This window comes from Halomonas sp. JS92-SW72 (assembly GCF_003547075.1).
In the GTDB taxonomy this organism is placed as follows: Bacteria; Pseudomonadota; Gammaproteobacteria; order Pseudomonadales; family Halomonadaceae; genus Halomonas; species Halomonas alkalicola.
In genome coordinates this window covers 1,625,983-2,527,284 of sequence record NZ_CP032147.1, presented here as the reverse complement: position 1 = coordinate 2,527,284, position 901,302 = coordinate 1,625,983, and the positions used below count along the sequence as shown (strand labels likewise).

Here is a 901,302-nt window from a genome sequence, read left to right as displayed (position 1 = left end):
CGACATCACCATGGACCGGCTCCTCGAGGAGTATGACGCCGTCTTCATGGGCATGGGCACCTACAAGTACATGGAGGGTGGCTTCCCCGGCGAGAACCTGCCCGGCGTGCACAAGGCGCTGGACTACCTGATCGCCAACGTCAATCACTGCCTGGGCTTCGAGAAGGACCCCGGCGAGTACATCTCCTTCAAGGGCCAGCGCGTGGTGGTGCTGGGCGGCGGCGACACCGCCATGGACTGCAACCGCACCGCCATCCGCCAGGGCGCCAGCGGCGTGACCTGCGCCTATCGCCGCGACGAGGAGAACATGCCGGGCTCGCGCCGCGAGGTGGCCAACGCCCGCGAGGAGGGCGTGGAGTTCCTCTTCAACCGCCAGCCGGTGGCGGTGGTGGGCGAGGGCAAGGTGGAGGGGGTCAAGGTGGTGCGCACCCGCCTGGGCGAGCCCGACGAGAACGGTCGCCGCCGCCCCGAGGTGGTGCCGGGCTCCGAGGAGGTGATTCCGGCCGACGCCGTGGTCATCGCCTTCGGCTTCCAGCCGGACCCGCCCGCCTGGTTCGCCGACCATGGCATCGAGGTGGATGAGCGCGACCGGGTCAAGGCGCCGGAGCAGGGCCAGTTCCGCTTCCAGACCAGCCACGCGAAGGTCTTCGCCGGCGGCGACATGGTGCGCGGCTCCGATCTGGTGGTCACCGCCATCCACGAGGGCCGCCAGGCCGCCGAGGGCATCCTGGACTACCTCGGCGTCTGAGGCGCGTTCGGCCAGCCGCCGGGCGGCTGGCCGAAATTGAGCCATTGGTCGTGTTCTGCTAGTCTGTCGTCCCATCCTGGCGCGGCTTCCTGCCGAGCCTCATGATCACGTTTCGACAGGTTCTCCATGACACGATATATCTTCGTGACCGGCGGCGTTGTGTCCTCTCTCGGCAAGGGCATCGCGTCGGCCTCGCTGGCGGCGATTCTCGAGGCGCGCGGCCTCAAGGTCACCATGCTCAAGCTCGACCCGTACATCAACGTGGACCCGGGCACCATGAGCCCTTTCCAGCACGGCGAGGTATTCGTCACCGAGGATGGCGCGGAGACCGATCTCGACCTGGGCCACTACGAGCGCTTCATCCGCACCAAGATGACCCAGCGCAACAACTTCACCACCGGTCGCGTCTACGAGCACGTGCTGCGCAAGGAGCGCCGCGGCGACTACCTGGGCGGCACCGTCCAGGTGATCCCGCACATCACCGACGAGATCAAGCGCCGGGTCTTTGAGGGTGGCGAGGGCTTCGACGTGGCGCTGGTGGAGATCGGCGGCACCGTGGGCGATATCGAGTCGCTGCCCTTCCTGGAGTCGATCCGCCAGATCAGAAGCGAGCTGGGGGCCAACCGGGCGATCTTCATGCACCTGACCCTGGTGCCCTATATCAAGACCGCCGGCGAGACCAAGACCAAGCCGACCCAGCACAGCGTCAAGGAGCTGCGCTCCATCGGTATCCAGCCGGACATCCTGATCTGCCGCAGCGAGGTGGAGCTCGAGGAGAGCGAGCGCCGCAAGATCGCGCTGTTCACCAACGTGGAGGAGCGGGCGGTCATCCCGCTGCAGGATGCCGACACCATCTACCGCATCCCGATCATGCTCCACGAGCATGGCCTGGACGAGATCGTCTGCGACAAGCTGCGGCTCACGGCCGATGAGGCCGACCTCAACGAGTGGATCAAGGTCCTCGACGCCAAGCTCAACCCGCTGAAGTCGATCAATATCGCCATGGTCGGCAAGTACATGGAACTGCTCGACGCCTACAAGTCGCTCAACGAGGCGCTGATCCACGCCGGCATCCAGACCCGGGTCAAGGTCAACGTCGACTACATCGACTCCGAGGACATCGAGCGCCACGGCACCGAGCGCCTCGCCGGCAAGGACGCCATCCTGGTGCCGGGCGGCTTCGGCGAGCGCGGCGTGGAGGGCAAGATCGCCACGGCCCGCTATGCCCGCGAGAACGGCATTCCCTATCTCGGCATCTGCCTCGGCATGCAGGTGGCGGTGATCGAGTTCGCCCGCAACGTGGCCGGCTGGGAGGACGCCAACTCCACCGAGTTCACCCACGACACCCAGCACCCGGTGGTGGGCCTGATCACCGAGTGGATCACCCCCGAGGGCAAGATCGAGCTGCGCGACGCCGCCTCCGACCTCGGCGGCACCATGCGCCTGGGCGGCCAGGTGTGCCGTCTCAAGGCCGGCAGCAAGGCCCGCGAGGCCTACGGCAATGACGAGATCGTCGAGCGCCATCGTCACCGTTACGAGGTCAACAACCAGTTCATCGAGGAGCTCGAGCAGGCGGGCCTGGTGGTCTCCGGCAAGAGCGTCGACAACTCCCTGGTGGAGATGGTCGAGCTGCCCGACCACCCCTGGTACGTGGCCTGCCAGTTCCACCCGGAGTTCACCTCCACTCCCCGCGACGGCCACCCGCTGTTCACCGGCTTCGTCAACGCGGCGCTGGAGCACAAGGCGGCGCGCACCCGCGCGCAGTCCTCCCACCAGGAGTAACGGGATGAGCGCACCCGAGCGTCATGTTTCCATTGCCGGCCTCGAGGCCGGCAATTCGTTGCCGCTGATGCTGTTCGGCGGCATGAACGTGCTGGAGTCCCGCGAGCTGGCTCTCGAAGTGGCCCAGGCCTACGTCGAGGTGACCGGACGCCTCGGCATGCCCTATGTCTTCAAGGCGAGCTTCGACAAGGCCAATCGCAGCTCGATCCACTCCTACCGGGGCCCGGGCCTGGAGAAGGGACTCGAGATCCTGGCCGAGGTGAAGGCGCGCTTCGGTGTGCCGATTATCACCGACGTCCATGAGCCCTGGCAGGCCGCCCCCGTGGCCGAGGTCGCCGACGTCATCCAGCTGCCCGCCTTCCTGGCCCGCCAGACCGACCTGGTCGTCGCCATGGCGCGCACCGGGGCGGTGATCAACATCAAGAAGCCGCAGTTTCTGGCGCCCCACGAGATGCGTCATATCATTCGCAAGTGCGAGGAGGCCGGCAACGACCGGGTGATCCTCTGCGAGCGCGGCTCGAGCTTCGGCTACAACAACCTGGTGGTGGACATGCTCGGCTTCGGCGAGATGCAGCAGACCGGCCGCCCGGTGTTCTTCGACGTGACCCATTCGCTGCAGCGCCCCGGTGGGCGCGCCGACAGCGCCGACGGGCGTCGTGCCCAGGTGGCCGAGCTGGCCCGGGCCGGCGTGGCCGTGGGGCTCGCCGGCCTCTTCCTGGAGGCCCACCCGGACCCCGACGCCGCCCTGTGCGACGGCCCCTGCGCGCTGCCGCTGGCCCAGCTCGAGCCCTTCCTGGCCCAGCTCAAGGCCATCGATGAGCTGGTGAAGGGCTTCGCCCCGCTCGACATCCAATAATGTTCCATCGCTGAGACAACTGAGGAAACTCGCATGACCAAGATCGTCGACATTCGCGCCCTCGAGGTGCTCGATTCCCGCGGCAACCCCACCGTCCAGGCCGAGGTGCGGCTTGAGAGCGGTGCCGTGGGCGTGGCCTGCGCGCCCAGCGGCGCCTCCACCGGCTCCCGCGAGGCCCTGGAGCTGCGCGACGGCGACAAGAGCCGCTACCTGGGCAAGGGCGTGCTGCCATGGCGGTGTCCACCACCCGCCGGGCGGCCATCGCCTCGGCGGCGTTCCAGTTGCCGGTCAAGAGATAGAAGCCGAGGAAGCCGACGATGCCCATGGCGAAGGCCAGCGGCACCCGCAGGAACACCAGGACCAGCAGCGCGGCGAAGCCGTAGAGTGCCTCAGTCATGGGGACCTCCCGCCTTGGTCGCGGGGCTCAGCGGGCCGCCCTGCCGGATCACCCGGCACCCTTCCAGCAGGTAGAGCACCGCCCGCGCCAGGGCCAGGAGCGCCGAGAGCGCCAGCATGGCGGCGATCAGCCCGATCAGGTAACCGCGCGGGATGCGCAGGAACTCGGTCACGTCGCCCCACTCGAAGGCGCGCTCGGCCAGCGCCCAGACGCGTCGGGCCATCACCCACAGCGCCGCCGTCACCAGCAGGTTGACCAGCACCTCGCGCACCCAGATCAGCCGGGCGGGAAAGATGGCGTCGAGCAGGTCCACGCTGATGTGCTCCTGGCGCCAGCACACCACCGGCAGCGACAGGAACACCAGCGCCGCCAGCATCAGCTGGGTCAGCTCCACGGCGCCGAGGATCGGGGAGTTGAAGAAGTAGCGGCCGGTCACGTCTGCCGTGGTCAGCAGCATCATGCCGAAGAGGGTGGCACCGGCCACCCCCTCCAGCGTCAGCTGCAGACCCCGGCCGACGCGTGGCCAGATGAGTGCTGAGGTCGGCATGGGTCGGGTTCGCTCCTGATCGTCACGGGTGATTGTTATGGTCGCCACCTTGCCGGCTGACAGTCTCCTGTGCAACTAGTTTGCGACATGGAGCACTTAGACTTAAGTCGCAAAATCCAGGAAAAGCATTGATCTGAGGCAGAATCTTGCCGTCTCGGAGCGATGTGTTCGGCGAAGAATCACCCGACATGCTGGACATCTAGTTTCAAAAGCAACTATGCTCGCTCGACCAGACAAGCAGCTCATCCTGACAACAGAAGCGCGTCGCCAGAGCGTGACGACCCCGACGACTCCGGAGGAACCATGAGCAAGAAGTTCGCGTCCCACGCCGACACCGAAGAGAAGCAGGTCAGCTTCACCAAGCTGGCAGAGGGCCTCTATGCCTACACCGCCGAGGGCGACCCCAACACCGGCATCGTGATCGGCGACGACAGCGTGATGGTGATCGACACCCAGGCCACCCCCATCATGGCCCAGGACGTGATCCGCCGGATCCGCGAGATCACCGACCTGCCGATCAAGCACGTGGTGCTCACCCACTACCACGCCGTGCGCGTGCTGGGCGCCTCCGCCTACAACGCCGAGAACATCTACGCCAGCCAGCACACCTACGACCTGATCGTGGAGCGCGGCCAGCAGGACTATGAATCCGAAGTGGGCCGCTTCCCGCGCCTCTTCAAGGGCGTGGACTCCGTGCCCGGCCTGACCTGGCCCAACATCGTCTTCCAGAAGGAGCTGACGGTGTACATGGGCAAACGCGAGGTGCGCATCATCCATCTGGGTCGCGGCCACACCAAGGGCGACACCATCGTCTGGCTCCCCGAAGAGAAGGTGATGTTCTCAGGCGACCTGGTGGAGTATGGCGCCACCCCCTATACCGGCGACGCCTACCACGAGTACTGGCCGGCCACCCTCGAGCGTCTGGAGGCCATGCAGCCCCAGAAGCTGGTGCCGGGCCGCGGTGACGCCCTGCAGACCCCCGAGAAGTGCCAGGAAGCCATCCAGGGCACCCGCGACTTCCTCAACGACATGTACGAGAGCGTCAAGGCGGGCAAGGCCGCCGGTAAGTCGCTCTCCGAGTGCTACGCCGAGACCTACGCCCTGCTCAAGCCGAAGTACGGCCACTGGGTGATCTTCGATCACTGCGTGCCCTTCGACATCACCCGCTGCTACGACGAGGCGGGCGGCGAATACCCGGATCCGCGCATCTGGACCGCCGAGCGCGACACCGCCATGTGGCACTCGCTGCAGGAAGTGGTCGAGAACCAGTAAGGGTCCCTCGGGACCATCCCCCGGACCGTGACCGGCCGTCGGGTGCAGCGCACCCGGCGTCCCCATGGGAGCATCGCATGCCAACGACCTACAACAATCCCGTCTACCCCTACCGACGCCCCGCCGAGCTCGACAGCAGCGAGGTGCGCCACTGCCCGGTGGTGATCGTCGGCGCCGGCCCCTCGGGCCTCGCCGCGGCCATCGACCTGGCCCAGCAGGGCATCGCGAGCGTGGTACTGGACGACAACAACACCGTCAGCGTGGGATCCCGCGCCATCTGTTTCGCCAAGCGCACCCTGGAGATCCTCGACCGCCTCGGCTGCGGGGAGCCCATGCTCGACAAGGGCGTGACCTGGCAGCACGGCCGCGTCTTCTTCCAGGAGCGCGAGGTCTACGACTTCAACCTGCTGCCGGAGGCGGGCCATCGCGCCCCGGCCTTCATCAACCTGCAGCAGTACTACTTCGAGGAGTACCTGGTCGACCGCGCCGAGGCGCTGGCCGAGTGGATCGACCTGCGCTGGCTGCACAGGGTCACCGAGGTCGATGCGCAGCCCGGGCAGACCGCGCTCACCGTCGCCACCCAGGACGGCGACTACCGCCTGACCTGCGACTACCTACTGGTGGCCGACGGCGCCAACAGCAAGATCCGCGACATGCTGGGCCTGGAGAGCCGTGGCCAGGTGTTCCAGGACCGCTTCCTGATCGCCGACGTGATCATGAAGGCCGACTTCCCCACCGAGCGCTGGTTCTGGTTCGACCCGCCCTTCCATCCCAACCAGTCGGTGCTGCTGCACCGCCAGCCGGACAACGTCTGGCGCATCGACTTCCAGCTGGGCTGGGACGCCGACCCGGAGGAGGAGAAGAAGGAGGAGAACATCCGCCCCCGCGTGCAGGCGATGCTCGGCGAGGAGGTGGAGTTCGAGCTGGAGTGGGCCAGCGTCTACACCTTCCGCTGCCGCAAGATGGACGACTTCATCTTCAACCGGGTGGTGTTCATGGGCGACGCAGCCCACCAGGTCTCGCCCTTCGGCGCCCGAGGCGCCAACGGCGCCCTGCAGAGCACCGAGAACCTGGCCTGGAAGCTGGCCCGGATCCTCAAGGGCCAGGCCCCCGAGGCACTGCTGGCCACCTACAACACCGAGCGCCAGCACGGCGCGGCGGAAAATATCCTCAACTCCACCCGCGCCACCGACTTCATCACCCCGAAGAGCCGCGTCAGCCGGCTGTTCCGCGACGTGACCCTGGAGCTGGCCGAGCACTATCCGTTCGCCCGCAGCCTGGTCAACAGCGGCCGCCTCTCGCTGCCCTGCCGCTACGACGGCTCGCCCCTCAACGGCCCCGACGCCTATGGGTATCCGGCCGAAGGCGGCCCCGCCGACCTGCGCCCCGGCAGCCCGGCCAAGGACGCCCCGGTGAACCTGGCCGGTGAGGCGGCCTGGCTGCTCCACCAGTTCGGCAACCGCTTCGTGCTGCTGCTCGATGGCCGCGTCGACGCCGCCCGCGCCGAGGCCCTCGCCGCGGAGCTGGGCGAGCTGCTGGACCGCCAGGCGGATCTCGACCTGGTGATCGTCGGCCCGGCGCCCCACGCCCTCGCCGCCCTGCCGCGCACCACCCAGGTGGAGGACCGCGACGGGCTCATCGACGAGCGCTACGGCCTCACCGCCGGCGCCGGCTACCTGATCCGCCCCGACCAGCATGTCGCCGCCCGCTGGCGTGACCTGTCCGCCGCCGCCGTCGACGATGCCCTGGCCCGCGCCCTGGGCGCCCACCTCGCCGCGACCGCCGACACCACCATCCAGGGAGGCCGCCATGCCACGGCTTGAGCTGAATCCGAACTTCACCGACCCGGACGCCTTCTACGCCGCGCTGACCGAGCTGCACCGCGAGCGCAGCGAGGCCGAGAGCGAGCGGATCAACGCCCGGCTGATCCTGCTGCTGGCCAACCATATCGGCGAGCAGTCGGTGCTGGAGGAGGCCCTGGCCATCGCAGGCCGGGCCGAGGCCCCGGCGACAGAACAAGAGAGGACGACCCCATGACGACCCAGACACTCGAGTACCAGAGCGGCTTTCGCAACCACTTCGCCAGCGAGGCGCTGCCCGGCGCCCTGCCCGAGGGGCAGAACTCGCCCCAGCGCTGCGCCTACGGCCTCTACGCCGAGCAGTTCACCGGCTCCGCCTTCACCGCGCCGCGCCACCAGAACTTCCGCAGCTGGCTCTACCGTATCCGCCCCTCGGTCTCCCAGAGCGCCTACCGGCCGCTGCCCGACCGCGCCGTGGCCACCGCGCCGCTGGCCCGCCCCGCCGCCGACCCCAACCAGATGCGCTGGGACCCGGTGCCGCTGCCGGAGGCGCCCACCGACTTCGTCGACGGCCTGCTGACCATCGCCGTCAACGGCGATGCCGGCACCCAGGCCGGCTGCGGCGTGCACGTCTACGCCTTCAACCGGGACATGACCGAGCGCTTCTTCTACAACGCCGACGGCGAGCTTCTGATCGTGCCGCAGCAGGGCACCCTGCGCCTGCGCACGGAGATGGGCGAGCTGGAGGTCGCCAGCGGCGAGATCGCCCTGATCCCCCGCGGCATAAAGTTCCAGGTGCGCCTGGGGGCGGGCGTCGACGCTGCCCGCGGCTATGTGTGCGAGAACTACGGCAGCCCCTTCGAGCTGCCCGGCCTCGGCCCCATCGGCGCCAACGGCCTGGCCAACCCCCGCGACTTCCTGAGCCCGGTGGCGGCCTATGAGGACCTGCAGGGCGACTTCGAGCTGGTGGCCAAGTTCTCCGGGCGCTTCTGGGTCACCGACCTGGACCACTCGCCCCTGGACGTGGTGGCCTGGCACGGCAACGTCACCCCCTACAAGTACGATCTGGCCAGCTTCAACACCATCAACACGGTGAGCTTCGACCATCCGGACCCCTCGATCTTCACCGTGCTGACCTCCGCCTCCGACACCCCGGGGATGGCCAACATCGACTTCGTGATCTTCCCGCCGCGCTGGATGGTGGCCGAGAACACCTTCCGCCCGCCCTACTTCCATCGCAACCTGATGAGCGAGTTCATGGGGCTGATCCACGGCGAGTACGATGCCAAGGCGGAGGGCTTCCTGCCCGGCGGCGCCAGCCTGCACAACTGCATGTCGCCCCACGGGCCGGATGCCGAGACCTTCGAGAAGGCCTCGAATGCCGAGCTGACGCCTCACTACCAGGGCGCCACCCTGGCCTTCATGTTCGAGAGCCGCTATGTCTACCATCCCACCGAGGCGGCGCTGGAGGCGGAGTTCCGCCAGCGCGACTACGTGGACGTCTGGTCGACCCTGCGCTCGCACTTCGATCCGAACCGGCCCTGAGCCAAGCGCCCCTCACCCAGAATGACGACGGGGCCGCCACGCGGCCCCGCCCCCGACGACAAGGATTGAACGCCCATGAAACTGGCCACCCTCAAGAACGGACGCGACGGTGAACTGATCATCGTCTCCCGGGACCTCTCCCGCGGCGTCTCCGCCACCGACATCGCCGCCACCCTGCAGCAGGCGCTCGAGAACTGGGACGCCGTCAGCCCCAGGCTGGAGGCGCGCTACGCCGAGCTCAACGACGGCAGCGCCGAGGGCGCCTTCAGCCTGGATCAGGGCCAGCTGCACTCGCCGCTGCCGCGCAGCTATCACTGGGCCGACGGCTCCGCCTATCTCAACCACGTCAAGCTGGTGCGCCAGGCCCGCGGCGCCGAGCTGCCGGAGAGCTTCTGGAACGACCCGCTGATGTACCAGGGCGGCGGCGACAAGTTTCTCGCCCCCACCGAGGAGATCGAGGCGATCAGCGAGGAGCACGGCATCGACTTCGAGGGCGAGATCGCGGTGATCACCGACGACGTGCCCATGGGCGTCACCCCGGAGCAGGCCGCTGGCCACATCAAGCTGATCATGCTGGTCAACGACGTCAGCCTGCGCGGCCTGATTCCCGGCGAGCTGGCCAAGGGCTTCGGCTTCTTCCAGGCCAAGCCGGCCTCGAGCTTCTCGCCGATCTGCGTCACTCCCGACGAGCTGGGCGACGCCTGGCAGGGTGGCAAGGTCCATCTGCCGCTGACCGTGCATCTCAACGGCGAGAAGTTCGGCGAGCCGGAGGCCGGCCCCGACATGATCTTCGGTTTCCCCGAGCTGGTCGCCCATGCCGCCCGCACCCGCTACCTGGGCGCAGGCGCCATCATCGGCTCCGGCACCGTCTCCAACCCCGACCCCGACGGCGGCCCCGGCAAGCCGATCGTCGACGGCGGCGTGGGCTACAGCTGCCTGGCCGAGGTGCGCATGGTGGAGCAGATCCTGCACGGCGCGGCCAAGACGCCCTTCCTGCGCTTCGGCGACCGGGTGCGTATCGAGATGTTCGACCGTGCCGGCAACAGCATCTTCGGCGCCATCGACCAGCAGGTGGTCAAGTACCAGCCCTGACGTCTCGAACCCAGCAAGGAGTGCCCCATGACCACGCTCTACGGCTACTTCCGCTCCTCGGCCGCCTACCGGGTGCGCATCGCCCTGAACCTCAAGGGCCTGGCCCATGACCAGGTCCCGGTCAACCTGGTCAAGGGCGAGCAGCGCGGCGAGGCCAACCTCGCCCGCCACCCCCTGGGGCTGGTGCCGTCGCTCGAGACCGACGAGGGGGTGACCCTCGTCCAGTCGCTGGCGATCTGCGAGTACCTGGACGAGGTGCATCCCGAGCCGGCGCTGCTGCCGGAAGACCCCGCCGGCCGCGCCCGGGTGCGCGCCCTGGCCCAGCTGGTCGCCTGCGAGATCCACCCGCTCAACAACCTGCGGGTGCTCAAGTACCTGGTGGGCGAGCTGGGGGCGGACGAGGCGGCCAAGCTGGCCTGGTACCGCCACTGGGTCGCCGAGGGCTTCCAGGCCCTGGAGGCGATGCTGACCCCCGAGGCGGGCAGCGGCGACTTCTGCCACGGCGACACCCCCACCCTGGCGGATCTCTGCCTGGTGCCCCAGGTGTTCAACGCCGAGCGCTTCGAGTGCGACCTCTCGCCCTACCCGAGGATCCGGCGCATCACCGAGCGCTGCCGCGCCCTGCCGGCCTTCGCCCAGGCCGCCCCGGGGGCGCAACCCGACGCCGGCTGATCTAGAATAAGCAGGCTAATGATAAGCGGGCGCCTCTCCGGCCGGAGAGGCGCCCGCCTCGCGTTCCCGAGCCTTTCCACGCTCCGAGAGGCCCCACAGCAGAAGGAACATCGGGTGCTGAAGCTGACCTCCCCCGCCACGGTGGCGACCCTGGCCGCGCTGACCGCGCTGGGCCCCCTGGCCACCGACATGTACCTGCCCGCCATGCCGGCCATGGCCGAGGCGCTGGGCACCGGCCCGGACCGGGTGCAGCTGACGCTGAGCCTCTACATGGCCGGCTTCGCCCTGGCCCAGCTGCTCTGCGGCCCGGTCTCGGATCGCTTCGGCCGCCGCCCGGTGATGATCGCCGGGATCGCCCTGTTCCTGGCGGCAAGCCTGCTCTGCGCCCTGGCACCGAACATCGAGTGGCTGCTGGTGGGCCGCTTCCTGCAGGCCTTCGGGGGCGCCGCCGGCCCGGTGCTGGGGCGCGCCGCGGTGCGCGACATCCACGGCCCCATCGAGGCGGGGCGCATCCTCTCCTACATGGCCAGCACCATGGCGCTGGCCCCGGCCCTGGCCCCGGTGGTGGGGGCGGGGCTGCTGCTATTCTTCGGCTGGGAGTCGGTGTTCGTGGTGCTGGCGCTCTATGCCGCGGTGATGCTCGCCGTGCTGGTGCTGCTGCTGCCCGAACCGCTGCCCCGGGAGCGCCGCCAGTCGATCGCCCCGCGGGCGATACTGGCCAACTTCCGGCTGCTGCTGGGCCAGCGCGCCTTCATCGGCTATACGCTGGTCAACGCCGCGGCCTTCTCGGGGCTCTTCGCCTACCTCTCCGGCTCGTCCTTCGTGCTGATCGAGTACCTGGGCGTGTCGCCGACCCTCTACGGCGTGCTGTTCACGCTGATCGTGGCGGGCTTCTTCGCCGGCACCCTGGTCAGCGGCCGCTACAGCCACCGCCTGGGCCGCGACCGGCTGATCACCCGGGGCACCCTGATCTGTGCGGCGGGAGGCGCGGCCATGGCCGGCCTGGCCCTCCTCGGCGTGCATGCCCCCTGGGCGGTGGTGGGCCCGCACATGGTGTTCATGCTGGGGGTGGGCATCCTGATGCCCCAGACCATGGCCGGCGCCCTGGCACCCAATGCGCAGTGCGCCGGCGCGGCCTCGTCGCTGTTCGGCTTCCTGCAGATGACCATCGCCGCGGTGGTGGGCGGCCTGGTGGGCCAGTTCCACGACGGCAGCACGCGCACCCTGGCCCTGACCATCGGCCTGATGGGGCTGCTGTCGCTGGCGAGCCACCTGCTGCTGGTGCGCCGCCGCGCCGAGTCGGCCGAGCGCTGCCCGGCCGGCGAGGGCTGAGGGCAGGCACAGGGGCGAGCCTCGCCCGGCAGGCCGCACGCGCAGGGGCCACCAGGCAGAAGGCCACGCGATGCGTGGCCTTCTGCGTTTCCGGTGCGATGCCGTCAGGCGGCCTCGGCGGCGATGGTCACCGGCCTCCCCTCACGCAGCTCCTCGAGCAGCCGCGCGCGGCGCGCGGCGGCCTTCTCCGCCGCCGCCTCGCGCACCGGGCCGAAGCCGCGGATCTCCTCCGGCAGTTTGGCCAGCGCCAGGGCGGTGGCGTGGGTGCCGGCGTCCAGGCGCGTCACCAGCTCGTCGAGCAGCGCCTCGTACTCCGCCAGCAGGCGGCGATCCAGCTTGCGATCGGCGCTGAAGCGGAAGGGGTCGAAGGGGCCGTTGCGCAGGCCGCGCAGCCGGGCCAGCCCCTTCATCGCCTTGAGCATCCAGGGCCCGAAGCGGCGCTTCACCGGGCGGCCGCGGGCATCCTTGCGGCCGGCCAGCAGCGGCGGCGCCAGGTGGAAGCTGAGCCGGTAGTCGCCGCCGAAGGTGGCCTCGAGCTCGGCGAGGAAGTCGCTCTCGGTGTAGAGGCGCGCCACCTCGTACTCGTCCTTGCAGGCCATCAGCCGGTAGAGCTGGGTGGCCACCGCCTGGGTCAGCGCCTCGCCGGCACCGAGGCGCGCCTCGGCCTCGCGCACCCGGGCCACCTTCTGCAGATAGCGCTCGGCATAGGCACCGTCCTGATAGCGTGTCAGCCTCCGCGCGTGGCGGGCGATCACCTCGTCGAGGCTGGCGTCGGCGGCCAGGGGCGCATCGTCCAGGCGACGCTGCAGGGTCTCCGGCTCCACCGCCGCCAGGCGGCCCCAGGCGAAGGCGCGCAGGTTCTTCTCGATGGCCACGCCGTTGAGCTCGATGGAGCGCTTGAGCGCCGCCTCGCCCACCGGCAGCAGGCCCTGCTGCCAGGCGAAGCCGAGCATCATGACGTTGGAGAAGACGGTATCCCCCAGCAGCTGCTCCGCCAGGCGGTTGGCGTCCAGGGTGGCGAAGTTGGCCGCGCCCACGGCGTCGCGCAGCAGGCCCAGGCGCTGGTCCGCCTGCATGTCGGCATCGCGGTAGAGCACGTGGTCGGCGGTGGCCAGCTCGGCCAGGTTGGCCACCACCCGCGTGGTATCGGCCTTGAGCACGTCGAGGGCCTTCCGCGAGCTCGCCACCACCATGTCGCAGGCGATCACGGCGTCGGCCTGGCCCGCCTCGATGCGCACCTGGTGGAGATCGGCGGGAGCGGGGGCGAGGCGCACATAGCTCAGCACGGTGCCGCCCTTCTGGGCGAAGCCCATGAAGTCCAGCACGCTGGTGCCGCGCCCCTCCAGGTGGGCGGCCATGGTGATCAGCTGCCCCACGGTGACCACGCCGGTGCCGCCGACGCCGCCCACCAGCAGGTCATAGGGTCGGGTGAGCAGCGGGGCCTGGGGCAGCGGCAGCGCTTCCACCCGGCGCCAGAAGGCCTCGTCCACGGCCACCCCCTGGCCCTTGCGCAGCTCACCCCCCTCCACGGTGACGAAACTGGGGCAGAAGCCGCCCACGCAGGACATATCCTTGTTGCAGGAGGACTGGTCGATCTTGCGCTTGCGGCCGAGCTCCGTTTCGCGAGGCACCACCGAGAGGCAGTTGGACTGCACCGAGCAGTCGCCGCACCCCTCGCAGACGTGATGGTTGATGAAGACCCGCTTGGCCGGGTCCTCCATCAGGCCGCGCTTGCGGCGGCGGCGCTTCTCGGCGGCGCACACCTGGTCATAGATCAGCACGCTGCAGCCGGGGATCTCGCGCAGCTCCCGCTGCAGGGCGTCCATCTCGTCGCGGTGGTGGAAGGTCACGCCCTTCGGGAACTGGCCCCGGTGGCCGCGATACTTTTCGGGCTCGTCGCTGACCACCGCGATGCGCTTTACCCCCTCGGCGGCGGAGCTCTGGGCGATCATCGGCACGGTGATCTGGCCGTCCACCGGCTGGCCGCCGGTCATCGCCACGGCGTCGTTGAAGAGCACCTTGTAGGTGATGTTGACCCCGGCGGCCACCGCCTGGCGGACCGCCATGGAGCCGGAGTGGAACCAGGTGCCCTCGCCCAGGTTCTGGAACACGTGGCCGTTACCGGTGAAGCGGCTCTTGCCCACCCAGTTGACCCCCTCGCCGCCCATCTGGATCAGCGATTCGGTGTTGCGCCCCATCCAGGAGGCCATGAAGTGGCAGCCGATGCCGGCCAGCGCCTTGCTGCCCTCCGGCACCCTGGTGGAGCTGTTGTGGGGGCAGCCGGAGCAGAAGTAGGGCAGGCGGCGCACGCCGCGAAGCTCGCGTGCCTCGGCGCGGCAGCGGTCCAGCTTGGCGAGGCGCGCGGAGAGGTCAATGCCGAAGAAGCGCTCGAGCCGTTCGGCCACGTAGCCGGCCAGCAGCCGCGGGCTCAGCTCGCCCACATAGGGGATCAGCGGTCGGCCCGCCTCGTCCTGCTTGCCGGTGATCAGCACCTCGCCGGGGCGGTCCGGCTCGGACATGTACTCCTTGATCTGGCTCTCGATGATCCCGCGCTTCTCCTCGATGACCAGCACCTCCTGCTTGGGGTGCACGAACTCGAGGATGCCGCGGCGGTGCAGCGGCCACACCATGCCCACCTTGTAGAGCTCCACCCCCAGCTCGCGCAGCTCCCTCTCGCCGAGCCCCAGCAGGCGCAGCGCCTCCATCAGGTCCAGGTGCCCCTTGCCGGTGGTGACGATGCCGAAGCGCGCCTCCTCGTTGGCATAGAGGCGCCGGTCGATGGGGTTGGCGGTGGCGAAGGCCTGCACCGCCGCCAGCTTGTGCTCGATGCGGGCCTCCAGCTGGGGCCCGGGCAGGTCCGGCCAGCGGTAATGAAGGCCATCCAGCGGCGGCGTGAACTCCGGGGGCTCGAACTCGGGCAGCGGCGTGGCCTCGAGGGAGGCGCCGCTCTCCACCGTCTCGGAGACCGCCTTGAAGCCGACCCAGCAGCCCGAGAAGCGCGACAGGGCATAGCCCCACAGGCCGAACGCCTCGTATTCGGCCAGGGACGCCGGGTTCACGACCGGCATGAACCAGGCCATGAAGGCCACGTCGGACTGGTGGGGCATGGAGGAGGAGACGCAGCCGTGATCGTCGCCGGCCACCACCAGCACGCCGCCGTTGGGGGAGCTGCCGTAGGCGTTGCCGTGCTTCAGGGCATCGCCGGCGCGATCGACGCCGGGCCCCTTGCCGTACCAGAGGCCGAAGACCCCCTCGACCTGCCGGTCCGGGTCGGTCTCCACCTGCTGGCAGCCGAGCATCATGGTGGCCGCCAGGTCCTCGTTGATGGCCGGCACGAACTCGATGTTGGCCTCGGCCAGGGGCTCCCTGGCCTGCCACAGGGCCTGGTCGACGCCGCCCAGGGGCGAACCGCGGTAGCCGCTGATCAGGCCCGCGGTATGACGGCCGTCGCGGCGGTCCAGGGCGGCCTGGCGCAGGGCGATGCGCACCAGCGCCTGGGTGCCGGTGAGGAAGATGCGCCCGGTGTCGCGGGTATAGCGGTCGGCCAGGGTATAGTCGTCGAGAGCGCCGTCGAGGGCATCGCCCGGGACGACGGCGGGGGTGTGAGCGTTCATGGTCGCCACCTCGGTCAAGGGTTCGTTATCGTTGTATGCTGCGAAGTCTAGACCCGATGGCGATAAAGGTGCTTTCGAAATCAACCGGTTAAGCACTACTATATGAGACAAACTTTCTTTTTTATTCTGGAAAGGAAATGATCTTTCCTATAACGACAAGACGTGAAATGCCCCCATGCAAGACGACCAGCTCGACGGCCACGATCGCCGCATCCTGAAGGTGCTCCAGCGGCAGGGCCGCATCACCAACCAGGAACTCGCCGAACAGATCGGCCTCTCCCCCGCGGCCTGCTGGCGTCGGGTCAAGGCGCTGGAGGCCAGCGGCGTGATCAAGCGCTTCGCCGCCCTGGTGGACCCGGCCCGGGTCGGCCAGCCGCTCTGCGCCCTGGTGATGATCACCCTGCGCCGCCACAGCATCGACAGCACCACCGACTTCGAGGAGCGGGTCACCCAGTACCCGGAGGTGCTGCAGTGCTACGCCACCACCGGCAACGCCGACTTCGTGCTGCGGGTGGTGATCGAGGACATGGCCGCCTACGATCGTTTTCTCAACGAGAAACTCTTCACCCTGCCGGGCATCTCCCAGGTCCACTCCAACTTCGTGCTGCGCGCGATCAAGGACGAGACCGCCATTCCCATGCCCTGACCCGGACACCCCATGCCCTCCACGAACACCCGCATGATCCTGCTGCTGGCCCTGGCCGGCTTTGCCAGCATGGCCTCCATGCGCATCAGCGACGCCATGCTGCCGGCGCTTTCCCAGGCCTTCGAACGGCCGGTGGCGGACGTGGCCCAGAACATCACCGTCTTCGCCATCGCCTACGGCCTGATGCAGCTCTGCTATGGCCCGCTGGGGGATCGCTACGGCACCCTGCGGGTGATCGGCCTGGCCACCCTGGCCTGCGCCCTGGGCGCCATCGGCTCGGCGCTGGCCGGCTCGCTCTCCTCCCTGCTGCTGTTCCGCACCCTGAGCGGCGCCACCGCCGCGGCGATCATCCCGCTCTCCATGGCCTGGGTCGGCAACAGCGTCGACTACGCGGCGCGCCAGGTGACCCTGGCCCACATGCTCTCGGGGGCGGTGATGGGGCTGATCACCGGCCAGGTGATGGGCGGACTGCTCGCCGACACCCTGGGCTGGCAGGCCGCCTTCCTGGTGCTGGCGCTGCTCTTCCTGCTGGCCGGGGGGCTCTTGACCGGCGCCGTGCTGCGCGAGCCGACGCTGGCACCGCCGGGGCAGGCCAGCGGCGGCGTCGCCTTCCTGGCGCGGCTCAGCGGTGTGCTGGCTATCCCCCGCGCCCGGCAGATCCTTGCACTGGTGTTCCTGGAGGGGATCGCCGCCTTCGGCGCGCTGGCCTTCGCGGCGAGCCACCTGCACGAACGGCTCGGGGTCTCGCTGACCATGGCGGGGCTGCTGGTGGCGCTGTTCGGGGTCGGCGGGCTGCTCTTCGCTGCCCTGGCCAGGCCGCTGGTGGCAAGGCTCGGGGAGACCGGGCTGGCCGCCCTCGGCGGCCTGCTGATGGGAGCCGGCTTCTGCCTGGTGGCACTGGCGCCGGGGGCCGTGGGCGCCGCCGCCGGCGCCTTCGCCGCCGGGCTCGGCTTCTACATGATGCACAGCACCCTGCAGACCAACGCCACCCAGATGGCCCCCGCCGCCCGCGGCACCGCCATGGCGGTGTTCGCCGGCTGCCTGTTCCTCGGCCAGTCGGTGGGGGTCAGCCTGGGCGCCCTGGTGCTGCGCCTGGCCGGCAGCGGCGTGCTGCTGGCGCTGGCCGGCGCCTGGCTGCTGGTGCTGGGGCTGGTGTTTGCCCGCCAGCTGCGGGGCTGGAAAGCGGAATCCGGCGCCGAGGCGCCGGGGCCGGTAGAAGCGTCGAAGAACGCCTAGCCCTGGTCGATGGTGGCGCCTTCCCGGGCCTCCTCGATGGCCGCCATCACCTGGTCGACATCGGGCACGCGATGGGCCAGGGCCAGCGCCAGCTGGGCCAGGAAGTGGCTCTCGTCGGCCTCCGGCAGCGCATCCAGGGTGGTGGCCAGGCGCTCGTAGACCCGTTCGAGGTCGGCGAAGGGCAGCGTCGGTGTGGTCATGATCATTCTCCTCCCAGGGTGGACGTCAGGGCCGCCTCGAGGGCGGTGGGGTCGAGGCGTTTCCAGCGAGCCGTCACGTGGCGGTCGGGGCGTGCCAGGTAGGCGCTGCCGGGCTCGGCGCCATAGCCGGCGAACAGACTGCCATCCACGTCGACCAGGGTCTGGGCATCCGCCGGCGAACGCGCCACCCGCAGCAGGGTGAGGTCGTGACCCCGGGCCTGCAGGCTGTCGAGGCTCTCCCGCAGGGCAGGTTCGACGCGCCCATCCTCGCTGAAGTGCAGCAGGGTGAAGCCGGTGCCGAGGTGGTCGAGCAGGAAGTCGTCGTCGCCCAGGCGGCGATTGATCAGCGGCGCCCCGGGCACCGGGCCGGCGGAGAAGGCCGGGTCGTCGGCCAGGGTCAGCGGGCTCTCGGCGTAGGTGTAGGGGGTCACCTGGCGGGGGTTGGCGAAGCCGCTGGCGTAGTCGTTGTGGAAGGCCAGCGCCAGGGCGGCGTTGCGCATCAGCCGGTAGCCGCGGGTCGGCGGGGTCATGAAGCGGGTGCTCTTGCCGGCGTTGGCGAAGACGTCCAGGGTGGCACCGCGCCGCTCCGGGCTGTAGCTGTCCAGCAGGGCGTCCGGGGCCTGGCCCTTGAGCACCCAGGCGAGCTTCCAGCCGGCGTTGGCGGCATCGGCCAAGCCGTTGTTGAGGCCGCGCACGCCGAAGATCGGCACCAGGTGGGCGCTGTCGCCGATGAACAGCACCCTGCCATGTCGATAATCATCGAGGGCCAACGTGTAGGCCTTGTAGAGGCTCCACCACTCCAGCTCCCACTCATCGCTCTCGTGCATCACCTCGCGGATGATCAGGCTCACCTTCTCGCGGATGCTGGCCTCCTCCACCGCCTGCTCCGGGTCCTCGTCGGGACCGAGCTGGTAGTCGATGCGCCAGATATCATCGGGCTGCCGGTGCACCAGGATGGTGGCGTCGGGCAGCGCCTTCGAGTGGAAGAAGGCGCGACGCTCGGTGGGGAAGTCGGACTTGAGGCGCACGTCGGCGATCACGTAGCGGCCCTCGTAGGCCTGGCCATGCAGGGAGAGCCCCAGCGACTCGCGCAGGCGGCTGCGCCCGCCGTCGGCGGCCAGCAGGTAGTCGCAGGCCAGCGCGTACTCCCCCTCGGGGGTGGTCACCCGGAGGGTCACGCCATCGGCATCCTGGCTCACGCCGGTGACCGCGCTCTGCCAGCGCAACTCGATCAGGTCGCTCGCCTGGGCCTTGTCGATCAGGAACTGCTCGATGTACTGCTGCTGCAGGTTGACCATCGGGGCGTAGCGCTCCTGGTCGGAGTGCGGCATGCGAAAGCGATAGATCTCGCGGTCGCGGAAGTAGGTGCGCCCCTGGGTCCAGCCCAGCCCCTTCGCCGTGAAGGGCGCATCGACGCCGAGCTGCTGGAGGAGCTCCAGGCTGTGGCGGGAGATGCAGATGGCCCGGGAGCCGTCGTTGACGGTGGCCTTGTCGTCCAGCACCACCGAGGCGATGCCGTGGCGGGCCAGCTCCAGGGCGGCGGTCACCCCCACCGGACCGGCACCGACGATGGCCACCCGGTGGCGCACCGCCTGGCCCGCGAGCTCGGGAGGACGCACGAAGGGGAAATGCGGATAATCGAAGTAGAGCGAATCGGTCTCTGAGCGTCCGGCGGGTCGCATGGCCTCTCTCCTGTCACGGTTGGGCGCTGTTGTCTGACGAGATAGCTGTCTGACGGCAGCCTATCCCCGGGCCGAACCGCCGATTGTCCCGGCAAAGAGGGGACAGAAACCCCACGCCCTGCGACGAAGGTGGCACTCCTGGCAACGTTGACCTCGACAGGCGCCTCCCCCGACTGGCCCGCCCTGCTGGCGGCCACGGCCGAGTGCGTGGCCCACCTGGGCACGCCGCGCTTCGAGGCGGCGCTGATCGCCCTGCTGCACCGGGGAGCCGGCATCGAACAGTGCATCCTCTTCGCCTATGGCGAGGGCGACAGGATGGAGACGCGGCTGGTGGACAACTCGCGCTTCCCGAAGGTCGCCGGACGCCTCGCCGCCCTCTATGCCGGCGGGCTCTTCCGCCAGGATCCCCACTATCCCCGGCTGTGCCAGCTGCTGGCGGAGGGCAGCGACGAGGCCCCGGGAGAGCTTGCGCCGATGCAGACCGAGACGATGTCGCCGGCCTACCGCCGCCACCTCTTCGCCTTTCCCGATCTCGCCGACAAGGTCTCGCTGCTGATTCCCGCGGGCCCCGTCGTCTACTACCTCAACCTCTACCGGGACCTCGGCCGGGGACGCTTCCGCTCAGGCGAGCTGGCGACCCTCGGCGCCCTGATGCCCCTGCTGGCCAGCCTGATCCGCCGCCACTACCGCCAGGCGCGCCCCGCCGCCCTGCCCGCAAGCCCCGAGGAGGCCGCGGCGCTGGCGCCGCTCTCCGCCCGCGAGCGCCAGCTCTGCCTCTTTCTTCTGCGCGGCCACACCCTCAAGACCGCCGCCGCTGCGCTCGATGTCGCCCTCTCCACCGCCGAGACCTATCGCAAGCGCGCCTACGCCAAGCTGGGGGTGCGCTCCAAGGCGGCGCTGGTGGGGCTGTGTCGGCGGGGGTAGCACGGTGCTGGCGGCATCCCATAAGGCGCTGCCCCCTGACAAGGCAGGGGGCAGCAGGTTGAAGGAGAGCGGGTTGTTAATGAGCCGGGCGCCTCAGTCGCGCCCGGCGAGCGCCTCCTCCGGGATCTCCAGGCCGATCTCGCGATAGTAGCGCTCGGCGCCGGGGTGCAGCGGCGTGTTGATGTCGACGAAGACGTCATCGAGGGTGATGTTCCTGAGCAGCGGAATCTGCCCGGCTCGCGCCTCCAGCCCCTCCCAGAAGGCCCGCGTCATGTCATAGATCGCCTCTTCGGCGACGTCCTTGTGGGTCACCAGGCCCACGGTCACGCCGACGGTGCGGATGTCGCCCTCGGTCACCTGATTGTCGCCATAGACCCCGGCGGGGATCTCCCCGAGGCGGAAGCCGGGCCGTTGCAGTACCGGCTGCATGGCGGGGTCATCCAGCTTGTCGTCGGGAATGCCCAGCAGGCGAATCTTGTTGGTCAGGGTGATCTGCGAGATCGCGGGGCTCGGCGGCAGGGTCGGGTTGAAGTAGACGTCGATATGGCCGTCCTGGAAGCTCTGGGACGCGGCATCCCAGCCCAGGCTGACGACCCGGTAGTCCTCTTCGGCCTTGAGGCCGGTCATCCCCTCGATATAGAGCCGAGCCGTCTGATAGGCGGCACCTCCCGGAGGCCCCAGGAAGACCCGCTTGCCCGCGATGTCGTCGAAGCTCTCGATGCCGGAGTCCGCGAAGGTCGAGACGTGGTAGAAGCCCATCGGGAAGTTGAAGACGGTACGCAGGTTGTCTGCCAGGGCCCCGACGCCGCGCACCTCGCTGTAGGGGCCGGTCTCGGTGGCCATCATGTGGTAGAGGTTGGGCGACGACATGAAGAAGTGCGAACGCCCCTGGGCCGTCTCGACGGCATGGCGTGTGGCAGCCCCGGTAGCGTTGACCTGGATGTTGTAGCCCTCGACCTGGTCATTGACGATGGTGGCGAAGGTATTCATCACGATGTAGGGCGAGGTTCCGGGGCCCAGCGTCGACATGCGCAGGTTCTCGGCCGCCAGGGCGGCCCCGCTGGCCAGCAGCGCGCCGCCGACCAGGCCGGCGCAGAGGGTGAGCTTGAGATCGGACGTGGTGAGATGGCGCATTATTGTTCTCCGGTCGACAGGGTGGGGCGACCCGCGGGTGGCCCCGGGGGGTTCACAGGGAAAGCGAGGTCAGGTGGCCGAACCGCCCGCTCTTGCGCAGTCGATAGAGCGTTTCGGCCAGCACGGCGAGCGTCAGCACGCCGATCTGCAGGTAGAGGCCGGGCAGCACCAGCAGGATGGCGCCCAGCATGCCGGCGATGGCCCACAGGTGGCCGCGGCCGGCGAAGAGTGCCAGCATCCAGATGGCCGCCCCGAGCCGCAGCAGGGCCCAGACGAACTCGCCCAGGGCGAAGTCGGTGATCAGCAGCAGCGACGGGCTGTAGACGAAGGCGAAGGGCACCAGGAAGCCCATCAGGGCCAGGCGCACCGCAGTGACGCTGATGCCCATGGGGTTGGCATCGGCGATCGAGGAGGCGGCGTAGCCGGCCAGGGCCACCGGCGGCGTAATCGCCGACATCACCGCGAAGTAGACCACGAACATGTGGGCGGCGATGGTCGGCACCCCCAGGGCCTCCACGGCGGGCCCCATCACCAGGATGATGATCAGGTAGGCCGGCACGGTCGGCATGCCCATGCCCAGCATCAGGCAGGCCATCGCCATTACAATCAGCGACATCAGCAGCGAGCCGTCGGAGAGCGCCTGGGCGGCCGAGGCGAAGCGCAGCCCCAGCCCGGTCAGGTTCATGACGCCCACCACGATGCCCACGGCAGCCACGGCCACCAGGATCTTGGCGCTGGCCGAAGCCGCGCCGGTCACGGCGACCTGCATCGCCCTGAGCGAGCGTGCCTCACGGTTGAGCAGCAGGCCCAGACCCAGCGCCACGGCGATGGCCATGAAACCGGCCCGGGCCGGCGAGCTGCCCAGCATCAGCATGCCGATGATCAGCCCCAGCGGCACCACGAAGGTGCTCAGCATCAGCCAGTCGCGACCCTCCATGCGCGGCAGCAGCGTGTGGTCAGGACGCTCGATGTTCAGCCGCTTGGCCTCCACCGAGATGCAGGCGAACAGGCTGCCGTAATAGAGCAGGGCCGGAATCAGTGCCGCCAGGCAGATGTAGAGATAGGGAATGCCGGTGAGGTCGGCCATGATGAAGGCCACCGCCCCCATGATCGGCGGCATGATCTGCCCACCGCTGGAGGCCGAGGCCTCCACGGCTCCGGCGAAGCGCCCCGAGAAGCCGGTGCGCTTGATCATCGGAATGGTCACCACCCCGGTGCCGACCACATTGGCCACCGCGCTGCCGGAGACCGAGCCGAACAGCGCGCTGGCCAGCACCGCGGCATGGGCCGCTCCGCCGCGCAGCCAACCCAGCCCGCGCATGGCCAGCTTGAGCAGCACATCCCCCGCCCCGAGGGCTTCCAGCAGGGTGCCGAAGATGATGAAGACGATGATGGTGCCGACCACCACGGCCAGCGGGCGACCGAAGACCCCGTCGAAGCTGTACCAGAGGGTCAACATCAGGCTGTCCATATCCACCCCGGAGTGACTCAGCATGCCCCCCAGATGCTGGCCGAACAGGGCATAGCCGATTGCCACCAGGCAGACCAGCACCAGTGGCAGGCCCACGGCGCGGCGGGCCATCTCCAGTACCACGACCAGGGCGCCGACACCCAGCACCACGTCGATGGGCACCAGGAAGTAGAGGCCGAACTCCAGCATGCTGGCGATCATGGCATAGCGCACCAGGGCCGCCACGAAGAGGGCCGTGAGGGTCAGGTCAAGCAGCAGCCGCGCCAGATGGCGGGTGGTGCTGGGCCGGGTCAGCAGCAGCAGGATACCGATCCCCAGGCCTCCGACACGCACCAGGGTCTCGTTGTAGATGCCGAAGCGAGCCGTGTAGAGCGCGCCGGCGACCAGGATCACGGCGAAGAGAAGAAACAGGGCCTGACGCAGGCGGCTTGCCGCCAGGAACAGCCAGGGCGGGCGTTCAGTGAGTGTCATCGGGGTAGCTCCTTCATCCAGTCATCGGGCTGGACGCATTGTTGTCCCGCTGACTCTAGGGGCGGGCGTGGCTCTCGCCCATAGGCTTTTTTCACCAAGTGAAAGCAATGACGCACCAAACCAGGCCATTGTGACCAAAGTCGCATCTCCCCTGGCGATTCAGGGGCGGCGTCAGTAGAGCTGATGGGCCTCGAAGGCAGCGGCAAGGGCCGTCGCGCTCTCGCTGAGCTTGGCGGCAAAGCGGGCCTCGACCTCCTCCTCGGCATGCGCCGACTTCACCCACACCAGGCTGAGGCAGGCCTGCACGTCTCCCATCACGACCACGGGTACCGCAATCGCGTCGAACTCCTCCTCGCTGGCCGACGGCAGCGGGAAGAGGCTCGGATCCCGCTGGGCATACCCCAGCCGCTGGACCCGCTCGCGAAGCCGTCGAATGTAGGCCACATCGCCGGCCAGGCGCCCCTCTTCACCGCCCTGCTGCCTGAGCCGGGCGAGGATCGCATCGAGCCGACGCTCGTCGCAGAATCCCAGGTAGGCACGCCCCATGGCCGACTTCAGCATGCTGGGGCGATAGCCGACCACTTCCCGGTTGAGGACGATGGCGGTGCGCCGTCGCGAGGTCTCGACGATCGCCATCCCCTGGCCGTCGTAGATGGCAATGTCCGAGGGCCAGACAAGCGCCTCCTGAAGCCGCTCCAGAAAGGGAGCCGCCACCTGGGCAATGGCATCGTGGACGCTGACGTGCTCGCCCAGATCGTGCAGGCGGTAGGTCAGGCGATAGCGCTTGTCACCCATACCCCGGTAGACCCACCCCTCCTGTTCCAGAGTGGCGAGGATGCGCAGGATGGTGGCGCGGTCGATACCGGTGGCGTGGTGAAGCTCACCCAGGCTGACGGGCCCGCTGGCGCTGTCGATGGCGTTGACCACGGCCAGGCCGCGGGCCAGGGCACGAATCTGCTTGGTCATGGCCGTCTCTCTTTTCACATGGTGAAATAGTCGATTGCCTGCCTTGGCCTGTCAATGAAAGTCTCACCGCAAGACCTCCGGGCGATGCCCGTTCTTCTTCGGTAGACGATTCAGGCGGTGACCCCATGCGCAAGGACAAGCCCAATATCCTGTTCATCATGGCCGACCAGCTGCGGGCCGATTATCTCGCCTGCAATGGCCATCCCACCATCCGCACCCCCAACATCGACGCCCTGGCCAGCCAAGGCGTGAACTTTACACGGGCCTACTGCCAGGCCCCCGTGTGCGGCCCCTCGCGAATGTCGTTCTACACCGGCCGCTACGCCATCAGCCATGGCGCCAGCTACAACAACGTGCCGCTGCGCGTCGACGAGCGCACCCTGGGGGACCATCTGCGCCCCGCGGGCTACCGGGTTGCTCTGGTGGGCAAGACCCATATGCGTCGCGACATCGAGGGCATGGCGCGGCTGGGTATCGACCCGGACACCTCACGTGGCGTGCTGGTCAGCCAGTGCGGCTTCGAGCCCTTCGAGCGCGACGACGGCCTGCACCCCGACCAGTCCGCCGACCCGGATCTGCCCTACAACCGCTACCTGCGCGAGCAGGGGTACGAAGGTGACAACCCCTGGCACAGCGCCGCCAACTCGGCACAGGGCGAGAACGGCGAGCCGCTCAGCGGCTGGTACATGCGGCATGCCCACCTGCCGGCGCGGGTGCGAGAGGAGCATTCCGAGACCGCCTATACCACCCATCGCGCCATGGATTTCATCGACGAGGCCGGCGACACCCCCTGGTGCCTGCACCTTAGCTACATCAAGCCCCACTGGCCCTATCTGGCCCCGGCCCCCTACCACAACATGTACGGTATACAGGATATTCTCCCGGCGGCCCGCAGCGACCTGGAGCGCGAGCGGCCCCACCCGGTACTGGGCGCCTTCATGCAGCATCCCGAATCCCGAGAGTTCTCCCGCGACGAGGTGCGTGAGCGGGTGATTCCCACCTACATGGGCCTGATCACCCAGCTGGATGACCATATCGGTCGGCTGATGACCTTCCTGGAGACGCGCGGCCAGCTGGACAACACCCTGATCGTGCTGACCTCGGACCATGGCGACTATCTGGGCGACCACTGGCTGGGGGAAAAGGAGATGTTCCACGAGCCGAGCGTGCGCATTCCGATGATCGTGGTCGACCCGCGTCGCGAGGCCGACAGCACCCGAGGCAGCCGCTCCGAGCAGCTGGTGGAGGCCATCGACCTGGTGCCCACCTTCGTCGATGCCGCCGGAGGCGACAGCCGAGCGCTCGATCATGTCCTGGAGGGGCGCTCACTGCTGCCGCTGGTCAGCGGCAGCAAGGTGGAGCCGTGGCGTCGGTACGCCTTCAGCGAAGCCGACTACGCCTGGCGGCCGGCCCGGAAGGAGCTGGGACTGGCTCCCGACGAAGCCAGGGCCTTCATGGTGACGGATGGCCGCTGGAAATCTGTGCACTACCAGCACCACCGCCCCCAACTGTTCGACCTTGCCACTGACCCCCAGGAGCTGACCGATCTGGCCGGCGAGTCCTGCCACGCCGAGACCCTCGAGCGACTCGAGAAGGCCCTCCAGGGCTGGGCGCTGGAACGTAGGCATCGCATCACGGTCAGCAACCAGCGGGTCTCTGAGGCCACAGGATCGGCCCACAAGCGGGGCTATCTGTTCGGCGTCTGGTAAGGACCTAGGGGAAACGCGCTGGAAACAGGACGGGCCCTCGACCAATCCGGTCGAGGGCCCGCTGTCATTGCACTATCAGCGACATCAGGACGAAGCTGCCGTGACGGCTCAGCCCTGGGCGCGGCGCTCGAAGGCCTCGGCGTTGGGGCAGAAGCCGCGGCACTCCTCGACCTCGGCGCCGGCACGCATGGCCTGCCAGCAGTGGCCCACCACGGGGCAGGCGTTGCAGGTGTCACGCAGGGCGCCGTAGCCCGGCTGGGCGGCCAGCTCGGCATCCTGCAGGCCGAAGCGCTGCATCATCACCGGCATCAGGGTCTTCGCCGGCACGAAGGTGGCCGGCTGACCCGCCCCCAACTGCCGGGCCATCTCGCGCTCGAAGCCACGCTCCAGAGGGGAGTCGAGGTCGGTCAGCAGCTTCTGGTAGGTCGTGCCCGCCTCGTGCTGGACGTCACGCACCAGCTGAGGGGTGGAGGCGGCGTAGCAGCGCTCGGTCAGGCGTTCCCACCAGGATGAGGGGCGAGTGGTCTGGGCAGTGGCCATGGTGATGCTCCCGTCAGGTGATCGTGTGTCTGGGCTCAGTATCGACCCGCGGGAGCCTCGCTGCCTTGACCGAGGTCAAAATAGTTTCAAACGAAACTACCTCGGACTGTTGTCGACCACGTCCTCCGGCCCCATGCCGGGCTCCTCGGCCGCCAGCGCCAGCTGCTCGCGGAAGTAGGCCAGCGCCCCGCTGCCGTCCACGTCGTGGCGGGCCGCCTGGGCCACCCACTGGTCGGGCAGGTCGGCGGCCATGGCCTTGAAGCGCTCCACCTCGGCCTCGGGCAGCTCGATGAAGGTGTTGCCCTGCTCCCGGGCGAACTCCACGCCGCGCACGTCCACCACGTCCATCATGTAGCCGAACAGCCGCGAGAGCCGCTCGCCGGAGACCGAGGCGATGGCCTCGCGGTCCTCGTCCGAGAGCGACGCCCAGGTGTCGGGATTCATCACCAGGGAGAAGCTGCCACGGTAGAAACCGCCGGGCATGTCCACCGTGTAGGGCAGCACCTCGGCGAGGCGGAAGCTGCGCAGCCCCTCCAGGGTCAGCATGGCGCCGTCGATGACGCCCTGGGTAGCCGCCTCGTAGGTGCCGCCGGGCGGCAGGGCCACGCCGCTCAGCGAGAGCGCACTGGAGATGTCGGCCATGATGCCCCCGCCGATGCGGACGCGCTTGTTGGCCAGGTCGTCCAGGCCATCGATGCCCTCCCTCAGGAAGAGCGCCCCCGGGCCATGCACGCCCAGCCCGATCAGCTCGACGCCGCGATGCTCCCGCGCCGCGGCGAGGTACTCGTGATGGGTACGCCAGTAGGCCACCGAGGCCGCCTCGGAGGAGAACTCCTCGAAGGTGGGCAGCTCCGGCAGCTTGGTCAGCTCGAAGCGCCCCGGCATCAGGCCGTGGAAGAGCCAGGTGGCATCGGCCACGCCGTCGGCGATCAGGTCCATCTGGGCGCCGGGCGGCCCCATGTCATGCACCACGTTGACGGTGACGCGCCCCTCGGTGGCCTCTTCCACCCAGGCCGCCCAGGTGGGCCAGACGATGGTGTTGACGCCGTGGTTGGGGCCGGCCCAGGTGCTGACCTGGAGCTCGGTGGCCAGGGCCTGGGCGGAGAGCGAGAGCGCGCCCAGGCCCAGCAGGGCGGAGGCGGCGGTCAGGGTCACCAGCTTTTTCATTGTTGGTTTTCCTTGTGGTGGGTGTGGTTGGCGTACCAGTCATCGGGATGCCGGGGCCTAAAGCCCCAGCACCAGTCGCTTGCCCTTGGCGCGAGAACAGCAGCTCATGAGGCGGCCCTGTCCCTCACGCTCCGAGGCGGTGAGCACCTTGTCGCGGTGGTCGATCTCGCCGTCGAGCACGGCCACCTCGCAGCTGCCGCAGAGCCCCTCCTCGCAGTCGCTGGGCACGTCGATGCCCGCGGCGCGCAGGGTCTGCAGCAGGGTGCGGTCCCGCGGCACCGAAAGGGTCAGGTCGGAGTCGGCCAGCACCACCTCGAAGGCCTGCTCGCGCTCGGGGTCCAGGGCCGTGCCCTCGGCGGAGAAGTGCTCCACGTGCAGGCTGCCCTCGGGCCAGTGGGCGGTGCCCTCGGCGAGGGCGTCGAGCAGCCGCTCGGGGCCGCAGGCGTAGATCAGCTGCCCCTGCCGCGGCTCGGCGAGCAGCGCCGCGAGGTCGAGTCGCACCCCCTCGGCCCCGGGATAGAGGCGCAGGGCCGCGCCGTGGTCGCGCTCGAGTCGCGCCAGGAAGGCCATGGTGTCGCGGCCGCGGCCGGCATAGTGGAGCTCGTAGGGCTTGCCCAGCGCCTTGAGCCGGTCGGCCATGGCGATGATCGGCGTGATGCCGATGCCGCCGGCGATCAACAGGTAGCCCTCGGCGCCCTCGTCCAGGCGGAAGTGATTGCGCGGGCCGCGCACGTGCAGCTCGACGCCCTCGCGGACGGCCTCGTGCACCCAGCGGGAGCCGCCGCGCCCCTCGGGCTCGCACAGCACGGCGAGGCGCCACTCGCCGCTGTCGGCCGGGCCACACAGCGAATACTTGCGTGATTCGCCGCTCGGCAGCACCAGGTCCAGGTGGGCGCCGGGAGACCAGGCGGGCAGCCGGCCGCCGGCCGGGTCGACCAGGGTCACACCGAGGATGCCCTCGGCCTCGGGCGCGGCACGGGCGACGCTGACCCGGCGCACGATGGCGCGGCTCTCGGGAGCGCCGATCGGGAAGTCGCGCTGGGCGGTGCGCAGCGCCGGGTCGCGGCGTTCGGGGTTCTGCGCCGGGTCCCAGCGTACCCAGAGCGCCTCCGGGCCGCGGAAGGAGGTGTTGGGCAGGAAGCTGAACTCCTGCGCCTCGAGCTCGAGGTGGGGCAGTCGACGGGTGAACTCCTCGAGGAAGATGCGCATCTCCAGGCGCCCGAGGTTCTTGCCCATGCACTGGTGGCTGCCGTAGCCGAAGGTCAGGTGGTCCACGGCGTTGTCGCGGTAGATGTCGAGCTCGTCGGGATTCTCGAAGTGGCGCGGGTCGTGGTTGGCCGAGGCGGTGACCATCAGGATCCTGCCGCCCTCGGGAATGGTCACGCCCCCCACCTCCACCTCCCGGGTGGCGAGGCGGCGCCAGGCCACCACCGAGCCGGAGTGGCGCAGGCACTCCTCGGCGGCGGCGGGAATCAGCGCGGGGTTGGCGCACAGCTCGGCCCACACCGCCGGCCGCGAAAGCAGCTGGCGGAAGGCGTTGGCGGTGGCCAGCGCCGTTGTCTCATGGGCCGCCACGATGATCGCCATCATCATTGAGTGCAGGTAGCTGTCGGTGACGACGTCGGGCTTCTCGCGGTTCTTGGCGATCATGTCGTACATCCAGCCGTGGCCGTCCGAGCGCGCCTGCATCCGCCGCAGCACCTCGCCGGAGTACTGCCAGAACCGGCCGACCCCCTCGGCCACCTCCACCTGCTGCGCCGGCGAGGGACGCCCCCAGGTGTTGAGGGTGTGGGCCACCGAGAAGCGCCTGAGCTGCTCCATGTCCTCCTCAGGCACGCCGAGGAAGTGCAGCGCCACGGTCAGCGGCACCTCCCAGAACAGCTCGGCCACCAGGTCGGCGCGGCCGCGGTCGATGATGGCATCCAGCCGTTCGCGCACCAGGCGGCGCACCATGGGCGCATGGGCCTCCAGCGCCTCCGGGGTGAAGGCGTCCAGCAGCTCGCGGCGCCGCGCCATATGGGCCGGCTCGTCCTCGTTCACCAGGGTGCGGTGCATCCCGTAGTCGTAGCGCTTGAGCACCGCGAGGGCCTCGTCGCTCGACGGGGTGATCTTCTCCAGGGCGATGGAGGGCGAGAAGGTGAGGTTGTCGCGGAAGATCGCCTTGATGTCGTCGTAGCGGCTCACCACCCAGTAGCCGAGCCTGGGGCTCCAGAACACCGGCTCCTGATCCCGGGACCAGCGCAGCGCCTCGGCGGGATCGAGCTGGTAGGGACGGTCGAAGGGGTCGAAGGCCGCCGCCCGGGGGGATACCGGGCAGCCGTTCGGGGCGGGCTCGCCGGCGTGGTGACCGGCGCGGTGAAAGGGGCAGCCGCCCGCCTCGGCAGCGGGTTGGGTAGGGGCAGAGGTCATGCTGGGCTCCATCTGGACCGGTGCGGCGACGTCGCTTGTCGTGACTGGCCTTTGTCGTGACTGGCCTTTGTTTTACTTTTATCGCACACTTTGCTCTATTGAACGCACAATGCGAAAAATAGGCCCCTTTCCCGGCGACGTCAACCGCGCCTCCCGGGAGCGCAGCGGGGCCGCTCACGACGCCCAGGAGGTCGCCCATGTCCACCACCCTGCAGACCCTCGACCGCGGCCTGAACGCCCTGGCGATCATCGCCGAGCAGACCGGCGGCCTGAGCGTGGCCGAGCTGGCCGAGCGCCTCGCGGTCCACCGCGCCATCGCCTATCGCATCGTCACCACCCTGGAGCAGCACGGCCTGGTGAATCGCGGCCGTGACGGCCTGCTGCGGCTCGGCGCCGGGATCAGCCTGCTGGCCTCGCGCTTCGAGCCCCAGCTGCGCGCCCTGGCCCAGCCGCGCCTCAAGGCACTGGCGGCCGCCACCCGGGCCACCGCCTTCCTCTCGGTGGCCCAGGGCGAGGAGGCCGTGGTGATCCTGGTGGCGGAGCCCGACGACGGGCTGCTGCGGGTCGGCTATCGGGTCGGCAGCCGCCATCCGCTCAGCCTGGGCGCGGCGGGCATCGCCATCCTCGCCGGACGCCCCGCCGAGACGGGCGAGGCCGAGGCCGTCACCCGGGCCCGCCGGGAGGGCTACAGCCTGACCCGGGGCCAGCTCCAGCGCGGCGCCGTGGGGGTGGCAAGCCCGATTCCCGCCGATCCGCGGCGCAGCGGGGTGGAGGCCTGCGTGGGGGTAGTGGCCATGGATGACCTGGACAGCGCCACCGCCATCGCCGAGGTGATGGCCGCCGCCCGGGCGCTGGCCGAGCTGGTGGCGCCCGCCGTCGCCGGGGCCGAGTGAAGCCGGCGCCGCGGCGGAGTACACTAGCGGCCGTCCACTCCCCCGCCAGCCGAGGCCGCGCCGATGAGTTCCCACCTGCTCTCCGTCGATTCCCTGACCCGTGACCATGTCGATCACCTGATGCGGGTCGCCGCCCGCATGGAGCCCATCGCCCAGCGGCGCCAGGTCACCCGCGTGCTGGAGGGGGCCGTGCTCGGCAACCTCTTCTTCGAGGCCAGCACCCGCACCCGGGTCAGCTTCAACGCGGCCTTCTGCCGGCTGGGCGGCAGCGTCTGCGACACCACCGGCTTCACCTTCTCCTCCATGGCCAAGGGCGAGTCGCTCTACGACACCAGCCGGGTGATGAGCGGCTACTGCGATGCCATCGTGATGCGCCACCCCGAGCTGGGCTCGGTGGCGGAGTTCGCCGCCGCCACCAACGTGCCGGTGATCAACGGCGGCGACGGCCCCGGCGAGCACCCCAGCCAGGCACTGCTCGACTTCTACACCATCGACAAGGAGTTCACCCGGCTGGGCAAGTCGCTGGCCGGCGCCCACGTGCTGATGACCGGCGACCTGAAGTTCGGCCGCACCGTGCACTCGCTGATCAAGCTGCTCTCCCTCTACGCACCGCTGCGCATCACCCTGGTGGCCCCGCCGGGGCTGGAGATGCCGAGCCACCTGATCGACCTGGTGGCCTCCCGCGGCCACCGCGTGGAGCAGCGCGACAGCCTGGCCAGCGACTTCGGCGACGTGGACGTGGTCTACACCACCCGCATCCAGAAGGAGCGCTTCACCGAGGAGATGAGCGAGGGCTTCAGCCTGTCGCGGGACTTCACCGTGGACCGCGCCTTCCTGGATGGCCGCTGCAACGACAGCACCATCGTCATGCACCCGCTGCCCCGGGACAGCCGCCCGGACGCCAACGACCTCGACGTGGACCTCAACGGTGACCCGCGCCTGGCGATCTTCCGCCAGACCGACAACGGCATCCCGGTGCGCATGGCGATCTTCGCCACCCTGCTGAAGGTGGATGAGCTGATCGAGCAGGAGCTGCGCCCGGTGCGCTGGTTCGTGCCGACCCGCGTGGGCGTTGACGACCGCGAGCTCTGACGGGAGGCGCTTCGGCGCGCTTCGCCTATGCTTGATGTCTGACATCAGCCTGCGAGGAGAGACCCATGAGCCTGCAACGCGCCTACCGCCTACTGGCGGTGTTCTACAGCCTGCTGCTGCTGATCGGGGCGATCGCCCTGCTGGCCGGCGGTGGGACCCCGCTGGCCATGGTGCACCTGGTGGTGGGCCTTGTGGCCGTGGCGGGGCTGTGGGGATACATCCTCAAGCGCGGGGTCATGGGGCCGCGGATGTGGCGGCCGCTGGCCGGGGTGCTCGCCGTGGGGGCGGTGGCACAGCTCTTCGTGCTGCTGTCGGTCTCCCTGGACGGCGTCACCATCACCTGGATGCTGACCAGCGCGGTCTTCGCGCTGCTGCTGGTGGTGATCCTCTACCGCTACGGCGACCGCGACCAGGCGATCTGGGCCACCCCCGAGGAGCTCGCGGCCGCGCGGCAGCTGGAGACGCTGCTGGAGGGGCAACCGCGGCTCGAGGCGCAGAAGCGCGAGGGCGACCGGGAGGCCAGCGTGCAGGTGGTGAAGGCGGGCGACGAGTACCGGGCCAGCGTGACGCGCCGGCGTGACGGCCAGCAGGAGCAGTTCGAGGAGCGCTTCCACCACCCCGCGACCCTGGTGTTCTTCCTGGAGAAGTTCGCCGGGCTCTCGGTGCAGGACTTCGATCGGGCCGACCCGGCCTGAGCCCGTCGCTCAGCGGCCGGGCAGCCCCTCCCGGGCGGCGAACCAGCGCTCGACGATCAGCACCGCGCTGATGCCGTCGACGCTCGCCTCCCGGTAGTTGCCGCGGTGGCCGCGTTCCCGGGCGATCACCTTGGCCTCGCCGGTGGAGCCGCGTTCGTCGACCATCTCGCAGGGCACCCCGAAACGGCCGAACAGGCGCTTGCCGAACTTGCGGGCGCGGGTGCTCATCAGCTGCTCCTCCCCCTCCGCGGTCAGCGGCAGCCCCACCACGAAGAGGTCGGGCCGCCACTCCTCCACCAGCCGGGCCACCTGCTGCCAGTCGGGGATGCCGTCCCGAGCCGGCAGGGGGTCGAGCTCGCGGGCGCTGGCCAGCAGCTCGTTGCCCACCGCCACGCCGATGCGCCGGGTGCCGAAGTCGAACCCCAGGATCAACCGCTCGCCTTCCCGTGCCATCAGCCTCGCCCTGCCACCATCAGGAGTGACCCGCCTCGCGGGTCATCAGATTGAGGTCGATGCCGAGGATGCCGGCGGCGGCCCCCAGGCGCTGCTCCGGCGGCACCTCGAAGAGGATGTCGGAGCGCCCCTCCACGGTGAGCCAGGCGTTGTCGAGGATCTCCTGCTCCAGCTGACCGGCCTCCCAGCCGGCGCAGCCCAGGCAGACCAGGAAGTCCTCGGGCCCCTCGCCGGCGGCCAGCGCCTGGAGCATGTCCATGGAGGTGGTCAGGGCCAGCTCCTCGGTGACCTGAATGCTGGAGTCCCAGGGGGTGCTTGCGCCGCGATGCAGGATGAAGCCGCGATCCTTGTGCACCGGCCCGCCGTAGTAGACCGGCGCGTTGCGATGGGGGCTCTCCTCGCCGCCGAGCTCCAGCTGCTCGAAGAGCGCCTCGAGGGTCAGCTCCAGCGGCCGATTGACGATCACCCCCATGGTGCCCTTCTCGTCATGGTCGCACAGGTAGCTCAGGCTACCGGCGAAGTTGGGATCTTCCAGGTGCGGCATCGCCATCAGGAAGTGATCCTTCAAACCGAAATGTTGCATGAGACTCCCCGGCGGTCCTAGCGCACGCCGTAGTGATTGCCTTGGCCGAACCGCCAGACGCGGGTGATGGAGAGGGTGTCCAGGCTGCCCATGCCCGCATCGAAGGGGCGATAGGGCGCCGCACCGTGGACGGTGTCCAGCGCGGCCTGGTCGAGTTCGGCATGTCCCGAGGATTGTACCACCTCCGCCTGGCGAAGCCCGCCGTCGCGGCCGATCACCACGCGGATGCGCAGCTGTCCCTGCAGATGGCGCGGCGCCGGATGCACGCGGTTGCCGTAGTCTTCCACCCGGCGGGTCCAGTCGTCGATGTAGCGCGCCTCGGCGGCGCGCTGGGCGGCCAGCTGCGGGCTGTCGCCCGCGGGGCCCGCCGCCTCCGGGCTGAGGCCCTGCTCGCGGATGCTGCGGGTGGCCTGGGCCAGCAGGTCGCGGCCCGAGGCGGAGGGCGCGGTGACGCTGGGCGGGGCGGCGGCATCCGCCGCCTGGGGGGCGCTCTCGCGGGGCTCGGGGGGCGTCTCCAGCGCCTCCTCGCTGTCGGCGGCGGGCGGCGCCCGCTCGTCGGGGCGTGCCTCGGGCTCGAGGCGCGCCTGCTCCGGCTCGGCCGGGGTGGCCGGGTCCACGTCGCTGACGCTCTCCTGCACCAGCGGCAGCTCCTCCATGGGCGCCGCGCGGGACTCCGCCGGCGCCTCCTCCTGCTGTTTACCGGCGGCCTGCTGGTCGGCCTCGGCGATGGCGTCGGCCGTCACCGGCGCCTCGCTGGGGCGGGTGACCAGCACCACGTCGAGGCTCGAGCGCGGCGCGGGGGGGGCGGCGAACTGCCAGCTGGCCACCACGCCGATCACCGCGAGGTGCAGCAGCAGCGCCAGGGACCAGGCCAGCCAGTGGCGATGGGGCCGGGTCACCGGCGCATAGCGGATGGGGTCGTTGACGCAGGCACTCATGGGCTCTCCCGCCCCCCTGTGCTAGGCCCGCCGCTCGGCGAGCCGGCGCTCGATGGCGTCGAGCAGCAGCCCGGCGATATCGGTGCCGCGCTGGTCGTCGATCTCGCGCACGCAGGTGGGGCTCGTCACGTTGATCTCGGTGATGTAGGCGCCGATCACGTCGAGGCCGACGAACATCAGCCCCTTGTCGCGGATCATCGGCTGCACCTGGCCGATCAGCCAGTGGTCGCGCTCGGTGAGCTCGCGGCTCACTCCGGTGCCGCCGGCGGCCAGGTTGCCGCGGGTCTCGCCGGCCATGGGCACCCGGGCGAGGCCATAGGGCACCGGCTCGCCATCCACCAGCAGGATGCGGGTGTCGCCGTCGGTGATCTCGGGGATATAGCGCTGGGCCATGATCTGCCGGCGGCCGCGCTCGGTGAGGGTCTCGATGATGGCGCCGAGGTTGCGGCCCTCCGGGCGCACATGGAAGATCCCGCTGCCGCCCATGCCGTCCAGAGGCTTGTAGATCACGTCCTGGTGCTCGGCATGGAAGGCGCGCAGCTCGGGTTCGCTGCAGGAGACCAGGGTCGGCGTGCAGCACTGGGGAAACTGCTGGGCGAAGAGCTTCTCGTTGCACTCGAGCAGCGCTCGGGTGGGGTTGACCACCAGCACCCCCTCGCGCTCGGCGAAGCCCAGCAGGTGCACGGCATTGAGGAAATGGGCGTCCACCGGCGGGTCCTTGCGCATCAGGATCACGTCGAGCTCGGCCAGGGGGCGCGGCTCGGGCTCGCCGAGGTCGTACCAGTGGGTCGGGTCGCGGTGCACGGTGAGGTCGCGCAGCCGGCCGAAGGCGCGGCCGTCGCGCAGGAAGAGGTCCTCCTGCTCCAGGTAGTGCAGCGAGGCGCCGCGGTCCTGGGCGGCCCACAGCATGGCCAGGGTGGTGTCCTTCTTGTAGGCGATGTCGGCGATGGGGTCCATCACCACGCCGATCTTCGGGGCGCGTTCGCTCATGGTGTCGAAAATCCGCTTCGGAGGGAGTGACGCCAGTATGCCGCATGGGCGAGGGCCGCTCCAAGACGATAGCGTCCTTGACAGGGGTAACGCCCGCCACTAGATTTGGTTTCACTTGAAACTAAATAGCCCCGGGAGTGCCCCATGATCCAACTCGAGCAGATTCACCACGTCGCCTACCGCTGCCGCGACGCCAAGGAGACCGTGGCGTGGTACCAGGACAAGCTCAACATGGAGTTCCTGGTGGCCATCGCCGAGGACCGCGTGCCCTCCACCAAGGCGCCGGACCCCTACATGCACCTCTTTCTGGATGCCGGAAACGGCAACATCCTGGCCTTCTTCGAGCTGCCCAACTCACCGGAGATGGGCCGCGACCCCAACACCCCGGAGTGGGTCCAGCACATCGCCTTCCGGGTCGCCGACGAGGCCGCGCTGATGGCCGCCAAGGCGGAGCTGGAGAGCAAGGGGGTCGAGGTGGTGGGCCCCACCGAGCACGGCATCATCCGCTCCATCTACTTCTTCGACCCCAACGGCCATCGCCTGGAGCTGACCTACGTGAAGGGCACCGACGAGCAGATGCGCCGGCTGAAGGAGGTCGCGCCGGCGATGATCGAGGAGTGGTCGAAGACCAAGCGGGCACCCAAGCATGCCGCCTGGCTGCACGAGGAGGAGTTCAACGGTCTGGATTGAGCGGCGCCAGCCGGATGCCGGTGGGCGAAAGGGTGATCAGGCGCTGCTTGTAGAGCCGGCCGATGGCCTGCTTGAAGGCGTTCTTGCTCACCCCCAGCCGCGCCTTGATCTCGGCGGCATCGCTCTTGTCGCCCAGCGGCAGGTAGCCGCCGCTCGCGCGCAGCGCCTTGAGCACCGTCTCGCCCACCACGTCGAGGCGCGCCGCGCCCGGAGGCAGCAGCGAGAGGTCCAGACGGCCATCCTCGCGCAGGCGCTTCACGTAGCCGGTCAGGCGCTGGCCGCGACGCAGCGGCCGGGTGATATCGTCGCGATAGAGCAGCCCCCAGCAGCGATGGTCGACCACCGCCTTGAGGCCGAGATCGGTCTGCTCGGCGATCACCAGGGTCACCTCGTCGCCCGCCGCGAGACCCTCGGCCTCGTCGGAGACGAAGCGGTCGAGCTTCTGGGAGGCCACCGGCCGCCCCTGCTGGTCCTCGTAGATCCTCACCAGCACCCGCTTGCCCACGCTGGGCCGGAAGCGCTGCTCGCCGTAGGGCAGCAGCAGGTCCTTGGGATGCCCCCAGTCGAGGAAGGCGCCGGTCTCGTTGACGGTGACCACCTCCAGGTAGGCGACCTCGCCCACCGCACACTTCGGGGCACGGTAGCGCCGGCCGGCGGCGGGACGCGGCGTGCGCGGTTCACGGGAATCGGACATGGCGATGTTCCTCGAAGCCAGGGATGAGAGGGGTCAGCGAGCGCTCACAGATCCCCGAAGCGGTACTGCAGCAGGCTCAGCGCCACCACCGGGGCGGTCTCGGTGCGCAGGATGCGCGGCCCCAGGGTGAGCGCGGCGAAGCCGGCGGCCCGGGCGGCCTCGACCTCGTCCTCGGCGAGCCCGCCCTCGGGGCCGATCAGCAGGGCCACGCCGGCCGGGGCAGTCTCCCGCTCGAGCCCGCCCTGGGCGTCGGTGGCCGGATGCAACACCAGGCGCAGCGCCTCGCCGCGCTCGGCCAGCCACTCGGCCAGCGCCAGCGGCGGGTGCACCGGCGGCACCACCGCGCGGCCGCACTGCTCGCAGGCGCTGGCCGCCACGGCCTGCCAGTGGGCGAGCTTCTTCGCCTCGCGCTCGCCCTTGAGGCGCACGTCGCCGTGCTCGGTATAGAGCGGCGTGATGGCCGCCACCCCCAGCTCCACGGCCTTCTGGATGGCGTAGTCCATGCGATCGCCCTTGGAGATCGCCTGGCCCAGGTGCACGGCCAGCGGCGACTCGCCGCCGCCCGCTTCGACGGACTCGATGCGCGCCACCACCCGCTTGCGCGAGGCCTCCACCAGCACGGCACTGGCTTCCTGCCCCATGCCGTCGAAGAGGCGCAGCGGGGCGCCCTCGCCCAGGCGTAGCACCCGCGCTACGTGGCGGGCCGGCCCCTCGGGCAGAACGACGTCGCCGCCGACGATGAAGTCGGCGGCGACGTGGATGCGCGGCGCTTTCCGGTGAGTCGTCACGGGTCGCCGTCGCCCTTACTGGGTCGCCTGAGCCTGGGCCTGCTCGGCCTCGCGCTTCTTCTTCTGGGCGTAGATCGCCTCGAAGTTGACCGGCGCCAGCATCAGGGGCGGGAAGCCGCCGCGGTTGACCAGGTTGTCGATGCACTCGCGGGCATAGGGGAAGAGCACGTTGGGGCAGAAGGCGCCCAGGGTGTGCTCCAGCTGGGCCCCCTCGATGCCGGCGATGCGGAAGAGGCCCGCCTGCTCGATCTCGGCCAGGAAGGAGGTGGTGCCCTCCTCGCTGTGGGTCACCTGGGCGGTGACCTTGATCACCACCTCATAGAGGCCCTCGCCCACCTGACGGCTGGAGGTGTTGAGGTCCAGGCCGACCTTGGGCTTGAAGGGCTGCTGGAAGACCGCCGGCGAGTTGGGCGCCTCGAAGGAGATGTCCTTGACGTAGATGCGCTGCACGGAGAACTGCAGCTGGGGCTTGTCCTGCTGGCCGGCCGCCGGGTTGCCGGCTGCGGCGTTCTGGTTGTTCTCTTCCGCCATGGGAAAGGTCCTTTGACTCGATGAACGAAGTGGATTCGATGAAGGGGGTTACTTGCGCACGACCGGGAGGCCGTCGGCCTGCCACTGCATCATGCCGCCCTTGAGCTTGAGCACGCGAGGGTAGCCGGCCTTGACCAGCTTGGCCACGGTCATGCCCGCCGTCTGGCCCGACTTGCAGACCACGATGATCGGCTTTTCCTTGACCTTGTTGAGCTCGCCCAGGCGCTCGTCGATGCGGCTCTGGGGGATGTTGCGCGCCCCGGCGATATGGCCGGCCTTGAAGGCGTCGGCATCGCGAGTATCCACCACCACCGCATCCTCGCGGTTGATCAGCTGGGTCGCCTCGCTCGCGGTCACGCCGTTGGCGCTGCTGTTGCGGACCTCGTAGAGGATCCAGGCGGTCAGCACCATCAGGAAGGCGCCCACCAGCAGCGGGTGGTTCTGCACGAATTCAAACAGCTGATCGATCATGGGTCCAGATAACTCTTGTCTCGGTGCACGAAGGGAAGGCCGGGGCCAGGCGGGCCCGCCGAATGAACGGCGGCCAGTATACACGACGTCCCGCGGGCTGCGGCCGGCAATGACGCCCGGCGGCGCCATACGATATCATGCCGCAATCCGCCATCTGCCGCGACCCCGCCCGCTTCCCGGCCGCCCCGGGGCAGCACACCGGCGCAGCGCCTGCGCTGCAAGCCATCCCGGGCACTGAGGTGTCGCCAGCCACGCATCGAGGACAGCCCCATGACGAACCCCGCCAGCCAGAGCACGCCACGCCCGGTCGCCCTGATCATCCTGGACGGCTACGGCCATAACCCGGACGCCGCCCACAACGCCGTGCTGGCCGCCCGCACCCCGGTGATGGACCGCCTGCAGCAGGCGCATCCGGCGACCCTGATCCACACCGACGGCCGCCACGTGGGCCTGCCCGACGGCCAGATGGGCAACTCCGAGGTGGGCCACATGAACCTCGGCGCCGGCCGCGTCGTCTACCAGGACTTCACCCGCATCACCAAGGCGATCGAGGACGGCGACCTGGATCTCATCGACGCCCTGACCGCGCCCATCGATGCCGCCGTGGCGGCGGGCCGGGCGGTGCACCTGCTGGGCCTGCTCTCCCCGGGCGGCGTGCACAGCCACGACGACCACTTCATTGCCATGGCCGAGCTGGCCGCCCGCCGCGGCGCGCAGCGTATCTACGTCCACGGCTTCCTGGACGGTCGCGACATGCCGCCCAAGAGCGCCCTGGCCTCCCTCGAGCGCGCCAACGGTCGCCTCGCCGAGCTGGTCGGCGCCGACAACGGCTTCGTCGCCTCCATCATCGGCCGCTACTACGCCATGGACCGCGACAACCGCTGGGATCGCGTCGAGAAGGCCTACCGCCTGCTCACCGAGGGTGTCGGCGAGTTCGAGGCGGTGAGCGCCGAGGAGGGGCTGCGCGCCGCCTACGAGCGCGGCGAGACCGACGAGTTCGTGGCCGCGACCAGCATCCGCCCCACCGGCGCCCCGGTGGTGCTCGAGGAGGGCGACGCCGCCATCTTCATGAACTTCCGCGCCGATCGCGCCCGGGAGCTGACCCGCGCCTTCGTCCGGGAAAACTTCGACGGCTTCGAACGCCGCGTCTGCCCGCGCCTCGCCGCCGACGGCCTGGTGATGCTGACCCAGTATGCCGCCGACATCCCCGCCCCCGCGGCCTTCCCGCCGGCGTCGCTCACCAACACCCTGGGCGAGGTGATGGAGGCCCGCGGCCTGACCCAGCTGCGCATCGCCGAGACCGAGAAGTACGCCCACGTCACCTTCTTCTTCTCCGGCGGCCGCGAGGCCGAGTACACAGGCGAGACCCGGATCCTGGTGCCCTCCCCCCAGGATGTGAAGACCTACGACGAGAAGCCTGAGATGAGCGCCGTCGAGGTCACCGACAAGCTGGTGGCGGCCATCGAGTCCGGCGACTACGACCTGATCGTCTGCAACTACGCCAACGGCGACATGGTCGGCCACACCGGCGACTTCGACGCCGCGGTGAAGGCCATCGAGGCCGTCGACACCTGCGTGGGCCGGGTGGTGGAGGCGATCGAGAAGGTCGGCGGCGCCTGCCTGGTGACCGCCGACCACGGCAACGCCGAGCAGATGGTCAACCCGGAGACCGGCAACCCCCAGACCGCCCACACCACCTTCGCTGTGCCGCTCATCTACGTGGGCCCCCGCCCGGCGCGGCTCCAGGAGGACGGCAGCCTGTGCGACATCGCCCCGACCCTGCTGACCCTGATGGACCAGCCGGTGCCGGAGGAGATGACCGGCCGGGTGCTGGTCGACTTCGACGCGGCCTCCTGACGCGGGCCGCCCCATGGCCAGCCCACGCCGCCTGCCCCGAGGGGCAGGCCGGTTCACGGTGGCGCTGCTGGCGCTCTGCCTGGCCGCGCCGCTGGCCGCCCAGCCCAGCGAGCGGGCGGCCCGGGAGCGGCTCGATGCCATCGGCAGCGAGATCCAGGGGGTCTCGCGACGCCTGACCACCACGCGGGAGGCCCAGGCGGAGGCCAGCCAGGGACTGCGCCGGGTGGAGACCGCCCTGGCCGAGACCCATCGTCGCCTCGACCTCCTGCAGGAGGAGCGCGAGGAGCTGGGCGACGAGATCGTCACCCTGGAGCGGCGCCGCGACCTGCTGGAGGCGGAGCGCGCCGACCAGGTCGAGGCCCTGAATATCCAGCTCGATGCCCTCTACCGTCTGGGCCAGAGCCCGCAGCTCAAGCTGCTGCTCAACCAGGACGACCCCGCCCGCCTCGACCGCCTACAGCACTACCTCAACCATCTCTCCCGGGCCCGCAACGCGCGTCTCGATGAGCTGGCCCGGCTCGATACCGCCCTGGGCGAGACCCGCCGCGAGCTCGACGCCCGCGGCGAGCGCCTCGACGCCCTGGCCACGGAGCTCGCCGCCCGCTCCAGCGACCTGGCCGAGCAGATGCGCGAACGAGCCGCGCTGGTGGCCGACCTCGACAGCCGCTACGCCAGCGAACAGGTCCGCCTGACGGAGCTGGAGCAGGATCGCGCTCATGCCGAGCGGGTGCTGCGCCAGGTGCAGGAGGAGCTGGCCAGGCTCGAGCGCCCGCCCCCCTCCACCGCCATCGAGCAGACCCGGGGCGACCTGCCCTGGCCGGTGCAGGGCAGCGTCGCCTCGCGCTTCCGGGCCGGCGACGGTGTGCATCGCAACGGCATCCTGATCCAGGCCGCCGAGGGCACGCCGGTCCGGGCCGTGCACGCCGGCCGGGTGGTGTTCGCCGACTGGATGCGCGGTTTCGGCAACCTGCTGATCATCGACCACGGCGATCAGGTGATGACCCTGCACGCCCACCTCCAGCAGTTCGGCGTGCAGGTGGGGCAGGCGGTCTCCCGGGGTGACGTGCTGGGAGCGGTGGGCAACAGCGGTGGCCACCAGCGTCCGGCGCTCTACTTCGAGGTGCGCCGCGGCGGCGATCCCATCGATCCGCAGTCGTGGATCGCCACGCGCTGAGGAGCGCGCTATTTCCCTGCCCGGGGCCGCCGGGCTATGCTGGCTCCCTACCGTCCCGGAACAGCGGAGATCGCATGACCCCAGCGCTTCCCATGCCTGGCAGGGCCGGCCTCGCCCTCTCGCCGCGACGCCTGCTGGCCTCGCTGCTGCCCGTCGCCCTGCTGGCGCTCCCCCTGCCCGCCGTGAGCGCGGTGAATGACGACCTGCCGGTGGAGGAGATCCAGACCTTCGCCGAGGTGTTCGAGCGCATCAAGCGCGCCTACGTGGAGGAGGTGGACGATGCCACCCTGCTGCGCAACGCCATGCGCGGCATGCTCAGCGAGCTCGACCCCCACTCCGCCTTCCTGGATCGTGAACAGTTCCAGAGCCTGCGCGAGTCGACCCAGGGCGAGTTCGGCGGGATCGGCATCGAGGTGGGGCTGGAGGACGGCCAGCTGACGGTGATCACCCCCATCGATGACACCCCGGCCTCCCGCGCCGGCCTGCAGGCCCGCGACCAGATCCTGAGCATCGACGACACCCCCACCGAGCGCCTCTCGCTGCAGGAGGCGGTCAACCTGATGCGCGGCGAGCCGGGCACCCGCATCGAGCTCACCATCCTGCGCCGCGGCGAGAGCTCGCCGCGCACCGTCACCCTGACCCGCGAGGTGATCCGCACCGAGAGCGTGCGCAGCGAGCTTTTGGAGCCGGGCTACGGCTACCTGCGCGTCAGCCAGTTCCAGACCCGCACCGGCGACCAGGTCGCCGAGCAGATTCGCCGCCTGGAGCGCGAGGCGCCGCTGAGCGGCCTGGTGCTCGACCTGCGCAACAATCCCGGCGGGGTGCTGCAGGCGGCGGTGGGCGTCGCCGACGCCTTCCTCGATAGCGGCCTGATCGTCTATACCGAGGGGCGCCTGCCGGACACCGAGATGCAGTTCAGCGCCAGCCCGGGCAGCGCGGCACCGGAGGTGCCCCTGGTGGTGCTGATCAACGGCGGCAGCGCCTCGGCGGCGGAGATCGTCGCCGGCGCCCTGCAGGACCAGCGCCGGGCGGTGGTGATGGGCACCGAGAGCTTCGGCAAGGGCTCGGTGCAGCAGATCATGCCGCTGGGCAACGGCGAGGGGCTCAAGCTCACCACGGCGCTCTACTACACCCCCAACGGCCGCTCCATCCAGGCCCAGGGCATCGAGCCCGACGTGGAGGTGGTGCGCGGCCGGGTGGAGGTGACGGAGACGGGCCGCGAGGTGCGCGAGGCGGACCTCGAGGGGCACCTGCGCTCCCGCGACGCGCCGCGGGAGCGCGCCGAGCTCAGCGAGCGCCTGCGCGAGGACTACCAGCTCGGCGAGGCGCTCAACCTGCTCAAGGCGCTCAATGTGTTGAGCCGGCGCTAGGCCGGCTCCATCAGCGGCATGTCCTAGGCAGCCGTCCCCGATGCCCCGTCGCCTGCTGCAGCAGCAGGCGCTTGAGCGGGGTAAGCCGGTCCACGGCGCCCATGCCCAGGTTGCGGGCCAGCGCCAGCGCCGGGTGGCGCGCACCGAACAGCAGCCGGAAGCCATCCATCAGCGCCAGCATGCCGGCGTTGTCGCCGCGCCGGCGCCGCGCATAGCGGGCCAGGACCCGCTCATCGCCCAGCGCCGCGCCGCGTCGCCGCGCCGCCAGCAGCTCCTCCGCCAGCACCGCCGCATCCATCAGCCCGAGGTTAACCCCCTGACCCGCCAGGGGGTGAATGCTGTGGGCGGCATCCCCCACCAGCGCCAGCCCCGGCAGCACATAGCGCTCGGCATGGCGCTGCACCAGCGGGAAGGCCACCGCGCGGTCCACCACCGTCACCTCGCCCAGGCGATGGTCGATGGCCGCCGCAAGCGCCTCCCCCAGCGCCTCGGGCGCCAGGCCCAGCAGCCGCTCGGCCTCCTCCGGCGAGGTGGACCAGACGATGGAGCAGTGGTCAGACTCGCCGTTCAGGCGCAGCGGCAGGAAGGCCAGGGGACCGGTAGGCAGGAAGGCCTGACGGGCCACCTCGCCGTGGGGCCGCGCCACCTTCACCGTGGTCACCATTGCCCGGTGGCCGGTATCGCGCTGGCGGGTCTCGATGCCGGCGAGCTCGCGCAGCGGTGAGCGGGCACCATCGGCGGCCACCACCAGGGGGGCCACCAGACGGCGGCCATCCGCCAGGTGCACGCACCGCCCCCCCTCGGCGTCCGTCAAGCCGGTCACCCGGGCACCCAGCAGCAGCCGCACCGAGGGCAGCGCCACCAGGCGCCGCTCCAGGGCGGCCTGGGTCACGTCGTTCTCGACGATATGGCCCAGCTTCGCCACCCCGGCCTGCTCGGCGGAGAAGCTCACCTCGCCGCTGCCCTCGGCGTCCCACACCTGCATGAACCGGTAGGGGCTGATGCGACGCGCCGCCATCCACTCCCAGGCGCCGAGCCGCTCCAGCAGCCGCTGGGAGACCGGCGTCAGCGCGCTGACCCGCATGCCGGGCTGCCCACGCCCCACCGCCTCGTGGTCCAGCAGCGACTCGCGGGCGTCCACCAGGGCCACCTCGACACCCGCCTGGCCCAGCAGGCAGGCCAGGGCCGCCCCGACCATGCCGGCCCCGACCACCACCACCTCGGCGTGCTCCGCGACGCCCGCCGGTCGTTCGTCGTGGCCCTGAGGCTCCGCACTCGCCTCCATCGGCCGCTCCTTGCCCACTGCACTCATGGTCGCTTCCTCATGATGTATCTCCTCTAGCGTTCCAGCCCCATGGCGCGCCGTGCCAGGCCGCGGCGCAGCGGGCCGGCCAGGTTGAGGCCGATCAGCCCCGCCGCCCGGGCATGGGAGAGCAGCGCGCTCTCGATGCCGAACAGCCGCACCAGGCCATCGCTGAACCGGACCACGTTGTGACGGTCGGCGTGGCGGCGCGCCTCGAAGTCGGCCAGCACCCCGGCGCTGCCCGGCGCCTCGCCGCGCTGCCGGCCGGCCTCCATGGCGGCCACCAGGTCCATCACCCCGCGCAGCGCCAGGTTGAAGCCCTGCCCCGCCACCGGATGCAGCGCATGGGCCGCGTTGCCCAGCACCGCCAGGCCCGGGCGCGTGGTCTCGCGAGCGGTCACCAGGCTCAGCGGATAGGCATGGCGGCTCCCCACCCGCCGGAACCGTCCGGCGCGGTCGCAGAAGGCCCGCTGCAGCTCGGCCAGGAAGTCGCCGTCGCCGAGGGCCAGCCGGCGCTGCTCGGCGCCCAGCGGGTGGGTCCAGACCAGCTCCATGGCCTGGCCGCGCAGCGGCAGCAGGGCGATGGGGCCCTCCGGGGTGAAGCGCTCCCAGGCCTCCCCGTCGTGGGGCCGGCTCAGCTCGACGCTGGTGATCAGCGCCACCTGGTCGTAGGGGTGGCTGTCGCTCTCGATGCCGAGCCGCTCCTTGAGCCCCGAGCGGCCGCCGTCGGCCAGCACGGTGAGCCCGGCCTCGAGGCGCTCCCCGTCGGAGAGGGTGAGGCGGTGGCCGCCGGACGTCGGCTCGATCTCCTCCACCCTGGCCGGACAGTGCCAGGCGATGGGCAGCTCGGCCAGGCGCCGATGCAGCACCTTCCCCATCCAGGCATTGGGAATCACATGCCCCAGGGCGGCCACCCCCAGCTCCTCGCTGGTGAGCCGGGTCGCCCCGAAGCGGCCGCGTTCGCTGACGTGGATACGCCGGATCGGCGCGGCGTGCTCGGCCAGGGCCGGCCACAGCCCCATGCCGGCGAAGTGCTCCGCCGACCCCTGGGCGATGGCGCTGGCCCGGGCATCGAAGCTGGGCTGGAAGGGGGCGTCGGCCATCTCGCGGATCGGGGCGGCCTCGATCACCGCCACCGACAGGCCGGCCCGTTCGATCATGGGCACCAGGGCGCAGGCCAGGCTGGCCCCCACCAGGCCGCCGCCGACGATGGCGATATCCACGCGACGCGGGGTCCGGGCGCCGCCCGGGACGGCCTCCGGGTCGCCCGCCCGGCCAGGGCGAGCTGAGGATCGGGGTTGATTCACGGCATCTCCGAGCAGGATATTTCGTAATGTAAATTACATAACGCTAAATTCGATGGCTTTTGGGGCGATCACTCTGCCGCCATCAGCGCCTCGATCTCGTCGATTCCCTTGGGCACTCCAGCGGTGAGCACCTCGTGCCCGCCGGCGGTGACCGCCACATCGTCCTCGATGCGGATACCGATGCCGCGGAAGGCGGCGGGAATATCCTCATCGGCGGGAACGTAGAGACCGGGCTCCACGGTCAGCACCATGCCCGGCACCAGGGAACGCGGCTCCCCCGCCTGGCGGTAGCCGCCCACGTCATGGACGTCGAGCCCCAGCCAGTGGGAGGTGGAGTGCAGGTAGAAGCGCCGGTAGCTCTCGTCATCGATGCGCGCCTGCACCTCGCCCTCGAGCAGCCCCAGGCCGATCAGCCCCTCGGTGAGGCCCCGCACCACGCCCTCGTGGAGCTCGGCCAGGGTCACCCCGGGCGCGATCGCCACCACGGCCCGCTCCTGAACCCCCAGCACTAGGGCATAGAGGGCGCGCTGGGCCTCGCTGAAGCGGCCGTTCACCGGGAAGGTGCGGGTGATGTCGCCGGCATAGAGGTCGAACTCGGCGCCGGCGTCGATCAGCACCAGGTCGCCGTCCCGCAGCGGGGCGCGGTTCTCGATGTAGTGCAGCACACAGGCATTGGCGCCGCCACCGACGATGCTGGCGTAGGCCGGCCCGCTGCCGCCCTGCCAGCGGAACTCGTGCTCCAGCTCGGCCTGGAGGTGGTACTCGGCGAGCCCCGGGCGCGCCGTGCGCATGGCCCGCACATGGGCCCTGGCGGAGATCTGTGCGGCATGGCGCAGCAGCGCGAGCTCCGCCTCGCTCTTGATCAGCCGCGCCTCGTGGAGCAACGGCGCCACATCCGCCAGCGCCGTCGGGGGCGAGGCGCCCTGGCGCACCCTGGCGCTCAGGGCGCTGCGCACCTCCTCGGCGATGGCCATGGCCTCGGGGCTGTCCAGGGGCAGGTAGAGGGTGCGACGGCCGTCCAGCATCGCCTCGAGCCGCTCGTCGCGCTCGGCGTTCTCGAAGGCCTGGTCCACCGCGTGCTCGCGCACCGCCCCCTCGGCGCCCAGCCGGATGCCGGTCCAGGCCTCCATCAGCGGATTGCGATCCTGGCAGAAGAGCACGCTCTCGCCCTCGGGGCGCCCCGGCAACAGCACCAGCAGGGCATCGGGCTCCGGGAATCCCGTCAGGTAGTGGAAATCGCTGTCCTGGCGGAAGGGAAACTCGCTGTCCCGGGAGCGGGTGACCAGGGAGGCGCCGGGCAGCAGCACGGCGCTGTCGGCGGGCAGCGCCGCCATCAGGGCGCGGCGCCGCGCCAGGTACTCGTCGTTGGTGATGGGGGCGGGACGGGGCAGGATCTCGGGCAGCATGGAGGCTCCTCTGGATGGGGATCGGCGTCTGGGCTCAGGCAGGCACAGGGTCAGTGGCGGGTGTCGTCCCCGGCATCCTCGACCTGGGGCCTGCCGGGATGCTGCTCGGTGTAGAGCAGCATGGCGGCCATGCGGACATGCTCGGTGAGGGCGAAGAGGTCCCCCTCGTTCTCGGCGCTCTCCTCGAGCTCGACCTCCATGGCGGCCACGGCGGCCAGGTCGTCGAGGGCTTCGCGCAGGGCAGGCGACCAGGCCTCGCGGGGGCCGTCACCGGCGTCCCTGACCACCTCCAGGAAGCCCAGGGTCCATTCCTGGAGCCCCCGGGCACGCTCGGCCAGGGAGAAGAGGTCATCGGGCAGCAGCGGCTCGAAGCCGAGCTCGCTGCCGGCCAGGGCGTCGAGGGTCTGGCGCCGCCAGCCCAGGAAGCGTTCGGCGCTGGGCTCGTCGCGGGGCTGCTCGACGCCCAGTGCCAGGCAGACCTCCTCGAGCCACGCCTCTGCGGAGAGGTCGTGCATGGCCAGGCCAGCACACAGGCGGCCATCCAGGAAGGCCGGCGACTGCATGCTGCCGTGGAGCAGAAAGAGGTCGGCGATGGTGGAGAAGTCCTGGCGTTCGTTGATCAGTGACATGAGATGATCCGTGACGGGGGCGGGCAAGAGAGAGCCTCGCCGGGGGCGGCGCGTTGACCGCCCCGGAAGGGCTCTCTTATAGTGAGGTCCGAAACCTTTCCTGCCATGGATGTTAACGCATCGGGCCACCGGGGCGCGCGGCAGCTCTCCCGGCAGGCCGACCCGGAGCCTTCCGATGACCGACGCCTCGCGTCCGACCACCGATATCACCCTGCTGGGGCGCAGCTACATCATCGCCTGCCCGCCCGACGAGCAGGACAAGCTGGAGCGCGCCGCCCGCTACCTGGACCGCGCCATGGGCGGCATCCACGCCCAGAACAACCTGCTGGGCACCGAGCGGATCGCCATCATGGCGGCCCTCAACATCGCCAACGAACTCCTCGAGGCACTGGATACCCAGCGCGCCAGCGAGCGTCACTTGGACACCTTGAGTGCCCGCCTGGAGCGCGCCCTGGCCGATGCCCCCCAGCGCTGAGCGCCCGCTGCAGAATCCGTTGGCCACTCCCGGTGGCTCTGGTAGGATGAAGGTGTTCCCTGGGGTGTTTGCCAGTCGTTATCGTCCCTCGAGCCTATGCGCAGTACCCAGGGGGCCATATGCTAGCCGGACCCGTGTGCATGTCCGTGCGTCGGAAAGCCTGACGGTTCGGCTGCGGCCACCCACCTTGAACCACTGGGTTCAAGGGCCAGAACGACAGCGGCACTCTGGGGAACCTCGTCTGCCATGACCCACCTCATGACGACACCAGCCGCACCCCTTCTTCTCGAATCCTTCGACGGTTCTCGCCAGGCCCTGCGCCGCGAGCTGCGTCGACGTCGTCGTGCCCTGACCCCAGAGCAGCGCCAGGCCGCCAGCCAACGCCTGTGCCGCCGGCTGCGCCGGCTGCCGGAGGTCCAGCGCGCCCGGCGGGTCGCCCTCTACCTGCCCAACGATGCCGAGATCGACCCCACGCCGCTCATCGGCTGGCTGCGTCGTCGCGGCGCCCGCGTCCACCTGCCGGTGCTGCGTCCACTCTCGCGCAACCGGCTGTGGTTCGTGCACTACCACCCCGACACCCCCATGGCGACCAATCGCTACGGCATCCCGGAGCCCGAGACCCGCCATGGCGCCCATCGCGCCCGGCGCCTGCCCGCCTGGGCCCTGGACCTGATCCTGCTGCCGCTGGTGGGCTTCGACGAGGAGGGGCAGCGCATGGGCATGGGCGGCGGCTTCTACGACCGCAGCCTGGCCTTCACCCGCCGCCCCGGCCCGCGGCCAAGGCTGATCGGCCTGGCCCACGAGTGCCAGCGGGTCGCCTCCCTGCCGGTGGAGCCCTGGGACGTGCCGCTGGACGCCATTGTCAGCGACGCCCGGGTCGTTCGGCCCTGATACCCACGCCCAACACGACGAACGGGGCGATGCCTCTCGGCATCGCCCCGTTCGCTATCGTTCTCTGGTCATGGCGCTGTCGGCCGCCTCGCCGGTCTCAGCTGCCCGCGAGCGCCTGGGCGTAGCCGGTCGCCACGAGGCCGATACAGAACAGCAGCACCAGTGCCATGACCAGATCGGGCTTGCGCTTCATCATCGACTCCGTAGGGGGGTGGAACTGGGCGTGACTATAGGGCCATCCGGCCCTCACCACAACCGTCCTTACCCAACGCTTACAGATTGAAACACCCGGCTGCCGTGGCACAGGGCGCGAGTCAGCACTTACCCCACCGGGACACCCGGTCAGGCCATGAACAGCCGGTAGGCGGCGTTGTCCGTCTCCTTCCAGTAGCGATAGCCGATCTCGTCGAAGTGCTCCTTCACGTGGGTGCGGTCACCGTTGGGGATCTGCATGCCGACCAGCACCCGGCCGTAGGCGGCACCATGGTTGCGGTAGTGGAACAGCGAGATGTTCCAGTCGTGGGGCAGGTGGGTCAGGAAGTTCATCAGCGCGCCCGGGCGCTCCGGGAATTCGAAGCGGTAGACCTCCTCGTCGAAGTGCTCCTTCGGCCGGCCGCCGCCCAGGTGGCGGATATGCAGCTTGGCGAGCTCGTTGTCGGTGAGGTCCTCCACCGGGTAGCCCGCCTCCCGCAGGCGGTCGATCACCGCCTGGCGATCCTCGCCGCCCGGTTTGACCTGGACGCCGACGAAGATATGGGCGTTCTCGGGGTCGGCATAGCGGTAGTTGAACTCGGTGACCATGCGCTTGCCGATGGTCTTGCAGAATTTCTTGAAGCTGCCCGGCTGCTCGGGAATGGTCACCGCGAGGATCGCCTCGCGCTGCTCGCCCAGTTCGGTGCGCTCGGCGATATGCTGCAGGCGGTCGAAGTTGGTGTTGGCGCCGGAGTTGATGCACAGCAGGGTCTGCCCTTCGGCGCCGGTCTGCTGGATGTACTTCTTGAGGCCCGCCAGGGACAGGGCGCCGGAGGTCTCCGAGACCGCCCGGGTATCCTCGAAGATGTCCTTCACCGCGGCACACATCTCGTCGGTGTTGACGGTGATGACGTCGTCGATCAGGTCGCGGACGATGGAGAAGGGCACCTTGCCGATCTGCGCCACGGCCACCCCCTCGGCGAAGACGCCGACCTGCCCCAGGGTCACTCGCCGCCCGGCCTCCATGGCCGCCTTCAGGCAGGCGCTGTCCTCGGCCTCGACGCCGATCACCTTGATGTCCGGGCGTAGGTACTTCACATAGGCGGCCACCCCGGCGATCAGGCCGCCGCCGCCCACCGGCACGAAGATGGCGTCCAGGCGGCCCGCGTGCTGGCGCAGGACCTCCACGGCCACGGTGCCCTGGCCGGCGATCACGTCGATGTCATCGAAGGGCGGGATATAGGTGTAGCCGTGCTCCTTGATCAGCTCCTGGGCGTGCTCGGCGGCCGCGGCGAAGGCATCGCCCTTGAGCACCACCTTGGCCCCGCGGGCTCGCACCGCCTGGACCTTGATCTCCGGCGTGATGCGCGGCATCACGATCACCGCCTTGACGCCCATCAGCTTGGCGGCCATGGCCAGGCCCTGGGCATGATTGCCGGCGGACGCCGCGATCACGCCCTTGGCCTTCTGGGCCTCGCTGAGCTGGGCCATCTTGTTGTAGGCGCCGCGAATCTTGAAGGAGTAGACCGGCTGGAGGTCCTCGCGCTTGATCAGGATGGTGTTGTTGAAGCGACGGGAGAGGAAGGGTGCCGGGGAGATCGGCGTTTCCCGGGCGGCTTCGTAGACCCGGGCCTGGAGAATCTTCTTGACGGTAGCTTCGAGCATCCTGATATCCCAGAGGCGTGACGCGGGGCGCCAGACGGTTGCTGCACTGCAGAGAACCCCTATTGGTAGCATCCCGGCCGGCCTGGCGTCCAGCGGCTGCCATCGGGAGGACAGCGCGCAGCAGCGCTCAAGGCTGTTCCGGCGACAGGCCTTCGAGGGGGCGCTATGAATACGTCCCTGTAGGCTACCTCGGCCATCCCTGGTCCTCGGACCCCCTCTCCGACCTGTCCCCGGCGCCTTTCGCTCGTGCAGTGTTTTGCCCTCATCGGCAGACGGGCCTCGCTGGCCTATAATGGCGCCCGACTTCCCGCCCCATCCATTCCGCCGATTCACCCCACCCAAGGAGAGCGACCCATGACCCAGGCCGGCCTGACCCAGGATCAGCTGAAGGACGCCGTGGCCGCGGCCGCCATCGACGAGATCAAGCCCTGGCTTTCGCGCAGCACCGTGCTCGGCATCGGCACCGGCTCCACCGCCAACCTGTTCATCGACCGGCTGGCCGCCCTGCGCGACGACTTCAAGGGCGCCGTGGCGAGCTCCGAGGCCAGCGCCGAGCGGCTGCGCGGCCACGGCATCGAGGTGTTCGAGCTCAACAGCGTCGGCACCGTGCCCTTCTACATCGACGGTGCCGACGAAGTGAACGCTCAGCTGCACATGATCAAGGGCGGCGGCGCGGCGCTGACCCGGGAGAAGATCGTCGCCGCCTGCGCGGAGAGGTTCATCTGCATCGCCGACGCCTCCAAGAAGGTCGAGCGGCTGGGCGAGTTTCCGCTTCCGGTGGAGGTGATCCCCATGGCGCGCTCCTACGTGGCCCGGGAGCTGGTCAAGCTGGGCGCCGATCCGGTCTACCGCGAGGGGGTGGTGACCGACAACGGCAACCAGATCATCGACTGCTTCGAGTTCATGATCGACGACCCGGTGGCCATGGAGGCCAGGATCAACGCCATCGTCGGCGTGGTCACCAACGGCCTGTTCGCCGCCCGCGGCGCCGACGTGCTGCTGCTGGGAACCGAGCACGGCGTGGAGCGACTAACCCACGCCTGACCTGCCCCGACGGCGAAGCGAGCCCTCACTTCGTCGGCAGCAGCCGCGCCAGGCCCTCGAGGGTGCGCGCCAGCGCCCCGCGGTTGGCCGCCACCACGGCGCGGCCCGCCTCGCCGAGCCGGCGCCGCTCGGTGGGGTCGGCGAAGAGCGCCGCCAGGGCGGCGGCCAGCGCCGCCTCGTCGGCCGCCTCTACCAGGGCCTCGGCCTCGCGCAGCACCTCGGCCACCTCCGCGAAGTTGGCAAGCGCAGGCCCCGTGAGCACCGGCACGCCGAGGGCGGCCGGCTCCAGCAGGTTGTGCCCCCCGACCGGCACCAGGCTGCCCCCCACGAAGGCGAGATCCGCCGCGCCATAGAACGCCAGCAGCTCCCCCATGGTATCCCCCAGGTAGACCGCCGTGTCGGCCGTGGGCCACTCGTCCCGGGAGCGGCGCGCCGCCGGCATGCCCGCCTGCTCGCAGAGCGCCGCCACGGCATCGAAGCGCTGGGGATGCCGCGGCACCAGCACCAGCAGGGCGTCAGGGCAGCGCTCCCGCAGCCGCGCATGGGCGGCCAGCAGCGCCGTCTCCTCGCCCTCGTGGGTGGAACCGGCCACCCACATCGGGCGCTCACCGAACCGGGTGCGCAAGCGCTCACTCACCTCGAGAGCCTTGTCATCGAGGGCGATATCGAACTTTAGCGAGCCCACTACCGTCGTGCGCGCCTCGGCCATGCCCAGCTCGAGAAAGCGTTCGGCATCGGCTCTCGACTTGGCCGCCAGCCAGTCGACGCAGGCCAGCGCCTCGCGCATCAGGGGGCGCAGGCGGCGGTAGCCGCGGAAGGCCTGGGGCGAGAGCCGGCCATTGACCACCGCCACCGGCACCCCCTGGCGCCGGCAGGCAGCCAGCAGGTTGGGCCACAGCTCGGTCTCGAAGAAGAGCGCCAGCGCCGGCCGCAGCCGGGTGACGAAGCGCGCCGCGGCGCCGGGAAAGTCCAGCGGCACGAAGCGGTGGACGAGGCGGTCGTCGTCGCGGGCCGCCGCCAGGGCCCGGGCGCGCTCGGCGCCGGTGGCGGTCATGGTGGTGAGGGTCAGGCGATGCCCGGGGTAGCGCGAGAGCAGCGCCTCGATCAGCGGGCGGGCCGCCAGCACCTCGCCCACGGAGGCACAGTGCAGCCACAGCATGGGCTCGCCGGGCGGCGTCTCGGGAATGCGCCCCAGGCGCAGGGCCCGGGGACTCTCGCCGCCCTCCCCGCGGGCGTCAGTGAGCGCATGCTCACGGCGGATGCGCCGCCAGATCAGCGGCGACAGCAGATGCAGCGCCGCCGAGTAGAGGGCCCGGGGCCAGCCCATCAGGCCTCGCGGTCGAGGATGGTGGAGATCATCGCCGTGGTGGAGACGCCATCCTCGAAGCCCAGCACCTTCACCTCGCCGCCGGCCTGGCGCACTGCCTCACCGCCGGCGATCTGCTCGGGGCGGTAGTCGCCGCCCTTGACGAGGACATCGGGCAGCACCGCCTCGATCAGCCGCTGGGGGGTGTCCTCGGCGAAGGGCACCACCCAGTCCACGGCGCCGAGGCCGGCCAGCACCTGCATACGCCGCGCCAGGGGGTTGATGGGACGCTTGGGCCCCTTGAGGCGGGCGATGGAGGCGTCGTCGTTGACCGCCACGATCAGCCGGTCGCCGAGCCGGCGCGCCTGCTCCAGGTAGGCCACGTGGCCGGCGTGCAGGATGTCGAAGCAGCCGTTGGTCATCACCACCCGCTCGCCGCGGGCCTGGGCGGCGCGCACCGCCTCGATCAGCGGCGCCTCCTCGATCACCCCGAATTCGGCCAGCTTGTCGCCCTGCAGGGCGGTGTAGAGCTCGGCGATGGAGAGAGTCGCGGTGCCCTGCTTGGCCACCACCAGGCCGGCGGCCAGGTTGGCCAGGGTCATCGCCTCGGGGAAGGCGTGGCCGGCGGCCAGGGCCAGGCCCAGCACGCCGATCACGGTATCGCCGGCGCCGGTGACGTCGTAGACCTCCCGGGCCCGGGTCGGCAGGTGCAGCGGCTCGTGGCCCTCGCGGATCAGGGTCATGCCCTTTTCGCTGCGGGTGATCAAGAGCGCCTCGAGCTCCAGGTCCGCGCGCAGCGCCTCGCCGCGCTCGGCCAGCTCGGCGTCGTCGCGGCAGTGGCCCACCACCGCCTCGAACTCGGCCAGGTTGGGGGTGATCACGCTGGCCCCGCGGTAGCGGGAGAAGTCGCTGCCCTTGGGGTCCACCAGCACCCGCTTGCCGCTGGCACGCACCAGGCGGATCAGCTCCTGGACCCGGTTCAGGGTGCCCTTGCCGTAGTCGGAGAGGATGACGAGGTCCGCCTCGGGCAGCGCCTCTTCCACCCGCGCCAGCAGCGCCGAGGTATCCACCTCGCCGAGCCCCTCCTCGAAGTCGAGGCGGATCAGCTGCTGGTTGCGGCTCATCACCCTGAGCTTGGTGATGGTGGGAATGCCGGGGCTGCGGGCGAAGTGAGTGCCCACTCCGGCATCTTCCAGGCGGGACACCAGGCGGTCGGCGTTGTCGTCATCCCCCACCAGCCCGGCCAGGGCGGCACGGGCGCCCAGGGAGGCGATATTGAGCGCCACGTTGGCGGCGCCGCCGGGGCGGTCCTCGCTCTGCTCGACGCGCACCACCGGCACCGGCGCCTCGGGGGAGATCCGCGAGGTGCCGCCGTGCCAGTAGCGGTCGAGCATGACGTCGCCCACCACCAGCAGGCGTGAGCGCTCCAGGGCGGTCAGATCAAGTTTCATCGTCGGGAAGCTCCCTTTCCGGGTGGGTGGCGGCGGCGTGGTCGAGCACCGCCTCCAGGCGCTCGATCACATCCTCGGCGTGGATCAGCGACATGGCGTCGGGGTGGCGCACCCGCTGTCCCCAGGGGATCTCCTCCAGGGACTTGTGCAGGTAGGTGGCCACGGCATCCGGGTAGCGATCGACCACGAACTCCCGCCAGCAGTAGGGGGCGGCGCGATCGGGGTTGGTGGTGGCATAGAGCCCCACCACCGGCGTGCCCATGGCATTGGCCATGTGCACCGGCCCGGAGTCCGGGGCGATGACGGCGCGGGCGCGGGCAATCAGCGCCAGCAGGCCCTTCAGCGAGGTGCCACCGATGGCATCGATCACCGAGCCAGGCTCGCACAGCGACTGGATCCGCTCGCCCATCTCGCGCTCCTGGGTGCTACCGCCGCCGGTGAGCAGCGTCGGCAGACCGTGCTGCTGCCAGGCGTGCTCGATCACCGCCGCATAGCCCTCGGCAGACCAGTTGCGGAAGTTGCGCAGCCGCGGGTTGGCGCAGGGGCTCATCAGCAGGTAGGGGGCGTCACCGGTCAGCGCCAGGGCCTCGTCATAGGCCGCCTCGGGCACCGGCAGGTCCCATGCCAGGGAGAGGTCCTCCACGCCCAGCAGGCGCGCGAAGTCCAGGAAGGAGTCCAGCACGTGGGCCCGGGGATGGGGCGCCAGCTGGCGATGGGTGAACCAGTGCTGGGCATCCTTGGCGCGCGCCTTGTCATAGCCCACCCGCACCCCGGCCTTGAGGCCGAGCGAGAGCACGCTGGCGCGAAGCGCCTGCTGCATGTGCAGCAGCACGTCGAAGCGGGTGTCGGCCAGCTCGCGCCACAGCGCACGCATGCCGGCAAGCCCGGTGGCCTTGTCGTAGACCACGAACTCGACCCCGGAGAGGCCGGCCAGTAGACTGTGCTCGCCCTTGCCGATGATCCAGGTGATGCGCGCCTCGGGCCACTGGCGCTGCAGGGCGCGAACCGTCGGTACCAGGTTGCAGACATCGCCCAGAGCGGAGAGTCGCAGCACGCCGATGTGTCGGGGTTGTGCAGGCAGAGGATGCTTCATGGGGTTGGCAACGTGTCGAGCGGGAAAGGTTTTCATTCTATATGATGCGGCGCGTTTATGTGACGCCGCGGCCGAAGTGCCGCCCGGGCCGCAGCTCGTCGACCCCGACCACTGGCGGAGCCAGGGGCGAGTCACCGGCGAGGCGCCGGGGCGCGGCGCCAGCCTCTTCCTGGACGCCGGCAGCGGCCACGAGTGGGTGCTGCGCCCCTACCGCCGCGGCGGCCTGATCGCCCGGCTCAGCGCAAGGCACTACCTGTGGACCGGTCTCGAGCAGACCCGCGCCTTCCGCGAACTGCGCCTGACCGCCACCCTTCATGAACGCGGCCTGCCGGTGCCCCGCCCGGTGGCCGCCGCCGTCACCCGCCGTGGCCTCACCTACGAGGCCGCCCTGATCACCGAGCGCCTCCCCGGCGCCCGCGCCCTGGCCGAGCGGCTCGAGGCTCGCCGGGCCGGCGACGCGCTGCTCGCCGAAGTGGGTCGGACGATCCGCCGCTTCCACGACGCCGGCCTCGACCACGTCGATCTCAACGCCCGCAACCTGCTGGTAGATGAGGCGCAACGCGTCTGGCTGATCGACCTGGACCGCTGCCGGCTGCGCCCGAAGGGCGCCTGGCAGGACGCCAACCTCGCGCGCCTCGAGCGCTCGCTGGAGAAGTTCGGCGCCGGTGATGCCATGGCGCCGATCCGGCGGGGCTACGGGGAGGCGCCGGCGTCCGGCTGACGCGGCGCTTCACGCTCGGGATAGACCCGCGTCAGCAGCTCCTCGAGCCCCTGCAGGATATCGGTGCTGCCCGGCACCTCGCCGCTTCTCAGGAACACCGCCTCGTGGCAGGACTCGTAGCGAGGCCAGTAGCGATAGGGCAGCGTCTGGAAGAAGATCCCCAGGGTCGGGGTGTGGGTGGCCAGCGCCAGGTTGCGCACGCCGGTATCCCCGCACACCAGCGCAGATACGCCGGCCATCCAGGGCCCCAGTGCCTCCAGCGACATCCGCGGCTGGACCGCGACGTTGGCATGCCGCGCCGCCACCTCGGCCAGGAAGTCGCCGGACTCCTCGGCCTTGTGGCCCTCCAGCAGCACGTGGCGATAGGTGGGAAACGCCTGCGCCGCCTGATCGATCAGCTGGCCCCAGCCGTCCAGCGGCAGCGACTTCTCCGCCTGGGAGGCAAAGGGGAAATAGGCGATGACCCGAGGCGCCTCCGTCGGCCGATGCAGGGGCATGGCAAAGTCGAGCGGGTAGCGCGGCTTGTGTCCCATCACCTTGAGGAAGTCGAGCAGCACCTCGGCCTCGTAGTGGTAGTTGGAGCGCCGCAGGCCCACGTCGTAGAGCAGGTGGTTGAACACTCCCCGGTAGGGAAAGCCCAGCTTGATGGCGGCGGGGGCCATCAGCGTCAGCACCCGCGAGCGGGAGGTATCGGCCAGGTCGAAGAGGATATCCACCGGCTCGATGGCCCGCAGGGAGCGCCACTGCTCCGCCAGGCTGCCTCGGGTCTCCTGCACGAAGACCTCGTCCACGAGATCTTCCGGCACCGCATAGCGGTAGGTCGTCACCGTGGCCAGGGTGATATGGGCCTCGGGAAACAGCCGCCGCAGCTCGACCAGAAAGGGCCTTGCCGCCATGTAGTCGCCGAAGGCGCACTGGCGGATCACCAGAATGCGCTTCACCTCGTTCGGCGCCGTACTCTCCAGCCAGCGCCGTCCGCGCCGGCTCAGATAGGCACACTTGTCGATCCAGGCTCTCACTCGCCCTCGGCTCCTTGTCGATTCTCGTAGTCGCGGGTCAGGCTGGCCACGTGGGCCGCCAGGGTAAAGTCCTTCTCGACGCGGCGCCGCGCCGCCTGCCCCAGGCGCTGGCGCAGCTCGGCGTCATCGGCCAGCTCGGCCAGGGCGGCGGCCCAGGCCGCGGCGTCCTCGGGAGGCGCCAGGCGCCCCGTCTCGACCTCGAGCAGTTCGGGAATGGCCCCGCTGTCGCTGCCGACCACCGCCTTGCCGGCCGCCATGGCCTCGATCACCGTCAGGCCGAACGCCTCGTTACGCGAGGGGACGCAGACGATGTCGAGCGCCTCGAACAGGCGCGGCAGGTCGCGGCGAAAGCCGGTGAAGGCGATACGTGCCTCGAGGCGCAGTTCGCCGATGCGACGCCGCAGGGCCGCCACCTGGGCCTCGTCGCTGCCCTCCTCCGCCGTCAGGCCGCCGATCAACACGCCGTGCCAGGCAAGCTCGGGCCGAGCCTCGGCCAGGCGAGCCAGCGCCTCGATCCACACCTCCTGCCCCTTGCCCGGCGTCAACCGCCCCGGCAGGCCGATGGCCACGGCGCCATCGGGCACGCCCAGCTCGCGACGCAGCGCAAGGCGCGCCTTGTCGTCGAGACAGGGCGCATAGGGGGCCGGATCGATACCCAGGTAGAGACGCCGGATGCGCTCGGCGGGGAGCGGGAAGGCGGCCAGGTTGCGCTGTCGGGTCGCCTCGCTGATGGCGAAGAGCCGCGTGACCTTGCCGTAGGCCCAGCGATGGTAGAGATCCTTCTTGGGGCGGGTCACCCCCATATGGTCGGTGAAGAAGAGGCGCAGCGATGGCCGCAGGGTCACCAGCAGCGCTCCCAGGCGCAGGTCGCTGGACTTGTGGCAGTGGATCACGTCGATCCCGTGTGCCCCGAGGTAGGCCAGCACCCGGCCCGCGGCCAGCAGCGCCCGCCCCTTCGAGGCCAGAGTCAGCGGCTCGACGCCGGCCTCGCGGAAGCTCTCGCCGACCCGGGAGCCGGCCAGGGCCAGACCGTGGGCCTGCCACCCCTGGCGGGCCAGCTCGGGTATAATCCGTGATGGATACATTTCCAGTCCGCCCCAGCCGCTGGAGAGACAGATATGCAGGACCTTGTGCGACAAGGCTGACTCCTTCGGTATCTCGGGGCTCGGGAGCCCGGATGACTGCTACTTCCGCTGCCCCGGGCGCGTCCTCGCGCCTGCTGGTGGTTCGCAACGACAAGCTCGGCGATTTCATGCTGGCCTGGCCGGCGCTGGCCCGCCTCAAGGCGGCCAGCCCCGCCCCCCACGTCAGCGTGCTGGTGCCGGCCTATACGGCGCCCATGGCGCGACTCTGCCCCTGGGTCGACCGGGTGCTGGTCGATCCGGGCGAAAAGGCCGACCGCAACGAACACCGGCGCCTTCTGGCCGAGGTGAAGGCGGCGCGCTTCGATGCGCTGCTCACGCTCTTCTCCACGCCGCGTATCGGCTGGCTGGGGTGGCGTGCGGGCATTCCGCTGCGCCTGGCCCCGGCCACCAAGTGGGCGCAGCTATTCTACAACCGAAGGGTGGTGCAGCGCAGGTCGCGCTCCAAAAAGCCGGAATACCGCTACAACATCGAGCTGGCCGAGGCGCTGCTGACCGAGCTCGGCCTTGCCTCGGGGGCCGCCCCCGAGCCTCCCTACTGGCCCCTCCCGGAAGGCGAGCGCCGGGCCCAGCGCGAGCGCCTCGCCGAGGAGCTCGCGCTCGACCCGGCGCGGCCCTGGGTCTTCCTGCACGGAGGCAGCGGCGGCTCGGCGGTCAACCTCTCCCCCGCGCAGTATGTGCGGCTGGTGCAGGAGGTGGATGCCCGCTTGCAGGGAGAACGGCGAGCCCAGTGGGTGCTGACCGCCGGTCCCGGCGAGGAAGCCACCGCCGAGGCGATCCTGGCCCCGCTGCGCGAAGCCGGCATCGAGGTTCATCGCCTGCCACCGCGGGCCGGCCTGGATGACTTCGCCCGGACGCTGGCGGCGGCGGATCTCTTCATCGCCGGCTCCACCGGGCCGCTGCATCTCGCCGGCTGCCTGGATCTCGCCACCGCCGGTTTCTACCCGGCCCACCGCTCCGCCACCCCCCTGCGCTGGCAGACCTGCAACCGCGCCGATCACCGCCTCGCCTTCTGCCCGCCAGTCAGCGCCGGCGAACAGGACATGACAACGATCGACATCCCCGCGGCGGGCGAGGCGATCAGCGATCTCTTGCGCCGTCTTCCGGCGGAGGTGACGTCCGGGTCCTGATCCACAGGTCGGCGTACTTGGCGAAGGTGGAGTGGGCCGAGAGCAGCGCCAGCAGCAGCCCCTGTCGGCCGTCGAGGAAGCCCGCCTTGAGCAGGTACATGCGCAGGAAGCAGCCGATACCGTGGCCGATGCCCGCGGCGAGGCTGCCGCGCTTGCCGCGCGCCTCACGCTGCTCGGCCCAGGCCTGGGCGTAGTGGGCGGACTTCTCGAGGTAGTGGCGCAGGTCGCGGTAGGTGTAGTGGAGCAGGTCGCCCTCGAGAGGTCGCACCGCCAGCCCCTCGGGGTTTTCCAGTTTCTCGTGGACCAGGGCCTCGTTGTAGCCGGCACGCCCCCGGGGGTAGAGGCGCGCCACCCGGTCCGGGTACCAGCCGGAATGGCGGATGAAGGCGCCGAAGCACCAGGAGAGGCGCGGCAGCGTATAGATCGCCGGTGCCCCCTCGGACAAGGCCGCCTGAATGCTCTCGCGCAGCGCCGGCGTCACGCGCTCATCGGCATCCACCATCAGGATCCAGTCACTCTCCACCAGCGCCTCGGCGCGCCGGCGCTGGCGGCCGAAGCCCTGCCAGTCATCCTCCACTGCCACCTTGTCGGTAAAGTCGCGGGCGATCGCGCGGGTCCCGTCGGTGCTGCCGGCATCCACCACCACGATCTCATCGACCCAGGCGAGGGTCTCCAGGCAGGCCCGCAGGTGATCCTGCTCGTTCTTCACGATGAGCACGGCGGCAATCGACATCGATAGTCCTTGAGGGCGAAGTGGGACGCTCAGTGTAAGGCGCCCCCCCCTGCCGGCACCACCCGGCCGAGTGTGTGACGCCTCCCAAGGCTTGATAAGCTCTGCTGATAGCCCCCTGACCGATGATACCCATGCCCCTTCCCCAACTGCCCTCCCTCCTTCGCCACCCGCGCTGGTGGGCACTGCTCGCCATCGGGCTCTGCCTCGGCTATGCCGTGGTGACCATCAGCCTGCTGCCCGCCTGGGCCCTGACGGTGATCGCCAGCGCCTGGCTCGCTACCGGCTGGCTGCTGCGCTGGGGTGCCCCGCGTGCCCCGCGCCCCGCCGCCAGGGTGTGGCCCTGGTCGCTGCTGCCCCTGGCGCTGTGGGGGCTCTACGTCTATCTCAACGACAGCTTCGGCATCGTCGACCTGGGGGCGATCTTCTTCCACCTCCAGGCCGGCATGTCCGACCACGGCGGCAGCGACCGCCTGGTGGCCGCCGTGCTCTACAGCCTGAGCATGCTCGCCCTGCTGGCGGCCTTCACCTGGCTGGTACGGGCCGACCACCGCTGGCGGCTGGGCGAGCGCCTGCTGGCCCTGGTGCTGCTGGCCAGCAACCCCCTGCTCTACGGCATGACCCAGCGCGGCGCGGCCATCGTCACCGACGATGGCGCCTGGCTGGACCGCCGCTACGTGGCGCCGGTGATCGAGCAGGCCCCGTCCGATCCGCCCAACCTGCTGCTGCTCTACCTGGAGAGCATCGAGCGCACCTACGCCGACCGCGAGCGCTTCGGCGACGCCTATGCCGACCTCGATGCGCTGGGCGCGCGCGGCCGGGTCTTCGAGGGGGTTCGCCAGCTCGACAACACCGGCTGGACCATGGCCGGGATGATCGCCAGCCAGTGCGGCACGCCGCTGATGCCCGCCGGCCTGCTGCATGACCGCCAGTTCTCGCCGCTCGACAAGGTGGTGCCGGGGGTCGACTGCCTGGGGGATCTCCTGGTCGAACAGGGCTACCGGCTCAGCTACCTGGGCGGTGCCAGCACCGCCTTCGCCGGCAAGGGGCTCTTCTACGAGGGCCACGGCTTCGACACCGTGATGGGACGCGAGGAGCTGGCGCCTCGGCTGGAGGACCCCGAGTATCTGAACAACTGGGGGCTCCACGACGACTCCCTCTACGACTTCACCGTCGAGGAGATCCGCCGGCTGGAGGCCGAGCACGACGGCCCCTGGGGCGTGGTCAACCTCACCATCGCCGGCCACGCCCCCAACGGCTATCCCGCCCAGAGCTGCATCGACCGCCAGGGGGAGTTCGACGGCGTCGACATCCTCTACTCGGTGGAATGTTCGGCCTGGCTCGCGCGGGACCTGGTGGAGCGCCTGGAGGCGGAGGGGCTGCTGGAAAACACCCTGGTGGTGGTGGCCAGCGACCATCTGACCATGCGGGTCTCGGTGTGGGACCTGCTGATCGCCGGCGAGCGCGACAACACCTTCATGCTGCTCGGCCCCGGCATCGAGGCCGGCACTCGCACCCGGCGGGAGGCCTCCATGGTCGACCTCTTCCCGACCCTGCTGGAGGCGATGGGCTTTACCATCGAGGAGCACCGTGCGGGTCTCGGCGTCTCGCTGCTGGCCGACACCGAGACCCTGGTGGAGCGTCACGGGCTCGCGGGGATCAACGCCCGGATGCGCGAGGAGAATGCCCTGCAGCAGCGACTCTGGGAGGGCCTGGTGCCAGACCGCCCTCAGGAGTCCGAGGAAAAGGAGTCGTCGCCGACCGACGACCAGGTGGTGGAGTCGCCCTATGACGCCACCGGCGAGACGCCGGCCAGCGTCCAGTAGGGCAGGCTACTTCTCGACGGCCAGGCGGCGCTCGGCGGCGAGCACCGCCGCCAGCAGCCGCTCGGGGGAGAGGTCGACGAGACAGCGGGTATGGCCCAGGGGGCAGGTCCGGGCGAAGCAGGGGGAGCAGTCGAGGCCCAGCGTGTGGATCTCGGCGCTGTCGGTGAGCGGGGGGGTGTAGGCCGGCGAGGAGGAGCCATAGAGGGCGTGCACCCGGGTACCCACCGCCGCCGCCACGTGCATCAGCCCCGAGTCGTTGGTGACCACCTGGCGGCAGTCGGCCAGCAGGTCCACGGCGTCGGCCAGCCGTGTCCGCCCGCAGAGGTTGTGGACATGCTCCAGCCCCCGGGCGATCGCCTCGCCGGCCTCGGCATCCTTGGGGCCACCCAGCACCCGCACCTCGAACCCCTCTGCCACCAGCGCCTCGGCCAGGGTGCGAAAGTGCTCGAGCGGCCACTGCTTGGCGGGACCGTACTCGGCGCCGGGCATCATGCCGATGGCCGGGCGTGACGAGAGCCCGTGAGCCCGACGCAGCTCGGCGAGATTGGCGGCATCCACGGCGAGGCGCGGGCGCGGTATCGGGACGTGACCATCGAGCGCCTCCCCGGCGGGCAGCCCCAGGGCCACGAAGCGCTTCACCGTCTGGTCGAGCACGGCCTTGTCGAGCCGGCGTCGCTCGTTGAGCAGGCCATAGCGCTGCTCGCCGGTAAAGCCGACACGCTGCGGAATGCGCGCCAGGCAGGGCACCAGCGCCGACTTCCAGGAACGCGGCAGCACGATGGCGCGATCGAAGCGGCCGCGCAGCGCGCGGGCCACATCGCGGCGTGCTTTCCAGCCAAACTCGCCGTGGCCCACGTCCAGAGCGATCGCCTCGTCCACCTCCGCCATGCGCTCGAGCACCGGCAGCGACCAGCCGGGCGCCACCACGCCGAGGCGGCAGCCCGGATGGCGCGCCTTGAGGGTCATGAACAGGCTCTGGGCCATCACCATGTCGCCGACCCAGGAGGGGCCGACCACCAGGATACGTTCGCCGCCGGACTCTCCAGGAGGGGCCGGCTCGGTGGGGATGCGCTCGACGGGCGGCGGCGCCTCAGCCATTCAGCCACTCCAGGTACTCGCCGACCCCCTCGGCCACGGTGCGAAACTCGCGATCGTAGCCCGCCCGGCGCAGGCTGCCGATATCGGCGCGGGTGTAGCTCTGGTAGCGCCCCTTGAGCTCGTCGGGAAAGTCGATGTACTCGATGGTGCCGCGGCCGTAGTAGTCGATCACCGCCTCGCCGATCGCCTTGAAGGGCTCGGCGCGACCGCTGCCCAGATTGAAGATGCCGGACACCTGGGGATTGTCGAGGAACCAGAGGTTCACGTTGACCACATCCCCCACGTAGACGAAGTCACGACTCTGCATGCCGGCCTCGTAGCCGTCCCAGGCACCGAACAGCTTGACGCTGTCGCCGCCGCGGATCTGGGTGTGGTGGTGATAGGCGACGCTGGCCATCTTGCCCTTGTGCTGCTCCCGGGGACCGTAGACGTTGAAGTAGCGGAAGCCCACCACCTGGCTCTCGAACTCGTCCCAGCGGGCGCGCACGTACTGATCGAAGAGCAGCTTGGAGTAGCCGTAGACGTTGAGCGGCTTCTCGTGCTCCGGGGCCTCCACGAACACCTCGCTGCCGCCGTAGGTGGCGGCCGAGGAGGCGTAGAGGAAGGGAATGCCGCGCTTCTGGCAGAAGTGCAGCAGCACCTTGGAGTACTCGAAGTTGTTGTCGAGCATGAAGCGACCGTCCCACTCGGTGGTATCCGAGCAGGCCCCCTCGTGGAAGATCGCCTCGATCTCGGGCAGCTGGGCCGGCTCGCCACGCAGCTCCGCCTCGACCCGGCGACGGAAGTCGTCCTTGTCCAGGTAGTCGCCGAGGGTGCAGTCGGCCAGGTTGACGAACTTGGTGCCGTCCGACAGGTCGTCGACCACCATCACATCCTGGCGGCCGCGCTCGTTGAGCGCCTTCACCAGATTCGAGCCGATGAAGCCGGCTCCGCCTGTCACTACGATCATGGGGATATCCTCTGTCTCGGGGCGTGCGCCTATAACCGATCTTCCGGTGATTGTATACTTGACGACCTGTGAATTCATGGCCAACGGTGCTTTCCGCAATGACTCTCTCGTCCTCGACATCCGCGCCGACCTCCGGGCCGGCGCCTGACGTCTCGACCTTCCAGGGGTTGATCCTGGCCTTGCAGCAGTACTGGGCCGACCAGGGCTGCGTGATCCTTCAGCCCCTCGACATGGAGGTCGGCGCCGGCACCTTCCATCCGGCCACCTTCCTGCGCGCCATCGGCCCCGAGACCTGGAACTCCGCCTATGTGCAGCCGTCGCGCCGCCCCACCGACGGCCGCTACGGCGAGAACCCCAACCGCCTGCAGCACTACTACCAGTTCCAGGTGGTGATGAAGCCCTCCCCCGCCGACTTCCAGGAGCGCTACCTGGGCTCCCTCAAGCACCTCGGCCTGGACCCCCTCGTGCACGACATCCGCTTCGTCGAGGACAACTGGGAGTCCCCCACCCTGGGCGCCTGGGGGCTGGGCTGGGAGATCTGGCTCAACGGCATGGAGGTGACCCAGTTCACCTACTTCCAGCAGGCCGGCGGCATCGAGTGCTACCCGGTCACCGGCGAGCTCACCTATGGCCTTGAGCGCATCGCCATGTACCTGCAGAACGTCGACAGCGTCTACGACCTGGTCTGGACCGTGGCCCCGGACGGCTCCAGGGTCACCTATGGCGATGTCTACCTGCAGAACGAGCGTGAGCAGTCCGCCTACAATTTCGAGCATGCCGACGTCGACTTCCTGTTCGGCGCCTTCGACCAGCAGGAGCGCGACTGCGCCCGCCTGCTCGAGGCCGGCCTGCCGCTGCCCGCCTACGAGCAGGTGCTCAAGGCCTCCCACACCTTCAACCTGCTCGACGCTCGTCACGCCATCTCGGTCACCGAACGCCAGCGCTTCATCCTGCGCGTGCGCACCATGGCCCGGGACGTGGCCCACGCCTACTACGACTCCCGCAAGGCCGCCGGCTTCCCGCTGGCTCCCGAGGCCCTGCGGAAGGAACTGCTTGCCGACGAGGGAGACGCTTGAGCATGGCTGCCAACACCCTGCTGGTTGAACTGGGCGTCGAGGAACTTCCGCCGAACGCCATCGACGCCCTCTCCGACGCCCTGGCCGACGGCCTGCGTCGCGGACTCGCCGACGCCGACGTCGGCCACGGCGAGGTGCGCGCCTACGCCACCCCCCGCCGCCTGGCGGTGCGCATCGAGGCGCTGGCCGATAGCCAGCCCGATCGCGAGGTGGAGAAGCGCGGCCCGGCGCTGGCCGCCGCCTTCAAGGACGGCCAGCCCACCCGGGCCGCCGAAGGCTTCGCGCGTTCCTGTGGCGTCACGGTCGACGACCTGATCCACCTGGAGTCCGACAAGGGCACCTGGCTGGGCTATCGCGAGCAGCAGCAGGGGGAGCCCACCGCAGCCCTGCTGCCCGTCATCCTGCAGAAGGCCGTCGCCGCCCTGCCGGTGCCCAAGAACATGCGCTGGGGCGCCTCGCGGGTGGAGTTCTCCCGTCCGGTGCACTGGCTGGTGATGCTCTACGGCAGCGAGGTGGTCGAGGCCGAGGTCCTGGGCCTCGCGGCGGGCCGCACCACCTACGGCCACCGCTTCCACGCGCCCGCCGCCATCGAGCTGGCCCATGCCGATGACTACCTCGAGGCGCTGGAGCAGGCCTGGGTGCTGGCCGACCGCGACCGCCGTCGGGAGCGCATCCGCGAGCAGGTGCTGGCCGAGGCGGAGGTCCAGGAGGCCACCGCGGTCATCGACGAGGCGCTGCTGGTCGAGGTCAGCGGCCTGGTGGAGTGGCCGGTGGCCCTGACCGGCAGCTTCGACGAGCGCTTCCTGGAGGTGCCGGCGGAGTCGCTGATCTCCTCCATGAAGGCCAACCAGAAGTACTTCCACCTGCTCGATGAGGCGGGCAGGCTCAAGCCGCTCTTCATCACCATCTCGAACATCGAGAGCAGCGACCCGCAGCAGGTGATCGAGGGCAACGAGAAGGTGATCCGCCCGCGCCTGGCCGACGCCGCCTTCTTCTACGATACGGACCGCAAGCGTCCGCTCTCCTCGCGCATCGACGAGCTCGCCGGCGTGGTGTTCCAGCAGCAGCTCGGCACCCTGGCCGACAAGGCCCACCGCAGCGCCGCCGTGGCCGCCTTCATTGCCGGCCAGATCGGCGGCGATGTGGGCCACGCTCGCCGCGCCGCGGAGCTCGCCAAGTGCGACCTGGTCACCGAGATGGTGCTCGAGTTCCCCGAACTGCAGGGCATCATGGGCCGCTACTACGCCGAGCATGACGGCGAGGCCGCCGACGTCGCCCAGGCACTGGAGGAGCAGTACCTGCCGCGCTTCGCCGCCGACGTCATCCCCCACAGCCGCACCGGGCTGGCCCTGGCCCTGGCCGACCGCCTGGACACCCTGACCGGTATCTTCGGCATCGGCCAGCGTCCCACCGGCACCAAGGACCCCTTCGCCCTGCGCCGCGCGGCCATCGGCGTGCTCAACATCCTGGTCAAGGGTGAGCTGAACCTGGACCTGCGCGAGCTGCTCGAGCTGGCCGCCGCCCAGCATCAGGAGCTGCCCTATGCCGAGAAGCTGGTGGACGAGGTGCTCGGCTACATGCTCGACCGCTTCCGCGCCTGGGGCCAGGACGAGGGCATCTCCGCAGAGGCCTACCTGGCCGTGCGTGCCCGCCCGGTCACCCGCCCGCTGGATTTCGCCCGGCGGCTGCGTGCGGTCCAGGCCTTTGCCGGCCGCGAAGAGGCCGCCGCTCTGGCCGCGGCCAACAAGCGGGTCTCCAACATCCTGGCCAAGCAGGCCGATGAGGTGGGCAGCCAGGTCGACGCCGGCGTGCTCCAGGAGGCGGCCGAGCTGGCCCTTCACGAGGCGGTCAGCACCCGGCGCGAACGCGTGATGCCGCTGTTCGCCGAGGGCCGCTACGCCGAGGCGCTGGACGCCCTGGCCGGCCTGCGGGAGCCGGTGGATGCCTTCTTCGACCAGGTCATGGTGATGGCCGACGACCCGGCCATCCGCGCCAACCGCCTGGCGCTGCTGGCCAGCCTGCGTGCGCTCTTCCTGGAAGTGGCGGATATCGCCCAGCTTCAGCAGTAACCCGGGCAGAGGGAACGAAGGCCGGCAGCCTGCGCTGCCGGCCTTTTTCATGCCCGGCGAACGGGTGCGTGTTTCACGTGAAACAACCACGCCGTATTCGTCATCTATGGCCGGGCCGCTTGGCAGGGCGTGTTCCACGTGAAACACTCCCCCTCTCGCTGACCGCAGGAGCCCGACCGAATGCCCTCCCCCGACCGCCTGGTGATCCTCGACCGCGACGGTGTCATCAACCGCGACTCCGATGCCTATGTGAAATCCCTGGCCGAGTGGATCCCCTACCCCAGCGCCATCCAGGCGATTGCCCGGCTGAGCCGGGCCGGCTGGACGGTGGCAGTGGCCACCAACCAGTCCGGCATCGCCCGTGGCTACTATGACGAGGCCACCCTGGCCGAGATGCACGAAGAGCTCGGTCGGCTGGTGAAGGAGGCCGGTGGCGGCATCGACCATATCGCCTGGTGCCCCCACGGCCCGGGCGATGAGTGCGACTGCCGCAAGCCGCTACCCGGCCTCCTGGAGCAGATCCGTGTCGAGCTCGGCATGCAGACCCTCGCCGGCAGCTGGATGGTGGGTGACAGTCTGCGCGACCTCCAGGCCGGCGAACCCATGGGTTGCCGGCCGGTGCTGGTTCGCACCGGCAAGGGGGAACGCACCCTGGCCAGCCACCCGGAACTGGGGGCAGAGGGCAGCGACACCCGCGTCTTCGACGATCTGGCCGCTTTTGTCGACTGGCTGCTGGCCGATGCACCCGATGCGAACGGGCCCGTCCCCCAGCACCGGTAATACCTCCTCGCTGCTGCGACACCCCTCACCCCCAGCAGCGTTACTCACTGCCGTAATAGCAGAAGGCCCGCCTCGATCTCGAGGCGGGCCTTTTTTGTCTTTCTGCTTTATCCCGACGCCTGGCGCGCAGCCATGTTTCACGTGAAACATGGCGCCACCTGATCGATGCGCGTCACACGTCGAGATTGGCCACCAGCGCATTGCGCTCGATGAAGTCGCGGCGCGGCTCCACCTCGTCGCCCATGAGGGTGTTGAACATCATGTCCGCCCCCACGGCATCCTCGATGGTGACCCGCAGCATGCGGCGAGTCTCGGGGTTCATGGTGGTCTCCCACAGCTGATCCGGGTTCATCTCCCCCAGCCCCTTGTAGCGCTGGATGGACAGCCCGCGCTGCGCTTCGGCCATCAGCCACTCCAGCGCCTCATAGAAGGTCGAGACGCGCTTCTGACGCTCGCCGCGGGCCACATGGGCGCCCTCCTCCAGCAGGCCGTCGAGCGTCTCGCCCAGCTCGGCCATGCCGCGGTAGTCGGCGCTGGTGAAGAAGTCGATGCCCCACACATAGTCGGTGGTCACGCCATGAGCGGTAAGCGTCACCGCCGGCAGGTAGAGGCTCCGCTCGGTGTCCTCCTCGAGCCGGAAGGTGTAGCGCGGGCCACCCTCATAGGCCACCACTGCATCCATCTCGCCCTGCAGGTGGTCGATCCAGTTCTGCATGGTCACACGGTCCCGCAGGCTGGCCTCACCGTCCAGGCGCGCCGCATGCACGATCCGCTTGAGCACCTCGATGGGATAGACCCGCGACAGGCGATCGATGCGGCGCATCACTTCACGATACTGGTTGACGAGCCCTTCCAGCTGGGAACCGCTGATCCCCGGTGCGTCGGCGTTGACATAGAGCCGGGCACCGTCCATGGCGGTGGCCGTCAGGTAGTCGGTCATCGCCTGCTCATCCTTGAGGTAGAGCTCCTGCTTGCCGCGCTTGACCTTGTAGAGGGGCGGCTGGGCGATGAAGACGTGGCCGCGCTCGATCAGCTGTGACATCTGGCGGAAGAAGAAGGTCAGCAGCAGGGTCCGGATATGGGAGCCGTCCACGTCGGCATCGGTCATGATGATGATCGAGTGATAGCGCAGCTTGTCCGGATTGAACTCCTCGCGGCCGATGCCACAGCCCAGGGCGGTGATCAGGGTGCCCACCTCGGCGGAAGAGAGCATCTTGTCGAAGCGTGCCTTCTCCACGTTGAGGATCTTGCCCTTGAGCGGCAGGATCGCCTGGGTGCGACGGTCCCTGCCCTGCTTGGCACTGCCACCGGCCGAGTCACCCTCGACCAGGAAGAGCTCGGAAAGGCTCGGGTCCTTCTCCTGACAGTCGGCCAGCTTGCCGGGCAGGCCGGCGATATCCAGCGCACCCTTGCGACGCGTCATGTCGCGGGCCTTGCGCGCCGCCTCTCGGGCGCGGGCGGCATCGAGCATCTTGTTGACGATCGACTTGGCCTCGTTGGGCTTCTCGATCAGGTAGTCGGAGAACAGTCGCCCCATCTCCTGCTCGACCGCGGTCTTCACCTCGGAGGAGACCAGCTTGTCCTTGGTCTGGGACGAGAACTTGGGGTCCGGCACCTTCACCGAGATGATCGCCGTCAGGCCCTCACGAGCGTCATCGCCGGAGGTGTTGATCTTGGACTTCTTGAGCAGGCCCTCGGCTTCGATATACGAATTGAGCGTCCGGGTCAGGGCGGCACGGAAGCCCGCCAGGTGCGTCCCGCCATCCCGCTGGGGAATGTTGTTGGTGTAGCAGAAGATGTTCTCGTTGAAGGAGTCGGACCACTGCATCGCCACTTCCACGCCCACCCCATCCTCGCGCTCGGCGTTGAAGTGGAAGACCGGATTAAGCACCGTCTTGTTGGTGTTGAGATGGTCGACGAAGGCCTTGAGGCCACCCTCATAATGGAACAGCTCCTCCTTGCCGCTGCGCTCATCGACCAGACGAATGGCCACGCCGGAGTTCAGGAAGGAGAGCTCCCGAAGACGCTTGGCCAGGATATCGTAATGGAATTCGATGTTGGCGAAGGTTTGCGGTGAGGGGCGGAAGTGCACGCGGGTCCCGGTCTTCTCGGTCTTGCCCACTACGCTCAGCGGCGCCTGGGGCACCCCGTGGTGATAGATCTGCTCGAACACCTCGCCGGCGCGCCAGATGGTCAGCTTGAGCTCCTCGGAGAGGGCGTTGACCACCGACACCCCCACGCCGTGGAGGCCGCCGGAGACCTTGTAGGAGTTGTCGTCGAACTTGCCGCCGGCGTGAAGCACCGTCATGATCACTTCCGCGGCGGAGACCCCCTCTTCCTCATGAATGTCGGTGGGCACCCCGCGGCCGTTGTCGCTGACCGTGATCGACTCGTCGGGGTGAATGACCACGCGGATCTCGCTGCAGTAGCCGGCCAGCGCCTCGTCAATGGAGTTATCCACCAGCTCGAACACCATATGGTGCAGGCCCGTGCCGTCATCGGTGTCACCGATGTACATGCCGGGACGCTTGCGTACGGCATCCAGCCCCTTGAGTACCTTGATGCTCGATGAGTCGTAGGCCTGTTCGCTCATTGACTGCTCCATCATGAAGTCTGTCGTTCCAGTGGCGCCAGCTGCCCCTCTCCCGATGGCGAACGTTTCACGTGAAACATCGCGACGGGGGTGGCGGGCTGCCACAGATCTGCCAGGGCGTCGTGATCGACGCTGGTGATGAACGCCTGGCAGTGCATGCTTTCCAGCCAGTGGCAGAACACCCGTCGGTGGGCGCTGTCCAGCTCTGCCGGGAGATCGTCGATCAGGTAGAGGCAGTGTCGCCCCGTGGCGGCCTCCAGCAGCCGCCCCTGCGCCAGCTTGAGGGCACTCACCACCAGCTTCTGCTGGCCCCGGGAGAGCACCTCCACGGCGGGGCGCCGATGCAGCCTGACCGCCAGGTCCGCCCGCTGCGGACCCTGCTGGGTAAAGCCCATCTGCCTGTCGACCTCCCTGCCCTGGCTCAGTATCTCACCGAGCTCACGGCGCCTGTCCCAGCCGCGCGTGTAGCGCAGCTGCAGGCCCGGCAACGGCATCAGGCCGGCCAGGGTCTCCTCGAAGACCGGGAGGAAGGCGTCGACCCAGGCGCTGCGCATGGCATCGATGCGCTCGCTCCAGTGGACGAACTCGTGCTCCCAGGCCGACAGGGAAGCACCGTCCATTCTACCATGCCTGAGTAGGGCATTCCGATGTTTCAGCGCCCGACGGGCCCGCTGCCACGCCTCCAGGAAGTCATGTTTCACGTGAAACACTCCCCAGTCGAGGAACTCCCGTCGTCCCGCGGGAGGCCCCTCCAGGAGACGGAAGGCATCGGGATTGATCAGCTGAAGGGGGAGCGTCTCGACCAGGCGAGAGAGGCGGCTGACGCGCTCACCGGAGAGACGGATCTCGAGCTCGCTCTCGTCGCGGCGGCGGCGCACGCCGAAGGGAATCGGGGGGTCACCCGCCAGGCGACCATGCAGGACCAGGCCCTCGGCATCATGGCCGATCACATGGCGCATCTGGCGGGTCCGGAAGGAGCGCCCCATGCCGAGCACATGGATACCCTCGAGCAGACTGGTCTTGCCGCTGCCATTGTCTCCCGTGACCAAGTTGATTCGAGAACCCGGTTGAAAATCAATGGCTTGAAGGTTGCGAAGACCCTGAAAGGCGAGGCGATCTAGTGGCATGGAGAGATCCAGGCAGGGCGGCACCCCGGGTGCCGCCGCCAGTCACTAGAGACGCATGGGCATGACGACATAGAGGGCATCGCCGCCACCCGGCTCCTCCATCAGCGCGCTGCTGTTGGGGTCGGCCAGGGTCATCTGCACGCGGTCCTCGTCTAGGGCGTTGAGGACATCGATCAGGTAGCCGACGTTGAAACCAATCTCGAGGCCAGGGCCGCTGTACTCGATGGCGATGTTTTCCTCGGCCTCTTCCTGCTCGGGGTTGTTGGCCATCACCTTGAGGTTGCCTTCGGCCAGGTGCAGGCGCACGCCGCGGTACTTCTCGTTGGAGAGGATGGCGGTACGCGAGAGCACCTGGCGCAGCTCGGCGCGCTCGGCGATGAACACCTTGTCGCCGCCGCGGGGGACCACCCGCTCGTAGTCGGGGAACTTGCCGTCCACCAGCTTGGAGGTGAAGGTGAAATCCCCCGTGTGAGCGCGGATGTGGCTGGCCCCGAGGGTCAGGCTGACCGGCTCCTCGCCGTCGTCCAGCAGGCGAACCAGCTCCAGGATGCCCTTGCGCGGCACGATCAGCTTCTGGGCCGGCTCCACCTGGATCTCGACGGGACGCGAGCAGACCGCCAGGCGGTGGCCATCGGTGGCTACCGCACGCACCAGACCGGAGCGCATCTCCAGCAGCATCCCGTTCAGGTAGTAGCGCACGTCCTGCTGGGCCATGGCGAAGGAGGTGGCGTCGATCAGCTGCTTCAGAACGCCCCGCGGCAGGGCGAGCTCGATGCTGCCCTGGCTGTCCTCGATGTTGGGGAACTCCGCCACCGGCAGGGTCGAGAGCGTGAAGCGCGAGCGGCCGCTGCGCAGCACCGCCCTGCCCTCCTCCAGGGAGAGCTGGATCTCGGCCTGGTCGGGCAGCGACTTGCAGATATCCATCAGCTTGCGCGCCGGAACGGTGGCGGCCCCCGGCTCGTCCACCTGGCTGGCCACGGTGCGCCCGATCAGCTCCACTTCGAGGTCGGTGCCGGTGAGCGCTACCTGGTCCTGATCGACCTGGATCAGCACGTTGGAGAGCACCGGGAGAGTCTGGCGTCGCTCCACCACACCGGCCACCAGCGTCAGCGGTCGCAGCAGCGCTTCGCGGGAGATGGAAAATTTCATGTCGGCTCCACGTCTAGTCCTGAAGGATTGCGGCCCGTGCGGCCCGGGCCGAACGGCTAGGCCATCATTTAACCACAGCCGGGGCTCGGGGGGGCGCTGGGAGATGAGGGCAAGGAGTAGCGGCGATCGCTGCGCGGTGTCGCTCCGGCGCCCCATGCCGGAGGTGTCGTCAGCTGGTCAGCAGACGCAGCAGGTTCTTGTAGTCTTCCCGGATATCGGCGCTCTCCTCCTGCAGCGACTTCACCTTGCGGCAGGCGTGCAGCACCGTGGTGTGGTCGCGGCCACCGAAGGCATCGCCGATCTCGGGCAGGCTGTGGTTGGTCAGCTCCTTGGCCAGGGCCATGGCCACCTGGCGAGGGCGCGCCACCGAGCGCGAGCGACGCTTGGAGAGCAGGTCGGCAAGCTTGATCTTGTAGTACTCCGCCACGGTGCGCTGGATGTTGTCCACGCCCACCTGCTTGTCCTGCAGCGCCAGCAGGTCCTTGAGCGACTCGCGGATGAAGTCCTGGGTGATCGGCTTGCCCATGAAGTGGGAGTCGGCAATCACCTTCTTCAGGGCCCCTTCCAGCTCACGCACGTTGGAGCGGATCTTCTGGGCGATGAAGAAGGCCGCATCATGAGGCAAGTCGACCTTGGCCTGGTCGGCCTTCTTCATCAGGATCGCGACGCGGGTCTCCAGCTCCGGCGGCTCGATGGCCACCGTCAGCCCCCAGCCGAAGCGCGACTTCAGGCGCTCCTCCACCCCGCTGATCTCCTTGGGATAGCGATCGGAGGTGAGGATCATCTGCTGGCCGCCTTCGAGCAGGGCATTGAAGGTGTGGAAGAACTCCTCCTGGGAGCGCTCCTTGCCGGCGAAGAACTGGATGTCATCGATCAGCAGCGCGTCCACGCTGCGATAGAAGCGCTTGAAGTCGTTGATGGCGTTGAGCTGCAACGCCTTGACCATGTCGGCCACGAAACGCTCGGAGTGCAGGTAGACCACCCGGGCATTCTCCCGCCGCCCGGCCAGGGCATTGCCAACGGCGTGCATCAGGTGGGTCTTGCCGAGGCCGACCCCGCCGTAGAGGAACAGCGGATTGTAGGCCCCTCCCGGGTTCTCCGAGACCTGCCGCGAGGCGGCCCGGGCCAGCTGGTTGGACTTGCCCTCCACGAAGGTCTCGAAGGTGAAGTTGGGGTTCAGGCCACTGCTGTGCTTGAGGCTGCCCTCGACCTGCACCTGGCGCTCCCCGGCCGCCCGGCGGCCCGCGCCCTCCTCGCGCTGGGCGTCGAGCTCGCGCTCATCGGCCACCTCGCCACGCGGTGGGGTATGCACGGCGGGTGCCGCGGGGCGTCGTGGCGCGGCCGATACCGGGTTGCCCAGTTCACGTGGCTGGGGCTGGGGCGCGGTGCCCCGACTGCCTACCGTCAGCACCACCTTGGGAGGCTTGGCCGGGGAGAGCTCGCGCATCAGCTCACCGATGCGCTTGGCATACTTGTCGCTGACCCAGTCACGCACGAAGCGGTTGGGGGCCAGCAGACACAGCTCACCCGACTCCCCCTCTTCCGCCTGCAGCGGGCGAATCCAGGTGTTGAACTGCTGGGAGTTCAGCTCGTCCTGAAGGGTGTCCAGACACTGTTGCCAGAGAGCTAGCGGCACGCGGCCTCACCATCGGTTGGAAAACGGTCGCATATTGTATCGCCCCCGAGGATGGTTATCCACACCCCGCGGGCGCCGCGCCGCGGCTGTGGAAAACTTTCCCTGGACCCCGGGGATGGGTCCCGCCGAACGCTGGGGACAACCTTTCGCTGTGGACGACTGGCGATTGCATCCACCGCTTCTGCACAGGGCATCCCGCGCCATCCCACCACCTGTCCACAGCCTATATCCTGCGGCAGAGGATTGTTTACGTTCGGGAAAGCCAGCTTATCCACAGATATTGTCCCCACTATTAATAACAGGTTCTTTAAAAGGGATAGAAAATAGTAATAGTAGTCATGATGGTCGATGGCAGCTCCCCCGGCTGACCTGGCGAGGTGCCTGGGCCATCATCGCACTGGCGATCGCGTACGGAAAAATTGCACCCGGGCCGCGATATCACTACAATTTCCGGTCTTGAGCCGAATACCCCCGGGGTCCTCTGTGGAAACCGGACGCCTCGAAATTGTCGATTCTTCCTGAAAACCACGTGGGAATAACGAGTTATGAAACGCACCTTTCAGCCCAGCGTTCTGAAGCGTAAGCGCGTGCACGGTTTCCGTGCCCGTATGGCCACCAAGAACGGCCGTGCCGTCCTGGCCCGCCGTCGTGCCAAGGGCCGCAAGCGCCTGAGCGCCTGATCACGGACCCCAGGTGTCCCGTCAGGACTTCCCCCGCCGTCTGCGTCTGCTGACGGCCGGGGAGTATCGGCAGGTCTTCGACAACGCGGTCTACAAGGTTCATGGCAAGGGGCTCATGGCCCTGGCGATCCCCAATGACCTTGGGCATCCACGCCTTGGCCTGATCGTCAGCAAGAAGAACCTTCGCCGTGCCGTCGACCGCAACCGCCTCAAGCGACTCGCCCGCGAATCCATACGCCTTCAGCAGCAGCGTCTGCCCGCCGTGGACATCGTGCTGATGGCCAGGCGAGGCGTGAAGGAGCTCGATAACGAGGTCCTGCATCTCCAGCTGCACGGGATGTGGCGACGTCTGGAGCGCGAGGCAAGCAAGGCCGCCGTCGACGACCAGCCAGGTACCGGGACACCCAGCGCGAACGCCAGTCAGGGCGGATGACCGGCCAACCAGGAGTCGTCACCATGTCGAGGCCCCTTTCCATGGTGTTCCCCGACCCTGCCGGTATCCCCGCCGAGAGTCCGTGTTCGGCATCCAGCCTGCCTCTGGCAGGCTTTTGTCTATCTCGGGCAGATGTTTTCCATCTCGCCCGCGGCAAGTTCACCACCCATCGGGCAGAAACCTCATGGACGTAAAACGACTCCTCTTGCTGATCCCCCTGGCGGTGCTCGCCTACCTGATCGTCGTGCAGTGGAATCAGGACTATGGCCAGGTCTCCCCTGAGCCCGAGGCCCCCTCCTTCACCAGCAGCCCGGCCAACGGCGAGGCCCAGCCGGCCGACCCGGATGGCCTGGCCGTGCCCGCCACGCCCAGCGCAACGGGCGACGTCAGTCAGGCCATGCCCGGCGAGGTGAGCTCGCCCACCAGCAGCCGCGACCTGATCGCCGTGGTGACCGATGTGCTGGACCTGCGCATCGACCCCCAGGGCGGTGATGTCGTCTACGCCGCCCTGCCACAGCACAAGCTGACGCTGAATTCGGATCGTCCCTACGTGCTGCTCTCCGACAGCGAGAGCCGCAGCTACGTGGCCCGCTCCGGCCTGCAGCTCGACGGCCAGGCCGGCCGCATCGCCTTCACGCCGGAGCAGACCGAGTACCGCCTGAGCGAGGGTGAGGACCGCCTGGAAGTCGACCTCCGCGCCGAGGTCAACGGTGTCGACGTCATCAAGCGCTTCACCTTCGAGCGCGGCAGCTATGCGGTGGACGTCAACTACTACCTGGCCAACAACACCGAGGCGCCGGTCACCGCGCGCTTCATCGGCCAGCTGGCCCGCGACAACAGCCCGGACCCCTCCAGCGGCGTGGCCCTGGGCATGAGCTCCTATCTGGGGGCGGCCTACTCCACCCAGGATAGCCGCTACGAGAAGGTCGACTTCGACGACATTCAACGTGGTCGCTTCGAGAACCGTGACTCCCAGGGGGGCTGGGTGGCGATCATCCAGCACTACTTCGTCTCGGCCTGGGCGCCGCCCCAGAACCAGCAGAACCTCTTCTATGCCACCACGGACTCGCAGAACCGCAACGTCGCCGCCTTCGCCGGGCCGGTGACCAGCGTCGCCGCCGAGGGCGAGGCGCGCCTGGGCGCGACCCTCTACATGGGTCCCAAGGTGCAGGACTATCTGGAGGCCGTGGCCCCCAACCTGCGACTCACCGTGGACTTCGGCTGGCTGTGGTTCATCGCCAACCCGCTGTTCTGGCTGCTCGACCAGATCCACAGCCTGATCGGCAACTGGGGCTGGTCCATCGTGCTGCTGACCATCGTGGTCAAGCTGGCCCTGTGGCCGCTCTCCGCCAAGGCCTACAAGTCCATGGCCCGCATGCGCAAGCTGGGGCCGGAGATGCAGCGCCTGAAGGAGCAGTACGGCGACGACCGCCAGAAGATGTCCCAGGAGATGATGAAGTTCTACCAGAAGGAGAAGATCAATCCTCTGGGCGGCTGCCTGCCGATCCTGGTGCAGATGCCGGTCTTCATCGCCCTCTACTGGATGCTGCTGGAGTCCGTGGAGCTGCGCCACGCGCCCTTCATGTTCTGGATCCAGGATCTCTCGGTGAAGGATCCCTTCTTCATCCTGCCGATCCTGATGGGCGCCTCCATGTTCGTGCAGCAGCTGCTCAACCCGACGCCTCCGGACCCGATGCAGGCGAAGATCATGCGCATGCTGCCCATCGTCTTCACCTTCTTCTTCCTGTGGTTCCCGGCCGGTCTGGTGATCTACTGGGTGGTGAACAACATCATCTCCATCGCCCAGCAGTACGCCATCACGCGCAAGATCGAGAACGATCCCACCGTCGGCAAGGGCATGAAGACCAAGTAGCGTCGGCACGACGACCCGGTAGCGGAGAGTCCCTGCCGCACCTCCCCGGACCCCCGCCCCGTGCGGGGGTCTGGCGTTTACGGGGCCCGAAACGGACAATGGCCCCGCCACCACGAGGAGATTCCCATGGCCATCCTCCACGATCAGGACACCATCGCCGCCCTCGCCACGCCCCCCGGCCGGGGGGGCGTGGGCATCATCCGCGTCTCGGGGCCGCTGTGCGCCGCGATCGCCGAGGCGGTGGTGGGCCACTGCCCTGCCCCGCGCCGCGTCCACTACGGGCCCTTCCGGGGCGAATCGGCGGTGATCGATGAGGGTATCGCCCTCTACTTCGCCGGCCCCCACTCCTTCACCGGCGAGGACGTGCTGGAGCTCCAGGGCCACGGTGGCCCGGTGATCATGGACCTGCTGCTCGAGCGCTGCGTGGCGCTCGGCGCGCGGCTGGCCCGCCCCGGGGAGTTCTCCGAGCGCGCCTTCCTCAATGACAAGCTCGACCTGGCCCAGGCCGAGGCGATCGCCGACCTGATCGACGCCAGCTCCCGGGCCGCCGCCGAGAATGCCCTGCGCTCCCTGCAGGGGGACTTCTCGCACCGGGTCGAGGCGCTGGTGCAGCGGCTCATCGAGCTGCGCATCTACGTGGAGGCGGCCATCGATTTCCCCGAGGAGGAGATCGATTTCCTGGCCGATGGCAAGGTGGCGGAGCGGCTCGACGGGGTGATGGCGGAGCTTTCGGCGGTGCGCGCCGCCGCCGGCCAGGGGGCGCTGATGCGCGAGGGCATGAACGTGGTGATCGCCGGCCGGCCCAACGCCGGCAAGTCGAGCCTGCTCAACGCCCTCACCGAGCAGGAGACCGCCATCGTCACCGATATCGCCGGCACCACCCGGGACGTGCTCCGCGAGCACATCCACATCGATGGCATGCCGCTGCACATCATCGATACCGCCGGCCTGCGCGACACCCCGGACGCCGTGGAACAGATCGGCGTGGCACGGGCCTGGGCGGAGATCGAGAAGGCCGACCGGGTGCTGCTGCTGGTGGATGCCACCACTACCGACTCCCTCGACCCCATGGCGATCTGGCCCGAGTTCGTGGCCAGGCTGCCGGACCCGAGGCGGCTGACGCTGGTGCGCAACAAGATCGACACTACCCGGGACGCGCCCGGCATCGAGTTATCCACAGCCACCCCGGTGATCCGACTCTCCGCCCGGACCGGTGCGGGTGTGGATAACCTGAAGGCCCATCTCAAGGAGGTGATGGGCTACAGCGGTACCACCGAGGGGCGCTTCTCGGCACGCCGGCGCCACCTGGATGCCCTGGACAGGGCGCGCCAGGCCCTGGAGAACGGCGAGGCTCAGCTGGCCGGCTTCGGTGCCGGCGAACTGCTGGCCGAGGACCTGCGCGACGCCCAGCAGGCGCTGGGCGAGATCACCGGGGAGTTCAGCGCCGACGATCTTCTCGGCGAGATCTTCGGCAGCTTCTGCATCGGGAAATAGCACGGAACAGCACCTAGCAGATGACGCTGAAGCGCGGCCCACCCGAAGGCTCCTCGGCGAGACCCTCGGCAGCTTCTGCATCGGGAAATAGCCGTGCCCTCCTTCCGCTACTCCTCCACCCACCAGCCGCTGCGATAGCTCCCCGGCGCGCCCAGGTGGGCCACCACGGGCGCCATCGCCGCGACCAGGCGCTCATCGAGGCCCCAGGGCGGGTTGACCACCAGCATGCCGCTGCCATACATGCCGCGCTCCCCCTCGCTGGGGGCCTGCCGGGTGAATTCGCCGTACCAGACCTTGCGCAGCCCCCCGTCGCGGAGTGCTTCCAGCAGCTCGCGATGGCGGCCCGCCGGCAGCAGCGGATACCACACCAGCATCACCGCATGGCGCGCCTTGCGCATGGCCGTCAGCAGCGTCTCCGCTACCTCGAGATACTCCTCCTTGCGCTCGTAGCTGGGGTCGATCAGCACGCAGAGCCTCGGCGTCTTGACCGGCAGCCGCTGAAGCAGGCCCTTGAGGCCATCGCCATGGATCCGCTGGGCGGCCGCCGGGAAGGGCTGCTGGCTCAGGTGCTCGTGCTCACCGGGGTGCAGCTCGAAGAGCCACTGCTGATCCTGGGCCCTCAGCCGATGGCCCATCCACCAGGGGGAACCGGGGTAGTGGGTCAGCCGCGAAGGGTCTGACTGGGCACTCGCCAGGGCCGCCAGCCAATCTCCCAGCAGCGGTTCGCTGGCCAGCGCCTGGCGGGCCTTCCAGAGCGGGATGACCCCGTCCCGGTACTCCTGCAGCCGGGAGGTCTCGGCGGCATCGAGGGGATAGAGGCCTCGACCGGCATGGGTATCGATGTACGTAATCGAAGAGTTTTTACGTAAAAGATGATCGATGACCGCATGCAGGGTCAGGTGCTTGTGGACGTCGGCGAAGTTGCCGGCGTGGTAGGCGTGCTGATAGGAAAGCATGGATGGGGTTTGGCGACTCGGCAAGGACGGGACAAGGAAAAGGGGCCTGCCGCTTCAGGCGGCAGGCCCCACTGTGGCACTCGGCGGGCTCGCCTGGCCTTACTGGAACTGGCTCTCGATGGGCGACAGGGTAATCTCGACGCGACGGTTCTGGGCGCGCCCCTCCTCGGTGGCGTTGCTGGCCACGGGCTGGGACGGACCATAGCCGGTCATGTAGAGGCGATTGCGCGAGACGCCCGCCTGGGCCAGGTAGTTGCCGACGGATTCGGCGCGACGCTCGGAGAGACGCTGGTTGTAGTCGGCGTTGCCGGTGCTGTCGGTGTGACCGGCGATGTTGACCCGGGTATCGGTGTACTGGGTCAGGATCGACGCCACATCGTTGAGGGCGTTGCGAGCGCTCATGGTCAGTTCGCTGGAGTCGAAGCCGAAGGTCACGCTGCTCGGCATGTTGAGCACGATATCGTCGCCGCGACGATCGACCTCGATGCCGGTACCGCGGGTGCTCTGACGCAGCTCCTCCTCCTGACGATCCATGTAGGCGCCGATGCCGGCACCGGCGGCGGCGCCCACGGCGGCACCGATCAGCGCGCGATCACGGCGGCTGGTGCTGCCGTCACCGCTCAGCGCGCCCGCGGCGGCCCCCACGGCGGCCCCGATGGCGGCACCCGTGCCGGTCTGGCTGCGCTGGGTCTGGCCGGAATAGGGGTCGGTCGTGGCGCAGCCCACCAGCAGGGCAGCGGCGGCAAGCGGGACAAAGAAGCGAGTGGGCTTGATCATGAGGTCAGATCTCCATGCAATCATCAGTAGACCCGGTAGGCATCCCTGCCGGGCAGTTCAACGGTATCACGGGCTGCGATGAGGCCGGTGGATCGGTCATTCCATGCCGATCAGCGCCAGCAATTCATTCAAGAATAATAGACCCTGAGGCGATGCCTGCAGTCGATCGGCATCTTCCACGAGAAGTCCTTTTTTACGGGCGTGCTCGAGGCGCGCCTCGAGCACGGCGGACGGGCGGCCCGTGGCAGCTCGCCAGCGCGCCAGGGAGACCCCTTCGACCAGACGCAGCGCATTCATGGCGAACTCCAGCGGCAGCTCCTCGTCGGCAATGGGGCTGTGGCCGGCGATGAACCCCCGGGGGTCGCGGGCGCGGCGCAGGTAGGCCTCCGGCTGGCGGGCCTTCCAGCGCCGCTCGATGGCCAGGCCGGCGTCGCCATCGACGGCGCTCAGCTTGCCATGGGCGCCGGCGCCGATTCCCAGGTAGTCGCCGAAGCGCCAGTAGTTGAGGTTGTGTCGCGAGCGCCGCTGCGGGTGCGCGTAGGCCGAGATCTCGTAGCGCAGAAGGCCGGCCCGCTCCAGCCGCTCGTGGCCCAGGTCCTGGATATCCCAGAGCACCTCCTCCTCGGGCAGCCGCGGCGGCCGGGAGTGGAACTCGGTATTGGGCTCGAGGGTGAGCTGGTACCAGGAGAGGTGCTCGGGGGCGAGCGCCAGGGCCCGCTCCAGGTCGTCCAGCGCCAGCTCGGGGGTCTGGCCCGGGAGTCCGTGCATCAGGTCGAGGTTGAGGTTGTCGAAGCCCGCCTCGCGGGCCTCGAGCACCGCGGCCTCGGCGTCCCGGCCCGAGTGGATGCGACCCAGCGCCTGCAGCTGGGCATCCTGGAAGCTCTGCACCCCCAGCGAGAGCCGGTTGATGCCCGCCTCGCGATAGCCCGCGAAGCGCCCGCGCTCCAGGGTGCCCGGGTTGGCCTCCAGGGTGATCTCGATGTCCCGGGCCGTGGGCAGGCGCGCGGCGACGCCCTCCAGCAGCTGACGATAGAAGGAGGCCGACATCAGGCTCGGAGTGCCCCCGCCGATGAAGAGGCTGACCAGCTCCCGACCGGCGGCCAGCGGCAGGTCGGCATCGAGGTCGGCCAGCAGGGCCTCCAGATACTCCCGCTCCGGCAGCGCCTGCTCGCGGCCGACGCCATGGGAGTTGAAGTCGCAGTAGGGGCACTTGCGCACGCACCAGGGAACATGCACATAGAGCGCAAGGGGCGGCAGGGCGATCATCGTGCCCCTGGGCCTTGGCCCAGCGCCTCGACCAGCGCCTGAAGGGCGCGCCCGCGATGGCTCAGGCGATTCTTTTCCGCCGACGACAGCTCGGCCACGCTCATGCCCTGCTCGGGCAGCCAGAACAGCGGGTCGTAGCCGAAGCCACCCTCGCCGCGGGGATGGGCCAGGATCTCGCCCTCCCAGCTGCGCTGAACGATCAGCGGCACCGGATCCTCGGCGTGGCGCAGGTAGACCAGCACGCACCAGTAGCGTCCGGTTCGCTGCCCCTCGGGCACCTCCGCCAGCCGCTCCAGCAGCCGGGCATTGTTGCGCTCATCGCTCTTCGGCTCACCGGCGAAGCGCGCCGAGTAGATCCCGGGCGCCCCGTTCAGCGCATCGACCTCCAGTCCCGAGTCATCGGCCAACGCCGGCAGGCCACTGACCCGGCTCGCCTCCCGCGCCTTGAGCAGGGCGTTCTCGACGAAGGTCAGGCCGGTCTCCTCCACCTCGGGGACGTCATACTCCGCCTGGGGCCTGACATCGAGGCCCAGCGGCGCCAGCAGCTGGTGGAACTCGCGCAGCTTTCCGGCGTTGCCGCTGGCAAGGATCAGGGGGGTCGAGGTCATGGTGAGATTCCTGGCGATTTACGGCCTGCCATTCTAGGACGCCAGACGACAACAGCAAATGGCCGGCGCACGGCGCGGCGGGCTTGAGACCGCCGCAGGTATGACTTCGCTCATGAAAACAGGGTGATTTTGGTAAGGGCTCACCCTGAGGCCGGCGAAAACACCCTCACCAAGCCATTGATCGGAAACCTCAATCCTTGTTATTCATCAGGATGGAATAAAAATCTCATCTAGATATAACCAATTGACAGTAACGGGATGTAACAGAATGACCAACACTATGGGCTGAACACCCACCGTCACTCCTTTACCTGCCGCTAGCCAGCTTGCCGGCTGAGCTTCCTCAGGGGGGCGAACATGGATCAGGATAAAAACCTGCTGCTGGTGACCTCCAGCAGCCCCCAGTGCCAACTCTTCATCGACTACCTGCGCAAGCAGCTGGCCTGCACGATCACGGTGCTGCCGCCAGGCAGCGAATGGAAGCCCAGGGAGATACAGCCCACCCTGATTCTGCTGGATGCCGACCATGTCGGCGAGGAGCTCATGCAGAAGTGGCACGCCCGTGCCATGGAGGATGAGCGAATCTCGCTGGCGGCCTTCAACCTCCTGGACGAGGATCACGCCGTGCAGACCCTTTCGGCCCTCCACCTGCGGGGCGTCTTCTACCGCAGTGACAGCCTGGAGATGATCTGCAAGGGGCTGCAGTCGCTGATGACCGGAGAGCTGTGGATGTCACGCTCCCTGATGACCCGCATGATTTCCTTCCTGCGCCGCCAGCAGCTCAACTCCTACCGCCCGGTGTGTGGATTGACCCATCGCGAACTGGAGATCATCGGGCTGCTGGGCTCCGGGGCCTCCAACGGCGAGATCGCCGACCGCCTCTTCGTCAGCGAGCACACCGTCAAGTCGCACCTCTACAACATCTTTCGCAAGATCGACGTCCACAATCGCATCCAGGCCGTCAACTGGGCACGCCAGAATCTGGGCGTGCCGCCGCCCCCCGATCAGCACTACCCGCGACGCGACGCGGGGCATCCCCGAGGCCCCTGCTGAACGCCAGGGCTGCCTCAGCCCAGCTTCACGTGCTCCTCGATGAGGTCGACCAGCGTCTCGGCGGCGTTATCCGCGGTGGTGTCCAGATGGACCAGGTGCAGTCGCTCCTCGTCACCGAAGGGCTCCCGTTCCGCCAGCTGATGGTCGAGCAGCGCCAGGCTGTCGGCCACCTCGCCCCCCTGGCGGCGGGCACGCTTCTCGATACGCCGCCTGAGCGTGGCCCCGTCCGCCTCGAAGCTGACCACCAGGCAGGGCAGGCCACGAGCCTCGGCCTGCTGCCGCAGCAGGTCCCGCTGCCAGCGTTTCAGGCAGGTGGCATCCACGCAGGCCGGGATGCCGGCATCCAGCAGAGTGCCGGCACAGCTCGCCAGGTGGCGATAGGTACGCTCGGTGGCGGCCTCACTGAAGATATCCACAGCCGGTGAGGCTGCCGACGCCTGTGGATAGGCCGGCTCCTGGGGCAGGTCGTGGAGTCGTCGCCGCTCGGCATCCGAGCAGACCCGAATCGCCCCCAGACGGCTGACCAGACCCGCGGTGAAGCGGCTCTTGCCGCTGCCCGAGACGCCAACGGCGATCACCAGCGGCGGGAAGCGGAACTCGGCGATGCGTTCCGCCAGGGCCAGGTAGCGCCGGCACTCGGCCATGCTCTCCGCCAGCCTCGCCGGATGCTCCGGGTCCTGGTCAGGCGCCGGGCGACGCTGCAGGGCACGACGCGCACCGCTCAAGGCATGGCAGGTGCCGAACAGCGAGAGCAGCCGCGCCTGGGGATAGTCCCCCGACAGGCGCAGGTAGCGATCCAGCGCCAGTCGCGTCAGCGCGGACTCGCCGCGCGCCTCCAGCCCCACCAGCAGCGCCGCCAGGTCGCTGGCGGGATCGGCCGGCAGGTCGGCGCCCGGCGCCGCTGGATCCCGGCCGATGGCATTGGCCAGCAGGGTGCGGCCCTCATGGCACAGGCGGCTGTCGGGATGGGCCAGTGCCCAGCTGGTCACCAGGCGGTCGCGGCGGGCCTCGAGCAGGGGCCCGAGGCGCACCAGGTCCTGCTCCAGCCATTCACCCAGCTGATCGAGCCGCTGGCGCTCCTCCTCGTCCAGCAGGCCCGCACGAATGGCGGCCAGCTCCCCCTGCGCCAGCTGCACCAGTGGCAGGACCGGGTCGCCGTGCGGTGCGGCGGCCTCGGGCAGGCGATGGTAGGCCACCAGGGAATCCACCAGCGATTCCAGGCTCTCGTTGGCATCACAGGCCCGGTGGGGCACAGCGGCGGAGTGGGGCATCACGAGTCTCCTGATGGGGGGTGGCCGTCGGTTTGGTGAAACGTCGCTTCAGCCCTGCTGCATGGCCACGAAGGCCTTCTCGGCGGCGTCCAGGGTGCGCTGGATATCCTCCGGCGTATGGGCACTGGACATGAAGCCTGCCTCGTAGGCCGAGGGGGCCAGGTAGACGCCTTCGTCCAGCATGGCGGTGAAGAAGCGCCGGAAGGCATCGGCATCGCAGGCGGTGGCCTGGGCGAAGTTGTCGACGCGACTCTGGCCGGTGAAGAAGAGGCCGAACATGCCGCCCGCGTGCTGGGTGATCATCTCCACGCCGGCGGCGCTGGCGCGCTCCTTCAGGCCATGGCAGAGGGTCTCGACCCGCTGGGCCAGGGCATCGTGGAAGCCGGGCTCGCGCAGCTTGGTGAGCAGGGCGATGCCGGCGGACATCGCCAGCGGATTGCCGGAGAGGGTGCCTGCCTGATAGACGGGGCCGAGCGGCGAGATGTTGGACATGATCGTCGCGCTGCCGCCGAAGGCCCCCACCGGCATGCCGCCGCCGACGATCTTGCCGAGGCAGGTGAGGTCCGGGCGAATGCCGTAATGGGCCTGGGCGCCGCCCAGCGCCACCCGGAAGCCGGTCATCACCTCGTCGAAGATCAGCACGCTGTCGTGGGCATCGCAGACCCGGCGCAGGCACTCCAGGAAGCCCGGCTGCGGGGGAATGCAGTTCATGTTGCCGGCCACCGGCTCGACGATGATGCAGGCGATCTGGTCACCGATCTCCTCGAAGCACTGCTCCACGGCGTCGATGTCGTTGTAGGCGAGCGTCACCGTGTGCTCGGCCAGGGAGGCCGGCACGCCGGGGGAGCTCGGCTCGCCGTGGGTCAGGGCCCCGGAGCCCGCCTTGACCAGCAGCGAATCGGAGTGGCCGTGGTAGTTGCCCTCGAACTTGACGATCTTGTCGCGGCCGGTGACCCCACGGGCCAGGCGGATCGCCGACATGGTGGCCTCGGTGCCGGAGTTGACCATGCGCACCATCTCGATGGAGGGGATCATCTCGCAGATCAGGTCCGCCATGGTGGTCTCGATGGCCGTCGGGGTGCCGAAGGAGAGCCCGCGATCCAGGCGCTCCCGCACCGCCCCCAGCACCTCGGGGTCGGCATGGCCGGTGATCATCGGCCCCCAGGAGCCCACGTAGTCGACATAGCGCTTGCCCTCCACGTCGAACAGGTAGGCGCCCTGGGCGCGCTCCATGAACACCGGCGGACGCTGCATGCCCTTGAAGGCGCGCACCGGCGAATTGACGCCGCCGGGGATGTGGCGGCAGGCCCGTTCGAAGAGCTCGGCGGATGTGGTCATGGCGTATCTCGTCCTCGAAAGCTGTGGATAATTCTCTGGATAACCTTTTCATGGCCACCCGACTGCCCCCATTCTCGGCGTTCGGGCAGGGGATGGCCAGCCCGTGGCTCACCCGGAGGCAGCCGGCTCGTCCACTCCCTTGACCGGCGTCACGGGCAGTCGCCATAGCCGGCGCGGCAGCGACTGTCCCTCGCCGGGCCGCCAGCCATTGGCCAGCGCCTGCCAGGTGAAGGCCTGGGCCTGCTCGCAGGCGCCCACCAGCGACTCACCGGCGGCCAGCCGCGCCGCCAGGGCCGAGGCCAGGGTACAGCCGGAGCCGTGGTAGCGCCCTTCCAGGCGGGGCCAGCTCCATTGTCGACTCTGATCTGGCGTGTGCAGGGTATGCGCCACGCGATCCCCCGGCGTACCGGGCACCGGCGAGTCGGTGCCGGTGACCAGCACCGCCTGGCAGCCCAGGGTCATCAGCTCCACCGCCCGTTCGGTATCCTCGCCGGGCTGGGCGGAGAGCCGGGCCAGCTCGTCCCGGTTCGGGGTCAGGATATCCACCAGGGGCAGCAGCCGCTCGCGGAAGGCATCCACCAGCTCGGCTGTGGACAACTCGCGGCCACCGCCGGCCCTGAGCACCGGATCCACCACCAGCGGCGCGCCGGGGAAGCGCCGCACGATGTCGGTCACCGCATCCAGGCTGGCCAGGTCGGCCACCAGGCCCACCTTGATGGCGGCGACCTCGAAGTCGTCCAGCGCCGCGGCGGCGGCGCGCATGATGTCGGGGTCGGCGGGCACGACCCTCTGGACGTCACGACAGTTCTGCACCGTCAGCGCGGTGGGAATGGTCAGCGCCCAGCCGCCGCAGGCGGCGATTGCCTCGGCGTCGGCGACCAGGCCGGCCCCCCCGGTAGGGTCATGGCCGGCCAGCACCAGCACCACCGGCAGATGGGGCGACACCGTCTCGGGAGTCGCCATCAGAAGGGCTTGAGCACGGCGACGAAAACGATGATCAGCAGGGCGATCACCGGCAGCTCGTTGAACCAGCGGAAGAAGACGTGGCTCTTCGTGCAGCGCCCGTCGCGCAGCTGCTTGAGGTAGATCAGGCAGACATGGTGGTAGGCCACCAGCAGCGCCACCAGCAGCAGCTTGACATGCAGCCAGCCCTGGCTGAGCCAGAAGGGCATCAGGTAGAGCATCCAGCCCCCGAACACCAGCACCGCGATCATCGAGGGGGTCATGATGCCCCGGTAGAGCTTGCGCTCCATGACCAGGAAGTGGTCGATCGCCTGCTGCTCGCCGCGATCCCGCGCCATGGCGTGGTAGACATAGAGGCGCGGAAGATAGAAGAGGGCGGCGAACCAGGTCACCATGGCGATCAGGTGCAGGGCCTTGATCCACAGATACATGAAGACTCCTCATGGGAGGGTGGCGGGAAGGGCGCGAGCGCCAGGCATGGCGCCACCAGGGGGAAGCCCCCGGCGGGGCTACTCCTTGAGGGAATAGTACCGCTCGATGGCGCCCCGCGTGATGATACCGGAAATCCGCTTCTGTTTCGGGCGGTTGCCATGCTCCACGTAGAGCGCATCCACCGCCTGGTCGTTGAGTCGCTCGAAGGCCTCGGAGAGGGTCGCCTGCAGGTGGATGGGCGCCAGCTCCAGGCGCAGGCCGGGAATCTCCAGCAGGTCGATGAGCTCAGCGTCTCCTCCCTCGCCGTCCCCGTCCTCCGCTCGCGGCTCCGACTCGGCCTCCATCAGCCAGCGCGCCAGGTCGGCGGCCTTCAATGCCAGCAGCGGCTTGTCGTCGCTGGAGCGTTCGATCAGGATCCAGATGGGGTTGCGGGTCAGCAGCGCCCGGGCGCGCTCCCGGGTCACCATGCGCGGCGTGCGCTCCAGGCTGCGCTCCATGACCGCCGGCACCGAGACCCGGGAGAGCGCCTGCATCAGCGGCTGCTGCAGCGGGTGCAGGCCATGGCGGGTCGCACTGATGAAGAAGCCGTCGCAGCGGCACAGCTGCCGCGAGGTGAGCCCGGAGACCACCACCGCCAGCATGCCGGGGAGGATGATGTTGGGATTGTGGGTCAGCTCCAGCAGGGCCATCAGCGCCGCCAGCGGCGCCTGCAGCACCGCTCCCATCATCGCCGCCATGCCGAGCATCGCATAGACCCCCGGATCGGCGCCCCGCCCGGGCCAGATCCAGCCGCCGAGCAGCCCCATCAGCGCCCCCGCCGCCGCGCCGATCACCAGCACCGGGCCGATGATGCCGATGGGAATGCCGCTGGCCACGGTGATCGCCGTCAGCAGCAGCTTGGCCACCACCAGCGCCAGCAGCACGTCCACCGCCAGGTCCCCGGTCAGCGAAGCACTCAGGCTGTCATAGCCGATGCCCTGCACCTCGGGGTACCACCAGGCCACGCCCGCGGTGGCCACGGCCACCAGCGAGAGGCGCAGCCACACCGGCAGCCCCTTGATCCATTCGCTGCGCGCCACGTGGATGAAGAGCCCCGCCAGCAGGCCGATCACCAGCGCCGTGACCACCAGCCAGGGCAGGTTGGAGAGGGAGCCCAGGCTCACCGTGGGCACCTGGAAGGCCGGCTCGGAGCCGTAGACCAGCTGGGCCACCACCGCCCCCATGGTGGAGGCCAGGATGACCGGCATGAAGCCGGCGATGGTGTACTCCATCATCACCACTTCCATGGCGAAGATGACCCCGGCGATGGGGGTATTGAAGGAGGCGGAGATACCGGCGGCGGTACCGCAGGCGACCAGTACCCGCAGGCTGTTGTGGGGCAGGCGCAGCTGCTGGCCGAGGCCGCTGGAGGCCGCCGCCCCGAGGTGAATCGCCGGCCCCTCGCGGCCGGCGGAGAGCCCGCCGAGCACCGTGACCACGCCGACCCACCACTGGTTGAGCCAGTTGCGCAGGGGAAAGCGCCCCTGATGGTAGGTGAGGCGCTCCATCACGTGGCCGACGCCCAGCTTGCGGGCCTTCTCGGGCTGGCGCCACAGGAAGACGCCGACGAGGATCACCGCCAGGATCGGCAGGGCCGCGCGCACCTGGGGCGAGAGCCCCTCGAAGGCCTCGGGGTCGCCGCCGGGCATGAAGGCCAGGGCGCCGAGGTCGATCAGCAGCCGGAAGCCGACCATGAAGCCCCCGGTGATCAGCCCCGACACCACCCCCAACACGCAGAGCTGGGGGAGGGCGTCTACGCTGGCCAGGCGCTGGCGGAAGCCCTCCAGGCTTAAGTCCGGCAGTGAGAAACGCGGCACGGCGAGGTTCCTGTTCGGCCAGTGACGGAGCCGGCTGGGTCGGCCCCTGCCTTCTTGTGTATCATATTCATCACAACCGAGCCCAGCCCAGGGCCAAGCGGAAGGAGGTCAACGTGATCAAGGTCGGAATCGTCGGTGGCACCGGGTATACCGGGGTCGAACTGCTCAGGCTGCTGGCCCAGCATCCCGAGGTCGAGGTGGAGGCCATCACCTCCCGCTCCGAGGCGGGCGTGCGCGTCTGCGACATGTACCCCAACCTGCGCGGCCACTACGACACCCTGGCCTTCAGCGAGCCCGATGCCGACCGTCTCGGCGCCTGCGACGCCGTCTTCTTCGCCACCCCCCACGGGGTCGCCCATGCCCTGGCCTTTGATCTGCTCGAGCGCGGTACCCGGGTGATCGACCTCTCCGCGGACTTCCGCCTGCGCGACGCCGCGGAGTGGGCCGAGTGGTACGGCCAGCCCCATGGCGCCCCGGCGCTGCTGGGCGAGGCGGTCTACGGCCTGCCCGAGGTCAACCGCGACAGGATCCGCCAGGCGCGCCTGATCGCCGTGCCCGGCTGCTACCCCACCGCCGTGCAGCTCGGCCTGCTGCCGCTGCTCGAGGCCGGCCTGATCGATGCCGGGCATATCATTGCCGACTGCAAGTCCGGCGTCACGGGCGCAGGCCGCGGCGCCAAGGTGCCCTCGCTGCTGGCCGAGGCCAGCGAGTCCATGAAGGCCTATGGCGCCGCCGGCCACCGCCACCTGCCCGAGATCCGCCAGGGCCTGGGCGACGCCGCCGGTTCGCCTGTGGGGCTCACCTTCGTGCCCCACCTGACGCCGATGATCCGCGGCATCCACGCCACCCTCTACGGGCGCCTCATCGGCGAGCCGGGCGACCTGCAGGCGCTCTTCGAGCAGCGCTTCGAAGGCGAGCCCTTCGTCGACATGATGCCCGCCGGCAGCCACCCCGAGACCCGCAGCGTCAAGGGCGCCAATCTCTGCCGAATCGCCGTGCACCGCCCGGGCAACGGCGACACCGTGGTGGTGCTTGCGGTGATCGACAACCTGGTCAAGGGCGCCTCCGGCCAGGCGATCCAGAACCTCAACCTGATGTTCGGCTTCGACGAGAAGGCCGGCCTCGCCGCCCCGGCGCTGATGCCCTGAACCCAAGGGCGCCAAGGGGAGGTCGCAGAGGAGGTCCTACGCCAGGGATGGCGTCGGTAGCGTACAGGGAAGTATTCACAGCGCCTCCTCGTAGACCTCCCCTTGGGATAGCCCGAATGACCTGTCGAAAAGTTGACCATTTTGCTGGGGATTGGGGATAATGACCGGTCGAATTCTCCGTTTCCCCCGAGGGAGCTCTCCATGAGCGGTGCCGAATCCTTTATTCCCACGCCCCTGCTGCTCTCCGACAGCGCGCGCAGACGGCTCCAGTCGCTGATCGAGGAGGAGGGCAACCGTCAGCTCAAGCTACGGGTCTACGTGACCGGCGGCGGCTGCTCGGGTTTCCAGTATGGCTTCGATTTCGCCGAGGAGGTCGCCGAGGATGACACCGTCATCGAGTTCGGCGACGTCGCCCTGGTGGTCGACCCGCTTTCCTACCAGTACCTGGTGGGCTCCACCGTGGACTTCGAGGAGGGGCTGGCCGGCGCCCGCTTCCTGGTCCAGAACCCCAACGCCACCACCACCTGTGGCTGCGGCGCCTCCTTCATGGTGTAACGCGCTCCCCGGCGCACGTGACACGGCGTACGTGAGAGACCCCGACTTGACGCTCTGGAGCATTCTCGCCAAGGTTGAACAGGCGAGACCCACCAGATAAAGACTCAATAACGGGGAATCTCATGACAAGATCCGCTTGTGTTACACCCTTCCTGAAGCAATCTGCACTGGCCGCCGCCCTGGCGCTGGGCCTCGGCGCGGCCGGTTCGGCGCTGGCCGACACGCCCCGCGTCAACGTGGTCACCGACCCCAGCTTCGTGCCCTTCGAGATGATGGATCCCGAGACCGGCGAGATGATCGGCTTCGACATGGACATCATCAACGAGGTGGCCGAGCGGGCCGGTTTCGAGGTCAACCTGACCACCATGGAGTTCGCCGGCATCATCCCGGCGGTGCAGACCGGCAGCCAGGAGATCGCCATCGCCGGGGTCACCATCACCGAGGAGCGCGCCCAGATCGTCGACTTCTCGGACCCCTACTACGACTCCGGCCTGCAGATCATCGTGCGTGCCGACAACGACAGCGTCGAGACCATCGAGGATCTCGAGGGCATGTCCATCGCCACCCGCATCGGCTCCACCAGCTATGACTTCCTCCAGGAGCAGCTGGGCGATCGCGCCGACATCACCCCCTACCCGGGCAACAGCGACATGTACATGGCGCTGCTCGGTCGCAACGTGGATGCCGCCTTCTACGACGCCCCCAACGTCGCCTACTTCTCGCAGACCCGCGGCGAGGGCCGTACCAAGGTGGTAGGCCCCCTCTACGAGGGCCAGCAGTACGGCATCGTCTTCCACAAGGGCAGCCAGTGGGTCGAGCCGGTGAACGAGGCCCTGGCCGAGATGCGCGAGGATGGCACCTACGCCGAGATCTACGAGAAGTGGTTCGGCGAGGCCCCCTCGGAGGAGTGAACCGGGCGCGCCCTGAACCCTCGTCGTGACGAGACGACGAGCTGACCAGCGGGGCCGGGCGGTAACACCTCCCGGCCCCGCCTCGTTTTCAGCCATCCCGGAGAAACGCCCGTGGACGTGACCTTTCAATTCGACTGGGCGGCGGCGTTCCGCTCCATCCCGCACCTGCTGCCCGGCATTCCCTGGACCCTGCTGATCTCCTTCGGCGGACTGGCCATCGGCTTCGTGATCGGCATCGTCTTCGGCCTGATGCGGATCAGCCCGTCGCGCCTGATGCGCTGGCCGGCGATCCTCTATATCGAGGTATTCCGCGGCACGCCGATCCTGGTCCAGGTGCTGTTCATCTTCTACGGCCTGCCCCAGCTGCTGGGCAGCCCCATCAACGCCCTGACCGCCGGCATCGCCGCCATCGCGGTCAACTCCGGCGCCTACATCTCGGAGGTGGTGCGCGGCGGGGTCCAGTCCATCGAGCGCGGCCAGCGCGAGGCCTCGCTGTCGCTGGGGCTCTCCCGTACCCAGGCCTTCCGCTACGTGATCTGGCCCCAGGCCTTCCGCCGCATGATCCCGCCCCTGGGCAACCAGGGCATCATCAGCATCAAGGACACCTCGCTGTTCTCGGTGATCGGCGTGGGCGAGCTGGTCCGCCAGGGGCAGATCTACATCGCCACGACCTTCACCGCCCTGGAGGTCTACTTCATGGTGGCCCTGATGTATCTGGCCATCACCTGGAGCCTGTCGCTGCTGCTGCGCCAGCTGGAAAAGCGCGGCCTGGTCGGACAATAGAGGGAGCCCACCCATGACACAGAACGACAAGGCGACCGCTCCCATCGTGCGCATGGAGAAGGTCAACAAGCACTTCGGCGACCTTCACGTGCTCAAGGGGATCGACCTCGAGGTGACCCCGGGGGAGGTCGTCGTGATCATCGGCGCCAGCGGCTCGGGGAAATCCACGCTGATCCGCTGCATCAACGGCCTGGAGGAGTTCCAGGCGGGCCACATCGAGGTGGACGGCAACGAGCTGACTCCCCACGGCAAGAGCGGCCGTGCGCTGCAGCGGATCCGCACCGAGGTCGGCATGGTGTTCCAGCAGTTCAACCTCTTTCCCCACCTCAGCGTGCTGGACAACGTCATCCTCGCCCCCATGAAGGTGCGCGGCTGGAGCCGCGCCGACGCCGTGGAGACCGCCGAGCGGCTGCTGGCCCGGGTCGGCATCAGCGACCAGGCCGCCAAGCACCCCACCCAGCTCTCCGGCGGCCAGCAGCAGCGCGTGGCCCTGGCCCGCGCCCTGGCCATGGAGCCGCGCCTGATGCTCTTCGACGAGCCCACCTCGGCGCTGGACCCGGAGATGATCGGCGAGGTGCTCGATGCCATGCGCGAGCTGGCGAGAGAAGGCATGACCATGATCATCGTCACCCACGAGATGGGCTTCGCCCGGGAGGTCGCCGACCGGGTGATCTACATCCACAAGGGAGAGATCGCCGAGCAGGCACCGCCGGAGCAGATCTTCGATCGCCCCGCCGACGAGCGCACCCGGAGCTTCCTGGCCCGGGTCCTCAAGCACTGACATCGCCCCTCGGAGCGACCGAAAAGCCCCTGTCGGCATCGGCAGGGGCTTTTTTTCGCCTGTGGATAGAATTTTCTCCGGCGAGGCCGATCTGCGCTGCAGGGCCCATGCCAGAGGGGGTCGTGGATAAGAAGGCCGGTTGTTCACAGCCGCGGGCACAAGACAGGTACCCGGCGGTGGACAAGCCGTGCAGGAGTCCCGCTGTGGGCAAGTCGCCATTCCATCCACAGGCTCAGGGCGGAATGTGCGCAGGCAGTCACCCTCTTGTCCCGCCTTTGGTCAACAATACAGAGCATTGATATCAAAAGGTTCTTGTGGGTTATCCACGGTTTTTGTCCACACCAGTAGTTACTACCACAGCAGAACTTCTCTCTTTACATATTGATATTTAATGTTAGGGAGAGGGAGACCACAGGGAAGGGCGAAGGCGGTGTGGAAAACCCTGACGATTACCCACAGGGGGTTTATACTGCCGGGCTGATTTCATCCCCCGACCGGAAGACGGCGCCGCGGCGCCAACGAGGTGCACCTTGGATTACCCCGACCGCTTTGACGTCATCGTCATCGGCGGAGGCCATGCTGGAACCGAAGCCGCCCTGGCCTCCGCCCGCATGGGCTGTCAGACCCTGCTGCTGACCCACAACATCGAGACCCTCGGGCAGATGTCCTGCAATCCCGCCATCGGCGGGATCGGCAAGAGCCATCTGGTCAAGGAGATCGATGCACTGGGTGGCGCCATGGCCATGGCCACCGATCTCGGCGGTATCCAGTTCCGCGTGCTCAACGCCCGCAAGGGTCCCGCGGTACGGGCCACCCGGGCCCAGGCGGATCGGGTGCGCTACAAGGCGGCGATCCGCAGCATGCTGGAGAACCAGCCCAACCTGACGCTCTTCCAGCAGGCCGCCGGCGACCTGATCGTCGAGGGCGACACTGTCCGCGGCGTGGTCACCGAGACCGGGATCCGCTTCCTCGGCGAGACCGTGGTGCTGTGTACCGGCACCTTCCTCGGCGGGGTGATCCATATCGGCCTCGAGCAGAGCCGCGGCGGCCGCGCCGGCGACCCGCCCTCCAATCGTCTCGCCGAGCGCCTGCGCGCCCTGCCGTTCCGGGTCGACCGCCTCAAGACCGGCACGCCGCCGCGCCTGGATGCACGCAGCCTCGACTTCTCGCAGCTCGAGGAGCAGCCCGGCGATACCCCGACCCCGGTGATGTCCTTCCTGGGCAGTCGGGCGCAGCATCCGCGCCAGGTGAGCTGCCATATCGCCCACACCAACGCGCGCACCCACGAGATCATCTTCGCCAACCTCGACCGCTCGCCGATGTACTCCGGCGTGATCGAGGGGGTCGGGCCGCGCTACTGCCCCTCCATCGAGGACAAGGTGCACCGCTTCGCCGACAAGGCGAGCCACCAGGTCTTCATCGAGCCCGAGGGGCTGGATACCCACGAGCTCTACCCCAACGGCATCTCCACCTCGCTGCCCTTCGACGTGCAGCTCGAGGTGGTGCGCTCGATCAGGGGGCTGGAGAACGCCCATATCACCCGGCCCGGCTACGCCATCGAATACGACTTCTTCGATCCGCGGGACCTGAAGCACTCGCTGGAGACGAAATTCATCCACAACCTGTTCTTCGCCGGGCAGATCAACGGCACCACCGGCTACGAGGAGGCCGGCGCCCAGGGGCTGCTGGCGGGGCTCAACGCCGCCCGGCGGGCCAAGGGGCTGGCGGCCTGGTGGCCGCGCCGTGACGAGGCCTACCTGGGTGTGCTGGTGGACGACCTGATCACCCTGGGGACGAAGGAGCCCTACCGCATGTTCACCTCCCGGGCCGAGTACCGCCTGCTGCTGCGCGAGGACAACGCCGACCTGCGCCTGACCGAGGCGGGCCGCGAGCTGGGCCTGGTGGACGAGCGTCGTTGGGCCGCCTTCAGCGCCAAGCGCGAGGCGGTCGACGCCGAGAGCGCCAGGCTCAAGGCCAGCTGGGTGCAGCCCGGCACGGCGGCCGCCGAGGCGGTGGCCGAGAAGACCGGCAAGGCGCTCTCCCGGGAGTACAGCCTGATGGACCTGCTCAAGCGCCCGGAGCTCGGCTATGCCGATGTCGCCGCTCTGCCCGGTCTGCCGGGCGAGGCGGTGCCCGATGAGAGCGTCGCCGAGCAGGTGCAGATCCAGGCCAAGTACCAGGGTTATATCGACCGCCAGCAGGAGGAGATCGACCGGCTCAAGCGCCACGAGGCCACCCCCCTGCCGCTGGATCTCGATTACGCGCGGGTCGAGGGGCTCTCCCACGAGATCCGCCAGAAGCTCGCCGAGGCGAAGCCAGGGACCCTGGCCCAGGCCTCGCGCATCTCCGGGGTCACGCCGGCGGCGGTCTCGATCCTGCTGATCCATCTCAAGAAGCGGCGCCTGCTCGACGACCACAGGGCGGCCAGCGCATGACGCAAGCGGATGCGCGGGTCGAGGTGCGTCTCGACCAGGGGCTCGAGCGGCTGGGGATCGCCGTGGACGCCGAGCAGCGTCGCCGCCTGCTGGCGCTGGTCGGACTGTTGCACAAGTGGAACCGCGCCTATAACCTCACCGCGGTACGCTCGCCCGAGGAGATGGTCGCTCGCCACCTGCTGGACAGCGCCGCGGTGCTGCCCTTCGTGACGGGGCCCACCCTGCTCGATGTGGGGGCCGGACCCGGCTTTCCCGGCCTGGTGCTGGCGATCCTCCGGCCGGAGCTCGCCGTCAGCCTGCTCGACAGCAACGGCAAGAAGGTGCGCTTCCAGCGCCAGGCGGTGATGGAGCTGGGCCTGACCAATGTCACTCCGGTGCAGGCCCGGGTCGAGGCCTTCGAGGGGCGCTTCGACCAGGTGATCTCCCGGGCCTTCGCCAGCCTCGGCGACTTCGTCGCCCTGACGCTGCCACTGGTGGCCCCCGGCGGCCAGTGGCTGGCCATGAAGGGGCCGGCGGTGGATGACGAGCTGGCCGGCGTGCCGGAGGGCGTGGTGCCGGTCGCCCGGCACGCCCTGGAGGTGCCCTTCGAGGTCGGCAGCCGACTGCTGGTGGTCCTCCAGCACCAGGCCGATGGCTCGCGCCCATGACAACCCGCGTTTCCCAGCAAGGGAGTTGCCCGTGACCAAGATCATCGCCTTGACCAACCAGAAGGGTGGCGTCGGCAAGACCACCACCGCGGTCAACCTCGCCGCCAGCCTGGCGGCGCTGGATCGCCGCGTGCTGCTGGTGGATCTCGACCCCCAGGGCCATGCCACCATGGGCAGCGGGGTGGACAAGCATGAGCTGGACGGCAGCGCGCTGGACGTGCTGATGGGCGACCGCAGAGCCATCGAGGTGATCCTCGACTGTCCCGAGGCGGGCTATGCGCTGCTGCCGGGCAACGGCGACCTCACCGCCGCCGAGGTGGCGCTGCTCGACCGCGAGGCGGGACGCGAGCGCTGCCTGGAGCGGGCCCTGGCCGATGTGGCCGGCGAATATGACGTGGTGCTGATCGACTGTCCGCCGTCGCTCAACATGCTCACCGTCAACGGCCTCACCGCGGCCCACGGGGTGCTGATTCCGCTGCAGTGTGAGTTCTACGCCCTGGAGGGGCTCTCGGCGCTGCTCGATACCGTCGAGCAGATCAAGGACAGCGTGAATCCACGCCTCGAGGTCTACGGCATCCTGCGCACCATGTTCGATGCCCGCAACAGCCTGACTCGCGACGTCACCAAGCAGCTGCGCGACTACTTCGGCGATACCCTGCTCAAGGCCACCATTCCGCGCAACGTGCGGGTGGCCGAGGCGCCCAGCCACGGCCTGCCGGTGACCAAGTATGCCCGCTTCTCGCGGGGAAGCCAGGCCCACCGGGTGCTGGCCAAGGAACTGATTCGCCGGCTGTCGCTGTGACGACAGTGCGGCGCGCCCATGCCGTAACCGCTGTGATGAGGGAGTGTCGATGACGCGTAAACGCGCCCTGGGACGTGGACTGGATGCCCTGATCGGGGCCGGCGCTCGCCGCCGCGAGAGCCTCGACCTCCCCGAGGTGAGCGTCGAGGGGGGTGATGTCGCACCACCGGCCACCGCACCGGAGGTGGAGGATCGCCTCGAGCGCCTGCCGCTGGGTCAGCTGACCCGGGGCAAGTACCAGCCGCGCCGGGATATCCAGCCTGAGGCCCTGGAGGAGCTGGCCGACTCGATCCGCGCCCAGGGGGTGATGCAGCCCATCGTGGTGCGTCCCGTCGGCGAGGAGCGCTACGAGATCATCGCCGGCGAGCGGCGCTGGCGCGCCGCCCAGCTGGCCGAGCTGGACGTGATTCCCGCGGTGATCCGCGAGGTCTCCGACGAGGTGGCCCTGGCCCTGGCGCTGATCGAGAACATCCAGCGCGAGAACCTCAATCCGGTCGAGGAGGCCATGGCGCTCAAGCGCCTGCTGGAGGAGTTCGATCTCACCCAGCAGCAGGTCGCCGATGCGGTGGGCAAGTCCCGCGCCCAGGTGGCCAACCTGCTGCGGCTGCTGGCGCTGGACCCCGAGGTGCAGACCCTGCTGGAGCGCGGCGACCTCGACATGGGCCACGCCCGGGCCCTGCTGGGGCTCTCCGGTGCCAAGCAGCGCCGCGCGGCCCATGAGGTGGTCAACAAGGACCTCACCGTGCGCGATACCGAGGCGCTGGTGAAGCGCCTCGCCGCCGGCGAGCCCAGGAAGGCCGAGAAGCCCGCGGCGAGCCCCGATGTGGCGCGCCTGGAGACGCGCCTCGGCGAACTGCTGGGTGCGCCGGTGAAGATCCAGCATGGCCGGAGCGGCAAGGGGCGGCTGACCATCCGCTATACCAGCCTGGACGAGCTGGACGGAATCCTCGAGCACATCCGCTAGCCGGCAGGCGTCGCGGCGGTAGGCTGTTGACAATTCCTGCACCTTTGGTCGCAAGAAGTGGCAGAAGCGGGCAAAATCCATGGCGGTTTTGTTGAAGCCCCGATAGCCCTTCCCTATAATCCGCCGGTGTTTGCCTTACGTTCAGGCAGGGCAGCCGCGGCGAAGTGGGCCGCGAGATCCGTGGCCAGGATGTCGACACGATGCACAGAGCCACCGCCGGCGCCGCGCGCCGGCAACTGGATTTCACGCGGCTGTTCCTGGCCCAGGGCCTGGCCGCCTTGCTGGTGGCCCTGCTGGGGCTCTGGCAGGCGGGCATCCCCGGTGCCGCATCCGCCCTGATGGGGGGGCTGGTCAGCCTGCTGCCATCGCTCTACTTCGTGAGTCGAGGGTTGCGCAGCCGGGGCGGCAAGCGGGTACGGGTCAACGTGCTCAATCTCTATCAGGCGGCGATGGGCAAGTTCGGTTTGACGGTGGCACTGTTCGCGATCGTTTTCGTCACAGTGCCCCCCTCAAACCCGGCTTTATTCTTCGTAGCATATGTGGCGGCTCAACTCATGCACTGGCTGACACCCTGGCTGGCGCGCGAGCGGTCGACCCCCCGAACCTGAGGAAGCAGTATGGCAGCAGATAACGAAATATCGGCCATCTATTACATACAGCACCACCTCCAGAACCTGACCTTCGGCTACCACCCGCAGAACGGCTGGTCGCTGGCGTCCAGCTCCACCGAGGCGGTCGAGATGGGCTTCTGGGCGATCCACCTGGATACCATGGGCTGGTCCATCGCCATGGGCGTGCTGTTCCTGTGGCTGTTCCGCAAGGCCGGCAAGATGGCCACCACCGGGGTCCCCGGCGGGCTGCAGAACGGCGTCGAGATGGTGATCGAGTTCATCGAGAACCTGACCCGCTCCACCTTCCACGGCAAGAATCCGCATATCGCGCCCCTGGCGCTGACGCTGTTCATGTGGATCCTGCTGATGAACACCCTCAAGATCATCCCGGTCGACTACTTCCCCGAGCTGTTCGGCAAGCTGGGCTTCGAGTACATGAAGATCGTGCCGACCACCGACGTCAATGCCACCCTCGGCATGGCCTTCGGCGTGTTCTGCCTGATCGTCTACTACAGCTGCAAGGTCAAGGGCGTGGGCGGCTTCGCCAAGGAGCTCTCGCTGACCCCCTTCAACCACTGGTCGCTGATCCCCTTCAACCTGGTCCTCGAGATCGTCGGCCTCATCGTCAAGCCGATCAGCCTGGGCCTGCGTCTCTTCGGCAACATGTTTGCCGGCGAGGTGATCTTCATCCTGATCGCGCTGCTGCCCTTCTGGGCCATCTGGCTGCTGGACGTGCCGTGGGCGATCTTCCACATCCTGGTGGTGACTCTGCAGGCCTTCATCTTCACGACGCTGTCGATCGTGTACCTGAGCGCCGCACACGAGCATCACTGAGACCCGAGCAACGCTTGTAACTCAACCAACCACTGACCCTTGTAACTCAACCTACCAGGAGTACTACCATGGAAATCGTCTACATTGCTGCTGCCATCATCATCAGCGTCAGCGCCCTGGCTACCGGTCTCGGCTTCGCCCTGCTGGGTGGCAAGCTGCTCGAGTCCACCGCTCGTCAGCCGGAGCTGGGCGACCAGCTGCAGACCAAGACCTTCATCATGGCCGGTCTGCTCGACGCCGTGCCGATGATCGGCGTTGGTATCGCGATGTACCTGATCTTCGTCGTCGCCGGTTAACGACAGCACCGAGCGCTCAGCGCTCGGTTTGCTTGTTACCGGTCGCCACGAACCTGTCAGAGGTACAGTCCTGTGAATATCAACATGACGCTGATCGGGCAGACGATCGCCTTCGCGATCTTTGTCTGGTTCTGCATAAAGTACGTGTGGCCGCCGATCAGCTCTGCGCTCCACGAGCGCCAGAAGAAGATCGCCGATGGCCTCGACGCGGCAAGCCGTGCCTCTCGTGACCTCGAGCTCGCCCAGGAACAGGCCGCTCAGACCCTGCGTGAGAGCAAGGAGCAGTCTTCCCAGATTCTCGAGCAGGCCAACAAGCGCGCCTCCCAGATGATCGAGGAAGCTCGCGAACAGGCCCGCGCCGAAGGCGAGCGCCTGGTGGCCAGCGCCCGTGCCGAGATCGAGCAGGAAATCAATCGCGCCAAGGAAGAGCTTCGCGCCCAGGTGTCGACCCTCGCGGTCGCTGGCGCCGAGCGTGTCCTGGAAGCCTCCATCGACGAGAAGGCACATCGCAAGCTGCTCGACAAGCTTGCGGCCGAACTGTGAGGAGGTGATCCATGGCGGAACTGTCTACCGTCGCGCGGCCCTATGCCAAGGCGGCGTTCGAGTACGCACGTGATCACCAGGCGCTGGATGCCTGGTCCGAGATGCTGGGCACCCTGGGCCAGGTCATGGCCAACCGGGACGTCCAGGCGCTCGTTGCCAGTCCGAAGCTCACCCACGAGCGCAAGGTGGCGCTGCTGGTCGAGGTGGCCGACATCAAGGTGGACGACGCGGCGCGTCGTTTCCTCGATGAGCTGGCCGACCAGCGTCGCCTGCCGGCGCTGGCCGCCATCGCCGGGCAGTTCGAGCGGCTGCGTGCCGACCACGAGCAGCGCGTCGACGTGACCGTGGTGTCGGCCTTCGAACTCGACGCCAAGCAGCAGCAGAAGCTCGCCGGTGCGCTCAAGAAGCGCCTGAATCGCGAAATCTCCATTACCACTCAGGTGGATCCCAGGCTTCTCGGTGGCGTGATCCTGCGCGCCGGCGACACCGTCATCGACGGGTCGGTGCGCGGTCGATTGAACCGCCTCGCCGAAGCCCTTACCGCCTGAGTCTGAGGGACATGGCATGCAGCAACTGAATCCTTCCGAGATCAGCGACATCATCAAGCAGCGTATCGAGAAGCTTGACGTCGCATCCGAAGCCCGTAATCAGGGCACCATCGTCAGCGTTTCCGACGGCATCGTGAAGATCCACGGGCTCGAGGACGCGATGTTCGGTGAGATGATCGAATTCCCCGGCAGCATCTTCGGCATGGTGCTCAACCTAGAGCGCGACTCCGTGGGCGCCGTGGTGCTGGGCGACTACCTGCAGCTCGAAGAGGGCATGACCGCCAGCTGTACCGGTCGTATCCTCGAGGTGCCGGTGGGCCCCGAGCTGAAGGGCCGCGTGGTGGATGCCCTGGGCAACCCCATCGACGGCAAGGGCGACATCAACGCCAAGCTCACCGATGCGGTGGAAAAGGTCGCCCCGGGCGTCATCACCCGTCAGTCGGTCGACCAGCCGATCCAGACCGGCTTCAAGTCCATCGACGCCATGGTGCCGATCGGTCGCGGCCAGCGTGAGCTGATCATCGGCGACCGCCAGATCGGCAAGTCGGCGATCGCCATCGATGCGATCATCAACCAGAAGGGCAAGGGCGTCACCTGTATCTACGTCGCCATTGGCCAGAAGCAGTCCACCATCGCCAACGTGGTGCGCAAGCTGGAAGAGCACGGCGCCCTGGAGCACACCATCGTGGTTGCCGCCGGCGCTGCCGACCCGGCCCCGATGCAGTTCCTGGCTCCCTACGCCGGCTGCACCATGGGCGAATACTTCCGCGACCGCGGCGAAGACGCCCTGATCGTCTATGACGATCTCACCAAGCAGGCCTGGGCCTACCGTCAGGTCTCCCTGCTGCTGCGTCGTCCGCCGGGCCGCGAAGCCTACCCGGGTGACGTCTTCTACCTCCACTCCCGTCTGCTCGAGCGCGCCGCGCGCGTCAACCCCGAGTACGTCGAGAAGTTCACCAACGGTGAAGTGAAGGGCAAGACAGGCTCGCTGACCGCGCTGCCGATCATCGAGACCCAGGGCGGCGACGTCTCCGCCTTCGTTCCGACCAACGTGATCTCCATCACCGACGGTCAGATCTTCCTGGAGACCGACCTGTTCAACTCGGGCATCCGTCCGGCCATCAACGCCGGTCTGTCGGTTTCCCGCGTGGGTGGTTCGGCCCAGACCAAGATCATCAAGAAGCTCGGCGGCGGCGTGCGCCTGGCGCTCGCCCAGTACCGCGAGCTGGCGGCCTTCTCCCAGTTCGCCTCCGACCTGGACGAGTCCACCCGCAAGCAGCTGGAGCATGGTCAGCGCGTCACCGAGCTGATGAAGCAGAAACAGTACTCGCCGCTCTCCGTGGCCGAGATGGGGCTGTCTCTGTATGCCGCCAACGAGGGCCATCTGGATGACGTCGACGTCAGCAAGGTGCTGGACTTCGAGCGTGCCCTGCACGACTTCATGAAGTCCGAGTACGCCGAGCTGCTCGACAAGATCAACCAGACCGGCGACTACAACGACGAGATCCAGCAGGGGCTGAAAGAGGGTCTCGAGAAGTTCAAGGCCACTCAGAGCTGGTAAGCCTGGAGGCCCGCCCGCCGAGGGCGGGCCCGGGAACTGTCTGAGGGCCACGAACGGAGTAGATCGCTATGGCAGCTGCAAAAGAGATTCGCACCCAGATCGGGAGCATCAAGAACACGCAGAAGATCACCAGCGCCATGGAAATGGTCGCTGCGTCGAAGATGCGCCGGGCTCAGGACCTGATGAAGGCCAGCCAGCCCTACGCGCGTCAGATCCGCAACGTCGTTGCCCATATCGCCGATGCCAACCCCGAGTACAAGCACGACTACATGGTCGATCGCGAGGTCAAGCGGGTGGGCTACATCGTGGTCTCCACCGATCGCGGCCTGTGCGGTGGCTTGAACGTCAACCTGTTCAAGGCCGTGCTCAAGGATTCGATGGTGCGTCGCGAGGAGGGCGCCGAGCTGGACTTCTGCGCGCTTGGCTCCAAGGCCGGCGGCTTCTTCAAGAGCTACGGGGGCAACCTCGTCGCGGCGAAGAGCGGCCTGGGCGAAGCGCCCGAGGTCGAGGATCTGATCGGTAGCGTGAAAGTCATGCTGGATGCGTATGACGAGGGCCGTCTGGACCGCCTGTACGTGGTGTACAACGAGTTCGTCAACACCATGACCCAGAAGCCGGTGGTCCGTCAGCTTCTGCCCCTGTCTCCGGACATGGGCCTCGATGCGCATGACGAAGAGAACAAGCGTCCCGGTAGCTGGGACTACCTGTATGAGCCGGATGCCAAGGCGCTGCTGGACAGCCTGCTGGTTCGATTCATCGAATCCCAGGTGTACCAGGCGGTGGTCGAGAACGCGGCCTGCGAGCAGGCGGCGCGGATGATCGCCATGAAGAATGCCACCGACAACGCCGGCGGCCTGATCGACGACCTGGAGATGATCTACAACAAGGCTCGCCAGGCCGCCATCACCCAGGAGATCTCCGAGATCGTCGGGGGCGCCGCCGCGGTATAGCGCCGGGGAGGGCGCGGCCCTCCCGGCACACAGGCTTCATTTGCAGGTTTTTTAGAGGATCGCAAGATGAGCGGACGTATCGTACAAATCATCGGCGCGGTGATTGACGTAGAGTTTCCGCGGGACAACGTTCCCAAGGTCTACGACGCGCTGAACGTCTCGAATGTCGAGACAGTGCTCGAGGTCCAGCAGCAGCTGGGCGACGGCGTGGTGCGCACCATCGCCATGGGCTCCACCGAGGGCCTGAAGCGCGGCATGGAAGTGATCAACACCGGTGCCGCCATCTCCGTGCCGGTCGGCAAGGAGACCCTTGGCCGCATCATGGACGTCCTGGGTCGCCCCATCGACGAGGCCGGCGACATCGGCGAGCAGGAGCGCATGCCCATCCACCGCAAGGCCCCGAGCTATGCGGAGCAGGCGGCGTCCAACGAGCTGCTCGAGACCGGCATCAAGGTCATCGACCTGGTCTGCCCGTTCGCCAAGGGCGGCAAGGTCGGCCTGTTCGGCGGCGCCGGCGTGGGCAAGACCGTCAACATGATGGAGCTGATCCGCAACATCGCCACCGAGCACAGCGGCTACTCGGTGTTTGCGGGCGTGGGTGAGCGTACCCGTGAGGGTAACGACTTCTACCACGAGATGACCGAATCCAACGTTATCGACAAGGTATCGCTGGTCTACGGTCAGATGAACGAGCCGCCCGGCAACCGCCTGCGCGTGGCCCTGACCGGCCTGACCATCGCCGAGAAGTTCCGCGATGAAGGCCGCGACGTGCTGCTGTTCGTCGACAACATCTACCGCTACACCCTGGCCGGTACCGAGGTGTCCGCACTGCTGGGCCGTATGCCCTCCGCGGTGGGCTACCAGCCGACCCTGGCCGAGGAGATGGGTGTGCTCCAGGAGCGCATCACCTCCACCAAGACCGGCTCGATCACCTCCGTGCAGGCCGTCTACGTGCCCGCGGATGACCTGACCGACCCGTCTCCGGCGACCACCTTCTCGCACCTGGACGCCACCGTGGTACTGGCGCGTTCCATCGCCGAGCTGGGTATCTACCCGGCCATCGATCCGCTGGACTCCACCTCCCGTCAGCTGGATCCGCTGGTCGTCGGCGAGGAGCACTACAACACCGCCCGCGGCGTGCAGAACGTGCTGCAGCGCTACAAGGAGCTCAAGGACATCATCGCGATCCTGGGCATGGACGAGCTGTCCGACGAGGACAAGCTGGCCGTGTCGCGGGCGCGTAAGATCCAGCGCTTCCTGTCGCAGCCGTTCTTCGTGGCCGAGGTGTTCACCGGGTCGCCCGGCAAGTACGTGTCCCTCAAGGACACCATCCGCGGCTTCCAGGGCATCCTCAACGGCGAGTACGATGAGCTGCCGGAGCAGGCCTTCTACATGGTCGGCACCATCGACGAGGCCGTCGAGAAAGCCAACCAGATGAAGTAATCCCGTCCATCAGGGGGATTCGCTATGGCGAACAGCTTCACATGCAACATCGTCAGCGCCGAGGCGGCCATCTTCTCGGGCGAGGTCGAGCAGCTCGTCGCGTCCGGGATCATGGGGGATCTGGGCATCCTGCCCGGGCACGCCCCGCTGCTGACCGAGCTTCAGCCAGGCCCGGTTCGCGTGATCCATGATGGCGGGCGGGAGGAGAACTTCTACGTCTCCGGCGGCTTCCTGGAAGTGCAGCCGGACGTGGTGACCATCCTGGCCGATGCGGCATCCCGTGCCGGGGACCTCGACGAGGCCTCCGCCGAGGAGGCCCGCCAGCATGCGCTGAAGGCGTTCAACGACAAGTCGGCGGAGCTGGATTACACCCGCGCCGCCGCCGAGCTCGCCGAGGCCGTGGCTCAGCTGCGTACCATCCAGCAGCTGCGCAAGAAGGCCGGCAAGGGCTGATCCGGCCCGGGCCGTGACGGCGCGCCCCCCGATCCCGTGAAACAGCGGGTTCGGGGGGCGTTTTCGTCTCTGCTATCATGGGCGCCGGCCCCGCGCCGCTGGTTCCGCTCACCCATCTCTGCGCCCCCGGCGTCAGGAGGATGCCATGTCACTGAACGAGACCCTGCAGGAACAGAAGGAGGCGCTGGTCGCGGCCCAGGCCGAGGAGGCCCGCGAGCGCCTCGACGAGATGCTGTCGGAGCTGCGTTCCGCGGACATCGCCGAGATCCTCGAGGAGGTCCTCGAGGAGGATGACGACCTGCCGGTCGCCTTGGGCCTGCTCGAGGCCCTGCCGCTGGAGCGGCGGGCCAACGTGCTGGGCTACCTGCCCGGCGAGGAGCAGGTCGAGATCACCTCGACCATGTCCGACGAAACGCTGCTCTCGGTGCTCGAGGAGATGGGCTCCGACGAGCGCGCCGACCTCTTCAACCTCCTCGACGAGGACCGCCGCGAGGGGCTGCTGCGGCGCATGGCGCGCCAGGAGCGCGAGGACCTCAAGCGGCTGGCCAGCTACGAGGAGGGCACCGCCGGGGCGATCATGACCTCGGACTACGTGGCCATCCCCACCGGCATGACCGTCTCCCAGGCGATGATGCGGGTGCGTCAGACCGCTCCCGACGCCGAGACCGTCTACCAGCTCTATATCATCGACCCCGACGGCAAGCTGGCCGGCACCCTGTCGCTGCGCCAGCTGATGGTGGCGCGCCCGGGAGCCCAGGTCGACGACATCATGATCAAGGACGTGATCAGCATTCCGGTGGACGAGGCCCAGGAGGAGGTCGCCCGGGTCGTGGCCCGCTACGACCTGCTGGCGCTGCCGGTGCTCGATGCCGACGAGCGCCTGGTGGGCATCGTCACCCACGATGACGCCATGGACGTGGCCGAATCCGAGGCCACCGAGGACTTCCACAAGGGGATGTCCATCGGTGCCCTGGAGGACGGCGTCAGCCGGGTGCCGCTGTGGAGCCTCTACCGCAAGCGGGTGACCTGGCTGGTGCTGCTGGTCTTCGCCAACCTCTTCTCCGGCGCCGGCATCGCCTACTTCGAGGACACCATCGCCGCCCAGGTGGCGCTGGTCTTCTTCCTGCCGCTGCTGATCGGCAGCGGCGGCAACGCCGGTGCCCAGGCCGCCACCCTGATGGTGCGCGGCATGGCCACCGGTGACGTCGGGGTCAAGGACTGGAGCACCCTGCTCGGTCGCGAACTGCTGGTGGCCGGCTCCCTGGGCCTGACCATGGCCCTGGCGGTAGCGCCCATCGGGGTGATGCGCGGCGGCGAGGCGGTGGCCATGGTGGTGGCCATGAGCATGGTGACCATCGTGCTGTTCGGCAGCCTGCTCGGCATGTGCCTGCCCTTCGTGCTCAACCGGCTGGGCTGGGACCCGGCCACCGCCTCGGCGCCACTGGTGACCACCCTGATCGACGCCTCGGGGGTGCTGATCTACTTCAGCATCGCCACCGCCATCCTGTCCGGGGTCTAGCATGGAGTGGCTGCAGGTCATTCTGCTCTCAGTCGTGCAGGGGCTCACCGAGTTCCTGCCGATCTCCAGCTCCGCCCATCTGATCCTGGTGCCGGTACTCACCGACTGGGAGGACCAGGGCCTCGCCTTCGACGTCGCCCTGCATATCGGCAGTCTGGCGGCGGTGGCGCTCTACTTCCGCCATGAGCTTGCGCGCATGGCCGGCAGCTGGGTCGGTTCGCTGCGCGGCGGCGGCATGGACGAGGATGCCCGGCTCGCCTGGTGGGTGCTGCTGGCCACCGTGCCGGTCTGCCTGATCGGCTTCACCTTCCGCGATGCCATCGAGGTGGGCATGCGCTCGCCGCTGATCATCGGTGCGAGCCTGATCGGCTTCGGCCTGGTGCTGGGCTATGCCGACTGGCGCCGCCGCCGCGGCGGGCGCAGCGAGTACCAGCTGGGCCTCAGGGACGTGCTCTTCATCGGTGGCGCCCAGGCCCTGGCGCTGATTCCGGGCACCTCGCGTTCCGGCATCACCATCACCGCGGCGCTGCTGCTCGGCATGAGCCGGGAGGGCGCGGCACGCTTCTCCTTCCTGCTGTCGATTCCGGTGATCGTGCTGGCCGGTGGCCTGGAGATCGTCGGCCTGGTGCGGGAGTCCCATGCGGTGGACTGGCCGGCGGTGACGGTGGGGGCCATCCTCTCCGGTATCAGCGCCTACCTCTGCATCCACTATTTCCTGGTCTTCATCAAACGCGTCGGCATGCAACCCTTCGTGGTCTATCGGCTGCTGCTCGGCGGCTGGCTGCTGTGGCTATTCTGGTAGTGGCCGACCCTTATCCGTCACGGGAGTGCCTGTCATCATGAAGTTCCTGCGTCTCCATTTCCCGCTGCTGCTCCTCGCCGGCCTGCTCCTGCTGGCCGGCTGCTCGGAGCGTGACCGTCCTCTCGACTCGCCGGTGCGCTTCGAGGGCGGCATCTTCGGCAGCTTCTACCAGGTGACCATCGCCGACCCGCTGACTCAGGGCCAGGCCCTGGCGCTGGAGCAAGGCATCCTCGAGACGCTCGAGGCGGTGGATGCCGCCATGTCGATCTACATCGAGGACTCGGAGCTCATGGCCTTCAACCAGTCGCCCCTCGGTGAGTGGCAGCCGCTCTCCGACGAGCTGGTCGAGGTGCTGGCGATCGGCCAGGCGGTGGCCGAGAAGAGCGACGGCGCCTTCGACGTCACCCTGGGGGGGCTGGTCAACCTGTGGAGCTTCGGCGGCGAGGCGCGTCCCCGCGAGGTGCCGGACGAGGTGTCGCTGGCCGAGCGCCTCGAGGTGGTCGGCTTCGATGCGCTGGAGCTCGACCCGGCGGGGCTGCAGGCGCGGCGCACCCGGGACGTCTTCGTCGACCTGGGCGGCGTGGCCAAGGGCCATGCGGTGGACCGGGTCGCGGCCTACCTCGACCGTGAGGGCATCGAGCACTATCTGGTCAACCTGGGGGGCGACCTGATCGCCCGCGGCCATCGCAATGCCGGCGGCGGTGACGACGGCGAGGCCGAGGCCTGGCGCATCGGCGTGGAGGCGCCGCTGGAAGACCGCCGGGAGGCCCAGTACGTGTTGCCCATCGGCGATGTCTCCCTGGCCACCTCCGGCGACTACCGCAACTACTTCGAGGAGGATGGGCAGCGCTTCTCTCACACCCTGGACCCGCGCAGCGGCCGGCCCATCGACCATCGCCTGGCCTCGGTGAGCGTGCTGCACCCCTCCAACGCCTGGGCCGACGCCTGGGCCACGGCGCTGATGGTGCTGGGGGACGAGGCGGGCATGGCCCTGGCCGTCGCCCAGGACCTCAAGGTGCTGATGATCGTACGCGTGGACGAGGGCTGGGAGAGCCTCATCAGCCCCGCCTTCGTGGCATACTTCGGCGATGAGCTGGTCGAGGAGCTCGGCCTGGTGGCGGTAGCCGAGCCGGGCGAGCTCGAGATCGAGCCCGCCCCGAACGAATGAACGACAGGAGTCATTGATGACGCTGGATGTGGTGATACTCGCGGCCGGGCAGGGAACCCGGATGCGCTCGACCCTGCCCAAGGTGCTGCACCGCCTGGCCGGCAAGCCCATGGTGCGCCACGTGATCGATACCGCGCGGGGCCTCGAGGCCGAGCGCACCCACGTGGTGGTGGGGCACGGCGCCGAGAAGGTGCGCGAGGCCCTGGCCGACTGCGAGGTGCACTTCGCGCTGCAGGCCGAACAGAAGGGCACCGGCCATGCCGTGGCCCAGGCCCTGGAGGGCCTCGGCGAGGGCAAGGTGCTGGTGCTCTATGGTGACGTGCCGCTGATCCGTCGCGAGACCCTGGCGGGGCTGCTGGACGGCGTCGATGACGACCACCTCGGCCTGCTCACCGTGACCCTGGCGGACCCCACCGGCTACGGGCGCATCCTGCGCAACGCCGAGGGCGAGGCGGTGGCCATCGTCGAGCACAAGGACGCCTCCCAGACGGAGCTTGCCATCGCCGAGTGCAATACCGGCATCATGGCAATGACCGCCGCCCAGCTGCGCCGCTGGCTGCCGCGGCTCTCCGCCGACAACGCCCAGGGCGAGTACTACCTCACCGACATCATCGCCATGGCGGCCGCCGAGGGGGTCAGGATCGTCACCGCCCAGCCGGCCGACCCGCTGGAGGTGGAGGGGGTCAACAACCGGCTGCAGATGGCGCGCCTCGAGCGCGCCCATCAGCTGGCCACGGCCGAGCGGCTGATGGCCGACGGGGTGGCGCTGATCGACCCGGCGAGGATCGACATCCGCGGCACCCTCACCTGCGGCCACGACGTGGAGATCGACGTGGGCTGCGTCTTCGAGGGGCAAGTGGAGCTCGGCGAGGGGGTGCGCATCGGCCCCCACTGCGTGATCCGCGACAGCCATATCGGCGCCGAGACGGTGATCGAGCCTCACAGCGTCATCGAGGGCACGGTGATCGCCGGTCGCGGTCGCGTCGGTCCCTTCGCCCGGCTGCGCCCCGGCACCCGCCTGGCGGTGGGCGCCAAGGTGGGCAACTTCGTCGAGACCAAGAACGCCGAGGTGGGTGAGGGCAGCAAGATCAACCACCTGAGCTACGTGGGCGACGCCCGGCTGGGCCGCGACGTCAACGTCGGCGCCGGCACCATCACCTGCAACTATGACGGCGCCCACAAGCATCGCACCGAGATCGGCGATGGCGCCTTCATCGGCTCCAACACGGCGCTGGTGGCCCCGGTGAGCGTGGGCAGCAACGCCACCGTGGGCGCCGGCTCCACCATCAGCAAGGACGTGGCGGACAACGCCCTGGCCGTTTCCCGCGGCCGCCAGATCAGCAAGGCCGACTGGCCGCGCCCCAGCAAGGACAGGTAAGGAGAGTCACCATGTGTGGAATCGTCGGGGCCGTTGCCGAGCGTAACGTGGAAGGCATCCTTCTCGAGGGGCTGAAGCGCCTCGAGTACCGCGGCTATGACTCCGCCGGCATGGCGGTGCTCTCACCGGAGGGCACGCTGGCGCGCCGCCGGGCGGTGGGCAAGGTGGCGGCCCTGGCCGAGCGCCTGGCGGCCGAGCCGCTGCCGGGGCGCTGCGGCATCGCCCACACTCGCTGGGCGACCCACGGCCGGCCCAGCGAGGCCAATGCCCACCCCCACCAGTCCGGTGACGGCCTCGCGGTGGTGCACAACGGCATCATCGAGAACCACGAGGCCCTGCGCCAGGAGCTCAAGGCGGCGGGCTATGTCTTCACCTCCGAGACCGATACCGAGGTGGTGGCCCACCTGCTGGAGCGCGAGAGCCGCGAGGCGGGCGACCTGCTGGCCGCGGTGCGCCGCGTGCTGGCCCGACTCGAGGGCGCCTATGCGCTGGGCGTGGTCAGCGCGGCCGAGCCCGATGTGATCGTCGGCGCCCGCAAGGGCAGCCCGCTGGTGGTGGGGGTGGGCATCGGCGAGGCCTTCCTGGGCTCCGACCCCCTGGCCCTGCTGCAGGTCACCGACCGCTTCATCTACCTGGAGGAGGGCGACATGGTGCGCCTCTCCGCGGGCGGTCGCATCGAGGTCTTCGAGGCCGCGGGTGGACCCGTGGAGCGCGAGGTGCAGACCTTCGAGCACGGCGACGGGGCCGCCAGCAAGGGCGACTACCGCCACTTCATGCTCAAGGAGATCCACGAGCAGCCGGCGGTGATCGCCGCGGCGCTCGAGGGCCGCCTGGGCGAGCGCTCGGTGCTGGTGGAGAGCTTCGGCCCCGACGCCGAGGCGCTGTTCGGCCGCGTCCGCCAGATCCATATCGTCGCCTGCGGCACCAGCTACCACGCCGGGATGGTGGCCCGCTACTGGCTGGAGCGGTTCGCCGGGGTACCGGTGCAGGTGGAGGTCGCCTCGGAGTACCGCTATCGCCAGGTGGTGGTGCCCGAGGGCACCCTCTTCGTCACCCTCTCCCAGTCCGGCGAGACCGCCGACACCCTGGCGGCGCTGCGCTTCGCCAGGGAGCGCGGCTACCTGGCCAGCCTGGCGATCTGCAACGTGCCGGGCAGCTCCCTGGTGCGCGAATCGGACCTGACCCTGATGACCCAGGCCGGCCCCGAGATCGGGGTAGCCTCCACCAAGGCCTTCACCACCCAGCTCACCGCGCTGATGCTCTTCACCCTGGCGCTGGGGCGGGTCAAGGGGCTCGACGAGGCCGCCCAGGCCGAGCTGGTGGCGGCCCTGCGCGGCCTGCCGCGGCTGGTGGAGCGGGTGCTGGCGCTGGATACCGAGATCGAGGCGCTCTCCATGGCCTTCGCCGAGAAGCAGCATGCGCTCTTCCTGGGCCGCGGGGCGCACTTCCCGATCGCCCTGGAGGGCGCGCTCAAGCTCAAGGAGATCTCCTACATCCACGCCGAGGCCTACCCGGCCGGGGAGCTCAAGCACGGTCCCCTGGCGCTGGTGGACAGCGAGATGCCGGTCATCTCGGTGGCCCCCAACGACGAGCTGCTCGACAAGCTCAAGTCGAACCTCCAGGAGGTGCGTGCCCGGGGCGGCGAGCTCTTCGTGTTCGCCGACGAGGGGGTGGCGCTGGCCGAGGAGGAGGGGATCCGGGTGCTGCGCCTGCCCCACGTGCACGAGGCCCTCGCGCCGATCCTCTACACCCTGCCGCTGCAGCTGCTCAGCTACCACGTGGCGGTGCTCAAGGGCACCGACGTGGACCAGCCGCGCAACCTGGCCAAGAGCGTGACGGTGGAGTGACGCCGGCCGCCGAGCCGCCGCGCCTCTACCTGGGGCTGCCCATGTGGGCCAACCCGGAGTGGCGCGGCACCCTCTATCCGCCCCATGGCGGCGGGCTTGCGGAGTATGCCCGGGTGTTCGGCACGGTGGAGGGCAACACCACCTTCTACAGCGGGGCCCCCCGGGCGGAGACGGTGGCGGCCTGGGCGCGCCAGGCGCCGCCCGGGTTCCGCTTCTGCTTCAAGCTGCCGGGGGCGCTCACCCATGAGCGCCGCCTTTCCGGCATCGAGGCGGAACTGGAGGGCTTTCTCGAGGCGCTCTCGCCCCTGCATGACCGGCTCGGGCCCATGATGGTCCAGCTGCCCCGCGACTTCGGCGTGGAGGAGCTCCCCCGACTGGAGGCCCTGCTCTCCCGCTGGCCGGCGCAGATCCCCTGCGCGGTGGAGGTGCGCCACCCCGAGTTTTTCCACAAGGGGCCCGCCGAGGTCGCCCTCAACAGATTGTTGATAAGTCACGGTGTCGACCGGGTGATGCTCGACGTGCGCCCGCTCTTCTCGACCCCGCCTGGGGCCTGTCCCGGCCTCGCCGCGGCCCAGCGGGAAAAGCCAAGACGCCCTTTACACGTGCTTTCCACGGCAGATCGCCCGCTGGTGCGCTTCATCGGCCACCTCGATCCCGCGATCAACGAGCGCTATTTCGCGCCCTGGATCCAGCGCCTCGTCCTGTGGATAAAACAGGGGAAAACCCCTTATCTGATGGTGCATACTCCGGACAACCGCCAGGCTCCGGAGCTGGCAAGATCCCTCCATGCACGGCTCGCCGAGGCCCTCTCCCTGCCGCCCCTGGCGGAGTTCCCGGGCGAGGCCCAGGCGACCCTCTTCTGACGCCCCATGATCCATGACAGCCGATCGGCGCGACGGGCCAGCTTCGACTGGCCATCCAGCTTTTGATCGGATAGTTTTATCCCCCTGTGCGGCATACCCATGGATATTTACCGGATCTCGCCCAAAAAGCGCGGGATTCCTGCATCTATCCCGGCCGCACGGCGCCTTTCGGCCCGGGGCAACAACCGTCCGGGCAGGGGAGGGCGGCACGGCAGTGATCCTGCCTGGATCCTGTCATGCTCTGGAAGACGCCGTGCGACCCATGGCGTCCTGGACGTGGCAATGACAAGCATAAGCCGTCATCGCGCCAGACCGGCCGATGGCGACACGTACACTCAGGGTGATTCATGTCTAAACTCGTGCATGCACAGTGGTCGTCGAAGATGACCTTCGTGCTCGCCGCCGCGGGCTCCGCGGTGGGACTGGGCAATATCTGGCGGTTTTCCTACATGGTGGGCGACAGCGGGGGCGCGGCCTTCGTGCTCATCTACCTGGCCTGCGTGGCCCTGGTGGGCCTGCCGATCCTGGTGGCGGAATGGCTGATCGGCCGGCGCGGCCAGGAAAACCCCATCAACGCCATGGCCGACCTGGCCCGCAGGAACGGCAGGCTGCCGGCCTGGGCCCTGGTCGGTGCCAGCGGCGTGCTGGCGGCCTTCCTGATCCTCTCCTTCTATAGCGTGATCGGCGGCTGGTCGCTCTCCTACACCCTGAGTTCGGTCACCGGTGCCTTCTCCGGCCAGGATGCCGACGCCATCGGCGCCCTCTTCGGCGGCCTGCTGGGCAGCCCCGGCACGCTGACCCTGTGGCACACCGCCTTCATGGCCCTGGTGATCTTCATCGTCGCCCGCGGCGTCACCAAGGGGCTGGAGGGCGCGGTGCGCACCCTGATGCCGGCCCTGGTCGTGCTGATGGTGGTGCTGGTCGGCTACGGCATGACCACCGGGCACTTCGGCGAGGCGCTGGCCTTCATGTTCCGCCCCGACTGGAGTGCGGTGACCGGTGGCGTGGTGCTGGCCGCCATGGGCCAGGCCTTCTTCACCCTCTCCCTGGGCATGGGGATCATGATGGCCTACGGCTCCTACCTGGGCGAGGACGTCAACCTGATCAGCACCGCCCGCACGGTGATCATCCTCGACACGGTCATCGCGCTGCTGGCGGGCATGGCGATCTTCCCCATCGTCTTCGCCAACGGCATGAGCCCCGGCGAAGGCCCCGGCCTGATCTTCGTCAGCCTGCCGGTGGCCTTCGGCAACATGACCGGCGGCACCCTGCTGGGCCTGATGTTCTTCCTGCTGCTCACCTTCGCGGCGCTGACCTCGGCGATCTCGCTGCTGGAGCCGGTGGTGGAGCTGGTGGAGGAGCGCACCCCGCTCTCCCGCGTGGCGGCGACCCTGACGAGCGGCGTGGCGGTATGGGCGCTGGGCATCGCGGCGCTGATGTCGTTCAACGTCTGGGGAGACTTCCTGATCTTCGGCCTGAACATCTTCGACCTGCTGGATACCTTCACCAGCAAGGTGCTGCTGCCCCTGACCGGCCTCGGGGCGATCCTCTTCGTGGCCTGGTGCCTGGAGCGCCAGAGCGTGGCCAGCGAGCTCGGCCTGGCCGGCGGCACGGAGCGGCTGTGGCACCTGGTGGCCCGCTATGTGGCGCCCATCGGGGTGATCGTGGTCTTCGTCACCGGCCTGCTCTAGGCGGGACGATCCGAAGAGGGCAGAAAGCCCTGCGAGCCCCGCCCCGGCGGGGCTCGCGTCGTTGTGGGGGTGCCCTGGCCGTTGGGCCGGGGTCAGTGCATCTCGTCGAGCTCGTCTTCCGGCAGCTCGGCGATGTCACGGGACAGCTGCTTGAACTCCTCATGGAGCTCGATGCCCCGCCGGGCCCGCAGGTTGCGCTGGGCGGCGGTGCGGCTGCGCTGCTCGTGCTCGACGACTTCCATGCTCATGAAGATGTCGAGGAGTTCGCTCTTCAGGGAGGTTAACCGTTCGACATTGCGCATGATCGACTCTCCTTGGACACTACGCGGCACTGCAAGTCTTACTATATCTCACTTGACAGAATGATGACGATCAGGGTTTTACGCCACAACGAAGGGTAAACGCTGGCGTTCGGACGGGGTCACCGCTGGCGGCCGGGGCGGCACCGACATCTTGCGCTGCACAATGCCGGCTCCTTGGGCATACTGTGTCAAACCCGTTACCCGTATCGTCACTGCCCGGGGCGATACCCCCATTCGAGGAGCTTCCAGTGAGCAGCGCCCTTTTCGATGAGATGAGACGCCGCATGGAGCACTTCCGCCGCTCCGAGCAGAAGGTGGCGCGCTTCGTGCTGCGCAACCCCGAGGAAGTGATCCACATGCGCATCGTCGACCTGGCCACCGAGGCCAAGGTCAGCGAGCCCACGGTGGTGCGCTTCTGCCGCGCCCTGGGCTGCAACGGCTTCCAGGACTTCAAGCTCAAGCTGGCCCAGATGCTGGCCACCGGCAGCCAGTTCGCCCAGTTCTCCATGAACGACAGCGACTCGGTGGCGGAATTCTCCCAGAGCATCTTCGATTCCACCGTGGGCACCCTGCTGTCGGTGCGCGACCGCCTCGACAACGAGGCGCTGAGCCAGGCGATCAACGCCCTGGCCATGGCCAACCGGGTGGAGTTCTACGGCTTCGGCGCCTCCGGCGCGGTGGCCTTCGACGCCCAGCACAAGTTCTTCCGCCTGCAGATCTCCACCGCGGCCTATGCCGACCCGCACATGCAGAACATGTCGGCGGTGACCCTCAAGGAGGGCGACGTGGTGGTGGCGATCTCCCAGACCGGCCGTACCCGGGCGCTGGTGGCCAGCGTGCGCCTGGCCAGGGAGGCCGGCGCCACGGTGATCGGGCTCTGCCCCAGCGGCTCGCCGCTGGCCGAGGAGGTCACCCTGCCGCTCTATATCGACGTCCACGAGGACACCGAGATCTCCACTCCCATGAGCTCGCGCATCGCCCACCTGGTGCTGGTCGACGTGCTGGCGGTGGGCGTGGCCAAGACCCGCGGTCCCAAGCTGGCCGAGCAGCTCAAGTCGGTGAAGAAAAGCCTGATTCCGCTGCGCTACCCCGAGGAAGAGGCCTAGGCAAAACCAGGCGCGGCGAGGGCAGGCCGAGGAGGAGAGGCGGGCAATATGCTAAGCTGATCGCCCATTTTCCGAGCAGCGATGCCCTCTCCATGGACGACGTCACGGCGATCCTCGACCACCTCAACACCGCCCAGCGCGAGGCGGTCAGTGCCCCCCAGGGCAACATGCTGGTGCTGGCCGGTGCCGGCTCCGGCAAGACCCGGGTGCTGGTCCACCGCATCGCCTGGCTGATGCAGGCCGAGGGGCTCTCCCCCTATGCCGTGCTCGCCGTGACCTTTACCAACAAGGCGGCCCGCGAGATGCGCACCCGCCTGGAGGCGCTGCTCGGGCTCTCCCTGCGCCACGTCTGGGTGGGCACCTTCCACTCCACGGCCCACCGCCTGCTGCGCACCCACTGGCAGGATGCCCGGCTGCCCCAGCACTTCCAGATCATCGATTCCGATGACCAGCTGCGCCTGATCAAGCGGCTGATCAAGGAGCACGAGATCGATGACGAGCGCTTCCCGCCGCGCCAGGTGCAGAGCTTCATCTCGGGCTGCAAGGAGGAAGGGCTGCGCCCCCACCAGGTCGACGTCCATGGCGACGCCTACCTGGGGCAGATGGTGGAGCTCTACGAGCGTTACCAGCTCACCTGCGAGCGCGGCGGCCTGGTGGACTTCGGCGAGCTCCTGCTGCGCAGCCTCGAACTCCTGCGCGACAACCCCGCCCTGCTGACCCACTACCAGGAGCGCTTCGCCCACGTGCTGGTGGATGAGTTCCAGGACACCAACACCCTGCAGTACGCCTGGCTGAAGCTGCTCACCGGCATGCGCACGCCGATGACCGTGGTGGGCGACGACGACCAGTCCATCTACGGCTGGCGCGGCGCCCGGGTGGAGAACATCCGCCGCTTCGAGCAGGAGTTCCCGGAGACGAAGACGGTGCGCCTGGAGCAGAACTACCGCTCCACCAGCGCCATCCTCGAGGCCGCCAACGCCCTGATCAGCCACAACACCGAGCGCATGGGCAAGGAGCTGTGGACCGACGGCGCCCGCGGCGAGCCCATCTCCGTCTATGCGGGCTTCAACGACCTGGACGAGTCCCGCTTCATCGTCGACACCATCCGCGAGAAGGTCGACGAGGGCTTCCATCGCCGCGAGATCGCCATCCTCTACCGCTCCAACGCCCAGTCCCGGGTGATCGAGGAGACCCTGATCCGCCAGGGCGTGCCCTACCGCATCTACGGCGGGCACCGCTTCTACGAGCGCCTGGAGATCAAGAACGCCCTGGCCTACCTGCGCCTGCTGCTCAACCGCGACGACGACGCCTCCCTGGAGCGGGTGATCAACGTGCCGGCCCGGGGCATCGGCACCCGCACCGTGGAGCTTCTGCGCACCCGGGCCCGGGAGAGCGGCGTCTCGCTGTGGCAGGCGCTGCATGACGGACTGAGCGACGGCACCCTCAAGGGGCGTGCCGGCAGCGTCGTGCAGGCCTTCGCCGAGCTGATCGAGCGGCTCGACGACGAGACCGCGGGGCTGGCGCTGCACGAGATCATCGATCACGTCATCGAGCGCTCGGGGCTGGTCGAGCACCACCGCAGCGAGAAGGGCGAGAAGGGGCAGGCCCGGGTCGAGAATCTGGAGGAGCTGGTCAACGCCGCCCGCGCCTTCACCCAGGGCGAGTCCTTCGATCCCCCCGAGGCCGGCGAGGGAGCCGTGGCGCTGGAGGCCTTCCTCTCCGAGGCGGCGCTGAATGCCGGCGAGCACGAGGCCGACGAGTTCGAGGACAGCGTCCAGCTGATGACCCTGCACGCCGCCAAGGGGCTGGAGTTCCCGGTGGTCTTCATGGCCGGCGTGGAGGAGGGGCTCTTCCCCCACCGCATGTCGGCGGAGGAGCCGGGGCGCCTGGAGGAGGAGCGCCGGCTCTGCTACGTGGGCCTGACCCGCGCCATGAAGAAGCTCTACCTGACCCACGCCGAGATCCGCCGCCTGCACGGTAAGGAGACCTTCCAGCGGGCCTCGCGCTTCCTGCGCGAGCTCCCCGAGCAGTACCTGGAGGAGGTGCGCCTGCGCGGCCAGATCAGCCGGCCGGTGACCACCTCGCGCCCCTCGGGGCTGCGCCAGACCGAGGTGAATGGCGGCGCCGACCTGCCGAGTCTCTCGCTGGGCCAGCGGGTCCACCACCCGGTGTTCGGCGAGGGGGTGATCCTCAACGCCGAGGGGCAGGGCGAGCGCGCCCGGGTGCATGTCAGCTTCGAGGGCGAGGGCGACAAGTGGCTGGTGCTGGGCTTCGCCAAGCTGACGCCGCTCTGAGGGTCGTTGACGATAACGTCAACGTCGCGGTCTTGTGGCCCAATTCGGCCTTGGCGCATACTCGCTGGCGGACACCACCGCGCGTCATCACGCCGCGCGGCCCGATATAACAAGCCTTTCGGAGTCATGCCCTCATGCAACGCCGCAACTTCCTGAAGACCCTCGGTGCCGGCGCCGCCGGCGTCGCCGCCGCCCCCTTCGTGGCCACCACCGCCAAGGCCCAGGAGACCATCACCTGGGACATGGTCACCTCCTGGCCGCGCAACTTTCCGGCGCTCGGCACCGGAGCCAACGAGTTCGCCCAGCGCGTCGAGGCGCTCTCCGGCGGGCGCATGCGCATCCGCGTGCACGGTGCCGGCGAGCTGGTGCCCGCCATGGAGGTCTTCGATGCCGTGGCCGCCGGCACCGCCGAGATGGGTCACTCCGCCGCCTACTACTGGCGCGGCAAGGTCGCGGCCTCCCAGTTCTTCACCGCGGTGCCCTTCGGCATGAACACCACCGAGACCAACGCCTGGCTCTACCACGGTGGCGGCCAGGAGCTGTGGGACGAGATCTACGCCAAGCACAACCTCAAGCCCTTCGCGGTGGGCAACACCGGTACCCAGATGGCGGGCTGGTTCAAGAAGGAGATCAACTCCCTCTCGGACATGCAGGGCATTCGCCTGCGCCTGCCGGGCCTGGCCGGGGAGGCGATGAACCGCATCGGCGTCACCACCGTCAACATGCCGGCCTCCGAGATCTTTACCTCCCTGCAGACCGGCGTGCTGGACGCCGCCGACTGGGTCGGCCCCTACAACGACATGGCCCTGGGCCTCTATCAGGTGGCCGACTACTACTACACCTCGGTGTGGAACGAGCCCAGCGCGGTGCTCGAGGGGACCGTCAACCTGGATGCCTGGAACGCCCTGCCCGACGACCTCAAGGCGGTGGTGCGCGAGGCGGCCAAGGCCTCCAACCTGGCGATGATCAGCGAGTTCGCCTACCGCAACGCTCAGGCCCTCGAGACCCTGGTCGACGAGCACGGCGTGCAGCTGCGCACCTTCCCGGAGGATGTCATGCAGGCGCTCTATGATGCCTCCATGGAGGTGGTCCAAGCCCAGGTCGACAGCGATCCGGATTCGAAGAAGGTCTACGACTCCTACGTGGCCTTCCAGCAGCTGGTACGGCCGTTCAGCGACGTCGGCGAGTACTCCTACCTGAAGGGGCGCGAGGCCGTCGGCGCCTGATACCGCGCGTGCGGAATCGCTATCGGGGGCGCCACTTGGCGCCCCCGATGCGTTGCGGCTGATCGGCGAGAAGAGATGGCCTACTGGTGCACGGCGCGGATGCGGCCCTTGTCGTCCAGGGCCACCATCACGAAGGTCGCCTCGGTCACCTTGTGCAGCTCCTTGGAGTCACGCTCCTGGGGCTGGCGGATCCACACCTCCACGTCGATGCGGATCGAGCTGTGGCCGATCTCGCAGACGGTGGTGTAGATGTTGACCATGGAGCCCACGCGCACCGGGCAGAGGAAGTCCATGGCCTCGATGGCCACGGTGGCGGTGCGGCCATGGGCCTCGCGACCGGCGGCCAGCTCGGCGGCCTGGTCCATGTGGGCCACCAGCCAGCCGCCGGCGATGTCGCCATGCAGATTGGTGTCCTGACGGCTGGCCAGCAGTTTCAGGGTGAGCTCGCCCCGGGGAGCGGGGATATCGTCGAGGTCTGTCATGAAAGTGTCATCATCCTGGCTTGTTATTGTGGCCGTAAGCGACAAGAGGCGTACGGATGTCTGAATCGGGGGTCATGGTATATGCAGTCGCCGCCGCCCACCAGCATGGCCCCGTGGCCCGCCGCAGGGGCGGCGGCAGGCGTATGACATGGCGGCAGCGGGCGGCGATGGGCTGTCTGGCACTGCTGCTGGTGTGGGCGCCGGGCCTGGCCCAGGCGGATGCCGACGAGGTGGCCGGTACCCTGGGGGCCGTGGGCTCCGATACCCTGGCAGGGCTGATGCTGCACTGGGGGGAGGCCCTGGCCGAGCAGTACCCGGCGGTACGCCTGCAGCTGCAGGCCAGCGGTTCGTCCAGCGCTCCCACGGCGCTGATCGCTGGTACCACCCGCCTGGGCCCCATGTCGCGCCCCATGAGCGAGGCCGAGCGGGCGGCCTTCGTGGCGCGCCACGGCTATCCGCCGCTGGAGCTCGAGGTGGCCCGGGATGCCCTGGCGGTGGTGGTGCATCGCCACAATCCGCTGGAGAGCCTGACCCTGGCCGAGCTGGATGCGCTCTTTTCGGACACCCTGCGCTGCGGTGGCGAGGCCCCCATCGAGCGCTGGTCACAGCTCGGCAGCGGCCTGCCCGAAGGGCGCGTGCGGCTGCATGGCCGCAACGTGGCCTCCGGCACCCATGACCTCTTTCGCCTGCGCGGCCTGTGCGGGGGGCGCTTTCGGCTCGACGTCAACGAGCATCCCGGCTCGGCCGCGGTGGTGGCGGCGGTAGCGGCGGAGCCCGGCGCCATCGGCTATGCCGGGCTCAACCACCTGACGCCCGCGGTGCGCGCCGTTGCCCGGCGCGACAGCGAGAGCGGCGAGCTCCACCCGCCCAGCGCCATGATGGTGAGCCGCGGCGACTATCCGCTTTCGCGCAGCCTCTATGTCTATGTCAACCGGCCGCCGGGGGCGACCCTGCCCGGGCCCGAGCGCGCCTTCCTCGAGCTGGTGCTCTCCGACGCCGGCCAGGCGGTGGTGAAAGAGCTCGGCTTCGTGCCCCTGACCCCGGCCGAGCGTGAGCGCCAGAGGCGCCGTCTCGAGGGCCATGGAGGCCGCTGAGGCTGTCACCCAACTGTCATCAGGATGTCGTAAAGTGTTGTCATCACCCTTGCCGATGATCGACCGGGAGCGGCCATGATCGACCCTTTGCCGCCCAGGGCCCAGCCGCGCCACCAGTGGTGGCGGCGCCTGCGGGACCGCCTGGCGACCCTGCTGATCACGGCCGGCGGCATCGGCGTGGTGGCGGCGGTGCTCGCCATCGGCCTCTTCCTGGCCCTGGAGGTGGCGCCGCTGTTTCTCGAGGCGGACTCGGGCGTCGGCTGGCGCGAGCTGTGGCAGCCCCGCTGGCAGCCCGGCACCCTGCCCGGGGAGTCCCCCCTGTTTGGCCTGCAGCCGCTGGCCTGGGGCACCCTCAAGGCGGCCTTCTGGGCGCTGCTGTTCGCCGTGCCGCTGGCGCTGGGCGCGGCCATCCACTCGGCGCTCTATATGCCGCCGCGGCTGCGCAGCCGCCTCAAGCCAACCCTGGAGCTGATGGAGGCGATGCCCGGCGTGGTGGTGGGGTTCGTCGCCGGCCTGGTGCTGGCCCCCTGGGTGGAGCGCCACCTGGCCGGTGCGCTGGCGCTGGTGGCGGTGCTGCCGGGGGGGCTGCTGCTGGCCGGCCTGGCCTGGCGGCGGATGCCGATGCCTTGGCGGCACCGACTTCCCCAGGGTTGGGCCGGGCTGTGGCTGATGCCTTGGCTGGCGCTGCTGGCAGGCCTGGCGCTGTGGCTCTCGCCCTGGCTCGAGTCGCTGCTGTTCGGCGGTGACCTGCGCGGCTGGCTGGAGGCGCACTTCGGGCTTGGCTATGCCTCGCGCAATGCCATGATCGTTGGCCTGGCCATGGGCTTCGCGGTCATTCCCGGTATCTATGCCCTGGCCGAGGATGCACTCTCCGGCGTGCCGGCGAGCCTCGGTGAGGGCGCTCAGGCGCTCGGTGCGACTCGCTGGCAGAGTCTGTGGAAGGTGGTGCTGCCGGCCGCGGCCCCGGGGGTCTTCAGCGCGGTGATGATCGGCGCCGGCCGCGCCGTGGGCGAGACCATGATCGTGCTGATGGCCAGCGGCAACACCGCGCTGATGACCCTGAGCCCCCTGGAGGGGATGCGTTCCCTGGCCGCCACCATCGCCATCGAGCTGCCCGAGGCGGTGCCGGGCGGGGTCCACTACCGGCTGCTGTTCCTGGCGGCGCTGGCGCTGTTCGTGTTCACCTTCCTGGTCAATACCCTGGCGGAGCTGGTGCGCGCCCGGCTGCGCCGCCGCTACCGCCGCCTGGGGGGACTGTCATGATCGGCCCCGGGCGCGCTCGGCTGCCCCGCGGCGAGGGGCCCTGGCCGTGGCTGGCCGCCGGCAGCGTGGCGCTGTCGCTGCTGCTGCTGGCCGGGCTCCTGACCCTGCTGGCGGTGCGGGGGATGGGGCACTTCTGGCCGTCGCCCCTCACCCTGGTGACCCTGGAGGATGGCCGCCAGCTGGCCGGCCAGGCGGTGCGCGAGGAGCGCCTGCCAGGCGGCGAGAAGCGCGAGCGCCTCTACCGCACGGCCAATCGCGACCTGGACGGCGCGATCTGGCGCTGGGTGGCCGTGGACGAGATCGCCGAGGAGAGCCGCCCCCGGGACCTGGTGGTGCTGGAGCGTACCCGCTGGGGCACCTTCCAGGGGCGCCTGTTGGCCCTCGAGAGTGCCGCAGGGCGCGTCGAGGGGGAGGCCGCCTGGGCGGCCCTGCAGGTGCGCCTGCAGGAGCTCGCGGCCCTGAGGGCGGAGCGTGATCGCCTGCGCGACGAGGTGGTACCCCTGGCACGGCGGCTGGACCGGGATCCCGAGGCCGACAGCCAGCTGGCCCGGGCCAATGCGCGCATCCGGGTGCTTCAGGCGCGCATGGGGGGGACTCGCCTGGTGCTGGAGAGCGTCGACGGGCGTCGCCTCGAGCAGCCGCTGGATCAGGTGCTGCGCGCCTGGCGGCCCAACGCCATGTCGCCCCCGGCCAAGGTTGCCGCCTGGGGCCAGGGCGTCTGGCGCTTCCTCGCCGAGGGGCCCCGCGCCGCCAACACGGCCGGCGGGGTGTGGCCGGCGATCTTCGGTACCGTGCTGATGGTGCTGCTGATGTCGGTGGTGGTGACCCCCTTCGGCGTGCTGGCGGCCATCTACCTCAACGAGGTCGCCCATCAGGGACGCTTCACCCGGCTGGTGCGCATCGCGGTGCGCAACCTGGCCGGGGTGCCCTCCATCGTCTATGGGGTCTTCGGGCTCGGAGTCTTCGTCTACGGCATCGGCGGCACCCTGGACGAGTGGTTCTTCGCCGACCAGCTGCCCTCGCCCACCTTCGGCACCGGCGGTCTGCTGTGGGCCTCGCTGACCCTGGCGCTGCTGACCCTGCCGGTGGTGATCGTGGCCACCGAGGAGGGGCTGGCGCGGGTGCCGGACCACCAGCGCGAGGGCGCCCTGGCGCTGGGCGCCACCCGGGTGGAGATGCTGACCCGGGTGATCCTGCCGATGACCGCCCCGGCCATGCTCACCGGGGTGATCCTGGCCGTGGCCCGGGCCGCCGGTGAGGTGGCGCCGCTGATGCTGGTGGGGGTCGCCAAGCTGGCGCCCCAGGTGCCGGTGGACGGTGACTTTCCCTTCCTGCATCTTGAACGGAAGTTCATGCATCTGGGCTACCACATCTACGACGTGGCCTTCCATGGGGACGATGTCCAGGCGGCGCTGCCGCTGGTCTACGCCACCGCGCTGCTGCTGGTGCTGGTGATCCTGGTGCTTAACCTGACTGCAATATTCCTGCGCCATCATCTGAGGGCGCGTCACGGGGCCCTGCCGCGCCGCTAGCGGCAGCGCCCGAGGAGTGAGGAACCCGATGTCCGTCTTCCCGTCGCCACGGTCCGCTGCCGGCGGCCCGATCATCGACTTCGACCCGGCCGCCTGTTGCCTGGAGATCGAGGGGTTGAGCCTGGCCTACGGGGAGACGCCGGCGCTGCGCGAGCTCTCGCTGCGCGTGCCGCGCCAGCGGGTCACCGCCTTCATCGGGCCCTCGGGGTGTGGGAAGTCGACGCTGCTGCGGGCCCTCAATCGGCTCCACGACCTCAACGACGAGGTGCGGCTTGCCGGGCGGATTCGCCTCGAGGGGCAGGATATTCACGCCCCCGAGGTGGAGGTGGCGGAGCTGCGCCGGCGGGTCGGCATGGTCTTCCAGGCGCCCAACCCCTTCCCGATGTCGATCTACGACAACGTCGCCTTCGGGCTGCGGCTGCAGGGGGGGATCCGCAAGCGCCAGCTGGACGACATCGTCGAGTGGGCGCTGCAATCGGCGGCGCTGTGGGATGAGGTGAAGGATCGCCTGAGGAGTTCGGCCTGGGCGCTCTCCGGCGGCCAGCAGCAGCGCCTGGTGATCGCCCGCACCCTGGCGGTGCGCCCCGAGGTGCTGCTGCTCGACGAGCCGGCCTCGGCGCTGGATCCGATCTCGACGCTGAAGATCGAGGAGCTGATCCGTAACCTGAAGTCACAGCTGACCCTGGTGCTGGTCACCCACAACATGCAGCAGGCGGCGCGGGTCTCCGACTACACCGCCTTCCTGCAGGAGGGCGAGCTGGTGGAGTACGGCCCCACCGACAGGCTCTTCACCAATCCGCGCCTCGTGCGCACCGAGAACTACATCACCGGGCGCATGGCCTGACGGCCGGCCCCAAGGAGAGTCCCATGGACATCACCAGCGATATCCACAGCCGCCACATCTCGCGGCAGTTCAACCAGGAGCTCGAGGAGCTCAAGACCCACCTGATGGCCATGGGCGGCCTGGTGGAGAAGCAGATCCAGGAGGCGGTGGCCGCACTGCTCGAGGGGGACTCCGACCTGGCCCGCCGGGTGGTGGAGAACGATCGCGCGGTCAACGACATGCAGATCAAGATCGACGAGGAGTGCACCCAGGTGCTGGCGCGCCGCCAGCCGGCGGCCTCGGACCTGCGCCTGGTGCTGGCGGTGATCCGCGCCGCCTCCGATCTGGAGCGCATCGGCGACGAGGCGAGCAAGATCGCCCGCAACGCCGCCGACCTGATCGCCGCCGATAACGGCACCCGCGGCTTCGTCGAGGTGCGCATGATCAGCGAGCACGTGCGGCGCATGGTGCGCGATGCCCTGACCTCCTTCGCCCGCTTCGATACCGAGCTGGCGCTGAAGCTGGTGCATGAGGACGAGGAGGTGGACGAGGAGTACCGCAGCGCCATGCGCTCGCTGATGACCTTCATGATGGAGGATGCCCGCTCGATCTCGCCGATCCTCAGCTTGATGTGGATCCTGCGCGCCCTGGAGCGCATCGGCGATCACGCCAACAACCTGGCCGAGTACGTGGTCTACCTGGTCAAGGGGCTGGATATCCGCCACACCGACCCCGAGGACCTCGACGAGCAGGCAATCACCCGCAAGGGATAGGCCTGACTCGGTCGACCGTCATGCTCGAGGCTGTTCCGGCGACAGGTCTTCGAGTGGGCGCTGTGAACCCATCCTTGGGCGCTACCGACGCCATCCCTGGCGTAAGACCCCCTCTTCGACCTGTCCCCGGCGCCTCTCGCTCATTGCAACGGTGCATGGGTTGACGGTCCCTCTGGATTGGCTGTCAATGACGCAGGCCACTGCCCCTGGCGGTGGCCTTCGTCGTTTTCCCGTGAAGGAATCACCATGCTTGATGCCGTCACCGCCCTGGCCCGGGGCACCCGCCTGGCCTACTCCCGCGGCCTGCGCCGCTACGTTTTCGTGCCCATCGTCATCAACCTGCTGGTCTACGGGGCCATGTTGCGCTTCGTGCTGGCCAACTTCGGCGGCTGGCTGGAGGGCTGGATGGCGCTGGTGCCGGCCTGGCTTGGCTGGCTCGAGTGGCTGATCTGGCCGCTGTTCGTGATCAGCCTGGTGGTGATTGTCTTCTTCACCTTCACCCTGGTGACCCACCTGATCGCCGCCCCCTTCTACGGCTTCCTGGCGGCCAGGGTGGAGGCGGTGGCCACCGGGCGGCCACCGCTGGACGATCGCGGCCTCATGAAGACGGCGGTGGATGCCCTGGGGCGCGAGCTGGTCAAGCTGGCCTATATCGCGCCAAGAGCCCTGCTGCTCTTCCTGGTGAGCTGGATTCCCGGGGTGAACCTCGCCGCCCCGCTGCTCTGGGCGCTCTTCTCCGCCTGGGTGATGGCGATCGCCTACCTGGACTACCCCATGGACAACAACAAGGTGAGCTTCGCCGAGATGCGCCGACGGCTGGCGGCGCGCTGGTGGCAGAGCCTCACCTATGGCGGCTGCGTGACCCTGGTGACCTGGATTCCCCTGGCCAACCTCTTCCTGCTGCCCGGCGCGGTGTCCGGTGCGGTGCTGATGTGGGCCGAGCACTATCGCGACCTGGGCGCTCCCGCGGCGCGTTGAACGAGGCCCGGCAGGGCGGCTGCTATGCTCGGGGGACATCCCGACAAGGAGCCAACCGCCATGCGCATGCCCGTTATCCTGCTGCTGGCCGCCGGCCTCGCCCTCCCGGGGCTGGTCCAGGCCCATGAGTATGAGCTTGAGGACCTGGTAGTGGTGCACCCCTTCGCCACCCCGGCGCCGCCCGGCGTGCCCCATGCGGCCGCCTATGTGGATATCCGCGTGGAGGGGGAGACCCCCGCCGTGCTGGTCGGCGCCCGCACCCCGGCCAGCGAGTCGGTGGAGCTGCACGACATGCAGATGGAGGAGGGCGTGATGCAGATGCGCCGGGTCGAGCGCATCGAGGTGCCCGCGGGCATCACCCAGACCATGCGGCCGGGTGGCGGCTATCACCTGATGCTGATGGACCTGAAGGCGCCGCTGCGCCTGGGCGAGCGTTTCCCGATGACCCTGGAGTTTGCCGAGCGCGGCGAGGTCGAGGTGGAGGTGTGGGTGCAGAGCGCCGAGCGGGGCAGCGAGGCCGCCGACGGCCACCACCATGACCTCTGAGCATCATCATGACCTCTGAACATCCCCATGACCTCTGAACATCATCCGGCGAGGGAGGGGATCAGGCCCTGTCGGTGGTGGCCTGGGCCTCCTGGCGCTGGCGCAGCCGCGCCGCGGGGAAAAGGCAGCGGAAGCGGGCGCCCTGGCCCGGGCGGGAGTCGATCTCCAGGCGGGCGTCGTGGCGCAGCAGCACATGCTTGACGATGGCGAGGCCAAGCCCGGTGCCGCCGGTGGCGGCGCTGCGCCCCTTGTCGACGCGATAGAAGCGCTCGGTGAGCCGCGGCAGGTGCACCGGATCGATGCCCTCGCCGTTGTCCTCCACCTCCAGGCAGGCGCCGTCGCCGTGGGGCCGCCAGCGCAGCACGATGCGGCTGCCTTCGGGGGTGTAGCGCACCGCGTTGAAGGCCAGGTTGGAGAGGGCGCTGTGGATCTCCTGCTCGCTGCCGAGCAGTGACCTGGGTTCCACCAGCTCCACCTCGACGGTGTGGCGGCCGGCGGAGAGGGCCGTCGCGTCGCGCTGCACGCTGCCCAGCAGGGCGTCCATGCCCAGCGGGGTGTGGTCCTCGCCGCCGCGGTCGATCTCCAGGCGCGACAGCAGCAGCAGGTCGCTGACCAGGTTCTGCATGCGGCTGGTCTGCTCCTGCATACTGGGCAGCCCCCGGGCGAAGCGCGGCGGCAGCTGGTCGGCGTAGGTGGCGTAGGTCTCCAGGTAGCCGGCCAGCACGGTGAGTGGGGTGCGCAGCTCGTGGGAGACATTGGCCACGAAGTCGCGGCGCATCTCCTCCAGGCGGTGCAGGCGGGTGATGTCGCGGGCCATCAGCAGCCGCTCGTCATCGCCGTAGAGGGTGATCTGGAACTGCAGCACCATCTGCTCGTCGATGGGCGAGGGCAGCGTCAGCGGCTCGCGGTAGTCGCGGGCATGGAAGTAGTCGATGAAGCGCGGATCGCGCAGCAGGTTGGTGATGTGGTGGCCGCGGTCATGGGCGGCGTTGAGCCCCAGCATGCGCTCGGCGGCGCTGTTCCACCACTCCATGTCGCCGTGGCGGTCGAGCATCACCACGCTGTCGCGCATCGCCTCGGAGGACTCCTGGATGCGCTTGATGATCCCGAGCAGCCGCTCCTGGGTGTGGCGCTGCCCCTTCTGGTAGCGGTAGAGACGGTCGAACAGCTCGCCCCACACGCCCGTGGTGGCGGGAGGCTCGGCCTGGGGGGTGAGGGTCAGCCAGCGGTGGAGGCGGTAGAGCTGGCGCAGATGAAAGCCCAGGCAGGCCGCGAGGCCGAGGGCCAGGCCCGCCCAGGCATGGGACAGCAGCCATCCCACCAGCAGGCCGATGCCGGCCAGCAGCAGAAGTCGCCATAGCTCCCGCCTCCAGAGGCCCACGTCAGCCCTTGGCGGAGAACCGGTAGCCGGTGCCGCGCACCGTCTGCACCAGGTGCTGGTGGCGCTCGCCCAGCGCCTTGCGCAGGCGGCGGATATGCACGTCCACGGTGCGCTCTTCCACGTAGACGTTGCCGCCCCACACCTGGTCCAGCAGCTGGCTGCGGGTGTAGGCGCGCTCCTGGTGGGTCATGAAGAACTGCAGCAGGCGATACTCGGTGGGGCCCATCTCCACGGGCCTGCCGCTGGCGCTGACCCGGTGGCTCACCGGATCGAGCAGCAGGCCGTCGACCTCCACGGCCTCCTCGACGCCCTGGGGCGTGGCGCGACGCAGCACCGCCTTGAGGCGGGCCACCAGCTCGCGGGGAGAGAAGGGCTTGGTGATGTAGTCGTCGGCGCCGGCCTCCAGCCCCTGGATCTTGTTGTCCTCCTCGCCCTTGGCGGTGAGCATGATGATCGGCAGTTCGGCGGTGGTCGGCTCGCGCTTGAGGCGGCGGGCCAGCTCGATGCCGCTGGTGCCGGGCATCATCCAGTCCAGCAGCACCAGGTCGGGCTGGTGGTCGACCACCATGGCATGGGCGGCCTGGGCGTTGTCGGCCTCGAGGACGCGGTAGTCGGCCATCTCCAGCGCCACCGCGATCATCTCGCGGATCGGCGCCTCATCATCGACGATCAGAACGGTCTTGGCGGTCATCCGGAAGCCTCGGCACAGTGACGGATCGATGACGATCTCACCATGCCAGTATGACACTCGCGTGACAGGACCGCCCGCCTGTCATGCGCCGGCGGCCGGCCACAGGCTGAGGGCGATGCCGGCGAACACCAGCAGGCCCGACCAGTGGTTGTTGAGGAAGGCCTGGAAGCAGGGATCGCGCTCGCGCTCGCGGATCAGGAACTGCTGGTGCACGAAGGTGGCCGCCATGCCGGCCAGGCCCAGCCAGAAGAAGCCGCCGAAGCCCAGACGCAGCCCCGCCCAGGCCAGCAGCAGCAGGGTCAGGCCCTGCAGCAGGCCGATCATCAGCCGGTCGGCGCGGCCGAACAGCACGGCGGTGGACTTGATGCCGATCTTGAGATCGTCGTCGCGGTCGACCATGGCGTACTGGGTGTCGTAGGCCACGGTCCAGGCGACATTGGCGGCGAACAGCAGCCAGGCCTCGAAGGGCACATGGCCCAGCACCGCGCCAAAGGCCATGGGGATGGCCCAGGAAAAGGCGGCGCCCAGGAAGAGCTGGGGCAGGTGGGTGTAGCGCTTCATGAAGGGGTAGATGAAGGCCAGCGCCACCCCCACCAGAGAGAGCATCACCGTGAACAGGTTGGTGAACCAGACCAGCACGAAGGCGGCCATCACCAGGATCAGGAACAGCGCCTGGGCCTCGCCCTCGCTGATCCGCCCGGTGGCCAGGGGGCGCAGCCGGGTGCGCTTGACGTGGCCGTCGAAGTGGCGGTCGGCGTAGTCGTTGACCACGCAGCCGGCGGCGCGCATCAGGTAGACCCCGGCGATGAAGATCAGCAGCACGCGGCGGCCGGGGATGCCCTCGGCGGCCACCCACAGCGCCCACAGGGTGGGCCACATCAGCAGCCAGGTGCCGATGGGGCGGTTCAGGCGCATCAGCTGCAGGAAGTCGGGCACCCGGGCGAGGCCCGTGGGGCGCATCAGGGAACGGTCCATCTCTACCTCGTAAGAATTTTCTTTATTGGCAGACGGTGTTAAGCGGCGGGACTGTTCCGGCGACAAGCCTGCGAGGAGGCGCTGTGAATACTTCCTTGTACGCTACCGACGCCATCCCTGGCGTAGGACCTCCTCTTCGGCTTGTCCCCGGCGCCCCGCCCGTCGGCATCGGAGACTGGCCCAGAGCCTAGCGCGAAGGGAGACCGAGGTCATCCGCCATGGCATCCAGGAACCACTCCTGCACCAGCACCCGGAAGTCGCCGCGGCGAAACACCGAGCGGCGCCCCCAGGGGCCCGTGGCGGCGTGGAAGCCGGCGGGGGCGGTGGTCACCTCGATCTCGCCGCGCTCGAGGCCCGGCTGGCGGAACAGCCAGGAGCCCAGCGAGCGCTCGCCCAGGTGGGCCAGCTCGTGTTCCGGCAGGCCCGAGAGCGGCGCCACCGAGCGCGCCACCACCCAGGGGCGCTCCCCCAGGCAGAGCGCCACCTCGCGCAGCCAGGCGCGCTGGCCGGGGGCGATGCCCAGCGCCCTGGCCTCGTCGCGGCGGGGCGTGCCGAGGCGCTGGTCGAGCAGCCGGACGCGGAAGGGGCGCGGCGCACCGGCCTCGGTGAGGCGCAGGGTCAGGGAGTCCCGGGAGCCGACCCAGCGGTGCCAGGCGGGGCTCATGGCCGGCCGGGAGGCGGCCAGGGGGATCCAGTGCGCCAGGGCGCAGGTGTCGGCAGGTGGCAGGTCGGACACCGTCGGGCTCCGCGTCGCTTCAGGGGCGGCTAGTGTAACATGCGGTGCCATCCCCACCCCTGAGCGAGGAGGCCCATGAGCGCTCCCCTGACCATTATCGGTTCCGGCATGGCAGGCCTTGGCCTGCTGCGTGCCCTGCGTGCGCTGGATGCCGAACGCCCCGTGACCCTGATCACCGCCGACGGCGGCGATGACTACGCCAAGCCGCTGCTCTCCACCGGTTTCGCCAAGCGACTGCCGCCGGATCGCCTGGCGGCGCGCAGCGCCCTGCGGGTCGCCGAGGAGCTGAATGCGGTGGTGCGCACCCATACCCGGGTCGAGGCCATCGACGCGGCAGCGCGCACCCTGCGGATCGGCGCCGAGCGGCTGCCCTGGAGCGAGCTGGTGCTGGCCACCGGGGCGGCGCCGGCGGTGCCCTTTGCACTGCCCGCGGCGGTGGCCGGCCGGGTCTTTACCATCAACGACCTGGAGGACTATCGCGCCTTCCACGCCGCCCTGGCGGCGCTGGGGCGGCCGGGTCGGGTGGCCATCGTCGGCGCCGGCCTGGTGGGCTGCGAGTTCGCCAACGACCTGCTGGCGGGCGGTCATGAGGTAAGCCTGGTGGCCCCCGAGACCGCACCCCTGGCGCGGCTGCTGCCCGAGCCCCTGGGGCGTGCCCTGGGCGAGGCCTTCGAGGCGGCCGGCATGACGCTGGCGCTGGGGGGCGGGGTGACGGCCCTCGAGGACGCCGGCGCCGACCTGGGCGTGGCGCTGGACGATGGCAGCCACCTGATGGCCGACCTGGTGCTGGTGGCTACCGGCCTCAGGCCGCGCACCGCCCTGGCCCAGGCGGCGGGCCTCGCGGTCGGCGCCGCCGGCATCCACACCGACCGCTGCCTGGCCACCTCGGCGCCCGGCATCCACGCCCTGGGCGACGTGGCCTGCGTCGACGGGGTGAGTGCCATGTATGTGCAGCCGCTGCAGGCGAGCGCCAAGGCGCTGGCGAAGACCCTGACCGGCACGCCCACCCCGGTCGCCTACGGCCCCTGGCCGGTGGTGGTCAAGACGCCGCTGCTGCCGGTGGTGGCCCTGCCGCCGACCCGCCCGCCGGCGCGCTGGCGCATCGAGGGGGAGGTCGGCGATCTCACCGCCCTGGCGGAGTCGGAAGACGGTCGTTTGATCGGATTTGCGTTGACAGGGACCTGTGTCCGTCGGAAAGTTGAACTGGCGCGGGTTGCGCCGCCGTTGCTAGGCTAGATCTTCGACAACAAGACCCCGGCGACAGGCGCCCGGGGAGTATGCCAATACCAGGAGGGCAGTATGCGTAAGCCAGAACTCGCCGCGGCGATTGCCGAGCGTGCCGATCTTTCCAAGGACAAGGCGAGCCAGGTGCTCAACGTGATCCTCGACGAGATCACCGGTAGCGTGGCCCAGGGACAGGATGTGTCGCTGATCGGCTTCGGCACCTTCACCGTGCGTGAGCGTGCGGCGCGCACCGGCAAGAACCCCCAGACCGGCCAGCCGCTGACCATCCCGGCCAGCAAGACGGTGGCCTTCAAGCCGGGCAAGGGCCTCAAGGACGCGGTGGCCAAGTAAGACACAGCAAGGCGCCAGGCGGCCCGCTGCGGTGGGCCGCGGCGGCCTTCCCCTCCATGGATTCGGATTCGGTGGCGAGATCGACATGAAGCTGCGACTGATGCTCTGGCTGCTGGCCTTCCTGCTCAAGCGCGCCCTGCGCCGCAAGGCCCGCTTCCGCGAGCTGCTGACCGAGATGCGCGGCCTCGACTGGGGCATCGCCACCGAAGACCTCGCCATCGCCCGCCACTACCGGATGAGCCCCCGCGGTATCCAGTCCGGGCGCGGCCTGCCGGTGGACCTCGACCTGGAGCTGCGCTTCGAGGACGAGGCCACCGCGCTCCAGGTGCTGAGGAAACCCACCCAGCAGGCCTTCCTCGACGGCATGATGGCAGGCACCGTGCGTCTGGTCGGCGATTCCGCCGATCTGCAGAAGCTCCAGAAGCTCCTCCGGCACCTCTGAGCCACCTCTGGCCCCTCACCCTTGCCTCGCTGCCCGGCCCCTGGGGTCTGAGGGTCACACCTGCCCGTAGCGGCCCGCCTCCTCGCCCAGCCAGCGCCTGACCAGCGGCCGGCTCGCCTCCGGGTGGATGGCCAGCAGCGCCTCGGCCAGCGGAGCGACGCGCTCCAGCAGGTCGGCGTCGCGCTCCAGGTCGGCGATCTTCATCTGGGCCAGGCCCGTCTGGCGGGTGCCCAGCACCTCGCCGGGGCCGCGCAGCTCCAGGTCCTTCTCGGCGATGCGAAAGCCGTCGTTGGTCTCGCGCATCACCGCCAGGCGCTCCTTGGAGTGGGCCGAGAGCGGTGGGTGATAGAGCAGCACGCAGAAGCTCGCGGTGGAGCCGCGCCCCACCCGGCCGCGCAGCTGGTGCAGCTGGGAGAGCCCAAGCCGCTCGGGGTTCTCGATGATCATCAGGCTGGCGTTGGGCACGTCGACCCCCACCTCGATCACCGTGGTGGCCACCAGCAGGTCCAGCTCGCCGGCCTTGAAGGCGTCCATCACCGTGGCCTTCTCGGCGGCCTTCATGCGCCCGTGCACCAGGCCGATGGCCAGTTCCGGCAGGGCCTCGGTGAGCTCGTCCCGGGTCGCCTCGGCGGCCTGGCACTCCAGCACCTCGGACTCCTCGATCAGGGTGCAGACCCAGTAGGCCTGTCGCCCCTCGGCGCAGGCGTGGCGGATGCGTGCCACCACCTCGGGGCGCCGCTCGTCGGGCATCGCCACCGTCTTCACCGGGGTGCGCCCGGGGGGCAGCTCGTCGATGATCGAGACGTCGAGGTCGGCGTAGGCGCTCATCGCCAGGGTGCGGGGAATGGGGGTCGCGGTCATCACCAGCTGGTGGGGCGTCAGGCCCCCGGCCTCGCCCTTCTCGCGCAGGGCCAGGCGCTGGTGCACCCCGAAGCGATGCTGCTCGTCGACGATGGCCAGGCCCAGGCGCTGGAAGTGCACGTCGCCCTGGAAGAGGGCATGGGTGCCCACCACCATGCGCGCGGCCGTCCTGGATGGCCGCCTTGGTGTCCAGGCGCGCCTTGCCCTTGAGCTTGCCGGAGAGCCAGGCCACCTCGATGCCCAGCGGTTCGAACCAGGCCCGGAAGGCGCGGTAGTGCTGCTCGGCGAGGATCTCGGTGGGCGCCATCATCGCCGCCTGGCAGTCGCCGGCGATGGCGGAGAGCGCGGCCATGGCGGCCACCACCGTCTTGCCGGAGCCCACGTCGCCCTGCACCAGGCGCAGCATGGGCACCTCCCGGGCCAGGTCGGCGCCGATCTCGTCGAGCACCCGGCGCTGGGCGCCGGTCAGCGAGAAGGGCAGCTGGGTCAGGAAGCGCGCCTGCAGGCCGCGCCCGGAGGGCAGCGCCGGGGCGCCATCCTCCTGGATGCGCAGGCGCACCGCCTGCAGGCTCAGGCGGTGGGCCAGCAGCTCCTCCAGGGCCAGGCGGCGGCTGGCGGGGTGGCGGCCGCTGGCGAGGGCCTCGGCATCCACCTCCGGCGTCGGCTGGTGCAGCACGTGCAGGCAGTGGTGCAGCTCGGGCAGGCGGAAGCGGGCGCGCAGGTCCTCGGTGATCCAGTCCGGCAGCGCCTCGGGATGGGCCTCGAGCAGGGCCAGGGCCTGCTCGATCAGCGCCCGCAGGCGGGTCTGGTGGAGCCCCTCGGTGGCTGGGTAGATGGGGGTCAGGTGATCCTCCACCGGCGGAGCGTCGGCCTTGAGCAGGCGATACTCGGGGTGGTAGAGCTCGAGCCCGGTAGCCCCGGCGCGGGCCTCGCCGAAGCAGCGCAGCCAGCTGCCGGACTGGAACTGCTGCTGCTGGGCCGGCGAGAAGTGGAAGAAGCGCAGGCTGAGCAGGCCCGAGCCGTCGCGCAGCCGCACCAGCAGGCTGCGGCGGCGCCCGCGCACCACCTCGGCGGCCACCACCTCGCCCTCCACCACCGCCTCGTGGCCGGCGCGCAGGGTGCCGATGGGGGTGATGCGGGTGCGGTCCTGGTAGCGCAGCGGCAGGTGGAAGAGCAGGTCGGCCACGCTCTCGATGCGCAGCCGGGCCAGCTTCAGCGCCAGCGCCTCGCCGACCCCCTTGAGCGATGTGACCGGCGCGTCGAGTGCATTCATGCCGGCATGGTGTCGGCCTCGCGGCAGCGGGCGATGGCCTCGGTCACGGCGTCGATCGCCTTGGGCCGCGGGAAGCTGGCCCGCCAGGCGATGGCCACGGTGCGCGAGGGTGCGGGGGGAGCGAAGGGGCGGCTGACCAGCAGGCCGCTCTCGTAGTGGACGGTGCCGATGGCCGAGCGCGGCAGCACCGTGATGCCCAGCTTGGAGGCCACCATGTGGCGGATGGTCTCCAGCGACCCCCCTTCGGCGGTGAGGGTGTTGTTGGGGCTGGCCAGCTTCTGGCTGATGGCCGGGCAGGCCTCGAGGATCTGGTCGCGGAAGCAGTGCCCCTCGCCGAGCAGCAGCAGCCGCTCCTTGAGCAGCTCCTCCTTGTGGACGACCTCGCGCTCGGCCCAGGGGTGGTCGGCGGGCATCAGCACCTCGAACTCCTCATCGTAGAGCGCCTTGGTCAGCACGTCGGTCTCGGTGAAGGGCAGCGCCACGATGATGGCGTCCAGCTCGCCGCTTCTCAGCTTGCGGCGCAGGTTGCCGGTGAAGCCTTCCTCGATGTAGAGCGGCATCTGCGGCGCGCCGCGGCGCAGCTCGGGCACCAGGTGCGGGAAGAGGTAGGGGCCGATGGTGTAGATGGCGCCGAGCCGCAGGGGGCTGGCCAGCTGGTCCTTGCCGGCGTTGGCCAGCTCCTTGATCACGCTGGTCTGCTCCAGCACCCGCTGGGCCTGCTCGACGATCTTCTCGCCCAGCGGCGTCACCTGGACGGTGGACTTGGAGCGTTCGAAGAGGGCCACGCCCAGCTCCTCCTCGAGCTTCTTCACCGCCACCGAGAGGGTCGGCTGGGAGACGAAGCAGCGCTCGGCGGCGCGTCCGAAGTGGCGCTCCTGGGCGAGTGTCACGATGTAGCGGAGTTCTGTTAGAGTCATTGGGGTTGCCTTGCAGGCATCCTCTTGAAATTCCAATAGGGACTTTTTATCAGGGGGCAGGGAAAAGGTGAAGACAACTACGCTGATTCTAGGCTGTGGGGATATCGGGATCGGGCTCGGCCAGCGGCTGCAGGCGGCCGGCCAGCGGGTGGTGGGCGTGCGCCGCAACGTGGCCGCGCTGGAGGGCAGCGGCCTGGAGGCCGCCGGCGCCGACCTGACCGACCCCGCCTCGCTCGCCGCCCTGCCGGACGCCGATGTGCTGGTCTACGTGGTCAGCGCCGACCGCTTCGAGGAGGAGGCCTACCGCGCCGCCTACCCCGAGGGGCTGAAGGCGGTGCTGGCCGAGTTCGGCGAGCGCAAGAGGGCCCCTCGGCGCGTTTTCTTCGTCTCCTCCACCAGCGTCTATCCCCAGCAGTCCGGCGAGGAGGTGGACGAGGCGAGCCCCGCCGATCCCACCGGCTTCGCCGGCGCCCTGATGCGCGAGGCGGAGCAGGTGCTGCTCGACCATCCCCTGCCCGGCACCGCGGTGCGCTTCTCGGGCATCTATGGCCCCGGCCGCGATCGACTGATCCGCCAGGTGAGCGAGGGACGCATCGCCCCGGAAAGCCCCGCGATGTACACCAACCGCATCCACCGCGACGACTGCGTCGGGGTACTGGCCCACCTGATCGAGCGCAGCCTGGCCGATGAGCCCGTCGACGACCTCTATCTGGCCAGCGACTGCGAGCCGGCGCCGCTCCACGAGGTGATGACCTGGCTGGCGAAGCAGCTCAAGGTGGAGGCCACCGAGACCATCCAGTCGCCGCTGCGCCGTCGCGCCAGCAAGCGCTGCCTCAATGCCCGCCTGCTGGCCAGCGGCTACGCGTTCCGCTACCCCAGCTTCCGCGAGGGCTATGCCCAGGTGCTCAAGGAGGGCGGCTTCCTGCCCGAGAAGGCGTGATCGCCATGGGGTGATCGGATCAGAGCGCGAAGCGATAGCCCAGCGTCAGGGTCTCGAAGCTGTGGATTAGAGAGCGGTCGCTTGATCCCTGGCGGGCTGGGGTTACTGCGGGAAGCGGTAGCCCAGCGTCAGGGTCTCGAAGCTGTGGATTAGAGAGCGGTCGCTTGATCCCTGGCGGGCTGGGGTTACTGCGGGAAGCGGTAGCCCAGCGTCAGGGTCTCGAAGCTGTGGATTAGAGAGCGGTCGCTTGATCCCTGGCGGGCTGGGGTTACTGCGGGAAGCGGTAGCCCAGCGTCAGGGTCTCGAAGCTGTGGATTAGAGAGCGGTCGCTTGATCCCTGGCGGGCTGGTGTTACAGTGGGAAGCGGTAGCCCAGTGTCAGGGTCTCGAAGCCGTCATTCGGCCGCTTGATCCCGCCGTTGGAGTAGTGGGTCAGCGCCAGGGAGAGCTCCCCGCCGGCCCAGGGCATCCCCACCGCCAGGCGGTCCTCGAACTGGAAGGCGGTGGAGAGGTTGCGCGCCTCCACCCGGGTCTTGAGGAAGAGGGCGCCACCGATGCCCCCCTCCACGAAGAGGTCGCGCTCGCCGGGGAAGGTCCAGCGCAGCGCCGGCGACAGCAGCAGGGCGGCGTTGCCGTCCTGCTGTTCGCTGGAGAGCAGCAGCAGGCCGGTGGCCAGTCGCAGGTCCAGCCTGGGATGCAGGCTGGTCAGCGGAGCGAGGCGGTCGACCTCCATCTTGAGGGCGACCGTGGATTCACTGGTGGCGCCAACGGTGACCTGCAGGTCGGCCATGGCCGGGCTGCCGGCCAGCAGCAGCGTCAGGGCGGCGCAGGCCGCCCGATGCGACACGAGAGACATTCCCTTCTCCCTCCATGACCCTGATGGCTCAGCTGGCCCGAGTGTGCGCCAGAGGCGCGTAGCGCACCGCCTGGCCGTCGTTGATCGAATGAATCAGCGCCACCTGATTATAGGTCCACTCGAGGTCCACGTCCGGCAGGTCGTCGGCCTCGAGCCGCTCGGCGCGGCGCAGCAGGGTGACGTGGGGCACGTAGCGCGCGGGGCGACCGGTGAGCCCCTGGCCCTCCAGCGCATGCCACAGCCGCTCGTGCAGGGCGGCCAGCGCCGGGTCCGGGGCCTGGCCGCCCACCCAGACGATGCCCGGTCCCTGGAAGCTACCCCAGGCGTCCAGCCGCCACTTGCCGGGTGCGAGGGTCAGGTGGTTCACCCAGTCGACCAGCTCGGCGGCCTTTGCCGCGCCCACCTCGCCGAGGAAGGCCAGGGTCAGATGCAGGCTCTCGTCGGGCATGCGCCGGCCGCCGCAACGGGCGTGGGCCGCATCGGCCAGCGCGCCGAGCCGCCCGCGCAGTGCGGGCGGCGGTACCAGCGCCAGGAAGAGCCGCATGGGGCTATCAGTCGCCGATGACCATCACCGCTTCCGCCTCGAACTGCGCGCCCTTGGGCAGCGCCTTCACGCCAACCGCGGCGCGGGCCGGGTAGGGCTTGGCGAAGAACTCCTCCATCACCTTGTTGACCAGGGCGAAGTTGTCCAGGTCGACCAGGTAGAGGTTGAGCTTGACGATCTCGCCCAGGGAGCCCGCGGCCTCCTCGCAGACGGCTTTGAGGTTGGTGAAGACCTGGCGGGCCTGGGCCTCGAAGTCGTCGGAGACGATCTCCATGGTGGTCGGGTCCAGGGGGATCTGGCCGGAGAGGTAGACGGTGTTGCCGGCCTTGATGGCCTGGGAGTAGGGGCCGATGGCGGCGGGGGCCTGGTCGGTGTTGATCACGGCCTTGTTGCTCATGGTGTGCTCCGTCGGTTTGGTTGCTGCTCGGGATAATCGAAAACGGCCCGGCCGCCCCGGCTGGGCGTTGCCGGACCGGCGGGGGAAGCTCAGTTGCCGAGGCGGGTGATGCGCTCGACGTGGGAGAGGTTGCGCAGCCGCTTGATGATGCGCGCCAGGTGGACGCGGTCACGCACCGAGAGGGTCAGGTTGACGGTGGCCAGGCGGGCGTCGCGCTCCTCGATGCCGATGCGCTCGATGTTGGCCTCGGCATCGGTGACCAGGCCGGCCAGTTCGGCCACCAGGCCGCGTCGGCTCTGCACCTCCAGGCGCAGCGCCACCGGGAAGTCCTCGGCGATGTCGTCGGACCACTCCAGGGCAAACAGCTTGTCCGGATCGTTCCTGAGCTCGCCCAGGTTACGGCACTCGGAGCGATGCACCACGATGCCCTTGCCCACCGAGAGATGGCCGATGACGGGGTCGCCGGGCAGCGGGTGGCAGCAGCGGGCGAACTTGATCACCATGCCTTCGGCACCGCTGATCAGGATGGGGCCATGGGCACGCGGCTCGCCCTTGCCCGCGGGGCGCTCGCCGTGCTGCAGGTCGAGCAGGCGGCGCGCCACCACATGGGCGACCCGGGTGCCCAGGCCGATGGATTCCAGCAGGACATCCTCGTTCTTCAGGCCGAGCTCGCCCAGCAGCGTGGCCAGCGGCCCGTCGGGGAGCTCCTCCAGGCTGGTCTCGAACTCCGCCAGGGCCTTGTTGAGCAGCCGCCGGCCGAGCTGAACCGCCTCGGTATGCTGCTGGTGCTTGAGGGCGTGGCGGATCGCCGAGCGCGCCTTGGCGGTGGCGACGAAGTTGAGCCAGGCCAGGTTGGGCCGTGCCCCCGGGGCGGTGATGATGTCCAGGGTCTGGCCGCTCTCCAGCCGGGTGGAGAGCGGGGCCAGGTGGCGGTCGATGCGACAGGCGATGGTGCTGTTGCCGATATCGGTATGCACGCTGTAGGCGAAGTCGATCACCGTGGCGCCCTGGGGCAGCTCCATGATGTCGCCCTTGGGCGTGAACACGTAGATATCGTCGGGGAAGAGGTCGTTCTTGACGTGCTCAATGAACTCCAGGGAGTCGCCGGCGTGGCGCTGCATCTCCAGTAGCCCCTTGATCCAGGAGCGGGCCCGGGCGTGGCTGCCCTCGGCGATAGGGTGCTGGGTCTGGCCGGCCTTGTAGAGCCAGTGGGCGGCGATGCCGTTGTTGGCCATGGCCTCCATCTCGCGGGTGCGGATCTGCACCTCGATGGGCATGCCATTGGCGCCGAACAGCGAGGTATGCAGGCTCTGGTAGCCGTTGGCCTTGGGGATGGCGATGTAGTCCTTGAAGCGCCCCGGCACCGGCTTGTAGAGGTTGTGCACCACGCCGAGGATGCGATAGCAGCTGTCGACGTCCTCGCAGATGATGCGGAAGCCGAAGACGTCCATGATCTCGGCGAACGACTTGCGCTGGTCGCGCATCTTCTTGTAGATCGACAGCAGGTGCTTCTGGCGGCCGACCACGGTGCCGGAGAGCCCCTCGTCGTCGAGGCTCTTCTGCAGGTTGTTCTGGATCTGGCGGATCGCCGAGCGGCGGTTCCCCCGGGCGCTGGAGACGGCGCGCTTGATGCGCTCGGCGCGCATCGGGTGCAGGGCCTGGAAGGAGAGGTCCTCCAGCTCCACGCGGATGGTGTTGATGCCCAGGCGGTTGGCGATGCGGGCGTAGATCTCCAGGGTCTCGCGGGCGATGCGGCGCTTCTTCTCCGGGCGCAGCGCCCCCAGGGTGCGCATGTTGTGCAGGCGGTCGGCCAGCTTGACGATGATGACCCGGATGTCCCGGGACATCGCCAGCACCATCTTCTGGAAGTTCTCGGCCTGGGCGACCGCCTTGTCCTCGAAGGCGATCTGGGTCAGCTTGGAGACCCCGTCGACGAGCTCCGCCACCGGCTTGCCGAACTGCTCGGCCAGCGCCTCCTTGCCGACCCCGGTATCCTCGATGACGTCATGCAGCATGGCCGCCATCAGGCTCTGATGGTCCATGTGCATGTTGGCGAGGATATTGGCGACGGCGAGGGGGTGGGTGACATAGGGCTCGCCGGAGCGCCGGCGCTGGCCGTCGTGGGCCTGCTCGGCATAGTAGAAGGCGCGCTTGACCTGCTGGATCTCGCTCTGGGGAAGGTAGCCGCCGAGACGGTCGGCGAGGTCATCGATGGTGAACATGCGGCGCGCCCTGATTCCTGCGTGAGTGTCCTGGGAAGGATGACGGCGCCCTGGCGCCGCCGTGGATCACTCCTCGCCGGCGCCGCCGAAGTAGGGCTCGCGCACCGGGCGCACGGCGGGCTCGACCGGCTCGTCGAGGACGCTCTCGTCGACCAGGCCGGCGGCGATCTCGCGCAGCGCGACCACGGTGGGCTTGTCGTTCTCCCAGGGCAGCTGGGCATCGCGGGAGCCGCGCGCCAGCTGGCGTGCGCGTGCGGTGGAGATCATCACTAGCTTGAAGCGGTTCTCGACATTTTCCAGACAATCTTCGACTGTGACTCGCGCCATGGGGGGTGCCTTCCTGTAAAGCGTGCGGGAACCCGGCGCTGCACACGCGGTGAGCGTGTGGACGGATTCCACCTATGGGTAGACCTGATAGGTTACTCGACCGCCGGTTGCCCTGACAAGCGCTGCAGTGCAGCGCTTGTCAAGCTCAGCAGAGCAACGCCTGCAGCAGCGGGGCATGGGCCTGGCCGGCTCGCTCGTGGCTCAGCCGCTGGGCGATCACCAGCGCCTGAAGCTCGCGCAGGGCGGTGGTGAAGTCGTCGTTGATTACCAGGTAGTCGTATTCGTCGTGGTGGGACATCTCGCTGACCGCGTCGCGCATGCGCCGCTCAATCACCGCGTGCTCGTCGGTGCCGCGGCTGGCGAGGCGGCGCTCCAGCTCCTCCCGGGAGGGGGGAAGGATGAAGATGGAGACCGCATCGGGCATCTGCTGACGCACCTGGCGGGCGCCCTGCCAGTCGATCTCCAGGATCACGTCCTGGCCGGCGGCCAGGGCGGCCTGCACCGCCGGGCGCGAGGTGCCGTAGTAGTTGTCGAAGACCCGGGCGTGCTCGAAGAACTCGCCGCGCTCGATCATCGCCTCGAAGGCCGCCACGTCCACGAAGTGGTAGTTGACCCCGTCCACCTCGCCGTTGCGGCGCTCGCGGGTGGTGTGCGACACCGACACCTGGATGCCGTCGAGGCTCTCGATCAGCTCGCGCACCAGGCTGGTCTTGCCGGCGCCTGAAGGGGCGGAAACGATGAAGAGGGTACCCTGGGGCATGGTCGGCATCCCTGTGTGACAGCTGGATGAAGTGGCATGGGCCGAAGGAAAGCGCGCAGTATCGCATGAATCGGCGGCGCGCTGCAGGCCTACCGGGCCCTCGAATGCCCGGAAATCAGATGATTCAGCTCTTCCAGGTAGGCCTCCAGGACCAGGTTGGGTGGCCCGCTCTTGCGAGTGATGGCGCTGTAGCGGGTGACATAGTGCCACGCCTCCGGGTTCAGGGCCTTCATCTGGCGGGTGAGGACCCAGCGTTCGGCATAGTGCGTCGGCAGATAGCCAATAAAGCGACGGGAGAGGATCAGGAAGGCGATCCCTTCCCGGTCGGTGGCCGAGGCGGTGGGGTTGAGCCACTCATGGTGCGCCTTGATCGTCGGCGACTGGGCGTAGGCCGGCACCACGGCGTCGTGCTCTGCCAGCTGCTCGGCGGTGATGTGCTCGGCCAAGAAGAGCGGGTGGCCTGCCGCGCAGTACAGCCGCGAGGTCTCCTCGTACAGCGGCAGATAGGTGAGCCCCGGCAGCGACTTCAGCGCGGGCACCACGCCGGCATGCAGGCGACCGTCGAGCACCCCCAGTTCGATCTCGCTGGGCGAGATCATGCGGATGTTGATCCGCACCTCCGGGCCTCGGTCCTTGAGGGCGCTCAGCGCATGGGTGATGTGCATCTCCGGCATGCTCACCAGGTTGTCGGTGATGCCGATATTGAGCTCTCCTTTCAGCCAGGCGTGCAGCCCGTTGACACGTGTGCGAAATCCCTCCATCGCGGCGAGCAGCTGCAGGCTCGCCTGGTACACCTCGGCGCCCTCGTCGGTCAGCGCAAAGCCGCCGCGCCCGCGCTGGCAGAGCCGCAGCCCCAGCCGTGTCTCCAGATCCTTCATGGCCATGCTGATCGCCGCCCGGCTGATGCCCAGCTCCACCTCGGCGGCGGAAAAGCCCCCGCACTCCACCACCTTGCGGTAGATGCGAATCAGGCGCAGGTCGGCATCCCCGGGCAGGCCCATGGGGGCATGCTTGCTCATGGCGCTCTCCGGCAGGTTTTCTGTCAACTAAGAGGTTACATGAATTCAAGTATTCATGAATTTAATTGACGCACGGCGTTACCTAGTCTGAAGACAGGACTCATGGCTCGATCCACAACGAGATCTACAACGACAAGGTTCCGCGAGGCAACGACATGACCGCACAAGCCTTTCCCTACGCCGGCGGGCTCTCCGCCGAGCAGCTCGACGCCTACTGGATGCCCTACACGGGTAACCGCCAGTTCAAGCGCGACCCGCGCATCATCGTCGGCGCCGACGGCAGCTACTTCACCGATGACCAGGGGCGGCGCATCTTCGATGGGCTCTCGGGGCTCTGGACCTGCGGCGCAGGCCACGGCCGCCCGGAGATCACCGAGGCCGTCAGCCGGCAGTTGCGCCAGCTCGACTACGCCCCGGCCTTCCAGTTTGGCCACCCCAAGGCCTTCGAGCTCGCCCACCGTCTCCGCGAGCTGACCCCGCAGGGGCTCGATCACGTCTTCTTCACCGGCTCCGGCTCGGAGAGCGCCGATACGGCGCTCAAGATCGCTCGCGCCTACTGGCGCAAGAAGGGCAAGCCGACCAAGACCAAGCTGATCGGCCGCGCCAAGGGCTACCACGGGGTCAATTTCGGCGGCATCAGCGTGGGCGGGATCGGGCCCAACCGCGCCCCGTTCGGCCAGGGCATCGACGCCGACCATCTGCCCCACACCCTGATGGCCGAGAACGCCTTCACCCGCGGCATGCCCGAGCGCGGCGCCGAGAAGGCCGAGGAGCTGCTCGAGCTGATCGCCCTGCACGACGCCTCCAATATCGCTGCGGTGATCGTCGAACCCCTGGCCGGCTCCGCCGGGGTGATTCCTCCTCCGAAAGGCTACCTCAAGCGCCTGCGGGAGATCTGCGACCAGCATGAGATCCTGCTGATCTTCGACGAGGTGATCACCGGCCTGGGGCGCATGGGCGCCATGACCGGCGCCGAGGAGTTCGGCGTCACGCCCGATATCCTGAACGTGGCCAAGCAGCTCACCAACGGCGCGGTGCCCATGGGCGGGGTCATCGTCCAGGGCGAGATCTATCACACCTTCATGGAGCAGGGTGGCCCCGACTACATGCTGGAGCTGCCCCATGGCTACACCTACTCCGGCCACCCGGTGGCCTGTGCCGCGGCCCTGGCGTCCCTCGACGTGCTGGAGAACGACCGCCTGATCGAGCGGGTCAGGCAGATCAGCCCGCTCTTCGAGGAGGCCCTGCACGGTCTCAAGGGCACCCGGTATATCAGTGATATTCGCAACTACGGCCTGGCCGGTGCCCTGCAGATCGAGGCCTACCCCGGCGAGCCGGCGCGGCGCCCCTTCGAGATCGCCATGAAGTGCTGGGAGAAGGGCTTCTACGTGCGCTACGGCGGCGACACCATCCAGCTCGGCCTGCCCTTTATCGTCGAGCGCGAGGAGATCGATCGCCTGGTCAATGCCCTGGGCGAGGCGATAGGCGACCTGGACTGAACCGGGCCCGCTCATCCAGCCAGATCACTTCCAGGCCGACCACTTCGCACCCCGCCACGCCTGCCCGGCAGGCGTGGCGGGGTGCGTCGGGACGCCCGGGGTAGCCGATGGCGCGGCGCCGGCCGCCCCCCACCGCCCTACTGGCAGGCCCCCAGCGCCACCTGGTAGGAGCGCTGGATATGATCCTCCATCAGCGCCTGGGCAGCGGCCACTTTCCCCGCCAGGGCCAGCTCGACCAACTGGTCATGCTGCTGGTTGAGCTGGTCGCGCACCTGTGGGGCCGGCGGGGCCAGGCGCCGGTAGCGATCGAACTGGTCATGCAGCTGCTCGATGAAGCGCAGCAGCCAGGCCGAGCCACAGGGGGCCAGCAGGGTGCGATGGAACTTGCCGTGCAGCCGCTCCCACTCCTCGACCGGCTGCGCGGTCTCATCGGCTCGCCTGAGGCGATGCGCGGCGGCCAGCAGCTCCGACTCCCACTCCGCATTGCCGCGCTCGATGGCCCGCTTCAGCGCCATCACCTCCAGTTCGCGACGCATCTCGGCAATATCGTCCAGCTCTTCCCGGTTCAGGCCCGGCACGCGAAACCCGCGCTGGTTCTCCTGGATCAGCAGCCCATAGGCCGCCAGGCGGTTGAGGGCCTCGCGCAGCGGGCTGAGCCCCACCTCGTAGTGCTCCTTCAGGGCGCTGATCGCGACCTTCTCCCCAGCCTTGAAGCGCCCGTTGACGAGGTCCTGGCGCAGGGTGTCATAGATGAGGCTGGACCTTGTCGTCCCGCCCTTGCGCTTGGGTGCTCCCATACCCCCTCCCGTTTCTCGCTCCGCGAATGGCCTGCGTCATCCCGGGTTGACGCCGCTTCGAGCGCCGACCTATAGTCGACACTATAATCGATTTTTTAAATCCAGCACGATTTAAGAGAATTTAATCTATGGTTGGTACCGGCACCGATCTGGAGATTCGACACTCATGACCGCCCAGCGCAAGGCGCCGCTGGGCGCCCTCTTCTGGTCCTTCCAGCCGGCACGCCGCGGCCAGGCCCGAGGGGCCGGCGCCGACGATGACCACATCGAAGTCCATCGAATCGCGTTCTACTTGTTCCACTTGCGTCTCCTCCCTCGCTTCGCTGCCGATGGTCTGCCACCAACGTCGAAGGCAATTAAAACGGTCGTTTGCTTCTGGCCTGACTCCATGATAGGCATAATAGCGGACTCAGGTCACCCCCTTCGATGCGTTAGGCCGAGGAGGTGGGCGTCCCAAGGTGGGATTGTTGCCATGGGCCCGGCTATGGCACATTGACAGGGTTTTTCGATGCGGCGCCTATCAAACGCTCGCATGAAACATATAAAGGCATGCCGCGCCGTTCTAAGCGGCCCGTTTCAGGAAGGTGTGCACGCCAGTGCCGCACCAGATACCAAGCGAGGACACCATGAAAGTACTCGTCGCGGTCAAACGCGTCATCGACTACAACGTCAAGATTCGGGTCAAGCCGGACCACTCCGACGTCGACCTTACCAACGTCAAGATGGCCATGAACCCCTTCTGCGAGATCGCCGTGGAAGAGGCGGTGCGCCTGAAGGAGCGCGGGGTTGCCACCGAGGTGGTCGCCGTCACCGTCGGCCCCAAGGCCGCCCAGGAGCAGCTGCGCACCGCGCTCGCGCTGGGCGCCGACCGCGCCATTCACGTCGAGACCGACGAGCGGGTCGAGTCGCTGGGCGCCGCCAAGGCGCTGGCCAAGCTGGTGGCAGAGGAGCAGCCGGGCCTGGTGATCCTCGGCAAGCAGGCCATCGATACCGACAACAACCAGACCGGCCAGATGCTGGCGGCCCTCACCGGCCTGCCCCAGGGCACCTTCGCCTCCGAGGTGAAGGTCGAGGGCGAGAAGCTCCAGGTGACCCGTGAGGTCGACGGCGGCCTGCAGACCGTCGAGCTGAGCCTTCCCGCCATCGTCACCACCGACCTGCGCCTGAACGAGCCGCGCTATGCCAAGCTGCCGGACATCATGAAGGCCAAGAAGAAGCCGCTGGACGTCAAGACTCCGGCGGATCTCGGCGTCGAGGTGGCCTCGAAGGTCAAGCTGCTCAAGGTCGAGCCGCCGGCCGAGCGCCAGGGCGGCGTCAAGGTGGGCTCCGTGGATGAGCTGGTCGACAAACTCAAGAACGAAGCCAAAGTGCTTTGATAGGAGCTGATCTCATGAGCATTCTGGTACTCGCTGAACATCACGACGGCGCCCTGGCCGGCGCCACCGCCCATGTGGTTTCCGCTGCCAAGCAGATTGTCAAAGAGAGCGGTGGCGATATCGATGTGCTGGTGGCCGGCGAAGGCGTCGCCGCCATCGCCGAGGCCGCCGCCAGGCTGGACGGCGTCTCCCGCGTGCGCGTGGCCGACCACGCCGCCTACGCCCACCTGCTGGCCGAGCCCACCGCGGCGCTGCTCAACGAGCTGGCCGGCGATTACACCCACCTGCTGGCGGCCGCCTCCACCACCGGCAAGAACGTGCTGCCCCGCGTCGCCGCCCTCAAGGACGTCGCCCAGATCTCCGAGATCATCGCGGTGGAGTCCCCGGACACCTTCAAGCGCCCGATCTACGCCGGCAACGCCATCGCCACCGTGCAGAGCGAGGACGCCCTCAAGGTGATCACCGTGCGCACCACCGGCTTCGATGCCTGCCCTGATAGAGGGACCGAGGGGGGCAGTGCCGCCGTCGAGGCGGTGGACTTCGTGGCCGACAACGCCCAGTCCACCTTCCTCAAGGAGGAGCTGGCCAAGTCCGACCGCCCCGAGCTCTCTGCCGCCCGGGTGGTGATCTCCGGCGGCCGCGGCATGGGCAATGGCGAGAACTTCAAGCTGCTCGACGGCATCGCCGACAAGCTGGGCGCGGCCATCGGTGCCTCGCGCGCCGCGGTGGACGCCGGCTTCGTGCCCAACGACATGCAGGTGGGCCAGACCGGCAAGATCGTCGCGCCTGAGCTCTACATCGCCGTGGGCATCTCGGGTGCCATCCAGCACCTGGCCGGCATGAAGGACTCCAAGGTGATCGTCGCCATCAACAAGGACGAGGAGGCGCCGATCTTCCAGGTGGCCGACTATGGACTCGTGGCCGATCTCTTCGAGGCCCTGCCCGAGTTGGAAAGCAAGCTGTAAGGAAGATCGGGATCTTCCCGGTGGCGCTCTCCATGATCTGCGGCCTCGTCGCGGATCTCTTCCAGGCGCTGCCGGAGCTCGAGAGCAAGCTGTAAGCAAGAGCCTCTTGCTCTCGACAGGCGCATCGAACACACCGTTGCCGGCCCTCGAACGAGGGCCGGTTTTTTATGGGGCGTCGCCAGGATAAAATAGAGAATCATTTGCATTAATATCGCGGTTGATCTGGGCCATGGCAGAGCAGCGCGCCATGGGGGAAGATCACGCCAGTCGCTGTTTCGGGAGACGAGGGTGAACGAGCGCAGAGGAAGATCGATGGCGAGGCAGTGGGTCGGGTCCGCCTGCCTGTGCCTGACCCTGCTGATGACATCGGGTATGGCCAGCGGGGCATCGCCGGAGGAAGGTCCGGGGTTCGAGCCAGGCGCCCTCGGCCTGGCCTTGCCGCTGGCCGCCGAGATGGCGCGCAGCCTGGCGCGGCTGGAGGCCTTCATCGCCGGCGACCTGCCCTTTCTGGTCGAGCAGCGCCGGGCGCGGGTGGGCGATCTGCGCCGAGAGCTGGCCGCCGAGCCGCTGCTGGCCCATGAACAGTGGGAGCGCCTGGTGGCCGCCTGGCGCCAGGAGCTCGCCTACGGGCGCGAGATCGACAGCTGGCGGGGGCTGCTGGTGGGTGACGTGTCCCGGGAGGTGGACTACCTGCGGCTGGGTCGGGTGGGCCTCTATTTCCTGAGTCCGGATGGCCGTGAAGGGGGCGTCTGGTCCCGCACGGAGGCGGGCTGGCAGCCCCTGGACGCAGCCGCGCTGGCCGAACTGCGCAAGGGGTTGGCCATTGCCCGTGAGCGGCGCGCTCCTGAGCTGCTGGCGCTGCCGGTCTCCCTGTTGCCTGAGGCCGAGCAGGCTGGCGCCTCCGTCAGCGTGCCGCTGCCCGTGACCCCGATCGCCGAGGATGGCGGCGATGCCGAGCTGCTGGCGCTGGTGGATCGCCAGGCCGGCGAGCTGCGTGACGGCCTCGCCGAGAGCTGGCTGCGTCTGGGCAGTGGGCTCGAGCTGCCGGCGCGACCCTCGCAGGAGACGGGCGGCATCGAGGCGAGTGCGGAGCTGCTGCGTGGGCTGGAGGCCTGGACCGCTGAGAGCGGACGCTGGCGGCGCTTCGAGGCGCCAGTGGCCGACCTCGCGGGCCATATCGCGCCGCGCGAGGTGGCCCGCCTGGGCGACCTGATGGCCTTCGGCGGCGGCGATCTGCTGCGCCGCGGCACCTCCGAGAATGGCGATATGCCGCGCCTGGCGGTAGTCGAGGGGCTCTCCGCCGAGCAGCGCGCCCGCCTGGCGGCGGCCTGGTCCGGCGGCGAGGCGCTGCTGCTGGACCCCACCGCAGGCCGGCTGCTGGACGCCCTGTCGGCCCAGCCCACCCTGGTGGAGCGCTTCCACCAGGGTGGCGCCGTGGGCTACGTGGTGGTGACGCTGGGCGGGCTCGGCCTGCTCGCGGCGCTGCTGCAGTACGCCTACCTGCTGGGGGTCACCCTGCGGCTGCGCCGCCAGTGCAGGACCCCCGAACGGCTGCGTGATGACAACCCCCTGGGGCGGGTGCTGGCACGCTTCGCGGCACTGCCCGATGGCCTGCCGCCCGAGGCGCTCGAGGCTCGCCTGGACGAGGCGCTGCTGGCGGAGCTGCCGCGCCTCGAGCGTGGCCAGGGGCTGGTCAAGCTGCTGGCCGCCGTGGCGCCGCTGCTGGGCCTTTTGGGTACCGTCACCGGCATGATCGTCACCTTCCAGGCAATCACGGTGTTTGGCACCGGGGACCCGCAGCTGATGGCCGGCGGGATCAGCCAGGCGCTGGTCACCACGGTGCTGGGCCTGATCACCGCGGTGCCGCTGCTGTTCGCCCATACCGCCCTGGTCAGCCGCAGCCGGCGCCTGGTGGGCCTGCTGGAGGGGCACGCCAGCGCGACCCTGGCCGGCCACCTGGAGGCGCATTCCGCTCCCGCCAAGGCGTCGTCGCGAGAGTCCCATGCCCTTTCCGCCTGAGGCCTGGTGGGGCTGGGCCCCGCCGCTTCAGCGCCTGGTGGAGGCGGGCGGTGCCGTGCTGGTGGGCATCATGCTGGTGGCCGCGCTGCTCTTCGCCCTGACCCTGGAGCGCTGGTGGTACTTTCGGGTCACCTGGCGTGCGGAGCGCCGCGCCCTGCTGCGCCGCTGGTCGGCCCGCCGGGACCATGCGAGCTGGAGCGCGCGCACCCTGCGCGAGGTCTGTTGCCGCGAGCTGGTGGCCCGACTGCGCCGCCCGCTGCCGTGGATGAAGCTACTGGTGGCGCTCTGTCCGCTGCTTGGCCTGCTGGGTACCGTGACCGGCATGATCGTGGTGTTCGACGGCCTGGCGCTCAGCGAGACCCACCAGGCGCGGGCCATGGCCGACGGGGTGGCCCGGGCCACCCTGCCCACCCTGACCGGCATGGCGGTGGCCGCGGCGGGCCTGCTGGCCACCACGCGCCTGGAAGTGATCATTCGGCGCGAGCGCCAGCGGCTGCATGACCGCCTGGCCCGTGCCGTCGAGGAGAGGGGAGACGAGCGGGATGCGTAGACGCCGCCTGGAGGCCGACAGCGAGGCCAGCGAAGTGAACCTCACGCCGATGCTCGACGTGGTCTTCATCATGCTGATCTTCTTCATCGTCACCACCAGCTTCATCAAGGAGAGCGGCGTGGAGATCGAGCGCCCCGACTCCAGCGCCGCGACCCCGAGGCCTGAGGCCCAGGTCATGGTGGCACTCACCGCGGAAGGGGCGGTGTGGGTCGACGGGCGCCCGGTGGACCTGCACCGGGTCGGCGCCGAGGTGGCCGGGCTGCTCGGCAGCGAGGGCGGCGTGGTGATCCAGGCCGACCGCCGCTCTACCACCGGGCTGCTGGTGGAGGTGATGGACCGGCTGCGGGAGTCGGGCGTCGAGGACGTGGCGGTGGCGGCCACCCGGAGCGGTCCATGATGCGGCTGGCCCTCTCGGGGCTCGGTGGTGCCGCCCTGGCCATGGGGCTGTTCTGGCTGCTGGCGCTGCTGGTGACGCCGCCGATCGAGGAGGTGGCGCCGCTGGAGGCGGCGATGCCGCTGCGGATGGCGTCGCTGGCGGAGAGCGATGAACCGGGCGAGTCGGCACCCGAGGAGGTCGCCGACGTGCAGGCATTGCCCGCCGCGGCGGTCGATAGCGAGCCTGTCGAGAGCGACCCTGTCGAGAGCGACCCTGTCGAGAGCACCGCGGCCGAAGCGGCGCCTGTGCCCGAGCCCGCACCCGAGCCCGTACCCGAGCCCACGTCCGAGCCCAAGCCGGAGCCAGCGCCCGATCCCACGCCGGAGCCTGTGCCCGAACCGCAACCGCAGCCGCAGCCAGCGCCGGTCGCCGAGCCAGTCGAAGCGCCCGGGGCAGAGCATGGCCGGGAGCGCAGTGTGGACGAGGATCGGGGAGAGTCATCGGTCGTTGATGGCGGACCGGTGGAGGTGGGGGAGGCAGTGCCGCTCAGCCGAGTGCCGCCCGGCTATCCGCGACGCGCCCAGCGTCGTGGGCTCGAGGGCCATGTGGAACTGGAGTTCCTGATTCGGCCCGACGGCAGCGTTGATCGCGCCAGCATCCGGGTGCTGGACGCCCGGCCGCGCCAGGTCTTCGAGGAGGCCGCCGAGGAGGCGGTAGGGCAGTGGCGCTTCGAGGCCGACGGCCGCCTGCGGCACGCCCGCCAGCGTCTCGAGTTCCAGCTGCGCTAGGGATTTACAGTCGGCTGGCAAGCAGTGCGGTCAAGGCCTTGTCGCTGAGCACCAGGGGGTTGGTGGCCATGCTGCCGCCCCTGGCATGGACGACCACCCGCGGCACGTCGCTCTCCTGCATGCCGAAGGTGCGAAGCCGCGGCATGGCCAGGCGGTCCGTCCAGTCGCGCAGGGTCGCCACCAGGGCGTCACAGGCCGCGGGATCCTCCTGCTCCGGCGAAGCGGCGAGCAGGCGGCCGACCCGGGCATACTTGCGAAGGGCGTCGCCGTTCGCCGCCTGCTGGCGCAGCGCCGCGATATTGGTCGCGGTGGCCTCGGCCAGCAGGGTGCCGCAGACCACGCCATGGGGCGCGGGAAAGAAGGCACCGAGCGGTGATGCCAGGCCGTGCACCGATCCTAGGCCCGCCTGGGCGAGGGTAATGCCTGAGATCAGCGAGGCATAGGCGAGATCGGGCCGCCCCTCCGGGCCCCCCTCCATGACGCTCCAGAAGCCGCGCTGAAAGGCCTGCATGCCGGACCAGGCCAGCGCGTCCGTGAACGGGCTGGCGCCGGTGGAGACATAGGACTCCAGCAGCTGGGTAAAGGCATCCATGCCGTTGGCGGCCAGCTGCTCTGCGGGGCAGCCGGCCAGCAGGTCCGGGTCGACCACCGCGACGCGCGCCACCAGTTGGTCGTCCCGGAAGGACTTCTTGAAGCCCTCGGGGCCGGGTACGCTCAGCACGGCGTTGCGGGTGGCTTCGCTGCCGGTCCCTGCGGTGGTAGGTACGGCGATCAGCGGCACCGCGGGGCCGGAGTAGGGCAGTCCCCGGCCGACGCCCTCCAGGTGGTCCATGACCGAGGTCCCGGTGCGCAGCAGCCCGGCCACGGCCTTGCCGGCATCCAGGGCGCTGCCGCCGCCGATGGCCACCACGGCTTCGATCCCGGCGTCGCGGTGGCTCGCCACGATCTCATCCACGAGGCCGGGAGAGGGCTCCCCCGTGACGCTGACATGATCCCAGGCCACCCCCAGCTCCCGCAGAGCCGCCTGGAGCTCGGGCCAGCGGGGGGATTCGATGAACGAGCGCCGGCCGGTGACCAGCAGGACGCGCCTGCCGTATCGGGCGATCAGCGCCGGCAGGCGTGCCAGGGTCTGGCGGCCGAAGTGGATCTCGGGAAGTGGCGAAACGCGGAAGGGCGCGAGGTGCTCGAAGCATGGGGCGTCCGGCATGGTGGCGATTCCTGGCGTGGTGGGCGGGACCCCTCACTATAGGGCCCCGCCGGGGCCGGGCCAACCGCCAGGTCAGCCGCCCGGCGCGGGCAGGCTCAGAGCGCGAGCTCGGTCCATACCGGGGCGTGGTCGGAGGGCCTCTCCATGCCACGCAGGTCATAGTCGATGCCGGCGTCCACGACCCGCTCGGCCAGCGGTGCGGTGACCAGGATATGATCGATGCGTAGACCGCGCCTGGGCTCGCGGTCGAAGCCCTTCGAGCGGTAGTCGAACCAGCTGTAGCGGTCATCCACCGCCGGGTAGCGCACCCGGTAGCTGTCGACGAGCCCCCAGGCCTTGATGCCGGCGAGCCACTCCCGCTCCACCGGCTGGAAGCTGGTCTTGCCCTCGCGCAGCCAGCGCTTGCGGTTGGCCTCGCCGATGCCGATGTCGATCTCCTCGGGGGAGATATTGAAGTCGCCCATCACCGCGAGGCGTTCGTCGGGGCGATGCTGCGTCTCCAGCAGCCGCCTGAGCTGGGCATAGAACTCGCGCTTGTGGGGAAACTTCACCGGATGGTCGAGGTTCTCGCCCTGAGGGAAGTAGCCGTTCCACACCGTCAGCGCCTCGCCGTCGGCCAGCACCAGGCGCGCGCCGATCATGCGCCGCTGGACCTCCTCGCCGTCGTCGGGAAAGCCGTAGTGGACCGTCTCGGGCTCGCCGCACTGGCCGGCGTCGATCATCAGCGCCACCCCGTAGTGCCCCTTCTGGCCGTGAAAGAACACTCGGTAGCCCAGCGCCTCCACCGCCTCGCGGGGAAATTCGCTGTCCTGAACCTTGGTCTCCTGCAGACCGATCACCGCCGGACGCTGGGTGGCCACCAGCGCCTCGAGCTGGTGGAGCCGGGCGCGAATGCCGTTGATGTTGAAGGACACCAGGCGCATCAGCTCTGCGGACCTCCCTGGTCGGAGGTCTCGGTCTGCGCTTCGGGGTGGATGGCGATGCTCTCGCCGCTCTCCTGGCGGGCCAGCTTGCGGGCGGCCTGGAGCTTGCGCTGCTGGCGCTTCTTCTGGGTGTAGCGGGTCGACGAGGTAACCTGGTCGGGATTCTCGTGGCGCCATTTCTTGTAGTCCTTGCGCCGACCGGTGCGGATGGTCACCTTGTCGGCGAGCGAACGGGTCTTCTTGCGACGGGTCATGGATCAACTCCTCTGGTCTGGCGCGCATTCTACCAGTCCCGCCGCGCCTACCACAGGCGAAGCGCTCACGAGACGCGCCCTTCGTCGCATTGGCTGTTACAATGCGCGTTTGTGTCATGCACTCAACCACCCAAACGGACAGACAGCAGCCTATGAGCGAGTCGGATCAGATCAACGCACCGGCCCAGGATCACAAGCCCAAGCGTCGTCGTCGCAAGCCGCGGCGCCGCAACGCCTCCGGCTGGGACCTGCGCCAGTTCCAGGTGCCTGCCGTGGCAGGCAAGTGGCGCTTCCATGACTTCGATCTGCCGCTGCCGCTGATGCATGCCATTCATGCCCTGGGCTTCGAGTACTGCACCCCGATCCAGGCCGAGGCGCTGACCCACACCCTGCTGGGCGGCGACGTGGTTGGCAAGGCCCAGACCGGCACCGGCAAGACCGCCGCCTTCCTGATCTCGATCCTCGCCTACTTCCTCGAGGAGGAGGCGCCGAACGCCCAGAAGCCCGGCGCCCCGCGGGCCCTGATCGTCGCCCCGACCCGGGAGCTGGCCCTGCAGATCGAGAAGGACGCCAGGGCCCTGGCCCGCTTTACCGACCTCAAGGTGGCCAGCGTCGTCGGCGGCATGGACTACCAGAAGCAGCGCGAGGCCCTGGCCGACCGCCTCGACATCCTGGTGGCCACCCCGGGCCGGCTGCTCGATTTCCACCAGAAGCGCGATGTCGACCTGACCCAGGTCGAGGTGCTGGTGCTGGACGAGGCCGACCGGATGCTCTCCATGGGCTTCATCCCGGACGTCAAGCGCATCATCCGCCACACCCCGAAGAAGGAGGAGCGTCAGACCTTCCTCTTCTCGGCTACCTTCACCGAGGACATCCTCAACCTGGCCAGCCAGTGGACCCATGAGCCGACCCACGTCGAGATCGCGGTCACGGTGGAGAATGCCGCCGATATCGACCAGCGGGTCTACCTGGTCAGCGATGCCGACAAGCAGCGCCTGCTGGTCAACCTGCTCAGGCAGGAGAGCTTCGACCGAGTGATGGTGTTTGGCAACCGCCGCGACCTGGTACGCAAGCTCGACGAGCTGCTCAGCAAGGCCGGCATCAACGCCGCCATGCTCTCCGGCGATGTGCCCCAGAACCAGCGCATCTCCACCCTCGAGAAGTTCCGCGAAGGCGAGATCCAGGTGCTGGTGGCCACCGACGTGGCCGGCCGCGGCATCCATATCGAGGATGTCAGCCACGTGATCAACTACACCCTGCCGGAAGACCCGGAGGACTACGTCCACCGCATCGGCCGCACCGGCCGCGCAGGCGCCAAGGGGGTCTCGATCAGCTTCGTCGGTGAGGAGGACGCCTTCTCGCTCCCCGAGATCGAGCGCTTCATCGGCGACAAGCTGCCCTGCGAGCATCCGCCCGAAGGCCTGCTCTGAGCCCATGCTCGACGAGGCCCTGAAGGGGGAGATCCAGGCTGCCTACCGCCGCGTGCTCGAGGGCCTCGAGTTGACGCCCCGCTACGGCCAGCGGCTGATGATCGCCGAGATCGCCCGCACCCTGGGGGGGATCGAGGCCGACGAGGCCGGCAAGCGGGTCAGCGACGAGCACGTCTGCGTGCTCGAGGCGGGCACCGGCACCGGCAAGACCCTGGCCTACCTGCTGGCCGCGCTGCCGGTGGCCAAGGCCCGCGGCAAGCGGCTGGTGGTGGCCACCGCCACTGTCGCCCTCCAGGAGCAGGTGCTGCACCAGGATCTGCCCGCCCTCAAGGCCCACAGCGGCATCGACTTCGGCTATGCCCTGGCCAAGGGGCGCGGCCGCTACGTCTGCGTGGCGCGCCTCGATCAGGTCCTCGAGGGCGTCGAGGAAAATCCCACCCTGTCGCTCTTCGAGCGCGAGATCGCCAGCGGCGGCGACGACTTCCAGGCCCTGGCCCAGTCGCTGGGCGAGGCCTACGGCAACGGCCGCTGGGCCGGCGATCGCGACAGCTGGCCCGAGGCCATCGAGGACACCCACTGGCGCCGGCTCACCGTCGACCACCGCCAGTGCACCAACCGCCGCTGCGGTCACTTCGGGGCCTGCGCCTTCTTCCGCGCCCGGCGCGACCTGGAGCAGGCCGACATCATCGTCGCCAACCACGACCTGGTGCTGGCCGACCTCTCCCTGGGCGGCGGGGTGGTGCTGCCCGACCCCGGCGACTGCATCCACGTCTTCGACGAAGGCCACCACCTGCCCGACAAGGCGCTCAACCACTTCACCCACCGCTTCGCCGTGGGCGGCGCCCTGAGCTGGCTGCGCACCCTGAAAAAGTCGCTGACCGAGCTCAACCAGGCGCTGGCCGTGCAGCCGACCCTGGCGCGGCTGCTGGCCACGCTGCCCCAGGCCATCGAGGCGCTGGAGCCGAAGCTCGGCGAGGCCTTCGCCCTGGGCCACCAGCTGGCCGGGCGTCCCGAGGGGCTCGCCGACGGCGAGGAGGCCCGTCAGCACCGCTTCGAGATGGGCCGTGCCCCGGAGGCGCTTCGCGAGCTGGCCGGGGCCCTGCTGGTCATCTTCGCCGAGCTCGCGCGGACCCTGGAGAGCATGGCCGATATCCTGCGCGAGAGCCTCGACCCGGAGAAGCATACCGGGCTGCCGAAAGAGCAGGCCGAGGCGTGGCTGCCGCTGGTGGCGCTGCTGCACGGTCGCGCCCTGGAGGCCCACGCCCTGTGGCAGGCCTTCAGCGAGAGCGACCCCGAGGGCGAGCCCCCGCGGGCGCGCTGGCTGACCCTGGAGCGCTTCGGGGCCGACCCGGAGCTGAGCTTCTCGGCCAGCCCCGTCTCGGCGGCCCATACCCTGGCGAAGAGCCTGTGGGGCGCCACCTTCGGCGCCGTGGTCACCTCGGCCACCCTCACCGCACTCGGGCGCTTCGAGCGGCTGCAGGAGCGCGCGGGGCTCGCCAATCGATACCGCTACCAGCGCCTGCCGAGCCCCTTCGACTACTCCCGGGCGGTGCTCAGCGTGCCTCGGGAGGCCGTGGACCCGGCCGACCGCGAGGGCCATGAGCGCGCCATCGTCGACTTCGTCAAGGCGCTGGGGGAGAAGGAGGCGGTGCTTGCGCTGTTCTCCTCCCGGGCGCAGCTGCGCGCGGTGGAGAAGGCGCTGCCCAAGGCCCTGGGCGAGCGGGTGCTGGCCCAGGATCGGCTGCCCAAGCGCGAGCTGATCACCCGGCACCGGGCGCGGGTGGACGCGGGGGAGGGCAGCATCATCTTCGGCCTGGCCAGCTTCGCCGAGGGGATCGACCTGCCCGGGGACTACCTCACCCACGTGGTGATCACCCGGCTGCCCTTCGCGGTGCCCGACGACCCGGTGGGGGCGACGCTCGCCGAGTGGATCGAGAGTCGTGGCGGCAACCCCTTCATGCGCATCAGCGTGCCGGACGCCTCCATCAAGCTGGTTCAGGCCTGTGGCCGGCTGATCCGCAAGGAGCGGGACAGCGGCCGCATCACCCTGCTCGATCGCCGCGTGCTGACCCGCCGCTACGGCCGGGCTCTGCTCGACGCCCTGCCACCCTTCGTGCGCGAGATCGACGGCGTCCGCCAATAGGGCGCAGGGCAAACGCGAGCGGGCCCGCCAACCGGCGGGCCCGCTTGCATTCAGTAAGCGCCTCGATTAAGCCGGCTGCGCCTCGAGCCGCTTGGCCAGCGCCGGGGCGAGCTTCTCGTTCATCGCCTTGAAGGCGCGCTCGGTGGTGTCCCAGTCGATGCAGGCATCGGTGATGGAGACGCCGTACTGCAGCTGGTTGAGGTCCTCGGGCACCTTCTGGGCGCCCCAGCCGATGTTCGACTCCACCATCAGGCCGATGATCGAGCGGTTGCCCTCGAGGATCTGGTTGGTGACATTCTCCAGCACCAGGGGCTGCAGCGCCGGGTCCTTGTTGGAGTTGGCGTGGGAGCAGTCGATCATGATGTTGGGCTTGATGCCGGCCTTCTTGAGCTCCTGCTCGGCCAGGGCCACGCTGACGCTGTCGTAGTTGGGCTTGCCGTTGCCGCCGCGCAGCACCACGTGGCCGTAGGCATTGCCGCGGGTGCGGATGATCGCCACCCGGCCGGCATAGTCGATGCCCAGGAAGTTGTGCGGGTGGGCCACCGACTGCAGGGCGTTGACCGCCACCTCCAGGCTGCCGTCGGTGCCGTTCTTGAAGCCGATCGGGCAGGAGAGGCCGGAGGACATCTCGCGGTGGGTCTGGGACTCGGTGGTGCGCGCCCCGATGGCCGACCAGCTGATGCAGTCCTGAATGTACTGCGGCGAGATCGGGTCCAGCGCCTCGGTGGCCAGTGGCAGGCCCATCTCGGCCAGCTCCACCAGCAGCCGGCGGGCGATGTGCAGGCCCTCCTCGATCTCGAAGGAGCCGTTGAGGTGCGGGTCGTTGATCAGGCCCTTCCAGCCCACGGTGGTGCGCGGCTTCTCGAAGTAGACCCGCATCACTATGTAGAGGCTCTCCTTGACCTCGTCGGCCAGGCGGCGCAGGCGGCGGGCGTAGTCGAGGGCGGCGTCCACATCGTGGATGGAGCAGGGGCCCACCACCACCAGCAGGCGGGGATCCTCGCCGTCGAGGATGCGCTGGATGGTCTCCCGCCCTGCGATGACGGTGCGCTCGGCGGCCTCGGTGAGAGGAATCTCCTGCTTCAGGGCCTCGGGAGTGATAAGGACGTCCTGGGAGAGGACGTTGAGGTTGCTGACCTGCTGATCTGTCATTCGGCTACCTGTGTGTCGTGTCTGCGCTGATGGCCCGGGGGCGAGGGAGAGTTTTTCCCCCTACTATACACCGGTGGGGCCGCATCAGATCAATCACGGAACCCTCGCCGGGGCCTGGTGGTCTCAGCGCGGTTCGTCCTGTCGATGCCGCGATGACCCGCCCCGGGTTGATGGATGGCCAGGAAAAGGGAACACTTGTGCGACTTTGGGCTACGGCCTTCGGAACTTTTGCCGCCCCTTCAGGGCTTCGGGTTGATGCCATGCACGCACTCTTCAACATGACCGCCGCTCCCCGGGCGTACTCGTCACGCTCTCCTCGCCGTCTGCCGGGGAGGCCGTGAATGGGTGCCAGGGAGACCGACCAGCAGCTCGTCGAGCGCGCCCAGAAGGGCGACAACCAGGCCTTTGACCTGCTGGTGAGGAAGTACCAACACAAGATCATCGGGCTGATCGGGCGCTACGTCCACGACCATGCCGAGGTGCAGGATGTGGCCCAGGAGGCGTTCATCAAGGCCTACCGGGCGCTGGGCAAGTTTCGCGCCGAGAGCGCCTTCTATACCTGGATGTATCGCATCGCCATCAACACCGCGAAGAACCACCTGGTCTCCCGGGGGCGCCGTCCGCCGGGCAGCGACCTGGATATCGTGGATGCCGAGATCGTCGATCACAGCGGACGCCTGGCGGACTCCGAGACGCCGGAGGCGGCCATGGCCCGTGACCAGCTCGAGGCGGCGGTCTTCGAGGCGATCGACAATCTGCCCGATGACCTGCGCACGGCGATCACCCTGCGTGAGCTCGAGGGGCTCTCCTACGAGGATATCGCCAACATCATGCAGTGCCCGGTGGGCACGGTGCGTTCGCGGATCTTTCGCGCCCGGGAGGCGGTGGACCAGCATATCCAGCCGCTGGTCACCACCTCCCGCAACCGCGAGACTGTGGAGGAGTAAGGGCGGCAGGGGTGTCTGCACACTTTTTGCCGATTGGCTGAACTGTCGGTCGCCTTTGACGTCAGAAGCTGTGTTCGATCCGCCTGCCAGGCGGAGATCGCGTCGGCATTCCCGGCCCAATCCGGGAATGCCGATTCCAGGCTGAAATCGAGGGAGCAGGGCGGAGCGCCCTGCCACTGTAGAGGGTGTTGAGAATGAGTCAGAACGCACGGGAGTCGCTTTCTGCCCTGATGGATAACGAGGGGGACGAGCTGGAGCTGCGCCGAGTTCTCAAGGCGCTGGAGGCCTCCCCCGACGCCGCCGAGGCGTGGCGGCGTTACCACCTGATGCGCAGCCTGATGCGTCGGGAACCCGATATCGACGTCACCACCGATCTCTCCGCCGGCATCATGGCACGCCTCAAGGACGAGCAGCCGCCCCAGATGGATGCCCCTGCGCCTACCGCCCGCCGCACGCTGCCCTTCGCGCGCAGCGCCAGTATCGCCGCTGCGGTGTCGCTGATGGTGATCACCGGGGTGCAGTTCTATGGTGGCGGCGGCTCAGATGGCGCCCAGCCGAGTGTCGCCGGCGGCAGCGCCGCTCAGCCGGCACCCGCCAGCCTGGCGGCCGGCGAGAGTGCCGCGCGTCCCTCGCTGGTCGACCTGCCCCTCTTCCAGCTGCCTCAGGGCGCCGGACAGGGGCTGATGACCGTGGGGGCCGGCGCTGACGCCCCCCCCATGTTCATGGCGCCGGGGCAGCGCCAGTCGCTGCTCATCGACGAGGAGCAGGCCCGCCTGCTGCAGTCCTACCTGGATCGCCACGCCGAGGGGGCCGCCTACCGCAGCGGCGATACCTGGATGCCGCTGCTGCGCGCCTCCGGCGCCGACGGCCTCGGTCAGCGCTGAGCGCAGCGGGGTGACGATGAGTGCGTCACGCCTGTGCCTCCTCGCCGCGAGCTGCCTGGGTGGTCTGCTGTTCAGCAGCGTCCTGATGGCCGCCCCGATGGCAGAGACCATGGCAGTGTCCAACGGGCCCGACGAGGAGTCCTTCGACTGCCGCGTCCTGGCCGAGGCCGAGGCCCCCGAGACCGCCCGGCAGTGGCTCGAGCGCAGCCTGTGGGCGGGCCACTGCTACCTCTATGATGCCCATGCCGTGCGCATCGGCCACGATGGCGTGCGTACCCTGACCCTGAGCCATGATGTGCATGACGGCATCGAGCGTGGCGTGGCCAGCTACCTCGATGGTCCGCCCATGGTATTCGAGCGTCGCGGGCGCGTCGGGCGCCTGGGCGGGTCGGGGGAGGGCGGAGAGGCGCTGCCGTCCCCGGCCGGCATCGCCGAGCGGGTCGACGGCCTCTACCGCCTGCAGCTCGGTGGCGAGGAGCGCATCGCCAACCGCCGCGTCCTGCGTCTGGACATCGCCCCTCTGGACAGTTTCCGCTTCGGGCATCGTCTGTGGCTCGACCAGGCCACCGGCCTGACGCTCAAGCAGTCGCTGCTCGACGAGACCGGGCGCTCCCTTGAGACCTTTCAGCTGACGGCGCTGGAGCGTCCCCGCCTCTATCAGGGCGAGGTGCGTCTCGACCGCCTGCGCGAAGCCCCGGCAGACCCCTGGCGGCTGGGCTGGCTGCCCGACGGCTTCGCCCCCCAGCCGGCGGATACCCGCAGTGCCCGCCACGGCGAAGGCGTCATCCATCGCCTCTACAGCGATGGGCTCGCCACCCTCAGCCTGTTCGTGGCGCCCATCGACGAGGTGGAGCTGCTGGCGCCGGGCCTGCATCGCCTGGGCGTCTCCAACGCCGCGGTGCGCCATCGCGACCTGGGTGGTGAGCCGCGCCAGCTGGTGGTGATGGGCGAGCTGCCGCCCCGGGTGCTGCTGCGGGTTGCCGACAGCCTGGTTTGGGAGGCGCCCTGATGAGGCTTGTGAAGGCCGCTCATCGCCCCTATCTGCCTGTTGTGCCATGACCCTCATCGCCAACCGATATCATGGATATCCGTCGTTCCGACCCATCGCAGGAGCCCTTCATGAAGCGCATGATCCGACCCCTTTCCCTGTGGATGCTGCTCGCCGCGACCCTGCTGGCCTGGCAGTCGGCCGCGGCCCGGGGGCTGCCCGACTTCACCGAGCTGGTGGAGGAGGCCGCTCCTGGCGTCGTCAACATCTCCACCACGCGCACGGTGCAGAGCCGCGACAACCCCTTGCAGGGCTTCGGCGGTCAGGAGCTGCCGGAGATCTTCCGCCACTTCTTCGGCGACCGCTTCCCGGCGCCGCCCGGCGGTTCGGCGCCCGGGCGTCCCCAGGAGCGCCAGTCACTGGGCTCCGGCTTCATCATCAGCGATGACGGCTACATCCTCACCAATGCCCACGTGGTGGACGGCGCCGACGAGATCCTGGTGCGCCTGAGCGATCGCCGCGAGCTGGCCGCCGAGCTGGTGGGCAGCGACGAGCGCACCGATGTGGCGCTGCTCAAGGTGGACGCCGACGCGCTGCCGACCCTCAAGCTGGGCGACTCCGATGTGCTCCGGGTAGGGGAGTGGGTGGCCGCCATCGGCTCGCCCTTCGGCTTCGACCACTCGGTGACCGCCGGCATCGTCAGCGCCATCGACCGCACCCTGCCGCGGGACGCCTATGTGCCCTTCATCCAGACCGACGTGGCGATCAACCCCGGCAACTCCGGGGGCCCGCTGTTCAACCTCGACGGCGAGGTGGTGGGGATCAACTCCCAGATCTTCACCCGCAGCGGCGGCTTCATGGGGCTCTCGTTTGCCATCCCCATCAACGTGGCCATGGACGTGGCCGACCAGCTGCGCGATGACGGCCAGGTGCGCCGCGGCTGGCTCGGGGTGATGATCCAGCCGGTCTCCCGGGACCTGGCCGAGTCCTTCGGCATGGAGAGCCCCAGCGGCGCCCTGATCGCCGACCTGGACCCCGAGGGCCCGGCCGCCCGCGGTGGCCTGCAGGCCGGCGATGTCATCCTCGAGGTGGACGGCAGCCGCGTGCACGACTCCAGCACCCTGCCGCGCCTGATCGGCCGCACCGCGCCGGGCAGCGAGGTGGAGCTCGAACTGATGCGCGACGGCCAGCGTCGCCAGCTCACCGTCACCGTGGGTGACTGGCCCGACGCCGAGCGGGCCACCGCCAGCCGCCCACAGGAGAGTCGCCAGGCCCGCCTGGGTATCTCGGTGGGGGAGCTCGAGCGCGCCGAGCGTGAACAGATCGGCATCGAGGGCGGCGTGCGGGTGCGCGAGGTCGACCCCGACGGTGCCGCCGCCGCGGCCGGCATCCGTCCCGGCGACATCCTGGTCAGCATCGACCATCGGGCCGTCACAGGCGCCTCTCAGCTGGTCGAGCTGGTCAGCGAACTGCCCGCCGATCGTGCCGTGCCGGTGCGCCTCTACCGCGACGGCCGCTCGCTGTTCGTGGCCCTGCGCCTGGCCGCCGACTGAGTCCTCCCTAGGCGCCACCCGGACCCGGCGGCCATGGCCGCCGGGTTCGCTGTATCTGGCCGCTTGACCAGTACCTGGCGAAGGCCTGCCGCCCATCCTGCCTATCGTGCTCTATAACGGGGCCAAGCGCTGGACGGCGAAGCAGGATATCTACGACTTGGTGCAGCCGGAACCGCCGAGCTTCCTGAGGGTCTACCAGCCGCACCTGCGTTACTACCTGATCGATGAAGGCCGCTACACTGACGAGGAACTGGGGCTGCGCCAGACGCCGCTGAGCGGGGTGTTCGGTATAGAGAACGCCGGGGAGAGCTGGGATGCCCTGCAGCAGGCGGTGGATCGGGTCGTGGCGATCATCCAAGCTGATCCCCACAAGGAGCGCATCGACCGGATCATCACCCGCTGGCTCAAGCGCCATTTGCATCGACTTGAGGCCGGGGTCAACCTGGATCGTCTCGAAAGCCTCGTGGAGGACAAAGATATGTTGGCAGAGAATTTAGAGAATTTGGTGAAGAAAGAGCGGCTGGAAGGCCGTCAGGAAGGTCGTCAGGAAGGTCGTCAGGAAGGTCGTCAGGAAGAGGCGCAACGGATTCTGCGCAAACAGATCAGCCTCAAGTACGGTGACATGCCGGAATGGGCACAGAATCGTCTAGACAAGGCGACACCGGACCAGTTGGAAGATTGGTCCACCGCCATCCTTGTCGCTGATAGCCTTGAAAGCCTGCTGGGCGAGCATTGAGCCTGACGGGGTGAGGCCATGCTGGCAGAGAACTTGGAGAGCTGGGCTCAGAAAGAGCAAATGAAAGGTGAGCAGCGTGGCCGCCTTGATGAAGCCCGCGATAATCTTCGCGCTCAGCTCAGCTTCAAATTTGGCGACGTTCCGAGCTGGGTAGAGGATCGAATTGATCGGGCAGACCATGCTCAGCTGAAAAACTGGTTGCGCGATATCCTGTTCGCCGACAGCGTGGATGAGATGTTCAAGCAGTAGCCTTTTCGTCGCTGTGCCGTCACCTGCAGCGGGTAGCCTCCAAAGCCAGGCTCGACCTGGAGCAGCTCAACAGTCTGGTGGAGGATAGAGATATGCTGGCAGAGAACTTGGAGAATTTGGTAAAGAAGGAGCATGCAGAGGGCCGCGCGGAAACGCAGCGTCAGACAGCCACTAACCTCATCGCACGAACAGAGATGGATGATCGGATGATCTCAGAGATTACGGGGTTGCGCATCCAGGAAGTTGCTCAGCTACGCCGGGAGTCACAGCATTGATGAATCCCGTTTGTTGGGTAATTTGACCGTGCTATTTGACGACTATCACCACAGTGAGGGTCAGTCATGATGGTCTCTTTCAAACGCAAACGGCTGTATCGCGTCGGCTCTCGTCCGCTAGAGGTGGCGGTCGATGACGTGAAGGCACTGGCTGAAGCCGTCTGGTACCGCGGCTATCGTCCGACGCGGGTGGAACTGGAGCAGCTGCGTGGCGTGATGTCACGAGAGGAGTTCCAGAGGGCGCTTTGTGTGCTGGAACTGCTCAGTCAGTATCCAGTGTGCCGCCGCGAGACCGCACGACATCTACAGCAGCTCGCCCGGTACTTTCATAGGGAGCTGCTTGGAAACGACGACACGCCGGTACAGGGGCGCTACTCCCCCAGCAAGCGTTGGGGCTTGAATGATGCCACTGGCCCCTTGCGCAAGGCGCTGTTGCCGCTGCAGACCCGTACCTACGCTGACGCCACGGGCCACCAACACGGCCTCAGCGCTTGAGTGCTGGGGAAGTGTGCAGGCCTCCCCATGACCCCGCCAAATGCATAAGACATATACCAGAACAGATATCGGAGATTGGAGTTGTGAAACAACTGCTAGCACAGCTAGTGGTTGGAAAGATTCTTATGCGTCAACCGCCTGCCCTGTATCTGAAGATTAATAAATTTCGGCTTATCTTATCTTGAGAAATCATAGATAGACTCTGATCTCCTGTTTAACCTGAAGCTCCACCCAGTGGCCGGCAGCGATGTCGGCCACTGGCGTTATGGCCTGCCTCTGACCGCATTCAGCCCTTTCCCGGCATGGGCCCCGGCGACTTCCTTCCCCTACCAGCCCACCAAGCCCACCTGACAGCGCCACCGCCTGAGGCCCTGACGACTCCCCGATCTGTCATTCGAGCGAAGGGCGCTGGCTAAGCCGCCTCTGACGACAACCCGCCCTTTCTCGCTGTACAATACGCCCAACCTAGATTCTCGCGCTCGCTCGGGACCCTGCCCAGCTTTGTACATGGGTGCGTACATGAACCGGATTCTGATGCATGTCTAACAGCGAAAACCGTAGTAAAATCAGCCATATACGGAATTTTTCCATTATCGCCCACATCGACCACGGCAAGTCGACCCTTGCCGACCGTCTGATCCAGAGCTGTGGCGGGCTGTCCGAGCGCGAGCTGAAGGAGCAGGTGCTCGACTCCATGGAGATCGAGCGCGAGCGCGGCATCACCATCAAGGCCCAGTCGGTGACCCTGGACTACCACGCCCAGGACGGCAGCACCTACCAGCTCAACTTCATCGACACCCCGGGCCACGTGGACTTCTCCTACGAGGTCTCGCGCTCGCTCTACGCCTGTGAAGGGGCGCTGCTGGTGGTCGACGCCGCTCAGGGCGTCGAGGCGCAGTCGGTGGCCAACTGCTACACCGCCATCGAGCAGGGGCTCGAGGTGCTGCCGGTGCTCAACAAGATGGACCTGCCCCAGGCAGACCCCGACAAGGTCGCCCACGAGATCGAGGAGATCATTGGTCTGGATGCCACCGATGCCTGCCAGGTCTCGGCCAAGAGCGGCCTGGGCATCGATGCCCTGCTGGAGCGTCTGGTGCGCGACATCCCGCCGCCCAAGGGGGATCCCGACGCCCCGCTGCAGGCGCTGATCATCGACTCCTGGTTCGACAACTACCTGGGCGTGGTCTCCCTGGTGCGGATCTTCGACGGCACCCTGAAGAAGGGCGAGAAGATCCGCATCAAGTCCACCGGCCGCGACTGGCAGGCCAACGAGGTGGGCATCTTCACCCCGCTGCGCCGCGAGACGGGGATCCTGCGTGCCGGCGAGGTGGGCTTCGTGGTGGCCGGGATCAAGGAGATCCAGGGCGCGCCGGTGGGGGATACCATCACTCACGCCAAGACGCCTGACGTCGAGCGCCTGCCCGGCTTCCAGAAGGTCAAGCCCCAGGTCTACGCCGGCATGTTCCCGGTCAGTGCCGACGACTACGAGGATTTCCGCGACGCCCTGGAGAAGCTGGCGCTCAACGACGCCTCCCTGGAGTACGAGCCCGAGAACTCCGACGCCCTGGGCTTCGGCTTCCGGGTCGGCTTCCTCGGCACCCTGCACATGGAGATCATCCAGGAGCGCCTCGAGCGCGAGTACAACCTGGACCTCTTGACCACGGCGCCCACGGTGGTCTACGAGCTGGCGCTGAAGAACGGCGACGTCATCTACGTTTCCAACCCCTCCAAGCTGCCCGACATGGCCGACGTGGAGGAGATGCGCGAGCCCATCGTGCGCGCCAGCATCCTGGTGCCCCAGGAGTTCGTCGGCAACGTCATCGCCGAGTGCGAGAATCGCCGCGGTACCCAGAAGGACATGCAGTTCCTCGGCAGCCAGATCCAGCTGGTCTACGAGCTGCCGATGTCCGAGGTGGTGATGGACTTCTTCGATCGCCTGAAGTCGATCTCCCGGGGCTATGCCTCGCTCGACTACGGCTTCGAGCGCTTCCAGGCGGCCAAGCTGGTGCGCCTGGACGTGCTGATCAATGGCGACAAGGTCGACGCCCTGGCGGTGATCATCCACCGCGACCACGCCCACGGCCGCGGCCGGCTGCTGGTCGAGAAGATGAAGGAGCTGATCCCGCGCCAGATGTTCGACGTGGCGATCCAGGCCGCCATCGGTGGCCAGGTGGTGGCCCGCTCCACGGTCAAGGCGCTGCGCAAGAACGTCACCGCCAAGTGCTACGGTGGCGACGTCAGCCGCAAGAAGAAGCTGCTCGAGAAGCAGAAGGCGGGCAAAAAACGCATGAAGCAGGTCGGCCGGGTGGAGATTCCCCAGGACGCCTTCCTCGCCGTGCTAAAGGTCAATGACTGATATCAACCGCTAGGAACGCATACCCCCATGGATTTCTCCCTGCTGCTGGTGGTGGCCGTGGCCGTCACCGGCCTGATCTGGCTGCTGGATCTCGTCTGGTGGCGCCCCGCCCGCCGCCGCGCTGCGGCCAACGCCGAGGCCGGCACCACCGAGGGGCTCGACCCCGTCGCCCGCGAGAAGGTGCTCAAGGAGCCCTGGCCGGTGGACTACTCGCGCTCCTTCTTCCCGGTGCTGCTGGTGGTGCTGGTGCTGCGCAGCTTCGTGGTGGAGCCCTTCCAGATCCCCTCGGGCTCCATGCGCCCGACCCTGGAGGTGGGCGATTTCATCCTGGTCAACAAGTTCACCTACGGCCTGCGCCTGCCGGTGGTGCACACCCGCATCGTCGAGTTCAACGAGCCGGCGCGCGGCGACGTCATGGTGTTCCGCTTCCCCAACGAGCCGGCGGTGAACTTCATCAAGCGGGTCGTCGGCCTGCCGGGCGATACCGTGCGCTATGAGGGCAAGCAGCTTTACGTGAACGGCGAGCCGGTGCCCAAGCGGCTGCTGGAGGAGGGCCCCGCCGGCGCACCGGGGGAGCTGCTGCTGGCCGAGCGGCTGGGCGGTGTCGAGCACCGGATCTACAATAATCCCCGAGACCCGGGTCCGCAGATGCGTGAGCTGGTGGTGCCGGAAGGCCACTACTTCACCCTGGGCGACAACCGCGACCACTCCAACGACAGCCGCTACTGGGGCTTCGTGCCGGAGGAGAACATCGTCGGCCGGGCGTTTGCGGTGTGGATGCACTGGGACGGCGGCCTGCCCAGCTTCAGCAGCGTGCGCCGCATCCAGTGAGCCTCCATGCCACCGGCGGCAAGGGCCGTCGTACGCGGGCCGCATCGGCGCCGACAAGACATCAGACAACAGGATATTCGTGAGCCACTCCCTCAACGCCTTCAGCCGACGCCTCGGCCACGCCTTCAGGGATCCCGCCCTGCTGGAACTGGCCATGACCCATCGCAGCGTCGGCGGGCAGAACAACGAACGCCTCGAGTTCCTCGGCGATTCCATTGTCAACTTCGTGATCGCCGAGGCGCTGTTCCGGCGCTTCCCGGACGCCCGAGAAGGGCAGCTCTCGCGCCTGCGTGCGCGCCTGGTCAAGGGCCAGACTCTGGCCGAGCTGGCCCGCGAGATGGGCTTCGGCGAGCACCTGCGGCTCGGCTCCGGCGAGATGAAGAGCGGCGGCCATCGCCGCGAGTCGATCCTGGCCGATGCCGTGGAGGCGGTGATCGGTGCCATCTACCTGGATGCCGGCATGGAGGCGGTGCGCGGTCGCGTGCTCTCCTGGTATGCGGCACGGCTGGAGAACACCAGCCTGCAGGATACCCAGAAGGACCCCAAGACCCGCCTGCAGGAGTTCCTGCAGTCCCGTCAGGTGCCGCTGCCCCGCTACGAGGTGGTCAACGTGGAGGGCGAGGCGCACGCCCAGACCTTCACCGTGGAGTGCCACGTGGAGATGCTCGAGCAGCACACCACCGGCGAGGGGGCCAGTCGGCGCCACGCCGAGCAGCAGGCCGCCGAGAAGGCCCTGGCCCTGCTGGAACCCGTCAGGGCCAACGCACAGGGAGCACGACCATGACCCAGACCTGCGGCTTCGTGGCCATCGTCGGTCGCCCCAACGTCGGCAAGTCGACGCTGATGAACCGTATCCTCGGCCAGAAGATCTCCATCACCTCGCGGCGTCCCCAAACTACCCGCCACCAGGTGATGGGCATCAAGACCGAGGGGGAGACGCAGTTCATTTACGTCGACACGCCCGGCATCCATATCATGGCGAAGGATCGCAACAAGGCGATCAACCGCTTCATGAACCAGGCGGCGACCCAGGCCCTGCGTGACGTGGACTGTGTGGTGTTCATCATCGACCGCACCCGCTGGAGCGACGAGGACCAGATCGTGCTGCAGCGCCTCGAGCACGTCACGGCGCCGGTGATCCTCGCGGTCAACAAGGTCGACCGGCTGCAGGACAAGGCGAGCCTCCTGCCCTGGCTCGAGGAGGTCGGCGCCCGGCGCGACTTCGCCGCCATCGTGCCGATCTCCGCCAAGCACGGCACCAACGTGCCGGAGCTTGAGGCCGAGGTGGCCAGGCACCTGCCCGAGAGCGTGCACTTCTTCCCCGAGGACCAGGTGACCGACAAGAGCCAGCGCTTCCTGGCGGCGGAGCTGGTACGCGAGAAGGTGATGCGCCAGCTCGGCGACGAGCTGCCCTACCAGATGACCGTGGAGATCGAGGAGTTTCGCGACGAGGGGCGGGTGGTACACATCAGCGCCCTGATCCTGGTGGAGCGCCAGGGGCAGAAGAAGATCCTGATCGGTGAGAACGGCGAACGCATCAAGAGCATCGGCCGCGAGGCGCGCCTCGACATGGAGCGCGCCTTCGGTGCCAAGGTGATGCTCAATCTCTGGGTCAAGGTGAAGCGTGGCTGGTCCGACGACGAGCGGGCGCTGAAGAGCCTGGGCTACAACCTCGACTGAGGCGCCATGACGCCCGAACCGGCCTTCCTGCTGCACCGGCGCCCCTACCGGGAGACCAGCGCCCTGGTGGAGCTTTTGACCCTGCACCACGGGCGGGTGCGGGCGGTGGCCCAGGGGGTGCAGCGCCCCGGTTCCCGCTCCCGGGGGCGCTTGCAGCCCTTCGCGCCGCTCTACCTCACCTGGGCGGGCGAGGGGGAGCTCAAGCGCTTGCGCCTCATGGAGAGCCGTGGGTCAGCGGCGCTGCTGGCCGGCGAGGGGCTGCTCTGCGGGCTCTATGCCAACGAGCTGCTCACCCGCACCCTGCCGGTGGAGTTGCCGGTGGCCGAGGTGTTCGCCTTCTACGCGGCGCTGCTCGAGGCCCTGCCGCGCCCCAACGCCCGCGCCGCCGGCCTGCGTCGCCTCGAGGTGGCGCTGCTCGAGGCCTTGGACGCCCTGCCGCGTTTCACCACCCCGGACGGCGGCGAGCTGGACCCCCAGGCCCGCTATGTGCTGGATGCGGCCACCCGCGCCTTTCGCCCCGGCCAGCCCGGCCTGGATGGCCGCACACTGCGCCTGCTGGGAGCCGGGGACTGGGACGCCCCGGGGCTCGCGGGCCCCGCCAAGGCGGTCACCCGGGCGGCGCTGGCGCCGCTGCTGGGCGCCCGCCCCTTGCGCTCCCGGGAGCTGATGGTCCAGCTTGCCGAGCGCCGCCGGGCTGGGTTACACTGATTACCTCCTGATTTCCCGCATATCCAAGGATCGTGCCATGCATCCCCCCCGACTCCTGCTCGGCGTCAATATCGACCATATCGCCACCCTGCGCCAGGCCCGCGGTACCCGCTACCCTGACCCGGTTCAGGCGGCGCTGCTGGCCGAGGAGGCCGGCGCCGATGGCATCACCGTGCATCTGCGTGAGGATCGCCGGCACATCCAGGAGCGCGATGTGCGCCTGCTGGCCGAGGTGCTCAACACCCGCATGAACCTGGAGATGGCGGTCACCGAGGCGATGATCCGCCTGGCCGAGGAGGTACGCCCGGCCCACGTCTGCCTGGTGCCCGAAAAGCGCGAGGAGCTGACCACCGAGGGCGGTCTGGACGTGGTGGGGGGCTTTGCGGCGATCCAGACCGCCTGCCAGCGCCTGGCCGCGGCCGGCTGCGAGGTGTCGCTGTTCATCGACCCCGAGCCGTCACAGATCGAGGCCGCCGCCCGCGCAGGCGCGCCGGTGATCGAACTGCACACCGGCGCCTACGCCGAGGTGACCGGCGAGGCAGCGGTCAAGGAGCATGCGCGGCTCGCGGCGGCCGTCGAGATGGCACTGGAACTGGGGCTCACCGTCAATGCCGGCCACGGCCTCAACTACCACAACGTGGAGGCCATCGCCGCCATCCCCGGCCTGCACGAGCTCAATATCGGTCATGCGATCATCGCCCGTGCGCTCTTCGTCGGGCTCAAGGAGGCGGTGGCCGAGATGAAGCGGCTGGCCATCGCCGGCCAGGAGGCGGGCTTCGTGGCCTCGCTGGAGGAGCACGACCACGACCACCACCATGATCATCAGCACTGAGCCATGATCCTCGGCATCGGCACCGACATCGCCAGGGTCGAGCGCTTCGAGCGGGCGCTGGCGCGGCACGGCGAGCGGCTGGCCCCGCGGCTGCTGGGCGAGCTGGAGCGAGAACGCCTGGCGGGACATCCGGCGCCGGCGGCCTTCCTGGCCAAGCGCTTCGCCGCCAAGGAGGCTTTCGTCAAGGCGCTGGGGACCGGCCTGCGGCTTGGCATGCGCTGGACCGAGATCCAGGTCACCAACGATGCCCTCGGCCGGCCCTCGCTGCTGCTGTCGGGCAAGGCCCACGAGATGGCGTTGGCCGCCGGGGTGCGGGCGACACACCTGTCGATCAGCGACGAGGAGGCCCTGGCCATCGCCTTCGTGGTCTTGGAAGGCTAGCTGTCGCCGGGCCTGGCCTGCGGCTTCGCCCAGTCGCGCAGGTCCGCCATGGCGGCGAAGAGGTCATCCATCAGCGGTATCACTGCCTCCCGGCCACGGGTGCGCAGCCGGGTCTCCAGGGACTCGGCGATCAGCCCCAGCCGCGGGGCCCCGCAGTAGCGACAGGCCCCGTTGAGGGCGTGGATGCCGTCCAGCAGCGCCTCGTCGTCGCCCTCCTCCAGGGCGCGGCGCAGGGCGGCTTCATTGTCGTCGAGCCCCCCCGCCAGGCGCTCCAGCAGCTCCCTGGCAAGCGCCACCCGTCCCCCTGCCAGCCGTGCGCCGAGCTCCAGGTCCACCGTGGGCAGCTCGCCGTCATCGGCGATCAGCACGGGCGCCTCCTCCCGCGGTGGCGAGGCGGTCTCGTCGCCCTCCGGCAGGGCGACATCCAGATGCCGGTGCAGGGCGCTGCGCAGCTCGGTGGCGTCCAGCGGTTTCACCAGCACATCATCCAGCCCGCTGGCCAGCAACCGGTGGCGCTCCTCCTCCAGCACGTGGGCGGTGACCGCCACCACCGGGGTGGTGCGCCAGGGGCCGCCCAGGCGGCGCAGCGCCTGCGTGGCGGCCACGCCGTCCATGCCGGGCATGCGGATATCCATCAGCACCAGGTCGAAGGGGTGCTGTCGGGCCAGCGCCAGGGCCTCCTCGCCGCTGGCGGCCAGGCTGACCTCGATGCCCGGGCCTGCCACCAGCTCGCGCAGCAGCAGACGATTCGACTCGGTGTCATCCACCGCCAGCAGGCGCAGCACCGAGGGGGGCGACAGCTCCTGCGGGGCGGCCTGTGTCGAACGCTCGCCTGCGTCCAGGAGGCTCGCCACGACGCTGGCCAGGGTGGCCCTGGCCAGCGGCTTGGCGAGGATCTCGCCGCCGTGGGGCAGCGGCAGGCTGGGCAGGTCGAGCGGGCTGGCATTGGCCAGCAGCAGCGTCGGGCAGTCAAGCTCGGCCAGTCGGCGCTGCCATGCCGACGCCTCCTCCGGGGTCAGCGGCGTATGGGGCAGGCTTGCAACCAGCAGGGCCGTAGACGCGTTCTGCGGTGGCGGGGTCGTGTCGTCCAGCGGTTGGGCGCCCCAGCGGGAAAAGAGATGGCGCAGGGCGCGGCGAGTGGCGGGGTGGGGCTCCTCGATCAGGACCGTCTGCCCGTCGAGCTCAAGCTCGGGGGGGCGCTCGCTGAGGTCGCTGCCCTCCAGCGGCAGGGTGAAGGAGAAGGTAGCGCCCTGGCCGGGCTCGCTCTCCACGCCGATCTCGCCGCCCATCTGCTCGACCAACTGGCGGCAAATTGTCAGCCCCAGCCCACTGCCGCCGAACTCCCGGGAGTGGCTGGGCTCGGCCTGGTGGAAGGCCTGGAATAGACGGCGCTGGCGCTCCGGGGAGAGGCCGGTGCCGGTGTCGGTGACGCTGATCCTCAGGATGACGCGGCCGGGGTCGGCCTGCTCCACCATCACCCGTACCACTACCTCGCCCTGGCGGGTGAACTTCACCGCGTTGTGCACCAGGTTGGTGAGCACCTGCTGGATGCGCATCGGGTCGCCGGTGAGCACGCTGGGCACATCGTCATAGACCAGGCCCAGCAGTTGCAGCTCCTTCTGATGGGCCAGCGGTGCCTGCAGGCCCAGCACCTCATCCACCAGGGCCACCATGTCCAGCGGAAGGCGCTCGAGTTCCAGGCGCCCGGCCTCGAGCTTGGAGAAGTCGAGCACATCGTTGACCAGCATCAGCAGGTTGCTGGAGGCGCGCTGGACGTGCTCCAGCCATTCGCGTTGACGCGGCTCCAGCCGCGAGCGGTCGAGCAGGCGGCAGAAGCCGATGATGCCGTTCAGCGGGGTGCGGATCTCGTGGCTCATGTTGGCCAGGAATTCCGACTTGATGCGGTTGGCCTCCACGGCGCGGCGATGGGCGATGTCCAGTTCGATGTTCTGGACCTCGATGGTCTCCATGGACTCCTCGAGCTCGGCGGTGGCCTGCTCGATCTGGCGCTGCGTCTCCAGGCGCGCCCGGGCCAGGTGGCTGGCCAGGGCGTTGACCCGTTCGGTGAGGCCGGCCAGCTCGCCGGGTGAGGGGGCAAGCTCGGGGGGGCTCTCGCCGCGGGCCAGTCGGGAGAGGGCCTCATCCACGGCTCGCAGGGGAGGGGAGAGGCGCCGGTGGGTGGCGAAGGTCAATCCCCCCAGCAGCAGGGCGGCGATCCCCAGCAGCAGGGCCGTCAGGCCGATCTGGCGATAGTGGTCGAGCAGCAGCCGGCTGGCATCCACGTCGAGCACCAGCCAGGTCGGTTCGGTGCCGGACAGCGGCGTCTGCAGTCGCCATTCGGTGGCCTGCTGTTCGAGGTGCCGGTGGCCGTCGCGCGGCAGGCCGGGCGGTGAGCGCAGCCGGCCCAGCTGCAGCAGCGTCTCGCCCCGGGCATCGATGATGCCGAGTGCGCGAACCTCGTCGAGTTCCAGCAGCCGCGCCGCCGTGGCCTCCCTCTGGAGGGCATCATCTGGGCTGCCCAGCTGGGGCGCGAGCAGGTCAATGGCGTGATCGAGGCGGGCCCGCAGCAGCTCGTCGTGGTGCGACCGGTGCAGCGACAGGGTCGTGGCGGCAATCAGCAGCATCAGCAGCCAGGGGACGACCAGGCCGGTCATCAGCAGGCGGAACTTCAGGGACATCGACAGGCTCTCTGCAGGTGGCAGTCCCCAGTATGACACAGCCGCGGGGGATGCCTGTCCACCCCGGGGTGGCAGGGATATAATGGCTGAAAACCCGTTTCCACAAGGAAGGTTGCATGCATTTTCCCACCCTCGAGGAGGTCGTCGGCAACACGCCCCTGGTCCGCCTCAAGCGCATCACCGCCGGCCGCAACAACATCCTGCTGGCCAAGCTGGAGGGCAACAACCCCGCCGGCTCGGTGAAGGATCGCCCGGCTCTCTCCATGCTCGAGCAGGCCGAGGCGCGCGGCGAGATCCGCCCCGGTGACACCCTGGTGGAAGCGACCTCGGGCAATACCGGCATCGCGCTGGCCATGGCGGCCGCCATCAAGGGCTATCGCATGGTGCTAATCATGCCCGAGAACGCCTCCGAGGAGCGTAAGCAGGCCATGGCGGCCTTCGGCGCCGAGCTGATCACCGTCAGCAAGGAGGGGGGCATGGAGGAGGCCCGCGACCTGGCCGAGGCAATGCTGGCGCGCGGCGAGGGCAAACGCCTGGACCAGTTCGCCAACCCTGACAACCCCCTGGCCCACTATCGAGGCACCGGCCCCGAGATCTGGGAGCAGACCGCCGGCACGGTGACTCACTTCATCAGCTCCATGGGTACCACCGGCACCATCATGGGGGTCTCCCAGGCGCTCAAGGAGCGCAACCCCGAGGTGCAGATCATCGGCCTGCAGCCCGAGGACGGGGCCAGCATCGCCGGGATTCGCCGCTGGCCGACGGAGTACCTGCCGAGCATCTTCAACGCAAGCCGGGTCGACCGGGTTCTGGACATCGGCCAGCACGAGGCGGAGGCGCACATGCGCCGCCTGGCCCGGGAGGAAGGCATCCTGGCCGGGGTCAGCTCCGGCGGTGCTCTGGCCGGCGCCCTGCGCGTCGCCGAGGAGGTGGAGAACGCGGTGATCGTGTTCATCGTCTGCGACCGCGGCGACCGCTACCTCTCCACCGGCCTGTTCGCCCCGGAGGCCTGAGATGGCGATGCTGGGCAAGCGGCGGCCGCGCCGTGAACGGTCTGGGGTCTCGGGCCTGCAGGGGCGCCAGGCGCCCCGGGGCATTCCCGGTGAGCACGCGGGCAGCGAGGAGCCGTCCCCGGGGGTGACCATCGAGCGCTTGGCCCACGACGGCCGCGGGCTGGCTCATGACGCCGCCGGCAAGGCGCTGTTCGTCGAGGGGGCGCTGCCCGGAGAGCGGGTCGAGGCGGCGGTGCACCGCACCCGCAAGCGCTTCGATGAGGCCCATGTGCGCGAGGTGCTCGAGGCCTCGCCCGACCGCGTCGCGCCTCCCTGTGCCCACTTCGGCCGCTGCGGCGGCTGTGACCTCCAGCATCTGGCCGTGTCTGCCCAGCGTCGCCACAAGCAGGCGGTGCTTCTCGACCTGCTCGCCCGCCAGGGCGTCGAGGCGCCCGCTGCACCGGAGCTGCTGGCCGGGGAGGCCAGCGGCTATCGCCGCCGCGCCCGGCTCGGGGTCAAGGTCGACGCCGAGAGGCAGGTGCACCTCGGCTTCCGCGCTCGCCACAGCCATCGCCTGGTGGATATCGATCACTGCACCATCCTGGTGCCAGCCCTCGACGCCCTGCTGGCGCCCCTGCACCAGCAGGTGGCGTCGCTCTCGGCGCCGCGCCAGGTGGGGCATCTGGAGCTGCTCGACAGCGACCAGGGGCCGGTGCTGGTGGTTCGCCAGCTCAAGGAGCATGCCCAGGACCGCGAGGCCTGGCAGGCCTTCGCCGCCGAGCACGGCCTGCACCAGGCCTGGCTGGCTGGGCGCGAGTCGCCGGCGCTGACCTGGCTGACCCCGGCGCCGGCGCTGAGCTGTCGCGTGCCATCGGCCCCTGGTGCGTCTGGCGGCGAGGGGGAGCTGACCCTGGGCTTCGCACCGGGCGACTTCCTGCAGGCCAACGCCGAGGTGAACCGGCAGATGGTGGCCACCGCCCTGGCCTGGCTCGAGGGGCTTGACGGCGTGTCGCTGCTGGATCTGTTCGCCGGTGTCGGCAACTTCAGCCTGCCGCTGGCCTCCGCCGGGGCCCGGGTGACGGCGGTGGAGGGCAGCCCGGCCATGGTCGAGCGGTTGGCCGACAACGTCCGCCTCAATCCGTCGGCGCGGGTCCAGTCAGTGACGGCCCGCCAGGCCGACCTCAACGATGCCGCGGCGGTGCAGGCCCTGCTGGCCGAGGCCATGCCGGATGCCCTGCTGCTGGACCCGCCGCGGGATGGCGCCGATGCCGTCTGCGGGGCGCTGGTGGCCGCCCCGGTGCCGCGGGTGCTCTATGTCTCCTGTGATCCGTCCACCCTGGCGCGGGATGCGGCACGCCTTGTGCATGGCGGTTATCGGCTGACGCGACTCGCGGTGGCCGACATGTTCGTGCATACCTCACACCTGGAATCGATGCTGCTGTTCGAGCACCCGTCTGCAGAACGGCAGCCGCAAGGAGCTACGCCCGATGGTTAAAGTCCGTGAGGACCAGCCGCTGACCGACACGGGGCGCGTCGACATCGAACGCTGGATCGAGCGCCTGCAGGAAGACGTCAAGCTGCGCGACCCGGCCCAGCTGCGCGAGGCCTGCCTCCTGGCCGAGCGCCTGGAGCGCGAGTCCGACCGGCCCCACCGTCGCTGGCTGGCCGATGGCTCCAGCTTCCGCATGGGCCTGGAGATGGCCGATATCCTCGGTGAGCTGAAGCTCGACCAGGCCACCCTGGTGGCCGCGGTGCTCTACCGGGCGGTGCGCGAGGGGCTGATCGACCTGCCGGCCATCACCCGGCAGTTCGATCGCGAGGTCGCCGGCCTGATCGACGGCGTGCTGCAGATGGCGGCGATCAGCGCCTCCCAGACGCCCAGCCACGAGATGGGCCAGCATGACCAGCAGGACAACCTGCGCAAGATGCTGGTGACCATGATCGACGACGTGCGGGTGGCGCTGATCAAGATCACCGAGCGCACCTGCGCCTTGCGCCAGGTCAAGGACGCCCCCCGCGAGAAGCAGCTGCGCGTGGCCCGGGAGGTGTTCGACATCTATGCGCCCCTGGCCCACCGGCTGGGCATCGGTCACCTCAAGTGGGAGCTGGAGGATCTCTCCTTCCGCTACCTCCACGAGGACGACTACAAGGCGATCGCCCGCCAGTTGGCCGAGAAGCGCGTCGATCGCGACCGCTACATCGCCGAGGTGGTCGAGGCCCTCAAGGGCATGCTGGAGGCCCAGGGCATCACCCGCTACGACGTCGACGGCCGCGCCAAGCATATCTACTCCATCTGGCGGAAGATGAAGCGCAAGCGCATCGACTTCTCCCAGGTGCACGATATTCGCGCGGTGCGCATCCTGGTACCCGAGGTGGCCGACTGCTACACCGTGCTGGGGCTGGTGCACTCGCGCTGGCACCACGTGCCCAACGAGTTCGACGACTACATCGCCAACCCCAAGAAGAACGGCTACCAGTCGCTGCACACCGCGGTGCTCGGCCCCGAGAGCAAGGTGCTGGAGATCCAGATCCGCACCTTCGCCATGCACGAGGAGGCCGAGCTCGGGGTCTGCGCCCACTGGCGCTACAAGGGCCACGACACCAAGGCCAAGAGCTCCAGCTATGAGGAGAAGATCGCCTGGCTGCGCCAGGTGCTCGAGTGGCAGGAGGAGGTCGGCGACATCGGCAACCTCAGCGAGGGGCTCAACAGCGACGTGGCCCCGGATCGCATCTACGTCTTTACCCCCGACGGCCACGTCATCGACCTGCCGCGCATCGCCACCCCCATCGATTTCGCCTACCGGGTACACACCGAGGTGGGTCACCGCTGCCGCGGCGCCAAGGTCAACGGCCGCATCGTGCCGCTCACCTATCGGCTCAAGACCGGCCAGCAGGTGGAGATCCTCACCGCCAGCAAGGGCGGGCCCAGCCGCGACTGGCTCAACCCCAGCCTCGGCTACGTGCGCACCAGCCGCGCCCGGGCCAAGATCCAGGCCTGGTTCAAGCACCAGGCCCGCGACCAGAACCTGGAGGAGGGTCGCGCCCTTTTCGAGCGCGAGATGAAGCGCCTCGATCTCGAGGACATGGACCTCGATACCCTGGCGCGCAAGGTCAACTACCAGACCCCCGATGACATGTACGCGGCGCTCGGCGCCGGCGACCTGCGCATCGGCCAGGTGCTGCACCAGGCCCAGCAGCTGTTCGGCGAGAACGACGACCAGGAGCAGCTCGACCGTCTGCTGGCCAAGCCCAAGCGCTCGCCCGGCAAGGCCGGACAGAGTGACATTACCGTGCTAGGGGTGGGCAACCTCAAGACCAGCATGGCCAACTGCTGCCACCCGGTGCCAGGGGAGCCCATCGTCGGCTTCATCACCCAGGGGCGCGGGGTCACCGTGCACCGCCAGGAGTGCCCCAACATCCTGCAGCTGCGTCTCGACGAGCCCCAGCGTATCATTGAGGTGGAGTGGGGCGAGCGGGCGCGCACCCAGTACCCGGTCAATATCGAGGTGCAGGCCTGGGACCGCTCCGGCCTGCTGCGCGATGTCACCGGCGTGCTCGGCAACGAGAAGGTCAACGTGCTGGCGGTCAACACCCTGACCGACACTGACGACGGCATCGCGCGCATGCAGATCACCGTGGAGGTGGATGGCCTGGAGACCCTGGGGCGGCTCTTCTCGCGCATCCAGCAGCTCTCCAACGTGATCGAGGTGCGCCGGCTGCGCAGCGGCGGAAAGGCCGGCAAGCGCAAGGGGAAGGGCTCATGAGTCGCCGCCATGACCTCGACGACCTGCTGACCCTCATGGCCGTGCTGCGCGACCCCGAGCAGGGCTGCCCCTGGGACCTCAGGCAGGACTGGGACTCCATCGTCCCCCACACCCTCGAGGAGGCCTACGAGGTCGCCGATGCCATCGAACGGCGGGCCTGGGAGGAGCTGCCCGGGGAGCTCGGCGATCTGCTCTTCCAGGTGGTCTACTACGCCCGGTTCGGTGACGAGGAGGGGCGCTTCGATTTCGGCGACGTGGTGCACGTTCTGACCGAGAAGATGCTGCGCCGCCATCCCCATGTCTTCCCCGACGGCACCCTGGCATCGCGTCGCCCGCCGGGCGTCTCCGCCGAGGAGGTCGAGACGGCCCAGGTCCACTCCCGCTGGGAGAGCCTCAAGGCCGAGGAGCGCGCCGAACGCGCCCTGGCCGAACCCGCCGCGAGGCGAGAACCCGCCGCGGCGTCGGTGCTGGACGACGTCCCGCGCACCCTGCCGGCGCTCTCCCGGGCCGCCAAGCTCTCCAAGCGCGCCGCCCGGGTCGGCTTCGACTGGCCCGATGCGCGGGGCGTGATCGCCAAGATCCGCGAGGAGCTCGACGAGGTCGAGGAGGCGCTGGCCGCCGGCGACCGCGAGCACGCCGCCGAGGAGGTGGGCGACCTGCTCTTCGCGGTGACCAACCTGGCGCGCACCCTCAAGGCCGACCCCGAGCAGTGCCTGCGCGCCACCAACGCCAAGTTCGAGCGCCGCTTCCGCCATCTGGAGGCGGCCCTGATCGCCGAGGGCCTGGCCCTCGAGGAGGCCGGCCTCGACCTCATGGAGCGCCACTGGCAGGCCGCCAAGGCCGCCGAGCACTCCGCCGCCGACTCCACCCCCCCCTTCTCATCTCCCGCGACGGCGGGAGCGACTCCGGGAGACTCTGGGCCATGAGCCACGACCTGCATGAATCCCTGCGCGACAACGTTCGTGTCCTGGGCGACAGCCTGGGGCGCACCATCGCCGATGACCTGGGTGCCGGTTTCGTCGACAAGATCGAGACCATCCGCGGCTTCGCCAAGCGCGGTCGCCAGGGCGACGAGACCAGCCAGCGCGAGCTGATCGACTACCTGCGTCGCCTGCCCGACCGCGACCTGCTGCCGGTGACCCGCGCCTTCAACCAGTTTCTCAACCTGGCCAATATCGCCGAGCAGCACTACCGGGCGCGCTTTCGCCGCGTGGAGGACTACCGCCCCGGCAGCCAACCGGTGCTCAGTGAACTGCTGGCCCGCGCCCGCGAGGCCGGCAACACGCCGCGCAAGCTGGTGGAGACCCTGGCCGCCATGCGCGTGGAGCTCGTGCTCACGGCCCACCCCACCGAGGTCATTCGCCGCACCCTGATCCAGAAGTACGATGCCATCGACGACTGCCTCACCGCCATCGAGTCCTCCGGCGACTACCCCGAGCGGGGAGTTCGGGCCAAGGGGCGCCTGGAGGAGCTGATCAGCCAGGCCTGGCATACCGACGAGATCCGCCACGAGCGTCCCACCCCGGTGGACGAGGCGAAATGGGGCTTCGCGGTGATCGAGAACTCGTTGTGGCAGGCGGTGCCCGACTTCCATCGCGACCTCGACAACCTGCTGCTGGAGACCGCCGGCGAGCGGCTGCCGCTGGATTCGGCGCCGATCCGCTTCGCCTCCTGGATGGGGGGCGACCGTGACGGCAACCCCAACGTCACCTCCCGGGTCACCCGCGAGGTGCTGCTGCTGGGACGCTGGATGGCTGCCGACCTCTACCTGCGTGACCTGGAGCAGCTCAAGGCCGAGCTCTCCATGTGGAAGGCCAACAGCGCCCTGAAGGCCGAGGTCGGGGATGTCGCCGAGCCCTATCGTGAGCTGCTGCGCCGGCTGCTGACCCGGGTCGAGGCGACTCGCGACTGGGCCAAGGCCTGCCTGGACGGCAAGCCCTTCGACGGTGGGCCGGTCATCGAGAGCCGCGATCAGCTGTTTGCGCCGCTGCTGACCTGCTACCGCTCGCTGTGCGACGTGGGCCTCGACACCATCGCCAACGGCGCCCTGCTCGATACCCTGCGTCGGGTGGCGGTGTTCGGCGTGACTCTGACCAAGCTTGACATCCGTCAGGAGGCGGGGCGCCACGCCCAGGTGATGGAGGAGCTCACCGATGGGCTCGGCCTCGGCCACTACCGTGACTGGAGCGAGGAGCAGCGCCAGACCTTCCTGCTCGAGGAGCTCGCCTCGCGGCGCCCGCTGATTCCGCGCCGCTGGGAGTGCTCTTCGGAGTCCCGGGAGGTGATCGACACCTTCCGCGCCATCGCCAGCGAGCAGGCCGAGGCGCTGGGCACCTATATCATCTCCATGGCGGGGCAGCCCTCCGACGTGCTGGCCGTGGCGCTGCTGATGAAGGAGGTGGGGGGCGAGGTCAAGCTGCCCATCGCGCCGCTGTTCGAGACCCTGGACGACCTCAACCATGCCGGCGACGTCATCGACCGACTGCTGTCACTGCCTGGCTACCGCGCCCTCGTCGCCGACCGCCAGGAGGTGATGATCGGCTACTCCGACTCGGCCAAGGATGCCGGGCAGCTGGCCGCTGCCTGGGCCCAGTATCGCGCCCAGGAGACCCTGGTGGAGGTGTGCCGCCAGCATGGCGTCGACCTGACCCTGTTCCACGGCCGCGGCGGCACCGTGGGGCGCGGCGGCGGCCCGGCCCACGCGGCGATTCTCTCCCAGCCGCCCGGGTCGGTGAACGGCAGCCTTCGCGTGACCGAGCAGGGCGAGATGATCCGCTTCAAGTTCGGCCAGCCGGAGATCGCCCTGCGCTCGATGGAGATCTACGCCTGTGCGGTGCTGGAGGCGACCCTCCTGCCTCCGCCGGCTCCACAGCCCCGCTGGCGCGAGGAGATGGATCGCCTGGCTGAGGTGGCCCACCGTGCCTATGTCGGCGTGGTGCGCGAGGATCCCGACTTCGTGCCCTACTTCCGGGCGGTGACGCCGGAGGGGTCGCTGGGGCGGCTGCCGTTGGGCTCGCGCCCCACCAAGCGTCGTCAGGACGGTGGCGTCGAGACGCTGCGCGCGATCCCGTGGATCTTCGCCTGGACCCAGATCCGGCTGATGCTGCCCGCCTGGCTGGGCAGCGGCGAGGCCTTCGCCCGGCGCCTGGAGGAGGAGGGTGGCCTGGAGGTGCTCCAGGAGATGCGCGATAGCTGGCCCTTCTTCGGCACCTACCTGGACATGCTGGAGATGCTGCTGGCCAAGGCCGACGTGGGCATCGCGGCCTACTATGAACACCGCCTGGTGGACGAGCCGGCGCTCAAGGCGCTGGGCGAGCGGCTGCGCGAGCGTTTCGGCAGGCTTCACCAGGTGGTGCTGCAGGTCCTCGAGCAGCAGGAGCTGCTGGAGAAGACCCCGCTGATTCGCCAGGCCATCGCGGTGCGCAACCCCTATATCGACCCGCTGCATGGCCTGCAGGCGGAGCTCTTGCAGCGCAACCGGGACGCCGACGGGGCGATCAGCGCCGACCTGTCCCGGGCGCTGATGGTCACCATGGCGGGCATCGCGGCGGGGCTGCGCAACACCGGCTAGGCTTTGTTAGAGAAGTCGGCGAGCGAAGGACAGACAAGGCAAAAATCAGCGAAAAGACGGACCGGGCTCGCGTATGAGCTGATTCTTAACGCGGTATGACCGAGCGTAGGCAGTTTTCGGACAGAGCCTAGGGCCTTCGGCCAGCGACAAGCCAAAAGGAGCAAGTTTCAAGGAAACCCTTGGCTTGCTCCTTTCGTTTGGGGGTGGGCTGGCTTGCAGCTTTCTAGAAGGGATAGTGCAGCGAGGCGGTAAAGAGGTTGAGATGCGCCATGTCCGGGGCGTCGAACTCCTCGAACTCCAGACGGCTGACCAGGTGGTTGAACTCCAGACGGGCGCCGAGGCCAGTCACTCGGGTGGTGCCGGTGGTATTGAGGGCATCCCGTGGTATCACCGCGTCGCCCTCCCAGCCCGCCAGGCCGGACTTGGCGTAGAGTCCGAGCTGGCCGATGCGCACGCCGGCCATCAGGCTGCCGCCCAGGCTGATCGAGTTGACCAGCAGGCTGTTGTCGCCCAGCCGGGTGGGCACCTCGTCGCTTTCGCGATAGCTGAATTCGGCGGCCAGATCGAGCCGGGGAAGGCGCAGCGGGGTAAAGCCTGCGATGAGCCGGAAGCCGGAGGTGTAGCCGTCAGGCGTCTCGATGTCGCGCCCCTCGAGCACCATGCCGTTGTCCAGGCGCATCAGGTCGCTGTCCTTGCCGGCAAAGGAGGGAGCGCCATCGGCCAGCGCCACGGGCGTGGCGGTGGCGGCCAGGCAGGCCAGCAGGCAGGCGCAGAGGGAACCCGTTCTCATGATCCCGGTCCTTGCGCTGGGGCCCGGCCGATCTCGGCAAGAGCCTCAGGGCGAGTGATTGGTGTCAAGGTAGCCTAGCAAGTGTCGCTCGAGCCCGCCACTTCCCGGGCCCTGAGCCAGTCCGCCAGTTCCGTCAGGCGCGGGGCCGGCAGCCGATGGGCATCGGCGGCGGCCAGCAGCGGACCGAGGATCGCTTCATGTTCGGTAGGCCGTCCGGCCAGCACGTCCTGCAGCATGGAGGCGCGGTTGCCGGCGGTGGCCTCCACCACTCGCCATACCAGGTCCCGCCATGCCTCGAGGTCCCGGGCATGCGCCTCCCCTCGCCCCTTCATGCCCCCCGCGCCGTCGGGCGGGGCGATGCCCTCGGCGGCCAGGATCGTCGCCACCTCGGCGATGATCGCCTCCACCATGGGCCGGAAGGGGCGGTCGCGCAGCTGGCCGTTGCGGATGCCGAAGCGTGCCACCAGCGGGTTGATGGCGGCATTGACGGCGAGCTTGTGCCACAGTCGCCGGTGGATATCGTCGACCGCTCGGGCGGCCAGCCCGGCGTCGCTGAGCGCGGTGGCAATCTCGCCGGCCAGGGCCCTGGCGAGTGCGGCATGCCGAGCGTTCCTGGCGTCGTCGAGCGTTCCGATCAGGGTCTCGCCGCGGCCGGCGTGGACCACCCGGCCGTCGCTCGCCGGCCCGGCCTCGAGATAGGCGCCCTCGGTGGTGGTGGCACACAGCACCGGGCCGTGGTGGCGCAGCGCGAGGCGTGGCTGGCAGCCGAAGCCGTTCTGCCACAGCACCAGCGGCGTGCCGGCAGGCAGGTGGGGGGCCAGGGCGGCATGGGCCGCCTCGGCGCCGTAGGCCTTGGTGGTCAGGTGCACCACGCCGGGCGGGTCGGCCGGCAGCGACCCCAGGGTGGCGGTGGCCACGCTTACCCCGAGGGCCTCCCCCTGGGGCGTGACCAGCGTCTGCTCGACGGGGAGGCGTCGGCGTCCGATCAGGGTCACCGCCATGGGCGGGCCCGGACGGGTGGCCAAGCGCAGGCCGATCAGTCGACCCAGGGCGCCGGGGCCGACGATCCAGTGGGCGTCCTGGCGGCTCATGAGCCGCTCCGCTTGCGGCTCGGGCGTCGGGTGCCGCTACCTGTTCCGCTGCGGCGACGGGAGGCCGTGCCTCGGTGTCTGGCCGGGGCGCGCCCCCCGGGGGCGGGCTCCTCGCCGCGGGCGCTGGTCAGCGCCTGGCGCAGGCGGCCGGCGTCGGCGCTGGCCAGCAGGCCGTGCAGGTCGCGGATCAGGTCGCCGAGGAAGGGCGCGGGGTCGGCGCCCGCCTCGGCGATGGCCGAGAGGCGCTGTTCCCACAGGGCGGTGCGCTCCGGGCGGCTGGCCGCCTCGGGCAGCGAGGCGATCAGGGCGCTGCCGAGGCGCGTGGCACGCAGCGCCTTGGCGCGCCGCACCAGGTAGCCGCGCTCCACCAGGGTCTCGATGATGCCGGCGCGGGTAGCCTCGGTGCCCAGGCCGTCGTGCTCGCGCAGGGTGCGCCTCACCGCCGGGTCGTCCACGTAGCGGGCGATGTTCATCATCGCCTTGATCAGGCTGGCATCGTTGAAGGGCTCCGGGGGGCGGGTCTCGCGATCCTCCACGGCGGCCTCGACGACCCGGCACGCCTCGCCCTCGCTGAGCGCCGGCAGCGGCGGCGCCTCGTCGCGGGTGGTGAAGAGCGGCTTCCAGCCCGCCTCGAGAATCTCCTGGCCGCGGGCGCGAAAGGCCTCGCCGAGAATCTGGAACTCCGCCTTCACCTCCCGGGTGGCGAGCGGGGGATAGAACTGGGCCAGCACGTTGCGGGCGATCAGCCGGAAGACGTTGGCTTCGGTGGCCGAGAGGCGCGCGGGGTCCATGGGCCGGCCGGTGGGGGCCAGGGCGTGGTGGGCGCCCACCTGCTTGTCGTTCCAGGCCCGCGAGCGCCGCGTGAAGTCGGCCCCGGCCAGCCACTGGCGCAGGGTGTCGTCCGCCCGGCAGGCGCCCTCCAGGGTGGTCCTGGCGGCGGCGAAGTGCTCCTGGGGCAGGTAGCGGCAGTCGGAGCGCGGGTAGGTGATCAGCTGGTGGCGCTCGTAGAGGGCCTGGCAGGTATCCAGCACCGCCTTGGCGGAGAGCCCGTAGCGCCGCGCCGCGTCCACCTGCAGCGCGGAGAGGGAGTAGGGCAGCGGGGCGGCCTGGCGCTTCTCCTGGGTCTCGAGCGAGGTGAGCCGCCCCTCGGCGCCGGGCAGCCGGTCGGCCAGGGCGGCGGCGGGGGCGCGCTCGAGCAGCCGCCCCTGGTCGTCCAGGGGCTGGCCCTCGCCGGGCGCCCACCAGGCGCGCAGCGTCCCGCGGGCCACCGCGAGGTCCGCCCACAGCACGTGGAAGGGGTGGGGGGTGAAGTCGCGGATCTCGGCGTCGCGGCGCACCACCAGCCCGAGCACCGGCGTCTGCACCCGGCCCACGGAGAGCACCCCGTCGTGGCCCGCCTGGCGGCCGGTGAGGGTCCAGGCCCGGGTGAGATTGATGCCGTAGAGCCAGTCGGCCCGGGAGCGCGACTCGGCGGCGCGATAGAGCGGCTGATAGCGGGCGTTGTCTTCCAGGCGGGCCAGCGCGCGCTGCACCGCCGGCCGGTTGAGGTCGCTGACCAGCAGGCGCAGGACCGTCCCCTTCCAGCCCAGGTGCTCGATCACCTCCTGCACCAGCAGCTGGCCCTCGCGGTCTGGGTCGCCGGCGTGGACCACCTCCCGGGCGGACTTGAGCAGGCCGCGGATCACCGCCAGCTGGCCGCGCGCCTTCGGGCGTGGTGTCAGCTTCCAGCGGCTGGGCAGGATCGGCAGGCTATCGAGGCGCCACTGCTTGAGGGCGGGGTCATAGGCGTCCGGCGGCGCCTGCTCCAGCAGGTGGCCCAGGCACCAGGTCACCACGGTGTCGCCCACGGCAATGGCGCCCTCCTGCTTGCGGGGGGCACCGGGCAGGGCGTCGGCGATGGCACGGGCGAGGCTGGGCTTCTCGGCGATGATCAGGCGCATGGCAGGCTCTTCGGCGGTAGTCTGGATATTCTTCCAGCCGGCGGTGACTCTGGCCAGGTGTCACGAGATGATTTTGATGTACAATCCTTGTATCGATATTTCGACCCCAACGAGCGGAGCGACAGCATGCGCGAACGAGGCAGGACGAGACGGCTGCTGGGACTGGGGGCCCGGACCGGCGGGGCGCTGATCCGCACCCGGCTGGGCGGCCAGGCGGACTGGCGGGCCCTGGGCGAGGCGCTGTTCGAGGGGCTCTCCGAGCTCAAGGGGCCGGCCATGAAGCTGGCCCAGATCATGGCCCAGTGGGATGACCTCCTGCCCCCCGACCTGGCCGAGGAGCTCGCTCGCCTGCAGCGCCAGGCCGAGCCCATGCCCTGGCCGCGCATCCGCGAGAGCCTGGTGGCCCAGTATGGCGACCTCGACGCGGTGTTCCGCGAGGTCGAGGAGCGTCCCTTCGCCAGTGCCTCCATGGGGCAGGTGCACCGTGCCGTGACCCGGGACGGCGAGACCCTGGTGCTCAAGGTGCAGTACCCGGGGCTCGCCGAGGTGCTGGAGAGTGACCTGGCCCAGGTGCGCCGGCTGATGCGGCTGGGCCGCTGGTTCAAGGTGCCCCAGGCGCGCCTCGATGCGCTCTTCGAGGAGCTCGCCGCCAGCCTGCGCGGCGAGCTGGACTACCGCGCCGAGGCGGAGGCGCTGGCCCGCTACCGGGCGCGCTATGCCCACCTCGAGAACCTGGTGATCCCCGAGCCGCTGCCCGCGCTCTGCGGCGAGCGCGTGCTGGCCATGCGCTATGTGCCGGGGACCCCGCTGCGCGACCTGGAATCGGGCGACGCTGCCCTGCGTCAGGGCGTGGCGGTGACCCTGGCCGACTGGCTCACCGAGGAGCTCTTCACCCACGGCGAGCTCCACGCCGATCCCCACGCCGGCAACTTCGCCGTCGACGCGCAGGGGCGCCTGGTGATCTACGACCTGGGAGCGGTGATCCCGGTCCCCGAGCCGCGCCTGCGCGCCATGATGCAGCTGCTCGAGGCGACCCTGGCGGCTGACCCCATGGCCATGGACGAGGCGCTGCTCAGGCTCGGTGGCCGCCAGGGGCAGGGTGCCCCGCTGGCGCTCTACCGGGAATCCGCCGAGGCCGTGTCGCCGCTGTTTGCGCCCGGCGAGCAGGACTTCGGCGATGTGCGGGTGCACCGCCGCCTGCGCGACCTCACCCCCAAGGTGTGGGCCGCCATGGACCGCCTGCAGCCGCCTGCGGAGACCCTGCTGCTGTCGCGCACCCTCAACGGCCACTACTGGAACCTGGTGCGCCTGGGCGCAAGGCTCGACATGCAGGCCCGTACCCGGCCGCTGCTGGAGTGGGCGCGGCGCTGAGCGGCTGCCCAGCCGCCAGGCGGGCTGGTAGACTGTGCCGTTTTCCGGACGGTGGAGAGTGCCATGCTGGCAGTATGGGTCGAACAGCTGCTGGGGTTTGCCTCGGGAGCCCTCAAGGCGATTCGCCGCGACGAGCGCTATCCGGCGCTGATGACCTGGGCCCGCGAGGAGGGCCCGGCGCTGGTGGGTGGCAACCTGCCCATGGCCCAGGCGCTGGCACCGGAGCTGTGGTCCCAGACGCCGCTGGAACGCCTCGGCTTCGCCTGCGAACCCCTGGCGCGCCCGGGCCGCAACGAGCCCTGCTGGTGCGACTCCGGCCGCAAGACCAAGCAGTGCTGCGGGGCGGTGCGCCTGCCCGGTCCGGTGCCCGGCCACCTGATGTGGATGCTGTCGCTGCGGGAGTGGAAGGGCGATACCCTCAAGGCGGCCCTGGAGAGCGGTCGCGCCCCGGCCCAGGCGCTGCTCGAGGCGGGGCTGATCGCCGCCGAGACCGGCCAGCGCGGTCGAGCCCAGCAGATCCTCGAATCCCTGTTCGAGCGCGGCGACTGGTCGCGGTTGCCGGAGCAGGCCGAGCCCGCCTTCGAGATCCTCATCGACCTCTACCAGGAGCGCGGCTTCCGTCACAAGCGTGAGGCCCTCCTCGACGCCGTGCTCGAGCAGGGCCCGCTGTTCCTGAGGGGAGTGGCCCTGGAGCGCCTCTGCCTGATGCATCTCGACGCCGACGACCTCGACAGTGCCCGGGCCGCCTTCGTGCGTGCCCAGCAGGCGCTGCCGGACTCACCGACCCTGGCCTATATCGAGGCGATGCTGCTGCTCCACGAGGGACACGAGGAGGAGGCTGCCGAGCGGGCTCGCTTCTGGTTCCGCCGCCTCGCCCGCCAGGGCGAGCTGGATCCCGACCAGCTGGAGTTCCTGGCCGATCTGGCCGAGAACCCCGGGGCCACCCTGGCCGAGCAGCTGCTCAACGCCGAGGAGGACCTGGCCGGTCCGCTGGCGTCGCTGCAGGCCCTGCTGGAGGTGCTGCCCACCGCCCCCCCGCTGCAGGTTGCCCGCAGCGACGAGGGGCGACTCGAATACCACCAGGGCGAGCGTGAGCGGGCCCTCACGGCGGCCTGGCGCACCTGCTTCCCGGCGGAGGCGGTCAGCGAGTCGCCACTGGGGCTGGAGGATGACCCCTGGCCGGCGGCCGGCGAGTGGCTGCCCGAGCTCTGTGCCCACCCCGAGTGGCTCGATGCCCCGGCGGTACTCCAGGGCCTGGCCCTGGCGCTCACCACCCGGTTCGGCAGCCTGCCCTGGATGGCCCCGAGCCTCTTCGTGCCCCTGGCCGAGCGGCTGGAGCGCTGGCTCGACCAGGCGGCCGGGGAGGGGCCCGGCACCCTGGCCTGGGACGATGCCGACAACGCCCTGCTGCTGCGCACCGGCCTGGCGCTGGTGGTGGGCATGGAACGCGGCGCACGCCAGCGTTCCCGGCGGCTCGCCGAGCGCCTGCTGGCGCTGGATGACCACGATAGCCTGGGACTCCGGGAGCTGGTGCTCGACCAACTGCTGCGCGACGGGCGCGACGACGAGGCGCTCGCTGTCAGCCATCCGCCGGCGGGAGAGGAGCTGGGCGAGGCGGCGCTGGGCCTGCTGCTGGGCCGCGCGCTGGCGCTCTATCGGCTCGAGCGTCAGGCCGAGGCCGCCGAGGCGCTGGAGGAGGCCCGTCGACACAACGGCCATGCCCTGGCCCTGCTGTGCGCCGACAGCCCCCGCCCGCTGCCCGCCGTCGGCGGCGACGGGGTGGCCGAGCCGGGTTCCCGGGCGGAGGCGTGGCAGTATCGCACTCTGATGCGCGACCAGTGGCGAGCCACCCCCGGGGCGCTGGCCTGGCTGCAGGCCTGGCTCGACGAGCGCTAGTCTCCCGGCGCCCGCAGGGCCAGCCGTGCTTAAGCTGTCAGGTCCCGCGGGCCAGCGGGGCCGGCACCAGGTCGCGGTCGCGGCTGATCCAGATCGCCAGCGCGATGGCCGGCAGGCCTAGGGCCGTGGCGATCACGAAGAAGGTGGCGTAGCCCTCGGCGGCCACCACCAGCCCGCCGAAGCCGCTGAGGAACTTGCCCGGCAGGGTCATCAGCGACGAGAAGAGCGCGTACTGGGTCGCGGTATACGCCCTTGACGTTAGGCTGGAGAGGAAGGCGATGAACACCGCGCTGGCCAGGCCGTTGGCCAGGTTATCCCCGACGATCGCCATCACCAGCATCGGCAGGCTCTGGCCGGCCAGGGCCAGGGCGGCGAACAGCAGGTTGGTCAAGGTGGCAGATGCCGCCCCCAGCACCAGGATCGGCCCGATGCCGTAGCGCGCCACCAACAGCCCCCCCAGGATCCCCCCGGTCACGCTCATGGCGATGCCGAAGACGTTGGTGACGTTGGCGATGGTGGCCAGGGAGAAGCCCATGTCGATATAGAGCGGGTTGGCCATGGAGGCCATGGCCAGGTCGCTGATCCGGAACACGGCGATGAACACCAGCAGCCACAGCGCCTTGAGGCGGTGGCGACTGAAGAAATCGGTGAAGGGGCAGACGATGGCGCCGATCACCCAGGCGCCCAGGCGGCGCAGCTGGCGCGGCTTGCCGCGGCTGGCGCGCAGGAAGGCGCGCACCTTCGGCTCGTGGATCAGCTGGGTGGTGAGCGACAGGCGCGCAGGCTCAGGCCGCAGCAGCACGGTGACCACCCCGATGCCCACCAGCGCAGCCATGGTCAGGTAGGCCGCCTCCCAGGAGAGCCAGGAGGCCACGTACATGGCGCCGGCACCGGCCGCCAGCAGCCCGCCGCGGTAGCCGATGATGTAGGTGGAGGCCATGGCCGCCTGGATGTCGTCCGGGGCCGACTCGATGCGGAAGGCATCGATGGCGATGTCCTGGGTGGCACTGCCGAAGGCCACCAGCAGCGCGAAACCCGCCACCATGGCCAGGTTGCGGGTCGGGTCGAGGCTGGCCAGCCCCACCAGGCCGGCGGCGATCATCGCCTGGGCCAGCAGCATCCAGCCACGCCGCTGGCCGAAGGTGCGGGTCAGCAGCGGCAGGGCCAGGCGATCCACCACCGGCGCCCAGAAGAACTTGATCGAATAGAGGATGCCGATCCAGGAGAAGAAACCGATGGCGGCCACCTCGACCCCGTCGCTGCGCAGCCAGGCCGAGAGGGTCGAGAACACCAGCAGGAAGGGCAGGCCGGCCGAGAAGCCGAGGAACAGCATGGTGATCACCGGCGCACGCAGGTAGATCGCCAGGGCGTCGCGCCAGCTGCGATGGGGCGTTGGGCTGGGCATGGGGCTTGGCATCGGGCAGGGCACTCCTTGCGAGCCACCCGGACGGCGGGCCGTCACAGGCGGTCACCATCGATGGTAGAATCCGGCTGCCGGGCCGGGGGCCCGGACATCGCGCCGATTGTTGCAGAGCCCGGGCGGTGATACCAGCGTCCAGCCTTACCTGTCGGGAGTCCCATGAACGAGAACGATGCGACCCTTGAGTCCGGCGACGAGGCCGTCCCCCGCTGGTACGTGATCCAGTGCAAGGGCGGTGAGTCGTTCCGTGCTGCCGAGCACCTGGCCAACCAGGGCTACGAGGTGTTCCACCCGGTGCTCGAGGTGCAGAAGAAGCGCCGCGGCAAGCTCGAGTGGGTCAGCGAGCCGCTGTTCCCCTACTACCTGTTCATTCATCTCGACCGGCTGGTCAGCAACTGGCGCCCGATCCGCTCGACCCGCGGCGTGCTGAAGCTGGTCGGCTTCGGGGACATGCCGGTGGCGGTGAGCGATGCGCTGATCACCACCCTGCGCGAGCATGGCAGCGAGCGCGACGATGCCACCGCCAACCTCTACTTCCGCACCGGCGAGCCGGTGACCATCACCGAGGGGCCCTTCAAGGACCTGCAGGCGGTCTTTGCCAGCCACAAGGGGGAGGAGCGCGCCATCGTGCTGCTCAACCTGCTGCACCGCCAGCAGCGCCTGGAGGTACCGGTGGCCCAGCTGCGCCGCAGCTGAGCATCACGCCCCCTTTTTCCTGTCCGAGGAGACTGCCATGACGATCGCCCCCCAGCGGGTCGTGACCCTGCACTATGCCCTGATCGATACCGCCGACGGCGCGCTGCTGGATGACTCCCGTGCCCGCCAGCAGCCCCTGGAGTACCTCCACGGCCACCACAATATCGTCGAGGGGCTGGAGCGTGCCCTGGAGGGCCAGGCCGCGGGCGCCGAACTGAGCGTGACCCTGATGCCGGCGGAGGCCTACGGGCTGCGCAACGAGGCGCTGGTGCGCGAGGTTGGCCGCGGCGCCTTCCCGGTGAGCGACCTGGCGCCGGGGATGCGCTTCCAGACCCCCGGCGAGGCCGGCCCCCAGGTGGTCACGGTGCTGGAGGTGCGCGATGAAAGCGTGCTGATCGACACCAACCATCCGCTGGCGGGCCGGACCCTGCGCTATCGGCTGGAGGTGCTCGAGGTGCGTGACGCCACACGCGCGGAGCTGGCCAAGGGCCATCCGCTGCCTCCCGGCACCGACCACGCCAGCGTCGAAGACAAGAAGGTGCTGTGAAAACTGACCTGCATCAATATTCGTCCCGCCCCCGCAGGGTCGCGGAGGCGAATTTGATGCAGGTCAGGTTTTTTCCCGCCTCCCCGGGCTAAAGTCCTCTCAACACATCGAGACGGGAGGACACGAACATGTATCTGGATGACGCCGTAATCTTCGGGTTGGTCACCGTCGCGATGATGATCGCTTTCATGGGTGGCTGGATTACCTTCATCGTGCGGGATCATCGCAAGAAGAAGCACTGAAGCCAGCTGCATCAAGAGTCGTCAGGGGAGGGGGGAGTCATCCCCCCTGTAGCCGACCCACTTGGGTCGGCTTTTTTTCGCCTGTCGTTCTTGACCGACGGCCCCGGGCAGAATGTGCAGGCTTCGCGGAACCCGGCCGCGATCATCGCCAGGTCCCCCTGGTCGGCTGTGAAGCGGGGCTGGGCAGCGCTAGAATGAACGCTGTTCGATAACCCGGAGAGCCCGCCATGACTGTCCAGCGTGACACCGAGAGCCCGAACGAGTGCAAGCGCCAGAGCCGACGCCGGCTGCTGGCGACCCTGGGCATCGGGATCGCCGGCGCCTATGTCGCACCGACCCTCTTCAGCCTCGGCCAGGCACAGGCCCAGCACTCCCGACGCTCCCGTCCGAGCTTCAGCCGCCCCGGCTACTCCCGCCCGAGCTACTCCCGCCCGAGCTACTCCCGCCCGAGCTACTCCCGCCCGAGCTATTCGCGACCCAGCGGCGGCTATCGTCGCGACCGCCGCGATGTCGACTATCGCGATCGCGCTTACCGTCGCGATGATGAGCGCAGCGGGATCCGATTGATCGTCTCCGTCACCCCCCGATGGTGAGGGCCGTCGCCTCAGGTGACCTGTGCCTGGCCGGCCTCGGCCGGGTGCTGCGTCTGAGCGACTGTCCCGAGGTCCTCGATGCCCTTAGGGCGGCGATGGCGGGGTGGCCTGTCGAGGTGGTCGAGGCCGAGGGGGCGCCCCCGCCGATCCGGCTTGGTCGCGAGGGGCGGGGGTACCGCCAGCACTCGCCGGCCCTGCCGGACGGCCTCTTTCTTGCCACCCCCACCGAGGCCGCCTGCAGCCTGATTGCCGACCTGGTCGGCGAATACTTCGACCGCCATCCCGACAGCATCGGGCTGCATGGCGGTTCGGTGGAGGTCGACGGGCGCCTGGTGATCTTTCCGGCCTCCCACCGGGCGGGCAAGAGCACCCTGACGGCCGCCTTCGCCGCCGCGGGCTTCCGGGTATTCGGTGATGATGTGCTGGCCCTGACGCCGGAGGGCGAGGGCATGGCGCTGGGCATCGCTCCCCGCCTGCGCCTGCCGTTGCCGGAGAGCTTCGCCCCCGGCTTCCTCGACTACGCCGAGCGCCATGCCGGGCCTGCCGACAGGCGCTACCGCTACGTGGTGCCGCCGCCTGGCCGGCTGGCGTCCCACGGCGAGGTTCGCCCGCTGGGTGCCGTGGTGCTGCTGGCGCGGGACGAGGAGGCCGTGGCCCCGGCGCTCAGCCGGCTGGCGCCGGGAGAGGGGCTGCTGCAGCTGCTGTGCGAGAACTTTGCCCCTGAGACCGCGAGCGAGGCCCTGATGGAGCGCTTCCTGCCGCTGATGGGGCAGATTCCCTGTCTGCTGCTGCGCTATTCGGAGCCGCTGGCGGCGGTCAGGGCCCTGGGTGAGGCCCTGAGCGGGCCCCTGCCGGCAGCGCTGCCGGCGGCCAGCCTGGTGGCGCGCCCGACGCTGTCGATGGGGCCCCTGCCGGACGGCTGCTGGGCGCCCGAGCAGAGCGTCCTCGACTATCCGCTGGACGACGAACTCTTCCTGGTGGAGGTGGCCAGCGGGGCGATCCACCGGCTCAACCCCACCGGCCGGCTGATCTGGCAACTGCTGCGCCATGAACCCCTGAGCCCCGAAGAGCTGGCGGAGCTGCTGGGCGAGCACTTCGGGCTGCCGTGGGCCAGGGTGCTCGAGGATGTCCAGGCCCTGCTGGCGGGGCTCGCCGCCGCCGAGCTGGTGAGCCCGGCCGGCATGGTCAGCGACTGCCCCTGACCCTGGCCAGGAAGGCCTCCACCGGCTCCGGTCGGGCCAGCAGGTAGCCCTGCATCAGCGTCACCCCATGGCGGCGCAGGAAATCGGCCTGGGCCTCGGTCTCCACCCCCTCGGCCACCAGCTGCAGCTCCAGGGCCTGGGCCATGGCGATGATCGAGCGCGCCAGGGGCGCGTCGTCGGCGTGCTTCAGCGGCTCGATGAAGGCACGATCCAGCTTGATCTCATGGACGCGCAGCTGCTGGAGGTAGCGCAGCGAGGAGTAGCCGGTGCCGAAGTCGTCCAGGGCGATGGGCACCCCCAGCGCCTGCAGCGACTCCAGGCGCCGGCGGATCTCCGGGGTGACCAGCATCGATTCCACCACCTCGAGCACCAGCCGGCACGCCGGTACAGCGCGGCTCGCGAGGGCCTCGGACAGCCGTTGCGTGAAGGCGTCGTCGCGCAGCTGCTGCACCGAGACGTTGACCGCCACCACCAGGTCGCTGTCACGCAGCGGGCCGGCCAATAGCCCAAGGGCCTCGTCGAGGACCCACTTGCCGATGGGACGAATCAGCCCGCTGTGCTCGGCCTCGGCGATGAACACCCCCGGCGCCAGCAGCCCCCGCTCGGGGTGTTCCCAGCGCAGCAGCGCCTCGGCGCCGTGCAGCCGCCCGGTCGCGTCGAACTGCGGCTGCAGGTGGAGTCGGAATTCGCGACGCGTCAGCGCCTCGCGCAGCTCCCGCTCGAGTCGGCTGACACGGGCCTGCCACTCCCCCATGGCGGGCTCGTAACGGGCCAGGTGGTGTATTGGCATATCCCGGGCCGTGTCCAGGGCCAGCTCGGCCCGCTGCAGCAGCCGGTGGATGTCGTGGCCGTCTCGGGGGCAGCTGGCCAGGCCCAGGGTGAAGCGCAGGCTGGCCGCCTGCTGAGCGCCCAGCCACTCCCGTCCATCGAGCTCCTCGAGCAGGTCCTCCAGAGCCTGCTGGCGCAGCGAGGAGTCGGCGCCGGGCAGCAGCAGCAGGATGCGGTTGGCGGGCAGCCGAGCGGCGCTCCCTGCGAGGGCGGGGGCCGCCAGGCGACGGCTCAGCAGGCGCCCCACGGCGTGGAAGGCGGCATCGCCCATGGCGGTGCCCAGGGTGTCATTGATCTGGGTCAGCCCCTTGAGATGCAGGATGCCAACCTGGCACTCACCCTGCTCCAGGAGGGGGGAGATCGTCTCGTCGAGGCCGCGCAGGGTCGGCAGTCCGCTGACCTCGTCATGGTTCAGCTGGCGGTCCAGGCTCAGCTCCACCTCGCGGCGCCGCAGGGACTCGGCGAACTGGGTGAGCAGTCCCGTCAGGCCCATCAGGGCGTTGACCTCGTCGTCGCGCCAGCGGCGTGAGCGGTGATCCTCGCAGCAGAGCACCCCGCGCAGTTCGCCGGCCAGGAAGAGACCGATATCGAGCAGCGAAGTGATCTTCTGCTGCCTCAGATAGGGTGCCAGGTCGACGAGGCGCGGGTCGTTCTGGGCGTCGTCGGTCACCAGCGCCGGATGGTGGCGCAGTTGCGCCAGGTACGTCTGCAGTCGGTGCCCCCCCAGGCCCTGGCCGACCAGTGCCGGCTTGCGAAGGCTGGCCGCGCAGACCAGCCGCTCTCCCTCCATCACCCAGAGGTTGACGTCATCCACATCGAGCAGCTCGGCACTGCGGGCCAGCAAGGCCTCGATGAAGCGCTCCTCGTCCACCTCATCGAGCTGCATGTCGCGCAGGCCGTGCCAGGCGCGCTGCTGGTCGGCGAGCCGGGCATGGGTCTGGCGCAGCTCGGCGATGGTGGACAGGCTGGCCTCGGCCTGGCGGCCCAGGTGACGAAACAACCCGGTGCCGAGGATCCCGAGCCCCAGCAGGGTCATGATCAGCCAGGGCAGCGAGCGGCGCACCATCAGGGTGCCCGGTGCCGCTGGGGTCCAGGCCAGCCAGGCCGCGGGCGTCTCCTCGGGACCTTGCAGCGCCAGCCCCTCGCCCTCGGCTGCCGGGGCGTCCAGCAGGCGGAGGTCCGCAAGCCCCGAGGTGGCGCGCAGCTGAGCCAGGGGGCCTTGCGCCAGGCGATAGGCAAACAGCAGCTGGTGGGGGTCGGAAGCGGCAGGGTGGTGCGGGCTCTCCGGCTGGATCGGGGCGGCAACCATCATCAGCAGCTCGCCGTCCAGCCTCAGGAAGGTGGTCGCCGCCGCCTGGTCGGGCGGTATGATGGGCAGTCGCTGGCTGCGCCGACGCGGCGGAAGGATCTCGCCCTCGCGCACCTCCCATACCACCTCGCCGCCCGGAGCGACGATCAGCGCCAGGTCGATGCCCAGGTTGTCATGGAGGTTGGTGCCCATCTCGACCTCGAGCCAGTCGAGGTCCGGCCCCTCGGGCCGGTGGATCGCCAGGTGGCTGAGGTCCCAGACGGCATAGTCCATCACCACGCCGGCCAGGCGCTGGTGAATCTGGGAGAGCTGGACGGCGATCTGCTGTTCGGTGTGGCGGGCCTGCTGGCGGTTCTGCTCGCCGGCCGCCAGCAGCAGGATGCCGACGATGAAGAGCACCGCGAGGCTCAGCAGCAGCGCCAGGCCACGCCGCAGGCGGCGGTAGTCCTGCGCAATGACGCTGACCGGTGAGGGTGGGGTGGGGTCGCGTTCCTGCGGCGCCATGGTGACTCCTTCCTTGGTTCCTTGTGGCGGAGGCGGCGCAGCGTCAGCGCTGCACGGTGACCCGTCCGTTCTCCACGGGCCCGCGCCAGTGGCGCTGCCAGACGCGCATCACCCGCTCCGGGTACCAGGTCTGGCCCAGGCTGCCGTTGTAGCGGGCCAGCGCCCGAGTGAAGTCGCCGCGCTCCACCGCCAGGTAGTGGGCCAGAATGGTGGTGCCGTAGCGCAGGTTGCGCCACGGGTCCTTGAGGTCGTCGGCGGGCAGGCCCAGCTCGCGGATCCAGAAGGGCATGATCTGCATCAGGCCCACGGCGCCGGCGGAGGAGACCGCGTCGGCGCGAAAGGCGCTCTCCACTTGGATCACCGCCAGCACCAGCTCCGGCGGCAGGTTGGCCAGGCGCGCCTCCAGGTAGACCCGCTGCAGCAGCTCGCCGCGCAGCGCCTCGTCCTTGACGAAGCGTGCCAGCGAGGGCGCCATGGCGCTCTGCCACTGGCGCGCCGCCCAGATCTCGGTCGGGTCGCGGGGCGTGGCGAGGCTGTCGTCGAGGGTGGTGCGCAGGGAGGCGGGCGTGGGGGGCAGCGCCTGGACCACCAGGGGGCGTCGGTCGGCGTCCAGAGCGGCCAGGAAGCTGTCATCGCTGGCCGCCGCCGTGGAGGCGGCGGCCAGGCAGAGCGCGGTGAGCGCGATGGCGCGCTTCACGCGGCGGTGCGCGTCAGGGGCTGATGCGCTCGCGCAGAAAGTCGAGGATCTGCTCGGCCGGTACCATGGTGGCATCGCTGTCACGGCGTCCCTTGTACTCCAGTTCACCCTTGTCCAGGCCTCGATCGCCGACCACCAGGCGGTGGGGCAGGCCCATCAGCTCATGGTCGGCGAACTTGGCGCCCGGGCGCAGGTCGCGGTCATCCAGCAGCACCTCGAAGCCGGCGGCGGTCAGCTCGCCGTAGAGCTTCTCGGACTCCTCGCGCACCCGCTGCGACTTGTGGGCGTTCATTGGCACCAGCGCGATCTGGAAGGGGGCGATGGCGTCGGGCCAGATGATGCCGGCCTCGTCGTGGTTCTGCTCGATGGCGGCGGCCACGACCCGGGTCACACCGATACCATAGCAGCCCATCCAGGGATGCAGGGCGCGACCTTCGTCGCCGAGCACGCTGGCGTCCATCGCCTCGCTGTACTTGCGGCCCAACTGGAAGACGTGGCCCACCTCGATGCCGCGCTTGATGGAGAGGATACCGTGGCCATCCGGGGAGGGGTCGCCCTCCACCACGTTGCGCAGGTCGGCGACCTGGGGCAGGGCGACGTCACGCTCCCAGTTGATGCCGAAGTAGTGCTTGCCGTCGACGTTGGCGCCGGCGCCGAAGTCGCTCATCAGCGCCACGCTGCGATCCACGATGATCGGCATCGCGAGGCCCACCGGGCCCAGCGAGCCGGGGCCGGCGCCCACCGCGGCACGGATCTCCTCTTCGCTGGCCATGGTCAGCGGCTCCGCCACCTCCGGGAGGTTCTCGGCCTTGATGGCGTTGAGCTCGTGGTCGCCACGCACCAGCAGAGCGATCAGGCCGCCCTCGGCGGCGTGGACCATCAGGGTCTTGATGGTCTTCTCGATGGGCAGGCCGTGCTGCTCCACCAGGGCGGCGATGGTGCGGGCGTCGGGGGTATCGACCAGACGCAGCTCCTCGGCGGGGGCGGCGCGCTCGGGGGTGGTGCCCAGCGGCGCCGGCAGCGCCTCGGCCTTCTCGATGTTGGCGGCGTAGTCGGAGTCGCTGGAGAAGACAATGTCGTCCTCACCGGAGTCGGCCAGCACGTGGAACTCGTGGGAGCGGTCGCCGCCGATGGCGCCGGAGTCGGCCAGCACCGGGCGGAACTCGAGGCCCAGGCGGGTGAAGATGCGGGTGTAGGCATCGTACATCGCCTGGTAGGTCTCTTTCAGGGAGGCCTCGTCGACGTGGAAGGAGTAAGCGTCCTTCATGATGAACTCGCGGGAGCGCATCACCCCGAAGCGCGGACGGATCTCGTCGCGGAACTTGGTCTGGATCTGGTAGAAGTTGACCGGCAGCTGCTTGTAGCTGGCGATCTCGCGGCGTACCAGATCGGTGATCACCTCTTCATGGGTCGGGCCGACGCAGTAGTCTCGCTGGTGGCGATCCTTGAGGCGCAGCAGCTCCGGGCCGTACTGCTCCCAGCGGCCGGACTCCTGCCACAGCTCGGCCGGCTGCACCGCCGGCATCAGCACCTCCTGGGCGCCGGCACGGTCCATCTCCTCGCGCACGATCTGTTCGACCTTGCGCAGGGTGCGCAGGCCCACCGGCAGCCAGGTATAGAGGCCGGAGGTGAGGCGACGGATCATTCCCGACCGCAGCATCAGCTGGTGGCTGATGACCTCGGCGTCGGCGGGGGTTTCCTTGAGGGTGGCGATCAGCAGTTGAGTGGCGCGCATGGGTCCCGGGGTTCCTCGGTCAGCAGATGGCGGGCCGCCGTCGTGGCGGCGAATGGGCGCATTGTACGGCCAAGCGCGGGAGGCGGCAAAAGCGACCGTGAAAAGGGCGTCATCCGTCGGGTTTTCCCGCGACTGGGCCTGCGGACGGGGTGTGATAGACTCTCGCTGGTTTGCCAGGCGACGCCGAGTCACGCATGTCCTCGCTCGGCGCCACGGCTCCCCCCTTTCATGGAGGTTTCCGCATGACTCCCGCTCTCCGTCGCGGCCTGACCGGTCTTCTCCTCGGTGTGTCCATCACCGCCCTGGTGGGCTGCGGCACCGTCTTCCACCCCGAGCGCAAGGGGCAGGTGAGCGGTCGCATCGACCCGGTGGTGGCGATCGCCAACGGCGTCGGCCTGCTCTTCTTCATCGTCCCCGGCGTGGTCGCCTACGCGGTCGATTTCTCCAACGGCACCATCTACCTGCCCAGCGGGCACACCTCGGCCGGCGTGGATGCCATGCGGCTGGAGGAGGGCATGGACGTCGCCTCCCTGGAGCGGCTGCTCTCCGAGAAGACCGGCAAGGCGGTGAGCCTGGACAGCGAGCTGATGAGGGTCGAGGAGGTCGCGAGCCTGGACGAGGCGCTGGCACTGGTGCGCATGGCCGGCATCGACGACGAGGTGCGGCTCGGTACCGCCACCGACGGCGAGGCCTGATCGGACATCCCCGGCGGCGGCTTATGTAGGGCTCAGCCGGTCGCTGCCTGCTTATCCTGAGTCGCCTTCTCCTGGGTGAGAGGGCGCCCGGCGGGTCGACGGCCGGTACCGAGCCACAGTGCCGCCATTCCCGCCACCAGCCCCCAGAAGGCGGCCCCGATGCCGAGCAGGGTGACCCCCGAGGCAGTGAAGAGAAAGGTCACCAGGGCCGCATCGCGCTGGCGCTCGTCGGCCATCGCCGCAGCCAGGCCGTTGCCGATGGTGCCGAGCAGCGCGAGTCCGGCCAGGGCGGCGATCAGCGCGCCCGGCAGCGCTGCAAAAAGAGCCGTCACCGTGGCCCCGAATACCCCCAGCACCAAGTAGCCGACGCCTGCCGCCACGCCCGCCGTGTAGCGCCGCGACGGGTCCTCGTGGGCCTCCCGCCCCATGCACACCGCGGCGCTGATCGCCGCCAGGTTGAGCGCGAAGCCGCCGAAGGGGGCGAGGCCCAGGGTGGCCGCCCCGGTCCAGCCGATCAGCGGTGAGGTGGGGGGCCGGTAGCCGGCGGCCCTAAGCACCGTGATGCCCGGCAGGTTCTGGGTGGCCATGGTGACCACGAAGAGCGGGATCCCGACCCCGACCAGGGTAGCGAGCGAGAAGGCCGGGGCGGTGAAGACCGGCAGGGTCGGGGCGAGGCTCACCCCGTCAAGGCTCAGCTCACCCTGCATGGCGGTGAGGCCGACCCCCACCAGCAGCACCAGCACGATGGCGTAGCGGGGCGCGAAGCGCCGCCCCAGCACGTAGCTGGCCAGCATGGCCAGCGGCAGCAGCCAGGCGGTGGCCAGGGTGGCGAAGAGCTCGATACCGAAGCGCAGCAGTACGCCGGCGAGCAGGGCGGCGGCCAGCGCCGGTGGGATACGCTTCACCAGGGCGCCGAACAGGCCGGTCACCCCGCACAGGGTGATCAGCGCCGCCGAGAACAGGAAGGCCCCGATTGCCTGTTCCATGGGCACGCCCGGCAGGCTGGTGGCGAGCAGGGCGGCGCCCGGGGTCGACCAGGCGGTGAGGATCGGCATCCGGTAGCGCAGCGACAGCCCCAGCGAGGTGAGCCCCATGCCGATGCCCAGCGCCCACAACCAGGAGCCGATCTGGGCGTCGCTGGCACCCGCGGCTTCGGCGGCCTGGAAGATGATCACCGCCGAGCTGCCGTAGCCCACCAGCACCGCCACCAGCCCGGTGACCAGCGTGGAGGCGCTGACGTCCCGCCATACCGAGCGCGCCGGCGCGTCCCGCATCGCGGGGGTATCGCGGTATTCGATCATCTCGGGCTCCTCCCTGCTGTCGCCGGCCGTGCGTTATGACGTACAATGGGCGACACCCTACCATCGTGCGTTATAGCGCACAAGTCGTTTCGGGAGGATTCTCCATGCAGGAGATCGCCACTCATATTGCGCAGCGGCTCAAGGCCCTGCGCCAGGCGCGGGGCTGGAGCCTGGAGGCGGCCGCTCGGGCCACCGGGGTCAGCAAGGCGATGCTCGGGCAGATCGAGCGGGGCGAATCGAGCCCCACGGTGTCGACGCTGTGGAAGATCGCCAGCGGCTTCTCGGTCTCCTTCTCGTCGCTGTTCGGGGCGCCGGGCGGCGAGGCGGGACCCGCCGGCGAGACGCGGTGGGGGCGCGATGCCCTGGGCATGCAGGCGACGGTGATCTTTCCCTATGACCCCCTGCTGGGCTTCGAGATGTTCGAGATCGCGCTGGCCCCCGGGGCGGCGAGCGAGTCCTCGCCCCACGCCGCGGGAGTGGTGGAGCACATCGTAGTGCTGGAGGGGGAGTTGGGCCTGACCCTGGGCGAGGCGGAGGAGCAGCGGCTGCGGCCCGGAGAGGCGCTGCGCTTCCAGGCGGACTGCCACCACGTCATGCGCAGCCTCGGCGAGGCGCCGCTGCGCTTCCATGACGTCATCCACTACCTGCCCGGGGCCGCGGCGGGGGAGACCCTCTAGCGGCCGCAGGCCCCGACGACCGCTACCGGGCCAGGTCCCGCATGGCGCTCTCCAGCCCCTCGAGGGTCATGGGGTACATGCGGTCGTCGATCAGCTGGCGAATCAGCTGGGTGGAGTGGGTGAACTCCCAGGCGCGCCGCGGCATGGGGTTGAGCCAGGCCAGGCGGGGGAACTTGTCGACCAGGCGCCTGAGCCAAACCGCGCCTGCCTCGTCGTTGAAGTGCTCGACGCTGCCCCCTGGGTGGGTGATTTCATACGGCGACATGGCGGCATCGCCGACGATCACCACCTGGTAGTCCTCGCCGTAGGTGTGCAGCACGTCCATCGTCGGGATGCGCTCGGTGTGGCGACGCGACTGGCTCTGTGCGTTGCTGCGCCACACCCCCTCATAGAGGCAGTTGTGGAAGTAGTAGGCCTCCAGGTGCTTGAACTCCGAACGCGCCGCGGAGAAGAGCTCCTCGCAGGTGCGGATGTGGTCGTCCATGGAGCCGCCCACGTCCAGCAGCAGCAGCACCTTGACCGCGTTGTGGCGCTCCGGGCGCATCTGCACGTTGAGCAGGCCGGCGTCGCGCGCGGTCTCGCGGATGGTGGCGTCGATGTCGAACTCCTCCGCCGCCCCCTGACGGGCGAACTTTCTGAGCCTTCGCAGCGCCATCTTGATGTTACGCGTGCCAAGCTCCAGGGAGTCGTCGTAGTCGCGGAAGCGCCGCTCGTCCCATACCTTCACCGCCCGGCGGTGGCGGGAGCCCTCCTGGCCGATGCGGATGCCCTCGGGGTTGTAGCCGTAGGCGCCGAAGGGGCTGGTGCCGCCGGTGCCGATCCACTTGTTGCCGCCGGCGTGGCGCTCCTTCTGCTCCTCGAGGCGCTGCTTGAAGGTCTCGATCAGCTTCTCGAGCCCGCCCAGGGACTCGATCTGTGCCTTCTCCTCCTCGGAGAGCTGCTTCTCGAACTCCCGGCGCAGCCAGTCGTCCGGGATCAGCGCCTCGATGGCGGCGTCGAGGTTCTCTAGCCCCTCGAACCAGGCGGCGAAGGCGCGATCGAAACGGTCGAAGTGCCGCTCGTCCTTGACCATCACGGTGCGCGCCAGTTGGTAGAAGGCCTCCATGTCGGCGAACACCACGCCGCGCTCCACCGCGGCGTGGAGATCGAGCAGCTCGCGCAGCGACACCGGCACCCCGGCGCGCTTCAGGGTCTCGAACAGGCCGATAAACATGGCTCAGCGCCTCTGGTTGCCCTGGCGACGCAGCATGAAGGCCAGCCGCTCCAGCAGCTGGGTATCCTGCTCGTTCTTGACCAGCGCCCCGGCCAGCGGCGGGATCGCCTTCACCGGGTCGCGGTGGTAGAGCGCCTCTCGGGCCAGCTCGTCCGCCATCAGGAGCTTCAGCCAGTCCACCAGCTCCGAGGTGGAGGGCTTCTTCTTGAGGCCCGGGGCCTCCCTCAGCGCGAAGAACACCTCCAGCGCCTCGCCCACCAGCTTCGGGGCGATGTCGGGGAAGTGCACGTCGACGATGGCCTGCATGGTCGCGCGGTCGGGGAACTCGATGTAGTGGAAGAAGCAGCGGCGCAGGAAGGCGTCGGGAAGCTCCTTCTCGTTGTTGGAGGTGATCACGATGATCGGGCGGTGGCGCGCGGTCACGGTCTCGCCGGTTTCAAAGACGTGGAACGCCATGCGATCCAGCTCGTGGAGCAGGTCGTTGGGAAACTCGATGTCCGCCTTGTCGACCTCGTCGATCAAGAGCACCACCCGCTCGTCGGCGGTGAAGGCCTCCCACAGCTTGCCGGGCTTGATGTAGTTGGCGACGTTCTCCACGCCCTCGACGCCCAGCTGGGAGTCGCGCAGGCGGCTCACCGCGTCGTACTCGTAGAGCCCCTGGGCGGCCTTGGTGGAGGACTTGATATGCCAGGTGATCAGCCGCGTGCCCAGGGAGCGGGCCAGCTCCTCGGCCAGCAGGGTCTTGCCGGTGCCCGGCTCGCCCTTGATCAGCAGCGGGCGCTCCAGGGTCACGGCGGCGTTGACCGCCTGTTTCAGGGCCTCGGTGGCGACATAGGTCGCAGTGGAATCAAACGCCATGGAGTGTGTGCCTCGACAGATCGTCAGGAATGGGGATTTTCGAACAAGTGTACGGAAGGGCGGCGATGGCGACAAATCACCCCCGCTGCGGTGGGCGGTAGGCCTCCACCAGGATTGCCGGGTCGTGCTCGGCGTGGCCGCGGGTGGCATGGGCGCGCATCAGTTGGGCGGCGAGGGCGCTCATGGGGGTGGCGCTGCCGCTGCGCTGGCTCTGGGCCACCGCCAGGTCGAGGTCCTTGAGCAGGGTGCGCAAGTGCCAGGGCGGGTCGGCGAAGTCGCTCGCCGCCATGCGCGGGGTGAGGATCTGGAAGGGTTTCGAGTCCGCGAAGCCCCCGGAGAGCGCCTCGACGAGCCGGGTGGCCTCCACGCCGCTGGCCTCGGCCAGCGCTACCATCTCGGCGAGCACCGCGGCCTGGCAGCCCACCACCATCTGGTTGCACACCTTGGTGACCTGGCCGGCGCCCACCGGGCCCATGTGGGTGACCCGGGCGGCCATGGGGGCGAGGGCCGGGCATATGGCGTCGATGGCGTCCGCCTCGCCGCCGGCCATCATCACCAGGCTGCCGGCCTCGGCGCCAGCCACGCCGCCTGAGACCGGGCAGTCGATCCAGCGCATCCCGCACTGCGCCTCGAGCCGAGCGGCGAAGTCGCGGGTGGCCGCCGGGTCGCTGCTGGAGAGGTCGATCAGGGTCTGGCCCGGACGCCCATGCGCCGCCACGCCGCCCTCGCCGAACACCACCTGCTCCACCACGGCGGTATTGGCCAGGCAGAGCATCACCAGGTCCACGCTGGCCACCAACTCGCCGACGCTAGCGGCCACCCGGGCGCCGGCCTGGCCCAGCGACTCGGCCTTGGCGGGGGTACGGTTCCAGACGGTCACATCGAAGCCGGCCTCCAGCAGCCGGCGGGTCATGGGGTCGCCCATCAGGCCAATGCCGATGAAGCCGATGAAGCCGTGGTGGGGGTGAGGCATGAGATCTCTCCGGCGAGTGGATAGCAGGGAGCAGCATGCGCGAAGGCGGGGTTTTTCGGCAAGCCGGCTTGTCTGGCCGGACGGGAGTGTGCGACAAGCAAAGTTGGCCGGGGGCGAGGGCGGGTCCACAGAGGGCGATGGGCCGGCAGGAGGCGACAGACACCATGGGGCTTGAGCGTTGCGGGACGATGCCGGATGAACGCCATGTGACGCGGTGGGGGGCGGCGGCATGAAAGATGCATCGCGTGGCGAGCCCGCCTGGCACAGCCGGGAGCCTGCCGAGGTGCTCGCGGTACTTGCCGCCTCGGAACAGGGACTGAGCGGCGATCAGGTGGCCGAACGGCTGGCGCGCCACGGCGAGAATCGCCTGCCGGCACCGCCGCGCAGCGGTCCGCTGCGGCGTTTCCTGCGCCAGTTCCACAACGTGCTCATCTATGTGCTGCTGGTCGCCGCGCTGGGCACGGCCCTGCTGCAGCACTGGGTCGACACCGGAGTGATCCTCGGGGTGGTGGTGATCAATGCCATCGTCGGCTTTGTCCAGGAGGGCAAGGCGGAGCAGGCCCTGGAGGCGATCCGTGGCATGCTCTCCCCCCGGGCCCTGGTGCTGCGCGATGGGCAGCGGTGTACCGTGCCCGCCGAGCAGCTGGTGCCGGGCGACCTGGTGTTCCTGCAGGCCGGAGACCGGGTGCCCGCCGACCTGCGGCTGCTGCGCTGCCACAACCTGCGTATCGACGAGGCGATGCTCACCGGCGAATCGGTGGCCGTGGACAAGCAGACCGGCGCCGTGGACGCCGAGGCCGATCTCGGCGACCGCCGCGGCATGGCCTTCTCCGGCACCCTGGTCGCCTTCGGGCAGGGGCGCGGGGTGGTGGTGAGTACCGGCGCGGATACCGAGATCGGGCGCATCTCCACGCTGCTCGGCGAGGTGGAGACCCTGACGACGCCGCTGCTGCGCGAGATCGCCACCTTCGGGCGCTGGCTGTCGGGGGCCATCGTGGTGCTCGCCGCCATCACCTTCGCCTTCGGCTACTGGGGGCACCACTATGATCTCCTGGAGACCTTCCTGGCGGCCGTGAGCCTGGCGGTGGCGGCCATTCCCGAGGGCCTGCCGGCGATCATGACCATCACCCTGGCCATCGGCGTGCAGCGCATGGCGGTGCGCAACGCCATCATCCGCCGCCTGCCGGCGGTGGAGACCCTGGGCTCCGTCACCACCATCTGTACCGACAAGACTGGCACCCTGACCCGCAACGAGATGACTGTGAAGACCCTGCTCACGGCAGAGGAGAGCTACGAGGTCAGCGGGGTGGGCTACGCGCCCCATGGCGGCATCCACCATGCCGGCGAGGAGGTGGCGCTCGAGCAGCACCCGGTGCTGGCCGAAGCGCTGCGCGCCATCCTGCTGTGCAACGATGCCGAGCTCCAGCGGTGGAGCGGGGGCTGGCATCTCGAAGGCGACCCCACCGAGGGCGCGCTGGTGGTCGCCGGGCTCAAGGCGGGCCTGGATGCCCGGGAGGTCGCCCGACACTATCCCCGCGATGACGTGATCCCCTTCGAATCCCTCTACAAGTTCATGGTCACCCTTCACCACCATCATGAGGGCGGCCAGTGCCTGCTCTACCTCAAGGGCGCGCCCGAGCGGGTGCTGGCCGTCTGCGATCGTGAGCGCACCCGCGATGGTGACCGCTCCCTCGATAGGCCGCGCTGGGAGCGGCGCATGGACGCCGTCGCCGCCCGGGGCCAGCGGCTGCTGGCCGTGGCCCTGAAGCCCATGGAGGAAGGCCGCCGCACCCTGGCCTTCCCCGACGTCGAGGAGGGCGGCCTGACCCTGGTGGCGGTGTGCGGCATCATCGACCCGCCCCGGGAGGAGGCGATCGACGCGGTGCGCCAGTGCCAGCAGGCCGGCATCGTGGTCAAGATGATCACCGGCGACCATGCGGTGACCGCCCGGGCCATCGCCGACGAGCTCGGTATTCGCACCGCGGGCGGGGTCGTCCCGGGGCATGCCCTGGAGCCGCTCTCCGACGGGGAGCTGGCGGCCCTGGTGCGTGAGGTGGACGTCTTCGCCCGCGCCACGCCGGAACACAAGCTGCGCCTGGTCCGCGCCCTGCAGGCGGGCGGCCAGGTGGTGGCCATGACCGGCGACGGCGTCAACGACGCCCCGGCCCTCAAGCGTGCCGACGTCGGTGTCGCCATGGGCATCAAGGGCTCGGAGGCCGCCCGAGAGGCCGCCGCCATGGTGCTGGCCGACGACAACTTCGCCTCCATCGCCCACGCGGTGGAGGAGGGCCGCACCGTCTACGACAACCTGCGCAAGGCGATCCTCTACATCCTGCCCACCAGCGGCGGCGAGGCGCTGACCATCATGGCCGCCGTGCTGCTGGGGCTGACCCTGCCGCTGCTGCCGGCCCAAGTGCTGTGGGTGAACATGGTCACCGCCGTGACCCTGAGCCTGGCCCTGGCCTTCGAACCCGCCGAGCCCGGCGTCATGCGCCGACCCCCGCGTGTCCCCGGCGCGCCGATCCTGTCGGGCTTCCTGATCTGGCGCGTGCTGTTCGTCTCGCTGCTCTTGCTGGCGGGGACGTTCGGCCACTTCCTGTGGATGGAGCGGCAGGGCGTGGAGATTGAGCTGGCTCGGACCGTGGCGATCAATGCCCTGGTGATGGGCGAGATCGCCTACCTCTTCAACAGCCGCTACATCCTCGAGCCCGCCTGGAACCGCGCCGGCCTGCTGGGCAGCCGGGCGGTGCTGGTGGCGGTGGGCGTGCTGGTGGTCCTGCAGGCGCTCTTCACCTATGCCCCACCCCTGCAGTTCCTGTTCGGCACCGCACCCCTGGGCGCGAAGGAGTGGGCCAGTATCCTGGCCTTCGGCGTCATCCTGTTCGCGCTGGTGGAACTGGAAAAGGCCCTCTTCAGGTGGCGTGGGCGAGGCGCTCCTGGGGCGTGAAGGGGCGAGGTCGGCGAAGCAGGTATCGTCCATGGCGTCGGTCGGGGTTCCGGACTATTTTCATGGTATGACAAGGAGGTGGGTAGACCGGTTTGATGTTGCTCAACCCATACCGTCCGGCGCTTCTCCCCGGGTTCATCGTCTTGACCAGCAACGCCCTGCGGGAGACCCGGCCCGTAGGCGCCATCGACCCAAGGACTTGCCCATGCCGCCTGCCACGCCCCCTTCGCCCCTGATGGTGCACTCGGCCCGCCATGGCCACGGGGCCTGCTGCTGCGGCTCGCCGCTGCTCCAGCGCTTCCACGAGCGCATGATGGCGGAGATCAGCCGCCGCCACTTCCTGGGCGGAACCGCCGCCGTCATGGCGCTGTTTGCCGGCCTGCACGCCCCCTCCGTGGTGGGGGAGGCGCCGAAGGAGCGCGAGGGGCCGCTGCTGCTGACCCACCTGCGCCTGTTCGACGGCAGCGGGGCGCCGCTGCGCGGTGACGTGGCGGTGCGGGTGGAGGCGGGGCGCATCGCGGCCCTCCTGCCCGGTGACGCCGACCACCAGGGGGCCGAGGTGATCGACTGCGGCGGGCGTGTGCTGATGCCGGGGCTGATCGATGCCCACTGGCATACCACCCTGGCGGGCATCACCCAGGTGGCGGCGATGACCGCCGACGCGGGCTATGTGCATCTGGTGGCGGCCCGGGAGGCGGAGCGCACCCTGATGCGCGGGGTGACCAGCGTGCGCGACGTGGGCGGGCCTTCCTTTGCGCTCAAGCGCGCCATCGACGAGGGCATCGTGGCCGGGCCCAGGATCTTTCCCGCCGGCGCCATGATCTCCCAGACGTCGGGCCATGGCGATTTCCGCCTGCGCCATGAGGTGCCCCGCGGCACCACGACGCCGCTCAGCGAACAGGAGCGCCAGGGGGTCGCGGCGATCGCCGACGGCGAGGCCGAGGTGCTTCGCCGCACCCGGGAGCAGCTGATGCTCGGTGCCTCCCAGATCAAGCTGATGGCCGGTGGCGGCGTCGCCTCCACCTACGACCCTCTGGACAGCACCCAGTTTACCGAGCGCGAGCTGCGCGCCGCGGTGGAGGCCGCCGAGGACTGGGGCACCTATGTGATGGTGCACGTCTATACGCCCCAGGGGATCCAGCGCGCCCTGCGGGCCGGGGTTCGCTCCATCGAGCATGGCCAGCTGGCCGACGAGGAGAGCGTGCGCATGATGGCCGGGGAGGGCGCCTGGTGGAGCCTGCAGCCCTTCCTGCAGGACGAGGACGCCAACGTCTACCCCGACGCCGCGCGCCGCGAGTCCCAGCGCCAGGTCGCCGAGGGCACGGTGCGCGCCTATGAGATGGCCCAGCGCTTCGACGTGAAGACGGCCTGGGGCACCGATATCCTCTTCAGCCCCCAGAACACGCCGAACCAGCTGCGCCACCTGGCCAAGCTCACCCGCTTCTATGACCCGCTGACGGCCCTGGCCATGGCCACCGGGCGCAACGGCGAGCTGCTCGCGCTCTCGGGCCCGCGCAACCCCTATCCCGGCACCCTCGGGCGCATCGAGCCCGGCGCCCTGGCCGACCTGCTGGTGGTCGACGGCGACCCGAGCCGCGACCTCGACTTCCTCAACGACCCGGAGCGCAACCTGCGCCTGATCATGAAGGGGGGGCGCATCCACAAGCAGACCCTGGGGGGCCAGCCATGAGCGCCCAAGGCGTCGGGCTTGCTGCCGGTCTCGTGCTGGCTCTCGCGGCCGCTTCATTGCCTGCTGCGGCCAGCGCTGAGGGAGAGGACGACGGCTGGCGCGTCCAGCTCACCCCCTACGTATGGATGGCCGGCCTGTCCGGCGACGTCCGCCCCCTGGCGGGCGCCCCCACCGTCAGCACCTCCCGGGGGTTCGGGGAGGTGCTCGAGGACCTGGAGGGGGCCTTCTTCATGACCGGCAGCGCCCGGCGCGATCGCTGGGTGCTGCAGGGCGATCTCACCTGGGCCTCGCTGGGTCACGAGGCGACGCTGCCCCCTGGCATCGTGGCCGAGGGCCGGCTGCGCCAGCGTTCGGTGACGGCGCTGGCGGGCTACCAGGTGGTCAGCGAGGGGGCGCATCGCCTGGATCTGCTGGCGGGGGCGCGGGCCTGGCGGATCGAGGCCGAGGTGGGCGTGCCGGCCCTGGGGCTTTCGGCCCGCGACACCCAGCGCTGGGTCGACCCGCTCCTCGCCGCGCGGCTGCGTTCGGCCTGGAGCCCGGCCTGGTCGACGCTGCTGCAGGGTGATGTCGGCGGCTTCGGGGTCGGGTCCGACAGCACCTGGCAGCTGGTGGCCACCGCCAACCTGGCGGTGAGCGACTCCCTCCACCTCTCTGCCGGCTATCGCCACCTGGCGGTGGAGCGTGACGAGGCAGGCACTCGCCTCGATGTGTCGATGAGCGGCCCGCTGCTGGGGGCCACCTGGCGTTTCTGACCCGGGCCCTGCCTCGCCATGGCGCATTTCGCCCCTGCGGGGCGCCCGGATGGTGCAGTGCGGCATGGTGTTTGAGGGTGCGACACCCCATCCCTGCCAGGATGTTAATTCAATAACCTATTGATCTATAATAAATGATTGCGGGAATGGCCCGCTATTCGCAATGTGTTGAGCATGATCGCTGAACCGCCTGGCGATCCACGAGTGAGCTGGCGTGCTCCACCTGGCCCCCTTCGGGGGGCCTTTTTTATGCTTGGCAGGCGGGGGTTGTTGGTCTACATTTGATGAAAATGTAGAAATTAACCATCACCAACTCCACGGAGCCCTCTCCATGAGCCAGATCACCCCCGTCACCTGGGAAGACCCCTTCCGTCTGATCGACCAGCTCAGCGAAGACGAGCGCATGGTCTACCAGACCGCCCACGACTACTGCCAGGAGAAGCTCCTGCCCCGGGTGCTGGAGGCCAACCGCCACGAGATCTTCCACCGCGAGATCATGAACGAGATGGGTGAGCTCGGCCTGCTGGGTTCCACCATCGACGGCTACGGCTGCGCCGGGCTTAACTACGTCAGCTACGGCCTGGTCGCCCGCGAGGTGGAGCGGGTCGACTCCGGCTACCGCAGCGCCATGAGCGTGCAGTCGAGCCTGGTGATGTACCCCATCCACGCCTTCGGCAGCGAAGCCCAGCGCGAGAAGTACCTGCCCAAGCTGGCCACCGGCGAGTGGGTGGGCTGCTTCGGCCTCACCGAGCCCGACCATGGCTCCGACCCGGGCGGCATGGTCACCCGTGCCACCCGCATCGACGGTGGCTGGCGCCTCAACGGCACCAAGACCTGGATCACCAACTCCCCCATCGCCGACGTCTTCGTGGTGTGGGCCAAGGATGACGAGGGCGTCATCAACGGCTTCATCCTCGAGAAGGGCATGAAGGGCCTCACCGCGCCCAAGATCGAGGGCAAGTTCAGCCTGCGCGCCTCCATCACCGGCCAGATCGCCATGCAGGACGTGGAGGTCTCCGACGACCAGCGGCTGCCCAATGTGACCGGCCTCAAGGGCCCGTTCTCCTGCCTCAACCGCGCCCGCTACGGGATCGCTTGGGGCGCCATGGGCGCGGCTGAGGCGTGCTGGCATGCGGCACGCGACTACACCATGGACCGCAAGCAGTTCGGCCGCCCGCTGGCTGCCAACCAGCTGATCCAGAAGAAGCTCGCCGACATGCAGACCGAGATCACCCTGGGTCTGCAGGCGGCGCTTCGCGTGGGTCGCATGATCGATGACGGCCAGCTGGTGCCCGAGGCGATCTCGCTGATCAAGCGCAACAACTGCGGCAAGGCGCTGGACATCGCCCGGGTGGCCCGCGACATGCACGGCGGCAACGGCATCAGCGACGAGTACCACGTGATTCGCCACGTGATGAACCTCGAGGCGGTCAACACCTACGAGGGGACCCACGACGTCCACGCCCTCATCCTGGGCCGCGCCCAGACCGGCCTGCAGGCCTTCACCGGGTAACACGGGGAGCTCGCGATGAGCGGACCGCTGGAAGGCATCACGGTGCTCGACATGTCGCGGGTGCTGGCCGGTCCCTGGGCCGGCCAGCTGCTCGCCGACCTGGGCGCCCGAGTGATCAAGATCGAGCACCCCGAGCGCGGCGACGATACCCGCGGCTGGGGGCCGCCGTGGCTGGCCGAGGGCGATGCCCTGGAGAAGGTGGCCGCCTACTACCTCTGCGCCAACCGTGGCAAGCAGTCGCTGGCCGTGGATATCGCCACCGAGGAAGGCCAGGCGCTGGTGCGCCGGCTGGCCGAGGGCGCCGATATCCTGCTGGAGAACTTCAAGGTGGGCGGGCTTGCCAAGTACGGCCTCGACTACCCGAGCCTCCGGGCCCTCAACCCGCGCCTGATCGGCTGCTCCATCACCGGCTTCGGCCAGGAGGGCCCCTACGCCCACCGCGCCGGCTACGACTTCATGATCCAGGCCATGGGCGGGTTGATGAGCCTCGGCGGCGAGCCCGATGGCATGCCGATGAAGACCGGCGTGGCGATCACCGACGTCACCACCGGTCTCTACGCCACCGTGGGGGTGCTGGCGGCGCTGCAGGAGCGTGAGCGCACCGGGGTCGGGCGCCATGTGGACGTGGCTCTGCTCGATGTCCAGGTGGCGACGCTCGCCAACCAGGCCCTCAATGCCCTGGTCTCGGGCCGCAACCCGGAGCGCCACGGCAACGCCCACCCCAATATCGTCCCCTACCAGGCCTTCGCCTGCGCCGATGGCCATCTGGTGCTCACCGTGGGCAACGACGCCCAGTTCGCCCGCTTCGCCCGCCTGCTCGGCCACCCCGAGTGGGCCGATGACCCGGCCTACGCCACCAACGCGGCGCGGGTCGGCAACCGCGAGGTGCTGGTGCCGATAATCCAGACAATCCTGATGACCCGCGGTCGGGACGAGTGGCTCGCCGAGCTGGAGGCCCGCGGCATTCCCGCCGGGCCCATCAACACCCTCACCGAGGTGTTCGACGACCCCCAGGTGCAGCACCGCGCCATGCGCCGCACCCTCAGGCGGGGCGAACTTGAGGTCCCCCAGGTGGGCAACCCCCTGCGCTTCGATGGTGACTCCGCCACCAGCGAGGTGGCGCCGCCGCGTCTCGGTCAGGACAGCGATGCCATCCTGGCCGGTATGGGGCTGACGCCGGACGATATCGCCCGGCTGAGACGGGCAGGGGTGGTACGTTAGCGGGGAGAGAAACGGCGGGTCAGGCCCATTTCGGCGATCATGCGGGTGGAGATCTCCTCCACCGAGAAGCGGGTGGTGTCGATGAAGGGGATATGCAGCTGGCGGTAGAGCCCCTCGGCCTGGCCGACCTCCTGCATGCACTGGTCCATGGAGCTGTAGCGGCTGTTGGGCCGCCGCTCGTGGCGGATCGCCGCCAGCCGGCGCGGGTCGATGGTCAGCCCGAACAGCTTGTGGCGGTGGGGCGCCAGGGCCTTCGGCAGTTTGAGGACGCCATCCTCGTCGAGGTCATCCTCGGTGAGCGGATAGTTGGCGGCGCGGACGCCGAACTGCAGGGCCAGATAGAGCGAGGTGGGGGTCTTGCCGCAGCGCGAGACCCCGACCAGGATCACGTCGGCCTTGTCGTACTGGTGGGTGCGGGCGCCGTCGTCGTTGTCCAGGGCGAAGTGCACCGAGTGGATGCGGTCCATGTAGACCTCGTCCTGCCCGATGGCGTGGGTACGCCCCACGCTGTAGCTGGAGCGGGTCGCCAGCTCCTGTTCCAGGGGCTCAAGGAAGGTCGAGAAGATGTCGACCTTGAACCCCTCGGCCTGGCGGATCACGTCACGGATGGCGCTGTCGACGATGGTGTCGATGATGATCGGCTTCTCGCCATCGTGTACCGCGGTGCCGTTGATCACCTCCACCAGGTTCATGGCCTTCTCGACCGAATCGATGTAGGGCTTGGTGACCATGCGGATCTCGACGTTCTCGAACTGTGCCAGCAGGCTGCGGCCCAGGCTCTCGGCGGTGATGCCGGTGCCATCGGAGATGAAGAAGGCGGTACGGGTCATGTCGGTGTCGTCGCAGCAGGTGAACAAGAAGAGATAGTGAAAGCAGCGACCCCTATTGTCGGTGCCCGCGCCGCCGGTCACAAGCGGCCCTGCCGAAGGAGATCGTTAGTTGACTACAGGAATCCTCGAAAAGGGCCCATTCTTGTAAAAATCCTCCAGTGTCTTCGCTGTTAGACCAATGGCGAATATGGCCTTCGCTTGGTAGAGTGCCGACCATTCCGTCATGCCTCCTGGCATGACCACCTGTCGTCGAAAGCCAAGGGGGTTCCGTGGACGATTACATTCTGTGGTTCGAAGAGCTGGGCATGGACGATGTGGAGCGCGTAGGGGGCAAGAATGCCTCCCTCGGCGAGATGATCTCCAACCTGGCCGGCGCCGGGGTGACCGTGCCCGGCGGCTTCGCCACCACTGCCCACGCCTACCGTGAATTCCTCTCCCACGAAGGCCTCAACGAGCGCATCAATGCGGCCCTGGCCACCCTGGATGTGGATGACGTGACGGCGCTGGCCCGCACCGGCGCGGAGATCCGCCAGTGGATCATCGATACGCCGCTGCCGCCCACCTTCGAGCAGCACCTACGCAGCGCCTACGACCAGCTCCTCGCCCGGCATCCCAACCTCAAGGTCGCCGTGCGCTCATCGGCCACCGCCGAGGACCTGCCGGACGCCTCCTTCGCCGGCCAGCAGGAGACCTTCCTCAACATCGAGGGCTTCGACAACATCAAGCGCGCCGTCCACGAGGTGTTCGCCTCGCTGTTCAACGACCGCGCCATCTCCTATCGGGTGCATCGCGGCTACGCCCACGAGAACGTCGCACTCTCCGCCGGCGTCCAGAAGATGGTGCGTTCCGAGACCGGCGCCTCCGGCGTGATGTTCACCCTGGACACCGAGTCCGGCTACCGCGACGCCGTCTTCGTGACCGCCTCCTGGGGGCTGGGCGAGACCGTGGTGCAGGGGGCGGTGAACCCCGACGAGTTCTATGTCCACAAGCCCACCCTGGCCGCCGGCCGGCCCGCGGTGCTGCGCCGCAACCTGGGCTCCAAGCTGATCAAGATGGTCTACGGCAAGGAGGCCAGCGCCGGCAAGTCCGTCGAGACCGTCGAGGTGCCGCTCAAGGAGCGCGGTCGCTTCTGCATCAACGACGAACAGGTGATGGCCCTGGCGCGCCAGGCGGTGACCATCGAGCAGCACTACCAGCGCCCCATGGACATCGAGTGGGCCCTGGACGGTGACGACGGCGAGCTCTACATCGTCCAGGCGCGCCCCGAGACCGTGGTCTCCCAGCAGGAGGGCGGCAAGCTCGAGCGTTTCCAGCTCAAGGAGAAGGGGCGCAACCTGATCGCCGGCCGTGCCATCGGCCAGCGTATCGGCCAGGGTACCGTCAGGGTGGTGTTCTCCCCGGAGGACATGGAGAAGGTGCAGAGCGGTGACGTCCTGGTCACCGACATGACCGACCCCGACTGGGAGCCGATCATGAAGCGCGCCTCGGCCATCGTCACCAACCGCGGCGGGCGTACCTGCCACGCGGCGATCATTGCCCGAGAGCTCGGCATTCCCGCCGTGGTGGGCTGCGGTGATGCCACCGAAGTGCTCGCCGATGGCCGGGACGTCACCGTCTCCTGCGCCGAAGGCGACACCGGCCACGTCTACGAAGGCCTGCTGGCCTTCGACCGCAGCGTGACCAGCGTCGACGCCATGCCCGAGATCCCCTTCAAGATCATGATGAACGTCGGCAACCCCGACCGTGCCTTCGGCTTCGCCAGCCTGCCCAATGCCGGTGTCGGCCTGGCACGCCTGGAGTTCATCATCAACCGCATGATCGGCGTGCACCCCAGGGCGCTGCTGGAGTACGACACCCTGCCCGCCGACCTGCAGCAGACCATCGACCTGCGCAGCGCCGGCTATGCCAGCCCGGTCGACTTCTACGTCGACAAGCTGGTCGAGGGCATCAGCACCCTGGCCGCCGCCTTCTACCCCCAGCGGGTGATCGTGCGTCTGTCGGACTTCAAGTCCAACGAGTACGAGAACCTGATCGGCGGCAAGCTCTACGAGCCCGGCGAGGAGAACCCCATGCTCGGCTTCCGCGGCGCCGCCCGCTACATCTCCGAGACCTTCCGTCCCTGCTTCGAGCTGGAGTGCCGCGCGCTGAAGCGGGTTCGCGAGGAGATGGGCCTGACCAACGTCGAGGTCATGGTGCCCTTCGTGCGCACCCCCGACGAGGCCCGCCAGGTGGTCGAGCTGCTCGCCGCCAACGGCCTGAAGCGCGGCGAGCAGGACCTCAAGGTGATCATGATGTGCGAGCTGCCGGCCAACGCCCTGCTCGCCGACGAGTTCCTCGAGCACTTCGACGGCTTCTCCATCGGCTCCAACGACCTGACCCAGCTGACCCTGGGCCTGGACCGCGACTCTGGCATCGTCGCCCACCTCTTCGACGAGCGTAACCCGGCGGTCAAGAAGCTGCTGGCCATGGCCATCCAGGCCTGCAAGGCCCAGGGCAAGTACGTCGGCATCTGCGGCCAGGGCCCGTCGGATCACCCGGACCTCGCCAAGTGGCTGATGGAGCAGGGCATCGACTCCGTCTCCCTCAATCCCGATGCGGTGCTGGAGACCTGGTTCATGCTTGCCGGGGAAACCCTGGGCTAAGCGCTAAACTTGGCGTCAGTACAGCGCCCGCGAGGGCGCTGGGGGCAAGCCGAAGAGGAGGTCCTACGCCAGGGATGGCGTCGGTAGCGCCCAGGGAAGGGTTCACAGCGCCTCCTCTGAGGCTTGTCGCCAGGTCAGCCCGAGCAAAACATTGATAGGCTTTTCTCGCCCGGTCGACCTCCAGTCGGCCGGGCGTCTTTCGTCTATGCTGACAGTCTCCCGCTGACCCGATCGTGACAAGGAGCCTGTCCATGACCCTTCCCGCCGTTCCCTTCCGCCGCCGCCTGCTGTTGCCGGTGACTGCCGCCCTGATGCTTGGCCTGCCGCTCGCGGCCCAGGCCGAGGTGGCCTTCCAGTACGACCTGCCGGCCATCGCCCCCGAGGTCGCCTCCGAGACACAGGAGAAGCCCGGCTGGGCCATGGAGCGCTTCGCCGTGGCCGCCGCCAACCCGCTGGCCACCGACGCCGGCTACCAGGTGCTGAGGGCCGGCGGCAGCGCCATCGACGCCGCGGTGGCCGTGCAGATGGTGCTGACCCTGGTGGAGCCTCAGTCCAGCGGGATCGGCGGTGGCGCCTTCCTGATGCACCATGACGGCAAGGCGGTGGCCGCCTACGACGGCCGCGAGACCGCGCCGGCCGCCGTCAACGGCGAGCTCTTCCTCGACGAGGAGGGCGAGCCGCTGCCCTTCATGGAGGCCGCCGCCAGCGGTCTCTCGGTGGGGGTGCCCGGCACCGTGCGCATGCTGGAGCTGGCCCACGCCGAGCACGGCCGGCTGCCCTGGGCGGAGCTCTTCGGCCCGGCGATCCGGCTGGCCGAGGAGGGCTTCGCGGTGAGCCCGCGACTGGCCACCAGCCTCGCAAGCGAGCAGCCGCTGCGCGACGATCCCCTGGGCAGCGCCTTCTACTACCCGAACGGTGAGCCGCTCGAGGCGGGGGTGACGCTGAAGAACCCAGCCCTGGCCGCCATCCTGCGCGAGATCGCCGAGCACGGAAGCCGGGCCCTCCACGAGGGGCCCATCGCCGAGGACCTGGTGGCCCGGGTGCAGGGCCACCACAGCCGCGCTGGCGCCATCACCGCGGAGGACCTGGCCGGCTACGAGGCGAAGCGGCGCGACCCGATCTGCACCGCCTGGCAGGCCTACGAGATCTGCGGCTTCCCGCCGCCCTCCTCGGGCCACCTCACCGTGATGCAGATCCTCGGCATCCTGGAGCACCTGCCCGAGGTGGAGACTCCCCTGGAGGAGGGCGTGCCCGGCGAGCCCTGGCTGCACCAGTTCCTCGAGGCCTCGCGGCTGGCCTTCGCCGACCGCGGCCACTACATCGGCGACCCGGACTTCGTGGAGGCCCCCGGTGGCGACTGGTCGGTGATGCTCGCCCCCGACTACCTGGCCCTGCGCGCGGCGCTGATCGGCGAGGAGAGCCTGGGCAGCGGCGGCGCCGAACCTGGCAACCCCGGTGAGCTAGCCACCGGCTGGGCCAGCCAGACCGAGCAGCCGGAGTACGGCACCAGCCATATCAGCATCGTCGACGAGCACGGCAACGCCATCGCCATGACCACCACCATCGAGGCCGCCTTCGGCTCGCGGATCCTCGCCGATGGCGGCACCGGCCTTGCCGGCGGCTATCTGCTCAACAACGAGCTGACCGACTTCTCCTTCACCCCGCAGGACGAGGCGGGTAATCTCATCGCCAATCGGGTGGAGCCGAACAAGCGGCCGCGCTCCAGCATGAGCCCGACCCTGGTCTTCGCGCGCGATGGCGACAGCCGCGGCGAGCTGGTGGCGAGCCTCGGTTCCCCCGGTGGGGCGGCGATCATCCACTACACCGCCAAGGCGCTGGTGGCCATGCTCGACTGGGGGCTGGATGCCCAGGAGGCGCTGAACCTGCCCCACGCCATCACCCTGGGCGGGCCGGTATTCCTGGAGGAGGGGCGCTTCCCGGCCGAGACCCTGGAGGCGCTCAACGCCCGTGGCCACGAGGCCAGCGAGCGTGAGCTGGTCAGCGGGCTGCAGGCGATCCAGCGCACCGAGACGGGCTTCTTCGGCGGCGCCGACCCGCGCCGGGAAGGGGTGGTGATGGGCGATTAACGGCGCAGCCAGTTGCGCAGCTTGACCAGCAGCAGGGCGCCGTCGCCGAGTTCGCGGCGGTCGTCCAGCAGCTCGGCGAGCAGCTCCGGACGGTCGGTGATGATGGCGTCGACGCCCAGGTCGATCAGCTGAGACATCCGGGCGCGGTCGTTGATGGTCCAGGCGTGCACCTCGTAGCCGTAGTAGCGCGCCAGGCGAATCTCGTTGTCGGTGATGCGGTTGTGGCGCAGCCCCAGGGCATCGAAGCCGCGCCGGTCCAGGGTGCCGGGCAGGATCAGCTGGGCCAGCAGGGTCACCCTGAGCTCGGGCTCCCGGGCGCGAATCTCCTCTACCAGGGCCGCCGACATGGTGGCCACGCGGGTCTCTCCGACCACGTCCACGCTCCCGCAGGCCGCGGCCGCCTCGGCGTCTGCGGCCTCGTCGTGGCAGGCCTGGCGCCGGGCCGACTCCTCGCGCAGGGCGGCGATCACTCCCTCCACCAGGGCCACCTCGCGGCCAGGGTCCGGCTTCATGTCGATCATCAGGGCGTTGCGACCGCGCACCGCGGCCAGGGTCTCGTCGAGCCCCGGGATCCGCTCCCCCTGGAAGGCGTCGCCGAACCAGCTGCCCACGTCGAAGACGGCCAGCTCCTCCCGGGTCAGCTCGCCGAGGTTACGCGGGTCGCCGGTCAGGCGAGTGAGGCTGCGGTCGTGGAACAGCACCACCTCGTCGTCGGCGGTGAGGCGCACGTCGATCTCCACGTAGTCGGCGCCGTCCTGTATCGCCTGCTCCACCGCAGCCAGGGTATTCTCCGGGGCGGCCATGGAGCTGCCGCGGTGGGCGATATTGGCGACCTCGTCGCGCAGCTCGAAGCTGTTGACGATCAGCCATGCCTGGGAGAGGGCGAAGGCGATCACCCCGATCTCCAGCGCCCAGGCCAGGCGTCCCGGATGGACCCCCTTGGGCGGCGGCGCGGGGCGCGGCTCGCGGTGGGCCAGGCGCAGGGTGAGGCAGGCCGAGAGCAGGGCGTTGGCGGCGATACCGACGAAGGTGATGGCCAGGGTCACCAGCACGTAGGCGGTGAGGTAGGCCAGGGTGGCCGGCACCAGCACGGCGTTGCGCTCGGGCAGCCACCACAGCATCGGCGTGAAGAGCCTGTCGAAGAGCAGGGTGGCGACCAGCGGCAGGGCGATGATGACCAGCAGCAGGGCGATCACCGCCAGGGCGATGGGCCCCTTGCGGCCATGGGTCAGCCGGTGGCTGCGCTTGAGGGCCTGGCGGGGCCATAGGCCCTCCAGCGCCACCAGCGGCAGGGCGAGGATCCAGCGGAAGTAGAGGGTCGCGGCGATGGCCGCCCAGACCACCACCAGGGGCAGGCCGATGGCCAGGAACTGCCACAGCGCCGGTGGGCGCACCCGCTGCACGTAGTAGGGGTCCAGCCCGCCGAGAAAGGTGCCATAGAGCCAGGCGATGGCAAAGGCCACCGGAATGACCAGCAGCAGGTGGCTGCCCACCTGGACTACCACCAGAGCCGCAAGCTGCGGCAGGCGTCGCAGGGTCCACCAGAGCGCCTCGAAGGCCAGGCGAACGTGGTTGTCCCGGGGGCGCGCCGCCACCAGGATCATCCCGGCCTGCTGCAGGTAGAGCACCAGGAAGGTGAGGCCGATGGCGGCCAGCAGCCAGAGGGCACCGCCGGCACTCATCAGGATATCGATGAGCTCGGCGTTGGTGATCACCGGGCGCCCGAACTGGCCGAGCAGCCGCGTCAGGCTCCAGGCCACTGCCGGCAGCAGCAGCAGCGAGGCCAGCAGGGTGAAGAAGAGGTGGTAGACGATCAGCGGCCGCAGGTGCTCGCGCAGGGTGCGCAGCACGTCCCGGCTCAGCTGAGAGAGGGCCAGCATGGGGCGTTCGGCGTCATGGTCATGCCCCTAGGGTGACACCCTCGGGCCGCGGGCGGCAAGGGGCCGTCCGCGGGGGGAAGGGAGAAGGCGGGCCTCAGCCCTCCAGCGGCAGTCGTGCATCGGCCACCAGGATGCCGTTGTTGTCGGCGTAGAGCCACTCGCCGGGCGAGAGGGTCACGCCGGCGAAGGTCACCGGGATGTCGCGCTGGCCCTCGCCGCGCTTCTCGCTCTTGCGCGGGTGGGCGCCCAGCGCCTGGACGCCGAGCTCGGTCTCGGCCAGCACGTCCACGTCGCGCACGCAGCCGTACATGATGACGCCGCTCCAGCCGTTGTCGGCGGCCTGCTCGGCCAGCATGTCGCCCAGCATCGCACAGCGCTGGGACCCCCCGGCGTCCACCACCAGCACGGCGCCCTCGCCGGGCTCGGCCACCGCCTCCTTGACCAGGGAGTTGTCCTCGAAGCACTTCACGGTGCGGATCGGCCCGCAGAAGGCATCGCGACCGCCGAAATTGATGAAGATCGGGTCCAGCACGCGGACCTCGGGATGGGCGTCGCAGATGTCGGGGGTGATGATATGGCTCACGTCGGGGCTCCTTGCTTGGGCTCGGGTTGCGGAAAGGCGTCAAGCCCGATGATGCCACAGCCCGTAGGGGCGCCGCAGGATGGCTTTGGTGGCAAGCTGGTCGAACGCAGTGCGCCGACTCACTCGGCCAGGCAAACCCCGTTGCGCCCGCTCTGCTTGACGCGATACATGGCCTCGTCGGCATGCCGCACCAGCTCGGATATCTCCCTGCCATGACGCGACGACAGGGCGATGCCGATGCTGCAGGAGGGAAGCAGCGAAAGCTCCCCGAGCGTGATCGGTTCCACGAGCTGCTGCAGGACCTGAACGGCGATCCGGGTCGCCGTGTCGGCATCACTCACGCCGTAGAGCAGGCTGAGGAACTCATCGCCGCCGATGCGCCCGCACAGGTCGGAGGATCTCAGCGCCGACTGCAGTCGCGCAGCGAGGATCTGCAGTACCCGGTCACCCGCCGCATGGCCATGGGTATCATTGATCTGCTTGAAATTGTCGAGGTCGATAAACATCAGACCGATGGAAGGCGGGTTCTCTGCCTGTGTCACACTGGCTAGTTGATCGAGGCGTTCGAAGAAGGCCGCGCGGTTGAGCAGTCCGGTCAGCTCGTCGTAGGTCGCCTGGCGCGACATGCGGGTCTCACGGGCCTTGCGTTCGCTGATGTCGTGGGCGTTGCCGATCATGCCGATCAGCTGGCCGTCCACATCATGGAGCGGAGAGGCGTTGGTGACGTGCCAATGCCACTCTCCGTTGCGATGACGGACACGATACTCGAGGTTGCCCTGTCGGGTATTGGACGCATAGACCCGCTGCATGAATGCCTTGCAGTGCGCCATGTCATCGGGATGGACGATGTTGGCGAAATGCAGGCCGGACAGCTCCTCCGGCGCGTAGCCGAGCAGGGTGAACAGGTTGGGTGAGAGATATTGAAACTCGCCTTCGAGGTTCAAGGTATAGATGACGGCGTAGGCATCCTCGACCAGGGTGCGGAACTTGTGTTCGCTCAGGCGAAGTTCGGCCTGGGTGCGCTTCTGCTGGGTGATGTCCTGAAAGGAGACGATCATGACGCCTTCGTCGATTGTGGCGCTGACGACCACATCTCGAACCGTGCCATCCTTGCAGGCGATCTTGAACTCCATCGGCTCGATCTGGCCGGGGCCTGCCATCGCCTTCTGCTGGGCGGCATACCATAGAGCCCGCACGGCGGCGCGGTGGCCCGGGTCGGGGTAGGCCAGGGCGAACCAGGCTTCGACGGTGGGTACCTCCTCAGGCGTGTAGCCGAAGGTGCGGTGGAACTGGGCGTTGCTGAACAGCACTCGCCCCTCGCCGCCAAGCTCGACCACGGAGGTGGCGATTGGCAGGTGTTCCAGCAGCCTCTGAAGGCTTGCCTGGGAGTCGCGCAGATCGCTTTCCAGCTTCTTGTAGGCGCTGATGTCGATCATGACGCCTTCCCAGAGCGTCCTGTTCTCCTCGAGGCGGCGCGGGTTGGAGGAGATCGCTACCCAGGTATCGCGCTCCTGCACCTGAAGTCGCCCCTCCCAGTGAAAGGGTTGCTGGGTCTCCAGTGCGACGAGGTTGGCCTGCAGCATGGCGTCACGGTCATCCGGATGGATCACGTCCAGTGCCAGGCCGGGATCGGCCATCAGGGCGTCGCGGGCGAGGCCACACATCTGCAGCCAGCGATCGCTGACGTAGTGGAAGAGCAACCGTCCGTCCGGCTGTACCTCGACGGCATAGGTGCCGACAGGCAGACGGTCGAAGAGTGCCTGGGTGCCAACGCTCAGCTGGGCGGTCTGGGTGGTCATGATCGGGAAGTCTTGTTTGAGGGCTCGTGGCGCGGTCATGGGCACGCCATTGTTTCACATCGACCAGGCCCTTCTCTCTTGACGATTGTAAAAGATTGACAATTTTGGAAGGGCGCCATTGCCATCTAGTGGCGCCAAAACGAAAAAAGCGCCCCCGCTGGGGGCGCTTCTGTCATCGGCTCAGGCCGCCGCGCAGGCGGCCATTCGATGTTGCGAGCATCGGAGTCGAAGCTAAGGGTATCAGGCTTCCTGGGTGACGGGAATCACGTTGGAAGCGGCGTTCTGATACTCCTCGATCTCGTGGAAGTTCATGTAACGATAGATCTCGCCGGCCATGGCGTCGAACTCGCCCATGTAGCGGCGATATTCGTCGACGGTGGGCAGGCGACCTTCCACGGCGGCCACGGCCGCCAGCTCCGCGGAGGCGAGGTACACGTTGGCACCGTCACCGAGGCGGTTCGGGAAGTTGCGGGTGGAGGTGGATACCACGGTGGACTTGGCGGCCACGCGTGCCTGGTTGCCCATGCACAGCGAGCAGCCCGGCATCTCCATACGCGCACCGGCGCGACCGTAGATGCCGTAGTAGCCTTCCTCGGTCAGCTGGTGCTGGTCCATCTTGGTCGGCGGGGCCAGCCACAGGCGGGTCTTCAGGCTGCCGGCCGGCTGCTTCTCGAGCAGCTTGCCCGCGGCGCGGAAGTGGCCGATGTTGGTCATGCACGAGCCGATGAAGACTTCGTCGATCTTCTCGCCGGCCACTTCGGAGAGCAGGCGGGCATCGTCCGGGTCGTTCGGGGCGCAGAGTACCGGCTCCTTGAGCTCTTCGAGGTCGATCTCGATGACCTCGGCGTACTCGGCGTCCTTGTCGGCGCGCATCAGGCTCGGGTTGGCCAGCCACTCCTCCATACCCTGGATGCGGCGCTCGATGGTACGGCGGTCGCCGTAGCCGTTGGCGATCATCCACTTGAGCAGGGTGATGTTGGACTTCAGGTACTCGCTCACGCTCTCCTCGGAGAGGGTGATGGTGCAGCCCGCGGCGGAGCGCTCGGCAGAGGCGTCGGAGAGTTCGAAGGCCTGCTCGACGGTGAGGTCCTCGAGGCCCTCGATTTCCAGCACGCGACCGGAGAAGGCGTTCTTCTTGCCGGACTTCTCGACGGTCAAGAGCCCCTTCTGGATGGCGTAGTAGGGGATGGCGTGGACCAGGTCACGCAGGGTGACGCCGGGCTGACGCTTGCCCTTGAAGCGCACCAGCACGGACTCCGGCATGTCCAGCGGCATCACGCCGGTGGCGGCGGCGAAGGCCACCAGGCCCGAGCCTGCCGGGAAGGAGATGCCCAGCGGGAAGCGGGTGTGGGAGTCGCCGCCGGTGCCGACGGTGTCGGGCAGCAGCATGCGGTTCAGCCAGCTGTGGATGATGCCGTCGCCCGGACGCAGGGAGACGCCGCCGCGGTTCATGATGAAGTCGGGCAGGGTGTGGTGGGTGTCCACGTCGACCGGCTTCGGGTAGGCGGCGGTGTGACAGAAGGACTGCATCACCAGGTCGGCCTGGAAGCCGAGGCAGGCGAGGTCCTTGAGCTCGTCACGGGTCATCGGGCCGGTGGTGTCCTGGGAGCCCACGGTGGTCATCTTCGGCTCGCAGTACATGCCCGGGCGCACGCCCTCCATGCCGCAGGCCTTGCCGACCATCTTCTGGGCCAGGGTGTAGCCCTTGCCGGTATCGGCGGGCTGCTCCGGCAGGCGGAAGACGTCGGAGGCGGGCAGGCCAAGCGACTCGCGCGCCTTGGTGGTCAGGCCGCGGCCGATGATCAGCGGGATACGGCCACCGGCGCGCACCTCGTCGAGGATCACCTGGGTCTTGAGTTCGAAGGTGGTCAGCACCTCATCGGTGCCGTGCTTGCACACCTTGCCCTCGTAGGGGTAGACGTCGATGACGTCGCCCATCTCCATCTTGGAGACGTCCATCTCGACGGGCAGGGCGCCGGAATCTTCCATGGTGTTGAAGAAGATCGGGGCGATCTTGCCGCCGAAGCAGAAGCCGCCGGCGCGCTTGTTGGGCACGTAGGGGATGTCGTCGCCGAAGAACCACAGCACCGAGTTGGTGGCGGACTTGCGCGAGGAGCCGGTGCCGACCACGTCGCCGACGTAGGCGACCGGGAAGCCCTTGGCCTTCACTTCCTCGATCTGCTTCAGCGGGCCGGTGGTGCCGGGCACTTCGGGGCTGATGCCGTCACGCTCGTTCTTGAGCATGGCGTTGGCGTGCACCGGGATGTCGGGGCGCGACCAGGCGTCCGGGGCCGGGGAGAGGTCGTCGGTGTTGGTCTCGCCCGGCACCTTGAAGACGGTCAGGGTGATCTTCTCTTCTAGGGCGGGCTTGGAGAGGAACCACTCGGCGTCGGCCCAGGACTGGATGACGTCCTTGGCCACGGCGTTGCCGGCCTTGGCACGCTCTTCCACGTCGTGGAAGGCGTCGAACATCAGCAGGGTGTGCTTGAGCTGCTCGCCCACTTCCTTGGCAAGCTCGGCGTCGTCCAGCAGCTCGACCAGGGAGACGATGTTGTAGCCGCCCTGCATGGTGCCTAGCAGCTTCACCGCGTGGATCCGGTCGATCAGCGGCGACTCGGCCTCGCCCTTGGCGATGGCGGTGAGGAAACCGGCCTTCACGTAGGCGGCCTCGTCAACACCCGGCGGAACGCGGTTGGTGATCAGGTCGAGGACAAACTCCTCTTCGCCGGCCGGCGGAGCCTTCAGCAGTTCGACCAGGGCGGCGACCTGCTCGGCGTTCAGCGGCTTCGGCGGCACGCCTTCGGCGGCGCGTTCCTCGACATGTTGGCGATAGGCTTCAAGCACGGTGTGGCCCTCATTGCTAGTGGAGCCAGAGTGACGCGAATCGGCACCATCCTCGCCGAAACATGCCTCTGGCACGGGAATCGGGGGTGCAAATACCCCCATCCGGGATGGCCACGATTCTACGCGAGACTGTCGACAATGTTAAGCAAGCCCCGTCCCATGGGGCCTAGCACTTTGGTCGGCGCCGTGTGGGTCGGGTTACACAGGCGGGGAAGGGCGGGCCCGAAAAGAAGCCCCGGTGGATGCCTGCTAAGGTCAAGAGGAACCCTAAAGGACCCTCTGGATGCCTGATACCATTCAGCGCCTGTTCAATGTGCGACCCGAGGAGCGCCTGCCGGTGCTGCTGGCGGTGCTCTTCTTCTTCTGCGTGCTCACCGCCCTGATGGTGCTGCGTCCTGCTCGGGAGGCCTTGGGGCTGCGCGGCGGCATCGAGGCGGTGCGCTGGCTTTTCATGGGCACCGCCCTGGTGACCCTGCTGGTCAACCCGCTGTTCGGCCTGCTGGTCAGCCGCCTGCCGCGGCTGCGCTTCATCGCCGCCACCTACCTCTTTTTCGCCGCCAGCCTCGGCGCCTTCTACCTGCTGATGACGCTGGCCCCCGGCGCGGTCGGCGTGGCCTCCGGCCAGGTCTTCTACGTCTGGTTCAGCGTCTTCAACCTCTTCGTCACCATGCTCTTCTGGGCGCTGATGGCCGACCGCTTCTCGCTGGTCCAGGGCAAGCGCTTCTTCGGGCTGATCGCCGTGGGCGGCACCTGCGGGGCGATCTTCGGACCCTGGCTGGCCGGACGGCTGGCCGAGCCGCTGGGTACCCCGGCGCTGCTGCTGGTGGCCATCGGCTTCCTGCTGCTGGCGCTCACTGCCGCCTGCGGCGTGGCCCTCTGCCAGCCCCATCGACCTCGGGAGAGCGATGACGAGGCCCAGGCCCCGGTGGTGGACGAGCGCGAGCGGATCGGCGGCAGCGCCTGGGCTGGGCTGCGCGCCCTGACCCGGTCGCGCTACCTGCTCGGCATCGCCGCCTACGTGGTGATACTCGCCATCATGGCCACCTTCCTCTACTTCACGCGGCTGCAGATGGTGGCCGCCATGGGCGATGACCTGGACCTGCGTACCGCCTGGTTCGCGCGCATCGACCTGATCACCCAGGTGGCGACCCTGGTGATGCAGGCGCTGGTGGCCGGCCACCTGATGAAGCGGCTAGGCGTGGCCTTCACCCTGGCGCTGCTGCCGATGACCACCCTGCTGGGCTTCATTGGCCTGGCGATGGTCGGTTCCCTCGCCGCGCTGATCGCCTTCGAGGCGGCCTTCCGAGCCGTGCAGCGCGCCCTGATGCGCCCCGCCCGGGAGACCCTCTATACGGTCACCAGCCGGGAGGAGAAGTACAAGGCCAAGGCCGCCATCGACACCTTCGTTTACCGCGCCGGCGACGTGGTGGGTGCCCAGGTCGAGGGCGCGCTGGGTCGTCTCGGCATGGGCCTGGCCGCGGTGGCCAGCGTCGCCGTGCCCCTGGCGCTCGCCTGGGCGGCCCTGGCGCTCTGGCTGGGCCGCACCCAGGGGCGCATCGCCGCCGAGGCGGATGCCCCGGCCTTCAGCACGACCCTCGATTCACAAGGGAGACCCTCATGATCTCGCGTCGCGATACCCTCAAGCTCTGCCTGGCGGCCGGTGCCGCCGCCACCCTGCCGCTCTCCACGGGCCTGCTCGCCCAGCCGCCTCGCGGGGAGCTGATCACTCGCGCCATCCCCTCCACCGGCGTGCGCGTTCCGGCGGTGGGGCTCGGCAGCTCGGCCACCTTCGCCAGCGTCGCCCGTAGCGAGGATGTCGCCGCCCTGCGCGAGGTGCTGCAGACGCTGGTCAATGAGGGCGGGCGGGTCTTCGACACCGCGCCGGGCTATGGCGCCTCCGAGGCGGTGGCCGGCGAGCTCGCCGCGGAGCTTGGTCTCTCCGAGACGCTCTTCTGGGCCACCAAGGTCAACGTGGCGGGCCGCAATGGCGGCAGCGCCGACCCGGAGGCGGCTCGCGCGCAGATCGAGACCTCCTTCCGGCGCCTGGGCAAGACGCCGCTGGACCTAATCCAGGTGCACAACCTGGGCGACGTGCCGACCCAGCTCGGGCTGCTCAAGGAGCTTCGCGAGGAGGGGCGGGTGCGCCATATCGGCGTGACCACCACCTTCGAACGACACTACGAGGCGCTCGAGCAAATCATGGAACGTGAGCCACTGGACACCGTCGGCATCGACTACGCCATCGACAATCGCTTCATGGAGGAGCGCATCCTGCCCCTGGCCCGTGACCGCGGCATCGGCGTGCTGGTCTATGCCCCCTTCGGGCGCACCCGGCTCTGGGAGCGGGTGCGCGGCCATGAGGTGCCGGACTGGGCCGCCGAGTTCGATGCCCACTCCTGGGCCCAGCTCTTCCTCAAGTTCGTGATCAGCCACCCGGCGGTGACCGTGGCCACCCCGGCCACCAGCCGCGCCCGCCACATGATCGACAACATGGGGGGCGCGCGCGGCGAGCTGCCGGACGAGGCGATGCGCCGGCGCATGATCGCCCACGTCGAGGGGCTCTGAGCCGTGGCGAATCTGTTCCAGGGGATTCCCGATCGCCTTCCCGAGGAGCGTTTCGAGGAACTCGTCAGAGGGGATTCGGTGACGGTGGAGCGCATCGTCTCCCGGGGGCATACCTCGCCCGAGACCGGCTGGTACGACCAGCCGCGCCACGAGTGGGTGCTGGTACTCAGGGGCCGCGGCGTGGTCGCCTTCGAGGACGGCGAGGAGGTTTCACTCGGCCCCGGGGACCACCTGCTGATTTCCGCCCACCGACGGCACCGGGTCGCCTGGACCGATCCGGACGAGGCGACCGTGTGGCTGGCGGTGCACTACGACTGACCCGGCACCAGGGAGGCCACCATGGAGAAGCTCCCACGCACGCTTCGACGCATCCTGCTGCTGCTCGCTCTGGCCCTGCCGATGGTGGCCTGGCAGCTGTGGCTGGCGCCGGCCCGGGAGACGCGCCAGGCCTGGAGCGGCAACCTGATCGAGACGACCCGCAGCCCCAGGCTGCTGCGCCTCGACGCGCCGGGCACGCATCGCCGCCCCAGGGACTACCACCATGTGTGGCATGTCGACCTGGACGGTGGCGGGGTCCGGGAGGTGGAGGTGCCCCACCGGCTCTGGCACCACGGCGAGCCGGGCCTGCCGGTGGTGAAGCGCCGCGGCGAGCGCTGGCCCGAGATCGACACCGATGAGTATCGCGACCAGCAGCGGCGCAACCGGGAGGGGACCCGGCGAGTCTTCGAGGTGCTGACCGGGAAGTAGAGTTCCTCCGGCGGGTGTATCACACTGGCCGAAATGGCTCGCTGCAAGGGACCGACGATGCGCCTGAGGGTACTTTCGGATCTTCATCTGGAACACTTCGACACTGCGAGGGAGCTGCCGGAGGTCAACGCCGATGCGGTAATCCTGGCCGGTGACATTCACTCTGGCACCCGTGGGCTCGCCTGGGCAGCAGAGTGCTTCGCCGGTACGCCGATCCTCTATGTACCCGGCAACCACGAATTCTACGGCACCTGCATGCCGGCCCTGCGCCGTGAACTGGCTACCGAAGCCGCTCGGCTGGGCATCCATCTGCTGGACAATCACACCCTGACCCTCGGCGGTGTATGTTTCCACGGCACGACCCTATGGACCGATTTCGCCCTCCATGCCGGCCAGCCCGATCACGACCCGGCGCTGACCGAGGCCAGGGCGCTGGCCCTGATGCCGGATTTCCGCATCATCGAGCAGCCGGAAGGGGAGGTCTTCACCCCGGCCGAGAGCCGCCGCCTGCATGCCGAGGCGCTGGCCTGGCTGGAGGCGGAGCTTGTGGAGCCGTTCAGCGGTCCCCGGGTGGTGATTAGCCACCATGCCCCCCTGGCCGAGGGTATTCCGCCGCGCTACCGCGGTGATGCCCTGTCGCCGGCCTTCGCCTCCCATCTGCCGCGGCTGATGGGCCGCATGGACCTGTGGGTCCACGGCCATGTGCATGAGCCGGTAGACCTGGAAGTGTCGGGAACGCGTATTGTCGCCAACCCTGGCGGGTATCCCGACGAGTTCAACCCACCGTTGTTCACATCGGATCTGATCATCGAGGTGCCGGCCAAATGACCTGGCTGATCGGCCTCTACCTGCCGGCGAGCCTGGCGGCCGCGGCCCTCTACGGCATCGACAAGGCCGCGGCTCGTTGCGATCGCCGCCGCGTCCCCGAGTCGACCCTGCATCTGGTGGCTCTGGCGGGGGGCTGGCCCGGGGCGCTGCTGGCCCGGCGCGCCTTCCGCCACAAGACCCGCAAGCAGCCCTTCGGCGCCATCCTCTGGGGCTGCGTGGCGCTCAATGTCGGCCTGGTGGCGTGGCTGGCCACGGCAGAGGCCACCCTGGGCCTGCGCCGGCTGGCGGGTCTGGAGTAGGGCAGTTGACGCACCATGGCAGCGCCCGGGGTGAGGGCATCACCCGCCAAGGCTTTATCCTGACCCGCCACTGGGAGGACACGCCCCGAGGCACCGAGGTCACCCTGTGGCTTGCCACCGACCAGGGGCCGCTGCTGGTGCGCCTGCCGGTTCAGACATCGGTGGCCTTCCTGCCCGCCGAGCAGCGAGCGCAGGCCGAGGCGCTGCTGGCCGGCGAGCCCGGCGTGACGCTGCGCGAGCTCGAGCTGCGCGACTTCCAACACCGCCCCGTGCTCGGCCTCTACTGCGAACAGTACCGCCAGCTGCTCCGGCTCGAGCGGCGCCTGGGGGAGGCCGGCCTGGCGCTCTACGAGGCCGATATCCGCCCACCGGAGCGCTATCTGATGGAGCGCTTTATCACCGCCCCCGTCGAGGTCACGGGCAAGGTAGATGGACAGGGCGGCCTAGCCGAGGCGCGCCTGCGCCCGGCCCCGGCCTATCGCCCGCGGCTGCGCACGGTGTCGCTGGATATCGAGACCAGCGGCCGAGGCGAGCTCTATTCCATCGCCCTTGAGGGGTGCGGCCAGCGCCAGGTCTATATGCTGGGGCCGGCCAACGGGGCGGCGGGCGATCACGACTTCGCGCTCGAGTACTGCGCGAGTCGCGCCGAGTTGCTCCGGCGCCTCAACGCCTGGTTCGCCGAGCATGACCCCGACGCCATCATCGGCTGGAACCTGGTGCAGTTCGACCTGCGGGTGCTGCGCGACCACGCCGAGCGGCTCGGCGTGCCGCTCAGGCTCGGCCGCGGGGGCAGCGAGCTCGAATGGCGCGCCCACGGCCATCAGCCCAACCACTTCTTCGCCGCCGCCGCCGGGCGGCTGATCATCGACGGCATCGAGGCGCTGCGCTCGGCCACCTGGCACTTCCCCTCCTTCAGCCTGGAGAGCGTGGCCCGGGAACTGCTCGGCGAGGGCAAGGCGATCGACAACCCCTACCAGCGCCTGGACGAGATCCTGCGCCTGTTCGCCGAGGACAAGCCGGCGCTGGCCCGCTACAACCTCCAGGACTGCGAGCTGGTCACGCGGATCTTCGCCAGGGCCGAACTGCTGGACTTCCTGCTCGAGCGGGCCGCGGTGACCGGCCTGCCCGCCGACCGCAGCGGCGGCTCGGTGGCGGCCTTCACCCACCTCTACCTGCCGCGGCTGCATCGCCTGGGCCTGGTGGCGCCGAGCCTCGGCGAGGGAGAGGACGCCGAGAGCCCGGGCGGCTTCGTGATGGACTCCCGCCCAGGCCTCTACGATTCGGTGCTGGTGCTCGACTTCAAGAGTCTCTACCCCTCGATCATCCGCAGCTTCCTGATCGACCCGGCGGGGCTGGTGGAGGGGCTCGCCGAGCCCTCGGACGCCGTCTCGGTGCCGGGCTTTCGCGGCGCGCGCTTCTCGCGCACCTGCCACGCCCTGCCGGCCATCGTCGAGGGGGTGTGGGCCGGGCGCGAGGCCGCCAAGCGTGCCGGCAATGCGCCGCTCTCCCAGGCGCTCAAGATCATCATGAACAGCTTCTACGGGGTGCTGGGCTCCAAGGGGTGCCGTTTCTTCGATGCGCGGCTGGCCTCTTCGATCACCATGCGCGGCCACGCCATCATGCACCGCACCCGGGAGCTGATCGAGGGTGAAGGGTATACCGTTATCTACGGCGACACCGACTCCACCTTCGTCTGGCTGGGGCGCCCCTGCCAGGAAGCGGAGGCGGCCGCGATCGGCCATCGGCTGGTGGAACAGGTCAACGCCTGGTGGCGCGAGCACCTGGCCGAGGCGTATGGCCTCGCGAGTGCCCTGGAGCTGCAGTTCGAGACCCACTATCGGCGCTTCCTGATGCCCACCATCCGCGGCGCCGAGGCGGGCAGCAAGAAGCGCTATGCGGGGCTGGTGCGGGACGCGGAGGGCCAGGAACGGCTGGTGTTCAAGGGGCTCGAGACGGTGCGCACCGACTGGACGGAGCTCGCCAAGGCGTTCCAGCAGGAGCTCTACCGGCGGGTCTTCACCGACGAGCCCTGGCGGGAGTATGTGCGCGACTACGTGCAGGCCTTTCTGGCGCGCGCGCGGTCGGGGGAGTTCGACGAGCGGCTGGTGTATCGCAAGCGGCTGCGCCGGCGCCTGGACGACTACCGCCGCAACGTGCCGCCTCACGTGCGGGCGGCCAGGCTCGCCGATGCCGAGAACGACCGCCTCGGGCGGCCGCGCCAGTACCAGCACGGCGGCTGGATCCGCTACGTGATGACCCTGGCCGGCCCCGAGCCCCTGGAGGCCCACCGCTCGCCCATCGACACCGACCACTACCTGACCCGCCAGCTCCAGCCGGTGGCCGACGCCATCCTGCCCTTCGTGGGCGACGACTTCGCCACCCTGATCGACCGCCAGCTGGGGCTGTTCTGAGCGGACCCGCACTTGAGAGCCCCCGGCGCCGGGTCGCGCTCCTCAGGGTCGTTCCTGGGGGCTCGACTGTGGGTTGAGCCGCGGGTGGGTCTCTTCGCCCCAGGCCATGACCAGGGCGCCCGAGAGGAACATGGCGATGGCCACGAACCAGAAGCCGGCGGTAACGGCGCCGGTGAGGTGGGCCACCAGGCCGAAGGCCAGGGCACCGATGCCGTAGCCGAGGTCGCGCCAGAAGCGGTAGATGCCGATGGCGGAGCTGCGCCAGTTGGGGTGGGAGATGTCCGCCACCGCCGCGCTCAGGTTGGGGTAGAGCAGTGCCATGCCGAAACCGGTGACGGCGGCCGCGAAGGACCACCAGGTCACGCCGCTGCCGAGCAGCGTCAGGGCCACGCCCCCGCCGCAGATCCACATGCCCCAGACGATGGGCTTGAGGCGGCCGACATGGTCCGACAGTCGGCCGGTGACGAACTGGGAACCGCCCCATACGAAGCCGTAGATCCCCACCACCCAGCCGATGGCGTCGAGGCCCAGGCCCTGCTGATAGAGGAAGACCGGATAGAAGACCCACACCAGGGCGTCGACGAACTTCTCCACCAGGCCTGCCTGGCTGAAGGCCGCCATGCGTCGGTCACGCCAGCTCATCAGTGCGAACATCTCGCCGGCGGTCGGGGCGTCCGAGACCAGCCGCGAGATCCTGGCCCTCGGGCCGTCGGGGTTGCCGCTGGCGTGGCGAGCGCTCTCCGCTCTGGCCCAGGCGTGCGTCTCGCGGATCGAGGTCAGGGTCAGCACGATGGCCAGGGTGATCACCGCGGTACCGAACACGAAGAGCCCCAGGCGTGGACCGAGCCCCATCGCCAGATAGCCGGTGACGATCCCCGCCACGGCGACCCCCACGTATCCCGAGAACTCGTTCATGCCCATGGTGAAGCCGCGCTCGTCGGCCCGGGTGATGTCCATCTTGGCGGTCTGGGTCATCGACCAGCAGAGCCCCTGGTTGATGCCGAGCAGCACGGTGGCGGCGACGATCCAGCCCCAGGAGGGGGCGTAGAGCACCATGAACGGAATCGGGATGGCCGATAGCCAGCCGAACAGCAGCACCTTCCTGCGCCCGATGTGCTCGGCGAGCCGCCCCGCCACGAAGTTCAGGGCGCCCTTCACGAAGCCGAAGGCTACCACGAATGACGTCAGCATCATGAAGGAGCCCTCGGCGACGCCGAACTCGGATTCCGCCAGTGCCGGCACCACAGTGCGCATCATGCCGATGGTGAGACCGACCAGGAAGACCTGGCCCAGCTGATGGCTGAACTGGTGAAGGTTCTCGCGAATGCCGTGACGGTAAGGGTCGTCGTGGGGGCTCATCTGACGAAACTCCGGGGAGTGGTCGTGAATCGGTGATTCAGGAGCCGCTTGGCGTGGCCTGTGTGCGCTGGCTGAAACCGAGCCACAGCGCGGCCAGCATCACCAGCAGGATGGCCGGCAGCATGACCAGGTTGAGGGCCCCCCAGTCCAGACGGTGCAGCAGCGCGCCGGCCATCAGCGAGCCCAGGGCGACCAGCGAGAAGATGATCAGGTCGTTCACGCCCTGGACCTTGCCGCGCTCGGCCTCGCTGTGCACCGTGGAGAGCAGGGCACTGCCGCCCACGAACAGGAAGTTCCAGCCGATGCCCAGCAGCACCAGCGCCACCCAGAAGTGGGCCAGGCTGGCGCCCAGGTTGGCCACCAACACCGTGCCGGTGAGCAGCAGCGTGCCCGCCAGCAGGATCCGCGGGAAGCCGTAGCGAGCGATCAGGCCTCCGGTGAAGAAGGAGGGCGCAAACATGCCCAGCACGTGCCACTGCATGATGAAGGCGACCTGGCTCATCTCGAAACCCCGGGAGCGCATGGCCAGCGGGGTGGCGGTCATCACCAGTATCATGATGGCGTAGCCCACCGCGCCAGCGAGCACCGCCACCCGGAAGCTCGGCCGGGCGACGATGGTCGCCAGGGGGCTGGACGCTTCGCCGGGCTGCGGCTCACCGCTGGGGGGTACCCGCAGCTGGCTGAGCAGGCCGATGGCCAGCAGGGCGAGGAGGGCGATCACCAGGTAGGGGCCGCCGGCGGGCACGCCGGCGATCAGATCGCTGGCGGCGCTGGCGTTCCAGGGGCCGAGGAAGGCCGCAGCCACCCCACCCGCCATGACGAAGGAGATCGCCCGGCTGCGAAAGGCGGGGCTCGCCACATCGGCGGCGGCGAAGCGGTAGTACATGGCGAAGCCCTGGTAGAGCCCGAGCAGCAGGTTGCCGGCGCAGAACAGCCAGAAGGATCCCATCGCCACGGCGCCGAAGCTCAGCAGGCCGCCGACCACGCCGCCCAGGCTCGCCCCGGTGATGAAGCCGCGGCGCCGGCCCACACGCTTCATGAAGAGCGAGGCGGGCAGGGTGGAAACCACCGTGCCCAGCATCATCATGGCGATGGGCAGGGTGGCTAGCTCCGGGTCGGGGCTGAGCCGCTGGCCCACCACGCCGCTCAGGGTCATCACGGTGATCGAGGCCACCATGAACAGCATCTGGCTGGTCACCAGGATGGCCACGTTCTGCTTTTCTCGACGCGCCGGTTCCATGGGCATATCGCTCCTCGGTGTGGAAGGGATCAGAACACCATGACCTTGTCGGCCTGCTCGGTGGCCTCGGCCAGGGCGTCCATGGTGCTGCGCTCGGCGGCCTCCACGACCTCCTCGTCGGTGATGCCACGGGCATCCAGGCAGGTGCCGCACAGCAGCACGCGACCCCTGGTGGTGACCCGCCTGACCATGCGCTCGGCGTTGTAGAAGCCCTCTGGTGTCTTCTGGCCTGCCTTGGCGCCGGAGACGGCGTCCCCCATCAGGAAGACCGTCACCTGGTGCTCGCGCTTGAGCAGGGCGTGGGCGAGGCGCAGGCCGTTATAGAGGCGTTCGGTGCCGTAGGGCGGGTCGTTGATGATGATGAGGCTGTTCACGGGAAGGCTCCTTCTGCCATCATTCTATAATTCGATAGAATGATGGTGATGGATGCCAAGGCCTGTCAAGCGGCACAATGGTTGCCGTGCCTTCAAGAGAGTGAACATGAGCGATCAACAGCAGCTTCTGGATATCCTGGCCCAGGTGGGGCGTGCGCTGGGCAACGGCCACAGGCTGGCGCTGCTCGAGCGCCTGGCCCAGGGCGAGGCGCCGGTGGAGACCCTGGCCACTACTGCCGGGCTCACGGTGGGCAACGCCTCCCAGCACCTGCAGCAGCTGCGGCGGGCGGGACTGGTCACCGCCACCCGGGCCGGCAAGCAGATGATCTACCGGCTCACCGACGAGCGGATCATCACCCTGATGGGGCTGCTGAGGGAGGTGGCCGAGACCAATCTGGCGGAGATGGAGCGCCTGGTCGGACGGCTCTTCGCCGATGACGATGCGGACGGGGCCCTGGAGGCGGTCTCCCGGGAGGATCTGCTGGCGGGGCTGGCACGAGGAGAGGTGGCGCTGCTGGACGTCCGGCCGGAGGATGAGTTTGCCGCCGGCCACCTGCCCGCGGCGATCAACATTCCGCTGACGCAGCTGGAGGCGATGCTCGACAGGCTGCCCCGGGACCGCGAGATCGTCGCCTACTGCCGCGGGCCCTACTGCGCCCTCTCCCACGAAGCGGTGCAGCGGCTTCGACAGCTGGGCTACCGTGTCAGGCGCTTCGAGGAGGGCTACCCGGAGTGGAAGGCCGCGGGACTGCCCGTGGTGTGACAGGCACAGAAACGACATGACCGACTCGAGGGTCGGTCATGAGAGTCGAGCGTTGAGTCGAAGCCGGGTGGCTTACTCCGCTTCGACGCCTTCCGGCAGCTCGAAGGGAATACCTTCCGGCGGCAGGAAGTTGACCGGGATCTCGCCGGTCAGGGCCTCCTGGAAGGCCACCAGCTCGTCCAGGGCTTCGCTGTCCAGATCCTGACCCAGCTGCACGCGTGCCATGACGGCGGTGGCGCGGCGCAGGTTGTCGACCGAACCGTCGTGGAAGTAGGGGCCGGTCTTGGCCACGTTGCGCAGCATCGGTACCCGGAAGAAGAAGCGGTCGCTCTCCTCGCCGGTGGCGGCCATCAGGCCGGAGCTGATCTCCAGCGAGCCGGTGTGCTCCCAGTAGTTCTCGCGAACGCCGAAGCGCTGCAGCATGGTGCCGCCGACCAGCTCGCCGCTGTGGCAGCCCACGCAGCCGCTGTTCATGAAGCGCTCGAGACCGCGAACCTCCAGCTCGGACATGGCGTCGTCGTCACCCTCGAGCCAGGCGTCGAAGGGCGCCGGGGTACGCAGGGTCGACTGGTAGAACTCAAGGGCCTGGCCGTAGTTTTCCGGGGTGACGGGATCCTCGTCATCGGGGAAGGCGGCGGCGAAGAGCTCCTCGTAGCCGTGCTCACGCAGCACCGGCAGGATGTCCTCGCGGGAGTCGAAGCCCATGGAGCCGGTGATCGACCCCATGGCCTGGTCGGCACCGGTGGCGCGATCGGCGAGCCAGCGCAGCCCGGGAGTCTCCATGGCGTGGAACACGGTCTGGGACTGCATGGTGCGACCGCCGCGGGCATTGATGGAGCGATCGCGACTGTCGGAGCCCCAGTTCTCACGGAAATGGCAGCTGGCGCAGGCCACTTCGCCGTTGGAGGAGAGCCGCATATCCCAGAACAGAGCCTGGCCCAGCGCTGCCTTGGGGGCCTCGATCTCCTCAACGGGGGTCCCCTGAACGCTACCCAGAACGCGGTTGGCGCGATCGCGCAACTCCTCGTTGGCCACTGCCAGGCTGCTGGCCGCCAGCAGGCTGCCTCCCATGGCAATGGCCAGGTATTGGCGTTTTCTCATGTTTCCCCTCTCCTTGACGTTGATCAGCGATCGCTCTTGGCCGTGCGCTTCTCGTTGTTACCACCGACGATAGATGCAAGATCACTGGATTTTTCGGCCAAACATCGACGATAGTCTGGCGTCGATCGTATCAATCACTGCGATAGTCAGGATTGATTAACGTCAAGGTAATCTCCGATCCCCTGGATTACTGAGCCTGTCATTCAGGGAACGATCACGATGCCGCCGCCGGCGAGCAGCGCCACCACCGCCCAGGCGGGCAGCTTCCAGACGCTGAGCAGCAGGAACCCGGTGAGCGCCAGGGCAAATTCCCGGGGGCCGATGATGGCGCTGGTCCACACCGGGTGGTAGAGGGCCGCGCCCAGGATGCCCACCACGGCGGCGTTGGCACCGCGCATCAGCGCCTGGGCGCTGTCCCAGCGGCGGAAGCGGTTCCAGTGAGGCAGCACCGCCACCAGCAGCAGCAGCCCCGGCAGGAAGATCATGACCAGCGCCAGGGCGGCGCCGAACAGGCTACCGCCGAGCGGCCCCATCACCGCGCCCAGGTAGGCGGCGAAGGTGAACAGCGGCCCGGGCACGGCCTGGGCGGCGCCATAGCCCGCCAGGAAGTCATCGGGGCTGACCCAGCCGGACTGCACCACCTCGGCCTCGAGCAGCGGCAGCACCACGTGGCCGCCGCCGAACACCAGGGCGCCGGCGCGATAGAAGGCGTCCATCACCGCCAGGGTGGCGGAAGGCGAGGCCCAGGCCAGCAGCGGCAGGAGGATCAGCAGGGCGACGAAGGCGAGCCCCGCCAGCTGGCCGGCGCGGGCCGACACCGGCAGCGACAGCGGCTGCACCTCGGTCTCGGCGTGGGCGCGGCAGAGCGCCATGCCGGCCAGGGCGCCGATGGTGATGGCGGCCACCTGGCCCAGGGGGCCGCTCACCAGCACCACGGTGAAGACCGCGGTCAGGGCGATGCCGGCGCGCTGCCGGTCGGGGCAGAGGCTGCGTGCCATGCCCCACACCGCGTGGGCGACGATGGCCACCGCGGTGACCTTGAGGCCGTGGATGATCCCCTGGCTGACGGGACCATCGAGCACGGCGGCGCCCAGGGCGAACAGCACCAGCACGATGGCCGAGGGGAGAGTGAAGGCCGTCCAGGCCGCCAGCGCCCCCCAGGGGCCGCCCCGCAGCAGCCCCAGGGCGAAGCCCACCTGGCTGCTGGCGGGCCCGGGCAGGAACTGGCAGAGCGCCACCAGGTCGGCATAGGCCCGCTCGGTGAGCCAGCGGCGACGCTCGACGAACTCGGTGCGAAAGTAGCCGAGGTGGGCGATGGGGCCGCCGAAGGAGGTCAGGCCCAGCAGCAGGAAGGCGTGGAAGACTTCACGAATGCGCCCCGCCGGGCGCGGTTCCTGGTTCATCGGTCGGATTCCTTGTCGGCGTGTCGGGAGGACAGGTCATGATGTTTCATGACGTTGACACTCCCGTGACCTATGGCAAATGTCGATTGCGGATAGCGTTTCAATGGTCAGAGCCCTGAGGCTGGAGGGCAGACCTCTCGGTGGCCGGCAGGGCGGCATGTCGCCCGAACTGCAGCTCGGCCAGGTGGCGATAGAGCGGGCTCGACGCCATCAGCTCCGCGTGGTGGCCGGCGGCCACCAGCCGGCCCTCGTCCAGCACCAGCAGGCGGTCCGCGGCCACCACCGTCGCCAGGCGGTGGGCGATCACGAGGCTCGTGCGACCCACCATCAGCCGGTCCAGGGCCTGCTGCACCAGCCGCTCGCTCTCGGCGTCCAGGGCGCTGGTGGCCTCGTCCAGCAGCAGCACCCGCGGGTCCTTGAGCAGCGCCCGGGCAATGGCCAGGCGCTGGCGCTGGCCGCCCGAGAGCTGTACCCCGCCCGGGCCGAGCGGGGTGGCGAACCCCTGTGGCAGCGCCTCGATGAAGGCCAGGGCGTTGGCGTCCCGGGCCGCCCTGCGGAGGGTCTCCAGATCCGCCTCGGGGTCGCCGTAGCGCAGGTTGTCGGCCACGCTGCCGGTGAACAGCACCGGCTCCTGGGCCACCAGGCCCAGGGCCGAGCGCAGCGCCCCGGGATCGAGGTCGCGCAGGTCAATGCCGTCGAGGCGCAGGGTGCCGGCGTCGGGGTCATGGAAGCGCAGCAGCAGGGCGAGCAGGGTGCTCTTGCCGGCCCCGGAAGGTCCCACCAGCGCCACCCGCTCACCCGGTTGGATGGTCAGGTCGAATCCCGCCAGCGCCGGGGTCTCTCGCCCCGGGTAGGTGAAGCCCACGCCTTCGAAGCGCAGCTCCCCGGCGAGCGGCTCGGGCAGCGGCAACGGATTCGCCGGCGGCGCAATGGCCGGCCGGGTATCGAGCAGCTCCAGCAGGCGTTCCGCGGCGCCCGCGGCGCGCTGGACGTCGCCGGCCACCTCGGCCAGAGTCGCCACGGCGCCGGCCGCCAGCACCGCATAGAAGACGAAGGCCGAAAGCTCGCCGGCGGTCATGGTGCCGGCCAGCACCGCCTGGCCGCCCTGCCACAGCATGATGCCCACCGCTGCGAAGACGGCCAGCATGGCGATGCCGGTCAGCCAGGCGCGCTGACGGGTGCGCTCGATGGCGCTTTCGAAGGCCTCCTCGACGCGCCCCGCATAGTCACGCCGGTCGAGCCCCTCGTGGGTGAAGGCCTGAACGGTGCGGATGCCGGAGAGCGCCTCGTCGGCATAGCGGCCCAGCTCCGCCACCCGGTCCTGGCTGGCGCGGGAGAGCCTCCGCACCCGCCGCCCGAACCACAGGATCGGCAGCACGGTGGCAGGAATGCCCAGCAGGACGATGGCCGAGAGCCAGGGCTGGGTCACCAGCATCAGCGCCACTGCGCCGATGAGCATCAGCAGGTTGCGCAGTGCCAGGGAGACCGAGGAGCCGAACAGGCTCTGCAGCACGCTGGTATCGGCGGTGAGCCTCGAGGTGATCTCGCCGGCGGCCTGGCCAGGTGCCTGGGCGCTCTCGAAGAAGCCGGGCTCCAGGGTCAGCAGGTGGTCGAAGACCCGGCGGCGCAGGTCGGCGGCCAGCCGCTCGCCGATCCAGGTCACCAGGTAGTAGCGCAGCGCCGAGGCCATGGCCAGCACCGTCACCACGCCGAGCATCAGCCCGAGGGCCTGGCCCAGCGCCGCGCTGTCGGCGGCCATGAAGCCGCGGTCGATCACCAGGCGCAGCCCCTGGCCGAGCAGCAGCACGCTGCCCGAGGCCGCGAGCAGGGCCAGGGCCGCCAGGGCCAGTCGCCATCGATAGGGGACCAGCAGGCCCAGCAGGCGCAGCAGCACGCGCGGGTCGGGGCGTGAACTCATCGCGGATCTCGGCAGGCGGAAGAGGGAGATAGCATGTGCCGACGATGGCCGTCCGGCAAGGCCCTCGCAGGGCATGGCAGGCAGCGTGGCCGGCTGCGCGATGCGGTGACGCTTGAAGGGGGAGGGGCCAGGCGCCATAGTCGAGATCAATGACCCCGACCCGGAGCCCCCATGTCCGACGCCCTGACCCTCGGCTGCCCGCACTGCGGCGCCATCAATCGCGTCAGCCAGGCGCGCCTGCACGACGGCCCGAAGTGCGGCCGGTGCAAGCAGGCGCTGTTTACCGGCGAGCCGGTCGAGCTGACGTCGGCCAACTTCCGCGCCCTGGTGGAGCGCAGCGAGCTACCGGTGGTGGTGGACTTCTGGGCCGCCTGGTGCGGCCCCTGCAAGATGATGGCGCCGATCTTTGCCGAGGCGGCTCGCGAGCTGGAGCCGCGCATGCGCTTCGCCAAGCTCGATACCGAGGCCCAGCAGCCCCTGGCCGGGCGCTTCGGCATCCGCAGCATTCCCACCCTGATCGTGTTCAGGAACGGCCAGGAGGTGGCTCGTCAGCCGGGATTGCTACAGGGGCCTCAGCTTCGTCAGTGGCTATCTCCGCATCTGGCATAGCGGCTAGCTCCGGCAGCCACAGCGTGGTGGGGAAGTCAAAGCGCATGCCCTTCGGGGGGGAGCCGGCCACCACCACGCGGTTGCGGCCGCGGGCCTTGCCGGCATAGAGGGCCCGGTCGGCGCGCAGCAGCACCGGGTCGAGGCGTGACTCTCCGGGCGCGATCTGGCTGATGCCCACGGTGACACTCAGCTGGGCCTGCTGGCCCAGCATCGGCAGCGCCAGGCCGCTGACCCTGCGGCGCAGCCGCTCGCCCACGGCCGCCGCGGTGGCGAGGTCGGCCAGCGGCAGCACGATCACGAACTCCTCGCCGCCGTAGCGGCCGAGAATGTCGCACTCCCTCAGCACCGACCGACAGCAGCCGGCCACGCTGGTCAGCACCATGTCGCCTACGGCATGGCCGTGGAGGTCGTTGAGCCGCTTGAACAGGTCCACATCGACCATGCAGATCGACAGCGGCGTGCCGTCGCGCCGGGCGCGGCGCAGCTCCTGGCCGGCCAGTTCGAAGACATGCCGCCGATTGGCGACGCCGGTCAGGCCATCGGTACAGGCCATGTAGCGCAGGCGTGCCTCCAGTTCCTTGCGTTCGCGGATCTCCTCCTTGAGGCGGCGATTGATATGCCGCTCTTCCAGCAGGAGCGCGAACTGCTCGCGCTTAAGGCGCTTGAGATGGAGGATCGTCAGCCAGCCCAGCAAATTGACGAACAGCAGCAGCAGCAGGCTGGTCATCACCAGCATCGGGGGTAGGCTGGAGCCCACCAGCGAAACCGTCAGGAAACCGGCCAGCAGATAGGCGTTGCCGGCGAGCATCCAGGGCAGCCGGTTGGGGAGGAAGAGGTAGAGCGCCATGCTCGCCACCACCAGGGAGGCGACGTGGATGCCGGTATGGATGGGGCGCAGCAGGATGGTCATCAGTATGACGGAGAGGCACAGCAGGCTGACCAGGTTGACCGGCAACACCCTGTGGGCCACCCCCGGCCTGCGCCACACCGCCAGCGCTACGGCCAGGCAGGCGGCCACGGTGGCCAGACGAGCGACGAGCAGGATGACGAAGTCCCCCCCGAGCCCCAGCACGCTGTAGTCCGCCGCTGCGAAGGCCAGGAAGAGCCCGGCGATCAGGCACAGCGCCAGGCGCAGCTGGCAGGCGTGGTGTGCCAGGATCGAGCGCTTGAACAGTGCCTCCAGTGCCGTGTCCCTGAACTCCGCCTGCCAGTTCAGCAGCCCTGCCTCTCCCACCAGTTGCCGCATGCCAGATGCCTCGGGTACCGGGCTCGTCACGAGCACCGTGGCCTCATCGCTTGGGTATCTGGTGCAGCTTGGCCCTGAAAGCACGGGGGTGCCAGCGGTGGACGGCAAGTGCCAGCAATTGCCTACATTGGCTGTAAGCCATCGCCTACAGAGTGAGGATGAGAGTGCTCAACCCTGGCGCTTGAGCTGTTCCCTCAGCTGCCTGGGTACCTGCTTGATGATCAACCGGTCGGTGGCCTCGTCATACTCCACGCTGGAGCCGAGCAGGTGGGAGTCGAAGCTGATCGAGACCCCCGCGGCGCGGCCGGTGAAACGGCGAAACTGGTTGAGGGTCTTGCGGTCCGGCGGGATCTCCGGGGAGAGGCCGTAGTCGGCATGACGAATGTGGTCGTAGAAGGCCCTGGGCTGCTGCTCATCGAGCACCTCCGAGAGCTCCTCCAGGGTGATGGGTTCGCCGCGGCTGGCCTGTTCGCTGGCATAGTCGATCAGTGCAGAGGTCTTTTCACGGCTCGCCTCCTCGGCCAGGTCCTCCTTCTCCACGTAGTCGCTGAACGCCTTGAGCAGTGTGCGCGTCTCGCCGGAGGCGTCCACGCCCTCCACGGCGCCGAGCAGGGCGGCAAACCCTTCGGCCAGGGCCTTGCCTCCCCGGTCGCGGGTCCAGGAGAGGTATTGGCGCGAGTCGCCTGCCTGCCACTGGGCGAGGTCGATGCGGGCCGCCAGGCTCATCTGGGCCAGGTTGAGCTGGCGGGCCGGCACCAGGGCCAGCTGCGGGTCCACTGCGAAGCCCTCGCGGTGGTGGAGCAGGGCCAGGGTGAGGAAGTGCCCGTCACCGAATCGGGTCTCCAGCACAACCAGATCACCGGACACCGAGAGGTGGGCGTCGAGCAGGGTGGTCAGGCGCTCGCCGATGGCGCGGGTCAGGGCGACGAAGTCGCGGCCATCGGCCAGGTAGTCGGCCAGTTCCGCGGCCAGCGGCGACGCCTGCTCGGTGCCTTCGGCGGGGAAGTGGCCCCACGCCTTGCCCTTGCCGTGATAGGCCTTGTTGAGTCCCTCGAGCAGGGTGTCCAGGGTATCGGTGTGGGGCAGCGTCGCCTCGGCCGCGACCAGCCTGGCCGTGGCGTCACCAGGCTTCTCGATACGATGGACGATGGCGTTGAGGATCGGCATGGGGCCTCCTGCAGAGTGGGCGAGGGCGGCGATGATACCCGGCCGGCTCGCGCGTCGATACCCGATCACGGCTTGAGCCGGTACCCCGTGCGGAAGATCCGCTCCACCACCATCAGCGCCACGGCCAGGAACAGCAGGATCATGGCGAGGCTGACTACCGGGCTGACGTCGCTGATGCCGTAGAAGCTCCAGCGGAAGCCGCTCACCAGGTAGACCACCGGGTTGGCCAGGGTCACCGCCTGCCAGAAGGGCGGCAGCATGTCGATGGAGTAGAAGGTGCCGCCGAGGAAGGTGAGCGGGGTGATCACCAGCAGCGGCACCAGCTGCAGCTTCTCGAAGCCGTCGGCCCAGATGCCGATGATGAACCCCAGCAGGCTGAAGGTCACCGCGGTGAGCAGCAGGAAGAGCACCATCATCAGCGGGTGCGCGATGGCGTAGGGCACGAAGAGCCGGGCGGTGGCCAGCACGATCAGCCCCAGCACCACCGACTTGGTGGCCGCCGCGCCCACGTAGCCGATCACGATCTCCCAGTAGGAGATGGGCGCCGAGAGGATCTCGTAGATCGAGCCCGAGAAGCGCGGGAAGAAGATCCCGAAGGAGGCGTTGGAGACGCTCTGGGTCAGCAGCATCAGCATGATCAGCCCGGGCACGATGAAGGCGCCGTAGCTGACGCCGTTGACCTCGCTGATCCGCGTGCCGATGGCCGCGCCGAACACCACGAAGTAGAGCGAGGTGGAGATCACCGGCGAGACGATGCTCTGCAGCACGGTGCGCAGGCTGCGCGCCATCTCGGCCAGGTAAAGGGTCTTCACGGACTGCAGGTTCATGCCGTCTCCTTGACCAGACTGACGAAGATCTCCTCCAGGGAGCTCTGGCGGGTGTGCAGGTCCTTGAAGCCGATGCCGGCGGCCTCCAGGTCGGCGAGCAGCTCGGCGATGCCGGCCTGGTCCTCGTCGGGTTCGTTGGCATCGTAGGTGTAGACCAGAGCGTGGCCCTCCTCGGCCAGGGCCAGCCCGTGGCGGGCGAGGGCGTCGGGCAGCGTCGCCAGGGGCTCGCGCAGATGAAGGGTCAACTCCTTGCTGCCGAGCTTGCGCATCAGGGCGTGCTTCTCCTCCACCAGCACCAGTTCGCCGCGGCGGATCACGCCGATGCGGTCGGCCATCTCCTCGGCCTCCTCGATGTAGTGGGTGGTGAGGATGATGGTCACGCCGCTGTCGCGCAGCTGGCGCACCACTTCCCACATGTCGCGGCGCAGCTCCACGTCGACCCCGGCGGTGGGCTCGTCCAGAAACAGGATCTCCGGCTCGTGGGCCAGGGCCTTGGCGATCAGCACCCGGCGCTTCATGCCGCCCGAGAGGGTGATCAGGCGATTGTGGCGCTTGTCCCACAGCGAAAGCGAGCGCAGCACCGCCTCGATATGGGCCGGGTCCTTGCCCTTGCCGAAGAGCCCGCGGCTGAAGCTGACGGTGTCCCACACGGTGACGAAGGCCTCGTTGGTCAGCTCCTGGGGCACCAGGCCGATCCGCTGCCGGGCGGCGCGGAAGTCGCGGACGTTGTCGTGGCCGTCCACCAGCACTCGCCCCGAGGTGGCGTTGACCAGGCCGCAGATCACGCTGATCAGGGTGGTCTTGCCCGCCCCGTTGGGGCCCAGCAGGGCGAAGATCTCGCCCCGCCGGATCGAGAGGCTGACCTCCTTGAGGGCCTCGAAGCCGCCGGCATAGGCCTTCGAGAGCCGCTCGATCGCGATGACCGGGGAATCACTCATGCCTGGCTCCTGTGGCGAGTTCGATGATGCCCTCCATCCTAGCGTGACTCGCCGTATGATACAGGGCTTGTACAAGAAAAAAGCCGCGCAGGGTGGCCCTTGCGCGGCGTCATCCAGCCCGGCAGGCGATCAGCTGCGGCTGGTGATCTCCAGCAGGTGGTAGCCGAACTGGGTCTTTACCGGACCGTGTACCTTGTTAAGCTCGCCGGAGAAGACCACCTCGTCGAACTCGCGGACCATCTGGCCCGGGCCGAAGCTACCCAGGTCGCCGCCCTGGCGGCTGGAGGGGCAGGTGGAGTTCTCGCGGGCCACCTCGGCGAAGTCGCGACCGCCCTCGATCTCGGCCTTGAGGGCCTCACACTTCTCCTTGCTGTTCACCAGAATATGACGCGCGGTTGCCTTGGCCATGGAAGTCTCCTGAAGGTTGGCTCTCGGGTGCCGGCGGGGGCGCCGGCAGGTCCCGGCGAGGATAGCATGACCCTGCCCCGGAGACAGGCCGCAACCTCGACTCAGCCCCCCAGGCCGATGCTGAGTCGCAGGGCCTGCAGCCCATCCAGTTCCAGGCGGACCTCATCGGAGAAGACTGGATGGCCGATCACGCGAACGTCCAGGGTGGCCTCGGCGCCGCGATAGCGGATGCCGACGGCGACCTCTGCCGCCTGGCTGACCGGCGCGAGCAGCCCGTAGTCGAGGCTCTGCACCTCGATGGCCGTCAGGCCGCGGGCCTCCAACTGCTCCTCGATGGCCTGCCGGGCGGCATGGCCGTAGAAGACGTAGAGACCGGCGTAGGCCAGGCCGGCGAGCACGGCGAGAGTGAAGACGAAACGGCCCATGGCATCCTCCCTGTGGGCAACGATGGAATCTCGACTGGGCGTTATATCACACCGCCAGTCGCCATGCCGGGCGGCGCACGTCGTGTCACAATCATGTCTCAATGGCGGGGCGATGGCGGGGCGTCACCCCCCGCAGCAAGGATCGAGGGAGGCGAGCATGAGCGAGGCGGTGTCGAGCAGGTCAGGCATTCCGGTGGGGATCAGTGCCTGCCTGATGGGCGAGCAGGTGCGTTACAACGGCGGCCACAAGCGGTCGCGCTACTGCCTGGAGGTGCTCGGCGAGCGCTTCGCCTTCGAGCCCTTCTGTCCGGAACTGGCGGCGGGGCTCGGCGTGCCCCGGGAGCCCATCCGCCTGGTGGGCGCCCCCGGCGAGGCGCCCCGGGTGGTGGGCACCGTGGACCCCAGCCTCGACGTCACCGACAGGCTGGCGGCGGTGAGCGGCGAGTTCATCGCGCGCCATCGTCACCTGCGTGGCTTCATCCTGATGAAGGGCTCCCCGAGCTGCGGGCTGGAGCGGGTCAAGGTCTATGGCGCCAACGGCATGCCCAGTCACTCCGACGCCGGCGCCTTCGTGCGGGCGCTGAAACGCCACTTCCCGACGCTGCCGCTGGAGGAGGAGGCGCGCATGAACGACGCCGTGCTGCGCGAGAACTTCATCACCCGGGTCTACGCCCTCGACGACTGGAAGCGCCACGTGGAGGCGCACCCCAGCTACCACCAGCTGCTGCAGTTCCACAGCCGCCAGAAATACCTGCTGATGGCCCATCACGTGGAGGCCTATCGCGAGCTAGGTCGCTACCTGGCCGAGGCCCACGCCCGCACACTGGAGGAGGCGATGGACCACTACCTGCAGCGCTTCATGGCGGCCCTGGCCCGCCCCGCCACCCGCAAGACCCACACCAACGCCCTGATGCACGTCTTCGGTTACCTCAAGGAGGCCCTGGACGGCGAGACACTCCAGGACCTGCTCGCCGCCATCGAGGAGTATCGCCAGGGGCATGTGGCCCTGGCGGTGCCGATCCGCCTGCTGGCGCACTACCTGAAGCGCCACGGCTCGGAGTATATCCGCCGCCAGACCTACCTGGACCCGCACCCCTATGAGCTGGGGCTGCGCAATGCCATCTGACCCCTGGCCCATGACGCACCTCGAACGCATCACCGGCCTGACCGAACGGCTGGCCGAATGGCAGCCGCTGTGGCGCTGCCTGCCCTTCCAGCACCCGCGGCTGCCCTGGCAGGCGCGCTGGCCGGGGCTTGCCGAGGCGCTGCTGGCGCTTGCCGACGATGACCTGGCGCGTCTGCAGGAGGACCCCTTCACGGACTCCCCCCTGGCCGCCTGGCTGCCCGTGGATGAACTGGCTCGGCTGGTGGCCTTGCCGGCGCTGGCGGAGCAGGGCGAGGCGCTGCCCGCGGCCTGGGGAGAACAGGTGGGGGGGCGCAAGTGGCGCCAGGTGCAGGCCTTCCTGCCCCAGATCGAGGTCGCCCAGGACGAGGCGCTGGTGGAGTGGTGCGCCGGCAAGGGGCACCTGGCCCGGGCCCTGTCGCGTCATCATGGCATCGAGGTGGTCGCCCTGGAATGGCAGCCGGCGCTGTGCGAGGCGGGCCGCGCCCTGGCCCAGCGGCAGGGCGCTCGGGTGACGCTGCGGGAGCAGGACGTCATGGCCGAGAACGCCGCGGCGTGGCTGGACGCCCGGACCCGGGTGGCGGCGCTGCACGCCTGCGGCGACCTGCACCGGCGGCTGCTGACCCTCGCCGCGGCGGCGGGCAGTGCCGTGACCCTGGCGCCCTGCTGCTACCAGCGCACCGCGGACGACCGCTACCGGCCGCTCTCCGCCCGGGGGTGCGCCCTCGCCGCGGCCTGGGGCCTGGTGCTCGAACGTGATGACCTGGCCCTGGCCGTGCAGGAGACGGTCACTGCCCCCCGTGGCGTGCAGCGCCACCGGGAGCGGGCCGGCGCCTGGCGCCTCGGTTTCGACCGGCTGCAGCGCGAGGTGCGTGGCGTCGATGCCTACCTGCCGGTGCCGAGCCTCGCCTACGGCCAGATGCCCGAGACCTTCGAGGACTTCTGCCACTGGGCGGCGCAGCAGAAGGGCATCGCGCTGCCCGCGGGGGTCGACTGGTACGCCCACGAGGCCGCCGGCTGGCGGCGCCAGCGGGAGGTCGCCCGCCTGGAACTCGCCCGCCACCTCTTCCGCCGCCCCCTGGAGGTGTGGCTGGCGCTGGATCGTGCGGCCTTCCTGGAGGAGGCCGGCTATGCGGTGGAGCTCGGCACCTTCTGCCCCCGGGAGCTCACCCCTCGCAACCTGGTGCTGCGCGCCCGGCGCCGCTGAGGGGGCGGGTGGCCGACGTCCGTGGTGGAGAACCGCCATGCGCGCCTCGAGCGTTTCGGCACTCTCGTCTCGACCCTCTCGTTTTGACTCTCTCCCGCTTAGCGCGTCACCCGACGATCTCCACCTTGCCGATCAGCGGTGCCGCCAGGTGCCGGGCCAGGCCCCGGGCGCCTCGTCGCATCAGGGTATGATGGTTCCAGGCGAAGAACGGGCGGGCCAGGGGAGCAAGCCGGTTCATCCAGCCCTTGGTGGTCGTCACTTGCCACAGGTGTGTCACCTCGGTGGTGCCTCCGACCGCGCGCAGTGACCAACGGCCCAAGCCGGCCAGGTCGCCGCTGGCCCGGGCTTCGACCCGGCAGGGACCATCGGCGTGGGTCACGCACACTTCAAAGCGCAGGCGATACCCCAGGGCGCTGCGCCAGATGAAGCGATAGCGGCGCCCATGCCCCGCTGAATCGCCGGGGGCGAGCAGCGTCACCGCGTCGAGCCCCGGCCACCAGCCCGGCCAGTGGACCGGCTCGCTCAGGGCGCCATGCACCGCTGGCAGCGGGGCGGCGACCCGCCAGCGGGTGACGAAGCAGTACGCCGCCATGGTCGCCGGTGCTCAGGGCGAGAAATGATCGGCGGGCAGCGGGGGATCGAGCACCAGCTCGTCCAGCGTCACCCGCTCGAGCTCGCGGCCATGGCGGTCGAAGCTGATCACCCGTCGTGGCAGCCTGTGCGTGGCGTCGAGCCACAGTTCGTAGCGGGCGACCTCGCCAACCATGTGGCCCGGGTCGCCCTGAACGGTGACGTGTTGCACCTGGTGTTCGCCCAAGCGCTCCTGGCCAAGCGCGCGCAGCTCACCCCGCCACTGCAGGCGCTGCACGTTGCGCAGCAGGGTACCCAGGTCCGACTGGTCGACCCGATGGCCGCGGGCGCTGCGTACCAGCCGATGGGTGGGCCGCAGGCCCAGGCTGGGGCCCGCGAGCCCGAAGGGCCACACCCGTACCCGCCGGGTCTCGGGGCTGTAGATCAGCACCGCGCCGCGCTGGGGGGTCACCATCTCGAGGCGGATATGGCCAGGGCGGCGATAGCTGTAGTGGATGATCTCCTCGCCTGCGGTACCGCGGCTGTGGAGGGTCACCCGGTAGGCGTCGAGGGCCTCGAAGCGGGCCAGGGACTCGGCGATGGGGTCGGGGCCCTGGGCCAGGGCCATGACGAGCAGCAGTTCGGACAGCACGGTGCCCCCTCACGACTCAATCGATGACCTCCAGCACGCCCCACATCCCTCTGTCGCGGTGGCTGGGGAGGTGGGGCGTTCGCGTGGTGCGGTAGACCTCCAGCTCCACCGGCACGCCGACCTGGACCCGGATCCGATCGGGCTGGAAATGGTAGTTACCTCCCATCAGGGTGAGGCGCTGCACGCCGTCGGGATCGAGGCGAGCCGGCATGGCCTGCTCCTGGCCCCAGGCCACGCCTGCCGTCAGCACCGCCAGCCCCAGCAGCCAGCGCCATCCTCCTGGGCCGAACACCCAACACGCCCCCGGCGGGATACACTCGCCTCCTGATCATGCCTTCAGCATAGCAGCGGGCGAGATAAGGGCTCGTAGCGTTGAAACGCCGGTCGTCGCGGCGCGGTTTCCTCGCTGCCCCGGCTCGGTCAAAGTGTAGCCCTGAGGCCTGGTCGGAAGCAGGGATGACATCATGAGAGGCGTGGGACTCGGCATCAGCGCGCTGCTGCTGGCCGCGGCAGTGGGGGTGACGCTGTGGCCAGCGGGGGACAGGCCCGGGCGGGAGCCGCCGCGCCTGGACGTCGAGCTCGACCGCGAGGCCCTGGCCGGGCGGCGCGGGGCGCTGCTCGACGAGATCGTCTTCCTCCGCGAGACCGATATCGGCCGGGTCACCGGGCTGATCGAGTCGGGCAGCCACCAGCTCTTCAGCCAGGGAATCTCGAGCTCCACGGTGGTCAACCGGCTGCGCGATTCCGTCCATGCCGATCATGATCTGGCCTTCGGCACCTCCAGCGAGCTGACCTTGAACCCCGCCGGCCCGATCCTCGCCGACGGCAGCCTCAACCCCTTCGCCCTGCCCGAGATCCGCGAGGCCCTCAACTGGCTGATCGACCGTCGCCACGTGGCCGAGGAGCTCTATGGCGGCCTGGCCGTGCCGCGCACCCTGCCGCTCTCCACCGCCTTTCCCGATTACTCGCGGCTCGCCGAGGTGGCCCGGGCGCTGGAGCTGCACTACGCCCACGACCCCGAGCGGGCCCGCGCCGCCATCGATGCCGGCATGCTGGCGCTCGGCGCCGAGCGCGAGGGCGGGCGCTGGACCTGGCGCGGCGAGCCGGTGCGCCTGCGCCTGCTGATCCGCACCGAGGACGAGCGCCGCCGGGTGGGGGACTATCTCGCCAACCTGCTGCAGGACGAGGGCTTCGAGGTGGAGCGCCGCTACCGCACCGCCGAGGAGGCCTCGCGGCTGTGGATCGCCACCGACCCCGCGGCGGGCCACTGGCACCTCTATACCGGCGCCTGGATCTCCATCGTGATCCAGCGCGACCAGGCCGACAACTTCAGCTTCTACTACACCCCCCGCGGGCGCGCCGAGCCGCTGTGGCAGGCCTACCGCCCCGCGCCCGAGTTCGATGCGCTCGCCGATCGGCTCTCCCGGCGTGACTACCGAAGCTGGGAGGAGCGACAGGCGATGATGGTCGAGGCCCTGGCACTGGCCCTGGCGGACTCCTCCCGGGTGTGGCTGGTGGACCAGCTCAACGCCTCGGCGCGGGCCGCCAACGTCGAGGTGGCCGCGGATCTGGCCGGCGGTGTTTCCGGCTCCGCGCTGTGGCCCTACACCCTGCGCTACACCGACCGCCTCGGCGGGCGCATGGTGGTGGGGCTGCCGGGGCTGCTGGGCGAGCCCTGGAACCCGGTGGCCGGCAGCAACTGGGCCTTCGACCGCATGATCACCCGGGCCACCCAAGACCCCGTGGTGCTGCCCGACCCCTACACCGGGCTCTTCTACCCCCAGCGCATCGCCCGCGCCGAGGTGGCGGTGGAGCAGGGCGTGCCGGTGGAGCAGACCCTCGATTGGCTGACGGTGACCCGCGAGGCGCAGATCCCGGTGCCCGATGACGCCTGGGTCGACTGGGATGTCCTCTACGGGCGCTTCATCACCGCCGAGGAGGCCCACCCCGAGGGGCTCACCGCCCGCACCCGGGTGCGGGTCCACTACGACGATGACCTATTCGCGCACCGCTGGCATGACGGCTCCTGGCTGACGCCCGCGGACTTCGTGCTGCCCTGGATTCTCGACTTCGAGCGCGCAAGCGAAGCGAGCCCGCTCTTCGACCCGGCCCATCTGGCCACCTTCGAGGCCTTCCGCCGCCACTTCCGCGGTTGGCGGATCCTCTCCACCGAGCCTCTGGTGATCGAGGTCTACAGCGACCAGATCTTCCCCGATGCCGAGAGCATCGTCGCCGCGCGGGCGCCGAGCCCGCTGCCCTGGCACGTGCTGATGCTGGGCATTCTCGGCGAGCGCCGCGGCGAGCTGGCCTTTTCCTCCAACAAGGCCGATCGCCACCGGGTCGACTGGCTGAGCCTGGTGGCCGGGCCCAGCCTACCGGCACTGGCACGGCTGCTGGAGCAGGCCAGGGAGGCCAGCGAGCTGCCTCACGAGGTGGCCATGAGTGAGTGGATCGCGCCGGGCGAGCGAGAGCGGCGTCTGGAGGCCCTCGCCGCCTGGCACGGGGCCTTCGGCCACTTCTGGGTGGGCAGCGGCCCCTATCGGCTGCACTCGGTGCATCCCGTGGAGGGCAGCGTGGTGCTGCGCCGCTTCGAGGGGTATCGCGACCCTGCCGACCGCTGGCTCGGCCTGAGCACGGCGCCCATTCCGGAACTGGTGCTCGATGGTCCTCTGGTGGTGGAGGTGGGAGGCCCGAGGGCTCGCAATGGCCTGGCGGCCGGCGGCGCGGAGGGGCACGAGGCCGCCGAATTTCGCCTCAGCCTGACCGTGGAGGGCGAGCCCTATCCCGAGGCCGACGTCCAGGAGGTGAGCTACCTGCTGTTCGACGGCCAGGGGGCGCTGGCCCAGCGCGGCGAGGCCAGGTCGGTGGGCGACGGCGAGTGGCGGGTGCTGCTGGATGCCGAGGTCCTGGCGGCCCTCGGCAGCGGCGCCAACAGCTTGGAGCTGGCCGTGATCAGCCGGCGGGTGGCACTGCCGGCCTTCGCTTCCCATGTGTTTGCCACCGTGCCATTCGGCGAGGAGGTACCCCGATGATCCCCGAAGCCTCCACCGAACCGCGGCGGCCCTCCCTGCGTCGCGCCCGCCTGCGCGACCTGCGCCATCTGCTGCTGTTCGCCCTGGGGCGTCTCGTCGCCCTGCTGGCCACGGTGCTGGTGGGGGTCTATCTGACCATCGTGGTGGCCAACATGGGAGGGCAGGTGGATGAGCTGCGCCTGGTGCAGATCAGGAGCGAGGTGGTCGAGACGGTGCGCGCCGACCCGGCCTTCTTCGACATGCCCGGCGAGGAGCGCAACGCCCTGGTGGCGCGCCAGGTGGCCCTGGAGGTGGAGCGGCTGCGCCTTGACCAGCCCTTCGTGGTGCGCAGCCTTGACTACCTGAAGCGGGCCATGAGCCTGGACCTGGGGCGCGCCGAGCAGATGCACAGCGATCGCGGCTCCCGGGAGGTACGCGACATCATCACCGAGCGCCTGCCGGCGACCCTGCTGCTGTTCGGCACCGCCAACCTGCTGGTCTTCTTTACCGCGGTGTTCGCCGCCCTGCGGCTGTCGCGGCACTATGGCAGCGCCCTGGACCGCACGGTGATCGCGCTGGCGCCCAGCTCGGCGGCACCGGGCTGGTTCTACGGGATCTTCCTGATCCTGCTGCTCGCCTTCGTGTTCCCGCTGCTGCCCGCCGGGGGCATGGTCACCGCGCCGCCTCCCGAAGGCCGCCTGGCCTACGCCGCCAGCCTGATCCGCCATATGCTGCTGCCGGTGGCGGCCATGTTCCTCTCCTCGATCTTCGTCTCCATCTACTCCTGGCGGACCTTCTTCCTGATCCACGCGAGCGAGGACTACGTGGAGATGGCGCGCGCCAAGGGGCTCTCGTCCCGGCGCATCGAGCGGCGCTACATCCTGCGCCCGGCGCTGGCGCCGATCATCACCAGCTTCCTGCTGATGCTGATCGGCCTGTGGAGCGGGGCGATCATCCTCGAGCAGGTGTTCAACTGGCCCGGGCTCGGCTCGCTGCTGTTCCAGGCCATCGGCCACCGCGACACCCCGGTGATCATCGGTGGCGTGGTGATCTTCGCCTACCTGCTGGCAGCGACGGTGTTCGCGCTCGATATCCTCTATGCGCTGCTCGACCCGCGGGTGCGGATCAAGGGAGGTCGCCGATGAGTGCCGTGACAGAGCGCCGGGCCTGGCGGGAGCTGGCCCGCTACCCCTCGGCGCTGGTCGGCCTGCTGATCATCCTGCTGCTCGGCGGCGTGGCCCTAACCACGCTGGTGGCGATTCCCTACGGCGAGGCCCTGGAGCGCTGGCGGGGCGGCGAGATGTGGCTGCGCCATCCGGTCAACGCCTCCCCGGCCTGGGTCGACCGCCTGCGCGGCGGCAACGCGGCCCGCACCCTGACGGTGGCCAGCCGCGATGCCGAGGTCGAGGAGGTGCCCTTTCCGGGCGGGCGGCGGCTGCAGATTCCCCTGGAATTCGACTACGCCTTTGGCGGCTTCCCCAGCGAAATCAATCTTTTTCTGAGCGCCGAGGGCCATGCCCGCGCGCCCTTCGTCAGGCTGCTGTGGCAGGCCCCGGACGGCCGCGAGGTGGCCCTGGGCGGCTATCGGGTCGGCCGCCAGGAGCGCGTCTCGATCTCCCAGGACCGCAGCCTGGCACAGCGCCTGGGCGGCCTGGCGCCCCATATCGGCCTGCTCAGCGACCCCCTGGTGGAGGGGGAGCCCGAGGTGCTCCAGGGCGGCTATCGGCTGCTGCTCGACGCCGTGCTCTTCGACGAGCAGGCCGGGCTCGAGGCCGAGCTGGTGCTCTACGGCCGGGTCCACGGCATCGCCGGCACCGACCACCAGCGCCGCGACCTCAGCCTGGCGCTGCTGTGGGGTACCCCGGTGGCGCTCGCCTTCGGGATGATCGCCGCGGTGGGCACCACCCTGACCACCCTGGTGATCGCCGCCGTCGGGGTCTGGTACCGCGGCTGGGTGGATGCGGTGATCCAGCGGCTCACCGAGGTCAACATGATCCTCCCGGTACTGCCGATCCTGGTGATGGTGGGCACCCTCTACTCCACCAGCATCTGGCTGATGCTCGGGGTGGTGGTGCTGCTGGGCATCTTCAGCGCCGGCATCAAGACCTACCGCGCCATGCTGCTGCCGATCCGCGAGGCCCCCTATATCGAGGCGGCGCTCGCCTACGGGGCCTCGGACCTGCGCATCGTCTGGCGCTACATGCTGCCGCGCATCCTGCCGGTGCTGATCCCCACCTTCGTGACCCTGATTCCCACCTTCGTCTTCCTGGAGGCGTCGCTGGCGGTGCTGGGGCTGGGCGACCCCGAGCTGCCCACCTGGGGCAAGGTGCTCAATGACGCCCAGTCCCAGAGCGCGCTCTACAACGGCTATGTCTACTGGGTGGTGGCCCCGGCGATCCTGCTGATGCTCACCGGCCTGGGCTTCGCCATGCTCGGTTTCGCCCTGGATCGGGTCTTCAATCCGCGCTTGAGGAGCCTGTGATGGCGGCTACGACGACAGGGTTCACGGCGGGGGAGCCCCTGCTGCGGGTCGAGGAGCTGGCGCTGCACTACCGCAGCCGGGAGGGGCCGGTACGCGCCGTGGACAACGTCAGCTTCGACGTGAAGCGCGGCGAGGCGCTGGTGATCCTCGGCGAATCGGGCTGCGGCAAGAGTTCGCTGGCCCGGGCACTGTTGCGCCTGCTGCCGCGCAACCTGGCCCACCACGGCGGCCGGGTCAGCCTGGGGGAGACCCGGATCAGCGAGCTCTCCGACGAGCGCTTTCGCCGGGAGGTGCAGTGGTCGCGCCTGGCGCTGGTGATGCAGGCCTCCATGAACGCCTTGAACCCGGTGGTGAAGGTGGGCGAGCAGGTGGCCGAGCCGCTGCGCGAGCTGAAGCGCTGGCCCCGGCGCCGGGCGCTCGCCCGCGCCGCCGAGGTGTTCCAACGGGTGGGGCTGCCCCTGGACTTCATGGCCCGCTACCCCTTCGAACTCTCCGGCGGCATGCGCCAGCGGGCGGTGCTGGCCATGGCGCTGGTGGCGGAGCCGGAGCTGGTGATCCTCGACGAGCCCACCTCGGCCCTGGACGTGCTGACCCAGGCGGCGATCATGAACGTGCTCAAGGAGATCAAGGCGGAGCTGGGTACCAGCTTTATCCTGATCACCCACGACGTGGCCACCTCCAGCGAGCTGGCCGACCGGGTGGCGCTGATGTATGCCGGCGAGCTGGTGGAGGCGTGCAGCGCGGCGCGCTTCTTCGGCGAGCCGGCCCACCCCTATTCGCGCTTGCTGATGAAGAGCGTGCCGCGCCTTCACGAGCGCGAACGCCCGCGGGCGATTCCCGGCCAGCCGCCGAGCCTGCTCGACCCGCCCGGCGGCTGCCGCTTCGCGGCGCGCTGCCCTGAGCGCTTCGCCCGCTGCGCCGAGTCGCCCTCGGCGTGTGTTCCGGGAGGGGGCGCACGGGAGGCAGCGGGTGAAGGGGCGAGCGAGAGCCGCCATCGGGTGCGCTGCTGGCTGCATGCGCCGAGCGGGGGAGGTGAGCATGGCTGAGGCGCCGCTGGTGGAGGCCCGTGGCCTGCACACCTGGTTCGAGCTGCGTCAGTGGGGCTTCCTGCGGGTGGGGGTGGTGCGGGCGGTCGACGATGTCAGCTTCACCCTGGCTCGCGGCGAGGCGGTGGCCTTCGTCGGCGAGTCGGGCTGCGGCAAGAGCTCTCTCGTGCGGACCCTGCTGGGGCTGCATCGGCCGACCCAGGGCGAGGTGTGCTTCGAGGGGGAATTGCTGGCCGGCCTCAAGGGGGCGGCGCTCAAGGCGTGGCGGGCCCGGGTGGGCTATGTGCAGCAGGACCCCTTCGGGGCGCTGCCGCCCTTCCTGGACTTGCGGCGCATACTCGCCGAGCCGCTCAAGATCCACGGCGTGACGGATCGCGCCGAGCGCGAGCGGCGCATCCGCGCGGCGCTCGCGGAGGTGCGGCTGACGCCGGTGGAGGAGTTCCTCGGCAAGTTCCCGCATATGCTCAGCGGCGGCCAGCAGCAGCGGGTGGTGATCGCCCGGGCGCTGATCCTCGAGCCGGCGCTGGTGATCGCCGACGAGCCGGTGTCGATGCTCGACGCCTCGGTGCGGGTGGAGATCCTGGAGCTGCTGCGCGGCATCCAGCGCGAGCGGGGGCTGACGCTGGCCTTCGTTACCCACGACCTGGCCACGGTGCGTCACTACGCCGAGCGCATCTTCGTGCTCTATGCCGGCAAGGTGGTGGAGAGCGCCCCGGTGGACGACCTGCTCGACGCCCCCCAGCACCCCTATACCCGGGCCCTGCTGGCCGCACTCTCCGACCCGGACGCCGCCAACGCCACCCGCCTGCGCGAGGTGCCTGCCGGGGAGCCGCCGAACCTGATCGACCCGCCGGCCGGGTGTCGCTTCCATCCGCGCTGCCCCCAGGCCATGGCGGGGCTATGCGACCGGGAGGTGCCCCCGGCGTTCATGCCGCGCCCGGACCACGGCGCCGCCTGCTGGCTGCATCAGCCTGGCGGAGAGGGAGAGGCGCAGGCGGCAGGGTCTGGACGCTAGCGTCCAGGCGATGGTCATCAGGCGGTGGTCTTCAGGCGCTGGGGGCGGGCGACAGGGATCAGGCGGCGCCGAAGCGCTGGTGCAGCCAGGCGTTGATGGCGTCGGACTCGTAGAGCCACTCCTCGCGGCCGTCGTCGTGGGCGATCTTCAGGCAGGGCACCTTGATGCGCCCGCCGCCCTCGGCCAGGGCCTGGCGGTGCGCCGGGTCGAGCTGGGCGTCGCGCACCTCGATGGGCAGGCCCAGGCGGGCGATCTCCTTGCGCACCTTGACGCAGAAGGGGCAGGTGCGGAACTGGTAGAGCGCGAGGTTCTCGCAGGCGCTGTCGACCTCGGCCTGGGCCTCCGGGCTGCGCTCGATGGACTTCGGGGTGGAGAGCTTCTCGGCGATCAGCACGACCGGCGCCAGCACCAGGCGCAGGCCGCGGAAGAAGGTGCGGATGATGATTCGCATCGGGGGAAGTGACCTCGGGAATGGTGAAGGAAACGGCGCCCATGATGCCTGTCTGGGCGGCGGCTGGCCATCCCCGACGGCTACTCCTCCCACTCGATGCGCAGCGGATTTTCCTCTGCCGGCCAGGTGTCGGCGTCGCGGGTCTCGCCGTCCTCGCCCAGCACCAGGTGGCTGCGCTGGCCATGGTGGCGCAGTCGGGCGGCGAGCATGGCCAGGCCCTCGGCGTCGTCGCCGCTGAGCAGGCCGATGGGGTGTCCTGGATGCATCCAGAAGCGTGCGCGACCCGCCTCTTCCAGCCCCTCCCGGGGCGGGGCGGCGAGGCCGCGCTCCCGGCGCCACGCGACGACCTCGTCGGTGGTGCCCACCACCAGCAGCGGCGCGAGGGTCTCCCGCTCGTCATCCAGTGTCGCTTCGGCGGGCAGCGACGCGAGCCGGTGGCCCAGAGCCCGGCTGGCCAGCGCCTCCAGCTCCGCGGTGCGGCCAGGCGTCAGCGCCACCAGCCGGGTGTCGGGGTCGAGCAGCAGCCGGCGCAGCACGCTGGGCAGCGCGCCGGGGTGGCGCAGCAGCTCGGCGTCGGGGTCCACCTCGAGCGACCGAGGGGCCCCCGCCAGGGGCAGGGCGAAGGGCTGGCGCTCGCTCTCCATGCGCTGGGTCAGGGTCAGCGGCCCTGCGTCCGTGTCCACCACCAGGGGCACGCTCATCGGCCAGGGGGCCTGCTCGCCCCGCTGGACCAGCACGCCATGCAGCCAGCCGCCGTCCGGTTCGGCCTCGAAGCGTACCTCCTCCAGGGCCAGCTCGGGGCGGCCGGGGCGGTCACGCCAGGCGGCGAAGAAGTGGGCGAGTTCCTCGCCGGCCCTCTCGCTGAAGGCGGCCTCCAGGGCCTGCCAGTCGGCGGTGCGGTGCATCCAGCGCCCGGCGAAGGCGACCAGGCCGGCGTCGAAGGCGGCGTCGCCCAGATGCTGGCGCAGCATGTGAAAGAGCAGGGCGCCGTGCTGGTAGCCGATCAGTCGGCCGGCGGGGTCCGGGCCGCCACGAAAGTCGCGCAGGGTCGGCTCGTGGGCGGCGGGCAGGGCGGCGAGGTCGCGCAGCCAGCCCCGGCGCAGCTCGGCATCCTCGTCGGCCGCCTCGGCCACGGCGTGGTCGGCCAGGTAGGTGGTCAGCGCCTCGGCCCAGTTGCCCTCGGCGTAGTCCACCAGCACGCCGGCGCCCCACCAGGCGTGCATGATCTCGTGGGGCAGCGAGGTGTCGGGAATGAAGGGCAGCGGGATCACCCGCTCGCCGAGCAGGGTGAAGCCGGGAAAGGCGACCCCCACCGGCGCCGGCGAGGCGGCGATGCTGAAGCTCGCGAAGGGCAGGCGCCCCAGCCGGGCCTGGAAGGCGGCCAGGTGGTGCGCGGCTCGTTCCAGGTAGGTCGCGCCGAAGGCGGCGTCCAGCGCCTCGGGGAAGAGCACCCGCAGGGTCACGCCGTCGACGTCTCGCTCGCGAAGTGCCCAGGGGCCGGCGGCGACCTCCGCCTCGCGGATCCGCGGGTGGTGGAAGCGGGCGAGCCTGCCCGCTGGCGTGGTCCGCTCCTCCACCAGTGAGCCGCTGCCCAGCGCCCGCTGCCCGGCCGGAGTATGCACCTCGAGCGAGAGCGGCCCGGCCTCATCCACCAGGTGGGGGTACCAGCCGCTCCGGGTGGGCAGAAAGGTGCCGGCCTCGGCGATGGCGTGGCGCGTCTCCCGCCCCGCTTCGGGGAGGGTTCCGTGCCAGCGCAGGGTGAACGTCGGCGCGGAACAGGCCGGTACCACCCAGCGGCCCTCGCGGTCCCGCGCCAGCCGGAGCGTCTGCTCGCCGCAGCGGGCCTCGCGGACATCGAGCCCCTCGAGCAGCGCGAAGCGCCCGCCGTCGGGCAGCAGCTGCACCAGTTCGCCGGCGAGGCTTCGCTCGGCGGGGTCGAGGTGCAGCGTCAGCCGGCGCTCGGGACCGAGCGTCTCCCCCCAGGCGGGGCCGGCCAGCAGCGCGCCGAGCAGGGCCCAGGCCAGGGGCGAGCGGCAGCGGGGCAGGCCTGGTGTCGCCATGGGGTCAGCGCACCCCGTCGCGAAGCGGGAAGCGGGCCAGCAGCTCCTCGGTGCTGCCATTGCGCGTCACGGTGAGGGGCAGCAGGGTGCCTGGCGTCTGGCGGCGCACCAGGTCGGTGAGTTCACCGGGGCGGCGCACCGGCCGGCCGGCGACCTCGACGATCAGATCATCACGCTGCAGACCCAGCGTTTCGGCCAGGCTCTCCTCCATGACGCTGACCACCCGCACGCCGTGCTCGTCTGCCGCGATCAGGATGCCCAGGCGCTGGGGCTCGGGGGGCTCGAAGGCAGCCTCGTCGCCGAGGGTAAAGAGCGCATCGGCCAGTCCCGCCGGCGGCGTGCAGTCGTCGCTCCGCTGCCAGGCCAGCAGCCCGACGGCGTCGATCCCCAGGTCGGCCAACTGGTGGGGCACGCCGTGGCCGTAGCTGACATGGCCCTGGCCCATCAGCCCCACCACCAGCGCCGCCTCCTCGGCGGCCTCGGCCAGGGCCTGGGCCATGGCGCGGTCCCACACCAGTTGGGCATCGATGAAGCGCTCGAGGCCCCCCTCGGGGTCCTCGGCGCTTGGGTGGTTGGCATAGACCTCGGCCAGCGCCTCGCGGTATCCCTCGGAGGCGGGGACGGGCGGGGTGATGGCGTGGCGCTCCTGTGGGGGAATGGCCTCCCACCCCTCTTCGGCGATGCGCTGGCGCAACGCCGGGGTGACGTTGAGGGCCCGCAGCGGGATGCGCTGCATGCGCGCGAAGTGCAGGATCGGCAGATAGGCCTCGGGGTCATAGCCCCAGGCGCCCAGCCAGTCGCTCTCGGCCAGGAAGGCGGCCTCGTCGAGCTCCCCGGCCACCCAGGCGTCCAGCGCCGGCTGGGCCTCCCGTGGCAGCATCTCTAGGCCGATGGTCATTCGCGGCTCGCGGGCATGCAGGCCGGCCAGGGTGTGCAGCTGCCAGCGGTGGTGGGCCAGCCGCTCGTGCTGCTCGCCGAGCAGCACCACGCGGCGCTCGGCCAGGTCGGCCATCAGCGTGGCGGTATCCACGACCTCGCCCTTGCGCTGCCACTGGCCTGGGGCGGGGCAGTCGCTGGCCTGGGCGGCGGGCAGGCCGGCGAGGATCAGGGCAAGGGGGAGGGCGGCGGTGCCAGGGTAACGGGAATGGGAACGGGAACGGCGGTGCGGCATGGGAGCTCCTGACGGGCGAGTCGGCGGGCCTCAGGCCGCTACCATAGCGCAGTCGGCTCGCCAGCAGAAAAGGGCCGCGATCAACGCGGATCGCGGCCCGACAGGCGCCCACCCCGTGCGTCGGGGTCAGTAGTGGCGACTGAAACGCCCGTGAGGGCTGTCGTGCATCAGGCGGTCGAACTCCCGCCCGCTCATATGCACCAGGGTCTCGTGGTCGCCGGCATCGAAGTAGACGTCGGGCTGGTGCCTGAGCATGTCGTCGACATAGACCTGCAGGCCCCAGGCCTGGCCGACCGGGGTGGTGGCGCCGGGATCGCAGTCGCGGAAGTGCTCTATGATCTGCTGCTCCGAGGCCAGGGTGACCTTCTCGTGGAGCATCCTCGAGAGCTGATCGAGGTCGGCGTCGCAGCTGCTGGGGATCACCGCGAGGCGATACCCGGAGTCGCTGTGGAGCATCACCGCCTTGGCCATGCGATCGCCGGCAATCTTGGATGTCTCAGCGATGCGACTGGCGGTGATCTCCCGGGGGTGGGGGAGTTCCTCGTAGTCGATGTCACAGGCCTCGAGATACTCCTTGAGGGTCATGGGCATGGTCATGGCGAACTCTCTTCCGGACGCATGGGCCGGGGGGTTGACGGTGGTTGCCTCCCTGCCTCTCCTTGCGGGCATCCTCATTGTCAGTATAGCCATCCCGCTTCTACCTCGCGCATGATCCTCCTCATCGCATGAGGGGTAATGGCATCGCACCGGGGCAAATGCCGATACACTCCCGAGAGGCAAGGCCGACGAGGAGGCGATGTGTCAAAGGCTAACCAGGGAGGCGTCATGGTGATGGGAGCAAGGGGCGGCATCCTGCTGGTGGCGCTTGCGTTTGCGCTGGCCGGCTGCGGCGGCGATCCGCGCCCCAGCGAGGTGCCATTGGCGGTGCTGGCCGGCAACGCCGAGGCCCACGACGGCAGCCGCGTGGTCACCGAAGGCGTGGTGCGCCACTTCGAGGAGCCGCTGCACTACTGGATCGAGGACGAGGATCTCAACCGGGTGGAGCTCTTCCCCCACGAGGCGATCGCGCCTCACCTGGGCGAGCGGGTTCGGGTGGAGGGGGCGTTCGCCTTCTCCCGGGAGGAGGGGCGCCGCCTCACTCTGGAACGGGTCGAGGTGCTTGCCACGGCGGACTAGGCCGGTCGATTGATAGCCAATCGACTGACAGCAAGGAGAAGAGCGACTGATGCAAGGGAAGGCCATCCAACAGCGGCTCGTCGAGCGCCCGGTGCTACCGCGCCCCGAGGGGCGCATCGAGGCGATCGACCTGGCCCGGGGCATTGCCATCGCGTTGATGATCATAAGCCACGCGGTGAGCGGGCTCTTCGGCATTCGCCAGCTGCCCGACTGGGGCCTGGTGCCGGTCCACCTGATCACCAAGTTCTCCTCGTCGCTGTTCATCGTGGTGTTCGGCATCGCCTTGGCAGTGGCCTTCCTGCCGCGGATGGGCGAGGCGGCCTGGCAGGCGCGTCGCCTGCGCCTGATGCTGCGCGGCCTGGAGGTGTTCTTCTGGTACAAGGTGCTCACCGTGGTGGAGATGATGGCCATCTTCCCGCGGGAGGACATCCTCGACGCGCTGCTCTACCAGCGCTTCCCGATCTGGGTCGAGATCCTCGGCTTCTACGCCATCGCCTTGCTCTGGCTGCCCTGGGTGCTGCCCCTCTGGAGCCGCCTGCCGCTCTGGTCGCGGCTGCTGCTGCCGGTGGCCATCGCCCTGGCCGCGGGCTGGCTGGAGCGTCACGCCAGCTTCTGGGGCATCGAGCCGCTCAAGGCGATCCTGGTGGAGGACGCCAACCACTACACCTGGGGCCAGCTCTCGCGGCTGCCGCTGGTGCTACTGGGCCTGTTGATCGGCGAGGCGCTGCTGCGCGGCTACTGGACGCCCCGGCGTGCCCGGGTGCTGCTGACCATCGCCGGCGCCGGGGCGCTGATGCTGCTCGCCTTCTTCGCCCTGGCCCTAGGCACGGCGGAGGCCACGCTCGACGATGCCCTGATGGCGGTGGCACGCAACGTCGGCAAGCACCCGCCGGAGCTTGCCTTCATGCTCTTCAGCCTGGGCGGGGCCCTGGTGATCCTGGCGCTCTGCCTCCAGGGCGGCGCGGCGGCGGCGCGCTGGCTGCGCCCGCTGACCCTGATCGGCGGCGACGCCCTCAAGGCCTTCATCTTCCATATCGTGGTGATCTTCGGGGTCTTCCGCTACCTGCTGGAGGCCTGGCAGGTCTACTCCTACCCCCAGGTGCTGGGCATCGGGGTGGCCCTGGTGCTGGCCACCGCCGGCTGGATCGCCCTGACCGGCTGGTTGCGGGAGAAGCGCGGATGACGTGGCTCGCCGTTGTCGCCATCTCGAGCCTGGTGATGGCCGCGCAGGCCCTGGCCGGCAGCGCCTGGGCGCCCGAGCTCGAGGCCCGGCTGGCCGCCCTGGAGGCCGAGGGGCAAGACGAGATCGGCCTGTACGTGCGCGAACTGGGGGCGAGGGACGGCTCGGTAGACCGAGGCGAGCGGTTCGGCTGGCGCGACGACGAGACCTGGTACCTGGCCTCGCTGGTCAAGGTGCCGGTGGCCGTGGAGCTGCTCGCCCGGGTTGAGGCCGGCGCGCTCTCCCTCGACGAGACGCTGGTGCTCAAGGAGCGCGACTACGTGGACGGCGCCGGGCCCATCAACTGGGCGGAGCCGGGCACGACCCTGACGCTTGGCGAGCTGTTCGAGCCGATGCTCACCGAGAGCGACAACACCGCCAGCGACCTGCTGATCCGCCGGCTGGGCCTCGCCGCGGTGAACGACCGCGCCCAGGCGCTCTCCGGGGGCGGGCTCGGCCCCATCACCCCGCTGCTGGAGGTACGCCGCGAGGCCTACGGGTATCTGCATCCCGGGGCTCGGGCGCTCACCGGGATGGACTTCATCCGGCTGCGCCAGGTCGAGGAGGATGACGCCCGCCTCGACGCCCTGGCCGAGCGGCTCGGCGTGGGGTCCGCGGCGCTGGCCCTTCCCAGCCTCGATGCCGCCTTCGACGCCTACTACGCGAGCGGGCTCAACGCCGGGCGCCTGGGCGCCTTCGGTGCGCTGCTCGCGGCCATCGGCGAAGGGCGGGCGCTGGGGCCCGCGGCCACCGCCGAGCTGCTGGCGATCATGGCGCGCACCACCAGCGGCGAGGCGCGGCTCAAGGCGGGCCTGGGGGACGATATCCGCTTCGCCCACAAGACCGGCACTCAGCATCGGCGCAGCTGCGACGCCGGCATCGCCTTTCGCGGCGAGGGAGTCGCCGAGCGGCGCTGGGTGGTGGTCGCCTGCACCCGGGGCGAGCGCGATATCGAGCACTCGGAGGCGACCCTGAGCGAGGTGGGGCGGGCGCTGCGCGAGTCGGGCCTCCTCGGTCCCTGAGGCGGGCATGCATCCTGCCTATGGGGCGGCTAGACGTGCTCGATTAGCATCCGGGGCGGTTCGCGGTACCCTAAGGGCAGTGCTGCGCCTCGTGCGCTATCCTCACCGGCCCGGCCAGGGCCGCTACCCTCTTCAGCAAGGAGCCTTACGTGACCCGACGTCGTCGCCTCATCCCTGCGCTTGCCAGTCTGCCGTTGCTGCTTGCCGGTTCCCTGACCGTGGCATCCGCAGCCAGCGCCGACGAGCGCCTGCAGCTGGTCGCTACCACCGGCATGATCGCCGATGTGCTGCGCGAGGTGGGGGGGGATCGCGTCGAGGTGCGCGGCCTGATGGGCCCCGGCGTCGACCCGCACCTCTATCGCCAGACCCGCACCGACGTGACCGCCATGACCCGTGCGGACGCGGTGTTCTGGAACGGCCTCTACCTGGAGGCCCAGCTGGAGTCCTTCCTCGAACGCCTCGGCCAGCGCCAGCCGGTGATCGCCGTGGGGGAGACGGTGCCCGCCGAGGCGCGCCTGGCCGACGAGGAGTACCCCGACCAGCCCGACCCCCACGTCTGGATGGATCCTGGCCGCTGGCGCTACGCCGTGGAGGCGATGCGCGATGCCCTGACCGAACTGGCCCCGGCGCACGCCGACGGCTTCGCCGAGCGCGCCGAGGCCTACCTCGAGGAGCTCGAGGCGCTGGACGCCTATGCTCGGGAGGTACTGGCCAGCGTGCCCGAGGAGGCGCGAGTGCTGGTCACCGCCCACGACGCCTTCGGCTACTTCGGCGATGCCTACGGCTTCGAGGTGCTCGGCATCCAGGGCTACTCCACCGAGAGCGAGGCGGGCCTGGCCCGCATCGAGTCGCTGGTGCGGATGCTGGTAGAGCGCGAGATCGGAGCGCTGTTCGTCGAGACCTCGGTGTCGGATCGCAACGTGCGCGCCCTGGTGGAAGGGGCGGCCGCCCGCGGCCATGAGGTGCGCATCGGCGGCGAACTCTACTCCGATGCCATGGGCCCCGAGGGCAGCTACGAGGGCACCTGGCTCGGCATGCTCGACCACAACGTCAGCCAGATCGCCCTGGCCCTGGGCGGCGAGGTGCCCGAGGGCGGGCGCCTGGGCCGGCTCGGCCACCTCGAGGAACGCCCCTGATGCCCGATGCGCGCCTCGGCAAGGAGGTGATCGCCAGCCCGCTCGCGATCCAGGGCCTGACCGTGAGCTATGACCATCGCCCGGTGGTGCACTCGGTGGACTTCGTCACGCCGCCGGGCAGCATGACCGCCATCATCGGCCCCAACGGGGCCGGCAAGTCGTCCCTGCTCAAGGCGGCGCTGGGCATTACCCGGCGCCTGACCGGCGAGGTGTGGGTGTTCGGCCGCCCCTTCGACCAGATGGCCCGCCATGTCGCCTATGTACCCCAACGCAACAGCGTCGACTGGGATTTCCCGGCCCGGGTGATCGACGTGGTGGCCATGGGGCTGTTCCGCGACCTGCGCTGGTGGCAGTTCGGCGGCCGCGGCCAGCGCCGCCGGGCCATGCGGGCCCTCGCCCGGGTGGGCATGGAGGCCTTCGCCGAGCGCCAGATCGGCCAGCTCTCCGGCGGCCAGCAGCAGCGGGTCTTCCTGGCCCGGGCGCTGGTCCAGGAGGCCGACCTGACCATCCTCGATGAGCCTTTCGCCGGGGTCGACGCGGCCACCGAGGCGGCCATCGTCGAGGTGCTCAAGTCGCTGCGCGACGAGGGTCGCACCCTGCTCTGCGTGCACCACGACCTGGCGACGGTGCGCGGCTACTTCGACCACGTGCTGCTGCTCAATGTCCGGCGCATCGCCGCGGGGCCGGTGGACGAGGTGTTCACCGAGGCCAACCTGCAGGCCACCTACGGCGGCCGGCTGAGCCCGGTGCAGCTGGCGCGGCTGGTGGAGCCGGCCCTGGCGGAGCGGGGGCGCTGATGGAGACCTGGTGGCGCGCGCTCACCTTCACCCTCGGCTACAACACCAGCGTGGTGACCCTGGGGGCCATGCTGCTGGCGGCGGGCGCCGGCATGGTCGGCACCTTCGTGCTGCTGCGCAAGCGGGCCCTGGTCAGCGATGCCATCAGCCATGCGACCCTGCCCGGCCTGGCGCTGGCCTTCATCCTGGTGGGGCTCGCCACCGGCGACGGCCGCTACCTGCCGGCACTGCTGCTCGGTGCCGCCGGAAGCGCAGCCATCGGGCTGTGGGCGGTGCAGGCGATCAGCGCGCGCACTCGGCTCGGCGAGGATGCCGCCATCGGCGCGGTGCTCTCGTCCTTCTTCGCCTTCGGCGTGGTGCTGATCACCGTGATCCAGTCCATGGCGGTGGCCGGCCAGGCCGGGCTCACCGGCTACCTGGTGGGCGCCACCGCCGGGATGCTCGCCTCCGAGGCCAAGCTGATCGCCGGCTCGGCCCTGGGCCTGCTGCTGGCGGTGCTGGTGCTGCGCCGGGATCTGCTGCTGGTCTGCTTCGATGCCGACTTCGCCCGCACCCAGGGACTCGATACCGGTCGCCTGGACCTCGTGCTGCTGCTGCTGATGGCGGTGGTGGTGATCGGCCTTAAGGTCACCGGGCTGATCCTGATCGTGGCCCTGACCATCATTCCGCCGGTGGCGGCGCGCTTCTGGACCGACCAGCCCATGCGCATGGTGGCCCTGGCCGCGCTGCTCGGGGCCCTGGCCGGCTATCTGGGCGTGACCGTATCCAGCGTGCGCGAGGGCCTGCCCACTGGCCCGCTGATCGTGCTCTCTGCCTTCGCGCTGTTCATGGTCTCCTTCCTCTTCTCGCCGCGCCGCGGCGTGCTTGCCTCGCTGCTGGCCTATCGCCGCCTGCGCCGCCGGGTGCACCTGCGCCAGGGGCTGCTGGCGCTGGCCCGCGAGGAGCCGATCTTCGACGATCTGACCCTGAACCTGCTGCGCCGGCGCGGCCATATCCGCCGCGACGGCGTAGCAACCCCGGCGGGGCTCGCCGCCGCCCGCGACGCCGAGCATGAGGAGCGCCTCTGGGCACTCTACCGGGCGCGCTACCCCGACGACGCCCTGCACCGTGAGCACGCCGGGCTGGTGCCGATCCACGAGGTGCTCTCGCCGGATGCGATCATGGCGCTGGAGACGCAGCTGATGGGCCGTCGGGAGGCCGCGCGATGAGCGAGTTCATGATGTTCAGCCTGGTGCCGCTCAGCGTGGCGGTGATCATCTCCATGACCTGCGCGCTGCTCGGCAACTTCCTGGTGCTGCGCCGGCAGAGCCTGATCGGCGATGCCATCAGTCACGTGGCGCTTCCCGGCATCGTGGTCAGCTTCCTGCTCACCGGGGTGCTGGCTTCCTCGGCGATGATGCTCGGTGCCGGGGTCTCGGCGCTGGTCACGGTGGGGATGATCGAGCTGATCCGCCGCCTGGGGCGGGTGGAGGCGAGTGCCGCCATGGGGGTGGTGTTCACCAGCCTGTTCGCGCTCGGGGTGCTGCTGCTGGAGTGGCACGGGGCCAGCGGCGTGCACCTCGACGTGGAGCACGCCCTCTATGGCAACTTGGAGAGCCTGATCTGGTTCGAGGGCACCGGCCTTGCCGCGCTGCTCGACCCGGTGGCCCTGGCGGATCTCCCCCCGCAGCTGGGCCGCGCCGCCTGGGTGGGGCTGCTGGTGGTCGCCATGCTGGTGGTGCTGCGCCGCCACCTGGTGCTGGGCAGCTTCGATCCGGAGTTCGCCGCCAGCGTCAACGCCCGCCCGGCGCTGGTCGACCTGCTGCTGGTGACCCTGGTGGCCATCGCCGCCATCGCCGCCTTCGAGGCGGTGGGCTCGATCATCGTCATCGCCATGTTTATCTGCCCGGCCGCCGCCGCTCGGCTGATGACCAACCGCCTGGGGCGCCAGATCGCCTGGAGCCAGCTCTTCGCGGTGCTCTCCGCGGTGCTCGGCTACCTTGTCGCCGGCCACGGTCCCGGCTGGCTGGGCCATGACCTCTCGGTCAGCGCCGCCGGCATGATCGCCAGCGTCGCGGGCCTGATCCTGCTGGCCGCCTGCCTGGCCGGTCCCCGGCGCCGACGCACCGGGGCGGCGGCGGCCTGAGGAGGCCGCCGTACCTTCCCGCTCCCTGCCTCTTCCGCGGCGACTCATCCACGAGTTTCTTGACAGCGCCTGGTAGCGTCCTATGTTGAGAGTAGACCGGTCAGTCTAGTGGAGGTGAGATGGCGACAACCCGCGAACGGCTGCTCGAGGCGGGGCTTCGTCTGCTGCTGGAGCACGGCTACAACGACCTGGGGATCCAGGTACTGCTGAAGGAGACCGGCATTCCCAAGGGCTCCTTCTACCACCACTTCGCCAGCAAGGAGGACTTCGCCCTGCAGGTCGTCGACCGCTATATGGAGGAGGTGCACCAGGGCCTGGACCTTTCCCTGGGCGACACCCGGCTCGCCCCGCTTGCGCGAGCCCGGCGCTTCTTCGAGCTGTCGCGGGAGAAGTACCGTCGGGATGGCTATATGGGCTGCATGCTGGGCGGCCTGGGGCAGGAGCTCTCCGGCGTGAATGCCACCTTTGCGGCCAGAATCGAAGCCTGTTTCGGCGAGATCAGCGGCCGTATCGCCAGCTGCCTGGAGGAAGCTCGCCATCGGGGCGAGATCCCCCAGGACGCCGACCCGCGAGAACTGGCTAATCTGCTGCTCAACTGCTGGGAAGGCGCTGCCCTGCGCAGCCGCCTGCTGCGAGATCCGGCCCCCCTCGATCGGATGCTGGATTTCACCTTCTCGGCGGCGACCCGGGCGTCATGACGAAGCGCCAGGAGGTTGCCAGGGAAACGGCCGCACGAGGCGGCCTGTGGAGCGAGAGTGCCCCGGCGTGGCCGGTGCCGTGACCGCTCACGACATCCCACCACGGCGGGGAAGTCCAACCCTGACGCTGGTGGAGGTGCGCCATGAACATCACAACAACGAACACCACAGCAACGAAGACCACGGCAGCCACTGCGGGCTATCACCTGGAAGGCACCATGCTGGAGATCTGCTCCTGCGCGGTCCCCTGTCCCTGCTTCATCGGCGAGGACCCGGATGGGGGCGAGTGCTTCGGGGTGATCGCCTTTCATCTGGAGAAGGGGGTGGCGCGCGGCGTCGATGTCGCCGGCCTGACCCTGGTCAACGTCGCCCATATCCCCGGCAATGCCCTGGCCGGCAACTGGCGCTCGGTGCTGCTGGTCGACGGCCGTGCCGACGATGAGCAGGTCGAGGCCCTGCTGGATGCCTTCGGTGGCAGTCTCGGCGGGCCGCTGGCCGACCTGGCGAGCCTGGTCGGAGAGGTGGTCGCCGTCGAGCGGGTGCCGATCCTCCACGAGGCTCGCGAGGCCGAGGGTCGCCTGGTGGCCGAGGGCATGCTGGAGGCGGAACTGGCACCGATCCAGTCCTCGCCGGACGGCACCACTGCGACCCTGCATGACAGCGCCTTCACCACGGTGAAGGGGGCCCCGGCCTATATCGGCAAGTCGCGACGCTACCGGGTGACCCTGCCCCAGCACGGCATGGAGTGGTCCTTCGACGGCCACAACACCATCCAGACCCGCTGGATGATGGAGCATGCGCCATGAGCGCCGCTTCTGGCGTGCGCCCCGTCTGGCGACATGCCTCCCTGCTGATGGGCATCATCGTGGTGGCCTGGGGCCTCGCCGTGGGTGCCGAGCTGAGCGGCCAGGCCCAGTGGGTGCACCACCACCGGCTGGTGGTCGACGGAGTGGCCCTCTGGGCCAGCCTGGCGCTCTTCCTGGTGGCCTGGCAGGTGCATATCGCGGCGATGATGCTGCCGACGGCCCTGCCCATGGTCGGGCTCTATCGACAGGTGGCGGCGGGGCAGCCCCACCCCCGGCTGGCTCGGGCCAGCTTCCTCTTCGGCTACCTGGTGGTCTGGACCGCCTTCGGCCTGGCGGCGCTTCTCGCCATGGCGCTGGTGGAGGGGCTCGGTGCCCAATGGCCCCGGTGGCATCAGCGGCCGGAGTGGCTGGCCGGTGGCGTGCTGGTGCTCGCCGGGGCCTTCCAGTTCTCCGCCCTCAAGGCGAGCTGCCTGGACAAGTGTCGGGCGCCCCGCGCCTTCCTGCTCAACCACTACCGGCGCGGCGTGGCCGGCGGCTTCGCCCTGGGGCTGCGCCACGGGGCCTTCTGCCTCGGCTGCTGCTGGGCGCTGATGCTGGTGATGTTCGTGGTGGGGATCGCCAACCTGGCCTGGATGGCCCCACTCGCTGCCCTGATGCTCTACGAGAAGGTCGCGCGCCACGGCGCGCGCCTGGTGCGCCCGGTCGGCGTGGCGCTGATCCTGCTGGGGCTGTTGATGATGGTGGAGCCGGCCTGGCTACCGGGGCTGACGCCTGACCCCGTGCCGCACGGCATCCCTCTCCATGGCGCCCACTGAGGCGCTTCTCGACCCGGCAACAGGCGAGGCGGGGCCCGCGATGGCCTCGCCTCACCACCCGGTGGCCAACGGCCAGGGTGATGCGGCTTGCCGTCTATGCTGAAGGGATGTCCAGGCAGCGGTGATTCCCCATGAGCATGGAGCAGCAGATCGAGCGGCTCTACCGGCAGCACTCTGCCAGGGTGCTGGCCACCCTGATCCGGCTGACCGGTGATTTCGACCTCGCCGAGGAGGCGATGCAGGAGGCCTTCGCCAGTGCGGTGCAGCAGTGGCCGGGGGAGGGCGTCCCCGAGCATCCCGTCGCCTGGCTGATTCGTGTCGGCCAGCGCCGCGGCGTCGACCAGATCCGACGGCGCCAGGTGATCCGCCGCCATGCCCGGGAGCAGCCTCCCCTGGAGGAGGCGTCCCTGCCGGCCGGGCTCGACGCTCTCGATGCCGTGATGATCGAGGATGACATGCTGCGCCTGCTCTTCACCTGCTGCCACCCGGCACTGGCCATGGCGGACCGGGTGGCGCTCACCCTGCGCGAGATGTGCGGCCTGACCACCGAGCAGGTGGCCGCGGCCCTGCTGGCCAGGCCCGCTACCCTGGCCCAGCGCATCGTGCGGGCCAAGCGCCGCCTGCGCGAGCTGGGCCTGCCCTACGAGGTGCCTGAGGCCGCGGCCCTGCCGGAGCGCCTGGCCGGCGTGCTGCGGGTGCTCTACCTGGTGTTCAACGAGGGCTACTCGCGCAGTGACGGCGAGGCGCTGCTCGACGTCAGCCTGGCCGAGGAGGCGATACGCACCGCCCGTGCGCTGGTCGAACTGCTGCCCCGGGGTGAGGCCTTCGGCCTGCTGGCGCTGATGCTGCTGCATGATGCCCGCCGCGACGCCCGCCAGGGCGCCGACGGCGAGCTGGTCCCCCTGGAGGAGCAGGACCGAGGTCGCTGGGACCGGGAGCGCATCGAGCAGGGCCTGGCCTGCCTGGCCCGGGCGCTGGAACTCACGCCTACCGGCCCCTACACCCTGCAGGCCTCCATCGCCGCGGTGCACGCCGAGGCGCCCAGGGCCGAAGCCACCGACTGGGGGCGCATCGTGCGGCTCTATGCGGCGCTCCAGCGCCGCCAGCCCTCGCCGGTCGTGGCCCTCAACCAGGCGGTGGCGGTGGCCATGCGCGATACCCCGGAGGCGGGCCTGCACCAGCTGGCGACGCTGGGGGATGAGGCCGCCCTGGCCGACTATCACCTCTTCCATGCCGCCCGGGCCGACCTGCTGCGCCGCGCCGGCCGGTCCGACGAGGCGTGCCTCGCCTATCGGCAGGCCCTCGCGCTGTGCGGGCAGGGAGCCGAGCGGCGCTACCTCGAACGCCGGCTGGCCGAGCTCGAATGCTGAGCAGGCGGGGGCGCAAAAAAACCTGGCGGCTGTCGATCTGCGTCGAGCCGGTGCGACTCAAGGAGGTAACCCACAGCTAAGGAGGATGTCATGCGTTACATGCTGATGCGCAAGGCCGATGCCCGGACGGAGTCGGATCCCCAGCCGGATGTGAAGGTGCTCTCCGCCATGGCCGACTATAACCAGCGGATGCTCAGGGCCGGGGTGATGGTCTCCGGGGATGGCCTGAGGCCGAGCCGCGAGGGCTGCCGCCTGATCTTTCGCGACGGCGAGCCCAGGGTGGTGGCCGGCCCCTTCGCGCCCAGTGAGGAGCTGCTGGCCGGCTACAGCGTGCTCGAGGTCGACTCCCTGGAGGAGGCGATCCGCTGGGCCAGTCAGTGGCCCCCCGAGGACAGCGACGGCAACGTCACCCTGGAGCTGCGCCGCTACTACACCCTCGAGGACTTCGCGCCGAGCGCCGGCCTCGAGCAGCATCGCGTCCAGGCGCGGCTGCCCGACGAGCTCAACCTGCACCTGACCTTCCCCGGCACCTGCCGGGAGGCGATGACCTACTACGTCGAGGTCACCGGCGGCCATCTGGAGGCGTTGATCTCCTACGGCGAGACCCCGACCGCCACGGAGGTCCCGGCGGACTGGCACGACCGCATCATCCACGCCTCGCTCAATCTGCGCGGCCGCCGGCTGATGGGGGCGGACATGCCGGGAGAGGACTACCGTGCCCACCAGGGTGCCCGGGTGCACCTGGAGTATGACGACGAGGCCCAGGCCGCCGAGGTGTTCCGGCGGCTTGCCGAGGGCGGAGAGGTCGCCATGCCCTTCGCCGAGACCTTCTGGGCGCGGCGCTTCGGCATGCTCACCGACCGCTTCGGGGTGCCCTGGATGATCGCCTGCCGGACCGGCCACTGCCTGGATCAGGAAACGGGAGGTGCGTCATGAAGTATGCCGCCCTGGTCTACTACCAGGAGAGCCTGATCGCCGCCATGACCGACCAGGAGTGGCACGACCTCAATCAGGAGTGCGTGGCCGGGGTGGAACGGCTGACCGAGCAGGGGCACTTCCTCGGCGGCCAGGCCCTGCAGCCGGTGGAGAGCGCGGTCAGCGTGCGCCTGCGCGACGGCGAGCCGCTGGTCTCCGATGGCCCCTTCGCCGAGACCAAGGAGCAGCTGGCGGGCTTCTATCTGCTCGAGGCCCGCGACCTCAACGAGGCGCTGCGCCTCGCCGGGCGCATTCCGCCGGCGCGCTTCGGCACCGTCGAGGTGCGGCCGATCCGCGAGCTGCCACCCCGTGACCCGGCACCCGAGACCGCCCCGTCGCGGCCCCCAATCGGAGGAGAGATCCCATGAACTATGTCGATGGCTTCGTCGCCGCGGTGCCCACCGCCAACCGCGAGCAGTACATCCAGCATGCCCGAGATGCTGCGGAGGTGTTCAAGGAGCACGGTGCGCTGCGCGTGGTGGAGTGCTGGGGGGATGACGTGCCCGAGGGCAAGGTCACCTCCTTCCCCCTGGCCGTGCAGTGCCGGCCGGACGAGACGGTGATCTTCTCCTGGCTGGTCTGGCCCTCCCGCGAGGTCCGCGACCAGGCGATGGCGAAGGTCATGGTAGACCCGCGCCTGCAGCCGGACGTCAACCCCATGCCCTTCGATGGCAAGCGTCTGATCTACGGCGGCTTCGAGGTGGTGGTAGACGAGTAGGGACGGCGCTGCCTCCTGCCATGGGTCGATTGGCCGGGGGCGGCCGGCGTGGTATTGCTGGGGATGCCCTCCTCACCACAAGGACCCCCGTGATGCCCCTGCTTGCTGACTTCCCGCCGGCCAACCCGGCTCCGGGCCCATGACCGCGATACGTCCCGCCGCGACCCTGGCCCTGGTGCGCGACAGCGACCGGGGGCTCGAGGTGCTGCTGCTGCAACGCACCTGGAAGGCCGCCTTCCTGCCCGGCTACTTCGTCTTTCCCGGCGGCGCCGTGGACCCCTGTGACTCGGATGTGCAGGCCTGCGCCAGCGGCCGCGATGATGCCGCCATCAGCCAGACCCTGAGCCTCGATGAGGGCGGCGCCGATTACATGATCGCCGCCCTGCGCGAGTGCCTGGAGGAGGCGGGCCTGCTGCTGGCCCTGGACGGGCAGGGGCAGCCGGTGCCGGGGGATCACCCGATCCTGACCGAAGGGCGCGAGGCGCTGCGCGGCGAGGAGGTCGGCTTCCGCGAGCTGTGCGAGCGCCACGGCCTCTCGCTGCCGCTGGACCGGCTGGCCTACGTGGGCCACTGGGTGACGCCGCCAGGGGCGCCGCGGCGCTTCGATACGCGCTTCTTCGTGGCCCTGGCGCCGCCGGGGCAGCAAGCGAGCCACGACGGCAGCGAGACCATCGCCCACGCCTGGCTGGCCCCCGCCGAGGCCCTGGCCGATCACCGCCATGGCCGGCTGGCGCTGGGCTATCCCACCCTGCGTACGCTGCGCCTGCTCGCCGAGTTCCGTGATGCCGAGGCGCTGCTGCGCCACGCCCACGCCAACCCTCCGACGCCACGCCCGAGCCGCTCCTGGCCCGCCCGCAAGGGGGGCGCCGACTGGCAGGTGGAGCCGGACGCGCCGGCCTATGCGGAGGTACGCCGCCTGGACCCGCACCGCCACGGCACGGCCCACGCCGAGATCGTGCCCGGCCGGGCGGTGGCCCTGGCCCCCGGGGTGACCCGAGTGACCGCGCCCAACCCGGGGGTGATGACCGGCCCCGGCACCAACAGCTACCTGCTGGGTGATGGCCGGGATCATGTGGTGATCGACCCCGGCCCGGCAGACCCCGAGCACCTGGAGCGGCTGCTGGCGCTGGCGGGCGGGCGCCTCTCCCGGGTGCTGGTGACCCACACCCATATCGACCACTCGCCGGGGGCGGCCTGGCTCAAGGCGCGCACTGGCGCCCGGCTGGTGGGCTTGCCGCCGCCTCCCGGCGCCAGCCAGGACGCCACCTTCGCCCCGGACCACCGGCCCCGCCACGGCGAGCGCCTCGACACGCCGGCGGGCCCCCTCAAGGTGCTGCACACCCCGGGGCACGCCTCCAACCACCTCTGCTACCTGCTGGAGCCGGCGCGGCTGCTGTTTGCGGGCGACCAGGTGATGCAGGGCTCCACGGTGGTGATCAACCCGCCGGATGGCGACATGGGCGCCTACCTGGCCGCGCTCTACGCCCTGGGCCAGGAGCCCTTCGACACCATCGCCCCGGGCCACGGCTTCCTGATCGGCGAGGCCCATGCCGCCCTCGACTTCCTGGTGACCCACCGCCTGGCCCGGGAGCACAAGGTGGCCCGTGCCCTGGCGTGCCACGGGCCGGCGAGCCTCGAGGCGCTGACCCGCCATGCCTATGACGACGTGCCGGAGGCGCGGCTCGGGGTGGCGGCGCGCTCGGCGCTGGCCCACCTGCTCAAGCTGGAGGGGGAGGGGCGCGCCCGGCGTCAGGGTGACGACTGGCTGGCGTCCTGATGCCGGCCGGCACCGATCGCTCCTGACGAGTGACGGTGTCGCGCTTGCGGGGTGTCCGGAAACTCGCATGTCCGCAGGGCGCCGTCGTGCGAATTTCCAGACGCCCACCGCTGACGGCATGTCGACAAAAGTCGAATGCCTGATGGGCAACCTTTTGAAAATATGCTGTTTTCCTTGTTGTGGTGTGGTGATTGCTGTCTTGCAGGACCTGGCGTCCCACGCGCCGTTCAGGCCGTGGCCTAAACCGCCGCCGATGTCGGGACGCCCGAACGGGCATGCAGGCAAGCAATGAGGGAAAGCACGATATGGGTGAACCAACCAACACGCCGGGACGCAACGAGTCGATGCCAGCGGAAGAGGGGGCCGGCGGGCGATCCGCCAGGCTGATATGGGGCCTGCGTGCCTTCGGGCTGCTCATGGCGCTGCTGGTCTGGCTGGCCATGGGCCAGGCCGAGGGGCTGTCGTCGGATGCGCGCTGGGTCGCGACGATCGGCACCCTGATGGCGGTCTGGTGGATGACGGAAGCGATTCCGCTGTCGGCCACGGCGCTGCTGCCGATCGTGCTGATTCCGATGCTGACGGAGCGCACCGTCGCCCAGGCGACGGCGCCCTACGCCAGCTCCATCGTCTTCCTGTTTCTCGGCGGCTTCCTGATCGCCATCGCCATGGAGAAGTGGAACCTCCACCGGCGCATCGCGCTCTTGACGCTGGCCCGAGTCGGGGTCGCGCCGCAGCGGATCGTGCTTGGCATGATGCTAGCCACCGGCTTTCTCTCGATGTGGGTCTCGAACACCGCGACGACCCTGATGATGCTGCCGATCGGCCTCTCCGTGCTGGCCCTGGTGGCGGAGCGCAGCGGCGAATCGATGGCCACACCCTCGCCCGGCCATGATCCCGCGGGCCACGAGCACGACCACCACCGGCCCGGTCACGTCGACTTCATCGACGATGAGAACATCAAGCGCTTCGGTCTCTGCCTGCTGCTGGCGATCGCCTGGTCGGCCAGCATGGGTGGCCTCGGCACCCTGCTCGGCAGCCCGCCCAATGCCATCGTCGCCGGCTACGCGGCGGATGAGCTGGGCCGTAACATCGGCTTTCTCGAGTGGATGATGCTCGGCGTACCGCTGGCCTTCACCTTCATCCTGGTGGGCTGGGTGCTGATGACCCGGGTGCTCTACCCGTTCAAGGTCGCGGAGATTCCCGGCGGCAAGGAGATGATCGACGGTGAGATCCAGAAGCTCGGTGCGCTCAGCCAGGGCGAGAAGATGGTGATGCTGGTCTTCGGTTCGGCGGCCTTCCTGTGGGTCGTGCCGGGTCTTCTGGCCAGTCTTCCGGGGGTCGGGGATCGCCTGGGCCCGCTGGGTCAGCTCAACGATACCGCCATCGCCATTGCTGCCGGCATCGCCCTGTTCGCGCTTCCCGCCCGCGGCCGGGACGAGATGGTGCTGACCTGGCAGGATGCCGAGGACGGGCTGCCCTGGGGCGTGCTGCTGCTGTTCGGCGGCGGCCTGAGCCTCGCCGGCGCGGTGGCCGGGACCGGCCTCGACAGCTGGTTCGGCGAGCAGATCACCGGACTTGGGGTGCTGCCGATCGTGCTGCTGGTCGCCGCGGTGGCCACCATCGTGCTCTTCCTCACCGAGGTGACCAGCAATACCGCCACGGCCGCGACCTTTATTCCCGTGCTCGGGGGCGTGGCGGTGGGCATCGGCGCCGATCCCATGACGCTGCTGATCCCCGCGGCCTTCGCGGCGACCTGTGCCTTCATGCTCCCGGTCGGTACGCCACCCAACGCCATCGTCTTCGGCACCGGGGCAGTCACCATCGGCCAGATGGCGCGCGGTGGCGTCATCCTCAACGTCATCGGCGTCGCCCTGATCACCTTCTTCTGCTACCTGCTGGGCGGGTTCGCCCTCGGGTTGCAGTTCTGAGCGTGACGCCGATGCCCGCCCACTGAGCCCTCAGAGCGTTCGCCAGGGCGGGGGAGGCGGCGTCTGCAGGCTCTCCAGCAGCGTGGCGAGGGCCTGAGACAGCGCCTCCCGGGAGGCCGCCGCGCCGAGGCAGAGGCGCACCGCCTGGGGGGCGGGCTCGCTGCCCACGCAGAAGGGTTCGGGGCCGGTCAGGCGCACGCCGTGCCGCTCCAGATCGGCCAGGAGCTCGGCGGCGCGCACCCCCTCGGGCAGCGGCAGCCAGAGGTTGCTGCCGTGGGGGCGCCCGGTGGGGGCATAGCCGGCCAGCCGTGCCCGCGCCAGGCGCTGGCGTTCGCCCAGCTCCGCGGTCTGCCACGCCAGCAGCGTGGCGGCATCCTCGCTCTCGACCCAGCGGCACGCCGCCTCGACCATCAGCGGCGGCACCATCCAGCTCTGGGCTCGCAGGGTCGCCCCCAGCCGCTCGCGCAGCGCCTCCGGTATCACCAGGGCGCCGATGCGCAGCCCGCCGGCCAGCACCTTGGCGGTGCTGAAGGTGAACAGGGTGCGCTCCGGGGCGAGCCGGTAGAGGGGCGTGCCGCGCTCGCTCGCCGGCAGGTACTGCACCCCATCCTCCAGGATCCAGAAGTCGTGGCGTGCGGCGAGCTCGGCCAGCCGCTCGCGGCGCGCCTCGTCCATGGGCGCGCCGGTGGGGTTGTTCTGGTCCGGCGTGACGTAGACCAGCCGCGGCGGCTGCTGTGCGCAGAGCCGCGCCAGGGCATCCATGTCCATCCCTGAGTCATCCAGCGGCACCGGCAGCGTCTTGAGGTGCGCCAGGCGCGCGGCGCCGATCAGCCCCGGGTAGGTGAGGGCATCGGCGGCGATACGCTCGCCGGGGCGGGTGAGGGCGCGCAGGGCCAGGTCGATGCCGTGCTGGCCGCCCTGGGTGACCATCAGCGCCTCCGGGTCAACCGGCATGCCGAGCCGGCCCATCCAGGCGGCGAGCTGCTCGCGGTGCCGCGGCAGGCCTCGCTCCGGCTGGTAGTTCACGCAGTGCCGCAGCACCGCCTCGTCCCGGGCGATCTCCGCCAGGGCTCGGCCCAGGGTGGTCGCACGCAGGGGGTGAGGCGGCGGCAGGCTGAGGCTTAGATCGATCAGGCCGTCGTGCGCCTCGGCCCGGGTGGCCAGGAAAGGGGAGGGCTCGGCGACCTCGGCGCCGCGCACGTAGGTGCCGCTGCCGACCCGGGCCGTCACCCAGCCCTGGCGCTCCGCCTCGGCGTAGGCGCGGGTCACCGTGCCCACGGTGACGCCCAGGGCATCGGCCAGCCGGCGCTGGGGGGGCAGACGCTCCCCCGCGGCCAGCTCGCCGCTGCGGATGGCCCCGGCGATGGCGTCGCTGATGGCCCGGTAGCGCGGGGCCTCGGGGTCGAGGGTGGGGGTCCAGATTGTCATGGTGGCAATAAAAGCCTTGCTGGGAAAATTGCACCGCTTATTCTAATGATTGTAGGCATCGGATGCCGCATTCACCAGCGATAACGCTAAAATTGTATGGGTGCAATAAATGGACGCCTTGGCATTTCTCGGGCCCGCAGGGCTCTACATGATCTCCATGACCCTCACTCCGGGTCCCAACAACGTGATGTTGACCGCCTCGGGCGCCAACTACGGCTTCCGACGGACCCTGCCGCACATGTTCGGCATCCTGGGGGGCTGCTTCCTGCTGTTTGCCGGGATCGCGCTGGGGCTCGGCCTGCTCTTCGAACGCTACCCGCCGGTGCAGCTGGCCCTGCGCCTGGCGGGCAGCGCCTACCTGCTCTACCTGGCCTGGCGTATCGCCACCGCGCCGCCGCCGGACCTGCGCCGGCGGGGCGAAGGCCGCCCGTTCACCTTCTGGCAGGCGGCGGCCTTCCAGTTCGCCAACCCCAAGGCCTGGGTGATGGGGCTGGCGCTGATGGCGGGCTTCCTCCCATCCGGCGGCGACACCCTGCGCAACGCCCTGCTGCTGGCGGCCTTCGCCGAGCTGGTGGCGCTACCGTGCATCGCGCTCTGGGCCGGCTTCGGCGTGGCCATCGGCCGCTGGCTCAACACGCCGCGGGCCTGGCGCCTCTTCAACGGCCTGATGGGGGCGCTGACCGCGGCCTGTGTCTGGCTGATCCTCGCCTGAGGGCGGGGCGCTCCCGAGGCGCTATGCCCAGCGCTCATCGGCGGTGAAGGCCACGGTGAACCAGCGCCGCTCCGGCGGGATGGAGAGCCCGGCGCTGATCTGCTCGCGGATCTCGTCCATCACCGCCACCCCCTGGCCGGCGCCGAACTCGGGCGTGGTGACGATGTGGATCTCGATGAAGTGGCCGCGCCCGGCCTTGGCCACGTGGCTGTAATAGGTGAGCAGCCCCTCCCGGGCCATCACCGGTGCCATGGCGGCGTGCACCTCGCGGTCGACCGCGCTCGGGGCGATCAGGAAGATCTCGCGCACCGCCCGGCGCACGATGCCCAGCGGCACCGGCATGAAGCAGGCGGTGAGCACCATCAGCAGCGCGGAGTCGACGTAGCGGGTCAGGTGCGCCCAGGCGGTGTCCTGCAGCAGCAGGGCGATGGCGAAGGCCACCAGCAGGGCGGTGGTGATCAGCGCGGCCATCAGCCAGCCCTGGATGTCGATGCGCACGAACTCGGAGTCGGCGCGACGGTTGAGGCGCTTCTGGTAGATCACCATGGTGAAGCAGGCGATGGCCACCACCACCGCATAGGCGATGGCGAGGTCGAAGTCGAGCTCGCGGCCGCCCTCCATCAGCCCCTGAACGGCGTTGAGGAAGGCGTAGAAGCACAGCAGCATCAGGATGGCGCCGTTGAGCGCCGCCACCAGCGGCTCCAGGTGCCAGTAGCCGTGCTGGAAGCGCTGGCTGGCCTCGCGGATGGCGAGCCGTGCCACCACCAGCGAGAGCCCCGACATGGCTGCGTCGATGGTGGAGAAGACGCCGTCGAAGAGGATCGACTGGGAGCCGGCGAGCAGGCCGAAGGTGACCCCGAGGCTCGAGACGACGAGGGTGACGACGATGGAGACCTTGAGGGCGCGCTGTTCCAGCGTGGCTTGCATGATGGTTCTCGGATAGGGAAAACCGTTCATTCTAGCCGAGCGCAAAACGCCGGGCGAGGGGCTCGCCCGGCGTCCTCGAAGCATCTGCTGGGGCTCAGGCTCAGGGCCGGCAGACGAAGTAGTCGTTCTGGATGTCGTGCTCGAGCTGCTGCACCCGGATATCGCGGAAGCCCGCCTCCTTCAGGTAGGAGAGCGCCCGCTCGCGGCCCCACATGGTGCCGAGTCCCTCGCCGCCCTGGGCCAGCGACACCGTCATGCAGTGGCTCACTGAGATGGCGTAGAGCAGCGCGCCCAGCGGGTGCTCCCGGTCCAGGTGGTGATGGCTCGAGGCGTGGATGTCCTGCACCAGGTAGACGCCGTCCGGCGTCAGGCTGCGGTGGATGCCCTTGAGCAGCCGGCGCGGCTGGCCCTGGTCGTGGATGCCGTCGAAGGTGGTGACCAGCTCGAAGGCGCCGGGCTCGGCGGTGGCGTCGAAGTCGCTCAGGTCGCGGATCTCGAAGGTGAGGTTGTCGAGCCCCGCCGCCGCGGCCTGCTCGCGGCCCCACTCGATCGCCTCTGCCGAGAGGTCGTAGCCGACGAAGCGGCTGGTCGGGTAGCGCTCGGCCATGGCCAGCAGGGCGCGGCCGCGCCCGCAGGCGCAGTCCAGCACGCGGATGCCGGCCTCGAGCCGCGCGGGCAGGCCCGGCGCCAGCGGCAGGATGGCGTCGAACAGCGCCGGCAGCACGGTCTGGCCGCTGTCGCTGGCCATCACCTCCTGGAAGCGCGGATAGCGCGAGTAGGGAACGCCGCCGCCCTCGCGGAAGCAGCGCACCACCTCGTCCTCTACGCCGCCCAGCATCGAGATGAACTGGGCATAGATGGCGAGGTTGGCGGGGCCGGCATCGGTCAGCAGCTCCGCGTGCTCGGCCGGCAGCCAGTAGGTGCCGCGCGCCGGGTCGGTCTCGATGACCCGTCCAGCCACCATGCCGCCGAGCCACTCGCGCACGTAGCGCTCGTGGAGGCCGGCGCGCTCGGCCAGTGCCTCGGGCGTGACCGGCCCGGAGGCGGCCAGGGCCTCGAACAGGCCGGTGCGGTGGCCGAGGGAGGTGAGCAGCATCACGCCGCCCTCGTTGAGCGCCGAAACCAGGCGCGACTCGAAGTCGTCGGTGCTAGCCTTGTGGGCATGGGGTATGGCGATGTCACACATGATCGGGCCCTCTTGTCGTTGTGGGGAGTGACGCGACCAGCTTAGGACCGTGGCATCGCCGACACGCAGGCGCTTCGTGCCGCAACCAGGGGTTTCCTGCCATGGGCGAGCCCGCCGCCACCATCGCACTTCTCGCGGTGCCCGAGACCACCGCCTCGACCCTCTATGGCATGTACGACCTGTTCGGCGCCGCCGGCCGCGACTGGGAACTGCTGGTGCACGGCCGCAGCGGCCCCACGCTGCTCAACCCCCGCATCGTCTCCCGGGACGGGCAGGGCTTTCGCACCGCTAACGGCGCCTGGATCCAGCCCGACGGCGCCCTGGCGGACCTGCCGGCGCCCGTGGCGATCTGCATTCCCGACCTGCTCGTAGCGCCCGAGGAGCCCCTGGCCGGGCGCTACGAGGCGGAGCTCGCCTGGCTGCGCGCGGCCCACGACCGCGACGTACTGCTCGCCGCCGCCTGCACCGGCGCGCTGCTGCTGGCCGAGGCGGGGCTGCTCGAGGGGCAGGCCGCCACCACCCACTGGGCCTACTGTGACGTGCTGGCGCGGCGCTATCCCGCCGTTGAGGTGCACGCCCACCGCGCGCTGGTCGTCAGCGGCGAGGGCGAGCGGCTGATCATGGCCGGCGGCGGCAGCACCTGGATGGACCTGGCGCTGTTCCTGGTGGCGCGGCTGGTGGGCACCGACGAGGCGATGCACCTGGCGCGGGTCTACCTCATCGACTGGCACGGCGAGGGGCAGCAGCCCTACGCCGCCCTCACCAGCGCGCGCCAGGCGGAGGACGCGGTGATCGCCCGCTGCCAGGTATGGGCCGCGCAGCACTACGATACCCACTCGCCGGTGGCGGGCATGGCGGAGCAGAGCGGCCTGACCGAGCGCTCCTTCAAGCGTCGCTTCAAGCAGGCCACCGGCATGACGCCCATGGACTACGTCCACACCCTGCGGCTGGAAGAGGCCAAGCAGATGCTGGAGAGCGGTGACGCCCCCATCGACGAGGTGGCCGAGCAGGTCGGCTATGCCGACCCGAGCTTCTTCCGCGCCCTGTTCCGCCGCCGCGTCGGCCTCACCCCCAGCCACTACCGGCGGCGCTTTCGCGGCATGCGGCTGCGCCTGCAGTGAGCCGTGCGGAAGGGCCGGCGCGGGCCCGGGAGGGCGAGGCCGGCCGGGCCCTGCGTTTACCCAGCGCCCGCGTCGCCACTGGCGGGGGCTGCCTCCCTCTTCCAGACTGACGACGATGCCCCCTTCCCATGCACTCAGGAGCCTGCCATGAGCCAGCCGGTCATCGCCGACAACAAGCCGAAGAAGGTCACCCTGGAGAAGGGCAAGGAGTACGCCTTCTGCCGCTGCGGCCGCTCCGGCGACCAGCCCTTCTGCGACGGCTCCCACAAGGGCACCGGCTTCACCCCGCAGATGTTCACCGCCGACAAGGACGGCGAGGCGTACCTCTGCCAGTGCAAGCAGACCGGCGATGCCCCCTACTGCGACGGCACCCACAAGCAGTTCAGCGGGGAGCAGGTGGGCCAGGAGGCCCCCGAGCCGAAGGGGGACGGTGATGGCGCGCGGGTGCCCAGGGCCGAGGCCACCGAGGAGGAGCCCACCGTCGAGTTCATCCACCAGCTGGCCCGGGAGGGGCTCGAGGGGGTGGGGCACCATGGGCCCATGGCCGCCATGGGGGTGCCGCGCCATCGCCTGCCCCAGTGGGACGACCTGCAGCTGATGGTGGCGCAGCTGGCCACCCAGCCGCTGCTCGATGGTGCCGAGGTGGCCACCCGCCTGGTGGTGGGCCCCGAGGCGAAGAGGCCGCTGACCCTGGAGATGCCGCTGCTGGTCTCCGACATGAGCTTCGGCGCCCTCTCCGAGGAGGCCAAGGTGGCGCTCGCCCGCGGGGCCGAGCGGGCCGGCACCGGCATCTGCTCCGGCGAGGGTGGCATGCTGCCCGAGGAGCAGGCCGAGAACTCCCGCTACTTTTACGAGCTGGCCAGCGCCCGCTTCGGGTATGACGAGCAGCTGCTCGAGAAGGTACAGGCCTTCCACTTCAAGGGCGGCCAGGGCGCCAAGACCGGCACCGGCGGCCACCTGCCGGGCAACAAGGTGACCGGCAAGATCGCCGAGGTGCGCGGGCTCGAGGAGGGCCAGCCCGCGGTGTCACCGGCCACCTTCGAGGACCTGCACAGCGTGGCGGACTTTCGCCGCTTCGCCGACCGCGTGCGCGAGATCTCCGGCGGCGTTCCCGTGGGCTTCAAGCTCAGCGCCAACCATATCGAGCGCGACATCCAGTTCGCCCTGGGCGCCGGGGCCGACTACCTGATCCTCGACGGCCGCGGCGGCGGCACCGGGGCGGCCCCCACCATGTTCCGCGACCATATCAGCGTGCCGACCATCCCGGCGCTGGCCCGGGCCCGGCGCTACCTGGACGCCGAGGGGGCCAGCGGCCGCGTGACCCTGATCATCACCGGTGGCCTGCGCCTGCCCATCGACTTCGTCAAGGCCCTGGCGCTGGGCGCCGATGGGGTGGCCATTGCCAACAGCGCCATGCAGTCCATCGGCTGTGTGGCAGCGCGCATCTGCAACACCAACAACTGCCCGGCGGGCATCGCCACCCAGCGTGCGGACCTGCGCCAGCGGCTGGATGTCGACAAGTCCGCCGCCCAGCTCGAGCGCTTCCTGCGTGCCTCCACGGCGCTGATGCAGGTGATGGCGCGGGCCTGTGGCCACGACAGCCTGGCCGGCTTCAACTCCGACGACCTCGCCACCTGGAAGCGCGAGATGGCGTTGCTCAGCGGGGTGCGCTACGTGGGGGTCATGGACCCCGGCACTGACGCTCCCTGGGTCAGGGCTTCCCCACCCCTGGCGTCGTCTTGCGACTGGCGAGGAGCCCCCGGCGGATTACGCTGAAGGGAAAGAGGGCCGCGGTGTCCCCCTCGGGGGACTGCCGGGCCAGGGGGGAAGCATGAGCGAGAAACCCGAGGTCGACTATCAGGCCGTGACCGCACTGCAGCAGGAGGTGTGGGCCAGCGGCGATTTCCACGAGATCGCCCGCCAGAACGTGGTCATGGCCGAGGCGCTGTGCGCCGCGGTGGACCCCCATGGCGGCGAGCGCGTGCTGGACATCGCCTGCGGCAGCGGTACCGCTGCCCTGGTCGCCGCACGGCGCTACTGCGAGGTGACCGGCATCGACTATGTGCCGGCTCTGATCGAGCGCGCCAGGCAGCGAGCCGCCGCCGAGGGGTTCGAGGTGGATTTCCGGGTGGCCGACGCCCAGGCGCTGCCGTTCCCGGATGCCCACTTCGATGCGGTGCTCTCCGTCTACGGGGTGCAGTTCGCCCCGGCCCAGGCCCGCGCCGCCGACGAGATGCTGCGCGTCTGCCGCCCGGGAGGACGGATCGGCCTGGCCACACCGCTGCCGAAGGGCTGGAGCGGTGACTTCTTCGCCACCAATGCCAGGTACATGCCGCCACCACCCGGCCTTCATCCACCGCTGCGCTGGGGCACCGAGGCCGGTCTCGACGCGCTGCTCGGCGCCGGCACCCACACCATCGAGAGCGAGGAGCGCATCGCCCTGCAGTACTACCGCTCCGTCGACCACGCGGTGGAAGTGTTCCTGCGCTATTTCGGCCCAGTCATGCGGGCTTCCGATGCGGCAGGCGAGCAGCGGCGCGAGCGCTTCCGCAGCGACCTGCATGAGGTCTTCAGCCGCTACAATCGCGCGACGGATGGCACGGCGGTGGTCGAGAACCGCTACCTGCTGACCGTGGCCACCCGGGCGTAGACCATGGCAACGAGCATCGGGCTTCTCGCCATGCTGGCGCTACTGGCGGCGGCCGGGGTCTTCCTGCTGCGCGGGCCTCGGCAGAAGGGGGCGTTCGGCCCGGCGCGACTGGTGGCGCTGGTGCTGGCCGGGTTGGTGCTGCTCTTTCTGGTATGGATGGTCGTCATGGTGCTGGGGGTGGGCTCGCATATGCGGGCGATGTAACGGTGGAAGCGGGGATGTACCCCCACTGCTCACGGCGCACCGAGCCAGGCCACCTCCAGCCGAAAGGGCCCTGCCTGCCTGTCGACGATCATCAGCCCCACTTGATCAACCCCTGCGGGATCGAGAGGCGGCATGCCCTCCAGCAGTCGGCCGCGAAACACCGCCTCGAAGTCGTGCCAGGAGACCTCAACGCGCTGCCACTCGCCGGCGGGCGGCTGGAAGCTCGCCCGGTAGGCGGCGCCCTCCGGCAGCTGGCCGGTGTAGAGGCGCAGCTGGTAGGTGCGCCCGTCGCCGCGCACGTGGAGTGCCAGGCCTGGTGCGTCGCTCAGGTCGAAGGCCTCGGGGTCGCGGCGCACCGAGGCGAAGCCGCCGTTGTTTTCAAGCGACGTCTCGCCGCGGAAGACGCCGATGCCATCCTCCACCGCCAGGCCGCCGCGAGAGACGCCGCCCATCACGTTATCGTTGATGGCGCGCCAGTGATCGGCTTCGCCGGGGTTCTGGAAATCGATCAGGTAGGTCATGGGCTCACCCTGTGTCTGTGCGGTCACGGTAACCGGAGGCTCGCTGGCCTGCACGTCCGCGAAAAAGAAGAGAAACGCGAACATGGCAGCGACGGTGCTGACGACGACGATCATGGTGAGCATTAGAAAGCGCGGCATGACGGTTCCTCATCGTGGCGATCGGGGTGCCATTTTGTAACCCACCATGACGCCTGGTGGGAAAAGCTGGATAATGGCGGGTTTTCTGCCCCCGCTGCCCACGCCAACTCCCCCGGTGCCCCATGGAAATCAAGGTCAATTATCTCGACAACCTCCGCCTGGAGGCCAAGTTCGACGACTTCACGGTCATCTCCGACCAGCCCATCCGTTACAAGGGCGACGGCTCGGCGCCGGGGCCCTTCGACTACTTCCTGGCCTCCTCGGCGATGTGTGCGGCCTACTTCGTCAAGGTCTACTGCAACGCCCGGGACATCCCCACCGAGAACATCCGGCTGTCGCAGAACAACATCGTCGACCCGGAGAACCGCTACAAGCAGATCTTCCGCATCCAGATCGAACTGCCCGAGGACATCTCCGAGAAGGACCGCCAGGGCATCCTGCGCTCCATCGATCGCTGCACGGTGAAGAAGGTGGTGCAAGAAGGCCCCGAGTTCCAGATCGAGGTGGTCGAGAACATCGACGAGGACGCCCAGGCGCTGCTGATGGGCCAGCCGGACGGCGACGACTACACCTGGATCGAGGGCAAGGACCTGCCGCTGGAGCAGACTATCGCCAACATGACCGGCATCCTGGCCGAGCTCGGCATGAAGATCGAGATCGCCTCCTGGCGCAACATCGTGCCCCACGTCTGGTCGCTGCATATCCGCGACGCCGCCTCGCCGATGTGCTTCACCAACGGTAAGGGGGCCACCAAGGAGAGCGCGCTCTGCTCGGCGCTGGGCGAGTTCATCGAGCGCACCAACTTCAACTTCTTCTACAACGACCAGTTCTTCGGCGAGGAGATCGCCGACGCCGAGTTCGTCCACTACCCCGACGAGAAGTGGTTCCCGCCCGGGCCGGGTGACGCGCTGCCGGCGGAGATACTCGACGATTACACCCGGGAGATCTACGACCCGGAGGGGGAGCTCTGCGGCTCGCACCTGATCGATACCAACTCCGGCCGGGCGGATCGCGGCATCGTCTCGCTGCCCTTCGTGCGCCACTCCGACGGCGAGACGGTCTACTTCCCCTCGAACCTGATCGAGAACCTCTACCTCAGCAACGGCATGAGCGCGGGGAACACCCTGGCCGAGGCCCAGGTGCAGTGTCTCTCGGAGATCTTCGAGCGGGCGGTGAAGCGCAAGATCATCGAGGAGGAGCTGGCGCTGCCCGACGTGCCGGCCGAGGTGCTGGCGCGCTACCCCGAGATCGTCGAGGGCATCGAGGCGCTGGAGGCCCAGGGCTTCCCGGTGCTGGTCAAGGATGCCTCGCTCGGCGGCCAGTTCCCGGTGATGTGCGTCACCCTGATGAACCCCAAGACCGGCGGCGTCTTCGCCTCCTTCGGTGCCCACCCGAGCTTCCACGTGGCCCTGGAGCGCACCTTCACCGAACTGCTGCAGGGGCGCAGCATCGAGGGCTTCAACGACTTCCTGCCGCCCACCTTCAACTCCATGGCGGTGACCGAGCCCAACAACTACGTCGAGCACTTCATCGACTCCTCCGGGGTGATCTCCTGGCGCTTCTTCAGCGCCCGCTCGGACATCGAGTTCTGCGACTGGGACTTCTCCGGCAGCGGCGCCAACAGCAACGAGCAGGAGGCGGCGACCCTGTTCGGCATCCTCGAGGAGCTGGAGCTCGAGGCCTACGTGGCCGTGCGCGACGAGCTCGGCGCGCCGACCTGCCGCATCCTGGTGCCCGGCTTCTCCGAGGTCTATCCGGTGGAGGATCTGGTGTGGGACAACACCAACGTGGCGCTGCAGTACCGCGAGGAGATCCTCAACCTTCACCGCCTGGAGGATGACCGGCTTGCTGACCTGCTCGAGCGCCTGGAGGAGAGCCAGCTCGACGAGCACATGGACATCATCACCCTGATCGGCATCGAGTTCGACGAGAACACCGAGTGGGGCCAGCTGACCATCCTCGAGCTGAAGCTCTTGATCAACCTGGCGCTGGGCCAGCAGGAGGAGGCCCTGGAGCGGGTCGAGATGTTCCTGCAGTTCAATGACAACACCGTCGAGCGCAACCTCTTCTACCGCGCGGTGCAGGCGGTGCTGGAGATCGTGCTGGAAGACGAGCTCGAACTCGATGACTTCCGCCACAACCTCGGCCGCATGTTCGGCGAGGCCACCATCGAGGCGGTGATCGGCTCGGTGATGGGCAGGGTGCGCTTCCACGGCCTGACGCCCACCAGCATGGCGCTGGAGGGGCTGGAGAAGCACCAGCGCCTGATCGAGAGCTACAGGAAGCTCCACGCCGCCCGGGCCCGCCGGGCGGGGATGCGCGCCCCGGCCTGAGCGAGGGCGGCGTCGCGCCGCCACCTTGGGCCAACACCCGGGGCATCGCCCGACATGACAAGGCCCCCGAACCAGGCGACCGGTTCGGGGGCCTTGCGTTGCAGGCGCGGCGCTTCCGGTGCGGGGCGTCACCATGACCCTCATCATGGTGACGCCCCGGAAAAGCGCACTACGCTTTCCTGAGAAGCGCCGTGCTGGTCCCCGTGGCGGCGATCCAAGGAGGTGGCCGATGCGCCCGAGCCCGACCCTGCCCGATTACGCCGCCGCCTGCGCGTCGTTCAGCTGGCGCGATGCCCGGACCTGGCTTCCCGCCATGCCTGGCGGCGGCATCAACATCGCCCACGCGGCCCTGGACCGCCATCTCGACACCCCCACCGCCGAGCAGACGGCGATCCGCTTCCTGCCCCGCGACGGCGCTGCCGTCGACATCAGCTACCGCGAACTCGCCGAGCGGGCCAACCGCTTCGCCAACCTGCTGGCGTCGCTGGGGCTCGAGCCCGGCGACGGCGTCTACTGCCTGGCCCATCGCACCCCCGACCTCTACGCCGCCGCCCTGGGCACGCTGAAGCTCGGCGGCGTCTTCACGCCGCTCTTCTCCGCCTTCGGGCCGGAGCCGATCCGCTCCCGGGTGGAGATCGGCACCCCCGTGGTCATCGTCACCACCGAGCGGCTCTATCGCCGCAAGCTGGCCGGCTGGCTCCATCGGATGCCCTCGGTGAAGCAGGTGCTGCTGATCGGCGAGGTGGCGGAGGCCCCGCCGGGCACCCTGGCGGTGGAGCCAGCCCTCGCGGCGCAGTCGCCGGACTACCCGACCCGATCCATGGAACCAGAGGCCCCGGCGCTCTTGCACTTCACCAGCGGCACCACGGGGCGCCCCAAGGGCGCGCTCCACGTCCACGAGGCGGTGGTGGCCCACCACATCACCGGCTACTACGCCCTGGACCTGCACCCGGGGGACATCTACTGGTGCACCGCCGATCCCGGCTGGGTCACCGGCACCTCCTACGGCATCATCGCGCCGTTCACCAACGGCGTGACCCTGGTGGTGGACGAGGAGGAGTTCGACGCCGAGCGCTGGTACCGCATCCTCGAGGAGCAGCGGGTGGCGGTGTGGTACACCGCGCCCACCGCCATCCGCATGCTGATGAAGGTGGGCCCGGAGCTGGCTCGCCGGCACGACCTCTCGAGCCTGCGCTTCCTGGCCAGCGTGGGCGAGCCGCTCAACCCGGAGGCCGTCCACTGGGGGCGGGCGACCCTGGGGCTGCCGTTCCACGACAACTGGTGGCAGACCGAGACCGGCGGGATCATGATCGCCAACTTCGCCAGCATGCCCATCAAGCCCGGCTCCATGGGGCGTCCCGTGCCGGGCATAGAGGCGGGTGTGGCGCGGCGCACCGACAGCGGCATCGAACTGATCGAGGACCCGGACGAGACCGGCGAGCTGGTGCTCAAGGCCCCCTGGCCTTCGATGTTTCGGGGCTACCTCCACGAGGAGGCGCGCTATCGGCAGTGCTTCGCCGGGGCCTGGTACCTCACCGGCGACCTGGCCCGCCGCGACGCCGAGGGCTACTTCTGGTTCATCGGCCGCGCCGACGACGTGATCAAGTCCGCCGGGCACCTGATCGGCCCCTTCGAGGTGGAGAGCGTGCTGATGGAGCATCCGGCGGTGGCCGAGGCCGGGGTGATCGGCATCCCCGACGAGATCGCCGGCGAGACGGTCAAGGCCTTCGTGTCGCTCAAGCCCGGCCATGCGCCCGACGAGGCGCTGCGCAGGGAGATCCTCGGGCTCGCGCGCCAGCGCCTCGGACCGGCGGTGGCACCCCGCCAGGTGGAGTTCCGCGAGCGCCTGCCCAGCACCCGCAGCGGCAAGATCATGCGCCGCCTGCTGCGCGCCCGGGAGCTGGGGCTGCCGGAAGGCGATACCTCGACGCTCGAAGGAGGCTTCGAATGAGCATGCCATCTACCGACAAGCCGCGCCTGTCGCGAGCGCACCTGCTCGACCTGCTGCGCCAGATGCTGCGCATCCGCCGCTTCGAGGAGCGCTGCGTGGAGCTCTACACCCAGGAGAAGATCCGTGGCTTCCTGCACGTCTATATCGGCGAGGAGGCGGTGGGCACCGGGGTGATGCACGGGCTCGCCCCCGACGATGCCGTGGTCTCCACCTACCGCGAGCATGGTCACGCGCTGCTCAACCGCATCCCCATGGAGCGGGTGATGGCCGAGATGTACGGCAAGCAGGCCGGCTGCAGCATGGGGCGGGGTGGTTCCATGCACCTCTTCGATGCCAGCGCGCGCTTCGTCGGTGGCAACGCCATCGTCGGCGGCGGCCTGCCGCTGGCCGTGGGGCTGGCCCTGGCGGACAGGCTCGCCGGGCGACACCGTGTCACCGTCTGCTTCTTCGGTGACGGCGCCGCCGCCGAGGGCAGCTTCCACGAGAGCCTCAACCTGGCGGCCCTGTGGCAGCTGCCGGTGCTCTTCGTCTGCGAGAACAACCTCTACGCCATGGGCACGGCGCTGCGCTACGCCCACGCCCAGACCGAGCTCTACCGCAAGGCCGAGGCGCTGGGGGTGCCCGCACAGAGCGTCGACGGCATGGACATCGCCCGGGTCGAGGCGGCCAGCGCGCGGCTGCTGGCGGCGCTGCGCTCGGGCGAGGGGCCGCGCTTCCTGGAGTGCCGCACCTACCGCTTCCGCGCCCACTCGATGTTCGACCCGGAGCTCTACCGCGACAAGGCCGAGGTGGAGGAGTGGAAGACCCGCGACCCCATCCTGCGCCTGTCGCAGTGGATGCAGCAGTCGGGGCTCCTCCCCGAACAGGAGCTCGCCGCGCTGGAGGCCGAGATCGCCGCGGAGGTGGAAGGGGCCGTGGCCTTCGCCGAGGCCGCCGAGTGGGAGCCCGAGGCCGGCCGCTTCGAGCATGTGCTGCGCGAGGCGAGCGAGGCGCCTTCGCCGCCGCCCGCCGCCGAGCCCGAGCCGGTGGTGCTGAGCTTTCGCGAGGCCTTCCGGCTCGGCCTGATCGAGGCCCTGGAGCATGATCCGCGCACCTTCCTGATGGGCGAGGACATCGGCCACTACGGCGGCTGCTATGCGGTCAGCCGTGGCCTGCTGGAACGCTTCGGCCCCGAGCGCATCCGCGACACGCCGCTCGCCGAGAACGGCTTTACCGGCGCCGGCATCGGCGCGGCGCTGGGCGGGGCGCGGCCCATCGTCGAGATCATGACGGTGAACTTCAGCCTCCTGGCCATGGACCAGATCGTGAACACCGCGGCGACCCTGCTGCACATGTCCGGCGGTGAGTTCGCCGTGCCCCTGGTGATCCGCATGGCCACCGGCGCCGGCCGCCAGGTGGCCGCTCAGCACTCCCACAGCCTGGAGAACTGGTACGCCCACGTGCCGGGGCTCAAGGTGCTGGCCCCCGGCACCCTGGAGGATGCCCGCTACATGCTCTGGGCGGCGCTGCAGGACCCCAACCCGGTGCTGATCTTCGAGCACGTGATGCTCTACAACCGCGAGGACGAGCTCGCTCCCTGCCCGGAGGGCGTGGACATCGCGCGGGCCGCCATCCGCCGCCCGGGGCGCGACCTCAGCCTGATCACCTACGGCGGCAGCCTGCCCAAGACCCTGGAGGCGGCCGAGGCCCTGGCCGAGGAGGGGATCGAGGCCGAGGTGGTGGACCTGCGCGTGCTGCGCCCCCTGGACACCGCGACGCTGCTCGACTCGGTGGGCCGCACCCACCGCGCGGTGATCGTCGACGAGGGGTGGAAGACCGGCAGCCTGGCCGGCGAGCTCGCCGCCATCCTCGCCGAGCAGGCCTTCTGGGCGCTGGATGCCCCCATCGAGCGAGTCTGCAGCGACGAGATCCCCATTCCCTACCCGCAGCACCTGGAGAACGCCGCGCTGCCCCAGGTGGCGGATATCCTGGCCGCGGCCCGCCGGGCCATGGGGGCCGCTCCATGAGCGATTTCCTGATGCCTTCGCTGGGCGCCGACATGGAGGCGGGCACCCTGGTGGAGTGGCTGGTGGCGCCCGGCGAGCGGGTGACGAAGGGGCAGGTCATCGCCGTGGTGGAGACCGCCAAGGGCGCCATCGACGTCGAGGTGTTCGAGAGCGGCGTGGTGGAGGCCTGCTATGTGGCGCCGCACACCAAGGTGCCGGTGGGCACGCCCCTGGCCCGCATCGGCAGCGGCGAGCGGGTGGTGAGCGAGATTCCCGCCAGCGAGATCCCCGCCGCCATGCCGGCGTCCGAGGCCGATACCATGGGGCCCGCGCCCGGCGTGGCGCCGGCCCCTGCGGCGGAGCCCTCGAGCCCGGCACCTGTCGCTGAACCCGCCAGCGCAGCGCCTGTCGCCGCGGCCACACCCGAAGGGCTGCGGAGAGCGGCCTCGCCGGCCGCCAGGCGCCGGGCGAGGGAGCTCGGCGTGGCGCTGGGCGCGCTGAGCGGCAGCGGGCCCGAAGGCGCCATCGTGCTGCGTGACCTCGACGGAGCCGCCGGGGGGGCGCCCCGTCCTGCGCCCCGGGTTGGCTTCGACCCTGACGAGATGCGCCGCGCCATCGCCGCCACCATGAGCCGCGCCAAGCGCGAGATTCCCCACTTCTACCTGGCCACCAGCGTGGATCTGCACGCCGCCGACGCCTGGCTTGCCGACTACAACCGCGACCGGCCGCCCGAGGCGCGCCTGCTGATGGCCGCGCTGTTCATGAAGGCGACCTCCCGGGCCCTGGCGCGCTACCCGCAGCTCAACGGCCACTACGGCGAGGCGGGCTTCCAGCCGGCCGAGCGGGTCGACCTGGGCATGGCCATTCACCTGCGCGGGGGCGGCCTTATCGCGCCGGCGCTGGCGGATGCCGCGGCGCTGGCCCTGCCGGCGCTGATGGAGCGCCTGCAGGACCTGGTACAGCGCGCCCGCCGCGGCGGCCTGCGCGCCTCCGAGCTCGGCAGCCCTTCGGCCACCGTGACCGCGCTGGGCGAGCAGGGCGTGGATACCGTCTACGGCGTCATCCATCCGCCCCAGGTGGCGATGATCGGCTTCGGCGCCCCGCGACGGCGCCCCGTGGCCGTGGACGAGATGCTGGCGATTCGCCCGGTGGTGGAGGTCAGCCTGGCCGCCGACCACCGCGTCTGCGACGGCCACCTGGGCGCTCGCTTCCTCAACGAGATCGACGCCCAGCTGCAGCAGCCGGAGGCACTGTGAACAGAGACCAACTGCGTGACATCGTGCTCGATGAGCTCTCGGCCATCGCCCCGGACATCGATACCGCGACCCTCGATGACCGGGCCCGCCTGCGCGACGAGTACGACCTCGACTCCATGGACGCCCTCAACCTGCTCACCGCCCTGCACCAGCGTCTGGGGGTGAGCATCCCCGAGAGCGACTACGCGGGGCTGCATAGCCTCCAGGCGCTGCTGGACTATCTAGAACCCCGGCTCCAGGGCTGACTTGAACCCCGGCGCCAGGGCTGACTTGAACCCCGGCTTCAGGTCCGACGGGCACCGAGGCGGCAAGCGCGGGTCGTTAGTCGTGTAGTCGTGGATGCGATGCTGCTCAGCCGGCGCTCTGCGCCTCGCGCAGCACGAAGGCCAGCGCCTCGGCGAAGCCGTCCATCACGGGAAGGCCGTGGCGGGCGGCCAGCTCCTCACCGCGCCCGGCGAAGGCGCCGGAGCCCAGCACGATGGCGCGTGCGCCCTCGGCACGGGCCTGCTCGCAGAGCCTCGCCAGCCGCGCCTCGGCTTCCGGGGTGCGCGCCGCGGTGTCGCTGACGCCGATGCCGGTGGCCACCACGCGGCAGCGCTCCCTCACGCCGTAGTCCTCGCAGAGCGACTCGATGGTGGCCACGGCCCCCTCGAAGGTGGTGATCACCGTGAAGGGGCCGCCGGTGGCGTCGGCGCGGCGAATGCCGGCCTCCGCCAGGCTGACCACCGGGGCGCCGGTCAGGGTTCGGGCCTCGGCCACGGCGATGTCATCGAAACAGGCGAGGATATAGCCGGCGTAGCCCTGCGCCAGGCGGCGCTCGATCAGTGCCATCACGTGGCCGGCGGCGCGGGTCTTGTCCTGCCCGCTCTCCACCGCCCGGGGCCCCTGGGGCGGGCTGACCGCCTCGATCAGCACCCCGGGCGGCGCCTGGGCCTGCAGCACCGCCTGCACCCGCTGGGTGACGGTCGGGTTGGTGTTGGGATTGATGGCCAGCACGCGCACGCTGGCCGGCGGAGTGGCGTCTCCACGGGTGTGCGTCATGGGTCATCGCCCCGCCAGCAGGTCGGGGAGCCACATCACGATCTGCGGCCAGACCATGATGGCCAGCGTGAACAGCGCCATGATCACCACGAAGGGCAGCGAGCCCCAGATCACGTCGTTGAAGCTGCCGCCATCCTTGCGCACCCCCTGCACCACGAAGAGGTTCATGCCCACCGGCGGCGTGATCAGGGCGATCTCGCACATCAGCACGATGAAGATGCCGAACCAGATCGGGTCCACACCCACGGCCATCACCATGGGTACCGTGATCGGCACCGTCAGCACCAGCATCGACATGGCATCCATGAAGGTGCCGAGCACCACGTAGAAGAGCAGCAGCACCAGCAGCAGGCCCACCTGGGTCAGGCCGAAGCTCGCCACCCACTGGGTCAGCGCCTGGGTCACCCCCAGCATCGAGAGGGTCACGTTGAGCAGCAGGGCGCACATCAGCACGATGATCACCATGCCGGTGGTCTTGGCCGCGTGCAGCGAACAGTGGATCAAGAGATCGAGGCTCAGCTTGCCGCCGCCGACGATGAAGGCCAGGGCGATCATCACCCCGATGGCGGCGGACTCGGTGGGCGTGGCGATCCCGCCGTAGATGCTCCCCATCACCACTCCGAAGATCACGAAGGGCGGCACCAGGTGGCGCGACAGGGCGAGCTTCTCGCGCAGCGGCAGGTTGACCTCCACCAGGGAGGCATTGCCCGCCTTGCCGTGGAAGATGAACAGATAGACGGAGAAGAGCAGGGCCAGGGTGAGGCCCGGGATCAGCCCGGCGGCGAACAGCTGGCTGACCGAGGTGTTGGCCAGCTGGCCGTAGACCAGCAGGTTGATGCTGGGGGGAATCAGGATACCCAGGGTGCCGCCGGCGGCCAGGGAGCCCAGCGACGGGCGCACCGGGTAGCGGTACTTCTGCAGCGCCGGCAGCGAGATGGTGCCGACGGTAGCGGCGGTGGCCACCGACGAGCCCGAGGTCGCCGAGAAGAGCGTGCAGGTGGCGATGTTGGTGTGCAGCAGCCCGCCCGGCAGGCGGTTGAACCACACCGAGAGCGCGGCGTACATGCGGTCGGCGATGCCGCCGCGCAGCAGCAGCTCGCCGAGCAGCATGAACAGCGGGATCGCCAGCATGGAGGGGCTGTTCAGGCTGCTCCAGACCACGCCACCCATCATGTCCACCAGCGGGAAGCCGTGCATCAGGTAGCCGCCGATCACGCCGACGAAGAGGATGGCCACGGCCACCGGGATGCTCAGCAGCATCAGGCCGAGCATGATGATGAACGCCGTGGCGATCAGGGGAATGCTCATGACTGGCCTCCTTCGCGCTGCTTCAGGTCCTCGAGTTCCGCCTCCAGCTCATCCTGGGTGGAGCTCGGTCCGAAGCGGCGGTTGAGCCCCTTCCAGTCGCCCTTCACCAGCAGCCCCAGGGCCTGGGCGGTGAGCACCCCGGCCGCCAGGGTGAAGGCGAGCATGGCGATCAGCCACACGGTCTGCGGGTAGATCAGCGGCGTAGCCCGGGGCGTCTGGGCGATGGAGCCGTAGAGCCGGGTGTCCTGGACGGTCTGGAGGGTGAAGTAGAGCAGGAAGGCCGCCAGCAGCCCGAGGGTGAGGGCGGCCAGGGCGTTGAGCACCGCCTGCACCCGGAAGGGCAGGCGCATGTGCACCAGGTTGATGCGGATATGGGACTGCTCGACCATGGCCACGCAGAACGCCAGGGGGGCGGCGATGGCGATGGCATAGCCCCCCAGCTCGTCGACCCCGCCGAGCGACATCGAGAAGACCTTGCGGATCACGGTCTCCACCGTGATCAGCAGGGCGAGCAGCAGCATCATGGCGCCGAACAGCATGCCGAGAATGCGAGCGTAGATGTTCATCGTCGCCTCCGCGGCTCAGAGGCCGAGCTTCTGGCCGACGGTGTCGCGCCACACGGCTTCGCAGTCCGCGGCGGCGGCGTTGCACTGGCGCGCCCAGATCGGCAGGGAGACCTCTTCCACCGCGGCGGCCACCTTGGCCAGGTCCTCGTCGGTGACCGGCACCTCGGTGAGGGAGTAGGGCTTGCCGTACTCGCAGGGGGTCTCGCCGGCGTTGCAGCGCATGGCGTCCTCGTAGAGCTCCTCGGAGTAGGCCCAGATCTCGTCGCTCAGCCCGGCGATGGCCGCTTCGAGCTTGCCCTGCTGCTCCTCGGTCATGCTGTTCCAGGTATCGAGGTTGATGGCGTAGCCGTTGATGGCCAGCTGCAGGGCGATGGGCAGCACCGTGGTGGTGGCTTCCGGCCAGCCGCCGGAGTTGGCCGAGGCAGGGCCGGTGATGGCGCAGTCGATCACCCCGCGGGAGAGCGACTGCTGGACGTCGCCGAAGGGCATCGAGATGCCGGTGGCGCCGAGCTGGCCGACGAAGTTGGCCGCGCTCTGGTCGCCCACGCGCACGCGCTTACCGCGCAGGTCATCCAGGCCGCCGATCTCGCCGCGGCAGAAGATCACCTGGGGGCCGGCGGGCCAGGTGCCCAGCAGCTTGGCGTTGAAGCGCTCCTGCAGGCGGCTGTCCACGTAGTCGTAGAAGGCATCGACGTGCTCGCGGCCGGCCTCGAAGCTGGTGTTGAGCCCGATCAGATCGAGCCCGAGGATGGAAGGCTCGTCGCGGCTCACCTGGGGGCCGCGCAGGGAGACGATGTCGAAGAGCCCCGAGCGCAGCACGCGCAGGCCGTCGGTGTCGGGCACGCCGGCCACGTCCACCGGCAGGTACTGCACGTTGATGTCCAGGCCGGTGTGCTCGGCCAGGTTGTTGAAGAAGGGCTGCTCCTTCTGCTGGGCGATCAGGCCCGAGCCGGCGGGCTGGCCCAGCACCTGGAGCGACAGCGCGCTGGCCTGGGCGGCGGAGGCCATCAGGGCGGCGGAGACGGTGGTTACCAGAGCGGTACGTGTCAGCATGGTCTTGGTCCTGTCATCGGCGGCACCTCGGGCGGGAGAGCGGCTCCGCTGGGCGCCAGGTGGCGGTATCGGCCCGCCGCATTCGCGGCGGCGGCAGTCGCCTTGAGTGATCCAAGTTTCATGCCATCAAATCCAAGAAACCTCAGTTTCATAACGAAAACAGCCCATTACCCCAGAATCGCCTGGGCGTCGCCCGTGCGACTGTTTCGTTTCTTGCCCGGAAAGTGTGCAGATTGGTAGCGCCGTGCACCGGGAGGGTGCCGTCTTCCTACAGCTCTTCGAGCTTGTCGTTCAGCGTCTCGATGCGGCGCAGGCGGCGGCGCGAGTCGTCACCGGCTAGCTCGATGGTGCGCATGGCCAGCAGGTGGCAGAGCGCCATCACGGCGGTGTGGTTGAACAGCGGCCCCGCAGCCAGGGTGCAGCAGCGGAAGTGCCAGGTGACGCTGGGGTCCGGGGCGAGCCCCTCGTCGGTGATGTAGAGCACCCGGGCGCCGCTCTCGCGGGCCTCGGCCAGCACCTGCTCGGTGATCGCCACCCGGCGGCGCAGGCCGATGACGACCACGCAGTCCTCCGGACGCAGGCTGACCAGGTGCTCACCCAGGGTCTCGCCGCTGCCGGGCAGGCTGACCACCTGCTCCACCACCTGGGTGAGCTGCCAGCGCAGGTAGTCGGCGAAGGGGTGGCTGGCGCGAAAGCCGATGACCCAGGTCTTGCGGGCCTCGAGGATGGCCCGGGCCACCTCGTCCACCTGCACCTGGGTGATCGCCGAGAAGGTGCGGTCCAGGTTGTCCTTGCCCTGGTCGAGGTTGAGCGCCAGGGAGCGCTCGCCCGGCTCCAGGGCCGCGCTCTGCAGGAAGAGGCGCGAGCCGGTGGCCTGCTCCTCCCGGGCGTGCTTGCGCGCCGCCTCGTAGCTCTCGTAGCCCAGCCGGCGCACGAAGCGAGACACCGTGGCCTTGGAGACCCCGGCGAACTTCGCCAGCTCCTGGGCATCGTAGCTGGCGATTTCACCGGGGAAATCGCACACGAACTCGCCTAGCCGGCGCTCGGCCGGGTGCAGGGAGGGCAGGGCGCTGCGCACCCGGGCGAGGAAGGAACGCGCCTGCGAGGATCTGGCCATGCCGGCTCCTGAAACTGTGGTTTCAGACATCATGTCCGGTGACAAGCGGGGTCGCAACTGCGGATGGCAAGAGTCGGGACGCTAAGAGGCGCAGCCTACCCCGCCAGGCGCGCGGCCTGGGCGGCGGCCAGGCCGATCAGCAGCGACGCCAGCATCGGCCCGGCGACTCGCCAGCCGATGTCCCGGGTGCCAAGGAGGCCGGCAAGGCCCGCCTTGACCAGGTTGTTGGTGGCCGCGGCCAGGATGATCCCCAGCACGGCGGTCTGGCCGGCGATGGTCTCCAGCGACATGCGGGTCAGGGAAAGGGTGATGGCATCAACGTCGGCGAGGCCCGAGGTGGTGGCCAGCAGGTAGATGCCGGCATCGCCCAGGGCGCTGCGCAGCCATTCGCCGAGCAGCATGATCAGCGCCAGCAGGGCGCCGAAGAGCAGCGCCAGGCGCAGCTCCAGCGGGTTCCTGATCAGGGCGGGGCTCTCCACCAGGCCCTGGCGGTGGTGGCGGCGCCAGATCAGCAGCGAGGGGAGATAGAGGGTCAGGGCCATCAGGCTGATCGGCAGCCACAGCGACGACAGCAGCCCGGGGCTGATCACCGCGGCGTAGAGCAGGATCCTCGGGAACATGGTGCCGCAGGCGAGCAGGATGCCTGCCGCCAGCAGCGGCCCATGGGCCGGCGCCAGGCGTGACTGACGGGCGAAGTGCAGGGTCAGGGCCGTGGAGGAGCTGAGCCCGGCGAACAGGCTGGTGAAGAGGATGCCCTTCTCGGTGCCGCCTACGCGGATCGCGAAGTAGCCGACGAAGGAGACGGAGGCGACCAGCACCACCATCCACCACAGCTGGTAGGGGTTGATCACGCCTCCCGGGCCCAGGGCCTGGTTGGGCAGCAGCGGCAGCATCACCACGCTGATCACCAGCAGCTTGAGACCGGCGTCCAGCTCGTGGGCCTGGAGCCGGTTCAGCAGGCCGTGGATCTCGCGCTTGTTGTCCAGGATCAGCGCGGTGGCCACGGCGCAGGCGGTGGCCACCGCCAGGTCCACGCCCACCGCCACGGCGCCGAAGCAGAAGGTGAGCAGCAGGCCGATCAGGCCGGTGATGCTGAAGTCCGGCGGATCGCCGAGGCGTGCCTGCCAGGCCACCAGGGCGGTAACCGCCACCGCCACGAAGATCAGCGGGAAGGCCCAGGCGCTGACCGACGCCGAGAGCAGGGCGGCGATGCCGCCCAGAAGCCCCACCAGGGCATGGGTACGAACGCCCGCGATGCGCAGGCCGGCGCGCTGCTCGCGTGCCACCCAGCCACGTTCGATGCCGATCAGGGCGCCCAACAGCAGGGCCACCGCCAGTCGGATCAGCGGCTGGTTGGTATCGAGGAATTCGCGAGTCACGTCTTCCATTGGCGAATCGCTCCCCAGGTGTTTAGATCAGGGTGGCTCGCTCGCCGGGGCCTGGCCAGTATCGCGCGCCGGGCCGGGGGAGGCCCCGTAGATGAGGTACCGCCAACGGCGTGATGGGGGTTACCCTGGCGTGCCCGAACCACCCCGTGTCAATGGACTGCCGCCATGCTTCGTTCTCGCCTGCGTTCTCTGCGGCGCTGGGGGTGGACTGGTCGTTCCTCGACAGCGTGACGTGGCGATCGCGCCGCTGAGAGAGCGCTTCGCGCCATAGCGGCCAGCCTTTCGCGCCATGGCGAACCCTAGAGCTGCCAGGCTCGGGGGTGCTCGGCCTTGAGCACCCCCTGTTCGTCCCAGTCGTCCCAGCCGGCGAAGGAGATCGGTGCCTCGCCGTCCAGTCTTTCCAGCCGCCTTGCCCAGGCAGCCTTCTCCGCTTCCAGGCGTTCACGAAACGCTGTCTCATCCTGATAGCTCAGCCCGCCGCCCTGCACCCCGTAGGTGACCTGGGGTGGCAGCACGCTGACGCCCAGATAGTAGAGCGAGTAGTGGATCGGCCACAGCAGCGCCACGATATGGCCGCTGCGCCCATGCCGGGTGAAGGTCGGCGCCGGAGCGCCGGTGGTCACCGAGAGCATGACCTTCTTCTCGGGAAAGCGGCCGCGGTCGTAGCGCATGCGGCCGCTGTAGAGTCCGCCATAGACGAACACCCGGTCGAACCAGCCCTTGAGCATGGCCGGCTGGGCGTGCCACCACAGCGGAAACTGCAGGATCACCAGATCGGCGCGCTCCAGACGTTGGATCTCTCGCCGTACGTCGCCGGGCAGGGCACCGCCCTCGTAGGCATGGCGCTGCTCGGTGAGGGGCAGGAACGTCTCGGGCTTGGCCCGTTCGACGTAGTGGCCAGGCCGCTCCAGCGGATCGAAGCCCTCGGCGTAGAGATCCGAGACCTCGACGCGGTAGCCTTGCCGCTTCAGCGTCTCGACGGTGACCTCCTTCAGGGCGCCATTGAACGAGCGCGGTTCGGGGTGACAGAACACGATCAGCGCATTCAACTTGGGCATAGTCATGTCAGGGCTCGGGTTGGTTGGCGTGCGATACATGCCATCAGACTATGCTGTACGCTCCTAAACCGACATTCCTGAAAAATGACAATGTACTTTGCATGAATGAACAGGCGTTGCACTGGGACGACCTGCGCGTGGTGCAGGCCATCGCCGAGGCGGGCTCGCTGTCCGGCGCCGGAAGGCGGCTGGGGACCAGTCACGCCACGGTGTTTCGACGGCTGAATGCCATCGAGCGGCGCCTGGACGTGGCGCTGTTCGAGCGCTCGCGCACGGGCTATGCCCCGACCCCGGCGGGGGAGGATCTGGCGGCAACCGCTGCCCGTGTGGAAACCGAAGTGTTGGGCGCGGAGCGTCGCATAGTGGGGCGTGACCTGCGCCTCTCCGGCACTATCCGCGTGACCACCACCGACACGCTGTTGATGGGGCTGCTGTCGCCGATCTTCGCCGGCTTCCAGCGTGCGCATCCCGAGATCGTGCTCGAGGTGGCGGTCTCCAACCAGCTCTTCAACCTCTCCCAGCGCGACGCCGACGTGGCGGTGCGGCCCTCCCCAACGCCACCCGAGCACCTGGTGGGGCGGCAAGTCGGCACCATCGCTCAGGCCGTTTACGCGTATGCTGGCGATCCACCCGACGCCTGGGTAGGGCCGGACCGTCACCTGGGCTATGCCGCACTCGACGCCTGGATGGCCGGGCAAGGGGTTAACGAGCGCTGCCGCTATCGCGTCGACACCATGTTCGGCATGCTGGCCGCCGCCCGCGATGGGCTCGGCCGCGCCGTGCTGCCCTGCTATCTCGCCGATGCCGAACCGGCCCTGGTGCGACTCGGCGAGCCGATCCCCGAGCTCGCGACCGACCTGTGGCTACTGACCCACCCCGACCTGCGCCGGGTGGCGCGCATTCGCGCCTTCATGGCCTACGTCGCCGAGGCGATGGAGAAAGTGTGGGAGCAAGAACGGAGTGTACGATGAAGCTCTCTTCCCAAGCGGCGGCCTGCCGGCAGCGCTTGATTTGGCATCGGTATGCTGGACTTGTCTCTTGGCCCGCTCGCCTATGAATACTGGAAGCTGACCCAGGTCGTCGATGCCGACAATCCTCAGCGAGCGACTTGGCCGAGACTCTGGTCCGGCCCGATGATCGAGCGTACGAACTCGCCCTTGGCGCGGGTGTAGGCTTCGCGATCCGTATGGTGACGCGAAGCCAGTTCCCTCTTGAGGGCGGCATAGCGCTCGGCCTGCATCTCGTCGGCACACAGCGCATCGCGAAAGGCGAGGCGCTGGTGCCAAAGTTCGCCCTCGTGCATCACCACATGCAGGTGGTGAGTACGGTGCCCGTTGGCATGGCGCATGAACCAGCGACGGTCGGTCAGGCTGGCGTTGAACTCGACCGAGGTCACGTAGCCGTGCTCGAGAATGAACTCGAAAAGGGCGTCGGCCACGGCCATGGAGGCGACCCCGGCCATGACGTCGATGATGGGCTTGGCCGGCATGCCGGGGATGGCGGTGCTGCCGATATGCTGTACATCGAGCAACTCGGTGGGGAAACGGTCCCGCAGGCGGCTGTGTTCGGCCTCGAAGCGTGCCGGCCAGGCGGGGTCGTACTCTGCCAGGAGCACCGGTTCGTCAATGGCCTGCTGCAGCGACTGGGCTTCGTTCATTGGCTATCCAGTGCCCACTTGACTGCCTCCTCGGCGTGAATGGCCGTGGTGTCGTAGCGTGGCACCGCGGTATCGCCCTGCTGAACCAGCAGAGCGATTTCGGTGCAGCCTACCCAGGGCGGCCTTGATGCCTTCGTTTAGTGCCCGGTAATAGCTGACGGTGGATTCCCAGCTCATGCCGCCAAGCTGGCTGATGGTCTTCATGTTTTTGTGTTCCCGCTGGTTGTCGTTATTTCCAAGCGAGCCGTGAGGGCCGTCACGTCTCGTATTCGTCGTGACGCCGGTTCCATACGTAGGGCGGCGTTTGCGGCCAGCCGGGCGGTGACTCTTCCCAGCTCTCCTGGCGACCGTAGGGCGTCAAGTCCAAGTAGGTCCACAGGCTGCCCAGGTACTCCACGCCGCGCTTGCCGCTGAAGTAGGTGCGAAAGACCCGCTCGCCGTCGCGCAGGAAGACGCTGATGCCATGCCGCTCGCCGCGGTCGGTGTCCGGCGCATGGCAGTTGCAGCTGGTCACGCCCATGTCCTGGTTGAAGTTGCCGTTCAGCGACGAGACCCACGTCGGGTGCTGCCAGCCCATGCGCGCCTGGTAGCGCTGGAGCTTTTCAAGCGGTGCCCGGGAGACCAGCGCCAGGCTGGTATCTCGCGCGTTGAGGTGGGCGGGGTGAGTCATGGCGTCCACTACCCAGGAGCAGCCGTCGCAGCCGGCTTCCCAGTCGGGCCCGAACATGAAGTGATAGACGATCAGCTGGCGGCGCCCCTCGAACAGGTCGAGTAGAGTTGTCTCTCCCTGTGACCCTTCGAAGACGTAATCAGCGCGCACCTCGGTCATCGGCAGACGGCGCCGCGCGGCATTGAGCCTGTCGCGTTCACGCGTATGGGCCTTTTCGCGAGCGATCTGTTCATCCAGAGCACTGCGCCACTCCGCCTCTGAGACGATGGGGGGCATTGGCAAGGTCATGGCACGGCTCCGTCCGTTATTGTTGAAAGTCTCTTCTTGTTGAAAGTCGTTCGGCAGCTGGTCATCAAATAGGCGTTGTAGCCATGAATTGTCAACCTCTTGGTTCAATGATCTGTGGCTATGAGAGCGATTGAAACTTCTCCGCTTTACCTGAAGCTAACTTGAGGTATTAGCCTGCGCTACAAGGTTGTTCTACGAGATAAGTTGTTGTTGAAGGAACAGGAGAACGCTATGCAGGCTGTACGGAACGCCCAACCCCTTCATGAATCGACCCAGTGGGAGACGTCGGCGCTCGATCTCGACGCCTACCTGGCACGTATCGACTACCGTGGCTCCTTGACGCCCAGCCTGGAGACATTGACGGCTCTGCAGCAGGCGCACCTCGACGTGGTGCCGTTCGAGAATCTCGAGATCGTCACCGGTGGCGAGATCCGCATCGACCTGGAAAGTCTCCAGGACAAGCTGGTACGGCGCCGGCGCGGCGGCTATTGCCATGAGCACAACACGCTGTTCGCCACGGTGCTGGACCTGCTGGGCTTCGAGGTCGCCGGGCGCAACGCGAGAATGCTGATGGGTGAGGATGAGCGAATCGTCACTCCTCTCGGCCATACGCTGCTGGTGGTGAACCTGGAAGGCCATGACTGGATGGTCGATGTCGGGGTGGGCAATATCGGGCCGCGTGAGCCGATCCGGCTCGAGGCGGACCGAGAACTGAGTCATGGCCCCTGGGAGTATCGCCTGGAGCGCTCGCCGCTGGGGTATTGGCTGCTGCGTCATAGGCGCCTCGGTGAATGGTTCAACATCTACCAGTTCAGTGACGAACCCTGCTATCGTGCCGACTCTGGCGAATACAACTATCTGGCGTCTCACCACCCCGAATCGCCATTCGTGCGGCGGGTCGTGGCTCAGCACAACGGCGCCGTGGTTCGGCTTGCGCTCACCGATCTCGAGCTAAGGATCTTCCGCCCGGGCAAGGCGCCGGCGTTGCAGCGCATAACTGCCGATGCCCTACCCGACGTGCTGCGCCAGCGCTTTGGCCTGGTGCTGGCTCCGGAGCAGGAGCGCGCGCTGCTGCGGCGAGCCGAGACGCTCACTGAAACCACTTCAGAAGGCGAGCCGCTCGGTACCTGAGGGACCGTCGGACACGTCTATCTAGCGCCGGGCTGGCGGTGGCTCCGTTCCCACAGAGCCCGGTATGCCCCTCGCCTCCCAGCAGGTAGGTACTGCGCGCCAGGCAGGTGAGCGGCACTCTTTATCGCCTTGCGGCCTTTACCGATTAACCGAACGGTGGCAATCCCGTCGGGGTAATGCTCCTAATCCGCTCGGGCCATCCTGACACTGCGTGGTCAAAGGAGTCGAGAGCATGAGCCAGAGAACTCGCTTGCCTTCCGAATCTCGGCAAGTTCCAAAGTCCCCAAGCGAAGGCTGCTTGGAGGTGCCTGGTGCAACCCTGAGATATCGTCAGGAGGGGCAGGGGCCGGCAGTGCTGGTAGTAGGGTCTTCCGTCTACTACCCGAGAACGTTCTCCCCTGGCTTGCGCTCAGCGTGTCGGCTGATCTGCATGGACCTGCGCCACTTCGCTCAAGGGCATGGCAATGGTCTCTCAGGGACCATTACGCTTGAAACCTACTGCGAGGATATCGAGGCCATGCGCGTCGAACTTGGCCTCGAGCGGTTCGTGCTGATGGGGCACTCCCATCACGGCAATGTCGCCCTCGAGTATGCCAAGCGGTATCCGGGCCGGGTATCCCGACTGGTGCTGATCGGAACCCCGCCCTGTGATGTGTCGAGAACCCTCGAAGCGGGCAAGCGCTATTGGGATGTAAACGCTTCAGGCGTTCGCAAGGCGGTGCTGGAGAAAAATCATGTCTTGCTCGGCGAGGCGGCACAGACAAGCCTGTCGCCGGGTGCGGCGTTCGTGGCTCGCTATGTCGCCGAGGGCCCGCGCTTCTGGTACGACCCGCATTACGATGCCTCCTCTCTCTGGAAAGGGGTGCCGATCGACACCGAGGCTTTCACGGCCTTTCGCAACTTCTTCGTCGACTACCGGTTCTACTGGCGCTTGGAGGATCTCTCCGCGCCGATGCTGGTAGTGATGGGGCGCCATGATTACGTCGTGCCCCCTGCGCTCTGGGAGTCCCGCCTGCCTGACCTGCCACCCGTTACCTATCGGCTGTTCGAGCGCAGTGGCCACACGCCCCAGTTGGAAGAGCCGGAAGCGTTCGCCAGGCTGTTGCTGGAGTGGCTTGGGCGGGATGAACCACAGAAGGGCGCTTCACCCTCTTGACGCCTCGAGCATCGAGGCATAGGTTTCCCCCATGACCAAAGCAACATCCGAAGCGGCCGTGGGCCGTCGGATCCCCGACTACAGCGACCCTTCCTACTGGCGCGGCACGATCAAGATGTCGCTGTCGAAGTTCTTCGTGCTCAGCGTGCTGCACCGCAAACCGATGCATGGCTACGAGGTGGTGCAGGCGGTGGAGAAGAGCACCAACGGCTGCTGCAGCCCTTCGGAGGGTACGGTCTATCCGGTGCTCAACGAGTTCGAGGCGGGGGGGTATCTCTGCTCGACGAACGAAGTGGTGCAGGGGCGCTCGCGTAAGGTCTACGCACTGACTGAAAAGGGGCGGGATGCCTTTCTGGTGGCGGTGGACGCCTGGCTCGAGGCCACGAACTGCATCGTCGAGAGCCGCCGCATGGCCGCTGGGTCAGTGAAGCGGGAGGAGCGGGAAGGATGAGCGCGGCGCGTTTTTTCAGGTCCTCATACCTCGATGATCGAGGTAGGCGATGAGCTCGCGCACCGGTGTGGTCGTCGCCCTGGGCGTCTCCCAGACGCTTGCCTGGGGCTCGACCTACTATTTGCCGGCCATCCTCGCCGTGCCCATGGCGCAAGACCTTGGCCTTGCCACGGGTACGGTATTCGCGGCCTTCTCCTCGGCATTGGTGGTGTCGGCCGTGCTGGGGCCGGCGGTGGGGCGGCGCATCGACCGTTCTGGCGGACGCGACGTGCTGGCGGCCTCGAGCCTGGTATTTGCCCTGGGCCTGGTGCTGCTGGGGTTGGCGGATGGGCCCGTGCTGCTATGGGCAGGTTGGCTGGTGATCGGCGTCGGCATGGGCATGGGACTGTACGAATCGGCTTTCTCGACCCTGGCCGGGCTCTACGGCCGCGAGGCGCGCGGCGCCATTACCGGCATCACGCTGTTGGCGGGCTTTGCCAGCACGGTGTGCTGGCCGATCACCGGCTGGCTCAACGCCGAATTCGGCTGGCAGAACGCCTGCTTCACCTGGGCGGCGGTACACCTGCTGCTGGGTCTGCCGCTCAACCGGTGGCTGATTCCGTTCGGTGTCCAGCCGCCCGCGCCTCACGCCGAGACGGCAGTCGCCGAGGCGAATTCGACCTGGCTGCCCATGGCGCTGCTGGCCTTCGTCTTCGCCGTGACCTGGTTCGTCAGTACCGCCATGGCGGCACACTTGCCGTGGCTGTTGCAGATCGCCGGCCTCTCGCCCGCCGCCGCCATTGCCGCCGCGGCGCTGGTGGGGCCGGCCCAGGTGGCAGCGCGACTGCTCGAGTTCTCGCTTCTGCAGCGCTTTCATCCCTTGCTTTCGGCCAAGCTGGCGGTGGTGGCGCATCCCATTGGCGCGCTCGGCGTGATGACGTTGGGGGCACCGCTGGCCACGCTGTTCGTGCTGCTGCACGGCGCCGGCAACGGCATTCTCACCATCGCCAAGGGCACGTTGCCGCTGGCCATTTTCGGCCCCCATGGCTATGGCCTGCGCCAGGGCGTGCTGATGGTGCCGGCTCGCTTCGGCCAGGCCCTGGCGCCGCTGGCCTTCGCCCTGTTGATCGAGCGCTTCGGCACCCAGGCGCTGCTGTTCTCCTCAGCCTTGGGGCTTGCCGCCCTGGTGGCGCTGCTCGTCCTGCAAACCCACACACTGAAGGTGGCGACATGAGGCTTCGCACGCTCAACGACCCCGATGTTCTACCGGCCCTCGACGAGCGCTTCGCTCTCCGGCAACCCGGCCAGGGCTTGCCCGATCCGCAGGGCCATCCGCCGCGCATCCTGCTGCTCTACGGCTCGCTGCGCGAACGCTCCTATTCGCGCCTGGCGGTGGAAGAGGCTGCGCGGCTGCTGCGCTATTTCGGCGCCGAGACGCGGATCTTCGACCCTTCCGATCTGCCGTTGCCGGACCAGGTGCCGGGCGACGATCACCCGGCGGTGCGGGAGCTGCGCGAGCTGGCGCTGTGGTCCGAAGGGCAGGTGTGGTGCAGCCCCGAGCGCCACGGCCAGATCACCGGCGTGATGAAAACCCAGATCGATCATCTGCCGCTGAGCATGGGAGCGGTGCGGCCCACCCAGGGTCGCACCCTGGCGGTGATGCAGGTCAGCGGCGGCTCGCAGTCGTTCAATGCGGTGAACACGCTGCGCCTGTTGGGGCGCTGGATGCGCATGTTCACCATTCCCAACCAGTCCAGCGTGCCCAAGGCGTACCAGGAGTTCGATGAGGCCGGGCGCATGCGGCCCTCGCCGCTCTACGACCGCATCGCCGACGTGATGGAGGAGCTGGTGCGCTTCACCCTGCTACTGCGGCCTCACAATGAGACGCTGGTGGACCGCTACTCGGAGCGCCGCGAGGCGGCCGGTGCCAAGGCCGACCCGGTGACCGACAAAGCAGCGGTCAGCCAGGCCTCATAGCGGTGAAGCGCAGAACGGGGCGCCAGGCGCCCCGGAGTTCGGCCATTGTCTGACCTCAAGCCGGCTGCAGCTGGCGCTTGGCTGTAGTTTCGCTGTGCAGGCGCTCGACCAGTCGGTCTATACGCGCCAGAGCGCTTTGGGTCGAGGCCGCCAGTACTTGACCACCTTCCTCCTGATGCTCGATGGCGATGCTGTGAAAGCCGTCGATGCCGATGAACTGTAGGGCGGTGCGTGCGCCCGGCTCAAAATGGTTGAAAGCTGCCAAGGGGCCTTGCGGATCGAAGCCGAATCCGCCCCGCGATGAGAGCAGCACCGCATGGCGGGGGCGGTCGGACAGCAGCGGCACGTAGTGTTCCAGCGGGACGTAGGGGTGGGCACCGTACTGCATGTCGAAATCGACCGTACGACCGATGCGGACGATGTTGTCGATCCAGGCCTTGAACGCGGCCGGTGGGCCGAAGTTGTACAGGGGAGCGCCAAGCACCAGGATATCGGCCCGTATGACCTCATCCACCAGGGCATCGCTTTCGGCAAGCACGGCTTTCATTGCCTCTGTCTTTTTCTCAGCCGGCGTGAATTCCGCCTCGATCCACTCGACGCTGGTCAATGGAGGCGGATTGGCGCCGATATCCCGATAGACCACCTCGGCATCCGGCTCCAGAGAGCGCCAGCGGGAAACGAAGTGATGGGTCAGCCGGCGGGTATGCGAGCCGTGGTCGTGGGTGCCGGCACGGCCGGGGCGTGGGCTGGCATCGAGGTGAAGTAAACGCGTCATGGGTTTTCTCCGTCACTGGGGGTAGGATCTATTGAATGAATTGTTCTCAGTCCTGGTTGTGGCTCATTTCATATAAGCCTCTAACCAGGCGGGGCGACAAACGACGATTCTTTTTCGATTTCGGAAAATAAAATTCAGCCATGATGCCGCGACGACTGCCTTCGCTCTCCGCCCTGCGCGCCTTCGAGGCGGCGGCGCGCCACCTCAGCGCCAAGCGCGCTGCCGAGGAGCTCTCGGTCACGCCGACGGCGATCAGCCATCAGATCCGCCAGCTCGAAGAGAGTCTGGGCGTGGCCCTGTTCGTGCGGCGGCCGCGGCAGTTGGTGCTGACGACTCAGGGCCAGGCGTTGCTTACTGTGCTGAGCGACTCCTTCGATGCCATCGACGAGACGGTGACCAAGCTGCGCCGTCCGCCGACGCGGCAGGCGGTAACGCTCTCCACCACGCCGGCCGTGGCAGCACGCTGGCTGCTGCCCTGGGTCTGCCTGCTGCGCGATGCCCACCCGCAGATCGATCTGAGCATTCAGGTTTCCCACCAGGCGGTTGCTCTGGATGGCGTCGTTGCCGACATGGCGATTCGCTATGGCGAAGGCCCCTGGCCCGGGCTGGTCGCGGAGAAGCTGTTCGACAATGTCTTCATCCCCGTCTGCAGCCCCGTGCTGAAGCTGCGTGAACCGGCCGAGCTGGTGCGCCATACGCTGCTGCACTCCTCTTCGCCCACACCCTTGGACTGGGCGGCCTGGCAGCGCCAGGTTCGAGTGCCGGAGCTCGACGTCAGCGCCGGGCTGATGTTCTCCGACGAGACCCATGGCATTGCCGCTGCCCTGGACGGCCAGGGCATAGCCCTGATGAGCCGGTATCTGATCGAGGAGGAACTGCGTCAGGGGCGCCTGGTTCAGCCATTCGGCCCTGAGGTAAAGGCCGCTCCCTTCCAGCTCGTCTACCCGCCTGAGCGGCTCGAGGAGCCGGCCATTGCTGCCGTGCGTGAGTGGATCATCGGGTTACTGGATCCCCAAGCCAGAGAGAGCGGCTGCCGTGCGATAGTCGAGCGCCAGTCATGACGTCAGCCGTGTCAGCTTGTCGGGACGAAGGAAGCGAGCTGGCTAGCGGAAATGGCTGTAAACCGAGAGGGACCACCCGGCGTCCAAGGGCGATGTCTTGGTCGGCCGGGCGGCTGAGAGAGGAAGCCGTGCTGCGCTAGGCGGCGCCCGAGGGTACGCTTTCTGGCTACCGCGGGGGGGTGGAGAGAAAGCGCACTCGCAACGTCCCGATTCGCGCCTGTTCGGTGCCCGGTCAGTCGGCGGAGAAATAAACCACCATCCTGAGATGCCGATGCCGTAGCGATAGGCGTCATGGTTGGGTTGCTCCCACCAGCGCCGAAAGTCCAGTGACAGTTCGTCGAGCGCTTCGATCAGCTCCTGCATGGCGGGGTCTTCGGGGGCGGCGGCCAGATCGCAGCGGAACTGGGCCAGCAGGCGGGCGGCGTCCTGGCGCCATTCGGGGAGGCGTCTGCGCAGCGACGGGGCGGCGAACAGCAGGCGCATCATGTTGCGCTCGCCGGGCTCCCTGGCGCTGGCCGTGGTCTCCATCGTCAGTTTGCGCCATGTCGGGGCCATCGGAGGAGAAATCCAGGAGTCATCAGCTGAGAAAGGCGAGCCCTGATCGTTACGACGGCGATGCCATGCAGTGCCTCGATGTCCAGGTAGCCGAACACGGCGCTCAGGGGCGCGGGCTCAGTCGGGTTTCAGCAGTTGCGCGCCGCAGCCCTGCTCGCCCAGTTCGTCATCGGGGTTGCGCAGCGGGCACTCGTCCAGTGACAGGCAGCCGCAGCCGATGCAGTCGTCGAGCTGGTCGCGCAGCTGGGTGAGGCAGCGGATGCGCTCGTCCAGGGCCGCTCGCCAGTCGGCCGAGAGGCGCTGCCAGTCAGCGGCACCGGGGGCGCGGGCATCGGGCAGGGTGTCGAAGGCCTCGCGTATCTCGTCGAGCGAGATGCCAGTGCGCTGGGCGACCTTGATGATCGCCAGGCGGCGCAGGACGTCGCGCCGGAAGCGCCGCTGGTTGCCGGCGTTGCGGCGGCTGGCAATCAGCCCCTTGGCCTCGTAGAAGTGGATGGCTGAGACCGCCAGGCCGCTTCGCCGGGCGACCTCGCCGACGCTCAGCTCGCGCGGCAGGGGAGGGGACATGATATTCTCCTTGACCTCGACTTAACTAGAGGTTTTACCCTCCCCGCCATTCCCGGGCAAGCGGGATCGGACCCCTGAACGCAACCGGAAGGCTGCCATGTTTCGCTACTTCGAGCACCTGGTGAACCCCTACCCGCAGGACCTCGGCGGCACGCCGCCCCGGGGGCTCTTCGCCTTCATCCTGCACTTCACGCGGCCGGTGCTGCCGCTGCTTGTGGTGATGTCGCTGCTCACCGCCCTGGTCTCCGCCGCGGAGGTGCTCTTCTTCCACTACATGGGGCAGCTGGTGGACTGGCTGGCCGGCGCCGAGCGGGCGGGCTTCTTCGCCGAGTACGGCTGGCGCCTGGCGGGCATGGCGGCGCTGGTGATGGTGCTGCTGCCGCTGCTGACCCTGCTGCAGGCGCTGGTGACCCACCAGAGCATCTTCGGCAACTACCCGATGATCGGCCGCTGGCTGGCCCACCGCCACATGCTGGGCCAGAGCCTCGCCTTCTATCAGGACGAGTTCGCCGGCCGGGTCTCCCAGAAGGTGATGCAGACGGCCCTGGCGATCCGCGAGACGGTGACCAAGCTGATGGACCTGATGGTCTACGTGGTCGTCTACTTCGTCGGCGCCATGGTGCTGCTGGGCAGCGCCGAGCCCTGGCTGATGCTGCCGCTGGTGGCGTGGCTGGCCGGCTATATTGCCATCATGCGGGTCTTCGTGCCGCGCCTGCGCCGGGTCTCCATGGAGCAGGCCGACGCCCGGGCGGTGATGACCGGGCGCATCGTCGACAGCTACAGCAACATCCAGACCATCAAGCTGTTCGCCGACACCCGCCGGGAGGAGGCCTACGCCCGCGACGCCATGGAGGGCTTCATGGGCACGGTGCATCGCCAGATGCGCCTGGCCACCGGCCTCACCGTGACCCTGACCCTGCTCAACTCCCTGCTGCTGGCAAGCGTCGCGGCCATCGCCATCGGCGCCTGGTACCTGGAGGCGGTATCACTCGGCACCATCGCCGTGGCCATCGCGCTGGTGATGCGCATCCGCTTCATGTCCGACTGGATCCTCTGGGAGGTGGCGAGCCTGTTCGAGAACATCGGCACCGTGCAGGACGGCCTCAACACCATCGCCCGGGAGCCCGCGATCCGGGACGCCCCCGGGGCGCCGGCGCTCGCGGTGCCCCGCGGCGAGATCCGCTTCGAGGCGATGCGCTTCGGCTACGAGCGCCCGGACGGCCAGGCGAAACGGGTGTTCGACGGCCTCGACCTCACCATCGCCCCGGGCGAGAAGGTGGGGCTGATCGGCCGCTCCGGGGCGGGCAAGTCGACCCTGGCCAACCTGCTGCTGCGCTTCTACGACCTGGAAGGCGGGCGCATCCTGATCGACGGCCAGGATATCGCCGTGGTGACCCAGGAATCGCTGCGCCGCCATATTGGCATGGTCACCCAGGACACCTCGCTGCTGCACCGCTCGCTGCGTGACAACATCCGCTACGGCAGCCCGGAGGCCAGCGAGGAGGCGATCCTCGAGGCGGTGCGCCGCGCCCACGCCGACACCTTCATCGACGACCTGGTGGACCTGCAGGGACGCCGCGGCCTGGACGCCCACGTGGGCGAGCGCGGCGTGAAGCTCTCCGGCGGGCAGCGCCAGCGCATCGCCATCGCCCGGGTGTTGCTCAAGAACGCCCCTATCCTGGTGCTGGACGAGGCCACCTCGGCGCTGGATTCCGAGGTGGAGGCGGCGATCCAGGAGCAGCTCTACACCCTGATGGAGGGCAAGACGGTGATCGCCATCGCCCACCGGCTCTCCACCATCGCCATGCTCGACCGCCTGGTGGTGATCGACGAGGGCCAGATCGTCGAGAGCGGCACCCACCAGGAGCTGCTGGCGCGAGACGGCCTCTATGCCGCCCTCTGGCGCCGCCAGTCCGGCGGTTTCATTGGGGTGGACGTGGAGGAGGCCGCCGCGGCGGGCGACGGGAACCCGGTTCAGTGAACCGCAGGGGGGAGTGATGATCGCGGTAAAGTCGCTGATGATCTGGTGCGGCATCCTGGTGCTGGCCATTGCCAACGGGGTGCTGCGTGAGGCCGTGCTCGTCCCGCTGCTCGGAGTGACGGCCGCCCTGGTGCTGAGCGGGGGGCTGCTCTCGACGCTGATCATCGGCGTGGCGTACCTGTCACTTCCCTGGCTGAAGATCCGTCGACCCGCAGAGCTCTGGCTCGTCGGGCTCGGGTGGCTAGCCCTCACCCTCGTCTTCGAGTTCTCCTTCGGGCTCTGGCAGGGGAAGTCCTGGCCCGAGCTGCTAGATGCCTACACCTTCGAGGGGGGCAATCTCTGGCCGGTCGTCCTCGCGGTGACGGCCTTGGCCCCGCGCCTTGCCGCCAGGTTGAGAGGCATGGTGTAGCCGCCGGCCGTGGGCATGCCCTGGCCGGCCCTCGAGCTATCGAGGGCTGCCAGCCGATCAGTTTCCCGTGCTGTCGTCGTGCCGCTCGCGGCTATCCGCGGGGGCCTGCTCGCGGTCGTGCATGCCGTAGTCGCGCAGCACCCCGGCCACGCGCAGGCGGTAGTCGGCGAAGATCTCGCGGCGCCCCTCGGCCTGGGCGGCGCGGTGGCGCTCCAGCCGGCGCCATTCGGCCACGGCCTCCTCGTCGCGCCAGAAGGAGAGCGAGAGCAGCTTGCCCGGCTGGGTCAGGCTCTCGAAGCGCTCGATGGAGATGAAGCCATCGGCCTCCTCCAGCAGCGGGCGCAGGCTCGCGGCGATGTCGAGGTAGTGGTCGCGGTGCTCGGCCTTCGGCATCACTTCGAAGATGACGGCGATCATGTAAGCTCCTGGTCAATAATGCGTGAAGCGGCAGGGCGCACTAGCTGCCCGGCCCCGCGGCCCTGGCGGGCACTCCCCCCTGAACCTAAAGGGAAACGGCCCCCGAGTCACTCACCCGACCCGAGGCCGCAAGAGGAGGGAAGATGAAGACGATAGGGCTGATCGGTGGCATGAGCTGGGAATCGACCCAGACCTACTACCGGCTCATCAACCAGGGAGTGAAGGCGCGGCTGGGCGGGCTGCACTCCGCCCGGCTGGTGCTCTACAGCGTGGATTTCGCCGAGATCGAGGCCCTACAGCGCCGCGACGACTGGGCGGCCACGGCACAGATCCTCGGCGCAGCGGCCCGCTCCCTGGCGGCGGCCGGCGCCGACTTCCTGGTGCTATGCACCAACACCATGCACAAGGTTGCCCCGCAGCTCGAGCAGGCCGTCGAGATTCCCCTGCTGCACATCGCCGATGCCACCGCCAGGGCGCTGCACCGGCAGGGCGTGACCCGGGTGGGGCTGCTCGGCACCCGCTTCACCATGGAGCAGGCCTTCTATCGCGAGCGCCTGGAGGCGCAGGGCATCGAGGTGCGGATTCCCGATGCCAAACAGCGCGAGCGGGTGCACACCGTCATCTACGACGAGCTCTGCCGTGGCGAGATCCGGGCGGATTCCAAAGCCGAGTATCTTGAGATCGTGGCCTCGCTGGCCGGGCAGGGTGCCCAGGGCGTCATCCTCGGCTGCACGGAGATCGGGCTGCTGATCCAGGCCGACGACACGGACGTTCCCCTCTTCGACACCACCGCCATCCACGCCGAACAGGCGGTGGAGGCCGCCCTTGCGACCCCTGAGCCATAGCGCAGGCCCGCGATGCCCCGTCGGATAGGCCACCATGGAAAAAATCCTCGGCGGCTGTCGATCTGGCCTTTCCTAACGCGACAACGGGGTGAGAGGTCCCGGTAGCGCACAAGGGTGAATCGGCGTCGGCCACGTGGCTGAGCCTTGTGCCTGGAGGGAAGCGCCCGGGCGATACTCGACTGGAACCATGATGGAGGAACCCATGACGACGATTGCCAAGAACACGATTTGCCTGTGGTACGAGCGCGATGCCGAGGAGGCGGCGAGGTTCTACGCCAGCACCTTTCCCGATTCCTCCGTCGGTGCGGTCCACCGCGCGCCGGGAGACTACCCGGCGGGCAAGCAGGGGGACGTCTTGACCGTCGAGTTCACCGTGATGGGCATACCCTGCCTGGGGCTTAACGGAGGGCCAGGCATCCAGCACAACGAGGCGTTCTCGTTCCAGGTGGCCACCGAGGACCAGGCCGAGACCGACCGCTACTGGAAGGCGATCGTCGGCAACGGCGGCCAGGAGAGCGAGTGCGGCTGGTGCAAGGACAAGTGGGGCATCTCCTGGCAGATTACCCCCATCGCGTTGACCAGGGCCTACACCAGCCCCGACCGCGCCGCCGCGAAGCGGGCGTTCGATGCCATGATGACGATGAGGAAGATCGACATCGCCGTGATCGAAGCGGCGGTTCGTGGCGAGAAGCCTTCGGCCTGACAGCAGCATGCCGCAGACCGCGCTGCTTGCCGCCGATGAGCGTTGACCCCCAAGCAAGGCCCCCGAGTCACTCACCTGGCTCGGGGGCCTTGCCACCTCTGCGACCAATCGGGTGTGGCATCCATCGGCTTCGTCGCATACGCTGAGCGGTTAAGGTCGCTTAGACGACCAGGCGAAATGCCACTACACGCAGTGCAGGGACTACCGCAGGGATGGCAGGGAGCCATCACAGCTTGCCGGGTAGGGCGGTAGCGTGCCTTAAAATTGGGTCTGTCCCCGATTTCTCTAATACCTATACTTTCAATAGGCCGGTGTCTTGAAAAATTTCATAGTGAAACATCGGACCGGGGCTGCAGTCGGCGCAGGTGCAGTGGTCTCGTGCTTCCTTATGTTCAAGAGTAGCAATGAGCCGGTTCTTGCCTCGTTAGAGCAGTACCCGCAAGCCGTTGCTCTGATGACCCAGTTTGAAATCGGCAATACTGTCATCTTTAATATTTCGGTGGGTTATCTGGTCAGCGTGCTGTTTTGGCTACTTGTGGTAGTGGCACCGCACAGCCGCCGCCGCGCCATCCTCCGGAACAACCTTCTGATGCATTACAGCGATTTCAAACGCGATCTCGCTCACACTATGCTTGATGCTGCGGGAGATCGCGACTCATACGAGAAAAGCTTTGAATTAACTGATTTTCGTAAATTCAGAGAGTACTTTTCAGAGAGCGAGCGTCACCGTTGGCATGCAGCGCTGAATGCAATTCAGAGTGATGCAAGCTATCTTACAGATGTTCACGTCGAAATGGATCTGCTGTCTGATGAATTCCGCTACGTATTGAATAATATCGAAATCTCAGATCAAGAGCTTATTGCGTTCATCAAGCGTCTACTGAACTACGTCTATCGGCTAAAACACTCGCCAACATTCACAGGGGATGAGGTCAAATATCTTGGTGGATTTATCTGGGAAATCATGGCTAGCTGGAGCACGATTGATGGTCAGCGCGATTTTGATTTAATAGAGCGAATGATCAGGCGTATTTAAAGAGCATAACAAGACAGTCAATTTGTTCGCTGGTGGCTCACTCAGTGCTGAATGCCGCTTATATCAGCGTTAGGCCTTTAGGGTGGCAGTGAGCAAGGATCGGGATAACGCACAGGGCGTGGCAGCATCGGAAAAATTCGGGGCTTTCTCCGCTTTACAGATTTACTTAGTACTCAGAATGGCTTGTTGACCTAGAGGTGAATTGGTCTTAAATTTTGTTTTTCTCTGTATTTTGGACTGCTAGAAGGCGTTAATGATATGCCTATGGAGTCCAGTGCCTGTTACGATCAACGGAGAGAGCGATGAGAGTAGTTGCGATAGTCTTGAACTTAATTTTGATAAGCGTCGTGGCTTTTTTGTTTGTCACGGAGGGTGCGCCAAACAATGAAGAGTGGTTGTTTGTTATGCTGATTATTGCGTCGCCTATATGCAACATAATTGCATTATTGGGGTCGACAGATGGTAGCTGGTTGTCTCTTTATTTGACGAGAAAGGCTTTGGAGGAAAAGAAAAAGATAGAGGCGTTAAATGATGGAGATAAATCATAATAAACGATTGAGCGCTGGCGCGCGCCGGTGACTCGCGGCGTAAAATCTGAGGTTTATAAATGAAAGCAGTCATTCATGAGTGCGAATCCAAAGGCATAAGAGCCTACGGTTATCAGTCGGATGCAGGCTTTGTTATCCGGCAAGGCTCAATGGCTGTCGCCGATAATCGGGTTCAAAATTCGTTGCGGGAGCGTTCTAAAAGGATCAGCTACAGGGCGCGCTTGATAACCGAAAAAATCTTGGTGCCAGATACAATTGGCTACAGATTTGCGCAAGATGTGGTCTTTAACTCTCCCTCCGAGGCGGCCAGCATAATATGGGGAAGTAACCTAAATGGTCGTAAAGTTTTTGGAATTGCCGAGTCGGAAAGTGAATTTCCATCCAAGGATGATGGAGCTTTCACAAGGTATTTTGAGATTGACGATCTGCGTGCGATTGAGGGCTATCGTCAAGACAGTGTGCTTGCAAAAACCGAGCGTGACCGGCAGCTTGTTGAGCAGAGAAAACTGAAAGATAACTTTACCTGCCAAGCCTGTGGCTTGAAATTGGTAGTTAACGAAAAGTATGTCGTGGAGTGTCATCACCTTGTGCCGGTGAGTCTTGGTGTTCGTGAAACCACTATGGAAGACTTAGTAAGTCTGTGCCCTACATGTCACCGGGTAGCTCACATGCGCCAACCACCGTATCTGGTGCATGAAATCAAGGAAATAATAAGATTTAACCAGTAGTTGTAGTTCGGTCCGGCCTGCGGCCTCCACCGGACGCCCCTGTCGGGGCGCCGCTAAACAAAAGCGTTAGGTAACCAAAATGAGCTCAGGCAAGAAACTCGACGAGGCCCAGTTCTTCTTAGAATTGCTAGACGCGCTTGACCGCCGTCGTAAGCCGCTCACGCGTTCAGGTGATACGGCGAAGGAGGCGTCGTACCTATTTGCGGCCGTCCTCAATTCATTCTATTCAGCCATCGCGATCATGCGGGATGAAGAGGGGGTGGATGTGAAGCCATTTGTTGTTGCGCATCCAGAGATCTACGCACGAGCAAAAGACGGTGGAGAGCGCGCAAAGACGGTGCACGTCAAGCATACCGAAGCGGCATTTTCTGGCTATATTCCACCGAAGGGGAACGAAGTTAACTTTGATTTCCGCAAGACGCCTCTTCTTATCGAAGAGGCGTCCGTTCCAGGAATGGTAAATTTCGCATTTGGTCCTGATCACTACATGTTCATTGATCTTAGGGGCAAGCTTGAACAAGTTACGCAGTTCTGTTACAACCATTTCTATCAATTAAAGGCGCTTCATGCGCAAGCTGGTGGTCGTCTGTGATGGACCTAACTTGTGGCGCTGCACCCGACGCCGGGTAAGCAACGGTGCCCCACTCATGCGTTCGGCAGCCGGTGCGGGTGAACTTTACATTATATGTCACTAAGCCGTGGCGAGGAGTTCTATGAGCAGGAAACAATTTATTGAGTCGGTAGGGGCAACATGTAAAAATTGGAATTGGAGTTGGTCGTTTGTAAACCATCAAGAGAAATTCGTGATTTTCGGGCTTTGGGATGTCCATGAAGACGGATTGATATTCGATCAAAACTGGAGTGGTAATGGTCGCAATCAGTCACTCGAACATATAGACCTGATCGAAAATCATGGCTACAAGCTTAAAACCTTCCCTATGCAATATGAAGAAGGTGAAAACGGAAAGGCAAAAATTAAAAGTTTTACTCCTTCATTAGAAAATAAAATACTTGCAAGGGTATCCGGTCGTTGGTTCGCGCTCAGCAAAAAAAGGCGAACTGAACCATCAATTGCAGAGGAAGTGGTGTTTCCTGAGCAATTTGAAGAGGGTGCTACCAAAATAATCGCTGTTAATTCTTATGAGCGTAGCGTTAATGCTAGGGAAAAGTGCATTGCACATTACGGCTGTAAGTGTTTTGTATGTGGGTTCAACTTTGAAGAAAATTATGGTGCTATTGGCAAAGGTTTTATCCATGTTCACCACGAAGTGCCGTTGTCTGAAATAAAAAAAGAATACAAGGTTGATCCGCTAAAGGATCTTAAGCCTTTATGCCCTAACTGCCATGCGGTAATCCATAGAACCAACCCACCCCTAGGAATTAAGGACTTAATAAACGCTTTAAAGGAATTGGATTAAAGCATATAATACCTGTTATCCAAAAATAAAGCCCCCGAGTCACTCACCTGGCTCGGGGGTGTTTCGTTACAGCCAACGAATCCACCATAAAAAGACCCCCGGCATGAGCGACATACCGGGGGCAAGGACAGAAATCGTTTGAAAAGGGCAGGGCACTTTCGTGGCCTGCCTTTAGCGGCTGGCCAGCGCTACCCCCACCTTGGAGCGGTTGGGCCGGCCGATGGCCTGGGTGATCCAGGTACCGGTGGCGGCAAGTGCCTCGAGGTCGATGCCGGTCTCGATGCCGAGGCCGTTGAGCAGGTAGACCACATCTTCGCTTGCCACGTTGCCCGAGGCGCCCTTGGCGTAGGGGCAGCCGCCGAGGCCGGCGACGGAGCTGTCCACCACCGCGATGCCTTCCTCCAGCACCGCGTAGAGGTTGGCCAGCGCCTGGCCGTAGGTATCGTGGAAGTGGGCGGCGAGCTGGGCCATGGGCACCTCGCGGCTCACCGCCTCGAGCATGCGCTTGGCCTTGAGCGGGGTGCCCACGCCGATGGTGTCGCCGAGCGACACCTCGTAGCAGCCCATCTCATAGAGCGCCTTGGACACCTCGGCCACCTTGGCCGGGGCGATCTCGCCCTCGTAGGGGCAGCCCAGCACGGTGGAGACGTAGCCGCGCACCCGCACGCCGGCGGCCTGGGCACGCTCCAGCACCGGTTCGAAGCGCGCCAGGGACTCGGCCACGGAGCAGTTGATGTTCTTCTGGGAGAAGGCCTCGGAGGCGGCGCCGAACACCGCCACCTCCTCGACGCCGCACTCGAGTGCCGCTTCCAGCCCCTTGAGGTTAGGGGTCAGCACCGCGTAGGTGACGCCCTCCAGCCGGGCGAGGTTCTGCATCACCTCGCGGTGGTCGGCCATCTGCGGCACCCACTTGGGCGAGACGAAGCTGGCCGCCTCAATGTAGCTGAGGCCGGCCGCGCCCAGGCGGTCGATCAGCTCCAGCTTGGTGGCGGTGCTGATCGGCTCGGGCTCGTTCTGCAGGCCGTCGCGGGGGCCGACCTCGACCAGGCGAACCTGTTTCGGGAATGCCATTGGCTTACTCCTCCGGGGCGAATTCGAGCAGCACGTCGCCCTGGCCCACGGTGTCGCCGGCGGCGAAGTGGAAGCTCGCCACGTGGCCATCGGCGGGGGCGGACATGGTGTGCTCCATCTTCATGGCTTCCATGACCATCAGCGGCATGCCTTTCTCCACCTTCTGGCCCGGCTCCACCAGCAGCGCCACCACGGTGCCGTGCATGGGGGCGGTGAGGGTGGATTCCGCCTCGTGCTGGCCGTGGTCGATGGCGTCGATGCGGCGCCAGAACAGGCGGGTCTCGCCGCTCGGGTCGGCCATCACCACCACGCCGTTCTCGCCCAGGCGGGCCTGCAGGCGGCGGCGGTGGCCGTCGAGGGTCACCGCCACGGCGTCGCCTTCCAGGTGCTGCAGGCGGGCGGTGAGGGTGGTGTCGCCGATGGTCAGGTGCCAGGGGTCGGCGTCGGTCTCCCGGGTGCCTTCCACGATCACCACGCCTTCGGCGTCCGGCGCCTGGGCATTGGTCAGGTTCTGGCCGGTGGCGCACAGGGCCAGGCGGATGGTGTGCGGGGCATTGAGACGGAAGCCGTCATGGCGATCCCAGGGGGAGTCGCTCTCGCACTCGCGGGCCAGCTGCTTGAGGCCGATCAGCGCCGCGGCGGCGTAGGCCTCGGTGGTGATCTCCTGGGTGGCGAACAGGGTCGCTTCGTTCTTCTCGATGAAGCGGGTGTCGAGCTCGCAGCCCTTGAAGGCGGGGTGGGTGGCCAGGCGCTGCAGGAAGGCGCGGTTGGTGACGACGCCCTGCACGTCCAGCGCCGCCAGGGCCCGATTGAGGGTGGCGAGTGCCTGGTCGCGGTCGTCACCGTGGACGATCAGCTTGGCGAGCATCGGGTCGTAGTGCATGGAGACGACGTCGCCGCTCTCCACGCCGCTGTCCAGGCGCACCTTGGCGGGGTCCAGGCCGGCGCCCACCAGGTCCAGGGCGAAGCGGTCCAGGCGGCCGGTGGCGGGCAGGAAGTCCTGCTCCGGGTCCTCGGCGTAGAGGCGCGCCTCGAAGCTGTGGCCGGTGATGGTCAGCTCATCCTGGGCCAGCGGGAGCCGCTCGCCCATGGCCACGCGCAGCTGCCACTCGACCAGGTCCTGGCCGGTGATCATCTCGGTGACCGGGTGTTCCACCTGCAGGCGGGTGTTCATCTCCATGAAGAAGAAGGAGCCGTCGGCGTCGAGCAGGAACTCCACGGTGCCGGCGCCCACATAGCCGATCTCGCGGGCGGCGCGCACGGCGGCCTCCCCCATCTCGCGGCGCAGCTCGGCGCTCATGCCCGGGGCCGGGGCCTCCTCCAGCACCTTCTGGTGGCGGCGCTGCACGGAGCAGTCGCGCTCGAAGAGGTAGACGCCGTTGCCGTGGCTGTCGCAGAACACCTGGACCTCCACGTGGCGCGGCTGGGTCAGGTACTTCTCGATCAGCATGCGCTGGTCGCCGAAGGCGGCCTGGGACTCGCGGCGGCAGCCGTCGAGGGCCGCCTGGAAGCCCGCGGCGGATTCCACCACGCGCATGCCCTTGCCGCCGCCGCCGGCGCTGGCCTTGAGCAGCACCGGGTAGCCGATCTTGTCGGCCTCGCTCTTGAGCAGGGCGTCATCCTGGTCGTCGCCGTGGTAGCCCGGCACCAGGGGCACGCCGGCGTGGGACATGCGCGCCTTGGCGGCGGACTTGTCGCCCATGGCGGCGATGGCCGAGGCGGGCGGGCCGACGAAGGTGATGCCGGCCTTCTCCAGGGCCTCCACGAAGGGGCCGTTCTCGGAGAGGAAGCCGTAGCCGGGGTGGATGGCGCCGGCGCCGGTGCGGCGTGCGGCCTCGATCACCGCCTCGACCTTGAGATAGCTCTCGCGGGCGGCGGCGGGGCCGAGGCGCACGGCCTCGTCGGCCTCGCGCACGTGGCGGGCATTGGCGTCGGCGTCGGAGTAGACGGCCACGGTGCGCAGGCCCATGGCGCGCGCGGTGCGCATTACCCGGCAGGCGATCTCGCCGCGGTTGGCGACCAGCAGGGTATCGAATTTCTTCACTTCAGAGGTCATGAGCGGGGCTCCGCGGCATTGTTGTCGCTGTCGTTTGTCCAGGCGGGGCGGCGCTTCTCGAAGAAGCTGGCCAGGCCTTCCTGGCCTTCCCGGCTTACGCGCAGCTCGGAGATCACCCGGCAGGTGTGCTCGCGGGTGGCCTTGCTGTCGGGCTCCCGGGCCACCTCGGCCAGCAGCGCCTTGGTGGCGCGCTGGGCCTGGGGCGAGCCGGCCAGCAGGATGTCGAGCATGGCTTCCACGGCGGCGTCGAGCTCGTCGTGGGGGGCGAGGCGGTGCACCAGGCCCAGCGCCAGGGCGGTGGTGGCGTCCATCACCTCGGCGGTGAGGGCGTAGCGGCGCATCTGGCGCTGGCCCAGGGCACGCTGCACGTAGGGGCTGATCACCGCGGGCGACAGGCCGATCTTCACCTCGGAGAGGCAGAACTTGGCCTTCTCGGAGGCGACGACGATATCGCAGCAGGCGGCCAGGCCCACGGCGCCGCCGAAGGCGGCACCCTGCACGCGGCAGAGGGTGGGGCAGGGCAGGGTGTCGAGCCCGTGCATCAGGGCGGAAAGCTTGCGCGAATCCGCCAGGTTGCCCTCGAAGTCGTACTCCACCATGCGCTTCATCCAGCCGAGATCGGCCCCGGCGGAGAAGCTCTTGCCCTCGGAGCCCAGCACCACCGCGCGCACCTCGCCGTGGTGGGCGGCGTGGTGGAGCCGCTCCAGGTGGGCGTTGAGCTCACTGATGAGGCTGTCGTCGAAGGCGTTGTGGACCTCGGGGCGCTCCAGCGTCAGCCAGGCGATGCCGCGGTCGTCGAGCTCCAGCCGTGAAAAGGTTGTCTCAGACATAACGGGATCCCCTGCGGTCACATCCGGAACACGCCGAACTTGGTCTCTTCGACCTCGGCATTCATGGCCGCGGCCAGCGACAGGCCCAGCACGTCACGGGTCTGGGCCGGGTCGATGACGCCGTCGTCCCACAGTCGTGCACTGGCGTAGTAGGGGTGGCCCTGGTGCTCGTACTGCTCGCGGGTGGGCTGCTTGAAGGCCTCTTCCTCCTCCTTGCTCCACTCGCGGCCCTCGCGCTCGATCTGCTCGCGCTTGACCTGGGCCAGCACGCCGGCCGCCTGCTCGCCGCCCATCACCGAGATACGCGCGTTGGGCCACATGAACAGCAGGTTGGGGTCGTAGGCGCGGCCGCACATGCCGTAGTTGCCGGCGCCGAAGCTGCCGCCGATCAGCACGGTGAACTTGGGCACCTTGGCGCAGGCCACCGCGGTGACGAGCTTGGCGCCGTGCTTGGCGATGCCCTCGTGCTCGTACTTGGAGCCCACCATAAAGCCGGTAATATTTTGGAGGAAAATCAAAGGTATTTTCCTCTGCGCACACAGCTCGATAAAGTGCGCGCCCTTCACGGCGGATTCGGAGAAGAGCACGCCGTTATTGGCGACGATGCCCACCGGGTGGCCGTGGATATGGGCGAAGCCGGTGACCAGGGTGTCGCCGTAGTAGCGCTTGAACTCGTCGAAATCGGAGTCGTCGACGATGCGGGCGATCACCTCGCGCACGTCGTAGGGCTTCTTGAGGTCGGTGCCGACGATGCCGTAGAGCTCGGCCGGATCCAGGCGCGGGGGCTTGGGTTCCTGCATCTTGAGCTGGCCGCGCTTCTGCCAGTTGAGCCGCGACACGCAGGCCCGGCAGAGCTGCAGGGCGTGGGCGTCGTTCTCGGCGTAGTGGTCGGCCACGCCGCTCTTCTTGGCGTGGACGTCGGCGCCGCCCAGGTCCTCGGCGCTGATGGTCTCGCCGGTGGCGGCCTTCACCAGGGGCGGGCCGCCCAGGAAGATGGTGCCCTGCTCGCGTACGATGATCGACTCGTCGGCCATGGCCGGCACGTAGGCGCCGCCGGCGGTGCAGGAGCCCATTACCACCGCGATCTGCGGGATGCCCTCGGCGGAAAGGGTGGCCTGGTTGTAGAAGATGCGGCCGAAGTGCTCGCGGTCCGGGAAGACCTCATCCTGGCGGGGCAGGAAGGCGCCGCCGGAGTCGACCAGGTAGATGCAGGGCAGGCGGTGCTTGCGGGCGATCTCCTGGGCGCGGATGTGCTTGCGCACGGTGAGCGGGAAGTAGGTGCCGCCCTTGACGGTGGCGTCGTTGGCAACGATCACGCACTCGACGCCACTGACGCGGCCGATGCCCGTGACCACGCCGGCGGCGGGCACCGCGGAGTCGTAGACCTCATGGGCGGCCAGGGCCGAGAACTCCAGGAAGGGGGAGCCCTCGTCGATCAGGTGGTCGATGCGGTCGCGCACGAAGAGCTTGCCGCGGGACTCGTGGCGCACGCGGGCCTTCTCGCCGCCGCCCTGGGCGATGGCGGCGGTAAGCTCACGCAGCTTCATGACCTCGTGGCGCATCGACGCCTCGTTGGCCTGGAAGCCGTCGCTGCGCGGATTGATCTGGGTAGTCAGAATGGCCATCGGTAACCCCTTACTTGGACTCGTTGAAGAGTTCGCGGCCGATCAGCATGCGGCGGATCTCGCTGGTGCCGGCGCCGATCTCGTAGAGCTTGGCATCGCGCAGCAGGCGGCCGGTGGGGTACTCGTTGATGTAGCCGTTGCCGCCCAGCAGCTGGATGGCGTCCAGGGCGACCTGGGTGGCCTTCTCGGCGCAGTAGAGGATGACGCCGGCGGCATCCTTGCGGGAGGTCTGGCCACGGTCGCAGCCGGCGGCCACGGCGTAGAGGTAGGCGCGGCAGGCGTTCAGGGTGGTGTACATGTCGGCCACCTTGCCCTGGACGAGCTGGAACTCGCCGATGGACTGGCCGAACTGCTGACGCTCGTGGATGTAGGGCACCACGATGTCCATGGCGGCCTGCATGATGCCGATGGGGCCGGCGGCCAGCACGGTGCGCTCGTAGTCGAGGCCGCTCATCAGCACGCGCACGCCCTTGCCCACTTCGCCCAGCACGTTCTCTTCCGGCACCGCGCAGTCCTGGAACACCAGCTCGCAGGTGTTGGAGCCGCGCATGCCGAGCTTGTCGAGCTTCTGGGCGGTGGAGAAGCCGGGCATGCCCTTCTCGATGATGAAGGCGGTAATGCCCTTGGAACCGGCGTCCGGATCGGTCTTGGCATAAACCACCAGCACATCGGCGTCGGGGCCGTTGGTGATCCACATCTTGTTGCCGTTGAGGACGTACTTGTCGCCCTCCTTGCGGGCACGCAGCTTCATGGAGACCACGTCGGAACCGGCGCCCGGCTCGGACATGGCCAGCGCGCCGATGTGCTCGCCGGTCATCAGCTTGGGCAGGTACTTCGCCTTCTGTTCGGCGTTGGCGTTGATCTTGAGCTGGTTGACGCAGAGGTTGGAGTGGGCGCCGTAGGAGAGGCCCACGGAGGCGCTGGCCCGGGAGATCTCCTCCATGGCGATGCAGTGCGCCAGGTAGCCCATGCCGGTGCCGCCATCTTCCTCGGAGACGGTGATGCCGAGCAGGCCCATGTCGCCGAACTTCTGCCAGAGGTCGTTGGGGAACTCGTTCTTCTCGTCGATCTCGGCGGCGCGCGGGGCGATCTCGTCGCGGGCGAAGGCGTTGACCTGGTCGCGCAGCATGTTCAGTTCGTCGTCGAGGCCGAAGTCGAGGGGCTTGAAGGGCGTATGCATGAGCGGGGCTCCGTTCTTGTCGGTGGTCGCAGTGTCCGGCTGATAGGGTGGTCATCCGGGCGCGCACGACGGGTCGTGTCGGGTGGTGAAACCGTGATGGCACAAGACTAGGTCAGGTTGACGTTAACGTAAAGTGCAGCTTTTCACGCCTTAGACGAATGTCGGACGGCGGCACTGCCACGACGACCGTTTCGATACGACGACCGTTTGGAAACGACAAGGGCAGCCCGGTGGGCTGCCCTTGTCGTTTTCTGGTGGTTTGGCTTGTTTCGGCTTAGCTCGCTCAGCCGGCCAGCCACTGGATCAGCTGATGATAGAGCGGAATGCCGATGATCACGTTGAGCGGGAAGGTGAAGCCCAGGGCGGCGAGCATGGCCAGGCCGATGTTGGCCTCGGGAATGGCGGTGCGCATGGCGGCCGGGGCGGCGATATAGGAGGCGCTGGCTGCCAGGGCAGTGAGGATGAGCAGCGAGCCGGCGGGCAGGCCCAGCGCCAGGCCCACGGCCAGGCCGGCCAGCGAGAGCAGCGGCGGGGCGACCAGGGCGAAGGTGAGTAGCCGCCAGTGGAACCAGGGGATGGGGCGCAGCGTCTCGGCGGCGGTGAGACCCATCTGCAGCAGGAAGAGGGCGAGCACGGCGTGGAAGGCGCTGGTGAAGAGCTCGGTGACGTTGGCGCCCTCCTGAGGCCCGTACATGGCGCCAATCACTGCGCCGCCGGCCAGCAGGATCACCCCGCGGTTGGTCAGCGTCTCGTGCCAGATGCCCTGCATCGCTTCCCCGGCGGCCTTGCCCGCATGGCGGCGATAGAGGGCGATGGCGACCATGATCGCCGGCAGCTCCATCATCACCAGATAGAGGGTGACCTCGGCGCCGATCGGCAGGTTGCGCCCCTCGGCGAAGGCCAGGGCCACGGCGAAGGTGCCGGCGCTGACCGAGCCGTAGTGGGCGGCGATGCTGGCGCTGTCGGCAGGAGAGAGCCGAATCAGCCGGCGCAGTATCGGCATCAGCGCCAGGGGGATCAGCGCGCCCAGGGCGGCCACGGCGACCAGTTCCGGCAGCAGTGACCAGCCGAGGTTGCCGTAGAGCGCCATGCCGCCCTTGAGGCCGATGGTCAGCATCAGCAAAAGGCTCAGGGTGTCATAGGCGGCCTTGGGAATGGTCAGGTCGGACTTCACCACCCCGGCCAGCAGGCCGAGCAGGAAGAACATCACCAAGATATCGGGCATCAGGAGTGTCTCTTGCAGTGGTCAGGGGAAACGGTCGGCATTGTCGGAAAGTCGCATCATTGATACCAATTAAGATTTCGCCAGTGCATCATAGATGATTATCTATGGGTTGGGGCGAGGAGGGCTGACCGTGAACATTCGACACCTGACGTTTCGACTGCTTCAGGTGCATGTGGCGGTGGTGCAGGCGGGCTCCATCAGCGAGGCGGCGCGACGCCTGCACCTCACCCAGCCCACCGTCTCCCAGCAGCTCAAGCGGCTCGCCGAGGCGGTGGGAGAGCCGCTGCTCGAGAACCGCCAGGGCCGGCTGGCACCCACCGAGGCGGGCCTTGAGCTCTACCGCGCCAGCCGCGAGGTGCTGGGGCGCTTCGCCGACTTCGACGACTACCTGGCGGCGCTGCGCGGCGGCGAGCGGGGGCGCTTCTCCATCGCCCTGGTCAATACCGCTCAGTACGTGCTGCCGCGCCTGCTCGGCCCCTACAGCCGCGCCTTCCCCGAGGTGGACGTCACCGTGCATATCGGCAACCGCCGCCAGATGCTGACCCGCTTCGAGCGTCAGCAGGATGACCTCTATGTCTTCAGCCACCCGCCGTCGCTCGCCCACGCCCTGGCGGGGCGCTTCCTGCGCAATCCGCTGGTGGCGGTGGCGCCCCGGGGGCACCCGCTGGCAGGGCGCGAGCGCATCGCCATGGCGGAGCTTCTGGAGGAGCGCTTCCTGCTGCGCGAGCCGGGCTCGGCCACGCGGATGCTCTTCGAGAGCTGGTTGCAGGAGCAGGGGCTGACCCTGGGGCCGACCCTGCAGATGGCCAGCAACGAGGCGATCCGGGTCGGCGTGGCCGCCGGCATGGGCCTCGCCGTGCTCTCCGAGCACGTGCTGCCGCCGGAGCATCCCGATATCACCATCCTGCCGGTGACGGGCCTGCCCATCGAGAGCCACTGGCAGTTCATCGTGCGCCGCGACCGGCGCCTCTCCCACGCGGCGCTGGGCTTCCTGCGCTTCGCCGAGGGGCACCTCGGCGAATGCGTGGAGCCGCGCTTCCTGAGCAATGAGCTCGAGGGGCTGCTGGGGCGGCTGATGGAGTCAGGCCCTTAAGGGGAGTTGGCATTGGGAAAGAAGAGCGGCTCGCCGTTGAGGGTGAACGCCGCGATGGCCCGCTGGCCCTCGTCGGAGAGCAGCCAGCGATGCCACCGCTCGGCCAGGTCGTGCTTCAGGTGGGGGTGGCGTTCCGGGTCGAGCAGCAGGCTGCCGTACTGGTTGAAGAGCGCCTCGTCGCCCGCGAAGAGCAGGGCGAGGTCCTGGGGGTTCTCGAAGGCCGCCCAGGTGGCGCGGTCGCTCAGCGCGTAGGCGTCCATGGCGGCGGCGGTGTTCAGCGTCGGGCCCATGCCGCTGCCGAGCTCCCGGTACCAGCGCCCGCCCGGTTCGACGCCGGCGGCCTGCCACAGGCGCTGCTCGGCGCGGTGGGTGCCGCTGTCGTCGCCGCGGGAGGCGAAGGGCGCCTCGGCCTCGGCGATCCGGCGCAGGGCCTCAGCCACGCTCTCGGCCTTGGCGATGCCGGCGGGGTCCTCGGCGGGGCCGATGATCACGAAGTCGTTATACATCACGTCGGCACGCTCGGTGGCGTAGCCGGCCTCGACGAAGCGCCGTTCCCCCTCGCCGTCGTGGACCAGCAGGCCGTCGGCGTCGCCGCGGCGGGCGATCTCGAAGGCCTGGCCGGTGCCCACGGCGACGACCCGCACCCGGATGCCGGTGGCCTCGGTGAAGACTGGCAGAAGGTGACCGAAGAGCCCGGACTGCTCGGTGGAGGTGGTCGAGGCCAGGACGATATGGTCGTCCGCGGCGTGGACCGGTGCCAGGCCGGCGCTGCCGGCCAGCAGCAGGGCGGTCAGGGCGATCGCGCGTGGCGTCATGCGGCTCTCCTCGAGAGAAAGGGGGCTACCAGACCAGTTCGCCGCGCAGGAAGGCCTGCCCCTCGGACGTCCGGGGTGCCGCGAAGAAGCGCTCGGCCGGGGTGTGCTCGATCAGCCGACCGCCGTAGAGCAGCACCACCTCGTCGGCCAGGCGCTTCGCCTGGTTCAGGTCATGGGTGGTCATGACGATGCGCGTGCCGCGGGCGTGGAAGTCGCGCACGGCCTCCTCCACGGCGCGGATCGCCGCCGGGTCCAGCGCCGAGGTGGGCTCGTCCAGGAACAGCACCTCGGGGCGGGTGAGCCAGGCGCGGGCGAGCGCCAGGCGCTGCTGTTCGCCGCCGGAGAGCACCCGGGCCGGGCGCTTCTCCAAGGCGGCGAGGCCGAAGCGGGCGAGGGCCTCCCGGGCCCGCTCGCGGCGCTCGCCGCGGGGCGTGCCGGTCACCGCCAGCGCATAGGTGAGGTTCTCCAGGGCGCTGCGTCGCAGCAGCACCGGGCGCTGGAAGACCATGGCCTGGCGGGGCGGAGTGCCCTCCCAGCGCACCCGGCCCGCGCTCGGCGCCAGCAGACCGTGGGCCAGGCGCAGCAGCAGGCTCTTGCCGGCGCCGTTGGGGCCCATCACCAGGGTGCGGCGACAGCCGGTTAGGCGCAGGTCGAGCGGCTGCAGCAGCGGCTGGCCGCGGTGGCTGACGCTCACCGCCTCGAAGGCCTGCGGGGTGATCCCGGCGGTGGTAGCGGGACGGAGCATGTCGTTCATCCCAGCCGCCTCCGCGCCGTCTCGCCGACCAGGTGAGCGGCGGCATTGACCAGCAGCACCAGCCCCAGCAGCACCAGGCCGAGCCCCAGGGCCAGCGGCAGATTGCCCTTGCTGGTCTCCAGCACGATGGCGGTGGTCATCACCCGGGTGACGCCGTCGATGTTGCCGCCGACGATCATCACCGCCCCCACCTCGGCGCTGGCGCGGCCGAAGCCCGCCAGCACCACGGTGAGCAGCGAGAAGCGCGCGTCCCACAACAGGGTGGGGATCATGCGCGGCCGCGAGACGCCGAGGGAGTGCAGCTGGTCGCGGTACTCGCCGTGGAGCTCCTCGATCTGCTGGCGGGTCAGTGCAGCGATGATCGGCAGGATCAGGATCACCTGGGCGATCACCATGGCGGTGGGGGTGAAGAGCAGGCCGAACTGGCCCAAGGGGCCCGCCCGGGAGAGCAGCAGGTAGACGGTGAGCCCGGCCACCACCGGCGGCAGGCCCATCAGCGCATTCAGCGCCACGATCACGGCGCCGCGGCCGGGAAAGCGCCACAGCGCCAGCGCCGCGCCCAGGGGCAGGGCAAGCAGGGAAGCGATCAGCACCGCGCTGATCGAGACCTGCAGGGAGAGCGCGACGATGCCAAGCAGCACCGGGTCCATGCCCAGGATCAGGGCGAGGGCGGTCTGGAAGGCGTTGGCGTCGGTAGGCATCGCGTTCTCCTGTTACGTCACCTGCATCATAACAGCGCCTTTGCCGCCGCGAACGTTGATGCCCGATGGAGAGCGGGCCGACCCCGCCCCGCCAGCCAGGCGACGAGATGGTCGCTGAGCTCGCGGGCGTCGTCATCGGCGCCGTGGATGGCCCCCGACTTGCGCCGCCTCAGGAAAGGCAGGCCCATGGCATAGAGCCCCGGCGCGCCCTCGATCACGCCGCCGTGATGGCGCATCCGGCCCCTGGCATCGAGCACCGGGACCCGCAGCCAGCTGAGGTCGGGACGAAAGCCGGTGGCCCAGACCACCGTGCGGATCTCGCCGGCGGCCAGGTCGAGGCCGAGGCAGGGGCGCGCCGGCAGCCGGGTGGGCGCCGGGCGTTCGGGGGCGGGCAGGGCGTCGTGACAACCGTGGGCCAGCGCCCAGGCGTCGAGGTTGTCGAGCAGCCGGGTGAGCTTGAGATCCGCCGCGGCGCAGTGCATGGCCAGGGAGCCGGCGAACTGCAGCCGGGTGCCCGACAGGCCCGCGAGGCGCCCCACCAGGCGCACGCCGCGCTCGCTCAGGGCGTTGAGGTCCAGGTCGCGGGGCGAGGGGCCGCCCACCAGCTGCGGCGAGGGGGCCCGCCGCGCCCGGGCGATCTCCTCCACCTCGTCGAAGCGCTGGTCGAGCAGGCCGGCCTGCTCCAGCCACCACTGGATGTCGCGTCCGCGGTAGCGCCGCGGCAGGCGCAGGTGCTCACCCACCGCCAGGGTCACCGGCCGGCCGCTGCGCTGGAGCTCGTCGGCCAGCTGCACGCCGGTGGCCGCGGCGCCCACCACCAGCACGCCGCCCGGCGGGAGTTGCGCCGGATGGCGGTAGGCCAGTGGGGTCAGGCTCTCGATCCAGGGCGGCAGGGCCGCGGCCAGGGTGGGCACCACCGGCAGCTGGGTGGCGCCGGTGGCGATCACCACCGCCCGGCAGCGCCAGGCCCCTCGATCGGTCTCCACCCGATAGCCATCGTCCAGGGCCCGTACCGCTGTCACCCGGGTGCCGGTGTGGATCGGCGAGCCCAGCTGCCGGGCGTAGCCCTCCAGCAGGGCGATCAGCTCCGGCATGCCCATGAAGCCCTCCGGGTCGGGGCCGGTGTAGGGCTGGCCGGGCAGGCGACACTGCCAGTTGGGGGTGAGCAGGCGCAGCGAGTCCCAGCGCTCGTGGCGCCAGGCGTGTGCCACCTCGCCGCGCTCCAGGATCACATGGTCGATGCCGCGCCGCGCCAGGTGGTGGCCCATGGCGAGCCCGGCGTGTCCCGCGCCGATGACCAGGACGGTCACGGCGCGGGCCGGGCGATGCAGCGGGCGATACGGCAGGTGTAAGCGCCCCGGGATCATTTCACGCTCACCATGACGTGGGTGGGGTTGGTGAGCAGGTCGTAGACCGCCGAGCGCTTCTGGGACTGGGCGACCAGCGCCTCGATCTCCGCGCGGGTGGCATCGGCGTCGATCTCGTAGACCACCTGGATGTCGTCGAAGCCGTTGCGCACCTCGGGGTCCATGCCCAGGATGCCCTGGATGTCCATGCGCCCCTCCACGCAGGCGCGGACCGAGTGCAGCTGGATGCCGCGGTGCTGGGCGACGGCGGCGATGCCGGCGGTAAGGCAGCCGGCCAGGCCCACCAGCACGAACTCCACCGGAGTGGGGCCCTGGTCCTCGGCGGCGAACACCTCGGGATGGTCCACCTCGTAGGTGAAGCGCTGGCGGTGATGCTGCTCCTCGCCGAGGCCATGGAAGTCCTCCACGGCGACGCGGTTGTGGGTGCCCATCATCCAGTCGCAGCGGGCGCGCCAGGTGAAGCGGGCGGCCTCTGGCGCCTGAGCCAGGGCCTCGCGGGCGCCGAGCAGGGCAGTGACGTTGACGCCGTTGTCGACTTGCTGAATGGCGGTTTGCATGGGGTCTCTCCTCGCATTGTCGTTGTTGGCGAGCCCGGCGGCGCAGTGCCGTGGGTCTCGGGAACCAGAATGCGAGGGGCGCGTGGGACCCAGCGTGGGAGGCGCCGTGGTTTTTCAGCGGCGGGGAGTGGAATTTTCTGCAGCGGGCAGCACGGCACGGAAGGCCCAGGCGCGCTCCAGCGGCATGCCCGCCAGGCGCTGGGCGAGGCGCACCGACTCGGCATCGGGGGCGCGGTAGAGGCAGAGCATGCGCCGGTGGTCCAGCGCGAAGCAGGTGCGCACGAAGCGCACGCGATGGTTCTGCAGGCAGGCCGAACCGGCATCCTCGAGGGCCTGGATCGCCGCCAGGGTCACCGGCGCGGCAAAGGCGCGTTCGACGAGCACGTTGGCTGTCGCCGGGTCCTCGCCGGGGGCGTCATGGAGCGTACCGCCCCAGAGCCTGGCGACCTCGGCGCCGGCCTGGCGCAGCCCGATGCGTGCCGACTCGGTGTCCGGCGCGCGGAAGTGGCAGACCAGGCGGCGGCCATCACGGGCCAGCAGGCTGCCCTGCCAGCGGATGCGGTGCAGGTCCAGGCAGCCGTGGGCCGCCTGGGTCGCCTCCTCCTGTACGAAGGCCGCCTCCAGGGGTTGTTCGAAATTTCGCTCCAGGAAGACGTCGATCATGGTCCGCACTCCACGCCGCTCGTGGCGGCGGCGGTGGCGACCAGCGCCTCGGCGCGACGGTGGGCCCAGTCGGCCACGGGGCCCTGCAACAGCGCGGCGGTAGCCAGGGCGTGGCGCTCGGCGTTCGGCAGCTCCCCCTGGGCCTGGCGGGCGGCGGCCAGTACCCCGTGGGCAAGCAGCTGCTCGCTGGCGCGCTCCAGGGCCAGGGCGTGGGTCAGCGCCTCCGCGGCGGCCGGTGCGGCCTCGGCGGGGCGGCCACGCTCGAGGTGGAGCAGCGCCGCCCGGTTGAGCACCCAGGCCAGGCGATGCCTGGCGTCGGCATCGCGCAGCCCCGGCAGGGCCGCGGCCAGGGGGGCGGGGTCGTCGTCCAGCAGCAGTCGGGACAGGCCGAGGGCGGCCTGGGCGAAGGGCGCCTCGCTGCCGTCGCGCAGCCGTTCGCCCAGCCGCCACAGCGCCTGGCAGCGGGTGAGCATCTGGGCGGCCTCGCCCTGCTCATGGGCCATCATCATCAGCGCCTCGTTGGCCTGGAACTCCCCGAGTCGGTCCCCGCTGGCCTTGTAGAGGGTACGCGCCTCCTTGAGTGCCGACTCTGCCTCGGCCCGGTAGCCGGCATGCCACGCCAGCAGGCCCTGGGCCATGGGCAGCGCCGGGTGGCTGATCCGCTGCCGGCTCGCCAGCGACCTGGCCTCGGCGAGCCGGGCGCGGGCCTGAGCGAGGTCGCGCTCCAGCATGGCCAGGCAGCGGGCCGTCTCGGCCATGGCGATGACCTGTTCGCGGTCGTCGGCGCTGCGAGTCACCCGCTCGGCCTGCAGGGCCTCCTCCCGGGCATCGGTCCACTGGCCGTGTGCCCAGCGCACATGGCTGGCCAGGTGGTAGCCGAGCCTGGCGTGGGCCAGGGCGCCATGCTCCAGGGCCTGCTCGGCCAGCTCCACCAGCGTCTCGGCGCTGGCCTGCCAGTCCTCCGGGGGGGCGGCACTGAGCAGGATCTCGCGCAGCTCCAGCAGCAGGCCGACCCGCCGCACGCCGGAGAGGCGCTCGGCCATGGCGAGGCCGCGCTGGGCCAGGCGCCGGGCCTCGTCGTTGGCGAAAAAGCGCAGGCAGAGCCGCCCGGCGGTGACCAGGGCCTCGGCGGCGAGGTCGGGGTCACCGCTGCGCTCGGCGTGGCGGACGAGGGCGCCGGCATGGTCGAGGTCGCACACCGCCGCCAGCGCCAGGCCGTCGGCGATGCGCCGATGCATCATCTGGCGACGGGCGGGTGAGATCGCCGCATGGATCGCCGCGGCCACCTCGGTATCTGTCGGGTCCCGTGTGATTGATTACCCGCTTGGTAAATAACTCTGGTCGCTTGGCCTGCCACGCGCAGCTCGCTCATCACCGCGCGGATGTCGCGGCGGGCGGCGATGAAGAACACCTCGTCGTCGGCCTCGATCACGGTGTCGCCGCGGGGGATGATCGGCCGGTTGCGGCGGTAGATGGCCGCGACGCGGGTATCCACGCTGGGCATGTGGCGGCGCAGGAAGGCGAGGTCCTGGCCCACCAGGGGGCCGCCGTAGATCGCCTTGACCGCGACGAGCTGCACCAGGCCACCGGCGAACTCCAGCACCTGCAGGGCGCCGGGGTGCTCGATCAGCCGGCGGATATGGTCGGTGACCACCTGCTCGGGGCTGATCAGCACGTCGATGGGCACGGCCTCGTGGGCGAACAGTCCCTTGCGGGTCAGGTAGGCGGTGGCGCGCACCCGGGCGATCTTGGTGGGGGTGCGAAAGAGGGTGTGGGCGACCTGGCAGGCGATCATGTTGACCTCGTCCTGGCTGGTCACCGCGATCAGCATGTCGGCGTCCTCGCAGCCCGCCTGGCGCAGCACCATGGGGTAGGAGCCAGGCCCCACCACGGTGCGGATGTCGAGCTTGGTGTGCAGCTCGCGCAGCTTGTCGCCGTCGGTGTCCACCACCGTGATGTCGTTCTCCTCCCGGGCCAGGTGTTCGGCCAGGGTGCCGCCGACCTGGCCGGCGCCGAGGATGATGATCTTCATGGAGTCTGATGTCCGCTGGCAGCGAGCGCGGCGCCTCTTGTGCGCCGCAACAGGATGGCGGCAAGCCTAAACCAGCCGCGGGGAGAAGAACAGCACGCCATCAGTCGAGGGTGAACCCGACCTTGATGGTGACCTGCCAGTGGGCCACGCGGCCGTGCTCCACGTGGCCGCGGGTCTCGGTGACCTCGAACCAGCGCATGCCGTGCAGGGTCTCGCTGGCCTTGGCGATGGCGTTCTCGATGGCTTGCTGGATGCCCTCCTCGGAGGAGCCGGTCAGTTCGATATGCTTGTAGGTGTGGGTGCTCATGATGCCTCCTGGTTCAGGTGACTCGTATTCATGCCTTGCGCTTCCTCAGTCTGGCATAGAAGAAGCCGTCGTGGCTGTCGACCTCCGGCAGCAGCTGCCGCCCGGCCCCCGCCTGTCGCCCCCAGGCCACGTCACCGGGGGTGGTGATCTCGGCGTCCGGGGTGCGCGACAGGAAGGCGGCGATCTGGTCGCTGTTCTCCTCCGGCAGCACCGAGCAGGTGGCATAGAGCAGGGTGCCGCCGGGGCGCAGCAGCGGCCAGAGGTTGTCGAGCAGCCGCGTCTGCAGGGCCGCCAGGGCCGGAATGTCGCTGGGGCGGCGCAGGCGCTTGATGTCGGGGTGGCGACGGATCACACCGCTGCCGGAGCAGGGCGCGTCGAGCAGGATGGTGTCGAAGGGGGCCCCGTCCCACCAGTCGCGTCCGGTGGCATCGCCGTGGGCCAGGCGCGCCTCCAGACCGAGCCGGCCCAGGGCGTCCTCGACCCGGGCCAGGCGTTCGGCATCGCTGTCCACCGCATGCATCTCGATGTCGAACAGCTCCAACAGATGGCTGGTCTTGCCTCCGGGAGCGCAGCAGGCGTCCAGCACCCGGGCGCCGGGGCGCGGCGCCAGCGCCGGGCCGAGCAGCACGCTGGTGAGCTGGGCGGCCTCGTCCTGGACGCTGACGTCGCCATCGGCGAAGCCCGGCAGCAGCTGGACGTCGCAGGGCGTCTCCAGGGTGATGCCGTCCGGGGCGTGCAGGCAGAGCCGGGCCTGGATGCCGGCCGCGGCCAGCCGGTCCATGTAGGCCTCGCGATCGCCGTGGCGGCGGTTGACCCGCAGCGTCATCGGGCCAGGCACGTTGTTGGCGTCGCAGATGGCGCGCCAGTCGTCGGGCCAGGCCTGGCGCAGTGCCTTGAGCAGCCACTTCGGGTGCAGCAGCGCCACCGCAGGGTCGCGGTCCACCTCGGTCTGGAGCTCGGCGGCCTCGCGCTGCAGGCGGCGCAGGCAGCCGTTGAGCACCCGGGTGGCCCACTCCTTGCCGAGCAGACGGGCCGCACCGGCGGTCTCGCCCACCGCGGCGTGGGCCGGGATGCGCAGGTAGAGCAGCTGGTGGATGCCCAGCAGCAGCAGCGCCTGGACGTCGGCATCGCGCACCTTGAAGGGCTTGACCAGCAGCTTCGCCGCCAGCGCCTCGAGACGAGGCAGGGTGCGGCAGGCGCCGTAGCAGAGCGCCTTGAACAGGGCTCGGTCGCGGGCCACCACCTGGTGGTCGTCGAGGCCGGTGAGCGACCCCTTGCCGGTGATCACCGGCACCAGGGCGCGGGCCGCGGCGGCGCGTACCGCCAGGCCGCCGTCGTTCTCCAGCCCGCGCTTGCGCTGGTGCTGGCGCGGTTCGCGGGACGATTGCTCGGGGGGCTGGCTCATGCGGAGGCCTCCTCATCATGGTGGCCAAGGCACAGGCCGGGCGTGAAACGCTCGGCCCGGGCGCGCAGCAGCTCACTCACCGGCAGCGCCTTGCCGCCGGGCAGCTGGGCCTGGGTCACTCGCAGTACCTGGTTGCCCTCGGGGCCGCAGGCGATACGCAGGGCCTCGCCGTCGTGTGCCAGCAGGGTGCCGGGGGCGGCGGGGGGCTCATCGCCGCGAAGCCCGCTCGCCGCGGCCATCAGCAGGCGCAGACGGTCGCCGTCGAAGGCGCACCAGGCCACCGGCCAGGGGTTGAAGGCGCGCACCCGGGCGGCCAGGGCCGCGGCCGGGTCGCGGAAGTCCAGTTCGGCCTCGGCCTTGGAGAGCTTGGCGGCATAGGTGACGCCGGCCTCGGGCTGGGGCGTGGCCGAAAGGCCAGGGCCTGCCAGGGCGTCCAGCGCCTCGACGATGGCCTCGCCGCCCAGCGCGGCCAGGGTGTCATGAAGCTCGCCGCCGGTGGTGGTGGCGGTGATCGGGGTACGCCGCACCAGCAGCATGGCGCCGGTGTCGAGGCCCTCGTCCATCTGCATGATGGTCACCCCGCTCTCGGCGTCGCCGGCCTCGATGGCGCGCTGGATGGGGGCGGCGCCACGCCAGCGCGGCAGCAGCGAGGCGTGGACGTTGAGGCAGCCCAGCCGCGGCGTCTCGAGCACCGCCCCGGGCAGGATCAGCCCGTAGGCCACCACCACCATGAGGTCGGCGTCCAGGGCGGCCAGCTCGGCCTGGGCCTCGGGGGCCCTGAGGGTTTCCGGCTGATGGACCGGCAGCCCGTGCTCGAGGGCGAGTCGCTTGACCGGGCTCGGGGTCAGCTTGCGGCCGCGCCCCGCGGGGCGGTCCGGCTGGGTATAGACGGCGGTGACGCGATGGCGGCTGTCCAGCAGCGCCTGCAGACTCTCGGCGGCGAAGTCGGGCGTGCCGGCGAAGATGACGCTGAGGGAGTGAGAGTCGTGGGGTCGGGACATGGTTCGGGCCTGGCCGGGGAGTGGATGTCCTCAATGATAACGGAGCCAGCCGGAAACGACGAAGGCCGACGCCATGGCGTCGGCCTTCGGGGGGGAGCGCCGCCGGAATCAGGCGGGCTGCATCAGCTTGTGGCGCTTCTGCATCTTTTTCATCACCCGGTCGCGCTTGAGCGGCGAGAGGTAGTCGACGAACAGCACCCCCTCGAGGTGGTCGTGCTCGTGCTGGATGCAGTGGGCCAGCAGGCCGTCGGCCTCGAGCTCGTAGGGCTTGCCGTCACGATCCAGCGCCTTGAGGCGAATCTTGAGCGCCCGGGGCACCTCGGCATAGTACTCGGGAATCGACAGGCAGCCCTCGCTCATGAGGTCGCGCTCGTCGCCGATCGGGGTGACCTCGGGGTTGATCAGCACCAGCGGCTTGTCCTGGGCGTCGCTGACGTCCATCACGATGACGCGGCGATGGACGTTCACCTGGGTCGCGGCCAGCCCGATGCCGCGGGCGTCGTACATGGTCTCGAGCATGTCGTCGACCAGTTGACGGACCTCGTCGTCGACCGTCTCCACCGGCGCCGCCCTGGTGCGCAGGCGCTCGTCGGGGAATTCGAGGATCGGTAATTTGGCCATGGCGTTGGTTTCACCGTTATGCTGTCATTTACAGAATGACACTATTCTAGAGGGGCGCGCTCAGCGGAGAAACCGCCGAATGCGCATCACGTCGATAACCTAAGACTATAGCATGCCGGCCGGGTTCGATGAGAGCGCTTGAGGGCCAGGCAAACGACGCGGGGAGAGCAGGGATGAAGCAGACACAAGAGGGCAAGGTGCGGCGCCGCTGGCCAGGCAGGGCGGCCATGCTGCTGGGCGTGGCGCTGGCCCTGGGAGGGCTGGCCGGCAAGGCCCTGGCCCAGGGGCTCTCCTGGGACGATGGCCTGCGCGGCGATGCCCCGGACCGCTACACGGTGGTGCGTGGCGATACCCTGTGGGACATCTCCGGGCGCTTCCTGCGTCACCCCTGGCAGTGGCCCGAGGTGTGGCAGGTCAACCCGCAGATCCGCAACCCCCACCTGATCTACCCGGGCGACGTCATCTACCTCTATGACTGCAACGGGCGTCCCTGCCTGGGGCTGGAGCGCGGCCAGGGCCAGGTGCGGCTCTCTCCGGAGATGCGCACCATCCCCCACCGCGAGGCGATCGAGCCGATTCCCCTGGAGGCGATCCGTCACTTCCTGCGCGACCACCGCATCGTCGACGACCCCGACGTCCTCGACGAGCTGGCCTACGTGGTGGGCGGCGACGATCGGCGCCTGATGAGCGGCGTGGGCGACCGCCTCTATGCCCGCGGGGAGGTGGAGGGCAGCGGTCGCGTCGGCTTCTATCGGGTCGGCGAGCGCTTCATGGACCCCGCCAGCGGCGAGCTGCTCGGCCTGGAGCTGGAGAGCGTCGGCCAGGCCCGCCGCGAGCGTCAGGAGGAGGAGATCGTGGTGCTGGAGGTGACCTCCTCGCGCCAGGAGGTGCGCAACAACGATATCGTGCTGCCCCTGGAGGTTCGCGACCTGGTCACCGAGTTCACCCCCCGCGCCCCGGAGCGCGAGGTGGAGGGCACCATCCTCGCGGTGCCGGGGGGCGTGCAGTTCATCGGTCGCCTGCAGGTCGTGGCGCTGGACCGCGGGCGCCGCGATGGCCTCGAGCCCGGCCACGTGCTGATGGTCGAGCAGCGTGGCGAGCTGGTCAGCGACCCGCGCACCGGCGAATCGCTGCGACTGCCCGGTGAGGACGCTGGCCTGGTGATGGTGTTCCAGCCCTACGAGAAGATGAGCTATGGCCTGGTGATGAAGGCCAGCCGCTCGCTCTCGGTGGGGGATCGCGTGCACAGCCCCGAGCGCGCCCTGGGCGCCGCCCTGCGCTGAGGCAGCCGCATGCCTGCCCAGCGGCCCGGCGTCCGGGAGTGGCTGGCCCTCGCCAGGCTGCCGGGCCTGGGCGCTGCGCGGCTGGCCGAACTGGCGGCCACGGCCACCGCCTGGCCCGATGGCTGGCTGGCGCTGCTGCCCCGGGAGGCCGCCACGGCGCTGCGCCTGTGGCTCGACCATCCCGGGCGCAGCCCGCTGACCGTCGAGATCGACCGGGCCGAGGCGTGGCTCGCCGCGGCCCCCGATCGCCATCTGCTCCACCCCGGCCACCCGCGCTGGCCGACCCTGCTCGCCGAGATTCCCGATCCGCCCCCCCTGCTGTGGGCCTGGGGTGACCTGGCCGCGCTCGCGCCGCCGCGCCTGGCCATGGTGGGCGCCCGGCGGGCCACCCGCGAGGGGCTGACCAATGCTGCCGCCTTCGCCCGGCAGCTCGCCGGGCGCGGCTGGTGCGTGGTCAGCGGCATGGCGCTGGGCATCGATGCCGCCGCCCAGCAGGCGGCGCTGGACGCCGACGGCGCCAGCGTCGCGGTGCTCGGCTGCGGCGTCGATGTGGTCTACCCGCCGCGCCACCACCGGCTGCACGCGCGACTGCGCGAGCCGGGTGGCCTGCTGCTCTCCGAGCATCCGCCCGGCACGCCGGCGCGGCCGGCCTTCTTTCCCCGCCGCAACCGCATCGTCACCGGTCTCTCCTTCGGCGTGCTGGTGGTGGAGGCGGCCGAGCGCAGCGGCTCCCTGGTCAGCGCCCGCCTGGCCGCCGAGCAGGGCCGCGAGGTCTTCGCGCTGCCGGGTTCCATCCACAACCCCCAGGCCCGGGGTTGCCTGCGGCTGATCCGTGACGGGGCCGTGCTGGTACGCGAGGTCGACGATATCGTCGCCGAGTTGACCCAGTGGCTGCCCGCCGCGAGCCCCCGGGTGCCAGCGGGCCCGCCCTCCGTGGAGGAGGGCGGCGCATCCGGTGAGCCGCTGCTGCGCTGGCTGAGCGGCCAGCCGACGCCGGTGGATACCCTGGTGGGGCTCTCGGGGCTGGGCATCGCCGAGTGCCAGCGGCGCCTGCTGGAACTCGAGCTGGAGGGGCGGGTGGCCCACGCCGCCGGCGGCTGGGTGCGCCTTTCGGGGGCATGATAGAATCCCCGGCCATTCATGAGCCCAGTCCTGCCCACCGCCGAGGAGTTCCCATGAGCCAGGCCAGTCATATCGCCCACGCCGTTGCCGCCCTGCACCGTGGTGGAGTGATCGCCTATCCCACCGAAGCCGTGTGGGGACTCGGCTGCGATCCGGACAACGACGAGGCACTGGCACGGCTGCTGCGCCTCAAGCAGCGTGATCCCGCCAAGGGGGTGATCCTGGTGGCGGCAAGCATCGCCCAGTTCGCCCCCTGGCTCGAGGGGCTGCCCCTGGAGCTCCACGCGCCGCTGGCGGCCAGCTGGCCGGGGCCCAATACCTGGCTGGTGCCCGACAACGGCCGCAGCCATGGCCTGGTGCGCGGCGGCCACGACAGGGTGGCGCTGCGGGTCAGCGCCCATCCCCTGGTGGTGGCCCTGTGCGAGGCCTTCGGCGGGCCCATCGTCTCCACCTCGGCCAACATCGCCAGCGAACCGCCGGCCATGAGCGCCGAGGAGGTCCGCGGGGTCTTCGGCGATGGGCTCGATGCCATCGTCGAGGGCGAGCTCGGCGGCCTCGATCGCCCCAGCACCATCCGCGACCTGGTCACCGGCCAGCTGATGCGCGCCTGATTCCCGACATTCCCCCCCCCCGGCCTCGAGGAGATCGCCTTGGCCCACGCCCGACTCGACGACGTCAAGACCTACCTGCTCGACCTTCAAGAGCGCCTCTGTGCGGCCCTCGCCGCCGAAGATGGCGGCGCGGGCTTCCGCGAGGATGCCTGGGAACGCCCCGAGGGGGGCGGCGGGCGCTCCCGGGTGATCGAGCACGGCCGCGTGTTCGAGAAGGGCGGCGTCAACTTCTCTCACGTCTTCGGCGAGCGCCTGCCACCCTCGGCCAGCGCGGCACGGCCGGAGCTGGCCGGCCGCAGCTTCCATGCGGTGGGCGTCTCCTGGGTGCTGCATCCGGAAAATCCCCACGTGCCCACCAGCCATGGCAACGTGCGCTTCTTCATCGCCGAGAAGGCGGGGGAGGCGCCCGTCTGGTGGTTCGGCGGCGGCTTCGACCTGACCCCCTACTATCCGGTCTTCGAGGATGTGGTGCACTGGCACCGCGTCGCCCGGGACGCCTGCGCGCCCTTCGGCGACGACGCCTATCCGCGCTACAAGGCGTGGTGCGACGACTATTTCTACCTGAAGCACCGCGACGAGACCCGCGGCGTGGGGGGGCTCTTCTTCGACGACCTCAACGAGGGGGGCTTCGCACAGTGCTTCGCCCTCCAGCGCGCCGTGGGCGACGCCTTCCTCGCGGCCTACCTGCCCATCGTGGCCCGCCGCCGCGAGACCCCCTGGGGCGAGCGCGAGCGCGACTTCCAGCTCTATCGCCGCGGCCGCTACGTGGAGTTCAACCTGGTGTGGGACCGCGGCACCCTGTTCGGGCTGCAGAGCGGCGGGCGCACCGAGTCGATCCTGATGTCGATGCCGCCCCTGGCGCGCTGGGAGTATGCCTGGACGCCGGAACCCGGCAGCCCCGAGGCGTTGCTCTACGACGAGTACCTGCGCCCTCGGGACTGGCTGGGCGAGGCGGGCCTCGATGACTGATCAAGGAGTGACCATGACCGACCGCTACTGCGTCTTCGGCCACCCGGTGGCCCATTCGAAGTCGCCGGCCATCCATGCCGCCTTCGCCGCCCAGACCGGCCAGGCCATGGAGTACACCGCCATCGAGGCGCCCCTGGACGACTTCGCCGGTGCCTGGCGGCGCTTCACCGCCGAGGGCGGGCGCGGCGCCAACGTCACCGTGCCCTTCAAGGAGGAGGCCTTCCGCCTCTGCGACACCCTGAGCCAGCGCGCCCGGCGCGCCGGGGCGGTGAACACCCTGGTGCTGGGAAAGAACGGCCTGACCTATGGCGATACCACCGACGGGGTGGGGTTGGTGCGCGACCTCGTGCGCCACGGCGTGACCCTGGCCGGCGCCCGCATCCTGGTGCTGGGCGCCGGCGGCGCGGTGCGCGGGGTGCTGGAGCCGCTGCTGGCCGAGAGGCCGGCGAGCCTGGTCGTGGCCAACCGCACGGCGGCCAAGGCCTGTGCACTGGCCGCCGACTTCCGCGAGCTGGGCACGATCGAGGGCGGCGGCTTCGATGCCGTGGCCGGTCCCTTCGATGTGGTGGTCAACGGCACCAGCGCGAGCCTCGCCGGCGACCTGCCGCCGCTGCCCGACGACCTCTTTTCAGAGGGTGCTACCGCCTACGACATGATGTACGGCGCCGAGCCCACGGTGTTCCTGCGCTGGGCCGAGGCCCGCGGCGCCCGGCCCGTCGACGGCCTTGGCATGCTGGTGGAGCAGGCGGCGGAGTCCTTCTTCCAGTGGCGCGGCAGGCGCCCCGACACTGCCCCGGTGCTGAAGGCGCTCAGGGCGTCGCTATAGTCTCGGCGCCGCCCTCAGCGTCTCTTGACGTAAAGCCCTACCATGCACAGCCCCATGCCGATCACCGACAGCAGCATGCCGCCGTTGACCAGCCACGGGTAGCGCTGCAGCCAGGAGACGAAGGGCTGGGGCATGTCGCGGCACACCCCCTCCAGGTAGTCCCAGTAGCCGCCGGCGTAGGTGCACTCGCGCACGTCCGACAGTTCCCAGAAGTAGACCCCCATCAGCAGCAGGATGGGGGCAATCAACAGCAGCAGTCCAAGTCTCAGCATTCGCCTTCCAAGCAGCCGGTGGATATCGAGCGCAACAATGAATCAGTGTTGCCTAGGGGCGCGGGCAGTTCGGCGTGCGTCCCGCCTGACGCGCCTGCTCGAAGCGTGCCACCGCCTCGGGCATGTTGGCCTGCAGTCCGGCCATGCGCTGGCCCTGGCTGGGGTGGGTGGACATCCAGGCCGGAGGACGAGCGCCGCCGGCGGCCTCCATGTTCTCCCACAGGGTGACACTCTCGCGGGGGTCGAAGCCGGCATCCGCCATCAGGCGCAGGCCGATCACGTCGGCCTCGCTCTCGTGGCGCCGGGAGAAGGGCAGCAGCACGCCGTACTGGGCGCCGAGGCCCAGGGCACCCATCATCTGCTGTCCCCCCGGGCCCTGCATGCCGGAGGCCGAGGAGAGCACGGAGAGGCCGAGCTGGGTGGCGGTCTGGGTGGAGACCCGCTCATTGGCGTGACGCGCCAGCACGTGGCCGATCTCGTGGCCGACGACCGCCGCGACCTGCTCCTGGGTCCGGGCGACGTTCAGCAGGCCCGTATTGATCCCCATGTAGCCGCCCGGCAGGGCGAAGGCGTTGGCCTGCTCCGACTCGAAGACGCGAATCTGCCAGTCCTGTGAGCGCTGCTGCTCCGCCGGCAGCGCACCGACGATGGCATCGGCGATGCACTGGGCATAGCGCTGCTCGGCGGCGCCGGCCTGGGGCAGGTCCTGCTGGTACTGCTCGAAGGCCTGGGCGCCCATCTGGTTGAGCTGGGCATCGGAGACCAGAGTGAGCTGCTGGCGACCGGTGGGAGAGGTGGCACAGGCGGTCAGGCTGAGGCTGAGCACGCCAACGGTGAGGAAGTGGAACCAGCGCATGGGGGTCTCCTGTGACCAGTCATGTTCGACTCAGTGCGGTATGACGCTGGACGGCGCCACAAGGTTCGCCACAAGATACCCGGAATGCCTGCAAGGTCAACCGCCCGAGACGGAGAAGGAGCCCCCATGGATACGGAGCTGACACGCCGCCTGATCAACCTGCTGGACCACGTGGAGCACTGGTTGCCGCCGCCGCCCCAGGAGGTGGACTGGACCCGCGATGTGGCGGCCCTGTGGCAGCGCCACAGCCTGGGTGGCCGGCTGCTGCCGGTGCCGCCGCGGGATGCCCTGAGCCTCGACGACCTGCTGGGCATCGAGCGCCAGAAGCTGGCACTGGTGGACAACACCCGCGCCTTCCTGCAGGGGCTGCCGGCCAACCATGCCCTGCTGTGGGGCTCCCGGGGCAGCGGCAAGTCGTCGCTGATCCGCGCGCTGCTCAACTCCCTGGCCGCAGACGGGCTGCGGCTGGTGCAGGTGGATCGCCACGATCTCGCCGGCCTGCCGATGCTGGTGGAGCAGCTGCGCCACCAGCCCCACCGTTTCGTGGTCTACTGCGACGACCTCTCCTTCGAGGGGCACGACGACGCCTACAAGGCGCTCAAGAGCGTGCTGGATGGCGCCCTGACCGGCCCGCCGCCCAACGTGCTGCTCTATGCCACTTCCAACCGTCGCCACCTGCTGCCGGAGTCGATGAGCGACAACGAGGGCTCGCGGCTGGTGGGCGACGAGCTCCACCACGGCGACGCCGTGGAAGAGAAGATCTCGCTCTCCGACCGCTTCGGCCTGTGGCTGGGCTTCCACCCCTTCAACCAGGACGTCTATCTGGAGGCCTGCTGCCACTGGGTCACCCAGCTGGGCAGCCGCGAGGACTGGAACGCCGAGGCCCGCGCCGAGGCGATCCGCTTCGCCACCCTGCGCGGCGGGCGCAGCGGCCGCGGCGCCTGGCAGTTCGCCACCCAGTGGGTGGGCCGCCGGCGCCTGCATGGGAAGTAGGGGAAGGCCTGTTGACGGGGTAGCCCCGAGTCGAGCTGATATCAGCATTACCCCCGCGGTATCAGCCTGCCGTCCTCGCCGATGCCCAGGCGGATGGTGGGGGTGAGCAGGCCGGCGGGCAGGGTCATGCCCAGGCCGCGCAGGTCGCCCGGGGTGATGGCAAGCTCGCTGCCGGCGGGCAGCTCGCCCTGGCGGGCCAGCTGGCTGGCCAGCTCCACCATGGGCCCCAGCCCCTCGCGTCCGCCGGCCAGCAGGTCGAAGGCCACCGGCAGACGCAGGTTGGCGTCGTCACCCGAGGTCAGGGTCACGTCCTGCTCGTAGTTGCCGCTGACCGGGTCCACGCCCGGCATGTCCAGGCTCCAGCGGAAGCCCGACATCTCCACCGGCGGCATGCCCACCGGCAGCCCAAGGCCCATGGCCAGGGTGGCCTGCACCGGCAGGCTGCCGGCGCCGAGGCTCTGGAGCGCCAGGGACATGATGTCGCTGGTATCGAGGCGGGCATCCACGGCGTAGGGGCCGATGCGCACCTCCTCGACGCCCAGCGAGGTCACCGCCAGGCGGAAGGCGAAGAGCCCGGTCTGCGGCAGCGCCAGGCAGCCGGCGAGCAGGGCGGAGAGGCACAGCGGGGCAAGCAGCCGCCAGCGCCGGAAACGGGCAGGAACGAGACGAAACATGGGCGGAGATGCCTCCTGTCGGAATGGGGGGTAACGATGGGCGGGGCCCGCGGCGCACTATGCTGCGCTGCAAAATCGGCGCATTAGAGGGCCGGCGGGCCCGGCTGTCAAGCGGATTGTGTCAAGGGGTCGTGCCAGGCGGATTCTGCGGGATTCGGCGAGGCGCGGGAAGTGGCCGAAAAGCGACAGCGCCCGGCCTCCCCTCTGTCGTTGCAGGGGCGGGCCGGGCGCTGCCAGGCGGGCTGGACGCGGCGGATTGATTCAGCGGCGGCGGCTGTTGCGCGCCTCCTTGGTGCGGCCCAGTTCGCGCTTCTTGGCCTTCTCGCGGTCGCTGGCGTCGGCCATGGGGTCGAAGGGGTTCTTTCCGGAGCGGAATTCGAAGCGCATCGGGGTACCGCGCACCTTCAGCACCTTGCGGAAGGTGTTGGTCAGGTAGCGGCGGTAGGCCTCGGGCAGCGAGTCGGTCTGGTTGCCGTGGACCACGATGATCGGCGGATTGGCGCCGCCCTGGTGGGCCATGCGCAGCTTGATCCGCCGGCCATGCACCATGGGCGGCTGATGGGACTCCACCGCGTCCTGAAGGATGGTGGTCAGGCGGTTGGTGGACCAGTGGGCGTTGGCCGAGGCGAAGGCGCGCTCGATGGAGGGGTAGAGGTCGCCCACGCCGGTGCCGTGCAGCGCCGAGATGTAGTGCAGGTCGGCGTAGTCGGCGAAGCCCAGGCGGCGCTTGATCTCGGCGCGCATCTTCTCCTTGGCCTCGTGCTCCAGGCCGTCCCACTTGTTGACCACCAGCACCAGGGCGCGACCGCTGGTCAGCACGTAGTCGAGCAGGTGCAGGTCCTGCTCCACCAGGCCGCTGCGACCATCCAGGACCATGATGGCGACATGGCACTCCTTGATCGCATCCAGGGTCTTGATGATCGAGAACTTCTCGGCGATCTCGTGGACGTTCTTGCGCCGCCGGACGCCGGCGGTATCGATCAGCACGTAGGGCTTGCCGCGGCGTTCGAAGGGGATCTCGATGGCGTCGCGGGTGGTGCCCGCCTCGTCATAGACCACCACCCGCTCCTCGCCGAGCAGGCGGTTGACCAGGGTCGACTTGCCCACGTTGGGGCGGCCGATCACGCCGATGCGGATGCCCTTGGTGCCGGTATCCACCGGGATGCTCTCGTCCCGCTCGGGGAAGGGGGCGAGCACCTCGTCGATCAGCGCGGTGACGTTGCGGCCGTGGGCGGCGGCGATGGGGCGCGGCTCGCCGAGTCCCAGCTCCCAGAACTCGGCCACGGCGCTCGGCTCGTCGAGGCCGTCCGTCTTGTTGACGACCAGCCAGGTCTTCTTCTGGTTGACCCGCAGGTGGTTGGCGATGGCCTGGTCGGCCACGTTGAGGCCGGCCCGGGCGTCCACCAGGAACAGCACGATGTCCGCCTCGTCGATGGCGACGAGGGACTGCTCGGCCATGGCGGCGTCGATGCCCTCCTCGTCGCCGCTGATGCCGCCGGTATCGATCACCGTATAGGCCTTGCCGCCGAGCACGCCGTTACCGTACTTGCGGTCCCGGGTCAGCCCCGGGAAGTCGGCCACCAGGGCGTCCCGGGAGCGGGTCAGGCGGTTGAACAGGGTCGACTTGCCCACGTTGGGGCGGCCGACCAGGGCGATCACGGGTGTCATTGGCGAATGTCCAGGGCCTTGAGGGTGCCGTCGTTGGCCAGCACGTGGATGCGGCGGCCCTCGGTGATGGGCCGCACGCTGATGCCGGAGCGGTCGACCCGCTCACGGCCGACGATGTCGCCGCTGCGGGCGTCGATCAGGTGCAGATAGCCCTCGAAGTCGCCGAACACCAGCTTGCCATCGGCGAAGGCCGGGGCGGTGATGCTGCGGCCTTCCAGGGCGGTATTGCGCCAGATCTCGCTGCCGTTGTTGGCGTCCAGGGCGTGGATATGGCCCGCCTCGTTGACGGCGAAGAGGAAGTCGCCGACCAGGATCGGGGTGTGGTAGCTGGAGAAGTCGATGGCCCACAGTGGCTCGCCGCGGGTGGCCTCCAGGGCGACCAGGCGCCCGTTGAAGCTGGAGACGAACAGGCGGCCGTCCGGGGTCAGCACCGGCTGGCCGGCCAGGTCCACCAGGCGGTCGATGTCGCTGCGGCCCTGGGCCACGGCGATGCGACGCTCCCACAGCGGCTGGCCGCTGCGGTTGTCCAGGGTCACCAGGCGGCCGTTGGCGAAGCCGGCGAAGGTCACCGGGTCGATCACCGTGGGGGTGCCGGTGCCGCGCAGGGTCAGCGACGGGCGGCTGGCGCTGTAGCTCCAGCGCTCCTCGCCGCTGGCGCGATCCAGGGCGGTGACGCTGCCGTCGACGCTCTGCACCACCAGCAGCTGCTGGTTGGGCTGCGGGGCGGCCAGGATCTCGCTGGGCACCCGGGCGCGCCAGCGCACGCTGCCGTCGCGCTGGCTCAGGGCCAGCACCTCGCCGTTGCGGGTGCCGAGGTAGATATCGCCGGCCACGGCGGTCAGGGCGCTGGAGACCGGGACCTCGAGCTCCACCTGCCAGCGGCGGTCGCCGTCGTCGGCATCGAAGGCGGCCAGACGGCCGCGCTCATCGGCGGCGAACAGGGCGTCGCCATCCCGGGAGGGGGCGATCGGGTAGGTGGCGCGACCCAGCCCGCGGCCGACCCGCTCGCTCCAGGCGCTGGCCAGCTCGGCGCGCTCCTCGAAGCTTGCCAGCTCCTTGGGGGGATACTGCGGCTCCACCTGGTTGCGAGCGCAGCCGGTGAGCACGAGCAGGCCGGCCACGGCGGCGATCAGGAAGGTCGGTTTCATGAGTCCACCCCCTGGTGGTCAAGGCCAAGGTTGTCGAGCTTGAGCTGCACGCCGTAGAGCGGCTGGTCGCGCGCCTCGGCCAGGTCCAGCGCCTCGCGCCAGGCTTCGCCGGCGTCGCCGTCACGGCCCAGGGCGTGGTAGGCGTCGCCGCGTACCTCGGCGCGCTGGGCGGACAGCGCCTCGGGCACCCCGGCCTCCAGGGTGGCCAGCGCCGCCTCGGCGTCGCCGTCGGCGACCTGCAGGCGGGCCAGGCGCAGGCGAGCCAGCCCCTTGACGTAGTCGCGGCCGCTGGCATCGATCACCGCCTCCAGGGCGGAGCGGGCCTCGGGCAGGTTCTCCTGGGCCACCGCCAGGCGGGCATCGATCAGCCGGGCCAGGTCGGCGTAGAGGGTCTTGCCGTGGTTGTCGGTGATCTCGACGACCAGCTCGCGGGCCTCGGCGATGCTGGCGTCGTCGAGCTGGGTACCGGCGGTCAGGTTGATCAGGTGCTGGTAGCGGGCCGAGGCGGCGCTAGCCTGATTCTCCTGGTAGTTCTGCCAGGCGTTCCAGCCCAGGACGCCGGCGGCGGCGATGGCCACCCCGGCGATCAGCGAGATGCCGTTCTCCTTCCACCAGCGCTTCAGCGCCTCGACCTGTTCTTCTTCGGTTCTCAGCTCCGCCACGGGCGGTCTCCTTCTGTTCGGGTGGGCGCCGGCGCAGGGCCGGTGCCGGAATGATCAGGTGTCCCGGGAGGTCAGCAGGCCGCTCAGCACCTCGGCCAGCGCCTCCTGGCGCAGGCTCTGCTGCTCGCGCTCCTCGCGCAGGAACTTCAGGGTGACGGTGCCCTGGGACAGCTCGTCCTCGCCCAGCAGCAGCGCCAGGCGGGCGCCGCTCCTGTCGGCCTTCTTGATGCGGCTCTTGAAGCTGCCGCCGCCGCAGTGCAGCTGGGCGCGCAGGCCGGGCAGCTCGCCGCGCAGCCGCTCGCCCAGCAGCAGGGCGGCGGCGGTGGCGCTGTCATCCATGGGCAGCAGGTAGAGGTCGAGCTCGCCGAGGGCGGACCCGGGCACCAGCGCCAGGGTCTCGAGCAGCAGCACCAGGCGCTCGATGCCCATGGCGAAGCCCACCGCCGGCGTCGGCTTGCCGCCGAGCTGCTCCACCAGGCCGTCGTAGCGGCCGCCGGCACACACGGTGCCCTGGCTGCCGAGCGCGGTGGTGGTCCACTCGAACACGGTGCGACCGTAGTAGTCGAGGCCACGCACCAGCCGCGGGTTGATCACGTATGCGATGCCGGCGGCGTCGAGCATGGCGCAGAGCGCCTCGAAGTGGGCACGGGAGTCGTCGTCCAGGTGGTCGATCAGCTTCGGCGCCCCGGCCAGCATCTCGGCCATCTCGGGATTCTTGGAATCCAGGATGCGCAGCGGGTTGCTGCCCAGGCGGCGCCGGGAGTCCTCGTCGAGCTGCGCATGGTGGCGTTCGAAGTAGGCCACCAGGGTGTCGCGGTAGGCGGCACGCGCCGCGGAGGAGCCCAGGGAGTTGAGCTCCAGGGTAACGTGCTCCGCAAGGCCCAGCTCGCGCCACAGTCGCGCCGAGAGCAGGATCACCTCGGCATCGATGTCCGGCCCCTCCAGGCCGAAGGCCTCCACGCCCACCTGGTGGAACTGGCGGTAGCGGCCCTTCTGGGGGCGCTCATGGCGGAACATCGGGCCCTGATACCAGAGCCGCTGGGTCTGGTTGTGAAGCAGGCCGTGCTCCATGGCGGCACGCACGCAGCTCGCCGTGCCTTCGGGACGCAGGGTCAGGCTGTCGCCGTTGCGGTCGTCGAAGGTGTACATCTCCTTCTCGACGATGTCGGTGACCTCGCCGATGGAGCGCTTGAACAGCGCGGTCTGCTCGACGATGGGGGTGCGGATCTCGGCGTAGCCGTAGCGGGCCAGCAGTGCCTGCACCTTGCCCTCGAAGTACTGCCACAGGGGGGACTGCTCGGGCAGCAGGTCGTTCATGCCGCGGATGGCCTGGATCTTCTTCTTGCTACTGTCAGACTTGCTCAACGCTTGCTCCTTGATGGGTCGCCGCTGCGATCTCTGCGATTCAGCCGCGGGCGATCATGTCCTGCTCGGCCTGCTCCTTCTCGCGCACCTTGTCGCGGATCAGCCGCTCCAGGTCATCGACCAGGTGGTCGTTGCGCAGCTTGGAGGCCGGCTTGCCGTCGATGTAGACGAGGTTGGCCGGCGAGCCGCCGGTGAGGCCGATGTCGCTCTCCTTGGCCTCGCCCGGGCCGTTGACCACGCAGCCGATCACCGAGACGTCCAGCGGCGTCCTGACGTCCTCGAGGCGCTCCTCCAGGGCGTTCATGGTGCCGATGACGTCGAAGTTCTGGCGCGAGCAGCTGGGGCAGGCGATGAAGTTGATGCCCTTGGCGCGCAGGCGCAGGCTCTTGAGCATGTCGAAGCCGACCTTGATCTCCTCCACCGGGTCGGCGGCGAGCGACACCCGGATGGTGTCGCCGATGCCGTCCATCAGCAGCAGGCCGAGGCCGATGGAGGACTTGACGGTGCCAGAGCGCAGCCCGCCCGCCTCGGTGATGCCCAGGTGCAGCGGCTGCTCGATCAGGCCGGCCAGCTTGCGGTAGGCGGCCACCGCCATGAACACATCGGAGGCCTTGACGCTGACCTTGTACTCCTGGAAGTCGAGGCGGTCGAGGTGGTCGATATGGCGCATGGCGGACTCGACCAGCGCATCCGGGGTGGGCTCGCCGTACTTCTTCTGCAGGTCCTTCTCGAGCGAACCGGCGTTGACGCCGATGCGAATCGGGATGCCGTTGTCCCGGGCGGCGCTGACCACGGCGCGCACGCGCTCCTCCCTGCCGATATTGCCGGGGTTGATGCGCAGGCAGTCGACGCCGAGCTCGGCGACGCGCAGGGCGATCTTGTAGTCGAAGTGGATGTCGGCCACCAGGGGCACCGACACCTCACGCTTGATCTTGCCGAAGGCCTCGGCGGCATCCATGTCGGGCACCGAGACGCGCACGATGTCGGCGCCGGCCTCCTCGAGGCGGCGGATCTGCGCCACGGTGGCGGCCACGTCCAGGGTGTTGGTGTTGGTCATGCTCTGCACGGAGATAGGGGCATCACCCCCGACCGGGACCTGGCCGACGTGGATCTGGCGTGACTTGCGACGAACGATGGGGGATGGGGCGTGCATGGTGACGGTCAATCTCCCAGGGTGAAACGAGCGACGTTGTTGGCGCCGGCGCGGGCCGCGAGGTCCACGGCTTCGCCTGCCCAGATCAGCTCGACGCCGGTGGCGTTGCCCACGGTCAGGCGGAAGGGCGGTTCGCCTTCGACGCTCGCCGTGGTGCCGGGTTCCTGCAGGCCGACGAAGATGCGCTGGTTGTTGGCATCGAAGATCTCGGTCCAGGACTGCTCGTTGAAGGTCAGCTCCAGCTGACGCGGGTCGGTGGCGCTGGCTTCCTCCTCCATGGGAGCTTCATCGATGGCGGCCTCGTCGACCATCTCGGGCTCGGCATCGGCCAGTGCCAGGGCGCTGTCGGCGTCGACGTCGGCGGGGGCATCGGCCAGGGCGTCGGGGTCTTCCACCAGGCCCAGGCCCTCACCCTCCTCGGGCAGCGGCGGCAGGCTCTCGGTGGCCGGGGCCTCGGTCACCGCGGGGGCCTCGGGCTCGGCAATGGTGGTGGTGGTGCCATCCAGGCCGTCCACGGCCACCGGGCTGCTGTCGCCGATGCCGGGGGGCTCGTTGCCGCCGCGGCTCTGCCACCACATCAGGGTCAGGCCGAGCAGGCCGGCGATCACCAGCAGAGTGACCAGCCGGAACAGCCAGGCGCCGATGCGCGACGGCGGCCGGGTGACCTGCACCGGGGCGATTCGCCGTTCGAGCTCCTCACCGCCCGAGCGGGCGCGATAGGCCGCCAGCACCGGCCCCTCGTCGATGCCGAGCAGATGGGCGTAGGCGCGCAGGTAGCCGCGCCGATAGGTGGCGACCGGCACCTCCTCATAGTTGTCCTCTTCCAGCCCGCGAATCACCGCCGGGCGCAGGTTGAGCGCAGTGGCTACCTCGGTGATCGAGAGGCCCTGGGATTCCCGCTCCTGCCTGAGCTGTTCGCCCGGTGAGGCCGAAATGGCAGTATCCGCGGGGTCCGGTGTCTGGGTGTCGCTCATGGCTGAGCATCCTTCGTCTAGAGTCTTGGATCAGGGCGTGCCGGAGCGGCCGTCCAGTTGTTCGGAATAGAAGGCCGCCGAGGCCCGGTCGCCGCGGGCCTCGGCGATCTGACGTGCCAGGCGCAGCGCCTCGGGGTTCGGGCCGGCCAGGCGAATCAGGGTGTCGATCTGCTGCTGGGCGAGCTCATGGTTGCCGGCGGCATACTCGAGCTCGGCCCGGGTGAAATAGCTGCGCGGATTGCGCGGGTCGATGCTCTGGGCGCGCTCGAGGCTCTGCCGGGCCGCCTCGAGGTCGCCCAGCTCGCGCTGGCACTGCCCCAGGTTGGCGAAGAGCTGGGCCCGGGCCGGGTACTGGGCATCGTTCGAGGCCAGCTCGAGCTGCTCGCAGGCCTCGCGGATGCGGCCCTGATCATAGAGGAAGGCCGCATAGTTGTTGCGCCCCCGAGTGAAGTCGCGATTCGCCGAGAGCGCACGGCGGAAGGTCTCGTCGGCCAGCTGACGCTCGCCCTGGCGCTGGTAGACCATGGCCATGGCCTGCAGCGCCTCCGGGTCGTTGGGGGCGATGGCCAGGGCGCGGTCCAGGGCCCCCATGGCGCGCTGCAGGTTGTCGCGCTCCAGGTAGGCCACGCCCAGTTGGGTGTGGGCATCGGCGGGGTTGGTGTCACGCTCGCTGCCGGCCAGCCCCTGGGTCTGGGTGGCACAGCCGGCGAGCCACAGGGTGCCCAGCAGCAGGGCCAGGGTGGGCAGCCGTGAGGTTCCTGGCAGGCGAGTACGGCGCGTCATGGTGTTCTCCCCAGGGTCGACACGAGGCCTCCGGCGGCTGGCCGCGGGCAGGCGGGGGCGATCAAAAGCCTGACCATCAAAGCGTTGTGACCTGTTGAAGTCAAGGCGGCCTGCCCGCTCAGTCGGCGTCGATCTGGATCGACTGGATATAGCGCTCGTGGCGCCTGGTGCGATCCTTGACCCGTCCCACCAGCTGGCCGCAGGCGGCGTCGATGTCGTCGCCGCGAGTAGTGCGGATCGGTGCGGTGTAGCCGAGCTCGTAGAGCCACTGCTGGAAGCGCACGACCTGATTGCGCGAGGGCTTCTCGTAGCCGGAGTGGGGGAAGGGGTTGAAGGGGATCAGGTTGATCTTGCAGGGCAGCTCGCGGAGCAGTTCGGCAAGCTCCTGGGCATGCTGCTGCTGGTCGTTCACGTCCTTGATCACCGTGTACTCGACGGTGACCATGCGGGTGTCGTCGCACTTGGCCAGGTAGCGGTGGCAGGCATCCAGCAGGGCACGGATGTTGTACTTGCGGTTGAGCGGCACCAGCTCGCTGCGCAGCTCGTCGTTGGCGGCGTGCAGCGAGATGGCCAGGCTCACGTCGAGCTCGTCGCCGAGCCTGTCGAGCATCGGCACCACCCCGGAGGTGGAGAGGGTGACGCGGCGCTTGGAGAGGCCGTAGCCGTTGTCGTCGAGCATCAGCTTCATGGCCGGCACGACGTTGTCGTAATTGAGCAGCGGTTCGCCCATGCCCATCATCACCACGTTGGTGACCGGGCGGTTGGCGGTGTCCTTGCGCGGGCCCACGCTGCGCTGGGCGACCCACACCTGGCCGATGATCTCGGCAGCGGTGAGGTTGCGCTGGAAGCCCTGCTTGCCGGTGGAGCAGAAGCTGCAGTCCAGCGAGCAGCCCACCTGGGAGGAGACGCACAGGGTGCGGCGCTTGCCGTTGTCGGCGGGAATCAGCACCGTCTCGACGTAGCTGCCATCCTCGACCTCCAGCACCCACTTGCGGGTGCCATCGCTGGAGGTGCCCTCGTAGACCACGCCGGGGCCGCGGATCTCGGCGACGTCGGCGAGCTTGGCGCGCAGCGCCTTGGAGAGGTTGGTCATGGCCGCGAAGTCGTCACAGCCCTCGTGGTGAATCCACTTCATCACCTGGGCGGCACGGAACTTCTTCTCACCGATGGAGAGGAAGAAGGCTTCCATCTCCTCGCGAGACATGCCGAGCAGGTTGGTCTTCTGGGGTGCGGTATCTGCGGTCATGGCGATCAGCGGGTCTGGAAAGGGAGGGGCAGGGGAGGCGGGGGCTAGGCCCCCGCCCGGGGGTGACGCGATCAGCGCGGGCAGATCTCGTCGGCACCAAAGAAATAGGCGATCTCGCGCTCGGCGGACTCGGGGGAGTCGGAGCCGTGCACGGCGTTGGCGTCGATGGTCTCGGCGAAGTCGGCGCGGATGGTGCCCGGCGCGGCTTCCTTGGGGTTGGTGGCCCCCATCAGCTCACGGTTCTTGGCGACGGCGTCCTCGCCCTCGAGCACCTGGACCACCACCGGGCCGGAGGTCATGAAGCCGACCAGGTCCTTGAAGAAGGGGCGCTCCTTGTGCTCGGCGTAGAAGCTGCCGGCCTTGTCGTCGTCCAGGTGCAGCATCTTGGCGGCGACGACCTGGAGGCCGGCCTTCTCGAAGCGGGCGATGATCTCGCCGATGGCGTTCTTGGCAACGGCGTCGGGCTTGATGATGGACAGGGTGCGCTGGGTAGCCATGGGCATGTCTCCAGTAGGGGATGAGGGGGTGGAGGAATAGCGCCGCGCCGCCCGTGGGCTCCCGGATCGGAGCGTGGGCGGCGCGGTGAATCTGATGAAGCTCGGCGGCTGACGCCGATTGGGCGCGGATTATACCGCTCCGGGGCGGCGTTGAACAATCGTCGCTGATTGCGAGGCGCTGACCCGGCGACCTCGTGGTTTAGACCGTAAAGCTCTCGCCGCAGCCGCACTGGTCCTTGACGTTGGGGTTGTTGAAGCGGAAGAAGCGGTTGAGCCCCTCGTTGACGTAGTCCACCTCGCTGCCGTCGAGCATCTCCAGCGCCTCGGGGGCGACGAAGACCCGGACGCCGTGCTCCTCGAAGCAGGTGTCGTCGTCGGCGGCCTGGTCGGCGAAGTCGAGCACGTAGCTGTAGCCGGAGCAGCCGCTGGGCTTGACCGAGACGCGCAGGCCGAGGCCCTCGCCGCGCTCGGCGAGCACCCGGCGGATCTGGTCGGCGGCGGCGGGGGTGATGGTCAAATGCGCCATGGGTCTCTCCTGGGGTCGGTGGAATGGCCGTGAGTCGGTGGATGGGCCTGGGACGGTGCTAGATCGCCTGGCGACGCAGCCCGGTCAGGGCGTGGCGCAGCGCGGAAAGCGCCGTGTCGATGTCCGCTTCGGTGGTGAAGCGCCCGAAGCTGAAGCGCAGCGAGGCCAGCGCCAGCGACCGCGGCAGGCCGATGGCCTTCAGTACATAGGACGGCTCCACGCTCGCCGAGTTGCAGGCGGAGCCGGTGGAGAGGGCCAGGTCGCGCAGTGCCATCAGCAGCGACTCGCCGTCGACGCCCTCGAAGGCCAGGTTGAGGATGTTGGGCACCGCCACCTCCACCGCGGTATTGCGGTGGATGCCGTCGAGATCCGCCAGGCCCGCCAGCAGGCGGTCGCGCAGGGCGGTGATGCGCGCCTGGTCGGCCTCGCCCTCGGCGCCGGCCAGGGCGAAGGCCTCGCCCATGCCGACGATCTGGTGGGTGGCCAGGGTGCCGGAGCGCATGCCGCGCTCGTGGCCGCCGCCGTGGATCAGCGCCTCCAGGCGGATGTCCGGGTCGCGCCGGACGTAGAGGGCGCCGATACCCTTGGGGCCGTAGGCCTTGTGGCCGGAGAGCGACATCAGGTCGATGCCGAGTCGCTCGACGTTGAGGTCCAGGCGCCCCACCGCCTGGGCGGCATCCACGTGGAAGAGCGCGCCGCCGGCGTGGGCCACCTCGGCAAGCGCCGCCAGGTCGTGGATCACGCCCAGCTCGTTGTTCACCGCCATCAGCGACACCAGCACGGTGTCCTCACGCATCGCCTCGCGCAGCTGCTCGGGCGTGACGCGGCCGTCGCGCCCCGGGGTGAGCCAGGTCACCTCGAAGCCCTCGCTCTCGAGGGCGTGGGCGGTATCCACCACCGCCTTGTGCTCGATGATGGAAGTCACCAGGTGGCGGCCGCGGTGGCGGTTGGCCCGCAGGTAGCCGATCAGCGCCAGATTGTCGGCCTCGGTGGCGCCGCTGGTCCAGACGATCTCGCGGGGATCGGCGCCGATCAGGTCGGCCACCTGGCGGCGAGCATTCTCCACCGCCTGCTCCGCCTGCCAGCCCAGCATATGGCTGCGCGAGGCGGGGTTGGCGAAGATGCCATCGAGGGTCAGGTGGCGGCTCATCAGCTCGGCGACACGGGGGTCGACGGGCGTGGTGGCGGCGTAGTCGAGATAGACGGGTGTGGTCATGGACTCGGGTATCGTGTCGCTCGGTGGGGCGCCTTCAGGGCGCCGAGGCGAAAACGTCGCCGGCGTCCAGGCGCTCGCGCTGGCGGTCGGCGATCTTCTGGACCTCCTGGCGGGCCGCGAGCTGCCCCAGGGTGATGCCTTCCAGGAAGCCGTGAATCTGCTCGGAGAGCTCGCACCACAGGTGGTGGGTCAGGCAGGTGTCGCCCTGCTGGCAGTCGGAGAGCCCGCCGCAGCGGGTGGCATCCACCGACTCGTCCACCGCGTCGATCACCCGGGCCACCGAGATGGTCTCCGGCGCCCTGGCCAGCAGATAGCCACCGCCGGGGCCGCGCACGCTGGCCACCAGCTCGGCTCGTCGCAGCCGTGCGAACAGCTGCTCCAGGTAGGAGAGCGAGATCTCCTGGCGCTTCGAGATGTCGGCCAGACTGATCGGCCCCGCCTGGGCGTGCATGGCCAGGTCGAGCATGGCGGTAACGGCGTAGCGTCCCTTGGTGGTCAGGCGCATGGCGACCTCGGCGCCGAACGGGTCGGCGGTCGGTGAACGGGCGCTCCGCTGCGGAGCGTGGTCAAGCAAGCATTATGGTAAAGACCGAGTGCTATGGTCAACCATTGGTGCCGCGGCCGTCGTCGCCCTTGGTGGTCGCCGGTGCTTCCCTGGCGGCCGGCGCCTTCTCGGGCATGGCGCAGGCGTCGGCATCGTCGAGGATGTCGGCGAAGTCCTCGTCGCGCAGCTCCGGCAGGCGGCCGTCGCGATAGCTGGCATCCACCTTGCGCAGGGTCTGGCACATGCGCTCGATGCGCTCGTCCACCGCGTGCATGTGATCGAGCATCGCCTGGATCGAGCGCGCCACCGGGTCCGGCATGTCCTCGCTGATGCCGTAGGCGTCGAAGCCGAACTTGCGGCGCATCGCCTCGCGGCGTTCGGGGTCCACTTCCAGCACCTCGGCGGCGTCGGGCTCGGTGCGCTTGACGATCTTGCCGGGGATGCCCACCACGGTGGCGCCGGCGGGCACCTCCTTGGTGACCACGGCGTTGGAGCCGATCTTGGCGCCGGCGCCCACGGTGAAGGGACCGAGAATCTTGGCCCCGGCCCCGACGATCACGCCATCGGCGAGGGTCGGGTGGCGCTTGCCCTTGTTCCAGCTGGTGCCGCCCAGGGTCACGCCCTGATAGAGGGTGACGTCGTCACCCACCTCGGCGGTCTCGCCGATCACCACGCCCATGCCGTGATCGATGAAGAAGCGCCGGCCGATCCTGGCGCCCGGATGGATCTCGATGCCAGTGAGCCAGCGCGAGAAGGTGGAGAGGCTGCGGGCCAGCCACTTGAGGTTCTTCCGCCACAGCCAGTGGCTCAGGCGGTGGATCAGCAGGGCGTGCAGGCCCGGGTAGTTGGTCAGCACTTCCAGGAAGTTGCGCGCCGCCGGGTCGCGGTCGAAAACGCTGTTGATGTCCTCACGCAGACGTTGAAACATGCAGCGGTCCTTGGGGTGGGGGGCAGGGCGGCATCCGCCGCGGGCAATGGTCTCAGTGTGGGGGCGCGGTAGGCCTCCTTCAAGGCACGGCCTCGGGCGTCATCCTGGAATCGCCTCAGGTATCGTCCCGGGGCGGGGCCAGCTTCTCGGTATCGGAGAGGATGCCGCGCAGGATGTTGAGCTCCATGCGCTCGGGGCGTGCCCGCAGGGTGAAGCGGCGCAGGCGGGCCATCAGCTGGCGCGGCATGGCCGGGTCATGGAAGCCGATGGCGATCAGGGTGCGCTCCAGGTGGGCGAAGTAGTGCTCCAACTCCTCGTGGGTGGCCAGCGCCTGCCCGGGCTCCTCGGCGGGAGCCTCTTCGCCTGCCAGCCAGGCCAGGCGGCACTCGTAGGCGAGCACCTGCACGGCGGCGGCCAGGTTCAGCGAACTGAAGTCGGGGTTGGTGGGGATGTGCACGTGGGCGTGGCAGCGCTGCAGCTCGGCGTTGGTCAGGCCGCTGTCCTCGCGGCCGAAGACCAGGGCGACCCGGGCGCCGTCGCCGGCCAGCTCCGCCGGCAGTCGGCCGCCCAGCTCGCGGGGGGTGATCATCGGCCAGGGCAGGGTGCGCGAACGGGCGCTCGCCCCCACCACCAGGGTGCAGTCGGCGACCGCCTGCTCCAGGGTCTTGGCCACCCGGGCGCCGTTGACCAGGTGGTCGGCGCCGGAGGCCCGCGATACGCTGTCGGCGGTGACCGGCTCGCAGCGGGGTGCCACCAGGGCCAGGTCGGCCAGCCCCATGTTGTGCATGGCGCGGGCGACGCCGCCGATGTTGCCGGGGTGGCTGGTGCCGATCAGGACGATACGGATACGGTCGAGCATGAGGGTTCCCTGGGGCGAAATGAATCGGGCCGATGAATCTGGGCGACAGAGTCTAGCATGTTGCAACGCCTCTGCCGCCGGGCCGGTCGCGCGCCGGCGTGGCGCAATCGGGCCGCGTCTGCTAGGATTCGCGCCGACCGTTCCAGCCGAACGCTTTCACGAACCTCCCCGTTCTTTAACACCACCGACTCCCCAAGGCCCGATCATGCATCCGATGGTCCAATATGCGCTGCGCGCCGCGCGCAGCGCCGGCGAACAGTTCCTGCGCATTCGCGAGCGTATCGAGAATGCCCACGAAGAGAGCAACCTCGACCGCCTGCTCGAGGACGCCGCCCGCAACGCCGAGTCGCTGATCGTGAATCAGCTCTCCCGCGGCTACCCCCAGCACGGCGTCGTCGGCCGCTTCACGCCCCACCGTGCCGGTGAGGGTGAGGGCAGCGACACCCTGTGGAAGATCGAACCCTTCCACGGCTACTCCAACCTCGGCGTGGCCGCCTCCGGCTTTGCGCTGTCGGTGGTCTGCCTGATCAAGGGCCGCCCGGAGCATGCGGTGGTGATCTGCCCCTTCAGTGATGACGAGTACCTGGCCAGTCGCGGCCGCGGTGCCCAGCACAACGGCAAGCGCATCCGCGTGCCCAAGACCCACGCCGTGGGCGGCGCCCGCATCGCCATGGGGCTGCCGGAGACCTGGCTGCGCCCGCGCAACCTGCCGGCCTACCTGACCCTGGTCCAGCAGCTGGGCCCGATCATCGAGGTGCAGCGCGCCTCGGGCAGCGGCCTGCTGGATCTGGCCGAGCTGGCCGCCGGTCGCGCCGATGCCGCCTTCGTGCTGGGCCTGGAGGAGCAGGACATGCACGTGGGCAGCCTGCTGCTCAAGGAGACCGGTGCCCTGATGGGGACCCCGGACGGTCAGCCCAGGGTCGAGGTGGAAGGCCAGCTGATGGCCGCGGGCCCGCGCCTCTACAAGGCCCTGGTGCAGCAGCTCAAGCCGCACTTCTAGGCCGCACGCCCGGCGTGGCGAGGCCATAACGAAAACCCCCGCAGGGATGCCCTGCGGGGGTTTTCTGTTTCTGCGTGAAGCCAGAGGCGTGTGCCCGGGTCAGGGCAGCTCCTCCTCGGCCTCGGCGTCCTCCTTCTTGGCGGGGATCAGGTCCTCGCGCTGCAGCTTCACGGCGATCAGCAGGGCCGCGGCCACGTAGATGGAGGAGAAGGTCCCCACCACCACGCCGATGATCAGGGCGATGGAGAAGTGGTGGATCATGTCGCCGCCCAGCAGCAGCAGCGCCATCAGCACCAGCAGGGTGGTACCGGACGTCGCCAGGGTGCGCGACAGGGTCATGTTGATCGCTTCGTTGAAGATCGCCGGCATGTCGTCGATGCGCGACTTGCGGATCGTCTCGCGGATGCGGTCGTAGACCACGATGGTGTCGTTGAGCGAGTAGCCGATCACCGCCAGCAGCGCCGCCAGCACGGTGAGATCGAAGTCGAGCTGGAACAGCGAGAAGATGCCGACCACGATGATCACGTCGTGCATCAGCGCCAGCAGGGCGCCGATGGCGAACTTGTACTGGAAGCGGAACGCCACGTAGAGCATCACGATGCCCAGCGCCACCAGCAGGCCGAGGCCCGACTGGTCGCGCAGCTGCTCGCCCACCTGGGCGCCGACGAACTCGGCGCGCACCAGCTCGACGCTGTCGCCGCCGGAGCGCAGCAGCTGCACCACGCGATCGCCCACCTCGGGGTCGAAGGCCTGCTGCAGGCGGATCAGCACCTCGGTGGAGGCGCCGAAGGTCTGCACCGAGACGTCGCGGAACTCGGCGGCCTCCAGGGTCTGGCGCACGGCCTCAAGCGAAGGCGCCACGGCGTAGCGCACCTCCACCAGGGTGCCGCCGGTGAAGTCCAGCCCCAGGTTGAGCTGCTGGAACAGCAGCGAGACGATCGACGCCAGGATCAGCAGGCCGGAGATCGCGAAGGCGATCCGGCGCTTGCCCATGAAGTCGAACTGTCGGTTGATCAGGGTTTTCATGAGCACCTCTTAGATCCAGAGCTTCTTGACCGGCTTGCCGCCGTAGACGAGGTTCACCATCGCGCGGGTCACCAGCAGGGCGGTGAACAGCGAGGTGATGATCCCCAGCGACAGGGTCACCGCGAAGCCCTTGACCGGGCCGGTGCCGATCGAGAACAGGATCACCGCCACCAGCAGGGTAGTGATATTGGCATCGACGATGGAGGTGAAGGCGCGCTCATAGCCGGCATGGATCGCCTGCTGGACCGAGAGCCCGCCGCGCAGCTCCTCGCGTATGCGTTCGAAGATCAGCACGTTGGCGTCCACCGCCATCCCCAGGGTCAGCACGATGCCGGCGATGCCGGGCAGGGTGAGGGTGGCACCGAGCAGCGACATGGCCGCCATCAGCAGGGTCAGGTTCAGCGCCAGAGCCACGTTGGCGATGATGCCGAACACCTTGTAGCGGATCAGCATGAAGAGCACCACCAGCAGCAGGCCGATCTGCACCGACATCACGCCGCGCTTGATGTTCTCGGCGCCCAGGCTCGGGCCAATGGTGCGCTCCTGCACGAAGTAGATCGGCGCGGCGAGCGAACCGGAACGCAGCAGCAGGGCGAGCTCGGCGGCCTCGGTGGGCGAATCGAGCCCGGTGATACGGAAGCTGTTGCCCAGCGCGCTCTGGATGGTGGCCAGGCTGATCAGGCCGCGTTCGGTGTAGGGCTCGCGGACGATCACCTCCTCGCCGTCGACCACCTCCACGCGGTCGCGGGTCTTGTGCTCGATGAAGAGCACCGCCATGTTGCGGCCGATGTTGGTGCGGGTGGCGCGATTCATCAGGGTGCCGCCGGTGCCGTCCAGGTTGATGTTGACCTGGGGGCGACCGTTCTCGTCGAAGCTGCGGCTGGCGCTGGAGACGCTGTCACCGGTGATGATGACGTCGCGCATCAGGTCGGCGGTGCGGGATTCGTCGTTGCGGAACGCGAAGGTCTCGGTCTCGGCGTCCGGGGTGTCCGGGCGCGCCTCGAGGCGGAACTCCAGGTTGGCGGTGGCACCCACCACCCGCTTGGCGGCCACGGTGTCCTGCACGCCGGGCAGCTCCACCACGATGCGGTCGGGGCCCTGGCGCTGCACCATGGGTTCGGCCACGCCCAGCTCGTCGACCCGGTTACGCAGGGTAGTGAGGTTCTGGTTGACCGCGTAGTCCTGGATTTCGTTGACCGCCTGGTCGGTGAGGGTCATGGCCAGCGCCGCGCCGCGGCCGTCGCCCACGTTCTGGTAGTCGAAGTCGCGGAACTCGCGGCTGATCAGGCGGCGGGCCGCGTCGCGGTCCTCTTCGGTGGTGAAGGTCAGCGTGAGGGTGCGTCCCTCGATCTCGGTGCCGCGATAGCGGATGCGCTCGCTGCGCAGCTGCTCGCGCATGGCGCTGGCGTTGACCTCGAGGCGCTGGGTCACGGCGGCGTCCATGTCCACTTCCAGCAGGAAGTGCACGCCGCCACGCAGGTCGAGGCCCAGGGTCATGGGCGAGGCGGAGAGCGCCTGCAGCCAGGCGGGAGTGGATTCGGCGAGGTTCAGTGCCACCACGAAATCGTCGTCGAGCATGGCGGCGATGCGATCGCGGGCCTGGAGCTGCTCGTCGGCGTCGGCGAGGCGGATCAGCACGCTGCTGGCGTCGCGCTCGACGGCCTTGATGGTGATGCCGGCGTCACTCAGGGCGCGCTGGACGCGCTCCAGCTCGCCGTCATCGATGGTGGTGTCGCCGCTGGCGCTGCTGATCTGCACTGCCGGGTCTTCGGGGTAGAGATTGGGCAGCGAGTAGATGAGGCCGGCGGCGAGGACGATCAGTATCAGCAGATACTTCCACAGTGGGTAACGGTTGAGCATGCGAGCCCTGCCCTCAGGTTGCTGACAACGTTTTCTGACAACGTGCGTTGCGGACGTTAGGAGGATGACGTCTAGAACGTCATGATCGCCGCGGGGGTGCCGCGGCGATCAGAAGCGGCCCCGCCGCGAGGGGCGGGGCCGGAAGGGCACGGCTCAGATGGCCTTGATGGTGCCCTTGGGCAGCACCGCGGCCACGGCGTTCTTCTGCACGTTGATCTGGGTGCCTTCGGCGATCTCCATGGTCAGGAATTCGCTGTCGTCGCTCACCTTGGTGATGCGGCCCAGCACGCCACCGCCGATGACGATCTCGTCACCCTTGGAGAGGCTTCCGATCAGCTGCTTGTGCTGCTTGGCGCGCTTGGCCTGGGGGCGCCACAGCAGGAAGTAGAAGATCAGCACGAAGCCGAGCAGCATGACGATCTGGGCCATGCCGCTGCCGGCAGCGGCATCCTGGGCGTAGGCCGGAGCGATGAAGAAATCCAGCATGGGTGGGTGTCTCCTGGTTGGTATGAACAGTTGGCATGAAAGGTCGGGATGGGTAAGGGGTGCTGCCCGCCTGGGCGTGGCAGTCTCGTCCGGTGTCGGGCCGCCAGGGGCCGGCACCGGACGCTATCAATTCGGGGCGGGAGGCACCGGCAGGCCGCGCCGTGCGTAGAAGCCTTCCACGAAGTTGGCCAATGTACCCGCTTCGATGGCACCGCGCAAACCGGCCATCAGGCGCTGGTAATGGCGCAGATTGTGGATGGTGTTGAGCATCGAGCCGAGCATCTCGCCGCAGCGGTCCAGGTGGTGGAGGTAGGCCCGGGAGAAGTGCTGGCAGGTGTAGCAGTCGCACTCGTCGTCCAGCGGCCGGGTATCGAAGCGATGCTTGGCGTTGCGGATCTTCACCGTGCCATCAAAGGTGAACAGGTGGCCGTTCCTGGCGTTGCGGGTCGGCATCACGCAGTCGAACATGTCGACCCCGCGGCGCACCCCTTCCACCAGATCCTCCGGCTTGCCGACGCCCATCAGGTAGCGGGGCTTCTCCGCCGGCATCCAGGTGGGCAGGTAGTCGAGGGTCCGGATCATCTCCTCCTTGGGCTCGCCTACCGAGAGGCCGCCGATGGCCAGGCCGTCGAAGCCGATGTCGAGCAGTCCCTTGAGCGACTGCTCGCGCAGCTCGGGGTACATGCCGCCCTGGATGATGCCGAACAGCGCCGAGGGGGAATCACCATGGGCGTCCCGCGAGCGCTGCGCCCAGCGCAGGGAGCGCTCCATGGAGAGGCGCGCCTCCTTCTCGGTGGCCGGGTAGGGGGTGCACTCGTCGAAGATCATCACCACATCGGAGCCCAGCGAACGTTGTACCGCCATGGACTCCTCGGGCCCCATGAACACCTTGGCGCCGTCCACCGGCGAGCGGAAGTGCACCCCCTGCTCGGTGATCTTGCGCATGGCGCCGAGCGAGAAGACCTGGAAGCCGCCGGAGTCGGTGAGGATCGGCTTGTGCCACTGGGCGAAGTCGTGCAGGTCGCCGTGGGCTTCGATCACCTCCGTGCCCGGGCGTAGCCAGAGGTGGAAGGTGTTGCCGAGGATGATCTCGGCGCCGATCTCCTCCACCGACACCGGGGTCATGCCCTTGACGGTGCCGTAGGTGCCCACCGGCATGAAGGCGGGGGTCTCCACCGTGCCGCGGGGAAAGGTGAGGCGGCCGCGGCGCGCCCGGCCATCGCTGGCCAGGCGCTCGAAGGTCATGAAGCATTCGTTACGCATGAGGGGTCTCGGCGCTCTTGCGGGTTAGAAACATCGCGTCGCCATAGCTGAAGAAGGCGTAGCGTTCGGCCACCGCCTCGCGGTAGGCCGCCATGGTGGTGTCGAAGCCGGCAAACGAGGAAACCAGCATCAGCAGGGTGGACTCCGGCAGGTGGAAGTTGGTGATCAGGGCGTCCACGCAGCGCCACTCGTAGCCCGGGTAGATGAAGATGTCGGTCTCGCCGCGGTAGGGGGCGATCTCGCCGGTGGCACTCTTCATGCAGGCGCTCTCCAGGCAGCGCACGCTGGTGGTGCCCACGGCGATCACCCGGCGGCCGGCGGCCCGGGCGGCGCGCACCTTGGCGCAGACCTCTTCGTCCACCTCAAGCCATTCGCTGTGCATGACGTGCTCACGGATATCGTCCACGCGCACCGGCTGGAAGGTGCCGGCGCCCACGTGCAGGGTGACGAAGGCGCGGTCTACCCCCTTCGCGGCAAGCGCCTCGAGCAGCGGCTCGTCGAAGTGCAGCCCCGCGGTGGGGGCGGCCACGGCGCCGGCGCGGCGGGCGTAGACGGTCTGGTAGCGCTCGCGGTCGGTGCTCTCGTCCTCGCGGTCGATATAGGGCGGCAGCGGCATATGGCCGTGCGCCTCGAGCAGCGTGATCAGCGGCGTCTCGCCGAGGAAGCGCAGCTCGAAGAGGGCATCGCGGCGCCCCTCCACCACGGCGCGGATGCCGCCCTCGAAGATCAGCTCGGTGCCGGGCCTCGGCGACTTGCTCGAGCGCAGGTGGGCCAGGCCGCGGTGGGCGTCCAGCGGGCGCTCCAGCAGCATCTCGACCTTGCCGCCGCTGGCCTTGTGGCCGTGCAGCCGCGCCGGGATCACCCGGGTGTCGTTGAACACCAGCAGGTCGCCGGGCTCGAGCAGCTCGAGGAGGTCGGGGAAGCGGTGATGGGCCAGCTTGCCGCTCTCGCCGTCGACGCACAGCAGGCGACAGTCGCTGCGCTGCTCGGAGGGGTAGCGGGCAATCAGCTCGTCGGGGAGCTCGAAGTGGAAGTCGGCGCGCTGCATGGCGGGTATCGGGATCCGGTGGCTCGGGGCAAGCCGCCTAGGATACCGGCTCGATCGGGGGAAGTCAGGACCCAGATTGACCTGCTGAAGGGCCCACGTATAATGCGTCACGCGTTGCCGGCGTGGCGGAATTGGTAGACGCAGCGGATTCAAAATCCGCCGGGGGCAACCTCTTGTCGGTTCGAGTCCGACCGCCGGTACCAGCGTGACGCTTCATCAGGTCAGACTTCCAGAACAGCCGCCTTCGGGCGGCTGTTTGCGTTTATGCGGGCCCTTCCGTCGGCGCCCCCCGGGCTCGCGGTGCCGGGCGCGGCGGGGTATCGTGAGTGGCACATACCATGTCCCTGCTAATGGAGTCAGCATGAGCGATCACGCCTACGTTCCGCCCCGGGTATGGCAGTGGGAGCAGCCCAGCGGCGGCAAGTTCGCCAGCATCAACCGCCCCATCGCCGGGCCCACCCACGACAAGGCGCTGCCGGTGGGCAAGCACCCGCTGCAGCTCTACTCCATGGGCACGCCCAACGGGGTCAAGGTCACGGTGATGCTGGAGGAGCTGCTGGCGCTGGGCCATGCCGGCGCCGAGTACGACGCCTGGCTGATCCGCATCGGCGATGGCGACCAGTTCGGCAGCGGCTTCGTGGCGGTCAACCCCAACTCCAAGATCCCGGCGCTGATGGACCACACCGTCGACCCGCCCCAGCGGGTCTTCGAGTCCGGGTCGATCCTGCTCTACCTGGCCGAGAAGTTCGGCGAATTCCTGCCGGGCGCCCCTGCCGAGCGCACCGAGACCCTCAGCTGGCTGTTCTGGCAGATGGGCAGCGCTCCCTACCTGGGCGGCGGCTTCGGCCACTTCTACGCCTATGCCCCGGAGAAGTTCGAGTACCCCATCAACCGCTTTGCCATGGAGGCCAAGCGCCAGCTCGATGTGCTGGACCGTCGCCTGGCCGAGAGCCGCTACCTGGGGAGCGACGCCTACAGCATCGCCGATATCGCCACCTGGCCCTGGTATGGGCAGCTGGCGCTGGGGCGGCTCTACGATGCCGGGGAGTTCCTGCAGGTGCAGGAGTATCGGCACCTGCGGCGCTGGGCCGAGGAGATCGACGCCCGGCCAGCGGTACAGCGCGGGCGCATGGTGAATCGCACCTTCGGGGAGCCCTCGGAGCAGCTCCACGAGCGCCATGACGCCGGCGACTTCGCGACGCGCACCCAGGACCGGCTCGAGCCCGGGAGCTGAGGGCCGGCGAGCCGCGTGGCGTGCTGCCCCACGCCGCGGTGAAGGGAACCGTCTGGCAGGACGGCAGTCGGTGAGGGAGGCCCGGTCATCGAGGCCGCCCTGCCAACGAAGCCAAGGAGTGTGCTTGATGAGTTCCAGTGACGCGCCCTCGCCGTCCGCAACGCCCCTTCGCCGCCATCACCGCCCCAGCGGGCTTTCAGACCGGTTTGCCTACCGGTTGGTGCGCTTCATGCGTTTCTTCGCCGACCTCTTCTTCGCCGGACGCTATGGTCATCGTGCCGTGGTGCTGGAGACGGTGGCGGCGGTGCCGGGGATGGTCGGCGGCACCCTGCAGCACCTGCGTGCGCTGCGGCGCCTGAAGGATGACGACGGTTGGATTCGGACCCTGCTCGACGAGGCCGAGAACGAGCGCATGCACCTGATGACCTTCATCGAGGTGGCGCGGCCCACCCGGCTGGAGCGGGGGCTGATCGTGCTGGCCCAGGGGGTGTTCTACAACCTCTTCTTCCTGCTCTACCTGTGTTCCAGCAGGACGGCCCACCGGGTGGTGGGCTATCTCGAGGAGGAGGCGGTGATCAGCTACACCGAGTATCTCGAGGGCATCGATAGCGGCAAGTACGAGAATATTCCGGCGCCGCAGATCGCCATCGACTACTGGAAGTTGCCGGCCGATGCGCGCCTTCGCGAGGTGGTCGAGGCGGTGAGGGCCGACGAGGCCGGCCATCGCGACGTCAATCACGATTTTGCCGACCAGATCGCCGGCGGTCGCTGAGCGCCGGGCGGTGGTGCCTGCCTCAGTTGAGGGCGGTGATGATGACCGGTGCCACGCCGCGATGGAGCATGCCGAGCTCGCGGGCGGCGCGCTTGGAGAGGTCGATGACGCGCCCCTTCACGAAGGGGCCGCGGTCGTTGATCACCACTGTGACTTCGCGGCCGGTGTCGGGCCGGGTCACGACGACTTCGGTGCCGAAGGGCAGGTCGGGGTGGGCGGCGGTCAGCTGGTTCTGGTCGAACCGCTCACCGCTGGCGGTGGCCCGCCCCTGGAACTTGTCGTGATAGAAGGAGGCGTAGCCTTCCTGGATATCGGGCTCGGCCTCATGGGCCATGGCCGCCTGGGTACCGAGGGTCAATGCGCCTGTCAGGCAGCAGGCGAGTAACAGTCTCGATCGGGTTCCCATCTGGGTTTCCTCAGGGTCTCTCGTGGTGCGGGTCGCGTATGCTGCGATGCAGCGAGTTGCCATAAGGGCGATCAAATAGTAGCCGCCTTTTCCAGGGGCGGCAAGCAGCGTTTCGAAGATCGGCGAAGATCGATGCAAGATGGCGACAATTGTGTAACTGCTTTGTTGGCGCACCCTCTACGCTGCGGTGCAGCACCAAGGCTAGCCCGCCACGCTAAGGCGCCCCGCCTCGAGAACCCCCGTTGCGCCATAGCGCCAGGGGCGGTTGTGCAGGCCGTGGCCCACCGGCAGGCCGTGGTAGAGCGGTAGCCCCAGGGGGGCCAGGGTCTCGGCGACGATCGCCTCGAGCGGCGTCTCGTCATAGGGGCGGCACCCTTCGAAGGTCCCCAGGCAGACGGCGGCCGCCTTATCGAGGGCGCCGGCCTGCACCAGCTGCCAGAGGGCGCGCTCCAGCCGGTAGTAGGGCTCGCCCACGTCCTCGAGGATCACCAGGGCGCCGGGCGGCGCGCGGAAGGCCAGCGGGGTGCCGGCGAGGCTGGCCAGGGTGATGAGGTTGCCGCCCACCAGCGGGCCTTCCCGCCGTGATGGGGCGTCGTGCCAGGCGGTGAGCGGGTAGTCGAGGGGCGCGCTGCCGCGGATCAGGGCGAGGGTCTCCTCGAACTGGCGCCGAACGACGGTGCGCTCATCCGCGGGTCCGTCGAGCAGGACGCCTGCGGCCTTGACCACCGGGCCGTGGATCGCCGGCAGCCCGTGCAGGTGGCACTGGTGGAGCAGGGCGGTGAGGTCGGAGTAGCCGATCAGCGGCTTGGGCCGGCCGGCCAGCCGCGGCCAGTCGATGCCCGCTGCCAGCTGGGCGCAGCCGAAGCCGCCGCGCACCGCCCATACCGCCTGGGTGTCGGGGTCGGCATAGGCGGCGTGGAGCTGCGCAAGGCGCCACTCCCGATCGCCCGCCAGGTAGCGGGTCCGCCGCTGCAGCGGGGCCGATCGGCGCACCGTCACCCCGAGGGACTCGAGTCCGCACACGCCCCGCTCGATGTCATCCTCGGGGGTGAAGGAGGAGGGGGCAATCAGGCTGATGGCGAGCGGCATGGCGACACGATCCGTTGGCGAGCGAAGGACCAAGGATGGCATGCCGCGCCAACGGGCGCATCTCGCCGGGACCCCCTCGCGGTACGTATCCACCCCGGACGTATCCACGCCGGGCGCATCCACGCCGGACGTATCCACGCCGGGCAGATCCCGCAGGCCGCAATGAAGACGCCCCATCCGGAGTCCGAATGGGGCGTGGGGATGGCACGCGGCTGCGACGGCGCGTGTCAGTGCCGGGGGCTTTCCTCTTCCTCCGCGAACAGCTCGGCCTTGGCGTCGCGCATGACGTCCTCGCAGGCGGCCTGCTGGGCGAGCTGGGTGAGCAGGCTCTGGGTCACGGCGAAACCCTTGCCCAGGCAGGTGTTGATCTCGTCCTCGCTCACCGCGGGTGTGACGTCGCAGTCGATCTTCAATGTCCTGCCGCCGCCGTCCAGCCGGTCGGCAAACTCGCGCAGCTGCCAGGCGATCCGCTCCTTCCAGCTGGCTGATTCTTCCGCGCCTTCGTTTACGCTAAACGTGCACCGCCATTCAGGTTTGTAGACCTTCATGTGAACCTCCGTGCTGGCTTGGAATGAATGATCGATCGTGTATTCTGCTCCGTACTGAGGGTGTTGCGCCTTCAGCATACCGGTTTCGTGCCGCCGCTGCAGTCCGCGCGTGTCGGCATGTCGTCCCCACTGCCAGGAGAGTGCCGATGGCGAGCATCTTCACCCGTATCATGCAGGGAGAGATCCCGGGCCACTTCGTTCACGAGGACGAGCAATGCGTGGTCATCATGACCATCCAGCCGATGAAGCCCGGTCATGTGCTGGTGATCCCCCGCGAGGAGGTCGACCACTGGGATGACCTGCCCGAGGCGCTCTACGTGCATCTGATGGGCGTCTCCCGGCGAGTCGCCAAGGCGATCAAGCGGGCCTTTCCCTGCCGGCGGGTCGGCATGCTGGTGGTGGGCCTCGAGGTGCCCCACGTGCATATCCACCTGACCCCGCTCGACGAGATGAGCGACATCCAGGTCGTCGACCTGCCCATGGCCGACCCGGCCGACCTGGCGGCGGCCGCCGAGACGCTGCGTGCGGCCCTTGGCTAGCAGCCTGCCGGGCAGGCGCGAGGGGCGGTGGCGTCGCCTGCTGCGCGCCGGTCTGGCGGCCGGCACGCTGGGCCTGCTCGGTGGCTGTGCGGCCCTGGCGCCGTCGCCGCCGGCGGACCAGAGCAACGTCTGCGAGATCTTCCGCGAGCAGCCGCGCTGGTACGACTACGCCCGGGAGTCCGAGGCGCGCTGGGGGACCCCCATCGCCACCCAGATGGCCTTCATCCAGCAGGAGTCCTCGTTCCAGAGCCATGTGCGCCCGCCGCGCCAGCGCTACCTGGGCTTCATCCCGGGGCCGCGCCCCTCCTCGGCGCGGGGCTATGCCCAGGCCCTGGACCCGGTGTGGGGGGAGTATCGCGACGAGGCCGGCGGCACCCTGGCCCGGCGCAGCCACATGAAGCATGCCACCGACTTCATCGGCTGGTACAACGCGCGCAGCCAGCGGCAGGCCGGTATCTCGCTGAACAACCCCGAGCACCTCTACCTGGCCTATCACGAGGGGGCCGGTGGCTATCAGCGCGGCACCTGGCGCGGCAAGCCCGCGGTGCAGCGCGCGGCCGGCCAGGTGGCGAGCCGGGCCAGCCGCTACCAGGGGCAGCTGGCCAGCTGCGAGGCGGAGTTCCAGTGCCGGCGCTTCTACCAGGTCGGGCCCTTCTGCCGCTGAGCCCCTGCGGGGTCAGGCGATCTCCTTCCAGCCCTCGTGGGCGCAGCTGCCGCAGCGGTAGAGGGCCTCATGGCCGCCGTACTCGCTCTCGCGGATGGTGCCGCGCTGGTAGTGATAGCTGCGTAGGGAGCAGACCGGGCAGCGCTCCACCTCGTCGCGGGGCGCCCTGGGCGGCGGCCCCGCGGGCCTCGGCGCCGGGGGCGACGCCTCGAGCAGCCCCTCGAGGTCGCCGGTCAGGGCCTGTGCCAGGCGGCTGGCACGCTCGCGGTGCTCGGCGGCGGCCAGGCCGGCCAGCTCGTCAATCCTGGCCTTGAGGTCGGCCAGCCGTGCGGTGATGTCGGCCATCGCGCGTCTCCTGCGGGGGCGGTGGGGGCTCTCCTGAGCATAACCTCCCGACGGCGGTCGGGCACGGGGATCCGTCAGGGCATGGCGGCGTCGGCCTGGATGGCCAGCCAGATCGTCAGCTGGTCGCGCAGCTCGTCCGCCACCGGTTCGGCCTGGGCGAGGATCTCGTGGATGCGGTTGAAGTGCAGCAGGCGCACCCCCGCGGCCTCCGGCTTCAGGTAGAGGTGCGGGCGCCGGTGCGCCAGCGCCTGGCGGATCAGCGACTGCTGCATGATGCTGAAGGTCTTGAACAGCAGGTCGGTGATGCCGGGAGCGGGGTCGCTGTCGGGATGGCGGGCGCCGGAGACGTCCACCGCGATTACCAGGTCCATCTCATCGAGGAGCAGCTCGAAGGGCAGCGGGTGGGAGGTGCCGCCATCGATCAGCAGCTGCTCGCCGCGGCGCACCGGCGAGAACAGCCCCGGCACCGCCATGCTCGCCTCGATGGCCGGGAACAGCTGACCCGACTCGATCACCACGCGCTCGCCGCTCCAGTAGTCGGTGGCCACCACCGAGAGCGGGATCGCCAGGTCATCGAAGGTGCGCGCTTCGGTGTGGCCGGCCAGGAAGCGCAGGAAGCCGCCGGAGTCGAACAGGCCGCCGTCGCTCAGGCCGAGCTGCAGCAGGTCGGCCAGGTCCAGCTCCGAGCCGGCGAGCCCCGAGAGGGCGTCCAGGGGCGAGCCCGCCACGTCGTCGAAGATGTCCTGGATCTGGTCGGCGGTGAGCCCCGCCGCATAGAGCCCACCGATCACCGCGCCGATGCTGGTGCCGGCGATGCGGTCGGGGACGATCTCGAGTTCGTCGAGCACCCTCAGCATGGCGATATGGGCCAGCCCGTTGGCGCCCCCCGAGCCCAGCGCCAGGCCGATGGTGGGGCGCTCCAGGGGCGCCGCGCTGGCCTGGCCGACGAAGAGTCCCCCGAGCAGCAGCCAGATGCCGGCCAGCCTGGCGAGCCAGGCGATGATGCGCGGGTGACGGGGGGTGGTCGATCGCCGCATGGCGCTCTCCTGGCGGGTGGTTCGGCCCGCTGCGACGGGGCCTGCCACTACTATGGCATAGCCGGCCAGGGGCGCCCATGCCCCGGCACTTGCCAGCCGGGGGCGACGGGGCCATGGTGGTAGTGATACCCCCAGTGGAGGCCGCCATGGCTGCTCCCCAGGTCCCTCGGCCCGACGCGCCACCCCCCGAGCCGGCCGGCACCCCGCCCGGCGACGATGGCGACGGCCGCGCCGGCAACGGCTCGCCCCGCCAGCAGTGGCTGCTGTTCGTCTGGATGGCGGTGGCCATCCTGCTGATGTTCCACTACCTGGATGGGGCCGACCGCCAGGCCCGGGTGGAGCTGACCTACTCCGACTTCCTCGAGGCGGTGGATGCCGGCCATGTGGCCGAGGTCACCCTGCGCGGCCAGGCCCTGGAGGGGGTGTTCAGCGACTCCGGGCGCCTCGACCTGGACCTGGGCGAGACCCGCGCCTTCACCACCACCCGCCCCGACGTCGAGAGCGAGCGCCTGCTGGAGCGCCTGGAGGCCCAGCGGGTGCGCATTGCCGCGCGACCGGCGGAGCCCGAGGCGTGGCAGCGGCTGCTGATGGGCGTGGTGCCCTGGCTGCTGATGCTGGCGCTGCTGTTCTGGTTCTGGAACCGCATGCAGGAGCGCCTGACCGGTGGCGGCGGCACCTTCGGCATGGGCAAGTCCCGGGCGCGCCTGGTGGAGCCCCAGCAGAGCAAGGTGAAGCTGGCCGACGTGGCGGGCTCGGAGAACGCCAAGCGCGATATCCTCGAGGTGATCGAGTTCCTCAAGGAGCCGGCGCGCTTCCAGGCGCTGGGCGCCCGCATTCCCCGCGGCATCCTGATGATGGGCCCGCCGGGCACCGGCAAGACCCTGATGGCGAGAGCGGTGGCCGGCGAGGCTGGGGTGCCCTTCTTCAGCATCAGCGGCTCCGAGTTCATCGAGATGTTCGTGGGGGTGGGGGCCTCGCGGGTGCGCGACCTCTTCCGCCAGGCCAAGGAGAGGGCGCCCTCGGTGGTCTTCATCGACGAGATCGACTCCATCGGCCGCACCCGGGGCACCGGGGTGGGCGGCGGCCACGACGAGCGCGAGCAGACCCTCAACCAGATCCTGGCCGAGCTGGACGGCTTCGAGGGCCACGAGTCGGTGGTGGTGCTGGCCGCCACCAACCGCCCCGACGTGCTCGACCCGGCGCTGCTGCGCCCGGGGCGCTTCGACCGCAAGGTGACCCTCGAGAACCCCCACCGCCAGGCCCGGGAGGCGATCCTCAAGGTGCATACCCGGCGCATGCCGCTGGCCGCCGACGCCGACCTGGCGCGGCTGGCCGAGATCACCATCGGCTTCTCGGGGGCGGATCTCGCCAACCTGGCCAACGAGGCCGCCCTGCTGGCCGGGCGGCGTGGCCGGGCCGACCTGGACTGGGCCTGCTTCGTCGACGCCCGGGACCGGGTGATGCTGGGCGAGGAGCGCGACCTGGGGCTCTCCGAGGCTCAACGCCGCGTGGTCGCCTACCACGAGGCGGGCCATGCGCTGCTCGCCCACCTGCTGCCCCACGCCGATCCGCTGGAGAAGGTCACGGTGCTGCCCCGAGGGCTCACCCTGGGCGTCACCGCCCAGGTGCCCGACGAGGAGCGGGTCAACTACAACGAGTCCTACCTGCACGATCGCCTGACGGTGATGTTCGGCGGTCGGCTGGCCGAGTCGATCGTGTTCGGCGAGGTGAGCAGCGGGGCGGAGAACGACCTGGAGCAGGCGACCCGCCTGGCGCGGCGTATGGTGGCGCGCTGGGGCATGAGCGAGCGGATCGGCCCGGTCGCCCTCTCCCAGGGGCAGGAGCACGCCTTCCTGGGGCGCGAGATGACCCAGCTGCGCGAGCACAGCGAGGCCACCGCGAGCCTCGTGGACCAGGAGATCCGGCGCCTGCTCGGCGAGATGGAGGCCCGCGGACGCCGGCTGCTGGAGCAGCACCGCGCCGAGCTGGATCGCCTGGCCGCCGCGCTGGAGGCGCGTGAGACCCTGGAGGGCGAGGAGATTCGCGAGGCGTTGGAAGGCGGCGCCTCGCGGCTTCCGGTGCGGGCCTGAGGGGGGGCGGGCCTCGACGGGAGCGCCCGGGCGCCTGTCCCGGACGTTCGCCACCGGGTCGGGCTCAGTCGCCCGGCCCACACTCCATGCAGCGCTCGGTGATTGCCGGGCCGAGTTTGAGGCTGGCGTTCAGGTCGCGCAGGCCGCCGCGCAGCCCCTCCTCGAGCACCGGATGGTACCAGGGCATGGCCAGCATCTCGCTGACGCTGAGCTTCTGCTCGAGCGCCCAGGCCAGCAGGTGGGCCATGTGCTCGACCCGCGGGCCGAACAGCTCGGCGCCCAGGAACTGCCCGGAGCCGTGCTCGCCGTAGAGCCGCATCAGGCCGCGGTTCTGGCGCATCACCACCGCACGCCCCTGGTCCTCGAAGGAGGCTTCGCCCACGGCCAGGCAGTCGCAGCCGCCCAGGCGCTTCTCCAGCTCGGCATGGCCCTCGCCCACGGTGGCCATCTGCGGCTCGGTGAAGACGATGGCCAGCGGTACGTTGCGCCGCGCGGCGCGCAGCTCGGGGAAGCGCCCGGCGTTGTCGCCGGCGATGCGCCCCTCGCTGTTGGCCTCGTGAAGCAGCGGCAGCGCCTGGTTGGCGTCGCCGGCGATGAAGACATGGCCGGGATCGTCGCCTTCGCCCAGGCACTGCAGGGTGAAGCGGTTGAAGCGCGGCACGCCCTTGTCGTCCAGCGCGAGGCCCGCGTTCTCCAGGCCCAGCCGGTCGACGTTGGGGCGCCGGCCGGTGGCGGCCAGCAGATAGTCGAAGCGCTCGGTGAGCGTCTCGCCGCTGTCGCGCTCCACGAAGGTGATCACCACGGCATCGCCGTCGCGCTCGATGCTCTCCACCTTGGCGTCGGGGTCGACGGAGAACTCCTCGCTGAAGGTGCGATCGGCGTAGTCCCTCACGACCTCGTCCTGGAAGGGGCCCAGGGCGCCGCCCACGCCGAACACCCGCAGCCGCACGCCCAGCCGGTGGAGCGCTTGGCCGAGCTCCAGGCCGATCACCCCGGGGCCGAACACCGCCACGGATTCCGGCAGCTCCTCCCACTCGAAGACGTCGTCGTTGGTGACCAGGCGGTCGCCGGCGGCGTCGAACATCGACGGCCAGGTGGGGCGCGAGCCGGTGGCGATGACGATCGTGCGGGCGGTCACTCGCGTGTGGTCGCCCACGCTCAGGGTGTGAGGATCCTCGAAGCGGGCGTGGCCGGTGAGGCGATCCTTCTCGGGGATGCGCTTCATCGACGTGAAGACCCGCCCCACGAAGCCGTCGCGCTCCTCCCTGACCCGCGCCATCACTGCGCGGCCATCCACCTCGATGCCGCTCACCCGGATGCCGAAGCCGCCGGCGTCGCGGGCCTGGTGGGCCGCCTCGGCGGCGGCGATCAGGAGCTTCGACGGCATGCAGCCCACCCGGGCGCAGGTGGTGCCGTACTCGCTCCCCTCGATCAGGACCACGCTGTCGCTGTGCTTGCGGGCGGCGTGCCAGGCGCTCAGGCCGGCGCTGCCGGCGCCGATGATGGCGATATCGACCTCACGGTGCTGCATCGGGCTCTCCTCGGTGTCATCCCTCGTCACGGTTCATCCACTATGGCACAGGGTGAGGGCGTGCCGCCGAGGACCGACGGCGGCGTCTTGACGCAGGGCAAGGCGCAGGGGCTTAGGCGGCCAGGCGCAGCCCGAAGCCGATCAGCAGCGAGCCGAAGGTCCAGCGCTGCAGACGCGCCTTCAGGGGGCTGCCGGCGAACCAGCGCTGCAGGGCGGCGCCCAGGGTCGCATAGCCGGCATCGAACAGCAGGCCGATGGCTACCAGCAGCCCCCCGAGCAGGGCGAACTGCAGCAGCACGGGACCACGGTCGGGATGCACGAACTGCGGCAGCAGCACCGAGCAGAACAGCAGCGACTTGGGGTTGAGCAGGTTGGTGAGAAGCCCGCGGCGCCAGGCCAGGCGGTGGCTCGCCCTGCGCGGCACCGCCCCGCACGGGGCCTCCGGGGCCAGTTCGCCGGGGGCGCGCAGCAGCTGCAGGCCGATCCAGGTCAGGTAGGCGGCGCCCGCATAGCGCACGGCATCGAAGGTCCAGGGGGCAGTGACGAAGAGCGTGGCCAGTCCCAGGGCGGCCAGGGTCACATGCAGCCCCCGGGCCACCGCCAGGCCCGCAGCCGTGGCCAGCGCCCGGGAGCGCCCCTGCAGGCTGCCGGTATGCAGCACCAGCAGCATGTCGGGGCCGGGCAGCAGGTAGACCGCCGCCAGGGCGACGATGAACAGCCAGAGCTCCATGGGGCGCCTCCTGCCGTGGGGCGTGGGTGAAAGTTGGGGCGGGGCAGCGACGCCAGTCTAGCGCCATGGGCGAGGGCAGGTCCTTGCAAGATTCACCACTCCATCGGCTATAGTTGGCATCTACTGCCACTCGAATTGTAAATGGTGATGCTTCATGCCAAATCGACGGCTGGATGCCATCGACCGCCGCATCCTGGCCGCGCTGCAGCGCGACGCCCGGCTGACCAACGTCCAGCTGGCCGAGGAGGTGAACCTCTCGCCGTCGCCCTGCCTGCGCCGGGTGCGCCAGCTGGAGGCGGCGGGGCTGATCCGCGGCTATCACGCCGAGCTGGATCGCGGCGGGGTGGGTTTCGGCCTCACGGTGTTCGTCGGCATCAGGGTGGAGCGCCACCACGAGGCCCAGGCCAACGCCTTCCGCGAGGCGGTGGTCGCCCTGCCGGAGGTGGTCTCGGCGCATCTGGTGTCGGGGGAGTCGGACTTCCTGCTGCAGGTGGTGGTGCCGGACCTGGCCGCCTACGAGCGCTTTCTCACCGGGACCCTGCTGCGGCTGCCCGGGGTCACCGACATCCGCAGCAACTTCGCCATCCAGACCGTCAAGGCACACGGGCCGTTGCCCGTGGAGAGGCTGGTGGAGGCGGGCGGCGAGGCGCCGACCCCGCGGCAGCCGTGACCCCACCCGCTCGCGCTCCCGGCGGTGCGCCGCCCGGTATCTGCTATCTGCAGCGTGACGGATGCCTTTCTGCTATCCTGCAGGCCTTCCAGTCTCCCGCTTCCCCGGCTCAGTGCCGCCCGGCCTCCGCTGCTCTTCATCATTGTCGACCCCGGCCGTTATCGACCCGGGTCCGCTCGCCGTCCCGGTGGCCCCTTATCTGTCTGCAGGATGTTCCCTTGTCTGATTCCTCCCCCGATGCCGCTTTTTCCTCGCTGCCGCTGGCACCGGAGCTGATCGATAACCTCGCCTCCCTGGGCTTTGCCGCCATGACGCCGATCCAGGCCGAGGGCTTGCCGCCGATCCTGGCCGGTCGCGACGTGATCGCCCGGGCGAAGACCGGCTCCGGCAAGACCGCGGCCTTCGGCCTGGGGCTGCTGTCGCGGCTCGACCTGGCGAGCTTCCGGGTGCAGGGGCTCATCCTCTGCCCGACCCGGGAGCTGGGCGACCAGGTGGCCGGCGAGCTGCGCCGGCTGGCGCGCACCCTGCCCAACGTCAAGGTGCTGACCCTGTGCGGGGGCGCCCCCTTCGGCCCGCAGCTCGCTTCCCTGGCCCATGGCGCGCATATTGTGGTGGGCACCCCAGGCCGGATCGAGGAGCACCTGCGCAAGGGCTCGCTCGTCCTGGACGGGCTTGCGACCCTGGTGCTGGACGAGGCCGACCGCATGCTCGACATGGGCTTCCAGGCGAGCCTCGAGGCGATCGTCGCCGAGACCCCGGCGTCGCGCCAGACGCTGCTGTTCAGCGCCACCTTCTCCGACGCCGTGCGCCCCGTGGCCGCGGCGCTGATGCGCGACCCGGTCACCGTGGAGGTGGCCGAGACCCACGATGCCGGCAGTATCCATGAGCGGGTCTACCGGGTCGCCGACGGCGACGAGGCGCGCCTGGAGGCGCTCTGCCGGCTGCTGCTGCACTTCCGCCCGGGTAGCAGCGTGGTGTTCTGCAATACCAAGCGCGAGACCGACGAGGTGGCCCAGGCGCTCGGGGCGGCGGGCTTCAGCGCCCTGGCGCTGCACGGCGACCTGGAGCAGGCCGACCGCGACCGGCTGCTGGTGCTCTTCGCCAACCGCAGCGCCTCCATCCTGGTGGCCACCGACGTGGCGGCCCGGGGGCTCGACATCGCCGAGCTGGATGCGGTGTTCAACTACCACATCGCCCGGGAGCTCGAGGTGCACGTGCACCGGGTCGGGCGTACCGGCCGGGCCGGCAGCGCCGGCATCGCCTGTACCCTGGTCGGCGAGGGCGAGGCCTACCGGCTGGCGCGCCTCAACGACTTCCTCGGCGAGCCCTTGGAGGAGGCCCCGCTGCCGCCCCGCTCGGTGCTCTCTCGCGAGCCGCTGGTACCGCCCATGGCGACCCTGCAGCTGGGGTCCGGCAAGAAGCAGAAGGTGCGCCCCGGCGACATCCTCGGCGCCCTGACCGGCGAGGCGGGGCTGGCCGGCGACCAGGTGGGCAAGATCAAGGTGCTGGCCAACAGCGCCTTTGTTGCCGTGCGGCGCGAGGTGGCCGACGAGGCCCTGGCGCGGCTGCTCAATGGCAGAATCAAGGGGCGCAGCGTTCGCGCCCGGCGGGTCGGCCGGTGAGGCGCCTCGGCGAATTTCGGGAGACGAGATGAAGATACCCAAGCGACTGCAGCCGCTGGTGGACGACGGTCTGATCGAGGCGGTCGAGAGCCAGCTGATGAGCGGCAAGGAGGCCCAGGTCTACGTGGTGCGCTCCCACGGCGAGCGGCGCTGCGCCAAGGTCTTCAAGGAGGCCAAGCAGCGCAGCTTCAAGCAGGCCGTGCAGTACCAGGAGGGGCGCCGCGAGCGCAACAGCCGTCGCTCCCGGGCCATGGCCAAGAAGACCCGCTACGGCCAGAAGGAGCAGGAGCAGGCCTGGCTCAACGCCGAGGTCGACGCCCTCTACCGGCTGGCCGCGGCGGACGTGCGGGTGCCCAAGCCCTATGGCTTCATCGACGGCGTGCTGCTGATGGAGATGATCAGTGACGCCGAGGGCTTCACCGCCCCACGCCTGGACGACATCTCCCTGAGCGCCGAGCAGGCCCGCGAGTCCTACGCCAAGATCATCCGTGACGTGGTGAAGATGCTGTGTGCCGGCCTGGTGCACGGAGATCTCTCCGAGTTCAACGTGCTGATGGCCGCCGATGGCCCGGTGATCATCGACCTGCCCCAGGCAGTGGACGCCGCCGGCAACAACAGCGCCGAGTGGATGTTCGAGCGCGACGTGGACAACATGCGCCGCTACTTCGGGCGCTTCGCCCCTGAGCTTCTGGCCACCGACTACGGCAAGGAGATCTGGGCGCTCTATGAGTCGGGCGAGCTGCATCCGGAGAGCGAGCTCACTGGCTGCTTCGTCCACGACACCGCGCCGGTGGATGTCGACGACCTGATGACGGTGATCGACGACGTGCGTGACGAGGAGGCTTACCGCCGGGCGGCCCTCAACCGCGGCGACGAGCCCGGGGTGGAGGAGGCCGCCGAGGAGTGGCGGGAGTCCCAGCGGGAGCGTTGAGCCCCGCGCGGCCGTGGCAGGCGGGCAGCGCCAGGGCGGATCTGCCATCATGGCGTCATCAACGGCGCCAACGGGGAGAGCAGCGATGCGACTGCAACACGCCACCTGGCAGGAAGTGGAAGCCTACCTGGAGCACTCGACGGGCATCATCCTGCCCATCGGCTCCACCGAGCAGCACGGCCCCAACGGCCCGATCGGCACCGATGCGCTCTGCCCCGAGGCGATCGCCTGGGCGCTGGGCGAGCGCCACGGGGTGCTGGTCGGTCCGACCCAGGCGATCGGCATGGCGCAGCACCATCTGGCCTTTCCCGGCAGCCTCACCCTGAGGCCCAGCACTCTGGTCGCGGTGTTGCGCGACACCATCGCGTCGCTGGCGCACCACGGCTTCACCCACGTCTTCTTCCTCAATGGCCACGGCGGCAACGTGGCCACCGTCAACGCGGCCTTCGCCGAGGTGCTCAGCGAGCGCAGCCTGCAGCGCCCGCCGGCGGGGGAGCTCCACCTGCGGCTGTTCAACTGGTTCGCTGGCCGGCGCGGCCGCGAACTGGCCGACTCCCTCTACGGCGAGGCCGAGGGCACCCATGCCACCGCCTCCGAGGTGTCGCTGGCCTGGCATGCCGCCCCCCAGACGGTACGCGATGTGGCCATGTCGCCGCGCCTGGCGCCGGCCGGCAGCGCCCAGTGCGACGCCCACACCTTCCGCCGGCGCTTTCCCGACGGACGCATGGGCTCCGACCCTTCCCTGGCCAGCCCCGAGCACGGCGAACGCTTCCTCGAGGCGGGCGTCGAGGATGCCTGGGAGGCTTACCAGGCGTTCGTCGCCAGCCGCTGAGTTCGCACGCATCGCCCACCGGAACCCGCCCATCGGCGGGTTTCTGCTATCTTGGCCTGCCACTTCCACGACCGAGACCCCCGCCCGAGGAGGCCAGCATGCCCATCGTCACCATCCAGCAGTTCCCCCGCGACCTGGCGCAGAAGCGCGAGCTCGCCCGCCGCATCACCGAGGCCTTCGAGGAGGTCTACGGCGCCCGCCCGGAGTCCGTGCAGGTGTTCTTCCAGGAGGTGGACGGCGAGCACTGGGCCCGCGGCGGCGTGATGGGCTGCGACACCCCCGGGGACTGAGCAGGACCCGTCTGCCAACCCTGCCAGGCTCGACTAGTCTTGGAGGGCGGGAGCGGGCCATGTCGCTCCCATCGAGCCAACCGGGTGGTGGATGCCGCCCTGCACGCCATCACGGGATGGACAAGGAGATAACCATGAACAAGCGGATCTATTCCCTGGGCCTGGCGCTGGGAGTGGCCGGCAGCGCGCTGCTCGCGGCGCCGGCCATGGCGGAACTGGAGCGCATCTCGGCCCCCGAGGGCGCCGAGGTCTACTTCATTGCGCCGGAGGATGGGGCGACCCTGTCGGGCCCGGTGACCGTGCGCATGGGCCTCAAGGGCATGGGGGTAGCGCCGGCAGGCGCCGACTTCCCCGACACCGGCCATCACCACCTGCTGGTGAACATGCCTCTGGAGGAGGTGGACCTGGGCGCGCCGCTCCCCTTCACCGATCACACCCGCCACTTCGGCGGCGGCCAGACCGAGGGCAGCCTGGAACTCGAGCCGGGGGAGTACACCCTCCAGCTGCTGTTCATGGACTACCGCCACGTCAGCTTCGACCCGCCGCTGGTCTCGGACGTCATCACCATCACCGTGGAGTAGCGCGGCCGGCCGTCAGGCGCCGCGCCGGCGGCTGACGGCCGGCAGCAGGGCAGTCCCAGCCACGCGGTGAAGCGGGGATGGGTGACCGGCAGCGGGCTCAGCGTCTGTCGGCGACCGCGGAGGCCGGATGGCGATCCCGCCACAGGCAGGCGAACATCCACAGGAAGACCGGCACGTTCATCAGCAGGCCGTAGAGCAGCGGCACCAGGCCGATGGCCGGCTGCTGCAGCAGCACGAAGGCCACCATCATCGCCACCCCGGCATTCTGCACGCCCACCTCCACGGTGATGGCGCGCACGCTGTCGTGGGGCAGGCGCAGCCGGCGGGCGACCCCGTGGCCCAGCAGCATGCTCGAGAGGCAGAGCAGCAGCACGGCGAGGGTCTCGAGGCTGACCAGAGACGGCAGCCGCGCGGCGTGGCTGACGAAGAGCGCTACCACCACCGAGATCATCGCCACCCCGGTGAACCCCTTGACCCCGGGCAGTACCACCTCGAGCCAGTGCCCCGGCAGGGCCTGGCGCAGCAGCATGCCCGCCAGCACCGGCAGCAGGGTGACCAGCAGCAGCTGGCCGACGGTCTGCCAGTAGGGGAGCGACAGGCCGCCGGTGGCCAGCCCCAGCAGCGCCAGGTTCCAGCCCATCACCAGCGGCAGGGTGAAGGGCGCCAGCACGGCGGCGATGGCGGTCAGGGTGACCGACAGGGCCAGGTCGCCCTGGACCAGGTAGCTGAACATGTTGGAGGTAGCGCCGCCCGGCACCAGGGCCACCAGCAGCAGGCCGGCCGCCGCCAGGGGCGGCAGGGGGAGCAGCAGCACCAGCGCCCAGGCCAGCAGCGGCAGGGCCAGCATCTGCAGGCCGGTGCCGAGCAGCACCCGACGAGGGTGGCGCCAGGTGCGGGCGAAGTCCGCCCCGGTCAGGCTGAGGCCCATGGCCATCATCACGCTGGCCAGCACCCAGGGCAGGGCCACCTGGGACAACCAGGCTGCGGACATGCTTTCTCCTTGCAGGCAGGGGGGATACGCCACAGAGTATGCCCCATGTCATGCGCTGCGGCGAAGGGCGGCGGCGCGCTCAGGGAGGAGGTCGATGACGGCATCGGTGAGGCACAAGGTGAGGGTCTGGGGGCAGACGCTGCGCCCGCGCACGCTGCCCGCCGCGGTGGGGCCGGTGCTGCTGGGCCAGGCGCTGGTGGTGCCCGGCCACTTCAGCCTGTCGACCGCCGTGCTCTGCCTCGCCTGCGCGCTGGCGCTGCAGCTGGCGGTCAACCTGGCCAACGACCTCTTCGACGGCCTTTCCGGCGTGGACCAGCCGGACCGCCTGGGGCCTACCCGCGCCCTGCAGGCGGGCTGGCTCAGCGCCGCCGAGCTGCGCGCGGGCCTCGCCGTGACCCTGGGCATTGCCGTGGCCACCGGGCTCTGGCTTGTGCTCTTCGGCCACTGGCTGCTGTGGCTGCTGGGTGGCCTGGCGCTGCTCGGCGTGCTCGGCTACAGCGGCGGCAGGCGTCCCTACGCCAACCGGGGCCTGGGCGAGCTCGCGGTGTGGGGCTTCTTCGGTCCGGTGGCGGTGCTGGGGTCGCTGCTGGCCCAGCAGAGCCCGATCACTCGGGAGGCGGTGGCGGCGGGCCTCCTGGTGGGCATGCCGGTGGCCGCCATCCTGGTGGTCAACAACCTGCGCGACCGCCATACCGACGCCCGGGCCGGCAAGATCACCCTGGCGGTGCGGATGGGGCCGGAGGCGACCCGGCGACTGTTCGCTATGCTGACGACAGGGCCGCTGGTGGCCACGCTGCCGCTGGGGCTGGCCGCCTGGGCCTGGATCATCTGGGGCCTCACGGGCCTGGCGGCGCTGGGGCTCATGCGCGAGATGCGACGCCTCGACGGCGCGGCGCTCAACGGCCTGCTGGGCCTGACGGCGCTCTACTCCCTGGCGATGGCCCTGTGGCTGGGACTGCGCCTGGTAGTCGCGAACGGCTGAGCGCCCACGGGTTCGCCCGCGGGTGCGGAAGGAGGCAACGATGCTGCTGCGTTGGCTTGTCGGGATCGCGCTGGCCTACCTGCTGGTGGTGGCGCTGGCCTGGGCCTTCCAGGAGCGGCTGCTCTACCTGCCGCATATGGGGCGCGAGCCCATCGGCACCCCGGCCGATCGCGGCCTGGCCTGGACGCCGGTGACCCTCGAGACCGAGGACGGCCTGGCGCTGGACGCCTGGTGGCTGCCCCACGAGCGCCCTCGGGCCAGCCTGCTCTTCCTGCACGGCAACGCCGGCAACATCTCCCACCGCCTCGACTCCCTGGTGCAGTTCCACCGCCTGGGGTTCTCGGTGCTGATCCTCGACTATCGCGGCTACGGCCGCAGCGAGGGGCGACCCTCCGAGGCCGGCCTGGCGCTGGATGCCCGGGCCGGCTGGCGCTGGCTGCGGGAGGAGGCCGATCAGGCCCCGGAGGAGATCGTGCTGTTCGGACGCTCCCTGGGGGCCGCCGTGGCGGCCGAGCTGGCCGAGGCGCTGGAAGCAGAGGGGCTCGAAGAGGAGGGGCCGGCGGCGGTGATCCTGGAGTCGCCCTTCCGCTCGGTGCCGGCGCTGGCCCAGCGCGTCTACCCCTTCCTGCCGGCGCGCTGGCTGGCGCGCTTCTCCCACGACACCGAGAGGCACGTCAGGGGCGTCGAGGCGCCGCTGCTGGTGATCCACAGCCGCGACGACGAGATCATCCCCTTCGCCGAGGGCGAGGCCGTCTACCGGGCGGCGCGAGACCCGAAGCGCCTGCTCGAGATTCGGGGTGGCCACAACACCGGCTTCCTGGAGAGCGAGCCGGACTACTCCGCAGGGATCGAGGCCTTCCTGACGGAGCAGGCGCAGCTGCCGCTGCGCTGAAGGGGTGCTGCCGCCCTGAGCGGGCGGCAGACGGGGGAGGGCGTTACTCGGGCAGCTCGGCGTTGTGGAAGACGTTCTGGACGTCGTCCAGCTCGTTGAGCATGTCGAGAAACTTCTCGAACATCGCCACGTCGTCGCCCGCCACGGGCGTGGTGGTCTGGGGCACGAACTGGATCTCGTCCACCTCGAAGTCGAGCTCGCCGAAGGCGTCGATCAGCGCCTGCTTGGCCTTGGCATACTCGGTGTGCGGGGCGAAGACGGTGATCTGGCCCTCCTCGTTCTCGATGTCGGTCACGTCGACATCGGCCTCCATCAGCGCCTCGAGGGTGGCTTCCTCGTCCTGGCCCTTGAAGGCGAGGATGGCGCAGTGGTCGAACATGTGGCTGACGGTGCCCGGGGTGCCGATCTTGCTCTTGGTCTTGGTGAAGCAGGCGCGCACGTCACCGAAGGTACGGTTGGGGTTGTCGGTCAGGCAGTCGACGATGACCATCGCGTTGCCCGGCCCGAAGCCCTCGTAGCGGGCCGGGGAGAAGTCCTCGCCGCCCACGCCGCTGGCCTTGTCCAGCGCCTTCTCGATCACGTGGGAGGGCACCTGATCCTTCTTGGCGCGCTCGATCAGGCCGCGCAGGCTCAGGTTGCCGGCGGGGTCGGTGCCACCCTGCTTGGCGACCACGTAGATCTCGCGGCCGTACTTGCTGTAGACCTTGGTCTTGGCAGCGGCCGTCTTGGCCATAGATTCCTTGCGGTTCTGAAAGGCCCGTCCCATATCGTTGTCCTGTAGCGTTCAACACGAGGCTGGATTCTACGAAACCGGGCCGGAGGCGAACAGGGATATTTTCGCTTCCTTCCGCCGGGCTGCACCGGGTCCGGGGCTACACTGCCGGTAGCCGCGAAGCCGCCCGTGCGCCGCCGGCTGGAACCTCGTCGTCGCGATCAGGAGAGCGCCCATGGACCATCACGCCTACCGTCATGCCCTGGCCGAGCAGCTGGAGGGCGCCGAGCTGCCCTTCGCACCCGCCGAATTCGCCGCCCGCCTCGCCCGGGTGCACGCCGCCATGCGCGATGCAGGCCTCGAGGCGCTGCTGCTCACCGACCCCGCCGATATCTTCTACCTGACCGGCTACCACACCTTCGAGGTCTCGGTGCACACCGCCCTGGTGGTAACGGCCGACCGCCGGGTGCTGCAGGTGCCCTCCATCGAGACCGGGCCCGCCGTGGTCACCGCTGCGGTGGACGAGATCCTTGGCTACCGCTGGGAGGGGATCGACGAGGTGATCGCCCCGCTGGCCGAGACGCTCTCGCCCTTTCGCAGCATCGGCCTGGATCTCTTCGGGGCCGGGCTGCGCTTCGGGGTGATCCGCGAGCTGCAGGCGCGGCTCGGCGCCGAGCGCTTCCGCGACGATGGCGGGGCCCTGCTCGACGCCGTCCGCCTGGTCAAGACGCCGGCGGAGCTCGACTGCCTGCGCGAGAGCGCGCGGATCACCGCCGCCGGCCTCGCCGCCGCCGAGGCGATCATCGCCCCCGGCGTCACCGACAACGAGGTGGCCGCCGAGGGCGCCCGGGCCATGCTGGCCGCTGGCGGCGAGTTCATGAGCCTGCAGCCCATCGTCACCAGCGGGCGGCGCATCAGCATCATCCACGTCAACCACAAGCGCACCGTCATCGAGGCGGGTGATCCGGTGTTCCTGGAATTCGGCTCGGCCTTCCAGCGCTATACCGCTCCCATGATGCGTACCGCCGTGGCCGGCCACGCCAGCCGCGAGATGCAGGCGGTCCGGGACCTCTGCCGGGCGCTGTTCGAGACGCTCGCCGCCGAGATGCGCCCCGGCCGTACCTTCGACGATGCCGCCCGCGCCGCCGAGGCGGTGCTCGCTCCCCACGCCGACCGGCTGTTCTTCTCGGGGGTGTTTGGCTATGCGGTGGGCGCCCAGTTCCCGCCCAGCTGGGTCGAGGGCACCGGCTACATCGCTCGCGGCCAGCCGCGCGAGTTCGCCGCCGACATGGTCTTCCACCTGCCGCTCTGCCTGCGTCTGCCCGGTCAGTGGGGGATCGGCCTGAGCGATACCGTGCGGGTCACCCCGAATGGCGGCGAGCCGCTCACCGACAACGACTGGCGGCTGGCCGAGGTGGCCGACTGAGACATTGGTCTACATTTTAAGTTTTTTAGTATACAAAAGTTGTGTACACCCTGGCTCTTGGCTAGGCTCGGTCATCGCGACCCCAACCAACGACAAGAATCGCGATGAGCCCCTCGATGAGCACACCACAGCACAGCCACTCCGTCTTCGACTTCCATGGCCGGCCGCCCCTGGCCAGGGCCCTGCCTCTCTCCTTACAGCACATCCTGGCGATGATCATGGGCACGGTGACCGTGCCCATCATCGTGGTCGGCGCCGCCGGCGGCAGTCTGGCCGACCAGATGCTGCTGATCCAGGTCTCGCTGATCGCCTCGGCGCTGGCCACCCTGGTCCAGCTCTACGGCGTGGGGCGCTTCGGCGCCCGGCTGCCGACCATCTTCGGCGTGGGCTTCGCCTACGTGCCGACCCTTGTCGCCGTGGGCGCCCAGTACGGCATCGGCGGGATCCTCGGCGCCCAGGTGGTGGGCGGCATCGCCATGATCCTGGTGGGGCTCTTCATCACCCGCATCCGCCACCTCTTTCCGCCCATCGTGGCGGGGGTGGTGGTGCTGGTGATCGGGCTCTCGCTCTACGACATCGCCATCCACTACATGTCGGGTGGAGTGGGCGCCAGCGACTACGGTGATCCGCAGAACTGGCTGGTCGCCCTGGTGACGCTCGGGGTGGTGCTCGGCGTCTCCCAGTTCGCCCGGGGCTTCATGAAGCTGGCGGCGATCATCTGCGGCATCGGGGCGGGTTATGCGCTGGCCCTGGCGCTGGGCATGGTGGACTTCACCCCGGTGCGTGAGGCGGGCTGGTTCAGCGCCCCGCGGCTGCTGCCCCATGAGCTCGAGTTTCACGCCGCCGCCATCCTCTCGGTGGTGATCATCTGCGTGGTCAACTCGGTGCAGACCATCGGCGACCTCTCCGCCACCTCGGTGGGAGGCATGAACCGCGAGCCCACCACCCGGGAGCTGTTCGGCGGCCTGCTGGGCAACGGGGCGACCACCGCGGTCGGCTCCTTCTTCGGCGCCATGCCGACCTCCTCCTACAGCCAGAACGTGGGCATCGTGGCGATGACCAAGGTGGTCAGCCGCTTCGTGCTGGCGCTGGCCGCGCTCTTCCTGCTGGTGGCGGGGCTGGTGCCCAAGTTCGGCGCCGTGATGACCACCATTCCCTACCCGGTGCTGGGCGGGGCCACCATCACGGTGTTCGGCATGATCACCATGACTGGCATCCAACTGATCACCCGGGACGAGATGTCGGCGCGCAACATGACCATTGCGAGTCTCGCCCTGGCGCTGAGCATGGGGGTCTATGCGGTACCCGAGGCGATCGGCCAACTCCCGGCGATGCTGCAGCTGGTGGTGGGCGGCTCGCCCATCGTGGTCGCCGCCCTGGTGGCCTTCACCCTCAACCTGGTGCTGCCGCGGCGCAGCCTGGCCGACGAGGCCGCCGAGCGTGAGGCCCTGGCCAGGGCGATGGCCGAGGAGGAGCCGACCGGCCGCCGGGCGCAACGCGCCGAAGGGGGCCGCCCCTCCTGAGCGGGATCAGGAGCCCGGCGGCGCTGGGCAACCGGCCTGCGTGGCCTCGCCGGCCGCGCGGTCGACCACCTGCACGGTGGTGGAGAGGGTCAGCCGCTCGTCCGGCGCCGCGGTGAACTGCAGCTCGCCGAACAGCGCCAGGTAGCCTGAGTCGGGCCGCGGCAGGGAGAGAACCAGCCCCGCGGCGTCGGCCGCCAGGGGATGGGGTTCCCAGTGTGCCTCGCGGAAGTCGCGTACCGGGGCTCGGGCCACCCAGGCCCGGGCTTCGTCGACGGGCTCTCCGGCGCTCACCCGCAGCGTCACCCGCTCGGCTTCGCAGTCAAACGTCCAGTCCAGTGCCGGCAGCAGCTCGCCGCGGCTCACCCGGCGGTGGAAGGCGGCCAGGCTCGGCAGCAGGCGGGCGTAGTCGCGCAGCCGGTGGCCCTGGTTGGGCAGGTAGAGCACATGGCGGGGCTCGGGCAGGGCGTGCCAGTAGAGGTTGAGGGCGTCCACGGGCCAGTAGGCGTCGTTGCTGGCCAGCACCAGCAGCTTGGGCTGGATCAGGCGCTCCCGGTAGCGGTAGGGGTCGACCATGGCCTGCAGGGCACGGCCCGCGTCGCTGTCGAGCCGGGTGTCGATGCCGCGCTCGGTGTAGTCGGCGATCTGCGTCGAGGGGGCGCCCCACACCCGGCGCTGGTGGGCCAGCTGCGGCTCCATGTCGAGGATGTCGAACACCATGGGGGCGAGTGCCGCCACCCGCGGGTCGGCCGCGGCGGTGAGCCAGGTGGTCCAGCCGCGCTTGGAGGCGCCGGTGAGGGTGAAGGTCTCGAGGGGGGCCTCCCAGTCGGCGGTCAGCGCCTGCAGGGCATCCATGGCGCGCACCGCGCTGTTGACCATGGGCAGCAGCAGCGGCCAGTCGGTCTCCTCGGGAGCGTCGAGGAAGCGCACGAAGGTCTCGGCGATCAGTGCATCCTCGGTCAGCCCGCCCAGCAGCGGCTGGAAGGGCACCTGGCGCAGCACCGCCACCGGCGTCTCCAGCGCTCGGGCCAGGGCCACGAAGCTGGCGGCATCCCGCGGCGGCTCGCGGGAGGGCTCGCCCTCGGCCGGCCAGGTGCCGCTGCCGATGAACAGCAGGGCATGAGGGGCGCCGCGCCCCTCGGTGGGGTCGATCAGCCACAGCTGGTGGCGCCACAGGGTGCCGCGCCAGCGCTGGGAGGCCAGCTCGATCAACCGGGTGTCGGTACCTAGGAGGCGATGCCGAGCGATTTCCTCCCAGTGAAAGTCGGCACCGGGGCTTGCCACGTAGGCCGAGAGGGCCGATTCCGGTGACGAGGCCGGCGTGTCATCCGCGATGGCGGTGAGCGGCAGCAGCAGACAGGCGAGCCAGGAGAGCAGGAGCGCAGGGGGCATGGCGAGCTTCTCGCGCGGGATCTTCCCGCAGCATAGCGGACCACGGCTGGGGAGTCGGTACCCGACTGCGGGGATGATCCCCATATCCGATGGCGCCGACAGCGCCGAGGCGGGGGCGGCGCATCAGGACGGTCATCTTGCCTCTGGCGCGGGTGAGGGCAGCCGGTGGGCGGCAGAAGCTTGTCCTGGGTCAACCTGGCGCCGGGTGTCGGTCGCTGGCGAGGATTCAGCCGTGGATGAACAACATGGAGCCGACTAATGGTTAAGAGGCACAGGAGGTGTCGCCCTTCCCTTTGTCCTTCCATGAGGTAACCGCCATGAAACGCCCGTCACTCTTCCAGCGCTGCGCCACCCTGCTGCCGGTGGCCGTGTTGAGTCTCTCCGTGGGCCTGGCCCAGGCCCAGGACGCCGACTTCGAGGAGTCCCTCTACGGCCGGCAGATGACCACCCAGCAGGAGCGCGACCAGATCCGCCAGCGCCTGCACAGCACCCGCTCCCTCGAGGAGCGCCAGCAGATCCACAGCGAGTACCAGCAGATGATTCGCCAGCGTGCCATGGAGCGCGGGTTCGACCCCGACGGTATCTATGGTCGCCAGATGATGGACCCGCAGGAGCGTCGGGCCTTTGCCGAGCGCATGCAGGGCGCCGGCAGCGCCGAGGAGCGCCAGCGGATCCAGGCCGAACATCGCCAGCAGATGCGCCAGCGCATCATGGAGGAGCGGGGAGGCCGGCAGGGCCAGCAGCAGCGCCAGCAACAGCAACAGCAGCAGCGCCAGCAGCTTCAGCAGCCCGGCTCCGGTCGAGGCGGCGTCGGTCGCGGCCGCGAGTGACCCGGCTTCGCCCTTCCTGCCAGCGGGCCGCCTCAGGGCGGCCCGCTGCATGATGGAGCCGGGCGGGCCGAATCAACGCTGAATTGATTGCATCAATTCGGCACACCCTTCACCAAGGCGTTACACTGCGGGTGCCTCCGTTACACTCGCAAGGAACGCTGCTCGATGATCGAACCCGACGCCCAGGCCGATGCGATGGCGAGCCAGCGTGCCCGCCGGGATCGCCGGGTCGCCATCGCCCTCTATATTGTGGGCATGCTGCTGCTGTTCGGCTCCCTGGGCGGTTTCCTCTTCGACCAGTACCAGCGTGACATGCAGGCCGCCCGCGAGCGCACGGCGGCGCGGGCCGACCTAGTGGCGGAGTGGGTCGCCAGCATCTTCTCCGCGAGCGATTTCAGCCTCGCCGCGGTCTCCCAGCTGATGCAGCCGCCCCAGCGGCAGCGCCTCTTCGGTGACCCGCCGGACCCCGAGTGGGTCGAGCCCTTCCTTGCCCAGCAGCTCGACCGCCTGGGGTTCGTCGACGAGATCAGCCTCGTCGATGCCGAGGGGCGGGTCGTCGGCTCCTCCAGTTCGCTCCATCCCCCGGGCTTCGATGTCTCCGGCCTGCCGTTCTATCGCACCCTGCGGGGTGCGCCCGAGCGGGCGGAATGGATCTCGCCGATCCACTGGTCGGCGCTGGAGCAACGCCATGTGGTGGTGCACGCGCGGCGGCTGCCCGATGGCCAGGGCCTGGCCCTGGTGGAGCTCGACCCCGGGGTGTTCGGCGAGGCCCTGGAGCGGCTCAGCCTGACGCGCGGCGAGAGCATCGCCATCCTCGACACCGAGATGCAGTTGGTGGCACGGCGTCCCCGGGTCGGTGATGAGCACTCCCCGGCGGTGCTCGGGGTATCCATCGACGAGCCCCGGACGCGAGCCTTCATCGCCAGCGGGGCGCCCAGCGCCACGCTTCAGGCCACGTCGCCGCTGGATGGCGGCGAGCGGCTCTACACTTTCCGCCGAGTCGGCGACCTGCCCTTCGTGGTGGTGGTGGGCGAGGCGCGGGAGGTGCTGCTCGGCGACTGGCTCCATCGCCTGTGGATCCGGGTGCTGATTGCGCTTACGGTGATGGGACTCGGCTGGCTGGCGCTGCGCCACTACCTCAACCGGCTGCGGCTGGAGGAGGAGGTTCGCCGGCAGGCCCTGGAGCGTGAACTGGCCCGTCGCGAGGTACAGGCCCGGGAGTCGCGCCTCCAGGCGCTGGTGGGCTCCATCCGGGACATGATCTTCGTCTTCGATGGCGAGGGGCGCTTCAGCTATATTCACGCCCCCGACCCCGACGAGCTGATGACCGAGGCCGCCGCGGTGCTGCAGCGCCCCTATCGCGAGGTGCTGCCGCCCGCCATGACCGCCCAGCTCGACGGGGCCTTTGCGGAGATGCGTCGCAGCGGTGAGCCGGTGGAGTATGACTACACCCTTCACGTCGGCGGCAAGCCGCGCCAGTTCCACTCGGTGCTGAGCCCGCTGCTGAGCACGGGCGAGGCGCCGGCGGAGGCCTTCGGCGGGGCGCTGGCGGTGGTGCGCGACGTCACCGAGGAGCGCGCCACCGAGGCCCAGCTGCGCATCGCCGCCACCGCCTTCGAAACCCACCTGGGGATGCTGATCACCGATGGCGAGGGCCGCATCCTCAAGGTCAATGACACCTTCACGCGGATCACCGGCTACAGGGAGGCCGAGGTGCTGGGCAGGAACCCGCGGCTGCTGTCGTCGGGGCTCCACGAGGAGGCCTTCTACCGGCGGCTGTGGCGCAGCGTGGTGAGCAGCGGCAGCTGGCAGGGGGAGGTCTGGAACCGGCGCAAGAACGGCGAGGTGTTCCCTGAGTGGCTGACCCTCTCCGCGGTGCGCAACGCTGCCGGCACCACGACCCACTTCGTAGCGACCTTCAGCGACCTCACCGAGCGCAAGGCGGCCGAGCAGGAGATCCACCAGCTGGCCTTCTTCGACCCGCTCACCGGCCTGCCCAACCGCCGCCTGATGCTCGACCGTCTGGAGGTGGCGCTCAAGGACAGCTATCGCAGCGGTGAGTACGGCGCGCTGATGTTCCTCGACCTCGACCACTTCAAGCAGGTCAATGACACCCTCGGCCACCATGCCGGCGACCAGCTGCTCCAGGCGGTGGCCCAGCGGCTCGAGGGGGTGCTGCGCGATACCGATACCGTCGCCCGGCTGGGCAGCGACGAGTTCGCCATCCTGCTTCACGACCTGGGGACCGAGCTTGAGGAGGTGGCGGTGATCGCCGAGCGGGTCGCCCATAAGCTGCTGGCGGTGATGCAGGCGCCGATGAGCCTCGGTGAGGAGCGCCTCGGCGTGTCGGTGAGCATCGGGGTGACCCTCTATCGCGACCACGAGACCACCCTCGACGAGATCCTGCAGCAGGCCGACCTGGCGCTGTTCCAGGCCAAGGCGGCGGGGCGCAACACCCTGGCCTTCTTCGACCCCGAGATGCAGGTGCGCCTGCAGGCCCGCGCGCGGCTCGAAGCCGACCTGCGCCAGGCGCTGCCCAATGGCGAGCTGCGCCTGCACTACCAGCCCCAGGTGGACGAGCGGGGCGTGGTCATCGGCGTCGAGGCCCTGGTGCGCTGGCAGCATCCCGTGCGCGGCCAGGTCTCGCCCGGCGAGTTCATTCCCCTGGCCGAGGAGAACCGGCTGATCGTGGCCATCGGTCACTGGGTGCTGGAGACCGCGTGCCGGCAGCTGGCGGCCTGGGCGGCGGACCCGGCACGCTCGGCGCTGAGCCTCTCCGTCAACGTCAGTCCGCGGCAGTTCCGCGAGCCGGATTTCGTCGACCGGGTGCTGGAGACCCTCGAGGCGACCGGCGCTCCGGCCTCCCGCCTCAAGCTCGAGGTGACCGAGAGCCTGCTGCTGGAGGCCCGGGACGAGGCGCGCTCGCGCATGCTGGAGCTGCGCGCGCGGGGGGTGCGCTTCGCCCTGGACGACTTCGGCACCGGCTACTCCTCGCTTGCCTATCTCAAGCGGCTGCCCCTTGACCAGCTCAAGATCGACCAGTCCTTCGTGCGCGACCTGCTGGAGGACGAGGCCAGCGAGGCGATCGTGGCCAGTACCATCGCCCTGGCCCAGAGCCTCAAGCTGGAGGTGGTCGCCGAGGGGGTGGAGACCGAGGCCCAGCGGGCCTGGCTGCTGGCCCACGGCTGCCGGGCCTTCCAGGGCTACCTGTTCGGGCGACCGGTGGCGGTGGAGGCCCTCGAGCTCGATGCCTGAGAGGGCTCAGCCCTCGCCGTCGTGGAGGTGGGCCTCCGCCTCCGCGGCGCTCTGGTAGATGTGTGGGGCCACGGCCCGCGCCTCCAGGGCATGGCCCAGCTTGCGGCGCATGAAGCCGCTGGTGGTGTAGCGGGTCACCCGGGTATAGAAGCGCTCCTCCAGGCCGCGCACCATGGCCGTGTAGGCCTCCAGCACGGCGTCATCGATGCGGCAGTGGTCGTAGTTGACCACCGCATAGACCCGCCGGCCCAGCGGCGCCAGCCGCGTCTCCACCTCCCGCTCGATGTCATCCACGTCGTTTCGGGTCGCGATGTGCAGGTTCTCGAAGTCGATGAACAGCACCTCGCCGGCGGCGTCCAGGTGCAGGCGCCGGGCCAGCGGGCGCTCGAGCAGCGTCTCGCGCAGCCCCATGGGTGCCTCGATGAAGATGCGCGGGTCCATCTCGCGCAGCGGTGCCGGCATCCGCGGCGTGAAGCCCATCTGGGCGAGGATATCGCGCTCCAGGTCCACCCCTGGGGCGATCTCGGTCAGGGCGAGGCCCTCGGGCGTGAGCTCGAACACGCAGCGCTCGGTCACGTAGAGCACCGGCTTGCCGTCGGCGGCGGCCAGCGCGCCGCTGAAGGTGCGCTGCTCCACCTCGGCGACGAACTTTGGCTGGCCGTCCCCGGGCAGGCGCAGGGCGCCGTCGACGATCTCCAGCGCCTCCCGGCTTGCCGTGAAGGTGCCCATGAAGACCACGCGGCGGGCGTTCTGGCTGATATTGATGAAGCCGCCGGCGCCCGCCAGGCGGCTGCCGAAGCGCGACACGTTGACGTTGCCGGCGACGTCCGCCTGGGCCATGCCCAGGAAGGCGATGTCCAGGCCGCCGCCGTCGTAGAAGTCGAACTGGGCGGGCTGGTCGATGATCGCCTGGGTGTTGAGGGCGGCGCCGAAGTCGAGCCCGCCGGCGGGCAGGCCGCCGATCACGCCGGGCTCGGCGGTCAGCGTCACCAGCTCCAGCACCCGCTCTTCGCTGGCCACCGCGCCGACCCCCTCCGGCATGCCGATGCCGAGGTTGACCACGGCGTTGGGCGTGAGCTCGAAGGCGGCACGCCGGGCGATGATCTTGCGCGCCGAGAGGGCCATCGCGCCCGGCGCGGCCATGGGCGTGCGCAGCTCGCCGGAGTAGCCCGGGTGGTAGGGGGTCTGGAAGGTCTGCCAGTGGTGCTCGGGCGCGTCGCAGACCACCACGCAGTCCACCAGCACCCCGGGGATGCGCACCGCCTTGGGCGGCAGGGTGCCGGACTCGGCCAGCCGCTCTACCTGCACGATCACCAGGCCGCCGGAGTTGTGCACCGCCGTGGCGATGGCCAGCGCCTCCAGCACCAGCGCCTCGCGCTCCATGGTCACGTTGCCCAGGGAGTCGGCGGTGGTGCCGCGCAGCAGCGCGACCTGCAGCGGCAGCGCCGGGTAGAAGAGATACTCCTGGTCGTCGATCGTCATCAGCCGCACGCGCTCCTCGGTGCTGATGGCGTTGATCCGCCCGCCCTCCAGGCGCGGGTCGACGAAGGTGCCGAGCCCCACCCGGGTGAGGGTGCCGGGCTTGCCGGCGGCGATATCGCGAAACAGGTGGGAGATCACCCCCTGGGGCAGGTTCCAGGCCTGGATGCGCCCCTCGATGGCCAGCCGCTGCAGCGCCGGCACCAGCCCCCAGTGGCCGCCGATCACCCGGGCCACCAGCCCCTCGTGGCCCAGGTGGTTGAGCCCGCGGGTCTTGCCGTCGCCCTGGCCGGCGGCATACATCAGGGTCAGGTCGCGGGGTTCGCCGCTCTCCAGAAAGCGTGCCTCCAGGGCCACCGCCAGGTGCTCGGCGAAGCCGATGCCGACGAACCCGCCGGTGGCCACGGCGTCGCCGTCGCGGATCAGCTCCACCGCCTCGCGGGCGGAGACCACCTTGCCCTTGGGGGAGAAGGGGCGGTCGGTGAGCAGCGGGTGGGTGCGGCGTTCCATGGCGAGTCCCCTCGGCGTGCGTTGCTGTTGTGATTGTTGTTGTGATGGCTGCTGTCGTGCATGGCATTCACGTTAGCACGCCGCTGCGTCGAGCGTCGGGCATGGCCCGTTGCCAAGCGTGAGCCTCTGTCTGATACTGTATGAAATTCCAGTATTCGTCGGAGGTGCCCATGTCGTGCATTCACCCGACCCGAGCCCGCATCGTGGGCCGGGCCGCCGGCCAGGGGGCGGGTCCGCCCCGGCCGCTGATGGGCTGCCGGGTGCGGGCGGGCTTCCCGAGTCCCGCCGACGACCACCTGGACGCCGAGATCGACCTGCACGCCCACGTGGTGAAGCGCCCCGCGGCCACCTACTTCGTGCGCGCCGAGGGGGATTCCATGCTCGGCGACGGCATCCATCACGGCGACCTGCTGGTGGTGGATCGCAGCCTGGAGCCGCTGCCCGGCCGGGTGATCGTCATCGCCCTGGAGGGGGAGCCCACGGTCAAGCGCCTGGAGCGTCGCGGCGGGGCGGTGTGGCTGGTGGCCAGCAACCCGCGCTTCGCGCCGATTCCCCTGGCCGGGCGCGAGTGCGAGGTGTGGGGGGTGGTCACCCATGTGCTCCACGACCTGCTGGGGCGCACCCCGTGATCGCCCTGGTCGACGGCAACAACTTCTACGTCAGCTGCGAGCGGGCCTTCGATCCGCGCCTGGCTGGCCGGCCGGTGGGGGTGCTCTCCAACAACGATGGTTGCGTGGTGGCGCGCTCCGAGGAGCTCAAGGCGCTGGGCGTGGCCATGGGGGCGCCGCGGCACCTGCTGCCGCCGGCCGTGCGCCGCCAGGCGGTGCTGCTCTCCAGCAACTATGCGCTCTATGGCGACATGTCGCGGCGGGTCAACCAGGTGCTGGCGGAGTTCTCGCCGGACGTCGAGCCCTACTCCATCGACGAGAGCTTCGTGGGCTTCGCCGGCTTCCCCGAGGAGGGACTGGAGGCCCGCTGCCGGGCGCTGCGCGAGACTGTGGGCCGCTGGACCGGCATCCCGGTGGGGGTGGGCGTGGCACCGACCCGGGTACTGGCCAAGCTGGCCAACCGGCTGGCCAAGCGCGAGCCGGCCTTCGAGGGGGTCTGCCTGCTCGACGCTGACGGCGAGGCGACCCGCCGGGCCCTGGCCGCCTGCCCGGTGGAGGCGCTGTGGGGCGTGGCCCGGCGCAGCGCCGAGCGGCTGGCGCTGATGGGCATCACCACCGCCTGGGAGCTGCGCGAGGCCGACCCGCGCTGGGTGCGCAGTCGCTTCTCGGTGGTGATGGAGCGCCTCGTCTGGGAGCTGCGCGGCCGCCCGGCCATCGCCCTCGACGACATGAGCGAGCCGCGCCGGCGCCTGCTGGTGTCGCGCTCCTTCGGCCGGCTCACCGGCGAGCGCCACGAGCTGGAGGCGGCGATCCGCCAGCATGCCGCCCGGGCCGGCGAGAAGCTGCGCCGCCAGGGCAGCCTGGCTCGGGCGGTGCAGGTGTTCGTGCGCACCAGCCCCTTCCAGGCCGGCGAGCCCCAGTACCGCAACGCCGCCCTGGTGGCGCTGCCCGCACCCAGCGCCGACAGCCGGGAGCTGCTCGCGGCGGCCCGCCGCGGCCTGGAAGCGATCTTCCTCGAGGGCTACCGCTACCAGAAGTGCGGGGTAATGCTGCTCGACCTGGTGGACGCCGAAGGCACCCAGCCCTCGCTGCTGGAGACGCCCGACGACGAGGCCCGACGCGCGCGCAGCGGGCGGCTGATGGCCACCCTGGACCGGCTCAACCGCGAGATGGGGCGCGATACCGTGCGCTTCGGCCTGCCCCGCCAGGGCAACGCCTGGGCCCTGCGCTGCGAGCATCGCACGCCGCGCTATACCACCCGCTGGAACGAGCTGATGCGCGTCAAGACGGGGTGAGCAAGCTCCTGACACAATAAGTCATTGCGGGGCGATCCGCGTCAGGCGGGTCGCCGGTTCGCTACACTGGGGCCGAGAGCGCGGGGGCAGAGGCCTGCTCCCGCGGCAGGTCCATCACCGTCAAGGAGAGTCTTCAATGCGCATGCAGGGAAAGAGGGTCATCGTCACCGGCGGGGCCAGCGGCATCGGTCTGGCCAGCGTGGAGCGCTGCCTGGAGGAAGGCGCCAGCGTGGTGATCGCCGATCTGGAGAGCAGCGACGGGAGCGCACGGGCGGCGGCGCTGGACGCCCGGCACACCGGGCGCTGCCTGTTCAAGGCCTGCGACGTCACCGATACCGCCCAGGTCGATCGCCTGTTCGCGGAAACGGAGAGTGAGCTCGGCGGCGTGGATGCGGTGTTCAGCAACGCGGGCATCGGCGGCATCGCGCCCTCCGATGAGGTCAGCGACGAGGAGTTCCTGCGGATCATCGACATCAACCTGAACGGCGTCTTCCGGGTGGCCCGGGCCGCCCTGCGGGTGATGTATCGCCAGGGCAGCGGCAGCATCGTCAACTGCGCCTCCATCCTCGGGGTGTTCGGCCAGTCCCAGACCGCCGCCTATACCGCCGCCAAGGGTGGGGTGGTCAACATGACCCGCGCCCTGGCCATCGAGGCGGCGCCGAAGGGCGTGCGGGTCAACGCCATCGGTCCCGGCTACATCGACACCCCGCTGCTGGCCGAACTCGACGATGAGCTGCTGCAGGGGCTGATCGGCCTGCACCCCCTCGGCCGCCTGGGGCGCTCCGAGGAGGTGGCCAACGCCTTCCTGTTCCTGGCCAGCGACGAGGCGAGCTTCGTCACCGGGGCCCACCTGATGGTCGACGGGGGCTTCACCGCCGGCAAGTCCTGATCGCCTGACACGCGCCTGCCGCTGCCCGGTGAACAGGGTCAGCCAAGCAGGCGTTCGATCTCCTCCAGCAGGGCGTCGCGCCGGGCGTAGAGCTCCGGCAGCCTCTCCACGGCCTGCTCACCCTGGCCGTGATCCAGCAGCGCACAGAGCTCCACGGCCAGCCCGTGCACTCGGCGGTGCAGGCGATCGAGGTGCTCGATCGCCGGGCCCATGGGCTCGCGCAGCTGGTCGAGCCAGAAGCAGAAATTGCAGCATGACGGGTCGAGGGGAGGGCGTTCGGGGCTCTCCGACATCAGGGTGGCAGCGAGACGCCGGGCCCAATCGCGGTGCGCCACGGCGGCATAGAGCAGCGGCCTGGCTTCATGGTCGATGGTCGGCAGCTCGGCCCAGCGGGGCGGGGGGCGCCAGTCGCCCAGCCAGTCCGGAATCGCCTCCGGGGGCATGGGGCGAGCGATACCGTACCCCTGGGCCAGCTCGCAGCCGACGCGCAGCAGCATGTCGCCGTGTTGAACGCTCTCCACGCCCTCGGCAATCACCTGGCGATCGAAGGCGCTCGCCAGCCGCAGCACGCCGTCGAGGATCTTGAGGTCCTCGGGGTCGTCGAGGATGTCGCGCACGAAACTCTGGTCGATCTTGACGGTGCCGGCCGGCAGGCGCTTGAGGTAGGTCAGCGACGAGTAGCCGGTACCGAAGTCGTCCAGCGAGATCTGGATGCCGATCTCCCGGCACCCCTCGAGCAGGCCGGAGACCAGCGCCAGGTCGCCCAGGGTGCTGGTCTCGAGAATCTCCAGCTCCAGCGTGCCGGGGGCAAGCTCGGGATGGGTGTCGAGCAGGCGCTTCAGGCGGGGCACCAGGTCCTTCTGGCGCAGCTGGCGGGCACTGACGTTGACGCTCACGGGCAGCTCGATCCCCAGGGCCTTCCAGGCGGCCGCCTGGGCCAGGGCGGCGCCGACCACCCACTCGCCGAGCGCCTCCGATAGCGGATGCTCCTCGATCACCGGCAGGAACTGGGCCGGCGGCAGCAGGCCACGCTCGGGGTGCTGCCAGCGCACCAGCGCCTCGGCGCCGATGACCTGGCCCGTGCGCATGTTGACCTTGGGCTGGTAGTGCAGGATGAATTCGCCCTGCCGCAGGCCGCGCTGGATACGCTCCAGGGTCTCGTGGTGGCTGCGGATGCTGCGGTCGTGATCGGCATCGAATCGGTGGTAGCGCCCCTTGCCGGCCAGCTTGGCCTGGTACATGGCCTGGTCGGCCTGGCGCAGCAGCTGATCCGCCTCGATGGGCTCGGCCTGGGGGTAGAAAGTCACGCCGAGGCTGGCGGTGACCGCAAGCTCATGGCCGTCAACGTGCACCGGCAGGGCGGCGGCCTCGAGCAGGCGCTCGAACAGGGCCGTGGCGACAGCCTCGCTGTCCAGGTCCAGCACGACCGCCACGAACTCGTCTCCGCCGAGTCTCGACAGCGTGTCTTCCTCCCGCATGACCTCCTTCATGCGTCGGGCGACGGCGATCAGCAGCTGGTCGCCGGCGGCGTGGCCGTGGCGGTCGTTGATGGCCTTGAAGCCGTCCAGGTCCAGGTAGGCCACGGCGAGGTGGCGGCCCTGGCGATGTTCCCGACTCATGGCCTGGGTCAGGCGGTCGGCCATCAGCACGCGGTTGGGTAGCCCGGTCAGGGGGTCGTAGTGGGCCAGGTGCTCGAGCTGCTGCTCATGCTCCTTGAGGGTGGTGATGTCGGTGGAGATGCCCAGCAGGCCTACGATATCGCCGTTGTCATGGATCGGCGTCTTCACCTCCAGGTAGACGTGCCTGCCGGTCGCGTCATGGATGGGAATCTCTTCCGTGGTCGACTCGCCGCTGAGCACGCGGGCGTCGATCTTGCGCAGGCGGCGCACGATATCGGTGGGGAAGAAGCGGCTGTCGTCGCTCCCCGGCAGGCTCTGCGCCGAGCAGCCGAAGAGCTCCAGGGTGGCGCGGTTGGCGAAGGTATAGCGGCAGTCGCGATCCTTCATGTAGATGTAGGAGCCCACGTGGTCCAGGGCCTCGCGGAAGCGCTCGGCCTCGAGGTGGGCGGCGCGCAGGGCGATCTCGGAGCGCTTGCGCTCGGTGGTATCGGTGATCACGCCATACCAGGAGATGGCGCCATCCGTTTCGCGATGGGGGAGCGAGTCGCCGAACAGCCAGCGCTCGGCGCCGTCCCGGTGGATGACCCGGTACTCGTGACGCCAGGGAGTGAGGGCCTCGGCGGAGCGGCGGATGGAAGCCATCACGCCGTCGAGATCGTCGGGGTGGATCACCGAGAGCACCGGGGAGGCGTCCTCCCTGACCGACTCCGGGGAGACGCCGTAGACCTGCTGCATGCCGTCGCTGGCGTAGGGGAAGCAGGAGCGCCCGTCCGGCTGGAGCCGATACTCGTAGACCACGCCGGGCACGCGGTCGGCGATGGTCTTGAGCCGGGTCAGCAGCGTCTCGAGCTCGCGCTCCCGCTCCCGCACGGTCAGCGTCAGCGCGTCGGTCATGCGCAGGGCGCGGGCCCGCGTGGTGGAGAGGGTAAAGACCAGGGCGCCGAGCAGGGCGGTGATGATCAGGCCCCCGGCCAGGGTCAGCCAGGCGGCGCGGGTGGCGATGGCCTGGCCGGGCGCCAGGTGGTCGAAGGCCAGCAGCCACGGGGTGTCGTTGAAATAGATCAGGCGCTGCTGATGAAAGCCGCTGTCATGGGGCGCGCCGGGAGCCGGCCGGTTGGTGAACAGCAGGTGCTCCGCTGCCGCCACCTCGCCATCGTAGAGGCGCAGCCCCACGGCCTGGCCATCCTGCTGCTCCCAGTCGCCGAGGATGCCCTCCATCAGGTCGTACATGCGGTAGGGGCTGTAGGTCCAGCCGATCAGCGCCTCGCGGCGCTGCGCCACGCTGTCGACCGGCGCCCCCTGGCGATAGACCGGCACATACATCAGGGTGCCGGGCTGGATGTCGGTATCGGTCTCCTGCACCAGCAGGACCCTGCCGGTGAGCGCTGCCCGGCCGGTGTCGCGGGCCTGCTCCATGGCGGCGCGGCGCACCGGCTCGGTGAACATGTCGTAGCCGAAGGCGCGCAGGTTGCGGCCCTCGAAGGGCTCGAGGTAGATGATCGAGGTGTAGGCATCACGGGGACTGTCGGGATGGACACGATAGTCGGGGAAGCCCTCCGCGCGGAGCCTGGCCTCGTGGGCGGCGAGGGACTCCGTGGGAATCCACTCGGCATAGCCGATGCCCTGGGCATAGCCCAGCGTATCGGCCGCCCGCAGCTTCTCGACGTAGCTGCGCCACTCGCTGCGGTCGACCTCCTCGGAGGCGTCGAACAGCCCCGCGGCGCCGCGCAGCACCAGCGCATAGGCGGAGAGGCGCTCCTCGATACGCAGGGTGACCTGGTCGGCGGCGAAGCTGAACTGCTCCTGTGCCTTGGCCTCGGCATTCCGATAGACCTGATGGCCGGCAAACAGCGACAGCAGGATGCCCGCCGCCACGATCAGCCAGACGACTCCCGGCAGCCGCGCACTCCGCTTCGCTCCCATGCGTATCGTTGATCTCGTGTAAGTGACCGTATCCAGGTTGCAGAGTAACGGTAAAGGGGCGGGAGGTCATCGGGCCGATGACACGCCGTGGCCCTGGACATGGCGGCCAGGCGCCGGGGCTGCCATCCTGACAGGGCACTCATCGAGGAGCTCTGCCATGTCCGCCCCATTCCTGCCGCGCTGCCGGCGCCTGCTGGCCCCCTGCCTGGCCCTGCTGCTGGCCTGGGCGCTGCCCGCCCAGGCCCGGGAGCTGGCCGTGCCGCCCGAGGCGATGGTCGAGGTCGAGGTGGCCACCGTGGGCATGTCGGGCATGGCCGGTGTGCCGGTGGTGCTGCTGCGCGAGCCCGGTGCCCGGGAGGTGATTCCGATCTTCATCGGCGTGGCCGAGGCCCGCGCCATTCTGCGCGCCCTGACCGGCGAGCGTCCGCCGCGGCCGCTCACCCACGAGCTGCTCGGTGACGTGCTGGCGGGGGCAGAGGTCGCGCTGACCCGGGTCTACGTGGATGCCCTCACCGAGAGCACTTTCCTGGGCATGCTGGAGCTCTCGGTGCCGGGTCGCGATGCGCCGCTGCGCATCGACAGCCGCCCCAGCGATGCCATCGCCCTGGCGCTGACCGCCGGGGCCAGCATCCACGTGGCGCCGGAGGTGCTGGAGGCGGCCCGCCAGATCGAGTACCAGGGCTTCGATGACCAGGTGGTGGTGGCGCTGGGCATCACCGTCACCCCGCTGGACGACGACCTGCGCGAGGCGCTGGGGCTGCCGGACCGCGCCGGGGTGCTGGTCAGCGACGTGAGCGGCGAGGCCGCCGAGGCGGGGCTTGAGCCCGGCGACCTGCTGCTGGCGGTCAACGGCGAGACCCCGGAGAATCCGCTGCACTTCCTGGAGCTGGTGCGCGACACCCCCGCGGGGGAGCCGGCCCGGCTGCGCGTGTGGCAGCGCGGCGAGATCGTCGAGGTGGAGCTCTCCACCGAGGTGCCGGCACCCACGCCGCGGCGCCGCGCACCGGGGCTCGAGGCCTGAGGGGGGCTTGGCAGCCGCGCCCGGGCGGGCAAGAATGGCGCCCGGGAGGACTGACTGACCATGCTCGAATCACTGATCGCCTTCGCCCTGCTCGGCGAACCCGCCCTTGCCGCGCCCCCGGAGACCGGGCTGCCGGCCCGGGAGGCCCACCACCGGGAGCTGCTCTCCTGCGACCGGCTGGTGGGGCACTGGCTGCAGGAGGACGAATACCTGGCGCTGTACAACGCCATGGCGGACTCCCGCCAGGCGCTGGAGGCGCTGCGCCCCATGCCCTTCAGCGAGGAGGAGTTCCCGAAGGATGCCGCCGACCTGAGGGTGGGGGATGCCCACTATGGCGAGGCGGAGCTTGCCCGCCTGCACGATCGTCCCGCCGAGGCGGACGTGCGCGAGGCCTACCTGGTGCTGCGCCCCCACTGCATGCGGCTGATCGGCTACTTCTGCGCGCCAGGGCCAGGCGCCCCGGCGTCCTGAACGCACAACGGCCACCGCGACGATTCGCCAGGTGGCCGTTTTTCAATGCTTTATGGTGCCGCAAAGAGGATTCGAACCTCCGACCTACGCATTAAAAATTGCAATGAGCAATAACCCAAGACGTTTAGCCGAGTCCGTCCGGGCGATTATGAGCGTCGATGCTGAAGTGGTGCGGTTCCTGAGTACAGCCAAGGGGGCGCTTTCGTTGTGGAGGAGCCTGGAGCTGGTTCCAATACCCTACCTCTTCACCGCGCCGGGCCAAGGCCCTGGCACTGGCTCAGATTGACAGCGTGCACTACCGGTCCCACTATATTGGTTAAGAATTGCTCACTCTAGGGGGATCGCCCATGGCATCCAAACTGAAAACCAAGCTCCTGTCCCGGCGTAAGGCCGTCAGGCGAGTGGTAGTCAAGGAGCGCCTAGAGTTCGCAAAGACCATGACGATCACCCTGTACCGCCGTGATGGCTCCGTTGAGGGCTGGGCGAAGCGATACCCCAACACGGAGGACGGTCGGCGACAGCGCGCCTACGACCGCCTATCCCGTCGGGTAGGCCCTGATCGCGCCCAACGCCTGATGACAATGAGCAACGGCGTGGAGCACGTAGTTGCACATAATCGCCAGCGCACCCCTGAGCAGCGCCGTCGTGAGTACCAAGACGACGAATTCGTGGAGATTTGACGCCTACAGGGGAATGGATGCCCAAGGTTTTATTCAGAGAGTCGTTTCGTGCCCGTTTGGCCCCCGAAGCATGTACTACGCTGCGTGATGAATTCCTAGACTGGAAAGCCGGTGGTGAGTACGCCCACTACACGTTCGGCAAGGATGCTGGGTTCAGTAGGCCCAAGCTTGCCGTTGACGAGTCGCTGCGTCACGTGCACATGGTCCCACTGCAGGATCTCGATGGTCTTGAAGAGTGGGAACGAGCCTTCCACCATCGAGGTCGGAAAACTTCCAATCGCGTACTCGTCTACACCTGCGGCCTCCTTGACTCGGAGTGCTATCTACTCATCGATCTCTTTGATGAGCCAGACGGTCACTCATTGATGGAGGATGACAAGCTGATTGAGGAACTGGCTGAGGTCGCGGGGCGATTTCGTGACAAGTTCTGATTGACGCAAGGAACTCTCCCCGGCACCACCCCCACCAAGGCAACCCGAATCGATCCGCACGAATCTGGCGGCAATGGCCACCCGATGCCGGGCAGTATTGCAGGGCGACGTGGGCAATGTGTGCCCACCTGCTGGCCGGTTGCTACCTGGCCCGCTGATTTCGCTGACTGCTGCCTATTTGCTACCCAAGAGCCGGGCAGCTAAAAACGGCCACCGCGACGATTCGCCAGGTGGCCGTTTTTCAATGCTTTATGGTGCCGCAAAGAGGATTCGAACCTCCGACCTACGCATTACGAATGCGTTGCTCTGCCAGCTGAGCTATTGCGGCACTGCCGGCGATGGTAGCGCCGCCGCGGCGCTTCGCCTAGTCCCCGGCGGGCTCGCGCAGTCGGGTGAGGCCTTCCTGGGCGGAGGAGGCCACCAGGCGGCCCTGGCGGTCGTAGATGCTGCCGCGGGCAAAGCCGCGGGCGCCGCCGGCCCAGGGGCTGTCCATGTCGTAGAGCAGCCAGTCGTTGACCCGCACGTCGTGGTGGAACCAGAGGGCATGATCGAGGCTGGCGATCTGCAGCCCGGGGTCGCGGAAGTCGAGCCCGTGGGGGACCAGGGCCGTGGTCAGCAGGTTAAAGTCGGAGCTGTAGGCCAGCAGGTGGCGATGCAGGGCGGGGTCGTCGGGCAGCCCGCCTGCCAGGCGGAACCAGACGCGCTTGTGGGCCGGCTGGCCGGACCGGCTCTCCTCGCCGGCGAGCAGGAACTCGATGGGGTGGCTGTCGAAGCGCACCAGGCGCGCGCCCTGTTCGGCCAGGCGCTCCGGGGAGGCGACCTCGGGCATGGCGGTCTGGTGTTCGAGGCCGGACTCCTCGCCGTGGAAGGAGGCGCTGCAGAAGAAGATCGGCCGGCCCTTCTGGATGGCGGTGACCCGGCGGGTGGTGAAGCTGCCGCCGTCGCGCACTGCGTCCACCTGATAGACTACCGGGCGGTGGGGGTCCCCGGGGCGCAGGAAGTAGCCGTGCAGCGAATGGGCTCGGCGCTCTGCCGTCACCGTCTGGCTGGCCGCCGACAGCGCCTGGCCCAGCACCTGGCCACCGAACAGCTGGGGGAGCCCGAGGTCCTGGCTGGTGCCGCGAAACAGGGTCTCCTCCAGGGGTTCCAGGGCCAGCAGGCCGACCAGGGCGTCGAGGGGGGTGGGCATGGGGGCGATCTCCGGGCCGTCGTGGCCGCGTCGGGCCACTCATACAGATGTTTCATGGCAGTCTACATGGAGTCGAGGGCGTTGCGCAGCGATGAGTTCTACATGCACCGGGCGCTGGACCAGGCCCGACTGGGCTTGGCCGCCGGCGAGGTGCCGGTGGGGGCCGTGGTGGTGGATGGCGCGGGCGAGATCGTCGGCGAGGGTTTCAACGCCCCGGTGGGGGGGCGCGACCCTAGTGCCCATGCCGAGATCCGCGCCCTGCGCGATGCCGGCGCCCGGCTCGGCAACTATCGCCTCGACGGCTGCACCCTCTACGTGACCCTGGAGCCTTGCCTGATGTGTACCGGGGCGATCATCCATGCCCGCCTGGCCCGGGTGGTCTACGGCGCTGCCGAGCCGCGCACCGGCATGGTGGAGTCGAAGGCCAACCTCTTCGCCCAACCCTGGCACAACCACCGGGTCGAGGTAGTCGGTGGCCTGCTGGCCTCTCGCGCCTCGCGGCTGCTACGGGAGTTCTTCGCCGCCCGGCGCGGCGAGTGAATCCGCCAGCCTGGCCCGGTTGCGGCCGGCGCCCTTGGCCCGGTAGAGCGCCATGTCTGCCGCATTCAGCAGGTCGTCGACCCCCAGGGGGCCGGGGGCGCCTGTCGCCACGCCGATGCTGATGGTGAGCGGGGTGCCATTGGCGTGGGTCAGGCCGCGGGCCGCAACGGCCTCGCGCAGGGTGTCGGCGACCCGCATGGCCTCCGGGCCCTCCCGGCCGGGCAGGCAGGCCACGAACTCCTCGCCGCCCAGGCGGGCGAAGAGCCCGCCGGCCGGCTCGATCACCTCGCGACCCAGGCGGCCGATCTCGATCAGGTAGCGGTCGCCCTCCAGGTGCCCGAGGCGGTCGTTGATCCGCTTGAAATGGTCGATGTCGCAGAGCAGCACGCTGATGGGCTGGCGCGGGTCGTGGGCGCGCAGCGCCTGCAGGAAGGTGCGCCGGTTGGGTAGGCCGGTAAGCTCGTCATGGCCGGCCAGCCACTCGACCTCCTGCTGCAGCCGGGTGCGCTTGCGGATCTCGCGGCGCAGCTCGTGGTTGGTGCGTCGCACCGCCCGGTGCTGGTTGGCCATCTCCTGCTGGGAGAAGAGCACCAGATAGAGCAACTGGGCCAGCAGCAGGCCCACGCTCAGGCTCACCACCGGCTGGCGGGGCAGGTCGCCCAGCAGCCGAGGCAGAGTGGGCTCGGCGCGCAGTACCAGGGGGATGCCGGAGAGATCCAGCTCGGCTTCCAGCTGCCAGGGCCCCAGGCGAGCCTCGGCGGACTGGTGGGCGAGGCGCTTGCCGCCATGGAACAGGCTGAGCTGCTGGGTGCCGGGGTCGATGGCGGTAAACAGCGTCTCGGCAAGGACCGGAAGGCTGACCACCATGGCCACGGCGCCTCTCGGGTGTGACTCATGCGCGAGGAAGAGCGGCAGGTAGTGGATCACCCCCGGGCCGCCCTGCAGCAGCTCGATGATATCGGTGCGCGCCTCCCTGCCGTGCTGCAGGGCGCTTATCACCGCCTCGCGTCCGGCGGGCTGATCCTCGAGGAGCCGGGAGCCGAGTATCCGCAGGTTGTGCGCGTTCGGTGGGTGCACCAGCTGGATGCGGGTTGCGGCGTCGATATAGGCGATGTTCAGGAAGTAGCGGAAGTCACGCTGATAGGGCGCCGCCTGGGTGGCCCAGTCGGTCGAGCCGGGCGTGGCGGCCGTGAGGCGCCAGACGTTGGCAAAGCGGCGCATGGCGGCGAGGTGGTCGTGGATCTCCCGGGAGAGGCTCTCGGCCATCTGGGCATGCTGCTGGCCGATGCGCTCGGCGAGCTCGCGCTCGCCGAGCGCCTTCTGGTGATGCCAGAAGAGCAGGCTCAGCAGGGCCAGGCAGAGCGCCGGCCACAGGGCGCGGCGCAGCCGGAAGGCGTGCTGTTGCCAGGCGCCGGCGACATCGACCATCTGGCCCGCCAGCAGGGTCAGCAGGATGGCCTGATCGAGCCAGCTCCCCCGCAGGGACAGCAGGGCGGGCGCCGAGTGGAATGCCTCGGCCGCCTGGGCCAGCAGCAGCAGGCCGGCGATCCCGAGCAGCATGGGGGCGCCGAGGCCGGCGCGGGTGCGCACCGCAAGGCTCAGCAGCAGGGCGATCAGGCACAGGGTCAGCAGCAGCGGGGGGCGCCAGTCCACCAGCAGGCTGCCCGTCAGCAGCCGGTCGGCCAGCCGATCCCAGGCGGCATGGGGCAGCCAGTGTTCCGGCAGCAGATAGCTGACCAGGCACAGCGTCAGGAGCCCCAGGGCCGGCCACAGCAGCGCCTGGGCAGCGACAGGGCCCAGGCGATACCAGAGCAGCTGCCCCAGTGCCGCCATGACCAGAAGCACGGCGGTGGGAAGCGAGCCGTAGAGGCCGATTACGGCCAGGGCCAGGGCGATCAGGCTCCCCAGCAGCGCCGCCAGGCTGGCCGCGATGGCCCAGGCGCTTACCGGGCGTTCACTGGCCAGGCGCAACGGATAGTATGGCGTCATGGCTCTCTTCCGGGTCCGGTAGGCGGGCGTTGAGCAGGTAGAACTGCTCCTGGCTGCGGTCAACGTAGCTCAGTATCTCGTGGTAGCGCCGAATATTGCGCACGTAGATCACCGGCTCGCCGCCGCGGGCATAGCCGTGGCGGGTCTGGCTGTGCCACTCGCGCTCCTGCAGCAGCGGCAGCGACTCGCGCACGTCGGCCCAGCGGTCCGGGTCGCCGCCACGCTGCTCGGTGATGCGCCGGGCGTCGTAGAGGTGGCCCAGACCCACATTGTAGGCCGCCATGGCCATGAACAGGCGGTCCTCTCCGGTTATCGACTCGGGCAGCCGATCCTTTAGCTCGCGCAGGTAGCGGGCGCCGCCCTCGATGCTCTGGGCGGGGTCCAGGCGGTCGCTCACCCCCAGGTCGCCGGCGGTGGGCAGGGTCAGCATCATCAGCCCGCGTACCCCGGTGGGGGAGGTGGCCTCCGGGTCCCAGTGGGACTCCTGGTAGCCCAGCGCGGCCAGCAGCTTCCAGTCGAAGCCGGTCTGGCGGGCCGCCTCCCGGAACAGCTCGGTGTAGTCCGGGAGGCGGGCGTGGAGGTGCTGGATGAAGGTGCGCGCGCCCACGTACTCCAGGTAGTCGTCATGGCCGAAATAGCGCGCCACCAGGGCCTCGAGTTCACCCTCGTCGTGAAGCGCCGCGAGGAAGCGGTTGGCCGCCTGCGCCAGCGCCAGGCCACCCTCAGCGGGAAAGGCCCAGGCCAGGGAGAGCGGCTCGCCCAGCGCGAAGCCACGCTCCACCCCGGGGAAGAAGAGCCGGTTGAGGCGGAACTGGTGCTCGAAGAGCACCGCGGCGTCGAGCCGCCCGTCCTCGACCCAGCGCAGCAGCTCGGCGGCCTCCAGGTCATCGGACTCCTCCCAGGCGAGCGACGGGTGCTCGGCCTTGAGTTCGCGCAGCACCCGGTCGGTGCCGGCCCCGGCCAGGGTGCCGAGGCGCAGTCCCTGCAGACGGTCCAGGCCGGTCACCGGCGGCAGGCCGCGACGGTAGACCAGCATCGGCTGCAGCTCGAGGATCGGCCGGCTGAAGATCACCCCGTCGAGGCCCGGGGTCAGCGGCAGGGCGGCGGCTCCCAGGTCGCCCTCCCGGCGGACGGCCTCAAGCACGCTGGCGATATGGTGATCCGCGCGCAGCGCCAGGCTGACGCCCAAGGAGGCGGAGAAGCGGCGTACCAGCTCGTATTCAAAGCCGGTGGGGCCCTCGCGCCCCTCGTAGTAGGTGGTGGGGGTGTTGCGGGTGTGCACCTGCAGGAATTCGCGGTCGAGGATCGCCTCCAGGTGCCGGCCGTCGGGCGTGCCCGGGGAGGTGGGCCACAGGCCCAGCAGGAGCGCACCGGCCAGGCCCAGAGCGGGCAGGGCCGGGCGGCGGCGCCAGCGGCGCATAAGCTGATCGATCGGCGGCAGGGGCATGCGGGGGACGGCTGGCGATGACGACCCACCACCATAACCAGCTGCGGCGCGGCTGTCATCCGTGCGATTTCTCACCGCGATTTCTTCCGCCCCGGGCTTTCCAGTATCATATGCGCTCTCTGCCGCTGGCCGCGGCCCCTCCTTGATGATTTCCAGAGGCTCCAGGATATGCTCGAACTGCGCGGCGCCCCCGCCCTCTCCGCCTTCCGTCACGCCAAGCTGCTGGCCGCCCTGCGCGAGGCGGCGGCCGACGTCGAGTCGCTGCAGGCGGAGTACGTGCATTTCGTCGACCACGACGGCGAGCTCTCCGGCGATGAGCTGGCCGTCCTGGAGCAGCTGCTGGACTATGGCTCCCACGTCGAGGGTTCCCAGGCCGAGGAGCGCGCCGAGGGCCAGCTGTTCCTGGTGGTGCCGCGCATCGGCACCCAGTCGCCCTGGTCCTCCAAGGCCACCGATATCGCGCGCAACTGCGGCCTGACCCAGGTGCGCCGCCTCGAGCGTGGCATCGCCTACCGGGTCAAGCTCAGGGGCGTGCTCTCCGAGCAGGCCTACGAGGGCATCCGCGCCACTCTGCACGACCGAATGACCGAGACGGTGCTGGCCGACAGCTCCGACGCGGCACGGCTCTTCGCCCACCATGAGCCGGCGCCCCTGGGCAGCGTCGACATCCTCGCGGGCGGTCGCGAGGCGCTGGAGGCCGCCAACGTCGCCCTCGGCCTGGCCCTGGCCGAGGACGAGATCGACTACCTGGTGGCGGCCTTCCGCGACCTGGGCCGCAACCCCACCGACGTCGAGCTGATGATGTTCGCCCAGGCGAACTCCGAGCACTGCCGCCACAAGATCTTCAACGCCGACTGGGTGATCGACGGCGAGGCGCAGACGCACTCGCTGTTCAAGATGATCAAGAACACCTACCAGGCCTCCCCGGAAGACATCCTCTCGGCCTACAGCGACAACGCGGCGGTGATCAAGGGCGCCACGGCGCCGCGCTTCTTCCCGGCCCCGCTGACCGGCCAGGCCGGCGAGCGCGCCGTCTACGGGAGCGTCGAGGAGCCGATCCAGATCCTCATGAAGGTGGAGACCCACAACCACCCCACGGCGATCGCCCCGCACCCGGGCGCGGCCACCGGCGCCGGCGGCGAGATCCGCGACGAGGGTGCCACCGGCATCGGCGGCAAGCCCAAGGCGGGCCTTACCGGCTTCACCGTCTCCAACCTGCGCATTCCCGAGTTCGTGCAGCCCTGGGAGGCCTTCGACTACGGCAAGCCCGAGCGCATCGTCTCGGCCCTCGAGATCATGCTGGAGGGCCCCATCGGCGGGGCGGCCTTCAATAACGAGTTCGGCCGCCCCAACCTGGCCGGCTACTTTCGTACCTACGAGCAGGACACCCTGGGGGCCAACGGCATCGAGCGCCGCGGCTTCCACAAGCCGATCATGCTCGCCGGCGGCTACGGCAATATCCGCGACGGCCACGTCCAGAAGGGCGAGATCCCCGTGGGCGGCAAGCTGATCGTGATGGGCGGCCCCGCCATGCTGATCGGCCTGGGCGGCGGCGCGGCCTCCTCCATGGCCTCCGGCACCTCCAGCGCCGACCTGGACTTCGCCTCGGTGCAGCGCGGCAACCCCGAGATCGAGCGTCGCGCCCAGGAGGTGATCGACCGCTGCTGGGCCCTGGGCGAGTCCAACCCCATCCGCTTCTTCCACGACGTCGGTGCCGGCGGGCTCTCCAACGCCCTGCCGGAGCTGGTCAAGGATGGCGAGCGCGGCGGCCTGTTCGACCTGCGCGCGGTGCCCAACGCCGAGCCGGGCATGAGCCCGCTGGAGATCTGGTGCAACGAGGCCCAGGAGCGCTACGTGCTGGCGGTGGCCGCGGAGGACCTCGACACCTTCGACGCCCTGTGCCAGCGCGAGCGCTGCCCCTATGCGGTGGTGGGCGAGGCCACCGAGGCGCACCACCTGGAGGTGCGCGACGGCCACTTCGAGAGCAAGCCCGTCGACCTGCCGATGAGCGTGCTGTTCGGCAAGCCGCCGAAGATGACCCGCGAGTTCAGCCGCCAGAGCACCGAGATGCCCGGCGTGATGCTGGACAACCTCGACCTGCGCGAGGCCATGGACCGCGTGCTGCGCCTGCCCACCGTGGCCTCCAAGAGCTTCCTGATCACCATCGGTGACCGCTCCATCACCGGCCAGGTGGCCCGCGACCAGATGGTCGGCCCCTGGCAGGTGCCGGTGGCCGATGTCGCCGTGACCACGGCCAGCTTCGACACCCACGCCGGCGAAGCCATGGCCATGGGCGAGCGTCCGCCGGTGGCGCTGATCGACCCCGCCGCCAGCGCCCGCCTGGCGGTCGCCGAGGCGATCACCAACCTGGCCGCCGCGCCCATCGCCAAGCTCGGCGATATCAAGCTCTCCGCCAACTGGATGAGCGCCGCCGATCACCCCGGCGAGAACCAGGCGCTCTATGACGCCGTCCACGCCGTGGGCATGGAGCTCTGTCCGGCGCTCGGCATCGCCATCCCGGTGGGCAAGGACTCCATGTCCATGCGCACCGCCTGGCAGGAGGAGAGCGAGAAGGGCGAGCGGGAGGAGAAGAGCATCACCTCGCCGCTGTCGCTGATCGTCACCGGCTTCGCGCCGGTCACCGATGCGCTGAAGACCCTGACCCCCCAGATCAACCTTGAGCAGGACGAGTCCGACCTGCTGCTGATCGACCTGGGCGGCGGCAAGAACCGCCTGGGCGGCTCGGCGCTGGCCCAGGTCTATGGCCAGGTGGGCAGCGAGTGCCCGGACCTGGACGACCCGGAGGACCTCAAGGCCTTCTTCGCGGTGATCCAGGGGCTCAACGCCGAGGGCAAGCTGCTCGCCTATCACGATCGCAGCGACGGCGGCCTGCTGGTGACCCTGCTGGAGATGGCCTTCGCCGCCCACGCCGGCCTCGAGATCAAGCTCGACTGGCTGGTCGACGAGCCCGCCGAGGCGGTGAATGCGCTGTTCGCCGAGGAGCTCGGCGCGGTGATCCAGGTCAACCGCCAGCACACCGAGGAGGTGCTGGCCCAGTTCGCCGCCGCCGGCATCGAGACCTGCGGCGTCATCGCCCGGCCCCGCTACGACGACCAGGTGCGGGTCACCCTCTTCGAGGAGCCGCTGCTGGAGACCACCCGCATGCTGGCCCAGCGCACCTGGTCCGAGACCAGCTACCGCCTGCAGGCGCTGCGCGACAACCCGGAGTGCGCCAAGAGCGAGTTCGACGGCCTGCTCGATGACCGCGACCCGGGTCTCTCCGCCACCCCCGCCTTCGACGTCGACGAGGATGTCGCCGCGCCCTATCTTCAGGCACCCGGGCTCAACCTGGCTCGGCCTTCGGTGGCGGTGCTGCGCGAGCAGGGCGTCAACGGCCAGGTGGAGATGGCCTGGGCCTTCGACCGCGCCGGCTTCGAGGCGGTGGACGTGCACATGAGCGATATCCTGGCAGGCCGGGTATCGCTGGATGAATTCAAGGGGCTGGTGGCCTGCGGCGGCTTCTCCTACGGCGACGTGCTGGGGGCCGGCGGCGGCTGGGCCAAGTCGGTGCTCTTCAACGAGCGCGCCCGGGAGCAGTTCGCGGCCTTCTTCCAGCGTGACGACAGCTTCTCGCTGGGCGTCTGCAACGGCTGCCAGATGCTCTCCCAGCTCAAGGAGCTGATTCCCGGGGCCGAGTCGTGGCCGCGCTTCGTGCGCAACGAGTCCGAGCAGTTCGAGGCCCGGGTCGCCATGGTGCAGGTGGAGAAGACCCCCTCGATCCTGCTGGCCGGCATGGAGGGCTCCCGCCTGCCCATCGCCGTGGCCCATGGCGAAGGCCGCGCCGAGTTCCGCGACAGCGCCCACCTGCGCAGCATGCAGGGCAATGGCCAGGTGGCGCTGCGCTTCCTGGACAACCACGGCCAGGTCACCACCCGCTATCCGGCCAACCCCAACGGCTCGCCCTCCGGCATCACCGGCCTGACCACCCCGGATGGCCGCGCCACCATCATGATGCCCCATCCGGAGCGGGTGGTGCGCGCGGTGACCAACTCCTGGCGTCCGGCCGAGTGGACCCGGGACGGCGCCTGGCTGCGCCTGTTCCGCAACGCCCGGGTCTGGGTGGGCTGATCCCGGCGCTTTCCGCGGCAGACGCTTGCAGCACGACCATCGCGGCGGCCTTCGGGCCGCCCTCGTCGTTTCCGTCACGCCTGGCTGTGAAACGAGTGTTTGAATGCGTGGCGCAGGCGGGGCACACTCGAGGCCACCGGGTCCAGAAGGGAGGGGCGGATCGAATGGGAGAGACGAGCATGGAGGAGCGGTTCGAGGGGCGGGTGCGTCTCGGCGTCGAGGCGGGGGTGGCCGAGGTCACCCTGAGCCGACCGGAGGCCCACAACGGCCTGGACTGGGCGATGATCGACGGCCTGCTGGCGGCCCAGCGCCGCCTGGCCGCGCTCGACGGCCTGCGCGCCGTGGTGCTGGCCGGGGAGGGCGAGAGCTTCTGCGCCGGCCTGGACATGGGCGCCATCATGGGCCAGCCGGAGCGGCTGCCGTCGCTGCTGGAGGCCGACGAGGCCGGTATCAATCCGGTACAGCGCCTGGCGCTGGGCTGGCGCGAGGCCGGGGTGCCGGTGATCGCCGCCCTGCACGGCCACGTCTACGGCGGCGGGCTGCAGATCGCCCTGGGGGCGGATATCCGGGTGGTGCACCCCCAGGCGCGCCTGGCGCTGCTGGAGATCGTCTGGGGCATCATTCCCGACATGGGCATCACGGCCACCGCTAGCGACTTGCGCGGCGACGTGCTGCGCGAGCTGACCTGGACGGGGCGCAAGGTGGGCGGCGAGGAAGCCGTGGCGCTGGGGCTGGCCACCCGGCTCGGCGACGAGCCCCTGGCCATGGCGCGCCAGATCGCCGGTGCCATCGCCGGACACTCCCCGGGGGCGGTGGCCGCGGCCGGCGAGCTCTTCCGCCTGGCGCCGGGCATGTCACGCCGCGAGCGGCTGGCGCTGGAGGCGCGTCTGCAGCGCGGCCTGCTGGGGGGCGAGGAGCAGCGCGAGGCGGTGGCGGCACGGCTCGCCGGCAGGCCGCCGCGCTTCCCCTGATGCCCTGACGAGGGCGCCAGGTCCCGCTAAGATGGCGGCTCGATTCGCCACCCCGGAACCCGCATGCCTCTCCCCGCTGCTGCTGTGCCCCGTGCTGCGCCCCCCGCCCTGCGTCCCTACCAGCAGGAGGCGGTGCGCCGGGTGATCGAGCACTTTCGCGGCTCGGACGACCCCGCCGCGGTGGTGCTGCCCACCGGCAGCGGCAAGTCGCTGGTGATCGCCGAACTGGCGCGCCTGGCCCGGGGACGGGTGCTGGTGCTGGCCCACGTGCGCGAGCTGGTGGAGCAGAACCATGCCAAGTACCTGGCCTACGGGCTTGCGGCGGATATCTTCAGCGCGGGCCTCGGGCGCAAGGAGAGCGCCCGCCAGGTGGTGTTCGGCTCGGTGCAGTCGGTGGTGCGCAACCTCGAGAGCTTCGCCGCGCCGGACCATCCGCGCGGCCCCTTCACCCTGCTGGTGATCGACGAGTGCCACCGGGTCTCCCCCGCCGAGGACGCCAGCTACCGCCGGGTGATCGAGGCGCTGCGCGCGGCCAATCCGCGCCTCAAGGTGCTGGGGCTGACCGCCACCCCCTATCGGCTGGGCCAGGGATTCATCTACCACCGCCACCATCACGGCATGGTGCGCGGCGATGACGACTGCTTCTTTCGCGAGTGCGTCTTCGAGCAGCCGCTGCGGCTGATGGTGAAGCAGGGCTACCTGGCCGAGCCGCAGCGCATCGATGCAGCGGTGGAGCGCTATGATTTCTCGGCGCTGGCCCCCTCGGCCAGCGGGCTGTTCCGGGAGGAGGAGCTCAACCGGGTGGTGGCGGGCCACCGCGCCACCCCGGGGATCATCGCCGAGGTCATCGAGCGCGCCCGCGACCGCCAGGGGGTGATGCTCTTCGCGGCAAGCGTAGCCCACGCCGAGGAGATCCTCGGCTACCTGCCCGCCGCCGAGGCGGCGCTGGTCACCGGCGAGACCCCCCTGGCCGAGCGCGAGCGGCTCATCGCCGCCTTCAAGGCCCGCGAGCTCAAGTTCCTGGTCAACGTAGCGGTGCTCACCACCGGCTTCGATGCGCCCCATGTGGATCTCATCGCCATCCTGCGTCCCACCGAGTCGGTGAGCCTCTACCAGCAGATCGTCGGCCGCGGGCTGCGCCTCTCGCCTGGCAAGCGTGACTGCCTGATCCTCGACTACGCCGGCAACCCCTGGAACCTCTATGCGCCGGAGGTGGGCTCCCCGAAGCCCGCCTCCGACAGCGAGCCGGTGCAGGTCCCGTGCCCCGCCTGCGGCCACGCCAACCTCTTCTGGGGCAAGCGCGACGGCGAGCTGGTGATCGAGCACTTCGGCCGCCGCTGCCAGGGGCTGGTGGAGGACGACCCGCAGGCCCGTGGCGCGGCGTCGGGCGCCGAAAATCGTGACGCGGCATCGGGCGCCGGAAAAAAACGACAGTGCGACTTTCGCTTTCGCTTCAAGGTGTGCGGCGACTGCGGCGCAGAGAACGACATCGCCGCCCGGCGCTGCCACGGCTGCCAGACCCTGCTGGTGGACGCCGACGACAAGCTCAAGGAGGCGCTGCGCCTCAAGGATGCCCGGGTGCTGCGGGTGGCCGGCATGCAGCTCGAGGCCACCGTCAACGGCCGCGGCATGGCCCGGCTCAAGGTGACCTACCATGATGAGGATGGCGCGACGCTGGCCGAGTGGTTCGCGCTGGAGACGCCGGCCCAGCGCGGCGCCTTCGCCGCGGTCTTCCTGCGCGACCACCTGCGCGCGCCGGGGGTACCGTGGCGGCCCACCACGCCGGAGGAGGTCGTGGCCGAGCGGCGCCGCCTGCGCCATCCCGACTTCGTGGTGGGGCGCAGGGTGGGACGCCACTGGCAGGTGCGGGAGAAGCTCTTCGACTACAGCGGGCGCTATCGCAAGGCCATTGGTGCGGAGTAGGGGTGCAAGGATGGCCGGCTAAGCCCCGGGTTCATCGCCAGCTCAGAGGGTCAGCGCTGTCTCCGGCGCCGCGCTCTTGCTAGACTGCGCCGTTGATCCTGCGTCCCCGGAGAGGCACGCCGCGTGAGCGCCACCCCCGATACCGCCAGCCCCGAGCAGAGCGTCGCCGCGGCCCAGCAGGCCGCGGTGCTCGGAAGGCTGTTCGACGAGCCGATCACCGAGCTGCCCGAGGATCTCTATATCCCGCCGGAGGCGCTGCGGGTCTTTCTGGAGGCCTTCGAGGGGCCCCTCGACCTGCTGCTCTACCTGATCCGCCGCCAGAACCTCGACATCCTGGCCATCGACGTGGCCGCCATCACCCGCCAGTACATCGAGTACGTGGAGCTGATGAAGGCCATGGAGATCGAGCTGGCGGGCGAATACCTGCTGATGGCGGCGATGCTGGCCGAGATCAAGTCGCGTACCCTGCTGCCGCGCCCGCCGAAGGAGGGCGGCGACGGCGAGGAGGAAGATCCGCGGGCCGAGCTGATCCGGCGCCTGCAGGAGTACGAACGGCTCAAGCATGCCGCCGAGGCGCTGGCCGAGCTGCCGCGCCTGGGGCGAGACTGGTTCCCGGCGCGGGCGCTGCTGCCGCCGCTGGAGTCGCGGGTGATCCATCCGGACGTGGAGCTCGGCGAGCTGCTCGGTGCCCTGGCTGGCATCCTGCGGCGCGCCGAGCTGGTGCAGTCGCACCAGATCAGCCGCGAGGTGCTCTCGACCCGGGAGCGCATGCTGGCCATCATGGAGCGGCTCGGCCACGATCACTTCACCCCCTTCGAGGCGCTGTTCGGCCTGGAGGAGGGGCGGGCGGGGGTGATCGTCACCTTCATGGCGATCCTCGAGCTCGCCAAGGAGGCGATGATCGAGATCGTGCAGAATGCCCCGCTCTCACCGATCCACGTGCGCGCCCGTACCCCGGTGAAGGCGGACGAGGCCGGCGACCTGGATGACCTGGAAGCCGAGGGCGAGAGCGCCTTCGCGGACGATGATGGGGGAGGGCGGCCATGACCGCCATGGAGTATCCCGAGGCCCTGGACGAGATCCTCGAGGCGGCGCTGCTGGCGGCCGGCGAGCCGCTCTCCCTGGAGCGCCTCGACGGGCTCTTCGACGACCACGAGCGACCGCCAAGGCGCGCCCTGCGAGAGGCGCTCGACCGCCTCGGCCTGCGCCACGAACGCGGCGCCATGGAGCTGCTCGAGACCGTCTCGGGCTACCAGCTGCGCATCCGCCCGCGGCTCTCGCCCTGGGTCTCGCGGCTGTGGGACGAGCGTCCCCAGCGCTACTCCCGGGCGCTGCTCGAGACCCTGGCGCTGATCGCCTACCGCCAGCCGGTGACCCGCGGCGACATCGAGGAGGTGCGCGGGGTCACGGTGAGCGGTTCGATCATGCGCACCCTGCTGGACCGCGGCTGGATTCGCGTGGTGGGCCACCGCGACGTGCCGGGGCGCCCGGCGGTCTATGCCACCACCCGCAGCTTCCTCGACGACTTCGGCCTGAAGACCCTCGACGAGCTGCCGCCGATGCACGAGCTCAAGGACTTCGAGGAGCCCGGGTGGATGAGCGAGGACGAGGCGCCGCCGCCGCCCCAGCACGACCTGCTGGCCCAGGCCGATGCGCCCCTCGACGATGCGTCCCTCGACGATGTGCCGGAAGAGGGCGAGCAGGCGGCAGGCACTACCGATCAGGAGGCACCGGCCGCGTCCGGTGCCACCGACGCGACGGCCGGGATGGCCGACGACAACCACGCCGGGACGGCGTCAGAACGGTCCGGCCTGAGCTTCGCCGAACTCGAGGCTCGCCTGACCGAACGTGCCCGGAGCCGCGTCGACGATGACGCTGCCCCGGGGGCGGAATCCACACCCAGTGAGAACGACTCATGAGCACTACCAGCGAAAAACTTCAGAAGGTCCTGGCCCGCGCCGGGCTGGGCTCCCGCCGCGAGATGGAGACCGCCATCGCCGATGGGCGGGTCAAGGTCAACGGCCAGGTGGCGACCCTCGGCGACCGCATCGAGATGCGCGACCGGGTGCTCTTCGACAACCGCCCGGTGACCCTGCGCGGCGCCGATGAGGTGCCGCGGCGGGTGATCATGTACAACAAGCCCGAGGGTGAGCTGTGTACCCGCAAGGACCCGGAGGGTCGCCGCACCGTCTTCGACCGCCTGCCGCGGCTCAAGGGCGAGCGCTGGATCGCCATCGGCCGCCTCGACATCAACACCAGCGGCCTTTTGCTGTTCACCACCGACGGTGAGCTGGCCAACCGCCTGATGCACCCCTCCACCCAGGTGGAGCGCGAGTATGCGGTGCGCGTCATGGGTGAGGTGACCCGGCAGAACGTGGTTGCCATGGTCCAGGGCGTGATGCTCGAGGACGGGCCGGCGAACTTCACCGACGTGCAGGAGTTCGGCGGGGAGGGCATCAACACCTGGTTCCACGTGGTGATCCTGGAGGGACGCAACCGCGAGGTACGCCGCCTGTGGGAATCCCAGGGGGTCACCGTCAGCCGCCTCAAGCGGGTGCGCTACGGCAACATCTTCCTCGACAAGCGGGCCAAGGCCGGCGAGTGGGTGGAGCTCTCCCAGGCGGAGATCGATGACCTGGCCGAGCTGGCCGGGCTGGAGTCACGCAAGGTGCCGGATCTCACCCCGGACGAGAAGAACCGCTGGAGCCGCGACAAGCACAAGCGCAAGCCGGTACAGGCGATGCGCAAGCCCAAGACGCGCCGCTGAGCGGCGGCGGCGACAAAAGGCAAAAAAGTCCTTGCCAGCCAGGGGGCGGATCAGTAATATCTGCCCCCGTTCGGAAGGGTCGTTAGCTCAGTTGGTAGAGCAGTTGGCTTTTAACCAATTGGTCGTAGGTTCGAATCCTACACGACCCACCATCCGGACCTGCAGGCTTGTACGCAAGCATGGGTCGTTAGCTCAGTTGGTAGAGCAGTTGGCTTTTAACCAATTGGTCGTAGGTTCGAATCCTACACGACCCACCAGATTCGACGCCCCGGCCTCCCAGAGGTCGGGGCGTTCTGGTTTCTGGCCCGGGTGCCCGGTGAGGCGCGTCGTGAGCCGAACGGTTCGGCCCGCCGCGCGTCCAAGCGGAGCAGCGGCGCGATTTCTTCACCGATAGTGGCCACGAACCCGGCCTCCTGGTCTAGAATAGGGTCCTTGCCGACGGTGGCGACAGACGCCCCGGGCAGCCGGCGCATCGTCCGCGCGGAGCGCGCGAGCCGCGATGCACCCGATCACGCAGGGGGAGCCCCTGCCAGTCACAGTGGTAGACACGATGACGATCATGACTTCCCGTGCGGAGGTACGCGAGTACCTGACCCGCACCTATTGCCCCACCCGCATTCCCGCCGAGGACGAGGCGCGCGTCGAGGAGATCAAGCGGCTCCTCGAGGCCAACAACGCCGTCCTGGTGGCTCACTACTACACCGACGATGCCATTCAGCAGCTCGCCGAGGAGACCGGCGGCTGCGTGGCCGACTCCCTCGAAATGGCCCGCTTCGGCGCCCGCCACTCGGCCGACACCCTGGTGGTGGCCGGGGTGCGCTTCATGGGCGAGACCGCCAAGATCCTCTCCCCGGAGAAGCGCGTGCTGATGCCCACCCTGGAGGCGACCTGCTCGCTGGACCTGGGCTGCCCGGCCGACGAGTTCGCCGCCTTCTGCGACCAGCACCCCGACCGCACCGTGGTGGTCTACGCCAACACCTCGGCGGCGGTGAAGGCGCGCGCCGACTGGGTGGTCACCTCGTCGATCGCCGTGGAGGTGATCGAGGAGCTCCAGGCCCGCGGCGAGAAGATCCTGTGGGCCCCGGACAAGCACCTGGGCGGCTACATCCAGAAGAAGACCGGCGCCGACATGCTGCTGTGGGACGGTGCCTGCATCGTCCACGAGGAGTTCAAGGCCAAGGGGGTCGAGGAGCTCAAGGCGCTCTACCCGGAGGCAGCGGTGCTGGTGCACCCGGAGTCGCCGGCCTCGGTGGTGGCGCTGGCCGACGTGGCGGGCTCCACCTCCCAGCTGATCAAGGCCGCCCAGGCGCTGCCCAACGACAAGCTGATCGTGGCCACCGACCGCGGCATCTTCTTCAAGATGCAGCAGGCGGTGCCCGGAAAGACCCTCTTCGAGGCGCCCACCGCCGGCAACGGTGCCTCCTGCAAGAGCTGCGCCCACTGCCCCTGGATGGCCATGAACGCCCTGGACAACCTGGCCGACGCCCTGCGCCACGGCTCGGGCGAGATCCTCGTCGATGACGCCCTGCGTCAGGCGGCGCTGAAGCCCCTGGAGCGGATGCTCAACTTCCAGCGCTGATCACGGGCGCTGGGCGCTAGAACTTCTCCAGCGTCTCCCGATAGCCGATGAACGCCTCGCGGCGCTGCTCGATGCGAGCAGTGGCCGCGGCGTCTCCCTCCCGCTCGGCCACCTGCCGGGCCACCTCGAGCTGACGAATCCCCTCGCTGATGCGCCCGGTGAGCTGCAGCTGCTCGGCCCGGGCCAGGTGCCCCCAGGCCTCGCGTCCGCTGCGCCCGGCGGCTTCCGCCAGCAGGGTGAACACCTGCGGGTCCTCGTGGCGGCGCTCGGCCAGTTCGCGCAGCACCCGCCACGCCTCGTCGGGGTCGCGCTGCAGCAGCGCCTCGCCCAGGGTCAGGGTGGCGGGCAGGTGCCCCGGCATCAGCCGCAGCAGGCGGCGGCTGCGCTCGATGGCGTCGTCGTAGCGGCCGGCATCGAAGGCCACCTGGGCGGCGGAGGCGGGCAGCAGCCCCAGGTCGGGCTCCTGACGGGCCAGGGCGTCGAGGGTCGAGAGGGCCGCCTCGACGTTGCCCCGACGGGCCTCCACCAGGGCGCCCAGGTAGCGTCGGGCGGCGTCGGGCACGTCGTCCTGGGCGAGCCGGGTGATGGCCTGCTGGGGGTCGCGCTCGTGGATGGTCAGCAGGGCGCGGGCGCGCACCAGGTGGTACTGGAGGTCGTCGTCGCGGGGGGCGGCGACCGAGAGCTGACCGGCGCGGTCCTGGGCATCGCCGATGCGCGACTCGGTCACCGGGTGGGTGAGCAGGAACTCCGGCGGGTTGCCGCCCTGCAGCCTGGCCATGCGCTGCATGGCCTGGAACATGCGCACCATGGCCTGGGGGTCGTAGCCCGCCTGGGCCATGGCCTGCAGGCCGATGCGGTCGGCCTCCTGTTCGAAGCGCCGCGAGTAGGCCAGCTGGTCCTGGATGAAGGCGGCCTGGGAGCCCATGGCCACGCCGATGCCGGCGTCGCCCCCGCCGGCGGCGGCGATCAGCATGCCGGCCAGCATGGCAGCCATGGCGGGTACCTGGGTCTGCTCGGTGCGGGCCTGGCCGCGGGCGTAGTGGCGCTGGGAGAGGTGGCCGAGCTCGTGGGCCAGCACCGAGACCAGCGCCGCCTCCTCCTCGGCAAAGGCGAACAGGCCGGCATTCACCCCGATGATGCCCCCCGGCACGGCGAAGGCGTTGAGTTGGCGGCTGTCGACCAGGGTCACCAGCGGCTGGCTGCCGCCCAGCCCGCTGTGGGGCAGCAGGCGCGCGATCATCGACTCCACGTAGTGCTGGGCGATGGGGTCCTGCCACTGGGGGGCCCGCGCCTGGAACTGGCGCAGCCAGGCCCGCCCCAGGCGAAATTCCTCGCCGCTGGCGGCCTGGCTGTCGCCGCTGGCCAGGCTCGGCAGCCCGGCGGCGCTGTCCCACTGGGGCTGGGTCCACTGGCCGGCGGCGGGCAGGGCCAGCGCCAGGCACAGGGCGCCGGCGGCGAGTCGGGGAAAACGGCGCGGCATGCTCGGGGTCTCCTGTGGTGGGCCGAGGTGGCCCATGGTCTGACATTGATTCAGCCGGTAAAGTGCCTTTAAATCCCAAGGGTTTCCGTGCCGCGCGGCCATCCGTCGTCCGGCAGCAATCCGCCCCACCCCCATTGTTCCGGGAGAGATCATGGCTCTGCAACCCGATGACCTGCTCGACGCCCGCGGTCTTCCCTGTCCGCTGCCGCTGCTCAAGGCGAAGCAGGCGCTGGCGCGCCTGGCCCCGGGCCAGCTGCTCGAGGTGATGGCCACCGACGCCGGCTCCTGGCGGGACTTCGAGACCTTCACCGCCCAGAGCCCCCACGAGCTGCTGGAGCGAGAGGAGCGCGGCGACACCTACCACTACTGGATTCGCAAGGGCGGGGAGGGCACTTCATGACCCTGCGGGCGGTCTTCAAGAGCTGGATCGACCACTACTTTTCCGACGAGGAGGCGGTGATCCTGCTGGTAGTGCTGGTGCTCGGCTTCGCCGTGGTGATCCTCTTCGGCCGCATGCTGGCGCCCTTCCTCACCGCCCTGGTGATCGCCTTCCTGCTGCAGGGGGCGGTGGGCTGGCTGGAGCGACGCCACGTGCCCCATCTGCTGGCGGTGAGCCTGGTGTTCCTGGGCTTCATCGGTCTGCTGCTGGCGCTGGCCTTCATCCTGATGCCGCTGATCTGGAACCAGCTGGTGGGGCTGGTGCAGGAGACGCCGCGCATGTTTGCCAGCGGCCAGCAGCTGCTCGACGACCTGCAGGAGCGCTACCCGCACCTGGTGACCCCCGACCAGATCCAGAACTGGATCGCCGTGGCCGGCCGCGAGATGACCCAGTTCGGCCAGCGCGCCCTGACCCTGTCGCTGGCCTCCCTGGGCAATGTGCTGGCGCTGATCATCTACCTGGTGCTGGTGCCGATCCTGGTCTTCTTCCTGCTCAAGGATCGCGAGAAGCTGGTGGACTTCACCCTCTCGCTACTGCCCCAGAAGCGCGCCCTCATGACGCGCATCTGGCACGAGATGGACGACCAGATCGCCAACTACGTGCGCGGCAAGTTCATCGAGATCATCATCGTCGGCACCGTCTCGTTTCTCACCTTCGCCTACTTCGGGCTGCCCTATTCGGCGTTGCTGGCGGTCCTGGTGGGCTTCTCGGTGCTGGTGCCCTACATCGGCGCGGCGGTGGCCACCCTGCCGGTGGCGGCGGTGGCCGGCTTCCACTTCGGCATGACCAGCGAGTTCGCCTATGTGCTGATCGCCTACGGCATCATCCAGGCGCTCGACGGCAACGTGCTGGTGCCGATCCTGTTCTCCGAGGCGGTCAACCTGCACCCGGTGTCGATCATCGTGGCGGTGCTCTTCTTCGGCGGGATCTGGGGCTTCTGGGGGATCTTCTTCGCGATCCCGCTGGCGACCCTGCTCAAGGCGCTGGTCTATGCCTGGCCGAGGGGGATCCAGCGGCACAAGCGCGAGGAGGCGGCCGAGGCCCTGGCCGAGGAGTGAGCCACGGGCCTGCGAGACCGCATCGGCGGCGCAGGCCCCTGGGATCAGCCGGCGTGCAGCGCCTGGGCGGCCTCCAGCACCTCCTGGGCGTGGCCCGGCACCTTGACCCCGCGCCATTCCCGGGCGAGGTTGCCCTCGGCGTCGATCAGGAAGGTGCTGCGTTCTATCCCCAGGTGCTCCTTGCCATACAACTTCTTGAGCTTGATGACGTCGAAGAGCCCGCACAGGGTCTCCTCCTTGTCGGAGATCAGCGCGAAGTTGAAGGCCTGCTTGGCCTTGAAGTTCTCCTGGGCGCGGATGCCGTCCCGGGAGACGCCGAGGATCACGGTGTTGGCGGCCTCGAAGGCCTCCTTGCGGTCACGGAAGTCACCGCCCTCGGTGGTGCAGCCCGGGGTGCTGGCCTTGGGGTAGAAGAAGAGCACCACCTGCCGGCCCTTGAGCTCGGAGAGGGTGACCGTGGTGTCGCCGGTGGCGGTGGCGGTGAAGTCGGGAACCGGCTGGCCTGTACTCACGCTCATGGAAGTCTCCTGCGCGTTGGTGGGGGGAGCTTGATTACACGCAAGCGGCGCGGCGCTGTCAAAGTGGTGCGCCTCGCTGTACAGGCTCTGGCCGGCTGAGTACCATTTGACCCTTGATGCGGGCCACGGGCCCCGCCCCCTGTCGACCCGGTGGTTACCGGGCCGTGGCGCAGCCGTCGAATCGAGAGGAAAGAACGGATGATCACTGGCAGTATCGTCGCCCTGGCGACGCCGATGAAGGTCAATGGCGACATCGACTGGGAGGCGCTGCGTCGCCTGGTGAACTTCCACCTCGACAACGGCACCGATGGCATCGTGGCCGCCGGCACCACCGGCGAGCCCACCACCATGTCGTTCGCCGAGCACTTCGACGTCATCCGCACCGTGGTGGAGGAGGTCGATGGTCGCATCCCGGTCATCGCCGGCACCGGCGCCAACGCCACCTCCGAGGCCGTCGAGCTGGCCCGCTACGCCGGCGAGGTGGGGGCCGACTACTGCCTGTCGGTCTGCCCCTACTACAACAAGCCCACCCAGGAAGGCCTCTACCGCCACTTCAAGGCGGTGGCCGAGGGCAGCAAGCTGCCGGTGATCCTCTACAACGTGCCCGGCCGCACCGCCTGCGATCTCTACAACGAGACCGTGCTGCGCCTGGCCGAGGTGGACAACATCGTCGGTCTCAAGGATGCCACCGGCAACCTGGAGCGCGCCGAGGACCTGATCTCGCGGCTCAAGGGCAGCGGGTTCATGCTCTACTCCGGCGACGACGCCACCGCCTGCGACTTCATGCTGATGGGCGGCCACGGGGATATCTCGGTGACCGCCAACGTGGCCCCCCGGGCCATGCACGACCTGTGCGTCGCGGCGGTGGCCGGCGATGCCGACCGCGCCCACCAGCTCAATACCCGGCTGATGCCGCTGCACACCAACCTGGGCATCGAATCCAACCCGATCCCGGTGAAGTGGGCGCTCTACCGCATGGGGCTCGTCGAGCCGGGCATCCGCCTGCCGCTCACCTGGCTCTCGGAGAAGTACCACTCCACGATCAGCGAGGCCCTGCAGCTGGCCGGCGTGATCGAGGACTGATCGGCGTCGTGCCGGAACCTGGAGAACTGATGCAAGGTAGACGCATGAACTCAGCGCTGAAATGGCTGCCTCTGGTGGCCGCCGTGGCCCTGGCGGGCTGCGCTCGCCCCGACGGCTACTACCACGACCGCAACGTCGACTACGCCGAGGCGCGTATCGCCCCGGCGCTGACCCTGCCCGAGACCCGGGACCCCCAGCGCTACCGCGATGCCATGCCGGTGCCCCAGGCCGCCGGTGATTTCCAGGCCCCCGACGGCCGCTTCCGCGCACCGAGCCCCCAGGCCCTGGGCGCCGGTCGCGCCGTGGAGCGCGACTTCGTCGAGCGCCGCACCATCGGTAGCGACGCCTGGCTGGTGGTGGGCGCCGACCCCGGCACCGTCTGGCCCCAGCTCGAGGACTTCGCCCGCAGCCGCGGGCTGGGCATCCAGGCCAGCGACTCCTCCCGCGGGGTGATCGAGACCGGCCAGGCGCGCCTGAGCGTGCGTCAGGGGCTGCGCGCCGGCGACAGCGAGGTGCGCTGCGACCAGGGCGGGGCCCCGGTGGGCGCCTGCCTGGACGCCCTGGAGTCCTTCTTCGGCGCGCGCAGCGCCACCGCCAGCGCGTCGTCTCTGGCCGCCCAGCGCCTGGCCGGCGAGTCGCGCCTCAGTCTCGCGCAGCGTGGCGACGAGTGGCTCGTCGAGATCCCGCTGGAGCTCGATCGCACCTGGGCCGAGCTCGATCACCAGCTGCGCCAGGACTTCACCGTGGAGGAGCGCCGCGAACTGCTGGAGAGCGACCCGGCGAGCCACGAGTTCCTGATCAGCTACATGACGGTCACCGAGCGCAACCGCAATCCGCTGCAGATCGTCTTCAGCGCCGACGTGCGCCAGATGCACCAGCAGATCCGCCTGGTGCTGGAGTCCGAAGGCCCCCGGCAGACCGTGCTGCGGGCGGTGAATGCCAGCGAGCGCGGCTTCAGCCCCGAGGACCAGCGTGAGCTGCTCGAACGGGTGTCGGGCCTGCTGCGCTGATGACGGAAGGGCAGCAGGCCGGGAGGCTGCGCTTCGCCTCCCTGGGCAGCGGCAGCAAGGGCAATGCGACCCTGGTCAGCGATGGCGAGACCCACCTGCTGGTGGACTGCGGGTTCGGCCTGCGCGAGGCCGAGCGTCGGCTCGCCGACTTCGGGCTGCACCCGCGCCAGCTCGATGCGGTGCTGGTCACCCACGAGCATGGCGACCATATCCGCGGCGTCGGCCCCCTGGCGCGCCGCCACGGCGTGGCGGTCTACCTGACGCCCGGCACCTGGGCCTCGGGGCGGCTCGGCGAGCTGCCGAGCCGCCACTGGATCACCCCCCAGGCACGCTTCGCGGTCAAGGGGCTGACCATCGACCCGGTGACCGTGCCGCACGATGCCCGGGAGCCGGTGCAGTTTCGCGTCCACGGCGGGGGGCGTAGCCTGGGAGTGCTCACCGACCTGGGCCACCCCACCGAGCACGTGGCCGAGGCCTTTGCCGGCTGCGACGCCCTGGTGCTGGAGTGCAACCACGATGTGCAGATGCTGGCCGATGGCCCCTATCCGCCACGGCTGAAGCGCCGGGTGGGCGGCGACTGGGGGCACCTGGCCAACGCCCAGGCCGCCGCCCTGCTGCCGCGCCTCGGCCTGGACCGCCTGCAGCACATCGTCTGCTCGCATCTGTCGGAACACAACAACCGCCCCGAGCTGGCCCTGGCGGCCCTGGTGCCGCTGCTCGACGGCGACGACTCCCGGCTCAGGGTCTCCTGCCAGGAGGCGGGCCTGGCGTGGCAGGCCATTGCCTGACCCCAGCCCCTGAGCTCCCCCACTACCACCTATCCCAAGCCTCCGGAGGCTTCCATGGAAAAGCGTCAAGAACTCTATGCCGGCAAGGCCAAGTCGGTCTTCGCCACCGATGACCCCTCCCGGGTGATCCTGCAATTCCGCGACGACACCAGCGCCTTCGACGGCGAGCGCATGGAGTCGCTGGCGCGCAAGGGCATGGTCAACAACTGCTTCAATGCCTTCATCATGGAGAAGCTGGCGGCGGCCGGCGTACCCACCCACTTCGAGAAGCGTCTCTCCGCCACCGAGAGCCTGGTCAAGTCGCTGAAGATGATCCCGGTGGAGTGCGTGGTGCGCAACATCGCTGCCGGTGGCCTGGTCAAGCGCCTGGGGGTCACCGAAGGGCAGGAGCTCACCCCGCCCACCTTCGAGCTGTTCCTGAAGAACGATGCCCTGCACGACCCGATGATCAACGAGTCCCTGGCCGAGACCTTCGGCTGGGCCACGCCCGAGCAGCTCGCCGAGATGAAGGCGCTGACCTTCAGGGTCAACGAGGTGCTCAAGGCGCTGTTCGCCGACGGCGGCCTGCTGCTGGTGGACTACAAGCTGGAGTTCGGCCTCTTCGAGGGGCAGATCGTGCTGGGCGATGAGTTCTCCCCCGACGGCTGCCGACTGTGGGACGCCAAGACCCGCGAGAAGCTCGATAAGGATCGCTTCCGCCAGGGGCTGGGCGGCGTGATCGAGGCCTACGAGGAGGTCGGCCGTCGCATCGGGGTCGAGTTCGTCTGATCGCGCCGGCGGCTGCCGCCTGAACGATGAAGGGCCCCTCGGGGCCCTTCGGCGTGTCTGGTGCCGCGGTCATGCCGCCACGATCGCCACCACCTCCATGCGGGTCTCCTCGCCGACGGCGACGGCGCGGAAGCGCACGTCCACATCGCGCAGGCGCACGCCGTAGTTGCGAGCCTCGGCCCCCTTCCGGTAGGCGGGGCGCGGATCCTGGGCCAGCACCTGGATGATCAGCTCGCGCAGGGAGTCACCGTCGGGGCGTTCGGCCAGGGTCGCGGCGGCCTCGTCGTTGAACGCCACCGCCAGCTGTGGCGGGGCCTCGGGGGCGAAGCCGGCGCGGGCCTCGGGGCGAGACTCCGCCCAGGGCAGGTAGGGCTTGATATCGAGCACCGGCGTGCCGCTGACCAGGTCGGCACCGGCCAGGGTCAGGCGCACGCCGCGGCGGGTGTCGATCGCGAGGAGCTCCACCAGCGACAGGCCCAGGCGATTGGGGCGATGGGTGCTGCGGCTCGCGAAGACCCCCACCCTGGCGTTGCCGCCGAGGCGCGGCGGGCGCACCAGCGGCGTCCAGCGCTCGGGGCTCTCGTGAAAGACGAAGGTGAGCCACAGGTGGCTGAAGGCCTCGAGGCCACGCACCGCGAGCGGGTCGTCGAAGGGGGGCACCAGCACCAGGCTGGCCCGGGCCGCAGGGGCCAGGCCCGGCTGGCGGGGAATGCCGAACTTGTCGGGGTAGTCGCTCTCGATGACGCCGATCGGCGACAGCGTGAAGGCGTCGGGGAGGGAGAGTTCGCTCATGGGCGGATTATGCCCGGCGCCGGCGCCGGCGGCGAGGGGATTGGCGCCCGGGGCAGGCTTGTGTAGTCTCCCCGCAACAGCCAGGTTTCGACAGGATCGCCATGAGCCAGATCGCCAGTGCCCCGACGGCCGCCCCGGCCCCGCCCCGGGGGCCGCGCATACGCTATCGCCAGGCCCTTTCCCGTGATGCCGCCGACCAAGCCGAGGTCTTCCATCATGCGGTGATGCAGGGCGCCATGGCCCACTACAGCGTCGCCGAACGCGAGGCCTGGGCATCGGCCCTGCCGCGGGACGCCTGCGCCTGGGCGGCGCGCCAGGCGCTCTTCACCACCCTGGTGGCCGAGTGCGATGGACGCTGCGTGGGGTTCCTGGAGCTGGACCTGCCGCGGGGGCGCATCGAGACGCTCTACGTCTGGCCGTCGCTCGCCCGCCGCGGCATCGGCTCCACCCTGCTGATTCATGCCGAGCGCCTGCTGATGGAGCAGGGCCATGCGCGGGCCCGGATCGAGGCCAGTCTGGTGCTGACGGAGCGTCTGGTGCGACGCGGCTGGCAGGAGGTGGGCGAGGAGTGGGTGGAGCGCGGCGGCGAGCGGCTGTGCCGCAAGACGCTGGAGAAGCGCCTCGCCGCCGTGGAGACCTGAGCGCCGCCTTCTTTCGCCTTCCTTCAGTCGATGATCCGCATCGAGAGGTCGATGGCCTTGACGTCCTTGGTCAGGGCGCCGCTGGAGATGCAGTCCACGCCGGTCTCGGCGATGGCACGCAGGGTGCTCTCGTCGACGTTGCCCGAGGCCTCCAGGGTCGCCCGCCCGGCGGTGCGCCGGACCGCCTCGCGCATCTCGTCGAGGCTGAAGTTGTCCAGCATGATGATATCGGCCCCCGCCGCCAGCGCCTGCTCGAGCTCCTCGAAGGTCTCCACCTCCACCTCCACCGGTGCCTCAGGCGCGATGTCGCGTGCCTCGCGGACGGCCGCCTCGATGCCGCCGCAGGCGGCGATATGGTTCTCCTTGATCAGGAAGGCATCCCACAGGCCGATGCGGTGGTTGTGGCCGCCGCCGCAGGTCACCGCGTACTTCTGGGCCAGGCGCATCCCCGGCAGGGTCTTGCGGGTGTCGAGCAGGCGCACGCCGGTGCCCGCGATCAGGTCCACGCAGTGGCGGGTGCGGGTGGCGGTGGCGGAGAGGGTCTGCAGCAGGTTCAGCGCCGCACGCTCGCCGGTCAGCAGGCTGCGGGCGGAGCCCTCGAGCTCCAGGAAGGCCTGGCCGGCCTCGAGGCGGTCGCCGTCGGCGGCGCGCCAGCGCAGCGCCACGCCGGGGTCGAGCCGGGCGAACAGCGCCTCGACCCAGGCCACGCCGCACAGCACACAGGCCTCGCGGGTGATCACCCGGGCCCGTGCCGTCGCCTCGGCGGGGATCAATCGGGCGGTGATGTCGCCGGAACCGACGTCCTCGGCCAGCAGGCGGGCGGCGGCGTCGCGGATCTCGTCGCTGAGCGTGTCGTGGTAAGGCAGGGCGTCCTGGTAGTCCATGCGGGGCACTCTTGGGGTGGCAGCCGGCGCGGGGTGGCCGAGGTGAGCGGAGGCGTCCATTATAGGGAATCGATGCCGGTCACGTCAGGGGAGTGCGATGCCGATCAAACGGGGATGGCTGGAGGGTGCGCGGCGGGTGCCGTCACCCAACTGCGATGAGCGACCCGACGGCGAGGTGTCGCTGCTGCTGCTCCACTCCATCAGCCTGCCGCCCGGCGAGTTCGGCGGCGAGCATATCGAGCGCCTCTTCACCAACCGCCTGGACCCCGCGGCCCACCCCTTCTTCGCCGAGATCCACCGGCTGCGAGTCTCCGCCCACCTGCTGATTCGCCGCGACGGCGAGTGCGTCCAGTTCGTGCCCTTCGATCGCCGCGCCTGGCACGCCGGGCGCTCCCGCTGGCGCGACGGCGAGCGGGAGCGCACGTCGCTCAACGACTTCGCCATCGGCATCGAGCTCGAGGGCGACGAGGTCTCGCCCTACGCCCTGGCCCAGTATCGCGCCCTGGCGCGGGTCGTGGCCGAGCTCCTGGCCGCCTATCCGGCGCTGGACGAGACGCGCATCACCGGCCACGCCCGGGTGGCGCCGCTGCGCAAGTCCGACCCCGGCCCGGCCTTCGACTGGGCCTTCTTCCGGCAGCGGTTGGCACTGCAATGCACGGAAAGCAACGAACATTTCGCTTCCCGGCCCGCTGGCGTCGACCCTTTTTGAGAGTGTCGATAATCAAACGGTAGTTCGGCTACAAGTGGCTGTTATTGCCCGGGGTGGCGTCGCGAAGAGTGCGGCAACCCCTTGTGCTGCGGTGCAATGTCGTGTCTATGGAATAAGTTTCCATTTAATCGCTAATTGGCACTCGCGGGTGTTTGCGGTATCTTTCGGCTACCAACGGCAGATCGATCGCGTCGTCTTGTAAAACTACTACACAAATCCCTGCGCACGGTGGATGCGCCTCTCCAGAAGAGAGGCCGTCGCGATCGCCGTATTGCGGGGCGCACGACACCCTATCGTCATTTGGAGAGACGTCATATGAGTCTGGAGGCAAGAGAGGATCTCGATCCGGTCGAGACCACGGAGTGGCTGGAATCCCTGGAGTCGGTGCTGGATCGCGAGGGCGAGGAACGCGCCCGGTTCCTGCTGACCCGCCTGGCGGATCGCCTGCGCCGCGACGGGACCCAGGCTCCCTTCTCGGCAACCACGCCCCACCGCAACACCATTCCGGTGCACCGCGAGGCGCCGATGCCGGGGGATCTGTTCATGGAGCGCAAGATCCGCTCCCTGATCCGCTACAACGCCATCGCCCAGGTGATCCGCAACAACCGCGCCAACCCGGGACTGGGCGGTCATATCGCCAGCTTCATGTCGGCGGCGACCCTCTATGACGTCGGCTTCAACCACTTCTTCCGCGCCCCCAACGGCGACTTCGAGGGTGACCTGGTCTATATCCAGGGTCACGTGGCACCGGGCATCTACGCCCGCGCCTATCTGGAAGGCCGCCTGACCGAGGAGCAGATGGACAAGTATCGCCAGGAGGTGGACGGCGACGGCCTGTCGTCCTATCCGCACCCCTGGCTGATGCCGGACTTCTGGCAGTTCCCCACCGTCTCCATGGGCCTCGGGCCGATCCAGGCCATCTACCAGGCACACGTGATGAAGTACCTGCACTCACGTGAAATGAAGGACATGCACGATCGCAAGATCTGGTGCTTCATGGGCGACGGCGAGTGCGACGAGCCCGAGTCCCTCGGCGCCATCCATCTGGCCAGCCGCGAGAAGCTCGACAACCTGATCTTCGTCATCAACTGCAACCTGCAGCGCCTCGACGGCCCGGTGCGCGGCAACTCGCGGATCATGGACGAGCTCGAAGGCGTCTTCCGCGGCGCCGGTTGGAACGTGCTCAAGGTGGTCTGGGGTCGGCTGTGGGATCCGCTCTTCGAGAAGGACAAGAAGGGCGTGCTGCAGAAGATCATGGACGAGTCGGTCGACGGTGAGTACCAGAACTACAAGGCCAACGACGGCGCCTATACCCGCAAGCACTTCTTCGGCAAGTACCCCGAGACCGCCGAGATGGTCAAGGACATGTCCGACGAGGACATCTGGAAGCTCAACCGTGGCGGCCACGACCCGTTCAAGGTCTATGCGGCCTACCACCAGGCCACCCAGAACGCCAATGGTCGACCCACCGTGATCCTGGCGCACACCGTCAAGGGCTACGGCATGGGCAGCGGCGACGGCGAGGCGGCCAACGAGGCGCACCAGGTCAAGAGCATGGAGCTCGAGGCGCTGAAGAAATTCCGCGACCGCTTCGGCATTCCGCTCACCGACGAGCAGCTCAAGGAAGTCCCCTACTACAAGCCGGCCGATGACTCCCCGGAGCTGCGCTACATGCACCTCCAGCGCGAGCGCCTGGGCGGCTACCTGCCGCAGCGCCGCAGCGACTTCGAGGCCCTGCCGATCCCCGCCCTGGAGGACAAGACCTTCGCCTCCCAGATGGGTGGCTCCAAGGGGCGTGAAGTCTCCACCACCATGGCCTTCGTGCGTGTCCTCAACGGCCTGGTGAAGGACAAGCAGATCGGCAAGCAGGTGGTGCCCATCGTGCCCGACGAGGCGCGTACCTTCGGCATGGAGGGGATGTTCCGCCAGCTCGGCATCTACACCTCCGAAGGCCAGAAGTACGAGCCCCAGGACAAGGGCCAGATCATGTTCTACCGCGAGGACAAGAAGGGCCAGATCCTCGAGGAGGGCATCACGGAGGCCGGCGCCATGTCGGCGTGGATCGCCGCGGCCACCTCCTACAGCAACCACAACCTGCCGCTGCTGCCGTTCTACATCTACTACTCGATGTTCGGTTTCCAGCGCATCGGCGACCTGGCCTGGGCGGCCGGTGATCTGCAGGCACGCGGCTTCCTGGTCGGCGGCACCGCGGGGCGCACCACCCTCAACGGGGAGGGTCTCCAGCACCAGGATGGCCACAGCCTCCTGCAGGCCTCCACCATCCCCAACTGCCGCAGCTACGACCCGACCTATGCCCACGAGGTGGCGGTGATCGTCCAGGATGGCCTGAAGCGCATGTTCGCCGACAAGGAGAACTGCTTCTACTACCTGACGGTGATGAACGAGAACTACGAGCACCCCGAGCTCGCCGAGGTCCCCGTCGACGACATCGTCAAGGGCATGTACCTGCTGCGCGAGACCGAGGGTGACAAGGGCCGCGTCCAGCTGCTGGGCTCCGGCACCATCCTGCGCGAGGTCGAGGCCGCCGCCGAGCTGCTGCGCGACGACTGGGGCGTGGGCGCCGATATCTGGAGCGTGACCAGCTTCAACGAGCTGCGCCGCGAGGCGCTGTCGCTGGACCGCGAGGCCTTCCTCAACCCCGAGGCGGAGCCGGGCAAGCCCCACGTGACTCGCTGCCTGGAAGGGCGCACCGGGCCTGCCATCGCCTCTACCGACTACATGCGCCTGTTCGCCGATCAGGTGCGTGCCTGGGTGCCGACCGACTACCACGTGCTGGGCACCGACGGCTACGGCCGCTCCGATACCCGCCAGAAGCTGCGCCACTTCTTCGAGGTCGATCGCTTCTTCGTGACCGTGGCGGCCCTCAAGGCGCTGGCCGAGCGTGGCGAACTGGATCGCAAGGTGGTGGGCGAGGCCCTGAAGAAGTACGGCATTGACCCGTCCAAGCCCAATCCGCTGACCGACTGATCCGCGAGCGGCGGGCCCGCGGGCCCGCCCCAGGCACGAGTTTGAAGGAGCGCGACCTTGAGTAGCGAAATCATCAAAGTTCCCGACATCGGCGGCAGCGAGGATGTCGAAATCATCGAGATCGCGGTGTCCGAAGGTGACGTGATCGCCGCCGAGGACACCCTGATCACCCTGGAGTCCGACAAGGCCAGCATGGATGTGCCCTCGCCCAAGGGCGGCAAGGTCATCCGGGTGCTGGTGAAGGAGGGCGACACCGTCTCCGAAGGCGACGAGATCGTCGAGCTGGAGGTCGAGGGTGCCGGCGGTGGCCAGAGCGGCGGTGGCGAGAGCGAGGCCCCGGCGAAGGCCGAGCCTGCCCCCGAGAAGGCCGCCGAGCCCGCCGCCCAGACGCCCGCGGCCAAGGCCAGCGGTGGCGGCAAGCGCACGGTGGAGATCAAGGTGCCCGACCTGGGTGGCTCCGACAATGTGGAGATCATCGAGGTGGCCGTGGCCGAGGGCGACGAGGTCGAGGAAGAGGCGACCCTGATCACCCTGGAGTCCGACAAGGCCTCCATGGACGTGCCGAGCCCCCACGCCGGCCGGCTGGTGTCGCTGACGGTGAAGGAGGGCGATACCGTCTCCGAGGGCGACGTCATCGGCACCATGGAGATCGCCGGCGAGGGAGGAAACTCCGAGCCGGCCCCCGCCGAGCCCGAGCCTGCCGCGCCCGAGCCCGAGCCTGCCGCCGAGCAGGAAGAGGCCGCCTCCGGCGAGCCCGAGCGCCGCGAGATCCGCGTCCCGGACCTCTCCGGCTCCAGTGACGTGCCGATCATCGAGATCGCCGTCGCCGCCGGCGACGAGGTCAACGAGGAAGATCCGCTGATCACCTTGGAGTCCGACAAGGCCTCCATGGACGTGCCGAGCCCCTTCAAGGGCAGGCTGCTCGAGCTCACCGTCAAGGAGGGCGACACCGTCTCCGAGGGTGACCTGATCGGCTACATGGAGGTGGCGGGGAGCAAGCCGGCACCCAAGGCGCCGGCCAAGGAGCCGTCAAGGGCCGAGACGCCCAGGGCCGACAAGCCCGCGCCGACCCCGGCCGGCACGCCGAGCCCCGAGGCCCAGATGGCCGCCCACAAGCCTCGCGATGCCAAGCTGGTCCACGCCGGCCCGGCGGTGCGCATGCTGGCCCGGGAGCTCGGCGTCGACCTCGGTCTGGTCAGGCCCAGCGGCCCGAAGGAGCGGGTGCTCAAGGAGGACGTCCACGCCTACGTCAAGCAGGTGATGGCCAGCCAGGGCAAGGCCCAGGCCGCCGCGCCGGCGGCCGCGGGCAGCGGGATTCCGCCGATTCCGGACCAGGACTTCAGCCAGTTCGGCGAGGTGGAAGAGAAGCCCATGGGCCGCCTGATGAAGATGGGCGCCACCAACCTGCACCGCAGCTGGGTCAACCTGCCCCACGTCACCCAGTTCGACGAGGCGGACATCACCGAGCTGGAGGCCTTCCGCAAGTCCATGAAGGCCGAGGCAGAGGCCCAGGGCGCCAAGCTCACGCCGTTGCCCTTCCTGATCAAGGCGTGCGCCTTCGCCCTGCGCCAGTACCCGCAGTTCAACGTCAGCCTGAAGAGCGACGGTGAGACCCTGGTGCACAAGAAGTACGTGCACATCGGCATCGCCGTGGACACGCCGGACGGCCTGATGGTGCCGGTGATCCGCGATGCCGATAAAAAGTCGCTGATCGACCTGGCCAAGGAGTCGGTGGAGCTGGCCAAGAAGGCGCAGACCAAGAAGCTCAAGCGCGAGGAGATGACCGGTGGCTGCTTCACCATCTCGAGCCTGGGCTCCATCGGCGGCACCGCCTTCACCCCCATCGTCAACGCTCCGGAGGTCGCCATTCTCGGCGTCTCCAAGGCGTCGATGAAGCCGGTGTGGGACGGCAAGGCCTTCGAGCCGCGGCTGATGATGCCGCTGTCGCTCTCCTACGACCACCGGGCGGTCAACGGGGCCGACGCGGCGCGCTTCACCGCGCTGCTGGCCCAGCTGCTGAGCGATATCCGTCGCCTGCTGCTGTGACCCCGGCCGGGCCCTGCCCGGAGGCTTCGGCCACCTGACGACGGCGCCCTCGGGCGCCGTCGTCCTTTGGGTGCGCACGGGCCTGGCGGACGCGGTGCAGGGGTCGCCAGACCAAAGTGCTATTCGGCCCGAGGCGGTTGATCTTCAACGATTTTCCGGGTGAAGGCCGGGGCGCGCCAGGGGGTGGCGCTTGTGCCCGACCCGGGCCACGGTTATCGTTCCCCTCCAACCATTTCTTCACTACTGACAGCCACTTGTAATTGAGGACAACAACATGCGTTTGATCCTGTTGGGCGCCCCGGGTGCCGGCAAGGGCACCCAGGCCCAGTTCATCTGCGAGCGCTTCAATATTCCGCAGATCTCCACCGGCGACATGCTGCGCGCCGCGGTCAAGGAGGGCAGCGAGCTGGGGGTCAAGGTCAAGGAGATCATGACCAGCGGTGGCCTGGTGTCCGACGACGTCATCATCGCCCTGGTGAAGGAGCGGATCGCGCAGCCCGACTGCGAGAACGGCTTCCTGTTCGACGGTTTCCCGCGCACCCTGCCCCAGGCCGATGCCATGAAGGAAGCCGGCGTCAAGCTGGACCACGTGCTGGAGATCGCCGTGGAGGACGAGGAGATCGTCAAGCGCCTGGCCGGTCGCCGCGTGCACCCGGGCTCCGGCCGCGTCTACCACGTCGAGTACAATCCGCCGAAGGAAGAGGGCAAGGATGACGTCACCGGCGAGGCGTTGATCCAGCGCGACGACGACCGCGAATCCACCGTGCGCAACCGCCTGGCGGTCTACCATGAGCAGACCGCGCCGCTGGTCGACTACTACCAGGCCTGGGCCGAGCAGGAGCCGGCGCTCGCCCCGACCTACCACCGGGTGGAAGGCATCGGCAGCGTCGACGATATCAAGGGGCAGGTGCTCAAGGCCCTCGAGGGCTGATCAACCCTGCTGTCGGCGCGGGGCTTTCCCGGCGCCCCTGTGTAGAAGGCTGCAATCTGTATGGCCCGCCTCGGCGGGCCATCGTCGTTTGTGGCCCCGGCGCGTATAATGTTCGCCACCTTTCTCCCCTGCGATGGTGCTGCCATGTCGATCCTGCTGGCCCTGGATGCCTCCTCGAGCGCCTGCTCGGCCGCCCTGCTGCGCCGCCGCGCGGGCGCCGAGGACGAACTGCTCTCCCGCTTCGAGATGACGCCACGCGAGCATACCCGGCGCCTGCTGCCCATGGTCGATGAGGTGCTGGCCGAGGCCGGCGTTGCCCCCTCGGCGCTGGACGCGGTGGCCTACGGCCGCGGCCCCGGCTCCTTCACCGGCCTGCGCATCGCCGCCGGGGCCGCCCAGGGGCTCGCCTACGGGCTCGATCGGCCCCTGATCGGGGTCTCCACCCTGGCGGCCCTGGCGCTGGGCGCTCACCGTCGCCATCACTTCCGCTGGCTGGTCACCGCCCTGGATGCGCGCATGGGCGAGATCTACGTGGCCGCCTGGCAGTGCCGCGACGGCCTGCCGGAGCCCCTCCTTGAGGAGGCCGTGATGCCTCCTGAGCGGCTGCGCCTGCCGGCTGGTCACGACGACCACGACTGGGTCGGCATCGGCTCCGGCTGGGGCCTCTGGGAGCAGATGCCCGTCGAGGTGCAGGCGGGGATGAGCCAGCGCCTGCGGGAGGCCGAGGCCGCTGCCGCGGAGATGGCGCTGCTGGCCATGGCGGAGCTGGAGGCGGGGGGCGGGCAGCCGGCGCATCGGGTGCAGCCGGTCTACCTGCGCAACGAGGTGGCCTGGAAGAAGGCCAGGTGAGCGCGCTGCCGCCGGTGGCGGTGCGCGGCGAGGCGCTGGCCGCCCTGGCCGAGCGCCTGGGGCTGCCCGTCGAGGGCGAGGCTGAGCTGCATCTCGAGCGGCGCGACGGTCGCCTGGTGCTGGCCGGCGACGAGAAGCGCTACGGTCATCCGCTGGCGGTGGAGTTCACCTCCGGGGCGGCGGCCCATCGACGTCGCTTCGGCGGCGGGCGCGGCCAGCTCATCGCCCGGGCCTGCGGGTTCTCCCAGGGGGTGACCCCCTCGGTGGTGGACGCCACGGCGGGCCTGGGGCGCGATGCCTTCGTGCTGGCGAGCCTCGGCGCGCCGGTGCTGCTGGTGGAGCGGGTGGCGGCGATCTTCGCCCTGCTCGAGGACGGCCTGGCCCGCGCCCGGGCGGACGCCGAGACCGCCGAGATCGCCGCGCGCATGTGCCTGGTGCATGGCGATGCGGCCACCGCGCTCGCGGCCCTGCTCGCCGGGGCGGACGTCGCGCCCCAGGTGATCCACCTCGACCCGATGTTCCCCCATCGCGACAAGTCGGCGCTGGTCAAGAAGGAGATGCGCCTGTTCCGCACCCTGGCCGGGGACGACGCGGACGCCCCGCGCCTGCTGGAGGCGGCCCTGGACGTGGCCACCCACCGGGTGGTGGTCAAGCGCCCGCGCAAGGCGCCCCCCATCGCGGGGCCGGCCCCGCGTCACGTGATCGAGGGCAAGACCAGCCGCTACGACCTCTACGTGCACCGGGCGCTCAAGGCGGGCTGAGCCATCAGGCCTGGCGCGTCACCAGCTGCAGTCGATGGCGGAGGGTGGGGTCGAACAGCCGGCGGGAGTGCCGGGCGGCCTCGCAGAGTCGGTCGTCGTAGACCAGCCGCTCCTCGGAGTCGCGCCACAGCCACGCCTCCTGCTCCAGGCTCTCCACCAGGCTCACGAACAGCCGCGTATCGAAGAACTCCGGGGCATCGCGTCCCGAGAGCAGGGCCAGGCGCTCGGCCAGCTGGCGGCCCTGGTCGGCCAGCGCCTCGGCGGTGAGGCGGCCGGGGCCGGCGTCGAGCAGCACGGCGAGCAGCAGGTAACCGCGCTCCAGCGACGGCTGCATCAGCTGACCCAGCAGGTCGAGGCACTCGCCGGCCTCCAGCGGCTCGTCGGGGCGCTGCCATCCCGTGGCGCTGCGCTCCAGCAGCCCCAGCTCGCCCAGCACCTCAAGCATCGCCGACAGCGCCTCGCGCAGGGAAGCGGGAGGCGCCACCATCAGCTCCCGGGCCAGGATCGGCCAGCCGGGGGCGAGCAGCTCCTCCAGCGCGTCCAGGTCGTGGGCCGGCTGGTGGCGGAAGGCGAAGGCGGTGAGGCCGGCGAGGGCAAAGAGGTGCAGCACGTTGTTGCGGTACCAGCCCAGCAGGGCGGCCTGGGGGGCGTCGGCCAGCACGATGTCGCCCAGCGGATGCTCGCGGCGCTGCACCATGCCCAGCGCCATGGCCTGGTCGATCCACTCCGCCGGGGTGCCCGGCGGCAGGCTGGCATGGGTGGCGCCGGGCAATCGGCGCTGCAGCTCGGCGAGCAGTCCGAGCTGGCGCTCCAGCAGCCGCGCCTCGATGGCGTGGTGGGGTGTGGCCAGCAGCGCCAGGGCCACCAGGTTGACGGGGTTGAGGGCGGCGGCGGCGTTGATGCGCCGGCAGAGGCTCTCGCCCAGCCTGGGCACCACCTCGCCCAGCCACTGTGGGCGCGTCTCCCGGGCCTCTCGCCAGCCGCGGCCCAGCTCGCCATCCAGGAAGTCGGCCAGCAGCAGCGGCTCGCCCACGTTGACCGAGACCCGGCCGAAGGGCTGGCGCAGCTGGCCCAGCACCCGCAGCAGGGCCAGCGGGCTCTCCTTGCGCTTCCTGCCGCCGCGCAGCTCGCGCTGGTAGCTGGCGTTCTCGATGATCCGCTCGTAGCCGATGTGCACCGGAATGAAGGCCAGCGGCTGGTAGTGGCCGCCGGCGGCGCTGCGCAGGAAGGAGCGCAGGGTCATGGCCAGCATGCCGGGCCGCGCCGGCAGCATGCGTCCGCTGCGCGAGCGTCCCCCCTCGATGAAGTACTCCAGCGGGTGGCCCCGCGCGATCAGCCGGTGCAGGTACTCGTTGAATACCGCGCCGTAGAGGCGGTTGTCGCGGAAGCTGCGGCGCAGGAAGAAGGCCCCGCCGCGACGCAGCAGCGGGCCGACCAGCGGCATGTCGAGGTTGCGTCCGGCGGCGATATGGGGCGGCATCAGGCCATCGTGGTAGAGCACGTAGGAGAGCAGCAGGTAGTCGATATGGCTGCGGTGGCAGGGCACATAGACCAGGGTATGGTCGCCGGCCAGCGCCTTGACCCGCTCCAGGCCGCGCACGTCGACGCCATCGTAGAGCCGGTTCCACAGCCGACGAAGCAGGCCGTCCATGAAGCGCAGCACCGGGTATGTCATGTTGGAGGCGATCTCGCGGCCGTAGCGCAGAGCGCGACGCTGCAGGCGATGTGCCGAGGGGCGCCCCTCGGCGGCCAGCGCCTCGATCACCTCGCGCACCTCCGGGCTCCTGGCTACCCCCTCGATCAGGGTGCGGCGGTGGGAGAGGTCGGGGCCCAGCACCCGGGTGCGCACCCGGCGGAAGTGCACCCGCAGCAGCCGCGCCGCCTTGCGGTTGGTCAGGTCGGCGTCGGGCCGAGTGGCGTCGATCAGGTCGCCCAGGCGCAGCGGAGCGCCGAAGTGGATCTCCACGCTGCGGCGATTGACCAGCATCGAGAGCAGGCGGCGTAGCCGACCGGTGAGCTGCCAGCTGTCGGCCGCGACCATTCGCCAGAAACCGAAGCGCTTGCCCGGGGCACGTCCCCAGAAGACGCTCACCGGCACCAGCTGCACCTCGCGCCCGGCATCCTTCAGGCGCTGCTCGATCAGCGCCCGGAAGGGGGCCTCGGGGCGCGACTGACGCCGCCACAGGCGCCGGCGCTGTGCCGGCAGGGCCAGGCAGGCGGGCAGCGTCACCTCTCCGACCCGCCGCCGACCTGCGGCGAGGGGCAGCCCGTGCCGGCGGGTCAGCGAGGCCAGCAGCCAGGCATCACTTGCGGCCGGGCGCGGCAGCACGTAGACCACCGGCAGGCTCGGCTCGAGCGCCAGCGCGTCCGGGGCGGGCTCGATCAGGCGCGGCCGGACCCAGGCGGCGAGCAGCCGGGTCATCAGCGCGCGCAGGGGAGTGGTGAGTTGGTGACGCAAGGCCATCCGTTTGCCCCGACACAGGAAAGGGGAAGAAAAGGCCAGTATAGTCTCCGGGAAGGCCTCGGGTCAGGCCCGCCGCCCAGGACAGGGAGTCAGCCATGCACGGGATCTGGAGAGACGGCAACCACTTCGAGCTGCTGCCCGAGGCCAGCCGTTTCCTGCCGGCCATGTTCGAGGCCCTGGAGCGCGCCGAGTCGTCGATCCTGATCGAGCTCTACCTGATGGAGTCGGGGCGGCTGGCCTCGGCGCTGGTCGGTGCCCTGGTGAAGGCCTCCGAGCGCGGCGTCACGGTGCTGCTGCTGCTGGATGGCTACGGTGCCATGGGGCTCTCCGGCGAGGATCGCGCGCGCCTGGAGGCGGGCGGCGTGGCGCTGCGCTTCTTCAACCCGCTGGGCTTCCACTCCCTGGCCCGCAATCTGACCCGGGATCATCGCAAGCTGGTGGTGGTGGATGGCCGTGTCGCCTTCACCGGCGGCTTCGGCGCCGTGGACGAGTTCCTCGACGCCTGGTACGAGGTGGCCCTGCGCATCGAGGGACCGGTGGTGGCCGACTGGGTGCGGCTCTTCTGCCGGCTGTGGGACTCGCCGCTGACCCGGGGCAGCGGGGCCACGGGGCTGGTGCATGGGCTGGTGACCGAGACCCGCCAGGCAGAGGGCTACCGGGGCATGACCGGGCGGGTGGTGTGGGGGCAGGGCTATCGCTACCAGGCGATCCGCCATTCGCTCTATCGGCAGGTCTCCGGGGCACGCAAGCGCATCTGGATCTGTACCCCCTACTTCGTGCCCACCTTCAGCCTGCGCCTGCGCCTGGCCCGTGCCGCCCGCCGCGGCGTGGACGTGCGCCTGCTGCTGCCCGGTGAAACCCATGACCACCCCGGGGTGCGCTACGCCGGCCAGCGCTTCTACGGCCGGCTGCTTCGGGCCGGGGTGCGCATCCACGAGTTCCAGCCTACCTTCATCCACGCCAAGTTTTCGCTGGCCGACGACTGGGTCAGCCTCGGCTCCTGCAACTTCGACCACTGGAGCCTGCACTGGAACCTGGAGGCCAACCAGGAGGTGGCCGACCGGCGCCTGGCGGCCGAGGTGGCCGAGCTGTTCGAGCGCAACTTCGCCGCCAGCCACGAGATCGACCGCGAGGCCTGGTCCCGGCGCCCGCGCTGGCAGCGACTCAAGGAGTGGCTGTTCGGCAGCCTGGACGGCCTGCTGACGCGGCTGCGGTAGCGTTCGCTATCGCCGGCGCCCCTTGCTGGCGGGCTTCTTCTTGCGCGGCATCGGCTTGGGGGTCTCCGGCGGCACCCGGTAGTGCAGGTAGAGGTCCAGCACCAGCTCGGGGAGCTGGCGCACCAGCGCCTCCAGGCGGGAGCCGTTGCCGATGAACTCGACCATGTCGGGCTCGTCGTCGAAGAGCCCCGAGAGGGCCATGAAGGGCAGCAGCAGGGTGGCGGCGGCCTCCTCGTCCTCCTCGAACCAGGTGGCCTCGTCCAGGAAGACCCCCTCCATGAAGCCGGCGCACCAGTCGCCGATGGGGGTCTCCTCCGCGGGCAGGTCGTCCAGGGTGAGCTCGAAGGGCAGTTCCGGCAGGAGCCCCTGCTCCAGGGCGGCGATGGCGTTGCGGCGCAGCCGGTCGAGCAGGCCGAGGATCTCCTCGCGCTCGCTGGCGTCATGGAACTCCGGTTCGCCCTGGAACAGCTCCGCCACCCAGGCGGCCGGGTCCGCCTCGCAGGGCGCCACCGCCAGGGCCACCAGGAAGCCATGGCTGCCAATCAGGTCCAGGGCATCCTCGCCGACCCGCTCGGAGGCCAGGAAGTCATCCAGACGGTCGAGCTCGGCATCGTCGAGCAGGGGTTCGGGCTGGGGGGTGTCGGACATCGTCACTCTCACGGACAGGAGGGCAGGAAGGGCGCTTTACGCCTGGCGGACGAGAGGCCATTCTAGCACCCCATGAAACGACCCGCGCTGCCCACCCCCGATCTCGACCGCCTCGCGGCCCTCGACCGCGAGGCGCTGCTGGCTGCCCTGCATGCGCGGGTGGACGCCGCCTGGCGGCTCTGTCGCGAGGTGCATCCGGGATTGCCGCGCCCGGCGGTCTGGTGCGACCTGCGCGGCAAGTGTGCCGGCCAGGCCCACTTCGGCCGCGGCGGCCTGCGCTTCAATCCGGTGCTCTATGCCGAGAACCGCCTCGACTTCCTGGTCGAGGTGGTGCCCCACGAGATGGCCCACTGGCTCGTTCACCACCTGGAAGATGGCCATCGGGTGCGCCCCCACGGCCGCGAGTGGCAGACGGTGATGCGCGACCTCTTCGGCCTGGCACCGCGCACCACCCATCGCTTCGATACCGGCCGGGCGAGCCCGGCGCCTCACCGCTACGCCTGCGACTGCCGCGAGCATGCCTTCAGCGCTCGTCGCCATGCGCTGGCCCGGCAGGGGCAGCGATATCGCTGCCGTCATTGCGCTCAGACCTTGGTCTATCTTGGCCTTGAGGTGTTTGAAAGAGCTACTTAACCTTATGTTTTTAATAAGGAAATTGTTCATACCAATGTCTAAGGGGAAGTGGCGCCGGGCGAGAGTATGCTGAGTCCACCTTAAATGGCGTCGGTCGTCCCCACACAATCCCAACGTACGGTCGTCCGGCATCACTCACCTGACGGGGCCATCCCAAGGACAGAGGCACTTCCATGAGCGATCAGCAGAACGTCTATCCGGTGCGCGACGATATCGCCGCCAAGGCCTGGGCCGACAAGGCGAAGTACGAGGCGATGTACCAGCAGTCCGTGGACGACCCCGATGCCTTCTGGGCCGAGCAGGCCAGGCGCATCGACTGGGTCAAGGCGCCCACCAAGATCAAGCACACCAGCTTCGATCCGCACAACGTGGACATCCGCTGGTTCGAGGACGGCACCCTCAACGCCAGCGCCAACTGCCTCGATCGCCACCTGGAAACCCGCGGCGACCAGACCGCCATCATCTGGGAAGGCGACAGCCCCGATGAGTCCGCCCATATCAGCTACCGCGAGCTGCACGCGCGTACCTGCCAGCTGGCGAATGCCCTCAAGGAGCTGGGCATCGGCAAGGGCGATGTGGTCACCCTCTACATGCCGATGATCCCCGAGGCCGCCGTGGCCATGCTGGCCTGTGCCCGCATCGGGGCGGTGCACTCCGTGGTGTTCGGCGGCTTCTCCCCGGACGCCCTGGCTCAGCGCGTGATCGGTGCCAGCTCCAAGCTGGTGATCACCGCCGACGAGTCCGTGCGCGGCGGGAAGCACGTGCCGCTCAAGGACAACGTCGATGCGGCCCTGACCCGCAAGGGCACCGAGGTGTGCCAGAACGTGCTGGTGGTCAAGCGCACCGGCGGCGAGATCGAGTGGAACGAAGGGCGTGACGTTTGGTACGGCGACCTGGTCGACAAGCAGTCCACCGACTGTCCGGCCGAGGAGATGAACGCCGAGGATCCGCTCTTCATCCTCTACACCTCCGGTTCCACCGGCGCGCCCAAGGGCCTCAAGCACACCACCGGCGGCTACCTGGTCTACGCCAGCCTCACCCACCAGTACGTCTTCGACTATCAGGACGGCGAGATCTACTGGTGCACCGCCGACGTGGGCTGGGTCACCGGCCACAGCTACATCGTCTACGGCCCGCTGGCCAACGGCGCCACCACCCTGATGTTCGAGGGCGTGCCGAGCTATCCGACCCATGGCCGCATGGGCGAGATCGTCGACAAGCATAAGGTCAACATCCTCTACACCGCGCCCACCGCCATCCGCGCCCTGATGGCCCACGGCGACAGCGTGATGGACTCCAGTCAGCGCGACACCCTGCGCATCCTCGGCTCGGTGGGCGAGCCCATCAACCCTGAGGCCTGGGAGTGGTTCTACCGGGTGATCGGCAACTCCAAGTGCCCGATCGTCGACACCTGGTGGCAGACCGAGACCGGCGGCATCATGATCGTGCCGCTGCCCGGTGCCACCCCGCTCAAGCCGGGCTCCGCCACCCTGCCGTTCTTCGGCGTGCAGCCGGCGCTTTACGACAGCGAGGGCAACACCCTCGAGGGCGCCGTGGACGGCAACCTGGTGATCACCGACTCCTGGCCGGGGCAGGCGCGCTCCATCTGGGGCGACCACGAGCGCTTCATCCAGACCTACTTCTCCACCTACAAGGGCGTCTACTTCACCGGCGACGGCTGCCGCCGCGACGAGGATGGCTACTACTGGATCACTGGCCGCGTCGACGACGTCATCAACGTCTCCGGCCACCGCATGGGCACCGCCGAGATCGAGTCGGCGCTGGTGGCGCACGAGGCCGTGGCCGAGGCCGCCGTGGTGGGCTTCCCCCACGACATCAAGGGCCAGGGCATCTACATCTACGTGACCCTGACCGGCGACGTGGAGCCCACCGACGAGCTCAAGAAGGAGCTGACCCAGTGGGTGCGCAAGGAGATCGGCCCGATCGCCTCGCCCGACGTCATCCAGTGGGCCCCGGGCCTGCCCAAGACCCGCTCCGGCAAGATCATGCGTCGCATCCTGCGCAAGATCGCCGCCAACGAGTGCGATGGCCTGGGCGATACCAGCACCCTGGCCGACCCGAGCGTGGTGGATGACCTGATCGAGAACCGCGCCGTGCGCTGATTCCCGCGCCAGCGCTGTTCCGTCGAGCCGGCCTTCGTGGCCGGCTTTTTTGATCCGTTGGTCAATGTTGTCGACAATGTGGCCGGAGCGCTTGGGAATCGGCTCTGCCATGGGGTAACATGCCCCACAGTCATACAAGAGCCCGAGTGGCGGACGATGCCCGCTGCCAGAGGAACCGGAGGAGAATCCATGGCCTTTGCCCAGAAATTCATCGTCGCCGATGACCATCCGCTGTTCCGCGCAGCCCTCACCCAGGCGCTGCGTCAGCTGGCCCCCCAGGCCGAGATCGTCGAGTCCGACACCATGGAGGCGACCGCCGAGGTGGTCACCCGCCATCCGGATGCCGACCTGATCCTGCTCGACCTGCACATGCCCGGCGCCCACGGCTTCTCCGGCCTGATCCAGCTGCGCGGCCAGACCCCGGATATCCCGGTGGCGGTGGTCTCGGGCAGCGACGAACCCTACGTGGTGCGCCGCGCCATTGACTACGGCGCCTCCGGCTTCATCCCCAAGTCCTCATCGCTGCAGCTGATCGCCGAGGCGGTGGGCGAGATCCTCGACGGCGAGGTGTGGCTGCCCGCCGAGCTGGCCGCGGCCATGGGCGAGGCCAACGAGGAAGAGACGAAGTTCGCCGAGGCGATCGCCTCGCTGACCCCGCAGCAGTTCCGCGTGCTCAACATGCTCACCGAGGGCCTGCTCAACAAGCAGATCGCCTACGAGCTCAGCGTCTCCGAGGCCACCATCAAGGCCCACGTCACCGCCATCCTGCGCAAGCTCGGCGTGCACTCCCGCACCCAGGCGGTGATCGCCGCCCAGAAGCTCGAGGTGGAGCCGCCGAAGGTGGAGTCCTGACGCCAGGCGCCAAGGAAACACAAAAAACCCACCGCTTGGTGGGTTTTTTGCGTTCAGGGGGCGCGACTACTGCGCCGCTCGGCTGGCCTGAAGCGTGCGGGTGAGCAGGGCGCGCAGGGCGGCGGGGCGCACCGGCTTGAGCAGCAACTGGTAGCCGGCACGGCGGATCTCCTCGGCGACCTCCTCGGTGCGGTCGGCGGTGATCACGATCCCCGGCACCGCGCCCTCCAGTCGCTCGGAGAGCGCCTCCAGCGCCATCAGGCCGGTCACCTCGTTGTCCAGGTGGTAGTCGGCCAGGATCGCGTCGGGGTCCCCATCGAGGTGGCGCAGCACCGACTTGGCGCCGCCGATGCTGGTGGCGGTGAAGACCTCGCAGCCCCAGCCGGAGAGCATCGCCTTCATGCCCTCCAGGATCAGGGTCTCGTTGTCGATGCAGAGGATCCGGGTGCCGACCAGCTTGTTGCCGGCGCGCTTGGGCGAGGCGGCCTCTTCGGCCTGCTGCGCCTCGCTGCGCGCCGCCACCATCGGCACGCTGACCGCGAACATGGTCCCCGAGCCCTCCCTCGAGCGCACCGTGATGGGGTGGTCGAGCACCCGGCTCATGCGGTCGGCGATGGAGAGCCCGAGCCCCAGCCCCTTCTCGCTCTCCTTGTGGCGCGAGGCCTGGTCGAGGCGGCGGAACTCCTGGAAGATCTCCGCCTGCTTGGACTCGGGAATGCCGGGGCCCGAGTCCCACACCTGGATGGAGAGGCGGTCGCCATGGCGGCGGCACCCCAGCAGCACGCGGCCCTCCTGGGTATAGCGGATGGCGTTGGAGAGGAAGTTCTGGATGATCCGGCGCAGCATCTGGGCATCGCTGTCGACCCAGGCCCGGGTCGGCACCACCATCAGGTCGAGGCCGCGATCCTCCGCCATCACCTCGAACTCGGCGCGCAGCGGCCGGAAGATGTCGGCCAGCGCGAAGTGGCTGCGCCGGGGGGTGAGGGCGCCGGCATCGAGCTTGGAGATATCGAGCAGGGTGCCCAGCAGCTCCTCGGCGGCCTGCAGCGAGTTGTCGATATGGCCGATGGTGCGCCGCATGATGTCGGGCTCCATCTCCTGGGAGAGCGCCGAGGTGAACAGCCGGGCGGCGTTGAGCGGCTGCAGCAGGTCGTGGCTGGCGGCGGCCAGGAAGCGGGTCTTGGAGGCGTTGGCGTCCTCCGCCAGCTGCTTGGCCTGGCGCAGCGCCAGCTCGGCCTCGGCGCGCACCCGGTTCTCCTGGCGCAGGGCGGCGTTGGCCTCGGAGAGCGCCTGGGTGCGCTCGCGGACCCGCTCCTCCAGGGTCTCGTTGGTCTCCTTGAGGGCGATCTCCGCCAGGCGCCGCTCGGTGATGTCCTGATAGAGGGCGAAGAAGCCCAGGATCGCCCCGCTGTCGCCGAAGTGGGGGGTATAGGTCACCAGCATGTAGCGGCGCCCCTCGGGCAGCCGGATCGACACCTCGAAGCTGACCCGCTCGCCGCCCAGCGCTCGTTCGATCCAGGGTTCGCGCTCGCGGGCCATCTCCGGCGGCACCACGTCCTGGACCCGCTTGCCGATCACCGCGTTGCGATCGATGCCGAAGGCCTGCTCGTAGGCGCGGTTGGTGAAGAGGTAGCGGCACTCCTTGTCGAAGTAGGCGATCAGCGCGGGCACGTTGTCCGTGTAGATGCGGATGTTGTTCTCCGAGCGGATCAGCGCCTCCTCGATGCGCTTCTGCTGGGTGATGTCCTGGTAGGTGTAGACGAAGCCGCCGCCGGGCATGGGGTTGCCCTGCACCTCCAGCACGCTGCCGTCCTGGCGGTAGCGCACATAGCGGTGGGGCTGGCCCTCGCGGATGTTGTCGAGCAGCAGCTGGACGTGCTCCTCGGGGTCGCCGGGGCCGTATTCGCCGTTGTGGGCGTTGTAGCGGAAGATCTTGTCCATCGGTGCGCCGACCCGGATCAGGTGGTCGGGGAAGCGGAACAGCTCCAGGTAGCGCTGGTTCCACACCACCAGGCGCAGGTTCTGGTCCACCACGCTGATGCCCTGGTTGATGTTCTCGATGGTGGCCTGGAGCAGGGCGCGGTTGAACTCCAGCACCTGAGAGGCCTCGTCGACGATGGAGATCACGTCGGAGATGCCGATGCCGCGGCCCTGCAGCGCCGAGTTCACCACGATGCGCGCCGAGGAGGCGCCGAGCACCGAGGCCAGGAAGCGCTCGGTGAACTGGATGACATCGATGGAGGCGCGGGTGCCATCTTCCAGCGGCTTGCCGCTGCGCCGCGCGTAGTCGTCGAAGGCGCGCTGCACCTGGCCGGCGCCCAGGAAGCGCTCGCACAGCACCTTGAGGTCGCCCACCGTGGTGGCGCCGGTCCAGGGACGGTTCACCGAGGTCTGGCGGGTCTCCACACTGTCCACGAACAGCGAGGCCTGGATGCGCTCCACCACCCGCTGGGAGGTGATCTGGGAGACGAAGATGTAGCAGAACAGGTTGATGCCCAGCGAGAGCATCACGCCGTGGGTGAAGCTGTCGCCGACGTTGAGGCCGAACAGCGAGGTGGGCGACAGCCAGCTCACCCCCAGTGGGCCGCCATCGAGCCAGTGGGCCGGCAGCACCCCGGCGGTGATCATCGCCGGCATCAGCAGGCTGTAGACCCAGATGGCGAAGCCGGCGTTCATGCCGATGATCACCCCCAGGCGGTTGCCGCGCTTCCAGTAGAGCCCGCCGATCAGCGCCGGGGCGAACTGGCCGGCGGCGGCAAAGGAGAGCATGCCGATGGAGGCCAGCGAGGTGAACTCGCCGATCAGCTGGTAGAAGCCGTAGGCCATGGCCAGCACCGCGGCGATGGTGAGCCGCCGGGCGCGCAGCACCAGGCGGCCGTAGTCGCGGGCCTTGGTATCGAACCAGCGCAGCCGGAACAGCGCCGGGATGACGATCTCGTTGGAGATCATGATCGAGACCGCCACCGCGGCCACGATCACCATCCCGGTGGCCGCCGAGAAGCCGCCGATGAAGGTGAGCAGGGTCAGCCACTCGCTGCCCGCCGCCATGGGCAGCGCTAGCACGTAGGTGTCCGGCTCGATGCCGCTGTCGGCGAACAGGGTCAGGCCGGCGGCGGCCAGTGGCAGCACGAAGAAGGCGAACAGCACCAGGTAGAGGGGGAAGAGCCAGCGTGCCTTGGCGGCATCGTCGCGGTGGGTGTTCTCCACCACCGCCACGTGGAACTGGCGAGGCAGGCAGAGCACCGCCAGCATCGCCAGCAGGGTCTGGGCCCAGAAGCTCTGGCCGAAGTCCTGCTGGGCCAGCTGGCGCTGCAGCTCAAGCTGCACCTCGGCCTGGGCGAAGAGCTCGCCGAGGCCGCCGAACATGCCCCAGGTGACGTAGGCGCCGAGGATCATGAAGGCCAGCAGCTTGACCAGCGACTCGAAGGCCACGGCGTGGATCAGCCCCTCGTGGTGTTCGGTGGCGTCGGTGTGGCGAGTGCCGAAGAGGATGGCGAAGGCGGCCATCACCACCGCCACGTAGAAGGCGGTATCGGCGAAGAGCGGCGTGTGGGTGGGGTCACCGGCCGCGGTGAGCACGCTGAAGGAGGTGGAGACCGCCTTGAGCTGCAGGGCGATGTAGGGCAGGGCGCCGATCAGCGCCACCAGGCTGGCGAAGGCCGCCAGGGACTGGGTCTTGCCGTAGCGCGAGGCGATGAAGTCGGCGATGGAGGTGACGTTCTGGTGCTTGGCGACGCGGATCATCTTGGCCAGCACCGGCCAGAAGAGCAGGAAGGTGAGGATCGGCCCCACGTAGATGCTGGCGAAGGACCAGCCGCCGGTGGCGGCCTGGCCGACGGCACCGTAGAAGCTCCAGGAGGTGCAGTAGATGGCCAGCGCCAGGCTGTAGATGATGGGCCGGCGATGGCTGGCGCCGTGCTCCTTGGCCCGGCGATCGCCACGCCAGGCGATGCCGAACAGCACGGCGATGTAGAGCAGCGATATGGCAACCAGCAGCCAGCCTGAGAACATGGGTTTTCTCCCTCGAGTCTGGCGCCCATTCTAGGGCAATGTGACCCGGGAAGGCAGGCGGCGGGGCCTCAGGTCTCCTGGCAGAGCGCCCGGTAGAGAGCGTCGTCCTCGTCGAGGGTGCGCATCGCCTCGAAACGCGGCCGGCGCTCCTCGCCGATCAGCGGCAGGGTCTCGCGGTTGGCGCAGTTGATCAGCCAGGCCTGATGGGTGACCAGGTCCACGTGCTGCTTCTCGAAGCGGTAGCGGATGTACTCGACCAGCCGCTCGCCGTCGGCGTCGCGCACGGCCATGCTGTCGCGGTCCACCACGCTGAAGGCGTTGGCCATGGGGAAGGCGTAGGTCCAGGGGCGCCAGAACATCGAGCCGTGCTCCACCTCCACCACGCTGGCGGTGGCGGGCAGCTGTGCCTGCTTGTGGCTGAACCAGGAGTACTCATAGTGGATCTGGTAGCCGAGCATGCCCAGGCCGCCGAACACCGGGATGATCCAGGTCGGCAGGCGCTTGCCGCTGGCCATGCGCAGCAGCATGCCGATGCCGGCGGCGCCGAGGCCGGCGAAGACCGCCGCGATCAAGTGCCAAATCATGATATGTCCTTGCTCAAAGCGATCGGGCTTCCCTAGGGAAGCCCGATCGGTGGGGAATGACTGGCCCGGCGAGCCGGGCCAGGGGCCATTATGGCTCAGTGGTCGACGGCAGTGCCAGCACCCTTCGGATAGCGCACGCTCTCCACCAGGTCCTGGATCTCCTGCGGGGGCTCCTCGGTCATGCTGGAGACGGTGAAGGCAACCGCGAAGTTCATGACCGCACCCACTGCACCGAAGGAGAGCGGGGAGATGCCCAGGATCCAGTTGTCCGGGGTGTTGGGCAGCATGTTGGTGCCCGGAATGAAGAACCAGCCCAGGTAGGTGAAGATGTAGAGCAGGGTGGCGATCAGACCGGTCAGCATGCCGGCAACCGCGCCCACGTTGTTCACCCGCTTGGAGAAGATCCCCATCATCAGCGCCGGGAACAGCGAGGCGCCGGCGATACCGAAGGCGAGGGCCACCGTCTGGGCGGCGAAGCCCGGCGGGTTGAGGCCCAGGTAGGTGGCCAGCAGGATGGCACCGCCCATGGAGATCCGCGCCGCCAGCATCTCGCCCTTCTCGGTGATGTTGGGGTTGATCATGGTCTTGATCAGGTCGTGGCTGATGGCCGAGGAGATGGCCAGCAGCAGGCCCGCGGCGGTGGAGAGTGCGGCCGCGATACCGCCGGCGGCGATCAGACCGATGACCCAGCCGGGCAGGTTGGCGATCTCGGGGTTGGCCAGTACCAGGATGTCGTTGTTGACCGACAGCTCGTTGCCTTCCCAGCCGCGACGCTCGGCGACCTCGTCGAACGCCGGGTTGGCATCGTTGTAGAACTGGATGCGGCCGTCGTTGTTGAGATCGTTGAAGGTGATCAGGCCGGTGTCTTCCCAGGTGCGGAACCAGTCGGGACGCTCCTCGTAGAGGATCGGCTCGGCGGCGGCGGACTCGTAGTCCTCGACCTGGCCGGTCATCTCCGGATAGACGGTGGTCATCAGATTGAGACGCGCCATGGAACCCACGGCCGGAGCGGTCAGGTAGAGCAGGGCGATGAAGACCAGGGCCCAGCCGGCAGACCAGCGGGCATCGGCCACCTTCGGCACGGTGAAGAAGCGGATGATGACGTGGGGCAGACCCGCGGTACCGACCATCAGCGACAGGGTGAACAGTACCATGTTGAGCTTGTTGTCGACGTCGGCCGTGTAGTCCTGGAAGCCCAGGGCGACCACGACGTCGTCGAGCTTCTGCAGCAGCGGCACGCCGGACTCGGTGTGGGTGCTGAACATGCCGAACATCGGGATCGGGTTGCCGGTCAGTTGGAAGGCGATGAACACCGCCGGAATGGTGTAGGCGATGATCAGCACGATGTACTGGGCCACCTGGGTGTAGGTGATACCCTTCATGCCGCCGAAGACCGCATAGAGGAAGACGATGAAGGCCGCAATCCAGATGCCCCAGGTGTTGGAGACCTCGAGGAAGCGCGAGAAGGCCACGCCGGCGCCGGTCATCTGGCCGATTACGTAGGTCACGGAGGCCACGATCAGACAGATGACGGCCACCAGGCGCGCCGCCTTGCTGTAGAAGCGGTCACCGATGAAGTCCGGTACGGTGAACTTGCCGAACTTGCGCAGGTAGGGCGCCAGCAGCATGGCCAGGATCACGTAGCCGCCGGTCCAGCCCATCAGGAACGACGAGTTGGCGTAGCCGCCGGAGGCCAGCAGGCCGGCCATGGAGATGAACGACGCCGCGGACATCCAGTCGGCGGCGGTGGCCATGCCGTTGGTGACCGGGTGGACGCCGCCGCCCGCCACGTAGAAGTCCTTGGTGGAGCCCGCTCGGGCCCAGATCGCGATGCCGATGTAGAGGGCGAAGGAGCCCCCTACGAACAGCAGGTTGATGGCAAATTGACTCATGCTGGCTTACTCCCCCAGACCGAATTTCTGATCGAGCTTGTTCATCTTCCAGGCGTAGAAGAAGATCAGCACGATGAAGGTGAGGATGGAGCCCTGCTGGGCGAACCAGAAGCCCAGGTCGGTGCCGCCCACGGGAATGCCGGAGAGCAGGGGCCGGAACAGGATCGCCATGCCGTAGGAGACGAAGGCCCAGACGATCAGGCATCCCGTGATCAGGCGTACGTTCGCCTTCCAGTATTCGGACGAATCGACTTTCTCTTCTGCCATTGTCGTGTTCTCCACTTGTTATTGGTGGGGTTGGGAACTGGGGGTCTGTCGGTTGCGGGTCACCAGGGCAATCGCATGTCTTGTGTCAGGCCGTTGCGAGCCTTGGGGCAGATCCCGACTGGGAGAGGGGCCGGTGGCCCTTATCTCGCCGGTGTCGGCAGGCATCGTTGTCGTGCGATTGCCCTGCATGATGCATGGTGGATAGTGGGCAATGAGAGGCGAAAATGAATCCCAGACTTTCGTATCATGAGAAAAATACGATTCAATGCGGTGTCAACGAATCCTTGCCAATCAAGAGGATGGGGGCGTGTTTCTGCTGAGTTACACGAGGTGCGTCAGTCAGGTTAGGACGATGGTATAGGGGGTGTGAGAGGGGCGGTCGGGGGCGGGCGAGGCAGGACTTGGACGATCGTCTAAGGAGGAGGAGGAAGACCAAAGTCGCAGGATCGCTGCGTTCGCGGCCGAGGCTTGGACGATCGTATAGGGGGCCAAAGGGGGAGACGATCGTCTAGCTTATAAGGGCGACGGGGAGGTTGCTATGCTGCCACCAGTCTCAGGAGACCCAACAACAACCCCAACAATCATCCGGTGGCGGTCACAACGCCGTTTTCCTCTCCGGCCCCCTCGTCTATCGATCGCCAGCTGGCGGCGGCGCGGCAGGGGGGCTTGAGTCGGTACGCCGCCCGCGAGGTCTGCGCCATGGTCGAGGTCGATCTTTCCCAGCCGCCGTTCACCCTGCTCGACGAGGCAGGCCGCGAGCGGGTTCGCCAGGGCGTGGACCTGGCCTACTTCGATCGCGACGAGATCATCCTCGAGACGGGGCAGGCCGGTGAGAACCTCTTCCTGATCCACAAGGGGGAGGTGGCGGAAGTCGACCCCACCCTGCCTGCGGCCCGCTCGCGCATCGGCCACTACACCCGCGGCGACCTCTTCGGCGCCATCAGCATCCTCAACGGCAAGAGCCGCTACCGCTTCCGTGCCGAGCAGGAGAGCCTCTGCTACCTGCTGCCCAAGGCGCTCTTCCTCGAGCTCTGCGATGACTGTCCCCCCTTCGCGGAGTTCTTCCGCCAGACCCTGGCCCACAAGGCGCGCCTGCTTACCGAGCAGCGCGCCGAAGGCGGGGTGACCATGGCCGGTTTCATGCTGGCCCGGGTCGACGAGTGCATGCGTGAGCCGCTGGTCGTGCCGGCCGCCACGACCATTGCCGAGGCGGTGACCACCATCAACGAGCGCCATGCCGACAGCCTGCTGGTGGCGGGTGACGCCGGCCCCGGCATGATCACCAAGACCGACCTGCTCAACGCCCTGGTGGTGGAGGAGCGCGACCGTGACAGTGCCCTGGACGGGGTCGGCAGTGCCGAGCTGATCACGGTGGGGCCGGGGCAGTACCTGTTCGAGGCGCTGGTGGTGATGACCCGCCACAAGGTGGAGCGGGTGGTGGTGATGGAGAAGGGGGTGCCGGTGGGGGTCGTCGAGCTCACCGACGTGCTCAGCTACTTCTCGAGCCGCAGCTACGTGGTCAGCCTGCAGGTCGAGCAGGCCGAGAGCCTCGAGGCCCTGGCCGCCGCCAGTCGCCGCACGCCCGAGCTGGTCAAGGCGCTGATGGCCCAGGGGGTCAAGCTGCGCTTCGCCATGGGCCTGCTGGCGGCGCTCAACGGACGGATCATGCACAAGGCTTGGGGCTTCCTGGTCGACGAACGCTACCACCGCGACAGCTGCCTGATGGTGATGGGCAGCGAGGGGCGCGGCGAGCAGATCCTCAAGACCGACCAGGACAACGGCCTGATCCTGACCGACGACCTGGAGTGGCCCGGCTGCGCCGAGCAGATGCAGCGACTCACCGAGACCCTGATCGAGCTGGGCTACCCGCCCTGTCCCGGCAACATCATGGTCTCCAACCCCGAGTGGGTCGGCACCGTGACCCAGTGGCGCGAGCGCATCGCCCGCTGGGCCGAGAAGCGGGACGGCGACAGCCTGATGAAGCTGGCGATCATGCTCGACTCCCATGCGGTGGCCGGTAACCCGGCTCTGCTCGACCGGGTGCGTGACGAGCTGTTCGCGCGCTGCTCCGGCGACGAGCTGCTGCTCTCCTACTTCGCCCGCACCATCCTGCGCTTCTCCACGCCGCTGACCCTGTTCGGCTCGCTCAAGCGGCCCCAGCATGGCATCGACATCAAGAAGGGCGGCATCTTCCCCATCGTTCACGGGGTGCGGGTGATGGCCCTGGAGCGGCGCATCCGGCCGACCTCCACCCTGGAGCGGCTGGATGCCCTGGCGGCGGACGGCCGCCTGGAGCCGCGCTTCGCCGAGGACCTCGGCGAGGCGCTGTCGCTGTTCACCGAGCTGCGCCTCAAGCAGCAGCTCGCCCATCTGGACAGCGGTGGCGAGCGCAAGCCCGACCGCGTGGTGGTACAGGAGCTCTCCTCGCTGGAGCGCGACCTGCTGCGCGAGGCGCTGCATATCGTCAAGGACTTCAAGCAGCGCCTCTCGCACCGCTTTCATCTGGAGTATTCGTGACGGCCCGAGGCTGCACGAAGGCATGACGATGCACGAAGGAACGACAATCACAACAGGAGACCCCTCATGCTCAAGGTCCTGCGGCGCGCTGCCGACCGAAGACGGCACGCCAACGGCGACTACGCCTGGCTCTTCCACCCCTATACCGGTGACGAGATGGTGGTCATCGATACCGAGACCACCGGGCTTGATACGCGCAGCGCGGAGCTGGTCTCCATCGCCGCCGTCAAGGTGCGTGGCGACCGGGTGCTGACCAGCGAATCCCTGGACCTGCGCCTGGCGCGCCCGGCCTCGCTGTGTGGCGATTCGATCCGCATTCACGGCCTGCGCGGCATCGACCTGGAGGGCGGCATGGCGGTGGACGAGGCGCTGGAGCGCCTGCTCGACTTCGTCGGCAATCGCCCGCTGGTGGGCTGGCACCTGGACTTCGACCTGGCGATCCTCAATCGCGAGCTGCGCCCGCGCGTCGGCTTCGAGCTGCCCAACGCCACCATCGACGTGGCCCAGCACTATCTGCGCCGCCTGCGCCGCCGCCACCCCGAGGTGGAGTCGGCGCCGCGCTTCGAGAAGGTGGCCGAGCTGCTGGACGTGCCGGTGATGGGGCGCCATACGGCGCTGGGGGATGCGGTGACCACGGCGCTGATCTTCCTGCGCCTGGAGCGCGAGACCAGCGCCCTGCGGGGCGACGCCTGAGGCGTGACGGCGTCGCCTGACGTCGCCGGCGATGGTAGGATGGGCGCCCGTCATTTTTGCCCGCACTGGCAGCGCCGACCGACATGCAAGACGCCGTGATCTTCGACCCCCGCGACACCGACGCCGAGGCCCCCGCCGCGGGGGGCTCCCCGCAGCAGGAGGCCCCCTCGCCGCTCCTCGATGCCCTGGATGCCCGGGGCAGGCGCGAGTTCAACAAGCTCCAGAAGCGCCTGCGCCGCCAGGTCGGCAACGCCATCATCGACTACGGCATGATCCACGAGGGCGACCGGGTGATGGTCTGCCTCTCCGGCGGCAAGGACAGCTACACCCTGCTCTCGATCCTGCGCAGCCTGCAGCGCAACGCCCCGATCGACTTCTCGCTGGTGGCGGTCAACCTCGACCAGAAGCAGCCCGGTTTCCCCGAGCAGGTGCTGCCCGAGTACCTCGAGTCCATCGGCGTCGAGTACCATATCCTCGAGCGCGACACCTACTCGGTGGTCAAGGAGAAGACGCCGGAAGGCAAGACCACCTGCGCGCTCTGCTCGCGGCTGCGCCGCGGCTCCCTCTACGGCTTCGCCGAGGAGATCGGCGCCACCAAGATCGCCCTGGGCCACCATCGCGAGGACATCCTCGAGACGCTGTTCCTCAACCTCTTCTTCGGCGGCAGCCTCAAGGCCATGCCCCCCAAGCTGCTCTCCGACGACGGCAAGAACATCCTGATCCGCCCGCTGGCCTACTGCCGCGAGGCGGATATCGCCGAGTTTGCCCGGCTGATGGCGTTCCCGATCATCCCCTGCAACCTGTGCGGTTCCCAGCCCAACCTGCAGCGCCAGGTGGTCAAGGAGATGCTCGCCGAATGGGAGAAGAAGCACCCCGGGCGCCTGGAGAGCATGTTCAAGGCGGTGACCAACGTGGCGCCGTCGCAGCTGGCCGACCGCGAGCTGTTCGACTTCGCCGGGCTCGAGGAGACACAGGCGCGGCGGCAGGCCAGCCGCATCGAACTGCTGAACGAGTAGCCCTGGCGCCGGCGCCAGGGCTCGGGAACTCATGGCTCGAAAACCAGAAACCCCCATCGGGCACTCGCCCGATGGGGGTTTCTGCGTCAGGGGGGAGGCCAGGCGGCCCGGTGCTACTTGGCCCCTTCCTCCTCGGCGACCTGGATCAGCGACTCCAGGTCGAGGATATGCACCTCGCGGCCCGAGACCTCCACCAGGCCCTGGCTCTGGAAGCGGCCGAGGATGCGGCTGACGGTCTCCACCGCCAGGCCGAGGTAGTTGCCGATATCGGCCCGGGACATGGAGAGCCGGAAGCTGTAGGGGGAGTAGCCGCGCCGGCGGAAGCGGTCGGAGAGGCTGGTGAAGAAGCTGGCCAGGCGCTGGTCGGCGGTCTTGCGAGAGAGCAGGCGCATCATGCGGCGGTCGTCGCGCAGCTCCTTGCTCATGCTGCGATAGAGCTGGCCGCGCAGTTCGGGGAGGGACTCCGACAGCTGGTCCAGGCGATCGAAGGGGATCTCGCACACGGTGGTGGTCTCCAGGGCCACCACGGTGCCGGGATACTGCTCCTCGTCGATGCCGTCCAGCCCCACCAGCTCGCTGGGCAGGTAGAAGTTGGTCAGCTGGTCGTCGCCGCTGCCCTCGGTGGTCACCTGCTTGAGGCTGCCCGAGCGCACCGCATAGACGCTGGTGAAGGGGCTGTCCTGGCGGAACAGGGTCTCGCCCTTCTTGAGGGGCGCGCGCCGGCGGATGATGGCGTCGAACTGGTCCATGTCCTGAACCTCGAGGGCCAGCGGCAGGCAGAGCGAACTCAGGCTGCAGGTCTGGCAGCGAGTCTCGTGCAGTACAGAGCGCCGCCTTCCGGTCAGGCTATCGGGCATGGCCGCCCCCTCCTTGATCATGATCATGTCGACCATTATGGAGGAAACTTCGGACAGGGCAAACCACCTCCAAGGAGGTAGGCCCGTCCGGCCCGGCTCACGCCACCGGGGTGGCCTCGGGGTCGAAGGCGGCGAGCAGGTGGGTCAGGCCCCAGAGCCCGTCGGGGGTTACCCGCAGGCGCTCGCCGTGGCGCTCGAGCAGCCCCGCCCGGCAGAAGGGGGCGAGGCGCTCGAGGGCACCGGCCAGGGCCGCGCCGGCGTCGAGCCCATGGGCCTGCGAGAGTGCGGCCAGGTCCAGCTCGCGGCGACAGGCGAGCGTCTCGATGGCATCCCGGCGCAGGCGTTCGGCCGCGTCCAGCCGGTAGGCGGCGCTGGCGGGCAGCTGGCTGGCGTCCAGCGCCGTCTCGTAGTCGGCCAGGCTCAGGGCGTTGCGGGCCAGGGTATCGCCGACCCGGCTGAGGGCGGCGACCCCGAGGCCGAGCTGGTCGCCGGGCGGGTAGTGGGTGTAGCCCTGCAGATCGCGGGCCAGGCGGCCCTCCCCCAGGGCCTGGGCCAGGCTGTCATCGGGGCGGGCAAACTGGCCGAGCCCGATGTGCACGTAGCCGGCGTCATCCAGCCGCTCGCGAGCCGCCTCGAGGATCGCCAGGCGGGTGGCGGTGTCGGGCAAGTCCTCGGCGTCGATCTCGCGCTGGGGACGGTAGCGCTCCGGCAGGTGGGCGTAGCGGCGCAGGGTGATGCGCGCCGGGGTCATGGCGATCACCTGCTCGAGGGTCTCCCCGAAGCCGTGGGGGGTCTGCAGCGGCAGGCCCACGATCAGGTCCAGGTTGAGGGAGTGGAAGCCGAGGCGTTCGGCCTCGTCCACCAGGGACTCGGTCAGCACCCGGGGTTGGACCCGGTTGATCGCCTTCTGGACGCGCAGGTCGAGCTCCTGGACGCCGAGGCTCAGGCGGTTGAAGCCCAGCGCCTGCAGGTGGCGCAGGGTGAAGACATCGGCCTCGCGGGGGTCGATCTCGATGCTGAAGTCGCGACCCCGGGCGCCGGACAGCCCGAAGCGGGCGTCGAGGCGGTCGAACAGGTCGCCCATCTGGTCCAGGGAGAGGAAGGCGGGGGCGCCGCCACCCCAGTGCAGGCGTTGCACGGCCGGGAGGCGGCCCAGCAGTCGGCTCACCAGCACCATCTCGCGGTCGAGCCGCGTGAGGTAGGGCTCGGCCTGGCGGCTGTCCCGTGAGGGCACCCGCTGGGAGGCGCAGAAGCGGCACGCCTGCCGGCAGAAGGGCAGGCGCACGTGCAGCGCCAGCGGCGCATCGGGGGAGCGCTCGACCAGGGCCCGGGTCAGCGCCGCGGGGCCGTCCCCCGTCGCCAGGCGGGCGGCGTCGGGGTAGGTCAGATAGTGCGATCCGTCGTGGTCATGGTACTGCATCGAGGGCCTGCTTCCGGCAGTCCAGGATGGCCCGGCGCGATCGTTGCGTTTCGCCTGAACGGGCATGACGGCGCTCCCGGCTATGGATGTGCTCTCCATGCTAGGGCGGCTTGGCGCCGGCGGCGTTGAGCTGCGTCAATCCGGCGTGGAATAGTGCCGAATCAGCCGTGACCCTGAGCGGGCAGCATCAGCCACAGCTGCCACAGGGCGAAGGCGATGATCGACAGCGCGGCGATGCTGCGGGTGGCCCGGTGACGAATCAGCCCCCCCAACTGGTGCGCCGCCAGGCCGGTGGCGAGCAGCGCCGGCAGGGTGCCGAGGCCGAAGGCGCCCATCAGGGCGGCCCCCTTGAGCGGGTCGGCCATGGCCAGGCTCCAGGCCAGCATCGAGTAGACCAGCCCGCAGGGCAGCCAGCCCCATACCGCGCCGAGCGCCACGGCCTGGGGCACCCTCACCACCGGCATCAGCCGCCGGCCCACCGGCTCCAGGTGGCGCCACAGGCGCCTGCCGAGCGCCTCGACCCGCAGCAGCCCCTTCCACCAGTCGGCGATATAGAGTGCCATCAGGATCAGCATGACGGCGGCAAGGCCCTGCAGGGCGATGCGCATGCCGGGGGTGAGGCTGAGCAGGGTGCCGAGGGCGGCGACCAGGGCGCCGGCCACCATGTAGCTCACCATGCGCCCCAGGTTGTAGCCCAGCAGCAGGCCCGCGAGGCGGGCAGGGGAACGCATGCTGGGGGGCACGGCGAAGGTCAGGGCACTCATGATGCCGCCGCACATGCCGATGCAGTGGGCACCTCCCAGCAGGCCGAAGACGAAGGCCGCTACGAGGGGCGGTAGGCCGAGTCCGGTGGGATCCATCAGGGCTCCGGGTCGGCGTCGCGACGCTCCTGCGCGGCGCGCTCGCGGGCCTCGCGGCGGCGCTGGCGCTCCTCGGGGGGGAGGTCGTTCTCGTCCTCGTCGAAGAGGATGCGATGGGCGGGGCCCTCCAGATCCTCGAACTGGTCGTGCTTGACCGCCCAGAAGAAGGCCCAGACGGCCAGACCCAGCAGGGTCAGCGACAGTGGGATCAGCAGATAGAGAATGCTCATGGGGTCACCCGGCTCGGTTCAGGGGATGGCGTCGGCAGCGGGGCGGAGGGCATGGCGCGGCTGTGGAAACGGTTGAGGCGCAGGGCGTTGCCCACCACCACCAGGGAGCTGGCCGACATGCCCATGGCGGCCAGCCAGGGGGGCACCAGCCCCACGGCGGCGATGGGCATGGCGGTGAAGTTGTAGCACACCGACCAGATCATGTTCTGGCGCATCACCCGGCGGGTGGCGCGGCTGATCTCGACCGCCTCGGCGATGCGTGACAGGCGCGGGCTGAGCAGGATGGCATCGGCGCTGGTGCGTGCCAGGTCGGTGGCGCCGTTCATGGCGATGGCCACGTCGGCACCGGCCAGCACCGGCACGTCGTTGATGCCGTCCCCGACCATGGCGACCTTCTCGCCCGCAGCCTGGCACTCGCGGATACGCTCAAGCTTCGCCTCGGGGCTGGCGCCGCCGCGCCAGGTGGGGATGTCGAGGCGCCGGGCGAGGTCGCCGGCGGCTTCTGGAGTGTCGCCGGAGAGCAGCTCGACCTCAAGGCCCAGCATCTTGAGCGCTGCCACGGTGTCGGCGGCATCCTCGCGGATCCTGTCCTGCAGGGCGAACCAGGCCCGTGGCTCGCCCTCCTCGGCGAGCAGCAGCCACTGCCCCTCGCCGGGTGCTGCGGGCGTCGCGTCCGGGACGGCGAACTCGGCCTTGCCGAGCCGCCAGCGGCGGCCGTCGAGGGTGCCCTCGAGGCCCTGGCCGGTGCGGCTGGCCACCTCGGAGGCGTGCACCGTGGCCAGCCGGTAGGGATGGAAGGCCCGGGCGATGGGGTGCTCGGAGCGCGCCTCCAGGGCGGCCGCCAGGGTGCGCGCCCGCGCGGCGTCGAGCCCACCCAGGGGTCGCGTCTCCACCAGCGTCATCTGGCCGCTGGTCAGGGTGCCGGTCTTGTCGAGGATCACCCGGTCGATCTGGGAGAGCGCCTCGATGGCATCGGCGCGGGTCACCAGCACGCCACGGCGGCGCAGCTGGCCGTGGCCGGCGGTGAGCGCGGTGGGGGTGGCCAGGGCCAGGGCGCAGGGGCAGGTGACCACCAGCACCGAGAGCATGATCCAGGGCATGCGCGCCGGGTCGATGAACCACCAGGTGATGGTGACGACGGCGGTGACCACCAGCAGGCGCAGCACGAAGAGGTGGGCCATGCGCGCCGCCATCTGCGCCAGGCGCGGGCGGCTGGCGAAGGCGCGGTCGGTGAGGTCGACGATGCCAGCGACGCGGGCGTCGCGCCCGGCGTGGGTGACGCGCACCACCAGGGGGCTCTCGATGTTCTGGCTGCCGCCGGTGACGGTGTCGCCGAGACGGCGGGTGACCGGCAGGTACTCGCCGGTGAGCATGGACTCGTCGAGGCTCGATTCGCCGTCCTCGATCACCCCGTCGGCGGGCACGCCGTGGCCGGGCTTGACCAGCACGCGGTCGCCGGCAGCCAGTTCGCTGGCCGGCAGGATGCGCTCCTCCCCCTCGTCGGTGAGGCGAATGGCCGAGAGTGGCAGGGCGCCGGCCATGGCGTTGCCGCTGTGGCCGCTGCGGCGTCGGGCGCGGGCCTCCACGTAGCGCCCGAAGAGCAGGAAGAAGGTGAACATTGCCGCCGAGTCGAAGTAGACCTCGCCCTTGCCGGTGATCACCGCAAAGCCGCTGGCGGCGTAGGCGAAGCCGATGGCCAGGGAGACCGGCACGTCCATGCCCAGCACCCGGGTGCGCAGGTCGCGCACGGCGTTGCGGAAGAAGGGCGCCGCCGAGAAGAACACCACCGGGGTGGTCAGGGCGAAGGAGAGCCAGTGGAAGAGGGCGTGGAAGTCCTCGCTGATGCCCTCGGGGCCGGCCACGTAGATGGGGATGGAGAACATCATCACCTGGGCCATGCCCACCGCGGCGATGATCAGCCGGCGCACGTTCATGCGCTCCTCATGCTGCAGGCGCGCCTGGGCCTCGTCCGGCTCGTAGGGCTGGGCCTGGTAGCCGATGGCGGCCATCTCGGCCAGCAGGCGCGACAGCTTGACCGCCTCGGGGTCCCAGCTCACCCGCACACGGTGGTGGGTCAGGTTGACGGCGCTGGAGGCGACGCCGGGCAGGGCATTGAGGCGGTGCTCGATCAGCCAGGCGCAGGCGGCACAGGTGATGCCGTCCACCGCCAGGGTGGCGTGCACCCGGCCGCTGTCGTCGCCCTCCGCGTGGACGAACTGGCGCTGCAGCCCCGGATCGTCGAACACCGCCCAGGTCTCGGCGCGCACGGCGTCGCGCTCGTCGGGGCGTTCCGGCAGCTCGGTGCGGAAGCGGTAGTAGCTCGCCAGGCCGCCATCGACGATGGCGTGGGCCACCGCCTCGCAGCCGGGGCAGCAGAGTGGCTGGCGGGTGTCATCGAGGGTGATCGACCAGGGGGCGCCGGGGGGAACCCGGCTGCCGCAGTGGTAGCACTCCGCCGAGCCGACAGCGACGGCGTCACTCATGGGCGCAGGATACCTTGCCGCTCAGGCATGTCAGGCGTCGCCGTCGGGTGCGGCCCGGCCGGGCGTCAGGCGCACGGCCTCCTCCTCGGGGAAGCGTGCCTCGCCCACCAGGCGCCATTCGGGATCGTCGTCCTGGGGCTGCAGCTGCAGGTACCAGCGGTAGCGCAGGTTGTCGGGGGCCTGGCCCAGGTAGCGACCGTCGCGCACGTGCTCCAGGGTAAGCTCGATGTCGCGATCGTCCTGGGTGGGGAAGATCAGCTCGAAGTCGAGCCTCTCGGGGAAGCCGTTGCCGCCCTCCAGGTCGACGACCACGTCGCTGGTGAGCGGGTCGATGCGCAGGCTGGCAGAGAGCCCCAGTTCGGCGGCGCGCTCCTGCTTGGCCAGCACCATGTTGATGGCGCGGCCATGTTCGTAGTAGTCCTCCTGCACCATGCCGTCGGCGCTCCGCACGGCCAGCACCGCCAGGGTGCTGCTGGCGGTGATCGAGGTGAACAGGAGGCCGAGCAGCAGCCAGGGCCAGAACTGCTTGTACCAGGGGGTCACGGTGTTGGACATGTCATCTCCGGATCTCGCCGATGAAGCGGGTCTCGCGCTCCATGGCGATGCGTGGGTGGTCATCCGCCTCGATGCGCAGGGTGATGGGGTGGCTGGGGCGCTCGATCACCGCCGGGTCGGCAGTGATCGTCACCACGGCGCGGCGGCTGTCGCCGGCGGGCACCGTGAGGCGCTCGGTATCCAGGGCCAGCCCCGGCAGGCCCGAGGCCTCCAGGCGATAGCTGTGTTCCTGGCCGTCCAGGTTGCGCACCATCAGCACATAGACGTTGCTCAGCCGGCCCTCGCGGGTCAGCTGGTAGAGCTGGGTACGTTCGCGCTCCACCTCGAAGCCCAGCGGCATGCGGTCGGTCACGGCCCAGGCGAAGACCCCGATCATCACCAGCAGCGCCGCCAGGTAGCCCATCAGGCGCGGCCGCAGGATATGGGTGGGCTTGCCCTCCAGGGCGTTCTCGGTGGTGTAGCGGATCAGGCCGCGGGGGTAGCCCATGCGGTCCATCACGCTGTCGCAGGCGTCGATGCAGGCCGCGCAGGTGATGCATTCGTACTGCAGGCCGTCGCGGATGTCGATGCCGGTGGGGCAGACCTGCACGCAGAGGTCGCAGTCGATGCAGTCGCCGTGGCCGGCGGCCCGGGCCTGCTCATGGGTGAGCGTTTTCTTGCGCGCCCCGCGCGGCTCGCCGCGCCCCCTGTCGTAGGAGACGATCAGGGTGTCGCGGTCGAACATCACCGACTGGAAGCGGGCGTAGGGGCACATGTAGATGCACACCTGCTCGCGCAGCCAGCCGGCGTTGAGGTAGGTGAAGACCAGGAAGAAGCCGACCCAGAAGTAGGACCAGCCGTGGGCCTGCAGGGTCGGCAGGTCGATCACCAGCTGGCGAATCGGCGTGAAGTAGCCGACGAAGGTCACCCCGGTGGCCAGGGCGATGACCAGCCAGATGGCGTGCTTGGCGCCCTTGCGCCACAGCGTGTCGGCGTTCATGGGCTGGCTGTCGAGCTTGATGCGCCGGTGGCGGCTCCCCTCCAGGCGATGCTCGAACCAGATGAACAGGAAGGTCCAGACGCTCTGTGGGCAGGTGTAGCCGCACCAGACGCGGCCGGCGAACACCGTGATGAAGAAGAGCCCGAAGGCGCAGATGATCAAGAGCCAGGAGAGCAGCATGAACTCCTGGGGATAGAAGGTGGCGGCCAGGATATGGAACTCGCGGCCGGGCAGGTCGAACCAGATCGCCGGGCGGTCCCCCCAGGGGACCCAGGGCATCACGAAGAACAGCAGCATCAGCAGCCAGTTGGCGCCGCGCCTCACGCGTTGGAAGAGCCCCTTGATCTCCCGCACATAGATATGGCGACGCTTGGCGTACATCTCCTGCTGCACCGTGGCGCCGGGCGCATGGTGCTCGACCGGTGACGGTGTGACATCGCGGGCGGGGATCTTGTCGCTCATGGCAGGCTCACGGCAGGGAGGAGGGGAGGGCCGGCGCTGATCTTGCGGCACTCATTGTATCGAGTCGCCGGTCCAACGAGAAAGGGTGCGACCTGACGCCGCACCCTTCCGCTGGTTCCTGGCTCTCGGGTCAGTCCCGGAAGCGCAGGCTGTAGACGTAGGCGGCCACCAGGTGGACGCGCTCCTCGCCGATGTAGGCTGCCTGAGCCGGCATGTGGCCGTTGCGGCCGTTGCGCAGCGTCTGGCGCACGGAGTCCGCCACGCTCTGACCGGGCGCCTGGTAGAGCCAGATGTCGTTGGTCAGGTTGGGCGCGCCCAGCGCCTGGTTGCCGGTGCCGTCGGGCATGTGGCAGGCCGCGCAGACCGAGGCATAGGTGGCCGCACCGCGCTCGGCGCGCTCCTCGTCATGCTCCAGGCCGGAGAGGGCGAGGACATGCTGGGTGACGTTCTCGATGTTGGTCTCGCCGAGCTGCTGCCAGGAAGGCATCAGGCCGTTGCGGCCCCGCACCAGGGTCTGGACGATCTGCTCGGGCTCGCCGCCGTAGAGCCAGTCGTCGTTGGTCAGGTTGGGGAAGCCGTAGCCGCCCTGGGCGTTGGAGCCGTGGCACACCGCGCAGTTGTTGAGGTAGATGCGCTCGGCCACCTGCATGGCGTCGGCGTCGCGAGCCAGCTCGGGGATCGGGATCTCCTGGTACTGGGCGAAGATCGGCGTGAAGCGCTCCTCGGCGCGGGCGACCTCTTCCTCCCACTGCCCCTCCTGGGTCCAGCCCAGCACGCCGGCGAAGTTGCCGAGGCCGGGGTAGAGCACCAGGTAGCCCAGCGAGAAGATCACGGTGCCCACGTAGAGCTGGAACCACCAGCGCGGCAGCGGATTGTCGTACTCCTCGATGCCATCGGCGGCGTGCCCGGTGGTCTCGATGTTGCCATCGGCGTCGGGGGTCTTGTCGGTCTTGCGGTTGGCGTAGAGCAGCCAGAAGGCAAGGCCGATGGAGCCCAGCGTGATGACGATGATCCAGGCGCTCCAGAACCCGGAAAGGGAGTCACCCCAGAGATTGTTCATGTGTTCCTGTCTCCCTTGCTCTTGCGGGAATCCGCCCCGTTCGGCGAGGCGCTCCTGTCACGGTTCGGTTGCTCATCATCATCATCGGCGAAGGGCAGGTGGGCCGCCTCGTCGAAATCCGGCTTGCGGCGCTTCGAGTAGGCCCACCAGGTGATGCCGAGGAAGGCCACGATCAGCAGACCGGTGATAATGCCGCGGAAAGTCCCGGTATCCATGCTCAGCGGGTTCCCTCGAGTACCGTGCCGAGCTGCTGAAGGTAGGCGATCAGCGCGGTGATCTCCTGCTGGCCGCGTACCTCGCGGGTGGCGTTGGCGATGTCCTCGTCGGTGTAGGGCACGCCCACCATGCGCAGCGCCTCCATCTTCCTCGGCGTGTTGCTGCCGTCCAGGGTGCGCTCGAAGAGCCACGGGTAGGAGGGCATGATCGACTCGGGCACCACGTCGCGCGGGTTGTACATGTGGGCGCGGTGCCAGTCATCGCTGTAGCGGCCGCCGACGCGGGCCAGGTCCGGACCGGTGCGCTTGGAGCCCCACAGGAAGTTGTGGTCGTAGACCGACTCGCCGGCCACGCTGTAATGGCCGTAGCGCTCGGTCTCGGCGCGGAATGGGCGGATCATCTGCGAGTGGCAGCCGACGCAGCCCTCGCGGCGATAGATGTCGCGGCCTTCCAGCTCCAGGGCGGAGAGCGGACGCAGCCCGTCCACCGGCTCCGTGGTCTGCTTCTGGAAGAACAGCGGCACGACCTCGGCCAGGCCGCCGAAGCTGATGACGACAAGGATCAGCACGGCGAGCAGGCCAACGTTCTTTTCGACAATCTCGTGTTTCATTGGTGTCGGTATCCCCGGTTGGCTCAGGCAGTCTGCGGAAGCGGCTGACGAGCGCCTTCGCCGCGCTTGACGGTCATGGTGACGTTGTAGGCCATGATCAGCATGCCCACGACCCAGCACAGGCCGCCGATCAGGCGCACGATGTAGCCCGGGCCGCTGGCCTCGACGGACTCGATGAAGGTGTACATCAGGGTGCCGTCGGGGTTGATGGCGCGCCACATCAGGCCCTGCAGGATGCCGTTGACCCACATGGAGGCGATGTAGAGCACGGTGCCGATGGTGGCCAGCCAGAAGTGCACGGCGATCAGGCCCACGGAGTGCATCTCGGTGCGGCCGAACAGGCGCGGAATCAGGTGGTACATGGAGCCGATGGTGATCATCGCCACCCAGCCCAGGGCGCCGGCGTGCACGTGACCGATGGTCCAGTCGGTGTAGTGGGAGAGGGCGTTGACGGTCTTCACCGCCATCATCGGCCCCTCGAAGGTGGACATGCCGTAGAAGGAGAGGGCCACCACCAGGAAGCGCAGGGTCGGGTCGGTGCGCAGCTTATGCCAGGCGCCGGAGAGGGTCATCATGCCGTTGATCATGCCGCCCCAGGAGGGTGCCAGCAGGATGATCGACATCACCATGCCCAGCGACTGGGCCCAGTTGGGCAGGGCGGTGTAGTGCAGGTGGTGCGGACCCGCCCACATGTAGACCATGATCAGCGACCAGAAATGGACGATGGAGAGGCGATAGGAGTAGACCGGGCGCTCGGCCTGCTTGGGCACGAAGTAGTACATCATCCCCAGGAAGCCGGCGGTCAGGAAGAAGCCCACCGCGTTGTGGCCGTACCACCACTGCACCATGGCGTCGATGGCGCCGGCATAGATGGAGACCGAGTACATGGCGGTGACCGGGATGGCGGCGTTGTTGACGATATGCAGCACCGCGACGGTCAGGATGAAGGCGGCGAAGAACCAGTTGGCCACGTAGATGTGGGAGGTCTTGCGCTGCTTGATGGTCATCAGGAAGACCAGGGCATAGGTGACCCACACCACCGCGATCAGGATGTTGATCGGCCACTCCAGCTCGGCGTACTCCTTGGTGGTGGTGTAGCCCAGCGGCAGGGTGATCACCGCGGACAGGATCACCGCCTGCCAGCCCCAGAAGGTGAAGGCGGCCAGCTTGTCGGACCACAGTCGGGTCTGGCAGGTCCGCTGAACCACGTAGTAGGAGGTGGCGAACAGCGCGGAACCCCCGAAGGCAAAGATCACGGCATTGGTGTGCAGCGGCCGCAGGCGACCGAAGCTGGTCCAGGGCAGATCGAGGTTGAGTTGCGGCCATACCAGTTGTGCGGCGAGGATGACGCCGAGGAGCATGCCGACGATGCCCCACACTACTGTCATGATCGCGAACTGCCGAACTACCTTGTAGTTGTAGGTCGGGTGTTCAAGTGCTGTGCTCATGTCAGGTTCCCATCGAACGCGGTAGCGGGTTTGAAGCTGCGTCAGTTTGCCACGGACCCAGCGCCCCCAGGATGATGCAGGTCAAGACGGCCCGGATTCTATCGCAGCCCGCCTCAATCCTGAACACGCCAATCGGTGTAGTCGAAGAACTCACGGGGAGATCCCTTGTCACATTATGCCGCCCAGGATTACGAGCCCATTACCTCGGTCCGATGTCTCGAGCGCCTGCTCGAGGGGGAGCGTGGCCGCTGGCAGTTGCCCGAGGGGCCGCTGGAAGTGCGCGGCGAGGCCCGTGTCGGACGCCTGCTGATGGCCCACGGCGCGGGCGTCGGCCAGGATTCCACGTTCCTGGAACGCCTCCGCGATGCCCTGGCCGAGCACGGGCTCCAGACCCTGGCCATCGAGTTCGCCTACCTGCAGCAGATGCGCCGCGAGGCGCGCCGTCGACCACCCCCGCGGGTCGAGCGCCTGGTGGAGGAGCTGGCCCGCTGGTGCGACATTCTGACACACCCTGCGCTTCCCCCGCTGTGGCTCGGCGGCAAGTCGATGGGCGGCCGCGTGGCGAGCCTGCTGGCGGCCCGCGATGGTGCCCCGGGGCTGATCCTGTGCGGCTACCCCTTCCATCCGCCGCGCAAGCCCGAGTCGCTGCGTCTCGCCCACTGGCCGCTGATTGCCTCTCCTACCCTGGTGGTGCAGGGCAGCCGCGACCCCTTCGGCAGCCGCGACGAGATCGCCGGCTACGACCTGGGCGGTGCCCGCCTTCACCTGCTCGAGGATGGCGACCACGACTGGCAGCCGCGGCGCGCCAGCGGGCGTACCCAGGCATCGCTGATCGACGAGGCCGCCGAGGCGATCGCCGAGTTCATGGCCGAGCACGCCTGACCTTGGGCTGGTCGAGGGGCAAGTCGATGAAATGCCGGCAAATGGTGGTTGCCGAGGGGGTGGGCAAAAAGCGTTGACATTGGCCGGCACCCCTGTAGAATGCAGCGCCACGTGACCAGGGGTGGTTAGCTCAGCTGGGAGAGCACCAGCCTTACAAGCTGGGGGTCACAGGTTCGAACCCTGTACCACCCACCATTGCCCTCGGGCGGTCGTGGCTCACGTAGAAAGCACGCAGCGGACCGGTAGTTCAGTCGGTTAGAATGCCGGCCTGTCACGCCGGAGGTCGCGGGTTCGAGTCCCGTCCGGTCCGCCAACGTGTTTTCGTCAGGTGTCATCTTGCGGACCGGTAGTTCAGTTGGTTAGAATGCCGGCCTGTCACGCCGGAGGTCGCGGGTTCGAGTCCCGTCCGGTCCGCCAACGTGTTTTCGTCAGGTGTCATCTTGCGGACCGGTAGTTCAGTTGGTTAGAATGCCGGCCTGTCACGCCGGAGGTCGCGGGTTCGAGTCCCGTCCGGTCCGCCAACGTGTTTTCGTCAGGTGTCATCTTGCGGACCGGTAGTTCAGTTGGTTAGAATGCCGGCCTGTCACGCCGGAGGTCGCGGGTTCGAGTCCCGTCCGGTCCGCCACGATGATGGCCTGACAGCAGTAGCAAGAACAGCCGTAAAAAATGCAGCACGCTTTGCAGTTCACGTGGGTGATTAGCTCAGTTGGTTAGAGCACCAGCCTCACATGCTGGGGGTCACTGGTTCGAATCCGGTATCACCCACCACGCGGACCGGTAGTTCAGTTGGTTAGAATGCCGGCCTGTCACGCCGGAGGTCGCGGGTTCGAGTCCCGTCCGGTCCGCCAACTGCTGCAAGTGTTTCTGCCCGTGCACGGTCATGCACACGACTTCTCGAAGCCCCGAGCCCAGCCGCTCGGGGCTTCGTCGTTTCTGCCCCCTCCCTCGTTTCTGCCCCCTCCCTCGTTTCTCCCCCCTCGTTCCCGTTTTCCTCTGTCGTTTCCTGCATCGGGCTTTGCGCCTTCGCGTCCGCTGTCATACAGTTGTTTGAATTTGGATCAAGAACAAGGAGCATGCCGTGACTGCCTATCCCCATCTCTTCCGTCCCCTGACACTGGGCCACCTGACGCTGCCCAATCGGGTGCTGATGGGCTCCATGCACACCAACCTGGAGGAGGCGCCCGGCGGCTTCGAGCGCCTGGCCGCCTTCTATGCCGAGCGGGCCCGGGAGGGGGTGGCGCTGATCGTCACCGGCGGCATCGCGCCCAACCCCGAGGGCGCCGTCTTCCAGGGCGCCGCCACCCTGGAGCGGGAAGCGCAGCTGCCCGATCATCGCCGTCTGGTGGAGGCGGTGCACGCCGAGGGCGGGCGCCTCTGCCTGCAGATCCTGCATGCCGGGCGCTACGCCTATTCGCCGGAGCTGGTGGCCCCCTCGGCGATCCAGGCGCCCATCAATCCCTTCACGCCCCGGGAGCTCTCCGCCGACGAGGTGGAGCGGCAGATCGCCGACTATGTGCGCTGTGCCCGCCTGGCGCAGCAGGCCGGCTACGACGGTGTGGAGGTGATGGGCTCCGAGGGCTACCTGATCAACCAGTTCGTCTGCCGGCGCACCAACCGGCGCGACGATGCCTGGGGCGGGTCCTTCGAGAATCGCATCCGCTTCCCGGTGGAGATCGTGCGGCGCATGCGCGCGGCGGTGGGCGACGATTTCCTGATCATCTTCCGCCTCTCCATGATCGACCTGGTGGAGGAGGGCAGCACGCATGAGGAGGTGGTGGTCCTGGGGCGCGCCATCGAGGCCGCCGGCGCCAGCCTGATCAATACCGGTATCGGCTGGCACGAGGCGCGGGTGCCGACCATCGTCACCAGCGTGCCGCGGGCGGCCTTCACCGAGGTGACCCGCCGGCTGAAGGCCGAGCTCTCGGTACCGCTGATCACCACCAACCGCATCAACATGCCGGAGGTGGCCGAGCGGGTGCTGGCCGAGGGCCATGCGGACATGGTCTCCATGGCGCGCCCCTTCCTGGCCGACCCGGCCTGGGTCACCAAGGCCGCCGAGGGCCGGCCCGAGGAGATCAACACCTGCATCGCCTGCAACCAGGCCTGCCTGGACCATACCTTCGAGGGCAAGGCGACCTCCTGCCTGGTCAATCCGCGCGCCGGCCACGAGACCGAGCTCGTGATCGAGCCCGCCCGCGCGCCGCGGCGCATCGCCGTGGTGGGGGGCGGTCCGGCGGGGCTGGCGGCCGCAGTGACCGCTGCTCAGCGTGGCCATGCGGTGACCCTGTTCGAGCGCGGTTCCGAGCTGGGCGGGCAGTTCAACTACGCGCGCCGTATCCCCGGCAAGGAGGAGTTCGACGAGACCCTGCGCTACTTCCGGGTGATGCTCGACAGGCACCGGGTGCAGGTGCGCCTCAGCTGCGAGGCGGACCTCCAGGCGCTGCGCGCCTTCGATGCGGTGGTGCTGGCCAGCGGGGTGCGCCCGCGCGCCCTGGCGCTTCCCGGCAGTGACCACCCCAAGGTGATGGGTTATCCCACGGCGATCCTGCACCCGGAGCGGGTCGGGCGGCGGGTGGCGATCATCGGCGCCGGCGGGATCGGCTTCGATGTGGCGGAGCTGCTCACCCAGGGCGCGTCCTCGTCGCTGGACCGCGAGGCCTGGTGCGACGAGTGGGGCGTGGATCTCTCGGTCGCCATGCCGGGCGGGCTCAAGGCGCCGCGCCGCCCCGAGGTGCCACGCCAGGTCTTCCTGCTGCAGCGCAAAGCCTCCAAGCCCGGCCGCGGCCTCGGCAAGACCACCGGCTGGGTGCATCGCGCCTCGCTCAAGCATCGCGGCGTCGAGACGCTGGCCGGCTGTGAGTACCTGGGTGTCGACGATGACGGCCTGCATCTCCGCCAGGAGGGCGAGGTCCGCCTGCTGGCGGTCGACAGCGTGGTGGTCTGTGCCGGCCAGGAGCCGGTGCGCGAGCTGCTCGACCCGCTGCAGGGGGCGGGCATCGAGGTGCACCTGATCGGCGGCGCCGAGGAGGCCGCCGAGCTGGATGCCAAGCGTGCCATCGATCAGGGCACCCGGGTGTCGGCTGCCCTCTAGTCCCTCTAGCCCCGGGCGCTTCGCGCCTCCCTCCAGGGCCCGCCGAGCCGTCTCGGCGGGCCCTCGCCGTCTTGCGTTGGCAAAACTGCCTCCCTGCCAACGAACCCTTGGTCGTCCACAGGCTCTTAGGGGATAAGGTCCAGCGTTGATTCGATGTCCGCTAATGCTGTGCCGGACTGTCCTACGCTGTGATTGCCACGACCCGGGGCGCCCCTGACGAACCAGGCGCCGAATCATCGGGCTTTAAGGAGGCATCGATGAGCATCTTCGACCATGTGCAGAACCGTTACGAGCGCGTCCAGCAGGAGGAGCTGACCCTGCAGGAGTACCTGGAACTCTGTCGACGGGAGCCATCGGCCTACGCATCTGCCGCCGAGCGGATGCTCGAGGCCATCGGCGAGCCCGAGGTGATCGATACCGCCAGGGATCCACGGCTGTCGCGGATCTTCTCCAACAAGGTCATCCGCCGCTACCCGTCGTTCTCGGAGTTCTACGGCATGGAGGAGGCGATCGAGCAGATCGTGTCGTTCTTCCGCCACGCCGCCCAGGGCCTCGAGGAGCGCAAGCAGATCCTCTACCTGCTGGGCCCCGTGGGGGGCGGCAAGTCGTCGCTGGCCGAGCGCCTCAAGCTGCTGATGGAGAAGGTGCCCTTCTACGCCATCAAGGGCTCGCCGGTCTATGAATCGCCGCTGGGCCTGTTCTCCCCCGAGGAGGATGGCGAGCTGCTCGAGAAGGAGTTCGGCATTCCGCGGCGCTACCTGAAGAGCGTGATGTCGCCCTGGGCCGCCAAGCGCCTCAAGGAGTACGGCGGCGACATCTCCCAGTTCCGGGTGGTGCGCCTCTACCCCTCGCGCCTCAACCAGATCGCCATCTCCAAGACCGAGCCCGGCGACGAGAACAACCAGGACATCTCCTCGCTGGTGGGCAAGGTGGATATCCGTCAGCTGGAGATGTACTCCCAGGACGACCCCGACGCCTACAGCTTCTCAGGGGGGCTGTGTCGCGCCAACCAGGGCCTGATGGAGTTCGTCGAGATGTTCAAGGCGCCGATCAAGGTGCTGCATCCGCTGCTGACCGCCACCCAGGAGGGCAACTACAACCCTACCGAGGGCATGGGGGCGATCCCCTTCGAGGGCATCGTGCTGGCGCACTCCAACGAGAGCGAATGGCAGGCGTTCCGCAACAACCGCAACAACGAGGCCTTCCTCGACCGCGTCTATATCGTCAAGGTGCCCTACTGCCTGCGCGCCTCCGAGGAGGTCAAGATCTACCAGAAGCTGCTCGAGCACTCCTCGCTCAGCCAGGCGCCCTGCGCCCCGGATACCCTGCGCATGCTGGCCCAGTTCACGGTGCTCTCGCGGCTCAAGGAGCCGGAGAACTCCAGCGTCTACTCGAAGATGCGCGTCTATGATGGCGAGAACCTCAAGGACACCGACCCCAAGGCCAAGTCGATCCAGGAGTATCGCGATACCGCCGGGGTCGACGAGGGCATGGACGGGCTCTCCACCCGCTTCGCCTTCAAGATCCTCTCCAAGGTGTTCAACTTCGACAGCCACGAGGTGGCGGCCAACCCGGTGCACCTGCTCTACGTGCTGGAGAAGCGCCTGGAGCAGGAGCAGCTGCCCCGCGAGACCTTCGAGCGCTACCTGCGCTACATCAAGGAGTACCTGGCGCCGCGCTACGTCGACTTCATCGGCAAGGAGATCCAGACGGCCTACCTGGAGTCCTACTCCGAGTACGGTCAGAACATCTTCGACCGCTACGTCACCTACGCCGACTTCTGGATCCAGGACCAGGAGTACCGCGACCCGGAGACCGGCGAGCTGTTCAATCGCCAGTCCCTCAACGAGGAGCTGGAGAAGATCGAGAAGCCGGCCGGCATCTCCAATCCCAAGGACTTCCGCCACGAGGTGGTCAACTTCGTGCTGCGGGCCCGGGCCCAGAACAACGGCATGAACCCGAGCTGGCAGTCCTACGAGAAGCTGCGCGGGGTGATCGAGCAGAAGATGTTCGCCAACACCGAGGAGCTGCTGCCGGTGATCTCCTTCAACGCCAAGGCCTCCCAGGCGGACCAGAAGAAGCACGAGGACTTCGTGGCCAGGATGGTGGATCGGGGCTACACCGAGAAGCAGGTGCGCCTGCTCTCCGAGTGGTACCTGCGGGTGCGCAAGTCGCAGTAGGCCGAGGAGGTCTTCCATGACCTATTTCATCGATCGACGGGCCAATGCCAAGCACAAGAGCGCGGTCAACCGGCAGCGCTTCCTCGACCGCTATCGCACCCATATCAAGCGCTCCGTGGAGGAGGCGGTGAACCGCCGCTCCATCACCGATATGGAGCGCGGCGAGAAGGTGTCGATCCCGAGCCGGGATATCTCCGAGCCGGTGTTCCAGCATGGCCCGGGGGGCAGGCGCAGTATCGTGGCGCCCGGCAACCGCGAATTCGTCGAGGGCGACCGCCTGCGTCGCCCCGGCGGCGGGGGCGGTGGCGGGGCCGGGGAGGGCAGCGCCTCCGACCAGGGCGAGGGCATGGACGAGTTCGCCTTCACCCTCTCCCGCGAGGAGTTCCTCGACTTCGTCTTCGACGGCCTCGAGCTGCCCCACCTGGAGCGCAAGGCGCTGGTGGACCTCGACGAGGTGAGGCCGGTGCGGGCGGGGGTGTCGAAGGAGGGGGTGCCGGCGCGGATCAATATCGTGCGCTCCATGCGCGAGGCCCATGCGCGACGCATTGCCATGCGGGCGCCCATCCGCCGCGCCCTGCGCGAGGCGCGCGAGGCCCTGGAGGTCGAGGAGAGCAAGGACCCGGTGCTGCGCAACCCGGCGCGCATTGCCGAGCTCAAGGTGGAGATCGAGCGCCTGGAGAAGCGCCTCGAGGCGGTGCCCTTCATCGATACCTTCGACCTGCGCTACAACAACCTGGTCAACCAGCCGATGCCCTCCAGCAAGGCGGTGATGTTCTGCATCATGGACGTCTCCGGCTCCATGACCCAGGCCCACAAGGACATCGCCAAGCGCTTCTTCCTGCTGCTCTACCTGTTCCTGGAGCGCAGCTACGAGAAGGTCGAGCTGGTCTTCGTGCGTCATCACACGGCGGCCAAGGAGGTGGACGAGGAGGAGTTCTTCTACTCCCGGGAAACCGGCGGCACCATCGTCTCCAGCGCCCTGACCCTGGTCGACGAGATCATCGCCAAGCGCTATCCCCCTGGGCAGTGGAACCTCTACGTGGCCCAGGCCTCGGACGGCGACAACTGGGACGACGACTCCGTCGCCTGCCGCGACCTGCTGCTGAAGCGCCTGATGCCGCGCCTGCAGTACTACACCTACGTGGAGATCACCCCCCATGCCCACCAGGCGCTATGGGAGGAGTACGAGACGGTGGCCGCCGAGTTTCCGTCGCGCTTCGCCATGCGCCAGATCGTCGAGGCCGGGGACATCTATCCGGTGTTCCGCGAGCTGTTCAAGCGGCGCGCCGCTGGCGTCTGAGCACCGATGCGGCGCCGAGGAGGGACCATGACACGACGCAAGCCCATTGCCACCGGCTCCGACTGGAACTTCGAGATCCTGACCGACTTCGAGCGTGAGATCGCTCGGCTGGCCGATGAGTATCGCCTCGATACCTATCCCAACCAGATCGAGGTGATCACCACCGAGCAGATGATGGACGCCTATGCCAGCGTCGGCATGCCGGTGGGCTACCACCACTGGTCCTTCGGCAAGCAGTTCCTGGCGGTGGAGCAGGCCTATCGGCGTGGCCAGATGGGCCTGGCATACGAGCTGGTGATCAACTCCGACCCCTGCATCGCCTACCTGATGGAGGAGAACACCCTGATGATGCAGGTGCTGGTGATGGCCCACGCCTGCTACGGTCACAACTCCTTCTTCAAGGGCAACTACCTGTTTCGTACCTGGACCGATGCCGGCTCGATCATCGACTACCTGATGTTCGCTCGGCAGTACGTGGCCGAGTGCGAGGAGCGCCACGGCGTGGCCGCGGTGGAGCAGCTGCTGGATGCCTGTCACGCCCTGCAGAACTACGGCGTCGACCGCTACAAGCGTCCCTCGCCGATCTCCGCTGCCGAGGAGTCGCGCCGCCAGAAGGAGCGCGAGGCGTACCTGCAGTCCCAGGTCAACACCCTGTGGAGCACCATTCCGGGGCGGGCGCCCGCGGATGTGCTGGTCGGCGATCACGACGAGGAGGACCCGCTGGGGCTGCACGCGGGCGGGCGCTACCCCGCCGAGCCCCAGGAGAACCTGCTCTACTTCATCGAGAAGAATGCGCCGCTGCTGGCGCCCTGGCAGCGCGAGGTGGTGCGCATCGTGCGCAAGCTGGCCCAGTACTTCTACCCCCAGCGCCAGACCCAGGTGATGAACGAGGGCTGGGCGACCTTCTGGCACTACACCCTGATGAACCGCCTCTATGAGGAGGGGCTGGTCGACGAGGGGTTGATGCTCGAGTTCCTGCAGTCCCATACGGCGGTGGTGCATCAGCCTGCCTTCGACAGCCCCTGGTACAGCGGGATCAACCCCTATGCGCTGGGTTTCGCCATCTTCAGCGACCTCAGGCGCCTGTGCGAGGCCCCGACGGAAGAGGATCGCCAGTGGTTTCCGGATGTCGCCGGCAGCGACTGGCGAGAGACCCTGGAGTTCGCCATGAAGAACTTCAAGGATGAGTCCTTCATCCAGCAGTTCCTGTCGCCCAAGGTGATCCGCGACCTCAGGCTGTTCATGGTGGTGGACGATGACCAGGAGGAGATGCTCGAGGTCAGCGCCATCCATGACGAGCGCGGCTACCGGCGGGTCCGCGAGGCGCTGGCCACCCAGTACGCCCTGTCGCTGCGCGAGCCCAATATCCAGGTCTACTCGGCGAACATCCGCGGTGATCGTTCGCTGACCCTGCGTCATGTCCAGGACAGCCGTCGCCCCCTGGCGCGCAGCGTCTATCCGGTGATCCGCCACCTGCACCAGCTGTGGGGCTTTCCGGTCACGCTGGAGTCGATGGAGGGAGACGAGGTGGTGCGGCGCTATCAGTGGCCGTTGCCGGACGAGGCGGCCAGGGCCTGAGTCCGCCGCCATCCCTTGAACGGCAGGGCCTGAAACGACGAAACCCGCGCCTCGGCGCGGGTTTCGTCTGCAGGGGCGGCGTGGGGTTGGCCGCCAGGGGGGCTCAGGCCTGGGCGGTCCAGGACTGACACCACCCCTTGGGCTCGACGCTGTTCTGCGGGAACAGCTGGCAGCCTTCACTGTCGGCCTGCCAGAACATGCAGTTGTCGCACACCTCGCCTTCCTCGTAGGCCGGGTGATCGGCGGCGTCCGCGGCGTCTTCGACGTAGTTCAGGGCCTGGGCCTGATCGCTTTCCGGATCGAGGCGCGGCAGGGTATCGGCGAAGGCGGTCTTGGAGAGGATGCCGGCGCCCAGCGGCAGGGCGGCGAGGCCCAGCAGGCTGTTGCGCATGAAGTCACGACGGCTATGGTTGGCCATGGGATCTCCTTTTCGTCACGGTTGCAGGAAGAGTTCCTGTTCTTCTTTCTCTATCTCTTTCTATGGGTGGTAAGCCACCTCTTGCTCCGACAGGGGCTGCCCTGAGGAGTTCGCTGCTCTATGGTAGTAGAGTGCCTGTAGCGTTGCGAACCAGCCATTGGCCGTGCGGCAATCTGTCGCGCGTCAGGCGGGAGTCCAGGAGGACCGATGATCTTTACCCGTTTTACCTCCCCCCTCGGCGAGATCCTGGTGTGCGCTGAGCCCGAGGGGCTGTGCCGGCTCACCCTGGCCGCCGAGGAGCAGCCCGACCCCGAGGCGGCTCGCCGGGACGATGACGCCCTGGCCGAGGCCCGTGACCAGCTGCTCGCCTACCTGGAGGGGCGGCGCCATGGCTTCAGCCTGCCCCTGGCACCCGGCGGCAGCGACTTCCAGCGTGAGGTGTGGTCGGCGCTGCTGCGCATCCCCTGGGGCGAGACGCGCACCTACGGCGAGCTGGCGCGCCGGCTCGGCCGCGAGGGGGCGGCGCGGGCCATCGGCACGGCCAACGGCGCCAATCCGCTGCCGCTGCTGATCCCCTGCCATCGGGTGGTGGCCGCCGATGGGCTGGGCGGCTACAGCGGTGGCCTGGCGCTCAAGCGTCGGCTTCTCGAGCTGGAGGGCAGCCTTCCCGGCTGAGCCGCGATTCTGCCGGGCTGCCGGCGCTGCTATACTCGCGCCATCGCCGGTCGTCGCCGGCCGGACAACCACCAGGCCCCGCGGGGCCTTCGCAGGGAGAGTGCCCGATGCAGAATGCCGTGATCCTGATCAATGCCGAGAAGGGCCAGGTCAAGGCCGTGGCCGAGCGCCTGGCCGACGTGGAGGGGATCAGCGAGGTCTACTCCACCTGTGGGCGCTACGACCTGGTGGCCATCGCCCGCACCCGCGACTTCGAGAGCCTGGCGGAGCTGGTCACCGAGCGGCTGAACGCCGTGGAAGGCATCCGCGACACCGAGACCCTCAACGCCATGCAGGTGCACTCCCGCCACGATCTGGAGACCATGTTCTCGCTGGGCTGGTAGTCCTTCGCGTTATCCCCCTCCGGCCGCCGGTATCGGTCGGGCGGTTCTGCCGTCCGCCCGCCTGGTGGCTCGTTCGTTCCCCTCCGCTGGAAGCCGCTTCAAGGATGAGTCGTCGTCGTTCCCCCCTCCCGCGCTGGCGCCGCCAGACGCGCCGTTTCGGCATTACCCTGCTCTTCGTGCTGGTCACCTCCGGCCTCTGGTACGGCCAGGAGCGTCAGGTCCGCGACCAGCTGGTGTGGATGGGGGTGCCCGAGTGGCAGAGCCTCTCGCCCGCCAGCTTCCATCGGGTGCTGCGCAACGAGGGGTTTCTAGTGGGCTGGTCCGACGTGCGGGTCAACCCGCTGTGGGTCAGCTATCGGCTGCATGCCGTCGATGACCCCGCGGCGGGGCCGCGGCCGAACTTTCAGCGCGACTGGCGCACCCTCTGGCCGATCGGTACTGACCACTACGCCGGCAGCGGCTATGACCGCGGGCATCTGGCGCCCAACTATGCCATCGCCGTGGTGCATGGGCCGGATGCCCAGCGCGATACCTTCTATATGAGCAACATGTCGCCTCAGCGTCCGGATCTCAATCGGCGGCTGTGGCAGCGCCTGGAGGAGGTGGTGATCGACCACTTCGTGCCGCGCTTCGGCGAGGTGCAGGTGATCACCGGGCCGGTCTTTCCGGAGCGCTTTCTCGACAACGTGCTCAATCGGGTGGGCTTCGTGGAGATTCCCGAGGCCTTCTACAAGATCATCGCGGTGCCGGGGGAGGAGCCGCGCGTGCTGGCCTTCATCATGCCCCAGGAGGTGCGTGGGGATGAGCCGCTGGACGACTACCTGGTGAGCGTGGACGAGATCGAGGCGCGTACCGGGCTCAACTTCTTCCCCAACCTGCCCAAACCGGTCGCCGAGGCGCTGGAGGGGGAAGTGGTCGCCCGCGGCTGGGCCCTGGAGGAGGTGGCGCGCCGGCCGGGTCGCTTCTGAAGGGGGCGTGGCGGACAGGCACAAAAAAGCCGCGATCTCGGTCGCGGCTTCCTGTGCTGGTCTTGCAGGGATGGTCCTGCTGGGGGCTCTTGTCTGGATCAGTCGGCATGAGGCGATATGAAGTGGTGCCCAGGAGAGGACTTGAACCTCCACATCCGTAAGGATACTAGCACCTGAAGCTAGCGCGTCTACCAATTCCGCCACCTGGGCGCATCATGCATCTCATCGTGTTCGCGGGCTTCCCGAAGGATGGTGCCCAGGAGAGGACTTGAACCTCCACGTCCTTACGGACACTAGCACCTGAAGCTAGCGCGTCTACCAATTCCGCCACCTGGGCGAACACGAGCGAGTCGAGCTGATAAAGAGCAGGGGAGCGAACTCCCGATCATCGATCCCGAGGGAGCGATGGTGCCCAGAAGAGGACTTGAACCTCCACGTCCTTACGGACACTAGCACCTGAAGCTAGCGCGTCTACCAATTCCGCCACCTGGGCGAACACGAGCGAGTCGAGCTGATAAAGAGCAGGGGAGCGAACTCCCGATCATCGATCCCGAGGGAGCGATGGTGCCCAGAAGAGGACTTGAACCTCCACGTCCTTACGGACACTAGCACCTGAAGCTAGCGCGTCTACCAATTCCGCCATCTGGGCAAGCGACGCGTATGTTACCCGATTCCATCGCCATTGCAAGGGGAGCAGGAGCGCTTCGCGGGTTTTTTTCGCGACGCCTTTCGCCACCGTGCCGGGGCCTGGCGGCATGCCGAGGTTGGGTGGTGGCGCTCGCAGCGCTATACTGCGGCCATGACAATAGACCCTATCAGCAAGATTCCATGCCCGCGGCGCTCGTGCGCCTTCTCCTTCCTGCCGTCCCCGACCCTGCCAAGGATGCTCTCCGCATGACCCACTGGACGCTCAGCGACGACCCGCACGCCAGCCGCGAGGCCCACAAGTACGACAACCCTGCCCCCAGCCGCGAGTACCTGCTCGCCCGGCTCGAGGAGTATGGCAAGCCGATCACCCACGAGAAGATGAGCCGCCTGCTGGGCCTCGATGACGAGGACCTCGAGGAGGCGGTCCGCCGCCGCCTGGCCGCCATGGAGCGCGATGGCCAGGTGCTGCGCAATCGCGCCGGTGCCTATGCGCTGATCGACAAGCTCGACCTGATCCGCGGCAAGGTGCTCGGTCACCGCGACGGCTTCGGCTTCCTGATCCGCGAGGATGGCAAGAAGCCGGATCTGGTGCTGCCGCCGCGCCAGATGCGCCGGGTCTTCCACGGCGACTACGTGCTGGCGCGCATCAGCGGGCGCGACCGCCGCGGCCGCGACGAGGCGACCATCGCCGAGGTGCTCTCCCACAACACCCAGACCATCGTCGGCGTCTACCGCGAGAACACGCCCGAGTTCGGAGTGCTGATCCCGGAGAACCCCCGCATCACCCAGGAGGTGATCATCCCGCACAGCGCCTGCGGTGGGGCGAAGGATGGCCAGGTGATCTCGGCAAGGATCGTGCAGCAGCCCGAGACCCGGGTGCAGCCGGTGGGCGAGGTGGTCGAGGTGCTCGGCGAGCGCATGGATCCCGGGATGGAGATCGATATCGCCATCCGCAGCTACGAGATTCCCGCCGAGTTCCCGCCGGAGGTCCACGACCAGATCGCCGGCATGTCCGCCGAGGTGGTGGACGAGGACAAGCACCGCCGCATCGATCTGCGCGACGTGCCGCTGGTCACCATCGACGACGAGAGCGCCAAGGACTTCGACGACGCGGTCTGCGCCTGGAAGACCAAGTCCGGCAGCTGGAAGTTGCTGGTGGCCATCGCCGACGTTTCCCACTACGTGCGTCCGGGCAGTGCCCTGGACCAGGAGGCGATACGCCGCGGCAACTCGGTCTACTTCCCGGGGCAGGTGGTGCCGATGCTGCCGGAGCTGCTCTCCAACGGGCTCTGTTCCCTCAACCCGGCCGTCGACCGCCTGGCACTGGTCTGCGAGATGAATATCTCCCAGAGCGGCACCATCAGCCGCTACCGTTTCTATGAGGCGGTGTTCCAGTCCCATGCGCGCCTCACCTACAACAAGGTGGCGGCGATCCTCGACGAGGACGATGCCGCAGGGGATGCGCTGCGCGAGGAGTACCGGGAGCTGGTACCCTCGCTCAAGAACCTGCACGCCCTCTACCGGGTGCTGCGCGAGGCGAGGGAGGCCCGTGGGGCCATCGACTTCGAGACCACCGAGACCGCCATCGTCTTCAACGACGAGCGCAAGATCGAGAAGATCGTGCCGCGCAGCCGCAACGACGCCCACAAGATCATCGAGGAGTGCATGCTGGCGGCCAACGTGGCCACGGCGCGTTTCCTCGACAAGCATGACCTGCCGGCCCTCTATCGCATCCACGAGCGCCCCTCGCCGGAGCGCCTCGACAAGCTGCGGCTGTTCCTCGCTGAGCTCGGGCTCTCGGTGGGCGGCGGCGACGAGCCGACCCCCCAGCACTACCGTGACCTGGCCGAGGCGATTCGCGGCCGGCCGGACGCCGACGTCATCCAGACGGTGATGCTGCGCTCCATGAGCCAGGCGGTCTACTCGCCCCAGAACGAGGGGCACTTCGGCCTGGCCTACCCGGCCTATGCCCACTTCACCTCGCCGATCCGCCGCTATCCCGACCTGCTGGTGCACCGCGCCATCCGCTCAGTGATCCGCGGCCCGCGCCAGACCAACACGGTGCTGCGCGCCGACGACGCCAAGGTGGAGCCGCCCAGCAAGTGGTGCCCCTACACCTTCGAGCAGATGCTTGAGCTCGGCGAGCACTGCTCCATGACCGAGCGGCGCGCCGACGATGCCACCCGCGACGTCGAAGACTGGCTCAAGTGCGAGTTCATGTCCGACAAGCTCGGCGAGGTGTTCGACGGCACCATCGCCTCGGTCACCCAGTTCGGCATCTTCGTGCGCCTCGACGAGGTCTATGTCGAGGGCCTGGTGCACGTCACCTCGCTGCCCTCCGACTACTACCACTACGAGCCGGAGAAGCACCGTCTCAAGGGCGAGCGCAGCGGCATGAGCTACCGGCTGGGCGATGGCGTCAGCGTTCAGGTGGCGCGGGTCGACCTCAACGATCGCAAGATCGACTTCGCCCTGGCCGACGACAAGCCGCGCCCCAAGCGTGCGCCGCGCCGCCGTGGCAAGGGCGATGAGGCTTCGGACAAGGGGCGCGCCCGGGCCGGCGGCAAGCCGGCCGCGGCGGATGCCGGCCCGGCGGCCCGAGGAGAGGAGGGCGCCGGCAAGAAGCGTGGGGGCGGTCGTCGCCGCCGCTCGCGCCGCTGAGCGAGTCCTGTCCGCGAGGGGCGCCGGCGGCCTGCCGCCGGCGCCCCTGCTCGTTTCCCTGAGTGGATGAATGCGATGAAACAGAAGCGATCCCGCCGCCCTGCTGGCGGCAACTCCGGCACACCCGGGGGGCTTGAAGCCGTGTTCGGCGTGCACGCGGTGCGGGCCTTGCTCGAGCGCGGCGAGGTGCCCCGGGAGCTGTGGGTCCAGGAGGGTAGCGCCGGCGGCCGCCTCGCCGAGCTGGTGGAGGCGGCCGCCGGTCGCGGTGCGCGCATCCAGTCCCGTCCTCGCGACGACCTGGACCGGCTGGCCCAGGGGGCGGCCCACCAGGGCATCGTCGCCTTCGCCCCCCCGCTGGCCTTCGCCGGCGAGGCGGAGCTGTGGTTCCGCCTCGAGGCCTGGTCCCGGGAGGAGCCGCCGCTGCTGCTGGTGCTGGATGGCGTCACCGACGTGCACAACTTCGGGGCCTGTCTGCGCAGCGCCGATGCCGCCGGGGTGCACGGCGTGATCGTGCCCAAGGACAAGGCCGCGCCGCTCAATGCCACGGTGCGCAAGGTGGCCTGTGGCGCCGCCGAGAGCGTGCCGGTCTACCAGGTCACCAACCTGGCCCGTGCCCTGGCCAGGCTCAAGGAGCTCGGCGTCTGGATCACCGGCACCGCCGGGGAGGCCGAGGCGCTGGTCTTTGAAGCCGACCTTGCCGGCCCCACCGCCCTGGTGATGGGCGCCGAGGGCAAGGGGATGCGCCGCCTCACCCGGGAGGGCTGCGACCAGCTGGTCAAGCTGCCCATGGCCGGCAGCGTGTCGAGCCTCAACGTCTCGGTGGCGGCCGGCATCTGCCTGTTCGAGGCGGTCCGCCAGCGTCGGGGCTGACGCGCCGCCGCTTGCTATCTCGCCCCGCACTCCCTAGAATACCTGCGCCCGTTCGTCCATCGAACGGGCGCTCGTGTTTTTCCGTTATCACCTCCTTGCTTCCCCGGAGCTCAGGCCTCCCGCGGAAGCTGCCAAACCGCAAGGAGATTCCATGCGTCACTACGAAATCGTGTTCATGGTCCACCCGGACCAGAGCGAGCAGGTTCCTGCCATGGTCGAGCGCTACACCAGCCTCGTCACCGAGAACGGCGGTACCGTGCATCGTCTCGAGGATTGGGGTCGTCGTCACCTGGCCTACCCGATCAACAAGATCCACAAGGCCCACTACGTGCTGATGAACGTCGAGTGCGAAGGCGAGACTCTCGACGAGATCGAGAACATCTTCCGCTTCAACGACGCCATCCTGCGCAGCCTGGTGGTGCGTTGCAAGGAAGCGATCACTGAAGCTTCCCCGATGATGAAGCCGGTGGAAGAGAAGCGCGCCCGTCGCGACGAGAAGCCCCGCGCCGAAACCGCCTGATCTCACCCATCGCACGTCTGAAGGAGTCTTCACATGGCACGCTTTTTCCGTCGCCGCAAGTTCTGTCGTTTCACCGCCGAGGGCGTGAAGCAGATCGATTACAAGGATCTGGACACCCTCAAGGCCTACATCACCGAGACCGGCAAGATCGTTCCCAGCCGTATCACCGGGACCAAGGCTCGCTATCAGCGCCAGCTGGCCACCGCCGTCAAGCGCGCCCGCTACCTGGCCCTGCTGCCCTACACCGATAGCCACCAGTAAGCGGCTGGCGTGATGCTCGCGATCGCCCGCTGGATGATGCGGGGAACGCCCTATGCCGTCGGTGGGGCCGCCCTTGCAACACTCATCCCCTGGCTGTTCTGGCTGGGGGCCGCCATCGCGGCCCTGGTCACCCTGCGTCGCGGCCTCTCCCCGGCGCTGCCGGTGATCGTGGCGGCCGGGCTGCCGGCCGGATGGTGGTGGGTCCAGGGCGACGTCATCCCGTTGACCAGCGTGCTGCTGGTCACGCTGATGGCGATCGTGCTGCGCTCCCGCATGCGCTGGAGCGAGGCGCTGATCACCGGCGCCCTGGTCGGCGCCGGGATGATCCAGCTCGGCGTCTTCCTGCCGCCGGGCGGGGCCGGCCCCATGCTGGAGCAGCTTCGCCAGGGTTCGCCCGAGGTGGAGCGCCTGCTCAGCGAGCTGACCAGCCAGGGGCTCGATACCGAGCAGCTGGCCGGGATGCTGATCGGTGGCATCACCGGGCTCGTGGTGCTGGTCGCCGCCGTGGCCTGCCTGGCCCTGGCGCGCAGCTGGCAGGCGGGGCTCTACAATCCCGGGGGCTTCCGCGAGGAGTTCCATGGCCTGCGCCTGACGCCCCGCGAGCTGGCCGTGCTGGTCGTTCTCGGCGTCGTGGGTGCTGTGCTGGGCCTGCCCGCCCTGGGCATGCTGCTGTGGATCCCGCTGCTGGTCGCTGGCATCGCGCTGGTACATGGTTATATCGGACTGAAAGGGATGAACGGGCTGTGGCTGATCCTCTTCTATGTGCTGCTGATCACCACCTGGCCCATGATTCTGATTGTGCTGCTGCTGGCCTTCATCGACGTCTTCGCGGATATCCGCGGGCGCCTGGCCAGCCGCAACTGACAAGAGGTTAACGAGATGGAAGTCATTCTGCTCGACAATATCGGCAAGCTCGGCGGCCTGGGTGACCAGGTGACCGTCAAGCCCGGCTACGGCCGCAACTACCTGGTGCCCTACGGCCTCGCCGTGCCGGCCACCAAGGACAACATCGAGGCCTTCCAGGCCCAGCGCGCCGAGCTCGAGGCCCAGGCCGCCGAGCGCAAGGCCGAGGCCGAAGCGCGTGCCGCCCAGCTCAACGAGATCGAACTCTCCCTGGTCGCCAAGGCCGGCGACGAGGGCAAGCTGTTCGGCTCCATCGGTCCCCGCGACCTGGCTGAGGCCATCGCCTCTGCCGGCTTCGACGTGGCCAAGAGCGAAGTGAAGATGCCGGAAGGCCCGATCCGCGCCACCGGCGAATACGACATCCACCTGCAGCTGCATGCGGACGTCGACGCCACCGTGCGCGTGGTGGTCGTGGCCGAGTAACACCGGCCCGCCATCGCCCTGCGGGGCGACACCAGGGGCGCGAGGAGAGATCCTCGCGCCCCTGCGTCTTTTTCGGCCGCTGGCAGAGCCAGCGGCCTGGGGTAGAATGAGCCTCCCCGCGTTACCCAGGTGCCCCTCGCCATGAACGAGCTCCTCGAGCACGACAAGGAAACCGCCGCCCTCAAGGTGCCGCCCCACTCGCTGGAGGCGGAGCAGTCGGTGCTGGGTGGCCTGATGCTCGACAATCAGGCGTGGGACAACGTCGCCGACCGCCTGGTGGCCGACGACTTCTACCGCTACGAGCACCGGCTGATCTTCAACGTTATGGCGGGGCTGGCCGAGTCGGCCCGCCCGCTGGACGTGGTCACCCTCTCCGAGGCCCTCGAGGGGCGCGACCAGCTCGATACCGTGGGGGGGCTCGCCTACCTGGCCGAGCTGGCCCGCAACACCCCCTCGGCCAGCAACATCCGCGCCTACGCCGATATCGTTCGCGAGCGCGCCACCCTGCGCAAGCTGATCCGCGCCGCCAGCCAGATCGCCGACGGCGCCTTCAGCCCCCAGGGACGGCCGGCGGACGAGCTGGTGGACGAGGCGGAGCGGCTGGTGTTCCAGATCAGCGAGGAGCGCCCGAAGTCGGGCGGGCCCATCGGCATGAGCGAGCTGCTCGCCAAGGCGGTGGATCGCATCGACGAGCTCTTCAACATGAAGGGGGAGATGACCGGCCTCTCCACCGGCTTCCGCGACCTGGACGAGATGACCTCGGGCCTGCAGCCCTCGGACCTGGTGATCATCGCGGGGCGGCCCTCCATGGGCAAGACGACCTTCGCCATGAACCTGGTGGAGCATGCGGTGATCGCCAGTGACCGCCCGGTGATGGTCTTCTCCATGGAGATGCCCGCCGAATCGCTGATGCTGCGCATGCTCTCGTCGCTCGGGCGCATCGACCAGACCCGGGTGCGTACCGGTCAGCTGGAGGACGAGGACTGGCCGCGGCTCACCTCGGCGGTGAACCTGCTCAAGGACAAGCAGCTGTTCATCGACGACACCGCGGCGCTCTCGCCCAACGAGATGCGCTCGCGTATCCGGCGGGTGGTACGCGAGCACGGCAACATCGGCCTGGTGATGATCGACTACCTGCAGCTGATGCAGATCCCCGGCTTCTCCGAGAACCGCACCGGCGAGATCTCCGAGATCTCCCGCTCGCTCAAGGGCATGGCCAAGGAGTTCGGCTGCCCGGTGGTGGCGCTCTCCCAGCTCAACCGCTCCCTGGAGCAGCGCCCCAACAAGCGGCCGGTGATGTCGGACCTGCGGGAATCGGGCGCCATCGAGCAGGACGCCGACGTGATCGCCTTCGTCTATCGCGACGAGGTCTACAACCCGGACAACCCCGACAACCAGGGGCTCGCCGAACTGATCATCGGCAAGCAGCGTAACGGCCCCATCGGCACGGTGCACATGGCCTTCATCGGCAAGTACACCCGCTTCGAGGACCTGGCCCCGGACAGCTACGGCGACACCTTCGGCGAGTAGGCCGAGGCGCCCGGCTTGAGCCCGGCGTGCGGGGCCGTATAATGCCAACCCCCCAGGCCCGGACACATCGAGCCGGGCAGAAAGAATCGAGGAGGCAGCATGGCAGGCGGATTTCGGCGCGGCAATCGGCAGCGCACCCCCAAGCTACAGGCGCGCGGCGAGCTCCAGTCCCTGGAGCGTGAAGGCCCCTTCAAGGAGTGGCTGGGCATGCCCGACCTCTATCGCTACCACCTGGTGGTGGAGGGCGAGGCCTACAGCTACCAGGCCGAGGACGCCGAGCTGCCGGTGCAGGTCGGCGACAGCGTGGTGTTCCGTTACAAGGAGACCAAGGCGGGCAAGTGGATCGACCGCAACTCGCTCGGCAAGGCCATTGATCCCTCCAGCTACCAATAGCCTGTAATCAGTTACTTGCGGAACCCTCCGGGGTGTCGGGGGTCATAGCCTCGACACCCAGTCGTCACCCTGGCGTCATCTGCAGGCGCCAGACTGCGTGGCACTGCAACCACAAGATCTCCTGGAGGGAACCATGGAATTCAAGGACCTCAAGGCCTTCGCGGCCCATCACGACAACTTCGAGATCCGCGTCATCGGCCACGCCGGCAGCCGCTTCTATCAGGTCGAGCTGGAAGATATCGAGGGTCAGCGCCATATGCTGACCCGCCAGGGCAAGCCGGTGCTCTATCGCTCCCTGGACGATGTCTACCTGGAGCTCAAGCGTGCCGGCATCCACCGCGCCTACCTGGTGCAGCACGTACCCCACGACGAGGTAATCGGTCGCGAGGCGCACTACCACGACCCGCTCACCTCGCGCATGCCGCTGGTGTTCTGAGCCGGGTGCCGGCCGGCGCTACCGGCGAGCCGCACGGCGGTGTCCGGTCACTCACCGCCTCCCTCTTCCCCCTCATTTCCTCCGCCGCCCCTCGAGCCAGCGTCCCAGGCGCACCCGGCGGCGGGCAAACCAGCGATACCCCGCATCCATGAGGCCGGCGATCCCCGGCAGGCAGCTCAGCCAGACCAGGCGCCGATACCCCAGCACTGCATAGAGCGCCCGGCTGGCGTCCATGCCGATGAACCAGCGCCCCTCGGCGTCCTGCAGGTGCAGCCTGCCCATCATCGCCTCGAAGGTGCGCCCCAGCGCCTCGGCATCGAACTCCGCTGCCTGGATGTCCACCAGCGCCACGCGCTCGCGCCGCGGGTGGCGCGCCAGCCAGGCCACCTCCCGCTGGCAGAGCGGGCAGTGGCCGTCGTGGTAGAGGGTCACCGGAGCGAGTGCCTGTAGGGTGTCGCGCCGGCTCATGGTCTCTCCTCCCGGGAAGTGTGTTCCGCTGCGTAGCCGGCCAGGTGGAGGGCGCGCTGTCCCGCGGCCTCGGCGTGCCAGGCCGTCGTGCGCGGCAGCCGTGCCAGGAAGCGCTCGGCCTGGTCGCGGATGGCGGCCCGCTTGTCGTCACTCATGCGCCGGAGCGAGCCGTAGATCAGCTTCATGCGTGGGTTGGCGGAGAGCGTCTCGGCGTGGCGCTCCAGGAAGCGCCAGTAGAGGCTGTTGAGGGGGCAGGCGCGCTCGCCGGTCACCTGCTTCGGGTCGAAGCGGCAGTGGCGGCAGTGGTCCGACATGCGGTCGATGTACCTGCCCGAGGCGCAGTAGGGCTTGGAGCCCATCAGGCCGCCGTCGGCATGCAGCACCATGCCCAGCACGTTGGGCAGTTCCACCCACTCGCAGGCGTCGGCGTAGACCGCCAGGTACCAGTCGCAGAGCGCCTCGGGGGAGACATCGCAGAGCAGCGCGACGTTGCCGGTCACCATCAGCCGCTGGATATGGTGGGCGTAGGCGTGGTCGCGGGTCATCGCGATGGCCCGGCGCAGGCAGCGCAGCTCGGTGTCGCCGCTCCAGTAGCAGGCGGGCAGCGCCTGGCTCCCCCCCAGGGCGTTGCCACGCTTGTAGGCGGGCATGCGCGTCCAGTAGAGGCCTCGCACATACTCCCGCCAGCCCAGGATCTGGCGGATGAAGCCCTCCACCGAGTTGAGGGGGGCACGCCCCTCGAGATACTCCCGCTCCGCGCCCTCGCACACCTCCCGCGGGGAGAGCAGACCTATATTGAGCGCCGCGGCGAGCCGCGAGTGAAACAGGAAGGGCTCGGCGTCGCTGATGGCGTCCTGGTAGCGGCCGAAGTCCGGCAGCAGCTGGGCGAGGAAGTGGCGCAGGTCGACCAGCGCCTGGCGCCGCGTCACCGGCCAGTGGAAGCCCTCGAGGCGGCCGAAGTGCTCGCCGAAGTGCTCGGCGACCAGGGCGAACACCGCCTCGGTGGTGGCATCGCGACCGTGGCGTGGCGGCTCGGGGACCGCCAGACCGGCGTCCAGCGGCTCGCGGTTGTCGTGATCGTAGTTCCAGCGCCCTCCGGCGGGCGCATCGCCCTCCATCAAGAGGCCGGTGCGGCGGCGCTGCTCGCGATAGAAGTATTCCAGGCGCAGCGACTTGCGGCCCGCCGACCAGGCGGCGAAGTCGTCTGGGGTGGTATAGAAGCGGTCATCCTCCAGCAGGCGCCAGGGCAGGGCGGCGGCCTCCCGCTCCTTCATCGCCTGCCAGAGCCGCCACTCCCCCGGGCGCACCGCGCGGATCTCGTCGCAGCCGTAGAGGGCGGCCAGGCGTTCGGCCTCCGGAATCAGCGCCTGCAGGTTGTCGGGGTCGTCCAGGGCGCTGTAGTGAACCCGGAATCCGCGTTCGCGCAGCTCGCCCGCAAAGTGGCGCATGGCGGCCAGGATCAGGGCGATCTTCTGGGGATGGTGGGGCACGTAGGTGCCCTCGGCGGCCACCTCGCACAGCGCCACCACCGCATCGCCGGGCAGGTCGCGCAGGCTGGGCAGATCCAGACTCAGCTGGTCGCCGAGGAGCAGTACCAGGGGGCGGGGCATGGGCTCACCTGAAGCTGTACAAATATTGCCGATAGTACAACTTGATGCCCCGCGCGGCGAGCGGCCTGATACACTAGCCGCATCTCATCACTTCGTGTGCATCGATCAAGGAGCCCTCCCATGAGCACTGAGACCAAGGATTCGGCCAGCGCGGCCATGGACCGTCCCGGCGAGGGCCGCCTGGCCCATGCGCCCAGCGACCACCCGCCGGTGCCGCGTGCCCGGGTGGGGGTGGTGCTGGCCAACCTGGGCACCCCGGATGCCACCGACTACTGGTCGATGCGCCGCTACCTCAGCGAGTTCCTCTCCGACAAGCGGGTGGTCGACTACCCGAGCTGGAAGTGGCAGCCGCTGCTGCAGCTGATCATCCTGGCGCGGCGGCCCTTCAAGTCCGGCGAGGCCTATCGGAGCATCTGGAACACCGAGAAGGACGAGAGCCCGCTTTTGACCACGACCCGGGAGCAGACCCGCAAGGTGGCCGAGGGGCTCGCGGCGCACTACGGCGAGCAGGTGATGGTCGACTTCTGCATGCGCTACGGCAACCCCTCCACCGACAGCGTGCTGAAGCGCATGCAGGCCGCGGGCTGCGAGAAGATCCTCTTCTTCCCGCTCTACCCCCAGTACGCCTCGCCCACCACGGCGACCGCCAACGACCAGGCCTTTCGCACCCTGATGCAGCTCAAGTGGCAGCCGGCCCTGCGTACCGTGCCCGCCTACTTCGAACACCCCCAGTACATCGAGGCGCTGGCCGCTACGGTGCGCGAGGCTTACGAGGCCGCGGCGACGCCGCCCGAGGTGCTGGTGGCCTCCTACCACGGGGTGCCCAAGCGCTTCCTGATGGAGGGCGACCCCTACCACTGCCAGTGCCAGAAGACCACGCGACTGCTGCGCGAGGCGCTGGGCTGGGAGGGCGAGGCGATCCAGACCGCCTTTCAGTCCCAGTTCGGCCCCGAGGAGTGGGTCGGCCCCCAGACCGTGGAGCACGTGGCCGAGCTGGCCCGTCAGGGGAAGAAGCATATCGCGGTGATCTCGCCGGCCTTCTCCGCCGACTGCGTGGAGACCCTGGAGGAGATCGAGGAGGAGATCCGCGACGCCTTCCTGGCCGCGGGGGGAGAGACCTTCACCTACGTGCCCTGCCTGAATGCCCGCGACGACCATATCGCCGCGCTGCTCGCCATCATCGGCAACGAGCTCTCCGGCTGGGTAGCGCCCGGGGCCTGAGGGCCGCCGGGCGGTGTGCCGATATCAGTGGGGCAGGCGGGACTTCTGACGAGACCTCTGGCGTGACTGGCGGGTGCGCCACGGGTGGCGCGCCTTGGCGGGTCGCGCCACCCGGCTCTGGCCCACGTCCTCGTCGCGCAGCTCCGGCAGCGAGCCGCGGGTCCCGGTGGTGAAGCGCAGGTGCATGTGCAGCCCGGTCTTGGCCAGCATATGGCCGGTGACCGGCGCGGTGATGAAGAGGAACAGGGTGATCAGCAGCTCCTGCACGTGGAACTCCCGCTGGGTCACCGTGAAGTAGAGCATCGAGGCGATCAGCACGCAGCCGATCCCCAGGGTGGTGCCCTTGGTGGGGCCGTGCAGGCGCATGAAGAAGTCCTTGAACTGCAGCATGCCCAGGGAGCCGGTGAAGGCGAAGACGCCGCCTGCCACCAGCAGGAAGGCGACGACGCCTTCGGCCAGCAGGGTGAAGCTCATGGGTGCCTCCTCACTCGATGATGTCGCCGCGCAGCAGGTAGCGGCAGATGGCCATGGTACCGACGAAGCCCAGCATGGCGATCAGGATCGCCGCCTCGAAGTAGGTCTTGGTGTTGAGCCACAGCCCCAGCAGCACGATCAGCGCGATGGAGTTGACGTACAGGGTGTCCAGGGCCAGCAGGCGGTCGGGCACGTCGGGTCCCCTGGCCAGGCGCAGCACGTTCATGGCCATGGCCGCCACGATCAGGCCCAGGCTGATCATCAGCGCGGTCTCTAGCATTCGAAGATCTCCTTGAGCGGGCGCTCGTAGCGCTCCTGTATCTCGCGCACCAGCGCCTGCTCATCCTCCATGTCGAGCACATGGATCAGCAGCGATGAGCGGTCCAGGCGGATATTGGTGGAGACGGTCCCCGGGGTCATGGTGATGGTGTTGGCCAGCAGGGTGATGGTCAGCGGTTCCTTGACCTGCAGGGGATACTCGATGAAGCCGGGGTGGGGCTCGCGCTTCGGTGACAGGATCAGCAGGCTGACATGGATGTTGGCCTTGACGATGTCGTAGAGCACCACCAGCACGAACCAGGCCAGCTTGAGGGGGTGCCTGACCTGGGGCAGCGGCTCCCAGAAGCCGCGGGTGAGCAGCGGGATGCCCACCGCCAGGGCGGCGCCGAGGAGCAGCTGGCCCGGTGCGATGCTGCGTACCAGCAGCAGCCAGACGACCAGCAGCACCAGCGACAGGGTGGGGGTGGGCAACAGGCGACCCATGGCTCTCATGGTGACTCTCCCTCGTCGATGGTGTGCCGGCCGAACTGCAGGGCCGGGGATTCACCGAGCAGCCGGGAGACCACGACCCGTGGCGCGGCCAGCTGTTCGGCGGTATCGCGGGCGTAGTCGCTGACCGGGCCGGCGAAGCCTACCAGCAGCGGGGCGCTGGCCAGCAGCCAGAGCACGCCCGCCAGCTGCGGCCGGGAGACGCGGCCGCTCTCCACCTCGCCCTTGTAGCTGGCCCAGAAGAACACCGAGCCGGCGCGGGACATGGCGATCAGGGCGCAGAGCCCGGCCAGCAGCAGCAGCGGCCAGAGCCACAGCCGGGCGCTTCCCTCGGTGGCCTGCATCAGCAGCAGCTTGCCCAGGGCGCCGGCCAGGGGGGGGAGGCCGGCCACCGCCACGGCGGCGACCAGGAACATGCCGCCCAGCAGATGGCGCTGATAGAGGCGCCGGCCGCGCACCAGGCGGGTGCCCGCCTTGCCGCGCTGCTGGCCGATCAGCTCGGCGATCAGGTAGAGCGCCCCGCACGCCAGGGTGGTGTGGGGCAGGTAGAAGAGCAGCGCGCCGACGGCGTCCACGGAGCCCAGGGCCAGGCCGGCCAGCAGGGTGCCCACCGAGACCAGCACCAGGTAGGCCACCAGAGTGCGCAGGTCCCGGGCCGCCAGCACGCCGACCCCGGCCAGGGCGATGGTGGCCAGTCCCGCCCACCACAGCCAGGCGGTGATCGCCTCGGCGGCAGGCGACTCGCCGAAGATCAGCGATTGCACCCGCAGGATGGCGTAGAGCCCGACCTTGGTCATGATGGCGAACAGCGCGGCCACCGGCGCCGGGGCGGCGGCATAGGTGCGCGGCAGCCAGAAGTAGAGGGGCAGGAGCGCCGCCTTGAGGCTGAATACCACGATCAGCAGCAGGGCGCCGGCGGTCACCAGCGCCGCCTGGTCGCCGGACATCACCGCGACACGACGCGCCATGTCGGCCATGTTGAGGGTGCCGGTGGCGCCGTAGAGCACCCCCAGCGCCACCAGGAAGAGCGCCGAGCCAGCCAGGTTGAGGATCACGTAGTGCAGCCCGGCGCCGATGCGCTCCTTGCCGCCGCCGTGCATCAGCAGGGCATAGGAGGCCAGCAGCAGGATCTCGAAGAAGACGAAGAGGTTGAACAGGTCGCCGGTCAGGAAGGCCCCGTTGAGCCCCATCAACTGCAGCTGGAAGAGGCCATGGAAGTTGCTGCCCCGGGCGTCCTCGCCGGCGCTGGCGAAGAGCACGCAGCCCAGCGCCAGCACCGCGGTGAGGACGAGCATCAGCGCGGAGAGCCGATCCAGCATCAGCACGATGCCGAAGGGGGCATGCCAGTTGCCCAGGGCGTAGAAGAGCAGCCCGCCGCCGGCGGCGCCATGCAGCAGCCAGGCGCTGACCAGCACCTGGGCCGCGCACAGCGCCACGCTCAGCTGGCGCCGCCGGGTATCGCTGGCCTGGCTGGCCAGCAGCAGCGCCATGGCGCCGATCATCGGGATCAGCACCGGCAGGGTGATCAGGTGCTGCATCATTTCGCGTCTCCCGCTTCGCCGGACTGGCCATCCACGTGGTCGCTGCCCAGCTCGCTGCGCGCGCGGATCGCCAGGATCACCACGAAGGCGGTCATGGCGAAGCCGATGACGATGGCGGTGAGCACCAGCGCCTGGGGCAGCGGGTCGGCGGGGCTGATCGACTCGCCGATCACCGCCGCGGCGTGGGTGTGCAGGCCGCCGGTGGAGAAGAGGAAGAGGTTCACCGCATAGCCGAGCAGGGCGAGGCCGACGATGACCGGAAAGGTGCGCCCGCGCAGCAGCAGGTAGATGCCGCTGGCGGTGAGCACGCCGACCACCAGCGAGAAGAGGGCTTCCATCAGCGTTCCTCCAGCGTCGGGCGATGGATCGTGGTGACCCGGCCCAGGTTGATCAGGATCATCAGGGTGGCGCCGACCACGGCCAGGTAGACCCCCACGTCGAAGAGCATCGCCGAGGCCAGCTCGATCTCGCCGATCAGCGGGAGATGGAAGTGGCCGAAGGCGGAGGTGAGGAAGGGGTAGCCGAACAGCCAGCTGGCAAGGCCGGTGGCCACGGCGATGGCCAGGCCCGAGACCGCCACCACCGGGTAGGAGATCGGCAGGCGCTCGCGGGTCCAGTCGTGGCCGCGGGCCATGTACTGCAGGATCAGCGCCACGGCGGTGATCAGGCCGGCGATGAAGCCGCCGCCGGGCTGGTTGTGGCCGCGCAGGAAGATGTAGACCGACACCAGCAGGGCGAGCGGCAGCAGGATCTGGGCCACCACGGCGAGGATCATCGGGTGGCGGTGGCGCGACCAGCGGATGCCCTCCAGGTTGCCCGCCGGCATGAACAGCCGCATACGGTTGAGCAGCTTGAAGGTGGCCAGGCCCGCCAGGGTCAGCACGGTGATCTCCCCCAGGGTGTCGAAGCCGCGGAAGTCCACCAGGATGACGTTGACCACGTTGGTGCCGCCGCCGCCGGGCACCGCCTCGCGCAGGAAGTAGTCGGCGATCGAGAGCGTCTCCCGGGTCAGCAGCGCATAGTTGAGCATCGCCACCACCAGGCCCAGCGACACGGCCAGCAGCAGGTCGCGCAGGATGCGCCGGCTCGAGACCAGCAGGGGAGGGCGCTGGGGCAGGAAGAAGAGCGCCAGGATGAAGAGGATCATCGACACCACCTCCACCGAGAGCTGGGTCAGCGCCAGGTCGGGGGCGGAGAAGCGCACGAAGGTGAGCGAGACGGTGAGGCCCACCACCGAGAGCATCAGCAGCGAGACCAGCCGCCAGCGGTGGCTCAGGGCGCTGCCGATGGCACCGAAGACGATCAGTGCCGCCCCCAGCACCAGCATGCCGTCCACCGGCTGCAGGCCCAGCGGGCCGGTCAGGGCGTCGAGGCGGGTCAGGCCCACGGCCACCATGGCCAGGGCGGTGAGCAGCAGCAGCGCCTGGTAGCGCTGCAGGGAGCCGTTCTCCAGGCGCTGGGTGAGCCACAGCGCGGCCTTGATCACCCTCAGCACGGCGGCCTCGAAGATGCGCCCGGCGTCCCGCGCGGGGAACAGGGCGGCGATGGCGGCCAGCCGGCGGTGCTGGCGCAGCACCAGCACGCCCGCGATCACCGCTACCAGGCTCATGGCCAGGGGCAGGTTGAGGCCGTGCCACAGCGCCAGGGAGATCAGCGGGGTGGTGTCGCCCTGGACGGCGAGGCTGGCGGCGTTGACCAGGGGTGCGGCCAGGGTCATGGGGAAGAGACCCACCGCCAGGCTCATGGCGGCCAGGAACAGGCCCGGGGCCAGCATGCCGCGGGCCGGGTCATGGGCCTTGAGGGGCGGCTGGGCCTTCTGTTCCCGGGTCAGCTTGGGGGCGGCGAAGAACAGGCTCCAGATCAGGCGCAGCGAATAGGCCACCGAGAGGGTGGCGGCCACCATCACCAGCAGCGGGATCAGCGCGCTCAGCGCCCCCAGCACGTTGTTGAGCAGGCTCTGCTCGAACAGCATCTCCTTGGAGAGGAAACCGTTGAAGGGCGGGAAGCCCGCCATGGCGGAGCCCGCCAGGATCACCATGGTGCCGGTGAGCGGCATCATCGACCACAGGGCGCCCAGGCGGTCGATGTCACGGGTGCCGGTCTCGTGGTCGATGATGCCCACGCTCATGAACAGTGCCGCCTTGAAGGTGGCGTGGTTGAGGATGTGGAACACCGCGGCGACGATGGCCAGCGGACTGCCCAGCCCCAGCAGCAGGGTGATCAGGCCCAGGTGGCTCACCGTGGAGAAGGCCAGGATGCCCTTGAGGTCGCGCTCCAGGAGGGCGAACCAGGCGGCATAGAGCATGGTGGCGAGGCCCACCAGGGAGAGCGATACTGCCCACAGCGTGCTGTCGCCCAGCGCCGGGGTGAGCCGGGCCATCAGCAAGACCCCGGCCTTGACCATGGTGGCCGAGTGCAGGAAGGCCGAGACCGGGGTCGGCGCCGCCATGGCGTGAGGCAGCCAGAAGTGGAAGGGGAACTGGGCCGACTTGGTGAAGGCGCCGAACAGCACCAGCGCCAGGATCAGCGGGTAGTGCTCCGAGGCGCGGATCAGGTCGCCGGCGGCCAACACCTCGGTCATGTCGAAGCTGCCCACCGTCTGGCCGATCAGCAGCAGGCCGGCCAGCAGCGCCAGGCCGCCGGCACCGGTCACCGCCAGCGCCATGCGCGCCCCGCGGCGGGCGTCGCTGCGGTGCCCCCAGAAGCCGATCAGCAGGAAGGAGGTGATGCTGGTCAGCTCCCAGAACAGCCATAGCAGCAGCAGGTTGTCGGCCATGGCGATGCCGATCATGGCGGTCATGAACAGCATCATGTAGGAGAGGAAGCGACCGTCGTCCTCGTCGGCGCTCAGGTAGTGGCCGGCGTAGAAGAGGATCAGGCTGCCGATGCCGAGGATCAGCAGCGCGAAAAGCAGCGTCAGGCCGTCGATGCGCAGCGCCAGGTCGAGGCCGAGTTGGGGCATCCAGGCAAGGGAGACGCGGACCACCTCGCCGTCGATCACCGCCGGGGCCTGGGCAAGCACCAGGCCCAGAGCGAGCAGGGGAGCGATCAGGGTAGCGAGAACGCAGAGGCGTCGACCGTGGCGAGAGGTGGATATCGGCACCAGGGCGCCGAGCAGGGTGAGGAGGGGAATCCACATCAGTGCCATCGGTTTGCTCATCCACGCAATGGCGGGGGCACAACTGGCCAGGCCGGGCACCGGGGGTAGAGAGGGTGCGCTGTGGCCCGGGCAGCCACGTCACCGCCCGGCTCGTGTTCATCTCGATGCCCCGGCGGGGGATCGAGGCGCTGGTGTGCGGCAACCGGGCGCGGCGAAAAATCGCATGATAATCATTCACTAATGATACAATGGCGACTTTCGTTTAAGTTGTTGCGTGGCCCGTTCTTGCCACTCGCCGGCGAGAGTCTATAGGCTTTCTCTATTGATAAACAGGCTCCGGGGTGCTGCACCGCGTCATCCATTAGGCGAATGCTGACCTGGGTCAGCCTGGCCCGATCTGCGCGCCTTGGACCTTCGAACGAACCCGACCAGGAGAGTGACCTTGATGCAATTCGCCGTGCTATCGGGATTCCTGCTGGCCGCGCTGGCGCCGCTCTTTCATCGCTGGTTCGGCGATCGCACCAGCTTCTTCCTGGCCGCCTTCCCTGCCGCCCTGGCGCTCTGGTTCCTGACCCAGCTGCCGGCGGTGATGGCCGGTGAGACCCTGGTGCTCGCCATGGAGTGGGTGCCGTCGCTCGGCATGAGCCTGACCTTCGTGGTCGACGGCCTCTCGATGCTGTTCGCCCTGCTGGTGACCGGCATCGGCACCTTCGTGCTGATCTACGCCGGGGGCTACCTGAAGGGGCACCCGGACCTGGTGCGCTTCCACCTGGCGATCCTCGCCTTCATGGTCTCCATGCTGGGGCTGGTGCTGGCCGACGGCCTCTTCACCCTGTTCGTCTTCTGGGAGCTGACCAGCATCACCTCCTACCTGCTGATCGGCTTCAACCACACCGACCTGGAGGCGCGCAAGTCGGCCCGCCAGGGGCTCTTCGTCACCGTGGCGGGGGGGCTGGCGCTGATGGCGGGCCTGGCGATGCTGGGGGTGGCCGGCGGCAGCTGGTCGCTCTCCGAGCTCAATGCCATGGACGACGTGCTGCGCGACCATGACCTCTACACGCCGCTGCTGATCTGCCTGCTGCTGGGCGCCTTCACCAAGTCGGCCCAGTTCCCCTTCCACTTCTGGCTGCCCAACGCCATGGCGGCGCCGACCCCGGTCTCGGCCTACCTGCACTCGGCCACCATGGTCAAGGCGGGCATCTACCTGCTGGCGCGCCTGCAGCCGAGCCTGGGCGGCACCGAGCTGTGGACGGTGACGCTCTCGGTGGTGGGGGCGCTGACCATGTTCACCGGCGCCTTCCTGGCCATCCGCCACACCAACATCAAGAAGCTGCTGGCCTACTCCACGGTGATGGCGCTGGGCACCCTGACCATGCTGCTGGGCATCGGCACCGAGGGGGCACTGATCGCCTTCGTCACCTTCCTGCTCGCCCACTCCCTCTACAAGGGGGCGCTGTTCATGGTGGCCGGCATCCTCGACCACGAGACCGGTACCAAGGACGTCACCGCCATGGGCGGCCTGAGGCCGCTGATGCCGATCACCGCGGTGGTGGCCATGGTGGCGGCGCTGTCGCTTGCCGGGGTGCCACCGCTGTTCGGCTTCATCGGCAAGGAGCTGATGTTCGAGTCGGTGCTCGAGGCCAGCGCCTGGCGGGCGCTCGTCGTGCTGCTGGCCTTCAGCGCGGCGATCCTGACCATCGCCGTGGCCGCCATCATCGCCCTGCGCCCCTTCTACGGCCAGCGCCGCCAGACCCCGCGGGTGGCCCATGAGGCGCCGGCCTCGATGCTGCTCGGCCCGGCGGTGCTGGCCGTGCTCTCGCTGCTGCTGGGCCTGCTGCCGGCCCTGGCCGGCACCGGCCTGCTGACCGCTGCCGCCTCGGCGGTGGCCGGTACCTCGCTGGAGGTCAGGCTCTCGCTGTGGCACGGCATCAACCTGCCGCTTCTGATGTCGCTGGTCAGCCTGGCGCTGGGCTACCTGCTGTTCAAGCGCTGGGATCGCGTCAGGGCGCGGCTGGCGCGCCTCGACCCGCTGATCGCCCGGGGCCCGGAGGCCGGCTACGACGCCTTCATGGATGGCGTGGTGGTGGTCTCCGAGTGGCAGACCCGGGTGCTGCAGAACGGCTACATGCGCAACTACATCCTGGTGATGATCGTCACCCTGATCGCCCTGGTCGGTAACTCGCTGCTGCTGCGCCACGCCCCCCAGTTCCATGTCGCCCTGGACGTGCAGTTCCACGAGGCGATCGTGGTGGGCACCATGGTGATGGGGGCCCTGTTCGCCACCATCTCCCGCTCGCGGCTCGGTGCGGTGGTCTCGGTGGGCATCATGGGCTTCTCCATCGCGCTGATCTTCATCCTCTTCAGCGCCCCCGACCTCGGCATCACCCAGCTGCTGGTGGAGACCCTGACGGTGATCCTGCTGGTGCTGGTGCTGTTCCGCCTGCCGCGCTTCTCGAGCCTCTCCACCCCCCTGGAGCGGGTGCGCGACGTGGCCGTGGCCGGCAGCCTGGGCGGGCTGATCACCCTGCTGGTGCTCACCTCCTGGAGCATCGACCAGTTCGTGCCGATCTCCGACTACATGATCGCCAACAGCGCGCCGCTGGCCCACGGGCGCAATATCGTCAATGTGATTCTGGTGGACTACCGCGCGCTGGATACCCTGGGCGAGATCTTCGTGCTGGCGCTGGCCGCCATCGGGGTCTTCGCCATGCTCAAGCTGCGCGCCCCGGAGAAGCCGAAGAAGAGTGCTGCGACCAAGGAGAACGCCGATGGTTAAGTCCGGCACCATCATCCTCAACACGGCGGCGCGGCTCCTGATGCCGCTGCAGCTGCTGTTCTCGATCTTCCTGCTGCTGCGCGGCCACGACGAGCCCGGCGGCGGCTTCATCGCCGGCCTGGTGGCCGCCGGCGCCTTCATCCTCTACCTGTTCGCCTTCGGGGTCAGCGCCACCAAGGAGGTGCTGCGCATGCTCGACCCCCGCGACCTGATCGGCATGGGCCTGCTGCTGGGCATGATCTCGGTGGTGCCGGCCTGGTTCGTCGGCGAAGCCTTCCTCACCGCCCAGTGGTGGGAGATTCCCGGCATCGACTTCAAGGCCTCGACGCCGCTGATCTTCGATATCGGCGTCTACCTGGCTGTGCTCGGCTCGGTGCTGACCATGGTGATGACGCTGATGGAGGTGGACAAGGATGAGCCCTGAGAACGCCGCCCACCGGACAGGAGATACCTCATGGAACCCGTGATGGCGCTGGCCATCGGCATGATGTATGCCGCCGCGATCTTCCTGATGCTGCGTCGCTCCATCGTCAAGCTGGTGATCGGGCTGATGCTGCTGTCGAACGCCGCCAACCTGCTGATCTTCACCTCGGCGGGGATGACCCGCGGGGCGCCGCCGCTGATTCCCGAGGGCATGCTGGCGCCCGCCGGGGCGGTGGCCGACCCGCTGCCCCAGGCGGTGGTGCTGACCGCCATCGTGATCGCCTTCGGCGTGCTGGCCTTCGCCGTGGTGCTGATTCGCCGGGCCTACGAGATCGTCAAGGCCGATGACCTGGACAAGATGAAGGATACCGACACGTGAGGCCCGAAGTCGCACTTCCCGTCCTCCTGCCGCTGCTGTCGGGCGCCATCTCGCTGCTCTTCTGGCGCTCGCGGCCCATGCAACGCTTCACCGCCGTGGCCGGCAACCTGGCCCTGCTGGTGGTCTCGCTGTGGCTGTTTACCTCGGTGCACCAGGATGGCTACGTGACCATCCAGATGGGGGGCTGGGAGGCCCCCTACGGCATCACCCTGGTGGCCGACATGCTCAGCGCGGTGATGATCGTGCTCACCGCCCTGATCGGCCTGGTGCTGGCCGTCTACTCGCTGGCCTCCACCGGGCCCGACCACGAGAAGTTCGGCTACTACCCGCTGATGCACCTGCTGCTGGCCGGGGTCGCCGGCGCCTTCCTCACCGGCGACATCTTCAACCTCTACGTCTGGTTCGAGGTGATGCTGGTGGCCAGCTTCGCGCTGCTGATCCTCGGCGGCGAGAAGGCCCAGATGGAGGGGGCGATCAAGTACGTCACCCTCAACCTGCTGGCCTCGGTGATCTTCCTCACCGCCATCGGCCTGACCTACGGCATGGTGGGCACCCTCAACATGGCCGACATCGCCCTGCGCCTCCACGAGGCGGAGCACCAGGGCATGGTGGAGGTGCTGGCGGTGATGTTCATGGTGGCCTTCGGCATCAAGGCGGCGGCCTTCCCGCTGTTCTTCTGGCTGCCGGCCTCCTACCACACGCCGCCGGTGGCGGTGTCGGCGCTGTTCGCCGGCCTGCTCACCAAGGTGGGGGTCTACTCGCTGTTCCGGGTCTTCACCCTGATGTTCGACGAGACCCTGGACTATACCCAGGACCTGCTGATCTGGGGCGCGGCCCTGACCATGGTCACCGGGGTACTGGGGGCGGCGGCTCAGTACGAGTTCCGCCGCATCCTGTCGTTTCATATCGTCAGCCAGATCGGCTACATGATCCTGGGCCTGGCGCTCTACACGCCCCTGGCCATCGCCGGCGGCATCTTCGCGGTGATGCACAACATCGTGGTCAAGACCAACCTCTTCCTGATCAGCGGTATCACCCGGCGCCTGCAGGGCACCTACCAGCTCAAGAAGATGGGCGGGCTCTACAAGGAGCGCCCCTGGCTCGCCGTGGCCTTCTTCCTCTCCGCCTTCTCCCTGGCCGGCATCCCGCCGCTGTCAGGCTTCTTCGCCAAGTTCGTGATCGTACGCGCCGGCATCGAGGCCGAGGCCTACGTGGTCACCGGCATCGCCCTGGCGGTGGGCCTGATGACCCTCTACTCCATGGTCAAGATCTGGAACGAGGTGTTCTGGAAGGCGCTGCCCGAGGACAACCTGGTGCCCGAGCAGGAGACCGTGGTGGGCGACGATGGCCGCATGGTCAAGCCCAGTCTGTGGCTGATGACCCTGCCGGTGGGGGTGCTGGCGGCGCTGTCGCTTTTGATCGGCGTCTTCGCCGAGCCGCTGATGGGCCTGATGAACACCATCGGCGAGCAGCTGATGAACCCCCAGGGCTACATCGAGGCCGTGCTGGGCGGTAACGTGGATGTCAGCGAGGCCCTCATCGAGGCGCCGGCAAGCGAGGAGGCAAGCCCATGACCGGAGCCATCTGGAACCTGCTGCTGGCGCTCGCCTGGGTCGTGCTCAGCGGCGACTTCACCGGCCTCAACCTGGTGGTGGGGCTGGTGTTCGGCTACATCGCCCTGCTGCTGATCGAGCCCCAGGTGGAGGCCCTGCAGGGCTACCCCGCGCGTATCCCGAGGATCCTGGGCTTCATCGGCTTCTTCATCAAGGAGCTCTTGATGGCCAACCTCAAGGTGGCCTTCGACATCCTGACCCCGCCCTGGCACATGAAGCCCGGGGTGATCGCCATGCCCCTGGAGGCGCGTACCGAGCTCGAGATCACCATGGTGGCGAACCTGATCTCCCTGACCCCCGGCACCCTGAGTCTGGACGTCTCCGACGACCGCAAGGTGCTCTACATCCACGCCATGTTCCTCGACGATGAGGAGGAGCTGCGCCGCAACCTCAAGGAAATGGAATACCGTGCCCTGGAACTGTTTCGCTGAGCCTGGCCGCGAGGTACCCGCATGGATATCGTGATACTGATCAGCCAGGTCATCATGAGCCTCGCCCTGATCCTCTGCTTCGTGCGCGTGGTGCGCGGGCCGAGCCTGCCCGACCGGGTGGTGGCCCTGGAGCTCTTCGCCAGCATCGTGGTGGGTCTGGTGGGCGTCTACGCCATCAAGTCCGATGTCTCGAGCTTCATCGATGCGGCCATCGTCATCGCCCTGATGGGCTTCCTGGCCGCCATCGGCTTCGCCCGCTTCCTGGAACGTGGAGGACCGCGCGATGATTGAGTTCATCAAGGGTACCTTCGTCATCGCCGGCGCCCTGCTGATGCTGCTGGCGTCGCTGGGCATCCTGCGCCTGCCCGACCTGCTGACCCGCATGCACGCCACCACCAAGGCCGCGGCCCTGGGGGTGATCCTGATCATGCTGGCGGTGGCGATGCACTTCGCCGAGGTGGGAGTGGCGGCCCGCGCCTTCGCCATCATCGTCTTCATCCTGATGACCGCCCCGGTGGCGGCCCACATCATCGGCCGAGCCGGCTACTTCGTGGGTTCCAAGCTGTGGAGCGGCACGGTCAAGGACGAGCTGCGTCCCAACTATGACCCGCTCACCCACGAGCTGAAGAGCGGCCGCGAGACCGAGGCCAACGCCCGGCGCGAGCCGAAGGAGAGCGACCCCTCCTGATCCATGCTGACGCTGTCCGTCGAAGGCCGCCTCCGGGCGGCCTTCTGCCGTGAGGAGGGCAGGCGGGCTTTAAGTTATACATTTGTTGTACGATAATAATATCCTGTCCATGAAGATGGGGCCCCATCGTGCACCTCAAACCTCACCTGCCCAGCAAGACCTGCGGCCACTGCCAACGACCCTTCGCCTGGCGACGCAAGTGGGCGCGCTGCTGGGTGGAGGTGCGCTTCTGCAGCGAGCGCTGCCGCCGGGAGGCGCGCCGCGCGGGGAGGGCCACATGAGCCTGACCCTTGCCTGGCTGCGCCACGACATGCGCCTCGCCGACAACCCCCTGTTCCAGTTCGAGACCCCGCCCGAGCAGCTGCTCTGCGTCTACGTGCTCGACCGGGCCTGGCTGGAGACCCTGCCTGGCCTCGAGGCGCCGCGCATCGGGCCTGCCCGGCTGCGCTTCCTGTGGGAGAGCCTGATCGCCCTGCGCGGGGAGCTGCTCAGGCGCGGCAGCGACCTGCTGGTGCGGGTGGGCGACCCGGTGGCGGTGGTCGCTGAGCTCGCCGACCGGCACGGGGCCAGTCAGGTGCGGGTTCGTCGCGATGCCGGGCGGGACGAGACGCAGCAGGCACGCTGGCTGGCCGAGCGCCTGGGGGAGGGCGTTGCGCTGTGCCAGCCCGACAGCGGGCTGCTGCTGGACGAAGCGAGCCTGCCGGTGCCGGTGGCGGCCCTGCCGGGAAGCTTCTCGGCCTTTCGCCGCCGGGTGGAGCGTGACTGTGCGGTGTCGTCGGCGCTGCCGGCCCCGGTGACCCTGCCGCCCTGGCCCGAGGCGGCTCCCCGCGGCTTCCCGCCACTGGGCAAGGTGTGCAGCCGGGCGGCGTCCTGGACCCCCGACAAGCGCACGGCCTATCGCTTCGTCGGCGGCGAGGCCGAGGGGCTGGCCCGCCTGGAACACTACCTGTGGCAGAGCGGCGCCGTGGCCCGCTACAAGCAGACCCGCAACGACCTGCTGGGCGCCGACTTCTCCACCCGGTTCTCGGCCTGGCTGGCCCACGGCTGCCTCTCGGCGCGCCAGGTGCACGATGCGGTGCGGGCCTGGGAGGCCCGGCATGGCGCCAATGAGTCGAGTGGCTGGGTCATCTTCGAACTGCTGTGGCGCGACTACTTCCACTGGGCGGCCCGCCAGGAGGGGGCGACGCTCTTCGGCCCCCGCGGGCTCCCCCCGGGGAGCGACGCCTTCCGGGCTTGGTGCGAGGGGCGCACCGGGATGCCCTTCATCGACGCGGCCATGCGCGAGCTGGCCACCACCGGCTGGCTCTCCAACCGGGCTCGCCAGAACGTGGCCAGCTACCTGGTCCATGAGCTCGGCGTCGACTGGCGGCTGGGGGCGGCCTGGTTCGAGCATGCGCTGATCGATTTCGATGTGGCCAGCAACTGGGGCAACTGGCGCTATGTGGCCGGCATCGGGCGTGACCCCCGCGGGCACCGTTTCGATGTGCTCTGGCAGGCCGCGCACTACGACCCCGACGGGGCCTTCGTGGCGCACTGGCTGCCCGAGCTCGCCGCGCTGCCCCCGGGCAGCGGCCGGCATCGTCCCTGGACGGTGGCGCCCGAGCACTTTGCACCCCCCCTGCCGGAGGCGCCCGGCCAGGGGGAGCAGGCCGGAGCACGGCAGAGTGGCTGAGGCGCCCGTCCAGCTGGTGTGGTTCAAGCGCGACCTGCGCAGCCACGACCACCGGCCCCTCGCCGAGGCCTGCGCCGCGGGGCCCGTGCTGCCGGTCTACGTGATCGAGCCGTCGCTCTGGCAGCAGCCCGACAGCGCCCAGCGCCACTGGGACTTCATCGCCGAGAGCCTCGAGGCGCTGGCCGATGCCCTTGCCGAGTTCGGCCTGCCGCTCTGCGTGCTGGAGGGGGAGGCGGTCGAGGTGCTGGAGCGGGTGGTCGCCCTCCTTGGCCCCTGCGTGCTGCGCTCCCACCAGGAGACCGGTAACGCCTGGAGCTTCGCCCGCGACCGCGCGGTGGCCGGCTGGTGCCGGCGACGGGGCGTGCCCTGGCACGAGGCCCGCCAGCACGGCGTGATCCGCGGGCTGGGGCATCGCCGCGGCTGGGCGACCCAGTGGGAGGCGCTGATGGCCGAGCCACTGGTGGCCCCGCGCCCGGCTCGCCCACCCGAGGGGTGGCAGCGGTTGGCTCCGCTGCCTCGCCCGCACTGGCGGGCCCGCCCGCTCGGCGCAGACCGCGAGCCCTGCCCGGGGCGCCAGGTCGGAGGTCGGCCCGCGGGACTCGACGCCTGGCACTCCTTCCTGGCGGGGCGAGGGGTGCGCTTCCACCGGGACATCGGCAGTCCCGACCGCGCCCGTCGTACCGGCTCCCGGCTCTCGCCCCACCTCGCCTGGGGCACGCTCTCCCTGCGCGAGGTGGTGCAGGGGCTGCGCCGGGCCAGGGGCGAGCGGCGCGGCGACGCCGAGTGGTCCCGGGCCCTTGCCGCCCTGGAGTCGCGGCTGTACTGGCACTGCCACTTCATCCAGAAGCTGGAGAGCGAGCCTGCGCTGGAGCAGCGCACCCTGCACCCCGCCCTGCGCGGGCTGCGCGAGACACCCGCCCCCGAGCGGCTGGCCGCCTGGTGCGAGGGGCGCACCGGCGTGCCTCTGGTGGATGCCTGCATGATCTCCCTGCGGGAGACCGGCTGGCTCAATTTTCGCATGCGCGCCATGCTGGTCTCCTTCGCCACCTTCGGGCTGGGGCTGCCCTGGCGTGACCCGGCCCTGCACCTGTCGCGGCTCTTCGTCGACTACGAACCCGGCATCCACTATCCCCAGGTGCAGATGCAGGCGGGGCTCACCGGCACCAACGCCCTGCGGGTCTACAACCCTCTCAAGCAGGCCGCGGAGCGCGACCCCGAGGGACGCTTCGTGGCACGCTGGCTGCCCGCCCTGGCGGGGCTGCCATCGACCTGGCGGCACCGTCCCTGGGCCCTGCCGGCCGCCGAGCGTGCCGCCCTGAACTTCCACCCGGGGCGGGACTACCCGCGGCCGATCCATGACTTCGAGGCGGAGGCGCGACACTGGAAGCGCGAGCTCCACGCTGCCCGGCGCGCCCCTGGGGCTCACGAGGCCAGCGAGGCGCTGCTGGAGCGGCTCGCCAGTCGCCGGCCCGGGCGGCGCCCCGGCACGCCGGCCGCCTCGCTCCAGCTCTCGCTCTTTTCGGAACCCGACCAGGAGACGCCATGACTGCCGCTCGCCTTCCTCGACTTCCCCTTGGCCTCGGTCTCGCCGGGCTGCTCCCGTTCCTCGCGCTGGCGGGGAGTGCCTGGCTGGCGCCGCTGGCCTGGCAGCTTGTCGCCATTCCGGCCTTCCTCACCTACAGCGCCGTGATCCTCTCCTTCCTGGGCGGGGTGCAGTGGGGCGTGGCGATGTCCCTGGAGCCGGACGACAGCGCCGGCTTCCGGACGCGGCTGGCCCTGAGTATGGCGCCGAGCCTGATCGCCTGGCCGGCGCTGCTGCTGCACCCGGCCATCGGGGCCTGGGTGCTGATCGCCGGCTTCCTGGTGGTGCGCCTGCACGAGTGCGGCAGGGCGAGCCGCGAGCTGCTGCCCATCTGGTACCAGTCGCTGCGCACCCTGCTGACCGTGGTGGCGGTGGCCTGCCACGGGCTGGTGATCTGGCGCCTCGCCGGCGGCTAGGGGGGGTGGTGGTGGTGCCGATTCTGCGCGATGATCGGCCTGAACCATCCCCCCTGAACCTCGCCATGGAGAGCGCAAGCGTGATGAAACGGACTCTGACCCTCGGCCTTCTGCTGGGCCTGCTGGCCGGCTGCCAGAGCGGCCCGGCCCGGGACGCCCGGGCGGCGGATGAGCCTGCCGCCGACGCTACCCCGGCGGCGGCCGAGGCGACCGCCAGCGAGGCCGAACCGGCCCCGCCTGCCAACTTCGACGCCTGGCGCGCCCAGTTTCGACGAGAGGCCCGCCGCGAAGGCATCTCCGAGGCGACCCTGGCGCGCGCCCTGGACGGCGTCCGCTACCGGCCGCGGGTGATCGAGCTGGACCGCTCCCAGCCGGAGTTCGTGCGTCCCATCTGGCAGTATCTGGACAGCGCCGTCTCCGCCCAGCGGGTCACCCAGGGGCGCGCCAAGCTGGCCGAGCATCGCGACACCGCGCGGCGCATGGAGCAGCGCTACGGCGTGCCCGCCGAGGTGGTCGTGGCGATCTGGGGCATCGAGAGCAACTACGGCGGCAACTTCGGCAGCTTCTCGACCCTCGACGCGCTCTCCACCCTGGCCTTCGACGGTCGACGTCGCGACTTCGCCCGCGGCGAGCTGCTCGCCGCCCTGCGCATCATCGAGGTCGGCGACATCGCCCCGGAGCGCATGATCGGCTCCTGGGCCGGTGCCATGGGCCATACCCAGTTCATTCCCTCGAGCTTCGAGGCCTACGCCGTGGACGGCGACGGCGACGGTCGCCGCGACATCTGGGACAGCATTCCCGACGTCATGGCCTCCACCGCTAACTACCTGGCGCGGGCCGGGTGGGTCCCGGGCCAGACCTGGGGCGTGGAGGTCGTGCTTCCGGACGGCTTTGACTACGCCCAGGCGGCGCTTGCCAACCGGCGCTCGGCCCGAGAGTGGGCCGACCTCGGCGTGCGCCCGGTCGGCGGCGGCCGCCTGCCCGACTTCGACACGGCCTCGGTGATCGTGCCCGCCGGGGCCCGCGGCCCGGCCTTCCTGGTGGGTCCCAACTACCGGGCGATCCTGCGCTACAACAACGCCACCAGCTATGCCCTGGCGGTGGGATCCCTGGCCGACCAGATCGCCGGCCGCGGTGGCATCCAGGCCGGCTGGCCCCGGGACGAGCAGCCGCTGAGCCGTGACCAGGTGCGCGAGATGCAGCGCTCGCTCAACGCCCGCGGCTTCGAGGTGGGAACCCCGGACGGCATCATGGGCCCCAACACCCAGCGCGGGCTGCGGGCCTACCAGCAGTCGATCGGCGTCACGCCGGACGGCTTCGCCACCCTGCGGCTGCTGGAGCGCCTCCAGCGCTGAGGGCGGCCCGGTGCGTCAGGCGGGGAACCCCCGGCCCTCTATGCGGTCCATCTGCACGTTTTGTGTATTTTTCTCTGCCCCAGAAAGGAGATCACCCATGGACTTCGCTGCCTCGACGCGCCGCATGGTGCGCCCCCTCGCCCTGGCTGCCGGGCTCCTGGCCGGCATGGCCCAGGCCGGCGCCGACGACAAGGTGTTCGGCTGGGTCGAGCGCGCCACCATCGAGCCCTGGGGCGTGGCGGTGAAGGCCAAGCTGGACAGCGGGGCGCTGACCTCGTCGCTGGATGCCCGGGAGATCGAGACCTTCGAGCGCGACGGCGAGGAGTGGGTGAGCTTCCGACTCAAGCTGGAGGATACCGCCAGCGGCGAGGCCTTCACCGAGCAGCTCGAGCTGCCGCTCTATCGCGACCTGCGCGTGCGCGGGGCCGGGGGGCGCGACGAGCGGCCGGTGGTGCTGATGAAGGTCTGCCTCGGCGATACCGTCTATGAGGAGCAGTTCAGCCTGCGCGACCGCGAGGAGATGAACTATCCGCTGCTGCTGGGGCGGCGCACCATCTCCCACCTGGGTCTGCTGGACGTGCGCGAGACCTTCCTGCAGCGCCCGAACTGCAGCGAGGAGTCACCGCTTCTCGAGCATGAGCCGGACGAGATGGGCGAGGGCCACGACGGCTGACGCCACCCCCCGGGTCAGAACAGCCGGGCCAGCAGGGCGGTCACCGCGGTCTCCACGCGCAGGATGCGCGGCCCCAGGTGGATGCCCTCGCAGCCCGCCTCGAGCAGCTTCTCCACCTCCCAGGGAATGAACCCGCCCTCCGGCCCCACCAGCAGCAGGGTGGGGTCGGCTATCCCCCGCGGGCAGGCCTGGGCCATGCCGGGGTGGGCCAGCAGGCCGCGCCGCCCCTCGAGCAGGCCGGGCAGGCGCTCTTCCACGAAGGGGCGAAAGCCCTTCTCCAGGGTGACCGTGGGCAGCAGGGTGTCGCGGGCCTGTTCGAGCCCCAGCACCAGGTGCTGGTGGATCTTCTCCGCGGCCAGCTCCGGCGACTGCCAGTAGCTCTTCTCCACCCGGCGGGTGTGCAGCAGGGTGATAGCCTTCACGCCCAGCGCGGTGGCATGCTCCAGGCTTCTCGCCAGCATGCGCGGCCGCGGCAGGGCCAGCACCAGGTGTACCGGCAGGGCCGGGGGCGGCGGCTGGTCGAGGCCGTCCAGGCTGAAGGTGGCTTCCCGGTCATCGAGGGCGAGCAGCTCGCCCTGGCCGATGCCGCCATCCAGCACCCCCAGCGTCAGGCGGTCGCCCGGCGTGGCGCGATGCACCTCGCGCAGGTGGCGCAGTCGGCGCGGGTCGGTGACCCGGGCCAGGCGGTGGTTCTCGATATCCTCCGGAGCAAGCAGGATCAGGTTCATCGGTGCCTCGCGTTGGCGGCAATGTCGTGCATGGCCTTGCATGGATGGTGTCGCGGTGCACAATAGCCGTACAGGGGTTCATGCCCCCACATCGACCGAGGAGCAGCGCCGTGCGCGTGATTCGCAAGTATGCCAACCGCAGGCTCTATGATACCGAACAGAGCCGCTATGTGACCCTCGAGGATCTGCGCCAGCTGGTGCTCGATGACGTGCCCTTCCGCGTCGAGGACGCCAAGAGCGGCGAGGACCTGACGCGCACCATCCTGCTGTCGATCATCATCGAGCAGGAGCAGGCCGACGGCGATGCCGAGGTGTTCTCTAACGACCTGCTGGCCCAGTTCATCCGCGTCTACGACATGGCCCAGCCGCTGCCCCTGGCCCGCTACCTGGAGCAGGGAACCCGGCTGATGATGGAGCAGCAGCAGCGCATGCAGGATCAGTGGCAGCAGGCCATGCGCCACTCGCCCATGGAGCTGATGCGCGAGCTGGCCGAGGAGAACATGAAGTTCTGGCAGCAGACCATCGGCCAGGCCGGCGGCAAGAATGATGATGAGACGAAGTGAGGCCCGGGCGCAGGCGCGCGCTTTCTGACATAATGCCGCCTCGTTACGGCTCGTCGAGCTTTCGATTCGCAGAATGCAGGTGGAACGAATGAAGGTGCTGATCATCGGCGGCGGTGGCCGCGAACATGCCCTGGCCTGGAAGGTCGCCCAGTCGCCCCTGGTGGCCCAGGTCTTCGTGGCGCCCGGCAATGCCGGAACCGCCCTGGAGGCCGGCCTGGCCAACGTCGACATCGCGGTGGATGACCTCGACGGCCTGGTGGCCTTTGCCCGGGACGAGGGCATCGACCTGACCATCGTCGGCCCCGAGGCGCCGCTGGTGGCCGGCGTGGTCAATCGCTTCCGCGAGGCGGGCCTGGCGATCTTCGGCCCCACGGCCGGCGCCGCCCAGCTCGAGGGCTCCAAATCCTTCACCAAGGACTTCCTGGCCCGCCACGCCATCCCCACCGCCGACTACCGCACCTTCACCGAAGTGGCGCCGGCGCTTGCGTACCTCGCCGAGCAGGGCGCCCCCATCGTCATCAAGGCCGACGGCCTGGCCGCCGGCAAGGGCGTGATCGTGGCCATGACCCTCGACGAGGCCGAGGCCGCGGTGCGCGACATGCTGGAGGCCAACGCCTTCGGCGACGCCGGCGCGCGGGTGGTGATCGAGGAGTTCCTCGACGGCGAGGAGGCCAGCTTCATCGTCATGGTGGACGGCGAGACCGTGCTGCCCATGGCCACCAGCCAGGACCACAAGCGGGTGGGCGAGGGCGACACCGGCCCCAACACCGGCGGCATGGGCGCCTACTCCCCGGCCCCCGTGGTCACCGACGAGGTGCATCGGCGCATCATGGAGCGGGTGATCCTGCCCACCGTGAAGGGCATGGCGGCCGAGGGGCACCCCTACACCGGCTTCCTCTACGCGGGGTTGATGATCGACGCCGAGGGCAACCCCAAGGTGATCGAGTACAACTGCCGCTTCGGTGACCCCGAGACCCAGCCGATCATGCTGCGCCTCGTGTCCGACCTCGCCGAGCTCTGCCTGGCCGGCGCCACCGGTGCGCTTGCCGGCAAGGCGTGCGACTGGGATCCCCGCGCCGCGGTGGGCGTGGTGCTGGCCGCCGGCGGCTATCCCGGCAGCTACCGCAAGGGCGATGTGATCGAGGGCATCGAGGCCGCCGAGGCCACCGGCTGCAAGGTCTTCCATGCCGGCACGGCGGAGCAGGACGGCCAGCTTGTCACCGCCGGCGGGCGGGTGCTCTGCGTCACCGCCCTGGGCGAGGGGGTCTCGGCCGCGGCCGAGCAGGCCTACCGCGGCGTCGACGCCATCCGCTGGGAAGGCGTGCTCTGCCGTCGCGACATCGCCTACCGGGCCATTGCCCGGGAGCGCGATCAGGCCTGAGGCCACCCCTACTCGCAAGCGCCCTCGACCACAACAAGAGCGATACAAGGAGGCAGGCATGGAGCGCGTCAGGCTCGAGTTTCCCGAGACGGCCATCGTGCACCGTCATCCGCTGACGGTGCGCGTCACCGACATGAACTACGGCCGCCATCTGGGTCATGACACCCTGGTGTCGCTGCTCCATGAGGCGAGAATCCAGGCCTTCGGTGCCCTGGGCCTCACCGAGTGGGACCTCGGCGGCTACCCGAGCGTGGTGGCGGACCTCGCCGTGCAGTACCAGTCCGAGGCGCGCTGGCCCGATGCCCTGATGGTGGAGACGGCGATCCCGACCCCCGCCGGGCGGGCGATCACCGTCTACCACCGCGTGCGCCACGCCGAGGGCGGCCGCCCCGTGGCCACCGCCCGGCTCAACGTGATGCTGGTCGACCCGGCCACCGGGCGCCCGGTGGCGGTGCCCGAGGCCGTGGTCGCGGCGCTTGCCGGAGCGGGGGGCGCCTGATGTCCCGCGAATATCCGATCATCGCCGTGACCGGCTCTTCCGGTGCCGGCACCACCACGGTCAAGCGTTCCTTCGAGCGCATGTTCGCCCGCGAGGACGTCCATGCCGCCGTGGTCGACGGCGACGCCTTCCATCGCTATACCCGGGAGGAGCTGGCGCGGATCTTCCGCGAGGAGCCCGAGCGCAAGGACGAGCTCTCCCACTTCGCCGTGGAGGCCAACCTGCTCGACGAGCTCGAGGCGCTGTTCCAGGAGTACGGCGAGCAGGGCAGCGGCACCTATCGCCACTATATCCACGCCGAGGACAAGCGGATGATCGAGGCCGGCTACCGGGTCGGCACCTTCACCGAGTGGCAGCCGCTGCCCTACGGCACCGACCTGCTCTTCTACGAGGGGCTCCACGGCGGCCTGGTGACGCCCGAGCACGACATCGCGCGCCATGTGGATCTGCTGGTGGGGGTGGCGCCCACCATCAACCTGGAGTGGATCCAGAAGATCGTGCGCGACACCAAGCTGCGCGGCCACTCCCAGGAGGCGGTGATCGACACCATCCTCGGGCGCATGGACGACTACGTGCGCTACATCCAGCCGCAGTTCTCGCGCACCCACATCAATTTCCAGCGAGTCCCCACGGTGGATACCTCCAACCCCTTCGAGGTGCAGGATATCCCCACCGATGCCGAGTCCTTCGCGGTGATCCGCTTCCGCGATCCCGCCACCGTGGACTTTCCCTACCTGCTGGCGATGATTCCGGATTCCTTCATGAGCCGTCCCCATACCCTGGTGGTGCCAGGGGCGCGGGTGTCGCTGGCCATGGAGCTGATCCTCGCGCCGCTGGTGCGCCACCTGCTGGCCCAGCGCCGCTTCCGCTGAGCCCCACCCTCCAGAGCCCCGACCAGGGAGAGACGCCATGGCCTGCCTGTTCTGCCGGATCGTCAACCGCGAGATCCCCGCCACCATCGTCTTCGAGGACGACGAGGTGCTGGCCTTCGAGGACATCGCTCCCCAGGCCCCGACCCACCTGCTGGTGATCCCCAAGCGCCATATCGCCACCCTCAACGACCTCGACGAGGGCGACCGCGCCCTGGTCGGCCGGCTGCCCATCGTGGCCGCCGGGCTGGCCCGCGAGCGGGGCTTCCATGAGGCGGGCTATCGGGTGGTGATGAACTGCAATGACGACGGCGGCCAGACGGTCTACCATATTCATATGCACCTGATGGGCGGTCGACGCTTCACTTGGCCGGCTGGCTAGCCGGCGCCCTGCGGGCAACCGCGCAAGCCCAGGCGTTCGACGCATCGGGTGCAGCTTCTTCCGACGCCACCGCCAGGTGGCGTCGGCCGTTTGGGGCGGTGCTGCAGGCGGCAGGGGCCCTCGGCTACAATGGGGCATCCATTCCGGACCGAGGCGCGACGAGGTCGTCATGAACCGCAAGCTCTCTCCCAGCGACAACCTGATCCACCAGTTCGATACCGTGCTGCGCACCCTGGTGCCCCATGCCGCCCAGGCGTCGCGGCCGTCACCGGCGACCCCCGAGGTGCAGGATGCGCCCATGGACGAGGAGGAGCGCCGCCATGCGGCCGGGCTGATGCGCATCAACCACACCGGCGAGGTGTGCGCCCAGGCGCTCTACCAGGGCCAGGGGCTGACCGCGAAGCTGCCCGATGTGCGTGACCAGATGGAGGAGGCGGCCAGGGAGGAGATCGACCACCTGGCCTGGTGCGACGAGCGGCTCGTCGAGCTGCACGACCGCCCCAGCCTGCTCAACCCGCTCTTCTATGCCGCCTCCTTCGGCATCGGCGCGGTGGCCGGGGCCGTGGGCGACCGTGTGAGCCTCGGCTTCGTGGCCGCCACCGAGGAGCAGGTGGGCCGCCATCTGGAGGACCACCTGGTGAAGCTGCCGGCGGGGGATCGGCGCTCCCGGGCGGTGCTGCGCCAGATGGCCATCGACGAGGCCCACCATGCCCAGCTCGCGCTGGAGGCCGGCGGCGCCCGCTTCCCCGCCCCGGTCAAGTTCGGCATGACGCTGATGTCCAAGGTAATGACCAAGAGCGTCTATCGGGTCTAGGCGCCGAGCGCCAGGTCAGCCGCTGTATACGGTCAGCCGCGCTATTCCTCGACGATGGTATACGAGTGCGTCACCTCGACGCCGCCCTTTACCAGCATGATGGAGGCGCTGCAGTACTTCTCCGCGGAGAGCTCCACGGCGCGCTGCACCTGCTTCTCCTTCAGCCCCTTGCCGGTGACGGTGAAGTGCACGTGGATCTTCGTGAAGACGCTGGGCACGTCATCGGCGCGCTCCGCCTCCAGGCTCGCCACGCAGTCGCTCACCGGGGCGCGGGACTTCTCGAGGATCTCCAGCACGTCGAAGGAGGTGCAGGCGCCCAGGCCCATCAGCAGCATCTCCATGGGGCGCGGGCCGGTGTTGCGGCCGCCGTGGTCTGGCGGGCCGTCGATCACCACGCTGTGGCCGCTGCCGCTTTCGGCAACGAACTGACGTCCATCGGTCCATTTCACGCTGGCTTTCATGGCAAGGGTTCCTTTTCGATTGTCGGTTAAGGATGGCTAGCATACAGGTGGATCGCAGCTGCCCATAACGAGAGGCGCCGGGGACAGGTCGGAGAGGGGGTCCTTCAGCCCCGCAGGCGCCGGTCGAGTTCGGCCAGCCGTTCGGGGGTGCCCACGTCGATCCACTCACCGCGATGGTGGTGGCCGCCCACCCGACCCGCGGCCATGGCGCGGCGCAGCAGCGGCGCCAGGGCGAAGGCGCCGGGGGGCTCGGCGGCCACCAGCGCGGGATGCATCAGGCTGATGCCGGCGAAGGTGAGGCGCGGCTCGCCCTCGGCGTGCACGCGGCCGGCGGCGTCCAGATGGAAGTCGCCGGTCGGGTGGTGGTCGGGATTGGTCACAAGCGCAAGGCACGCCAGGTCGTCGCCCAGGGCGGGCAGGTCGGCCGGGTCGAGGTCGCACCAGATGTCGCCGTTGACCAGCAGGAAGGGCGCCTCGCCGAGCAGCGGCAGCGCCTGGCGGATGCCGCCGCCGGTCTCCAGCGGCGCCCCCTCGCGACTCCAGGCGATCCGCACCCCGTACTCGGCGCCGTCGCCCAAGGCGGCCATGATCTGCTCGGCGCGGTAGCTCACGTTGATCACCACCTCGGTGATGCCCGCCACCCGCAGCCGCGCCAGGTGGTGGACGATCAGCGGCCGGCCGCCCACCGGCAGCAGCGGCTTGGGGCAGCGGTCGGTGAGTGGGCGCATGCGGGTGCCGAGCCCCGCGGCCAGGATCATCGCCTTCATGCCGCGCCCTCCAGGCGCGCCGCCAGGGCGGGGCGGAAGGTGTCGGCCAGCCAGGCCTTGACGTTGGCGTGTCCGTCGAGCCCTGCCAGGCTCTCCTCCAGATGGCCCAGGAAGTGGGGCAGGCGCTCAAGGTAACCGCTCTTGTGGTCGCGCAGGGTCAGCCGGCAGAAGATCCCCAGCACCTTCAGTGAGCGCTGGGCGGCCATGGCCTGGGCCTGGGCCAGGAAGGTGGCCGCCTCCACCCCGGCGGGCAGGCGGCCGTCGGCCTGGGCGCGGCGGCGGAAGGCCTCCACCCAGGTGGCGAAGCGGTCGGCGTCGAAGCGGCAGTAGCGCCCGCGCAGCAGCGAGATCAGGTCGTAGCTGAGCGGGCCGGCCACCGCGTCCTGGAAGTCGATCAGGTGCAGGGTGTCGCCGTGCACCATCAGGTTCATGGCGTCATAGTCGCGGTGCACCGTGACCACCGGCTGAGACAGGGCCGAGGCGATCAGCGCCTCGCGCAGGTCGCCCCACCCGGGCGGCGGCGCCAGATCCAGCCACTCGCCCAGGCACCACTCGGGGAAGAGATCGAGCTCGCGGCCCAGCAGGGCCCTGTCGAAGCGGGGCAGCTCGTCCGGGCCGGCGCGGTTCTGCAGCGCATGGATCAGGGCAATGGCCCGCTCGTGCCAGGCCAGGGTGGCGGCGTCGTCCTCGTGGCCGAAGCAGGCCTGCAGGGGGGTGTCGCCCAGGTCATCGAGCTCCAGGAAGCCGCGGGCGAGGTCCTCACCGTGAAGACGTGGCACCGGCAGGCCGGCGGCGGCCCAGCGCCGGGCGATGGCCACGAAGGGGTGGCTGTCCTCCTGCTCCGGCGGGGCGTCCATCAGCATGCGGGTGACGCCACCCGGCAGCGACAGCCGATAGTAGCGGCGAAAGCTGGCGTCGCCGGCGGCCAGGCGCAGGTCGATCTCTCCGGCCGGCAGGCCGTGGCGCTCGGCGGCCCACCGGCTGAGCAGCGCGAGGCGCGAGGGGGCGGCGTCGGACATGGTGGCTGGCTCCTGGGTGACGTGAAGGGTCCGGCGGCGGGTCGGTTGACGGCCGCGGGGGCTCGCCGCATGCTGGGCGCTGCGTGGTCCGCCGGCAGCACTGGCGCGGTGCGGCCTGTATAATACCGATTCACCCCGCCAAGGACATCGAGGAACATGGGCAAGCGACTCTCATGGACGGCCCTGGCCGGCCTGGCGACCCTGAGCCTGGCCGGCGCTCCCTATGCGGCGGCCTCGCCCGCCTCCCTGCCCGCCGAGTCGCTGGACTTCCGCCCCTGGGGCGATGACCGCCCCGCCGGCGCCCTGTGCCGCGGCGTCTACGTGATGCCCGACTACCGCCTTGCCGAGCCGCCGCCGGGGCGCGTGGCCAGCGAGTCGGACAGCGCCAGCTACGGCGAGGATGGCGAGACGATCCTGCGCGGCGAGGTGGTGCTGCGTCGCGACACCGCCCAGCTCGAGACCCCCCAGGTGCGAGTGCCCGGCAGCCGCGAGCGCGCCTTCGCCGAGGGTCCCCTGGCGCTGCGCGACCAGAACCTGCTGGTGCGCGGTGAGGCCGCCGAGCTGTCGCTGGTCAGCGATGCGGCGCGTATCGACAACGCCCACTACGTGGTCCACGACCGCCACCTGCGCGGCGATGCCCTGCAGCTGGAGCGCCTGGAGGATGGTCGCTACCGGCTCTCCTCGGCGAGCTTCACCACCTGCGACCCCGGCGACAACCTCTGGCGCCTGGTGGGGGGCGACGTGGTGCTCGACCGCGAGAGCGGCTTCGGCACCGCCCGCAATGCAAGGCTCGAGTTGGGGCGGGTGCCGGTCTTCTACTGGCCCTGGGTGCGCTTTCCCATCGACGATCGCCGCCACACCGGTTTCCTGTGGCCGGCCGTGGGGATCTCCAGCGATGCCGTGGACTACGCCCAGCCCTTCTACTGGAACATCGCGCCCAACCACGACGCCACCATCACGCCGCGCTGGATCACCGACCGCGGCCTGCTGCTGGGCGGCGAGTACCGCTACCTCTTCCCCAGCGATGCCGGCCAGATCGAGGGGGCCTTCCTCGGCAGCGACGACGGCGGGTCCAGCGACGACCCCAACGCCGCCTCGCGCCGCTACGAGGGCGAGGACCGCTGGTATATCGACTACCGCCACGCCGGCACCCTCAATCCGCGCAGCCGCTACCAGCTGCGCTACGGGGCGGCCAGCGACGGCCGCTACTTCGACGACTTCGGCAGCGACTTCGCCGAGCAGAACACCTCCGCCATGCCGCGCCTGGCCCAGATCGACTACCGCGGCGACGTCTGGCGCCTCGACGCCCGGGCCCAGGGCTTCCAGAAGCTGGACGACCCCCTGGCCGACCGCGACAAGCCCTTCTACCGGCTGCCGAGCCTCTCCGCCAGTGCGCGCTGGAACCAGGGAGGCTTCTACCAGCAGTGGGGCTCCAACTACACCTACTTCTGGCGCGACGTGGACGAGAACAGTATTCCCTTGGAGAGGGAGTCCGCCATCGGCTCGCGGCTGCACCTGACGCCGGCGATGGGCTGGCGCTTCGACGAGAGCTGGGGGCACCTGGAGCCGCGCCTGGAGTGGCTGGCCACCGCCTACGAGCTCGACTACGGCGAGCGCGAGACCGACCGCGACACCTCCCTGACCCGCGAGGTGCCGGTGGCCTCCCTCGACGGCGGCCTGGTCTTCGAGCGCGAGCTGGAGCTGGGGGGGAGCGGCTACCGCCAGACCCTGGAGCCCCGCGCCAACTACGCCTATGTGCCGGCCCGGGATCAGTCGGAGTTCCCCGACTTCGATACCAGCGAGCGCGCCTTCTCCTGGGGCCAGCTCTGGTCGCCCCATCGCTTCTCCGGCAGCGACCGCGTCGGCGACCTCAATCGCCTCTCGCTGGGGGTGGAGTCGCGGCTGCTGGAGGACGCCCGCGGCCGCGAGCGCGTCGCCGTGGGGGTCGGCCAGGCCTACTACTTCGAGGATCGCACCATCGACATGAATGGCGATCCCGACGTGATTCCCGACCCCGATCGGGACTTCCAGGGCTGGTACCGAGCCACCCGGGACCGCTCGCCGGTGGTGGCGCAGGCCGACTGGCAGATCACCGACCGCTGGCGCACCCGCTGGCAGTGGCTCTACGACGACAACTTCGAGCAGACCGAGCGCACCTCCCTCGACCTGCAGTACCGATCCCCGGCGGGCCATGCATTGAACCTCGGCTACCGCTGGGAGCTCCAAGGCTTCGATCCCTCGGCCGAGCCGGGCGACGACGAGTTCCGCGACTTCAACCGCGAGGAGTACGACCTGTCGTTCGCCTGGAAGGCCAACCACCGCGTCGACCTGATCGGCCGCTTCCTCTACGACCACACCAACGACCGCTCCCTGGAGCAGCTGGCGGGTGTGCAGTGGAACGACTGCTGCTATGGTCTGCAGCTGGTCTGGCGGGAGTGGGTCGACGACAACGACACGGCTCGGGTGGAGGACGACTTCACCGATCGCGGGATCTTCCTGCGCTTCGTGTTCAAGGGTCTCGGCGGCGTAGGCCGCGAGGCCGACAGCTACTTCGAGGAGGCCATCCCGGGCTATCGCTCCACCGCCTTCTGACCCGGGCGCCACCCGCCGTTGCCAAGTTCTAGAGAGGAAAGATGACACATAAGCAGACAGTGAGCCGCCGGCGCACCCCCCTGATGGCCGCCGGCCTGGCCCTGGCGCTGGGGCTGGCCGCCGTGCCGCTGAGCGTCCAGGCCCAGGAGTTCCAGTCGATCCAGCGCCAGTCGCTGGATCGCATCGTGGCGGTGGTCAACCAGGGCGCCATCATGGCGAGCGAACTGGAGGAGCGGGTGGCCCAGACCCGCAGCCAGCTCACCGCCCAGCAGATCGACCTGCCCCCGGAGCGGGTACTGCGCGAGCAGCTCCTCGAGCAGATGATCCTCGAGGAGATCCAGCTGCAGATGGCCCGCGAGGCCGGGCTCTCCATCGATGACACCGAGCTCAACCGCCAGGTGCGGGCCATCGCCGAGAGCAACGGCATGAGCCTTGAGCAGTTTGCCGACGCCCTGGAGGCCGACGGCCTGGCACTCGCCACCGTGCGCGAGGAGATCCGCCGCGAACTGGTGCTGCGCGAGCTGCAGCAGCGCCGGGTGGGCAGCCGGGTCAACCTCTCCGATCGGGAGGTGGAGCGTTTCATGGAGCAGGAGGGCGCCAGCCGCCAGCAGGCCCAGCAGGCACTCTTCCAGCGTCGCGCCAACGAGGAGCTGGAGGTCTGGCTGCAGGAGATCCGCTCCCAGGCCTTCGTCGACAACCGGCTCGACGGCCGCTGATGGCGCTGGCCGAGCCCCCGCTGCTGGCGCTGACCACCGGCGAGCCGGCCGGCATCGGCCCGGAGCTCGCCGTCATGCTGGCGGCCCAGTCACTGCCGGCGTCCCGGGTGGTCGCGGTGGGGGACCCGGGGCTTCTGGCCGAGCGCGCCGCCGGGCTTGGCATCGCCCTCGAGCCGCTCGAGCTCGCCCCCGGCCAGGCGGTGCCCGAGGCCGCTCCCGGGCGACTGCCGGTGTGGCCGGTGGCCCTGCGGGCGCCGTCCCTCCCCGGCGAGCTGGACGCGGCCAATGCCGCTTACGTGCTCGAGACCCTGGACGTGGCGATCGCCGCCTGTCGCGCCGGCCACGCCGCGGGGATGGTCACCGCGCCGCTGCACAAGGGGGTGATCCTCGATGCCGGCCACGTCGGCTTCACCGGTCACACCGAGTACCTGCGCGACGCCTGCGGGGTGGAGGAGGTGGTGATGATGCTCGCCACCGACCGCGCCCTGCACGCCACCCGGCCCGGCTGGCGGGGCTCGCCGGCGCTGCGGGTGGCGCTGGCCACCACCCATCTGCCGCTGCGCGAGGTGGCCGATGCCATCACCGCCGGGCGCCTCTCCCGGGTGCTGCGCATCCTCGATGCGGAGCTGAAGCGCTGGTATGGCCTCCCGGCGCCGCGCATCGCGGTGTGCGGGCTCAACCCCCACGCCGGCGAGGGTGGCCACCTGGGCCGCGAGGAGCTCGAGGTGATCGAGCCGGCGCTCGCGGCGCTGCGTGCCGAGGGGCTGCGGCTGGACGGCCCGCTCCCCGCCGATACCCTGTTCACGCCGCGTCACCTCGAGGGGGTCGACGCGGTGCTGGCCATGTATCATGACCAGGGCCTGCCGGTGCTCAAGTACGCCGGCTTCGGCAGCGCGGCCAATATCACCCTGGGGCTGCCCTTCGTGCGCACTTCGGTGGATCACGGCACCGCCCTGGATCTCGCCGGTACGGGGCGCGCCGACCCCGGCAGCCTGCGGGTGGCCGTGGCGCTGGCCGCCGAGATGGCCGGAAGTTCTTTTTAATACCAACGCGAGGGGCGCTGGGGGCAAGCCAAAGAGGAGGTCCTACGCCAGGGATGGCGTCGGTAGCGTACAAGGATGTATTGACAGCGCCTCCGGAAGGCCGGCCCCGCTTGCAGGCTTGCCGCCAGACCAGCCCCGCATTGAAGTCACTACCGCATCTAAGACAGATATAGAAGGACACCCCTGAATGTCATCTCGCCCCCCGGTTCACCGGGCCCGCAAGCGCTTCGGCCAGAACTTCCTGCGTGACCGCGGCATCATCTCGCGCATCGTGCGCGCCATCGGGCCGCGACCCGGCGAGCGCCTGGTGGAGATCGGCCCCGGCCAGGGCGCCCTCACCGAGCCGCTGCTGGAGGCCGCCGAGGGTCATCTCGAGGTGATCGAGCTCGACCGCGACCTGATCCCCGGGCTGCGGGTGCAGTTCTTCAACTACCCCGGCTTCGTGATCCACGAGGGCGACGCCCTCAAGTTCGACTTCCGTGCCCTGCGCGGCGAGGGCGAGCGGCTGCGGGTGGTGGGCAACCTGCCCTACAACATCTCCACCCCGCTGATCGCCCACCTGCTGCAGTCCGGCGATGCCATCGCCGACATGCACTTCATGCTGCAGAAGGAGGTGGTGGAGCGCCTGGCCGCCGAACCGGGCGGCCCCGACTGGGGGCGGCTCTCGGTGATGGCCCAATACCGCTGCCGGGTGGAGTCGCTGTTCGTGGTGCCGCCCGAGGCCTTCGTGCCCCGGCCCAAGGTGGACTCCGCCATCGTGCGCCTGACGCCCCATGCCGAGCTGCCCCATCCGGCTACCGACGAGGCGCTGCTCTTCACCCTGGTGCGCGAGGCCTTCGGCCAACGCCGCAAGACCCTGCGCAACAACCTCAAGGGGCGCATCTCGGCGGAGGCGCTCGAGGTGCTCGGCATCGATCCCGCCCGCCGCCCCCAGACCCTCACGGTGGAGGAGTTCGTGCGCATCGCCAACCACCTGGCCGCCAGCGGCGTCGAGGCGGGCGAGGAGGTGTCGACATGAGGCCGATGCTGCCCGAGGCCCTGCAGGGCCAGGTCAGGGTCGAGGTGGAGCCCGAATTCCGCGAGGAGGAGTCCGCACCGGCCGAGGGGCGCTACGTCTTCAGCTACACGGTGACGGTGCACAATGCCTCGCGCCACAGCATCCAGCTGATGGCCCGCCACTGGAAGATCACCCAGGGCAGCGGCAAGGTCCAGGAGGTGCGCGGCAAGGGGGTGGTGGGCCAGCAGCCGATGATCGGGCCGGGGCAGCAGTTCCGCTACACCAGCCGGGCGATCCTCGATGGCCCGGTGGGGGTGATGGAGGGCGACTATACCTGCGTGGATACCGCCTCCCAGCGCCCCTTCGAAGTGGCCATCGCCCCCTTCCGCCTGGCCGGTCCCAACCAGGTACACTGACATCCGCCGCGTCTGAACCGGAACACAGGGAGCGCCCATGACCACCTATGCCATCGGCGACCTCCAGGGCTGTCACGCCGAGTTCGTCGAGCTCCTCGAGGCCCTCGACTTCGATCCCCGCCGCGACCGACTGTGGCTGGCGGGCGATCTGGTCAACCGCGGCCCCGAGTCGCTGGCCTGCCTGCGCGAGGTAATGGCGCTGGGCGAGGCGGCCCGGGTGGTGCTCGGCAACCACGACCTGCACCTGCTCGCCGTGGCCCGCGGCGGCGCCGCCCTCAACCGCAAGGACACCCTGGACGCCATTCTCGCCGCGCCGGACCGCGAGGCGCTGCTGGACTGGCTGCAGTCGCGGCCGCTGCTGGTGCGCGATACCCTCGGGCAGGACACCCTGATGACCCACGCCGGCCTGCTGCCCCAGTGGTCGCTGGACCAGGCCGCCGGCCTGGCCCGGGAGGTCCAGGCCGTGCTCGGCGGCGAGTATGCCGGCGCCTTCCTCGAGCGCATGTACGGCAACGCCCCGGCGCTCTGGCGCGACGACCTCGATGGCGTCGACCGGCTGCGGGCCATCGTCAACGTCTTCACCCGCATGCGCTTCATCGATGCCGAGGGAAGGCTCGACTTCTCCGCCAAGGAGGGGCTCGACAGCGCCCCGCCGGGCTTCGCCCCCTGGTTCCAGTACCCCCGCGGCGACGACGCCCGGCTGCTGTTCGGCCACTGGGCGGCCCTTCAGGGGGCGACCCCGCACAGTCGCGTCGACGCCCAGGCCCTGGATACCGGCTGCGTGTGGGGCGGAGCGCTCACCGCCCTGGACCTCGAGAGCGGCGAGCGCACAAGCGTGCCCAGCCGGCGGCGCTGACGCCGGCGATACCCTTCAAGCCCTGACCACGAGAGGCCACCATGAGCTTCCAGCATCTCGATATCCCGACCCTGCAGGCCTGGCTCGACGAGGGCCGTGAGGCGGCACTGGTCGATATCCGCGACCCCATGAGCTACGCCCAGGGGCACATCCCCGGCAGCCGGCGCCTGGACAACGACAGCGTCGGCGCCTTCCTCGACGAGACCCCTGCCGAGCGGCCGGTGGTGGTGGTCTGCTATCACGGTCACTCCAGTCAGCAGGCTGCCGCCTGGCTGGCCGGCCAGGGGCTGTCCGAGGTCTACAGCCTCGACGGCGGCTTCACCGAGTGGCAGCTTCGCCACCCCGACCGCGTGGAGGCCTGAGCCATGGGCGTGACGCGGGACCCCGCCGTGGAGGGCCTCGAGGTCTTCTGCGTGGGCGGGGCGGTGCGCGATGCGCGTCTGGGCTGGCCGGTCTATGACCACGACTGGGTGGTGGTGGGGGCCACGCCGGAGGAGATGCGCCGCCGGGGCTTCAAGCCGGTGGGGCGCGACTTCCCGGTCTTCCTGCATCCCGAGACCCACGAGGAGTACGCCCTGGCGCGCACCGAGCGCAAGGCCGGCCACGGCTACACCGGCTTCGTGGTGCACGCCAGCCCCGAGGTGACCCTGGAGGAGGACCTGGCACGCCGCGATCTGACCCTCAACGCCATGGCCGAGAGCCCCGAGGGGGAGCTGATCGACCCCTACGGCGGCCTGGCCGACCTGGAGGCGCGAGTGCTGCGCCATGTCTCGCCGGCCTTCGTCGAGGACCCGCTGCGAGTGCTGCGGGCGGCGCGCTTCCTGGCCCGCTATGCCGGGCTCGGCTTCACCATCGCCGAGGAGACCCGGGCGCTGATGCGGGAGCTGGTGGCCAGCGGCGAGATCGGCCACCTGGTGGCCGAGCGGGTCTGGACCGAGACCGAGAAGGCGCTCGCCGAGCCCTGGCCGGAGGTCTACTTCCAGGCGCTGGAGGCGTGCGGTGCCCTGGCGGTGCTGATGCCGGAACTCGCCGCCGACTCCGAGGCGCTGGACGAGGCCCTGGGCAGGCTGCACTGCCTGCCGGAAGAGCTCGACGGCGAGGCGCTGGCGCGCTGGCGCTGGGCGCGGCTGGTGGAACACCTGGACGAGGCGGCGCGAAGCGCCTTGGCCGAACGGCTGCGCCTGCCCAGGGCCCATGCCGCCCTGGCTCGCCAGGCGGCGCTGACCCGGGAACTGTGCCGGGAGGCGCGCGAGGGGGTACTGCCGGGCCGGCGGATACTGGGCTGGCTGGATGCCATCGATGCCTGGCGGCGCGGCGAGCGGGTGGCCCCTCTGGTGAGCCTGGTGAGCCTCGAGGCGCCGGCGCTGGCCGACGACCTGGCGCTGGCCTGGCGGCTGGCGGCCCAGGTGCTGCCGACGACGCTGGTGGAGGAGGGCTTCCAGGGGCGAGCGCTGGGCGAGGAGCTGGCCCGCCGGCGGTGCGAGGTCATCGAGGCGGCGCTGGGGCCTCCCGCGTCCTGAGTCGGGTCAGTCGGCCCGGGAGATCATCCGCCCGGCCCAGCGGAACTCGACCGCCCACAGGCGCTGGCTGCCGGCTTCGAAGTCGGCCCACATCGCTGCATAGGTCTCGCCGCTCTCGGGGTGGCGGGCCTCGGGCAGCAGCTCGGCCAGGGGCTGCAGCACGAAGGCGTGATGCCTGATCTCGTCGCGGGGAAGCAAGACGCCGTCATGCTCGCCGGTCAGCCCCCCTACGGTGAGCAGGTCGATGTCCAGGGTGCGCGGGCTGAACTTGGGGCTCTCCTTGCGCCGGCCGTTGGCGAACTCCAGGCGCTTGCACCAGGCCTGCAGCTCCCCCACCGACCAGTCGCTCTCGAAGGCCGCCACCAGGTTGTAGAAGTTGCGCCCATCCTCGAAGCCCACCGGCTCGCTCTCGAACACCCGCGAGATCCGGAGTTCTCCGAAGCTCTCCGCCAGGGCATCCAGGCAGGCGCGCACGTGGCGGTCGCGCTCGATGTTGCTGCCGATGCTCACCGTGACCAGGGCCATCAGCTCGCCTCCGGGCGGGTGCCGCGTTCGATCTGTACGCCGACGGCCGCGGCGGCGGGCACCGCTCCCGGCTTGCGCACGGTCAGCCGCAGCCAGGGAATGGCGAACTCCTCGCGCAGGGTGGCGGCCAGCCGCTCGGCGAAGGTCTCCACCAGGGCGAAGTCGTGCGCGGCGGCGAAGGCCTGGATGCGCTCGCTGATGGCGGCATAGTCCAGCGTCAGGGTGATGTCGTCCGCGGTCGCGGACGGGCGGATATCCGTGGCCAGCGCCAGGTCGAGCACCAGGCGCTGGGTGATGGTGCGCTCCCAGTCGTAGACTCCGATGACGGTGTCGACGCCGAGGGACTCGATCAGCACGAGATCCATGGTGGGGGTACTTCCGCAGTCAGAGGATGGGCGCCGCAGTCGTCGAATCGCCTGCGGCAGGCGTGGCGGGATTGTACGCGAGCCGCCCGCCGGCGAACACCGCAGGCGCTGGGCGCGCCTCGCTGTGCCTGGCAGAATGGGGCCTGTTCCTTCTCGGGAGGCCGGCCATGGAAGCGCCGCTCATCTTGTCGCTGCCGCTCTGGGCCCCGATGCTGCCGCTGGTGGCGCTGGGCTATCTCAGCGGGAGCTGGCTGGGGGCCCTGACCGTCTGCCGGCTGGCCGGCGTCGGCGACCCCCGCCTGGACGGCTCCTTCAACCCGGGGTTCTCCAACGTGCTGCGCCTCCACGGCCGCCGCCTGGCGCTGGCCACCCTGCTGGTGGATGCCGCCAAGGGCATGCCGGTGCTGCTGCTGGCGATCCTGCTGGGAATGCCGCCCTGGGCCCAGGGCCTGGTGGGGCTGGCGGTCCTGCTGGGCCACAGCTATCCGCTCTGGCACCGCTTCCGGGGCGGCAAGGCGGTGGCCAGCGCCTTCGGGGTGATGCTGGTGCTGGCGCCGGGGGTGGCGCTGGTATGCGCGCTGCTCTGGGCGCTGCTCGCCTGGCGCGTGCGCACCGCCGCGGTGGCGTCGCTGGCCAGCGCCGCCGCCGCTCCCCTCGCCAGCCTGTGGCTGGCGCCAGACTATGTGGTCGTGGTGATCGCCTTCACGCTGCTGGTGCTGGTGCGCCACGTGCTCAATATCCAGCGCCTGGGCCGCGGCGACGAACCGGGGCTTTAGCCTTGTCTGGTGTGTGCCGAGGACGGCCGGGTAACGAAGCGAAGCGATATCTAGCCGGGGGCGCTGGCAACGAGCGCCGCCGCTCACGTCAATCGACAGGGATGTCGATTGAGGGGCGCCCGTGAGGGATTATGTTGTGCCCCGACGTGCAAGCGGCAAGCGAAGTGGCAGGGTTTCGCCCCCGGGAGCGTGAGTCTCGTTACCCGGCCTTCAGGCAGGGGCGGAGGAGGGAGCTTCCAGGGTATCCATCGGCCAGCGCGGCACCGCCTTCATCACTCCGGGCGCGTCGCGCTCGCCGGCCAACAGCCGCTGCGCGCTGCCACACAAGGAGCGCGATCATGGTGCCGTTCAGCCGTTGACGGGTACCTCGAGCCTATCCATCGGCCAGCGCGGCACCGCCTTCATCACTCCGGGCGCGTCGCGCTCGCCGGCCAACAGCCGCTGAGCCCCCACATAGGCGATCATCGCTCCGTTATCGGTGCAGAAGCGCCCGCGGGGGTAGTAGGCCCGGGCGCTGCGCTTGGCGCACTCGTGCTCCAGCCGCTCGCGCAGTCGCGCATTGGCGCTGACCCCGCCGGCCATCACCAGGCGCTTGAGGCCGGTCTGGTCCAGGGCGCGGCGGCACTTGATCACCAGGGTGTCCACCACCGCCTCCTCGAAGGCGCGGGCCACGTCGGCGCGGGCCTGATCGTCCAGTTCGCCCGCCTCCTCCAGCTGGCGGATGGCGGTCAGGGTGTGGGTCTTGAGGCCCGAGAAGCTGAAGTCGAGCCCCGGGCGGTCGGTCATCGGCCGCGGGAAGCGGAAGCGCTTGGGGTCGCCGGACTCGGCCAGTCGCGCCACCTGGGGGCCGCCGGGGTAGTCCAGGCCGAGCATCTTGGCCGCCTTGTCGAAGGCCTCGCCGGCGGCGTCATCCACGGATTCGCCCAGCAGGGTGTAGTCGCCAAGGCCCCTCACCTCAACCAGCTGGGTGTGGCCGCCGGAGACCAGCAGCGCCACGAAGGGGAACTCGGGGCGCTCTTCCTCCAGCATGGGCGCCAGCAGGTGGCCCTCCATGTGATGAACGCCGAGCACCGGGATGCCCAGCGCGCGGGCCATGCCATGGGCGGTGGCGGCGCCCACCATCAGGGCGCCCACCAGGCCAGGGCCCGCGGTGTAGGCGATGGCGTCCAGCTCGCCGCGGGAGAGCCCCGCCTCGTCGAGCACCTGCTGGATCAGCGGTAGCAGGCGCCGGGTGTGGTCGCGGGAGGCCAGCTCCGGCACCACGCCGCCGTATTCGGCGTGCATGGCCACCTGGCTGTAGAGCGCATCGGCCACCAGGCCGTGCTCGGTGTCGAAGAGGGCGACGCCGGTCTCGTCGCAGGAGGTCTCGATGCCCAGTACGCGCATGGTGTCGGCTCGGTTGTGCGGAACAGCCCGGTATTCTACGCGGTTTGGGGGTGGAAAGCATTTGCAAAGGGTGGGGGGCACGACTAGACTACTGTGCGCTGCAAGACTGGGTCGTGCACCCAGGTGGCGATTTCCCGCGACCGTTTTCGCCCTCCGGCTCGCCTACTGGCGTTCCGGGTGCTTTCTCGTCGCGAAAGCTGCCACCCGCAGGGGTGTGCGTACTAACCGAACTCTAGTTACCTAAGGTAGGTGAGTGCTTAATGCCTTCTGTCAAAGTACGTGATAACGAGCCGTTTGACGTCGCACTGCGTCGCTTCAAGCGTTCCTGCGAAAAAGCCGGTGTTCTCTCCGAGGTACGTCGTCGCGAGTCCTACGAGAAGCCCACCGCAGAGCGCAAGCGCAAGGCGGCAGCTGCCGTCAAGCGTCACGCCAAGAAGGTCCAGCGTGAGCGCAAGCGTTTCGAACGGCTCTATTGATCCGTGCTGGAGATAGTCGGGGCTCCGGACCCGGCCGTCTCAGGAGGACGCCAAGCGGCCGCCATCCGGTGGCCGCTTGTTTTTTCCTGGGTGGCGGTACCCCGCGGGTGCCGACGCCCTGAAGCGATCGCATCGCGGCTCGTCGAGGTGATCCGATTTCATGGCAGGACAGATTCCCCAGCGCTTCCTCGATGACCTGCTGGCCCGCGTCGACGTGGTCGAGGTGGTGGGCGAGCGGGTCAAGCTGAAGAAGGCCGGCCGCAACTACTCCGGGCTCTGCCCCTTCCATCAGGAGAAGACGCCGTCGTTCACCGTCAGCGCCGACAAGCAGTTCTATCACTGCTTCGGCTGTGGCGCCCACGGCAACGCCCTGCGCTTCCTGATGGAGTACGACAAGCTGCGCTTCCCGGAGGCGGTGGAGCAGCTCGCCGGCCGGCTGGGGCTGGAGGTGCCTCGCGAGGGCGCCGATGACCCGCGGGCCCAGGCGCGGGAACGCAAGCGCAAGGAGGGGGTCAACCTGCTCGAGCTGGCCGCCAGCTTCTTCCGCGAGCGGCTGAAGATGCCCGAGGGCCAGGGCGCCCGGGGCTATCTGGAGCGGCGCGGCCTCTCGCCGGAGGTGCAGCAGACCTTCGGCATTGGCTATGCCCCGGACGACTGGGAGGCGCTCAAGCGCCACCTGACCGAGCGGGGCATCGGCGAGGCGGTGCAGGTGGAGTATGGCCTGCTGGTGCATCGCGAGGAGAGCGGGCGCACCTACGACCGCTTCCGCGACCGGGTGATGTTTCCGATCCGCGACATCAAGGGCCGCACCATCGCCTTCGGCGGCCGGGTGCTGGGCGATGCCAAGCCCAAGTACCTCAACTCGCCCGAGACCCCGGTGTTCCACAAGGGGCGCGAGCTCTACGGCCTCTTTGAAGCCCGCCAGGCCGACCATCGCCTGGAGCGCCTGGTGATCGTGGAGGGCTACATGGACGTGGTGGCCCTGGCCCAGTTCGGCATCCGCAATGCGGTGGCTACCCTGGGCACCTCCACCAGCGAGGAGCACCTGACCCGGCTATTCCGCCTGGTCAGGGAGGTGGTGTTCTGCTTCGACGGCGACCGCGCCGGGCGGCAGGCCGCCGCAAGGGCGCTGGAGACGGTACTGCCGTTGATGATCGACGGGCGCCAGGCGCGCTTCCTGTTCCTGCCCGAGGGGGAGGATCCGGACACCCTGGTGCGTCGCGAGGGGGCCGAGGCCTTCCAGGACCGCATCACCTGCGCCAGTCCCCTGTCGGAGTTCCTCTTCGACCAGGCGGCGGCGGGGCGCGACCTGGCGAGGATCGAGGATCGCGAGCGCTATGCCAGCCAGGTGCTGGCGGCGCTGGCCCGCCTGCCGGAGGGGGTGCTGAAGTCGCTGATGCTCAGCGAGCTCTCGCGGCGTACCGGCGTCGAGGCGGCAGACTTCAGCGCCCTGCTGGCGCGCTCGGCCGCCGCCGAGCCGGCGCCGGGGCGTGAGGTGCCCGGTGCGGGAGCGCCCCTGGCCGAGCCCGCCGGCATGTCCGAAGCGCCGCCGCTGGGGGAGCGCGCGGCCCCGGTGGCGCCCTCCGGCGGGGCGCTGAGCCTGGTGGCCCGCGCCCTGCAGCTGCTGGTTCACGAGCCGGCGCTGGTGGCGCGGCTGCCGGAGGAGGACGACTGGTGCCCGGAGGAGGAGCCCGACGGCCGCCTGTGCCGCGAGGTGATTCGCCTGCTGCGGGCCGGCCGCTATCGCAGCGCCCAGGTGCTGCTGGCCCACTTCCATGGCAGCGCCGAGGGCGAGCGTCTCGCTGCCCTGGCACGCCGCGAGCTGCTGATCCCGAGGGAGGCGCGCGGCGCCGAGCTGGAAGGGCTGGTGGCTCACTTTCGCAGGACGCGGCAGCGGCGCTCTCCCCAGGAGGAGATCGACGCCCTGCTGGCCAGGGAGAGGCGCGGGGAGCGGCTTTCGCGGGAGGAGAAGCAGCGGCTGATGGTCCTGCTCACCGAACTGCATGGCTGACCGGAAGGTCAACCACCATTATTCAGGTTGGCGACGGGGTTGATTTTTCTCCTACCATCACCACATAGGAGATAGCGCCGCCCAAGGGGCAACCTGACAACCTAACACACCTGATTGACTGCGCAAATAGAGCGAACTGGCAGAAAGGGGCGTTACGGCGCTATACTGTTCGGCTTCACGAGTTTTCTCCACCGAGCGCTTCAGGTGCTTCATTCTTCTTCGTCGAGATAGGGTTTCTATGGCTGGAAATGCGCAGCAGCAGTCACGTCTGAAGGAGTTGATCGCGCGCGGCAAGGAACAGGGCTACCTGACCTATGCCGAGGTCAACGACCATCTACCCGAGGATATCGCCGACCCCGATCAGGTGGAAGACATCATCGGCATGATCAACGACATGGGTATCAGCGTCGTCGAGGAAGCCCCCGATGAAGATACCCTGATGATGTCGGATCACTCCACCGACGAGTCGGCCGCCGAGGAGGCCGTGGCGGCCCTGGCGGCGGTGGAGAGCGACGTGGGCCGTACCACCGACCCGGTGCGCATGTACATGCGCGAGATGGGGACCGTGGAGCTGCTGACCCGCGAGGGCGAGATCGAGATCGCCAAGCGCATCGAGGAGGGGACCCGCGAGGTGATGTCCGCGCTGGCCTACCTGCCCGGTGCCGTCGACTCCATCCTCGAGGCCTACGACGCCACTCAGGACGAGGAGGCGCCCGGTCGCCTGTCGGACCTCTTCTCCGGCTTCATCGATCCCGACGAGGGCATCCCCGGGGTGGCCGAAGCCGAGGTGCCCGAGCCCGAGATCAGCGACGAGCTGGACGAGGATGGTGACGGCGCGGACGACGAGGACGAGGAGGACACCACCAGCAACGAGGGGGGGCCGGACCCGGAGGAGGCGCGCGCGCGTTTCGAGCAGATCCGCGAGCAGAGCGCCGCGGCTCAGGCCGCCATCGAGGCCCATGGCCGCGGCTCAAAGCAGGCCCAGGAAGAGCTGGCTCGCCTGGCCGAGCTGTTCTCGCCGATCAAGCTGGTGCCCAAGCACTTCGAGCGCCTGGTCAACCAGGTGCGTATCAGCGTCGAGCAGGTGCGTGCCCAGGAGAAGGCGGTGATGCAGCTGTGCGTCAAGAAGGCGCGCATCCCCCGCAAGACCTTCATCAAGGCCTTTCCGGGTAGCGAGTCGGACCCCGAGTGGCTCGACGCTTTCGGCAAGGAGTTCCCCAAGTACGCCGACCGCCTCGAGCCGCTGCGCACCGACATCCTGCGTGCCCAGCGCAAGATCGCCTTCGAGGAGGAGATGGTTCGCCTGCCGGTGCAGGAGATCAAGGAGGTCAACCGTCGCCTCTCCATCGGTGAGGCCAAGGCGCGCCGCGCCAAGAAGGAGATGGTCGAGGCCAACCTGCGTCTGGTGATCTCCATCGCCAAGAAGTACACCAACCGTGGCCTGCAGTTCCTGGACCTGATCCAGGAGGGCAACATCGGCCTGATGAAGGCGGTGGACAAGTTCGAGTATCGCCGCGGCTACAAGTTCTCCACCTACGCCACCTGGTGGATTCGTCAGGCGATCACCCGCTCCATCGCCGACCAGGCGCGCACCATCCGTATTCCGGTGCACATGATCGAGACGATCAACAAGCTCAACCGGGTCTCCCGGCAGATGCTCCAGGAGATGGGCCGCGAGCCCACCCCCGAGGAGCTGGGCGAGCGTCTCGAGATGCCGGAAGACAAGGTGCGCAAGGTGCTCAAGATCGCCAAGGAGCCGATCTCCATGGAGACCCCCATCGGTGACGACGACGACTCGCACCTGGGCGACTTCATCGAGGACAGCACCATGATCCTGCCCATCGACTCTGCCACCGGCGAGGGGCTGATCGAGGCGACCAGGAACGTGCTCGGTGGTCTCACCGCGCGCGAGGCCAAGGTGCTGCGCATGCGCTTCGGCATCGACATGAACACCGATCATACTCTCGAGGAGGTCGGCAAGCAGTTCGACGTCACCCGCGAGCGAATCCGCCAGATCGAGGCCAAGGCGCTGCGCAAGCTGCGCCACCCGTCGCGCTCGGAGCCGCTGCGCTCCTTCCTCGACGAGTAGGGTCAGGAAGCAGGCTCGGGGCGAAGGCCCCGCCGCAACGAAGAAGCCCCGCAGGCATTGCCTGCGGGGCTTCTTGCTTTACGGGACGTCCGGCTCAGCCGTTACGGCGGGCCAGGGCCCAGCGCCGGGCGAGCAGGGTCAGCTCGATCACCGCAATCAGGATCAGCGCATAGCCGAGCAGTTCCACCACCTCCTCGGCGGCATCCTTGAAGGTGCGCACATAGTGCTCCTGAAGGATGGCCTCCCAGAAGGCGCCGCGGCCGTAGAGGCGCGAGAAGACATAGGTCACCAGCACCCCGGCGGCGAAGAAGCCAAAGGAGAAGCTGTTGGCGTAGCCGGCGAACTCCTCGACGAAGCGCTTGCGCTCGCGGATCACCCAGAAGAGTATCGGCAGGATCACCAGGGCGACCAGCACCTTCCAGGTGTGATACGCCACCCGGGTGTCCAGGAAGTAGTCCTGCTCGCGGATGAAGGAGCTGAAGGTGAAGGCGAACATCAGCAGGGTCACCGTGGGCAACACCCTGAGCACCTGGCGGGTATAGAGCAGCAGCAGCGAGGCCGTGAGCAGTACCGCGCTCTGGGCGAGCTCGGTGAAGCCGTACTCCGAGAAGCGTACCTCGGGATAGTGCAGCGCCTCGATGTAGGCGCCCTGGGCAAGCCCCGCGATCAGCAGGATATAGAGGGTGGCGCGCAGGCAGGCGGCAGTGAAGCCGATGGGCCAGGGCTGGCCGGGAGGGGTAACGGGGGTCATGGATGGCTCGGTTTCAGTATGAACATGCAACGACGCATGTCATTCTACCGGTTTGGCCTCTCACTGCCCATGCCTGCCGACTCGAGGCTGCCGCCCTGCTGGTCCGGCCCGGGGCTTCCTCGCCCGTTCCCGGGTCTGTCGGGAGCGTCATGGCGGTTTATCCGGAAAATATCATGCGCATCAAGGCGCTATCGCCCCTGCAGTATTTGTTTGCAAACTACTGAAAAGCCAGGCTCTACGCCATTGGTCGAGTCATGCCCATCGGGCTATTGCCGAGTCGCCTCGACTCCTCTAGCTTACGTTAACGTAAAGTGCCGGAGCGCCCCTGATCCACAAGCGCCCGGCCAGTCCGATGCCGAGATGGCCAGAACAACGACAACGGCACACAACAACGACAACAGCACCAACGGCGGATCGTTCGCGCGATCCTGAGAGGACGTCACATGACCCAGGACTTCATTCTGGAGACTCGGGGGTTGACCAAGGAATTCCGCGGCTTCACCGCCGTGGACGATGTCAACCTGCAGGTCCAGGAGGGGCATATCCATGCCCTGATCGGCCCCAACGGGGCGGGCAAGACCACGGTCTTCAACCTGCTCACCAAGTTCCTGCCGCCCACCCGCGGCGAGATCCTCTACCGCGGCAAGCCGATCACCGGCATGAAGGCCAACGAGATCGCCCGCCTGGGCCTCGTGCGCTCCTTCCAGATCTCCGCGGTGTTCGGCCACATGACCGCCATGGAGAACGTGCGCGTGGCGCTGCAGCGTCCCATGGGCACCTCCTTCCACTTCTGGAAGTCCGAGCGCACCCTCGACCACCTCAACGACCGCGCCATCGAGCTGCTCGAGGAGGTGGGGCTGCGCGAGTACGCCGACGTGCTCACCGTGGAGATGCCCTACGGGCGCAAGCGGGCCCTGGAGGTCGCCACCACCCTGGCCATGGACCCCACCCTGATGCTGCTCGACGAGCCGACCCAGGGCATGGGCGCCGAGGACGTCGACCGCATCGTCGAGCTGATCCGCCGGGTCGCCCGCGGGCGCACCGTGCTGATGGTGGAGCACAACCTCAGCGTGGTGAGCCGGCTGTGCGATCGCATCACCGTGCTGGCCCGCGGCGCGGTGCTGGCCGAGGGCGACTACGCCACCGTCTCCGCCGACCCGCGGGTCAAGGAGGCCTACATGGGCAGCGAAGCGGCGGAAGAGGAGGCCACGGCATGAACCAGGCAGCCCAGGCGATGCAGGATCCGGCCCTGCAGTACCAGGACCGCGACGGCGCCGAGATGCTGCGGGTCAGCGACCTGCACGCCTTCTACGGCGAGTCGCATATCCTCCACGGCGTCGACTTCAACGTGAAGCGCGGCGAGCTCGTGACCCTGCTCGGGCGCAACGGCGCCGGGCGCAGCACCACCCTCAAGGCGATCATGAACATGGTCGGCCGGCGCACCGGCTCGATCATGATCAACGGCAACGAGACGCTGGGCATGGCGGCCCACCGCATCCCGCGGCTGGGGATCGGCTACTGCCCCGAGGAGCGCGGCATCTTCGCCAGCCTCGACGTCGAGGAGAACCTGCTGCTGCCGCCCACGGTGCGCTCCGGCGGGATGTCGATCGACGAGATCTACGCGATGTTCCCCAACCTCTACGAGCGTCGGCGCAGCCAGGGCACGCGGCTCTCCGGGGGCGAGCAGCAGATGCTGGCCATGGCGCGGATCCTGCGCACCGGGGCGCGGCTGCTGCTGCTCGACGAGATCACCGAGGGGCTGGCGCCGGTCATCGTCCAGAAGTTGGGCGAGGTGCTGGTCAAGCTCAAGGAGCGCGGCATGACCATCGTGCTGGTGGAGCAGAACTTCCGCTTTGCCGCCCCCTTGGCCGACCGCCACTTCGTGATGGACCACGGCCTGATCGTCGAGGAGATCTCGGCGGCCGAGCTGCCGAGCCGACGCGAGCATCTGCACACCCTGCTGGGGGTCTGAGCCGGTATCGCCACTGGCCGTCACTGCGGCAACCACGAATGCAACAAGCGTCGCAACGATGGCTGACACCCGAGTCGTCACAACCGCTGTAACAACCGTCGCAACAACTGTCGCAACAACAACAAGAGCCCCGCTTCGGGGCAGAGGAGATCCACATGACCTTCATCAAGAAGAGCCTCACCACTGCCGTTGCCCTGGCCGCCACCGCCGCCATGGCGACCACCGCCCAGGCCGAGATCAGCGACGGCGAGGTGCGCATCGGCTACCTGGCTGACATGTCCGGCACCTACCGCGACCTGGCCGGCCCCGGCGGCCTCGAGGCCCTGCGCATGGCCGTGGAGGACTTCGGTGGCAACGTCAACGGCGCGCCGATCCAGGTCTTCAGCGCCGACGACCGCAACAGCGCCGACGTGGGCGCCAATACCGTCCGCGAGTGGTTCGATACCCGCAACGTCGACCTGGTCTCCGGCATGGTGGCCTCCTCGGTGGTCATCGCCGCGACCCGGGTGATCGAGGAGAACAACGGCCTGGGCATCATCTCCGGCTCCGCGGCCTCGAGCATCACCAACGAGCACTGCACCCCGAACCATATCCACTGGGTCTACGACACCTACCCGCTGGCCAACGGTACCGCGCGCGCCATCGTCGAGCAGGGTGGTGACAGCTGGTTCATGCTCACCGCCGACTACGCCTTCGGTCACGCCCTGGAAGGCGACGTGACCCGGGTGGTCGAGGAGAGCGGCGGCGAGATCGTCGGCGGCGTGCGCCACCCGTTCCCCACCGATGACTTCTCCTCCTACATCCTTCAGGCCCAGGGTTCCGGCGCCAAGATCATCGGCCTGGCCAACGCCGGTGCCGACACCGTCAACGCCATCAATACCGCCAGCCAGTTCGGGGTGGTGGAAGCCGGCCAGCAGCTCGCCGGCCTGCTGGTGTTCCTCAACGACGTCTACGCCATGGGCCTCGAAACCACCCAGGGCCTGCTGCTGACCACCGGCTGGTACTGGAACATGGACGACGAGTCCCGCGAGTGGGCCGAGCGCTACTACGAGCGCGTGGGTCGCATGCCCACCATGGTCCAGGCCGGCATCTACTCCAGCACCATGCACTACCTGGAGACCGTGGCCGAGCTGGGGACCGATGACCCGGTCGCGGTGCGCGCGGCCCTGGGCGAGAAGCCGATCAACGACTTCTTCTCCCGTAACGGTCGCGTCCGCGAGGATGGCCGCATGGTCCACGACATGTTCCTGGCCCAGGTGAAGTCGCCGGAGGAGTCCGAGCACGAGTGGGACCTCTACGAGATCCTCGCCACCATCCCCGCCGAGGAGGCGTTCCGTCCGCTCTCCGAGAGCCAGTGCAAGCTGGTGCAGAACTGAAGCGAGCAAGACCGGCGGCGGCGCTAGCCGCCGCCCCCTCTGACGGGAGATTCCTGACATGACGATGATATTCGGGGTGCCGCTGGCGGTGTTCCTCGGCCAGCTGCTGCTGGGCCTGATCAACGGTGCCTTCTACGCCCTGCTCAGCCTGGGCCTGGCGGTGATCTTCGGCCTGCTGAAGATCGTCAACTTCGCCCACGGCGCCATGGCGCGCCCGTCAGCTCAATCGGGCGGTGATCACCGCCACCCAGATGATGGAGTCGATGATCGAGTCGCCGCTGCCCACCCGGGCCGAGGTGTTCGACGTGGCCAACGCCGTGCTCGACGGCACCGACGCGGTGATGCTCTCCGCCGAGACCGCCGCCGGGCGCTTCCCGGTGGAGACCATCGAGGCCATGGACCGGGTCTGCCTGGGCGCCGAGCGGGAGAAGGTCGCCCAGGCCTCCGGCCACCGCATCCACGAGGGCTTCTCGCGCATCGACGAGACCATCGCGCTGTCCGCCATGTACGCCGCCAACCACCTCTCGGGCGTTGCCGCCATCGCCTGCATGACCTCCACCGGCTACACGCCGCTGATCGCCTCGCGGATCCGCTCGGGGCTGCCCATCGTCGGCCTGGCCCACAGCCCGGTGGCGCAGCGGCGCATGGCGCTCTACCGCGGGGTGGTCTCGCTGCCCTTCGACACTCAGGACATGGCCCCCACCGAGCTCAACGACCGGGCGCTGGCGCTGCTGGTGGAGAAGGGCATCGCCGCCCCCGGCGACCACGTGATCCTGACCCGCGGCGATCACATGAACGCCCACGGCGGCACCAACACCCTGAAGATCCTCGACGTGAACGAGCGTCATGTCGGCTGAGCCCGGTGCCGAGGGGCTGACCGAGGTGACGGGCGAGAAGGGCTGCCCGGAGACCGGCCGCGGGCTGCTTGCCGGCGTCAGCCTGCCGGCCGCGGTGGTCCATGAGGCGCCCCTGGCCCACAACCTGGCCTGGATGCAGCGCTTCGCCGAGGCGCGCGGCGCGCACCTGGCGCCCCACGGCAAGACCACCATGGCCCCGGCGCTCTTCCGCCGTCAGCTCGAGGCCGGCGCCTGGGGAATGACCCTGGCCACCGCACCCCAGTGCCGGGCCGCCTTCGCCCACGGCGTCAGGCGCCTGCTGCTGGCCAACCAGCTGGTGGGCGAGGCCAACATGGCGATCGTCGCCGGGCTGATCGAGGCCGGCGCCGAGCTCTTCGTGGTGGTGGATGGCGAGGCGAACGTGGCGGCGCTGGACCGCTACTTCTCGGCCCGCGGCCTGCGCCTCCCGGTGCTGATCGAGCTCGGCATCCCGGGCGGGCGCTGCGGCTGTCGCAGCGCCGAGGCGGTGCTGGCCCTGGCCCGGCGGGTCAACCAGGCGCCGGCGCTGCTGCTGGCGGGCCTCGAGGGCTACGAGGGCGTGGTGGCGGGCGACGACCCGGAAGGGGCGGTGCGCGCCTACGCCCGTGAGCTGGTCACGGCGGCCCACACCCTGGCCGGGAAGGGCCTGTTCGAGCGCGATGTGCCGCTGGTGACCGCCGCCGGTTCGGCCTGGTACGACCTGATCGCCGAGGCCTTCCGCACCCTGGCGCCATCCCAGGCCTTTGCGCCGGTGCTGCGCCCGGGCTGCTATGTGGTGCACGACCATGGCCTCTACGCCGAGGCCCAGCGCCACCTGCTGGCCCGCGAGGGTGAGGAGGAGGGGCTGCGGCCGGCGCTGGAGCTCTTCGCCCAGGTGCAGTCGCTGCCGGAGCCGGGCCTGGCCATCGTCGCCATGGGGCGGCGCGACGTGGGCGGCGACCGCATGCCGCTGGCGCTGCGCCGCTACCGCGAGGGGGGCGACCCGGCGGCGGTGCTCCCGGTGGCGGGCTGGGAGGTGGTCAGGCTGATGGACCAGCACGCCTTCGTGCGCCTGCCCGAGTCGGCCGGCGACATGGGCGTGGGCGACGTTCGCGTGGGCGATATCGTCGCCTTCGGGGTCTCCCACCCTTGCCTCACCTTCGACAAGTGGCGGGCCGTGCTGCGGGTCGATGAGCGGCTCGAGGTACAGGAGGTGATGGCCACCTGCTTCTGATCCTGTATACACGGGCGTGGCAAAGTGTGGCCAGTCGGCGCAAAAAGTGCGAAGGTGCCATCAGGATCATCATCGTCGAGACACGCCATGAGCCACTCCTGGAGGGAAGACGTCGAGGCCGCCGTGAAGGCGGGCGAGCGGATCAGCGACCGACATATCGTCGACCAGGTGCGTCAGGCGGTGCTGACCCAGCGGCTGCCCCCCGGCACGCGCCTGCCCGAGGTGGCGCTGGGCGAGATCTTCGGGGTCAGTCGTTCCGTGGTGCGTCGCGCCCTGACCCGGCTGGCCGCCGACCACGTGGTCGACCAGCGCCCCAACCAGGTTTCCCGGGTGCGCGCTCCCAGCGTCGAGGAGACCCGCGAGACCTTCCACGCCCGCCGCCTGGTGGAGGGGGAGGTCGCCGCCCTGCTGGCCGGGCGCCTCAAGGCCGATGCCCTCGACGCGCTCGCGGCCGAGGCCGAGGCGGAGGCCGCGGCCCATGCGCGGGGCGATGAGCCGGCGCGCATCGGCCACTCCCTGGCGATCCATCACCGCCTCGCCGAGCTCTCTCCCAACCGGGTGCTGGGCGCCATGCTCACCGACCTGGTGCTGCGCACCTCCATCGTCATTGCCCTCTACAAGCGTGGCTCGCTGGCCTCCTGCTACCTGGCCGGGGATCACCCGCGCCTGCTCGATGCGCTGCGCGGCGGCGACGCCGAGGGCGCCCGCCAGGCGGTGGTCCAGCACCTGGAGAGCCTCGAGAGGCTGCTCGACCTCGGGCCCCGCGACGGCGGCACCGATCTCAAGGCGATCTTTGGCGCCGCCACGGCGGAGGCCTGACCACGCCCTTGCCCGGCCGGTCCCCCTGCACCAGCGTTGGCGTAACGCCTTGTCGTGCCTCGGCCCCTGGCCGACAATGCGCGCATCGCGATTCCTCCGGAGACACCCATGCGCTCACGATGCGCGGCCTGGCTGCTAGGCCTGGCGCTGCTCTTCCCGGCAACGCTGCTCAAGGCCGACGTGCCGACCGTGGCGGCGGCCTCGGACCTTCAGTTCGCCCTCACCGAGGCGGCCGAGCGCTTCCGCGCCGAGAGCGGCCGGGACCTGCGGCTGAATTTCGGCTCCTCCGGCAACTTCCGTCGCCAGATCCGCCAGGGGGCTCCCTTCGAGCTCTACCTCTCCGCCGACGAGGCCTATGTGCTCGCCCTCCACGAGGAGGGGCGCACCGAGGATGAGGGGGTGGTCTACGCCATCGGCCGGCTGGCCTGGCTGCAGCGCCCCGGCCGCGACGATCTGCCGAAGGAGGACGACCCCCTGGCCGGGGTGCGCGAGGCGATCAGCGCCCAGGGCGCCGGGCAGGGCAGGCCGCGCCTGGCGCTGGCCAACCCCGAGCACGCTCCCTACGGGGTGGCGGCCAGGCAGGTGCTGGAACATGCCGGGCTCTGGGAGGCGACGGCGCCGCTGCGGGTCCTCGGTGAGAACGTCTCCCAGGCGGCCCAGTTCGCGCTGACCAGCGACGCCCGGGGCGGCCTGGTGGCCTGGTCTCTGGCGCTGGCCCCGGCGATGGCCGAGCGCAGCGACCATGTGCTGATCCCCGAGGCCTGGCATGCCCCCCTGGTGCAGCGCATGGCGCTGGTCAAGGGGGCCGGCGAGACCGCGCGGGCCTTCTACGCCTGGCTGCAGGAGGAGGAGGGCCGGGCGATCCTGGCCGACTACGGCTTCCGCCTGCCCGATGAATCCGGCGGGCCCGACCACCCAGACGCGAGCCGCTGATGGACTGGACGGCCCTCACGGTCTCGCTGCGTCTGGCCGCCTTCACCTGCCTGCTGCTGCTGCCGGTGGGGCTGTGGCTGGGGCGCACCCTGGCCACCACCCGCTTTCGCGCCAAGCCGCTGTGCGAGGCGCTCGTCGCCCTGCCGCTGGTGATGCCGCCCACGGTGCTGGGCTTCTACCTGATGCAGGCCTTCGGCGTCGAGGCGCCCTTCGGCGGGCTCTGGGCCCGGCTGTTCGGCTCGGGGCTCAACTTCACCTTCACCGGCATCCTGATCGCCTCCCTGGTGGCCAACCTGCCCTTCGCGGTGCAGCCGATCCAGCGCGCCTTCGAGACGGTGCCGCCCAACCTGCGCGAGGCGGCCTGGTGCAGCGGGCTCTCGCCCTGGCAGACCCTGTGGCGCATCGAGCTGCCGCTGGTATGGCCGGGCATCGTCTCGGCCCTGGCGCTCACCTTCGCCCACACCCTCGGCGAGTTCGGGGTGATCCTGATGGTGGGCGGCGCCATCGACGGCGAGACCCGCACCCTGGCGATTGCCATCTACGACCGGGTGCAGGCCTTCGACGAGGCCGGGGCGGGCATCATGTCGGCGATGCTGCTGCTGGTCTCCTTCCTGACCATCGGCGTGGTCTACGGCCTGGCGGGCCGGCGGAGGTGGCAACGTGCCTGAGCGCTCTGGCCCCCCGGCCTCGCTCTCGGTGAGCCTGCACCAGCCCGGCCCCATTCCCCTGGCGGCGGACTTCCACTGCGACGCCGGCGAGCTGCTCGCCCTGGTGGGGCCGTCGGGCAGTGGCAAGACCACTCTGCTGCGTGCCATCGCCGGGCTCTACCGTCCCTCGGCCGGGCATATCGCCTGCGGCGGCGAGGCCTGGTTCGACGCCGAGCGCCGCCTCTCCCTGCCGCCCCAGCGGCGCCGGGTGGGGCTGGTCTTCCAGGACTATGCGCTCTTCCCCCATCTGACCGCCCTGGGCAACGTCATGGTGGCGCTCGATCATCTGCCGCTCGGTGAGCGTCGCGAGCAGGCCATGGCCTGGCTCGCCCGGGTGCGCCTCGAGGGGCTGGCCAGCCGGCACCCGGCCGAGCTCTCCGGCGGCCAGCGCCAGCGGGTGGCGCTGGCCCGGGCCCTGGCGCGAAGCCCCCGGGTGCTGCTGCTCGACGAGCCCTTCTCGGCGGTGGATCAGGTCACCCGCCGCCGCCTGCAGCGCGAGCTGGCCATGCTGCGTGAGCAGATCCGCATCCCCATCGTGCTGGTGACCCACGACCTGGACGAGGCGGCGGCCCTGGCCGACAGGCTCTGCGTGCTGCACGGCGGCCGCAGCCTGCAGGCAGGACCGCCGGAGGCGCTGTTTCGCCGGCCGTCCTCGGCGGAGGTGGCCCGGGTGCTGGACCGCCACAACCTCTTCGAAGGGGAGGTGGTGGAGGAGGGCGGCGAGCGACGCCTCGCCTGGGGCCCCTGGCGGCTGGAAGTGGCAGAACGGCTAGCGGGACTGCCCCTCGGCGCCCGGGTGAGCTGGTACCTGCCGCCCTCCGACGTGGTGCTGCACCGCCGCGATCGACCCTCCCAGGGGGAGCGCGAGAACCCGGTGGCGGCGCGGGTTGAATCGCTGGTGGTGCTGGGAGGGATCACCGAGGTGTCGCTGGCCTTCGACCATACTGAACGCACCCTGGGCTTCGAGATCGCCACCCATGCGGCGCGGCGCAACGGCCTGGCCAGGGGCGAGGCCGTCCAGGTCTCGCTGCTGGCGGCGGGAATCCACCTGATGCCGGGGCAGGACGTGCCGGACGAGACGAGGACGACGAGATGAGGCGAGCGTGGCAGTGGATTGGCGCCCTGGCGCTGTTGTCGAGCGTGCCCGTGGCAGGGGCGGGCGAGGAGCTCGAGTCCGAGCGGCCGCGTACGCTGCCGCTGGTGGTGCATGCCGCCGAGGGGCCGCAGCGCTTCGCGGTGGAGGTGGCGCGCACCCTCCCCGAACGCAGCCGCGGCCTGATGGAGCGCGACCATCTCGACGAGGACGCCGGCATGCTGTTTCTCTACCGTGATCTCCAGTCGCCGCGCAACGGCTTCTGGATGTACCGCACCCGGATTCCGCTGGATATCGCCTTCATCGGCGAGGACCAGCGCATCGCCGCCGTGTTCACCATGTGGCCCTGCGGTTCGGCCAACCCCGCCGAGTGCCCGGTGACCTATCCCGGGGTGCCCTACCGCGCGGCGCTGGAGGTCAACGCCGGCCTGTTCGAGGCGCTGGGCATCGCCGAGGGCGACTGCGTCAGCTGGCCCGGCAGCGCCGGCTACTGCCTGCCCGAACCAGAGCCAGAACCAGAATCGCGCGCCGAGGATGCGCCTCTCGACGGCGCGGCCCTCGACGAATAGGGGAGAGCCGTCGGGCTATCATTCAACGCAGCGCCTCGTAGAATATTTCTTCCCCATAACAACCATGCCCTCCGGCCTTCCGCCGGCTGGCCACAGCAAGGACACGCCATGACCGCCACACGCTCCCTCACCAAGCTGGCCGCCGCCCTGGCCGGCGCCGCCGTGCTCTCCGCCTCGCTCTCCGCCCAGGCCCGCGAGCTCTCCGTCTCCACCGTGCTCTCCGACGCCTTCCCCTGGGGCCAGGCCGCCGAGAAGTGGGCCGAACTCGTCGAGGAGCGCACCGAAGGCCGCCTCACCCTGCGCGTCTACCCCAACTCCCAGCTGGTGGCCGGTGACCAGACCCGCGAGTTCTCCGCCATGCGCTCCGGGCTGATCGACGCCGCCGTGGGCTCCACCATCAACTGGTCGCCCCAGGTGCCGGAGCTGAACCTCTTCTCGCTGCCCTTCTTCCTGCCCGACGAGGCGGCGGTGGACGCGGTGACCGGCGGCGCCGCCGGTGAGATGGTCTTCGAGGCCATCGAGTCCCGCGACGTTATCCCGCTGGCCTGGGGCGAGAACGGCTTCCGCCAGCTCTCCAACTCCCGCGGCCCGATCAGCGAGCCCGGTGACCTCGATGGCCTCAAGATCCGCGTGGTGGGCTCGCCGCTCTTCCAGGACACCTTCAACGCCCTGGGCGCCGACCCCACCCAGATGAGCTGGACCGACGCCCAGCCGGCGCTGACCACCGGCGCGGTGGACGGCCAGGAGAACCCGCTCTCGGTGTTCGACGTGGCGCGCATCGACCAGGTGGGCCAGCAGCACCTGACCCTGTGGAACTACATGAATGACCCGCTGATCTTCGCCGTGAACCGCCAGGTGTGGGACTCCCTGGACGAGGGCGACCGCGAGATCCTGCGCGAGGCGGCCATCGAGGCCGGCCAGTGGGAGATCGCCATGACCCGTGAGGAGGAGAGCGAGCGCCTGGCCGCCATCCAGGAGCGCGGTGTCACCGTCACCGAGCTGACCGACGAGCAGTACCAGGCCTTCGTCGAGGCCACCGCCGAGGTTCACGACAAGTGGGTGCCGCGCATCGGCGAGGCCCTGGTGGAAGCGGCCCGCGAGGCCGTCGAGGCGCGCTGAGCCCTCGCCACACGCCATATTCGTCGCCCCCGGAAACGGGGGCGACGTCATTCATGAGGTCCCTATGACACCCTCTCCCGATGCCCGGCCGGAGCGCTGGCTCGCCTCCCTGGCGCTGATCATCATCGCGGTGATCAGCCTCGGCAACGTGGTCACCCGCTATATCACCGGCGGCTCGCTGGCCTTCACCGAGGAGTTCTCGGTCTTCCTGCTGGTGGTGCTCACCTTCGCCGGCGCCGCGGTGGCCCTGCGCCGCAACGGCCATATCCGCGTGGGCCTGCTGGAGCGGGCGCTGCCCGCCGCGCCGCGCAAGGCCCTGGTCCTCTTCCAGTGGGGTTGCGGCATGGCGGTGCTGGGCCTGATCACCTGGTTCGGCGGCAAGCTCGCCTGGCAGGAGTACCAGTGGGAGTCGCTCTCGCCGGGGCTGGGGCTGCCGCAGTGGTGGTACATCGTCTGGCTGCCGCTGCTCTCGGGCGTGATGATGATCCGCCAGACCCAGCAGACCCGGGACCGCCTGCGCGGGAGGCTCGATGATGAGCCCTGATCTGTGGATGCTGCTGGCCTTCGCGGGCCTCTTGATCGCCGGGGTACCGGTGGCCTTCTCACTGGGCCTGGCCGGCGCCGTGGGCATCCTGGCCGGGCTGCCGCCGGCCATGCTCGCCACCCTGGGCACCAACACCTATAACAGCATCGCCAAGTACCCGCTGATCGCCATTCCGCTGTTCATCCTCACCGGGCTGATCTTCGAGCGCTCGGGGGTGGCGCTGCGCCTGGTGCGCTTCGCCCAGGCGCTGATCGGCCCGCGCCACGGCGGCCTGGCCCTGGTGGCGGTGCTGGTGTGCATGATCATGGGCGGCATGAGCGGCTCGGGGCCGGCGGACGCCGCGGCGGTGGCCATGGTGATGCTGCCGAGCATGACCAAGGCGGGCTACCCCAAGCCCTTCTCGGCGACCCTGATCGCCGCCTCGGCCTCCACGGCGATCCTGATTCCGCCCTCGGTGGCGCTGATCCTCTACTCCATCGTGGTGCCGGGGGTCGACCTGCGCGCCCTCTTCGCCGCCGGGCTCTTTCCCGGGATCCTGGCCGGCCTGGCACTGCTGGTGCCGGCGCTGCTGGTCTCGAAGCGCTATGGCTGGGAAGGCGGCACGCCGGTGGAGGGCGCCGAGCGCCTCAAGGTGGGCGAGACCTTCAAGCAGGCGCTGCCGGCGCTCTTCGCCCCGGTGCTGATCCTCGGCGGGCTGCGCTCCGGGCTCTTCACCCCCACCGAGGCGGCGGTGGTGGCGGTGGCCTACGGGGTGGCGATCGGCCTCTTCGTGACCCGCGAGATCGGGGTGCGCGACCTGTGGCGGCTGTTCGGCGAGGCGGCGGTGATCTCCGGCGTGGTGATGCTGATCATCGCGCTGGCCGGCATCTTTGCCTGGGCCGGCACCATGCTCGGCACCTTCCGTGACATGGCCCAGTGGATCATCGCGCTTACCGACAACGGTGTGCTGCTGCTGATCCTGATCATGTTGGCGGTGCTGGCCGCCGGCATGCTGCTCGACGCCATCTCCATCTACCTGATCCTGATGCCGATCCTGATCCCGGTGATGCAGCACTTCGAGTGGAACCCGGTGTGGTTCGGCATCCTGCTGGCCATGAACATCGCCATCGGCCAGTTCACGCCACCGGTGGCGGTGAACCTGATGGTGACCACCGAGGTGGCGAAGATCCGCCTGGAGCAGACGGTGGGCTGGGCGCTGCTCTTCGTGGTGGCCATGGCCGGTGCCCTGGCGCTCGTGGCCATCTTCCCGGAGATCGCGCTGTGGCTGCCGCGGACGCTGGGCTACAACGTGGGGTAGGGCGCTTGTGGTGCTCTTCATGCTGCCGGAGATCGCGCTGTGGCTGCCGCGGACGCTGGGCTACAACGTGGGGTAGGGAATCAGGGGGCGCCCTGCAGGGTCGCCAGGGTGCGCCGGAAGAGCTCGGCGCCGGTGGCATCGAAGAGCACGAAGCGCACCCGCTCGATATGCGGGCAGTCGGGCAGGGTGGCGATCACCGCGCCGAGTGCCACCCGGGCGGCCTCCGCCGGCGGGTAGCCGAACACCCCGGTGGAGATCGCCGGGAAGGCGACCGAGGCGAGGCCCTGCCGTTCGGCCAGGGTCAGGGCGTTGCGGTAGCAGGCGGCGAGCAGCGCGTCGGCGGGCTCGTCGACGCCGTAGACCGGTCCCAGACAGTGGATCACGTGGCGGTTGGGCAGGCCGAAGGCCCCGGTGATCACCGCCTCCCCGGGGCGGATGGGGGCGAGCGGGCGGCAGGCGCGATCGAGCGCCGGCCCCGCGGCGCGATGCAGGGCGCCGGCCACGCCGCCGCCCGGGCGCAGCTGGGCATTGGCGGCGTTGACCACGGCGTCGAACTCGGGCTGGTGGGCGATATCGCCCTGCAGGCACTCGAGGGTAGCGTTCATGGGACTCCTCCTGAGCGGGATGGTGCTGACAGTCTGGCGGTTTCCCATGGGCCCGGGCAATTCAGGGTGCGACGCCTGGCCACCTCCCGCTCGGCGAGGGAAGTGTATAAGATAGCGTCCTAAGCTTATTCCCTGTTTCCTGCCAGGAGTCTCCATGCTCTTTCCTCCGCGTCTCGCTCCCCTGGTCTTCTCCGTGCTGATGTCGGTCTACATGGTGACCCTGATGACCTTCGTGATCACCTGGGTCAACACCGGGCTGGGCGATGGCTTCACGGCACGCTGGTGGCGCGCCTTCTATATCGCCTGGCCGATCGCGTTCGCGCTGATCCTGCTCGGGGCGCCGCGCCTTCAGCGCCTCACGGCGAAGCTGATCCGCAAGCCGGCGAAGTGAGTCGGCCGTCTCGAATCAAGTGTTGCATGGTCTGCACTTTCGCGTGACATTCGTTGCAAATCGACGCAGAAAGTTGCACTTCTTGCCCTGGTCTGTACCAATAGCCTCCCCCGATGAGAAGACGGCGGTGCCGCCTCCCTGGCCGGCGCCCCGGACAACGAAGAGGAGGCGAGATGAACCAGCGCGTCAATATCGAGCTCGGCAGCCCCGAGGCCGAGGCCTTCGAGGCCCGACAGTTCAAGGTCTACACCCACCGCCAGCTCGACAAGATCGAGGCGATCCAGAACCTGCCTGACGACCTGCGCTTCGACATGCGGGTCGTCAGCCAGGTGCTGCCGTTCCGGGTCAACGAGTACGTCATCGACGAGCTGATCGACTGGAGCAACATTCCCGACGATCCGATCTTCCAGCTCACCTTTCCCCAGCGCGGCATGCTGCGTCCCGAGCACTACGATGAGGTGGCCGAGCTGGTGCGCCGCGATGCCGACGCCGCCGAGATGAAGCCGGTGATCGAGCGCATCCGCGGTGAGCTGAATCCCCATCCGGCGGGGCAGATGGACCTCAACCTGCCGCTGCTCGACGGCGAGCCGCTGCCCGGCATGCAGCACAAGTACCGCGAGACGGTGCTCTTCTTCCCGAGCCAGGGCCAGGTGTGCCACAGCTACTGCACCTTCTGCTTCCGCTGGGCGCAGTTCGTCGGCGACAAGGACCTCAAGTTCGCAGCAAGCGAAGCCGACTCCCTGCACCGCTACCTGGCCGAGCACACCGAGGTCACCGATCTGCTGATGACCGGCGGCGACCCCATGGTGATGAAGGCCAAGCACCTGCGCATGTACCTGGAGGGCCTGATGAAGCCCGAGCTGGATCACGTCCAGGACATCCGCATCGGCTCCAAGAGCCTGACCTTCTGGCCCTATCGCTTCGTCACCGACCCGGACGCCGAGGATATCCTCAACCTCTTCCGCGAGCTGACCGCGGCCGGCAAGCACGTCGCCTTCATGGCGCACTTCAACCACTGGAAGGAGATGGACACCCCCATCTGCCGCGAGGCGATCCGCCGTATCCGCGCCACCGGGGCGGAGATCCGCACCCAGGCGCCGCTCCTGAAGCACATCAACGACGACGCCGACCAGTGGGCGAAGATGTGGACCCAGCAGGTGCGCCTGGGGATGATCCCCTACTACCTGTTCGTGGAGCGCGATACCGGTGCCCGCCACTACTTCGAGGTGCCGCTGGTCAAGGCGTGGGAGATCTACCGAGAGGCGATGAAGCAGGTGCCGGGCCTGGCCCGCACCGCCCGTGGGCCCTCCATGTCCGCCGATCCTGGCAAGGTGGAGATCCAGGGCGTCACCGAGATCAAGGGCGAGAAGGTCTTCGTGCTGCGCTTCATCCAGGGGCGCGACAGCGACTGGGTGCAGCGTCCCTTCTTCGCGAAGTACGACGAGGCCGCCACCTGGCTCAACCATCTGGAACCGGCGCTTGGGGAGAGCGAGTTCTTCTTCGAGGCCGAGTTTGCCGCCATGAAGGACGAGAAGCAGGCGCTGATCATGAAGGCCTCCTGACGGGCGGCGGGCCGCTACGCCGGCCCCTGTACGCTGGAACCGGAACCGCGCCACGGCGCGGTTCTTTCGTTCTGTCCTGCCATGGCCCCAACGCGCGATAAACGCTGCCAGGGACTAGACTGATGGGAGTCATCTTTCCGCTTTTCGTTGAGGGAGGTTGGTTACCCGTAAGCAGTTTTTTCCGCTAAAGTAGAAGAGATTGGTAGATTCCCCGACCAGGGTGTCGGAGCTGCCACCAATGATTGCCTACAACCGAATGCCTACAACGCAAAGAGGTGTGTTCATGAAACGCCATGCTTTCTCGGCTGCTGCCTTCTCCGGCGCCCTGCTCGGTGCTGCGATGTTCTCGGCCCCGGCCGTGGCCCAGGATCGCTTCATCACCATCGGCACCGGTGGTCAGACCGGCGTCTACTACGTGGTCGGCCAGTCGGTGTGCCGCATGGTCAACCGCGGCAGCGACGAGCACAACATCCGCTGTAACGCCCCCTCCACCGGCGGTTCCGTGGCCAACGTCAACGGCATGAAGAGCGGCGAGCTGGACATGGGCGTGGTGCAGTCCGACGTCCAGTATCGCGCCTACCACGGCGAGGACAACTTCGCCGAGGATGGCGCCTGGGAAGAGATGCGCGCCGTCTTCACCATGCACGGCGAGCCGCTGACCGTGGTGGCCCGCGCCGACTCCGGCATCGAGCACATCAGCGACTTCCCGGGCAAGCGCGTCAACATCGGCAACCCGGGTTCCGGCCAGCGCAACACCATGAACGTTGTCATGGAGGCCATGGGCTGGGATACCAGCGTCTTCTCCCTGGCCTCCCAGCTCGACGCCGCCGAGCAGGCCGCGGCCCTCTCCGACAACAACATCGATGCCATGGTCTACGTGGTGGGTCACCCCAACGGCTCCATCCAGGAGGCCACCACCACCATCGATGCGCGCCTGATCCCGGTGACCGGCCCGGAGATCGAGGAGATCATCGAGGCCAACCCCTACTACACCCATGCGGTGATCCCGGGCGGCATGTACCGTGGCAACGACGAGGACGTCGAGACCTTCGGCGTGGCGGCGACCTTCGTCACCTCCACGGCGGTGGACGAAGAGATCGTCTACGAGACCGTCAAGGCGGTGTTCGAGAACTTCGATCGCTTCAAGCGCCTGCACCCGGCCTTCGAGAACCTGCAGGAGGAGCAGATGATCTCCGAGGGTCTCACTGCGCCGCTGCACGACGGTGCGGCCCGCTACTATCGCGAGCGCGGCTGGATCGAGTGATTCCAGCGGCGTCAGCCAATCACCCGTGGTGATCGATGCGCGGACCCCCTCGGGGCGTCCGCGCATCTCGTTGGGGCCCCGCCTGGGGCCATCCGCCACGGGCAGGGATAGACACAACACTTGACTGCGGGCAGGGCCAGCACATGACTGACGAGAACACCAAACCCCGCGCCCCGGAGGTAGACCTGGAGGATATGGTCGCCTCCAGCGACTCCGGGGCGCGCAAGCCGCTGGGGGCACCCGGCAAGCTGCTGGTAGGCATTGCGGCCAGCTGGTCGCTGTTCCAGCTGTGGATTGCGTCGCCGCTCCCCTACATGTTCCGCTTCGGTGTCTTCAACGCCACCGAGGCGCGTTCGATCCACCTGGCATTCGCCCTCTTCCTGGCCTTCATGGCCTACCCGGCGCTGAAGCGCTCGCCCCGCGATCGCATCCCGATCCAGGACTGGATCTTCGCGGCGGTGGCCGCCTTCTGCGGCGCCTACATGTTCCTCTTCTACGAGCAGCTCTCCAACCGACCGGGGGCGCCGATCACCCAGGACGTGATCGTCGGCGTGATCGGCCTGGTGATGCTGCTGGAGGCTACCCGCCGGGCGCTGGGGCCACCCCTGATGATCGTGGCCTCGGTCTTCATCCTCTATTCCCTGTTCGGCCCCCAGATGCCAGGCATCCTCGCCCACCGCGGGGTGAGCCTCAACGGGCTGATCAACCACCAGTGGCTCACCGCCCAGGGGGTGTTCGGCATCGCGCTCGGGGTCTCGACCAGCTTCGTCTTCCTCTTCGTGCTGTTCGGCGCCCTGCTCGACAAGGCTGGGGCCGGCAACTACTTCATCAAGGTGGCCTTCTCGCTGCTCGGTCACTACAAGGGCGGCCCCGCCAAGGCGGCGGTGGTGGCCTCGGGCATGACCGGCCTGATCTCCGGCTCCTCCATCGCCAATACCGTGACCACCGGCACCTTCACCATTCCGATGATGAAGCGGGTGGGCTTCTCGGCGGAGAAGGCCGGCGCCGTTGAGGTGTCGTCCTCGGTGAACGGCCAGATCATGCCGCCGGTGATGGGGGCTGCGGCCTTCCTGATGGTCGAGTACGTCGGCATTCCCTACGTGGAGGTGATCAAGCACGCCTTCCTGCCGGCGCTGATCTCCTATATCGCGCTGATCTACATCGTCCATCTTGAGGCGCTCAAGGCCAACATGACCGGCCTGCCGACCAGCAACCCGGCGCGTCCCTTCCTCAACAAGGTGATCGGCTTCCTGACCGGCCTGATCCTGCTGATGGCGCTCTCCTTTGCCGTCTACTACGGGCTTGGCTGGCTCAAGCCGGTGCTGGGCGATGCAACCCCCTGGGTGGTGGCCGTGGCGCTGACGGCGGTCTACGTCGGCCTGCTCAAGGTGGGCGCCAACTACCCGGAGCTCGAGCTCGACGACCCCAGCTCCAAGGTGGTCAAGCTGCCCCAGACCCGCCCCACGGTGATGGTGGGCCTGCACTACATCCTGCCGGTGATCGTGCTGGTGTGGTGCCTGATGGTAGAGCGTCTCTCGCCGGGCCTCTCCGCCTTCTGGGCCACGGTGTTCATGATCTTCATCATGATCACCCAGCGGCCGCTGATCGCCATCTTCCGCGGCCGCAGCAAGGTCGTGGCGGACATCAAGGAGGGCTTCAAGGACCTGTGGGACGGCCTGGTGGCGGGTGCCCGCAACATGATTGGCATCGGCATCGCCACGGCGGCGGCGGGCATCATCGTCGGCGCGGTCTCCCAGACCGGCGTCGGCCTGGTGCTGGCCGACGTGGTGGAGATCCTCTCCATGGGCAACCTGATGCTGATCCTGCTGCTCACCGCGCTGCTCAGCCTGATCCTCGGCATGGGCCTGCCCACCACCGCCAACTACATCGTGGTCTCCGCGCTGATGGCGCCGGTGATCGTGATGCTGGGGCAGCAGAACGGCCTGATCGTGCCGCTGATCGCGGTGCACCTGTTCGTCTTCTATTTCGGCATCATGGCCGACGTGACGCCCCCGGTGGGCCTGGCCTCCTTCGCGGCGGCGGCGGTCTCCGGGGGCGATCCGCTGCGCACCGGTTTCCAGGCCTTCTACTACAGCCTGCGCACCGCGGCCCTGCCCTTCCTGTTCATCTTCAACACCGACCTGCTGCTGATCGATGTCGGGTGGCTGCAGGGGATCGTGATCTTCATCATCGCCACCATCGCCATGCTGATCTTCGCCGCGGGTACCCAGGGCTACATGATCGTGCGCAACCGCTGGTACGAGTCGGTGCTGCTGCTGCTGGTGGCCTTCACCCTGTTCCGCCCGGGGTTCTGGATGGACAAGGTCCACGATCCCTACGAGTCGGTGCCCCCGAGCCAGTTCGTCCAGGCCCTGGGTGACGTGGAGGACGGCAGCAACCTGCGGGTGCAGATCGCCGGTGAGGACGCCTTCGGCGATCCCATGACCACCTATGTGCTGGTGCCGGTGCCGCGCGGCGATACCGGCGAGGAGCGCATGGAGCGTCTCGGCATGGAACTGTGGGTCGATGGCGATCAGGCCACGGTGGACTTCGTGGAGTTCGGCAGCCTGGCGGCCGACCTGGGGTTCGACTTCGACCAGGAGATCCTCGAGGTGCTGGCCCCGGTGGATCGCTGGGCCAAGGAGTGGATGTGGATACCGGGGTTCCTGGTGTTCGGCCTGGTGGTGATGCTGCAGCGTCGCCGTCGTGAACCTGGTCCCGGCCAGGCCGCTACTGCCTGAAGGAGACGATGACATGTACAACAAGATCCTGATGCCGGTGGATCTCAACGAGGAGAGCTCCTGGAAGAAGGCGCTGCCCACGGCGGTGACCCTGTGCCGTACCTTCGGGGCCTCGCTGCATGTGGTGACGGTGTTGCCGGACTACCGGATGCCCCTGGTGGGCTCCTACTTCCCCAAGGACTTCGCCAAGAAGGCCCACGAGGCCGTCACCGAGGCCCAGCACCGGTTCATCCAGGAGCACGTGCCCGAGGACATCAAGGTGCAGACGGTGATCGTCGACGGCTCGCCCTGGGAGGCGATCATCAAGGCGGCCAAGAAGCTCGAGGTCGACCTGATCGTGATGGCCTCCCACAACAAGCGCAAGTTCGCCGACTACGTGCTGGGCCCCAACGCCGAGCACGTGGTGCACCACTCCAAGATGTCGGTGATGATCGTACGGTAAGTGGCCGCTCCCCACGGGCGCCCCCGGTGCTCCCTTGCAACGCAGGCGCCCCGGCCAACTGGCCGGGGCGCCTGCGTTCGTGTGGGCGGCGTCGCCGATCAGCCGACGCTGAGTCTCGCCTCGTGGCGGGCGCTCTCGCCGCTGTCGTCCTGCCACTCGATGACCAGCTCGGCGTCCTCCTGCGGCGCCAGGTGGAAGCGCAGGTAGGGGTTGGCCGATATCGACTGATGGAGGTCGGCGGCGAAGGCGGTCTCGCCGTCGAGGGTCACGGTGAAGCGCTCGATGATATGGCGCGGCAGCGTCTCGCCGTCGCTGCCCTCGCGCAGCCCGGTCTCCATGGGGTGGCTGATCAGGGTGCGAACCTCGCCGGGCACGCCGGCGGTGAAGCGCTCGGGCAGGCTGACCCGCGGGTTGGCCAGCGGCTCGGGGCCCTGGTCGTCGCCGCGCATCAGGCAGCCGCTGACGGTGATGCGTACCTCCCGGGCGGTGGCGAAGGTCTCGCCCTGCTGGGTGCGTGCGATGGCGATCACCTGCTGGGTCTCGTTGAGGCGCACCCGGGTGGAGATCTCCGGCAGGCCGGCCGCGGGGCCGAGCGAGAAGCTGACGATCTCGGGGGAGGGGTTGCCGGTGGCGAAGAGGTGGATCTCGCTCAGGTAATCGTCGTCGGCGAGGCTGCCGTCGAAGCTGACGGTGAGGGGGACGGCCGAGCCGTCTTCCGACACGTGGGGCAGCTCGAGGACCAGTCCCTCGGTAGCCGGGGTGGTGCCCCCGAGCAGCTCGCTGGCGGCTTCCAGGCGCTGCCAGGGGCCATCGGCCAGCGCCATTGGCGAGAGGAGCATCAGGCCGGCAACGATCAGCAGGCGGCGTCGTGAGAGCAGGCGTCGGGTCAGGGGGTGGGGCATGGGCAATTTCCTGGAGGGTTATTCAGGTCATCGAATTGGACAGCGAAAGCGGCCCCTTGATCCCCAGCCAGGCGCCGAGGAGGATCCCGGCCAGGGCGGCGAAGGTGGGCAGCGCCAGGGTCGAGAAGCCCGACAGCCCCTGGCCGATGGAGCAGCCCAGGGCCAGTACACCGCCGATGCCCATCAGGGCACCGCCGGCCATGCTGCGACCCATGTGGCCGGGACCACTGAAGCCCTGCCAGCGGAAGTCGCGACGGGCGAGTGCCATCACCAGGGCGCCCACCAGCACCCCGGCCACCACGCTGACGCCGAAGCCGAGCCGGCTGCCGGTGGAGAGCATGGCGTACTGCAGGCTGTCGCCGATGGGGGCGATGAAGGTGAGGGTGGCCAGACGCACCGGCTCGAAGTCGTCGAAGCCCAGCACGCCGGTGGCGTACCAGCCGGCCGGCACCAGGGCGCCGATGGCAAGGCCGCCCAGCCACTCCCGGGGGCTTGCGCGGAAGTCGCGGCTGGAGAGTGCCCAGGCGGTGAGCGCGCCGCCCAGCACCAGGGCCACCAGCCAGGCGGGCACGCCGAGCAGACCGTGGAGCTCGCGGGCGGGGAGGGCGAGGGTGGTGGCGCCCTCGAGCCAGACGCGCAGCGGGGCGAGCAGGCCGGAGAGGGTCATGGCGGCCGCCAGGCCCAGGCACACCAGCACCACGAAGCTTCTCAGGTTGCCGCTGCCCAGCAGCACCAGCGAGCGGGCGCCGCAGCCGTTGGCCAGCACCATGCCGTAGCCGAACAGTGCACCGCCCAGCGGCACCGCCAGCCAGGAGGCGCTGGGCGGCAGGTAGAGGGCGCCCCCCAGCGAGAGGACGCCCGTGGCCACGAGCGCCTGACTGCCCAGCAGCGCCACGGCCATGGCCAGGGCGAAGGCGCGCAGCTTGAGGGTGTCGCCTCGCGTCCAGGCGTTGGCCAGGCCGCGCATCAGGCAGAAGCCGGTGACCTGGGCGGTGGCGCCGAAGGCCAGGCCGATCACCAGGCCCGACCAGGCCACCAGCTCGGTATGGGTCATGGAGAACTCCTCGATCCTTCAACGAAACGGGGCCACCCGGAGGTGGCCCTGCGCATCATACCACTGCCGCTCCCGGGTCAGACGCTGGTGCCCCAGGTGTCCTGGCAGATGGCGTTGTACCAGCCCACGGCGTACTCGGCCTCGAGGGCGCGGATATGGTCCGGAGCATCGGCCGGACTGAGCCCGCCGGCGCCCTCCACCTCGGCGATGACCCCTTCCTGTACCCGGTAGACCCCGGCCACGGAGATGCCGTACTCGGGGCCGATCAGGCTGTAGCAGGTGTTGGTCCAGTAGGGCTCCGGGGCGGTACGGCCCGAGAGGTCCGCGGCGATGGCGGCGGCCACCACCTTGGCCTGGTTGTTGGCGCAGAAGCCCGACTTGGGCATCGGCGCGGCCACCGTGGCATCGCCCACCACATAGATGTCGCGGACCCGCTGCGACTCGAAGGTCTCGGCCTTGACCGGCACCCAGCCGGATTCATCGGTGACGCCTGCGCGCTCGGCGATCCAGCCCGCCTTCTGGGGCGGGATCACGTTGAGCACATCGGCCCGGTGGCGGGTGCCGAACTCGGTCTCCACCTCGAGGTTCTCGGCATCCACCCGGGTCACGCGGCCGTCGCCGGAGAGGCCCACCCACTCGATGCGGTCGCCGTAGAGGCGTTCCCAGCCGGCGGTGAACAGCCCCTGCTTGGAGAAGTTGTCCTTGGCGTCAAGGATCAACACCTTCGAGTTGGGCTTATGCTGGCTGAAGTAGTGGGCCACCATGCTGGCGCGCTCGTAGGGTCCCGGCGGGCAGCGGAAGGGGTTCTCGGGGGCCACCATCACGAAGGTGCCGCCGTCGTCCATCTCCTCGAGCTGGCGGCGCAGCAGCTCAGACTGGGCGCCGGCCTTCCAGGCGTGGGGCGCGAGCTCGGCGGCCGCCTCGTCGTACCCCTCGAGGGCGTTCCAGCGGAAGTCGATGCCTGGCGAGAGTACCAGGCGATCGTAGGAAAGGGTCTCGCCATTGGATAGGCCCACGCGGTGCCCGTCGGGGTCGACGTCCTCGGCCAGGGCATGCACCACCCGCACGCCATAGCGATCACGCAGTTCGTCATAGCCGTGGGCAATGGAGCGCATGTCGCGCAGGCCGCCCAGGAAGAGGTTGCTGAACGGGCAGGTGTAGAAGACCTCCGCGGGCTCAACCAGGGTGACCTCGATGGCCGGATTGGCGCGCTTGAGGTACTTGGCGGCGGTGGCGCCGCCGAAGCCGCCGCCGATCACCACCACCCGGCCGGCGGAGCCGTTGGCGATGGCGAAGGGGGAGAGACCGCCCAGCAGGGGCAGGGTGGAGGCGGCGCCAAGGCCCTGGAGGAAGCGACGCCGGGAAACGCCCTGGCGTTGTGAATCGTGACTCATGGGGCCTCCTCAGGGCGCGTCGATGGTGGCGAAGTGGCCGGCCAGCGCCGAGAGTTCCTCGTCGCTGAAGCCGCGGGTGATGCGGTTCATCACCGTGGTGTCCGGAATCTCGTCGCGCTTGAAGGCGAGCAGGCGCGACTCCAGCACGGCCTGGGGCCGGCCGGCAATGGCAGGCACCGGACCGGAGAGGCGGCCGTCGGTGCCGTGGCAGCTGGCGCAGCCACCTGCCATCACCTCGAGCTGCTCGCGGGAGAACTCATCATCGGCATGGGCGGTCTGGGCCAGGCCGCCAAGCAGCAGGGCCCCCAGCAGGGAGACCGCCATGGGTCGTGGCAGGGTCATCGTCAGGTTCCTTGGGCTGGGCCCCGAGGGGGCTCTTCTTAAGGTTCTGGTCTGGAATTATGGCAGATCACCATGCTAGGGGAGCCATGGCCAGTCTGACAAAGAACCAATCGTGATCAGCTTATGTATCTGGCGTCGGAGAGCGTGGAATTCGCGAGGGTGTCCAGGCGGCAGGATTGACTCGGGTCAACTACATTAATCCTGAGTTAAGTGATTAAGGCGGCATTAGGTCGCAGGGCCGGTGCCGGAATCGTCCCGCGGGAAGCGGGAGCTACATGGCGCAACAGGGGTGACACCATGAACGCGGCAACAACAAAAGCGGATCACAAGGCTGCAGCGCCCGGGGTCAAGATCACCATCAATCCGGTGGGCATGGATCGGCCGAGGGCCTGGCTGGCGGCCGGCATCGAGGATTTCCGCCAGGCCACGGCGGTGAGCCTCGCCTACGGCATGTTCTGGGTGGGTCTGAGTATCGCCATCACCGCAGGGGCCATCACCCTGGGGCTGTGGCACTGGCTGCTGCCCATGGTGGCTGGCTTCATGTTCATCGGTCCGCTGGTGGCGGTGGGCTCCTACGGCGTCAGTCGCGCCCTGGAGGCGAATCGGGCTCCCCACCTGGGAGATGCCTTCGGGGCCTGGCGGCCCCACGCCGGCCAGCTCGCCATGATGGGCGTGATGATGATGATCTTCTTCCTCGCCTGGATTCGGCTGGCGACCCTGCTCTTCGCCCTCTTCTTCGGTTTCGAGGTGCCGAGCCCGGCCACTCTCTACTCCGCCCTGCTGACCACCCCCGAGGGCCTCGGGATGATCGCCGTGGGCAGCGTGCTGGGGGGCATCCTCGCCTTCGGGGCCTTCGCCATCAGCGTGGTGGCCATTCCGACCCTGATGCACCACGATCTCACCTTCATGGAGGGCATCGAGGCCAGCGTGCGTTCCGTGGGTCGCAACTTCCGCCCGATGCTGCTGTGGGCGGCGATCCTGACCGGCTGCGTGCTTGTCGGTGTGCTGACCTTCTACATCGGCCTGGCGCTGATCCTGCCGGTGCTGGGCTTCGCCAGCTGGCACGCCTACGAGGATCTGGTGCGCGTCGACGCGGTCGAGGAGGACGGCGAACTGCACGGCTGAGTCCGCTCGCCCTGCCGGGGCCAGGCCACTATGCTGGGGGGCGTTGACGCCCCCCATTTCGTTGCTGGCGCCATCCCGGCCCCCACAAGGTGATGCCATGCCGATACTTCGTCCGCTTGCCTGCCTCCTGCTCCTGCTTCCCCTGGTGCCGCTGCATGCCCAGACGCCGTCGCCCGCGGGCGGAGGCCAGGTCATTGCCCATGAGCTCGATGCCTGCCTGGCGGAAGCCCAGTGGCAGTCCGAACCCGCCCTGGCGTGTGCCCGGGAGGCCGGGATTCGCTGGGAGGAGGAGGTGGAGCGCCTCGGTGCCCGGCTCGACAAGGTGCTCGGGCGGGAGGCGCGCCTGGCCCTGGAGGCCTCTCGGGCGGCCTGGGAAGAGGGGGGAGAGGCCGACCTGGCGCTGGTCGAGGCCTATCATGATCAGCTCGCCGAGGCGCGGCTGGGCGACCCGGAGCTGCTGCCGCTGTCCCGGCAGCTGCATCGTAACGCCGTGTGGGAGCAGCGTGCCCGCTTTCTGCAGCGGCTGCTGGAGGGCCTCGAGGAGCAGCGGCCTGACCCGATCCGGGAGGTCCCCTGACGGTCACGGGTGCCGGTCATCCCTTTTCCTAACTGATCTTTGTCGCCTGATCGGGTAGGCTGGTGCCACTCCCGGATCTCTCCACAGGATTGCCCCCCATGCGCCAACGCATCCTGCCCCTGCTGCTTGTCCTCATGTCTCTCCCGTGCCTGGCGACGTCGGCCGCCGCCGAGGAGGCCCTGCCGGCACCGAGCGGCGAGGTGCTGCTTACCATCAGCGGCAACCTCGACTTCCCCAATGTCGAGGACGAGGCCAGCTTCGATCGCGAGATGCTGATGGCCATCGCGCCCACCGAGATCGAGACCCGCACCCCCTGGCACGCCGACCGCGGCCGCTACGAGGGCCCGCTGCTGCGGGAGGTGCTGGCGGCTGCCGGCGTGCGCAGCGATCGTGTTCTGGTGCGGGCGCTCAACGACTTCGAGGCGGAGATCCCGCTCGCCGACCTCCATGACTATGACGTCATCCTGGCCATGCGTCGCAACGGCTCGCCGATGCAGATCCGCGAGTTCGGCCCGCTGTTCGTGCTCTATCCCTTCGACGACCATCCGGAGCTGCACAACGAGTCCGTGCGCTTTCGTTCGGTGTGGCACGTCGTGCACATTCACGCCCCCTGAGGGCCCACTATCGGGAGCGTCCCATGCTGCGCCTGCCCCTGCGCGTCAAGCTTGGCGCCATCAGCGCGCTGCTGCTGCTGGCGGCGGCGCTGGTGGTGGTAGGCCTGGTCTCCTGGCGCCAGGACAGCCTGGCTCAGAGCGTGGGCGGGGATGCCTCCTGGCACGCCTACAAGCTCGACCGCGACGTGGTGCAGCTGCGCAACTACCTGGCGCAGCCGGACGCCGACCATGCGGGCCTGGCGCTGCGCTTCGAGCTCTTCTATAGCCGGCTCTTCCTGATGCGAGGAGGGGGCGATATCACCGAGCTGCTGGCCACGATTCCCGCGGCCAGCGCCCTGCTGGACGAGGTCGAGCAGCGCATCGATGCCCTCGACCTCATGATCGAGACGCTCGAGGGGCTGCACGAGAGCGACCGCCTTGCCCTGGATCACCACCTCGATACCCTGGGCAATCGCACCGAGCGGCTGGTGATCGCCATCAATGGCCACCTGGCCGAGACCGCCACCCGTGAGCGTAGCCAGCTGCAGCGGCTCTATGCCCTGCTGCTGGTGCTGATCCTGGCGATGAGCCTCTCGGCCATGCTGGTGGCGCTGATCCTGTTCCGCGAGGCCCGTGACAACGCGGCGGCGCGTCGTGATCTGGAGGTGCTGAGCCGGGAGCTGGAGGCGACCGCTCGGCAGGCGGAGTCGGCCAACCAGGCCAAGTCGGAGTTCCTGGCCACCGTCAGCCACGAGATCCGCACCCCGCTCAACGGGGTCATCGGCATGAGTGATGTGCTGCTGGAGCACCGGCTCGAGGGGGAGGCGCGCCAGTGCGTGACCACCATCCACGATAGCGCCGGGCTGCTGCTGGAGCTGATCAACGACCTGCTGGACTTCTCCAAGATCGAAGCGGGGCGCCTCGAGCTGGAGCAGCGTGCCCTGGCGCTGGATGAGCTCGTCGATGGCGTGGTGGCGCTGCTGGCGCCGCGCGCCGAGGCTCGCGGCGTGGCATTGCGGACGCGGCTGGACCCGCAGCTGCCGGCAAGGGTACTGGCGGATCCGGCGCGTCTGCGCCAGGTGCTGATCAACCTGGTCTCCAACGCGGTGAAATTCACCGAGCGGGGCGAGATTCGCCTGGAGGTGAGCGCCGAAGGGAGCGGGCGATGCCGCTTCGAGGTGGTGGACACCGGCTGCGGTATCGCCCCCGAACAGCTCTCGCGGATCTTCGAGCCGTTCCGGCAGGGCGATGCTTCCACCGCTCGGCGCTTCGGTGGCACCGGGCTTGGCCTGGCGATCTGTCGCCGGCTGGTGGAGGCCATGGGGGGGCGCATCGAGGTCGCCAGCGAACCCGGGGTGGGCAGCCGCTTCTGGTTCGTACTGTCGCTGGCGACCGCCGAGGCGCCTGACCCGGCCGCGCTGCCGGCAGCAGGGCGCTCTCGCCACCTGGACCTGCAGAGCCTCCGCCTGCTGGTGGTGGAGGACAACCCCGTCAACCAGCAGGTGGCCAGGGCCATGCTGGAGCGCCTCGGCTGTTCGGTCACCATGGCCGGCTCCGGTGCGGCCGCCCTGCAGCTGGCCGCGGCAGGCCGCTTCGACCTGATCTTCATGGATATCCAGATGCCGGACATGGACGGCCTGGAGGTGACCCGCCGGCTGCGCGCCCGTGATGGCTGGGAGTCCCGGGTGCCGATCGTGGCGATGACGGCCGGTGGTCCCGGAGGCGAGCAGGCCCGCTGCCTGGCGGCCGGCATGAACGGCTACCTCACCAAGCCACTGCGCCAGGAAGAGCTGCTGGAGGCGCTGCTCCGCCACCTGGGCGAAGGGGGCGCGCACGAGACCGGGCATGCGGTGCCCGCCGCCGGGCGCGACAGCCTGATCGATCCACTGACGCTGCAGGCGCTGCGCGACGCCGTGGGCGAGGAGGGGCTGGCGTCGCTGGTGGCGCTCTTCGGCGGCCAGATCGAGGCGCGACTGGCGACCCTCGTGCGAGCCCTCGGCGAGGGCGATCTGCAGGAGGCGCAACATGCGGCTCACCAGCTCAAGGGCGAGTCGGCGAGCCTGGGTGCCGTCAAGGTGGCCGGCCTCGCCACGCGCCTCGAACGCCTGGCCCGGTCCGGTAACCGGCAGGCGGCCCGGGGCCTGCTGGGCGAGCTGAAGTGCTGCCTGGAGACCACCATGGCAGCACTGGAGGTCTGGCGGATGCCGCCGAACCGCTGAACCCGGCGTTTGTGGGGCGCACGCCAGGACGCCTACACTGGGGCGAGCGTTGATACCGGAGTCCGCCATGCCAGATGCCAGGAGCCTCTTCCCCGCTGCTGCACAGGCCGGCGCGTCCCCGCTGCGCACCGCGGTCAGCCACCGCTCCGACCCGGCCGAGGCCGTGGCGGAGCTCGCCGCCGAGCTGCGGCACGGGTCGCTGGGCTTCGTGCTCTTCTTCTGCAGCGTCGAGTATCCGCTCGAGGCCCTTTCCCATGCCCTCCGGAGCGCCTTCGAGGGCCTGCCCGTGGCCGGCTGCACCACGGCCGGCGAGATTACCCCCGCGGGCTACGCCCGGGGAGGGATCGTGGCGATCGGCTTCGATCGGCGCCACTTCGTGCCGGCGACGGCCCTGGTGGAGCGGCTGGATGCCTTCGACCTGCCCCGCGCCCAGCGGCTGGTGGATGATCTCCTCGGGCGATGTCGCGAGCGGGCCCTGGCGCCCCTGGCCGGCAACTGCTTCGTGGTGACCCTGCTCGATGGCCTCTCGAGCAGCGAGGAGAGCGTGATCGCGACCCTCGATGCCGCTCTCGGCAGCATTCCCAGCTTCGGCGGCTCGGCGGGGGACGACAACCGGCTCGCCCGCACCCATGTCTTCTGTGACGGGCGGTTTCACGCCGAGGCGGCCGTGGTGCTGCTGGTCAACACCCCGCTGCCCTTCGAGGTCTTCTCAACCCACCACTTGCGGCCCCGGCACGAGAAGCTGGTGGTTACCGGCGTCGACCGGGAGTCGCGGCGGGTGCTGGAGCTCAACGCCGCCCCCGCCGTGGCGGCCTATGCCCAGCTGGTGGGGCAGCCGGAGTCACGGCTCGGCCCGGAACTGTTCGCTCGGCATCCGCTGGCGGTGCGCATCGGCGACCACTACTACGTGCGCTCCATCCAGCGGGCCAACGAGGACGGCAGCCTGAGCTTCTACTGTGCGGTGGAGAATGGCATCGTGCTCACGGCCATGGCCTGTGCCCCGATCCATGACGACCTGGCCCAGACGCTCGAGGGGCTGGAGGGCCGCCTGGGCACCACCGAGCTGGTGATCGGCTGCGACTGCTTCCTGAGGCGCCTGGAGCTCGAGGTGCTGGGCCGGGAGGCCGAGGTCTCGGGCCTGCTGAGCCGGCGCCGGGTGATCGGCTTCAACACTTACGGGGAGCAGTACCATGGCATGCACATCAACCAGACCTTCACCGGGGTGGCCATTGGCACCGCTCGACCCGACGACGCTGCCTGAGGCGCCTGCGGCCCGGGCGGCCCTGCTGGCCGAGGAGAACGCCCGCCTGCGGCGCATCTGCGCGGCGCTGATCGAGCGGGTGGAGTCCAGCGGCGTACCCGGTGGAGCACCCTATGCGGCCTTCGAGCACTCGGTACTGCTGGCCGAGCAGGTCCGCGAGCGCACCGAGACCCTGCAGCGCACCCTGGGGGAGCTGCACCGGGCCAAGGCGGAGGCCGAGGCGGCCAACCTCTCCAAGACCAAGTTTCTTGCCGCGGTGAGCCACGACCTGCTGCAGCCGCTCAACGCCGCGCGGCTCTTCGCCAGCGCCCTGGAGGAGCAGCCGCTACCGCCGGGCTCCCGCCGGCTGGTCGGCAACATCGGGCGCTCGCTCAAGGACGTCGAAGCGCTGATCGGCAGCCTGGTGGACATCTCGCGGCTCGATGCCGGGGTGCTCCGGCCCGATATCGCCCCCTTTCCCGCCGAGGAGCTGCTGGGCGTGCTGGCCGAGGAGTATCGCCAGATGGCCGCGGCCAGGGGGCTCGGCTTCCGACACGTCCCCAGCCGCGCGCTGATCGAGACCGACCTGGCGCTGCTGGCCCGGGTGGTACGTAACTTCCTCGGCAACGCCATCCGCTACACCGCCCGCGGCCGTATCCTGCTGGGCTGTCGACGCCGCCCGGAGGGGCTCCAGATCCTGGTGGGCGATACCGGGCCCGGCATCGCGGCCGGGCAGCAGCGGGAGATCTTCGAGGAGTTCCGGCGCATCGAGGCGGGTCATGAGGGCGCGGACCGCGGGCTCGGGCTGGGGCTGGCCATCGTCGACCGCATCAGCGGCATGCTGGGCCACCCGCTGGGCCTGGCCTCGGTGCCGGGGCGGGGCTCGCTGTTCTCGGTGACGGTGCCCTATGCAACGGCCACCCGGTCGGCCGGGCCGCCACGGGAGCCGCTGCCGAGCGGGCAGCCGCTGGCCGGTGAGGTCATCTGGGTGCTGGACAATGATGCAGCGATCCGCGAGGGCATGGAGGCCCTGCTGGGGGGCTGGGGCTGTCGGGTGGTGGCCGCGAATTCGCCGGCCGAGCTGCTGGGGCGGATCAAGGCGCCCGGCGCCGCGCTGCTGGTGGACTTCCACCTGGGGGAGGGGCAGCCCGACGGTCTCGAGGTGGCCGCCTGGCTGCGCGAGCGCCACCCCGGGCTGCCGGTGGTGGTGATCACCGCCAACCATGACGCGGCGCTGAAGGCGCGGGTACGCCAGGCCGGCTACGACTGCCTGCTCAAGCCCGTCAAGCCGCTGCGCCTGCGCCTGCTGCTCACCTCGCTGCTGGGGCGTCAGCCGGAGCGGCGCTCCGTCCGGTAGCGAGCCAGGTCCAGCTCGCCGGCCAGCAGGACCGCCTGGACCCGGCTCGCCACCCCCAGCTTTCTCAGGATGGCCGAGACATGGGTCTTCACCGTGGTTTCGGCGACGTTCAGCTCCCGGGCGATGCCCTTGTTGGAGGCGCCCCGGCTGAGCAGCTCGAGCACCTCGAGCTGCTTGTCGGTGAGCCCCGTGAGGCGCGGGTCGGGCGCCGCGGCGCCGGTGACCGCCGGGGCCGGGTGCGCGGGCGGCGGGCGGCGCATGACCTGGGGCGGCAGGTAGAGCTGACCCTCGAGGAGCTGACGCAGGGCGGCCAGTAGGTCGTCGCGGGGGGTCGACTTGGGGATATAGCCCACCGCGCCCATCTCGATGGCCGCCAGCACCGTGCGCCGGTCCTGCTCCGCCGAGAGGATGGCCACCGGCAGCGCCGGCAGCACCTCCCGCAGGCGACACAGTCCGTCGAGGCCCTCGGCGTCGGGCAGGTTCAGGTCCAGCAGCAGCAGGTCGAGTGCCTCCTCGTGGCGCTCGGCCAGCTGCAGGGCCCGCGCCAGGCTGTCGGCCTCCAGCAGGCGGGCGCCCGGCAGCCCCGCCGCGATCACCGCGCCGATGGCGTCGCGGAACAGCGGATGGTCATCGGCGACCATCAGGGTCGTCATCGCGTTCTCCCGTCGGGCCCTCCTCCCAAGGGAGGAGGGCATCTCATGCCACCGGAGTATGTCGCAGAAGCGCGGCCTGACCAAGACTGGACGGGTGCCCGACATAATCACAACACTCAGGAGTCACGCCATGATCTACGCCAACCCCGGCCAGTCCGGTTCCGTCATCACCTTCGAGCAGCGCTACGGCAACTATATCGGCGGCGAGTTCGTCCCGCCGGTGAAGGGCGGGTACTTCGACAACGTCAGCCCGGTCAAAGGCGAGGTGTTCTGCCAGATCCCGCGCTCCACCGCCGAGGACATCGACAAGGCGCTGGACGCCGCCCACGCCGCCGCCCCGGCCTGGGGCAAGACCTCCGCCGCCGAGCGCAGCAACCTCCTGCTCAGGATCGCCGATCGCATCGAGCAGAACCTCGAGATGCTGGCCGTGGCCGAGACCTGGGACAACGGCAAGGCGGTGCGCGAAACGCTGAACGCCGACCTGCCGCTGGCGGTCGACCACTTCCGCTACTTCGCCGGCTGCATCCGCGCCCAGGAGGGCACCGCCGCCGACATCGACGCCAACACCGTGGCCTATCACTTCCACGAGCCGCTCGGGGTGGTGGGGCAGATCATCCCCTGGAACTTCCCGCTGCTGATGGCGGTGTGGAAGCTGGCCCCCGCCCTTGCCGCCGGTAACTGCGTGGTGCTCAAGCCCGCCGAGCAGACGCCGGCCTCGATCCTCGAGCTGATGAAGCTGGTCGGCGACCTGCTGCCGCCAGGGGTGGTCAACATCGTCAACGGCTACGGTGCCGAGGCGGGCCAGGCGCTGGCCACCAGCAAGCGCATTGCCAAGATCGCCTTCACCGGTTCCACCCCGGTGGGCGCGCATATCCTCAAGTGTGCGGCAGAGAACATCATCCCCTCCACCGTGGAGCTGGGCGGCAAGTCCCCCAACATCTACTTCGCCGACATCATGAATGCCGAGCCGGAGTTCATCGACAAGGCGGCCGAGGGCCTGGTGCTGGCCTTCTTCAACCAGGGCGAGGTGTGCACCTGCCCCTCCCGGGCGCTGATCCAGGAGTCCATGTACGACGCCTTCATGGCCAGGGTCATGGAGAAGGTCAGCAGGATCAAGCGCGGCAACCCGCTCGATACCGACGTCCAGGTGGGCGCCCAGGCCTCCCAGGAGCAGTTCGACAAGATCATGTCCTACATGGAGATCGCCCGCGAAGAGGGCGCCGAGTTCCTCACCGGCGGCGACAAGGAGAGCCTGGACCCGAGCCTCGACAGCGGTTTCTACATCCAGCCGACCCTGCTCAAGGGCAACAACAAGATGCGGGTCTTCCAGGAGGAGATCTTCGGCCCGGTGGTGGCGGTGACCACCTTCAAGGACGAGGCCGAGGCGCTGGCCATCGCCAACGACACCGAGTTCGGGCTGGGCGCCGGGGTGTGGAGCCGCGACATCAACGTCGCCTTCCGCATGGGCCGCGGCATACAGGCCGGCCGGGTGTGGACCAACTGCTACCACCAGTACCCGGCCCACGCCGCCTTCGGCGGCTACAAGAAGTCCGGCGTCGGTCGCGAGACTCACAAGGTGGCGCTCGAGCACTACCAGCAGACCAAGAACCTGCTGGTGAGCTACGACACCAACCCGCTGGGCTTCTTCTGATCGCCTGAGACGGCATGGCGCGTAAGGAAGGCGGGGGGCGACGCGAGTCGTCCCCCGCCGCGTTGTGCTGCTGCTCCAATGGCCTACCGGGACCTCACTGCGGGTCGCTCGTTCCGAGCCCCAGCACCCGTGCCTCCTGGCGTCGCCGTCGTCGCAGGTCCCAGGCCACGGCGGCGCCCAGCAGCAGGAAGCCGGCCAGCTCCACCAGGGCGCGATAGTCGATGAAGAGGGCGTGGAGCACCAGGCCGCCGCCCGCGGCACCCAGCAGCATCGGGAAGAGCCCGCGGTGGCGCCGGATGCCGGCGGCCAGCGCCGCCAGGGTGAGCAGCACGAAGGCGGCGATGGCGCCCGCCCAGAGGCCCTCGTCCAGGGCCAGGCCGAGGCCCAGCAGCGGCAGCAGGGCGGCGAGGGCCAGGGTGCCATAGCAGCTCAGCAGGGCCAGGCCGAGGGCAGCCAGGCCCGCGAACCCGCGCCGCTGCACTCGGCGCCAGGCCCGGCGGGGATCGAGGCGGTGTCGCCAGCGCCGGGCCCGGGAGGGTGCGGTCTCGCCGCGCTGCATGCCCACCTCGATGGCGTGGGCGCCGAAGCTCTCCGCCACCTCCCGGGTCTGGGGGCTCTCGCTCAGGGCGAAGTAGTCGTGCTCTCCCAGGATTCGCACCTTCTCGAAGCCCGCCTCCTCGAAAAGCGCCAGCAGCTCCTCTTTCACCGTGGCGCCCACCACGCACTCCACCCATAGCCGCGGGTCCTCGTGGCAGTCCACCGACACCGGCCGATGGATCACCACGTCGGCGAGCTGCAGGCGTCCGCGAGGCCTCAGCACGCGGAACATCTCCGCCACGGCGCGGCGCTTGTCCGGCACCAGGTTGAAAGCGCCGTTGCTGGTGATGCTGTCGACGCTGGCATCGGGTAGCGGGAGCTGCTCCGCAGAGGCCTGCAGGATGTCGAGGTCGTCGATGCCGGCCCGGCGCGCCGCCCCGGCCAGCCGACGGGTCATGCCGGCGGTGAGGTCCAGGGCGATCACCCGGCCCCCGGGGCCGGCCAGCCGGCGGGCGATCAGGGCGTCATTGCCGGCGCCGGCACCGATGTCGAGGACCCGGTCGCCGGGACGAATGGCCCCGGCGCGAAAGGGGTAGCCGACACCGGCGAAGCGGGCCAGGGTGTCCGGCGGCAGCGCGGCGATCTGCGCCGGCGGGTAGCCCAGGCGTCGGCAGGCCTCGGCGCCGACGGGGAAGTGGAAGGGGGCGTCGGGGTTCGCGGCCACGGCCTCGTACATTTCCTGGACCGCCGCCAGGATCTGGGGTCGCGAGTAGCCAAGAATTGCCACCATGAGGGTCTCTCCTCACGGGTCAGGGATGGCATCCGTCTCGTCGCTGTCGAACTGGTCGAGCAGGTGGCGGATTCGTCGGTGCAGCCGCGGCGGGGCCTTCACCGTGCCGGATGCTTCCACCATGGCCCGTAGTCGTCGTTCGAATTCGGCTCGTGAGAAGCAGTCGCGGCACCTGGCCAGGTGTCGCTCGATATCCTCGGCCTGCTGGGCGCCGAGCTCCCGGTCGAGATAGTCGAAGAGCCGCTCGATGACCTCCTCGCAGCCCAGCTCCCTGGTGCTCATGATGATGGCCCTCCCACTCCCTGGCGGCCGGAGGCGATGCCGGCGTCTCTTGCCTGCTGCCAGAGCGCCTTCTGCAGCAGGCCGCGGGCACGGCTCAGGCGCGACCTCACGGTGCCCAGCGGAATTCCCAGCAGGCGGGATACCTCCTCATACCTATAGCCCTGGACCTCCACCAGCACAATCACCAGGCGGTAGGGGTCGGGCAGGGCATCCAGCGCCGCCTGCAGTTCCTCCTGCAGCACGCTGTTGAAGAACTGCTCCTCGAGGCTGCCCCACCAGAGCAGGAAGGGCTGGTGCAGCTGCTGGAAGAGGGTGAACTGCTCCACCGCCAGCTCCTCGGTGTCCGGTCCCTCGGCATTCTCCTGGGGATGGCTGCGCCGCCGCCGCCACTCGCTGATAAAGGCGTTGGTGAGGATATGGAAGAGCCAGGCCTCGAAGCGGTCCGGGTCGCGGAGGGTATCGAGGCGGCGCCACGCCTGTCCCACCGCCTCCGCCACGATATCCTCGGCGTCATCGGGATGGCGGGTCAGCCGCAGGGCCGTGCCGTAGAGCCGGTCCATCAGCGGCTCCAGGCGCGCTTCGAACCACTGCCGCTGCCCGTTGCTGCTGCGCTGTCGCATGGCGGCCCCCGGGTCGCCCCGGCGCGGCGGACAGGACTGTCGCGTCGGGGCTGTGGTGGAAGGGCTGGCCAGGGTCATGGGCCACTACCTCGAGTATGGCGGGTGGGGGGCAACCGGCAAGTCGCCTCTCCCGCCAGGACGCAGCCGCGGTCGGGAGGGTTCCCGGCAGTATCCACGAGGCCCGTGGGAACAAAAGGAGTCGGCGCTGCGTCCTCGCGGGCACGAGGCGCCGGTCTCTACCGGCGTCGTCGCCGCACAGCCACAGAGGAGAAACATCATGACCAGCACGGCAACCGCTTCCGCCCCCGCCGGGGTGGATCGAGACGACCTGGAGGCGCGGGTCAAATCGATGTACCGGGAGGTCGCCGAGACACCGGAGGCGGACTTCCACTTCGAGATGGGCCGCGCCCTGGCCGAGCGCCTGGGCTATGACCCTGCCGCCCTCGACCGCATTCCCGCCGCGGCCATCGACTCCTTCGCGGGGGTCGGCCACTTCCTGGACCTGGCGGCCATCCGGCCCGGCGAGACCGTCCTCGACCTGGGCAGCGGCTCCGGCATGGACAGCCTGCTGGCCGCCCTGGCGACGGGCCCCGCCGGCCGGGTGCTGGGGCTCGACATGACCGAGGCCCAGCGCGACAAGGCCAGCCGCCTGGCCGGGGAGGCCGGCGTCGAGCACGTCGAGTTCCACCCGGGCTACATCGAGGCGCCGCCCTTCCCGGATGCCAGCGTCGACGTGGTGATCAGCAACGGGGTGATCAACCTCTCGGCGGACAAGCCGCGGGTCTTCGCCGAGGCGGCCCGGGTGCTGAAGCCCGGCGGGCGCCTGGCGCTGGCCGATATCGTCACCGAGTCGCCGCTCCCGGAGAGCGTGAGCTGCAACGCCACCCTGTGGGCCGCCTGCATCGGCGGCGCCAGCCAGGAGGATGACTACCGGGCGGCGATCGAGGCCGCCGGACTCTCCATCCGCACCTTCCGGGAGCACCCCGAGTACCGCTTCCTCACGGAATCGGCGCGCGGCGCCTGCGAGAGGTGGGGCGTCAAGAGCATCTCGCTGCTGGCCATCAAGGCCTGAGTCAGTGCCATCCATCTATCGAGGAGTGAAGCATCATGAAAACCATCATCCAGCCGTCGGTCCTGGCTCTGGGGCTGGTCGTGTCACTGCCCTTTGCGGCAGCCCTGGCCCAGGACGATGCCCTGCCGGCGGGTTTCCAGACCGAGCCGGTACTGAAGACCACCGTGACCCGCGACGGTGATGCCATCGCATGGCCGGGGGGGACGCCGGAGATCGTCTCGGTGATCGGCACCATCGAGCCGGGGGGAAGGACGCCACTGCACCAGCATCCGGTTCCCGTCTTCGTCTATGTGCTCGAGGGCGAGGTGGAACTGCGCACCGAGGGCGGTGATCCTCACAGCTACGCCACAGGTGAGGCCTATGTCGAGGCGCTCGACCGGGACCATCAGCTCTTCAACGTGACCGACAGCGACGCGAAGGTGCTGGTCGTGTTCGCCGCGTCGGAAGGCCAGCCCACCACCGTGGCTTCGGAGTGACAGCCAGCGCGACGAGGCCTCAGGGAGGCGGCCTCGTCCTGAGGCGGCCGGGGCAGCGCGGCGTCATGCCGCCAGCCAGCGCTCTGCCAGGCGGCCGGCATGGGCCTGGCTTGCGACCATGGCCAGCCGTCCCGCCTCGCGGCGGACGCCGGCCCGCCTGAGCTTGATCACCATCCGGGCCGGCAGGCCGACGAAGATGACGCCGACCCGTTCGGTGCGCAGCTCCTCCACCACCGACTGGAGGGCGACGATGGCGGTGGCGTCCAGGCTCGGCACGTCGTGCATGTCGAGCACCATCACCTTCACCTCCGGATCCACCACCCGCAGCGACGAGACGGCCTTCTCGGCGGCGCCGAAGAAGAGCGGGCCGTTGATGTCGTAGAACGCCACCTCACGGGGCAGCGTCGGGGGCGCCTCGCGCTCGCCACCCTGCAGCCGCCGCGCTTCGGTGAGGCTGGCCATGCGGCGGATGAACAGCGCCGCGGCCAGGCCCATGCCCACGGCCACCGCCAGCACCATGTCGAAGATCACCGTAAGCGCGAAGCAGATCACCAGCACCGCTACGTCGCTGGCCGGGGCGCTCTTCAGGGTGTGGGTGAAGTGGCGTGCCTCGCTCATGTTCCAGGCGATGATGAAGAGCAGGGCGGCCAGCGCCGCCATGGGCACATAGCCCAGCACCCCGGCCAGCAGCACCACGGCGAGCAGCACCACCAGGGCGTGGACCACCGCGGCCAGCGGCGAGACCGCGCCGCTGCGGATATTGGTGGCGGTGCGCGCCAGGGCGGCGGTGGCGGTGATGCCGCCGAAGAAGGGCACCACCACGTTGCCGAGCCCCTGGCCGATCAGCTCGGCATTGGGGTCGTGGCGGGTGCGGGTCAGGCCGTCGGCCACCACCGCGCAGAGCAGCGATTCGATGGCGGCCAGCATGGCGATGGCCAGGGCCGGGCCGAGCAGCTCGCGGATCAGCGCGAAGTCCACGACCAGCGGCGTGCCGTCCGGCCCCGGCAGCCGCCAGGGCACCACCAGGCTCGGCGCGAAGGGGGGAATGCCGCTGCCGCTCTGGCCCTGGAACTCCCAGCTGAAGCGCGAGGCGATGGTGGTGACCTCGACCCCGGCGACGCTCACCGCCAGGGCCGCGAGGGTGCCGACGACCAGCCCCACCAGCGGGGCCGGGACCGGCAGCCTGAGCCGCGGCCAGAGGATCAGGGTGGCCAGGGTCACCAGGCCGATGCCGAGCTCGGCCGGGGCCAGGGTCGGCAGCGCGCCCAGGATGGCGGCCAGGTTGTGCGGGGTGCTGTCGCCGAGCTGTACACCGGCCAGCCCCAGGAAGTCGGGCAGCTGCAGCAGGGCGATCACCACGGCGATGCCGGCGGTGAACCCCAGTACCACTGGGTAGGGCACGAACTGGATCAGGCTGCCCAGCCGGGCCAACCCCAGGGCGACCAGGATCAGCCCCGCCATCAGGGTAGCGATCAGCAGCCCGCCGACGCCGTGGCTGGCGACGATGGGGAAGAGGATCACCACGAAGGCTGCGGTGGGGCCGGAGATGTTGAAGCGGGAGCCGCCGGTCAAGGCGATGATGGCGCCGGCCACGATGGCGGTGTAGAGCCCGTGCTGGGGCGGCACTCCGGTGGCGATGGCCAGCGCCATGGAGAGCGGCACCGCGACGATGCCGATGGTCAGGCCGGCCATCAGGTCGCGACGCAGCTCGGCCAGGCCGTAGCCCGCGCGCCAGGCGGCGAGGAGCGCGCTGCCGGGCACCGGCAGGCGATAGCGGGCCAGTGGGGAGGTGCGGGACATGGCAACTCCTTCGCTTGCTAAAGAGCGGGAAGGTCACGTTACGCCTGCCGGTTCCATGCCCGCAAGCCCTGCCATTGTCGCAGGGCCTGGAACAGCCGAGCCCCGGAGGCACCGTTCGGTGTCTCCGGGGCATCAGCGGGCCGGCTACTCCTGCGCCGCGCCGTCGGGCAGCTCGCCCACCGCGCCGGGCATGGCCTGCACCTGGCCCCCTTCGCCGGCCAGGGCGAGGAAGTGCAGGTGGCGCTCGTACTCGGAGAGCACGTCGCCGATCACCTGGCCGCGGGTGTAGCCGTTGAGGTCCTGGCCGGTGCCGCCCTCGGCGAGGAAGACGTCGAGGCGCACGTAGTAGTCGTCATCCACCGGCAGGAAGCTCGGGGTGCGCATGCGGTGCGGGCACACCTGGTAGACGAAGCTGGCGGCGTCGCCCAGCAGTACCTGCAGGGTCAGGCGCGGCAGCGGCTCGCCCTCGATCTGCTCCTCGGTCACCGTGGCCTCCTGGCCGCGGCTTTCCAGTTCCTGGGCGAACTGGGTCAGCGCCGGGCGGATGGCGTGCTCGATGGTGGCCGCGGCACCCGCTCGGGTGGAGGTGTCCAGGGCGCGGTCGAGGCGCTCGCGCCAGTCGCCGCCCGGGGCGGTGCCGGAGACCTGGCGGCGCGCCTCGGCCTTACTGCCCTCGAGCTTCAGGGCGCGCAGCATGCCCCACATGATGGCGAAGATCACCAGCGAGAAGGGCAGGGCGGTGATCACCACCGCGCTCTGCAGGGCGGCGAGGCCACCGGCCATCAGCAGGGCCACGGTGACCAGGCCGATGACCGCCGACCAGAAGATGCGCAGGGTGACCGGGGCGTCGTGGTTCACGTCGGAGAGGATCGAGGTGAAGTTGGCCAGCACCAGGGCGCCGGAGTCCGCCGAGGTGATGAAGAAGACGATGCCAAGCACCGTCACCACGGCGGCGGTGATGCCGATCCAGGGGTAGTACTCCAGCAGGGTATAGAGGGTGGTCTGGGGCGTGCTGAGCGCCTGCTCGCCGAGCTCCGCCACGCCCTGGTTGGCCACCAGCTCGATGCCGCTGTTACCGAGCACCGACATCCACACCATCATGAAGGCGAGCGGGATGAACAGGGCGCCGGCGACGAACTCGCGGATGGTGCGCCCGCGGGAGATGCGCGCCAGGAAGAGCCCCACGAAGGGGGTCCAGGCGATCCACCAGCCCCAGAAGAAGATGGTCCACCACATCTTCCACTCCTGGGCCTCCTCGCCCGCGAAGGCGTAGGTGTCGAAGCTCATGGCCACGAAGCCGGCCAGGTAGTCACCGGCGTTGTTCACCACCTTGTCGAGCAGCACCAGGGTCTGCCCCTGGAACAGGATGAACAGCATCAGCGCCAGGGCCAGCAGCATGTTGAACTCGGAGAGGCGGCGGATGCCCTTCTCCACGCCGCTCACCACCGAGATCGTGGCCAGCACCACCACCAGGCCGATCAGCATCACCTGCACCGAGAGGCTCTCGGGCACGTCGAACATGTAGGCGAGCCCGTAGTTGAGCTGCATCACACCGATGCCGAGGCTGGTGGCGATGCCGAACACCGTGGAGACCACGGCGGTGATGTCCACGGCGCTGCCGATGGGGCCGTGGATGCGCTTGCCGAGCAGCGGGTAGAGGGCGCTGCGGATCGCCAGCGGCAGGCGGTGGCGATAGCTGAAGTAGGCCAACGACATGCCCATCAGCACGTAGAGCCCCCAGCCGGAGAGCCCCCAGTGGAGGTAGGTCTGCACCACCGCCTGGCGCATGGCGGCCTGGCTCTCGGGCTCTAGGTCGGGCGGTGCCAGGTAGTGGGCCACCGGCTCGGCCACGCTGAAGAACAGCAGGTCGATGCCGATGCCGGCGGCGAACAGCATCGCTGACCAGGAGAGCAGCGAGAACTCCGGCCGGGAGTGGTCGGGACCCAGGCGGATGCTGCCGTACCGCGAGCAGCCGATCAGCACCACGAAGACCAGGTAGGCCACCACGGCCAGCATGTAATACCAGCCGAAGGTCTCGCTGACCCAGGCCAGGCCGGCGTCGAAGAAGGCGCCGGCCTGCTCGGTGAACAGCAGGGTAAGGACGAGGAAGACCAGGATGCCGGCCACGCTGCCGTGGAAGACCACGGGGTTGAGCCGGTCCCGGGAGGTATCGGGAGAGGGGTGGTTCGCCATGGACAGGCGGACTCCTGTGCGGTGAATGGGCGTCGGTCTCCCGGGACGCACTGTTGATTGTTCCGCACAATCGAGAGTACGCCTGCATCGGGAGTCTTTTTTGAATGAACGTTCAAATAAAATACGCGCAACGCAGAGGCTCTGCAACCTTGCGTTGAAATCTGGTCTCAGTCCGTGGAAGCCGGCTGAGCCTGTTTCATGCCTTCGGGCTATATCTACATTTACCGAATGGTGACAGGGATGACGCCCCGGATGGCGTGATCACCGCAGGATGCATCGGGACTGGAACGAATCCGCCGGGTCTTACGCCACGGCGGATCGATGATAACGACAAGATTTCTGGAGTATCCGATGGCTCACGATAAAATGCCCGCCACCCCGGAGGCGGCCACCCAGGCTGCCTCCACCGAGACCCCGGCCCCGGCCAGCACCTCGCGGCGCCGCTTCCTCACCGGCTCGGCTGCCGCCGTTGGCGCCGGTGCCGCCGCGGCGGTCGGCTTTCCCAGCATCGCGGTGGCGCAGACCACCACCCTGCGCTTCCAGAGCACCTGGCCCAACCAGGACATCTTCCACGAGTTTGCCTCGGACTATGTGCGCATCGTCAATGAGATGTCCGGGGGACGGCTACGCCTCAACCTGCTGCCGGCCGGCGCCGTGGTCGGCGCCCTGCAGCTGCAGGATGCGGTTATCTCGGGTGCCCTGGACGGTGGCCACGGCGTGACCGCCTACTGGTACGGCAAGCACAAGGCCTTCTCGCTGTTCGGCACGCCGCCGCCCTTCGGCTGGGACGCCCACCAGTTCCTCGCCTGGTACTGGACCGGCGGTGGCAAGGAGCTCTATGCCGAGCTGCTGGAGATGCTCGAGCTGCCGCTGGTGGGTTACCAGACCGGGCCCATGCCGACCCAGGCGCTGGGCTGGTTCAAGGAGCCGATCACCAGCGCCGACGACCTGCGTGGGCTGAAGTACCGCACCGTGGGTCTGGCCGCCGACCTGATGAACGAGTTCGGCGCGGCGGTGACCATCATGGGCGGCGGTGACATCGTGCCGGCCATGGACCGCGGCCTGCTCGACGGGGCGGAGTTCAACAACCCCTCCTCGGATCGCCTGCTGGGCTTCCCCGACGTCAGCAAGACCTGGATGCTGCGCAGCTACCACCAGGACTGCGAGGCGTTCGAGGTGATGTTCAACAAGCGCAAGCACGACGACCTGCCCGAAGAGTTCCAGGCGATCCTCGAGTACGCCGCCAAGGCGGCCTCGTCGGAGATGTACTGGAAGGCCATGGAGCGCTACCCCCGCGACCTCAACGCCATGCGCGAGGAGCAGGGGGTGCAGACCTACATCACCCCCGACTCGGTGCTGCAGGCCCAGCTCGATGCCTGGGATGCGGTCATCGAACGCGAGTCCAGCAACGAGTTCTTCAAGAAGGTAGTGGACCACCAGCGCGAGTACTGCGAGCGGGTGGTGGGCTACCACCTGGAGCACACCACGCCCAAGGAGCCCGCCTACCAGCACTTCTACGGCAAGTCGCCCACCGACACCTCCACCCTCCTCTAGCGGCGCTCGCCGCTGTCACCGCCCCGGCGCAGGGCCGCGCCGGGTCCGAGTCCCGCTGGCTGCCCCGGAGGGGTGGTCAGCGGTGGTGAGAGGTTGCCATGCGCCTCATCTTCCTCATCGACCATCTCAGTACCTGGACCGGCAAGCTGTTCGCCTGGTCCATCCTGATCCTGACCTTCGTGGTGAGCTACGAGGTCTTCATGCGCTACGTCATGGGCGCCCCCACCACCTGGGCCTATGACACCAGCTACATGCTCTACGGCACCCTGTTCATGATGAGCGGGGCCTACGCGCTTGCGCACAACGCCCACGTGCGGGCCGACGTGGTCTCCCGCTACTTCCCGACCCGTGTCCAGGCGGGGCTCGAGCTCGCGCTCTACCTGGTGTTCTTCTACCCGGGCATCCTGGCCCTGCTCTTCTACGGCTGGGACTTCTTCGCGATCTCCTACCGGCAGAACGAGCACAGCTCCTATACCCCGGGTGGGCCTCCCATCTGGCCCTACAAGTTCGTGATCCCCGCCTGTGCAGCGCTGCTCGCCCTGCAGGGGCTGGCCGAGGTGGCCCGCTGCGTGCTCTGCCTCCGGCACGGCAAGTGGCCGCGTCGCCTCGGTGACGTGGAGGAGATCGCCATCCCGATCAACAAGGAGGCGGAGATCAAGGCCGCCCAGGAGCAGTCGAAGGAGCCCCGCCAATGAGCGAGCCGGAAATCGGTATCCTGATGCTGGGCATGCTGATCGTGCTGATCATGCTCGGCTTCCCCATCGCCTTCACGCTGATCGCCATGGGCATCGCCTTCGGCTACTTCGCCATCGGCGACATCATCTTCTCGCTGCTGGTGCAGCGCGCCTACGGGGTCATGTCCAACGACGTGCTGATCGCCGTGCCGCTCTTCCTCTTCATGGGCTACATGGTGGAACGGGCCAATATCCTCGATCGCCTCTTCGCGAGCCTGCAGCTGGCCGCCCGAGGCATGCCGGCGTCGCTGGCGGTGGCGAGCCTGATCACCTGCGCGCTGTTCGCCACGGCAACCGGCATCGTGGGGGCGGTGGTCACCCTGATGGGGCTGCTGGCGCTGCCGGCCATGCTCAACGCCGGCTACGACAAGCGGATGTCGAGCGGGGTGATCTGCGCCGGGGGGTGCCTCGGGATCCTGATCCCGCCGAGCATCATGCTGATCCTCTACGGCGCCATGGCCGGGGTCTCGGTGGTGCGGCTCTACGCGGCGGCGCTGATCCCGGGGCTGCTGCTGGCGGGGCTCTATATCCTCTACGTGATGGGCCGGGCGATGCTCAACCCGAAGGTGGCGCCCAGGCTCTCGGCGGAGCGGCTCGACGTGCCGCTGGGCCAGGTCTACTGGGGGCTTCTGACCTCCTTCGTGCCGCTCTTCGTGCTGATCATGGCGGTGCTGGGGGCGATCCTGTTCGGCCTGGCTACCCCCCACGAGGCGGCCGGCATCGGTGCGCTGGGTGCGATCCTGCTGGCCGCGGCCTACCGCCAGCTCACCTTCGCCCGGCTGCGCGAGGCGGTGTTCCTCACCGCGCGCACCAGCGCCATGGTGTGCTGGCTGTTCGTCGGTTCCTGGATCTTCTCCTCGGTGTTCTCGCTGCTCGACGGCCACTCGCTGATCGAGCACTGGATCAGCGGGCTCTCGCTGACGCCGCTGCAGTTCCTGCTGCTGGCCCAGCTGATGATCTTTATTCTCGGCTGGCCCCTGGAGTGGACCGAGATCATCATCATCTTCGTGCCGATCTTCCTGCCGCTGCTGCACATGTTCGGCATCGACCCGCTCTTCTTCGGCGTGCTGGTGGCGCTCAACATCCAGACCTCCTTCCTGACGCCACCCATGGCGATGTCGGCCTTCTACCTCAAGGGCATCTCGCCCAAGGGAATCGAGCTCAACGACATCTTCATCGGCATCGCGCCCTTCCTGCTGATGGTCTTCGTGGCCATGTTCATCCTCTACATGGTGCCGGGCATCGTCTTCTGGCTGCCGGGGGTGCTCTACGGCTGAGGCCCGAAAACGACCGGACCCGACGCAGGGCGTCGGGTCCGGGGGAGGGCTTCTCTTAGCTGCCGTCGGCCTGGGCCGGCGGCAGCTCATTTCAGGGGGTGTGCTTCAGTGGCCGCGCTTGGGTTGAAGTGTGTCAGTTGCCACGCATCTCGCCATGGCCGCGGTAGGCCTTGCCATGACCTTTGCCATAGCCGCGCTCGCCGCGCTGCATCATGGTCTCGCGCAGCTCCTCGAGCTGCTCTTCGCTGAGGAGCTCGGCCAGGGCCTCCTGGTGGCGGTCGCGCATCTCGCGCATGGCATCGCGGCGCTCCTCGCGGGAGTCGAAATCGCGGCCGCGCAGCTCGGCCATGTCGGCGTAGATCGCCTCACGGGTCTCGCGCAGGGCCTCGCGCTCCTCGTCGGAGAGGCCCCACTCATCGACCAGCGCCTCGAGGCGCTCCTGCATGCTGGCGCGGCGCTGCTCCATCATCTCGGCGCGACGCTCCTCGCGCATCTCCCGGCGGGCCTCCTCCAGGGCGGCGCGCTGCTCATCGTCGAGGATCTCGGCCAGGCGCTCCTGGTGTTGCTCGTGGAGCTGGCGCATCGCCTCGCGGTGCTCGGTGCGGGCCTCGTCGAGGGCCTCGCGGGTCGCCTCGTCGATGCCGGCGCGCTCGAAGAGCGCCTGGCGCTGTTCGGCCCGGTACTCGGCGCGGGCCTCCTTCCACTGCTCGCGCTGCTCCTGAGACTGCTCGGCCCCCTTGCCGTGGTGGGCGGCGGTGGCGGAGAGCGCCAGGGGGGCGATGGCGATGGCCAGCAGGGCCGGCGCCAGCAGCTTGCGGGAAACGGTCATCTTCATGGGGTCACTCCTTCGTGCCTCGGGTTGATGGTTCCAGTCTCACCCGGCGCGGTGCAAGGTCGGTGCAGCGAGCGTGCAAAGGTGGTGCATGCTCACTCCTCGGGCTGGTACTTGTAGCCCACCCCGTAGACCGAGCGGATCACCTCGCGTTCCGGCCACACCTCGCTGATCTTGCGGCGCAGCTTCTTGACGTGGCTGTCCACGGTGCGCTCGGAGACGATGCGGTGGTCGCGGTACATGTGGTCCATCAGCTGGTCCCGGGAGAAGATCCGCCCCGGGGCGTGCATCATCACCTTGAGCAGCTGGAACTCCACGGCGGTGAGGGCCAGGTCCTGGCCGTCGGCCAGCGCCCGCCAGCCCTCCTCGTCGAGGAGTAGATCGCTGCCCGCGGCCTGTTCGGCGCCGTCGCTGCCCTGGCTGCGGCGCAGCACCGCCTTGACCCGGGCCACCACCTCCCGGGGGCTGAAGGGCTTGCAGATATAGTCGTCGGCGCCCAGCTCGAGCCCCAGCAGGCGGTCCACCTCCTCGACCCGGGCGGTGAGCATGATCACCGGCAGCGCAGGCCAGCGCTGGCGGATCTCGCGGCACAGGGTCAGGCCGTCGGTGCCGGGCAGCATCAGGTCGAGCAGCACCAGCGCGGGCCCCTGGCCCGCCTGGCGCGCCTCGGCCAGCCACGGCAGCACGGCGTCGCCGTGATCCAGGTGGTGGGTGGCGAAGCCGCTGCCGGCCAGGTAGTCGGCCACCAGCCGGGCGATCTTGGGTTCATCCTCGACGATCAGGACCTGCTGTCCCTCGTGTTCCCTTGATGTCATGCGATCTCCTCCCTGATGCGGTCGTCATCGAGCGGTGGAAAGGTGAGCGTCCAGCATAACCCACCCAGCGGCGAGGACGAGGGGTGCATCTCGCCGCCGTGGGCCTTGACCAGGGCCGCGGCGATGGAGAGTCCCAGGCCGCTGCCGCCGCTGGCGCGATTGCGCGAGCCCTCCACCCGGTAGAGGCGCTCGGTGAGCCGGGCAAGCTCGCCCTCGGGCACCCCGGGGGCGCTGTCCTCCCAGGTGAGCCGGATGCCCCGGGGGGTGACGTCGAGGGTGACCCGCAGCCGGCCCGGGGCCCGGGTATAGGCGCAGGTGTTGTCGAGCAGGTTGTTCCAGAGCTGGCGCAGGCGCTGGACGTCGCCGCGCATCCAGGCCTCGGCCTGGATGCGGGTCTCCAGGGTGATGCCGCTGTCGGTGAGCCAGCCTTCCGCCTCCTCGAGGCGGTCGGCGAGGCTCTCGGCCAGGTCCAGCGGCGCGAGCAGCACCTCCAGGGCGCCGGCGTCGCTCTGCGAAAGCAGCCGCAGGTCGGCCACCAGCCGCTCGAGCTGGCCCACCTCCTGGGCCAGGGAGTGCAGGCTGTCCTGGTCGAGGCGGCGGATGCCATCCTGCATCGCCTCGATCTCGCCGCGCAGCACGGCCAGCGGCGTGCGCAGCTCGTGGGCGATGTCGGAGACCCAGCGGCTGCGCGCCTCGCGGCTCGCCTCCAGGGTGGCGGCCAGCACGTTGAAGTCCCGGGAGAGCCGCGACAGCTCGTCCTGGCCGCGCTCCGGCAGGCGGATGCTGTAGTCGCCCTCGGTGAGGCGCCGGGTGGCGAGTGCCATGCTGCGGGTGCGCCGCCCCAGCCACCAGGAGAGCCCGCCGGCCAGCAGCAGCGAGGCGACTCCCAGGGAGCCGACGATGATCGCCAGGTTACGCTGCTGGCGGGAGAGGAAGATATGGTCCATGCGCGCCATCAGCTGCTCCGGGGGGCGGTAGCCCAGGGTGCCGACCCGCTCCCCCTCGTGGAGGATCGGCAGCCAGCGCAGGGTGGCGGCCTCCTCCTCGTCGTCAGGCGGCAGGCCGATCACCGGCAGGCCGCTGGCGTCGTGGAGCACGAAGTCCTTGGGGTCGCCCAGGCGGCGCTCGATGCCCTGGGGCGGCATGCCGGCCCCGGGCCACAGCTGCTGGCGCACCAGCCGATGCCAGGCCGAGGGTGAGGCGCGCAGCCACTGCCAGTCGCCGCCGCGACTCGCCCACTCCTCGCCGAGCCCCTCGGCCAGGGTCTCGGCGCGGTTGGCCTGGGTGGTGTCCAGGTACTCGATGAAGCCGCGGTCGAGGCTGCGCGAGATGCCCAGGAACACCAGGGCCGAGATGGCCACGTTGACCGACAGGATCACCACGAACAGCTTGACGCCCAGCCGGGAGACGGCGGGCTGGGGCAGACGCAGGCTCATGGGGAGGCCTCCTCGGCTTGGGGGCTGCGGCCCTGGAGGCGCTCGCGCACCCCCTCCAGCATCAGGTAGAGGCAGGGCACCAGCAGCAGCAGGATGACGGTGGCGAAGAGCATGCCGAAGCCCAGCGAGATCGCCATGGGAATGATGAAACGGGCCTGGCGCGAGGTCTCGAAGATCATCGGCGCGAGCCCCAGGAAGGTGGTCAGGGTGGTCATCATGATCGGGCGCAGGCGCCGGGTGGCGGCGGCGACGATCGCCTCCCGGGCGGCCATGCCCTCGCGGCGCCGGCGGTTGGCGTAGTCGATCAGCACCAGGGCGTCGTTGATCACCACCCCGGAGAGCGCCAGCATGCCCATCAGGCTGACCACCGAGAGGCCGAAGCCCATGATCATATGGCCGGCTACCGCGCCGATGATGCCGAAGGGAATGGCGGCCAGCACCAGCAGCGGCTGCAGGTAGCTGCGGAAGGGAATCGCCAGCAGAGCATAGAGGGCGATCAGGGTCAGCCAGGAGGCCTTGGTGAGTGCCGAGACGTTGTCGGCGGTCTCCTGCTGGCGCCCGCCCGGGGAGATCTCGAGCCCCGGCCAGCCGGCCCGCAGGGCGGGGAAGACGTCGGCCTCCAGGGTGCCCAGCACCTGATTGATGCGCTCGTCGCCGGCGGCATCGGCGGTGACGTTGATGATGCGCCGGCCGTCGATGCGCTGCAGGGTGGTGGCGGCGCGACCGAGCTCGATCTCGGCGACCCGGGCCAGTGGCACCTGGCGCCCGTCCGGGGTGCGGATCGGCAGCCGGTAGAGGTCGGCGAGGCTCCGGCGCGCCTCCGCGGGCAGGCGCACCTCGACGCTGATCTCGTGGCGGCCGATGAACTGCTCGAGCGCCGTGATGCCCTGCAGGGGGGCGCGCAGCTGGCCGGCCAGGTCGCCGCCGGTGAGGCCCAGGGCGCGTCCCTCCGGCGAGAGGCGAATCTCCAGCTGGGGCTTGCCGTCGGCCAGGCCGCTGTCGATGTCGGTGATCCCCTCGAACTCGCCCAGCGCCTCGGCGAGCCGCGTGGCGGCCCCCTCCAGCGCTCGGCTGTCGGGGTGGGAGAGGCGCAGGGTCAGCCCGGCCCCGGCGCCGGGGCCGCCCACGTCGGACTCGAAGCGCACCGCCTGGACGCCGCTGAACTCGCCGGCCAGCTCGCGCCACTCCCGGGCGACCCGAGAGGGGGCCCAGGCGTCGAGGCTCGCGCGGTCCAGGGTCAGCTGCACGCTAAGCCGGTCACCGTCGATCTGGGCGCGGTTGGCGGTGAAGGTGGGGCCGTCGTCGCGAGCGGCCAGGGTCTCGGCGGCGGCCAGCAGGCGGTCGCGGATGGCGCGGTCGTCGGCGATGGGGCTGCCCACCGGCAGGGTCACCGTGGCCTGGACCCGGTCAGATTCCACCCGGGGCATCAGCGAGAAGCCGAGCCGGCCGCTCATGGCCCAGGCCAGGGCCACCGCCAGCAACGCCACGGCGAGGCTCACGGTGAGCAGTCGCTGGTCCAGGCAGCGCTCGAGGAAGGGGGCGAAACGCTGCTGGGTGACGCGAGACAGCCAGGCCTGCAGGGCCTGGCGCACCCGGTCGAGGGGACGCCGCCAGGCCGGCGCCTCGCGGCTGCCGGCGCGGTGGGCCAGGTGGGCCGGCAGGATGAACAGCGCCTCCAGCCAGGAGGCCAGGAACACCGTGATCACCACCAGCGGCACCACGGCGAAGATCATGCCGAGGAAGCCGGGCAGGAAGAGCAGCGGCAGGAAGGCGACGATGTTGGAGAGGATGGCAAAGCTGATCGGCACCGCCATCTCCCGGGCGCCGCGCACCGCCGCCTCGCGCAGGGAGTGGCCCTGCTCCCGGTAGCTGTGGATGTTCTCGCCCACCATGATGGCGTCGTCCACCACGATGCCCAGCGCGATGATGAAGGCAAACATCGACATCATGTTCAGCGACACCCCGAACCAGGGCAGGAAGAGCAGGGCGCCGAGGAAGGCGGTGGGAATGCCGAGGGTGACCCAGAAGGCCAGCCGTGCCTCCAGGAACAGGCCCAGCAGCACCAGCACCAGCGCCAGGCCCAGGAAGGCGTTCTTGAGCAGCAGGTCGAGGCGGTCGCGATAGACCTCGGAGCTGTCCCGGGAGATGGCGAGGCTCACTCCCTCCGGCAGGTCCGCCTGAAGCCGCTCGAGCTGGGCATGCACGGCGTCCGAGATGCCGATCGGCGTCTGGTCGCCGACCTGGTAGACGTCCAGGGTCAGGCTCGGCGCGCCGTTGTAGAGCACCTCGCGGTCGGTCTCGGCGAAGCCGCGTTCGACCCGGGCGATCTCGCCCAGGCGCAGCTGGCCGCCGTCGGGGGTGCCGAGGATCGGCAGCTCGGCGAACTCCCGGGCCTCGTCGCGGCGTCCCTGGTAGCGGATCAGCCACTCCCCCTCGCCGGTGGTCAGGCGACCGCCGGCCAGGTCCAGGGCCTCATCGCCGATGCGGTTGGCCAGCTGGCGGTGGTCGAGGCCGTGGCGCTGCATCGCCTCCTCGTCGAGCAGCACCTGGATCTCGCGCTCACGGTTGCCGGAGAGCTCCACCCGGGCGATGCCCGGCGAGCCCTGCAGTTCGGCGCGCACCTCCTCGGCCAGGTCGTGGAGCAGCTGGTCGTCGACCGGGCCGTGGAGCTGCAGGCTCATCACGCTGCGCGAGCGCCCGGCCAGGCCGAAGCGGGGCGGGTCGGCGGCGGCCGGCAGGCTGGTGATGGCGCCTACCGCCTGCTGGATCTCCTGGTAGACCCGCATCACCTCCACCCCCTCCACCAGGCTGGCGGAGACGCGGCCGGCGCCCTCATTGGCGGTGGCGGTGAGCTCGTCGATGCCGTCCACGTTGGCCAGTGCCGCCTCCAGGGGCAGCAGCAGGCTGCGCTCCACCTCCTCGGGGGTGGCGCCGGGATAGCCGATGGCGACGGTGATGATCTCCAGCTCGAAGTCGGGGAAGACCTCCTTCTTGATGGTGGTGGAGGCCATCAGCCCGCCGATGATCAGCAGCAGCATCAGCAGGTTGGGGGCCACCCCGTGGTGGACCATCCAGGCGATGGGGCCGCGGCGCATCATGGGCGGGGCTCCGCCGGCGCGGCGCCGGCCGGCCGCTCGGCGCTGCTGGCGGCGGTGCGCAGCGCCATGCCCTCCCGGGGCTGGCCCAGCGGCGAGGTGATCACCCGCTCGCCCGTCTCGAGGCCTTCGGCCACCAGCACCTGATGGTCATCGCGATGCAGCACGCTCACCGGGCGGCGGCGCAGGCGCTCCTCCTCGTCCAGCACCCACACCTCGTCGCCGGGGCGCAGGGCCGCGGCGGGAAGCGCGATCAGGTCGTCGCGCTCGCCTGCCTGGAACGCCAGGCGCACCACGTCGCCGAGACGCAGCGCCGGCGCGCCGCGCTGCGCCTCGGCCAGCGCCAGGGGGTCCTCCACGGCGACCAGCAGCTGGACCTGCAGGCCGTTCTCCTCCAGGGCCGGCAGCACCGAGAGCAGCTCGCCCTCGCGCTCGCTGCCGGCGGGCCAGCCGCGGCTGGTCAGGGTCACGGGGCTGCCCGGGGCCGCCTCGGTGGCCGGCGTCAGCCAGGCCAGCGCCTCGCCCGGCAGCGACGCCTGCACCCAGAAGCGCGACACGTCCACCAGGTGGAGGAGCTCGGTGCCGCTGGTGACCTCGCTGCCCTCGCCGAGCAGGCGCGCCTGGACCATGCCGGCCCAGGGGGCGGTGAGGGTGGCGCGCGCGAGATCCAGCCGGGCCCGATCGCGGGCGGCCCGGGCGCGCTCCACGTCGGCCTGGGCGCTTCTCAGCTGGGGCTCGCGCAGCACCAGGGCGCGCCGCTCCGCGGGCAGTTCGCGGCCGAAGCTCTGGTACTCGGCCCGAGCGCGCTGCTGCTCCCCCTGCTCCATGGCCAGTGCCGCCTCGGCCTGGGCCAGGGCGGCCTCGGCCTCGCGCAGTGCCAGGGAGAGGTCGGCGTTGTCCAGATGGGCGAGGGAGGCACCGGCCTCCACCACGCGGCCCGGCACCACCCCGGGGGCGAAGGCCTCCAGGCGGCCGGCGACCCGGCTCGCCAGCCGCGCCTCGCGCTCTGCCACGACCCGGCCGAAGCCGTGCAGCGCCGGGGCGGCGGCGCGTGGCACCACGCTGACGGCCTCCACCAGCGGCGGGACGGGCGCCGGGGCAGGGCGGCGCTCCACTCGTGGCGGCTGGCTCATCAGCCACCAGGCCAGGGCGAGCCCGCCGGCCAGCACCAGCAGGGCGACCAGGGCGCCGAGGCCGAAGCGCCCGCGCTGGCGGTGAGGACGTGCCGTGGAGGGGTGGGGCGGCGGGTTCATGGGCGACTCGGGCAGGGAGGGGAGTGGAGAGCATCGCGCGCGGCGATGCAGCCAATGGTCAGGAAATGTGCAAGCGATATGCAAGCCGGTGGCGGCGGGAGCGCCTCAGAGGGAGAGGAAGAACAGCAGCAGCGGCGGCGAAAGCAGCGAGAGGAGAAAGCCCGAGACCACCGCCACCGGCACGCAGGCGACACCCCCATGCTGCTGGATCACCGGCAGGGTGAAGTCCATGGAGGTGGCACCACCGTAGCCGATGGCCAGGGCCGCATGGCGGCGGATCACCAGGGGAATCAGCACGAAGGCCAGCAGTTCCCGGGCGAGGTCGTTGAAGAAGGCCACGCCGCCCATGGCCGGGCCCAGGGCATCGCCCACCAGGATGCCGGAGAGGGAGTACCAGCCGAAGCCGGCGGCCAGCGCCAGGCCTTCGCTGGCGCGCAGGTCCAGCAGCGGGGCGGCGAGCAGGCCGCCGGCCAGCGAGGTGGCCGCCAGCATCAGGGCGATAGCCAGGCCGTGGCGGTTGAGCAGGATCTGGCGCAGCGGCATGCCGGAGTTGCGCAGCTGGCAGCCGATCAGCGCCAGCAGCGCATAGAGCACCCATTCGGCGAGGGTCTCGGCGCCGTCGTGGAGCCCGGGGAGGGCGCGGCCCGCCAGCCCCAGCCCGACGCCGAGCACCACCACGCCCACCAGGGCCAGGGAGCCGGCCATGGCGGCGAGCTTGCTCAGCGGGGCGCCGGGCACCACCCGGGAGGGGTCGGCGGCGAGGCCGAGGCGCCCGGAGAGCCACCAGAGGCCCGCCAGATTGCAGGCGCTGATCACCGCGAACAGGGCCAGCGCCTGGCCCCCCATGCGCGAGAGCTGGCCGGCGAGGTCGTCGAGGCCGGCCAGGCTCACCCCCATCAGCAGCAGGATCACGTAGACCGAGGCGCTCACTCCCCGGTTGATCAGCGCCATCAGCCCGGCATGGCGAACCGGCACCAGGTAGCCCAGCACCAGCGGCAGCAGCACGATCACCAGACCTGTCAGCATCGAGAGTCCCTTCCCTGTGCTGTCGCCGAGGCGGCGACGGAAAACCCGCTACTCTAGCAGGCTCTTGCGGGGCTGGGCATCACTCGCCGAGGGAGAGGCGGGAGAGGGAGAGGCGGCTCCGGCGTTCGCCGTCGCGGCGGTACTCCACGGCCAGCATCAGGCCGGGGACCTCGGGGTGGAAGTGGAACATCAGGTGGCGTTCCGGCTTGTCGGGTTCGGTGACCTCGACCGCCAGGGCCTCGAACTCCCCGACGGGCAGGCTCAGGTTCTCGGAGCCCAGCACCCGGTACGCCATGCGCTCCTCCCGGCCACGGTGGTTCTGGTAGCGGATGTCGCAGCTATCCCGGCAGGTGCCGTCGATCACCCGGCGGGAGAGCTCGAAGAGGGCGGCCTGGCGGTCGGGAAGCACGGCCAGGTCGTCCGGGGCGAGGCGATAGTCGCCGCCCAGCCCCAGCAGGGAGTAGCCGCTGATGTACTGGAGCGAACGCACCCCCTGGTCCTTGATCAGGAAGCGGCTGCGCTCCTCCCCCCGTGCCACGGCGATGGCGGCGCTCATCTCGCTGTGCCAGGAGCCACCGTCCCGTGAGAGCCGGTGCTCGACGCTGGTACTGGGCCAGCCGCTCACCTCCAGGCGGTAGCGGGCGGCGAAGGGCTGGGGGACCACCCGTGAAGCGTTCTCGATGGCCGGCTCCGCCTTGCGGTAGCTGGGGGAGGGGGCGGCCGGCGCCTCCGCTGCCGCGGCGGCGAGGGGCAGGCAGGTCAGCAGGGCAATCAGCAGGCGTCTGAGGGGCATGTCGTTCTCGCTGGGCGATGGCAGAGCAGTGGACTCCCGGGGAGTGCGCGGGTTCCGGCATGCGGGGTTCTTGCATATTCAGGCCTTGGCTTTATCTTGGCGGGTCACGAGCCACCGCACAATCGGGAGAAGAGCGCATGTCGGAGATCAAGGGCAAGGTCATCATCATCACCGGGGCGAGCAGCGGGCTGGGCGAGGCCACCGCCCGGCGGCTGGCCCGCGAGGGCGCGCGCCTGGTGCTCGGCGCCCGCCGCGAGTCGCGCCTGGCCGCGCTGGTCGACGCGATCACCGCGGAGGGGGGCGAGGCGATCTATCGGGTCACCGATGTCACCCGGCGCGACCAGGTCGAGGCGCTGGCCGCCGCCGCCCTGGCGACCTACGGGCGCATTGACGTGCTGGTCAACAACGCCGGCGTGATGCCGATCTCGCCCCTCAACCGCCTCAAGGTGGAGGAGTGGGAGCGGATGATCGACGTCAACATCAAGGGGGTGCTCTACGGTATCGCCGCCGTGCTGCCCACCATGCGCGACCAGCGTGCCGGCCACGTGATCAACGTCTCCTCGGTGGCCGGCCAGGTGGTGTCGCCGGCGGCGGCGGTCTACAGCGCCACCAAGTTCGCGGTACGGGCGATCTCCGAGGGGCTGCGCCAGGAGTCGCGCGAGATCCGCTCGACCAATATCTCGCCGGGGGCGGTGACCAGCGAGCTGACCGAGTCGATCAGCGACCCGCGCACCGCCCAGGGGGTGGGCGAGCTCTATGAGCTGGCCATCGAGCCCGACGCCATCGCCCGGGCCATTGCCTTCGCCATCGCCCAGCCCGCCGACGTGGACGTCAACGAACTGACCATCCGGCCGACCCGGCAGCCGCTGTGAGCCCCGGGCTTAGCGTCACCGGGTAGTCGCTTTCGCCCGGGGCGAGCTCGAGGAGGGGGGCGGGCAGCGCCGTGAGGGCTTCCCGCACCCGCTCCCGGGCGCCCTCGGCCAGTGCCATCTCCTCGGCGACCACCCGGCCATCCACCACCAGCGGGCGCAGCAGCGGTTCGCCGTCGATGCCTGCTTCGTCGCGCAGGGCGATGATGTCGCCGGCGTAGCGGCCGTCGGCGCCCAGGCGGCGATAGAGCTGCTTGCCCCCGGGCAGGTTGATCTTGCCGGGGGAGTGCTTCACCCGCGGGGTGCCGGCGTACGCCACCAGCTTGTAGGAGAGGTCGATCACCGGGGCGTCGGCGGAGACCCCCATCTCGGTGCCCACCCCGAAGATATCGATGGGCGCGCCGGCGTCGAGCAGCGCGGCGATCTGCCCCTCGTCCAGGCCACTGCTGGCCACGATCTTCACCTCGCCATGGCCCGCCGCGTCGAGCAGCGCCCGGGCGCCCCTGGCCAGCTCGCCGAGGTCGCCGGAGTCGAGGCGGATCGCCTTCACCGCGAGCCCGGGCTCCTCGCGCAGCAGCGCGATGACCCGGCGCACCCCCTCGAGGGTGTCGTGGGTGTCCACCAGCAGGGTGGTGCCGGGATAGCGGCGGGCGAAGGCGCGAAAGGCCACGCGCTCGTCGTCGTGGGCCAGGATATAGCTGTGGGCCATGGTGCCGCGCAGCGCCATGCCGTGACGCAGCCCGCCCAGCACGTTGCTGGTCCCCTCGAGCCCCGCCGTGCGGTAGGCGCGCACGCCGCGCACCGCGGCGTCGATGCCGTGCATGCGGCGCAGGCCGAAGTCCACCACCGGCCGGCCCCGGGCCGCGATCACCAGGCGGACCGCCTTGGAGGCGAGCACCGTCTCCAGCTGCACCAGGTTCATGAGCAGGCTCTCGAGCAGCTGGGCCTCGGCGATGGGGGCCTCCACCTCCAGCAGGGGCTCGTTGCCGAACACCGGGGTCCCCTCGGGCAGCGCCCGGATGTCGCCGCGAAAGCGCCACCGGCCGAGCCAGTCGAGGAAGTCCGCGTCGAACAGCCCGGTGGCGGCCAGGCGGGCCAGCTGTGACTCACCGAAGCGCAGGCGGGTGGCCAGCTCGGCCGCATGTTGCTGGCCGCAGGCGAGCATGAAGCGGCGAGTCGCCGGCAGCCTGCGAAAGAAGAGGCTGAAGGTGGCGCGGGCCTCCATCCCTTCGGCCCAGTAGGCCTGCAGCATGGTGAGCTGGTAGAGGTCGGTGAGCAGGGCCAGGTCGTCGTCGGCGACCGCATAGGGCACCGGTGTCATGGCACCCGCTCCGCCACCACCTCCACCCCGGCATCGCGCAGCGCCCCCAGGGTCTCCTCGGCAGCCTCGGGTACCACCGCGGCGCACAGCGGACCGAGCAGCCGGGTGGTGAAGCCCTCGCGGCGGGCGTCCAGTGCGGTGGCCCGGACGCAGACGTCCAGCGCCAGGCCGCAGACGAACACGCGCTCGATGCCGCGGCTGCGCAGGTAGCCGGCGAGGCCGGTGCCGTCGAAGGCGGAGTAGGCGTCCGCGTCGAAGGCGGTGGCCTTGCTGACGCGGATGGTGGCGGCGTCCAGCGCCAGATCGGGGTGGAAGGCTGCACCGTCGGTGTCCTGCACGCAGTGTACCGGCCAGGGGCCGCCGCGATGGGCGAAGCTCGCGTGGTCGACGGGGTGCCAGTCACGGCTGGCCACCACCAGGGCGCCCGCGGCCCGGGCGGCGGTGATCTCGGCGTTGATGCCCGGCACCAGGGCGGCACCGCCGGCCACGGCCAGGGCGCCCCCCTCGCAGAAGTCGTTCTGCAGGTCCACGACGAGCAGCGCGTCGCCGGGGCCGTACTCCATGCTCATGCTCATCATCTGCCCTCCCGGGATGGTGGCACCTCTCACCTCAGGGTAGGGCCTTCACCGCCCTTCGTGTAGCGGTGTCAGTAGCCGGCCGCGGGGTCCACCGTCGCCTGGGGCGTGCCGGCCTCGAAGGCGCGCAGCGCCTCGGCCACCTGGTCCAGCGCCGCGCCCAGCGGCGTGGGGCCGGCCATGTGCGGGGTGACCCAGATCCGCGGGTGGGTCCAGAGCGGGCTCGCCTCGGGCAGCGGCTCCTCGGGGAAGGCGTCGAGCAGGGCGCCGCGCAGCCGCCCCACGCTTGCGGGGTCGTCGCTCGGCCCCAGGGCGGCGAGCAGCGCGGCCTCGTCGATCAGGGTGCCGCGCCCGGGGTTGATCAGGCTGGCCCCCTCGGGCAGCCGGGCAAGGGCGCGAGCGTCGATGATATGGCGCGTCGCGGGGGTGTCCGGCAGCAGCAGCACCAGGGTGTTGACCCGGCCGAGCAGCTCGTCGAGACCGGCATCGCCGTGGTGGCAGGTGATGCCCGCCAGGCGCCTGGGCGAGCGGCTCCAGCCGTGCACCGGGAAGCCGTCGGCGACCACCATGGCGGCCACCTTCGCGCCGATGGCGCCGAGCCCCAGCACCCCCACCGGCCAGTCGGCCTTGTCCACCACCGCGTGCTCGCCCCACGCCCGGGCGTGCTGCTGGCGGCGGTAGCGGTCGAAGTCGCGCTGGAAGTGGAGGATCCCGTAGCGTACGTAGTCGCCGATCAGCTCCGCCATGCCGGCGTCGCGCAGCTTGACGATCGGGACCCCCTCGGGAAGCCCGGGGTTGTTGAGCAGGGCGTCCACCCCGGCCCCCAGGTTGACGATGCCCCTGAGGGCCTCGGGCTCGCGCAGCAGTGCCTCCGGCGGCTTCCACACCGCCAGGTAGTCGGCCTGGCGGCGCTGCGCCGGCGGCGCCGCGCTGGTGATCACCTCGGCCTCGGGCAACCGCTCGGCCAGGGCATCTCGCCACTGCTCGGCATCGTCGATATGCACCAGTACCTTCATGGTCTCTCCTTGCACAGGGGTTGCGTTCATCATGGAAGCCGGCGACGTTGTGAACAAGGGTGACACGCGAAGCGGAAATGCTTGACCGCCTACCGTGGGTTGGCAGTAACCTCCACCCCGAGGGGTCAACCCCACTGCCTCGTGCCACCGACCGGTTCGCGACCCGTCCAGGCATCCGTCGGTGATCGTGACCCTGGCCGGCCTTCTCCTCATCGAGAGGGCCGATTTTCTTGATGTTGCTTTGGCGAGTGGCCTAATGACCCAGGTAAACCTGCCCTTCACCCGCGAGGAGTACGCCAGCCGGCTATGGAAGGTGCGTGCCGAGATGGCCAGCCGCGGCATCGACGTGCTGATCATCAGCGACCCCTCCAACATGGCCTGGCTCACCGGCTATGACGGTTGGTCGTTCTATGTGCACCAGTGCGTGCTGCTGGGGCTGGAGGGCGAGCCGGTCTGGTACGGCCGGCGCATGGACGCCAACGGGGCGCTGCGCACCTGCTGGATCGATCCGGATAACATCACCTACTACCCGGACTACTACGTCCAGAACCCCGACATGCACCCCATGGACTACCTGGCCCAGTCGATCATGCCCGATCGCGGCTGGCACCAGGGGGTGGTCGGCATGGAGATGGACAACTATTACTTCTCCGCCAAGGCCTACCAGAGCCTGCTGCGGGAGCTGCCCCACGCCCGCTTCATGGACGCCAACTCCCTGGTCAACTGGTGCCGTGCCATCAAGTCGCCCCAGGAGATCGAGTACATGCGCGTAGCGGCCAAGATCGTCGAGGGCATGCATTCGCGCATCCTCGAGGTGATCGAGCCCGGCCTGCCCAAGAGCAAGCTGGTCTCGGAGATCTACCGGGTCGGCATCGAGGGGTGGCGCGACGAGCAGGGCCGGGTCTTCGGCGGTGACTATCCGGCCATCGTGCCCATGCTGCCCACCGGCAAGGATGCCGCCGCCCCCCACCTGACCTGGGACGACACGCCGTTTCGCAAGGGGGAGGGCACCTTCTTCGAGATCGCCGGGGTCTACAAGCGCTACCACGCGCCCATGTCGCGCACGGTGTTCCTGGGCCGCCCGCCGACGGAGTTCGTGCGTGCCGAGTCGGCGCTGCTCGAGGGGATCGAGAACGGCCTGGCGGTGGCCAAGCCCGGCAACCGCACCGCGGACATCGCCATGGCGCTGGGCGCGGCCATGGACAAGTACGGCTTCGACCGCGGCGGCGCCCGCTGCGGCTACCCCATCGGCATCAGCTATCCCCCGGACTGGGGCGAGCGCACCATGAGCCTGCGCCCCTCGGACGAGACCATCCTGCAGCCGGGCATGACCTTCCACTTCATGCCGGGCCTGTGGGAGGACGAGTGGGGCCTGGAGATCACCGAGAGCATCCTGATCACCGAGACCGGCTGCGAGACCCTGGCCGACTTCCCGCGCCAGCTGTTCGTGCGCTGACCTCAATACACCACCCAAGGAGGGGCGCCGGGGGCAAGCCGAAGAGGAGGTCTTTTGCCAGGGAAGGCAAAAGTAGCTTACAGGGAGGTATTCACAGCGCCTCCTCGCAGGCTTGTCGCCGGAACAGCCCCGTGTCGGGCCGCCATTCGCCTCGAGAATGGAGTCTCGAAAGCCCCGTACAAGAACATGGAGACCAGCCAATGACCAAGCGTCCCAGCCCGATCAGCGCCACCGTCGATTTCGACGCCGACGGCGTCCAGCACGGCTTCCTCAAGCTGCCCATCTCGGTGGATGACTCCGCCTGGGGGGCGGTGATGATCCCGGTCACCGTCGTGAAGAGCGGCGAGGGCCCCACGGCCCTGCTCACCGGCGGCAACCACGGCGACGAGTACGAGGGCATCACCTCGCTGCTCAAGCTGTCGAGCCAGCTCAAGGCCGAGGAGGTCACCGGCCGGGTGATCATCGTCCCCTGCATGAACACCCCGGCGGTGATGGCCGGCAAGCGCACCTCCGGGCTCGACGGCGGCAACCTCAACCGCAGCTTCCCCGGCGACCCCGACGGCAGCGTGACCGAGAAGATCGCCGACTACTTCACCCGGGTGATGGTGCCGATGTGCGACGTGGTGCTCGACCTGCACTCCGGCGGGCGCACCCTGGACATCATCCCCTTCGGCGCCTCCCACGTGCTCGACGACCCCGAGCAGCAGCGCCAGGCGCTGGAGGGCGCCAAGGCGTTCGGCGCCCCCTACGCCATGATGATGTTCGAGCTCGACGCCGCGGCCCTCTTCGACACCGCGGTGGAGAGCCAGGGCAAGATCTTCGTGGCCACCGAGCTCGGCGGCGGCGGCACCTCCACCCCGGAGAGCATGGCGATCACCGAGCGCGGCGTGCGCAACTTCCTGATCCACTACGGCCTGCTGGAAGGCGAGGTGGAGATGCCCGCCGAGCCCCAGGTCTACCTCGACATGCCCGATGCCAGCTGCTACGTGCAGAGCGAGCACTCCGGCGTGCTGGAGCTCTGCTTCGCCCTGGGCGAGCGGGTCGAGAAGGGCGAGGTGGTGGCCCGGGTCTATGACATGACCAGAAGCGGCACTGCCCCGGTGGAGTACCGCGCCGGGCGCAGCGGGGTGCTGGCGGCACGCCGCCACCCGGCACTGGTCAACATGGGCGACACCATCGCGGTGATCGCCGATGTCGTCGACTCGCTGGGTTGAGGGTGCCGGAATCACGATGAAACTGGACCGCTACGACCTGAAGATCCTCGAGATCCTCTCTCGGGATGGCCGCATCACCAAGTCCAAGCTGGCCGAGGCGATCAACCTCTCGGTCAGCCCCTGCTGGGAGCGGGTGCGCCGGCTGGAGAAGGCCGGCATCATTGAGGGCTACAGTGCCCGCATCAATGGCGCCGCCCTGGTCAAGCGCACCCCGGTGTGGGTGCAGATCGAGCTCAAGGCCCACAACGCCGAGAGCTTCGCCCGCTTCGAGGCGCTGGTGCAGGCCACCCCCGAGGTCACCGAGTGCGTGGCGGTGGGGGGGGGCGTCGACTATCTGATCAAGGTCGAGGCCGACTCCATCGACGCCTACCAGCGCCTGATCGATGCCTGGCTGACCGGCGAGGCCGGCATCGAGCGCTACTTCACCTACATCGTCACCAAGACGGTCAAGCGCCCCGAACCGGGCTTCTCCCGCGACGACTTCTCCCCCTGACCCCCGTCTCCCCCGCTGGCAGGCCCGCCCTGCGCGAGCCCAGCGTTGATTCTCCGGTGAAGCCTGTGGCATATGCTTGTGTAAGTGTGTGAGCATGGGCTTACCCACGCCGGGCGGTCCTTCCGGCACGCTTTCCAGGTGCCGGTCATGGCTGACTCCGCCCCGGAAGAGACGAGATCGCCTGACGCAGAGAGACTGCCATGTCCTACTTCACGATTGCCGGTGTGCAGATGCATGCCCTGCATCACGGCGACAACACCGAAGCCATGCGCCACCGGGTCGACGTGCTGATGAGCCGCTTCCCCCAGGTCCAGATGGTCCTGTTCAGCGAGCTGATGCCCATGGGGGCCTCGCCCCACCACGCCCAGCCGATGCCCAGCCATGCCGAGCAGTTCTTCTGCCAGCTGGCCGAGCAGCACCGCATCTGGCTGATCCCGGGCTCCATGTTCGAGAAGACTGAGCACGGGATCTTCAACACCCTCTCGGTGATCAACCCCCACGGCCAGGTCGTGGCCCGCTACCGCAAGATGTTCCCCTTCCTGCCCTATGAGGCGGGGGTGGAGAGCGGCAGCGAGTTCGTGGTCTTCGACGTGCCCCATGTGGCGCGCTTCGGGGTCTCGATCTGCTACGACATGTGGTTCCCCGAGACCACCCGGACCCTGGCCGCCATGGGCGCCGAGGTGATCCTGCACCCGACCATGACCGATACCATCGATCGTGACATCGAGCTCTCCATCGCGCGCACCAACGCCGCGGTCAACCAGTGCTACTTCTTCGACATCAACGGCGCCGGCGCCATCGGCAACGGGCGCTCCATCGTGGTGGGCCCCTCCGGCGACGTCATCCACCAGGCCGGCACCGGCGAGGAGGTGATGCCCATCGAGGTGGACCTCAACCGGGTGCGCCGCGAGCGCGAGACCGGCCTGCGCGGCCTCGGCCAGCCCCTCAAGAGCTTCCGGGACCGCCGCGTCGACTTCACGCTCTACCGCAGCGAGACCGGCTCCTCCCCCTTCCTCGATACCCTGGGCCCGCTGCAGAAGCCGCTGCGCGCCGACGTCGAGGAGTACTGATCCGCTGCCCCCTGTCCCGCAAGGAGACCATCATGCTGGAGTCCCTCAAGCGCGCCCTGTGCCGACTGCTCGGCCGCCGGGACTCCCCCTCGCCCGCCGCGAGAGCGGCTGACGCCCCCTCATCCGCCATCGTTGGAGCGACAACAATGAACAAGATCACCAGCATTGCCGATGTCCGCCGCCACTTTCGCAACAACAAGGAGCCGATCTACTTCATCTCGGCCACCAACTTCAACCTGCTCGGCATCGGCGACTGGGTGGGCAACTTCCGCCATATCAACTACATCGACTGCTTCGACGGCCAGCAGCGCAACGTCTTCGTGCCGAAGGAGAAGTTTCCCCGCGACTTCGAGAGCATCGAGGACATCAACAACTACCTGCTGGAGCACAAGGAGGTGATCGACTTCATCCAGTCGAGGGCCGACGGTGAGCATGCCGGCACCGCTGCCTTCCTGATGTTCGACGAGCACACCGAGGAGGTGTGCCAGCAGCTGGGGCTCAAGGTCGCCTTCCCGCCGGCGGCGCTGCGAAGCCGCATGGACAACAAGATCGAGACGGTGCGCATCGGCAACAAGGCCGGCGTGCCCAGCGTGCCCAACGTGCTGGCCCGGGTGGGCAGCTATCAGGAGCTCTGCGAGGTGAGCCGGGAGCTCGGCTCCGACCTGGTGGTGCAGACCGCCTTCGGCGATTCCGGCCACACCACCTTCTTCATCGCCAGCGAGGACGACTACTACAAGCACGCCGAGGAGATCGAGGCCGAGGCCGAGGTCAAGATCATGAAGCGGATCAACTGCCGCGGCTCGGCCATCGAGGCCTGTGCCACCCGCTGCGGCACCGTGGTGGGGCCGCTGATGACCGAGCTCGTCGGCTTCAAGACCCTGACCCCCTACAAGGGGGGCTGGTGCGGCAACGAGATGTTCGCCGGCGCCTTCACCCAGGAGATTCGCGACAAGGCGCGGGAGTACACCTTCAAGTTCGGCGAGGCGCTGCGCGAGGAGGGCTACCGCGGCTACTTCGAGCTCGACTTCCTGATCGACATGGACAGCGGCGAGGTCTATCTGGGCGAGCTCAACCCACGGGTCACCGGGGCCAGCTCGCTGACCAACGTGGCGGCCTTCGCCCACTCCGACATCCCGCTGTTCCTCTTCCACCTGCTGGAGTTCTCCGACGTCGAGTTCGACCTCGACATCAACGAGATCAACGAGCGCTGGTCCCACCCGGACAGCGTCGACAGCTGGAGCCAGCTGGTGATCAAGCACACCGACGAGAGCGTCGACCTGCTGACCGCTGCGCCGCGCACCGGGGTGTGGAAGATGGCCGGGGACGGCAGCATCGCCTACGACCACTACAGCTATCACCCCCATGCCGCCGAGAACGAGCAGGAGGGCTTCTTCCTGCGCATCAGCGGCGCCGGCGACTTCCGCTACGAGGGGGCGGACCTCGGCATCCTGATCACCCGCGGCCGGCTGATGGACGACGACTTCCAGCTCAACGAGCGGGCGAAGGCCTGGATCGACGGCATCCGCGGCCAGTACGCCGGCCAGTCGCTGCAGGATCCCGTGGTGGAGCAGGTCGCCGTCAGCCACTCCGTGGGCGGCGGCAACTTCAAGATCCTGTGAAGGGGGAGGGGGCCGGCCCGCGAGGGTCGGCGTCCGCAACGATGGACGACAAGACGCTGGTCTTTCGCACCCTGCACGAGGCGGCGCCGGGCCCCAAGTGGCGCTCGCTCTTCGATGCGCACTGGTCCGCCTACGAGGCCTGGTACCTGGCGGAGGGCGAGCGCGAGCGACCGGGGTACCTGGCCTGCCTCAACGCCCTGCGCCGCCACATGCCGGAGCTGCTCGATACCTACCGCACGCTGTGCGACCTGGCCGGCGGCGGCGACCTGGCCTCGCGCTTCCTGAGCCTCTACCAGCCGCCGCCCTACATCACCGGCTGCTCCCAGGCGGTGCTGGCCCGCCCCGGCGCCACCCTGCTGGCCCGCAACTACGACTACCCGCCGGAGCTCTGCGAGGGGTCGATCCTCTATACCCGCTGGAACGGTCGCGGCGTGATCGCCATGAGCGACTGCCTGTGGGGCGTGCTCGACGGCATGAACGACCGCGGGCTCGCCGTGTCGCTGGCCTTCGGCGGGCGCAAGGCGGTGGGCGAGGGGTTCGGGGCGCCGGTGATCCTGCGCTACCTGCTGGAGTTCTGCGACAGCGTGCCCGAGGCCGCCGAGGTGCTGGCACGGGTGCCCACCCACATGGCCTACAACATCACCGTGGCCGACGCCGCCGGGCGCTATGTCACGGCGATGATCGGCCCCGACCGCCGGGCCAGCATCCGCCGGGTGCCGGTGGCCACCAACCACCAGAAGCGCATCGAGTGGTACGCCCATGCGCTGGCCTCGGAGACGCTGATCCGCGAGCGGCAGCTCTCCATCCTGGTGGATGACGAGGCCACCAGCGAGGCGCGCCTGGAGGCGGCCTTCTCGGCGCCGCCGCTGTTCCGCCACGACTATCGCCGCGGGCTGGGCACCATCTATTCGGCCTTCTACCGCCCCGGGGAGGGACGGGTGCGCTATCGCTGGCCCGGCCTCGACCTGGACCTCGGCTTCGATCACTTCCCCGAGGAGGCGATCACCGTGCGCTACGGCGTGAGGGAGAGGTTCGGCAGCTGATCGATATCGACAACGACAATCACCAGAGAAGGGTGTCGCCATGCAAGAGAGCAGCCAAACAGAAACGCCCTACACCGCGCTGGGCTTCTACCACAAGATCTCTCAGCTGCGTGCCGATACCTGGAACGCGCTCAAGCGCGACCTCGGCCAGCTCAATCGGCTGGCCGACGAGGCGCAGGTGCGCAACCTGGTCAAGGCGATCGACGTCAAGCTGACCCGCCTCGAGATCATCGAGGACTACCACGCCTTCCCCTCCAAGGAGGATTTTCGCCACCTCTGGTCGCTGTTCGATCGCGAGGAGTACCTGCTGCTGGAGAAGGTGGTCAAGCGCCTGGTGCGGGCGCTGATCAGCGAGTCCTACCGGCGCCGCCACGTGGATCTCTCGGAGACCGACGCCGACGCCGAGGACCTGGAGACCCTGGATGCCCTGGCCCAGCTGCGCCGCGGGCATCCGGCCTCCAACAGCGCGGCCCAGCCCTACTTCGAGCTGCTGATCGTCGACAACCTCTCGTCCCAGGAGGAGGAGGTGGTGCGCGAGGCGTTCCGCAACATGCGCCGCCCCGAGGATCGCTTCGTCTACGACGTGGTGACGGTGCGCAGCTTCGAGGACGCGCTGATCGCGGTGCTGGTCAACCCCAACATCCAGGCCTGCCTGATCCGCTACGAGTTTCCCTACAAGTCGAAGTACAACCTGAGCGCGCTGCGCAACTACCTCGAGGGGCTCTCCGAGCAGGCCCTGGAGCACCAGTCCGAGGCGGAGCGCAGCATCCTGCTCAGCGGCATGATCCATGAGCTGCGCCCGGAGATCGACCAGTTCCTGGTTACCAGCGGCGACGTGGAGGCCACGGCGAGCCGCGACATCCGCCACTTCAACCGCATCTTCTATCGCGAGACGGACTACATCGAGCAGCACCACACCATCCTGCGCGCCATCGACAACCGCTACCGCACCCCCTTCTTCGATGCCCTGCGCGAGTACAGCCGGAAGCCCACCGGGGTCTTCCACGCCATGCCCATCTCGCGGGGCAAATCGGTGACCCGCTCGCACTGGGCGGGGCACATGATCGACTTCTACGGCATCAACATCTTCCTCGCCGAGACCTCGGCCACCTCCGGCGGGCTCGACTCCCTGCTGCAGCCCTACGGCCCCATCAAGAAGGCCCAGGAGTACGCCGCCCGCGCCTTTGGCGCCCGGCAGAGCTTCTTCGTCACCAACGGCACCTCCACCGCCAACAAGATCGTGGTGCAGGCGCTGGTCAAGCCGCGGGACATCGTGCTGATCGACCGCGACTGCCACAAGTCGCACCACTACGGGATGGTGCTGGCCGGGGCCCACGTCAGCTACCTGGACTCCTATCCGCTCAACGACTACTCCATGTACGGCGCCGTGCCGCTCAAGGAGATCAAGAAGACCCTGCTGGCCTACAAGCGCGCCGGCGAGCTCCACCGGGTCAAGATGCTGCTGCTGACCAACTGCACCTTCGACGGCGTGGTCTACAACGTGCGCCGGGTGATGGAGGAGTGCCTGGCGATCAAGCCGGACCTGGTCTTCCTCTGGGACGAGGCGTGGTTCGCCTTCGCCGGCTTCAACCCCACCTACCGGCCGCGCACTGCCATGCATGCCGCCCGCACCCTGCGCGACCGCTACCGCAGCGAGGCCTACCGCGAGGAGTACGCGGCCTGGAAGGCCGAGTTCGAGGCGTTCGACCCGGACGACGATGCCACCTGGCTGGAGCGGCGGCTGCTGCCCGACCCCGACCTCGTGCGTATCCGCACCTATGCCACCCACTCCACCCACAAGACCCTGACCTCGCTGCGTCAGGGCTCGATGATCCACGTCTGGGACCAGGACTATCGCCAGAAGGTCGAGGCGCCGTTCCACGAGGCCTACATGACCCACACCTCGACCTCGCCCAACTACCAGATCATCGCCTCTCTGGACGTGGGCCGGATGCAGGCCGAGATGGAGGGCTTCGAGCTGGTGCACGCCCAGGTGGAGGCGGCGCTCTCGCTGCGCGAGCAGCTTTATACCCATCCGCTGCTGCAGAAGTACTTCCGGGTGCTGGTCAACAAGGACATGGTGCCGCTGGAGTACCGGCAGTCCGGGGTCGACACCTTCTACGACCCGGTGACCGGCTGGAACAAGATGGAGGAGGCCTGGGCCAACGACGAGTTCGTGGTCGACCCCAGCCGCATCACCATCGCCATCGGCGCCACCGGCATCGACGGCGATACCTTCAAGAACGAGTACCTGATGAACAAGTACGGCATCCAGATCAACAAGACCTCTCGCAACACCGTGCTGTTCATGACCAATATCGGCACCACCCGGGGCTCCATCGCCTACCTGCTCGACGTGCTGATCAAGCTGGCCAAGGAGTTCGAGGCCCGCTGGGAGGAGAGCAGCCGCCCGGAGCGTCGGATCATCGAGAACCGGGTGCGCTCGCTGACCGAGGAGCTGCCGCCGCTGCCCGACTTCAGCCGCTTCCATGACGCCTTCCGCCAGTGCGGCGAGACGCCCCAGGGCGATATCCGCCGCGCCTATTTCCTGGCCTATGACGAGGAGAACACCGAATACCTGCGCTTCGACAACGGCGAGCTGCAGGCCGAGATGCGCGCTGGCCGCGACGCGGTCTCGGCGAGCTTCGTGATCCCCTATCCGCCGGGCTTCCCGGTGCTGGTGCCGGGTCAGGTGGTCAGCGAGGAGATCCTCCACTTCCTGCAGGCCCTGGACGTCACCGAGATCCATGGCTATCGCCCGGAGCTCGGCCTTTTGGTGTTCACCGAGGCGGCGCTGGCCAACCCCGAGGCTGGCTGACCGGTCGCGCAGAAAATCCTCCTGTCGGGCGGCGGCGGACAAAAAAAAGCACATCTTCCCCGCCGCCCAACGAAAAGTCCCCGCCGCCCATCTCCCTTACCATGATCCTACCGAGCCGCCCCGAGGAGTTTCTTCCGGCGGCTCGATCGTTTCATCGACGCCGGCCTCCAATGCCAACTCGGCCGGCGCGTCAGGGGAGGTGCCGCATGAATATGAAGCTGTCCAGGACGCTGTCCACCATGCTCGACGATCCGCGTCTGTTTCGTCAGCACGCCTACGTCAACGGTCAGTGGACCCACGGCGAGGGCGGCCGCGAGGAGGCCGTCTTCGACCCGGCCACCGGCGAGGCCCTGGGGTACATTCCCTGGCTCGAGGCGCATCAGATCCGCGCCGCGGTGGACGCCGCCGAGGCCGCCTTCGTGCACTGGCGGGCGCTGCGCGCCGACGAGCGCTGCGAGCGCCTGCTCGCCTGGTACGACCTGCTCCTCGCCAACCGCGAGGACCTGGCCACCATCATGACCATGGAGCAGGGCAAGCCGCTGCCGGACGCCCGTGGCGAGGTGGAGTATGGCGCCAGCTTCGTGCGCTGGTTCGCCGAGGAGGGCAAGCGCACCTTCGGCGAGACCATTCCCAGCCATATCCCCAACGCCGCCCTGGGCACGCTCAAGGAGCCGGTGGGTATCGCCGCCCTGATCACGCCCTGGAACTTCCCGCTGGCGATGATCACCCGCAAGGCCGCCGCGGCGCTCGCCGCCGGCTGCCCGGTGATCGTCAAGCCGGCCGGCGAGACGCCCTTCTCGGCGCTGGCCCTGGCGGAGCTGGCCGAGCGCGCCGGCATTCCCGCGGGCATCTTCAACGTGGTGCTGGGCGAGCCCGCCGAGGTGTCGCAGCTGCTCTGCGCCGAGCCGCGCGTCAGGGCGCTCTCCTTCACCGGTTCCACCCGGGTCGGCCGCCTGCTGCTGGAGCAGAGTGCCAACACCGTCAAGCGGGTCTCCCTGGAGCTGGGGGGTGACGCCCCCTTCATCGTCGGCCCGGACATGGACCCGAAGGAGGCCGCCTTCGCCGCCGTGGCCGCCAAGTTCCAGACCTCGGGGCAGGACTGCCTGGCCGCGGATCGCATCCTGGTCCACGAGTCGATCCATGACGACTTCGTCGCGCACTTCGCCGAGCGCATGGCCGCGCTCACCGTGGGCAACGGCCTGGAGAGCGAGGTCGACCTGGGGCCGCTGATCCACCGCCAGGCGGTGGAGAAGGCCGCCGGCATCGTCGACGATGCCCTTTCCAAGGGGGCCACCCTGGTGGCCGGTGACCAGAGCGCCGCGCCCGGCGAGAACTTCTTCATGCCGGTGCTGCTGACCGGGCTGACCCGCGACATGCGCCTGTGGCAGGAGGAGAGCTTCGCTCCCATTGCCGGCGTCATGGCCTATGCCGATGATGACGAGGCCATTGCCCTGGCCAACGACACCCAGTACGGTCTCGCCGCCTACGTCTATACCCACGATATCCGCCGTATCTGGAAGTTCCTGCGGGCCCTGGAGTTCGGCATGGTGTCGGTCAACTCGGTGAAGATGACCGGCCCCCCCGTGCCCTTCGGCGGGGTCAAGCAGTCCGGCCTCGGCCGCGAGGGCGGCAGCACCGGCATCGACGAGTATCTCGAGACCAAGTACTACTGCCTCGGTGCCTTGGGGTCGGTCTCCGGAAGCTGAGCCTTTAGATTAATTTGATGACCATCCTCCCCGGCGGGACGCCGGGGAGCCTGACATGAGAAGAGAGACGCCATGAGCCAGCAGCACCAGGACCTGATCGATCGCGACCGCAAGGTGACCTTCCACGCCTCCACCCACCTGCGTGATTTCGCCCACGGCGATGCGCCGGGCCGCGTGATCACCGGCGGCAAGGGCATCCATATCCGCGACAAGGATGGCCGCGAGTTCATCGATGCCTTCGCCGGCCTCTACTGCGTCAACATCGGCTACGGCCGCACCGAGGTGGCCGAGGCGATCTACCAGCAGGCCCTGGAGCTCTCCTACTACCACACCTACGTGGGCCACTCCAACGAGCCCCAGATCGCCCTCTCCGAGAAGATCATCGCGCTCGCCGGCCCCGGCATGTCCAAGGTCTACTATGGCCTCGGCGGCTCGGACGCCAACGAGACCCAGCTCAAGATCGTGCGCTACTACAACAACGTGCTGGGTCGCCCGCTGAAGAAGAAGGTGATCTCGCGCATGCGCGGCTACCACGGCTCGGGCCTGGCCACCGGCTCGCTGACCGGCCTCAAGGCGTTCCACGACCAGTTCGATCTGCCCTTCGAGGGCATCCTGCACACCGAGGCACCCTACTACTACCACCGCGCCGCCGAGCAGCAGGGCATGACCGAGCGGGAATTCTCCGCCTACTGCGCGCAGAAGCTCGAGGCGATGATCCTGGCCGAGGGCCCCGAGACCGTGGCCGCCTTCATCGGCGAGCCGGTGCTCGGCACCGGCGGCATCGTGCCGCCGCCCGAGGGCTACTGGGAAGCGATCCAGGCGGTGCTGGCCAAGTACGACGTGCTGCTGATCGCCGACGAGGTGGTGTGCGGCTTCGGGCGCATCGGCGCCGACTTCGGCAGCCACTTCTACGGCATCAAGCCCGACCTGATCACCGTCGCCAAGGGCCTGACCAGCGCCTACCAGCCGCTCTCCGGCGTCATCGTCGGCGACCGCGTCTGGCAGGTCCTCGAGCAGGGCACCGGCCAGTACGGCCCCATCGGCCACGGCTGGACCTACTCCGGCCACGCCCTGGGTTGTGCCGCCGCCCTGGCCAACCTGGCGATCATCGAGCGCGAGGACCTGACCGGGAACGCCCGTGATACCGGCGCCTACCTGCAGCAGGCCATGGCCACCGCCTTCGGCGACCACCCGATCGTCGGCAACGTGCGCGGCGTGGGCATGCTGGCCGCGCTGGAATTCTCCGTGGACCCCGAGCAGCGCAAGCACTTCGACCCGGCCCTCAAGGTGGGCCCGCGCATCGCCGCCGCGGCCCTGGAGGAGAACCTGATCGCCCGCGCCATGCCCCAGGGCGATATCCTGGGCTTCGCGCCGCCGCTGGTCACCACCCGCGACGAGGTTGACGAGATCGTCACCCGCGCCCGCCGCGCGGTGGACAAGGTCACCGACGAGCTGGTGCGCGAGGGCGCCGTCCAGGCCGTCCGCGCCTGACAGCAAGCGGCAGCTGCCAATCACGGACGCTGACAGGAAGAGCGCCGCGGGGGAGACCCCGCGGCGCTTTCATGTTCATGGGAGAGGTGTTCGGGGGCAGGTCCTGCGGGGCTTGAGCCTCGGGGTCATGAGCCCCATGCTCAGTGTTCGATATCCAAGCGAGGAGCGCGACGATGGCAACGGTACTGGCCTTCGATGTCTACGGTACCCTGATCGACACCCATGGGGTGATCACCGAACTGGAGGAGCGCCTCGGCGCCACGGGCAGGGGGGAGCTCGCGGCCGAGTTCTCGCGCCGCTGGCGCGACAAGCAGCTGGAGTACAGCTTCCGCCGCGGCCTGATGGGGGCCTATGTGCCTTTCGGTCAGTGCACCCGGGAGGCGCTGGAGTTTACCGACCGCGCCCTGCAGACCCGCCTGGCCGACGTCGACAAGGAGCACCTGATGGCCGTCTACGCCCGACTGCCGGCCTTTGCCGAGGCGGCCAGCGCCCTTGAGCGCCTGACCCGGGCGGGGGTGCGCTGCGTGGCCTTCTCCAACGGCACCCGGGAGGCGGTGGAGGGGCTGCTCGAGCAGGCCGGCCTGAGTCGGCACTTCGATGAGGTGGTCAGCGTCGACGAGGTCAGGCGCTTCAAGCCGGATCCGGCGGTCTACGCACACCTGCGCCAGCGGCTCGAGGTGGCGGCGGGGGATGATACCTGGCTGATCTCAAGCAACCCCTTCGATGTGATCGGCGCCCGCTACGCCGGCCTGCATGCCGCCTGGGTGCGGCGCAGCCCGGAGGCGCCCTTCGATCCCTGGGGCGTCGAGCCGGACATGACCGTCGCCGACCTCGACGCCCTGGCCGAGCGGCTTGGCTGAGGCCTACTCCGAACGGCCCGGTCCAGCCTGGCGGGAGGCGTCATCGCCGCTGGCGTTGGCCAGCCGGCTCTCCAAACCTGCGCCCACCCGGTGCAGCAGGGCGAACTGCCGGTCGATGGCATCGTCGTCGCTTTCGTCATCCAGGGGCTGCAGGCGCCCCTGACGCTTCTGGTGACGCATCGTATCGAGGATCTTGTACTTGAGGATGCCGAAGACCCAGGTCTCGTAGCCCGAGCGTCCGGCGAAGCTGGCATCCTTCTCGATGGCGGCCATTATCGCCTCCTGCACCGCATCCTCGGCTAGGGCGTTGTCTCTCAGGTGCAGTCGTGCGAAGGAGAGCAGCCTAGGCCTGACCGCCGTCAGCCGCTCCATGCGGTGTGGAGGGCTGGTCATGGCGCTGCCACCAGCGTGGGGTAGGTGGCCGAGAGCCGGGCCAGGTCCTCCGGACGGTCGACGTCCCAGACGCTGGCGGGGCAGGCCAGCCGCCAGCCCAGCGCCGCGATGCGCTTGCGGGTCTCGGCCATCACGCGCTCGGTGCCCCAGGCGATGCCGTAGAAGAGGTGCGGGTCGGGATGACGCGCGCCGAGCAGCGCGTAGCCGCCATCCTCGGCGGGCAGGCAGACGACGTCGTGGCTTTCCAGTGTGCGGGCACAGCGGCGCAGCAGGTCGGGGGTGAGCACCGGACAGTCGCTGCCGATGACCACGGCCGGGCCGCCGGCCTCCCGCAGGGCGTGATGCATTCGCTCCCCCAGGTCGCCATCGGGCTGGGGGCGCAGGGCGATGCCATGGCGCTCGGCCAGCTCGAGAAACAGCGGATGGGCGTGATCCAGCGCCGTCCACAGGGTGATGCGGTGCGCCGGGGTGGCGGCCAGGGCCGTCGCCAGGGTATGGCGCAGCAGCCGCGCGTGGAGCCGGGCGGCCCCCTCGGGGCCCAGCGCCGGGATCAGGCGGGTCTTGGCGCGCCCCGGGATCGGCGCCTTGGCGAGTATCGCCAGCCCCACGTCACCGGGTCGCCGCTCAGCGCACATGGCGATACTCCTTTGCCAGCTTTTCCGGCGATTCGCCGCGCCAGTAGCGAAAGCGCAGCCGCCACATCAGCAGGATCGTCGCCCAGGCGCCGTTCTGCTCCCAGCGGCGCCCGCTGCTCGTCACCTTCTCGCGTTGGCAGGCGGGGGGCGAGAGGCGCTTCAGGCGGCGCGACATCTCGATGTCCTCCATCAGCGGCTGGTCGGGGAAACCACCGACGGTTTCGAAGGCCTCCCGGGTCATGAACAGCGCCTGGTCGCCGGTGGCGATGCCGGTCAGCCGCGAGCGCAGGCTCATGGCGGTGGCGATGACCGGCAGCAGGGGGTGACGCCCCTCGAGGCGGATAGCGAAGCGCCCCCAGCGGTGGCCGCCGGCCAGCGCCGCCGCAATCAGCCGATCGGCGCTTTCGGGCAGGCGGGTATCGGCGTGCAGGAAGAGCAGCGCCTCGCCGCCGGCCGCGGCCGCGCCGGCGTTCATCTGCCGGGCGCGGCCGCGGGGGGCCTCGACCACCCGGCTGCAGAGCGGAGCGGCCAGGGCGGCGGTCCGATCGCGACTGCCGCCGTCCACCACGATCACTTCCACGCCGCGGGCGCGCAGCGGCTCAAGCGAGGCGAGGGTGGCCTCGATGGTGGTGGCCTCGTCGAGCACCGGGATGATGAGGCTGAGCGTGGGGGCGGGCATCGGGCACTCTCTCGGGCAGCAGTTCGGACGACCCGCCGGCCACGGCTTGCTGCAAGGAAGCCGGGACCGCGGCGACCCAAGGGGCTAGCATACCCTTTCGGATGACCGAGGAGTCCAGATGAGATCACGACGCCTGTTGCTGTTGCTGCTGGTGGCTGCCGCCGTGGCGGCCTTCTTCCTCTCCGGAGCCGGCGACTATCTGGCCCTCGAGGTCCTGCAGGCCGAGCAGGCCCGCTTCCAGGCCTGGCTGGCGCGGGAGCCGGTCACCGTGATCGGCGGCTTCTTCCTGCTCTATGTGGCGATGGCCGCGCTCTCCCTGCCGGGCGCGACCCTGATGACGGTGCTGAGCGGCGCCCTGTTCGGGCTGGGTGGGGGGCTTATGATCGTCTCCTTCGCCAGCGCCCTGGGGGCCACCCTGGCGGCGCTGATCGCGCGCACCCTGCTGCGCGGCCCCCTGGAGCGCCGCTACGCCGGGGTGCTCGAGCGCGTCAATGCCGGCATTCGCCGGGAGGGGGCGCTCTACCTCTTCACGCTGCGCCTGATTCCGCTCTTCCCCTTCTTCGTGATTAACCTGGTGATGGGCCTGACGCGGATGCGGCTGACCACCTTCTACTGGGTCAGCCAGGTGGGCATGCTGCCGGGCACGGCGGTGTTCGTGAACGCCGGCCGCGAGCTCGGGGAGCTGCAGGCCCTGGGCGATATCCTCTCGCCCTCGCTGCTGGTCTCCTTTGCGCTGATCGGGCTCTTCCCCTGGCTGGCGAAGTGGCTGGTGGCCCTGGTCAAGCGCCGGGCCCTGGCCAGGCGCTACGCCAGGCCGGCACGCTTCGACCGCGATATCGTGGTGATCGGTGCCGGCGCCGCGGGGCTGGTGGCGAGCTACATCGCCGCGGCCGTGGGCGCCCGGGTGACCCTGGTGGAGCGCGAGAAGATGGGGGGCGACTGCCTCAACACCGGCTGCGTTCCCTCCAAGGCGCTGATCCGCGCCGCGCGCTCGGCCCGGGAGGTGCGACGGGCGGGCCGGTATGGCGTCCAGGTCGGCGAGCCCTGCGTGGACTTCGCCGCCGTGATGGGCCATGTGCACGGCGCCATCGAGGCCATCGCCCCCCACGACAGCGTCGAGCGCTACACCGGCCTGGGGGTGGAGGTGCTAAAGGGGGAGGCGAGGCTGGCGAGCCCCTGGGAGGTGAGCGTGGCGACGCCGGAAGGGCCGCGCACCCTGACCACCCGCCATGTGATCATCGCCAGCGGCGCACGGCCCCGGGTGCCCGAGCTGCCGGGCATCGACGCCATCGAGGTGCTGACCTCGGACACGCTGTGGCGGCTCGAGGCGTTGCCCGAGCGGCTGGTGGTGCTGGGCGGCGGGCCGATCGGCTGCGAGCTGGGCCAGAGCTTCGCCCTGCTGGGCAGCCGGGTCACCCTGGTGGAGTCGGCGGGCCAGCTGCTGCCCCGGGAAGATGCCGAGGTCGCCGAGGCGCTGCTGAGCGCCATGGGCGAGGATGGCGTCAGGGTCCTGCTGGGCCAGCGGGCGCTGGAGGTGGTGACCGATGCGACGGGCCCGGCACTCGAGGTGGCGAACGGGGAGGGGCAGCGTGAACGCCTGCCCTTTACCCATCTGCTGGTGGCCGTGGGGCGTGAGGCCGACGTCAGCGGCATGGGCCTCGAGGCGCTGGGCGTCGAGACCCGCGCCAACGGCACCCTGGACGTGGACGAGACGTTACGCAGCATGCTGCCCAACGTCTGGGCCTGCGGCGACGTGGCGGGGCCCTATCAGCTCACCCACGCCGGGGCCCACCAGGCCTGGCACGCCACGGTCAACGCCCTGTTCGGCGAGGTCCGGCGCTTTCGGGTCAGCTACCGAGCGCTGCCGGCGGTGACCTTCACCACCCCGGAGGTGGCACGGGTCGGGCTCAACGAGCGCGAGGCCCACGAGCGGGGCGTGGCTTACGAGGTCACGCGCTACGACCTGGCGGAGCTCGACCGCGCCCTGGCCGAGGGTGACAGCCGGGGCTTCGTCAAGGTGCTCACGACCCCCGGGCGCGATCGCATCCTCGGGGCCACCGTCGTCGGCGAGGGGGCCGGCGAGATGCTCGCTACCTTCACCCTGGCGATGACCCGGGGGATCGGACTCAACCGCCTGCTGTCCACCATTCATCCCTACCCCACCCGCAGCGAGGCGGTGAAGGCGACCGCCGGGGTGTGGAAGAATGCCCACAAGCCCGAACGGCTGCTGGGCTGGCTGGCGCGCTACTTCGCCTGGCGGCGCGGTGGCGAGAGGCGCGAGAAAGGATGAGGCCATGCACGACTTCCTGATGCTCAACGAACCCGGGATCCGCTTCGCGGCCTTCGCCGGCGTGTTGCTGCTGATGGCGGGCTGGGAGCTGGTAGCGGCCAGGCGCCCGCAGCGGATCAGCCGGCGCCAGCGCTGGCCCGGCAACCTGCTGATCGTGGTGATCGACACCCTGGCGGTGCGCCTGGTGTTCCCGCTGGCGGCGGTGGGGGTGGCGCTGACGGCGGAGCAGCAGGGGTGGGGGCTCATGCACTGGCTCGAGGTGCCGCTGTGGCTGGCGGTGACGCTCTGCGTGGTGGCCCTCGATGCCCTGATCTACTTCCAGCACCGCCTCTTCCACGCGGTGCCCCTGCTGTGGCGCCTGCATCGCATGCACCACGCCGACCTCGAGCTCGACGTCACCTCGGGCCTGCGCTTCCATCCCGTGGAGATCCTGCTCTCCATGGCGATCAAGGTCGCCGCCGTGGTGGCGCTGGGGGCGCCCGCCCTGGCGGTGCTGCTCTTCGAGGTGGTCCTCAACGCTACCTCGATGTTCAACCACGGCAATGTGCTCCTGCCGCAGCGGCTCGACCGCTGGCTGCGCCTGGTGGTGGTGACCCCCGACATGCATCGGGTCCACCACTCCTGGCTGCGTCACGAGACCGACAGCAACTTCGGCTTCAACCTGCCCTGGTGGGATCGCCTGTTCGGCACCTATCGGGCCCAGCCCGAGCAGGGGCATCTGGGCATGACCATCGGCCTTGCGCAGTTCCGCGACCCCGGCGAGCTGAGGCTCGACCGCATGCTGCTGCAGCCATGGCGCAACCCCGAGCCCTCCAAGGCCGAGGGCGAGAGCGTCAGGCGAGGGTAAGGATCCGCCCGCCGGCCGCCTCGGCGTCCTCGCGGTCGTGGGTGACCAGCAGGCTCGGCAGCCCCGCCTCCCGCAGGCGGCCGAACACCAGTTCGCGTATCTCCTGGCGCAGCGCCGTGTCGAGCGTCGAGAAGGGCTCGTCGAGCAGCACCGCGCGCGGTTCGCAGAGCAGCAGCCGCATCAGCGCCACCCGCGACTGCTGGCCGCCGGAGAGGGTGGCCGGGTCGCGCTCCCCGTAGCCGGCCAGGCCCACCGCGTCCAGCGCGGCCTCGACCCTGGCGGCGCGGTCGCGCGCCGCTCGCGGCAGGCCGAAGCGCAGGTTGCCGGCCACCGAGAGGTGCGGGAAGAGCAGCGGGTCCTGGAACAGCAGGCCGATGCCGCGCCGCTCCGCCGGCAGGCCGGTGATCTCGCGGCCATTCAGCAGCACCCGGCCCGAGGCCGTGAAGCCCGGCGCCAGGAAGCCTGCCACGAAGGCCAGCAGGGTCGACTTGCCCGACCCCGATGGGCCCATCACGCTGAGCACCTCGCCGGGGGCGATGTGGGCATCCAGGGCCAGCAGGGTGGTGCCCTGCAGGGCGATCCGTACGTTATCCAGTACCAGTTCGTGGTCGTGGCGGTGAGCCGTCATGACATGCCTCGCATTCCGCGTCGATGGGTCCAGAGCATCCGCGGCAGGCCCACGGCAACCACGAACCCCAGCAGCGGCAGGCTGGCCTGGACCAGCGCCCAGACACCGATCAGGCGGCGGTTGCCGCCGGCGGCCAGGGCCACCGCCTCGGTGGTCACGCTGGGGACGCGCCCGGCCCCCAGCAGCAGGGTGGGCAGGTACTGGCCGATGCTCACCGCCAGGCCCACCGCCACGGCGGTGAGCAGCGGCGCCAGCAGCATCGGCAGGCGCATCCGCCAGAAGGCGCCGTCGGGTGTGGCGCCCAGGGACAGCGCCACCCGCGTCCAGCGCGGGTCGAAGCGCCGGTAGGCCTCGGACAGCGACAGGAACACATAGGGCAGCACGAAGAGCAGGTGGCCGAAGACCACCAGCCACAGAGTAGGGCGGGTGCCCAGGCTTTCCAGGAGCACCACCAGGCCGAAGAGGAAGGCGATCTGCGGCACGATCAGCGGCAGGTAGAGCAGGGTGAGGGCCGCGCTGCCAGGTCCCTCGAGAAAGGCGAGGCGGTCATCGGCCTTCTGGCGTCCGCGGCGCTGCTCGTTCTCCAGCGCCGCCAGGGTCAGCAGCGTGGCCAGCAGGGTCGCCAGGGCCGCGATGGCGAGCGTCGTGGTCACGGGGCCGGCCAGGGAGGGCAGAGCGCGCTGCCAGGTCTGCAGGGTGAAGGCCCGGGGCAGGGCATCGGGGAAGCGCCAGGCGCCGGCCAGGGAGTGAAGCGCCAGGCCCGCGATGCCGGCCAGGGCGGTCGCCGCCGCCAGCAGGATCAGCGTCTTGCCAGCCAGGCGCAGCCACGCCTCGCCGCGCGCCCGCTGGCCGCTCGTCAGCCAGCCCCGCCCCAGGCGCCGCCCCAGGCACTCGAGCCCCCACCAGCAGGCCAGGGCCGCGGCGGTGACCCCAAGCTGCAGCAGGGCGCCGGCGGAGGCCATGAAGCGTCGCGAGAGGTCCGGGTCGTTGAACCAGGTGAGGATCGAGACGGCCAGGGTGGGCGGCAGGGTGGGACCGAGGATCATGGCCATGTCCACCACCGAGGAGGCGTAGGCGATGACCGCATAGACCGGCAGGCGGATCAGCGGGTAGAGGCCGGGCGCCACCACCTTGAGCCAGGCGATGGCCGGGCGGTAGCCCAGCGAGCGGGCCATGGCCAGGCGGCGCTCCACGTCGAGCTGGTGCAGGGCGGCCAGGCTCATCAGCAGCAGGAAGGGGATCTCCTTGATGACGAGCCCCGCCATCAGCGCAAGCCCCCAGGGGTCGTTGACGATCAGCAGGTCCGGCGGGCGCTCCCAGCCGGTGAGCCCCGGTGACACCAGCCGCACGAGCAACCCCGAGGGGGCGATCAAGAAGGCCAGCCCGAAGGCCGCCGCGGCGTGGGGCAGCGCCAGCAGCGGCGAGATCAGACGGCGTATCCAGCGGTCCAGCCGGCTGCCGGAGGCCGCGGCCAGGAACAGCAGTACCACCGCAAGCGATATGGCCGTGGTGACCAGGCCGCTGGCCAGGCTGACCGCCACCGAGCGTGCCAGGCCCGGCTGGGTGAAGAGCTCTCGCCAGGGGGCCAGGCTGAAGGCGTGGCCGCCCAGCGCCGGCAGATAGCCGAAGGCGGGCAGGGCGGCCATGATCAGCCCCGCCAGGATGGGCCCCACCAGCAGGGTGACGATCAGGGCGGGCGCGAGACGCAGGATCATGGCGCGACCGGCCGGCGATCAGCGGCGTACATAGCGCTCGCGCCAGGCCTCCTGAAGTGCCGTCATCCAGCTCGGGTGGGGCTCGGGGAGCGTCTTCTCCAGGGCCTCGGCGGCCAGCATGGCGGGGTTCTCGGCGTCGATGGCGAAGCGCGCCCGGTCCGCCTCCGGCAGGCGGGCGACGTCGAGCACGGTGCGATCGCCCCACACCGCCAGGTCCTGCTTGTGGGCCTGGGCCTCCGGGGAGAGCAGGAAGTTGGCCACCGCCATGGCGCCGGCCCGATGGGGCGAGTTGAAGGGAATGGCCACGAAGTGCACGTTGCCCAGGGTGCCCTCGTCCAGCACGTAGCTGCGCACGCTTTCGGGCAGCTCGAAATCGGCCACCGCGGCGGCGGGCTCCGAGGGGTAGAAGGTGAAGGCCAGGCTCAGCTCGCCGTCGCCCATCAGCCGGCGCAGCTCCGGCCCGGTGGCGGGAAACTGACGGCCGCTGCGCCACAGGTGAGGGTGCAGGGCGTCCAGGTAGTCCCAGAGCGGCGCGGTGACCGCAGCGAAGTCGCTCTCCTCCGCCGGGGCGTAGAGCGGCGCGGGGTCGTCGACCAGGGCGATCAGCGCCTGCTTGAGGAAGGTGCTGCCGGTGAAGTCGGGGATGCGCGGGTAGCTGAAGCGGCCGGGGTTGGCCTCGGCCCAGGCCAGCAGCGCCTCGATGCTGTGCGGCGGGCCAGCATCCCCGATCTCTTCACCGTCATAGTAGAGGGTGATCTGGGCCTTGCCCCAGGGCGACTCGTACCCCTCGGTGGGCAGGGTGAAATCGGTGACCACCTCGGGGTTGTACTCGGGGTGGGTCAGGGCGAAGTTCGGCAGCCGCTCGGCGAAGGGGCCGAAGAGCAGGTCGGCCTCCTTCATGGCGGCGAAGTTCTCGCCGTTGATCCAGATGAGATCGATGCTGCCGTCCTCCCGGTTGCCGCCTGCCTTCTCGGCCAGCACCCGCGAGACCGCGGCGCTGGTGTCGTCGAGCTTCACGTGCACCAGCCTGAGGTCATGCTCCTCGGCCACCCGCCGCGCCACCCATTCGATATAGCGGTTGGTGCGGTCGTCGCCGCCCCAGGCGTTCCAGTAGACGGTCTGGCCCCGGGCCTCCTCGAGCACCGCCTCCCAGTCGGCGAGGTCGGCAGAGGGAGCGTCGGCGTGCAGGGGGGCGGTCAGCGCCAGGGCCAGGGCGGGCAGCAGGGCATGAGGGCGGGTCGGCATTTGGCAGTCCTTGTCGGGGGCATCAGGGGGAATCAATCGCCGAGGGCGAGGTGCAGGTCAAGCAGTTCATCTTTCACCCGGGCGATCACCGCCGGGGAGAGGTAGTGCTCGACCCGATCGCGCACATGGGCCACCAGGGCGTCGTCGCTGAGCTCGGCGGACCAGTCCTCGCCGGCGGCCGCGGTATCGCGGGCCCGGCCGTGCTGTGCCCGCCACTTGGCGCACCAGGTCAGCGACCAGAGCCACATGGCCCGGCGGCAGGCCAGCAGCGAGGCGGGCTCCGTGGCCAGGCCGGCCGTGCTTCGCCACTGGCGGTAGAAGGCGGCCACCTCCTCGAGGGTCAGCGCCGCGCGGCTGTGCAGGTCCCAGGTGGTGGAGGTGTAGAGGGTGGCGTGGGCCAGGTCGAAGCCCGGCAGGCCGTAGCGGCACTTCTCCAGGTCCACCAGCACCGCGCGCCCGGTGTCGGTGACCAGGAAGTTGCCGGGGTGGGCATCGAAGCTGATCAGTCGGGGCGCCGCGCCGGGGCGTGCCGGGAGCTGGTCGGGCAGCGCCGCAAGCGCCTGCTCGATCTGTGTGCGCGCCTCCCGTGAGAGGCCGGCCTGCGCTAGCCACTCTGCCTGGCGGGCCACCTCCTCGCGCATGGCGCGCCAGGGGGCGGCCGGCGAGAGGAGCGGGGCGCGCTCGGCCTCGTCGGGCAGCGCCAGGCGGTGGATGGCCGCCAGCGCCTCGGCGATGGCGGGCAGGTCCTCGGGCAGGCGCGCCGGTCGGCCGCGGACCGCGCTGACCAGCAGCCCGCCGCGGGGCAGCTCGAGCGAGGGCGGCAGCACACCCTGCAGCGCCGGCGTGTGGCCGCTCGGACCGGCGCGGGCGAAGCAGGCGGCCTGGTAGGCGAGGTTTTCCTCGGCCGGCAGCCCCATCTGGCTCTGCTTGGGCAGGCGGGCCACCCAGTCGGCGCCGTCGCGCTCGAGCCACACATGGCTGTGGGCCAGCCCGGTATCGGCCATCGGGCGCATTGTGCGGATACCGGCCGCCAGGCCGGCTCGGGTCAGCGCTCGGGTCAGTGCGTCCTGTGAGGCGAGAGCGTCGTCACGGCAGGGGGGAGAGTCCGGCATGTCGTTCCTCGATGTCGTGGGGTAGCGTCTCGTTACGTCGGACAAGGCCGGCCATCCTTACCGTCGGGCCCAACAGCATCTACGCTGATGGAGTCAGGATGAGGCGTCGAATGCCGATGCCCTTTTCCGTGCGACTTTGCTGAACTAATTTGCTGAACTACGGATGGCATCCACACTCACACTCACTATACGGATCGCGCAGGGAAGATCACCATGAGCCGAGTTCATGTTGCCCTGGCTGGGCGCCGCTTCCTCCTGTTCAGCCTCCTCTGCCTGGCGCTGGGTGCCTCCCTGGCCCTCTTCCAGTCGGTGGTCCAGGCCCAGCAGAGCGAGCGCACGGCGCTGGTGATGACCGTGGAAGGGGCCATCGGTCCCGCCACCAGCGACTACTTCCAGCGCGGCCTGCGCCGGGCCGCCGAGGGCAATGCCGAGATCGTGGTGGTACAGATGGACACCCCCGGCGGCCTCGACGCCGCCATGCGCGACATGATCCGCGCCATGCTCACCTCGCCGGTGCCGGTGGCCATCTATGTGTCGCCGAGCGGCGCCCGGGCGGCCAGCGCTGGCACTTACCTGCTCTACGGCAGCCACGTGGCGGCCATGGCCCCCTCCACCCACCTGGGCTCGGCCACGCCGGTGCAGATGGGCGGCGGATTTCCGGGGATCGGCGGCGACGATGACGATGACGACGAGCGCAGTGGCACCCGCGGCGGGGCGCGTGCCGAGGAGCCCGAGCAGCAGGCAGAGGCCAACGGCGAGGCAGAGGCCGCTTCCGGTGACAGCGACGAGGTCGGCGAGGGTGATGCCGTGCCCGATGCGGCGGCCACCGATGAGGAGGCCGAGGAGCGCAGCCGCGCCGCCGATGGCCCGCGCCGCGGCGAGACCGCCATGGAGCGCAAGGTGCTCGAGGACGCCGTCTACTACATTCGCGGCCTGGCCGAGCGCCACGGTCGCAACGCCGACTGGGCCGAGGAGGCAGTGCGCGAGGCGGTCAACCTCACCTCCCGGGAGGCGCTGGAGAAGAACGTCATCGACGTGGTGGCCAGCGACATCGAGGATCTGCTCGCGCAGATCGACGGTCGCGCGGTGGTGATGGAGCGTGGCGAACTGACCCTTGCGACCGCGGAGCTCGTCATCGAGCGCTTCGACCCCGACTGGCGCACCCAGCTGCTCTCGGTGATCACCAACCCCAACGTCGCCTACTTCCTGATGATCATCGGCTTCTACGGGCTGATCTTCGAGCTCTCCAACCCCGGCAGCCTGGTGCCGGGCACCATCGGTATCATCTGCCTGCTGCTGGCGCTCTTCGCCTTCCAGGTGCTGCCGGTCAACTACGCCGGCCTGGCGCTGATCCTGGTCGGCCTGGCGCTGATCGTGGGCGAGGCGCTGATGCCCAGCTTCGGCATATTGGGAATGGGCGGCATCGTCGCTTTCGTGATCGGATCGGTGATTCTGATGGATGCAGACAACCTGAGTATCTCGCTGCCGATGATCGGCGGCATCGCCCTGCTGGCAGCGGTCCTGATGCTGTGGGTGCTGACCCGCTTCGTCAGCCTGCGCCGGCGCCCGGCCAAGGGCGGGCAGGAGGAGCTGGTCGGCAGCGAGGCCCGGGTCCTCGAGGACTTCGAGGGCAGCGGCCATGTGCGCCTGATGGGCGAGCGCTGGAATGCCCGCAGCGAACGGCCACTGGTCAAGGGCCAGCGGGTCAGGGTCTCCCGCATCGATGGCCTGACCGTCGAGGTCGAGCCCCTGGAGGAACGCCACTGAGGCGACGCGCCCGGCGCGTCCACGGTTTCACCCTGAGCAAGGAGAAGCACCATGTTGATTCCCTATCTCGTACCGGTCGTGCTGCTGTTCATGCTGATCGCGGCCTCGATCCGCATCCTGCCGGAGTACAAGCGCGGCGTGGTGTTCTTCCTGGGGCGCTTCCAGGGGGTAAAGGGGCCGGGGTTGATCATCGTCATTCCCGGCATCCAGAAGATGGAGGTGGTCGACCTGCGGGTGATCACCATGGACGTGCCGGAGCAGGACGTGATCTCCCAGGACAACGTCACGGTGAAGGTCAACGCGGTGATCTACTTCCGGGTGGTCGACCCGGAGAAGGCGATCATCCAGGTGGAGAACTTCACCATGGCCACCAGCCAGCTGGCCCAGACCACCCTGCGTTCGGTGCTCGGCAAGCATGACCTGGACGAGATGCTCTCCGAGCGCGACAAGCTCAACGACGACATCCAGGAGATCATCGATGCCTCCGCCGAGGGGTGGGGCATCAAGGTCTCCAACGTGGAGATCAAGCACGTCGATCTCGACGAGAGCATGATCCGCGCCATCGCCCGCCAGGCCGAGGCGGAGCGCGAGCGCCGCGCCAAGGTGATCCACGCCGAGGGTGAGCTGCAGGCCTCGCGCAAGCTGGTCGAGGCCGCCAACGTCATGGCCGAGAACTCGGCGGCCCTGCAGCTGCGCTACCTGCAGACCATGAGCGACATGAGCAACAAGAACGCCTCGACCATCGTCTTCCCGCTGCCCATGGACATCATGGAGGCCTTCAAACACATGAAGGCCTCGCCTGCTGCCCAGGCCCGCACCGGTGGCAAGGCGCCGGACGGCGACGGCGCTGCCTGACCTGCCCGTGCCACGGCCGCCCGGCCGTGGCATCCTGAGAGGCCCATCGCGACACCGAGGTTGCCTTGAGCCCCGCTTCCCTCTCGCGCCGCCAGCAGGGTCTCCTGATGACCGGCGGCGGCGCCTTGATCATTTCCCCCGATGCCCTGCTGATCAAGATGATCGGCCTGCCCGACGCCGAGATCCTGGCCTGGCGCGGGCTGTTCACCGCGCTTGGCTTCATCGCCATCGTGCTGGCCCGCCACGGGCGCGGCGCGCTTGCCGCCTACCGGCGCTGCGGCGGGACCGGCCTCGGCGTGGCGCTGCTCTTCAGCCTCTCCACCTTCGGCTTCGTGCTGGGCAACCAGTACACCCGGGGCGGCAACGTGCTGATGATCCTGGCCGGCGCCCCGCTGATCGCCGCGCTGCTCTCACGCTTCTTCCTGCAGGAGCGCCTGCCCAGGCGCACCTGGCTGGCCATCGCTGCCTGCCTGGTGGGCATCTCGCTGATCGCCCTGGATGACGCCGGGGTGGGCTCCTGGCTCGGCAACGGCTTCGCCCTGCTGGCCGCCACGGCGCTCGCCGCCAACTTCACCCTCTGCCGCACCCGCCCCGGGGTCGACATGAGCCCCATGCTGACCCTCTCGGGGCTGATCGTGGCGGTAAGCGCCGGGCTCTACGGCCTCATGGGCCCCGGGCTGGCGCTGCCCTCGGGGCAGAGCCTGCTCTGGCTGGTGGTGCTCTGCCTGGTGCTGCTGCCGCTGGGCTTCACCCTGATCCAGCGCGGCCCCCTCTACCTGCCCGCCGCCGAGGTGGGCCTGCTGATGCTGCTGGAGGTGGTGGTGGGCACCCTATGGGTGTGGTGGCTGCTGGCCGAGCGGCCCACACCCCTGGCCTTCGCCGGCGGCGCCCTGGTGCTGGGCAGCCTGCTGGCCAAGGGGCTGGTGGAGCTCCATCTTGAGCGGCGGCTCCGCGCCCGGGGTGCGGTGCAGCAAGAGAGCTGCTAGAATGCGCGGCTCTCTCGAGTGCCGCTGCCCCGCGGCAGATCAGACAAGGGACCGCACCCCGTGATGACTCCCCTGGCAGGGCTGGCGACTCCGCCCTAGCGCACACCTCCTTCCCCGACGCCTCGTCATCGAAGCGTCATCCCTTGGCGCCACCCTGTGGCGGCCCCGGGCGCGCCTGCGCCCACCCCTGACAACAACGCTCCATAGCGATAACGCCCAACGCCGCGAAACGCGCTGCATTCCGAAGGATGCGGCCCATGGCCCTGCGCTGTCCCGTGGCGCCAGCGCGTCCCGGCATGACCCCCACCCCTGACTGGAACAGAGCATGTTCGAATCGATAAGACAGACCTGGTTCTCCAACGTGAAGGGCGACACCCTCGCCGGTATCGTGGTGGCCCTCGCCCTGATACCCGAGGCGATCGCCTTCTCGATCATCGCCGGGGTGGACCCCAAGGTCGGCCTCTACGCCTCCTTCTGCATCGCGGTGATCATCGCCTTCACCGGCGGCCGTCCGGGCATGATCTCCGCGGCCACCGGCGCCATGGCGCTGCTGATGGTCACCCTGGTACGCGACCACGGCCTCGAGTACCTGCTCGCCGCCACCCTGCTCACCGGGGTGCTGCAGATCATCGCGGGGTATCTCAGGCTGGCCGAGCTGATGCGCTTCGTCTCGCGCTCGGTGGTGACGGGCTTCGTCAACGCCCTGGCGATCCTGATCTTCATGGCCCAGCTGCCGGAGCTGACCGGAGTCACCTGGCATGTGTATGCCATGACCGCGGCGGGCCTCGGCATCATCTACGGCTTCCCCTTCCTGCCCAGGATCGGCAAGTCGATCCCCTCGCCGCTGGTCTGCATCGTGGTGCTGACTGCCGTCTACCTGCTCTCCGGCATGGAGATCCGCACCGTGGGCGACATGGGCGAGCTGCCCGATACCCTGCCGGTCTTCCTGTGGCCGGACGTGCCGCTCAACCTCGAGACCCTGTGGATCATCCTGCCCTATGCGCTGATGCTCACCGTGGTGGGCCTGCTGGAGTCGATGATGACCGCCACCATCGTCGACGACCTCACCGACACCCCGAGCGACAAGAACCGCGAGTGCAAGGGCCAGGGTATCGCCAACATCGGCTCTGGTCTGCTCGGCGGCATGGCGGGCTGCGCCATGATCGGCCAGTCGGTGATCAACGTGAAATCCGGCGGCCGTGGGCGCCTCTCCACCCTGATCGCCGGCGTGGTGCTGCTCATCCTGGTGGTCTTCCTCTCCGACTGGGTCTCGCAGATTCCCATGGCGGCGCTGGTCGCCGTGATGATCATGGTCTCCATCGGCACCTTCAGCTGGGCCTCGATCCGCGACCTCAGGCAGCACCCCATGAGCACCAACGTCGTCATGCTGGCCACCGTGGCGGTCACCGTGGCGACCCACAATCTGGCCATCGGGGTCTTCGTCGGGGTGCTGATCGCCGCCATGAACTTCGCCAACAAGGTGGGCAACATCCTCTACATCGGCTCCGAGGACGCCGACGAGGGCAGCCGTCGCCGCTACCGGGTGGTGGGCCAGGTGTTCTTCGCCTCCTCCGAGCGTTTCGGCAACGCCTTCGACTTCAAGGAGAGCGTGGAGAAGGTCACCATCGACCTCTCCCGGGCTCACTTCTGGGACATCACCGCCGTGCAGGCCCTGGACCGGGTGGTGATCAAGTTCCGCCGCGAGGGCACCGAGGTCGAGCTGGTGGGCCTCAACGAGGCGACGGCCACCATCGTGGATCGCTATGCTGTGCACAATGATCCTGCCGCCGTCGACAAGCTGATGGGCGGCCACTGAGGAGCACGATGACCATGACAGATCAGGTGATGGCCGCCATCGACGGCTCGAAGTTCTCGGAAGGGGTGTGCGACTACGCCGCCTGGGCCAGCCAGGCCCTGGGCGCGCCGCTGACTTTCCTGCACGTGGTGGACAACCACCCCCAGATCGCCGAGGCGGATCTCTCCGGCCATATCGGCCTGGGCGCCCGGGAGCATCTGCTGGAGGAGCTCGCTCACCTCGACGAGCAGCGCGCCAAGGTGGCCCAGGAGCAGGGCCGGCTGATGCTCAAGGCCGCCAGGGAGCGGGCCATCGAGGCCGGCCTGAGCGACCCCGCCACCCGCCAGCGCAATGGCACCCTGGTGGAGACCCTCGAGGAGCTGCAGGAGGAGATCCGCCTGCTGGTGGTGGGCAAGCGCGGCGAGACCGCCCACCAGGACAGTGGCCACCTGGGCTCCAACCTGGAGCGGGTGGTGCGCACCCTGCATCGGCCGATCCTGATGGTGCCGGACACCTTCAAGGCCCCCGCCACGGCGATGCTCGCCTTCGACGGCAGCCAGACCACCCGCAAGGGGGTGGAGATGCTGGCGAAGAGCCCGCTGTTCGCGGGGATCCCGGTGCACGTGGTGATCATCGGCGCCGAGACCGGCGACAACCGCGCCCAGCTCGACTGGGCACTCAGGACGCTGCGCGACGCCGGCGTTGAGGCCGAGGGCGCCATCCGCGCCGGCGAGGTGGAGGCGACCCTGCGCGCCTACAAGGAGGAGAAGGGCATCGACCTGCTGGTGATGGGCGCCTACGGCCACTCGCGCATCCGCCAGCTGCTGGTGGGCAGTACCACCACGGGGATGCTGCGCAAGGCCACGGTGCCGGTGCTGCTGCTGCGCTGACCGCCGAGGCCGATAGTCCCTGGATGCCCCGGTGCGCCCGAGTGAATCGCGGGAGCCCGGGGCGTCCTGCCGTCAGGGGCAGCTGTCGCCGACCATCAGCTCGGTGGTCAGCAGGCTCGAGGCGGGCGGGGTCAGGCCGAGGATCATGCGGGCCGCCATGCGCCCCTTCTCGGTGCTGTCCTGGCGCACCGTGGTGAGACGCGGTGCCCGGTACTGCCCCTCGGCGATGCCGTCGAAGCCGGTGATGCGCAGGTCCTCGGGGACTCGCAGGCCGCGCTGCTCGGCCAGGGTCAGGGCGGTCAGCGCGATGCGGTCGGACATGCACAGGAGCAGGTCGGGACGCTCGTCGCCTGGCAGGTCGAGGATCGGCGCGAGCACCGGGGCACACACCTCGAAGGTGTTCTCCTCGATGTTCCACATCGGCACCTCGGCGGGGTCGATGCCGCGCTCCGCCAGGGCGCGGTAGAAGCCGGCGAGGCGGGAGCGGGTGATGGTCTGCTCGGCGCCGAGCAGCCGGTGCGACGCGGTGACCGGGCCGTTGCAGGGCTCGGCGGTCAGGCGCAGGTTGACGATCGCCGGGCGCCGGGGAGGCCTCGCCAGGGCGTGCCGAGCGATGGCCTGGCAGGCCGCCTCGTTGTCCACGTGGATCGCCGGGCGCCCCTCGATATCAAAGTCCACCGCCACCAGGGCCGCCTGGCTCGGCAGGCTCTCCAGCAGCTTGGGCGACGGCATCAGGCCGTAGACGATGAAGCCGTCGGCCATGCTGGCCGAGCCCGGGAACTGGGCCTGGGTCTGGCGCGAGGAGAGCAGCAGCAGGGTGTGGCCCTGGGTGTCGAGCACCTCGGCCACCCCCGAGAGGAACTCGCTGGCCACGGCATCATTCAGGCTGTAGGTGAGGCTCTCGGCGAGGATCACCGCAATGATCCGCGAGCGCCCGGTGCGCAGGCTGCGCGCCATGGCGTCCGGCCCTCGGTAGCCCAGGCGGCGCGCCTCGCCGAGGATGCGCTCGCGCAGGGTGGGCGAGAGCTGGTCCGGCCGGTTGAAGGCGTTGGAGACGGTGGCCGTGGAGACACCGAGCTCCCTTGCCAGATCCTTCAGCGTGATACGACGGGGGGTAGACACAAGCGCGATTCCTTCGCCATCTGGATCGATTCAGTCAGCTCGCTATCCTAGTGGTCCACGCGCCATTTGGCCACCGCGCGAGCGGCACGACTCCCACAGCGGGGCCGTGCCGTGAGCCTCAGGCCACCGCCCGGGCCGGGGCGACGCCGAGTGCCCGGTCCTGGCCGTCGAACAGGTGGACGTGATCGGGGTCCGGGACCAGCGCCACTCGCTGGCCTACCCGCCACTGGCTCGGGGCCTCGCTGCGGTGGATCAGCAGGGCCTCGCCGGCCTTGGGCGCCAGGTAGACGTAGACCTCGTTGCCCAGGTACTCCACGTTGACGATCTCGAAGGCGTTGTCGCCCTTGGCCTCGCCCAGGCGCAGGTGCTCGGGGCGCACGCCCAGGGTCAGCGCTTCGCCGGCGGCATGCTGGCGGGTGTCCTGGGGCAGGGCCAGCTCATTGAGGCCGGCGGTGCGCACCCGGCAGCCGCGCGAGTCGCCGCTCACCAGGGCGGCCGGCAGGAAGTTCATGGTGGGCGAGCCGATGAAGCCGGCCACGAACCGGGTCGCCGGGCGCTGATAGAGCTCATGGGGGCTGCCCACCTGCTCCACGCGGCCGGCATTGAGCACCACGATCTTGTCGGCCAGGGTCATGGCCTCCACCTGGTCGTGGGTGACGTAGATCATGGTGGATTCGAGGCGCTGGTGCAGGCGGGCGATCTCGTTGCGCATCTGCACGCGCAGCGAGGCGTCGAGGTTGGAGAGCGGCTCGTCGAAGAGCAGGATGCGCGGCTCCCGGGCCATGGCGCGGCCCATGGCCACCCGCTGGCGCTGGCCGCCGGAGAGCGCCTTGGGCTTGCGTTCGAGCAGCTCCTCGAGCTGCAGGATGCGGGCGGTGGCCATCACCCGCTCGTGGATGGTCTCCTTGGCGGTCTTGGCCAGCTTGAGGCCGAAGGCCATGTTTTCGTAGACCGTCATGTGCGGGTAGAGGGCGTAGGACTGGAAGACCATGCCCACGCCGCGCTCCCGGGGCGGCAGCTGGTTGACCACGGTCTCGCCGATGGAGAGCTCGCCGTCGCTGATCGACTCGAGCCCGGCAATCAGCCGCAGCAGGGTCGACTTGCCGCAGCCCGAGGGGCCGACGAAGACGACGAACTCGCCGGCACCGATCTCGAGGTCGACGTCCTTGATGATATGGGTGCTGCCGAAGACCTTGTTGACCTTGTCGAGGGTGACGCTTGCCATGGGGTGTCTCCTTGCCGGCCCGCTGGTGGCCCGGTGATGAAGGGGCGCGCCGCGGGCCGGCCTGTTGTTATGCGTGCGGTTGGTTATCGATGCCGTGATGACATCGGTGTGGCTCAGAGCCTGAACCAGGCGGCCTGGTAGGGCGGCAGGTGCAGGGTCTCGCCGTCGCGCTGGTGGAAGAAGCCGTGCCCCTCGAGTGCCTCGGCCACCGGCAGCGGCAGGCGGGCCTCGCGGGCCTGGCCGGTGAGGTTGAAGAGGCAGAGGAGCCGCTCCTCGCCCGTCGCGCGCACGAAGCCGAGCAGCTCGTCGCCGACCTCGACGAGCTCGAGGTCGCCATCGACCAGGGCCGGATGCGCGGCGCGGAAGGCCAGCAGGCGGCGGGTGGCGCTGAGCACCGAGGCCGGGTCGTCCTGCTGGGCGGCCACGGCCAGCGGCAGCTGGCGCGCCTCCACCGGCAGCCAGGGTTCGACACCCTCGGCGGTAAAGCCGCCGTTCTCGGCCTGTTCCCAGGGCATGGGGGTACGACAGCCATCGCGCCCCTTGAACTCCGGCCACAGCACCTTGCCGTAGGGGTCCTGGATGCGCTCGAAGGGGACGTCCGCTTCCATCAGGCCCAGCTCCTCGCCCTGATAGAGGCAGACGCTGCCGCGCAGCGAGAAGAGCATCGCCAGCGCCACCTTGGGGTAGGCGACGGGGTCCTCCTCCGCGCCCCAGCGGGTGGCGCTTCTCACCACGTCGTGGTTCGAGGTGGCCCAGCAGGGCCAGGCGTCGCCGGCCAGGCGCTGGAAGCGCTCCAGCACCTCGCGCAGATAGGCCGCCGAGTGCGGGGCGTTGAGCAGGTCGAAGGTGTAGGCCATGTGCAGCTTGTCGCCGCCGGCGGTGTACTCGGCCATGCGCGCAAGCGGATTGTCGTCGCCGATCTCGCCCACCGTGGTGGTGCCGGGGAACTCGTCCATCAGCGCGCGCAGCTCGCGCAGGAACTCCAGGTTCTCCGGGCGGCTCAGGTCATAGACGTGGCGCTGCCAGGTGTAGGGGTTGGCGTCCGGGGCGCCCAGGGTCTTGGCCTCGCCGGCGGGCACCGGCGGGTTGTCGCGCAGCTTTGCATCGTGGAAGTAGAAGTTGACGGTGTCCAGGCGGAAGCCGTCGACGCCGAGCTCCAGCCAGAAGCGCATGTTGTCGAGCTGCGCGGCCCGCACCTCCGGGTGGTGGAAGTTGAGGTCCGGCTGGCTGGTCAGGAAGTTGTGGAGGTAGTACTGGCGCCGACGCGAGTCGAAGGTCCAGGCCGCGCCGCCGAAGATCGACAGCCAGTTGTTGGGCGGGGTGCCGTCGGGCCTGGGATCGGCCCAGACGTACCAGTCCGCCTTGGCGTTGGTGCGATCGGCGCGGCTCTCCTGGAACCAGGGGTGCTGATCCGAGGTGTGGCTGATCACCTGGTCGATCATCACCTTGAGGCCCAGCGCGTGCGCCCTGGCCAGCAGCGTCTTGAAGTCCTCCAGGGTGCCGAACATCGGGTCCACGTCGCGGTAGTCGCTGACGTCGTAGCCGAAGTCGAGCATCGGCGAGGTGAAGAAGGGCGACAGCCAGATGCCGTCGACGCCCAGGCTCGCCACGTAGTCGAGCTTCTCGGTGATGCCCTTGAGGTCGCCGATGCCGTCGCCGTTGGCGTCCATGAAGCTGCGCGGGTAGATCTGGTAGATGACGCCGCCGCGCCACCAGGTCGTCGTGTCTTGCATGCAGGAATCCCAGGTCGTGAATGAGTGAAGGGGTCAGCCCTTGACCGCGCCGGCGGTCAGGCCGGAGACGATGCGGCGCTGGAAGATGATCACCAGGATCACCAGGGGCACGGTGACCACCACCGAGGCGGCCATGATCGGGCCCCAGGGCAGTTCAAAGGCGCTGCCGCCGGAGAGCAGGGCGATGGCCACCGGCACGGTGCGCTGGCTGTCGGTGAGGGTGAAGGTCAGGGCGAAGAGGAACTCGTTCCATGCGGCGATGAAGGCCAGCAACCCGGTGGTCGCCATGGCCGGCCACATCAGCGGCAGGAACACCTTGGTGATGGTCACCCAGGGGGTGGCGCCGTCCATGATGGCGGCCTCCTCGAGCTCCATGGGCAGCTGGCGCATGAAGGTGGTCAGCACCCAGACGGTGAAGGGCAGGGTGAAGATGGTGTAGCTCAGGATCAGCCCGCCCGGGTTGTTGTAGAGATTGAGCGCCCGGATCACCTCGAAGAGCCCCGAGAGCACCGCCACCTGGGGGAACATCGAGACGCCGAGGATCACCAGCAGCACCGTGGAGCGGCCGCGAAAGCGCACCCGGCCCAGGGCGTAGGAGGCGGTAAGGCCGAGCAGCAGGGCGATGAAGACCACGCTGGTGGCGACCAGGAGGGAGTTGAAGATCGCCTGCAGGAAGCTTCGCTGGGTGAACACCTGGACATAGTTGGCCAGGCTCCAGGTGCTGGGCCACAGCTCGACCCGGAAGAGGTCGCTCGAGGGCTTGAAGGAGGTGATCACGGCGTAATAGAAGGGGAACACCGCGATGACCACCACGAAGGCCACCAGCAGCCAGAAGCCGATACGGGTGGCGAGCTTGTTGAACTGGCGCGAGGTCATGCGTCACCTCCCAGGTTGAGACGGTTGCGGCCCAGGTAGAGGTAGCCGATGGTGGCCAGCGCGATGATCAGGAACAGCAGGGTGGAGGCGGCGCTGCCGTAGCCCACGTCCTGGAACTCGACGAGCTGCTGGCGGGCGTAGATGGACATCGACATGGTGCTGGTGGAGTTGGAGGTCAGCACGTAGATGACGTCGAACACCCGCAGGGCGTCGAGCAGGCGGAAGATCACCGCCACCATCAGCGCCGGGGTGATCAACGGCAGGGTCACCCTGAAGAACACCCGGACCGGGTGGATGCCGTCCACCTCGGCGGCCTCATAGCAGTCCTTGGGCAGCATCTGCATGGCGGCCAGCGCCAGCAGGGCGACGAAGGGGGTGGTCTTCCAGACGTCCACCATGATCACCGCCCACATGGAGTAGCGGGCGTCCGCCGTCCAGGCGATGGGGTCGGCGATGATGCGCAGCGCCATCAGCAGCTCGTTGATGATCCCGAACTGGTCGTTGAGCATCCAGGCCCACATCTGCGCCGAGACGATGGTGGGAATCGCCCAGGGGATCAGCACCGCCGCGCGCACAAAGGTGCGCCCCTTGAACTGGGCGTTGAGGATCAGCGCCACGATCACCCCGAACACCACCTCCAGCGAGACCGAGACGACGGCAAAGAAGAAGGTGTTCCACACCGCACGCCACCAGATCGGGTCGGCGAGCACCCCGTACCACTGGCCATCGTCGAGGACCAGGTAGTTCTCCAGGCCGACGAAGAGGACGTCGCTGAGATCGGAGAGCGAGGCATCGGTGAAGCTGAAATAGAAGGTGCGCGCGAGCGGCCAGCCGGCCACCAGGGCCAGGGCGACCAGCATCGGCGCGAGGAACAGCCAGGCGGCCTTGACCCGCTGGCGGCGCACCTTGGTGCTGCGGTAGGCCTTGGCCGGGGGGCGCGCCACGGCGGGCGCGCAGTCGTCTAGGGTGGTGCTCATGTCGGGGCTCCCGGGTTACCAGTTGCGGCGCTTGACGCGGGACAGCTCGCGCTCCAGGTCGGCCACGGCCTGCTCGCCGCTCCGGCTGCCGGAGAGCACGTCATGGGCGGCGCTGAAGAAGGCGTTGCTGACGCGGCCGTAGGCGTCGCCGGTGACCGCCGAGGGGCGCGCCACGGCGTTGACGAAGGTATCGTAGAGCTCACCGAAGAAGGGCACCGCCTCGAGCACCTCCTCGTCCTCGTAGAGGGCCGCCAGGGTGGGGTTGTAGGCACCGGCGATGGCGCGCCGCTTCTGCTCCTCATGGCCGGTGAGGAAGGCCACCAGGTCCGCGGCGAGCTCGGGGTTCTCGCTGTAGCGGGAGACCGCCAGGTTCCAGCCGCCGAGGCCCGCCGCGCTGCTGCCATCACCGCCCGCCGGCAGCTGGGTCACCCCCACCTTGCCGCGCACCTCGCTGCCGTCGCTCTGGGAGAGCGCCCAGGCGTAGGGCCAGTTGCGCATGAACACCGCGTTACCCCCCTGGAAGACGCCGCGCGCCTCCTCCTCGGTGTAGTTGAGGACGCCGCTCGGGGCGATCTCGCCGACCCAGCTGGCGGCCAGGTCGAGGGCCGCCGCGGCCTGCGCGTTGTTGATGCTGATCTCGCCGTCCGGCTCCACCACGCTGCCGCCGCCGTGGCTGGCCACCCACTCCAGGGCGTTGACGGTCAGCCCCTCGTAGGCGCGGCCCTGGAAGACGAAGCCGTGCATGCGCGAGTTGCCCGCCTCGCGCTCGGCGGCCTGGATCTCACCGGCGATCTCGGTGAGCTGCTCCCAGGTCTCGGGAGGCTCGTGGCCGTGCTGCTCCAGCAGGTCCGCCCGGTAGTAGAGCACCCCGGCGTCGGTGAACCAGGGCATCGCCACCAGGCGTCCCTCCACGGTGTTGTTCTCGACGATGGCCTCGAAGTGCCCCTCGCCGGCCTCATCGCCCAGCGCCTCGCGCAGGTCGAGCAGGTGGTTGGCGAGCAGGCCGGGCCAGATCACGTCGATCTGGAAGACGTCGATATCCCGGGAGTTGGCGGATAGGATCTGCTGGTAGAGCGACAGCCGCTCGGTGGAGGAGTTGGGCGTGGAGACGATGTCGACGCGGTGGCCCGTCGCCTCCTCCCAGGCGCGCACGCCCTCCTCGCAGAGGGTCAGCTCGGCGCCGACCGCGCCGCAGGAGATGGTCAGATCCGCCGCCTGGGCCTGGCCGGTGGTGGCAAGCGTCGCGGTGCCCAGGGCGAGAGCGGTGATGAGAGGTGTCTTGAGCATGGGAGTCCTCGTCGGTTGTTATTGTCGGTTGGCGATGGTCTTAAACGATTAAGTACGTCGGCACAGTTAAGAGCATGGACCGGGCCCCATCAACCTAGACTTTTGTCGAAGGAGCGGTGGCGTGGCCGGCAACGAGGGAGTGAGCGGCGACTTACCTTGCAAGCTAATAATTGCGCCACTCTCGCCGGCGCGCTCGACTGTCAGGTAGCGGGCATTAGACATTGGTCGCGTTCTTGCCGGGCGACGTTGAGGCGGTCGACTTAAACGATTAAGTTTTGGTGGGCTTGCTCAGCCCGCCTCCGGGGTGTCCCGACGGTCGGGTTGCGCCGCCGGACTGAATCGTTACAGATCACAACAACAAGGGATGACATCACCATGAACGCCGTCATGTTCAAGACCCCCCTGGCCATTGGCATCGCCGCCGCCGAGCAGCGCGCCGCCGATGCCGAACAGCGCGCCACGCTTGCCGAGACCCGGGCCGAGGGCGGGGCCCGGCCGGATGCCGACGAGGTGGAGGAGCGCCTGGCCCGCGTCGAGCGCCAGGCCAGCGGCGAGGAGGGCTTCTCCTTCAACGCCTATGCCCGCTCCGGCCTGCTGCTGGGCGAGGATCGCAAGAGCATTCCCGGTGGGCCCTACGTGACGCCCGCCGGCCCCCTGGGTGGCGCCGTGGGGCGCCTGGGCAACGAGGGGGATACCTACGTGGAGGGCATCTTCAACTACCGGATGCGCTACGACAACGGCGCCCGAGCCCACTACCGCATGATGCTGGCCGACTCGGTCAGCACCAGCAACGACTGGACCGCCGAGGAGTCGAACCTCAACGTGCGCCAGGTCTATGCGGAGTTCAGTGAGCTGCCGAGCTTCACCGGCGTCTTCGAGAATGCCTCGATCTGGGCCGGCAAGCGCTTCGACCGCGACAACTTCGACATCCACTGGATCGACAGCGACTTCGTCTTCCTGGCCGGCACCGGCGCGGGGATCTACGACATGCAGCTGGCCGACGACTGGACCTCCAACCTGTCGCTCTATGGCCGCAGCTTCAGCGACTTCGACCTGATCGGCAGCGAGGACCCGAACGAGGGCAGCACCGACAGCCTGATCCTCACCAGCAACAACTTCGTCGGCAACTGGCAGTTCATGGTCAGCGGCCTCTCCGCCGCGGACAACGACGAGCGCGATATCGGGGCGGGCCAGACCGCCGCCGACAGCGGCTTCCACACCATGGTGGCCTACCACGGCGACAGCTTCTTCGGCCTTTCCGAGGGCAATTTCAAGGCGGCCCTGATCCACGGCCAGGGCCTGGGCGCCGAGGCCAAGGTGCTGGGCGCCGACGGCAATCTCACCGATGACGCCCAGGCGACCCGCCTGGGTCTCTACGGCACCACCTACCTGGCGCCGAGCTGGCGCGTGGCACCTTCGCTCCTCGCCGAGACCAGCCGAGACCGCTACGTGCAGGGCGACGAGTTCACCTGGGCGGGCCTCAACGTGCGCCTGGCCAACGAGCTGACCGAAAACTTCGAGATGCAGTACGAGGCCAGCTACCAGTACATGGACCTCGACCAGGGGGAGGGCGGCAACGCCGTGAGGGGGGACTTCGGCAAGCTCACCGTCGCCCCGACCTTCAAGCCCCAGGTGGGCGGCTTCTGGCAGCGCCCGGAGATCCGCCTGTTCGCCTCCTACACCGACTGGAGCGAGGCGCTCAACAACTATGGCGGCAGCTTCGGCGAGGAGGGCTTCACCGGGGGCCAGTGGAGCTTCGGCGTGCAGACCGAAGTCTGGTTCTGAGACCGGCGGCCCGGCCTGGCCGGGCCATCCTCGGCTGTTTCGATCCTTGCCCGTGGCCTTTGGCCACGGGTTTTTCCTGCGCTGCCACGACGTATCGACTGTTGGCGAGGATCCGTTGATACTGGCGGCCTGATCGTCATCCGGCAGGCCATCTTCCTGTCGATAACCGCCAAGGGGAGTACCCATGACCATCATTCGCCACGACACCAAGGCGCGCATGAGCCGCGCCGTGATCCATAACGGCATCGCCTACCTGTGCGGCCAGGTGCCCGGCCCCGAGGCGCGCCACGGCGACATCACCGAGCAGACGAAGAGCATGCTGGCGCGGGTGGACGCGCTGCTGGCCGAGATCGGCTCCGACCGCGAGAACCTGCTCACCGCCACCGTCTACCTGAAGGACGGTAACGACGTCGCCGCCATGAACGCGGTGTGGGACGCCTGGGTGCCCACCGGCCATGCCCCGGCGCGCACCTGCGTCTGCGCGCCGATGCCGGCCGACGAGCTCCGGGTGGAGATCACCGTGACCGCGGCCGTGGTCAGCGGCGAGTACAGCTACTGAGCCGCTGGCCTATCGCGCGCAGGGGTCGTCCATGACGGCCCCGTCCTTCGGGCGCAGCCGCCGCGAGAGGGCGTCCACCGCGATGTTCAGCATCGCGGTGACCAGCAGCAGGAAGAAGGCCACGTCGAACAGCAGGTAGTCGAACCCCTCCTCGATGTAGAACCCCAGCGTCGCCACCCCCAGCATCCCCAGGATCGCCGTCTCGCGCAGGATCACCTCGGCGCGGTAGTAGAGCAGTGCCAGCATCCCGGGATAGAGCCGCGGCAGCAGCTCGTAGGCCAGCCGGCCCGGAGCGGAGAGGCCCGGCATGGCGGGCTGGATGGCATCGGCGTGGCGCGCCACCAGGAAGGCGATCAGCGCGCCGTTGTGCAGCGCCAGCGCCAGCCAGGCGGGTAGCAGCGAAGGGCCCAGCAGCAGCAGGAAGAGGAAGGCCAGCATCATCTCCGGCGTGGAGCGCAGGGCGATCAGCAGGCCATGGCCGGCGAGCCGGGTGCCGCGATTGCCGAAGTGCCGGCAGGCCAGCGGCCAGAGCGCCATGGCCACCACCAGCGCGCCCACGGTGCCCAGCAGCCCCAGCAGCAGGGTATTGCCGATGGCCGGCCCCAGGTCCGGGATGCGCGACAGCCACTCGACCAGGCCCGGCCAGTCGCCGGCCAGCAGCGCCCGTGGCCAGATGTCCTCGGAGACGAAGCGCCACACCAGGGCGCCATCCACGCTGGGCCAGGGGCCCAGCAGCCAGGCGCCGCCGATCAGCAGCACCGGGATCAGCCGTCGGTGGCTCCACCCGGGCAGGCTGGCGATCAGCAGGTAGAAGAGCCAGAGCAGGGCCCCCGCCTCGTGGTAACGCCCCTCCCGGAAGGCCGTCTCCAGGTGGAAGCCCAGCGTGGGCAGCCCCACGAAGCCCAGCAGCACGCTGGCGCGCAGGGCGCACTCGAAGCGGTAGCGGGTATAGGCGGCGAGCTGCGCCCAGGCCAGCGGCAGCTCCGCATAGACGAAGCGCACCAGGCGGCCGGTGCCCGGGGGCAGGGCGTCGCGGGGCGCGCAGGGCGTCTGCTCGAGGATCTCCGCATAGACCTTGGCGAAGATGCCGGCATAGGGGATCGCGAGTGCCGCCAGTGCCGTGAAGGCGGAGAGCCCGAACACCTGCAGGAACAGCAGCGCCCAGAACAGCTCGTGAATCGCCCGCACGAAGGCGCAGCCGGCGCGTACCAGCCGGGAGCGGGCGAACAGCAGCGCCAGCGGGAAGCCCAGCACCACCCCGGCCAGGGTACCCCAGATCGCCACCGCGACGGTGAGGCCGACGGCGGTGAGCGGCGACTCCAGTGATCCCCAGGCGGGCCAGGCCATGCCCATGGCCATGCGGCCGAGTTCCGCCCAGGGGTCCCGGGTGTGAATGGCGAGATCGGCCAGGGGCGCCAGCACCACGGCCAGCGCCAGCAGCGCCAGGGTATGGCGGGCCAGCCGCAGCCCGGGGGTGGTGCCCCGCCACCAGTGGCGGCCGTGGCGGGGCGGGTGGGGCAGCGCCTCGTTCACGGGCGGCCCCGGGCGCAGGGCAGGGCCTCCGGGCTCGGCATCCCGGCCGCCGCCGGCGCACCGAAGGCGCCGGCCGGTTCGTCAGCATCCGGGTAGAGGGCGTCGAGCTCGGCCAGGGTCAGGGTCGCCGCCGGGGCGTCGATCACCAGGCGGCCGTCGCGCAGTCCCCACACCCGGTCGAAGTGGGAGAGCGCCAGCTCGCGCTGGTGCAGGGCGACCACCGAGGTGGCGTGGCGCGAATCGATCAGCGCCAGCAGGCGCAGCGCCTGGTGGGGGTCGACGCTGGCCACCGGCTCGTCGCCCAGAAAGAGGTCGCGCCCCTGGTAGAGGGCGCGGCCGATGGCGACCCGCTGGCGCTGGCCGCCGGAGAGCTGGCCCACCGGGCGCCGCTCGAGCCCGTCAAGCCCCAGCAGCGCGCACAGCTCGCCCACCTCCCGCCAGGGGCGGGAGAGCGGGCGCACCAGGTTCCACAGGCCGGCCAGCGTCGAGTGCTCCGGCAGCCGTCCCATGAAGACGTTGTGGTAGACGGCGAGCTGCGGCACCAGGCCGTGGTGCTGAGGGCACCAGGCCGCGTGCCGCCCGAGTCGGGCGCGCAGCTCGGCGAGCAGGGTCGACTTGCCCGAGCCGCTCTGGCCCAGCAGCGCCACGCGCTCACCCTCGTGCAGGGTGAGAGTCAGCCCGGGCAGCACCAGGTGCTGGAGGCGCCCCTGGCGGTCGCGACCGTGGCCGAGATCCTCGCCCTCGAAGCGGATCAGCAGCCGGCGTTGCTCGCTCTCCATGGCGTCGGCCCTCAGCGCAGCAGGCCGAGCTCTTCCGCGACCTCCTCGATGGGCGCGTAGAGGGCGTTGTCGGCGGGGATGAAGGCCTCGCGGGGGAAGCTCGCCAGGAGCGCCGGGTCGTCCATCTCCAGGAAGGCGGCCTGCACCTTGTCGGTGAAGCCCTCGCCGAAGCGTGCGTCGGCGTCGCCGCGCAGGGTCCAGTTGTAGTCCGGGTAGGTCGGGGTGGCCCAGATGACCGAGACCCTGTCGGTGTCGACGCGGCCATCGGCCACGGCGGCTTCCCAGACGGTGTAGTTCACCGCGCCGATGTCCCAGGTGCCCGCTTCCACCAGGGCGATGGTACGGGAGTGGTCGCCGGAGTAGCCGACCCGGGAGAAGAAGGCCTCGGGGTCGACATTGTCGAAGCGCTGGCGGAAGAAGTGCTCCGGCATCAGGCGCCCGGAGGTGGAGGTGCGCGAGCCTAAGGTGAGGCTCATGCCCTCGAGCTCGTCGGGCAGCTCGTCGGCCAGCGACAGCCCCGTCGATTCATGGGCGATGAAGTAGCTCATGAAGGCGTCGTCCTCGCTGCCCTGGGCCAGCGCCTGGGAGCCCGGCACCAGGCGGCGCGCCTGCACCCCGGAGAGGCCGCCGAACCAGGCCAGCTGGACCTGGTCATTGCGGAAGGCGGTCACGGCGGCGCTGTAGGACTTGACCGGCACGTACTCCACCTCGACGCCGAGGCGCTCCTCGAGGTAGTCGGCGACCTTGCCGAAGCGCTCCACCAGGCGTGCCTGGTCCTCGTCGGGGATGGCGGTGAAGCGGAAGGTCTCGGCGGCTGCCCCCTGGGCAAACAGGGCGAGGGCGGCGGCGGCAAGGGCGATGCGGCGCATGGGGCGGCTCCGTGGAGGATGAGGCGGGGCCGCCAATGGTAAGGGATGGCGCGGGAATGGCAAGCGGCCGGAGGGCCCTGGGCCAGCCTGCTGCGGGCCGCCGGCCGGCGCCTGGGGCTCAGCGTCGGCCGGCGGGGTAGCGGGTATCCTTCAGGCTGTCCTTGATCTTCTTCAGGTGGCCGAGGAAGTCCTCGCCGCGCCGCAGGGTCACGCCGGTGGCCAGCACGTCGATCAGCGCCAGCTGGATCATCCGCGAGGTCATCGGCATATAGTGATCGGTATCCTCGGGGGTGGCGACCTCCAGGGTCTCGGTGCACTCGCGAGCCAGCGGCGAGTCGGGGGCGGTGATACCGAGCACCACGGCGCCGCTCTCCCGGGCCAGGCGGGCGATGTCGACCAGCTCCCGGGTGCGCCCGGTCCAGGAGATCACCACCACCACGTCGCCGGTATGGCAGCTCGAGGCCACCATGCGCTGCATCAGCACGTCCACATAGGCGGTGACGGGGATATTGAAGCGGAAGAACTTGTGCTGGGCATCCTGGGCCACGGCACCGGAGGCGCCCAGGCCGAAGAAGTGCAGCTGTCGCGCCTGGATCAGGTAGTCCACCACCCGCTCGATGCGCACCGGGTCGGTCTGGCGGCGGGCGTTGTCCAGCGCGGCAATGGTGGCACCGAAGATCTTCTCGGTGTAGTCGGCGGCCGTGTCGTCGGGTTCCACCGCCTGGCTGACGTAGGGAGTGCCGCCGGCCAGGCTCTGGGCCAGCTTGATCTTGAAGTCCGGGTAGCCCTTGGCATCGAAGCTGCGGCAGAAGCGGTTGACGGTAGGTTCGCTCACCGAGGCCGCCTGGGCCAGGGTGGCAATGCTCATGCCGGTGGCGGTTGCCGGGTCGGCGAGGATGACATCGGCAACCTTGCGCTCGGAGCGGTTGAGCGCCTCGAGGCGCTGACGAATGCGATCGATCAGGTCGTGACGGGCCATGGCGCGGTGGCGCTCTCCATGCTGGGCGGGTCGGGGCCGCGGGGTGAAGCCGGAACGGGTGATGTAGTGATTTAACTACATTATGCTGACTATCCTAGCCCGAGGAGGTCGGCCGCGGCCAATCGTCCTCGGTGGTCGGCAATTAATTTGGTAAGATTACTTCAAATCATTGTCTTGGCCCCTACGTTCAGGTATTTTTTTGGTAATCCAACGAAAAGAGAGGCGGACATGAGTCACTTCAGCCGGTCCGGCCAGGCTGCCAGCACCGACATCGACCTGGCGCTGTTCGGCGCCCTCGGCGACCTGGCGCAGCGCAAGCTCTTTCCGGCGCTATTCCAGCTCGACCGCGAGGGGCTGCTCGACCCTGGCACGCGCCTGCTGGGCCTGGCGCGCCAGGAGCTCGACCTCGACGGCTTCAAGGGGCGCGTCGAGAAGGCGCTCACGACCTACGTCAAGGCCGAGGAGCTCGACCGCAAGGCCCTCACGCGCTTCCTTTCGCGACTCGACTACCGCCAGCTCGACTTCACTCGCGTGGAGGGCTACGCGGCGATTCAGGAGTGGCGCAAGGCGGGGCGCGAGGCGGGGCAGGAGCGCCCCATGGTGGTCTACCTCTCGGTGGCGGCGAGGATCTACGGCGACATCTGCCGGCACCTCGAGGCCAGCGGCAGCCTGGACGATCAGAGCCGGGTGGTGGTCGAGAAGCCGATCGGCTACGACCTGGCCTCCTCGGCGGAGATCAACGACGCCATCGGTGCCGTCTTCCCCGAGTCGCGCATCTACCGCATCGATCACTATCTGGGCAAGGAGACGGTACAGAACCTGATCGCGCTGCGCTTCGCCAACCCGCTGTTCGGCACCCAGTGGAACCAGAACCATATCTCCCATGTGGAGATCACCGTGGCCGAGCAGGTCGGCATCGAGGGGCGCTGGGGCTACTTCGACGACGCCGGCCAGCTGCGCGACATGGTGCAGAACCACCTGCTTCAGCTGGTCTGCCTGATCGCCATGGACCCGCCGGCCAACCTCGACGCCGATGCCATCCGCGACGAGAAGGTCAAGGTGCTCAAGGCGCTCAGGCCCTTCACCGACGACATGTTGGGGCGTGACGTGGTGCGCGGCCAGTACACGGCGGGCACCATCAACGGCAAGTCGGTGCCCGGCTACCTCGAGGAGGAGGGGGCCAATACCGAGAGCCACACCGAGTCCTTCGTGGCCATGAAGACCGGCGTGGAGAACTGGCGCTGGGCCGGCGTGCCCTTCTACCTGCGCACCGGCAAGCGCATGCCCGAGAAGCTCTCGCAGATCATCATCCACTTCCGCCAGCAGCCCCACTACATCTTCGACCCGGACCAGCGGGGTCTCGCCGCCAACAAGCTGGTGATCCGCCTGCAGCCGGAGGAGGGCATCGCCCTGGAGGTGCTGACCAAGGACAGCGGACTGGACAAGGGCATGCGCCTGCGCCGCGGCCCGCTGCACCTGGACTTCAACAGCGCCTTCCCCAAGTCGCGGATTCCCGATGCCTACGAGCGTCTGCTGCTCGAGGTGATGAAGGGGCAGCAGTACCTCTTCGTGCGCCGCGACGAGGTCGAGCACGCCTGGCAGTGGTGCGATAACCTGATTGCCGCCTGGGCCGATCGCGATGAGCCGCCGCGCCGCTATCCGGCCGGCTCCTGGGGGCCCGTCGCATCGATAGCCATGATCACTCAGGATGGCCGCAGCTGGTATGAGGATTACTGAGGAATGCCGGCTGGCCCCAGGGCCCGGTCGCTGCTTTCTCAAGACCGCCATGATCACCCAGGACGGGCGCAGCTGGTATGAGGATTACTGAGGAACTCCAAGATGAGTGAGCTTTGCCTAGAACGCCTGGCCACCCAGCTGGCCGAGGCCGTGGCCGAGGCGCTGCGACAGGACCTGGCGAGCCAGGAGCGTGCCCTGCTGGTGGTCTCCGGTGGCTCCACGCCGGTGCCCTTCTTCCAGGCGCTGGCCGCCTGCGAGCTGCCCTGGTCGCGGGTCGAAGTGACCCTCGCCGACGAGCGCTGGGTGCCCCCGGGCCATGCCGACAGCAATGCCCGCCTGGTGGGCGAGCACCTGCTCAAGGGCCCGGCGGCGGCGGCCAGCTTCGTGCCCCTGACCACCGATGACGCCACCCCCGAGCAGGGCGCCGCGGCGGTGGCCGAGCGTGTTGCCGGCCTGGCCTGGCCGGCCAGTGCGGTGGTGCTGGGCATGGGCGGCGATGGTCACACCGCCTCGCTCTTCCCCGACAGCCGGGAGCTTGCGCTGGCGCTCTCCACCGCCGAGGCGGCGGTGGCCGTGCGGGCCCGGAGTCAGCCCCTGCCGCGCCTGACCCTCTCCGCCGATCGCCTGCACCGCTCCCGGCGCCACTTCCTGCACATCACCGGCGGCGACAAGCGTGACATGCTGGTCCGGGCCCTGGCGGGCGATGACGTCCGCGAGCTGCCGATCCGCGCCTTTCTTTCCTGCCCGCTGGCCATCTACTGGGCCCCCTGATCTCATGGAGAGACACCAATGACCTTCGACAAGAGCATCGACAAGCAGCTGCCCTCCACCCGCACCACCGAGCTCGACAGCATCTGCCTGAAGGCCGAGGTGATCCCGGTGCTGGCCATCCAGCGCGTGGAAGACGCCGTGCCCCTGGCCACCGCCCTGGTCGAGGGTGGTCTCAGCGTGCTCGAGGTGACCCTGCGCACCGACTGCGCCCTGGAGGCGGTGCGCCGCATCAAGGCGGCGCTCCCCCAGGCCAGCATCGGCGTGGGCACCGTGCTGACCCCGGCCCAGTACCGCCAGGCCGAGCAGGCCGGCGCCGACTTCGTGGTCACCCCCGGCACCACCGAGGCGCTCTATCGCTACGGGGTGACCAGTCCAGTGCCGATGCTGCCGGGCGTTGCCACCGTCTCCGAGCTGATGACCGGCTGGCAGTACGGCTACCGCCGCTTCAAGTTCTTCCCCGCCGAGGCCAGCGGCGGCGTCAAGGCGCTCAAGGCCTTCGCCGGCCCGATCCCCGAGGCGCGCTTCTGCCCCACCGGCGGCATCAACCTCGACAACGCCGAGGACTACCTGGCGCTCAAGAACGTGATGTGCGTGGGCGGCTCCTGGCTGACCCCGAACTCCCTGGTGGAGGCCGAGGACTGGCACGGCATCCGCCAGCTGGCCCGGGAGGCGGCGCAGCGCTTCCACCACTGACTCCCCAGGTTCCCTGCGAACGACGTTCCCGCGTGCTCTCTCGACAGCCTGTTGCTGTCCTTCTCCCGGCCCTCGTGGCCGGGTTTTTTTGACTCCCGAAACGAACGGGGGTCGGCAGCTGCCGACCCCCGCGCTGCACGCTGACTCAGCGCCGGCGGCGCTTGCCGCCCTTGTCGGAGGGGGGCGTCGCGGGCTCGGTGGCGTCCGTCGATGATCTAGCCGTGAAGTGCTCGCGCACCAGCGCCAGCAGCCCCTGGGTGGAGGCGTCGAAGTCCTGGCTCTGCTCGTCGATGCGCTCGCTGATCTCGCCGGCGATACGCTTGCCGAGCTGCACGCCCCACTGGTCGAAGGAGTTGATGTTCCAGATCACCCCCTGGACGAACACCTTGTGCTCGTAGAGGGCGATCAGCGCGCCGAGGTTCCTCGGCGTCAGCTCATCGAGCAGCAGCACGCTGGAGGGGCGGTTGCCGGGGCAGCTGTAGGGATCGAGCCGGCTGCCGCTCTGGCTGCCCTCCATGAAGGCGTTGGCCTGGGCCAGCATGTTGGTGAGCAGGGCGAAGTGGTGCTCCTCCATGCCGGGCTCGGGCTTCAGCGAGGCGATGAAGTCGATGGGCACGTAGCGCGTCCCCTGGTGGAGCAGCTGGAAGAAGGCGTGCTGGCCGTTGGAGCCGGTCTGCCCCCAGACGATGGGCCCGGTCTTGTAGTCCACCGGGTGGCCGAAGATGTCCACCGACTTGCCGTTGGACTCCATGTCGAGCTGCTGCAGGAAGGCCGGCAGCTGATGCAGCGCCTGGTCGTAGGGCACGATTGCCTGGGTCTCGGCGCCGTGAAAGTTGATGTACCAGATGCCGATCAGCGCCATCAGTACCGGCATGTTCTCCCGGAAGGGGGCGGCGAGGAAGTGCTGGTCCATGGCGTAGGCGCCCTCCAGCAGCTCCATGAACCCCTCGAAGCCGATGGAGAGGGCAATGGGCAGGCCGATGGAGGACCACATCGAGTAGCGACCGCCCACCCAGGCCCAGAACTCGAAGACGTTCTCCTCGCGGATGCCGAAGGCCATGGCCGCCGTCTTGTTGGTGGAGGCGGCGATGAAGTGGGCGCCCACGTCGGCCTCCGGGCCGGCGGTCTCCAGGAACCAGCGCCGCGCGGTATGGGCGTTGAGCAGGGTCTCCTGAGTCGAGAAGGTCTTGGTGGAGACGATGAACAGGGTGGTGGCCGGGTCGAGGCGGCTGAGCACCTTCTGGATATGGGCGCCGTCGACGTTGGAGACGAAGTGGAAGTTCAGCTCCGGGTGGCGGTGCTTGAGCAGGGCCCGGCAGGCCATGTTGGGCCCCAGGTCCGACCCACCGATGCCGATGTTGACCACGTCCCGGATGCGCTCCCCGCTGTAGCCCTTCCACTCGCCGTTGCGCACTGCCTCGGAGAACTGGCGGATCTGCTCCCGGGTGCGCTGGATCTCCGGCATCACGTCCTGGCCGTCGACCATCAGCGGCCCCTCGGCGAGGTTGCGCAGGGCGGTGTGCAGCACCGGGCGGTCCTCGGTGACGTTGATGATGTCCCCGGAGAACATCTGGGCGCGACGCTGCACCAGTGCCGAGTGGTTGGCCAGCTCGATCAGCCGGTCGAGCACCGCGTCGGAGACCTGATGCTTGGAGTAGTCGAGGAAGAGGCCGCCGACGCGCAGACTCATCTTCTCGAAGCGCTGGGGGTCATGGGTGAAGTAGTCGCGGATGCGGTCGTTGGCGGTCTGGTCGTGCAGGCGCTTGAGTGCCTGCCAGGTCACGCTGCGGGTCAGCTGGAACATCGGAAGCCTCGCCTCTTGTCATTGATGGGGTCGATGGGAGCCGGGTCGGGAGCGTCAGTCGGCGTTGCGGGTCGAGACCCAGGCGCCGGCGTCGGGAATGGTCATCTCGTAGGCCGATTCCAGCCAGGGCGAGCTGATCAGGAAGTCGGCGCTGGCGGCGTTGCAGGCCACGGGGATGTTCCACAGGGCGGCGAGTCGCAGCAGCGCCTTGACGTCGGGGTCGTGGGGCTGGGGGGCGAAGGGGTCCCAGAAGAAGATCAGCAGGTCGAGCCGCTGCTCGGTGATCAGGGCGCCGATCTGCTGGTCGCCGCCCAGCGGTCCGCTCAGCAGCCCCTTTACGGGGAGCCCCAGCGCCTTGGCCACCCGGGCCGCGGTGGTGCCGGTGCCGGTGAGCTCGTGGCGGGCCAGGGTCTCCTGCCAGCGTGCCGCCCACGCCAGCAGTTCGTCCTTCTTGCCGTCATGGGCAATCAGCGCGATGCGCTTGCGCGCGGGCAGGGTGCGGGTCACAGTGTGCTGCGGGCGTGGGTCGCTCATGGTGTTATGCCTCGAGGATCTTCAGGGTGTTGGTGCCGCCGTGGGAGAAGTTGAGGCGCATGACGTCGACACCGGCCGCGATCATCACCTCCAGCACGCCCTCGCGGTCGCTGGCCGGGCCCAGGGTGGCAACGATCTTGGTGCGGCGGCTGGGGGCATGGATGGAGTGGTGAGGCTGGCTCGACATCGCGGTCTCCTGGGCAAGGGGCGGGGTGTCCAGAATAGCGGGTTATCTGTAAGTTTACTGCTATATGGGCGGAGATCTGGCTCAGATTGTGAGTATACCCTAGGGGATGACTGTTTTCTAAGTGCGCCGAATGTAAACTTACCAAAATAGTCTTGGGTCCTTCTCTCCGCTGAGGCACATTGCGGAGACGACGAGCCAGTGGGCAAGTCAGGCGGCGACCGGCGGGTGCTGATCTCCGCGCCGAGCCCGGATGCCGATGCCACCGTGGTCTACGGGGTCAACGAGGAGGTGCTGCGGCCCGAGCACAAGGTGGTCTCCAACGCCTCCTGCACCACCAACTGCCTGGCGCCGGTGGCCCAGGTGCTCCACGAGGCGGTGGGCATCGAGAACGGCCTGATGACCACGGTGCACGCCTACACCAACGACCAGAACCTCTCCGACGTCTGCCACAGCGACCCCTACCGGGCGCGCAGCGCCACCCACTCGATGATTCCCACCAAGACCGGGGCCGCCGCCGCCGTCGGGCTGGTGCTGCCGGAACTCGCCGGCAAGTTCGACGGCCTGGCGGTGCGGGTGTCGGTGATCAACGTCTCCCTGGTCGATCTGGTGTTCACCGCGAGTCGCGACACCACCCGGGAGGAGATCAACGCCATCGTCGCCAGGGCCGCCGAGGACTCCCTGGTGCTGGCGGTCAACGCCCAGCCGCTGGTCTCCATCGACTTCAACCACGACGCCCACTCCTCCACCTTCGATGCCAACCACACCCGGGTGAATGGCCGCCTGGTGAAGGTGATGGCCTGGTACGACAGCGAATGGGGCTTCTCCAACCGCATGCTGGATACCGCCCTGGCGATGCAGGCGGTGAGCGACGACAAGCGCGACGCGGCCTGATCCGCCGGCCTGCCGGCCCCCCCCGGGCCGACGAGGCCCGGCTGTAGGTTGCGGCTTCGTGGGGGCGGATTCAGCGGCTCGGGCGCGCCAGGTCCTCACGGGTCGGCAGGGCGGCGTAGGCGCCGGGGCGGGTCACGGCGTGGGCGCCGCAGCGGCAGGCGGTCTCCACGGCCCGGGTCAGCAGCGCCGCATCGCGGTGCCAGTCGCCGTCGATGCCTGCCTCGCTGAGGTATTCAGCGAGCTCGGCCAGCAGGCCGCCGATGAAGGCGTCGCCGCCGGCGGTGGTGTCCACCGCCTGGACCGGTGGCGGCGTCACGCGCCGCTCGAAGCCCGCGCCCAGCAGGCGCACCTCGCCGGGCCCGTCGGTGATCACGATGGCCTTGACCCCGGCGGCCAGGCGCTCGGCCAGCCAGGCGTCCTGTGGGTGGTCGGCGCGCAGGCAGTCGAGCTCCTCGGTGGAGAGCTTGAGCAGGTCGGCCGTGTCGAGCAGGCGGGTCACCAGGCTGATGTCGGCGGTGCCTTCGGCCCAGAGGTTGTGGCGCAGGTTGGCGTCCACGCTGACCAGGCAGCCGGCGCGGCGGGCCATCTCGGCCATGGTCAGGGTGGTCTCGGCGATCGCCGGCTCGGTCAGGCTGTTGCTGCACAGGTGCAGGATGGCGGGCGCGGCGAAGATGCCCTGGGGCAGGTGCTCGAGGCGGTAGAGCAGGTCGGCGGCCGGCGGCCGATAGAAGTCGAAGGTGCGCTCGCCGTGCTCATCGCGGGAGACGAAGGCCAGCGCGGTGCGCGCCTCGCGGGTGCGCACCACGCCGGAGGTGTCGACGCCGTGGGCGGCCAGCTCCGCCGCGAGGAAGTCGCCGAAGCGGTCCTCGCCAAGCATGCCGAGGAAGCGGCTGGGCACGCCCAGCCGGGCGCAGGCCACGGCCACGTTGGCGGGCGCGCCGCCGGCGTACGGGGTGAAGGTCTCGGTCTCGTCGGCGGCCGGGTCGCCGAGTCGGCTCGAGAGCATGTCGACCAGGGCCTCGCCGAAGGCGATCACGGGAATCATGCGGGAAGCTCCAGGCTGAGGGTGGTGCCGAGCAGGTGCTGGGCACCGGGGACGAGCCACACCGGGTCGAGGCGGGTGTTGGCGGACTCCACGCAGAGGAAGCGGAGGGCGGCCTCGGCGGGGGTGTCCTCGGGAAGCGTCTCGCCGGGGTGCCAGACCACGGCGGAGTCGCTGCCCTGGCGGGCGATGCGCAGGCGGCGCGCGCCGTCGTCCAGGGTCAGCTCGGCGTTGCTGTGGTAGATGCGGTCGAGCCCGCCGCGTACGCCGAGCTCGCCCTGCTGCTCGCGTTCGGTGAAGCCGGCCAGCTTGTCCAGGTAGCGGGCGCCGGCCAGCCCCTCCAGGCGGCAGGCGAAGGCGTCGCGCACGGCCAGGTAGCTGTGCAGGGCGCCGCTGATCTTCACCGGGGTCTCGCCGAGGTGTTCGGTGATCAGCTCCACGTGCAGGCGCCGGGCATTGGCCTGGACCACCAGCCGCGGCGAGAGCTGGCTGTGCAGGTGGGTTTGGGGCGAGAGGTGCAGCTCCACCCCCTCCTCGTGCTCGTCCACGGCGTCCAGGCGCCAGTCGGCGTGGCGTGCGGTGCCGTGGAAGGGGCCGCTGTGATCCTCGGACTCGTCGGCGTAGCGATCGTCGGCGAACCAGGGCCAGCAGAGCGGGATGCCGCCGCGAATCGCGCCGGGCAGTGCCTGGGGCGTGGGCGTCACCCAGAGCCAGCCGTCGCTGTCGTCACCGGCCGAAAGAAAATGCAGGACTTGGGCGCCTTGCAGGGAAACGGCCAGCTCGCCCCAGGCCTCGTTGGCCAGCCACAGCTCGCGGCCGGCCCAGTGGGCGCGGCGCTGGCCGCGGGTCTCGTCGAGCAGGGTGCGCAGGCTTTGCGGAATCATCAATCAACCTCTTCCGTCGCGTTAGTCGACTTCTGGATTGTAAAGGGCCTCGGCGGCGCCCAGCAGCCCCGTCCAGGGGGCGATGACCAGGTGCACGGGGATCGCCGCCGTGTAGGCGCCCATGCGCCCCTTGGCGGCGAAGGCCTCGCGGAAGCGGCTCTCGGGTAGCCACTCCCGCAGCCGGGGCAGGATGCCCCCACACAGGGTGACCCCGCCGCGGGCGCCCAGCATCAGGGCCGCGTCGCCGCAGACGTCGCCGAGGATCTTGAGAAAGCGCAGCAGGGTATCACGGGCCAGCGGGTCGCTGTCGGCCGCCGCGGTCACCTCGGCGGGAGAGGCGTACACGGGGTTGGCGCCCTTGAGCGAGCAGTGGGCCAGGTAGAGGTCCAGCAACCCCTGGCCGCACAGGAGGCGCTCCACCGAGACGCGACCATAGCGGTTGCGGAAGTGGCGCAGGAGGTTCTGCTCGCGCTCGTCGGCGGGGGCGAAGGTGACGTGGCCCCCCTCGGTGGGCAGCGGGATCCAGGCGTGGCGGCCGGGGAAGAGGCCGGCCACGCCGAGCCCCGTGCCGGGGCCGATCACCAGCCGGGCCGCATGGGGAATCGCCTCGCCGGGCTGCACCTCGACCAGGTCGGCCTCGGGGAGATGGGGCACGCCCAGCGCCTGGGCAGTGAAGTCGTTGATCACCTTGAAGAGGGTAAGCCCCAGCGCCGCCTGGGCCTCGGCCCGGGAGAAGGCCCAGTGGTTGTTGGTCATGCTTACCCGGTCGCCGCCGATCGGGCAGGCGAAGGCCAGGCAGGCCTCGCGCGGGGTCTGCTCGCCGGTGGCGCCCACCCGGGTCAGGTAGTCGCGTACCGCCTCCACCAGGCCGGGGTAGTCGGCGCAGGGCAGGGCGAGGATGTCGTGGGGCGCGAAGTCGCCCGGGGTCACCAGGGCGAAGCGCGCGTTGGTGCCGCCGATGTCCCCAATGAGAGCGGGTCGTGTCATCGTCAATGTGTCCTTTTTTCCCCGGCGCTTCTCGCGATGCCTCTCAGTCGTTCACGCGTCCTCGTCGTGGATCTGGCCGGCCTGGCGGGCCAGGTCGTCGGCCTCGAAGCCGCCGAACACCGAGGCGCCCTGCTCGGAGCCGCTGGCCAGGTGGCGGAAGCCGGCAAACAGTTCGCGGCCCAGCCCCTGATGGTAGTGGTCGAGGTGCGGCTCACTGAGCTCGCGCTCGGCCCAGGCATGGGTGGCCATCCTGACCTCGAGGGTGCCGGCGTTGGCGTCCAGGCGCACCACGTCACCGTCGCGCAGCCTCGCCAGGGGGCCGCCGTCCAGGGCCTCGGGGGTCATGTGAATGGCGGCGGGCACCTTGCCGGAGGCGCCGGACATGCGCCCGTCGGTGACCAGCGCCACCTTGAAGCCGCGGTCCTGGAGCACGCCGAGGTAGGGGGTCAGCTTGTGCAGCTCCGGCATGCCGTTGGCCTTGGGGCCCTGGTAGCGCACCACCACCACCACGTCGCGATCCAGATCGCCCGCCTCGAAGGCCGCCTTGAGCTCGTTCTGGTCCTCGAAGATCCGCGCCGGGGCCTCGACGATCCGGTGCTCCTCGGCCACCGCCGAGACCTTGATCACCCCGCGGCCCAGGTTGCCGTCCAGCACGGTGAGCCCGCCGGTGGGGGCGAAGGGCTCGCTCACGCCGCGCAGCACGTCCCGGTCGAGACTCTCGGTGGGGCCCTCGCGCCAGGCCAGCTTGCCGTCCTCGAGGAAGGGCTCCCGGGTGTAGGCGGTCAGGTCGCCGCCGAACACCGTGGGGATGTCGCCGTGGATCAGCCCGGCGCCCAGCAGCTCGCGGATCAGCAGGCTCATGCCGCCGGCGGCCTGGAAGTGGTTCACGTCGGCCTGGCCGTTGGGGTAGATGCGGGTCAGGCTCGGCACCACCGCGGAGAGGGCGGTGAAGTCGTCCCAGGTGATGGTGAGGCCCGCCGCGGCGGCCATGGCCACCAGGTGCAGGGTGTGGTTGGTGGAGCCGCCGGAGGCCAGCAGGCCGACCATGGCGTTGACGATGGCGCGCTCGTCGACCTGCCGGTAGAAGGGGCGGTAGTCGCCGCCCGGCTCGCTGTTACGGATCGCCTGCTCGGCGGCATAGCGGGTCAGCGCCTCGCGCAGCGGCGTGCCGGGGTTGACGAAAGAGGCGCCGGGCAGGTGCAGGCCCATGATCTCCATCATCAGCTGGTTGGAGTTGGCGGTGCCGTAGAAGGTGCAGGTGCCCGGGCTGTGGTAGGAGGCGGATTCGGCCTCGAGCAGCTCGTCGCGGCCCACCTTGCCCTCGGCGTAGAGCTGGCGGATGCGCGCCTTCTCCTTGTTGGGCAGGCCGCTCTCCATGGGGCCGGCGGGCACGAAGAGCGCCGGCAGGTGGCCGAAGCGCGCCGCGCCGATGAAGAGCCCCGGGACGATCTTGTCGCAGACGCCCAGGTAGAGGGCGGCATCGAACATGTTGTGGGAGAGCGCCACGGCGGTGGCCATGGCGATCACCTCCCGGGAGAAGAGCGACAGCTCCATGCCGGACTGGCCCTGGGTGACACCGTCGCACATGGCCGGCACGCCGCCGGCGAACTGGGCGGTGGAGCCCATGGCCCGGGCGGCGGCCTTGAGGATGGCCGGGTAGTCCTCGAGAGGCTGATGGGCCGAGAGCATGTCGTTGTAGGAGGAGACGATGCCGAGGTTGGCGCTGTTCATCAGCTTGAGGCGGTCCTTCTCCTCGGCGCCGCAAGCGGCGAAGCCGTGGGCCAGGTTGCCGCAGGAGAGCTCGCCGCGATGCACGCCCTGGCGGTGCTGGGCCGCCATGCGCGCCTCGTAGAGGGCGCGGCGCTCGGCGGAGCGCTCGCGGATGCGTCGGGTAACCTCGGCAACGGTGGCGTTCAGGGTGGGGGGCGTCGTGGCCATGGGGCACCTCGGGCTGTGATTATATAGGTAAGTTTACCAAAAAGTTCTCCGCGAATGGCGTCATGCTAGCCGTTTATTGGTCGTATTTGTAGTTTTATTACCATTTGGTGCCGATCGGCTCGTCACAGCCCCAGCAGCCTCAGCAGCCAGCGCCGGTAGGGCGGGTTGAGCAGGCCCACGGCGTTGCGTCGCGCCTGGAGGAAGACGCTGCGCTCGAGGCTGAAGCGCAGGAAGCCGGCCTCGCCCTGGTAGGCGCCCATGCCGCTCTCGCCCACGCCGCCGAAGGGCAGGGCGGGCACGGCGTTGTGCCAGAGGGTGTCGTTGAAGACCACGCCGCCGGAGTGGGTGGTCTCGAGGATCTGCCGGCGCCGCTGCGCGTCGTCGGTGAAGGCATAGAGCGCCAGCGGCCGCGGCCCGGCGTTGACGTGGTCGATGGCGGCGTCGAGGTCGCGCACGCCGAGGATCGGCAGCCAGGGGCCGAAGATCTCCTCCTGCATAATGGCGAGCCCCTCGTTGGGGTCGATCACCAGGGTCGGCGGCAGCTTGGCCCCGCCGCCCGGCAGCTCGACGCGCTCACCCAGGGCGATCACCCGGCAGCCGTGGTCGCGGGCCTCGTCGAGCATCGCCTCGAGGCGCGCCCGCTGGCGCTCACCCGGCACGGCGGTGTAGTCCTCGCCGGCGGTGCCTCGGGGGTAGAAATCGGCCACTGTCCGGCGCATCGCCTCGATGAAGTCGCCGAGCCGGGAGGCCTCGACCAGCACGTGATCGGGGGCGATGCAGGTCTGGCCGGCGTTGAGCCACTTGCCGAAGGCGATGCGCTCGGCGGCACGCGACAGGTCGGCATCGGGGCCGATGATGGCCGGGGTCTTGCCGCCCAGCTCCAGGGTGATGGGGGTCAGGTGGGCGGCGGCGGCCCGGGCCACCTCGCGCCCGATGCGTGCATTGCCGGTGAACAGCAGGTGATCGAAGGGCAGCGCCGAGAAGGCGCGGGCCGTCTCCACGTCGCCCGGGATCACGGCGAGCTCGGCGGGGTCGAAGTAGCGCTCGGCCAGGCGCGCCATCAGAGCGCTGGTGGCCGGGGTGTGCTCGCTGGGCTTGATCAGCACCCGGTTGCCGGCGGCCAGAGCGTCCACCGCTGGCAGCCAGGCGAGGTTCCAGGGGTAGTTGGAGGGGGCGATGATGCCCACCACTCCCAGCGGCTGGCGGTGTACCCGGGCCCGCCCCGGCTGGAGCCGCCAGGGCACGGCGGCGCGCCGGGAGCGCATCCAGCGGCGCAGGTGGCGCCGCGCATGGCGCACCGCCTGCAGCACGGTGGCGATCTCGGCCAGCCGGCTCTCGGCCTCGGCGCGGTGGCCGAAGTCCTCGCCGATGGCGGCGATGATCTCCTCGCGGTGGTGCCGGGTCAGGGTCGCCAGCCGGGCCAGGCGATCGCGGCGAGTGGCAAGCGTCGGGTAGGGCTCGGCCGCGAAGGCGCGGCGCTGAGCATCGAACTGCGCCTGCAGCTCGCGGGCATCGGTCATGCACGTCTCCGTGTGTCGATGAGGATGGAAGGAGGCTCGGGCTCTGGGCACAATGTAGGCCTTCTGCCAACGGCTTGTCAGCTGCCGGAGCCGCCATGTCCTCGCTTGTGTTGCAAGAACTCCCCGCCATCGAGGCGGTGCCGGCCGCGGCCTGGAACGCCCTGGTGGGCGACGACCATCCCTTCCTGCGCCACGAGTTCCTGCACGCCCTGGAGGCGAGCGGCTCGGTGAGCCCAGCCACCGGCTGGGTGCCGCGCCACCTGACCCTCTGGCAGGGCGAGCGCCTGGTCGGCGTGATGCCCCACTACCTCAAGCACCACTCCTTCGGGGAGTATGTCTTCGACTGGAGCTGGGCCGATGCCTGGGAACGCGCCGGTGGGCGCTACTATCCCAAGGGGCTCACCGCGATCCCCTATACCCCGGCGCCCGGGCCGCGGCTGGCGCTGGCCGGGGGCATCGACCCGCTGGCCGCCCGGGAGCGGCTGGCCGCGGCCTGGGAGGGGCGCGGGGAAGGCGTGGCCAGCGAGCTCTCCAGCTGGCATCTGCTGTTTGCCGAGGAGGCCGAGGTGGCCGCCTGGCAGGCGGCGCGCCCCGGGCTACTGGCCCGCCACGGGGTGCAGTTCCAGTGGCGCGACGCCGGCTACGGCGACTTCGAGGGCTTCCTGGCCGCGATGACCTCCAAGCGGCGCAAGGCGATCCGCCGCGAGCGGCGCCTCGTCGCCGACCAGGGGCTGAGGCTGCACCGGCTCGAAGGGGAGGCGATCGACGCGGAGGCCCTCGAGCACTTCTTCCGCTGCTACGAGATCACCTACCTGGAGCGGGGGCGCCACGGCTACCTGAACCCCGACTTCTTCCGCCGGCTGCGCGCCTCGATGCCGGAGAGCCTGCTGCTGGTGCAGGCGCGGCTCGAGGGCCGGCCGGTGGCCGCGGCGCTCTGCCTGCAGGGGGCGCGCACCCTCTACGGCCGCTACTGGGGCAGTGAGGTGATGGCCGACTGCCTGCACTTCGAGGCCTGCTACTACCAGGGCATCGAGCACTGCCTGGCCCGGGGACTGACCACCTTCGACCCCGGCACCCAGGGGGAGCACAAGCTGGCCCGGGGCTTCGCGCCGCGCCTGCTCACCTCGCTTCACCATATCGCCGACCCCCGCCTGCGCGACGCCGTGGCGCGCTTCTGCGCCGAGGAGCGCGCCCAGATCCGCGCCTATTGCGCCGCCGCGACGCAGGCGCTGCCGTTCAGGGCGTGAGCGGACCCGGCGATGGTGGCATAATGCCGCCATCCTTATTTTCGCGACGGACGCTGTTCATGCTCAAGTGGTTGGCCATCGTGCTGCTGGTCCTGCTCGCCCTGCTGCAGTATCGCCTGTGGCTGGGTGAGGGGGGCATCCGCGACCTCGGCGAGGTGCGCGAGCGGGTGGCGGCCCTGGAGGCGGCCAACAAGCCGCTGCGCGACCGCAACGCCCGCCTGGGCGCCGAGGTGCTGGACCTCAAGACCGGCCTGGACGCCATCGAGGAGCGCAGCCGCAGCGACATCGGCATGGTGCGCGCCGACGAGCAGTTCTTCTGGGTGCCGGGCGTGGCGGTGGAGGCCGCGCCGGTGGTCAACCCCGCGCCGGCGGTGGGCCTGGAGGCCGGCCGATGAGCGTGGCGCCCTGGCTGGTGGTGCCCGCGGCGGGGCAGGGGCGACGCATGGGGGCCGATCGCCCCAAGCAGTACCTGGCGATCGACGGCCGCCCGGTGCTGGCCCACACCCTGGCGCGCCTGCACGCCGCCTTTCCCGCGGCACGACTCTGCCTCTGCCTGGACCCCGAGGACGCCCGCTTCGACCCGGCCTGGGTGCCCTTCGCCGAGTGGCGCCGGGTGCCCGGCGGTGCCGAGCGGGTCGACTCGGTAGCCAACGCCCTGGCGGCCATCGCGGGTGAGGCCGGTGAGAACGACCTGGTGCTGGTCCATGACGTGGCGCGCCCCTGCGTGACCGTGGCGGATCTTCTCCGCCTTCACGTCGTGCTGGCGGATGACCCGGTGGGTGGCCTCCTGGCCGCCCCGGTGGCCGACACCATGAAGCGCGATGACGGCGCCGGGCGAGTCGCGGCCACCGAGCCCCGCGCCGGCCTCTGGCATGCGCTGACCCCCCAGGGGTTCCGCTACGGCCTGTTGCGCCGGGCGCTGGCGGCGGCGCGGGAGGCCGGCGTGGCGGTCACCGACGAGGCCTCGGCGGTGGAGGCGCTGGGGCTCTTCCCGCGGCTGGTCAGCGGGCGTCGCGACAACCTCAAGATCACCCATCCCGAGGACCTGGCCCTGGCCGGGCAGATCCTGGCCGCCCAGCGCCAGGCGACGGCCTCGGGCGGGCAGGACAAGGCGCCTTCCGGCGCACTGGAGAGATGATGCGCATCGGCCACGGCTTCGACGTCCACCGCTTCGGTGAGGGCGACCACCTGATGATCGGCGGCGTCGCCGTTCCCTTCGACCACGGCTTCGTCGCCCACTCCGACGGCGACGTGCTGCTGCATGCCGTCAGCGATGCCCTGCTGGGCGCCTGCGCCCTGGGCGACATCGGCCGCCACTTTCCCGACACCGACCCGGCCTGGAAGGGCGCCGACAGCCGCGTGCTGCTGCGCCACGTGGTGGATCTGGTGCACCAGGCCGGCTACCGGGTCGGCAACCTGGACGCCACCCTGATGGCCCAGGCGCCGAAGATGGCGCCGCACATCGCGGCCATGGCCGCCACCATCGCCGAGGATCTCGGCGTCGCGGTCGGCGCGGTCAACGTCAAGGCCACCACCACCGAACGCCTGGGCTTCACCGGGCGCGGCGAGGGGATCGCCGCCGAGGCGGTGGTGCTGCTGCTGCCTGCGGCCCTCGTCGCTGAGGGAGAGCGCGCCGGTGAGTGAGGCCGACGCCCGGCGCGAGCCGGATGCCATCGCCTGGCCGCCGCGCTGGCCGCGGGTACTCGATGCCGACTTCGGCCCGCCGCCGGCGGGGGAGTATCGCGCCACCCCCGAGGACTTCCAGGTCGCCGAGGTGCTCGACTTCGCTCCCGAGGGGCAGGGCGAGCACCTCTGGCTGCACGTCGAGAAGCGCGACCTGACCACCGCCATGGCGGTGCGTGAGCTGGCCCGGCTTTGCGAGGTCTCGCCCCGCGACGTCGGCTACTCCGGCATGAAGGATCGCGTCGCCGTCACCTGCCAGTGGCTCTCGGTACAGCTGCCCGGGCGCGAGGCGCCGGCGGGGCTTGCCGAGGCGCTGGCCGAGCGCGGCATCCGCGTGCTGGCCGAGGCGCGCCATCCGCGTAAGCTCAAGCGTGGGGTGCACCGCGCCAATCGCTTCCGCCTGCGGATCACCGGCCCCGCGGTGGCCGAGCCCGCCCTGGAGGCGCGCTGGACGCGGCTGGTGGAGCAGGGCGTGGCCAACTATTTCGGGCCCCAGCGCTTCGGGCCGGATGGCCGCAACCTCCAGCGTGCCCGCTCGCTGCTGGCCCGCGGCTGGCGCAAGCGCGACGACCGCGACGGCATGCTGCTCTCCGCGGCGCGCAGCTTCCTGTTCAACGAGCAGCTAGCCGAGCGTGTCCGGGAGGGCAGCTGGCAGCGCCTGCTGCCCGGCGAGGTGGTGATCCTCGACGGCACCGCCAGCCAGTTCACCCTGGAGGTGCCGGATGCCGAGCTCGAGGCTCGGGCGGCTCGGCTCGACCTGCACGGAAGCGGCGTGCTGTGGGGCGTCGGCGGCTCCGTGGCGACCGGCGAGGCGCTGGCCCGGGAGGCCCGGTTGGCCCAGCGCTACCCGGCGCTCTGCGCGGGCCTCGAGCGCGCCGGGGTGCGCCTGGCGCGGCGTGCGCTGCGCCTGCGCCTCGGCGAGCCGAGCCTGACCCGCGGCGATAACGAACTGTGGCTCGCCTTCAGCCTGCCGCGAGGCGCCTTCGCCACCGCCGTGCTGCGCGAGCTGATCGCCCACCCCACCCTGTGAAGGAGTCCACGATGCGTCGACTGCTGCTCTCCAACGACGACGGCGTCCATGCCCCCGGCCTGCGTGCCCTGCATGATGCCCTGGCGCCCCACGCCCGGCTGCGCGTGGTGGCCCCGGACCGCGACAAGAGCGGGGCCAGCAACTCCCTGACCCTGAGCCGGCCGCTGTCGCTGACCGACATGGACAACGGCTTCTACAGCGTCGACGGCACCCCGGCGGACTGCGTCTACCTGGGGGTCAACGGCGTCTGGGACGAGAAGCCTGACCTGGTGATCTCCGGCATCAACCACGGCGGCAATCTCGGCGACGACGTGCTCTACTCCGGCACCGTGGCCGCCGCCATGGAGGGGCGCAACCTGGGCATGACGGCCATCGCCATGTCGCTTACGGGCTCGCGCCACTTCGATACCGCCGGGCGCGTGGCGGCGAGCCTGGTGGGGGCCGCCGACCAGCTCTCGCTGCCGCCGCGCAGCCTGCTCAACGTCAACGTCCCGGACCTGCCCTGGGACCAGATCCAGGGCTTCCGGGTCACCCGCCTGGGCTATCGCGGCCCGGCCTCGCGGCCCCTCGAGGTGCGCGACCCCCGCGGCCGGGTGCGCTGGTGGATCGCCGCCGCCGGGGAGAACGCCGACGACGGCGCCGATACCGACTTCGCCGCCGTCGAGGCGGGCTACGTTTCCATCACCCCGCTGCAGACCGACCTGACCCGGCATGCGGCGATCCGTGACGTACAGGGCTGGCTGGATGCACTCACCTGAGCGACTGCCGGCGCTGGTGCGGGGAGTGGGCATGACCTCCCAGCGCACCCGCGACCGCATGGTGGCCAGGCTTGCCGATCAGGGCATCCGCGATGCCCGCGTGCTGGCCACCATGGCCGCCGAACCGCGCCACCTCTTCCTCGACGAGGCGCTGGCCCATCGCGCCTACGAGGACACTGCGCTGCCCATCGGCCATGGCCAGACCCTCTCCCAGCCGTGGATGGTGGCCAGGATGACCGAGCTGGTGCTGGAGGCGGCCCCCGCCCGGGTGCTGGAGATCGGCACCGGTTCGGGCTATCAGACCCTGATCCTGGCGCGGCTGGTGCCGGAACTCTGGTCCATCGAGCGGATCAATGCCCTGCACCGCCGCGCCGCCGAGCGCCTGCGCCTGCTGGAGGCCCAGGGTGCACAGCTGCGTCTGGCCGATGGCGGCCACGGCTGGCCGGAGGAGGCCCCCTTCGATGTCATCCTGCTCACCGCCTGTGCCGGTGAGCTGCCCGCCCCGCTGCTGGCCCAGCTGGCCGAGGGGGGGGTGCTGATCACGCCGCTGGCCGATGCCCGGGGGCGCCAGTGGCTGACCCGCGTGCGGCGCCAGGGCGACACATTCGAACAGCAGCGCCTGGAGTCGGTTCGCTTCGTGCCGCTGCTGGAAGGCGTCATTCGTTGAAAGGAGTTCGTGCTTGAAGCGTTATCCAGGAATCTTTCTCAGGGGCGCCGGAATGGGGGCCGCCGATGCGGTCCCGGGGGTCTCGGGCGGCACCATCGCCTTCGTCACCGGCATCTACGAGGAGCTGATTCACACCATCAAGCAGTTCGGGCCCAGCGCCTTCGTGGCCTGGCGACGCGGCGGCCTGCCGATGCTGATCGCCCACCTCAACCTGGGCTTCGTGGTGCCGCTGCTGGCCGGTATCGCCGCCAGCCTGATCAGCGTCGCCCACCTGGTGGTGTGGCTGATGGAGGACCATCCGCTGCTGCTCAACGGCTTCTTCTTCGGCCTGGTGGCGGCTTCGGCCCTGGTGGTGGGGCGCCATCCCACCGACTGGCGATGGTGGCACGTCGCCCCGCTGGTGGCGGGGCTGCTGCTGGCCCACTTCCTGCCGGCGGTGATGCCGCTGATCACCCTGCTCGGCAGCCCCAACCTGATGCTCATCGTGGGCGGTGCCATCGCCATCAGCGCGCTGCTGCTGCCCGGGGTCTCCGGGAGCTTCCTGCTGCTCACCATGGGGCTCTATGGCACCGTGATGCAGGGCATCCGCACCTTCGACATGGGCCTGATCGCCGTGTTCGGGGTGGGCTGCCTGATCGGCCTGTTCTTCTTCTCTCGCCTGCTCTCCTGGCTGCTGCGCCGCCACCATGCGGCCACCCTCCAGCTGCTGCTGGGCTTCATCGTGGGATCGCTGCCGGTACTCTGGCCGTGGCGCGAACTGGTACGCTATCAGCTCGGCCCCGAGGGGCAGATGATCCCGCTGGACTATCGCTATCTCACCCCGGGCGACTTCGCCCTGCTCACCGGCGAATCGGCCCAGCTGCCGGCAGTGGCCGCGCTGATGCTGGCCGGCCTGGCCCTGGTGCTGCTGCTGGACCGCACCGGCCGGCGTCCGGCCGCCGCGAGCACGCCCAAGGGGGCGAACAAGGAGGATGCTTCCGATGCGTAAGGCAATGATGATTTCCGCGCTGGCCCTGGCCATGGCCGGCTGTGCCGCCCAGCAGCAGGGCCAGGCGCCGCAGGTCCGTGACCTCTCCGTCAGCCGCGAGCGCGCACCCGCCTCCCACTACACCGTGGAGACGGGCGATACCCTCTATGGCATCGCCTGGCGCCACAACATGGACTACCGCGATCTGGCACGCCTCAACCGCATCGGCCCCCCCTACCAGATCCAGCCGGGCCAGCGCCTGGTGCTGGACGCGGAAGGCCCGGGACCGGCCCGCGACGAGGGCGTCACCGCCGTGGCCAGCACGCCTGGCGTGGTGGCCACCCCCCTGGGCGGTGGCCAGCCCCCCGCCGATGTCGAGAGCGGCAGCATGGAGTGGCTGCTGCCCGACGGCACCACCGAGCAGGGCCGTCGGCTCTCCGCCCAGTCCCTGGACGAGGCCGACGGCCCGACCCAGGTGGCCATGGAGGGGGCCATGGAGGCCGCCGGCGGCACGGCGGGCCCCGGCCCCATCTACGACGCCACGACGCCGGGCGCCGACGGCAGCCTGAGCGAGCGTGACCTGGCCGAGCGGCGCGCCGCCGAGCCGGCGCCGGAAGCCCAGGAGGCGGCCCGTGAAGTGGCGGCGGTCGAGCCGGCCCCCCAGCCTGCGCCCGAACCCCAGCCCGCGCCCGCGGCACAGCCCGAGCAGGATGCCGGCACCGCCGTGGCCGGCGGCAGCCCGGCGCCGGATCGCAGCTCGCGCAGCTACACCCCGGTGGACGAGGTCAACTGGCGCTGGCCCGCTGACGGCGAGATCGTCGGTCGTTTCGGCGAGGGCGGCAGCATCACCGCCGGCATTGATATCGCTGGGCAAAAGGGGCAACCTGTCAGAGCCGCCGGTCCGGGGATCGTCGTCTATGCGGGCAGCGGGGTGCGGGGCTACGGCAACCTGATCCTGCTCAAGCACAATGACGAGTACCTGAGCGCCTACGCCCACAACGACTCCCTGCGCGTGCGCGAGAACGATGTGGTCGAGGCCGGTGAGGTCATTGCGACCATGGGCGACAGCGACGCCGAGGACGTGCGACTGCACTTCGAGGTGCGCAAGAACGGCCAGCCGCAGGACCCCCTGAACTACCTGCCGTCCCGCTGAGGCGCTCGGTGGCCCCGAAGGCCCGCGCAGCGGCGGGGTGTCACACAATAATAATCAGGTGCGCCGATGCTGTTGTCTGGCATCGGCGCCGGGACGCAACCACAGGGTAGCCATCGATGAGCATGCTTGAACGGGACCTTCAGGATGTGAATCTCGACACGCTCGAGGAGAAGGATGACACGGTAGTGGATGACGCTGCCGACGAACTGGACGACGACCACGACGACACGGAAAGCAGTCGTGACGATGAGGAGGCCTTCGAGAAGGCGCTGAGTCGCGAGGATCGCTACAGCAACCACAGCCTCGACGCGACCCAGATCTACCTCAACGAGATCGGCTTCTCGCCGCTGCTGACCCCGGAGGAGGAGGTCTACTACGGCCGCCTGGCCCGCAAGGGGGATCCGGCCGGGCGCGCGAGGATGATCGAGTCCAACCTGCGTCTGGTGGTCAAGATCGCCCGGCGCTACCTCAACCGCGGCCTGTCGCTGCTCGACCTGATCGAGGAGGGCAACCTCGGCCTGATCCGCGCGGTCGAGAAGTTCGATCCCGAGCGTGGCTTCCGCTTCTCCACCTATGCCACCTGGTGGATCCGCCAGACCATCGAGCGGGCGCTGATGAACCAGACCCGCACCATCCGCCTGCCCATTCACGTGGTCAAGGAGCTCAACATCTACCTGCGCGCGGCCCGCGAGCTGACCCAGAAGCTCGACCACGAGGCCACCGCCGAGGAGATCGCCGAGCACCTCGACAAGCCGGTGGAGGCGGTCAAGAAGATGATGGGCCTCAACGAGCGCATCTCCTCGGTGGACTACCCGGTAGGCGGCGACAGCGACAAGCCGCTGATCGAGACCCTGGCCGACGACAACGACCTGGGCCCCGAGTCCTCGCTGCTCGATGGCGACATCAAGCAGCACGTCGACGAGTGGCTCTCCGAGCTCACCGAGAAGCAGATGGAGGTGGTGGTGCGTCGCTTCGGCCTGCGCGGCCACGAGGCGGCGACCCTCGAGCAGGTGGGCGAGGAGATCGGCCTGACCCGCGAGCGGGTCCGCCAGATCCAGGTCGAGGCGCTCAAGAAGCTGCGCCGGGTGCTCGACAAGCAGGGACTCTCGCTGGATTCGATCTTCGCCTAGCGCTCGGTGCCGGCTCGCGTGTCGCCCCGGCCGGCACCCCCTTGCCGATTTCCTGCATGCTGCTGGGGCAGCATGCACTCCTCGGCCCCGTACAGGAATCGCAAGCCCATGCATCGCCCGACCCTGACCCGCCTGGTGCCCCGGCCGCTGGTCCTCCTCGTGGGGCTCGCCGTGGCCGGCACCGCTCAGGCCACCGACCTCTGGACCGTCGCCCGTGACGCCCTCGACAACGACGCCACCCTGGCCGCCGCCCGCTCGGGCTTCTCCGCCGTGGAGGCGGGGCGCGACGTGCAGCGCGGCACCCTGCTGCCCCAGCTCAGCCTCGGTGCCAACCTGACCCACAGCCGCACCTACGAGAGCCAGTCCGGCGGCGTGGTGCAGCCCGGCCAGCTGCCGCGGGACGAGGATGACGACGTCAACAGCCTCGGCGTGAACCTGGACGCCAGCCAGGCGCTCTATGACCCCGCGCGGCGCGCCCAGCTCCAGCAGGCCGAGCGCCGGGTCGATCGTGAATCGCTGTCGCTTGCGGTGGCCGAGCAGCAGCTGCTGCTGGACGTGGCCGAGGCCTACTTCGAGATCCTGCGCGCCCACGACATCCTGTCGGCGCGCCGCTCCCAGGAGACCGCCATCGAGCGCCAGCTGGAGCAGGCCCGGGAGCGCTTCGAGGTGGGGCTGATTGCCATCACCGAGGTGCACGAGGCCCAGGCCTCCTTCGACCTGGCCCGCGCCCAGCGCATCGCCGCCGAGAGCGCCATGCAGGTCAGCTTCGAGGCCCTGGAGCGCCTGACCGGGAAGCGCTACGAGAGCATCGACGGCCTCGCCGAGGAGATTCCCATCGTGCCGCCGGAGCCCGTGGATCGTGGCGACTGGGTCGAGCTCGCCATGGCCAACAGTCCCATGCTGCAGATGGCCGAGGCCGGCATCGAGGTGGCGCGCAGCGAGCTCGACGTCTCCCGGGCCGGCCAGCTGCCGCGCCTGGAGGCCTTCGCCCGCTACGACTACTCGGACAACGACCGCAGCGGGGCTTCCGGCTACAACTCCGGCAGCCAGCTCGGCCTGCGTGCCAGCATGCCGCTCTACACCGGCGGCAGCACCCAGGCACAGATTCGTCAGAGCGGCTTCGCACTGGAGGTCTCCCAGTACGACTTCGAGGCCCAGCGCCGCGATACCGTCCAGCAGGTGCGCTCGCTGTTCACCCGGGTGAGCAACGACGTGGAGACGGTGGAGGCTCGTGCCCAGGCCATCGTCTCCAACCGCAGCGCCCTGGAGGCGACCCGCTCCGGCTACGAGGTAGGCACCCGCAACATCGTCGACGTGCTCAACGCCGAGCGCAACCTGTTCAACGCCATCGCCGACCACGCCGAGGCGCGCTACGACTACGTGCTCGGCCTGCTGCGCCTGCAGCAGCAGGCGGGGCTGCTCGACGCCGAGTCGATCCAGGCGGTCAACGCCTGGCTGCGCAGCGAGGGGGCGGTGTCGCTGGAGCTGCCGGCGATGGCCAACGATGACCCGGTGATGAACATCGGTCAGCGGCCTCGGTCGCCATCCTGAAGATTTGCTGCCAGCTGATTATTTATTGACTCTTGTCACCAGAAACCACCAATAATTTGGTGGTTTCTGTCATGAGATAGCCGCGCTATCCATGGATAATGCCAGCTCTTCTGGTCAATTCTTCTCGCCAGCCTCTCCCTTCACAGCTTCAGGATCCGCCATGGCCCGGCCGCTGATCGCCGATATCGACCTCGATGCCCTGCGTCACAACTATCGTCTCGCCTGCTCCCTGGCCCCCGACAGCCGTGCCGTCGCGGTGCTCAAGGCCGACGCCTACGGCCATGGTGCGGTGGCCTGCGCGCGAGCGCTTGAGGGCCTCGCCCCGGCCTTCGCGGTGGCCTGCATCGAGGAGGCGGTGACCCTTCGCGAGGCGGGCATCAGTACTCCCATCGTGCTGCTCGAGGGGATCTTCGAGGCCGCTGAGCTCGACCAGGTCGAGGCGCTGGGCCTGTGGATGGCGGTGCACAGCGACTGGCAGGTGGAGGCGCTGCTCGCCCGGCGTCCCGCCCGGCCGATTCCCACCTGGCTCAAGGTGGATACCGGCATGCACCGCCTGGGCTTTTCTCCCGAGCGGGCGGAGGGCGCCTGGCAACGCCTGGCGGCGGCACCCGTTCACGCCTGCGACCTGCACCTGATGACCCACTTCGCCACCGCGGACCTTGCCGCCACCGGCTACTTCGCCGGCCAGATGACGCGGCTCGCGGCCCTGGCCGAGCGGCTCGGCGCACCGCTCTGCCTGGCCAACTCGCCGGCCACCCTGGCCCGCCCCGAGGCCCACGGCGCCTGGAACCGTCCCGGGGTGATGCTCTACGGCAGCGACCCGCTGGAGCGCGCCAACGAGGCGAGCCGCCGGCTCGCGCCGGTGATGACCCTGCGCTCGGCGATCATCGCCGTGCGCGAGCTGCCCGCCGGCGAGCCGGTGGGCTACGGCGGGCGCTGGGTCACCCCGCGGCCGTCGCGCATCGGCGTGGTGGCCTGTGGCTACGGCGACGGCTACGACCGCCACGCCGTGGACGGCACCCCGGTGCTGGTGGCGGGCCGTCGCACCGCCGTGGCCGGCAAGGTCTCCATGGACATGATGACCGTGGATATCACCGATATCCCCGAGGCGGAGATCGGCAGCGAGGTGGTGCTGTGGGGCCGGGCCACCAATGGCGAGGTGCTCGGCGTGGACGAGGTCGCCCGTCACTGCGACACCATCAGCTACACCCTGCTCACCGGGGTGCTGCCCCGGGTGCCGAGGCGGTATCATGGGGAATCGGGGACAGACCCCAATTAATCATGCACAAGGAGAGGGTTCACATGGAGCGGTCCGTTAATTGGGGTCTGTCCCCATGAGCCACCAGAACTTCGCCCACCCCCGCTACTGGCCGGTGTGGTTCGCCATCGGGCTGATGTACCTGGCGGCCTGGCTGCCCTGGCGGCTCAAGCTCTGGGTCGGCAAGGGAATTGGCCTGGCCGCCTGGCGCTTCGCCCGGCGCCGGCGCCATATTACCGAGACCAACCTCAGGCTCTGCTTTCCCGAGCTGGATGATGACCAGCAGCGGCGGCTGGTCAGGGAGACCTTTATCGCCAACGGCATCGGCATCATGGAGACCGCCACCGGCTGGTGCCGTGACCCGGAGCACCTGCGCCACCGGGTCACCTTCAAGGGCCAGGAGCATATGGCCAGGGTGCAGGCCGAAGGGAAGGGGGCGCTGGTCATCGGCGTGCACTTCTCGACCCTCGACCTGGGCGGGGCCCTGCACTCGCTCTTCTTCCCGGCGGACGTGGTCTATCGCCCCCACGACAACCCGCTCTTCGAGCGCTTCATGACCCGGGCCCGCAAGCGCATCTTCGGCACCGCCATCGACCGCCACGACCTGCGCGGCGTGGTGCGCCGCATCAAGGCAGGCCATCACGTCTGGTACTCACCGGATCAGGACTTCGGTCGCGATGTCAGCGTCTTCGCTCCCTTCTTCGGCATCGAGGCGGCCAGCATCAAGCTCACCGCCAAGATCGCCCGCATGACCGGGGCACCGGTCATGCCGCTGATGTTCCACCGTAACCCGGACAACCGCACCTATACCCTGGAGTACCTGCCGCCGCTGGACAACTTCCCCAGCGGGGACGAGGTGGCCGATGCGGCGCGCATCAATGCCTTCATCGAGGGCGCCATCCGCAAGCATCCCGAGCAGTACCTGTGGCTGCACCGGCGCTTCAAGACCCGCCCCGAGGGGGCGCCGGAGCTCTACTGAGCCAGCCGTGAAGGGCATGCGTGTTACAGGGGGACACCAAGCGTAACTTGCCATTCCTGCTCGGGATGACAAGGCTGTAGGGGAGCGCGGGGCGAAGGCTGGCCCCGCTGGATAACCGGAAAATGCACCGGAAATGGAGGTTCCCATGCTTGGCAACGCCCTGCTATTTCTGATTATCGCCATTATCGCCGGCGTCCTCGGCTTCACCGGTATCGCCGGGGTCGCCACCTCGATCGCCCAGATCCTCTTCGTGCTGTTCCTGATCCTGTTCGTGGTGTCGCTGCTCTTCGGACGACGCTGACCGCCTCTCCCCGGCGGCCATCACCCCCAACGCAGAAGGCCCCTCCATCTGGAGGGGCCTTCTCTATCTGCGCATGAGGAAAGGGCGTCGACGTCTCAGGCGTCGATGCGCTTGTACTTCATGCGGTGCGGGGTGTCGTCGCCCACGCGCTTCCTGTGGTCCGCCTCGTACTCGGCGTAGTTGCCCTCGAAGAACTCCACGTGGGAGTCGCCCTCGAAGGCCAGGATGTGGGTGGCGATGCGGTCGAGGAACCAGCGATCGTGGGAGATCACCATGGCGCAGCCGGGGAAGGCCAGCAGGGCCTCTTCCAGGGCGCGCAGGGTCTCGATGTCCAGGTCGTTGGAAGGCTCGTCGAGCAGCAGCACGTTGGCACCCTGCTTCAGGGTCTGGGCCAGCTGCAGGCGCCCGCGCTCGCCGCCGGAGAGCTCGTTCAAGCGCTTCTGCTGGTCATTGCCCTTGAAGTTGAAACGCCCCACGTAGGCCCGCGAGGAGACCTCGTAGCCGTTGATGTTGAGCATGTCCTGGCCGTCGGAGACCGCTTCCCACACCGTCTGCTTGTCGTCCAGGCCGTCGCGCAGCTGCTCCACATAGGCGACATCGACGGTATCGCCGATCACCACCTCGCCGGCGTCGGGCTGTTCCTTGCCCGTGATCAGCTTGAACAGGGTCGACTTGCCCGCGCCGTTACCGCCGACGATGCCGACGATGGCGCCCTTGGGCACGGTGAAGGAGAGGTCCTCGTAGAGCAGCTTGTCATCGAAGCCCTTGGCGACGCCGTGGAACTCGATGACCTTGTCGCCCAGGCGCGGGCCGGGCGGAATGTAGATCTCGTTGGTCTCGTTGCGCTTCTGGAAGTCGCCGGACTGCATCTCCTCGAAGCGGTTGAGGCGCGCCTTGCTCTTGGCCTGGCGGCCCTTGGCGTTGGAGCGCACCCACTCCAGCTCCTGCTTGATGGCCTTGTTCTTCGAGGCCTCCTGCTTGGCCTCGCGGGCCAGGCGCTGCTCCTTGGCCTCGAGCCAGCCGGAGTAGTTGCCCTCGAAGGGGATGCCCTGGCCGCGGTCGAGCTCGAGGATCCAGCCCGCCACGTTGTCGAGGAAGTAGCGGTCGTGGGTGATCGCCACCACGGTGCCGTTGTAGTCGTGCAGGAAGCGTTCCAGCCAGGCCACCGACTCGGCGTCGAGGTGGTTGGTGGGCTCGTCGAGCAGCAGCATGTCGGGGCTGGAGAGCAGCAGGCGGCAGAGCGCCACGCGGCGCCGCTCGCCGCCGGAGAGATGGCCGACGCGGGCCTCCCAGGGCGGCAGGCGCAGGGCCTCGGCGGCCACCTCGAGCTTGCGCTCGAGGTTGTGGGCGTCGGCGGCCTCGATGATGTTCTCCAGGCGCGCCTGTTCGGCGGCCAGGGCGTCGAAGTCGGCATCCGGCTCGGCGTAGGCGGCGTAGACGGCGTCGAGCTTCTCCTGGGCTTCCTTGATGGCGCCCAGGGCCTCTTCCACGGTCTCGCGGACGTTCTTGTCGTCGTCGAGCTCGGGCTCCTGGGGCAGGTAGCCGACGTTGATGCCCGGCATCGGGCGCGCCTCGCCCTCGAACTCGGTGTCGACCCCGGCCATGATGCGCAGCAGGGTCGACTTGCCCGAGCCGTTGAGGCCCAGCACGCCGATCTTGGCACCCGGGAAGAAGGAGAGGGAGATGTCCTTGAGGATCTGCTTCTTGGGGGGCACGACCTTGCCCACCCGGTTCATGGTGAAGACGTATTGCGCCATGGGAACCCATCGGTTGGAGGATTTGCAGTGGCCACGATGATAGTGGCCACTGCAGGCAAAGGCCAGCCGCGGCCCTACTCCTCTTCGTCGATGGCCCAGTCGTCCTCGATGGCGCGACGCAGGCGACGCTCCTCGAGCAGCGCCTCCACGCGGCGGCGGGCGCGCAGGGTGTCGGCGCGGCTGGTGCGGGGACGAGCATACTCCTCGTCGTTCACCGCTTCGGAAAAGTCCACCTCGTCATCGAGGCTCGGTTCGAGAAGGTGTTCACGGCCCATGCGATCTCCTCCCATGGCCAGGGGTCGACGGGCGTCGACCGGTCACATATTGCTTCTCTTCCCCAGTGCGTTGCAGCTCTGTAACGCGGAATCCGAAGCGCCCAGGCAACATGGTTGCCTGGGCGCTATATATCGCCACTTCGCGCAGGGCACAAGCCCCCGCGCGAATTTATTTGCCGGCGCGGTCGGCCGGGGCAGCCCGGGCCGGCTCACTCCAGGCCATGCTGGGCCTTGAGGCGCTCCAGTTCCAGCTGGGCCTCGACCCGCTCGGTGACGTCCTTCTGAACGCCGATGTAGTAGGTCAGGTTGTCATCGTCGTCGTGGACGGGGGTGATGGAGAGCTCGTTCCAGAACAGGGTGCCGTCCTTGCGGTAGTTGCGCAGCACGGTGCGGCAGGGGCGGCCCTCGGCCAGCGCCTTGCGGATGGCCACCAGGCCCTCCTGGTCGCGATCCTCGTTCTGCAGGAAGCGGCAGTCCTGGTAGAGGATCTCGTCGGCACTGTAGCCGGTCAGGCGCTCGAACCCCTTGTTCACGTAGATCAGGATGTTCTCGTCGCCTTCCTGTTCGGCGACCACGATGCCATCTTCGGAGGCATCCACGATGCGCTCGAGCAGTTCCGGGCTGATCAGGGGTGATCGTTTCATTCTGGACGTTCCATTCTGGGCGATCCTGTCGCAAATCCTGTCCTGGCCGCCCGGTAGGGCGACGGCGGCGGGCACTTCACAGCTGATTACATCATGGCCAGACGGCCGGGGGATTTCAACGCGGCGCGTTCACGCTACCTGTTCACTCCACCTCAGGCAGCCGGCTGGCGCTGGCCGCGGCGGCCAGCGCCATCAGCGCCAGCACCACCATCAGCGCGGCGGTGCCGAGCCACTGGGCCAGCGCGCCGACCAGGCCACCCACCGCCAGCATCAGCACCCCGGTGATGGTATTGGAGAGCGCCACGTAGAGGGCGCGCCTGTCGCTGCCGGCCATGTCGACGATATAGGTCTTGCGGCCCAGGCGCACCCCGGCGTGGATGATCACCAGCAGGGCATAGACCAGCGCATAGGGCCATACGGTCTGGCTCCAGGCACCCGGCAGCCAGGCGATGGCGGCGGCCAGCAGGCAGCAGAGGGTCGCGCCGAGCCCGGCATCACGCATCACCTGGCGGCTGGAGGCGTCGGCGCGCTTGCCCCATACCGGGCTCGCCACCATGCCGGCGAGCCCCGAGACCACGATCAGCACGCCGAGTCCCCCCAGTGCGGTGCCGCTCTGCTGCTGGCCGAGCAGCGCCACGTAGGGCAGTGCCAGGGCGCTGGCCAGCAGCAGGGCGCGGGAGAGGTTGAAGTGCAGGAAGGCGCGATCCTCGCGCAGCAGGCGCAGCCCCAGCCTGACGCTGTCCCAGGCGTTCTCGCCGCCCCCCACGGCGCCGGGGGCCTCCCTGATGCGCGCCGCACACAGGGCGTTGAGGCCCCAGCCCAGGGCCGCGATGCCCAGCAGCACCGCCAGGGCCAGCTCTCCTGGCCGGTCGTCGAAGAGCACCAGGACCGCACCGGCGGCCAGGGTCACCGCCCCGGCCATGCTGCCGCTCCAGCCCATCAGGGTGCCGCGGCGCTGCTTGCTGATGGTCTTGCCCAGCACGTCCTTGGTGGCCACCGAGGAGAGCCCCCGGGCGAGCGACAGCGCCACCAGCACGGCGAGCACCAGCCCGCCGCCCACGGCGCCGGAGCCGAACAGCGCCAGCAGGGCGAGCAGGGCCGCGGCCACCGCCTGCAGCAGCCCGCCCGCCACCCAGGCCCACTTGCGCTCGGGCCTTAAGCGAATGAACCCCGCCACGAAGAGCTGGGGCAGCAGGGCGCCGGCCTCGCGGATCGGCACCAGCAGGCCCACCATCCACAGCGGTGCGCCGATTACCCCCATCAGCCAGGGCAGCACCAGCCTTGCGCTGGAAAGCTCGTCGGCCAGCTTGTTACCGAGCGAGGCGACCAGGTGCAGGAAGAAGCTCCGCGGCTGCTCGTCGCAGGCCTCGTCCGGGATGTCCTTGCACATCCGGCTGTCCTCGTCGCCGGTCAGCCACTCGTAGAGGCGGGACTGGCTGATCTCGGGTGCGGCCATGGGGGCTCCTCGCTGGTAGGATGTTTCACTCATATTGTCGCGACAGGGAGGCCGCCGTGTCATCCATCCTGCTTCACCGCCGCTCTCCCGGCGGGCGCTCATCGCCATGACCCGGGACGGTCAGGCGATGCTCTACGGCCTCGGCGCCGTGGCGCTGTGGTCCACCGTGGCCACCGCCTTCAAGGTGGCGCTGGGCTACATGTCGCCGCTTGAGTTGATGTGGCTCGCCTCGCTGGTCTCCTGGGCGCTGATCGGCGCCCTGGTGGTGCGCCAGGGGCTCGCCGGCCAGGCGTTCCAGCGCGGCTGGCGCACCGCCGCCTGGGCGGGGCTGATGAACCCGGTGGCCTACTACCTGCTGCTCTTTGGGGCCTATGACCGCCTGCCGGGCCAGGAGGCCATGGCCCTCAACTACACCTGGGCGCTGGCCATGGCGTTTCTCGCCGTGCCGCTGCTCGGCCAGCGGCTGACTCGAATGGATGTGCTGGCCGGCCTGGTCGCCTACGCCGGGGTGTGGGTGATCGCCACCCGCGGGGCGGTGTTCGACGTGGCTTTCGCGGATCCCCTGGGGGTCGCCCTGGCGCTGGCCTCGACCCTGATCTGGGCGCTCTACTGGCTGCTCAATGCACGGGATCATCGCCCGCCGCTGGTGGCCCAGTGGCAGAACTTCAGCGTCGGGCTGCCGGTGCTCACGCTGCTGCTGCTGGCGGGGCCGGGCCTCCAGTGGTACGGCTGGCCGGGGCTCGCCGCCGGGGTCTACGTGGGGCTCTTCGAGATGGGCATCGCCTTCGTGCTGTGGCAGCTCGCCGTGCACCGGGTGTCGCGCACGGCCAAGGTCTCCAACCTGATCTTCCTCTCGCCGCCGGTGTCGCTGCTGCTGCTCTTTCTGGTGGTGGGGGAGCCGATCCTGGCCTCGACCCTGGTCGGCCTCGTGCTGATCCTCGGGGGCCTCGCGCTGCAGCAGTGGCAGAAGGCCCCGGCGCCGCACCCGCAGGCCTGAGCCGGCGTCGACTCCGGGTCGCTGTCAGGGCAGATCGGCCTTCGCCGCCAGGACACCATTCGCCTTCAGCAGCGGTGCGAGCTCGGGCCAGACGGTGTCGAGGATGATCGGCTGGGCCTCTGCCGTGGGGTGGATGCCATCGCCCTGCATCAGCGTCTCGTCCAGCGCCACCCCCTCCAGCAGGAAGGGCACCAGCGGCAGGTCGAACGCCTCGGCCAGGCGGTGGAAGACCCCGGTGAAGGCGTCACGGTAGGCCTGGCCGTAGTTGGGCGGGATGTCGATGCCGAGCAGCAGCACCTCGGCCTCGGCCGCCAGGCTCGCCTCGATCATGCGAGTCATGTTGCCCTTGAACTGGCCCGGCGGCAGGCCGCGCAGGCCGTCGTTGCCGCCCAGTTCGAGCAGAACAATGTCGGGGGCATGCTGTCCGAGAAGCTCGGGCAGCCGGCTGGCGCCGCCGGCGCTGGTCTCGCCGCTGATGCTGGCGTTGACCACCCGCGCCTTTCCGTCGAGCCGTGCTTCCAGCAGACTGACCCAGCCCTCGTCGGCCTCGATGCCGTAGGCCGCGCTCAGGCTGTCGCCCATCACCAGCAGGGTGGGGCGTGCCTCGGCCAGCGCCGTGCCGGCGGCCAGCGCCAGGGCCAGGGCCAGCAGCCAGGCGGTCAATCGACGATACGCACAACCAGGGAATCCCTTCATCATGAACGATACCTCTCGCATGGACATGACGCCGATTCTACACGCCGAGCACCTGGCCAAGCAGGTCAGGAGCGGCGACCGGCAGCTCACCATTCTGAGTGACCTGGCCCTCTCGGTGTTCCCCGGCGAGACGGTGGCGATCCTCGGCCAGAGCGGCGCGGGCAAGTCGACCCTGCTGGGCCTGCTGGCCGGGCTCGACCTGCCCACCGGCGGCGAGCTCTCGATGTTCGGGCAGTCCCTCGCCCCGCTGGACGAGGATGGCCGCGCCCGGCTGCGCGCCGGCCGGGTGGGGTTCGTGTTTCAGAACTTCCAGCTGCTGCCGACCCTCACCGCGCTTGAGAACGTGATGCTGCCGCTGGAGCTCTCGCCGCGGCCGGGCACCGAGGCCCGCGCCCGGGAGTGGCTCGAGCGGGTGGGCCTGGGCGAGCGTCTCGACCACCTGCCCAAGCAGCTCTCCGGCGGCGAGCAGCAGCGGGTCGCCCTGGCCCGGGCCTTCGTCACCGGCGCCGAGCTGGTGTTCGCCGACGAGCCCACCGGCAACCTCGACCCGGACACCGGCGAGCGCATCATCGAGACCCTCTTTTCGCTCAACCGCGAGGCCGGCACCACCCTGGTGCTGGTCACCCACGACCACGCCCTGGCGCGGCGCTGCGACCGCTGCCTGCGCCTGGACCACGGCCGCCTGGAGACCCTGCGCCTCGACGAGGTGAGCGCATGAGCCTGACCGCCCTGCGCCTGGCGCGCTTCTCGGCCCGGGGGCTGGCCCGCGACCTGCGGGCCGCCGACGTGCGCGCGCTGTTCGTCGCCCTGGCCCTGGCGGTGGCCGCCTCCACCATGATCGGCTTCTTCCTCGACCGCCTGGACCGCGGCCTGGAGCGCCAGGCCAGCCAGCTGCTGGGCGGCGATCTGGTGCTGGAGCAGGGCCGCCCCTTCGGCAGCGAGCTGCGCCAGACCCTGGAGGAGGCCGGGCTGGTGCTCGCCGACCAGGTGGGCATGGTCTCCATGGTCAGCTTCGGGGACGCCTTCCAGCCCGCCAGCCTCAAGGTGGTGGACCAGCGCTACCCGCTCTATGGCGCCGTCCACGTGGATCTGGGGGAGGGCAGTGAAGCGGTGGCCCGGGGCCCGGCCCCGGGGGAGGCCTGGCTGGCGCCGCGCCTGGCGCTGCTCCTCGAGGCCGAGCTCGGCGACCGCGTGCAGGTGGGGGAGACCGAGCTCACCGTGGCCGGGCTGGTCGAGCGCGAGCCCGACCAGTCCGGCGGCTTCGCCAACTTCAACCCGCGGCTGATGATGCACGCAGCGGACCTCGCCGCCTCCAACCTGGTGCAGGACGGCTCGCGGGTCTCCTATGAACTGCTCGCCGCGGGGCCGCCGGATATCATCGACGACCTGGCGCCGCTGCTGGCCCAGCTGCGCCGCGACGGCATCGAGGTGCGCGACGTGCGCCGCGACCGCCCCCAGCTCGGCAACGCCCTGGAGCGCGCCGAGCGCTACCTGAGCCTCGCCGGGCTCGCCGCCGTGCTGCTGGCCGGGGTGGCGGTGGCCATGGCCACCCGGCGCTACGTGGATCGCCACCTGGATACCGCGGCGCTGATGCGCTGCTTCGGCGCCACCCAGGGGGAGCTGACGCGGCTCTTCAGCCTGCAGCTGCTGTGGCTGGCGTTGGCCGCCTCGGCGGTGGGCGCGCTGCTGGGGCTGGCCGGCCAGGCCGGGCTGCTGGCCCTGCTCACCGCCTTCCTGCCCATGGAGCTGCCGCCCCCCGGGGCGCTGCCGCTGTGGCTCGGCGTGCTCACCGCCCTGGCCGTGCTGGTGGGTTTCGCCGGCCCGACCCTGCTGCGCCTGAAGAAGGTCAGCGCGCTCAAGGTGCTGCGCCGCGAGCTCGACCCGCTGCCCGCCGCGGCCTGGCTGGTGGTGGCGGTGGCCAGCGCCGTGTTCGGGGCGCTGCTGTGGCTCTACTCCGGGGACCTCGGCCTCTCGGTGGGGCTGCTGCTGGGCGGGCTCGTCATGCTGGTGGTGCTGTGGGGGCTCGGGTCGCTGCTGCTCGCGGGGGTGCTGCGCCTGGCGGCGCGGCTGCCGCGCCGCGGTGGCGAGGCCGACCTCGTCCAGGCGCTGCGCCTGGGCGGGGCCCAGCTGGCGCGGCGGCGCACGGCGAGCCTCGGCCAGCTGCTGGCCTTCTCGGTCACCTTCTTCGCCATGGCGATGATCGCCCTGGTGCGCGGCGACCTGCTCACCACCTGGGAGGCCCAGCTGCCGGAGGACACCCCCAACTACTTCGCCATCAACATCCAGCCTCACGAGCGCGAGGACTTCGAGACGGCGCTCGGCGGCGCCGCCGATGCGCGCAGCGCCCTCTATCCCATGGTGCGCGGGCGCATCACCGCCATCAACGACCGGCCGCCGCGGGAGGCGGTGCCGGCGGACGCCCGCGGCGACAACACCCTGCGCCGCGAGCTCAACCTGACCTGGCGCGAGACCCTGCCGGAGGGCAACCGCCTGGTGGCGGGGCAGTGGTTCGATGCCCTGGAGGGCGCCGAGCCCGGCGGCTGGCTGGGGGAGGTGGCCGCCGAGCCCGCGGTGATCCGAGTGCCGATCTCCGTGGAGGATGGCCTGGTGGAGCGCTTCGGCCTGGCGCTCGGCGACACCCTGACCTTCACCATCGGCGGCGAGGAGATCGTCGGCGAGATCGCGAGCCTGCGCGACCTGGACTGGGACAGCTTCCGGCCCAACTTCTTCGTGATCTTCCCGCCCGGGGTGCTGGAGCGCTTCGGCCACAGCTACATCACCGCCTTCCACCTGGATGCCGGCGAGACCACCACCCTGCGTGAGCTGGTGCGCGCCTTCCCCGGGGTCTCGCTGCTCAACGTGGATGCCATCCTCGGCCAGGTGCGCGAGCTGCTGACCCAGGTGACCCGCGCCGTGGAGCTGGTGCTGGTGTTCGTGCTGCTGGCCGGGGTCAGCGTGCTCTACGCCGCCCTCACCGCCAGTCGCCCGGTGCGCGCCCACGAGAGCGGCCTGCTGCGGGTGTTCGGCGCCGGCAACCGCATGCTCTCCCGGGTGCAGGGGGCGGAGTTCGCCATCCTCGGCCTTGCCAGCGGCCTGATGGGGGCGCTGCTGGCGGAGCTCGCCACCGCCGCCATCTACCTGGCCTGGTTCGATCTGACGCCGCGGCTGCACGGCTGGCTGTGGCTGGCGCTGCCGCTGGGCGGGGCGCTGTTGATCGGTGCCATCGGCCACCTGCTCTCCCGGGACCTGCGCCGCCAGGCCCCGGCGGCGAGCCTCGGCCTGCTGGGCGAGACCTGAGGGGAAGCGCATGAAGACCGAGACCCTGCGCTACCGGCTGCTGGATGCCCAGCTCGCCCTGGCCCGGGAGAAGCAGCGCTCGGTGATCCTGCTGCTCACCGGGCATGCGGTGACCCACAAGGGCGAGGTGGTCAACCGCCTCAACCACTGGCTGGAGAACCGCCACACCGAGGTGCACGCCCTGGGGCCGAGCAGCGAGGAGCAGTCGCGCCCCTACTGGTGGCGCTACTGGCGGCGGGTGCCCGATCGCGGCCGCATCGGCATCTTCATCCATGGCTGGTACGGCGATGCGCTGTTTGCCCGCGCCGAGCGCCGGCTCTCTCCCGGGGCCTTCCAGGACCGCCTGGCGGAGATCCGCGCCTTCGAGGCGGAGCTCGCCGCCGAGGGGGTGGTGCTGCTCAAGCTGTGGACCGACATCGGCCGCCGCGAGCAGCGCCGCCACCTGGCCGACCTGCAGCAGGACCCGGCCCGGGCCTGGCAGGTCGGCGTGAGCGAGTGGCAGCGCCACGCCCAGCATGCCGCGATCGAGGCGATCGGGCGGTCGCTGCGCGATGACACCGAGGCGCCCCATGCCCCCTGGCAACGGCTGCCCTTCCATGACCCGGGGGAGCAGCTTCCCCGAGTCGGCCGTGCCCTGCTGGCGGCCCTGGAAGCCCCCCCTGAACCGCCGGCGGCGACCCTCGCCAGGCGGCCGGACGAGGCGCCCGGCACCCCCTCACTACGGCGTGCCGACACCGCAGTGGAGGGGCCCATCGACAAGGCCGCCTACCGCGAGCGCCTGGCCCACGGGCAGGCCCGCCTGGCCGCCAATGCCCGGGAGCTCGCCCGGCGACGCATCCCGGTGGTGATCGCCTTCGAGGGCCACGACGCAGCGGGGAAGGGCGGCAGCATCCACCGGCTCACCGCGGCGCTGGATGCCCGCCAGTACCGGGTCCATCGCATCGGTGCGCCCAGCGACGAGGAGCTGGCGCTGCCTTGGGGCTGGCGCTTCTGGCGCCGCCTGCCCGCCGACGGGCGCATCGCCATCTTCGATCGCAGCTGGTACGGGCGGGTGCTGGTGGAGCGGGTCGAGGGGCTGGCCAGCGAGGCCGAATGGCGGCGCGGCTATGGTGAGATCCACCACTTCGAGCAGCAGCTGCTGGCCCATGGCGGGGTGCTGATCAAGCTGTTCCTCGCCATCGACAAGGACGAGCAGCTCAGGCGCTTCGAGGCCCGTGCCGCCACCCCCCACAAGCGCCACAAGCTGACCGACGAGGACTGGCGCAATCGCGAGCGCTGGGACGACTACCAGGCCGCCATCGACGAGATGTTCGCCCGTACCCACCGCCCTGGCGCCGAGTGGTCGCTGGTCGCCTGCGACGACAAGCGTCGCGCCCGGCTGGCGGTGCTGGAGCAGGTCAACGAGCGGCTCGAGGCGCGCCTCGCCTCGGCGGTCTGAGCTAGGCTCACTGGCAGTGCCTTCCTTTCCCACCGATCACACAGGAGGTGATCCATGTCTCGTTACATCCGCACAGCAGTGCTCTCCGCCCTTCCCCTGAGTGCAGCTCTGGCCCTGGCGCCGCCGGCCCTGGCCGATACAGACCGCCTCGAGGCCGACCTGCAGGCCTTCTTCGCCGGCGAGGGCACCCTCGAGATCGGCGATATTTCCTCGGCGCTGCTGCGCAGCCGGGTGACCGCCGAGGACCTGCGTTTCGAGAGCCACGACGGCGAGCGGCTCACCATCGACCGCTACGTGGTCCGCGGGGACTACGACCGCCCCGACGAGGTCACCCTGGAAGGCATTCGCCTGGAGGCGTTCCTGGAGGAGCCGGGGGTGATGGGCATCGAGCGGGTGGTGCTGAGCGACCCCGGCCGCGCCGTGCCGCCCCGGGACGAGGAGGCCCTGGCCGAGCAGTGGCTGGGGGGGCTCCTGCTCTCCGGGCTGAGCCTCGAGCTCGCGGAGGGGCCGGTGGCTACCCTGGCCAGCCTGCGCCTGGATGGCGACCTCGAGGACGGCAGCGGCGGCCTGTGGGTCGAGGCCCTGGAGCTCGACCTGGCGCGGATGATCGACCAGGCCCCGGCCGACGAGCGCACCCGGCTGCGCATGATCAGCAACGTACTCACCGACGGCAGCGGGCGGCTGCGCCTGGACGCCGCCTTCGACGCCGAGTGGGAGGAGCGCGACGGCCACACCCGCCTGGCCAGCGAAGGGCACATCGACCTGAAGGATGCCCTGCGCCTGGCCCATGCCGTGACGCTGCCGGTGCTGCTGCCCGAGGGCGTGAGCGCGGCGCAGCTCTTCACCGATGAGCGCCTGCTGGAGGCGGCGACCCTGCTCGGCGGCGAGCTCTCCCTGACCCTGGGCGACCACGGGCTCTTCCCGCGCCTGGTGACCCTGGGGGCCGCCATGGGGGGCGTCACCGAGCGCCAGTACCTGGAACAGGCGCGCACCCAGGCCCAGGGCTTCGGCATGATGTTCGGCCCCCAGGTGCAGGAGCTGCTTTCCGGCCTGGTGGCACTGATGGAGGGCAGCGCCGAGACCCTCGAGCTCACCGTGACCCTGCCGGCCGAGAGCCGGCTGGAGAGCCTGGCCGACGATCCCCTGGCGCTGCCCGACCGGCTCGACCTGCGGATCGAGACCCGCTGAGCCCGGCTCCGTCGCCCGGCAGTGCCCATGCCGCCGGGCGGGGGCGGGATGAATTCCCTGCAACCCCGGATGATGGTGTTTCATATGAAAGCGCTCCGGGGCTGGGGTATCATATTGGCCTCAGATTTCCCCCTTTGATGCGAGGTCCCCCGCCCATGTTCAGCCGCGACATGACGATTGCCGGTTTCGATGACGTGCTGTTCGACGCGATGCAGAAGGAAGTCGCGCGCCAGGAAGCGCACATCGAGCTGATCGCCTCCGAGAACTACGCAAGCCCAAGGGTGATGGAAGCCCAGGGCAGCCAGCTCACCAACAAGTACGCGGAAGGCTACCCCGGCAAGCGCTACTACGGCGGGTGCGAGTACGTCGACATCGTCGAGCAGCTGGCCATCGACTATGCCAAGCAGCTGTTCGGCGCCACCTACGCCAACGTCCAGCCTCACTCCGGCTCCCAGGCCAACGGCGCCGTCTTCCAGGCGCTGGTCAAGCCGGGCGACACCGTGCTGGGCATGAGCCTCGACGCCGGCGGCCACCTGACCCACGGCGCCAAGCCCAACTTCTCCGGCAAGCACTACAACGCCGTGCAGTACGGGATCGACGAGAGCGGCCGCATCGACTACGCGGAAGTGGCCCGGCTTGCCCGCGAGCACCAGCCGAAGATGATCATCGCCGGCTTCTCCGCCTACTCCCAGATCATCGACTGGGCGAAGTTCCGCGAGATCGCGGACGAGGTGGGCGCCTACCTGCTGGTGGACATGGCCCACGTGGCCGGCCTGGTCGCCGCCGGCGTCTACCCGACCCCGCTGCCGCACGCCCACGTGGTCACCACCACCACCCACAAGACCCTGCGCGGCCCGCGTGGCGGCCTGATCCTCTCCGCCGAAGGCAACGAGGAGATCGAGAAGAAGCTGCAGTCCGCGGTCTTCCCGGGCGGTCAGGGCGGCCCCCTGGAGCACGTCATCGCCGCCAAGGCGATCTGCTTCAAGGAGGCGATGGACCCCGCGTTCAAGACCTACCAGCAGCAGGTGGTGAAGAACGCCCAGGCCATGGCCGGCGTCTTCATCGAGCGCGGCTTCGACATCGTTTCCGGCGGCACCGAGGATCACCTCTTCCTGCTCTCGCTCATCAAGCAGGGCCTGACCGGCAAGGACGCGGACGCCGCCCTGGGCCGCGCCCACATCACCGTCAACAAGAACGCCGTGCCGGGCGACCCCCAGAGCCCCTTCGTCACCTCCGGCCTGCGCATCGGCACCCCGGCGGTGACCACCCGTGGCTTCGGCGAGGGCGAGTGTCGGGATCTGGCCGGTTGGATCTGCGACATCCTCGACGTGATGGCAAAGGGCGAGGACTCCGCCGCCATCGAGGCCGAGGTGAAGGGCAAGGTCGAGGCCGTCTGCGCCAACTTCCCCGTCTACCGCTGAACCGGCCCTCCGCCGAGCCGCCCGGTCGCTGACCGACCGGCGGCTTGAGTCGGCCCCGACCGCGCCCCGCACCGTTCACCCGGTGCGGGGCGCGGTCGTTTCACCGCACGCACGGCTGTCGCTTTGGCGCCCGCTCTGTTATTTTTCGTAAACAAGCCCCGGGCCACGCACCCGCGGGCAGGTGCGACGGTGGGGGACGGGCAGCATGGCAGAACAGCAGGGCGCGACGGCGCTGCAGCAGGCCTTGAAGGCGTGCCGCGGCTCCTTCCTGTCGGTGGGCTTCTTCAGCCTGTTCGTGAACCTGCTGATGCTGGTGCCGGCCATCTATATGCTGCAGGTCTACGACCGGGTGCTCGCCACCCAGAGCGGCGAGACCCTGCTGATGCTGACCCTGGTGGTGGTCTTCCTGTTCGCGGTGATGGGGCTGCTGGAGCTGGTGCGCTCGCGCATGCTGGTGCGGGTCGGCAATCGCCTCGACACCCTGCTCAGCGCCTCTCTCTATCGCGCCATGTTCCGCCGCAGCCTGATGACCGAGGGGCGCCAGTCGGCCCAGCCGCTGAGCGATCTCGGCACCCTGCGCCAGTTCTTCGCCGGCAGCGGCCTGGTGGCCTTCTTCGATGCGCCCTGGGTGCCCATCTACCTGGCGGTGCTCTTCCTGCTGCACCCCTGGCTCGGCCTCTTCGCCACCGGGGCGGCGATCGTGCTGATGGTGCTGGCGGTGGCCAACGAGAAGCTGACCCAGCCGCTGCAGGCCGCCGCCAACGCCGAGCACATCAAGGCTCAGGAGCTGGCCGGGGCGAACCTGCGCAACGCCGAGGTGCTTCACGCCATGGGCATGCTGCCCGGCATCATGGGGCGCTGGGCGCGCCGTCACCACGACTATCTCGCCGGGCAGTCACGTGCCGCCGACCGCTCCGACAGCCTGAGCAACACCTCCAAGACCCTGCGCCTGCTGGCCCAGTCCCTGATCCTCGGCCTGGGGGCCTGGCTGGTGCTGCGCGGCGAGCTGACCCCGGGGATGATGATCGCCGGCTCCATCATCATGGGCCGTGCCCTGGCGCCCATCGACCGCATGATCGGCACCTGGAAGGGCTTCGTGGCCGCCCGCGGCGCCCATGGCCGCCTCCAGGAGCTGCTGGTGCGCACCCCCGGCGAGCCCGCGCGCATGGCGCTGCCGGCGCCCAGGGGCGAGGTGGTGCTGGAGGGCGTGGCCGCGGCCCCGCCCGGGCTGCGCACGCCGACCCTGCGCGGGGTGCAGTTCGCGGTACCGGCGGGCGTCCATGTCGGCATCATCGGCCCCAGCGCGGCGGGCAAGTCGACCCTGGCCCGGGTGCTGCTCGGCGTCTGGCCGACCCTGGCCGGCACCGTGCGCCTGGACGGCGCCGATATCGAGCACTGGAACCGCGAGGCGCTGGGCCCCCATGTCGGCTACCTGCCCCAGGACATCGAGCTCTTCGACGGCACCCTGGCCGAGAACATCGCCCGCTTCGGCGAGGTGGACCCGGAGCAGGTGGTGGCGGCGGCCCGCAAGGCCGGCGTCCACGAGATGATCCTGGCGCTGCCGCAGGGCTATGACACCGTGATCTCGGCCGGCGGCGGCGCGCTCTCCGGCGGCCAGCGCCAGCGCATCGCCCTGGCCCGGGCGCTCTACGGCAATCCGGTGCTGGTGGTGCTCGACGAGCCCAACGCCAGCCTCGATGACGCCGGCGAGCGGGCCCTGGCCGAGGCGATCCAGCGCCTCAAGGCCGAGGGCGTCACCTTGTTCGTGATCAGCCACCGCGTCAGCCTGCTGCGCGGCATGGACCGCCTGCTGGTGCTGCGGGAAGGACAGATCCATCTCTATGGCCCCACCGACCAGGTGATGGAGCGCATGCAGGGCAAGCCGGCGCCGGCGCGCGTCGCTCGTGCCGGCCGGGCAGCGGTGGTCGGCGCGCCCGCTGGCCGAGTTGGTAACGAAAGGGGCGGTAACGAAAGAAGCGGTAACGAAAGGGGCGGCATCGATTCGCCCGGGGAAGAGGCCTCATGAGCGACCAGGACAAGCGCAGCGTCCCTGCCGAACACCGCGGCGGCGTGCCGGGACGCGCCGAGATCGATGTCACCCCCACCACCCTGGAGGGCGAGTTCAGCGAGAAGGTGCCGGTCAGCGATCGCGGCTATCGCCGCCTGGGCATGCTGATCCTCGGCCTGGGGCTGGGGGGCTTCCTGCTCTGGGCCACCACCGCCTCCCTGGCGGTGGCGGTGGTGGCCCCGGGGCATGTGGCGGTGGAATCCTTCCGGCGCACCGTCCAGCACCTGGAGGGCGGCATCGTGCGCGAGATCCTGGTGGCCGACGGCGACCGGGTCGAGGCCGGCCAGCCGCTGGTGGTGATCGATGACATCCAGGCCCGAGCCGAGCTGCAGATCGTGCGCACCCAGTATCTGGTCGGCCGTGCCACCGAACTGCGCCTGCTGGCGGAGCAGCGCGGCGCCGAGGTGCTGGAGCTGCCCGATGAGCTGACCGGCAGCGACCTGCCGCGGGTGCAGGAGGTGCTGGCGGTGCAGCAGGCGCTGTTCGCCGCCCGTGGCCAGTCCCATCGCGCCACCCTGGAGGCGCTGGATGAGCAGGCCGAGCAGCTGCGTCGCCAGATCGCGGGGCTGGAGGAGGTGATCCGCATCAACGAGCGTCATGCGGCATCGCTGCGCGAGGAGGAGCGCGACCTGCGCGGCCTCTTCGAGAAGGGCATGGTCAACAACCAGCGCCTGCGCGAGGTGGAGCGCGATCGGCTGGAGCTCGAGGGTGAGATCGCCAGCCGCCGGGCCGAGATCTCCCGGCTCGCCTCACAGGTGAGCGAGAACCGCATGCAGCGCGAGATCCGCGATCAGGAGTTCCACAAGGAGGTGGGCGAGCAGCTGCGCGAGGCCCAGGCGCGGGTGACCGAGGCCGAGGAGCGCGTCACCACCCTCGCGGACCAGGTCGGCCGCAGCACCGTGACCGCGCCGGTGGCCGGTACCGTGGTGGAGCGCCGCGTGCACTCCATCGGCGACGTGGTGCGCTCTGGTGACCCGCTGCTCGACATCGTGCCGGGCAACGACCGCTTCGTGGTGGAGGCCCGGGTGCCGGACCGCGACGTCAACCAGCTCTACCCCGGCCAGCCGGCGGAGATCCGCTTCTCCGCCTTCAACCAGCGGCTGACCAACGTGATTCCCGCCGAGGTGATCTTTGTCAGTGCCGACAGCCAGGTGGACGAGGCCACCGGCGCGCGCTTCTACCGGGTGCGCCTGCGGGTCACCGAGGCGGGCCTCGAGAAGATGACCGAGCAGATGCAGCTGCTCGCCGGCATGCCCGCCGAGGTGATGATCCGCACCGGCGAGCGCACCTTTGCCAGCTACATCTCCAAGCCCATCACCGACATGCTGGCCCGGGCCATTCGCGAGGAGTGACCCGGCGGCTGTGGGGCCTGCCGGTGACCACCCTCAGGCAATCAGCCAGTCATCGGAAAGCTGGAAGTCGTTGTACCAGATCTCGCGTGCCTCCTGATTCCGTGCGAAGACGAAGAACATGCCGTCGGTCGCCTCTCCCACCGCATGGGTCGGCATCTGCGGGTCGCTCATGTTCTCGCCGTCTCGGGTGCTGGTGATGAACAGGGTGCCCGGGTCGCTGGGGTCGAAGGCGAAGACACCGGTGCTCGAGGCCTTGAAATAGATGTCGCCGTAGGGCTGGTTGGTGTTCTCCTGATAGAAGATGAAGAGCGTCTGGTTGTCCTCGTCATAGGCCAGGGTGGGGCGGCTCGCGCTGTGGGTTGCGGAATGCACCAGCACGGGTGCCTCCCACTCGCCCGGCATGCCCTTGATCGCCCAGAGGGCGTCCCTGTCGTCCTTCATGGTCATCAGGATATTGCTGCCGTCCCAGAGCACGGCGAGGTGGTTGTCCAGCACCACTGCGTCGGTGACGGTCTCGATGGTCCAGCCGCTGCCGTAGCCGGCGGGCGACGAGGGCGTCGGCTGGTAGGCGAACTTCCACAGCCCCGTGGCGTCGTCGCCATAGACGAGCCCGACATGCTCGATGCCGCCCAGCTGGAAGGCCACGAAGTCGACCTTGTTGTCGCCGTTGCTCCCCGCAGTGGTCGAGGGGCCGGGGTCGAGGGTGACGGTGCGCCAGCTCTCGAGGCTGTCGGAGGTGGGGTAGGCCAGCTTCAGGCCTTTCTCTCCCCCGGCGGCGGAGGGGCCGATCATGGCCACGACCGGGCTGCCGTTCTGGTCCAGGCCCAGCGCCATCTCGGTATTGCGCTGCCACTCGGCACCGGTCAGTTTGCCGCCGGAGCCCGCCAGCTGAATGTTGTTCAGGATCTCGAAGGTGCCGGTCTGGGCGTTGTAGCCGAGCTGGTAGAGGCGCGGGCCCGTCTCAGTAGGGCCGAAGTTGAGCACGTAGAGGGTATCGGTGGCATCGTCCCAGGCGATGTCGGCACGGCGTCCGCTGGTCAGCATGGTCGGGCTCGACTTGACCCAGCCCCCCATGGTGCCGGGGTCAGGCAGCGAGCCATCGAAGCGATAGACGTGCCAGCCCGTCTGCTCCGGCAGCACGGCCCACCATTGGCCATTGTGGAAGAAGCTCTTGGTGGCGTTGGTGTGCTCGAAGTTGCGCCGGTCACTGGTGCCGAAGGAGGTTGCGATATAGGAGGTCTCCAGCGGCAGCGGCGGCGGACCCTCGCCCTCGCTGACGATCACCAGCACCATGGCCGGGTCGCTCAGCAGCTGGCCGTCGTAGGCGCGGTAGGTGAAGCTGTCGGTGCCGATGAAGCCGACATCGGGGGTGTAGGTGATGGTGCCGTCGGCGTTGATCGAGACGCTGCCGTTGCCTGGCAGGGTGACGGCGCCCACCGTCAGCGGGTCGCCGTCCGGGTCGCTGTCGTTCTCCAGCACCGCGATCTGCACGGCCAGTCCCTGGGTAGTCGAGGCGGTGTCGTCGCTGGCCAGTGGTGCCCGGTTGATGGGGCCGCCATCCGCGGTGGTGTACTCGACGATCAGGGTCGGCGGAGTGGAGCCCTCCGCCGAATGGAATTTCCAGCCGTCGGGGCCGAGGGGCAACAATGCCCAGCCGTGGTTGGCCTGGCCGTCTGCCCAGGCCTGCAGGCTGGTGGTGACGTCGAGCCGGGTGGTGCCGGCCGGAATGAAGCCTGTGTTCAGGTCGCTCTGGATCATCGCCTCGATGCCATCGGCCTGGATGCCGTTCTCCAGGCTGTTCCAGGTCGCGCTGTCGCTCCAGGGCAGGAGCATGCGATGCAGGGTGGCGCCGTCTCCCTTGCTGGTGGTCTGGACCACCAGGGTGGCGGAGAGGATGGTGGCGCCCAGCGGAATCTTTCCGGTACTGCTGCCGAAGAGGTCATCGAAGCGCAGCAGGGCCTGCACCTCACCGCTCTTGTCGACGCTGTCCACCACCAGCGTGGTCGAGGAGGCGCGACTGGTAGTCGGCTGCGACTGGTGCAGATAGGTATCCACCACCCCGAAATAGCCGCCGCTGCCGTGCTGGAACTGCAGAGTCGTGCTGCCGGGTGGCGGCTCCTCCACCTGCTCGACGGTGACAACGACCGTGGCAGGGTCGCTGAGCAGTTGGCCGTCAGAGGCCCGGTAGGTGAAGCTGTCGGTGCCGAAGAAGCCCGCATCGGGCGTGTAGGTGATCGTGCCGTCGGCGTTGACGGTGACGCTGCCGTTGCTCGGCTGGGTGAGCTCGCCCACCATCAGCGGGTCGCCATCCGGGTCGCTGTCGTTCTCCAGCACCGCGATCTGTACGGCCAGCCCCTGGGTGGTCTTGGCGGTGTCGTCGTTGGCGACCGGCGGGTTGTTGACGGGCTCCGCCTGCTCGACGGTGACAGTGACCGTGGCGGGGTCGCTGAGCAGTTGGCCGTCCGAGGCCCGGTAGGTGAAGCTGTCGGTGCCGAAGAAGCCCGCTTCGGGCGTGTAGGTGATCGTGCCGTCGGGGTTGATCGAGGCGCTGCCGTTGCTCGGCTGGGTGACCTCGCCCACCGTCAGCGGGTCGCCGTCCGGGTCGCTGTCGTTCTCCAGCACCGAGATCTGTACGGAGGTTCCCTCCAGGGTCGAGGCGGTGTCGTCCTGAGCGACCGGCGAGTTGTTGACCGGTGCCACCGGGGTATAGCGGTACTCGACGATCAGCCTCGGTGGGGACGTCCCCTCCGCCGAGTCGAAGCTCCAGCCGTCCGGCCCGAGAGGCAGGAAGGCCCACCCGAGGTTATTCTCGCCATCGGCCCAGGCCTGCAGGCTGGTGGTGACGTCGAGCCTGGTGGTGCCGGCCGGAATGAAGCCTGTATTCAGGTCGCTCTGGATCATCGCCTCGATGCCATCGGCCTGGATGCCGTTCTGCAGGCTGTCCCAGGTGTCGCCGTCGCTCCAGGGGCGTAGCATGCGATGCAGGGTGGCGCCGTCCCCCGAGGTGGTGGTCCGAAGTTCCAGGGTGGCGGAGAGGATGGTGGCGCCCAGCGGGATCTGCCCGGCGGCGTCACCGAAGATGTTCTCGAAGCGGACGAGGGCCTGCATCTCCCCCCGGCGCTCCTCGCTGTCCACGGTCAGCGTCTTCTGGCTGCTCCGGTTGGCGCGGGGCTGTCCCTCATAGAGGAAGGTATCCACCACCCCCGCATAGCCGTTCTGGCCCTGCTGGAACTGGCTCGTCGCAGTGATCGGCTCCGCCTCGGCGGTGGTGCTGGAGCTCATGGCCAGGAATACCGATGAGTCTTCTGTGTCTTCCTCCAGGGCCTGGAAGGTGAAGAGCTCGCCATCGTCGAGCAGCGTCGGATCCTGCGGCTGTTCCGGAGAGGCCGCTGTCGCTTCCACCTTTGTTTCTGGCTCTGTCGTCGAGCCGTCGGCCGTCTCTTCCTCCTGCAGTGCCGTCTCTGTCACCTCATCATCAGCGCTCTCCTCGGTGAGAACGCCTGCGGTGTCGTCCGGGCCTGCTTGTTGTGGGCCTTCGTCAGGCTGGCTACCTTCGTCGCTGACGAGAGTGTCCTCCGTCGGCATGGCCGATGTCTCGATGGCGGGCTCGTTGACCGTGGTGTCGGCCGTGACAGCGGGGGGCTCCTCATTCCCCTCGCTTCCCGCGAGGGTGTCGGTCTCCTCTGCCGGAAGCGCGTCGTCGGCATCGGCCGGCGGCGCTATCGCACCGGCCTCCGACTCCTCGGCGTCGTCGAGGTCAGGCGGCGCCTGGGACAGGCCACGCCTCTCCTCGCTGTCGACCGCCCGCCCGCGGGGCAGCGACCGGCTCGATTCGAAGCGGGTCTCCAGCAGGTCGGTATCGAGATCGTCCGACTCGGGTGAGGTGGACATGGCAGCCCCCTTGGCGATGCCGTTGGCTTGTTTCTTTAACTGCAGCAGGCTGACCGGGGCGTTTCCCCGTGTGGCTTTATGTGAGTTTAGGTTTCCGGGGGGCGGCGATAACCCGAAAAATCACGATTCGCCAGCTCAAAATCGCCATACGGGCGCGCTCAGGGAATGCCCTGAGGAGCCGGATGTCCGGTATGGAAAAGTTGCTGCGAGAGGGATGAGGCTGGCCGAAGCATCGTGGCCGGTTGACGCTTCAGGAGGGGGAAACAAGAGAGGGCTGCCATTTGGCAGCCCTGCTCATATCACATCGGAGGCTGATGATCAGGCGATCTCGACGGTTACATGATCCCACAGGTCGCCGGAGTAGTTGCTGTCAGTCCCCAGCGTGGCGGACCAGAGGTACTCGCCTTCGTTGGTGGGGTCCTTGAGGCCGATAAAGTTGTCTTCCTCTACGAAGAAGCCTTCGTCGAAGAGATATTTCTTCAGTGCGCTCTCGTCGAAATCGCCATCAGCTTCGCTGTCCCACCCTTCAGGCGTCCAGTCATCAGGAAGATCGACAATGAAGAGCAGAGAGTCTTTTTCAGCACCGCTCCCACCGCCGGCTGCTTTTACAGTGAAGTCGGTAATGGTGTCGAAGCCGTCATCGCTGCCGAGTGCAACGATAGTCTCCGAGGAGTCTTCCGGCTCGAAGTGCTCGGTATTTAGATCGGAGTAGTACCGCTCCTGGGTCTTCTTGCCGGTCGAGACGTCGATCCCGCTGGAGGCCAGGAAGACGGACTCGATCAGGCTATCCATTGCTTCCTGGTAGGCCTCGAGGCCTTCGCCTAGGGTGACGGCGGGGTAGCTGCCCTCGGCGTTCTGCTTGAAGCTGACGTCGAAGCTGTAATCCCCTGAGGTGTCGAAGTCTTCTCCCAGCAGCGCGGGAATCAACCAGCCCTCGACCACGTACTCCACCCAGGCCTTGTAGTACTGAACGAACTCGTTCTGTGAGAGGGCAGCGTCGAGCTGGTCGGCATTCTCGATCAGGCCTTCTGATGCCAGCCAGACTGCGAAGGGATCAGGTCCGGTATAAACTGTGTCGCCGGGAATGACCTCTTCGGAGAGAGTGAAGTTGAAGACAAAGGTATCGTCTCCATCTCCGCCTGTCAGGGTGTCATTCCCCTCACCGCCGATCAGGGTGTCATCATTTTTTCCGCCGGTGATATTGTCATCCCCATCACTTCCTGTGATCTCAAACTCCGAGCTGTTGGCATTGGGTGAGCCGGTTGTGGGCGGTGAATAGTCATAACCTCCGTCGTCATTTGCGGTTCCGTCTTCAGTGACATCAATTTGTACGGCCATCACTTTACCCTCGCTTGCCTGCTGTTTCCTTGGAGAAACGGGCAGCACCTGTCGGTGCGCGGTTACCCGTTCGCCGCCTTGTCTTTTCTTCTCTTTCTCAAGGCGCCTTCCTCAGGCAACCCGGCTGTCTCGGTACGAGGGCGAGACCCGTGGCTTTCCGTCCCGGCATCGCTGCCGGTTTGGCGTTTGCTGCGTGGCGCTTGGACCGGGTCGTCGCGCCCGCGGGGGTAGGTCAGTGCGGGCGAGGTCGATGCGGTCTCCGTTATCAATTCTTGCCGAAATGTGAACTTTTGCAACAAGAAATTTCAGGGGGCTCATGCTCGAGGGATGAGCCAGGCCATATTGCCCAGGGGAACCGGGGGCGGGGGAGGTCGGGCGCGCGCACCAGTCGTCGATCCAGTATGCTGAAGTCAAGAGACACACAAGCAGGCAACGTCCGCAGGCCAAGGAGCGCAACCCCATGTCGACACTCACTTTCCAGGGCGCGGTGAAGGAAGTCACCGGCTCCCGCTACCTGATCGAGGTGGACGGCAACGGCAGCCCGAAGAAGTTGCTGCTGGAGTGCGGGCTACACCAGGGCGGCAGCGACGCCGACGAGGCCAACGCCAAACCCTTCGGCAAGCTGGCCCACGAGCTGGACGCGGTGGTGCTCTCCCACGGCCACCTGGACCACTCCGGCCTGCTGCCCAAGCTGGTGCGCGAGGGCTTCAACGGCCCCATCCACTGCACCCGGGGCACCCGCGACCTGCTGGAGATCATGCTCCAGGATGCCGCCTTCATCATGGCCAAGGACGTGGAGTGGGAGAACAAGTGGCGCAAGCGCCAGGACAAGCCGCTGGTCGAGCCGCTCTACGAGCTTGAAGACGTGGAGCGCACCCTGGCGCTGTGTGAGTCCCATCCCTACGGCCAGCCGGTGGACCTGCCCGGCGGCGCTCGCCTGGTGTTTCGCGACGCCGGCCATATCCTCGGCTCGGCCATCGTCGAGCTGACGATCCCCTCAGGTGGTCAGGACAAACGGCTGGTCTTCTCCGGCGACCTGGGCAACCCCAGCTCGGTGCTGATGAAGGATCCCGAGAAGCTCTATGAGGCCGACGTGGTGCTGATGGAGAGCACCTACGGCGATCGTGACCACCGCCCCCTGGACGAGACCCTCGAGGAGTTCGCTCGGGTGCTGGAGGAGGCCCACGAGGCGGGCGGCAACGTGCTGATCCCCGCCTTCGCGGTAGGGCGCACCCAGGAGATCCTCTACCACCTGAGCGTGCTCTTCCATGAGGGGCGGCTGCGCCAGCAGATGGTGTTCCTCGACAGCCCCATGGCGATCAAGGTCACCGAGCTCTACCACCGGGCGCGCAAGGCGCTGGATGCCGAGGACCTCAAGGTGCTCAACATCGCCGCCAGCGGCGATACCAGCCAGTACCTGCCGATCCTGCGCATGACCCGCACCGTGGAGGAGTCCATGGCCATCAACCGCATCCATGGCGGGGCCATCATCATCGCCGGGGCCGGCATGTGCACCGGCGGGCGCATCATCCACCACTTCCGCTACAACCTGGAAAAGCCCAATACCCGCCTGGTGATCGTCGGCTTCCAGGCCGCCGGTACCCTGGGCAGGCAGATCGTCGATGGCGCCGAGCGGGTGCGGGTGCTGGGCCAGGAGCTGGCCGTAAAGGCCAAGGTGCACACCATCGGTGGCTTCTCCGCCCACGCCGGCCAGACCGACATGATCGGCTGGGCCGGGGCCTTCCGTAACGCCCCCCGCTTCTATCTGGTGCACGGCGAGCCCGAGACTCAGGAGGCCTTCAAGGTCGCCCTGGCCGAGAGCGGCATCGAGGCGGAGATTCCCGCCTACGGTGACCGCATCGAGCTCTGATGCCATTCGTCGCGGCTTGATCTGAATCAAGCTGCGACGACTTGCCCCATGTCATTCGACGCCCCCTGGTCTATCCTGACGTTAACTTCATATTATGGAATTAACTTAGACTTATTGGTTATGGGGGTTGGATGAAAATTGTGATGAAGCGCCTGCTGGCAGGTTCCGTCATGGCGGCGTCCCTGGCCGCCGGCCCTGTCCTGGCCCAGGAATCCGATGCCTACCGCGAAACCCAGTTGGGGCTCTACGTGACCGCGGCCGAGGCCTGGGAGCTGATGCAGGAGAACGACCGGGCGGTGCTGATCGACGTGCGCGATCCCATCGAGATCAAGTTCACCGGCTTTGCCGAGCCCACCGACATCCACGTGCCCTGGGTGCTGGCCGACCGCGACAGCTTCGACGAGGAGGCGAAGACCTGGCCCATGGTGCGCAACGCCGACTTCGAGGCCCAGGTGAAGGCGCGCCTCGATGCGCTGGGCGTGGCCGAGGACGACCCGATCATCGTCATGTGCCGCTCCGGCGCCACCCGCAGCGCGCCGGGCGCCGATGTGATCACCGAGATGGGCTTCAGCCAGGTCTACTCCGTCAATGATGGCTTCGAAGGCTCCACCCTGAAGGAGGGTGACTCGAAGGGGGTTCGCGCCATGAACGGCTGGCGCAATTCCGGCCTGCCGTGGAGCTACGAGATCGATCCCGAGGTGGCCTGGCGTCCGGCCGACTGAGCGCAATGTTTTCTTCCTCCCCCTTCGTCCGGCTGCGATCGGATGACGGGGGCTGACTGCCTGAACCGACCTACCAGCAAGGTGAACCCATGAGCATCAAGACGACCCTGACCCTGGCCGCCGCGGCCACCGCCATCGCCTTCTCCGGCAGCGCCCTGGCCGACAGCCATGGCGGCGATGACCACGCTGACTACGCCGACAAGGCCCTGTTCATCGTGACCAGCGACTCCCTGCAGACCCAGGGCATGGCGATGATCCTGGCCAATGCCATGCGCGAGCAGGGCACCACCCCGCATATCCTGCTCTGCGATGCCGCCGGCGAGCTCGCCATCGACGGCTACGAGAGCGAGACCGAGCTGGGTCCGCGCGGCATCAAGCCCGAGGGCCTGATGCAGATGATGATGGGCGAGGGGGCCGGCGTGGATGTCTGCGCCATCTACCTGCCCAACAGCGACTACGATGAAGGTAACCTGCGCGATGGCGTGGGCGTGGCGACCCCGGGTGCCATGGCCGAGATGATGCGCGACCCGAAGGTCCCGGTCTTCAGCTTCTGAGCCCATTCGCCCCGATGTCGTTGCCGGCAGCCCCTGGGGGGCCGGCATGCCGCCATCCGGCACTGTAAGGAGAGTCACCATGAACATCAAAAGCAACGTGGGCGGTGCCGACAAGATCGCACGTATCGTCATCGGCGCTCTGCTGATCGGCCTGGCGCTGACCGGCGTCATTGGCGCCTGGGGCTGGATCGGCGTGCTGCCGCTGGCCACCGGCCTGATCAATTTTTGTCCGGCCTACAGCATCTTCGGCATCAATACCTGCAAGCTGAAGAAGTGATCGAGCCCGGCTCGCGCCGGGCCTCCCGCCTGCCTGACGCCCGCGACCCTTCGGTCGTGGGCGTCATGCGTCTGGGAGCAGGGCAGGCTATCGCTGCCATGAGCAGGCTCAATCGTCATATAGAGCAAAATGAGCTAAGCTTATTACATATTTACCGAGCTGCCGCCCGGTCGATCCGGGCGCCACCAGGAGGAATGCTCATGAAGACCTTTGACCTGTCTCGCAGTACCGGCGCCGGAAGCCCCGACGTGGCCGGCTTCTTCGACCCGCGCACCTTCAGCGTCCAGTACGTGGTCAGCGACCCGGCCACCGGCAAGTGCGCCATCATCGACCCGGTCCATGACTTCGACGAGAAGTCCGGTGCCACTGCTACCCACCACGCCGATGAGCTGCTCGCCTACGTGGAGGAGAAGGGGTTCGAGGTGGAGTGGGTGCTGGATACCCACCCCCACGCCGACCACTTCTCGGCGGCCCGGTACCTCAAGGAGAAGACCGGTGCGCCCACCGCCATCGGCGAGAAGGTGGTCGAGGTCCAGAAGCTGTGGAAGAAGATCTACCACTGGCCGGACCTTCGGGCCGACGGCTCCCAGTGGGACCGCCTCTTCGCCGACGGCGACACCTTCCGCATCGGCGAGCTGGAGGCGCGGGTGATGTTCTCGCCGGGTCATACCCTGGCCTCCATCACCTACGTGGTGGGCGACGCCGCCTTTATTCACGACACCATCTTCCAGCCGGACTTCGGTACCGCTCGGGCGGACTTCCCCGGCGGGGACGCCCATGCGCTCTGGCGCTCCATCCAGGCGATCCTGGCTCTGCCCGACGAGACCCGGCTGTTCACCGGTCACGACTACATGCCGGGGGGGCGCGAGCCGGAGTGGGAGAGCAGCGTGGCGGAGCAGCGCAGCCGCAACCCGCACCTGGCCGGCATCGTCGAGGGCGACTTCGTGGCCCTGCGCGATGAGCGCGACAGCGAGCTGCCGATGCCGAAGCTGATCCTGCACTCCCTGCAGGTCAATACCCGGGGCGGTCGCCTGCCGGAGCCGGAGGCCAACGGCAAGCGCTACCTCAAGATTCCGCTGGATGCCCTGGAGGGCGCCGCCTGGGAGTGAGCGATGCGCGCCGGCAGGGATGCCCCGGCGGTCGCCCAGGGAGGGGCGTGCACCGGGCCGGCAACGACTTGCCGATGGGGAAGCGCGCCGCCTCGATTTAGATTGAAATAGTATATATTTAGAACTTGTTTTTCGGCTATGCTGTCAGCATATCGTGAGGCAGCGACGCCAACGGAGGTAAGTCCCATGTCACAGACGAATGCGCCCCGACCCATCGTGACCCACTTCTTCGACGAGCCCACCAACACCTTCAGCTATGTGGTGCAGGATCCCTCGAGCCGTGCCTGTGCGATCCTCGATTCGGTGCTCGACTTCGACTACGCCGCTGGGCGCACCGATACCCGTTCCGCCGACGAGATCATCGCCTTCGTGCGCGAGCACGGGCTCGAGGTGGAGTGGATCCTCGAGACCCATGTCCACGCCGACCACCTCTCCGCGGCGCCCTACCTACACGAGGCGCTGGGTGGCCAGACCGGCATCGGCGCCAAGATCACCGTGGTCCAGGACGTCTTCGGCAAGGCCTTCAACGCCGGCACCGAGTTCGCCCGGGACGGCAGCCAGTTCGACCGCCTTTTCGAGGAGGGCGACACCTTCACCATCGGCAACCTGGAGGGGCGGGTGCTGCACACCCCGGGTCACACCCCGGCCTGCCTGACCTACGTGATCGGTGATGCCGCCTTCGTCGGCGACACCCTCTTCATGCCCGACTACGGCACCGCCCGCTGCGACTTCCCCGGCGGCGATGCCCGCACCCTCTACCGCTCCATCCAGAAGGTGCTGGCCCTGCCCGGCGAGACCCGCATCTTCCTGTGTCACGACTACAAGGCCCCGGATCGCGAGGAGTACCAGCACGAGACCAGCGTGGTGGAGCAGCGTCGTCACAACGTCCACGTGCACGAGGGCATCAGCGAGGAGGAGTTCGTGAAGATGCGCACCGAGCGCGATGCCACCCTCGACATGCCGAAGCTGATCCTGCCCTCGGTGCAGGTCAACATGCGCGCCGGGCACATGCCGCCCGCCGAGGACAACGGCCAGGTCTACCTCAAGGTGCCGATCAACAAGTTCTGAGGCCCATCGATCAGGAGAGCGCCCATGCAGATTCATCAGCTCGAACCCGGCTTTGCCATCACCGATGCCGTGACCCCTGCCGACCTCGACGAGGTCGCCCGCCGCGGCTTCCGCTCGGTGGTGTGCAATCGCCGCCCCGGCGAGGCCGAGGATCACCCCGATGATCGCGCCCTGAGCGAGCGGGCCGCCGAGCTCGGCCTCGAGTGGCGTTGCATCCCGGTCACCCCGGGCGAGTATGGCGATGCCGATATCGAGGCCTTCGGCCTGGCGCTGGAGACCCTGCCCACGCCGATCCTGGCCTTCTGCAAGACCGGCAAGCGCGCCGTGCACCTCTGGGCCCATGCCCGCAGCCAGGGCGAGAGCTGCGACATCCCGGCGCTGCTGGCCGCAGCGCGCGCCGCGGGCCACGATCTCGAGGAGCGCCGCCCGCTGCTGGAAGCCGCTGCGGGGCAGCGCTGAGCGATGAACCCCAAGCGCTACCTGCCTATCCTGCAGTGGCTGCCCGGCTACGGTCGCGCCACCCTGGGCAGCGACCTGCTGGCGGCGGTGATCGTCACCATCATGCTGATCCCGCAGTCGCTGGCCTATGCCATGCTGGCCGGGCTGCCGCCGGAGGTGGGCCTCTACGCCAGCATCGCGCCGCTGGTGGTCTACGCGGTGTTCGGCACCAGCCGCACCCTCTCGGTGGGGCCGGTGGCGGTGGTCTCGCTGATGACCGCGGCGGCGGTCGGGCAGATCGCCCCCCAGGGCACCCCGGAGTACCTCGGCGCGGCCCTGGTGCTGGCGCTGATGTCCGGGCTGATGCTGACCCTGATGGGGGTGGCGCGGCTGGGCTTTCTGGCCAACTTCCTGAGCCACCCGGTGATCTCCGGCTTCATCACCGCCTCTGGCCTGATCATCGCGGCGAGCCAGCTCAAGCATGTGCTGGGGGTCGAGGCCGGCGGCCATAACCTGCTCGAGCTGCTCCTTGGCCTGGCCAGCAGCCTGGGGCAGGTAAATGCTCCGACCCTGGCGATCGGGCTTTCGGTGCTGGCCTTCCTCTACGCCGCCCGGCGCTGGCTCAAGCTCGCCCTGGTGCGACTCGGCGTGCCGGGCCGGCCGGCCGACATGCTGACCAAGGCCGCGCCGATTCTCGCCGTGGCGGTGACGACCCTGATCACCTGGCGGTATGGCCTCGACGAGCGCGGCGTGGCCGTGGTGGGGGCGGTGCCGGCGGGCCTGCCGCCGCTGACCCTGCCCGGCTTCGACAGCGGCCTGTGGAGCCAGCTGTTCGTGGCGGCGCTCCTGATCAGCATCGTCGGCTTCGTGGAGTCGGTGTCGGTGGGCCAGACCCTCGCCGCCAAGCGCCGCCAGCGCATCGACCCCGACCAGGAGCTGGTGGGGCTCGGCACCTCCAACATCGCGGCCTCCTTCACCGGGGGCATGCCGGTCACCGGCGGCTTCGCCCGCTCGGTGGTCAACTTCGATGCCGGCGCCGAGACCCCGGCGGCCGGAGCCTTCACCGCCGTGGGCATCGCCGTGGCGGCGCTGCTGCTCACCCCGCTGATCGCCTACCTGCCCATCGCCACCCTGGCGGCCACCATCATCGTGGCGGTGCTCTCGCTGGTGGACATCCCGGCCATCCGGCGCACCTGGGCCTACTCGCGCAGCGATTTCGCCGCCATGCTGGCGACCATCGCCGTGACCCTGGTCGTCGGCGTGGAGAGCGGCATCATGGCCGGGGTGGGGCTGTCGCTGGCGCTGCACCTCTACCGCACCAGCCGCCCCCACAGCGCGGTGGTGGGCCTGGTGCCGGGCAGCGAGCACTTTCGCAACGTGGAGCGCCATTCGGTGGAGACCGACCCTCGCCTGGCGATCCTGCGGGTCGACGAGAGCCTCTACTTCGCCAACGCCCGCTACCTGGAGGATACCGTGATGGCGCTCGCCGCTCGCCAGCCGGGCCTGGCCCACATCGTGCTGGCCTGCCAGGCGGTCAACGTCATCGACGCCTCGGCGCTGGAGAGCCTGGAGGCGATCAACGCGCGGCTCAAGGATTCCGGCGTCGCCCTGCACCTGGCCGAGGTCAAGGGGCCGGTGATGGATCGCCTACAGCACACCGAGTTCTGCCACGAGATGACCGGCAAGGTGTTCCTCAGCACCTTCGATGCCTGGCAGGAGCTGCGCGGCGAGAGCGACGGCAGCCTGTCGCGCCGCTGCGCCGAGCTGCAGATGGGCGCGAGATTCGATTCCCCCATCGATGATTCGACACAACCGCATCCGCGGATGCACTGAAGGAGAGAGAAAGTGGACTGGAGCTCATCCCTGTCTGGACTGGCCGGCGGTATCCTGATCGGCCTGTCCGCCACCTGGCTGATGGCCACGCTGGGCCGCATCGCCGGCATCAGCGGCATCATCGGCAACCTGATCACGGTTCGGCCCAGGGGCGACAGCGCCTGGCGGCTCACCTTCCTGCTGGGCCTGATCAGCGGGCCCCTCCTGCTGATGCTGCTCGGCGGCGGGCTCGGCAACGTGGCCGGCACCGGGATCGACGTGACGGGCCGGGTGATCGGCGCCCCCGCCGGCGGCGTGGCGCTGATGCTCGTGGCCGGCCTGCTGGTCGGCGTGGGCACCGGGCTTGGCAGCGGCTGCACCAGCGGCCACGGGGTCTGTGGCCTGGCGCGCCTCTCGCCGCGCTCCATGGTGGCGACCCTGACCTTCCTGGTGGCGGCGATCATCACCGTCTACGTGGTCCGACATCTGATCGGAGGTGGCGCATGAAGACCGAGACCTTGAAGCCAGTGATGGGCTATATCGCCGGCCTGCTGTTCGGCCTCGGCCTCGGCATCTCCGGCATGACCGACCCGGCGCGGGTGCTGGGCTTCCTGGACCTCTTCGGCGCCTGGGACCCGACCCTGATGTTCGTGCTCGGTGGCGCCGTGGTCACCAACTTCATCGGCTATCGCCTGGTCTTCAAGCGCACGGCCCCGATCTACGGTGAGGCCTTCCAGCTGCCGACCCGTCAGGACCTCGATGGCCGGCTGATCGGCGGTGCCGCCCTGTTCGGCATCGGCTGGGGGCTCTCCGGCTACTGCCCGGGTCCGGCCATCGCCTCCATCGGCGGCCTGACCGCGCCGCTCGTCGCCATGCTGGTGGCCATGGTGGCCGGCTGGTTCCTGGCCAGGGCGATTCCGGCCCGCGGCTGAATCACTCCCATCGGGAGGCGCCTCGCGTCCCCGCCGGCATCGCCGGCGGGGACGCTTGCGTTTCCCGGGCCGCCGAGGCCATTGGACCAATGGATCATGCCGAACAGTTGTACGCTTATAACCGCTTAACACCTGCTTAATTGACGGGTGACACGATGCCCGACACGACGAGGAATCCATCTCATGCACGTTCTGTTGATCGAGGATGACGCCCTGGTGGCCTCCGGCATCCGCGCCGGCCTGACCGTCCACGACTTCGTGGTCGACCACGTGGCGACCCTGGCCGAGGCGCGCAGCGCCATGGGGGCGGTCTCCAGCGATGTGGTGATCCTCGACCGCGGGCTGCCCGACGGTGATGGCCTGACGCTGCTGGAGGAGTGGCGTGCCGCCGGGGTGACCACCCCGGTGCTGGTGCTGACCGCCCGGGACACCGTGCAGGACCGCGTGGCGGGCCTTCACGGCGGCGCCGATGACTACCTGGTCAAGCCCTTCGACCTCGACGAGCTGGTGGCCCGGCTGCAGGCGCTGCTGCGCCGTGCCGCCGGGCGGCCGCGCTCGCTGATCGAGCACGGGGCGCTGTGCCTGGACCCGGTGGCCCGGGAGGTCACCGTGGCGGGGCGCCCGGTCGCGCTGTCGCGCCGCGAGCTGGTGCTGCTGGAGACCTTCCTGCAGTCGCCACGCAGCGTGCTCTCGGCCGACCAGCTCAAGGACAGCCTCTACGGCATGAACGACGAGGTGGAGAGCAACGCCCTCAACGTGCATATCCACCACCTGCGCCGCAAGCTCGGCAGCCGCGTGATCGAGACGGTGCGCGGGCTGGGCTATCGGCTCGGCAAGCCCTCCGCGGTGGAGCCGACCGACAGGGGGCGGGGGGCATGAGCCTGCGCACGCGGCTGCTGCTGACCCTGGGGCTCACCCTGGCGCTGCTGTGGGGCCTGGCGGCGGCCTGGCTGATGCGGGATCTCGAGGAGCAGTTCGTGGCCACCCTGGACCAGCGCCTGGCCCAGTCGGCACGGATGGTGGCGGGGCTGATGGCCCAGTTCCCCGAGGAGGTGTGGCTCCAGGCCGACCGCCGTGCGCTCTCCATCCCGCCCATCGAGGGGCTGGCCTGCCAGGTGCACTCGCCGCGAGGCGAGATCATGGCCCGCACCCACACCGACCTGGAGACGATCCTGGCGGCGGGGGAGCGCGGCCACACCTTCCGCGAGGAGGGCGGCGTCACCTGGCGGGTGTTCACCTACGAGCGCGGCGGGCTGACCATCACCACCGCCGACCGCATGGACGAGCGCGACCAGCTGCTGGCCGATGTGTTCAAGGTGGCGGTGGTGCCCTTCGCCGTGGCGCTGCTGGGCAGCATGGTGGCGCTCTGGCTGGGCGTGCTGCGCGGCCTGGCGCCGCTCTCGCGGCTGCGGGACTCCCTGGCGCGGCGCCACCCGGACGCCCTGGCGCCGGTGGCCACCTACGGCGTGCCCATGGAGCTGCGTCCCCTGATCGAGACGCTCAACGGCCTGCTGGCGCGCATCCAGCAGGCCATCGTGCGCGAGCAGCGCTTCACCAGCGATGCGGCCCATGAGCTGAAGACGCCGCTCACCGCCATCAAGACCCACCTGCAGGTGGCGGGCCGGGTCGAGGGCGAGGCGGCCCGCCAGTCGCTGGCCTACGCCGAGGAGGGCGTGGGGCGGCTGGCGCGGATCCTCGACCAGCTGCTGATGCTGGCCAGGGTCGAGGGGCGCGTGCAGTTCGAGGATGGCGAGCCGAGCCGGGTGGCCGACGTGGTCGAGCTGGCCCTGCGCGATACCGGCGTGGACCCGAGGTGCTTCGAGCTGCCCGAGGCATGGCCCGAGGTGAACCTGGCGCTGCCCCGGGAGCTTGCCGTCACCGCGCTGCGCAACCTGGTGGACAACGCCCTGCGCCACGGCGGCGAGGGCGCGCCGGTAACGGTCACGGCCCGCCTGGACGAGGCGGCGGGTGAGCTGACGTTCCTGGTGCGCGATCGCGGCCCTGGGGTGGACGACAAGGCCCTCGCCCAGATGTCCCAGCGCTTCTGGCGTGCCAGCAAGCAGCGCGGCAGCGGCCTGGGGCTGGCCATCGTCATGGCCATCGCCGAGCGTTTCGCCGGCCGGCTCGAGTTTGCCCGTCCCGACGGGGAGGGGCTGGAGGCCTGCCTGACCGTGCCGGTCAAGGCGGGTCGTTGAATACCCCGTACCGATCACCGCGTACCGGGGCCGATGACACAACAAGGGGAAACCACATGACCAGCAAGAGGATCACGGGCGGGCTTGGCCTGCTGCTGGGCGTCGGCCTGGCCGCCGGTCAGGCCATGGCGCTGGAAGGCGACGCCGAGCGGGGCCAGGCGGCCGCGGGAACCTGCGTGGCGTGCCACCAGGCAGACGGCAGCGGCATGAACGTGCCCGGCGGTGAATCCTGGCCGCGCCTGGCGGGGCTGGATGCCGACTACATCGCCAAGCAGCTGCACGACTTCAAGGAGGGGCGCCGCCAGAGCGCCAGCATGCTGCCCTTCGCCAACATGCTCGATGACCAGCAGATCGCCGATGTGGCGGCCTACTACAGCGAGATGCCGGTGACCGCCGCCCAGGGCGGTGACGTCGATGACGAGCTGCTGGCCCGCGGCGAGCAGCTCGCCCTGCGCGGCGACTGGGACCAGTACATCGTCTCCTGCAAGAGCTGCCACGGCCCGCGCAACGAGGGGGCCGGCAGCACCTTCCCGGGCATCAGCAGCCAGCACGCCGGCTACATCGAGAAGCAGCTGCGTGCCTGGCAGGCCGACGAGCGCGGCAACGACCCGCAGAACCTGATGGGGGCCGTGGCCAAGCGCATGAGCGACGAGGACATCACCGCCGTGGCGGCCTGGCTGGCCGGCCAGTCCGTGGCGTCCGAGGAATAAGGGGAGCAGAGCATGAACCACTTCAGGACACACCTGGGCAGGACCACCCTGGCCATGGCCAGCGCCACTCTGGTGGCTGGCGTCAGCCTGGCGGCCAGCGCCGACACCCTGCACCCGGCCATCGAGACCCTGGTGGAGATGGGCTATCCGGCCCCCCAGGAGGGCGAGCTGGTGCATATCCCGCCGACCATGGCGGATCTCGAGGCCTCTGACCTGCACCCTGAGACCAAGAAGGTCATCCGGCGCGGCTACGACCTCTTCACCAACACCCAGCAGCTGCGCGGCGAGAATGTCTACAACGACATGAACTGCTCGAGCTGCCACCTGGGCGAGGGCCGCCAGCCGTTCAGCGCCCCGGTGTGGGCGGCGGCGGTCACCCTGCCCAACTACCGCGGCAAGAACGACCACGTCAACAACCTGGAGGAGCGCATCGCCGGCTGCTTCGCCTATTCCATGAATGGCGTGCCCCCGGAATACGGCAGCGACGACATGCTGGCGCTGACCGCCTACCACCAGTGGCTGGCCAAGGGCGCGCCCGTCTACCCCGACCAGCCGATCTACGGTCGCGGCTTCCCGCATCCCGACCGCCCCGACGAGCTCAGCTACGCGAACGGCGAGGCGCTCTACCTGGAGAACTGCGCCATCTGTCACAGCGAGGATGGCTCAGGCTATTACCAGAACGGCGAGTACGTCTTTCCGCCGCCCTGGGGTGATGGCTCCAACAACTGGGGGGCCGGCATCGTGCGCGTACACACCGCGGCCGGGTTCATCAAGAACAACATGCCGCTTGGCCAGCCGCTGTCGCTCTCCGACCAGGAGGCCTGGGACATCGCCTACTACATGAGCAGCCAGGAGCGGCCGCAGGATCCGCGCTACACCGGCGACGTGGCCGAGACCCTGGAGCGCTTCGGCCCCAGTTTCCATCGTCACTCGCTCTATGGCCAGGAAGGCCCTGATGGCAACATCCTTGGCGATCACGCCAACTGGGGCGAGAAGGGCGACGAGGTGAAACCGTGGAACATCGGCCAGCCGCGCTTCAAGGATCTGGAGGACTGAGGCCTATCCTGGCCCCGGCCGGCGCTGCCCCACCAGGGCAGTAGCCCGATACCGAAGAGTCCCGCCTGGCACGCCAGGCGGGACTCTTCTCCTTATCTCTCTTCTGCTGTATCTCTCTTCTGCTGGACGGGTGTCGAGGCGTCAGGGCGCCTCGCCGCCCATCACCTCCACCATCCGCTCGTCGCTCGGCAGCCCCTGGACGCGGTCGACCCGATCACCGTCGCGGAACAGCGTGGAAGGGGTGGCGATCATGCCCAGCTCGTCGAAGAGCTGGTTGTTGGCGTAGACCTGCTCCTCGATCTCGCGCGCCTGGGCGGTGGGCACGATCTCCTCGCCGCCGTCGCTGTGGGCGTGCAGTGCCGCGGACGGGTCCTCGGCGCCCAGCAGGCTCGCCGCCTTGGCGGGGCTGTTGGAGGCGAGGATGCCCACCATGATATGGCGCAGCTGCACTTCGCCGGCCTCGACCCAGGGCCGTGCCGCCTCCCAGAACTGCCGGCAGTAGGGGCAGTTGGGGTCGGTGAAGGTGTAGACCACCCGCGGCGCGTCGGCGTCGCCGTCCTGGATCCAGTGGCTCCTTTCCAGGCGCTCCCACACCTCGGCGAACTGGGCGGCGCGCACGTGCTCGTCCAGGGCGGCATCGGAGAGGTCATTGCCCTCGGCATCCACCAGGGTGCCGACGATGGCGTGCTCGCCGTCCGGGGTCAGGTAGATGGCCACCTCGCCGCTGGGGTAGCTGGCCGCATAGCCGGTCAGGCCGCCGGGGGCCTCGAACTCGGCATGGATCTCCAGGCCCTGGGCGCTGAGCGCCTGGACCGGGGCCGGCCAGTGGTCATCGGCGAGGGCGGGGGCGGCCATGGCCAGGGCCAGGGCGCCGATGGGAAGCAGAGGGGAGGGGTGTCGCATGGGGAGGTCCTTTCTCATGGAGGGGGCACGGAAATGGGCGGGGCAACCAGGGGCTTCAGCGCAGGCGCTCGAGCCCCCGCGTGAGCGTCGCGCGCGAGAGCTCGCCGAAGTGGGTGTCCACCAGGCGTCCCTCGGCGTCGTAGTAGAGGGTGGTCGGCATGGCCATGGCGCCGGTGGCGTCGCCCAGGGCGTTGCGAGCATCCAGCAGCACGTTCTCCAGGGTCAGTGACTCGTGGTCGAGGAAACGGTTCACCAGGCTGGCGTCCTCGCCCTGGTTGACGAACACGAAGGTGATGTCGGTCTCCTCCTGCTGGGCCTGCTCGAAGACCGGCATCTCGCGACGGCACGGCGGGCACCAGGTGGCCCAGAGGTTGACCACCATGGGCTGGGCCTCGCGCTCGGCCAGGGCCGGCAGGTCGATGGGCTCTCCCGCAAGGGTGGCCAGCGGGGTGTCCGGCATGGGCCGGCTGTGGCTTTCCAGCAGCAGCAGGGGGCCGGCGGTGAGCCCCCAGGTGAAGGCGCCGGCCACGAGGGCGCCGGAGAGCGCCGCACGCTGCCGGGGGGCCCTCCACAGCCGCCAGGCGGCGTAGCCGAGGCCCGCCACCAGGCCGCCCAATGGGTCGAAGCCGCCGTCGCGGATATCCAGCATCGCCAGCGGGCCGTCGTAGCTGCCCCAGTAGCGGGCCACGAACAGCAGGCGGGCACCGATCAGGGCCACCAGCAGCAGGGTAAAGAGGGTGTCGGCGACGGGCGTGCGGTGGCGTCGCCCGATCAGCGTTCCGGCGAGCAGGGCGATGCCGAAGGCCAGCACGATCAGCAGCTGGCCGATGGAGAGGCCCAGCGGGCCGATCGCGATGCTCTGGTTCAGTCCATGCATGGGAGTCTCCGTATGGGGTCGAGGTGTCCGGCGGCAGCAGGGCCGCTGGCTGCGCAGGCTCAAGCCTGGCGTCCGCAGCGAGTGTGGCAGCCATGGATTAGCAGGGTATTATCCATGCTGGCGGGGCGGCGGCGTGGGGCGTTATGTCGCAAGGCCGTTTCGCCCGCTCGACAGTAGGATATCGGAACACGCCTGTCTGCCACACTCGCCCAAGGAATCTCTTGCCATGCTCCATCCCGCCCTGCCTTTCCTGCGCACCGCCCTTGCCGGCCTGGCCCTGACGCTGGCCAGCCAGGCCGTCCTGGCCCAGCCCCTGGCGGTCGAGAACGCCCAGGTGCGTGCCGTGCCGCCGGTCTCCACCACCACCGCGGCCTTCATGGTGCTGACCAACCACGGCGATGGCGACCTGGTGGTGGTCGGGGCCCATTCGCCGGCCGCCGAGACCACCGAGCTGCACAACCATGTGGACGTGGACGGCGTCATGCAGATGCGCCGCGTCGACGAGATCGGCGTGCCCGCCGGCGCCAGCACCGAGCTTGCCCCGGGCGGCCTGCACCTGATGCTGATCGACCTGGTGGCGCCGCTCCACGAGGGGGACGAGGTCGAGATCAGCCTGGTGCTCGACAGCGGCGAGACCCTGGAGCTGACGGCCCCGGTGCGGCCCATCGAGGTGATGGGTGGTGGCATGCCCGACCACGGCAGCGGCCACCACGGGCACTGAGCCCCACGCTGGGCGGGGGCGGCCGCAGTCGTTACAATATGACCACGTCCCCGTCTCCCCAGCCCGGAACCCAGCGATGCACTGCCCCTTCTGCGGTACCCATGACACCAAGGTCACCGACTCGCGGCTGGTCGCCGAGGGTGACCAGGTGCGTCGCCGCCGCCAGTGCGTGGCCTGCGGCGAACGCTTCACCACCTACGAGACCGCCGAGCTGGTGATGCCCCGGGTGATCAAGGGCGACGGCTCCCGGGAATCCTTCGACGAGCAGAAGCTGCGCGCCGGCATGCTGCGGGCCCTCGAGAAGCGCCCGGTCAGCGCCGAGTCCATCGAGGCCGCGGTGCAGCGCATCCGTCAGACCCTGCGCGCCCGCGGCGAGCGGGAGATCCACGCCCGCGACATCGGCGAGCAGGTGATGCTCGCCTTGAAGCGCCTCGATCAGGTCGCCTATATCCGCTTCGCCTCGGTCTATCGGCGCTTCCAGGACATCGACGAGTTCCGCGCCGAGATCGACCGCCTGGCCCAGGAGCCCACCTTCGGCCCCGACGAACCCCGCGGCTGAGCGTCCTTCCCCGACCCCAAGGAATCCCATGGCCGTAACGCCCCCCGAAGCCTGGATGGCCCGGGCCCTGGAACTGGCCCGCCGCGGCCTCTATACCACCGACCCCAACCCCCGCGTGGGCTGCGTGCTGGTCAAGGGCGAGCGCCTGGTGGGCGAGGGCTTCCACGCCCGCGCCGGCGAGCCCCACGCCGAGGTCCACGCCCTGCGCCACGCCGGCGCGGCCGCCCGCGGCGCCACTGCCTATGTCACCCTGGAGCCCTGCTCCCACCAGGGGCGTACCGGCCCCTGCGCGGTGGCGCTGGTCGAGGCCGGCGTGGCGCGGGTGGTGGTGGCCATGGCCGACCCCAACCCGGCAGTAGCCGGGCGCGGCATTGCGCGGCTGCGCGAGGCGGACATAGAGGTGGAGGTGGGCGTGCTGGAGGAGCAGGCCCGGGCGCTCAATCCCGGCTTCATCATGCGCATGGACCACGGCCGCCCCTTCGTGCGCCTCAAGATGGCGACTAGCCTCGATGGCCGCACCGCCATGCGCTCCGGCGAGTCCCAGTGGATCACCGGGCCCCAGGCCCGCCGCGAGGTGCAGCGCCTGCGCGCCCGATCCAGCGCCGTGTTGACCGGGGTGGAATCGGTGATCTTCGACAACTCGCGGCTCACCGTGCGCCCCGAGCAGGCCGAGCTCGACGGGGTGGAGCTGATCGCCGGCCGCCAGCCGCTGCGGGTGGTGGTGGACAGCCGCCTGCGCCTGCCCGAGGCCGCGGCCTGCCTCACCGAGCCCGGCCGGACCCTGGTGGCCACGGTCGAGGGTCATGAGCCGGAGCGGCGCGAACGGCTCGAGGCCGCCGGCGCCGAGGTGGTGGCGCTGCCGGCGGACGCCACCGGCCGCGTCGACCTCCACGCCCTGCTGCGTTACCTGGCCGATGTGGAGCAGGCCAACGAGGTGCTGCTGGAGACCGGCGCCACCCTGGCCGGCGCCATGCTCGACGCGGGCCTGGTGGACGAGATGCAGCTCTTCGTGGCGCCTACCCTGCTGGGCGGCGAGGCGCGCCCGCTGTTCCAGCTCGCTGGCATCGAGACCATGGCCCAGCAGCGCGGCCTCGAGATCCTCGATATTCGCGCCGTGGGCCGCGACTGGCGCATCACCGCCCGGCCCGAGCGCCGTACGCTGGCCGCCCGGTGAGGGGCGCCCGTTAGGGCCATCGCAGCTACCGACAGTGGCGTAGCGAAAGGCGCCGGGGACAGGACGGAGAGGGGGTCCGAGGACCAGGGAAGGCCGAGGTAGCCTACAGGGAAGTACTCGTAGCGCCCCCTCGAGGGCCTGTTGCCGGAACAGCCTTGAGCGGTAATGCTTTCTGCGCGCCGGGCTCACTACTGGCGCCCGACGCCGCGCCACGGCTCTTTACTGGCGCCCGACGCCGCACCACGGCTCTTTACTGGCGCCCGACGCCGCGCCACGGTAACCTGACGCCGTTTCGAGGCGGGGTGCTGCCTGCGGACGACGCCAGCGTCGCCGTCAGCCGACACCGCCAAGCTGAATTTCTGGAGATCTCATGGTGAACTCAACTGCCGGCGGGCTGGCCCCCATCGAGGACCTGATCGAGGACATCCGCCAGGGCAAGATGGTGATCCTCATGGACGATGAGGATCGCGAGAACGAAGGCGATATCATCATGGCCGCCGAGAAGGTGCAGGCCGAGCACATCAACTTCATGGCCCGCTTCGGCCGTGGGCTGATCTGCCTGCCCATGACCCGCGAGCGCTGCGAGCGCCTCAGGCTGCCGCTGATGGTCACCGACAACGGCTCGGGCTTCGCCACCAAGTTTACCGTCTCCATCGAGGCCGCCGAGGGCGTGACCACCGGCATCTCCGCCGCCGACCGCGCGCGCACCGTGCAGGCCGCGGTGGCCCGTGACGCCCGGGCCGAGGACATCGTCCAGCCGGGGCATATCTTCCCGCTGATGGCCGAGCCCGGCGGCGTGCTGCGTCGCGCCGGCCACACCGAGGCGGCCTGCGATCTCTCCGCCCTGGCCGGCCTCGACCCCAGCGGCGTGATCTGCGAGATCATGAACGACGACGGCAGCATGGCGCGTCGTCCGGAGCTCGAGCGTTTCGCCGCCGAGCACGGCCTGAAGATGGGCACCATCGCCGACCTGATCCACTACCGCATCCACAACGAGCAGACGGTGGAGCACGTGGAGGCCACGCCGGTGCAGACCGCCTATGGCGAGCTGACCCTGCACGTCTTCCGCGACAGCATCCAGGGCGCCCACCACCTGGCGCTGGTCAAGGGGCGCCCCAGCCCCGAGACCCCGACCACCGTGCGCGTGCACCTGGCCGACGCCATGCGCGACCTGCTCGCCCTGCAGAAGGGCGACAGCGCCCAGTGGAGCTCCCAGCGGGCCATCGCCGAGGTGGCGCGCAGCGAGCGCGGGGTCTTCGTGCTGCTCGACGACGGCCGTCCCCGCCAGGACCTGCGCGACTACCTGGACACCTTCCTGGAGCGCCGGCGCGCGCCGCGCAACAGCGCCTCCGACGGTGCCGGCAACTACCTGACCATTGGTACCGGCTCGCAGATCCTGCGCCATCTCAACGTCGGCAAGATGCGCCTGCTCAGCTCCCCCTGGAAGTTCTCGGCCCTCTCCGGCTTCGACCTGGAAGTGGTCGAGCGCCTGAGCCCCGAGGACATCGCCGCGGCCGACGCGGAGCGTGCCGAGAACCGCGGCGACTGACGCCGACCCCGATCCCGACCATCCAGCGGGCGCGGCCCCGGGCCGCACCCCAGCATCATCAGGAAGACAGACATGCAACCCATTTCTCAAGTGGAAGGCAGCTTCATCGACGTGGACGGCCGCTACGTCATCGTGGTGGGACGCTTCAACCATCACGTGGTGGACAGCCTGGTGGAAGGCGCCGTCGACAGCCTGGTGCGCCACGGCGTGGCCGGCGAGAACATCGATATCGTCCACGTGCCGGGTGCCTGGGAGCTGCCGCTGGCGGTCAAGCAGGTGCTCAAGGTGGCCCATCCCGACGCGGTGATCGCGCTGGGCGCGGTGATCCGCGGCGGCACCCCCCACTTCGAGTACGTGGCCGGCGGCTGCAACTCGGCCCTGAGCAGCCTGCAGCTCGAGTTCGATACCCCCATCGCCAACGGCGTGCTCACCGTCAACTCCATCGAGCAGGCCATCGAGCGCTCCGGCACCAAGGCCGGCAACAAGGGCGCCGAGGCGGCCATGGCGGCCATGGAGATGGTCTCGCTGCTGCGCTGCTTCGGCGACGACGAGGAGGAAGAGGCATGAGTCGCGAGCGCGCTCGCGGTCCCTCCAAGGCGCAGCTCTCTCGGCGTGCCGCGCGGGAGCTGGCCGTTCAGGGCCTCTACCAGTGGCAGATGACCGGCAAGTCGATCTCCGCGGTGGAAGCCGAGTTTCGCAGCCAGCGTGCCGACGACGACCTCGAGGACCACGAGAACTGGCTCAAGGTCATGGAGATCGCCGATCTGGCGCTGTTCCATGAGCTGCTGCACAACGTGGCACGCTTCAAGGCCGACCTGGACGCGTCCATCGCGCCGCTGCTTGACCGCAAGCTCGAGGAGCTCGACCTCATCGAGCTCTCCATCCTGCGCCTGGGGGCCTACGAGCTCTCCCGGCGTCTCGATGTGCCCTACCGGGTGGTGATCAACGAGGGCGTGGAGCTGGCCAAGTCCTTCGGCGCCACCGACGGTCACAAGTACGTCAACGGCATCCTCGACAAGCTCGCCGGGCGTCTGCGCTCCGCCGAGGTGGCCGCCCGCCGCCGCTGAAGGGGATGCCCCCATGGTCAGTCAACGTCAGCATAGTGAATTCGGGTTGATCGCCCGCTACTTCACCCCGTCGCCGCCCGGCCCTGATGCCGGCGTGGCGCTGGGGGTGGGGGACGACTGCACGCTGCTGCTTCCCGCGCGGGGGCAGCAGCTGGCGGTGAGCGTCGACACCTCGGTGGCCGGCGTTCACTACCCCGAGGACGCTCCCGCCGAGGCGGTGGGACATCGTGCCCTGGCGGTGAGCCTCAGCGACCTCGCGGCGATGGGCGCCCGTGCCCGCTGGTGCCTGATGGCGCTGACCCTAGAAGAGGCCGACGACGCCTGGCTCGAGGGCTTCTCGCGCGGCTTTCGCGACCTCGCCGAGGCCAGCGGCACCGCCCTGGTGGGGGGCGACGTGACCCGCGGCGCCACCACCATCGGCGTGACGGTGATGGGGGAGGTGGCGCCCGGGGCGGCACTGACCCGCCACGGAGGCCGTTCGGGCGACCTGGTCGCGGTGACCGGCACGCTGGGGGGCGGCGCCGGCGGCCTGGCGCTCTGGCAGCGCGGCGAGCGCGACCCCGCCCACCCGCTGCTGACCCGCTACCTGCGCCCCCAGCCGCGCCTGGCGGCCGGCGAGGCGCTGGTGGGGCTTGCCACCGCGGCCATCGATATCTCGGATGGCCTGCTGGCCGACCTGGGCCACCTCCTCGAGCGCTCCGGCGTCGGCGCCACCCTTGATCCCGAGGCGCTGCCCCTGGCCGAAGGGCTGGTCGCGGCGCTGGGCGAGGAGGGCGCCCGTCAGGCGGCGCTCGCCGGCGGCGACGACTACGAGCTGCTGCTGAGCCTGCCCGCCGAGCGGTTTGAGGCGGCCAGCGCGCGACTCGCCGCCCTGGGCCTGCCGCTCACCGTGATCGGCCGCCTCGAGGCCGAGCCCGGCCTGCGCGGCGTGGCCATGCCCGGCCGCAGCGGCTGGCAGCACTTCCAGGCGGAAGGCGACGAGGACGCAGGAGGGGCGACATGAACCGAGCGCCCCCCAGCATCTGGCATCGTCCGACCCACTTCCTCGCCTTTGGCCTCGGCAGCGGGGCCGTGCCCTGGGCCCCAGGCACCTTCGGTACCCTGGCGGCCATTCCCTTCTACTGGCTGCTCTCCGAGCTGCCTCTGGGCTGGTACCTGGCGGTGGTGGTGGCGGCCTTCGTGTGGGGGGTGTGGCTCTGCGAGAAGACCTCCCGCGACCTCGGTGTCCACGATCACTCCGGCATCGTCTGGGACGAGTTCGTCGGCTACTGGATCACCATGGCGGCGGTGCCCTTCTCCTGGGAGGCGGCGCTCTGGGGGTTCGTGCTCTTCCGCATCTTCGATGTCATCAAGCCCTGGCCGATCCGCTGGGCGGACCGCCGGGTGGCGGGGGGGTTCGGCATCATGATCGACGACGTGATGGCGGGCATCTACGCCTGGAGCGTCATGCATATCTGGTTCTGGCTACACTGAAGGGTCGAGTCGCGGCTCGCCCGTCCGGGTGTTGCCGAGCAGGGAAGGGGGCGCTATGCGCAAGGAACGACTGATCGTCCCGGTGGTGGTGGCGCTGGCGGTGGTCTGGGCGGTGGCCCAGTACCTCGCCTCGCTGCTCTTCGAGCGGGAGCTGGTCCGCGCCCTGGTGGATCTCGAGGCCCGCGGCGAGCTGGTGACGGAACGCAGCGAGGTGGAGCGCGGCTGGCTGGGCTCCTCGGGGGTGGTGCACCTCTCGCCGGTGCTGGGCGATGGCTGGCGCCTCGAACTCACCTACTCGGCGCGCCACGGGGTCTTCAGCACCCGCGTCGAGGGGGGCTTTCATCCGTCTATCGGCCCGCGCCAGCTGCATCTGTTCGGCGACTGGCTGCCCTCGAGCCCGCCGAGCTGGCATGCCAGCTACCAGACCCTGGGCGGCACCCTGGAGGGCACCATCCAGCTCGCCCCCTTCCTGATCAGCCAGGGACCCCGTGAACTCGACTTCCGTGGTGGCCAGCTCAGCTTCGGTGGCCAGCAGGGCGACTGGCGCCTGCGCGCCAGGCTGCAGCCCTGGCGGCTGACCGACGGGGTGGCCACCCTGGAGTCCGGGCCGGTCTCCCTGGAGAGCCGTTACGCCTACACCGCCGGCGCCCATCACTTCACCCAGCATGACCTGCTGCGTATCGACCAGCTCGCCTGGCAGCAGCCGGGCCTGGCGCTGGAGGCCAATGAGCTCGTCTACCGCAGCCGCATGCAGCTCGATGACAGCGAGCTGCGCATCGACAGCGAGCTGACCCTAGCCGAGGTGCTGGCGGCGGAGCAGGTGCTGCTGACCGGGCGGGTGGCCATGGAGCTGTCGCGGATCAACGCCGACGGGGTGCGCGAGGCGCTGGCCGGGCTGCGTCGGGAGGCGGCTCAGACCCGCGAGCTCTCCCCGCGGGAGCTGCTCGCCCGCCTGGAGCCGGAGCTGCGGTCGACCCTGGTCGACTCCCCGCGCCTGGACCTCACCGAGGTCGACCTGGAGAGCCCGATGCTGGGGATCGCCGCCCGCGGCGACGGCGCGCTCTTCTTCGACCCGCGCCGCCTCGACGAGCTGAGCCTGGCGCGACTCGATGACGAGGAGGAGCGCGCGCGCTGGCTGTCCCGCCTCGACGGCGATGGCACCTGGCACGAGGTGCCTGCGGTGGTGGCCCTGTGGCTGGGCCTGCCGCTGGGGACCCGGGACCTGGAGCTCGACGTCATCCGCGGCCGGGTGCGGGTCAATGGGCGACCGATGCCCTCCCTGTGGCGGTGAGGCGGAGTGGCGGCCTCGCCTGAGCGTGCCTGGCTGACTTGAACTTGCGGCTTGTCGCCCGCATTCCTGAGCCAAAGGCGTAAGCCGCCATCGGATCAGGATGACCATCATGAGTGACGAGCAGGACCGCCGCCACGACCCGGATGCGCCGGAGTGGCTGCACGATACCCACGACGAGGGCGAGGAGTTCGACCTCGACGACCAGCCCGGCGACAGCCGGCACGCCGTGGTGCCGGCCCGCGATTCCCTTCCCGAGCGCATCTATCTGCTGCCGATTCACAACCGGCCCTTCTTCCCGGCCCAGGTGCAGCCGCTGGTGATCAACCGCGAGCGCTGGGACGAGACCATGCAGCGGGTCGCCAAGACCCCCCATCATACGGTGGGCCTGGCCTTCGTCGGCGAGGCCGCCGTGGAGGGGCTCGCCCATGACGACTTCCCGGAGATCGGCACCGCGGTCAAGGTGCACAAGCTGCAGGGCGAGGAGGGGCAGCTGCAGTTCATCGCCCAGGGCCTGCAGCGCTTTCGCATCCAGCGCTGGATCTCGCGGGAGCCCCCCTATCTGGTGGAGGTGAGCTACCCCCGCGAGCCGGTGGATGCCGAGGCCGACGAGGCCCGCGCCTATGCCATGGCGCTGATCAACGGCATCAAGGAGCTGCTGCCGATCAACCCGCTCTACGGCGAGGAGCTCAAGCACTACCTCAACCGCTTCAGCCCCCACGAGCCGGGCCCGCTCACCGACTTCGCCGCGGCCATCACCTCGGCCAAGGGGCGAGAGCTGCAGGACGTGCTGGCCACCCTGCCGGTGCTCGCGCGCATGCAGAAGGTGCTGCCGCTGCTGCGCAAGGAGATCGAGGTCGCTCAGCTGCAGAGCGAGATCAGTGACCAGGTCAACGCCCAGATGCAGGAGCGCCAGCGGGAGTTCTTCCTGCGCGAGCAGCTCAAGGTGATCCAGCGGGAGCTGGGCATCTCCAAGGACGACCGCGAGAACGACGTCGATACCTTCCGCGATCGCCTGGAGAGCCTCGTCGTGCCGCCCAAGGTGCTGACCCGCATCGAGGAGGAGCTCGACAAGCTGGCCGTGCTGGAGACCGGGTCGCCGGAGTACGGCACCACCCGCAACTACCTGGACTGGCTGACCAGCATGCCCTGGGGCGTCCACAGCCAGGACCAGCTCGACCTGGCCCACGCCCGGGCCGTGCTCGACCGCGACCACGACGGCCTGGGCGACGTGAAGGAGCGCATCATCGAGTTCCTGGCCGAGGGCACCTTCAAGGGCGACGTGGGCGGCTCCATCCTGCTGCTGGTGGGCCCGCCCGGGGTGGGCAAGACCTCCATCGGCCGCTCCATCGCCGAGGCCCTGGGACGCGAGTTCTACCGCTTCTCGGTAGGCGGCATGCGCGACGAGGCGGAGATCAAGGGCCACCGGCGCACCTATATCGGCGCCATGCCCGGCAAGCTGGTGCAGGCGCTCAAGGAGGTCGAGGTCGAGAACCCGGTGATCATGCTCGACGAGATCGACAAGATGGGGCAGTCCTTCCAGGGCGACCCCGCCTCGGCGCTGCTCGAGGTGCTCGACCCGGAGCAGAACGTCGACTTCCTCGACCACTACCTGGACGTGCGCCTGGACCTCTCCAAGGTGCTCTTCGTCTGCACCGCCAACACCCTGGATTCGATCCCCGGGCCGCTGTTCGACCGCATGGAGCAGATCCGCCTCTCCGGCTACATCGCCGAGGAGAAGCTGGCCATCGCCCGCAACCACCTGTGGCCGAGGCTGCTCAAGCGCGCCAACATCCCCAAGAAGCGCATCAACCTGACCGAGGCGGCGCTGCGCCAGGTGGTCGAGGGCTACGCCCGCGAGGCCGGGGTGCGCCAGCTCGAGAAGCAGCTCCATCGCATCGTGCGCAAGGCGGCGGTGCAGCTGCTGGAGGGCGACCAGGCGTCGGTGAAGGTCTCGGTGAAGAACCTCGAGACCTTCCTGGGGGCCCCGCTGTTCCGCAAGGAGCAGGTGCTCAAGGGAGAAGGGGTGGTCACGGGCCTGGCCTGGACCGCCATGGGCGGTGCCACCCTGCCCATCGAGGCGGGCAAGGTGCACTCGCTGACCCGCGGCTTCAAGCTCACCGGCAAGCTCGGCGAGGTGATGCAGGAGTCGGCCAACATCGCCTACAGCTACGTGTTGGGCCACCTGGCCGAATATGGCGCCGACGCCGACTTCTTCGACTCCGCCTTCGTGCACCTGCACGTGCCGGAGGGCGCCACGCCCAAGGACGGCCCCTCGGCGGGGGTCACTATGACCACGGCGCTGCTCTCCCTGGCCAGGCACCACGCCATCGACCGTCCCCTGGCGATGACCGGCGAGCTGACCCTCACCGGCCAGGTGCTGCCGGTGGGGGGCATCCGCGAGAAGGTGATCGCCGCCCGGCGCAGCGGCATCTTCGAGGTGATCCTGCCCGACGCCAACCGCCGCGACTATGAGGAGCTGCCCGACCACCTCAAGGAGGGCATGACGGTGCACTTCGCCAAACGCTACAGGGACGTGGCCCGGGTGGTGTTCGGGTAGTGGCGTCGCTGGCCCTAGCCAACCCGGTCCAGGGCGGCCAGGGCCTGATGGCCGAAGTCGATGATGGTGCGGTAGTGCCGGTCGGCGATCACGCTCTTCACGATGTCCGGGTCGACATCCAGGTAGTCGTGAACCAGTACGTTGTGTAGGCCGATGATCTTGCGCCAGGGGATATCACTCTCGATCCTGCCGGCATCCTGGAGTCGCTCGAAACCGGTGATGGCATCTCGGCATGCCATCCCGGTCTCTTTGCGGGCCCAGTGCTTGGCCAGCCCGATGCAGGCCTCGATCAGGAGCTGCAGTGAGCGTTCGGCAGCGTGGCGCTCGATCCGGCTCCAGGGGCGCTGTTCCAGCAGGGTGCCGAGCTCGGCAAGGTCCTGCTCGCACTCTTCGAGATGTTGCCGCTGGGCCTTGAGGTAGGCGCTCTGCTGGCCGTCAGGCATGGATTCCCTCCGGGTGAAGGTAGTCGATCTCCCAGCGCGAGAGGATACGGGATTCCTGGCGTATCCGAGTGTCCCAGTCGAGGTCAACCAGCAGCACTCCCTGGCTGAGAATGCTCCACCCCAGCGGAATCGGGGCGATGGCCAGGTCCACCACGCTCAACTGTTCCTCGCCGAGCCCCAGCTCACGCTGCCACTCTTGAGCCAGCAGCTCGGGGCGAAGGCGCCTTTCCAGCGGATCAGCGATCCAGCCGGTGAAGGCCACGGCCAGATCGAAGTCGCTGCCGGGGTGGTGGTCCCCGCGCGCCCTGGAGCCGTACAGCCACACTGCCGCCAGGTCATCGCGACGGCGTGCCAGGGAGATGATGGCCGTCAGCGTTTCGCTCTGGGGGATGCTCGCGTCACCGGGAGCATCCTTGTGGTCAACAGTGGATGACATGGCCGCCTTTCCGTCGAGGGGTGTTTCATCTTCCCGCCTGCCGGTGCCAGGTGCAAGACGTGCAGCTCCGGGCCTGGCCTGACGGGCGGGCGCATGCCAGAATCGACACCGACCTGGACACTGGAGCCGCCCGGCACAGGGCGGCCGTAAAGAGAATAGAGGACACCATGCCCGAGTATCGTTCCCGCACCACCACCGCCGGCCGCAACATGGCCGGCGCCCGCGCCCTGTGGCGCGCCACCGGCATGAAGGACGAGGACTTCCACAAGCCCATCATCGCCGTGGCCAACTCCTTCACCCAGTTCGTGCCCGGCCACGTGCACCTGAAGGACATGGGGCAGCTGGTGGCCCGCGAGATCGAGAAGGCCGGCGGGGTGGCCAAGGAGTTCAACACCATCGCCGTGGACGACGGCATCGCCATGGGCCATGACGGCATGCTCTATTCGCTGCCGAGCCGCGACCTGATCGCCGACAGCGTCGAGTACATGGTCAACGCCCACTGCGCCGACGCCCTGGTGTGCATCTCCAACTGCGACAAGATCACCCCCGGAATGCTCAACGCCGCCATGCGCCTGAACATCCCGGTGATCTTCGTCTCCGGTGGTCCCATGGAGGCGGGCAAGACCAAGCTGCTCGACCACAACATCGACCTGATCGATGCCATGATCTACGCCGCCGACGACAAGTACAGCGACGAGGAGATCGAGGAGATCGAGCGCAGCGCCTGCCCCACCTGCGGCAGCTGCTCCGGCATGTTCACCGCCAACTCCATGAACTGCCTGATGGAGGCGCTGGGCCTGGCGCTGCCCGGCAACGGCACCGTGCTCGCCACCCACGCCGACCGCCGCCGGCTCTTCGAGGAGGCGGGCAGCCGCATCGTCGAACTGGCCAAGCGCTACTACGAGGGCAACGAGGCGCACCTGCTGCCCCGCGCCATCGGCTCCAGGGCGGCCTTCCGCAACGCCATGACCCTGGACATCGCCATGGGCGGCTCCACCAACACCATCCTGCACCTGCTGGCCGCCGCCCAGGAGGCCGAGGTGGACTTCACCATGGCCGACATCGATCGGCTGTCACGCGAGGTCCCCCAGCTCTGCAAGCTGGCGCCCAACACCCAGCAGTACCACATCGAGGACTGCCACCGCGCCGGCGGGATCATGGCGATCCTCGGCGAGCTCGACCGCGCCGGCGTCCTGGATACCCGGGTGCCCACCGTCTACGGCGATACCCTGAAGGACGCCCTGGACGAGTGGGACATCATGCGCAACCCCAGCGCCGAGGTGGTGGAGTTCTACAAGGCCGGCCCCGGCGGCATCCCCACCCAGACCGCCTTCTCCCAGGCCGCGCGCTGGCCGAGCCTCGACGGCGACCGCGCCAACGGCTGCATCCGCGACCTCGAGCACGCCTTCTCCCGCGAGGGGGGCCTCGCCGTGCTGTTCGGCAACATCGCCCTGGACGGCTGCGTGGTGAAGACCGCCGGGGTCGACGAGTCGATCCTGGTCTTCGAGGGGCCGGCCCACGTGGTGGAGTCCCAGGACCAGGCGGTGGAGCACGTGCTGGGCGGGCTGGTGAAGCCCGGCGAGGTGGTGGTGGTACGCTACGAGGGCCCGCGCGGCGGCCCCGGCATGCAGGAGATGCTCTACCCGACCAGCTATCTCAAGTCCAAGGGGCTCGGGAAGGTGTGTGCGCTGATGACCGACGGGCGCTTCTCCGGCGGCAGCTCCGGGCTCTCCATCGGCCACGTCTCCCCGGAGGCCGCCGCCGGCGGCGCCATCGGCCTGATCGAGAGCGGCGACATCATCCAGATCGACATCCCCAACCGGGGGATCAACGTCAAGCTGACCGATGCCGAGCTGGCCGCCCGCCGCGAGGCCGAGGAGGCCAAGGGCGCCGCCGCCTGGAAGCCCAGCATCCAGCGCGACCGCAAGGTCTCGGCGGCGCTCAAGGCCTACGCCATGCTCGCCACCTCCGCCGACAAGGGCGCGGTGCGCGACCTCTCCAAGCTCGACTGAGCACCCCTCGCTTCGACGACCCCGGCCGCGTGCCGGGGTCTGCGCTCCTGGCCCCGGTAACCGCAAGGATGGCGACAGCGATGAAGACCCATACCCTAAGCGTCGGCCTGATCGGCTACGGCACCTCGGGCCGTTTCCTGCATGCCCCCCTGATCCAGGCCGCTCCCGGCATGGAGCTTGTCGCCGTGGTCAGCGGCGAGCCCGACAGGGTCCGCGCCGACCTGCCCGAGGTGGAGGTGCTGGCCAAGGCGCCGGCGCTGCTGGCGCGGCGCGATATCGACCTGGTGGTGATCGCCACCCCCAACGCGACCCACTACCCGCTGGCCAAGGCCGCCCTGGCGGCGGGCAAGCATCTGGTGATCGACAAGCCCATGACGGTGACGCTCTCCGAGGGGCGACTGCTGCGCGGCCAGGCGGAGACCGCCGAGCGGATGGTAAGCGTCTTCCACAACCGCCGCTGGGACAGCGACTTCCTGACCCTCAAGGCGCTGCTGGAGGCCGGTACCCTGGGACGGGTGGTGGCGCTGGAATCGCGCTTAGACAGGTTCCGGCCCACGGTGACCGATCGCTGGCGGGACCACCACCGGCCCGGCAGCGGCATCTGGTTCGACCTGGGCCCGCACCTTCTCGACCAGGTGCGGGCCCTGTTCGGCATGCCCCGGGCGATCCTGCTGGAGCTCGCCACGGTGCGCGAGGGCGCCGAGGTGGACGATGACTTTCTCTGCCTGCTGGAGTACGAGGGGGTGCGGGTGACCCTGCAGGCGAGCTCGCTGGTGGCCGAGCCCACGCCGCGCTTCCGGGTGCATGGCACGCGCGGCAGCTACGTCTCCTATGGTCTGGACCCCCAGGAGGCGCGGCTCAGGGCCGGCGAGCCGGCGGGACAGGAGCTCGGCCGCGCCGAGACGCCGGGGCGCCTGACCCTGGCCGAGGACGAGGCGAGCGGGGCCGAGGCGCGGGAGCATCCGAGCCTGCCGGGGAACTGGTCCGCCTACTATGCGGGCATCGCCGAGGCCCTGCTGCGTGGTGCGCCGCCGCCGGTGCACCTCGACGAGGCGATGGACGTCATGACCCTGCTCGAGGCGGGCCTGGACAGCTATCGCCAGGGCCGCTGGCTGCGCCTCAAGGAGGGCAGCGAGCTGAGGCGTCGCCTGCACGCCCCGGGGCGCTGAGCCGCTACCCGCGGGACGCTGAACGCTACCAGAGCCGGGCCGGATCGGCCTCGCCGCGCAGGCGGTCGCGGGCGATGAACAGCGCGGCGATGGCGCGTGCCTCATGGAAGTCCTCCCGGGCGAGCAGCGCGGGCAGCTCCTCGAGGGCATGGGTCTCGACGATCAGCGGCTCCGGCTCGTCGCCGGGCAGGCGCTTGGGATAGAGGTCGGTGGCCAGCAGCACCTGCATGCGGTGGCGCATGTAGTTGGGGGCCAGCGACAGCTCCACCAGCGGTTCGATGCTGCGGGCGCCGAAGCCGCACTCCTCCATCAGCTCGCGGTTGGCGGCGGTGACGATGTCCTCGCCCGGGTCGACGAGCCCCTTGGGCAGGGTCAGCACGTACTCCTCGAAGCCCGCCGCATACTCGCGGATCAGCAGCACGTGGCCCGGGTCGGGCATGGCGACGATCATCACCGCGCCGCTGTCGCTGCCGGTCAGCCGCTCGAAGGTGCGCTCCTCGCCGTTGGAGAAGCGCAGGTCCAGGGATTCGACGTGAAACAGGCGGCTTGTGGCCACCGACCGGCGGGCCAGCACCTCGGGCTTACGGGGCCACTGGGGCTCGGACCTCGGGGCCCGGGGCTTGGACGCTTGGGACTCGGGGGCTTTGGACATGGAGGCTCCATTTCTGGGAGGGAAGAGCGCCTGATACAATACCACCCCTTTACCGCCACCACCCGGGAGTCGCGATGATCGACTGGCGCGCCATCGACACCGTCCTGCTCGACATGGACGGCACCCTGCTGGACCTCCATTTCGACAGCCACTTCTGGCTCGAGCACCTGCCCCGGCGCTACGTGGAGCTGCACCAGCTCGACGAGGCCACCCAGGAGGTGGTGCGCTCCAAGGTGCTCCACGAGCAGGGCACCCTCAACTGGTACAGCCTGGCCTACTGGAGCCGCGAGCTCGACCTCGACATCGTCGCCCTCAAGCGCGAGATCCAGCACCTGATCGGCCTGCGCAGCGACGCCCTGGACTTTCTCAGGTGGCTCAAGGTGGCCCACCCCCGGGTGGTGCTGGCCACCAATGCCGACCGCGCCAGCCTCGAACTCAAGCTGCCGCTCACCGGCCTGGAGGAGTACCTGGACGCCATCGTCTCCTCGGCGGACCTGGGCGTGCCCAAGGAGGAGCAGGCCTTCTGGCCCGCCCTCCAGGCGATCGAGCCCTTCGACCCGGCGCGCACCCTGTTCATCGACGACAATCCCCGGGTGCTGGCCAGCGCCCGTGAGTTCGGCATCCGCCACCTGCTCGGCATCAAGCAGCCCGACAGCACGCGGCCGGAGAAGGAGCTCGAGGAGTTCGTGGCACTCGACCGCTTCGCGACGATCCTGCCCGGCAACCTGCCGCCCGGACAGGCAGCCGGGGCGGCCGGCGCGTCGGGGGAGGGCGCCCATGGAGAGAGATCATGAGTAGCGTGCGGCTCGACAAGTGGCTGTGGGCGGCACGCTTCTTCAAGACCCGGGGCCTGGCCAAGAAGGCCATCGAGGGCGGCAAGGTCCACTACAACGGCGCCCGGGCCAAGACCAGCAAGACCGTCGAGGTGGGCGCCCTGGTGCGCGTGCCCCAGGGGTGGGACCTTCTCGAGGTCGAGGTGGTGGCGCTCTCCGACCAGCGCCGCGGCGCCCCCGAGGCCCGCGCCCTCTACCGCGAGACCGAGGAGAGCGCGGTGCGCCGCGAGCGAGAGGCCGAGGCGCGCCGCCTCACCAACCAGGCCATGCAGCACCCGCTCAAGCGCCCCGACAAGAAGCAGCGCCGGGATATCCAGCGTTTCCAGCGTCAGCAGTCCGACGATTAGCCAGCCGGCCGACGATTCACAGAGAGTCATGATGACCGACCAGATCCAGCGTTTCCTCTTCGACAACACCAACGTGCGCGGCGAGCTCGTCACCCTCGAGCGGGCCTACGCCGAGGTCCTCGACCGCCACGACTACCCGCCGGTGGTGAATCGGCTGCTCGGCGAACTGCTCGCCGCCGTGGCGCTGCTCACCGACACCGTGAAGCTCGATGGCACCCTGAGCATCGAGGTGCGCGGCAAGGGCGCCCTGGCCCTGCTGATGGCCGAATCGAACCCCGGCGGCGAGCTGCGCGCCATCGCCCGGCTGGCCGAGGACGCCGCGATGCCGGCGGATGACGCGGGCTTCCTGGAGCTGCTCGGCGGGGGGCAGATCATGATCACCCTGGACCCCCGAGAGGGGCACCGCTACCAGGGCATCGTGGCCCTGGACCACGACAGCCTGGCCGGCTGCCTGGCCGCCTACTTCGTCCAGTCGGAGCAGCTCCCCACCCAGCTGTGGCTGGCCGCGGACGGTCACCGAGCCAGCGGCCTGCTGCTGCAGCGCATGCCCGACGAGTCCCAGAACCAGGACCTCGACGCCTGGGATCGCAGCGTGGTCCTGGCCGACACGGTCAAGGACGAGGAGCTGCTGACACTGGCTCCCGAGGCGCTGCTGCATCGTCTCTACCACGAGGAGACGGTGCGGCTCTTCGACCCCAAGCCGCTGCGCTTCGGCTGCACCTGCTCCCGGGAGCGCATCGCCTCCGCGCTGCTGACCCTGGGCCAGGAAGAGCTGCGCCAGGTGCTGGCCGAGCACGGCAGCATCGACACCCAGTGCCACTTCTGCCACACCCGCTACCACTTCGACGAGGCCGACGTCGAGGCGTTGCTGAGCGAGGGTGATGCGCCCCCCCCCGTTCTGCACTGATTCGCTTGCTGCGCCGCACAACAAATTCTGTAGTGAACGGGCGAGATGTTGTAGAAAAACTACATGAATTTCGCCCAAAAACGGCGTTCCCCGCGGCGGCGCTTTTTGCCATAATGGCGCCGCTTTTTTTCGGCTCGATCGCTTCGCCACAAGACGGGAAACCCGCAGCGGCGATCGATGGCAGGTATCCGCTGCGTCGCCACCGACGCCCGGCACACGAGAGAGAATCGGCCGCAAGGCCCAGGAACCGACATGACCACACCCCAAGCTCCCAACGTCCACGTCAACCTCAGCAGCGCAGAACTGATCGAGCGTGCAGTGGCCACCGGCGAGGGCCGCCTGGCCGCCAACGGTGCCCTGGTGGTGAATACCGGTGTGCGCACCGGGCGCTCGCCCAAGGACCGCTTCATCGTCGATGAGCCGTCCACCAGCGCGCAGATCGACTGGGGTAGCGTGAACCGTCCCTTCGACGCCGAGAAGTTCGATGCCCTCTGGGCCCGCGTCGAGGACTACCTGCTGGGCCGTGAGCACTATGTGTCGGAGCTCCACGTGGGCAGCGACCCGACCTACTACCTGCCGGCGCGCGTGCAGACCGAGACCGCCTGGCAGAACCTGTTCGGCCGTACCATGTTCGTTCGTCCGGAGGCCTACAACCCCTCCGCCAAGGAGGAGTGGACCATCCTCAACGCCGCCGGCTTCCAGTGCGACCCGGCCCGTGACGGCACCAATTCCGACGGCGTGGTGATCATCAACTTCGCCCAGAAGAAGGTGCTGATCGCCGGCATGCGCTACGCCGGCGAGATGAAGAAGGCCATGTTCTCCGTGCAGAACTTCCTGCTGCCGGCCTCCGACGTGCTGCCGATGCACTGTTCCGCCAACGTGGGCGAGGACGGCGAGACCTGCCTGTTCTTCGGCCTCTCCGGCACCGGCAAGACCACCCTCTCTGCCGACCAGGCCCGCTACCTGATCGGTGACGACGAGCACGCCTGGGGCCCGGGCACCGTCTTCAACATCGAGGGCGGCTGCTACGCCAAGTGCATCGACCTCTCCGAGAAGAACGAGCCGGTCATCTGGAACGCCATCAAGTTCGGCACCGTGCTGGAGAACGTGGTCCTCGACGATCGCCGCGAGCCGGACTACGCCGACGACAGCCTGACCCAGAACTCCCGCGCCGCCTATCCGCTGGAGCACGTCGAGAAGCGCGTGCCGGAGAACCGTGCCGGCGAGCCCAACGCCATCGTCTTCCTGACCTGCGACATGAGCGGCGTGCTGCCCCCGGTCTCCGTGCTCTCCAAGGAAGCCGCGGCCTACCACTTCCTCTCCGGCTACACCGCCAAGGTGGGCTCCACCGAGATGGGCGCCGCCGAGGGTCTCTCCACCACCTTCTCCACCTGTTTCGGCGCCCCCTTCTTCCCGCGTCCGGCCCGCGAGTATGCGGACCTGCTGATCAAGCGCGTGGCCGAGAAGGACGCCCAGGTCTACCTGGTCAACACCGGCTGGACCGGCGGCTCCTACGGTGAGGGCGGCTCGCGCTTCTCCATCCCCACCACCCGCGCCATCATCAGCGCCATCCAGACCGGCGTGCTGCGCGAGGTCGAGACCAAGCGCCTCGAAGGGCTCAATCTGGACGTGCCGGTGGCCGTGCCGGGCGTCGACTCCCGCCTGCTCGACCCGCGCGAGACCTGGGAAGACAAGGCCGCCTACGACCGCAAGCGGCAGGACCTGGCCGAGCAGTTCGTCGACAACTTCAAGAAGTTCGACGGCGTCAGCGAAGCGATCGTCAAGGCAGGCCCCAGCCTGACCTGATGGTCGGCCGCCGCCGGCGGCATTGGTGACCCCCAGCAGCCCCACGCGCCCCAGGCCGTGGGGCTGGTGCTTTACACGGACGTCAAGCCTGCCGCGGGCGGGGCGCTTGTGATACCTTGTCGCGATCGATTTTCGAGCATCAGTGAAGGGGTAACATGGACGCCACCAACCGCATCATCGCGCGCCTCGCCGAGGAGCTTTCCGTTCGCCCGCAGCAGGTCCTGGCCACGGTGGAGCTGCTCGACGGCGGGGCGACCGTGCCCTTCATCGCCCGCTATCGCAAGGAAGTGACCGGCGGCCTCGACGACACCCAGCTGCGTACCCTTCACGACCGGCTCGGCTATCTGCGTGAGCTGGAGGAGCGCCGCGCCGCGGTGCTCGCCGCCATCGACGAGCAGGGCAAGCTCACCGGCGAGCTCAAGGGGCTGATCCAGGCCGCCGACACCAAGCAGCGCCTTGAAGACCTCTACCTGCCCTACAAGAAGAAGCGTCGCACCAAGGCCCAGATTGCCCGCGAGGCGGGCCTCGAGCCCCTGGCTGATGCGCTGCTGGCCGACCCGACCCTGGACCCCGAGACCGAGGCGGCGAAGTACCTTCGGGCGGCCGAGGGCGACATCCCCGCCGTGGAGGATGCCAAGGCGGCCCTCGACGGCGCCCGCCAGATCCTGATGGAGCGCTTCGCCGAGGACGCCGAGCTGGTGGGCAGCCTGCGCGAGCGGCTGTGGCAGGAGGGCGAGCTCAGCGCTCGGGTGATTCCGGGCAAGGAGGGCGAGGGCGCCAAGTTCTCCGACTACTTCGAGCACGACGAGAAGCTGGCCAAGACCCCCTCCCACCGGGCGCTGGCCATGTTCCGCGGCCGCAACGAGGGCGTGCTGACGCTGGCCATCAAGCTGCCTGGCGAGGACGAGGCGCCGCTCCATCCGGCCCAGGTGGCCATCGCCCGCCACTTCTCGATCCGCGACGAGGGCCGCGCCGCGGACAAATGGCTGGCCGACGTGGTGCGCTGGACCTGGCGGGTCAAGCTCTACACCCACCTGGAGACCGAGCTGCTGGGCCGCCTGCGCGAGTCCGCGGAGCTCGCCGCCATCGAGGTCTTCGCCGCCAACCTCAAGGACCTGCTGCTGGCCGCGCCGGCGGGGCAGAAGGCCACGCTTGCCATCGACCCGGGCCTGCGCACCGGCTGCAAGGTGGCGGTGGTGGATGCCACCGGGCAGTTCCTGGCCCACGCCACCCTCTACCCCCATGCGCCCCGCAACGACTGGGACGCCTCGCTGGCCGAGCTGGCCCGGCTGGTCGAGAAGCACGATGTGGCGCTGATCGCCGTGGGCAACGGCACCGCCAGCCGCGAGACCGACCGCCTGGCCGGCGACCTGCTGAAACGCTTCGCCGGCAAGCGTACGCTCTCCAAGGTGATGGTCAGCGAGGCGGGCGCCTCGGTCTACTCCGCCTCGGAGTACGCCTCCCGGGAGCTGCCAGACCTCGACGTCACCATCCGCGGCGCCGTCTCCATCGCCCGGCGCCTGCAGGACCCGCTGGCCGAGCTGGTCAAGATCGAGCCCAAGTCGATCGGCGTGGGCCAGTACCAGCACGACGTCTCCCAGGTGCAGCTGTCGCGCAGCCTCGAGGCGGTGATCGAGGACTGCGTGAACGCCGTGGGGGTGGACCTCAACACCGCCTCCAGCGCCCTGCTCTCCCGGGTGGCGGGGCTCTCCCCGGCGCTGGCCGAGGCGATCGTCGCCCGGCGCAACGTGCAGGGCGCCTTCGCCAGCCGCAAGGAGCTGCTCGAGGTGAGCCGCCTCGGCCCCAGGACCTTCGAGCAGTGCGCCGGCTTCCTGCGCATCATGAACGGCGACAACCCCCTGGATGCCAGCGCCGTGCACCCCGAGGCCTACCCCCTGGTGGAGCGCATCGCCGCGAAGAGCGGCCGGGATCTCGGCAGCCTGATCGGCGACAGCGCCACCCTGAAGTCGCTCAGGCCCGCCGAGTTCGCCGACGAGCGCTTCGGCGTGCCCACCGTGACCGATATCCTCGCCGAGCTGGACAAGCCGGGCCGCGACCCGCGCCCCGAGTTCAAGGCCGCCGAATTCCGCGAGGGGGTCGAGACCCTCAAGGACCTCGAGCCCGGCATGATCCTCGAGGGCAGCGTCACCAACGTCACCCACTTCGGCGCCTTCGTCGACATCGGCGTCCATCAGGATGGCCTGGTGCATATCTCGGCGCTCTCCCACACCTTCGTCGAGGACCCACGCTCGGTGGTCAAGGCCGGCGACATCGTCAGGGTCAAGGTGATGAGCGTCGATATTCCCCGGGCCCGTATCGGCCTCTCCATGCGCCTGGACGACCAGCCGGGGGAGGAGGGCGAGAGCCCGCGCCGCGCCGGCGGGGGGCGTCAGTCGGCCGGCCACAAGCCCGGGGGCCAGAAGGCGCCCCGCCGGGGCGGCGGACGCGACGCGAGTGACTCCCAGGGGCAGATGGGTGCCCTCGGGGCCGCCCTGCTCAAGGCCAAACAGAAGCGCTAACCTTCCACGCTAATTTTCCACTACCAGGGGTGTTACCTTGTCCGACTCACTCGCCACCCTCATCGAGCGCCTGGTCGGCCCCGCCCGCCAGGGGCAGTTCAGCCGCCTGCGTCGCGGCCTCGAGAAGGAGGGGCTGCGCGTCGACCCCGCCGGACGCATCGCCCGCACCCCGCACCCGGAGGCGCTGGGCTCCAAGCTGACCCACCCGCACATCACCACCGACTATTCCGAGGCGCTGCTGGAGTACATCACCCCGGTCTACTGCCGTCCCGCCGACGCCATGGCCTTCCTCGGCGACCTGCACCGCTTCACCTATCGCTACCTGGGCGACGAGCTGATCTGGCCGGCCAGCATGCCGTCGCGCCTGGCCGGCAACGACAGCGTGCCCATCGCCGACTACGGCCGCTCCAACGTGGGCACCATGAAGCGGGTCTATCGGCAGGGGCTGGACGTGCGCTACGGGCGCATCATGCAGGCCATCGCCGGGGTGCACTACAACGTCTCCCTGCCCGACGATCTCTGGACGCTGCTGCGCGAACTGGAGGGGGCGACCGACACCCCCATGGCCGACTATCGCTCCCAGCGCTACTTCGGGCTGATCCGCAACTTCCGCCGCCACAGCTGGCTGCTGCTCTACCTCTTCGGCGCCTCTCCGGCGCTGGATCGCAGCTTCCTGGATGGCCGCGAGATCCCCGACAACCTCGAGGCCCATGGCAGCGAGACGCTGGTGTCGCGCTACGCCACCAGCCTGCGCATGTCGGACCTGGGCTATCAGAACAAGGTGCAGGCCCAGCTCAAGATCTGCTTCAACTCGCTCTCCAACTACGTCAACACCCTGCGCAACGCCATCTCCACCCCCTGGCCCGCCTATGCGGCGCTGGGCGTTCAGGAGGGGGGGGAGTGGCGCCAGCTCAACGCCAACATCCTGCAGATCGAGAACGAGTACTACAGCGACATCCGCCCCAAGCGGGTGACCCGCCACGGCGAGACCCCCAGCCAGGCCCTGGAGGCCGGCGGAGTGGAGTACATCGAGGTGCGCTGCCTCGACCTCAACCCGCTGCTGACCCTGGGCCTGGACGAGGCGCAGATCCACTTCGTTGACGCCTTCGTGATGTGGTGCCTGCTGGCCGAGAGCCCCTGGATCAGCGACGAGGAGTGCGAGCACCTGGACGACAACCGCCGGCGGGTGGTGGAGCGCGGCCGCGATCCGGAGCTCCAGCTGTGCGACCGGGGACAGGGCCGCAGCGTGGCGGAGTGGGGCGGTGAGATCCTGGCCGAGATCGACCTGGTGGCGGGCCTGCTCGACCAGCTGGAGGCGGGTAGCCCCCATCGGGAGGCCGTGGCCGCCATGGCCCCGCGCCTGGCCGACCCGACGCTGACGCCCTCGGGCCGGCTGATGGGGCGCCTCGAGGAGAGCGGCGAGGAGTTCAGCGACGTCATGCTGGCCATCGCCAGGGAGCAGGCGGAGCGGCTGCGCGGCGAGCCCATGGACCCGGCCCGGGAGGCGCTGTTCGCCGAGCTGGTGGGCACCTCCTGGCGCCAGCAGGAGGAGATCGAAGCCGCCGACCGGGTCGCCTTCGATGACTTCCTGGCCGACTACTTCGAGCGTGCCCGGGAGTCGCGCCTGCTTGGGGAGGAGAGCCCATGAGCACGCACCTGACTCGCCTCTCGGTGCGCCAGTGGAGCCTCGCCGGGTTGGCCTTCTGCGTGCTGATGATGGCCGTGGCTCTCGGGCTCGAGCACCTCGGCGGCCTCGAGCCCTGCCCGCTGTGCATCTTCCAGCGGGTGGCGGTGCTGTCGGCCACCGCGGTCTTTGCGGTCGCCGCCATCCACAACCCCGCCGGGCGGGTCGGAGCGGGTATCTACGGCGCCTTGGGCCTCGCCGCGGTGGCCGGTGGCATCGGCGTGGCCTGGCGCCATCTGTGGCTGCAGTCGCTGCCGCCGGACCAGGTGCCCAGCTGCGGCCCCGGCCTCGACTACATGATGGAGCTGCTGCCCTGGCGTGACGTGGTGGCCATGGTGCTCTCCGGCTCCGGCGAGTGCGCCGAGATCGACTTCCTGCTGCTCGGCATCTCGCTGCCCGGCTGGACGTTGATCGGCTTTCTGGTGCTGGCCCTGGCGCCGCTGGGCCTTCTGCTCTCGGCGTTTCGGGAGCGCGGCTGAGTCTCCCCGGCGCCCCCGGCCAATGGCCTTCCGCTCGGGGATTGACAGCGCCGGCGGCGCGGGCGAGTCTGGAGGCCCTGCCGGGAACAGGAGGTTCCCGGCGCCACCGAGCTGGCTCCACCAAACGTAGGGAGGCCCCCATGCTGGAAGACTGCAAGAGCGCCCTGGAGCGCTGGGGCGGCGTGCACAAGCTGATCGATCGCTGGCTGGACGAGCGCCGCGAACTGCTGGTTCACTTCGTGGAGCTCAAGGAGGCCTGCGACGCCGAGCTGGAGGCGGTCAGCAAGGCGAAGATCGACCGCTTCAGCGAGCTTTTGATGGACTACATCAGCGCCGGCCACTTCGAGATCTACCCGCAGCTGCGCGAGGAGGCCAAGGCCTTCGACGACGAGGCCGCCCTGACGCTGGCCGACCGTCTGCTGGCGCGGCTGGAGATGTCCACCGAGCTGGTGCTCTCCTTCGATGCTGAATACGAGAGCCCCGGCCGCGTGCGCCAGCATCTCGGCCGGCTGCCCGCCTGGCTCGAGCGCCTGGCCCACGGCCTCACCGAGCGCTTCGCCCTCGAGGATCAGCTGATCGGCCGCGTCCATGCCGCCCATGCCCCCGATGCCGCCCGCCAGGAGGCCGCGGCCCAGTCACGGGCCTGATGTCTCACCCGCCTGGCCCGCCATGCCCGGTCAGGCGCCCTTGCCGCGGCGCTCGAAGCGTCCGCCCAGCACCAGCAGGCAGGGGGTGAGCAGCAGCGTCAGGGCGGTGGCGAAGGTGAGCCCGCCGGCGATGGCGCTGGAGAGCTGGGTCCACCACTGGGTCGAGGGGGCGCCCAGCCCCAGGCTCGGCGCGAAGAGGTTGACGTTCACCCCCAGCATCATGGGCGCGAGGCCCAGCACGGTGGTGATGGCCGTCAGCAGCACCGGGCGCAGGCGCAGCCCGCCCGCCTCCAGGGCGGCCTCCACGGGGGAGAGCCCCTCGCCGCGCAGCTGGTTGTAGGTGTCGATCAGCACGATGTTGTTGTTCACCACGATCCCCGCCAGGGCGATGATCCCCATTCCCACCATGACGATGCCGAAGGGCTGGCCGTTGACCAGCAGCCCCAGCAGCACCCCCGCGGTGGAGAGCACGATGGCCGAGAGCACCAGCCCCGCCTGGTAGAGACTGTTGAACTGGGTGACCAGGATCAGCGTCATCAGCGCGATGGCCACCAGGAAGGCGCTGGTCAGGAAGCGGCTCGCCTCCTGCTGGTCCTGCTGTTCGCCGGCCACGTTGACGATCACCCCCTCCGGCGGCGTGCCGCCCGCCTCGAGCAGGGCGCGCAGCCGCTCGTCGGCCCGGTAGCCCTCGGCCATGTCGGCCTCGAGGGTCACCGCCCGCCGCCCGTCGATGCGGTGCAGGGTACCCACCTTGGGCGCCGGCACCAGCTCCACGAAGTTGGCGATCGGCACCTGGCCCCGGGCCGTGTTGAGCGTCAGCCGGCCCAGCTGGTCCAGGGAGCGGTAGCCCGCCGGCAGGCGCACGCGGATATCCACCTCGTCGCTCACCCCGGGGGGGCGGTAGCTGGCCACCTGCAGGCCGGTGGTGAGCAGCTGCACGGCGCTGCCCACCGCGGCCACGTCGGCGCCGAAGCGCGCCGCCGCCTCGCGGTCCACCATCACACGCCACTCCACGCCGGGCAGGCTGCGGTCGTCCTCGATGTCGCGGAAGCCGCCCAGCTCGCCCATCAGCTCTCGCAGCCGGTCCACCGCGCGGTCGGTGGCGGCATCGTCATGGCCGCTCACCTCCAGCACGATGGGCTTGCCCTCGCCGGGCCCCATCTCCTGTTCGCGGAACTCCAGCACCACCCCGGGCAGGTCGGCGGTGCGCTCGCTCATCTCCGCGAAGATCGCCGCCACCGGACGGCGCTGCTGCCAGTCGATCAGCTGGAACTGCAGCGCACCGATCACGTCGCTGCCGAGCTGCTGGTTGGGCGTGGCGAAGGAGCGGGCGTAGAGCGCCTCCACCTCGCTCATGCCGGCCAGGCGTGCCTCCACCCGGCGCACCACGGCGTCCTTCTCGGCGGCGGAGAAGTCGCCCCGGGCGCGCACCAGCACCTGGGCGCTGTCGGGCTCCACGGCGGGGAAGAACTCCACCCCGTGGTTGAAGCGAGCGTAGGCGGTGTAGATCAGCGCCAGCAGCAGCAGGGCGAAGAGCAGGGTCAGCCCCGGCATGGCCAGCAGCCGAGCGAGCAGGGCGCGGTAGAACCGGCCGCCGGCGCTGATGTGGTCCTCGGCGATCTCCCGGCGCGAGGCGCGCACCCCGAAGACGCCGCCCAGGGTGGGGAGGAACACCAGCGCCATGGCCAGCGAGGCCAGCAGGCAGAGGATCACCGTGGCCGGCAGGTACTTCATGAACTCGCCCACCACGCCGGGCCAGAACAGCAGCGGCACGAACACCGCCAGCGTGGTGGCGGTGGAGGCGATCACCGGCCAGCTCATGCGCGCGGCGGCGTTGACCCAGGCCTCCCGGGGCGGCTGGCCCTGGCGCAGGTGGCGGTCGGCCAGCTCCGAGACCACGATGGCGCCGTCCACCAGCATGCCGGCGACGAGAATGAGCGAGAAGAGCACCACGATGTTGAGGGTGTAGCCCAAAGTCCAGATCAGCAGGATGCCGGTGAGGAAGGCGCCCGGGATGGTCAGCCCCACCATCAGGGCGCTGCGCAGCCCCATGGCGGCCAGGATCACCACCAGCACCATCACCACCGCGGTGAGCACGTTGTTGAGCAGCTCGTCGAGCATCTCCTCCACCATCTGGGACTGGTCCATGATGGTGGTGATCTCGAGCCCGTCCGGGATCAGGCCGGCCGCCTCGTCGAGCAGGCCGTTCACCTGTTCGATGGTGGCGATGATATTGGCCCCGGCGCGCTTGGAGATCTCCAGCACCAGCGCCGGCTGGTCGTCGATGCGGGCGAAGCCGTCGGGGTCCTTGAAGGTGGGGCGGATCCAGGCCACGTCGCCGAAGGTCACCACCCGTTCGCCCTCCACCTTCACCGGCATGCCCATCACGTCCTCGAGCCGCTCGATCACCCCGGGCACCTTGAGGGCCAGGCGCCCGGCGCCGGTGTCCAGGCTGCCCGCCGCCACCAGGCGGTTGTTGCGGCTGACCAGGTTGAACAGGGTATCGAAGTCGACGCCGTAGCTGTCCAGCACCAGGGGGTCGACCACGATCTCGAGGAGCTCCTCGCGGTCGCCGCCGATGTCCACCTCCAGCACCTCGCCGATCCCCTCGATCTCCTCCTTGAGGCGGCGTGCCACGGCCAGGCGCTGACGCTCCTCGAGCTGGCCGGAGAGGCCGATGGAGAGCACCGGGAAGAGCCCCACGTTGACCTCCATGACCCGCGGCTCGTCGGCCTCGGCGGGCAGCTCGGCGCGGGCGATGTCGACCCTCTCGCGCACGTCGGAGAGCGCCTGGTCGGGGTCGAAGCCGGCGTCGAACTCCAGCGTCACCGCGGCGTGCCCTTCGCTGGCCTGGGAGGTCATCTTGCGCACCCCCTCGATGCTGCGCAGCTCCTGCTCCATGGGCCTTACCAGCAGGCGCTCGCCGTCCTCGGGGCTGACCCCTTCCAGCGACAGCGACACATAGATGATGGGGATGGTGACGTCGGGGTTGGCCTCCTTGGGAATCGCCTGCCAGGCGGCAAGCCCCGCCAGCAGCAGCGCGGCCAGCAGCAGCAGGGTGGTGCGCGAGCGGTCCAGCGCCGCCTCGATCAGGGCGCGCATCTCAGGGCGACGCCTGGGGGGCGTCGGCCGCCACCGGCACGACGCGCTCGCCCGGAGCCACCAGGCCGCCGCCCAGGGTGATCAGGCGCACCCGCTCGGGCAGCCCCGCGACCCGGGCCTCGTCGGTGGCGGCATCGACCAGCTCGACCGCCGTACGCACCACCCGGTCGTCGTCATCCAGGTGCTTCACCGCCAGGCGGCCGTCGTCATCGAGCTCCAGCAGGGCAGGGGAGAGCCGGTGCACCTGCCGCTCGGGCAGGGTGATCACCAGGCTGGCGCTGGCGCCGGCGAGGCGGCGTCCCTCGGGGTTGGCCACCCGGGCCTCCACGCTGAAGGTGCGCGCCTCCTCCTCGGCGCGGCGCGCCACCAGGCTCACCTCGCCCTCGAGCCGCGAGCCGTCCAGCAGGCGCAGCGTCGCGGGGCGGCCGACCTCGAGCGCGTGGGCGTCGCGCTGGGGCGCCCAGGCTCGGGCCACCAGGTGGCGGTCATCCACCAGCTGGCCGAAGGCCTCGCCCACCTGGAGCAGCTCGCCGAGCTCCACGTCGAGGCGGTCGAGCACGCCGTCGAAGGGGGCGGTGGGGCGGGTGTCGTCGAGCTGGCGGCGCAGACTCGCCACTTCGGCGGCCGCCCGGGCGACGCCGCTCTGCAGGCGCAGGTAGTCGGTGTTGGCGATCAGCTCGCGGCGGCGCAGGTCATCGGCGCCGGCCAGCTCGGCCCGGGCCAGGGCGAGCTCCGCCTCGGCCTGCTCGAGCCGGGCCGGCAGCTCGTCCCGGGCCAGATGGATCAGCACCGTGCCGGCCTCGACCCGCTCGCCCGCCGCCACCGGCAGGGCCTCGACGCGCCCCGCCTGGCGGGCGCGCAGGGTCAGGTCGCGGTCGGCCTCCAGGTGGCCCTGCAGCACCAGCCGCGGGGCGTGGGCTTCGGCCTCGCGCTCCATGACCTCGACCCGGACGGCGGGCGGCGCCTCGGCCGGCTCGCTTTCGGGGGCGGTGTCCTGGAAGCGTTGGAGGTCGCCGAAGGCCAGCCATATCCCCAGGGCGAAGGTGACGGCAATGGCCAGCAGCGGAGAGAGAGGGAGGCGACGGCGAGGCATGCGGGGTGATCCATCAACGGGCATGAGGCGCCAGCATAGCATCCGGCCCTCGTCCTACGTCGCATTGAGTTTTGTGCGGCGCAGGCATACCATCTTGCCGGTTTGAATTGAGGCCCGGCGGCTTGCCCGGCGGGTCCGTCCTCACGGCGACACCCCGTGCGTTGACAACCAAGGAGCCTCCATGAAACAGCCCGTCCGTATTGCCATCACCGGCGCTGCCGGCCAGATCAGCTACTCCCTCGCCTTCCGCATCGCCTCCGGCGACATGCTGGGCAAGGACCAGCCGGTCATCCTGCAGCTGCTCGAGATCACCCCGGCCATGGAAGCCCTCAAGGGTGTGGTGATGGAGCTGAACGACTGCGCCTTCCCGCTGGTTCAGGACATCGTCGCCACCGACGACGCCAACGTCGCCTTCAAGGATGCCGATTTCGCCCTGCTGGTGGGTGCGCGTCCGCGCGGCCCGGGCATGGAGCGCAAGGACCTGCTGGAAGCCAACGCCGCCATCTTCTCGGTGCAGGGCAAGGCCCTGAACGACAACGCCAGCCGCGACGTCAAGGTGCTGGTGGTGGGCAACCCGGCCAACACCAACGCCCTGATCGCCTCCTGCAACGCGCCGGACCTGGATCCCAAGCAGTTCACCGCCATGACCCGCCTGGACCACAACCGCGCCCTGACCCAGCTGGCCCAGAAGACCGGCAAGCACGTCACCGACGTCGAGAGCATGATCATCTGGGGCAACCACAGCGCCACCCAGTACCCCGACATCGCCCACTGCAAGGTGGCCGGCAAGCCGGCGGCCGAGCTGGTCGAGCGTGACTGGTACGAGAACACCTTCATTCCGGACGTGCAGCAGCGCGGCGCGGCCATCATCAAGGCCCGCGGTGCCTCCTCCGCGGCCTCCGCGGCCTCTTCCGCCATCGACCACATGCGCGACTGGGCGCTGGGCACCAACGGCCAGATCGTCAGCATGGCGATCCCCTCCGACGGCAGCTACGGCGTCGAGCCGGGCATCATCTACTCCTACCCGGTCACCTGCGAAGGCGGCAAGTACGAGATCGTTCAGGGCCTCGCGCTGGACGACTTCAGCAAGCAGAAGATGAAGGCCACCGAAGACGAGCTGCGTGAAGAGCGCGCCGCCGTCGAGCACCTGCTGGGCTGATTGCCCGTCGCCGCTGGTCTCGGGCTCCTGCGGCAGGAGCCCGATTTATCGGTGGTCCGACATTTCGGCGAATCGCCGCATGGCGGCGCAGAGCAGAGAAAAAACCCGCCGGAGCGCATCCGGCGGGTTTTGTCGTTGTCGCGGGCCTTGCCTGGTCGCCTAGCGCTCACTCCCTCAGGCTGATGATCCGCCAGCCGCGGGCCTCGGCGACCTCGCGCAGGGAGGGGTCCGGGTCCACCGCCACCGGGTGGTCGACCTTCTCCAGCAGCGCCAGGTCGTTGTGGGAGTCGCTGTAGAACCAGGCGTCGTCCAGGGTCAGCTCCTTGTCGGCCAGCCACTCCTCCAGACGCACCACCTTGCCCTCGCGGTAGCTGGGGGTGCCCTTCACGCGGCCGGTGTAGCGGCCGTCGACGATCTCGGGCTCCACGGCGATCAGGTCATCCACGCCCAGCCGCTCGGCGATGGGGCCGGTGATGAAGCGGTTGGTGGCGGTGATGATCAGCAGGGTGTCGCCGCGGCTGCGGTGGCGGGCCACCAGCTCCTCGCCCTTGGGCAGGATGTGCGGCTCGATCTTGCTGGCCATGAACTGCTGGTGCCAGGCGGCCAGCTGTTCGGGGCTGTTGTCGGCCAGGGGCTTCAGCGCCACCGCGAGGAAGGCATGGATATCCAGGGTGCCGGCCTCGTAGTCGGCCATGAAACGATCATTGGCGTCGCGGTAGGCCACCGGGTCCACGGCGCCCTGCTCGAGAAGGAACTCCCCCCAGGCGTGGTCGCTGTCGATCGACAGCAAGGTGTTGTCCAGGTCGAAGATGGCCAGGCTCACGATGACTCCCTTGGGCAGGTGGCAGAGGGTTGACGGTCAGGGTCGAAAGCTCGCGATTATCGCAGAACCCGCTGCCGGCTGCGAGCCGCGCCGGGGCGCTTCGTCCGCAAGGCGTATTGATGCGCTTCGTGGCCCTGTGGAAGAATGGGATCAATTCAGGTTTCAACAAGGTGAAGTCCGTGATCGACGCTGACGGCTTTCGCCCTAACGTTGGCATCATCATCGCCAACGATCAGGGGCAGCTGCTCTGGGCGCGTCGGGTAGGGCAGAACGCGTGGCAGTTTCCCCAGGGAGGCATCAAGGCGAACGAGACACCGAAAGAGGCACTGTTTCGCGAACTCTACGAGGAGATCGGCCTGACCGCCGACGACGTCGAGATCCTTGCCTGCACCCGGGGTTGGCTCCGCTATCGCCTGCCGCGACGCATGATTCGTACCCATTCGAGGCCGGTCTGCATCGGCCAGAAACAGAAGTGGTTCCTGCTGAGGATCCGCTGTCAGGAGAGCCGGATCTGCATGGATGGCACCGCCTCGCCGGAGTTCGACGGCTGGCGCTGGGTCAGCTACTGGTATCCGCTGGGCCAGGTGGTGCCCTTCAAGCGTGAGGTCTACCGCCGCGCGCTCAGGGAGCTCTCGCCCAGCGCCCAGCGCCTGGCCCTGGGTTTCGGCTGACGGGGCCTCCGGCCGTACAGCGGCCGAATAGAGGAACCCCGCCCCGGTGAGGCAGTCTCAGGGGCGGGAGTTCGCTCCCGCCTCCCTACCCACGACAACAACGGAAGACGGCACTCCCATGCTTGAGGTCCTGCGCCGCATCACACAGGAAGTTACCGGGGCCCGCAGCCTGGAGGCGGCGCTTGCCACCATGGTGCGGCGTATCCGCAAGGCCATGGAGGCCGATGTGTGCTCCTTCTACCTCTTCGATGAGGAGATCGAGCAGCTGGTGCTGATGGAGACTATCGGCCTGCGCACCCAGGCGGTCGGACATGTGGCCCTGCCGGTGGGCGAGGGCCTGGTGGGGCTGGTGGCCAGCCGCGAGGAGCCCCTCAACCTCGAGGACGCCCAGGCCCACCCCCAGTTCCGCTATTTCGAATCCACCGGTGAGGAGCGCTACTCCAGCTTCCTCGGGGTGCCCATCATCCACCAGCGCCGCATGCTCGGCGTGCTTGTGGTGCAGCAGGCCGAGAAGCGCCGCTATGGCGAGGAGGACGAGGCCTTCCTGGTCACCATGGCGGCCCAGCTCGCGGGCGTGCTGGCCCATGCCCTGGCCACCGGCAACCTCACCCGGCCAAGCCTGGCGGGGCAGGTGCAGTTCAAGGGGGTGGCCGGCGCCCCGGGCATGAGCATCGGCGAGGCGGTGGTGATCGCCCCGCCCGCCGACCTCGACAGCGTGCCGGACCTGATTCCCACCGACGTCGAGTACGAGATCGCCCGCCTCAAGGAGGCGATCGGCCGCGTGCGCGAGGAGCTGCGCGCCGCCGCCGAGCGCCTGGCCAACCGCGTCTCGGCCCAGGAGCTGGCGCTCTTCGAGGTCTACCAGCAGATGCTCAGCGAGGCGGCACTCTCCCAGGAGGTGGAGAAGCGCATCCGCGAGGGGCAGTGGGCGCCCGGGGCGCTGGCCGATGTGGTCAAGCGCCACGTGCAGTACCTGGAGCGGGTCGACGACGACTACCTGCGCGAGCGCGCCGCCGACGTGCGCGACCTGGGGCGCCGCGTGCTGGCGCACCTGCAGGAGGAGACCCCCCAGACCCCGGAGGTCTTCCCCGACAGCACCATCCTGGTGGGCGACGAGCTCAGCGTGGCGATGCTCGGCGAGGTGCCCCGCGAGAAGCTCGCCGGGCTGGTCTCGGTGCGCGGCTCCAGTACCTCCCACGTGGCGATCATCGCTCGCGCCATGGGCATCCCCACGGTGCTCGGCATGGTCGACCTGCCGCTGCCGCGGCTCTCCGGCGCGCGGGTGATCCTCGACGGCCACCGGGGGCGGCTCTTCGTGCGACCGGGCGAGGAGCTGCTCACCCACTATCGGGGCCTGATCGCCGAGGAGCAGGCGCTCACCGAGGTGCTCGAGCACGAGCAGGACCTGCCCAGTCGCACCCCGGACGGTCACGACATGCCGCTGATGGTCAACACCGGCCTGGTGGTGGACGCGGTGGCTCAGCTCAAGCGCCGCATCAGCGGGGTGGGGCTCTACCGCACCGAGGTGCCCTTCATGGTCACCGAGCGCTTCCCCGGCGAGCAGGAGCAGACCCGGCTCTACCGCGACCAGCTGGAGAGCTTCGCTCCGCTGCCGGTGGTGATGCGCACCCTGGATATCGGCGGCGACAAGGACCTGCCCTATTTCCCCATCGAGGAGGCCAACCCCTTCCTCGGCTGGCGCGGGATTCGCGTCACCCTCGACCACCCCGAGGTGCTGATGGTGCAGCTGCGCGCCATGCTGCGCGCCTCCCAGGGGCTCGACAACCTCCAGGTGCTGCTGCCCATGGTGACCAACGTCGACGAGGTCGACGATGCCCTCAAGCTGCTCGACCGCGCCATCGTCGAGCTGGGCGAGGAGGGCGTCTCGGTGCCGCGGCCCAAGGTGGGGGTGATGATCGAGGTGCCGGCGACCCTCTATCAGCTCGACGCCCTGGCCCGGCGCGCCGACTTCTTCTCGGTGGGCAGCAATGACCTGACCCAGTACCTGCTGGCGGTGGATCGCAACAATCCGCGGGTCGCCGCGCTCTACGACGCCTGCCACCCGGCGGTGCTCTCCGCCATGGCGACCCTGGCCCGCGAGGCGAAACGCCTGGATCGGCCGATCTCGGTGTGCGGCGAGCTGGCCGGCGACCCCGCCGGCGCCCTGCTGCTGATGGGCATGGGCTTCGATGCCCTCTCCATGAACGCCCCCAGCCTGCCCCGGGTGCGCGCCGCCATCCGCCGCGTGCCGCTGCAAGGCGCCCGCGACCTGGTGGAGGAGACCCTGCGCCTCGACAGTCCCGGCGAGGTGCGTCACCACCTGGCCGAGCGCCTGGGCGGCTGGGAGCTGACCCACCTGCTGCCGCCGCGGGATTGATCGGCTGCATCGCTCCGCTAGATGTCCAGGCGCTCTACGCTCTCCCCCAGCGCCACGCCATGCGGCCCGAAGCGCCGCTCGCCGATCTCGAGGCGCCCGCTGGCATGCCAGCTCAGCCAGGTCATGGCGCGGGTGCCGTAGCGCTCGCCGACGATGAAGGGGGAGGAGAGCACTCGCTCCATCTCCAGGCCCACGCCGGTCTCCGGCAGCCGATCATCATCGGCGGGGTGGCGGTCGCCCATGGCCGCCAGGGCGTCATCGGGCCAGCGACCGTGGCGCAGGCTGGCGCCGAGCCCCTGGCGCACGCTGATCAGCTTGGGCCACGGGGTGTTGAGGCTGGCGTTGGAGAGCCCGTGCAGGCCGGGGGGAACCTCGCTCAGCTGGATGCCGTCCAGGCCGCGGTGCAGGTGCCACAGGCGTTTCCCGTCACCGGCCAGCAGATTGAAGCCGGCGAAGCGCTCCGCCTCGCCGCTGGCGAGGCGGTCGAGCCAGGCGGGAAGGTCGGCGCAGGTGAGGGCATCGCGCACCAGGGCGCCGCGGCTGGGCGCGTCGCCGGCCACCTTGAGGCGCGGGTCGCGCACATTGGTCACCGCCGCGAAGCGCCCGCGGCGGTGGACCGCCAGCCAGCTGCCGCCGGCCTCCAGGTCGCGGCCGCCGACGATGGCGGGGGCATCCGCCCAGCGGGCGAGGGGGGCGGCGGGGCGGGCGTGGAACTCGTCGCGGTTGGCGACCAGCCGCAGCGGCCACGCGCTGCCCGGACGGTGGTCGAAGGCAATCAGGCACATCCCGCCAGCTTAGCGGCTCCCGCAGGGCGCTGGAAGCGTTGAGCCGGCCACCCGGGCAGGCGCCATGACAGCCGGCCGCCCCCGGCGTACACTCGTCCGTCACTCTCGTGACCAGCCAGGGATGACAATGCGAGTCGACAAGCGTCGCCCATGTCGGCGGCTTCCCCCCTACCTTCGCCTGGCGCTGCTGCTTCAGCTCGGCCTGCTGCTGGCGGGGCTGGCGCTGCTGCTGACAAGCGCGCCCGGCGGCTGGCTGGCAGCGCTGCTGCTTGCCTCGACGCTCAACCTCGCCGCGGTGGCGGCCGGGTGCCTGCGCGAGCCTTCCCGCCATGCCGAGCCCGCGGCCGGGGCCCCGGCTCCCCCGAGCCCTCCGCCGGCGGCGCCAGCGGTCGAGCTTGTTGCCGCCGGCGAGGAGCAGCTTCGCCGCCGCCTGCAGACCCTGGAAGACGACCTGGCGCGTCGCGAGCAGCGCCTGGAGCGCCTGACGGCGGGGCGCGATCGCGCCCGCGAGGAGTCGCGGCTCAAGTCCGACTACCTGACCCTGCTGGGCCGCGAGCTCCAGCCGCTGAAGGCCCGCCTGGATGCACTGCTGATGCCTCAGGGCGAGCAGCCCCCGGGCGGCCCGCCGCGCCGCGCCCTGGAGGAGCTGCGCGACAGACTCGGCGATCTCGCGGTGCTGCTCGAGGACATCGCCGGCGAGGAGCCGGCCGCCACCGAGGCGCCGCCCGCCCACCGGGAGAGCCGGGTGCTGATCGTCGACGACGGCCCCGTCAACCTGATGCTGGCGCGCCAGGTGCTGGAGCGGGAGGGGCTCGTGGTGCGCACCGCCACCAGCGGTGCCGAGGCCCTGGCCAGCCTGGAGCAGCTCCCCTTCGACCTGGTGCTGATGGATATCTTCATGCCCGGCATGGACGGCATGGAGACCAGCCGCCGCTGGCGTGACGTCGAGGCCGCGCACTACCCCGATCACCGCAGCGTGCTGGTGGCGCTCACCGCCAACGCCAGCGTCGAGGATCGCCAGCGCTTCGCCGAAGCCGGCCTGGACGACTACCTGGCCAAGCCCTATCGCCCCCAGGAGCTGATCGCGCTGGTCAGGCGCTGGCTGCCGGCCCGCCCCGACGCCCTCGACACCCCCTGATCCCGTTTCTTCTCAAGGAGTCCCGATGCTCGACTACCCCGATATCGATCCCGTGGCCATCTCCCTCGGCCCCTTCCAGGTGCACTGGTACGGCCTGATGTACGTGGTGGGCTTCGTCGCCGCCTGGTGGCTCGGCCGTCGCCGCGCCGAGCGCATCGGCCTGACCCACGACGACATCGGCGACCTGCTCTTCTACGCTGCCATCGGCGTGGTGGTGGGCGGGCGCCTGGGCTATGCGCTCTTCTACGGCCTGGGGCAGTGGTTCAGCGATCCGCTGTGGATCTTCCGGGTCTGGGACGGCGGCATGAGCTTCCACGGCGGCCTGGCCGGGGTGCTGCTCGCCAGCTGGTGGTTCTCCAGGAAAAAGGGGCTCGCCTACTTCACCCTCACCGACTTCGTCGCCCCCCTGGTGCCCATCGGCCTGGGCGCCGGGCGCATCGGCAACTTCATCAATCGCGAGCTGCCGGGCCGCGTCACCGAGCTGCCCTGGGGCATGCCGTTCCCGGGCCTCGGCCCGGAACCGCGCCACCCCTCGGCGCTCTACGAGGCGGTGCTGGAAGGGGCGGTGCTCTTCGCGGTGCTGTGGTTCGTCTCCGCGAAGCCCCGCGCCCGCGGGCTGATCTCCGGGCTCTTCCTGACCCTCTACGGGGTGTTCCGCTTCGCGGTGGAGTTCGTGCGCCTGCCCGATGCCCATATCGGCTTCATCGCCTTCGGCTGGGTGACCATGGGCATGCTGCTGACCCTGCCGATGATCGTTGCCGGCCTGGCGCTGATCGCCTGGTCGCGGAATCAGCCGGTGGATGGCAGGGTGTAGCCCGACGCTGCTGAAGGTAGAATATTGCGCCCACCTACTCTACAGGCGATGCCGTGACTGACCAGACGCTACCCGCCCTCGAACAGCCCTACCTCGACCTGATGCGCCAGGTGCTCGACCACGGCGTGGAGCGCGGCGACCGCACCGGGGTGGGCACCCGTTCGATCTTCGGTCACCAGATGCGCTTCGACCTGGCCCGCGGCTTCCCGCTGTTGACCACCAAGAAGCTGCACACCCGCTCGATCTTCCACGAGCTGCTCTGGTTCCTGGCCGGCGACACCAATATCGCCTACCTCAAGGAGAACGGGGTGAGCATCTGGGACGAGTGGGCCGACGAGAAGGGCGATCTCGGTCCCGTCTACGGCTATCAATGGCGCAGCTGGCCCGACCCCCGCGGCGGCCACGTCGACCAGATCGCCGGGTTGCTGGAGCAGCTGCGCGCAAGCCCCCAGTCGCGCCGGCTGATCGTCTCCGCCTGGAACCCGGCGCTGGTGGACGAGATGGCCCTGCCGCCGTGCCACTGCCTGTTCCAGTTCTACGTGGCCGAGGGGCGCCTCTCCTGCCAGCTCTACCAGCGCAGCGCCGACATCTTCCTGGGCGTGCCCTTCAATATCGCCAGCTACGCGCTGCTGACCCAGATGATCGCCCAGGTGGCGGGCCTTGCGCCGGGGGAGTTCATTCACACCCTGGGCGACGCCCACCTCTACCTGAACCACCTGGAGCAGGCCGAGCTGCAGCTCACCCGAGCCCCGCGCCCCGCGCCGCGCCTGGTGCTCGACCCGAGCGTCACGGACCTGTTCGACTTCCGCTTCGAGCACATTGCCATCGAGGGCTACGATCCTCATCCCCATATCAAGGCCGCCGTGGCGGTGTAGGCGTGACCGTACAAGAAGAGAGAGGCCCAATGAGCGAGACCCTGATTCCCGTGGCGATGATCGCCGCCATGGACCGCAACCGGGTGATCGGCGTGGACAACCAGCTGCCCTGGTACCTGCCCGAGGACCTCAAGTTCTTCAAGCGCATGACCCAGGCCAAGCCGCTGGTGATGGGCCGCAAGACCTTCCAGTCCATCGGCCGGCCGCTGCCCGGGCGGCTCAATATCGTGGTGACCCGCGATCCCGACTTCCACCATGACGGGGTGCGCGTCTGCCACGACCTGGCCTCTGCCCTGGCCCTGGCCGACCAGCAGGCCACCATCGACGGCGTGGAGGAGATCATGGTGATGGGGGGCGCCGAGATCTACGCCCAGGCGCTGCCGCACGCCTCGCGCCTCTACCTGACCGAGGTGGCCATCGAGGTGGAGGGCGACGCCCGCTTCCCCGAGCTCGACCCCGCCGAGTGGGAAGAGCTGCAGCGCGTGCCCGGCAGCCCCGCCGAGGGCCAGCCCGCCTATGATTTCGTGGAGTATCGCCGCCGCGGAGCTGTCGGTGCCTGACGACATTTGTCATGGGGCGGCATCTGGCACAGACTGGCCGGCACGGCCTCGCTCTCTGGCTCACGCGTGGAGGACAACGGTTTGATCGAGGAACGCCCAATTCCCCTGCTGGACGCCCTGGAGGGGCGCGCCGACACCCTGCTCAGGCTGTGGCGGCAGGAGCGCGAGTCGCGCCAGGCCCTGCAGCAGCGCCTGGACGAGCTGGAGGCCGCACATCTGGCGCTCACCGAGAAGAGCCATCAGCTGGTGGAGAAGAACCATCAGCTGCTGGAAGAGCTTCGTGAGCTTGAGGCCAGCCGCCTGGAGCTTGTAGAAGAAAACCGCGAGCTCGACGAGCAGAACCGCGAGCTGGAGGAGCACAACCGCCACCTTCACGAGCGCCTGAGCGAGCAGCGGGAAGGGCAGGTCACCGGTTTTCCTCGTCCCGCCCGCCGCTCCCAGGGGCTCTCGGCGCTGATCGGGCGCCGCACCGTGCCGACCGCCGATTCGGCCCAGGCCCCCGCGACGCCCGAGGAGCTCCCCGCGGGAGAGGGGCTCAGCGAGGAGATCAGCCAGGAGGTCGACCGGGCGAAAGGCGGTGTCAGCGGGGCGGCATCGGTCGCCTCACAGGAAGAGGAGGGTTCACCGGCACCGACCGTCGCCGGCCAGCAGGACAGCCTCGCCATCGGCGAGGCCCCTTCGCCCCACACGCTGCTGGCCGAGTGGTACCAGCGCTACCCCGCTGCCTTCTTCAAGGGCCACACCCGCCCGCTCAAGGTGGGCATCCATGAGGAGCTGGCCGAGCGCGAGCCCTGGCCCGAGAAGCTGGTGCGTAGGGCGCTTGCCTGCTACGTGAACCTGCCGCGCTACCTCAAGGCGGTGCGCGAGGGCGCCGAACGCATCGATCTCGCCGGCCAGCCCGCCGGTGGCGTGGACGCCCAGGCCGCCGAGCACGCGCGCAAGAAGCTCGACCGCCTGCAGGCCGAGCGCCGCGGCAAGGTGCCGTCCGGCGCTGCCCGCCGCCAGCAGGCAGGCCCTGGGCGCCCTCGGCCGGGGAGCAAATCGGCAGACAAGCCGTTGAGCAAGTCGGGGGATGGACAGGGGGATAGACAGGAGGATAGACAGGAGGATAGAAAGGCCAGGTTCAAGGCCGGCCCCTCCCGGGAGGCGCCTGCGGCCGGGGGCGACGCCGCCAGGCCGTCGGCGCTCAAGGCGGCCAAGCCCCAGCCCGCGACCGAGACCCGCCCCGTCACCATGGAGGAGAAGCTGGCCGCCCTGGTGGCCAAGCACCGCCACTCCTGAACCGCGTGACGCCTGCGGCGCAAGACCGCAGGTGGCATCGAAAGTTCCTGTGGGAGGGTGAACCCCGAAGGGAAACACTGTTTTTTCTAGTTGCGTTCCCATTTCTCCCGGTATAGAGTTCCTCTTGCGAGCATTGGACTACAACAAGGCTTCGCCGAGGCATGCCGCCAGCCAGCCGCTTCCCGGGAAGGGAACCGGCCAGCACGAGAAGAGCAAACCCGGCAAGCCGGCTGCAGCGACCGCCCCGCGGTCCGCAGGAAAACGATCGAAACAGACTGCTAGTCAAAGGAACCTATGATGAAAAAGACACTGTTAGCGACTGCTATCGCCGGCGCCCTGGGCGTCTCCGCTGCTGCCCAGGCCGCCACCGTCTACGACCAGGACGGCACCCGTCTGGACCTCTACGGCCGCATCGCGCTGGGCGTTCAGGGTGGTGGTCAAGACGAAGCTATCGTTGTCGATGGCGTGCAAGTTGGCCAGCGCAAGACCAGCGGCTCCGAGTTCGTCGATGTGCTGTCCCGCTTCGGCCTGCGCGGCAGCCAGCAGCTGAGCTCCGACCTGACCGCCTTCGGTAACTTCGAGCTGCGCCCGCAGCTGGACGAAGTCAACGACGACAGTCCCACCGTGCGTAACAGCTACCTGGGCCTGCGCAGCAACACCTTCGGTACCGTTCAGGCCGGTAACTTCGACAACTTCTACCTGAATACCGTTGCCGCGCCCTTCGATGTCTACATCGATCAAGGCCTCGAGCTGAAAGGTGGCGGCTTCCAGGGTCGCGGCGATTCCCTGGGCTATATCTCCCCGAACCTGGAAGGCTTCCAGGTCTACCTGATGGCCAAGCACTACTCCGGTAACGGTGCAGAGGTGGGCTCCGAGGGCAGCAACTCCTCCAAGATCAACACCGCCGGTGGTGCCGTCTACGAAGTCGACGCCCTGCGCCTGGCCCTCGGCTACTCCCAGGATCGTACCGGCACCACCGATGAAGCCTCCGGTGAGAATGTCTACGGCGGCTCTGCCTCCTACGAGTTCATGCCTGGCTTCTCCGGTCGTCTGGCCTACGAGTACCAGGACGATCGTGAAGACAAGATCGGTGTCGGCATGACCTACGCCATCAACGAGTGGTCCTTCAACCTGGACTACTACCGCATCGAGTCCCAGGGCGACCTGAAGGCCGCTCAGCAAGAGCGTGGCGACAGCACTAGCCGCAACGCCTGGGCCGCCGGCGCTTACTACGCGGTCTCCAGCAACTTCGACCTCTTCGCCGAAGTCTACGAGGCCGATCAGGACACCATCATTGATGGTGACACCTCTCTTGGCGATGTGGGCGACAACCTGCGCGACGTGCGTGACAACGTCTACTGGTTGGTCGGCGCTCGCTACCACTTCTAATCGCCTTTTCGGCATTAGAAAGAGCGATCTGATCTAACGGTACACAGAAGCCGGCCCTTCGGGGCCGGCTTTCTTGTGGGCGCTTAGCAGATTGGGGTGATATTGCCCGCAGGGGTTCTCTGCTGCACTTCCGCCACACGCCGAGCTTGCGATGACTGGTGGGAGACCGGTTCTGCCGAGCGAATGGCGCCGCAGAAGCCCCTGACGGTGTTGTATGCTGCAGACAGCCGCCATGGAGGCCATCGGCCTTCTTTGGCTGATGGGTCGAGCTGCCCACAGCGCTTGGCTCCCACAAAAGGTCTCCCGCCAGCCGCCCTCAGCCTCGTGCGGCTGAAGCGAGAGTGCGGCTGCAGCGTTAATGCAGAGTTCCCCGCTGGGCAGTGTCGCACCAATCTGCTCAGCGCCAACGAAAAGCCCCGGCGCTGGGCCGGGGCGAAGGGATCGAATTTCTGCTTGTACTGGGAACCGCTTGAAACAGTGGCGGCGCTTCCCGCGCCGCCGGGGGCAAGTTTAGAAGTTGTATTGCACCATGCCCTGGACGCGCACGGCATCGCCGTCGCGGCCGTCCTGCACTTCGCGGGTGTGGTAGCCCACTTCCACACCGTAGGTGACGTTGCGGATCGGCGACCAGATATAGTTCAGATGCACGGCCTCGAACTGCTTGTTGGTGTCATCATCGGCAGCACCTGCAGCAACGGCATCATCGAGATCGGCGCGGGCGATACCGTAGCCCAGGTTGATATTGCCATCGCCGGCGGCCACGCTGATGCCCACGGCGCCGCCGGTGGCCTCGATGGTCTCCAGGGAGCCGGTGATCGGGTCGATATAGGCCGGTGCCGTCGGATTGCCTTCCAGATAGCCGCCGATGCCGTCACCGTGGGTGATGGCGCCTCGCAGGGTCACGCCCTGGGCCACCTTGGCATTGGCTTCCAGGGCCAGGCCCCAGCCGGTGGCGGAATCGCTGCTGACACCCACGTCGTCATAGCGGACCTGGCGGAGCATGGCGGAGGCGGCATAGTTGAAGTCGCCGGCGGCGCCCTGATAGCGTGCGGTCAGGTCGGGCAGGCGGGTCTTGTGTGAGGCCGCAGCGGTGGGGGTGCCATCAAAGCCGGAGGCAACTTTGCCGCCGAGGCTATCCGGGTCTTCCAAGGCGATGGAGAAGCCGTCGACGGTATAGCGCAGCTGGGCCTGGCGGGCGGCGTTGCCGATACCCGGCTGCGGGGTGAAGTCGATGGTCGGGTTCATGCCCAGGAAGCCGCCGAAGTTGGTCCAGGTCTGGCCGGCCAGCAGGCCATTCCACTCGCCGTAGGCGTGGCGCAGGCGGAAGGTGCCGCCGCCGCCGCCGTAGAAGTCGCCCTCGATCATGGTCTTCAGCTCGCTGCCGCCAGCCGGGGTGGCGGTGGTGAAGCCCAGGCGGCTCTGGAAGGCGTGCATGGTGGTGTGGCCGGTGGAGCTGGGCTCGCCATCCAGGCTGATCGCGGCGCGGCTGACGGCGTTGCCCAGATCGTCGTCGACGTCATAGATCATGTCGAGCTTGGCGTAGCCGTAGATATTGGCGGTGGTGTCGCCTGCCTCGATGGTATAGGCCTGGGCGGCGCCGGCAACGGCCAGCGCCAGGGCGGAGGCGGTGAAGATCGATGCGGTCTTTTTAATTGTCACTTGCTGTTCCTTATTATGCGTAGTGGCGCCCCTCGCAGGCGGGCGCTCTTTATAGGTGTTTGTCTTACGCTTACGTCAACTTCATCCCACCAAGGATGTAGGTGACTTGATGCGTGACGGTACGAAATTATCCATCGAAAACGTTGATGACAATGGTACGGCAGCGTTCTTAGACAAAAGAATAAGGTCATCACCGGAACTTTCCAGAGCGCTGGCGGGAGGGGGCATGCCGCCGTTGCGGCGGTAGGCGGCGATGCTCGTATGGCGACGAGCAGGCGTGACTTGCCCCCTCCCGAGCGGCATGGTCTAAGCTGACCTAGGTCAATGAGCTACGGACAAGATGCCAAGGATGCGCGCATGACCACTGCCAGCCAGACACAGCGACGCCAGGGCGAGCGGCACTGCGAGGGTTGCTCGCTGCACTCGGCCTGCCTGACCCGGGGGCTCACCCAGGCCGCCCTGGACGCCTTCGACGAGATCATCGTGCAGCCCCAGCCGCTCAAGCGCGGCCAGGAGCTGGTGCGCCAGGGGCAGCCCTTCCGCAGCCTCTACCTGGTGCGCACCGGCAGCCTCAAGCAGGTGATGCGCCTGCCCGGGCGCCAGGACGAGCAGGTGATCCACTTCTACCTGCCCAGTGAAGCGGTGGGGCTCGAGGCGATCGGCGAGGCGAGATGCCCCGCCTCGGTGGTGGCCCTGGAGACCACCTTCGTCTGCGAGCTGCCCTTCGAACAGCTCGAGTCCCTGGCCGTGCGCCACGACGCCCTGCGCGCCGAGCTGTTGCGCTGCATGAGTCGCGAACTTCGCGGTGACCAGCGCCAGGTCTGCCTGCTCTCCGGGCGTACCGCCGAGCAGCGCCTGGCGGCTTTCCTGCTGGGCCTCTCCCAGCGCTTCCACGTCCGCGGCTACTCCCGCTATCGCTTCCAGCTCACCATGTCCCGCGCCGACATCGGCAGCCACCTGGGGCTGGCCCTCGAGACGGTGAGCCGGGTGATGGGGCGCTTCCAGCGCCAGGGGCTGGTGAAAGTGTCGGGGCGCGAGCTGACCATCCGCTCCCTGGAAGGGCTCGAGGCCTTGGGCGATGAGCCCTGACCCATACACTCCCCGTGCCCCTAAGGGTTGAAGCCGCGTGATCCTCCCGATGTCCTCTTTCGGCGACGCTGAGGGCATCGCCTGATAACATTGGTTTACCCTTCCTCATACGATCTTCCTACCGCTGATGATGACTCGCCCTGCTGCCCTGCCTGCGCCGGAGACTCCTTGGCCGGCTGGCTGAATCTCTCCCTTCGCCTGCGCCTGCTGCTCGGCATCGGCCTCGGCTGGCTGGTGCTGGTGGTGGCGCTGCTGGGCTACAGCCGCCTGAGCGGTGAGAGCCTCACGCGCCACGAGAACCTTGTCCACCTGGAGTACGAGGCCCAGCTGGTGGCGGACCAGCTCTCCCGGGAGCTTGCCGAGCGCAAGCGGGTGCTGGCGAGGCTGGCCGACGCCATCGATATCGCCGACCCCGGGCTCGAGTCGCGGCTGCGCGCCCAGCAGCCGCTGCTGGCGCTCTTCGACCGGCTGATGGTGTTCGATGCCGAGGGCCGTCCGGTGGCGGACTGGCCGCCATTCCCCGCGGGCGGTCCCGAGATCGGCCGGCGCCCCTACTTCACGCACGTGAAGGCCTTTCGTCGCCCCCATGTCAGCGAGCCCTACCGCGGCGGCGAGACCGGCATCGACCAGGTGATGGTGATGCATCCGCTGCTGGGCGAGCGGGGGGAGTTCCTCGGCATCCTCGGCGGCAACACCAGCCTGCGGGACGGCGAGGCCTACCTGAACCTGCGCGGCAGGCGGCTGGGCGAGGCGGGCCATATCCTGCTGGCCACCGCCGATGGCCAAGTGATCAGCCACCCCAACGAGGCGTGGCTGATGCAGCCGCTGCCGGGGCCGGAGACTCACCCGCTGGTCGACCAGGCGCTGCTGGGCTGGCAGGGCAGCGGCGAGGGGTTGACCCTGGACGGTAAGCCGGCGCTGGTTGCCTTCCGCCAGGTATGGCCGGCGGACTGGGTGGTGGGGGTCTACCTGCCGATGGATCAGCTGCAGGCGCCGTTGCGCCGCTACGCCAGGGAGCTGCGCTGGGTGGGCATCGGCAGCGTGGCGCTGATGCTGCCGCTGCTGTGGTGGCTGCTCGGGCTAGGGCTGCGCCCGCTGCACCGCCTGGAGCGCCAGATCGGCCGGGTGGGGCAGGGCGAGGCAGAGCGCCTGGAGCTCGACACCGGCATGGTCGAGCTGCAGCAGGTCGCCGAGGCCTTCAATCATGTGGAGGCGGGTCGCCGTGATGCCATGGAGTCGCTGGAGGCCCGCGAGGCCTTCCTGCAGGCGGTACTGGCTTCGTCGCCGGTGGGTATGTTTCTCACCGATCCCCGCGGCCAGGTGAACTACCTCAACCCGGCGCTGACGGCGCTCTCCGGCATCGCGCTTGACGACTATCGGCCCCAGGCCTGGCTGCGCCGCGTGCATCCCGAGGACCGCAGCGCCTTCCTGGCGGGCTGGCGCCAGGCGCTGCTGCCGGGCGGCACCCTGACCCAACTCTATCGCTTTCGCAGCGGCGAGGGTGAGTGGCGATGGCTGGAGGTGCACGCCAACCGGGTCAGCGGTGGTGGCCGCGTGCTGGGCTATGTGGGCCTGGTGCAGGACATCACCGACCGCCACGAGCGCGAGCAGCGCCAGCGCTGGGAGGCGGAGCACGACCCCCTCACCGGCTGCCTCAACCGGCGCGGTTTCGCCCGCCGGCTGGCGGCGGCCTGCGAACTGTCGCGGCGCAAGTCAGACCACGCCCTGGCGCTGGTGATGCTCGACCTGGACTACTTCAAGGAGGTCAACGACAGCGCCGGCCACACGGTGGGCGACACCCTGCTGCAGCATGTGGCCGAGGTGCTGCATGACACCGTACGCGACGAAGACGCCGTGGCGCGCCTGGGCGGTGACGAGTTCGCCATCCTGCTCGCCGGGGCCTCCCCCGAGGTGGCGCGGGAGGTGGCCGAGCGCGTTCGCCAGCGGCTGGCGGAGATCGACTTCCGTCACGGCGGGCGCCGCTTCGGGGTCAGCGGCAGCCTGGGGGTGGCCCTCTTCACCGAGGAGGACGACGACGCGAGCCTGATGGAGCGCGCCGATCAGGCCAGCTACCGGGCCAAGCAGGGCGGGCGCAACCGAGTGGTGATGGCGGATACCTATCTGCCGCTGGATGGCAACTGAGCGCTGGCGCGTCGCGCTCAGAACAGCAGCGGGTTCGGCCAGCGCAGCTGCAGCGCCACGCCGAGCCCCCACAGCAGGGCCACCAGGCCACCGGAGAGCGCCAGGCTCGCCGGCCAGGGGCTGCGATACTGCAGCCTGAGGAAACCGAGCACGTAGAGCCCGGCGGCGGGCAAGGCGCCGATCAGGAAGAACAGGCCGATGAAGGCTGCCATCCAGGCGAAGAACAAAAGGCCCCGGGCGAAGAAGGCCGGCGTCTCCTCCTCCTCGGCGAGATCACTGAAATCGCTCTCCTCCTTCGCGCCGCGGCGGATCGCCTGGCGGCCCAGTTCCAGCAGGGCGAGCAGGATGCCGAGGCCGGCCACCGCGGTGGGGAAGAGCCGGGCGCCCAGCGAGAAGCCCTGGCTGATCCAGAGGATCGCCACCAGGCAGGCGAGGATCAGCAGCACGAAGGGGGTCTGCAGGTGGTGGGTCAGCGCGGCGATCAGGCGTGCCTTCATGATTTATCCTCCGCGGCGTTCTGCCCCTCACCATTGTCTTTGCCTGCATGCTGCAGGGCCTCGGCGCTGCGCTCGGTGGAGCGCTTGAGCATCACGCTGCCCGCCACCAGGAAGACCGCCAGGGCCCCGATGGTGAGCACCCCGGGGCGTACCAGCCACTCCCAGTCGTAGAGGTTGTAGGACATCCACAGGTAGCGCTCGGCGAGCCCCGAGAGAATGAAGCCGATCAGCAGCGGCGGTCGCGGCATGCCGGCGCGTTTCATGATCCAGCCGAGCACCCCGAAGCCGAGCAGGAAGGCGAGATCCGCCCAGTGGCGGGTCTCCTGCCAGGCGCCCACCACCACGATGACGATGATCACCGGGGCGATGTACTGGAAGGGGATGAAGGTGAGCCGCGAGATCGGTCTGGAGAGCAGCAGGCAGATCAGGGTGCCGAAGACGTTGGCCAGCGCCAGCGACCAGATGATCACGAACACCAGGTCCAGATCCCGGGTGAGCATCTGGGGGCCGGGCTGCACGCCGAAGATCATCAGCGCGGCGAGCAGCATCGCCATGGCCGAGGAGCCGGGCACCCCGAACAGCAGAGTGGGCATCAGCACGCCCCCCTCCTTGGCGTTGTTGGCGCTCTCGGGGGCGATCACCCCGCGCACGTCTCCCTTGCCGAACTGGCTGCGGTCCTTGCTGGTCTGGGCGGCGATGCCGTAGTTGACCCAGTCGATGATCGACGAGCCCATGCCGGGGATCGCCCCGATCGCCACGCCGATGATGCTGTGGCGAATCACCAGCCACTTGTGGTGGAGGGTATCCTTCGCCCCCTGCACCCAGCCGTGGCCGAGGCCCCGGGAGCGCTCGGCGATGGCGCCGCCCCGGGCCAGCAGGTCGATGATCTCCGGCAGGGCGAACAGGCCCAGCGCCACGATCACCAGCGAGAGGCCGTCGTAGAGGTAGAGGAAGTCGCCGGCGAAGCGGTACTCGGCGGCCACCGGGGCGCCGCCGATGGTGCCGAGCGCCAGGCCCGCCACCGCGGCCAGCATCCCCTTGAGCGGGCGGTTGCCGGAGAGCACCCCGATCATCGAGAGCCCGAGCAGGGTGAGCATGAAGAGCTCCGGCGAACCGAAGGCCAGGATCAGCGGGCGGGCGAAGGGCACCACGGCGGAGAGGGCCAGCGCGCCGATCAGCCCGCCGATCAGCGAGGCGGTGAAGGCCGCACCCAGCGCCCGGGCGGCCTCGCCGCGCCGCGCCATGGGGTAGCCGTCCATGATGGTGGCCTGGGAGCCCGAGGAGCCGGGAATGCCCATCAGCACCGAGGGGAAGGTGTCGGCGCTCGGCACCGCGGCGGCGATGCCGATCAGCAGGGCCACGCCGGCGTAGGCGTCCATGCCGAACAGGAAGGGCAGCACCAGGGCCATGCCCATCAGGCCGCCGAGGCCGGGCAGGATGCCCACCGCGATGCCGATGGCCACGCCGGCAAAGAGCATCATCAGGCGAAAGGGGTCGAGCAGGATCCACAGGGCGTTGATCAGGGCGTCGAGCATGCGGTCGGACTCTTCGGCTTACAGGAACGCAAACGGCCGCCCGAGGGTGTCGGGCGGCCGGACGGCAGGGGCGAGGGTCAGTCGAACTCGGTGCCGAAGCGCTCGTGGAGCATGTCTCGCAGGAAGTCGAGGACCTCCGGCGAGGCGGCCTCCATGCTGGCCTTGATCTGGCCGAGGTCGTCGCCCCACATGATGTCGTAGCCCTCGAGGATGTTGGCCGCGGCGGCCTGGAAGTCGGGGTCGTTGACCATGCCCTCGACGCCGACCCGCAGCGCTTCCATGGCCTCCTCGGGGATGTCGCCGTGGGCCCAGACGGTGCCGCGGGTGTTCTGCACCAGCGGCACGGTGACCTTGAAGGCCTCCCAGATGGTGCCGGAAGGCATCTCGCCGTGGATCTGCTCGTAGAGCTCGGGGGCGGTGATCATGTCGGGCACGGCGGGGTCGCGCACCGGGTTGCCGTCGGCGTCGATGAAGCCGATGGCGTAGAGCGGCATGGCGCGGCCCTCGTCCACCAGCGGCACCACGCTATTGAGGTAGGCGGGGGTCGACTGGGTGTTGATCATTAGCTCGCCGCGCTCGAAGGCGATGCGGGTGTCGCCGCGGCCGCCGTAGCCCGGCACCGCACGGTAGTTGAGGTCGAACATCTCCAGCGCCACCAGCGACTCGAGCAGGCCCACCGGGTCGGTGATGCCCTTGGTCAGGCGGCCGCGGGCCTCGATCAGCTCGCTAGGGTCGTCGATGCCGGCCTGGGTCGAGATGGCGGTGACATGGCCCATGGGAGCGGCGACCACCGGCTCGAGCTCGTCGAGGTCCAGGCGCAGGCCCTTGAGGCCGAGGAAGGCGCGCAGGTTGAGGTGGCCGGAGGCGGTCATCAGGGTGGTGCCGTCGCGGTCGACCCTCTCGGCGAACTCGTTGCTGCCGAGAAGTCCGCCGGCGCCGGTGACGTTCTCGGCCACCACCGTCGGCTCGCCGGGGATGTGCTTGCCCAGGTACTGGCTGATCAGCCGGCCGAAGGTGTCGGTGCCGCCGCCCGGCGAGAAGGGGATGATCATGCGGATGTTCTTGCCGTCGTAGTAGTCGGCGGCCTGGGCGGTGCCGGCGAGGCCGGCAGTGGCGACGGCCAGGCCGGCGGCGAGAGCGGTCAGGAAGCGAGTCTTCGGCATGAGAGGGCTCCGGTCGGTGCGATTCTTGTTGTGCAAGCCTAGGGATGGCGGATGACAGCCAGATGACATCCGCGTTTCGCGACACGCCAAGCATAGGCAGGGGAGAGTGGGAGCACCAGAAGGGGGGATAAACGGCTGGCGCCGCCACCAGGGTGTGAACTTGGCGCCATGCGCGAGCCAACGGTTCGAGTCGGCTCAGTTCCCCGCGCCGGAGATGGCGCAGTTGCGGCCGCTGCGCTTGGCGCGGTAGAGGGCGCCATCCGCCCGGCCCAGCAGCTGTTCGATGGACTCGCCGGGCAGCATCTCGGCGACGCCGAGCGACAGCGTCACTTTCCCTGCCTCGGCATCCTGGAGCTGTTCTACGGCCTTGCGCAGGCGTTCTGCGAGCCCCATGGCCACGGCGCTGTTGGCCCGCACCACGATCAGGAACTCTTCGCCTCCCCAGCGGATGGCCGGGTCGCTTGCGCGCACCTGCTGATGGATGACCCTGGCGACCTGCTGGATGATGCGGTCGCCGGCGAGGTGGCCGAAGCGGTCGTTGACGGTCTTGAAGTGGTCGATATCGCAGATCACCACGCTCAGGGGGTCACCGCCGATGAGGTGGCCATGGTGGGCACTGTGCAGCGCGTCGTCGCCCGCCCGCCGGGTCAGCAGGCCGGTGAGCTTGTCCTCGGTGGCCATGGAGTGCAGGGCCCGCTCCCGCTCTACCAGCTCATCCACATGCCATGAGGTGCTGATGAAGTGGGTGCGCCTGCCGATGTCGTCGAGCACCGGGGCGATGCTCTGCTCGACGAAATAGCGGCTGCCATCCTTGCGCTGGTTGATGAAGCGCGCCTGGAAGGGGCGGTTGTTCTCCAGGGTCTGCCACATCTTGCGATAGAAGTCGGGACTCTGCTCGCCGGAGCTCAGCAGGGCGGGGGTGTGGCCCTTGACCTCCTCGGCGCGGTAGCCGGTCAGCGCCTCGAAGGCCGCGTTGGCAAAGACGATGCGGGCGTCCCGGTCGGTCACGAGGATCGGATCGTGGGCCTGGTTCAGGGCCTGAATCAGCATGTCGCGCTCCGCCTCCGCCTGGATCCGGGAGGTGATGTCCTGCTGCATCGACACGAAGTGGGTCACGCGCCCGTCATCGCCGAAGACCGGAGAGATGCTCCAGTTGACGACATAGGGTCTCCCATCCTTGCGATAGTTGATGGTGCTGCCTTCCCAGAACACCTGCTCGTCCAGCCCTCTGCGCAGCGACTCGATGACCGCCCGGTCCGTGTCGGGGCCCTGCAGCAGGCGAGGGGAGCGCCCCAGCAGTTCGCTGCGCTCGTACCCGGTCATCCGGCAGAAGGCGGGATTGCAGTAGACGATGAAGGGCCCTCCATTGGTCAGGTCACCGTCGGTGATCAGCACGGCGTTGTAGGCCTGCTCTGTCACGGCATCGATGAGTCTCGGGGCCTCGTCTCCTTCCAGCATCTTGCAACTCCCTGTTGGCCACCCTCCTGGCGAGGAGGGACGGCCTGGCGTTTGAGGTGCCGTTTATGCGTGTCGCTCTGTTATCAGCGCCGACTCGATCGGTTGGGGGCGCGCGAACAGGTAGCCCTGGAAGCGCTGGCAGCCATGCGCCATCAGCCAGTCGCGCTGCTCGACCGTCTCCACGCCTTCGGCGATCACGCTCAGGTTGAGCTTTTCTGCCAGGGCGATGATGGTCATGACGATCGCCGCATCGGCAGGGCTCTCCAGCAGGTCGCGCACGAAGCTCTGGTCGATCTTCAGTTCATCCAGCGGCAGCCCTTTCAGATAGCCGAGCGATGAATAGCCGGTGCCGAAGTCGTCCAGCGAGAACTGCACGCCCAGTGAATTCAGCCGCTCCATGACCAGGCGCGTGGCCCTAGCAGTCTGTCGGGTTTTCGATAACGTCGTGAGATACTCGCTTCCAGCCGCCACCACCGGAACGTCGCCATGAGCCGCTTCATCCCCGTTGACCGCCAGACCGATTATCTTCTGCCGCCTTCCGTGGACGAGTGGTTGCCCGATGACCACCTGGCGCGCTTCGTGGTGGATGTTGTCGAGCAGCTGGACCTCTCGGCGTTGACGCGGCGGTACGCCGGCCGGGGGCATAAGGCCCATCACCCGGCGGTGCTGCTGAGTCTGCTGGTCTATGGCTATGCCACCGGGGTGTATTCCAGCCGCAAGATCGAGCGGGCCACCTATGACTCGGTGGCGTTCCGCTACCTGGCCGCCAACACCCATCCCGACCACGACACCCTGGCCACCTTCCGGCGGCGCTTCCTGCCCGAACTGGAGCAACTGTTCGTCCAGGTGCTCTTGCTGGCCCGCGAGATGAAGCTGCTCAAGCTCGGCACCATCGCGCTGGATGGCACCAAGCTCAAGGCCAACGCCAGCAAGCATAGGGCGCTGTCGTACGGCCATGCCAAGAAGCTGGAGGCTCAGTTCAAGGCCGAGGTGAAGGCGCTGACCCAACGGGCCGAGTCCGCGGATCGGGATGACGCCGCCGATGGCATGGACATCCCGGCGGAGATTGCCCGTCGCGAACAGCGCCTGGCGGCGATCGCCGAGGCCAAGGCCAAGATCGAGGCGCGGGCCGAGGAGCGAGACGCCGTCGAACAAGCCGCCTACCAGGAAAAGGTGGCGCGCCGTGAGGCGCAGCGGAAGGCCGGCAAGACGCCTCGTGGGCGGGATCCCGAGCCACCGACGGGCGGCCCCCGCGACAAGGATCAGGTCAACCTCACCGACCCGCAATCACGCATCATGCCGGTCACCGGCAAGGCCTTCGATCAGTGCTACAACGCCCAGGCGGCCGTCGATACCGACACCCTGCTGGTCACCCACGTGCATGTCACCCAGGCGACCAACGACAAGCAGCAGGTCATGCCCTTACTGACGACCTGGCAGGGCTACCCCGAGGCGCTGGGGCGCCCCAGTTGCCTGCTGGCCGACACGGGCTACTTCAGTGCGGCCAATGTCGATGCCTGCCATGCCCATGGCATCGAACCGCTGCTGGCCATGAAGCGCGATGTCCATCATCTCCCCGTGTTCGAGCGCTTCGCGGCGGATCCGCCCGCCCCGGCGAGTGAGGATCCCGTCGAGCAGATGGCGCACCGCCTGAAGACCCGGGCGGGACGCGCGCTATATGCGCTGCGCAAGCATACGGTGGAACCGGTCTTCGGCATCATCAAGCACGTGATGGGGTTCCGGCAGTTCTCGCTGCGTGGTCTCGACAACGTCAGTGGTGAATGGTGCTTGGCCACCCTGGCCTGGAACATCAAGCGGATGCACCGCCTGGCTGCCGGATGAGGGGAGATCCCTCACCGGGTAGCGCGTCACCGGGGTCAGGAGCGGTGCAAGGCGAGGCAGGGAGGGCCAACAGCGACTCTCCCGCGACATGACCGACTACCCTGCGAAGAAACCAGAGAGGGGACGTTGCTTCTACGCTTCATGCCCTCTAAACCGACAGACTGCTAGGAACACCTCCAATGTCTCCAGTATGAGGCTTACCGGGGTGTCCGCTCCAATTAGACCAGTTCATCGACTATGCCGAGGCGATCGAGAAGGACCCGGCCCTGACCCTGCGGCTGCTGTCCCTGGCGAACAGCAGTTACTACTCCCGCGGCGGCGTCGAGTCGCACACCTGCCGTGAGGCGGTATCCCGGCTGGGCCTGGATACGACGCTTGCGACCGTGATGAGCTTTGCGCTGACCCGGGTCAGCACCTCGGCCCTCGGCCTCGACCATCTCTGGCAGAGGGCCATCATCGCCGCGCTGGCGGCCCGGCATCTGGCGGCCAGGCTTTGCCCCCAGCAGGCTGGCGTGCTCTTCACCGTTTCCCTGCTGCAGGATATCGGCGTGCTGGCCGCTATCGCGCTCGATGAGCAGGACTACCGTCAGCTCATCGTCTCCTCGGAGGGGCATGACAGCCTGGTGGCGGCGGAGCACGCGCTCTACGGCTGTGACCATGCGAGCATCGGTGGCTGGCTTGCCGATAGCTGGGGGCTCCCGGTCCACCTGGCCAGGGGCATCGCGTCGAGTCATGGCGATCTCGACGGCACCTCCCCTGAAGCCCTTTGCCTGCGCTTGTCGGGTCCCATCGCCGACGCCTGGCTCTCCAGGTCACCGGCGCGTGCCCTGTTCCGGCTGCTGCACCGCTTCGAGACGCTCGGCGATGCCCTCCCGGTGTCGTTGGCAAGCCTCCTTGAAGAGGTTCAGGAGAACCTCCCGGATATGGCGAAACTACTCGATATCACGGCGCCACCGACATATGACAATCATTCCCTGCTCGAGGAGGCGCAGCAGCACCTGTTCCGGCAGGCACTGGCCCTGAGCGCGCGCCTGGACACCCAGGAGGCCGAGCTGGAGGCGCTTCGCCAGCGCCAGACCGAGCTCGAACAGCGCAGTCGGCGTGACGACCTGACCGGGCTTGCCAACCGCGCCTGGCTCGAGACGCAACTCAAGGAGCGCTTTCGCCTCTGCCAGGAACAGGGACGCACCCTGTCGGTCGTGTTCATCGACCTCGACCACTTCAAGAAGCTCAACGATCGCTATGGCCACGTGCTCGGAGACCGGGTGCTGGAGAACTTTGCGGCAACGCTTCAGGAGTCGGTGCGCGAGGGAGATCTCGCCGGCCGCTATGGGGGGGAGGAGTTTCTGGTCATCCTGCCGGATGAGCGGGTGGAGGGTGCCATGGCGATGGCCGAGAGGCTGACCCAGCAGCTCTCCTCGCGGCCCATGGCACATGCCGACGGCGTGCCGTTGCATGTCTCGGTCTCCATCGGCATCGCCTGTCTGGACGATGCCGAGTTTCGCAGCGCGCGCGAACTGATCGATGCCGCCGACCAGAGCATGTACCGGGTCAAGCGGGAGGGCCGGGACGGTACGGCGACCTTTATCGAGACCACCTGAGCGGCGGCGGACCAGAAGCCTTGGTCTCCAGTGCCAGGTTCGTGGGCGGGAGGCGGACTGGCCGCGGGCTCAAGGTTCTCGAGGGCAGGCCGATATGTGCTTTAAGAGGAGTCTGTGATACTCTTAATCAAACTTTGGCACATCCTCGCCTTCCGCGGCTGACATGAGAGCGCCCCATGGCTATCCACGATAACGGATCTCCCCCCGGAGGGCGCCATGCCGAGCCGGCCCTGGTGCACCATCCTGCGGCGCTTGCCACCCTTGCCTTCGAGAATGCCGAAACGGGGCTGGCCATCATCGATCAAGGGGGGCGGCTGCTGGCCGTCAACTCCTTCTTCCGCGACCTGGCGGGTATTCCGTCGGATCAGGCCCTGACTGACATGGACATTGGCCGGCTGATGCCGATCGGCTCGGCACTCTCTCTTGCACTCACGCCGTCGCGCCCGGGGCAGGGGGGGTGGCACGAGGTCTACCTATCCGATGCCGAAGGGAACGAGGGGGAGCTTCTGCTCTCGGTGACGGCCCTGGATGGCGATGTCGGCCGACTGCTGACGCTGGTTCCTCGAGGGCTGCTCACCGGCAGCATGCCCGCTCGGGATGCGCTGACCGGGCTGGGCTCGCCCAGCCTCTTCAATGACCGGCTGGATCACGCCATTGCCCGCGCCGAGCGCCATGAGCGCCCCCTGGCCGTCCTGCTGGTGGAGCTGGACCGCCCTCCTCGGCGTGCCGGGCTGATGCGCTGGCAGCGCTGGCAGCTGCTGGAGCAGGTGACCCGCCGGCTCAGTCGAGTGCTGCGCGAGGAAGACAGCCTGGCGCGGCTGGGCGAGGGACGCTGGGGGGTGATCATCGAGCACCCAGTGACGCCCCAGAGCCTGCATGCCGTGGCGCTGCGACTTGAAGAGGCCATGGATGCTCCCTTCGACCAGGAAGGTGGCAGCGCCCTGATGACGCTCTCCATCGGGATCGCTCGCTTTCCGGAGGATGCCGCGGACAGTGCGGCGCTGATGGAGGAGGCCGCGCTGGCGCTGGGACAGTCGCGTCGCCTTGGGCCGGGCGCCCACGCCTTTCGAGACCGTGGCCTTCGCAAGCACATCGAGGCGCGAGAGACGCTTCTGGGGCAGCTCCAGGAGGCGCTGCTGTCACCCACGGGCCATTTTCAGCTGGTGTTTCAGCCTCAGTGTGACGCCGAGACCGGTCGCTGGGTGGGGCTCGAGGCCCTGGTGCGCTGGCCGCGGCCGCGGCATGGCATGATCTACCCCGGCGAGTTGCTGCCCGCGGTAACGGAGCTGGGCGAGCAGGTGCGCCTGGATCGCTGGGTGCTGGGGCAGGTGATCGCACTCAGGGCCGCCTGGCAGGCATCAGGAGTGGGGCTGGCTTCGCTGCCGCTGAGCGTGAACCTGATGGCGGAGACCCTGGAACAGGAGGTCTTCGATGGCTGCCCGCTGGACCACTTCCTCAAGCGCTATCCCCAGCCGCTGACCGGGCTCTGCCTGGAGCTCCCTGCCGCGGTACTCGATGGGCTTGGCGAGAATCGCCGGCACCTGCTGAAGCGGCTGCAGCGAATGGGCGTCACCCTGGTGGCGGATGGCCTGGGGACGGCGCCGGTCTCGCTGGTTGCCCTGCCAGCCCTTGGGGTCAGTGGTGCCAAGCTGGCACCTGCCATGATGGCCGAAATGGACCAGAGCCGGCTGGTTCGCCAGGGGGCGCGAGGGCTGATCGCGGGACTGCATGAGCTGGGGCTTGCCACGGTGGCGGTGGGCGTAGAGACGTCCGAGCAGTTCGAGCGGGTCAAGCGGCTGGGGGTGGCGGGAGTCCAGGGGCATTACCTGTGTCCGCCACTCACCGCCGATGAGCTGGCGGCCAGGTGGGGGCAGGATCAGCCCTGACGTCTGCGCGGGTGGTCATGCGGGCAAGCCGGCAGGCCTCAGGCCGAGGTGTTCAGTCTTGCCGGCTGGCGGCTGGTGCGGCCGCTGGGCTCGTAGAGCGTCTTGTCGGCGATCTGGTGGATGAAATCCAGCATCTTCTGGTTGTGCGAGGCGCGCATCTGCAGCAGCTCGCCTGCCAGGTCATTCAGGCGAGCCGTGCGCTCGGTGGCCCCCAGGCAGGCTTCCCATTCCTCCAGGCAGCCGGCCTCTTCGGCGGCGGTGCGGGCACCCGCCGGTCCTTCTGCGTAGCCCAGGCGTGCCTGTACCTGGCGACGCAGCGTCTCCATGCGCTCCATCTCGGCCAGCAGCTCCTGCTTGCGCCGGGCGAGCTGTGCCAGCGCATCGCCATCGACCTGGCTTGACGTGAGCTGCTCAAGTTCTCGTTCGAGAAGCTGCGTCAGCGTGTTCAAGCGGCCCCGCTGGTCGGAGAGCAGGCGCGCCAGGCTCATGCCTTGTCGTGCCCCAGCAGCTCACGCACGTTGGCGATCAGGCCATCGGCGATGCGCTCGGCGTGGATCTCGAGCCGGCCTTCCCGGATGGCCTCGCGAATCTCGGCGACGCGGGCGGTGTCGATATCCTGGCTGGCATCGGCGGCGCCGTGGCTGAGGTGCGTCCTGGCCGCCGGTTCGGCGTCATGGGTCGCAGGCTGCTGGCTGGCGCCTTTGACCTTCTGAGCCTCGTCTCGCCCAGGCGTCTGGCCGGTGCGGATCAGCGGGTTATGGTTGTCAATTTTCAAGATGGTTGCCTCTTGACCGTATGCCGTTCAGGGGTGCTTGTCCCTGTTATCGGCAGGTCGTCGAAAGACTTTAGGCATGAACAGAAATTGCCGCGATTGCGGCGATAAAGGTAGCTGGCAGACTAACCGAGGGGTCGCTACAAGTCCACGGCAAGTCTGCCCTCGCCGATGACGCGGGCCTGGATGATCTCCCGCTGGCCGAAGCGCACCCGAATGGTCGCTCCCAGGGCGCCGGGCTCCATGGCTTCCCCCTCACGCACCGCCCGGAAGCTGGCGCCGCCGGCTTCGACCGCCACCGTCTGGCCCCGTTCCACCAGGGCTCTTGCCTGGAAAAACTGGGCTTGCAGGGGCGAGCCCGCACGGATGCTGCGACGGGCCTGGTGTCCCAGCAGTGAAGAGGCGTCACGCACGGTCTGTCGAGGCAGCTCGGCCAGGTTGCCGTGGCGCTGCTCGAGGTGGTCCTGGGTCAGCACCGTACCCGGCGCGATATCGACTGCGGCCACCGGGTAGCTGGAGATCACGCCGACCTCAGCCTGCAGGTAGCGCACCTGGCGGCCGTCCTCGCCGCAGCGAACTCCCACCGAGATTCTCCCCGCCACCGGCGCATCGGGCCGGGCCAGAAACGGCTCGGGCGACTCGCAGGGCGGCAGGTGTGCCGATGGCGGATTCACCTCGATCATTACCTCGTCGGCCTCGGCCTGCTCATACAGAAACGCCTGTACCCGATGGATCAGCGCATCGTGCGGATCGCTGGCGGCCATGGTGGGGGCCGCCAGCAGCCAGGTGCTCAGCAGCAGGAGCGGCACGACACGGGGGTGGGGCATGGTGACTCTCTGAGGCGGGTAAGGGGCTATCGCCATTCTAGGACCCGCGCGCTGCGGGCATTCGCGGAAATGGGTATGGAAGAGAGGGCTGTTTGGGGCTTTGGGGTGACGGCAGGCTGGCTATTCTCCATCGTCAACCAATTCCCCCTAGCCGAGGATGCGCCGGGATGATCGACCAGCTCGAGGCCGCCTTTCACTACCACCAGCAGGCGCTGGGCCTGCGCCAGCAGCGCCACAAGGTGCTGGCCAGCAATATCGCCAACGCCGATACGCCCGGCTACAAGGCGCGGGACCTGGACTTTGCCAGCGAGCTGAAGAAGGCCGTCGGCAAGGGCGGGGCCAGCGGCCAGGGGCTCAGCCTAGCGCGCACCTCGGAGCGGCACATTGCCGGCCAGGGGGCGTCGAGCGCCCAGTCCGGACTGCTCTACCGGGTGCCGGACCAGCCGAGCCTGGACGGCAATACCGTGGACATGGATCGCGAGCGCACCGCCTTTGCCGATAACTCGGTGCGCTATCAGGCGGGCCTGACCATCCTCAACAGCCGCATCCAGGGCCTCAAGAACGCGATGCAGCCCGAGTAAGGGCGGCCTGACTAAAAAGGAGCACCTCGATGTCGATGTTTTCCGTGTTCGATATAGCCGGCTCGGCCATGAGCGCCCAGTCCCAGCGCATGAACGTGACGGCCAGCAACCTGGCCAACGCCGACAGCGTCGCGGGCCCGGATGGCGAGGCCTACCGCGCCAAGCAGGTGCTCTTCGAGAGCCGGGCCAGCCAGGCTCATGGCATCGGCGGCGTCGGCGTGCGCCAGGTGGTGGAAGACCCCTCGCCCATGCGCCTGGAGTACCGCCCGGACCACCCGCTGGCCAACGAGGAGGGCTACGTGACCATGCCCAACGTCGAGCCGGTGCATGAGATGGTCAACATGATCTCCGCCTCGCGCTCCTACCAGGCCAACATCGAGGTGATGAACACCAGCAAGCAGATGATGCTCAAGACCCTGACGCTGGGGGAGGGCTGATCCGATGACGAGCCCGATCGGTAGCAATGTGCTGAGCAGCGTCAACGCCGGCGGTGCGCCCGGCATGGACAGCCGCCAGTCCGATGAGCTGCGCAACAACTTCATGACGCTGCTGATTACGCAGCTTCAGAATCAGGACCCGCTCAACCCGCTGGAGAATAACGAGCTGACCTCCCAGCTGGCGCAGATCAACACCGTCAGCGGCATCGAGCAGCTCAACAAGACCATGGAGGGAATCACCTCCCAGATCACCGCGGGGCAGACCATGCAGGCCGCCGCCCTGATCGGCCAGGGGGTGCTGGTGCCGGGGGATCGGGTGCTGCTGGATCGCGATGCCGAGGGCAATGTGCACACCACCCCCTTCGGCTTCGATCTGGCGCGCTCCGCCGAGAGCGTCAAGGTCACCATCGTGGGTGGCGATGGCCAGGTGATCAATCGCTACGACCTGGGGGCGATAGGCGCTGGGGTCGACTCCTTCACCTGGGACGGCAAGACCAGCCAGGGCGAGACCGCCGTGCCGGGTTCCTATCGTGTGCGCATCGAGGCGTCCAGCAACGACAAGCCTGTCGCCGTGGAGGCGCTCAATTACGCCTTGGTGGGAGGGGTAACGCCGCCCGATGACAAGGGCGGGGTGCGCCTCGACCTGGGGGCCGTCTACGGCCAGGTGACCCTGGATCAGGTCCGCCAGATTCTCTGACTCTCTATTGATTTGCGCGGGCCGCTTGGCGGCCAGGCCATGAACGCCACTAGGCAAAGGAACACGACATGAGCTTCTCTCAAGCACTCTCCGGCCTCAACGCCCAGCAGCAGAAACTGGGCGTGCTCGGCAACAACATCGCCAACTCCCAGACCGTGGGCTTCAAGAGCTCCGGCGTGCAGTTCGCCGATGTCTTCGCCAACTCCCAAGTCGGCCTCGGTACTCGCGTCTCGGCGGTGCTGCAGAACTTCAGCGAGGGCAACATCGAGTCCACCAACCGCAACCTCGACCTGGCGATCAGTGGCAGCGGCTTCTATCGCTTCGAGCAGGGCGGCGAGGTGGTCTATTCCCGCAATGGCCAGCTCTCCCTGACCACCGATGGCTTGCTGCAGAATGCCCAGGGCGCCAACCTGATGGGCTATGGCCTGAATGCCCAGGGTCAGGTGCAGGTCGGCGGTCAGCCCCAGGTGCTGCGGGTGGACGCCGAAGATATGCCGGCGGGCATGACCACCAATGTGGCCACCACCGTGAATCTGGATGCTCGCGCGGTCGTGAATGAGGGACGCTCCACGGTGGACCTTCGGGTTGGTGCAGGCGATGACACCGAGGCAGTGAACTACCACTTTTCCAACAACTTTACCGTCTATGACTCCCTGGGCAATCCGCGCAACGTGACGGTCTACTACGAAAAGACCGACCCAAACCAGTGGACCGTCAAGATGGCGATGGATGGCCAGCTATTGATGGATGGTGGTGAACCTGAAGAATTTACCTTGGCCTTCAATACGAACGGTCAGCTGGTGCGTGAAGGTGGAACTGACGTCAACGACCAGGGTGTGATCGAAAACGTCTCCTTCTCGGCTGATGCTTTTCTGAACGGTGAGGCCGAAGATCTCGTCTTCGATTTCAACCTGGCGGGCTCGACCCAGTTCGGCAACACCTCCACCACCAACTCCCTGACCCAGAACGGTTTCACCTCCGGCACCCTGGTGGGCATCACCATCGAGGACGATGGCACCATCATGCGCAACTACTCCAACGAGCAGTCGCGCCCGTCCGGTCAGATCTCGCTGGCCAACTTCCGCAACCCGGAAGGGCTGCGCCCCGTGGGTGACAACGTCTGGGCCGCGACCCAGGCCTCCGGCCAGGAGCTGGTGGGCGCCCCGGGCACCGGCCAGCTGGGACTGATCGTCTCCGGCGCCATCGAGACCTCCAACGTGGACATGGCCCGCGAGCTGGTGGACATGATCGTCGCCCAGCGCGCCTATCAGGCCAACTCCCAGACCATCAAGACCCAGGACGAGCTCCTGCAGACCGCCATCAACCTGCGCTAAGCGCCGCCGGAGTCTGACCGATGGATCGCATCCTCTACACCGCCATGAGCGGCGCCAAGCAGACCATGGACCGCCAGGCCGTGGTCAGCCACAACCTGGCCAACGTCGATACCGCCGGCTTCCGCAGCCAGCTCCACGCCATGCGGGCGGTGCCGGTACAGGGGGAGGCCGCTCATGCCACCCGCACCTCGGTGGCGGCCAGCACGCCGGGCAGCGACTTCAGCCCGGGCCCGATGGCCACCACCGGCCGTGAGCTGGACGTGGCGGTGCAGGGCCAGGGCTGGATCGCCGTGCAGGCGCCGGACGGCGGCGAGGCCTACACCCGCCGCGGCGACCTGCAGATCGACGGCGACGGCGTGCTGATGGTGACCGGGCGTCCGGTGATCGGCGAGGGCGGCCCCATCATCGTGCCGCTGGGCGCCCAGGTCTCCATGGGCGCCGACGGCACCCTGAGCGCCATCGGCGAGGGGCAGGGCCCCGAGGCCCTGGTCGACGTCGGCAGAATCAAGCTCGTCACCGCGGGCGCGACTGGCCTCGTGCGCGGCGAGGATGGGCTCTTCCGCCCTGGCCCCAACGCCGAGGGCGAGATCGCCGCGCTGCCCCAGGATGAGGACGTGCACGTGGTGAGCGGCGTGCTGGAGGGCAGCAACGTCAGCGCCATCGACGCCATGGTGTCGATGATCAACGTTGCCCGCCACTACGAGATGCAGATGAAGGTCATCAGCACCGCCGACGAGAACGCACAGCGGGCCAATGGCCTGCTTTCTTTACAGGGCTGATGGCTCTCTTCAGGGCTTAAGGCTCAAGGAAATCGATCATGATCAAGTCACTCTGGACCGCCAAGACCGGCCTGGAATCCCAGCAGGTGAAGCTGGACGTCATCTCCAACAACCTGGCCAACGTCAGCACCAACGGCTTCAAGCGCAGCCGCGCGGTGTTCGAGGACCTGCTCTACCAGAACCTGCGCCAGCCCGGCGCCCAGAACGACGTGCAGAACCGTCTGCCCTCCGGCATGCAGGTGGGCACGGGGGTACGCCCGGTGGCCACCGAACGCCTGCACACTCAGGGTGGGCTCGAGAACACCAGCAACTCCCGGGATCTCGCGATCAACGGCAACGGCTTCTTCCAGGTGCTGATGCCCGACGGCAGCACCGCCTACACCCGCGACGGCAGCTTCCAGCTCGACGAGAACGGCCAGATGGTCACCGCCAACGGCTATCCGTTGGAGCCGGCCATCATCATCCCCGACAACGCCCTGTCGATCTCCATCGGCGAGGACGGCATCGTCTCGGTGCGCCAGCCCGGGGTGACCCAGTCCCTGGAGGTGGGCCAGATCAGCATCTCCACCTTCGTCAACGCCACGGGCCTCGAGAGCATCGGCGGCAACCTCTACCTGGAGACCACCTCCTCCGGCCCGCGCAACGAGACCATGCCGGGCATGAACGGCGCCGGGCGTCTCTTCCAGGGCTATGTGGAGACCTCCAACGTCAACGTGGTGGAGGAGATGGTGAACATGATCCAGACCCAGCGCGCCTACGAGATCAACAGCAAGGCGGTGCAGACCAGCGACGAGATGCTGGCCCGCCTGAGCCAGCTGTAACCGGCCGCGTGGCCGTGAACGGGTGAACGAGATGATGAAGATGGCTTCGAGCGTGCGCCGTGGGGCGATGCTGATGGTGGCACTGGCTCTGCTGACGATGGCGGGCTGCGCCCAGGTGCCGCGGGCCTCGGTGGTGGGGGAGCAGGAGCAGATCAATATCACGCCGCCGCCCCCGCCCCTGGCCAACGGTTCCATCTACCAGGCACACCGGGGCTCCCAGCCGCTGTTCGAGGATCGCCGGCCGCGCATGGTGGGTGACATCCTCACCATCGTGCTGGATGAGCAGGTCAGCGCCAGCAAGAACGCCCAGTCCAACATGACGCGCAACGGCTCGGCGGGGCTCGATCTGTCGGCGCTGCCCGATGTGCTGGAGCGCCTGGCCGCGCAGGGCATCGACCTGTCCGGTGATCTGTCCGGCAACAGCAGCTTCAATGGCGGCGGCGGCTCCCAGGCCAGCAACAGCATGACCGGCACCATCACCGTCTCGGTGCTGGAGGTGATGCATAACGGCAACCTGCGGGTGCGCGGCGAGAAGCAGATCGGCATCAACCAGGGGGTCGAGTTCATCCGCTTCTCCGGGGTCATCAACCCGCGCACCATCAGCGGCCAGAATACCGTGCCCTCCACCTCCGTCGCCGATGCGCGAATAGAGTACGTGGGTAACGGCTACATCAGCGAGGCGCAGCACATGGGCTGGCTGCAGCGCTTCTTCCTCAACATCTCGCCGTTCTAGGGGGCAGCATGCAGGCCGTTGCCACAACCTCGTCTTCACGCCGGCCTTCGCGCTGGTTCGTCAGGCTGCTGCTGGTGTCGCTGGCCTGCCTCGTGGCCCTGCCTGCCCAGGCCGAGCGCATTCGCGAGCTGGCAAGCTTTGCCGGCGTGCGCGACAACGTGCTGGTGGGCTATGGCCTGGTCGTCGGGCTGGATGGCACCGGCGACCAGACCATGCAGGCGCCCTTCACCGGCCAGAGCCTGACCAACATGCTCTCCCAGCTGGGCATCACCGTGCCCCCCGGCACCAACATGCAGCTGCGCAACGTGGCGGCGGTGATGATCACCGCCGATCTCCCCCCGTTTGCGAGGCCCGGCCAGCGCATCGACATCAACGTCTCCTCGGTGGGTAACGCGCGCAGCCTGCGCGGCGGCACCCTGCTGATGACGCCTCTCAAGGGCGCCGACGGCGAGACCTACGCCATCGCCCAGGGCAACCTGCTGGTGGTCGGCGCCGGTGCAGAGGGCGGCGGCAGCTCGGTGCAGGTGAACCAGCTGGCCGGCGGCCGCATCGCCGGCGGTGCCATGGTGGAGCGTGAGGTGCCGTTGGATCTCGCCGCCAACGGTGGGCTGCTGGAGCTCGAGCTAAAGCAGGCCGACTTCGGCACCGCCCAGCGCGTGGTCAACGCCATCAACCAGGAGTTCGGCCGCCCGGTGGCCTCGGCCCGCAACGGTCGGGTGATCGCCCTGGATGGCCCGATGACGGACAACTCCCGGGTCAACTTCATGGCCCAGGTGGAGAACATCCGCGTGACCCCCACCGAGGCACCGGCGAAGGTGGTGCTCAACTCGCGCACCGGCTCGGTGGTGATGAACAGCGCGGTGACCCTGCGCCGGGCGGCGGTGGCCCACGGCAACCTCTCCATCGTGATCGACACCCGCTTCGGGGTGAGCCAGCCACCCCCCTTCAGTCCAGGCGAGACCGTGGTGGTCCCCGACACCGAGATCGCGATCGAGCAGCAGGATGCCTATCTGCAGGTGGTGGAAGGGGCCGATCTGGTCGATGTGGTCAATGCGCTCAACGCGCTGGGCGCAACGCCCCAGGACCTGATGGCAATCCTCGAAGCGCTGAAGGCCGCGGGCTCCCTGCGCGCCGACCTGGAGATCCTCTGATGAGCGTGCAGGACACCGGCAGCCAGTTCGCCCTCGACATGCAGGGACTGAACCGCTTGAAGCACACCGCCCGCCAGGATCCGAGCCAGGGCGTGCGCGGCGCCGCCGAGCAGTTCGAGGCGCTCTTTATCCAGATGATGCTCAAGAGCATGCGCGACACCATCCCCGAGAGCGGGCTGATGGAGAGCCAGGCCACCGACCTCTACCAGTCGATGCTCGACCAGCAGTGGTCCCAGGTGATGGCCTCTCGCGGCATCGGCCTTGCCGACAAGCTGGTGGCTCAACTGGAGCGCGGCGGGATGGTGCCCGGGCAGGAGCAACGCGGCAGCGCAGTGGATGAGCTGATCGCCGGCATTCCTCGCGGGGCGCCGCGGCCACTGCAGGATGCGCTGCTGGGCGAAGAGGATGAAAGCGAGACGCAGCCGACTGCGGCTCCGGGAGCGCCAGGTGAGCCCGACTCGCAAGGTGCGAAGGCCGCCGAGACGGCCCCCGCCAGCTTTATGGAGGCCCTCGAGGCCTCGCCTGCCGGCTTCATGGGCGAGCTGGCTGCCCAGCCGCTGGCGGCGGCGCCGTCCTCTCGCGATTCGCAGGCCCGCGATGTTCAATCCCGAGTCGCCGATGGCGAAAGGACCCCGGGTGCACTGCCGGGGGCTCGGGCAGAGCATGCACCCTCCCGCACCGACAGTGGCCAGGTGCCGGCCCATGTGCAGGCCTTCGTGGACAAGCTGGAGGGGCCGGCCCGCGCCGCCAGTCGTCAGACCGGCGTGCCGGCGGAGCTGATACTCGCCCAGGCGGCGCTGGAGACCGGCTGGGGGCGCCATGAGATCGCCACCGCCGAGGGCCGCAACAGCCACAACCTCTTCGGCATCAAGGCGGGCAGCCGCTGGCAGGGGCCCACCACCGAGGTGGTGACCCACGAGTACCTCAACGGCCAGCGCACCCGGATGACTGACACCTTCCGGGTCTATGGCTCCTTCGAGGAATCGTTTACCGACTACGCGCGGCTGATCAGCGACAACCCCCGCTATGCCGGAGTGGTCAGCGCGGGCAGCGCCGAGCAGGCCGCCAGGGCGCTGCAGGCGGGGGGCTATGCCACCGACCCGGCCTACGCCGACAAGCTGATCGCGGTGATGGGTACCCTGAACGGGGCAGGCGCCAGCATGCTGGCCAGCCGCGACGCGCCCGCGTCGGATTCGCTGGTGTTCCTGCGTTACTGAGCGGGCGCCTTGCAAGGGGCGCCGGCTCCTAAAGAAAAATCTGCCGCGGCCGATAGTCAAGGCAACGGCCCAAGGATCTTTTGACCATGAGTATCTTCTCCATCGGCCTGAGCGGTCTGAACGCCGCCCAGAATGCCCTGAACACCACCAGCAACAACATCAGCAACGTCTACACGCCGGGCTACAACCGCGAGGTGACGATCCTGGGGGAGGGGCGCGGCGATGGCGGGGTGCGGGTCAACGATATCCAGCGCCAGTTCAACCAGTACGTGGCCAACCAGCTCAACTCGGCCACCAGCAGCTCCAAGGCGCTCTCCGCCTACCAGAACCAGATCAGCCAGATCGACAACCTGCTGGCCGACCGCGACGCGGGCCTCGCGCCGCTGATGCAGAGCTTCTTCTCCTCGCTGGAGGACCTGGCCGGGGCCCCTTCCGACCCGGCGGCCCGTCAGGGGGTGCTCGGCACCGCCCAGACGCTTACCGCCCAGTTCCGCGCCTTCGACAGCTACCTGCAGGACATGCAGGAGGGCATCAACGGCCAGATCCGCGACGAGGTCATCCAGATCAACAACACCACCGAGCAGCTGGCGATGCTCAACCGGGAGATCGCGCTGGCTCGCGCCCGTAGCGGCGAGGCGCCCAACGGCCTGCTCAACCAGCGTGACCAGCTGGTGGCCGAGCTCAGCGAGCGCATGGACGTGCGCCTGGTGATTCAGGACGGCAAGAGCTACAACATCAGCCTGCCCAACGGCCAGCCGCTGGTCTCGGGCACCAACCACTACAAGCTGGAGGCGATGGATTCGCCGAATGACCCCCAGCGCATCGTGCTGGGCTATCGCGACTCCGGCGGCAGTCTGGTGGCCCTGCCCGAGAATACCGTCAAGGGCGGCACCCTCGGTGGCCTGATGGAGTTCCGCACCGAGACCCTGGACAAGACCCATAACCAGATCGGGCAGCTGGCGGTGTCGCTGGCCATGGGCTTCAACGATCAGCATGCCAAGGGCATGGACCTGGCCGGGGAGCCGGGGGCTGACTTCTTCGAGATCGGGTCGCCGCGGATCTTCGGCAACGACCGCAACAGCTCCGATATTGCCGTGGTGGCCAGCTTCGATGCCGACAACATCGACGCCCTTCGCGCCACCGACTACAGCATTCGCTTCCAGGAGGATGGCAGCGCCGAAATCACGCCGAAACAGGGCGGCGAGCGCTTCTCGGTCGATCTTGTGGATGGGGAACTGAGCTTCGGTGGCATTACCCTGACCTTCGCTTCGCTGCCCGTGGCCGGCGATCGCTTCGAGGTGCAGCCGGTACGTCGCGTGGCCGCCGACATCACGACCGCGATCACCGACCTGGACAGGATCGCCGCGGCACAGCCGAGCAACCCCGAGGCTGCCCCTGAGGACTGGGATTTCACCGGCACCGGCGACAATCGCAATGCGCTGGCTCTCCAGAGCCTGCAGGACAAGCTGCTGGTGGGCGGTCGCGCCACCGTCAACCAGGCCTACGCCAGCATGGTCAGCGATGTGGGCAACAAGACCAACGTGGTTCAGGTCAACCTGGAGGCCCGCCAGGGGCTGACCGATCAGCTGCGCGCCGTGCAGCAGTCGGAGTCCGGTGTGAACCTGGACGAGGAGGCCGCCAACCTGCTGCGCTATCAGCAGTTCTACGCGGCCAACGCGCGGGTCATCGACACCGCCTCCACCATCTTCGACACCATCCTCGGCCTGCGTAGCTGATCAGGGAGACTCAAGCGATGCGTATCAGCACCGTCACCATGTACGAGCAGAGCATCAACTCCCTGAACCGCCAGCAGGGCGATTTCCTGAAGGTCGGCCAGCAGATCGCCACCGGACGTCGGGTGGTCAACCCCTCCGACGACCCCCAGGCGGCGTCCCGGGCCGTGGCGGTCAGCCAGGCCAAGGCGGTGACCCAGCAGTACGCCGACTCGCGCATCAGCGCGCGCAACACGCTGGCGCAGACCGAGAGCGTGCTCAACAGCGTGGGGGACGCCATCACCAGCGCCAAGACGCTGCTGGTGCAGGCCGCGAGCGACACCCTCAGCGATGCCGACCGTCAATCGGTGGCTTCGGAGCTGCGCGGCGTCTACGAGACGCTGATCGGCCAGGCCAACGCCACCGATGGCAACGGTCGCTACCTCTTCGGCGGCTACCGCGACGACGCCCCGCCCTTCGCCCGCACCGAGTCTGGCGATGGCCGCGCAGCGGTGATCAACTACCAGGGCGACGAGAACAGCCGCGCCCAGCGTATCGATGCCTCCCGCGAGATGTCGGTGACCGAGAACGGGCTCAATATCTTTCAGAGCGTGCCGAGCGGCGCCGGCTTCGTGGCCCGGGCCGAGCGCGATGATGGGGCCCGCAATGAGGGCTCGCTGACCTTTACTTCTGGCCCCAGCCGCGTCGACCCCTCTGCCGATGGTTTTGGCCAGCCCTTTACGCTGGCGTTCACGGTCGACGAGGATTCCGGGGAGCCTTCGGTGCGTGCCACTGCCGCTGACGGCAGCGAGCTGCTTGTCGAGGGTCCCTTCACCTCCGGGCAGAGCCTGACGGTGGCCGGCGTCAGCATTACCCTTCAGGGCACGCCTGCCGATGGGGATGCCATCCAGGTGCGCCCGGCCAATGCCCCGGAGGCCAACCAGGACCTGTTCCGCTCGCTACGCGAGGCCATCGATGTGCTGGAGATGGACCAGGAGGGCACCGCCGAGAACCGCGCCCTGTTTCGCAACACCATCAATACCGTGATGCGTGAGCTCGACAACAACCTGGACAACGTGCTGACCGTGCGTGCCTCCGTAGGCGCGCGCCTCAATGAGCTGGATGTGGTCGATTCGGTGGCCGGCAACCGCATGCTCAACTACGAGCAGACCCTGTCGGACCTTATCGATCTCGACTATGCCCAGGCGATCTCCGAGTACAGCCTGCGCCAGGTCGGGTTGCAGGCGGCCCAGAAGGCCTTTGTGGATATCAAGAGCATGTCGCTCTTCGACTACCTGCGCTGATTCCTCCCCGCGTCGACGTCGAACTTTCCCTGATCCGGGTGCTGCCACTCTCGGCACCCGGTGTCCCTTGCCCTGGCGTACCATCGCCCGGGCTTTTTTATGCCAGCGGTGCCAGGGCGTCGAGCAGCTCACGCATGAATATCAGGGCGCTGGCGAAGAGCCCCTGCAGGAAGCGACCGATATCGGTCATCAGCACCATCATCAGCGCGAGCCCCACGGTCAGCGAGGTGGGAAAGCCGATGTTGAAGACCGTGAGCTGGGGGGCGGAGCGGTTGAGGATGCCCAGCGACAGGTTGATGATCAGCAGTGACCCCACCAGGGGCAGGGCCAGCAGCATCCCCGACATGAAGATGGTGCCCCCGTAGCGGGCCAGCATCTCGAAGGCGCCGGCATTGAAGCCGCCCAGGCCGATGGGCAGGGTCACGAAGCTGGTGGCCAGGATCTCCAGCACGATCAGGTGGCCGTTGAAGGCCAGGAACATCAGCAGGGTGACCATGTAGAGGTAGCGCGACAGCACCACCATGTTGGTGCCGCTGCTCGGGTCGAAGAAGGTGGCGAAGGCCAGGCCCATCTGCAGGCCGATGAACTCGCCGGTGGCCTGCACCACGGCGAAGGTGACGTGCATCACCAGGCCCATGGCGATGCCGATCAGCATCTGCTCGACCATGATGCCGAAGCCCGCCCAGGAGACCAGCGGCACCTCGGGGAGCGTCACCAGCGGGGCGATCACCATGGCCACCAGGGCGGCGAGCCCCACCTTGGCCTGGTTGGGCACGCTGGAGTGGCCCCACAGCGGCGAGGCCGCCAGGAAGGCGGTGATGCGCGCGAAGGGCCACAGGAAGGCCATGATCCAGCCCTGCAGCTGGGCGAAGGTCACCTCGACCATGGCCGCCCCGTCACGACACCATCATCGGGATATTGAGGAACAGCTCCCGGGTGAAGTCGGTGATCAGCTTGAGCAGCCAGGGGCCGGCCAGGATCAGCACCAGGAAGACCCCGAGGATCTTGGGGATGAACGACAGCGTCATCTCGTTGATCTGGGTGGCGGCCTGGAAGAGGCTCACCGTGAGGCCGGTGAGCAGGGCGGTGATCAAGAGCGGCCCGGCCAGGAAGAGGGTCACCTTCATGCCCTGGTAGGCCAGGCCCATCACCATTTCCGGTGTCATTATTCTCTCCTCGCACCCCGGTGGGCGCCAGATAGGCGTGCGCTTGATACAGCGGCGCTAGATATAGAAGCTCTGGGCCAGGGAGCCCACGATCAGCTGCCAGCCGTCCACCAGCACGAACAGCATCAGCTTGAAGGGCAGCGAGATGGTGATCGGCGGCACCATCATCATGCCCAGCGACATCAGCGTGCTGGCCACCACCAGGTCGATGATCAGGAAGGGAATGAACACCATGAAGCCGATCTGGAAGGCGGTCTTGAGCTCGCTGGTGACGAAGGCGGGCACCAGAATGCGCAGCGGCACGTCCTCCGGCCCCTGCATCGGGCCCACCTCGGCCAGCCGCGCGAAGAGCATCAGGTCCGGCTCGCGGGTCTGGGCCAGCATGAACTCGCGGAAGGGCTGCTGGGCGAGGACCAGGAACTCCTCGAAGTTGATCTCCTCGGCGGAGAGCGGCACCCAGGCGGTGTCGTAGACCAGCTGAAAGACCGGGGCCATCACGAAGAAGGTCAGGAACAGCGCCAGCCCCAGCAGCACCTGATTGGGGGGCGTGGCCTGGGTGCCCATGGCGGTGCGCAGCAGGCCGAGCACGATGATGATGCGCGTGAAGCCGGTCATCATCAGCAGCATGGCGGGCAGGAAGGCCATGGCGCTGAGCAGCAGCAGCGTCTGCAGCTGGATCGACCACTGCTGGCCGCCATCCTCCAGGGGCTGGCTGATGATACCAGGGAGCTGCTGGGCCGAGGCCGCTACCGGCAGGAGCAGCAGGGCGGCACCGATCAGCAGGAAGAGCGCTCGATTCACGATTTGCTTCGCCCCGTCCCGGCCCGCTCCTTGAGGCCCGCGTTGTGCCGGAGCGCCTTGGCGAAGCGGGTCGCGAAACTATCGCCCGCCTCGAAGCCGGCGCCCGACGAGGCGGCAGCCTCCTGGGGAGGAGCCGCCAGATCATGCAGCTTGTTGACCTGGCCGCCGCCCACGCCAAGCACCAGCCAGCGCTCTTCCACCTGGACGATCACCACCCGCTCGCGGGGCCCCACGGCCGCGGCGCTGATCACCCGCAGGCGCCCGCCCGCGGGCTGGCGATGAAGCTGCAGCCGCTTGAGCAGGGCGCTGGCGGCGAAGATGATCACCAGCACCAGCGCCAGGGCGGCGGCGGTCTTGCCCAGGGTGGCCATGCCGACCAGGGCGTCGGTGCCGACGCTCACGGCCTCGAGGCCGCCGGTGGCGGTGTCGCGGGCGGGGGTGTCGCTCATTTGTTCAGTTTCTGCACGCGCTCGGAGGGGGTGATGATCTCGGTGATACGGATGCCGTACTTGTCCTCCACCACCACCACCTCGCCCTGGGCGATCAGGTAGCCGTTGATCAGGATGTCCATGGGCTCGCCGGCGAGGCCATCGAGTTCGATCACCGAGCCTTGGGCGAGCTCCAGGAGCTGCTTGATGGTGATCCGGGTCCGGCCCAGCTCCACGGCGAGCTTGACCGGGATATCCATGATCATTTCCAGGTCGCGAGCTCCCCGGGTGCTACTGGCCTGCTCCAGCGGCCGGAACACGCTGTCACCGACGGCCCTGGCCGTGGCCGGCGAGGAGGGCGGTTCGGCCGGGCCGCTGTCGTGCTCGGCGGCGGCCTGCTCGGCCATCGCCTCGGCCCAGGGGTCGTCATCGGCAGCGGAGGGGGCGCTGCCTCCCTCCTGCTCGGCCATGGCGTCGGCCCACAGGTCTTCGGCGCTCTGGGTCTCGTCTGCCCCCTCCTGCTCGGACATGGCCTTGGCCCAGTCGTCGTCGCCGATGGGCTGATCGGGTTTCTTGGGATCAGTCATTCTTCGATTCCTTGGATGGCGGCGCCGACCCCTTGACGAAGGTGTCGGGCGAAGCGGTGCTCGGGGCGTGGTCGATCATCCTCAAGACCCGCAGCGCGCGCTGTTCATGTTGACTACCGTATTCGCACTCCATGACAGGGACGCCATCCACGCGAGCGGTGACCGTCTCGGGGAGGTCCAGCGGCAGGATGTCCCCCTCCTTGAGCGCCATGACATGAGCGATGCGGGTGGGAATGCTGGCGAAGTCGGCGACCAGCTCCACCTCGGACTGGCGGATCTCGCCGGCCATGCGGCGCTTCCAGGTGCCATCGTCATGCTGGCTGTCGTTGAGCGGGTTGGAGAGCAGGTCGCGCAGCGGCTCGATCATGGCGTAGGGCATGCAGATCTGGAACTTGCTCGACAGGTTGCCAACGTCGATGTTGAACGAGGTATTCACCACGATCTCGTTGGGCGAGTTGGTGATGTTGGCGAACTTGGACTGCATCTCCGAGCGCAGAAAGCTGATCTCAAGCGGGTAGACCGACTTCCAGGATTCGGCGTAGGCGTCGATGGCCAGGTGCAGCAGGCGCATGATGATGCGCTGCTCGGTGTTGGTGAATTCGCGCCCTTCGGAGCGGGTGAGAAAGCGCCCGTCGCCGCCGAACAGGTTGTCCACCACCATGAACACCAGCGCCGGTGGAAAGACGATCAGCGCCGAGCCGCGCAGCGGCTTCATGGCGATCATGTTGATATTGGTGGGCACCGGCACGTTGCGAGAGAACTCGCTGTAGCTCAGGTAGCGCACCGACTCCACGGTGATGTCGGCACTGCGCCTGAGCAGGTTGAACAGCCCCATGCGAAAGTGACGGGCGAAGCGCTCGTTGATGATGTCCAGCGCATGCAGTCGCTCGCGGATGACGCGATGCTGGGTAGCCGGATTGTAGGGCCGAATGCGGGCGTCCTCGGCGCCGTTGCCGCCGCTGGACTCCTCCTCGCCGCTGACGCCCTTGAGCAGGGCGTCGATCTCTTCCTGCGAGAGCAGATCGTCTTGTGACATGGGGCTCGATCCGCTTATTGGACGATGAATTCGGTAAACAGCACGTCTTCGATCAGCAGGTCGGGCTGGTAGTCGGTCATCGGCGCATGCAGCGTGGCCATGACCTTTTCCGCCAGCCGTACCTTGCCGTCAGGCTGGGTCAGCTCCCGCGCCTCCTGGCCGGAAAAGAGCATCAGCAGGCGGCTCCTCACCTGGGGCATGTGCTCCTGAAGGATGTCCCGGGTCTGTTGATCGCCAACCTTGAGGGAGATGCCGGTATAGAGCAGCCGGCTGCCATAGACATCGTCGGCCAGGTTGACCGTAAAGGGATCGATCTTGACGAAGATCGGCGCACGGCGCTCCGGCATCGTCTGGGCCTGGGCGGCGCGGGGCTCGCCCTGGCCCATCACCATATAGAGTGCCGCCCCCGCCGCAGAAACGGAGAGAATGACCAGAACTGCCATCAGCCACAGCAGCTTGCGTGAGCCACCACCGGTGTTTGCCATTACCTTGCTACCTCTGGGCGCGGTGCGCAAAAGAGTCGAATGCCATGCTGGGCAGTATGCCTGCGCCCTGGCCATGCCCATGATGAAAACAGGCCCGCGTTACGGGCCCTTCTCGGCTTTTTGGGCCGTTCGGCAGGGGGGTCAGGCGTAGAGGTCGACGCGCCCCTCGGCCAGCGGGACGGCTGAGGCGGCCATGGCGCCGGCGTTCGGGTCGAGCTCCTCGGAGCCGCTGGCATTACCGCCTGTAGCCGGCCCACCCGCCAGCGCCTGGCGTTCGTCTTGTCCCTGGTGTCGCTGCTCGCCCACCGAGGTCTCGCCCAGGCTGATGCCCTGCTCGGCCAGCGCCTCCCGCAGCTGGGGAATCGCCTGTTCAACGGCCTGGCGCACCGGCGCATGGGCGGAGAGGAACTGGGCCTGGGCCCCCTGCTCGCTGAGCTTGAGCGAGATGGTCAGCGGACCGAGCTCGGCGGGGTTCAGGTGCAGTTCGACCCGCTGCTCACCGCCGCGCTGGCCCATCATCACCAGCTGCTGGCCGAGCTGACCCGGCCAGGCGGCACTGGCGAGCGGTGCCGTGAGTGCGGCTGGCGGGCTCATGCCCGCAGCGGCTGCGCCAGGCACAGTAGCCGCGCCCGGGGCGTTGGCGCCGGCGAGGGGGGCAGACACACCGGCGAGGCCCTCGCTGCGCCACTCGGCGGGGGGGGCAGGGCGCGGCTCGGAGGCGCCAGGCGCCTGGGGCGCCTCGGCGGCACGCGCCATGGCCTCGGCAAGGCCCTGGGCGCGGCTCGCCTGGTCGGGCAGCTCGCGGCCGGCGGGGTTGGCGGCAGCGGCGGCAGCGAGGCCATCGGCCGCCGGGCGAGCCTCTCTCGGCAGGGCATTGTTCTGCAGGGTATTGTTCTGCAGGGCATGGGCGGAGGCCGCGAGCCACGGCTCACCCGCCGTGGTGCCCGCTGCTCGACCATTGGCGTCACCCGGGAGGCGCGGCGCGACCGCCGCCTCGGCCAGTGCCGGCGGCTGGCCGTCGGCGAGGGCGATGCCCTCCGCCTGCTCCCGGGCGACCCGTGCCGCCTCACGTGCGAGGTCTCCAGGCTCGGCGTCGCCCGCGGGTGCGCCGGCCGAGGCAATCAGCGCCAGGCGCTCGGCGATCTCGGCAAGAGCGTCATCCCCCTGGAACTCGGTGTCGTCTCCCAGCGCCTGCATCATGGCGGCCAGGCTCGCCTGGGCGGCCCTCGGGCCGCCAGATTGTGCACCGCTTTGCGCAGAGGCAGGCAGGGCGAGGCCCTGAGGCGCCGCCTCGAGGCTCGCAAGCGTCTGGGCGAAGCCGTTACCTGCCTGGCCGGAGGCGCTGTCGGCCTGGGCGGCGGGGCGTCCGGGCCCGGCGATCGAATTGAGCAGCAGCGTGATATCCATGGTGCCTCCGAGAATCAGGTGTCGCCGGCGTGGCGAGTGCGGGCCAGGCGGCCATTGACCAGTTCATCGCTGGTGCGCTGCTCCTGGCGTGCCTCCTGGCGGCGCTGATGGCCTTCGCGGCGCGAGGCCAGGGTGTCGTAGGAGGAGAGCTTGCGCTGCTCCTGCTGCCACTGGACCTGGCGCTGGCCGACGCGCTGCTGCTGGGCCGCCAGGGCCTCCCGGGCGCGCGCCAGGGCGGCATCCAGGGAATCGAGAAACTGCTGGTAGTTGCGCATGGTGGCGGGGTCGATGCCGTCCCACATCGCCTGCTGCAGGCGCTGGGCGTACTCCAGGCGATACTGGGTGAGGGAATCCAGTTGGCCGGCGACCTGGTGCTCGTTCTGGCGCTCGCTGGCCAGCGCCTGGCCGGCCTGGTCACGCGAGCCGCGGGCCAGCTCGATCAGGGTGTTCAGCGGTGAGGCAGAGTTGCTCATGGCGGTGTTCCTCGCATCGTTCCTTGCCGGATGGCTCACGCGGCGCCGACGGCCCGGGCCAGCCCCTCGAGGGAGGCGTCGGCCGGGGCCTGCTCATCGATATGCTGCTGGAGAAATGCCTCCAGGGCGGGGTAGCGCTGTACCGCTTCGTCCAGCTGGGGGTCATGTCCCGGGCTGTAGGCCCCGACGCTGATCAGGTCGCGGTTGCGCTGATAGCGGGAAAACAGGCGTTTGAACGCTTGCGCCATCTGCGCCTGCTCCGGCCCGATGATCTGGGTCATGGCCCGGCTGATGGAGGCCTCGATGTCGATGGCGGGGTAGTGGCCCGCCTCGGCCAGGGCCCGCGACAGCACCACATGGCCGTCCAGGATCGCCCGGGCGGAGTCGGCGATGGGGTCCTGCTGGTCATCGCCTTCCGTCAGCACAGTGTAGAAGGCGGTGATGGAACCGCCACCGCGCTCGGCGTTGCCGGCGCGCTCCACCAGCCCCGGCAGCTTGGCAAACACCGAGGGCGGATAGCCCTTGGTGGCCGGCGGCTCGCCGATGGCGAGGGCGATCTCGCGCTGGGCCATGGCGTAGCGCGTCAGCGAGTCCATGATCAGCAGCACGTCGCGCCCCTCGTCGCGGAAGCCTTCCGCCAGGCGGGTCGCGTAGGAGGCCCCCTGCAGCCGCTGCAGGGGCGAGGTGTCGGCGGGGGCCGCCACCACCACGGCACGGCGCCGGCCCTCGGGGCCGAGGATGTTGTCGATGAAGTCCTGCACCTCGCGGCCCCGCTCGCCGATCAGCCCCACCACGATGACGTCGGCCTGGGTGAAGCGCGCCATCATGCCGAGCAGCACCGACTTGCCCACCCCGGAGCCGGCGAAGAGCCCCATGCGCTGGCCACGGCCCACGCTGAGCAGGGCATTGATGGCACGGATGCCGACGTCGATCTGGGTGTCGATGGGCGCTCGGGCGAGCGGGTTGAGCGGCGGGGTCTGCAGGGTCGCCTGCCGGGCGTCATCCAGGGGGCCGAGGCCATCCAGGGGCTCGCCGTTGCCGTCGATGACCCGCCCCAGCAGCGATTCGCCGAGCGGGAAGCGCCGCGCGCCGTTGCCGCCGCTGCCGAGCGGGAACACGCGTGCGCCGGGCAGCAGCCCGGTGACCTCGGTCAGCGGCATCAGGAACAGCTTCTCGCCGGCGAAGCCCACCACCTGGGCCTCGGCGAAGCTCGGCGGCTCATGGCTGTAGGGAGCCGGCAGCTCGATACGACAGGCGCTGCCCAAGGGGGCCTGCATGCCCACTGCCTCGATCACCATGCCGGTGGCGCGCACCACCCGCCCGCTGGCGCGGAAGGGCGGCACCTTCTCGATGCGCGCTCGCACCTTGCGCAGCGACTGCTGCCAATGCTGGTGGTAGGGGTTCGGCAGGTCGGTCGTGCTCATGGTGCGCCTTCCTCGCGGGGCGGGGGGGCGGCGCGCCGGCGCACCTGCCGCTTCACCGCGGCCCAGCGGCTCTCCCAGGTGGCATCGAGCTCGCCGCTGGCACTGGTCACCCGGCAGCCGCCGCGGGTGACCTGGTCGTCGGGCTGCAGGACCCAGCCGGCGGCGGCGAGCTCCTGGCCGAGGTACTCCTCGACCAGGGCGTGATCGCGGGGATGCAGCCACAGGCGCGGCTTGCCGCTCATGCCCGGCTCGGTGTGCAGCAGGCCGCGCACGATCTCCAGCACCTGCTTGGGGCGCGCCTTGAGCGCCTCGCCGGCCAGCTGGCGGCCTGTGGCCAGGGCCAGCTCCACCAGTTCCTCGGCCAGCACCTCGTCGAGCTCCTGCAGGGCCTCTCCGAAGGACTCCGCCAGGGGCAGCAGCGGCGTCAGGGTCTCGCGAAGCTGCCGTTCGAGCTCCTCCCGGGCCTGGGCGCGCCCCTGCTCGAGGCCCTCGGCGAGACCCGCCTGGAACCCCTCGGCCTCTCCGGCCTGGTAGCCTTCTCGGTGTCCCACCTGGCGGGCCTCTTCCCTGGCGCTTTCCTGCAGCGCGCGCAGCTCGGCCTGGCGCTGGAAGGCCGCCTTGCGCCGGGCGGTCTCCTCGGGGGAGGGCGGGGCGCTGCCGGCGGCGCGGCGTGCCTGGGGCAGCTCGCCCATCTCCCAGCGCTGCCAGGGCACCTCGCCCTCGCGCCCCGGCAGCGGATGCCCCGGGCGCGGCCCAGACTCCGGACCGAGCCTTTTAGACATAGGTGTCGTCCCCGCCGGTCAGCACGATCTCCCCGCTGTCGGCCAGGCGGCGGACGATCTGAAGGATCGCCTTCTGCTCGGCCTCCACCTGGGAGATGCGGATCGGGCCGCGGGCCTCCATGTCCTCGCGCACCAGGTCGGCGGCACGCTGGGACATGTTGCGCAGGAAGCGGTCCATGAGCGCCTCGGGGGCGCCCTTGAGGGCCACCACCAGGGAGTTGGTGTCGATCTCCTTGAGCACCAGCTGGATGCTGCGGTCGTCGAGATCCATGAGGTTCTCGAACAGGAACATCTCGTCGATGATCTTCTGGGCCAGGTCCTCGCTGTGGGCGCGCACCGTCTCGATGACGGCCTCCTCCTGGCTGGAGTTCATCAGGTTGAGGATCTCGGCGGCGGTTCTCACGCCGCCCATCTTGCTGCGCTTGAGGTTCTGGCCGTCGAGCATGCCGGAGAGCACCTCGGTGAGCTCCTGCAGGGCGGCCGGCTGCACGCCGCTGAAGGTGGCGATACGCAGCACCACGTCGTTGCGCAGCTTGTCGTCGAACAGCTCCAGCACGTCGGCGGCCTGGTGGCGCTCCAGGTGGATCAGCACCGTGGCGATGATCTGCGGATGCTCGTCGCGGATCAGCTCGGCCACCATGGAGGCCTCCATGAGGTTCAGGGCGTCGATGCCCGAGCTGGCGCCGGAGCTCTCCAGCACGTCCTCGATCAGGCTGGAGGCGCGCTCGCTGCCCAGCGCCTTGGTCAGCACCGAGCGGATATGCTCGCTGGAGTTCAGGTTCAGCGCGATGAACTCCTCGGTCTCGGCGTGGAAGTCAGCCAGCACCTGGCGCATCTCGTCATGGGAGACCTGGTCGAGGCGCGCCATCTCGGCGCTGATCAGCTGGATCTCCTTGGCCGAGAGGTACTTGAACACCTCGGCCGCGCTGTCCTCGTCGAGGGCCAGCAGCAGGATGGCGCTGCGCCGAGCGCCGCTTATGTTCAGTGGCTTGTTCATTCCTTGTTCATCCAGCTGCGCACGATCATCGCCACCATGCGGGGATCCTCCTGGGCCATCTCGCGCAGGTCGCTGAGGTTCTGCTCGTACTCCGAGCCCTTGCGGCGGCGCTTGCGCGGCGGCTCGTAGGTGTCGTCGGCATCCGCGGCGGCGGCCTTGGTCGACTTCTCTTCGTCATCGCCGACCTGAACCTGCAGGGTGGCGCCGGGGGCCGCGACGGCCACCGGGGGCTGCGTGTAACGCTTGATCAGCGGGCGCAGGATCAGCAGGTAGAGCAGCAGGGCGGCCAGGGCCACCAGCAGGTAGCGGCCGATGGAGAGCGCCAGCGCCTGGATCTCGGGGGACTGCCACCACTCCAGCTGGTGCTGCTCTTCGGTAGCGAGCGAGAAGCGGCTGTTGACCACCTCGATCTCGTCGCCGCGGGCCACCGAGAAGCCCATGGCCTGGCGCACCAGGCGCTCGATCTGTGCCATCTCGAGCTCGGTGAGTGGCACGCGTACCCGCGCCCCCTCCTCATCGATGTCATCGCGGTAGTTGACCACCACCGCCGCCGTCAGGCGCTCCACCTGCCCCAGGCGGTGCTGGACGTGGGAAACGCTGCGATCGACCTCGTAGTTGACGACCTCATCCTGGCGCAGGGTGTTGATGGCCTGAAGGGCGGCCTGCTGGGCCTCGGCGTCCTCCCCCTCCTCGCCCTCGGCAAGCTCGATGGGGGAGGGCGCGGTGCCCGGCGGTGTGTTGCTCAGCGCTCCGGGGATGCCCTGGGCGAGACCCTCGTCGCCGTTGTAGGAGACGCTGCCCTGACGGCTGCGCACCGCCGCCTCGTTGGGCGGCTGGTTGGGGCCGTAACGCTCGGCGGTCTCCTCGCGGCGCGAGAAGTCGATCTGGGCCGCCACCTGGGCACGCACGTTGCCCTGGCCCAGCAGCGGCACCAGGATGTTCTCGATGCGGCGCTGGAAGGAGCGCTCCACCTCGTCGATATAGTCGAGCTGGGAGCCATCCAGGTCGTGGCGGCCGGCGACCTGGGTCGAGAGCAGGCGCCCGCTCTGGTCCACCACGGTGACGTCTTCGGCGGAGAGCTCCGGCACGCTGCTGGCCACCATGTGCACGATGGCGCTCACCTGGCCATCGCTGAGCAGGCGGCCGGGGTGCAGGGTGAGGATGACCGAGGCCTTGGCCGGCTCGCGGTCGCGCACGAAGACCGACTGGCGCGCCAGCGCCAGGTGCACGCGGGCCCGCTCCACCGGGCCCAGCGACTCCATGGAGCGCGCCAGTTCGCCCTCCAGGCCGCGCTGGAAGTTGACCTGCTCGGCGAACTGGCTGATGCCGAAGGCCTGGTCATCGAGCAGCTCGAAGCCGACGTTGCCGCCGCGCGGCAGGCCCTGTTCGGCCAGCTGCAGGCGCAGGCCGAACACCTGGTCGGTCGGTACCAGCAGGGCCTGGCCGCCCTGGCTGAAGCGGTAGGGCACGCCGCGGCTCTCCAGCTCGCTGACGATGCGGCCGCCATCGGCGTCGGAGAGATTGCTGTAGAGCACGCGATAGTCGGGCGCACGCGCCCACATCAGCAGCGCCACGATGATGGCCACGCAGGCGGCGCCGGCGACCATCAGCAGGATCAGCGGATTGCCGCGCAGCTGCTGCAGCATGCGCTCGACGCCGCCGGAGGGCTTGGCCCCCTGGCGAGAGGAACTGTCCTGGGTGCCGGTGGCCTGGGCGCCATTACTCATTCACGCCACCCCGAGGGTCGGCATGAGCAATGACGAAGGCCACTGTCATGGAAGAAAAAGGCATTATCGGCGTCCATGGCTCGCGATTGGCTGCCCTGGCGGCAGTCGGAACTGTGATGGACGCCATTATCCTTGTCGCCGTCGACCCCTAATCCGGAATAAGCCCCCCTTTTCATCGGCATTTGCCCCGATGGCGGCGAGCCACCCGGTGCTAGCCTTGTCAGCCATCGACTACCGTCAATCAGAACAGCAGCAGGCGAGGCGTATTCATGAGTTCACCGGCCATTCAGTCCGCCCTGACCCAGATGCAGAGCCTGGCGACCCAGGCCGCCGGCCAGTCGGCCAAGGGACAGCAGGTCTCCACTCAGGTGGGGGCGGGGGGCTTTGCCGGGGAGCTGCAGGCGTCGATCCAGCGCATCAACCGCCTGCAGCAGGTCTCCGCGGCCAAGGCGCAGGCCTTCCAGGCCGGTGACCCCGGCGTGGAGCTCAATGATCTGATGGTGGACATGCAGAAGGCCAGCGTGGCCTTCCAGATGGGCACCCAGGTGCGCAATCGCCTGGTGACGGCCTACAAGGACGTGATGAACATGCAGGTGTGATACTGCCTGCTGCGCTCGATATCCAGTCAGCCGGCGGTGCTCAAGATCCTCATTGAGCAAACACCCGCTAGGCTTCCAGGCTGAGCAGCCGCCCCTGCACCTCGCCGAGGCGCTCCGCCACCCGCAGCACCTCCTCCGAGGGGATCTGGCGGATCACATCGCCGCTCTCGCGGTCGACGATGCGCGTCACCACTCGCGACTCCACCTCTCCCAGCTCGAACTGCACCCCGTAGTGGCGCATCACCTCGTTGATGCGCTGGATCGGCTCGACCAGCTCACCGCGGCTGGGCGGCACCTGGCCGCTTTCCGCCTGGGCGAGGACGCCGCCGGCGGCGGGCAGGGCGGTCTCCAGCACGCGTTCCATCTGCTGGCGGGGCGTCAGCCCCTGCAGGGCGGGACTGACGGCGGTGACGCTGGAGGCATCATAGAGAGGTGAGCTCATGGCACGGTTCCTTGGCGGACGTTGTTCTAGGCGAGATACCCCGGCATGCTGCCGCGGCACCCTCTGAATCAATCGCTTCTCCTTATCTATCGGCACGGGGGCGGCAGAGCTTTAGCTCGGCCGCCCCCGGGTGCCTTGACGTCAGCCTGAAGGCCTACGAGAAGGCGGGTTCGTGCTGGCTGGAGGCGGTGGGCGCCCAGGCGGTGGGCAGCGAAGCGCTCTCGCTTACCTTGAACTGGCCGATCAGCCGGGCCATGTCGCTGGCCTGGTCGTCCAGCGAGCGGCTGGCGGCCGACACCTGCTCCACCAGGGCGGCGTTCTGCTGGGTCACCTCCTCGAGCTGGGAGACCGCCTGGTTGATCTGCTCGATGCCAGCCGACTGCTCGCCGGTGGCCGCTGCCATCTCGGCCACCAGTTCGGCGACCTTCTCTACCTGCCGGGTGATCTCGGCCAGGGTTTCGCCGGTGGTGCGCACCAGCCGCTCGCCCTCGTCGATGCGCGCCACGTTGGTGCTGATCAGGTGGCGGATCTGTTCGGCCTCCTCGGCGCTGCGGCTGGCCAGCTTGCGCACCTCCTGGGCGACCACCGCGAAGCCGCGCCCGTGCTCGCCGGCGCGGGCCGCCTCCACCGAGGCGTTGAGCGCCAGCAGGTTGGTCTGGAAGGCGATGTTGTCGATCGCCGCGACGATGGAGGTCACCTCCTGGTTGGCGGTATGGATCTGCTCCATCGCCGCGCTGGCCTGCAGGGCCACCTCGTTGGCGGCTCGGGCGTGTTCGGCGGTCTCGCCGGTCATGGTGCGAGCGGCGTGGGCGTTGTCGGCGGTCTGGCGCACGGTGGCGGTGATCTGCTCCATGCTCGAGGCGGTCTCCACCAGGGAGGCGGACTGCTCCTCGGTGCGCTGGGCCAGGTCCTGGTTGCCCTGGGCGATCTCGCCGCTGGCGACCTCCACCGAGAGAGCCCCGCGGCGGATGTTGGCCACCAGCTGCTCGGTGGCGTCGGTGGAGTCGTTGAACGCCCGGTAGAGGCGGCTGAGCTCGTCGGTGCCGAGCACCGGCAGGCGCCGGGTCAGATCACCGCCGCGGCTTTCGATATCCTCGAGGGCGAGGCGCAGGGAGCGCGTGATGCTGCGCACCACCAGGAAGGCAAAGAGGATGGCCAGGCCCGCGGCGACAAGCGTCACCACGGCGTAGGCGATCAGGTCCTGGCGCGCCTCTTGGCGCAGGGCCGCTGCGGCCGTCTCGACCTCACCGATCGCCGCGTTCTCCACCTCGCGCAGGCGCTCGATCTTGACCGTCTGCCAGTCGAACCACTGCTCGGCATCGACCTCGAAGCCACCCATTACACCACGCTCCACGGCCACCTGGCGCAGCGGCAGCAGACGTTCGATCTCCGGACCGCTCAGCGCCTCGGCCAGCCGCTCGCGAAGGCTGGCGCTCGCCAGGCTGTCGAAGGTCTCCAGGAAGGCCGCCTCCTCGCCGACCAGCGAGAGCAGGCGCTGGTGGGCGGGGGCGCGCATCACGTTGGCCCCGAAGGCGTTGGTGAGCAGGGCGCGCTCGATGCCCGCCAGGTCCTTGGCTTTCAGCAGGGCGTAGTAGGTGGAGAGCCCGCGGGTGATGCTGGCGGCCTCGGTGCGCTGGGTCATGCGTCCGACCAGGGTCATCAGCTCGCCGTTGATGGCGGTGTAGTGGCCGATCGCCTCCTCGGCGCCGATCGCCAGGCCGTCGACCCGCTGGCGAATGCCCTCATGGCTCGCCAGCAGCTGCTGCACCCGGTCGAGCCGGCCCTGCATCCGCTCGTCCAGGCGGTTCTCCATGCTGCCGATGTCATCACGCAGGACCGCGATCTGGGCATCGGTCTGCGCGCGCTGAGCCGCCAGGCGGTTGCCGAACTCGCCGCCCTGGCTGCCCAGGTAGCCCGAGGTCATGCCGCGCTCGCGCTGCATCTGATGCACCAGGTCGCCGGCGCGATGGGCGAGTATGGCCAGCCCCTCCAGCTCGGCCATGTTGGCGGCCAGGCGCTGGCGCTCTAGGATGCCGCTGCCCGCGAACCAGGCCAGGGCCAGCAGCGGCAGCAGCAGGGTAAGCAGGAACTTCCTGCCCATGGGGATGCGGTGAAGAAGGTGGGTCATCAAGGTTTCTCCAGAGGGTGGCAGGCAGCCTGTCTGAAAGCGGTATCGGCAGTGTGCCTTTGGGCTTTAGGCGTACAGGTAGCTACCGATATCGACGATGACCCAGGTCAAAAATGCGCCGCCCTACTCGCCACGCCTGAGCCGGCGGAGGGCGGTCCGTGCGTCTATTCATTCGCTCTCGGTAATGTCGTATCTTGCGGCAACCGGACGGATCGATCCGGCTACGCAAGGAACTCCGATAATGACGAGACAAAGAACGGTGAATGCAGCGGCCGTCTGCGCCGCGCTGGCGTTTTCGCTGAGTGCTGCTGCCTGGGCCAAGGGAAGTGGCCAGCCGGACTGGCGAGCGGCGCCGCTCTATGACACGGTCACGCTTGCCGCCGGCTTCGTGCCGGACCCGTGGGAGCGGCAGCTGCAGGCGGGCGGCGGTGATGAGGTTGGCCACGAGCTCGGCCCCGGCTGCACAGGCTACATCAACGCCAGCGCGCCGGATGTGGATCTCAACTACCAGGCCGCCAACTCTCCGCTCTATATCCACGTTGTCTCCGACAGCGATACCACCCTGGTGGTCAATGGGCCTGATGGGCGCTGGTACTGCAACGACGACTTCAGCGGCCTGGATCCCGCGCTGATCTTCCAGAACCCGCTGAGCGGCTACTACAACATCTGGGTCGGCGTGCACGGCAGCAGCGAGCTGCGTGCCGCGACGCTGCGGATCACCGAGCTCAACCCGTTCTGAGGCCGCTCGGGCTCCCGGCCGCAAGCCAGAAGGCCCGGCTATGCCGGGCCTTCTTCTTCCGATGGCGAAGGCCTGTCAGAAGGTGTAGCTGATGCCGATGATGGCCACCGGGTAGACTTCGAGCTTCTCGGCGTCGTTCTTCAGGTCTCGCTCCTCACGGCGCAGGGCCTGTCGGAAATCATCGTTAGTTCCCTCGAAATTCTCGGCGGAGATGAGCGAGGCGTCCACGTAGGTGGCCATCACGCCCAGCGCGGAGAAGGCGCCAAGGCCGCTTCGGTGGGAGCTGCGCCAGCCAATGCCGGCATAGGGGCTCACCCCGTCGGCGATGGTCAGCTTGCCGCGAATCTCGCCGACTGCGTCGCTGTCGAAGGGCTGGCCGCCAACGTCGATGGTCTGATTGCCGTTGGCGCGGCCGCGCACGTTGGCTTCCATGTCCGGGAGCATGGCGCCGGCGGTGAGGCCGGCGGCCATCCATTTCTTCATTGAATCGTTTCCCTTGCATAGCAGTTTCAGGACAGGGGCACGCCGTTGCCTGGCGAGCCCACGACCCCTTTCGGCCGATTTTTCCGAGACTTGAGTGCTACCTTCGTCGCTCGTGCTGCGCTGCGATACGCTGCTACTATCCTGCGCAACAAGAACAAGGAAACTCACCATGAGCCACCCGCACTCCGCCCCGGCCGGTGCTCGGTGCCGCACCCATGACGGCGGACATCCTTCAACACCGTCGTGTCGGGAAGCTACCGAGTATGACTGGCAACGCCAGCAGCACGAACTGCGCCTGCTGGCCATCGTGTTCGAGACCGGCCAGGCGACCCTGATCACCGACGCCGAAATGCGTATCCAGAAGGTCAACCGAGCGTTCATGGAGATCACCGGCTACCAGGCCGAGGAGGTCGTCGGCCAGACGCCCCGTCTGTTCAAGTCCGGTCGCCATGACAAGGCCTTCTATGCTCGCCTCTGGGAGTCGCTCGAGACCACCGGCCACTGGCAGGGCGAGATCTGGAATCGCAATCGTCGCGGTGAGGTCTATCCCCTCTGGCAGTCGATCACCGCGGTCCATGACGACCAGGGGCAGGTGCGCAACTACGTGGCGATGTTCCACGACATCAGCGAGCGCAAGCGCCTGGAGCAGGAGCGTGAGCGCCAGGCCTCCCGCGACCACCTGACGGGCGCCTTCAATCGACGCGCCTTCGATGCGGCGCTGCGCCGGGAGATCCAGCGTGCGGAGCGAATGGGCGAGCCCCTGGCGCTGCTGCTGCTCGATATCGACCACTTCAAGGCGGTCAACGACCGGCACGGCCACGCCAGGGGCGACGAGGTGCTCTGTCGCCTTGTCGAACGGCTCTCGCGGGGACTGCGTGCCACCGACCTGCTGGCGCGCTGGGGCGGTGAGGAGTTCGCCATCCTGCTGCCGGGCACCCCTTTGCAGGGAGCGGCGGCCTTCGCCGATCGGCTGCGGGTCCAGGTCTCCGAACACCCGCTACAGGGGCTCGCGATCACGGTGAGTGTCGGCCTCGGTGAATGGCGGTCCGGTGAAGGGCCCGAGGCGCTGCTGCGCCGGGTGGACGGCGCCCTCTACCGCGCCAAGAGTGCCGGGCGCAACAGCGTGGTGGTGGAGGGTAGGGCGGTGCATGGGGAGCCGGCGCCGCTGGCAGTGACCGAGGCCGGCAACGAGGTGACGTCGTGAAGGCGATCTCATCCGCCTGCACCGTGGCCTTCCCCGCCCGCCTGGCCGAAACCGGCTTTCAGCATGCCGACGAGGCGATCCTGGTCACCGACCAGCACCACCGCATCGTGGCGGCCAACCCGCGCTTCGTGGAACTGACCGGCAAGCCGCTGAACGCGCTGGTCGGCGCGACGCTCGAGGCTGCCGGGCTGGGAGGGCGTTGGCATGTCGACGGGCCGCGCTTTGTGGCGGAGCTCGAGAACGGCGGCCGGGCCCGTGCCGAGGTGCGCTGGCGCGATGCCCATGGCCGCGAGCGTCCCGGCCTGCTCTCCGCGCGGCGGGTGCAGGAGCCGCCACGCGCCCCCCATCAGGTGCTGGTACTGACGGACCTGACCTGCCTGGCGGTGCCGGACGCGGCAGCGGTGATGAGTCGCGAAGTCTATTTCGACAGCCTGACCGGGCTGCCCAATCAGCAGCTGACCACCCAGCTGATCGAGGAGTCGATTCGCCACGCCCGGCGCCACGCCGGCCAGCTGGCGGTGTGCGCCCTGGATATCGACCACTTCAAGTATCACAACGACCAGCTGGGCCGCCAGGTCGGCGACCTGCTGCTGGCCACCTTTGCCCAGCGCATCAACCACCTGCTGGGCGGCGATGACGTGGTCGCCCGGGTGGGCGGCGACGAATTCGTGCTGCTGCTCCACGGCGTCGAGGACGACTCGCTCTATCAACGGCTGCTGGAGGCGATCGAACAGCCCCTGGAGCTGCAGGGCCACAGCGTGCGGCTGACCGCCAGCCTCGGCGTCACCTGCTTTCCCGATGACTGCGGCGAGGGTGACGTCCTGCTGCGCCATGCCACCCAGGCCATGTACCGGGCCAAGCAGCGCGGCCGCAACACCTTTCACCGCTTCGACCCCAACCAGGACCGCGAGCTGCAGGTGCGCCAGGAGCGACGCACCCGCCTGGCGCAAGGGCTGGCGCGGGACGAGCTGCGCCTCCACTTCCAGCCCCAGGTCGACCTGTTCGATGGCAGCGTGGTGGGCGTCGAGGCGCTGGTTCGCTGGCAGCACCCCGAGGAGGGGCTGCTGATGCCGGGCGCCTTCCTCTCGGTGGTCACGGGCTCCCATCTGGAGCAGCGGCTCGGCGAATGGGTGCTCGAGGCGGCCCTTAGGCAGACCGCCGAGTGGCAGGGCGCCGGCATCGATCTGCCCGTGCACGTGAACATCAGCCCCGCCCACCTGCTGAGCGACACCTTCGTGACTGGCCTGGAGGCGCTGCTGGCGCGCTACCCCAATGTATCGCCAAGCCGGCTCAAGCTGGAGATCCTCGAGAGCACCGCCATCCATGATGTCCAGCAGGCGCTGGCCACCATGCGCCGCTGCCAGGCCATGGGCATCGACTTCGCCATCGACGACTTCGGCACCGGCTTCTCCTCGCTGACCCACCTGCGCCAGCTTCCGGTGGACCTGATCAAGATCGACCAGAGCTTCGTGCGCGACATGCTCAGCGACCCCGACGACCTCGCCATCGTCGAGAGCGTCATCTTCATGGCCAATCGCTTCAAGCGCCCCATGCTGGCCGAGGGGGTCGAGACCCTGGAACACGCCCGCGCCCTGGTGAATCTGGGGTGTTGCCTCGCCCAGGGCTATGGGATCGCCCGCCCCATGCCCGCCGAGGCCCTGCCGGACTGGCTGGCGGAGTGGCCGCATCGCCACGAGTGGCGCGCGCTCACCCTGCAGACGCTGGGGGCCGGCCGTCGCGTCGCGGCGAGGTAGCCTTTTCGGGGTATCGTCTGTGCGTGGCGGGGTGCCCTATACTGCGCCGCCCTTCGTCCGTTCCCTTCGCCATTGACCCGCGAGATCCCATGAACCAGGACCAGCCCATCGAGCGAGGCACCCGCAACGAGCATGAGATGCTTACCGGCGCCGAGCGGCTCTCCGTGGAGGACCTGCGCCGGGCGCTGGAACAGCGCGACCAGGCGCTGGCGCTCTCGCGCCAGAACCTGCAGATGGCCGAGCGGGTGATCGACGCCTCGCAGGAGGGGATCATCATCACCGACCCCAGCGGGGTGATCGAGTACGTCAACCCGGCCTTCTGCCAGGTCACCGGCTACAGCGCCGAGGAGGCCATCGGCCGTACGCCGGCGCTGCTCTCCTCCGGGCGTCACGACGCCGTCTTCTACCGGCAGATGTGGCACGAGCTCGATACCCACGGCTACTGGCGCGGCGAGATCTGGAACCGGCGCAAGGGCGGGGCCCTCTACCTGGAGCGGCTGACCATCACCGCCATCGGCGACGATGACGGCAAGGTCACCCACTATGCAGCGCTCTTCACCGACATCACCCTCATTCGCGAGAACGAGGAGCGGGTGCGCCGGCTGGCCTACTATGACCCGCTGACGCGGCTGCCCAACCGCCGCCTGCTGGAGGACCGCCTGGCGCTGGCCATTCGCCATGCCCACCGCCAGCAGCAGGGGCTGGCGGTGATCTTCATCGACCTCGACCACTTCAAGCAGGTCAACGATACCCTGGGCCACGCCGTGGGCGACGAGCTGCTGCTGCAGGTCGCCGAGCGGCTGCAGGAGCGGCTGCGCGAGGACGACACCCTGGCGCGCCTGGGCGGTGACGAGTTCCTGGCCCTGCTGCCGGAGCTGCACGACGTGGAGGAGGTGACCCGGGTGGCGCGGCGCCTGATCGAGGCGATCGGCCAGCCCTTCGCGGTGGGCGATCACAGCTTCCGGGTGGGCTGCAGCCTCGGCATCAGCCTCTACCCGGCGGATGGCACCAGCGCCGACGCCCTGGTGCGCAGCGCCGACACCGCCATGTACCGTGCCAAGCGCGAGGGGCGCAACACCTACCGGCTGTTCCGCGCCGAGATGAACGACCACGATAGCCGTCTGCTGGCGCTGGAGAGCGCCCTGCGCGACACCGTGGAGAGCGGCGAGGGGCTGGCCGTGCACTATCAGCCGCTGGTCAACCGCGACAGCGGCGAGGTCGAGGGCGCCGAGGCGCTGGTGCGCTGGCACCACCCCGCATTCGGCGACGTCTCGCCTGGGGTGTTCGTGCCCATGGCCGAGCGCTCCGGCTTGATCATTCCCCTGGGGCGCTGGGTGATGGAGGAGGTGGCGGGACAGCTGCGCCAGTGGCGCCAGGCCGGGCTCAATCCGCCTCGGGTCGCCATCAACCTCTCCGCCAGCCAGTTCTGGCAGCGCGACCTGGTCGAGCAGATCCGCCGGCTCTTCGCGCGCTTCGCGCTGCCGCCCGGGCAGATCGGCTTCGAACTCACCGAGAGCGTGCTGCTCGACCGCCAGCAGGAGGCCGTGGCCGTGCTCGAGGCCCTGCGCGAGCTGGGCTGCCGACTCGCCATCGACGACTTCGGCACCGGCTATTCGTCGCTGAGCTACCTGCAGGACCTGCCGCTGACCACCCTCAAGGTGGACCGGCGCTTCGTGCAGCGCCTCACCGGCGACGAGGGGGAGCGCCGCGGCAGCGCCGCCATCGTCGCCGCGGTGACCGGCCTGGCTCAGGAGCTGGGCCTGCGCGTGGTGGCCGAGGGGGTGGAAACCGAAGCGCAGCTCGAGGCTCTTTCCCGCTACCCGGTCACGCTGATTCAGGGGTATCTCACCGGCAGGCCGGTAGACGCCGAGACCTTTGCCGAGTGCTACCTGCAGCAGGGCTAGAGCACCGGGCGGGCGCAGTTGGCGCCAGTACTCGCCAGTTCAGCTTCGTGGCGGCAGTGCGTGACGGTTAGGCGATCGACGACGGCGTGGACCGGGCAGACCGATCGATGAGACAGCCGATTTCGCAATAACCACGGATTTTTTCTCAAGTTGTGACTTCCCCCGCCGATCCCTCCACCACAGGAGGCAAATTCACCGGCAATAAGGCAGTGTGTTATGGCGAGTATTTCAGCCCTCGGCATCGGTTCCGGGCTCGACCTCAATGGGCTTCTGGATCAGCTCAACGAGGCGGAGCGCGGCAAGCTCGAACCCGTGGAGCGCCAGATCGAATCCCAGCAGGTGAGGATCTCCGCCTACGGCGAGCTGCAGGGGGCGCTGGCCGCCTTCGAGGGCGCGGTGGGCCGGCTTGCAGGCCCCGAACTGTTCCAGAGCCTCTCCGCCAATGTGACCGGCGACGCCCTGCAGGCCGCCGCCGATGCGGATGCCGCCCCAGGCCAGTACCAGTTGGAGGTGGAGCAGCTGGCCAGCGCCGGCAGCCTGGCCAGCCAGCGGATCGACGTTGAGCTCGACGAGGCCCTGACCGACCGCGAGGCGACCCTGACCCTGGCGTTTGGCAACGCCCCGGAGGGAGAGCCCGATGCCATCGACATCAGCGTGGCGGCCGGCAGCACCCTCGAGGAGGTGCGCGATGCCATCAACGCCCACGAGGGCGCCAACGTCTCGGCAAGCGTGGTCAACGACGGCGAGGGCAACCGCCTGGCGCTGATGTCGAACGCCACCGGCGAGGCGGCCTCCGTCACCGGCATGACCTTCGAGGAGGGCTTCTTTGCCGATGGGGTGATCGTCAGCGATGCCGAAGACGCCGACGAAGGCGTGGTGGTTCAGGCAGGCCGCGACGCCGCCTTCAGCGTCAACGGCATCGCTATCGTAAGCCCGACCAACCAGGTGGAGGGCGCCATTCAGAGCGTCACCCTGGACCTGCAGCAGCCGGGCAGCGCCACGCTCGGCGTGGAGCAGGACACCCTGGCGGTGCGCGAGGCGGTGAGCGGCTTCGTGGAAGCCTACAACGCCCTCAAGGGCACCATCGGCGAGCTGACCGCCTTCGATGCCGACTCCGGCCGGGCCGGCGAGCTGCTGGGCGACAGCGCCGTGCGTACCATTGAATCGCGGCTGCGCAACGATCTCAGCAGCATGGTGGGCGACCCCGCCCAGGGCGAGCTGGCCATGCTCAGCGAGCTTGGCATCTCGCTCTCCCTGGACGGCACCCTGAGCCTGGACCCCGCCGAGCTCGACATTGCCATCGCCAACGACATGGGCGCGGTGGAGCGCTTCTTCGCCGGCGGCGAGGATGCCCCAGGCATGGCTGGGCGCCTGGCCGAGACCAGCAGCCAGCTGCTGGGCAGTAACGGCGCGCTCACCAATGCCATCGGCGGCGCCGAGAATCGCATCGAGAGCCTCAATCAGCGCTACGTGCGCATGGAGCAGGGTATCGCCCAGACCATCGAGCGCTACCGGGTGCAGTTTGGCCAGCTCGACGGCATGATCGCCCAGATGAACCAGACCAGCGATTACCTCACCCAGCAGTTCGCCGCCATGGATGCCCAGCTGGGCCGCGATTGATCGGCGACATGCTAAAGTTCCTCCTCCTGCTGCCGATAGTCTCTTTCAGAACCGTTATCGGCACCCGCGCTTCGCGCGCCTACTGAGGAACTTCCATGTCAACCATCACGGCCCTCGGCGTTGGCTCTGGCCTGGACCTTTCCGGTCTGCTCGATCAGCTGCGCGACGCGGAGCGCGGCAAGCTCGCCCCCCTGCAGGCACAGAAGGAGCAGCAGCAGGCGAAGATCTCCGCCTTCGGCCAGCTGCAGTCGTCGCTCACCAAGTTTCAGGACAGCGTGGCCAAGCTCAACGACGCCTCGCTGTTCCAGAGCCTCTCCGCCAACGTGCGCGGCGAGGCCTTTACCGCCACCACCAGCAAGACGGCCCAGCCCGGTAGCTACAACGTAGAGGTGGCTCAGCTGGCCACCGCCGGCACCCTGGCCACCACGGCGGCCACCACGCGGGATGGCGAGCTGTTCACCGCGGCCGATACCCTGACGCTGAACTTCGGCGCCACCTTCGATGCCGACGGCGAGCTGGATGATTCCGCCGCGCCGCTGCGCAGCGTGGAGATCCAGATCGAGGCGGGCTGGTCCCTCGAGGACCTGCGCGACGCCATCAACGCCGACGAGAAGGCAGGCGTGTCAGCGTCGATCGTCAACGACGGCAATGGCTACCGCCTGGCGTTGGCGAGCAAGGAGACCGGCGCCGATGCCTCGCTGACTGGCCTCGCGTTCGGCAGTGCCACCCTTCAGGCGGACGCCGATACCCTGCGCGCAGGCCGCGACGCCAGCATCAACGTCAACGGCATCAGCATCACCAGCGCCACCAATCAGGTGGAGGGCGCCATCCAGGGCGTGACCCTCAACCTGGAGCAGACCACCGAGGCGGGGCAGCCCATCACCCTGCGGGTGGAGCAGGACACCCTCAAGGCCCGGGAGGCGGTTCAGGGCTTTGCAAAGGCGTTCAACGAGCTCAAGGGCACCATCGGCAAGCTCACCTCCTTCAATGCCGAGACCGGTCAGGCCGGCGAGCTCAACGGCGACAGCGCCGTGCGCACCATCGAGGCGCGCCTGCGCAGCGTGCTCTCCGGTGGAACCGGTGAAGGTGAGCTGCGCACCCTGAACCAGGTGGGCATCACCCTGCAGCGCGATGGCACCCTGAAGCTCGACGACGCCAAGCTCAACGAGCTCACCAGCGGCAACATGGCCGCCCTGGGCGAGTTCTTCGCCGGTGCCGACAGCAAGGGCGGCATGGCGGGGCAGCTCAACACCGCCCTGGGCCAGCTGCTGGACGGCAACGGCATCGTCAAGCGCTCCATCAGCGGGGCGGAGAGCCGGGTCAAGAGCATCGGCGAGCGCTATGCGCGCATGGAGGTCTCCATCGAGCGCACCATCGACCGCTACCGGGTGCAGTTCGGCCAGCTCGATTCGATGATCGCCCAGATGAACCAGACCAGTGCCTACCTCACCCAGCAGTTCGATATGCTGGCGGACCTGGGCAACCCCAGGAAGCGGTAGCGGCGCGGGGCGCGCTTCGGTCCTGCCCGCTTCTTTGCTCGCAAGCCCACCATTCCCCACAGCGCCCGGCTCCGCCGGGCGTTGGTCTTTTCGGGTCACCTATAGGTCAAATTTACCTTCCGTTACGTGCTGTCAAGGCAAAGGACACAAATTATTTTGCGCCGGGCCTAAAGGTTTTCTCCGGGCCGCCGTTATAGAGAGTAACGGCCAACGGCGCCGTTGTGGCAGGCCCGCTGGGCCTTGAAAGACCAATCGCAGCGGGCCCGCCAATGGAGCCCCCCACGTTAGGAAGGAACATCACATGTCCGTGATCAATACCAACATCACTTCCATGATTGGCCAGTCCAATCTGAACAAGTCCCAGAACGCCCTGCAGACCTCCATGGAGCGTCTCTCCTCCGGTCTGCGCATCAACAGCGCCAAGGATGATGCGGCCGGTCAGGCCATCGCCAACCGCATGTCTGCTCAGATCAATGGTCTGGCTCAGGCGCAGCGTAACGCCAACGACGGTATCTCCGTGGCCCAGACTGCTGAAGGCGCGCTGAATCAGGTCAACGATAACCTGCAACGCATTCGTGAGTTGACTGTTCAGGCACAGAACGATACCAACTCCTCTGATGATCTGCGTTCAATTCAAGACGAAATTGATCAGCGTCTTGAAGAGATTGATCGTATCTCTAAAGAGACCAGCTTCAACAGTGTTGATGTTCTCGCGGAAAATCAGAAGCTTAGCATTCAAGTAGGTGCTAATGACGGTCAAACGATTTCTGTAAACCTCAAGCAGATTAATGCCAGTACTCTCGGGCTTGGTTCCTTCAGTGTTGCAAAAGGCTTCGACCCGGCGACTCTGGACGGCGCGGTAAGTGAGGTATCCTTCTCAGTTAAGGCTGACACTAGTGACCTGACTGGAAGTCAAACACTTGTGAGCTATGATGATGCTGGCACGACTCGCTATGCTATCCAGACTGGTGTTGCTGGCGAAACTGGGGATGGTGGTGAAGTATTTTCTTATGTAGAAGCCGTTATTGATCCGGTGACTGGTAAGGTTTCTGCGGGTACTGATCCTGTGGCATCTCTCACTGGTACCGGCACCGGCGGTTCAGGTGATGCGTATGCCCCCGCAGGTGGTGCAACTGTTGTTGCTAATGGCTCTACTGTAGAAGCTTTCGTAGAAGTTGACGATGCTTCATGGAATACTAAGTATGATGATCTGCAGCAAACTACAGACGGACAGTATGTTCTGATGGAAGGTACCGGTTCGAATGTAAAATACTTCTCAGCCTCTATCGGTACAGATGGAAAAGTAACTGCAGGAGCTGAGCTGTCAACCACTTCTAAGACTGTTGATCCGCTTAAGGCACTGGACAGCGCTCTGAATCAGGTGGATAGCCTGCGCTCCGAGCTGGGTGCCGTCCAGAATCGTTTCGAGGACGCCATCACCAACCTGAACACCAACGAAACCAACCTTGCTGCTGCTCGTTCGCGCATCGAAGATGCCGACTACGCGGTAGAAGTCGCCAACATGACCCGCGCGCAGATTCTGCAGCAGGCCGGCACTTCCGTACTGGCACAGGCCAACCAGATCCCGCAGAACGTGCTGTCTCTGCTGGGCTAAGGTTGAGCTAATAGGGAATAGGTTTCTTCCCTTTGGCACTGCCATCGGACCGGCTCCTTTCGAGGGGCCGGTTTCTTACTTTCTGGGGGCAGCATGACTGTTGACGAACACCAGCGTGTGATCGACGAGCTTCAGGCTGTGCTGGACGATACTCGATCTACCATGGAGCGATTCGAAGCCACCGGCATGGATGAGCAGATGCCGGAGGACTACGAAAAGCTGCTCGTGATTCTGGACGATGCCGTGACGCAGCAGCGCGGGCAGGTGATGGCGATGCTCGATCAGGCGTAGCGGCCCGTTCGTCTCATTGGCATTGCCAAGCGCAGGATAGAGGCAAGGGCTTGTGCCATATCAAGCCTTTGATTCGAGGCGCTTATGATAGCGTGTCTTCTGACCCTGATGCGGAGAGCTTGCGTTGCACGAACTGGTCTTCGAATCCACGCCGGCCCTGCTGCTTTCTGCCTTTGCGCTGATCAGCAGCCTGCTGGCCATGGCGCTGGCCTACTTCCTGTTTGCCAGGCATCGCGCGCGCGTATCGCCGGCCGTGAACGAGGCGACACCCCAGCCTGAACAGGCCGATAAGCCCGCCGAAGCCGATGCCGATGCTCTCCCTCGCACACCGGCGAGTGGCCAGGCGGTGACCGCGCACTCACTCTTCGTGATCTTCCCCACGCCAGATAGCGAGACCCGACAGGCCATCGTCACATGGCTGCGCCGGATCGAGGCGCGCTACGACAGCGTGCTCGAGGTCTACAGCGTGCCCGGCCAGCAGCCCGCCAACCCGATCAAGGTCGCCAATGCCTTCCCGCCCGGCACCCTGCCGGATCTCCTTGGAGAGGAGGGTGGCGATGGCTTTGAGCTTCGCGGCCTGAGCCTGCTGGTGAAGCCGCCGCTGCGGCGCAGCCGCAACCAGCAGATGCACGTCTTTATCGAGCTTGCCAGGGAGCTCGAGGCACTCGGCGGCGAGGTGCTCGATGCCGACCGTCAGCCGGCCACCGAGCAGACCTACGAGCGCATTCTGGGCTGACCCGCGCCAGGCCTTATACCCCAGGGCCCGCTCGATGCCCTCGTTTCCGAGATGGCCACGAGCCGGTATGCTCGCGGGATGATGCCGAAGAGGGCCGGGGAGGATGATGACGCTGGATGTGGTGCTGTCGCTCTCGCCAGCGGCGTGCCGGGCCTACTACGAGGCGCGTGCCGAGCAGGTTCGCGCCTGGAGCACCGACGGGCGACGGGTGGCCTTTCCGGCCGTGGCGCTGCGCCGAGTGGTGACCCGGGAAGGCGTGCATGGCATCTATCGCCTGAGGGTCTCGGATCAGGGCAAGCTGCTGGAGATCACGCGGCAGGCGGATCTCCGCTGACGTGATAACATGCCGGTAACAATAGCCTTACAACATCCGTGTCAGGAGCTCACCCATGGTGCCTGGAACCTTGCTGCGTCGCTTGCTTGTCGTGTTATCGGTCGCGCTGCTGTGTCTTGCCGGAACGGCCGCCTCGGCGTCGCCGGAGTTCGTCATCCTCAAGCAGGGCCAGCAGGAGAGCCGCCTCTCCGTGGAGGAGCTGCGTCAGCGTGCCGACCTGCGCTTCTCGTTCTACGACCCTTACCTGGCGGACGAGGTGGAGATCACCGGCCTGGTGTTTCGCGACCTGCTCAAGGAAGCGTTCGGCGAGGTGCCGGCGCAGCTGCGCTTCACCGCCTGGGATGACTACGACGTCACCCTGGGAGGCTGGGACGATCCGAACTGGATCCTGGTGACCCATCACGACGGTGAGCCGCTCACCCTTCGCCAGCGCGGTCCGTTGCGTCTGGTGGAGCGCGACTACGGCAGCCGCGATCCCGGCAACCTGCGCAACTTCAACGACTGGATCTGGATGATTCGCGAGGTCGAAGCGCTGCCATGAGTCGGCCTCTGCGCTGGCGTCGCCATCTGGGGTGGCTGTGGCTCAGCGTGATGAGCTTCACCGCCCTGATGCTGCTGATCACCTACGAGACGCGCTGGGTGCACCCCGACATCAACGCCTACTTCAGCCAGTCCGGCAACCTCACCGGTCAGCAGCTCGCCACGCGCTCCCGCCGCTACCTGGAGGAGAGCCTCGGCCTGCTGCTGGAGGAGGGCGACAGCGCCGCCGCCCGCGAACGAGCCGGCTTCCAGGTCGACCTGGGCTACAGCCTCTTCGATATCGGCCTCTATCGAAACGAGTATGCCTGCACGCTGCCGAGCCTGGCGCGGCTGGACGAGCTGCAGCGCCGACTGACGCGCGGTGAGGCCCTGCCGCCGTCGTCTTTGAGCGAGCACCTGCTGGGGCCGATCCGCTGCCTGACCGAGATCGAGATGGATCAGCTCGACCGCCGCGGCAAGGTGACCAACGAGTTCGTGGAGCAGACCCGTCGCCACCAGACCCAGGTGCTGGTGGGCAGCCTGCTGATCTACCTGCTGGGGCTGGTCTTCTGGTGGATGCATGAGCGCCGGCGTCGCCAGGCCGAGCGGGCCAGCCGCGATAGCCTGCGCTGGATGGCCCAGGCGCTGCGTGACCCGCTCACCGGTATCGGCAACCGCAGCGCCCTGCACGATGACGTGATGGCCGACCAGGGCCGCGCCCTGGGGCTTGTCCTGATCGATATCGACTACTTCAAGCAGTACAACGACACCCTCGGCCACCCGGATGGAGACCGCCTGCTGCGCGAGCTGGTGGAGCTGATCGACGCGGCCCTGGGCCGGCGGGCCAGGCTCTATCGCATGGGCGGCGACGAGTTCGCCGCCCTGCTGCCCGGTGAGGGCGAGGCCATCCTGGAGCGCGCCTGCCAGGACCTGATCGACGCGGTTCACCGGGCGGCGCTGCCCCATCCGGGCCACCCAGCCGGTGACTGGGTGACGCTCAGCCTGGGGGCGGTCCACTTCACTGCCAGCCGTGACGGCTTCTCGGGCGCCTATGCCGCGGCCGACCAGGCTCTCTATCACGTCAAGGCAAACGGCCGCGATGGCTGGCGGCTCGGCAGCGACGTCTCCTCTCCCGCCTGAGGAGAGGCACTCCCGTTCAGCGGCGCCCTGCGAACCGGCCGAGCGTCGGCCGGTCGATTATCAGCCGGTCTGTGCCAGCCGTGCGGCCGATGTCGGCCTGGCCAGCCGGAAGGTGCCCACCGCGGCCAGCAGGCTGCTGGCCGTTTGCGCCAGCCGTTCGGCATTGGCCTGGGAGGCATGGAGGGCCTGGCGCGAGGCCTGCAGGGCGGCCTGCATCTCCAGCACGCTGCCCTCCAGCTCCTCGATCCCCAGATGCTGCTCGCGGCTGGCGCCGTCGATCTCCACCAGCCGTGCCGCCACCTGGTCGAAGGCGCCGAGCACCTCGGCCATGGCGTCGCTGGCGGTGCGGGTGCGCTGCGCCCCCGCCTGGACGCTCTCGCCGGTCTCGTGGATGCGCCGGCGAATGCTCTCGGCGATCTCGCTGGTGTGCTGGGAGAGCTGGCGGACCTCGCCGGCGACCACCGCGAAGCCGCGCCCCTGATCGCCGGCCCGGGCCGCTTCCACCGAGGCGTTGAGCGCCAGCAGGTTGGTCTGGAAGGTGATCTGGTCGATGTCGCCGAGCAGGGAGGCGATGCCGGCGGCGTCGCCCTCCAGCCGGGTCATGGCGCTGCCCAGCGCTTCCACTTCCTGCTGGCCATGCCGGGCATGGCGCGCGGCCGCTTCGGCGAGCTCGCGTACCCGGGCGGCTTCGCTGGCGCTCTCGCGCGTGGTGGCGCTGAGCTGAGTGGCGCTGGCCGAGACCCGGGCCACCTGGCCGGCATTGCGCTCGGCCTGCTCGCCGAGTTCGGCCTGGCTGCTGGCCAGGGCATCGCCCAGGTCGCCGACCTCGCTGGCCGTCGCCCGCACCTGATGGAGGGTGCTCGCGACCCGCTGCTGCATGGTCTCGATGGCGGCAAGCGTCGGCCGGCCGAGGTCGCGCCGGGTGAAGACATCGTCCAGGCGACCCTGGCCGGCGCGGGCGGCAAAGGCGGCGACGCGCAGGCCATCCTGGAGCTGGCCGCGCAGGACGAGAGAGAGGTAGCCCAGGATCAGCGCCTGGGCCACCACCGCGCCCCCGTGCTGGAGCAGACAGACCAGCAGGGCCGCGCCGGCATGCTCCTCATGCTCGCCGAGCCCCGCATAGAGGCTTGCCAGGCCAAGGGCCTGCAGCCAGGTGAAGAGCGCATGGTGGAGCGCGATGACCCCGGCGCCGACGGCAATCACCCGCCAGTCGCTGTAGAGGATAAGGGCGGAGAGCATGATGAAGATGCTGAAGTGGGCCTCGATCAGGCCGCCGCTCTGCTCGATCAGCAGAGCGGCGAGCGCCATGTAGAGGAAGGCCTTGGCGAAACCGTTGGCCGGGTGTCCCGGCAGCCGCCACTGCAGCAGGGCAATGGGAGGGAGTATGACTACCGCGACCCCCAGGGCCAGCGGCCATGTGCCGTTGGTGAAGCCCAGCGTCAGGCACAGCACCAGCAGCAGCAGGGCGGGCATCCACATCAGGCGGTCGATGCGCCGGTAGTGCTCCGAAGCGTGCCGAGAGGCCTCGGCGGTCTCGGGGTAGGCGTTGGCAGTGGCGTCGGTGCGGGGCATCCGGAGCATCCTTCTGTGAGAGGGGGAGGCCTGGGCGTCATGGCTGGCCTCCTTCCTGCTATCGGCCGATATCGGGAAACCTTTAGCCGGCCTGTCGATGAATATAACTCCTGTACAAGTATTCGTCGCCGTTGTTTGCGGCAGGCTCAAGTTTCCGGCCTGATGGCCGATAGCACCGAGGGAGCCATCGGGCACGGGCCATGGTGTGACGAGAGCAGGCAGGGACAGGGATGACGGGAGCAGACGACGGCTACGTGCGGGTGACGATGCCCGCCGAGATGGAAGAGATGCTGTTACGGCTCAGCCAGCCGGGGGGGGCCTCGCTGCAACTCGATGCCGAGGCGAGTCACCCGTTTCCGGTGCTGGTGGTGGAGCAGGTGCCGGGCGAGCACCTGTGGCTCGATATCAGTGCCATTCGTGAGGTTGCCCCGGAGCTCAAGCGCGGCACGGCGTTCCGCCTGCTGGGGCAGAGCCGTGACCAGATGCTGCGCACGCCGCCATTGGCGATGAGCGAGTGCCAGGAGCAGGGGGGCCGCCTGCTGTGCCGCTGCCCTTACCCCACCAGCCTCGAGGTGCTGCAGCGGCGCGCCTCCTTCCGCGCCCGCCTGCGCCTCGGCATGGAGGTGGGGGCCATCGTGCGTGGCGACGACAGCGAGACATCGCTGCAGGGGGATCTGAAGGATCTCTCCCTGGAGGGGTGTCAGCTGGAGCTGCCGCTGTCGGGGGCCGGTTTCCTGGCCGATGCCGACCTGGTGGAGATCGAGCTCTGCTTCCTCAACGGCACGCGCTTTGTGATTCCTGCCAAGCCCCGCCACCGCCAGGCGGACCCCGAGCGCCAGGCGCTGCGCGTCGGCATGCAGTTCGTGGCGCCGAGCGGTGACCAGGAGCGTCAGCTCTGGCACTTCGTGCGCGAGATCGAGCGGGAGTCTACCCGCCAGGGGGAGGGCAGCGAGAGCTCGCTGCTGCCGTCGCTGCTGTTCCAGACCGATCTGACCGCCCCTGCCCCGGTGAGCCGGCGCAACGTCTCCCCCTATGCCACCCCCATGGCCAGGCGGCTGGCACGCATCGCCGGCTACCTGGATGCCCAGCTGCTCGAGATCAAGCAGGGCGGCCGCCTCGATTCCGTCCAGCTCTCGAGCTTTGCCGACCGCCTGCTGGGGCTGCATGCCGAAGATCGCGAGGCGCTGCTGTTTGCCACCTGCTGCCTCTACAACGAGCCGCTGCTGGTGCGCCACGGCCTGGGGGTGGCCGTGCACCTGCTCGATCTCGCCTCTACCGGGCCGCTGCCGCGCGATGTGCGCAAGGCGCTGGTCGCCTGCGCCATGGTGCACGACCTCGGCAAGGCGCTGCTCCCGGCCGAGCTTCTGGAGGCAAGGGACTGGGGCGCGCCCCAACGCGAGGCGCTCGCCGCCCACGTCGAGGTGATACGTGAGCGCCTGGGGGCCTGCCACTGGCTCGCTTCGGGGGTGGTGCAGGCGGTGGTGATGCGAATCAACGAGCGCCTGGATGGCAGCGGCTACCCGGAAGGGCTCTCCGGGGAGCAGCTCGGCGAGCTGACGCGGCTGGCCAGCGTGGTGGATGTGGTGGAGGCCATGCGGCGTGACCGCCCCGACCGGCCGGCCTGGGCGATCAGCGATATCTATCGCCACCTGCTCAGCCACCCCGGCCAGTTCGATGCCCGCTGGGTGAAGCGCTACCTCAAGCACTTCGGTGTCATGCCGATCGGTACCCTGGTGCGCTTCCCCGGGGGCGAGCTGGGCTGGGTGCAGCGCCTGGATGGCATGGGGCGCCTGGCTCAGATCCAGCTGACCGAGCGGGCCGAAGCGCCCGGAGAGGCGCTGGGCGAGGTGCTGCGTGGCGAGCGTCTCGAGCGGCTGGGCGAGGTCGCCGAGGTGCTGGCGGTCTCCTGCTGACGCCACCTCGCTTCGCCCTCTCCGCCGGCGCACGCTAAAGTCTCCTTACCCCGGGCCGATAGAGGAATATATCCACCTGATCGCGGGCTATTCATGGCCTCGGCGGGTGCCAAGGGTGTCACACTGAGTGTCATGATGCGGTGCAAGATCGGCCATCGCATGCGGATCAGAGGAGAAAACGATGAGTGCCATACGTGGAGCCGCCGCCTACGGCCGAGGTGCCAGCGCCTATGCCCGGGTCGGCGTGGAGAGCGGCGTGATGTCGGCAAGCCCCCATCAGCTGATCCTGATGCTCTTCGACGGGGCCCTGGCGGCGATGCGTGCGGCGCGCATTCATATGGAAGCCGGCAATACCGCGGAGAAGGGGCAGTCCATCTCCAAGGCGCTGGACATCGTCAACAACGGCCTGGCGGCCGCCCTGGACACCGAGAAGGGCGGTGAGGTGGCCGAGCGGCTGGGGTCGCTCTACGACTACATCGCCCGCCTGCTGCTGGCCGCCAACTTGCACAACGACGCGCAGAGCCTGACCCAGGCCGAGTCCCTGCTCGAGAACGTGGCCTCCGCCTGGCGCGACATCGGCGGCCAGGCGGGGCGCGAATGAGTGCTCACCTGCGGGGCGATGCCGGCGATGCTAGAGCGCCTGTCGATCGCCAGGCGCTGCTGCTGGCGGCCTACGAGTCGCTGATGCACGCCTCGCGGCGCATACTGCTCTCGGCCGAGGCCGGCGACTGGGAGGCGCTGATCGAGCAGGAGGCCGACTACCTGGTCAGGGTCGAGCGCATCAAGCGCATGGATGCGCAGCAGCCGCTGGATGATGGGGCAGCCTCCCGCAAGGCGGCGCTGCTCGAACAGATCCTCGAGCAGGACCTGGAGATTCGCCGGCGGCTCGTCGAGCGGCGCGAGGAGCTCGGTCGCCTGATCGGCAGTTCTCGGCGGCAGCAGGCCCTGTCACGCGCCTATGGCCCTCTGCAGGGGGGCATGCCCATTGACGCGGCACACCGGTTCGGTCCGCCGGAGCCGTGAGCGGCATCAACTCGCTGATCGATACCGTTCTGCACCAGGTGCTGGGCAAGCGGATCGACACCGCGCCACCGCGTGACCTCAACGAGCCGGTGCGGCCGATCTCTCCCTCCGAGGCCCCCCGCGCCCTGCACAGCGATTCGCGCCTGGATGCCAGGTCGCGCTCTGCGCTGGTCGTGGAACCTCAGCGCCCCGGTCGCGAAGGGGCGGCCCCCCCTCCCGCCGCGCGGCCAGGTGGCGAGCCATCGCCACCGTCCTCTACCCAGACCCACTTCACCCCCGCGGCGCGCTCCATTGCCGATGTGCTGCTGCGCTTCCCGGCGCCGCCATCGGCGCTCCGGCCAGCGGCTCCGCTGGTGGCGACCTCGGAGCCGGCGACCCCGGCGCTCACGGCCGAGCGGCTGCAGCTCAGCGTGCGCGACAGCGGGCTCTTCTATGAATCGCACCTCAACCGCTGGTATCGGGGCGAGATGCCCCGGGAGCAGCTGCTGCGCGAGCCCCAGAACCTGCTGCGTCCGCCGGGCTTCGTGCCGGCGGCGCCCGCTCCGGGGCGTGCCGGCGTCTCCCCGCAGGGCCAGGCGGCGAGGGCAGAGCCGCCAAGCCTGCGCCTCCAGACCTTCGAGCCGGCGGCGCCATCGCTGCGTCGTGACCTGATGTCGCCGCTGACCCCGGCCCGCAGCCCGGAGCCGCCGGAACGCCAGGTCGCCTCCGGGCGCGACGCCCCCCTGCCGGCCGTTCGTGAGCCGGTGCAGGAGAGCCTGCAGGGGATCGTGCGCCAGCAGCTGGAGATGCTGGTGACGCCGGTGCTGCGCTGGGAGGGCGACGTCTGGACGGGGCTCTTCATGGCGCTGGTGCTGCAGGTACCCGTGGCCGAGCGGGAGGCGCCCTCCGAGGAAAAGGGAGACCGGGAGCGCGAGGAGCAGGAGGCGTGGCGCAGCGCGATGACGCTGCAGGTGGCGGGCTTCGGCGAGGTGCAGGTATCGCTGTGGCTGACGGGCACCCGCCTCGACCTTGGCCTCTCGGCCCCTGAACCGGACGTTCGCCAGACGCTGGCGCGAGGACTCGACCGGCTCGAAGGCAGGCTGTCGGCGCTGGGGCTTGCGGAGGTGAGGGTGCGGCTGCTCGAGGAGGTGCCGCATGGTTGAGCGCGAGGGACTGCCACGACGCCGGGCCGTGGCCCTGGCCTACCGGGAGGGCGATGACGCGCCGCGGGTGATCGCCAAGGGCTATGGCGAGCTCGCCGAGCGGATCATGGCGGAGGCGCGACGGCAGGGCATTCACGTGCATGACGCGCCGGAGCTGGTCGGGCTGCTGATGGGGCTCGACCTGGATGAGCGGATTCCCCCTGCGCTCTACCAGGTGATCGCCGAGCTGCTGACATGGGTCGGAGAGCTGGCTGAGGAAGCCAGAACATAAGTTAATATTTGTAAAAAATTGTCGATTTAAAGTAAAATGCCAAAGTAAACCTTGTTGTTGAACTGACACAGTATGAGATTTGCCATTCCAGAAGGATGATTTTCATCACCTTTTTTTCTGTATTGATCTGCGTCAATTTTCCATCGCTATTTAGTAATTTGCTGACCTATTGCATCCCCGCCGTATTTCCCCAGAATCAACGTTGAACTGAAGAGGAGCCTTGCCCGCTCAGCCGGGCACTCCAAACCGTCAAGCCTGCCGGTCCTCGAGAAGCATCTTGAGTGCGAGAGGTGGGTGACAAGAAGAAAAGCCGCGGCAATCCCCTGGCGCGGCAACAACTTGGCGTAGGGAACCATGCAACATACCGACCTGCTGGACGAGATCGAGGAGATCAATCTCGCCTACCTGCTGCTGGCGCAGCGGATGCTGCTTGCCGACCGTGTCTCGGCCATGTTCCGTCTCAAGATCGACGATGAGATGGCGGACCTGCTGCTGGCGCTGAGCTCCCGGCAGCTGGCGCGGCTGGCGCGAACCAATCAGCTGCTCTGCCATTTCGGCCACGGCAGCGCGGACCAGCTTCGCCAGATCGTCGGCAACCCCCGCGACCAGGGGCAGGACCGCTTCCACGCCTCCCTGCTGATGGCCTCGCGTACGCGGCTGTCGCTGGCCGCTGGCGAGGGGGCCTGAGCCATGTCCCAGAAGAGTCTTGTCGATGAGATGCAGCAGGTGCAGCTGGCCATCGAGCTGATCGAGCTCGGCGCTCGCCTGCAGGTGCTGGAGACCGAGACCGAGATCAGCCGTGCCAAGCTGATTCGCCTCTACAAGGAGGTGCGCGGCATGTCGCCCCCCAAGGGGATGCTGCCGTTCTCCGCCGACTGGTTCATCACCTGGCTGCCCAACATTCACTCCTCGCTGTTCTACAACATCTACCTGCGGCTGCGGGAAGATCAGGGCTGCGAGCGGATGGAGGCCTTCGTCACGGCCTTCCGGCTCTATCAGGAGCAGGTGAAGCTCGATGGCGCGGAGACGGTGCTGGGCCTGACCCGGGCCTGGACGCTGCTGCGCTTCTTCGAGAGCGACCTGCTGCAGCTCTCCGAGTGCACGCGCTGCTCCGGCCACTTCGTGGCCCATGCCCACAGCCCCACCCATGACTATGTGTGCGGCATCTGCCAGCCGCCCTCACGGGCGGGCAAGACCCGCAAGCGCCAGGCCGCCAGCGCCGAGGCATCGAAACAGGTTCGTCGCGTCTCCTGAGGCGCCGGCGCCCGCCTGGCCCCCCCCCTCCCTACGCTCGACCGCGCGCTCACACCGAGCTGCGCGGTTTTTTCTGGGTATCGCTCAAGTCCCGCGCAGGGTGGCCGATAAGGCGAGTATGACGTCTCGGTTGCTTCGCCGCTGGTGGCAGGGCCGAGCCGGGGCGTACGACGGGCTGAGCGAAGGAAGTGGGCAGTGCTGATACCTCTTGGATATATCGTTGTCATTGTCTGCGTGTTCGGCGGCTTCGTGCTGGCCGGCGGCAGCCTCGGGCCCATCTTTCAGCCCCTCGAGCTGCTGATGATCGGCGGCGCGGGGGTGGGGGCCTTCATCGCCGCCAACAACGGCAAGGCGATCAAGGCGACCTTCCGGGTCTTCTCCAAGCTCAAGCGCGCCAACCGCTATGACAAGGCCTTCTACATGGAGCTGATGGGGCTGCAGTACAAGATCCTCGCCAAGATTCGCCGCGAGGGCATGCTGGGCATCGAGCGCGATATCGACGCTCCCCAGGAGAGCGCGCTCTTCAACGACTACCCGCGGCTGCTTTCCGACCCCATGGTGATGAACTTCCTCACCGACTACCTGCGCATCATGGTGAGCGGCAGCATGGAGCCCATGGAGCTCGATGAGCTGATGCTCCATGAGATCGAGGCCTTCGAGGCCGAGGTGCATATTCCGGCGGATGCCATCGCCAAGGTGGGGGATGCCATGCCGGCCTTCGGCATCGTGGCGGCGGTGCTGGGCGTGGTAAAGGCGCTCACCTACGCCGATGCCGGCCCCGACGAGATGGGGCAGATGATCGCCCACGCCCTGGTGGGCACCTTCCTCGGCATCCTGCTGGGCTACGGCTTCATCAACCCGGTGGCGAGCCGCATCGAGCGCCAGGCCAAGGAGGCGGAGAAGGTGCTGCAGTGCATGCGGGTGACGCTGCTGGCCAGTCTCCACGGCTACGCCCCCCAGATGGCCGTGGAGTTCGGCCGCAAGGCGCTGCATACCGCCGAGCGGCCGAGCTTCCGGGAGCTGGAGGATCACGTGCGTAGCGCCAAGTCGGAGTCCGCCGGGGCATGAGCACGGGAGAGGCGCGCCGCCCGATCGTCATCCGCCGCAAGAAGGTGGTGTACCGCCACCATGGCGGCAGCTGGAAGATCGCCCTGGCCGACTTCATGACGGCGCTGATGGCGCTGTTCCTGGTGATGTGGATCCTGTCGGTGGCAAGCCCGGAGCAGCGCGAGGGCGTCGCCGAGTATTTCCGCACCCCGCTGGTCACCGCCATCACCGGCGGCAGCGGCTCGGCCCAGACCAGCAACGTGATTCCGGGCGGCGGGCCCGACCCGGTCCACTCGGAGGGCGAGCGGGCGCGCCTCGACATGCGGGCCCAGACCCGCCCCAGCGATGTGCAGCGCAACTTCTTCACCGACCTGCAGCGGCGCATCGAGTCGGCGCTCCAGGAGGATCCCGAGCTGCGCCATCTGCGCAGCCAGATGCGCTTCGACATGACCCGCGAGGGGCTGCGCATCCAGCTGCTGGATACCGACCAGCGCCCGATGTTCGACGTGGGCAGCGACCGGGTCGCCCCCTACATGCGCAACCTGCTGCGCACCATGGCGCCGCTGCTCAACGAGCTGGACAACGACCTGAGCATCGGCGGCCATACGGACAGCACGCCGTTCGCCGGGGGCTATCGCGGCTACAGCAACTGGGAGCTCTCCAACGATCGCGCCAACGCCTCGCGCCGTGAGCTGGTGGCCGGGGGCTTCGACTCCGGCAAGCTGCTGCGCGTCTCGGGCTTCGCCGACCGGGTGCCGCTGCCGGACCTCGAGCCGCAGGACCCCGCCAATCGGCGCATCGAGCTGCTGCTGCTGTTCCCGGATGTGAGCGAACAGATTCGCTCTCCCTCCCTGATCAACGGACCCGGGATGCCGTCACCGGCCGCCCGCCTGGGCGGCGAGGTCGACCTGGCGCCGGTGGAGGCCTTCCAGCAGAGCCTGCGTCAGGCCCTGGGCGGTGAGGCCGGCCCCGGCGCGACGCCATAACGAGGAGAAGGACACGCGATGGATATCACCGATTTCTATGACACCTTCTTCGAGGAGGCCGAAGAGCTGCTGGCGGACATGGAGCGCCACCTGCTGGAGCTCGACGTGGAAGCGCCGGACGCCGAGCAGCTCAACGCCATCTTCCGGGCGGCCCACTCCATCAAGGGCGGCGCGGGGACCTTCGGCTTCGAGGTGCTGCAGAAGACGACCCATCTGTTCGAGAACCTCCTCGACCACACCCGCAAGGGCGAGCTGCGCCTGCGCCGGGACATCGTCGATACCTTCCTGGAAACCAAGGACATGCTCAACGACCAGCTCGGCGCCTACCGCAACGGTGAAGACCCCGACCAGGCCGCTTTCGAGCGCATCTGCGCCATTCTGCAGCAGCTGGCGCGAGAGGAGATCGACCAGGGCCTGGCGGGCGGTGCGCCCGCCAGCCCGGCACCCGCCGTGGAGCCCGCGGCCGAAGCGGAGGCGCCGGCATGGGGGGGTGTCCCCGATTCAAGCGCCGATTCAAGCGGCTGTCTGGTGGTGGCCCTGCTGGGGGTGAGCGACGAGAACCGTGCGCTGCTCATCGAGGAGCTCGGCCAGCTGGGTGAGGTGAAGGCCCAGGGCGGCGGTCAGGCGCGCTACGAGGTGCTGCTGGCGACCACGGCGAGCCCGGACGACATCGAGGCGGTGATGTGCTTCATCATCGAGCCCGACGAGATCGAGGTCACGCCGGCCGTCGCTTCGGCCGAGGAGGCGGTCGCCGAAGTACCGGCCGGTGATGCCGTCGCGCCGGCCCCGGCCGAGCCACCGGCACCCTCTCCCTCGCCGGCGCCCGCTCCCCCCCAGCAGCAGGCCGTGGCCGAGGCAGCCGCCAAGGCCAAGCCGAAGCCCAAGGCCAGCGAGACGTCGTCGATCCGCGTCTCGGTGGAGAAGGTCGACCAGATCATCAATCTGGTGGGCGAGCTGATCATCACCCAGTCCATGCTCGACCAGACCGTGAGCCAGCTCGACGGGGTCGGCAATGGCGCGCTGCTCAATGGCATGAGCCTCTTGCAGCGCAACGCCCGGGACCTTCAGGAAGCGGTGATGTCGATCCGCATGATTCCCATGGACTTCGTCTTCAGCCGCTTCCCCCGCGTAGTGCGCGAGACCTCCGCCAAGCTCGGCAAGGAGATCGAGCTGATCACCGAGGGGGAGTCCACCGAGCTCGACAAGAGCCTTACCGAACGGATCATCGATCCCCTGACCCACCTGGTGCGCAACAGCCTCGACCACGGCATCGAGCCCCCCGAGGTGCGCGAGGCGGCGGGCAAGCCGCGCAGCGGCAGGCTGACGCTCTCGGCCCGCCATCAGGGCGGCAACATCATCATCGAGGTGATCGACGATGGCGCCGGCCTCAATCGCGACCGGCTGCTGGCCAAGGCGCGGGAGAGCGGTCTGGCCGTTTCCGACACCATGCCCGACGACGAGGTGTGGCAGCTGATCTTCGCCCCCGGCTTCTCCACCGCCAAGGAGGTGACCGACGTCTCCGGCCGCGGCGTGGGCATGGACGTGGTCAAGCGCAACATCCAGGGCATGGGGGGGCATGTGCAGATCATGTCCCGGGCGGGCGAAGGCACCACCATTCGCATCCTGCTGCCGCTGACCCTGGCGATCCTCGACGGCATGTCGATCCGGGTCGGAGAGGAGGTCTTCATCCTGCCGCTCACCGCGGTGCTGGAGTCCCTGCAGCCGGCTCGCGAGGATCTCTACGCCATGGCCGGCGACGACGTGGTGCTCAAGGTCCGCGACGAGTACCTGCCGGTGGTGGCGGTGCACGAGGCCTTCGACGTGGCCGGCGCCCGCACCGAGCTCACCGAGACTATTGCCGTGATCGTGCAGGGCGAGGGGCGCCGCTATGCGCTGCTGGTGGATGACCTGATCGGCCAGCAGCAGGTGGTGGTGAAGAACCTCGAGACCAACTATCGCAAGGTGCCAGGCGTCTCGGCCGCCACCATCCTCGGTGACGGCAGCGTGGCGCTGATTCTCGACATTGCCGGCCTGCATCAGCTCAGCCGGTCCAGGAAGCAGGCGCGACATGCCAGCCGCGCCACGCTCTCCGCTACTCCGCTTTCTCTCAAGGAGGTTGACGTCCAATGAACAGCGCGACCCATCAGGCGGCCCTGTCCGCCGAGGCCAGCAATCAGGAATTTCTGGTGTTCTCCCTGGGGGAGGAGGAGTACGCCGTCGATATCCTCAAGGTGCAGGAGATCCGCGGCTACGAGAACGTGACCCGCATCGCCAATGCGCCGGAGTTCATCAAGGGGGTGACCAACCTGCGCGGCGTGATCGTGCCGATCGTCGACCTGCGCATCAAGTTCCACCTCGAGCGGGTGGAGTACGGCGGCCAGACCGTGGTGATCGTGGTCAATGTCGCCGACCGTGTCGTCGGCATCGTGGTGGATGGCGTCTCCGATGTCATGACCCTCACCCCGGAGCAGATCAAGCCGGCGCCGGAGTTCGGGGTCACCCTCTCCTCCGATTTCCTGAGCGGCCTGGGCAGCCTGGATGACCGCATGCTGGTGCTGGTGGACATCGACAAGCTGCTGACCAGCGAGGAGATGGCGCTGGTGGAGAAGGCCGCCGACTGAGACCCGGGCCGGCGCGCCGAGAACACCCATAACAAGCACGATCGAGGGCAACATGCAGGGACTGTCGACGACAAGAAAGCTCTGGGCACTGCTGGGGGTGATCTGGCTGGCCATGCTGCTGCTGGCCGGCTGGGGAGCCTGGGAGACCCGCCAGACCATGCTGGCCGAGCGCAAGGGGGCCCTGGGCGACTATGTCGACATGGCCATGAACGCCGTGGCCGGCCAGGCCGAGCGCCTCGCCGCCGGCGAGCTCGATGAGGCCGAGGCCAGGGCCCTGGCGGCCGCCATGGTGCGCGACATGACCTACGACCAGGGTCGCGGCTATGTCTATGTCTTCAACGAGGACTATGAACTGCTGGCGCATCCGCGCCTGCCGGTGGGGACCTTCGTCGGCGACTTCCAGAACGAGGAGGGGCGCTACCTGTTCCGCGAGTTCGTGGAGTCGGTGCACCAGGACGACGGCTTCGTCGACTATCTGTGGGCCCACGAAGAGCAGGGCGGCCTGGCAGAGAAGTCCTCCTTCCACGGCTACTACGCCCCCTGGGGCTGGGTGATCGGCACCGGGGTCTATATCGACGACATCGACGCGGCCTTCCTGGGCTCCCTGATCGGCAATCTGCTGTCGCTGCTGGCGGTGGGCCTGCCGCTGACACTGCTGATGGGCCTGGTGATCCGTGATATCTCCCGGCGCCTGGGCGGCGATCCCCGCTATGCGGCCGAGGTGGTGCGCCATATCGCCGACGGCGACCTGACCCGCGACGTCCGGCTCACCCGCGCCGAGGGTGAGAGCCTGCTGCACGACATCGATCGGATGCGGGCCAACCTGGCGGCCACCATCGGTGACATCCATCGCAGCGCCGACGAGCTGGGGCAGGCGGTGGACGAGCTCAGTGCCGGCAACGACGAACTGGCCACCCGCACCGAGCAGCAGGCGGCCTCCCTGGCCGAGACCGCCTCGAGCATGGAGCAGCTCACCGCCACGGTGCGGCAGAACGCCGAGCACAGCGACCAGGCTCGCGAGCTCGCCGGCAGCTCGGCCAGCAGCGCCGAGCGGGGCCGGGCGGCGATGAGCAGCGTGGAGGCCTCCATGGCGGCGATCAACGAGAGCGCCAGCCAGATGATCACCATCGTCGACACCATCGATGCCATCGCCTTCCAGACCAATATCCTGGCGCTGAATGCCTCCGTGGAGGCGGCCCGCGCCGGCGAGCACGGCCGCGGATTCGCCGTGGTGGCCGAGGAGGTGCGCAAGCTCGCCAGCCGCAGCGCCGAGGCCGCCCGGGAGATCAAGGGGCTCATCGAGACCTCCGGTACCCAGGTGGCAGAGGGCAGCCGGCGGGTGGAGGAGGCCGGAAGCATCATCGCCGGTATTGCCCGCGAGATCGCAGAGCTCAGCACCCTGGTCGGCGACATCTCCGCGGCCTCCCGGGAGCAGAGCTTCGGCATCGAGCAGGTCAACGAGGCGGTCTCCCAGATGGATCGCATGACCCAGCAGAACTCGGGCCTGGTCGAGGAGCACACCCTGGCCTCCCAGCGCCTGGCGACCCAGAGCCACCGCCTGCGCGAGCACGTGCTGCGCTTCCGCACCGGTGCCGAGCGCCACCGAGCGGTGTTGGAAGAGCCCGCGCCGCTGGTGGAGGCGCCCGCTCGCCCTCGCCCGCTGGCGCTGGCCGAGAGCTGAGACGACGACATCCCGACGCCCCCGGGCGCCAGGGGCGGAGAGCCGGCCGACAGCTGCCGTCCCTCCCGGAACCGCACGGGGCCGTCGTGCCCCGGCCGCAGCAGAGAGAAGGTGGCAGTGTGAAGCGAGTGATAAAGCGAATCTTCGACAACATGACGGTGCGCCTGAGCTGGTTCCTGGTGCTGGGCACCTTCTTCGCCCTGATCCTGGTGCTCAGCGGCCTGGGGCTCTACCTGCTGGCGGTATCCAGCGCGGCCATGACCGACCTGGCGGCCCAGGCCGGCGACGCCGGTGCCCATCACCTGCAGACCTTCGCCGCGCTTTCCGACACCCTGCGCCTGGCCATCCTCGGCGTGCTGGCCGTCGCAGTGTTGACCACCCTGGCGGTGGTCTGGGGCGTCACGGTCAACGTGCTGCGACCGCTGTCGCGGGTGGTGACGCATTTCGACACCATGGCCAAGGGGGATCTCTCGGCGCCCATCGAGCACCTGGGCAACAACGAGATCGGGCGTCTCTACGGCGCCCTGGAGGCGCTGCAGACCAGCCTGGGCAGAACGGTGGGGACCGTGCGCCATGGCAGCGAGGCGATCCACGAGGGCTCCCGACACATCGCCAGCGGCAACCAGGACCTGTCGGCGCGCACCGAGGAGCAGGCGGCCGCCCTGCAGGAGACCGCCGCCAGCATGGAGCAGCTCGCCTCGACGGTGAAGCAGAACGCCGACAATGCGCGCCACGCCAGCCAGCTGGCCGAGGATGCCTCGCGCACCGCCGGCGACGGTGGGCGGGTGGTCGACGAGGTGGTCGCCACCATGCACGAGATCCGCGAGAGCTCCCACCGGGTCAGCGACATCATCAAGGTGATCGACTCCATCGCCTTCCAGACCAACATCCTGGCGCTGAACGCCTCGGTGGAGGCCGCCCGGGCCGGCGAGCAGGGGCGCGGCTTTGCGGTGGTGGCCGGCGAGGTGCGCAACCTGGCCCAGCGATCCGCCGATGCCTCTCGCCAGATTCGTGAATTGATCGAGATCTCGGTGGCCAGGGTGGAGGCCGGCAGCGAGCGCGCCGACCGCGCCGGCAGCACCATGGGCGACATCGTGGCGGCGGTTCAGAAGGTCAGCGACATCATGGACGAGATCGCCGCGGCCTCTGCCGAGCAGAGCAGCGGCATCGATCAGGTCAACCTGGCGGTGGCGCAGATGGATGAGGTCACCCAGCAGAACGCCGCCCTGGTGCAGCAGGCGGCCGCCGTCGCGCACCAGGTGGAGACCCAGGCGGAGCGCCTGAGCCAGGCCGTGGCCGGCTTTCGGCTGGACGGGAAGGTCGCCGGAATGGCCGCCCCCGTCGCGGACGCTGCCGACGGGGCGGAATACGCAGGCGGCGCCAGCCATGATCCCGCCCTGGCCCGCTGGATGCCGGCGCTGATGCCGTCCCCGGCCGGGCGCGACCCCCAGACGAAGGCGCGCGGACGCGCCGGCAGCGATCAGGAGTGGGAATCCTTCTGACCCTGATCGCACCGCCCAACCATCTGTACCGATAACCAGAAGAGCGGTAGCTGCACACCGCTAACCGCCTCGGAGAACACCGCATGCGCGACAACCAGCCAGTAACCGGAAAAGAGTACGAGCTGAAGGACGAGCACTTCCTGATCTCGCGGACCGACCTCAAGGGGCGCATCACCTACGCCAACCCGGCCTTCACCGAGGTCAGTGGATATCGCCACGAGGAGCTGATCGGCTCGCCCCACAACCTGGTGCGCCACCCCGACATGCCGCCCGAGGCCTTCGCCAACCTGTGGGAGACCCTGGCGGCGGGGGAGAGCTGGCGCGGCCTGGTCAAGAACCGGCGCAAGAACGGCGACCACTACTGGGTGGATGCCAGCGTGACCCCGGTCATCGAGGATGGCGAGGTGATGGGCTACGCCTCGATGCGGGTGAAGGCCGACCGCGAGCAGATCGACCGGGCGGAGCTCGCCTACGCCAGGATTCGTGAAGGCAAGGGGCGCCACCTCTATCTGCACAGGGGGCGGCTGCGCCGGCGCGGCGTACTCGGCGCGCTGCGGCGCCTGAACCTCAGCACCGTGCGCGCCCGCATCAGCCTGATGGTCGCCGTGGCGTCATTGATGCTGCTGGTCAGCGGCGGGCTCGGGCTCTATGGCCTGCAGGCTTCGGGGGAGAGGCTCGCCGAGCTCAACCGGGACGGACTCGAGGACGTGGTGCGCCTGCAGCAGGTCGGGCAGCTGGTCAACGAGCCGCCGCAGCGCATGGCCAGCCAGGAGCGCATGGCGCTGCTTGGCCAGCGCCACGAGCTGGCCGAGCAGATCGAGGCGACCGTTGCGCGCGTCGAGGGAATCTGGACCGATTTCATGGCCCGCGAGATCAACCAGGCCCCCGAGACCCGAGACTTCGGCGCCGACCTGAACGCCTACCTGCAGGAGGGGCTGCTGCCCCTGGCCAACGCCCTGACCGGCGAGGCCTTCGACGCCATGATGGCGCTGAACAATCAGGTCACCCCGCTCCAGGAGCAAGCGGTGGCGCTGACCGCCAGCGTCAACCAGCTGATCGAGCGCGAACGCCGCGGTGCGGCGACGATGGCGGCCGCCGCCGAGGCCGGCCAGCGCACCATGCTGCTCGCCCAGGGCGGCGTGCTCGGCGCGGCCCTGCTGCTGCTGCTGGCGCTGGGCATGATGACCCTGCGCGCCGTGACGCGCCCGCTGGATCGGGCCATCGGCTTCACCCTGCAGATCGCCTCGGGCAACCTGGCGGCCAGTGTGCCTCAGCGCGGCCGCGATGAGGTGGGCCGCCTGCTGGGCGCCCTGGACGTGATGCGCAAGAGCCTCGGCAGCATCGTGGGCGACGTGCATGCGGGTATTCAGGTGGTGACGCCGGCCGCACGGGATATCGCCGTGGGCAACGACGACCTCTCCACCCGCACCGAGCAGCAGGCGGCGTCGCTGCAGCAGACCGCCTCCAGCATGGAGGAGATGACCGCCACGGTGCAGCAGAACACCGACAACGCCCGCCAGGCCAGCGGCCTGGCGACCGAGAATGCCGAGCGGGTCCGTGAGACCGGCGAGCTGATGCACCAGGTGGTGGAGACCATGGGGCGCATCACCGAGAGCTCCCGCAAGATGGCCGAGATCATCGATGTGATCGACTCCATCGCCTTCCAGACCAATATCCTGGCCCTCAACGCCTCGGTGGAGGCCGCTCGCGCCGGCGAGCAGGGGCGTGGCTTTGCGGTCGTGGCCAATGAGGTGCGCAACCTGGCCGGGCGTTCCGCCGCTGCCGCGAAGGAGATCCGGACCCTGATCGACGGGGCCGGCAAGGAGATCCAGGCCGGTGCCGCGGTGGTGCAGCGCGCCGAGGGCGCCATCGAGGGGGTGGTAGCCGCGACTACCCGCGTCAACGACATCATGGGCGAGATCTCGGCCGCCTCCCAGGAGCAGAGCGGCGGCATCGGCCAGATCAACCAGGCGGTGGCCGAGATGGACCACGTCACCCAGCAGAATGCCGAGCGGGTGCAGACCATGGCCCGGGCGGCCCTGGATCTGGAGCATCAGGCCGAGCAGCTGGTCATCGCCGTGACCGCCTTCCGCGCGCGCGGCGCCGGCAAGGAGCGCGCCCCGAGCCTGGCCGAGCGGCGCGGGCTGGCGGCACCGAGTGAGCGCGCACCCGCACAGCAGAAGGCACTGCCGCCCGCCGTTGGCAACAATCGCCCGTCCGATATCGAGGAGTGGGAAGCATTTTGAGCGAGTCAAGGGAGCCGGCATCGTTCTCCGCCGGCAACTGGGGCAGTGGAAGCCCCCTCGAGCGTGACCTGGTGCTCACCGCCGAGGACTTCGCGCGTATCCGTCAGCTGATCTACCAGCGGGCGGGGATCGTGCTGGCCGAGCACAAGCGCGAGATGGTCTACAGCCGCCTCGCCAAGCGGCTGCGTCATCATGGCCTGACGCGCTTCAGCGACTATCTGGCGCGCCTGGAGCGCCAGCCGGATGCCCGAGAGTGGGAGGCCTTCACCAATGCCCTGACCACCAACCTCACCGCCTTCTTCCGCGAGTCGCACCACTTCCCGCTGCTCGCCGAGCATGTCCGTGCTCGCCCCGGGCCGATCCGGGTGTGGAGTGCCGCGGCCTCCACCGGCGAGGAGCCCTACTCCATCGCCATGACCCTGAGCGAGGCGCTGGGCAGCCGCGCGGGCGACGCCAGGGTGGTGGCGACGGACATCGACACCGAGGCGCTGGCCCGGGCCGAGGCGGCGATCTACCCCCTGGAGCAGGTGCACAAGCTGGAGGCCGAGCGCATGCGCCGCTTCTTCCAGCGGGGCACCGGCCGGCAGGCGGGCCTGGCGCGGGTCAGGCCGGAGCTGCGCGCCATGGTCGAGTTCTCGCCGCTCAACCTGCTGGCGCCGAGCTGGCCGGTCAGCGGCCCCTTCGATGCGATCTTCTGTCGTAACGTGATGATCTACTTCGACAAGGCGACCCAGGCCAGGATACTGGAGCGCTTCGCGCCGCTGCTGAAGCCGGACGGCCTGCTGTTTGCCGGCCACTCCGAGAACTTCTCCTACATTACCCGCACCCTGCGGCTGCGCGGCCAGACCGTCTACACCCTGGCCCCGGCCGCCGCGGGCGGCAGGCCGACGCCTGACCGCTAAAGTCCGCCGGCCACCGGCCGATACCCCATTCAAGGACCTCTTGCTGCCTGACCCGGGCGGCGAGCCACCTGCTACAGGAGAGCCCTCTTGAGTGCCGCCACGATCAAGGTGCTTTGCGTTGACGACTCAGCGCTGATCCGCGACCTGCTCAGCGAGATCATCAACAGCCAGCCCGACATGGAGGTGGTGGCGGTGGCGCCGGACCCGTTGGTGGCCAGGGATCTGATCAAGCGCCACAACCCCGACGTGCTGACCCTCGACGTCGAGATGCCGCGAATGGATGGCATCGACTTCCTGGAGCGGCTGATGCGCCTGCGGCCGATGCCGGTGCTGATGGTCTCGTCGCTGACCCAGTCCGGCTCCGAGGTCACCCTTCGGGCGCTCGAGCTTGGCGCGCTGGATTTCGTCGCCAAGCCGTCGCTCGGCATCCGCAGCGGCATGCTCGAGTACGCCGAGGAGATCGCCGAGAAGATCCGCGCCGCGGCACGCTCGCGGCCGCGGCGCGCCGCGGCGCGCAACGAGGCACCGCCCCAGCGCCTGACGGCGCCGCTGATGTCGAGCGAGAAGCTCTTGATCATCGGCGCCTCCACCGGGGGCACCGAGGCGATCCGCCGCGTGCTGGAGCCGCTGCCCGCCAACAGCCCGGCCATCATGATTGCCCAGCACATGCCCGGCGGCTTCACTCGCTCCTTCGCCGAGCGCTTAGACCGGCTCTGCCAGATCAGCGTCAAGGAGGCCGAGGACGGCGAGCGGGTGCTGCCCGGACACGCCTATATCGCCCCGGGAGACGCCCACCTCAAGCTGGCACGCAGCGGGGCCAACTATGTGGCCAGGCTCGATCAGGGGCCTCCCGTGAACCGCCATCGCCCCTCGGTCGACGTGCTGTTTCGCTCGGCGGCGGAGCAGGCCGGCCGCAATGCGGTCGGGGTGCTGCTTACCGGCATGGGCAAGGACGGGGCGGCGGGCCTCGTCGAGATGCGCCAGGCCGGCGCGCCCACCATCGCCCAGGATGAGGCGAGCTGCGTGGTCTTCGGCATGCCGCGGGAGGCGATCGCCCTGGGTGGTGCCTCGGAGGTGCTCCCCCTCGAGGAGATCGCCCCGCGCCTACTGGCGCTGGTGGCCTCTTCCGGCCGGGCCCAGCGCGTCTAGCTCCATCACCACGACAGCGACACCCGCAAGATGCATGACCCTCGACAATCATGACGTCCACAGAAGGAAGCATCGAGATGGTTCGTTTCATTCGTAATATCAGCATCCATGCGGCCATGGTGGCCGTGCTGGCCTGCTTCGTGGCCTTCATCGGGGTGATCGCCGGCATGGGGGTGATGGCCGAGCGCAATGCCGGCGCCACCCTGCAGCTGCTCAATCGGATCAGTGCCGAGCAGCTCAACGAGATCAACCGCGGCGATGCGCTGCTGAACGTGGGACGCAACCACCTCGAGATTGCCTCCAACCTGATCATGATCGGCCGGATGGGGGAGGCCAACGGCCACCTCGAGAGCGCCCTGGATCGCCTCGGTCGCGCCGAACAACGGTTCCAGGCGTTCGTGGCGACCCCCAAGACGAACGAGGGTGCCCCCTTGGCAGCGCGGGTCGAGGAACAGTTCACGGCGGTGCTCGACCTGCTGCGACAGCAGCACACCGCACTCGACCAGCTCGACACCACCACCTTCAATCGCCTGCGCGAGGAGCTCGAGGCGCCGGCCGAGGCGCTCGGCGTTGCCATGACCGATTTCGTGGCCTACGGCTTTGCCCGTGCCGACGGGATGGTGGCGGATTTTCGTGACCAGGCCCGGCAGTTCGAGTGGGTCGGTTTGGGCCTGCTGGTGCTGATCGGCCTGCTGGTGGCGGCGATCTATGCGGGCCTGCGCTCGGTTGTCATTCGCCCGCTGGGCGCGGCCGTGCATCATCTCGAGCGCATCGCCCAGGCGGACCTCTCGGCCACCATCGAGGTGAAGGGGCGCAACGAGGTGGGCCGACTGTTCGCCGCCATGCGCGAGATGCAGCAGGGGCTGGCACGGGTAGTGGGTGAAGTGCGCCAGGGCAGCGGCTCGATCCACCTCGGCACCCGGGAGATCGCCTCCGGTAACACGGATCTCTCCTCGCGCACCGAGCAGCAGGCGGCCTCGCTGGAGGAGACCGCGGCCAGCATGGAGCAGTTGACCGCCACGGTGAAGCAGAACGCCGACAACGCCCGTCAGGCCAGCGGTCTGGCCCTTGAGGCTTCCACCACCGCCGAGCGCGGCGGCGAGGTGGTCGATCGCGTGGTGAAGACCATGCACGGGATCTCGGACAGTTCACGCAAGATCGCCGATATCACCGGTGTCATCGATTCCATCGCCTTCCAGACCAATATCCTGGCGCTCAACGCCTCGGTGGAGGCGGCACGGGCGGGGGAGCAGGGCCGCGGCTTCGCGGTGGTGGCCGGCGAGGTGCGCAACCTGGCCAGCCGCAGTGCCGAGGCGGCCAAGGAGATCAAGACGCTCATCGAGAGCTCGGTGGCTCAGGTGCAGGCGGGTTCGAGCCTGGCCGAGAACGCCGGGGACACCATGGACGAGGTGGTCCAGGCGGTCCGCCGGGTCACCGATATCATGGATGAGATCTCGGCGGCCTCCCAGGAGCAGAGCGACGGCATCGAGCAGGTGAGTCAGGCGGTCGGCCAGATGGACCAGGTGACCCAGCAGAACGCCGCCCTGGTGCAGCAGGCCTCGGCGGCCGCCTCCTCCCTGGAGGAGCAGGCGGAGCGCCTCGAGCAGGCCGTGGCGCGCTTCCGCCTGGCCGGCGAGGCCGCGCGGATAGCGAGCGAACCGGCCCCGGAGGCACTCACCCTGCCCGCGCCTGAGACACCGGCGGGTGTGCCGGCACCGAGCCGCCGGCGCAGCGCGCAGCGAGCCGAATCCGCCGAGGAAGAGTGGCAGGAGTTCTGATTCGGCTGCCGCCCGCCGGGCGGCAGGCTCGGCCCGGCCGGCCATCTCGCCGGGCCATACCTTCAACGAGAACATCGCGAATCGAGGTAGTGCAATGGCAGACAAGAACATGAGCATCCTGGTGGTGGACGACTTTCCCACCATGCGCCGGATCGTGCGCAGCCTGCTCAAGGAGCTCGGCTTCACCAACGTGGAGGAGGCCGAGGACGGCCAGGATGCGCTCAACAAGCTGCGTGCCGGCGGCTTCCAGTTCGTGGTTTCGGACTGGAACATGCCCAACCTGGACGGGCTGGAGATGCTCAAGCAGATCCGCGCCGATGCCGCGCTCAAGGAGCTGCCGGTACTGATGGTGACCGCCGAGGCCAAGAAGGAGAACATCATCGCGGCCGCCCAGGCCGGTGCCAGCGGCTACGTGGTCAAGCCCTTCACCGCGGCGACCCTCGAAGAGAAGCTCAACAAGATCTTCGAGAAGCTGGGCATGTGATCACCAGGCCCTGCGGCCGACGCGAGGAGAGTAGAGCATGAGCACCCAAGACCCGAGCCAGGCGGCAGCCTCCGCCAGCGGCGATGATCTGGTACAGCGCATCGGCCAGCTCACTCGCATGCTGCGCGAAAGCATGCGGGAGCTCGGCCTGGACAAGGAGATCGAGAAGGCCGCCGAGGCGATCCCCGACGCCCGTGATCGCCTGAGCTATGTGGCCACCATGACCGAACAGGCGGCGGAGCGGGCGCTCAACGCCATCGATCGCGCCCAGCCGATTCAGGACGCCCTGGGCGAGAAGGCCGAGGCGCTGGATAGTCGCTGGGCCGAGTGGTTCGCCGAGCCCAAGGGGCTGGACGAGGCCCGCGAGCTGGTCACCGACACCCGCGCCTACCTGGCCGAGGTGCCCGAGCAGACCGGCGCGACCAACAAGGAGCTGCTCGAGATCATGATGGCCCAGGACTTCCAGGACCTGACCGGCCAGGTGATCAAGAAGATGATGGACGTGATCCGCGAGATCGAGAGCCAGCTCGTCCAGGTGTTGATCGACAGCGTGCCCGAGGGCGAGCGCCGCGACGACATGCAGCGCCGTGCCGACGAGTCGCGGCGCGATACCGGCCTGCTCAATGGCCCCCAGGTCAATGCCGTGGGCGATGATGTGGTCAGCAACCAGGACCAGGTCGATGACCTGCTGGAGCAGCTTGGCTTCTGAGGGCTGAGAGCCGAACGCCGAACGCAAGCCCCCGAGGGCCGATGGTCGCGAACGAATAGCTCGCGATTATCGGCCCTTATTCGCGTATCACCCCTTTCCTCGACTCTCCACAATGGCCAGGGTCCGCAAGACTGTCCCCGATGAGTGGCCATGGCCGAGCAGAGCAGCGATCAGGAAAAGACCGAACCGGCAACGCCACGGCGGCTGGAGAAGGCCCGCGAAGAGGGGCAGGTCGCCCGTTCCCGGGAGCTGACCACCTTCATGCTGCTGCTGGGCGGCGTCGTGGGGCTGTGGAGCATGGGCTCGCTGCTCTATGACCAGCTGGGCCTGGTGATGGAGCAGGCCTTCCTCTTCGAGCGCCGCCATGCGCTGGAGACCGCCCCGATGCTCAGTCACGCCCTGGAGCTGGGGCGGCGCACCCTGATGGCGATGCTGCCGCTTTTCCTGCTGCTCGCCGTGGTGGCCCTGGTGGCGCCGGCGCTGCTGGGCGGCTGGCTGATCTCGGCCAAGTCGCTCAAGCCCCAGCTCTCCAAGCTCAACCCCTTCAAGGGCCTCAAGCGGATGTTCGGGGTCCAGGCGCTGGTGGAGCTGGCCAAGGCGATCGCCAAGTCGCTGCTGGTCGGCAGCGTGGCCATCGCCTTCCTGTGGGCCAACCGCGGCACCTACATGAGCCTGATGGATCAGCCGGTGCAGTTGGCCCTGGCCCATGCGCTGCAGCTGGCGGCACTGGCCTGCGGCCTGATCGTGCTGGCCCTGCTGGTGGTGATCCTGATCGACGTGCCCTATCAGCTGTGGAGCCATGCCAAGAAGATGCGCATGAGCAAGGAGGAGGTCAAACGTGAGCACAAGGAGTCCGAGGGTGACCCCCATATCAAGGCGCGTATTCGTCAGCAGCAGCAGGCCATGGCTCGCGGCCGCATGATGAGCAAGGTGCCGGAGGCCGACGTGATCATCACCAACCCGACCCACTATGCCGTGGCCCTGCGCTACGACGAGACCGGCATGGCCGCGCCTCGGGTCATCGCCAAGGGCACCGAGCTCGTGGCCGGCCGCATCCGCGAGCTGGGCGACGAGCACGGCGTGCCGCGCCTGGAGGCGCCGCCCCTGGCGCGCGCCCTCTACCACCACGTGGACCTCGAGGCCGAGATTCCCGAGGCGCTCTATACCGCCGTGGCGGAGGTGATGGCCTGGGCCTTCCGCATCAGGCGGGTCGCGGAGGAGGGGGGCGAGGCCCCGCCGCACCCCGAGGCGCTGCCCGTCCCGGAGGCGCTGGATGTGCCGCCAGGCGCTGCAGGAGCTGACGCATGAAGGCCGTGAGCGAATACCTCGGCGGACAGTGGGCCAGCGGTTCCCAGATGAAGCTGCTGGCCGGTCCGCTGCTGATCCTCTTCGTGATGGCGATGCTGATCCTGCCGCTGCCGCCCATCGCGCTGGATCTCTTCTTCACCTTCAATATCGCGCTGGCGGTGATGGTGCTGCTGGTCAGCATGTTCACCCAGAAGCCGCTGGACTTCGCCGCCTTCCCGGCGGTGCTGCTCTTCACCACCCTGCTGCGGCTGTCGCTGAACGTCGCCTCCACCCGGGTGATCCTGATGGAGGGGCACCAGGGGGGTGACTCCGCCGGCAAGGTGATCGAGGCCTTCGGCCAGTTCCTGGTAGGGGGCAACTTCGCCGTGGGCCTGGTGGTGTTCCTGATCCTGATCGTCATCAACTTCATGGTCATCACCAAGGGGGCGGGGCGGATCGCCGAGGTGGGCGCGCGCTTCATGCTCGATGCCATGCCCGGTAAGCAGATGGCCATCGACGCCGACCTCAACGCCGGCCTGATCGGCGAGGAGGACGCCCGCAAGCGCCGCGCCGAGGTGGCCCAGGAGGCCGACTTCTACGGCTCCATGGACGGCGCCAGCAAGTTCGTGCGCGGCGACGCCATGGCGGGCCTGGTGATCATGGTGGTCAACGTCATCGGCGGCCTCTTGATCGGCATGCTGCAGCACGGCATGGGCTTCGGCGATGCCGCGCGCACCTATACCCTGATGACCATCGGCGACGGCCTGGTGGCTCAGATCCCGGCGCTGGTGATCTCCACCGCGGCGGGCGTGACGGTCTCCCGGGTCAGCACCGACCAGGGCGAGGACGTCGGCCAGCAGATGCTCGGCCAGCTCTTCACCAACCCCCAGGTGATGATCCTGGCGGCGGTGGTGATGGGGCTTCTGGGCATGGTGCCCGGCATGCCCAACTTCGTCTTCCTGCTCTTCACCGGGCTGCTCGGCGGCCTGGCCTGGGCGCTGATCCGCAATGCGAAGCGGCAGGAGGTCAAGGAGGCGCTTGCCGAGAGCGAGCTGCCCCCGGCCCCCGAGGCCCCCGAGGCGAGCTGGGACGATGTCCAGCTGGTCGACACCCTGGGGCTCGAGGTGGGCCATCGTCTGATCCCGCTGGTGGACCAGCGCCAGGAGGGGGAGTTGCTCAGCCGCATCAAGGGGGTGCGCAAGAAGTTTGCCCAGGAGGTGGGGTTCCTGCCGCCGGTGGTCCATATCCGCGACAACCTGGAGCTCGGGCCCTCCACCTATGTGATCACCCTGAAGGGGGCGGAGATCGGTCGCGCCGAGGCCTTCCCCGGCAAGTGGCTGGCCATCGACCCCGGCCAGGTCTCCGGCGAGCTCGCCGGCACCCCGACCACCGACCCGGCCTTCGGGCTGCCGGCAGTATGGATCGAGGCCTCCCAGCGCGAGCACGCCCAGGTCTACGGCTACACCGTGGTGGATGCCAGCACCGTGGTGGCCACCCACCTCAACCACCTGATGCACCGCCACGCCGGCGAGATGCTGGGCCGCGGCGAGGTGCAGAAGCTGCTCGACCGCCTGGGCGAGGAGCAGAAGTCGCTGGTCGAGGAGGTGGTGCCCAAGCTGGTGTCGCTGACCATGTTCCAGCGCCTCCTGCAGAACCTCCTGGAGGAGGAGGTCTCGATTCGCGACCTGCGCACCATTCTGGATACCCTCGCCGAGCACGCCGGCCAGCAGGCCGATGTCGGGGAGCTGACCGCGCGGGTCCGCATCGGGCTTGGCCGCAGCATCGTCCAGCAGTGGTTCGGGGCCGAGCCCGAGATCCGCGTCATCGGGCTGGAGGCGCAGCTCGAGCAGGTGCTGATGCAGGCGATGAGCGGCAACGGCGCCCTGGAGCCCGGCCTCGCCGACACCCTGATGGCCCAGACGGAGCAGGCGCTGGGGCGTCAGGAGACCAGCGGCGAGCCGCCGGTGCTGGTGGTGCAGCACAGCCTGCGCCCGGTGCTGGCCCGTTTCCTGCGCCGCCGGCTGCGCCACCTGGCGGTGCTCTCCCAGGCAGAGATCCCCGACGACCGCACCCTGCGCGTGACGCAGCTGGTGGGAGGACGCTGAGATGAGAGGCAGCTGACAGCATGAGCGTGATGCGATTCACCGGCACCACCAGCCGCGAGGCGATGCGCCAGGTACGGGCCGCCCTGGGCGACGAGGCGCTGATCCTGGCCAATCGGCACACCGAGCAGGGCGTCGAGATCCTCGCCATGGCCGAGGCGGGGGCCCCCGAGCCGACCGCGGCCGCGCCGCGTCCTGTCAAGGCGCCGCCCCTGGCGCCGACGCCCACGCCGGTCGCCCCGGAGGCGCCCAGGGTGAGGGAGGAGGAGGCCTTCCAGGCGATGAGCGCGCGTCTGCTGGCGGAGATGCAGGAGATGCGCAGCCTGCTGGCGGTCCAGCGCACCGAGGCGTCGCTCTCACCCCGGCAGCGGCTCATGCAGTGGCTGCTCGAGGCGGGCTTCTCGCGTTCGGTCGGCGAGGAGGTGCTGGAGGGACTGCCGGAGAGCCTGTCGCCCGACGACGAGGCGGCCTGGCTGGTGACGCGACTGGCCGCGCGCCTGCCGGTCGAGGAGGACGAGCTGGCGCTGCTGGATCGCGGCGGCATCGTGGCCCTGGTGGGCCCCACCGGGGTCGGCAAGACCACCACCGCGGCCAAGCTCGCCGCCCGCTTCGTGATGCGCCATGGCCCGGACGCCGTGGCGCTGGTTTCCACCGACGGGTTTCGTATCGGCGCCCATGAGCAGCTGCGGATCTACGCCGAGCTGCTGGGCGTTCCCATGCATGGCCTCGAGCTGGACCAACCCCTGGAGACCCTGCGCTCGGCGCTGGCGGACAGGCGCTTCGTGATCGTCGACACCGTGGGCATGAGCCAGCGCGACCGGCGGGTCATCGACCAGCTGGCGAGGCTCCAGGGGGGCGCGCCGGTGCGCCCGCTGCTGGTGCTCAATGCCGTCAGCCAGCCGGAGGCGCTGGAGGAGGTCATCATCAACTACCGGCAGGCGGCACGCGCCGCGGGCCTGCCGCTGGATGACTGTCTGATCAGCAAGCACGATGAGGCGGGGCGCCTGGGGCCGCTGCTCGACGCCCTGATGCGCCATGGGCTGCGCCTGCTGCTGGTTGCCCAGGGCCAGCGCGTCCCCGAGGACCTGGTGGTCATGGACGCCCCCACCCTGGTCAGGCAGGCGCTGGAAGTGCGCAGCACGTCGCTTCGCCCGGAGCCGCCGGCCGCCGCCGCGCTGCTGCTGGGCCAGGGGCGTCGCGTCGCCACGCTGCTGTCGACCCTGCGCGAACGGGTACCGGGCTTTGCCGACCTGACGCGGGCCTGGCAGCTGGCCGGGGTGCCGCCAGCGCTGCAGTCCGAGCGACTCGCGTCGCTGCTGGGGGAGGCCAGGCCGTCCGGTGGCAGCCGGGTCTGGATGCCGCGTGGCCGCGTGCGCGACGAGGCCTGGTCGCAGCCCGATCTGACCCTGGATGCCGCGGGGCAGTGGTCGGCCCTGCCGCATCCCCAACACCTGGCGCCCGCCGGGGAGCTGGAGCGACTGGTGGCGGCCGAGGAGGCCGGCACGCTCGGCGCCCACCTGCTGGCCGGGCTGCCTGGCCTCGACGCCCGTGCCTGGCTGGCCGAGCAGCAGCGGGACTGGATCGCCCAGGTGCGCGGCACCCAGCGGGTCGTGGTCGACGGCGAGCGTCAGTCGTTGGCTGCCCTGGCCCCCGTGATGGCGCCGCGGCAGCCGCGTGCGCTGCGCTGGCGGGGGCGCGAGGCGCAGCTGGCGCTGGCGTCCTGTACGGTGGGCCTGGGGCGAGGGGAGACAGAGCCGCTGCGCGCCTGGGCGGGCGAGCTGGTGGATGCCTACAGCGGTCGCGTGCTGAAGCGCGGCTACTGGCTGTCGCCGGCGACCCTGCGCGGGCGTGCCGTCCCCCTGCTGGTGACCCAGCTCCTCGCCGAGGTGCTGCCGGCCCTGACGCGGCGCGCCAATCGCCGGCTCGTCGAGGCGGACCCGGCCATGGCGCCGGCGCTGCGCCTCACCCTGGCCGCCGGCCTGGCGAGCGTCGCCACCCGGCTCGAGGCGAGCGACGAGGCCTGGGCGCTCTCCCTGCGGGGTGAGCTCCTGGCGCTGCTGGCCGGCAGGAAACGCTGCAGCGCCGAGACGCTGCTCGAGGCGCTGCTGCAGCTCTGCCTCGCCCGCGAGGCGCTGCGCGAACTGGGAACCGTCGGGCTTGAGGGTCTGCACTGATATGACGATGGATCAAGCCTCGGGACTTCGGCACTGGGCATCACGGCAGGAGAGGGAAGGGGGCGGCTGCCCGACCCATGTGGCCGAAGCGTTGATCGCCCTGGCCGGGCAAGTGCCCGCGTCGAGCCGGGTGGCAGCGGCTCGCCGGCCGCCGCCGGCCGCACAGCTTGCGGCGTCGACGGCCACCCTGCTGATCGTCGGCCTGCCGGCGCGCCAGCTGGAGCGCGCCCGCGAGCCGCTGGCCCACTGGCACGGCCAGGGGCGCCGCTGGGTCGGCGACCCCCAGCGCTGGCAGCTGGTGCCCGTGGCGCCAGACAGCCCCCACCTGCCGCTGCTGGCGGCCCAGCAGCCGCGCTGGGCGCTCTGGGTGGAGGCCGACGCCGAGAGCTTTCGGCGGGCCTGGCGGCTTCTGCTGGCCCTGGCCGAGGCCGGTGGCCCGGGCAGGCTGCTGCTGCTGCATCCGCCGGGCCTCCGTCGCCCCGGCCTGCTCGACAACCTGCAGCAGGCCTCTGCCCACTACCTGGGCGTCGAGCTGGTGGTGCTGGCATGAGCCGGCAGCGAGGATGCTGGCTGGCGCTGGCCATGCTGACGCTGGCCTCGCCGGTGTCGGCGGCAGGCAGCTGGGTCGGCCAGGCCGGGCCGGTCAGGGCGGTGCTGGCAGAGCGCAGCATGGCAAGCGCCACGATGCCACCACCGCCGGCCGTGACGGCAGGCGTCATCGAGGAGGTGCGCTGGCGCTACGGGGTGCCGGCCGGCCAGGTCGTGACGGGCTGGCTCTGCCATCCGGGCGGCTGTGCGGAGCTTGCCTCGAGCGCCGGCAGCAGCCGGGCGCTGGCAGGGTTGCCCGCGACGACTCCCCTGCACTTCCGGTTCGCCCTGGCACCGGGCCAGCGGGCGGCGGTTCGGGTCAGCGACCTTCAGGTCATCGTCAACTATCGGTAGGGCAGGCGAACGAGATGTATACCGCCAAGGGAAAGATCCAACAGAACGAGCTGCTGACCGAGTACCTGCCGCTGGTCAGGCGCCAGGCGCTGGCGCTGCAGGTGCGGCTGCCGGCCAGCATCGAGCTCGATGACCTGATCCAGGCCGGTATGGTAGGGCTGCTGGAGGCGCTGGGCCGCTTCGATGCGGGGCAGGGGGCGAGCTTTGCCACCTTCGCCAGCCAGCGTATCCGGGGCGCGATGCTCGACGAGCTGCGCAGCCGTGACTGGCTGCCACGCAGTGTGAGGCGCAATGCCCGGGCGGTGGACGAGGCCGTCAGGCGCCTGGAGCAGCGCTTCGCCAGGCCCGCGGAGGAGCATGAGATCGCCGCCGAGCTCGAGATGGAGCTCGGCGACTATCGGCAGCTGTTGAGCGATACCAACTGCGGCCAGCTGTTGCCCTTCGAGGAGCTGGTGGCCGAGGGGCACGAGCAGGGGTTCGACAGTCCCCAGCGCAGCACCCCCTTCGCCGAACTGGTCGAGCACGAGCAGCGCGAGCGCCTGGTGGAGGCCATCGCCGCGCTGCCGGAGCGCGAGCAGCTGCTGATGGCGCTCTACTACCAGGAGGAGCTGAACCTCAAGGAGATCGGGGCGGTGCTGGGGGTGACCGAGTCACGGGTGTGCCAGCTGCACAGCCAGGCGGTGAGTCGCCTGCGGGCCCGGCTGCGCGATCAGGACTGACACGCCCGGGCCGCCCATTTAGAGGTGGCTCATCAGGGTGTCGGCCTGCGCCATGGCGTCCAGATAGCAGCGCTGCAGCTGATCGCCACTGACGCCTTCGGTCGGCTCAGCCATGAGTCCCTCCTGCTCCTCGGCCAGCGTCAGCAGTGCGCCCAGGATGCCCTCGCGTGACTTCAGGGCCGCGCTCAGCTGGGTGTTCAGGGGCAGCTCATCCAGCAGCTCCTCCTGGGACTCTTCCAGCAGTGGCCCCATCAGCGAAAACAGCCCGGCGGTGAAGGCGTCCTCGGGATCGATGCCCTGGAAGGGCGCGGCGAGATTGCGGCAGGTGTAGGCGCGGATCAGCGCCATGCGGATCTTCAGCTTGGAGGAGGGCAGCTCGCCGGCCAGCGATAGCGTCATCACCAGTCGTCGCAGCTCGTTCAGGCCCAGCAGCGGGATGGCGCGCTTGAGGTCCGTCGCCTGGCCGCCGGCATGAGAAAAGTGAACGGAGTTCGCCCGGCGCAGCACGGCGACATGCAGGTGCGGCATCTGCAGGATCAGCTCGTAAAGGCGCTGGAGCTCCACCTCCTCCCGGTACAGCTCATTGACCAGCCGCAGCTGGGCCGCGCGGTTGCCATGGCGCCCTCGGGGCCGTGCCACATAGAACGCCGGCGCCGCCAGATAGCCGCCGTCGAAGTAGTGGCAGTCGAGCCGCTGGTAGTGCGCAAGGCCCTCGGCATCGGTGATGTTGTCGGCGAGCAGGCGTGCACCCCGCAGGCGCAGGGCGCGGAGTACCTCCTCGTCCAGCTCGTCCGGGTGGCTCAGTCTCACCAGGTTGGCCAGCGGCGCCAGGGTGGGGATCTGGCCGCGCAGGCTCGAGCCGTGGATCAGCAGCCGGTAGCCGCGCTCCCGCACCTGGGCGAGGCGCTCGAGCAGGGAGGCGTTGACCTCCAGCAGCTGCGGCAGGCCGATGATGATCTGGTTGGCCGGGGAGGGCAGCAGGTCAGGGCGCTCCAGCCACTCCACGGGCAGGTCGATGACCAGGTCACGCTTGCCCAGCCGGCTGCGCTCATCCAGCTCGTAGATGGTCGTGGCCAGGGCCCTGGCGATGGCCACCTCGGGGGCATCACCGTCGTCTGACCAGTGGCGATAGAGCAGTCGGTCGGCCACGTGCCGGCCTTCGGCGTCATGAATCGGCTGGAGGGCCACGCTGAAGGCGTGGCTGTCGGGCTGCTGTGTCATCGGGCTCTCCCTGTCGTTCCCTGCGTTGGTGGCTGGCCATTCTCCCGGGGCCTCCAGGCCCGGGGCGGCCGCTCGCTGCCAGAATATCACTGCGTTTACCGCGTTGCCCCGCTAAAGCCCGCTAAAGCCCACTAAAGAAAGAGCGGCGGCGGCCGATAAGACCTCCAGTGTCCCTTCCCGTCACTGTGACCTTTTCTCACCCGGCAAGGAGCCGTGCATGAATCCCTCGACGCTTATCGGTATCTTCGCCAGCTGCGTGCTGCTGGCCAGCGTCCTGTTGTTCACGGCGGAGTCGCCGCAGAGCTTCCTGAACCTGCCGGGGCTGGCCATCGTGCTGGCCGGCACCATGGCGGCCACCTTCATCAGCTATCCCCTCAAGGAGGTGGTGCGGGTGGTGCGGCTGGTGGGGATCGTCTTTCGGCGCGAGAACACCTATACCCGCGACGACATCAAGGAGCTGGTGGACATGTCCCGGCTCTGGTTCAAGGGGGACGTGCGCGCCGTGGAGGCGGCCCTGGAGCATACCCGCAATCCCTTCCTGCGCACGGGTATCCAACTGGTCATCGCCAACACCAAGCCCGATGAGATCTACGACCTGCTGAGCTGGCGCATTGCCCGCCTGCGGGCGCGCGAGCAGGCCGAGGCGCAGATCTTCCGTACCATGGCGACCTATGCCCCCGCCTTCGGCATGATCGGGACCCTGGTCGGGCTGGTGAACATGCTGGAGGTCATGGAGGCCGGCGACCTGCATGTGATCGGCCCGCGCATGGCGGTGGCCCTGCTGACCACCTTCTACGGCATCCTGCTGGCCAACCTGGTGTTCAAGCCCATCGCGGTGAAGCTCGAGCGGCGCACCGAGGAGCGCCTCATCGCCATGAACATGGTGCTCGAGGGGATCTCCCTGATCACCAAGCGCCGCCTGCCCTCCTTCATCGAGGAGACCCTCAACTCCTTCGTGGCCAACTACCACGATGAGATCCGCGAGCCCGGCAAGCCGCGGCCGCGCGGCGGTGAGGCGGGCCAGAATGCTTGATCGCAATGTCAGGGAGGTGCTGGCGCCCGGCAGCGTGGGGGAGGGCGACGGTGAGGCCTGGCTGGTCAGCTACCTCGACGTGCTGACGCTGCTGATCACGCTGTTCGTGCTGCTGCTCTCCCTGGCGGGCAATGGCCTGGCGGTGACCGGCAGCGAGCACGGTGGCGAGTCCACCCGGCAGATCTCGCCGGTGGCGCAGTCGGCCGCGATTGCCGTGGCGGGTGGGCTGGGTCCCCTGGCAACCGGTATCCAGCCGCGCCATGATGGGCTGCAGCCGCGCTTTCAGGGGCTGGAGATCGAGGGGGTCAGCGTCGATCAGAGCGCCCAGGGCATCACCCTGCGCATCGATGACAACCTGCTCTTCGCCAGCGGCCAGGCCGAACTGATCGCCGGCGCGGACCGGGTGCTGCTGCGCCTGGTGGAGCTGATCCAGGAGTTCGATGGCGATGTCTCGGTGGAGGGGCACACCGACAGCATTCCCATCGCCACGGCGCGCTTCCCCTCCAACTGGGAGCTGGCCACCGCAAGGGCCATCTCGGTGCTGCGCTATCTGGCCGGGGCGGGCGTCGAGGAGGCGCGACTGCGCGCGATCGGCTACGCGGAGACCCGGCCCCTGGAGAGCAATGCGACCGCCGAGGGGCGCGCGGCCAACCGCCGAGTGGAGCTGCTGCTTCACCAGCAGCCACGCTGACATGACGGTATCAACATAACGAAAGACAGACGGCACTGAGGGCCGAGCAGGGGGAAACATGAATCATTGTGCCCGCGTGGCGGGAGACTGTGGCCGCTGCGATGTCGAGCTGCCTTTCGACTTCACCATGGCCTTCCAGCCGATCGTCGACCTCGCCAGTGCGCGAACCACGACCTTCGAGGCGCTGGTGCGCGGATCGAACGGGGAGTCGGCCTGGAGCGTGCTCTCCCAGGTGACCGACTCGCTGATATACCGCTTCGACCAGGCGTGTCGGGTCAGGGCGATCGAGATGGCCAGCGCGCTCGGCATGCAGGAGCGGCTCTCCATCAACTTCCTGCCCAATGCGGTCTACGAACCGGAGGCCTGCATCCAGGCGACCCTGGAGGTCTCCCAGCGGGTGGGCTGGCCCACGAACAAGCTGGTCTTCGAATTCACCGAGACGGAGCGGGTGACCGACCAGGCGCACCTCAAGCGCATCATCGACAGCTATCGCAGCATGGGCTTCACCACGGCGCTCGACGACTTCGGCAACGGCTACGCCAATCTCGACCTGCTCACCCTGTTGGAACCGGACAAGCTGAAGATCGATCGCGAGCTGGTGATGGGCTGCGATCAGGACCGGCGTCGTCAGGCGCTCTTGAGGGCGGTGCGGGGCCTGGCCACGGAGATGAAGCTCGAGCTGATCGCCGAGGGGGTGGAGACCCGCGAAGAGGCGCTGTGGCTGGCGAGATCGGGGATCCTGCGCCAGCAGGGGTTCTTCTATGCCCGGCCGGCGGTGGCCTCGCTGGGTGAGGATCTCGGCCCGCGGCTGCAGGAGCTTCAGCAGGCCATCTGAGGAAGGTCCAGCCCTGAAGGTTGGCCTGCCTGGCTACTTCACGGCCGCCAGGGCTTCCTCGAGGAGGGCGAGCACCGGCCCCAGCTGGCTGGGGTGGAGCACCAGCAGGTGCTCGCCGGGAGCGCCATCCGCCGGGGCGATCACCGCGAACTCGCCCTCCTCGAGGTGAAACTCATGCACCTCCCGCTCGCCTGCCGGCAGGCGGACACGGCTCGCCCGATAGGGGTCATCCTCGCCGTAGGTCAGGCGGTGGTACACCTTGAACACCGTGTAGAGCCACAGGCCATGGCGGAAGGCCGGCCAGCGCGACGGTGTCTGGCGAGTCTCCTGATCAAGCGTCAGGCCCTCCGCCTCGGCAACCCGAATGGCCTCGACCAGGGGGGTGGCCAGCAGATCCCCCGCCGTGCCGGGCCAGGGGGTCAGCTGCTCCAGGGCGTGCCGGTAGCGCGTTTCGATGTCGCGCAGCTCCTCCAGGGTAGCGATGGGGTAGTCGCTGTGGCGCAGCTCCACCGGGTCACAGCCACCGTTCTCCCAGCCATGAATCACGCGCAGGATCAGCTCTCCCCCGGTGAGCGGGCGGCCGATGAGCGCCTGCATGGCGACCCTGAGGTGCAGCAGGCGCTCCGTGGTCATGTTGTCGAAGGCGCTGTAGGGATCGACGAAGATCCCGTGCAGCTTGCCTGGCGCATGTTCCTTGGCTTCGGTATAGGGCATCCGCTGGGTTCCAACGTCTGGTGCAGGGGAAGGGAGTCGAACGACCGTCAATGCTTGATTAGCAGTTATCGGCGTCTTCAGGTGCAACTTTAGCGCTTCCTTTCTCCAGACTCGGCCACGGCACCGGCGGCGCCTCAGACCGCGACACTGACGAAGGCACCTGCCATCCCTCCGCCGACCCCCGTCGTCGGCAGTGCACCGCTGCCGATGCCGAGGTGGCTCATCCCCGGCGCGGTGACATCTTGGGCAGTGCCCGTGAGGGCCTGGCCGGCGGGGGTTGGGCCAAACACTATCCGACCCTGCGGCCCGTAAACCAGGCCGGCTCCGTCGGGTGGTGCCAAGGGCTTGGCACCTTCCAGCTTCGGGTCATGGTTCATCGACTGCAGCAGAGACCAGATGATGATCAGCTTGGCCCAATCGCTCGGTTCATGGCGCCCTTCCGGTGACGAGGCCGGCGTGATCTCCTGCAGAGAAGGCAAGGGTTTGGCCAGCGTCGCCGAGCTCGCGGGCAGGGGATGGGGGAGACCAGGGGGGAGAGACAGGAGAGTGTTCAGGGTTACGCCCATGTTGATAACGCCTCTGATGCGTCAGCGAATCACCGCCGGTTATCAACAAAGCTAGCACTCCCAAGGGAGCGACAAGGGTGCTGTCATTATTGTTAACATTGCCCCGTTTCTCATGGGGTTAAGTCGGCCGGGTGCCGGTCGGCCCATGGTGGTAGGGCAGTGTGAGCCTGGGGCGGCGTGGAGGGCAGCAGTCGCTCGTCCACCCTGTCGGGGGAGCGAGGCTTCAGTGCGTCGGTGGTCCTGAAAGGAGGTCAGCCGCTGGGACGGGCGTCTCGCCCTAGTGGGCCTCGCGGGGCCAGGCGAAGATGGCGCTGGAAATCGAGGGTAATCGCTGGCGCCCCCATCAGGATTCGAACCTGAGACCTTCCCCTTAGGAGGGGGACGCTCTATCCAGCTGAGCTATGGGGGCGAAGCGCTGCGCATTATAGGGAAAGTCGGCGGCGAGTGAAACCGCCCGGGTTGGCCAGGGGCGGCTGCGTTACCTTGCCGCAGCGTTGGCCTCGGTCGTTCGTTGCCCGCCGCGGGCGGCGTATAGTAGACCCCGCTAATCACCGGCTCGGACCTCCCCATGCTCAAGCGTCTGCTTCCCCTGCTGATCCTCGCCCTCGGCATCGCCGGTTTCATGGCCCTGCGCCTGACCCGGCCCGAGCCGCCGCCTGCCGTCCCCCAGGAGCGCAGCTGGCGCGTCGAGGCGCTGACGGTGGCCCACGCCGAGCACGTGCCGGTGCTGCCGCTGTTCGGCGAGCTGGTGGCGCCGGAGCGGGTCAGCCTGGTGGCGCCCATCGCCGCTCGGGTGGCCGAGCGCCCGGTGCGCGATGGCCAGCGGGTGGAGGCGGGAGCGCTGCTGGTGGCCCTGGACGATGCCGACCTGCTGCCGCCGCTGCGCCAGGCCGAGGCGGAGGTGGCCGACCTGGAGGCCCAGGTGGAGAACGAGCGCCTGCGCCATGCGAATGATCGCCAGGCCCTGGCCAGGGAGCAGGAGATACTGGCCAGCGCCAATCGCCAGCTGGAGCGTAACCGCTCGCTGGTGGAGCGCAACCTGGCCTCCCAGGCCGACCTCGATGCCGCCCGCGACGCGGTGGCCCGGGCCCGGCTCAGCGTGACCACCCGGGAGAGCGCCGTGGCCGAGCACCCCTCGCGCCTGGCCAGCCTGGAGGCGCGGCTGGCCCGCGCCCGTGCCACTCTCGAGACGGCCCGGCGGGACCGGGAGCGCGGCCGGGTGCTGGCGCCCTTCGATGGCGTGGTGACCGGCGTGCAGGTGGCCCCGGGCGACCAGGTGGCCGCCCGGGCGCCGCTGCTCTCGCTCTACCCGGGTGAGGGGCTGGAGCTGCGTGCCCGGGTGCCGAGCCGCTTCCAGGCCGAGCTGGCGGCTAGCCTTGCGCGCGGCGAGCCGCTGCATGCCACCGCCGAGGAGGGTGGCCAGCGCTTCGTGCTGTCGGGCCTGGCCGGCGAGAGCGACCCCGCCGGCACCGAGGCGATCCTGGCGCTGGACGGGCCGGCCGCCGGGCTGCGTCCCGGGGCGCTGGTGGCGGTGCTGCTGGAGCGCCCGGCGGTGGCAGACGCCCTGGCGGTGCCCTTCGCCGCCCTGCACGGCAGCGACCTGCTCTACCGCATCGATGACGATACCCGCCTCGAGCGCCAGCGGGTCGAGCGCCTGGGCGAGACGATCGGGCCCGACGGTGAGCGCTGGCTGCTGGTGCATGCGCCGGGCCTGGCCGCGGGGGACCGGGTGATCGCCACCCACCTGCCCAACGCCATGCAGGGGCTCAGGGTCGAGGTGGCCGAGGCCCCGGCCGTCGAGGAGGCTGGCCCGTGAGGCGGCGCGGCGGCCTGATCGGCTTCTTCGTTCACCATCGGGTGGCGGCCAATCTGGTGATGCTGGTGATGCTGCTGGGCGGGGCGCTCGGCATCGCGCGCATGAACATCCAGTTCTTCCCCACCTTCGCCCTGGACGTGGTCAGCGTGCGGGTGGTGTGGTCCGGCGCCTCCGCTGAGGATATCGAGCAGGGCATCACCAACCCGCTGGAGCAGCGCCTGCGCAGCCTCGACGGTCTCAAGCGCATGACCTCCACCTCGGCCCAGGGCATCGCCAACATCACCCTGGAGTTCCGGGAGGGCAGCGACCCGGTGCTGGCCCTGGACGACGTGCGCCAGCAGGTGGACAGCTTCACCAACCTGCCGGCGGACGCCGAGACGCCGGAGGTGTCGCGGCTGGCCCGCTACGAGCCCGTGGCTCGGCTGCTGGTGCACGGCGACCTGGCGCCTGCCGAGCTGCGCCAGATGGCCCAGCGCTTCGAGGATGAGTTGCTGCTGGCCGGCATCGACCGGGTCGAGGTCACCGGGCTACCGGCCCAGCAGATCAGCATCGAGGTGCCGGCGGAGCGCCTGCAGGGGCTCGGGCTCTCCCTGGGGGAGATCGCCGAGCGGGTGGAGGGCATGTCCCGGGACCTGCCGGCGGGGCTGCTGGGCCAGCGCGATAGTGCCCGGGAGCTGCGTTCGCTGCAGCAGCGTCGCGACGCCCTTGGCTTCGAGGATCTGCCGATCCTCAGCGGCGATCGGGTGCAGCTGCGCCTGGGCGATATCGCCACCATTCGCCAGGAGCCAAGGGAGGGGCAGGTGGAGCTCGCCTACCGCGGGCGCCCGGCGGCGGAGCTGGTGCTGCAGCGCGCCGAGTCGGGCAACTCCCTGGCCGCCGCCCGGGTGCTGGCGGGCTGGGTGGAGGAGACCCGGCCGACCCTGCCGCCGAGCGTCGAGCTCGAGGTCTATGACGAATCCTGGCAGCTGATCGACGACCGCATCTCGCTGCTGCTGCTCAACGGCGCCAGCGGCCTGTTGCTGGTGGTGATCCTGCTCTACTTCTTCCTGCCGGCGCGGGTCGCGCTGTGGGTGGCCATCGGCATTCCCACCGCCTTCATGGCGGCCCTGGGGGTGTTCTGGGGCATCGGCGGCTCCATCAACATGATGTCGCTCTTCGCGCTGATCATGGCGCTGGGGGTGATCGTCGACGACGCCATCGTGGTGGGCGAGGACGCCGACGCCCACCACCGTGCCGGGGAGGCGCCGAGGCACGCCTCGGCGGGGGCGGCCCGGCGCATGCTGTGGCCGGTGGTGGCCTCGTCGCTGACCACGGTGGCGGCCTTCATGCCGCTGCTGATGGTGGGCGGGGTGATCGGCAACATCCTCGGCGATATCCCGGTGATCATGATCTGCGTGCTGATCGCCTCGCTGCTGGAGTGCTTCGTGGTGCTGCCGGCCCACCTGCGCAACGCCTTCGTGCCGGTCAAGCGCCAGGCGCGCCCCTGGGGGATCACCCGGCTGCGCGAGCGCTTCGAGGGGCGCTTCGACGCCTTTCGCCAGGGCCCCTTCCGGCGCTTCTCGGCGTTGACCCTGCGCCATCGCGGCGCCACGGTGGCCGGCGCCCTGGCGGTGACCCTGGTCACCGCGGGGCTGCTGGCCGGCGGACGGCTCGGCTTCAACTTCTTCCCGGCCCCGGAGTCCAGCGTGGTCTATGCCAATGCCAGCTTCGTGGCCGGCACCGACCGCGCCCGGGTGGCGGCGTTCGTCGACCACCTCCAGGCAACCCTGGAGGAGACCGATAAGGCCCTGGGCGGCGGCCTGGTCCGGGTGGCGGTGTCGCGCTATGGCACCACCCTGGAGGGGGGCTCCCCCGGGCGCAGCGCCGACGAGGTGGGCTCGCTGATGATCGAGCTGGTCTCGCCGGACCACCGCGAGGTGCGCAACGCCGCCTTCATCCGCGCCTGGCGAGAGCGCATCCGCGAGCCCGCCGGCCTCGATGCCCTGAACATCAACGAGCGCGCCGCCGGCCCGCCGGGGCGCGATGTCAACGTGCGCCTGACCGGCGAGGATGCCCTCGCGCTGCGCCTGGCCGCCGATACCCTGGCCCAGGCCATGGCGGGGCTCTCCGGGGTGCTTGATACCGAGGACGACATGCCCTGGGGCCGCGAGCAGCTGATCTACCGGGTCAACGCCTTCGGCGAGGCGCTGGGGCTGACCACCGCCGAACTGGGGCGCCAGCTGCGCACCGCCTTCGATGGCCGGGTGGTGCAGATCCACCAGGCCGGCGCCGACGAGATCGAGGTGCGCGTCCAGCTGCCCCGCGAGCAGCGCGAGCGGCTCGCCACCCTCGCCGGGCTGGCGGTGAGCCTGCCGGACGGCCGCCAGGTGCCGCTGACCCAGGTGATGGAGCTCGACCATCGCCAGGGCTTCGAGGCGCTGCGCCACGCCGACGGCCAGCTGGCGGTGGAGGTGAGCGCCGAGCTCGATACCTCCGTGACTTCCGCGGAGCAGGTGCTGGAGAGCCTCTCGGCACAGCTCCTGCCGGCCCTGGCCCGGGAGCACCACCTGCACTACAGCTTCGAGGGGCGCGCCGCCGACCAGCGCGAGACCCTGGCCGACATGCGCATGGGCCTGCTGGTGGGCCTCGGCCTGATGTACGGGGTGCTGACCTGGGTGTTTGCCTCCTGGAGCCTGCCGCTGATCGTGATGGCCATCATCCCCTTCTCCCTGGTGGGGGCGCTGCTGGGCCACTGGGCGCTGGGCATCGACCTGACCATCCTCTCGCTGTTCGGCCTGTTCGGGCTCTCCGGGATCGTGGTCAACAACGCCATCATCCTGGTGAGCTTCTACCGCGAGCAGCGCGAGCGCGGGCTCGCCATCGACGAGGCCCTCAACGAGGCGGTGGTGCAGCGGGTGCGGGCGGTGCTGCTCACCTCCCTGACCACCATCGGTGGCCTGCTGCCGCTGCTCTTCGAGACCTCGCTGCAGGCGCAGTTCCTGATCCCCATGGCCACCTCCATCGCCTTCGGCCTCGGTGGCTCCACGTTTCTGGTGCTGCTGGTCACCCCGGCGCTGCTCTCCTGGCTGGAGCACGGCCGCGAGCGCCTGGCCCGGCGGCGAGCCTTGGAATCTGCGGTGTAGCATCAGGAGCAGGGTTGTCGAAGCTGCCAGGGTGAGAGGCGCCGGAGGCAGGTCGAAGAGGGGGTCTGAGGACCAGGGATGGCCGAAGTAGCGTACAAGGACGTATTCATAGCGCCCCCTCTAAGGCCTGTCGCCGGGTCAGCCTCGAGATGTGGCTTCCATCATTGCCAATGTTGAGTAGTCTGAGGCTCTGGTCACTCAGAGGGAGGCAGATCATGGACGTTCGCGACTATCAGGCCCATGACGCCCTGGGGCTGGCGGCGCTGATCCGCGCCGGCGAGGTGAGCGCCGGCGAGGTGTTTGCCGCGGCCTGCGCGGCCATCGAGGCAGGCAACCCCGCCCTCGGGGCGGTCGTGCGCACCCGCTTCGAGCAGGCCCGCGAGGAGGGCCTGCGCGTCGATCCCTCCGCGCCCTTCGCCGGGGTGCCCACCCTCACCAAGGACCTGCTGATGGCCATCGGTGGCGAGCCGCTCGCCTTCGGCAGCGCCGCCATGGCCGAGTGGCGCGCCCCCGAGGACTCGAGCCTGGTGACGCGGCTGCGCCAGGCCGGCTTCTCGATCCTCGGCCAGACCGCCACCCCGGAGCTGGGGCTGATGGGTATCACCGAGCCCCGCGCCTTCCCCCATCCGGTCAACCCCTGGGCGCCGGCACACTCGCCGGGGGGCTCCAGCGGCGGGGCGGCCGCGGCGGTGGCCGGCGGCCTGGTGCCCCTGGCCCTGGCCGGCGACGGCGGCGGCTCGATCCGCATCCCGGCCAGCCACTGTGGCCTGTTCGGCCTCAAGCCCTCCCGCGGGCGGGTGCCGCTGGGCCCCATGTTCGGCGAGGTGTGGCAGGGCGCGGTGGTGGAGCACGCCCTGACCCGCAGCGTGCGCGACAGCGCCGCGCTGCTCGACGCCATCAACGGCATGGACGAGGGCAGCCCCTGGCCGCTGCCCCGAGAGGAGGGCTTTCTCGATGCGCTCTCACGCCCGCCCGGGCCGCTGCGGGTAGCGGTGTCGCTGGGCGAGCCCCTGGGGGCGCCACTGGGCGCCCGTCTCGACCCGGAGGTGCGCCTGGCCGTGGAGCGGGCGGCGTCGCGCCTGGAGGGGCTCGGCCACCAGGTGGAGTGGGCCGAGCCGGACCTGGACGGGGAGGCCCTGGCCGACAGCTACCTCACCCTCTACCTGGGCCACCTGGCGGCGGATCTTGCCTGGATCAGCGAGCAGACCGAGGTGGCGGTGTCGCGCCTGGCCATCGAGCCCGCCACCCGGGCCATCGGGCGCCTGGGGCGCTGCCTGCCGGCCCGGGACTACGAGGCGGCCAAGCGCTACTGGAACCGGGTGGCCCGCGACATGGCCGCCTTCCATCGCCGCTTCGATGTGCTCTTGATGCCGGTAGCCGCCACCCCGGCCCCGCACCGCGGCGCGCTCTACCCGACGCCCGCTCGGGAGCGGCTGATGGCGCTGCTGGCCATTCCCGGGGCCTCCCGGCTGGCGATGAAGGCCGGCATGCTCAAGCGCCTGGCCGCCGACTCGCTGCGCATGACCCCCTATACCCAGCTGGCCAACCTGACCGGGCAGCCGGCCATGTCGCTGCCGCTGCACATCACCCCCGAGGGGCTGCCGGTGGGCGTCCAGGTGATCGGCCCCATGGGCGACGAGAAGTGCCTGCTGGCGCTGGCCGCCCAGCTGGAGGCGGAGGTGGCCTGGGCCCGCCACCTGCCGCGACCGCCAGGCGGCTAAGTTCAGGTAGAATGCCCGGCGACACCGCCGGAGCCTTCTGCATGTCCCAGCCCTCTCACACCAGGCCATCTGGCCCCGCCGGCTCGCCGCTCTCCGCCCAGGGCGATCGCCACTTCGACGGCCTGGCCGAGAAGTTCGCCGCCAGCCTCTACGGCGGCGTGCGGGGTGAGCTGCGCCTGGCCCTGCTAGACCAGCTGCTGCCGGAGATGCTGGCGCTGCACGACCAGCCGATGCTCGACGTGGGCGGTGGCCTGGGGCAGCTGGCCGGCTGGTTCGCCGAGCGCGGGCATGACGTGACCCTGGCCGAGCCCGCCGCCGAGATGCTGGCCCGGGCCCGGGAATCCCTGTCTGGCCAGCCGGTGACCTTCATCCAGGCGCCGCTGCAGACGCTGCCCGAGGTGGCCCCCGGCCCCTGGTCGCTGATCGCCTGCCACGCGGTGCTGGAGTGGCTGGCCGACCCGCGCGCCGCCCTGGCGACCCTGGCGGGCCTGCTGGCACCGGGCGGGCAGCTCTCGCTGATGGTCTTCAACCGCGATGCCCTGCGCTTCTCCAATGTGGTGAAGGGCAACCTGGAGAAGGCCCTGGCCGATCGCCTGGAAGGCAAGGGTGAGCGCCTGCGCCTGACGCCGATCTCGCCGCTCACCCACGCCCAGGTCGAGGCCTGGAGCGCCGAGTGCGGGCTTGAGATCCGCGGCGTGGCCGGCATCCGCATCTTCAACGACTACCTGCGCCACCCGCCGCAGAACGACGCCGACCGTGAGGCGCTTCTGGCGCTGGAGCGTCGCTACTGCCGGGTCGACCCCCACTGGCGCCTAGGGCGCTATCTGCTCTACACCCTGGTGCGCCCCGATTCCCCAACCCCGCCCGCCGAGGAGCCCGGGACATGAATGCCGATACCCCCCAAGCCCTGACCCCCACCTGCCAGCTGCTGGCCCGCCAGGAGGCGGACTATCGCGGCTGGTGGTGGGTGGCCCCGCCTCGGGACCCCTGGCTGGAAGGAGTGCAGGGCCTGGCGATCAGCGCCGATCTGGTGGTGCGCCAGGCGTGGCAGGCCGCCGGGCGTCCTGCGTACTCTCCGTTTGATTCTCTGCCGGGCAGCGCCGAGGAAGCGCCGCAGGGGGAGGGGCAGAGGGAGGTGCAGGGCGCGGTGCTGTTCTGGCCCAAGAGCCATGCCCTGGGGGAGTGGTGGCTGCTGTGGCTCTGCGCCACCCTACCCGAGGGCACGCCGCTGCAGCTGGTGGGGGAGAATCAGGGAGGCATCAAGCGGGTGCTCAAGGTGCTGGCCGCGCTGGGGCTCGGCTGCCGCAAACTCGACAGCGCCCGGCGCTGTTCGCTGTTCGAGACTCGCCTCGGCCGGGTGGCGATCGACCCGGATGCCGCCTGGACCGCCTTCGAGGTCGAGCCGGACGCCGAGCGCCTGCTCCTGGCCAGCCACCCCGGGGTCTTCGGCCACGGCAAGCTGGACGACGGCACCCGGCTGCTGCTGGAGACGCTGCCTGCCGTGCTGCCGATGGGCGATGGGCCGGGCGATGTCCTGGGCGATGTCTTGGGCGATGTCTTAGACATGGGCTGCGGCGACGGCATCCTGGCCGCCTGGCTGGCCCGCCGCGGGGCGGCGGTCACGGCGGTGGACGTCAACGCCTTCGCGGTGGAGGCGACCCGGCGCACCTTGGCAACCAATGGTCTGGTTGGCGAGACGCTGGAGAGCGACGTCTACTCGGCGCTGGCGGGGCGCACCTTCGACGCCATCGTCAGCAACCCGCCCTTCCACCAGGAGCGCGCCATCGACTACGGTCCCGCAGCGCAGCTGATCCTTGAGGCGCTGGCGCACCTCAAGCCCGGCGGACAACTGCTCCTGGTGGCCAACGCCTTCCTGCCTTACCCGGACCTGCTCGAACGCGCCTTCGGCGGCTTCGAGATCCTCGCCGACGACCGCCGCTTCCGGGTCTACCGGGCTATTTCCCCGGGTCGCGATAGGCGATCTCGGTGATCACGTAGGTGGTCTCCCCGCCGGGTGCGGCCACCGTAACCTCCTCGTCCAGCGGCTTGCCGAGCAGGGCCTTGGCCAGCGGGGAGTCGACGCTGATCCAGCGCTTGGCCGGGTCGATCTCGTCGTGGCCGACGATGCGGATCGCCATCTCCTCACCGTCCTCGTCCTCGTCCTCCAGGGTCACGAAGGCGCCGAAATAGACCTTGCCGGTATCCGCCGGCAGGCGATCCACCACCTGCAGCTCGTCGAGCCGCTTGGTCAGGTAGCGGATCCGGGCGATCACCCGGTTGAGCTCCTTCTTGTTGTAGGTGTAGTCGGCGTTTTCCGAACGGTCGCCGAGGGCGGCGGCCTCGCCCACCTTGGCGGAGAGCGCCGGGCGCTTGACGCGGGAGAGGTGGTCGAGGATGCCGCGCAGCCGCTCGGCGCCCTCGGCGGTGATCAGGTGGCTCTTGGGTTCCTGGCGCGGGTCCTTGGCCGGGTCGCGCCAGCGGGTCATGTTGCGGCCTTTCATGCTCTTCCTCGCACGCTTGCGTCTGGCGGGACCATACGCCATGCGCCCGGGGTGGCCAAGGGGGGAGGGCAAGGGAGAAGCGGAGACGCGGCGGCTGGCGAATCATTCAAACGTTCGTTACATTGCCAGGGCGACCCCCAACAACCACAACACCCCGCAAAGGAGTTTCGCCATGTTTCGACGTCGCCTGCTGAATACCGCCATGGGCTTGAGTCTGAGCCTGGGCCTCGCCGCCCTGCCGCTGGCCGCGGCTCATGCCTGGGAGGCCCGGGTGGAGGGCATGAAGAGCCACTGGGAGCGCTTGATCACCGAACAGGCGGAGGGCCAGCGCAGCAGCGGCCTGAGGTCGCTGGCCGGCCAGGCCGAGCGCCTGGTGGCCGACCACCCGGACGAGGCCATGCCGCTGGTGTGGCAGGGCATCATCGAGGCCTCCTATGCCCGGGAGCGCAGCGGCCTGGGGGCGCTCTCCAGCGCGCGCAGCGCCCGGGATGCCCTGGAACGCGCCGTCGAGCTCGACCCCGATGGTGCCGCGGGCTCGGCCTACGTCACCCTGGGTGCCCTCTACGACCGTGCGCCGGGCCGCCCGGTGGGCTTCGGCAACAGCGAGACCGCCGAGCGGATGTTCCAGCGCGCGCTCTCCATTCGCCCCGACGGCATCGACGTCAACTTCTACTACGCCGCCTTCCTGGAGGACGAGGGGCGCATTGAGGAGGCCCGGGAGCACGCCCGCCGCGCCGTGGAAGGTGAAGCCCGCCCCGACCGCACTGCCTCCGACGAGGCGCTGCGCGAGGAAGCCCGGGAGCTCTTCGAGCGGCTTTGAGTCGTCGCGAGGAGCGGGGGCAGCTTGGCATCGGTGCCCCCGGTCACGATAATGGCCACTTTGTGCATGCGGAGAGCGCCATGAGTGACGCCCAACGGACCCCGGACCTGGCCGCGGAGGCGCCCTTTACTCGCGCCGACGTGGAACTGCTGGAGCGCCGCTGCCTGCATCAGGGCTTCTTTCGCCTGGAGGCACTTCAGCTGCGCCATCGCCTCTTCGAAGGGGGCTGGAGCGGCGCCATGACCCGCGAGGTGCATCGCCGCCACGACGCCGTGGGCGTGCTGCTCTACGACGTGGCGCGCGACGCCGTGGTGCTGGTGGAGCAGTTCCGCGCCGGTGCCCTGGAGGATCCCGCCTCGCCCTGGAAGCTCGAGGTGGTGGCCGGCCTGGTGGAGGAGGGCGAGTCGCCCGCCGAGGTGGCTCGGCGCGAGGCAGTGGAGGAGGCGGGCGCCCGGGTGGGCGAGCTGATCGAGCTCTATGCCTATTACCCGAGCCCCGGCGCCTGCGACGAGCGGGTCACCCTCTTCTGCGGCCTGGTCGACAGCGAGGGCCTGGGCGGCGTGCATGGCCTCGACGAGGAGCACGAGGATATCCGCGTGCATGTGCTACCGTTTGCCAGGGCCTGGGAACTCCTGCAGGCCGGGCGACTCGACAATGCCATGTGCCTGATCGCCCTGCAGTGGCTGGCAGTCGAACGGGCCTCACTGCGAGCGACACGATAGACCGGGGAGAGAGTGTGCGGAGAGATGCTGTGCGGCGAAGTGCCTATGTGACCGATCTCAGGAGCCTGCAGGGGGAGTGCAGCATCAACTTCCTGCGCCTGGTGCGCCTACTGGGGGATCTCGAGGTCGGCGAGACCCGCGAGATCGAGCTGGCCAGCGACGGGCGCTGGCTGGGCGTGCTCAGCCTCACGCTGCTGGAGCGTGCCCCCTACACCAGCATCGTGCGGGTGACCCAGCGCGGCGTGCTCGATTCTCTGATCGAGGCCCCGCGCATGCGCGTTCATCTCTACCACGACGTGCGCATGGCGGAGGTCACCGACTTCCAGCGCCAGCGCCACTTCGATGGCCGCTACCGCTACCCCAACTCGCGCATGCATCAGCCCGACGAGAAGCTGCAGCTCAACCGCTTTCTCGGCGAGTGGCTGGAGCATGGGCTGGCCCATGGCCACTCGCGCGACCTGCCCGAACTCTCCTGACGCCACTTCCCTGAACCCGCTGCGCTCACCGGCGCCCGACGAGAGCCCCTTCGATGATGCGACTGGTCCAGATCAGCGACTGCCACCTGCACGCCGACCCCGCCGCCCGCGCCCGGGCGGGCTTCCCGCTGCGCCAGCTGGAGGCCGTGGTGGCCGAGGTCAACCGCGAGCGCCCCGATATGGTGCTGGTGACCGGCGATATCAGCAACGATGAGACTGCCGCCTCCTACCAGCTGGCCGCACGCATCCTGGGCCGGCTCGCCGCCCCCTGGTTCTGGCTGGCCGGCAACCACGATGACCCGGCGCTGATGGCCGAGACCCGCGAGCTGCTCGACGAGCTCGATATCGGCGCCTGGCGCATCCTGATGCTGGACACCCGGGTCAGCGGCCAGGCTCACGGTGAGCTGGGGCCGGAGCGCCTGGCCGAGCTGGCCGCGCGACTGGAGGAGGACGACCGGCCGACCCTGCTGGCCATGCATCATCCGCCGCTGCCGGTGGGATCGGCATGGATCGACGCGCTCGGGCTCAAGGATCGCGAAGCCTTCTGGCAGACCCTCTCCGCCTACCGCCAGGTGCGCGCCATCCTCTGCGGCCATATCCATCAGGCCTTCGCCAGCCACCAGCGCCTGGAAGATGGCGAGGTGGCGGTCTTCGGCTGCCCCTCCACCACCGACCAGTTCCTGGCCGGTGCCGAGACCTTCGCCATCGACGAGGCCTCGCGCCCCGGCTATCGGGTGGTGGACCTGGGCGAGGAGGGCTTCGCGACCTGGGTAGAACGGGTCGATCTTTGATTATTGGCTATAAAAAGATCGCCATTAATTCTTTTGAGTAATAATGGTCCGGCGTTACCCTCGATGGCATGATTCCCATGCCCACCGTCATGCGAGGTAGCCGGGCCATGACCACTCTTCACGCCGCGACCCAAGCGTCTCCTGCCCAGGCGAGCAGCGCCCCCCCGACGCTGTCGCCCCAGCGGTTGACCCACCTGCAGCAGCTCGAGGCCGAGTCGATCCACATCCTGCGCGAGGTGGCGGCCGAATTCCGCAACCCGGTGATGCTCTACTCCATCGGCAAGGACTCCTCGGTGATGCTGCACCTGGCGCGCAAGGCCTTCTATCCCGGCCCGCCGCCCTTCCCGCTGCTCCACGTGGACACCACCTGGAAGTTTCGCGAGATGATCGCCTTCCGCGACCGCATGGCCGCCGAGGCGGGCATGGAGCTGCTGGTGCACACCAACGAGGAGGGGCGTGCCGCCGGCATCAACCCCTTCGACCACGGCTCCAGCGGCTACACCGACGTGATGAAGACCCAGGCCCTCAAGCAGGCCCTGGACAAGCACGGCTTCGATGCCGCCTTCGGCGGGGCGCGCCGGGATGAGGAGGCGAGCCGCGCCAAGGAGCGCGTCTTCTCCTTCCGCGACCGCTTCCACCGCTGGGACCCCAAGAACCAGCGCCCGGAGCTCTGGAACCTCTACAACGCCCGGGTCAACAAGGGCGAGTCGATCCGCGCCTTCCCGCTCTCCAACTGGACCGAGCTGGATATCTGGCAGTACATCTACCTGGAATCCATTCCCATCGTGCCCCTCTACTTCAGCGCCCCGCGCCCGGTGGTGGAGCGCGACGGCATGCTGGTGATGGTCGACGACGAGCGCCTGCCGCTGGCCGAGGGCGAGGTGCCCGAGGAGCGTTCGGTGCGCTTCCGCACCCTGGGCTGCTACCCGCTGACCGGCGCGGTGGAGTCCACCGCCGCCACCCTGCCCGAGATCATCCAGGAGATGCTGCTGACCAGGACCTCCGAGCGCAGCGGCCGCGCCATCGACCACGACCAGGCCGGCTCCATGGAGAAGAAGAAACGTGAGGGGTACTTCTGATGGCCCACCAGTCTGACCTGATTGCCGACAATATCGAGCAGTACCTGCACGAGCACGAGAACAAGGACCTGCTGCGCTTCATCACCTGCGGCAGCGTCGACGACGGCAAGTCGACCCTGATCGGCCGGCTGCTGCACGACTCCAAGATGATCTTCGACGACCAGCTCGCCGCGATCACCCGTGACTCGAAGACGGTGGGTACCACCGGCGAGGAGGTCGACCTCGCCCTGCTGGTGGATGGCCTGCAGTCCGAGCGGGAGCAGGGCATCACCATCGATGTGGCCTACCGCTTCTTCTCCACCGACCGGCGCAAGTTCATCATCGCCGACACCCCGGGGCACGAGCAGTACACCCGCAACATGGCCACCGGGGCCTCCACGGCGAGCCTGGCGATCATCCTGGTCGATGCGCGCCACGGCGTGCAGACCCAGACCCGTCGGCACAGCTTCATCGCCGACCTGCTGGGCATCCAGCACCTGGTGGTGGCGGTCAACAAGATGGACCTCATCGACTACTCCCAGGCGCGCTTCGAGGAGATCGTCGAGGAGTACCGGGCCATCGCCGACAGGCTCCAGGCCCGCGACATCCGCTTCGTGCCGCTCTCGGCGCTGAAGGGCGACAACGTGGTCAACCGGAGCGAGTCGCTCTCCTGGTACCGTGTCGATGGAAGTCCCGGGCCGACCCTGCTGGAGCTGCTGGAGAGCGTCGAGATCAGCCGCGACCGCAACCTGACCGACCTGCGTCTGCCGGTGCAGTACGTCAACCGCCCCAACCTCGACTTCCGCGGCTACGCCGGCACCCTGGAGGCGGGCGTGCTGCGCCCGGGCCAGGCGATCAAGGTGCTGCCCTCGGGCAAGCGCTCCACCATCGAGCGCATCGTGACCTGGGACGGCGACCTGGAGGTGGCCTGGCCGGGCCAGGCGATCACCGTGACCCTGGCGGACGAGCTCGATATCTCCCGGGGCGACTGGATCGTGGCGGCGGACGCCGAGGTGACCAGCTCCCACGCCTTCGAGGCGGACATCGTGTGGATGCACGAGCAGCCCCTCGAACCGGGCCGGCAGGTCGACATCCGCCTGGCCGGGCGCTCGGTGGCGGGGCAGGTGAAGGAAATCCTCCACCAGGTGGACGTCAACACCCTGTCGCACCACGCCGCCGAGCGCCTCGAGCTCAACGCCATCGCCCGCTGCCGGGTGAGCCTCACCGCCGAGGTGGCGCTGGACGACTACGCGAGGAGCCCCGGCACCGGCAGCTTCATCGTCATCGACCGGCTGACCAACGTGACCCTGGGGGCGGGCATGATCCGTGCCGTGGTGGCCAGTGAAGGGGACTCGCCGAGCGCCACCGAGGTGGACTGGGCCGGCTTCGAGCTGGAGCTCAACGCCCTGGTACGCAAGTACTTCCCCCACTGGGAAGCGAAGGATATTCGCGAGCTGTTGAAGCGCTGAGGGCGGGTAACGTCCTGCATACGGGCCCGATCGCCATGGCGGTCGGGCCCGTGGCATTTCGGCAGTCGGAAACCCACGGTGGTAGGTTGTGTCCAAAGCATCACAGCTAACCCCATGCTCTTGCAGCGTTCGTTGACGAGGGGCGCCGGGGACAAGCCGAAGAGGAGGTCCGTGGACCAGGGATGGTCTAGGTAGCCCCCAGGGAGGGGTTCATGGCGCCTCCTCGCAGGCTTGTCGACGGAACAGCCCCGAGCAAGCTGCGATATCCAGCATAGCGACCCGGAGCCACTCCTCGATGATCGTTCTCGCCATTGCCCTGCTGCTGGCCATCTTCCTGCTGCCCAACCTCTGGGCCCAGTGGGTCATCAAGCGTCACGCCCGTGGCCGCGACGACTATCCCGGCACCGGGGCGGAGCTGGCCGACCACCTGCTGCGCCGGCTGGGCATAGAGGGGGTCAAGGTGGAGCTCACCGAGCAGGGCGACCACTACGACCCCGAGGCGCGCCGGGTGCGGCTCTCGCCGGAGGTCTATGGCGGGCGCTCGCTTACCGCGGTGACGGTGGCGGCCCACGAGGTGGGTCATGCCATCCAGCACCATCAGGGCTATGCGCCGCTGCTGGCCCGTTCGCGGCTGGTGGCGGTGGCCCAGAAGGCCGAGAAGCTCGGTGCGGTGCTGATGATGGCGGCCCCGCTGCTGTTCCTGCTGACGCGCCTGCCGGGGGGCCTTGCCATCGTGGTGGCCGCGGCGGTGATCAGCTTCGGCACCGCGGCGATGGTGCATCTGGTGACCCTGCCGGTGGAGTTCGACGCCAGCTTCCAGCGGGCCCTGCCGCTGCTCAAGGAGTACATCCCCCCCTACGACATGCCCGGTGCCCGCCACGTGCTCACCGCCTGCGCCTTCACCTACGTGGCGGCCTCGTTGGCCAGCATCCTCAACCTGGGGCGCTGGCTGGTGATCCTTAGGCGCTAGCGGGGCCGGTTGGCCATGACCACGGCGCGGCGCGGGGCGGGGTAGCCCTCCCGAGTCTTCGCCGGGTCCTCGGGGTCGAGGAAATCGGCGAGCGACTGGAAGGTCATCCACTCGGTGGCGCGCTGCTCGTCCGTGGTCGTCACCGCCTCGTCCACCACCCGCACGTCGGTAAAGCCGCAGCGCTCGAGCCACTGGCAGAGCGCGGCGGATGACGGCAGGAAGTAGACGTTGGGCATGGCGGCGTAGCGCTCGCCCGGCAGCAGCACCGTGGTGGCGTCGCCTTCCACCACCAGTGTCTCCAGCACCAGCTCACCGCCGGGGCGCAGGGCGTCCTTCAGCTGCAGCAGATGCTCCAGCGGGGAAGGGCGGTGGTAGAGCACGCCCATGGAGAACACCGTGTCGAAGAACTCGAGCCGTTCGGGCACGTCCTCGATGCCCACCGGCAGGAAGAGGGTGCGGCCGCCGTCGGCATCGCCGACGAAGTGACGCAGCGCCTGGAACTGGTAATAGAAGCGCGGCGAGGGGTCGATCACCAGCACGAAGGCGGCACCGGCGCCGGCCATGCGCCAGGCGTGGTAGCCGCTGCCGCCGCCCACGTCGAGCACCCGCCTGCCGGTCAGCGGAGCCAGGTGGGGGGAGACTCGCTGCCACTTCCAGTCGGAGCGCCACTCGGTGTCGATGTGAATGTCGGCGAGCCGGTAGGGGCCCTTGCGCCACGGCGCGAGCTTGCGCAGCAGGTTCTCGCACTGGCGCCGCCGGCTGTCGTCGAGGGGGCAATCCACCGTTACGGTATCGACGTCCAACCGGACGTCGCGAGCCTCGGGCAGCGCCGGCAGCTTGGCCACCGCCTTCTCCCAGGCGGGCAGGTCGCCGTAGCGCTTCCGATCGAGCCCGGCGGCGAGCTGCTCGGGCAGCCGGGCCAGCCAGGTGTCGAGGCCCTGGTCGAGGAAGACCCGGTAGAGGTCGCGGTGTTCGGGGGGGATCGGCACGCTCAGCCCTCCCGGGGCGCCGGGGCGTCGGCGTCCTTGAAAGCGACCAGCGAAGCGAAGTTGAGGAGCTGGAACCAGGTGTGGCTGCGGGCGAAGCCGGCGTCGGCCAGGCGGGCGTGGTGGGCGTCCAGGGTGTCCGGCACCAGCACGTTCTCGAGCGCGGTGCGCTTCTGGCTGATCTCCAGATCGCTGTAGCCGTTGGCGCGCTTGAAGTCGTGGTAGCGCTCCACCAGCCAGGCGTTCTCCTGCTCGTCCTCGGCGCGGATCTTCTCCGAGAGCACCAGCACGCCACCGGGCTCGAGGGCCTCGAAGAGCCGTGCCATCACCGCCTCGCGATCCGCCGGGGGCAGGAACTGCAGCGTGAAGTTGAGCACGATCATGCCGGCGGGGGCGTAGTCGAGGGTGCGGATGTCGCCCTCGATCACCTCTATGGCGTGGTCGGGGCACTCGGCGGCCAGGGTCTCCCGGGCGCGGGCGACCATGGCCGGGGAGAGGTCCACGCCCGTGTAGCGGAAGGCCTCCGGGGCGAGCTGACCGGCCAGGGCCAGGCCGCCGGCGCCCAGCGAGCAGCCCAGGTCATAGACCCGGGCGCCATGGCGCAGGTGGCGGCGGGCGATCAGCCCCAGCATCCCCAGGATCTGTCCGTAGCCCGGCACCGAGCGGCGGATCATGTCCGGAAAACAGGCGACCACCCGTTCATCGAAGGAGAAGCGCGCGACCCGGTCCAGGGGTGTCGAAAAGATCGCGTCACGGTAAGATGCGTCACTCATGGGCCAAGCCGGAATCATGCGGGAAAGGCCGACATTCTACGCCTCGGCCGCCCCGTCTGCACGACAGGACGTCAAGGAGGAAATCATGCCCACCCAGCCGATCGATCAGCGCAGCGCCTGGCGCGACCTGGCGAGCCACGCCGGGACGATGCGAGAGCGCCACCTGCGTGACCTGTTCGAGGCCGAGCCGAGCCGCCACCTGCGCTTCACCCGCAGTGCCGCCGGCCTCACCCTGGACCTCTCCAAGCAGCGCTGGTCCGCGGAGACCCTGACACGCCTGCTGGCCCTGGCCGAGCAGGCGGATGTCCCCGGGGCGATCCAGCGGCTGCTGGGGGGCGAGCGGGTCAACCTCAGCGAGGACCGCCCGGCCCTGCACACCGCTCTGCGCCTGCCACAGGACGCCTCGCTGGTGGTGGAGGGCGAGGACCTGGTGCCCGGGGTGCACCGCACCCTCGACCGCATGGAGACCATGGTGGAGCGCTTCCATACCGGCCAGTGGCGTGGCGCCACCGGCAGGGCCATCCGCGACGTGGTCAACCTCGGCGTCGGTGGCTCGGACCTGGGCCCGCTGATGGTGACCCACGCGCTCTCCGACTACCGGCTGCGCGACGTGCACCGGGTGGGGGTGCATTTCGCCTCCACCATGGACGGCTCCCAGCTCGCCGACTGCCTGGCGCGCCTCGACCCCGAGACCACCCTCTTCGTGCTCTCCTCGAAGTCCTTCACCACCATCGATACCCTCTCCAATGCCCGCACCGCCCGGGACTGGCTGATGTCCCGCCTGGAAGGGGAGGAGGGCGTCGACGCCGAGCTGGTGATGCGCCAGCACTTCATCGGCGTCTCGGCGAGTCCCGAGAAGATGGCCGAGTGGGGCATCGCCCCCGCGCACCAGCTCGAGTTCTGGGAGTGGGTCGGCGGGCGCTACTCGCTGTGGGGCGGCATCGGCCTGCCCATCGCCCTGGTGGTGGGCATGCCGCGCTTCCGCGAGCTGCTGGCCGGGGCCCACGCCCTGGACGAGCACTTCCGCACCGCGGCACCTTCCGACAACCTGCCGGTGCTGCTGGCCCTGGCGGGGATCTGGAACGTCAACTTCCTGGATATCCGCGCCCACTCCATCCTGCCCTACGACGGACGCCTGGAGTACTTCGCCGCCTACCTCGAGCAGCTCGAGATGGAGTCCAACGGCAAGTCGGTGACCGCCGAGGGGCGCGAGGTGGACTACTCCACCTGCCCGGTGCTGTGGGGCCAGCTCGGGCCCAACGCCCAGCACGCCTTCTACCAGCTGCTGCACCAGGGCACCCAGGCGGTGGAGTGCGACTTCATCGCGCCGCTGCGGCGCTACGACGAGGTGACCGACGACGCCACCCGCCGGCACCTCAAGGGCCAGCACCGCCTGACCCTGGCCAACTGCTTCGCCCAGTCGCGGCTGCTGGCGCTGGGCGACGATGCCATCGACGAGCCGGGAGAGCGCCCCGGGCACAAGCGCTATCGCGGCAACCAGCCCTCCACGACGCTGCTGCTCGACGAGCTGACCCCGGCCACCCTGGGCGCCCTGATCGCCCTCTACGAGCACAAGGTCTACGTCCAGGCGACGATCTGGGGCATCAACCCCTTCGACCAGTGGGGGGTGGAGCTGGGCAAGCAGATCGCCGGCGAGACCCAGCGCATCCTCGAGGAGCGCCAGGGGGCCGAGGCGATGGATGCCTCCACGCGCGCGCTGATCGAGGCGGCCTGGGCGGCCGACAGCAACGGCAAGGTCGCCACGTGATACTGGCTGTTCGTACAGCAGTTGCGCTATGCTGAGCGACCCCTGCCAGCCGGCGCCGGCCAGCGGGGTGCTCTACCTGCACGGCTTCAACAGCGGCACTGGTTCGCCCAAGGCGGTGTGGGTGCGCGAGGCGTGCGCCCACCTGGGCCTGCCCTGCGTGACGCCACAGTTGCCGCATCGGCCCGTCGAGGCACTGGCGCTGGCCGAGGCCCGGCTCGCCGAGCTCGGCCCCGCGCCGCTGGTGGCGGGCAGCTCCATGGGGGGCTTCCTGGCCACCTGCCTGGCCGAGCGCCACGGCCTGCGCGCCGCGCTGATCAATCCGGCGGTGGCGCCGGCCCGGCTGGTGGCCGACTGGGTCGACGAGGTCTTCGTCAACGACTACAGCGGTGAGCGCTTCACCGTAGGGGAGGTGCACCTGGCGGAGCTGGCCGCGCTGACGCCGGAGCGGATCACGGCTCCGGAGCGCTACCTGCTGCTGCTGGGCACCGCCGACGAGGTGCTCGAGCCGGCGGACGCCTTCGCCCTCTATCGCGATGCGCGAACCCTGCTGCACCCGGGGGCCGACCACGGCTTCGCGGTGCTGGCCCGGCATCTGCCGGCGCTGCTGGCCCACGGCGGCCACGCCCTGTCGCCCGCTTGGCAGCCACGATCACACAAGGAACCGGACGACCCATGACGCAATACAGTGCCAGCTCGATCGAGGTGCTTTCCGGCCTGGAGCCGGTGCGCAAGCGCCCGGGCATGTACACCGACACCAGTCGCCCCAATCACCTCGTCCAGGAGGTGGTCGACAACAGCGTCGACGAGGCGCTGGCGGGCCACGCCTCGACGATCACCGTGCGGCTCTTCGAGGATGGCGGCATCGAGGTGGCCGACGACGGTCGCGGCATGCCCATCGACATCCACCCGGAGCATGGCGTCTCCGGGGTGGAGCTGATCCTCACCCGGCTCCACGCCGGCGGCAAGTTCTCCAACGCCAGCTACAAGTTCTCCGGCGGCCTGCACGGCGTCGGCGTCTCGGTGGTCAATGCCCTCTCGCGGCGCCTCGAGGTGGAGGTGCTGCGCGACGGCGGCCGCCACGCCATCGCCTTCGAGCACGGCGAGCCCGCCTCGCACCTCTCGGTGATCGGCAGCGTCGGCAAGCGCAACACCGGCACGGTGCTGCGCTTCTGGCCCGAGGCGAGCTACTTCGACAGCCCGCGCCTGGCGGTGGGGCGGCTCAAGCACCTGCTGCGGGCCAAGGCGGTGCTCTGCCCGGGGCTGAAGGTCACCCTGATGGAGGCGGACGGCACCCAGAGCGAGTGGCAGTACGAGGATGGCCTGCGCGACTACCTGGCCCAGGCCACCGATGGCTATGAGGTGCTGCCCCAGTCGCCCTTCGTCGGCCACTTCGCCGACGACGAGCAGGCGGTGGACTGGGCGATCCAGTGGCTCCCCGAGGGGGGCGAGCCGCTGCTGGAGAGCTACGTCAACCTGATCCCCACGCCCCAGGGCGGCACCCACGTCAACGGCCTGCGCGCCGGCCTGCTCGAGGCGCTGCGCGAGTTCTGCGAGTACAGAAGCCTCCTGCCCCGCGGCGTCAAGCTCACCGCCGAGGACCTCTGGGAGCGGGTCGCCTACGTGCTCTCGGTGAAGATGCTCGATCCCCAGTTCGCCGGCCAGACCAAGGAGCGGCTCTCCTCGCGCACCGTGGCGGGCTTCGTCTCCGGCGTGGTCAAGGATGCCTTCTCGCTGTGGCTCAACCACCACGTGGACCAGGCCGAGGCGCTGGCCGAGCTCGTCATCAGCGCCGCCCAGCGTCGCCAGAAGAGCGCCAAGAAGGTGGCGCGCAAGAAGGTCACCTCCGGCCCCGCGCTGCCCGGCAAGCTGGCCGACTGCTCCGGCCAGGACCCGGCCATGAGCGAGCTCTTCCTGGTGGAGGGGGACTCCGCCGGCGGCAGCGCCAAGCAGGCGCGCAACCGCGAGAGCCAGGCGATCCTGCCCCTGCGCGGCAAGATATTGAACACCTGGGAGGTGGAGTCCCATGACATCTACGGTTCCCAGGAGGTCCACGACATCGCCGTGGCCATCGGCATGGACCCGGCAAGCGACGACCTCTCCAAGCTGCGCTACCACAAGATCTGCATCCTCGCCGACGCCGACTCCGACGGCCTGCATATCGCCACCCTGCTGTGTGCGCTCTTCGTGCGCCACTTCCCGGCGCTGGTGGATGCCGGCCACGTCTATGTGGCGATGCCGCCGCTCTACCGCATCGATCTCGGCAAGGAGGTCTTCTACGCCCTGGACGAGAGCGAGAAGGCGGCGATCCTGCGCAAGCTCGAGGGCAAGCGCGGCACCGTGAACGTGCAGCGCTTCAAGGGCCTGGGCGAGATGAGCCCGCTGCAGCTGCGCGAGACCACCATGGCGGTGGAGACCCGCCGCCTGGTGCAGCTCACCCGCGAAGTGGGCGACGGCACCATGGAGATGATGGACATGCTGCTGGCCAAGAAACGTGCCGCCGACCGCAAGAGCTGGCTCGAGGACTACGGCAACTTGGCGGATATCGAAGTGTAGCGTCGAGCTTGAAGCGCCAAGGCCTGTCGCCGGATCCGCCGCGAGGCAAGACAGCCAACGATTTTGGACACCCTGACCAGGGGCATACCGTATGACCATGGATATCCAGGTGGCGGAGGGCGACGTCGAGCGCCTCTCGCTGCGCGAATACACCGAGAAGGCGTACCTCGACTACTCGATGTACGTCATCCTCGACCGGGCGCTGCCCCATATCGGCGACGGCATGAAGCCGGTGCAGCGGCGCATCGTCTACGCCATGCGCGAGCTTTCGCTGAATGCCAACGCCAAGTACAAGAAGTCGGCGCGGACCGTCGGCGACGTGCTCGGCAAGTTCCACCCCCACGGCGACAGCGCCTGCTACGAGGCGATGGTGCTGATGGCCCAGCCCTTCAGCTACCGCTACCCGCTGGTGGACGGCCAGGGCAACTGGGGCAGCCCCGACGATCCCAAGTCGTTTGCCGCCATGCGCTACACCGAGGCGCGGCTCTCGAAGTTCGCGGAGGTGCTGCTGGCCGAGCTGGGCCAGGGCACCGTGGACTGGACCCCCAACTTCGACGGCACCATGAACGAACCGGTGGTGCTGCCGGCGCGCCTGCCCCACGTGCTGCTCAACGGCGGCACCGGCATCGCCGTGGGCATGGCCACCGACATCCCGCCCCACAACGTGAACGAGGTGGTCGAGGCGACCTGCCACCTGCTGCGCCACCCCGAGGCCACCACGGCGGACCTGCTCCAGCACCTGCCGGCCCCGGACTTCCCCACCGCGGCGGAGATCATCACGCCGCGCGCCGACCTGCGAAAGCTCTACGAGAGCGGCCGCGGTTCGGTGAAGCTGCGCGCCCGCTACGTCATGGAGGAGGGCAGCATCGTGGTCACCGCGCTGCCCTACCAGGTGAGCGGGGCCAAGATCCTCGAGCAGATCGCCGCCCAGATGCAGGCCAAGAAGCTGCCCATGGTGGCCGACCTGCGCGACGAGTCGACCCACGAGGAGCCCACCCGTCTGGTGATCGAGCCGCGCTCCAACCGCGTCGACATCGAGGCGCTGATGGCGCACCTCTTCGCCACCACCGATCTCGAGAAGAACATCCGCGTCAACATGAACGTGATCGGCCTGGACGGCCGGCCGCGGGTGATGCCGCTGCCCGACCTGCTCGGCGAGTGGCTGCGCTTCCGGCGCTCCACCGTGCGTCGCCGCCTGGAGCACCGCCTGGGCAAGGTGGAGGATCGCCTGCACCTGCTCGAGGGCCTCTTGATCGCCTACCTCAACATCGACGAGGTGATCCGCATCATCCGCGAGGAGGACGAGCCCAAGCCCGCCCTGATGGAGGCCTTCGGGCTCTCCGATCGCCAGGCCGAGGCGATCCTGGAGCTGCGCCTGCGCCACCTCGCCAAGCTCGAGGAGATGAAGATCCGCGGCGAGCAGGAGGAGCTCGAGGCGGAGCGCCAGCGCCTGCAGGAACTGCTCGGCAACGAGGCCAAGCTCACCGATCTGATCGAGGAGGAGCTGCGCGCCGCCGCCGAGGCCCATGGCGACGAGCGCCGCTCGCCCATCGTCGAACGCGAGGAGGCCCGCGCCCTCTCCGAGGTGGAGCTGGTGGGGGCCGACCCCGTCACCGTGGTGCTCTCCGAGAAGGGCTGGATCCGCGCGGCCCGCGGCCACGAGATCGACCCGGCGGGGCTCTCCTACAAGGCCGGCGACCGCTTCGCCCTGGCCGCCCGGGGCAAGACCAACCAGCCGCTGGTGCTGCTCGACGACACCGGCCGTGCCTATACCCTGGCCGCCCACAACCTGCCCAGCGCCCGCGGCCAGGGCGAGCCGGTCACCAGCCGCGTCAACGTGGTGGCCGGCGCCCATATGGCCGGCGTCATGCTGGCCCCGCCCACCTCGCGCTTCCTGCTCGCCTCCGACGGCGGCTACGGCTTCGTGGCGCCGCTCGAGGCGCTGGTCGGCAAGAACAAGTCCGGCAAGGCGGTGCTCTCGGTGCCCAAGGGGTGCAACGTGCTGCCGCCGGTGGCGGTGCCGCCGGACGAGGGCGCTATGGTGGCGGCGGTCTCCAACGAGGGGCGTCTTCTGCTCTTCCCCCTCGAGCAGCTGCCCGAGATGGCCAAGGGCAAGGGCAACAAGATGATCGATATCCCCGGGGCCCGGGCGGCGCGGCGCGAGGAGTTCGTGCGCGATCTGGTGGTGCTGGCGGCCGGCGCCAGCCTGGTGGTGCATGCCGGCAAGCGTCACCTCACCCTCAAGCCCGACGATCTCGCGTATTATCGCGGCGAACGCGGCCGGCGCGGCAGCAAGCTGCCCCGCGGCCTGCAGAAGGTCGATCGGCTGGAAGCGATGAGCGTCGACACCTGACACGATGAGACCGCGGCGCCGGGCCCGCCGCGGACCGAGAGAGCTCTTGAGGCAACCATGACACGACGAGTACTGATTCGCGCCACCGGCGCGGCGCGGCCGGGCCAGCTGGCCGGACTGGGCAAGGCGCTGGCCGCAAGCGGCGCGCGCCTTTTGGACATCAACCAGAGCGTGACCTTCGGCATGCTCTCCCTCGAGGCGCTGGTGGGCCTCGAGCATGAGGCCGATCTCGAAGGGGCGCTGGCCGCCGCCGGCGATCTGCTGGGCCTCGACGTCCAGGCGATCCAGGTCAGCGCCGAGGAGTACCAGCGCTGGAGCGTGCAGGCCAGCCAGCCGCGGCTGATCCTGACCCTGCTGGCGCCCCACCTGCCCGCCGGCATCCTGGCGGAGGTCGGGGCGCTCACCGCCGAGCACGGCCTCACCGTGGAGCTGATCCACCGCCTCTCTGGCCGCGAGCCCCTGGACGGCGGCGTCCCCGGCGAGCGCGATGCCATCCAGGGGGCCTGCGTGGAGTGCTGGCTGCGCGGCGAGGAGGTCGACCTCGACGCCCTGCGCGAGAAGGCGCTGGCGCTCGGCGCCATGCACGGCGTCGACATCGCCATCCAGGAGGACTCCATCTGGCGCCGGCATCGCCGCCTGGTCTGCTTCGACATGGACTCCACCCTGATCCAGGCCGAGGTGATCGACGAGCTGGCGCGCCGCCACGGCGTCTATGACGAGGTGGCCGAGGTGACCGAGCGCGCCATGCGCGGCGAGCTCGACTTCCAGCAGAGCTTCCGCGAGCGCATGGCCAAGCTCAAGGGCCTCGACGAGTCGGTGCTGGCCGAGATCGCCGAGACGCTGCCGCTGATGGACGGCGTGGAGCGGCTGATGGCCCAGCTCAAGCGCCTGGGGTATCGCACGGCGATCCTCTCCGGGGGCTTCACCTACTTCGCCCGCCACCTGCAGCAGAAGCTCGGCTTCGACGAGGTCCACGCCAACGAGCTTTTGATCGAGAACGGCAAGGTCACTGGCGAGGTGCGCGAGCCGATCCTCGACGCCGACCGCAAGGCGGAGCTGCTGCGCGAGATCGCCGCCCGTGAGGGGCTGACCCTGGAGCAGACCATCGCCGTGGGCGACGGGGCCAACGACCTCAAGATGCTGGCCGCCGCCGGCCTCGGCATCGCCTTCCGGGCCAAGCCGCTGGTCCGCGCCCAGGCAAACCACTCGATCTCGACCCTGGGCCTCGATGCGGTGCTCTACCTGATTGGGTATCGCCAGGTGGACCTGGAGGAGTAGTGGACGTGAGCGCTCCCTTCGATACCTGGCGCGACCGCTTCGAGCGGCTGCGCTCGAACAAGGCCTTCGAGCTCACGGTGATCACCATCATCGTGGTCTCGGCGCTCTTGATCGGTGCCAAGACCTACGAGGAGGAGGTCAGCCGCTTCCAGGAGGTGATGCTGTGGCTCGATGTCGGCGTCACGGTGTTCTTCCTGGTGGAGATCCTGATCCGCATGGCCGCGGAGAAGCGCCTGCGGGACTTCTTCCGCAAGGGCTGGAACATCTTCGACTTCCTGATCGTCACCGCCAGCCTGATTCCCATGGAGGACTCGGAGATGGTGCTGCTGGCGCGGCTGCTGCGCATCTTCCGGGTGCTGCGCCTGGTCTCGATGATCCCCGAGCTGCGCCTGCTGATCGCCGCCCTTTTCAAGTCGATCCCGCGCATGGGCTACGTGGCGCTGCTGATGTTCATCATCTTCTACATCTACGGCGCCATCGGCAGCTTCCTGTTCGCCAGCGTCGACGAGAAGCTGTGGGGCAACATCTCGCTGGCCATGCTGACGCTCTTCCAGGTGGCCACCTTCGAGAGCTGGGCCACGGCGGTGCTCTACCCGACCATGGAGCACTACCCCTACGCCTGGATCTACTTTCTGACCTTCATCTTCCTCAACGCCTTCATCTTCCTGAACATGATGATCGGCATCGTGCTCGACGTGATGCAGAAGGAGAGCCTGGCCATCGAGCTGGAGACCGGGGAGGGGGAGGCCGCGGAGCTGCACGGCCTGCGCGACGACGTGCGCGAACTGCGCGCCCAGCTGTCGCGGATGGAGGCGCTGCTGGAACGTCAGCGGCGTTAAGCCGGCAGGCACCGTACATGGAAAGTTGACAACGGGTCTCAACCTTGATTCTCTAGGGGCATGAACATGACTGCGTACGACCTTGACCTACGACTACTAGCCCGCGCCTGAACAGCGAGCGGCGATGCCCCCTGTGCATCGTCTGGAGTCCGGTCAAAACGAGGTTGTACCATGTCTGCCCCCATGAATTGCCCCATCCATGCCCATCGTGTCGCCTGCGTCAGCCAAGTGGCTGCCGTCTGTGCGATCATGTGCAAAGCGAGTCCCGACGCCCCGACTGGCCATTGCCCGTCGGGGCGTTATCGTTTCCGCACCGCCCACTGATTCAGCCGCACCGTCGCCCAGGGAGAACGCCACCATGATGCTCGACAACCCCGCCTCCAAGTATCGCCCCTTCGTCGCCGTGGACCTGCCGGATCGCCAGTGGCCCAGCCGTCGCATCGAGCAGCCGCCGATCTGGACCAGCGTCGACCTGCGCGACGGCAACCAGTCGCTGATCGACCCCATGGACCAGGAGCGCAAGCAGCGCTTCTTCGACCTGCTGGTGAGGATCGGCTTCAAGGAGATCGAGGTGGGCTTCCCCTCGGCCTCCCAGACCGACTTCGACTTCGTGCGCTCGCTGATCGAGGGCAACCGGATTCCCGACGACGTCACCATCCAGGTGCTGACCCAGGCCCGCGACCACCTGATCGACCGCACCTTCGAGTCCCTCAAGGGCGCCAAGAACGCCATCGTCCACGTCTACAACGCCACCGACCCGGTCTTCCGCCGCGTGGTGTTCAACGTGACGAAGGAGGAGTGCATCGGCATCGCCGTGGACGCCACCACCCTCATCCGGCAGCGCATGGCGGAGGCGCCGGAGACGAACTGGACCTTCCAGTACTCGCCGGAGCTCTTCACCACCAGCGAGATGGACTTCGCCAAGGAGGTGGTCGAGGCGGTGATGGAGGCCTACGGCGCCACCGTCGAGAAGCCGATGATCGTCAACCTGCCGGCCACCGTGGAGGCGGCATCGCCCAACAACTACGCCGACCAGGTGGAGTGGTTCTGTCGCCACGTGAAGAACCGCGATGCCCTGATCGTCAGCGTGCACCCGCACAACGACCGCGGCACCGGCGTGGCCGCCGCCGAGCTGACCCTGATGGCGGGCGCCGACCGCGTCGAGGGCACCCTGTTCGGCAACGGCGAGCGCACCGGCAACGTCGATATCGTCACCCTGGCCATGAACATGTACACCCAGGGCGTGCACCCGGGCCTCGACTTCTCCAACATCACGCCGATCATGCGCGAGGTGGAGTACTGCAACCAGCTGCCGGTGCATCCGCGCCACCCCTACGTGGGTGACCTGGTCTTCACCGCCTTCTCCGGCTCCCACCAGGACGCCATCAAGAAGGGCATGGCGGAGCGCCGCGCCAATCCCGACGCCGTCTGGGAGGTGCCCTACCTGCCCATCGACCCGCTGGACGTGGGCCGCAGCTACGAAGCGGTGATCCGCGTCAACAGCCAGTCCGGCAAGGGCGGGGTCTCCTACCTGCTCGAGCAGGAGCACGGCATCGAGCTGCCGCGTCGCCTCTCCATCGAGTTCAGCCAGGTGGTGCAGGAGGTGGCCGACCGCACGGGCAAGGAGATCACCTCACAGATGATCTACCAGGCCTTCGCTGACGAGTACCTGGCCCAGACCACGCCCTTCGGCCTGGTCAGCCATCGCCTCTCCTCCGAGGCGGATAGCCCCCGGGTGACCCTGGAGGCAACCATCGAGGAGCGCGGCGAGCGGCGTACCATCAGGGGCGAGGGTAACGGCCCGCTGGCCGCCTACATCAAGGCGCTGGACGCTGCCGGCCACGATGTGGAGATCATCGACTACCACGAGCACTCCCGCGGCCAGGGCGCCGACGCCGAGGCGATCGCCTATGTGGAGGTGCGCATCGACGGCAAGGCGGTGTTCGGCGTCGGCACCGACGAGAGCATCACCAGCGCCTCCATGAAGGCGGTGATGAGCGCCATCAACCGCCATGTCTCCACCCAGGCCCCGGCGGCCAACGTGACCGCCGAGTCACTGGCGGTGGCCAAGTAGCAGCGTCGCGGCTGATCCGGCGACAGGCCTATGCGGGGGCGCTGTGAACCCGTCCCTGGGCGCTACCGATGCCATCCCTGGCATAGGACCCCCGCTTCGGCCTGTCCCCGGCGCCGCTTGTCTTGGTGCTTGCTCCTTGTAGCTATAGTGGCGTCTTGCTTCCTTCGCCGGGGATCTCCCTGACCAGCCTCGGCACCAGGAACCCCGGCAGCACCTCCCTCAGGCCCGCGACCAGTTCGCGGGCCTGGTCGTCTGGCACGTCGAAGTGGGCCGCGCCGGCCACCGGGTCGAGCACGTGGAGGTAGTAGGGCAGCACCCCGGCCTCGAAGAGCCGCTCGGAGAGCTCGGCCAGGGCGTCCACCGAGTCATTGACCCCGCGCAGCAGCACACTCTGGTTGAGCAGGGTGGCCCCTGCCGTCTTGAGCCGGGCGCAGGCGTCGATCACGGCGTCGTCGATCTCCTGGGCGTGGTTGATATGCAGCACGATCACCTTCTGCATGCGGGTCTTGCCGAGCCAGTCGAGCAGGGCGGCGTCGACGCGGTCGGGAATCACCACCGGCAGGCGGGTGTGAATGCGTAGCCGCCTGAGGTGGGGAATGGCGTCCAGGCGCTCGACCAGCCAGGCGAGCTGGCGGTCGCTGGCCGCCAGGGGGTCGCCGCCGGAGAGGATCGCCTCGATGATCGTGGGGTCGTGTCTCAGATGGTCGAGGCTGGTCTCCCACTGAGCCCGGGAGGGCGCGTTCTCGCCGTAGGGAAAGTGGCGGCGGAAGCAGTAGCGGCAGTTGACCGCGCAGGCGGGGCTTGCGATCAGGAGCACCCGGCCGGCGTACTTGTGGATCAGCCCGCGGGCCGGGGTGTGGGCCGCCTCTTCGAGGGGGTCGGCCACGAAGCCGGGTGCCGGCGCGGTCTCCTCGCCCAGCGGCAGCACCTGGCGCAGCAGGGGGTCGTGCGGGTCGCCCGGGCGCATGCGCGACAGGAAGGCCTCGGGCACGCGCACCTCGAAGAGGGCATGACCCGCCTCGGCGCCGGGCCGCCAGGCTGCGTCGAGCCCCAGGCGCCGGCAGAGCTCGGCGGGGTCGCGAATGGCGCCCGCCAGCTGCGCCTGCCAGGCGGGCGGCGGTGCCAGCGGCTCGGCCTCGTCGTGACGCTGCAAAAGGGCGGGGCTTCGGGTTATCATGCGGCACACCAGTCAATGCGGGCGAGGCGGGCTCCTGGAAGCGTCGCCTCGTCGAAAGTCGTTTCCCAGCGCGCCGCCGGGTTCCGGGGGCGCGCTCGAACATGGGTGAGAGAAGATGGCGAACTATTCTACCAACGAATTCAAGGGCGGTCTGAAGGTGATGCTGGACGGCGATCCCTGCGCGATCGTCGAGAACGAGTTCGTGAAGCCGGGCAAGGGGCAGGCGTTCAACCGCGTCAAGCTGCGCAACCTGATCACCGGCCGCGTCTGGGAGCGCACCTTCAAGTCCGGCGAGTCCCTCGAGGGCGCCGACGTCATGGACCTCGACATGGAGTACCTCTACACCGACGGTGAGATGTGGCACTTCATGAAGACCGACGGCTCCTTCGAGCAGTACGCGGTGGAGAAGAAGGCCCTGGGCGACACCATCAAGTGGCTCAAGGAGCAGGTGGTCTACACCGTGACCCTGTGGAACGACAACGCCATCAGCGTGACCCCGCCGAACTTCATCGAGCTCGAGGTGCTCGAGACCGACCCGGGCCTCAAGGGTGACACCGCCCAGGGCGGTTCCAAGCCGGCGACCCTCTCCTCCGGCGCCGTGGTCCGCGTGCCGCTCTTCATCAACCAGGGCGAGATCCTCAAGGTGGATACGCGCAGCGGCGACTACGTCTCCCGCGCCTGAGGAAAGACTCCTCAGCCAGCGGCGCCGGGGACAGGTCGTAGAGAGGGTCTTTTGCCAGGGATGGCAAAAGTAGCGTACAGGGAAGTATTCACAGCGCCCTCTCGTAGGCCTGTCGCCGGGAAGGCCGCGGTGATGCTCGATTCCGACGAGAGCATTCTAGACAAGGCCACGCTTCGGCGTGGCCTTGACGATTCCGGAGGACAGGAAATGACCGACGACTGGCGCCCCACGGCGACGATCGCGACCCTGCGCGAGCGGGCGCGGCTGCTGGCCGAGGTGCGGGCCTTCTTCGCCGAGCGCGACGTGCTGGAGGTGGAGACGCCGGTGCTGGGCCACGGCGGCAGCACCGACCTGCACCTGGCCTCGCTCTCGGCCCGGGCGACCACGCCGGTGGGGCGCGAGCGGCTGTGGCTGCAGACCTCGCCGGAGTTCGCCATGAAGCGGCTGCTGGCAGCGGGCGCCGGGCCGATCTTCCAGCTGGCGCGCTGCTTTCGCGACGGCGAGGTGGGGCGGCGCCACAACCTCGAGTTCACCATGCTGGAGTGGTACCGCCCCGGCCTTACCCTCGACGAGCTGATCGAGGAGACGGCCGCGCTGGTGCGCCGGGTGCTGGGTCGAGCGTCGGGGGACGAGGCGGGGGGCGATGCAGGGCCGCCGCGTCGTCGCCGCTACCGGACGCTGTTTCGCGAGGCGCTCGCCATCGATCCCTTCACCGCGCCCCTGGCCGAGCTGCGCCGGCTGGCCGCCGACAAGGGCGGACTGGCCATGGACGACGCCCCCCGCGACGACTGCCTCGACCTGCTGATGAGTCTCGTGATCGAGCCGCAGCTGGGCCGCGAGGGCATCGACGTGGTGGTGGACTACCCGGCCAGCCAGGCGGCGCTGGCCCGACGCCACCGCGACCCGGAGGACGGGGAGTGGGTGGCCTCGCGCTTCGAGCTCTATCTCGAGGGGCTGGAGCTCGCCAACGGCTATGACGAGCTGACCGATGCCGCCGAGCAGGCGGCACGCTTCTATGAGGACAACGCCGCCCGGCGGGCGGCAGGGCTGCCGGAGGTGGACATCGACCGGCGCCTGGTGGCGGCGCTGGCCCACGGCATGCCCGAGGGGAGCGGGGTGGCCCTGGGCATCGACCGGCTGATCCAGCTGGCGCTGGGCAAGTCGAGCGTGGCGGAGGTAATGGCCTTCGCCACGCCGCGCTGTTAGGCCGCTGAGGCGAGGGCGCCGGGGGGAAGTCGAAGCGGAGGTCCTATGCCAGGGATGGCATCGGTAGCGCCCAGGGATGGGTTCACAGCGCCTCCGCGCAGACTTTCCGCCGGGAAAGCCCGGGGGACTACTTCGACAGTTCCCCCAGAGATTGACCCATCTGCACCTTGGCGCCGGGCTCGATGCCGTCGGCGAAGGTCACCGGCTCGGCGAAGGCCATCACCACCGTGGAGCCGAGCTTGAAGCGGCCCATCTCCGCGCCGCGTTCCAGGTGCACCGGGGTATCGAAGCGGATGCGCTGCACGCCGCCGCGGGGCAGCGGGGTGATCTGCCCGGCCCATACCGTCTCGATGGCGGCGACGATCATCGCCCCCACCAGCACCATCACCATGGGGCCCTGCTCGGTGTCGAAGTGGCATACCAGCCGCTCGTTGCGGGCGAAGAGGTTGGGCACGTGCTCGGTGGTGGCGGCATTGACCGAGAAGAGCCGCCCCGGCACGTAGACCATCTCGGTCAGGGTGCCGGCCACGGGCATGTGCACCCGGTGGTAGTCGCTGGGGGAGAGGTAGACGGTGGCGAAGCTGCCGCCCAGATAGCGGCGCGCGGCCTCGCCGTCGCCGCCCAGCAGGTCCATGGCCGAGAAGCGGTGGCCCTTGGCCTGGAGCAGCTGGCCGGCCGTGAGCGGGCCGAACTGGGAGAGCCTGCCGTCGGCGGGGCTCAGTACCCCCTCGCCGAGGGGGCGGGCGTCGGCCTTCAGCTCCCGGGTGAAGAAGTCGTTGAAGGTGGCATAAGCCGTCGGGTCGGGGTTGGCCGCCTCGCTCATGTCGACCTTGAACTGGCGGATGAAGCGCCGCACCAGGGCGTTCTTCAGCCAGGGGGTGCGGCAGTCGGCGAGGCGCCCCACCAGCCGCGAGAGCAGGTGGTGGGGCAGCGGGTACTGGATCAGGGCAAAGAGCCGGGAGAGTGACAAGGGCATTCCTGTGGCAAGCGTTGAGGGTTATTTCTCGATCGGGGTGTCGTCGCGGTTGCCCCACTCCTTCCAGGAGCCGGCGTAGCCGCGGATCTTCTCGAAGCCCAGCGCACGGCCCACGAGCCAGGTGAAGCCGCTTCTGTGGTGGCTCTGGCAGTGGGTGGCGACCTCCATGTCCGGGGTCAGGCCCAGCGCCTCCAGCTCGGTGACGAGCTCGGCGTAGTCGCGGATGCGCAGGCCGCGTTCCGGGTCCATGGCGCGGGTCCACTCCATGTTCACCGCGCCGGGGATATGGCCCAGCTGCCGGTTCTCGCCCTTCTCGCCGCGGTACTCCTCCGGCGAGCGGGCGTCCCAGATGGCGAAGCCCTTCTCGCCGAGGCGCTCGACGAGTTCGACGCGGTCGATGGCCACCTCGGGGTGGAGGATCTCCGCCTCGTAGGCGCTAGGGGTGGGGGCGGTGGGCGCGGTCTCCACCGGGAGGCCATCCTGACGCCAGGCGTGGATGCCGCCGTTGAGATAGGAGTAGCGGGTGTGGCCGATCAGCTCCAGGGTCCATAGCAGCCTGCCGGCCCAGCCGCCGCCCTCGTCGTCGTAGGCCACCACGTGGGTGTCGCGGGTCAGGCCCAGTTCGCTGAACAGTGCGGAGAGCTGCGCAACAGTGGGCTCCAGGCAGGGGACCTCGCCCGAGCCGCGCATCAGGCGCGCCTTGTCGAGGAAGATGGCGCCGGGCACGTGGCCCTCGGCGTAACTCTCGGCCTTGAGCGGTACGTCGATGATCAGCAGCGACGGCTCGTCCAGGTGCTCGGCGAGCCGCTCGGGCTCGATGATCAGCGGCAGCAGGTTGGCTTCGGAACTCATGGCGACTCTCCTATTTCCTTGTTCTACAACCCCGGGGTCTAGAAACCCGATTCGAGCGTGTCGAGGATGCGTCGGTAGCTGGCGAAGCGCTCGGGATGAATGTCGCCCCGCTCCAGCGCCGCGAGCAGCGCGCATCCGGGCTCCTGGCGGTGGCGGCAGTCGCGGAAGCGGCAGTGCCCCAGCAGCTCGCGGAACTCGATGAAGCCCTCGGCGACCTGCTGCTCGTCGAGGTGGCCGAGGCCGAACTCGCGGATCCCGGGCGAGTCGATCAGCTCGGCCTCCACGGCACTGGGCAGCGTGTAGAGCCGAGCGGTGGTGGTGGTATGGGTGCCCTTGCGGCTGTCCTTGGACAGCGCGCCGATGCGCAGTTCCTCGTCGGGCAGCAGGCGGTCGATCAGTGACGACTTGCCCACGCCGCTCTGGCCCACGAACACCGAGGTGCGCCCGGACAGCCGGGCGTGCAGGGCATCGAGGCCGTCCTCGCGCTCGGTGGTGCTGGCCACCACCGGGTAGCCCAGCGCCTCGTAGCGATGCAGCAGCGCCATCAGCTCGCCGCCGCCCTCAGGCAGCAGGTCGATCTTGTTGAGCACCAGCACGGGGGCGATGCCGGTGGCCTCGGCGGCCACCAGGTAGCGGTCGATCAGGTTGGGGTGGGGCTCGGGCTCCACGGCGAAGACGATCAGGATCTGGTCGATGTTGGCGGCCACCGGCTTGAGCTGGCCGCGGGCGTCGGGGCGCTCCAGCACGCTTTCCCGCTCGCCACGGGCCACCACCACGCCCTCCACGATGGCGCCCTCGGGATCCTGGCGGCCGCGCCAGATCACCCGGTCACCGGTGACCAGGCCTTCCAGGTTGGCGCGCAGGTGGCAGCGCACCGGCTCGCTGGCACCCTCCGGGCGCACGTCCAGGGTGCGCCCGAAGTGGGCCACGACCCGGCCGGGCTGCTCGGGACCGTACTCGCCGGCGGCCAGCTTCTCGCTGTCCTTCTCGTCGAGCCGGGCGGCCCGGGCGGCCCGTTCGGCCTGGATCTTCTCGATGCGCCAGCGCTGCTGGCGGTTCAACTTGCGTTTGCTCATGGGGGCCCGAAGCTCGTTACAATGTCGATCATTGTACTCACCCTGGGCGCCCGCTGTCGCGAGCCGCGGTGCCATGCAAGGAACTCACCCAAGGACCTCACCCAAGGAATAGCGATGAGCCAGCGCAGCGAACCCAAGGATCCGCGCCAGAACCGCCTGGTATGGATCGACCTGGAGATGACCGGGCTCGACCCGGAGAAGGAGCGGATCATCGAGGTGGCGACCCTGGTCACCGATGCCGAGCTCAACGTCGTGGCCGAGGGGCCGGTGATCGCCGTCAGGCAGCCCGACGGCCTGCTCGAGGCCATGGACGAGTGGTGCACCAGGACCCACGGCGAGTCGGGGCTGACCGCGCGGGTCAAGGCGAGCACCGTCGACACCGCCGAAGCCGAGCGCCGTACCCTCGCGTTCCTGCGCGAGCACGTGGCGCCCGGCACCTCGCCCATGTGCGGCAACAGCGTGCATCAGGATCGTCGCTTCATGGAGCGGGAGATGCCCGAGCTGCTGGCCTTCTTCCACTACCGCAACCTGGACGTCTCGACCCTCAAGGAGCTGGCCAGGCGCTGGAACCCCGGCGCCATGGCGGGCTTCCAGAAGCGCAACGTGCACCTGGCCATGGATGACATCAAGGAGTCCATCGCCGAGCTTGCCCACTACCGCGAGACCTTCCTGCGCCTGCCGGGCCAGTGGAGCGATGAGGAGGAGTAGGAGGCACTTCACTCGTCGCGGCATAGTGACGGGCCGCCAGCGTAAGCGGCGCCGGGGACAGGTCGCAGAGGGGGTCCTACGCCAGGGATGGCGTCGGTAGCGTACAGGGAGGTATTCACAGCGCCCCCTCGGCGGTCCAGCGTCCCGGGGCCCGTCGCCGGAAAAGCCGCGATTCAAGGCGCCAAGGTCAGCCGCGGGCGATCAGCGCCCGGCGCTTCTCGCGCTGGCGGGCCAGCGCCCAGCGCACGTGCTCGCGCACCAGGTCGGAGGGGTAGGGCAGGCGCGCCCTGAGGGCGGCCTCCACCGCCTCGCTCCAGGGGGCGTTGCCGAGCCCCACGGCGAGGTTGCGCAGCCAGCGCGCGTAGCCGATGCGGCGGATCGGGCTGCCGGCGGTCTTCTCCAGGAACTCCTCCTCGCCCCAGGCGAAGAGCGCCAGCAGGCTGGCGCGGTCCAGGTCATGGCGCGGCGCGAAGTCGGGCTCCCGGGTCGCCCGAGCGAAGCGGGTGAAGGGGCAGACCAGTTGGCAGTCGTCGCAGCCGAACACCCGGTTGCCCATGGCCTCCCGGAAATGCTCGGGGATGGCGCCGTGGAGCTCGATGGTGAGGTAGGAGATGCAGGCCCGGGCGTCCACCACCCGGTCCGCGACGATGGCACCGGTGGGGCAGGCGGTGCGGCAGGCGCTGCAGCTGCCGCAGTGCTCGTCCTCGAAGGGCGGGTCCACCGGCAGCGGCAGGTCGGTGTAGAGCTCCCCCAGGAAGAAGAGCGAGCCGGCCTTCGGGTTGAGCAGCATGGCGTTCTTGCCGAACCAGCCGAGCCCCGCCTTGCGCGCCAGCGCCCGCTCCATCACCGGGGCGGAGTCCACGAAGGCACGGTAGCCGATGGGGCCCACCTCGGCCTCGATCCGCTGGGCCAGGGTCGCCAGGCGCTTGCGCATCAGCTTGTGGTAGTCGCGGCCGGTGGCGTAGCGCGACACATAGGCGCGCTCGGGCTGGCCCAGCACCTTGGCTGTTTCCACCTCGGCGGGCAGGTAGTCCAGCCGCACGCTGATCACCCGGACCGTCCCCGGCTCCAGCTCCGCGGGACGGGTGCGCTTGGTGCCGTGCTTGGCCATGAAGCCCATCTCGCCGTGGAAGCCGGCATCCAGCCAGCGCGCCAGGCGCTCCTCGTCCTCGGCCAGGTCCACGTCGGTGATGCCGAGCTGCTGAAAGCCGAGCTCGCGGCCCCAGGCCTTGATGCGCTCGGCCAGGGCGGTGAGGTCGGCGGGGCGGGGGGAGTGGCTCATGATCGCGAAAATACCGGGCAAGTGAGGCCTGGCGATTGGCGCCGGGGCCGGGAAACGACACACTGATGGTAAAGCAACCCCCCGCCAGGAGACACCGGATGTCTGACGAGACCCTGCTCCCCCTCTACCGCGCCGAGCAGGTGCGCGAGCTCGACCGGCGCACCATCGCCGGCGGCATCGCCGGCTTCGCCCTGATGCAGCGGGCCAGCGCCGCCGCCTGGCAGCTGCTGCGCCAGCGCTGGCCCGGGGTGCGCCGGCTCACGGTGCTGTGCGGTGCCGGCAACAACGGCGGCGATGGCCATGTGCTCGCGGCCCTGGCCGCCGCCGAGGGCCTGGTCGTGCAGCGTATCCTGCTCAAGGGCATCGACGAGCTCGCAGGCGATGCCCGGCTCGCCGCCGACATGGCCACGGCGGCCGGCGTGGGCGCCGAGCCGTGGCGCGCCGGCATGGCGCTGGAGGGGGAGCTGGTGGTGGATGCGCTGCTCGGCACCGGGCTCACCGGGGAGGTGCGCGGCGCCTTCCGGGAAGCCATCGCCGCCATCAATGCCTCGGGCCGGCCGGTGTACGCCGTCGATATCCCTTCCGGGCTGCATGCCGACACCGGCGCGGTGCTGGGGGAGGCGGTGCGTGCCACCGCGACGGTCACCTTCATCGGCGACAAGCTGGGGCTCCACACCGGGGCGGCGGCGGATCACGTCGGCGAACACCATTTTTGCGCGCTGGGCGTGGATGCCGGGGCCGAGGAGGACCTGGTGCCGGCGGCATGGCGGCTGGAGGAAGCGCTGATCCGGGCCTGGCTGCCGCCGCGGCGGCGGACCGCCCACAAGGGCGACTGCGGCCATGTGCTGATCCTGGGCGGCGCGCCGGGCTTCGGCGGGGCGGCGCTGCTCGCCGCCGAGGCGAGCGCCCGGCTGGGGGCCGGCAAGGTGAGCCTGGCCACCGCGCCCGAGCACGTCACGGCAAGCCTGGTTCGCAGCCCCGAGGTGATGGCCCACGGGGTGCGCGGGGCCGGCGATCTCGGCGAGCTGCCTCGCCAGGCCGACGCGCTGGTGGTGGGCCCGGGCCTGGGGCAGGGCAGCTGGGGCCAGGGCGTGCTGCAGGCGGCGCTGGCGTCCGGCCGGCCGCTGGTGGTGGATGCCGATGGCCTCAACCTGCTGGCGGCGCGCTTTTCAGGGCACACCCGCGACGATTGGATCCTCACCCCTCACCCCGGCGAGGCGGCCCGCCTGCTCGGCGGCACGGCTGCCGAGGTGGAGGCGGACCGCCCCGCCGCGGCCCTGGCGCTGCGCGAGCGCTTCGGCGGCGTGGTGGTGCTCAAGGGGGCCGGTACCCTGGTGGCGGGGCCCGCGGGGCTTGCCGTCTGCCCCTTCGGCAACCCCGGCATGGCCAGCGGCGGGATGGGCGATGCGCTCTCCGGCATGCTCGGCGCGCTGCTGGCCCAGGGGGTGCCGCTGGAGGCCGCGGCCCGCCTGGGCGTGCTGGTGCATGCCCGGGCCGCGGATCTCGCCGCGGCGAAGGCCGGGGAGCGTGGTCTGCTGGCCGGTGATCTGGCATCCTATGCGCGAATTCTGGTCAACCCGACGATGGGCGGTGACGATGCTGCTGCGACTCGATGATGAAGCGCGCCAGGTGAGCCTGGGCGAGTGCCTGGGGCGGGCCCTGGAGGGGCGTGGCCTGGTCTATCTCGAGGGGGAGCTGGGCGCCGGCAAGACCACCCTGGCCCGCGGCGTGCTGCGGGCCTATGGCCACCGTGGCGCCGTGAAGAGCCCCACCTATACCCTGGTGGAGCCCTATGAGCTGGACGGGGTGCGGGTCCACCATTTCGACCTCTATCGGCTGGGTGACCCCGAGGAGCTGGAGTTCATCGGGGGGCGCGACCTCTTGGGCGAGGATGTCCTGTGCCTCGTGGAGTGGCCCGGGCGCGGCGAGGGCTGGCTGCCCGAGCCCGATCTGCGCATCGCCCTGTCGCTGGCCGAGGTGGGCCGGGAGGCTCGGCTCGAGGCCTTCACCGCGCGGGGCGAGCAGCTGCTGGCCAGGCTGGCGGCCATGCCGGAGCTGGCCGCCAGCCTCCGCAAGGAACCCGATGACGCCAGGGGAGGCGACACCGCACCATGAGCAAGTGGCTACTTCGCGGCCTGCTGGCCGCTACCCTGCTGTGGCTTCCCCTGGCAGGCCTCAAGGCCGCCGAGGTGGAGAACGTGCGCCTGTGGGCGGCGCCGGACCATGCCCGCCTGGTGTTCGACCTCGCCTCGCCGACCCAGGCCAATATCTTCGCGCTCGACAACCCGCGGCGCCTGGTGATCGACCTCGACGACAGCCGCATGGCCGCCGACCTGGCCGGCATCGACCTCGCCGGCAGCGCCATCAGCCGCATTCGCAGCGGTACGCGCGACGGCAACGGCCTGCGCGTGGTGCTGGAGCTCGAGCGCGACGTGGAGCCCCGCCACTTCACCTTGGCGCCCAATGACCAGTATGGCCACCGCCTGGTGGTGGATCTCGAGTACCCCGGCGAGAGCGCCGTGCAGGACCCCATCGACCCCATCGAGGCGATGATCCGCGAGCAGGAGATCGCCGCCAACCGCGCCCGCGCCGAATCGAGCGGTGCCCCGGCCCAGGTGAGCCCGGAGCCGGCGGTGGCCCTGCAGCAGGCCCAGCCCCATCCCCGGCGCGATATCATCATCGCCATCGATCCCGGCCACGGCGGCGAGGATCCGGGGGCCATCGGCCCCGGCGGCACCCGTGAGAAGGACGTGGTGATGCAGATCTCGCGGCGCCTGCAGCGGCTGGTGGACGAGGCGGAGGGGTTCCGGGCGGTGATGATCCGCGACGGCGACTACTACATCGGCCTTCGCCAGCGCACCCAGATCGCCCGGGACCAGAAGGCCGACTTCTTCGTCTCCATCCACGCCGACGCCTTCACCAGCCCCCGCCCCCAGGGCAGCTCGGTCTATGCGCTCTCCCAGCGTGGCGCCACCTCGGAGACCGCCCAGTGGCTGGCGGCCAGCGAGAACCGCGCCGACCTGATCGGCGGCGTCGACGGCAACCTCTCCCTCAAGGACAAGGACGAGGTGCTGCGCGGCGTGCTGCTCGACCTGACCATGACCGCCACCCTCAACGACTCGCTCTCCATCGGCGGCCAGGTGCTCGACCAGCTGGGCCGGGTCAACCGCCTGCATCGCAACCGGGTGGAGCAGGCCGGCTTCATGGTGCTGAAGTCGCCGGATATCCCGTCGCTACTGATCGAGACCGGCTTCATCTCCAACCCGGACGAGGAGCGCCGGCTGCGCGATCCGAACCATCAGCAGGGCCTGGCCCGGGCAATCTTCGCGGGCCTGCAGGATCACTTCCGGCGCAACCCGCCGCCGGCCAGCCTGCTGGCCTGGCAGCGCGACAACAACCGCACCACCGGCGGCAACGAGTACCGCATCCAACCCGGCGATACGCTCTCGCAGATCGCCGCCCGGCACAACGTCTCCACGGATCGGCTCAAGCAGGCCAACGAGCTCAATGGCGACGTGATCCGTGTGGGACAGGTACTGCGCATCCCGCGCTCCTGAAACGAAGGGCAGGCAGTGATATGAGCGAACCGCGCCCCATCCGGGTCCTCGACCCGAGGCTGGCCAACCAGATCGCCGCCGGCGAGGTGGTGGAACGCCCCGCCTCGGTGGTCAAGGAGCTGGTCGAGAACGCCATCGATGCCGGCAGCCGCCGCATCGAGGTCGAGCTCGAGGCCGGCGGCACGCGCCTGATTCGCGTGCGCGACGACGGCAGCGGCATCGGCGAGGCCGACCTGCCGCTGGCGCTGTCGCGCCACGCCACCAGCAAGATCGTCTCCCTGGAGGAGCTCGAGGGCGTGGCGAGCCTCGGCTTTCGCGGCGAGGCGCTGGCCTCGATCAGCTCGGTATCGCGCCTGGAGCTGGTCTCCAACGCCGATGAGGACCCCACCGCCGGCTGGCGGGTGGTGGCCGAGGGGCGCAACATGGAGCCGCGGGTCAGCCCGGCCCCCCACGCCCGCGGCACCTCGGTGACCGTGCGCGACCTCTTCTTCAATACCCCGGCGCGGCGCAAGTTCCTGCGCACCGAGAAGACCGAGTTCGGCCACGTCGAGGAGGCCTTCCGCCGCCAGGCGCTTTCCCGCTACGACATCGGCTGGACGCTGCGCCACAACCAGAAGACCCTCCACCAGCTGCGTCCCGGCGAGGACCAAGCCTCCCGCGAGCGGCGCATCGCCTCGCTGCTCGGCCGTGCCTTCCTGGAGAACGCCCTGCACCTGGACCTTGCGGCCTCGGGGCTGCGCCTGTGGGGCTGGGTGGGCCTGCCGACCCACTCCCGGGCCCAGGCCGACCAGCAGTACTTCTTCGTCAACGGCCGGGTGGTGCGCGACCGCCTGGTGGCCCATGCCGTGCGCCAGGCCTACCGCGACGTGCTGTTCAGCGGGCGCCATCCGGTCTTCGTGCTCTATCTGGAGGTGGAGCCGTCGGTGGTGGACGTCAACGTCCACCCCACCAAGCACGAGGTGCGCTTCCGCGACGGCCGCCTGGTCCACGACTTCCTCTTCTCCAGCCTGCATCGCGCCCTGGGGGAGGCGCGGGCCGGCCAGCCGGGGGCCGGCCATGACCTGGAAGAGGCCCGGGAACCTGTCGCTGCGGATGAGACGCCGCGCACCGCTGAGGCAGGGCAGGTGCGCGAGAGCGCCGGGCGCTGGCAGCAGCAGCCTATGGCGCTGCCGGGCCGGGAGGAGGGCGAGCGGGTGACGCCCGATCGCGTCCGCGCCTTCATGGAGGGCTATCGGGCGCTGCATCCCGGTCACGAGGAGATGCTGCTGACGCCGCAGCCCGCCGCTCCGGGCGCCGGGGTCGGGGGTGCGGCCGCCGAGGTGGCCCTGGCCGAGCGCCGGACCCTGCAGGAGGCCCACCGCCCGGTGCTGCCGGAGGCCGACGACACCCGGGCGCCCCCGCTGGGCTACGCCATCGCCCAGCTGCATGGCGTCTATATCCTCGCCCAGAGCGAGCGCGGCCTGATCCTGGTGGACATGCACGCCGCCCACGAGCGCATCGTCTACGAGCGCATGAAGACCCAGGTGCACGGTGGGCGTCTCGATGCCCAGCCGCTGCTGGTGCCGGTGTCGCTGGCCGCCAGCCCGGCCGAGGTGGCCACCGCCGAGGCGGAGCGCGAGGCCTTTGCCCGCTTCGGTGTCGAGCTCGACGTGGCCGGCCCCGAGACCCTGCTGGTGCGCCAGCTGCCGGCGCTGCTGATCGACGCCGACGTGGAGCCCCTGATCCGCGAGATGCTGGGGGACCTCGAGCGCTACGGCCGCTCGGACCGTATCGAGGCCCACGTCAACGAGCTGCTGGCGACCATGGCCTGCCACGGCAGCGTGCGTGCCAATCGCCAGTTGAGCCTGGCCGAGATGAACGCCCTGCTGCGCGACATGGAGCGCACCGAGCGCAGCGGCCAGTGCAACCACGGCCGCCCCACCTGGACCGAGATGAGCATGAAGGACCTGGACCGCCTCTTCATGAGGGGGCAGTAGGTAAACGTTTTCCACCCGCGTGGCGAGAAGCGCCGGGGGCAGGCCGAAGAGGAGGTCCTATGCCAGGGATGGCATCGGTAGCGCCCAGGGATGGGTTCACAGCGCCTCCTCGACGGCCTGACGCCGGATCAGCTTCTCTTCGCCCAGCTTGAGAGGCCCGATGTCAGATACCCGTCCTCCCGCCATCCTGCTGGTGGGGCCCACCGCCGCCGGCAAGACCGACCTCGCCATCGCGCTCCACGAGCGGCTCGGCTGCGAGCTGATCAGCGTCGACTCCGCCATGGTCTACCGCGGCATGGATATCGGCAGCGCCAAGCCCTCCGCGGAAGAGCTCGCCCGGGCGCCCCATCGGCTGATCGACATCCGCGACCCCGCCGAACCCTACTCGGCGGCGGATTTCCGCGAGGATGCCCTTCGCGAGATGGCCGAGATCACGGCGTCAGGCCGGGTGCCGCTGCTGGTCGGCGGCACCATGATGTATCTGAAGCAGCTGCTGCACGGGGTGGCCAACCTGCCCTCCTCGGATCCGGCGGTGCGCGCCGAGCTTGAGGCCGAGGCTGCGGCACATGGCCTTGCCGCCCTGCACCAGGCGCTCGCCCGGGTCGATCCGGCCTCGGCGGCCCGCATCCACCCCAACGATCCCCAGCGGCTGATGCGGGCGCTGGAGGTGTATCGGCTCAGCGGCCGGCCGCTGAGCGAGCTGTGGGCCGAGCAGCGGCCTGAAACCTTTCCCTGGCGCACGCTGTCGATAGGGCTCGCCCCGGCGGATCGCGCCGTGCTGCACGAGCGCATCGCCCGACGCTTCGACGCCATGCTGGCCGGCGGTTTCATCGAGGAGGTGGCGTCACTCAAGGCGCGCGGCGATCTGCACCCGGAGCTGCCATCGATGAAGAGCGTCGGCTATCGCCAGGTCTGGGCCTATCTCGACGGCGAGTATGATCGCGAGACCCTGCGCCATCGCGGTATCGTCGCGACCCGCCAGCTGGCCAAGCGCCAGCTGACCTGGATGCGCAGCTGGGAGGGGCTTGCCTGGGTCGACAGCCTGGGGCCTGACCCCCTGGGCGAAGTGCTGAAACTCGTGCGCAATTTCGGCACTTAGCGTAAGATACGCCTTTCACGAGCCGGGTAGCCGGGCCCCTCGCGGCGTCGGCGATGCCAGTGAGGCAACAGCAGTACGTCACGAAATAACATCAACCCCAGAGACAATTTCAGGGAGAGCAACATGTCCAAAGGGCAGTCCCTTCAAGATCCGTACCTGAACATCCTGCGCAAGGAGCGCATCCCGGTATCGATTTTCCTGGTCAACGGCATCAAGCTGCAGGGCCAGATCGAATCTTTCGACCAGTTCGTCATCCTGCTGCGCAACACCGTGAGCCAGATGGTCTACAAGCACGCCATCTCCACCGTGGTGCCGTCACGCAACGTGCGTCTGCCGGCCCAGGACCCTGCCGCGCCGCAGGACAGCCAGTGAGGTAGTGATTGTTTTTTGAACGCCCCGACGCCGGTGAAACGGCCGTCCTCGTCCATGTGGACTTCCAGGACGAACAGAAGCGCGAGGATGCAGGCGAGTTCCTCGAGCTCGTCCGCTCCGCCGGCGCCGTGCCGGCCACCCTGCTGACCGGCAGCCGTCAGCGGCCGGATCCGCGTACCTTCGTGGGCTCCGGCAAGCTGGAGGAGCTCCGCGAGGCCAAGACGGTGCACGGTGCCGAGCTGGTGATCTTCAACCACGCCCTGAGCCCCTCCCAGGAGCGCAATCTCGAGCGTGAGCTCAAGTGCCGGGTGCTCGACCGCACCGGCCTGATCCTCGATATCTTCGCCCAGCGGGCGCGTACCCACGAGGGCAAGCTGCAGGTGGAGCTCGCCCAGTTGGAATACATGTCGACCCGCCTGGTACGCGGCTGGACCCACCTGGAGCGCCAGAAGGGCGGTATCGGCCTGCGCGGTCCCGGCGAGACCCAGCTGGAGACCGACCGCCGCCTGCTGCGCGCCCGCATCAAGTCGATCCACAAGCGCCTCGACAAGGTGCGCGGCCAGCGCGAGCAGAACCGTCGCTCCCGGGCCCGGGCCGAGATTCCCAGCGTCTCCCTGGTGGGCTACACCAACGCGGGCAAGTCAACGCTCTTCAACGCCCTGACCTCCTCCGAGGTCTATGCGGCCGACCAGCTCTTCGCTACCCTCGACCCGACGCTGCGGCGCCTGGAGGTCGAGGACGTGGGCCCGGTGGTGCTGGCCGATACCGTCGGCTTCATCCGCCACCTGCCCCACAAGCTGGTGGAGGCGTTTCGCGCCACCCTGCAGGAGGCCGCCGAGGCGACCCTGCTGGTGCATGTGATCGATGCCGCCGACCCGGACCGCGAGCTCAACGTGCAGCAGGTCGAGCTGGTGCTCGACGAGATCGGCGCCCTCGATGTGCCGATGCTCAAGGTGATGAACAAGATCGACCTGCTCGACAGCGCGCCGCGCATAGAGCGCGACGGCGAGGGGCGCCCCGAGGTGGTGTGGCTCTCGGCGCAGGAGGGCAGGGGGCTGGACCTGCTGGCCCAGGCCCTGGCCGAGCGGCTGGCGGACGATGTCCTCGACTTCTCCCTCAGCCTGGGGCCGGCCCAGGGCCGCCTGCGTGCGGCCCTTCACGAACTGGGGGCGGTGCGTGAAGAGGCCTTCGACGAGCAGGGCGACACCCGGCTGCAGGTGCGCCTGCCGCGGCGCGACTTCCTGCAGTTGATGTCGCGACTCGGCGAGCGCGCCGATGATTATCTCCCCGAGGCCCTGCACGACCGCGAGGCCTGGGAAGAGCAGGGGGCAGACTAGCAGCGGGCGGCTGTTAACAACGACGACATGGACGACGGGCGCCACCGTCCCGGATGGAGGGGCGCCGACAGGATCGCAACCGAGGCCCCGGCCGGCTTGCCGGCCGGGGCAGTAACGCATAGTGGAGAAGACCTATGGCCTGGAATGAGCCTGGTGGCGGTGGCAACCAGCACGACCCCTGGAGTGGTGGTGGCCGACGCGGCGGCAACGGAGGCGGTGGCAATGGTGGCGGCGGTGGCAACCGCGGCGGTAACCAGGGGCCCCCCGACCTCGACGAAGCCCTGAAGAAGTTTCAGGACAAGCTCAACGGCATGCTCGGCGGCCGCGGCGGCAAGGGCGGCGGCAAGGGTGGCAAGGGCGGTGGCGGCAAGCCGCGCAACACCTTCGCGCTGCCTGGCCTGCTGGTCGTGGTGGCGCTGGCGATCTGGGCGGCCTCCGGTTTCTACCTGGTGGACCAGTCCGAGCGGGGCGTGGTGCTGCGCTTCGGCAAGTTCCAGGAAGTGGTCAGCCCCGGCCTGCACTGGAACCCGCCGCTGATCGACGACGTGCGCATGGTCAACGTGACCCGCGTGCGCTCGCTGACCCAGACCCAGTCGATGCTGACCCGCGACGAGAACATCGTCGAGGTCGAGATCTCGGCCCAGTACCAGGTCGCCAACCCGCGCGACTTCGTGCTCAACGTGCGCAACCCGCAGCTCTCCATCGAGAACGCGCTGGATTCCGCCCTGCGCCACGTGGTCGGCGGCACCGACATGATCGAGATCCTGACCTCCGGTCGTGAGATCCTCGGCAGCTCCGTGTCCAGCCGTCTGCAGTCCTACCTGGACAGCTACGGCACCGGCATCCGCCTGCAGACCATCAACATCGAGTCCACCTCGGCCCCGGCCCCGGTCATCGACGCCTTCGACGACGTCATCCGGGCCCGTGAGGACCGCCAGCGGACCATCAACCAGGGCATGGCCTACGCCAACGCCATCATCCCCGAGGCCCAGGGTCAGGCGCAGCGCCTGGTCGAGCAGGGTCAGGGTTACCGCGAGTCGGTGGTGGCCGAGGCCCGTGGTCAGGCCAACCGCTTCAACGCGCTGCTCTCCCAGTACCAGAACTCGCCGGCGATCATGCGCGAGCGTCTCTACCTGGATGCCATCGCCGATGTCTTCGGCAGCACGCCCAAGGTCCTGGTGGACGTGGCTTCCGACAGCCCGCTGATGTACCTGCCCCTCGACCAGATGGGCAACGGCGGCGGCAGCGGCGGCACCTCGGCCTCCGGCGAGCGCCTGGGCGAGCAGGGCGAGCTCGACCCGCGGGTCCTGGAGCGTCTGCGCTCCGGCCAGACCACCTCGAGCAGCAGCAACAGTGGAATCCGCAGGGAGGGCCGCTAAATGATCAACAATCGTTCCCTGCTCATCGTCGGTGGCCTGGCCGCCGTGGCCTGGCTGGCCAGCAACAGCCTCTACGTGGTCGACGAGACCGAACGTGCCGTCAAGCTGCGCTTCGGTGAGGTCATCGAGGAGAACATCCAGCCGGGCCTGCACTTCAAGGTGCCGATCACCCAGACGGTGCGCAAGTTCGACACCCGGGTGCTGACCCTGGACACCGACACCAGCCGCTACCTGACCCTGGAGCAGAAGGCGGTGATCGTCGACTCCTACGTCAAGTGGCAGGTGGTCAATCCGACCCGCTACTACGAGGCCACCGCCGGCGACGAGATGATGGCCGTGCGCCTGATCCAGCCGCGGGTCGACGAGAGCCTGCGTAACGAGTTCGGTCGCCTGGACCTCCAGCAGATCATCGCCGAGCGCCGCGACGATCTGATGATCGGCCCGACCCAGGACCTCGATGCCCTGCTGCGCGAGGAGCTGGGTGTCGCTATCGTCGACGTGCGCGTCAAGCGCATCGACCTGCCCGACGATGTCTCCGCCGCGGTCTTCGAGCGCATGCGCTCCGAGCGTGAGCGGGAGGCCCGCGAGTGGCGCGCCCAGGGTCAGGAAGAGTCCGAGCGCATCCGCGCCAACGCCGACCGTCGTCGCCAGGTGCTGCTGGCCCAGGCCACCGAGCGGGCCGAGACCCTGCGCGGTGAGGGTGATGCCGAGGCCGCGGCGATCTTCGCGGAGTCCTACTCCCAGGACCAGGAGTTCTTCACCTTCTGGCGCAGCCTGAACGCCTACCGCGAGAGCTTCCAGGGTGACGGCAACATGCTGGTGCTGGATCCCTCCAGCGACTTCTTCCGCTACCTGAAGAGCGCCATGCCCTCCGGCGCGGAGTGACAGCGAGACGCGCCGGGGTTCATCCCCGGCGCAAACGTGGTAGACTCCTGCAACCGGGCGTGGCCCGGTTTTTTTGTGGCCGCCTGTCGCAAGACCGCGCAGGCCCTGTTGCACGTGAGACGCTCGCCGAGGCCTCGGCTCGAGCGCCTGTCATACGGCTTCACGGCCATTTTCACTGCCTAGCAGGATGATTCACATGACCATCGCTGACCGCTGGCTGCTGCCCGACGGCATGGACGAGGTGCTGCCGCCTCAGGCAAGCCGGATGGAGGAGCTGCGCCGCGCGCTGCTCGACCTCTACCACCGCTGGGGCTACGACCAGGTGATGCCGCCCACCGCGGAGTTTCTCGACTCCCTGCTCACCGGCACCGGCTCCGACCTGGCCCTGCAGACCTTCAAGCTCACCGACCAGCTCACCGGACGCATGATGGGCATCAGTGCCGACGTCACCCCCCAGGTGGCGCGCATGGACGCCCACTCCCTGAAGCGCCAGGGGCCGGTGCGCCTCTGCTACTGCACCAACGTGCTGCGGGCCACCGCCGACCAGCACCAGGGCGGCCGCAGCCCGGTGCAGGTGGGGGTGGAGCTGTTCGGCCACGCCGGCATCGAGGCGGACCTGGAGATCCTCCACCTGGCGCTGGCCAGCCTTACCGCCGCCGGCGCCGGCGAGATTCACCTGGCGCTGGGCCATATCGGCATCTACCGCAGCCTGGTGGAGGCGGCGGGCCTGGCGGGCGACGCCGAGCGAGCCCTGTTCGAGGCCCTGGAGCTGAAGAGCCCCGGCGAGATCGCCGAGCGGGTCGCCGAGAGCGTCGAGGATCCGGCCCTGGCCGAGATGTTCCTGGCGCTGGGCCGCCTGCACGGCGGTGCCGAGGTGCTCGAGGAGGCCCGCGAGGCCTTCGCCGAGGCGCCCGCCGCCGTGGGCGCGGCGCTGGAGCAGCTGCGCGCCCTGCATCAGGGCGTGCTGGCCAGCCACCCGGAGGTGGCGCCCTACTTCGACCTGGGCGAGCTGCGCGGCTACGCCTACCATACCGGCATGATGTTCGCCGCCTATGTGCCCGGCTACGGCCAGGCGCTGGCCAAGGGCGGCCGCTATGACGACACCGGACGCGCCTTCGGGCGCGCCCGGCCGGCCACCGGCTTCTCCATGGACCTCAAGCTGCTGGCGGGGCTCAGCCCCTCGGAGCCGCCGTGCGACGGCATCTGGGCGCCGGCCGAGGGCGAGGGCCTGCACGAGACCGTGGTGGCCCTGCGCGGGCAGGGCGAGCGGGTGGTCCAGGCCCTGCCGGGGCAGCGCACCGGACCGGCCGAGCATCGCTGCGACCGTGAGCTGGTGTTGATCGATGGCCACTGGCAGGCCGTGGCACTGTAGACTGGGTTAAACCTTGGGCGCGACGGCCTGCCGCCGCGCGGCAACGAGAGACGAGAGAGCAATGGGCAAGAACGTAGTCGTACTGGGCACCCAGTGGGGTGACGAGGGCAAGGGCAAGGTCGTCGACCTGCTCACCGAATCCGCCGCCGCCGTGGTGCGCTTCCAGGGCGGTCACAACGCCGGCCACACCCTGGTGATCGACGGCGAGAAGACCGTCCTGCACCTGATTCCCTCCGGCATCCTGCGCAAGGACAAGACCTGCGTGATCGGCAACGGCGTGGTGCTCTCGCCTGACGCGCTGATCAAGGAGATCCGCGAGCTGGAGGCCAAGGGCGTGCCGGTGCGTGAGCGCCTGCGTCTGTCGCCGGCCTGTCCGCTGATCCTGCCCTACCACGTGCGCCTCGACCAGGCCCGTGAGAAGGCCCGCGGCGTGGCCAAGATCGGCACCACCGGGCGCGGCATCGGCCCGGCCTACGAGGACAAGGTGGCCCGCCGCGGCCTGCGCCTGGGCGACATGCTGCACCGCGAGCGCTTCGCCTCCAAGCTCGGCGAGGTGCTCGACTACCACAACTTCGTGCTGGTCAACTACCACGGCGAGCAGCCGGTGGACTTCCAGCAGGTGCTGGACAGCGCCATGGAGATGGCCGAGGAGCTGCGCCCCATGGTGTGTGACACCGTGGGCCTGGTCCACGACTACCGCAAGGCGGGCGAAAACATCCTCTTCGAGGGCGCCCAGGGCTCGCTGCTGGACATCGACCACGGCACCTACCCCTTCGTGACCAGCTCCAACACCACCGCCGGCGGTACCGCCACCGGTTCCGGCGTCGGCCCGCTCTACCTGGACTACGTGCTGGGCATCACCAAGGCCTACACCACCCGGGTCGGCTCCGGCCCGTTCCCCACCGAGCTGTTCGATGACCACGGCCGTCACCTGGCCGAGCGTGGCCACGAGTTCGGCGCCACCACCGGCCGCCCGCGCCGCTGCGGCTGGTTCGACGCCGTGGCCCTGCGCCATGCGGTGCAGATCAACTCGGTCTCGGGCATCTGCCTGACCAAGCTCGACGTGCTCGACGGCCTCGAGAACATCCGCGTCTGCGTGGGCTATCGCAGCAAGGATGGCGATGTGCTCGACACCCCGGTGGACTCCGAGGGCTATGAGGCCATCGAGCCGCTCTACGAGGACCTGCCAGGCTGGAGCGAGTCGACCCTGGGCGCCCAGCGCGTCGAGGACCTGCCGGCCAACGCGCGCGCCTACATCCGCTACCTGGAGGAGAAGGTGGGCGTCAGCATCGACATCATCTCCACCGGCCCGGATCGCAACGAGACCATCGTGCTGCGCAACCCCTTCGAGGGCTGAGGCACACCCCGCCGCTACAGGCCGCCCGCGCGGCCTGTACGACACCGCAGAAGGCCGGCACCTGGTGCCGGCCTTCTGCGTATAGGAGCCACGACGTCACGACGTCACTGCGCTGCGGCGAGATCATCCGAGAGCAGGTCGTGGAGCGTCTCGAGGGCCATGTCGCTGTCGGCCTCCATCACTTCCTCCAGCCACAGCAGCGCCTGCTCGCGGTTGGCGCTCTCGAGCCCGTTGGCCTCCAGGTAGGCCTCGGCCAGCGCCAGGCGTGCGCTGGAGTGCCCCTGGCGGGCGGCCTGGAGCAGGTAGTCGGCGCCACGGCGGCTGTCCCGCTCCAGGCGCTCGCCGTGCAGGTACTCGCGCCCCAGGGTGGCCTGGGCGCCGGGGTGGCCCTCGTCCGCGGCCTCCGTGAGCAGGGCTTGGCCCCGCTCGATGTCCTCCGGCATGCCCTCCTCGCCGCGCAGCAGGATACGGCCCAGGTTGGCCCGCGACGAGAGATCGCCGCTCTGGGCCGCCTGGTCCAGCCACTCCGCGGCCTGCGCCGGGTCGGCCTCGACGCCGTTGCCCTCCAGGTAGGCCTGGCCCAGCAGCCGCGCGGCGTGGGGGTTGCCGGCCTCGGCGACGGGACGCAGGGTGGCGACACCCTGCTCGGCATCCTGCTCGAGGTGTTCGCCGCGCAGCAGCGCCTCGCCGAGCCGCAGCCGGGCCCCGTCGTGGCCCGCCTCGGCCGCCCCCTGCAGCAGGGTCAGGCCGCGCTCGGGGTCGCTCTCGAGCAGCATCTCGCCGACCTCGGCCCGGGCCCCGGTATGCCCGGCATTGGCGGCGCGCTCGAGCCACGCGCGGGACGCCTCGGGATTGGCCTGGACGCCCTCGCCGTCACGGAAGGCACGGCCCAGGTCGGCCATGGCCCCCGGGTGGCCCTCCTCGGCGGCAGCGATCAGCGCGTTGATGTCTCCCTGGGCGCCGCGCTCCCGGTTGACCCCGACCATGGCCTCCTCGGCGGAGGCGTGGCCGGCGTCCCGGGCGCGGCTCAGCCAGTGGCTGGCCTCGTCGAGATCCCGCGGCAGCACGCTGCCCTCGCGATAGGCGCGGCCCAGCACCACCATGGCGTAGGCGTCACCCGCGTGGGCGGCCTGCTCCAGCAGGGCGCGCCCGCGCTGCGGCTGCTCCTCGAGGGGCCCCGTCAGGTAGGCCTCGCCCAGCGCGGTCAGGGCGGCGCTGTCGCCGGCCTCGACGGCCTGCTCCAGCAGCGCTTCGCCGCGGACGGGGTTGAAGGGGATCGCCTCGCCCTCCAGGTAGGCGTCGCCCAGCAGGCGCAGGGCGCTCGCCTGACCCTGTTCGGCGGCCTCGATGAGCAGCGCCTCGCCCCGGCGACCGTCGGCCGGCACGCCGCGCCCCTCCAGGTAGGCCGCGCCGAGCTGCTGGGTGGCCCAGGGGTGGCCGAGTTCGTGACCGCGCTCGAGGTAGTCCACGGCCAGCCAGGGCTGGCTGGGGACCAGGCCATCGTCCAGGTAGAGCGCGCCGAGATGGGCCAGCGCCAGGGGCGCGTCCTGCTCGGCGGCTTGCTCGAGGAGCTCGATGGCGCGCGCCACCTCGGGGGGCGTGGCGAGGGCATTGGCAGCCAGGGCGGCGCCCGGTTGGTCGGCCGGTACGGGCTCGTCCATCAGGCGGGCCTGCTCCTCGGCTTCCTCGAGCAGTGCCGCGCCGAGGAGCACCATGGCGTCGACGCTCCCGGCTTCGACCGCCGCCTCCAGCCAGCGCGTCGCATCCGCCGGCCGCGTCGGCCCCAGGTCGGGGTCGAGCAGGGCCTGGCCCAGGCGGGTCATGGCGTCGACGTCGCCGCGGCCGGCGGCCTCCTCGAGCAGCTGCATGCCCTGCCGGGGGTCGCCGCCGCGCAGCAGCGCGGTGCCGGCGTGGCCCAGGGCATCCTCGTCGCCGGCATCGGCGGCGCGTACCAGCCACTCCTGGCGCAGCTCGGGGCGGTCGTCGAGCAGGCCGTCGGGGGCGTAGAGGCCGGCGAGCCGGCGCATGGCGCCGGTGTCGCCCCCTTCGGCCCGGGTCTCGAGCACGCGCCCCAGGCGCGTCGCGTAGTCCCGGGCGCGCTGGGGGTCGGTTTCCAGCCACCCGCCTGGGCCGTGGGCCTCGGCCAGGGCCTCGAGGGCGTTGGGCTCGTCCCGGCCGGCGGCCCGCTCATAGAGCCGCTGGGCCCGTTCCGGGTCGGGGCCGATCTGCTCGCCTCCCTCGGCGAGCAGGGCGGCGAGGCGCGGCTCGGCCCGCTCTACCCCCTCCTTGACCGCCTGGTCGAGGAGCAGGAAGGCGAGCCGTTCATCCTGCTCGACGCCATCCCCCGCCAGGTAGAGCTCGGCGAGGTTGAGCGAGGCCTGGCCGCGGATCGTCGAGGGACGTTCGATCGCGCGGCCGTAGAGTCGGGCCGCTTCGGCGGGGTCGCGCTCGACCCCCTGGCCGGCGTCATGGAGCTTGGCCATCTCGTAGTAGGCCGGGGGGATATGTCTGGCCATCAGCGGCTCGAGGCGCTCGATGGCCTCGGCGTGGCGTCCCTCCGCGATGAACTCCTGGGCGCGATTGATCTGCTGCCAGTCATCGCCGCCGATCTCGGCCTCCGGGCGCCAGCCGAACCAGTCGCGGTACTCGGCCGGCACCTCGGCCTGTGGCTGGGCGGTGTCGGTCGACAGGCCGGCGCTCCCGCAGCCGCTCAGCAGGGCCAGCAGGGCCAGGGAGGCCGTCAGTCTCGAGGGCGTGGAGAGGGGTGTTCGGATCCGGGTCATGGGAAGGTCCTCGGCGTCGGCGGAAGGGGGAGTCACGACTCGCCGAGACCGCGGAAGGCCTCGGTCTGGCGCTGTTCGTCGTCCTGGAAGATGTGCGCCTGGGCATCGGGAGGCATCAGGTAGAGGGTCATGTGCCCGCCGGCGCTGCGGTTGTAGAGCGGGCGGACCCGGCGCACGAAGTCGGCGACCCGCGGGTCGTCGAAGCGGTCCTGGTAGATCTCCATCCAGGTGAAGTACTGGGGATCCTTGAGAAAGCCGGTGTACTGCTCGAGGGGGGCGAAGTCGCCCAGCGCGGCCGGGTCCTCGAGGATCCGAAACAGGAAGTCGACGCCGTCATGGAGGGTGTTGCCGTCGACCTCCAGGTCGAAGATCTCCTCGTACCCCTGGCGGGCGATCACCTGCATGTTGGTCACCAGGTAGAGCAGGGCATAGTTCTGGTAGTGGGTGGCGCGGCGCCCGCGGTTCACCTCGAGGGGCAGGGCGCCCTCCTCGGTCATGTCGTGCAGTGCCGAGTAGACGGCGCTGACGCCGAAGCGGAACAGCTCGTCGTCCTCGGTGAGCACGCCGATGATGCTGCCGTAGAGGGCACGACGGTAGAAATGGTTGTTGCAGCAGCTGTTCTCGGGCTCGCCGGGAATCTCGGCGTGCAGGTGGGCCAGCTCGTTGAGCCACGCCTCGAGCCGCTCGCGCTCCTCCTCCAGGCCCTCCACGAAGGGGCGCACCGTGGCGTAGGCCAGCCCCGCCGCAAACAGCATCGACTCGGTGGCGAACCAGGCCTGGGGCTGGGTGGAGTCGTAGTGGAAGTCGGTGAGCGCCTCGGCCTCGGCCCAGTGGTCCAGGTAGCGCACCAGGCAGTCGGCGTAGTAGCTGTCGCCGCTGGCGACGAAGGCGCCGGCCAGCAGCGAGACGCTGTCCTCGAAGCGGAACAGCGGCTCCGAGGCGAGCTCCCACTCCTCCGGGTTGGGGTAGTAGCCGGGAATCCGCACCCGGGTGGTGATGGGCTCGTAGGCCAGCAGCTGCTGGCAGCTCGGGCCGCGGGAGAACTCGTCGAGTTCCTGCAGCAGGATGGCGTTGTCGGTGGATTCAAGCTCGGCCATGCGCTCGGCCACATCGAAGTAGCCGGCATCCGGGTCGGTGACCCGATAGGCCGAGAGATCCAGCGCCTCGCGCTCCTCGCGGCCGAGCAGCTCCTCGGCCCCGGCGCCGCCTGCCAGGCCGGTGAGCAGCAGCGCCAGCGCCAGGGAGGGCAGGCGGGTCGGGGCGCGGCGTCGGTCCCGGGGCAGGGGCTGGCTCTGGGGCTTGCACAGGGGGTTGCACAAGGGCATGGCGGCTCTCCGGCGGGAAGCGGGTGGGCGAAGGATCATGGCGTCGGGGCATGCAGGCGGAAGGCGGCGAAGTCCACATGCTGGTCGCGGGGCGTGCGCCACTCCCCGCCGGTGCCACCGAAGAAGGTCGAGAACATCAGGCCGTCGATGGTCAGCTCGGGCACGGTGCGAAAGACCAGGTCGTCCTGCTCCAGCACCGGCTCGCCGTCGATCCACACCCGGGCCACGCCGTTGGCCTTCCCGGGGTCGTTGAGCTCGAGCTCCTGCTCCACGGTCACCCAGCGTCCGGTGGGGAAGCGCCAGGCGCCGCGGCCCAGCGACTCGCCCTCGCGGTCCACCACATAGGGGTAGAGCTCGCCCTGGCCCTCCTCGCGCCACATCAGGCGCATGGAGAAGCCGCTCTCGCCGTCCACCGCCTCGCCGCCGCTGGGGGCCTCGCCGCCGTAGAGGCCGGGCAGCTTGCCGCCCTTGACGAAGTCGAAGCCCTCCGCGAAGCGCACCCGGTAGCTCAGGCAGGCCTGTTCGGCGCCGGCCAGCGCCGCCGGCTCGGTGTAGAAGCCGGCGCCGCCCCGGGGCTCATCGCCGGGCGACGAGCTGCCCGCCGGATAGTGGACCCGCAGCCCGGGCTCGCCGAGGCCGGTCTGGCCGGCGCCCAGGCGCTGGACGTTCTTCTCGGTGCCCCAGTGGCGATGGGTGGCAAAGCCCTCGCGGATCGCCTCGTGGCCCCCGGCGGCGGCGCCGGGGCGCGGGGCGTCGACCTCGACGTAGCGGGTCGAGCAGGCCTCGACCGCGGGAATCCTCGGCGGGGCCTCGCCCTCGGCCAGTGCGGTGGCCGGGGCCAAGGCCGACGCCAGCCCCGCCAGGGCGAGGCAGACGATGCGCTGCGGGCCGGGGCGCTGCGCGTCTGGAGAGGGGGAACGGGGGTGCTGTGACATGCTGCCTCCTCGGGGATGCCGCCGCGGCCGTGCCGCGGCGGCGGGGTGGGGGGTGTCTCCTGTCAGGCGTCGTCTTCCTGCATGGCGGCCCGGTAGATGCGGTCGCCGAACTGGATCACCGCGCGGGCGCCCTGCCAGACCCACTCGGCGGTGGCGCCCAGCAGCGGCGCATCGGTGAAGCGCACGTCCACCGGCTGGCCGACGCTTTGGGCGGGCAGGTCCGTTTCGGGGACCAGCAGCACGCTGGCCACGTTCTGCTGCTGGCGGACCCAACTGGGGAAGCCGGCCCGCGGCTGGCGCTCCACGTCCAGGGCGACGTTGCGCACCCGGGCGCGGATCGGCCCCGAGGCGTCGGGCAGCGAGAGGTAGGCGGTCTGGTTGGGCTCGATGCGGGCGATGTCGTTCATGTGCACCAGCGCCTCGACCAGCACGTCATCCTCGCCGGTGCGGATCAGCGTCATGATCCGCTCGCCCTGGTTGATGTAGGTGCCGTCGGCGCTGGAGAGCGCCCAGGCCACCAGGCAGTCGCAGGGGCTGTAGATCTCGTTGCTGGCCTGGCGCGCCTGCAGGGCGGTGATCCGCGAGCTCTCGTAGTCGCGGGCCGTCTCGAACTGCTCGATGCGTGCCCGGGCGATCTCCGGAGAGACCGACTCGAAGGAGAGGGTGTCGCCGCTGGCCGGCTGGGAGGAGTTGGCCAGGCTTACTTCCTCGCTGCCCGAGTCGAGGTGCTCGCGCAGGTTCTCGATCAGGCGGTCGTTGTAGCGCTGGGCCGCCTCGGCCAGGATCAGGTCCGACTCCAGATCGCTGTCCTCGACCCGGGTGAGCAGGGCGTCCCGCTCGACCCGGTCGCCGGCCTGCAGCTCGTGGGCCCCCAGGATGCCGGCCCCGGGGGCGCTGATGTCGATGCGCGGCGCGGTCACCGCGGCGAAGCTCGGCTCGATCATCATGAAGTTGCGGTAGGCGGTGGCGGCCACCACCAGTCCCAGCAGGCCGATGGCGGCGAACAGCAGCGCGTAGCGGCGCCTGGCGCGCCGCGGGCGTGAGGCGGGCAGCGGCTGGCTCACCCCGGCCTGGCGCTGGCGTGGCGTCTGGGGGTCCTCGCCGGCCATCATCGCCTCGACGCTGGCGGTGCGTCCGCTCAGGCAGCTGCGGATCACCTGGCGCAGCAGCTCGCGGTGGCCCGGCTCGATGTCGGTGATCTCGAAGCCCGCCGTGTAGCCACGGCCGTCCCGACCCGGGGTGACGCGGCGGCAGCCGGCATGCACCGGGATGATCAGCTCGCTGGCCCCGGCGGTCATCAGCAGCGAGGCCCTGACCGGCTCGCCGGGATGGAAGGGGTGCTCGCTGTGCAGCGCGAAGCCGCCCAGGGAGACATCGACCCCGTCCAGGGTGCGGCCGTCCGCCAGCCTCACCCGGAAGGGCGGGGTGACGCGGATATGGCGCCGCTCGTCGCGGCGTTCGTGATGGAGCCGGTCGCCGCGGACCTGGCGCTCGTGCTCCCGGGCGCGGCCGGGGAGGGCACCGAGGCTGGGCTCATGGCGAGCCGGGTCACGGGGGTCGGAAAAGTGGTCGTCCATCCGGTGAATCTCCTTGTCAGGGGCCGGCCGTCGCGGCGACGTCCGGGGCCGTGTCGGACTCGATCCGCAGGCGCAGGTTGACGAGGGTCAGTCGCTGCTGGTCCAGGGTCAGGGTGCAGGCGGCGTCGGGGGTGCAGTGGGTGGTACCGTCCGGCGGCGCGCCGTTCGGTCCGGTGATGTGCTCGGCGACCCCGAGGGTCAGGGAGAGGGTGCTGGCGAGCCGGCCGTCGGCGCCGTCGATGCGCTCGGCGCGCACGGGCTTCTGGGCCAGGCGATCGAGCAGGGCCTCGTTGACCCGCAGCTCACCCTCGGGAAGCCGCACGCTGCCACCCTCGGGCACGGTCGTGGCCACCTGGGCGAGCCAGCGGTTGGCGTTCTCGGCGGGCGCCTCGGCCCCGTTGCCCTGGTCCCGGGCGATGGCCAGCGACATCCGGTCGGGGGGCTTGAGCACCCCGGTGGTGAGCACCAGCATGAAGAGCAGCGCGCCGTAGGCGAAGCCGTGCAGCACATGGCCCATGCGGCGCTGACGGCGGACGGCGACCGGGTCGTCGGGCTCGCCGGCGGAGATCCCCTGGCGCGACCACTTCTGGCGGTTGAAGCGGAAGCTCACGTAGGTCTTGAGGATCGCCCCCCACACCTGGTTGTAGTAGATCAGCGGGATCCACAGCAGGCTGTAGCGTCCCCGCTGCCAGGCCAGGATCAGGGTGGCGATGCCGCGGGTGAAGAGGATCCACAGCAGGTAGGCGAACAGGAACGAGGGGCGCACGAACAGCGTCACCAGGAGCACCACCGTGGGGCCGATCAGGGTGGTCCACATGGAGAGCCGTTGGTCGACCAGGCTCCACCAGGCGAACAGCCCCATGGGGCGGGGCCCGAGGGCGATGGCACGGTTGCTGGTGCGCAGCATGTTGCCGTACCAGCGCCGCATCAGGTCGGTGGTGGAGGCGAAGAAGCGCCGACGGTCGGGCAGCTCCTCGTAGCCCGAGACGTAGACGTCGGGGATATAGCGCATCCGCCAGCCGTTCTTGAGCAGCCAGAACCAGGTCGACTTGTCATCCCCGGAGAGGAACTTGAAGCGGCCGAAGCGCCAGTGCTCGACCTGGTCGTTCTCGACCAGGTCGATGAAGTCCGGCTGCACCGCCAGGTCGGCGCGGAAGGCGCTGTAGCGGCCGGTGAGCACCAGCAGCCGCCGAGAGACCGACAGCGAGCTCATCACCAGGTGGCGCTGGGCATAGCGCAGGTCGTACCACTCGCGGGTGGCATCGTTGCCGGTGACGATGGCGCTGTTGTTGGTGGTCAGGGCGCCGAGCCCCGGGTCGGCCTGGAAGAACGACAGCGAACGCTCGAGGGTGCCGGGCTCCAGGCGGATGTCGCCATCCATGGAGACCAGCAGTGAACCCGGCGCGGGCAGGCGACGCGAGATCGCCCGCAGCACCTCGGCCATGGCGGAGCGCTTGCCGTCCCCCTTCTGGAACATGTAGCGGACCTCGACGTGGTCGGGCCAGCCGTGGTCGTCCAGCACGTGGGTGATCACGTCGACGTCGGTGCGGTCCGAGATCGAGGCGAACAGCACCGTGGGCACCCCGTAGTCGACCAGCTCGCGGAGCAGGGCGTCGTAGACCCGGAAGTTCACCTCGCCCTCGATGCGGTAGGAGGTGCAGAGCACGTAGAGCTCCGGCGGCCGGGAGTGCTCGGCCGCCGCGTCCGCCTCGGCGCGCAGACGCGGAAAGATGCGCCGGTTGTACCAGGTCGAGCGCACGGCCTGGACCAGCCACCAGCTGTAGCGCCAGGCGCCCACGGCCCCGATGGCGAAGAAGAAGCTCTTCGACTCCGGGCTGAAGACCTCCGCGGGGAGCTCAGTGATGATCACCACCAGGGCGGCCAGGATCAGCAGCAGGGTGGTGAGCTCCGTCACCCGGCTGGCGACGGAGCGATCGACGGGTGGTCTCGACATCACGCTGCCTCAGGCCAGGACGGGGCGCACGGAGTCGCCCCGGCCGATGGCGTAGTAGGCGAGCCCGGCGGCCTTGACGCTCTCGGGGGAGAAGAGGTTGCGGCCGTCGATCACCACCGGCTCGCGCAGGGTCTCGCGCAGGCGGGCGAAGTCGACGGTGCGAAAGGCCTTCCACTCGGTGCAGATCACCAGCGCATGGGCGCCCTCCAGGGCCTCGTCGCGGCGCGCGCAGAGCGCGAGGTCGTCGCGCTCGCCGTAGAGCCGGCGACACTCCTCGGCGGCCTCGGGATCGAAGGCCTGGACCCGGGCACCGGCCTCCCACAGTGCCTCCATCAGCGCGCGACTCGGCGCCTCGCGCATGTCGTCGGTGTTGGGCTTGAAGGCCAGTCCCCACAGAGCGATGGTCTTGCCGGCCAGCTGGCCGTCGAAGGCCTCGCACACCTTCTCGAACAGTCGGCCCTTCTGGCGGGCGTTGACCCGCTCCACCGCGCCGATCATCTCGGCGGGATAGCCGGCCGCCTCGGCGGTGTGGGCCAGCGCCTTGACGTCCTTGGGGAAGCAGGAGCCGCCGTAGCCGCAGCCGGGGTAGATGAAGTGGTAGCCGATGCGCGGGTCCGAGCCGATGCCGTGGCGTACCTCCTCGATATCGGCGCCCAGGCGCTCGGCGAGGTTGGCGATCTCGTTGATGAAACTGATCTTGGTGGCGAGCATGGCGTTGGCCGCGTACTTGGTCAGCTCGGCGCTGCGCACCGCCATGAACATCAGCTTGTCGCGCTGGCGGTTGTAGGGGCCGTAGCACTCGCGCATGGCCTGCCTGACCCGCTCCGACTCGGTGCCGACCACGATGCGTGAGCCCCGCGAGAAGTCCTCGATGGCCGCGCCCTCCTTGAGGAATTCCGGGTTGGAGCAGACATCGAAATCGAGCGCCTCGCCGCGACGATCGAGCGCGGCGGCGACCACCCGCTCCACCTTGCTGGCGGTGCCCACCGGCACCGTCGACTTGTTGACGATGATCCGGTAATCGGTCATGTGCTGGCCGATGGTCTCGGCGACCTTGAGCACGTGGCGCAGGTCGGCGCTGCCGTCCTCGTCGGAGGGGGTGCCCACGGCGATGAACTGCAGCAGCCCGAAGGCCACGCCCTCGACGGGGTCGGTGGTGAAGCGCAGGCGACCGGCGGTCTGGTTCTGGCGGATCAGGCTCTCGAGGCCGGGCTCGAAGATCGGCACCTCGCCGTCGTTGAGTCGGGCGACCTTGTCGGCGTCCACGTCGACGCAGATGACATCGTGGCCGACATCCGCCAGGCAGGCGCCGGTCACCAGTCCTACATAGCCGGAACCGAAGATGGTAATCCTCATGGTCGTCGTTGCTCCTTGCTGATGGGCCTCTCCATGCGTGTCGCCCCGGCCCCTCGCCAGGCGATGGCGAAGGGAGGTGCGAAAGGGGCCCGGTCGTCTTGGGCATGCGGTGAGGCCCTGCAGCAACAATCGGGCCAGGTCAGGGAGAGCCTTGCAGATCAAGGCGTTGGAAGGAGTGGCCCGGCGGCGTCGCGGGACGGCCACGCGCGTTCCGTCGCCAGGCGGCAACAGAACGAGCGTGGATGGGAAGAAAGCTTGATGATCAGGGGGTTACGGTGTTGCCGGCTGGCGACGGGAGCGGCGGGTTATTAGCCAGGTTATTGATTTTTATGGGTGTTGCAGGTGTTCAGTAGTCGATGCCGCGGCGGGCCTGTACGCCTGAGTTGAAGGCGTGGCGCACCTCCTGCATCTCGGTCACGGTGTCGGCCATGGCGGTGAGCTCGCGGTGGGCGTTGCGCCCGGTTATGATCACCGTCTGCTCCGGTGGGCGGTTCTCGATGGCGCGCTTCACCGTCTCGATATCCAGGTAGCCGAACTTGAGCATGTAGGTGAGCTCATCGAGCACCACCAGATAGACCCCGGGGTCGGCCAGCATGCGCTCGGCCTCCACCCACACCTTCCGGCAGGCGGCGGTGTCGGCCTCGCGGTTCTGGGTGTCCCAGGTGAAGCCGGTGGCCATGATGGCCACCTCCAGGTTGGGGTCCTCGGCCAGCCGCTCGCGCTCGCCGCACTCCCACATGCCCTTGATGAACTGCACCACCCCCACCCGGTAGCCGTAGCCGAGGGCCCGGGTCACGGTGCCCCAGGCGGCGGTGGTCTTGCCCTTGCCGTTGCCGGTGAAGACCAGCAGCAGGCCGCGCTGCTCGGTGGCGGCGGCGACCTTGCCGTCGACATGGGCCTTGAGTTTCTGCATCGCCTGCTGGTGGCGGGTGTCGCGATCGTTCATCGGGGCTCCGTATCTGTACAGGGTTTGTCCAAGGTGGCTAGCTTACGCCAACCGCCCGGTCCCGTCAGCCACCCTGGCGCACCCGCGCCTCCATGCGGGCCAGGAACACCCCCATGATGCGCTCATAGAGAGTGCGGCCGAGCACCGCATCCTCGATGCCGGCATCCACGTTGGGGTTGTCGTTGACCTCGATCACCACCACCCGCTCGCCGGCCTGCTTGAGGTCGACGCCGTAGAAGCCGTCGCCGATCAGCCGGCACGCCTTGAGCGCCGCCTTGATCACCGCCGGCGGTGCCTCGGCGGGGTCATGGGTGGTGAAGCCGCCGCTCTTCACCCGGGCGCCGGAGTGGTCGTAGATCTGCCAGTGGCCGCGGGCCATGTAGTAGCGGCTGGCAAACAGCACCTGGCCGTCCAGCACGCCGATGCGCCAGTCGTACTCGGTGGGCAGCCACTCCTGGAGCAGCAGCAGGGCGGAGTCCCGGAACAGGCGGGCGGCCTCGCGCTCGAGCTGGGCCTGGTCGGTCACCTTGACCACGCCGCGGGAGAAGGCACCGTCCGGCACCTTGAGCACCAGCGGAAAGGCGAGACGCCCGAGCCGCTCGGCCAGGGGGCGGCGATCGCCGCGCTGCAGCAGCACCCCCTCCGGCGCCGGCACGCCGCGGGCCCGCAGCAGGGTGTGCAGGTAGACCTTGTTGGTGCAGCGCAGGATGTCCCGGGGCGAGTCGATCACCACCAGCCCCTCGTGCTCGGCGCGCCGCGCCATGCGATAGGTGTGGTGGTCCAGCGCCGTGGTCTCGCGGATGAACAGGCCGTCGAACTCGGCCAGCCGCCCGGCGTCGCGGCGGGTGATCAGCGACACGTCGATACCCTGCTTGCGCCCGGCGCGGATGAAGGCCTTGAGGGCACTGCGGTTGCTGGGCGGCAGCGCCTCCTTCGGGTCGACCAGGATGGCCAGGTCGAAGCGGTAGCGGCGGCGCGCCTTGGGGGTGCGCCAGACCTGGCGCGAGTGGCGGTTCAGGGCGCTGGCGAAGAGGTCCTGCTCGTCCGCAGCCAGGTCGCGCAGGCGCAGCGGGCGCAGGCGTGCCAGCCGCCAGAGGTCGTGGCGGCGCACCAGTTTGGCCTCGAGCAGCGGGCAGGGCAGGCGCTCGAACAGCTTGCGGGCGAGCCGCGCCAGCGCCGGCTCGCGGCACTCGCCGAACAGCACCCGCAGGGTCAGGGCATCGCCGGGCAGGGCGCCATCACGGGCCAGCTCGCCGAGCAGCGGTGCCAGGGTGTCCAGCTGCAGGTCGATCAGCGCCTTGCGCGACAGCTCGTTGAGGGTCTCCACCGTGGGCAGCACCCGCTGACCGCGGGCCTGGGCCAGCAGCGAGACATAGTAGCCGCTGTCGAGGTAATCGAGCTCGCCGCACAGGTTGAGCACGTGGGTGGTGCGGTCCTGCTCCTCGCTCGCCCGGTGGCGGCGATCCTGGGCCAGGAAGTCGGCGGCGGTGATCAGGTCCTCGGAGGGGTAGTAGGGCTGCCAGTCGTCGAGGCGGTCGACGACGATTCGCAAGGGACACATGGGGCGCTTTCCGGACAGAGGGAGAGGGGGAGACAACGCGCCCAGCATGCGGCAGGGGGCGGCGGCGGACAATCGGCCGGCACAGTGAAAAGATTTCATGTTGCTGGCCGCTGACAGCCGTGGCCGGGCTGCGCAGAATCACCGCCATCGACACAGGAGCTCCCCATGACCACCCGACTGCGTCCGGCCACGCCCCAGGATCTGGACGCCCTCCATCGCCTGGAGCAGAGCGCCTTTACCGGCGACCGCTTCAGCCGCCGCCAGCTCTGGCACCTGCTCAACCGCGCCCACGCCGCGACCTGGGTGGTCGAGCGCGAGGCCGAGGACCTCTCGCCGGCGCGCCTGCTGGGCTACGGCATTCTGCTGTTTCGCCACGGCAGCCGCCGGGCGCGGCTCTACTCCTTCTGCGTGCATCCCGAGGCCCGCGGCACTGGACTCGGCCGTCAGCTGCTCGAGTGCCTGGAGGGCGAGGCCAGGGCACGGGGCAGTGCGCTGCTGGGGCTCGAGGTGCGTGCCGACAACCGGGTAGCGCTGGGGCTCTATCGGCGCATGGGCTTTCGCCTGGAGCGCTGGCTGCCGGAGTACTACGAGGACGGCTGTGCCGGCTGGCAGATGGTCAAGGCACTCGAGGCGCTGCCGGCAGGCGCGGAGAGCGTCGCGGGCTGATAGAATCCTGGCGTCTTCCCAACCACAGTCAGGAGCCGCCATGCCCTCCTTCGATATCGTCTCCGAATTCGACGGCCATGAGGCCAGCAACGCCGTGGACCAGGCCAATCGTGAGGTCCAGACCCGTTTCGACTTCAAGGGCGTCACCGCCAGCTTCGAACTCAACGGCGAGACGGTCTCGCTGGAGGCCGAGGTGGATTTCCAGCTCAAGCAGATGCTCGACGTGCTGCGCGGAAAACTGATCGGCCGCGGCATCGACGCCCGCTGCATGGACGTCCAGGAGCCGGTGCTCTCCGGGGTGCGGGCCCGCCAGGAGGTGACCCTCAAGCAGGGCCTCGACCAGAAGGAGGCCAAGGAGATCGTCAAGCGCATCAAGGAGTCCAAGCTCAAGGTCCAGGCGCAGATCCAGGGTGAGAAGGTGCGCGTCACCGGCAAGAAGCGCGACGACCTGCAGGCGGTGATGGCGCTGCTGCGCGGCGAGAGTGGCCCCGACCTGCCGCTGCAGTTCGACAACTTCCGCGACTAAGGGCCCCATAGCCCATGGCGATTGGCCAGACGCTCCCGGTTGGTCTTCAATGAAGACAGGTCGCCAAGGGAGCGCAGGATGTCGACGCTTGCACGTCTGGTCTATATCGCCATCGCCTGGGTCAGCTTCGGCCTGGGCGTGATCGGCGTCTTCGTGCCGCTGATGCCCACCACCTGCTTCATGCTGCTGGCGGTGTGGGCCGCCTCGAGGGGTTCGCCCCGCTTCGCCCTGTGGATCCGCGCGCACCCGCGCTTCGGCCCCACCGTGGTGGCCTGGGAAGGGGAGCGGGCGATTCCCCGCCATGCCAAGTGCCTGGCCGCCGGCATGCTCGCCTTCTCCATGCTGGTGCTGGCCCTCACCGTCAGCCTGCTGTGGCTCAAGCTGGCGCTGATCGGCGGGCTCTCCCTGCTCGGCCTGTGGATCATCACCCGCCCCGAGCCGGCACTCGGCCGCTAGCAGGGGCCGCCTCGGCCTGTCGGGCGGGGGCGAGTCGAGTGGGTCTCTGAGGGGTCATTGAGAGGTCTTTGAGAGGCCTTTGAGATAGAAGGGGCGGGCGCCGTACAATGGGAGCCATTTCCGACAGGAGCTTCCCGAATGTCCGATCCCCAGGCGACCCATCTCAGCGACTACCGCCCCCCGGCCTACCGCGTGACCCGCACCGAGCTGACCTTCGACCTCGACCCCGCCGCTACCCGGGTCAAGGCGCGCCTGCATCTGGAGCGCCATCCCGAGGGCGAGGCCGGTGATCCGCTGCAGCTGCACGGCGAGGGGCTGGCCCTCAAGGCCATCGCCCTGGATGGCGAGCCGCTCGACGCGGATGAGTATGCGCTGAGCGAGAACGGCCTGACCGTCCATCGGGTACCGGAGCGCTTCCACCTCGACACTGAGGTGGAGATCGCCCCGGAGGCCAATACCGCCCTGGAGGGGCTCTACCAGTCCAACGGCATGTACTGCACCCAGTGCGAGGCCGAAGGCTTCCGGCGCATCACCTTCTATCCCGACCGCCCCGACGTCATGGCGACCTTCACCACCACGCTGATCGGCGACGCCGAGCGCGAGCCGGTGCTGCTCTCCAACGGCAACCCGGTGGAGCGCGGCCAGCTGCCGAATGGCCGCCACTTCGCCACCTGGGAGGACCCGCACCCCAAGCCGAGCTATCTCTTCGCGCTGGTGGCCGGCGACCTGAAGAAGGTCGAGGACACCTTCACCACCCTGAGCGGACGCGAGGTGACCCTGCAGATCTGGGTCGAGGAGGAGAACCTCGGCAAGACCGACCACGCCATGGCCTCGCTCAAGCGCGCCATGGCATGGGACGAGGAGGCCTATGGCCGCGAGTATGACCTCGACCTCTTCATGATCGTGGCGGTGAACGATTTCAACATGGGTGCCATGGAGAACAAGGGGCTCAACATCTTCAACTCGGCGGCGGTGCTGACCCACCCCCACACCGCCACCGACGCCGCCTTCCAGCGGGTCGAGAGCATCGTGGCCCACGAGTACTTCCACAACTGGTCGGGCAACCGGGTGACCTGCCGCGACTGGTTCCAGCTCTCCCTCAAGGAGGGCTTCACCGTCTTCCGCGACCAGTGCTTCTCCGCCGACATCAACTCGGCCCCGGTCAAGCGCATCGAGGACGTCTCCTTCTTCCGCACCGCCCAGTTCGCCGAGGATGCCGGCCCCACCACCCACCCGGTGCGCCCGGACCACTACATCGAGATCGGCAACTTCTACACGCTGACCATCTACGAGAAGGGGGCCGAGGTGGTACGCATGCTGGCCAACCTGGTGGGGGAGGCGGCCTTCCGCCGCGGCAGCGACCTCTACTTCGAACGCTTCGACGGCCAGGCGGTGACCATCGAGGACTTCGTGGCCTGCATGGCCGAAGCCTCGGGGCTCGACCTGACCCAGTTCATGCGCTGGTATGACCAGGCCGGCACGCCGGAGATCGACGCCTTCGGCGAGTATGACTACGCCCGCGGCGAGTACCGCCTGCGCCTGGCCCAGCGCACCCCGGCCACCCCGGGGCAGCCGGACAAGCTCCCCCTGCATATTCCCGTGCGCCTGGGCCTCGTTGGCACCAAGAGCGGGCGCGACCTGCCGCTGACCCTCGACGGCGAGACGCTGGGCACCGATGCGGTGATCCACCTGCGCGAGGCGGAGCAGGAGTTCCTCTTCACCGACGTGGCCGAGGCCCCGGTGCCGTCGCTTCTGCGCGGCTTCTCGGCCCCGGTGAAGCTGCGCTTCCCCTACGGCCGCGAGGACCTCGCCTTCCTGCTGGCCAACGACTCCGACGGCTTCAACCGCTGGGACGCCGGCCAGCGCCTCGCCCTGCTGGCGCTGGACGACCTGATCGCCGCCCATCGCAACGGCGTGGAGAAGGTGATGGACACCCGGGTGGTGGATGCCTTCCGCAGCCTGCTCGCCGCCGAGACCGACGACAAGGCCGTGCTGGCCGAGATGCTGACGCTGCCCAGCGAGGCCTATATCGCCGAGCAGCAGCCGCTGGTGGACGTGGATGCCATCCACGCGGCGCGCACCTTCGTCAAGCAGGGGCTGGCCCTGGCGCTGCGTGACGACTTCCTGCGGGTCTACCGCGAGAACCACCTCGAGCACTCGGGGGGCGAGCCCTATGCGCCGACGCCTGAGCAGATCGCCCGGCGCAGCCTGAAGAACGTCGCGCTCTCCTACCTGATGGCCATCGAGGACGAGGAGGGGATCGAGCTCGCCCGGGCGCAGTTCGCGGCGGACCACAACATGACCGATGTGCGCCACGCCCTGACCCTGCTGACCCACAGCAGCCGCGACGAGTTCAGTGAGCCGGCCCTGAAGGCCTTCGGCGAGAAGTGGGCCCACGATACCCTGGTGATGGACCAGTGGTTCAGCATCCAGGTGACCCGCCCGCAGCCCGACGTGCTCGACCGCGTCAAGTTCCTGATGGCCCACCCGGCCTTCTCGCTGAAGAACCCCAACAAGGTGCGGGCGCTGATCGGCACCTTCGCCGGCCAGAACCGGGTCAACTTCCACCGCCTCGACGGTGAGGGCTACCGGCTGCTGGCCGACGTGGTGATCGAGCTCAACCGCCTCAACCCGGAGATCGCCGCGCGGCTGATCACGCCGCTGACCCGCTGGGCGCGCTTCGACGAGACCCGCCAGGCGCTGATGAAGGCCGAGCTCGAGCGCATCCGCGCCGAGAAGCTCTCGCCGAATGTTTATGAGGTCGTCGAAAAGGCTCTCGCCTGATCCGCCGGAGGCCTAATGAAAAGTGCCGCCCTTCGGGGCGGCACATGGCGTCAGACGGTGGTTAATAAATCAGCCAGCTCAACACCATCAACCCCAGCAGCCACCAGATCAGGGTGGCAATGATGGCCCGGCGCATCAGCGCCCGGAAGCCCTTCCACAGAAGCCAGAGCCCGAGCACCAGCACCACCAGGCTGATCAGCGACGGCGAGATGCCCAGCGCCCCGGAGAGGCCATCCAGGAAGCCGCGGGCGGCATTGCCGATGTTGGCGAAGAAGCCGGTCAGCAGGTCGACGGCAAAGCGAATCACCTCGCCCAGCGTCCTGCCGATCCAGGTAAAGAACTCTTCCATGTCAGCGGGTCCCGTGCATCACTCGATCAGGTCGAGAACGGTACCCACGATATCGTCCATGGTCACCAGGCCGAGCAGGCGGTTGTCGTCGAGCACCAGCACACGCTTGACGATGCTGTCGGTCATCAGCCTGGCCACATGGCGCACGTCCAGGGACTCGCCGACGCCAATGGCGGGCTTGGCGCAGACGTCGTAGACGTTGATCAGGTCGATGTCGCCGTTCTCGGCCACGATGGTCTTGAGGATATTGGTGTAGGTGATCAGGCCCCAGGCGTCGTGGGGGTCCTGCTGCTCCACCACCAGGCACTTGAGGTTGTGCTTCTTCATCAGCGCCAGGGCGTCGCGCAGGGTGGCGAAGGGTGACACCGTCACCACGTCGCGCATCATGATGTCCTTGACCAGCATTGTCTCTCTCCGTCAGTGGGTGGCGCTCAGATATCCTGCCTGAGTCGTTCCTCGAAGCGCTTGACCTGGGCCATGTCGATGCCGCCGAGATGCTCCACGGGCAGGGTCATCACCAGCCCCTTGGAGTCCTCTCCCGTGGGGTTGAGGACCTGGCGCACCGCCTTGAGCACCTTGAGCGACAGGCCCTTCTCCAGGGTCAGCAGCATGATGCTCTGGCTGCCCTCGAAGGTCAGCCCGAAGAAGGTCTTCTTGCGCTCGCCGCCGATGCCGCGGCCGGACATCAGGGTCATGCCCACGGCGCCGGCCTCGGTGGCCGCATCGATGCACTCCTGCTCCAGTTCCTCGGGCACGATGGCCACCAGCAGGGAAAACTTCATGATTGCCTCTCTCTCCAGTGGGCCACCCGTTCCATCAGGATGGCATAGCTCATCACGGTCACGATAGGGAAGATGGAGGCGAAGGCGATCAGGCCGAAGCCGTCGATCAGCACGTTGCGCCCCTCGATCTGGCTGGCCAGGCCGATGCCCAGCGCGGTCACCAGGGGGACCGTCACCTCCGAGGTGGTCACGCCGCCCAGGTCGAAGGCCAGTGCCACGATGTAGCGCGGCGCCAGGGCGGTCAGGGCGATCACCAGCAGGTAGCCGCCGATGATGTAGTAGTGGATGGAGTCGCCGCTGATGATGCGGTGGACGCCGATGGTGATGCCGATGGCCACCCCCACGGCGACCAGCAGGCGGATGGCGTTGCCGTTGATCTTGCCCGCGGCGGCCTCCTCGGCCTGCTGGCCCACCGCGATCAGCGCCGGTTCGGCCATGGTGGTGGCGAAGCCGATGGCGAAGGCAAACAGGTAGACCCACAGCCAGGTGTCGAAGGTGATCAGCTGCTCGGCCATGCGCTGGCCGATGGGGAAGAGCCCGAGCTTGAGGCCCACCACGAAGGCGTAGAGGCCGATGATCACCAGGGCGAAGCCCACGCCGACCTTGACCGGGCTGGCCAGGGGACGACGCAGCACGGCGTACTGGAAGAACAGGATCACCAGGATGATGGGCAGCACGTCGCGCAGCATGCTGAACAGGTCGAGAATCATGACCAGCGCGCCGGAGGGCGCCTCCACGTCGCTGCCGGCGGCCACCAGGGCGGCGCCGTTGGCGACATCGCCGGGGTCGGCGTAGACCAGGATGCCGTAGAGCTGCACGCTGATCATCGGCACCATCACGGCCAGCGCCACCAGGCCGAAGCCGTCGATCAGGGGGTTGCGCCCGCGAATGGAGGAGGCCAGGCCGATGCCCAGGGCGGCGATCAGCGGCACGGTGACGATATTGGTGGTGACGCCGCCGGAGTCGTAGGCGAGCCCGACGATCTCCTCCGGCGCGAAGAAGGTCACCGCCACCACCAGGATGTAGCCGACGATCATGTACCAGTGGATGGGGTGGCCGAGGATCACCCGCAGCACGCCCAGCGCCATCACCAGGCCCACCGAGGTGGCCACGATCAGGCGCAGGGTGAGGGCGTCGATGCGTCCCTCGCTGATCTCGTAGGCCTGCTCGGCCACGGCGATCAGTGCCGGTTCCGCCACCACCGCCGAGAAGCCGATGGCGAAGCCGAAGGCCATCAGCAGCGGCATGGAGCCGCGCCTCGCGAACTGGTTGGCGAGCCGCTTGCCCACCGGGAAGATGCTCAGCTCGAGCCCCTGCAGGAAGAGCGCCACCCCGATGGCCACGATCAGCAGGCCGATGGCGATGCTCAGGCCGCCGTCGGGCCACTCGCGGAACAGCAGCGCCTGGAAGGCCACCACCACCACGATGATCGGCATCAGGTTGCGCAGGGCATGGAGAAAGGCGTGGGCGAAGTCCCTGAGTTGCTCGGCCAAGTTCGGCTCCCTGAATCGTCTCTTGGATCATCCCGGTGGCGACCCCGGGGCGCCGGCCTGCTAGCCTTGAAGCTGTCCCTGCCGGGCCGGTGTGTGCCGATGATAGCATCAAGCCCCTGCCACGACATGACCTGCCCGCGGGTCAGGACCTTGATACGGGTCAAGCCGTCTTGCCCTCCCAATCTCGACAAGGAGTCGACCATGTCACTCTCGATGATCCTGCCGCTGGTGATCCTCGGCCTGCTGGTGGTCTATGCGGTCGCGGTCTACAACCGCCTGGTGGCGCTGAAGAACCGCTACCAGAACGCCTTCGCCCAGATCGAGGTCCAGCTCAAGCGGCGCTACGACCTGATTCCCAACCTGGTGGAGACCGCCCGTGCCTACATGAGCCACGAGCGCGAGACCCTGACCGCGGTGACCGAGGCGCGCAACGGCGCCCTGGCCGGACTTCAGAACGCCGCCGCCCACCCCGGTGAGCCGGGGGCCATGGCGGCGCTTGCCGGCGCCGAGGGGGCGCTGGGGGCGGCACTCGGCCGGCTCAACGTGGTGATGGAGGCCTACCCGGACCTGAAGGCCTCCGAGAACATGCGCCAGCTCTCCGAGACCCTGACCAGCACCGAGAACCGCGTGGCCTTCGCCCGCCAGGCCTTCAACGACGCGGTGATGCAGTACAACACCTACAAGCAGAGCTTCCCGCCGGTGGTCATGGCGGCCTCCTTCGGCCACAAGCAGGATGCCGCGCTGCTGGAGTTTGCGGACAGCGCCGAGATCCAGGCGGCGCCAAGCGTCAGCTTCTGACGGGGGCGGCCCATGGATTTCTTTACCGCCCAGGACCGCGCCCGGCGCCAGACCGGGCGCCTGGTCGTGCTGCTGCTGCTGGCGGTGGTCGGCCTGGTCGTGGCGGCCAGCGTGCTGGTGGCGCTGGCCGTGGTGCTGATGGATGGCCAACTGGGCGGACCGGACCCGCTGGCCCGCGCCCTCGAGCCCGAGCTCTTCGCCTGGGTGGCGCTGGGGGTGGTGGCCGTGGTGGTGGGGGGCGCGGCGATGCGCCACCTTCAGCTGCGCGCCGGCGGCTCGGCGGTGGCGGAAGCGCTCGGGGGCCGTCTGCTCAACCCCGAGACCCGGGACGCCGACGAGCGTCAGCTGCTCAACGTGGTGGAGGAGATGGCCATCGCCTCGGGCATGCCGGTACCGGCGGTCTACCTGCTCGAGGACGCCGCCATCAACGCCTTCGCCGCCGGCCACCAGACCCACGATGCCGCCATCGGGGTGACCCGGGGGGCCATCGAGCACCTCGACCGTGACCAGCTGCAGGGCGTCATCGCCCACGAATTCAGCCATATCCTGCACGGCGACATGCGCCTGAACCTGCGCCTGGTGGCGCTGCTTCACGGCATCCTGGTGATCGGCCTGATCGGCCAGCTGCTGCTGCGAGGAGCGGCGATGTCGGGACGCGGGCGCTCGTCGCGTCGCGGCGGCGGTGCCCAGGTGGGGCTGATGGCCGGCGGGGCGGCGCTGATGCTGGTCGGCTATGCCGGCACCCTGTGCGGCAACATGATCAAGGCGGCGGTGAGCCGCCAGCGCGAGTTCCTCGCCGATGCCAGTGCCGTCCAGTACACCCGCAACCCCGAGGGCATCGGCGGTGCCCTGAAGACCCTGGCCGCCTATCGGCTGGGCTCGCGGCTGATGGCGCCCCACGCCGCGGAGTTCAGCCATCTCTACTTCGGTAGCGGTGTCCGCCACCTGAGCCGATTCACCGCCACGCACCCGCCCCTGGAAGCGCGCATCCGCCGGGTGCTGCCGCGCTGGGACGGCACCCTGCCCGAGCCCTTCGCGCCGACGCCGAAGGCCCCGCCGGCTCGGCCCGCGGCGGCCTCCGCGCCGCGGGACGGCGTGCTCGGCGGGGGCATGGGAGGAGGTATGGGAGGCGGCGTCGGCGGCGCCCTGGCCGGGGCCGCCATCGCCGGCGCGGTGGTGGCCAGCGTCGGTCAGCCCGACCCGGCGGCCCTGGCCGCGGCGCGGCGCCGGCTGGCCAGCATCGACCCACGACTGATCGACGCCGCCCATGAGCCCTTCGCGGCCCGGGCGCTGGTCTACGGCATCCTGATGGGCGCCGACCCGGCGAGCCGCGATGCCCAGCGGCGCGTGCTGGCCCATCAGGCGCTGCCCGAGGTGCTGCGCGAACTCGATCTCCTGGCCGAGCCCCTGGCGGCGCTGACCCCGGGGGATCGCCTGCCGCTGATCGAACTGGCCCTGCCGCAGCTGCGCCAGCTCTCTGCCGCCCAGTTCGCCCGCTTTCGGGCCTGCCTCACCGGCCTGATGGCGGCCGAAAGCGTGCCGGGTGCCCTGCAGTGGGCGCTGCACCGGCTGGTGCTGACCGGCATCGAGGGCGAGCCCCGGGCGCGACGCGACCGGCATCTGCGCGACCTCGCGGGGCCGCTGTCGCTGCTGCTCTCCACCCTGGCCCGCGCCGGCCAGGCCACGCCGGATGAGCAGCGTGAGTCCCTCGAGCAGGCCGGAAGGGCGCTGGGCGTGGCCCTGGACCTGGTGCGCGAACCGCCCTCGGCGGCGGACCTGGACTGGGCCATGGCCCGCCTGGTGCGGCTCGTCCAGGCCGAACGGGCGCCGCTGCTGGCCGCCATGGTGTGCTGTGTGGAGCAGGATGGCCGGATCGCCCCGGAGGAGGCCGAGCTGCTGCGGGCGGTGG

General features: G+C 69.2%; 817 protein-coding genes, 16 tRNA genes, 1 other RNA gene, 6 pseudogenes and 1 riboswitch (2 of these 841 cut by a window edge). Of the genes and pseudogenes, 513 read left to right on the top strand and 327 right to left on the bottom strand.

Annotation, left to right across the window (positions count from 1 at the left end):
- The 4 genes and pseudogenes from D1793_RS11830 to eno form a co-directional block, all read left to right on the top strand.
- Positions 1-748 carry the 3' portion of an FAD-dependent oxidoreductase gene (locus D1793_RS11830; RefSeq protein ID WP_119022354.1) on the top strand. The gene continues 671 nt to the left of window position 1, outside the view, so the window shows 748 of its 1,419 coding nt (coding positions 672-1,419); its start codon lies off the left edge, out of view; its stop codon occupies positions 746-748.
- A 126-nt stretch (positions 749-874) separates the two neighbouring features.
- Positions 875-2,530 carry a CTP synthase gene (locus tag D1793_RS11825; protein WP_119022353.1) on the top strand — a complete coding sequence of 552 codons (1,656 nt, stop codon included), beginning with the start codon at positions 875-877 and terminating at the stop codon, positions 2,528-2,530.
- A 4-nt stretch (positions 2,531-2,534) separates the two neighbouring features.
- Entirely contained in the window at positions 2,535-3,386 is an 852-nt protein-coding gene (gene kdsA / locus D1793_RS11820; protein ID WP_119022352.1) for a 3-deoxy-8-phosphooctulonate synthase, read from the top strand.
- A gap of 33 nt (positions 3,387-3,419) precedes the next feature.
- A pseudogene (gene eno / locus D1793_RS11815) lies at positions 3,420-3,614 on the top strand (phosphopyruvate hydratase); the annotation flags it as partial.
- A gap of 161 nt (positions 3,615-3,775) precedes the next feature.
- Here the strand turns inward: eno and D1793_RS11805 are convergent.
- A complete protein-coding gene (locus D1793_RS11805; protein ID WP_119022351.1) occupies positions 3,776-4,330 on the bottom strand; it encodes a TRAP transporter small permease in 555 nt (184 codons plus the stop codon).
- A 303-nt stretch (positions 4,331-4,633) separates the two neighbouring features.
- Between D1793_RS11805 and D1793_RS11800 the strand changes: the two genes are divergently transcribed.
- The 7 genes from D1793_RS11800 (at position 4,634) to D1793_RS11770 (ending at position 12,042) form a co-directional block, all read left to right on the top strand.
- On the top strand, positions 4,634-5,602 hold the full coding sequence (locus D1793_RS11800) for an MBL fold metallo-hydrolase (protein ID WP_119022350.1): 969 nt from the start codon (positions 4,634-4,636) through the stop codon (positions 5,600-5,602).
- 77 nt (positions 5,603-5,679) lie between these two features.
- Positions 5,680-7,425: an FAD-dependent oxidoreductase gene (locus D1793_RS11795; protein ID WP_119022349.1), complete on the top strand. Its 1,746-nt coding sequence runs from the start codon at positions 5,680-5,682 to the stop codon at positions 7,423-7,425.
- Positions 7,412-7,639 carry a DUF2783 domain-containing protein gene (locus D1793_RS11790; RefSeq protein ID WP_119022348.1) on the top strand — a complete coding sequence of 76 codons (228 nt, stop codon included), beginning with the start codon at positions 7,412-7,414 and terminating at the stop codon, positions 7,637-7,639. Before D1793_RS11795 ends, D1793_RS11790 begins: the two co-directional genes overlap by 14 nt.
- Positions 7,636-8,946, top strand: a complete 1,311-nt coding sequence (gene hmgA, locus D1793_RS11785; RefSeq protein ID WP_119022347.1) for a homogentisate 1,2-dioxygenase — start codon at positions 7,636-7,638, stop codon at positions 8,944-8,946. Before D1793_RS11790 ends, hmgA begins: the two co-directional genes overlap by 4 nt.
- Before the next feature lie 75 nt (positions 8,947-9,021).
- Complete coding sequence (locus tag D1793_RS11780) at positions 9,022-10,038, top strand: fumarylacetoacetate hydrolase family protein (RefSeq protein ID WP_119022346.1); 1,017 nt, start codon at positions 9,022-9,024, stop codon at positions 10,036-10,038.
- Between the two features lie 27 nt (positions 10,039-10,065).
- Positions 10,066-10,710 carry a maleylacetoacetate isomerase gene (gene maiA / locus D1793_RS11775; RefSeq protein ID WP_119022345.1) on the top strand — a complete coding sequence of 215 codons (645 nt, stop codon included), beginning with the start codon at positions 10,066-10,068 and terminating at the stop codon, positions 10,708-10,710.
- A 114-nt stretch (positions 10,711-10,824) separates the two neighbouring features.
- Positions 10,825-12,042: a multidrug effflux MFS transporter gene (locus D1793_RS11770; RefSeq protein WP_119022344.1), complete on the top strand. Its 1,218-nt coding sequence runs from the start codon at positions 10,825-10,827 to the stop codon at positions 12,040-12,042.
- Between the two features lie 104 nt (positions 12,043-12,146).
- On the opposite strand, the gene D1793_RS11765 is transcribed toward D1793_RS11770, so the two are convergent.
- Positions 12,147-15,656 (bottom strand): indolepyruvate ferredoxin oxidoreductase family protein, encoded by a 3,510-nt coding sequence (locus D1793_RS11765; protein ID WP_119023669.1) that lies wholly within the window; start codon positions 15,654-15,656, stop codon positions 12,147-12,149.
- 175 nt (positions 15,657-15,831) lie between these two features.
- Here D1793_RS11765 and D1793_RS11760 point away from each other — a divergent pair, with 175 nt between their 5' ends.
- Together D1793_RS11760 and D1793_RS11755 are read left to right on the top strand one after the other, a co-directional pair.
- Entirely contained in the window at positions 15,832-16,302 is a 471-nt protein-coding gene (locus tag D1793_RS11760) for an Lrp/AsnC family transcriptional regulator (protein ID WP_119022343.1), read from the top strand.
- A 12-nt stretch (positions 16,303-16,314) separates the two neighbouring features.
- Complete coding sequence (locus D1793_RS11755; RefSeq protein WP_119022342.1) at positions 16,315-17,538, top strand: MFS transporter; 1,224 nt, start codon at positions 16,315-16,317, stop codon at positions 17,536-17,538.
- Here D1793_RS11755 and D1793_RS11750 read toward each other — a convergent pair.
- Positions 17,535-17,738, bottom strand: a complete 204-nt coding sequence (locus D1793_RS11750; RefSeq protein WP_119022341.1) for a hypothetical protein — start codon at positions 17,736-17,738, stop codon at positions 17,535-17,537. The two genes, D1793_RS11755 and D1793_RS11750, sit on opposite strands and share 4 nt — an antisense overlap.
- 2 nt (positions 17,739-17,740) lie before the next feature.
- Positions 17,741-19,420, bottom strand: a complete 1,680-nt coding sequence (locus D1793_RS11745) for an FAD-dependent monooxygenase (RefSeq protein WP_119022340.1) — start codon at positions 19,418-19,420, stop codon at positions 17,741-17,743.
- Between the two features lie 147 nt (positions 19,421-19,567).
- Here D1793_RS11745 and D1793_RS11740 point away from each other — a divergent pair, with 147 nt between their 5' ends.
- The gene (locus D1793_RS11740) at positions 19,568-20,344 is read left to right on the top strand and encodes a helix-turn-helix transcriptional regulator (RefSeq protein ID WP_240407661.1); all 777 of its coding nucleotides are present in this window, start codon (positions 19,568-19,570) and stop codon (positions 20,342-20,344) included.
- Between the two features lie 93 nt (positions 20,345-20,437).
- Here D1793_RS11740 and D1793_RS11735 read toward each other — a convergent pair whose 3' ends face one another.
- From D1793_RS11735 to D1793_RS11725, 3 genes are all read right to left on the bottom strand, one after another.
- A complete protein-coding gene (locus D1793_RS11735) occupies positions 20,438-21,478 on the bottom strand; it encodes a TAXI family TRAP transporter solute-binding subunit (RefSeq protein WP_119022339.1) in 1,041 nt (346 codons plus the stop codon).
- Between the two features lie 52 nt (positions 21,479-21,530).
- Positions 21,531-23,420: a TRAP transporter fused permease subunit gene (locus D1793_RS11730; protein ID WP_119022338.1), complete on the bottom strand. Its 1,890-nt coding sequence runs from the start codon at positions 23,418-23,420 to the stop codon at positions 21,531-21,533.
- Positions 23,421-23,591: 171 nt separating this feature from the next.
- Positions 23,592-24,386 (bottom strand): helix-turn-helix domain-containing protein, encoded by a 795-nt coding sequence (locus D1793_RS11725; protein ID WP_119022337.1) that lies wholly within the window; start codon positions 24,384-24,386, stop codon positions 23,592-23,594.
- 125 nt (positions 24,387-24,511) lie between these two features.
- Here D1793_RS11725 and D1793_RS11720 point away from each other — a divergent pair, with 125 nt between their 5' ends.
- Positions 24,512-26,095, top strand: coding sequence for an alkaline phosphatase family protein (locus tag D1793_RS11720; protein ID WP_119022336.1), 1,584 nt, complete (start codon positions 24,512-24,514; stop codon positions 26,093-26,095).
- Between the two features lie 108 nt (positions 26,096-26,203).
- Here the strand turns inward: D1793_RS11720 and D1793_RS11715 are convergent, their stop codons facing one another.
- From D1793_RS11715 to D1793_RS11705, 3 genes are all read right to left on the bottom strand, one after another.
- Positions 26,204-26,635, bottom strand: a complete 432-nt coding sequence (locus D1793_RS11715) for a hypothetical protein (protein ID WP_119022335.1) — start codon at positions 26,633-26,635, stop codon at positions 26,204-26,206.
- Between the two features lie 96 nt (positions 26,636-26,731).
- Positions 26,732-27,802 (bottom strand): TRAP transporter substrate-binding protein, encoded by a 1,071-nt coding sequence (locus D1793_RS11710; RefSeq protein ID WP_119022334.1) that lies wholly within the window; start codon positions 27,800-27,802, stop codon positions 26,732-26,734.
- A 57-nt stretch (positions 27,803-27,859) separates the two neighbouring features.
- Positions 27,860-30,211: a cytochrome P450/oxidoreductase gene (locus D1793_RS11705; RefSeq protein WP_119022333.1), complete on the bottom strand. Its 2,352-nt coding sequence runs from the start codon at positions 30,209-30,211 to the stop codon at positions 27,860-27,862.
- 197 nt (positions 30,212-30,408) lie between these two features.
- Here D1793_RS11705 and D1793_RS11700 point away from each other — a divergent pair, with 197 nt between their 5' ends.
- The 3 genes from D1793_RS11700 (at position 30,409) to D1793_RS11690 (ending at position 32,891) form a co-directional block, all read left to right on the top strand.
- Positions 30,409-31,104 (top strand): helix-turn-helix domain-containing protein, encoded by a 696-nt coding sequence (locus tag D1793_RS11700; protein ID WP_119022332.1) that lies wholly within the window; start codon positions 30,409-30,411, stop codon positions 31,102-31,104.
- 63 nt (positions 31,105-31,167) lie between these two features.
- Positions 31,168-32,196, top strand: a complete 1,029-nt coding sequence (gene pyrB, locus D1793_RS11695; protein ID WP_119022331.1) for an aspartate carbamoyltransferase — start codon at positions 31,168-31,170, stop codon at positions 32,194-32,196.
- Between the two features lie 65 nt (positions 32,197-32,261).
- Positions 32,262-32,891 carry a hypothetical protein gene (locus tag D1793_RS11690; RefSeq protein WP_119022330.1) on the top strand — a complete coding sequence of 210 codons (630 nt, stop codon included), beginning with the start codon at positions 32,262-32,264 and terminating at the stop codon, positions 32,889-32,891.
- A 9-nt stretch (positions 32,892-32,900) separates the two neighbouring features.
- Here D1793_RS11690 and ruvX read toward each other — a convergent pair whose 3' ends face one another.
- Genes ruvX through gshB form a run of 4 tightly spaced genes read right to left on the bottom strand, consistent with a single transcriptional unit; the run spans position 32,901 to position 35,855 of the window.
- Positions 32,901-33,344 (bottom strand): Holliday junction resolvase RuvX, encoded by a 444-nt coding sequence (ruvX, locus tag D1793_RS11685; protein ID WP_110069067.1) that lies wholly within the window; start codon positions 33,342-33,344, stop codon positions 32,901-32,903.
- A 19-nt stretch (positions 33,345-33,363) separates the two neighbouring features.
- Positions 33,364-33,927: a YqgE/AlgH family protein gene (locus D1793_RS11680; protein WP_119022329.1), complete on the bottom strand. Its 564-nt coding sequence runs from the start codon at positions 33,925-33,927 to the stop codon at positions 33,364-33,366.
- A 17-nt stretch (positions 33,928-33,944) separates the two neighbouring features.
- Entirely contained in the window at positions 33,945-34,865 is a 921-nt protein-coding gene (locus D1793_RS11675; RefSeq protein ID WP_119022328.1) for a TonB family protein, read from the bottom strand.
- Between the two features lie 21 nt (positions 34,866-34,886).
- Complete coding sequence (gene gshB / locus D1793_RS11670; protein ID WP_119022327.1) at positions 34,887-35,855, bottom strand: glutathione synthase; 969 nt, start codon at positions 35,853-35,855, stop codon at positions 34,887-34,889.
- Positions 35,856-35,999: 144 nt separating this feature from the next.
- Here gshB and D1793_RS11665 point away from each other — a divergent pair, with 144 nt between their 5' ends.
- Positions 36,000-36,545, top strand: a complete 546-nt coding sequence (locus tag D1793_RS11665) for a VOC family protein (protein ID WP_119022326.1) — start codon at positions 36,000-36,002, stop codon at positions 36,543-36,545.
- On the opposite strand, the gene D1793_RS11660 is transcribed toward D1793_RS11665, so the two are convergent.
- From D1793_RS11660 to D1793_RS11645, 4 genes are read right to left on the bottom strand one after another with little or no spacing between them, the layout of a single operon-like run.
- Positions 36,529-37,239: a S1-like domain-containing RNA-binding protein gene (locus tag D1793_RS11660; protein ID WP_119022325.1), complete on the bottom strand. Its 711-nt coding sequence runs from the start codon at positions 37,237-37,239 to the stop codon at positions 36,529-36,531. The two genes, D1793_RS11665 and D1793_RS11660, sit on opposite strands and share 17 nt — an antisense overlap.
- 44 nt (positions 37,240-37,283) lie before the next feature.
- Positions 37,284-38,027 (bottom strand): 16S rRNA (uracil(1498)-N(3))-methyltransferase, encoded by a 744-nt coding sequence (locus tag D1793_RS11655; RefSeq protein WP_119022324.1) that lies wholly within the window; start codon positions 38,025-38,027, stop codon positions 37,284-37,286.
- Between the two features lie 15 nt (positions 38,028-38,042).
- Positions 38,043-38,558, bottom strand: coding sequence for a protein-export chaperone SecB (secB, locus tag D1793_RS11650; RefSeq protein ID WP_110069073.1), 516 nt, complete (start codon positions 38,556-38,558; stop codon positions 38,043-38,045).
- A 48-nt stretch (positions 38,559-38,606) separates the two neighbouring features.
- A complete protein-coding gene (locus tag D1793_RS11645; RefSeq protein WP_119022323.1) occupies positions 38,607-39,029 on the bottom strand; it encodes a rhodanese-like domain-containing protein in 423 nt (140 codons plus the stop codon).
- A gap of 270 nt (positions 39,030-39,299) precedes the next feature.
- Here D1793_RS11645 and gpmI point away from each other — a divergent pair, with 270 nt between their 5' ends.
- From gpmI to D1793_RS11630, 3 genes are all read left to right on the top strand, one after another.
- Positions 39,300-40,886, top strand: a complete 1,587-nt coding sequence (gene gpmI / locus D1793_RS11640; protein ID WP_119022322.1) for a 2,3-bisphosphoglycerate-independent phosphoglycerate mutase — start codon at positions 39,300-39,302, stop codon at positions 40,884-40,886.
- A gap of 13 nt (positions 40,887-40,899) precedes the next feature.
- Positions 40,900-42,060, top strand: coding sequence for a peptidoglycan DD-metalloendopeptidase family protein (locus tag D1793_RS11635; protein WP_119022321.1), 1,161 nt, complete (start codon positions 40,900-40,902; stop codon positions 42,058-42,060).
- A 74-nt stretch (positions 42,061-42,134) separates the two neighbouring features.
- A complete protein-coding gene (locus D1793_RS11630) occupies positions 42,135-43,430 on the top strand; it encodes a S41 family peptidase (RefSeq protein ID WP_240407660.1) in 1,296 nt (431 codons plus the stop codon).
- A 10-nt stretch (positions 43,431-43,440) separates the two neighbouring features.
- On the opposite strand, the gene D1793_RS11625 is transcribed toward D1793_RS11630, so the two are convergent.
- The 4 genes from D1793_RS11625 to D1793_RS11610 form a co-directional block, all read right to left on the bottom strand.
- Complete coding sequence (locus D1793_RS11625) at positions 43,441-44,742, bottom strand: UbiH/UbiF/VisC/COQ6 family ubiquinone biosynthesis hydroxylase (protein WP_276110382.1); 1,302 nt, start codon at positions 44,740-44,742, stop codon at positions 43,441-43,443.
- A gap of 26 nt (positions 44,743-44,768) precedes the next feature.
- Positions 44,769-45,956 (bottom strand): 2-octaprenyl-6-methoxyphenyl hydroxylase, encoded by a 1,188-nt coding sequence (ubiH, locus tag D1793_RS11620; RefSeq protein ID WP_119022319.1) that lies wholly within the window; start codon positions 45,954-45,956, stop codon positions 44,769-44,771.
- Positions 45,957-46,108: 152 nt separating this feature from the next.
- Positions 46,109-47,446 carry a Xaa-Pro aminopeptidase gene (gene pepP / locus D1793_RS11615; protein WP_119022318.1) on the bottom strand — a complete coding sequence of 446 codons (1,338 nt, stop codon included), beginning with the start codon at positions 47,444-47,446 and terminating at the stop codon, positions 46,109-46,111.
- Positions 47,447-47,496: 50 nt separating this feature from the next.
- Positions 47,497-48,075: a UPF0149 family protein gene (locus D1793_RS11610; protein WP_110069080.1), complete on the bottom strand. Its 579-nt coding sequence runs from the start codon at positions 48,073-48,075 to the stop codon at positions 47,497-47,499.
- A 175-nt stretch (positions 48,076-48,250) separates the two neighbouring features.
- On the opposite strand from D1793_RS11610, the gene D1793_RS11605 reads away from it, so the two are divergent.
- From D1793_RS11605 to D1793_RS11595, 3 genes are all read left to right on the top strand, one after another.
- Positions 48,251-48,550 (top strand): cell division protein ZapA, encoded by a 300-nt coding sequence (locus D1793_RS11605; protein ID WP_119022317.1) that lies wholly within the window; start codon positions 48,251-48,253, stop codon positions 48,548-48,550.
- 53 nt (positions 48,551-48,603) lie between these two features.
- Positions 48,604-48,788: non-coding RNA, 6S RNA (gene ssrS, locus D1793_RS11600), on the top strand.
- A 20-nt stretch (positions 48,789-48,808) separates the two neighbouring features.
- The gene (locus tag D1793_RS11595) at positions 48,809-49,441 is read left to right on the top strand and encodes a 5-formyltetrahydrofolate cyclo-ligase (protein WP_119023666.1); all 633 of its coding nucleotides are present in this window, start codon (positions 48,809-48,811) and stop codon (positions 49,439-49,441) included.
- Positions 49,442-49,783: 342 nt separating this feature from the next.
- On the opposite strand, the gene ilvA is transcribed toward D1793_RS11595, so the two are convergent.
- Positions 49,784-51,298, bottom strand: a complete 1,515-nt coding sequence (gene ilvA / locus D1793_RS11590) for a threonine ammonia-lyase, biosynthetic (RefSeq protein ID WP_119022316.1) — start codon at positions 51,296-51,298, stop codon at positions 49,784-49,786.
- 369 nt (positions 51,299-51,667) lie between these two features.
- On the opposite strand from ilvA, the gene rpiA reads away from it, so the two are divergent.
- On the top strand, positions 51,668-52,342 hold the full coding sequence (gene rpiA / locus D1793_RS11585) for a ribose-5-phosphate isomerase RpiA (protein ID WP_119023665.1): 675 nt from the start codon (positions 51,668-51,670) through the stop codon (positions 52,340-52,342).
- Between the two features lie 25 nt (positions 52,343-52,367).
- Here rpiA and waaA read toward each other — a convergent pair whose 3' ends face one another.
- Genes waaA through D1793_RS11570 form a run of 3 tightly spaced genes read right to left on the bottom strand, consistent with a single transcriptional unit; the run spans position 52,368 to position 56,192 of the window.
- Entirely contained in the window at positions 52,368-53,669 is a 1,302-nt protein-coding gene (gene waaA / locus D1793_RS11580) for a lipid IV(A) 3-deoxy-D-manno-octulosonic acid transferase (RefSeq protein ID WP_119022315.1), read from the bottom strand.
- Positions 53,669-55,099 carry a bifunctional D-glycero-beta-D-manno-heptose-7-phosphate kinase/D-glycero-beta-D-manno-heptose 1-phosphate adenylyltransferase HldE gene (gene hldE, locus D1793_RS11575; RefSeq protein WP_119022314.1) on the bottom strand — a complete coding sequence of 477 codons (1,431 nt, stop codon included), beginning with the start codon at positions 55,097-55,099 and terminating at the stop codon, positions 53,669-53,671. The genes waaA and hldE overlap by 1 nt, the downstream gene beginning before the upstream one ends.
- Positions 55,089-56,192 carry a glycosyltransferase family 9 protein gene (locus tag D1793_RS11570; protein ID WP_119022313.1) on the bottom strand — a complete coding sequence of 368 codons (1,104 nt, stop codon included), beginning with the start codon at positions 56,190-56,192 and terminating at the stop codon, positions 55,089-55,091. Before D1793_RS11570 ends, hldE begins: the two co-directional genes overlap by 11 nt.
- Here D1793_RS11570 and D1793_RS11565 point away from each other — a divergent pair.
- A complete protein-coding gene (locus tag D1793_RS11565) occupies positions 56,191-56,913 on the top strand; it encodes a 3-deoxy-D-manno-octulosonic acid kinase (RefSeq protein ID WP_119022312.1) in 723 nt (240 codons plus the stop codon). The two genes, D1793_RS11570 and D1793_RS11565, sit on opposite strands and share 2 nt — an antisense overlap.
- On the opposite strand, the gene D1793_RS11560 is transcribed toward D1793_RS11565, so the two are convergent.
- Positions 56,886-57,932, bottom strand: a complete 1,047-nt coding sequence (locus tag D1793_RS11560) for a glycosyltransferase family 9 protein (protein ID WP_162899951.1) — start codon at positions 57,930-57,932, stop codon at positions 56,886-56,888. The two genes, D1793_RS11565 and D1793_RS11560, sit on opposite strands and share 28 nt — an antisense overlap.
- Positions 57,929-59,071, bottom strand: coding sequence for a glycosyltransferase family 4 protein (locus D1793_RS11555; protein ID WP_240407659.1), 1,143 nt, complete (start codon positions 59,069-59,071; stop codon positions 57,929-57,931). Before D1793_RS11555 ends, D1793_RS11560 begins: the two co-directional genes overlap by 4 nt.
- A gap of 38 nt (positions 59,072-59,109) precedes the next feature.
- Between D1793_RS11555 and D1793_RS11550 the strand changes: the two genes are divergently transcribed.
- The gene (locus tag D1793_RS11550; protein WP_119022311.1) at positions 59,110-60,204 is read left to right on the top strand and encodes a glycosyltransferase family 9 protein; all 1,095 of its coding nucleotides are present in this window, start codon (positions 59,110-59,112) and stop codon (positions 60,202-60,204) included.
- On the opposite strand, the gene D1793_RS11545 is transcribed toward D1793_RS11550, so the two are convergent.
- Positions 60,155-60,937, bottom strand: coding sequence for a glycosyltransferase family 2 protein (locus D1793_RS11545; RefSeq protein ID WP_119022310.1), 783 nt, complete (start codon positions 60,935-60,937; stop codon positions 60,155-60,157). The two genes, D1793_RS11550 and D1793_RS11545, sit on opposite strands and share 50 nt — an antisense overlap.
- A 131-nt stretch (positions 60,938-61,068) precedes the next feature.
- Here D1793_RS11545 and D1793_RS11540 point away from each other — a divergent pair, with 131 nt between their 5' ends.
- A complete protein-coding gene (locus D1793_RS11540; RefSeq protein WP_119022309.1) occupies positions 61,069-62,760 on the top strand; it encodes a sulfatase-like hydrolase/transferase in 1,692 nt (563 codons plus the stop codon).
- Positions 62,761-62,766: 6 nt separating this feature from the next.
- On the opposite strand, the gene waaF is transcribed toward D1793_RS11540, so the two are convergent.
- Together waaF and rfaD are read right to left on the bottom strand one after the other, a co-directional pair.
- Positions 62,767-63,858 carry a lipopolysaccharide heptosyltransferase II gene (gene waaF, locus D1793_RS11535; protein ID WP_119022308.1) on the bottom strand — a complete coding sequence of 364 codons (1,092 nt, stop codon included), beginning with the start codon at positions 63,856-63,858 and terminating at the stop codon, positions 62,767-62,769.
- Positions 63,851-64,807 (bottom strand): ADP-glyceromanno-heptose 6-epimerase, encoded by a 957-nt coding sequence (gene rfaD / locus D1793_RS11530; protein ID WP_119022307.1) that lies wholly within the window; start codon positions 64,805-64,807, stop codon positions 63,851-63,853. Before rfaD ends, waaF begins: the two co-directional genes overlap by 8 nt.
- Positions 64,808-64,905: 98 nt before the next feature.
- Here rfaD and glyQ point away from each other — a divergent pair, with 98 nt between their 5' ends.
- The 3 genes from glyQ to gmhB all read left to right on the top strand — a co-directional run bounded on the left by glyQ (position 64,906) and on the right by gmhB (position 68,732).
- On the top strand, positions 64,906-65,883 hold the full coding sequence (glyQ, locus tag D1793_RS11525; RefSeq protein WP_119022306.1) for a glycine--tRNA ligase subunit alpha: 978 nt from the start codon (positions 64,906-64,908) through the stop codon (positions 65,881-65,883).
- Between the two features lie 2 nt (positions 65,884-65,885).
- Positions 65,886-67,952, top strand: coding sequence for a glycine--tRNA ligase subunit beta (gene glyS / locus D1793_RS11520; protein WP_119022305.1), 2,067 nt, complete (start codon positions 65,886-65,888; stop codon positions 67,950-67,952).
- Positions 67,953-68,132: 180 nt separating this feature from the next.
- A complete protein-coding gene (gene gmhB / locus D1793_RS11515) occupies positions 68,133-68,732 on the top strand; it encodes a D-glycero-beta-D-manno-heptose 1,7-bisphosphate 7-phosphatase (protein WP_119022304.1) in 600 nt (199 codons plus the stop codon).
- Positions 68,733-68,904: 172 nt separating this feature from the next.
- Here the strand turns inward: gmhB and gyrB are convergent, their stop codons facing one another.
- The 4 genes from gyrB to dnaA all read right to left on the bottom strand — a co-directional run bounded on the left by gyrB (position 68,905) and on the right by dnaA (position 75,237).
- Positions 68,905-71,325, bottom strand: coding sequence for a DNA topoisomerase (ATP-hydrolyzing) subunit B (gene gyrB / locus D1793_RS11510; protein ID WP_119022303.1), 2,421 nt, complete (start codon positions 71,323-71,325; stop codon positions 68,905-68,907).
- A gap of 11 nt (positions 71,326-71,336) precedes the next feature.
- Positions 71,337-72,452 (bottom strand): DNA replication/repair protein RecF, encoded by a 1,116-nt coding sequence (gene recF / locus D1793_RS11505; protein WP_119022302.1) that lies wholly within the window; start codon positions 72,450-72,452, stop codon positions 71,337-71,339.
- Positions 72,453-72,497: 45 nt separating this feature from the next.
- On the bottom strand, positions 72,498-73,601 hold the full coding sequence (dnaN, locus tag D1793_RS11500) for a DNA polymerase III subunit beta (protein WP_119022301.1): 1,104 nt from the start codon (positions 73,599-73,601) through the stop codon (positions 72,498-72,500).
- Positions 73,602-73,770: 169 nt separating this feature from the next.
- Positions 73,771-75,237: a chromosomal replication initiator protein DnaA gene (dnaA, locus tag D1793_RS11495; RefSeq protein ID WP_119022300.1), complete on the bottom strand. Its 1,467-nt coding sequence runs from the start codon at positions 75,235-75,237 to the stop codon at positions 73,771-73,773.
- 545 nt (positions 75,238-75,782) lie between these two features.
- Between dnaA and rpmH the strand changes: the two genes are divergently transcribed.
- The 4 genes from rpmH (at position 75,783) to mnmE (ending at position 79,717) form a co-directional block, all read left to right on the top strand.
- Positions 75,783-75,917, top strand: coding sequence for a 50S ribosomal protein L34 (gene rpmH, locus D1793_RS11490; RefSeq protein WP_010626003.1), 135 nt, complete (start codon positions 75,783-75,785; stop codon positions 75,915-75,917).
- 13 nt (positions 75,918-75,930) lie between these two features.
- The gene (gene rnpA, locus D1793_RS11485) at positions 75,931-76,350 is read left to right on the top strand and encodes a ribonuclease P protein component (protein WP_119022299.1); all 420 of its coding nucleotides are present in this window, start codon (positions 75,931-75,933) and stop codon (positions 76,348-76,350) included.
- A 184-nt stretch (positions 76,351-76,534) separates the two neighbouring features.
- Positions 76,535-78,223 carry a membrane protein insertase YidC gene (gene yidC, locus D1793_RS11480; protein ID WP_119022298.1) on the top strand — a complete coding sequence of 563 codons (1,689 nt, stop codon included), beginning with the start codon at positions 76,535-76,537 and terminating at the stop codon, positions 78,221-78,223.
- Between the two features lie 126 nt (positions 78,224-78,349).
- The gene (gene mnmE / locus D1793_RS11475) at positions 78,350-79,717 is read left to right on the top strand and encodes a tRNA uridine-5-carboxymethylaminomethyl(34) synthesis GTPase MnmE (protein WP_119022297.1); all 1,368 of its coding nucleotides are present in this window, start codon (positions 78,350-78,352) and stop codon (positions 79,715-79,717) included.
- A 107-nt stretch (positions 79,718-79,824) separates the two neighbouring features.
- Here the strand turns inward: mnmE and rlmJ are convergent, their stop codons facing one another.
- The 4 genes from rlmJ to rdgB all read right to left on the bottom strand — a co-directional run bounded on the left by rlmJ (position 79,825) and on the right by rdgB (position 83,324).
- Positions 79,825-80,673 (bottom strand): 23S rRNA (adenine(2030)-N(6))-methyltransferase RlmJ, encoded by an 849-nt coding sequence (gene rlmJ, locus D1793_RS11470; RefSeq protein WP_119022296.1) that lies wholly within the window; start codon positions 80,671-80,673, stop codon positions 79,825-79,827.
- A 99-nt stretch (positions 80,674-80,772) separates the two neighbouring features.
- Entirely contained in the window at positions 80,773-81,450 is a 678-nt protein-coding gene (locus D1793_RS11465; RefSeq protein ID WP_119022295.1) for an OmpA family protein, read from the bottom strand.
- A gap of 96 nt (positions 81,451-81,546) precedes the next feature.
- A complete protein-coding gene (hemW, locus tag D1793_RS11460; protein ID WP_119022294.1) occupies positions 81,547-82,716 on the bottom strand; it encodes a radical SAM family heme chaperone HemW in 1,170 nt (389 codons plus the stop codon).
- Positions 82,713-83,324, bottom strand: coding sequence for an RdgB/HAM1 family non-canonical purine NTP pyrophosphatase (rdgB, locus tag D1793_RS11455; RefSeq protein ID WP_119022293.1), 612 nt, complete (start codon positions 83,322-83,324; stop codon positions 82,713-82,715). Before rdgB ends, hemW begins: the two co-directional genes overlap by 4 nt.
- Before the next feature lie 357 nt (positions 83,325-83,681).
- Here rdgB and D1793_RS11450 point away from each other — a divergent pair, with 357 nt between their 5' ends.
- Positions 83,682-84,377 (top strand): LuxR C-terminal-related transcriptional regulator, encoded by a 696-nt coding sequence (locus D1793_RS11450; RefSeq protein ID WP_119022292.1) that lies wholly within the window; start codon positions 83,682-83,684, stop codon positions 84,375-84,377.
- A gap of 14 nt (positions 84,378-84,391) precedes the next feature.
- Here the strand turns inward: D1793_RS11450 and D1793_RS11445 are convergent, their stop codons facing one another.
- From D1793_RS11445 to D1793_RS11425, 5 genes are all read right to left on the bottom strand, one after another.
- Positions 84,392-85,648: a bifunctional aminoglycoside phosphotransferase/ATP-binding protein gene (locus tag D1793_RS11445; RefSeq protein WP_119022291.1), complete on the bottom strand. Its 1,257-nt coding sequence runs from the start codon at positions 85,646-85,648 to the stop codon at positions 84,392-84,394.
- Between the two features lie 48 nt (positions 85,649-85,696).
- A complete protein-coding gene (gene hemL / locus D1793_RS11440; protein WP_119022290.1) occupies positions 85,697-86,986 on the bottom strand; it encodes a glutamate-1-semialdehyde 2,1-aminomutase in 1,290 nt (429 codons plus the stop codon).
- Positions 86,987-87,094: 108 nt separating this feature from the next.
- Entirely contained in the window at positions 87,095-87,949 is an 855-nt protein-coding gene (locus tag D1793_RS11435; RefSeq protein ID WP_119022289.1) for a hydroxymethylpyrimidine/phosphomethylpyrimidine kinase, read from the bottom strand.
- Entirely contained in the window at positions 87,949-88,380 is a 432-nt protein-coding gene (gene hemJ, locus D1793_RS11430) for a protoporphyrinogen oxidase HemJ (RefSeq protein WP_119022288.1), read from the bottom strand. Before hemJ ends, D1793_RS11435 begins: the two co-directional genes overlap by 1 nt.
- 78 nt (positions 88,381-88,458) lie before the next feature.
- Positions 88,459-90,237, bottom strand: coding sequence for a chloride channel protein (locus D1793_RS11425; RefSeq protein WP_119022287.1), 1,779 nt, complete (start codon positions 90,235-90,237; stop codon positions 88,459-88,461).
- 113 nt (positions 90,238-90,350) lie between these two features.
- Here D1793_RS11425 and argC point away from each other — a divergent pair, with 113 nt between their 5' ends.
- The 25 genes from argC to D1793_RS11300 all read left to right on the top strand — a co-directional run bounded on the left by argC (position 90,351) and on the right by D1793_RS11300 (position 115,770).
- Positions 90,351-91,385: an N-acetyl-gamma-glutamyl-phosphate reductase gene (argC, locus tag D1793_RS11420; protein ID WP_119022286.1), complete on the top strand. Its 1,035-nt coding sequence runs from the start codon at positions 90,351-90,353 to the stop codon at positions 91,383-91,385.
- Between the two features lie 201 nt (positions 91,386-91,586).
- Positions 91,587-91,940 carry an iron-sulfur cluster insertion protein ErpA gene (gene erpA, locus D1793_RS11415; protein ID WP_119022285.1) on the top strand — a complete coding sequence of 118 codons (354 nt, stop codon included), beginning with the start codon at positions 91,587-91,589 and terminating at the stop codon, positions 91,938-91,940.
- Between the two features lie 122 nt (positions 91,941-92,062).
- Positions 92,063-92,851 carry a transporter substrate-binding domain-containing protein gene (locus D1793_RS11410; RefSeq protein WP_119022284.1) on the top strand — a complete coding sequence of 263 codons (789 nt, stop codon included), beginning with the start codon at positions 92,063-92,065 and terminating at the stop codon, positions 92,849-92,851.
- A gap of 111 nt (positions 92,852-92,962) precedes the next feature.
- On the top strand, positions 92,963-93,634 hold the full coding sequence (locus D1793_RS11405; protein WP_119022283.1) for an amino acid ABC transporter permease: 672 nt from the start codon (positions 92,963-92,965) through the stop codon (positions 93,632-93,634).
- A 13-nt stretch (positions 93,635-93,647) separates the two neighbouring features.
- Positions 93,648-94,415, top strand: a complete 768-nt coding sequence (locus D1793_RS11400) for an amino acid ABC transporter ATP-binding protein (protein WP_119022282.1) — start codon at positions 93,648-93,650, stop codon at positions 94,413-94,415.
- Between the two features lie 530 nt (positions 94,416-94,945).
- A complete protein-coding gene (gene mnmG / locus D1793_RS11395; RefSeq protein ID WP_119022281.1) occupies positions 94,946-96,850 on the top strand; it encodes a tRNA uridine-5-carboxymethylaminomethyl(34) synthesis enzyme MnmG in 1,905 nt (634 codons plus the stop codon).
- Positions 96,847-97,497 carry a 16S rRNA (guanine(527)-N(7))-methyltransferase RsmG gene (gene rsmG / locus D1793_RS11390; RefSeq protein ID WP_119022280.1) on the top strand — a complete coding sequence of 217 codons (651 nt, stop codon included), beginning with the start codon at positions 96,847-96,849 and terminating at the stop codon, positions 97,495-97,497. The genes mnmG and rsmG overlap by 4 nt, the downstream gene beginning before the upstream one ends.
- Before the next feature lie 31 nt (positions 97,498-97,528).
- Positions 97,529-98,299, top strand: coding sequence for a ParA family protein (locus D1793_RS11385; RefSeq protein ID WP_119022279.1), 771 nt, complete (start codon positions 97,529-97,531; stop codon positions 98,297-98,299).
- 49 nt (positions 98,300-98,348) lie between these two features.
- Complete coding sequence (locus D1793_RS11380) at positions 98,349-99,263, top strand: ParB/RepB/Spo0J family partition protein (RefSeq protein WP_119022278.1); 915 nt, start codon at positions 98,349-98,351, stop codon at positions 99,261-99,263.
- 200 nt (positions 99,264-99,463) lie between these two features.
- Positions 99,464-99,871, top strand: coding sequence for an ATP synthase subunit I (locus D1793_RS11375; RefSeq protein WP_119022277.1), 408 nt, complete (start codon positions 99,464-99,466; stop codon positions 99,869-99,871).
- A gap of 9 nt (positions 99,872-99,880) precedes the next feature.
- A complete protein-coding gene (atpB, locus tag D1793_RS11370) occupies positions 99,881-100,708 on the top strand; it encodes a F0F1 ATP synthase subunit A (protein ID WP_119022276.1) in 828 nt (275 codons plus the stop codon).
- Positions 100,709-100,776: 68 nt separating this feature from the next.
- Positions 100,777-101,004 (top strand): F0F1 ATP synthase subunit C, encoded by a 228-nt coding sequence (gene atpE, locus D1793_RS11365; protein ID WP_110069123.1) that lies wholly within the window; start codon positions 100,777-100,779, stop codon positions 101,002-101,004.
- 72 nt (positions 101,005-101,076) lie between these two features.
- Positions 101,077-101,547: a F0F1 ATP synthase subunit B gene (locus D1793_RS11360; RefSeq protein ID WP_119022275.1), complete on the top strand. Its 471-nt coding sequence runs from the start codon at positions 101,077-101,079 to the stop codon at positions 101,545-101,547.
- 11 nt (positions 101,548-101,558) lie between these two features.
- The gene (locus tag D1793_RS11355; RefSeq protein WP_119022274.1) at positions 101,559-102,095 is read left to right on the top strand and encodes a F0F1 ATP synthase subunit delta; all 537 of its coding nucleotides are present in this window, start codon (positions 101,559-101,561) and stop codon (positions 102,093-102,095) included.
- Positions 102,096-102,111: 16 nt separating this feature from the next.
- On the top strand, positions 102,112-103,656 hold the full coding sequence (atpA, locus tag D1793_RS11350) for a F0F1 ATP synthase subunit alpha (protein ID WP_119022273.1): 1,545 nt from the start codon (positions 102,112-102,114) through the stop codon (positions 103,654-103,656).
- Positions 103,657-103,724: 68 nt separating this feature from the next.
- A complete protein-coding gene (gene atpG, locus D1793_RS11345; RefSeq protein ID WP_119022272.1) occupies positions 103,725-104,606 on the top strand; it encodes a F0F1 ATP synthase subunit gamma in 882 nt (293 codons plus the stop codon).
- Positions 104,607-104,672: 66 nt separating this feature from the next.
- A complete protein-coding gene (atpD, locus tag D1793_RS11340) occupies positions 104,673-106,049 on the top strand; it encodes a F0F1 ATP synthase subunit beta (RefSeq protein ID WP_119022271.1) in 1,377 nt (458 codons plus the stop codon).
- A gap of 24 nt (positions 106,050-106,073) precedes the next feature.
- On the top strand, positions 106,074-106,502 hold the full coding sequence (locus D1793_RS11335; protein ID WP_119022270.1) for a F0F1 ATP synthase subunit epsilon: 429 nt from the start codon (positions 106,074-106,076) through the stop codon (positions 106,500-106,502).
- Between the two features lie 145 nt (positions 106,503-106,647).
- Positions 106,648-108,021 (top strand): magnesium transporter, encoded by a 1,374-nt coding sequence (gene mgtE, locus D1793_RS11330; RefSeq protein ID WP_119022269.1) that lies wholly within the window; start codon positions 106,648-106,650, stop codon positions 108,019-108,021.
- Between the two features lies 1 nt (position 108,022).
- Positions 108,023-108,823, top strand: a complete 801-nt coding sequence (locus tag D1793_RS11325; RefSeq protein ID WP_119022268.1) for an undecaprenyl-diphosphate phosphatase — start codon at positions 108,023-108,025, stop codon at positions 108,821-108,823.
- 37 nt (positions 108,824-108,860) lie between these two features.
- Entirely contained in the window at positions 108,861-109,991 is a 1,131-nt protein-coding gene (locus D1793_RS11320; RefSeq protein WP_119022267.1) for an FAD:protein FMN transferase, read from the top strand.
- Positions 109,992-110,007: 16 nt separating this feature from the next.
- Positions 110,008-111,369, top strand: coding sequence for a bifunctional UDP-N-acetylglucosamine diphosphorylase/glucosamine-1-phosphate N-acetyltransferase GlmU (gene glmU, locus D1793_RS11315; RefSeq protein WP_119022266.1), 1,362 nt, complete (start codon positions 110,008-110,010; stop codon positions 111,367-111,369).
- A gap of 11 nt (positions 111,370-111,380) precedes the next feature.
- Positions 111,381-113,216, top strand: a complete 1,836-nt coding sequence (gene glmS / locus D1793_RS11310; protein ID WP_119022265.1) for a glutamine--fructose-6-phosphate transaminase (isomerizing) — start codon at positions 111,381-111,383, stop codon at positions 113,214-113,216.
- 41 nt (positions 113,217-113,257) lie between these two features.
- Entirely contained in the window at positions 113,258-114,079 is an 822-nt protein-coding gene (locus tag D1793_RS11305) for a DUF72 domain-containing protein (protein WP_119023662.1), read from the top strand.
- A gap of 347 nt (positions 114,080-114,426) precedes the next feature.
- The gene (locus D1793_RS11300) at positions 114,427-115,770 is read left to right on the top strand and encodes a sodium-dependent transporter (protein ID WP_119022264.1); all 1,344 of its coding nucleotides are present in this window, start codon (positions 114,427-114,429) and stop codon (positions 115,768-115,770) included.
- 92 nt (positions 115,771-115,862) lie between these two features.
- On the opposite strand, the gene D1793_RS11295 is transcribed toward D1793_RS11300, so the two are convergent.
- Complete coding sequence (locus D1793_RS11295; protein WP_110069414.1) at positions 115,863-116,072, bottom strand: hypothetical protein; 210 nt, start codon at positions 116,070-116,072, stop codon at positions 115,863-115,865.
- Between the two features lie 248 nt (positions 116,073-116,320).
- On the opposite strand from D1793_RS11295, the gene hexR reads away from it, so the two are divergent.
- The 3 genes from hexR (at position 116,321) to D1793_RS11280 (ending at position 120,698) form a co-directional block, all read left to right on the top strand.
- Positions 116,321-117,178, top strand: a complete 858-nt coding sequence (hexR, locus tag D1793_RS11290) for a transcriptional regulator HexR (RefSeq protein WP_119022263.1) — start codon at positions 116,321-116,323, stop codon at positions 117,176-117,178.
- A gap of 92 nt (positions 117,179-117,270) precedes the next feature.
- Positions 117,271-119,472, top strand: coding sequence for a DNA helicase II (gene uvrD / locus D1793_RS11285; protein ID WP_119022262.1), 2,202 nt, complete (start codon positions 117,271-117,273; stop codon positions 119,470-119,472).
- 134 nt (positions 119,473-119,606) lie between these two features.
- Positions 119,607-120,698 carry a TRAP transporter substrate-binding protein gene (locus D1793_RS11280; protein WP_119022261.1) on the top strand — a complete coding sequence of 364 codons (1,092 nt, stop codon included), beginning with the start codon at positions 119,607-119,609 and terminating at the stop codon, positions 120,696-120,698.
- A gap of 80 nt (positions 120,699-120,778) precedes the next feature.
- Here the strand turns inward: D1793_RS11280 and D1793_RS11275 are convergent, their stop codons facing one another.
- Positions 120,779-121,180, bottom strand: a complete 402-nt coding sequence (locus D1793_RS11275) for an acyl-CoA thioesterase (RefSeq protein WP_119022260.1) — start codon at positions 121,178-121,180, stop codon at positions 120,779-120,781.
- 143 nt (positions 121,181-121,323) lie between these two features.
- Between D1793_RS11275 and D1793_RS11270 the strand changes: the two genes are divergently transcribed.
- From D1793_RS11270 to D1793_RS11240, 7 genes are all read left to right on the top strand, one after another.
- Entirely contained in the window at positions 121,324-122,274 is a 951-nt protein-coding gene (locus tag D1793_RS11270; protein ID WP_240407658.1) for a phosphate ABC transporter substrate-binding protein, read from the top strand.
- Positions 122,275-122,349: 75 nt separating this feature from the next.
- Positions 122,350-123,537 (top strand): ABC transporter permease subunit, encoded by a 1,188-nt coding sequence (locus tag D1793_RS11265; RefSeq protein WP_119022258.1) that lies wholly within the window; start codon positions 122,350-122,352, stop codon positions 123,535-123,537.
- Positions 123,534-125,069, top strand: coding sequence for a phosphate ABC transporter permease PstA (gene pstA / locus D1793_RS11260; protein WP_119022257.1), 1,536 nt, complete (start codon positions 123,534-123,536; stop codon positions 125,067-125,069). The genes D1793_RS11265 and pstA overlap by 4 nt, the downstream gene beginning before the upstream one ends.
- Positions 125,070-125,097: 28 nt before the next feature.
- Complete coding sequence (pstB, locus tag D1793_RS11255) at positions 125,098-125,913, top strand: phosphate ABC transporter ATP-binding protein PstB (protein WP_110069421.1); 816 nt, start codon at positions 125,098-125,100, stop codon at positions 125,911-125,913.
- Positions 125,914-125,936: 23 nt separating this feature from the next.
- Positions 125,937-126,665, top strand: coding sequence for a phosphate signaling complex protein PhoU (gene phoU / locus D1793_RS11250; RefSeq protein ID WP_119022256.1), 729 nt, complete (start codon positions 125,937-125,939; stop codon positions 126,663-126,665).
- 246 nt (positions 126,666-126,911) lie between these two features.
- Positions 126,912-127,643, top strand: coding sequence for a sulfate transporter CysZ (gene cysZ / locus D1793_RS11245; RefSeq protein ID WP_119022255.1), 732 nt, complete (start codon positions 126,912-126,914; stop codon positions 127,641-127,643).
- A gap of 60 nt (positions 127,644-127,703) precedes the next feature.
- Positions 127,704-128,189: a copper chaperone PCu(A)C gene (locus D1793_RS11240; protein WP_119022254.1), complete on the top strand. Its 486-nt coding sequence runs from the start codon at positions 127,704-127,706 to the stop codon at positions 128,187-128,189.
- A gap of 61 nt (positions 128,190-128,250) precedes the next feature.
- Here the strand turns inward: D1793_RS11240 and phoR are convergent, their stop codons facing one another.
- The 4 genes from phoR to D1793_RS11220 all read right to left on the bottom strand — a co-directional run bounded on the left by phoR (position 128,251) and on the right by D1793_RS11220 (position 131,972).
- A complete protein-coding gene (gene phoR, locus D1793_RS11235; RefSeq protein ID WP_119022253.1) occupies positions 128,251-129,570 on the bottom strand; it encodes a phosphate regulon sensor histidine kinase PhoR in 1,320 nt (439 codons plus the stop codon).
- A gap of 1 nt (position 129,571) precedes the next feature.
- Entirely contained in the window at positions 129,572-130,261 is a 690-nt protein-coding gene (gene phoB / locus D1793_RS11230; protein WP_110069425.1) for a phosphate regulon transcriptional regulator PhoB, read from the bottom strand.
- Between the two features lie 81 nt (positions 130,262-130,342).
- A complete protein-coding gene (gene ubiA, locus D1793_RS11225; protein WP_119022252.1) occupies positions 130,343-131,236 on the bottom strand; it encodes a 4-hydroxybenzoate octaprenyltransferase in 894 nt (297 codons plus the stop codon).
- A gap of 187 nt (positions 131,237-131,423) precedes the next feature.
- Positions 131,424-131,972, bottom strand: coding sequence for a chorismate lyase (locus tag D1793_RS11220; RefSeq protein WP_240407657.1), 549 nt, complete (start codon positions 131,970-131,972; stop codon positions 131,424-131,426).
- A 75-nt stretch (positions 131,973-132,047) separates the two neighbouring features.
- On the opposite strand from D1793_RS11220, the gene D1793_RS11215 reads away from it, so the two are divergent.
- From D1793_RS11215 to D1793_RS11205, 3 genes are all read left to right on the top strand, one after another.
- Positions 132,048-133,208, top strand: coding sequence for an FAD-dependent oxidoreductase (locus tag D1793_RS11215; protein ID WP_119022251.1), 1,161 nt, complete (start codon positions 132,048-132,050; stop codon positions 133,206-133,208).
- A gap of 63 nt (positions 133,209-133,271) precedes the next feature.
- Complete coding sequence (locus D1793_RS11210; protein ID WP_110069428.1) at positions 133,272-133,547, top strand: HU family DNA-binding protein; 276 nt, start codon at positions 133,272-133,274, stop codon at positions 133,545-133,547.
- A gap of 85 nt (positions 133,548-133,632) precedes the next feature.
- The gene (locus tag D1793_RS11205; RefSeq protein WP_119022250.1) at positions 133,633-133,989 is read left to right on the top strand and encodes a hypothetical protein; all 357 of its coding nucleotides are present in this window, start codon (positions 133,633-133,635) and stop codon (positions 133,987-133,989) included.
- Positions 133,990-134,043: 54 nt separating this feature from the next.
- Here D1793_RS11205 and recG read toward each other — a convergent pair.
- Positions 134,044-136,123, bottom strand: a pseudogene (recG, locus tag D1793_RS11200) (ATP-dependent DNA helicase RecG).
- Positions 136,120-137,040 (bottom strand): hydrogen peroxide-inducible genes activator, encoded by a 921-nt coding sequence (locus tag D1793_RS11195; RefSeq protein WP_119022249.1) that lies wholly within the window; start codon positions 137,038-137,040, stop codon positions 136,120-136,122. The pseudogene recG and the gene D1793_RS11195 overlap by 4 nt, the downstream one beginning before the upstream one ends.
- 67 nt (positions 137,041-137,107) lie before the next feature.
- Here D1793_RS11195 and D1793_RS11190 point away from each other — a divergent pair, with 67 nt between their 5' ends.
- Positions 137,108-137,980: an SDR family oxidoreductase gene (locus D1793_RS11190; RefSeq protein ID WP_119022248.1), complete on the top strand. Its 873-nt coding sequence runs from the start codon at positions 137,108-137,110 to the stop codon at positions 137,978-137,980.
- 351 nt (positions 137,981-138,331) lie between these two features.
- On the opposite strand, the gene D1793_RS11185 is transcribed toward D1793_RS11190, so the two are convergent.
- The 7 genes from D1793_RS11185 to D1793_RS11155 all read right to left on the bottom strand — a co-directional run bounded on the left by D1793_RS11185 (position 138,332) and on the right by D1793_RS11155 (position 144,104).
- The gene (locus D1793_RS11185) at positions 138,332-138,835 is read right to left on the bottom strand and encodes an acyloxyacyl hydrolase (RefSeq protein WP_119022247.1); all 504 of its coding nucleotides are present in this window, start codon (positions 138,833-138,835) and stop codon (positions 138,332-138,334) included.
- A gap of 28 nt (positions 138,836-138,863) precedes the next feature.
- Positions 138,864-139,379: an RNA 2',3'-cyclic phosphodiesterase gene (gene thpR / locus D1793_RS11180; RefSeq protein ID WP_119022246.1), complete on the bottom strand. Its 516-nt coding sequence runs from the start codon at positions 139,377-139,379 to the stop codon at positions 138,864-138,866.
- A 7-nt stretch (positions 139,380-139,386) separates the two neighbouring features.
- The gene (locus D1793_RS11175; protein ID WP_119022245.1) at positions 139,387-139,776 is read right to left on the bottom strand and encodes a RidA family protein; all 390 of its coding nucleotides are present in this window, start codon (positions 139,774-139,776) and stop codon (positions 139,387-139,389) included.
- Between the two features lie 89 nt (positions 139,777-139,865).
- Entirely contained in the window at positions 139,866-141,998 is a 2,133-nt protein-coding gene (locus D1793_RS11170; protein ID WP_119022244.1) for a bifunctional (p)ppGpp synthetase/guanosine-3',5'-bis(diphosphate) 3'-pyrophosphohydrolase, read from the bottom strand.
- 66 nt (positions 141,999-142,064) lie between these two features.
- Complete coding sequence (rpoZ, locus tag D1793_RS11165; protein ID WP_119022243.1) at positions 142,065-142,325, bottom strand: DNA-directed RNA polymerase subunit omega; 261 nt, start codon at positions 142,323-142,325, stop codon at positions 142,065-142,067.
- Positions 142,326-142,470: 145 nt separating this feature from the next.
- Complete coding sequence (gene gmk, locus D1793_RS11160) at positions 142,471-143,085, bottom strand: guanylate kinase (RefSeq protein ID WP_119022242.1); 615 nt, start codon at positions 143,083-143,085, stop codon at positions 142,471-142,473.
- Positions 143,086-143,174: 89 nt separating this feature from the next.
- Positions 143,175-144,104 carry a LysR family transcriptional regulator gene (locus tag D1793_RS11155; protein ID WP_119022241.1) on the bottom strand — a complete coding sequence of 310 codons (930 nt, stop codon included), beginning with the start codon at positions 144,102-144,104 and terminating at the stop codon, positions 143,175-143,177.
- 155 nt (positions 144,105-144,259) lie between these two features.
- Here D1793_RS11155 and D1793_RS11150 point away from each other — a divergent pair, with 155 nt between their 5' ends.
- A complete protein-coding gene (locus D1793_RS11150; protein ID WP_119022240.1) occupies positions 144,260-145,603 on the top strand; it encodes an aspartate aminotransferase family protein in 1,344 nt (447 codons plus the stop codon).
- A gap of 137 nt (positions 145,604-145,740) precedes the next feature.
- Here the strand turns inward: D1793_RS11150 and D1793_RS11145 are convergent, their stop codons facing one another.
- Positions 145,741-146,400, bottom strand: a complete 660-nt coding sequence (locus D1793_RS11145) for a GntR family transcriptional regulator (protein WP_119022239.1) — start codon at positions 146,398-146,400, stop codon at positions 145,741-145,743.
- A 626-nt stretch (positions 146,401-147,026) separates the two neighbouring features.
- Here D1793_RS11145 and D1793_RS11135 point away from each other — a divergent pair.
- The 6 genes from D1793_RS11135 to D1793_RS11110 all read left to right on the top strand — a co-directional run bounded on the left by D1793_RS11135 (position 147,027) and on the right by D1793_RS11110 (position 152,474).
- Positions 147,027-147,776 (top strand): electron transfer flavoprotein subunit beta/FixA family protein, encoded by a 750-nt coding sequence (locus D1793_RS11135; protein ID WP_119022237.1) that lies wholly within the window; start codon positions 147,027-147,029, stop codon positions 147,774-147,776.
- Positions 147,777-147,790: 14 nt separating this feature from the next.
- Positions 147,791-148,741: an FAD-binding protein gene (locus D1793_RS11130; RefSeq protein ID WP_119022236.1), complete on the top strand. Its 951-nt coding sequence runs from the start codon at positions 147,791-147,793 to the stop codon at positions 148,739-148,741.
- A 312-nt stretch (positions 148,742-149,053) separates the two neighbouring features.
- On the top strand, positions 149,054-150,760 hold the full coding sequence (locus D1793_RS11125; protein WP_119022235.1) for a MotA/TolQ/ExbB proton channel family protein: 1,707 nt from the start codon (positions 149,054-149,056) through the stop codon (positions 150,758-150,760).
- Positions 150,744-151,310 carry a MotA/TolQ/ExbB proton channel family protein gene (locus tag D1793_RS11120; protein ID WP_119022234.1) on the top strand — a complete coding sequence of 189 codons (567 nt, stop codon included), beginning with the start codon at positions 150,744-150,746 and terminating at the stop codon, positions 151,308-151,310. The genes D1793_RS11125 and D1793_RS11120 overlap by 17 nt, the downstream gene beginning before the upstream one ends.
- The gene (locus tag D1793_RS11115; RefSeq protein ID WP_119022233.1) at positions 151,303-151,707 is read left to right on the top strand and encodes a biopolymer transporter ExbD; all 405 of its coding nucleotides are present in this window, start codon (positions 151,303-151,305) and stop codon (positions 151,705-151,707) included. Before D1793_RS11120 ends, D1793_RS11115 begins: the two co-directional genes overlap by 8 nt.
- Positions 151,704-152,474 (top strand): energy transducer TonB, encoded by a 771-nt coding sequence (locus D1793_RS11110; RefSeq protein ID WP_119022232.1) that lies wholly within the window; start codon positions 151,704-151,706, stop codon positions 152,472-152,474. The genes D1793_RS11115 and D1793_RS11110 overlap by 4 nt, the downstream gene beginning before the upstream one ends.
- 4 nt (positions 152,475-152,478) lie before the next feature.
- Here D1793_RS11110 and D1793_RS11105 read toward each other — a convergent pair whose 3' ends face one another.
- The 3 genes from D1793_RS11105 to D1793_RS11095 all read right to left on the bottom strand — a co-directional run bounded on the left by D1793_RS11105 (position 152,479) and on the right by D1793_RS11095 (position 154,858).
- A complete protein-coding gene (locus tag D1793_RS11105) occupies positions 152,479-153,681 on the bottom strand; it encodes an iron-containing alcohol dehydrogenase (RefSeq protein WP_119022231.1) in 1,203 nt (400 codons plus the stop codon).
- 95 nt (positions 153,682-153,776) lie between these two features.
- Positions 153,777-154,604 carry an exodeoxyribonuclease III gene (gene xthA, locus D1793_RS11100; RefSeq protein ID WP_119022230.1) on the bottom strand — a complete coding sequence of 276 codons (828 nt, stop codon included), beginning with the start codon at positions 154,602-154,604 and terminating at the stop codon, positions 153,777-153,779.
- The gene (locus D1793_RS11095; RefSeq protein ID WP_119022229.1) at positions 154,604-154,858 is read right to left on the bottom strand and encodes a hypothetical protein; all 255 of its coding nucleotides are present in this window, start codon (positions 154,856-154,858) and stop codon (positions 154,604-154,606) included. Before D1793_RS11095 ends, xthA begins: the two co-directional genes overlap by 1 nt.
- Before the next feature lie 152 nt (positions 154,859-155,010).
- Here D1793_RS11095 and rhlB point away from each other — a divergent pair, with 152 nt between their 5' ends.
- Both rhlB and dinG read left to right on the top strand, forming a co-directional pair.
- On the top strand, positions 155,011-156,288 hold the full coding sequence (gene rhlB, locus D1793_RS11090) for an ATP-dependent RNA helicase RhlB (RefSeq protein ID WP_240407656.1): 1,278 nt from the start codon (positions 155,011-155,013) through the stop codon (positions 156,286-156,288).
- Positions 156,289-156,292: 4 nt separating this feature from the next.
- Positions 156,293-158,431, top strand: coding sequence for an ATP-dependent DNA helicase DinG (gene dinG / locus D1793_RS11085; RefSeq protein ID WP_119022227.1), 2,139 nt, complete (start codon positions 156,293-156,295; stop codon positions 158,429-158,431).
- A gap of 66 nt (positions 158,432-158,497) precedes the next feature.
- Here the strand turns inward: dinG and D1793_RS11080 are convergent, their stop codons facing one another.
- On the bottom strand, positions 158,498-159,583 hold the full coding sequence (locus D1793_RS11080) for a 3-deoxy-7-phosphoheptulonate synthase (RefSeq protein ID WP_119022226.1): 1,086 nt from the start codon (positions 159,581-159,583) through the stop codon (positions 158,498-158,500).
- A gap of 341 nt (positions 159,584-159,924) precedes the next feature.
- Between D1793_RS11080 and rpoE the strand changes: the two genes are divergently transcribed.
- From rpoE to acpS, 14 genes are all read left to right on the top strand, one after another.
- Positions 159,925-160,530, top strand: a complete 606-nt coding sequence (gene rpoE / locus D1793_RS11075) for an RNA polymerase sigma factor RpoE (RefSeq protein WP_119022225.1) — start codon at positions 159,925-159,927, stop codon at positions 160,528-160,530.
- A 194-nt stretch (positions 160,531-160,724) separates the two neighbouring features.
- Positions 160,725-161,414 carry a sigma-E factor negative regulatory protein gene (locus D1793_RS11070; RefSeq protein ID WP_119022224.1) on the top strand — a complete coding sequence of 230 codons (690 nt, stop codon included), beginning with the start codon at positions 160,725-160,727 and terminating at the stop codon, positions 161,412-161,414.
- A 109-nt stretch (positions 161,415-161,523) separates the two neighbouring features.
- Positions 161,524-162,423, top strand: coding sequence for a MucB/RseB C-terminal domain-containing protein (locus tag D1793_RS11065; protein ID WP_240407655.1), 900 nt, complete (start codon positions 161,524-161,526; stop codon positions 162,421-162,423).
- A gap of 110 nt (positions 162,424-162,533) precedes the next feature.
- On the top strand, positions 162,534-163,955 hold the full coding sequence (locus tag D1793_RS11060) for a DegQ family serine endoprotease (RefSeq protein ID WP_119022222.1): 1,422 nt from the start codon (positions 162,534-162,536) through the stop codon (positions 163,953-163,955).
- A 106-nt stretch (positions 163,956-164,061) separates the two neighbouring features.
- Positions 164,062-164,691, top strand: a complete 630-nt coding sequence (locus D1793_RS11055) for a DUF4351 domain-containing protein (protein WP_119022221.1) — start codon at positions 164,062-164,064, stop codon at positions 164,689-164,691.
- Positions 164,692-164,709: 18 nt separating this feature from the next.
- Positions 164,710-164,940, top strand: coding sequence for a hypothetical protein (locus D1793_RS11050; protein ID WP_119022220.1), 231 nt, complete (start codon positions 164,710-164,712; stop codon positions 164,938-164,940).
- Positions 164,941-165,281: 341 nt separating this feature from the next.
- Entirely contained in the window at positions 165,282-165,710 is a 429-nt protein-coding gene (locus D1793_RS11040) for a hypothetical protein (protein ID WP_119022218.1), read from the top strand.
- 538 nt (positions 165,711-166,248) lie between these two features.
- Entirely contained in the window at positions 166,249-168,066 is a 1,818-nt protein-coding gene (gene lepA / locus D1793_RS11035; protein WP_119022217.1) for a translation elongation factor 4, read from the top strand.
- Between the two features lie 27 nt (positions 168,067-168,093).
- A complete protein-coding gene (gene lepB / locus D1793_RS11030; RefSeq protein WP_119022216.1) occupies positions 168,094-168,897 on the top strand; it encodes a signal peptidase I in 804 nt (267 codons plus the stop codon).
- A gap of 79 nt (positions 168,898-168,976) precedes the next feature.
- Positions 168,977-169,681 (top strand): ribonuclease III, encoded by a 705-nt coding sequence (gene rnc, locus D1793_RS11025; RefSeq protein ID WP_119022215.1) that lies wholly within the window; start codon positions 168,977-168,979, stop codon positions 169,679-169,681.
- Positions 169,678-170,577, top strand: coding sequence for a GTPase Era (gene era, locus D1793_RS11020; RefSeq protein WP_119022214.1), 900 nt, complete (start codon positions 169,678-169,680; stop codon positions 170,575-170,577). Before rnc ends, era begins: the two co-directional genes overlap by 4 nt.
- A gap of 6 nt (positions 170,578-170,583) precedes the next feature.
- Positions 170,584-171,285 (top strand): DNA repair protein RecO, encoded by a 702-nt coding sequence (recO, locus tag D1793_RS11015; RefSeq protein WP_119022213.1) that lies wholly within the window; start codon positions 170,584-170,586, stop codon positions 171,283-171,285.
- A 37-nt stretch (positions 171,286-171,322) separates the two neighbouring features.
- A complete protein-coding gene (gene pdxJ, locus D1793_RS11010) occupies positions 171,323-172,117 on the top strand; it encodes a pyridoxine 5'-phosphate synthase (protein WP_119022212.1) in 795 nt (264 codons plus the stop codon).
- Between the two features lie 3 nt (positions 172,118-172,120).
- On the top strand, positions 172,121-172,498 hold the full coding sequence (gene acpS / locus D1793_RS11005; RefSeq protein WP_119022211.1) for a holo-ACP synthase: 378 nt from the start codon (positions 172,121-172,123) through the stop codon (positions 172,496-172,498).
- On the opposite strand, the gene D1793_RS11000 is transcribed toward acpS, so the two are convergent.
- Positions 172,495-175,176, bottom strand: coding sequence for an ATP-binding protein (locus D1793_RS11000; protein WP_119022210.1), 2,682 nt, complete (start codon positions 175,174-175,176; stop codon positions 172,495-172,497). The genes acpS and D1793_RS11000 overlap by 4 nt on opposite strands.
- Positions 175,177-175,292: 116 nt before the next feature.
- Between D1793_RS11000 and cysM the strand changes: the two genes are divergently transcribed.
- Genes cysM through ppc form a run of 5 tightly spaced genes read left to right on the top strand, consistent with a single transcriptional unit; the run spans position 175,293 to position 183,503 of the window.
- Entirely contained in the window at positions 175,293-176,189 is an 897-nt protein-coding gene (cysM, locus tag D1793_RS10995; RefSeq protein WP_119022209.1) for a cysteine synthase CysM, read from the top strand.
- Between the two features lies 1 nt (position 176,190).
- On the top strand, positions 176,191-177,663 hold the full coding sequence (gene rlmD / locus D1793_RS10990; RefSeq protein ID WP_119022208.1) for a 23S rRNA (uracil(1939)-C(5))-methyltransferase RlmD: 1,473 nt from the start codon (positions 176,191-176,193) through the stop codon (positions 177,661-177,663).
- Positions 177,656-179,932, top strand: a complete 2,277-nt coding sequence (relA, locus tag D1793_RS10985) for a GTP diphosphokinase (protein ID WP_119022207.1) — start codon at positions 177,656-177,658, stop codon at positions 179,930-179,932. The genes rlmD and relA overlap by 8 nt, the downstream gene beginning before the upstream one ends.
- A complete protein-coding gene (gene mazG / locus D1793_RS10980; protein WP_119022206.1) occupies positions 179,929-180,858 on the top strand; it encodes a nucleoside triphosphate pyrophosphohydrolase in 930 nt (309 codons plus the stop codon). The genes relA and mazG overlap by 4 nt, the downstream gene beginning before the upstream one ends.
- Positions 180,855-183,503: a phosphoenolpyruvate carboxylase gene (ppc, locus tag D1793_RS10975; RefSeq protein ID WP_119022205.1), complete on the top strand. Its 2,649-nt coding sequence runs from the start codon at positions 180,855-180,857 to the stop codon at positions 183,501-183,503. The genes mazG and ppc overlap by 4 nt, the downstream gene beginning before the upstream one ends.
- Before the next feature lie 223 nt (positions 183,504-183,726).
- Here ppc and D1793_RS10970 read toward each other — a convergent pair whose 3' ends face one another.
- The 3 genes from D1793_RS10970 to D1793_RS10960 form a co-directional block, all read right to left on the bottom strand.
- A complete protein-coding gene (locus D1793_RS10970) occupies positions 183,727-184,293 on the bottom strand; it encodes a hypothetical protein (RefSeq protein ID WP_205527540.1) in 567 nt (188 codons plus the stop codon).
- A gap of 74 nt (positions 184,294-184,367) precedes the next feature.
- Entirely contained in the window at positions 184,368-185,384 is a 1,017-nt protein-coding gene (locus D1793_RS10965; protein WP_119022204.1) for a 2-dehydropantoate 2-reductase, read from the bottom strand.
- The gene (locus D1793_RS10960; protein WP_119022203.1) at positions 185,381-187,324 is read right to left on the bottom strand and encodes a DNA topoisomerase III; all 1,944 of its coding nucleotides are present in this window, start codon (positions 187,322-187,324) and stop codon (positions 185,381-185,383) included. Before D1793_RS10960 ends, D1793_RS10965 begins: the two co-directional genes overlap by 4 nt.
- A 126-nt stretch (positions 187,325-187,450) precedes the next feature.
- Here D1793_RS10960 and D1793_RS10955 point away from each other — a divergent pair, with 126 nt between their 5' ends.
- Positions 187,451-188,695, top strand: a complete 1,245-nt coding sequence (locus tag D1793_RS10955) for an AarF/ABC1/UbiB kinase family protein (protein WP_119022202.1) — start codon at positions 187,451-187,453, stop codon at positions 188,693-188,695.
- A 63-nt stretch (positions 188,696-188,758) separates the two neighbouring features.
- Complete coding sequence (locus tag D1793_RS10950; protein WP_119022201.1) at positions 188,759-190,591, top strand: SEC-C metal-binding domain-containing protein; 1,833 nt, start codon at positions 188,759-188,761, stop codon at positions 190,589-190,591.
- Positions 190,592-190,628: 37 nt separating this feature from the next.
- Here D1793_RS10950 and D1793_RS10945 read toward each other — a convergent pair whose 3' ends face one another.
- The gene (locus tag D1793_RS10945) at positions 190,629-191,996 is read right to left on the bottom strand and encodes an MFS transporter (protein WP_110067987.1); all 1,368 of its coding nucleotides are present in this window, start codon (positions 191,994-191,996) and stop codon (positions 190,629-190,631) included.
- Positions 191,997-192,170: 174 nt separating this feature from the next.
- On the opposite strand from D1793_RS10945, the gene rfaH reads away from it, so the two are divergent.
- From rfaH to D1793_RS10925, 5 genes are all read left to right on the top strand, one after another.
- Positions 192,171-192,707, top strand: coding sequence for a transcription/translation regulatory transformer protein RfaH (gene rfaH, locus D1793_RS10940; protein WP_119022200.1), 537 nt, complete (start codon positions 192,171-192,173; stop codon positions 192,705-192,707).
- 37 nt (positions 192,708-192,744) lie between these two features.
- Positions 192,745-193,254, top strand: coding sequence for a peptidylprolyl isomerase (locus D1793_RS10935; protein ID WP_119022199.1), 510 nt, complete (start codon positions 192,745-192,747; stop codon positions 193,252-193,254).
- Between the two features lie 128 nt (positions 193,255-193,382).
- Entirely contained in the window at positions 193,383-193,496 is a 114-nt protein-coding gene (ccoM, locus tag D1793_RS20025) for a cytochrome c oxidase subunit CcoM (protein ID WP_276110359.1), read from the top strand.
- A gap of 227 nt (positions 193,497-193,723) precedes the next feature.
- On the top strand, positions 193,724-194,089 hold the full coding sequence (locus tag D1793_RS10930; RefSeq protein ID WP_119022198.1) for a hypothetical protein: 366 nt from the start codon (positions 193,724-193,726) through the stop codon (positions 194,087-194,089).
- Positions 194,083-195,291, top strand: coding sequence for a PqqD family protein (locus D1793_RS10925; protein ID WP_119022197.1), 1,209 nt, complete (start codon positions 194,083-194,085; stop codon positions 195,289-195,291). The genes D1793_RS10930 and D1793_RS10925 overlap by 7 nt, the downstream gene beginning before the upstream one ends.
- Here the strand turns inward: D1793_RS10925 and D1793_RS10920 are convergent.
- The 3 genes from D1793_RS10920 to D1793_RS10910 are packed head-to-tail and all read right to left on the bottom strand — an operon-like array spanning position 195,275 to position 200,364.
- Positions 195,275-197,932, bottom strand: a complete 2,658-nt coding sequence (locus D1793_RS10920; RefSeq protein ID WP_119022196.1) for an EAL domain-containing protein — start codon at positions 197,930-197,932, stop codon at positions 195,275-195,277. The two genes, D1793_RS10925 and D1793_RS10920, sit on opposite strands and share 17 nt — an antisense overlap.
- Before the next feature lie 43 nt (positions 197,933-197,975).
- Positions 197,976-198,629 carry a lytic transglycosylase domain-containing protein gene (locus tag D1793_RS10915; protein ID WP_346426380.1) on the bottom strand — a complete coding sequence of 218 codons (654 nt, stop codon included), beginning with the start codon at positions 198,627-198,629 and terminating at the stop codon, positions 197,976-197,978.
- Positions 198,630-198,642: 13 nt separating this feature from the next.
- Complete coding sequence (locus tag D1793_RS10910) at positions 198,643-200,364, bottom strand: proline--tRNA ligase (RefSeq protein ID WP_119022194.1); 1,722 nt, start codon at positions 200,362-200,364, stop codon at positions 198,643-198,645.
- A gap of 242 nt (positions 200,365-200,606) precedes the next feature.
- Between D1793_RS10910 and D1793_RS10905 the strand changes: the two genes are divergently transcribed.
- A complete protein-coding gene (locus tag D1793_RS10905; protein ID WP_119022193.1) occupies positions 200,607-201,059 on the top strand; it encodes a hypothetical protein in 453 nt (150 codons plus the stop codon).
- 32 nt (positions 201,060-201,091) lie between these two features.
- Here D1793_RS10905 and D1793_RS10900 read toward each other — a convergent pair whose 3' ends face one another.
- Positions 201,092-202,360: a benzoate/H(+) symporter BenE family transporter gene (locus D1793_RS10900; protein WP_276110357.1), complete on the bottom strand. Its 1,269-nt coding sequence runs from the start codon at positions 202,358-202,360 to the stop codon at positions 201,092-201,094.
- A gap of 104 nt (positions 202,361-202,464) precedes the next feature.
- Here D1793_RS10900 and D1793_RS10895 point away from each other — a divergent pair, with 104 nt between their 5' ends.
- On the top strand, positions 202,465-203,037 hold the full coding sequence (locus D1793_RS10895) for an XRE family transcriptional regulator (RefSeq protein WP_119022192.1): 573 nt from the start codon (positions 202,465-202,467) through the stop codon (positions 203,035-203,037).
- Between the two features lie 22 nt (positions 203,038-203,059).
- Here the strand turns inward: D1793_RS10895 and D1793_RS10890 are convergent, their stop codons facing one another.
- The 3 genes from D1793_RS10890 to D1793_RS10880 all read right to left on the bottom strand — a co-directional run bounded on the left by D1793_RS10890 (position 203,060) and on the right by D1793_RS10880 (position 206,081).
- The gene (locus D1793_RS10890) at positions 203,060-204,250 is read right to left on the bottom strand and encodes a VWA domain-containing protein (protein WP_119022191.1); all 1,191 of its coding nucleotides are present in this window, start codon (positions 204,248-204,250) and stop codon (positions 203,060-203,062) included.
- A 3-nt stretch (positions 204,251-204,253) separates the two neighbouring features.
- Positions 204,254-205,108 carry a MoxR family ATPase gene (locus D1793_RS10885; RefSeq protein ID WP_119022190.1) on the bottom strand — a complete coding sequence of 285 codons (855 nt, stop codon included), beginning with the start codon at positions 205,106-205,108 and terminating at the stop codon, positions 204,254-204,256.
- Positions 205,109-205,184: 76 nt separating this feature from the next.
- Positions 205,185-206,081, bottom strand: coding sequence for an NAD(P)-dependent oxidoreductase (locus D1793_RS10880; RefSeq protein WP_119022189.1), 897 nt, complete (start codon positions 206,079-206,081; stop codon positions 205,185-205,187).
- A gap of 229 nt (positions 206,082-206,310) precedes the next feature.
- Between D1793_RS10880 and D1793_RS10875 the strand changes: the two genes are divergently transcribed.
- The 5 genes from D1793_RS10875 to D1793_RS10855 all read left to right on the top strand — a co-directional run bounded on the left by D1793_RS10875 (position 206,311) and on the right by D1793_RS10855 (position 214,204).
- Complete coding sequence (locus tag D1793_RS10875) at positions 206,311-209,028, top strand: cation-transporting P-type ATPase (RefSeq protein ID WP_119022188.1); 2,718 nt, start codon at positions 206,311-206,313, stop codon at positions 209,026-209,028.
- A 205-nt stretch (positions 209,029-209,233) separates the two neighbouring features.
- Positions 209,234-210,718, top strand: coding sequence for an amidohydrolase family protein (locus D1793_RS10870; protein WP_119022187.1), 1,485 nt, complete (start codon positions 209,234-209,236; stop codon positions 210,716-210,718).
- Positions 210,715-211,470: a hypothetical protein gene (locus D1793_RS10865; protein ID WP_119022186.1), complete on the top strand. Its 756-nt coding sequence runs from the start codon at positions 210,715-210,717 to the stop codon at positions 211,468-211,470. Before D1793_RS10870 ends, D1793_RS10865 begins: the two co-directional genes overlap by 4 nt.
- A gap of 331 nt (positions 211,471-211,801) precedes the next feature.
- Positions 211,802-212,983, top strand: a complete 1,182-nt coding sequence (locus D1793_RS10860) for an acyl-CoA dehydrogenase (protein ID WP_119022185.1) — start codon at positions 211,802-211,804, stop codon at positions 212,981-212,983.
- 15 nt (positions 212,984-212,998) lie between these two features.
- Positions 212,999-214,204 (top strand): CaiB/BaiF CoA-transferase family protein, encoded by a 1,206-nt coding sequence (locus D1793_RS10855; RefSeq protein WP_119022184.1) that lies wholly within the window; start codon positions 212,999-213,001, stop codon positions 214,202-214,204.
- Here the strand turns inward: D1793_RS10855 and D1793_RS10850 are convergent.
- Positions 214,201-215,034, bottom strand: a complete 834-nt coding sequence (locus D1793_RS10850) for a pyruvate, water dikinase regulatory protein (RefSeq protein WP_119023659.1) — start codon at positions 215,032-215,034, stop codon at positions 214,201-214,203. The two genes, D1793_RS10855 and D1793_RS10850, sit on opposite strands and share 4 nt — an antisense overlap.
- A 269-nt stretch (positions 215,035-215,303) precedes the next feature.
- Between D1793_RS10850 and ppsA the strand changes: the two genes are divergently transcribed.
- Together ppsA and ggt are read left to right on the top strand one after the other, a co-directional pair.
- Positions 215,304-217,676 (top strand): phosphoenolpyruvate synthase, encoded by a 2,373-nt coding sequence (ppsA, locus tag D1793_RS10845; protein WP_119022183.1) that lies wholly within the window; start codon positions 215,304-215,306, stop codon positions 217,674-217,676.
- A 251-nt stretch (positions 217,677-217,927) separates the two neighbouring features.
- The gene (gene ggt, locus D1793_RS10840; RefSeq protein WP_119022182.1) at positions 217,928-219,763 is read left to right on the top strand and encodes a gamma-glutamyltransferase; all 1,836 of its coding nucleotides are present in this window, start codon (positions 217,928-217,930) and stop codon (positions 219,761-219,763) included.
- Here ggt and D1793_RS10835 read toward each other — a convergent pair.
- The 4 genes from D1793_RS10835 to acnB all read right to left on the bottom strand — a co-directional run bounded on the left by D1793_RS10835 (position 219,760) and on the right by acnB (position 226,869).
- Positions 219,760-221,643, bottom strand: coding sequence for a glycerophosphodiester phosphodiesterase family protein (locus D1793_RS10835; RefSeq protein WP_119022181.1), 1,884 nt, complete (start codon positions 221,641-221,643; stop codon positions 219,760-219,762). The two genes, ggt and D1793_RS10835, sit on opposite strands and share 4 nt — an antisense overlap.
- A 94-nt stretch (positions 221,644-221,737) precedes the next feature.
- Complete coding sequence (gene rraA, locus D1793_RS10830; protein WP_119022180.1) at positions 221,738-222,226, bottom strand: ribonuclease E activity regulator RraA; 489 nt, start codon at positions 222,224-222,226, stop codon at positions 221,738-221,740.
- Between the two features lie 119 nt (positions 222,227-222,345).
- The gene (locus tag D1793_RS10825; protein ID WP_162899950.1) at positions 222,346-224,025 is read right to left on the bottom strand and encodes a GGDEF domain-containing protein; all 1,680 of its coding nucleotides are present in this window, start codon (positions 224,023-224,025) and stop codon (positions 222,346-222,348) included.
- Positions 224,026-224,265: 240 nt separating this feature from the next.
- Complete coding sequence (gene acnB / locus D1793_RS10820) at positions 224,266-226,869, bottom strand: bifunctional aconitate hydratase 2/2-methylisocitrate dehydratase (RefSeq protein WP_119022178.1); 2,604 nt, start codon at positions 226,867-226,869, stop codon at positions 224,266-224,268.
- Between the two features lie 283 nt (positions 226,870-227,152).
- Between acnB and D1793_RS10815 the strand changes: the two genes are divergently transcribed.
- Genes D1793_RS10815 through D1793_RS10785 form a run of 7 tightly spaced genes read left to right on the top strand, consistent with a single transcriptional unit; the run spans position 227,153 to position 233,719 of the window.
- Positions 227,153-228,490 (top strand): MFS transporter, encoded by a 1,338-nt coding sequence (locus tag D1793_RS10815; RefSeq protein ID WP_119022177.1) that lies wholly within the window; start codon positions 227,153-227,155, stop codon positions 228,488-228,490.
- Positions 228,487-229,434 (top strand): aldo/keto reductase, encoded by a 948-nt coding sequence (locus D1793_RS10810; protein WP_119022176.1) that lies wholly within the window; start codon positions 228,487-228,489, stop codon positions 229,432-229,434. The genes D1793_RS10815 and D1793_RS10810 overlap by 4 nt, the downstream gene beginning before the upstream one ends.
- Positions 229,435-229,437: 3 nt before the next feature.
- Positions 229,438-229,752: a cupin domain-containing protein gene (locus D1793_RS10805; RefSeq protein WP_119022175.1), complete on the top strand. Its 315-nt coding sequence runs from the start codon at positions 229,438-229,440 to the stop codon at positions 229,750-229,752.
- Between the two features lie 21 nt (positions 229,753-229,773).
- Positions 229,774-230,181 carry a hypothetical protein gene (locus D1793_RS10800; protein WP_119022174.1) on the top strand — a complete coding sequence of 136 codons (408 nt, stop codon included), beginning with the start codon at positions 229,774-229,776 and terminating at the stop codon, positions 230,179-230,181.
- 57 nt (positions 230,182-230,238) lie between these two features.
- Positions 230,239-231,009, top strand: a complete 771-nt coding sequence (locus tag D1793_RS10795; protein ID WP_119022173.1) for a metallophosphoesterase — start codon at positions 230,239-230,241, stop codon at positions 231,007-231,009.
- Positions 231,006-231,308 carry a DUF1294 domain-containing protein gene (locus tag D1793_RS10790; RefSeq protein WP_119022172.1) on the top strand — a complete coding sequence of 101 codons (303 nt, stop codon included), beginning with the start codon at positions 231,006-231,008 and terminating at the stop codon, positions 231,306-231,308. Before D1793_RS10795 ends, D1793_RS10790 begins: the two co-directional genes overlap by 4 nt.
- 5 nt (positions 231,309-231,313) lie before the next feature.
- Positions 231,314-233,719, top strand: a complete 2,406-nt coding sequence (locus D1793_RS10785) for a DNA polymerase II (RefSeq protein WP_240407654.1) — start codon at positions 231,314-231,316, stop codon at positions 233,717-233,719.
- A 42-nt stretch (positions 233,720-233,761) separates the two neighbouring features.
- On the opposite strand, the gene D1793_RS10780 is transcribed toward D1793_RS10785, so the two are convergent.
- From D1793_RS10780 to D1793_RS10770, 3 genes are read right to left on the bottom strand one after another with little or no spacing between them, the layout of a single operon-like run.
- Entirely contained in the window at positions 233,762-235,078 is a 1,317-nt protein-coding gene (locus D1793_RS10780) for an MFS transporter (RefSeq protein WP_119022171.1), read from the bottom strand.
- Between the two features lie 37 nt (positions 235,079-235,115).
- Positions 235,116-236,324: an MFS transporter gene (locus tag D1793_RS10775; RefSeq protein ID WP_119022170.1), complete on the bottom strand. Its 1,209-nt coding sequence runs from the start codon at positions 236,322-236,324 to the stop codon at positions 235,116-235,118.
- A gap of 23 nt (positions 236,325-236,347) precedes the next feature.
- On the bottom strand, positions 236,348-236,692 hold the full coding sequence (locus D1793_RS10770; RefSeq protein WP_119022169.1) for a DsrE family protein: 345 nt from the start codon (positions 236,690-236,692) through the stop codon (positions 236,348-236,350).
- A gap of 106 nt (positions 236,693-236,798) precedes the next feature.
- Here D1793_RS10770 and D1793_RS10765 point away from each other — a divergent pair, with 106 nt between their 5' ends.
- The gene (locus tag D1793_RS10765; RefSeq protein ID WP_119022168.1) at positions 236,799-237,455 is read left to right on the top strand and encodes a metalloregulator ArsR/SmtB family transcription factor; all 657 of its coding nucleotides are present in this window, start codon (positions 236,799-236,801) and stop codon (positions 237,453-237,455) included.
- Between the two features lie 72 nt (positions 237,456-237,527).
- On the opposite strand, the gene D1793_RS10760 is transcribed toward D1793_RS10765, so the two are convergent.
- The 3 genes from D1793_RS10760 to D1793_RS10750 all read right to left on the bottom strand — a co-directional run bounded on the left by D1793_RS10760 (position 237,528) and on the right by D1793_RS10750 (position 241,877).
- A complete protein-coding gene (locus tag D1793_RS10760; RefSeq protein WP_119022167.1) occupies positions 237,528-238,556 on the bottom strand; it encodes a cytochrome c peroxidase in 1,029 nt (342 codons plus the stop codon).
- A gap of 203 nt (positions 238,557-238,759) precedes the next feature.
- Positions 238,760-239,959: a chromate efflux transporter gene (chrA, locus tag D1793_RS10755; protein WP_119022166.1), complete on the bottom strand. Its 1,200-nt coding sequence runs from the start codon at positions 239,957-239,959 to the stop codon at positions 238,760-238,762.
- Between the two features lie 100 nt (positions 239,960-240,059).
- Positions 240,060-241,877 (bottom strand): ABC transporter transmembrane domain-containing protein, encoded by a 1,818-nt coding sequence (locus D1793_RS10750; protein ID WP_119022165.1) that lies wholly within the window; start codon positions 241,875-241,877, stop codon positions 240,060-240,062.
- Between the two features lie 171 nt (positions 241,878-242,048).
- Between D1793_RS10750 and trxC the strand changes: the two genes are divergently transcribed.
- Complete coding sequence (gene trxC / locus D1793_RS10745; RefSeq protein WP_110067967.1) at positions 242,049-242,486, top strand: thioredoxin TrxC; 438 nt, start codon at positions 242,049-242,051, stop codon at positions 242,484-242,486.
- Here the strand turns inward: trxC and D1793_RS10740 are convergent.
- The 6 genes from D1793_RS10740 to D1793_RS10715 form a co-directional block, all read right to left on the bottom strand.
- Positions 242,401-243,732 (bottom strand): GGDEF domain-containing protein, encoded by a 1,332-nt coding sequence (locus tag D1793_RS10740; RefSeq protein ID WP_119022164.1) that lies wholly within the window; start codon positions 243,730-243,732, stop codon positions 242,401-242,403. The two genes, trxC and D1793_RS10740, sit on opposite strands and share 86 nt — an antisense overlap.
- Positions 243,733-243,900: 168 nt before the next feature.
- Positions 243,901-244,899 (bottom strand): nucleoid-associated protein YejK, encoded by a 999-nt coding sequence (yejK, locus tag D1793_RS10735; protein ID WP_119022163.1) that lies wholly within the window; start codon positions 244,897-244,899, stop codon positions 243,901-243,903.
- A 65-nt stretch (positions 244,900-244,964) separates the two neighbouring features.
- A complete protein-coding gene (locus D1793_RS10730; RefSeq protein WP_119022162.1) occupies positions 244,965-245,726 on the bottom strand; it encodes an ABC transporter permease in 762 nt (253 codons plus the stop codon).
- On the bottom strand, positions 245,723-246,664 hold the full coding sequence (locus D1793_RS10725; protein WP_119022161.1) for an ABC transporter ATP-binding protein: 942 nt from the start codon (positions 246,662-246,664) through the stop codon (positions 245,723-245,725). Before D1793_RS10725 ends, D1793_RS10730 begins: the two co-directional genes overlap by 4 nt.
- Positions 246,665-246,793: 129 nt before the next feature.
- Positions 246,794-247,072, bottom strand: coding sequence for a peptidylprolyl isomerase (locus D1793_RS10720; RefSeq protein WP_110070487.1), 279 nt, complete (start codon positions 247,070-247,072; stop codon positions 246,794-246,796).
- A 101-nt stretch (positions 247,073-247,173) separates the two neighbouring features.
- Positions 247,174-247,497: a hypothetical protein gene (locus tag D1793_RS10715; protein ID WP_119022160.1), complete on the bottom strand. Its 324-nt coding sequence runs from the start codon at positions 247,495-247,497 to the stop codon at positions 247,174-247,176.
- A gap of 157 nt (positions 247,498-247,654) precedes the next feature.
- Between D1793_RS10715 and D1793_RS10710 the strand changes: the two genes are divergently transcribed.
- Positions 247,655-248,623, top strand: a complete 969-nt coding sequence (locus D1793_RS10710) for a DUF523 and DUF1722 domain-containing protein (protein WP_119022159.1) — start codon at positions 247,655-247,657, stop codon at positions 248,621-248,623.
- A gap of 10 nt (positions 248,624-248,633) precedes the next feature.
- Positions 248,634-249,827 carry a methyltransferase gene (locus tag D1793_RS10705; protein WP_240407653.1) on the top strand — a complete coding sequence of 398 codons (1,194 nt, stop codon included), beginning with the start codon at positions 248,634-248,636 and terminating at the stop codon, positions 249,825-249,827.
- Between the two features lie 106 nt (positions 249,828-249,933).
- Here D1793_RS10705 and D1793_RS10700 read toward each other — a convergent pair whose 3' ends face one another.
- The 3 genes from D1793_RS10700 to D1793_RS10690 are packed head-to-tail and all read right to left on the bottom strand — an operon-like array spanning position 249,934 to position 251,341.
- On the bottom strand, positions 249,934-250,419 hold the full coding sequence (locus tag D1793_RS10700; RefSeq protein WP_119022157.1) for an SRPBCC family protein: 486 nt from the start codon (positions 250,417-250,419) through the stop codon (positions 249,934-249,936).
- Between the two features lie 12 nt (positions 250,420-250,431).
- Positions 250,432-251,049 (bottom strand): DUF1571 domain-containing protein, encoded by a 618-nt coding sequence (locus tag D1793_RS10695; RefSeq protein WP_119022156.1) that lies wholly within the window; start codon positions 251,047-251,049, stop codon positions 250,432-250,434.
- 16 nt (positions 251,050-251,065) lie between these two features.
- Entirely contained in the window at positions 251,066-251,341 is a 276-nt protein-coding gene (locus D1793_RS10690) for a hypothetical protein (protein ID WP_205527539.1), read from the bottom strand.
- Positions 251,342-251,513: 172 nt separating this feature from the next.
- Here D1793_RS10690 and D1793_RS10685 point away from each other — a divergent pair, with 172 nt between their 5' ends.
- Genes D1793_RS10685 through D1793_RS10665 form a run of 5 tightly spaced genes read left to right on the top strand, consistent with a single transcriptional unit; the run spans position 251,514 to position 258,603 of the window.
- Positions 251,514-254,081, top strand: a complete 2,568-nt coding sequence (locus D1793_RS10685) for an ABC transporter substrate-binding protein (RefSeq protein WP_119022155.1) — start codon at positions 251,514-251,516, stop codon at positions 254,079-254,081.
- Positions 254,078-255,205 (top strand): ABC transporter permease, encoded by a 1,128-nt coding sequence (locus D1793_RS10680; protein WP_119022153.1) that lies wholly within the window; start codon positions 254,078-254,080, stop codon positions 255,203-255,205. The genes D1793_RS10685 and D1793_RS10680 overlap by 4 nt, the downstream gene beginning before the upstream one ends.
- A complete protein-coding gene (locus D1793_RS10675; protein ID WP_119022152.1) occupies positions 255,202-256,542 on the top strand; it encodes an ABC transporter permease in 1,341 nt (446 codons plus the stop codon). Before D1793_RS10680 ends, D1793_RS10675 begins: the two co-directional genes overlap by 4 nt.
- The gene (locus D1793_RS10670; RefSeq protein WP_119022150.1) at positions 256,542-257,588 is read left to right on the top strand and encodes an ABC transporter ATP-binding protein; all 1,047 of its coding nucleotides are present in this window, start codon (positions 256,542-256,544) and stop codon (positions 257,586-257,588) included. The genes D1793_RS10675 and D1793_RS10670 overlap by 1 nt, the downstream gene beginning before the upstream one ends.
- Entirely contained in the window at positions 257,581-258,603 is a 1,023-nt protein-coding gene (locus D1793_RS10665) for an ABC transporter ATP-binding protein (protein ID WP_119022148.1), read from the top strand. The genes D1793_RS10670 and D1793_RS10665 overlap by 8 nt, the downstream gene beginning before the upstream one ends.
- A gap of 58 nt (positions 258,604-258,661) precedes the next feature.
- Here D1793_RS10665 and D1793_RS10660 read toward each other — a convergent pair whose 3' ends face one another.
- From D1793_RS10660 to D1793_RS10645, 4 genes are all read right to left on the bottom strand, one after another.
- Positions 258,662-259,054 (bottom strand): glutaredoxin, encoded by a 393-nt coding sequence (locus tag D1793_RS10660; protein ID WP_119022147.1) that lies wholly within the window; start codon positions 259,052-259,054, stop codon positions 258,662-258,664.
- Positions 259,055-259,134: 80 nt separating this feature from the next.
- Positions 259,135-261,114, bottom strand: coding sequence for a M1 family peptidase (locus D1793_RS10655; RefSeq protein WP_119022145.1), 1,980 nt, complete (start codon positions 261,112-261,114; stop codon positions 259,135-259,137).
- 4 nt (positions 261,115-261,118) lie between these two features.
- A complete protein-coding gene (locus tag D1793_RS10650; RefSeq protein ID WP_119022144.1) occupies positions 261,119-262,285 on the bottom strand; it encodes a ChaN family lipoprotein in 1,167 nt (388 codons plus the stop codon).
- A gap of 126 nt (positions 262,286-262,411) precedes the next feature.
- On the bottom strand, positions 262,412-262,882 hold the full coding sequence (locus D1793_RS10645; RefSeq protein ID WP_119022143.1) for a YbaK/EbsC family protein: 471 nt from the start codon (positions 262,880-262,882) through the stop codon (positions 262,412-262,414).
- Between the two features lie 228 nt (positions 262,883-263,110).
- Here D1793_RS10645 and D1793_RS10640 point away from each other — a divergent pair, with 228 nt between their 5' ends.
- The 16 genes from D1793_RS10640 to D1793_RS10565 all read left to right on the top strand — a co-directional run bounded on the left by D1793_RS10640 (position 263,111) and on the right by D1793_RS10565 (position 278,847).
- The gene (locus D1793_RS10640) at positions 263,111-263,461 is read left to right on the top strand and encodes a hypothetical protein (RefSeq protein WP_119022142.1); all 351 of its coding nucleotides are present in this window, start codon (positions 263,111-263,113) and stop codon (positions 263,459-263,461) included.
- Positions 263,462-263,510: 49 nt separating this feature from the next.
- Positions 263,511-264,644 (top strand): OpgC domain-containing protein, encoded by a 1,134-nt coding sequence (gene opgC, locus D1793_RS10635; RefSeq protein ID WP_119022141.1) that lies wholly within the window; start codon positions 263,511-263,513, stop codon positions 264,642-264,644.
- Complete coding sequence (locus D1793_RS10630) at positions 264,641-265,702, top strand: serine hydrolase (RefSeq protein ID WP_119022139.1); 1,062 nt, start codon at positions 264,641-264,643, stop codon at positions 265,700-265,702. Before opgC ends, D1793_RS10630 begins: the two co-directional genes overlap by 4 nt.
- Positions 265,703-265,851: 149 nt before the next feature.
- A complete protein-coding gene (locus tag D1793_RS10625; protein WP_205527538.1) occupies positions 265,852-266,838 on the top strand; it encodes a zinc ABC transporter substrate-binding protein in 987 nt (328 codons plus the stop codon).
- Complete coding sequence (locus D1793_RS10620; protein WP_119022138.1) at positions 266,838-267,635, top strand: metal ABC transporter ATP-binding protein; 798 nt, start codon at positions 266,838-266,840, stop codon at positions 267,633-267,635. Before D1793_RS10625 ends, D1793_RS10620 begins: the two co-directional genes overlap by 1 nt.
- A complete protein-coding gene (locus tag D1793_RS10615; protein WP_119022137.1) occupies positions 267,635-268,843 on the top strand; it encodes a metal ABC transporter permease in 1,209 nt (402 codons plus the stop codon). Before D1793_RS10620 ends, D1793_RS10615 begins: the two co-directional genes overlap by 1 nt.
- On the top strand, positions 268,840-269,760 hold the full coding sequence (locus tag D1793_RS10610) for a metal ABC transporter permease (protein WP_119022136.1): 921 nt from the start codon (positions 268,840-268,842) through the stop codon (positions 269,758-269,760). Before D1793_RS10615 ends, D1793_RS10610 begins: the two co-directional genes overlap by 4 nt.
- Before the next feature lie 119 nt (positions 269,761-269,879).
- Positions 269,880-270,458 carry a TetR/AcrR family transcriptional regulator gene (locus tag D1793_RS10605; protein WP_119022135.1) on the top strand — a complete coding sequence of 193 codons (579 nt, stop codon included), beginning with the start codon at positions 269,880-269,882 and terminating at the stop codon, positions 270,456-270,458.
- 143 nt (positions 270,459-270,601) lie between these two features.
- A complete protein-coding gene (locus tag D1793_RS10600) occupies positions 270,602-271,264 on the top strand; it encodes a DUF1326 domain-containing protein (RefSeq protein WP_119022134.1) in 663 nt (220 codons plus the stop codon).
- Positions 271,261-272,079, top strand: a complete 819-nt coding sequence (locus tag D1793_RS10595; protein WP_119022133.1) for a DUF2182 domain-containing protein — start codon at positions 271,261-271,263, stop codon at positions 272,077-272,079. The genes D1793_RS10600 and D1793_RS10595 overlap by 4 nt, the downstream gene beginning before the upstream one ends.
- A 131-nt stretch (positions 272,080-272,210) precedes the next feature.
- On the top strand, positions 272,211-273,449 hold the full coding sequence (locus D1793_RS10590; RefSeq protein WP_119022132.1) for an RNA polymerase sigma factor: 1,239 nt from the start codon (positions 272,211-272,213) through the stop codon (positions 273,447-273,449).
- Positions 273,450-273,539: 90 nt separating this feature from the next.
- Positions 273,540-274,385: a YciI family protein gene (locus D1793_RS10585; protein WP_119022131.1), complete on the top strand. Its 846-nt coding sequence runs from the start codon at positions 273,540-273,542 to the stop codon at positions 274,383-274,385.
- Complete coding sequence (locus D1793_RS10580; RefSeq protein ID WP_119022130.1) at positions 274,382-274,792, top strand: YciI family protein; 411 nt, start codon at positions 274,382-274,384, stop codon at positions 274,790-274,792. The genes D1793_RS10585 and D1793_RS10580 overlap by 4 nt, the downstream gene beginning before the upstream one ends.
- Complete coding sequence (locus D1793_RS10575) at positions 274,789-275,142, top strand: DUF1428 domain-containing protein (RefSeq protein WP_119022129.1); 354 nt, start codon at positions 274,789-274,791, stop codon at positions 275,140-275,142. The genes D1793_RS10580 and D1793_RS10575 overlap by 4 nt, the downstream gene beginning before the upstream one ends.
- A 139-nt stretch (positions 275,143-275,281) precedes the next feature.
- Positions 275,282-276,919 (top strand): MBL fold metallo-hydrolase, encoded by a 1,638-nt coding sequence (locus D1793_RS10570; protein WP_119022128.1) that lies wholly within the window; start codon positions 275,282-275,284, stop codon positions 276,917-276,919.
- Between the two features lie 305 nt (positions 276,920-277,224).
- Positions 277,225-278,847 (top strand): SLC13 family permease, encoded by a 1,623-nt coding sequence (locus D1793_RS10565; RefSeq protein ID WP_240407652.1) that lies wholly within the window; start codon positions 277,225-277,227, stop codon positions 278,845-278,847.
- A 30-nt stretch (positions 278,848-278,877) separates the two neighbouring features.
- Here D1793_RS10565 and D1793_RS10560 read toward each other — a convergent pair whose 3' ends face one another.
- Positions 278,878-280,275 (bottom strand): PLP-dependent aminotransferase family protein, encoded by a 1,398-nt coding sequence (locus D1793_RS10560; RefSeq protein ID WP_119022126.1) that lies wholly within the window; start codon positions 280,273-280,275, stop codon positions 278,878-278,880.
- Positions 280,276-280,384: 109 nt separating this feature from the next.
- Here D1793_RS10560 and D1793_RS10555 point away from each other — a divergent pair, with 109 nt between their 5' ends.
- Positions 280,385-280,987 (top strand): LysE family translocator, encoded by a 603-nt coding sequence (locus tag D1793_RS10555; protein WP_119022125.1) that lies wholly within the window; start codon positions 280,385-280,387, stop codon positions 280,985-280,987.
- A 21-nt stretch (positions 280,988-281,008) separates the two neighbouring features.
- Here D1793_RS10555 and D1793_RS10550 read toward each other — a convergent pair whose 3' ends face one another.
- The gene (locus tag D1793_RS10550; RefSeq protein ID WP_119022124.1) at positions 281,009-281,914 is read right to left on the bottom strand and encodes a cation diffusion facilitator family transporter; all 906 of its coding nucleotides are present in this window, start codon (positions 281,912-281,914) and stop codon (positions 281,009-281,011) included.
- 100 nt (positions 281,915-282,014) lie between these two features.
- Positions 282,015-283,100, bottom strand: coding sequence for a class I SAM-dependent methyltransferase (locus D1793_RS10545; RefSeq protein ID WP_119022123.1), 1,086 nt, complete (start codon positions 283,098-283,100; stop codon positions 282,015-282,017).
- A gap of 101 nt (positions 283,101-283,201) precedes the next feature.
- On the opposite strand from D1793_RS10545, the gene D1793_RS10540 reads away from it, so the two are divergent.
- From D1793_RS10540 to D1793_RS19430, 4 genes are all read left to right on the top strand, one after another.
- A complete protein-coding gene (locus tag D1793_RS10540; RefSeq protein WP_119022122.1) occupies positions 283,202-284,221 on the top strand; it encodes a helix-turn-helix domain-containing protein in 1,020 nt (339 codons plus the stop codon).
- Between the two features lie 147 nt (positions 284,222-284,368).
- Positions 284,369-285,997 (top strand): glutamate synthase-related protein, encoded by a 1,629-nt coding sequence (locus D1793_RS10535; protein ID WP_119022121.1) that lies wholly within the window; start codon positions 284,369-284,371, stop codon positions 285,995-285,997.
- A 55-nt stretch (positions 285,998-286,052) separates the two neighbouring features.
- Positions 286,053-286,871, top strand: a complete 819-nt coding sequence (locus D1793_RS10530; protein ID WP_119022120.1) for a class I SAM-dependent methyltransferase — start codon at positions 286,053-286,055, stop codon at positions 286,869-286,871.
- 3 nt (positions 286,872-286,874) lie between these two features.
- A complete protein-coding gene (locus tag D1793_RS19430; RefSeq protein ID WP_162899949.1) occupies positions 286,875-287,075 on the top strand; it encodes a hypothetical protein in 201 nt (66 codons plus the stop codon).
- Between the two features lie 29 nt (positions 287,076-287,104).
- Here the strand turns inward: D1793_RS19430 and D1793_RS10525 are convergent, their stop codons facing one another.
- Positions 287,105-287,734: a CIA30 family protein gene (locus D1793_RS10525; RefSeq protein ID WP_240407651.1), complete on the bottom strand. Its 630-nt coding sequence runs from the start codon at positions 287,732-287,734 to the stop codon at positions 287,105-287,107.
- Positions 287,735-287,856: 122 nt separating this feature from the next.
- On the opposite strand from D1793_RS10525, the gene D1793_RS10520 reads away from it, so the two are divergent.
- The 5 genes from D1793_RS10520 to D1793_RS10500 all read left to right on the top strand — a co-directional run bounded on the left by D1793_RS10520 (position 287,857) and on the right by D1793_RS10500 (position 295,504).
- Positions 287,857-290,067: an OsmC domain/YcaO domain-containing protein gene (locus D1793_RS10520; protein ID WP_119022119.1), complete on the top strand. Its 2,211-nt coding sequence runs from the start codon at positions 287,857-287,859 to the stop codon at positions 290,065-290,067.
- A gap of 229 nt (positions 290,068-290,296) precedes the next feature.
- Entirely contained in the window at positions 290,297-292,018 is a 1,722-nt protein-coding gene (gene acsA / locus D1793_RS10515; RefSeq protein WP_119022118.1) for an acetate--CoA ligase, read from the top strand.
- Positions 292,015-294,024, top strand: a complete 2,010-nt coding sequence (gene pdhA / locus D1793_RS19855; RefSeq protein ID WP_240407650.1) for a pyruvate dehydrogenase (acetyl-transferring) E1 component subunit alpha — start codon at positions 292,015-292,017, stop codon at positions 294,022-294,024. The genes acsA and pdhA overlap by 4 nt, the downstream gene beginning before the upstream one ends.
- Positions 294,021-295,259 (top strand): dihydrolipoamide acetyltransferase family protein, encoded by a 1,239-nt coding sequence (locus tag D1793_RS10505; RefSeq protein ID WP_119022117.1) that lies wholly within the window; start codon positions 294,021-294,023, stop codon positions 295,257-295,259. The genes pdhA and D1793_RS10505 overlap by 4 nt, the downstream gene beginning before the upstream one ends.
- A complete protein-coding gene (locus D1793_RS10500) occupies positions 295,256-295,504 on the top strand; it encodes an acyl carrier protein (protein WP_119022116.1) in 249 nt (82 codons plus the stop codon). Before D1793_RS10505 ends, D1793_RS10500 begins: the two co-directional genes overlap by 4 nt.
- 106 nt (positions 295,505-295,610) lie before the next feature.
- Here D1793_RS10500 and D1793_RS10495 read toward each other — a convergent pair whose 3' ends face one another.
- The 7 genes from D1793_RS10495 to D1793_RS10465 form a co-directional block, all read right to left on the bottom strand.
- Positions 295,611-296,300, bottom strand: a complete 690-nt coding sequence (locus tag D1793_RS10495) for an aspartate/glutamate racemase family protein (RefSeq protein ID WP_119022115.1) — start codon at positions 296,298-296,300, stop codon at positions 295,611-295,613.
- 3 nt (positions 296,301-296,303) lie between these two features.
- Positions 296,304-297,608, bottom strand: a complete 1,305-nt coding sequence (locus tag D1793_RS10490; RefSeq protein WP_119022114.1) for a TRAP transporter large permease — start codon at positions 297,606-297,608, stop codon at positions 296,304-296,306.
- Entirely contained in the window at positions 297,605-298,174 is a 570-nt protein-coding gene (locus tag D1793_RS10485; RefSeq protein WP_119022113.1) for a TRAP transporter small permease subunit, read from the bottom strand. The genes D1793_RS10490 and D1793_RS10485 overlap by 4 nt, the downstream gene beginning before the upstream one ends.
- Before the next feature lie 15 nt (positions 298,175-298,189).
- Complete coding sequence (locus tag D1793_RS10480) at positions 298,190-299,227, bottom strand: TRAP transporter substrate-binding protein (RefSeq protein WP_119022112.1); 1,038 nt, start codon at positions 299,225-299,227, stop codon at positions 298,190-298,192.
- A 268-nt stretch (positions 299,228-299,495) separates the two neighbouring features.
- Entirely contained in the window at positions 299,496-300,344 is an 849-nt protein-coding gene (locus D1793_RS10475; protein ID WP_119022111.1) for a MurR/RpiR family transcriptional regulator, read from the bottom strand.
- 95 nt (positions 300,345-300,439) lie between these two features.
- Entirely contained in the window at positions 300,440-301,732 is a 1,293-nt protein-coding gene (locus tag D1793_RS10470; RefSeq protein WP_119022110.1) for a DUF4010 domain-containing protein, read from the bottom strand.
- A 299-nt stretch (positions 301,733-302,031) separates the two neighbouring features.
- On the bottom strand, positions 302,032-302,796 hold the full coding sequence (locus tag D1793_RS10465; RefSeq protein WP_119022109.1) for an NAD(P)H-dependent oxidoreductase: 765 nt from the start codon (positions 302,794-302,796) through the stop codon (positions 302,032-302,034).
- Positions 302,797-302,891: 95 nt separating this feature from the next.
- On the opposite strand from D1793_RS10465, the gene D1793_RS10460 reads away from it, so the two are divergent.
- Positions 302,892-303,761 carry a LysR family transcriptional regulator gene (locus D1793_RS10460; protein WP_119022108.1) on the top strand — a complete coding sequence of 290 codons (870 nt, stop codon included), beginning with the start codon at positions 302,892-302,894 and terminating at the stop codon, positions 303,759-303,761.
- Between the two features lie 125 nt (positions 303,762-303,886).
- On the opposite strand, the gene D1793_RS10455 is transcribed toward D1793_RS10460, so the two are convergent.
- Both D1793_RS10455 and D1793_RS10440 read right to left on the bottom strand, forming a co-directional pair.
- Positions 303,887-304,447: a GrpB family protein gene (locus D1793_RS10455; RefSeq protein WP_119022107.1), complete on the bottom strand. Its 561-nt coding sequence runs from the start codon at positions 304,445-304,447 to the stop codon at positions 303,887-303,889.
- Positions 304,448-304,703: 256 nt separating this feature from the next.
- Complete coding sequence (locus tag D1793_RS10440; RefSeq protein WP_119022106.1) at positions 304,704-305,405, bottom strand: DUF899 domain-containing protein; 702 nt, start codon at positions 305,403-305,405, stop codon at positions 304,704-304,706.
- Between the two features lie 231 nt (positions 305,406-305,636).
- On the opposite strand from D1793_RS10440, the gene D1793_RS10435 reads away from it, so the two are divergent.
- The 5 genes from D1793_RS10435 (at position 305,637) to arsH (ending at position 310,099) form a co-directional block, all read left to right on the top strand.
- Positions 305,637-306,536: an arylamine N-acetyltransferase gene (locus tag D1793_RS10435; protein WP_119022105.1), complete on the top strand. Its 900-nt coding sequence runs from the start codon at positions 305,637-305,639 to the stop codon at positions 306,534-306,536.
- A 232-nt stretch (positions 306,537-306,768) separates the two neighbouring features.
- Positions 306,769-307,692, top strand: coding sequence for an alpha/beta hydrolase (locus tag D1793_RS10430; RefSeq protein WP_119022104.1), 924 nt, complete (start codon positions 306,769-306,771; stop codon positions 307,690-307,692).
- Positions 307,693-307,723: 31 nt separating this feature from the next.
- Entirely contained in the window at positions 307,724-308,143 is a 420-nt protein-coding gene (locus D1793_RS10425) for a PadR family transcriptional regulator (protein WP_119022103.1), read from the top strand.
- Between the two features lie 49 nt (positions 308,144-308,192).
- Complete coding sequence (locus tag D1793_RS10420) at positions 308,193-309,356, top strand: MFS transporter (protein ID WP_119022102.1); 1,164 nt, start codon at positions 308,193-308,195, stop codon at positions 309,354-309,356.
- On the top strand, positions 309,353-310,099 hold the full coding sequence (gene arsH, locus D1793_RS10415; protein ID WP_119022101.1) for an arsenical resistance protein ArsH: 747 nt from the start codon (positions 309,353-309,355) through the stop codon (positions 310,097-310,099). The genes D1793_RS10420 and arsH overlap by 4 nt, the downstream gene beginning before the upstream one ends.
- A 55-nt stretch (positions 310,100-310,154) precedes the next feature.
- Here the strand turns inward: arsH and D1793_RS10410 are convergent, their stop codons facing one another.
- Positions 310,155-310,874 carry an NAD(P)H-dependent oxidoreductase gene (locus D1793_RS10410; RefSeq protein ID WP_119022100.1) on the bottom strand — a complete coding sequence of 240 codons (720 nt, stop codon included), beginning with the start codon at positions 310,872-310,874 and terminating at the stop codon, positions 310,155-310,157.
- A gap of 140 nt (positions 310,875-311,014) precedes the next feature.
- Between D1793_RS10410 and gcvA the strand changes: the two genes are divergently transcribed.
- Positions 311,015-311,935 carry a transcriptional regulator GcvA gene (gene gcvA, locus D1793_RS10405; RefSeq protein ID WP_119022099.1) on the top strand — a complete coding sequence of 307 codons (921 nt, stop codon included), beginning with the start codon at positions 311,015-311,017 and terminating at the stop codon, positions 311,933-311,935.
- A gap of 42 nt (positions 311,936-311,977) precedes the next feature.
- Here the strand turns inward: gcvA and D1793_RS19850 are convergent, their stop codons facing one another.
- Complete coding sequence (locus tag D1793_RS19850) at positions 311,978-312,421, bottom strand: hypothetical protein (protein ID WP_240407649.1); 444 nt, start codon at positions 312,419-312,421, stop codon at positions 311,978-311,980.
- 186 nt (positions 312,422-312,607) lie between these two features.
- Complete coding sequence (soxR, locus tag D1793_RS10395) at positions 312,608-313,057, bottom strand: redox-sensitive transcriptional activator SoxR (protein WP_119022098.1); 450 nt, start codon at positions 313,055-313,057, stop codon at positions 312,608-312,610.
- A 97-nt stretch (positions 313,058-313,154) separates the two neighbouring features.
- On the opposite strand from soxR, the gene D1793_RS10390 reads away from it, so the two are divergent.
- Both D1793_RS10390 and D1793_RS10385 read left to right on the top strand, forming a co-directional pair.
- Positions 313,155-315,038: an ABC transporter ATP-binding protein gene (locus D1793_RS10390; protein ID WP_119022097.1), complete on the top strand. Its 1,884-nt coding sequence runs from the start codon at positions 313,155-313,157 to the stop codon at positions 315,036-315,038.
- A gap of 16 nt (positions 315,039-315,054) precedes the next feature.
- Entirely contained in the window at positions 315,055-315,447 is a 393-nt protein-coding gene (locus tag D1793_RS10385; protein ID WP_119022096.1) for a hypothetical protein, read from the top strand.
- Between the two features lie 57 nt (positions 315,448-315,504).
- Here D1793_RS10385 and D1793_RS10380 read toward each other — a convergent pair whose 3' ends face one another.
- Positions 315,505-315,864, bottom strand: coding sequence for an antibiotic biosynthesis monooxygenase (locus D1793_RS10380; protein WP_119022095.1), 360 nt, complete (start codon positions 315,862-315,864; stop codon positions 315,505-315,507).
- A gap of 143 nt (positions 315,865-316,007) precedes the next feature.
- Here D1793_RS10380 and D1793_RS10375 point away from each other — a divergent pair, with 143 nt between their 5' ends.
- From D1793_RS10375 to D1793_RS10355, 7 genes are all read left to right on the top strand, one after another.
- Positions 316,008-316,709: an aspartate/glutamate racemase family protein gene (locus tag D1793_RS10375; protein WP_119022094.1), complete on the top strand. Its 702-nt coding sequence runs from the start codon at positions 316,008-316,010 to the stop codon at positions 316,707-316,709.
- A gap of 202 nt (positions 316,710-316,911) precedes the next feature.
- Complete coding sequence (locus D1793_RS10370) at positions 316,912-317,412, top strand: VOC family protein (protein ID WP_162899948.1); 501 nt, start codon at positions 316,912-316,914, stop codon at positions 317,410-317,412.
- Between the two features lie 388 nt (positions 317,413-317,800).
- Positions 317,801-318,448, top strand: a complete 648-nt coding sequence (locus tag D1793_RS10365) for a hypothetical protein (RefSeq protein ID WP_119022093.1) — start codon at positions 317,801-317,803, stop codon at positions 318,446-318,448.
- Positions 318,449-318,750: 302 nt separating this feature from the next.
- Positions 318,751-318,996: a DUF2207 domain-containing protein gene (locus D1793_RS19425; RefSeq protein ID WP_162899947.1), complete on the top strand. Its 246-nt coding sequence runs from the start codon at positions 318,751-318,753 to the stop codon at positions 318,994-318,996.
- A 59-nt stretch (positions 318,997-319,055) separates the two neighbouring features.
- Positions 319,056-319,724: a DUF4357 domain-containing protein gene (locus tag D1793_RS10360; RefSeq protein WP_119022092.1), complete on the top strand. Its 669-nt coding sequence runs from the start codon at positions 319,056-319,058 to the stop codon at positions 319,722-319,724.
- Between the two features lie 79 nt (positions 319,725-319,803).
- Positions 319,804-320,316, top strand: coding sequence for a hypothetical protein (locus D1793_RS19420; RefSeq protein ID WP_162899946.1), 513 nt, complete (start codon positions 319,804-319,806; stop codon positions 320,314-320,316).
- A gap of 121 nt (positions 320,317-320,437) precedes the next feature.
- Entirely contained in the window at positions 320,438-321,142 is a 705-nt protein-coding gene (locus D1793_RS10355) for an HNH endonuclease (protein WP_119022091.1), read from the top strand.
- 171 nt (positions 321,143-321,313) lie between these two features.
- Here D1793_RS10355 and D1793_RS10350 read toward each other — a convergent pair whose 3' ends face one another.
- The 6 genes from D1793_RS10350 to D1793_RS10325 form a co-directional block, all read right to left on the bottom strand.
- A complete protein-coding gene (locus D1793_RS10350) occupies positions 321,314-322,213 on the bottom strand; it encodes a hydroxymethylglutaryl-CoA lyase (RefSeq protein WP_119022090.1) in 900 nt (299 codons plus the stop codon).
- Between the two features lie 4 nt (positions 322,214-322,217).
- Complete coding sequence (locus D1793_RS10345; protein WP_119022089.1) at positions 322,218-324,269, bottom strand: acetyl/propionyl/methylcrotonyl-CoA carboxylase subunit alpha; 2,052 nt, start codon at positions 324,267-324,269, stop codon at positions 322,218-322,220.
- Entirely contained in the window at positions 324,266-325,099 is an 834-nt protein-coding gene (locus tag D1793_RS10340; RefSeq protein WP_119022088.1) for an enoyl-CoA hydratase-related protein, read from the bottom strand. Before D1793_RS10340 ends, D1793_RS10345 begins: the two co-directional genes overlap by 4 nt.
- 17 nt (positions 325,100-325,116) lie before the next feature.
- Positions 325,117-326,724, bottom strand: coding sequence for a carboxyl transferase domain-containing protein (locus D1793_RS10335; protein ID WP_119022087.1), 1,608 nt, complete (start codon positions 326,722-326,724; stop codon positions 325,117-325,119).
- Between the two features lie 10 nt (positions 326,725-326,734).
- On the bottom strand, positions 326,735-327,904 hold the full coding sequence (locus D1793_RS10330) for an isovaleryl-CoA dehydrogenase (protein ID WP_119022086.1): 1,170 nt from the start codon (positions 327,902-327,904) through the stop codon (positions 326,735-326,737).
- Between the two features lie 283 nt (positions 327,905-328,187).
- Positions 328,188-329,129, bottom strand: a complete 942-nt coding sequence (locus D1793_RS10325; RefSeq protein ID WP_119022085.1) for a sodium-dependent bicarbonate transport family permease — start codon at positions 329,127-329,129, stop codon at positions 328,188-328,190.
- A 130-nt stretch (positions 329,130-329,259) separates the two neighbouring features.
- Here D1793_RS10325 and D1793_RS10320 point away from each other — a divergent pair, with 130 nt between their 5' ends.
- On the top strand, positions 329,260-330,222 hold the full coding sequence (locus tag D1793_RS10320; RefSeq protein ID WP_119022084.1) for a LysR family transcriptional regulator: 963 nt from the start codon (positions 329,260-329,262) through the stop codon (positions 330,220-330,222).
- Here the strand turns inward: D1793_RS10320 and D1793_RS10315 are convergent.
- The 12 genes from D1793_RS10315 to def form a co-directional block, all read right to left on the bottom strand.
- Entirely contained in the window at positions 330,219-331,037 is an 819-nt protein-coding gene (locus tag D1793_RS10315) for a substrate-binding domain-containing protein (RefSeq protein WP_119022083.1), read from the bottom strand. The genes D1793_RS10320 and D1793_RS10315 overlap by 4 nt on opposite strands.
- A gap of 25 nt (positions 331,038-331,062) precedes the next feature.
- Positions 331,063-331,791, bottom strand: a complete 729-nt coding sequence (locus tag D1793_RS10310; RefSeq protein ID WP_119022082.1) for an ATP-binding cassette domain-containing protein — start codon at positions 331,789-331,791, stop codon at positions 331,063-331,065.
- On the bottom strand, positions 331,788-332,492 hold the full coding sequence (locus D1793_RS10305) for an ABC transporter permease (protein WP_119022081.1): 705 nt from the start codon (positions 332,490-332,492) through the stop codon (positions 331,788-331,790). The genes D1793_RS10310 and D1793_RS10305 overlap by 4 nt, the downstream gene beginning before the upstream one ends.
- 26 nt (positions 332,493-332,518) lie before the next feature.
- The gene (locus tag D1793_RS10300; RefSeq protein ID WP_240407648.1) at positions 332,519-333,802 is read right to left on the bottom strand and encodes an NAD(P)-binding domain-containing protein; all 1,284 of its coding nucleotides are present in this window, start codon (positions 333,800-333,802) and stop codon (positions 332,519-332,521) included.
- A gap of 53 nt (positions 333,803-333,855) precedes the next feature.
- Entirely contained in the window at positions 333,856-334,416 is a 561-nt protein-coding gene (locus D1793_RS10295; protein WP_205527537.1) for an OsmC family protein, read from the bottom strand.
- Positions 334,417-334,530: 114 nt separating this feature from the next.
- Complete coding sequence (locus D1793_RS10290) at positions 334,531-335,079, bottom strand: nickel-binding protein (RefSeq protein WP_119022079.1); 549 nt, start codon at positions 335,077-335,079, stop codon at positions 334,531-334,533.
- Positions 335,076-336,365, bottom strand: coding sequence for a hypothetical protein (locus D1793_RS10285; RefSeq protein WP_119022078.1), 1,290 nt, complete (start codon positions 336,363-336,365; stop codon positions 335,076-335,078). Before D1793_RS10285 ends, D1793_RS10290 begins: the two co-directional genes overlap by 4 nt.
- On the bottom strand, positions 336,317-337,111 hold the full coding sequence (gene trkA / locus D1793_RS10280) for a Trk system potassium transporter TrkA (protein ID WP_276110339.1): 795 nt from the start codon (positions 337,109-337,111) through the stop codon (positions 336,317-336,319). The genes D1793_RS10285 and trkA overlap by 49 nt, the downstream gene beginning before the upstream one ends.
- Before the next feature lie 100 nt (positions 337,112-337,211).
- Positions 337,212-337,418, bottom strand: coding sequence for a dodecin (locus tag D1793_RS10275; RefSeq protein ID WP_119022077.1), 207 nt, complete (start codon positions 337,416-337,418; stop codon positions 337,212-337,214).
- A 28-nt stretch (positions 337,419-337,446) separates the two neighbouring features.
- Entirely contained in the window at positions 337,447-338,823 is a 1,377-nt protein-coding gene (gene rsmB, locus D1793_RS10270; RefSeq protein ID WP_119022076.1) for a 16S rRNA (cytosine(967)-C(5))-methyltransferase RsmB, read from the bottom strand.
- Positions 338,820-339,824, bottom strand: a complete 1,005-nt coding sequence (gene fmt, locus D1793_RS10265) for a methionyl-tRNA formyltransferase (protein WP_119022075.1) — start codon at positions 339,822-339,824, stop codon at positions 338,820-338,822. Before fmt ends, rsmB begins: the two co-directional genes overlap by 4 nt.
- Positions 339,825-339,932: 108 nt before the next feature.
- The gene (gene def / locus D1793_RS10260) at positions 339,933-340,445 is read right to left on the bottom strand and encodes a peptide deformylase (protein ID WP_119022074.1); all 513 of its coding nucleotides are present in this window, start codon (positions 340,443-340,445) and stop codon (positions 339,933-339,935) included.
- Positions 340,446-340,618: 173 nt separating this feature from the next.
- On the opposite strand from def, the gene D1793_RS10255 reads away from it, so the two are divergent.
- Genes D1793_RS10255 through aroE form a run of 5 tightly spaced genes read left to right on the top strand, consistent with a single transcriptional unit; the run spans position 340,619 to position 345,256 of the window.
- Positions 340,619-341,728 carry a LysM domain-containing protein gene (locus D1793_RS10255; protein ID WP_119022073.1) on the top strand — a complete coding sequence of 370 codons (1,110 nt, stop codon included), beginning with the start codon at positions 340,619-340,621 and terminating at the stop codon, positions 341,726-341,728.
- Between the two features lie 9 nt (positions 341,729-341,737).
- The gene (dprA, locus tag D1793_RS10250; RefSeq protein ID WP_119022072.1) at positions 341,738-342,850 is read left to right on the top strand and encodes a DNA-processing protein DprA; all 1,113 of its coding nucleotides are present in this window, start codon (positions 341,738-341,740) and stop codon (positions 342,848-342,850) included.
- Between the two features lie 53 nt (positions 342,851-342,903).
- Positions 342,904-343,461 carry a Sua5/YciO/YrdC/YwlC family protein gene (locus D1793_RS10245; RefSeq protein WP_119022071.1) on the top strand — a complete coding sequence of 186 codons (558 nt, stop codon included), beginning with the start codon at positions 342,904-342,906 and terminating at the stop codon, positions 343,459-343,461.
- 39 nt (positions 343,462-343,500) lie between these two features.
- A complete protein-coding gene (gene hemF, locus D1793_RS10240) occupies positions 343,501-344,430 on the top strand; it encodes an oxygen-dependent coproporphyrinogen oxidase (protein ID WP_119022070.1) in 930 nt (309 codons plus the stop codon).
- A gap of 13 nt (positions 344,431-344,443) precedes the next feature.
- Complete coding sequence (aroE, locus tag D1793_RS10235; RefSeq protein ID WP_119022069.1) at positions 344,444-345,256, top strand: shikimate dehydrogenase; 813 nt, start codon at positions 344,444-344,446, stop codon at positions 345,254-345,256.
- 14 nt (positions 345,257-345,270) lie between these two features.
- Here aroE and D1793_RS10230 read toward each other — a convergent pair whose 3' ends face one another.
- Complete coding sequence (locus D1793_RS10230; protein ID WP_119022068.1) at positions 345,271-345,528, bottom strand: hypothetical protein; 258 nt, start codon at positions 345,526-345,528, stop codon at positions 345,271-345,273.
- A 52-nt stretch (positions 345,529-345,580) separates the two neighbouring features.
- Positions 345,581-346,384, bottom strand: coding sequence for a M48 family metallopeptidase (locus D1793_RS10225; RefSeq protein WP_119022067.1), 804 nt, complete (start codon positions 346,382-346,384; stop codon positions 345,581-345,583).
- Between the two features lie 126 nt (positions 346,385-346,510).
- Between D1793_RS10225 and D1793_RS10220 the strand changes: the two genes are divergently transcribed.
- Positions 346,511-347,377, top strand: a complete 867-nt coding sequence (locus D1793_RS10220) for an ATP-binding protein (protein ID WP_119022066.1) — start codon at positions 346,511-346,513, stop codon at positions 347,375-347,377.
- A 47-nt stretch (positions 347,378-347,424) separates the two neighbouring features.
- On the opposite strand, the gene D1793_RS10215 is transcribed toward D1793_RS10220, so the two are convergent.
- The 15 genes from D1793_RS10215 to D1793_RS10145 form a co-directional block, all read right to left on the bottom strand.
- The gene (locus D1793_RS10215) at positions 347,425-348,051 is read right to left on the bottom strand and encodes a hypothetical protein (protein WP_119022065.1); all 627 of its coding nucleotides are present in this window, start codon (positions 348,049-348,051) and stop codon (positions 347,425-347,427) included.
- 261 nt (positions 348,052-348,312) lie between these two features.
- Positions 348,313-349,719 carry a ribosome biogenesis GTPase Der gene (der, locus tag D1793_RS10210; protein ID WP_119022064.1) on the bottom strand — a complete coding sequence of 469 codons (1,407 nt, stop codon included), beginning with the start codon at positions 349,717-349,719 and terminating at the stop codon, positions 348,313-348,315.
- Positions 349,716-350,867: an outer membrane protein assembly factor BamB gene (gene bamB / locus D1793_RS10205; RefSeq protein ID WP_119022063.1), complete on the bottom strand. Its 1,152-nt coding sequence runs from the start codon at positions 350,865-350,867 to the stop codon at positions 349,716-349,718. The genes der and bamB overlap by 4 nt, the downstream gene beginning before the upstream one ends.
- Positions 350,864-351,529: a tetratricopeptide repeat protein gene (locus D1793_RS10200; RefSeq protein WP_119022062.1), complete on the bottom strand. Its 666-nt coding sequence runs from the start codon at positions 351,527-351,529 to the stop codon at positions 350,864-350,866. The genes bamB and D1793_RS10200 overlap by 4 nt, the downstream gene beginning before the upstream one ends.
- A gap of 54 nt (positions 351,530-351,583) precedes the next feature.
- Positions 351,584-352,894 carry a histidine--tRNA ligase gene (gene hisS, locus D1793_RS10195; RefSeq protein WP_276110331.1) on the bottom strand — a complete coding sequence of 437 codons (1,311 nt, stop codon included), beginning with the start codon at positions 352,892-352,894 and terminating at the stop codon, positions 351,584-351,586.
- Between the two features lie 40 nt (positions 352,895-352,934).
- On the bottom strand, positions 352,935-354,047 hold the full coding sequence (gene ispG, locus D1793_RS10190; RefSeq protein WP_119022061.1) for a flavodoxin-dependent (E)-4-hydroxy-3-methylbut-2-enyl-diphosphate synthase: 1,113 nt from the start codon (positions 354,045-354,047) through the stop codon (positions 352,935-352,937).
- A gap of 8 nt (positions 354,048-354,055) precedes the next feature.
- Complete coding sequence (locus tag D1793_RS10185; protein WP_119022060.1) at positions 354,056-355,021, bottom strand: RodZ domain-containing protein; 966 nt, start codon at positions 355,019-355,021, stop codon at positions 354,056-354,058.
- A gap of 30 nt (positions 355,022-355,051) precedes the next feature.
- Positions 355,052-355,804, bottom strand: a complete 753-nt coding sequence (gene pilW / locus D1793_RS10180; protein ID WP_119022059.1) for a type IV pilus biogenesis/stability protein PilW — start codon at positions 355,802-355,804, stop codon at positions 355,052-355,054.
- A 118-nt stretch (positions 355,805-355,922) separates the two neighbouring features.
- Positions 355,923-357,050, bottom strand: coding sequence for a 23S rRNA (adenine(2503)-C(2))-methyltransferase RlmN (gene rlmN / locus D1793_RS10175; RefSeq protein ID WP_119022058.1), 1,128 nt, complete (start codon positions 357,048-357,050; stop codon positions 355,923-355,925).
- Positions 357,051-357,121: 71 nt separating this feature from the next.
- Positions 357,122-357,547, bottom strand: a complete 426-nt coding sequence (ndk, locus tag D1793_RS10170; RefSeq protein ID WP_119022057.1) for a nucleoside-diphosphate kinase — start codon at positions 357,545-357,547, stop codon at positions 357,122-357,124.
- A 199-nt stretch (positions 357,548-357,746) separates the two neighbouring features.
- Positions 357,747-358,073 carry an iron-sulfur cluster assembly accessory protein gene (locus tag D1793_RS10165; protein ID WP_119022056.1) on the bottom strand — a complete coding sequence of 109 codons (327 nt, stop codon included), beginning with the start codon at positions 358,071-358,073 and terminating at the stop codon, positions 357,747-357,749.
- A 58-nt stretch (positions 358,074-358,131) separates the two neighbouring features.
- Positions 358,132-359,289 carry an IscS subfamily cysteine desulfurase gene (locus D1793_RS10160; protein ID WP_119022055.1) on the bottom strand — a complete coding sequence of 386 codons (1,158 nt, stop codon included), beginning with the start codon at positions 359,287-359,289 and terminating at the stop codon, positions 358,132-358,134.
- A 34-nt stretch (positions 359,290-359,323) separates the two neighbouring features.
- Positions 359,324-359,794, bottom strand: coding sequence for a Fe-S cluster assembly transcriptional regulator IscR (gene iscR / locus D1793_RS10155; RefSeq protein WP_119022054.1), 471 nt, complete (start codon positions 359,792-359,794; stop codon positions 359,324-359,326).
- Positions 359,795-359,891: 97 nt separating this feature from the next.
- Positions 359,892-360,761, bottom strand: a complete 870-nt coding sequence (gene cysE / locus D1793_RS10150; protein ID WP_240407647.1) for a serine O-acetyltransferase — start codon at positions 360,759-360,761, stop codon at positions 359,892-359,894.
- A gap of 115 nt (positions 360,762-360,876) precedes the next feature.
- A complete protein-coding gene (locus D1793_RS10145; RefSeq protein WP_119022053.1) occupies positions 360,877-361,620 on the bottom strand; it encodes an RNA methyltransferase in 744 nt (247 codons plus the stop codon).
- Positions 361,621-361,825: 205 nt separating this feature from the next.
- Here D1793_RS10145 and D1793_RS10140 point away from each other — a divergent pair, with 205 nt between their 5' ends.
- A complete protein-coding gene (locus tag D1793_RS10140; protein ID WP_119022052.1) occupies positions 361,826-362,620 on the top strand; it encodes an inositol monophosphatase family protein in 795 nt (264 codons plus the stop codon).
- Positions 362,621-362,719: 99 nt separating this feature from the next.
- Here D1793_RS10140 and secF read toward each other — a convergent pair whose 3' ends face one another.
- The 5 genes from secF to queA form a co-directional block, all read right to left on the bottom strand.
- A complete protein-coding gene (gene secF / locus D1793_RS10135) occupies positions 362,720-363,646 on the bottom strand; it encodes a protein translocase subunit SecF (protein WP_119022051.1) in 927 nt (308 codons plus the stop codon).
- Between the two features lie 9 nt (positions 363,647-363,655).
- Entirely contained in the window at positions 363,656-365,506 is a 1,851-nt protein-coding gene (gene secD, locus D1793_RS10130; protein WP_119022050.1) for a protein translocase subunit SecD, read from the bottom strand.
- 153 nt (positions 365,507-365,659) lie between these two features.
- Positions 365,660-365,992 carry a preprotein translocase subunit YajC gene (gene yajC / locus D1793_RS10125; protein ID WP_119022049.1) on the bottom strand — a complete coding sequence of 111 codons (333 nt, stop codon included), beginning with the start codon at positions 365,990-365,992 and terminating at the stop codon, positions 365,660-365,662.
- A gap of 126 nt (positions 365,993-366,118) precedes the next feature.
- Positions 366,119-367,237, bottom strand: a complete 1,119-nt coding sequence (tgt, locus tag D1793_RS10120) for a tRNA guanosine(34) transglycosylase Tgt (protein ID WP_205527681.1) — start codon at positions 367,235-367,237, stop codon at positions 366,119-366,121.
- Positions 367,238-367,247: 10 nt separating this feature from the next.
- Positions 367,248-368,303, bottom strand: coding sequence for a tRNA preQ1(34) S-adenosylmethionine ribosyltransferase-isomerase QueA (gene queA / locus D1793_RS10115; protein WP_119022047.1), 1,056 nt, complete (start codon positions 368,301-368,303; stop codon positions 367,248-367,250).
- 116 nt (positions 368,304-368,419) lie between these two features.
- On the opposite strand from queA, the gene D1793_RS10110 reads away from it, so the two are divergent.
- The 3 genes from D1793_RS10110 (at position 368,420) to D1793_RS10100 (ending at position 370,309) form a co-directional block, all read left to right on the top strand.
- Positions 368,420-368,506, top strand: a tRNA-Leu gene (locus D1793_RS10110).
- A 158-nt stretch (positions 368,507-368,664) separates the two neighbouring features.
- On the top strand, positions 368,665-369,537 hold the full coding sequence (yghU, locus tag D1793_RS10105) for a glutathione-dependent disulfide-bond oxidoreductase (RefSeq protein WP_119022046.1): 873 nt from the start codon (positions 368,665-368,667) through the stop codon (positions 369,535-369,537).
- A gap of 127 nt (positions 369,538-369,664) precedes the next feature.
- A complete protein-coding gene (locus D1793_RS10100) occupies positions 369,665-370,309 on the top strand; it encodes an alternative oxidase (RefSeq protein ID WP_119022045.1) in 645 nt (214 codons plus the stop codon).
- A gap of 22 nt (positions 370,310-370,331) precedes the next feature.
- On the opposite strand, the gene D1793_RS10095 is transcribed toward D1793_RS10100, so the two are convergent.
- From D1793_RS10095 to D1793_RS10085, 3 genes are all read right to left on the bottom strand, one after another.
- Positions 370,332-370,643, bottom strand: coding sequence for a septal ring lytic transglycosylase RlpA family protein (locus D1793_RS10095; protein ID WP_240407834.1), 312 nt, complete (start codon positions 370,641-370,643; stop codon positions 370,332-370,334).
- A 273-nt stretch (positions 370,644-370,916) separates the two neighbouring features.
- A complete protein-coding gene (locus D1793_RS10090; protein ID WP_119022043.1) occupies positions 370,917-371,804 on the bottom strand; it encodes an LD-carboxypeptidase in 888 nt (295 codons plus the stop codon).
- A gap of 227 nt (positions 371,805-372,031) precedes the next feature.
- Entirely contained in the window at positions 372,032-372,352 is a 321-nt protein-coding gene (locus D1793_RS10085) for a hypothetical protein (protein WP_119023650.1), read from the bottom strand.
- A gap of 146 nt (positions 372,353-372,498) precedes the next feature.
- On the opposite strand from D1793_RS10085, the gene D1793_RS10080 reads away from it, so the two are divergent.
- Together D1793_RS10080 and D1793_RS10075 are read left to right on the top strand one after the other, a co-directional pair.
- Positions 372,499-372,891: an HIT family protein gene (locus tag D1793_RS10080; protein WP_119022042.1), complete on the top strand. Its 393-nt coding sequence runs from the start codon at positions 372,499-372,501 to the stop codon at positions 372,889-372,891.
- A gap of 37 nt (positions 372,892-372,928) precedes the next feature.
- Positions 372,929-373,555, top strand: coding sequence for a lysozyme-like domain containing protein (locus D1793_RS10075; protein ID WP_240407833.1), 627 nt, complete (start codon positions 372,929-372,931; stop codon positions 373,553-373,555).
- A gap of 12 nt (positions 373,556-373,567) precedes the next feature.
- On the opposite strand, the gene D1793_RS10070 is transcribed toward D1793_RS10075, so the two are convergent.
- A complete protein-coding gene (locus tag D1793_RS10070; protein WP_119022041.1) occupies positions 373,568-373,900 on the bottom strand; it encodes a hypothetical protein in 333 nt (110 codons plus the stop codon).
- A 74-nt stretch (positions 373,901-373,974) separates the two neighbouring features.
- A complete protein-coding gene (locus D1793_RS10065) occupies positions 373,975-374,937 on the bottom strand; it encodes a patatin-like phospholipase family protein (protein ID WP_119022040.1) in 963 nt (320 codons plus the stop codon).
- A gap of 146 nt (positions 374,938-375,083) precedes the next feature.
- On the opposite strand from D1793_RS10065, the gene ftsH reads away from it, so the two are divergent.
- Positions 375,084-377,027, top strand: coding sequence for an ATP-dependent zinc metalloprotease FtsH (gene ftsH, locus D1793_RS10060; protein ID WP_240407645.1), 1,944 nt, complete (start codon positions 375,084-375,086; stop codon positions 377,025-377,027).
- Between the two features lie 64 nt (positions 377,028-377,091).
- Here the strand turns inward: ftsH and D1793_RS10055 are convergent, their stop codons facing one another.
- Positions 377,092-378,558, bottom strand: a complete 1,467-nt coding sequence (locus D1793_RS10055; RefSeq protein ID WP_119022038.1) for a dihydrolipoyl dehydrogenase — start codon at positions 378,556-378,558, stop codon at positions 377,092-377,094.
- Between the two features lie 112 nt (positions 378,559-378,670).
- Complete coding sequence (locus D1793_RS10050) at positions 378,671-379,288, bottom strand: LysE family translocator (RefSeq protein WP_119022037.1); 618 nt, start codon at positions 379,286-379,288, stop codon at positions 378,671-378,673.
- Positions 379,289-379,442: 154 nt separating this feature from the next.
- Between D1793_RS10050 and D1793_RS10045 the strand changes: the two genes are divergently transcribed.
- The 6 genes from D1793_RS10045 (at position 379,443) to D1793_RS10020 (ending at position 384,214) form a co-directional block, all read left to right on the top strand.
- On the top strand, positions 379,443-379,958 hold the full coding sequence (locus D1793_RS10045; protein WP_119022036.1) for an Lrp/AsnC family transcriptional regulator: 516 nt from the start codon (positions 379,443-379,445) through the stop codon (positions 379,956-379,958).
- 218 nt (positions 379,959-380,176) lie between these two features.
- Positions 380,177-381,580 (top strand): ATP-dependent RNA helicase DbpA, encoded by a 1,404-nt coding sequence (gene dbpA / locus D1793_RS10040; protein ID WP_119022035.1) that lies wholly within the window; start codon positions 380,177-380,179, stop codon positions 381,578-381,580.
- 28 nt (positions 381,581-381,608) lie between these two features.
- Entirely contained in the window at positions 381,609-382,511 is a 903-nt protein-coding gene (locus D1793_RS10035; protein WP_119022034.1) for a PA4780 family RIO1-like protein kinase, read from the top strand.
- An 85-nt stretch (positions 382,512-382,596) separates the two neighbouring features.
- Positions 382,597-383,343 (top strand): creatininase family protein, encoded by a 747-nt coding sequence (locus D1793_RS10030; protein WP_119022033.1) that lies wholly within the window; start codon positions 382,597-382,599, stop codon positions 383,341-383,343.
- Positions 383,344-383,441: 98 nt separating this feature from the next.
- Positions 383,442-383,633: a 4-oxalocrotonate tautomerase family protein gene (locus D1793_RS10025; protein ID WP_110068427.1), complete on the top strand. Its 192-nt coding sequence runs from the start codon at positions 383,442-383,444 to the stop codon at positions 383,631-383,633.
- A 134-nt stretch (positions 383,634-383,767) separates the two neighbouring features.
- Positions 383,768-384,214: a DUF4399 domain-containing protein gene (locus tag D1793_RS10020; protein WP_110068428.1), complete on the top strand. Its 447-nt coding sequence runs from the start codon at positions 383,768-383,770 to the stop codon at positions 384,212-384,214.
- 97 nt (positions 384,215-384,311) lie between these two features.
- Here D1793_RS10020 and D1793_RS10015 read toward each other — a convergent pair whose 3' ends face one another.
- Complete coding sequence (locus tag D1793_RS10015) at positions 384,312-385,205, bottom strand: bile acid:sodium symporter family protein (protein WP_119022032.1); 894 nt, start codon at positions 385,203-385,205, stop codon at positions 384,312-384,314.
- 94 nt (positions 385,206-385,299) lie between these two features.
- Here D1793_RS10015 and menA point away from each other — a divergent pair, with 94 nt between their 5' ends.
- On the top strand, positions 385,300-386,187 hold the full coding sequence (gene menA, locus D1793_RS10010; protein WP_119022031.1) for a 1,4-dihydroxy-2-naphthoate octaprenyltransferase: 888 nt from the start codon (positions 385,300-385,302) through the stop codon (positions 386,185-386,187).
- Between the two features lie 40 nt (positions 386,188-386,227).
- Complete coding sequence (locus D1793_RS10005; RefSeq protein ID WP_119022030.1) at positions 386,228-387,079, top strand: alpha/beta hydrolase; 852 nt, start codon at positions 386,228-386,230, stop codon at positions 387,077-387,079.
- Positions 387,080-387,122: 43 nt separating this feature from the next.
- Here the strand turns inward: D1793_RS10005 and D1793_RS10000 are convergent, their stop codons facing one another.
- On the bottom strand, positions 387,123-387,845 hold the full coding sequence (locus D1793_RS10000) for a YebC/PmpR family DNA-binding transcriptional regulator (protein WP_119022029.1): 723 nt from the start codon (positions 387,843-387,845) through the stop codon (positions 387,123-387,125).
- Between the two features lie 181 nt (positions 387,846-388,026).
- Between D1793_RS10000 and D1793_RS09995 the strand changes: the two genes are divergently transcribed.
- Positions 388,027-389,217, top strand: coding sequence for a Xaa-Pro peptidase family protein (locus D1793_RS09995; protein ID WP_119022028.1), 1,191 nt, complete (start codon positions 388,027-388,029; stop codon positions 389,215-389,217).
- A gap of 116 nt (positions 389,218-389,333) precedes the next feature.
- A complete protein-coding gene (locus tag D1793_RS09990) occupies positions 389,334-390,740 on the top strand; it encodes a nucleobase:cation symporter-2 family protein (RefSeq protein WP_119022027.1) in 1,407 nt (468 codons plus the stop codon).
- Between the two features lie 6 nt (positions 390,741-390,746).
- Here the strand turns inward: D1793_RS09990 and D1793_RS09985 are convergent, their stop codons facing one another.
- Positions 390,747-392,129 (bottom strand): PhoPQ-activated protein PqaA family protein, encoded by a 1,383-nt coding sequence (locus tag D1793_RS09985; protein ID WP_162899945.1) that lies wholly within the window; start codon positions 392,127-392,129, stop codon positions 390,747-390,749.
- A 317-nt stretch (positions 392,130-392,446) separates the two neighbouring features.
- Here D1793_RS09985 and D1793_RS09980 point away from each other — a divergent pair, with 317 nt between their 5' ends.
- Together D1793_RS09980 and D1793_RS09975 are read left to right on the top strand one after the other, a co-directional pair.
- On the top strand, positions 392,447-392,959 hold the full coding sequence (locus tag D1793_RS09980) for a hypothetical protein (protein WP_119022025.1): 513 nt from the start codon (positions 392,447-392,449) through the stop codon (positions 392,957-392,959).
- Between the two features lie 165 nt (positions 392,960-393,124).
- Entirely contained in the window at positions 393,125-396,214 is a 3,090-nt protein-coding gene (locus D1793_RS09975; protein WP_240407644.1) for an EAL domain-containing protein, read from the top strand.
- A 6-nt stretch (positions 396,215-396,220) separates the two neighbouring features.
- On the opposite strand, the gene D1793_RS09970 is transcribed toward D1793_RS09975, so the two are convergent.
- Positions 396,221-398,203 carry a CoA-transferase gene (locus D1793_RS09970; protein WP_119022024.1) on the bottom strand — a complete coding sequence of 661 codons (1,983 nt, stop codon included), beginning with the start codon at positions 398,201-398,203 and terminating at the stop codon, positions 396,221-396,223.
- A gap of 170 nt (positions 398,204-398,373) precedes the next feature.
- Between D1793_RS09970 and umuD the strand changes: the two genes are divergently transcribed.
- The 3 genes from umuD (at position 398,374) to D1793_RS09955 (ending at position 400,995) form a co-directional block, all read left to right on the top strand.
- Complete coding sequence (umuD, locus tag D1793_RS09965; protein WP_240407643.1) at positions 398,374-398,832, top strand: translesion error-prone DNA polymerase V autoproteolytic subunit; 459 nt, start codon at positions 398,374-398,376, stop codon at positions 398,830-398,832.
- Positions 398,829-400,106, top strand: coding sequence for a Y-family DNA polymerase (locus tag D1793_RS09960; RefSeq protein WP_119022023.1), 1,278 nt, complete (start codon positions 398,829-398,831; stop codon positions 400,104-400,106). Before umuD ends, D1793_RS09960 begins: the two co-directional genes overlap by 4 nt.
- Before the next feature lie 136 nt (positions 400,107-400,242).
- Positions 400,243-400,995: an SDR family NAD(P)-dependent oxidoreductase gene (locus D1793_RS09955; protein ID WP_119022022.1), complete on the top strand. Its 753-nt coding sequence runs from the start codon at positions 400,243-400,245 to the stop codon at positions 400,993-400,995.
- Between the two features lie 38 nt (positions 400,996-401,033).
- Here the strand turns inward: D1793_RS09955 and D1793_RS09950 are convergent, their stop codons facing one another.
- Positions 401,034-404,537: an EAL domain-containing protein gene (locus tag D1793_RS09950; RefSeq protein WP_119022021.1), complete on the bottom strand. Its 3,504-nt coding sequence runs from the start codon at positions 404,535-404,537 to the stop codon at positions 401,034-401,036.
- Positions 404,538-404,694: 157 nt separating this feature from the next.
- On the opposite strand from D1793_RS09950, the gene D1793_RS09945 reads away from it, so the two are divergent.
- From D1793_RS09945 to D1793_RS09930, 4 genes are all read left to right on the top strand, one after another.
- On the top strand, positions 404,695-405,558 hold the full coding sequence (locus tag D1793_RS09945; RefSeq protein ID WP_240407640.1) for a bifunctional nuclease domain-containing protein: 864 nt from the start codon (positions 404,695-404,697) through the stop codon (positions 405,556-405,558).
- Positions 405,559-405,618: 60 nt separating this feature from the next.
- On the top strand, positions 405,619-406,029 hold the full coding sequence (locus D1793_RS09940) for a hypothetical protein (protein ID WP_119022020.1): 411 nt from the start codon (positions 405,619-405,621) through the stop codon (positions 406,027-406,029).
- A gap of 347 nt (positions 406,030-406,376) precedes the next feature.
- Positions 406,377-406,709: a hypothetical protein gene (locus D1793_RS09935; RefSeq protein ID WP_119022019.1), complete on the top strand. Its 333-nt coding sequence runs from the start codon at positions 406,377-406,379 to the stop codon at positions 406,707-406,709.
- A 17-nt stretch (positions 406,710-406,726) separates the two neighbouring features.
- Positions 406,727-407,140 (top strand): type II toxin-antitoxin system YafO family toxin, encoded by a 414-nt coding sequence (locus tag D1793_RS09930; protein WP_119022018.1) that lies wholly within the window; start codon positions 406,727-406,729, stop codon positions 407,138-407,140.
- A 252-nt stretch (positions 407,141-407,392) separates the two neighbouring features.
- On the opposite strand, the gene D1793_RS09925 is transcribed toward D1793_RS09930, so the two are convergent.
- Positions 407,393-407,468 (bottom strand) — tRNA-Thr (locus tag D1793_RS09925).
- Between the two features lie 36 nt (positions 407,469-407,504).
- A complete protein-coding gene (locus tag D1793_RS09920; RefSeq protein ID WP_119022017.1) occupies positions 407,505-408,329 on the bottom strand; it encodes an acyl-CoA thioesterase II in 825 nt (274 codons plus the stop codon).
- A 54-nt stretch (positions 408,330-408,383) separates the two neighbouring features.
- Here D1793_RS09920 and tadA point away from each other — a divergent pair, with 54 nt between their 5' ends.
- Positions 408,384-408,869, top strand: coding sequence for a tRNA adenosine(34) deaminase TadA (tadA, locus tag D1793_RS09915; RefSeq protein WP_119022016.1), 486 nt, complete (start codon positions 408,384-408,386; stop codon positions 408,867-408,869).
- Here tadA and D1793_RS09910 read toward each other — a convergent pair.
- The gene (locus tag D1793_RS09910) at positions 408,834-410,858 is read right to left on the bottom strand and encodes a sensor domain-containing diguanylate cyclase (protein WP_119022015.1); all 2,025 of its coding nucleotides are present in this window, start codon (positions 410,856-410,858) and stop codon (positions 408,834-408,836) included. The genes tadA and D1793_RS09910 overlap by 36 nt on opposite strands.
- Positions 410,824-412,278 carry a membrane-bound lytic murein transglycosylase MltF gene (gene mltF, locus D1793_RS09905; protein ID WP_119022014.1) on the bottom strand — a complete coding sequence of 485 codons (1,455 nt, stop codon included), beginning with the start codon at positions 412,276-412,278 and terminating at the stop codon, positions 410,824-410,826. Before mltF ends, D1793_RS09910 begins: the two co-directional genes overlap by 35 nt.
- A 195-nt stretch (positions 412,279-412,473) precedes the next feature.
- On the opposite strand from mltF, the gene purL reads away from it, so the two are divergent.
- The 9 genes from purL to nadA all read left to right on the top strand — a co-directional run bounded on the left by purL (position 412,474) and on the right by nadA (position 423,673).
- Positions 412,474-416,433, top strand: coding sequence for a phosphoribosylformylglycinamidine synthase (gene purL, locus D1793_RS09900; protein ID WP_119022013.1), 3,960 nt, complete (start codon positions 412,474-412,476; stop codon positions 416,431-416,433).
- Positions 416,434-416,597: 164 nt separating this feature from the next.
- Positions 416,598-417,404, top strand: coding sequence for a crotonase/enoyl-CoA hydratase family protein (locus D1793_RS09895; protein ID WP_240407638.1), 807 nt, complete (start codon positions 416,598-416,600; stop codon positions 417,402-417,404).
- Between the two features lie 63 nt (positions 417,405-417,467).
- Positions 417,468-419,327: a DEAD/DEAH box helicase gene (locus tag D1793_RS09890; protein WP_119022011.1), complete on the top strand. Its 1,860-nt coding sequence runs from the start codon at positions 417,468-417,470 to the stop codon at positions 419,325-419,327.
- Positions 419,328-419,513: 186 nt separating this feature from the next.
- Complete coding sequence (locus D1793_RS09885; protein WP_240407832.1) at positions 419,514-420,374, top strand: ScpA family protein; 861 nt, start codon at positions 419,514-419,516, stop codon at positions 420,372-420,374.
- Positions 420,371-421,246, top strand: coding sequence for an SMC-Scp complex subunit ScpB (scpB, locus tag D1793_RS09880; protein ID WP_119022009.1), 876 nt, complete (start codon positions 420,371-420,373; stop codon positions 421,244-421,246). Before D1793_RS09885 ends, scpB begins: the two co-directional genes overlap by 4 nt.
- Positions 421,243-422,094 (top strand): 23S rRNA pseudouridine(2605) synthase RluB, encoded by an 852-nt coding sequence (rluB, locus tag D1793_RS09875; RefSeq protein WP_119022008.1) that lies wholly within the window; start codon positions 421,243-421,245, stop codon positions 422,092-422,094. Before scpB ends, rluB begins: the two co-directional genes overlap by 4 nt.
- Before the next feature lie 76 nt (positions 422,095-422,170).
- Positions 422,171-422,246 (top strand) — tRNA-Lys (locus tag D1793_RS09870).
- 29 nt (positions 422,247-422,275) lie between these two features.
- Positions 422,276-422,351: transfer RNA gene (locus D1793_RS09865), tRNA-Lys, on the top strand.
- A gap of 293 nt (positions 422,352-422,644) precedes the next feature.
- On the top strand, positions 422,645-423,673 hold the full coding sequence (nadA, locus tag D1793_RS09860) for a quinolinate synthase NadA (RefSeq protein ID WP_119022007.1): 1,029 nt from the start codon (positions 422,645-422,647) through the stop codon (positions 423,671-423,673).
- A 16-nt stretch (positions 423,674-423,689) separates the two neighbouring features.
- On the opposite strand, the gene D1793_RS09855 is transcribed toward nadA, so the two are convergent.
- Positions 423,690-425,153, bottom strand: a complete 1,464-nt coding sequence (locus D1793_RS09855) for a M48 family metalloprotease (protein ID WP_119022006.1) — start codon at positions 425,151-425,153, stop codon at positions 423,690-423,692.
- A gap of 151 nt (positions 425,154-425,304) precedes the next feature.
- Between D1793_RS09855 and D1793_RS09850 the strand changes: the two genes are divergently transcribed.
- Both D1793_RS09850 and D1793_RS09845 read left to right on the top strand, forming a co-directional pair.
- Positions 425,305-425,553: a sulfurtransferase TusA family protein gene (locus tag D1793_RS09850; RefSeq protein ID WP_119022005.1), complete on the top strand. Its 249-nt coding sequence runs from the start codon at positions 425,305-425,307 to the stop codon at positions 425,551-425,553.
- The gene (locus D1793_RS09845; protein WP_119022004.1) at positions 425,550-426,650 is read left to right on the top strand and encodes an AI-2E family transporter; all 1,101 of its coding nucleotides are present in this window, start codon (positions 425,550-425,552) and stop codon (positions 426,648-426,650) included. The genes D1793_RS09850 and D1793_RS09845 overlap by 4 nt, the downstream gene beginning before the upstream one ends.
- A gap of 44 nt (positions 426,651-426,694) precedes the next feature.
- Here the strand turns inward: D1793_RS09845 and D1793_RS09840 are convergent, their stop codons facing one another.
- Complete coding sequence (locus D1793_RS09840) at positions 426,695-427,168, bottom strand: peroxiredoxin (protein WP_119022003.1); 474 nt, start codon at positions 427,166-427,168, stop codon at positions 426,695-426,697.
- A 198-nt stretch (positions 427,169-427,366) separates the two neighbouring features.
- Between D1793_RS09840 and dapA the strand changes: the two genes are divergently transcribed.
- From dapA to purC, 4 genes are read left to right on the top strand one after another with little or no spacing between them, the layout of a single operon-like run.
- Positions 427,367-428,251: a 4-hydroxy-tetrahydrodipicolinate synthase gene (gene dapA, locus D1793_RS09835; RefSeq protein WP_119022002.1), complete on the top strand. Its 885-nt coding sequence runs from the start codon at positions 427,367-427,369 to the stop codon at positions 428,249-428,251.
- 44 nt (positions 428,252-428,295) lie between these two features.
- Positions 428,296-429,261 carry a lipoprotein, NlpB gene (locus tag D1793_RS09830; protein ID WP_119022001.1) on the top strand — a complete coding sequence of 322 codons (966 nt, stop codon included), beginning with the start codon at positions 428,296-428,298 and terminating at the stop codon, positions 429,259-429,261.
- Positions 429,261-430,049, top strand: coding sequence for an MBL fold metallo-hydrolase (locus D1793_RS09825; protein WP_119022000.1), 789 nt, complete (start codon positions 429,261-429,263; stop codon positions 430,047-430,049). The genes D1793_RS09830 and D1793_RS09825 overlap by 1 nt, the downstream gene beginning before the upstream one ends.
- A gap of 54 nt (positions 430,050-430,103) precedes the next feature.
- The gene (gene purC, locus D1793_RS09820; RefSeq protein WP_119021999.1) at positions 430,104-430,817 is read left to right on the top strand and encodes a phosphoribosylaminoimidazolesuccinocarboxamide synthase; all 714 of its coding nucleotides are present in this window, start codon (positions 430,104-430,106) and stop codon (positions 430,815-430,817) included.
- A gap of 69 nt (positions 430,818-430,886) precedes the next feature.
- Here purC and tsaA read toward each other — a convergent pair whose 3' ends face one another.
- A complete protein-coding gene (tsaA, locus tag D1793_RS09815) occupies positions 430,887-431,609 on the bottom strand; it encodes a tRNA (N6-threonylcarbamoyladenosine(37)-N6)-methyltransferase TrmO (protein ID WP_119021998.1) in 723 nt (240 codons plus the stop codon).
- Positions 431,610-431,710: 101 nt separating this feature from the next.
- Here tsaA and D1793_RS09810 point away from each other — a divergent pair, with 101 nt between their 5' ends.
- Complete coding sequence (locus D1793_RS09810) at positions 431,711-432,250, top strand: GNAT family N-acetyltransferase (protein WP_119021997.1); 540 nt, start codon at positions 431,711-431,713, stop codon at positions 432,248-432,250.
- Positions 432,251-432,273: 23 nt separating this feature from the next.
- Here D1793_RS09810 and nadC read toward each other — a convergent pair whose 3' ends face one another.
- Complete coding sequence (nadC, locus tag D1793_RS09805; protein ID WP_119021996.1) at positions 432,274-433,134, bottom strand: carboxylating nicotinate-nucleotide diphosphorylase; 861 nt, start codon at positions 433,132-433,134, stop codon at positions 432,274-432,276.
- Positions 433,135-433,231: 97 nt separating this feature from the next.
- Between nadC and ampD the strand changes: the two genes are divergently transcribed.
- The 6 genes from ampD (at position 433,232) to D1793_RS09775 (ending at position 441,418) form a co-directional block, all read left to right on the top strand.
- A complete protein-coding gene (gene ampD, locus D1793_RS09800) occupies positions 433,232-433,843 on the top strand; it encodes a 1,6-anhydro-N-acetylmuramyl-L-alanine amidase AmpD (RefSeq protein ID WP_119021995.1) in 612 nt (203 codons plus the stop codon).
- A gap of 315 nt (positions 433,844-434,158) precedes the next feature.
- Positions 434,159-436,831 (top strand): pyruvate dehydrogenase (acetyl-transferring), homodimeric type, encoded by a 2,673-nt coding sequence (gene aceE / locus D1793_RS09795; RefSeq protein ID WP_119021994.1) that lies wholly within the window; start codon positions 434,159-434,161, stop codon positions 436,829-436,831.
- Between the two features lie 57 nt (positions 436,832-436,888).
- Entirely contained in the window at positions 436,889-438,877 is a 1,989-nt protein-coding gene (gene aceF, locus D1793_RS09790; protein WP_119021993.1) for a pyruvate dehydrogenase complex dihydrolipoyllysine-residue acetyltransferase, read from the top strand.
- A 274-nt stretch (positions 438,878-439,151) separates the two neighbouring features.
- Entirely contained in the window at positions 439,152-439,808 is a 657-nt protein-coding gene (gene adk, locus D1793_RS09785) for an adenylate kinase (protein ID WP_119021992.1), read from the top strand.
- A 144-nt stretch (positions 439,809-439,952) separates the two neighbouring features.
- Positions 439,953-440,657, top strand: coding sequence for a tRNA (adenosine(37)-N6)-threonylcarbamoyltransferase complex dimerization subunit type 1 TsaB (gene tsaB / locus D1793_RS09780; RefSeq protein WP_119021991.1), 705 nt, complete (start codon positions 439,953-439,955; stop codon positions 440,655-440,657).
- Between the two features lie 86 nt (positions 440,658-440,743).
- Entirely contained in the window at positions 440,744-441,418 is a 675-nt protein-coding gene (locus D1793_RS09775) for a class I SAM-dependent methyltransferase (RefSeq protein ID WP_240407831.1), read from the top strand.
- Positions 441,419-441,422: 4 nt separating this feature from the next.
- Here D1793_RS09775 and plsB read toward each other — a convergent pair whose 3' ends face one another.
- Entirely contained in the window at positions 441,423-443,876 is a 2,454-nt protein-coding gene (gene plsB, locus D1793_RS09770; protein WP_240407636.1) for a glycerol-3-phosphate 1-O-acyltransferase PlsB, read from the bottom strand.
- Between the two features lie 101 nt (positions 443,877-443,977).
- On the opposite strand from plsB, the gene D1793_RS09765 reads away from it, so the two are divergent.
- On the top strand, positions 443,978-445,099 hold the full coding sequence (locus tag D1793_RS09765) for a phosphatidylserine/phosphatidylglycerophosphate/cardiolipin synthase family protein (RefSeq protein WP_119021990.1): 1,122 nt from the start codon (positions 443,978-443,980) through the stop codon (positions 445,097-445,099).
- 6 nt (positions 445,100-445,105) lie between these two features.
- Here D1793_RS09765 and D1793_RS09760 read toward each other — a convergent pair whose 3' ends face one another.
- On the bottom strand, positions 445,106-445,747 hold the full coding sequence (locus tag D1793_RS09760) for a YecA family protein (protein ID WP_119021989.1): 642 nt from the start codon (positions 445,745-445,747) through the stop codon (positions 445,106-445,108).
- Positions 445,748-445,819: 72 nt separating this feature from the next.
- Here D1793_RS09760 and D1793_RS09755 point away from each other — a divergent pair, with 72 nt between their 5' ends.
- From D1793_RS09755 to D1793_RS09745, 3 genes are all read left to right on the top strand, one after another.
- Entirely contained in the window at positions 445,820-446,380 is a 561-nt protein-coding gene (locus D1793_RS09755; RefSeq protein WP_119021988.1) for a SprT-like domain-containing protein, read from the top strand.
- Between the two features lie 173 nt (positions 446,381-446,553).
- Positions 446,554-448,503 (top strand): acetate--CoA ligase, encoded by a 1,950-nt coding sequence (acs, locus tag D1793_RS09750; protein ID WP_119021987.1) that lies wholly within the window; start codon positions 446,554-446,556, stop codon positions 448,501-448,503.
- Positions 448,504-448,692: 189 nt separating this feature from the next.
- The gene (locus tag D1793_RS09745; protein ID WP_119021986.1) at positions 448,693-449,355 is read left to right on the top strand and encodes a response regulator transcription factor; all 663 of its coding nucleotides are present in this window, start codon (positions 448,693-448,695) and stop codon (positions 449,353-449,355) included.
- Between the two features lie 66 nt (positions 449,356-449,421).
- On the opposite strand, the gene D1793_RS09740 is transcribed toward D1793_RS09745, so the two are convergent.
- The 4 genes from D1793_RS09740 to D1793_RS09725 all read right to left on the bottom strand — a co-directional run bounded on the left by D1793_RS09740 (position 449,422) and on the right by D1793_RS09725 (position 456,109).
- Positions 449,422-453,366 (bottom strand): NahK/ErcS family hybrid sensor histidine kinase/response regulator, encoded by a 3,945-nt coding sequence (locus D1793_RS09740; RefSeq protein ID WP_119021985.1) that lies wholly within the window; start codon positions 453,364-453,366, stop codon positions 449,422-449,424.
- Positions 453,367-453,434: 68 nt separating this feature from the next.
- Entirely contained in the window at positions 453,435-453,950 is a 516-nt protein-coding gene (locus D1793_RS09735; RefSeq protein ID WP_119021984.1) for a hypothetical protein, read from the bottom strand.
- A 95-nt stretch (positions 453,951-454,045) separates the two neighbouring features.
- Positions 454,046-455,842: a sodium:solute symporter family protein gene (locus tag D1793_RS09730; RefSeq protein WP_119021983.1), complete on the bottom strand. Its 1,797-nt coding sequence runs from the start codon at positions 455,840-455,842 to the stop codon at positions 454,046-454,048.
- 6 nt (positions 455,843-455,848) lie between these two features.
- Positions 455,849-456,109 (bottom strand): DUF4212 domain-containing protein, encoded by a 261-nt coding sequence (locus tag D1793_RS09725; protein WP_119021982.1) that lies wholly within the window; start codon positions 456,107-456,109, stop codon positions 455,849-455,851.
- Between the two features lie 699 nt (positions 456,110-456,808).
- Between D1793_RS09725 and D1793_RS09720 the strand changes: the two genes are divergently transcribed.
- The 3 genes from D1793_RS09720 to ttcA all read left to right on the top strand — a co-directional run bounded on the left by D1793_RS09720 (position 456,809) and on the right by ttcA (position 460,335).
- Positions 456,809-458,626 carry a putative nucleotidyltransferase substrate binding domain-containing protein gene (locus D1793_RS09720; protein ID WP_119021981.1) on the top strand — a complete coding sequence of 606 codons (1,818 nt, stop codon included), beginning with the start codon at positions 456,809-456,811 and terminating at the stop codon, positions 458,624-458,626.
- A 66-nt stretch (positions 458,627-458,692) separates the two neighbouring features.
- Positions 458,693-459,319 carry a 3'-5' exonuclease gene (locus tag D1793_RS09715; RefSeq protein ID WP_119021980.1) on the top strand — a complete coding sequence of 209 codons (627 nt, stop codon included), beginning with the start codon at positions 458,693-458,695 and terminating at the stop codon, positions 459,317-459,319.
- A gap of 83 nt (positions 459,320-459,402) precedes the next feature.
- Positions 459,403-460,335 carry a tRNA 2-thiocytidine(32) synthetase TtcA gene (ttcA, locus tag D1793_RS09710; RefSeq protein WP_119021979.1) on the top strand — a complete coding sequence of 311 codons (933 nt, stop codon included), beginning with the start codon at positions 459,403-459,405 and terminating at the stop codon, positions 460,333-460,335.
- A 113-nt stretch (positions 460,336-460,448) separates the two neighbouring features.
- Here the strand turns inward: ttcA and fnr are convergent, their stop codons facing one another.
- From fnr to ccoN, 11 genes are all read right to left on the bottom strand, one after another.
- The gene (gene fnr / locus D1793_RS09705; protein WP_119023644.1) at positions 460,449-461,192 is read right to left on the bottom strand and encodes a fumarate/nitrate reduction transcriptional regulator Fnr; all 744 of its coding nucleotides are present in this window, start codon (positions 461,190-461,192) and stop codon (positions 460,449-460,451) included.
- Positions 461,193-461,289: 97 nt separating this feature from the next.
- Positions 461,290-462,612 carry an oxygen-independent coproporphyrinogen III oxidase gene (gene hemN, locus D1793_RS09700; RefSeq protein WP_162899943.1) on the bottom strand — a complete coding sequence of 441 codons (1,323 nt, stop codon included), beginning with the start codon at positions 462,610-462,612 and terminating at the stop codon, positions 461,290-461,292.
- A 161-nt stretch (positions 462,613-462,773) separates the two neighbouring features.
- Positions 462,774-463,472 (bottom strand): sulfite exporter TauE/SafE family protein, encoded by a 699-nt coding sequence (locus tag D1793_RS09695; protein ID WP_119021977.1) that lies wholly within the window; start codon positions 463,470-463,472, stop codon positions 462,774-462,776.
- Positions 463,472-463,702, bottom strand: a complete 231-nt coding sequence (gene ccoS, locus D1793_RS09690; protein ID WP_110068479.1) for a cbb3-type cytochrome oxidase assembly protein CcoS — start codon at positions 463,700-463,702, stop codon at positions 463,472-463,474. The genes D1793_RS09695 and ccoS overlap by 1 nt, the downstream gene beginning before the upstream one ends.
- The gene (locus D1793_RS09685; protein ID WP_119021976.1) at positions 463,699-466,185 is read right to left on the bottom strand and encodes a heavy metal translocating P-type ATPase; all 2,487 of its coding nucleotides are present in this window, start codon (positions 466,183-466,185) and stop codon (positions 463,699-463,701) included. Before D1793_RS09685 ends, ccoS begins: the two co-directional genes overlap by 4 nt.
- A 30-nt stretch (positions 466,186-466,215) precedes the next feature.
- Entirely contained in the window at positions 466,216-466,740 is a 525-nt protein-coding gene (locus D1793_RS09680; RefSeq protein WP_119021975.1) for a FixH family protein, read from the bottom strand.
- A gap of 1 nt (position 466,741) precedes the next feature.
- Complete coding sequence (gene ccoG / locus D1793_RS09675) at positions 466,742-468,181, bottom strand: cytochrome c oxidase accessory protein CcoG (protein WP_119021974.1); 1,440 nt, start codon at positions 468,179-468,181, stop codon at positions 466,742-466,744.
- Between the two features lie 130 nt (positions 468,182-468,311).
- Positions 468,312-469,241 (bottom strand): cytochrome-c oxidase, cbb3-type subunit III, encoded by a 930-nt coding sequence (gene ccoP, locus D1793_RS09670; RefSeq protein ID WP_119021973.1) that lies wholly within the window; start codon positions 469,239-469,241, stop codon positions 468,312-468,314.
- A complete protein-coding gene (locus D1793_RS09665; RefSeq protein WP_119021972.1) occupies positions 469,238-469,456 on the bottom strand; it encodes a cbb3-type cytochrome c oxidase subunit 3 in 219 nt (72 codons plus the stop codon). The genes ccoP and D1793_RS09665 overlap by 4 nt, the downstream gene beginning before the upstream one ends.
- A 2-nt stretch (positions 469,457-469,458) precedes the next feature.
- The gene (gene ccoO, locus D1793_RS09660; RefSeq protein ID WP_119021971.1) at positions 469,459-470,067 is read right to left on the bottom strand and encodes a cytochrome-c oxidase, cbb3-type subunit II; all 609 of its coding nucleotides are present in this window, start codon (positions 470,065-470,067) and stop codon (positions 469,459-469,461) included.
- Positions 470,068-470,090: 23 nt separating this feature from the next.
- Positions 470,091-471,515 (bottom strand): cytochrome-c oxidase, cbb3-type subunit I, encoded by a 1,425-nt coding sequence (gene ccoN / locus D1793_RS09655; protein WP_119021970.1) that lies wholly within the window; start codon positions 471,513-471,515, stop codon positions 470,091-470,093.
- Positions 471,516-471,680: 165 nt separating this feature from the next.
- Here ccoN and D1793_RS09650 point away from each other — a divergent pair, with 165 nt between their 5' ends.
- The 12 genes from D1793_RS09650 (at position 471,681) to D1793_RS09595 (ending at position 480,546) form a co-directional block, all read left to right on the top strand.
- Positions 471,681-472,397, top strand: a complete 717-nt coding sequence (locus D1793_RS09650; RefSeq protein WP_240407634.1) for an alpha/beta family hydrolase — start codon at positions 471,681-471,683, stop codon at positions 472,395-472,397.
- A 119-nt stretch (positions 472,398-472,516) separates the two neighbouring features.
- Positions 472,517-472,592 (top strand) — tRNA-Val (locus D1793_RS09645).
- Positions 472,593-472,633: 41 nt separating this feature from the next.
- A tRNA-Asp gene (locus tag D1793_RS09640) sits at positions 472,634-472,710 on the top strand.
- 27 nt (positions 472,711-472,737) lie between these two features.
- Positions 472,738-472,814 (top strand) — tRNA-Asp (locus D1793_RS09635).
- Between the two features lie 27 nt (positions 472,815-472,841).
- Positions 472,842-472,918 (top strand) — tRNA-Asp (locus D1793_RS09630).
- A gap of 27 nt (positions 472,919-472,945) precedes the next feature.
- Positions 472,946-473,022 (top strand) — tRNA-Asp (locus tag D1793_RS09625).
- Between the two features lie 66 nt (positions 473,023-473,088).
- Positions 473,089-473,165: transfer RNA gene (locus D1793_RS09620), tRNA-Val, on the top strand.
- Between the two features lie 3 nt (positions 473,166-473,168).
- Positions 473,169-473,245 (top strand) — tRNA-Asp (locus D1793_RS09615).
- Between the two features lie 230 nt (positions 473,246-473,475).
- A complete protein-coding gene (locus tag D1793_RS09610) occupies positions 473,476-475,488 on the top strand; it encodes an NADPH-dependent 2,4-dienoyl-CoA reductase (RefSeq protein WP_162899942.1) in 2,013 nt (670 codons plus the stop codon).
- 257 nt (positions 475,489-475,745) lie between these two features.
- The gene (locus D1793_RS09605; RefSeq protein ID WP_110068488.1) at positions 475,746-477,668 is read left to right on the top strand and encodes a PrkA family serine protein kinase; all 1,923 of its coding nucleotides are present in this window, start codon (positions 475,746-475,748) and stop codon (positions 477,666-477,668) included.
- A 16-nt stretch (positions 477,669-477,684) separates the two neighbouring features.
- Positions 477,685-478,968, top strand: coding sequence for a YeaH/YhbH family protein (locus D1793_RS09600; RefSeq protein WP_119021968.1), 1,284 nt, complete (start codon positions 477,685-477,687; stop codon positions 478,966-478,968).
- 27 nt (positions 478,969-478,995) lie between these two features.
- Positions 478,996-480,546: a SpoVR family protein gene (locus tag D1793_RS09595; protein ID WP_119021967.1), complete on the top strand. Its 1,551-nt coding sequence runs from the start codon at positions 478,996-478,998 to the stop codon at positions 480,544-480,546.
- A gap of 103 nt (positions 480,547-480,649) precedes the next feature.
- Here the strand turns inward: D1793_RS09595 and D1793_RS09590 are convergent, their stop codons facing one another.
- Complete coding sequence (locus tag D1793_RS09590; protein ID WP_119021966.1) at positions 480,650-480,964, bottom strand: high-potential iron-sulfur protein; 315 nt, start codon at positions 480,962-480,964, stop codon at positions 480,650-480,652.
- A 207-nt stretch (positions 480,965-481,171) separates the two neighbouring features.
- Here D1793_RS09590 and D1793_RS09585 point away from each other — a divergent pair, with 207 nt between their 5' ends.
- The 3 genes from D1793_RS09585 to D1793_RS09575 all read left to right on the top strand — a co-directional run bounded on the left by D1793_RS09585 (position 481,172) and on the right by D1793_RS09575 (position 482,990).
- On the top strand, positions 481,172-481,639 hold the full coding sequence (locus D1793_RS09585; RefSeq protein ID WP_119021965.1) for a methylated-DNA--[protein]-cysteine S-methyltransferase: 468 nt from the start codon (positions 481,172-481,174) through the stop codon (positions 481,637-481,639).
- 107 nt (positions 481,640-481,746) lie between these two features.
- Positions 481,747-482,022 (top strand): Lrp/AsnC ligand binding domain-containing protein, encoded by a 276-nt coding sequence (locus D1793_RS09580; protein WP_110068493.1) that lies wholly within the window; start codon positions 481,747-481,749, stop codon positions 482,020-482,022.
- 104 nt (positions 482,023-482,126) lie between these two features.
- Positions 482,127-482,990 (top strand): DNA/RNA non-specific endonuclease, encoded by an 864-nt coding sequence (locus D1793_RS09575; RefSeq protein WP_119021964.1) that lies wholly within the window; start codon positions 482,127-482,129, stop codon positions 482,988-482,990.
- A gap of 123 nt (positions 482,991-483,113) precedes the next feature.
- Here the strand turns inward: D1793_RS09575 and D1793_RS09570 are convergent.
- The 4 genes from D1793_RS09570 to D1793_RS09555 form a co-directional block, all read right to left on the bottom strand.
- Positions 483,114-483,200: transfer RNA gene (locus D1793_RS09570), tRNA-Leu, on the bottom strand.
- Positions 483,201-483,240: 40 nt separating this feature from the next.
- Positions 483,241-483,327 (bottom strand) — tRNA-Leu (locus D1793_RS09565).
- A 69-nt stretch (positions 483,328-483,396) separates the two neighbouring features.
- Positions 483,397-483,483 (bottom strand) — tRNA-Leu (locus tag D1793_RS09560).
- A gap of 69 nt (positions 483,484-483,552) precedes the next feature.
- Positions 483,553-483,639, bottom strand: a tRNA-Leu gene (locus D1793_RS09555).
- 245 nt (positions 483,640-483,884) lie between these two features.
- Between D1793_RS09555 and rnr the strand changes: the two genes are divergently transcribed.
- The 9 genes from rnr (at position 483,885) to D1793_RS09510 (ending at position 491,635) form a co-directional block, all read left to right on the top strand.
- On the top strand, positions 483,885-486,299 hold the full coding sequence (rnr, locus tag D1793_RS09550) for a ribonuclease R (protein WP_119021963.1): 2,415 nt from the start codon (positions 483,885-483,887) through the stop codon (positions 486,297-486,299).
- A 75-nt stretch (positions 486,300-486,374) separates the two neighbouring features.
- Positions 486,375-487,169, top strand: coding sequence for a 23S rRNA (guanosine(2251)-2'-O)-methyltransferase RlmB (gene rlmB, locus D1793_RS09545; protein WP_119021962.1), 795 nt, complete (start codon positions 486,375-486,377; stop codon positions 487,167-487,169).
- 151 nt (positions 487,170-487,320) lie between these two features.
- Positions 487,321-487,689: a 30S ribosomal protein S6 gene (gene rpsF / locus D1793_RS09540; RefSeq protein WP_119021961.1), complete on the top strand. Its 369-nt coding sequence runs from the start codon at positions 487,321-487,323 to the stop codon at positions 487,687-487,689.
- Between the two features lie 33 nt (positions 487,690-487,722).
- Positions 487,723-487,950, top strand: coding sequence for a 30S ribosomal protein S18 (gene rpsR / locus D1793_RS09535; protein ID WP_023004506.1), 228 nt, complete (start codon positions 487,723-487,725; stop codon positions 487,948-487,950).
- Positions 487,951-487,962: 12 nt separating this feature from the next.
- Positions 487,963-488,814, top strand: a complete 852-nt coding sequence (locus tag D1793_RS09530; protein WP_119021960.1) for a hypothetical protein — start codon at positions 487,963-487,965, stop codon at positions 488,812-488,814.
- A gap of 15 nt (positions 488,815-488,829) precedes the next feature.
- Positions 488,830-489,276 (top strand): 50S ribosomal protein L9, encoded by a 447-nt coding sequence (gene rplI, locus D1793_RS09525; RefSeq protein WP_119021959.1) that lies wholly within the window; start codon positions 488,830-488,832, stop codon positions 489,274-489,276.
- A 141-nt stretch (positions 489,277-489,417) separates the two neighbouring features.
- Positions 489,418-490,806 carry a replicative DNA helicase gene (dnaB, locus tag D1793_RS09520; protein ID WP_119021958.1) on the top strand — a complete coding sequence of 463 codons (1,389 nt, stop codon included), beginning with the start codon at positions 489,418-489,420 and terminating at the stop codon, positions 490,804-490,806.
- A 99-nt stretch (positions 490,807-490,905) separates the two neighbouring features.
- Positions 490,906-491,199 (top strand): hypothetical protein, encoded by a 294-nt coding sequence (locus tag D1793_RS09515; protein ID WP_119021957.1) that lies wholly within the window; start codon positions 490,906-490,908, stop codon positions 491,197-491,199.
- Positions 491,200-491,332: 133 nt separating this feature from the next.
- The gene (locus D1793_RS09510) at positions 491,333-491,635 is read left to right on the top strand and encodes a DUF6482 family protein (protein ID WP_119021956.1); all 303 of its coding nucleotides are present in this window, start codon (positions 491,333-491,335) and stop codon (positions 491,633-491,635) included.
- 72 nt (positions 491,636-491,707) lie between these two features.
- On the opposite strand, the gene D1793_RS09505 is transcribed toward D1793_RS09510, so the two are convergent.
- Positions 491,708-492,103, bottom strand: coding sequence for a DUF393 domain-containing protein (locus tag D1793_RS09505; protein WP_119021955.1), 396 nt, complete (start codon positions 492,101-492,103; stop codon positions 491,708-491,710).
- Positions 492,100-493,713: a cryptochrome/photolyase family protein gene (locus D1793_RS09500; protein ID WP_119021954.1), complete on the bottom strand. Its 1,614-nt coding sequence runs from the start codon at positions 493,711-493,713 to the stop codon at positions 492,100-492,102. The genes D1793_RS09505 and D1793_RS09500 overlap by 4 nt, the downstream gene beginning before the upstream one ends.
- 120 nt (positions 493,714-493,833) lie before the next feature.
- Between D1793_RS09500 and hemH the strand changes: the two genes are divergently transcribed.
- Entirely contained in the window at positions 493,834-494,934 is a 1,101-nt protein-coding gene (gene hemH, locus D1793_RS09495; protein WP_240407632.1) for a ferrochelatase, read from the top strand.
- Positions 494,935-494,958: 24 nt separating this feature from the next.
- On the opposite strand, the gene D1793_RS09490 is transcribed toward hemH, so the two are convergent.
- The 6 genes from D1793_RS09490 to D1793_RS09465 are packed head-to-tail and all read right to left on the bottom strand — an operon-like array spanning position 494,959 to position 500,865.
- Positions 494,959-495,408, bottom strand: a complete 450-nt coding sequence (locus D1793_RS09490) for a Na+/H+ antiporter subunit G (RefSeq protein ID WP_119021953.1) — start codon at positions 495,406-495,408, stop codon at positions 494,959-494,961.
- A gap of 10 nt (positions 495,409-495,418) precedes the next feature.
- Positions 495,419-495,688: a K+/H+ antiporter subunit F gene (locus tag D1793_RS09485; RefSeq protein WP_119021952.1), complete on the bottom strand. Its 270-nt coding sequence runs from the start codon at positions 495,686-495,688 to the stop codon at positions 495,419-495,421.
- Positions 495,682-496,179, bottom strand: a complete 498-nt coding sequence (locus D1793_RS09480) for a Na+/H+ antiporter subunit E (protein WP_119021951.1) — start codon at positions 496,177-496,179, stop codon at positions 495,682-495,684. The genes D1793_RS09485 and D1793_RS09480 overlap by 7 nt, the downstream gene beginning before the upstream one ends.
- Positions 496,176-497,717, bottom strand: a complete 1,542-nt coding sequence (locus D1793_RS09475) for a monovalent cation/H+ antiporter subunit D (protein ID WP_119021950.1) — start codon at positions 497,715-497,717, stop codon at positions 496,176-496,178. Before D1793_RS09475 ends, D1793_RS09480 begins: the two co-directional genes overlap by 4 nt.
- Entirely contained in the window at positions 497,714-498,055 is a 342-nt protein-coding gene (locus tag D1793_RS09470; protein WP_119021949.1) for a Na+/H+ antiporter subunit C, read from the bottom strand. Before D1793_RS09470 ends, D1793_RS09475 begins: the two co-directional genes overlap by 4 nt.
- A complete protein-coding gene (locus tag D1793_RS09465; RefSeq protein ID WP_119021948.1) occupies positions 498,055-500,865 on the bottom strand; it encodes a monovalent cation/H+ antiporter subunit A in 2,811 nt (936 codons plus the stop codon). Before D1793_RS09465 ends, D1793_RS09470 begins: the two co-directional genes overlap by 1 nt.
- A 397-nt stretch (positions 500,866-501,262) precedes the next feature.
- Between D1793_RS09465 and D1793_RS09460 the strand changes: the two genes are divergently transcribed.
- The 13 genes from D1793_RS09460 (at position 501,263) to D1793_RS09400 (ending at position 512,825) form a co-directional block, all read left to right on the top strand.
- Positions 501,263-503,593: a putative monovalent cation/H+ antiporter subunit A gene (locus D1793_RS09460; protein WP_119021947.1), complete on the top strand. Its 2,331-nt coding sequence runs from the start codon at positions 501,263-501,265 to the stop codon at positions 503,591-503,593.
- Positions 503,586-504,017, top strand: coding sequence for a Na+/H+ antiporter subunit B (locus D1793_RS09455; protein ID WP_119021946.1), 432 nt, complete (start codon positions 503,586-503,588; stop codon positions 504,015-504,017). Before D1793_RS09460 ends, D1793_RS09455 begins: the two co-directional genes overlap by 8 nt.
- Positions 504,018-504,047: 30 nt before the next feature.
- Entirely contained in the window at positions 504,048-504,395 is a 348-nt protein-coding gene (locus D1793_RS09450; RefSeq protein ID WP_110068511.1) for a Na+/H+ antiporter subunit C, read from the top strand.
- Positions 504,392-505,969: a Na+/H+ antiporter subunit D gene (locus D1793_RS09445; RefSeq protein ID WP_119021945.1), complete on the top strand. Its 1,578-nt coding sequence runs from the start codon at positions 504,392-504,394 to the stop codon at positions 505,967-505,969. The genes D1793_RS09450 and D1793_RS09445 overlap by 4 nt, the downstream gene beginning before the upstream one ends.
- The gene (locus D1793_RS09440; RefSeq protein ID WP_119021944.1) at positions 505,966-506,439 is read left to right on the top strand and encodes a Na+/H+ antiporter subunit E; all 474 of its coding nucleotides are present in this window, start codon (positions 505,966-505,968) and stop codon (positions 506,437-506,439) included. Before D1793_RS09445 ends, D1793_RS09440 begins: the two co-directional genes overlap by 4 nt.
- Positions 506,440-506,460: 21 nt before the next feature.
- Positions 506,461-506,730 carry a cation:proton antiporter gene (locus D1793_RS09435; RefSeq protein ID WP_110068514.1) on the top strand — a complete coding sequence of 90 codons (270 nt, stop codon included), beginning with the start codon at positions 506,461-506,463 and terminating at the stop codon, positions 506,728-506,730.
- The gene (mnhG, locus tag D1793_RS09430; RefSeq protein ID WP_119021943.1) at positions 506,723-507,127 is read left to right on the top strand and encodes a monovalent cation/H(+) antiporter subunit G; all 405 of its coding nucleotides are present in this window, start codon (positions 506,723-506,725) and stop codon (positions 507,125-507,127) included. The genes D1793_RS09435 and mnhG overlap by 8 nt, the downstream gene beginning before the upstream one ends.
- 128 nt (positions 507,128-507,255) lie before the next feature.
- The gene (locus D1793_RS09425; protein ID WP_119021942.1) at positions 507,256-507,408 is read left to right on the top strand and encodes a DUF2256 domain-containing protein; all 153 of its coding nucleotides are present in this window, start codon (positions 507,256-507,258) and stop codon (positions 507,406-507,408) included.
- Positions 507,405-508,799: a DASH family cryptochrome gene (locus D1793_RS09420; protein WP_119021941.1), complete on the top strand. Its 1,395-nt coding sequence runs from the start codon at positions 507,405-507,407 to the stop codon at positions 508,797-508,799. The genes D1793_RS09425 and D1793_RS09420 overlap by 4 nt, the downstream gene beginning before the upstream one ends.
- A complete protein-coding gene (locus D1793_RS09415) occupies positions 508,792-510,345 on the top strand; it encodes an FAD-binding domain-containing protein (protein WP_119021940.1) in 1,554 nt (517 codons plus the stop codon). The genes D1793_RS09420 and D1793_RS09415 overlap by 8 nt, the downstream gene beginning before the upstream one ends.
- Positions 510,342-510,797: a DUF3429 domain-containing protein gene (locus D1793_RS09410; protein WP_119021939.1), complete on the top strand. Its 456-nt coding sequence runs from the start codon at positions 510,342-510,344 to the stop codon at positions 510,795-510,797. Before D1793_RS09415 ends, D1793_RS09410 begins: the two co-directional genes overlap by 4 nt.
- 83 nt (positions 510,798-510,880) lie before the next feature.
- On the top strand, positions 510,881-512,152 hold the full coding sequence (locus D1793_RS09405; RefSeq protein ID WP_119021938.1) for a lytic murein transglycosylase: 1,272 nt from the start codon (positions 510,881-510,883) through the stop codon (positions 512,150-512,152).
- 166 nt (positions 512,153-512,318) lie between these two features.
- Positions 512,319-512,825: an ATP-dependent zinc protease gene (locus tag D1793_RS09400; protein ID WP_240407830.1), complete on the top strand. Its 507-nt coding sequence runs from the start codon at positions 512,319-512,321 to the stop codon at positions 512,823-512,825.
- 14 nt (positions 512,826-512,839) lie between these two features.
- Here D1793_RS09400 and D1793_RS09395 read toward each other — a convergent pair whose 3' ends face one another.
- Entirely contained in the window at positions 512,840-513,553 is a 714-nt protein-coding gene (locus D1793_RS09395) for a 16S rRNA (uracil(1498)-N(3))-methyltransferase (RefSeq protein WP_119021936.1), read from the bottom strand.
- Positions 513,554-513,663: 110 nt separating this feature from the next.
- On the opposite strand from D1793_RS09395, the gene phaR reads away from it, so the two are divergent.
- From phaR to coq7, 6 genes are all read left to right on the top strand, one after another.
- Positions 513,664-514,116, top strand: coding sequence for a polyhydroxyalkanoate synthesis repressor PhaR (gene phaR / locus D1793_RS09390; protein WP_110068518.1), 453 nt, complete (start codon positions 513,664-513,666; stop codon positions 514,114-514,116).
- 88 nt (positions 514,117-514,204) lie between these two features.
- Complete coding sequence (gene purD / locus D1793_RS09385; RefSeq protein WP_119021935.1) at positions 514,205-515,497, top strand: phosphoribosylamine--glycine ligase; 1,293 nt, start codon at positions 514,205-514,207, stop codon at positions 515,495-515,497.
- Positions 515,498-515,555: 58 nt separating this feature from the next.
- Positions 515,556-515,996: an acyl-CoA thioesterase gene (locus D1793_RS09380; protein ID WP_119021934.1), complete on the top strand. Its 441-nt coding sequence runs from the start codon at positions 515,556-515,558 to the stop codon at positions 515,994-515,996.
- Positions 515,996-516,868, top strand: a complete 873-nt coding sequence (locus tag D1793_RS09375; RefSeq protein WP_119021933.1) for a phosphoribulokinase — start codon at positions 515,996-515,998, stop codon at positions 516,866-516,868. The genes D1793_RS09380 and D1793_RS09375 overlap by 1 nt, the downstream gene beginning before the upstream one ends.
- A 37-nt stretch (positions 516,869-516,905) precedes the next feature.
- On the top strand, positions 516,906-517,247 hold the full coding sequence (locus D1793_RS09370; protein WP_119021932.1) for a histidine triad nucleotide-binding protein: 342 nt from the start codon (positions 516,906-516,908) through the stop codon (positions 517,245-517,247).
- A gap of 169 nt (positions 517,248-517,416) precedes the next feature.
- The gene (gene coq7, locus D1793_RS09365; protein WP_119021931.1) at positions 517,417-518,061 is read left to right on the top strand and encodes a 2-polyprenyl-3-methyl-6-methoxy-1,4-benzoquinone monooxygenase; all 645 of its coding nucleotides are present in this window, start codon (positions 517,417-517,419) and stop codon (positions 518,059-518,061) included.
- A 41-nt stretch (positions 518,062-518,102) separates the two neighbouring features.
- On the opposite strand, the gene D1793_RS09360 is transcribed toward coq7, so the two are convergent.
- The 3 genes from D1793_RS09360 to D1793_RS09350 form a co-directional block, all read right to left on the bottom strand.
- Positions 518,103-518,522 carry an OsmC family protein gene (locus tag D1793_RS09360; protein WP_119021930.1) on the bottom strand — a complete coding sequence of 140 codons (420 nt, stop codon included), beginning with the start codon at positions 518,520-518,522 and terminating at the stop codon, positions 518,103-518,105.
- Positions 518,523-518,626: 104 nt separating this feature from the next.
- Positions 518,627-519,289 (bottom strand): N-acetylmuramate alpha-1-phosphate uridylyltransferase MurU, encoded by a 663-nt coding sequence (gene murU / locus D1793_RS09355; protein WP_119021929.1) that lies wholly within the window; start codon positions 519,287-519,289, stop codon positions 518,627-518,629.
- Positions 519,286-520,308 carry a phosphotransferase gene (locus tag D1793_RS09350; RefSeq protein ID WP_119021928.1) on the bottom strand — a complete coding sequence of 341 codons (1,023 nt, stop codon included), beginning with the start codon at positions 520,306-520,308 and terminating at the stop codon, positions 519,286-519,288. The genes murU and D1793_RS09350 overlap by 4 nt, the downstream gene beginning before the upstream one ends.
- A 156-nt stretch (positions 520,309-520,464) precedes the next feature.
- On the opposite strand from D1793_RS09350, the gene D1793_RS09345 reads away from it, so the two are divergent.
- The 8 genes from D1793_RS09345 (at position 520,465) to D1793_RS09310 (ending at position 528,448) form a co-directional block, all read left to right on the top strand.
- Positions 520,465-522,900 (top strand): LPS-assembly protein LptD, encoded by a 2,436-nt coding sequence (locus D1793_RS09345; protein WP_119021927.1) that lies wholly within the window; start codon positions 520,465-520,467, stop codon positions 522,898-522,900.
- A 41-nt stretch (positions 522,901-522,941) separates the two neighbouring features.
- Entirely contained in the window at positions 522,942-523,616 is a 675-nt protein-coding gene (locus D1793_RS09340) for a SurA N-terminal domain-containing protein (RefSeq protein WP_119021926.1), read from the top strand.
- Positions 523,616-524,659 carry a 4-hydroxythreonine-4-phosphate dehydrogenase PdxA gene (gene pdxA / locus D1793_RS09335; protein ID WP_119021925.1) on the top strand — a complete coding sequence of 348 codons (1,044 nt, stop codon included), beginning with the start codon at positions 523,616-523,618 and terminating at the stop codon, positions 524,657-524,659. Before D1793_RS09340 ends, pdxA begins: the two co-directional genes overlap by 1 nt.
- 187 nt (positions 524,660-524,846) lie before the next feature.
- Positions 524,847-525,677: a 16S rRNA (adenine(1518)-N(6)/adenine(1519)-N(6))-dimethyltransferase RsmA gene (gene rsmA / locus D1793_RS09330; RefSeq protein WP_119021924.1), complete on the top strand. Its 831-nt coding sequence runs from the start codon at positions 524,847-524,849 to the stop codon at positions 525,675-525,677.
- A 5-nt stretch (positions 525,678-525,682) separates the two neighbouring features.
- Positions 525,683-526,072 carry a Co2+/Mg2+ efflux protein ApaG gene (gene apaG, locus D1793_RS09325; RefSeq protein ID WP_205527677.1) on the top strand — a complete coding sequence of 130 codons (390 nt, stop codon included), beginning with the start codon at positions 525,683-525,685 and terminating at the stop codon, positions 526,070-526,072.
- 37 nt (positions 526,073-526,109) lie between these two features.
- Positions 526,110-526,928: a symmetrical bis(5'-nucleosyl)-tetraphosphatase gene (locus D1793_RS09320; RefSeq protein WP_119021923.1), complete on the top strand. Its 819-nt coding sequence runs from the start codon at positions 526,110-526,112 to the stop codon at positions 526,926-526,928.
- A 41-nt stretch (positions 526,929-526,969) separates the two neighbouring features.
- Positions 526,970-527,290, top strand: a complete 321-nt coding sequence (gene glpE, locus D1793_RS09315; protein WP_119021922.1) for a thiosulfate sulfurtransferase GlpE — start codon at positions 526,970-526,972, stop codon at positions 527,288-527,290.
- A gap of 3 nt (positions 527,291-527,293) precedes the next feature.
- A complete protein-coding gene (locus D1793_RS09310; RefSeq protein ID WP_119021921.1) occupies positions 527,294-528,448 on the top strand; it encodes a polynucleotide adenylyltransferase in 1,155 nt (384 codons plus the stop codon).
- Between the two features lie 6 nt (positions 528,449-528,454).
- Here D1793_RS09310 and folK read toward each other — a convergent pair whose 3' ends face one another.
- A complete protein-coding gene (gene folK / locus D1793_RS09305; protein ID WP_119021920.1) occupies positions 528,455-528,973 on the bottom strand; it encodes a 2-amino-4-hydroxy-6-hydroxymethyldihydropteridine diphosphokinase in 519 nt (172 codons plus the stop codon).
- Positions 528,973-529,338, bottom strand: a complete 366-nt coding sequence (folB, locus tag D1793_RS09300; RefSeq protein ID WP_110068535.1) for a dihydroneopterin aldolase — start codon at positions 529,336-529,338, stop codon at positions 528,973-528,975. Before folB ends, folK begins: the two co-directional genes overlap by 1 nt.
- A gap of 167 nt (positions 529,339-529,505) precedes the next feature.
- On the opposite strand from folB, the gene plsY reads away from it, so the two are divergent.
- The gene (plsY, locus tag D1793_RS09295) at positions 529,506-530,114 is read left to right on the top strand and encodes a glycerol-3-phosphate 1-O-acyltransferase PlsY (protein ID WP_240407806.1); all 609 of its coding nucleotides are present in this window, start codon (positions 529,506-529,508) and stop codon (positions 530,112-530,114) included.
- 348 nt (positions 530,115-530,462) lie between these two features.
- Here the strand turns inward: plsY and tsaD are convergent, their stop codons facing one another.
- Positions 530,463-531,500, bottom strand: coding sequence for a tRNA (adenosine(37)-N6)-threonylcarbamoyltransferase complex transferase subunit TsaD (tsaD, locus tag D1793_RS09290; protein ID WP_119021919.1), 1,038 nt, complete (start codon positions 531,498-531,500; stop codon positions 530,463-530,465).
- 260 nt (positions 531,501-531,760) lie between these two features.
- On the opposite strand from tsaD, the gene rpsU reads away from it, so the two are divergent.
- From rpsU to rpoD, 3 genes are all read left to right on the top strand, one after another.
- Complete coding sequence (gene rpsU, locus D1793_RS09285; protein ID WP_110068537.1) at positions 531,761-531,976, top strand: 30S ribosomal protein S21; 216 nt, start codon at positions 531,761-531,763, stop codon at positions 531,974-531,976.
- Between the two features lie 160 nt (positions 531,977-532,136).
- Positions 532,137-533,987, top strand: a complete 1,851-nt coding sequence (gene dnaG / locus D1793_RS09280; RefSeq protein ID WP_119021918.1) for a DNA primase — start codon at positions 532,137-532,139, stop codon at positions 533,985-533,987.
- A gap of 238 nt (positions 533,988-534,225) precedes the next feature.
- Positions 534,226-536,076, top strand: coding sequence for an RNA polymerase sigma factor RpoD (rpoD, locus tag D1793_RS09275; protein ID WP_119021917.1), 1,851 nt, complete (start codon positions 534,226-534,228; stop codon positions 536,074-536,076).
- A 94-nt stretch (positions 536,077-536,170) separates the two neighbouring features.
- Here rpoD and D1793_RS09270 read toward each other — a convergent pair whose 3' ends face one another.
- A complete protein-coding gene (locus D1793_RS09270; protein ID WP_119021916.1) occupies positions 536,171-536,827 on the bottom strand; it encodes a hypothetical protein in 657 nt (218 codons plus the stop codon).
- Between the two features lie 443 nt (positions 536,828-537,270).
- On the opposite strand from D1793_RS09270, the gene D1793_RS09265 reads away from it, so the two are divergent.
- The 14 genes and pseudogenes from D1793_RS09265 to D1793_RS09200 all read left to right on the top strand — a co-directional run bounded on the left by D1793_RS09265 (position 537,271) and on the right by D1793_RS09200 (position 549,344).
- Positions 537,271-538,044 (top strand): ABC transporter ATP-binding protein, encoded by a 774-nt coding sequence (locus tag D1793_RS09265; protein ID WP_205527652.1) that lies wholly within the window; start codon positions 537,271-537,273, stop codon positions 538,042-538,044.
- Between the two features lie 17 nt (positions 538,045-538,061).
- Positions 538,062-538,799, top strand: coding sequence for an ABC transporter ATP-binding protein (locus D1793_RS09260; protein WP_119023639.1), 738 nt, complete (start codon positions 538,062-538,064; stop codon positions 538,797-538,799).
- Positions 538,800-538,954: 155 nt separating this feature from the next.
- Positions 538,955-540,175, top strand: coding sequence for an ABC transporter substrate-binding protein (locus D1793_RS09255; protein WP_119021914.1), 1,221 nt, complete (start codon positions 538,955-538,957; stop codon positions 540,173-540,175).
- A gap of 58 nt (positions 540,176-540,233) precedes the next feature.
- Positions 540,234-540,380: pseudogene (locus D1793_RS19845) on the top strand (branched-chain amino acid ABC transporter permease); the annotation flags it as partial.
- Between the two features lie 19 nt (positions 540,381-540,399).
- Positions 540,400-541,032, top strand: a pseudogene (locus tag D1793_RS09245) (pyruvate kinase); the annotation flags it as partial.
- Positions 541,022-542,263, top strand: a complete 1,242-nt coding sequence (locus tag D1793_RS09240; RefSeq protein ID WP_119021913.1) for an amino acid deaminase — start codon at positions 541,022-541,024, stop codon at positions 542,261-542,263. The pseudogene D1793_RS09245 and the gene D1793_RS09240, both read left to right, overlap by 11 nt.
- Positions 542,264-542,350: 87 nt before the next feature.
- Positions 542,351-543,082, top strand: coding sequence for a GntR family transcriptional regulator (locus D1793_RS09235; protein WP_119021912.1), 732 nt, complete (start codon positions 542,351-542,353; stop codon positions 543,080-543,082).
- A gap of 108 nt (positions 543,083-543,190) precedes the next feature.
- Entirely contained in the window at positions 543,191-544,015 is an 825-nt protein-coding gene (modA, locus tag D1793_RS09230; protein WP_119021911.1) for a molybdate ABC transporter substrate-binding protein, read from the top strand.
- A complete protein-coding gene (modB, locus tag D1793_RS09225; protein WP_119021910.1) occupies positions 544,015-544,683 on the top strand; it encodes a molybdate ABC transporter permease subunit in 669 nt (222 codons plus the stop codon). The genes modA and modB overlap by 1 nt, the downstream gene beginning before the upstream one ends.
- On the top strand, positions 544,676-545,818 hold the full coding sequence (locus D1793_RS09220) for an ABC transporter ATP-binding protein (protein WP_119021909.1): 1,143 nt from the start codon (positions 544,676-544,678) through the stop codon (positions 545,816-545,818). Before modB ends, D1793_RS09220 begins: the two co-directional genes overlap by 8 nt.
- Positions 545,815-546,384, top strand: coding sequence for a DUF192 domain-containing protein (locus D1793_RS09215; RefSeq protein ID WP_119021908.1), 570 nt, complete (start codon positions 545,815-545,817; stop codon positions 546,382-546,384). Before D1793_RS09220 ends, D1793_RS09215 begins: the two co-directional genes overlap by 4 nt.
- 108 nt (positions 546,385-546,492) lie before the next feature.
- Positions 546,493-547,503: a DctP family TRAP transporter solute-binding subunit gene (locus D1793_RS09210; protein WP_119021907.1), complete on the top strand. Its 1,011-nt coding sequence runs from the start codon at positions 546,493-546,495 to the stop codon at positions 547,501-547,503.
- A gap of 64 nt (positions 547,504-547,567) precedes the next feature.
- Positions 547,568-548,047, top strand: a complete 480-nt coding sequence (locus D1793_RS09205) for a TRAP transporter small permease (protein WP_119021906.1) — start codon at positions 547,568-547,570, stop codon at positions 548,045-548,047.
- A complete protein-coding gene (locus tag D1793_RS09200; protein ID WP_119021905.1) occupies positions 548,037-549,344 on the top strand; it encodes a TRAP transporter large permease in 1,308 nt (435 codons plus the stop codon). Before D1793_RS09205 ends, D1793_RS09200 begins: the two co-directional genes overlap by 11 nt.
- 80 nt (positions 549,345-549,424) lie before the next feature.
- Here D1793_RS09200 and D1793_RS09195 read toward each other — a convergent pair whose 3' ends face one another.
- Positions 549,425-549,949, bottom strand: coding sequence for a macro domain-containing protein (locus D1793_RS09195; protein ID WP_119021904.1), 525 nt, complete (start codon positions 549,947-549,949; stop codon positions 549,425-549,427).
- Between the two features lie 154 nt (positions 549,950-550,103).
- On the opposite strand from D1793_RS09195, the gene D1793_RS09190 reads away from it, so the two are divergent.
- The 5 genes from D1793_RS09190 (at position 550,104) to D1793_RS09170 (ending at position 556,349) form a co-directional block, all read left to right on the top strand.
- Entirely contained in the window at positions 550,104-550,340 is a 237-nt protein-coding gene (locus tag D1793_RS09190) for a DUF2798 domain-containing protein (protein ID WP_119021903.1), read from the top strand.
- A 173-nt stretch (positions 550,341-550,513) separates the two neighbouring features.
- Entirely contained in the window at positions 550,514-551,902 is a 1,389-nt protein-coding gene (locus D1793_RS09185) for a lysine 2,3-aminomutase (RefSeq protein ID WP_119021902.1), read from the top strand.
- A 283-nt stretch (positions 551,903-552,185) separates the two neighbouring features.
- The gene (locus tag D1793_RS09180; RefSeq protein ID WP_119021901.1) at positions 552,186-553,166 is read left to right on the top strand and encodes a TAXI family TRAP transporter solute-binding subunit; all 981 of its coding nucleotides are present in this window, start codon (positions 552,186-552,188) and stop codon (positions 553,164-553,166) included.
- A 143-nt stretch (positions 553,167-553,309) separates the two neighbouring features.
- Entirely contained in the window at positions 553,310-555,907 is a 2,598-nt protein-coding gene (locus D1793_RS09175; RefSeq protein ID WP_119021900.1) for a TRAP transporter permease, read from the top strand.
- A 13-nt stretch (positions 555,908-555,920) separates the two neighbouring features.
- A complete protein-coding gene (locus D1793_RS09170; RefSeq protein WP_119021899.1) occupies positions 555,921-556,349 on the top strand; it encodes a universal stress protein in 429 nt (142 codons plus the stop codon).
- A gap of 98 nt (positions 556,350-556,447) precedes the next feature.
- On the opposite strand, the gene soxZ is transcribed toward D1793_RS09170, so the two are convergent.
- From soxZ to D1793_RS09150, 4 genes are all read right to left on the bottom strand, one after another.
- Positions 556,448-557,251, bottom strand: coding sequence for a thiosulfate oxidation carrier complex protein SoxZ (gene soxZ / locus D1793_RS09165; protein WP_119021898.1), 804 nt, complete (start codon positions 557,249-557,251; stop codon positions 556,448-556,450).
- Between the two features lie 22 nt (positions 557,252-557,273).
- Positions 557,274-558,305 carry a YeeE/YedE family protein gene (locus D1793_RS09160; protein WP_119021897.1) on the bottom strand — a complete coding sequence of 344 codons (1,032 nt, stop codon included), beginning with the start codon at positions 558,303-558,305 and terminating at the stop codon, positions 557,274-557,276.
- Positions 558,306-558,382: 77 nt separating this feature from the next.
- Positions 558,383-559,699, bottom strand: coding sequence for an NAD(P)/FAD-dependent oxidoreductase (locus D1793_RS09155; RefSeq protein WP_119021896.1), 1,317 nt, complete (start codon positions 559,697-559,699; stop codon positions 558,383-558,385).
- A 9-nt stretch (positions 559,700-559,708) separates the two neighbouring features.
- A complete protein-coding gene (locus D1793_RS09150; RefSeq protein ID WP_119021895.1) occupies positions 559,709-560,041 on the bottom strand; it encodes a c-type cytochrome in 333 nt (110 codons plus the stop codon).
- Between the two features lie 297 nt (positions 560,042-560,338).
- On the opposite strand from D1793_RS09150, the gene D1793_RS09145 reads away from it, so the two are divergent.
- The 6 genes from D1793_RS09145 (at position 560,339) to D1793_RS09120 (ending at position 567,152) form a co-directional block, all read left to right on the top strand.
- On the top strand, positions 560,339-561,166 hold the full coding sequence (locus tag D1793_RS09145; protein ID WP_119021894.1) for a DUF2189 domain-containing protein: 828 nt from the start codon (positions 560,339-560,341) through the stop codon (positions 561,164-561,166).
- 97 nt (positions 561,167-561,263) lie between these two features.
- Positions 561,264-561,743: a hypothetical protein gene (locus D1793_RS20020; protein ID WP_119021893.1), complete on the top strand. Its 480-nt coding sequence runs from the start codon at positions 561,264-561,266 to the stop codon at positions 561,741-561,743.
- A 98-nt stretch (positions 561,744-561,841) separates the two neighbouring features.
- Entirely contained in the window at positions 561,842-562,357 is a 516-nt protein-coding gene (locus D1793_RS09135; protein ID WP_119021892.1) for a molybdopterin-dependent oxidoreductase, read from the top strand.
- 23 nt (positions 562,358-562,380) lie between these two features.
- The gene (locus D1793_RS09130; protein WP_119021891.1) at positions 562,381-564,555 is read left to right on the top strand and encodes an ATP-binding protein; all 2,175 of its coding nucleotides are present in this window, start codon (positions 562,381-562,383) and stop codon (positions 564,553-564,555) included.
- Between the two features lie 67 nt (positions 564,556-564,622).
- Positions 564,623-565,816: a nitric oxide-sensing protein NosP gene (gene nosP / locus D1793_RS09125; protein WP_119021890.1), complete on the top strand. Its 1,194-nt coding sequence runs from the start codon at positions 564,623-564,625 to the stop codon at positions 565,814-565,816.
- Positions 565,785-567,152 carry a hybrid sensor histidine kinase/response regulator gene (locus D1793_RS09120; RefSeq protein ID WP_240407805.1) on the top strand — a complete coding sequence of 456 codons (1,368 nt, stop codon included), beginning with the start codon at positions 565,785-565,787 and terminating at the stop codon, positions 567,150-567,152. The genes nosP and D1793_RS09120 overlap by 32 nt, the downstream gene beginning before the upstream one ends.
- On the opposite strand, the gene D1793_RS09115 is transcribed toward D1793_RS09120, so the two are convergent.
- The gene (locus tag D1793_RS09115; RefSeq protein WP_119021888.1) at positions 567,125-567,805 is read right to left on the bottom strand and encodes a response regulator transcription factor; all 681 of its coding nucleotides are present in this window, start codon (positions 567,803-567,805) and stop codon (positions 567,125-567,127) included. The two genes, D1793_RS09120 and D1793_RS09115, sit on opposite strands and share 28 nt — an antisense overlap.
- Positions 567,806-567,935: 130 nt before the next feature.
- On the opposite strand from D1793_RS09115, the gene D1793_RS09110 reads away from it, so the two are divergent.
- Positions 567,936-569,456, top strand: a complete 1,521-nt coding sequence (locus tag D1793_RS09110; protein WP_119021887.1) for an aldehyde dehydrogenase family protein — start codon at positions 567,936-567,938, stop codon at positions 569,454-569,456.
- A 94-nt stretch (positions 569,457-569,550) separates the two neighbouring features.
- On the opposite strand, the gene D1793_RS09105 is transcribed toward D1793_RS09110, so the two are convergent.
- Genes D1793_RS09105 through D1793_RS09095 form a run of 3 tightly spaced genes read right to left on the bottom strand, consistent with a single transcriptional unit; the run spans position 569,551 to position 571,685 of the window.
- Positions 569,551-570,783: a MerC family mercury resistance protein gene (locus tag D1793_RS09105; RefSeq protein ID WP_119021886.1), complete on the bottom strand. Its 1,233-nt coding sequence runs from the start codon at positions 570,781-570,783 to the stop codon at positions 569,551-569,553.
- A gap of 12 nt (positions 570,784-570,795) precedes the next feature.
- Positions 570,796-571,065 (bottom strand): zf-HC2 domain-containing protein, encoded by a 270-nt coding sequence (locus D1793_RS09100; protein WP_119021885.1) that lies wholly within the window; start codon positions 571,063-571,065, stop codon positions 570,796-570,798.
- Complete coding sequence (locus D1793_RS09095) at positions 571,062-571,685, bottom strand: sigma-70 family RNA polymerase sigma factor (protein ID WP_205527651.1); 624 nt, start codon at positions 571,683-571,685, stop codon at positions 571,062-571,064. The genes D1793_RS09100 and D1793_RS09095 overlap by 4 nt, the downstream gene beginning before the upstream one ends.
- Positions 571,686-571,962: 277 nt before the next feature.
- Between D1793_RS09095 and D1793_RS09090 the strand changes: the two genes are divergently transcribed.
- Both D1793_RS09090 and D1793_RS09085 read left to right on the top strand, forming a co-directional pair.
- Positions 571,963-572,757: a methyltransferase domain-containing protein gene (locus D1793_RS09090; RefSeq protein WP_119021884.1), complete on the top strand. Its 795-nt coding sequence runs from the start codon at positions 571,963-571,965 to the stop codon at positions 572,755-572,757.
- 35 nt (positions 572,758-572,792) lie between these two features.
- Positions 572,793-573,233: a cupin domain-containing protein gene (locus tag D1793_RS09085; protein WP_119021883.1), complete on the top strand. Its 441-nt coding sequence runs from the start codon at positions 572,793-572,795 to the stop codon at positions 573,231-573,233.
- Positions 573,234-573,296: 63 nt separating this feature from the next.
- Here D1793_RS09085 and dauA read toward each other — a convergent pair whose 3' ends face one another.
- Both dauA and betT read right to left on the bottom strand, forming a co-directional pair.
- The gene (gene dauA / locus D1793_RS09080) at positions 573,297-575,033 is read right to left on the bottom strand and encodes a C4-dicarboxylic acid transporter DauA (RefSeq protein ID WP_119021882.1); all 1,737 of its coding nucleotides are present in this window, start codon (positions 575,031-575,033) and stop codon (positions 573,297-573,299) included.
- 144 nt (positions 575,034-575,177) lie between these two features.
- Positions 575,178-577,226, bottom strand: coding sequence for a choline BCCT transporter BetT (gene betT, locus D1793_RS09075; protein WP_119021881.1), 2,049 nt, complete (start codon positions 577,224-577,226; stop codon positions 575,178-575,180).
- Between the two features lie 351 nt (positions 577,227-577,577).
- Here betT and D1793_RS09070 point away from each other — a divergent pair, with 351 nt between their 5' ends.
- The 3 genes from D1793_RS09070 (at position 577,578) to D1793_RS09060 (ending at position 580,791) form a co-directional block, all read left to right on the top strand.
- Positions 577,578-578,780, top strand: coding sequence for a TRAP transporter substrate-binding protein (locus D1793_RS09070; RefSeq protein WP_240407804.1), 1,203 nt, complete (start codon positions 577,578-577,580; stop codon positions 578,778-578,780).
- A gap of 98 nt (positions 578,781-578,878) precedes the next feature.
- Positions 578,879-579,475 carry a TRAP transporter small permease subunit gene (locus D1793_RS09065; protein WP_119021879.1) on the top strand — a complete coding sequence of 199 codons (597 nt, stop codon included), beginning with the start codon at positions 578,879-578,881 and terminating at the stop codon, positions 579,473-579,475.
- Positions 579,472-580,791 (top strand): TRAP transporter large permease subunit, encoded by a 1,320-nt coding sequence (locus tag D1793_RS09060; protein WP_119021878.1) that lies wholly within the window; start codon positions 579,472-579,474, stop codon positions 580,789-580,791. Before D1793_RS09065 ends, D1793_RS09060 begins: the two co-directional genes overlap by 4 nt.
- A 133-nt stretch (positions 580,792-580,924) precedes the next feature.
- On the opposite strand, the gene D1793_RS19415 is transcribed toward D1793_RS09060, so the two are convergent.
- The 7 genes from D1793_RS19415 to D1793_RS09025 form a co-directional block, all read right to left on the bottom strand.
- The gene (locus D1793_RS19415; protein ID WP_162899941.1) at positions 580,925-581,626 is read right to left on the bottom strand and encodes a hypothetical protein; all 702 of its coding nucleotides are present in this window, start codon (positions 581,624-581,626) and stop codon (positions 580,925-580,927) included.
- A 92-nt stretch (positions 581,627-581,718) separates the two neighbouring features.
- Positions 581,719-582,438 carry a response regulator gene (locus D1793_RS09050; RefSeq protein ID WP_119021877.1) on the bottom strand — a complete coding sequence of 240 codons (720 nt, stop codon included), beginning with the start codon at positions 582,436-582,438 and terminating at the stop codon, positions 581,719-581,721.
- Positions 582,435-583,874, bottom strand: a complete 1,440-nt coding sequence (locus tag D1793_RS09045; protein WP_119021876.1) for an ATP-binding protein — start codon at positions 583,872-583,874, stop codon at positions 582,435-582,437. Before D1793_RS09045 ends, D1793_RS09050 begins: the two co-directional genes overlap by 4 nt.
- Positions 583,871-586,972: an efflux RND transporter permease subunit gene (locus tag D1793_RS09040; protein WP_119021875.1), complete on the bottom strand. Its 3,102-nt coding sequence runs from the start codon at positions 586,970-586,972 to the stop codon at positions 583,871-583,873. The genes D1793_RS09045 and D1793_RS09040 overlap by 4 nt, the downstream gene beginning before the upstream one ends.
- A complete protein-coding gene (locus tag D1793_RS09035; RefSeq protein WP_119021874.1) occupies positions 586,969-588,222 on the bottom strand; it encodes an efflux RND transporter periplasmic adaptor subunit in 1,254 nt (417 codons plus the stop codon). Before D1793_RS09035 ends, D1793_RS09040 begins: the two co-directional genes overlap by 4 nt.
- Before the next feature lie 105 nt (positions 588,223-588,327).
- Positions 588,328-589,248 (bottom strand): lysine exporter LysO family protein, encoded by a 921-nt coding sequence (locus D1793_RS09030; protein WP_119021873.1) that lies wholly within the window; start codon positions 589,246-589,248, stop codon positions 588,328-588,330.
- 79 nt (positions 589,249-589,327) lie between these two features.
- The gene (locus D1793_RS09025) at positions 589,328-590,041 is read right to left on the bottom strand and encodes a hypothetical protein (protein WP_119021872.1); all 714 of its coding nucleotides are present in this window, start codon (positions 590,039-590,041) and stop codon (positions 589,328-589,330) included.
- Positions 590,042-590,178: 137 nt separating this feature from the next.
- On the opposite strand from D1793_RS09025, the gene D1793_RS09020 reads away from it, so the two are divergent.
- Positions 590,179-590,913: an SDR family oxidoreductase gene (locus D1793_RS09020; RefSeq protein WP_119021871.1), complete on the top strand. Its 735-nt coding sequence runs from the start codon at positions 590,179-590,181 to the stop codon at positions 590,911-590,913.
- On the opposite strand, the gene D1793_RS09015 is transcribed toward D1793_RS09020, so the two are convergent.
- The 3 genes from D1793_RS09015 to D1793_RS09005 all read right to left on the bottom strand — a co-directional run bounded on the left by D1793_RS09015 (position 590,873) and on the right by D1793_RS09005 (position 593,822).
- Positions 590,873-592,231: a nicotinate phosphoribosyltransferase gene (locus D1793_RS09015; RefSeq protein WP_119021870.1), complete on the bottom strand. Its 1,359-nt coding sequence runs from the start codon at positions 592,229-592,231 to the stop codon at positions 590,873-590,875. The two genes, D1793_RS09020 and D1793_RS09015, sit on opposite strands and share 41 nt — an antisense overlap.
- Positions 592,228-592,809, bottom strand: coding sequence for an isochorismatase family protein (locus D1793_RS09010; RefSeq protein ID WP_205527650.1), 582 nt, complete (start codon positions 592,807-592,809; stop codon positions 592,228-592,230). Before D1793_RS09010 ends, D1793_RS09015 begins: the two co-directional genes overlap by 4 nt.
- A 68-nt stretch (positions 592,810-592,877) precedes the next feature.
- Positions 592,878-593,822 (bottom strand): glyoxylate/hydroxypyruvate reductase A, encoded by a 945-nt coding sequence (locus D1793_RS09005; RefSeq protein WP_119021869.1) that lies wholly within the window; start codon positions 593,820-593,822, stop codon positions 592,878-592,880.
- A gap of 256 nt (positions 593,823-594,078) precedes the next feature.
- Between D1793_RS09005 and doeA the strand changes: the two genes are divergently transcribed.
- From doeA to D1793_RS08955, 10 genes are all read left to right on the top strand, one after another.
- Positions 594,079-595,278 (top strand): ectoine hydrolase DoeA, encoded by a 1,200-nt coding sequence (gene doeA / locus D1793_RS09000; RefSeq protein WP_119021868.1) that lies wholly within the window; start codon positions 594,079-594,081, stop codon positions 595,276-595,278.
- Positions 595,279-595,478: 200 nt separating this feature from the next.
- Complete coding sequence (gene doeB / locus D1793_RS08995) at positions 595,479-596,492, top strand: N(2)-acetyl-L-2,4-diaminobutanoate deacetylase DoeB (RefSeq protein WP_119021867.1); 1,014 nt, start codon at positions 595,479-595,481, stop codon at positions 596,490-596,492.
- Between the two features lie 16 nt (positions 596,493-596,508).
- Positions 596,509-596,985 carry an Lrp/AsnC family transcriptional regulator gene (locus D1793_RS08990; protein ID WP_119021866.1) on the top strand — a complete coding sequence of 159 codons (477 nt, stop codon included), beginning with the start codon at positions 596,509-596,511 and terminating at the stop codon, positions 596,983-596,985.
- Positions 596,986-597,185: 200 nt separating this feature from the next.
- Complete coding sequence (locus tag D1793_RS08985) at positions 597,186-598,055, top strand: carbon-nitrogen hydrolase family protein (RefSeq protein ID WP_119021865.1); 870 nt, start codon at positions 597,186-597,188, stop codon at positions 598,053-598,055.
- A 146-nt stretch (positions 598,056-598,201) separates the two neighbouring features.
- Entirely contained in the window at positions 598,202-599,674 is a 1,473-nt protein-coding gene (locus tag D1793_RS08980) for a biotin carboxylase (RefSeq protein ID WP_119021864.1), read from the top strand.
- A 41-nt stretch (positions 599,675-599,715) separates the two neighbouring features.
- Positions 599,716-600,717, top strand: coding sequence for a C45 family peptidase (locus D1793_RS08975; RefSeq protein WP_119021863.1), 1,002 nt, complete (start codon positions 599,716-599,718; stop codon positions 600,715-600,717).
- A 40-nt stretch (positions 600,718-600,757) separates the two neighbouring features.
- Complete coding sequence (locus D1793_RS08970) at positions 600,758-603,535, top strand: aminotransferase class I/II-fold pyridoxal phosphate-dependent enzyme (RefSeq protein ID WP_119021862.1); 2,778 nt, start codon at positions 600,758-600,760, stop codon at positions 603,533-603,535.
- A gap of 206 nt (positions 603,536-603,741) precedes the next feature.
- A complete protein-coding gene (locus D1793_RS08965) occupies positions 603,742-605,241 on the top strand; it encodes an NAD-dependent succinate-semialdehyde dehydrogenase (RefSeq protein WP_205527649.1) in 1,500 nt (499 codons plus the stop codon).
- Positions 605,242-605,313: 72 nt separating this feature from the next.
- Positions 605,314-606,732: an aminotransferase gene (locus tag D1793_RS08960; RefSeq protein ID WP_119021861.1), complete on the top strand. Its 1,419-nt coding sequence runs from the start codon at positions 605,314-605,316 to the stop codon at positions 606,730-606,732.
- Between the two features lie 173 nt (positions 606,733-606,905).
- On the top strand, positions 606,906-607,592 hold the full coding sequence (locus D1793_RS08955) for a haloacid dehalogenase type II (protein WP_119021860.1): 687 nt from the start codon (positions 606,906-606,908) through the stop codon (positions 607,590-607,592).
- A gap of 3 nt (positions 607,593-607,595) precedes the next feature.
- On the opposite strand, the gene D1793_RS08950 is transcribed toward D1793_RS08955, so the two are convergent.
- The 3 genes from D1793_RS08950 to D1793_RS08940 are packed head-to-tail and all read right to left on the bottom strand — an operon-like array spanning position 607,596 to position 609,299.
- A complete protein-coding gene (locus tag D1793_RS08950) occupies positions 607,596-607,985 on the bottom strand; it encodes a sigma factor (RefSeq protein WP_162899940.1) in 390 nt (129 codons plus the stop codon).
- Positions 607,982-608,620 carry a TIGR04282 family arsenosugar biosynthesis glycosyltransferase gene (locus D1793_RS08945; protein ID WP_119021858.1) on the bottom strand — a complete coding sequence of 213 codons (639 nt, stop codon included), beginning with the start codon at positions 608,618-608,620 and terminating at the stop codon, positions 607,982-607,984. Before D1793_RS08945 ends, D1793_RS08950 begins: the two co-directional genes overlap by 4 nt.
- Complete coding sequence (locus D1793_RS08940; protein ID WP_119021857.1) at positions 608,610-609,299, bottom strand: TIGR04283 family arsenosugar biosynthesis glycosyltransferase; 690 nt, start codon at positions 609,297-609,299, stop codon at positions 608,610-608,612. The genes D1793_RS08945 and D1793_RS08940 overlap by 11 nt, the downstream gene beginning before the upstream one ends.
- 118 nt (positions 609,300-609,417) lie before the next feature.
- On the opposite strand from D1793_RS08940, the gene D1793_RS08935 reads away from it, so the two are divergent.
- Positions 609,418-611,589 (top strand): bifunctional TVP38/TMEM64 family protein/FAD-dependent oxidoreductase, encoded by a 2,172-nt coding sequence (locus D1793_RS08935; protein ID WP_119021856.1) that lies wholly within the window; start codon positions 609,418-609,420, stop codon positions 611,587-611,589.
- Positions 611,590-611,593: 4 nt separating this feature from the next.
- Entirely contained in the window at positions 611,594-612,436 is an 843-nt protein-coding gene (locus D1793_RS08930; RefSeq protein WP_119021855.1) for a sterol desaturase family protein, read from the top strand.
- Here the strand turns inward: D1793_RS08930 and D1793_RS08925 are convergent.
- The 4 genes from D1793_RS08925 to D1793_RS08910 are packed head-to-tail and all read right to left on the bottom strand — an operon-like array spanning position 612,423 to position 617,136.
- Positions 612,423-613,064 (bottom strand): ATP-binding cassette domain-containing protein, encoded by a 642-nt coding sequence (locus D1793_RS08925; RefSeq protein ID WP_119021854.1) that lies wholly within the window; start codon positions 613,062-613,064, stop codon positions 612,423-612,425. The two genes, D1793_RS08930 and D1793_RS08925, sit on opposite strands and share 14 nt — an antisense overlap.
- Complete coding sequence (locus tag D1793_RS08920; protein WP_205527648.1) at positions 613,061-614,779, bottom strand: ABC transporter permease subunit; 1,719 nt, start codon at positions 614,777-614,779, stop codon at positions 613,061-613,063. Before D1793_RS08920 ends, D1793_RS08925 begins: the two co-directional genes overlap by 4 nt.
- Before the next feature lie 18 nt (positions 614,780-614,797).
- Complete coding sequence (locus D1793_RS08915; RefSeq protein ID WP_119021853.1) at positions 614,798-616,024, bottom strand: ABC transporter substrate-binding protein; 1,227 nt, start codon at positions 616,022-616,024, stop codon at positions 614,798-614,800.
- Positions 616,025-616,056: 32 nt separating this feature from the next.
- Positions 616,057-617,136, bottom strand: coding sequence for a phosphotransferase (locus tag D1793_RS08910; RefSeq protein ID WP_119021852.1), 1,080 nt, complete (start codon positions 617,134-617,136; stop codon positions 616,057-616,059).
- 213 nt (positions 617,137-617,349) lie between these two features.
- Between D1793_RS08910 and D1793_RS08905 the strand changes: the two genes are divergently transcribed.
- From D1793_RS08905 to D1793_RS08885, 5 genes are all read left to right on the top strand, one after another.
- Positions 617,350-618,903: a nodulation protein NfeD gene (locus tag D1793_RS08905; protein WP_119021851.1), complete on the top strand. Its 1,554-nt coding sequence runs from the start codon at positions 617,350-617,352 to the stop codon at positions 618,901-618,903.
- A gap of 51 nt (positions 618,904-618,954) precedes the next feature.
- Complete coding sequence (locus tag D1793_RS08900) at positions 618,955-619,758, top strand: slipin family protein (RefSeq protein ID WP_119021850.1); 804 nt, start codon at positions 618,955-618,957, stop codon at positions 619,756-619,758.
- Positions 619,759-619,823: 65 nt separating this feature from the next.
- A complete protein-coding gene (locus D1793_RS08895) occupies positions 619,824-620,744 on the top strand; it encodes a DMT family transporter (protein ID WP_205527647.1) in 921 nt (306 codons plus the stop codon).
- Between the two features lie 325 nt (positions 620,745-621,069).
- Positions 621,070-622,560: a SulP family inorganic anion transporter gene (locus D1793_RS08890; protein WP_119021848.1), complete on the top strand. Its 1,491-nt coding sequence runs from the start codon at positions 621,070-621,072 to the stop codon at positions 622,558-622,560.
- Positions 622,561-622,574: 14 nt separating this feature from the next.
- On the top strand, positions 622,575-623,429 hold the full coding sequence (locus D1793_RS08885; protein ID WP_119023634.1) for a universal stress protein: 855 nt from the start codon (positions 622,575-622,577) through the stop codon (positions 623,427-623,429).
- A 72-nt stretch (positions 623,430-623,501) separates the two neighbouring features.
- Here D1793_RS08885 and D1793_RS08880 read toward each other — a convergent pair whose 3' ends face one another.
- The 6 genes from D1793_RS08880 to D1793_RS08855 form a co-directional block, all read right to left on the bottom strand.
- Complete coding sequence (locus D1793_RS08880; protein ID WP_205527646.1) at positions 623,502-624,551, bottom strand: substrate-binding domain-containing protein; 1,050 nt, start codon at positions 624,549-624,551, stop codon at positions 623,502-623,504.
- Between the two features lie 118 nt (positions 624,552-624,669).
- Positions 624,670-625,776 carry a sn-glycerol-3-phosphate ABC transporter ATP-binding protein UgpC gene (gene ugpC / locus D1793_RS08875; RefSeq protein ID WP_119021847.1) on the bottom strand — a complete coding sequence of 369 codons (1,107 nt, stop codon included), beginning with the start codon at positions 625,774-625,776 and terminating at the stop codon, positions 624,670-624,672.
- 113 nt (positions 625,777-625,889) lie between these two features.
- Positions 625,890-627,509: an alpha-glucosidase family protein gene (locus D1793_RS08870; RefSeq protein ID WP_119021846.1), complete on the bottom strand. Its 1,620-nt coding sequence runs from the start codon at positions 627,507-627,509 to the stop codon at positions 625,890-625,892.
- 33 nt (positions 627,510-627,542) lie between these two features.
- Positions 627,543-628,385, bottom strand: a complete 843-nt coding sequence (locus tag D1793_RS08865; protein WP_119021845.1) for a carbohydrate ABC transporter permease — start codon at positions 628,383-628,385, stop codon at positions 627,543-627,545.
- On the bottom strand, positions 628,382-629,362 hold the full coding sequence (locus D1793_RS08860; protein ID WP_119021844.1) for a sugar ABC transporter permease: 981 nt from the start codon (positions 629,360-629,362) through the stop codon (positions 628,382-628,384). The genes D1793_RS08865 and D1793_RS08860 overlap by 4 nt, the downstream gene beginning before the upstream one ends.
- A 15-nt stretch (positions 629,363-629,377) precedes the next feature.
- Complete coding sequence (locus D1793_RS08855) at positions 629,378-630,649, bottom strand: ABC transporter substrate-binding protein (RefSeq protein WP_119021843.1); 1,272 nt, start codon at positions 630,647-630,649, stop codon at positions 629,378-629,380.
- A gap of 375 nt (positions 630,650-631,024) precedes the next feature.
- Here D1793_RS08855 and D1793_RS08850 point away from each other — a divergent pair, with 375 nt between their 5' ends.
- Positions 631,025-632,434: a carbohydrate porin gene (locus D1793_RS08850; protein ID WP_119021842.1), complete on the top strand. Its 1,410-nt coding sequence runs from the start codon at positions 631,025-631,027 to the stop codon at positions 632,432-632,434.
- A 184-nt stretch (positions 632,435-632,618) separates the two neighbouring features.
- Entirely contained in the window at positions 632,619-632,993 is a 375-nt protein-coding gene (locus D1793_RS08845; RefSeq protein WP_119021841.1) for a RidA family protein, read from the top strand.
- Between the two features lie 9 nt (positions 632,994-633,002).
- On the opposite strand, the gene D1793_RS08840 is transcribed toward D1793_RS08845, so the two are convergent.
- From D1793_RS08840 to D1793_RS08825, 4 genes are all read right to left on the bottom strand, one after another.
- Entirely contained in the window at positions 633,003-634,526 is a 1,524-nt protein-coding gene (locus tag D1793_RS08840) for an ABC transporter permease (RefSeq protein WP_240407803.1), read from the bottom strand.
- The gene (locus D1793_RS08835; protein ID WP_119021840.1) at positions 634,523-635,305 is read right to left on the bottom strand and encodes an ATP-binding cassette domain-containing protein; all 783 of its coding nucleotides are present in this window, start codon (positions 635,303-635,305) and stop codon (positions 634,523-634,525) included. Before D1793_RS08835 ends, D1793_RS08840 begins: the two co-directional genes overlap by 4 nt.
- 11 nt (positions 635,306-635,316) lie before the next feature.
- A complete protein-coding gene (locus D1793_RS08830; protein ID WP_119021839.1) occupies positions 635,317-636,174 on the bottom strand; it encodes a putative selenate ABC transporter substrate-binding protein in 858 nt (285 codons plus the stop codon).
- 118 nt (positions 636,175-636,292) lie between these two features.
- Positions 636,293-637,153: a MurR/RpiR family transcriptional regulator gene (locus D1793_RS08825; RefSeq protein WP_119021838.1), complete on the bottom strand. Its 861-nt coding sequence runs from the start codon at positions 637,151-637,153 to the stop codon at positions 636,293-636,295.
- A 228-nt stretch (positions 637,154-637,381) separates the two neighbouring features.
- On the opposite strand from D1793_RS08825, the gene zwf reads away from it, so the two are divergent.
- From zwf to D1793_RS08810, 3 genes are all read left to right on the top strand, one after another.
- Entirely contained in the window at positions 637,382-638,890 is a 1,509-nt protein-coding gene (gene zwf, locus D1793_RS08820; RefSeq protein ID WP_119021837.1) for a glucose-6-phosphate dehydrogenase, read from the top strand.
- Positions 638,891-638,992: 102 nt separating this feature from the next.
- A complete protein-coding gene (gene pgl, locus D1793_RS08815) occupies positions 638,993-639,661 on the top strand; it encodes a 6-phosphogluconolactonase (protein WP_119021836.1) in 669 nt (222 codons plus the stop codon).
- An 18-nt stretch (positions 639,662-639,679) separates the two neighbouring features.
- A complete protein-coding gene (locus D1793_RS08810) occupies positions 639,680-640,354 on the top strand; it encodes a bifunctional 4-hydroxy-2-oxoglutarate aldolase/2-dehydro-3-deoxy-phosphogluconate aldolase (RefSeq protein WP_119021835.1) in 675 nt (224 codons plus the stop codon).
- Positions 640,355-640,499: 145 nt separating this feature from the next.
- Here D1793_RS08810 and pgi (D1793_RS08805) read toward each other — a convergent pair whose 3' ends face one another.
- The 3 genes and pseudogenes from pgi (D1793_RS08805) to D1793_RS08795 form a co-directional block, all read right to left on the bottom strand.
- Complete coding sequence (gene pgi / locus D1793_RS08805) at positions 640,500-642,158, bottom strand: glucose-6-phosphate isomerase (protein WP_119021834.1); 1,659 nt, start codon at positions 642,156-642,158, stop codon at positions 640,500-640,502.
- A 54-nt stretch (positions 642,159-642,212) separates the two neighbouring features.
- The gene (locus D1793_RS08800) at positions 642,213-642,692 is read right to left on the bottom strand and encodes a methylglyoxal synthase (protein WP_119021833.1); all 480 of its coding nucleotides are present in this window, start codon (positions 642,690-642,692) and stop codon (positions 642,213-642,215) included.
- Between the two features lie 37 nt (positions 642,693-642,729).
- Positions 642,730-642,879: pseudogene (locus D1793_RS08795) on the bottom strand (pyruvate kinase); the annotation flags it as partial.
- A gap of 219 nt (positions 642,880-643,098) precedes the next feature.
- Here D1793_RS08795 and D1793_RS08790 point away from each other — a divergent pair.
- Positions 643,099-643,770: pseudogene (locus tag D1793_RS08790) on the top strand (type I glyceraldehyde-3-phosphate dehydrogenase); the annotation flags it as partial.
- 70 nt (positions 643,771-643,840) lie between these two features.
- On the opposite strand, the gene D1793_RS08785 reads toward D1793_RS08790, so the two are convergent.
- The 5 genes from D1793_RS08785 to D1793_RS08765 form a co-directional block, all read right to left on the bottom strand.
- On the bottom strand, positions 643,841-644,815 hold the full coding sequence (locus D1793_RS08785) for a carbohydrate kinase (RefSeq protein ID WP_119021832.1): 975 nt from the start codon (positions 644,813-644,815) through the stop codon (positions 643,841-643,843).
- Entirely contained in the window at positions 644,812-645,696 is an 885-nt protein-coding gene (locus D1793_RS08780; RefSeq protein ID WP_119021831.1) for a D-hexose-6-phosphate mutarotase, read from the bottom strand. The genes D1793_RS08785 and D1793_RS08780 overlap by 4 nt, the downstream gene beginning before the upstream one ends.
- Positions 645,697-645,717: 21 nt before the next feature.
- Positions 645,718-646,683, bottom strand: coding sequence for a glucokinase (gene glk, locus D1793_RS08775; RefSeq protein WP_119021830.1), 966 nt, complete (start codon positions 646,681-646,683; stop codon positions 645,718-645,720).
- Positions 646,684-646,734: 51 nt separating this feature from the next.
- Entirely contained in the window at positions 646,735-648,621 is a 1,887-nt protein-coding gene (gene edd, locus D1793_RS08770; RefSeq protein ID WP_119021829.1) for a phosphogluconate dehydratase, read from the bottom strand.
- 122 nt (positions 648,622-648,743) lie between these two features.
- A complete protein-coding gene (locus tag D1793_RS08765; RefSeq protein WP_119021828.1) occupies positions 648,744-650,141 on the bottom strand; it encodes a coniferyl aldehyde dehydrogenase in 1,398 nt (465 codons plus the stop codon).
- Positions 650,142-650,236: 95 nt separating this feature from the next.
- On the opposite strand from D1793_RS08765, the gene D1793_RS08760 reads away from it, so the two are divergent.
- The 14 genes from D1793_RS08760 to D1793_RS08695 all read left to right on the top strand — a co-directional run bounded on the left by D1793_RS08760 (position 650,237) and on the right by D1793_RS08695 (position 662,865).
- On the top strand, positions 650,237-651,388 hold the full coding sequence (locus D1793_RS08760; RefSeq protein WP_119021827.1) for a GNAT family N-acetyltransferase: 1,152 nt from the start codon (positions 650,237-650,239) through the stop codon (positions 651,386-651,388).
- Positions 651,389-651,447: 59 nt separating this feature from the next.
- A complete protein-coding gene (gene ftsB / locus D1793_RS08755; RefSeq protein ID WP_119021826.1) occupies positions 651,448-651,783 on the top strand; it encodes a cell division protein FtsB in 336 nt (111 codons plus the stop codon).
- A complete protein-coding gene (gene ispD, locus D1793_RS08750) occupies positions 651,780-652,526 on the top strand; it encodes a 2-C-methyl-D-erythritol 4-phosphate cytidylyltransferase (protein ID WP_119021825.1) in 747 nt (248 codons plus the stop codon). The genes ftsB and ispD overlap by 4 nt, the downstream gene beginning before the upstream one ends.
- Positions 652,526-653,032: a 2-C-methyl-D-erythritol 2,4-cyclodiphosphate synthase gene (gene ispF / locus D1793_RS08745; protein ID WP_119021824.1), complete on the top strand. Its 507-nt coding sequence runs from the start codon at positions 652,526-652,528 to the stop codon at positions 653,030-653,032. Before ispD ends, ispF begins: the two co-directional genes overlap by 1 nt.
- Positions 653,025-654,101, top strand: coding sequence for a tRNA pseudouridine(13) synthase TruD (locus tag D1793_RS08740; RefSeq protein WP_240407802.1), 1,077 nt, complete (start codon positions 653,025-653,027; stop codon positions 654,099-654,101). Before ispF ends, D1793_RS08740 begins: the two co-directional genes overlap by 8 nt.
- An 11-nt stretch (positions 654,102-654,112) precedes the next feature.
- Positions 654,113-654,859: a 5'/3'-nucleotidase SurE gene (surE, locus tag D1793_RS08735; RefSeq protein ID WP_119021823.1), complete on the top strand. Its 747-nt coding sequence runs from the start codon at positions 654,113-654,115 to the stop codon at positions 654,857-654,859.
- The gene (locus D1793_RS08730) at positions 654,846-655,526 is read left to right on the top strand and encodes a protein-L-isoaspartate(D-aspartate) O-methyltransferase (RefSeq protein ID WP_119021822.1); all 681 of its coding nucleotides are present in this window, start codon (positions 654,846-654,848) and stop codon (positions 655,524-655,526) included. Before surE ends, D1793_RS08730 begins: the two co-directional genes overlap by 14 nt.
- Before the next feature lie 13 nt (positions 655,527-655,539).
- Complete coding sequence (locus D1793_RS08725; protein WP_119021821.1) at positions 655,540-656,514, top strand: DUF368 domain-containing protein; 975 nt, start codon at positions 655,540-655,542, stop codon at positions 656,512-656,514.
- Positions 656,507-657,646: a peptidoglycan DD-metalloendopeptidase family protein gene (locus D1793_RS08720; RefSeq protein ID WP_119021820.1), complete on the top strand. Its 1,140-nt coding sequence runs from the start codon at positions 656,507-656,509 to the stop codon at positions 657,644-657,646. The genes D1793_RS08725 and D1793_RS08720 overlap by 8 nt, the downstream gene beginning before the upstream one ends.
- A gap of 116 nt (positions 657,647-657,762) precedes the next feature.
- Entirely contained in the window at positions 657,763-658,776 is a 1,014-nt protein-coding gene (gene rpoS, locus D1793_RS08715; RefSeq protein WP_162899939.1) for an RNA polymerase sigma factor RpoS, read from the top strand.
- Between the two features lie 108 nt (positions 658,777-658,884).
- Complete coding sequence (locus tag D1793_RS08710; protein ID WP_119021819.1) at positions 658,885-660,327, top strand: TolC family outer membrane protein; 1,443 nt, start codon at positions 658,885-658,887, stop codon at positions 660,325-660,327.
- A 160-nt stretch (positions 660,328-660,487) separates the two neighbouring features.
- A complete protein-coding gene (gene alr / locus D1793_RS08705) occupies positions 660,488-661,606 on the top strand; it encodes an alanine racemase (protein WP_119021818.1) in 1,119 nt (372 codons plus the stop codon).
- Between the two features lie 55 nt (positions 661,607-661,661).
- Positions 661,662-662,564 carry an LpxL/LpxP family Kdo(2)-lipid IV(A) lauroyl/palmitoleoyl acyltransferase gene (gene lpxL, locus D1793_RS08700; RefSeq protein ID WP_119021817.1) on the top strand — a complete coding sequence of 301 codons (903 nt, stop codon included), beginning with the start codon at positions 661,662-661,664 and terminating at the stop codon, positions 662,562-662,564.
- A gap of 145 nt (positions 662,565-662,709) precedes the next feature.
- Positions 662,710-662,865 carry a DUF1328 domain-containing protein gene (locus D1793_RS08695; protein WP_119021816.1) on the top strand — a complete coding sequence of 52 codons (156 nt, stop codon included), beginning with the start codon at positions 662,710-662,712 and terminating at the stop codon, positions 662,863-662,865.
- A 95-nt stretch (positions 662,866-662,960) separates the two neighbouring features.
- Here the strand turns inward: D1793_RS08695 and ettA are convergent, their stop codons facing one another.
- From ettA to D1793_RS08675, 4 genes are all read right to left on the bottom strand, one after another.
- Positions 662,961-664,622, bottom strand: a complete 1,662-nt coding sequence (gene ettA / locus D1793_RS08690; protein ID WP_119021815.1) for an energy-dependent translational throttle protein EttA — start codon at positions 664,620-664,622, stop codon at positions 662,961-662,963.
- 74 nt (positions 664,623-664,696) lie between these two features.
- Entirely contained in the window at positions 664,697-664,897 is a 201-nt protein-coding gene (locus D1793_RS08685) for a hypothetical protein (RefSeq protein WP_169959042.1), read from the bottom strand.
- Between the two features lie 209 nt (positions 664,898-665,106).
- Entirely contained in the window at positions 665,107-665,541 is a 435-nt protein-coding gene (locus D1793_RS08680; RefSeq protein ID WP_119021814.1) for a PAS domain S-box protein, read from the bottom strand.
- A 142-nt stretch (positions 665,542-665,683) separates the two neighbouring features.
- On the bottom strand, positions 665,684-666,997 hold the full coding sequence (locus D1793_RS08675) for an MFS transporter (protein WP_119021813.1): 1,314 nt from the start codon (positions 666,995-666,997) through the stop codon (positions 665,684-665,686).
- 106 nt (positions 666,998-667,103) lie between these two features.
- Here D1793_RS08675 and D1793_RS08670 point away from each other — a divergent pair, with 106 nt between their 5' ends.
- Entirely contained in the window at positions 667,104-667,994 is an 891-nt protein-coding gene (locus D1793_RS08670) for a DMT family transporter (RefSeq protein WP_119021812.1), read from the top strand.
- 24 nt (positions 667,995-668,018) lie between these two features.
- Here the strand turns inward: D1793_RS08670 and D1793_RS08665 are convergent, their stop codons facing one another.
- On the bottom strand, positions 668,019-668,693 hold the full coding sequence (locus tag D1793_RS08665) for an arylesterase (RefSeq protein WP_276110959.1): 675 nt from the start codon (positions 668,691-668,693) through the stop codon (positions 668,019-668,021).
- Between D1793_RS08665 and D1793_RS08660 the strand changes: the two genes are divergently transcribed.
- From D1793_RS08660 to D1793_RS08630, 7 genes are all read left to right on the top strand, one after another.
- Complete coding sequence (locus D1793_RS08660) at positions 668,692-669,408, top strand: ATP-binding cassette domain-containing protein (RefSeq protein ID WP_119021811.1); 717 nt, start codon at positions 668,692-668,694, stop codon at positions 669,406-669,408. The genes D1793_RS08665 and D1793_RS08660 overlap by 2 nt on opposite strands.
- The gene (locus D1793_RS08655; protein ID WP_119021810.1) at positions 669,405-671,987 is read left to right on the top strand and encodes an FtsX-like permease family protein; all 2,583 of its coding nucleotides are present in this window, start codon (positions 669,405-669,407) and stop codon (positions 671,985-671,987) included. The genes D1793_RS08660 and D1793_RS08655 overlap by 4 nt, the downstream gene beginning before the upstream one ends.
- A gap of 10 nt (positions 671,988-671,997) precedes the next feature.
- Positions 671,998-673,425, top strand: a complete 1,428-nt coding sequence (locus D1793_RS08650) for a polyphosphate:AMP phosphotransferase (protein WP_119021809.1) — start codon at positions 671,998-672,000, stop codon at positions 673,423-673,425.
- Positions 673,426-673,479: 54 nt separating this feature from the next.
- Entirely contained in the window at positions 673,480-674,613 is a 1,134-nt protein-coding gene (locus D1793_RS08645) for a hypothetical protein (RefSeq protein ID WP_119021808.1), read from the top strand.
- Positions 674,614-674,768: 155 nt separating this feature from the next.
- Positions 674,769-676,034 (top strand): serine hydroxymethyltransferase, encoded by a 1,266-nt coding sequence (gene glyA, locus D1793_RS08640; RefSeq protein ID WP_119021807.1) that lies wholly within the window; start codon positions 674,769-674,771, stop codon positions 676,032-676,034.
- Positions 676,035-676,239: 205 nt separating this feature from the next.
- Entirely contained in the window at positions 676,240-678,060 is a 1,821-nt protein-coding gene (locus D1793_RS08635) for a type I secretion system permease/ATPase (protein WP_119021806.1), read from the top strand.
- On the top strand, positions 678,057-679,454 hold the full coding sequence (locus tag D1793_RS08630; protein ID WP_119021805.1) for an HlyD family type I secretion periplasmic adaptor subunit: 1,398 nt from the start codon (positions 678,057-678,059) through the stop codon (positions 679,452-679,454). Before D1793_RS08635 ends, D1793_RS08630 begins: the two co-directional genes overlap by 4 nt.
- A gap of 33 nt (positions 679,455-679,487) precedes the next feature.
- Here the strand turns inward: D1793_RS08630 and D1793_RS08625 are convergent, their stop codons facing one another.
- Together D1793_RS08625 and D1793_RS08620 are read right to left on the bottom strand one after the other, a co-directional pair.
- Entirely contained in the window at positions 679,488-683,345 is a 3,858-nt protein-coding gene (locus tag D1793_RS08625) for an Ig-like domain-containing protein (protein WP_119021804.1), read from the bottom strand.
- Between the two features lie 318 nt (positions 683,346-683,663).
- Complete coding sequence (locus D1793_RS08620) at positions 683,664-684,683, bottom strand: hypothetical protein (RefSeq protein ID WP_119021803.1); 1,020 nt, start codon at positions 684,681-684,683, stop codon at positions 683,664-683,666.
- A 111-nt stretch (positions 684,684-684,794) separates the two neighbouring features.
- Positions 684,795-684,877, bottom strand: a riboswitch (cyclic di-GMP riboswitch).
- A 266-nt stretch (positions 684,878-685,143) separates the two neighbouring features.
- On the opposite strand from D1793_RS08620, the gene D1793_RS08615 reads away from it, so the two are divergent.
- From D1793_RS08615 to D1793_RS08550, 14 genes are all read left to right on the top strand, one after another.
- Positions 685,144-686,553 (top strand): MBL fold metallo-hydrolase, encoded by a 1,410-nt coding sequence (locus D1793_RS08615; protein WP_119021802.1) that lies wholly within the window; start codon positions 685,144-685,146, stop codon positions 686,551-686,553.
- A 131-nt stretch (positions 686,554-686,684) separates the two neighbouring features.
- On the top strand, positions 686,685-687,275 hold the full coding sequence (locus D1793_RS08610) for a rhodanese-like domain-containing protein (protein WP_205527644.1): 591 nt from the start codon (positions 686,685-686,687) through the stop codon (positions 687,273-687,275).
- A gap of 89 nt (positions 687,276-687,364) precedes the next feature.
- Positions 687,365-687,829 carry a hypothetical protein gene (locus D1793_RS08605; RefSeq protein WP_240407801.1) on the top strand — a complete coding sequence of 155 codons (465 nt, stop codon included), beginning with the start codon at positions 687,365-687,367 and terminating at the stop codon, positions 687,827-687,829.
- Positions 687,830-687,914: 85 nt separating this feature from the next.
- The gene (locus D1793_RS08600) at positions 687,915-688,106 is read left to right on the top strand and encodes a DUF2892 domain-containing protein (RefSeq protein ID WP_119023627.1); all 192 of its coding nucleotides are present in this window, start codon (positions 687,915-687,917) and stop codon (positions 688,104-688,106) included.
- Between the two features lie 200 nt (positions 688,107-688,306).
- Positions 688,307-689,215 (top strand): MBL fold metallo-hydrolase, encoded by a 909-nt coding sequence (locus tag D1793_RS08595; RefSeq protein ID WP_119021800.1) that lies wholly within the window; start codon positions 688,307-688,309, stop codon positions 689,213-689,215.
- Between the two features lie 186 nt (positions 689,216-689,401).
- The gene (locus D1793_RS08590; RefSeq protein WP_119021799.1) at positions 689,402-690,283 is read left to right on the top strand and encodes an MBL fold metallo-hydrolase; all 882 of its coding nucleotides are present in this window, start codon (positions 689,402-689,404) and stop codon (positions 690,281-690,283) included.
- 24 nt (positions 690,284-690,307) lie between these two features.
- Positions 690,308-690,742, top strand: coding sequence for a TIGR01244 family sulfur transferase (locus tag D1793_RS08585; protein WP_110069193.1), 435 nt, complete (start codon positions 690,308-690,310; stop codon positions 690,740-690,742).
- Between the two features lie 3 nt (positions 690,743-690,745).
- Complete coding sequence (gene sulP / locus D1793_RS08580; RefSeq protein ID WP_119021798.1) at positions 690,746-692,554, top strand: sulfate permease; 1,809 nt, start codon at positions 690,746-690,748, stop codon at positions 692,552-692,554.
- 12 nt (positions 692,555-692,566) lie between these two features.
- Complete coding sequence (locus D1793_RS08575; protein ID WP_119021797.1) at positions 692,567-693,040, top strand: YeeE/YedE family protein; 474 nt, start codon at positions 692,567-692,569, stop codon at positions 693,038-693,040.
- Positions 693,037-693,465, top strand: a complete 429-nt coding sequence (locus D1793_RS08570; RefSeq protein ID WP_119021796.1) for a DUF6691 family protein — start codon at positions 693,037-693,039, stop codon at positions 693,463-693,465. Before D1793_RS08575 ends, D1793_RS08570 begins: the two co-directional genes overlap by 4 nt.
- Before the next feature lie 183 nt (positions 693,466-693,648).
- Positions 693,649-694,344, top strand: a complete 696-nt coding sequence (locus D1793_RS08565) for a response regulator transcription factor (RefSeq protein WP_119021795.1) — start codon at positions 693,649-693,651, stop codon at positions 694,342-694,344.
- Positions 694,341-695,660, top strand: coding sequence for an ATP-binding protein (locus tag D1793_RS08560; protein WP_119021794.1), 1,320 nt, complete (start codon positions 694,341-694,343; stop codon positions 695,658-695,660). Before D1793_RS08565 ends, D1793_RS08560 begins: the two co-directional genes overlap by 4 nt.
- 56 nt (positions 695,661-695,716) lie before the next feature.
- The gene (locus D1793_RS08555) at positions 695,717-696,370 is read left to right on the top strand and encodes a c-type cytochrome (protein ID WP_119021793.1); all 654 of its coding nucleotides are present in this window, start codon (positions 695,717-695,719) and stop codon (positions 696,368-696,370) included.
- A gap of 12 nt (positions 696,371-696,382) precedes the next feature.
- Positions 696,383-697,426, top strand: a complete 1,044-nt coding sequence (locus tag D1793_RS08550) for a c-type cytochrome (RefSeq protein ID WP_119021792.1) — start codon at positions 696,383-696,385, stop codon at positions 697,424-697,426.
- Positions 697,427-697,567: 141 nt separating this feature from the next.
- On the opposite strand, the gene dsbG is transcribed toward D1793_RS08550, so the two are convergent.
- Positions 697,568-698,281 (bottom strand): thiol:disulfide interchange protein DsbG, encoded by a 714-nt coding sequence (gene dsbG / locus D1793_RS08545; RefSeq protein WP_240407828.1) that lies wholly within the window; start codon positions 698,279-698,281, stop codon positions 697,568-697,570.
- A gap of 103 nt (positions 698,282-698,384) precedes the next feature.
- Positions 698,385-699,206, bottom strand: a complete 822-nt coding sequence (locus D1793_RS08540) for a TlpA disulfide reductase family protein (protein ID WP_119021790.1) — start codon at positions 699,204-699,206, stop codon at positions 698,385-698,387.
- Between the two features lie 226 nt (positions 699,207-699,432).
- Here D1793_RS08540 and D1793_RS08535 point away from each other — a divergent pair, with 226 nt between their 5' ends.
- The 10 genes from D1793_RS08535 to lon all read left to right on the top strand — a co-directional run bounded on the left by D1793_RS08535 (position 699,433) and on the right by lon (position 709,597).
- Entirely contained in the window at positions 699,433-699,927 is a 495-nt protein-coding gene (locus tag D1793_RS08535; protein ID WP_119021789.1) for a copper chaperone PCu(A)C, read from the top strand.
- A 76-nt stretch (positions 699,928-700,003) separates the two neighbouring features.
- Positions 700,004-700,486, top strand: coding sequence for a transcriptional regulator NrdR (nrdR, locus tag D1793_RS08530; protein ID WP_119021788.1), 483 nt, complete (start codon positions 700,004-700,006; stop codon positions 700,484-700,486).
- Positions 700,487-700,514: 28 nt separating this feature from the next.
- Positions 700,515-701,660, top strand: coding sequence for a bifunctional diaminohydroxyphosphoribosylaminopyrimidine deaminase/5-amino-6-(5-phosphoribosylamino)uracil reductase RibD (ribD, locus tag D1793_RS08525; protein WP_119021787.1), 1,146 nt, complete (start codon positions 700,515-700,517; stop codon positions 701,658-701,660).
- A gap of 370 nt (positions 701,661-702,030) precedes the next feature.
- On the top strand, positions 702,031-703,209 hold the full coding sequence (ribBA, locus tag D1793_RS08520) for a bifunctional 3,4-dihydroxy-2-butanone-4-phosphate synthase/GTP cyclohydrolase II (RefSeq protein WP_119021786.1): 1,179 nt from the start codon (positions 702,031-702,033) through the stop codon (positions 703,207-703,209).
- A gap of 72 nt (positions 703,210-703,281) precedes the next feature.
- Entirely contained in the window at positions 703,282-703,776 is a 495-nt protein-coding gene (gene ribE / locus D1793_RS08515; RefSeq protein WP_119021785.1) for a 6,7-dimethyl-8-ribityllumazine synthase, read from the top strand.
- A complete protein-coding gene (gene nusB, locus D1793_RS08510; RefSeq protein ID WP_110069208.1) occupies positions 703,773-704,276 on the top strand; it encodes a transcription antitermination factor NusB in 504 nt (167 codons plus the stop codon). Before ribE ends, nusB begins: the two co-directional genes overlap by 4 nt.
- Before the next feature lie 13 nt (positions 704,277-704,289).
- A complete protein-coding gene (thiL, locus tag D1793_RS08505) occupies positions 704,290-705,279 on the top strand; it encodes a thiamine-phosphate kinase (protein ID WP_119021784.1) in 990 nt (329 codons plus the stop codon).
- Entirely contained in the window at positions 705,276-705,749 is a 474-nt protein-coding gene (locus tag D1793_RS08500) for a phosphatidylglycerophosphatase A (protein ID WP_119021783.1), read from the top strand. The genes thiL and D1793_RS08500 overlap by 4 nt, the downstream gene beginning before the upstream one ends.
- Positions 705,750-705,804: 55 nt before the next feature.
- A complete protein-coding gene (locus D1793_RS08495) occupies positions 705,805-707,040 on the top strand; it encodes a DUF945 family protein (RefSeq protein ID WP_119021782.1) in 1,236 nt (411 codons plus the stop codon).
- 109 nt (positions 707,041-707,149) lie between these two features.
- Entirely contained in the window at positions 707,150-709,597 is a 2,448-nt protein-coding gene (lon, locus tag D1793_RS08490) for an endopeptidase La (protein ID WP_119021781.1), read from the top strand.
- 14 nt (positions 709,598-709,611) lie between these two features.
- On the opposite strand, the gene D1793_RS08485 is transcribed toward lon, so the two are convergent.
- Positions 709,612-710,040 carry a DUF86 domain-containing protein gene (locus tag D1793_RS08485; protein WP_119021780.1) on the bottom strand — a complete coding sequence of 143 codons (429 nt, stop codon included), beginning with the start codon at positions 710,038-710,040 and terminating at the stop codon, positions 709,612-709,614.
- Positions 710,033-710,476: a nucleotidyltransferase domain-containing protein gene (locus tag D1793_RS08480; RefSeq protein WP_119021779.1), complete on the bottom strand. Its 444-nt coding sequence runs from the start codon at positions 710,474-710,476 to the stop codon at positions 710,033-710,035. The genes D1793_RS08485 and D1793_RS08480 overlap by 8 nt, the downstream gene beginning before the upstream one ends.
- Positions 710,477-710,643: 167 nt before the next feature.
- Here D1793_RS08480 and ilvD point away from each other — a divergent pair, with 167 nt between their 5' ends.
- Positions 710,644-712,488 (top strand): dihydroxy-acid dehydratase, encoded by a 1,845-nt coding sequence (ilvD, locus tag D1793_RS08475; RefSeq protein WP_119021778.1) that lies wholly within the window; start codon positions 710,644-710,646, stop codon positions 712,486-712,488.
- 80 nt (positions 712,489-712,568) lie between these two features.
- Positions 712,569-713,657 carry an oxidoreductase gene (locus D1793_RS08470; RefSeq protein ID WP_119021777.1) on the top strand — a complete coding sequence of 363 codons (1,089 nt, stop codon included), beginning with the start codon at positions 712,569-712,571 and terminating at the stop codon, positions 713,655-713,657.
- 25 nt (positions 713,658-713,682) lie between these two features.
- Here the strand turns inward: D1793_RS08470 and nudE are convergent, their stop codons facing one another.
- Positions 713,683-714,309: an ADP compounds hydrolase NudE gene (gene nudE, locus D1793_RS08465; RefSeq protein ID WP_119021776.1), complete on the bottom strand. Its 627-nt coding sequence runs from the start codon at positions 714,307-714,309 to the stop codon at positions 713,683-713,685.
- A 74-nt stretch (positions 714,310-714,383) separates the two neighbouring features.
- On the opposite strand from nudE, the gene yrfG reads away from it, so the two are divergent.
- The 8 genes from yrfG to rsd all read left to right on the top strand — a co-directional run bounded on the left by yrfG (position 714,384) and on the right by rsd (position 723,531).
- Positions 714,384-715,103 (top strand): GMP/IMP nucleotidase, encoded by a 720-nt coding sequence (gene yrfG / locus D1793_RS08460; RefSeq protein WP_119021775.1) that lies wholly within the window; start codon positions 714,384-714,386, stop codon positions 715,101-715,103.
- Positions 715,100-715,489: a ribosome-associated heat shock protein Hsp15 gene (hslR, locus tag D1793_RS08455; RefSeq protein WP_119021774.1), complete on the top strand. Its 390-nt coding sequence runs from the start codon at positions 715,100-715,102 to the stop codon at positions 715,487-715,489. Before yrfG ends, hslR begins: the two co-directional genes overlap by 4 nt.
- A gap of 31 nt (positions 715,490-715,520) precedes the next feature.
- Positions 715,521-716,396: an Hsp33 family molecular chaperone HslO gene (gene hslO, locus D1793_RS08450; RefSeq protein WP_119021773.1), complete on the top strand. Its 876-nt coding sequence runs from the start codon at positions 715,521-715,523 to the stop codon at positions 716,394-716,396.
- A gap of 252 nt (positions 716,397-716,648) precedes the next feature.
- Positions 716,649-718,202 (top strand): phosphoenolpyruvate carboxykinase, encoded by a 1,554-nt coding sequence (locus tag D1793_RS08445; protein WP_119021772.1) that lies wholly within the window; start codon positions 716,649-716,651, stop codon positions 718,200-718,202.
- 155 nt (positions 718,203-718,357) lie between these two features.
- Entirely contained in the window at positions 718,358-720,721 is a 2,364-nt protein-coding gene (locus tag D1793_RS08440) for a Tex family protein (RefSeq protein ID WP_119021771.1), read from the top strand.
- 37 nt (positions 720,722-720,758) lie between these two features.
- Complete coding sequence (gene gshA / locus D1793_RS08435; RefSeq protein WP_119021770.1) at positions 720,759-722,369, top strand: glutamate--cysteine ligase; 1,611 nt, start codon at positions 720,759-720,761, stop codon at positions 722,367-722,369.
- Complete coding sequence (locus D1793_RS08430; protein WP_119021769.1) at positions 722,366-722,884, top strand: disulfide bond formation protein B; 519 nt, start codon at positions 722,366-722,368, stop codon at positions 722,882-722,884. The genes gshA and D1793_RS08430 overlap by 4 nt, the downstream gene beginning before the upstream one ends.
- 140 nt (positions 722,885-723,024) lie before the next feature.
- Entirely contained in the window at positions 723,025-723,531 is a 507-nt protein-coding gene (gene rsd / locus D1793_RS08425) for a sigma D regulator (protein ID WP_119021768.1), read from the top strand.
- A gap of 30 nt (positions 723,532-723,561) precedes the next feature.
- On the opposite strand, the gene D1793_RS08420 is transcribed toward rsd, so the two are convergent.
- Entirely contained in the window at positions 723,562-726,633 is a 3,072-nt protein-coding gene (locus tag D1793_RS08420; RefSeq protein WP_119021767.1) for an efflux RND transporter permease subunit, read from the bottom strand.
- A 1-nt stretch (position 726,634) separates the two neighbouring features.
- Complete coding sequence (locus D1793_RS08415; protein WP_119021766.1) at positions 726,635-727,726, bottom strand: efflux RND transporter periplasmic adaptor subunit; 1,092 nt, start codon at positions 727,724-727,726, stop codon at positions 726,635-726,637.
- Between the two features lie 181 nt (positions 727,727-727,907).
- Between D1793_RS08415 and D1793_RS08410 the strand changes: the two genes are divergently transcribed.
- Positions 727,908-728,885, top strand: a complete 978-nt coding sequence (locus D1793_RS08410; protein ID WP_119021765.1) for a malate dehydrogenase — start codon at positions 727,908-727,910, stop codon at positions 728,883-728,885.
- Positions 728,886-729,051: 166 nt separating this feature from the next.
- Here the strand turns inward: D1793_RS08410 and D1793_RS08405 are convergent, their stop codons facing one another.
- Entirely contained in the window at positions 729,052-729,708 is a 657-nt protein-coding gene (locus tag D1793_RS08405) for an HAD family hydrolase (RefSeq protein WP_119021764.1), read from the bottom strand.
- Positions 729,709-729,887: 179 nt separating this feature from the next.
- Here D1793_RS08405 and D1793_RS08400 point away from each other — a divergent pair, with 179 nt between their 5' ends.
- Both D1793_RS08400 and ptsP read left to right on the top strand, forming a co-directional pair.
- Positions 729,888-730,379 carry an RNA pyrophosphohydrolase gene (locus D1793_RS08400; RefSeq protein WP_205527643.1) on the top strand — a complete coding sequence of 164 codons (492 nt, stop codon included), beginning with the start codon at positions 729,888-729,890 and terminating at the stop codon, positions 730,377-730,379.
- A gap of 118 nt (positions 730,380-730,497) precedes the next feature.
- Positions 730,498-732,756: a phosphoenolpyruvate--protein phosphotransferase gene (gene ptsP, locus D1793_RS08395; protein ID WP_119021762.1), complete on the top strand. Its 2,259-nt coding sequence runs from the start codon at positions 730,498-730,500 to the stop codon at positions 732,754-732,756.
- Positions 732,757-732,773: 17 nt separating this feature from the next.
- On the opposite strand, the gene D1793_RS08390 is transcribed toward ptsP, so the two are convergent.
- Positions 732,774-733,541 carry an NRDE family protein gene (locus D1793_RS08390; RefSeq protein ID WP_119021761.1) on the bottom strand — a complete coding sequence of 256 codons (768 nt, stop codon included), beginning with the start codon at positions 733,539-733,541 and terminating at the stop codon, positions 732,774-732,776.
- A 121-nt stretch (positions 733,542-733,662) separates the two neighbouring features.
- Here D1793_RS08390 and D1793_RS08385 point away from each other — a divergent pair, with 121 nt between their 5' ends.
- From D1793_RS08385 to D1793_RS08360, 6 genes are all read left to right on the top strand, one after another.
- Positions 733,663-734,679 carry a response regulator gene (locus D1793_RS08385; RefSeq protein WP_162899938.1) on the top strand — a complete coding sequence of 339 codons (1,017 nt, stop codon included), beginning with the start codon at positions 733,663-733,665 and terminating at the stop codon, positions 734,677-734,679.
- A gap of 25 nt (positions 734,680-734,704) precedes the next feature.
- On the top strand, positions 734,705-735,493 hold the full coding sequence (gene lgt, locus D1793_RS08380; RefSeq protein ID WP_119021759.1) for a prolipoprotein diacylglyceryl transferase: 789 nt from the start codon (positions 734,705-734,707) through the stop codon (positions 735,491-735,493).
- A gap of 53 nt (positions 735,494-735,546) precedes the next feature.
- Entirely contained in the window at positions 735,547-736,368 is an 822-nt protein-coding gene (locus D1793_RS08375; protein WP_119021758.1) for a thymidylate synthase, read from the top strand.
- Between the two features lie 29 nt (positions 736,369-736,397).
- Positions 736,398-736,928, top strand: a complete 531-nt coding sequence (locus D1793_RS08370; protein ID WP_119021757.1) for a dihydrofolate reductase — start codon at positions 736,398-736,400, stop codon at positions 736,926-736,928.
- An 81-nt stretch (positions 736,929-737,009) separates the two neighbouring features.
- Positions 737,010-738,209 (top strand): ProQ/FINO family protein, encoded by a 1,200-nt coding sequence (locus tag D1793_RS08365; RefSeq protein WP_240407800.1) that lies wholly within the window; start codon positions 737,010-737,012, stop codon positions 738,207-738,209.
- A 297-nt stretch (positions 738,210-738,506) separates the two neighbouring features.
- The gene (locus D1793_RS08360; RefSeq protein WP_119021756.1) at positions 738,507-739,598 is read left to right on the top strand and encodes a porin; all 1,092 of its coding nucleotides are present in this window, start codon (positions 738,507-738,509) and stop codon (positions 739,596-739,598) included.
- 510 nt (positions 739,599-740,108) lie between these two features.
- Here D1793_RS08360 and D1793_RS08355 read toward each other — a convergent pair.
- Entirely contained in the window at positions 740,109-741,257 is a 1,149-nt protein-coding gene (locus D1793_RS08355) for a DcaP family trimeric outer membrane transporter (RefSeq protein WP_119021755.1), read from the bottom strand.
- Between the two features lie 357 nt (positions 741,258-741,614).
- On the opposite strand from D1793_RS08355, the gene D1793_RS08350 reads away from it, so the two are divergent.
- Together D1793_RS08350 and D1793_RS08345 are read left to right on the top strand one after the other, a co-directional pair.
- On the top strand, positions 741,615-742,346 hold the full coding sequence (locus D1793_RS08350) for a helix-turn-helix domain-containing protein (protein WP_119021754.1): 732 nt from the start codon (positions 741,615-741,617) through the stop codon (positions 742,344-742,346).
- Positions 742,347-742,514: 168 nt separating this feature from the next.
- On the top strand, positions 742,515-744,488 hold the full coding sequence (locus D1793_RS08345; RefSeq protein ID WP_162899937.1) for a diguanylate cyclase: 1,974 nt from the start codon (positions 742,515-742,517) through the stop codon (positions 744,486-744,488).
- A gap of 17 nt (positions 744,489-744,505) precedes the next feature.
- Here D1793_RS08345 and D1793_RS08340 read toward each other — a convergent pair whose 3' ends face one another.
- The 5 genes from D1793_RS08340 to D1793_RS08320 form a co-directional block, all read right to left on the bottom strand.
- On the bottom strand, positions 744,506-744,985 hold the full coding sequence (locus D1793_RS08340) for a tripartite tricarboxylate transporter TctB family protein (protein WP_119021752.1): 480 nt from the start codon (positions 744,983-744,985) through the stop codon (positions 744,506-744,508).
- Positions 744,982-746,520: a tripartite tricarboxylate transporter permease gene (locus D1793_RS08335; protein WP_119021751.1), complete on the bottom strand. Its 1,539-nt coding sequence runs from the start codon at positions 746,518-746,520 to the stop codon at positions 744,982-744,984. The genes D1793_RS08340 and D1793_RS08335 overlap by 4 nt, the downstream gene beginning before the upstream one ends.
- Before the next feature lie 77 nt (positions 746,521-746,597).
- Complete coding sequence (locus D1793_RS08330) at positions 746,598-747,683, bottom strand: hypothetical protein (RefSeq protein WP_119021750.1); 1,086 nt, start codon at positions 747,681-747,683, stop codon at positions 746,598-746,600.
- A 195-nt stretch (positions 747,684-747,878) separates the two neighbouring features.
- The gene (locus D1793_RS08325; RefSeq protein WP_119021749.1) at positions 747,879-749,141 is read right to left on the bottom strand and encodes a sensor domain-containing diguanylate cyclase; all 1,263 of its coding nucleotides are present in this window, start codon (positions 749,139-749,141) and stop codon (positions 747,879-747,881) included.
- A gap of 63 nt (positions 749,142-749,204) precedes the next feature.
- Positions 749,205-749,612, bottom strand: a complete 408-nt coding sequence (locus D1793_RS08320) for an EAL domain-containing protein (RefSeq protein ID WP_276110941.1) — start codon at positions 749,610-749,612, stop codon at positions 749,205-749,207.
- 15 nt (positions 749,613-749,627) lie between these two features.
- Here D1793_RS08320 and D1793_RS08315 point away from each other — a divergent pair, with 15 nt between their 5' ends.
- From D1793_RS08315 to D1793_RS08305, 3 genes are all read left to right on the top strand, one after another.
- Entirely contained in the window at positions 749,628-750,983 is a 1,356-nt protein-coding gene (locus D1793_RS08315; RefSeq protein WP_119021747.1) for an IS1182 family transposase, read from the top strand.
- 230 nt (positions 750,984-751,213) lie between these two features.
- The gene (locus tag D1793_RS08310) at positions 751,214-752,584 is read left to right on the top strand and encodes a GGDEF domain-containing protein (protein WP_276110996.1); all 1,371 of its coding nucleotides are present in this window, start codon (positions 751,214-751,216) and stop codon (positions 752,582-752,584) included.
- Positions 752,585-752,760: 176 nt separating this feature from the next.
- Positions 752,761-754,470 carry a GGDEF domain-containing protein gene (locus D1793_RS08305; RefSeq protein ID WP_119021745.1) on the top strand — a complete coding sequence of 570 codons (1,710 nt, stop codon included), beginning with the start codon at positions 752,761-752,763 and terminating at the stop codon, positions 754,468-754,470.
- 38 nt (positions 754,471-754,508) lie between these two features.
- Here the strand turns inward: D1793_RS08305 and D1793_RS08300 are convergent, their stop codons facing one another.
- The 3 genes from D1793_RS08300 to flgA form a co-directional block, all read right to left on the bottom strand.
- Complete coding sequence (locus D1793_RS08300) at positions 754,509-754,958, bottom strand: flagellar protein FlgN (RefSeq protein ID WP_119021744.1); 450 nt, start codon at positions 754,956-754,958, stop codon at positions 754,509-754,511.
- Positions 754,955-755,245, bottom strand: coding sequence for a flagellar biosynthesis anti-sigma factor FlgM (gene flgM / locus D1793_RS08295; protein WP_119021743.1), 291 nt, complete (start codon positions 755,243-755,245; stop codon positions 754,955-754,957). Before flgM ends, D1793_RS08300 begins: the two co-directional genes overlap by 4 nt.
- Positions 755,246-755,382: 137 nt before the next feature.
- Entirely contained in the window at positions 755,383-756,069 is a 687-nt protein-coding gene (gene flgA / locus D1793_RS08290) for a flagellar basal body P-ring formation chaperone FlgA (RefSeq protein WP_119021742.1), read from the bottom strand.
- A 167-nt stretch (positions 756,070-756,236) separates the two neighbouring features.
- On the opposite strand from flgA, the gene flgB reads away from it, so the two are divergent.
- From flgB to flgL, 11 genes are all read left to right on the top strand, one after another.
- A complete protein-coding gene (gene flgB, locus D1793_RS08285) occupies positions 756,237-756,650 on the top strand; it encodes a flagellar basal body rod protein FlgB (RefSeq protein WP_119021741.1) in 414 nt (137 codons plus the stop codon).
- 29 nt (positions 756,651-756,679) lie between these two features.
- Positions 756,680-757,087, top strand: coding sequence for a flagellar basal body rod protein FlgC (gene flgC, locus D1793_RS08280; RefSeq protein WP_110069246.1), 408 nt, complete (start codon positions 756,680-756,682; stop codon positions 757,085-757,087).
- Positions 757,088-757,091: 4 nt separating this feature from the next.
- Positions 757,092-757,784, top strand: a complete 693-nt coding sequence (locus D1793_RS08275) for a flagellar hook assembly protein FlgD (RefSeq protein WP_119021740.1) — start codon at positions 757,092-757,094, stop codon at positions 757,782-757,784.
- A 68-nt stretch (positions 757,785-757,852) separates the two neighbouring features.
- Positions 757,853-759,118: a flagellar hook protein FlgE gene (flgE, locus tag D1793_RS08270; protein WP_119021739.1), complete on the top strand. Its 1,266-nt coding sequence runs from the start codon at positions 757,853-757,855 to the stop codon at positions 759,116-759,118.
- Positions 759,119-759,138: 20 nt separating this feature from the next.
- Positions 759,139-759,897: a flagellar basal body rod protein FlgF gene (locus D1793_RS08265; RefSeq protein WP_119021738.1), complete on the top strand. Its 759-nt coding sequence runs from the start codon at positions 759,139-759,141 to the stop codon at positions 759,895-759,897.
- 38 nt (positions 759,898-759,935) lie between these two features.
- Positions 759,936-760,718 (top strand): flagellar basal-body rod protein FlgG, encoded by a 783-nt coding sequence (flgG, locus tag D1793_RS08260; RefSeq protein WP_119021737.1) that lies wholly within the window; start codon positions 759,936-759,938, stop codon positions 760,716-760,718.
- A 31-nt stretch (positions 760,719-760,749) separates the two neighbouring features.
- The gene (locus D1793_RS08255; RefSeq protein WP_119021736.1) at positions 760,750-761,451 is read left to right on the top strand and encodes a flagellar basal body L-ring protein FlgH; all 702 of its coding nucleotides are present in this window, start codon (positions 760,750-760,752) and stop codon (positions 761,449-761,451) included.
- Between the two features lie 8 nt (positions 761,452-761,459).
- On the top strand, positions 761,460-762,602 hold the full coding sequence (locus D1793_RS08250; protein WP_119021735.1) for a flagellar basal body P-ring protein FlgI: 1,143 nt from the start codon (positions 761,460-761,462) through the stop codon (positions 762,600-762,602).
- Complete coding sequence (gene flgJ, locus D1793_RS08245; RefSeq protein ID WP_119021734.1) at positions 762,602-763,819, top strand: flagellar assembly peptidoglycan hydrolase FlgJ; 1,218 nt, start codon at positions 762,602-762,604, stop codon at positions 763,817-763,819. Before D1793_RS08250 ends, flgJ begins: the two co-directional genes overlap by 1 nt.
- An 86-nt stretch (positions 763,820-763,905) precedes the next feature.
- Complete coding sequence (gene flgK, locus D1793_RS08240; RefSeq protein ID WP_119021733.1) at positions 763,906-765,555, top strand: flagellar hook-associated protein FlgK; 1,650 nt, start codon at positions 763,906-763,908, stop codon at positions 765,553-765,555.
- A gap of 17 nt (positions 765,556-765,572) precedes the next feature.
- The gene (gene flgL / locus D1793_RS08235) at positions 765,573-766,835 is read left to right on the top strand and encodes a flagellar hook-associated protein FlgL (RefSeq protein WP_119021732.1); all 1,263 of its coding nucleotides are present in this window, start codon (positions 765,573-765,575) and stop codon (positions 766,833-766,835) included.
- A 97-nt stretch (positions 766,836-766,932) separates the two neighbouring features.
- Here flgL and fliR read toward each other — a convergent pair whose 3' ends face one another.
- From fliR to fliF, 13 genes are all read right to left on the bottom strand, one after another.
- Positions 766,933-767,721: a flagellar biosynthetic protein FliR gene (gene fliR / locus D1793_RS08230; protein ID WP_119021731.1), complete on the bottom strand. Its 789-nt coding sequence runs from the start codon at positions 767,719-767,721 to the stop codon at positions 766,933-766,935.
- Positions 767,722-767,731: 10 nt separating this feature from the next.
- Complete coding sequence (fliQ, locus tag D1793_RS08225; protein ID WP_110069257.1) at positions 767,732-768,001, bottom strand: flagellar biosynthesis protein FliQ; 270 nt, start codon at positions 767,999-768,001, stop codon at positions 767,732-767,734.
- A gap of 57 nt (positions 768,002-768,058) precedes the next feature.
- On the bottom strand, positions 768,059-768,784 hold the full coding sequence (gene fliP / locus D1793_RS08220) for a flagellar type III secretion system pore protein FliP (protein WP_240407825.1): 726 nt from the start codon (positions 768,782-768,784) through the stop codon (positions 768,059-768,061).
- A gap of 14 nt (positions 768,785-768,798) precedes the next feature.
- On the bottom strand, positions 768,799-769,251 hold the full coding sequence (gene fliO / locus D1793_RS08215; protein WP_119021729.1) for a flagellar biosynthetic protein FliO: 453 nt from the start codon (positions 769,249-769,251) through the stop codon (positions 768,799-768,801).
- Entirely contained in the window at positions 769,248-769,817 is a 570-nt protein-coding gene (gene fliN / locus D1793_RS08210) for a flagellar motor switch protein FliN (protein ID WP_119021728.1), read from the bottom strand. The genes fliO and fliN overlap by 4 nt, the downstream gene beginning before the upstream one ends.
- Positions 769,810-770,853 carry a flagellar motor switch protein FliM gene (gene fliM, locus D1793_RS08205; protein ID WP_119021727.1) on the bottom strand — a complete coding sequence of 348 codons (1,044 nt, stop codon included), beginning with the start codon at positions 770,851-770,853 and terminating at the stop codon, positions 769,810-769,812. Before fliM ends, fliN begins: the two co-directional genes overlap by 8 nt.
- Positions 770,854-770,867: 14 nt before the next feature.
- The gene (gene fliL, locus D1793_RS08200) at positions 770,868-771,338 is read right to left on the bottom strand and encodes a flagellar basal body-associated protein FliL (RefSeq protein ID WP_119021726.1); all 471 of its coding nucleotides are present in this window, start codon (positions 771,336-771,338) and stop codon (positions 770,868-770,870) included.
- 141 nt (positions 771,339-771,479) lie between these two features.
- Positions 771,480-772,745, bottom strand: coding sequence for a flagellar hook-length control protein FliK (locus D1793_RS08195; RefSeq protein ID WP_119021725.1), 1,266 nt, complete (start codon positions 772,743-772,745; stop codon positions 771,480-771,482).
- A gap of 14 nt (positions 772,746-772,759) precedes the next feature.
- Positions 772,760-773,218, bottom strand: coding sequence for a flagellar export protein FliJ (gene fliJ / locus D1793_RS08190; protein ID WP_119021724.1), 459 nt, complete (start codon positions 773,216-773,218; stop codon positions 772,760-772,762).
- 35 nt (positions 773,219-773,253) lie between these two features.
- The gene (gene fliI / locus D1793_RS08185) at positions 773,254-774,642 is read right to left on the bottom strand and encodes a flagellar protein export ATPase FliI (protein WP_119021723.1); all 1,389 of its coding nucleotides are present in this window, start codon (positions 774,640-774,642) and stop codon (positions 773,254-773,256) included.
- Positions 774,639-775,424 (bottom strand): flagellar assembly protein FliH, encoded by a 786-nt coding sequence (locus D1793_RS08180; protein ID WP_119021722.1) that lies wholly within the window; start codon positions 775,422-775,424, stop codon positions 774,639-774,641. Before D1793_RS08180 ends, fliI begins: the two co-directional genes overlap by 4 nt.
- Positions 775,417-776,421 (bottom strand): flagellar motor switch protein FliG, encoded by a 1,005-nt coding sequence (gene fliG, locus D1793_RS08175; protein WP_119021721.1) that lies wholly within the window; start codon positions 776,419-776,421, stop codon positions 775,417-775,419. The genes D1793_RS08180 and fliG overlap by 8 nt, the downstream gene beginning before the upstream one ends.
- Entirely contained in the window at positions 776,418-778,148 is a 1,731-nt protein-coding gene (gene fliF / locus D1793_RS08170; protein ID WP_119021720.1) for a flagellar basal-body MS-ring/collar protein FliF, read from the bottom strand. The genes fliG and fliF overlap by 4 nt, the downstream gene beginning before the upstream one ends.
- 269 nt (positions 778,149-778,417) lie before the next feature.
- Here fliF and fliE point away from each other — a divergent pair, with 269 nt between their 5' ends.
- A complete protein-coding gene (gene fliE / locus D1793_RS08165) occupies positions 778,418-778,747 on the top strand; it encodes a flagellar hook-basal body complex protein FliE (protein WP_119021719.1) in 330 nt (109 codons plus the stop codon).
- Between the two features lie 67 nt (positions 778,748-778,814).
- Here fliE and D1793_RS08160 read toward each other — a convergent pair whose 3' ends face one another.
- Both D1793_RS08160 and D1793_RS08155 read right to left on the bottom strand, forming a co-directional pair.
- Positions 778,815-779,189: a flagellar protein FlaG gene (locus D1793_RS08160; RefSeq protein WP_119021718.1), complete on the bottom strand. Its 375-nt coding sequence runs from the start codon at positions 779,187-779,189 to the stop codon at positions 778,815-778,817.
- 154 nt (positions 779,190-779,343) lie between these two features.
- A complete protein-coding gene (locus tag D1793_RS08155; protein WP_119021717.1) occupies positions 779,344-781,317 on the bottom strand; it encodes a methyl-accepting chemotaxis protein in 1,974 nt (657 codons plus the stop codon).
- Positions 781,318-781,558: 241 nt separating this feature from the next.
- On the opposite strand from D1793_RS08155, the gene D1793_RS08150 reads away from it, so the two are divergent.
- A complete protein-coding gene (locus D1793_RS08150) occupies positions 781,559-782,056 on the top strand; it encodes a peptidase S1 (RefSeq protein WP_119021716.1) in 498 nt (165 codons plus the stop codon).
- A 75-nt stretch (positions 782,057-782,131) separates the two neighbouring features.
- Here the strand turns inward: D1793_RS08150 and D1793_RS19410 are convergent, their stop codons facing one another.
- Positions 782,132-782,539 carry a hypothetical protein gene (locus D1793_RS19410; protein WP_162899935.1) on the bottom strand — a complete coding sequence of 136 codons (408 nt, stop codon included), beginning with the start codon at positions 782,537-782,539 and terminating at the stop codon, positions 782,132-782,134.
- Between the two features lie 169 nt (positions 782,540-782,708).
- On the opposite strand from D1793_RS19410, the gene D1793_RS08140 reads away from it, so the two are divergent.
- The 11 genes from D1793_RS08140 (at position 782,709) to D1793_RS08090 (ending at position 795,155) form a co-directional block, all read left to right on the top strand.
- Positions 782,709-783,743, top strand: coding sequence for a sensor domain-containing diguanylate cyclase (locus tag D1793_RS08140; RefSeq protein ID WP_119021715.1), 1,035 nt, complete (start codon positions 782,709-782,711; stop codon positions 783,741-783,743).
- Positions 783,740-785,497, top strand: a complete 1,758-nt coding sequence (locus D1793_RS08135; protein ID WP_119021714.1) for a GGDEF domain-containing protein — start codon at positions 783,740-783,742, stop codon at positions 785,495-785,497. Before D1793_RS08140 ends, D1793_RS08135 begins: the two co-directional genes overlap by 4 nt.
- Positions 785,498-785,586: 89 nt before the next feature.
- Positions 785,587-787,401 carry an EAL domain-containing protein gene (locus D1793_RS08130; RefSeq protein ID WP_119021713.1) on the top strand — a complete coding sequence of 605 codons (1,815 nt, stop codon included), beginning with the start codon at positions 785,587-785,589 and terminating at the stop codon, positions 787,399-787,401.
- 216 nt (positions 787,402-787,617) lie between these two features.
- Positions 787,618-789,021, top strand: coding sequence for a flagellar filament capping protein FliD (gene fliD / locus D1793_RS08125; RefSeq protein WP_119021712.1), 1,404 nt, complete (start codon positions 787,618-787,620; stop codon positions 789,019-789,021).
- 95 nt (positions 789,022-789,116) lie between these two features.
- Positions 789,117-790,520, top strand: a complete 1,404-nt coding sequence (fliD, locus tag D1793_RS08120) for a flagellar filament capping protein FliD (RefSeq protein WP_119021711.1) — start codon at positions 789,117-789,119, stop codon at positions 790,518-790,520.
- A gap of 301 nt (positions 790,521-790,821) precedes the next feature.
- A complete protein-coding gene (locus D1793_RS08115) occupies positions 790,822-792,135 on the top strand; it encodes a FliC/FljB family flagellin (RefSeq protein WP_119021710.1) in 1,314 nt (437 codons plus the stop codon).
- A 93-nt stretch (positions 792,136-792,228) separates the two neighbouring features.
- Positions 792,229-792,426, top strand: coding sequence for a hypothetical protein (locus D1793_RS08110; RefSeq protein ID WP_119021709.1), 198 nt, complete (start codon positions 792,229-792,231; stop codon positions 792,424-792,426).
- Positions 792,427-792,550: 124 nt separating this feature from the next.
- Positions 792,551-793,162, top strand: coding sequence for a cell division protein ZipA C-terminal FtsZ-binding domain-containing protein (locus D1793_RS08105; protein WP_240407799.1), 612 nt, complete (start codon positions 792,551-792,553; stop codon positions 793,160-793,162).
- Between the two features lie 103 nt (positions 793,163-793,265).
- Positions 793,266-793,496 carry a DUF2835 family protein gene (locus D1793_RS08100; protein WP_119021708.1) on the top strand — a complete coding sequence of 77 codons (231 nt, stop codon included), beginning with the start codon at positions 793,266-793,268 and terminating at the stop codon, positions 793,494-793,496.
- A gap of 55 nt (positions 793,497-793,551) precedes the next feature.
- Entirely contained in the window at positions 793,552-794,037 is a 486-nt protein-coding gene (locus D1793_RS19835; protein WP_240407798.1) for a hypothetical protein, read from the top strand.
- On the top strand, positions 794,034-795,155 hold the full coding sequence (locus tag D1793_RS08090) for a GGDEF domain-containing protein (protein WP_240407797.1): 1,122 nt from the start codon (positions 794,034-794,036) through the stop codon (positions 795,153-795,155). Before D1793_RS19835 ends, D1793_RS08090 begins: the two co-directional genes overlap by 4 nt.
- A 60-nt stretch (positions 795,156-795,215) precedes the next feature.
- Here the strand turns inward: D1793_RS08090 and D1793_RS08085 are convergent, their stop codons facing one another.
- On the bottom strand, positions 795,216-796,727 hold the full coding sequence (locus D1793_RS08085) for a methyl-accepting chemotaxis protein (protein ID WP_162899934.1): 1,512 nt from the start codon (positions 796,725-796,727) through the stop codon (positions 795,216-795,218).
- 230 nt (positions 796,728-796,957) lie between these two features.
- Here D1793_RS08085 and D1793_RS08080 point away from each other — a divergent pair, with 230 nt between their 5' ends.
- The 25 genes from D1793_RS08080 to D1793_RS07960 all read left to right on the top strand — a co-directional run bounded on the left by D1793_RS08080 (position 796,958) and on the right by D1793_RS07960 (position 824,659).
- Positions 796,958-798,640 (top strand): HD domain-containing phosphohydrolase, encoded by a 1,683-nt coding sequence (locus D1793_RS08080; protein WP_119021706.1) that lies wholly within the window; start codon positions 796,958-796,960, stop codon positions 798,638-798,640.
- Positions 798,641-798,821: 181 nt separating this feature from the next.
- Entirely contained in the window at positions 798,822-799,241 is a 420-nt protein-coding gene (fliS, locus tag D1793_RS08075) for a flagellar export chaperone FliS (RefSeq protein WP_119021705.1), read from the top strand.
- Complete coding sequence (locus tag D1793_RS08070; RefSeq protein ID WP_119021704.1) at positions 799,238-799,663, top strand: flagellar protein FliT; 426 nt, start codon at positions 799,238-799,240, stop codon at positions 799,661-799,663. The genes fliS and D1793_RS08070 overlap by 4 nt, the downstream gene beginning before the upstream one ends.
- Entirely contained in the window at positions 799,660-800,805 is a 1,146-nt protein-coding gene (locus D1793_RS08065; protein WP_119021703.1) for a flagellar hook-length control protein FliK, read from the top strand. The genes D1793_RS08070 and D1793_RS08065 overlap by 4 nt, the downstream gene beginning before the upstream one ends.
- Positions 800,798-801,076, top strand: coding sequence for an EscU/YscU/HrcU family type III secretion system export apparatus switch protein (locus tag D1793_RS08060; RefSeq protein WP_119021702.1), 279 nt, complete (start codon positions 800,798-800,800; stop codon positions 801,074-801,076). Before D1793_RS08065 ends, D1793_RS08060 begins: the two co-directional genes overlap by 8 nt.
- A gap of 354 nt (positions 801,077-801,430) precedes the next feature.
- Positions 801,431-801,763 carry a flagellar transcriptional regulator FlhD gene (flhD, locus tag D1793_RS08055; protein ID WP_119021701.1) on the top strand — a complete coding sequence of 111 codons (333 nt, stop codon included), beginning with the start codon at positions 801,431-801,433 and terminating at the stop codon, positions 801,761-801,763.
- A 3-nt stretch (positions 801,764-801,766) separates the two neighbouring features.
- Positions 801,767-802,330: a flagellar transcriptional regulator FlhC gene (gene flhC, locus D1793_RS08050; protein WP_119021700.1), complete on the top strand. Its 564-nt coding sequence runs from the start codon at positions 801,767-801,769 to the stop codon at positions 802,328-802,330.
- Between the two features lie 195 nt (positions 802,331-802,525).
- Positions 802,526-803,398 (top strand): flagellar motor stator protein MotA, encoded by an 873-nt coding sequence (motA, locus tag D1793_RS08045; RefSeq protein WP_119021699.1) that lies wholly within the window; start codon positions 802,526-802,528, stop codon positions 803,396-803,398.
- A complete protein-coding gene (motB, locus tag D1793_RS08040) occupies positions 803,395-804,363 on the top strand; it encodes a flagellar motor protein MotB (protein ID WP_119021698.1) in 969 nt (322 codons plus the stop codon). Before motA ends, motB begins: the two co-directional genes overlap by 4 nt.
- Before the next feature lie 18 nt (positions 804,364-804,381).
- Complete coding sequence (gene cheA / locus D1793_RS08035) at positions 804,382-806,493, top strand: chemotaxis protein CheA (protein ID WP_119021697.1); 2,112 nt, start codon at positions 804,382-804,384, stop codon at positions 806,491-806,493.
- Positions 806,490-806,984 (top strand): chemotaxis protein CheW, encoded by a 495-nt coding sequence (gene cheW / locus D1793_RS08030; RefSeq protein WP_119021696.1) that lies wholly within the window; start codon positions 806,490-806,492, stop codon positions 806,982-806,984. Before cheA ends, cheW begins: the two co-directional genes overlap by 4 nt.
- 52 nt (positions 806,985-807,036) lie before the next feature.
- Entirely contained in the window at positions 807,037-808,665 is a 1,629-nt protein-coding gene (locus D1793_RS08025) for a methyl-accepting chemotaxis protein (RefSeq protein ID WP_119021695.1), read from the top strand.
- A 119-nt stretch (positions 808,666-808,784) separates the two neighbouring features.
- Positions 808,785-810,167, top strand: coding sequence for a methyl-accepting chemotaxis protein (locus tag D1793_RS08020; protein ID WP_346426395.1), 1,383 nt, complete (start codon positions 808,785-808,787; stop codon positions 810,165-810,167).
- Between the two features lie 83 nt (positions 810,168-810,250).
- Positions 810,251-812,413, top strand: a complete 2,163-nt coding sequence (locus D1793_RS08015; RefSeq protein ID WP_119021694.1) for a methyl-accepting chemotaxis protein — start codon at positions 810,251-810,253, stop codon at positions 812,411-812,413.
- Entirely contained in the window at positions 812,410-813,315 is a 906-nt protein-coding gene (locus tag D1793_RS08010; protein WP_119021693.1) for a CheR family methyltransferase, read from the top strand. Before D1793_RS08015 ends, D1793_RS08010 begins: the two co-directional genes overlap by 4 nt.
- An 87-nt stretch (positions 813,316-813,402) precedes the next feature.
- Complete coding sequence (locus tag D1793_RS08005) at positions 813,403-814,464, top strand: chemotaxis response regulator protein-glutamate methylesterase (RefSeq protein WP_119021692.1); 1,062 nt, start codon at positions 813,403-813,405, stop codon at positions 814,462-814,464.
- A 77-nt stretch (positions 814,465-814,541) separates the two neighbouring features.
- Positions 814,542-816,242, top strand: coding sequence for a methyl-accepting chemotaxis protein (locus tag D1793_RS08000; protein WP_119021691.1), 1,701 nt, complete (start codon positions 814,542-814,544; stop codon positions 816,240-816,242).
- A 94-nt stretch (positions 816,243-816,336) separates the two neighbouring features.
- Positions 816,337-816,726, top strand: coding sequence for a chemotaxis response regulator CheY (gene cheY / locus D1793_RS07995; protein ID WP_119021690.1), 390 nt, complete (start codon positions 816,337-816,339; stop codon positions 816,724-816,726).
- 37 nt (positions 816,727-816,763) lie between these two features.
- Complete coding sequence (gene cheZ, locus D1793_RS07990) at positions 816,764-817,435, top strand: protein phosphatase CheZ (RefSeq protein WP_119021689.1); 672 nt, start codon at positions 816,764-816,766, stop codon at positions 817,433-817,435.
- Between the two features lie 150 nt (positions 817,436-817,585).
- Positions 817,586-818,743, top strand: coding sequence for a flagellar biosynthesis protein FlhB (flhB, locus tag D1793_RS07985; protein WP_119021688.1), 1,158 nt, complete (start codon positions 817,586-817,588; stop codon positions 818,741-818,743).
- Complete coding sequence (gene flhA, locus D1793_RS07980) at positions 818,740-820,827, top strand: flagellar biosynthesis protein FlhA (protein ID WP_119021687.1); 2,088 nt, start codon at positions 818,740-818,742, stop codon at positions 820,825-820,827. Before flhB ends, flhA begins: the two co-directional genes overlap by 4 nt.
- Positions 820,828-820,847: 20 nt before the next feature.
- On the top strand, positions 820,848-822,998 hold the full coding sequence (gene flhF / locus D1793_RS07975; protein WP_119021686.1) for a flagellar biosynthesis protein FlhF: 2,151 nt from the start codon (positions 820,848-820,850) through the stop codon (positions 822,996-822,998).
- Between the two features lies 1 nt (position 822,999).
- A complete protein-coding gene (locus D1793_RS07970; RefSeq protein WP_162899933.1) occupies positions 823,000-823,548 on the top strand; it encodes a hypothetical protein in 549 nt (182 codons plus the stop codon).
- Positions 823,545-823,940, top strand: coding sequence for a flagellar protein FlhE (locus D1793_RS07965; protein WP_119021684.1), 396 nt, complete (start codon positions 823,545-823,547; stop codon positions 823,938-823,940). The genes D1793_RS07970 and D1793_RS07965 overlap by 4 nt, the downstream gene beginning before the upstream one ends.
- A gap of 14 nt (positions 823,941-823,954) precedes the next feature.
- Positions 823,955-824,659, top strand: coding sequence for an RNA polymerase sigma factor FliA (locus D1793_RS07960; protein WP_119021683.1), 705 nt, complete (start codon positions 823,955-823,957; stop codon positions 824,657-824,659).
- A gap of 18 nt (positions 824,660-824,677) precedes the next feature.
- On the opposite strand, the gene D1793_RS07955 is transcribed toward D1793_RS07960, so the two are convergent.
- A complete protein-coding gene (locus D1793_RS07955) occupies positions 824,678-825,880 on the bottom strand; it encodes an HDOD domain-containing protein (protein WP_119021682.1) in 1,203 nt (400 codons plus the stop codon).
- 217 nt (positions 825,881-826,097) lie between these two features.
- Between D1793_RS07955 and D1793_RS07950 the strand changes: the two genes are divergently transcribed.
- Genes D1793_RS07950 through D1793_RS07940 form a run of 3 tightly spaced genes read left to right on the top strand, consistent with a single transcriptional unit; the run spans position 826,098 to position 828,439 of the window.
- Positions 826,098-826,913: a MotA/TolQ/ExbB proton channel family protein gene (locus D1793_RS07950; protein WP_119021681.1), complete on the top strand. Its 816-nt coding sequence runs from the start codon at positions 826,098-826,100 to the stop codon at positions 826,911-826,913.
- Complete coding sequence (locus tag D1793_RS07945; RefSeq protein WP_119021680.1) at positions 826,906-827,604, top strand: OmpA family protein; 699 nt, start codon at positions 826,906-826,908, stop codon at positions 827,602-827,604. The genes D1793_RS07950 and D1793_RS07945 overlap by 8 nt, the downstream gene beginning before the upstream one ends.
- Before the next feature lie 58 nt (positions 827,605-827,662).
- Entirely contained in the window at positions 827,663-828,439 is a 777-nt protein-coding gene (locus tag D1793_RS07940; RefSeq protein WP_119021679.1) for an EAL domain-containing protein, read from the top strand.
- A 33-nt stretch (positions 828,440-828,472) separates the two neighbouring features.
- Here D1793_RS07940 and D1793_RS07935 read toward each other — a convergent pair whose 3' ends face one another.
- The 3 genes from D1793_RS07935 to D1793_RS07925 form a co-directional block, all read right to left on the bottom strand.
- Positions 828,473-829,153, bottom strand: a complete 681-nt coding sequence (locus D1793_RS07935) for a hypothetical protein (RefSeq protein WP_119021678.1) — start codon at positions 829,151-829,153, stop codon at positions 828,473-828,475.
- 134 nt (positions 829,154-829,287) lie between these two features.
- Entirely contained in the window at positions 829,288-829,719 is a 432-nt protein-coding gene (locus D1793_RS07930) for a hypothetical protein (protein ID WP_119021677.1), read from the bottom strand.
- A 332-nt stretch (positions 829,720-830,051) separates the two neighbouring features.
- Positions 830,052-830,128 (bottom strand) — tRNA-Arg (locus D1793_RS07925).
- Between the two features lie 159 nt (positions 830,129-830,287).
- Here D1793_RS07925 and D1793_RS07920 point away from each other — a divergent pair.
- The 5 genes from D1793_RS07920 (at position 830,288) to D1793_RS07900 (ending at position 838,368) form a co-directional block, all read left to right on the top strand.
- Entirely contained in the window at positions 830,288-831,535 is a 1,248-nt protein-coding gene (locus D1793_RS07920; protein WP_119021676.1) for an HlyD family efflux transporter periplasmic adaptor subunit, read from the top strand.
- Entirely contained in the window at positions 831,532-834,657 is a 3,126-nt protein-coding gene (locus D1793_RS07915; protein ID WP_119021675.1) for an efflux RND transporter permease subunit, read from the top strand. Before D1793_RS07920 ends, D1793_RS07915 begins: the two co-directional genes overlap by 4 nt.
- Before the next feature lie 215 nt (positions 834,658-834,872).
- Positions 834,873-836,378, top strand: a complete 1,506-nt coding sequence (locus D1793_RS07910) for an amidase family protein (RefSeq protein ID WP_119021674.1) — start codon at positions 834,873-834,875, stop codon at positions 836,376-836,378.
- A gap of 41 nt (positions 836,379-836,419) precedes the next feature.
- Entirely contained in the window at positions 836,420-837,265 is an 846-nt protein-coding gene (locus tag D1793_RS07905; protein WP_119021673.1) for a methyltransferase domain-containing protein, read from the top strand.
- Positions 837,262-838,368, top strand: coding sequence for a methyltransferase (locus tag D1793_RS07900; protein WP_119021672.1), 1,107 nt, complete (start codon positions 837,262-837,264; stop codon positions 838,366-838,368). Before D1793_RS07905 ends, D1793_RS07900 begins: the two co-directional genes overlap by 4 nt.
- On the opposite strand, the gene greB is transcribed toward D1793_RS07900, so the two are convergent.
- Positions 838,334-838,879 (bottom strand): transcription elongation factor GreB, encoded by a 546-nt coding sequence (gene greB / locus D1793_RS07895; RefSeq protein WP_119021671.1) that lies wholly within the window; start codon positions 838,877-838,879, stop codon positions 838,334-838,336. The genes D1793_RS07900 and greB overlap by 35 nt on opposite strands.
- Positions 838,880-839,051: 172 nt before the next feature.
- On the opposite strand from greB, the gene D1793_RS07890 reads away from it, so the two are divergent.
- The 7 genes from D1793_RS07890 (at position 839,052) to D1793_RS07860 (ending at position 845,185) form a co-directional block, all read left to right on the top strand.
- The gene (locus D1793_RS07890; RefSeq protein ID WP_119021670.1) at positions 839,052-839,699 is read left to right on the top strand and encodes a hypothetical protein; all 648 of its coding nucleotides are present in this window, start codon (positions 839,052-839,054) and stop codon (positions 839,697-839,699) included.
- 80 nt (positions 839,700-839,779) lie between these two features.
- Complete coding sequence (locus D1793_RS07885) at positions 839,780-840,421, top strand: NUDIX domain-containing protein (protein ID WP_119021669.1); 642 nt, start codon at positions 839,780-839,782, stop codon at positions 840,419-840,421.
- Positions 840,422-840,450: 29 nt separating this feature from the next.
- Complete coding sequence (locus D1793_RS07880) at positions 840,451-840,897, top strand: DUF1249 domain-containing protein (protein ID WP_119021668.1); 447 nt, start codon at positions 840,451-840,453, stop codon at positions 840,895-840,897.
- Positions 840,898-840,953: 56 nt separating this feature from the next.
- Complete coding sequence (locus D1793_RS07875) at positions 840,954-841,688, top strand: phosphodiesterase (RefSeq protein ID WP_119023621.1); 735 nt, start codon at positions 840,954-840,956, stop codon at positions 841,686-841,688.
- Positions 841,689-841,795: 107 nt separating this feature from the next.
- Positions 841,796-842,767 carry a sulfate adenylyltransferase subunit CysD gene (cysD, locus tag D1793_RS07870; RefSeq protein WP_276110921.1) on the top strand — a complete coding sequence of 324 codons (972 nt, stop codon included), beginning with the start codon at positions 841,796-841,798 and terminating at the stop codon, positions 842,765-842,767.
- Complete coding sequence (gene cysN, locus D1793_RS07865; RefSeq protein ID WP_119021667.1) at positions 842,767-844,215, top strand: sulfate adenylyltransferase subunit CysN; 1,449 nt, start codon at positions 842,767-842,769, stop codon at positions 844,213-844,215. The genes cysD and cysN overlap by 1 nt, the downstream gene beginning before the upstream one ends.
- Before the next feature lie 295 nt (positions 844,216-844,510).
- Positions 844,511-845,185, top strand: a complete 675-nt coding sequence (locus tag D1793_RS07860; protein WP_119021666.1) for a zinc metallopeptidase — start codon at positions 844,511-844,513, stop codon at positions 845,183-845,185.
- Here the strand turns inward: D1793_RS07860 and cmoB are convergent.
- Both cmoB and cmoA read right to left on the bottom strand, forming a co-directional pair.
- Positions 845,182-846,174, bottom strand: coding sequence for a tRNA 5-methoxyuridine(34)/uridine 5-oxyacetic acid(34) synthase CmoB (cmoB, locus tag D1793_RS07855; RefSeq protein WP_119021665.1), 993 nt, complete (start codon positions 846,172-846,174; stop codon positions 845,182-845,184). The two genes, D1793_RS07860 and cmoB, sit on opposite strands and share 4 nt — an antisense overlap.
- 2 nt (positions 846,175-846,176) lie before the next feature.
- The gene (gene cmoA / locus D1793_RS07850; RefSeq protein WP_119021664.1) at positions 846,177-846,944 is read right to left on the bottom strand and encodes a carboxy-S-adenosyl-L-methionine synthase CmoA; all 768 of its coding nucleotides are present in this window, start codon (positions 846,942-846,944) and stop codon (positions 846,177-846,179) included.
- Positions 846,945-847,029: 85 nt separating this feature from the next.
- Here cmoA and pgi (D1793_RS07845) point away from each other — a divergent pair, with 85 nt between their 5' ends.
- The 7 genes from pgi (D1793_RS07845) to leuA all read left to right on the top strand — a co-directional run bounded on the left by pgi (D1793_RS07845) (position 847,030) and on the right by leuA (position 857,809).
- On the top strand, positions 847,030-848,712 hold the full coding sequence (gene pgi / locus D1793_RS07845) for a glucose-6-phosphate isomerase (protein WP_110069312.1): 1,683 nt from the start codon (positions 847,030-847,032) through the stop codon (positions 848,710-848,712).
- A gap of 28 nt (positions 848,713-848,740) precedes the next feature.
- A complete protein-coding gene (locus D1793_RS07840; RefSeq protein WP_119021663.1) occupies positions 848,741-849,388 on the top strand; it encodes a YqiA/YcfP family alpha/beta fold hydrolase in 648 nt (215 codons plus the stop codon).
- Positions 849,385-851,265: a DNA topoisomerase IV subunit B gene (gene parE / locus D1793_RS07835; RefSeq protein ID WP_119021662.1), complete on the top strand. Its 1,881-nt coding sequence runs from the start codon at positions 849,385-849,387 to the stop codon at positions 851,263-851,265. The genes D1793_RS07840 and parE overlap by 4 nt, the downstream gene beginning before the upstream one ends.
- A gap of 91 nt (positions 851,266-851,356) precedes the next feature.
- Entirely contained in the window at positions 851,357-853,618 is a 2,262-nt protein-coding gene (gene parC / locus D1793_RS07830) for a DNA topoisomerase IV subunit A (RefSeq protein WP_119021661.1), read from the top strand.
- A 57-nt stretch (positions 853,619-853,675) separates the two neighbouring features.
- Positions 853,676-854,896 carry a phosphoserine phosphatase SerB gene (serB, locus tag D1793_RS07825; protein ID WP_119021660.1) on the top strand — a complete coding sequence of 407 codons (1,221 nt, stop codon included), beginning with the start codon at positions 853,676-853,678 and terminating at the stop codon, positions 854,894-854,896.
- Positions 854,897-854,901: 5 nt separating this feature from the next.
- Complete coding sequence (locus tag D1793_RS07820) at positions 854,902-855,735, top strand: ion transporter (protein WP_119023619.1); 834 nt, start codon at positions 854,902-854,904, stop codon at positions 855,733-855,735.
- A gap of 358 nt (positions 855,736-856,093) precedes the next feature.
- Positions 856,094-857,809: a 2-isopropylmalate synthase gene (gene leuA / locus D1793_RS07815; RefSeq protein ID WP_119021659.1), complete on the top strand. Its 1,716-nt coding sequence runs from the start codon at positions 856,094-856,096 to the stop codon at positions 857,807-857,809.
- A 142-nt stretch (positions 857,810-857,951) separates the two neighbouring features.
- Here the strand turns inward: leuA and epmB are convergent, their stop codons facing one another.
- Positions 857,952-858,986, bottom strand: a complete 1,035-nt coding sequence (epmB, locus tag D1793_RS07810; RefSeq protein ID WP_119021658.1) for an EF-P beta-lysylation protein EpmB — start codon at positions 858,984-858,986, stop codon at positions 857,952-857,954.
- Between the two features lie 115 nt (positions 858,987-859,101).
- Between epmB and efp the strand changes: the two genes are divergently transcribed.
- Together efp and epmA are read left to right on the top strand one after the other, a co-directional pair.
- Positions 859,102-859,668 carry an elongation factor P gene (gene efp / locus D1793_RS07805; protein ID WP_119021657.1) on the top strand — a complete coding sequence of 189 codons (567 nt, stop codon included), beginning with the start codon at positions 859,102-859,104 and terminating at the stop codon, positions 859,666-859,668.
- Between the two features lie 207 nt (positions 859,669-859,875).
- Entirely contained in the window at positions 859,876-860,874 is a 999-nt protein-coding gene (epmA, locus tag D1793_RS07800; RefSeq protein WP_119021656.1) for an EF-P lysine aminoacylase EpmA, read from the top strand.
- Between the two features lie 127 nt (positions 860,875-861,001).
- Here the strand turns inward: epmA and asd are convergent, their stop codons facing one another.
- The 3 genes from asd to rsgA are packed head-to-tail and all read right to left on the bottom strand — an operon-like array spanning position 861,002 to position 863,778.
- On the bottom strand, positions 861,002-861,850 hold the full coding sequence (gene asd / locus D1793_RS07795; protein WP_119021655.1) for an archaetidylserine decarboxylase: 849 nt from the start codon (positions 861,848-861,850) through the stop codon (positions 861,002-861,004).
- Between the two features lie 21 nt (positions 861,851-861,871).
- Positions 861,872-862,702: a rhodanese-like domain-containing protein gene (locus D1793_RS07790; RefSeq protein WP_119021654.1), complete on the bottom strand. Its 831-nt coding sequence runs from the start codon at positions 862,700-862,702 to the stop codon at positions 861,872-861,874.
- A 38-nt stretch (positions 862,703-862,740) separates the two neighbouring features.
- The gene (gene rsgA / locus D1793_RS07785) at positions 862,741-863,778 is read right to left on the bottom strand and encodes a small ribosomal subunit biogenesis GTPase RsgA (RefSeq protein ID WP_119021653.1); all 1,038 of its coding nucleotides are present in this window, start codon (positions 863,776-863,778) and stop codon (positions 862,741-862,743) included.
- A gap of 114 nt (positions 863,779-863,892) precedes the next feature.
- Between rsgA and orn the strand changes: the two genes are divergently transcribed.
- Positions 863,893-864,486, top strand: coding sequence for an oligoribonuclease (orn, locus tag D1793_RS07780; RefSeq protein WP_119021652.1), 594 nt, complete (start codon positions 863,893-863,895; stop codon positions 864,484-864,486).
- Between the two features lie 187 nt (positions 864,487-864,673).
- Here the strand turns inward: orn and queG are convergent, their stop codons facing one another.
- On the bottom strand, positions 864,674-865,768 hold the full coding sequence (gene queG / locus D1793_RS07775; protein WP_119021651.1) for a tRNA epoxyqueuosine(34) reductase QueG: 1,095 nt from the start codon (positions 865,766-865,768) through the stop codon (positions 864,674-864,676).
- Positions 865,769-865,866: 98 nt separating this feature from the next.
- On the opposite strand from queG, the gene D1793_RS07770 reads away from it, so the two are divergent.
- From D1793_RS07770 to D1793_RS07720, 11 genes are all read left to right on the top strand, one after another.
- Positions 865,867-867,384, top strand: coding sequence for an NAD(P)H-hydrate dehydratase (locus D1793_RS07770; protein ID WP_119021650.1), 1,518 nt, complete (start codon positions 865,867-865,869; stop codon positions 867,382-867,384).
- Positions 867,365-867,883, top strand: coding sequence for a tRNA (adenosine(37)-N6)-threonylcarbamoyltransferase complex ATPase subunit type 1 TsaE (gene tsaE / locus D1793_RS07765; protein WP_110069328.1), 519 nt, complete (start codon positions 867,365-867,367; stop codon positions 867,881-867,883). The genes D1793_RS07770 and tsaE overlap by 20 nt, the downstream gene beginning before the upstream one ends.
- On the top strand, positions 867,880-869,325 hold the full coding sequence (locus D1793_RS07760) for an N-acetylmuramoyl-L-alanine amidase (protein ID WP_119021649.1): 1,446 nt from the start codon (positions 867,880-867,882) through the stop codon (positions 869,323-869,325). The genes tsaE and D1793_RS07760 overlap by 4 nt, the downstream gene beginning before the upstream one ends.
- A gap of 20 nt (positions 869,326-869,345) precedes the next feature.
- Positions 869,346-871,301, top strand: coding sequence for a DNA mismatch repair endonuclease MutL (mutL, locus tag D1793_RS07755; protein WP_119021648.1), 1,956 nt, complete (start codon positions 869,346-869,348; stop codon positions 871,299-871,301).
- A 160-nt stretch (positions 871,302-871,461) separates the two neighbouring features.
- Positions 871,462-872,400 carry a tRNA (adenosine(37)-N6)-dimethylallyltransferase MiaA gene (miaA, locus tag D1793_RS07750; RefSeq protein WP_119021647.1) on the top strand — a complete coding sequence of 313 codons (939 nt, stop codon included), beginning with the start codon at positions 871,462-871,464 and terminating at the stop codon, positions 872,398-872,400.
- A 123-nt stretch (positions 872,401-872,523) separates the two neighbouring features.
- Positions 872,524-872,772 carry an RNA chaperone Hfq gene (hfq, locus tag D1793_RS07745; RefSeq protein WP_110069332.1) on the top strand — a complete coding sequence of 83 codons (249 nt, stop codon included), beginning with the start codon at positions 872,524-872,526 and terminating at the stop codon, positions 872,770-872,772.
- Between the two features lie 8 nt (positions 872,773-872,780).
- The gene (hflX, locus tag D1793_RS07740; protein WP_119021646.1) at positions 872,781-874,109 is read left to right on the top strand and encodes a ribosome rescue GTPase HflX; all 1,329 of its coding nucleotides are present in this window, start codon (positions 872,781-872,783) and stop codon (positions 874,107-874,109) included.
- Between the two features lie 134 nt (positions 874,110-874,243).
- Complete coding sequence (hflK, locus tag D1793_RS07735; protein ID WP_119021645.1) at positions 874,244-875,488, top strand: FtsH protease activity modulator HflK; 1,245 nt, start codon at positions 874,244-874,246, stop codon at positions 875,486-875,488.
- Complete coding sequence (gene hflC / locus D1793_RS07730) at positions 875,489-876,373, top strand: protease modulator HflC (protein ID WP_119021644.1); 885 nt, start codon at positions 875,489-875,491, stop codon at positions 876,371-876,373.
- 196 nt (positions 876,374-876,569) lie between these two features.
- Positions 876,570-877,745: an ATP phosphoribosyltransferase regulatory subunit gene (locus tag D1793_RS07725; protein ID WP_110069336.1), complete on the top strand. Its 1,176-nt coding sequence runs from the start codon at positions 876,570-876,572 to the stop codon at positions 877,743-877,745.
- Between the two features lie 61 nt (positions 877,746-877,806).
- Positions 877,807-879,102 (top strand): adenylosuccinate synthase, encoded by a 1,296-nt coding sequence (locus tag D1793_RS07720; protein WP_119021643.1) that lies wholly within the window; start codon positions 877,807-877,809, stop codon positions 879,100-879,102.
- A gap of 104 nt (positions 879,103-879,206) precedes the next feature.
- Here D1793_RS07720 and D1793_RS07715 read toward each other — a convergent pair whose 3' ends face one another.
- The 8 genes from D1793_RS07715 to D1793_RS07680 all read right to left on the bottom strand — a co-directional run bounded on the left by D1793_RS07715 (position 879,207) and on the right by D1793_RS07680 (position 891,539).
- Entirely contained in the window at positions 879,207-881,885 is a 2,679-nt protein-coding gene (locus tag D1793_RS07715; protein ID WP_119021642.1) for a tetratricopeptide repeat protein, read from the bottom strand.
- 32 nt (positions 881,886-881,917) lie between these two features.
- Complete coding sequence (locus tag D1793_RS07710) at positions 881,918-883,210, bottom strand: alginate lyase family protein (RefSeq protein ID WP_119021641.1); 1,293 nt, start codon at positions 883,208-883,210, stop codon at positions 881,918-881,920.
- 35 nt (positions 883,211-883,245) lie between these two features.
- Entirely contained in the window at positions 883,246-884,145 is a 900-nt protein-coding gene (locus tag D1793_RS07705; RefSeq protein WP_205527642.1) for a polysaccharide lyase, read from the bottom strand.
- 62 nt (positions 884,146-884,207) lie between these two features.
- The gene (locus D1793_RS07700; RefSeq protein WP_119021640.1) at positions 884,208-885,722 is read right to left on the bottom strand and encodes a PilZ domain-containing protein; all 1,515 of its coding nucleotides are present in this window, start codon (positions 885,720-885,722) and stop codon (positions 884,208-884,210) included.
- A gap of 16 nt (positions 885,723-885,738) precedes the next feature.
- Complete coding sequence (locus D1793_RS07695) at positions 885,739-887,676, bottom strand: glycosyltransferase (protein WP_119021639.1); 1,938 nt, start codon at positions 887,674-887,676, stop codon at positions 885,739-885,741.
- A gap of 9 nt (positions 887,677-887,685) precedes the next feature.
- On the bottom strand, positions 887,686-889,032 hold the full coding sequence (locus tag D1793_RS07690; RefSeq protein ID WP_119021638.1) for a UDP-glucose/GDP-mannose dehydrogenase family protein: 1,347 nt from the start codon (positions 889,030-889,032) through the stop codon (positions 887,686-887,688).
- 346 nt (positions 889,033-889,378) lie between these two features.
- Positions 889,379-889,978, bottom strand: a complete 600-nt coding sequence (gene cobO, locus D1793_RS07685; RefSeq protein ID WP_119021637.1) for a cob(I)yrinic acid a,c-diamide adenosyltransferase — start codon at positions 889,976-889,978, stop codon at positions 889,379-889,381.
- A gap of 64 nt (positions 889,979-890,042) precedes the next feature.
- Positions 890,043-891,539: a RimK family protein gene (locus D1793_RS07680; RefSeq protein WP_119021636.1), complete on the bottom strand. Its 1,497-nt coding sequence runs from the start codon at positions 891,537-891,539 to the stop codon at positions 890,043-890,045.
- Positions 891,540-891,704: 165 nt separating this feature from the next.
- On the opposite strand from D1793_RS07680, the gene D1793_RS07675 reads away from it, so the two are divergent.
- From D1793_RS07675 to pepN, 4 genes are all read left to right on the top strand, one after another.
- The gene (locus D1793_RS07675; RefSeq protein ID WP_119021635.1) at positions 891,705-892,205 is read left to right on the top strand and encodes an N-acetyltransferase; all 501 of its coding nucleotides are present in this window, start codon (positions 891,705-891,707) and stop codon (positions 892,203-892,205) included.
- A gap of 40 nt (positions 892,206-892,245) precedes the next feature.
- The gene (locus tag D1793_RS07670; RefSeq protein WP_119021634.1) at positions 892,246-892,731 is read left to right on the top strand and encodes a YajQ family cyclic di-GMP-binding protein; all 486 of its coding nucleotides are present in this window, start codon (positions 892,246-892,248) and stop codon (positions 892,729-892,731) included.
- 78 nt (positions 892,732-892,809) lie between these two features.
- The gene (locus tag D1793_RS07665; RefSeq protein ID WP_110069342.1) at positions 892,810-893,187 is read left to right on the top strand and encodes a YbaN family protein; all 378 of its coding nucleotides are present in this window, start codon (positions 892,810-892,812) and stop codon (positions 893,185-893,187) included.
- Positions 893,188-893,325: 138 nt separating this feature from the next.
- Complete coding sequence (gene pepN / locus D1793_RS07660; protein ID WP_119021633.1) at positions 893,326-895,971, top strand: aminopeptidase N; 2,646 nt, start codon at positions 893,326-893,328, stop codon at positions 895,969-895,971.
- Between the two features lie 61 nt (positions 895,972-896,032).
- Here the strand turns inward: pepN and D1793_RS07655 are convergent, their stop codons facing one another.
- The 4 genes from D1793_RS07655 to D1793_RS20105 are packed head-to-tail and all read right to left on the bottom strand — an operon-like array spanning position 896,033 to position 898,595.
- Positions 896,033-896,320, bottom strand: coding sequence for a hypothetical protein (locus D1793_RS07655; protein WP_119021632.1), 288 nt, complete (start codon positions 896,318-896,320; stop codon positions 896,033-896,035).
- 18 nt (positions 896,321-896,338) lie between these two features.
- Positions 896,339-896,725, bottom strand: coding sequence for a CBS domain-containing protein (locus D1793_RS07650; RefSeq protein WP_119021631.1), 387 nt, complete (start codon positions 896,723-896,725; stop codon positions 896,339-896,341).
- Between the two features lie 26 nt (positions 896,726-896,751).
- A complete protein-coding gene (locus D1793_RS07645) occupies positions 896,752-897,102 on the bottom strand; it encodes a transcriptional regulator (protein WP_119021630.1) in 351 nt (116 codons plus the stop codon).
- Entirely contained in the window at positions 897,099-898,595 is a 1,497-nt protein-coding gene (locus D1793_RS20105) for a DUF1538 domain-containing protein (protein ID WP_346426394.1), read from the bottom strand. Before D1793_RS20105 ends, D1793_RS07645 begins: the two co-directional genes overlap by 4 nt.
- 201 nt (positions 898,596-898,796) lie before the next feature.
- Here D1793_RS20105 and D1793_RS07635 point away from each other — a divergent pair, with 201 nt between their 5' ends.
- Both D1793_RS07635 and D1793_RS07630 read left to right on the top strand, forming a co-directional pair.
- Entirely contained in the window at positions 898,797-899,393 is a 597-nt protein-coding gene (locus tag D1793_RS07635; RefSeq protein ID WP_119021629.1) for a LemA family protein, read from the top strand.
- Between the two features lie 12 nt (positions 899,394-899,405).
- Positions 899,406-901,302, top strand: partial view of a M48 family metallopeptidase gene (locus D1793_RS07630; protein ID WP_119021628.1) — the 5' portion only. It continues 41 nt past the right edge of the window; the window shows 1,897 of its 1,938 coding nt (coding positions 1-1,897); its start codon is at positions 899,406-899,408; its stop codon lies off the right edge, out of view.

What these genes read in the sequence shown, in the direction of transcription:
- ispD (WP_119021825.1), top strand. Translation starts at nt 651,780, where the DNA reads ATGAGCGTGGCGCCCTGGCTGGTGGTGCCCGCGGCGGGGCAGGGGCGA.
- ppc (WP_119022205.1), top strand. Translation starts at nt 180,855, where the DNA reads ATGAGCCACGACCTGCATGAATCCCTGCGCGACAACGTTCGTGTCCTG.
- mazG (WP_119022206.1), top strand. Translation starts at nt 179,929, where the DNA reads ATGAGTCGCCGCCATGACCTCGACGACCTGCTGACCCTCATGGCCGTG.
- rhlB (WP_240407656.1), top strand. Translation starts at nt 155,011, where the DNA reads ATGAGCGAGTCGGATCAGATCAACGCACCGGCCCAGGATCACAAGCCC.
- surE (WP_119021823.1), top strand. Translation starts at nt 654,113, where the DNA reads ATGCGTCGACTGCTGCTCTCCAACGACGACGGCGTCCATGCCCCCGGC.
- D1793_RS09580 (WP_110068493.1), top strand. Translation starts at nt 481,747, where the DNA reads ATGCAGAATGCCGTGATCCTGATCAATGCCGAGAAGGGCCAGGTCAAG.
- D1793_RS08720 (WP_119021820.1), top strand. Translation starts at nt 656,507, where the DNA reads ATGCGTAAGGCAATGATGATTTCCGCGCTGGCCCTGGCCATGGCCGGC.
- D1793_RS08250 (WP_119021735.1), top strand. Translation starts at nt 761,460, where the DNA reads ATGCAGGCCGTTGCCACAACCTCGTCTTCACGCCGGCCTTCGCGCTGG.
- D1793_RS09980 (WP_119022025.1), top strand. Translation starts at nt 392,447, where the DNA reads ATGAAACGCCCGTCACTCTTCCAGCGCTGCGCCACCCTGCTGCCGGTG.
- D1793_RS10730 (WP_119022162.1), bottom strand. Translation starts at nt 245,726, where the DNA reads ATGAACCTGCAGTCCGTGAAGACCCTTTACCTGGCCGAGATGGCGCGC.
- D1793_RS09310 (WP_119021921.1), top strand. Translation starts at nt 527,294, where the DNA reads ATGGGCGTGACGCGGGACCCCGCCGTGGAGGGCCTCGAGGTCTTCTGC.
- D1793_RS10380 (WP_119022095.1), bottom strand. Translation starts at nt 315,864, where the DNA reads ATGATCGCCGTCATCTTCGAAGTGATGCCGAAGGCCGAGCACCGCGAC.
- glyS (WP_119022305.1), top strand. Translation starts at nt 65,886, where the DNA reads ATGGCTGCCAACACCCTGCTGGTTGAACTGGGCGTCGAGGAACTTCCG.
- ccoM (WP_276110359.1), top strand. Translation starts at nt 193,383, where the DNA reads ATGTATCTGGATGACGCCGTAATCTTCGGGTTGGTCACCGTCGCGATG.
- D1793_RS11095 (WP_119022229.1), bottom strand. Translation starts at nt 154,858, where the DNA reads ATGACCCGTCGCAAGAAGACCCGTTCGCTCGCCGACAAGGTGACCATC.
- fmt (WP_119022075.1), bottom strand. Translation starts at nt 339,824, where the DNA reads ATGTCCCGACCCCACGACTCTCACTCCCTCAGCGTCATCTTCGCCGGC.
- D1793_RS10850 (WP_119023659.1), bottom strand. Translation starts at nt 215,034, where the DNA reads ATGACCCGTACCGCCTTCTTCATCTCCGATGGCACCGGCATCACCGCC.
- D1793_RS10585 (WP_119022131.1), top strand. Translation starts at nt 273,540, where the DNA reads ATGCGTTACATGCTGATGCGCAAGGCCGATGCCCGGACGGAGTCGGAT.
- D1793_RS11170 (WP_119022244.1), bottom strand. Translation starts at nt 141,998, where the DNA reads ATGTTCACCATCGATGACCTCGCCGACCGTCTCGGCGGCTACCTTCCC.
- D1793_RS11550 (WP_119022311.1), top strand. Translation starts at nt 59,110, where the DNA reads ATGACTGCTACTTCCGCTGCCCCGGGCGCGTCCTCGCGCCTGCTGGTG.
- D1793_RS10925 (WP_119022197.1), top strand. Translation starts at nt 194,083, where the DNA reads ATGGTGAGGGCCGTCGCCTCAGGTGACCTGTGCCTGGCCGGCCTCGGC.
- D1793_RS10920 (WP_119022196.1), bottom strand. Translation starts at nt 197,932, where the DNA reads ATGGCGCCGCAGGAACGCGACCCCACCCCACCCTCACCGGTCAGCGTC.
- queG (WP_119021651.1), bottom strand. Translation starts at nt 865,768, where the DNA reads ATGAGCCACTCCCCCCGCCCCGCCGACCTCACCGCCCTGGCCGAGCGC.
- D1793_RS11325 (WP_119022268.1), top strand. Translation starts at nt 108,023, where the DNA reads ATGGAGTGGCTGCAGGTCATTCTGCTCTCAGTCGTGCAGGGGCTCACC.
- D1793_RS08255 (WP_119021736.1), top strand. Translation starts at nt 760,750, where the DNA reads ATGATGAAGATGGCTTCGAGCGTGCGCCGTGGGGCGATGCTGATGGTG.
- D1793_RS08590 (WP_119021799.1), top strand. Translation starts at nt 689,402, where the DNA reads ATGTCACAGACGAATGCGCCCCGACCCATCGTGACCCACTTCTTCGAC.
- D1793_RS09490 (WP_119021953.1), bottom strand. Translation starts at nt 495,408, where the DNA reads ATGAGCTTCACCCTGCTGGCCGAAGGCGTCGTCGCCTTCCTGCTGGTG.
- D1793_RS08665 (WP_276110959.1), bottom strand. Translation starts at nt 668,693, where the DNA reads ATGATGAAGGGATTCCCTGGTTGTGCGTATCGTCGATTGACCGCCTGG.
- D1793_RS11630 (WP_240407660.1), top strand. Translation starts at nt 42,135, where the DNA reads ATGACCCCAGCGCTTCCCATGCCTGGCAGGGCCGGCCTCGCCCTCTCG.
- atpE (WP_110069123.1), top strand. Translation starts at nt 100,777, where the DNA reads ATGGAAATCGTCTACATTGCTGCTGCCATCATCATCAGCGTCAGCGCC.
- D1793_RS09255 (WP_119021914.1), top strand. Translation starts at nt 538,955, where the DNA reads ATGACCTTCATCAAGAAGAGCCTCACCACTGCCGTTGCCCTGGCCGCC.
- yajC (WP_119022049.1), bottom strand. Translation starts at nt 365,992, where the DNA reads ATGCTGGATTTCTTCATCGCTCCGGCCTACGCCCAGGATGCCGCTGCC.
- D1793_RS10470 (WP_119022110.1), bottom strand. Translation starts at nt 301,732, where the DNA reads ATGGAAGACGTGACTCGCGAATTCCTCGATACCAACCAGCCGCTGATC.
- D1793_RS11610 (WP_110069080.1), bottom strand. Translation starts at nt 48,075, where the DNA reads ATGTCACTGATCAACGAACGCCAGGACTTCTCCACCATCGCCGACCTC.
- D1793_RS09110 (WP_119021887.1), top strand. Translation starts at nt 567,936, where the DNA reads ATGATCTACGCCAACCCCGGCCAGTCCGGTTCCGTCATCACCTTCGAG.
- D1793_RS08660 (WP_119021811.1), top strand. Translation starts at nt 668,692, where the DNA reads ATGAACGATACCTCTCGCATGGACATGACGCCGATTCTACACGCCGAG.
- yidC (WP_119022298.1), top strand. Translation starts at nt 76,535, where the DNA reads ATGGACGTAAAACGACTCCTCTTGCTGATCCCCCTGGCGGTGCTCGCC.
- D1793_RS08765 (WP_119021828.1), bottom strand. Translation starts at nt 650,141, where the DNA reads ATGACCGATGCCCGCGAGCTGCAGGCGCAGTTCGATGCTCAGCGCCGC.
- flhF (WP_119021686.1), top strand. Translation starts at nt 820,848, where the DNA reads ATGAGCGTGATGCGATTCACCGGCACCACCAGCCGCGAGGCGATGCGC.
- glyA (WP_119021807.1), top strand. Translation starts at nt 674,769, where the DNA reads ATGTTCAGCCGCGACATGACGATTGCCGGTTTCGATGACGTGCTGTTC.
- tsaD (WP_119021919.1), bottom strand. Translation starts at nt 531,500, where the DNA reads ATGCGCGTACTGGGCATCGAGACCTCCTGCGACGAGACCGGCGTCGCC.
- D1793_RS10620 (WP_119022138.1), top strand. Translation starts at nt 266,838, where the DNA reads ATGCCCGATGCGCGCCTCGGCAAGGAGGTGATCGCCAGCCCGCTCGCG.
- glmS (WP_119022265.1), top strand. Translation starts at nt 111,381, where the DNA reads ATGTGTGGAATCGTCGGGGCCGTTGCCGAGCGTAACGTGGAAGGCATC.
- yghU (WP_119022046.1), top strand. Translation starts at nt 368,665, where the DNA reads ATGAGCGATCACGCCTACGTTCCGCCCCGGGTATGGCAGTGGGAGCAG.
- D1793_RS10390 (WP_119022097.1), top strand. Translation starts at nt 313,155, where the DNA reads ATGTTTCGCTACTTCGAGCACCTGGTGAACCCCTACCCGCAGGACCTC.
- D1793_RS07945 (WP_119021680.1), top strand. Translation starts at nt 826,906, where the DNA reads ATGCTTGATCGCAATGTCAGGGAGGTGCTGGCGCCCGGCAGCGTGGGG.
- D1793_RS11805 (WP_119022351.1), bottom strand. Translation starts at nt 4,330, where the DNA reads ATGCCGACCTCAGCACTCATCTGGCCACGCGTCGGCCGGGGTCTGCAG.
- D1793_RS09920 (WP_119022017.1), bottom strand. Translation starts at nt 408,329, where the DNA reads ATGCCCACCCCCCTCGACGCCCTGGTCGGCCTGCTGGCCCTGGAACCC.
- maiA (WP_119022345.1), top strand. Translation starts at nt 10,066, where the DNA reads ATGACCACGCTCTACGGCTACTTCCGCTCCTCGGCCGCCTACCGGGTG.
- D1793_RS08560 (WP_119021794.1), top strand. Translation starts at nt 694,341, where the DNA reads ATGAGCCTGCGCACGCGGCTGCTGCTGACCCTGGGGCTCACCCTGGCG.
- recO (WP_119022213.1), top strand. Translation starts at nt 170,584, where the DNA reads ATGACGCCCGAACCGGCCTTCCTGCTGCACCGGCGCCCCTACCGGGAG.
- D1793_RS09910 (WP_119022015.1), bottom strand. Translation starts at nt 410,858, where the DNA reads ATGACGCCATACTATCCGTTGCGCCTGGCCAGTGAACGCCCGGTAAGC.
- acs (WP_119021987.1), top strand. Translation starts at nt 446,554, where the DNA reads ATGAGCGATCAGCAGAACGTCTATCCGGTGCGCGACGATATCGCCGCC.
- coq7 (WP_119021931.1), top strand. Translation starts at nt 517,417, where the DNA reads ATGAACCGCAAGCTCTCTCCCAGCGACAACCTGATCCACCAGTTCGAT.
- cysE (WP_240407647.1), bottom strand. Translation starts at nt 360,761, where the DNA reads ATGTTTCAACGTCTGCGTGAGGACATCAACAGCGTTTTCGACCGCGAC.
- mutL (WP_119021648.1), top strand. Translation starts at nt 869,346, where the DNA reads ATGAGCGAACCGCGCCCCATCCGGGTCCTCGACCCGAGGCTGGCCAAC.
- dsbG (WP_240407828.1), bottom strand. Translation starts at nt 698,281, where the DNA reads ATGGCCGCCCCCGCCCTCGCCGATGACCACTGGCCGGCCCCGGTCCAG.
- D1793_RS19415 (WP_162899941.1), bottom strand. Translation starts at nt 581,626, where the DNA reads ATGAAGATGACCGTTTCCCGCAAGCTGCTGGCGCCGGCCCTGCTGGCC.
- D1793_RS09740 (WP_119021985.1), bottom strand. Translation starts at nt 453,366, where the DNA reads ATGTTCTCAGGCTGGCTGCTGGTTGCCATATCGCTGCTCTACATCGCC.
- D1793_RS09105 (WP_119021886.1), bottom strand. Translation starts at nt 570,783, where the DNA reads ATGGTGGCAATTCTTGGCTACTCGCGACCCCAGATCCTGGCGGCGGTC.
- hflK (WP_119021645.1), top strand. Translation starts at nt 874,244, where the DNA reads ATGGCCTGGAATGAGCCTGGTGGCGGTGGCAACCAGCACGACCCCTGG.
- D1793_RS08900 (WP_119021850.1), top strand. Translation starts at nt 618,955, where the DNA reads ATGTTGATTCCCTATCTCGTACCGGTCGTGCTGCTGTTCATGCTGATC.
- D1793_RS08620 (WP_119021803.1), bottom strand. Translation starts at nt 684,683, where the DNA reads ATGGCCGTACAAATTGATGTCACTGAAGACGGAACCGCAAATGACGAC.
- D1793_RS10885 (WP_119022190.1), bottom strand. Translation starts at nt 205,108, where the DNA reads ATGGCGTTTGATTCCACTGCGACCTATGTCGCCACCGAGGCCCTGAAA.
- D1793_RS08800 (WP_119021833.1), bottom strand. Translation starts at nt 642,692, where the DNA reads ATGAGCGACCCACGCCCGCAGCACACTGTGACCCGCACCCTGCCCGCG.
- D1793_RS07700 (WP_119021640.1), bottom strand. Translation starts at nt 885,722, where the DNA reads ATGGACGACCACTTTTCCGACCCCCGTGACCCGGCTCGCCATGAGCCC.
- D1793_RS08300 (WP_119021744.1), bottom strand. Translation starts at nt 754,958, where the DNA reads ATGAGCCTGGCGCGCCTGCTCTCCGACCAGCGGGGCCGCTTGAACACG.
- D1793_RS08990 (WP_119021866.1), top strand. Translation starts at nt 596,509, where the DNA reads ATGAAACTGGACCGCTACGACCTGAAGATCCTCGAGATCCTCTCTCGG.
- D1793_RS09510 (WP_119021956.1), top strand. Translation starts at nt 491,333, where the DNA reads ATGGAATTCAAGGACCTCAAGGCCTTCGCGGCCCATCACGACAACTTC.
- ccoO (WP_119021971.1), bottom strand. Translation starts at nt 470,067, where the DNA reads ATGAAACACGAGATTGTCGAAAAGAACGTTGGCCTGCTCGCCGTGCTG.
- D1793_RS11780 (WP_119022346.1), top strand. Translation starts at nt 9,022, where the DNA reads ATGAAACTGGCCACCCTCAAGAACGGACGCGACGGTGAACTGATCATC.
- D1793_RS08115 (WP_119021710.1), top strand. Translation starts at nt 790,822, where the DNA reads ATGTCCGTGATCAATACCAACATCACTTCCATGATTGGCCAGTCCAAT.
- D1793_RS08940 (WP_119021857.1), bottom strand. Translation starts at nt 609,299, where the DNA reads ATGCCCGCCCCCACGCTCAGCCTCATCATCCCGGTGCTCGACGAGGCC.
- D1793_RS08390 (WP_119021761.1), bottom strand. Translation starts at nt 733,541, where the DNA reads ATGTGCCTGATTGCCTTCGACCACCGTCCGGGCAGCGCGTGGCCGCTG.
- D1793_RS10480 (WP_119022112.1), bottom strand. Translation starts at nt 299,227, where the DNA reads ATGCTGACACGTACCGCTCTGGTAACCACCGTCTCCGCCGCCCTGATG.
- D1793_RS10575 (WP_119022129.1), top strand. Translation starts at nt 274,789, where the DNA reads ATGAACTATGTCGATGGCTTCGTCGCCGCGGTGCCCACCGCCAACCGC.
- ruvX (WP_110069067.1), bottom strand. Translation starts at nt 33,344, where the DNA reads ATGGCACGGGAAGGCGAGCGGTTGATCCTGGGGTTCGACTTCGGCACC.
- D1793_RS07950 (WP_119021681.1), top strand. Translation starts at nt 826,098, where the DNA reads ATGAATCCCTCGACGCTTATCGGTATCTTCGCCAGCTGCGTGCTGCTG.
- D1793_RS09360 (WP_119021930.1), bottom strand. Translation starts at nt 518,522, where the DNA reads ATGAAAGCCAGCGTGAAATGGACCGATGGACGTCAGTTCGTTGCCGAA.
- ubiA (WP_119022252.1), bottom strand. Translation starts at nt 131,236, where the DNA reads ATGGACCGTTCCCTGATGCGCCCCACGGGCCTCGCCCGGGTGCCCGAC.
- D1793_RS10245 (WP_119022071.1), top strand. Translation starts at nt 342,904, where the DNA reads ATGAGCCAGGCCAGTCATATCGCCCACGCCGTTGCCGCCCTGCACCGT.
- secD (WP_119022050.1), bottom strand. Translation starts at nt 365,506, where the DNA reads ATGCTCAACCGTTACCCACTGTGGAAGTATCTGCTGATACTGATCGTC.
- D1793_RS08650 (WP_119021809.1), top strand. Translation starts at nt 671,998, where the DNA reads ATGAAGACCGAGACCCTGCGCTACCGGCTGCTGGATGCCCAGCTCGCC.
- D1793_RS10340 (WP_119022088.1), bottom strand. Translation starts at nt 325,099, where the DNA reads ATGTCTGAGACAACCTTTTCACGGCTGGAGCTCGACGACCGCGGCATC.
- ispG (WP_119022061.1), bottom strand. Translation starts at nt 354,047, where the DNA reads ATGCACGCCCCATCCCCCATCGTTCGTCGCAAGTCACGCCAGATCCAC.
- pstB (WP_110069421.1), top strand. Translation starts at nt 125,098, where the DNA reads ATGTCCGTCTTCCCGTCGCCACGGTCCGCTGCCGGCGGCCCGATCATC.
- D1793_RS07680 (WP_119021636.1), bottom strand. Translation starts at nt 891,539, where the DNA reads ATGTGTCCCTTGCGAATCGTCGTCGACCGCCTCGACGACTGGCAGCCC.
- D1793_RS09685 (WP_119021976.1), bottom strand. Translation starts at nt 466,185, where the DNA reads ATGAGTGACGCCGTCGCTGTCGGCTCGGCGGAGTGCTACCACTGCGGC.
- D1793_RS09350 (WP_119021928.1), bottom strand. Translation starts at nt 520,308, where the DNA reads ATGTCCGACGCCGCCCCCTCGCGCCTCGCGCTGCTCAGCCGGTGGGCC.
- fliF (WP_119021720.1), bottom strand. Translation starts at nt 778,148, where the DNA reads ATGAGTAATGGCGCCCAGGCCACCGGCACCCAGGACAGTTCCTCTCGC.
- D1793_RS08535 (WP_119021789.1), top strand. Translation starts at nt 699,433, where the DNA reads ATGCTCCATCCCGCCCTGCCTTTCCTGCGCACCGCCCTTGCCGGCCTG.
- D1793_RS08785 (WP_119021832.1), bottom strand. Translation starts at nt 644,815, where the DNA reads ATGATTCCCGTGATCGCCTTCGGCGAGGCCCTGGTCGACATGCTCTCG.
- D1793_RS08685 (WP_169959042.1), bottom strand. Translation starts at nt 664,897, where the DNA reads ATGGGCCGTGAACACCTTCTCGAACCGAGCCTCGATGACGAGGTGGAC.
- hslO (WP_119021773.1), top strand. Translation starts at nt 715,521, where the DNA reads ATGACCGACCAGATCCAGCGTTTCCTCTTCGACAACACCAACGTGCGC.
- D1793_RS19410 (WP_162899935.1), bottom strand. Translation starts at nt 782,539, where the DNA reads ATGAAGAAATGGATGGCCGCCGGCCTCACCGCCGGCGCCATGCTCCCG.
- D1793_RS08550 (WP_119021792.1), top strand. Translation starts at nt 696,383, where the DNA reads ATGAACCACTTCAGGACACACCTGGGCAGGACCACCCTGGCCATGGCC.
- gmk (WP_119022242.1), bottom strand. Translation starts at nt 143,085, where the DNA reads ATGCCCCAGGGTACCCTCTTCATCGTTTCCGCCCCTTCAGGCGCCGGC.
- D1793_RS11270 (WP_240407658.1), top strand. Translation starts at nt 121,324, where the DNA reads ATGACATGGCGGCAGCGGGCGGCGATGGGCTGTCTGGCACTGCTGCTG.
- D1793_RS10665 (WP_119022148.1), top strand. Translation starts at nt 257,581, where the DNA reads ATGGCTGAGGCGCCGCTGGTGGAGGCCCGTGGCCTGCACACCTGGTTC.
- D1793_RS10860 (WP_119022185.1), top strand. Translation starts at nt 211,802, where the DNA reads ATGAGCCAGATCACCCCCGTCACCTGGGAAGACCCCTTCCGTCTGATC.
- D1793_RS10720 (WP_110070487.1), bottom strand. Translation starts at nt 247,072, where the DNA reads ATGGCCAAGGCAACCGCGCGTCATATTCTGGTGAACAGCAAGGAGAAG.
- D1793_RS10935 (WP_119022199.1), top strand. Translation starts at nt 192,745, where the DNA reads ATGACGATCGCCCCCCAGCGGGTCGTGACCCTGCACTATGCCCTGATC.
- D1793_RS10215 (WP_119022065.1), bottom strand. Translation starts at nt 348,051, where the DNA reads ATGTTTCGTCTCGTTCCTGCCCGTTTCCGGCGCTGGCGGCTGCTTGCC.
- D1793_RS08305 (WP_119021745.1), top strand. Translation starts at nt 752,761, where the DNA reads ATGGCTATCCACGATAACGGATCTCCCCCCGGAGGGCGCCATGCCGAG.
- D1793_RS11065 (WP_240407655.1), top strand. Translation starts at nt 161,524, where the DNA reads ATGGCAGTGTCCAACGGGCCCGACGAGGAGTCCTTCGACTGCCGCGTC.
- flhC (WP_119021700.1), top strand. Translation starts at nt 801,767, where the DNA reads ATGTCCCAGAAGAGTCTTGTCGATGAGATGCAGCAGGTGCAGCTGGCC.
- D1793_RS10905 (WP_119022193.1), top strand. Translation starts at nt 200,607, where the DNA reads ATGACTCCCGCTCTCCGTCGCGGCCTGACCGGTCTTCTCCTCGGTGTG.
- D1793_RS11205 (WP_119022250.1), top strand. Translation starts at nt 133,633, where the DNA reads ATGAAGCTGCGACTGATGCTCTGGCTGCTGGCCTTCCTGCTCAAGCGC.
- D1793_RS08015 (WP_119021694.1), top strand. Translation starts at nt 810,251, where the DNA reads ATGCGCGACAACCAGCCAGTAACCGGAAAAGAGTACGAGCTGAAGGAC.
- ccoN (WP_119021970.1), bottom strand. Translation starts at nt 471,515, where the DNA reads ATGAGCACAGCACTTGAACACCCGACCTACAACTACAAGGTAGTTCGG.
- D1793_RS07770 (WP_119021650.1), top strand. Translation starts at nt 865,867, where the DNA reads ATGTCTGACGAGACCCTGCTCCCCCTCTACCGCGCCGAGCAGGTGCGC.
- ribE (WP_119021785.1), top strand. Translation starts at nt 703,282, where the DNA reads ATGCAACCCATTTCTCAAGTGGAAGGCAGCTTCATCGACGTGGACGGC.
- D1793_RS09180 (WP_119021901.1), top strand. Translation starts at nt 552,186, where the DNA reads ATGAAACGCCATGCTTTCTCGGCTGCTGCCTTCTCCGGCGCCCTGCTC.
- rpoD (WP_119021917.1), top strand. Translation starts at nt 534,226, where the DNA reads ATGGCTGGAAATGCGCAGCAGCAGTCACGTCTGAAGGAGTTGATCGCG.
- D1793_RS09720 (WP_119021981.1), top strand. Translation starts at nt 456,809, where the DNA reads ATGGTCGAGGTCGATCTTTCCCAGCCGCCGTTCACCCTGCTCGACGAG.
- flgL (WP_119021732.1), top strand. Translation starts at nt 765,573, where the DNA reads ATGCGTATCAGCACCGTCACCATGTACGAGCAGAGCATCAACTCCCTG.
- D1793_RS10485 (WP_119022113.1), bottom strand. Translation starts at nt 298,174, where the DNA reads ATGAACATCTACGCTCGCATTCTCGGCATGCTGTTCGGCGCCATGATG.
- D1793_RS10550 (WP_119022124.1), bottom strand. Translation starts at nt 281,914, where the DNA reads ATGCAAGCCACGCTGGAACAGCGCGCCCTCAAGGTCTCCATCGTCGTC.
- D1793_RS09745 (WP_119021986.1), top strand. Translation starts at nt 448,693, where the DNA reads ATGGCCTTTGCCCAGAAATTCATCGTCGCCGATGACCATCCGCTGTTC.
- opgC (WP_119022141.1), top strand. Translation starts at nt 263,511, where the DNA reads ATGCAAGGGAAGGCCATCCAACAGCGGCTCGTCGAGCGCCCGGTGCTA.
- flhD (WP_119021701.1), top strand. Translation starts at nt 801,431, where the DNA reads ATGCAACATACCGACCTGCTGGACGAGATCGAGGAGATCAATCTCGCC.
- D1793_RS09015 (WP_119021870.1), bottom strand. Translation starts at nt 592,231, where the DNA reads ATGACACCGGTGCCCTATGCGGTCGCCGACGACGACCTGGCCCTGCTC.
- D1793_RS08025 (WP_119021695.1), top strand. Translation starts at nt 807,037, where the DNA reads ATGCAGGGACTGTCGACGACAAGAAAGCTCTGGGCACTGCTGGGGGTG.
- D1793_RS11275 (WP_119022260.1), bottom strand. Translation starts at nt 121,180, where the DNA reads ATGACAGACCTCGACGATATCCCCGCTCCCCGGGGCGAGCTCACCCTG.
- D1793_RS11280 (WP_119022261.1), top strand. Translation starts at nt 119,607, where the DNA reads ATGCAACGCCGCAACTTCCTGAAGACCCTCGGTGCCGGCGCCGCCGGC.
- rlmJ (WP_119022296.1), bottom strand. Translation starts at nt 80,673, where the DNA reads ATGCTTTCCTATCAGCACGCCTACCACGCCGGCAACTTCGCCGACGTC.
- D1793_RS08330 (WP_119021750.1), bottom strand. Translation starts at nt 747,683, where the DNA reads ATGCCGAAGACTCGCTTCCTGACCGCTCTCGCCGCCGGCCTGGCCGTC.
- fliL (WP_119021726.1), bottom strand. Translation starts at nt 771,338, where the DNA reads ATGGCAAACACCGGTGGTGGCTCACGCAAGCTGCTGTGGCTGATGGCA.
- purD (WP_119021935.1), top strand. Translation starts at nt 514,205, where the DNA reads ATGAAGGTGCTGATCATCGGCGGCGGTGGCCGCGAACATGCCCTGGCC.
- flgG (WP_119021737.1), top strand. Translation starts at nt 759,936, where the DNA reads ATGATCAAGTCACTCTGGACCGCCAAGACCGGCCTGGAATCCCAGCAG.
- D1793_RS07940 (WP_119021679.1), top strand. Translation starts at nt 827,663, where the DNA reads ATGAATCATTGTGCCCGCGTGGCGGGAGACTGTGGCCGCTGCGATGTC.
- D1793_RS10900 (WP_276110357.1), bottom strand. Translation starts at nt 202,360, where the DNA reads ATGATCGAATACCGCGATACCCCCGCGATGCGGGACGCGCCGGCGCGC.
- D1793_RS19420 (WP_162899946.1), top strand. Translation starts at nt 319,804, where the DNA reads ATGAGCTCAGGCAAGAAACTCGACGAGGCCCAGTTCTTCTTAGAATTG.
- D1793_RS10375 (WP_119022094.1), top strand. Translation starts at nt 316,008, where the DNA reads ATGAAGACGATAGGGCTGATCGGTGGCATGAGCTGGGAATCGACCCAG.
- D1793_RS10725 (WP_119022161.1), bottom strand. Translation starts at nt 246,664, where the DNA reads ATGAGTGATTCCCCGGTCATCGCGATCGAGCGGCTCTCGAAGGCCTAT.
- D1793_RS08730 (WP_119021822.1), top strand. Translation starts at nt 654,846, where the DNA reads ATGCACTCACCTGAGCGACTGCCGGCGCTGGTGCGGGGAGTGGGCATG.
- D1793_RS10255 (WP_119022073.1), top strand. Translation starts at nt 340,619, where the DNA reads ATGAAGCAGACACAAGAGGGCAAGGTGCGGCGCCGCTGGCCAGGCAGG.
- D1793_RS07720 (WP_119021643.1), top strand. Translation starts at nt 877,807, where the DNA reads ATGGGCAAGAACGTAGTCGTACTGGGCACCCAGTGGGGTGACGAGGGC.
- D1793_RS08945 (WP_119021858.1), bottom strand. Translation starts at nt 608,620, where the DNA reads ATGTGCGCTGAGCGGCGACCCGGTGACGTGGGGCTGGCGATACTCGCC.
- cobO (WP_119021637.1), bottom strand. Translation starts at nt 889,978, where the DNA reads ATGAACGATCGCGACACCCGCCACCAGCAGGCGATGCAGAAACTCAAG.
- D1793_RS07930 (WP_119021677.1), bottom strand. Translation starts at nt 829,719, where the DNA reads ATGGGCGTAACCCTGAACACTCTCCTGTCTCTCCCCCCTGGTCTCCCC.
- mnhG (WP_119021943.1), top strand. Translation starts at nt 506,723, where the DNA reads ATGATTGAGTTCATCAAGGGTACCTTCGTCATCGCCGGCGCCCTGCTG.
- serB (WP_119021660.1), top strand. Translation starts at nt 853,676, where the DNA reads ATGACACGACGAGTACTGATTCGCGCCACCGGCGCGGCGCGGCCGGGC.
- tsaE (WP_110069328.1), top strand. Translation starts at nt 867,365, where the DNA reads ATGCTGCTGCGACTCGATGATGAAGCGCGCCAGGTGAGCCTGGGCGAG.
- cysZ (WP_119022255.1), top strand. Translation starts at nt 126,912, where the DNA reads ATGCTTGATGCCGTCACCGCCCTGGCCCGGGGCACCCGCCTGGCCTAC.
- rsmB (WP_119022076.1), bottom strand. Translation starts at nt 338,823, where the DNA reads ATGAGCCAGCCCCCCGAGCAATCGTCCCGCGAACCGCGCCAGCACCAG.
- D1793_RS08090 (WP_240407797.1), top strand. Translation starts at nt 794,034, where the DNA reads ATGAGTCGGCCTCTGCGCTGGCGTCGCCATCTGGGGTGGCTGTGGCTC.
- D1793_RS10310 (WP_119022082.1), bottom strand. Translation starts at nt 331,791, where the DNA reads ATGAACGACATGCTCCGTCCCGCTACCACCGCCGGGATCACCCCGCAG.
- D1793_RS10930 (WP_119022198.1), top strand. Translation starts at nt 193,724, where the DNA reads ATGACTGTCCAGCGTGACACCGAGAGCCCGAACGAGTGCAAGCGCCAG.
- D1793_RS10705 (WP_240407653.1), top strand. Translation starts at nt 248,634, where the DNA reads ATGACGCACCTCGAACGCATCACCGGCCTGACCGAACGGCTGGCCGAA.
- D1793_RS10590 (WP_119022132.1), top strand. Translation starts at nt 272,211, where the DNA reads ATGAGCATGGAGCAGCAGATCGAGCGGCTCTACCGGCAGCACTCTGCC.
- D1793_RS11800 (WP_119022350.1), top strand. Translation starts at nt 4,634, where the DNA reads ATGAGCAAGAAGTTCGCGTCCCACGCCGACACCGAAGAGAAGCAGGTC.
- fliI (WP_119021723.1), bottom strand. Translation starts at nt 774,642, where the DNA reads ATGAGCACGACCGACCTGCCGAACCCCTACCACCAGCATTGGCAGCAG.
- D1793_RS09470 (WP_119021949.1), bottom strand. Translation starts at nt 498,055, where the DNA reads ATGGAAGCCCTCTTCTCGCTGGTGGTCGGCGTGCTCACCGCCAGCGGC.
- ccoP (WP_119021973.1), bottom strand. Translation starts at nt 469,241, where the DNA reads ATGAACAATCTCTGGGGTGACTCCCTTTCCGGGTTCTGGAGCGCCTGG.
- D1793_RS10490 (WP_119022114.1), bottom strand. Translation starts at nt 297,608, where the DNA reads ATGAGCATTCCCCTGATCGCCACGGCGTTCATCATCATGCTCGGCCTG.
- D1793_RS07695 (WP_119021639.1), bottom strand. Translation starts at nt 887,676, where the DNA reads ATGTCGAGACCACCCGTCGATCGCTCCGTCGCCAGCCGGGTGACGGAG.
- D1793_RS10185 (WP_119022060.1), bottom strand. Translation starts at nt 355,021, where the DNA reads ATGAGCGACACCCAGACACCGGACCCCGCGGATACTGCCATTTCGGCC.
- glpE (WP_119021922.1), top strand. Translation starts at nt 526,970, where the DNA reads ATGAGCTTCCAGCATCTCGATATCCCGACCCTGCAGGCCTGGCTCGAC.
- D1793_RS08265 (WP_119021738.1), top strand. Translation starts at nt 759,139, where the DNA reads ATGGATCGCATCCTCTACACCGCCATGAGCGGCGCCAAGCAGACCATG.
- D1793_RS08965 (WP_205527649.1), top strand. Translation starts at nt 603,742, where the DNA reads ATGAATATGAAGCTGTCCAGGACGCTGTCCACCATGCTCGACGATCCG.
- D1793_RS09210 (WP_119021907.1), top strand. Translation starts at nt 546,493, where the DNA reads ATGACCGCCACACGCTCCCTCACCAAGCTGGCCGCCGCCCTGGCCGGC.
- D1793_RS08935 (WP_119021856.1), top strand. Translation starts at nt 609,418, where the DNA reads ATGAGATCACGACGCCTGTTGCTGTTGCTGCTGGTGGCTGCCGCCGTG.
- D1793_RS09755 (WP_119021988.1), top strand. Translation starts at nt 445,820, where the DNA reads ATGAAACGACCCGCGCTGCCCACCCCCGATCTCGACCGCCTCGCGGCC.
- nosP (WP_119021890.1), top strand. Translation starts at nt 564,623, where the DNA reads ATGCCAGATGCCAGGAGCCTCTTCCCCGCTGCTGCACAGGCCGGCGCG.
- D1793_RS09400 (WP_240407830.1), top strand. Translation starts at nt 512,319, where the DNA reads ATGGCCCAGGCCGGCGCCGACGACAAGGTGTTCGGCTGGGTCGAGCGC.
- fliE (WP_119021719.1), top strand. Translation starts at nt 778,418, where the DNA reads ATGAGTTCACCGGCCATTCAGTCCGCCCTGACCCAGATGCAGAGCCTG.
- D1793_RS08060 (WP_119021702.1), top strand. Translation starts at nt 800,798, where the DNA reads ATGGTTGAGCGCGAGGGACTGCCACGACGCCGGGCCGTGGCCCTGGCC.
- D1793_RS08080 (WP_119021706.1), top strand. Translation starts at nt 796,958, where the DNA reads ATGACGGGAGCAGACGACGGCTACGTGCGGGTGACGATGCCCGCCGAG.
- D1793_RS10070 (WP_119022041.1), bottom strand. Translation starts at nt 373,900, where the DNA reads ATGGCCGACATCACCGCACGGCTGGCCGACCTCAAGGCCAGGATTGAC.
- D1793_RS11185 (WP_119022247.1), bottom strand. Translation starts at nt 138,835, where the DNA reads ATGTCTCTCGTGTCGCATCGGGCGGCCTGCGCCGCCCTGACGCTGCTG.
- D1793_RS09205 (WP_119021906.1), top strand. Translation starts at nt 547,568, where the DNA reads ATGACACCCTCTCCCGATGCCCGGCCGGAGCGCTGGCTCGCCTCCCTG.
- lon (WP_119021781.1), top strand. Translation starts at nt 707,150, where the DNA reads ATGAGTGACGAGCAGGACCGCCGCCACGACCCGGATGCGCCGGAGTGG.
- D1793_RS09435 (WP_110068514.1), top strand. Translation starts at nt 506,461, where the DNA reads ATGGATATCGTGATACTGATCAGCCAGGTCATCATGAGCCTCGCCCTG.
- D1793_RS09370 (WP_119021932.1), top strand. Translation starts at nt 516,906, where the DNA reads ATGGCCTGCCTGTTCTGCCGGATCGTCAACCGCGAGATCCCCGCCACC.
- D1793_RS10435 (WP_119022105.1), top strand. Translation starts at nt 305,637, where the DNA reads ATGCAGGCTGTACGGAACGCCCAACCCCTTCATGAATCGACCCAGTGG.
- D1793_RS09320 (WP_119021923.1), top strand. Translation starts at nt 526,110, where the DNA reads ATGACCACCTATGCCATCGGCGACCTCCAGGGCTGTCACGCCGAGTTC.
- gyrB (WP_119022303.1), bottom strand. Translation starts at nt 71,325, where the DNA reads ATGAGCGAACAGGCCTACGACTCATCGAGCATCAAGGTACTCAAGGGG.
- D1793_RS08630 (WP_119021805.1), top strand. Translation starts at nt 678,057, where the DNA reads ATGAGCGACCAGGACAAGCGCAGCGTCCCTGCCGAACACCGCGGCGGC.
- D1793_RS08480 (WP_119021779.1), bottom strand. Translation starts at nt 710,476, where the DNA reads ATGTCATCCACTGTTGACCACAAGGATGCTCCCGGTGACGCGAGCATC.
- rsmA (WP_119021924.1), top strand. Translation starts at nt 524,847, where the DNA reads ATGTCATCTCGCCCCCCGGTTCACCGGGCCCGCAAGCGCTTCGGCCAG.
- D1793_RS08710 (WP_119021819.1), top strand. Translation starts at nt 658,885, where the DNA reads ATGCATCGCCCGACCCTGACCCGCCTGGTGCCCCGGCCGCTGGTCCTC.
- D1793_RS07885 (WP_119021669.1), top strand. Translation starts at nt 839,780, where the DNA reads ATGAGTGACGCCCAACGGACCCCGGACCTGGCCGCGGAGGCGCCCTTT.
- D1793_RS09845 (WP_119022004.1), top strand. Translation starts at nt 425,550, where the DNA reads ATGACCCTGCGGGCGGTCTTCAAGAGCTGGATCGACCACTACTTTTCC.
- sulP (WP_119021798.1), top strand. Translation starts at nt 690,746, where the DNA reads ATGAACCCCAAGCGCTACCTGCCTATCCTGCAGTGGCTGCCCGGCTAC.
- D1793_RS10895 (WP_119022192.1), top strand. Translation starts at nt 202,465, where the DNA reads ATGCAGGAGATCGCCACTCATATTGCGCAGCGGCTCAAGGCCCTGCGC.
- D1793_RS10945 (WP_110067987.1), bottom strand. Translation starts at nt 191,996, where the DNA reads ATGCCCAGCCCAACGCCCCATCGCAGCTGGCGCGACGCCCTGGCGATC.
- D1793_RS08920 (WP_205527648.1), bottom strand. Translation starts at nt 614,779, where the DNA reads ATGATCCTGCGTCTCGCGCCCGCCCTGATCGTCACCCTGCTGGTGGGG.
- D1793_RS08825 (WP_119021838.1), bottom strand. Translation starts at nt 637,153, where the DNA reads ATGGCCCGTCACGACCTGATCGATCGCATTCGTCAGCGCCTCGAGGCG.
- D1793_RS10295 (WP_205527537.1), bottom strand. Translation starts at nt 334,416, where the DNA reads ATGCAAACCGCCATTCAGCAAGTCGACAACGGCGTCAACGTCACTGCC.
- D1793_RS08855 (WP_119021843.1), bottom strand. Translation starts at nt 630,649, where the DNA reads ATGCTCAAGACACCTCTCATCACCGCTCTCGCCCTGGGCACCGCGACG.
- D1793_RS10525 (WP_240407651.1), bottom strand. Translation starts at nt 287,734, where the DNA reads ATGCCGCGCTTTCTAATGCTCACCATGATCGTCGTCGTCAGCACCGTC.
- cysD (WP_276110921.1), top strand. Translation starts at nt 841,796, where the DNA reads ATGACCACTCTTCACGCCGCGACCCAAGCGTCTCCTGCCCAGGCGAGC.
- D1793_RS11625 (WP_276110382.1), bottom strand. Translation starts at nt 44,742, where the DNA reads ATGAGTGCAGTGGGCAAGGAGCGGCCGATGGAGGCGAGTGCGGAGCCT.
- D1793_RS08955 (WP_119021860.1), top strand. Translation starts at nt 606,906, where the DNA reads ATGGCAACGGTACTGGCCTTCGATGTCTACGGTACCCTGATCGACACC.
- D1793_RS11735 (WP_119022339.1), bottom strand. Translation starts at nt 21,478, where the DNA reads ATGCGCCATCTCACCACGTCCGATCTCAAGCTCACCCTCTGCGCCGGC.
- D1793_RS09190 (WP_119021903.1), top strand. Translation starts at nt 550,104, where the DNA reads ATGCTCTTTCCTCCGCGTCTCGCTCCCCTGGTCTTCTCCGTGCTGATG.
- D1793_RS11070 (WP_119022224.1), top strand. Translation starts at nt 160,725, where the DNA reads ATGAGTCAGAACGCACGGGAGTCGCTTTCTGCCCTGATGGATAACGAG.
- ggt (WP_119022182.1), top strand. Translation starts at nt 217,928, where the DNA reads ATGACCCTTCCCGCCGTTCCCTTCCGCCGCCGCCTGCTGTTGCCGGTG.
- D1793_RS07900 (WP_119021672.1), top strand. Translation starts at nt 837,262, where the DNA reads ATGAATGCCGATACCCCCCAAGCCCTGACCCCCACCTGCCAGCTGCTG.
- scpB (WP_119022009.1), top strand. Translation starts at nt 420,371, where the DNA reads ATGACCGCCATGGAGTATCCCGAGGCCCTGGACGAGATCCTCGAGGCG.
- D1793_RS08680 (WP_119021814.1), bottom strand. Translation starts at nt 665,541, where the DNA reads ATGAAACGATCACCCCTGATCAGCCCGGAACTGCTCGAGCGCATCGTG.
- glk (WP_119021830.1), bottom strand. Translation starts at nt 646,683, where the DNA reads ATGACACGACCCGCTCTCATTGGGGACATCGGCGGCACCAACGCGCGC.
- D1793_RS08625 (WP_119021804.1), bottom strand. Translation starts at nt 683,345, where the DNA reads ATGTCCACCTCACCCGAGTCGGACGATCTCGATACCGACCTGCTGGAG.
- D1793_RS11295 (WP_110069414.1), bottom strand. Translation starts at nt 116,072, where the DNA reads ATGCGCAATGTCGAACGGTTAACCTCCCTGAAGAGCGAACTCCTCGAC.
- D1793_RS09095 (WP_205527651.1), bottom strand. Translation starts at nt 571,685, where the DNA reads ATGCGACAGCGCAGCAGCAACGGGCAGCGGCAGTGGTTCGAAGCGCGC.
- D1793_RS11795 (WP_119022349.1), top strand. Translation starts at nt 5,680, where the DNA reads ATGCCAACGACCTACAACAATCCCGTCTACCCCTACCGACGCCCCGCC.
- betT (WP_119021881.1), bottom strand. Translation starts at nt 577,226, where the DNA reads ATGGCGAACCACCCCTCTCCCGATACCTCCCGGGACCGGCTCAACCCC.
- hemN (WP_162899943.1), bottom strand. Translation starts at nt 462,612, where the DNA reads ATGCAGTACCATGACCACGACGGATCGCACTATCTGACCTACCCCGAC.
- D1793_RS10505 (WP_119022117.1), top strand. Translation starts at nt 294,021, where the DNA reads ATGAGCGATTTCCTGATGCCTTCGCTGGGCGCCGACATGGAGGCGGGC.
- D1793_RS08975 (WP_119021863.1), top strand. Translation starts at nt 599,716, where the DNA reads ATGGACGACAAGACGCTGGTCTTTCGCACCCTGCACGAGGCGGCGCCG.
- soxR (WP_119022098.1), bottom strand. Translation starts at nt 313,057, where the DNA reads ATGTCCCCTCCCCTGCCGCGCGAGCTGAGCGTCGGCGAGGTCGCCCGG.
- D1793_RS11635 (WP_119022321.1), top strand. Translation starts at nt 40,900, where the DNA reads ATGGCCAGCCCACGCCGCCTGCCCCGAGGGGCAGGCCGGTTCACGGTG.
- D1793_RS10960 (WP_119022203.1), bottom strand. Translation starts at nt 187,324, where the DNA reads ATGCGCCTGATCATCGCCGAGAAGCCCAGCCTCGCCCGTGCCATCGCC.
- D1793_RS09005 (WP_119021869.1), bottom strand. Translation starts at nt 593,822, where the DNA reads ATGAAGGTACTGGTGCATATCGACGATGCCGAGCAGTGGCGAGATGCC.
- tadA (WP_119022016.1), top strand. Translation starts at nt 408,384, where the DNA reads ATGGCAGTCTACATGGAGTCGAGGGCGTTGCGCAGCGATGAGTTCTAC.
- rsmG (WP_119022280.1), top strand. Translation starts at nt 96,847, where the DNA reads ATGACGCAAGCGGATGCGCGGGTCGAGGTGCGTCTCGACCAGGGGCTC.
- der (WP_119022064.1), bottom strand. Translation starts at nt 349,719, where the DNA reads ATGACACCCGTGATCGCCCTGGTCGGCCGCCCCAACGTGGGCAAGTCG.
- purL (WP_119022013.1), top strand. Translation starts at nt 412,474, where the DNA reads ATGCTCGAACTGCGCGGCGCCCCCGCCCTCTCCGCCTTCCGTCACGCC.
- D1793_RS11080 (WP_119022226.1), bottom strand. Translation starts at nt 159,583, where the DNA reads ATGACAGATCAGCAGGTCAGCAACCTCAACGTCCTCTCCCAGGACGTC.
- D1793_RS09500 (WP_119021954.1), bottom strand. Translation starts at nt 493,713, where the DNA reads ATGCCCCGCCCCCTGGTACTGCTCCTCGGCGACCAGCTGAGTCTGGAT.
- gpmI (WP_119022322.1), top strand. Translation starts at nt 39,300, where the DNA reads ATGACGAACCCCGCCAGCCAGAGCACGCCACGCCCGGTCGCCCTGATC.
- D1793_RS09100 (WP_119021885.1), bottom strand. Translation starts at nt 571,065, where the DNA reads ATGAGCACCAGGGAGCTGGGCTGCGAGGAGGTCATCGAGCGGCTCTTC.
- D1793_RS11400 (WP_119022282.1), top strand. Translation starts at nt 93,648, where the DNA reads ATGACACAGAACGACAAGGCGACCGCTCCCATCGTGCGCATGGAGAAG.
- D1793_RS08970 (WP_119021862.1), top strand. Translation starts at nt 600,758, where the DNA reads ATGCAAGAGAGCAGCCAAACAGAAACGCCCTACACCGCGCTGGGCTTC.
- D1793_RS10645 (WP_119022143.1), bottom strand. Translation starts at nt 262,882, where the DNA reads ATGACCATGCCCATGACCCTCAAGGAGTATCTCGAGGCCTGTGACATC.
- D1793_RS08150 (WP_119021716.1), top strand. Translation starts at nt 781,559, where the DNA reads ATGACGAGACAAAGAACGGTGAATGCAGCGGCCGTCTGCGCCGCGCTG.
- cheW (WP_119021696.1), top strand. Translation starts at nt 806,490, where the DNA reads ATGAACAGCGCGACCCATCAGGCGGCCCTGTCCGCCGAGGCCAGCAAT.
- atpB (WP_119022276.1), top strand. Translation starts at nt 99,881, where the DNA reads ATGGCAGCAGATAACGAAATATCGGCCATCTATTACATACAGCACCAC.
- D1793_RS08335 (WP_119021751.1), bottom strand. Translation starts at nt 746,520, where the DNA reads ATGCTCGACGCCCTGATCAACGCCCTGTGGATCCTGCTCGACCCCTTT.
- D1793_RS10420 (WP_119022102.1), top strand. Translation starts at nt 308,193, where the DNA reads ATGAGCTCGCGCACCGGTGTGGTCGTCGCCCTGGGCGTCTCCCAGACG.
- D1793_RS10440 (WP_119022106.1), bottom strand. Translation starts at nt 305,405, where the DNA reads ATGACCTTGCCAATGCCCCCCATCGTCTCAGAGGCGGAGTGGCGCAGT.
- D1793_RS11595 (WP_119023666.1), top strand. Translation starts at nt 48,809, where the DNA reads ATGACGACACCAGCCGCACCCCTTCTTCTCGAATCCTTCGACGGTTCT.
- ptsP (WP_119021762.1), top strand. Translation starts at nt 730,498, where the DNA reads ATGCTTGAGGTCCTGCGCCGCATCACACAGGAAGTTACCGGGGCCCGC.
- D1793_RS08915 (WP_119021853.1), bottom strand. Translation starts at nt 616,024, where the DNA reads ATGCCGACCCGCCCTCATGCCCTGCTGCCCGCCCTGGCCCTGGCGCTG.
- D1793_RS09930 (WP_119022018.1), top strand. Translation starts at nt 406,727, where the DNA reads ATGCCCAAGGTTTTATTCAGAGAGTCGTTTCGTGCCCGTTTGGCCCCC.
- D1793_RS10950 (WP_119022201.1), top strand. Translation starts at nt 188,759, where the DNA reads ATGCTGGCAGTATGGGTCGAACAGCTGCTGGGGTTTGCCTCGGGAGCC.
- bamB (WP_119022063.1), bottom strand. Translation starts at nt 350,867, where the DNA reads ATGAAACCGACCTTCCTGATCGCCGCCGTGGCCGGCCTGCTCGTGCTC.
- D1793_RS09840 (WP_119022003.1), bottom strand. Translation starts at nt 427,168, where the DNA reads ATGAGCGTGAGTACAGGCCAGCCGGTTCCCGACTTCACCGCCACCGCC.
- D1793_RS09135 (WP_119021892.1), top strand. Translation starts at nt 561,842, where the DNA reads ATGCGCCAACGCATCCTGCCCCTGCTGCTTGTCCTCATGTCTCTCCCG.
- D1793_RS09600 (WP_119021968.1), top strand. Translation starts at nt 477,685, where the DNA reads ATGACCTATTTCATCGATCGACGGGCCAATGCCAAGCACAAGAGCGCG.
- lgt (WP_119021759.1), top strand. Translation starts at nt 734,705, where the DNA reads ATGCTCGACTACCCCGATATCGATCCCGTGGCCATCTCCCTCGGCCCC.
- D1793_RS10085 (WP_119023650.1), bottom strand. Translation starts at nt 372,352, where the DNA reads ATGAAGGTCTACAAACCTGAATGGCGGTGCACGTTTAGCGTAAACGAA.
- D1793_RS09475 (WP_119021950.1), bottom strand. Translation starts at nt 497,717, where the DNA reads ATGATGCAGCACCTGATCACCCTGCCGGTGCTGATCCCGATGATCGGC.
- hemH (WP_240407632.1), top strand. Translation starts at nt 493,834, where the DNA reads ATGAGCACTGAGACCAAGGATTCGGCCAGCGCGGCCATGGACCGTCCC.
- D1793_RS07670 (WP_119021634.1), top strand. Translation starts at nt 892,246, where the DNA reads ATGCCCTCCTTCGATATCGTCTCCGAATTCGACGGCCATGAGGCCAGC.
- thiL (WP_119021784.1), top strand. Translation starts at nt 704,290, where the DNA reads ATGGTCAGTCAACGTCAGCATAGTGAATTCGGGTTGATCGCCCGCTAC.
- D1793_RS09825 (WP_119022000.1), top strand. Translation starts at nt 429,261, where the DNA reads ATGACGGAAGGGCAGCAGGCCGGGAGGCTGCGCTTCGCCTCCCTGGGC.
- doeA (WP_119021868.1), top strand. Translation starts at nt 594,079, where the DNA reads ATGACCCAGGTAAACCTGCCCTTCACCCGCGAGGAGTACGCCAGCCGG.
- hmgA (WP_119022347.1), top strand. Translation starts at nt 7,636, where the DNA reads ATGACGACCCAGACACTCGAGTACCAGAGCGGCTTTCGCAACCACTTC.
- mltF (WP_119022014.1), bottom strand. Translation starts at nt 412,278, where the DNA reads ATGCGCCGCTGGCGCCGCCGCCCGGCCCTGCCCGCTCTGGGCCTGGCC.
- D1793_RS09395 (WP_119021936.1), bottom strand. Translation starts at nt 513,553, where the DNA reads ATGAACCTGATCCTGCTTGCTCCGGAGGATATCGAGAACCACCGCCTG.
- D1793_RS09020 (WP_119021871.1), top strand. Translation starts at nt 590,179, where the DNA reads ATGTCGGAGATCAAGGGCAAGGTCATCATCATCACCGGGGCGAGCAGC.
- D1793_RS08695 (WP_119021816.1), top strand. Translation starts at nt 662,710, where the DNA reads ATGCTTGGCAACGCCCTGCTATTTCTGATTATCGCCATTATCGCCGGC.
- D1793_RS09240 (WP_119021913.1), top strand. Translation starts at nt 541,022, where the DNA reads ATGTCGGCTGAGCCCGGTGCCGAGGGGCTGACCGAGGTGACGGGCGAG.
- D1793_RS09030 (WP_119021873.1), bottom strand. Translation starts at nt 589,248, where the DNA reads ATGCTGACAGGTCTGGTGATCGTGCTGCTGCCGCTGGTGCTGGGCTAC.
- D1793_RS10165 (WP_119022056.1), bottom strand. Translation starts at nt 358,073, where the DNA reads ATGGCGCATTTGACCATCACCCCCGCCGCCGCCGACCAGATCCGCCGG.
- dinG (WP_119022227.1), top strand. Translation starts at nt 156,293, where the DNA reads ATGCTCGACGAGGCCCTGAAGGGGGAGATCCAGGCTGCCTACCGCCGC.
- D1793_RS10220 (WP_119022066.1), top strand. Translation starts at nt 346,511, where the DNA reads ATGGATACGGAGCTGACACGCCGCCTGATCAACCTGCTGGACCACGTG.
- doeB (WP_119021867.1), top strand. Translation starts at nt 595,479, where the DNA reads ATGACCAAGCGTCCCAGCCCGATCAGCGCCACCGTCGATTTCGACGCC.
- D1793_RS11215 (WP_119022251.1), top strand. Translation starts at nt 132,048, where the DNA reads ATGAGCGCTCCCCTGACCATTATCGGTTCCGGCATGGCAGGCCTTGGC.
- D1793_RS09935 (WP_119022019.1), top strand. Translation starts at nt 406,377, where the DNA reads ATGGCATCCAAACTGAAAACCAAGCTCCTGTCCCGGCGTAAGGCCGTC.
- D1793_RS09420 (WP_119021941.1), top strand. Translation starts at nt 507,405, where the DNA reads ATGAGCCTGACCCTTGCCTGGCTGCGCCACGACATGCGCCTCGCCGAC.
- dprA (WP_119022072.1), top strand. Translation starts at nt 341,738, where the DNA reads ATGCCTGCCCAGCGGCCCGGCGTCCGGGAGTGGCTGGCCCTCGCCAGG.
- D1793_RS09735 (WP_119021984.1), bottom strand. Translation starts at nt 453,950, where the DNA reads ATGATTTGGCACTTGATCGCGGCGGTCTTCGCCGGCCTCGGCGCCGCC.
- D1793_RS11745 (WP_119022340.1), bottom strand. Translation starts at nt 19,420, where the DNA reads ATGCGACCCGCCGGACGCTCAGAGACCGATTCGCTCTACTTCGATTAT.
- flgB (WP_119021741.1), top strand. Translation starts at nt 756,237, where the DNA reads ATGATCGACCAGCTCGAGGCCGCCTTTCACTACCACCAGCAGGCGCTG.
- D1793_RS10570 (WP_119022128.1), top strand. Translation starts at nt 275,282, where the DNA reads ATGACCGCGATACGTCCCGCCGCGACCCTGGCCCTGGTGCGCGACAGC.
- D1793_RS10700 (WP_119022157.1), bottom strand. Translation starts at nt 250,419, where the DNA reads ATGGCGGCGTACTGCTTCGTCACCCGCTGGCGGGTCGCCGCCCCGCTG.
- D1793_RS08540 (WP_119021790.1), bottom strand. Translation starts at nt 699,206, where the DNA reads ATGCATGGACTGAACCAGAGCATCGCGATCGGCCCGCTGGGCCTCTCC.
- D1793_RS08315 (WP_119021747.1), top strand. Translation starts at nt 749,628, where the DNA reads ATGAGCCGCTTCATCCCCGTTGACCGCCAGACCGATTATCTTCTGCCG.
- ribD (WP_119021787.1), top strand. Translation starts at nt 700,515, where the DNA reads ATGGCCGTAACGCCCCCCGAAGCCTGGATGGCCCGGGCCCTGGAACTG.
- D1793_RS09725 (WP_119021982.1), bottom strand. Translation starts at nt 456,109, where the DNA reads ATGGCAGAAGAGAAAGTCGATTCGTCCGAATACTGGAAGGCGAACGTA.
- cysM (WP_119022209.1), top strand. Translation starts at nt 175,293, where the DNA reads ATGCATTTTCCCACCCTCGAGGAGGTCGTCGGCAACACGCCCCTGGTC.
- D1793_RS07690 (WP_119021638.1), bottom strand. Translation starts at nt 889,032, where the DNA reads ATGAGGATTACCATCTTCGGTTCCGGCTATGTAGGACTGGTGACCGGC.
- zwf (WP_119021837.1), top strand. Translation starts at nt 637,382, where the DNA reads ATGAGTCACTTCAGCCGGTCCGGCCAGGCTGCCAGCACCGACATCGAC.
- D1793_RS09195 (WP_119021904.1), bottom strand. Translation starts at nt 549,949, where the DNA reads ATGAACGCTACCCTCGAGTGCCTGCAGGGCGATATCGCCCACCAGCCC.
- modA (WP_119021911.1), top strand. Translation starts at nt 543,191, where the DNA reads ATGCGCTCACGATGCGCGGCCTGGCTGCTAGGCCTGGCGCTGCTCTTC.
- D1793_RS08385 (WP_162899938.1), top strand. Translation starts at nt 733,663, where the DNA reads ATGACAATGCGAGTCGACAAGCGTCGCCCATGTCGGCGGCTTCCCCCC.
- D1793_RS07840 (WP_119021663.1), top strand. Translation starts at nt 848,741, where the DNA reads ATGCTGAGCGACCCCTGCCAGCCGGCGCCGGCCAGCGGGGTGCTCTAC.
- flgA (WP_119021742.1), bottom strand. Translation starts at nt 756,069, where the DNA reads ATGCCCCACCCCCGTGTCGTGCCGCTCCTGCTGCTGAGCACCTGGCTG.
- D1793_RS10715 (WP_119022160.1), bottom strand. Translation starts at nt 247,497, where the DNA reads ATGGGCCGTTTCGTCTTCACTCTCGCCGTGCTCGCCGGCCTGGCCTAC.
- D1793_RS08910 (WP_119021852.1), bottom strand. Translation starts at nt 617,136, where the DNA reads ATGCCGGACTCTCCCCCCTGCCGTGACGACGCTCTCGCCTCACAGGAC.
- D1793_RS11110 (WP_119022232.1), top strand. Translation starts at nt 151,704, where the DNA reads ATGATGCGGCTGGCCCTCTCGGGGCTCGGTGGTGCCGCCCTGGCCATG.
- D1793_RS10460 (WP_119022108.1), top strand. Translation starts at nt 302,892, where the DNA reads ATGAATGAACAGGCGTTGCACTGGGACGACCTGCGCGTGGTGCAGGCC.
- D1793_RS08570 (WP_119021796.1), top strand. Translation starts at nt 693,037, where the DNA reads ATGAAGACCGAGACCTTGAAGCCAGTGATGGGCTATATCGCCGGCCTG.
- hslR (WP_119021774.1), top strand. Translation starts at nt 715,100, where the DNA reads ATGAGTAGCGTGCGGCTCGACAAGTGGCTGTGGGCGGCACGCTTCTTC.
- D1793_RS09480 (WP_119021951.1), bottom strand. Translation starts at nt 496,179, where the DNA reads ATGAGAGCCATGGGTCGCCTGTTGCCCACCCCCACCCTGTCGCTGGTG.
- D1793_RS11335 (WP_119022270.1), top strand. Translation starts at nt 106,074, where the DNA reads ATGGCGAACAGCTTCACATGCAACATCGTCAGCGCCGAGGCGGCCATC.
- D1793_RS08195 (WP_119021725.1), bottom strand. Translation starts at nt 772,745, where the DNA reads ATGGATATCACGCTGCTGCTCAATTCGATCGCCGGGCCCGGACGCCCC.
- D1793_RS07955 (WP_119021682.1), bottom strand. Translation starts at nt 825,880, where the DNA reads ATGACACAGCAGCCCGACAGCCACGCCTTCAGCGTGGCCCTCCAGCCG.
- D1793_RS11660 (WP_119022325.1), bottom strand. Translation starts at nt 37,239, where the DNA reads ATGTCCGATTCCCGTGAACCGCGCACGCCGCGTCCCGCCGCCGGCCGG.
- D1793_RS07960 (WP_119021683.1), top strand. Translation starts at nt 823,955, where the DNA reads ATGTATACCGCCAAGGGAAAGATCCAACAGAACGAGCTGCTGACCGAG.
- thpR (WP_119022246.1), bottom strand. Translation starts at nt 139,379, where the DNA reads ATGCGGCTCTTCCTGGCGCTGGTACCGCCGCCCGCACTGCGCGGGCGG.
- D1793_RS09975 (WP_240407644.1), top strand. Translation starts at nt 393,125, where the DNA reads ATGATCGAACCCGACGCCCAGGCCGATGCGATGGCGAGCCAGCGTGCC.
- D1793_RS10345 (WP_119022089.1), bottom strand. Translation starts at nt 324,269, where the DNA reads ATGACCTCTGAAGTGAAGAAATTCGATACCCTGCTGGTCGCCAACCGC.
- D1793_RS08360 (WP_119021756.1), top strand. Translation starts at nt 738,507, where the DNA reads ATGAAAAAGACACTGTTAGCGACTGCTATCGCCGGCGCCCTGGGCGTC.
- D1793_RS09450 (WP_110068511.1), top strand. Translation starts at nt 504,048, where the DNA reads ATGGAACCCGTGATGGCGCTGGCCATCGGCATGATGTATGCCGCCGCG.
- D1793_RS09895 (WP_240407638.1), top strand. Translation starts at nt 416,598, where the DNA reads ATGGGAGAGACGAGCATGGAGGAGCGGTTCGAGGGGCGGGTGCGTCTC.
- rlmN (WP_119022058.1), bottom strand. Translation starts at nt 357,050, where the DNA reads ATGACCGCAGATACCGCACCCCAGAAGACCAACCTGCTCGGCATGTCT.
- D1793_RS08615 (WP_119021802.1), top strand. Translation starts at nt 685,144, where the DNA reads ATGTCGACACTCACTTTCCAGGGCGCGGTGAAGGAAGTCACCGGCTCC.
- rpoZ (WP_119022243.1), bottom strand. Translation starts at nt 142,325, where the DNA reads ATGGCGCGAGTCACAGTCGAAGATTGTCTGGAAAATGTCGAGAACCGC.
- D1793_RS10870 (WP_119022187.1), top strand. Translation starts at nt 209,234, where the DNA reads ATGCCGCCTGCCACGCCCCCTTCGCCCCTGATGGTGCACTCGGCCCGC.
- ampD (WP_119021995.1), top strand. Translation starts at nt 433,232, where the DNA reads ATGCCGATCAAACGGGGATGGCTGGAGGGTGCGCGGCGGGTGCCGTCA.
- phoU (WP_119022256.1), top strand. Translation starts at nt 125,937, where the DNA reads ATGGACATCACCAGCGATATCCACAGCCGCCACATCTCGCGGCAGTTC.
- D1793_RS10370 (WP_162899948.1), top strand. Translation starts at nt 316,912, where the DNA reads ATGACGACGATTGCCAAGAACACGATTTGCCTGTGGTACGAGCGCGAT.
- D1793_RS09065 (WP_119021879.1), top strand. Translation starts at nt 578,879, where the DNA reads ATGCGCCTCATCTTCCTCATCGACCATCTCAGTACCTGGACCGGCAAG.
- erpA (WP_119022285.1), top strand. Translation starts at nt 91,587, where the DNA reads ATGAGCGGTGCCGAATCCTTTATTCCCACGCCCCTGCTGCTCTCCGAC.
- fliG (WP_119021721.1), bottom strand. Translation starts at nt 776,421, where the DNA reads ATGAACAAGCCACTGAACATAAGCGGCGCTCGGCGCAGCGCCATCCTG.
- D1793_RS11665 (WP_119022326.1), top strand. Translation starts at nt 36,000, where the DNA reads ATGATCCAACTCGAGCAGATTCACCACGTCGCCTACCGCTGCCGCGAC.
- D1793_RS10475 (WP_119022111.1), bottom strand. Translation starts at nt 300,344, where the DNA reads ATGGCCAGATCCTCGCAGGCGCGTTCCTTCCTCGCCCGGGTGCGCAGC.
- D1793_RS11825 (WP_119022353.1), top strand. Translation starts at nt 875, where the DNA reads ATGACACGATATATCTTCGTGACCGGCGGCGTTGTGTCCTCTCTCGGC.
- D1793_RS08555 (WP_119021793.1), top strand. Translation starts at nt 695,717, where the DNA reads ATGACCAGCAAGAGGATCACGGGCGGGCTTGGCCTGCTGCTGGGCGTC.
- D1793_RS07710 (WP_119021641.1), bottom strand. Translation starts at nt 883,210, where the DNA reads ATGCCCTTGTGCAACCCCCTGTGCAAGCCCCAGAGCCAGCCCCTGCCC.
- D1793_RS08440 (WP_119021771.1), top strand. Translation starts at nt 718,358, where the DNA reads ATGGACGCCACCAACCGCATCATCGCGCGCCTCGCCGAGGAGCTTTCC.
- D1793_RS08830 (WP_119021839.1), bottom strand. Translation starts at nt 636,174, where the DNA reads ATGCGCCGCATCGCCCTTGCCGCCGCCGCCCTCGCCCTGTTTGCCCAG.
- ispF (WP_119021824.1), top strand. Translation starts at nt 652,526, where the DNA reads ATGCGCATCGGCCACGGCTTCGACGTCCACCGCTTCGGTGAGGGCGAC.
- D1793_RS10055 (WP_119022038.1), bottom strand. Translation starts at nt 378,558, where the DNA reads ATGCAGCACCGTGAGGTCGATATCGCCATCATCGGCGCCGGCAGCGCC.
- ccoS (WP_110068479.1), bottom strand. Translation starts at nt 463,702, where the DNA reads ATGAGCATTCTCTATCTGCTGATCCCACTGTCGCTGACCCTGCTGGGT.
- D1793_RS09170 (WP_119021899.1), top strand. Translation starts at nt 555,921, where the DNA reads ATGTACAACAAGATCCTGATGCCGGTGGATCTCAACGAGGAGAGCTCC.
- D1793_RS08760 (WP_119021827.1), top strand. Translation starts at nt 650,237, where the DNA reads ATGTCCTCGCTTGTGTTGCAAGAACTCCCCGCCATCGAGGCGGTGCCG.
- D1793_RS10910 (WP_119022194.1), bottom strand. Translation starts at nt 200,364, where the DNA reads ATGCGCGCCACTCAACTGCTGATCGCCACCCTCAAGGAAACCCCCGCC.
- D1793_RS08850 (WP_119021842.1), top strand. Translation starts at nt 631,025, where the DNA reads ATGAACGCCGTCATGTTCAAGACCCCCCTGGCCATTGGCATCGCCGCC.
- hemW (WP_119022294.1), bottom strand. Translation starts at nt 82,716, where the DNA reads ATGATCGCCCTGCCGCCCCTTGCGCTCTATGTGCATGTTCCCTGGTGC.
- D1793_RS10095 (WP_240407834.1), bottom strand. Translation starts at nt 370,643, where the DNA reads ATGGCCCATGAGGCCGAGCCCGATATCCAGGAAGGCTACGCCTCCTTC.
- D1793_RS10595 (WP_119022133.1), top strand. Translation starts at nt 271,261, where the DNA reads ATGAGCGCCGCTTCTGGCGTGCGCCCCGTCTGGCGACATGCCTCCCTG.
- D1793_RS10790 (WP_119022172.1), top strand. Translation starts at nt 231,006, where the DNA reads ATGACCTGGCTGATCGGCCTCTACCTGCCGGCGAGCCTGGCGGCCGCG.
- nudE (WP_119021776.1), bottom strand. Translation starts at nt 714,309, where the DNA reads ATGTCCAAAGCCCCCGAGTCCCAAGCGTCCAAGCCCCGGGCCCCGAGG.
- D1793_RS08155 (WP_119021717.1), bottom strand. Translation starts at nt 781,317, where the DNA reads ATGACCCACCTTCTTCACCGCATCCCCATGGGCAGGAAGTTCCTGCTT.
- D1793_RS10065 (WP_119022040.1), bottom strand. Translation starts at nt 374,937, where the DNA reads ATGCGGCGATCGACCACCCCCCGTCACCCGCGCATCATCGCCTGGCTC.
- efp (WP_119021657.1), top strand. Translation starts at nt 859,102, where the DNA reads ATGGCGAACTATTCTACCAACGAATTCAAGGGCGGTCTGAAGGTGATG.
- D1793_RS07910 (WP_119021674.1), top strand. Translation starts at nt 834,873, where the DNA reads ATGGACGTTCGCGACTATCAGGCCCATGACGCCCTGGGGCTGGCGGCG.
- pepP (WP_119022318.1), bottom strand. Translation starts at nt 47,446, where the DNA reads ATGCTGCCCGAGATCCTGCCCCGTCCCGCCCCCATCACCAACGACGAG.
- D1793_RS07970 (WP_162899933.1), top strand. Translation starts at nt 823,000, where the DNA reads ATGACGATGGATCAAGCCTCGGGACTTCGGCACTGGGCATCACGGCAG.
- trkA (WP_276110339.1), bottom strand. Translation starts at nt 337,111, where the DNA reads ATGAAGATCATCATCCTCGGCGCCGGCCAGGTCGGCGGCACCCTGGCC.
- D1793_RS11450 (WP_119022292.1), top strand. Translation starts at nt 83,682, where the DNA reads ATGGATCAGGATAAAAACCTGCTGCTGGTGACCTCCAGCAGCCCCCAG.
- D1793_RS10315 (WP_119022083.1), bottom strand. Translation starts at nt 331,037, where the DNA reads ATGACGCCACGCGCGATCGCCCTGACCGCCCTGCTGCTGGCCGGCAGC.
- D1793_RS07655 (WP_119021632.1), bottom strand. Translation starts at nt 896,320, where the DNA reads ATGGAAGAGTTCTTTACCTGGATCGGCAGGACGCTGGGCGAGGTGATT.
- D1793_RS09940 (WP_119022020.1), top strand. Translation starts at nt 405,619, where the DNA reads ATGCTCGAATCACTGATCGCCTTCGCCCTGCTCGGCGAACCCGCCCTT.
- nrdR (WP_119021788.1), top strand. Translation starts at nt 700,004, where the DNA reads ATGCACTGCCCCTTCTGCGGTACCCATGACACCAAGGTCACCGACTCG.
- D1793_RS11050 (WP_119022220.1), top strand. Translation starts at nt 164,710, where the DNA reads ATGCTGGCAGAGAACTTGGAGAGCTGGGCTCAGAAAGAGCAAATGAAA.
- D1793_RS08410 (WP_119021765.1), top strand. Translation starts at nt 727,908, where the DNA reads ATGAAACAGCCCGTCCGTATTGCCATCACCGGCGCTGCCGGCCAGATC.
- D1793_RS11120 (WP_119022234.1), top strand. Translation starts at nt 150,744, where the DNA reads ATGCCCTTTCCGCCTGAGGCCTGGTGGGGCTGGGCCCCGCCGCTTCAG.
- D1793_RS11700 (WP_119022332.1), top strand. Translation starts at nt 30,409, where the DNA reads ATGTCCACCACCCTGCAGACCCTCGACCGCGGCCTGAACGCCCTGGCG.
- D1793_RS10565 (WP_240407652.1), top strand. Translation starts at nt 277,225, where the DNA reads ATGGGTGAACCAACCAACACGCCGGGACGCAACGAGTCGATGCCAGCG.
- D1793_RS10385 (WP_119022096.1), top strand. Translation starts at nt 315,055, where the DNA reads ATGATCGCGGTAAAGTCGCTGATGATCTGGTGCGGCATCCTGGTGCTG.
- mnmE (WP_119022297.1), top strand. Translation starts at nt 78,350, where the DNA reads ATGGCCATCCTCCACGATCAGGACACCATCGCCGCCCTCGCCACGCCC.
- D1793_RS10545 (WP_119022123.1), bottom strand. Translation starts at nt 283,100, where the DNA reads ATGTGTGACATCGCCATACCCCATGCCCACAAGGCTAGCACCGACGAC.
- adk (WP_119021992.1), top strand. Translation starts at nt 439,152, where the DNA reads ATGCGTTTGATCCTGTTGGGCGCCCCGGGTGCCGGCAAGGGCACCCAG.
- D1793_RS10800 (WP_119022174.1), top strand. Translation starts at nt 229,774, where the DNA reads ATGGAGAAGCTCCCACGCACGCTTCGACGCATCCTGCTGCTGCTCGCT.
- D1793_RS10630 (WP_119022139.1), top strand. Translation starts at nt 264,641, where the DNA reads ATGACGTGGCTCGCCGTTGTCGCCATCTCGAGCCTGGTGATGGCCGCG.
- D1793_RS10970 (WP_205527540.1), bottom strand. Translation starts at nt 184,293, where the DNA reads ATGAGAACGGGTTCCCTCTGCGCCTGCCTGCTGGCCTGCCTGGCCGCC.
- D1793_RS10335 (WP_119022087.1), bottom strand. Translation starts at nt 326,724, where the DNA reads ATGGCCATTCTGACTACCCAGATCAATCCGCGCAGCGACGGCTTCCAG.
- flgC (WP_110069246.1), top strand. Translation starts at nt 756,680, where the DNA reads ATGTCGATGTTTTCCGTGTTCGATATAGCCGGCTCGGCCATGAGCGCC.
- D1793_RS10560 (WP_119022126.1), bottom strand. Translation starts at nt 280,275, where the DNA reads ATGACAATCTGGACCCCCACCCTCGACCCCGAGGCCCCGCGCTACCGG.
- parC (WP_119021661.1), top strand. Translation starts at nt 851,357, where the DNA reads ATGACCATGGATATCCAGGTGGCGGAGGGCGACGTCGAGCGCCTCTCG.
- lepB (WP_119022216.1), top strand. Translation starts at nt 168,094, where the DNA reads ATGGATTTCTCCCTGCTGCTGGTGGTGGCCGTGGCCGTCACCGGCCTG.
- modB (WP_119021910.1), top strand. Translation starts at nt 544,015, where the DNA reads ATGGACTGGACGGCCCTCACGGTCTCGCTGCGTCTGGCCGCCTTCACC.
- flgE (WP_119021739.1), top strand. Translation starts at nt 757,853, where the DNA reads ATGAGCTTCTCTCAAGCACTCTCCGGCCTCAACGCCCAGCAGCAGAAA.
- D1793_RS08100 (WP_119021708.1), top strand. Translation starts at nt 793,266, where the DNA reads ATGATGACGCTGGATGTGGTGCTGTCGCTCTCGCCAGCGGCGTGCCGG.
- D1793_RS10530 (WP_119022120.1), top strand. Translation starts at nt 286,053, where the DNA reads ATGAGCGAGAAACCCGAGGTCGACTATCAGGCCGTGACCGCACTGCAG.
- atpD (WP_119022271.1), top strand. Translation starts at nt 104,673, where the DNA reads ATGAGCGGACGTATCGTACAAATCATCGGCGCGGTGATTGACGTAGAG.
- pyrB (WP_119022331.1), top strand. Translation starts at nt 31,168, where the DNA reads ATGAGTTCCCACCTGCTCTCCGTCGATTCCCTGACCCGTGACCATGTC.
- D1793_RS08085 (WP_162899934.1), bottom strand. Translation starts at nt 796,727, where the DNA reads ATGCCCCGCACCGACGCCACTGCCAACGCCTACCCCGAGACCGCCGAG.
- fliN (WP_119021728.1), bottom strand. Translation starts at nt 769,817, where the DNA reads ATGACTGATCCCAAGAAACCCGATCAGCCCATCGGCGACGACGACTGG.
- cheA (WP_119021697.1), top strand. Translation starts at nt 804,382, where the DNA reads ATGGATATCACCGATTTCTATGACACCTTCTTCGAGGAGGCCGAAGAG.
- D1793_RS10140 (WP_119022052.1), top strand. Translation starts at nt 361,826, where the DNA reads ATGCATCCGATGGTCCAATATGCGCTGCGCGCCGCGCGCAGCGCCGGC.
- D1793_RS08860 (WP_119021844.1), bottom strand. Translation starts at nt 629,362, where the DNA reads ATGAGCACCACCCTAGACGACTGCGCGCCCGCCGTGGCGCGCCCCCCG.
- D1793_RS10275 (WP_119022077.1), bottom strand. Translation starts at nt 337,418, where the DNA reads ATGAGCACCCACACCTACAAGCATATCGAACTGACCGGCTCCTCCGAG.
- D1793_RS08870 (WP_119021846.1), bottom strand. Translation starts at nt 627,509, where the DNA reads ATGCAAGACACGACGACCTGGTGGCGCGGCGGCGTCATCTACCAGATC.
- D1793_RS10835 (WP_119022181.1), bottom strand. Translation starts at nt 221,643, where the DNA reads ATGCTGGCCCTCTCTCAGCTGAGCCGGGACGTGCTGCGCACCCTGCGC.
- D1793_RS11680 (WP_119022329.1), bottom strand. Translation starts at nt 33,927, where the DNA reads ATGCAACATTTCGGTTTGAAGGATCACTTCCTGATGGCGATGCCGCAC.
- ilvD (WP_119021778.1), top strand. Translation starts at nt 710,644, where the DNA reads ATGCCCGAGTATCGTTCCCGCACCACCACCGCCGGCCGCAACATGGCC.
- D1793_RS09715 (WP_119021980.1), top strand. Translation starts at nt 458,693, where the DNA reads ATGCTCAAGGTCCTGCGGCGCGCTGCCGACCGAAGACGGCACGCCAAC.
- relA (WP_119022207.1), top strand. Translation starts at nt 177,656, where the DNA reads ATGGTTAAAGTCCGTGAGGACCAGCCGCTGACCGACACGGGGCGCGTC.
- D1793_RS11410 (WP_119022284.1), top strand. Translation starts at nt 92,063, where the DNA reads ATGACAAGATCCGCTTGTGTTACACCCTTCCTGAAGCAATCTGCACTG.
- D1793_RS09115 (WP_119021888.1), bottom strand. Translation starts at nt 567,805, where the DNA reads ATGACGACCCTGATGGTCGCCGATGACCATCCGCTGTTCCGCGACGCC.
- pgi (WP_110069312.1), top strand. Translation starts at nt 847,030, where the DNA reads ATGCCCACCCAGCCGATCGATCAGCGCAGCGCCTGGCGCGACCTGGCG.
- D1793_RS09025 (WP_119021872.1), bottom strand. Translation starts at nt 590,041, where the DNA reads ATGCCCCTCAGACGCCTGCTGATTGCCCTGCTGACCTGCCTGCCCCTC.
- D1793_RS10795 (WP_119022173.1), top strand. Translation starts at nt 230,239, where the DNA reads ATGCGCCTGAGGGTACTTTCGGATCTTCATCTGGAACACTTCGACACT.
- D1793_RS09175 (WP_119021900.1), top strand. Translation starts at nt 553,310, where the DNA reads ATGACTGACGAGAACACCAAACCCCGCGCCCCGGAGGTAGACCTGGAG.
- fnr (WP_119023644.1), bottom strand. Translation starts at nt 461,192, where the DNA reads ATGCCCGATAGCCTGACCGGAAGGCGGCGCTCTGTACTGCACGAGACT.
- D1793_RS09530 (WP_119021960.1), top strand. Translation starts at nt 487,963, where the DNA reads ATGCTCGCGATCGCCCGCTGGATGATGCGGGGAACGCCCTATGCCGTC.
- D1793_RS11540 (WP_119022309.1), top strand. Translation starts at nt 61,069, where the DNA reads ATGCCCCTTCCCCAACTGCCCTCCCTCCTTCGCCACCCGCGCTGGTGG.
- D1793_RS10100 (WP_119022045.1), top strand. Translation starts at nt 369,665, where the DNA reads ATGAGTTCCAGTGACGCGCCCTCGCCGTCCGCAACGCCCCTTCGCCGC.
- D1793_RS09145 (WP_119021894.1), top strand. Translation starts at nt 560,339, where the DNA reads ATGAACGCGGCAACAACAAAAGCGGATCACAAGGCTGCAGCGCCCGGG.
- D1793_RS09040 (WP_119021875.1), bottom strand. Translation starts at nt 586,972, where the DNA reads ATGATGCGCCGCGGCCCCATCGCCTGGATGGTCCACCACGGGGTGGCC.
- D1793_RS19430 (WP_162899949.1), top strand. Translation starts at nt 286,875, where the DNA reads ATGGCAACGAGCATCGGGCTTCTCGCCATGCTGGCGCTACTGGCGGCG.
- D1793_RS09340 (WP_119021926.1), top strand. Translation starts at nt 522,942, where the DNA reads ATGACACATAAGCAGACAGTGAGCCGCCGGCGCACCCCCCTGATGGCC.
- parE (WP_119021662.1), top strand. Translation starts at nt 849,385, where the DNA reads ATGACGCAATACAGTGCCAGCTCGATCGAGGTGCTTTCCGGCCTGGAG.
- D1793_RS09485 (WP_119021952.1), bottom strand. Translation starts at nt 495,688, where the DNA reads ATGCTAGAGACCGCGCTGATGATCAGCCTGGGCCTGATCGTGGCGGCC.
- D1793_RS08810 (WP_119021835.1), top strand. Translation starts at nt 639,680, where the DNA reads ATGACCTTCGACAAGAGCATCGACAAGCAGCTGCCCTCCACCCGCACC.
- acsA (WP_119022118.1), top strand. Translation starts at nt 290,297, where the DNA reads ATGCGCCCGAGCCCGACCCTGCCCGATTACGCCGCCGCCTGCGCGTCG.
- D1793_RS10825 (WP_162899950.1), bottom strand. Translation starts at nt 224,025, where the DNA reads ATGACCACCCAGACCGCCCAGCTGAGCGTTGGCACCCAGGCACTCTTC.
- D1793_RS11765 (WP_119023669.1), bottom strand. Translation starts at nt 15,656, where the DNA reads ATGAACGCTCACACCCCCGCCGTCGTCCCGGGCGATGCCCTCGACGGC.
- rfaD (WP_119022307.1), bottom strand. Translation starts at nt 64,807, where the DNA reads ATGATCGTAGTGACAGGCGGAGCCGGCTTCATCGGCTCGAATCTGGTG.
- D1793_RS11130 (WP_119022236.1), top strand. Translation starts at nt 147,791, where the DNA reads ATGAGCATTCTGGTACTCGCTGAACATCACGACGGCGCCCTGGCCGGC.
- D1793_RS08420 (WP_119021767.1), bottom strand. Translation starts at nt 726,633, where the DNA reads ATGCGCGCCCTGATCGAGGCGGCGCTGGACCGCTCGCGCACCACCCTG.
- D1793_RS11145 (WP_119022239.1), bottom strand. Translation starts at nt 146,400, where the DNA reads ATGGGAGCACCCAAGCGCAAGGGCGGGACGACAAGGTCCAGCCTCATC.
- D1793_RS11305 (WP_119023662.1), top strand. Translation starts at nt 113,258, where the DNA reads ATGTGGGCCAACCCGGAGTGGCGCGGCACCCTCTATCCGCCCCATGGC.
- rsd (WP_119021768.1), top strand. Translation starts at nt 723,025, where the DNA reads ATGCTGGAAGACTGCAAGAGCGCCCTGGAGCGCTGGGGCGGCGTGCAC.
- D1793_RS10710 (WP_119022159.1), top strand. Translation starts at nt 247,655, where the DNA reads ATGAGCGAGGCGGTGTCGAGCAGGTCAGGCATTCCGGTGGGGATCAGT.
- D1793_RS08370 (WP_119021757.1), top strand. Translation starts at nt 736,398, where the DNA reads ATGAGCGAGACCCTGATTCCCGTGGCGATGATCGCCGCCATGGACCGC.
- D1793_RS08415 (WP_119021766.1), bottom strand. Translation starts at nt 727,726, where the DNA reads ATGCCTCGCCGTCGCCTCCCTCTCTCTCCGCTGCTGGCCATTGCCGTC.
- gcvA (WP_119022099.1), top strand. Translation starts at nt 311,015, where the DNA reads ATGATGCCGCGACGACTGCCTTCGCTCTCCGCCCTGCGCGCCTTCGAG.
- D1793_RS10540 (WP_119022122.1), top strand. Translation starts at nt 283,202, where the DNA reads ATGGGCGAGCCCGCCGCCACCATCGCACTTCTCGCGGTGCCCGAGACC.
- D1793_RS10025 (WP_110068427.1), top strand. Translation starts at nt 383,442, where the DNA reads ATGCCCATCGTCACCATCCAGCAGTTCCCCCGCGACCTGGCGCAGAAG.
- D1793_RS10225 (WP_119022067.1), bottom strand. Translation starts at nt 346,384, where the DNA reads ATGCGCTGGTTCCACTTCCTCACCGTTGGCGTGCTCAGCCTCAGCCTG.
- acpS (WP_119022211.1), top strand. Translation starts at nt 172,121, where the DNA reads ATGATCCTCGGCATCGGCACCGACATCGCCAGGGTCGAGCGCTTCGAG.
- fliM (WP_119021727.1), bottom strand. Translation starts at nt 770,853, where the DNA reads ATGTCACAAGACGATCTGCTCTCGCAGGAAGAGATCGACGCCCTGCTC.
- D1793_RS08925 (WP_119021854.1), bottom strand. Translation starts at nt 613,064, where the DNA reads ATGACGGCTCACCGCCACGACCACGAACTGGTACTGGATAACGTACGG.
- D1793_RS10495 (WP_119022115.1), bottom strand. Translation starts at nt 296,300, where the DNA reads ATGACGCACACCCGTGGAGACGCCACTCCGCCGGCCAGCGTGCGCGTG.
- fliO (WP_119021729.1), bottom strand. Translation starts at nt 769,251, where the DNA reads ATGAGCGACACCCCCGCCCGCGACACCGCCACCGGCGGCCTCGAGGCC.
- D1793_RS10410 (WP_119022100.1), bottom strand. Translation starts at nt 310,874, where the DNA reads ATGACGCGTTTACTTCACCTCGATGCCAGCCCACGCCCCGGCCGTGCC.
- pepN (WP_119021633.1), top strand. Translation starts at nt 893,326, where the DNA reads ATGTCCGATCCCCAGGCGACCCATCTCAGCGACTACCGCCCCCCGGCC.
- aroE (WP_119022069.1), top strand. Translation starts at nt 344,444, where the DNA reads ATGACCGACCGCTACTGCGTCTTCGGCCACCCGGTGGCCCATTCGAAG.
- D1793_RS11375 (WP_119022277.1), top strand. Translation starts at nt 99,464, where the DNA reads ATGCACAGAGCCACCGCCGGCGCCGCGCGCCGGCAACTGGATTTCACG.
- D1793_RS09990 (WP_119022027.1), top strand. Translation starts at nt 389,334, where the DNA reads ATGAGCACACCACAGCACAGCCACTCCGTCTTCGACTTCCATGGCCGG.
- D1793_RS08595 (WP_119021800.1), top strand. Translation starts at nt 688,307, where the DNA reads ATGAAGACCTTTGACCTGTCTCGCAGTACCGGCGCCGGAAGCCCCGAC.
- gshB (WP_119022327.1), bottom strand. Translation starts at nt 35,855, where the DNA reads ATGAGCGAACGCGCCCCGAAGATCGGCGTGGTGATGGACCCCATCGCC.
- pgi (WP_119021834.1), bottom strand. Translation starts at nt 642,158, where the DNA reads ATGTTCCAGCTGACCCGCAGCGTGACCTGGCAGGCACTCAAGCGCCTG.
- D1793_RS10760 (WP_119022167.1), bottom strand. Translation starts at nt 238,556, where the DNA reads ATGAGAAAACGCCAATACCTGGCCATTGCCATGGGAGGCAGCCTGCTG.
- arsH (WP_119022101.1), top strand. Translation starts at nt 309,353, where the DNA reads ATGAGGCTTCGCACGCTCAACGACCCCGATGTTCTACCGGCCCTCGAC.
- ettA (WP_119021815.1), bottom strand. Translation starts at nt 664,622, where the DNA reads ATGGCGCAATACGTCTTCACCATGAACCGGGTGGGCAAGGTCGTGCCC.
- fliR (WP_119021731.1), bottom strand. Translation starts at nt 767,721, where the DNA reads ATGGTCGAGGTGACCTTCGCCCAGCTGCAGGGCTGGATCATGGCCTTC.
- D1793_RS09380 (WP_119021934.1), top strand. Translation starts at nt 515,556, where the DNA reads ATGGAGCGCGTCAGGCTCGAGTTTCCCGAGACGGCCATCGTGCACCGT.
- lepA (WP_119022217.1), top strand. Translation starts at nt 166,249, where the DNA reads ATGTCTAACAGCGAAAACCGTAGTAAAATCAGCCATATACGGAATTTT.
- D1793_RS07715 (WP_119021642.1), bottom strand. Translation starts at nt 881,885, where the DNA reads ATGACCCGGATCCGAACACCCCTCTCCACGCCCTCGAGACTGACGGCC.
- pilW (WP_119022059.1), bottom strand. Translation starts at nt 355,804, where the DNA reads ATGACGCGCCGTACTCGCCTGCCAGGAACCTCACGGCTGCCCACCCTG.
- D1793_RS10330 (WP_119022086.1), bottom strand. Translation starts at nt 327,904, where the DNA reads ATGCATACGCCCTTCAAGCCCCTCGACTTCGGCCTCGACGACGAACTG.
- D1793_RS11195 (WP_119022249.1), bottom strand. Translation starts at nt 137,040, where the DNA reads ATGACTCTAACAGAACTCCGCTACATCGTGACACTCGCCCAGGAGCGC.
- dnaG (WP_119021918.1), top strand. Translation starts at nt 532,137, where the DNA reads ATGGCAGGACAGATTCCCCAGCGCTTCCTCGATGACCTGCTGGCCCGC.
- D1793_RS08350 (WP_119021754.1), top strand. Translation starts at nt 741,615, where the DNA reads ATGACCACTGCCAGCCAGACACAGCGACGCCAGGGCGAGCGGCACTGC.
- soxZ (WP_119021898.1), bottom strand. Translation starts at nt 557,251, where the DNA reads ATGCCCCACCCCCTGACCCGACGCCTGCTCTCACGACGCCGCCTGCTG.
- D1793_RS08160 (WP_119021718.1), bottom strand. Translation starts at nt 779,189, where the DNA reads ATGAGCTCACCTCTCTATGATGCCTCCAGCGTCACCGCCGTCAGTCCC.
- D1793_RS09090 (WP_119021884.1), top strand. Translation starts at nt 571,963, where the DNA reads ATGACCAGCACGGCAACCGCTTCCGCCCCCGCCGGGGTGGATCGAGAC.
- def (WP_119022074.1), bottom strand. Translation starts at nt 340,445, where the DNA reads ATGGCCAAATTACCGATCCTCGAATTCCCCGACGAGCGCCTGCGCACC.
- cheY (WP_119021690.1), top strand. Translation starts at nt 816,337, where the DNA reads ATGGCAGACAAGAACATGAGCATCCTGGTGGTGGACGACTTTCCCACC.
- glyQ (WP_119022306.1), top strand. Translation starts at nt 64,906, where the DNA reads ATGACTCTCTCGTCCTCGACATCCGCGCCGACCTCCGGGCCGGCGCCT.
- D1793_RS09695 (WP_119021977.1), bottom strand. Translation starts at nt 463,472, where the DNA reads ATGGATCCCACCGGACTCGGCCTACCGCCCCTCGTAGCGGCCTTCGTC.
- D1793_RS11675 (WP_119022328.1), bottom strand. Translation starts at nt 34,865, where the DNA reads ATGAGTGCCTGCGTCAACGACCCCATCCGCTATGCGCCGGTGACCCGG.
- D1793_RS10520 (WP_119022119.1), top strand. Translation starts at nt 287,857, where the DNA reads ATGGAAATCAAGGTCAATTATCTCGACAACCTCCGCCTGGAGGCCAAG.
- D1793_RS08960 (WP_119021861.1), top strand. Translation starts at nt 605,314, where the DNA reads ATGAGCCAGCAGCACCAGGACCTGATCGATCGCGACCGCAAGGTGACC.
- cmoA (WP_119021664.1), bottom strand. Translation starts at nt 846,944, where the DNA reads ATGAGTGACGCATCTTACCGTGACGCGATCTTTTCGACACCCCTGGAC.
- motB (WP_119021698.1), top strand. Translation starts at nt 803,395, where the DNA reads ATGAGCACGGGAGAGGCGCGCCGCCCGATCGTCATCCGCCGCAAGAAG.
- nusB (WP_110069208.1), top strand. Translation starts at nt 703,773, where the DNA reads ATGAGTCGCGAGCGCGCTCGCGGTCCCTCCAAGGCGCAGCTCTCTCGG.
- D1793_RS08890 (WP_119021848.1), top strand. Translation starts at nt 621,070, where the DNA reads ATGTTCGAATCGATAAGACAGACCTGGTTCTCCAACGTGAAGGGCGAC.
- D1793_RS09595 (WP_119021967.1), top strand. Translation starts at nt 478,996, where the DNA reads ATGACACGACGCAAGCCCATTGCCACCGGCTCCGACTGGAACTTCGAG.
- rnr (WP_119021963.1), top strand. Translation starts at nt 483,885, where the DNA reads ATGACCCACTGGACGCTCAGCGACGACCCGCACGCCAGCCGCGAGGCC.
- D1793_RS08070 (WP_119021704.1), top strand. Translation starts at nt 799,238, where the DNA reads ATGAGTGCTCACCTGCGGGGCGATGCCGGCGATGCTAGAGCGCCTGTC.
- D1793_RS10605 (WP_119022135.1), top strand. Translation starts at nt 269,880, where the DNA reads ATGGCGACAACCCGCGAACGGCTGCTCGAGGCGGGGCTTCGTCTGCTG.
- D1793_RS08655 (WP_119021810.1), top strand. Translation starts at nt 669,405, where the DNA reads ATGAGCCTGACCGCCCTGCGCCTGGCGCGCTTCTCGGCCCGGGGGCTG.
- D1793_RS11000 (WP_119022210.1), bottom strand. Translation starts at nt 175,176, where the DNA reads ATGTCCCTGAAGTTCCGCCTGCTGATGACCGGCCTGGTCGTCCCCTGG.
- D1793_RS07665 (WP_110069342.1), top strand. Translation starts at nt 892,810, where the DNA reads ATGTCGACGCTTGCACGTCTGGTCTATATCGCCATCGCCTGGGTCAGC.
- umuD (WP_240407643.1), top strand. Translation starts at nt 398,374, where the DNA reads ATGTCGTGCATTCACCCGACCCGAGCCCGCATCGTGGGCCGGGCCGCC.
- D1793_RS11435 (WP_119022289.1), bottom strand. Translation starts at nt 87,949, where the DNA reads ATGGCGACTCCCGAGACGGTGTCGCCCCATCTGCCGGTGGTGCTGGTG.
- rlmB (WP_119021962.1), top strand. Translation starts at nt 486,375, where the DNA reads ATGAAACAGAAGCGATCCCGCCGCCCTGCTGGCGGCAACTCCGGCACA.
- D1793_RS10670 (WP_119022150.1), top strand. Translation starts at nt 256,542, where the DNA reads ATGGCGGCTACGACGACAGGGTTCACGGCGGGGGAGCCCCTGCTGCGG.
- D1793_RS07645 (WP_119021630.1), bottom strand. Translation starts at nt 897,102, where the DNA reads ATGAAGTTTTCCCTGCTGGTGGCCATCGTGCCCGAGGAACTGGAGCAG.
- D1793_RS11115 (WP_119022233.1), top strand. Translation starts at nt 151,303, where the DNA reads ATGCGTAGACGCCGCCTGGAGGCCGACAGCGAGGCCAGCGAAGTGAAC.
- D1793_RS09150 (WP_119021895.1), bottom strand. Translation starts at nt 560,041, where the DNA reads ATGACCCTGCCACGACCCATGGCGGTCTCCCTGCTGGGGGCCCTGCTG.
- D1793_RS11320 (WP_119022267.1), top strand. Translation starts at nt 108,861, where the DNA reads ATGAAGTTCCTGCGTCTCCATTTCCCGCTGCTGCTCCTCGCCGGCCTG.
- D1793_RS07965 (WP_119021684.1), top strand. Translation starts at nt 823,545, where the DNA reads ATGAGCCGGCAGCGAGGATGCTGGCTGGCGCTGGCCATGCTGACGCTG.
- D1793_RS08950 (WP_162899940.1), bottom strand. Translation starts at nt 607,985, where the DNA reads ATGACCAGCCCTCCACACCGCATGGAGCGGCTGACGGCGGTCAGGCCT.
- D1793_RS10780 (WP_119022171.1), bottom strand. Translation starts at nt 235,078, where the DNA reads ATGAGCCCCCACGACGACCCTTACCGTCACGGCATTCGCGAGAACCTT.
- D1793_RS08340 (WP_119021752.1), bottom strand. Translation starts at nt 744,985, where the DNA reads ATGAAGGCACGCCTGATCGCCGCGCTGACCCACCACCTGCAGACCCCC.
- D1793_RS09505 (WP_119021955.1), bottom strand. Translation starts at nt 492,103, where the DNA reads ATGAGCCGGCGCGACACCCTACAGGCACTCGCTCCGGTGACCCTCTAC.
- D1793_RS09945 (WP_240407640.1), top strand. Translation starts at nt 404,695, where the DNA reads ATGTCCGCCCCATTCCTGCCGCGCTGCCGGCGCCTGCTGGCCCCCTGC.
- D1793_RS08985 (WP_119021865.1), top strand. Translation starts at nt 597,186, where the DNA reads ATGTCCTACTTCACGATTGCCGGTGTGCAGATGCATGCCCTGCATCAC.
- D1793_RS11465 (WP_119022295.1), bottom strand. Translation starts at nt 81,450, where the DNA reads ATGATCAAGCCCACTCGCTTCTTTGTCCCGCTTGCCGCCGCTGCCCTG.
- rpoE (WP_119022225.1), top strand. Translation starts at nt 159,925, where the DNA reads ATGGGTGCCAGGGAGACCGACCAGCAGCTCGTCGAGCGCGCCCAGAAG.
- waaA (WP_119022315.1), bottom strand. Translation starts at nt 53,669, where the DNA reads ATGGGCTGGCCCCGGGCCCTCTACTCGGCGGCGCTGCATCTGCTGTCG.
- gmhB (WP_119022304.1), top strand. Translation starts at nt 68,133, where the DNA reads ATGCCCTCCCCCGACCGCCTGGTGATCCTCGACCGCGACGGTGTCATC.
- D1793_RS08130 (WP_119021713.1), top strand. Translation starts at nt 785,587, where the DNA reads ATGAACCAGGACCAGCCCATCGAGCGAGGCACCCGCAACGAGCATGAG.
- D1793_RS10090 (WP_119022043.1), bottom strand. Translation starts at nt 371,804, where the DNA reads ATGCCGCTCGCCATCAGCCTGATTGCCCCCTCCTCCTTCACCCCCGAG.
- apaG (WP_205527677.1), top strand. Translation starts at nt 525,683, where the DNA reads ATGCTGCCCGAGGCCCTGCAGGGCCAGGTCAGGGTCGAGGTGGAGCCC.
- D1793_RS11060 (WP_119022222.1), top strand. Translation starts at nt 162,534, where the DNA reads ATGAAGCGCATGATCCGACCCCTTTCCCTGTGGATGCTGCTCGCCGCG.
- D1793_RS08585 (WP_110069193.1), top strand. Translation starts at nt 690,308, where the DNA reads ATGCAGATTCATCAGCTCGAACCCGGCTTTGCCATCACCGATGCCGTG.
- D1793_RS10965 (WP_119022204.1), bottom strand. Translation starts at nt 185,384, where the DNA reads ATGAGCCGCCAGGACGCCCACTGGATCGTCGGCCCCGGCGCCCTGGGT.
- D1793_RS10685 (WP_119022155.1), top strand. Translation starts at nt 251,514, where the DNA reads ATGAGAGGCGTGGGACTCGGCATCAGCGCGCTGCTGCTGGCCGCGGCA.
- chrA (WP_119022166.1), bottom strand. Translation starts at nt 239,959, where the DNA reads ATGAACCAGGAACCGCGCCCGGCGGGGCGCATTCGTGAAGTCTTCCAC.
- D1793_RS08605 (WP_240407801.1), top strand. Translation starts at nt 687,365, where the DNA reads ATGAGCATCAAGACGACCCTGACCCTGGCCGCCGCGGCCACCGCCATC.
- D1793_RS10230 (WP_119022068.1), bottom strand. Translation starts at nt 345,528, where the DNA reads ATGCTGAGACTTGGACTGCTGCTGTTGATTGCCCCCATCCTGCTGCTG.
- D1793_RS09890 (WP_119022011.1), top strand. Translation starts at nt 417,468, where the DNA reads ATGCCTCTCCCCGCTGCTGCTGTGCCCCGTGCTGCGCCCCCCGCCCTG.
- D1793_RS10455 (WP_119022107.1), bottom strand. Translation starts at nt 304,447, where the DNA reads ATGAACGAAGCCCAGTCGCTGCAGCAGGCCATTGACGAACCGGTGCTC.
- D1793_RS09130 (WP_119021891.1), top strand. Translation starts at nt 562,381, where the DNA reads ATGCTGCGCCTGCCCCTGCGCGTCAAGCTTGGCGCCATCAGCGCGCTG.
- D1793_RS09730 (WP_119021983.1), bottom strand. Translation starts at nt 455,842, where the DNA reads ATGAGTCAATTTGCCATCAACCTGCTGTTCGTAGGGGGCTCCTTCGCC.
- alr (WP_119021818.1), top strand. Translation starts at nt 660,488, where the DNA reads ATGGCCCGGCCGCTGATCGCCGATATCGACCTCGATGCCCTGCGTCAC.
- cheZ (WP_119021689.1), top strand. Translation starts at nt 816,764, where the DNA reads ATGAGCACCCAAGACCCGAGCCAGGCGGCAGCCTCCGCCAGCGGCGAT.
- ccoG (WP_119021974.1), bottom strand. Translation starts at nt 468,181, where the DNA reads ATGAGCGACAAGATCCCCGCCCGCGATGTCACACCGTCACCGGTCGAG.
- D1793_RS08930 (WP_119021855.1), top strand. Translation starts at nt 611,594, where the DNA reads ATGCACGACTTCCTGATGCTCAACGAACCCGGGATCCGCTTCGCGGCC.
- D1793_RS11105 (WP_119022231.1), bottom strand. Translation starts at nt 153,681, where the DNA reads ATGCCGGACGCCCCATGCTTCGAGCACCTCGCGCCCTTCCGCGTTTCG.
- pdhA (WP_240407650.1), top strand. Translation starts at nt 292,015, where the DNA reads ATGAGCATGCCATCTACCGACAAGCCGCGCCTGTCGCGAGCGCACCTG.
- flhA (WP_119021687.1), top strand. Translation starts at nt 818,740, where the DNA reads ATGAAGGCCGTGAGCGAATACCTCGGCGGACAGTGGGCCAGCGGTTCC.
- D1793_RS11690 (WP_119022330.1), top strand. Translation starts at nt 32,262, where the DNA reads ATGAGCCTGCAACGCGCCTACCGCCTACTGGCGGTGTTCTACAGCCTG.
- yejK (WP_119022163.1), bottom strand. Translation starts at nt 244,899, where the DNA reads ATGCCGATCCTCAACGCCATCGTCCATCGTATCGAGAAGCCTGGTGAC.
- D1793_RS09215 (WP_119021908.1), top strand. Translation starts at nt 545,815, where the DNA reads ATGAGGCGAGCGTGGCAGTGGATTGGCGCCCTGGCGCTGTTGTCGAGC.
- epmB (WP_119021658.1), bottom strand. Translation starts at nt 858,986, where the DNA reads ATGATAACCCGAAGCCCCGCCCTTTTGCAGCGTCACGACGAGGCCGAG.
- D1793_RS09760 (WP_119021989.1), bottom strand. Translation starts at nt 445,747, where the DNA reads ATGTCCGACACCCCCCAGCCCGAACCCCTGCTCGACGATGCCGAGCTC.
- D1793_RS08780 (WP_119021831.1), bottom strand. Translation starts at nt 645,696, where the DNA reads ATGATTCCGCAAAGCCTGCGCACCCTGCTCGACGAGACCCGCGGCCAG.
- D1793_RS11720 (WP_119022336.1), top strand. Translation starts at nt 24,512, where the DNA reads ATGCGCAAGGACAAGCCCAATATCCTGTTCATCATGGCCGACCAGCTG.
- murU (WP_119021929.1), bottom strand. Translation starts at nt 519,289, where the DNA reads ATGAAGGCGATGATCCTGGCCGCGGGGCTCGGCACCCGCATGCGCCCA.
- D1793_RS19425 (WP_162899947.1), top strand. Translation starts at nt 318,751, where the DNA reads ATGAGAGTAGTTGCGATAGTCTTGAACTTAATTTTGATAAGCGTCGTG.
- dnaN (WP_119022301.1), bottom strand. Translation starts at nt 73,601, where the DNA reads ATGAAATTTTCCATCTCCCGCGAAGCGCTGCTGCGACCGCTGACGCTG.
- recF (WP_119022302.1), bottom strand. Translation starts at nt 72,452, where the DNA reads ATGCCACTAGATCGCCTCGCCTTTCAGGGTCTTCGCAACCTTCAAGCC.
- D1793_RS08905 (WP_119021851.1), top strand. Translation starts at nt 617,350, where the DNA reads ATGAGCCGAGTTCATGTTGCCCTGGCTGGGCGCCGCTTCCTCCTGTTC.
- D1793_RS11715 (WP_119022335.1), bottom strand. Translation starts at nt 26,635, where the DNA reads ATGGCCACTGCCCAGACCACTCGCCCCTCATCCTGGTGGGAACGCCTG.
- ilvA (WP_119022316.1), bottom strand. Translation starts at nt 51,298, where the DNA reads ATGCTCGAAGCTACCGTCAAGAAGATTCTCCAGGCCCGGGTCTACGAA.
- D1793_RS09345 (WP_119021927.1), top strand. Translation starts at nt 520,465, where the DNA reads ATGGGCAAGCGACTCTCATGGACGGCCCTGGCCGGCCTGGCGACCCTG.
- D1793_RS08180 (WP_119021722.1), bottom strand. Translation starts at nt 775,424, where the DNA reads ATGTCTAAAAGGCTCGGTCCGGAGTCTGGGCCGCGCCCGGGGCATCCG.
- D1793_RS10650 (WP_119022144.1), bottom strand. Translation starts at nt 262,285, where the DNA reads ATGCCGCACCGCCGTTCCCGTTCCCATTCCCGTTACCCTGGCACCGCC.
- nadA (WP_119022007.1), top strand. Translation starts at nt 422,645, where the DNA reads ATGACGATCATGACTTCCCGTGCGGAGGTACGCGAGTACCTGACCCGC.
- D1793_RS11155 (WP_119022241.1), bottom strand. Translation starts at nt 144,104, where the DNA reads ATGAGCAAGCATGCCCCCATGGGCCTGCCCGGGGATGCCGACCTGCGC.
- D1793_RS10610 (WP_119022136.1), top strand. Translation starts at nt 268,840, where the DNA reads ATGAGCGAGTTCATGATGTTCAGCCTGGTGCCGCTCAGCGTGGCGGTG.
- D1793_RS08670 (WP_119021812.1), top strand. Translation starts at nt 667,104, where the DNA reads ATGACCCGGGACGGTCAGGCGATGCTCTACGGCCTCGGCGCCGTGGCG.
- D1793_RS11175 (WP_119022245.1), bottom strand. Translation starts at nt 139,776, where the DNA reads ATGAGCAACAAGGCCGTGATCAACACCGACCAGGCCCCCGCCGCCATC.
- greB (WP_119021671.1), bottom strand. Translation starts at nt 838,879, where the DNA reads ATGAAAGGCCGCAACATGACCCGCTGGCGCGACCCGGCCAAGGACCCG.
- D1793_RS11725 (WP_119022337.1), bottom strand. Translation starts at nt 24,386, where the DNA reads ATGACCAAGCAGATTCGTGCCCTGGCCCGCGGCCTGGCCGTGGTCAAC.
- D1793_RS09265 (WP_205527652.1), top strand. Translation starts at nt 537,271, where the DNA reads ATGACCCAGGACTTCATTCTGGAGACTCGGGGGTTGACCAAGGAATTC.
- iscR (WP_119022054.1), bottom strand. Translation starts at nt 359,794, where the DNA reads ATGCGCCTGACCACCAAGGGACGCTACGCCGTTACCGCCATGCTCGAC.
- ndk (WP_119022057.1), bottom strand. Translation starts at nt 357,547, where the DNA reads ATGGCTACCCAGCGCACCCTGTCCATCATCAAGCCCGACGCCGTTGCC.
- D1793_RS08325 (WP_119021749.1), bottom strand. Translation starts at nt 749,141, where the DNA reads ATGCTGGAAGGAGACGAGGCCCCGAGACTCATCGATGCCGTGACAGAG.
- D1793_RS10080 (WP_119022042.1), top strand. Translation starts at nt 372,499, where the DNA reads ATGGCGAGCATCTTCACCCGTATCATGCAGGGAGAGATCCCGGGCCAC.
- D1793_RS10045 (WP_119022036.1), top strand. Translation starts at nt 379,443, where the DNA reads ATGCCAAATCGACGGCTGGATGCCATCGACCGCCGCATCCTGGCCGCG.
- D1793_RS09410 (WP_119021939.1), top strand. Translation starts at nt 510,342, where the DNA reads ATGACTGCCGCTCGCCTTCCTCGACTTCCCCTTGGCCTCGGTCTCGCC.
- D1793_RS11300 (WP_119022264.1), top strand. Translation starts at nt 114,427, where the DNA reads ATGTCTAAACTCGTGCATGCACAGTGGTCGTCGAAGATGACCTTCGTG.
- D1793_RS11210 (WP_110069428.1), top strand. Translation starts at nt 133,272, where the DNA reads ATGCGTAAGCCAGAACTCGCCGCGGCGATTGCCGAGCGTGCCGATCTT.
- D1793_RS09515 (WP_119021957.1), top strand. Translation starts at nt 490,906, where the DNA reads ATGGCAGGCGGATTTCGGCGCGGCAATCGGCAGCGCACCCCCAAGCTA.
- D1793_RS11570 (WP_119022313.1), bottom strand. Translation starts at nt 56,192, where the DNA reads ATGAAGCATCCTCTGCCTGCACAACCCCGACACATCGGCGTGCTGCGA.
- D1793_RS08635 (WP_119021806.1), top strand. Translation starts at nt 676,240, where the DNA reads ATGGCAGAACAGCAGGGCGCGACGGCGCTGCAGCAGGCCTTGAAGGCG.
- D1793_RS09045 (WP_119021876.1), bottom strand. Translation starts at nt 583,874, where the DNA reads ATGAGCCTGCGTCTGCCCCAGCCCGCCGTCTCCCGGCTGGGCGTCAAG.
- rlmD (WP_119022208.1), top strand. Translation starts at nt 176,191, where the DNA reads ATGGCGATGCTGGGCAAGCGGCGGCCGCGCCGTGAACGGTCTGGGGTC.
- asd (WP_119021655.1), bottom strand. Translation starts at nt 861,850, where the DNA reads ATGCCCTTGTCACTCTCCCGGCTCTTTGCCCTGATCCAGTACCCGCTG.
- D1793_RS10765 (WP_119022168.1), top strand. Translation starts at nt 236,799, where the DNA reads ATGAGCGATCAACAGCAGCTTCTGGATATCCTGGCCCAGGTGGGGCGT.
- D1793_RS10020 (WP_110068428.1), top strand. Translation starts at nt 383,768, where the DNA reads ATGAACAAGCGGATCTATTCCCTGGGCCTGGCGCTGGGAGTGGCCGGC.
- folB (WP_110068535.1), bottom strand. Translation starts at nt 529,338, where the DNA reads ATGGATCTCGTGCTGATCGAGTCCCTCGGCGTCGACACCGTCATCGGA.
- D1793_RS10005 (WP_119022030.1), top strand. Translation starts at nt 386,228, where the DNA reads ATGCTGCTGCGTTGGCTTGTCGGGATCGCGCTGGCCTACCTGCTGGTG.
- D1793_RS10660 (WP_119022147.1), bottom strand. Translation starts at nt 259,054, where the DNA reads ATGCGAATCATCATCCGCACCTTCTTCCGCGGCCTGCGCCTGGTGCTG.
- hfq (WP_110069332.1), top strand. Translation starts at nt 872,524, where the DNA reads ATGTCCAAAGGGCAGTCCCTTCAAGATCCGTACCTGAACATCCTGCGC.
- D1793_RS10680 (WP_119022153.1), top strand. Translation starts at nt 254,078, where the DNA reads ATGATCCCCGAAGCCTCCACCGAACCGCGGCGGCCCTCCCTGCGTCGC.
- D1793_RS11545 (WP_119022310.1), bottom strand. Translation starts at nt 60,937, where the DNA reads ATGTCGATTGCCGCCGTGCTCATCGTGAAGAACGAGCAGGATCACCTG.
- D1793_RS10555 (WP_119022125.1), top strand. Translation starts at nt 280,385, where the DNA reads ATGGACGCCTTGGCATTTCTCGGGCCCGCAGGGCTCTACATGATCTCC.
- D1793_RS09810 (WP_119021997.1), top strand. Translation starts at nt 431,711, where the DNA reads ATGAGCCAGATCGCCAGTGCCCCGACGGCCGCCCCGGCCCCGCCCCGG.
- orn (WP_119021652.1), top strand. Translation starts at nt 863,893, where the DNA reads ATGAGCCAGCGCAGCGAACCCAAGGATCCGCGCCAGAACCGCCTGGTA.
- D1793_RS10750 (WP_119022165.1), bottom strand. Translation starts at nt 241,877, where the DNA reads ATGAGTTCACGCCCCGACCCGCGCGTGCTGCTGCGCCTGCTGGGCCTG.
- D1793_RS08140 (WP_119021715.1), top strand. Translation starts at nt 782,709, where the DNA reads ATGAGCCACCCGCACTCCGCCCCGGCCGGTGCTCGGTGCCGCACCCAT.
- D1793_RS10855 (WP_119022184.1), top strand. Translation starts at nt 212,999, where the DNA reads ATGAGCGGACCGCTGGAAGGCATCACGGTGCTCGACATGTCGCGGGTG.
- tsaA (WP_119021998.1), bottom strand. Translation starts at nt 431,609, where the DNA reads ATGAGCGAACTCTCCCTCCCCGACGCCTTCACGCTGTCGCCGATCGGC.
- era (WP_119022214.1), top strand. Translation starts at nt 169,678, where the DNA reads ATGACCCAGACCTGCGGCTTCGTGGCCATCGTCGGTCGCCCCAACGTC.
- D1793_RS09200 (WP_119021905.1), top strand. Translation starts at nt 548,037, where the DNA reads ATGAGCCCTGATCTGTGGATGCTGCTGGCCTTCGCGGGCCTCTTGATC.
- pdxA (WP_119021925.1), top strand. Translation starts at nt 523,616, where the DNA reads ATGGCGCTGGCCGAGCCCCCGCTGCTGGCGCTGACCACCGGCGAGCCG.
- rsgA (WP_119021653.1), bottom strand. Translation starts at nt 863,778, where the DNA reads ATGAGCAAACGCAAGTTGAACCGCCAGCAGCGCTGGCGCATCGAGAAG.
- D1793_RS09260 (WP_119023639.1), top strand. Translation starts at nt 538,062, where the DNA reads ATGCAGGATCCGGCCCTGCAGTACCAGGACCGCGACGGCGCCGAGATG.
- ttcA (WP_119021979.1), top strand. Translation starts at nt 459,403, where the DNA reads ATGCAAGACGCCGTGATCTTCGACCCCCGCGACACCGACGCCGAGGCC.
- epmA (WP_119021656.1), top strand. Translation starts at nt 859,876, where the DNA reads ATGACCGACGACTGGCGCCCCACGGCGACGATCGCGACCCTGCGCGAG.
- D1793_RS09085 (WP_119021883.1), top strand. Translation starts at nt 572,793, where the DNA reads ATGAAAACCATCATCCAGCCGTCGGTCCTGGCTCTGGGGCTGGTCGTG.
- D1793_RS10580 (WP_119022130.1), top strand. Translation starts at nt 274,382, where the DNA reads ATGAAGTATGCCGCCCTGGTCTACTACCAGGAGAGCCTGATCGCCGCC.
- D1793_RS09985 (WP_162899945.1), bottom strand. Translation starts at nt 392,129, where the DNA reads ATGCCCCCTGCGCTCCTGCTCTCCTGGCTCGCCTGTCTGCTGCTGCCG.
- D1793_RS09605 (WP_110068488.1), top strand. Translation starts at nt 475,746, where the DNA reads ATGAGCATCTTCGACCATGTGCAGAACCGTTACGAGCGCGTCCAGCAG.
- D1793_RS08110 (WP_119021709.1), top strand. Translation starts at nt 792,229, where the DNA reads ATGACTGTTGACGAACACCAGCGTGTGATCGACGAGCTTCAGGCTGTG.
- D1793_RS09155 (WP_119021896.1), bottom strand. Translation starts at nt 559,699, where the DNA reads ATGAGTCACGATTCACAACGCCAGGGCGTTTCCCGGCGTCGCTTCCTC.
- rpsF (WP_119021961.1), top strand. Translation starts at nt 487,321, where the DNA reads ATGCGTCACTACGAAATCGTGTTCATGGTCCACCCGGACCAGAGCGAG.
- dnaB (WP_119021958.1), top strand. Translation starts at nt 489,418, where the DNA reads ATGAACGAGCTCCTCGAGCACGACAAGGAAACCGCCGCCCTCAAGGTG.
- D1793_RS10600 (WP_119022134.1), top strand. Translation starts at nt 270,602, where the DNA reads ATGAACATCACAACAACGAACACCACAGCAACGAAGACCACGGCAGCC.
- flgJ (WP_119021734.1), top strand. Translation starts at nt 762,602, where the DNA reads ATGAGCGTGCAGGACACCGGCAGCCAGTTCGCCCTCGACATGCAGGGA.
- D1793_RS08495 (WP_119021782.1), top strand. Translation starts at nt 705,805, where the DNA reads ATGCGCAAGGAACGACTGATCGTCCCGGTGGTGGTGGCGCTGGCGGTG.
- pgl (WP_119021836.1), top strand. Translation starts at nt 638,993, where the DNA reads ATGAGTGAGCTTTGCCTAGAACGCCTGGCCACCCAGCTGGCCGAGGCC.
- waaF (WP_119022308.1), bottom strand. Translation starts at nt 63,858, where the DNA reads ATGGCTGAGGCGCCGCCGCCCGTCGAGCGCATCCCCACCGAGCCGGCC.
- tgt (WP_205527681.1), bottom strand. Translation starts at nt 367,237, where the DNA reads ATGACCTTCGAGCGCCTGGCCAGCGATGGCCGGGCGCGCCGCGGCCGC.
- hldE (WP_119022314.1), bottom strand. Translation starts at nt 55,099, where the DNA reads ATGAAACTTGATCTGACCGCCCTGGAGCGCTCACGCCTGCTGGTGGTG.
- trxC (WP_110067967.1), top strand. Translation starts at nt 242,049, where the DNA reads ATGTCCGACGCCCTGACCCTCGGCTGCCCGCACTGCGGCGCCATCAAT.
- D1793_RS10000 (WP_119022029.1), bottom strand. Translation starts at nt 387,845, where the DNA reads ATGGGACGGGCCTTTCAGAACCGCAAGGAATCTATGGCCAAGACGGCC.
- D1793_RS09995 (WP_119022028.1), top strand. Translation starts at nt 388,027, where the DNA reads ATGGACCATCACGCCTACCGTCATGCCCTGGCCGAGCAGCTGGAGGGC.
- D1793_RS11380 (WP_119022278.1), top strand. Translation starts at nt 98,349, where the DNA reads ATGACGCGTAAACGCGCCCTGGGACGTGGACTGGATGCCCTGATCGGG.
- D1793_RS10535 (WP_119022121.1), top strand. Translation starts at nt 284,369, where the DNA reads ATGAGCCAGCCGGTCATCGCCGACAACAAGCCGAAGAAGGTCACCCTG.
- secB (WP_110069073.1), bottom strand. Translation starts at nt 38,558, where the DNA reads ATGGCGGAAGAGAACAACCAGAACGCCGCAGCCGGCAACCCGGCGGCC.
- D1793_RS09455 (WP_119021946.1), top strand. Translation starts at nt 503,586, where the DNA reads ATGGTTAAGTCCGGCACCATCATCCTCAACACGGCGGCGCGGCTCCTG.
- D1793_RS09375 (WP_119021933.1), top strand. Translation starts at nt 515,996, where the DNA reads ATGTCCCGCGAATATCCGATCATCGCCGTGACCGGCTCTTCCGGTGCC.
- D1793_RS11790 (WP_119022348.1), top strand. Translation starts at nt 7,412, where the DNA reads ATGCCACGGCTTGAGCTGAATCCGAACTTCACCGACCCGGACGCCTTC.
- atpG (WP_119022272.1), top strand. Translation starts at nt 103,725, where the DNA reads ATGGCAGCTGCAAAAGAGATTCGCACCCAGATCGGGAGCATCAAGAAC.
- fliJ (WP_119021724.1), bottom strand. Translation starts at nt 773,218, where the DNA reads ATGAGCAACTCTGCCTCACCGCTGAACACCCTGATCGAGCTGGCCCGC.
- D1793_RS11265 (WP_119022258.1), top strand. Translation starts at nt 122,350, where the DNA reads ATGATCGACCCTTTGCCGCCCAGGGCCCAGCCGCGCCACCAGTGGTGG.
- D1793_RS10875 (WP_119022188.1), top strand. Translation starts at nt 206,311, where the DNA reads ATGAAAGATGCATCGCGTGGCGAGCCCGCCTGGCACAGCCGGGAGCCT.
- edd (WP_119021829.1), bottom strand. Translation starts at nt 648,621, where the DNA reads ATGGCCACGACGCCCCCCACCCTGAACGCCACCGTTGCCGAGGTTACC.
- hemJ (WP_119022288.1), bottom strand. Translation starts at nt 88,380, where the DNA reads ATGTATCTGTGGATCAAGGCCCTGCACCTGATCGCCATGGTGACCTGG.
- menA (WP_119022031.1), top strand. Translation starts at nt 385,300, where the DNA reads ATGACGGCATCGGTGAGGCACAAGGTGAGGGTCTGGGGGCAGACGCTG.
- D1793_RS09585 (WP_119021965.1), top strand. Translation starts at nt 481,172, where the DNA reads ATGATCTTTACCCGTTTTACCTCCCCCCTCGGCGAGATCCTGGTGTGC.
- D1793_RS08000 (WP_119021691.1), top strand. Translation starts at nt 814,542, where the DNA reads ATGGTTCGTTTCATTCGTAATATCAGCATCCATGCGGCCATGGTGGCC.
- fliS (WP_119021705.1), top strand. Translation starts at nt 798,822, where the DNA reads ATGAGTGCCATACGTGGAGCCGCCGCCTACGGCCGAGGTGCCAGCGCC.
- flgK (WP_119021733.1), top strand. Translation starts at nt 763,906, where the DNA reads ATGAGTATCTTCTCCATCGGCCTGAGCGGTCTGAACGCCGCCCAGAAT.
- D1793_RS11760 (WP_119022343.1), top strand. Translation starts at nt 15,832, where the DNA reads ATGCAAGACGACCAGCTCGACGGCCACGATCGCCGCATCCTGAAGGTG.
- mgtE (WP_119022269.1), top strand. Translation starts at nt 106,648, where the DNA reads ATGTCACTGAACGAGACCCTGCAGGAACAGAAGGAGGCGCTGGTCGCG.
- pstA (WP_119022257.1), top strand. Translation starts at nt 123,534, where the DNA reads ATGATCGGCCCCGGGCGCGCTCGGCTGCCCCGCGGCGAGGGGCCCTGG.
- fliD (WP_119021712.1), top strand. Translation starts at nt 787,618, where the DNA reads ATGGCGAGTATTTCAGCCCTCGGCATCGGTTCCGGGCTCGACCTCAAT.
- D1793_RS10865 (WP_119022186.1), top strand. Translation starts at nt 210,715, where the DNA reads ATGAGCGCCCAAGGCGTCGGGCTTGCTGCCGGTCTCGTGCTGGCTCTC.
- D1793_RS09160 (WP_119021897.1), bottom strand. Translation starts at nt 558,305, where the DNA reads ATGACCCATACCGAGCTGGTGGCCTGGTCGGGCCTGGTGATCGGCCTG.
- D1793_RS11135 (WP_119022237.1), top strand. Translation starts at nt 147,027, where the DNA reads ATGAAAGTACTCGTCGCGGTCAAACGCGTCATCGACTACAACGTCAAG.
- D1793_RS10430 (WP_119022104.1), top strand. Translation starts at nt 306,769, where the DNA reads ATGAGCCAGAGAACTCGCTTGCCTTCCGAATCTCGGCAAGTTCCAAAG.
- D1793_RS09955 (WP_119022022.1), top strand. Translation starts at nt 400,243, where the DNA reads ATGCGCATGCAGGGAAAGAGGGTCATCGTCACCGGCGGGGCCAGCGGC.
- plsY (WP_240407806.1), top strand. Translation starts at nt 529,506, where the DNA reads ATGGAAGCGCCGCTCATCTTGTCGCTGCCGCTCTGGGCCCCGATGCTG.
- D1793_RS08500 (WP_119021783.1), top strand. Translation starts at nt 705,276, where the DNA reads ATGAACCGAGCGCCCCCCAGCATCTGGCATCGTCCGACCCACTTCCTC.
- D1793_RS08980 (WP_119021864.1), top strand. Translation starts at nt 598,202, where the DNA reads ATGAACAAGATCACCAGCATTGCCGATGTCCGCCGCCACTTTCGCAAC.
- D1793_RS09855 (WP_119022006.1), bottom strand. Translation starts at nt 425,153, where the DNA reads ATGCCGCGCCGTTTTCCCCGACTCGCCGCCGGCGCCCTGTGCCTGGCG.
- pdxJ (WP_119022212.1), top strand. Translation starts at nt 171,323, where the DNA reads ATGCATCCCCCCCGACTCCTGCTCGGCGTCAATATCGACCATATCGCC.
- D1793_RS08485 (WP_119021780.1), bottom strand. Translation starts at nt 710,040, where the DNA reads ATGCCTGACGGCCAGCAGAGCGCCTACCTCAAGGCCCAGCGGCAACAT.
- D1793_RS11605 (WP_119022317.1), top strand. Translation starts at nt 48,251, where the DNA reads ATGACCGACGCCTCGCGTCCGACCACCGATATCACCCTGCTGGGGCGC.
- rpoS (WP_162899939.1), top strand. Translation starts at nt 657,763, where the DNA reads ATGAGCATGCTTGAACGGGACCTTCAGGATGTGAATCTCGACACGCTC.
- D1793_RS08675 (WP_119021813.1), bottom strand. Translation starts at nt 666,997, where the DNA reads ATGGCCGCACCCGAGATCAGCCAGTCCCGCCTCTACGAGTGGCTGACC.
- D1793_RS10160 (WP_119022055.1), bottom strand. Translation starts at nt 359,289, where the DNA reads ATGACCACACCCGTCTATCTCGACTACGCCGCCACCACGCCCGTCGAC.
- atpA (WP_119022273.1), top strand. Translation starts at nt 102,112, where the DNA reads ATGCAGCAACTGAATCCTTCCGAGATCAGCGACATCATCAAGCAGCGT.
- D1793_RS10890 (WP_119022191.1), bottom strand. Translation starts at nt 204,250, where the DNA reads ATGTTTATCGGCCTGTTCGAGACCCTGAAGCGCGCCGGGGTGCCGGTG.
- D1793_RS10290 (WP_119022079.1), bottom strand. Translation starts at nt 335,079, where the DNA reads ATGATCGACGTCTTCCTGGAGCGAAATTTCGAACAACCCCTGGAGGCG.
- D1793_RS08835 (WP_119021840.1), bottom strand. Translation starts at nt 635,305, where the DNA reads ATGGAGAGCGAGCAACGCCGGCTGCTGATCCGCTTCGAGGGCGAGGAT.
- fliD (WP_119021711.1), top strand. Translation starts at nt 789,117, where the DNA reads ATGTCAACCATCACGGCCCTCGGCGTTGGCTCTGGCCTGGACCTTTCC.
- D1793_RS10775 (WP_119022170.1), bottom strand. Translation starts at nt 236,324, where the DNA reads ATGCCCATGGAACCGGCGCGTCGAGAAAAGCAGAACGTGGCCATCCTG.
- D1793_RS10305 (WP_119022081.1), bottom strand. Translation starts at nt 332,492, where the DNA reads ATGCCTACCGACGCCAACGCCTTCCAGACCGCCCTCGCCCTGATCCTG.
- D1793_RS09235 (WP_119021912.1), top strand. Translation starts at nt 542,351, where the DNA reads ATGAGCCACTCCTGGAGGGAAGACGTCGAGGCCGCCGTGAAGGCGGGC.
- D1793_RS10615 (WP_119022137.1), top strand. Translation starts at nt 267,635, where the DNA reads ATGGAGACCTGGTGGCGCGCGCTCACCTTCACCCTCGGCTACAACACC.
- lpxL (WP_119021817.1), top strand. Translation starts at nt 661,662, where the DNA reads ATGAGCCACCAGAACTTCGCCCACCCCCGCTACTGGCCGGTGTGGTTC.
- D1793_RS10015 (WP_119022032.1), bottom strand. Translation starts at nt 385,205, where the DNA reads ATGTCCGCAGCCTGGTTGTCCCAGGTGGCCCTGCCCTGGGTGCTGGCC.
- D1793_RS11755 (WP_119022342.1), top strand. Translation starts at nt 16,315, where the DNA reads ATGCCCTCCACGAACACCCGCATGATCCTGCTGCTGGCCCTGGCCGGC.
- D1793_RS10740 (WP_119022164.1), bottom strand. Translation starts at nt 243,732, where the DNA reads ATGCGGCAACTGGTGGGAGAGGCAGGGCTGCTGAACTGGCAGGCGGAG.
- D1793_RS09465 (WP_119021948.1), bottom strand. Translation starts at nt 500,865, where the DNA reads ATGGCACTGATGTGGATTCCCCTCCTCACCCTGCTCGGCGCCCTGGTG.
- D1793_RS10030 (WP_119022033.1), top strand. Translation starts at nt 382,597, where the DNA reads ATGCGACTGCAACACGCCACCTGGCAGGAAGTGGAAGCCTACCTGGAG.
- D1793_RS19850 (WP_240407649.1), bottom strand. Translation starts at nt 312,421, where the DNA reads ATGATGCGCCTGCTGTTCGCCGCCCCGTCGCTGCGCAGACGCCTCCCC.
- xthA (WP_119022230.1), bottom strand. Translation starts at nt 154,604, where the DNA reads ATGCGCCTGGTGTCCTTCAACATCAACGGCATTCGCGCCCGGCTCCAC.
- secF (WP_119022051.1), bottom strand. Translation starts at nt 363,646, where the DNA reads ATGAAAACCCTGATCAACCGACAGTTCGACTTCATGGGCAAGCGCCGG.
- D1793_RS10880 (WP_119022189.1), bottom strand. Translation starts at nt 206,081, where the DNA reads ATGCCTCACCCCCACCACGGCTTCATCGGCTTCATCGGCATTGGCCTG.
- purC (WP_119021999.1), top strand. Translation starts at nt 430,104, where the DNA reads ATGGAAAAGCGTCAAGAACTCTATGCCGGCAAGGCCAAGTCGGTCTTC.
- D1793_RS10465 (WP_119022109.1), bottom strand. Translation starts at nt 302,796, where the DNA reads ATGACTATGCCCAAGTTGAATGCGCTGATCGTGTTCTGTCACCCCGAA.
- D1793_RS11125 (WP_119022235.1), top strand. Translation starts at nt 149,054, where the DNA reads ATGGCGAGGCAGTGGGTCGGGTCCGCCTGCCTGTGCCTGACCCTGCTG.
- D1793_RS11710 (WP_119022334.1), bottom strand. Translation starts at nt 27,802, where the DNA reads ATGAAAAAGCTGGTGACCCTGACCGCCGCCTCCGCCCTGCTGGGCCTG.
- D1793_RS11705 (WP_119022333.1), bottom strand. Translation starts at nt 30,211, where the DNA reads ATGACCTCTGCCCCTACCCAACCCGCTGCCGAGGCGGGCGGCTGCCCC.
- D1793_RS08865 (WP_119021845.1), bottom strand. Translation starts at nt 628,385, where the DNA reads ATGACCTCGCGCCAGTTCAACAAGCTCGCCACCCGTATCGGCTTCTGG.
- rplI (WP_119021959.1), top strand. Translation starts at nt 488,830, where the DNA reads ATGGAAGTCATTCTGCTCGACAATATCGGCAAGCTCGGCGGCCTGGGT.
- D1793_RS09185 (WP_119021902.1), top strand. Translation starts at nt 550,514, where the DNA reads ATGAACCAGCGCGTCAATATCGAGCTCGGCAGCCCCGAGGCCGAGGCC.
- D1793_RS07905 (WP_119021673.1), top strand. Translation starts at nt 836,420, where the DNA reads ATGTCCCAGCCCTCTCACACCAGGCCATCTGGCCCCGCCGGCTCGCCG.
- D1793_RS08565 (WP_119021795.1), top strand. Translation starts at nt 693,649, where the DNA reads ATGCACGTTCTGTTGATCGAGGATGACGCCCTGGTGGCCTCCGGCATC.
- D1793_RS11730 (WP_119022338.1), bottom strand. Translation starts at nt 23,420, where the DNA reads ATGACACTCACTGAACGCCCGCCCTGGCTGTTCCTGGCGGCAAGCCGC.
- D1793_RS09050 (WP_119021877.1), bottom strand. Translation starts at nt 582,438, where the DNA reads ATGACATCAAGGGAACACGAGGGACAGCAGGTCCTGATCGTCGAGGAT.
- D1793_RS11750 (WP_119022341.1), bottom strand. Translation starts at nt 17,738, where the DNA reads ATGACCACACCGACGCTGCCCTTCGCCGACCTCGAACGGGTCTACGAG.
- D1793_RS07890 (WP_119021670.1), top strand. Translation starts at nt 839,052, where the DNA reads ATGTTTCGACGTCGCCTGCTGAATACCGCCATGGGCTTGAGTCTGAGC.
- D1793_RS09765 (WP_119021990.1), top strand. Translation starts at nt 443,978, where the DNA reads ATGCACGGGATCTGGAGAGACGGCAACCACTTCGAGCTGCTGCCCGAG.
- D1793_RS10655 (WP_119022145.1), bottom strand. Translation starts at nt 261,114, where the DNA reads ATGGCGACACCAGGCCTGCCCCGCTGCCGCTCGCCCCTGGCCTGGGCC.
- rpsU (WP_110068537.1), top strand. Translation starts at nt 531,761, where the DNA reads ATGCCTTCTGTCAAAGTACGTGATAACGAGCCGTTTGACGTCGCACTG.
- rpsR (WP_023004506.1), top strand. Translation starts at nt 487,723, where the DNA reads ATGGCACGCTTTTTCCGTCGCCGCAAGTTCTGTCGTTTCACCGCCGAG.
- ribBA (WP_119021786.1), top strand. Translation starts at nt 702,031, where the DNA reads ATGGTGAACTCAACTGCCGGCGGGCTGGCCCCCATCGAGGACCTGATC.
- D1793_RS09830 (WP_119022001.1), top strand. Translation starts at nt 428,296, where the DNA reads ATGAACTCAGCGCTGAAATGGCTGCCTCTGGTGGCCGCCGTGGCCCTG.
- D1793_RS11645 (WP_119022323.1), bottom strand. Translation starts at nt 39,029, where the DNA reads ATGATCGATCAGCTGTTTGAATTCGTGCAGAACCACCCGCTGCTGGTG.
- D1793_RS11445 (WP_119022291.1), bottom strand. Translation starts at nt 85,648, where the DNA reads ATGCCCCACTCCGCCGCTGTGCCCCACCGGGCCTGTGATGCCAACGAG.
- D1793_RS09460 (WP_119021947.1), top strand. Translation starts at nt 501,263, where the DNA reads ATGCAATTCGCCGTGCTATCGGGATTCCTGCTGGCCGCGCTGGCGCCG.
- rfaH (WP_119022200.1), top strand. Translation starts at nt 192,171, where the DNA reads ATGAACGAGAACGATGCGACCCTTGAGTCCGGCGACGAGGCCGTCCCC.
- D1793_RS07675 (WP_119021635.1), top strand. Translation starts at nt 891,705, where the DNA reads ATGACCACCCGACTGCGTCCGGCCACGCCCCAGGATCTGGACGCCCTC.
- D1793_RS10675 (WP_119022152.1), top strand. Translation starts at nt 255,202, where the DNA reads ATGAGTGCCGTGACAGAGCGCCGGGCCTGGCGGGAGCTGGCCCGCTAC.
- D1793_RS09680 (WP_119021975.1), bottom strand. Translation starts at nt 466,740, where the DNA reads ATGTCCAACACCGTGACCCCCTGGTACAAGCAGTTCTGGCCCTGGCTG.
- D1793_RS08610 (WP_205527644.1), top strand. Translation starts at nt 686,685, where the DNA reads ATGAAAATTGTGATGAAGCGCCTGCTGGCAGGTTCCGTCATGGCGGCG.
- D1793_RS09070 (WP_240407804.1), top strand. Translation starts at nt 577,578, where the DNA reads ATGGCTCACGATAAAATGCCCGCCACCCCGGAGGCGGCCACCCAGGCT.
- D1793_RS07705 (WP_205527642.1), bottom strand. Translation starts at nt 884,145, where the DNA reads ATGTCACAGCACCCCCGTTCCCCCTCTCCAGACGCGCAGCGCCCCGGC.
- uvrD (WP_119022262.1), top strand. Translation starts at nt 117,271, where the DNA reads ATGGACGACGTCACGGCGATCCTCGACCACCTCAACACCGCCCAGCGC.
- D1793_RS07725 (WP_110069336.1), top strand. Translation starts at nt 876,570, where the DNA reads ATGACCATCGCTGACCGCTGGCTGCTGCCCGACGGCATGGACGAGGTG.
- D1793_RS07790 (WP_119021654.1), bottom strand. Translation starts at nt 862,702, where the DNA reads ATGAGTTCCGAAGCCAACCTGCTGCCGCTGATCATCGAGCCCGAGCGG.
- D1793_RS08470 (WP_119021777.1), top strand. Translation starts at nt 712,569, where the DNA reads ATGAAGACCCATACCCTAAGCGTCGGCCTGATCGGCTACGGCACCTCG.
- D1793_RS09405 (WP_119021938.1), top strand. Translation starts at nt 510,881, where the DNA reads ATGAAACGGACTCTGACCCTCGGCCTTCTGCTGGGCCTGCTGGCCGGC.
- hflC (WP_119021644.1), top strand. Translation starts at nt 875,489, where the DNA reads ATGATCAACAATCGTTCCCTGCTCATCGTCGGTGGCCTGGCCGCCGTG.
- aceE (WP_119021994.1), top strand. Translation starts at nt 434,159, where the DNA reads ATGAGTCTGGAGGCAAGAGAGGATCTCGATCCGGTCGAGACCACGGAG.
- D1793_RS11150 (WP_119022240.1), top strand. Translation starts at nt 144,260, where the DNA reads ATGACCGCACAAGCCTTTCCCTACGCCGGCGGGCTCTCCGCCGAGCAG.
- leuA (WP_119021659.1), top strand. Translation starts at nt 856,094, where the DNA reads ATGATGCTCGACAACCCCGCCTCCAAGTATCGCCCCTTCGTCGCCGTG.
- D1793_RS11355 (WP_119022274.1), top strand. Translation starts at nt 101,559, where the DNA reads ATGGCGGAACTGTCTACCGTCGCGCGGCCCTATGCCAAGGCGGCGTTC.
- D1793_RS09590 (WP_119021966.1), bottom strand. Translation starts at nt 480,964, where the DNA reads ATGGCCAACCATAGCCGTCGTGACTTCATGCGCAACAGCCTGCTGGGC.
- D1793_RS10425 (WP_119022103.1), top strand. Translation starts at nt 307,724, where the DNA reads ATGACCAAAGCAACATCCGAAGCGGCCGTGGGCCGTCGGATCCCCGAC.
- D1793_RS10050 (WP_119022037.1), bottom strand. Translation starts at nt 379,288, where the DNA reads ATGGAGCTCTGGCTGTTCATCGTCGCCCTGGCGGCGGTCTACCTGCTG.
- yrfG (WP_119021775.1), top strand. Translation starts at nt 714,384, where the DNA reads ATGATCGACTGGCGCGCCATCGACACCGTCCTGCTCGACATGGACGGC.
- D1793_RS09575 (WP_119021964.1), top strand. Translation starts at nt 482,127, where the DNA reads ATGAGTCGTCGTCGTTCCCCCCTCCCGCGCTGGCGCCGCCAGACGCGC.
- D1793_RS09270 (WP_119021916.1), bottom strand. Translation starts at nt 536,827, where the DNA reads ATGACCCCCGTTACCCCTCCCGGCCAGCCCTGGCCCATCGGCTTCACT.
- D1793_RS08275 (WP_119021740.1), top strand. Translation starts at nt 757,092, where the DNA reads ATGACGAGCCCGATCGGTAGCAATGTGCTGAGCAGCGTCAACGCCGGC.
- hemL (WP_119022290.1), bottom strand. Translation starts at nt 86,986, where the DNA reads ATGACCACATCCGCCGAGCTCTTCGAACGGGCCTGCCGCCACATCCCC.
- D1793_RS10035 (WP_119022034.1), top strand. Translation starts at nt 381,609, where the DNA reads ATGAAGATACCCAAGCGACTGCAGCCGCTGGTGGACGACGGTCTGATC.
- ftsH (WP_240407645.1), top strand. Translation starts at nt 375,084, where the DNA reads ATGGCTGCTCCCCAGGTCCCTCGGCCCGACGCGCCACCCCCCGAGCCG.
- D1793_RS11565 (WP_119022312.1), top strand. Translation starts at nt 56,191, where the DNA reads ATGGGGTTGGCAACGTGTCGAGCGGGAAAGGTTTTCATTCTATATGAT.
- D1793_RS09970 (WP_119022024.1), bottom strand. Translation starts at nt 398,203, where the DNA reads ATGGAACGCCGCACCCACCCGCTGCTCACCGACCGCCCCTTCTCCCCC.
- D1793_RS08645 (WP_119021808.1), top strand. Translation starts at nt 673,480, where the DNA reads ATGTCTCGTTACATCCGCACAGCAGTGCTCTCCGCCCTTCCCCTGAGT.
- fliQ (WP_110069257.1), bottom strand. Translation starts at nt 768,001, where the DNA reads ATGACACCGGAAATGGTGATGGGCCTGGCCTACCAGGGCATGAAGGTG.
- rpmH (WP_010626003.1), top strand. Translation starts at nt 75,783, where the DNA reads ATGAAACGCACCTTTCAGCCCAGCGTTCTGAAGCGTAAGCGCGTGCAC.
- D1793_RS08445 (WP_119021772.1), top strand. Translation starts at nt 716,649, where the DNA reads ATGACCACACCCCAAGCTCCCAACGTCCACGTCAACCTCAGCAGCGCA.
- queA (WP_119022047.1), bottom strand. Translation starts at nt 368,303, where the DNA reads ATGCAGCGCGCCGACTTCCACTTCGAGCTCCCCGACGAGCTGATTGCC.
- D1793_RS10355 (WP_119022091.1), top strand. Translation starts at nt 320,438, where the DNA reads ATGAGCAGGAAACAATTTATTGAGTCGGTAGGGGCAACATGTAAAAAT.
- dapA (WP_119022002.1), top strand. Translation starts at nt 427,367, where the DNA reads ATGATCACTGGCAGTATCGTCGCCCTGGCGACGCCGATGAAGGTCAAT.
- D1793_RS09010 (WP_205527650.1), bottom strand. Translation starts at nt 592,809, where the DNA reads ATGATGAGCATGAGCATGGAGTACGGCCCCGGCGACGCGCTGCTCGTC.
- kdsA (WP_119022352.1), top strand. Translation starts at nt 2,535, where the DNA reads ATGAGCGCACCCGAGCGTCATGTTTCCATTGCCGGCCTCGAGGCCGGC.
- D1793_RS10325 (WP_119022085.1), bottom strand. Translation starts at nt 329,129, where the DNA reads ATGCCCGATATCTTGGTGATGTTCTTCCTGCTCGGCCTGCTGGCCGGG.
- D1793_RS07635 (WP_119021629.1), top strand. Translation starts at nt 898,797, where the DNA reads ATGTCACTCTCGATGATCCTGCCGCTGGTGATCCTCGGCCTGCTGGTG.
- D1793_RS07860 (WP_119021666.1), top strand. Translation starts at nt 844,511, where the DNA reads ATGATCGTTCTCGCCATTGCCCTGCTGCTGGCCATCTTCCTGCTGCCC.
- D1793_RS07935 (WP_119021678.1), bottom strand. Translation starts at nt 829,153, where the DNA reads ATGCCCTATACCGAAGCCAAGGAACATGCGCCAGGCAAGCTGCACGGG.
- nadC (WP_119021996.1), bottom strand. Translation starts at nt 433,134, where the DNA reads ATGGACTACCAGGACGCCCTGCCTTACCACGACACGCTCAGCGACGAG.
- flhB (WP_119021688.1), top strand. Translation starts at nt 817,586, where the DNA reads ATGGCCGAGCAGAGCAGCGATCAGGAAAAGACCGAACCGGCAACGCCA.
- rluB (WP_119022008.1), top strand. Translation starts at nt 421,243, where the DNA reads ATGAGCACTACCAGCGAAAAACTTCAGAAGGTCCTGGCCCGCGCCGGG.
- D1793_RS07920 (WP_119021676.1), top strand. Translation starts at nt 830,288, where the DNA reads ATGCTCAAGCGTCTGCTTCCCCTGCTGATCCTCGCCCTCGGCATCGCC.
- miaA (WP_119021647.1), top strand. Translation starts at nt 871,462, where the DNA reads ATGTCAGATACCCGTCCTCCCGCCATCCTGCTGGTGGGGCCCACCGCC.
- D1793_RS09665 (WP_119021972.1), bottom strand. Translation starts at nt 469,456, where the DNA reads ATGGATACCGGGACTTTCCGCGGCATTATCACCGGTCTGCTGATCGTG.
- glmU (WP_119022266.1), top strand. Translation starts at nt 110,008, where the DNA reads ATGACGCTGGATGTGGTGATACTCGCGGCCGGGCAGGGAACCCGGATG.
- D1793_RS19835 (WP_240407798.1), top strand. Translation starts at nt 793,552, where the DNA reads ATGGTGCCTGGAACCTTGCTGCGTCGCTTGCTTGTCGTGTTATCGGTC.
- D1793_RS09060 (WP_119021878.1), top strand. Translation starts at nt 579,472, where the DNA reads ATGAGCGAGCCGGAAATCGGTATCCTGATGCTGGGCATGCTGATCGTG.
- ugpC (WP_119021847.1), bottom strand. Translation starts at nt 625,776, where the DNA reads ATGGCAAGCGTCACCCTCGACAAGGTCAACAAGGTCTTCGGCAGCACC.
- D1793_RS10365 (WP_119022093.1), top strand. Translation starts at nt 317,801, where the DNA reads ATGTTCAAGAGTAGCAATGAGCCGGTTCTTGCCTCGTTAGAGCAGTAC.
- D1793_RS10815 (WP_119022177.1), top strand. Translation starts at nt 227,153, where the DNA reads ATGCCTGATACCATTCAGCGCCTGTTCAATGTGCGACCCGAGGAGCGC.
- D1793_RS09850 (WP_119022005.1), top strand. Translation starts at nt 425,305, where the DNA reads ATGGCTCTGCAACCCGATGACCTGCTCGACGCCCGCGGTCTTCCCTGT.
- D1793_RS07875 (WP_119023621.1), top strand. Translation starts at nt 840,954, where the DNA reads ATGCGACTGGTCCAGATCAGCGACTGCCACCTGCACGCCGACCCCGCC.
- D1793_RS10350 (WP_119022090.1), bottom strand. Translation starts at nt 322,213, where the DNA reads ATGGCATTCCCGAAACAGGTTCGCCTGGTCGAGGTCGGCCCCCGCGAC.
- D1793_RS10360 (WP_119022092.1), top strand. Translation starts at nt 319,056, where the DNA reads ATGAAAGCAGTCATTCATGAGTGCGAATCCAAAGGCATAAGAGCCTAC.
- D1793_RS10145 (WP_119022053.1), bottom strand. Translation starts at nt 361,620, where the DNA reads ATGCTCGACCGTATCCGTATCGTCCTGATCGGCACCAGCCACCCCGGC.
- D1793_RS08845 (WP_119021841.1), top strand. Translation starts at nt 632,619, where the DNA reads ATGACCATCATTCGCCACGACACCAAGGCGCGCATGAGCCGCGCCGTG.
- D1793_RS07760 (WP_119021649.1), top strand. Translation starts at nt 867,880, where the DNA reads ATGAGCAAGTGGCTACTTCGCGGCCTGCTGGCCGCTACCCTGCTGTGG.
- D1793_RS09440 (WP_119021944.1), top strand. Translation starts at nt 505,966, where the DNA reads ATGACCGGAGCCATCTGGAACCTGCTGCTGGCGCTCGCCTGGGTCGTG.
- D1793_RS11240 (WP_119022254.1), top strand. Translation starts at nt 127,704, where the DNA reads ATGCGCATGCCCGTTATCCTGCTGCTGGCCGCCGGCCTCGCCCTCCCG.
- D1793_RS10810 (WP_119022176.1), top strand. Translation starts at nt 228,487, where the DNA reads ATGATCTCGCGTCGCGATACCCTCAAGCTCTGCCTGGCGGCCGGTGCC.
- rdgB (WP_119022293.1), bottom strand. Translation starts at nt 83,324, where the DNA reads ATGACCTCGACCCCCCTGATCCTTGCCAGCGGCAACGCCGGAAAGCTG.
- D1793_RS08430 (WP_119021769.1), top strand. Translation starts at nt 722,366, where the DNA reads ATGAGCACGCACCTGACTCGCCTCTCGGTGCGCCAGTGGAGCCTCGCC.
- phoB (WP_110069425.1), bottom strand. Translation starts at nt 130,261, where the DNA reads ATGACCGCCAAGACCGTTCTGATCGTCGATGATGAGGCGCCGATCCGC.
- D1793_RS11040 (WP_119022218.1), top strand. Translation starts at nt 165,282, where the DNA reads ATGATGGTCTCTTTCAAACGCAAACGGCTGTATCGCGTCGGCTCTCGT.
- D1793_RS09950 (WP_119022021.1), bottom strand. Translation starts at nt 404,537, where the DNA reads ATGGGAGCGAAGCGGAGTGCGCGGCTGCCGGGAGTCGTCTGGCTGATC.
- ftsB (WP_119021826.1), top strand. Translation starts at nt 651,448, where the DNA reads ATGCTCAAGTGGTTGGCCATCGTGCTGCTGGTCCTGCTCGCCCTGCTG.
- D1793_RS07650 (WP_119021631.1), bottom strand. Translation starts at nt 896,725, where the DNA reads ATGCTGGTCAAGGACATCATGATGCGCGACGTGGTGACGGTGTCACCC.
- D1793_RS08885 (WP_119023634.1), top strand. Translation starts at nt 622,575, where the DNA reads ATGACAGATCAGGTGATGGCCGCCATCGACGGCTCGAAGTTCTCGGAA.
- dauA (WP_119021882.1), bottom strand. Translation starts at nt 575,033, where the DNA reads ATGTCCCGCACCTCCCCACTGGCCCGCTATCGCCTGCCGGTGCCCGGC.
- D1793_RS10640 (WP_119022142.1), top strand. Translation starts at nt 263,111, where the DNA reads ATGGTGATGGGAGCAAGGGGCGGCATCCTGCTGGTGGCGCTTGCGTTT.
- tsaB (WP_119021991.1), top strand. Translation starts at nt 439,953, where the DNA reads ATGTCGATCCTGCTGGCCCTGGATGCCTCCTCGAGCGCCTGCTCGGCC.
- D1793_RS20020 (WP_119021893.1), top strand. Translation starts at nt 561,264, where the DNA reads ATGCCGATACTTCGTCCGCTTGCCTGCCTCCTGCTCCTGCTTCCCCTG.
- folK (WP_119021920.1), bottom strand. Translation starts at nt 528,973, where the DNA reads ATGGCCCTGGTCACGGTGAGCATCGGCAGCAACATCGAGCGCGACCGC.
- cysN (WP_119021667.1), top strand. Translation starts at nt 842,767, where the DNA reads ATGGCCCACCAGTCTGACCTGATTGCCGACAATATCGAGCAGTACCTG.
- D1793_RS09035 (WP_119021874.1), bottom strand. Translation starts at nt 588,222, where the DNA reads ATGAACCCGCCGCCCCACCCCTCCACGGCACGTCCTCACCGCCAGCGC.
- D1793_RS10955 (WP_119022202.1), top strand. Translation starts at nt 187,451, where the DNA reads ATGCGCGAACGAGGCAGGACGAGACGGCTGCTGGGACTGGGGGCCCGG.